This window comes from Pseudoalteromonas sp. MMG033 (assembly GCF_057197785.1).
Genome location: NZ_CM170070.1, coordinates 238,186 through 1,105,000, shown reverse-complemented (window position 1 = coordinate 1,105,000; position 866,815 = coordinate 238,186). Strand labels below are relative to the sequence as shown.

Sequence of the window (866,815 nt, the reverse complement as noted above, 5' to 3'; positions counted from 1 at the left end):
CGTAGCGAAAGCGAGTCTTAACTGGGCGCTTAAGTTGCAGGGTATAGACCCGAAACCCGGTGATCTAGCCATGGGCAGGTTGAAGGTCAGGTAACACTGACTGGAGGACCGAACCCACTAACGTTGAAAAGTTAGGGGATGACCTGTGGCTAGGAGTGAAAGGCTAATCAAACCGGGAGATAGCTGGTTCTCCCCGAAATCTATTTAGGTAGAGCCTCGGACGAATACTTACGGGGGTAGAGCACTGTTAAGGCTAGGGGGTCATCCCGACTTACCAACCCTTTGCAAACTCCGAATACCGTAAAGTAATATCCGGGAGACACACGGTGGGTGCTAACGTCCATCGTGGAGAGGGAAACAACCCAGACCGTCAGCTAAGGTCCCAAAGTGTATGTTAAGTGGGAAACGATGTGGGAAGGCTAAAACAGCTAGGAGGTTGGCTTAGAAGCAGCCATCCTTTAAAGAAAGCGTAATAGCTCACTAGTCGAGTCGGCCTGCGCGGAAGATGTAACGGGGCTAAACATACCACCGAAGCTACGGCTGCATACATTAGTATGCGGGGTAGGGGAGCGTTCTGTAAGTGGCTGAAGGTGTGCCGGGAGGCATGCTGGACATATCAGAAGTGCGAATGCTGACATGAGTAACGATAATGCGGGTGAAAAACCCGCACGCCGGAAGACCAAGGGTTCCTATCCCATGTTAATCAGGGTAGGGTGAGTCGACCCCTAAGGCGAGGCTGAAGAGCGTAGTCGATGGGAAACGGGTTAATATTCCCGTACTTGGTATAAATGCGATGGGGGGACGGAGCAGGCTAGGCAAGCATGGCGTTGGTTGTCCATGTGAAAGGCTGTAGGCTGGTGACTTAGGAAAATCCGGGTCGCTAAGGCTGAGAGTCGAGACGAGCCACTACGGTGGTGAAGTTGTTGATGCCCTACTTCCAGGAAAAGCCTCTAAGCTTCAGTTTATATCGAATCGTACCCTAAACCGACACAGGTGGTCAGGTAGAGAATACTAAGGCGCTTGAGAGAACTCGGGTGAAGGAACTAGGCAAAATTGTACCGTAACTTCGGGAGAAGGTACGCTCTTGTTTGTGAAGGACTTGCTCCATAAGCAGACGAGAGCCGCAGTGACCAGGTGGCTGGGACTGTTTATTAAAAACACAGCACTGTGCAAAATCGTAAGATGACGTATACGGTGTGACACCTGCCCGGTGCCGGAAGGTTAATTGATGGGGTTAGACTTAGGTCGAAGCTCTTGATCGAAGCCCCGGTAAACGGCGGCCGTAACTATAACGGTCCTAAGGTAGCGAAATTCCTTGTCGGGTAAGTTCCGACCTGCACGAATGGTGTAACCATGGCCACGCTGTCTCCACCCGAGACTCAGTGAAATTGAAATCGCAGTGAAGATGCTGTGTACCCGCGGCTAGACGGAAAGACCCCGTGAACCTTTACTACAGCTTGGCACTGAACATTGACCCTACATGTGTAGGATAGGTGGGAGGCTTTGAAGCACAGTCGCTAGATTGTGTGGAGCCGACCTTGAAATACCACCCTTGTAGTGTTGATGTTCTAACTTAGGCCCCTAATCGGGGTTGAGGACAGTGCCTGGTGGGTAGTTTGACTGGGGCGGTCTCCTCCCAAAGAGTAACGGAGGAGCACGAAGGTTGGCTAAGTACGGTCGGACATCGTACGGTTAGTGTAATGGTAGAAGCCAGCTTAACTGCGAGACAGACACGTCGAGCAGGTACGAAAGTAGGTCATAGTGATCCGGTGGTTCTGAATGGAAGGGCCATCGCTCAACGGATAAAAGGTACTCCGGGGATAACAGGCTGATACCGCCCAAGAGTTCATATCGACGGCGGTGTTTGGCACCTCGATGTCGGCTCATCACATCCTGGGGCTGAAGTCGGTCCCAAGGGTATGGCTGTTCGCCATTTAAAGTGGTACGCGAGCTGGGTTTAGAACGTCGTGAGACAGTTCGGTCCCTATCTGCCGTGGGCGTTTGAGAATTGAGAGGGGCTGCTCCTAGTACGAGAGGACCGGAGTGGACGAACCGCTGGTGTTCGGGTTGTTATGCCAATAGCATTGCCCGGTAGCTACGTTCGGAATCGATAACCGCTGAAAGCATCTAAGCGGGAAGCGAGCCTCGAGATGAGTTCTCACTTTAACTTTAAGTTAACTGAAGGGCCGTTGAAGACTACAACGTTGATAGGCGAGATGTGGAAGTGCTGTGAGGCATTGAGCTAACTCGTACTAATTACCCGTGAGGCTTAACCATACAACGCCAAAGTGGTTTGACTTGTTAGAAGTTAAGAATAGAAGTAGACGATAAGAATTTAATTACGCTCTCCGAATTTAAGCATTGTGAATAGATTAGCTCTTATGAGAAATCAATTCACCTTGCGCAAATGAAATGACAAAAAGACGTCATTAACCATTTGCACGAAAAGAATTTGCTTGGTAACCATAGCATTTTGGAACCACCTGACTCCATGCCGAACTCAGTAGTGAAACGAAATAGCGCCGATGATAGTGTGGGGTTTCCCATGTGAAAGTAGGACATTGCCAAGCGCCAAATAAAAGAAAGCCCGATTCGAAAGAGTCGGGCTTTTTTGCGTTTAAGTCCCTCTACAACAGCTAAAACGGCTCATTTCACCTTGCGCAAAAAGAGCGCTCTCACTTCGTTCGCTGTCGCTAACCTTTTGCACGATAGCGCCGATGATAGTGTGTGGGGCGGACGGCGAGTCTTTCCCATGTGAAAGTAGGACATTGCCAAGCGCCAAATAATACCATTCCGCATAAAGATTAAATCAGCTTTATCCATTCACGACTGCACATTTTCTTAACTCGTTCAGGTATTGAAATAAATTGATTCCAAGCTTTTGAAACTTCGTCAACTATTTCTACATAGCCCGAAAATATTCTATTGGATAAGCAATGTTGCCTTATCCAGCTCCATACTTGTTCTATTGGATTTAACTCAGGTGAGTAAGGAGGAAGCTTTATTAGCGTTAAGTTGCTGAATTCTGACGCAGTATCATGTGTATGCCAGCCTGCGCCATCTATTATCACTACTGCATGCCTACCAATTGGTGTAGCTTGTGATATTTGACGCATGTGCTGCGTCATCGCTTCTTTATTTACGAATGGACTTACTAGCGCTTCTGTTTGGCCCGTGGCAGGACATACTGCACCAAATAAATACCCGTATTCAAACTGTTGTTGTTTCACAATCCTTGGCCGAGTACCCGTCTTAGCCCAAATGCGTGTAGTCGGATTTTGCTGGCCAAATCGAGCTTCATCCTGAAACCATACGTCGATACGATCAAGAGGTAAGTGTCCTGGTGTGTGAAGGATCGTTTCCAGTTGGAAGTTTTTTAAAAGCTTCTTGGCTTTGTAATGACTGCTTAGGGTGTTTTGAACGACTTGTGATCCAACTAAAGCCAAGCTGCTTTAGGATTTTATAGACATGATTTAAGTGGTAATGAACACCAAATTCACTGCTAATGTAATGCACAATGTCCTCACCGGTTAGACGGCCACCTTGAAGCTCCGTGTTTGTGCGTTTAATAAATTCAGACAGTTGATCAAGCTGAGACTGTTGCAGTCTGGATGGACGTCCTTGAATAGGCTTATTGTCTAAGCCATCGAGCCCATGCTCTAGGTAACTAGAGACCCATTTATTAACACTACTCCGTGCTATATTAAGGCGTTTTGCAATGTCGGTTCTGCTATGACCTTCATAAAATAATGACACAGCAAGTAATCGCATACGTTTACGTGCGTTGGGTTCTTTTCGAGAAAGCGCTAAAAGCTGTTCAGATATACTTGGGTTCAACGTTATTTAGTCTGTAATTTTATATGCTCTATATTAGATCAGATATTTAAGCGGATTGGTATAAAAGAAAGCCCGATTCGAAAGAGTCGGGCTTTTTTGCGTTTATAGCTTAAAATTTTGGAACCACCTGACTGGAAGGCCAGCCCCGCCCATGCCGAACTCAGTAGTGAAACGAAATAGCCGAAGGGTCGGCCCCGACCGATGATAGTGTGTGGGGCGGACGGCGAGTCTTTCCCATGTGAAAGTAGGACATTGCCAAGCACCAAATAAAAGAAACCCGTTGCAGAAATGCGACGGGTTTTTTGCGTTAAGTCCCTTAGCAGCGGTTAAACTGGTTTATTTCACGGTTATATGTTTCATTGCATTACGTTATTTCTTTGTAGATAGTTCTGCGTTGTCTATTTATCCCTGAAGCTGGGTTCCATCGCGCCAATACTTCAATCGGCGCTGTTTAAAATAGCTTATTTCACCTTGCGCAAAGAGAATGTACTCACTTCGTTCGCTGTCATTAGCCCTTTACACGATAACTGCGAAGCTTCGCTTCGGTCTCATTTCGCCCATGTGAAAGTAGGACATTCTACTGCGTAGCGCACCAAAAGCGCCAAATAAAAGAAAGCCCGATTCGAAAGTGTCGGGCTTTTTTCGTGCTAAATCGTCTCGAATATTGCAGAAGTCATGCACATTGATAAGAGACGAATTAGCGCAAGGAGAAGGGAACACCTTCACAGTTTTTACCTTTTACTCCTTTTAAATGCATACCGTCCCTCATCAGCGGTCAAAACGGCTCATTTCACCTTGCGCAAAAGAAATGTACTCACTGCGTTCGTTGTCATTAACCTTTTGAACCATGTCGTCCTGAACTCGTATATGGACTCCACTTGTTTGACAACATGTTTTTTAAAATTAAAGATGCTGCGTATATTCGGTTTCTTTTGAGAGCGCGACTCTCTAACCTTTGATTTATTCGCACCTTCTGTCCTAAACGCTTCGTTAGTGTATTACCACTTCCAGTTCAGACAGGTTTTCAGAAGGTTGGTCTTACCGTTTTAATTACATTGTTGTCGAACTCTTTTTAAGATGTTTGTTAAATCATAACTGGCTGGTAGTTCGTACCTTGTTTTAGCATTGCCCAAGCCGTCCTGATATTTTTATTCACCAGCGCAATACAAGCTCGCTTCACACCTGAACGAGCAACTAGCCTTAAGAGCCATTGCTGCTTCAATGTCTTGTGTTTCTCCGGCAGATTAGAAATGTATGACAATGCCCCCAAAAATAAACAGGATTTTAGCTGTTTATCTCCAGCGCCTTTATCAATTCCCAGCATCACGGTTTTACCTCCACTGCTAAATTGTTTTGGGGTAACGCCTAAATATACAGAAGCACATCGCCCATTTTTAAAGTGCTCTGTTTGACTCAGGCTGGCAATTAGCCCCGCTGCGCCTAAAACACCCACACCTTTAAGCGCAATAACACGTTGGCATTGTTCATTTTGAGAAACAAGCTGCTCTAGGTTTTCAGTCACTTTATTCAGAGATTGCTCTATTTGCTGGTATTGAGCTTTTAAGACATTAACTAATGGCAATAATACCTCTGGTAAACCATTACGCTCAGTTAAAACCTCTTTCAATGCTTTCTTGGAGCGAGGAATAGTGATGCCATATTCATAAAATAAGGCCCTAATATGATTACCGAGTTGTGTAAGCTGTTTATCTAAATACTTACGACTCACAGTGAACGTTTGGAGAATTTGCTGTTCGATATTTTTTACTGGAGAAAAGGGGGTATTCGGTTGTATAGCAGCAATCGCAATCCCGATAGCATCATTGGCATCTGTTTTTTGTTTGCTTATATAAGGCTTAACATGTTTCGGAGACATCCCCCTCACTTCATGACCATAGGATTGAGCAATCCGCCCCCAATAATGAAAACTGCCACATCCCTCCATTGCCACAATGCTAGGGGGAGAGTTAGCGAGTATCTGGCGAACTTTAGATGGAGACTGTGCTTTATTAAAAACAATTTCGCCATGTTTAGAGACTTTTACGACTTGGATAATATTTTTTGCAAGATCGAGCGCAATCTCGTTACGATTATTCATATATGGACTCCTTGGTTTTGGTCGACACCACATTACACTGTATGTGAGATGTGGTGGAGTCCATATATCGTTTCAGGAGCCAGGCTTTGTTAGTTTTGACTCGGTTGCTACGTTTATCGCGGTATATTGATTGCTTCTCGTTAAATCGGCTTGTTTCATCTTGCGTAAAAAAAGTGGATTCACTGCGCTCGCTATCGTTGCATTTTGCACTTTTATCCACAAGTTTTTGTGTATAACTTGTGTGTCTAGACTGTGCTTTTTGAGGTTAACTAATTAAATAAATTTATTAAGAAAAAAGCGAAAAAAACGCTTGTGCTAATCTCAAATCTCCCTATAATGCGCACCCACTGACACGGAGCAACGCGCTGAAAAGCAAGCAGCGAAGTGAAGGTTAAAGCCAAACTGAAAGCTTAATTGAAAATAAATTAAATTTTCTAGTTGACTTTAAAAGTGAAGCGGTTAATATGGCGCTCCACTTCGCAGCAACGCTGCGGTAACTAACCAAGCGTTAGTTACACTGTTCTTTAAAAATATGAAGCAATCATCTGTGTGGGCACTCGTACAGATTGAGTTCTAACAGCTCTTGATTCAGGAGCAAAAGAATTAGAATCTCAATTTTACTGAGTGACTATAACAGTCAATTCGATTTATTTCTTTTATAAGAAATTATCAATCAGTATTCATTGAGTCAGGTACTCGGTACCAAAAAACTTTTAATTGAAGAGTTTGATCATGGCTCAGATTGAACGCTGGCGGCAGGCCTAACACATGCAAGTCGAGCGGTAACATTTCTAGCTTGCTAGAAGATGACGAGCGGCGGACGGGTGAGTAATGCTTGGGAACGTGCCGTAAGGTGGGGGACAACCATTGGAAACGATGGCTAATACCGCATAATGTCTACGGACCAAAGGGGGCTTCGGCTCTCGCCTTATGATCGGCCCAAGTGGGATTAGCTAGTTGGTAAGGTAATGGCTTACCAAGGCGACGATCCCTAGCTGGTTTGAGAGGATGATCAGCCACACTGGAACTGAGACACGGTCCAGACTCCTACGGGAGGCAGCAGTGGGGAATATTGCACAATGGGCGCAAGCCTGATGCAGCCATGCCGCGTGTGTGAAGAAGGCCTTAGGGTTGTAAAGCACTTTCAGTAAGGAGGAAAGGTTAGTAGTTAATACCTGCTAGCTGTGACGTTACTTACAGAAGAAGCACCGGCTAACTCCGTGCCAGCAGCCGCGGTAATACGGAGGGTGCGAGCGTTAATCGGAATTACTGGGCGTAAAGCGTACGCAGGCGGTTTGTTAAGCGAGATGTGAAAGCCCCGGGCTCAACCTGGGAACTGCATTTCGAACTGGCAAACTAGAGTGTGATAGAGGGTGGTAGAATTTCAGGTGTAGCGGTGAAATGCGTAGAGATCTGAAGGAATACCGATGGCGAAGGCAGCCACCTGGGTCAACACTGACGCTCATGTACGAAAGCGTGGGGAGCAAACAGGATTAGATACCCTGGTAGTCCACGCCGTAAACGATGTCTACTAGGAGCTGGGGTCTTCGGACAACTTTTCCAAAGCTAACGCATTAAGTAGACCGCCTGGGGAGTACGGCCGCAAGGTTAAAACTCAAATGAATTGACGGGGGCCCGCACAAGCGGTGGAGCATGTGGTTTAATTCGATGCAACGCGAAGAACCTTACCTACACTTGACATACAGAGAACTTACTAGAGATAGTTTGGTGCCTTCGGGAACTCTGATACAGGTGCTGCATGGCTGTCGTCAGCTCGTGTTGTGAGATGTTGGGTTAAGTCCCGCAACGAGCGCAACCCCTATCCTTAGTTGCCAGCGATTCGGTCGGGAACTCTAAGGAGACTGCCGGTGATAAACCGGAGGAAGGTGGGGACGACGTCAAGTCATCATGGCCCTTACGTGTAGGGCTACACACGTGCTACAATGGCAGATACAGAGTGCTGCGAACTTGCGAGAGTAAGCGAATCACTTAAAGTCTGTCGTAGTCCGGATTGGAGTCTGCAACTCGACTCCATGAAGTCGGAATCGCTAGTAATCGCGGATCAGAATGCCGCGGTGAATACGTTCCCGGGCCTTGTACACACCGCCCGTCACACCATGGGAGTGGGTTGCTCCAGAAGTAGGTAGCTTAACCTTAGGGAGAGCGCTTACCACGGAGTGATTCATGACTGGGGTGAAGTCGTAACAAGGTAGCCCTAGGGGAACCTGGGGCTGGATCACCTCCTTAACGATTTAGAACAGATTTGTTCGAAGTGTCCACACAGATGATTGTTAGTTAGCTTTAATAGCTAATTAATATTGCTCTTTAAAAATTTGGAAAGCTGATAATTAAATTCTCGAATAACAAGCAATTGTTATTCAGAGTTTTCGAAAGAAAATGCCGATTAATCATTTAGTTGATTAATTAGCGTCTACTTTAGTATTACTTAACTTCTGGCGAAGTTAAAACTGTCTTTGATTAGACAACCTAACTTATTTTTCAATGATTTTGATTGTTAGGCAAGGCGCTTGAGTTTTTTATCGACGGAAGCATAACGTGTTATGTGACCAAGTAAAAAACGAAAGGAACGCAGCATAACAAACAAAAGCGAAGAAAAACCATTTTGGGTTGTATGGTTAAGTGACTAAGCGTACACGGTGGATGCCTTGGCAGTTGGAGGCGATGAAGGACGTACTAACTTGCGATAAGCTAAGTCAAGCCAGTAAGAGGCACTTGAGACTTAGATTTCCGAATGGGGAAACCCACCGCTTAGCGGTATCTTGCAGTGAATACATAGCTGTAAGAGGCAAACCGGGAGAACTGAAACATCTAAGTACCCCGAGGAAAAGAAATCAACCGAGATTCCGAAAGTAGCGGCGAGCGAAATCGGATTAGCCCTTAAGCTTCAGTGTAATTAGTGGAACCTTCTGGAAAGTTGGACGACACAGGGTGACAGTCCCGTACACGAAAATTTATCTGAAGTGAAATCGAGTAGGTCGGAGCACGTGAAACTTTGACTGAATATGGGGGGACCATCCTCCAAGGCTAAATACTCCCAACTGACCGATAGTGAACCAGTACCGTGAGGGAAAGGCGAAAAGAACCCCTGTGAGGGGAGTGAAATAGAACCTGAAACCGTGTACGTACAAGCAGTAGGAGCCCCTCGAGGGTGACTGCGTACCTTTTGTATAATGGGTCAGCGACTTATATTCTGTAGCAAGGTTAACCATTTAGGGGAGCCGTAGCGAAAGCGAGTCTTAACTGGGCGCTTAAGTTGCAGGGTATAGACCCGAAACCCGGTGATCTAGCCATGGGCAGGTTGAAGGTCAGGTAACACTGACTGGAGGACCGAACCCACTAACGTTGAAAAGTTAGGGGATGACCTGTGGCTAGGAGTGAAAGGCTAATCAAACCGGGAGATAGCTGGTTCTCCCCGAAATCTATTTAGGTAGAGCCTCGGACGAATACTTACGGGGGTAGAGCACTGTTAAGGCTAGGGGGTCATCCCGACTTACCAACCCTTTGCAAACTCCGAATACCGTAAAGTAATATCCGGGAGACACACGGTGGGTGCTAACGTCCATCGTGGAGAGGGAAACAACCCAGACCGTCAGCTAAGGTCCCAAAGTGTATGTTAAGTGGGAAACGATGTGGGAAGGCTAAAACAGCTAGGAGGTTGGCTTAGAAGCAGCCATCCTTTAAAGAAAGCGTAATAGCTCACTAGTCGAGTCGGCCTGCGCGGAAGATGTAACGGGGCTAAACATACCACCGAAGCTACGGCTGCATACTTAGTATGCGGGGTAGGGGAGCGTTCTGTAAGTGGCTGAAGGTGTGCCGGGAGGCATGCTGGACATATCAGAAGTGCGAATGCTGACATGAGTAACGATAATGCGGGTGAAAAACCCGCACGCCGGAAGACCAAGGGTTCCTATCCCATGTTAATCAGGGTAGGGTGAGTCGACCCCTAAGGCGAGGCTGAAGAGCGTAGTCGATGGGAAACGGGTTAATATTCCCGTACTTGGTATAAATGCGATGGGGGGACGGAGCAGGCTAGGCAAGCATGGCGTTGGTTGTCCATGTGAAAGGCTGTAGGCTGGTGACTTAGGAAAATCCGGGTCGCTAAGGCTGAGAGTCGAGACGAGCCACTACGGTGGTGAAGTTGTTGATGCCCTACTTCCAGGAAAAGCCTCTAAGCTTCAGTTTATATCGAATCGTACCCTAAACCGACACAGGTGGTCAGGTAGAGAATACTAAGGCGCTTGAGAGAACTCGGGTGAAGGAACTAGGCAAAATTGTACCGTAACTTCGGGAGAAGGTACGCTCTTGTTTGTGAAGGACTTGCTCCATAAGCAGACGAGAGCCGCAGTGACCAGGTGGCTGGGACTGTTTATTAAAAACACAGCACTGTGCAAAATCGTAAGATGACGTATACGGTGTGACACCTGCCCGGTGCCGGAAGGTTAATTGATGGGGTTAGACTTAGGTCGAAGCTCTTGATCGAAGCCCCGGTAAACGGCGGCCGTAACTATAACGGTCCTAAGGTAGCGAAATTCCTTGTCGGGTAAGTTCCGACCTGCACGAATGGTGTAACCATGGCCACGCTGTCTCCACCCGAGACTCAGTGAAATTGAAATCGCAGTGAAGATGCTGTGTACCCGCGGCTAGACGGAAAGACCCCGTGAACCTTTACTACAGCTTGGCACTGAACATTGACCCTACATGTGTAGGATAGGTGGGAGGCTTTGAAGCACAGTCGCTAGATTGTGTGGAGCCGTCCTTGAAATACCACCCTTGTAGTGTTGATGTTCTAACTTAGGTCCCTAATCGGGATTGAGGACAGTGCCTGGTGGGTAGTTTGACTGGGGCGGTCTCCTCCCAAAGAGTAACGGAGGAGCACGAAGGTTGGCTAAGTACGGTCGGACATCGTACGGTTAGTGTAATGGTAGAAGCCAGCTTAACTGCGAGACAGACACGTCGAGCAGGTACGAAAGTAGGTCATAGTGATCCGGTGGTTCTGAATGGAAGGGCCATCGCTCAACGGATAAAAGGTACTCCGGGGATAACAGGCTGATACCGCCCAAGAGTTCATATCGACGGCGGTGTTTGGCACCTCGATGTCGGCTCATCACATCCTGGGGCTGAAGTCGGTCCCAAGGGTATGGCTGTTCGCCATTTAAAGTGGTACGCGAGCTGGGTTTAGAACGTCGTGAGACAGTTCGGTCCCTATCTGCCGTGGGCGTTTGAGAATTGAGAGGGGCTGCTCCTAGTACGAGAGGACCGGAGTGGACGAACCGCTGGTGTTCGGGTTGTTATGCCAATAGCATTGCCCGGTAGCTACGTTCGGAATCGATAACCGCTGAAAGCATCTAAGCGGGAAGCGAGCCTCGAGATGAGTTCTCACTTTAACTTTAAGTTAACTGAAGGGCCGTTGAAGACTACAACGTTGATAGGCGAGATGTGGAAGTGCTGTGAGGCATTGAGCTAACTCGTACTAATTACCCGTGAGGCTTAACCATACAACGCCAAAGTGGTTTGACTTGTTAGAAGTTAAGAATAGAAAGTAGACGATAAGAATTTAATTTAGTTTTCCAGATTTTACAGAATTTGCTTGGTAACCATAGCATTTTGGAACCACCTGACTCCATGCCGAACTCAGTAGTGAAACGAAATAGCGCCGATGATAGTGTGGGGTTTCCCATGTGAAAGTAGGACATTGCCAAGCGCCAAATAAAAGAAAGCCCGATTCGAAAGAGTCGGGCTTTTTTCGTTTATAGCTTAACATTTTGGAACCACCTGACTGGAAGGCCAGCCCCGCCCATGCCGAACTCAGTAGTGAAACGAAATAGCCGAAGGGTCGGCCCCGACCGATGATAGTGTGTGGGGCGGACGGCGAGTCTTTCCCATGTGAAAGTAGGACATTGCCAAGCACCAAATAAAAGAAACCCGTTGCAGAAATGCAGCGGGTTTTTTGCGTTTAAGTCCCTTGGTAGTGGTAAAACTAGCTCATCTCACGGTTATATGTTTTAGTGCATTACGTTATTTCTTTGTAGATAGTTCTGCGTTGTCTATTTATCCCTGAAGCTGGGTTCCATCGCGCCAATACTTCAATCGGCGCTGTTTAAAATAGCTTATTTCACCTTGCGCAAAGAGAATGAACTCACTTCGTTCTCTGTCATTAGCCCTTTACACGATAACTGCGAAGCTTCGCTTCGCTCTCATTTCGCCCATGTGAAAGTAGGACATTCTACTGCGTAGCGCACCAAGGGGCCAATTAAATAACCCCGCTGCTGTTAAAATGACTCAATTCACCTTGCGCAAAGTAAATGTACTCGCTTCGCTCTTTGTCACTGTACTTTGCACTTAATTCATCCATTCGACATTAGTACATCTATGTACGTCAAACCCGTTGCAGAAATGCAGCGGGTTTTTTCGTGCTAAATCGTCTCGAAAGTTGTAGAGGTCATGCACATTGATAAAGAGACGAATTAGCGCAAGGTGAAGGGAATATCCTTCACCGCCGACAAGGCAAGCTCAAGATTTCCTCAGCAACAGCTAAAACGGCTCATTTCACCTTGCGCGAAAAGAATGCCAGCGCTTCGCGCTGTGTCATTAACCTTTCGTACGATATTCACCTTGCGCAAATTGAACGTACTCGCTTCGCTCGCTGTCGTTACATTTTGCACGTTAATCACCTTGCGTGAAAAGAATGCCAATGTTTCGCGTTGTATCATAAACTTTCATTTTGCTCAAAGGTTGGTGAATCGCAGCGCAATTGTTTGCAAAGAATGGCTATTACTTTCGACGAAATATAACTTCTTGTTGAACATATAGATTTATTATTTCGCTCATCCAACTTACAAGATGCAAAACATTAATGACAGTAAGCGTTGGTGATAAGTCTATTGTGTCTTTTAGCAAATGGTGAGACATCTTAGATTAGTGCTCGTTAAGCTCGTGTGGTGCAAGTGCATGGCACAAAGTAGTCTTCGCTTAGGTCGTTACACAGTATCTACCTTATGTAATGTAGTCACAACCTGAGCCTTTTTAAACTTTAGAAATCTGCTTCAGAGAGACTAAAAACATTTAATAAATTTATACTCTTTATATATTTTTTAAAGGTTGGTTACCTTTTTAAGAACACGATATTTTTATGTTTTTCGTTTTTTAATTTCGTTTGGTTATATTGATTTTATAGAAGTTATTATGCGCTATAATAATTTATTTATTTTTGTTGAAATGAGAAATAAATACTGTTAGGTTTATTTGTGTCAACAAGGAGATATAAAAATGTTATTAAAACTCAAAAAGAAAAACATCAAACTTATTAGTCATGATAAAGCTAGCGTACCAGCTGAGATGACTCCACAGGTTGCAGGCGGCTTCTTCAAGACTTGGGAGTGCACTGGTACTAGAACTTGCCCAGGTACTTATACGACTTCAGCTTGCTAAAGTCTGTATTTAATGAGCTACATAATTGTAGCTCTATTACGTAATTTATTATTCTTTTAAACACTCATCTTATTACTACTTTTTATTATATTAATGCTGTTCTAAATTTCATTATTATCTTTTCATATAAATAAAGTGCGATTTAAATTCTTAATCCCTACTTATTTTATATTTTGCAACAAAGTTGGTTTTCAACTTTAGATATTAATCACTTTTCTGTTTTTATTAGAGTCTGGTTTTTATTCTTTACTCAGTCAAAATTATAGAGGTTTTGTATACTTAATAGATAAGTTTGAGGGCCTCAGTACTAGATGGGATCATCAATTATCATTAAATGCTTAGAGATTTTTGTTGTCCTACGTGGCTTCAGATTTAGGTTTTTATCTTAGCCTTATTATTAATGAATCGAAAAAATTGTGAGTAACATGATTTGCTGTGATCAAGTGATGCCCTCTTAATGTTGCTGCCTTGTTCCAAATAGTTCTAGTGAATCAGTCAAGTATTAGAGGTTTAGCATTGCGATTTAATTTTAACTGTATATACTCACAGTAAATGCACTGTATGGAAAACCAGTTATATGCGACCTTTAACAAAACGACAAGAACAAGTATTCGAGCTGATCAAAGTTTTTATCAAAGACACAGGTATGCCACCGACTCGTGCGGAAATTGCAGATTCTCTTGGTTTTCGCAGTGCCAATGCTGCTGAAGAACATTTGAAAGCGCTTGCTAAAAAAGGAGTCATTGAAATGGTGCCTGGCGCAAGCCGCGGTATCCGATTGGTGGAAGCGGATGAACCAGAGCAGCTGGGGTTACCTCTTGTAGGTCGCGTAGCAGCTGGTGAGCCTATTTTGGCGCAAGAGCACATAGAGAATCACTGCCAAGTAGATCCAGGGATGTTCCAACCACCTGCTGATTACTTACTTCGGGTTAATGGTATGAGTATGAAAAATATCGGCATAATGGATGGTGACTTGCTTGCTGTTCATAGAACTCAAGTTGCCAATAATGGGCAAGTTGTTGTTGCTCGTGTTGAGGAAGACGTCACCGTTAAGCGTTTTGAAAAAGTCGGTAAAAAAGTATTCTTACATGCTGAGAATGAAGATTTCTCACCGATTGAAGTTGACCTAGAGCAAGAGGTTTTCAATATTGAAGGTCTCGCTGTTGGTGTGATCCGCGGCAACTTGTAACGTTTTGCTGATTGCCTGATAAGCTGAGATATTATATTTCAGCTTATCTCACCAAAACCATTTTTATAAATTAAAAGACCCCTTTTAAACTATACTTCCATATCATATACTTACGTTACATAAATATAACATCAGCTTTGGAATACGTGCTTGTTAAGCAAAAATAAAAATTATTTTGCACTAAATCCATGATTCGCAGTCTGAGCTATTCGTCTTAATTTAAGAACTTAAATTTATTTGTATTCACAGGTTACATTTGATTTCAAAAGAGATCAGAGGCTTGCTTGTGATTGTGTTAAAACCACTGGAAATGAATTGAATATGGAGCAGCTTATGACTTGGTTTAAAGTAGTATTGATTGTGGCTTTGGTATGTATGTTATCCGCCTGTGCTTCGAGCTCAAACAATACACGGTCAGGCTTTTTACCCAATTATGATGTATTACTCCCCTCTGATGACTATGAAGACACCAACTTATTCGTTGATAACACATTCAATAGAGAAGTGTTAAGTAAAATCGAAGTGCTCTATATTCCTCAGTTTGAAGTGTGGATTAACGCTTCTGAATCTGAGTTTTTAAACATTAATCCTCAGCATGTTGCTAAGCTAAGTCATTACATGCAGTCGCAAATGCAAATCAAATTGAGCCCTTACTATAAAGTTGTAACAGCAAAACCCGAAGGTGTAGATGACACTGTATTGACAATTGAAGGCGCTTTTACAGATGTGCAATTTAAACCCATTTCATTACAGGTGAGAGACTTTGTGCCTATCAGGTTAGTGTATAACGCGGGCAAAACAGCTTACTTGGCTGCGACAGAGCAAACCGAGGCTTTAACACATGTGTCACTTGAGTCAGCGTTTTATTTAGGGAGTCGAAAGGCCCCAGTGGTGATGATGACTGCACATAAAGAATTGGATTCGGTACTGAAGACTGATGGTACTGAGAATGTTGAAACGGTTAAGGCCGTACTCGATGTTTGGATAGGTAATTTTGTTACTGCGATGACTCAACATCGTAATGTTCAGTAAAACTAAAGGAGCTTTTATGAAGATAATAAAAGGCAAGCAGCTAGGTGTTATGGCAATATTTTGTTTGGCATTAATTGGTTGTTCAGAGCAAAAATCAGAGCAAGAGCAATCAGAGCAGCTTCGTCCAGTGAGGACATTATTGCTTTCTTCACAAGTCGATGGCCCTTTGGTGGAATTCCCTGCGGTAGTCGATGCAGCTTCTTCTGCGGATCTATCATTTAAAGTACCGGGTGAAGTTACAGAGTTGCTGGTAAAGCAGGGGCAAGAAATTCAGCTTGGTGATGTTATTGCTAAGTTAGACGCAACAGAATACAAACTTTCTTTAGATGAAGCGCAGGCTAATTATAATAAAGCACAGGCGGATTTTAGGCGTGCTAAACAACTTATTAAATCCGGTACGATTTCGCAATCTGACTATGACCAACTACAGTCCCACTTTACTAGTGCAAAAAGTAAATTGGCGAATGCAAAAAACAACTTGTCTTACACAAGCTTAAAAGCATCATTTTCGGGTGTTGTGGCACGCACTTACATAGAGCGTTTTGAAGAGGTACAAGCCAAGCAAGTTGTCGCAACACTGCAAGATATCAAGCATGTAACGCTTAAGGTCAATGTGCCTGAGAGCTTAATGATTAAAGTCTCAAAAGATGCGCCTAAACACATTATTGCAGAGTTTTCAGGGATCCCTGATAAAACCTTTCCATTAGACTTTGTTGAAGTGAGCACACAAGCTGATGAGGTAACAAAAGCCTATGAGGTTACTCTTAGCATGACGCGCCCTGAGGGTTACAACATCTTACCGGGCATGACAGCAAAGGTGCTTGCCAAAGGCGCTGATGTGAACAAAAGTGGTCTTTATTTACCAATAAAAGCTGTGCTCAAAGATGCATCTGGTAATTTTGTATGGACAGTGGAGTCTGCTGGAGCAGGTAAGGGTAAAATTAAGAAAAACCCGGTTGTGATTGGTGAGGTTTCTACTCTAGGTTTTCCGGTCGTCAGTGGAGTCTCTGAAGGCGCTTATATTGTGACTGCTGGCATGAGTAAAGTGAGTGAAGGGCAACTTGTAAAATTTAACAAGGAGGTCCAGTGAATATAACCAGACTTGCATTAGAAAATAACCGGACAACTTGGGTACTGATAGCAGCGTTATTGTTTTTTGGGATCATCTCGTTTAATAAAATGCCAAAAGATTACGATCCTGGTTTTATTATCAGAACAGCGCAAGTAGTTACTTACTTCCCCGGAGCGAGCCCACAGCGAGTAGAAGAGCTTGTCACTGACCAAATAGAGAAGGTTGTACAGCAGATCCCTGAATTAGATTTTGTCAGTAGCACCTCCAAAACAGGCGTATCCATCGTTAGCGTCAATATCAAGGAAAGCTATAAGAATATGCGCCCTATCTGGGATAACCTACGGCGTAAAATCCAGAGTATAGAGAAAGATTTACCCAGCGATGCACAAACTCCCATTGTTAACGATGAATTTGGGGATGTGTTCGGTATTGTCATAGGGCTTACCGCTGAAGGGTATACCTATCGCGAATTGGAAGATGTCGCGGAACAGGTGAGGGACACCTTGTTGCGCTTACCTGAGGCTGCAAAGGTGGAAATTTATGGCAACCAAGAACAGCGTGTATTTATTGAATTTGAAAACGCGCGGCTTGGTGCCCTTGGCATTTCACCTAACCAGCTCAAAGAGCAACTTGCATCACGTAATATTGTCAATCCTGGTGGTTCTATTTATATCAATGATGAAACCCTCGCACTTGAGCCGAGCGGCAATTTTGAGTCAGTAGAAGATATTGCCAATACCATCATTAATGTACCGGGTAGCGAACAGGTATTGCTACTGTCTGATATTGCCGTTGTTTATCGTGATTATGTAGACCCCGCAAAGTCTAAGGTACGAGTGGGCTTAGATGAAGGTTTAACGATCGCTATTTCTATGCGACAAGGCGGTAATAATATTGCTTTGGGCGAGCAGGTACTAGAAACCCTGAACTACTTAGAAAGTGTTTACCCTATTGGCGTTGAATTTAAGTTGCTCTCTTTCTTACCTAAAGAAGTCGAACAAAAGGTCAGTGACTTCGTCTCCAATCTTTTGCAAGCGGTATTGGTTGTTACCTTAGTGATGTTATTCACTTTGGGGTTAAGAACAGGCCTTATAGTTGCCAGCCTGATCCCAATGAGTATGGTGTTTGGCATTTTGGTGATGTCATTTTTCCATATTAGCATTGACCAAATTTCATTAGCGGCACTCATTATCGCATTAGGTATGTTAGTTGATAATGGTATTGTGATGTCTGAAAACATCATGGTACAAATGGAGCGAGGCAAGGCGGCGATAGATGCAGCAGTTGATTCGGCGGATGAATTAAAAGTGCCTTTGTTAGTGTCATCGTTGACCACTGGGGCTGCGTTTTTACCTATCTTTTTAGCTGAATCATCGACAGGTGAGTACACGGCTTCATTGTTCAAGGTTGTGACCATTACTTTGCTATGTTCATGGTTGCTGGCTATGACTATGATCCCTATGCTGTGTGTGTACTTTACACGTGTGAAATCACAAGCGGCTGATTACAACACTGGCGTTTATTTAACTTATAAAAACCTGTTAACTACCATGATCCGCCACCGCTGGATCACGTTGATGGCATGTGTGGCAGCATTTTTTATTGCGCTGCAGGGCATGCAGTTAATTCCGAAATTATTTTTCCCACCTTCAGATCGTGACTATTTTAAAGTTGAGTTAGAGCTGCCAATCGGTACTCGGTTAGAAACAACCGAAGCTTTGGTAAAAGACATGGAAGCTTATATTCAAAATGAGTTACTGGTATCAAGCGAGCGCCCCGAGGGGGTTACGCAGTGGGTCAGTTATGTTGGTAATGGTGGTCCAAGATTTTTATTAACTCATACGCCAGAGCCAACAAGTTCAAACTATGCGTTGATGATTGTCAGTACCACTTCGTATCATTTGATTGATGCTTTGATGCTGGACATTGAGCAGTATGCCTTAAATCGACACCCTGACTTATTGATTAAGCAGCGAAAGATTGAAAATGGTGCGCCGATAGCCAACCCAGTTGAGATCCGGCTTTCTGGGGACGACCAAGTTACCTTGATGGCGATTGTGGATCAGCTAAAGGCGCAAATGGCGGCGACTCCGGGGCTCAAAGCAATCAGTGATGATTGGGGTTTGCCAAGTAAAAAGGTACAGATCAAAATTAATCAAACACGCGCACGTCGTGTAGGTGTATCAAGTAAAGATATCGCAAGTTCATTACAGACAGGTTTTAGTGGTTTGGAGCTCACACAATACCGCGAAGGAAATGAGTTAATACCTGTTACCTTACGCTCTGTGGCCGCTGACAGAGATGATATTGGCAAATTGGAAGCTATGATGGTTTATTCACAAGCTACAGGCGCATCGGTTCCTTTAAAACAGGTAGCAGATATTGAAGTGGTTTGGGAAAGCGCTCAGATCTTACGACGTGATCGTTTAAAAACCGTTGCAGTGGGTGCGCAGCTTGATGGCATTACGGCGAACGAAGGATTTGCGGCATTAGTACCTTGGTTGGAAGAGCAAAAGAAAAACTGGCCATTTGGGTATTCATATGAATTGGGTGGTGAGGCTGAGTCCTCAGGCAAAGCCAACCAGTCTATTGCAGATAAAATGCCTATCGCAGTATTTATTATTGTTATCTTGCTGATAGGTCAATTTAACTCGATCCGTAAGTCAATAATTGTACTGACTACCATTCCATTGGGATTTATTGGCGTGATCTTGGGTCTACTAGTAGGGCAGTCATTTTTTGGCTTTATGACTTTACTTGGCATTATTTCTTTGGCGGGTATTGTAATAAACAATGCAATTGTCTTGTTGGAGCGAATCAAAATTGAGCTTGAGAATACACCAAATAACCCTGTTGAGGGGATTATCTCAGCCGCACAGCAACGTATGCGACCGATTTTATTAACGACTGCGACGACCGTGTTTGGTCTTATTCCACTGTATTTGGGTGGGGGAGAAATGTGGGAGCCGATGGCACTTGGGATCATGGGCGGCTTGCTGTTTTCTACCTTACTAACACTTGGCATTGTGCCTGTACTCTATGCGTTATTTTATAGAATAAAGGTGCAAAACTAGTGGTGATATGGCGTTCACTCTGTTTAAAAGGTGAACGCCGGTAAAAGCCTGTTAATGAATGTAACCCTTAAGTTTTCGTTCAGCGTAGTGAGCAGAATATGAACACACAGGCTAACCAGAGGAGCAAATAATGAAACTTTTCAAATATGCAATTGTGGCACTTTTTATGCCGATGATGGCCAGTGCTGGAGAGGCAAAAGTAACATGGCTAGACTTTAAAGAGTATAGAGATGTGTTTCCTGCAAAAGAGACTCGCGGCGGATATCACAAGCGTATTGCAAAGCAATTTGATGCGCATTTGAAGAAGCTAGCCTCAGACATGCCAGCAGGCTATACGCTAGCGGTGACTTTTGAGGACATTGATTTAGCAGGTGATGTTAGATTTAACATGAATGATATTCGTATCATTAAACCTATTTATTTTCCACGTTTAAAAATTACTTATAGCGTGACCGATAAAGCGGGTAATGTAATGGGGGAAGCAAAATCTAAAGTTTTAAAAGATATGAGCTTTATGGACAGAATAAAGTTTGGTAGAGACTCTGAGTTTTATTATGACAAGCGGTTATTAAGCGATTGGTTTGAAGATGAGGTGACACCGCTGTTTGGCACCGCGAATCAATAAAAAGAGCGCTAAGGCGCTCTTTTTATTTGAATGTCGCTAATAGTTGCAGCAACTGCTGTAACTTAAATACGGCTTTTTTCAGTTGTTCTTCATCTAATTGTTCTGATTTACTTAATGCATCTACATCTGCTGCAACATCAAGTACATAGGGCTTAAAGCGCTTTGCTTCAAAGCCAAACCCTGCGTCTTTCGTGAACAGTGATGCGAATTTACCATGCCCTTGCTGCTGTAGTTCATCTAATTTTTTATCTGCATCAAGTGCTTGACGATAAACAACTTTTAAATTTTCGTTGAGTTTTTCGATGATTGCTTGCATGTTTTTCCTAAAGTCTTAAGTAAATCGGCCGATATTTTACTCGGATCCATCAAACTTGTCAGGTGAATACCTATGAATATTTCCGGAAGTAACCTTCCTGCTATGTCTGGCGCTGGTCCAGGTGGCGAAGTATACAGTGCTTCTCTGGCGAAAAAGCAACAGCAAGCAGATGGACGAGCAGCCCTAGCGTTAATTGAGTCAGCAGGGAGTTCTGCGGCAGCGCAAACTCCAGCTAAGTCAGTGACGGCAACCTTGGGCAACAACATCAACGTATATGCTTAATATACGTTGACGTTCGCATTTTAATTTAAATGCAAATCAATCGGCGTCTTACTTTGTTTGCCGCCGATTTCTCTCACCAGCTTGGGGACCAAAAAGCCCGGTAATATTTTTAGCATCTGAGCAACCAATTCAATCGCTTCAGACTCGCTCATATCAAAATGACTGGCACCTTCAACCTTATCAAGCAGATGAAGATAATAAGGCAGAATATCACTGTCAAACAACGCTTCGCTTAGCGCAGAGAGTGTTTGAACACAATCATTGATACCTTTGAGCAATACCGCTTGGTTTAATAGCGTAACACCGGTCTGTTTAAGCTTACTCATCGCTGCCTTGAAATCATCATCTATTTCATTTGGATGATTGATGTGATTAACCAAAATGGCTTTGAGACGGCTGTTTGCCAATCGATTACACAGTGCATCGGTCACTCTTGCAGGAATAACCACGGGTAAACGACTGTGGATCCTAATACGTTTTATCTGAGGCAACGCTTCTAATTCATCTAATAGCCAACTGATCATGTCATCTTTGGCCATCAGTGGATCGCCACCGCTTAAAATCACCTCATTAATTTCAGGGTGTTCGACCAAGTACTTAAATATCGGTGCAAGCGCACGTTTGTTGACTTGGTTATCCTGATAGGGGAAGTGACGTCTAAAGCAGTATCGGCAGTTTACTGCGCACCCTGTTTTAAGCATTAACAGCACCCGAGATTGGTATTTATGTAGCAAGCCTGGCACAGGTGCATCTTGTTCTTCGAGCGGATCTTTGTTAAATCCAGAGGCGGCAATAAACTCTTGATGCAGTGGCATCACTTGTAATAACAGCGGGTCATTGGGATCACCGTAGCGCATTTTGGCAATAAAGGGTCTTGGCACACGAACAGGGAAAAGCCGCTTGGCAGCGAGGTCTTTTGCAATGAAATGAGACTCCAAGCCCAACATTTTGAGTAGTGTATCTGGGCAAGTAACGACATTCGCCAATTCTTTTTGCCAGTTAGTATGCAAATTTACTTCATTTATTTGTATCATTAGCAGGTTTATTACTCGAAATACGATGATTAGAGGATACGATGGCGAATTATAGCACCAACGAGTTCAAGGGCGGCCTAAAAATTATGATGGATGGCGAGCCTTGTACGATCCTAGAAAACGAAATGGTTAAACCAGGTAAAGGCCAAGCTTTCAACCGCGTTAAGATCCGTAAGTTGATCTCAGGAAAAGTATTAGAAAAAACGTTTAAATCAGGCGATTCTGTGGAAGGCGCAGACGTGATGGAAACAGATCTAGCTTATCTTTATACAGATGGCGAATTCTGGCACTTCATGAACAATGACACATTTGAGCAGATCGCAGCTGACGAAAAAGCATTGGGTGACAATGTTAAGTGGTTAGTTGAAAACGACGTTTGTACAATCACACTGTGGAACGGTAACCCGATTGCAGTAACACCACCAAACTTTGTTGAGCTAGAGATCACAGATACAGATCCTGGCCTAAAAGGTGACACAGCGGGTACTGGTGGTAAGCCAGCGACACTAACAACCGGTGCGGTTGTACGTGTACCACTGTTTGTACAAATTGGTGAAGTGATCAAAGTTGATACGCGTACTGGCGAATATGTGAGCCGCGTTAAGTAATTATTTACTTAATCACTTTGACGTAAGAAAATCTCGGCTTCGGTCGAGATTTTTTTTGTCGTTATCAATATTATCTGAGGTAACCCATGAATGAGGTGAAGTGGGCGCCAAGTGCGCAAATTGAAACCCTTAAACAGCGTGCAGCAGTACTGGCAAGTATCCGTGCATTTTTTACTGAGCGTGATGTCTATGAAGTGGAAACGCCGAGTTTAAGTCAGGCGTCAGTGACGGATGTCCATTTGGCGACATTCTCAACGCAGTTTGTTGGGCCGAGTTATGCTCAAGGTTTGCCTCTGTATTTACAGACCTCCCCCGAGTTTGCGATGAAACGTTTACTTGCAGCGGGTAGCGGTGCGATTTATCAAATTAGCAAAGCGTTTCGAAACGAAGAGTCAGGCCGTCATCATAACCCAGAATTTACCATGCTCGAGTGGTACCGCCCGGGGTTTGATGAGCATTTATTGATGGATGAAATAGATGCGCTTATGCAACGTATTTTGTCTTGTGATAAAGCCCAAAGAATAAGTTACCAAGCGGCATTCCAGCGGTATTTGTCCATCGATCCTTTAACGATAGAATTGGAGTCATTGAAAGCTGTCTGTGCAGAGTATGGCTATAAAGACATTGCTGACCAAGAAACGACGATTGATCCTTTGTTGCAGCTGCTATTTTGCATGGAAATTGAACCTCAGATTGGTCAAGATGTGCCTTGTTTTGTGTACCACTTTCCTGCATCACAAGCTGCACTGGCTAAATTAAATGAACAAGATAAGCGAGTAGCGGGGCGTTTTGAGCTGTACTACAAAGGAATGGAACTGGCTAACGGCTTCAATGAATTGACAGATGCCGATGAGCAAAGTAAGCGCTTTGATGAAGATAACGTGCAGCGTCAGCAAATGAATTTGCCTACTGTAGATAAAGATATGCGTTTTTTAGCCGCATTAGATCAAGGCTTGCCTAATTGTGCAGGGGTTGCTTTGGGCATTGACCGCTTGGTGATGCTGGTCACAGGCAAGCGCGAGATAAAGGAAGTGATTGCCTTTGATATTGAACGTGCCTAAAGTACGGTAGATACAAAAAAGCTCAGCATTTACTGAGCTTTTTACTATACAAATCGCTGCAACTCTTTTTGTGTGGCAGCGGTAAGCTGATGGGCATGTTGACAGTCACTGAGTGCTGTATCTAATTGCTCTTTTGCTGATTGGCCTAATTCGACAATTTGCTGCACAGCTTGGTGAGTGTGGTTTTGTGTTTCTTCCAACTGATGCACTGCACTGACAATTTCTTCCAGCTGCGATTGATTACGCTCAAAATCAGCGCTCATATCTGAAAAGCCTTGAGAAGTTTCACTGATGGCTTTTTCTGCACCGCTTGAATGGGAGATCAATTGTTCTGACTCCTGATGTGTTTCACTGACAAGGTGGTCCATTTGGTTGATAAAGTCGCTGATCTGCCTTGTGGCATCATTCACTTTAACCGATAAGTTTCTCACCTCATCTGCGACGACCGCAAATCCGCGCCCGGCTTCACCGGCACGGGCTGCCTCAATTGCAGCATTCAACGCAAGTAAGTTTGTCTGATCAGAAAACTCTTCAACCATTTTGAGAATATTACGGATATTATCGCTATTCTCTTTAAGTCCAGCGACCGTGGTTGAGAAGTTCCCGAGTAAGGTCGTGATTTGCTGAACTTCACTAACCAGCGTCAATAAAGACTGAGATGAGCCTCTGACAAAGTGCAAGCTCTCTGTGTTGGCTTGATAAACTTGGTCGGTATTACTGACAATACTTTGTAGACTGTGTGTTACCTGATCGCTGGCTGCGATAATGGTGTCGCCTTGATTAATTTGCTGTGCACCCACGGATACCGTGTTGGTCATAGAGTAGGTTACTTGCTGATTGCTCGCCGTGGCGGCTTCAGCGCTTTTATAGGTATTCCCTAGTAGATCGCCTAGGTGGGCGGTAAAGGTATTGTACTGCGCACTGAGATCTCTAAACTCATCATAAGTAAATTGAGGAAGCTGCGCTGATAAATTTCCATCTTGGCGGTTTATTTGCTCTAACCTGTCTCGCATGGCTTGCACTGGACGTACGATCAAAAAGCGCATGTAAAAGAAGGTGAATATGAAAGCGGCGATAGATGCGAATGCGAGTAGCCAAAAACCACCAAATTTGCTACCAGAGTCACTCAGATATGAATAGAGCCAGCCTAAAGTGAGTAGTTGAAATACAAATAAAAACCCAAGGTTACCGAAAATTTTTCGGGTTAATGTATAAAACAAAGACTCTTCAATTAAATTATATATCCGCATGTACAAACTCGTCATAGGCTATCACTCGCCAATTGGGTAAATACTGACTCAACCTATAGTTTGGGCCAGAAATTTACGATCAGTCTTATTAAAGTATACCATTTAGTGGAATTATTTAAGCTTGTAAGCGTTGGTTTCCCAACTAAACGCTATTTTTTGTAAAATAGCGTGCTTTATTCAATAATGGCTGGAAAAGTTACTTGTTTTGCCATTTATTGATGACCATTTTTGCATGGCACGGGTAATTACTAAATATCCCATCCACACCCATCTCAAGCACTTGCTCTATGTCTTGCTGCTTATCTACCGTATAAGTATAGATTTTCAGGCCTCTTTGCTTAGCATCTTGAACAAACTCATGATTAATAAAATTTTTATCGATATGAATGCTGTATGCATGCAGGCGCTGTGCAAATTCGGCATAGTGCAACGGGATAGATGCAGTTAAAGCGCCAATCTTAACCCAAGGGAGTTTTTGCTTGAGCCAAGCAAGTTGGTGGTGATCAAAAGAAGACAGGATCAGCTGTGAGCGCTCTATAATGCCTTCTTGCACGTTTTTTTCTATATAGTTGACGAATTTATCTAGGCTGTAAGTATGTTTTAGCTCGAGGTTAATATCTGCCTGTTTCCCGATAAGGTTAAAGACATCTTGTAAAGTTGGGATCCCCTCACCATTGCCAGCATCCAGTTTGTTTAACTCTGCTCTGGACGCATTTTTTACCATGCCTTTACCGTTTGTTGTTCTATCTAACCATGTGTCATGAATGATGGCATAATCATCATGACAGCTTTGTACATCAAGTTCTATTCCATGTACACCCACCTCTAAAGCTGCGCTAATTGCACTTAGCGAGTTTTCGGGATACATGCCGCTAGCACCGCGGTGTGCAAATACTTGGATCATCATTTGTTCCTTGTTATTGACCAAGTTTCATAAAAAGCGGCACTGACTACTAATATACCGCCAATAAGTGTTGTCATACTGGTTGTCTCAGATAACAGCATATAAGCCAATACAATGCCATACAAGGGCTGCAAGCATGAAATTAGTCCAGTTGTGGTTGCACTCAAGTAGCGCAAGCTGCTGGCAAATAATGAGTGAGGAATCGCTGTGAATACTACGCCAGCTAGGAGCAGATAGTAGATGTCTTGTAATGGTAAGCCCGTAGGTGGAGTGTCAACAAACATGGACAAAACAACCGCGGCGGTTAAAGTTTGATACAGCATAGTATGTGGGCCACCATATTGTGAAAAGTATTTTTTTTGTAACAGGTTACGCATGGCAAAAAATGCACCAGACAGCACGCCGGTTAAAATACCGAAGGTCACTTGGTCGCCTAAATCCGTATTAGGCATCATTAGATAAATTCCGAAAATCACCATGGTAGCAATCAACAAGTCGGTAAGCTTCAGACGTGTTTTGCTAAACAGCGGCTCTAGTAAAACAGTGATCACGGGGTAGGTAAAAAAGGCAATGATGCCTGTAGCAATGCCCGCCATTTGCATCGCGGCAAAATAGGTCACCCAGTGAATACCAATAATGACGCCTAACCCGATAACAATAAAATAGTCTTTATTCTGATTAAGCTTAAGGTGCTTGTTTTGCATTTTGAGAATGATCGTTAACGCAATAAATGCGATGGCTGTGCGATAAACGGTTATATCAAGCGCAGGGAGCGCGATGAGCTTAGAGAAAAGGGCTGTGCCGCCAAACAGAAAAACAGCGAGGTGTAAGTTTATAAGTGCCGATTGATGTTGCTGCATAGTTTTTATCTTTTATTGTTTGCTAAATTTATTTGAATTAAGTGACAACTGTCACTGAGTGATTCAGCACGAGCATGTTAAATTAAAAATAACATTCTATATACCTTAGAAAAGTAACAGGCATGAATCTCGGCGTCGGACATTTTACACATTCAATGCATATCGCGAGACCAAGTAGGCATTTTTTGGGCGACTATGGTCATTTATTTTTTTCAGTATTTTATTTTTTCCCACTGTATCGAAGCTGGAATATACATACCCGTGCTGAAATCGCATATGAGGTAATCGCTTATGTTGTATTTGCACTTATTTACTGCAAAGCACTAAAATCTCCATCGAGTAAAGTACTTCCCTTCATTATCATCATGGTATTGACCTGCATATTGGCAACACAGTTCACACCAGGAACGAGTACGTTATTTGGCTATATTGCATATTTTATCGGATTTTGTTTTCTGGGTTTTGCTCGTTGGCTTATGCTTGCGTTGCTTGTGCTCTCCATTACTGTGGTGACTGTGTTGTTTATCTCGGTTGATAACTGGGCGTATTTCCTTGGACCAGCATTGGTGGTTTCCTTAGGGTTATTCAGTTTTGGGTACGTAGAATATAAAGATAGGATCCACAGCAACGAGACACGGCAAAGCAAAGAACAGATCCAGCAATTAGCAAAGATTGCTGAGCGTGAACGGATTGCGAGGGACATACATGATCTACTCGGACATTCGCTCAGTTCTATTTCGTTAAAATCAGAGTTAGCGGGTAAATTTATTGCAGCAGGCTTGTTGGATAAAGCGGAAACCGAAGCACAAGAGGTGGCAGAGTTGGCTCGGATTGCTTTATCAGAAGTACGAGAAGCGGTATCCGGTATGCAGCAACTAGGGTTAACAGCACAACTGGATGTAATGGCATCTCGTTTACGAGATAAAGGCGTTGAGGTTCAAAAGACGATTGACTGTGGTCCACTCTCCGCTGAGAAAGAGAGCTGTTTTTGCTTTGTCGCTAAAGAAGCTGTGACCAATGTAATTAAACACAGTGACGCTAGACAGATGAAGATTTCCCTTCATGAGCAAAATAATTTTCACCAACTGTCTTTTGAGGATGATGGTCAAAAAGGCGAAGTGATCTGGGGAAATGGATTGCATGGTATTAAATCTAGGATCGAAGAACTTGGCGGTAATTTAAGTGTAACCACATCAGGTGGTTACAAGCTGGTGGCAAAGCTTCCCCAATAAGGAGTAGAGATGAATATTTTGGTGGTTGAGGACCAGGCGCTGGTAAGAAATGCGATATCAGCGTTACTGAGCCTGGAGGTTGGACTTGAAGTTGTTGCTCAGGTTGAGGACGGGCTGCAAGCGATTGAGTTTCTTGCTAGCAATTCCCCAGACATTGTGCTGACAGATATTGAAATGCCGAATATGACTGGACTAGAACTCGCTCAAGAAGTACAGGAAAAGCACCCAAAAGTAAAAGTGGTGATCATGACCACATTTTCTCGTAGCGGCTATATTCGACGTGCAATGGCGTCTGATGTAAAAGGTTTTATTCTCAAAGAAGCACCCAGTGATTATCTGGTTAATGCGCTAAAAAAGGTATCTTTAGGGCAAAAAGTTATCGATCCGGAGCTGGCGATGAATGCGCTTGATGATAACGATCCACTTTCTGATAAAGAAAGAAAAGCGTTAAGACTTGCTGGCGAAGGCCTTAAAACCAAGCAAATTGCTGAATCACTCTACTTGAGTGAGGGGACAGTCAGAAACTATCTATCAGACGCAATTGCTAAACTAAACGCGACAAACCGCATTGACGCAGCCAGAATTGCAAGACAAAAGGGTTGGCTTTAAATAAATTTTGCACCTATAAATGGTCTCCCCCTCTTTATTAGTGGTTTTTATTAGTAATATAATACTAGTAATAAATTAAAATATTGTAACTTTTAATTCATGGGCGATCCGAAACTACTATTACAAATTTTGGCGTTAACAACCTGCGTATGTGCCGTGTTTATGATGGTGAACTGGTTGATCCATAAAAAGACGCCAGGTACGCGACTTTGGTTTGGTTTTGTATCCTGTGCCGCGATTGCTTGTATGTTCCAAGCGTCATTATCGCTGTCGCCGACATGGTCCATAATGGTACCCAACACTTTAATATTGCTTGGGTTATTTATGCTGACTCGAGGTGTGGAACGGTTCTTTAATGTCGTTTCTTACCTACTTCCTTGGGGTATACTCGCCTGCGTTTTCTTTCCTAGTTTTGTGTACTTTACTTTTTTTGAACCGAGCTTTTTAGTCAGAGTGGTCGTCAATTATTTGGTGTGGTTGCTCGCTATGGTGCTTTGCTTGCGCGCATTATTTTTAGGCCAAAATAAAAGTACGGCCTCTTTTTCACCGGCGCATTGGACTTTTGCGACAGCCTGTATCTGTCTGCTCAGTGTATTTACACTTCGGCTTAGCATGCTTGGTAACTTCGAGCACACAGATACCATGGGCACGAATAATTGGGTGAATCAATTTTTTTCGTTGTCTGTTATCGTAATGCCACTTATCTTGTGTTTTTCACTTTGCTTGCTGTGTAGTTGCCGTAAAGAGCAGCTGTTGGCAGAACTTACTTTAAAAGCTAAGCAAGACTCGCAAAAAAAAGAGCGTTTCTTAACTTTGCTGAGCCATGAATTAAGAACGCCTTTGAACGCGATAGTGGGGCATGCTGAACTGATCAAACAAGCACCTAGAGAGCCATTAAAATATAGTCAGTATTGCGATGTGATCATTTCTACGGCAATGTCACTGGCCGATCTGGCCAATCAAGTATTGCTTAACGCCAGAGGAAAGTCGTCCAAGCAAGTGCCATTAAACCTCGCACAATTTGCTGAACTGTTGATTGTGCAATTTCAGCCCTTAGTTCAAGACAGAGAGATCTCTCTGTGTACTCACTTAACTGGCTTTTCGAGCGACAAACTGTTTTTAGTTGATCAAGATAGCATTGGGCTGGTGGTGAAGAACTTATTGTCTAATGCAATTAAGTACACAGAAAGCGGTGACATTACGCTGTCTATAAAACAGCAAAGTACAAGCGACAAAGGCAGTGTCATACGCTTTGAAGTGACAGACACAGGTGAGGGGATGACACAAGGACAGGTTGAGCAGTTATTCCAGCCTTTTTCTTCTTTTGACTCCGCTCGTTCTATCGCACAGAGTGCAGGAGTCGGCTTGATGTTATGTCAGCAGATCTTGGAAGCTTTGGATACCCAATTGCATGTTTCCAGCACTGTGGGACAAGGTAGTGCCTTTTATTTTGATATTGAGCTGAGCCTATCAAATGCCGAGCAGAATTCTGGACAAGGGAGTTTGTCTGAGGAGCATGTTGAAGCTCAACTATACGGTGATATTCTGATCGTTGAGGATAATCAATTAAACCAAGAAATATTAAAGCATTTTTTGAGCTCACTGGGGCTAAGCTACGAAATTGCCGGGACCTTGTCTGCTGCAGAGTCGGCTTTGAGGAATAGGCAATTTGATGTTGTGTTTCTCGATATGCATTTAAGCGATGGTCATGGGCTTGATTGGTACCAAGGTGTTTTTAAACAATTTCAGTTTCAACAAGCGCCAGTCGTTGTTGCCATAACAGGCGATGTAGACGAGCAGTCTCAGCGAGCTTATAGAGAAGCGGGGATTGAGTATTTCATGGCAAAACCCATTCAGCAAGCCCGCTTAGAGCGATTACTTAGTCAACTTCTCATGCCTGCTAAGCACTTTTTGGATGAACAAAATATACTAGATTATTCTGTGATTGAAGGGCTGACTGAGACTATGAGTCCACAAGTGCTCAATGCAAAGTTGATGTACTTAAACGACCGCTTAGATTATGAGTTTGCTCAACTTCGCGGGTTGGCTGATATTCAGGCATATGAAGCCCTAGAAGAAAAGCTAATTCAATTGGAGGAAGAAGCCAGTGCACTTGGTATGATGATGTTACATGTTGCGCTTCAAGATGTACGTCTATCCATGTTTGACTTGATAGGTGTGGATTGGCAATCATTGCATAGTTTGGCTAAGCGAAGTGCACATAAATTATCTGAATACCACTCCAAGGTATTGCAATAAATTATTCATCAAATCTTAAAGTTGTAGTTTTACCCTTTAGGGGTCCTTTTCTTGTTTACAAATGTTGTTATAAAAGGGAAATTACACTGGATTACAGTAACCATTTTCAATAAAATTCTCATCCGTTTTCATTAGTGACACAGTGAAAGCGGACTGAGTGTTGGCATATTGTTCGGGTTATTGAAATTGAAGAAGTTTTTATTTTCGTTTTTCTCATGGTTTTTTCTGTTTTTTGCGAGCTTCGCATTTGCAGTTGATCTACAAATCTCTACGTTCGAAGATCTAGATACGACAGTACCTAGAGGTGGAGAAGTACGTTATAACCTTGAGTTTACTAACTCTGAAGAAGATACTGCGAATAATGTATCTGTCGAATTCTTTTTGCCGCCAACAACGAGCTTCGTATCTAGCTCTAAGTCCTGTACTCAATCTAACTATCAAGATGGCGGTATAACTAAAAGTAAATTAACGTGTCCAATTGGCCAACTATCTGGGCGAGTGAGTGATTCACTGCAAGTAACCATTAAAACATCCGCTCAGACAGGCGATACTATAGAGCCGAGTGTGCGCATTAGCGCAGACAATGAATCAAGTAATAAGTTACTCAACAACACTGAAACCCAAAATACTTCGATTGTAGCGGGTGTTGATTTAGCAATTACTTCGCTGTTAGCAAACCCTGTGTCAGTTAACTTAGACACGGTCTTTACTTATCAAATCGGTGTGAAAAATAATGGACCTGATGCTGCTGCTAATGCGGTCGTAAAGCTCAACTTACCAAGCTTTACATCGTGGGAGAATGCCAGCACTGTAGATTTTGACGGCTGGCGCTGCTCGGGCAGTCAAACACTCACGTGTACAATCGCAGCATTTGCCTCAGGAGCATCATCCACTTTAAATATTCAAGCTCGTGTTAGTCAGGTCAGCAGTGGCACTGTCACAGCCAGCATCAGCATTAGTAGTGATACTGCAGAAATAGATGCCTCAAATGATCAAGCATCAGTGAATACGCCCATTAACCCAAATGCTGATTTAGGTGTTGCGATAAAGCAATACAAAGCGGATGGTACACCTTCTTGGTATGGGCCTTTAAATTTACAAGTCAATGAACGTCACTACTACGATGTGACTGTTACCCACTTAGGCCCAAGCTCGGTAACAACGGCTTACTTGAGCACGACTTTGGCAAGTGGTATGAGTAATATCACAGCCCAAGCACCTTCCGGTTGGTCATGTAATGTCACTTCGCTTGTGGTTAATTGCCAATCTACAAGTGCTATGGTGAAAAATGACAGCGCTGTAGTCAGAATTTATGCCAATGCCCCCGCATCTGAGGCTACCTTTTCAACCGCAGCGCAAGTAAGCGCTGATTTGTTAGATTTAAATACGGCAAACGATAAAGCCAGTGCGAGTGTTAAAACAAGTGTTGCACAGACTTCATTTGTTTCAGTGAATAAAACGCTGCTAAATGGCACTACTTATTACGTTGACGATGAGATAGATTTCCAAATTACAGTGACCAACACATCAGAGGCGACGACCATTGAGTCTCTGATTGATACATTACCAGATTCGCTCAGCTACGTGAGTTATAGTTCAAGTCATTTTACTTGTGCTTTGAACTCAGGTGATGCACAAAGACTTGATTGTACACCTATCTCAAATAGCTTCGCTAAATCGCAAATATGGCAAGTTACGATTAAAACAAAAGCAAGAACAGTGAATCAAAGTGCTGTTAATTGGGCAACTGTTGCCCATGGTGGACGCGAGTCCACCAGTAATAGCGCCGGTTTTTCTATTTTGGATAGAGCGCCGGATCTTAGTATCACTAAGTCTTCTGATTTGAACTGGGGCTCCAATATTAACTATATGAATAAAGAGTTTTATTACTCTATCAAGATAGTCAACTCAGGCGGTGGAGCTGCAAGCGGGATTAAAGTTGAAGATGACTTTGCCAATACCTCGGGTTACATCCCTCTTTCTACAGCAACACGCAAATATAGCAATGGAACTTGGCAAACGGTTGCGGACTGGTGTGTTATCTCTAATTTAAAGGTCACTTGTACTGGCTCTGAAATTGGTGCGAATGAAACTGTTGAGATATTGATAAAAGCGCGTTCGCCGATATATACAGGCACAGAGAGCCAATACAGACCTAAAAACACAGCGATTATGACAGTGGGTGGTGTCGACTACACTGCGAATTTTGAAGGCTGGGGACTGCATCCGCGTAATCCTGTGCAGCTTGGTATTACAAAAGCAAAATCAGCATCAACGACTGCTAGCACCAGTTTAGTTGAGCAAGCTGGTGAGATCATTAATCGCATTGTGGTTTCAAATACAGGTAATGGAGCAACACTTGGTAAGGTGACAGTGGTAGATGCACTACCAAGTGGAGAAACATTTATTGCCAATAGCAGCTATGGCACAAACTGGTCTTGTAGTGCCTCAGAGCAGTTGGCAGATGGTAGTGGTGGTAAGGTGACTTGTCTGTATCAAAATGCAGATACAAGTCGTATTGCTTTGACCGGGACAGCGTCGACTTTGACTATCACTACTCGAGCAACTTCAGTGGGTGATTTACAAAACACTGCGACGGTCACCGACGCCGGTGGTGCGCCAGGGGAAGCATCCGCATCCGCGATAATTAAAAGTGCATTGAGTGCAGATTTAAGTATTCAAAAAGTGGCGAATACGAGCAGTATTACGACCTCTCAAAATGAGATAAGTTATCAGATCACGGCTAGAAACTTGTCTGGTTCTAATATTGTTGGAGTAGACGCGGGTTCACTCACTATTGTTGATACTTTTAATGCGACTTTTAAATCACGCGAAGGCAATAAAGAGACAGGGATCACCTTCCCAACATCTGTAAATAGTTCGCTTGGTGCACGTTTTTCGTGTGTTAGAGCTGATACTGGCGAATACGAAAACACACAAACGACCATCACATGCCGTTTGGAGGCTGGTCAAACATTTGCCCTTAATGACAGTGTGACGATTCCATTGACGGTTGCCAGGCCTTTTGTCACGACCAATGGCCAAGTTGTTAACTCCGCAGAAGTGTCATCCAATACACATATCGATCCGAATACAGCAAATAACTCGGCTAGTGCGACGACAACAGCACAGTCATTATTTGATTTGGCAGTGACGAATGTTGTGTATGCGAAGCCAACGGTGTTAAGCGGTGATATTGCCTTGCAGACGATCCATATCGCCAATATTGGTGCAGTTGCAGCAACTAATGTGGTGCTAGAGCATACTTTTAACGTGCCAACGGGCAAAGAGTATCAATATGTAAGCAATAGCTTTTCTCGGGCAGGACAAAGTAATATCTGTGCATACACAGAAGCGACGAAGACTTTGCGTTGTAGTATTGGGTCGCTAGAAAGCAATGAAGTACAAAGTGTTACCGTCCAAATACGCCCTAAAAGTGCCTCTGATCGTCAAGATTGGGTATTAGACAGTACAAGCCAAATATCCGCCTCAAATATGTCATTGGATAGTGACACCACAAATAATAGCTTCAATAAGGCTTTAACTGTACAAATTCGTGAAGCTAACCTGAAAATTGAAAACAATGACATTAGTGACCCGCTAGCTTGGTATCCGACACCGGGCTCATTTCCAGCGACGCTCGATAATGTGGTGGTTTATAAAGTCGATTTAGAATATCTGACGGATAATAACGGTGAGACTTCTGTGGCAAGTGGTGTTGGGTACAACTTCACTATTTCACCAGCCAATAGCTCTAAACAACTGCAATTTTTATGTGATAGCAGCTCTAACGCAACCTGTAGTGCAGTGACTGCGCGTTGTGATAATCAAAATCTGACTTTTAATACTCAAACCACCTTTAACTGTTTAGGGCCCGAAAATAGCAGTTCTTCTTTGGCAGAAAATGAATTGCTTGAGAATACTGGCGGTCAGTCAGCAATTTATACCCGTTATATGTTCTTTAAGATTTTGTCGCGCCCATCAACGACTGGCGAAGTTGCAACGACCAGTGCGTCTATTTTTTCAAATGAAAAAGATCTTATTACGGCAAACAACGATGAGAGTGAAAAAACATCTATTCGCATCGCGGTAGACTTAGCGCTGACCAAAACAGCTTCTTTGAATAAAGTGGCATTGGGTAGCCAGTTTAATTATCAATTTACGCTCAGCAATGCTGGCCCGGGTGACAGCGCTGACAACGTACTTTACGATTATCTCCCAAGCTATCTGAGTATCGCAGGCAATGCGGTGACATCATCAGGTAGCTGTACTAATTCTCGAGCAAATTCGCCTAGTACAGGGGTATTGACTGATTTTATTCGTTGTAATATTCCGCTTATTGAAATGAATGAAACAGTTCAGATCAGTATCCCGGTTATGCTTAACGCGCTACCGAGCAATAACCTTGTGGTGAATGAAGCTTGGGTAGAAACACAAGGCTTTGATACAAATAAGTTAAACAATAAAGCCACTTCTTCGACGGAAGTGATCCAAGGCTTAATATCTGGCTATGTATTTGTAGATAAAGTAAATAATGGTCTTTTTGACAGTGGTATCGATTCTGGTTTGTCTGGTATTGAGGTGCTACTGGATGGTGTAACTGCTGGTGGACAAGCGATAACTCAACAACGCGCTTCGACAGATGCTAATGGTCAATTTGTATTTTATGACCTAGTACCTGGCACTTATAAATTGACCCAGCCGGCTCAATCGGCCTTGAATAGTTACCGAGATGGTAAAGAGGCGAGATCTGGGAGTGTACTGGCCAATAGCCAAAGCACCGATGAAATTACCAATATCGTACTTACATCTGGGTCGGCATCACAAGGACACTCATTTGCAGAACTTCTGATAGGTGATAAATCAGTTTCAGGTAATGTGTTCTTGGATATCAACCAAGATGGTGTTGTTGATGCCAATGATCAGCTTTTGAAAGATATTACGGTCACGATCACGGGTACTGATAAATATGGCCAAACGGTAAATCAAAGTGTCGTGACGAATGCGAGCGGTGCGTTCAGTTTCACAGGCTTGATCGAATCGAATGCCGATGGTTACACCATTACGCAAACAGTCAATGGCATGTATCAAACGGGTAATCGTTACATTGGTTCAGGCGCTGGCGTGGTGAGCAATATCGCAAAAGTGGTAGTCGGCACAGATGCAACACCAGAGCTTAAATTTACAGAAAAACCGAAAGCCGGTGATAAGTCGGTTTCAGGTAAGGTGTTCTTGGATGTAAACCAAGATGGCACCGTTGATCAAAATGATGTGCGATTAAAAGACATCACAGTCACTATCACGGGCACGGACAAGTTTGGTCAAGCAGTGAATACCACAACGACGACCGATACTAATGGTGCGTTTAGCTTCACTGGTCTGATTGAATCCAATGCGGATGGCTACACCATCACGCAAACACCGAGCGCAACGTATCAAACAGGTAACCGTTATGTCGGCTCTGATGCTGGTGTGGTGAGCAATGTTGCTAAAGTGGTAGTCGGCACAGACGCAACACCAGAGCTTAAATTTACAGAAAAACCGAAAGCCGGTGATAAGTCGGTTTCAGGTAAGGTGTTCTTGGATGTAAACCAAGATGGCACCGTTGATCAAAATGATGTGCGATTAAAAGACATCACAGTCACTATCACGGGCACGGACAAGTTTGGTCAAGCAGTGAATACCACAACGACGACCGATACTAATGGTGCGTTTAGCTTCACTGGTCTGATTGAATCCAATGCGGATGGCTACACCATCACGCAAACACCGAGCGCAACGTATCAAACAGGTAACCGTTATATCGGCTCAGGCGTTGGCGTGGTGAGCAATATCGCAAAAGTGGTTGTCGGCACAGACGCAACACCAGAGCTTAAATTTACAGAAAAACCAAAAGCCGGTGATAAGTCAGTTGCTGGTACCGTGTTCTTGGATATCAACCAAGATGGCACCGTTGATCAAAACGACGTTCGATTAAAAGACATCACGGTGACTATCACGGGCACGGATAAGTTTGGTCAAGCAGTGAATACCACAACGACGACTGATGTGAGTGGTGCGTTCAGTTTCACAGGCTTGATTGAATCGAATGCGGATGGTTACACGATTACGCAGACAGTCAGTGGCACTTACCAAACGGGTAACCGTTACATCGGCTCTGATGCTGGTGTGATCAGTAATGTCGCAAAAGTCGTGGTCGGCGCAGATACAACACCTGAAATCAAATTTACAGAAAAACCAAAAGCCGGTGATAAGTCGGTAGCTGGTACCGTGTTCTTGGATATCAACCAAGATGGTGCGGTTGATCAAAACGACGTTCGATTAAAAGACATCACAGTGACTATCACGGGCACAGATAAGTTTGGTCAAGCGGTAAATCAAAGTGTCGTGACGAATGCTAATGGTGAATTCAGTTTCACGGGCTTGATTGAATCAAATGCGGATGGTTACACCATTACACAAACAGTCAGTGGCACATACCAAACAGGTAACCGTTATATCGGCTCAGGCGTTGGCGTGGTGAGCAATATCGCAAAAGTGGTTGTCGGCACAGACGCTACACCAGAAATCAAATTTACAGAAAAACCAAAAGCCGGTGATAAGTCAGTTGCTGGTACCGTGTTCTTGGATATCAACCAAGATGGCGCGGTTGATCAAAACGACGTTCGATTAAAAGACATCACGGTCACTATCACGGGCACAGATAAATATGGTCAAGCAGTCAACGAGAGTGTGAAAACTGACGCTAATGGTGCGTTTAGCTTCACAGGCTTGATCGAATCGAATGCCGATGGTTACACCATTACGCAAACAGTCAGTGGCATGTATCAAACGGGTAATCGTTACATTGGCTCAGGTGCTGGTGTAGTGAGCAATGTTGCTAAAGTCGTTGTCGGCACAGATGCAACACCAGAAATCACCTTCACAGAAAAACCAAAAGCGGGTGATAAGTCGGTATCAGGTAAGGTGTTCTTGGATATCAACCAAGATGGCGCTGTTGATCAAAACGATCTTCGATTAAAAGACATCACGGTCACCATCACAGGCACGGATAAGTTTGGTCAGGCAGTGGACACCACAACGACTACTGATTCAAATGGTGCGTTTAGCTTCACAGGTCTGATTGAATCAAACGCAGATGGTTACACCATTACGCAAACAGTAAGTGGCACGTATCAAACGGGTAATCGCTACATCGGTTCAGGTGCTGGTGAAGTCAGTAATGTCGCAAAAGTCATTGTCGGCACAGATACAACGCCAGAAATTAAATTTACAGAAAAACCAAAAGCCGGTGATAAGTCAGTATTAGGTACCGTGTTCATGGATGTGAACCAAGATGGCACGGTTGATCAAAACGACGTTCGATTAAAAGACATTACGGTCACCATCACAGGCACGGATAAGTTTGGTCAAGCAGTCAATCAGAGTGTGAAAACTGATGCCAGTGGTGCGTTTAGCTTTACTGGTCTGATCGAATCGAATGCCGATGGCTATACCATCACGCAGACAGTGAGTGGCACTTATCAAACGGGTAACCGTTATATCGGCTCAGGCGTTGGCGTGGTGAGCAATATCGCAAAAGTCATTGTCGGCACAGATGCAACGCCAGAGATCAAATTTACAGAAAAGCCAAAAGCCGGTGATAAGTCGGTTTCAGGTAAGGTGTTCTTGGATATCAACCAAGATGGTGTTGTTGATGCCAATGATCAGCTTTTGAAAGATATTACGGTCACGATCACGGGTACTGATAAATATGGCCAAACGGTAAATCAAAGTGTAGTGACGAATGCGAGCGGTGAATTCAGTTTCACGGGCTTGATTGAATCGAATGCGGATGGTTACACGATTACGCAGACAGTCAGTGGCACTTACCAAACAGGTAACCGTTATATCGGCTCGGGTGCTGGCGTGGTGAGCAATATCGCAAAAGTGGTAGTCGGCACAGATGCAACACCAGAGCTTAAATTTACAGAAAAACCGAAAGCCGGTGATAAGTCGGTTTCAGGTAAGGTGTTCTTGGATGTAAACCAAGATGGCACCGTTGATCAAAATGATGTGCGATTAAAAGACATCACAGTCACTATCACGGGCACGGACAAGTTTGGTCAAGCAGTCAATACCACAACGACGACCGATACTAATGGTGCGTTTAGCTTCACTGGTCTGATTGAATCCAATGCGGATGGCTACACCATCACGCAAACACCGAGCGCAACGTATCAAACAGGTAACCGTTATGTCGGCTCTGATGCTGGTGTGGTGAGCAATGTTGCTAAAGTGGTAGTCGGCACAGACGCAACACCAGAGCTTAAATTTACAGAAAAACCGAAAGCCGGTGATAAGTCGGTTTCAGGTAAGGTGTTCTTGGATGTAAACCAAGATGGCACCGTTGATCAAAATGATGTGCGATTAAAAGACATCACAGTCACTATCACGGGCACGGACAAGTTTGGTCAAGCAGTGAATACCACAACGACGACCGATACTAATGGTGCGTTTAGCTTCACTGGTCTGATTGAATCCAATGCGGATGGCTACACCATCACGCAAACACCGAGCGCAACGTATCAAACAGGTAACCGTTATATCGGCTCGGGTGCTGGCGTGGTGAGCAATATCGCAAAAGTGGTAGTCGGCACAGATGCAACACCAGAGCTTAAATTTACAGAAAAACCAAAAGCAGGTGATAAGTCGGTTGCGGGTAAAGTGTTCTTGGATGTAAACCAAGATGGCGCCGTTGATCAAAATGATGTGCGACTAAAAGACATCACAGTCACTATCACGGGCACGGATAAGTTTGGTCAAGCAGTGAATACCACAACGACGACTGATGTGAGTGGTGCGTTTAGCTTCACAGGTCTGATTGAATCAAATGCGGATGGTTACACGATTACGCAGACAGTCAGTGGCACTTACCAAACGGGTAACCGTTATATCGGTTCAGGTGCTGGCGTGGTGAGCAATGTTGCTAAAGTCGTTGTCGGCACAGATGCAACACCAGAGCTTAAATTTACAGAAAAACCAAAAGCGGGTGATAAGTCGGTAGCTGGTACCGTATTTTTGGATGTAAACCAAGACGGCGCGGTTGATCAAAACGACGTTCGATTAAAAGACATCACGGTGACTATCACGGGCACGGACAAGTTTGGTCAAGCAGTGAATACCACAACGACGACCGATACTAATGGTGCGTTTAGCTTTACTGGTCTGATCGAATCGAATGCCGATGGCTATACCATCACGCAGACAGTGAGTGGCACTTATCAAACGGGTAACCGTTATATCGGCTCAGGCGTTGGCGTGGTGAGCAATATCGCAAAAGTCATTGTCGGCACAGATGCAACGCCAGAGATCAAATTTACAGAAAAACCAAAAGCCGGTGATAAGTCGGTTTCAGGTAAGGTGTTCTTGGATATCAACCAAGATGGTGTTGTTGATGCCAATGATCAGCTTTTGAAAGATATTACGGTCACGATCACGGGTACTGATAAATATGGCCAAACGGTAAATCAAAGTGTAGTGACGAATGCGAGCGGTGAATTCAGTTTCACGGGCTTGATTGAATCGAATGCGGATGGTTACACGATTACGCAGACAGTCAGTGGCACTTACCAAACAGGTAACCGTTATATCGGCTCGGGTGCTGGCGTGGTGAGCAATATCGCAAAAGTGGTAGTCGGCACAGATGTAACACCAGAGCTTAAATTTACAGAAAAACCGAAAGCCGGTGATAAGTCGGTTTCAGGTAAGGTGTTCTTGGATGTAAACCAAGATGGCACCGTTGATCAAAATGATGTGCGATTAAAAGACATCACAGTCACTATCACGGGCACGGACAAGTTTGGTCAAGCAGTGAATACCACAACGACGACCGATACTAATGGTGCGTTTAGCTTCACTGGTCTGATTGAATCCAATGCGGATGGCTACACCATCACGCAAACACCGAGCGCAACGTATCAAACAGGTAACCGTTATGTCGGCTCTGATGCTGGCGTGGTGAGCAATGTTGCTAAAGTCGTTGTCGGCACAGATGCAACACCAGAGCTTAAATTTACAGAAAAACCAAAAGCGGGTGATAAGTCGGTAGCTGGTACCGTATTTTTGGATGTAAACCAAGACGGCGCGGTTGATCAAAACGACGTTCGATTAAAAGACATCACGGTGACTATCACGGGCACGGACAAGTTTGGTCAAGCAGTGAATACCACAACGACGACCGATACTAATGGTGCGTTTAGCTTTACTGGTCTGATCGAATCGAATGCCGATGGCTATACCATCACGCAGACAGTGAGTGGCACTTATCAAACGGGTAACCGTTATATCGGCTCAGGCGTTGGCGTGGTGAGCAATATCGCAAAAGTCATTGTCGGCACAGATGCAACGCCAGAGATCAAATTTACAGAAAAACCAAAAGCCGGTGATAAGTCGGTTTCAGGTAAGGTGTTCTTGGATATCAACCAAGATGGTGTTGTTGATGCCAATGATCAGCTTTTGAAAGATATTACGGTCACGATCACGGGTACTGATAAATATGGCCAAACGGTAAATCAAAGTGTAGTGACGAATACGAGCGGTGAATTCAGTTTCACGGGCTTGATTGAATCGAATGCGGATGGTTACACGATTACGCAGACAGTCAGTGGCACTTACCAAACAGGTAACCGTTATATCGGCTCGGGTGCTGGCGTGGTGAGCAATATCGCAAAAGTGGTAGTCGGCACAGATGTAACACCAGAGCTTAAATTTACAGAAAAACCGAAAGCCGGTGATAAGTCGGTTTCAGGTAAGGTGTTCTTGGATGTAAACCAAGATGGCACCGTTGATCAAAATGATGTGCGATTAAAAGACATCACAGTCACTATCACGGGCACGGACAAGTTTGGTCAAGCAGTGAATACCACAACGACGACCGATACTAATGGTGCGTTTAGCTTCACTGGTCTGATTGAATCCAATGCGGATGGCTACACCATCACGCAAACACCGAGCGCAACGTATCAAACAGGTAACCGTTATATCGGCTCAGGCGTTGGCGTGGTGAGCAATATCGCAAAAGTCATTGTCGGCACAGATGCAACGCCAGAGATCAAATTTACAGAAAAACCAAAAGCCGGTGATAAGTCGGTTTCAGGTAAGGTGTTCTTGGATGTAAACCAAGATGGCACCGTTGATCAAAATGATGTGCGATTAAAAGACATCACAGTCACTATCACGGGCACGGACAAGTTTGGTCAAGCAGTGAATGCCACAACGACGACCGATACTAATGGTGCGTTTAGCTTCACTGGTCTGATTGAATCCAATGCGGATGGCTACACCATCACGCAAACACCGAGCGCAACGTATCAAACAGGTAACCGTTATATCGGCTCGGGTGCTGGCGAAGTCAGCAATCTTGCAAAAGTCGTGGTCGGCACAGATGCAACACCTGAAATCAAATTTACAGAAAAACCAAAAGCAGGTGATAAGTCGGTTGCGGGTAAAGTGTTCTTGGATGTAAACCAAGATGGCGCCGTTGATCAAAATGATGTGCGACTAAAAGACATCACAGTCACTATCACGGGCACGGATAAGTTTGGTCAAGCAGTGAATACCACAACGACGACTGATGTGAGTGGTGCGTTTAGCTTCACAGGTCTGATTGAATCAAATGCGGATGGTTACACGATTACGCAGACAGTCAGTGGCACTTACCAAACAGGTAACCGTTATATCGGTTCAGGTGCTGGCGTGGTGAGCAATATCGCAAAAGTGGTTGTCGGCACAGACGCTACACCAGAAATCAAATTTACAGAAAAACCAAAAGCCGGTGATAAGTCAGTTGCTGGTACCGTGTTCTTGGATATCAACCAAGATGGCACCGTTGATCAAAACGACGTTCGATTAAAAGACATCACGGTGACTATCACGGGCACGGATAAGTTTGGTCAAGCAGTGAATACCACAACGACGACTGATGTGAGTGGTGCGTTTAGCTTCACAGGCTTGATTGAATCGAATGCGGATGGTTACACGATTACGCAGACAGTCAGTGGCACTTACCAAACGGGTAACCGTTACATTGGTTCAGGTGCTGGCGTGGTGAGCAATGTCGCAAAAGTCGTGGTCGGCGCAGATACAACACCTGAAATCAAATTTACAGAAAAACCAAAAGCCGGTGATAAGTCAGTTGCTGGTATCGTGTTCTTGGATATCAACCAAGATGGCGCGGTTGATCAAAACGACGTTCGATTAAAAGACATCACGGTGACTATCACGGGCACGGATAAGTTTGGTCAAGCAGTCAATACCACAACGACGACCGATGCTAATGGTGCGTTTAGCTTCACAAACCTGATTGAATCAAATGCGGATGGCTACACGATTACACAGACAGTCAGTGGCACTTACCAAACGGGTAACCGTTACATCGGCTCTGATGCTGGTGTGATCAGTAATGTCGCAAAAGTCGTGGTCGGCGCAGATACAACACCAGAGCTTAAATTTACAGAAAAACCAAAAGCCGGTGATAAGTCGGTAGCTGGTACCGTGTTCTTGGATATCAACCAAGATGGTGCGGTTGATCAAAACGACGTTCGATTAAAAGACATCACAGTGACTATCACGGGCACAGATAAGTTTGGTCAAGCGGTAAATCAAAGTGTCGTGACGAATGCTAATGGTGAATTCAGTTTCACGGGCTTGATTGAATCAAATGCGGATGGTTACACCATTACGCAAACAGTCAGTGGCACTTACCAAACAGGTAACCGTTATATCGGCTCAGGCGTTGGCGTGGTGAGCAATATCGCAAAAGTCATTGTCGGCACAGATGCAACGCCAGAGATCAAATTTACAGAAAAACCAAAAGCCGGTGATAAGTCGGTTTCAGGTAAGGTGTTCTTGGATGTAAACCAAGATGGCACCGTTGATCAAAATGATGTGCGATTAAAAGACATCACAGTCACTATCACGGGCACGGACAAGTTTGGTCAAGCAGTGAATGCCACAACGACGACCGATACTAATGGTGCGTTTAGCTTCACTGGTCTGATTGAATCCAATGCGGATGGCTACACCATCACGCAAACACCGAGCGCAACGTATCAAACAGGTAACCGTTATATCGGCTCGGGTGCTGGCGAAGTCAGCAATCTTGCAAAAGTCGTGGTCGGCACAGATGCAACACCTGAAATCAAATTTACAGAAAAACCAAAAGCAGGTGATAAGTCGGTTGCGGGTAAAGTGTTCTTGGATGTAAACCAAGATGGCGCCGTTGATCAAAATGATGTGCGACTAAAAGACATCACAGTCACTATCACGGGCACGGATAAGTTTGGTCAAGCAGTGAATACCACAACGACGACTGATGTGAGTGGTGCGTTTAGCTTCACAGGTCTGATTGAATCAAATGCGGATGGTTACACGATTACGCAGACAGTCAGTGGCACTTACCAAACAGGTAACCGTTATATCGGTTCAGGTGCTGGCGTGGTGAGCAATATCGCAAAAGTGGTTGTCGGCACAGACGCTACACCAGAAATCAAATTTACAGAAAAACCAAAAGCCGGTGATAAGTCAGTTGCTGGTACCGTGTTCTTGGATATCAACCAAGATGGCACCGTTGATCAAAACGACGTTCGATTAAAAGACATCACGGTGACTATCACGGGCACGGATAAGTTTGGTCAAGCAGTGAATACCACAACGACGACTGATGTGAGTGGTGCGTTCAGTTTCACAGGCTTGATTGAATCGAATGCGGATGGTTACACGATTACGCAGACAGTCAGTGGCACTTACCAAACGGGTAACCGTTACATTGGTTCAGGTGCTGGCGTGGTGAGCAATGTCGCAAAAGTCGTGGTCGGCGCAGATACAACACCTGAAATCAAATTTACAGAAAAACCAAAAGCCGGTGATAAGTCAGTTGCTGGTATCGTGTTCTTGGATATCAACCAAGATGGCGCGGTTGATCAAAACGACGTTCGATTAAAAGACATCACGGTGACTATCACGGGCACGGATAAGTTTGGTCAAGCAGTCAATCAGAGTGTGAAAACGGATGCTAGTGGTGAATTCAGTTTCACTGGTCTGATCGAATCGAATACTGATGGTTACACCATCACGCAGACAGCAACTGGTACATATCAAACGGGTAATCGTTACATTGGCTCAGGCGCTGGCATGATCAGCAATATCGCAAAAGTGGTAGTCGGCACAGATTCGACGCCAGAAATCACCTTTACGGAAAAGCCAAAAGCAGGTGATAAATCTATCTTAGGTCGTGTGTTTGTGGACATCAACCAAGATGGTACAAGTAACGGCAATGACTTTGTGCTTGCTGGCATTCAGATCACGCTAACGGGTCAGGATCTTTACGGTGAAGCGGTGAGCTTAAGCACTGCGACGGATGCAAACGGTGCATTTAACTTTGCTGGTCTGCGCAAGTCTGATCCGGTGGGTTACACCATCACGCAAGGCACAACGGATTACCTTGAAGGGCAAGATTACCAAGGTGCAAACCCAGATCAATTTGGCTCAAAAAGTGAGATCAAACTGGTATTAGCTGACGGTGCAGCTCCAGATCTTATCTTCACAGAGCAATTAAATACTGGTGATAAATCTATCTTAGGTCGTGTGTTTGTGGACATCAACCAAGATGGCACAAATAACGGCAATGACTTTGTACTTGCAGGCATTCAGATCACGCTAACGGGTCTGGATCTTTATGGCGAAGCGGTGAGCTTAAGCACGACGACGGACGCAAGCGGTGCATTTAACTTTGCAGGTCTGCGCAAGTCTGATGCGGCGGGTTATACCATCACGCAAGGCACAACAGACTACCTTGAAGGTCAAGATTACCAAGGTGCAAACCCAGATCAATTTGGCTCAAACAGTGAAATCAAATTGGTATTAGTTGACGGTGCAGCTCCAGATCTTATCTTCACAGAGCAATTAAATATTGGTGACAAATCTATATCAGGTCGTGTGTTTGTCGACATTAACCAAGATGGCACAAATAATGGCAATGACTTTGTACTTGCAGGTAATCAGATCACGCTAACCGGTCAGGATCTTTACGGTGAAGCGGTGAGCTTAAGCACGACGACGGACGCAAGCGGTGCATTTAACTTTGCAGGTCTGCGCAAGTCTGATGCGGCGGGTTATACCATCACGCAAGGCACAACAGACTACCTTGAAGGTCAAGATTACCAAGGTGCAAACCCAGATCAATTTGGCTCAAACAGTGAAATCAAATTGGTATTAGTTGACGGTGCAGCTCCAGATCTTATCTTCACAGAGCAATTAAATATTGGTGACAAATCTATATCAGGTCGTGTGTTTGTCGACATTAACCAAGATGGCACAAATAATGGCAATGACTTTGTACTTGCAGGTAATCAGATCACGCTAACCGGTCAGGATCTTTACGGTGAAGCGGTGAGCTTAAGCACGACGACGGACGCAAGCGGTGCATTTAACTTTGCAGGTCTGCGCAAGTCTGATGCGGCGGGTTATACCATCACGCAAGGCACAACAGACTACCTTGAAGGTCAAGATTACCAAGGTGCAAACCCAGATCAATTTGGCTCAAACAGTGAAATCAAATTGGTATTAGTTGACGGTGCAGCTCCAGATCTTATCTTCACAGAGCAATTAAATACTGGTGACAAATCTATCTCAGGTCGCGTGTTTGTAGACATTAACCAAGATGGCACAAATAATGGCAATGACTTTGTACTTGCAGGTATTCAGATCACGCTAACCGGTCAGGATCTTTACGGTGAAGCGGTGAGCTTAAGCACGACGACGGACGCAAACGGTGCATTTAACTTTGCAGGTCTGCGCCAATCTAATGCGGCGGGTTATACCATCACGCAAGGCGCAACGGATTACCTTGAAGGTCAAGATTATCAAGGCGTAAACTCAGATCAATTTGGCTCAAAAAGTGAGATCAAACTGGTATTAGCTGACGGTGCAGCTCCAGATCTTATCTTCACAGAGCAATTAAATACTGGTGATAAATCTATCTTAGGTCGTGTGTTTGTGGACATCAACCAAGATGGTATAAGTAACGGCAATGACTTTGTGCTTGCTGGCATTCAGATCACGCTAACGGGCCAGGATCTTTACGGTGAAGCGGTGAGCTTAAGCACTGCGACGGATGCAAACGGTGCATTTAACTTTGCTGGTCTGCGCAAGTCTGATGCGGCGGGTTACACCATCACGCAAGGCACAACGGATTACCTTGAAGGGCAAGATTACCAAGGTGCAAACCCAGATCAATTTGGCTCAAAAAGTGAGATCAAACTGGTATTAGCTGACGGTGCAGCTCCAGATCTTATCTTCACAGAGCAATTAAATACTGGTGATAAATCTATCTCAGGTCGTGTGTTTGTGGACATTAACCAAGATGGCACAAATAATGGCAATGACTTTGTACTTGCAGGTATTCAGATCACGCTAACCGGTCAGGATCTTTACGGTGAAGCAGTGAGCTTAAGCACGACGACGGACGCAAGTGGCGCATTCAACTTTGCTGGTCTTCGTAAGTCTGATGCGGCGGGTTACACCATCACGCAAGGCACAACGGATTACCTTGAAGGTCAAGATTACCAAGGTGCAAACTCAGATCAATTTGGCTCAAACAGTGAGATCAAACTGGTATTAGCTGACGGTGCAGCTCCAGATCTTATCTTCACAGAGCAATTAAATATTGGTGACAAATCTATATCAGGTCGTGTGTTTGTCGACATTAACCAAGATGGCACAAATAATGGCAATGACTTTGTACTTGCAGGTATTCAGATCACGCTAACCGGTCAGGATCTTTACGGTGAAGCGGTGAGCTTAAGCACGACGACGGACGCAAACGGTGCATTTAACTTTGCAGGTCTTCGTAAGTCTGATGCGGCGGGTTACACCATCACGCAAGGCACAACGGATTACCTTGAAGGTCAAGATTACCAAGGTGCAAACTCAGATCAATTTGGCTCAAACAGTGAGATCAAACTGGTATTAGCTGACGGTGCAGCTCCAGATCTTATCTTCACAGAGCAATTAAATATTGGTGACAAATCTATATCAGGTCGTGTGTTTGTCGACATTAACCAAGATGGCACAAATAATGGCAATGACTTTGTACTTGCAGGTATTCAGATCACGCTAACCGGTCAGGATCTTTACGGTGAAGCGGTGAGCTTAAGCACGACGACGGACGCAAACGGTGCATTTAACTTTGCAGGTCTTCGTAAGTCTGATGCGGCGGGTTACACCATCACGCAAGGCACAACGGATTACCTTGAAGGTCAAGATTACCAAGGTGCAAACTCAGATCAATTTGGTTCAAACAGTGAGATCAAGCTGGTATTAGCTGAGCAAGCAGCCCCTGAAGTCATCTTCACAGAGCAGCTTAATTCAGGTGATAAATCTATCTCAGGTCGTGTGTTTGTGGACATCAACCAAGATGGCACAAATAACGGCAATGACTTTGTACTTGCAGGCATTCAGATCACGCTAACGGGTCTGGATCTTTATGGCGAAGCGGTGAGCTTAAGCACGACGACGGACGCAAGCGGTGCATTTAACTTTGCAGGTCTGCGCAAGTCTGATGCGGCGGGTTATACCATCACGCAAGGCACAACAGACTACCTTGAAGGTCAAGATTACCAAGGTGCAAACCCAGATCAATTTGGCTCAAACAGTGAAATCAAATTGGTATTAGTTGACGGTGCAGCTCCAGATCTTATCTTCACAGAGCAATTAAATATTGGTGACAAATCTATCTCAGGTCGTGTGTTTGTCGACATTAACCAAGATGGCACAAATAATGGCAATGACTTTGTACTTGCAGGTAATCAGATCACGCTAACTGGTCAGGATCTTTACGGTGAAGCGGTGAGCTTAAGCACGACGACGGACGCAAGCGGTGCATTTAACTTTGCAGGTCTGCGCAAGTCTGATGCGGCGGGTTATACCATCACGCAAGGCACAACAGACTACCTTGAAGGTCAAGATTACCAAGGTGCAAACCCAGATCAATTTGGCTCAAACAGTGAAATCAAATTGGTATTAGTTGACGGTGCAGCTCCAGATCTTATCTTCACAGAGCAGCTTAATTCAGGTAACAAATCTATATCAGGTCGTGTGTTTGTGGACATCAACCAAGATGGCACAAATAACGGCAATGACTTTGTACTTGCTGGCATTCAGATCACGCTAACGGGTCAGGATCTTTACGGTGAAGCGGTGAGCTTAAGCACGACGACGGACGCAAATGGTACGTTTAACTTTGCAGGTCTGCGCAAGTCTGACGCGGCGGGTTATACCATCACGCAAGGCACAACGGATTACCTTGAAGGTCAAGATTACCAAGGTGCAAACTCAGATCAATTTGGTTCAAACAGTGAGATCAAGCTGGTATTAGCTGAGCAAGCAGCCCCTGAAGTCATCTTCACAGAGCAGCTTAATTCAGGTGATAAATCTATCTCAGGTCGTGTGTTTGTGGACATCAACCAAGATGGCACAAATAACGGCAATGACTTTGTACTTGCAGGCATTCAGATCACGCTAACGGGTCAGGATCTTTATGGTGAAGCGGTGAGCTTAAGCACGACGACGGACGCAAGCGGTGCATTTAACTTTGCAGGTCTGCGCAAGTCTGATGCGGCGGGTTATACCATCACGCAAGGCACAACAGACTACCTTGAAGGTCAAGATTACCAAGGTGCAAACCCAGATCAATTTGGCTCAAACAGTGAAATCAAATTGGTATTAGTTGACGGTGCAGCTCCAGATCTTATCTTCACAGAGCAATTAAATACTGGTGACAAATCTATCTCAGGTCGCGTGTTTGTAGACATTAACCAAGATGGCACAAATAATGGCAATGACTTTGCACTTGCAGGCATTCAGATCACGCTAACGGGTCAGGATCTTTACGGTGAAGCGGTGAGCTTAAGCACGACGACGGACGCAAACGGTGCATTTAACTTTGCAGGTCTGCGCCAATCTAATGCGGCGGGTTATACCATCACGCAAGGCGCAACGGATTACCTTGAAGGTCAAGATTACCAAGGTGCAAACCCAGATCAATTTGGCTCAAACAGTGAAATCAAATTGGTATTAGTTGACGGTGCAGCTCCAGATCTTATCTTCACAGAGCAATTAAATACTGGTGACAAATCTATCTCAGGTCGCGTGTTTGTAGACATTAACCAAGATGGCACAAATAATGGCAATGACTTTGTACTTGCAGGTATTCAGATCACGCTAACTGGTCAGGATCTTTACGGTGAAGCGGTGAGCTTAAGCACGACGACGGACGCAAACGGTGCATTTAACTTTGCAGGTCTGCGCCAATCTAATGCGGCGGGTTATACCATCACGCAAGGCGCAACGGATTACCTTGAAGGTCAAGATTATCAAGGCGTAAACTCAGATCAATTTGGTTCAAACAGTGAGATCAAACTGGTATTAGCTGACGGTGCAGCCCCTGAAATCATCTTCACAGAGCAATTAAATACTGGTGATAAATCTATCTCAGGCCGCGTGTTTGTGGACATTAATCAAGATGGCACAAGTAACGGCAATGACTTTGTACTTGCTGGTATTCAGATCACGTTAACTGGTCAGGATCTTTACGGTGAAGCGGTGAGCTTAAGCACCACAACCGACGCAAACGGTGCATTTAACTTTGCTGGTCTGCGCAAGTCTGACGCGACGGGTTACACCATTACGCAAGGCGCAACGGATTACCTTGAAGGCCAAGATTACCAAGGTGCAAACCCAGATCAATTTGGCTCAAATAGTGAGATCAAATTAGTATTGGCTGACAATGTTGCACCAGATCTTATCTTCACAGAGCAGCTTAATGACGGTGATAAATCTATCTCAGGTCGTGTGTTTGTGGACATTAACCAAGATGGCACAAATAACGGCAATGACTTTGTACTTGCAGGTATTGAGATCACGCTAACTGGTCAGGATCTTTATGGCGAAGCGGTGAGCTTAAGCACGACGACGGACGCAAGCGGTGCATTTAACTTTGCAGGTCTGCGCAAGTCTGATGCGGCGGGTTATACCATCACGCAAGGCACAACAGACTACCTTGAAGGTCAAGATTACCAAGGTGCAAACCCAGATCAATTTGGCTCAAACAGTGAAATCAAATTGGTATTAGTTGACGGTGCAGCTCCAGATCTTATCTTCACAGAGCAATTAAATATTGGTGACAAATCTATCTCAGGTCGTGTGTTTGTCGACATTAACCAAGATGGCACAAATAATGGCAATGACTTTGTACTTGCAGGTAATCAGATCACGCTAACTGGTCAGGATCTTTACGGTGAAGCGGTGAGCTTAAGCACGACGACGGACGCAAGCGGTGCATTTAACTTTGCAGGTCTGCGCAAGTCTGATGCGGCGGGTTATACCATCACGCAAGGCACAACAGACTACCTTGAAGGTCAAGATTACCAAGGTGCAAACCCAGATCAATTTGGCTCAAACAGTGAAATCAAATTGGTATTAGTTGACGGTGCAGCTCCAGATCTTATCTTCACAGAGCAGCTTAATTCAGGTAACAAATCTATATCAGGTCGTGTGTTTGTGGACATCAACCAAGATGGCACAAATAACGGCAATGACTTTGTACTTGCTGGCATTCAGATCACGCTAACGGGTCAGGATCTTTACGGTGAAGCGGTGAGCTTAAGCACGACGACGGACGCAAATGGTACGTTTAACTTTGCAGGTCTGCGCAAGTCTGACGCGGCGGGTTATACCATCACGCAAGGCACAACGGATTACCTTGAAGGTCAAGATTACCAAGGTGCAAACTCAGATCAATTTGGTTCAAACAGTGAGATCAAGCTGGTATTAGCTGAGCAAGCAGCCCCTGAAGTCATCTTCACAGAGCAGCTTAATTCAGGTGATAAATCTATCTCAGGTCGTGTGTTTGTGGACATCAACCAAGATGGCACAAATAACGGCAATGACTTTGTACTTGCAGGCATTCAGATCACGCTAACGGGTCAGGATCTTTATGGTGAAGCGGTGAGCTTAAGCACGACGACGGACGCAAGCGGTGCATTTAACTTTGCAGGTCTGCGCAAGTCTGATGCGGCGGGTTATACCATCACGCAAGGCACAACAGACTACCTTGAAGGTCAAGATTACCAAGGTGCAAACCCAGATCAATTTGGCTCAAACAGTGAAATCAAATTGGTATTAGTTGACGGTGCAGCTCCAGATCTTATCTTCACAGAGCAATTAAATACTGGTGACAAATCTATCTCAGGTCGCGTGTTTGTAGACATTAACCAAGATGGCACAAATAATGGCAATGACTTTGCACTTGCAGGCATTCAGATCACGCTAACGGGTCAGGATCTTTACGGTGAAGCGGTGAGCTTAAGCACGACGACGGACGCAAACGGTGCATTTAACTTTGCAGGTCTGCGCCAATCTAATGCGGCGGGTTATACCATCACGCAAGGCGCAACGGATTACCTTGAAGGTCAAGATTATCAAGGCGTAAACTCAGATCAATTTGGTTCAAACAGTGAGATCAAACTGGTATTAGCTGAGCAAGCTGCTCCTGAAGTCATCTTCACAGAGCAGCTGAATGCCGGTGATAAATCTATCTCAGGTCGTGTGTTTGTGGACATCAATCAAGATGGTACAAGCAACGGCAATGACTTTGCACTTGCTGGCATTCAGATCACGCTAACGGGTCAGGATCTTTACGGTGAAGCGGTGAGCTTAAGCACTGCGACAGATGCAAACGGTGCATTTAACTTTGCAGGTCTGCGCAAGTCTGATGCGGCGGGTTATACCATCACGCAAGGCACAACGGATTACCTTGAAGGTCAAGATTACCAAGGTGCAAACTCAGACCAATTTGGTTCAAACAGCGAGATCAAACTGGTATTAGCTGAGCAAGCAGCCCCTGAAGTCATCTTCACAGAGCAGCTTTATTCTGACGCAAAAATATCAGGTAAAGTATTCATTGATTCAAATAACAGTGGCTTGCTTGATACACAGGAAGCTGGGTTAGCAGGTGTCACAGTGACACTGAATGGTACTTCGGCATTTGGTGAGTCTATATCTATCGAAACTCAAACAGATCAAGCAGGCTTGTTCTCGTTTAATAATCTTATCGAAAGTGATGAACAAGGATATACGGTAGCGCAAGTTCAGCCAGTTGAGTTTAGTGATGGCCTTGAGTCGCGCGATGGAGTTATCGCTTCAACAGATACAAATGATGCGTTTATGGTTTTGTTGTCGACTAGCGAGCAGGTTGAAAATCTGCACTTTGCTGAGTTATATATGGGCCGTATTGCTGGTGCTGTGTTTGTTGATAGAAATACCGATGGTCTGTTGGATAACAGTGATGATGCTATTGCGAATGCAGTCATTGAGCTAACAGGCACAACTCATTTAGGTAATGACATTGCGCATCAAACCATCAGTGCTGAAGATGGCCGATTTGAGTTCACACAATTACCGCAAAGTAATGAACAGGGCTACCAGCTTACTCAAATACAACCTGAGCATTATGCCGATAGTTTTGATTATCAAAATGGGATCCGAGTTGCCGATTCGGATCAGCGAGATGTCATAGACAAGTTGGTACTTGTGCAAGGTGAGGAGCTAGTAAAACTAAACTTCACTGAAGGTTTCGGTATTGCAATCAGTGGTCGTGTCTTTATCGATAAAACGGACTCTGGCTTGCTGCCTCAAGGTACTGTACAAGAAATGTCAGAGTTGATGATCGCAGAGAGTGAAATTCAACTTACAGGTGTCGATTATCAAGGACATGATGTTGAGCTGACTGCGCTGACCAATGAGCAGGGTGTTTACTCTTTTACTGAGTTGCCGCCAAGTAATGAGCAAGGTTATACCCTGACGCAGGTTGTGCAACCAGATGCCTATTTGGATGGTCAAGAGTCTGCCAATGGCATCGTGATTGACAATACCAAAGGCACGGATAGTATTTTTGTTGGTACCGTTTTAGAAATTAAACAGTATGCAAATTACGATTTTGCTGAGTTACCAACGGCTTCTATTTCTGGTGAGGTTTGGGTTGATGCAGATGAAAATGGCTTATTAGATGAAGGTGAAGCACTGCGTATTGGTGGCGTTCAAGTTAATTTAATCGGTACTACACAAGACGGCATTGAAGTAGAGCGCACGGTGGTTTCTGACGAACAAGGCGCATATACCTTTGATTACTTATATCCAGGTATGTATCAAATCAACCAACAACAACCAGATGCTTGGTTAGATGGTAAAGAGCAGCTAGGTAATGCTGGCGGAGACGTTGGTGAAGATCAATTCTCGGGCATTTCAATTGCCATAGATCAGCATGCAACAGGATATAATTTTGCAGAGCGCGGCAGCGACCTTGCTGGTCGAGTGTATGTTGACTTGAACGATGATGGTGTACAAGACACATATGAGTTGGGTTTACGTGATGTTAGATTGACCATTACCGGTGCAGATCTTGATGGGCAGCCTGTTAGTCGTGATATTTTAACTGATGCTTATGGACGATATGAGTTTGAAGATCTGCCACTCAGTGGTGTGGATGGGTTTACTGTAACTGAGTACCAGCCTGAAAATACACAAGATGGTATTGATAGTGTAGGTAGTATTGGCGGCGTGCTTGGCGATGATTTGATCTCTGCGATCCACATCGAGCGACACGTCACAAAGGCACATTCATACAACTTCGGTGAGCAGTTAATGGATCCGGCCAGTATTTCCGGCTTGGTATGGTTAGATAAAAACCACAACCGTGAAAAAGATGATAGTAATGGACAAAGCGGTTGGATCGTTGAGCTGTTACCGGATCCCATGACTGGGGAAGGCAATCCGCTAGATGCAGAACCATTGGCAACCATCGAATCAGATGCTAATGGCCAATATACTTTCCATGGTTTACCTGTAGGGACGTATGAAGTGCGATTTAGACACCCTCAAGGTGGTGTAATTTACGGTCTTCCAGTCTCTGACGATCCTGAGGCGAGTACTGAAAAAGGGACTATCTTAAATCTGCGAGTGAGTGCGGGTGAACAGGTCGAGAATCAGTCATTACCTGTCGATCCTTCTGGCGTGATTTATGACTCAGAACTGAGGAAGCCAATTGAGGGTGCAAAAATTAAGATCACAGGCCCTGATGGTTTTGAGCCTGATCTGCACCTAGTAGGTGGTTTGGCGAATAGAGCAGACCACCAGCGATGATGGTTACTATCAGTTTTTACTGTTTGCACAAGCACCTGCTGGGGTTTATGAGTTACATGTAACGGAACCAAACGGGTATCAAAGTGGTGGGTCGAAGCGTCTACCTGTATGTGCAAATACACTCAGAGTGGGTGCTCGAGAATTACCAATTACCATTTTTGCTGAAGAAACTGTGCCAACGCTTGATGCACCTGAGCATGTCGCAACCCAGTGTGCTAGCCACTCGGATCAAGCACTGCAAGATATGCACACAACACAGTACTATCAGAGCTTTTATATTGAGCCTAAATTACCATCAGGCAACGTCGTAAATAACCATATTCCGTTAGATGCCTTTGGCGATGATCTTGTTCATGTGAGTAAGCAAGCGCTTAAGCAGGACGTTGTGATTGGTGAGCTGGTGCCTTATCGCATTAAGGTGACCAACCAGTCAGATATGGTGCTTTCACCTCTGGATCTTATTGATCAACTGCCAGCTGGTCTGAAATATGTTGCTGGTAGCGCTAAAATCGATGGTCAAGCGATTGAACCAGAGCAGCGAGGCAGACAATTACGTTGGCATGTGAACGCCTTACAACCAGAGCAGTCGATGATGATCGAATTGATCGTTGTTGTCGGTGCCGGTGTCAGTGAGGGTAAATACATTAACCAAGCTTGGGTAGAATTTGTTGGGGGCTTGTACCAAAACGGTGTGGGTAACCGTATCTCAAATATCGGCGAAGCTGCGGTGAGAGTTGTGCCAGATCCTATTTTCGATTGTAGCGATCTGTTGGGTAAAGTCTTTGATGATCACAACCGCAACGGCATGCAAGATCAGGGAGAGCCTGGGCTACCAGCCATTCGTCTTGCTACGGCGCAAGGTCTTTGGATCACCACGGATCAGCATGGTCGCTATCATCTTGCATGTGCAGACATTCCACATGCAATTCGCGGTGGTAACTTTATTGTTAAACTAGACGAGCGCAGCTTACCTTCAGGTTATCGTGTGGTGAGTGAAAATCCACGAGTGGTGCGTTTAACACGTGGTAAATCACAACAACTTGACTTTGCAGCCAGTATCCATAAAGTAGCGCGCATTGAGATCACCGCTGAGTTATTTGACGGTGAGTCAGTTATGCCTGAGTACTTGTCTCGTCTAACGCAGCTAATGGATGCACTAGATAAAACACCGACAGTGATCCGCATCGCGTATCAACAATCTGAATTAGAGCAAACCACAGAAGCGGAGCGTAAATCTCAATTGTTACTTGAATGGCTCCAAACACAAGTAGCAGAGCGCGAGCTTCCAATCACTATTGAAACGGAAATGATCCCATTTTTTATTCCAGCTTTACCAGCCCACCAGCAGTTAGGAGGAAGCGATGACTAATCGATTCTTGCTAAGTAAAATTTCGTTATTGTGTGCAGCAGCGTATGCTTCTGCACCTTCAATGAGCTATGCCTTTATCGACGCTGTTAATGATAGCAAAGTGGCGCCTGCGGCAGGTAATACTGAACGGGTGATAGTGCAAAAGCATTTTGTTTTTAGTGGATTGGATGAGCCTAAGGCAAAAACCGTCGAAATAGAGCGCACGGTTAAAGATGATAAGTCCGCTCAATTCGTGAAAGACTCTGCGATCCGTTTTGTTTCTGGTAAGCATTATTTAACGGGCACCACTAAGCTTGAAATGGACCGCATCATTGGCTTTTTGCAAGGCAAGCAAGATATTAAATTGCACTTTATCGGCCACGCAGATTCACAAGGTTTAAGCGCTAATGCGCGTAAGATTTATAAAACCAATCAGGGCTTGTCTGAGCATAGAGCGAATATTGTGGCGGATTACTTCCGTCAGCAGCTTAATCTTGCCCCCTCAGCGACAACAACCGAAGGTCGATCTAATCGCGAGCCGGTAGCAAGTAATGCATCATTGGCTGGTATGGCGAGAAACCGCCGAGTCGAAGTCATTGCTGTTTACACAGAAACGCGCACGGTCAAAGATACACAGGTGATAGCTCCGCCGCAGCGTCATAAGCTATGCGGTGACAGCGCATCTCATCAAGGGCCGCTCAATATCACTATAGATGGTCAAGCCTTTATGGATGAAGATGCAACCAATAATGCCGATAGTCAACGCTGTGCTGATATCAATTTAGAGCGCTTTGAGCTGCAATTAAAATATGACCCTTTGAATGTATTGCCTAAACTGAACGTGCAGCATGCACTGACTAAATCTGGTAATACTTTGATGCTCCATCTAAAAGGTTATAGTAATTATCAGAGCTTTTTTGATTACGCAGAAGTGCAGATCCTCGCGCCACACAGTGACAAAGTACTGACGAAGGTGGCGTTAGATGCAGGATTAACCGGCCGCTGGCGATTACCGGGCAATATGCTGGGCATGAGCTTGAAATACCGCTTAAGAGTTTACAATAAGCAAGGCCGCTTTGATGAAACAAGTCTTGCTCAGGCTGATTTCAAACCGCGCTATGCGGTAGATGCCAACAAGCTTGATGGATATCTAATGGCAGGTTACGGCAAGTCGACGCTTGCTAAGCAAAATATCAAAATCTCAGGCGGTGCACTGACTTTATATGGTGAGCAAGTACCGAGCAATCATCGCGTGTACTTCTTAGGCCGTGTGGTGGCTGTAAATCGTGAGCGTAAATTTGTACATCAAGAAATTGTTCATAGTGGTTTTCATCGCGCGGAAGTTGCTGTTTTAAATGAGCAAGGGGAAGGACGCTTAATCCATCGGGATTTAGCATTGCCAAAGAGCGATTGGTTTTATGTGGCAATGGCTGATTTAACCCTAGGTCAAAACAGCCATAATGGTCCAGTTGAATTACTCAGCGCTGATCACAACAAAGACGGTAATGTGTTTGCCGAAGGCCGATTAAGTGCTTATATCACGGGTAAATGGCAAGACGAATACAAGGTGACCGCGCGGATTGACACGCAGGAGCAAGGGCTGAATAAGCTACTCTCTGGTTTACATGAAAAAGATCCAAAAAGCTTATTTCGACGTCTTGATGAAGAGCAGCATCCGACGGAATATGGCGATGATTCTACCGTGATTGATGATGCACCAACCAATGGTAAGGTGTATCTAAAAGTCGAGAAGTCCCAGTCTCACGTATTATGGGGTAACTTTAATACGTCGTTCAATGATACTGAGTTGGCACGTGTTGAACGCGGCCTATATGGTTTGCAATTGCAATACATCACAGATGATCTGACTGCTGCCGGTGATAACCAATCTCAAGCTCATCTATATGCAGCAGAGGCAGAAACCTTAGGCGCTTATGAATCTCATCGCTCCACAGGCGGTTCTCTTTATTATCTTCAACATCAAGATATTGTTCAGGGTTCTGAGCAAATAGCTGTTGAGGTGCGTGATAAAATTACAGGTTTAGTGCTAGTCAGACGTGGCATGGTTGCTGGTCAAGACTATGACATTGATGCACTGCAAGGGCGAATATTACTCAATAGACCGCTGTCTTCGTTCCAGCAAGATGACTTATTGGTGCGTACCGCAAGTTTAGATAGCAACCCTGTTTATTTAGTGGCGCAATATGAGTATACACCGGGGATAAACGGGTTAGACAATTTGACGTATGGTGCACGTTTGAGTCATTGGCTGAGCGATACTATTCAAGTGGGTACTACGCTAAATCATCAAGAACAAGACCTGTTTAATGATCAATTGATTGCGTTAGATGCCACATACCGTAAAAGTGATACTGCATACATTAAGGTTGAGGCCGCGCAAACAGAAGGTATTGGCAATACATTAAACTCGTTTACAGGTGGTATTGAGTTTGATCAGCAACAGTCGAGTGAAATGGGTCAAGCAGCCGATGGGCACAGAATTGAAGCTGCATTTGAGTTTTCTGATCTTGGTCTGGATGAACAGGGACATGGCCAATTTTATTGGCAACAACTTGAATCTGGGTTTAACTCTACAGGCCAAATAAGCCAAGTTGATAGCCATGCAGTTGGCACATTTTGGCAATGGCAAATTGAAGACGATCATGCCATTCAGCTCAAAGTGGATGAACAAAAAGCAGAGCAGCAACAACGCAGGCAGGCTGCGGAATTAGGGTATGTTTATCAACTAAATGACGATTGGAAAATTAGCAGCGCTGTACGCCAAGACAATAAAGAAAATCTTGCAGAGCAAACAGAGCAAACAGAGCAAACAGAGCAGACTCAAACGCCCCAACTTGATGATGGTGAGCGCGTTGATGCAATCGTACAGCTTGACTACGACGGCAGTGAAAAGTGGCAGCCTTATGTGTATATTCAAGGCACGCTTGCAAGAGAGCAAAGCCGACTAGCAAATAACCGTGTTGGTGTCGGTACTGAAGTGCAGGTGACAGACACGCTGGCTGTCAATTCTGAAGTATCTCATGGCAACCTCGGGGAAGCGGGTAAACTCGGGGTTGATTGGCAATACAAAGCGGGCAGCAATGCTTATGTTGAATATCGTGTCGACCCTGATGGGGGAGAGCTATTTTCAACCGGCAAGCAAAAAAACTGGGTAACAGGCTCAAGACATAGATTTAACTCTTCAACCAGCGTCTACGCAGAGCAAATTTGGCAACAAGATAGTCGACAAACGGGTTTAACCCATGCCTATGGCATTGAACATGACTTTTTAGTTGGCTGGCAAGCGGGCCTTGGTTTTGAACAAGGTGAGCTTGAAAGTGATAATGACTTGATAGATCGTGATGTCACCACCTTATCGCTTGGCTATCAAACCGATAAATGGCAGTGGCGCAGTGCCTTAGAATACCGAGAAGATAGCAATAGCACGGAGACTAGAACGTCTTGGCTGGCAAGACAAAACATTCATGCAAAATTAACGGATGATTGGCGAGCACAGCTGCGCATCGACTGGGCGCAAAGTGACAGCTCCTTATCTGACAGTGCGCCTGCGGGCGCGCTCAACAGTGATTTCACTGAAGCACAATTTGGTGTGGCATATCGACCGATTGAAGCGAGCCCTTGGTCCGGTATGGCAAGCTTTACATATCTTGAAGATCTAGCGCCTGCATCACAATTGAGTGGCATTGGTCTCGATAACACGCCACAGCAGCGCAGCCGCGTCTGGGCATTAGACGTAAATTATCAGCTGACACCGCGCTGGCGTATCGGTACTAAACTGGCGCAGAGACAAGGTGAGCTGAGAATGGGGCGTGACACAGGTCAATGGTTTGATTCTGAGGCAACACTTGGCGTATTGCGTGCTGACTACCATTTGATGCATCAATGGGATGCAACCCTTGAGTGGCGCGCTTTGACTGTCGACTTAGCACAAGACCGTCGCTCGGGCGCTTTATTTGCGCTGCATCGTCATGTTGGTGAGCATATGAAAATCGGCGTTGGTTATAACTTTACCGACTTCTCTGATGACTTAACGGACCTAGACTACGACTCAAAAGGGTGGTTTATCAACCTTGTTGGTAAGTTTTAGGCAGTGCACTTAACTCTCCCAGAGTTCCAACTTGACATTAAGATGGCTAGTTGGAACTCATCTCTGATTATGAAATTATGGTTGCCTTAAATTGTTTGGTTAGGCCATTAGTATGTTTTGCGTTAGAATATAGCTATAACTCCTTTACACAGTTTATGCATGTCAAAGCAGGACCCTTATCTCTCTCGAGAACAAGAAAAATACGATAATCCAGTTCCAAGCCGTGAATTTATACTGGAAAAGATTAAAGCCAGTAGTAAAAAGACCAGCTTTAGCCAATTGTGCCAAGCACTTAATGTGTTTGAAGAAGAGCGCCAAGTTGCCTTTAAGCGCCGTCTTCGTGCTATGGAGCGCGATGGACAGCTGCATTTCAATAAATTCAAATGCTACGTTATCCCTTGTGATGATGGCCTGGTGAAAGGCAAGGTCATTGGTCATCGTGATGGGTTTGGCTTTTTGGAAGTCGACGGTGAGAAAAAGGATTGGTTCATTACCAAGCATCAAATGGATCGCGTATTACACGGAGATTGGGTATTAGCCAAGGCGGCAAGCCGCGGCTCTGGCGGTAAAGTTGAAGCGCGTATCGTCCGTGTACTGGAGTCTGAACGTGCCCCTATCATAGGGCGTTATTTTGTTGAGCACGGTATGGCGGTGGTTGTGCCTGAAGATCCGCGTTTAACTCAAGATATTGTCATTTTGCCAGGCGGTGAAAAAGGGGCTCGCCATAACCAAATGGTGCAGGTCGAAATTACGCAGCGCCCAAGCAAGCAAATGAATGCCGTTGGTAAAGTTACGGATGTCATTGGCGATCATATGGCGCCGGGCATGGAAATAGAAGTGGCATTACGCAACCATGATATTCCGCATGTGTGGCCTCAAGCCGTTGAAGAACAAGTCAGCAAACACGGTGAGTTTGTTGCCGAAAAAGACAAGCTAGGACGTATTGATTTGCGCAATCTACCATTATTGACCATTGATGGTGAAGATGCGCGAGATTTTGATGATGCCGTGCATTGTGAGCGCAAGCGTTCAGGTGGTTGGCGACTTTGGGTAGCCATTGCTGATGTCTCTCACTACGTTGAAAAAAATAGTCCGTTAGATAAAGAAGCGATTGAGCGCGGTAACTCAGTGTATTTCCCTGAGCAAGTAGTACCCATGCTACCTAAGGTATTATCTAACGGCTTATGTTCACTGAATCCAAAAGTAGACAGACTATGTATGGTCGCTGAGATGACAGTTTCAGAGGCTGGAAAATTGTCTGGATACCGTTTTTACGAAGCCGTGATGAATTCCCATGCGCGTCTTACGTATACAAAGGTACATGCGATTTTACAAGGTGATGAAAAACTGCGTGAAGAGTATGCAGATGTCACTGAGCATCTAACTGAACTACATAATATGTATATGGCGCTGAAGTCGGCGCGTCAAACTCGTGGTGCGATTGAGTTTGAAACGCTGGAAACGCGTTTTGTATTTAATGCATATCGTAAGATCGAATCAATTGTGCCTGTGGTTCGAAACGATGCACATAAACTGATCGAAGAGTGCATGATCTTGGCCAATGTCTCTGCGGCGAGGCTACTTGAAAAACACGACGCGAGTAGTTTGTTCCGTGTTCACGATGAGCCAGATCCTGAAAAATTGAGTCACTTTAGACAGTTTTTAAATGATTTGGGCATAGAGAGCCCGATAGGTCATGAGCCGACCCCACTTGAGCTGACCGAAGCACTTGCATCATTGGGTCAGCGTCCTGAAACTGAGCTGATCCAAACCATGTTACTTCGTTCCATGAAGCAAGCGGTGTATCAACCAGACAACATCGGCCACTACGGATTGGCATTGAAAGCGTATGCGCATTTTACTTCACCGATCAGACGTTATCCTGACTTGGTGGTGCACCGTGCAATCAAAGGAATCATAGCGGCGCAGGGACAAACCGTATCTGGTGCTTATGTATACGATGCTGATGAGGCTGATCAGTTAGGTGAGCAGTGCTCCATGACTGAACGTCGCGCTGATGATGCAACACGTGAAGTAGCAGATTGGCTCAAATGTGAGTTTATGCAAGACCATGTTGGCAGTGAGTTCTCAGGGGTGATTTCGTCAGTCACGAACTTTGGTTTATTTGTTCGCCTTGATGAATTGCAAATTGACGGCATGATCCATGTGAGCAATTTAGGCCATGAGTATTTCCATTTTGACGGTGCAAAGCACTGTTTAGTGGGAGAGCATAGCAAAACGGTTTATCGTTTAGGTGACAAGCTAAGCGTGGTTGTGGCATCAGTGAGCTTGGATGAGCGACGCATCAATTTGGTGCTGGCAGATGAAGCTGAACCAGATCGCTACGCGCGACGTCGTAAAAAGTCAAAGCCGAGTTCAGATGCTGCTAAAAGTAGCGTTCGTGCCCAGCTGAAGGCAGGCAAGATCCCAAATGGTAAGTCAGATAAGCAAGATGACTCGTCAGAAAAAAGCGCTAAAAAAGCCAAAAAGCGCAAAAAAACAACCCCGAAAGGGGTGTTGAAAAAAGGCAAAAAAGCGGGCGCATCAGGAAATAAAAAAACCGCTAAAAAGAGTACAGGAAAAAAAGCCACCAAGGCAAAAAGGCCGGGTAAAAATGCCCGCAAGAGACAAAAAAATAGTGCTGGAGCATAGTTTTGAGTAATGAATTAATTTTTGGCTTTCACTCTATTGAAGCCATTTTAGCCAAAGAGCCAGAGCGCTTTTTGGAGATTTACGCACTAAAAGGGCGCGATGATAAGCGCTTGAGTGCCGTGGTTAATGAAGCACGTAAATTTGGTATCTCGGTGCAGTTTATGCAGCGAAAAGCGCTAGATAACAAGGCGAAAGGCGAGCAACACCAAGGCATTATTGCCAATGTTAAAGCGCCGCGTACATTGAATGAAAATGACCTGCAAGGGATCATCGATGCTAACGCCGCGCCATTTTTCTTGGTACTAGATGGTGTGACTGATCCGCACAACTTAGGTGCTTGCTTACGCAGTGCTGATGCGGCAGGTGTACACGCGGTGATTGTACCAAAAGATAAGTCTGCGAAACTCAATGGTACGGCGCGTAAAGTAGCGTGTGGTGCCGCGGAGACTGTACCGCTTATTCAGGTGACTAACCTAGCCAGAACACTTCGTGACATTAAAGAAGCGGGTGTTTGGGTAGTAGGTACAGCTGGTGAAACTGACAGTGAGGTTTTCACTTCAGATTTAAAAGGCCCAATCGCGATTGTGATGGGCGCTGAGGGCGATGGTATGCGTCGCCTAACCAGAGAGCACTGTGATTTATTGGTAAAAATCCCGATGGTTGGCACAGTGTCTAGCTTGAATGTGTCGGTTGCGACCGGTGTTTGCTTGTTTGAAGTACTGCGCCAACGCAGTTTGTAAGCATTACTTGGAGGGGCTACTTCACCAGTAGCGCCTCTAATTCTGATAAATGACTGACTTGATAAGTTGGCGTTATATCCTCTGGGCAGGTTTGTCCATCATGCTGTAACCAGCAACTATCAATACCGAATCGATTAGCACCTAAAATGTCACTCTTGGGTGTATCTCCCACCATCAAAACCCGCTCTTTGCTTGGTTTACCTAACAGCGCTAATGTGTGCTCAAAGACTTGAGGATCCGGTTTAGCGACGCCCACTTGCTCAGAAATCACCACATGATCAAAAAAGTGTTTAAACCCTGTTTTATGTAAGCGCTTTTCTTGTAGCGCAGTAAATCCATTGGTGATGATATTCAATGAAACAGCAGGGTTGAGCGCTGACAGCAGTGACTGTGCGCCCGGCAAAGGGGTGCATATATCTGCCATGGCGTTTAAAAAGCCTAGGTTCAAAGACTCTGGCGAAACAGATAACTTGGAAGCCCATGCATTGAAGCGCGTCACTTGCAGTGTTTGTGCATCAATTTTTCCATCTTGATACTGCACCCAAAGCGGCGCATTGAGGGTTTGATATTCATCGTAGTCTTGTCGATCGAACGTGACACCATGTTGTTTGAATAAGGTTTGCAGACCAAGAAAAGCATCAAAATGAAATAGCGTTTCATCGGCATCAAAAATGATATGTGAGTACTTCATGAACGATATAACTCTGAATGAATAAACGGTGCCATGGCTAACGTGAGTGCTTGTGTATATGAACTTTCTCTTGTGGCAAGGTTATTCGTAAGCAGGCCTATCGCGCCACCTTTTTGTTTTATATTGGTGGTGTTGAATACGCGATCCATAACATGTCCAAGCTCTTCACCTTGCTCTAAAGCTGAATATATTTTGTCGGGAAGGGGGAGGTTGCAGCTTCTGCTGATACTGGTTTGTTGCTTATCTGCAATGACGACAAATGCAAATGTGGCTGCGCCATAGTCAAATCTAGCAGCACCGCCTTCCATCGCGCAGTAATAATCCGCATCATACTGCTCTTTAAGATAATCAACTCGATTTTGAGCGCCTAAACGCGTATCTAACTCGCCAAGCGGTTGGTCTGGCACACCACTAGGTGCATGGTGCCCTTCGCAAATAATTTCTGCTTCTGGAAAGTATTGCTGAAAAATTGTTTTTGCGGCGTTAATTTTGACTGGATTTTTAGAACCTACGAGTATTTTGAGCATCATTTATTTCATATCCCTCAATTTTGAGTGGTTAGTTTACTGAGGGAAAGTGAAATAAGGCAAATTTAAATATTGAGCTCTGTGGGGGCTAAATTTTCATAGGCACGTTTTTTGATGAGCAAATCTTTAATAAGTGGTGTTAACACCAATTCCATCGCCAAACCCATCTTACCACCAGGGACAACCAAGGTATTGACCCGTGACATGAAGCTGCCTTCAATCATTTGCAAGTAATAAGGGAAGTTCACATCTTCAATACCGCGAAAGCGGATCACCACAAAGCTTTCATCTAGCGAAGGAATGTCTTTCGCGCTGAAGGGATTAGATGTATCGACTGTTGGTACGCGCTGGAAATTAATGTGTGTGCGAGAAAATTGCGGGGTTATATGATTGATATAATCATCCATACTTCGCACGATAGAAGTCATTACTGCTTCTCGTGAGTGGCCACGCTCATGTGTGTCTCTAATAAGCTTTTGGATCCATTCAAGGTTAATGATAGGCACCATGCCAATAAGCAAATCAACATGTTTAGCAACGTTATGTTCTTCAGTGACTACACCACCATGCAAGCCCTCATAAAACAGCATATCGGTATTGTTTTCTAAATCTTGATAGGGTGTAAATGTACCAGGTAACTGGTTATAAGGAACTGCATCATCGAATGTATGTAAGTACTTACGTATTCTTCCGTTTCCTGTCTTTCCATAACTGGCAAATAATTCTTCAAGGGCTGCAAAATCATTGGCTTGTTGGCCAAAGTAACTTAGATGCTTGCCTTCTTGTAAGGCTTCACGTTTGAGTTTATCCATTTCAGGGCGCGTGTAGCGATGAAAGCTATCTCCTTCAACGAGTGCCGCTTTGGCGTCGAGACTGCGGAAAATATGTTTAATTGCATTGGTTGTGGTGGTAGTTCCAGCGCCTGAGCTGCCTGTGATAGCAATGATTGGATGTTGTTGTGACATGATAACCTCAATAAAAACGGAATCTAATCGCGGCCTAACTTATGAACAGCGTGCTAGCCGAGTTATGTTGCGCACCAATCGCGCTTCTGCATTAAGTCATGTGAAGCACAACAAAACCGCTGTTATCATCACTGGAACTTTAATTTGATGTTACTGAAAGACGAAAATTTCGCAAGCGCTTTGCGAGCATAGGTAATTTTTTATATAACGTGGATGTATTTAAATATGAGATTTTATTGGTTTTTGAAGTGTGTACTGGGTAAGATCAAAAATAAAAAGGAATCACAATGTATAAAGCCCTAATCAATTCTCTGGTGGTATGTAGCTTTATCATCATTACACATGCACAGGCTGCAATGCCCAAAAGCCAAATATGGTTGGCACAAGATAGCGAGAGAGGGTTTTCTGTGCAGCCTCTGACAGATAAAGATGCCTATCATAATCAGCCACTGATAACAGAAGTTGGGGTTTACTATACAAAAGAAGTCAAAGCACAGGAGCAATCTCAAACAGATTTGTTCTTATACCGCTTCGATAATAAATCGCATACCAATTTGACTAATACGCCTGAATCTGAGTATTCCCCGACAATTTTTCCACATAAAAAAGGCATCTCAACCATAGTGGTAGAGCAGTCTGGGGAGCAGAGATTGTGGTTTTACCCAGAGGATAAATCACAATTGCCATCACGTATTTTTGAGCATATTAAACCTGTTGGTTACCATGCTTGGGGTAAAAATGAAGATGTTATTCTGTTCATTTTAGGCGAGCCACATTCGCTACAATTTACAAATTTATCAGGACATTTGCCTAAGGTTGTAGCAAACGATATTGGACGTAGTCTAGCTTATAACTCTGCGAGAGGTATCTATAGTTTCACATATTTGGTAGATGGCGAGCAGTGGTTTGCAACTTACTCAAGTTCTACTGGCAGTGTAAAAAAGCAGTTCAGATTACCTAAAAGTGTCCGTGACTATACGTGGTTTGATGAGAGTACTTTAGCGTATGCAATTGATAATAAAGTTTTTATGAGAAATATAGATGCGCCTAAGTCAGTTAAGTTATGGCGTAATTTACAAGATTATTGTGATACTGAGATCACCAGATTAAGCTATTATGAAGGGGCTTTGGCTTTTGTTTGTGAGCGATAATCGCTATATACTTCTAGTTTGGTGGTATAGCCTGTGTATATGATTTATTTTTAGGTAGGAAAAACATGGTAGTTTTAGTTACAGGTGGTGCGGGATATATTGGCTCGCATACTGTTGTTGAGTTGCTTAATCAAGGCGATGAAGTTGTTGTAGTAGATAATCTAGCGAATTCATCTGCACTGGCACTAAGTCGAGTTAAGGAAATTACTGGCAAAGAGGTCACCTTTTATAGGGGAAGTGTCTTAGACCGTGACTTTTTAGATTCTGTATTTTCAAAACATAGTATTGACCAAGTCATCCATTTCGCGGGTTTAAAAGCTGTGGGCGAGTCAGTCCAAAAGCCGATTGAGTATTATCAAACTAATGTACAAGGCACTTTAACTTTGCTGGATGCTATGAGGCATGCAAATGTGTTTAAACTGGTGTTTAGCTCATCTGCTACTGTGTATGGTGATCCTCAAAGCCTCCCTATTCGAGAAGATTTCCCTGTTGGTGGTACCACCAATCCATATGGTACTTCAAAGCTTATGGCAGAAATGGTTTTGCAAGATGTTGCTAAATCGGATGAGCGGTGGGCGTTTGCTATATTGCGCTATTTTAACCCTGTTGGCGCACATGATTCGGGCTTAATTGGTGAAGACCCAAATGGTATTCCTAATAATTTATTGCCTTATATTGCACAAGTTGCTGTAGGGAAATTAGAGAAATTAGGAGTTTTTGGTAATGACTATGAAACCCATGATGGAACTGGAGTGCGAGACTACATTCACGTTGTTGACCTTGCGGTAGGCCATTTAAAGTCTCTGCAAAAATTAGATAAGAATCATGGTGTACATATTTATAATTTAGGTACAGGTAACGGTTATTCTGTACTGGATATGGTTAAGGCATTTGAATCTGCTTCTAGTGTTCCAATACCTTACGATATTAAGCCGCGCCGTGCTGGAGATATCTCAGCTTGTTATGCTGCGCCGGAAAAAGCGCAACAAGAGCTTGGATGGGTAGCTCAAAAAGGCCTAAGTGATATGATGAGCGACTCTTGGAACTGGCAAAAAAATAACCCTGAGGGATATGTTGATTAATTTGAAGTAATTGCTGGTCAACCCCTTTTGCAATGTCATTGGTCAAATAAGAACTTACTTTCAATAATACTAGGCCCTCAAAACTCGAAAATACTTACGAGGGCTAATATTTGACTTAAAAAAAATTGGTTGTTACATTGTTTTTAATTAAATTATTCATTTAAAGGAGTCAAGAAGTGAAGCTTAGTAAAAAAGAGCTAAAACAGTTATCAGTTGATGATATAAAAGTTATTGCAGGTGGAACTTCAGTTAGTAAGGCGCCGCCTCAGCAAATGGCGAGAATGGTACCTTTACAGCAAGGGTAATCTTCACAGCAAGGGTAATCTTCACAGCAAGGGTAATGCTTTACAGCAAGGATGATAACATTTTGGAGAAAGGTATAGGCGAATATGAATGAAATTCTTGCTTATGTTGACTGGATATTTAGAGCATTGTTTTCATTGGTAGTTCTTTTCTTAATGGTAATTTTCTGGGAAAGAAAGTTCAGCCTATTTTTCGGTGGTAAAAGTAGTTTAAAAACTAAAGCCGATCATACACTCCACTCTTGCTTCCTTACTGCACTTTGCACTGTGGTATTTTTTATCATAGGCAACATACTTTCCGATCACATAATAACTTTACCTATGGAAAAGATTGCACTGCGTCGATTTTTTTACTTTTTAGGTATGGTTAATTTAACTTTTTTCTTTGTCTCTTTATTTTTACTTCATGCCATCAGACAGTGTGGGTTTTCGAGTATCGCAAGGTCTGTATCCTATCTAATGTTCATTGAACTAACTTTGTACTTGATTCAACTGGTAGTTCGTGGGTACTTAGATATTAGCTACAGCTTACTGAATTCATTTGTTGCTGCATCTTTTTTCATATGTAATATCAGTGCTTTTATTATATTAATAAGTTATCCAACTAAATTACTTCTAGATAAAAAGCATTTTGGCCTAGGTAATAGGTAAATATTTTAATGTCTTGGTGTACATGTATTTGTGATTCACCTTAGTTAGTAAAGTCCTTATTAAAGCAGCATTACTACAATGCTATATTTTCTCAGTTTTCAAGCTATGGGGATATTATATGAAAATTTATGGTGGTTTTATTTTTCTACAGAAATGGAAGATGATTTCTCTTCTTATGTTCATTTTAGTAAGAGTTTTTCATATGTAGACACTACAATGAAGAGCCTCATGTGTTAACTGCTAAGCGAAGTTTAATCGGAGAAAGTTGTATTGCCCTTTGTAGTGAACCTCCAAAAGCATTAGATTTATCATTACTTCCGCTTTTACTTTACCGCCAATATTTGTATCCGTTGAAAATACTGTGCTCCAGCGGCTTATGTCGTCACTATAAAGCATGTGCTTTCCTTTCTTCTTATTAATGCTTTTTACTGAAGTTTTTGGATTCACGGTGTATAATTTTGCCCTTGTTTTTTACAAAGACGACAGCGCGATGCGATATGTCTCCGTTTGCTTTCAGTCGTTTTTCTATTGAATATGACGCCATGTTTATTCCCTAAGTTATTGATTCGTCCAACTCATATATGGGGGACTATTGGGGAACTGTGTATCGAATTTGGGGTAATTCAAGGCGATTCGGCATTTCGCCGCTTCTCCGTTGCACCTATGCTGAATTAGAACGCTTGTTTTTAGTTGATTAGAGTCTATCTTTGCTAATTCGCAATCAATCAACACTAGAATTACTTAGCGCTTTGTCCTACCTGTTTTCCCCCACAGTTCATTGCTTTTTGTATACATGTCTAAAAGAACACCTAGGGGAACAGTTTTGCTCTTTCCCTTCAAAAGCTCTTCTTCTAACTCTTCAACACGTTGCCGACCCCATTTATCGGCTATGCTCATTTTGCTGAATGTTTTACTTTCATTGTGTATAATCTTGCCATTAAACTTTGCTCTAACTCGACAATTGTATCGAGTTTCACCGCTTGTAGTCTTGCGTTTTTCTATTGCGTAAAATGCCATTCGAAGCTTTCCTTAAAGGGTACCCGTCCTACTTTTTGGGGGTACCTATGGGGCACCTTACATCGAAAAATAGGCTAAAACAAGCGCAAATCAGGTAAAATAGTTATTATGAAAAACACTGATAAATCAGGCGTTAGCCCACTAAATACAAGCGATTCGGCGTTTCGCCGCTTCTCCGTTGCACCTATGCTGGATTGGACTGATCGTCACTGCCGAACATTTCATCGCAAGCTGAGTAAACATGCTGTGCTATATACTGAAATGATCACCACTGGCGCAATTATCTATGGTAAAGGTGACTATTTAGCGTTTGGCGACCATGAAATGCCAGTTGCACTGCAACTAGGAGGCTCTGATCCAAAAGCTTTGGCTGAGTGTGCTAAACGCGCTCAAGAATATGGCTATAATGAAGTGAATTTAAATGTTGGCTGTCCTTCGGATAGAGTTCAAAACGGCCGATTTGGTGCTTGCTTGATGGCTGAGCCAAACCTTGTAGCGGAATGTGTTGCGGCAATGAAAGCTGAAGTATCTATCCCAGTAACAGTGAAAACACGCATTGGTATCGATGAGCAAGATTCTTATGAGTTTTTAACAGCCTTGATTGAGGCATCCCATCAAGTTGGATGCGATGATTTTATCATTCATGCAAGAAAAGCTTGGTTGCAGGGGTTAAGCCCAAAAGAGAATAGAGAAATTCCACCGCTTGATTACCCTAGGGTTTACAAGTTAAAGCAAGACTATGCGAACCTACATATTAGTATTAATGGTGGAGTTAAGACGCTAGAAGAGTGTCAGCATCATTTGGAACATTTGGATGGTGTAATGGTCGGTCGAGAAGCCTATAGCAATCCTTTCTTACTTTCACAAGTTGATGAAAAGCTGTATGGAGATGCACCATTTACACAGACTCGTCATGAAGTTGTGCGCAGTATGTATGATTATTTTGAGCAAGAGATGACGCGTGGCGCAAACTTCTGGCACATTGCACGTCATATGTTGGGGATATTCCAAAACCAACCAGGTGCACGAGGCTATAGACGTCATTTGTCCGAAAATGGTCACAAGAAAGACGCAGATATTAGCGTCATGGAAAAAGCACTTACGTTTGTGCCTGAGGTTTAATAACTATATATGACCAAAAAAACAATTTTTTGGTCATATTTACCACATTTTAATCATTCACTTTAGTTGTAAGTGCTACACCTTTCATTAAGCTTCTGTTTTTACTAAGTTTAAATATTTGGCATAGAGTTTGGAACATTAGAGTCATCATATGTTATTAAGGAACATGTTATGGCTTTAATCAACCGCATCGAAGATCTAATTAAATCGGAATTTAACACGTTACTCGGTGATGCCTGCTCTAGTGAGCGCTGTTCGCCGAATATCAATAACGCATCTGCGCGTATCCAGGCGCTCATTATCCAATTAAAAAGGGAAGCTTCGTCAGCCCGCAAACAAGTTGTTAACTATGAGGTGGCTATTGCAGACTGGTATGAAAAAGCACAGTATGCTTTAGAAAAGGGGAGAGAGGATTTGGCGAAGGCAGCTTTAGATGAAAAGTATAACTGCCAAAATAAATTATCTTCATTAAAAACGTATCTTGAAAACGTGTCTCAAGCGTTAAATAAATTGGAGCAGGAGCATATTGCTTTGCAGTCAGTCCAGCAGAGCGATACTCAATATGAAAGCCACAGTCACAACATTAAAGAAGAGTGTTTACGTGCACGCCTTAAACTAAAAAAAGCTTTGCATGGATCCGCCTTGCAAGATTTAGCGTCACATATCTCAGAATGGGAAAGAAAGCTCACGTCAACAGAATCTCCACATGGTCACTCATTTAAGAGTCAAGCACATAAAACATTAGATGAATTGAATCGATTGATTCAACATGAAAGCGTCACGTCCATGATGCAGTCTTTAAAGCGAAAAGTTGCTTCAGTATCGTCAAGTAAGCCGTTGTCTCAATAGGAGAAAGCTATGTATTCACGAAAATATGAGAGTACTTTGAGCCCTCGAGGTAGAAAGAAAATTGCGGGTGTTTGCAGTGAAGTTGCAAAACGCATTGACTTACCTGTTTGGTTAGTTCGCTTATTGTTGGTATTGATGGCATTTAAATTTACTTGGCCTTGCATTATTGGCTACTTCATCGGGTGGCTGTGTTTGCCGGATAAAAAGTAGGGGGCGTGATGAAAACAGTGACTTTATTGTTGTGTGCGTTACTCATTGCACTGGTTTTTTCATGGTTATCTGTTCCCTACACTGCGCTGAGCTTATCAGGCTTATTTCATGAGTTAGGTTGGGTCGGTTTGGAGTTGTTTGGCTTTTTGTTGGTGATAGTTTGTGGAATTGCGATTGTGGCATTACTCAGTGTCGGATTACTGGGGGTCGGGTTAGTCATGCTCATTGGGCTAGTATTGGCATTTTTATTTAACTCCGTCATGATCGCAATTCCTTTACTTATGATACTCGCACTGACTTGGTTGGTATTAGAAAAAGCACCTCAGCAGTGATGCGACTTAAAGCTGATGGCTATAATTTACTGTGAATTCAGTGCTCAAGAGCGGTATAATCATCGTATCTAATACTGTTTAATTCAGAATTAAAGGAATCCAGCCATGCGTAAAGCGTTTGCATTTGTATCTCTGTTGTCGTTATCTTTTTTTGGTGTCGCTCATAATCATCAACATGATGGGCATGACCATCATCAACATCACACAGCGCAAGATTCAGCAAGTCTTCAGGTAAATAAAGCGAAAATTCGTGCTTTTTTGCCTGCTGCGAAATCTACAGCCGGTTATATGACGCTTCACAACAGCACTGCTAAGCCAATTACGATTGTAAGCGCTGAAATAGAAGGGCTGGGCCGTGTTGAAATTCATGAGCATATTCACAGCAACGGCATGATGAAAATGCAGCCTGTAAAAGCGCTGACTGTGCCAGATAAAGGACATGTTGAATTTAAACCAGGTGGTTATCACCTAATGGGTTTTGATCCAAAAGTTAAGCTAAAAGTAGGCGAAACCCGTAAACTCACACTATATTTTTCTGGTGGTGAAAAAGTTGAAAGCACTATTAAAGTTGTTTCTTTAAAAGATGAATTTTCCAATGAGTCACACCATCATCATCATTAGGAGCTAGGATGAAAGAATATAAGGGCAAAGTATTTGCCGCACTGGCTGGTATTGTCGCTTTGGGTTATATACTGGCCGTGTATTGGAGCTTTGAGCCTGAACAGTTTGATGTTGTCGAGCGAGCAAAACTGCGCGCGGATGAGCAACAAACAACGTTGGTGACAGGGTATGTTACAACAAATACGTTAATTGAAGTTATGCAAACTTTATTAGACAAGCCGGGTGGTTATTTGTCTAACGATGTACTGCCTCCTAGCGTTTTAATGGATAACATGCCTGCTTGGGAGTTTGGTGTACTGGAATTGTCGAGAGACTTAGCTTTGTCTATGCGCAAAGACTTTAGTCGCTCACAGTCTCAATCTACCGAGCATCCAAGCTTAAAAAAAGCACAACCTAAATTTAATATAAGCTCTACAGCATGGATCTTACCCAGTGCGGAAAGCGAATACCAAGCAGGTATTCGTTTTTTACAAGAGTACCAAGCGCAAATAGCGAATCAAACGCAAGTTGATAGCCAGTTTTATGCACGTGCAGACAACTTGAGAGGCTGGTTAAAAGAGGCTGAAAAGCGCATGGGTAGCCTGAGTCAAAGGCTCAGTGCCAGTGTTGGGCAAGAACGAATAAATACTGACTTAGCAGGAGACGCGAGTGCTGCTCAGGCGACTGCGGGTAAGCAGCAGTCAGTTGTAAAGACATCGTGGTGGAAAATTGATGATGTTTTTTATGAGTCTCGCGGTGCAACATGGGCATTACTGCACTTTTTGAAGGCTGTAGAACATGATTTTTCCGATGTGTTGGAAAAGAAAAATGCCAAAGTGAGCTTGCAGCAAATTATTCGGGAATTAGAAGCCACTCAGGAAACTGTCTGGAGCCCGGTGATTTTGAATGGTAGTGGCTTTGGTTTTGTAGCTAATCACTCATTAGTGATGGCGAATTATATATCTAGAGCAAATGCAGCTCTAATAGAACTCAGTGAACTTTTAGCGCAAGGATAAAAAAATGAAAAAGTATTGTTTAGCGGCAGCGTTGTCTCTGGCTTGCCTTACACCTGCAGCACATGCTGATACTTTATTAGGTTTATACATAGGAGCCGAAGGGTGGCAAAATGATCCTGAAGGTAGCTTTGCAGAAAAAGGTAATCTTCAGTCATTTGATTTTGAAGATGAGACATTTTCAAGCTTTTACGCTGCACTTGAACACCCGGTTCCACTAGTACCTAATGTTAAACTGAAATACACTGAGCTTGAGCTGGTGGGTAGTACAACTTTAACGGATACGTTTGAGTTTGGTGATAGCAATTTCACAGTCGGTACACAAGCGAATACTGTTGCTGATTTAAATCACATTGATTACATTTTTTACTACGAGTTATTTGATAACGATCTCGTTTCTTTTGATTTTGGTATTAATGCCAAGCAATTTGATGCAGATGTAGTTGTTACTGGTGATGTTAACGGCTCTCAAGTAACTGAAACTGTTGATTTCTCAGGTTTCGTACCATTGGGTTATCTACGAGCAGAAGTAGGACTACCGTTAACCGGACTGAGCGTGTTTGCTGAAGGCAGCTTGCTGGCGATTGATGACAGCAAAATCCAAGATTATCAAATTGGTGTTGCTTGGGAATTTATTGATAACTTAGCCGTAGATGTTGCAGTTAGAGCTGGGTATCGTTCTCTAGTGCTAGAGCTAGATGATATCGATGACTTCGACTCTGATATCGACGCGTCAGGTCCATTTGCGGGCTTACAAGTGCATTTCTAATCCACTTAGCAGCGTACACTGTTTTTTGAATAGCCCTGTAGCGATAATGCGCTGCAGGGCTATTTTGTTTTATGCGCTACTCAAAGGTGAGCGTAAACTCGTCCTCTAAAGTTTTGTTGAGTAGTTGACGGTATGTTTTATTGACAGGTGTATTGATAAGTTTTTTAAGCTCATCCCCCGTTTGTGTGAGTTTATAGTAACTCAAGACCAATTCATTGCTTTTAGCTTCAAAGTTCACTTTTTGGTTTTGATAAACGAGAGTGAGTGACTGACCTTTTTGCAAACTGGATGACTCGATTTCTTGGCGATACATCAGATTGATATCCATCAATGTAAGGATATGCGGGAAGCTTAAACCTGCTTGTGCTAAATTAATTGTTTCGGTACTGCCTTTTCTCAACAAATCTAGTAACGAAGGTTTTTTATAGTACCCAAGAATAATTAGGTAGCTGTCTTCTTTTTCCAAATACCCACACAGTGAGGCACACTTTTGCAGGGCTTCTGCTTCTCGCTGTGTCATTAACTTGAGCGTTTGCAGGCTTTTAATTGAAAATGTTCCCGGTGCAATGGACTCGCCAACAAGTATTTTTGCCCATAGTTTTTGCATTGTTTGATTGGCAATATCTTCAGCTAACGAAATAAAATGTTCTAGCCAATCTGGATCCGGTCTTCCGCGGCTCGTCACATCAGGACAAAGAGATAAAGACATACCCATTACGGCTTCAATATTTTGTTGACGCTGTATTTTTTGAAGTTGCTGCCTTTTTAGGGCTCTTTTGAGGGTGCCGTGCTCACTTTTGACAAAAAAGTTATTTTGCTGATTGAGGCCAGAAGCAAAACGTCCATTTGTGACAGTAGGCTTTGCATGCTTTATCATGGCATAGCCCAGCTTTTCTTCTATGAGCAAAGCTAAACTTGAGCGGGCTTGGGCACTTTTAATCGTCATTATTATCTTGACCCATTGTTTGTAATTGAAGTTGAGAGTTCATTTCATTGATGGCTGTTTGAACTATTTTTTCTAAATAATGCTTGGTAAGTAATGCATTCAAGCCACCAATAATGGGAGAAAGTACTTCCCCGTGGATCACTATCGAGATGAACTGTGTATTCGGTTGAAAATATATACGCATCTTCGCTTGATGTTCTTCATGAAACCGTAAGTGGTATTGCATTTCCAGATCTTTCTTTTCTACCAATGTTGCGTCAACTCTGCCGCCAGAGTGATTAAAAGCAACAAACCCACCTACTTTTTCTTCATTTTGCATCGAGAGTAATTGTATCTTACTTGACTCTAATACATTGATTGCCTGCACCCAATTTTTTGTGGATAGCATGAATTTTATAGCTTGGGGGTGATCTTGAGCAATCCGCTCAGTGACTGTAATTCGGTAGGTTGTGGGTAGTATGTTGACGACGATGAGGCTGATCAGCACACTAAAAGTGATGGCTTTTAAGATTGTTTGAATTACCTGCACTTGATCTCCCTCGACGTTTTATTTGCGTCTTAACTGAGCGCAAGTATTTGAACATCGTCTATAATATTACTTGGGTGTTAATGAATGTAGAACACGATAGTAAAAACCTATCATATTTTATAAGATGAAATATAGAAAAAGCTGCTCTTGCAGAATTGATGTGGTTAAGCATAAGGTGGATGATGGCGTCTGAGCAAGAAGATTTTTTGTTTGCAGATCAAGAGGTTTCCAGTGATACCCAAGAAGATGAAAAGGGCTTTTGGGACGTTTTGGTTGTGGACGATGATCCTGAAATACATTCTGTGACAAAGCTCGCTTTGTCTGGGGTTGAATTTTGGGGAAAAACGTTACGTTTTCATCATGCCTATTCAGGAAAAGAAGCCGTTGCCTCGTTAAAGAACCTGTCTGAAGTATGTGTTTTATTACTTGATGTTGTCATGGAGAGTGATGATGCAGGCTTGAACGTGGTTAAACAAGTTCGTGAAGAGATAGGTAATCATGCGGTGCGGATCATATTACGTACTGGCCAACCTGGGTATGCACCAGAAGAGAAGGTGATCAGAGAGTACGACATTAATGATTATAAAATGAAGACTGAGCTTACCCGAGGTAAGCTGGTGACATCATTGATGACCGCAATTCGTTCTTATCAGCAAATTTGCGAACTAGAACAGCAAAGCGTGGCTTTGGCAAACATATTAGATGCCTCACAGGCTATCCTTGGCCACACAGATATGGTTTCTTTTGGCAAGGCAGTGGTTCAGCAGTTAGCGAAGATCATCGGCGCCCATGAAAGCGGGCTGGTGGCAGGGATCACCAATGGATCTCGCGTCATTATTTTTGGTGGTACAGAACACTACGAAGAATTTATCGGGCAAGGGCTTGAGCAGCTCGATAACGGCAGAGTAATTATGCAAGTGCAAAACTGCTTTGACCGTGAAGTGCACCAACATACAGGCCACGATATTACGTTTTTATTAGAAGGAAAAAGCAGAAAAGCAGCAATTTTTGTTGAGATTGAACAGTCACCGTCGGCTTCTCAGCTGCAATTTGCTGAGATATTTTTGACCAATGTAGGTGTGGGCGTTGACAACATAAAGTTGATCAATGAGTTGCGAGATGTCGCATATAAAGATGCACTTACACGTTTACCCAACAGGGCTCATTTTGTTGATCTCATTGCACAGTTTTATCAACCAGGCAGTGATGATTTAGTGTTTGTGCTGCTGGATATTGCACAGTTTTCTGATATCAACAATGGCTTGGGTCAGGAAGTGGGTAACTTGCTATTGCTTGCGGTGAAAGAACGACTTTGCCTTGAGTTTCCACAAAGTCAGTTATTATCACGTATTGGTGCCGATGTATTTGGCTTATTATTACCAAGTCAGTTGTTTGATGAGCAGGGCTTTGTAGATACCATCACTGTGCCTTATCAAGTGGGTGAGCATGTATTAACCATGCATTTTCATATTGGTGTTTGCCATCAAGCAGACTTTCATCATCTAGGCCTAGAAACACTTAAGTTAGCCTATATAGCGCTGAATCAAGCAAAACAAGCGAATAAGATTTTAGACTGGTACACGCCAGACTTAGAAGAAAAAATGGCATGGCGACTTGGTTTGATCCGCCAACTTAGGCAAGACTTTGAAATGAACAAGCTAGAAGTCTGGTATCAGCCACAGTTTAGTTTAGAGACCAATACAGTGATTGGCTGCGAGGCTTTGTTACGTTGGCCTTCAGGTAACGGCGACTATATTTCTCCAGGCATTTTTGTTCCACTTGCAGAGGACTCTGGACTTATTGTCGATATAGGCCAGTGGGTACTAGAGCAAGCATGTAAGTTACAGCATCAGCTGAGTGCCCAGAACATTGATATTAGCGTGGCGGTGAACGTGTCAGTGCCACAATTCAAAGTGAATAACTACGCTGAGCAAGTAAAAGAGACGATCACCCACTACCAAGTCTCCCCTGAAAAAATAGAATTAGAAGTGACAGAAAGCGTAGTCATGGATGAAGTTAAAACGGTGATTGAGACGTTAGGAGAATTAAAGTCTTTTGGTGTTGAAGTGGCTATTGATGATTTTGGTACGGGGTTTTCATCACTAAGTTATTTACAACAGCTGCCGCTTGCACGCTTAAAAATTGATCGTGCATTTGTTAAAGATATTCCTGATTCAGATAGCGGAGCAATTGCGGACCTGGTAATTTCATTAGGCCGTCATTTGGGTTTGAAAACGATTGCTGAAGGGGTGGAAACGCAGCAACAAGCTGACGTGCTTAAAAAGTTGGGTTGTGATGAAGTACAGGGTTTTTTATTGGCAAAGCCCATGCCTAAAGATGAGTTATTAGTGTTTTTAAATGCCACTGACAGCGATAAATGAATAGCATAAAGTAAATCTTGTTTATGCCTCTAATACACAGATAGCTGTCTCGCATTCCCACCGAAAAAGATGATAACTTTGCCAAAATCGTAATTTTATTCCTTTTTTTAATTTATATTAGATTAATAATTACAGTGATTTAGGTTTTTTAGCTCATACTTTCACCATCTATAGTACGGTATAGCGTGCCGCTGAGGTATAATAGTAACCTTGCAAATTATTTGAGCCGTCACTCTATGAATACATCAAAGGTCTCCGGGTTAAAAGCGGAACGTTCGCTTTTCTCATATCCTAAATACTGGGCTGAATGCTTTGGCCCAGCCCCATTTTTACCAACTTGCCGTGCTGAAATGGATGCTTTAGGGTGGGACAGTTGTGACATCATCATTGTTACAGGTGACGCATATGTCGATCATCCAAGCTTTGGTATGGCGGTAATTGGTCGAGTACTAGAAGCACAGGGATTCAGAGTAGGTATTATTGCACAGCCGGATTGGTCCGATAAAACAGCCTTCGAGTCACTGGGTAAGCCAAACCTATTTTTTGGTGTGACGGCTGGCAATATGGACTCTATGATCAATCGTTATACTGCAGAGAAGCGGATCCGCCATGATGATGCTTATACACCTGGCAATATCGGTGGTAAGCGTCCTGATAGAGCCGTGGTTGTGTATAGCCAACGCTGCCGTGAGGCATATAAAGATGTACCAGTTGTGATTGGTGGTATTGAGGCCAGCTTACGCCGTATTGCACATTATGATTACTGGCAAGAAAAAGTGCGCCGCAGTGTTATCTTTGATGCCAAAGCGGATATCTTGATTTACGGTAATGCTGAGCGCCCACTGGTCGAAGTGGCACATCGTATTGCCAATGGCGAGACCATTGACACAATTCAAGATGTGCGAGGCACCGCGGTTATTCGTAAGACGCCAATTGAAGGTTGGCGAGGCAGTGATTCAACTGCCATCGATAAAGTAGGTAAGATTGACCCTATTCCAAATCCATATGGTGCTGATGATATGGGGTGTAGCAAGTCCGAATTTGCCAAAGCGGGTATCGATTTAAAAAGTGAGGCGGCAAAGCCTATTACGATTCAGCCGCCAAGGTTGAAGCCGTGGGAAAAGGTATATGTAAAGCTGCCGGCTTTTGAGCAAGTGAGTGTGAATAAGCCATTATATGCCCATGCTTCGCGTATCTTGCACCAAGAAACAAACCCAGGGTGTGCCAGAGCGCTATTCCAACGTCATGGCGATCGCTCAGTCTGGGTAAACCCACCTGCATTTCCGCTAGAGACGGAAGAGATGGATCATGTATTTGGACTGCCTTATCAACGTATTCCACACCCTGCTTATGGCGATGACAAGATCCCAGCCTATGACATGATCAAAACCTCAGTCAACATTATGCGGGGCTGCTTTGGGGGCTGTAGTTTCTGCTCTATCACTGAGCATGAAGGTCGAATTATTCAAAGCCGCTCAGAAGAGTCTATCATCGAAGAGATAGAACAGATCAGAGATAAAGTACCGGGCTTTACTGGGGTAATTTCTGACTTAGGCGGCCCGACAGCAAACATGTATAAATTGCGTTGTAAGAGTAAAAAAGCGGAAAGTACCTGTCGTCGTCTATCGTGTGTGTACCCTGATATTTGTAAGCACATGGACACAGATCACACCCCGACAATAGAACTGTATCGCAAAGCACGAGATGTTGAAGGGGTTAAAAAGATCTTGATAGCTTCAGGCGTTCGCTACGACTTGGCGATTGAAGATCCGCGTTATGTCAAAGAGTTGGTATCTCACCATGTTGGTGGCTACTTAAAAATTGCACCTGAGCATACTGAAAGTGGCCCGTTGTCGAAGATGATGAAGCCTGGTATGGGCACCTATGATAAGTTCAAAGAGTTATTTGATAAGTACTCAAAAGAGGCAGGCAAAAAGCAATATTTGATACCTTACTTTATTTCAGCGCATCCAGGCACAACGGATGAAGATATGGTGAATATGGCGCTGTGGTTGAAAGCACATGACTTTAAGTTAGATCAGGTACAAAATTTTTATCCATCGCCTATGGCCAATGCAACCACGATTTACCACACTGAAATGAACTCGTTGCGCAACATCAAAAACAATCATGAGGAAGTGCCGGTACCAAAAGGCGCGCGTCAGCGTCGTCTGCACAAAGCCATTTTACGTTATCATGACCCTGCGGGCTGGCCACAGATCCGTGAAGCGCTGAAAAACATGGGTAAAGCACACTTAATCGGTCGAGGACCTGAGTGCTTGGTGCCTGATGAAAACACGCGAGGTAGACAAGCGGGCTCAGGGCAAAAGCGCGGCAATAAAGCACTGACAAAGCACACTGGGTTTAGCCAGTTCAATCAAGCGAATACGAAACCTAGAGTCGGTAAAAATAAACGCAAGCCGAACAAGAGTAAGCCAACACATCATTAAAATAAAAAAGCCGCTCAGTGCGGCTTTTTTTTATGACGTTGTGCCGTCCTAATTAGCATTGATATCACAACTAGACGGTATCAATCTTCAGGGCGATAGGCTTTGCCTGATGTGATCCACTCAGGTGCAGGCATACCACGTAAGTAGTGGTCAAAGTACTCCATCATGCGCACGGAGAAATCCACTTGATTTGGGAACTGTTTCAAGTGATGTGGTTCACCTTCATATTGTAAGAAGATGGCGTCTTTATTATGGCGTCGCAGTGCTAAGTAGTATTGGATACCTTCTTGCCATGGTACCGCGCCATCTTTGTCTCCAAACATCAGTAGAATCGGCGTATTTACCTTATCTGCAAAAAATACCGGCGAGTTCTCAATGTATAGCTCAGGCGCTTCCGTCAACGTTTTACCAATTCGACTTTGTCCTGTTTCATACTGGAATTGACGAGCAAGGCCTGACTTTAAACGTATGCCGCTATATGCAGAAGTCATGTTGGATACAGGTGCACCAGACACGACGGCTTTGAACATATCTGTTTGTGTCACAGCATAAGCGCTTTGATAGCCGGCCCAAGAGTGACCTTGTAAACCAATTTTATCTTTGTCAGCAACGCCCATATCAATCAGCTTTTGCGTTGCATTGATCAAGGTTTGTGTTGATGATGGTCCCGGCTTGCCAATTTCAAAGCGAATATCTGGTAAAAATACTGCGTAACCGTTGGACGTGAACATTGGGAAATTAGGTCTGTGGTTGAGTTCCATTTTAGGGAAGTCATACATGCGTTGACTCATGTATCGATAGAAATAAATAACCACAGGGAGTTTTTGACCAGGTTTATAATCAGCAGGCTTGATAAGCACACCTTGCAGGTTTTCGCCATTGTAGCCTTTGTATTGGACTAGCTCAGGTTTTTGACCCCAAGCAAATTTACTCACTTGTGGGTTAAGATTTGTAATTTGTTGAGCTTGTGTGAATTGACTATCTGTTTGCCAATAATCAGGGAACTGGTGATAGCTTTGCTGAGTGAAAATCAGCTTATCAGCATGCTTTGCTTTTTTCACCAGATCAAAGCGGGTTTTCCCTTCTAGTACGGTTTCTAGTTTACCGGTTTTAAGACTTAGTTTAGCAACATGTGTTTGCTTATTTTGTAAGTTATGGGCAGATAAGAAGAGCGTATCGTCTTTTGCAAAGCCGACCTGTTTTTTATCTAGTTTGATCACACGATAGCGAGTGTTGGTTTCTTTTCCTGACGTTAAGCGCTTAGCTTTGCCTGTCGCGCTATCAAAAGCCCAGATATCGTATTTACTGTATGCATATAAGGTGCTGCCATCTTGTTGCCATCCAGCAAAGCCATAACCCGGATTTGGTTCTGGGTAATCATGCTGGTCATCCGCGAAAATCGCTTGACGAACAGCTTGGCTGACCGCGTTTTCCTTTTGTTGATGTAAGTCTTTTAGCCAAATTTGGTCGTTAAGAAAATAAGCAGCATGTCGTCCTGTTGGAGACAGTGAAGGCAAGTTTGGCGAGTCTTTAACGATATAGCCTTTTGCACCCGTACTGACTTTGACCGCATAGTAATCGGCATAAAAGCCCTTATACATGATTTTTTCTAGGTAAGGCTGGTCATTTTTACCTAGCAAGAAATCGGCTTCTGTATTGAGGGTGACATCGCGCACCGTTTCATCAGCCAGCTGAACAACCTTTTGCGACTCTATATGATATACCGCTTGGTACTGGCGCTCTCGGTTGGTTTTTTTCCACGTATTTTGCTCGCGGGTCTTAATTTCAGGGTCATTGTTGTGCCAAATTTGCAGCCCAGATTGTTGGCGAATGGTATTAAAGTCTCTCAAAGAAGCGCTATCATCATATTTGAGTTCTCCCAACTTATCGCTCAGCAGTGGGCGATTTTCAAAATAGAGTCGTTCACCTTGCTCTGACCATTCGAGGTTTGCCGTTTTTGAACTATACCAGCCAGCTGGATTTTCTATGGTATTTAGTTTGTCTGTGTTGGCGTCCCAAAGCGTCACTTCGTAGCTGCGACGTCGTTTATCTTCGTTAACATAGTTACCAAGATTGAATGCTACAATGCTTGAATACGGATGCCATGCTATGGCACTGACGGTAACGCCTGGCTCACTAAATAAAGGACTGGTTGTGTTATTGGTTAAGTCTAGATACTGAACTTGATTATTGGCACCAGTTTCATCATGTTGACTGAATAGCACACCATATTCGGCAGGGCTTAGGCCATAGTTAACGACATTATCAAAGCGTTGCATTTGGCTTGTTGATAAATCGACAACTACCAATGTCAGTGGCTTATCTTTTTTATCTGCGGTGATTTTAGGGGCACCAGCGCTTTGCGCTGTGCTATTTGACTCTGCTTTTTTATCTTCGCGATAGGCTAACCAGCGGCCATCATCACTGAGTTGATAGTCTTTGACTTGTTCGAAGTATTGTTGTTTTCCTGTTTGCGTGTTTACAAGTACCAGATTGCTTTTTAATGCTTTTTTTTCTTTTTTACTGGCAGTTTCCAACGCAAGCAAAGTCGGAGTTTGAATAAACGCAGCCCAAGTAGCCGATTTATTCAAATGTGCTTTTGTACCACGTTCAACAGTCGCGAGCAGCTTATTCGTAGCTAGGTTATATACTTGTCCCTGTGCATTTCCTCGATAAGGCTTTGCACTGAATACGAGCACTTTGCCATCTTCAGCTAATTGTGTGCCTTGGGCATATTTGAAGTCAAAAACATCGGAGAATTCGAGTTGGGCTTTGTTGGCCATTACTTGACCAGAAAACAAAGCCGCTGCGATAAGCGAATAAGTATACTTCATGATTCTGTCTATTTTATTTATTGAGTGTGTCTTTGTAACACTTTTAATGCTTAAACAAAATCATGGTGCGTTATGTGGAAGTGAAAAAGCGTTAGAAGCGGTTGGGTACCGCTTCTAGTTACAACCAAATACGTTGTAGTTCTTGCCAATGATTGGTGAAAGTTGCAGTGGGTTTGGCTTTAAAATCACTGCGAACGAATTGATTCATTTTGCCTTCAACATGCGCTAAAAATAAATTGGCGAGTGCCGCTTCATCACTGTTAAATGCTTTGCCTTCTCTGAGCTTTCTTTCTCTTAATACTTGCTTGAATTGTGTTTCAAGTTTTTCGAATAGGCTTTGCACACGCTCTCTTAAACGTTCCTGCTCACCTTGCAGTGCATCACCGGTTAAAATACGTGTGATACCGGGGTTTTTCTCAGAGAAGGTCAGCAGTAAGTGAAGAATGTTATAAATGCGACTTTGCGTATCTTTTTCATTTTCTAAGATGATATTGATCCGCGAAAGTAGCGTGTCTTCTATAAATTCAATTAACCCTTCAAACATTCTCGCTTTGCTTGGAAAATGACGGTATAAAGCGGCTTCAGAAACGCCTACTTCCGCTGCGAGCTTGGCAGTTGTGATCCTTTGACCTGGGCTAGTTTCAAGCATTTGCGCAAGAGATTGAAGAATTTGCTCTTTGCGATTACTGCGTTTAGTCGCTGGCATGAACTTTCCTTTAATAATTATCGTTATTATGGTCTGTATGGTGTATTTTTATTAGGTCCATACTCGATAAAGACCTATGTTAATGTTTTATTCAGCTTCTTTCCAGCCTTTTAACACTAGGTCAACTAAGTTTACTTGCAATTGCTTTAATGACAGTAAGTGCTAACTCTGTTTTGCTAGATGTTGGTAAGGTACGTTGCTCATTTGCCCAAAATAAGGTTAAAGCATTGTTATCTGAGTTAAAACCAAGACCTTCTTGTGAAACATCATTGGCACAAATCATATCTAGGTTTTTATTTTTCAATTTTCCCTGCGCGTATTGTTGGATATCTTGTGTTTCAGCCGCAAAACCAACAGTATAAGGGCGTTTATCCTGTAAAGCCGCCACCGACGCGATAATATCAGGGTTCTTGACTAGGGTAAGTGTCATTTCATCGCCTTGCTTTTTGATTTTTTGCTCAGCAATGTCTGCAGCGCGGTAATCTGCAACGGCGGCACACCCAATGAAGATATCTGACAGCGGTGCTAGTTTGAGCGCAGCGTCATGCATTTCAGTGGCACTGCTAACAGCAGTGAGATTAATATCTTGTAGTGCTGTGATATTAACGGGCCCTGAAATTAAATTGACCGTGGCGCCCAGTGCATGTGCAGCCTGTGCTAAGGCATAGCCCATCTTACCTGAACTATGATTAGTGATATAACGCACGGGATCGAGTGCTTCACGCGTGGGCCCTGCCGTAATGGTTACGGTGCGGCCCTCGAGTAGTTTTGGTACTGGATTGAGTGCTGTAATGCAGTGTGCTAGCAGCTCCATAGGTTCCAGCATTCGTCCTTTACCAACATCACCACATGCTTGCTCTCCACTGCCTGGGCCCCATATAGCCACGCCATAAGTTGATAAGGTTGTTAAGTTTTTTTGTGTCGCTGGGTGTGCATACATTTGCTGGTTCATTGCTGGCGCAATCGCGACTTTAGCAGGCGTAGCAAGCACTAAAGTTGTCAGCAGATCATCAGCAATGCCATTGGCCATCTTAGCGATTGTATTACATGTCGCAGGTGCGATTAATATCAAATCAGCCCATTTGGCAAACTCAATATGCCCCATTGCGGCTTCAGCTTGTGGGTCGAGTAAGGAGTCTGATACGGGCTCACCGGAAACAGCTTGCATGGTTAACGGAGTAATAAAGTGCTTTGCAGAGTCTGTCATCACCACTTTAACTTCGCAATGCTGCTCTTTTAAACGTCTTACAAGTTCTGCGCATTTATATGCAGCGATGCCACCGCTTATTCCCAATACTATTTTTTTGCCAGCTAAGTTCATTTTTACATTTCCACAGCTTAAACTGGGCTAAAGATATCACAGCCGTTAGGTTGTTTTGAATCATACAGTGCATTACTGCGCAAATAAGCTAACTTTGGGCGTTTTTTTTATCAGCTGGCGTGTTAAATAGAGAGCGAAGACTAAGGAATGAGCATCGTTATAAGGAGAGAACATGCAGCTTACCCAATTACCCAAACATATCAGACCAAGGGAGAAATTGCTGAATGAGGGGCCTAATGCGCTCAGTGATGCCGAGCTTTTGGCTATTTTTCTGCGCACCGGTGTAAGTGGCATGAATGCGATTGAACTCGCAGATTCTTTATTGCAACAATGTGAGTCACTGCAGCGTTTATTTAATGCTTCGCAGGCTGAATTTGTCGCGCTAAAAGGAGTGGGGGAGGCTAAATATGTACAATTTCAGGCAGTTTTGGAGCTTTGCAAGCGATATTTAAAAGAAGGATGCAAGCGCGAATATAAGTTTGAAAGCCCGACCATGGTCCACAATTATTTGAGTATTCAATTAAAGGGCTTAGAGCATGAGGTCTTTATGGTGTTATATCTGGATAGCCAGCATCAACTCATTAATGATGAAATACTGTTTCGAGGTACGATTAATTCTGCTTCAGTGTATCCAAGAGAGGTGGTTAAAGCTGCGTTAAGACACAATGCCGCAGCAATTATTTTTGCCCATAATCACCCATCAGGTGTGAGTGAACCAAGCCGTGCAGATAAAATTTTGACAGAGAAACTACAAAAAGCTTTAGCATTAATGGATATCAAAGTCTTAGATCACATCATTGTAGCGGGAAATCGCTGTGTTTCATTTGCCGATATGGGCCTACTATGAGCTTTTATTGAGCATTTTTGTGTCGCAAACCGTTATTTCGCTTAAATTTTATAAAATAGTTTAATTTAAATGCAGTTTTTACTTTCCACAGGGGCCTATGATCATTATAATTGGCCGCTATCAAATTTTACCCATGAGCTGACTAGGATACCATCAGGTCCTTGATCTCTGCCTGCAGATGCTGTATAAAGAGCGCCCTTTGTTTTTACCCGGGGCACACCAGTGTAAGGCCTAAGGGGAAATTAAGCTCGAGCGAAGTTATTGGAGATACATAGACATGTCTAAAGTCTGTCAAGTTACAGGTAAGCGCCCGGTTGTTGGTAACAACCGTTCACACGCGCGCAACGCAACTAAGCGTCGTTTCCTACCTAACCTACAAACACACCGTTTCTGGGTTGAAAGTGAAAAGCGTTTCGTTACTCTACGTACTACTACTAAAGGTATGCGTATTATTGATAAAAAAGGCATCGACGCGGTATTAGTAGATATCCGTGCTCGCGGCGAAAAAGTATAAGGAGCTAAATCATGCGTGATAAGATCCGTTTAGTTTCAACTGCTGGTACTGGTTATTTCTACACTACCGACAAGAACAAGCGTAACATGCCTGAAAAAATGGAGATCAAAAAGTACGATCCTAAAGTACGTAAGCACGTGATCTTCAAAGAAGCAAAAATCAAGTAATTTTTGCTTTAAGATTTGAAAAACCCAGTCTTGTACTGGGTTTTTTGTTGCCTGAATTTTAATCTTTCTGAAGATGAGTCAAAGTGTGAGGGCGTGTATATCACCTTGCATAGGCTTTATCTCAATATATGTAATAGCATCATCATTGATAGTGTATTGATGAATAAAACCATCAGGCTGTGCGAATACACGTTGTTGCTGTTTTGTTTCGATGTTGTAGCGCCAAATACCATCATCCGGTTTATAGTAATAAATATTGCCAGCTAATATTCGCCAATTGAGCCAGTTGATGTTGCTCACATGAGGGATCAATAGCAGTTCTTTACCTTTGTCTATTGTCCAAATCCCACTGACGTGTCGTTTTGTGTAGTAAAGTTGGTTTTGATAATAATATCCGCTATATCCTCCGTTATTTGTAAGTTGTGTATGACTCTGTTTTTTTCGGTCGAATAACCACAGTTGCCACTCTCCTTGCTTATTACTGCCATAAATGATTTGCTCACCGTTATCATGATAGTTCGCCACATATGCCTTGTGTTTAGGGTCAATGACTTGCTTTAAGTCGTGTGTGTTTAAATTAAGTTCAAGCAAGGCACCTTGTTTTTCAAATAGAATCGTCTCTGTTACTGGGTGTGGTTGGTAACGTTTAAAGCCAAACTCAAAAGGCAGAGCAAGTTTTGTTGCTTGGTTATTTCTTATTATCCATAGGTCATGTTGTTGCTCTGTATTAGACACATAAATTAAGTGCCCTTCGTTAGTGCGCTGTGGTAATCGGTTGAGCGCGGCATTGTCAAATAATGACTGGCTTTGCTTGCGTTTGATATGAAACGCTTTCACTTCGGAGCTGACATGGTACTGGCTGTGTATCAGTAGATCCTTTTCTTTAACTTGTGTGATGGCCAAAGATTCAATTGGATAGCTGGTATTTTTGATTCTTTCTATCTGACTGGTATCAATATCAAGTTGATATAGAGAGTGTTGTTCGCTGAAGTAGAGTGCGTCTTCACCAAAGCCCATTGCCGTGATTGCTCCTGCAAACTTTGTCATTTGTATTGTTTTTAACGACTCGCTATTTACAAGGTGAATTTCTGTGAGATCGGGCGCTAGGTAGCGAGCGTACGCAAAGAGCTCTTTTTTTGGGTGTGCAGCTAACAAATAGTCACCTTTCATATCATGATGTTCCGCTGGCAATGAGGCTTGAATGAGCTTTTGACTATTTAGTAAAAACTTAAATATGGTAAATGGACTGGCATTATTTTCCCGGGCTCGTATAAATATTGCTTTGTTATCATGCTGCCAAGCAAGCTTTGGGTTAGCCATATTGCTACAGTCAAAAATATCGACATCAGTTAAGGCATTTACTGTGTGTAATTTAACACTGCATTGCCCCTCTTGCTGAATAACAAAAGCGATGTACTGGCCATCAGCACTCATACTGTGCGATTGGAGTTGTCCTGTTGTAGTGGGTAATAAATGAGTCTGTTGTGTATTTAAATCTTTTAAATATAGGAGCTGGGTACTGTCCGTATGGTTGGTGTTTAGATAAGTGATCTTGCCATTAAAAGAGGCGCTGACTCTTGTCTCTATACCAGCATGGGCAGTGAGCCGCTCTAATTGCAAAGGTGATAGGGTTAGATCATGTCCGCTTAATGGCCATCGAATGGCGTAAAATACGATGGCGATAAAAACGAGTAGACAAATTGAGAACAAAACGACTTGATTGAGTATCTGTTTTTTTTGTGAGACTGATGTTGTTACATCTGCACTAAACACATAGCCGATTTTAGGTTTGGTTTGAATAATGCTGGAATTGGGCTGGAGAGTTTCTAAGTGCTGGCGAAGTTTTGATATGGCTTTGTTAATCGCACTATCTGATACAATACGACCGTCCCAAGCTAAATCTATGAGTGTATCTCGCGTTAGGATTACGTGGTTATTGGCAATGAAGACAGACAGCAATTGAAATGATTTAGCTTCTAAATATACTTGTTCATTGGCTACTGACAAAGTCCTTTGCTGCGTATCAAAGGTAATTCCATTGATGATGTATTTCATTTTTATTATTGATTTTTTTAGATATTTTTTTGGTAAGAAAAAGCTCTTAACTTAGTTTTACTCAGGTTATGACTTCAATGTATCAGCTTCATTATATTCAAGGCAACGAAAATTGGAGCTGTGATTATGAGAGTACAACTAGGTCTTTTTTTAATTATTTTCTTGCTACAAGCGTGTAGTGGCGGTCAGAGTGAGGGGACTAAAACAAGCCCCATAAAGAATACTGAGACCTCAGCCACTGACAAATCATCCATGCGACTGTCTTTGTCTGGTCAACATTATATTGTCGCTTTTCCTCAAGGGGGTATCGACCCCGCTCGAGCATATAAGTTACTACTTGTCTTTCATGGCTCGGGCCAAAGTGAGCAGGGCATGCAGGCAATGACTCAATTAGAAACATTGAGTGATGAATATATAGTTGTGTATCCGAAATCGCAGGAAGTTGAATGGGACGAAGGGTGTGGCTGTAATATCGCGTCACGATTGGGGGCAAAGGATGTCAACTTTGTTGTTCAGTTAGTTGAAAAAATGCATCGTGATTATAATTTACTCGAAGGGGAAAATTACGCAGTAGGATACTCACAAGGCGGATTATTTAGCCAAAATATGCTGTGCAAGCACAGTGAGATTTTTAAGGCTATTGTCAGTGTGGGTGCCCCCATGTCAGCGCAATTAGGACGTACTTGCCAGATCTCAGAACCCACCCATTACATGTTGGTTCAAGGCACTGCCGATAAGGTATTACCTTATACTGGCTATGTAGATAACAACTTTCCTTTGCTGTCTGCACCTGAGGCTATCGAAGTCATTGCTGAGCAAAATGGACTCGATCTAGATTACACTGAGGATCAATACAATACGTCGGTCACTGAACGCGTTTATCAGTCTGAGCAAGGTGTGACGAATAAATTGATCTCTATTCAAGGTGGGGGGCATCAATGGTCATTTTCACACTATGATACCGCAAAGGAAATCTTAGGCTTTTTTACAGAGCATAGCCAATATCCAATAATGGAAGGATCGGCTTTATATACTGTTGACTCAAAAAGGTATCATGTTAGAAGTTTAGGTGATGACACAGCGGCTGGAGATATCGTGATCTTACCTGGCGCTAATCGATTTTTTCACAGTGATTCTGCATGGGCTGCTTTAATTCAGCCTTTGTTGGCAAAGCACAGTCGAGTACATGTAATTGATAGGCTTGGGAGTGCTTGGAGTAGCTCAGGTGATACACCTTCACAGGCTAATTTTGCCGCTGATTTACCAGATTTATTGGCACTACTTGAGATAGAAAAAGTTACACTGCTATCATTTGCGAATGCAAATTTAACGACTTTAATGTATTTAGCCAAGCCCAACCCAGATATTGATATTAACGGGGTTGTCTGGGTCGACCCTGATGTCATTATGGCGCATTCAATCCAACTATATCAGAGTGGTCCTGTTGCAGAGCTTAGAGCATACCCTGAGATATTCTTAGAGTATGTAGCAGCAGGTAATTGGAGCGACAAGAGCAAGGAGAGAATAGCCATAGAGCGAGCTGAGATCGAGTCACTTATCCCTAATATTTATCAAGAAGATATGGATTGGTCCTATTATGATTTGGTGGCAAATCAGCGTACCGATATTGATAAACAAGTGACTCGTATAAAGGAAATGATGAGCTATCATGATGATTTAGAAACGGTCAGTCATTTGAACCTAACATTGAGTGTGCCTGTGAGTATCGTAGATGGTGATTTTGAGCGTCATGATATAGCACTTGCTTCAGAGGACGACAGACCAGCTTTGATAAAATGGCAAGAAGAGGGGAGTTTTTGGAGCCAGTCTTTGGCTAATGACACTGGCGGCCATTATTACCCTTTACAGAATTCCAGCCATCAACTTTTCTTTGAACACCCTGATACGGTGATTGATGCGGTTTTAGTTTTTCATCAAGCCCAGTAGTTATAAATGCGTGGGCATGATGGATATAAAAAACCGAAGCATAAGCTTCGGTTTTTATTACCAATCTGCAATTAAGCAAATGCATCCTGAAGTGGTGGTACTACTTGCTTTTTACGGCTTAGTACACCATCAAGCCAAACGCGGCTTTGCTCAGGCGCTTGACCATAGGCTTTTTCGATAATGCCTTCATCGTTTGATGCAATCAGCATTTGCGAGCCTTCTTTCATGATATCAGTAAGAAGCAATAGTACTGAATGACGACCGCCTTCTTCTTTTAATTTTGCGATATCTGCTTCTAGGTCTGCTTTGATTTCGTCAAATACAGACAGGTCGATGACTTCTAGCTGACCGATACCAACTAGGTTACCGTTCATGTTAAAGTCTTTAAAGTCACGCATTACAAGATCGCGAGCCGGCGTGCCTTCAACCGCTGATTTTACTTTGAACATTTCCATGCCAAACGCTTTGAAATCTTCAATACCAGCAATCTCTGCTAATACTTCAACACATTTGATATCTGCTGTTGTACATGTCGGTGATTTGAAAATAACCGTATCAGATAAAATTGCGCCTAACATCAGGCCTGCGATGTTCTTAGGAATTTCAACACCGTAAAAGTCATACATCATCTTGATGATGGTGTTACTACAACCAACTGGACGGATCCAACACTCAAGTGGCGTTGAAGTGGTTAAATCACCTAGTTTATGGTGATCAACAACACCTACAACGGTTGCTTCGTCAATGTCATCAGGTGCTTGCGTTTTTTCAGTGTGATCAACGATATACACTTCTTCACCTGCATAGCTTAATTTAAGCTCTGGGGCTTCGAAGCCAAAGCGATCTAAAATAAACTGTGTTTCTGGTGATACATCACCTAAACGAGTAGGAATTGCTTCTTCACCAATTTGGTTTTTAAGGTAAGACAGTGCAATTGCACCACAAATTGAATCAGAATCAGGGATTTTATGACCCACTACATACATTGCCATTGACGGACTCCTAAAAAATTTTGTCGCTTATTTTAGCAAAAATTAATCACATTAATACAGTGTCAGACTGGTTTTGGACCTAGAAAATAGTCTAAGCTGCGATTGTGAAATTAAAATAGGCCAGTGAATTAAAGTACAGCTCGGTTTCTTGGCAATGTATGTATTATGATCTAATTAATCTTCTTGTAAGTATCTATGGGGCCAGTATGGGGTTAAGTCGCAAAGCTTGGAATAATGTGGTGATTTTTTCCATGTTGATTATGATCTTTTTTCTCAATGGACTGCATCATAAACTCAACCCACAACAAGCTGAATTTGAACGGGTTATGGTCTTACCCGAACAAAGCTTTGTATTGGCAATGGCTTACCCCGGGGTTAAAATTGAGCGTATTGGCACAACGTGGCGTATTGATAATAAACTGATTGAGCCCGCGCAAGACGAGTACAGCGAGCACGATTTGGTGCACATAGTTCAGCAGTGGCAAAGCCTTGAATTACAAACGGTCGCACCACAGCAGTTTGATCCAGACTCTGCTATTTCGGTGGTGACTTTTTGGTTAGCGGGGGAGGAATTGCCGCTGAGTTATCAATTATATCGAACGCAAGAAGTCTATTTTCTGTTTGCTAAACGCCAGCAGCAATGGCTAGAGCTCAGCGCGGATACCGCCAAACAATTATTTAAACCAATAGAAATTTAGTTATGCCAGAATTACCAGAAGTTGAAGTTAGCCGTTTAGGTATTGAGCCTCATATCAAGGGGCGAATGGTTGAAGAGGTTCGTATTCACAACGGTCGCTTGCGTTGGCCCGTGCCTGAAGAAGTTGCCCAGTTGGCGCACACTGCCATTTTGGCTGTTAAGCGCAGAGCCAAGTATTTACTATTAGAAAGTGAGGCTGGGACTGGCATTTTGCATTTGGGCATGTCAGGCAATTTACGGGTTGTTGAAAAAAGCGAGCCTTTAAAAAAACATGATCATGTTGAGATATTTTTTGATAATGGGCTCGTGTTGCGACTCAATGATCCGCGTCGGTTTGGTGCATTTTTATGGCAGGAGCCGGATCAGCAGCACAGTTGCTTTGCTAAATTAGGCCCAGAGCCTTTAACCGACCTTTTTGATGCGAATCATTTATACCAAGCCAGTCGTGGTAAAAAAGTCGCTGTGAAGCAGTTTATTATGGATAACCATGTGGTGGTTGGGGTCGGCAATATTTACGCCAATGAGTCTTTGTTCAAAGCGGGGATCCACCCAAAACGTGAAGCTGGTAAAATTTCTTTGGCACGGTATCAAAAGCTGACACCAATTATTAAAGAAACGCTGGCCGCTGCAATTGAGCAAGGCGGCACAACGTTAAAAGATTTTGCCCAGAGCGACGGTAAACCGGGCTATTTTGCACAAGAATTGCTGGTCTATGGTCGTAAAGGCGAGCCGTGCGTGCAATGCGAGAGCATTTTACAAGAGATCAGGTTAGGTCAGCGCAGCACAGTCTACTGTACTAAGTGCCAGCGCTGACATTAGGTTACGCTTGATGTGCGGCGGGTACCGCGATGCTTGCTCTGTAGCATAGCTCAGATAATATGGCGGTTACCTGCTCGATGCGTAGCTCAAAACTGGATTTGAGCGCGCGTTCGTTACGCGTATGGTCGCCATCTCCGTAGGGGCCAAAGCCATCTAATGTTGGCGTGCCTGTGGCTGAGGCCGTATTAGCATCAGAGACGCCGCCACGATGCTCGATAGGTTGAGTTTCTCCTAAAATGTCGTTAATTTCCTCCAGTAGCGTTTGTTGCGCCTGTGTCGGTGCCATCACGCCGCGTTGCAAGCCGCCTTGTATCTCCACTTCTACGCCCGTGATCTCTATGGCCATACAAATGTTTTCAATGCCTTCTAGCAGTCTTTGTTGTTCGGCATGATTGGTAAAGCGTGCTTCAACTTGCATTGTCGCTTTGCCCGATATGGTGTTGGCGCCTATGCCGCCTTTTACCTTGCCTACGTTCACTGTGCTACCCGCTTTAAGGTCAGTGAGTGAGCTCATCTCTAATAACATATTGGCCATGGCAAAGTTGGCGTCAATACCGTCTCTATAGTGATTACCTGCATGGGCTGGTTTGCCTGTCACGGTGATATGGTAGGTCGCGATGCCTTTTCGTGCGACAACGAGTTCATGCTCTTTCCCCGCAGCTTCAAAGACGAAGCACGCATCATATTGCTTGGCAATTTTTGTGGTCAATGATTGGCTATCATCGCTGCCAATCTCTTCATCGCTCACCAGTAGCCAATCGATATTCGCGAGTTGCCCATATTGCTGTTTAAGGCGCCTTAGTGCGTTCAGTGCAACCCAATTTCCTCCTTTCATGTCACAGACACCTGGGCCATAGACGTAATATTCGTCCTCTGAAAACTCGGTGAAGGTGTCCTTGGGGAAAACCGTATCGAGATGGCCTAGTAATAATATGCGTTTACCTGAGCTCCGAGGTGAGCGAAACAGTAAGTGATCGCCAATGTGTTCTCGTTGGTAGCGAGTGAGTGAAAAGCCTAGAGGCTCTATCAGCGCAATCATTTGCTCACCGTGGTTATCCACACCAAGTTTATTTTTACTGTGCGAGTTACAGCGTATTAAGTCTGCTAATTCTGCATAGTCCAGATTCATCCTAATCTTCTCCCTGTGAAGGTTTGGCTCATCGTGGCGTTTTTCGGTTGCAGTTCGGTGAAGCTTTTATGAACAGTTTTCAGTTCAGTAAAAGGATCAAAAATTTGTCATACAGATGGTCTTAACTAGTAAGACAAGGCTCTGTTTATGCACCTATTTTTAAACCAAGGAGATACTTTATGACAGCCGTATCGCGGGCGCCGCATGTCGGAATTTGGATGTACGAAAATGGCGGGGGAAAAGAAATCGAACAACAGTTGGTTCACGCATTAGCCGAGCGTGGGATCTTAGCTAGTACAGGTCTAAATCTGCGTGATGCCAGAGCGCGAGATGGTGGTATTGAATGTAACGGTGTGGCAATGGAGCAGTTAGATGCCTTTTTAAGTTACAACGCGGGCCAGCAAACACAATATCAGCTTTATTTATACGAAACGCTCAACGAAACCATTCCAACGTTGAATAACTATCGTGCTTTTGCACTGGCTGAAGATAAGTTTCGCACCTCACACTTGCTCAATAGTCATGGGATATGCACGCCTGATTACCGCTTATGCCACAAAAATGACATGGATGGCTTACGTGCAGCGCTACAAGATTTTGGCGGTAAGCTCGTATATAAGCCCACTGATGGCTGGGGCGGTGTCGGCATTGTAAAAATTGAAGGTGAGCAAGCACTGGATATGATCATGCCATTTTTGAGTCGTACAGATTTACGCTATTTCTATGTGGAGCGCTTCATTAATTACGACAATACAGATTATCGCGTCGATATTGTTGATGGTCAGTTTGTCGGTTGTTATGGCAGAAAAGCCCCAAAAGATGATTGGAAAACCAATGTCACCAGTGGCGGTAGTGTATTTGTGCGTGAAGCCAATGATGAGGTAGTGGAACTCGCAATAAAAGCAACCAAAGCGTTGGGGCTTGAGATAGCGGGGGTTGATCTCATTTATGACCGAGAAAAAGAACAGTACGTAGTGTTAGAGGTCAATACAATTCCTGCTTTTGCCACCCCAGAGCAAGAGCAGCTAGGGCTGACATTTAATCAAGCTAAAATCCAAGCTATGGTGGGTTTGATTGAAAAAACTGTGGTCAATAAAACTTCATTTCAATCTGCCAAGGTGGCTTAATCTCATGCAAAACAAAACACAATTACCCAAAATTGGCTTGCTCTATTTGGACTATGTACTGCGCTTTTTTGATAAGTCTAATTTTAAAGGTTGGCCCGATAAAATTGAAACTGTGGTTTATCACTGGGGTAATGATAAAGCACGCTTTATTGCTGAAGTGAAGCGTAAAAAAATTGAGGTATTGATCGGTAATATTCCCGCAACGGCCTATGAAACATTTAGAGAGATCGCGCGCGCTTTACCTGAGGTTAGATTTTTGCCCTCACTAGACAGTCAGTTCTCCAATAAGTCTAAAGAAAACGTTACCCATTTTTGCCGTAAATATAAGCTGCCTGCGCCGCATACAGAAATATTCTACATTCCTGAAAGGGCACAGCAGTATTTGGCAAATGCACAGTATCCTAAAATTATTAAGCGCTCATATGGGCCTTCTAATTATGGTGGGTATTTTGTCCATAAAGTAGATAGTGCTGAGGAGGCACAGGCTCTGCTGAGTGAGAAAAAGTACTATCCTCTCTACATTCAAGATTTTGTGCCAATGGAGGCTGATATTCGCGTGATGCTGATTGGCCATAAACCGGTATGTGCGTTTTGGCGCAGGCCTCCCGAAGGTGAATGGTTAACGAACACGAGCCAAGGCGGGAGTATGGACTATCAAGCTGTGCCGAAATCAGTATTGAAGCTGGCAACGGCCGCATCTAAAGCGGCCAATGCGGAATATTGGGCATGTGATATTGCATTGGGTAAAGATGGCAAATTGCGCATTTTAGAATGTGCAACGGCCTTTGCAGCATTTCCTTATATCCGAGATTGGATCGGTCAATACTTGATGTGGCTGCTCTCTAGTGGTTATTTCAGAAAGCCGAACATCCCGCTATACAATTGGGAAGAGCTTGGCAAAATAGACGCGCGTTTATTGCGTACCATGCGCCATATCGGTTTTTCTCAGTACACGCCAAGCCAAGACTGTGGTGAGGTGTTCCAGCAATTTGATGAGCAATCTTTTCCTATTTTAGATACGGATTTCAAGCTTGGAGAAGAGTGGCCAAGTGAAATTTGGAATCTGCAAGATAACTTTGTGCTTGGCGCGCAGGCTGTTGCCTCCAAAGCCATGCAGCCAATTCCAGCCAGTGATGAGTTAGCCGAAGATCTCAATAACTATGACGCGCCCCAGTTTGATGAAGCTCAAGTGAGGGCACTGTTGAGTCAGGTGCGTGGTGTGGGTGAAAAGATGGTTGATGATATTATGACAACTTTTGGTGCACATGGTGTCGTTGAAGCGCTCAATACCGACCCTCAAAAGCTATGCGTGGTGAAAAACCTCAAAGATAAAAAATTAGAGAAGATAGTCGAGCATTGGCAAAACCATGCAGGCCAAATCTAATTGAACCAAAGAGATCCTTCTAGTGACGGGGGCTTCGCCGCCGTCTTTTTCTGCCCTAAGAGTAAATCTGTGCTATGAAAATTCAATATGCTTCCTATCAAGATACCATCGACGCCTTGCAAAATGCAATGAGCGAACACCCACACTTAATTCGCCTTCAAAGCATTGGCAAAACATGGGAGGGACGACCGATCATGTTGGTAACGGTGTCTTTAGATGTGACCTATGCGGATGATAAGCCTGCGTTGTTGTATACCGGCTCTATTCATGCCAGAGAGTGGATAGGAAATGAATTGGCACTTAAATTTATTCATTATATTACTGAAAACTATCGTTTTAACCCAAAACTGCAAACAGCGCTAACCCGCAATACCTTGTATATGGTGCCTTGCCTAAATCCAGATGGCTTTGAATATTCGCGAAATCACTTTTCATTTTGGCGAAAGAACCGTCGTAATAATGGCGATGGCACTTATGGCGTCGACTTGAATCGTAATTTTGATGCCAAATTTATGCGTAATCAAAACACCGGCTCCAACACCTACGGCGGCCCGCATGCTTTTTCAGAACCTGAAACCTGTGCGATCCGAGATTTTGTAGAGCAACATGACAATATCCGCATCGCACTAGATTATCACTCACAGGGGAATGTATTCTTCCCTGCGCATAAGTTTAACCATGAAGTAGAAATCGAAGGAGCTGATCTTAATATTTTGTGCGCCAACATGAATCACGAGATCAAAAAAGTCACGGGCAGACAATATGGGATCCATCGCGGTAAGCCGCCAGCTCAGTTAATTCATGGCAGTGGTCGCGAATATTATTACCGCAAGGGGATCATTGCCACTGTGGTTGAGGTGGGGACGAGGAATATTCCCGATTATATGAAAAATATGTCAGAAAGCGTTGCGGAAAATATTCCGGCGATTGTGCACGCGTTGAGTGAAGCGATAAATTACTCGCCCCTTGCCCCCGAACGTGTTGCTGATTTTACGATTAAGGCGGTTGATCACGAGGGCGTTGAGCTTGAGTGGCAATATGAAAATAGAGACGATATATACTTTGAGTTATATCGCAGCGAAAGCAATAAAAGTCCCTGCGGTGAAGAAAGTTTAATCGCCATTACCAAGTCTTTATCGTTTAGAGACTCACAGCTGCGCAGTGGGCAAAGCTATTTTTATAATATTCGCGCAGTGGATAAAGTCACCAAAATTAAATCACCATTTAGCCCAGAGCTTAGGTTAAAAACGCATTTAGCGCGACATCAAAGTGCACGAACACTATTTCCTGCCAAAGAGTATGTCGGGTATTTGAGCGAGCATTATTTGTCAAAAAACAAAGAGCACTTTGGCTATAACTCAATGTTTATTGGGGTTGATAAGAAACGGGGAGTAAGCTTAGGCGTAGTACAGTTTGATTTAAGCAGTCTCCCCGTTGGCACTAATATTGAACGCGCTGAGTTTTCGCTTTACCCGATGAACCGAGTTGCCGCGAAAATTGAGCAATATGGCGAGTGGTCAGTGGCCATTATTGACCCAAATGAGATTGCCGATATCTATGATTATCAAGCTGTCAGTGAAGCCAAGCCGCTGCACACGTTAGGCCAAACCTTTGAGTCAGATAAGATGACGCAAGGGATCTGGATGAAGTGGCAGCTCAATGGAGTAGAGCGCACTTTATTAAACTCGTTGATTGCACAGAAGAGTTTATTGCTGCGCTTGCAAGGCCCTAAAACATTGCCGATCGGCAATGATTCTCAAGTGATGCAATTTGACATTGGTTACGGCCCTTTTGGTAGCGGCTTACATTATCGTCCCAACTTGGAGCTGGTTTATCAGGTTCCTGAGCAGCAGCTCACTTTGGCACCAACCCGCTGTAATACCATTTATAGAGATGCAGTTGTCGCCGATAGGCTTGCCTCTGGTTTTGATGAACAAGGAGAAATTGTTTATGGGCAAATGGCATTTGCTTTAAACGCCGATTTGCCTGTCGAAAAAACCGTGTTTACGCAAGCATGTTTGACACTGCGCAGTTGTAACAGTATTGCCAGTGCCAAGGATGTTCGCTTTACGATAGAACTTGTAGAGCTACAAGATGTCGATTTTCAGGCGGTTAAGCAGCGGCAAAAAATAGAGTACATTGGCTATGAAGTGAGTAATGAGCAGTTGCGTGAACGTGCAGAGCATCACTTTATATTTGATAGCTATAGTTTACAGGCGCTAGAGCGCCTGCATCAAGCACATACACCGTTTTACTTTATCATTCGTGCAACCTCAGAATCACAAGCGACCAATGCTTTGGTTAATTGGACCGCATGTCAGGATCAGCATCCTGCACAGCTTAAAATTAACTATATCTCGCGGCGCAAACAAGCGGTGTCTGCACCACGAAACCTCTCTGCTCAAATAGAAGGGGGAGTGGTGAAGTTAATGTGGGAGAATCCTGAGGATGACGATTTTGTCGGTTGCTTTGTGGTGCGCAATCGCTTTCATCCGCCGCGCTCACCATTTGACGGCGTCAAATTATACGGCGGCAAAGATGCATATACATTAGATAACTTTGGTAATGCAAAGCTCAGTAAATATTATGCGGTGTTCAGCTATGATGATGTTCCAAACTATTCAGAGCCCGTTACTTTGTATTTTTGCGCAGAGGAATAACAACCAAATTGATGCCGGAGAAATATGCTCTCCGGCTGTTGCAATGCGATAGCTTAACAAGCTGAATTAAATGCAAAATTAATTATTTTATTTATCTAATCTATACATCCATGTTTTTCATAAGGTATTAATTTTATTATTTTTTTGAATTATTTAACTGTTTTCTTGGCAAGAAAAATTCCCAAAGCCCCTGCTAATTTTGTCGCCAGTAAGCGAGGTGAGGTCAACACCAAGCGTGTGACTTTTAATGTAACTGCGTGAGCTGAAACGCAGCACTCGCTTGCTGAGAGTATCACTCTTCCCTATTTTTTATTGATTGTACAGGTTTTAGGGTGAATGGTATGGGAACGGGAGGGTGGCCAAACTGTCCGTAATTGGGTGACCCATTTTATGTTCGATCAAGGCAATGGATTGCTAAGATAAGAGTGATACGCATGGAGGCTTTACTGAGTGAAGCGGTTTTTATACTTGGCGCGTATTGATGATGTCAGTTACCATTTAGGTTTTACTGTTATTGATGATAAGCGCGTATGACTGAACTATATCACTGGTTTGACTTACTGGGTGTTATGGTCTTTGCCATTTCAGGTACTTTGTTGGCACATCGTAAGCATATGGATGGTTTTGGTGTGGTGGTGCTGGCAACAGTAACCGGCATTGGGGGTGGCACAATGCGGGATGTGATTTTAGATACTCCGGTGTTTTGGCTCCATGATAGTAGCTATTTTATTGCTATTTTTAGTGCGGTAATTTTATGTATTTGGTGGCTGAATCGACAAAAAATAGTACCAAAGCAGCGTCTGTTGGTGGCGGATGCATTCGGACTGGCATTCTTTGCTGTGATGGGCATGCAAAAAGCAATGAGCTTGGCAATGCCAGATACTACGGTGATTATTATGGGTGTGTTAACAGGGTGCTTTGGTGGCGTGATCCGAGATGTGCTCGCTGATGAGATGCCTATGCTGTTAAAAGGTGAGCTATATGCCATTACCTGCATTATCGGCGGGATTATATATACTCAGCTAACGCACTTTGGTGTGTCCCTAGAAGTGACTATGGTGGTGTCTATGCTGACTATCTTGTTGTTGCGTCTTGCGGCAATTCGATGGAATTTGGTGCTACATGTTTTTAAATATAAATCTTAGGCTTACTTTTAGTGTCACTGTAAAGGCAGTGGGGTAAATCGACTTTCAATTAGGTTGCCCATCGATCAAGTGTGAGACAATGGATGTCATTAGCAAAAATCTATACACGTGCACAAGTGGGGGTGGATGCGCCGCTTGTCACGGTTGAAGTCCACCTAAGTAATGGCTTACCTGCCTTTAATATTGTGGGCTTACCGGAAGCATCCGTTAAAGAATCTAAGGAGCGAGTGCGCTGTGCATTAGCCCATTGTCACTTTTTATTTCCTGAGCAACGTATTACCGTTAATTTGGCCCCAGCAGATTTACCAAAGCAAGGGGGAAGATATGACTTGGCCATTGCGATTGGCATTATTGTGGCGTCTGGGCAGCTTAATCACACTCAAACAGAGGGTTATGAATTTTACGGTGAGCTTGCTCTGACAGGCGAGATCCGTGAGGTGACGGCAATTATTCCCGCTTTAATTGCGGCGGCGAGGGTACCGCGTTGTTGTTATATTCCTAAAGCGAATCAAATGATGGCCAGTTTGGTATCAAGGGGGGCACGCAAGTCTGTCGTGAGCTTGAAAGATGTATGGTTGGACTTAGGTGGCCAACAAGCGCTGCCTTTTGATGAACATATTGCGTGTACTGATGAAGATCAATTTAGCGCCCATATTGATATGAATGAAGTCAAAGGCCAAGCGGTTGCAAAGCGCGTGTTAGAAATTGCTGCAGCAGGTGGACACAATGTTTTATTCTTGGGTCCGCCAGGCACTGGAAAATCTATGTTAGCTCAGCGTATGCCTACAATTATGCCGCCTATGCAAATTGATCAGGCGTTGGAAACCGCGTCGGTTTATTCTCTCATAGGTAAAAATATTGACCCATCTCAATGGCGCCAACGGCCCTTTCGCTCTCCACACCACACCTGCTCCGCAGTCGCTTTAGTCGGCGGATCATCTACGCCTAAGCCTGGGGAAATTTCTCTGGCACACAATGGTATTTTATTTTTGGATGAACTGCCCGAGTATGAACGTAAAGTTTTAGACTCTTTAAGAGAGCCTATGGAAACGGGCATGGTAAATATCTCCAGAGCAGCCCAGCAAGTGGACTTTCCTGCACGATTTCAACTTATCGCGGCGCTTAATCCAAGTCCTACAGGGTGCCACAACGATAAGCGCTCAACGCCAGAGCAAGTGCTGCGCTATTTAAGTAAGGTGTCAGGTCCCTTTATCGATCGTATTGATTTGCAAATTGAATTACCAAGATTAAGTACGGCTGAACTGCAATCAAAAGCAGAAGCTGAGAGCAGTGCCTGTATTCGTGGGCGGGTTGAGCAAGCGCGGTTGGTTGCACTTAAACGTCAAGGTAAAGATAATGCGCAGCTTTCAAGCAAAGAGTTAGACAGGTATTGTGAGTTATTGGATGGGGTTGCAGAGTATTTAGCAAAAGCGACTGAAAAACTGCATTTATCACCGCGTTCTTATCATAGAGTGGTTAAAGTAGCGCGAACCATTGCCGATCTGAACAGACATCAAGATATCACGCTCACTGACTTAAAAGAGGCGCTCAGCTATCGTGCATTTGAGCGCCTGCTTTCACAACTGACACGCTAAGTGGATAGCATATATCCTTTACCACGCACAGTGACGATGCGTTTTTGATCTTTTTCGTCACCCAGCTTTTTACGAAGTCTACCAATTAATACATCCACAGTACGATCGCTTGGGCTCCAATCTGGCTGACCAATATCCTCAGAGATCTTTGCGCGAGAGGTGGCTTTACCCGCATTGGCAATGAGACAGATAAGTACCTTATGTTCTGCTTCAGTGAGTCGCGCTTCATCGCCATTTGGGTTAATCAAAGTACGGTTGTCAGGGTGCAATTTGAAGTCTGCATATTCGATGAACTCTTCGGATTCATCTTCATTGCGTGCACCTGCCAAACGCTTGTAAAGGGCGCGCATACGCAATTCAAGTTCTAATAAATCGACCGGTTTACAGACATAGTCGTCAGCACCTTGGGCTAAACCTGCGATGCGATCTGCTTGCGAATCACGGCTAGACAACATAATGACACCGAGATCGGTTAATGTATTAAGTTCCTTAGCGAGTTGCAGGCCGTCGGTGGCTGGCAATACTATATCAATGATAGCCATCATAAATGGCGTGCCTTTTTGGGCATGCTCCTGCACGTGCTCTAGGGTTCGAGCACCGGTATTATCAACAGTGATATGAAACTCCGTTTGTGCAAAGTGACTTTCGACTCTTTTAGTCAGTAACTCATCGTCCTCGACTAACAATACGTTTATGCTCATGGTCTCGAAACTTATTCAATAATTAATCTTTATCTTAGCACCGAGAATTCTCGGCTGAGAACCCTAAGTTATCTATTTTTATATAAAAACTCTAATGAAATACGATAGTAATTTGTATGCTATTTAGTCACTTTTTAAAAATAATGAAATAGTTCTAGCTTTTTATTACTTGCACATAAAAAAATAGCAGCACTAAAGTGCTGCTACAAGATTTTATTTACCATACATGTGTTGCCACCACTGTGGCTCATCTTTTAGGTGCTTATCAAAGTAAGCGAGCATGGTGTCCCACCATTGGAAACGACGGTCTCTGGCGAAGATCTGATGATCAGCACCTTTATATTCAATCAGCTCGACGTCTTGATTTAACATTTTTAGCGCTGTGTACATGATATGACTTTCGCCAACTGGGACGTTGACGTCAGCATCACCATGGATCAAGAGTAATGGCGTTTTTACTTTGTCAGCATTGAATACAGGGCTTTGTTGGCTGTAAAGCTTGCTGTTATTCCAAGGGTAGCTGTGCTTTGATGCCTCAGCAGAGTACAGGTAACCCCACCAACCGTGACCCCAATATGAAGTCAGATTAGAAATACCAGCATGTGAAATTGATGCGCTGAACATGTCAGTTTTGGTCGCCAAAGTCATTGTCATAAAGCCACCATAAGAGGCGCCTAGATTACCCAAACGATTTTTATCAACAAACTGATAAGCGTCTAAGAATGCGTTGGTGCCCTCAATGATGTCATCAGCTGCTCTGTTGCCCCAGTCATTGACATGTTTTGCTGAGAAGTCTTGACCAAAACCTGTTGCACCTGACGGTTGTAATACATAAACAACATAGCCGTTGGTCGCCCAGAAGTTAAATGGATAGCGGCCCGTAAATCCACGAGAAACCGGTGATGTGCCACCATAGTAGTAAATAAGCGCTGGGTGCTGCTTATTTTTATCTAAGCCGTGTGGGATATAGACACGACCTTTAATTTCAGTGCCAGCTGAATTAGTGAAGTTAAACTCTTCAAGTGTTGCAATTTCAGCTTGTTTATAAGCGATTGGCTGAGAGTCCCAAAGTGTGCTTACACGATTGTTTTTTACGTTTAATTGCACAAGTTTTTGTGGTGTTGATGCCGTAGTACCCGCTGCAATGACGACAGGGCTGCGTTTATCAGCGACGCTGTACTTGTCAACAACGTCTATTTTGGTTTTTAGCGATTTGAATTTATTTTTACTTTCATCAAATAAATACAGTTTTTTACGATCTTCATCTACCGCTTTTAGTACAAGATCACCATTGTTAAGGACTTTGAATGACTCAATAGAAGGGTCAAACTGTTTGCTTAGTGGTTTGATATCAGTGCCCTGGGTGTTCATCCAAAAGAGCTGAGTATCATAGTTGTTTGCCAATACGCCTTCATCAAGCGTGCGGCCTGCACCATTGCCAAACTCGGCACCTGCAGTGACATAAATGCCATCGTTACCATAACGAGCATCGTTAAAAGTACCGTACTGACCAAGTACTTTGCTGCTATTTGTATTGAGATCAAATTCAACCAGCTCTGTCATGTAGTGTGCTGGTGCAGCATAATACTTTGGTGAGCGTGTGGTCAGAATACGGTTATTTTTAGCGTCAAAATCTTCCAGAGAGTGGCTGAGTTCATGTTCAGTCACAGCCTGAATAAGCCCCGTGCTGATATCCATTAAATACACTTGGGTAATGTTACGCGCATATGACCAGCGGTCTTCTAACCCTTTGTAATGTTTTACAATCTTATCGCCTTTTGGCGCTGTTTTGGTCCATGAAAAGATTAAGGTATTGTCATTAAAGTATTTAAACCCGCTGGCTCCGTCTAAATCTTCCGCGATGACGGTCTCTTTCAGGGTCTTAACGTCGAGCGTTTTTAATTGCTTGTTTTGTACAAAGACGGCAACTTTAGAGTCCGTTCTCCAGTTTACGGCGTTAGCTCTCACTCCGTTTAGGCGATAAATAATGTCACCATCTTCATTGTAAAGTACGGTATCACGTAGTGCGCTATTGCCTTTGTTATCCTGATAATGCTGTTGAGTGGCAACATAGTAATTTGCATCAGGTGAGACTGAGATAGCACTGATTGTCGGTGCATCGAAAAGTTGCTTGGCAGAGAGTGCCTTAGTACTTTTGTTGGTAAAGTTAAGTTGGTCGTGCTCGGCAGTGCCAGCAAAATCAACCGCTACTTTTTTCCAGTCACTGACTTGCTCTGCGACGATAAGTAGTTGGTGGTCACCAGTCACAGCATTGAGCTGATAGGTGCTTTTTCCATCAATCTGTTGACCATTTAAAAATACATGGGCTTTTTCGATACCCGCTAGAGTCAGTTTACCTTGTACAAATCGTGTTGTAGAAAACTCAAGTTTGAGTGCCTGGAGTCCACCCATTGTTAACGCATTGACATCAGCAAGCGGTTGCCACTTAACGCGCTCACCAAAGACCTCTAAAGAGGTATTATCTGCACTGAGTTTATTGATTAGCGTATTGACTATGGCTGATTGGTGCCCGGTATGATGCGGTTTAGTTTGAATATTTTGACCAATCGGACCAATAAATTGTATGTGCTGAGGATCGATTGGCGCTGCGCTGAGTTGCGTAGCTATTGCGGAAAATAGTAAAGTGACCGCGGACTTAAATTTCATAGTATGCGCCTATTGTAGGTAAATAATATGCGGTAATATAACATATTCATAAAGAATGCTATGCGCTGTGCGATTAAATGCTGTACAGCTATGATATAAGTGAATGGTTTTCACGTGAGGAGTAGACCTTGTTTTTGTTAATTAGCTACATGTTATTAGCTATCGCGATTTCTTTTTTGTGTTCGGTAATGGAGGCGGTACTACTGAGTATTACGCCAAGTCATGTTGGGATGATGAAGCAACAAAACCCGACTTTGGCATCACGAGTACAGAAGTTAAAAGAAAATATTGATAAACCTTTAGCGGCTATTTTGACGCTTAACACTGTTGCACACACTGCAGGTGCTGCGGGGGTTGGTGCGCAAGCTGCCGTTGTCTTTGGTGATGCGGCTGTAGGTATTGCATCGGCAGTGATGACCTTATTGGTATTGGTATTATCTGAAATTATCCCAAAAACACTTGGTGCAACATACTGGCGTGCACTGACACCGAGTGTCAGCTTTGCACTGGTATGGATGGTACGCTTGTTAAAACCGTTCGTATGGATGTCTGATCAATTGACTAAGCTAATTGGTAAGAAGGGCGACGAGTCCATTTATATTCGTCAAGAAATAGAAGCTATGGCAGAAATGGGCTCTCAAGCTGGTGCACTGCAGGCTGAAGAATCTGCAACAATTCGTAGCTTGCTGCAATTTAGACATGCCAAATTAGAAAACCTGATGACACCCAGAACGGTACTATTCAAAGTACATAAAGATATGACAGTACATGACTATCTTGCTGATCATGGTTCAGTATCATTTTCTCGTGTGCTGGTATTTGATCAGAACAGTGACGACATTGTGGGCTTTGTACATAAAAATGACATTATGCTGGCTTACCACAGGTTGGGTGAAGAGTATAAGATCAGCAAATTAATGAAGCCGCTGTATACGGTACCAGAAACCTTAGCAGCCCCTAGCTTGTTCCAAACCTTGTTGGAAAAGCGCATTCATATTGCGCTAGTTGTCGATGAATATGGCGATATTCAAGGTATTGTAACGCTTGAAGATTTACTTGAATCGTTGATGGGAATGGACATTGTTGATGAGCGTGAGCAAACCAGCGACATGCAAGCCGCTGCAAAACAAAAATGGCAGCAACGTGTTGATAATCACAGCCATCTCATTGTCACTGAAAACGAATCAGATGAGCAAGATAAGAAGTAATATCTGACTCGTTGCGCATTAATCATTAGGGGTTCGAGTTAATCATTCTCTGCCAAGAGTGTATCCAGCGCACAAACTCTGACAGGGCTTTTGGTCTACTGATCAAATAGCCCTGCATCAACAAACTAAACTTATATCGCTCTAAGTACTGTAACTCTTCTATTCGTTCAATGCCTTCTGCGACAATATCGAGTTGCTCGTTTTGAGCAATGTCTATCAAGCTATCGACCAGCACCTGAGAAAAGCGATCTGATTCAATGTAGGTAATTAAAGAGCGGTCAATTTTTATTTCAGTGAATGGCAATGTCTTTAATTGGTGAATATTGGTAAACCCGGTACCAAAGTCATCTAGGGCGAGGTCAAAACCCCGTAAACGTAGGCGATTGATGGTCTCTAATTGCAAGCTGGTGACAATCGGCTGGTTTTCGGTGATTTCAACAATGACTTCTTGTGGTTTTAAGCGGTTTAGTTCTAAGATTAAAGCTAATTTATCTGGACAGCTGGTGTCATTGAGCTGGATGGGCGAGAGGTTAAATGCCAGCTTGAAAGGATAATTTAATTCATTTCTGATCAACTGAAATTCTGTAGCCGCTTTTTCGAAAAGTTGAAAAGTCAGTAAGTTAACCAGATCGAGATCTTCTGCCACACCAATAAAGCGCTTGGGTAGCATGACTTGCCCTTGATCTTTGGAGACGATACGGGCCAGTACTTCAATGCTTTTAATCTGCTTGGTACCACGGTGAACCTTGGGTTGATAAAACGGGGTGATCTCATGCTGGCTAATGGCTTCGAGTAATTTATCTTCCGTGATCGGCTGCTCGTATGCTTCTTCTGTGCCGACAAAGCTATCTAATTTTTTTAAATTTCTTTCGACATCGAGGAGTTGGACTGGTTTAGCGATATTGCCGATTAAGTGTGTGCAATGTTGTCTAGCTAAATTAGCCGCAAGATCTATGATGCGATTTTCCATTTCTGAGATGATGATAATGCCACCTGGATAATGTATCTCACCGAGATGACGAATAAACTCCATACCATCCATTTCGGGCATATTAAGGTCGGTAAAAATGGCATCAAAAGGGTAGGGGGATTGTTTTATTTTTTCGAGCGCTTTTGTTGCACTGTCGACCGCCGTAATGTGTTCGACATCAAGCTCAGAGAGGATAGCTTGCATCACGATTAAAATTGCTTGAGAGTCATCTACAACAAGTATGCGTCGGCTACGGTTGTTCATAATTTCCTGTCCCTAGGGCTGAATTTCACAGTTGCTCGCTAAGATTAGAAAGCTATTATCTTACTTGATTTACAAGTATGACCAAATTATTGCAAACAGATCAGAGAGTGTGTCTGTTTTACACCATAAGCGTAGTACAACTTAGCAATAATTCACTCAATCTCTCTTCAATAGACACTGCGAATTAGTGATAATAGGAAAAATTTCACAATGTCGTGAGCGTGATGACAAGAATTGAACTTCCTATCGGAAGCATGATGGTATCGGTGATGATACATCAGCACAAAGTAATACAAGTGTATAAAGAGCAGCAGTCAGTGCCCATAGAAGAGCATGGAGCGCACCAGCTGAGAGTTGAATTAGATGGGCATCAATTACAACTGGATACATCGGAGTTAAATGCCAATGCGCTGGCTGTGTCGGTTGACAATGCGCCTTGGCAATGGATAGAGGTGCCACTTGCAACAGCGCAGCAGCGCGGCAATTGGCTCGGTTTAGCTGCACTGGGATTTAAATTATTTAAAAGTGCCAAAGTGATAAAAGCGGCACTGCTCGGCGCGTCAGTCGCGGGCTATGCATGGTTGTTCTCTTGGCAGTTTGCGTTAATGCTGGTGGCCTGTTTAGTGGTGCATGAATATGGCCATGTCAGAGCAATGAAATACTTTGGACTTAAAACCAAAGGTTTCTATTTGATCCCGTTTGTCGGGGGCTTAGCAATGAGTGAAGACAAGATGACTACGCGCTGGCAAGATGTGATCATTTCTTTGATGGGGCCTGCTTTTGGCCTCTTTACCTCTGTGCTGGGTGTGGTTTTATACTATGTAACTGGTGCAGAGATCTTTGCTGGGGTCGCGGTGTTAAGTGCGCTACTTAACCTATTTAATTTACTTCCTATTTTGCCACTCGACGGGGGGCATGTATTAAAAAGCATTAGCTTTTCGATGCGTTCTTGGATGGGGCTATTAGCCTGCTTAGGCGGATTGGCATTGGGGTTATGGATAAGTTATGAGTTTGGCTTAATGCTGCTGGCGTTTTTTATTTTTATCGGTAGTGTGGAGATCTTATTGGAATGGCGCAGCAGGCATCACACGCATTTATTGCCCCTCGATAGATATGGTCAAATTGTATCCGCAGCACTTTATGTCTTGGTCGCTGTTGGTCATATTGCTGTGATGTGGCACTTTGCAGACTCAGATAATGTGATCCTGAGCCTGCCAGTTAAAGTGTTATCCAGCTAAACGAAAGTCAAAATCGCGGCGATAATAACGCCTGTTACAACCAGTTGTAACAGGCAAAACCCCATAATATCTCGCGCCTTTAATCCCGCTATGGCAAGCACAGGTAATGCCCAAAATGGCTGGATCAGGTTAGTCCACGCATCTCCCCACGCCACTGCCATGGCAACACGAGCAATATCTGCTTCTAGCGCTTGCGCTGCAGGAATGACAATGGGCGCTTGAACAGCCCATTGGCCGCCGCCAGAAGGAACAAAGATATTGACTAACCCTGCACTTAAAAAGCTCCAAAATGGCAGACTTTGTGCGCTACTGATAGAGACGAACCCCGCTGAAATCTGCTCTGCAAGACCGGTTTTAACCATAATGGCCATAATGCCAGCATAAAATGGGAATTGGATCACAATACCTGCACCGCCTTTGATGGCTTCTTGTAACGCATTGAGGGTGTTTGCAGCTGAGCCATGTAAGAGGATCGCCAGAAATAAAAACAGTGCGATGATGATATTAAGGTTTAGTCCGCCATTTTCCACCATAAAATAATAGCCTAAATAGCCACAACCAATGAGCCCTATGATCCCGCCAAGTAAAGGACTATGCTCTAGGCGCTCAGCTGGGGTTAAATTAGTTTTAACCGATGATTGAAGTGCTGAGTGTAACTTTTCCCTATCGATAAAAATTTGTTCTTTTTTAGGCGGTAACATGGCGCGGTTCAACAAGGGTAATATGATCAACATGACTGCGAGCAAGATGAGGTTAAAGTACGAAAAAATCGTTTGTTCGGTCGTTAAAATGCCAATTTGAGACTGGGCAAAATGTCCCTCTGAAGCAACTGTTAAGGGCACGGAGCCTGCAAGTCCGCCATGCCAAACGATAAACCCTGAATAGGCGCTGGCGACGAGGACACGATAATCGACCTCAATCTGGCGAGCCAGTGCTTTGGCAAATAACGCGCCGACGACGAGTCCAAACCCCCAATTGAGCCAGCTTGCGAACATGGATACAACAGTGACAAGCAAGATGGCTTGGCCTGGTGACTTTGCACATTGTGCTAATCTGGAGAGGAGTTTGCCGCATAGCGGTGTATTGGCAAGCATAAAGCCTGCGATTAATACTAAGAGCATTTGCATGGCGAAGGTGAGCAAATTCCAAAGTCCAGCCCCCCAGATTTCAATAACCTCATTGGGCGCAGTTGGGGTGAAAAGAGTTGCCATTAGCATCACAAATAGGGTGAGGATGATGACAAAAACAAAGGGATCTGGCAGATAGCGTTCAACAACATTGCTCAGTGGTCGGGTGATCTTATTTAGCATGTGAAAAATCCTGTTTTTATTATTCGACCTACAAAGTGCTTTGCTGCATAGTGGGCGTGCTAAGCTGATATGGTCATATTTGATAATATAACTAACGCAATCACTAATAGTTAGTGTTTTAGACTAAATAAAATCAGCTAATTTTATTTTTTAATATTTAAGTTGTTGATATAATTGAATTAATAAATGTGGCACGTATTGTGGTTAATATTGTTTATAGTGAATGAAGCATGGAGCTTCTGTAAACTCTGTCACAATGTAATGTTATTGGAATAAACATACAACAAAGAGAGGTATTTATGGCAGGACAAGGTTCTGGCGGTAATGTTATTGCAGCAATATGTAATATATTTTTTCCTGGTTTAGGTCAGTTAGTTCAAGGCCGTATTTTGGCTGCGCTTATTTTTGCGATTATTACGTTTGGTGGCTACGCGTTATGGTTTTTAGTGGTGCCAGCAATTATTGCAGCGGTTGTTCATTTATGGGCGATCATCGACGCTGCTAAGTACTCTTCTAGAGAGTAACTTACACCACTCGATTTTACTTTTCTAAGTCAGCTCAGTTGCGTGGATATCGCCATGCACCTGAGCCTAATCAATTATTTAAACATCCCTATCTCCCCGTCGAATTGTATCAACCAGACAGACCTTAAAGGACTAGCCAATAAAGCCAAAGGCTCATAGTCAATGGGCTTAGTAGCGTGGACATGACAACGCTGCTGGCAAGTGTCGCTTGCGCACAAGCTTGTTGCCTAGCCACAAGGTAAGCATTGACCCCCAGCGGGGATGCGGCCATTAAAGTAAGCACAGAGATCTGCATTGTCGGTAATGCGAGCCAAGAAGCAAACCCCCAGACCATGGCAGGTAAAAGCAGCAGCTTCACGAGGCTTAAAATGAGTGCACTTTGCCATGCTTGTTGCAGTGAATATTGCACCAAACTTACCCCCAGAACAAACAGCGCCCCCGCAATAGCAGGTTTGGCCAGCCAATCCAATCCAGAGAGCATTAATTTAGGAATAGAAAGCTCAAGTGCATTTAGCAACAGCCCAAGACTAATACTCAATACAATGGGATTGATGAATAAGGGTTTGAAGGTAACAATGAGGGACTGCTTCACCGTACTTGAGAATAGGAAGCTGAGCGCGAATAACAAAGCGCTGTGGAAGGTGATGATCATAAATACCATAGCACCTGCATCAGTGCCAAGCGCTGCAATAATTAAGGGTAAACCAACCAGTACGGTATTTGAGTAGGTGCCGCTTAATCCCCACATGGCGGCTTCATTGAGTGCATTTTTATGTGTCATCCATTTTGCAAAGAGCACTAAGAAGTAACAGGTCGCGACAGGGAGATAAAAAGCCAGTAATAGTTTTGCAGATGCCACCTTTGATAGATCAGCTTGGTACATATTAAGAAATAAAAAAACGGGGATCGCCAAGTAAAATATAAAGCGTCTGAGCCCTTCAAGTTGGTTGGTGGCTATAAAACCGGTTTTACCACATACAAACCCTGCAAGGACTAAAAATATTAGGGGGAATAGAATTTCAACTGGGGTCATAGCAAAACGGTGCGAGTGAATTAGAGGTGCATTATACGAGCATGAAGGATTTTTTCATGACTTTATTACGGACTTTTTAGTGTGTCATTCCTTGCCCATTTGAGGTTATTCCGCGATATAATAAAACACTGTCCAGTGTGAGTATGAGTAGTATGGAATATCAGTTTATTAGAGATCCAATCACAGGTTATCGTGTGCGAATGTCACAGGAGCATGCGTTAGTTGGGCGCTGGCTCAATGAAGAGCTGGCGATTGCCGATGTAAAGTCCTTTGTTGAGCAAATGCAAAGTATCGTCAGTAGTCAGGATGAGATCCGTATAGAAGGACGTGAAGTCCGTTTGATCTTATCTAAAGATGAAGCCCTGTTTGAAGCGCATTCTTTGTATCAAAATGATGTTGATTTATCTCGGTATGAGGATGATTTTTTAGAGCTAGACGAAGATGGGCTTGTTGCAGGATGCGGTTTTGAAGACTTTCAAGCCCTGATGCTAGATTGGCAAGCATTTACACAGGGCCGAAGATAAGTCTTTATTAAGCGGTGGCGTTTTGCGGTGGTGCACCGTATAGACGCTCAGCTCTTTGAAATAACACCCAAGAGGTTAAGATATATTTGTCATTGGACAATGGCATGTTGCCTCTGTGTGTATGAGTAAAGTAACTCGGTGCAATCACCATACTGCCTTGCTTAGGGGCAAGCTTTTTATTTTGATAGAAAAACTCGGTTTCTCCGCCATCTTCCACATCATTAAGATAAAACATAAATAACAATACGCGGTGTAGTGCTTCATTATGATGGAGCTGTGGGTAAACCTCGCTGTGCCAGTATGGGTAGCCGCCTTTGTTAACCGGATATTTTTGTGCCTGAATGGGTCCTAATCTAAATAGCTGTTGCGTCAAAATAGGCAGCTGCGGTTTACCGATCTCTTCAAAGTTATCCATAGTTAGGTTGACTGGTTGGCCTGTTTGCGGATGATAGACATTCAAGCCAAATGCACCAAGCATCATAAAAAAGTGCTCTTCTATATATTCAAATAAATATTTTGAGGTGGCTTGTTCAATTTCGCGCAGTTGACTCTGATATTCAGGGTGATTATTGAGATATAAATCTTGGCTGACTTTTTTGCTGAGATCGACGCCGCCAGACGTTTGTCCTTGAGCTAAATGTGGACTTTCATCAAAGGTTTGCATAAATTTGTTGCAAAACTCTGCACTGAGTGCATTGTCATAAACGCGAATAAAATCAGTCATCTCAATCCTCAAAGGTTATTAGAATTATTATGCTTACAGAAAAAATCATGCCACGCTTTAGTGAAACCGATGTGCTTGGCCATATAAACAATACCGTACTCCCTGTGTGGTTTGAAGCTGCTAGAGCACCTATTTTCAAAATATTTACACCTGATTTAAATCCACATAACTGGAAACTGATTGTCGCCAAGGTAGAAGTTGTCTTCAAAGGAGAGCTTTTTTATGGCCAAGAAGTGGAAGTCAAAACCATGATTGAAAAGCTAGGAAATAGCTCTTTTGTGATTTTGCAGCAAGCTTGGCAGCACGGTGAATGCTGCGCAGAAGGGCGTACAGTTATGGTGCGATATGATTTTGCAAGCAAGTCTTCTGAGCTTTTAAGTGATGCTGAGCGCGAGGCATTGTCAGCGTATCTTTTGTAAAGTGGTCATGTGGCGCTGTATAAACAGCGCCATCTAAGGGTTACTTGGTGGTAATGTGTGTTTTAAATTGATGCCCCAGCGCTGCAGAAATACAGGGAAGCACATCGTATTGGTAGCTCGATAAGGTATTGGCATCATCCAATTTGGTGATTTGCAATATCTCATAATCATTTAACTCTATGATGCGTGTGCCGGGTGCATGCTCACAGCGCGAATGCGAGTCTGCTTCATATTCATAAATAAAGTGCGCCAATATTCGTTTTAAATGAGTTTCGTATTTAACCGTGTTTTCACTGACGGTTGAAATTCTCACTTTAAACGCTTCAAAGTCCGGATCTTCCTCAACGCTCTCTGCGGACTCAACTTTTAAGAGGTTAACTTCATTGGTTTGCGGAGTTTCATTATTTGACACTGCGACAGTAACTGGTTGGTTACTTATGATTTCAAACCACCCTCTGAGAAATTGGTTTACACCGCCAGACAAGCCTGTATGTGATAATAGGTTAGCGACTTGTACAAGAATAAATAAGCTAAAAATAAAGCGTAATAGCCCAGTGGTGACAGGGAATTTGTAATCGATAGGTTGCCAAATACGGTGTAAGCCAAATGGTCTCAATAATATCAGCGCGAACAAATATAACGGCTGAATAATTTGCAAGAGCAACAGCAATACGATGGTGGTGAGAAAAAACCAGGTTGGCAATGAGAGCAATACACTGAGGTTGTGACTGTAGGGCAGGGGATCTGAACTGACACCCGTAATGTCATTGATCATGCCTGCGGCTTGCACTAATGCATAGTTAGCAATAAAGGCATAAAAGAGCAAAATAATCGCTTTGCCTGGCAAGCTTTCCCAAAACACTAAAAATTTTGGCCAAAACTCGTAGATCATGGCACACAGTACCAGCACTGCTACCAAGTTAAACCAGCCAGCATTGTCTTGATTAGCAAAAATAATGGCGTAGATACTGATAAATAGGGACGAGAAGTAAAGTCTTTGCGGTGTATTCAGTGAGTGCCAAAAACGCTCAAACGGGGCACTGATCTTGTTAGCTGTTTGCTTAACTGTGGTCCATGCGGGGTGATTCATTGTTATTTTAATTCCCTACTGTTTAAAACTAAGTTGCAGTGGTAAATGTATTACCACTGCAACTGGATAGTTATAACATAGGGCTAAGATAACGACCAGTGTGTGATTGCGGGTGTTGCGCGACGTCTTCAGGTGTGCCTGACACTAAAATTTGCCCTCCACCTGAACCACCCTCTGGGCCAAGATCGACAATCCAGTCCGCAGTTTTGATCACATCTAAGTTATGCTCGATGACGACCACGGTATTGCCATGGTCGCGTAAGCGATGCAGGACGACCAATAATTGTTGGATATCATGGAAATGCAAACCTGTAGTTGGCTCATCAAGAATATATAGGGTTTTACCTGTATCACGCTTTGAGAGCTCTCTTGCCAACTTAACTCGCTGAGCTTCACCACCTGAGAGTGTTGTTGCAGCTTGACCAAGTCGGATATAAGACAAGCCAACATCCATCAATGTTTGCAGCTTGCGTTTAATCGCTGGGATCTTATCAAAGAACTCTCGTGCATCTTCCACCGTCATCTCGAGCACTTCATGAATGTTTTTACCTTTATAAAGTACCTCAAGTGTTTCACGATTGTAGCGTTTGCCTGTACATACATCACAAGGGACATACACATCCGGTAAAAAGTGCATTTCAACTTTTAATACGCCGTCGCCCTGACAGGCTTCACAGCGTCCGCCTTTTACATTGAAGCTAAAGCGTCCGACTTTGTAGCCGCGAGAGCGTGCCTCTTGCGTACCAGCAAACAACTCTCGGATCGCGGTGAAGATCCCAGTATATGTTGCTGGGTTAGAACGTGGTGTGCGGCCAATTGGGCTTTGATCAATGTCGATGACTTTATCGAAATGATCCAAACCTTGAATGTCTTTATGCGGTGCAGGCTCGGACACGGTGGCACCGTTTAATGCGCGATGTGCAAGCTTATAAAGCGTGTCGTTGATCAGTGTTGATTTACCAGAACCAGATACACCTGTGACACACGTCATCAAACCGAATGGGATCTTCAAATCGACATTTTTTAAGTTATTCCCTGTGGCTCCAAAGAGCTCTAACCATTTTTCGTTTGGTTGGTGGCGCTCCTGTGGCACAACAATTTGCTTGGTACCCGCCAAGTATTGACCTGTTAACGAGTCTTTGTTTGCAATGATGTCATCACGAGAACCTTCGGCAACCACATGGCCGCCGTGCACACCTGCGCCTGGGCCAATATCGATAATGTGATCAGCTGCGCGAATGGCATCTTCGTCATGTTCAACTACGATAACCGTATTACCCAAATCACGAAGATGTGTAAGTGTACTAAGGAGTCTGTCGTTATCTCTTTGATGTAAGCCTATGGAAGGCTCATCGAGGACGTACATGACACCAACTAGACCTGCACCAATTTGGCTTGCCAGCCTGATCCTTTGCGCCTCACCCCCTGATAGGGTATCGGCACTGCGTTCGAGTGAGAGATAGTTCAGACCCACATTAATTAAGAAAGACAGTCTGTCGCGGATCTCTTTGAGTATCTTTTCTGCGATTTGTGCTTTTTGACCTGACAAAGTGAGATCTTCAAAGAACTGACATGCTTCGCCAATGCTCATGGTAGTCACGACCGGTAGATTGGTATCACCAATAAATACATGTCTTGCTTCTTCTCTCAATCGCGAGCCATTACAGCTAGGACAGGCTTGGCTGGTTTGGTATTTAGCGAGCTCTTCACGCACTGAGGTAGACTCAGTTTCGTGATAACGGCGATTCATATTATTTAAAACGCCTTCAAACTCATGATTGCGGGTGATTAAGTCTCCGCGATCATTGCGGTAACTAAATGCGATCTTCGTTTTACCAGAGCCTTCTAATACGACTTTTTGTGCGGATGCAGGGAGCTCACCAAACGGAATGTCTAAATCGAATCCGTAATGTTGTGCAACCGACGTCAGCATCTGAAAATAGTAGAAGCTGCGTTTGTCCCAGCCCTTGATCGCGCCACCTGCAAGACTAAGCTCTGGGTTTTGCACGACACGATTGGGATCAAAATATTGTCTTACACCTAAACCATCACAGCTTTGGCACGCACCTGCCGGGTTATTAAATGAAAACAGGCGAGGTTCTAACTCGGTCATGGCATAGCCACAGGTTGGGCAGGCAAAGTTGGCAGAAAAAATTAAATCTTCGGCATCCGGGTCATCCATACTGGCGATTTGCGCAATACCATCAGCCAATTCAAGTGCTGTTTCAAAGGACTCGGCGAGTCGCTGCTGTAGACCGTCTTTTACTTTAAAGCGATCAACGACGACTTCAATAGTATGCTTTTTGTGGAGTTCCAATGTGGGTGGATCAGAGAGATCGCATACCTCTCCATCAATACGTGCTCGGATAAAGCCTTGGCTGGCAAGCTGCTCCAACAGTTTTACGTGTTCACCTTTGCGGTTTTTTACCACGGGTGCGAGCAACATAAGTTTGCTGCCCTCTGGCTGAGCAAGTGCTGTATCTACCATCTGGCTGACTGTTTGCGCTTTAAGTGGCAGATCATGTGTTGGGCAGCGCGGCTCACCGACTCGGGCGAATAACAGTCTTAGATAGTCGTAGATCTCAGTAATAGTACCCACTGTTGAGCGTGGGTTGTGCGACGTAGACTTTTGTTCGATGGAGATAGCCGGAGAAAGTCCTTCGATGTGATCAACATCGGGTTTTTCCATCAAGGATAAAAACTGTCTTGCATAAGCGGAAAGAGACTCGACATAGCGTCTTTGGCCTTCGGCGTATAACGTATCGAAAGCAAGAGAAGATTTTCCTGAACCAGACAGTCCAGTAATAACAATTAACTTGTCTCTTGGGATAGTTAAAGAGATGTCTTTGAGGTTGTGCGTACGCGCACCTCTTACTTCTATTTTATCCATAGTGGCCTTATGTGAATCTCATGTGCTTGCAACCATTATTTGGTACGTATATCACGATTTATGGTGTTTGCTATTTCACCGTTGTGAAATGAGTGTTCTTTGATACGTACTTAATTAACCTAGGTGATCACGCTTAGGGTTTGCAAACTAAATTATGGGTAGCTGTATACACATACAGTATACTAAAAGCTGCGGTTATTCCACCCTTGATACGTGCTAAGCCATGTACTGGCTCACTCGTTGAGGTTGATTGCAAGAATAGACGGAATAAGCGCGCATGTTAGCGCATCCGACATACAAAATTAAGCTTTTGCAAAAATAAACAACTAAACTTATTTTTGAATATCACCTACTGAGTGGTGCAAGTGCGTTTTTTGCTTTTGAGTCTTTTTTTTCTACCGCCTTTGTGGGCATGCGAAATGACGGTGCGATTCGAAAATTACGCCGCGCAATCTCGTTTGGATGAAGAAAAGGGCTGGCACGGAATGGATGTTGATTTTGCCAAAGCCTTATTGGATGAGGCTGGGTGCAGTTATAAGTTCGTCAGTATTCCATGGGGACGTTCATTGAAAATGCTCGAAGCGGGCAATATTGACTTGGTACTCAGCGTTACCCGCACGCAAGAACGCACGGAATTTGCCTATTTTGTGGGTCCTCAGCGCATGGAAACCATAGTGTTCGCAATGAATGCAGAGCGCTTGTTTGACGTTGATAGCATGGATGATTTGTTTTCTTTACCCGTTCCTGTCGCGATACAGCAAGGCGCTTTTTACGGGCGCACTTTTACCGAACGGTATCGCAAACGGTTAGGCGATGAAACCCAATTTATCTTTGTTCCTGATAATCAAACTAAACTCAGTTTACTCAAACATGGGCGTATTGCTGGCTTTTTAGAAGAAAAGTTTAATATTATTTTTCAGTCAACCAATCACCCTGATTTTATGACCATAAAAATCGCACCGCTGGTGGTGAATCAATCACCGGTCTATTTTGCATTTAGTAAAAAAAGTGTGTCTGACAAGCAACTAGAACACTTAGTAAGCGCGTATAACAGGTTGAATAAAACTGGGCGGTTTAGTGAAATATTAAAAAAATATCAGTTGGACTGAGTTTTTGCTAAACTAGCTCGCGATTTTTTACTGTTTGACTTTACATTACTTTATGTCCAATCAATCTTTGAACCAAATTGAAAAACGCGCCGCTTTTTCACTGGCGGGAGTCTTTGCTTTTCGCATGCTCGGCTTGTTTATGCTGATGCCAGTATTGGCTATTTATAGTGATTCATTCGAAGATGTTTCGCCTCTTTGGATTGGACTGGCTATTGGTGCGTATGGTTTGACACAGGCACTTTTACAGATCCCAATGGGATGGCTGTCAGATAAGTTTGGCCGCAAACCAATCATCATTGGCGGTCTCGTGGTATTTGCAATTGGCTCTGTTATTGCTGCAACCGCGGAATCTATTTACTGGGTGACGGCGGGCCGAGCGCTACAGGGGATGGGTGCTATTGCCAGCGCTTTGCTTGCGCTTGCATCTGATTTAAGTCGTGATGAGCAGCGACCTAAAGTGATGGCGGTGATCGGCATGTGTATAGGTTTGAGTTTCGCTGTGGCCATGTTAGTCGGCCCAATGGTTGCTGCTGCTTTTGGTATTGCTGGGGTCTTCTGGCTGACTGCGATATTGGCTGTGGTCGGCATCTTAATTGTCTTGTTTGTGGTGCCTAATGCGGTGCACAAAGCACCTAAAGGCGACACGGTTGCGTCACTGGTCGATATTAAAAATCTGGTTAAGCACCCGCAATTATTACGCTTAGATCTTGGCGTATTAATGTTGCATCTAACCCTAACTACATTATTTGTTGTCTTGCCTGCGAAATTGATTGATGACGGGCTAGATGCACAGTCTCATTGGCAAATATATATTCCGGTATTGATACTTGCGTTTGTTTTGATGGCGCCAATGATGATGATCGCAATCAAGAAACAAAAAGAAAAACAGGTGTTCTTAGGCGCTGTTGCCATGTTGAGTATCAGTACTTTATTACTGGTATGGTTGTCTGATTCGCTGTGGGGCATCGCACTGTCAATGACCTTGTATTTTATCGCTTTTAATTTCCTAGAAGCGACCATGCCAGCACTGGTCTCTCGGATCTCACCTGCAAACCAAAAGGGCTCTGCAATGGGGGTGTTTTCCTCTGGACAATTTTTAGGTGCCTTTTTAGGTGGCGTATTGGGAGGCTACCTAGCGCAGCACTATGAGACGCAAACTGTATTTGCTGCGGCAGCAGGAATTGGGTTAATATGGCTGGCTATTGCATGGCGCATGCAAGTCCCTCCACGTAGTAAAGCCATGAGCTTTGTAACAGAACTCGATAAACCTCAGCATGCACAAACACTTGCTGAAAAACTGGTCACATTACCGGGCGTGTTAGAGGCGACTGTAGTCAGTGAAGAAAATCGCGCTTATTTAAAAGTGGATGAAAGTAAATTTGATTTAAACCAAGCGAAGCAAATTTTATATTCTTCATAACGAGCAACGAGGTGCGATGAGAAGTCGAATTCGAAGCGCAATCGGTATACAATCGTTCATAGAGAGTAAAATTAAGCAATGCTTGTAATTGTGTGAGGAGAGGGTGCCATGGCACGCGGTGTGAATAAAGTAATCTTGGTAGGTAACCTAGGCCAAGATCCTGAAGTTCGATATATGCCTAACGGCAACGGTGTAGCGAACATTAGTATTGCAACCACAGATAGTTGGAAAGACAAAAACACAGGTCAGCTGCAAGAGCGTACTGAGTGGCACCGAGTTGTGTTATTCGGTAAATTAGCTGAAGTGGCTGGTGAATACTTACGTAAGGGCTCACAAGTATATATTGAAGGTCGTTTGCAAACGCGTAAGTGGACCGATCAAAGTGGTCAAGACAAGTATACAACTGAGATCGTCGTAGACATGGGCGGTCAAATGCAAATGCTTGGTGGCCGTAATGAGCAAGGTGGTCAATATCAATCTGGCGGTAACCAAGGTGGTTACGGACAGCAGCAAGGTGGTGGTTTTGCGCCTCAGCAAAATAATCAGCAGCAATATGGTCAACAGCCTGCAGCACAGCAGGGCGGTTTTGCACCACAGCAGCAAGCGCCTCAGCAAAGTGCGCCTCAGCCGCAAAATAATAACTTTGGCGGTGGACAATCTCAAAGTGCACCTGCGCAGAGTGGACAGCCTCAAGGCGGTTTTGCACCTCAGCAGCAAGGCAGTGCTTCTAATCCAATGGAGCCACCAATTGACTTTGATGACGATATCCCGTTCTAATCAAAGACAAATATAAAGTTATTTGACACTGAAAAGCCGCTAAATAGCGGCTTTTTTAATGTGGTTAGAACGGTAATGGTGAAGCGACTAGTTAATAAAACAGCGAAAAGCTTTCAATGTAAGATTGAAGGTTTAATTCCCAAATATAAGCTGGAGTAATCAAAGTAACGGTTTGCTCAATAGGTTTCTTCGATGGTAGTGTAACTACAAAATAGGTCGTGTTGATTTTAAAAGTCAATCACGCCTTACTGTAAAGTGTCCATAGCCTGTTTAGCGCGCCCACCTCGTGGAACAGTGACTTCTCCCTGCTGAGAGTCCACTATATGCTTCATCTTCAAGATGAAATGATGTAAGCATGATCATTTGTTCGAATTTACCTAAGAATTTATTTTTGTCAGGCATTGTATGTCGCTCTTAAATATAGTTTTGTATTTTTACTACATTGTGATGCCCACGCCATAATGAGATTTGTGTTAAGCACATAGAGATGACATACATAGGGTATGCGAGCATTTGTACACAGTGAGAAAACTTTGAAACTCAGGCTAAAATTGTGGTTTAGCTTGGATTTGATATGTCAAAAGTTATGGCGCTCAGAAGTAGAAAGCATTTTTTAATGTCTTTGTGCTTCCAGTTTCTTTTATTATCCTAAAAAATAATACATTCAAGATCAGCAGCTTTTGGGAATCTTAATTAGGTTGCCTTGAGTTTTGGAATAGATTGAACAAAACTTTAAGCAGATCCCTTGATGGCAGCCTGTATTATGTTTCACTTCGCGCTAACTAAACACATCGCTAAACGTGAGTACGTGTTTTTAGTTGCTTGGAGTATCCTGCTCTTAGTGAGCAATTTAGTTGTAATACAATCAATCAGTACTTGGATTGATGAAGAATCACAGCGTTTAGATACGCAGTTATCTTATTATATTGCTCCTATTCCTCCTCAAGAACTTGGCAAGTTGGCTAATCAACATGGTTTTAGCGTTTTCCCTAGCAATGACACTTTCATTTCGTGGTTTTCATCCCCGCATCATTTTAAGGTCGGTGAGCATTCTATGAGCATGTATCCCACACAATTAATCAATAAGGGACTGATGTGGTTTATTTGGGTCAATACGGTCATTTTTGGAGTCGGGGCATTATTTGGCACTGTCTATTTGAGAAAACGGAAGCGTCATGTAGAACGTCGTAAGGTAAGTAAGCAGCTCACGCACAGAACACGTAATGGTAATGGGGAAAGTTTGGTGAATATACCTGTTACAACGGAGCAGCAGGTGACGATGTTTGCAATGTTTAAATGGCGTTGTGAACTGCCCAAGCACATTGAGCCGCAGAGCCACTTTAGTGTCACTTTAGCGAAGTGTTTTAATAAGTACCAGTATTGTTCAGCCAAGTATTTATCGTCAGGCACTTTGACCGTTACACTCGGTACATTAGGCAAAAATGAAGTTGAGCAAGCGATTAAACGCTTACATGAAGTTGTATATCAGGCATTGCTTGCCTTTCGCGGAGATTTGTCACGCAGTGCGGTTAAGTGCGGGGCGTGTTTTTATGGCGAAGGAGCAGACCAAACGCAAGTGTATCAAATTGCCAGATCTTCTCTTAGTATTGCGCAAAACCATGTATGGCAGCATATACATATGTTGCCACTGAATCACACGTTAGCTGAGAGTTTACTGGATGCTGAAGTGCATATTATGGAAGATATTCGCGCTGGGCGATTTGTACTTTTTTGTCAGCCTTTATTTGATTTCAAATCACAAGATGTGATCCAAAGTGAAGCGCTATTGCGTGTTCGGCACAAAACGCTAGGATTAATCACCGCAGGGCAATTTATTCATAAAATACACCATAATGAACACTTAGTTGAACTTGATAAGGCGATTGTTAAACAAGCACTAAAAGTACTATCTAAAGAGCCAAGAGGGTTTTCGGTGAGTGTTAATTTACATGTGGTGAACTGGTCTAATAGCGTATTTTTAAATTGGTTGATAGGCGCTTTGAAGGATTCTGGCCGTGCAAGTGATGTGACTTTGGAGTTGATGATAAGCGACTATTATCAGCATAAAGATTATTTTGAGCAGTTTTTCTCTTCATTGGTGCTGCTTGGGACCAATGTGGTGCTGGACCACGTCAATAAACCTCTAGATGTGATCCAATTACAAAGACTACATAATGTAACGGGGATCAAGTTGGCTTTTGAACTGATCCACGGTATTAATGGATGTGCCAAGCGGCGCGCGGTAGTGAAGCAGATAGTGGGTCAAGCCAAGAAGTTGCAAATACCGGTATATGCTGTGGGGGTAGAAACACAAGATGAGTTTAACTGTATTAAACGCCTTGGTGTTGATGGTGCGCAAGGGTATTTTTTCAGTGCACCCCTGTTAGAACTGGAAAATAGCTTAAATTAATTGTCGATAACGCAGGCCATCTAGGCCCTGCAGACCTCCCGTGTGTATGGCAATAATCTGACTATGCTTTGGGAAATGATCTTGCTCAATCAACTGCCAAAGTCCATACATCATTTTACCTGTATAGATGGGCTCTAGAGGCAAATGATGGTCACGTCGCATTGTCTGGCAAAATTGCCACAGTGCGTGTGAAAACTTACCATAACCACCTTCATGGAATTGCGTTAGTATTTGCCAATTTTTTTGAGCCTTTGCTTTTGGGTTCAGATGCACGACTTTCTCATTTAAATACTCCGCCCCTTTCAGTACTGCAAATCCCATAAGCTTTACGGAGGGATCAAGTCCATCAAGCATACCGGCTAGCGTTCCACCGCTACCAACAGCACAGCAAACATAGTCACTTTTAGGTAAAGAACGTGCTAATTCTTCGCAGCCTTGCAAAGCAAATTGGTTGCTACCACCTTCAGGTATGATAAAAGCATTGGGAAATCGCTTTTTGAGCAGAGCAAGATAATCAGGATCATGACGTTGTCGATATTCTATTCGAGTGACGGGATGTAGGTTGACGTTACATGCTTTGGCAAAGCGGATAGTTGGATTTGCTGCATCAAGGTGTGGGCCTCTGACAATAATATCCGCAGGGATATTGTACAGCTTACTAGCCATGGCGGTTGCATATACGTGATTTGAGAAAGCCCCCCCAAAGGTAACAAGAGAGCGGCATTGCTGGCGTTTAAGCTCTACAAGATTATATTTAAGCTTTCGCCACTTGTTTCCCTGTACAGTGGGATGAAGCAGATCATCTCTTTTTACCAGCAATTCAATTTTTTTGGCTGCTAATAAAGGATGCCTAATTGTCTGCAGAGGTGATTCTAAGTGGCTTGAAGTCTTCATTTGATTTTCGATTTATCTGTAAATAAACGCTTTGAGGTTATTATTTCATGAAAATGTGCTCAGAACACTGGTAAGTACGTGACTAATAGTTGTAAACTCAGATATTAATTGTGCAAGGCTTGTGTTTTACTTCGTAAGTACATAGCATTGAGCATTAAAACATCAAAAATAACAAAGACCAAAACAACTGCCGCTGTTGGGAATGGAATATATGCGAATTGCTCCTTTATCTCTTTTTGTCTCTGCCGCCTTATTGTCTGTAAGTGTTTGGGCACAAGATACTGCGACTGTGACAGCTATCGAGTCAGAGCGCTCCGAAAAACAGGCTGAGTTAGATAGATATACTCAGATTTTAGACAAGCACGTGGCTGAAGAAGCCCGTTTACAATCACAACTTGAATTGTTGAGGACAAACTCAACAGAGTTGGATAAAGAAAAGAATCAGGCGCTCGACGCCATGAATGATTTATATCGTCGATTGATTGACGATCCTTCTATTGATATTTCATCTGCGCAGATGAGATACCAGCAGTCTGTTGCTGATCATAAATCGAATAAAGAAGATATAGCGATGCAGTTAGCGGCCATAGCATCGCACCGCAAAGACATAGAGCAAATTCGCGTTAGTAAACATACCTTAGTTAATACGCTTGCGAGCTTAAAAGATCAATTAAGTACAGCGCGAGTGGAGCGGCTTCGCAACGAGTTTACTCGTGAAGGTACATTAGAAGTTGAACACACCATCAATTGTAAGCGTACAGAAACGCTTGCGGCGTGTGAGCAAAGAGGTCAGCAATTAGGTCTACAAAAAGCAACCAAGCGCTTTATCGATCAGATATTTGCAAACCTAACAGAGCAGCGCATTGTAGAGCCGAAGAGACACTTAGCTGGTGCGCAAGTGCAGGTTGTGAGCAGTCATGTGATTGGCAGTGCATTCAGCGGTCAGGGTAATTACAGCGTCAATTTAAGTGTGACGATGCGCGGTGACGTTAATAATAGCCGACTTTGTGGTTTGTTAGCGCTGGATAACCGCTTTTGTAGCGAGTATGGCACGCCGCTATCTGTAGGTTACCAAGCAAGTTACCCAACAACGTTTAGTGACAGTCAGCTTACTTTTAAAGATGAGCTGGATAAGCCTGAGCCGAGTGTACCAAGTGTAACCGCACTGCAACCACAGACAGAAATTAAATCACAAATCATTCAGCAAACACCTCAAGACAGACAAGTTGATCTAACTTTAAGATCTAATGTTTATGATGATGAAGTGTTTATTGATGGTGTAAGTTATGGCTCGACTAAACTGGTTGTCAGTGTACCGACAGGGTCTTATGACATTGAGATCCGTAAACTAGGTTATGAGTCATACAAAGCCAGAGTTGATGTAAGGCGTGCTCGAACGATAAACGCTAAGCTGATAAAAAAGCCTGAGTCGATTGCTGCACCGACACCGAAAAGAGAGCAAGTTGAGCGTCCTCGCACTGTACAAAAATCAGTAACGCCTAACTTGGTTGAAAACAAAGTGGTGATTATTCCAGCAGGATCATTCCAAATGGGTGATTTAACTGGTAATGGACTGGCTAATGAGCGCCCAGTGGTAGAGAAAGTACTCAGTCACTCTTATGCGATGCAAAGCAATGAAGTGACGGTAGCAGAATACAGACAATTTATTGTTAGCACTGGCTATCAAACAGAGGCTGAAAAAGGCACAGGTTGCGCTCATTACAAAAATGGCGAGCCGATTTGGGAAAGCGAATATAATTGGAGTAATCCAGGCTTTGAGCAAGCTGAAAACTTCCCCGTTGTTTGTGTAACCTATGAAGATGCTAAAGCATATGCCAACTGGTTATCTGCGGAGCAAGGCATTCAATATCGTCTGCCAAATGAAGTAGAGTGGGAATATGCGGCCAGAGCCGGCACCAGTTCAGAATATCCTTGGGGCAATGAGATTGGTAGAGGGTTGGCAAACTGTGGATGGTGTGGCAGTGAGTGGTCAAATAAAAGTCCATCACCAGTTGGAGAGTTTTCACCAAATAACTATGGTTTATATGATACCGTCGGTAATGTTTGGGAATGGACGCAAAAGCGCGCTTCTCAAGAAGATGTGACGGTTAGAGGCGGTGCATGGAACTTTGCGCCTAGCTTGGCTAGGGTATCAACACGCCTAGCGTTAGCACCTGATTTTAGAGCTAATTATATCGGTTTTAGATTAGTTCGCGAAAGATAAATAATGCGCCGAGTAGGGCGCGTTCAGCTAAAGTGCAGTTAGCACTTTGTAGACTTAAATATTTTAGCCGCAGTGACAATGACTGCGGCTTAGTTAAAAGAATTCTTTAAGGTTACCCAGCCTCATGTTTAAAAAGCTACGTGGATTATTTTCAAATGACCTGTCTATTGACTTAGGCACGGCGAATACACTGATTTATGTGAAAGAAGAAGGCATTGTATTGAACGAGCCCTCTGTTGTGGCAATTCGTCAAGAGCGAGCAGGTGGACCCAAAAGCGTTGCCTCTGTCGGCACAGCCGCAAAGCAGATGCTTGGTAGAACGCCCGGCAATATCAAAGCGATAAGACCAATGAAAGATGGTGTTATTGCGGATTTCTATGTCACAGAAAAAATGCTTCAACATTTTATCAAGCAAGTTCACAACAATAACTTTATGCGTCCAAGTCCGCGCGTATTAATTTGTGTACCGTGTGGTGCAACACAAGTTGAGAAGCGTGCGATCCGTGAGTCAGCCATGGGTGCTGGTGCGCGCGAAGTGTACTTGATTGAAGAGCCGATGGCCGCAGCAATCGGTGCTGGCTTGCCAGTGTCTGAAGCGACAGGTTCTATGGTTGTCGATATTGGCGGTGGTACAACTGAAGTTGCGATAATCTCGCTTAATGGTGTGGTTTATTCATCTTCTGTGCGTATTGGTGGTGACAAATTTGATGAAGCCATTATTAACTATGTAAGACGTAACTTTGGTAGTTTAATTGGCGAAGCAACTGCGGAGCACATCAAACATGAAATCGGTTCTGCTTTTAAGAGTGAAACGCCAATTGAAATTGAAGTGCGCGGACGCAATTTAGCAGAAGGTGTACCGCGCTCGTTTACGCTCAATTCACACGAGATTTTAGAAGCATTGCAAGAGCCTCTGATGGGCATTGTTAGTGCCGTCATGGTTGCGTTAGAGCAATCACCACCTGAGTTGGCATCGGATATTTCAGCACACGGCATGGTATTAACAGGCGGTGGCGCATTGCTAAAAGATTTAGACCGACTGCTGATGGAAGAAACGGGGATCCCAGTAGTGGTTGCTGACGATCCACTGACGTGTGTTGCGCGCGGTGGTGGTAAAGCGCTTGAGATGATTGATATGCATGGTGGCGATGTATTTAGTTACGACTGATGAATTTACTGTTTGGCCGAAGCATCTCTTTACAACTGCGACTTACTGTCGCAGTTGTGCTTAGTATTATCCTCATCATAGGTGATCGATATACCTCTGGCGGTACTTTTGTCAGAACGACACTCAATACTTTAGTTAGTCCTGTTTTATATGCTGCAAACGTGCCATACGAATTATTTAATGTTGGTGCGCAAAGCTTGCATACACGAGATAGGCTGTTAGATGAAAATGAAACCTTGCGTGCCAAGCAGCTTTTGCAAAGTGAGCAGCTTCAGCAATTCCAATTTTTATTAAAAGAAAATAATGAGCTGCGAGCACTACTGGGCGCTTCGTCACGGCAATCCCATAGCCGTCAAATCGCGCAAGTACTGTCGGTGCGTTCTAATCGATATAATCATCAGGTTGTTATTAATAAGGGCACGATTGATGGTGTATCAGAGGGACAGGCTGTTATTGATGAACTCGGATTAGTAGGTCAATTGACGCATGTCGGCACTACAACCTCCCGTGTATTGTTGATGACAGACACAACCCATGCGACTCCTGTTCGGATCTTACGTAATGATGTCAGTATGGTAGTCGAGGGGATAGGTAAGATTAATTTGGTGCAATTAGCCCATGTGTCACATAGTTTGGATATTCGTATCGGCGATATCTTAGTGACTTCAGGCCTTGGCAGTCGCTTTCCAGAAGGTTACCCAGTTGCCGTTGTCACTGAGATTGACAGAGATGAAGGACTGCCTTTTGCAAAAGTTTATGCTGAGCCTATCGCGCAGTTAGACAGGGTGCGACTACTGGTTATTTTAGGGGAAAACGATACGGAGGTAAGTAATGAGCCGTAGCTTTTCTTTTATCACTTTTAGCGTGTTTCTTGCGCTTATTATGGCGTTGATGCCATTACCCTTTTCTTTAGAACCTTTTAGACCGGATTGGGTCCTATTAGTATTGATGTATTGGTCAATTGCGTTGCCGCACAGGGTTAATATTGGCTGGGCATGGTGCACGGGTTTGATCATGGATTTGGCTGTAGGCTCTCCTTTGGGTGTTAACTCGTTGACTTACTCAGTGTGCATCTATATTACAGTCAGTAACTTCCAGAAGTTAAGAAACTTCTCTTTGTGGCAGCAAGCCATGTTGATAGGTTTGTTTTTAGCGCTGTATCACTTATTGCAGTTTTGGCTAAATCATTTCTTATTAGATATTTATTTTAATCCTGCATATTTATGGCCGGCTTTGGTTGGTATGTTGTGTTGGCCTTGGATCTTCCTATTGCTAAGGAAGTACCGTAGACATTTTAGGATCCGTTAATGACCGTAAAATTATATTTGGCTTCGGCATCCCCACGCCGCAAAGAGTTATTGAGCCAGCTTGGTTACGATTTTGAACAATTTTCTGTCGATGCGGATGAGCGAGCTTTGCCAAATGAAGCACCTGAAGCTTTAGTTGAGCGCTTGGCCAGGTTAAAGGCACAAAGTGGCGTTGGCATAGGCAGTGAGAAGCGTCCTGTTTTAGGCAGTGATACAATTGTTGTCGCTGATGGAGAAGCGCTTGGTAAGCCTGTAAACAAAGACGACTTTATCTCTATGATGACAAAGTTATCAGGCAACACGCATCAAGTGATGACAGCGATTGCGCTGGCAGACAATCAGACAGTGATGAGTAAAACAATCATCACAGAGGTGACTTTCAAAGTACTTTCAGCTGCGGAAATAGAACAATATTGGTCTAGCCAAGAGCCACAAGATAAAGCCGGTGGATATGGTATACAAGGTTTAGGTGGGCGATTTGTAACACAGCTTAAAGGTAGTTATTTTTCTGTTGTCGGACTACCTTTATATGAAACAGACGAATTAATTCAAGCATTTATGGCGGGTCGAGATGAGTAGCGAATTATTGATCAATGTAACACCAAGTGAAAGTCGAGTCGCACTCATTGAAAATGGTGTGCTGCAAGAAGTACAAGTCGAACGTGTCGGTAATTTAGGCATTGTTGGTAACATCTATTTAGGCAAGGTGAGCCGAGTTCTACCGGGTATGCAAGCCGCATTTGTCGATATTGGCCTAGAAAAAGCCGCCTTTTTACATGCTTCAGACATTGTCAGTAGTGCTTCTATTGAAGAAGCGGTTGATCATCAGCCAATTAAAAAAGTGCAGGATATTAGAGAGCTAGTTAAGCAAGGCCAGTTCATTATGGTACAGGTGGTGAAAGACCCGATCGGTACCAAAGGGGCGCGTTTAACCACGGACATTACCATCCCTTCTCGCTACTTAGTCTTTATGCCAGATGCAACGCATGTGGGTGTTAGTCAAAGAATTGAAACAGAAGAAGAGCGCGATCGTCTTAAACATATTGTTGCCCAATATAATGATGAAAATGGTGGCTTTATTGTTCGCACTGCGGCTGAAGGCGCTGCGGAAGCTGAATTAAAGCATGATGCAGAGTTTCTAAAAAAACTTTGGCAAAAAATTGTTAGCAAGCGAAGAAAGACCAGCAAAGCAAGTATTTTGCATGAGGACTTGACGCTGGCGTTTCGTACTCTACGCGATTACGTTGGTGAAGACATGGAGCGTATTCGTGTTGATTCCAAATTAACGTATCAGCAATTGAAGACGTTTACAGAAGAGTTTGTTCCTCAGCTATCTGAGACGTTGGAGTATTATCCTGGCGAGCGTCCGATCTTTGATCTTTTTGATGTTGAAACAGAGATACAAAAAGCACTACACCGAAAGGTTGAACTGAAATCAGGTGGCTATTTAATCATAGATCAAACAGAAGCCATGACGACCGTAGATGTGAATACTGGGGCATTTGTTGGCCATAGAAATTTAGAAGAAACCATTTTCAATACGAATGTCGAGGCAACTTCTGCTATTGCGCGTCAGCTTAGGTTAAGGAATCTAGGCGGTATTATCATAATTGACTTTATTGATATGGTTTCAGATGAACATAAACGCCGAGTATTACATTCACTCGAAGCGGCATTGGCAAAAGACCGCGCCAAAGCAAATATTAACGGGCTGTCAGCGCTTGGCTTAGTTGAAATGACGAGAAAGCGTACAAGAGAAAGTCTAGAGCACATTTTATGTGATGTATGCCCTTCTTGCTCTGGCCGAGGATCTCTGAAAACTGTAGAAACGGTTTGTTATGAGATATTGCGTGAAATTGTCCGAGTAAATCGTGCATATGATGCGGATAAATTCATGGTGTATGCCTCTGCGGCTGTGAGTGAGGCGTTAGTGAATGATGAATATCATAATTTGGCTGAGCTGGAACTGTTTATCGGAAAGCAAGTGAGTATCCAAACTGAAAACTTGTACAGCCAAGAGCAGTTTGATGTGGTAATGATGTAGGCCGATATGCACCCCAAAACAATTTGCTTTTTTTGTATTCGAAAGGTTTGGCAAGCTTTTGCTGTAACCTTGGTTATGCTTGCGGTATTGGTTTCTCTGTTGAAGCTGAGCTTGCCGTACGCTAACGATTACAAAAATAGCATTGAATCTCTGATTTACCGCCAGCTTAACGTTGAGTTGAGCATTGGCTCAATCAGCGCAAGTTGGCAGGGTACTGGGCCCGCCCTTGTGCTTGAAAATGTGAGTTTTGAAGATAATCAAAACGCACCTATCTCTCTTCATATTGACAATACCAGCTTGCAAGTCAATGTTGTTCAGTCTTTGCGGCAGTGGCAGTTAGTTTCCAATTATTTTGTGCTTGATGGTTTTAAAGCAAATATTCACTTAAATAGGCTCAACTTAGATGATAGTGCTAATGCAGGCGAGTTTGAGCAGCAGGCACTTATCGAAGGGTTGTTTTTAGGGGAAACTGGGCACTTCTCAGTTCAAAATAGTGAAGTTAATTTATTGGGTGCACATGATTTGCACCATACAATACTGATCCAAGATATGGTTTGGCAAAATAGCGCCAATGCACATCATGGTGAAGGGCGACTTATTTTCCCTAGCTTATCTCAAGGTAGTTTGAATACTCGAGTTAAGCTTTCAGGACAAACTTTACAAGAAATTGAAGGCGATATTTATCTACAAGCCAATGATCTTAATGTATTAGACTTAATCGATGATCATTTAGATGACAGTTATCGAAATTTGAGTGCTAGCATCAATGGTCAACTCTGGACCCAATTGCAGCATGGAAAATTAACTGACATTTTAGTGCAAGTTGAACCCAGCTACGTTACCTGGAGTGATAAAAACCACTTAAATAAATTAGGTCTAGAAAGTGGCCAGGTATTAATTGAACCGTCTGAGAGCGGTTGGTCACTGAACAGCTCTGAGTTTATATTTATCAGCAACGAACATGATTATCAGCCAACGCAATTTCAAGGCCAGTGGTCGAGTACACAGCGTACACTTTGGCTACAGCAGTTTGACTTAGCGCCAATAGCAGATGCGCTCGAACTGACTCGATACGAGTGGGCAAAAGGCATAGAAAAAAGCCAGTTTCAAGGCGAACTTAATAAAGCCAGGATAACTTGGCAGGCAGATACGGGTATCAATGTATGGGGCCTTGCAAAAAGTGTGGCATGGCTTGAAAGTGACGCAGCACCTGGTTTAACAGGGCTAGATCTTGAAATTAACTGGCAGGGACAGCGTGGTGTGGTTAGCGTGAGCGCACATCAACAACAACTCATGACTGGCGCGCGCTTTATCAAACCCATTGATATTGATGAGCTCAACGGCGACATACATTTTTGGCAAGATACGAACGGGCATTGGCAAGTGAATTCAGATAACTTGTGGGTGAGTAATGATCACCTTGCTGTGGCGCTAGAATTCCATACTCGTTTATTCTCTCAACCTGAATTAGATTTGTATGCTGAAGTATATGGTCAAGATGCATCGATTGCGGGACATTACTTTCCATTGGACTTAATGCATGGCAATTTGGTTGAGTATTTAGACAGAGGGATTATTGCTGGTGAAGACGTACGTGCTCAAGTACTGCTGTCAGGGCCATTAAGTGCTTTCCCATATCGCGATAGACAAGGGCAGTTTGAAGTATTGGCGCATATTGATGGCGCTGAGTTTTTATTTGCACCTGATTGGCAAAGTGTAAAAAATGCCGGCGTTGAACTGCATTTTCACAATGAACGCATGGATATCACAGCGGGCTCAGGCCAGCTGTCTAATCAGGATATTCTCGGGAAGGTTGTGGTGAGCTTGGATGACCTTGAGCGAGCCGATAATCTCATTGTTAAAATCAACCAGCAAACAGAAGCATCTAGCTTAAGCGCTTTTTTTGCAGATACACCGATAGCCGATCCATTAGTTAATGTGCTTGATATTGTCCAAGGCAAGGGCACAGCCAATGGGGAGATAGAGCTCGACATTGACTTACATAGCCTAGATGTTGTTGCGAAAGGGACAGTGGAATTAGATGGCAATCATATCTACCTTAGTAAACCGGGTATGCAACTTAATGATGTGCATGGCGAATTAACATTTCATGATGATGAGATTAAACTCCAGAATGCCAAAGCGACGTGGTTAACTATGCCGATTGATTTTTCAGTCATGGGTAATGGTGATAAACAAGGTTATGAAGTAAACATAGAAGCAGCTTTACAGGCCAGTAGTGAAGCCTTATTGCCACATGGTGATGGGCTAATGGATGGTTTTATTGCCGGTAATGCGCTGTTAGGTACTAATATCGCATTAAACTTTACTGAGCAAGGGTTCAATTATTTAGCGAGTTTCAGTTCAGATTTAGCTGGCGCGTCAGTGATGTTACCTCCTCCTTATCATAAAGTTGCTGCCTCAACTGGAAAATTGATTGGTGAAGTGAGAGGTGATGACATTTCTAACCTGATCACAGCCAATGTGAATGATCTACTCTATTTCAACGGTATTTTAGACAATAACAAAGGGCGTTTTGATAAAGCGCACTTGGTAGTCGGGTCACAAAATCGAGGGCTTGATCCGTCAGGCCTTACAGTGACGATCGATCAACCAGACATTCAGCTAGATGCATGGTTCGCTTTTATTGATAGGATTATCGAGAAGAGCACATCATCGTCGCAAAATAATACCAGTTTATTACCAGAACTGAATGAAATAAGAGCGAATTTTGGTGAGCTTCTTGTCGGTAATATCCTGTTTAATGACATTGAAATGCAGATGAAGCCAGACAGTGATGGCTGGAAAATGCGCTTGAATGGAAAGGAGCTCAGAGCACAGGTTCTGCTGCCTACAGAGGAAACTGCTGCAATTGATATACAGGCAGACTATCTGCGTTTGAATTCACAGCAGGCAGAGCAGCCTGAAGTAGAAGAAGCGACAGATTTGAGCTGGCTGACGCGTATTCCAGCCATAGAGTTTGGTTGCGATGATTGCCGTATTAATCAGTATCAACTGGATAGAGTCACTCTTTCAATTGTGGGCAATGGTGAACAGCTTACGATTGGCAATCTCAATGTAGATAAAGGCGCCCATGCGCTATCGGCGAAGGGGAGCTGGCGAGACGGTTTGTCCCGCATAAATGGTAATTTAAGTAGCGCCGACTTTGGTGACTTAATGGAAGAGTTTGATATCACGTCAACCGTGAAAGACTCTCAAGCTAATATCGATTTTAATTTGAGCTGGCAAGCTGCGCCTTATGACTTCCAATGGGAGACATTGGCGGGAGATATTCAGTGGCAACTGGGCGAAGGCCATTTGACAGATATTAGCGATCAAGGTGCGCGTGTTTTTTCTTTGCTGAGTTTGGACTCTTTGGTACGCAAATTGAAGCTTGATTTTAGGGATGTTTTTGCTAAAGGGTTTTTCTACAATCAAATGGAAGGCAGCTTGCAGATCGATAATGGTGTTGCGTTTACTCAAGATACTAAAATGGATGGTGTGCCAGCTGATCTGAGTATTTCTGGGTATGCGAACTTAAAGACGCACGAGATTAACTATGATTTAGCGATTGCGCCACAGGTCACGTCAAGTTTACCTGTGATAGTGGGTTGGATGGTTAATCCGGTGACTGGACTGGCAGCGCTTGCAATTGACAAGGTTATTCATTCGGCACGTGTGATATCAGAAATTAATTTTAAGGTGACAGGTACTATGCAAGAGCCTGTTGTGACCGAAGTAGAGCGTAAGAGTCGCGAGGTTACGTTACCTGGCGTGAAGCCGCCAGAGTCACCACCACCTGACACCCCAAATGACGCACCCAAGCCTAAAGATGTCGAAGGAAATGAGTCAGAGTCAGGTCAGCCGACAGTGTTAAGCACGGAACGTGTGCAATCGAGCACCGAACAAACGGTGGCACCAAAGCAGAACAAATCAGTGCCGATAAAGCCAAAGCAAATAGAAATGGGTCAAACTCAGCCGTCAGAGCAGGAAAAGCCGATAAATGACGAGTCTCAAGGTAATGGACGCTAGACCTTGAAAAAGTGCTGTGTGTTTAACAAAGTGGTATAAAGCATGATGAAATCTGACTACGCCAATATTGTCGTGATCCCAATGTGCTCGGCTATGGCACCTGAAGAGAATTTTAAATATCTCACTCAACGATTAGAGGCTTTGACATTGACGTCGCCCAGTTTGGTGTGTTTGCCAGAAGCCTGGCTGGCATTTTGCGCAAATGGCTTAGACTCGCTTTCAATTGCAAAGCGCAGCGACGAGTGGATAGAAAAAATTGCACAACTTTGCAAAGCTAAAGGCATATGGTTGAGCGCAGGTACCATGCCAATTTCGGCGCCAGGCGATAAATATTTCGCTGCAAGTTGCTTGTTTGACGATAGCGGCAAGCTTGTAGCTCAGTATAACAAGATCCATCTATTTGATGCAGATGTCAGCGACAAAGCAAAGCGCTACCGAGAATCCGAGTTTACAGCAGCGGGTGATCAAGTTGTTGTTGTAGATAGTCCCTTTGGTAAGCTAGGCTTAAGTGTGTGTTATGACATGCGCTTTGCAGGGTTGTATCAGGTTCAACGTGATCAAGGGGCCAATATACTCCTAATTCCAAGTGCATTTACTACGGTAACAGGTCAGGCTCATTGGCTGCCATTACTACAAGCAAGAGCCATAGAAACACAAAGTTTTGTGGTTGCTGCAGCGCAAGTTGGACAACATCAAAACGGGCGAGAAACATACGGGCATAGCGTTATTATTTCCCCATGGGGAGAAGTGCTAGATAACAGTGCGTTATCTTTAGAGCCGATACAAAGACGGTTAGATTTAACCGAGCTACACAGTACAAGGCAAGCAATGCCTGTATTGCAGCACAACCGATTTAAGAGCAATATGATATGAATCAAGTTGAAAAAAGCTTGTTAGCTGACAGCCAGTTAACCAGAGAGCAACTGGAAAAAACACTTAATTATATTCATCAGTACAATGTTGATTATTCCGATCTTTATTTTCAGTCTAGTTACAATGAAACATGGGTCCTCGAAGATGGCAAGGTAAAGGAGGGGAGCTACAACATCGAACGCGGTGTCGGTGTGAGGGCCGTCAGTGGTGAGCAGACTGGTTTTAGTTACTCTGATGCAATTAACTTAGAAGCGATTAATCAGGCTGCACAAGCGGCGCGCTCCATTGCGCAGCAAGGTGAGTCTAAGCGTGTACAAGTGTTTACTGATGTAAAAGCACCTGTTCAGTTCCAGCCTGTACAGCCATTGCTGAGCATGACGGATGAAGAAAAGATCACGTTACTTAAAGAAGTCGATGCCGCAATCAGAGATTTAGCGCCAGATGCTCAGCAAGTTGTATGCTCGATTGCTGCAGTGTATGAAGAAGTACTCATTGCTGCAAGCGATGGCACGTTTGCGACCGATATCCGCCCACTAGTTCGTTTAAATTGCTCTGTATTATTAGAGAGTAATGGGCGAAGAGAGCGTGGGAGTGCGGGTGGTGGTGCGCGCTTGGACTACGGGTATTTTAAAGAATTAGAAAATGGTCAACCACGCTGGATGACCTATGCAAAAGAAGCGGTGAGACAAGCACGTGTAAACTTAACTGCTATTGATGCTCCTGCAGGCACAATGCCGGTTGTGTTGGGTTCTGGCTGGCCAGGCGTTCTTCTGCACGAGGCGGTTGGGCATGGCTTAGAGGGCGACTTTAACCGTAAAGGGGCGTCTGCTTTTAGTGGTCGTGTAGGTGAACAAGTGGCTTCATCACTGTGTACTGTGGTTGATGATGGTACGATGGCCAATCGTCGTGGTTCTTTAAATATCGATGACGAGGGGACACCTGCCGGATATAACGTTCTAATTGAAAATGGCATCTTAAAAGGCTACATGCAAGACAAGACCAATGCTCGCTTAATGGACACTCAGCCGACAGGTAATGCACGTAGAGAGTCATTTGCACATCTGCCCATGCCTAGAATGACAAATACTTATATGTTGGCTGGACAAAGCACCCAGCAAGAGATCATCAGCTCAGTGAAAAAAGGTATATTTGCCAGCAACTTTGGCGGTGGTCAAGTGGATATTACTTCCGGTAAGTTTGTGTTTTCTGCATCAGAAGCCTATTTAATTGAAGACGGTAAAGTAACGCAGCCAATTAAAGGTGCAACGCTGATTGGTAATGGTCCAGAAGCGATGCAGCAGATCTCTATGGTTGGCAATGATTTATCGCTAGATAGAGGGGTTGGTGTGTGCGGTAAAGATGGCCAAAGTGTGCCGGTTGGTGTCGGTCAACCTAGCCTTAAGATTGATCAATTGACGGTGGGTGGTACCGCTTAATTTACCAATCATGAATGGGGGGAGCGCGCTCCCCTCAAAAAAATTAAGGTAAGATCGCTTCTTTTAAGTATTGAAACAACTCTTTATATCCTTTGGCTGGCTTTTCTGCTTTAAGTTCTTTGTTTGCTTGGCGAACTAACTGACGCAGCTTCTGGCGTTCCATTGTTGGGTGTGCATCAAGTAACTCGTTAATTTTGCTATCCCCAAGCTTAAGTACTTCATCACGCACTCTTTCTACTTGGCCAAGTAGCACTTCTGCTTGATTATTTTTATTGAGTAACATGTCTAAAGCTGTTTGTAATTGTTCAACATTTTCTGTTGTACGAAGTACTTTAGCAATGTAATTCATGTGGCGACGATACGCGTCATGTTTGCCACGGATCTTATCTGCAAGTGCCATCGCCTCGATAAGTTCATTTGTCAAAGGCAGCTTGTCCCGTTGCTTTTTGCCAAGTTCAGCGATATCAATACCAAGCTGCTGATATTGCTGAGCATCTCGTTTAAGCTCGCTTTTGGAGACATAGATGATTTCTTCATCATCGACATTGTGATCTGATTTTTTTGCCATAATAGAGGCCACTTAATATTACAATTATATTGATTATACCAAGAAGCGCAGAAAAATATCGTAATAGTGAGGTCATTTACGATTATCACGGCGAAATGCTCACTCCTGTGTTAGGATTGTAGAGTTTACAAGTATTTGGAAAAGCAACATGAATGATAACCAAGCGGGTTCTATATACCAACAAATCGACGAAGTAAAAGAGGCTGTATCTGAGGTTTTGACGATGGCGTCAAAGTTGGGGGCTACATCTGCTGAAGCGGCGATGAGTCGCACCTCTGGACTGTCAGTGAGCACGCGCATGGGCGAAGTCGATACCATCGAATTTAATCAAGATGGTAGTTTGGGGATCAGTGTTTATGTTGGTAATCACAAAGGCTCAGCTTCAACGGCTGACTTGAGCGAGCAAGCGTTACGTTCAGTTGTGCAAAAAGCCATTGAAATTGCCAAATATACGGCGGACGATGAGTGCAATGGCTTGGCTGACAAGGCCTTAATGGCACAAGATATTCCTGAACTTGATTTATATCACCCGTGGGAACTATCTCCACAAGAGGCGATTGAATCTTGTATCGAAGCAGAAAAATCTGCGCTTGAATTCGATAGTAGAATTGTAAATTCGGATGGTGCAAGTATTGCGTCGCACCAAGGTCTTAGGGTGTATGGTAACAGCCATGGCTTTTTAGCCGGCTTCCCTCGAACACGTCACACTTTGAGCACCATGGTGATCGGCCAAGAAGGCGATATGATGCAAAGGGACTCCGCATTTAGTATCTCGAGAAAGCATGATTTATTAAAAGCGCCGCAAGCGGTTGGCATAGAGGCTGCTGAGTCGACACTGGCTAAGCTGAATAGTCAGAAGCTTGCGACGATGAAGGTGCCGGTGGTATTTAGAGCTGACATTGCAAATAGCTTGTTTGGACACCTTGTTTCAGCAATCGGTGGCGGTGCTTTATATCGTAAATCTAGTTTTTTATTAGATACCCTTGGTAAGCAGGTTTTTAATTCTTGCGTCAATATCCATGAAAGGCCGCATTTGTTGCAAGGTTTGGCATCAAGCCCGTTCGATAGTGAAGGGGTATATACACAAGATAGAGATATTATCGTAGGTGGTGAGCTGCAAACCTATTTAATGGCAAGCTATGCTGCAAGAAAAATGGGCATGCAGGCAACAGGCCATGCGGGCGGGATCCACAATTGGTTAGTTCAAAAGACTCATGAAGATCTGGCCGCCATTTTAAAAGAAATGGGGACGGGATTATTGGTGACTGAATTGATGGGGCAAGGTGTGAACACTGTCACTGGTGATTACTCTCGTGGCGCAGCTGGTTTCTGGGTCGAAAATGGAGAAATACAATATCCTGTGAGTGAGATAACCATTGCCGGTAACCTAAAAGAGATGTTCCACAATATTCAGGCAGTCGGCGGAGATGTTGAATTACGTGGTGCAGTGCAAACTGGCTCTGTATTAATAGATAGCATGCAAGTGGCTGGTCAATAGAGCTGATTAATTTGTTTACTCTGAGCTAGGCTCAGAGTAAAAACCAAGTGGCAGTACCTAAAAACGCGAAAATACCAACAATATCTGTTACGGTTGTGAGGACTACGCTACCAGCAAGTGCTGGATCTATTTTCATACGCTTTAGGATCAAAGGTATGCTTGCCCCTGCTATGCCTGCTGCAACCAAGTTCATGAACATGGCAAATGCGATAACTGCGCCAAGTTTAAAGTCCCACTGCCAAACTGCTACAACACCAGCTATTAATAGAGACCAAAGAACGCCATTGAGTGCGCCAATCGCAAGTTCTTTACCGAGTAAGAATTTTTGGTTGGTTTGATTGACATGCCCAAGGGCAATACCCCTGATAACCAAGGTTAATGTCTGGCTGCCTGCGACGCCTCCCATGCTAGGCACAATGCCATTGAGGACCGCTAAAATGGGGAGGATATCTAGTGTGCTTTCGAAAAAGCTTGCGACAAAGGCGGCGAGTAGGGCGGTGAGTAGGTTGATCCCAAGCCAAATTGAACGTCTTCGGCTACTTTTCATGACAGGTGCGAAGGTATCTTCTTCATCCTCAAGACCTGCCATACTCATTAGACTATGCTCAGCGTCTTCTCTGATCACATCAACAATATCATCAATGGTTATACGCCCCAGTAGTTGCGTTTGATCGTCAACTACAGGGGCTGATATCCAGTTATGTCGCTCAAAAAGCTGGGCTACTTCGCTTTCCGGCATGCCGACTGGAATCGTTTCCCTGTCTTCATTCATCAGCTCTTGAACAAGTTTATCAGGGGGGTTAGTTAATAAGATCCCAATAGGCAAAGATCCTAAAAAGCGGTTTTCTTTATCTACGACATAGAGGTCGTCTGTACCTTGCGGAAGCTCTTCTTTAAGACGTAAATATCTTAACACCACATCGAGACTGACATCGGGACGAATGGTGATGGTGTCGCCATTCATTAATGCCCCTGCAGAGTCTTCATTATAAGATAAAGCAAGCGTGGCCCGTGCTCTATCTTGGCTGTCCATGGCACTGATAACATCTTGGTAGACAGGCACAGGTAAACTTCTGAGTACCTCACCTAAGTCGTCATCGTCCATATCCTCAGTCGCAGCGGCGATTAACTCGGGCTCCATTTTGGCAATGATGCTTAAGCGAACATCTTCAGAGAGTTCTTCAAGCACATCACCTTGGATATCTGGATCGACCAATTGCCAAAGTGTAGTTCTTATTTTATGAGGGGAAGACTCAAGTAACAGTGCGGTATCGCACGGAGGTATCTCAGCTAATGTCTGTCTTACTTGAACAAACTGCCCACTGTTTATTGCTTTGGTTACTTGTTGTAATTGTTCCAGTGTATAGTCTTGCTCAAAAACGTCAGGCATAGGCTTCCAAATTTTAGATTAAGAAAAGGCAATTATATGTTTTGAATAGTCATTTTAATAATTTAATCGCATTTTTTTGTAGCACGAAAATTGCTCTTTAAGCTGTTATTTACAGAATAAAGCTCATAAATTCGAGCTAAGATATATGCACTAAACACATTATCAATGTGACTTATCATATTGTAATAGATAAAATAATATTTGATTATAGCTGCTTAAAATAAAAATACGCTATTGCAGTATTATGACAAGTACAGAAGTAGTAAGTTATCTTACGAAAGAGATTAAATAAAAACTAAGTTACTCCGTTTCATGAAACTTGTCTTCAATAAGGTCACCAATAGCGATTAAGGCATTCTTTGCATCAGGGCCTGTACAACTCACTTTGACTTCTTTGCCTTGGCTGCTCTCTAACAGCAGCAATGCTAACACGCTGTCTCCCGGAGCGCTTTTATCACCTTGATAAAGCGTTATTTCTGCATCAAATTGGGTTGAGAGTTGCGCCAATATAGTGGCTGCTCGAGCATGCAAACCCAACTTGTTCTTTATTAGAAAAACCCCTTGGTATTGCTGTTGCATTACTCTTGTTCTCGGTGGCGAATTTTGACGTTAGAGTGTGTTCTTTGAAAGCGTTCACCAAGTGTTTGCGCTAAATATACTGAGCGGTGCTGGCCACCGGTACAACCAATGGCGATAGTCAAATAGCTGCGATTATTACGCTCCAAGTGTGGCAGCCAAGTTTGCATAAAGGTTTGTATCTGCCACACAAACTTTTGTACTATGCTGTGACTCGATAAGTAATCGATAACCGGTTGGTCTAAGCCTGTTAGAGGTTTTAATTCAGGTTCCCAGTGCGGGTTTGGTAAAAACCGCGCGTCAAATACGTAATCTGCTTCTTTAGGAATACCATGTTTAAAGCCAAATGATTCAAATGTGATGATGAGTTGTTTATCTTTTTGGCCTAAGATTTTCTCTCGAACGCTTTCAGCCAATTGGTGGACACTCAAGTCGGTTGTATCTATGGTGATATCAGCACGACGTATCAAGACATCTAATAAAGTTCTTTCTTGTTTTATTGCCAAGTCTAGCGGTAAGTCATTGAGTGACAGCGGATGCAATCGCCGTGTTTCTGAAAAACGTTTGATTAGTGTTTGGTCATCGCAATCAAGGTAAAATACTTTTGGTTTAGCAAAGCCTGGCAAGTACTCTAAAATATCATGAAACTCCTGCTGTTCTTTTGGTAAGTTTCTCACATCAATGCTGACAGCAATTTTATTATAGCTGTCTGAAACACTGCGTACTAAAGCAGGTAGTAAGTTTACAGGGATATTATCAGCGCAGTAATAGCCTAAGTCTTCCAATACTCTTAATGCGACGGATTTACCTGAGCCAGAGCGGCCACTGATAATTATGAGCTCCACGATTTGTTCCTATTATTTATCAAACTCAACAAGGACTTGGTAAAGCTCATGATCGTTACTTGCTTGTCTAAGTCTCTTGCAAAAATGCTTATCATTTAGTTTACCAGCGATACTAGCTAAGGTCTCTAAATGTTGCTTATTTTCACCTTCTGGTACGATGAGCGCAACAAAAATATCTACATTGCGGTCGTCAACAGCATCAAATGGAATAGGCTGTTGATTTACAAGCAAGATGGCAATGATATTATCTAATCCCGCCAATCGCCCGTGTGGAATAGCGATACCTTTTCCAATACCTGTACTGCCTAGCTTTTCGCGATTTAACAGTGCCTCGAGAATATCATGCTGATTGGCATTTGGAATTTTTTCTTGTGCCAATTCACTGATGTATTGGAGTATTCTTTTTTTACTATTAAAAAGGACCGCAGCCTTGCTGCAGTCCTCAGGGATCAGTGTGCTAAGTTTCATGGTTAATGTCGAGTTAGCTTCTCTTTATGTTTAATGACTTGCCTATCTAGCTTATCGATTAAACCATCGATAGCTGCATACATGTCTTTGTGTTCTGTTGAAGCGAATAGCTCGCCGCCATTTACATGTAATGTGGCTTCGGCTTTTTGAATGAGTTTCTCGACATCTAGGATTACATGAACGTTGTTGATGTGATCAAAATGCCTTTCTAGCTTCGCAAACTTACTTGTTACGTAGTCTCTTAATGAATCGGTAATTTCTACATGGCGACCAGTTAAATTTAGTTGCATAAGCATTTTTCCTTCTTTTGTTACGCCTAAATCAAGCTTTTACGCTGATTAGACGGTGGAATAGCCAAAGACTCTCGGTATTTGGCAATAGTACGTCTTGCCACCTTAATACCTTGGTCAGCTAATACATCTGCAATTTTGCTATCACTTAAAGGCTTAGCTGAGTTTTCTGCAGCAATTAGCTTTTTGATGAGTGCTCTAATTGCTGTTGAAGAGCATTCCCCACCGTTCTCGGTACTAACATGGCTCGAGAAGAAGTATTTCAATTCATAAATGCCGCGAGGCGTGTGCATAAATTTTTGTGTTGTTACCCGAGATATTGTCGACTCGTGCATATCAACCATTTCAGCAACATCATTGAGAACCATAGGTCTCATTGCCTCAGGGCCATGTTCAAAGAATGCCTGTTGTTGTTGAACAATGCAATTGGTAACTTTCAATAAAGTTTCATTTCTGCTTTCTAAACTTTTAATAAACCATTTCGCCTCTTGCAAATGCGAGCGAATAAATTGGCTGTCACTGCTTGATTTAACTGAGCGTGACATTGCAGCATAATGATCATTAACTCTTATTTTGGGCATTGAGTCAGGATTGAGTTCAACAACCCAACGTCCTTTTATCTTTTTGACCGAGACATCGGGGATCACATAATCAGCTTCTTCTTGAACGATACTTGCAGCTGGCTTGGGGTTCAAGCTGTGGATTAGCGTCATCACTTCTTTGAGCTCGCCTTCTTTGAGCTTCGTTTTCTTCATGATAGTACGATAATCACGATTTGCTAATAGGTCTATGTGCTCTTCAATGACATGTTTTGTTTGTTCGAGCCAAGGTGTATCTATGGCAAATTGATTTAGTTGAACAATTAAGCATTCCTGCAGACTGCGTGCCGCAATACCAACAGGGTCAAATAATTGAATACGTTTTAAGACGGCTTCAACCTCATCTAATTCAACCGGCTCTTGGTCATTATCTTTATTTAAGCTATCGACAATATCCTCACAAGATACGGTTAGGATCCCTGAGTCATCGACGCCCTCAACAATTGACAGCGCAATAAGTCTATCTGTTGCGCTAAATGGAGTGAGCTCTAGTTGCCACATCAGATATTCTTGAAGACTTTCAGTGGTTTGACCTTGATAAACGCTTTCATCCTCAGGCATTGGGCCAGACGAGCTGACTGGTGCAGCACTGATATATTCATCCCACGTGACATCCATCGCCATCTCATCGCTGAGCGTTTCTTTATTGAGCGCCGTATCTGTGTCTTGCTCGTAGTCACTCAGCTGTGTTTCAGCAGTATCATCAACGCTAGACTCTGCTTTCTCTGTGGTCTGAGCTTGTTCATGGGTTTTATCTAGACTGTTATCAAAAGACTCTTGTTCGTTTTCTTCTACTTCCAATAAAGGATTGCTATCCAGCGCTTCTTGAATTTCTTGCTGGAGGTCTAATGTGCTCAGCTGCAGCAGGCGAATTGCTTGCTGCAGTTGTGGTGTCATTGTTAATTGCTGCCCCATGCGCAGCTGTAGCGATTGCCTCATGTATCTCTAACAATCCTTTTCGTTGTTACGCTTATTCTTAACTATAGCCTGAATTGCTCGCCTAAGTAGACATCTCGGACGGTTTGATCCGCTAAAACATGTTCAGGTGTGCCTGACGCAATTAATTCACCATGGGAAACAATATATGCCTTTTCACATACATCCAAAGTTTCGCGAACATTATGATCTGTGATCAATACGCCGATCCCACGGTTTTTTAAATGCTCAATAATTTTCTTTATATCTAACACTGAAATCGGATCAACGCCAGCAAAAGGCTCATCTAAAAGAATAAATTTAGGATTTGCGGCTAAAGCGCGAGCAATTTCGACGCGGCGACGCTCACCACCAGACAGTGCCATTCCTAAACTTGAGCGAATATGCTGAATATTAAATTCATCAAGTAAATCGTTTAATACTGCTTCTCGTTGGGCTTTATTGAGGTCTTTTCTGGTTTCAAGGATCGCCATTAAATTGTCATAAACGGTTAGCTTTCTAAATATCGAAGATTCTTGTGGTAAATATCCAATACCCAACCGAGCTCGGCTGTGCATCGGTAGCAAAGTAATGTCTTGTGAATCAATATGAATACTGCCCTTGTCACTTGGTACTAGGCCAACAATCATATAAAAAGTAGTGGTTTTACCTGCGCCATTTGGACCGAGCAAACCAACGATGCTGCCTGCTTCAACACTTAGTTCAACATTTTTTACAACCTGTCTGCCTTTATAACTCTTAGCCAGTGCTGTCGCTTTTAGTGTGCTCACTGTGGCTCCTTGTTACCATCTTGCTCTTTATCTACAGGGAGTAAAACAGTTCTCACTCGTTTACCTTCCTCGTTTGCCTTTTGCGCGCTAATAAGTTGTTTTTCCATATCATAGAGGATCTCTTGGGCAGAAATCTTTTGACCAGCTTGGCTTATTTCGGCATTGCCTTTAATTGTGAGCAAGCGATTTGCAACATCATAGCGTACCTCTTGTGCCGTGGCTTTTAATAGGCTGCCATCGGTCTGCTGCTCTTGGAAAATTGCAGGAGATCCCGTTGCAACCAGTAACTGCTTGTTTTCCCCTAAATCTTCTCTGCGGTGGACTTCGAGTCGATCTGCGAATATTTTGCGTTGGCCATGAATGATCTCAACGTTTTCTTCAAAAACCCCTATATTTGTTTGTAATTGCGCTTGCTGCTTACCTGAACTGATGATCACCTGCTCAGGCGTGTTGTTGGCAAGGGCACTTTGTGGCAAAAGTGCGATAGCACATGTAAATAGTAGGGTTGCACTTAATTTATTGCTTATCATAAATCGTTTCAGTGTGGTTAATGAGTTCAATGACCTCAATATTGAGATCGGCGATTAGCCCTTTACCGGTAATGGTTAAGCTCGGGCCAGTAATGATCACTGGTTGCTCTGAACGCATTATTCGATTACTGATTTCAAGTCGAAGATTATCTGCGTCTATCTCTGTGATCATGGCATTGTCGTTCAAGTTCGTCGCTTTTACGTTGCCTTCTAAAATCAGCGTGTCGTTTTCATACAAGGTGGCCTCGTTGGCAGTGAGCTGCCAGTTGTGTTGCCCGTTATGTAAAACAAAAATGGGTAATTCAAAGTGGCTAAACCCCAGCTCTTGATATAACTCCATTCTCTGTGCCGTAATTTGATAACTCAGTTGTCCATTTTCAGCAAATGAGGTCTGTTTTAAATCAATCGCAACGTAGTCGGGCTGAGCGATTGTTTCCTGCTCTTGCCGTGATGCCTGTTCTGTTTGCGTCAAAAAGGGGTACCAAAGCCACAGCATGGCAGCACCGAAAACTACGAGTAAAATAACCCGCAAATTGGTCATGTACTGCTCCCCTTAGAGAGTAATTCGTTACCTTGGCTTAGCATTAATAAGTCGGTTAGCTCCCTGACAGCGCCAAACCCACCTGGCAGCATGGTCGTATAATGGGCCAAGTTTTTTACCAGTGGGTGTGCGTCAGCAACTGCAACAGCAAAGCCAACTTTTTGCATTACAGGTATATCTGGACCATCATCGCCAATATACGCAATTTGGTTGTCGGATAAATTTAATCGGCTTTTCAATTCTTCGTAAGCCTTAATTTTATCTTCTTGACCTTGGTAAATGTGCGTTACGTTTAAGCTAGTCATACGTTGCTTAACAATTTCTGAATGTCGTCCAGTAATGACGGCAACTTCAACACCGGTTTCAATTAAGGCTTTAATCCCGAAACCATCTTTGGTGTTGAATGCTTTTAATTCTTCACCTTGGTTACCTAAATAAATACGACCATCTGAAAATACGCCATCAATATCGCAAATTAGCAGCTTGATAGATTTCGCTTTGTCACTTGTCTGTACAGAGATTGCTTGATAAAGCTCACTAAATTGCATGTTTATAGTACTCCTGCTCGCAGTAGATCTTGAGTATTGAGTGCCCCGATAGGGTATTTATTTTCATCAATGACGATTAGGCCATTAATGCGCTTTTTTTCCATGATATTAAGGGCTTCAGCAGCCAGCATATCAGGCGATGCCGTAGTACAACAAATAGTCATCACTGAATCAATAGTATCATTATGCAAATCGGCTTTTTGTTCGATAACACGGCGTAAATCGCCATCAGTAAATATACCGCATAGCTGCTTTTGCTCATTCACGATGGCAGTCATACCTAGGCCTTTAGCTGACATGTCGAATAATGCGTCTTTGATAGAGCTCCCCAGCGGAGTCATTGGTACATCACTGCCGCTATGCATGATGTCTTGAAGCGTTAATAATAGTCTTTTACCTAAGCTGCCACCTGGATGAGAGAGTGCAAAGTCATCCGCAGTAAAGCCCCTTGCTTCAAGTAAAGCAACCGCCAATGCATCCCCCATTACTAGTGTCGCTGTGGTGCTCGCAGTTGGGGCTAAACCGAGCGGGCAGGCCTCTTTTGAAACTTTAATACACAGGTGAATATCCGCTTGCTGCGCCATTGTGGAGTTTGCGTTGCCAGTCATGCTGATCACGCGTGCGCCAATTCTTTTTATGACAGGAATAATGCCGACAACTTCGCCAGTTTCACCTGAATTGGAAATCAACAAGACGACGTCTTCGGCGGTGATCATACCTAAATCCCCGTGGCTCGCTTCGCCCGGATGAACAAAGAAAGAGGGAGTGCCTGTACTGGCCAGTGTCGCCGCAACTTTATTACCAATGTGACCTGATTTTCCCATGCCGATGACAATTACACGGCCAGTGCAATTAAGCATTAGCTCACAAGCTGAGATAAAACTGTTGTCTATATACTGATTGAGCTCGCTAATCGCTTGTTGCTCAATATCGAGTACGCGTTTTGCGGACTCAATAAATACGTGCTTATCCATACTTACTCCTAGATAATTGCATACATGTAGCCAACAAACGCGGCAAGCAGTACGCCGCCTTCAATACGGTTAATTTGTCGTTTACCTCTGAGGTTAATACTCATGATAATGAGCGCAGCAGTCGCACCTAACATGACGTAGATATCGCGTTGGGAAATATTCATATCCAGTTGAGCAGGGTTTAATATGCCCGCGATTGATAATACTGCAAGGATATTGAAAATATTGGAGCCTATGATGTTACCCAGAGCAAGGTCGTCTTCATTTTTTAGTACACCTGCTACACAGGCCGCAAGCTCAGGTAAGCTGGTGCCGATTGCAATGATTGTCAAACCAATTAACAAGTCGCTCATACCAAAAAATTTTGCGATATCGACAGCAGAGTCAACTAGCAAATCTGCACTGACAGGCAGTACTATCATGCCCACAACGAGCCATAACAGGGCATTTTTGGTCGGGACATTATCTGGTACTTCATCACATGCCTCTGAAACGAGAGGATCATCTTCTTGGTCTTTACTGCTATTTTTGGTGATATAAATCAGACCAAGGATGAAACTTGCAAACCCAGCCAATAAAACAAAGCCTTCAGTAGCACTAAAGTAGTTATCGCTGATGATATACCAAGCGCCCAGTGACACGATGATAAGCAGTGGCATTTCTCGGCGTAAAATGCCAGAACCGACAGCAAGGGGACGAAGCAGGGCAGTGATACCTAAAACAAGTAAAATGTTGGCAATATTGGAGCCAACGGCATTACCGACGGCAGTGTCTGTTTTATCTGATAAAGCAGCTTGTGCTGCGACCATCATTTCTGGAGCTGAAGAGCCCATAGCAACAATCGTTAGGCCAACAATTAAAGTGGGAACGCCGAAATTTTTCGCCAAGGCGGCTGCGCCAAACACAAACCTATCCGCGCTCCAAACCAGTGCAATAAAACCTAAGATGAGAATGACAAAAGATAAAACCATGAAACCTATGCCGAGCAACTAAATTACAGTGCGGTAAATATTATCAAATGCGTTGTCAAATGTATAAATAATCTGACCTAGTTACTGGGTCTGTCCCCGATTGAATTACATTCTATTACTGAGAATGATGACAAATAACTTTTTTTAACGGTGCCTATTACAAAATTTTACCAATTTGCATTTTCCATCTTGGTTGAAAAAAACGTATTATTCACCCATTGGTGAAATCGATATATGGAGAGCGACTTGTCGCAGTCAATCGTTGAAGTCAAGGATGTAACCTTTTCTCGCGGTGAAAGAGTCATATATAAAAATATGAGCTTTTCAGTGCCGAGGGGTAAAATTACAGCCATCATGGGGCCGAGTGGGATTGGTAAAACCACCATGTTGCGCTTAATAGGTGGTCAACTTCGTCCAGACAGTGGTGATATTACATTTATGGGCTCAAGTGTGCCCGCCATGACTCGAACGGAGTTATATCAAGCACGAAAGCAAATGAGTATGTTGTTTCAAAGCGGTGCATTATTTACTGACATGTCAGTGTTTGACAATGTTGCTTTCCCGCTGCGCGAACATACGCAATTAAGCGAAGATCTCATTCGTTTGATTGTTTTAATGAAGTTACAAGCTGTAGGCCTTCGAGGCGCAAAAGATCTGATGCCTGCCGAGTTATCTGGTGGTATGGCAAGACGCGCTGCTTTAGCGCGAGCTATTGCTCTAGACCCAGAACTTATCATGTATGATGAGCCGTTTGCTGGCCAAGACCCTATTTCCATGGGGGTTCTGGTAAGGATGATAAAGTCACTTAATGAAGTGTTAGGTTTGTCATCCCTCATTGTTACGCACGATGTTACCGAAGTGCTCAGTATTGCTGACCACGTGGTCATTATCGCTGAGCAAGGTGTAATTGGCAGTGGTACTCCTGAGCAAATGTTAGCTCATAGCTCGCCACTCGTGCAGCAGTTTTTGCAGGGATTATCAGATGGTCCAGTACCATTTCATTTCAATGCAGCACCTTACGATGAGGAATTATTGGATGGAGGTGTGTAAGCGTGGACTTTTTACAAAAGCTAGGACATAAAACGCTCAATCGCTTTGCATCAATCGGGCGAGCTACGCGCATGTTATTAGGTGCATTGCTAAATATGCCTAATATCCGTCAAGGCACACCACTTCTGATAAAACAACTTTACATGGTTGGTCATCAATCTCTGTTGATTATCATGGTATCTGGGTTGTTTATCGGTATGGTTTTGGCACTGCAAGGCTACACTGTATTAGTTGGTTATGGTGCCGAAGACAGCTTGGGCCCGCTCGTTGCTTTGAGCTTATTGCGAGAGCTGGGGCCTGTGGTTACAGCGCTCTTATTTGCAGGTCGAGCGGGTAGTGCACTGACCGCCGAAATAGGCTTAATGAAAGCGACAGAGCAGTTATCCAGTTTGGAAATGATGGCGGTTGATCCATTAAAACGTGTTGTTGCGCCTCGTTTTTGGGCAGGTTTTATCAGTATGCCTTTGCTCGCACTTATATTCTCAGCAGTGGCAATATTAGGTGCACATTTAGTCGGTGTTGACTGGCTTGGTGTCGACTCTGGTAGTTTCTGGTCAATCATGCAGTCTCAGGTTTCTTTACAGCAAGATATCATGAATGGTCTGATCAAAAGTTTTGTATTTGCGTTAATTGTGACGTGGATAGCACTGTATAAAGGTTATGATTGTGTCCCGACCTCAGAAGGGATCAGCAAAGCAACAACGGAAACCGTTGTGCATTCTTCATTGGCTGTTTTAGGTTTTGACTTTGTACTAACAGCAGTGATGTTTTCGAGTTAAGGGTTAAGAAAAATGAATACACGGAAAATAGAAATTTTGGTTGGCTTATTTGTCGCTCTAGGCGTCGCTGCATTTGTGATGTTAGCCATGAAAGTAGCCAATGCGGGGATCAGCGGCAATGGTGAAACATATCAACTAGACGCTAAATTTGACAATATTGGCTCATTGAAAACACGCGCGCCGATTAAAGTAGGTGGTGTTGTAATTGGTCGCGTCGACGGCATTCGCATTCATCCGCAAGAGTTTGTGCCAGTGGTGAGCATGAGCATTGATAAGACGTATGAATGTCAGTTTTCGGATACAACGTCTGTGGCTATCTTAACTTCAGGTATTTTAGGTGAGCAATATTTAGGTATTTCACCTGTTATCGCGTCTGAGTCTGCCAAGCAAACATGTTTAGGCAATGAAGTTTCTACGCAAGATGAGGTAGATTTAGATGACTTATTTGGCGTTGAGAGTCTCGCGCTCAAAGATGGCGACACCATCACAGATACAAAATCTGCACTGGTACTAGAAGAGTTGATTGGCCAGTTCCTATTTAATCAAAGCAGCGAGTAAGTCACCATGCTAAAGAATTATTTCGTTATCGCTATCAGTGTGTTGACGCTGACATTATTTAGCGCAGTTGCTAATGCTGCACAGGTTGATTTGAAAGACCCTTATAAGATGGTTCAACAAGTTGCCGACAATACGTTTAAGCGCGTGGCAAAAGACCAGAACATCATTGCAAAAGATAAGGAGCATTTACGAGTTATCGTAGAGCAGGAGCTCTTGCCATATATTGATTATAAATATGCTGCTTATCGCGTGTTAGGCAGCTATATACAAAAAGTGCGTAATATCAAAGATAAACAAGAAAAGGCGCAAGCAGTCAAAAACATTCGCGCATTTATCGAGGTATTTAAATCATATTTGGTGGCGACATATGCTGGTGTATTTACCCAATATACAGACCAGAAAGTGGAGTTTGAAGCACCGCGTCCTTTTGCAGATGTTAATGTCGCGACTGTGAGAACCAAGATTGTTGAAGCAGGTAAACCAGACATTAAGATTGACTTTAAAGTACGTCAAAACAAGCAAGGCGAGTGGCGCGCTTTTGATATGATGGCTGAGGGGATCAGTTTGTTAGATGCTAAGCAAAGTGAATTACACGGTATTTTGCGCCAGCAAGGCATTGAGCATGTTATTTCTCTGTTAGAGAAGAAAAGCCAGCTGCCAGTGCAGTTCAGAGGGGATGATGGAAATGCCTAATCTGCACTTCAACAAAGTTGCTGATGACACGGTGGCGGTGAAAGGGGAATTGACCCGTGACACCTTAATAAATGAATCACTTCTTAACCAATTGTTAGAAAATGCGCAGTCAGTGCTGTATTTTGACCTTTGTGAGGTCTCAAGGGTTGACACCGCGGGCTTAGCTTGGTTAATTCACTCTTTAGGCAAATTAAAACGACAAGGCGTGCGCCTTGAGTTGCAGAATAGACCTGAGCAATTGCAAAATTTGATGGAATTGGGGCAGGTCACAACCTTATTTGAGTGAGTCCGATGGAAACAAATCAAGTCGAAACTGTTTTACAGCAATCTTTGACCTTAGAAGAAGTAAAAGTAAAAGCAAATGGCAGTCACTATGAAGTGATTGCTGTTGGCGAGTGTTTTGATGGACTAAGACGCGTAAAAAGAGAGCAAATGGTCTACGGTCCATTAATGGAAGTGATCAAAGATGGAACAATCCATGCTGTAAGCATTAAAGCATTCACACCTACCGAGTGGCAACGCGAGCAAAAGTTTATCTTGCCACAATAATTAGGAGCCACAATGGATCAGTTTGTTATCCAAGGTGGCACCACTTTAAACGGTGAAGTCACTATCTCTGGAGCCAAAAATGCGGCTCTACCTATCTTATTTGCAGCATTGCTTGCTGATGGCAAAAGTATTTTCAGCAATGTGCCTCAATTACGCGATATTGTTACCACTGAAGCTTTACTGCGCACACTCGGTGCTGAGGTGACATGGCGCGGCGACTTACTTGAAGTAGATGGTCGCAGTGTTGATAAAGTGCTGGCACCCTATGAGCTTGTAAAGCAAATGCGCGCCTCTGTACTCGCACTAGGGCCTCTGCTTGCACGCTTTGGTCAAGCACAAGTATCTTTGCCCGGTGGTTGTGCAATTGGCGCAAGACCGGTGGATTTACACATCTCGGGCCTTGAAAAAATGGGCGCTCAAATTACGGTTGAAAATGGTTATATCAATGCGCAGACACCTCAAGGTAAGCGTTTGCAAGGCGCAGAAATTTTCATGGAAACTGTGTCGGTTGGTGCAACAGAGAACCTACTCATGGCTGCAACGCTTGCAGAGGGGACTACGGTATTAGAAAATGCCGCGCGCGAACCTGAAATTATTAACCTTGCTGAGTGTTTAACGGCGATGGGGGCGAATATTCAGGGAGCGGGCTCTAGTCGTATTGAAGTACAAGGTGTTGAAAAGCTAAGCGGCTGTGAGCATAAAATTCTACCTGATCGCATTGAAACAGGCACTTTTTTGGTGGCTGCAGCAATGAGCAAAGGTGAAGTATTGTGTCGTAACACAGATCATGCGAGTTTGGAGCCTGTGCTTGAAAAGCTTCGTCAAGCAAATGTTGCTGTTGAAGTGAATGACGATAGCATATTCGTCAGCATGAAAAACCGAGATTTAAAGGCGGTTAATATCAAGACCATGCCTCACCCTGGTTTTCCAACCGATATGCAAGCACAGTTTACAGCGCTTAATGTTGTTGCAAATGGCAGCGCGACTATTACAGAGACCATATTTGAAAATCGCTTTATGCATGTGCCAGAGTTACAGCGAATGGGCGCAAACATTCGTTTGGAAGGCAATACAGCGATCTGTGATGAGACTCTGCGCCTATCTGGTGCTCAGGTAATGGCGACAGACCTTCGTGCTTCGGCAAGTTTGATCTTAACGGGGATTATTGCCGAAGGTGAAACTGTGGTGGACCGTATTTACCATGTTGATAGAGGGTATCAAAAAATAGAAGATAAGCTCAGTCGACTGGGTGCGAACATTCGCAGAAAACACAATTAAAAAAAGCGAGCTTAGCTCGCTTTTTTATTTAAAAGAGGCCTAGTAAATAGGGGTCTCTAATTCCATGACTTCGACCATAAATGATAAACGCTGTCCATTTCGGTTTACTTCAAACTCCAATACTGTACCAGGTTCTGTATTACCTATGGTGCGAAGCGTTTGCTGTGGGTTAGTTATGGCTTTACCTGCCACTTTAGTGACTATATCCCCGTCTTTCATGCCTACTTGCCAAGCAGGACCAAGTGGGTCTAAGTCTCTGATGCGAAGTCCCATTATGGGGGTGTACACGTCTGTGATTATTTGGCCTTTGTTATCAACCGCGGTGCCTTTAAAACCGAGGTAGCCTCGAATGACGCGGCCATCTTCTATGATTTTAGTCATTACATCTTTGGCTAATCGATAAGGAACAGCAAAAGAGATCCCCTCAATATCGATATTATAGCGGGTGGTAAATTGTGCTGACGTGATCCCCACTAAGGTACCATTTGAATTGACCAATGCACCGCCTGAATTACCCACATTCACAGCGGCATCAGTTTGCAATAAGCTGTTGTATTGGCTCTCAGTCAGCGCTTGCTTTCCGGTTGCACTGATGATCCCTTGGGTAATGGTTTGCCCCAAGTTAAGTGGGTTGCCAATAGCGAGTACAACATCACCGATACGCGGCAATAGGTTATCATCCATGGGGATGACGGGGAGGTGGTTGTCTTCCACTTTAATAACTGCAAGATCCGTAATGGTATCAAAGCCGATAAGTATGCCGTAATATTGTCTACCGTCAGGTAATAACACGATAATTTGGTCTGCGCTGTTAATGACATGGTAGTTCGTTAAAATATAGCCATCCGTACTCATAATCACGCCTGAGCCGAGCTCTTGGATGCGATTTTGCCTTTTAAAGCGGGGGACGGAGCTAAAGCTTTCGGAAAAAATAGTGACCACGGCAGGTGCTGCGCGACTAACGCCATTGGCAAAGCTCATTTGCTCTACCGTATAAGGTACATTGAGGTTGGCAGCTCTTTCTTTTAATTCTGGCTTTAACCAGAGAATTAAAAACGCGATACCAAGCCCAATCAAGACTGGGGCAAGGATAAATCTAATAAATTGCAACACGGTTTATTATTATACATAGTTTATTTTGCGATAAATCTATGATGACACAAAACAACGCAGCGGCAAGAGCCGCTGCGTAATTCTGAGGCTTTTTTTGTGTTATTTATTGAATTAAATAGAAAACAGAATCTCTGCCTCGTTTAATACCTAGCACTATATTACCTTGAATGTCGTCGATTAGTCGCTTCATGTCACGTACTGTGGTGACGCGTTGGCGATTCACCTGCATGATCACATCACCTTCTTGCAGTCCGACACGGGCTGCAGGTGAGCGCTCTTCTACGCTGACGACCACGATACCTTGATTACCGTTTCGCTCGTTACTTTCAAGTACGGCGCCTTGCAAGCTTGGGTGAATACGGTCAGCTTGTGCTTGTCGCTCGTTTTGACCTTGCAGCTTTACATCAAGGGTACGCTTTTTACCATCACGGTAAATGCCGACTTCAATTTCTCGTCCTTCACCGAGCGTCGCAATTTTCCCTCGTAATTCGTCAATGCTTTCCACATTGTCGCCATCAATACTGATGATAACATCGTTCGCCTTTACGCCTGCCTTTGCTGCCGCTGAGTCTTTAGTCACCTCTTGGATAAACACACCTTGCTTAACATCAAAGCCCTGTGCCTCAGCGAGTCCAGCGTTAAGTGTACGGCCAACGACGCCAAGAGAACCACGCCTTACTTGCCCGTACTCAATAATTTGATCAACGAGGTTCTTCATCATATTGGACGGGATAGCGAAGCCGATCCCAACATTACCGCCAGACGCTCCCAAAATGGCCGTATTGATGCCAATCAGTTCACCTTTTAAGTTGACCAGCGCGCCACCTGAATTACCTTGGTTGATGGCCGCATCTGTTTGAATAAAGTCTTCGTAGCCTTCGATATTTAAACCACTACGCCCCAGCGCGCTGACAATGCCAGAGGTGACGGTATGACTTAAGCCAAATGGGTTGCCTATGGCAACAGAGAAATCACCAACACGTAATTTATCAGAATTGGCGAGTTTCACTTCTGTGAGGTTGTCATTATCGATTTGTAATAATGCAATGTCAGACTCTTTATCAGCACCGATCAGCTTTGCTTTAAACTCTCTACCATCTTCTAGTGTGACAAGGATATTGTCAGCTTCATCTATTACATGGTTATTTGTGACCACATAGCCTTCATCGGCATCAATGATCACCCCTGAACCTAACCCACTGAAAGGGCGTTTTTGAGTACGTGGTGGGGGATTGCCAAAGAAAAAATCAAATGGGTCAACACGGCGGCGCACTTCTTTAGCGCCAGAAACTTGAATGCTCACGACCCCCGGGGTTACGCGTTCTAACATTGGAGCCAGTGTGGGGAGTTGTTGACCATCAACCGCAACAGGTAGCCTTGCTTCTGCACTTTGTGGTGCTAAAAGTAAGCTTGAAGAAAAAAGCGCTGCGGATAATAAAGTTAATTTTAATTTCATAGTCTGGAAATTCTCCTAAATAACAGCGTTAAACACATCATTTTGGTCAACTCAAAACAGTTGTTTTCGTTCAAAATGACATGAGTTAGTTTTGTGAGCGGGGAGTACCCGCTCAGTTATTTGGTAGTTATTTCTAAAGACTATGGGGTCAAAAAAAAGTTCATCAAGAAGTTTTTAATTGCTCGCTTTTTGCTCGCTCATCATTGAATAAACCGCTTTCTCCTTCTGCATAATCGGCAGGAGGTGCATTGTGTACAGATTCTGAATTCCGTCTTTTTTCAGGTCTTGCGCGCAAAGAAGCTTGAAGCTGCTCTGTGGTTTCTTTTGAGAAGAAAGGTTCATTTGATTGACTGCGCTTTTCTTCTAGTAACAGTTGATTTGTATCTTCAACATGCTGAAGCAGTTGGCTGTAATTGTCGTGCATTTTACCCACTAGCTTTTTAGTATTGGCTAAGTGGTCTGCCACATCCTGCCTGTATTGCTCTAAGTTTTGCTCTGCTTGTTGTGCTTGCTGTTCTAACTCTTCATGCTTGAACTGCTTTTTGGTAAAGAGTGAACCTAAGAAGAATGCACTGATCGCTACGATGATTAATAAGCCCAACCATGCAATTGTTGTCATATTTACTCCTGTGTAAGGTGAGTGACACCTGTTACTTTTACTAAAATACTCTCAATCGATAGGTTAAATATACGCTGAGAATGGATGCGTGTTAATATATTGGGCAAAGAAAACTGCTCAGTTTAATAAAAAATATGATGACGCCTTGGGAAAAGTATCAAGAAGACCTTAAAAGAGATGACTTTCAGTACGACAGTGCACAAGAAAACGCGGTCAAGCACTTACAGCGTTTATATGATGATTTAATCGCACAACCACCTGAGCCCAAAGGTTTCTTTGCAAAGCTGTTTGCAAAGAAGCAGGTAGAGTCGGTGAAGGGACTCTATTTTTGGGGTGGGGTCGGTCGTGGAAAAACGTATTTAGTAGATACTTTTTATGAGGCGTTGCCGAGCGACAGAAAAATGCGCGTACACTTTCACCGCTTTATGCATCGGGTGCATGATGAGCTCAAAAAGCTTAAAGAAGTGAAAAACCCTTTGAATGTGGTCGCTGATATTTTTAAAGCTGAAACGGATATCATCTGCTTCGATGAATTTTTTGTCCAAGATATTACGGATGCCATGCTGCTGGGCGGATTAATGGAAGCCTTGTTTGAGCGCGGGATTGTGTTAGTTGCAACATCTAACATTGTGCCTGATGAATTATATCGAAATGGTTTGCAGCGCGCACGCTTCTTGCCAGCGATTGCATTGGTGAAAGCGAACACTGAAATTGTAAATGTTGACTCGGGTATTGATTATCGTCTGCGCACATTAGAATCAGCAGAAATCTTCCATAGTCCACTCGATGCACAAGCGGATGCTAACTTATTTGAGTACTTCGATAAGCTGTCACCAGAGCCGGGTGTACTTGATGCTGAGATAGAAATCGAAGGAAGAATGATTAAAACGCGCAAGGTATCTGATTGCATTGCGATGTTTGATTTTACCCAATTATGTGAAACGGCCCGATCACAAGTGGACTATATGGAAATTAGCCGTTTATATAACACGGTTATCTTATCGAATGTGAAGCAAATGGGACAATCTAACGACGATGCGGCAAGACGATTTATCGCGTTAGTTGATGAGTTTTATGAGCGCAATGTCACCTTGATCATATCTTCTGAAGCGCCTATCGACGAAATCTATACAGAGGGGACATTAAACTTCGAATTTAGACGTTGTATCAGTCGCTTACAAGAGATGCAGTCATTAGAGTATCTATCCAGAGAACACTTAGCTTAGTAAAATCACATTTCTGGCGGAAAAATCGGCCATACGCTGGTTTTTCCCAACTACCCTTGCTATAATCCGCGGCCTGCCACGTTGCGTTCTATAGCCCTCGTCGGCTTAGCCACCGACTTGAGCGGCAAAAAAGTCTTAAACTCGAAGGGGTTGAAGCACCATTAGTAGAGCGGTAGTCCTCTGACTACCTGTGGTTTTAACTGAAAACTTTGGATTTTATAAATGAAAACGTTTGTTGCTAAACCAGAAACTGTAAAACGTGACTGGTACGTAGTTGACGCTGAAGGTAAAACTTTAGGTCGTATTGCTACTGAAATCGCTGCTCGCCTACGCGGTAAGCACAAGGCTGAGTACACTCCACATGTTGACACTGGTGATTACATCATCGTTATCAACGCTGAAAAAGTTACTGTAACTGGTAACAAAGCTCAGCAAAAAATGTACTACGCTCACTCTGGTTACCCAGGTGGTCTTAAGTCTGTTAACTTCGAAAAACTTCAAGCTAAAAAGCCTGAAATGATCATCGAAAAAGCAGTTAAAGGCATGTTACCTCGCGGTCCTCTAGGTCGTGAAATGTTCCGTAAACTTAAAGTTTACGCTGGTAACGAGCACAACCATGCGGCACAACAGCCTCAGGTTCTAGACATTTAAGGAGCACTATCATGGCAAATCAATACTACGGTACAGGTCGTCGTAAAAGTTCAAGTGCTCGCGTATTCTTACGCCCAGGCACTGGCAACATCGTAATTAATCAACGTTCTATCGAAGAATACTTCGGTCGCGAAACTTCTCGTATGGTTGTTCGTCAGCCACTAGAGCTAGTTGAGCTATCTGAGAAGTTTGACCTTTACATCACTGTTGAAGGTGGTGGTATGACTGGTCAAGCTGGCGCAATCCGCCACGGTATCACTCGTGCACTAATGGAGTTTGACGAGTCACTACGTCCTACTCTACGTAAAGCTGGCTTCGTTACTCGTGACGCTCGTCGCGTTGAACGTAAGAAAGTTGGTCTTAAGAAAGCACGTAAGAAGACACAGTTCTCAAAACGTTAATTTATTACGTTTCAGAATTTCAAAAACCCAGCCTTGTGCTGGGTTTTTTGTTTGTTGTGCCTGTTATGAATATCCCTATTAAAACACCTTGAAATACGCCAATCTCACATTCAGTAACTTTCAGTAAACTCTAAAAGTTGTTCACTTTGTACGCTTATTGACCATTTCTTTTGCTACACTTGCAGGGCAAGTAAATTATTCGCGATATCGTCTGATTAAATTTTCATTCATCTGGACAGAGGTTGATCTTGGTCAGGAAATCATTGCGAAAGACGTCATATCATAACCTGTCGTTTCTAGTATTGGCTGTTTATTGAAGCGCTTAGCACTTTATATGGTCATAATTAGAATAGTAATAACCGTGTTTTTTACATGGTTTTTGCTAATGATCGCGTCTATTTTGAAATATCTTAAAATTAACCTGCTGTAACTGATGTTCTCAATATAGCAAGTGTTGAGGATCATAGTGGAGATAAGTGGATGAGCAATGCGCCTGTTGACAACAGCCGACGCCGTTTTTTAACTATCGCTACCTCTGTCGTAGGTGGTGTTGGTGCGGCTGGAGCTGCTGTTCCTTTTATTGCGTCTTGGAATCCGAGTGAGCGTGCTAAATCTGCAGGGGCTCCTGTAGAAGTGGACATAAGCAAACTTGAGCCTGGACAATTAATTCGTGTTGAGTGGCGAGGTAAACCTGTATGGGTTATCTATCGTACACCAAAAATGTTAGAACAAATGAAGCAACACGAAGATCAACTTCGTGACCCCAATTCTGACGAAGCACAGCAGCTGGATTCAGCGAAAAATAGCTATCGCTCTCAGCGAGAAGAGATTTTTGTTGCTGTTGGGATCTGTACCCACCTTGGTTGTTCTCCAACATTCATGAATGGTGGATTCGGTGAAAAAGTGGAAGGGACCGCAGATGGATTCTTCTGCCCGTGCCATGGCTCCAAATTTGATATGGCGGGTCGCGTTTTTCAAAATGTACCCGCACCTTTGAATTTGGAAGTGCCGCCATACACTTTCCTAGATGAGACCACGATTTTAGTGGGTGAAGAAGAGGAGATGGCATAATGGCGACTAATTACGAACAATCTAATCAAACTGCAGACGAGACGAATAAGCGCTCTGGCGGTGCTATTAGCTCAGTCGTCGACTGGATCAATGATCGCATTCCGATGACGCGCGTTTGGAATATGCATATTGCGCAATATCCAGCGCCGAAAAACTTCAACTTCTGGTATCTATTTGGCTCTTTAGCTATTTTGGTATTGGTTAATCAAATTGTGACGGGTATTTGGTTAACGATGAATTTTGTTCCTTCTGCTGAGGGGGCATTTGCTTCTGTTGAATACATCATGCGTGATGTGGAGTATGGTTGGTTATTGAGGTACCTCCATTCGACAGGCGCGTCAGCATTCTTCGTGGTAGTTTATCTGCATATGTTTAGAGGCATGATCTATGGCTCATATCAAAAGCCCAGAGAATTACTGTGGCTATTTGGTATGTTGATATTCTTGGCCCTAATGGCTGAAGCATTTATGGGCTACTTGTTACCTTGGGGGCAAATGTCGTTCTGGGGTGCACAGGTAATCATTTCCTTATTTGGTGCCATTCCTGTTATCGGAGAAGACTTAACACTTTGGATCCGAGGTGACTATGTTATTTCAGGCGCTACGCTAAATCGTTTCTTTGCGCTGCATGTCATCGCATTGCCATTAGTGTTGGTGATCTTGGTGTTTTTACATATTGTTGCACTGCATGAAGTGGGCTCTAACAACCCTGATGGTATTGAAATTAAACGTAAAAAAGGCTCTGTGGCTGAAGAGGACAAGCCTAACTTTAAATTCCATGAATACTACACCAGTAAAAAAGACGTTGTGGATGCCATTCCTTTCCATCCTTATTACACAGTAAAAGACATTTTAGGTGTGGCAGGGTTCTTAATTTTATTCTGTTGGGTGGTGTTCTTTATGCCCGAGATGAATGGTTTCTTCTTAGAAGCCCCTAATTTTGAAGCTGCTAATCCGCTTAAAACACCTGAGCATATCTTCCCTGTTTGGTATTTTACGCCTTTCTATGCGATTTTACGCGCTATTCCTGATAAACTAGCGGGCGTAGTGGCTATGGGTGCCTCGATAGTCGTTCTGGCATTATTGCCATGGCTTGACCGAGGAAAAGTGCGCTCAATTCGTTATCGTAGCAAATGGCATAAGTTGAACATTGCACAATTTGTGGTTACCTTCTTGATCTTAGGTTGGGCTGGGGCGACTCCACAAACGGTATTTTCAACCATTTTGTCGCAGATTTGTACCGTGACGTATTTCATGTTCTTTGTGTTGTTGTATGTTTATTCAAAGAATGAAGTGACCAAGCCACTACCTACGAGGTTGACGAAATGATGAAAAAGCTATTAATCGGTTTATTCGCATTGTTGCCAACCTTAACAATGGCAGCAGGTCCATCAGTGCCACTAATGGACGCTAATATTGACTTGAGGGATAATGCATCGTTGCAGCGTGGCGCTAAACTGTTCATGAATTACTGTTTAGGTTGTCACCAGATGCAATACCAACGTTATGAACGTACTTTTCGTGACATTGGGATCCCTGTTGAAATAGGTAAAGAGACACTCATCTTTGATGACTCAAAAGTAGGCTCGCATATCTTAAACTCTATGTCGAAAGAGGATGCAGCTAAGTGGTTTGGTGCGGCACCGCCAGATTTAACCTTGATATCTAGAGTTAAATCACCAGATTATATATACACATACTTAAAGTCATTTTATAAAGATGAATCTCGTCCTTTTGGTGTGAACAATATCGTATTCCCATTGGTGGGGATGCCTCATGTTCTTCAAGAACTACAGGGCTTGCCAATGCCAATTACTGAAGAAGTAGTTGAAAATGGCGAGACGGTAACCAAAATTGTGGGTGTCGAAACTGACGGCTCCGGTGAGATGAGTGACGATGAATATGACCAAGCAGCAAGAGATCTCACTAACTTTTTAGCGTATGTGGGTGAACCTTCTCGATTAGAATCTGAGGCAATAGGTATCAAAGTGCTCGGATTCTTGGTAATCTTCTTCATCTTAGCTTTCTTGTTGAAGAAAGAGTACTGGAGAGACGTTCATTAATTTGAACACTCAATGGTGATTATAGGTAATAGGGGCGCATGCCCCTATTGCTGTTTAAAGTGATTTGATTACTTTGTGATTAATTTATGGAGGTAGGCATGGCCGTAGCTGCCAATAAGCGCCCAGTTATGACTCTTTTTTCTGGTGCAAACTGTATGTATAGCCATCAGGTTCGTATCGTTTTAGCAGAAAAAGGTGTAAGTGTTGATATTCATCTGGCTGAAAAGGACAACTTGCCAGAAGCGCTACACGAAATTAACCCATATGGTACAGTTCCGACGTTAATCGATCGTGAGCTTGGCTTATATCAAGCTAATATCATTATGGAATATTTGGATGAGCGTTTCCCGCATCCACCACTGATGCCAGTTTACCCAGTTATGCGTGGACGCAGCCGCTTGATGATGCACCGCATTGAAAGCGATTGGTATAGCCTTGCTGAGAAAATCATGTCAGGCAATGACGTTGATAATGCGCGTAAAGAGTTAACTGAAGCACTTCTTGCTGTGGCACCTATCTTTGGTGAAGCGCCTTATTTCATGAGTGAAGAGTTTAGCTTGGTTGATTGCTTTATGGCTCCGCTATTGTGGCGTTTGCCTCAATTAGGTATTGAGCTGTCAGGCAGCGGTGCAAGTGAGCTGAAAGATTACATGCTACGTTTATTCGAGCGTGAGTCTTTCCAAGCGTCTTTGACTGATATTGAGCGCGAGATCCGCAGCTAATGACATCTAATCGACCTTATTTACTAAGGGCGTTCTATGAGTGGATCGTGGACAATCAGTGCACGCCACACATAGTTGTCAATGCCAACTTCCCTCACGTACAAGTGCCAGTCCAGTTTGTACAAGACGGTCAGATTGTCTTGAATGTGAGCCCAAGTGCGGCAAATAACTTCACTATGGATAATGATGCATTGAGCTTCAGTGCGCGTTTTTCTGGCCAGCCAATGCAGGTTTACGTGCCTGTTGACGCAGTACTGGCGATTTATGCCAGAGAAAATGGTGAAGGGACAATTTTCTCTGAATCGACTATCGAAGAGGATTACGAAGAAGAGTCGTATGATGCTGATGATGAGTTGGCCCCAGAGGTTGAACAGCAGCCTGATAGCGCGGCAGAGCAAACACCTTCACAAGAAGGAAAGCCTAAAAAAGGCGCTCATTTACGCGTTATCAAGTAGAAAAAAACCTGCATCAGCAGGTTTTTTTATATTTGAGCTCACTATAGGTATTCAAAAGCCTTAATGACTTTTTCCACACCGTGAATGTTGCGTGCGATCTCTACTGCTTTTTCCGCTTCTGCAGGGGCGACCATCCCCATTAAAAAGACTTCTGCGTTTTCTGTGACAACCTTAATATTGGTGCCATTGACGTTATCATCTGCCAGCAGCTGTGTTTTCACTTTTGAAGTCAGCCATGTATCATGACCTTTGGTCGACAGACCTATATTGCTGCCAATACGGATTTGATTGAAGAGCTTTTTGACACCAATAACCGATTTCACCGCGTTATGCGCTTGTGTTTTCATCTCTATATTGGCCACTTGTCCTGTCAATAAAACGGTGCCATTGACGCTCACGACATTGATGTTGGCATGCTTTGCCAATCTTTGGATTTTTTTAAGCTCAATGGTCGCTTTAATTTCTATGCTATTGTCGTCTATTTGAGAGCCGATAGTGCGTCGGTCATTTGCTGCCGATACCGCGCCTGCAGTCCCGGCGACGACCGCTGCTGCACAGCCTTGAAGTAAAGACAAAACAGCAATTAACAAGATGGGTTTTAACAGCATATTAGGCATCCTGAGGAAATAAAATATTGTCTATAAGTTGGCTTAAACAATGCACTGTGAACATGTGAGACTCTAAAATTCGACTGGCGCGTTTACTAGGTACCCTGATCTCAACATCATTTGGGCCTAATAAACCGGTTAATTCTCCACCATCGTTACCTGTCAGCGCGATGACTTTAAGGTCTTTGGTCAATGCAGATTCAACAGCGCTAATGACTTCTTTTTCATTGCCGTTAAGTGCAATGGCAAAAAGTAAATCACCTTCTTGGGCAATTGCTCTTATCTGACGGGCAAATAACTCAGTTTGCGTACTTGTTGATTGGCCGCTGAGGTTAATACTGGCTTGACTCAATGTCAGTGCTGGCAAACATGGTCGCTCAGTTTCATAAAAATTGATAAGTAAACTGGCAAAGTGTTCAGCAAGCATATGGCTGCTTGGCTCACCACAGCAGATCAACTTATTACCATTGATCAATGTTTGAGAGATAACATAGGCAGCTGTCTCCAGTTGCTCAGGCAGTGCCTCTCCCGCTGCTATTTGCGCTTGAATACTTTCGGTAAAGATGGCTTTGATTGATTCTTGCATATTAAAAAACGTTCTTTATCCAATGTATCGCATGTGGGGAATTCCCCTGTATTGCAACAAAGTCTACGCGCAGCGCTACATTATGCAAGGTAAAATCTTGCATGTATTGATATATGCTACGCCTTAAACGTTGCTGTTTTTGTTGTGAAAGTGTATTGAGTGCGCCGCCAAATTTAAGACTTTTACGGTATTTCACTTCAACAAATACCCAAGTGTGGGCATCTTTCATGATTAAATCAATTTCTCCATGTCGACACAAGTAATTACGAGCTATTGGCGTCAACCCTTGTTTTTGCAGGTAGCGCTCAGCAACCTCTTCAAAATAAGACCCTTTTTCCCTGGTGTTGTTAAAAATCCCTTTTAGCATACTGTTATCCTTACAGGCTAAGTGTGTGATGTGATTACTTGTATTTATTCTACTTGTTGCATAAATAACGGCGTAGGCGGTCTCTCATCTAGACTTACTAGTCGAATACTGTTCTTATGGTATTGACCCCAGCTTAGCTTTCGATGTATCTGATTGGCTTCTTTAATGCTGAGTGCGCCGGTTAATCCATCAAACTCTTTACCCGGTATTCTACTTAATTGTTTGAGCTCTGGTATTAAGTTGAGCGCATCATGGGCCATGGCAAATAAGCGTTGTTCGATATCAGCTTGCTCGGGCCAGAGTCTCGAATATGTGTCTCGCAGGTTTCGTTGATTCACAACGTCGGGGAGCATCCAGGGCAGCTCAGTAAAATAGAGCCCTTCTAAATCTCCCTTGTCTGTTTTATCTATTTGCTTACTATAACTCCGTGAACTTGCGTACAGTGGGATCCGTTCTGCAAATGTACTGACGTTAACATCTAAATAGGGTTTGAGTAGTCGTGTCTCAATGGCGTCTCCAAGAATGTAGATCGCATCGATATCTCGTCTTGAGCGTGTTTCACTTTCTACTTCACTGCGGAATAGGCTTTTGACCTCTTTTATTCGGGCTTTAGAGCGATCCACTTCTAGTAGCTCAGTGATCACCTCGACCATATCTTCGCTATTACTATAAAACCCAGCTTCAGGTTGGGTTTTGCTGAAGTTTTGCCATTGAGTATTGAAATGTGCAATTAATCGCTGTCCTGAAGGGGTATTGGGCGCGAGCAACATGGGTTTTTGGAAGCCTTTTGCTAAAAAGTGCACCATGGCTTGCTCAACTTCATGCTCAGGGTTTAGAGCGAAGTAATAGTGTTCAGTATGGATCCGTTGTGCTTCATCTGGGTTTACCTCATTGAGAAAAATAGCTGCAGACTGAGCGATAAATGGACTTGATTTAACCTTAACAATGTTGCTTTTCAAGAGCGGGCCAATGACAAAATCTGCTTGGCTTTTTTGTAACTCTCGCTCGATAAGCTCCGCGCTGTCCATTTCGTCGATAAAGTAAATTTCTTCAATTTGACTTTTATCCATGGCGGCTAAAAAGCCATTTTTTAATGCCGAGCCTAGACGTTCACTATTTCCTGATTGAGGCAGTAAAATGGCTAATTTGGTTGCTTGGTAAGGCGCAAGGTTGATGGTAGATTTTACCTCATTGGGGATAATAAAACTGCCGGGATGATTTTTATAGCGTCTTTGCCAGTTGTTCATTGCTTGGTGTAATTGCACCGTGGAGCCTAAATATACTTGATGATACTTAGCGAGCTTTACCCAACCTTGTTGAATGACTGAACCACGATCAAAACGCTCTAGGGCGTAGGACGATAGTTGCTGTAATGCTGTCCATATATCTTGATTTAAGCCAGTGATGTTGAGTTTGTTTTGTTGCGCGGTATCCGCGCTTTTAAAGTAATGAACGAGGGCTTTTTTAGGTAACTTCTGAGAGGCAAAAATACTGCCTTTGAGGTATTGATGCCACCCTTTGTGCTCTGCAAGGGTAAGCTGATCACTGATATTCGTTAAAATAGTGTGTGCGCTTTCATACTTTCCTTGCTCTTTTTGTGCAAAGGCAATATAGAGCTTATTTTGTACATGATCGACGCTGGCTTTTGATTCTAACTCAAAGCAGATCTGCTCCAGCATAGGCCAATTTCGCTCGTTGATCGCAGCTTCTCGTGCACCGTAAAGCACTTGTATTCTATTTGCGCCTTGCTTTGAGAGTGCAAGTGCATACAGTGTACTTGCATCCATATTCTCAGTCGATTGCACGGTTGGTGCTTGAGTCTGCGGATTTGTTGCTGGTTGTACGTTTTTAGGGGTTGTGCCACAGGCCGATAAACCGGACAATACAGCCACTATTAGACTTATTTTTTTCAGTTGCACGCGTATACCTTCACTCATCACCTTGTATGTGAATATCTTACTGACTGATCTTGGAGAGCTCAATGACAAAAGCTGACACCTTAGACAAAATTGGCACCCTGCACATCGTTGCTACACCAATTGGCAATTTAGATGACATTAGTGAACGGGCGCTGAAAACCTTAGCTGACGTAGATCTTATTGCAGCAGAAGATACACGCCATACAGGCAAACTATTGAGTCACTTTAATATTAAAGCAAAAACCTTTGCTTTGCATGATCATAACGAAAAACAAAAAGCCCAACAAATATTAGATTGGTTGAATGAAGGTAAAGATATTGCGTTGGTCTCTGATGCAGGCACTCCTTTGATCAGCGACCCCGGTTATGCCGTGGTGAATTTATGTCGTGAAGCTGGCGCAAAGGTGACACCGGTCCCAGGCGCCTGTGCTGCAATTGCTGCGGTGAGCTGCTCAGGGTTACCCACAGATAAGTTTCAATTTGTTGGCTTTACGCCAGCAAAAAGCCAAGCGAGACAACAATTTTTCAAAGAGGCGTTTGAATCTGGGATCACCAGCATTATGTATGAAAGCACGCATCGCATTATGGCCAGTCTGGATGATCTTGTCAGCGCGCTTGGAGAACAGCAGCAAGTGGTGTTTGCCAAAGAACTTACTAAAACGTATGAAACGTTTTTTAGCGGTGAAGTGTCTGAGCTAATTGCGTTTCTAACGGATGAGCCAGAGCGCCAGCGTGGTGAATTGGTACTTATCTTACCAGGTAAAGGCAAAGAAACAGCGGCAATCACGCCTGAAGCACAAAAGTTAATTTCGCTTTTGGAAGCTGAAATGCCGCTTAAAAAAGCCTGCGGTGTGGCTGCTGAGTACTTTGGTCTTAAAAAGAACGCGTTATATAAAGCGATTATTGCACAAAGAGAAGAATAGCAAAAAAATCCGCTGTGCTTTAGGCTAGAAACAGGTATAATGCGCCGCGAGTTGGCCGGATAATCGCTGCTTGTGACGAAAATGATCAAGGGGAGGAAAGTCCGGGCTCCACAGGGCAGGGTGCCAGCTAACGGCTGGGGGGTGAAAGCCCACGACAAGTGCAGCAGAGAGAAGACCGCCAACCTCGGTTGGTAAGGGTGAAAGGGTGCGGTAAGAGCGCACCGGGCCGCTGGTAACAGTCGGTTGCAAGGTAAACTCCACCCGGAGCAAGACCAAATAGGGTTCCTTATGGTGTGGCCCACATCGGAACCGGGTAGGTTGCTTGAGCCTAAGAGCGATTTTAGGCCTAGACGAATGATTATCACCTCGCAAGAGGGACAGAACCCGGCTTATAGGCCGACTCACTAATTTTAGTAGCCGCTTGAATCTTCAAGCGGCTTTCTAATTTTAAAATCACTACTTTTCATCGCTGTGTACATAGCTGCACTCAAATTCCACTTTATAAATACTACGCTTGTACTCAATTCATTCCAAACTTGAGTTTTTGCTTTTACGCTCTTCTTGTTTCTTTTTCATATATTTAAATGTGCTACCTCATCTCGTCATTAGGATATTTAGCTGTTTTGCTTTTCATACTTCTATTGTTTTTATATTTTAAATAATGATGTTTTGCGCATATTTTAATCCATTCCATATTCTTGGCACAATTGCATGTCATAAACCCTAAATTGAACTGTCTCTGTCAATTAATAGGGGGTATTAATATTATGATGCGGACTAAACTGTGCCTAGCCTTGCTGACTTTGGGGGCGACTGTCCCCAATAGTGCGCAGGCTGCCATAGCACCATTAACAATTCATGTTGATGAAAATACCAAAACGAACACCACCATAGGTCGGGTGAGTTTTGTTGATGGCGTATCCGATAAAACGGTGCGTTTAGAAGTCGGTAAAACGGACATAAAAAATTGGGTAACCAATGGTGAAGCATTTGAGCCCATCTCATTTGCCTCAAGTTTTACGCAAGCGCCGATTGTTTTTGGTCAGATCCAATCCAACAGTGACTATACCGTAGAGTATGAAGTAAGCACCTACTCTTACTCTGGTCTAACGAGTAAAAACAACAATAGATTGTTGATGCGCCATCGCTTAGATAACGTCAGTGCGCAGGGCTTTGAGGCCGTACTTGAATCTGAACTAGATAAAAAAGGCACAAGTGTCATTCAAAGCTTTACCAATACCGGTGAGGGTGAAACACTTGGCTGGATAGCATTTGCTGAGCCCATCTCAGCGCTTTGGAATGACAAGCCATTTGAAGTTTCAAGTACAGGCACTGCGGTGACACATCAGGTTCATGGTCATGCGTTTAGTGCGCCCATGACAGAAACCCCAACGATTTTAACCTCCTTAGCGTCCTACAATGGCGCATCTCAAAGTGGTGTGGCGATTGATGAAGTCTCTGCAAACCGTGTAAAAGTGCATATTGATAACATTGATGATGACGCCCATGTGGCTGAAAACGTCAATGTGTTTGCATTGCAAGGCTCTGGCTTTTTATTTACAGAAAGCTTGGCGATTGTGGGTGAAACGGGCGTCATCAAAGTCGCTGATTCAGGCAGTGATGCGCCATTTTCAATCACTTTTTCGAAATCTTATAACAACCCAGTTGTATTCGTTCAAGCGGTCGGGATCGACAAAGACATTGTTGATGCGGCAGTACGCTTTAATTTCGTTGCGCCTATGATGCTGCAAGGATATTTGCATGGCGATAACGAAAGTGTGGTACCAAATCGTTTTGGTGAGTTTGAACTGCATTATCAAATCTTTGAGGCGGGTCGTTGGGATATACCACTGGAACATTATAGCTATGAAATCGTCTCTGGTAATGATGCGGGTGTGTTCTTAATTGATGCACTCAAAGGTGATATTAAAGTTGCTGACCAAACACAATTAGATTTTGAGCTGGGCAATAATCAGTACGTATTAACGGTTCGTGTTAAAGATGGCGCGGGCAATACGTATGATTCGACAGTCACGATTAATGTAAACGACATTAATGATTCTTTGAACAACAATGCGCAATCCATTGATGGTCTAGCAGCGGATGACTGGGCTGGTTGGTCAGTAGCCCCAGCAGGGGATGTAAACGGTGACGGTTTCGACGATATCATTGTCGGCTCTCCTCAAGCAGATGTTTATCGAAATGATGGCACCTTTATGTACGAAGATAATGGTGCCGCTTACGTTCTTTTCAGTGATGCAACGGGCACATTCCCATCACTAACGGAAGTGATCGGTGGTACTCGTGGTTTTGGGATCATGGGAGCTGAGTCTGGTGACAACGCAGGCTTTGCTGTTGCTGGAGGCGTTGATATTAACGGCGACGGATTATCAGATGTAGTAGTTGGTGCGCCTTATGCAGGTACTAACGGTAAGAATTCAGGTTCAACCTACGTTGTATTTGGTAAAACAGGTACTAACTTTGTTCCATTGTCTGATATGAATGTTGGCGGGAGCGATTACGGTTTTGCTATTCATGGTGCTTACACTGAAGACTATGCCGGTGGTACGTTAGTTGTCGGCGATGTGAATGGTGATGGTCTCGGTGACATTGTTATCGGAGAAACAGTCACGCGTTTTTTAGCGGGGACTGGTTCATTTGAATTAAGAGACTTGCTAGAAGATGGTACCGCAGATCCTAACTTAGCCTATGTTGTTTACGGTAAAAAAGACAATAACGTGGTTCAGTTAGCCAATGTTGCGACAGACTACAACACGCAAGGTTTTGCGATCACTCGTCCAAGCAGAAGATTATTCAGTGGATGGCACTACGGTGCACAAGTATTACCCACCGGTGATTTTAACAGTGACGGCTTAACAGACTTTATCGTTAGCCACGGTTTATATGTTGATACGTCCGGCACCAGTTATGTGGCGTACGGCCGTATTGGTGGTGAATCAATTAAGTACAACAGCATCAAATCGAGTGGAAATGGCATTAAAATCATCCCTGAAGTCAGCGGCAACTATGGCTTTGATTTTGGCCGCGCAAGCTTAAATACACTGCCTTCATTTACCACCTCTCACGTTGGTGACGTGAATGCCGATGGTGTTGACGACATCGCCTTGTTACTGACCGATACAGGGTGTTGCTCTGCCATTGACCACCCGCGTGCGTATATCTTATTTGGTGGCGTAAATGTTGCCGATGAAATTAATTTAGCGGATATTGCACAAGGCAACGGCGGCTTTGTTATTCATAACGATGCGTCCAACATTGATCACAGTGATTTGCAGGTTATTTTGGGCTCCATAGGTGGGGCAGGCGACTTAAATGGTGATGGCTTTGACGACATTATTATTGGCGACCCGTTTGCAGAAGATAACAAAGGTCGTGTGTATGCCGTGTATGGGCGTGCAGGTACAGATCCTGTTTACCTAAGCGAAATCATTGAGACAAAACAAGGTTTCTACTCTGAAGGTAACGGGGGCGAGCAGTTAGGTCAGTTCATCGCCAGCGCCGGCGACATCAATGGCGATGGTATCAAAGATATTCAATTTGGTACGCCTTCTGCTGATAAAAACAATTTAAGCAATACCGGTGCAGTGTATGTATTAAACGGCGATGGCAATTTAGTGACACTGTGGGGCACTGTGGGTGATGATACAATCGCAGGTGCAGCAACGGCAGATAATATTGCAACTGGAACCGGTGATGATGTTATTCGCACCAATGGAGGGGCAGATGCGGTGTATGCAGGTCCCGGTGAAGATACCATTTACATTTCTGATAATACGTTTACCCGTATCGACGGGGGCGGTAATACAGATACGTTAATCTTTGACGGGGCAGGTATTAATCTCAATCTCGCCGCGCAAGCATCTCGCGTTCGTAATGTTGAAGTGTTTGATATTCGAGGCTCAGGTGCAAACTCAATCACACTGAATAAAAGTGTCAGCAGTAACTCAAACTTGCGCATTTTAGGTGATGATGATGACTACATTGGTGCGGCGAACAACCAGTGGGTTGACTCAGGCACAACGCAAGTTATCGACAATATCACTTATAAAGTGTTTACAGCCGGTGCTGCAACCATGTTAGTGCAAGATGGTGTGAGTATTGCGGTTAACAATGCACCGACTATTGAAGCACAATCTTTCACTGTGAGTGAAGCCTCTGCAAGTGGTACTGAGATTGGCACTATTTTGGCCGACCCTAATGATGTTGGCGACTTTGTTACTTTCCAAATTCTAAGTGGCAACACAGATGGTGACTTAGTGCTAGATGCACAAACCGGTGTATTGAGCATCAGCCCTGACATTTCTCGTTTAGACTTTGAGAACACCGCTACGTACAACTTAGAAGTCATCGTTTATGATCAATATAACACCACAGATGTGGCAAACATTACCGTTGATGTATTAGACATGGAAGCCATGACCATTAGCTTTTCCGGTGACGCAAGTGGTGAGGGCAGTTATTGGGGTAACAATACCGTGCTTGAATTACTCGGTATGAGTTCACCTGATTGGGCGTCAACTGAAACTAAAATGACGTGGGATATTCCGGAGACTGAAACTCCATCTGAAGCAACTATCTTCAGAGTGTTAGCGCACGGTAAAATCCATTACGTCGGTGGTTTAGATTTATTTGGCGGTTGGGTTGAAGCTGATATTCCACTCACAATGGACTTGAAGTACCCTGATGAGATTCAAGTGGGTCAACCAGTTAATCTAACTACGCAATTTAAAGTAGATTCAAACGCTAACTTCATGGCGTCATCGCCTGGGGTGCAAGTTTCTGCGGAATTAATTATTGAAGATCTATTAGTACAATATCAATCAGATGTTTTTGAAAAGCTAAACGATAAAACTGAAATAGAGTACGGCTCATATGAAAAAACTGTTGGTTCAGAGTCATTTGGTATTTATGGTGACAACTGTGCCAATGCGTTAAATCGTGCTGATTGTTACAAGTTGGACGAGGGTGTGGAAGTTTACGATTTAACGCGTGAGCTAACGGATGATGAAATTGCTAAGCTCATTGCAGAACACCACTATGAGTTATCGCTAGCAACGACCATTGCGCATGCAAAACAAGTGAGTTCAAACTTAACGTACGACACCAGCATGGTTGACGGCGACTACCTTGTAGATGTGGTTTATGCTCACCTAGGTGCGACTGATGGGTTTGAAATCATCAGCACAGATCACTCAGATCCTTTAGCATCGATCACACCTTTCATTCGTGCTGAAACGACAGACGAAGAGATTGCGCTGTATATCAAAAACCTAACTCGCGATACGTTAGCTGCGGACATAAAGCCCACCGCTAGAAAAGCCGTTGAGAAAGCCATTAACTTAGAAGTAGATAAACTACGCTTCCTTGCTGGTCATGACTTAATAGATTGGGTATCTGAAGAAGTATACTGGGGGTCAAACTGGACCAAATGGCATGCTAAAGCGGGCATGGAAGCGGTCGAGGGGACCTCTGAACAATGTATTGACGATTTTTATGCTCCAGTGGGCGAAGATTTATATCGTAGTTATAAGTTCAGCACCTTAGATACTTTTGTGAGTATTACGTTGGATTTATTCCAAGACTTTGAGTTGAACGTTGAACCTTCAGCAATTTTAGTGTTAGAAGATGGCACAGAAATTTATTTTGACCCAGAAGAAGACATCGTATTCACGCCTGAGCTTACGCATGACGTGAATAACGATGGCATGATCGACGCGACATTAACGGTGGATGTTCAGTCTAAGTTTGTGAACAACAGTAAGATGAAAGCGTCATATAAAATGCCGTTTAAATTCTTAGAGTTTTCTTACAACGTGCAAGAAGCTGTATGTACTGATGCACAAACTTACTTCATGGGTAAGCAAGGCATACAGTACGAGAAAGGCTCTTATGGTCCAATGATGGACAGTGAGTGGGTGTTCGAGTTCTCTGATACGGATTTTGGTGGTCCAACAGAAGTTACCCTTGCAGACAACTCATATACAACACACCTGTCGTTTGACTTATGTAATACCAATGGCGTGTGCGGCGAGCCGGTATTGTCTTACAATAATAATGTGCCTGTTGCCTCGGATGTCACAGTAACGGGTGAGTTTATTGGTAAATCGACAGTATCTGCGACTTATGCTTACTCGGATCCAGATGGGGATATCGAAGAAGCGACACGTTTCCAATGGTATCGCTCTGCAACCGGCAATGAGACTGATGCACAAGTGATTGAGGGTGAGCTTTATCAATCGTATACCTTGTCATTAGACGATATTGATAACTATGTGGCATTTTGTGTGACACCTGATGATGGCACAGATCTTGGCAGCCCTGTATGTTCTGAGTGGACCTATGTAGAAAGCCCGTTCCACAAAGATCTATCAATTATGAACGGTTTCGGTCAATCTATTGTCTTTGACGGCACGGATCAGAGCATGGTTCAAACTCTGAACTCAGGTTTTAATCCGAATAGCTCTTATACAATTGAAGCCTGGGTGAAAGTGAATGCATTGAACCCCGATGACAATTCAAACTTAATAACCTTTACCGAAAGCGACAACAAGTCAAAAGCTGCAATCAGAATATTCTCTGATGGTCGCTTACGTATCAAAGCAACGAATACCACATTTAAATCGACAGAAACAGTGACTGTTGGTCAGTGGCAGCATTATGCAATCAGCTATGATCAGCCGACACAGCAGCTATCTGTGTACTTAGATGGTGAATTGTTCATCTCTGAAGTGGACGCTGCTGACTCAAGTAATGTGTACTTTGTATGGGGGTCAGGCAACGATGGTGTAAGTAAGAAGCTAAATGGTCAAATTGATGAGATCCGCATTTGGAATCAAGCGCTATCGCAACAGACGATTGCGGCTAATCGTGCACTAAGTGCGTCGTTAAATGATTCAAGGCTTGTGTCTTATTACAATTTCGATACGGTGATTGATGCTCAAGTAGCCGATCTGGTGGGTCAAAGTACCATGACGTTAGTTAACGAGCCAACGTTAGAAAAATACGACTCGTACTTAACACTTGATGGCAATGGAGATTATATCAATATTGCCGATGCCAGCGACGGTTCGATAGACTTTGCCGGTGACAACTTTACAGCCTCTGCTTGGATCTATTTAGAGCCAGGTTCAAATGGGTCAAACCGTAATATTTTTGCGAAAAAAATCTCTGCAGCCCCGGGGTACAAAGGTTGGAGCTTAAGTGTTAACAGCGCTAATAAATTGCAATATCACCATGATGCTGTCAATGACGGCAAGAAGACCTACGCGGCAGGCACGTTTAAAACGGGTCGCTGGTATCATGTTGCAGTGGTCGCCGATTGGGAAGGTGGCAAGGTGAGGTTGTATATTAACGGCAATGAAGTCGCCAGTTCTGGTAACGGCTTAGGTAATAAACGTAACTTGAGCAACCATAAACCACTTCGTATAGGAGCATATAGCCATACAAATACGACCTCAAACACCTTTAAAGGTCACATTGACGATGTCGCTATATGGACGCGCGCTTTGTCTGAAGATGAGCTCAATGTGTGTAAAGATGACATGGTGTTGGGCTGTGAACAAGATATGTTGATATATTATGACTTTGAACAGGAAGCCCATAAGAATAAAGCAGTCGATAGATACAACGGCACTATTTTTGGTGCGGCTGAAGTCAATCATGGTCTGGATGTAAAGTTTACCACGACTGAGTATGTTTCGTTTGTAGGCAAGCTTCCAGGTGGATCAGGTATCACGTTTGGACTCGCTGATGCGCCAGTTTATGGTGAGGTGGTCATCAATGAGTATTCAGGCGAATTTACCTATACGCCAAATGGTAGCGTAAATGGCGCGAGTGATTCATTTAGCTATGTCGTTTACGATAACAACAATGGATATAGTCTCAAGCAGATTGTGACTATTGAGTTTGAATAAGTTTATTAATTCTTAAAATTTACAAAGCCGCGATGCCAAAAGTGTCGCGGCTTTTTTAATGGTATAGCAGTTAACGTTTCTAATTTTTATCCCATTTTTCCCTATTATCGAATTTAACGCTATCAAGTGGGCGTACTTGGCAGCTATTTTTAATCATTATTTAAAATGCGTTTAACTGGTTTTTATTTTGCGCTAGGTAGTGTGTTTACAGCGCTTAGTAATTTTATTTCAATGCTTTATCAAAAATATATGTGTCATCAATGTGACGTATTTCTGAAATAAAAAAGTCATTTCTTAGTCTTACACTTGCCGCTGCTCACAATTCAAGATGTTTTAGGAACAAACAATGAAAATGAAGTTTATAGCGCTTGCGGTATCTGCTGCTTTGCTCAGTGGCTGTGATGGAGATGATACAAAAACAGTCGAAGTCATCAAAGAAGTTGAGGTAGTGAAAGAAGTTGAAGTGAATCCAGCCTCAATTACGTCGGTGAAAAATGTCATCTTAATGATTGGCGACGGCATGGGTCCGCAACAAGTTGGCTTATTAGAAGAGTATGCTCAACGTGCACCGAATTCTGTGTATAAAAGTAAAAACAATGAAACGGCATTATCAAAATTGGCTAATCAGGGCCACTTAGGTTTATCGTTAAACGCACCTCATGGACCATCAGGCAGTTTAGTGACAGATTCTGCATGCTCTGCCACGCAGCTGGCTACGGGTATAGCTGCGGGCTCGGAAATGATTGGGCTCGATACTGAAGGTAATAAAATCGCGACCATATTAGAAAAAGCCAAAGCGATGGGCAAGGCGACGGGCTTGGTATCTGATACGCGCATTACCCACGCAACACCTGCTGCGTTTGCTTCTCACCAGCCGCATCGCTCTTTAGAAAATGAGATTGCTGCTGAGCTTATTTCGTCGGGCAATGTTGATGTGATGCTCTCTGGTGGTGCTCGCGCATTTTTGCCTGAGGGCGTTAATGAGAATGAAGCGCTCAAAGCACAATTAGATGAATTGGGTATGCCTGCAAGCGTGTATAAAAGCTCTAAACGAGAGGGGAGTGACAACCTTGTTATTCAAGCCAAAGAGCAATTTGGCTATAGCTTAGCATTTGATAAGTCGCAATTGGCCGACACTGAGGGTGAAAAGCTATTAGGTTTATTTGCAAACTCAGGTATGGCAGATGCCATTGCATATAAACAATGCCAAGCTAACAACTCGTGTACGCAGCCTTCCCTTAAAGACATGACGGTCAAAGCGTTAGATATTCTGTCTCAAGATGAAGATGGGTTCTTTTTAATGATTGAAGGTGGGCAAATAGATTGGGCTGGGCATGCCAATGATGCTGGCTGGATGCTTAACGAACTCCTTAAATTTGATGAAGCAGTCGAAGCTGTGTATGAGTGGGCAAAAGACCGGAATGATACGCTGGTGGTGGTGACGGCGGATCATGAAACTGGCAGTTTTGGCTTTAGTTATACAACACATAACAAACCTAAAGAAGGCGTGCACTTACCCGGTGATGGCATGGATGAGCACACTTATAAGCCAAAGTTTAACTTTGGTCCGCTGGAGCAGTTAGATAAACTGTATGAGCAAAAAGGCACATTTTATGATGTGATGGCTGAAGTCAATGCGCAGACTAACTTTAGCAATAGCACTGATGAAGATTGGCAAAAAGCGATTCACAATCACACATCATATAAAGTGAGTACTGATGACACAGCGATTATGCTTGAGACTAATGGGGTCGATGATGAAAACAGACCTTACCCTGCTTTTTCTGATTTCTCAGACTTTTATGTGTATGGAAAAGAAGACTTTACCGGCAAGATTGGTCGAGTGCTTGCCAAGCATCAAAATGTAGTGTGGGGGACAGGCACGCACACCGCTGCACCTGTACCAGTTTACGCATTTGGACCTGCAGGAGTCACTCAGCAATTCTCAACACTTCAACATCATGTCGATATTGCCAATAAGATGATGACCGCGCTAGGTGTCAACGAGTAACATATTCAATCCAAACGACCAAAGCCATCCAAGTTGATGGCTTTTTTGTTTAATGTCATTGGGCTGTGAGATAGTCAATAAAGGCAGCTTTTGGCAGCGGTTTACTGTAAAAATAGCCTTGGCCAAAATCACAACCCGCTTGCTTTAATAGCTCATGCTGCGTGGCGGTTTCAATTCCCTCGGCGATGACTTTGAGCCCCAATTGATGAGCCATTAAAATCATTGTTTCGCACAGAACCAAGTCGTCTTGATTATGCTCTATGCCATCCACAAAGCGTTTATCGATCTTGATAAACTCCGTATCCATTTGCTTGAGATAAGCAAGCGAAGAATAGCCAGTTCCAAAGTCGTCTAGCGCAATCGAAAACCCTTGCTGAATAAGCTTGGTTAGGCGTTTTTGACTGCGCCCTTCCCCTTGCATCATTAAGCCTTCGGTGATTTCGAGCACTAACCTATCTGGCGTCAATTGGTGTTTTGCAAGTTGCTGTTGCCATGCCAGCAAAGTGGTGTGCTTGGCACTAAATTGAATGGGTGAGACGTTGATACTCAGCTGTATTGGTTGATTTAAATCTCGAGTTTGCTGAAGTACATGCACTGCTTGATCAAAAGCTAACTCACCTAGCTGGTGGATCAGCTGGGTTTCTTCTGCCAAAGGAATAAACTCAGCAGGGCTGATCATGCCTTTATCCGGATGCTGCCAACGGATCAGCGCTTCCGCTTTGGTGATTTGTTTTGTTTGCATCGAGACAATCGGTTGAAAATACATTTCAAATTGATTTTGCGTTAATGCATGGCGCATGTCCTTGAGTAACAATATACGTTGCTCAGCTTGCTCTCGAAGTTCGGTATTAAATAGCGTAAAGCCATTTCTACCCAATTGCTTGGCTTTATACATGGCTTGATCGGCCGCTTTAAGCAATTGCTCGGTGTTTTCACCATCTTCAGGTGCCAAGGCAATGCCAATACTGGCGGCAATATGACACACCTCACCTTCTAACGTAAAAGGGTCTTTAAGTGCATCAAGCACTTGCTGTGCAAAGTGCGTGGCAGCATGGCGATCTGCACAGCGATCGTAGATCAAGACAAACTCATCACCGCCAATACGGGTCAATCGCGCGTTTGCTTCTATTTGTTTTTTTAGACGCTTGGCAATTTGCTTTAGCAGTAAATCGCCATAATAGTGGCCTAATGTATCGTTGATGTCTTTAAAATGATCTATGTCTAGCAATAAAACGGCGAACGCGTGATTGGTTAAACCAAATAATGTATTTAGTTGTTTCTTCAAACTAGTACGATTAGGTAAGTCTGTCAGCTCATCGAAATGACTTTGTCGCCAAAGCTGTTCATCTTTTTGTTTTTTGTCTGTGATGTCTGCAAAGATCCCCACACGACGATACGGCTCTTCATGTTCGTCATAAACCGTATCTATGGTGAGCCACTCGGTATACAACTCGCCATTTTTACGTTTATTGATGATCTCACCCTGCCACTTACCCGTGGTGAGAATTGATTGCCACAGTTGATCGTAAAAACTGGCATCGTGTTTACCTGAACTGAGTACTGAGGTCGTTTTACCAATGACTTCATGTTGCTCAAATCCGGTCACTTTGGTGAATGCCGGGTTGGTATCTAGAATATAGCCTTGGGCATCGGTAATGACCATGCATTCACTGCTGTTGTTATAAGTCATGGCTGCAAGGTTTAGTGCTTCTTCTTGCTGTTTCTTTTGGCTAATGTCACGCATGATGAGTATGGCTTCACCATTATGCTCAATACGTTTGATGCGGATCTCATAGACTTTTTGTTGGTTATTGTCTTTGTGAATATACTCAAAGTAAGTACTTGGTTGAGCTGGCAACATGGCCAATGCTGCTTTGATGCGAATATTAATATGCGTTGGGAAAATGTCTTGCAGCTTGTCTTTGTCATTGACTCTATCACCATGCTTATCCAAAATCTGCGCACTTTTGTTGAGCCTAAGATAGTTGTCAGGCAGAGCTTGGATAAGGGTACTTAGTTCTGCGTGTTTATTGTGTGCGTTTGTTTCTGCGTGAAGTCTTACCGCTGCCATTTGGTCAAAGTGCGCAGCAAGCTCTGCAAGTTCTTTGGGCATGTCAGTGGCTTCTAATTTTTCAACCTTACCATTTGCGAGCGCACCAATGGCACGACTAAAATTTCTTAAAGGAACAAGCAAGGTGCGGTTTAATTGTGTTCGGGCAAGCCAGCTCAGCATGAATATTGTCAATAAGAAAAGCAGGGTGACCATGAAAAATTGGCTGTTTACTTCATGCAGCGCATCATCAAATGGAAAGTCAAAATAAATGTTGAGCTCTGATTGTGGAGATTGTAAAGGGAGCCTGAAATAGACATGGTGGAGGCCATTTTCATCTGTAAGGGTTTGCACTGTATGAAGCTGAAGATCATTTGGCCAGTCATCACTGACTGAACGCCCTAATGGCTTTTTTGAGTACGGGTATTCAGCAACGATTTGCGCATAATTGTCAGCGACCATCACACGAGTACCAATCGGCAAAGGTAGGTGAGACAGTGATTCACTCCAGTTTGTTAATCTACGTACGGCAAAAATCACCATGTCTAATTGATCATTTTTATAAACGGGTTGCGCAAAATTGAGTGTTTCAGTGTATACACTTCTATCTTGTTGATATTCACCAATGCTAAATGCGCCCGTCGTAATTGCTTGTAAAAAGTAAGCGCGATCAGCAATACTGATGGGTGCTTTCAGCGGGTGCAAGGAGCAAAAAACTTCTCCACTTGGTGTCGCTAAGCCAAAATTGGCGAACTCTTGATTTATTAATAGCGCATGTTTTAGTAACGTGGGACACCCTTGTTGTTGCGTATCTAACAGTGCTGAATTCTTAGCCAGGTTTTGGAGCAATTGCTGAGCAGCTGTAATATTTACGCGCTGTAAAGTCGCGATTTGGTTCGCAAAAAATAGCGCATCTTGCTCTTTGCTATGTAGAATATCTGAACGTTGAACGACCAACAGTGCGAGTACAGCGAGAAACCCTGGTATAGACAGCACAAGCATCAGTCTAAAAAAACGTTGTTTTATTGATGAATAAAGAATAATAACGTCTCAATTTGTAAATACATGCATATGATAACCGCGACTTTGTAAATCACCAAATAACAGTGTGACCTATCTATTTTAAGCTGTGATTAATATCTGTTTTACGTACTTTTCTTTGAGTTTTTGGCTTGATATTTTTCATTCTTAGTATGCTGATTTTGGACAAATTTAATATTAATTTTTACTCTATTCAACACTACTCCCACTTTTTACCACTGAATTTTAAAACTTCTTTGAAACCCTGATTTTTTCTGGATTTTAGCGTGCTTTCTGAAGGTGTCATAGCTTGACAAAACAGCTTGTCAAGCCCTAGACTTGTCAATTGTGGTAGAATGTGGGTGAAAGTGGATCAAATTGGATCAAAATGTACATTTCTTAGCTTGTGAGGGAGCAGCGATATGTTTCGCGGCGCGAACCTAATAAGCCTCGATGACAAAGGGCGCTTTTCGATACCCACTAAGTATCGAGAATGCTTGCTGTCTGAAGAAATGGGCACCGTTATTTGTACCATTGCGATAAATGAACCTTGTCTTTGGGTATACCCATTATCTGAATGGCAGGACATTGAGGCCCGATTACAAAAATTATCAAATACAAATCCTCGAGTGAGACGGTGGCAAAGAATGCTGTTAGGGCACGCTACCGAATATCAATTGGATAAAAACGGTCGCATTTTATTGGCACCTGCATTACGCAGTTATGCAAATTTAGGCAAGAAGCTGATGCTTGTTGGCCTACTAAATAAGTTTGAGATCTGGGATGAAGCACGTTGGAATGAGCAAATGCGTCTCGATACAGAGATTGAGCGCAGTGGCGACGTGGAAGAAAGCTCAGATCTTGATGGTTTTTCTTTATAGAGTACAGGTGTAGCTCACAATTATGAGTTCAGAATTAGAACATATTTCAGTGTTAATGGATGAAACGCTTGATGCACTGGATATCAAGTCCAATGGTATTTATATTGATGGCACTTTTGGCCGAGGTGGTCACTCGGGCCAAATTCTGAAGCGTTTGGGGGAGTCAGGGCGATTACAAGCCATTGACCAAGATCCGCAAGCGATCAAAGCTGCGCAAAAGTTTGCTCAAGATAATCGATTTTCAATTGCACATAATCGTTTTTCTAATATAGCGCAAGTCGCTCAAGAGGCCGATCTAACTGGCAAAGTGGATGGTATTTTACTTGATATTGGTGTCTCATCACCACAGTTGGATGATGCAGGTCGTGGCTTTAGCTTTATGAAAGATGGTCCGTTAGATATGCGGATGAACCCTGAAGCAGGACGCAGTGCTGCTCAGTGGTTAGCTGAGGCTGAACTAGAAGACATGGTTTTTGTGATTAAAAAGTATGGCGAAGAGAAATTCGCTAGACGCATAGCGCACAAAATAATTGAGACGCGTGCAGAAACTGACATCACAACCACGAAACAACTCGCAGATCTTATTGATGAAGCTGTTCCAGTTAAAGATAAACACAAGCACCCAGCTACTCGCACATTTCAAGCCATTCGCATTTATATCAATAGCGAGTTAGAAGAAATTCAAACTGCTTTGTCAGCTTCTTTAGATGTCCTTAAGCCGGGCGGTCGTCTCGTTGTCATTTCCTTCCACTCACTTGAAGATAGGATTGTTAAGCAATTTATTAAAAAGCAAAGTAAGGGAGAGGCTATTCCGAGAGGCTTGCCATTAACGGACGATCAAATAAATAAAGATTTAACCTTAAAAGCCATTGGCAAAGCGATTAAGCCCAGTGATGACGAAATTAAACGTAACCCTAGAGCACGAAGCTCTGTATTGCGTATAGCTGAGAAACTCTAAATGGCAAAGCCTGCGCAACGTCAACCTCAGCTTTTTTTGGAAATTTGCCAAGTACTCTTGGCAAATAAGTTGACGTTTTTATTGCTGGTGAGTGTATTTGTGTCGGCGCTGATCGTTGTCCAAATTACGCACTCAACAAGACAGCAATTAATTTTGCAGGACAAGTTATTACAACAAAGAGATGAGCTAGACCTAGAGTGGCGCTATCTATTGGTAGAAGAAGAGTTTTACTCACAACACGCAAGAATTGAAGAAATCGCGAAAACACAGTTAAAAATGTTGCGTCCTACTAGTAAAGAAGAGCAGGTTATTGAGTTGCCATGAAGAACAAAAATAAACCATCGCAAAATTTAATCGCGTGGCGCTTTGTCCTTGTATGCGTGATGTTGGTGTCTGTGTTTGTCGCGTTAATTGCCAGAGCCGCCTACCTACAGGTGATTGAGCCTGATAAAGCCCGAGAGGAAAATGCTAAGCGCACAGTTAGAAAAGAAACGCTGCATGTTCAGCGTGGCATGATCTACGATCGTAATGGCAAAGAGCTCGCCGTGAGTGTCCCTGTTGTGAGCGTTTATGCGGATCCTTATGCATTAGAAAAAGCATTGAAAAAGCGGGTTTTACGGCAAGCGAGAAAAAACCGCGAAGATCATGTTGCACTTGCAGATAATGAAACTGCGCTTAAAGCGCGCACTCAAGCGCTTTATCAAGCACAGGCGCGTTGGCGTGAACTGTCTGATGTATTGCAACTGCCTACTGAGCAAGTGAATAGAAAATTACGTGTCAATGCTAAACGTAGATTTGTTTATTTGAAGCGGCAGGTAACGCCTGCTGTTGCAAAATATATTCGCCAAATGCGCTTACCTGGGATCCATCTGCTTGATGAGTCGAAACGTTTTTACCCAAGTGGTGAGATTGCCGCCCATGTGTTGGGGGTTACAAATATCGATGGCATTGGTATTGAAGGTATTGAGAAACGCTTTGACTCTGCACTAACGGGAACAGAAGGGTTGCGAACAATACGCAAAGATGCGCAGGGGCGTGAGGTACAGGTTCTTTCAGAGGAAGAGCGTGTTGAGCCAGAAGATATTCACCTCAGTATTGATCACCGTATTCAAACCATCGCTTACGTCGCTTTAAAATCTGCAGTATTAACGTATCAAGCTACCTCCGGCTCAGCAATGGTGGTGGATGTGCATACGGGTGAAATACTCGCGATGGTGAATAGTCCAAGCTTTAACCCAAATGATATGAGTACAGCGGCGCCTTATAAGCGCAGAAATCGCGCGATCACTGATTTATTTGAGCCGGGCTCAACGCTCAAGCCGCTGGCAATTTTGGCAGGACTTGAATATGGCGCGATAACAGCTGATGAAACGATTGATACATTCCCTGGTTGGATGCGACTCGGCGGGAGCCTAGTCAAAGATACGCGCAATCATGGTGAAATGTCACTACGTGAAATCCTCAAAGTATCGAGCAATATGGGTGTGGCAAAGATCAGCCAAAAGCTACCAAAAGATTACTTTGTTGGCATGTACCAAAAAGCAGGATTTGGTGAAGACACCGGCACCATGATGATTGGTGAAAGCTCAGGCTTGTTTTATCCAAATAGACGCTGGTCAGACTTTGAGATAGCCACCTTGTCATACGGCTATGCGGTGTCAGCAAGTACCGCTCAGATTGCGAGGTTATATGCAACCATTGGCGCTGGTGGTATTTCTAGACCACTTACAATATTAAAACAAGATGAGCCCCAGCCAGGTGAGCGTATATTCAAAGAGGAAGATACAAAAGCAGTGATTGCCATGATGGAGTCTATTTTTGAAAAAGGCGGCACGGCATCGATGATTAAGGTGGATGGTTATCGTGCTGCGGGCAAAACGGGAACATCAGAAAAAGCCATTGCTGGTGGGTATGGCGATGAATATGTCGGTTACTTTGCCGGTGTTGCGCCTGTAAGTGATCCGCGTCTGGCAGTGGTTGTAATGGTGAATGAACCCGGTGGTGATGTCTATTATGGTGGACAAACTGCGGGTCCGGTATTCGCTGAAATCGTCTCTAATTCATTACGTATGTTAAATGTCGCACCTGATAAAGATCGTGTGGCGTATGTCTCAGGAAACAATGATGATGCGTGACTTAGCTGAAGTACTCAAAAATTTTGGGGTAGTGAGTCCACAAATATTTGTAAACGTATTGCGTTTAGATAGCCGAGAGGTGTCCGAAGGAGATTGCTTTATTGCAATTTCAGGGCATCACTTAGATGGCACGAAATTTATATCAATGGCCGTCGAGCAAGGCGCAGCCTGTGTGTTAGTTGATGAGCAAGCCGCTGTTGATGCGGTATCAGTACCTATCATACGCATTGCGCAGTTGAAGAAAAACCTAGCTCGTATTGCCGCTCAGTTTTACCAAATGCCAAGTGCGACTATGTCAGTTGTCGGGGTAACTGGCACGAATGGCAAGTCGACGACGACGGCAATGATCGCAAGTTTAGCAGCACATTGTGGCACACCCAGTGCTGTGATAGGCACCTTGGGTTATGGTGCGCCAGATGCATTAACGCCGTTGAATAATACAACCCCTTCAGCAGTGTTATTGCAACAAATATTCAGTGAGTTACAGACTGATTTTAATCAAGTTGCAATGGAAGTATCCTCTCATGGGATTGTCCAAGGCAGAACTGAACAAGTCGATTTTGACGTCGCAGTGTTTACTAACCTAAGCCGTGACCATTTAGATTATCACGGTGACATGGACAGTTATGCGAAGGCGAAAAAACGTCTTTTTACGGAGAGTTCTGCAAAATATAAAGTGCTCAATATCGATGATATGTACGCTCAGCAATGGTTGGAAGAGCTAGAGTTAGATGAGTGTGTGGCATATGGACATAAGCCTGAGTCACATACTTATCAGCACTATGTTTTTTTTCACCAAGTGGTGTGCGACCAAAATGGTATTTCTCTCAAGCTTGATACTTCTTGGGGCGATGCAGAGATCACTACAAACTTGTACGGGCTATTTAATGTTTACAATTTAGCTGCTGCAATTGCCGCGCTATTGGTACAAAACTACCAACTGGCGCAACTGCAAACAGCTGCGGCAAAGTTAGAACCCGTTGATGGTCGCATGCAAGCATTCAGAGCATCAGGGTTTCCAACTTGTATTGTAGACTATGCACATACCCCGGAAGCGTTAGAGCTGGCACTTAAAGCATTGCAACAACATGTACCCGGCAAAGTAAGTTGTGTATTTGGTTGTGGTGGCGACCGTGATAAAGGCAAACGGCCTTTGATGGCAAAAGCAGCAGAACAATTTGCTGACACCCTAGTTATAACCAGTGATAACCCTCGCAGTGAAGATCCAAACACAATAATAGATGACATTAAGGCTGGGCTCAGTGAACCTGAGTATGCTGTGTCACAACCTGATAGGGAGCAAGCCATTCGATATGCGATCAAGCACGCCGATCAAAACAGCGTAGTGCTGATCGCAGGTAAAGGGCATGAAGACTATCAAATTATAGGAAATCAAACATTGAGCTTTTGTGATAGAAGCTTGGTGAAATCAATTTTACAGGGGGAAAGTGCATGATCAAGATGAATTTTTCTTGGCTTGCAGAAGTACTTGAGGCCCCTTTTAGTGGGCAGAACTTGGCTGTTGCCAACATCAATACAGATACAAGAACAATAACCGATAATGAGGTTTTTTTAGCACTTAAAGGTGCTAATTTCGATGGCCATAAATTTGTTGCGCAAGCAAAGCAAAAAGGAGCCATTGCCGCAATTGTTTCAGAGCCTGTCGATGTGGATATCGTACAATTTGTTGTTGCGGATACACGCATTGCGCTAGGGCAGTTGGGGCAAGCGGTAATGCAGCATGTTGCCCCAAAAACAGTGGCGATCACCGGCAGTGTAGGCAAAACCACAGTAAAAGAGATGACCGCAGCTATTTTATCTAGACGCGGTAAAGTGCTAGCTACCAAAGGGAACTTCAATAATGACATTGGTGTGCCTTTGACATTACTGCGTTTATCAGAAGATGACGAATATGCGGTAATCGAATTAGGGGCAAACCACATTGGTGAAATTGCTTACACCAGCGGCTTAACGAAACCTGATGTCGCTGTTGTATGCAACGTAGCGCCGTCTCATTTAGAGGGGTTTGGCTCTATTGAAGGTATTGGCCAAGCAAAAGGCGAAATCTTTGGTGGGCTTAAAGACCGGGGTGTGGCGATTATAAACTGTGATAGCGAATTTGCGCCTATGTGGGAAGCGAGTTTGGGCCAGCAGTCTGTCAAACGCTTTTCAATGCAGGATAAGCTGGATGTGTGGGCAGAAGACATTCAGCTAGATGAATTCGGTTGCGCTGAGTTTACGCTTTGCACTGAGAAAGCAACTCAGCAAGTGAAATTGGCGTTACCGGGTAAGCACAACGTGATGAATGCTGTGATTGCTGCGTCACTGACTTTACCATTTGGCACTTCGTTGCAAGATATCGCTATTGCATTGAAGGATATGCCAGTCGTTAAAGGGCGTGTCAATGTGATTGATGTGTCCAGTGCATTGCGTGTGGTGGATGATACTTACAATGCCAATGTACGCTCAGTGAAAGCTGCAATTGAATTATTAAAAGACATGCCTGGTACTCGCGTATTAGCGCTAGGTGACATGGCTGAGTTGGGTGAAGAAGCAAGGGCTTACCATCAAGAAGTGGGAGAATTTGCCCAGCAGCAAGGTATTGATGCGGTGTTCACTTTAGGGGTATTGAGTCGCTATGCAAGTGAAGTATTTGAGCAGCCTAATCGTCACTTTTCAACACGTGAACATATGCTTGAGGTACTTTCCCAATTCATTGAAAACGAGACAAGTCAATGCACTTTGCTTGTAAAAGGATCGCGTAGTGCCCGTATGGAGCTATTGGTCGCTGATCTTATTTCAGCGCATACAAACTCAGAACGTGGGGACAGATAATGTTAGTTTGGTTAGCAGAGTATTTAACGCAATACTACAGTGGCTTTAATGTCTTCTCCTATTTGACCGTACGTGCCATTTTAGGGATTTTGACTGCCTTACTTATCTCGCTGTATTTTGGTCCAAAGCTTATTCGTGCTTTGCAACGCATGCAAATTGGTCAAACTGTGCGAGACGATGGCCCTGAATCACACCTATCTAAATCTGGTACGCCAACCATGGGCGGTCTGCTTATTTTGGCAGCGATCTTCGTCAGTTCCTTGATGTGGGGCGATCTAAGTAATAAGTACGTCTGGGTAACCTTATTTGTTATCGGCTCTTTGGGTATTGTCGGGTTCGTTGATGATTACAGGAAAGTGATACGTAAAGACAGTAAAGGATTAATTGCTCGATGGAAGTATTTTTGGCAATCGGTTATTGCCATATCGGTCGCGGCATTTTTATATTCAACCACCACATCACCTGAAGAAACCTCTTTGGTTGTGCCTTTTTTCAAAGATGTATTGCCACAGCTTGGGCTTTTTTACCTCGTTATGAGCTATTTTGTGATAGTGGGTACGTCTAACGCAGTGAATTTGACCGATGGCTTAGATGGATTGGCCATTGTACCGACTATTTTAGTTGCTGCAGCGCTGGCGATCATTGCCTATTTAACGGGTAATGTGAACTTCTCAAATTATCTCCACATTCCTCATTTACCATTGGCGAGCGAACTCGTTGTTGTGTGTACTGCCATTGTGGGCGCAGGACTTGGGTTTTTATGGTTTAACACTTATCCAGCTCAAGTTTTTATGGGTGACGTTGGTTCGTTAGCTCTAGGTGGTGCGCTTGGGATTATAGCAATTTTAGTTCGACAGGAGCTGGTGTTGGTGATTATGGGTGGTGTATTTGTAATGGAAGCGCTATCTGTGATTTTGCAAGTAGGGTCGTATAAGCTTCGAGGGCAACGTATTTTTAGAATGGCGCCAATACACCATCATTATGAACTTAAAGGTTGGCCAGAGCCACGTGTTATTGTGCGCTTTTGGATCATTTCTTTCATCTTAGTATTAGCTGGTTTGGCGACGTTAAAGATAAGATAAATGAGTTATTTAGATTCGTTGAAGCAAAAAACAGTGACCGTACTTGGGCTCGGTATATCGGGCTTAGGTACCGTACGCTTTTTACTACAGCATAACATTGTGCCAAAAGTCGTGGATACACGTGCAGTACCGCCGGGTGCGGATTGGCTAGCACATAATGCACCTGACTGTGAGGCGGTGTTTGGCCCGCTCGCAGAGGGGGCTTTAGTTGATACCGATGTGATCATTATTAGCCCTGGGATCCCGCTATATGATAGGTATGTCGCAGAAGCAATTGCACATGGCGCAGACGTCATCGGTGATGTGGAGCTGTTTGCTCGTTTAAACTCGACGCCGGTAGTTGCGGTAACAGGCTCAAATGGTAAATCAACGGTCGTCAGCCTTGCTCATGCAGTGTGCCAATCAGCAGGATTAAAAGTTGGCTTGGGTGGCAATATTGGTACTTCGGTATTAGAGCTACTTGAGCGTGATCTTGATGTGATCATATTAGAGCTTTCTAGTTTTCAACTCGAAACAACTGATAGCCTGAGGTGTACCAGTGCGATGATCCTGAATATCACAGAAGATCATATGGATAGATATCCTGATTTTGATGCTTATTGTGCGGCGAAAAAGCGTATCTATCAGCAAACAGAGTGCTTAGTTTACAACAAGGAAGATGAAAAAACGTTTCTGCCACATGCACATGTAGTGAGCGTTGGGTTGGGCAGTGCGGATTATTGTCTCATAGACACGCCACAGGGTTCTTTTTTTAGTGTATACGGTCAACCTACTTTAGCTGTTGAGCATTTGGCCCTTTCAGGAAAGCATAATCAATTTAATGCGCTGGCAGTCATGGCGCTATTGTCCCCATTTAAAATCAGCCTCCAAGCCTTTAAGGATGCGTTTTCAAGTTTCACAGGTTTGTCGCATCGCTGTCAGTTAGTGGCAGAGGTTGCTGGGGTTAAATATTTTAATGACTCCAAAGCGACCAATGTCGGTGCCACGGTAAGTGCACTTGAAAGCTTATATGCAGATGCCAACAAGATTATTTTGATTGTAGGCGGAGACGCTAAAGGCGCTGATGTGAGTCCACTTGGCCTGCCAATCCAAAAGTACTGTAGAGCAATTTATTGCTTTGGCAAAGACGGTGCTTTGTTTTCGTCTATGCACACGCACAGTCATCTTGTCACGTCTTTACATGAGGCTGTGAATGGCGCAAGTCAGTTGGCGCAAGTAGGCGATATTGTGCTCCTAGCACCAGCTTGTGCAAGCATTGATATGTATCCAAATTACATGGCCCGTGGTGATGAGTTTTGCCAGTTGGTTGAGGAACTATAAATGATTGCGACCATCAACCTGAAAGGCATTTTTGAGTTTAAAAAGTCAGATACTCTATTTGATTTACCTTTACTTTACGCCATGTTATGCCTCATCGGAGTTGGGTTTGTGATGGTCACAAGTGCCTCTATGCCAGTTGCAGAGCGATTATTTGATAACCCTTATCACATCATAGTGCGTCACGGCATGTTCCTGTTTATGGGGATGATTTTATTTTGGTTAAGCACCTCTGTTTCCATGATGTGGTGGAAACGTTTTAACCCTTATTTGTTATTGCTCGGTGTATTGATGTTGATCTTGGTATTGATCATTGGCCGTGAAGCAAACGGAGCAAGACGGTGGATCCCGGTTGGCCCTGTCGGTATACAAGCAGCAGAAGTCGCAAAATTGTTTTTTATCAGTTACATCGCAGGTTACTTAGTACGTAAGCGTGATGAAGTACAAGAAAATATCAAAGGTTTTGCAAAGCCTATCGTGGTATTTGCTGTGTATGCTTTTCTCATTTTAATGCAGCCTGATTTGGGCACTGTGGTTGTTATTTTTGTGACTACCGTTGGCTTGCTATTTCTTGCTGGTGCAAAGCTTTGGCAGTTTTTTGTGTTGATGCTAACCGGTGTTTTTTTAGTGATCATGCTGATTATCTTTGAGCCTTATCGTATGGCTAGGGTTGTTGGTTTTTTGGAACCTTGGAAAGATCCTTTTGGCAAAGGTTATCAACTTGTTCAATCTTTGATGGCCTATGGGCAAGGCGGTTGGTTTGGTCAAGGCTTAGGTAACAGTGTGCAAAAGCTGCAGTATCTGCCAGAAGCACATAATGATTTCATTTTTGCCGTGATAGCTGAAGAGCTTGGTTTTATGGGGGTTGTTTGTGTGCTGTTAATGTTAGGGACCTTGGTTTTTAGAGCCCTTATCATCGGTCAGCAAGCACTGAAATCACAAAAAGAATATGAAGGCTATTTGGCGCTAGGAATTGGTATTTGGTTTGCATTTCAAACCTTGGTTAATGTGGGAGCCAGTGCGGGTATGCTACCGACAAAAGGGCTGACATTACCTTTTGTTTCTTATGGCGGATCGAGTTTACTGGTGATGACTATCGCCGCTGGGCTATTACAGCGCATAGATTTTGAAACCAAAATGTCGACAAGGCAAGCAACATCGAGAGGCAGTAAACGATGAGCAAGCGATTATTAGTAGCGGCTGGCGGCACTGGTGGACATATTTTCCCAGGTATTGCTGTTGCACAAAAATTAAAACAACTGGGCTGGGAAGTTTCTTGGGTTGGCACTGAAGATAGAATGGAATCACAAGTGGTGCCAAAACACGGTATTGAAATTGATTATATAAAAGTTAAGGGACTAAGAGGCAATGGTATCAAACGCCTCTTGAAAGCACCTTTGATGATACTCAAAGCCATTTATGCTGCGAGACAAATTATTAAAACTCAAAAGCCTGATGCGGTGCTCGCAATGGGAGGATATGTTACTGGTCCGGTTGGCATTGCAGCAAAAATGTCGGGCGTGCCGCTTATCATTCACGAGCAAAATGCAGTGGCAGGCTTGAGCAATCGTTTGCTCGCAAAGCTTGCAAGTCGGGTTTTGTGCGCATTTAACAGCGCATTTGCTGGCAGGCAATATGATGTAGTGGGTAATCCAATTAGAGAGTCTGTCGCACAGATCCAAGTAAGGCCTGTTGCACAGCAAATTAATTGCTTAGTGGTAGGTGGCTCGCTTGGGGCTAAGGCGTTGAATGAAGCGCTGCCAAGTGTATTTTCATCCTTGAGTCAATCGACTGGCAGAGCATTGTCTGTTTGGCATCAAAGTGGTAAAGGCAATGGAGAGTCGGTGACCCAAAGTTATTCACAAGGTGAATTTACATATAAAGTCACTGAGTTTATCGAAAATATGGATCAGGCTTATGAATGGGCTGATATGATAATCTGCCGCGCTGGTGCTTTAACTGTCAGCGAAGTGGCTGCGGCAGGAAAAATGGCTGTGTTTGTGCCCTTGCCTCATGCTGTCGATGATCATCAGACATTAAATGCGCGGGCGCTAGTTGATGAACATGCGGCACTAATTATGCCGCAACAAGAATTAAATAAGACAAGTATGGTGACACTGTTAAAGCCATATTTTGACGAACCACACTTAATTGAAGAAAAAGCGAAGCGGGCTAAATCGTGCGCACAGCTCAATGCGACTAAGTCTGTGGTCGAAATCATTGAACAAGTTACAAGTTGAAGAGAAAGTTGTGAAAGAGAATAAATATCGCCGGGCTATGAGACGCATCAATACCATCCACTTCATTGGAATTGGTGGCGCGGGTATGGGCGGTATAGCAGAAGTATTAGCTTATGAAGGCTATCGGATCACAGGGTCTGACATCGCAAAAAATGCGATGACTGAGCGTTTATTAAAAGTCGGGGCTGAGATTTTCATTGGCCATGATGCTGCTAATGTCACCGATGCTGATGTGGTGGTGGTTTCAAGCGCAATTGATACGACAAACCCAGAGATTGTTGCTGCACAACAAGCACGTATACCTGTTGTAAGACGTGCGGAGATGTTAGCAGAGTTAATGCGCTTTAGACACGGTATTGCGGTTGCTGGTACACATGGTAAAACGACCACGACAAGCCTGATTGCAAGCATTTTTGCAGAAGCACAGCTTGACCCGACATTCATCATTGGCGGATTACTGAATAGTGCAGGTAGTAACGCCAAAGTCGGGAGCAGTGATGTCCTAATTGCTGAAGCGGATGAAAGTGATGCTTCGTTTCTTCACTTGCAGCCGATGGCATCTGTGATCACAAATATTGAAGCTGATCATATGGATACGTATGGCGGTGACTTTGAAAAGCTCAAAGATACCTATATCGACTTTATACATAATCTACCTTTTTATGGATTAGCGGTGGTATGCATTGATTCGCCCGTGGTGAGGGAGTTATTGCCTCGATTTGCAAGGCCAACCATTACCTATGGTGAAAGCGAAGATGCTGACTATCGCATGGTTGATTATGTACAGCATGTAGAAAGTTGCCGTTTTACTGTGATACATAAATCGGGCTCTAGTATAGACATTACATTGAATATGCCGGGCAAACACAATGCATTGAATGCAACCGCGGCTATCGCGATTGCAAAAGATCATGATATTGAAAATACGGCGATACAAGTTGCATTAAAAGAGTTTGCTGGAATAGGGCGTCGTTTTCAGCACTATGGCACGTTTAATAATGACTCAGGGGAAGTCATGCTGGTGGATGATTATGGACATCATCCATCAGAAGTTGCAGTTACCATTCAAGCTGCGCGTGCAGGGTGGCCAGATAAACGATTAGTTATGCTGTACCAGCCACATAGGTATACACGAACGAGAGATTTGTATGAAGAGTTCGTGAAAGTGCTTAGTGAAGTTGATCAATTGATTTTATTGGACGTCTACTCAGCTGGTGAGTCGCCGATTGTCGGTGCGGATAGTAAAGCTTTATGCCGAAGTTTAAGACAGCGCGGGATTGAGCCGATCCATGTCGCAGAACATACTGAATTGCAGAGCGTTTTAGGCGATGTGATTAAGGACAAAGATTTAGTAATAACTCAAGGTGCTGGTAATATTGGTCAGATTGTTAAGCAATTAGCTGCAACTGAGTTATCAAAGCAAAAGTTAAAAGCGGAGAATCAATGAGCAAATTTGGTAAAGTAGCCGTTTTACTTGGTGGCAATTCAGCTGAGCGTGAAGTCTCTTTAGCATCGGGAAAGGCGGTTGTAGATGCTCTGAAAAATCAAGGGGTTGATGTGATTGCATTTGATCCGGCTCAGCGCAGTATTTCTGAACTTACCTCACTGAATGTGAAACGTGTATTTATTGCTTTGCATGGTCGAGGGGGAGAAGATGGCACGGTGCAAGGCGCACTGGAGTTTATGGGGATCCCTTACACTGGCAGCGGTGTACTAGGCAGTGCCCTGGCTATGGATAAAATTCGCTGTAAGCATCTATTCGAGTCTGCCAAACTCAGTACAGCAAAATATGCTGTAGTAGATAAGCACAGTGGTTTTGATGCCAAAGCAATAATCAATGAGCTTGGTGAGGTTATGGTAAAACCAAGTCATGAAGGCTCAAGTGTCGGTATGGCAAAAGCACATGATGAAAGCTCTTTGATTGCAGCATTGAATGATGCCTTTAAGTTCGATAACCAAGTGTTGGTTGAGCAATGGATTGAAGGGCGTGAATTTACGGTCAGTATTTTTGACGGACAAGCATTGCCCGTGATCGAAATGCGCACACCACGCGGATTCTACGATTATCAGGCTAAGTATAAAGAAAATACAACAGAGTATATTTGCCCAGCTGAATTAACGCCTGCCTATACTGAACAGCTTCAAGTGATGTCTTTACATGCATTTGAACTGGTTGGTGCAAGCGGCTGGGGTCGAGTTGATGCCATGCAAGATGCAAATGGTCAATTCTATTTGTTGGAAGTAAATACGGTACCAGGGATGACAGAGACATCTTTGGTACCTAAAGCCGCTCAATCACAAGGTATTAACTTTGAGCAGTTAGTCGTTCGCATTTTGGAGCAAACGTTATAATATGCGCGCAAATATGAAAAAAGCGTTTACTGCGTTAAAAAGCCTGAATTGGCCACGCGCATTAGGAGTTAGCTTTTTTCTAGGCGTTGTATTGATGTTAGTGCAAAGTGTTTATTGGGTAAGTGATTGGCTGGTTGAGCACAGAGACGCACAAATTAAGACATTAACTGTGTTAGGAGATCCTCTTTACACCGAGGAGAGAGACATTGTTAATGCGATAAAAAAAACGGATTTAACCAGCTTTTTTCAATTGAATGTAAAAGCTGTTCAAGCTGCTGTGAGAGACTTACCTTGGGTTGCAAGTGTATCTGTACGTAAACAGTGGCCTGATACAATACAAGTTTATGTGGTAGAACATAAACCAGTTGCCTATTGGAATAGTGACTCCCTGTTAAATACAAATGGTACACTATTCCAAGCAGACAGTAATAAGTTGTCTGCGAGTTTACCTCAGCTCTATGGACCCGAGGGAAGCGAAGGTGAAGCTTGGGAAACGTTTTTACAATTAAAAGAGATGCTAGCGGTTAATTCATTTGAGTTAACCAGTTTGGCTTTATCTGAGCGCTTTGCTTGGCAGTTGTGGTTAAAAAATGGCATCAAGCTGAATTTAGGTAGAGAAGAAAAAGCCAAAAGAGTGCAAAGATTCATAGATGTGTATCCGTTGTTAAAAAGACCTGACGGAGCACTGCTTGATGTGATTGATTTGCGTTATGATACAGGGCTGGCGGTGAGCTGGAGATACCCTCAGGTACAAGAGAAAAAAGAAAAGAGTAAAGCATGACCAAGTCAGCAGAAAGAAACTTAGTGATAGGGCTTGATGTCGGCACTGCAAAAGTAGTGGCTACCGTCGGTGAGATCACATCTGATAATCAATTAAGTATTGTTGGCGTCGGCAACCAAGTTGCACACGGTATGGATAAAGGTGGTGTAAATGACCTTAACCTAGTATCTGACTCAATTAAGCGAGCGATTGATGAAGCTGAATTAATGGCCGATTGCAGGATCAGTTCAGTGTATTTGGGAATATCTGGTAAACATATTCAGTGTCAAAATGAGAGTGGTGTTGTTGCGATTAACAATGCAGAAGTGACAGATGATGATATTGCTAACGTGATCCATATTGCACGCTCTGTCCCAATCTCTGCAGAACGTAAAATGCTGCACTCTTTACCCCAAGAATACAGCATTGATATGCAAGAAGGAATTAAAAACCCACTCGGTATGAGCGGCGTGAGGATGGAAGCCAAAGCACATATCATTACTTGTTCAAATGATATGGCTAAAAATATCGAAAAATGTGTTGAACGATGCGGTTTAGAAGTTGATCAACTGACTTTTACAGCTTTAGCCTCCTGTTATTCAGTTTTAACTGAGGATGAAAAAGAGCTGGGTGCTGCCGTGGTTGATATCGGTGGTGGCACGATGGATATCGCGATTTATGTCAATGGTGCGTTACGTCACACCGCGGTGATCCCGGTTGCAGGCAATCAGGTTACTGGTGATATTGCAAAAATTTTTAGAACACCGCTCTCACATGCTGAGTCTTTGAAGGTACAATACGCATTTGCGAGCAGTCAAATGGCCAGTGTTGAGGAAACCATTGAAGTACCTAGTGTGGGGGGAAGACCTTCACGCATCATGTCGCGACATACATTGTCGGAAGTGGTTGAGCCAAGATTTAGAGAGCTATTTGAATTAGTTCAAGAAGAAATTCGCCGTTCAGGGTTTGAAGACCAAATTGCGGCTGGGGTTGTCATGACAGGTGGCAGCGCCAAAATGAAAGGGGCACTGGAAGTGGCAGAAGACATATTTCAGATGCCTGTAAGGATAGGAAAACCTGTTGGGATCACGGGATTAACAGATTATGTTGATGATCCGGCATATGCAACAGCGGTAGGTTTGTTACAATATGGCCGAACGCTGCAAGCCAAAAATGCACAAAAGGCGAAGGTAGATGCCGAAGATGGTTGGTGGAGCCGAGTAACTAAATGGTTCCAAGGTGAGTTTTAAAGCTCAAGTCGGAGAGTGAAGATGTTTGATATTATGGAGCAACACGGCGAAGAAGCCGTAATAAAAGTAATTGGTGTTGGCGGCGGCGGCGGTAACGCTGTTGAGCACATGGTAAAACAAGAAATTGAAGGTGTGCGCTTCATCGTCGCAAATACTGACGCACAAGCACTGAGAAAGTCATCAGCGGACGTAACAGTACAGTTAGGTACGCAAATTACACAAGGCTTAGGTGCAGGTGCAAACCCTGAAGTGGGCAAGAGTGCAGCTGAAGAAGATGTTGAAACAATCAAGGCAAGCCTTGAAGGTGCAGACATGGTCTTTATCGCAGCAGGTATGGGCGGCGGTACAGGTACAGGCGCTGCGCCTGTCGTTGCGCGTGTTGCGAAAGAATTAGGTATTTTGACTGTTGCTGTTGTGACGCGTCCATTTGACTTGGAAGGTAAAAAACGCATGGCAGCGGCCGATCATGGCATTGGTGAGTTGTCTGAAATTGTAGACTCGCTTATTACAATTCCTAACAACAAGTTACTGAAAGTACTTGGCAAAGGCACTACATTATTAGACGCATTTGCAAAAGCGAATGATGTTCTGTACGGCGCGGTACAAGGTATTGCAGAATTAATTACGCGTTCAGGTCTGATTAATGTCGACTTTGCTGATGTAAGAACAGTGATGTCGGCCATGGGCACTGCGATGATGGGGACGGCTGCGGCATCAGGCCCTGATAGAGCGCAAGAAGCAGCAGAGGCAGCAATCTCAAGTCCATTACTTGAAGATGTTGACCTGACCGGCGCTAAAGGGATCCTTGTAAATATCACAGCGGGTATGGACATCACTATCGAAGAATTTGAAGTGGTAGGTAATCACGTTAAAGCATTGGCATCTGAAAATGCGACAGTGGTGGTTGGTGCAGTGATTGACCCTGAAATGAGTGATGAGTTACGAGTGACTGTTGTTGCAACAGGCCTAGGTGGCGATCGCAAACCACAATTTGGCATAGTTGATAAAGGCATTCAAGGTCTTGCTGGTCAAGCGGCTACAGGCACGCATGGTCCAAGCCACACCAATGAAGACTTTGTTCCAAGTTTTGGTGGCGCAGGTAATAAACCTGTTGAAGCACAACCAACTAGTGATACCGCTGCTGGGTTTAATGTTGATACCAATACAGCTTCGGTAAAAGAAACGATTAAAACGGCTGAGCAACCAAAAGAGTCTGGTGAGAAAGAAAAAGGTGATTATTTCGATATTCCAGCGTTTTTGAGAAAACAGTCAGATTAGGATAAATATTGACCGATTGGCATGGGGTGTTAATTATGATACACTCCGCGGTCTATTAACTTAAAGTGGGCGAATATATGATTAAACAACGTACAATTGCTGAAGTTGTTAAAGCCACAGGTGTAGGTTTACACAAAGGTGAAAAGGTCACGATCACTCTCCGACCTGCGAGCGCAAATACGGGTATCGTGTTTCGTCGCGTAGATCTAGACCCTGTTGTCGATTTTGAGACAACCCCTGAAGCTGTGGGTGATACGCAATTATGTACTTGTTTAACAAACAAAGATGGTGTTCGTCTATCTACAACTGAGCATTTAATTGCGGCAGTTGCTGCTTTAGGTATCGATAATTTGATTGTTGAGCTCGATAGCGCCGAAGTACCAATTATGGACGGTAGTGCATTACCATTCATCTATTTGTTGCAAAAAGGCGGTATTGCCGAGCTAAATGTTGCCAAGCGTTTTATCCGTATTAAAGAGACGGTACGTGTTGAAGAGGGTGATAAGTGGGCTGAAATTGAACCATATGATGGTTTTCATATCGACTTTGAAATCGCTTTTGATCACCCAGCTATCAATGCCAGTCGCCAGCGTATTGGCTTAGACATTACAGCACAAAGCTTTACTGAAGAAATTAGCCGTGCACGTACTTTTGGTTTTATGAAAGACATTGAGTACATGCATGCGAACAATCTAGCACTTGGCGGTAGCATGGATAATGCGGTTGTGTTGGATGACTTCAAAGTGTTAAACCCTAACGGTTTACGTTATAAAGATGAGTTTGTTAAGCATAAGATTTTGGATTGTGTGGGCGACTTGTTTATGACGGGTCATAACATTTTGGGTAAAGTGACGTGTTATAAATCAGGTCATGGTTTGAATAATAAACTACTGCGTGAAGTAATGGCTAATGAGCACGCTTGGGAATGGGTGACCTTCGATGAACCTGTTACCATGCCAGCGCCAGGTTTGGAAGCTGCTCAACAGGTTACAGCAGGATAAGAAATGACGCGAAAGCGTCATTTCTTTTGTCTAATTGATAGTTTAAAGCCTCTATTTTTTTGCATGCTTTGCCAATTTTAACAGCCTTTCTTTTAGCCCATCTGGCGCAGATTCCGCGAGCATCGTTAATTGCTCAGCCGTTGATTCACTGAGTTTGTGTTGCTTCTCTGGTTTTGATTGTGGGCTCTTTTGACGTTGGGACAAACGTTGCTGGGCTTCTGGGTTTGTGGTGATTTTTACCTGACTGCAATCGTGAAACCCCGATTGTCTGAATTCGGAGAGGATTTCCATTTTCAAATAACCAAGGCGAGTTGCAAGCGTTGCAGAGGCTGCTTCAATACATAAAGTACCTTGGTGGTAATTTGATACTCGGCATTTCTTACTTAAAATGGGCCCGAGTGCTTTGTTCAACGGGGCTTGCAGCGCGGCAATATCTTGTGCTTTTTCCACGTAGTTAGATAGTTTGTTTGACCATTTCGGCGCAAGCTCAGAAAGTGATTTAGGATCAAATCTATTTTTCGCCATGTTGAGACTCCATAAAGACGACCAGAGTAACCACGTTTGATCACGTTATTACGTTCATAAATACTATTTTAGCACTGCGTACAGTCTACCTTATTTTTTGTATTTGGTATTGCTTCACTCGCTGTAAGCTCGCTTGAAACTGGCAAGAAAAGCACAGGTTATACATTCTACTTGAAGTTTCCCTGTGTTATCCCCATATCTGCATAATTACCAAACAATACCGTCATATCCGAAGGGTAATATTTAAGTGATCATATGCGTTATTACGTGTATTCTTGAAACGCCTTTGCGACAGACATGTTATTAAATAGGAACAGTTTTCGCTTAGGTGGTTTGCAGATGCGCATAGTCTGGTATGATAGGTAGAAAATTAACTCGGCACACAGCACAAATTCGACTTTGTCGCCAACAGGACTTAGTAAGCCTTTTGGGAATACGCGAATGCACGGGGCTTACAAACATAAGATTGAAATGGTTTAAACATGATAACTAAAATTTTTACCAAGATTTTTGGTAGCCGTAACGACCGGATGATCAAAAATTTACGCAAAACGGTCGCTTTAGTTAATGCTTTAGAAGAGCAGTATAGCAAGCTATCTGATGAAGAACTAAAAGCAAAAACAGCAGAGTTTAGACAAAGATTTGAGCAAGGATCCAGCTTAGACGAATTACTTCCTGAAGCATTCGCTACAGTTCGTGAGGCCTCAAAACGCGTCTTTGAAATGCGTCATTTTGACGTGCAGATGATAGGTGGTATGGTACTACATCAAGGCCGTATTTCTGAGATGCGTACAGGTGAAGGTAAAACGCTTACTGCGACCTTGCCTGCTTATCTGAATGGCTTGACGGGCAAAGGTGTCCATGTAATTACAGTAAACGATTATCTAGCGAAGCGTGACGCTGAAAATAATCGCCCACTATTTGAATTTTTAGGCTTAAGTGTTGGATGTAACATCCCAGGCATGATGCCAGCACAAAAGAAAGAAGCTTACGCAGCGGATATCACTTACGGCACAAATAATGAGTTTGGATTCGACTACTTACGTGACAATATGGCGTTTAGTATCGAAGAGCGTGTGCAACGTCCATTACACTATGCGGTTGTGGATGAAGTTGATTCAATCTTAATTGACGAAGCAAGAACACCGCTGATTATTTCAGGCCCCGCAGAAGATAGCTCTGAGCTATACACACAGATCAACAAAATCGTCCCTGAGCTTGTTCAGCAAGAGAAAGAAGACGAAGAGGGCGTAGAAGGCGACGGCGACTACACGATTGATGAGAAGTCAAAGCAAGCGCACTTAACAGAGCGTGGTCAAGTGAATGTTGAAGAGCTCCTCATTAAGCATGGTCTAATTGAAGAAGAAGATTCATTATACTCAGCAGGTAATATTACGCTGTTGAGCCATGTCTATGCGGCATTACGAGCGCATAAGCTATATCAAAAAGACGTTGATTACGTTGTAAAAGACAATGAAGTTATCATCGTAGATGAGCACACTGGTCGTACAATGGAAGGTCGTCGTTGGTCTGAAGGTTTGCACCAAGCTGTAGAAGCAAAAGAAGGTGTTCGCATTCAAAACGAAAACCAGACACTGGCTTCAATTACATTCCAGAACTACTTCCGTCTTTATGACAAACTATCAGGTATGACGGGTACTGCTGATACTGAAGCGTTTGAGTTCCAGTCAATCTACGGCCTTGATACTGTTGTTATTCCAACTAATAAGCCAATGATCCGTGACGATCGTGCTGATTTGGTTTATTTAACACAAGAAGAGAAGTTTGAAGCAATTCTGACAGACATCAGAGATTGTCAAAAGCGTGGTCAGCCTGTTTTGGTTGGTACTATCTCGATTGAAAGTTCTGAGTACTTATCTCACTTCTTACGTAAAGAAAAAATTGAGCACAACGTACTGAACGCTAAGTTCCATGCGCAAGAGGCAGACATTATCGCAGATGCAGGTCTGCCAGGTAATGTAACGATTGCAACCAATATGGCAGGTCGTGGTACAGATATCGTACTCGGCGGTAACTGGCAGAACGATATTGCAAAAATTGACAACCCAACAGACGCGCAGATCGAGCAAGCAAAAGCGAAATGGAAAGAGCTTCATGACAAAGTACTTGAGGCGGGTGGTCTGCATATCATTGGTACAGAGCGCCATGAATCTCGTCGTATAGATAACCAGTTACGTGGTCGTTCTGGTCGTCAGGGGGATGCAGGTTCGAGCCGTTTCTACTTGTCTATGGATGATGCGTTGATGCGTATTTTCGCTGGTGAGCGTATGACGACAATGATGCGCAAACTCGGTATGCAACGTGGTGAAGCCATTGAACACCCATGGGTAAACCGTGCGATTGAAAACGCGCAACGTAAAGTGGAAGCGCGCAACTTCGATATTCGTAAGCAGTTGCTTGAATATGATGATGTTGCTAACGATCAGCGTCGAGTCGTATACGAGCAGCGTAATGAGTTGCTTGAAGAAGGTGATATTTCAGAAACCGTGAATGCTATCCGTAGCGATGTGCTCAACGGCACTATTGATCGCTTTATTCCACCGCAAAGCTTGGCTGAGATGTGGGATATTCCTGGCCTTGAAGAGCGTTTGAAGTCTGATCTAATGTTAGACTTACCAATTGCTAAGTGGCTTGAAGACGATAGTAAACTATACGAAGAATCACTGCGCGAACGCATTGTCGAAGAAGCTGAAAAGGCATACAAGCAAAAAGAAGAGCAAGTCGGTGTTGAGGTCCTTCGCCACTTCGAAAAAGCCGTTATGCTACAAAGCTTAGATCAGCATTGGAAAGATCACTTAGCTGCGATGGATCACCTCCGTCAAGGTATTCACCTGCGCGGTTATGCACAAAAGAATCCTAAGCAAGAGTACAAGCGAGAGTCATTTGAACTGTTTTCTAATATGTTAGAGACGTTGAAAGTGGATGTGGTTGGTATCTTAAGCAAAGTTCAAGTGCGTGCTGAAGAAGACGTTGAAAAAGTTGAAGAACAACATCGTCGCAGTGAGCAAATGCCAAGGCAGTATCAGCATGAAGAAGCTGAAACTGTTGGTGGTGAAGCACCTCAAGGTGCTGCAATTGCCGCAAGAGCTGAGCCTAAGGTAGGCCGTAACGAACCATGTCCTTGTGGCTCTGGTAAAAAATATAAGCAGTGCTGTGGCAAATTAAGCTAATTAGTACGCGCGCTATTTATTTAAAAGCGACCTCAGGTCGCTTTTTTTATGGGGTAAAAAAGATGAGTAAAAAAGTAGTTAATGTAGCTGTTGGTGTCATATTGAAGCAAGGTCAGTACTTTGTTTGTAAGCGCAGTGACGAGCAGCACCAAGGTGGCCTGTGGGAGTTTCCTGGTGGAAAAGTGGAAGCTGCTGAGAGTGTAGAACAAGCATTAGCAAGAGAGTTGGCTGAAGAAATTGGTATTAATGTTAAAGGCTCTACACATTTGCTGACGATTGAGCACGATTATGGTGATAAGCAAGTACGCTTAGTTGTTCATACAGTTGAGGATTTTACAGGAGAGGCCAAAGGGCTTGAAGGCCAACCTAGCCAATGGGTAGATTTTGAAACACTTCGCACACTTGATTTTCCTGCTGCTAATGTGGCTATTATTGATGCGTTAGCTGTACAAAAATAACCCGTTACAATTGTTTTCTTGCTTTAGATTCTAATCTAATGTGCTGCGAGGTATGATTCATATATGTATTAAAAGGAGCCGACATATATGCGCAAGACATTCGCAGCAATTGGTGTAGCTTTGGCACTTGGCCTTGCTGGCTGCAGTGAGCAGCCAAAAACTGAGAACACGAGTAAAGTTGTACAGCAACAAGTATTAAGTTCAGGCATTGAGCTTGAAAATATCGACCAATCAATTCGTCCTCAAGATGACTTCTACCGTTATGTGAATGGGAAGTGGTTGGATAGGACAGAGATCCCCGCTGACAAATCAAATTACGGCTCTTTCACAGAACTCCACGAAAAATCGCAAGCTGCACTAAAGGTTATTTTAGAAAATGCTGCTAAAGATGTTTCGGCCGAATCGGGTAGTGATGAATACAAACTAGGTGCGTTTTATAAAAGTTACACGGATGAATTAGCAAGAGAGGAAATTGGTGTTGCTGCAATGGAGGACTATCTGGCGCCGATAAAAGCGTTAACCAATAAATCCCAGTTGCCTGCACTGATTGCTAAATTACAACTTCAAGGCGGAACGACTCCTTTTTCTTGGTATGTTTATAACGATGCTAAGAACTCGACAGTCAATGCATTATATTTATTCCAATCTGGTCTGGGATTACCTGATCGTGACTTTTATTTGAAAGATACCGAGAAATTCAAAAATAACCGAGCTGCGTACCAAACCTATATCACCAATATCTTGTTTGAATTTGGATATGATGAAAAAGGCGCTGAGCAAGCTGCAAAAGATATACTCGCACTTGAGACACAGATCGCTCAAGCGCAGTGGACTCGCGTAGACAGTCGGGATGCATCTAAAACTTACAATAAGCTCACTGTAAGTGATTTGAATAAGCAAATGGCTGGATTTGATATCTCAGAGTACTTTGCTGTTTTAGGTGTTAACGTCGAAGATATCATCGTATCTCAGCCGTCGTATTTTACGCAGCTTTCTAACATCGTGAATAACACGGATATCGATGCGTGGCGTGCCTACCTCACGTTTCACTTGGTAAGTAATTATGCCGAGTTGCTTGAGCGTAAAATCGTTGACCTTCATTTTGGCTTTTATGGTAAAACGTTACGTGGACTTGAAGCACAATCCCCTATGTGGAAAAAAGCAGCGGATGCGAGCAACGATGTGTTGGGCGAACTACTGGGCAAAATTTACGTTAAAGAGCATTTTCCACCAGAAGCAAAAGCACGTATGAGCAAAATGGTCGATAATTTGATCCTTGGTTTTGACAAGTCGATTGATGACCTAGAGTGGATGAGTGCACAGACAAAAGCGGCCGCTAAAGCTAAACTGAAAAAATTTACGCCTAAAATTGGTTACCCTGATCAGTGGCGTGACTACTCAGCCCTTGAAATCAATGCGGATGATTTAGTGGGTAACTATGTTCGTTACAACGAATGGTCACATCGTTTAATGATCGAGGATTTAGGCAAACCTGTCGATCGTTCAAGATGGTACATGACGCCGCAAACGGTAAATGCCTATTATAATCCAGTAAATAATGAGATTGTATTCCCAGCTGCAATTTTGCAGCCACCATTTTTTAATTTAGATGCCGATGATGCGGTTAACTATGGTGCAATAGGTGCTGTAATAGGGCATGAAATTGGCCATGGGTTTGATGATCAAGGGGCTAAATATGATGGTGATGGCAATCTACGTAATTGGTGGACCGATAATGATTTATCGCAGTTTGAAGCAAGAGGCAAGCAACTAATTAATCAGTTTAATGGCTTTAAACCGTTTGACGACGTACATGTCAATGGCGAGCTTACACTGGGCGAAAATATTGGTGATTTAGGTGGTTTAACGGTTGCTTATCAAGCTTATAAATTATCACTTCAAGGTAAAGAAGCGCCATTAATTGATGGCTATACAGGTTCGCAACGTTTCTTTATGGGATGGGGTCAAATTTGGCGTCGAGAGTACCGTGAGGAAGATCTGAGAAATCGATTATTGACCGACTCACATTCGCCAAGTGAGTATCGCGTGATTGGTATTTTATCCAACATGCCACAATTCCATAATGCCTTTGATGTAAAGGAAGGTGACGGCATGTATAAAAAGCCAGAGGAAAGGGTAAAGATTTGGTGATCCTCAATTGAATGTGATTAGACCCGCTCATAGTTAATCTTGAGCGGGTTTTTTTGTGGAATAAACGGGCTTTTTGAAAATTTGATAGCGCTGTCATTTTTTCTTCTATATGATGAAAAGCTAACAATAAGTTGGTTAATGCTATTAATTTGGGCCACATATCTCCTAACGCTGCGCAATATCATAAATCGTATAATTCAGAATGCGTACCGCTTGAGAAAAGCTTTTGCTAAAATGTGGTTTCAAGGAATAGCCTTTAGGAGCTAATATGAATCTACGAAAAAATATGCTTGCGCATATGTTTGCAACGACGCTGGTCACTGCCTCGTGGGGCGCCAGTGCACTGCTTTCTCAACCTCAGCTAGACGCCTTTGCTAAAGATACACACCTCACTTTTGCTGTAGAAAATAACTTCCATGGTGCTGCTGGTAGTTTCATTGGCTCTATGTCATTAAAAAATAACTCTAATGTTGCTTTACCTAAGGGTGAAAGTGATTGGCAGATCTACATACACTCAGTTCGAAAAATTAAAACATTAGCCTCTGCAGGTTTGCGCATAGAGCATGTTAACGGTGATTTACATCGTTTTGTCCCAACCCCTGAATTTGCTGGATTAGCAGCAAATGAATCGCTGAAAATTGAGTTTGAAGCTGCGGCGTGGATTGCAGCATATACAGATTTTATGCCGCGAGCATTTATCGTATCGGGTCAATCACTACCAGTGATTTTCGCAAATACAGATACTGAAGATATGTTGTCATTTGTGGCGCCCATTGAGCGTGAAAATCAGCTTAAAAGGCACAATGAGCCACTAGACTACTCCCCACTGGCGAACGCTGCTTGGCGATATGAGCACAATGCCCATACTGTAAAAGTTGACAAAGAAGCGGCGCTAAAACGCATTATTCCTAAACCGCAAAATGTCGACTTTAATCGTGGCGTCGCGCAGTTAGATAACAAATGGCAGATTCGCTTTGCTGGGCGTTTGAAATCTGAAGTCGCTGTTTTCCAAGAGGACTTAAGCGAATTTGGTCTAACATTGGATGCAAAAGCAGATCATATTGCAGCAGGTAAAGTCCCGACGATTTTCTTAAAAGTTGAAGAGGAAGAAGGACGCTATACACGCCAATCGGGTAGCTACCAACTAGAAATTGACGACGATAAAATAGAGATTATCGGTGTTGATAACGCGGGTGTTTTCTACGGGATACAGAGCTTGCTAGCACTGTTGACGAAAGTGCAAGATGGCAGTGTAGAAGCACCTAACGTTGAAATTGACGATACGCCGAGATATGGCTGGCGTGGTATGCATTATGACAATGCACGAAACTACCATGGTAAAGAAGCCTTGTTTAAGCTTGTCGAGCAAATGGCGCGCTACAAGTTAAATAAATTCCACTGGCACTTTTCAGATGATGAAGGCTGGCGTTTAGAAATCCCAGGCTTACCCGAACTATCGGAAATTGGTGGATATCGCTGCTTTGATTTAGAAGAACGTACGTGTTTGTTAACTCAGCTTGGGACTGGTCCATTTAAGTCTGGTTCAGGCAATGGCTACTTATCACGTGAAGACTTTGTTAAGTTACTTAAATTTGCTAAAGCCAGACACATAGATATCATTCCTGAAATTGAAGGTCCGGGTCATGCCCGCGCAGCCATCAAAGCGATGGAAGCCAGATATCACAGATTAATGGAGCAAGGCAAAGAAGCGGAAGCGCGCGCTTTCCTATTGAGTGATCCTGAAGATAAGTCAGAATATTTAACGGTACAAAACTATACGGACAATTCATTCAATGTTTGTATGGACTCGACGTATGCGTTTGTCGAAAAGGTGACTTATGAATTGCAAGGCATGTATCGAGAGGCTGGTACACGCTTAGAGAATCTGCACTTTGGTGGTGACGAAGTGGGGGCGGGTTCTTGGACGCAATCGCCTGCATGTGATGCGCTATTTAAAGAGGCGAACAATGGCATTGCAGGGCCTGCGGATCTGAAACCTTACTTCACACAGCGCATCGCGAAAATCTTTGCTAAACGTGGGATCGCGCCAGGTGCTTGGGAAGATGGCCTGATGTATGACCGCGTGAACCCGTTTAAGCGAGATGAGTTCCCTAATCAAGTATTCACCGCTAACGTATGGGATAACATTTGGGAGTGGGGAGTAGCAGACAGGGCTTACCGTTTGGCCAATGATGGTTATCAGGTCGTGCTATCTCACGGTACACATTTATACTTTGACCATCCATACGAAGCACATCCAGCTGAACGTGGCTATTATTGGGCTGCAAGATATACAGATACTAAAAAAGCATTTAGCTATATGCCGGATGATGTCTATGCAAACGCAGATTTTACCCGTAATGGCGAAGCAATAGACAATTTAGAAGCGCTTGTTGGTCGACCGTTACCAAAGCTCGAAAAACCTGAAAATATCTTGGGTATGCAAGGGCAGGTATGGACTGAAACGATCCGTACTGAAGATCAGGTGATGGCAATGATGTTCCCACGTGTCTTGACCGTCGCTGAGCGTGCTTGGCATAAAGCAAGTTGGGAAGGTGAGCTGCCAAATGAAAAAGCACGCGCTGCTGACTGGCAAGAGTTTTCAGCAACACTGGCTTTAAAAGAGCTTAGTAGGCTAGTTACAGATGGTGTGAATGTGAACTTGCCTGTGCCAGGCGCGGTAATTAAAGATGGTCAGCTATTAGCTAACAGTGCATTTTCATTTTTGACGATTGAAGTAAGTCTGGATGCGGGTAAATCATGGCAGACCTATTCAGGTCCGATGACAGTGACTAACTCATCAGATGTCCGTTTGAGAACCACATTAGATGGTAAAAAGTACAGCCGTATTACAGGTTTAGAATAAACTAGCTGATAATTAAAAAATAAAATAGGGGCGTATGCCCCTTTTTTAAATCCAGTTTAGTATAATTTCTAACTAGAAATACGTGTAAAATTAACGTAAAGTTAAATGTCAGCGCTGTCATTTTTGGCGGGCATGACGATTAGATGGTGATATGTAAATCGAAAGCACCGTCAAAAAACAATAAACTTTTAACAACGAGTAAAAATTTATGGAAGCCACTGTGTCGAATTCAACACCTCGAAGCAACGCCATACCTTTGGCCATAGTTGCTGCTATGTTTTTTATTTTGGGTTTTGTGACTTGGTTAAATGGGTCACTGATGCCTTACTTGCAGCAGTTATTTGATCTTAGTTCAGTTCAAGCTTCATTAGTTTTGTTTTCTTTTTATATTTCGGTGACGATTACAGCAATCCCGTCGGCAAAAGTTATCAAGAAAATTGGTTACAAAAATGGTATGGCATTATCTGTTGCCATGATGATGGGTAGTGCTTTGTTGTACATTCCAGCAGCGAAAGCGCAGCTTTTCATCTTGTTTATTATTGCACAATTCACCATGGGTATTGCTCAAACGTTACTACAGACGGCAGTAAACCCATATATTGTTAGATTAGGCCCTGAAGAGTCAGCTGCGGCACGAGTCAGTTTGATGGGGATCCTAAATAAAACGGCAGGTGTGATAGCGCCAATCGTATTTACTGCATTAGTATTAGGTGGCTTTACTGAAGTTTCTGACACTGCACTAACGCAAACAGAAAAAGATGCAATGGCTCAAAACCTAATATTACCATACCTTGGGTTAGCAGCCTTTATTGGTTTGTTTGCTTTAGCAATTAAATTTTCTCCACTGCCTGAAATTACGGAAGAAGAAGAGTCTGGAGCAAAAGGCACTGTTAGAGAAGCGCTTGCTCATCCAAACCTAGCTTTGGGTGTTGTTGCACTATTTTTATATGTAGCTGTAGAAGTAATCGCAGGGGATACAATAGGCTCATTTGCGCTTGCTTTTGGCATGGACAATTACACGGTCATGACCTCATATACAATGGGCTTTATGGTATTTGGTTATGTCTTAGGTATTTTACTGATCCCTCGCATTATATCTCAACAAACTGCTTTAGCATCATCGGCTATTTTGGGGATGGTACTGTCTTTTGCGATTGCATTTTCAAATCCAGAAAGTACAATCAATGTAATATTTGCAGGTGAAATGCCGTTAGCAGTACTATTTTTAGCAATATGTGGTTTGGCAAATGCCATTATGTGGCCTGCAATCTGGCCTCTTGCACTATCAGGGCTTGGTAAATTGACTAGTGTTGGCTCTGGCCTGCTTGTTATGGGTATTGCTGGAGGTGCATTTGGTCCTTTATTCCTTGGTTTAGCTAAGGGACCTGAAGCGACAGTTGCGTCAAGCCAAAGTGCGTATTTAATTTTATTTCCTTGTTACATCTTTATTCTTTTCTATGCGTTGAAAGGTCACAAGATGAAAAGCTGGAAATAACTAAACAGAATTTCTATTTATAAGTAGAAATAATCCCGTGTGTAATGCCACCTAGTTTAGGTGGCATTTTTTTTGCGTAAACCAATAAACTGTAAGGTGCTTAGGTGCCTAGAAAAAAAACCGTAATCTAAAAATTAGTCTTCAGAATTATCAATCGAAAACAATGGGAAAGTAGGTCAAAGAAAATATAAGTGTATAAAAATCAGAGGATTATAAAGTTATAGAGTTTAAAAAGAGAATGGTTTTGGATTATTTTTGATAGCTTAAGTAAAGACACGAAATAAGAGGGAGATGGGGCGACTGATGGGGCTCGAACCCACGACAACCGGAATCACAATCCAGGGCTCTACCAACTGAGCTACAGCCGCCACAATGTTTCGTGTAACACCTCTTGGGTGTGGCGCGCATAATACAGCGTTTTTCTGATAATGCAAAGCCTTTTTTTATTTTTTTGTCTATTTTAGTTTGTTTGGGGAAAATCTCCACAAAATGTCTAATATTTATACCTGATGTAATTAATTATATTGATAACTCTCTGAAACAGGACGCTTTATGGACATCATACTAGATTGGTTCAATAACAATTCAGATTTAATTGTGCACTATGCGCTTCAGGCATTACTCGCTTTATTTATCTTTTTGATTGGGCTAAAAGTAACGCGCTTTCTATCTAACCTAACAGAAAAGGCCATTTGTAATCGCAAAGTGGATAAAGCAGTGGGTGTGTTTCTCGCAAATATTGTATATGCGTTAGGCTTTGTTGCGACATTACTCATGGCATTATCCCAAGTGGGTGTTGAGACTACCTCATTTATTGCCATTTTAGGTGCTGCTGGTCTTGCAGTCGGATTAGCATTACAAGGGTCGTTGTCTAACTTTGCTTCGGGCGTGTTAATTATTATATTGCGTCCATTTAAATCTGGTGATTACATAGATGCAGGTGGGAAATCTGGCAGCGTACGCAAAATAGAGATATTTTCGACCGAACTGATTACGCCAGACAATAAAGTCATTATAATACCTAATTCCTCTATTATGTCTGGGGCTATAGTAAACTATTCCCGGGAAAAGACGAGACGGATCGATTTAGTGATTGGGGTCGGTTACGAGTCAGATTTGAAAAGAACAAAGACAGTATTGGAGAGCGTTTTGAATGATGAAGCTCGTATATTGAAAGACCCTGATTATACTGTGGCAGTATTAGAACTAGGAGATTCCAGTGTGAACTTTGCCGTTAGGCCATGGGTTAACACAGGTGACTATTGGCCAACTTACTTTGATTTGCTAGAAAACATTAAAATTGCATTGGATGATGCAAATATTAGTATTCCGTATCCGCAAATGGATGTGCACTTACAAAAAAATTGAAAAATAAGGTTGATTTTAGAATGAAATTAAAATTGTTCTCTTTGTGTGCATTGATGACTATGTCATCACAACTCGCTGCAGAAGAAATTGTTGATAGTAACATCCCCCCAGAAGAAAAAGAGTGGGATATTACCAGCGAGGTCGGTGCCATTATTACTAGCGGCAATACGGAAACAACGACCCTCAAGGGGGAAATAAAAGCTAAGCACCATTTAGATAATTGGCGTAATGAATATAAGGTCGACGGTATTTTCAAAGAAGATGAAATCGAAAATGATGACGGCGAAAAAGTGAAAGAACGTACTAATGAAAAGTACTCTTTGTCAGTACAAGGTAATTACAAGCTAATAGAAAATCATAGCCATCTATTTATTTTCGGTTCTTATGACTCTGACTATTTTGGTGCGTATAGAAGTGAAGCTGTACTGTCAGTTGGTTACGGGCATAGATTGCTTAGTCGTTCAAACATGTACCTAGATTTTGAGATAGGTCCAGGTGTTAAGCGCTTTGAATACCAAGATGACAGTACAGAAATGAAAGATGGACAGCTTCTTGCCGGAGAAACTGAGAGTGAAGCGATTGGTGTTGCCAAGCTAGATTATGAGTGGGCTGTCTCTGAAAATGCAAAGTTTACGCAAGTCGTTGCGATTGAATATGGTGATACAAATACTAAGACAGAGTCAGAGACTGCCTTGATGACGAAAGTAAACGGCTCACTACAAATGAAAGTAGCATATAAAATTACAAACAACTCTGAGGTTGATGAAGGAAAAGAAAAAACGGATACAGAAACTTCATTGACGCTTGTTTACAGTTTTTAACCAAGCTGCTCGCTTTTTCACAAAGTTATGACAAAAAAAAGGGCTTAGGCCCTTTTTCTATTTCATAGTTATCGTGTAGAATGTGCAATCTTTTTTTGGTTATTAACTAACGGGATGCTGACTTTGATGTATTTTAAACATGTTTTAGCAATAGTTTTATTGGGCTTCGGTGCTTTTGCAAGCGCATTCACGCCTACTGCGCAGCAAATAGAACAGTTTAAAAAGTTGCCTAAAGCTCAGCAAGAATCTTTAGCTAAACAGTACGGTATAGATTTATCTAGTATTGGGATTAATGCTGAAACTCAGCAGCAAAGCTCTAAAGTTGAAAAAAAGAGCGTTTTGCCAAGAGCAAGCTCCACTAAAGTTAAGGGCGAAGATCCGTTAATGCCTAAAGAGCAAGAGCTTAAACCATTTGGTTATGAGCTGTTTGCGGGCGAGCCAACCAGTTTCGCACCGACAGAGCAGTTGTCTGTGCCTAATGATTATATTATCTCGAATGGTGACAGCCTATCAGTTAGCCTATATGGCAAAGAGGCTTCGACACATCTCGTTACTGTTGATAGGGAAGGTCGATTAAATATCCCTAACTTTTCGCCTATTTATGTGTCTGGTTTGACGTATGGAGAACTCAAAGAACTAATAGATAAGAAAATCTCTAGTGAAGCCATAGGCCTAAAAGTTTTCGTATCAATATCAGAGCTAAGAAGCTTAAGAGTGCTAGTTGTCGGTGAAGCCCACAAACCCGGTAGTTATTCATTATCACCTCTCTCTACTGTCACACACGCCTTATTCGCAAGTGGTGGTTTATCAGAGATAGCCTCTTTGAGAAACATCACAGTGAAAAGAAAAGGCAAAGTCATTACTAAATTAGATTTATATGACTTACTCTTGAACGGTGACAGCTCAGGAGATGTAACACTCCAATCTGGAGATGTTGTATTTATTCCATCTGTAGGTCCTCAGGTTTCAGTGGAAGGTTTTGTAAAACGACCTGCTATTTTTGAATTGCAAGAGGGTGAGACTGCAAACTCTTTAATCAATATGTTTGGTGGATTTAAAGAGAATGCATTTCTTGAGCAAGTGGAAGTGAAGCGTGTCATTGAACATGTCAAAAAGTCAGTTATTTCGGTCGATTTTACTAACGACAATACTGCTTACATTCCACAAGGTGGAGATTATATAAAGGTTAAAAGTGTCAGTAGTGAGGTTCTGGATTCTGTGACCTTGATTGGTGCGGTTTCACGACCAGGTTATTATGAATGGAAAAATGGTATTACGTTTGACCAGTTAGTCGGCAACGTGAAAACTGATTTACTTCCTCAAGCTGATTTAGATTACGCGCTTATTGTTAGAGAAACTTCGCTGACAAACGAAATAGAGGTTTTACAATTTTCTATAGTGGATGCTTTAAGTGCTAAAAACGTATCTTTAGAAAAAAATGATGAAGTTTTTGTATTTAGTCGTTTCAATGATTTAGAAAAAGAAGAAGCGGCACTTAAAAATTTAGCGCTTACAGCAAAAGAGCAGGAGCTTCAGGAAAAAGTTAAATTGTGGCATTTGTACGAGCGAAGACAGTTTGATCAAAAAGTGCTATTCAATATGGCTTTAAATGATGCTTTTCAAAGTGACATCGATGAAGAAATTGAATTGAACGCTGAGGAAAAAGTAACACCTACTGCTTTTGGAAGAGGTAGTTTGCTTGCTCCAATCATTGCTCAACTGGAATATCAAGCAACGGTCGGGAATTCGAAGGCCACATTTGAAATCGATGGTCAAGTCCGGTTTCCTGGGGTATTTCCTTTGGCAAAAGGTTTGAATGTGAAAAAAGCGATTACTGCAGCAGGTGGTTTGCTTGAATCTGCGTTCGTTGACTTTGCAGAAGTTACTAGAGTATCTCCGTCAGGTGAAGTCGAGTATATCAAGGTCTCTAATATTGATGACACACGCTTAAATGCTCCTGTTTTTCTACAAGGTCGAGATACATTAAATATTTTGATGCAGCCAAACTGGCAAGAGAGTTACAAGGTGCACTTGAAAGGAGAGGTTACCTTTCCTGGTACTTACACCATTAAGCGTGGTGATACATTACAACAAGTGCTAGCCAGAGCGGGTGGTATAACGGAGTTTGCTGAGCCAAAGGCTGCAATTTTTACTCGCGAAGCGATTAAAGAGCAAGAGCAAAAACAGTTGAGAAAATTGTCTGAGGATCTGAGAAAAGATATTGCTTCCAAGAGCTTTCAGAAATCAATTGGTTCAAATACATCTTTGACCTATGAAGAAACGAATAAATTACTAAATGACCTTGCTAGTGTTGAGGCCTTAGGTCGATTGGTCATAGATTTACCAAATATCATCAATGAACGAACAGAGTTAACTTTACAGGACGGTGATACTTTACACGTTCCTGGTCGCCAAGATTCGATTTCAATCATTGGTGAAGTTAACTACAGTTCATCTCATTTATTTAGAGAAGGTACTTCTATCGAAGAATATATCAACCTAAGTGGTGGTATGAGAGATCGAGCTGATGAAGACAAAGTTTATGTAATTAAAGCAAATGGAGCTGTATTTATTCCTAATAGAAGCAGCTGGTTTGCGGTTAATAATACCATCGAGCTTGAAGCCGGAGATACTATAGTTGTTCCGATGGATGCGTCGCACATGGATAGTTTGACCCTTTGGAGTACAGCAACGCAGATTTTCTATCAACTAGGTGTTGGTGTAGCAGCCATAGCTAGAATTTAAGCTTGGTTGTAGTAGTAGGTTATCGTGGAGAGTATTGTGAGTTTTGAGCGACAAGAAGAAACAGGCATTAAAGATGCTCTGATGTTTTTATGGGAAAATAAAATAGTTATTTTTCTTATTACGGGGCTGTTCGCAATTTCGTCTGTATTCTATGCAAAGAGTTTGCCTGATCTCTATGAAGCTAAGGCTTTACTTAAGCCACAGCTTGAGCAAAACATGAGTGGTGGTATGGCTTCTCAATTAGGTGGGTTAGCTGGCTTAGCAGGAATAAACTTGGGCAATAACGATGATAAATCTAAAGTTGCACTAGCATTACTACAATCACGTAGCTTCTTATTTTCAATAATAGAGAAGTACGAAATGACGCCTGACTTAATTGCTGCAGCTGGTTGGCATAAAGCGAGTAATACAGTGTTGTACGATGAAGATATGTACAACAAAGAAAAGAAACTGTGGCTTGAACAAAACCCTGAAAAATTAGAGAAGCTGATTTCTATTCAAAATGCTTATCGACACTTAATAGAGATCATGAATGTAGCTTCTAGTAAAGGCTCTAACATGGTGACTATATCAATAGAGCACTATTCCCCCTATGTTGCTAAGCACTGGGTTGATGTTCTCATCTACGAAATTAATCAAAAATTGAAAGATGATGATATAAAAGAATCACAAAAGAGTATCGAATTTTTAAAAGAAACTCTTTTAGAGTCAGAGTTAGCTACACTTGACTCCAAACTGTATACTTTAATGGAGCGTGAATATGAGGTAATTATGTTTGCTAACTCAAATGAAGAGTACTTTTTTAAGACAATTGATCCTGCTATTGTTGAAGATAAAAAGTCAGCCCCATCAAGAGCTCTTTTAGTCATTATTATAACTTTTTTAGGCAGTGTGCTATCGGTTGTATTCCTTCTCATTAGAAGAGCGTTTAAATAAACACTTTCTAATGATTTAATACTAAGCTTACTTTCAGTCTAAACTATATTGGATTCCCCTATGAACATCGTTGTTACTGGCGGTGCTGGTTTTATTGGTTCAGCCCTTGTTCGTCATCTGATTCAAAATACCAAGCACAATGTTATCAATGTCGATAAGTTAACTTATGCAGGGAACTTATCTTCTTTGTGTGATGTATCTGATTCTACTCGATATACATTTGAAAAAATTGATATCTGTAATAAGTCTGACCTCGAAAATATATTTAAGAAATATCAACCTGATTTATTGATGCACTTGGCTGCTGAAAGCCATGTAGACCGTTCAATTGATGGCCCTAGAGATTTTATTGAAACAAATATAATTGGTACTTATAACTTGTTAGAGGTAGCAAGAAGCTACTACTCAAGCTTAGATTCCGGTAAAAAAGAGGCCTTTAAGTTTCATCATATTTCGACGGATGAAGTTTATGGTGACTTGCATGGCACTGATGACTTATTCACAGAAAGCACGTCTTATTCACCGAGCTCTCCTTACTCTGCCTCGAAAGCATCAAGCGATCATTTAGTTAGAGCGTGGCATCGTACATATGGTTTACCCGTTGTGATAACCAATTGCTCAAATAACTATGGCCCGTACCATTTTCCAGAGAAGTTAATTCCTTTAATGATCCTCAATGCACTTGCTGGCAAGCCTCTCCCTGTCTATGGTGATGGGCAGCAAGTCAGAGATTGGCTATACGTTGAGGACCATGCGAGAGCCTTATTTAAAGTTGCGACTGAGGGCCATGTTGGTGAGACATATAACATCGGTGGTCATAATGAGAAAACAAACTTAGACGTTGTTCGTGCTGTTTGTGACTTATTAGAAGAAATAAAACCTGAAAAGCCTCAGGGTATTAGTGCATACCGTGACCTAATTACCTTTGTTCAAGACAGGCCAGGTCATGACGTACGCTATGCAATCGACGCAAGTAAAATTCAGCAAGAGCTTGGTTGGGTACCGGAAGAAACATTTGAATCTGGACTCAGAAAAACAGTGCTGTGGTACCTTAAAAATGAACAGTGGTGGAAAGCTATTTTAGACGGCACTTATCAGTTAGAAAGGCTGGGAGCAAAAAAATAATGAAAGGTATTATACTCGCTGGCGGTTCGGGAACGCGCTTATACCCTGTAACAAAAGGTGTTTCTAAGCAACTTCTACCAGTATATGACAAACCAATGGTTTACTACCCGTTATCAGTGCTTATGCTGGCGGGTATTAGAGATATTTTGATCATAACGACACCTGAAGAGCAGTCATTATTTCAAAAATTACTTGGTGATGGTTCATCTTTCGGGGTAACCCTTTCTTATGAGGTGCAACCAAAGCCTGAAGGCTTAGCACAGGCATTTATCATTGGTGAAGAGTTTATTGGGAAAGAGTCGGTTGCTTTGGTTCTTGGTGACAACTTATTCTATGGTCAGAGCTTTTCTCCTAAACTGAAAAAAGCTGCGTCTCAGACTTCTGGTGCGACAGTTTTCGGATATCAAGTAAAAGATCCGGAGCGTTTTGGTGTTGTAGGCTTTGATGAGAATCAAAAAGCCACATCAATAGAAGAAAAACCATTAAAACCAAAATCCTCTTACGCTGTCACTGGTTTATATTTCTACGATAATGACGTTGTTGAAATTGCCAAGTCTATTAAGCCTTCAGCTAGGGGCGAGTTAGAGATAACGTGTGTAAATCAAGTATATTTAGAGCGCGGTAGTCTTAATGTCGAACTATTAGGAAGAGGGTTTGCATGGTTAGATACAGGAACGCATGAAAGCTTACTTGAGGCGAGTCACTTCGTTCATACTGTTGAGCAAAGGCAGGGCTTTAAAATAGCGTGTCTTGAAGAGATAGGGTTCAACAATGGCTGGTTGAGTAAAGAGCAGCTTCTCGACTCAGCAAACGCGCTTTCGAAAAATTCTTATGGGCAATATTTAATGAGTTTGGTGGTATGAAAATAGCCTTAAATAGTCCGCTAAAGCCGAATTTACAGAAATTAACTCGTTATCTACAAGACGTTGAAAGTTCTGCGTGGTATACCAATTTTGGTGCAAAACATAATGAGTTAACTCGCCAGCTAGAATCATACTTAGGTGTGAGCAACCTTTTACTTGTAAACAATGGAACATCTGCATTGCAAGTTGCAGCAAAAACGTTGGGTGTAAATTCAGTTGTCACCACGCCATTTAGCTTTATTGCGACAACCAGCGCGCTTGATTGGCAAGGCCATGAAGTATATTTTGCGGATATAGATGAGCATACATGGAACATAGATGCAGAAAAAGCCATTTCAGTGGTTGATTCCGTTGACAAGGTCAATGCTGTTGTCGCTACCCATGTATACGGAAACCCCTGTGATGTACAAAAACTTGAAAGTGTGTCTAGGAATGGTAATAAAGTAATTTACGATGCTGCACATGCATTCGGCATTAATATTGATGGACGCTCAATATTAACTTACGGTGATGCTTCCACTCTTAGCTTCCATGCGACTAAGCTTTTTCATACTGTAGAGGGTGGGGCCATTTGTTTCAAAGACCAAACTGACTTTGAAGTTGCAAAGAAGCTCATTAACTTTGGGCGTCATGAAAGTATGATTGGTATCAATGCTAAAATGAATGAGTATCAGGCTGCTGTAGGTCTTGTCAATTTAGAAATCATTGATGATGTAATAGATCGCCGCGCTGAGATATATTCAATATACGAAGATCAATTAAGTAATGACTTCAAGTTGCCAAATTGGCACGAAGGCGCAAGCTATAATGGTGCTTATTTTGCATTTTCTTGTAAAACAGAAAATGAAAGAACAATGATTGAACAAGCATTAAGCTCTCATGGTATTCAACATCGCAGATATTTTGAGCCATCTATCAATTTGATGCTTCCAAATGCACCAACTATGCCTTTATCTGAAGAACTGACTAGCAAGGTTTTGTGCTTACCATTGCATTACTACCTTACAAATCAAGAAGTGCATCAGATATGTGACATTATCAAGCAGGCAGTAAAATGAAAAAGATATTAGTAGTACCTTGTGGTACAGAAATAGGCTTAGAAGTAAATAGAGCCTTAAAAGGCGTTAAAGGGCTTAAAGTAATCGGTCTCAATTCTGTAAATGATTCTGCAGAATGTGAATATAGGCATTTTTATAGTAACGCACCATTTCTAAGCGATGCAGACTTCATTCCATTTTTAACTACATTTATCAAAGAGCATGATATAACTCATGTAATCCCTGCGCATGATGACGCGGCACTTATTTTATCTCAGCATAGTTCAATACTGGATTGCAAAGTAGTGACTTCTAGTCAAATAACAAATGAAATTTGCCGCTCAAAGAAAAAGACATATGATTTGTTAAATGGGGTGGTTTCAGTACCTCGAACTTTTAATCGTTTTAGCGATGTATCTGCAGCAGAACTACCTGTGTTTGTAAAACCAGATGTTGGGCAGGGCAGCAAAGGTGCTCATAAAGTCGAGAGCTTAACCGAACTGGAAAAAATTAATTTTACGACTAATGTGGTATCTGAATTTTTACCAGGACAAGAATATACAGTTGATTGTTATACATCGGCTTCTGGCAAGTTGAAATACGCAGGACCCAGAGTCAGAACAAGAATAAGTAATGGTATTGCTGTAGGAACACAAACTATTGAGCTCGAAACCGAAAAGTTTGTGGAGTTTGCTGAGAAAATTAACGCGACGCTTGATTTGAAAGGTGCATGGTTTTTCCAAGTGAAAGAAAAAGGTACTGGCGAGCTTGTACTTATGGAAGTGGCGACTCGGATCGCTGGTTCAATGTCAACAAACCGAGTCAAGGGCGTTAACTTTGCCGAACTTTCTTTATACGCTCATGATGGAGTCGACGTTGATGTGATACCGAATGACTTCTCTGTATACCAAGAAAGAAATCTTTCTAATAAGTTTAAATTAAATATTCAATATAAACATGTCTATGTCGATTTTGATGATTGCCTTATTTTTGGCGATAACGTTAATAATGAGTTAGTGAGCTTTTTATATCAAGCCATTAATGACGGTTGCAAAATTCATTTGGTAACAAGGCATGAGTCTTGTATTCACACATCATTAAGAAGATTTAGAATGACTGAGTTATTTGATTCGATACATCATATTACTGATGAGTCCAAAAAGTCTACTGTCATGATATACTCAGATTCTATTTTTATTGATGATTCATTTCGAGAAAGAAAAGATGCCCAAGATAAAGGAATTCCAAGCTTTTCAATAGACAGTGTTTCAGCATTACTTAGGAGTTACTAGATGAGGACAGTCATTACTTTTGGTACATTTGATGTATTTCATGTTGGACATATAAATATCTTGCAACGTGCAGCTGCCCTTGGTGATCAGCTTATTGTTGGTGTGTCGACTGATCATCTTAACTTTTCAAAGAAAGGTAGAAATCCAGTTTACTCCGAAGATGATAGGATGAAAATAGTAAACAGTTTGCGATATGTAAACTTGTGCTTTCCTGAAGAGTCATTGGAGAAAAAAGCTGAGTATATTCAACGTTTTGGTGCTGATGTGTTAGTTATGGGTGATGATTGGGCTGGAAAGTTTGATCATTTAAAACAATATTGTGAAGTCATTTATTTACCCAGAACACCTTCAGTATCGACGACAGAAATAATAGAGGTTATTTCAACAAGATGATGGAAAAAAAGAAGCTTGAAAGTCCTGAAATTAAGAATCGACTTCTATCAATGGCATCAGATATAATTGATGAATTAGATAAAAACAATATTCAGTATTCTATTTTCTATGGTTCGCTACTTGGCGCTATTCGCCATGAAGGCTTTATTCCTTGGGATGACGACTTTGATATTGTAATTCCTGCGAAAGAAATTAATAAGCTAATGGCAATATCAGAGGGAGAATTATCAAAAAAGTATGCTTTTTTCAACTCTTCATATTGCGATTCTTATGCTGATTGGGTTTCGAGGTTCTCAGATAAAGCAACAGAAGTAAGGGTCAATAATATTGCTTCGCAAGCTAACGAAGCCGATTTTTTGCGAAACAATATAGGTCTTGCAATAGACTTTTATCCTGTCTTCGAGGTTCCTGAGAATGAACTCCAGAAATCAATTTGTCTCTTCTTTCATAAAGTTTCTTCTTTTTTACGATATAAAGCGTCTGCCGCAAACAATAGGCTGCTCGTAAGATTAAGTGATCTTATAAATAGCCAGTTGGCAAAGGTTTCTGGCCCAGGTTCAGTTATACCAGCAGATTATAATCTAATATATAAAGAATCTATATTTGAGAGTCAAAAAACTTTAAATTTTGAGTCTAAGGCTTTTAAAGGGCCATCTAATTCAGAGTTATTTCTTGAGCAGCGTTACGGTGATTGGCAAAAGATCCCATCTGAAAAAGAACGTGAAGCTTGGATTCATTATGAAGATATATATTTAAAAGACTAATGCCGCACAGCATCAGAATCAATACATTATCTGTATATCTTAACCAAAGCTATTCAATTTTACTCGGTATTTTGGTCGTCCCTTTTCTTTACTCTATCATGGGGGCTGAGGCCTTCGGGGTGATTGGCTTTTTTAGTGTTATTCAGATATTTATTAATGTACTAGACTCAGGATTAAGTCCAACGCTCAACCGTTTGGTAGCAACAGGTAAGCAGAGTAAAGAATCAATATTCAAAACTGTCAAAAGTTTTGAGTCTTTTACTGTTTTCTTGAGCTTGCTGGTGCTAAGTTTAAGTTACATTTTTAATTCATTTTTATCTAAAAACTGGTTTAATGACAATTCAATCCTAAATGAATTGACAATAACAATGTTATTCTCTGCTGCTGCTTTCAGGCTTGTAACGGCAATTCACAAAGCGGCTTTGCAGGGTAAAGAAGATTTTGTTTGGAGCAATTTTTGTAATGTAATTTTCAATACTTTAAGGTTTCCTGTATGTGTAATTATTATGTACATTAAGCCAAGTATTACATTGTATTTTATTCTTCAGTTTCTAATTACATTAACAGAAATAATAGCTTATCGGCTGAGAGTAAGCCGAATTTTTGAATTTGAATTTTGGCTCCCTGGTCGTCTTTATTTAGACACAATAAAAGAAAATAAAGTATATATGATGAGCGTTGCATTTACTGCTTTATCTAGCGCGCTTGTTGGACATATAGATAAATTATTATTCTCAAATATTTTATCATTAAGCGAATATGGCTATTTTAGTGTTTGTGTAACTATTTCTGCAGCTATCTTAACTCTAGGCTTCCCCGTGGGCACTGTATTAATGCCCAGACTAACAAAGCTTTATGCAGATGGTGAAATAGATGCTTTTAAGTCGCTTTACTTTAAATTTACCTTGCTAGTTACTATTTTTGTTATTCCGGGCGGTGCTGTAGCTTCTGTATTTTCTAGCCACATTTTGTATGTCTTTACTTCTGATATCGCTGCGGCGCGTTGGGGTGAAAAGATTCTGCCATGGTATATTCTTGGTAATTGCTTTGTTATTCTCTCAGCGTTTCAATATTATTTGCAGGTAGCAATAGGGAACCTCCAGAAACATGTAGTTTACAATAAAGTAATGTTGCTTGTTTATGTTCCGGCTGTTGTTTATTTGGCATATTTTGAAGGGGTAATGTGGGTCGCAATTTTTTCTTTTTTAGTTAAAGCTGTATCGTTTTTGGTTTGGACCCCATATGTGCATAGTAGCTCAAAGGTCATATCTCACAAATATTGGCTTTTATCCTCACCTTTTGTGGCAGTAGTACTTTTATCATTTTTTGTGTTCTTTTATTCACCAACTTCCTTAGTGGATAATAGGCTTGCTTCGATATTTGAGATGGCAATTGTTTATTTGACATGCACTGTCGTTTTATTTTTTACATGCAAATATATTAAATCAAAGGCCTTACATCATGACTGATTATCTTTTTGATGTTTCAATAGTATGTATTACTTTTAATCAAGAAAAGTATATTGAAAATACAATTAAAAGCTTTTTAAATCAAAAAACGAGTTTTAACTTTGAAATTGTAATTTATGATGATTGCTCAACTGATAATACTCGAAAAATCATTGAATCATACCAGAGACAGTACCCGACACTAATTAGAACGGTATTTCCTGAAAAAAACCAGTACTCTCAGAAAAGAACGTTGCCGACAATAATTGCAACGTCAGCTGCCAAAGGTGAGTATATTACGCTCTGTGAGGGAGATGATTACTGGGAGTCAAATGATAAGCTGGAAATACAGTTGACAGAAATGAGGAAGCGCTCTGAAATACAGTTAAGCTTTCACCCTTCTAAAAACTTATATCCTAGCGGAATGCTGAAAACAGGTATAAATTATGGGAATTCAGCTAAAGTATTTAGCCTTGAAGAGGTAGTAAAAGGAGGCGGGGGCTTTATACCGACACCATCTTTGATGTTTCACTCTAATATTGTAGCTAAATTTCCTCATTACCTTGATGATGCACCGGTTGGAGACTTCTTCATGCAAGTACTGGGGAGTGTGCAAGGTGGCGCATTATATGTTCCAGCGATTTACTGTATTTATAGAAAAGACGCCGATAACTCATGGACATCGAGTAGGCAGTCTATAACTAAAGAGCAACTTCTTAAAGAAAGAGATTCATTTGTTCAGTCTGTTACTCGGCTAACAGGTGTGGGGGTGGAGCAGGTACTCATTGATCATTGTGTTGCAAAAGAGTTGTCGTACTTAGCTATAACGGCCCTAAAGGCTAGAGACTATGATATGTCTAAGTCATTAGTAAATGAATCTTTGCAAAGATGTACGGGGGTTGGCCCAACACAAAGACTATTATCTGTTCCTAAGTTTATTTATCCTGCACTTCGGGCTCTACTTGCATTACGTTCCTCACTTAATACTATAAAGAGTAAATAATGAAAGTAACTTTTGCAGCATTCGTTATACTTTTCTTTATATATAATGTTAAATTTAAGTTATTACAAGGCTTGGGTACTACGTACCTAATTTTTCTGTGTTTATTAATTTTACCGTTAATGTATCGAAAAATAGAGCTGCCAAAATGTTTTAATTCTTTATTTTTGATCTCTTTGTTAGTCTTTTGTGCAACGCTTATCCCACCTATATTTAATCCATACTCTTATGATTTGGGGTTGATCAAATATGGTTTTATCACTGTTTTATCTACGTTACTTTCTCCTTATTTGTATTGTTTTTTAAAAGCTAACTTCAAAATAGAAGTGATATATAAGATATTGGGTTACGCTGCATTGATTAATGCATTTGTAATTTTTGCAATGTTCCTGTCACCTACAATTAAATTTCTGTATTTAGATTTTGTGATTTTAGAAATTGCCAACCTTTTTGGTGATAGCGTAATGGATGGCTTCTATACTTTACGGATGATTGGTGTGACTGGTTTTGCTGGGTATGATACTGCGTTCACTCAAATGTTTTGTATAATATGCTATTATTATTATCTCAGTAACTACTGTGGCGATAAGAAACTGAGTTTAGCTAATTATGCTATGATTTTTTTAGTTATTGTTTCTTCTTTTATTTCCGCTCGAAGCACTATTGTAGGGATAGGGTTTCTGTTTCTTCTTATGCTTCTTGATAAAAATAACATCAAGAGAAACTTCATATTTGGCTTTATTTCTCTCGCGATAGTATCTTCTTTACTATTCACTTTAACTTTATTTTTACCAGAAGAACAAGCTGATTTCTTCATGGATTGGGTTTTGGAGTTCTTTAATTCAGGCCTTGAATCTGGGTCGGTTTCTGAAAATATTGAAATGTTTATATTTGGATATTCTGATTTTAGCCTTTGGGGAGATTCTAGATTAAATAGTGATAACGGAAACTATTATATGGGTACCGATGTTGGTTATTTTAGAGTGATGTTCTCTGTGGGGTATATCGGTATGGTTATTATTATATTTCATTATCTATTCATGCTTGCTCCCTCTAAAGGTCAAGCAATACAAACCCTATTTCCTGTAATAATATTTTTGTATATTTTTGTTTTTATGCTTAAAGGGGCTATCATGTTGAATGCCTTCTATTTGCCACTTGTTTTGTCTATTTTTAAATTTATACAAGAAGATAGTACAACTGTTCATAAAAAGGTTTAATTTATGTCAAATGTTAAAGTTGTGGCTTGTGTCGGTGAAAAGTTTATAGAGGATGGCGTAAGTTATTATTCTCCTCAGACTACAACGCGCTTTATTCAGGAGTGCTTTGGTTCAGAGAATGTTAAAGTTGTATCTACATCTGAATGCATATTAGATAAAGTTGATCAAGAAAATATGGGGAGTTGTGTAAATCAAGGCAGTTTCTATTCAGCACCACTTCCTCCTGGATGTTCTACTAAAACCTTTTATCAAAAGTCATTATTTGAAAAAGGATTTTATAAAAAGTATGTTGCATTCGTTGACCAGATTATAAAAGAAAATCCAGACGCAATATTTTGGGTTAGAACACCATCGCCAATGAGTATTATATTTGCATTTAGGGTAATAAAAGCAAAGAAAACGCTTTTAAATCATATTTGCGGTGATGCGAGGCTAACGTGGAAGGATAAAAAGTATAACGGTATTTCAAAGGTATTAGCTTTTTGTTTTTCTTTTGTTGTAGTGCAGCAGCTCAAAAGAATATGCAGTTATGAAAATGTGTTAAATCTCACCTCGGGTTCTGCACTTTATGATTTCGCTTTTAATTTTTCTCGAAAGTCTACCGAGCAGTTTGTCGATGTAATGTGTGATCCGCCAGCTCCTGTATGTGTTGAAAGCAATAAACGTAGTAAACAGCTATTGTTTGTAGGCAGGGTGGTCGATGACAAGGGTATATTTGAGCTTCTCAATGCACTACCTAATTTGGCGGAGTATTCACTTGTTGTTGCTGGTAACGGTAGTGAACTGGCTCAAGCAAAAAAGGCAGTAGAGGCTTTGGGCTTAACGGAACGTGTCACTTTCTTGGGCCACGTAAGTTTAACAAAAGTTAAACAGTTGATTGGTGAGTCTTATGCCACTTTAATGCTGTCCAAAACGAATGAGGGTTTCCCACGCGTGATCTTAGAAAGTTGGAATGCCTCTATCCCTTGTATCGTTACACAAGTCGGGGGGGTAAATGCTTTTGTAAAAGACCAAAAAAATGCGTTAGTAATAGATCCTGGAAATCAAGAACAACTGATCAATGCTTTAAATCAGCTCAGTAATGAAAGTGTATATGAGAGGCTTATTCATGGTATTAAGAAAGAAGCGAAATTTACACATAAGCATTACTGGTTTGATATATTGAGAGAGAGGCTGAAATATTTTCACTCTTAACCACAAGACTTTGACTCAAATATGTTAGCTATCTTCTTATATTAGTTATAAAAACTTCATAAGGCGTTTTCCTTTTAAGCAGTAATCTAGGCTGTGAGATAATAATAAAAGCGCCTCATTTTGAGCGATTTAGTTTGGCGTAAATATGTATTAAACCAAGGCCTCCATAAAGCTAATGAAATTTAGTTCAAAATTCATGTGTATAGCGCTAGTTTAACTATGCGCATTTTACAATTTATGTTGAAAACTATCGGCCACCTATAAGAACTATAGAGAATGTAACTCCCCCAGAAGCTGCTACAGTTCATAACTCGAACTCCATCTATATAAGAATGAAGTTTTACGATGCGAAAAGGTAAGATCACAGAAACACAGTGAGTGGTAGTGACCAGAGAAGCTGAATCTGGTGTGCTTGTAACAGATATATGCTGTAAACAGGGCCTAGTCGAAGAACACCTTATAAGTGGCACTCTAAAAATAGTGGAATAGAGCTACAGCTGTTAAATGCATGAGAGAGCGTGAAAATGAAAACCGTATGCTAAAATCTACGTTTGTTACTCCCAGTCTATAATTTCAAATGTTTGAGGAAATCATCTTAAAAAGATACAACGTAGAGCTGAGATCTGGCCTTTCATGTTGTACAGGAGCTGAGCGGACATTTTCTCCTGACTTAACTGGTTTAAGTCACAGTATTTATTGCGATAGATGCAGGCGACTGGATGATGATGTAATGGATTCTTAGTTGGTGCTTGTTGAGCTAGTTATCCAAACCTCTAGAGAAATCATTCTTATAGCGATAAAGTCTCCTAGCCCAAGTTATGACATGATTTAATTGGAGTACCTTAGTAAATTCCCAGTATTTAACTTTATGACTAGTACGCAATTGAACAAAAATCGAGTGTAACGTTAAATGAGCATTCACAACTTTACTTCCTTTTATACCTTTGAGCAGTACTAAATATGACTTTGCCAGTAAATAGCTTTTTTCTTTCGCTTAAATCTGAGCTCATGGCTGCTTTTGAAATAGGTATTGAATTGCGTTCCTAATTTGGAAAATTGAGACTTTATTCTGTATTTGTTGATGGTATTAGAATACAAACGTTGCTAAATCATTACTGTTGTGTACCTCTCTACTTCTTTATGGTTAGCTTTTGGTTGGTTTTTTTTTGTTTTTGTTTCATATTTGTGTTTTTTTTGTGTTGTTTTTTGCGCGCAAGGTTTAATTGCCTTGAGCAAAGCATTAACTTTTTATTTTTAGTTATTGCATGTATAATACCGCGTCTTAGTATGGTTTCACTTGAAATTACATTTCTTAACTGAAACCAATTTGTTTTGTATTTATTATTAATAGAAGTTTGCAGAGCTAATCTGAAGGTTTTATGTTAGCAATCACTTTTTCGTTCCTGTTGTGTTTTATTTCGATAATTCTAATGAAACCCGTCGCGAACTATGTGGGTTTGGTTGATGCACCAAATCACCGTAAAAATCATAAAGGTAACGTTCCCTTAGTTGGGGGCATTGCGGTATTTTCAGGAGTATGTCTAAGTTCTGCTTTTTTCTTGATGGGCTCAGTCACACACGCTGGTTTTTACTTTTGCGCCGCATTTACCCTTTTGGTTCTTGGTGCCTTAGATGACAAATTCGATTTGTCTGTTAAGGGAAGGCTTGCTGTTCAGGTTGTTTTGTCAGTTTTAGCTGTTCAAGTCACAGGTCTATCAATTTCTAATATCGGTAATATTTTTGGCTTTGGTGATATTCACTTAGGTCCATTTTCAACTCTGTTTACTTGCATTGCAGTAATTGCGGCTATCAATGCTTTCAATATGATTGATGGTATTGATGGGCTAGTTGGAATTCTCAGTATCATTTCATTTGGCTTCATAGGTGCATTTTTATTCCTAGGTAATAATGATTGGTACACGCTTAGCTTTGTTTTCATGGCTTCATTAATGGCTTTTTTAGTCTTCAATCTGCAATGGCCTTTTAGAGGGGTTAAAAAGGTTTTCATGGGTGATGCCGGAAGTACAGTGATCGGTTTCTCGATTGTTTGGTTACTTATGGTAGGTAGCCAAAAAGAGACAAGTGCTATCAACCCCGTTTTGTGCCTGTACTTGGTCGCTATCCCTTTAATGGATATGGCGGCAATAATGTATAGACGCGTAAAGAAAGGAACTTCCCCTTTCAAGCCAGATCGTGAACATTTACACCATATTTTTGAGCGCGCAGGTTACACTAGAAAGCAATCTCTTTTTTACATAGCTTTAGTGGCGATAACGATAGCTACACTAGGTGCTCTAATGCAATACTTTGGTACTTCTGAATGGCTTATGATGTTAATTTTCCTTCTGATATTTTCGGCTTACAACTACGCCTTGATTCATGTATGGAAAATCGTTGCATGGGTCAGAAGGCACCGAAAATAAAGGTGCTTCTTGCACCTTTGTTCTTATAGATTGATTAGGAACTGGTTTGATTTTGGAAAAAGAAAAAGTATCGCTAAATGCTGCCGCTGAAAAGATTATAAATTTGATTAATGACACGTGTGTGTCTGTCTCTGCCCAAGCATATAAAGGTTTGGAGATGTCAATCATTGACAACTGTTCTTCAGACGTCAACTGCGAATTACTTTGTGATCTCGAAAAAAGTGACGGTCAGACTAAACTTTCCGACTTTAAATGGATTACACAGAAATTTATTGTAGATAGTGTACCTTTAAAACCAATTTTTCAGGTCGGTGGAGGAAACTCTACTATCGAAAAGCTTGATGTCGTTTGGCAAAAAATCACAAAGGAAGTTGCCTAATGTTTTCAATCATCATGCCAGCATATAATGCAGAACGCTATCTTGAAACAGCTGTTTATTCTGTTATTGCTCAATCATATCCCCATTGGGAACTACTCGTTATCGATGACGGTTCGACTGATAAAACAAAAGAACTGATAGAGCAGTATGCTCAACAAGATGCTCGTATAAAGCTTTTACACAATGAGTTTAAAAAAGGGGCCGCTGGTGCGAGGAATACAGGCATCACTCACGCCAAGTTTAAATATATTACTTTTTTAGATAGTGATGACTTTTGGAAAGAAAGTAAGCTTGAGAATCAATTTGCTGCTTTTGAACAAAAAGGGCATAAGCTTATTTATTCTGACTATCATGTTGTATCTGAAGGCGCCTCTTTAGATAACTCTATGATAAAAAATACTTTTCATGCTCCTAATCAGGTGTCTTTTGAAGACTTATTGAAAACATGCTCGATAGGTTGCTTAACAGCAGCATACGATGCAGAGTATTTTGGAAAAGTACTATTTCCTGATTCACCAAAGGAAGATTATGCGCTGTGGTTATGTTTATTGAAAAAGTGCAATTTTGCTTCAAATACAGGTCATGTAGATGCATTTTATAGACAAACACCTGGCTCCCTGTCTTCAAATAAGATACAAGAGTTTTCCAGGCAAGCTTATGTTCTTAAGCATTATGGAAACATCAGTGGGATAAAACTGTTAATTAATTTGATATCTTATACATATCACGGGCTTACAAAGTATAGAAAGTAAGGGTGATCAAATTTTAATATAGCCCTCAATCGAATAGCTTTAGAGTATTTGCTTTGAGTTTTTATCTCATCTTGCAAGATGTCCGCGAATTTAAATCTTAAGTGCAGCATACGTTTATTAAGCTGCCATTATCACTTTTCTTAATTTCCTCAGCCAGTTGCTTATAGCTGATACTTTTTTATCGGTCTTAAACTAATCCTTGGTTCTATCTGATTATGCTTTACATCAGGCATGGCTTAATCTGTATTTTTTGATGCGTTAGTGCATTGAGTCGAAATTAGAGTCTACGATGGAGTTATCCCTGTTCCGTCTGTTCTTTCAAAGTGTTCGTCCGTTGTTCGCATTGAGAGTACGGATACTACCACTATGAACGGTAGTATTTTTATCATCTCTTAATGACCCCCTCATAAACTGAAACAGTTCGTAAGTAGAGTATTTTGATAATACAAAGAAGGAAATTTTACGATGCAAAAAAATAAGTTCAGAGGAATACATAGTGGGGGAATGAGCAAAAAATTTGAAGCTGATAATTCAGTCTCTGGAAAATGTCTCAGACAAGGCGATGAACAGAGCACATCTATAAAAAAGAAAATTACAGTTATTGGTACTGGCTATGTCGGTTTGTCAAATGCACTTTTATTATCCCAGCATAACTCTGTAATTGCTTTAGATATAGATGTTGAAAAAGTTCAATTGCTTCGTGATCGACAGTCCCCGATAGGGGATTTGTATGTAACAGAGTATTTGAAAAATAGTGCTTTAGATTTCTTTGTAACGACAGATAAATATCAAGCGTTGAAGGAGGCAGATTTCGTAATAATAGCAACACCTACTAATTATGATCCCGAAACCAATTATTTTAATACGTCTTCTGTTGAGAGTGTTATTGAAGATGTATTAAGTATCAACTCAGATGCCGTAATGGTTATTAAATCTACTGTACCAGTCGGCTACACTGAAACCGTAAAAGCTAAGTTCAATACTGACCGAATTATTTTTTCACCAGAGTTTTTGCGAGAAGGTAGTGCGTTATATGATAATTTGTACCCATCACGAATTATTGTTGGGGAAGAAAGTAAGCGAGCTGAAATTTTTGCAAATCTCCTTAGACAGGGAGCAAAAAAATGCTCGATAGATATTTTGCTTACTAACTCTACTGAGGCTGAAGCGATAAAGCTATTTTCAAATACTTATCTTGCTATGCGAGTTGCTTATTTTAATGAGCTTGATAGTTATGCAGAAGCACACAACTTAGATACAAAGCAAATCATCACAGGTGTTAGTTTAGATCCTCGTATAGGGGGGCATTACAATAACCCCTCATTTGGGTATGGCGGCTATTGTTTGCCAAAGGATACAAAACAGCTTCTGGCAAATTATAAAGATGTACCGAACAATATGATTAGAGCTATCGTTGATGCAAATTCTACGAGAAAAGACTTCATTGCGGATTCTATAGTAAAACGAAATCCAAAAGTAGTTGGTATATATAGACTTGTTATGAAAGCTGGTTCTGATAACTTCCGAGCGTCTGCAATTCAAGGGATAATGAAGCGGATTAAAGCTAAAGGTATTGAAGTTGTTGTTTACGAGCCAACGCTAAACGATGAATCTTTCTTTAATTCAAAAGTCGTTTCTAGTATTGAAGAGTTAAAGTCAATATCTGACGTTATCATAGCAAATAGAATGGACGATACCCTCATTGATGTAGCAGACAAAGTGTATACTAGAGATTTATTTGGTAACGACTGAAAATTGTAATTTAGAACGTGATTCTTCATAAAGACACAGTATTTATGAAGCGCTATTGTTGTTGTCTACTATATTGAAAATGAAAATTATCAATATAGTCAAAAATGAAAGTTTTATGTTTGTTAACTAAACTTTAAGGCTTTTACAAAGCTATTTTAAGTGATATGTCTAATCGGAGCTTACCTTATCGTCGCTTTTGGTGAGAGTTCAAGTGTGGTGCAGGTAGCTGCTATTTTATTTTTTCAGTTACGACGGTATTTCTGCCTAATTTTTTAAAAATCTAACAACGAATAAGGCTTAAAAGTTAAATTTGATTAATTTAAAAGGGGAGATAAATTGGCCTAAAATTTTTTATATAGTATAATACCACCATCATAGGGAGTGTGGTACTTCAAAGCACTGGAAGCTTATATAGCTCAAGTCTGTTCGATATTTCGAATTCGTTTCTTAAAGTTATGGTGAGCAAACTCACATCAGGCTTTTTTCGAAACTATCCAGTTATACAATGTGCAACTATCCTTTTTTTTACAATTATATATTTTCAATAACGAGGTATGGCTAATTTACGTTATTCGTTTCTTTATTGGGTAAACTTGTTACTTTTTAGCTCTTTACATAACGTTGTAAGATGCGAAGTTGAATAGAAAAACAACTAAAATGAAACGAAAAGTTATTGCAACAAATCTTTAGTAAAACTCATGTAACATTAACGCAATGTAAACTTGCGAATGAGAACATCGCATGGTTTAATTAGCCATCGTATGAGTAGGACCCATGTTGTTAAGTAACCTCAAGCTTAGTAACGTAGAATAAGTATTAAAAATATTTAGGAAGAACAAATGGCCCAACGCTGTAAAAATTTCATTGCCATGTCTATAGCTTCAGCAGGTTTATTGGTAATGAGTGGCTGCACCTTGATCCCAGGTGGGCATTTTGAAGGAATTACATCAGGCGATAAGACAGCAAATTTGGATCAAGAACTTTCAACAGTTAATATTCAAATAATTGACTCTGAAGTGATCAATAATCAGAAAAGTAAGAACAGAACCGAGCGTATAACTTCCGTTTCAGGCATTGATGTCTCTGATTATGAATACCGTTTGGGTGTTGGGGATGTAATTACTATCGGCGTGTGGGATCACCCTGAATTAACTATCCCAGCAGCAGTTCAACGTACCGCTGAGTTTGACGGCTTTAGAGTTCAAGCGGACGGCACTGTTACTTATGCTTATGCACCAAAGGTACTTGCTGCTGGCAAAACAGTAGTTGAGCTTAGAGAAGAGCTCGTTAATCGCTTAAGCCGCGTTATTGAAGACCCTCAGATAGACGTTAAAGTCGTAGGTTTTAAAAGTCAAAAGGTGTATGTCACAGGCGAAGTTAAGAGTCCGGGTGTTTACCCTGTAACAGAGACTCCACTTACTCTAATCGACGCTATCAATCAGGCCGGCGGATTAAATGAAAGAGCTGATTGGAAAACGGTCACGTTTAGTCGCGGCGATAAAGTAGAGCATATCCAATTGGATGACTTTTACTCTAAAGGTGATATTTCGCAAAACCGAATACTGAAACATGGAGATATCATCCATATTGCACGCAATGATAAACGTAATGTCTATGTGATGGGGGATGTTAATAAAGTAGGTACGGTTGAGGTTAAGCGTTATGGTCTCAGTTTGGCCGAAGCTTTATCTGAGGTAGGCGGGATCAATGAGCGTAGTGCCAATGCAAATGGCATATTCGTTCTTAGAAAAAGAAATTTTGACACTGATGGTGTGGTTGCTGATGTGTATCAATTACGAGCAAATAATGTTGCGGCGTTAATCTATGCGGAACAGTTTGAATTGGAACCACAAGATATTGTTTACGTTACTAGCGCACCGATTGCTAGATGGAATAAAGTTATTAGCCTACTTCTTCCTTCGCTTTCAACAGTAGATGCATTGCAAGATATAGATAATCAATAGGCAGGTATATAGATAATGTTTGATAGTATCTTGGTTGTCTGCGCAGGTAATATTTGTAGAAGCCCGACAGCCGAATATGTGCTGAAAAATAAGCTAAGTAATACGCGTATTAATGTGTCTTCTGCAGGCTTGACTGCGCTTGTGGGTAAATCAGCTGATGGTGTCGCTCAAGAACTTGCTAGTGAGCATGGTATTGATATGGCGCCTCACTCAGGCCGTCAGCTTAGCTCTTCACTAGTTGCCCAAAACTCTCTGATTTTGGTGATGGAACAAAGGCATGTACAAGATTTGTGCACTCGCTACCCTGAAGCGCGTGGTAAAACATTTTTGCTTGGTAAATGGCTTGGTGATAAAGAAGTGCCAGATCCGTACAGGCAAAGTCGCGAGGCTTTTGCACATGTTTATGACTTAATCGATAGCGCGTGTAGCGCTTGGCTGAAGTATTTATAAGGATGAAAGAGTCAATGAATGCTCAATCAAACCTATTAAGTGGATCGCAAAAACAGCAATCCACAGAACAAGCGCAAGAAATCGATTTAATGGCTTTACTAGGTACCTTGCTTGACCGTAAGTGGCTTATTGTAGCTGTTACAACATTATTTATGATTGTTGGTATCGCGATAGCTGTTTTTAGTACGCCGATATATCAAGCAACATCTATGATACAAGTTGAAGAAAAAGGTGGCTCTGTCCCCGGTTTTGATGAACTAGGAGGAATGTTTGAAAGCACCTCAGCAGCAGTGACAGAAATTGAGCTATTAAAATCTCGCAGTATTATCGGTGAGGCAGTTGATAGCCTGAAGCTTGATATTGTTGCAGAACCCAAGCTTTTCCCTGTTGTTGGTGGTAGAGCATTTCGTAATTTTACTCCCATGCAAGAAGGCGACTTAGCTGACCCAAGCTTTGGTGCATCTAGTTATGCTTGGGGGGGTGAAAAAATTGATATATTCAGGTTCACGGTACCAAGTAATGCAGTCGGCAATGTGTTCACTATAGTTGCATTAGCAAATGACCAATTTGAATTACTCAATAGCAACGGTGATCGTGTATTAAAAGGTACTGTGGGTGTAGAAGCCAGTAATGGAACATTCAGTTTAACGATTAAAACACTTATTGCTAGACCAAACACTGAATTCACAATTAAAAAACGAGATCGTTTAAACACTATTTTAGATTTGCAATCAGCGATTGGCGCAAGTGAAAAAGGTAAAGACTCTGGAATCATCAACTTGAGCTTGCAACACGCAGATTCAGAGTATGCAGAAATAGTACTTAATAAAGTGGCAGGTATTTATGTTCGCAGAAATGTTGAACGTAACAGTGCGGAAGCACAAAAGTCTCTAGATTTCTTGGAATATCAACTTCCTCAAGTAAAAAAGCAATTGGAAGCGGCTGAGCAACGTTTCAACAATTATCAAGTAAAGCAGCAGTCGGTTGATATTAGCCTTGAAACTGAAGGTGTGTTAAAGCAGCTTGTAAAACTTGAAACACAACTTCAATCATTGGAGCTTAAAAAGCTTGAATTGTCTCGTAAATTTAAGCAAAGCCACCCTAGCTATCAAGCGGTTGTAGAGCAAATAGAGGCGGTTGAAAATCAAAAGCGTCGTTTAGCAGCAGAAGTACAAGTGCTTCCAGAAACACAGCAAGAGCTTCTTCGCCTTACGCGCGACGTTGAAGTCAATAACGAAATTTACACACTATTACTTGCCAAAACTCAAGAGCTAGATATTGTTCGCGCTGGTACTGTGGGTAATGTTCGTGTTATTGACTTCGCGGAGGTAAATACTTCGAAACCAGTAAAACCTAGAAAATCATTAATTGTACTAATGGCGACAATGTTGGGCGGCATGCTTGCTGTAGCCATTGTGCTTATTCAAAAAGCGATTCATAAGGGTATTGAAGACCCGAGTGAAATTGAAGCGCTAGGCTTACCTGTTTATGCAAGTGTGCCTTACTCACAGTATCAGGTTAAGTTAACAGGCTTTGCTAAAGCGAGAAAAGGGAAAACTGCAAAAGCAAAATCAATACTTGCGATGGATAACCCGGCAGACCTCTCGATTGAAGCATTAAGAAGCCTACGTACTAGCCTGCACTTTGCGATGATGGAATCAAAAAATAACGTTATCGCTATCTCGGGCCCTAGTCCAGGTGTAGGTAAATCGTTTATCTCGGTAAACCTAGCAACTGTACTCGCGCAAAGTGATAAAAAAGTACTTATTATCGATGCTGATATGCGTAAAGGTTACTTGCAAACGCAATTTGGCATGCAGTGGGACAATGGTTTAAGTGACTATTTATCTGGTCGTATTAACTTAGAAGAAGCAACGAAACAAAGCCAAGTTGCAGGGTTGGATGTAATGACCCGAGGACAAATACCACCGAATCCATCAGAACTATTAATGCATGCAAACTTCTCAAAGTTAGTTGAAGAAGTGAGTGTGAAATATGACCTAGTAATCATTGATACACCGCCGATTTTAGCGGTAACTGACCCTGCTATAGTAAGTGCTCATGCTGGTAGTACTTTACTTGTAACTCGCTTTGGTCAGAACCATGTGAAAGAGTTGGAACTTACGCGAAACCGCTTTGAACAAAATGGTATTGACGTTAAAGGTGTTGTATTTAACGGTGTCGTTAAAAAAGCAAGTAATGCTTATGGTTACTACGGTTACTACAATTATGAATATAAATCAGATAAATAAATATCATTTAGGAAGAATGTAATGATGTCTCTAAATTCAGATACTCGAATATGTATTATCGGTTTGGGTTATGTTGGTTTGCCGTTGGCGGTTGAGTTGTCAAAGAAGTTTAATGTATTAGGTTTTGACATTAGCTCAGCTCGAGTTGAAGAGTTGCAATCTGGCCATGATTCAACATTGGAAGTATCTGATGAAGAGCTTCAGGCAGCCACATCGCTTCGCTTTGCAAGCAATAAAAGCGAGTTGGCAGACAGCACAGTGTATATTGTCACCGTGCCAACTCCAATCGATGACAACAATGCACCAGATTTATCACCATTACAAAAAGCCTCTGAAATGCTTGGCGAATTTGTTAAAAAAGGTGATGTTGTAATCTATGAATCAACGGTTTACCCTGGTGCAACCGAAGAAGTTTGCTTACCAATTATTGAGAAAGTATCAGGCTTAAAATTTAATAAAGACTTTTTTGCTGGATACTCACCAGAGCGCATTAACCCTGGTGATAAAGTAAATACATTAACAAAAATTATGAAAATTACTTCAGGCTCAACCCCTGAGGTTGCAGATTTTGTTGATGCGCTTTACGGCTCAATTGTTGAAGCTGGTACGCACAAAGCCAGTTCAATTAAAGTGGCAGAGGCTGCAAAGGTAATTGAAAATACACAGCGTGATTTAAATATCGCGATCATTAATGAATTTGCAAAAATCTTTAATCGCTTAAACATTGACACTGAAGAAGTATTAAACGCGGCAGGTACAAAATGGAACTTTTTAAAGTTCAAGCCGGGCTTGGTAGGTGGTCATTGTATTAGTGTTGATCCTTACTATCTTACACATAAAGCACAAGAAGTCGGTTATCGACCAGAAGTGATCCTTGCCGGCCGTCGAATTAACGATGGTATGGGTGAGTACGTAGCTACTCAACTTGTTAAGAAGTTAGCAAGTAATAAAATTCATATCGATGAAGCAAAGGTACTTATTCTAGGTTTCACCTTTAAAGGTGATTGCCCAGATGTTCGCAACACTAAAATCATCGATATTGTTAAAGAGTTGCAAGACTTCAATATGTCAGTAGATGTATATGATAACTGGGCAAGCCCTGAAGAAGTTAAGCATGAATACGGTATTGATTTAATCACTGAGCTTGAAGAAGGAAAGTACGATGGTGTTGTCTTGGCAGTAGACCATTCAGAGCTCAAAGAAATGGGCGAGAAAAAGTTACGCTCATTCGGTAAGCAAAATCATGTGCTGTACGATGTTAAACACGTATTAAAGCCATCAGAAGCTGATATTAGGCTGTAATCATCATGAAAATAGTTACAGTTATAGGGGCTAGACCTCAGTTCATTAAAGCTGCCGTAGTGAGCCGCGCAATTAAACAGCATAATGACGTTGAAGAAGTTATTGTTCATACAGGACAACATTTTGATGCCAATATGAGCGATGTTTTTTTTGAGCAGATGGATATTCCAAAGCCTGATTACCAATTGGAAATTGCATCTTTAAGCCACGGCGCTATGACGGGCAGAATGCTTGAGCAGATTGAGGAAGTTTTACTCAAAGAACAGCCTGATTGGGTATTGGTATATGGTGATACGAACTCCACGTTAGCTGGGGCTCTTGCCGCATCAAAATTACATATCAAGGTTGCACACGTTGAAGCTGGTTTACGTAGTTTCAACATGCGTATGCCTGAAGAACAAAATAGAATATTGACCGATAAGTTAAGCGAAATTTTATTTTGTCCAACTCAGTCAGCTAAGCAAAATTTACTTAAAGAAGGCTATATTGACGACGCTAATTACTTGCCCGTGGTAGGTGATGTAATGTTCGATGCAGCTAAGTTTTATGCGCAACGAAGTCAAAAGCCTTCAGAATTACCTTCGACTGTTCAGTCAGGAAGGTTTGTTTTAGGTACGATTCATCGTGCTGAAAATACCAATGATTTATCACGCTTAAAGTCGTTGGTCGAATCTTTAAATGAAATCTGTCAATCTGAGCCAGTAGTTGTACCTTTACATCCGCGTACTAAAGCTATTTTAGCTGCGAATGATATTAAGGTTGATTTTACTATTTTAGAGCCAGTTGGTTATTTAGAGATGGTGTATCTTCTTCAGCATTGTAGTCTTGTGATCAGCGATAGCGGTGGTGTACAAAAAGAAGCGTATTTCTTTGAAAAGCCATGTTTAGTGACACGTGATGAGACTGAGTGGGTCGAATTGGTTGAACATGGCAGTAATCATCTTGTAGGGGTTGAAAAAATCAAAATCTTAGCTGCTTATGATAAGGCTAAATCAACAGATGTAGATTATTCAGTTCCATTTTATGGAAATGGCCACTGTGCCGAGGATATTATTAATTACTTACTAAAAGGTGAGTGTAATTAGCATGAAAAACTTTGCATTAATTGGTGCAGCAGGTTATATCGCACCGCGCCACCTTCGAGCTATTAAAGATACTGGTAACAACTTAGTCGTGGCAATGGATATTAATGATTCAGTTGGTATCATGGATAGCCACTTCCCTGAAGCTGAATTCTTCACCGAGTTCGAGGATTTTACAGCATTTGTTGAAGATCAGGCTTTACAAGGGAAGAAATTAGATTACATTGCGATTTGTAGCCCTAACTATCTGCATGCCCCGCATATGAAATATGCGCTTAAAAACGGCATAGATGTAATCTGTGAAAAGCCATTGGTTTTACACTCAGAAGATATGGATGTATTGAAAGACTATGAGCAGAAATATGGTGCTAGAGTAAATTCAATTCTCCAACTACGTCTACATCCATCAATTATTGCTTTGAGAGAGAAAGTCGCATCAGCACCGATAGATAAAGTGTTTGATGTAGACCTAACTTATATGACATCTCGCGGTAAGTGGTACATGAAATCTTGGAAAGGTTTTGATCATAAATCAGGTGGTGTAGCAACGAATATCGGTGTTCACTTCTATGATATGTTGCACTTCATTTTCGGTGAACTAAAAAGCAATGAAGTACATTTTAGAGATGAGAAGACCGCAAGCGGTTACCTGGAGTATGAGCGTGCTCGCGTAAAGTGGTTTTTATCAATAGATTCAAATAATCTGCCTGAAAATGCAGTGAAAGGTGAGAAGCTCACTTATCGCAGTATCACGATAAATGATGGTGATAATACAGAAGAGCTAGAGTTTTCAGGCGGCTTTACAGACCTACACACTCTAAGTTATCAAAATGTACTAGCAGGCAATGGTTTTGGCATTGATGAAAATCGCATAGCGATAGAAACAGTTGAAAACATTCGTGTTCAAGACGTTGTTAAAGCAGGTGAAAAAGCACATCCACTTTTATCAAAGGTACTATAACTGATGAGCAAACATGTACATGAAAGCGCTATTGTCGATGAGGGCGCTCAAATTGGTGAAAGCACACGCGTATGGCACTTTGTACATGTCTGCGGTGGTGCACAGATAGGCGAAGGTTGCTCTCTAGGCCAAAATGTTTTTGTAGGTAATAAAGTTACTATTGGTAACAATGTCAAAATTCAAAACAACGTTTCGGTTTACGATAATGTTCATCTAGAAGATGACGTATTTTGCGGCCCTAGCATGGTATTTACTAATGTTTATAATCCTCGTTCATTCATCGAGCGCAAAGCAGAGTATCGTGACACGCTAGTGAAGCGTGGTGCAACTCTGGGTGCCAATAGTACCATAGTATGTGGCGTGACAATTGGAGAGTATTCCCTTGTGGGTGCGGGTGCGGTGATAAATAAAGATGTTAAGCCATTTGCATTGATGGTTGGTGTACCTGCAAAACAAATTGGCTGGATCAGTCGATATGGTGAACAACTCGACTTACCGCTGGAAGGAAACGGTATGGCAACCTGTGAACACACAGGTGAGCAATATCAATTAGAAAATGGCTTTGTTTCAATCAAATAATTCGTAGAAGTAATTATTCAATGCAATTTATAGATTTGGCTGCGCAATATCAGCACTTAAAAGACAAAATTGACGCTCGCATCCAAGCAGTTTTAGATCATGGTAGTTACATCATGGGGCCTGAAGTGCGAGAATTAGAGCAGGAGTTATCAGAATACGTAGGTGTTAAACACACAGTTAGCTGCGCTAATGGCACAGACGCATTAACCTTAGCTTTAATGGTTTTAGATGTAAAAGAAGGTGATGCTGTCTTTTGTCCAACATTCACATTTTTCGCGACAGCAGAAACTATTGCGTTTGAAGGTGCAACCCCAGTTTTTGTTGACTCAAACGCAGATACATTCAACATTTGCCCTATAGATTTAGAAAAGCGTATTGAGGCAGTGGTTAATGAGGGCAAGTTAAATCCAAAAGCTATTATTGCAGTGGACTTGTTTGGTTTGCCTGCGGATTATTCTGCATTAAGAAAAATCGCAGATAAATATGACCTTAAAATCATAGAAGATGCTGCCCAGGGTTTTGGTGGTGAAATCGATGGTAGGCGCGCAGGTTCATTTGGTGATATCGCGACAACTAGTTTCTTCCCAGCGAAACCATTAGGCTGTTATGGAGATGGTGGTGCATTATTCACAGACAATGATGAGTATGCTGAGTTATTAAGGTCGTTTCGTGTTCATGGTAAAGGTAAAGATAAGTACGATAATGTTCGTATAGGTATGAACTCGCGCTTAGATACGATTCAAGCGGCAATATTATTAGAAAAGCTTGCTGCATTTCCTCAAGAGCTTATCAATAGAAATCGGGCTGCCGAAAAGTATACTGAAGAATTAAAAGATAAATATAAAACGCCGGTTGTACCTGCGGGCTATGTGAGTTCATGGGCGCAATACACACTTGTAGCAGAAGACCGGGATGCTGAGATGGCTAAGTATAAGTCACAAGGTATTCCAACAGTGGTTTACTACGGCACTTGTATGCATCAACAAACGGCATTTAAAGCCTTGGGTTATCAACCTGGAGATTTTCCAGTAGCAGAGCGTTTAGCAAGTTCAGTGTTTAGCTTGCCTATGCATGGCTATTTACTCGTTACGGACAAACCGAGTTAATATCATGTTCAATAGTGTTCTTAAACTGCTTGGTGCGACATCAATAAGCCAATTTTTACCTATATTAGTTCTACCCTTTTTAACCTTATACCTTTCTCCTGAGGTATTTGGTTATCTCGGCAGTTTTATTTCATTAAGCCTTATTGTTTCTGTAATGATAACTCTGCGCTTTGAACCTTCTATAGTTCTTTGTGGCAGTGAATGTAAAACTCAAGCAGAAAATATTCGTACAATTACACTGTTTACCACCGCTTTAGCGGTTTTAGTTGTTTATATTATAGGTTTTTTTTATGAGATCCCGGCAAGTGTTTTTATTTGTTTCATATTAACTATATTTAGTGTTTCAGGGAATAAAGTTGTAGAGCAGTTTTTAACCGCGCAAGAGAAATATGGCGAAGTATCAAAAAACAAATTGATTCTAGCCTTATCTACTGTAGTGGCTCATATATTTGTAACCTTTACTATTGGTCAAGGGGATTTTCTTTTAGTTTACAGTTATACATTCTCTTTGGTAGTGTGTAGTTTATTTTTTTTGTATAAGTCCAATTTAAGTCTAATACCTTCTTTAAACATAGCTTCTAAAAACCTATTGCAAAAACATAAAAGGTTTGGTCAATATGAAATGCCATCTGATTTTGTTTTTCAGCTTTCTCAAAATTTACCTGTTGTAATTATTATGACTGTATTTGGAGCTGAAATAGCTGGTATATATTCGATTGCTGAAAAAATGATATTGCTGCCAGTTGCTATGATCGGTTCAACTTTGGGAATGGTCTATTACAAGGAAATGTCCAAAGAGAAGACGAATGCTGAGCAGTCTAAGTTAGCTCGACTAATACTAAATTGCTTATTTGGTATCGTTATTTTTGGCGTATGCATATACTATTTTTCAATTGATTTCTTAGTTGAACTGGTGTTTAAAGAGCAATACACAGACTTGTCAAATTACACTGATTATTTAATTTTATATGGCATTGTATTGTTTGTTTCTTCTCCATTATCGGGTGCTTTGTGGAAAGCTGGTAAGCAGAATGTAAACCTTGGCTTGTCGATAATTACGTTTCTCTTAAGGTGCGTTTGTTTTTATATAGTATCAATACATTTTGATTTTTATACATCGCTCTTGTTTTTAGTTATTGCTTCCATTTTGCCTCGAGTAATGCTGCTCTGTTTTTGTATGAAAGTACTTTCTTTGAAGTTCATGGAAATGTTTATTTATATAATATTGTTATTAGTTACTATATTCACATCCTATTTGGTGCTTTTATGAAGTTAATTTTAATTAAAGCGTTTGCTATTATTTCACGTTTTTTGATTCCACTTTTTTACAACAAAAAGTACTTGCAAGGGAGATGGTTTGAAGGAGGGAAAATAGATGGTTGGGTATGGTGTTGGCGTTCTATATGGTTTCAAAAAATTTTAGGCTTTAATCGTCAAGTGAAATTTCCCTGCAGTCACAACATTACTATTGGAAATTATAAAAATTTAGATTTTCATAATGACAACCTTGATAATATGTTTAGTCCAGGTTGTTATTTTCAGAATTATAGAGCGAAAATAATAATTGGGCATGGTACCTATATTGCGCCAAATGTTGGAATTATAACTGCAAATCATGACTTTAAGAATTTAGATGAGCATTCAGAGGCTAAAGAAGTAGTACTTGGAGAACGCTGTTGGATAGGTATGGGGGCTATCATAATGCCAGGGGTTACATTAGCTGATGGGACAATAGTTGGAGCTGGTTCAATAGTAACAAAGTCTGTTCTGAAATGTAACACAGTGATAGTTGGAAACCCAGCTAAAGTGGTTCGCCAGTATTAGAGGTGTAGAGAAATGAAAGATACCATTGGGGTAATTGATGTAGGTTTAGGTAATATTAACTCTGTTGTTAATATGGTCAATTATCTTGGCTTTGACGTTGAGCTATTACGTACTAAATCAGATTTAAATAAGGTCAAAAAGCTTATTTTGCCCGGAGTTGGAAGCTTTGATAAAGGTATAGAAAGTCTTCACAAAGCTGACATGTTTTTACCAATAAAAGAAGCTCATAATAACGGCATGCCGTTGATGGGAATTTGCTTGGGAATGCAATTATTGGGCTTATCATCTGAAGAAGGTACTTTACCTGGTTTAGGGCTTATCGACTCAGAGACAAAAAAGTTCCCAGAACAAGATGTAATTGTACCTCACATGGGCTGGAGCACAGTTACCATGAACTCTAAAAAAGCAGACGCTTTTTTCAATGATAGTATTGATAAGGAGCAAAGGTATTATTTTGTGCATAGCTATTACATGGAGTGTAAAAATAAAGATGATGTGTTCATGAGTAGTCAATATGGTAATACTGAATTTGTGAGTGCAGTTCAAAATGATAATTTATATGGCTTTCAGTTTCACCCTGAGAAGAGCCATAAATTTGGCATGAGCGTTTTTAAAGGTTTCTTAACGTTATGAGCACCCCATTTTTCAGAACTATTCCTGTCCTTCTTGTAGATGATGGCGAGCTAGTAAAGACCGTAAAGTTTAAAAAAGGTCAGTATATAGGTGATCCAATCAATGCAATGAAAATATTTAATGAAAAGGAAGTCGATGAGCTTGTTATTCTGGATATTGGTGCATCTAAAAATAAAACAGAACCCGATTTTGCATTGATTGAACAATTAGCTTCTGAAGCATTCATGCCTGTAGCATATGGTGGAGGCATTACTAACTTTGAGCATGCAAAGAAGTTATTTTCTCTGGGTATTGAGAAGGTAATCATTAATAGTGAGTTCTTAGCTAGGCCCGAGTTTATTAAAGAGATTGCCTCGGTCTTTGGTGTGCAAAGTGTTGTTGTTTCAATAGACTACAAATACTCTCTTTTTGGGAAAAGAAAAGTATATTCACATAAACAAAAGAAAACACTATCAAAATACACTGTTGAAGAGTTAATTGAACTTGCATCAAATATTGGCGTAGCAGAAATCGTTCTTAACTCTGTAAGTCATGACGGCATGATGCAAGGAATGGATATTGACTTTTTAAAACAGCTTAAAGGCTTTAAGGCGAATATTATTCCTATTGGTGGGGTTGGCTGTTTTAAAGATATATTAGCTGTGAAAGAAAATGCAAATGCCAAAGCTTGTGGTGTAGGTAGTAAATTCGTTTATCAAGATAAGAGTCGGTCAGTTATGATTAACTATCTTAAGCCAAACGAAAAAGATATTTTGGAATAAAAGATGACAGAAAAAATTGTGGTTTGTAAGAGCTGCGTAATGGATAGCACAGCGGCTGAATTTGTTGCTAATGAAGATGGAACATGTAACTTTTGTAGCGGTTATAAAGTCGATGAGACAAAAGCGACATACAGCTTTTCTGATTTAGAACCTGTTTTGGACGTAATCAAGAGAGATGGCAAAGGAAAGAAGTATGATTGCATTATCGGTGTCAGTGGTGGTGTTGACAGTACATATGTTGCCTATTTAGTAAAGCAGTATGGATTAAGACCTTTAGCAGTCCATTTAGATAACGGTTGGAACTCTGAATTAGCTGTTGATAATGTAAAGAAAACTTTAGATAAACTAGGCATACCTTTATACACTCATGTATTGAATTGGAAAGAATTCAAAGAGTTGCAAATTGCGTTTTTAAAGGCTTCTATACCTGGTATGGAAATTCCAACAGATCATGCTATCACAGCTTTACTCTATCGCTCCGCTCTTAAAAACAACGTTAAGTATATTATTAACGGTTCTAACTACAGAATGGAAAAAATAATGCCTCGGAGCTGGTCTGAGTTTCGCGGACAGATGGATTTTCATTTAATTAAATCGGTTTATAAGCAGTTTACTGGAAAGAAACTTAAGCATTTCCCAGGCTTTTCTCTTTTTGAAATGCTCAAGTGGAAGGGGCTAGATAAAGTCAAAGTTGTCAATATTCTTGATTATGTAGACTTCAATAAAGACGAGGCTATGGAGTGCATACAGAATGAGTTAGGCTGGGTTTATTATGGAGGTAAGCACTATGAATCTATTTACACGCGATTTACTCAAGCCTATATCCAACCTAAAAAGTTTAATTTAGATAAAAGAAAAGCACATTATTCGAACTTGATATGTGCGGGTATGATGGATAGAGAGGATGCTTTAAAACGTCTCGAAGAAAACCCTTATCCAGACCTAGAGATGGAAAAAAGAGACCTATTATACTTTAAAAAGAAGCTAAATTTCTCTGATGAGGAATTTGAAAAAATGATGAACGAAAATACAAAGACTTATATGGATTACCCTTGTATTGATAATAATGGCTTCTTTCAGGCGGTCGAAAAGACAGCTATTCGTGTAAACAATCTTCTAAAAGGCAGATAAGTGAAAGTAGTCATAATTAGTGATTTTTGGACAGGAATGCACCCAGTTGTTCTGAATAATTCGAGTAAGCCTGCTGGGATGCCTGCATTCTATAATACTTTAGTTGCGATGAATGCAGATCCTAGAATCAGTGAAATTGACTGCCATTTTGTAGGAGTTGGTGACAAGGACGGTATCGAACAATTTGCAAACTCGAACTTGAATAAAGTTAACTTTATTGTATATCGCTACAATTCTAAGTTAAGCCTCTTGCGAAAATTGACAAAACTTATTTTTGAACAGTCAAAAGTAATGAAAAAACTTGGTAGTGAGAAGGTGTCATTATACGGACATGGCGCAATTGGATCTATTTGTGGTTTTATTTCAAAGCTTACTGGGATTGCAAACACCCGTAGGGTATATGGCACTTTCTTGGTAGATCTTATGCATTTATCTAATTTTAAAATGTTTTTAAGATACCCATTAGCATTCTTGCTTTTTAAATTGCCTCACAAGAATCTAATTGTAACTAATGATGGGACACATGGTGATAGGGTTTATAAAAAGATCCATGGTCATGTGGATAACTTACATTTTTTAGTTAATGGCGTTAATAAAGTTGAGTTGGTTCATAATCCTGAACGCATAATCTCTTATGTAGCCCGTATCGACCGGTGGAAGCAGCAGCATTTAGCTATTGAAGCCTTCTCAAGAAGTAAGTTTGCTAAGGACAATTACAAACTTAAGATCGCGGGGCCTATTTATGATCAGGAGTATTACAATGAGCTTTTAGGGCTTATTACTAAGCTTGGTTTGGAGAATGAAGTTGAAGTTTTAGGTCCCTTAGCAAAAGAAGATGCTGCAAATCTACTGGCTAGTAGCTCTTTAACATTTAGCTTATATGACACTTCTAATTTTGGAAATGTATTTATAGAATCATTACAAATTGGTGTACCTATCTTATCTTACAATATTAATGGTTCTTTGAATTTTGTTGATGAAGACGCTTATATAGGTATCGATAATTACGATGTTACCCATATAGCTGAGCGCTTGGATGAGGCATTGGCTAATCCACAATTTTTAAATGATATCTCAACCCGTTCTCGTTCATTTTCGAAGACTAGCTTTGCTTCTTGGAATGAAAGAGCATCTTTGGAAGTTAATATACTGTTAGAAGGATAGGGCGGATAATGAAAATTGCTTATTATGTATGTCTTGAGCTGGGTGTTGAATCGGGCGTTTTAAAAAAGATAAATAGACAAGTAGAGTTTTGGAATAATCAAGGACATGAAACGGTTGTTTTCTATATAACTAGCCAAAAAAACGTCAATAAATTGCCTGGCAATGCCATTGTAATTGAGCCACCTTCTGTTTTTAGCAGATTTTCAGATATCTATTTATTTAAGTTTCTGTTTCGAATTTTTGGCACTTTACGTGCCTTAAAAGGCTTGCGCTCTTTCTCTCCTGATATTGTCTATGTTAGGCAGGTATTATGGTTTCCATCAATTGGGAAGGTATTAAAGTCGACTACCTCGGTTGTTGAGGTGAATAATAATGACCTAGTCGAATTGCAAAGTAAGCAAAAAGTATTCAGTGAGTTGTTGAGGTATTTACGTTCTCGCTTTTTTAAGAATGCTGATGGGGTGGTTAGTGTAACTAGTGAGTTAGAAGGTAGTTACGCGGATAATATTAAATTTAAAGCATTGACTAACTCTTATCCGGTTCCGGATTGTCTGCCTGAGAAAACACCAAGGTCAAATAAAGTTTTGTTTATGTCATCCCCTAACCAACCTTGGCAAGGGGTTGATAAAATTTTGCTTTTGGCAAAAGAATTATCTGATTATGAGTTTTCTATTGTGGGCTGGGAGAAAGGCAGCCTTACTGATATACCGGATAATGTCAAATTTAAAGGATATCTGACAGGAGAAAGATTGCGTTTAGAGCTTTCTGAAGCTGATTATGCAATAGGCCCGTTGGCATTACATAGAAAAAATATGCACTCAACGTCAGCTATAAAAATTGGCGAGTATTTATCTAATAACTTACCAGTGATATTAGCTTATAAAGAGACTTCTATTTCAGGTGATATGCTTTGTGTTATAGATAACACAGAGGATAATATTACTGACGAGAATGTAATGAAGATAAGATCTTTCTTCTCTTACTGGAAAGATAAGAACATCAATAAACAAGTGGTATTTGATCAAGTAGATCCTTCTACAGTCGAAAGTCAACGGCTTGAGTTTTTTAAGGCTATTTTATGCAGATAGTCTGGGCATTGTTTGGGGTGGCTTTAGCCATTTCTATTTCTACTCCATTTGTGAACCAATATTTGCAAGAATCAGTAGGCTTGAACTTAGGCTTTGTATATGTTCTGTCTTCTTTACTTGCTATCTTTATTTTTGCTCTCCAATGTAGAAGGCCAGTTAACCTTAAGTATCTTATATTCTTTTGTCTGCTTAATGTTACCTTCTTTATTAATATTGATTCAGATCTAACTAATGGATTTATAAGCGTTTTAATTGGCCTTGCTCTATGTCTGCCTTTTTTACAGAATAATATACCACCTATTTTTTCAAAATCTTTAGTGGTAACGTTATTTTTATTCGCATGTTTCTTTTTTTCTCTTATTACTACTGATAGCCGGCTTTTAGAGCTTATTCATTTGAATACTAGAATGGCTATGGGTAACTCTCCTATTAGTATAGCAATAATAGCGGCTATTTCTGTCTTGATTTGTACTTATCACTTTAGATCAGTTAGCGATTTGAAAAAAATCCCATTAGTTTGTTTTATTGTGTTTTTTATTGCTGCAATTTTATATAGTGGCTCAAGAGGACCTTTGCTCGCCCTGTTTGTTATATTTTTCTTGCAATTAGCCCGAAGTGGTAAGGTTGTAATGCTTTCTATCATCTCAGTTCTCGGTAGTCTTTCTGCTCTTTTTATTCTTAGCATTAGAGAGAATCATAGTGACAGTAGCTCTTCAAGAATCAATATGTATCAAGAAGCATTTAAAATAGTAAGTGAGTCCCCGCTTGGAGGGTTTCATATAGGTAAATATACATATCTCACTGGAAAGCCATTTCCTCATAACTTCTTTCTAGAGATTTGGGTTGATTTTAATGTGTTCTTTCTATTTATAATCTTGTCATTGACTCTATATGTGATGTATCAGAGGTATACGACTCTCCATAAGAAAGCAAATGTTAGAAGCAACCTCATGATTGATATATATATACTGATATTTATTTGTTGCCAGATGTCGTTGCCATCGACAGAGATGTTACGTGTATTATTACCACTTCTTTTTATTTCTCTGTGTTGCATTAATAACGAAAAATTAAATGTTGAAGGGCCAAAATGAAAATAGCTATAGTGGGTACAGTGGCAAGCTCAATTTTTGGGTTTCGTATGCCATATATAAATCTACTTATAAAGCAGGGGCATGAAGTATTTGCATTTGCAATTGACTTTAATGATGAACAGAAAGAACACCTTTTACAGTTAGGTGTTACACCCGTAGATTATAATATTAGCAGAAGCGGTAAGGGGCCACTTCTTTTATTGTCTGAAATTAAAGAGCTAAGGGATAAGTTATCAGAAGTAAATCCGGATATATTTTTCGGCTACTTTTTGAAACCTGTCTTATTTGGTGGTATTGCAGCGAAGATCGCAAAAGTGCCCAGACGAGTAGGCATGATAGAAGGGTTAGGTCAAACATTTACAATCCCGCCAAGTGGTTTAACACTTAAACAACGAGTTTTAATGAAGGTCTTATCTTTGGGGATTGGGGTTGTATCAAGGCTAATTGATTCTGTAATTGTGTTGAACAATGATGATCTTCTACAACTATCTAAGTACGCTCCAAATAATAAAATTAAGCTTTTAGGCGGTATTGGTGTGGATTTGGATGAGTTTTCTTATAAACCGACAATACAGACAGAAAGAGTTAGCTTTTTGTTTGTTGGCAGGTTGTTAAAGGAGAAGGGGGTTCGATATTTTCTTGAAGCTGCTAAACGGGTAAGTAAAAAGCATCCCAACGCTGAATTTGTACTCATTGGAGCTTTAGATAAATCGAGTTCCACAGGAATAACCCAAGAAGAGTTAAATGATTACATAAATCAAGGGTTTATCAAGCATTATGGACATGTTAGCAATGTGGTCGATTACATAGAGGAATCCTCTGTTTTTGTTTTGCCTTCATATTATAGAGAAGGTGTACCTCGAAGTACTCAGGAAGCCATGGCGGTTGGCCGTGCAGTTATTACAACAGATAACACGGGTTGTAGAGATACTGTACAAGAAGGTGTTAACGGCTTTTTGGTTAATAAATACGATAGCTCTGATCTAGCCTCTAAAATGGAAATGTATCTAAAAGAACCAAGCCTTATAGAGGAACACGGTCGCATGAGTAGAAAACTTGCTGAAGAAAGATTTGACGTTAACCGCGTAAATAAACGGTTGTTGGAATATATGTATGATTAAACGTTTTTTTGATTTACTGGTCTCGCTTATAGCAATTGTATTATTATTCCCAGTGATTGCAGTTGTGAGTTTGCTTATTTTAAAAAAACTCGGCTCTCCAATATTATTTACCCAAGAGCGGCCAGGTTTGAATGGTAAAGTTTTCAAGATGATGAAGTTTAGAACCATGCTCGATGGTAAAGATAAAGAAGGTAATTTATTGCCAGATGAGCAGAGGATGACTAAATTTGGTGCTTTTTTACGCTCGACCAGTCTCGATGAATTACCGGGCCTATTTAATGTTTTAAAGGGTGATATGAGCTTGGTCGGTCCAAGACCTTTACTCGTGCAGTATCTACCTCTATATAGCAAAGAGCAGGCTAGAAGGCACAATGTCCGTCCTGGTATAACAGGGTGGGCTCAGGTTAATGGCCGTAATGCAATTAGTTGGGAAGAAAAGTTCAAATTGGACGTTTGGTATGTCGATAATCAAAGCTTTCTTTTGGATATAAAAATATTATTTCTAACAGTAAAGAAAGTGTTTGTCCGAGAAGGTATTAGTGCTGACGGCCACGTAACTATTGAGCCTTTTAAAGGCAGCGGTAATGACTAAGTCTATCAAATCGCTTGCGATCTTAGGTGCTAGTGGTCATGGTAAAGTTGTTGCTGATTTGGCTGAAAAATTGGGTTATGCAGTTCGATTTTATGATGATGCTTACCCTGCAAAGTCAACGCTTGAGCACTGGTCAATAAGTGGAACTTTTGATGACTTATTAGAGAGTGACGTCTCCACTCTTGAAGTTATAGTTGCTATAGGCAACAACGATATACGTAAAGAAAAATCTTTGCAGCTTGAACAGCATCGATTTACTTTTGCAAAATTAATTCATCCATCTGCTGTTGTTAGTGAGTTTGCAAAAGTTAATTCGGGTTCTGTGGTATTTGCTGGAGCAGTCATTAATGCCTTTGCGGAAATAGGTAAAGGTTGCATAATTAATACGGCGTCAGTTGTCGAACACGATACTAAAGTGGGACAATACTCCCATATTTGTCCCAATACTGCACTTGCAGGTGCTGTACACATTGGTGAATGTTGTTGGGTGGGCATTGGTAGTCAAGTCATACAGTTAATAACTGTGGGTGATCACACCTTAATTGGTGCAGGTAGTGTTGTGGTAAAAAGCTTACCTGCGAATGTTACTGCTTTTGGCGCACCTGCAATGATAGTTAAAAGTGACAATTGAAGATAGTTAGTCACATAAAGATGGATTTAGTTAAGAAATGTTAAACACTCCTTTTTCTCCATGGCCTAGTTTTACTCAGCAAGAAGCTGATGCTGTAAGTCGTGTTGTATTATCAAATAAAGTAAATTATTGGACTGGTACAGAAGGTCGCGAGTTTGAAAAAGAATTTGCGACTTGGGCTGACAGCGAATATGCCGTCGCGTTAGCCAATGGTACACTTGCGCTGGATATTGCTTTGAAGGCGCTTGATGTAGGTAACGGTGATGAAGTTATCACTACGCCTCGTACATTTTTGGCCTCGGCAAGTAGCATTGTAACTGCGGGGGCTGCCCCGGTGTTTGCAGATGTTGACTTGAATAGCCAAGCTATAACAGCAGAATCAATTAAGGCTGTGTTAACACCAAAAACTAAAGCTGTGATTGTTGTCCACTTGGCTGGAATGCCTGCTGAAATGGACGATATTATGGCATTGAGTGAGGAACACGGCTTTTATGTGATTGAAGATTGTGCTCAAGCCCACGGTGCAAAATATAAAGGCCGCTCTGTTGGCTCTATCGGTCATGTTGGTGCTTGGAGCTTTTGCCAAGATAAAATCATGACAACTGGTGGTGAGGGCGGCATGGTGACTACTAACTCAAAAGAGTTATGGTCAAAGATGTGGAGCTACAAAGATCATGGCAAGAGTTTTGATGCAATTTATAATCGTGAGCATCCCCCTGGATTTCGCTGGTTGCATGAAAGCTTTGGTACAAATTGGCGTATGACCGAAATGCAAGCAGCTATTGGTCGCATTCAGTTAAACCGAATGAAAAGTTGGACTTCTAAAAGGCAAAAAAATGCTCAAGCCTTAGATAACACTGCAAAAGAGTTTGAGCTGATCCGTTTGGTAGAGGTGCCAGAATATATTGTACACGCAGAATATAAACACTATATGTTTATTAATCAGGATAAGCTTAAAGATGGTTGGACACGAGACCGTATTGTAAACGAAATTGTTGACAAAGGCGTGCCGTGTTTTCAAGGTTCTTGTTCAGAAGTCTATCTAGAAAAAGCGTTCGATGGCACTGAGTGGCGTCCTGAGAAACGCTTGGAAAACGCAGTTTTGTTAGGCGAGACGTCTGTCATGTTTTTAGTTCACCCAACCTTGACCCAGGACGAGGTGGATAAAATGTCATCCGTAATTTCTGAAGTCTTCTCCAAAGCACAAGCTTAATAAAAGCGCCGGCTTAGTTGATTGTTGGGCACATCGAAGTTAACTTTGTGCCTGATGTTGTACTAAAATGCCAGTGTTATTGATAGCTTTAAGGGGTTTTGATTGGATTTATTGATTCAAATATGACATCTGTTACAAGCTTGTGTATATTTACTCTACTTAAAAGTCATTCAATCGTGAAAGTGAACTTTAGCTCAAGGATTTACAGTGGATAGTTTTTTCCGTTCATTATTAAATGCATCTCGCTCTACGAAACGCATATATACTTTACTAATAGACTCAATTTTTATCTTTAGTGCGTTTTGGTTAGCACTTATAGTCAGGCTAGACAGCTTATCGCCATTTTTTGAAGTCAAAAACTGGTTTTTACTGGCGCTGATATTACCCGTGAGTTTGTTTGCATTCGTAAATTTAGGGTTGTATCGAGCAGTTTTAAGGTATGTTGGTGCGCATGCTGTAGGGGCAATCGTGGTTGGTACGATTGTGAGTACAATTGTGCTTGTAATGGCTTCCTTTTTTACCCATGTTACCATTCCTCGAACCATGCCTGTTATTTATGCATGGCTGTTGATACTTTCTGTAGGTGGCTCCCGAATAATGGTAAGAGCTATGGTAGGGCGCCTTGCGACAATTAATAAAGTGCCTGTTGCAATATATGGTGCCGGTTCTGCAGGGAGGCAATTAGCCCCAGCTATCGCCGCAGGTGATGAATATTATGTAAGCGCATTTATCGACGATGATACATCAAAGCAAGACGCTATTTTACAAGGTATTCCTGTTGTTGCTTTCAGTAACTTATTGAGTCTAATCGAACGGAAGAAAGTTCGGAAAATATTACTAGCAATGCCGAGTGAAAGCAGAGCTCGTCGAAAAGAGATCCTCTCTCAGTTAGAAAATTTACCTGTTGAAGTGATGACCATTCCCGGTATGGCTGATGTTGTAGAAGGTAGAGCAACTTTAGATGAAATAAAGGATGTGGAAATTGAAGATTTGCTTGGGCGTGATCCTGTAACCCCTAGACAAGAGCTTTTAGACGCAAATATCAAAGGTAAGTCGGTCATGGTCACGGGGGCTGGTGGCTCTATTGGCTCTGAACTATGTCGTCAAATTATCAAACAAGCGCCAAAAAAACTTGTCTTGTTTGAGCTAACTGAGTTTGCGCTTTATTCAATAGAAAAAGAGTTAAGCGAAGTCATCCAGTCTAAAGGTTTGGGCATTGAGTTGATCCCAATTATTGGTTCTGTTCAGCATATCAATAGACTTGAAACGTGCATGATAGCATTTGGTGTTCAAACAGTTTATCACGCTGCTGCCTACAAACATGTCCCCCTCGTTGAACATAACGTTGTTGAAGGTGTTCGTAACAATGTATTCGGTACTTACTATTCAGCCAAAGCTGCCATTAACGCAAAAGTAGAGACTTTTGTACTTGTCAGTACTGACAAGGCGGTAAGACCAACTAATGTGATGGGAACAACTAAGCGAATGGCTGAACTTTGCTTACAAGGCTTAGCGCAAGATAAAGATAACGGAAAGCATAAAACTCGCTTTTGTATGGTAAGGTTTGGCAACGTGCTTGGCTCATCTGGTTCTGTGGTGCCGTTGTTTCGCCGACAAATTAAAGAAGGTGGCCCTATTACTCTTACTCACCCCGAGATTACACGTTTCTTCATGACAATTCCCGAAGCCGCACAGCTAGTAATACAAGCGGGGGCTATGGGGAAAGGTGGTGATGTATTTGTGCTTGATATGGGGGAATCCATAAAGATTATGGATTTAGCAACCAAAATGATCCACTTATCAGGGTTAGAGATTAAAAGCGATTCAAACCCTCATGGAGATATACAAATTCAGTGTACGGGCCTTCGTCCCGGTGAGAAACTATATGAAGAGTTACTGATTGGTGATAATGTAGGTCAAACTAGTCACGCTCGTATAATGACTGCAAAAGAGACCATGTTGCCTCTACACGAACTCATTGTTTTCTTAGAATCATTGGACATTGCATGTCACAATTTTGAGCATGAGAAAATACGCCAGTTGCTTTTGGACGCACCTACCGGATTTAATCCAACAGATGGTATATGTGATTTGGTTTGGAATGCAAAAAAAGAAGTAACGACCTTTGATGATGATAAAATAGTCAGCTTTAAATAGACTCCCTTACTAGACAATGAAAGTTTTTCTTAATTGCTTTTGAAGGTTGTCATTTAGGCGGCATTTATTTCAAGTACTTTATGTTACACGTATTTAGTTTGTATTGTCCTATAAGAGTTTATAGGGCTTTGTATTCATTTATTTTCGTTGAATGATAAAAAATAATAACCTATCGGATCCTAGACAATGTCTAAATTTTTTCCTCCTTTAATGTTTGGTTTGACCATTGCATCCACATCTAGCTTTTCTAATGATGAAATCGGTACATATCGCTCTTTTACCGGCTTTACAGGGCTAGTAAATACAACAAATGCTGAGGTGCTTGAATCTGGTATGTGGGATATCGGGTATAATAATATGCTTGATCATTCTACTCAAAGCTATGTTGATGGTCATAACTTTATCTTTTCAGCAGGTATATTTGATGGGTTAGAGGTTAGTGGCCAAATTGCATCTAGCACCATGCATGATAATACCTTTCAGACAGCAAGGGAGGGAGAGCGTCAAACAAGAGATTTATCTTTCAATGTAAAGTATCAGTTGCCAATTATACCCAAAGATTGGTTTAGCTTGAGCGTTGGTTCGAAGGATATAGGCGGAGCTGCCAACAACTATGAAACACATTTTGTTGTTGCTTCGAAAGAATGGCGCAGCTTTCGGTTTTCACTGGGGGCCTCTCAGAGTAAACATGAAACAGGCATGATGAATGGCCCGTTTGGTGGTATCGAGTGGATGCCTTTGGATTGGCTTGCATTCCAAGTAGAGTATGACGCTGAGGCCATTAATAGTGCTGCGAGGGTTGTTATACCTAAAGAGTGGCTTTTTGACTTAGGTGAGCTTTCTTTGACGAGCAGGTTTTACTCTAATACAGATTTTGATGAAGATGATATTTACTGGGGAATAAATTTCAAAGCCCCATTCTCTAAGTTAGCTCGCACATCTAAATCGAATGTTGAGGCAGCGCCACAACCAAATTTGTCTTCACCTTTGGGTTCACAGAGCTCTGCGAAAATAGAACATAGACAATCGGAATATATAGAAAGTAAGACGCTCGATATTAAGAGTTCATCTATAGTGGATAATCATAATAATAACGAGCATGTTCTGGAGAAAAAAGAATTAAATAAGTTGGCTCGTAAGCTGAGAAATAAACTCATTGATGATGGATTTGAGTCTGTGAGAGTTGGCTTTACTTTAAATCCATTAATTATTGTAACACTTGAAAATGCAACTTTTAATCATAATGAAATTGATGCATTGGGTCTGGCTGTCGGACGTATTGCGGAAGTATTCTCGGGCACATCTGCAAAGTTTATGCTTGAGTTGCAAAACCACAGTATCCCTATGGTCGCACTATCAGGTGATGTGGCTGATTATGAGCGCTTTTTGAATGACAATGTTGAGCCTAATATCCACATTAAAATGGGAGCCATGCGTAATGTCGCAGGTATTTCATGGATTGGCCTAGAAAATGCGAATGAGCGATGGTTTAAGCCAAGAGTTACAATTAGCCCAGAAGTTAATTCAACGCATGCTACAGAGTTTGGGGTGTTGGACTATTCTTTAGCATTAAAGGCTGATGTAAATTTACCTCTTTGGAAAGGTGCTGGATTTAACCTTTCAGCACAAACGCTCGTATCTGAGAGTGATGATTTTAAAGAAAAGCGGATCTTTGATGATTTGTCTGAAGATAATGGTGTAAGAAGCGCTTTCTTCTACCAGACATATCAGCTTCCATGGGGATTTTATAATCAAACTAAAGTCGGCTTTTTTAGAGAGTTTCATAAATATAATGGCATTATCAATGAAACGGCGTGGGTAAGTGCAGATGGAAGCCATAAGTTTACAAACACTTATGGGTATTTTGAATATCAAGATCACGATGCTGATAGGGATTACCATACGGTAGATTATCAATATTATTGGGCTGATAAGGATGTGAGCTTTCATGTCACTGGAGGTAAGTTTTGGCGCAAAGACAGTGGAGTTAAGTTAGAAACGAGGTTTTGGTTCGGTGATAGTTATGTCGCATTGTTTGGCGAAAATACAAATGCAAAAGTAGCTGGTGTTGCAATTAACATTCCATTGTCTAAACGTAAGAGCATGAATGTAACCCGATATGGGCAGGTTAAAGGCACTAGCGCTTGGCGACATCAGATTGGAACTCGTATTGGAGAGTCCTCTAATCACTTAGTATATCAACAAGCATATCAGCCTAGAGTACCTGTTAGTTTAAACGAAACGTTCTTTAATAGAGGCCGAAGTTCCGTTCATTATATTAATAGTAACTTATCGAGGTTGCGAGAAGCGTATTTAACCTATAAATAATTGCCTTCCTTCATGCCTACTTCGATATATTCCAGTACCGAAGTAGGCTTTATAATTTAAGCTCGTATCATATCCATAAAAACCTTATATAAGAGCCCCCAGCTTTAGTACAGCCCATTAGTAGAATTATGCTGCCTCAAGATAGCTCATTGTGTAACTACCCCAGCTTTAGTACAGTTCATTAGTAGAATTATGCTGCCTTAAGATAGCTCATTGGAGTTTGATCTCCTAGCACGTCGTGAGGCCGTTCATAATTATAAATATCTAACCATTCATCTGTAATGTCACGAACTTGCTGAAGTGATTCAAACAGATATAAATCCAATACTTCTTCTCGATAGCTGCGATTAAATCGCTCAACAAAACCGTTCTGATATGGACTACCTGGTTTAATAAACTCAAGTTTTATGCATTTTTCATTAGCCCAATTTTCCAGAGCACTCGATGTAAATTCAGGACCATTAATCACTTGAATTTGTTTTGGTTTTCCGCGCCATGCAATGATCCGCTCCAACACTCGAATAACGCGTTCAGCTGCCAGGCTTGTATCGACCTCGATCGCTAATGCTTGGCGGTTGTAATCACCCCGCACATTCAGTGTTCTAAAACGATGTCCGTAATTAAGCGCATCGCTCATAAAACCCATAGATCACGAATCATTATGTTTGCTCGGTGCGTTTAACGGCTTTGGTGTGCGTATTGGTACATGGCGTTTCCCTTTTCGTCTAAGGTTAAGTTTAAGCATGTTATACACTCGCTCAACGCGTTTTTTATTCCATACTTTGCCTTGATGCCTAAGTCGTTTAAACAGCTTTGGCATGCCCCACCTAGGGTGCCACTCAACAAGCGCTAACAAAGCATCAATCACCTCATCATCCGATGGTCGCTTGCATTTATAGTAATAAACGCTTCGACCTAAACCCGCTACGTCACAAGCAAATGCTACGCTAACCTCAAACCGTGCTCGTAAGTGTTCGACCCAAGCTCTGCGTCTGCTTGTTTTCACAGCTTTTTTGAGATGATTTCCTCAAGCATTGAATGTTTTAAACTGAGAGTCGCAAACATATCTTTGAGCTTACGGTTTTCCTCTTCAAGCTCTTTCAAGCGTTTATGTTGTGGTTCAATAAACCCGGACACAACTTTAGGTGGTATGATTACCACTTAACTAGAGGTGTCAAATGGCCAGAAAACGTCGAACATTTAGTAAAGAGTTTAAACTTGAAGCAGCTTGCTTAGTTTTAGATAAAGGTTACTCATTTCCAGATGCATGTCGCTCCTTGGATGTGGGTGAAACGACTCTAAGACGGTGGGTTCAGCAACTTGAGGTTGAAAGGAACGGTGAAACACCGAAGTCGAAAGCTTTGACGCCCGAACAACAGAAGATCCAAGAACTTGAAGCCCGTATCAATCGCTTAGAACGAGAGAAATCGATACTAAAAAAGGCTACAGCTCTCTTAATGTCAGAAGAAACAAACAGTATTCTCTAATAGACCAGTTAAGTGAGCAAGATTCGGTTGAGTTGGTCTGTAATGTCTTTGATGTCGCTCGTTCAAGTTTCTATGACTACAAGCGCCGTCTTAATGTCATTGATACTAACGAGGTGTTCCTTCGAGCTAAGCTCCAAGAGTGCTTTAAATTAAGCCGTGGCTCCGCAGGAAGCCGAACACTCTCGGCAATGCTGGCCGAGTATGATATTGATGTTGGCCTTTTCAAAATCAGGCGGATCATGCGTGATATGCAACTTGTATCGAAACAGCCAGGGCCTCACGCATATAAAAGAGCAGTGAATGAGCGTCCAGACATACCCAACCGACTAAATCGTGAGTTCGGTGCTCACAAACCAAATCAAGCATGGTGCGGAGATATTACTTATATTTGGACAGGTCAGAAGTGGGCATATTTAGCTGTAGTGATTGATTTATATGCCAGAAGAGTGGTTAGCTGGGCAATGTCAGATAAACCAGATGCAGCGTTGGCTGTCAAAGCGTTAGATAGGGCCTATGAACAAAGAGGCCGACCTAGAGGGCTCATGTTTCACTCGGACCAAGGCTATCAGTATAGCTCAATCAAATATAGGCAGAGGTTATGGCGCTATCAAATAACACAAAGTATGAGTCGCAGAGGTAACTGTTGGGATAATTCTCCAATGGAACGTTTATTTAGAAGTCTGAAAACAGAGTGGATTCCGAGCACGGGCTATAAATCAATTAAAGAAGCAGAACAAGATATAAGCTTTTATTTGATGAGTTACTACAACTGGAAAAGACCGCACAGTCACAACGATATGACAGCACCAGCTGTAATGGAAGAACAACTTAAATCATTGTCCGGAATTAGTTGACCACAACATTAACATCAGAAGCTTCCATCCCACCATATTTAGAACGCCACTTGTAAAATGTACTTTGGCCAACCCCATGTTTACGGCATATTTCCGGTACAGGCACACCCGGTTCAGTTTTTTGTGTATATTCACGACCTGCGATCCAGAGAGTTTGAAACTACCTTCTTATATTGATAAAAGCGCTACTTACGACTGCCTCTGTTTATTGAGCAGTTACAACCGCGTGCGTGGTCGTTGTATAAGGCCGGCTGGTTCGCTTCTTATTGCCTGGAGAAAGTTTTAAATTAAAGATACCAGTGTGGCCTGTACAGACTAACTTATATTCCACACGTTCAGTGATTTGTGAGTTTTTCGTATACTGTTTCGAAAAACTAAGCTTGTACTATTTTTTGTATAGTGAATTAGGTAGGGCTGAAACCACAGAGCGTTTTAGCCATGAGAGGGGGGTAACAAGGGTTTTACTTAGTTAGGTGTTGTTTAAATTGATGGCGGAATTATAGACGTTGTAATTTTATTAAATTAATTAAAAAAGCCGCGATGTATCGCGGCTTTAGTTTTCAGTTTACTCAGTAAAATTAGTTACCGCCAGTTACACCTGTAACTGTTTGTGTATCACATTGGGTAAGCATATTAAGTGATAGCGCGTCAGTGCTACCTGTTTCTGCTTGTGTTTCCCATGTGTTAGTGAAGGTATTGAAGAATCTGAATGTATAATCTACACCTGACTCAAGCTCAATCTCGAACTCGCTACCATAGTAGCTGTCTTGCAAGTTATTTGCTAAAACAGCACCACGATATAGCTGAACTGTAGTCGGGCTCAGTACAGGATCTGCGCCTTGGTCTGCATCATCATTGTTGCTACATACAGCAAATGTAGATACCTGCTTAGTTACTACCTCAACATTTTCAGTTGGTGTAAGTTGTAATGTTTGACCGTTTAAGTCACAAAGCGCGCCAGAGTATACAGATGCCGTGTTATCAACAGCAGTGCCTGTGTTACCTTGAATACCATCAAGTACGTTTACATTGTTTTCAAGTACACGTACTTCTACATCGAAACTAGGTGGGTTACGGAACGTAGCACGGTTCAGTGCAGCACGGTTCCAAGGCTGTGCATCAAATCTGTAGCTGTTTGTTAGCAACTGAACTGAAGTGAAGCGCGAGCTAGGTTGGCCATCACTGTCAACAATGTTGAATGACGAAACGTTACAACCACGCTGTGCGAAGAAATCAAGGTTCCAGTATGATAAATGTTTTACTTCAACTTCTACGTTGAAAGTTGTGCTATTTGCATCGCCATCATCAGCAACTACACCGAAGCTTTCAAATGACCACTGGCCGTTTGACTCTTCATAGCTCCATACTGGGAAGATTTGACCCACTTGAATTAACGCAGGCTCGCTTACCAACGCTGACTCTTTACAAACACCAGCTTCAGTGAAACCTCTGTCCGCTGCAGCAGCAATACTTTCACCGTCTTGCTGGATTACAGGACATGGTGTACGTGTAGTTTTGTCAACCTTCATTGCGACTTTGATTGACTTGTCTTCACCGAAAGTCTTTACTTTTTCGCCTTGCTCATTAACCAGTTCGATAGCAACAAAACCACCAGTCGTGAAGTTACCTTCAACTGACTCACCGCCGTCTGCAACAGCAAGGTTTAATCCGCCAGGGAATGCATCTAGTGAAGATGTTTGGTCAGTTGCAGCGTTATCTGAACCACTTTCAACTGCGGTTGCTTCGTTTGCAAAGTATGCAACGGTTAGTGATGGTGCTGACTGAAGAGGTTGACCGTTTGCTTGAACAAACTCAGTACCATGAGGAAGAATTACTTCTGCGCCACCTACAGCTTTTTCTGCCTGCTCAGCACCTACATTTACAGGTAGGGTGATTTCAGTAGCACCACCAAGGTCAAGGCCACCAGTTGGGCTATACTCAACTGTTACATTCTCATCTAAGTCTGCAAGTGCTTTAGTCTCAGCTACAACTGGGATATCAGTACTCGTGAAGTTACGCGCAGTTAGTCGAACAACTTCTGTTAGTGTTTCACCTGAGCCGATGGTAACTTCAGCTGTATTTGATAGGAAGTCAGCTGATTGAACAGTAAATGCAAAAGTCTTTGTTGTGTCTGCTGCAATACCATCTACAGTGTATGAGAACGAGCCATTAGTATTCGTGTTGTATGGGTCATTGGCAGTGCTTGAAACAGCGATTGCAGTACCTGACGCTGTTTGTAAACCATCAACTGAAGAATTAAAGACAACTTCAACTGATGTGCCGTCTGGTAATGGAGCGCCAAGTGAGTCTGTTACAGTAATAACGAAACCACCGTCAGCTAATTCAACAGCAGTTGGAGGAACAACAACCGTTTGCTCTCCGCCTGGGTCTGGCGGAGTGATTGTAACATCGTTATCGTTATCGCTGAAACAACCCGTCAAACCAACTGTTAAACCCAATGCAAGGGCAAGTTTAGTTAGCTTCAAATTTTTATTTCCCATGATTTTTACCTTTTCCTTTAAATACAAGTAAACTGAGATTTTTGACCAATTAAGTGCAGATGTAAGAAAGCCTTGCCCTGCATGCAAATTAGTGAATTAGAGAATAAGCGTACATTAAATGTTCGTCAAGTGAACAGACCTAACTTTATCCAAAAATTCACGTTTAATAATAACACACTGATCTAGAATTGGGATCTGAACGTCACAATGTTAATGAAATTATAATATATCAAATTTAGAGCTGAGAAAAACTGTCTACAAAATCGTTAAGTGCGTTTAAGTCAACAGGCTTTAAACCGGCACTTGTTCTTTCAATTAGGCCCTTTTGTACTAGCTCGCTCACAACGCGTCGGTAAGCACGTTCGGTTGTGGCAAATCTTTCCGCTTCGGCACTGACAGTAGAATAGGCACGGAGTAATGTTGAGTGTTTATCTTCTGCTCTCAATAGGCAATCTTTGGCGATATTGTAGCTCAGAGGCAGTAACAATTTATCAAGATTTATTTTTTGGTTCTCGGTAAATTTAGCGGCAATAGTCTGAGCGGTATATAAACTTAGATCTGGTTGCTCTAATAGTAGTTGTCGCCAGTGCTTTAGCTCGATCAAGTTATATTGCACATCGCTTAAACAGGTTACAGTGTATATGCAAGGTTGATTATTGAGTGCTTCTATTTCGCCGATTAAAGTGTTGTTACAGTCTAACTGTCCAAGAAGTAAGCGTCTTCCATTACCGACATCGTAACTGAAAGAAACAGTACCACTTCTGACCAAGATCAATTTACTAAGCGGTTCATCTTGGTGGATTAAGATTTCTTTTTTTCGATGTTGAAAACTATTACCCGCAAAACTGAGTAGTTGCTCGACCAAAGTGGTTGAAAAGTGATATTGGAACATCTGGTTAGCTCTCGGACAATTGTCCTATTTATTAAATTAGTATAAAGATAGCATGAACTGAGTTATTCAAAGCTATACACATGACTTCTTTTAAGACTTTATTCTCGCTTATCCTTAACTAAGTGAATTAATTACTCTGCAGTATAGATGTGGACTAAACTATTAATAACTCTACTGATTTATCTAGTAAGTGTGTAGAAAACTAATTTGCACATATGCAGTTTAGGCTTAAAAGAAGCCTGTAATTATCCTTAAAATGACTTGAATATCGTTTTAACCGACAATGCTAACCTAACTGAGAGGAGAGAACAAATGACTTGGGAATATTTAGGCTACCTAGCTTCTGTCTTTTTAGTTGTGTCTCTTATGATGACTAACGTCACCAAACTACGCTGGTTTAATTTAGCTGGCTGTATTTGCTTTACCATTTACGGCGCCATGATCAGTGCATGGCCTGTTGTTTTGACCAACGGATTACTCGCATTGGTCAATATTTATCATCTGTTTAAGTTAGCTAAATCAAAAGACTAATTGCGTTTATACTTTAGCTCTCCCGCGATCCATGTCTGTTCAACCTGAATGTTGAATAACTGATTGTGGTTGATTTTAAAGTAATCACGATCAATTAAAATAAAGTCAGCCCACTTTCCATGCTCCAAGCTGCCTAGCTTAAATTCTTGAAAGGCAGCATAAGCTGCGTCTAGGGTGAATGCCTGCAATGCTTGTTGCTTGCTTAGACGCTCCTCTTTTCGCCAGCCTCCTTCGGGATGCTGCGATTTATCCATTCGCGTTACGGCGGCATATAGACCGTCAAATGGATTCGCAAGTTCGACGGGAAAATCAGAACCAGCCGCAACTTTAACCCCTTGCTTAAGGAAAGTTTGCCATGCATAAGCACCTTCAAGTTGAGATTTTCTTAGGCGCTTCTGTGCCATATGCATATCTGAGGTCGCATGTATAGGCTGCATTGAGGGAATGATTTTTAACTGTTTGAAACGAGCGATATCTGCAACATCAACGATTTGGGCGTGTTCGATACGATTTCTGAGTAATTTCCCGCCAGTATCTTTAAAGACTTTTTGATAGCTATCCAAGACAATGCGATTTGCACGATCTCCAATGGCATGCGTATGCGCACTAAAGCCATGTTTTACACTTAATCGTATTAGTGACTCCAGTGTTGGCTGTTGCTCAAGCATTAAACCTTTATGTCCAGGTCTGTCTTTATAATCTTTCAACAGGGCTGCGCCACGGCTACCTAGAGCGCCATCCGCATAGATTTTAACACTGCGTATGGTTAGATAATCAGTCTGCTCTTTAACTATGCCTGCTTTTAGCATCTCTTCTAGGTGGGGATCAGACGCGCTGAGCATGGCGTAAATTCTCAGAGGCATAGTGCGTTGCTGCGATCTGGTTTTATATAGTTGCCACGTTGCTTTATCAATACCTGCATCATGTACTGATGTGATCCCTAGACTCAGCAAGTGTGCGGATGCTTTGTCTAATGCTTTGTTGAGTTGAACGTTTGAGCGTTTGGGGATCTGTTGTAGGATAAGCTGTTCAGCCTTATCGATAAACACACCACTAGGCTGCGTATTGGCTAAACGAAGGATCTCGCCACCTTCAGGGGACTGCGTGTGTTGGCTGATATTTGCCAGTTGCATTGCTTTAGAGTTTACCCAAATCGCATGTCCGTCTACTCGGGTTAATACGATGGGGCGGTCGGCAACATATTTATCTAGGTCTGCAGCTGTTGGGAAAGTGCTTGGTGTCCATTTTGTTTGATCCCAACCTCTGCCAATTATCCATCCAGAAGGATTGTTTTTGGCATAACGTTTAAGTCGCTCTCCAACTTCAGAGACTGACTTTGCACTGCGAAGATTAAGACGAGATAGATTCTCACCTAGACCAATGACATGCCCATGTGCATCTATAAGCCCTGGTAACATGGTTAAGCCTTTACCATCTATGGTTGTCGATTGGGGGTATTGTTTGATGGTCTCTTTATCGCCTGTTTTGACGACTTTACCATCTTTGATGACGAGCGTATCAAATTGAGTAATTTCACCGGCGCGGTTGGGGGTGTAGCCATTCACATTGTGGATCACGGTAAAATGCGCGTGACTCAAGTGGCTTACTAGACATAAGCAAAGTAAGAGTAGTTTTTTCACAGCGATGCCTTTGTTGTTATATTTTATAAACCTTATAAATGAATTATTTTCTATTTTATATCAAGTATAAAAAATTAATTTGTTAAAGAGTAAGTTATACATGCTCTGGGAGGCGTGAGTTAAGTTACTCTTCTTTGTCGGCTTTAATTGCGATTTTGATGGCAATGATCACAATCGCAAACATTAAAAATGGCAATGCTGCGAGGCTATACTCAGCCCAATGGTTATTTTGGTAGCTCGGCTGCAAGATAAAATGTCCCCCAATACACAATGCGATACTGATCAACAGTAGGGGAAGCATTATTAATTCCTTTTTGTAATTTGGCTTTTTCATAGTCACCTCCTCAAATAGCAGTATACATCTGGTTTGCTTAAATAGAGATTGATACTGATCATAATCCACATGCGAGTTATTTGAAATGTGTCATGCAATGAGATTGAAGGCATTGAAATAAATTTCATTAGGTTGTTTGTTTAGTATCCAATTAGCCATGTGCATGTTATAAAAATACTCTGTTTTGAGAAGTTTGGATGTAAGTAGATGACTAATCGTAAAGTCATTGTTGTTAAGCTGGGCACTAGTGTGCTCACAGCTGGAGGAGCACTGTTAAATAAACCTCGGTTAGTTGATTTGGCAAGCCAGTGTGTGGCGTTAAGAAAGGCTGGCTGGCAGGTTATTCTTGTTTCCAGTGGAGCCGTTGCTGCAGGGCGTGCGGCGTTAGATAAAGATATTGGAAATTCAATTGCTGAAAAGCAAATGTTAGCTGCGATAGGGCAGGGGCAATTAATCCACTTATGGCAAAGCCTGTTTTCGATTTTTGATGTCTCTGTCGCACAGTTATTGTTGACCCGAGCTGATGTGGAAGATCGCGCGCGGTATTTAAACGCCAGAGATACATTAACGCAATTGCTACGTCATGACGTAGTGCCCATTATTAACGAAAATGACGCTGTGGCAACCAGCGAAATTAAAGTGGGAGATAACGATAATTTATCTGCGATGGTAGCAATATTGGCCAATGCAGATAGGCTTTTACTCCTCACAGATCAGTCTGGCTTATTTACTGCCGATCCGCGACAAAACCCGGATGCACGCCTTATTGAAACGGTGGGAGAAATTGATGAGCACATCATCGCACTTGCTGGTGGTGCTGGTACTTCGCTGGGCACTGGTGGTATGGCGACTAAATTACAAGCGGCTCAAATTGCGCAGCGTGCGGGAATTGAAACCCTGATAGCTAAAGGCAGTGAGTCTGATGTCATTGTTAATATTCATGCTGGCTTAGCAAAAAGTACCAAGTTTATTCGTTTTGATGCGCCGTTAGATGGACGAAAAAAATGGTTGTTATCAGGTCCTAGGTGCAGTGGATCGCTGATCTGTGATATTGGTGCTATTAATGCAGTTTGCTCGCAGGGGGCAAGTCTTTTGGCTAAGGGGATAACTGATGTGAGCGGACAATTTCAACGTGGTGATTTGATAGCGCTTAAGAGCATTCAGGGCAAAGTGATTGCTAAGGGGTTAGTGGCTTTTGACAGCCAGGAACTTCAGCAGATCAAAGGATTACATAGTGCACAGATAAACGAGGCATTGGGCTACCAAGGCGCAAATGTGGTTGTTCACAGAGATGACCTTGTCTTACTAGAGCACGTTGCAACCTAACTAAGAGGGGCTAAGCTATACTGTGTGAAGGTTTTTGGAGGCTTCAGTGTGGATATTTCGCCTTGCGGACATGAATTTGCGATTAGCTTGTTGCAGATACGCAGTGAAAATGACTTGTATAAGCGTATTCAGACAATCCTCACTGAGCTGCTTCCAGATATCCCTATGGCCATGTACCTCGCACCAAGTTTATCTGACAAAGAGCGCCTAAAGCTGCTCGCTTTATCATCTGCTAAAACACCGCCAGATTTAGAGTATTTATTAGCTCGGGCAGAGACACTTAAGCACCAGCACATTCTATTTGGTGATAATCATCTTTGTATTGTATTGAGAAGTAACAAAGCCATTATGGGTTTACTATGGATTGGTGAGAAGCTGCCGACGGCTCGAAGCTATTTGATTGGGCATTTGATCAATGTGTTTTATCACCAACTTAATACCTTGGCTCTGGGTCGCATAGATCCACTCACACAACTTTTAAATCGGCAAACATTTGATGACAAAGTGATTGAGATCACCACGGGTGAAGGGTTTGTCATTGAGCGGGAGCAGCAAGGGGTTCGGAAATGGTACTTAGCGCTGTTTGATATTGATCACTTTAAAATTGTAAATGATAATTTTGGTCATGTTATTGGCGATGAAGTGTTATTATTGGTTGCACAGCAGCTTAAAGATAACTTCCGCGCAGAAGACTTTGTTTTTCGCTATGGCGGTGAAGAGTTTGCTGTGTTATTTCAAGCTCATGACAGGAGTGAAGCAAGATCTCTATTGAATCGCGTGCGCAAAGTCATCGCAGCATTCAATTTCCCTCAAGTTAAAAAGCTCACCATCAGTATTGGTTACACAGTATTAGAAGAAATTGCTCAGGTGTCTGAGTTGGTGCATGAGGCTGATCTGGCGCTTTATTACGCTAAGAAGCATGGCCGGGATCAGGTTGTGGATTTTGAAGAATTAGGGATCGCCGGGCAAGCAAAAGCGGAAACAGACATTGAACTTTTTTAAGCCACTCTAAAGAGAAATACAGCCGTATTTGGTTTGATCTTCCGGTTACGAAATATACTTTTATAGGAACTTTTGCGCGTATGTTGCGCAGCTTTATGGTATTCTAGCGCCGATTTTGACTGGGAGAATATTCATGAAACTGATCCGTTGGTTGCTTGGCCGTCTTATCTTATTATTCGACTTTGTTTTTACACCAAGAAGTAAAAAACGCTCGGCGCAAGCACAGCAGCAACTCGACACCATTACGCAAAACCTAAAACTATATCAGTTTAAGGCCTGTCCTTTTTGCGTCAAAGTGAGACGTGCTGCAAAACGTGAAGGCTTAAAGCTTGAAACACGTGATGCAAAAAGCAATGCAGCATACCGCCAAGAGTTACTCGAACAGGGCGGAAAGGTCAAAGTGCCTTGTCTGAGAATTGAAGATCAAGGACGGGTAACTTGGCTTTATGAATCAGGTGACATTGTGAGCTATTTACAGGGTTTAGAGCGCTCAGCTTAACGCACAGTCAATGATGCTAGCTATTTTCCCTATGCTGAGGCTGTGCTAGCATCTCATTTAATATTTTAAGTAACAAATTTAAGAGACATATCATGACAATCCGTACACGTGTTGCGCCCTCTCCGACAGGTGATCCGCATTTAGGTACTGCTTATATCGCCCTTTTTAACTACTGCTTTGCAAAACAACAAGGTGGTGAGTTTGTATTGCGTATTGAAGATACCGATCAAGTAAGAAGCACACCTGAATCAGAGCAAGCTATTATGGATAGCTTACGTTGGTTAGGTCTTAACTGGGACCATGGTCCAGACGTTGGCGGTGAGTTTGGTCCATACCGCCAGTCAGAGCGCACAGAGTTATATCAAAAGTTTGCTCACCAGTTAGTGGAAGAAGGTAAAGCGTTCTACTGTTTTGCAACAGCAGAAGAGCTTGATCAAATGCGTGAAGAGCAAATGGCTGAAGGTCTTCGTCCTAAATATGATGGTCGTGGTTTACGTCTAAGCAAAGAAGAAATTCAAGCAAATTTAGACGCAGGAAAACCTTATGTTATCCGCATGACTATTCCTGAGGAAGGCACGTTTAAGTTTAACGATTACTTGCGTGGTGAGATTGAGATCCCTTGGGAAAACGTAGACATGCAAGTGCTGTTGAAAGCGGATGGTTTTCCAACTTACTTCATGGCGAACGTTGTGGATGATCATCACATGCAGATCAGCCACATTTTCCGTGGTGAAGAGTGGATCAACTCTGCGCCTAAGCTGTTAAAGCTGTATGAAGATCTAGGTTGGGAGGCACCTGTACTAGGTCACTTGCCTTTACTACGTAACCCAGATAAATCTAAGCTGTCAAAGCGTAAGAACCCGACTTCTATTAATTATTACAAAGAAATGGGCTTCTTACCTGAAGCTGTACTTAACTACCTAGGCCGCATGGGCTGGTCAATGCCAGATGAGCGTGAAAAGTTCACTTTAGCTGAGATGATCGAGCACTTTGATATGAAGCGTGTATCACTGGGCGGACCGGTATTTGATGTCGATAAGTTAAGCTGGTTAAACGGTTTGTGGATCCGTGAAAACTTATCAGATGAAGAGTTAATTCAGCGCTTTGTTGATTGGAAGTTCAATGCGCAGACACTGGCTCGAGTATTGCCTGAAGCAAAAGCACGTATTAATACGTTATCAGATCTGGTCGATCTTGCTGGCCACTTTGTTGGTGGTATACCCAGTTATGACCCAGCATTATTAACTGCAGGTAAAGCAGATGATGCCGTGATCACCCAAGCACTACAGTTCTTTATTTGGGAATTGGAAAAGCTTCGCAGCTGGAATAAGTCTGAGATTTTCGCAATTGCAAAAAATGTTGCGACGTTCCATGAATTAAAGATAAAAGAATTCTTGGAGCCGATTTTTGTTGCGGTCACCGGTAAGACTTCGTCAACATCTGTGGTGGATGCGATGGAAGTACTGGGCTCTGATCTCTCTCGTGCACGTCTACGTGTGGCGCTTAACCACATCGGCGTGTCAAAGAAACAGGCTAAAAAGCTAGAAAAGGCATACCGAGAGTATCCAACAATCGGCTAACCTGTGTCGCATGGTAAGTATCTTACTTACCATGCACTGCTGTGACCATTAGTTGGTCAAGCAGTTGTTTGAGCTCGATGAGTTTTTCTACTGGCATCTCAGTTTGCTTTAGCATTTGAGAGGGAATGCAAGCACATAAACTTTCTAAGTTTTTACCTTGCTCAGTCAGATGCACATAACATTGCCTTTCATCTTCACTGTCCCTTTGACGTGTCACTAATCCGTTTTGCTCTAACCTTTTTAACAAAGGGGTTAACGTATTGCTCTTGAGCTGCGCGCGCTCCCCAATGTCTTTGACTAACATGCTATCTTTTTGCCATAGGATCAGCAGTACAATGTACTGTGGGTAGGTTAAGTTATGCTGTTTCAGCATGGGCTGATATAAGCGTGTAATGTGTCTTGAAGCTGCATATAAGCTAAAGCAAAGCTGATTGTCTAAGTTCAATTCAGGGTGCTTGTCGCTCATGAAGTGTGTCCAAGCGCATTGATGATATCTGCTTTGATTTTTTCAGGCTTCGTGGTGGGCGCATAACGTTTAAGAGGTTGCCCATCTTTGCCAATTAAAAACTTGGTAAAGTTCCACTTGATGTTGTTGGTTAATATCCCAGGCAGTGCTGATTTGAGATATTGATAAAGCGGATGTGCCTGAGCGCCATTGACTTCAATTTTTTCCATCATGGTAAAGTCGACGCCGTAATTGATTAAGCAGCCTTGTTGGATCTCTGACGCACTGCCAGGTTCTTGTTTACCAAATTGATTACATGGGAAACCAATGATTTCAAGCCCTTCACCGTGAAGTTCTTTATGAAGTTGTTGAAGCCCTTCGTATTGCGGTGTCAAACCACATTGACTCGCTGTATTCACGACAAGTACAACTTTCCCTTTTAAATTTGAAAAGTCATAGGCTTGGCCCTGTAGGGTATTGGCAGTAAATTCGTAAAGCATTTATATCTCCAGTGATTTAATCGTGCACGATTTAAATGTTAGGCGATACACACGGTGATCGCAATAGAAAAGATCATTTTATGTGTGCAAGTAAAAAGTCGATCAGGAGTCGAACACGCAATGGCATTAAGTCTTTTCGGGGATAAACCAGCCAACTGGCATTATCGTTGACCTGATGCTCTTCAAGTAATGAAACAAGCTCGCCACTTGCTAGACTTTGCTCGGCAATGTCTTCCGCTAGGTGGGCGATCCCAAGACCTGAACGACAAGCATGCAGGATCGCTTGTGGGTTGTTACTTCGCCAATTACCAGAGACTTTGATCTCATCGATGCCTTCATCGCCAAGGAATCGCCAGCGATTGGAAATCGCAATCAGGCAATTATGCTGGGACAAGTCTTGTGGAGATCTTAAAGGAGGCGCTTTTGCCAAATAGTCAGGGCTTGCTAATAGTTTCATGTAGCGTGTACTGAGCTTACGGGCGATGAGTCTAGAGTCTTGCAGGCGCCCAAAGCGAATTGCTAAATCAAAGCCGTCCTCGACTAAATCGACATTGCGTGCATTGAAATCAAGGTGCACGTTGACCTCAGGATAAAGTTGGCAAAACTTAACAATGACAGGGGCAACTCGGTTTGCAACGAAATCGCCTGCACCAGTGATTCTGATCGGCCCTTTTGGGATGTGCTGGACGCCTTGCAACTCATTGTTGGCATCTATTAATGCGTGCTGAATGTCTTTCAATTTGGCAGCATAGGCAAGTCCTTCTTCAGTCAGTTTTATACTGCGAGTTGTACGCTGCAGTAATACCGTGCCCAATCTGGACTCTAACTGCTGTATTTGGCGACTCACATGGGAGGTGGAAACATCCAAAGCATTGGCTGCTTTGCTAAAACTACCATGCTCCACAACTGCTAAAAAAATATCTAACCCTTGCCACATATCATGTATCACCTGTGCAAATATGAGGGTGAATCATACTTCATTATTGCATGTGTGCAAAAGTGAATTGTCTTTTGAATAATGATCTTCGTTATGCATACCATTAAACTGTCTCGCAATTAAATAACATACCGTCATTGCAGGAGCAGTTATGCTTAACTTTAATTTTTACAACCCGACTGAGATCTTTTTTGGTGAAGGACAGGTAGCTGAAATAACCAAGGCTATCCCGAGTGAAGCAAAAGTATTGGTGGTTTATGGTGGGGGCAGTATCCATAAAAATGGTATTTATGAGCAAGTCAGTGCCGCTTTAAGCGAATTTAACTGGGGTGAGTTTGCTGGTATCGAGCCTAACCCGACTTATCAAACTTGCATGCAAGCTGTTGAAAAAATTAAGGCTGAAGAGTTTAACTATATTCTTGCTGTAGGTGGCGGTTCAGTGATTGATGGCAGTAAATTCATTGCTGCGGCTGCCAATTTTGAAGGCGAGCCATGGGATATCCTGAGCAAAGGCGCGGAAGTCAAATCTGCATTGCCAATTGGTGTGGTATTAACGCTACCTGCAACGGGATCAGAATCAAACAGCTTTAGCGTAGTGTCAAATAGCGAAACACATGACAAACTGCCGTTTGCTTCAATCCTTGTCCAACCTAAATTTGCAGTACTTGATCCAAAAGTGATGGAAACGCTCCCAACGAGACAATTAACCAATGGCGTTGTGGATGCATTTGTTCACACCATGGAGCAATACCTGACATATCCTGTTGATGCGAAGGTACAAGATCGATTCGCTGAGGGCCTATTGATGACATTGATGGAAGAGGGGCCAAAGCTGCTGTCAGATGACGTGGATTATAAAGTACGCGCCAATGTGATGTGGTCGGCAACCATGGCGCTTAATGGTCTCATTGGTGCGGGCGTACCACAGGATTGGGCAACGCACATGATTGGCCATGAGATCACGGCGGTTTACGGTTTAGATCATGCCCAGACGCTCGCAGTTATTTTACCAAGAATGATGTCAGAGCAAACAGAGCACAAACGAGAGAAACTACTGCAATATGCAGAGCGTGTTTTAGGACTGGATACCTCAGATGAAGCGCAAGCAATCGCATCGGCAATTGAATTGACAGAGCAGTTTTTCCACCGCGTTGATATGAAAACACGGTTAAGTGATTATGGCATAGGCGAAGAGGCGGTAGATAAGATCACGGCTCAATTGGAGCGTCATGGTATGACAGCACTGGGTGAACAACAGGCTGTTACACTGGATAAAAGCCGTCAGATCATTGCTGCGAGCTTATAAGCTATTAGCTGAGTTGGGCGTCAGATCGGCGCCCTTATTCATAATGATAATTTTTATTCTCTTACCTTTTGTCCTGCCGCAAAATTTCTACGTTTTATAACGCAAAACCATCGTTTTTGTTTATACCCTCAGGTACTCTTTACAATCACACAAAAATAATAGGGGCAATTATGATCAAAGTGTGGGACGGATTTATTCGAGGGTTTCACTGGCTACTCGCTATTGGCATTGCTGTTTTATATGTATCGGGAGACGAAGGCTGGCTTGATCTGCACTTTGTGACTGGATATGTGTTATTAGCATTGATGATCACGCGAGTTGCATGGGGTGTATTTGGTAGCGATACCGCCAAACTAAAAGCATTATTTCATCATCCAAAAGCGGTGGTTAAAGCACTTAAAAGTAAACGCGCGCACATTGGGCATAACCCTGCGGGCAGCATGATGGTGCTGTTTTTCTTTGTGGTTATTTTTGTCCAACTGATATCCGGATTAATGACCACGGATGACATTTTGATGGATGGGCCGCTAGTGAGCTATGTAAGTTACGATTGGGTAGAGCTTGCGGGTAGCATTCACAAGACCAATATTGATATTTTATTGGTTGGCATCGGTATGCATATCATTGCCATTTTACTGTACCGCATTAAAGGTATTAATCTGCTGAGAACTTTGCTGACAGGAAAAATGGCGTCATCAGATAAGGCCCCTGCCATTAAAAATGGTTTATGGGCATATGTTTTATTTATTTTAGCCGTGAGTGGTATTTTGTTTTTATGGGGAGGAGAGCCTCTCAGTGCGCTGTTGTAGTTTTAGCATTGTTCTTCGTCTTGCAGTGACATGCTTTTGTTATGTTCGTTTTGTTAATGTATTCAGATGCACACATAAAAAATGCAGGCGACATCAAAAGTTACAACATTTAGCATAGAGATATGACCTCTCTATGCTTATTTTCTGCTAATATAGCGCGATTTTCATGCAAGAAAGAAGTTAACTATGCTTACACCCTATTACCAACAAGAAACCAATAAACTCGTGATCAACCGTGAACAAGGCAGTCAATTTGCAAAGCAGGTGGCTGATGACTTCAACCCTTTGCACGATATTGATGCAAAGAAATTCTGTGTTCCTGGTGACTTACTGTTTTCATTGGTCCTTGATAAGTATGGTGTGAGTGAAAATATGCACTTTACCTTTGCAGGTATGGTTGACGAAACATCAGTGTTAGAGTTTCCTGAAGGCCGTGACGAGTTTGATATTGTTTCAAATGAAAAAACTATGTTGTCTGTGAAGCGCTCAGGCCAAAACAAGCAGTGTACTCAACTTGTAGAGAGCCTAATTAAAAACTATGTCGCCTTCTCTGGCAAAGCCTTCCCACATGTGATCATTCCACTAATGGGTCAGCAAGAGGTGATGATCAATCCGGCGCGCCCTATGGTGATCTATGAGTCAATGTCTATTCATTTGGATACATTAGACATTGAAGAGGTAACACTGGAAGCTGCAACGCCAGAGTTTAGTTATGAAGGTAAACGCGGCAAGATCATTCTGCGCTTTGAACTATTAAGTCATGGTGAAAAAGTTGGCTTTGGTGAAAAGCACATGCTGGTATCTGGCATTAAAGAATACTGCCAGCAGGCAATCGATGATTTGATTGCCTATTACAATGAGCGAAAAGTCACATTAAAGTAAGTAAAAAGCCAGCTATTAGCTGGCTTTTTCGTTATTAAAGCAACACTTTTTAATTAAATCTAAAATCACATTCTGGCTTGGTGTGATTTTATCCATATCTAAGTGCTCGTCCGGCTGGTGGGCTTGATTTATTGAGCCTGGACCCATGACAATGGTTTCACAACCTAACTGCTGTAAAAAGGGCGCTTCTGTGCAGTAATTCACGGCAATGGCTTTTTGTTTTGAGAGTTTTTCAGCTAACTTCACGAGCCCTGAGTCTGTTCGGCCACTAAATGCAGGTATTGGGTCGTGAAGCGCAATGACATCGACACAGCCGGGAAATTGCTCGTTGATCGGCTGAATGGCATTTAAGAGCATCTGTTCAAGTTCAGTGATACTCAAACCTGGCAGTGGCCGAATATCAATATGCAGCTCGCAGCATCCGCAAATGCGATTGGCATTGTCGCCACCATGAATATGACCTAGGTTCAAAGTTGGGTGCGGTACAGCGAAGTGCTCAATTGAATATTTATTCTTTAATTCTTCTTTTAAATGTAACAACCTTGAGATCACTTGTTGCATCACTTCGATGGCATTGAGGCCTCTGTCTGGATCAGAACTATGTCCTGAGCGTCCTGTGACACGGATAGCGCTACTCATATGACCTTTGTGTGTAAACACGGGCACCATGTCTGTAGGTTCACCAATGACACAGTATTTCGGTTTGAGGGAAGTGTGCTGGGCGACTTGTTGCGCGCCTGCCATGGTGGTTTCCTCATCCGCTGTGGCGAGGATCATTAAAGGTGCATTCTGGTATTTGCGATCAAGCTGCGATATTGCGGTGATCACAAATGCAAAAAAGCCCTTCATATCAATGCTACCAAGTCCAAATAACTTATTGTCTTTTTCAGTTAATTCAAAGGGGTTTGAATTCCAACGAGCGTCGTCAAAAGGCACAGTATCTGTGTGGCCTGCGAGCATTAACCCTCCATGACTTTCACTACTATTAAGCGGCTCTCTTCGGGCTAATAAATTATATTTACCGGGCGCATGTGTGAGCTCGGTGATCTCCACCTCAAACTCGAGATCGCGACACCAGTTAGCGAGCACATCGATAACGGCTTTGTTGCTCAGATCTAACGACTCATCAATAGCGCTGATTGATGGCTTCGCAATGAGCGTTTTATACATGTCGAGAAAATCTGGTACTGACATAATACTCCAAAATATTTATTCAAAGATGTTGCATAAAAATTTATATGTGTTTAGTATGAATATCAATTCATTTTTAAAGAATAATTATTTTAGGGGTGGCGATGCGAAGAACATGACATCTATAGCAAGTGTGACTCCCCAATCAACGAACTAAAGAAGAGTTATCGATGTTAAATGTTTCTATTATCGGCGCCAGTGGATATAGTGGTGCAGAATTAGCCAAATTACTAGCAAATCATCCTGAATTTAATTTGATCAGCTGCTTTGTGTCTGAGCAAAGCTTAGACAAAGGTAAGTTGCTGAGCGCGTTATATCCAGAACATAGCGGTTTACTGGATATCGAATTATCTCCACTTACAGAGCAAGCATTCGCACAAATTGCTGCGCAGTCGGATTACGTTTGCCTCTGCACTGACCATAAAGTAAGTGTATCTCTAGCGCCTAAATTTCTTGAGTTAGGGTTAAAAGTTTTTGACTTGTCGGGAGGCTTTCGCCTAGCTGATGCCTCTCAATACCAAACATTTTATGGATTTGAACATCCACATCAAGCTCTGCTAGATGAAGCTCAATATGGCTTGGCCGAGTGGTACTCTGCTGCAATTAAAGATGCACAGTTGGTTGCTGTTGCAGGGTGTTATCCAACCGCAGCGTTAAATGCATTAAAACCACTTAAAAATGCCGGGTTACTCACTGACTCGCCCATTATTATTAATGCGGTTTCCGGTGTTACAGGCGCGGGTAGAAAAGCATCTTTGGCTACACAGTTTTGTGAAGTGTCTTTATCTCCTTATGGTTTATTTAACCATCGTCATGGTCCTGAAATTACTCAGTATTTGGATCACCCAGTTCTATTTACACCACATTTAGGCAATTTTGCACGTGGGATCTTGGAAACTATCTATGTGCAGTTAAAAGAAGGCGTGGCACCTCATGAGGTTGAAGCTGCCTATCAATGCCTTGCGGATGAACCGCTTATTCGTCTCAAAGGCGAAAACATGCCATCGATTAAAGGAGCGGCAAATACCCCGTTTGTAGATATAGGCTGGCAACAACAAGATCAGCAGTTAATCGTGGTTGTCGCAATTGATAATTTACTGAAAGGCGCAGCGGGTCAAGCACTTCAATGTATGAATATTGTCAGTGAGTTTTCACCTACTTTGGGGTTAAAAGGATGAATCAAGTAGCAAAAAAAACTTGGGTGATCAAAGTAGGTGGGGCTGTATTGAATACCGAGCAAGCTGCACTTTCGCTATTTCAGGTTTTACACGATCTGAGTAAAGATCAAGACAAGCAGTTTGTACTCGTACACGGAGGTGGCGCACTGGTTGATCGCTGGCTAGAAGATGCAGGCTTCGCAACAGCTAAACATCAAGGCTTGCGGATAAGCCCTAAAGAGCAATTACCCTATATAGTCGGCGCTTTGGCGGGGTGCGCTAATAAACAGCTTATGTCACAAGCTATTGTTGCGGGACTAAAGCCTGTTGGCACTTGCTTGTATGAAGCGGGGTTTCTAGCTAAGCAAAAACTCAAGGCGCTCGGACAGGTAGGTACTTGTGTCGCAGAGGAAGAACTTGGGCTTTTAGATAACTTATTAGCGCTTGGACGTATTCCTTTAGTGAGTTCTGTTGGAATAGATCAAGATGGCGGTTTGTATAACATCAATGCTGATGAGGCAGCAGCCGCAATAGCACAAAACATTGGCGCTGAATTGGTGTTTATGACCGATGTGGAAGCGGTGTTAGATGCTCAAAAACAGCCTCTGCATTCGTTAGATGCAGCGCAAATCGATAAGTTAATACAACAGAAGGTGATTGTGGGCGGGATGGAGGTCAAAGTTAAGACCAGTCTTCACGCTGCCCAACATTTACGACGTGGTGTGTATATCTCAAGTTGGCAAAAGCCAGAAAATTTAATTGCCTTATTAAAAGGCGACCATGTCGGAACAAAAATTTTACCTTAGGATATAACATGACGCAGTCATTCATTACGGGCCTAGAGCTCGACCAAGCAGCACTATTAAAGCTATTCAATCTTGCGCACCAGATCAAAGCGCAGCCACAGGATTTTGCTCAGGCTTTGGCTGGGCAATCTATAGTTACTTTATTTGAAAAACCAAGCTTACGGACTCGTTTATCATTTGATATTGGGATCAATAAACTCGGTGGCCATGCTGTCTATTTAGATCAGCAAAATGGTGCAATGGGTAGTCGTGAGTCGGTAAAGGACTTTGCACTGAATATTTCTACTTGGGCTGATGCCATTGTCGCCCGCGTTAACCAACATAGCACGCTATCAACACTTGCAGAATTTGCCAATGTCCCCGTAGTGAATAGCTTATGTGATCTGTATCACCCGTGTCAGGCTCTGGCTGATTTTATGACATTACAAGAAGTGTATGGTGATGTGAGCGGCTTGAAGCTGGCATATTTGGGTGAGGGGAATAACGTGACTCATTCACTCATGTTGTTGGCTGCGAGTTTAGGCACTGATTTTGTTGCAGTATGCCCTAAAGGTCATTCACCCGATGCGCAAATCGTTAAGCAAGCAGAGCAGATGGCTGCCGTAAATGGTGCCAGTATTTTGATCAGTGACCGTGTAGAAGCGGCAGCTGGGGCAAATGTGCTGTATACAGACACTTGGGTGTCAATGGGTTCGAATGTTTCATTAGAGCAAGCAAAAGATACATTCATGCCATATCAAATTAATACTCAGCTGTTAGAACAGACTGGGGCACAAACTGTATTGCATTGCCAGCCTGCGCATAGAGAGTATGAAATTACGTCTGCCGTAATGGATGGCGACAATTCAAAAATTATTCAACAAGCTGAGAACCGGATGCATGCCCAGAATGCGCTACTGGTCACTTTGTTAAGCAAGCAATTTTAAAAGGGTTAATAAAAGATGAGTGAAGTAAAGAAGGTAGTTTTGGCGTATTCTGGCGGATTAGACACGTCTGCCATCGTACCGTGGTTAAAAGAAAACTACGGGTGTGAAGTAGTCGCCTTCGTTGCAGATGTTGGTCAAGGTGAAGAAGAGCTCGCTGGTGTAGAAGAAAAAGCCATTGCTTCAGGTGCCAGCGAATGCCATGTCGTTGACTTAAAAGAAGAGTTGGTAAGTGACTATATTTACCCAACTTTGCAAACCGGTGCTATTTATGAAGGTACTTATTTACTTGGGACATCGATGGCGCGTCCTATCATTGCCAAAGCTCAGGTGGAAGTAGCCCGTAAAGTAGGGGCCGATGCGTTATCTCATGGGTGCACGGGAAAAGGTAATGATCAGGTTCGTTTTGAGTCTTGTTTTGCTGCGTTAGCACCTGATCTCAAAGTGATTGCACCTTGGCGAGAGTGGACGTTATCTAGTCGAGAGTCGTTGTTGGATTACCTAGCACAAAGAGATATTCCGTGTGCCGCTTCAGCAACAAAAATATATAGCCGCGATGCCAATATTTGGCATATTTCTCACGAGGGGGGAGAGCTTGAAAATCCCTGGAATCAGCCAAGCAGTCAAGTGTGGACTTGGACCTCATCACCTGAGCAAGCGCCCGATAAACCTGAATTTGTTTCTGTTTTAGTGGAGCAAGGTCAAGTCGTTGCTGTCAATGGTGAACGATATAGTCCATACCAATGCTTAGTGACGCTCAATGATATTGCAGCCAAACATGGTGTTGGCCGTGTTGATATCGTGGAAAACCGTCTTGTCGGGATGAAGTCTCGTGGCTGTTATGAAACACCAGGTGGTACTGTGATCATGGCTGCGCTGCAAGCGATTGATGAGTTGGTACTAGATAAATCAAGCCGCAAATGGAAAGAAACGTATGCCAGCGAGTTTTCACATTTGGTTTATGATGGCCGTTGGTTTACACCACTCAAAGACTCTATTTTGGCAGCGGCACAGGCATTAGCAGACTGCGCAACGGGTGAAGTGGTGCTAAAGCTATATAAAGGACAAGTCGTTGCCGTTCAAAAGCAATCCGTGAATAGCCTATATAGTGAAGACTTTGCCACATTTGGTGAAGATGATGTGTATGACCAATCGCACGCAGAAGGGTTTATTCGTTTGTTCTCGCTTTCAAGTCGAATTGCGGCGTTGAATAAGCAAAAACAGTCCTAGTTGGTAAAGGAGTTATACGTTATGGCACTATGGGGCGGGCGATTTTCTTCAGGCCCAGATCAAGCTTTTAAGCAATTTAATGATTCATTACCTTTTGACTATCAGTTGGTTGAGCAAGATATTGTCGGTTCAATTGCATGGGCTGGTGCACTTGAGCAAGTCGGAGTTTTGACAAAAGAAGAGCGTGGGCAGCTTGTCGCTGCTCTAAACTCACTGTTAGAGGAGTCAGTGCAAGATAGGGCGTCGATTGCAAGCAGTGGTTATGAAGATATTCACTCCTATGTTGAGGCGAAGCTGATAGAAAAAGTTGGGGACTTAGGCAAAAAGCTACATACGGGCCGCAGTCGCAATGATCAGGTTGCTACGGACTTTCGCTTGTGGTCACGTCAAACCGCTGAGCAAATTGTCACGGCAATTAAGTCATTACAATGTGCGCTTGTGCAATTGGCTGAGCGAGAGTTAGAGACTATTTTACCTGGTTATACCCATTTGCAGCGTGCACAACCTGTGCTGTTTAGCCATTGGTGCATGGCGTATGTAGAGATGTTAACCAGAGATGTTTCACGTTTGAGTGATGCCATTGAACGTCTCAATGAATGTCCGTTGGGATCAGGCGCATTGGCGGGTACGGCTTACGCCATTGATAGAGAACACTTAGCGACACAGTTAGGGTTTAAAAATGCGACGCGTAATAGTTTAGATGCCGTCTCAGATAGAGACTTTGTGGTAGAGCTACTAAGCTGTGCGTCTATTTCAATGATGCACCTCTCGCGTCTTGCTGAAGATATGATCTTTTATAATAGTGGTGAGTCAGGCTTTATTGAATTGGCAGATAACGTGACGTCTGGATCATCCTTAATGCCGCAGAAGAAAAATCCAGATGCGCTGGAGTTAATTCGAGGTAAAACAGGACGTGTTTTTGGCGCATTTAGTGCCATGATGATGACACTCAAAGCACTACCTTTGGCCTATAACAAAGATATGCAAGAAGATAAAGAAGGCCTTTTTGATGCCCTACCAACGTGGATCGCATGTATTCATATGGCGGAATCTTGTATTAAAGGGGTAAAAGTGAATGCTGAAGCGACCCTAAAGGCTGCGCAAGGCGGGCACGCTAATGCAACTGAACTTGCAGATTATCTTGTCGCTAAAGGTGTTCCTTTTAGAGAAGGGCATCACATAGTTGGGCAATTGGTGCAAATCGCCATTGAGCAGGGCAAGAATTTAGAAGCTCTCGCTTTGGATGAATTTAAACTTGTATGTCCAAAAATTGACAGTGATGTCTATCCGCGGTTAGAAATTGCCGCTTGTATTGCCGCAAGGCAAGCATTGGGTGGCACTTCTTTGCCGCAAGTGACGGCTGCAATTAATCACTTTAAAGGCGCCATCGAAGATTAAGTATCTTTATCCTCAATTAAGAGAGGTATTTTTTATACCTCTCTTAAAAAAATTGTGTTTACATGATTTTTTCACTGTTGCGTACGTTAACCTTTTTTGTCCCTTTTATGTGCTTTATTTCCCGTACTACTAAGCTGCATGTTCATTTCTTTCATATCTCTTTAATCTTAAGTAATTACACAAGGTTATGATTTAATTGATATTTATATTCTATTTTTTGAGCGTACGTATGTGAGTTCTTTAGAGGATGTTTTGTTAATAAAATAGAGTGTTGCAAATTTCATTGTTATTCATGGGGTTATAATTTCATTAAAGGGGATAATTTAATTGTTCATATAAAAAACAATAGTTTATTTATTGTGCATTTTGGTTTGTCGTAAATTTTTTGTTTTATTTTTGTTTTTAATTGGCCTGCTTGTTGCTTATATATGGGTTCTAGAGTTTTAGCTTTTCATTTTGTTGTGATAGCTGAAATGAATAAATTCATATAGAGGGAAAGCAATGTTTAACTTAACTATCGAAAATTTCGACTCACCTGAAAATGCTGGAAAAACAAAGATAAAGTCTGGTAATGTGATTACATCTCTCGAAAGCTTGAAGGTGATATCTGGCGGGCGTGGTAGTGGTAATTATCCTAAAAAGCGCTTTTCATATACTCAACGTAGATAATGGCATTTGATTATTTCGGATTAAGTATCGGAGCCCTTGTGATTTGGGGCTTTTTTATGGCCAGTTTACTCCATGTGTCTTTTTACATATTGGCCGTAAATAAAAATGTGCAGGCTTTAGCCTGCGCAACTATTTTGGCAGTGTCATATAGTTTTAGTGATCTCACAATGCCTGTTAACTTTGAGGCTATTGATTTCGGAGTCTTGCTCGCCTATGACTTATTGACATTGATTGCTCTAGTTTGGGCTAGGCGCTTTCTATTTAAGAAGGCTTCTGCAGCGCCATGTTATGTATACTGCTGTATAGGCCTTACGATTAATGCATTATTATTTTTAGCAATGTTTACCGATTCATACTTGCTAGGTAACTTAGAGCCTTGGGCATTATGGTATTTCTACTCATCTGCAGTGAACATTGTCGATTTAATTATGGTGAGTGTTGTGATCCTTAATCGAGACTTTTTAGGTTTGCATTTAATGACTCGCAAGCTCTTAAAAGACCCAGTCTCAGCTAAGGTTTAGGCTGTTATTAGTGTGGGACTAATAACAGCACGAGTTACGTTAGTATTGGTATTCCCAGCTTAAGCCTAATGATTGATGAGTATCATCTTGCAGGTCCGTTTCATCTTTCCAGATTGTGAAATTGGTTTTTAATAAACCAGCCCAAAGTGCTTGCTGATAACCTACTTCAATTAACGTGCGATCCATTTGCATTGACTCAAACTCAGTAAGTTTTAGCTTTGCATAACCCCCAGTTCCCTCAATTTGGAAATAATCTGCAGCTACAGTAATGCTCTTAGCTTGTGGGCCTATACCCGCGCCAAGCCATAAGTCATATTCCTTGTAGTCAGAGCCTTTTCCTGCTTGCTGGAAGTTACATTGAAAGCTAGCGGACTCTGCCAAGCAGTCTGTTGTTGTATCACTATATTCAATAAAGCCTTTAACTCTGTAGTCTTCATTGGACCAATAGGTTTCTATACCTGCTGTAAATAGCGCTTCATCAGGCATAATACCTGTATCATTATCACCACTATATTCAGCATAAATTGCAACAGGCAGTTGGTTAAAAATAGAGGAGTATTTAAAGTCGATACTGGTTATGCGACGTTTATCTATTTCGGTGGTGGTGTCGAGTTGGGTGAAGATGAAATCGCTTCCCGTTGTCGCGAAACCAAGCTCTAACCCTTGGATTGGGGTTGCTGAAAAACGCGCTCCCCAAAAGTCACCTTCTTTGTTACGAGGTTTTTGTTTTGCGGCAATAGCAGTGATTTGCCATGGCCCAATAAAAGATAAAAACTGTGGACCATTGTAGTTTGTATTTGCGCGACTCAATCGCACAGCTTTCATCGGTGTGGCGTTATTTGAAAGAAGTAAGGCAGTCTCATTACCTGGCCCCCACCAATAATCTAGCCTCTCAGCACTGAGTGACCAATCTCCCAACAGTATTGCGAGGTGACTACCATGATGATTAACATATTTTCCATCTGCAGCGTCGTCAGCATAGTTAACTTGAACGCGAGCACTGACATTAGCGCCTGTGATCTGTCCAAAAGTTGTTACTCCAGACTTTTCTCTTGGGTTTTCTCCCATCCCCGAGCTCGTTTCTGGATGTTCTCTAAAGTGAGTTTTGATACCAGAAGTCCTTGTACGTTTTGCATACTGCAAAGCATGGCGCAGGTGACTGACTGCAAAAGCGGTTTCATTATTTAACTGAGAAGACTTTATTTGCTTTAGGTCAGATGTAATGCCTTGCCATAATAATGGATATTGGTTTACGGGACGATTGATTAACCCGTGGCTGACTAATAGGTCAATAGAGTGCTTCAGTGTGTTATCTTCTGCGGATATCCAAGGTGATGCATCGCTGTGAAAAGACATGGCGCAAAGACTGATTGCACACAGTTGTTTTAACTTCATTTATGTAACTTCTCCAATAGAGCCTTTGCAACAATCGGATCGACAAATTCACTGACATCACCATGATGAAGTGCGACTTCTTTCACTAAGGTTGAAGAAATGAAAGAGTTCTTTTCTGAAGGCGTTAGGAACACACTTTCTAACTCTGGGTAAAGTCTACGGTTCATATTGGCAAGTTGAAATTCATAGTCGAAGTCAGAAACCGCCCTAATGCCTCTAATTAAAACATTGGCCCCTTGTGCTTTGGCTAAATCAACCAATAGCCCTGAAAAACCAATGACTTTGACATTAGGAATGTCGGTGAGAATTTGCTCAGCCAATTCGACACGCTCCTCTAGCGTAAAACATGGTTTTTTAGTTGGATTATGAGCAATAGCAAGCACAACCGTATCGAACATTTTGGCAGCGCGTTTAATGAGGTCTGAATGGCCGTTAGTCAAAGGGTCAAATGTACCTGGATATAGGGCGATAACTTTCATGGGATTGTTGCAACACAAAAAATTTTTGCTATGTTAGCAAGCTTCTGATGCAAATTCACTGGTCTGCTTTCAAATTTGCTCATTTAACCTTGTATATGTTTAGTGCTATTTTCAATTAACCAAGTGGCCGTAAGCCATTACTTCAATTAAGCGTGTAAAGAGAGTTGGATATGAATACCAAGGAAAAAATAATTCGTACGAGTATTGCCTTGTTTAATCTTCATGGCGAGCGAGCGATCACTACGAATCACATAGCATCAAATATGGGGATAAGCCCAGGAAATTTGTATTATCATTTCAAAAATAAAGAAGACATCATTAGGCATATTTTTTCTCTCTACAGTGAACATTTGAGCACGCATTTCAAGCCCTTGAGTATTGAGCATGAGCCACTTGAGCAGCTAACTCAGTATTTGGACTCACTGTTTGAATTGATGTGGCGATATCATTTCTTTTACGACAACCTTACTGATATTTTGGCGCGTGATAAAAGCTTAAAAAAGGACTACATTGAATTTCAGTCTCAATTATTCGAACAGGTAAAAGCTGTGGTTATTGGTCTGCGCAGTGCTGGCGTGATTGATATTGAAGATTATGATGTCGATGAGCTTGCGCATATGCTTAAAATGGTTGTGAGTTTCTGGACGCCTTATGTTAAAGCTAGAAGATTAACAGGGGTGTTAGAGCAAAAAGATATTTACAATGGTATCGTCAAGGTATTGATGTTATTTAAGCCTTATGCGACTCAAATGAGCAGTGAAAAAATCGCACAGTTGCGTGATTATTATCAAGAACAAGCAGATACTAGCCTACCGAGTATTGCCTAACCTTCTATCTATCAAGCTGCCAGTTATGGCTGGCGGCTGGTCTTATTATTTATTCAAGTTGCCAATCACCCTGATTATTTCCTAGTCTTTAATAAGTTTGCTATAATCCCGCGCCTTAAAATGATTCAACGTCTTATGCGTTTATAGTTTCACACCAGCGAGTAACTTCATATGCTTAAATTTATCGTCAAGCTGCATCCTGAGATCGTCATCAAAAGTAAATCAGTGCGCAAGCGTTTTACTAAAATCTTAGAAAAAAACATCAAGCTTTTGCTAGGTCGAGTTGATGAAAAGATTTTTGTGAAAAACAATTGGGATAACATTACGGTTGTCAGTCAGCTTAGCGATGATAAAACACGATTAGCGCTAATTGATGGCCTTAAACGTGTGCCTGGTGTGACGTTATTTTTAGAAGTACAAGAAGTTAGTTTTGAAACTCTGGATGACATATATCAACATACCTTGCCGTTGGTGCGTGAACAAATTGAAAATAAGACGTTTTGTGTGCGAGTGAAACGCCAAGGCAAGCATGATTTTACTTCAAGTGATGTAGAGCGTTATGTCGGCGGCGGTTTGAATCAAAACGTTGAAACGGCAAGTGTAAAGTTAACTCGTCCAGAAGAAACTGTAAAAATTGAAATTAAAGATCAGTTTGCCTATATCGTACGTACACAATACCGTGGATTAGGAGGCTTCCCTTTACCCACGCAAGAAGACGTACTGTCTCTAATGTCAGGTGGGTTCGATTCAGGTGTTGCCAGTTATCAAATGATCAGAAAAGGGGCGCGCACTCACTTTTTATTCTTTAACCTAGGCGGTGCAGCGCACGAAATCGGCGTAAAGCAAGTGAGTCATTACCTGTGGAAGCAATATAGTTCAACGCATAAGGTGAAGTTCATCACTGTCGACTTTGAACCGGTTGTTGCTGAAATACTAGAAAATGTAGAAAACAGCCAAATGGGTGTGATCTTAAAGCGTATGATGATGCGTGCCGGTAGTGCAGTTGCTCAAAAGTTAAGAATTCAAGCGTTAGTAACGGGTGAAAGTATCGGTCAAGTATCGAGTCAAACTCTGGCCAATTTAAGTGTTATCGACCGTGTGACTGAAACTTTGATTTTAAGGCCGCTTATCCAAAACGACAAAGAAGAGATCATCCGCATTGCACGTGAAATTGGTACTTGTGAAATGGCAGAAGCAATGCCTGAGTACTGTGGTGTTATTTCTAAAAAGCCGACAGTTAAAGCGGTACTTGAGAAAATTGAAGCTGAAGAAGCGAATTTCGATTTTGATGTACTGAATACAGTGGTTGATAATGCGGTGATTAAAGATATTCGTGACATTGAGGTGGAAGCGAAAGAGGAAGTCAAAGAAGCTGAAAATGTGAAAGAACTTCCAGAAAATGCCGTCGTTGTTGATATTCGCTCTCCAGAAGAAGAAGATGCAGATCCGCTTGAAATTGAGGGTATTGAAGTTATTCACCTGCCATTTTTCCGTCTAGCGACTAAGTTTGGTGATTTACCTCAAGATAAGGATTATTACCTGTATTGTAGTAAAGGGGTCATGAGCCAGTTACAAGCGCTCATTTTGCATGAAAATGGCTTTACTAAAGTTAAAGTTTATCGCCCATAAATAAGAGCAGGTTTAAGCCTGCTCTTTTTGTTTTATTTGCTGCCAAAGGCGCTCATTTTGAGGGGCCTGGCGGCCATGCTTTTTCGCCACGGTGGAAACAAATCCACAGATTGCATCTATTTCAGAGTGTCTATTCAGTTTGATATCTTGTGCCATGGATGAGGTGTTGTTTGCGGTCAATGTCATAACATGATAGGCACGTGTTAGCTCTTCACTCAGTTGTAATTCAACCCCTTCTAACCTTGCGATTTCACATGTCTCATTAAGTAAGTTCAACACTTTGCGTGCATATTTTGGGGCTCTTAAGGCGCCGTTTTGACATTGGTGTAATGCTGTTAACGGGTTAATGGCAATGTTGACGCATAACTTTTGCCACCGGATCAAATTAATGTCATCAACCACTTCAATCGGGTCAAAATGCTTTGCAAACCATGTTTGATACAGTGTATTCAGTTGTTGTTTCGCGATCTGGTTACACGCCCCAAGCTGCGAGAGGCCAGATCCTTTAAATATGACTGAATTTGGGGTTGGTTTCATGCCACCCATGGAAGTGCTGAAGAAAAAGAGGGCGTGTTTTGGTTCGAGCTGTGTTTGAATACTCTGAATATCATGCATACCATTGTGGCTGAGAATGAGATTTGCATTATCACTTAAGTGGGGTGTTATGTCAGAGACGGCTTGTTCAACTTGGTATGCCTTGACGGGAATAATACAGGTATGAATTTGTTCACTGAGCTGATCTAAAGTAGTCACTTTTATATTAAGGCGAGTTTGCTCTGTACCTTGAACAAACAAAAACGCTTGGTAGGGTAAATTGCGCGTGATAAGCGTGACAGAATGCTCTTTTGCAAGTTTTTCTGCCAGCAATAGTCCAACAGCGCCGCAACCAAGTATGTAGACCTGACTCATGATGTTGCTCGTCTCTGCTTATATTTATCAAACAGCCAGATAGCGATAAAATAGCTCATCGCGCCGCTGATATCTGCAATAAAGTCGCCAAGGGAAGCCTGCCTATATGGCAGCGTAGATTGCATCCATTCTACAGCAGCACCATAGCTAGTGAGTAAAATCATATGAAACCAGATCTTAAATTTAAACGCACGATGCGAAAAAAAAGCCAACGCGAAAAATACCCCAAAATGCACCACCTTATCTAGGTGCTCAACCCTAATAGCATGATTGTTAACTTCTTTTGCAAATAGGTATGTTACGATGATCAAAAATAATAGTAGCAATGCTCGGTATAATTTTCTTGTCACATGCACTCCAACTTCAATGTGATGAAAAATCAGTATAACACCGAATTATTAAAAGTGGCTTAATAGTAAATACTCGAATACTCATGGGTATAGAAGAACATATTCAATGCTCTGGTGAAGTCATGTGTACATGCAAAAAAGTATATCGTATTGCTGTTGAGCATTGTTATAATTGCCCATAAATTTGTTTTGAGGAGAGAGCAATGCCTTCTTTTGATATTGTATCTGAAATAGAAATGACGGAAGCGAAAAACACCGTTGATAATGCTAACCGTGAATTGGAAACGCGTTATGACTTTAGAGGTGTTGAAGCTTCTATTGAGTTGAAAGATGAAGTTATCCAGTTAAAGTCTGAATCTGAACAGCAAGTCATGCAGTTATTTGACATGGTTGTTGGTAAAGCGGCAAAGCGCGGACTGGATGTAGGGTGTTTTGAATTGAAAGACGTTGAGCGCAGTGGCAAAACATTTGCGCGCAAAGTAGCTTTGAAACAAGGCATTGATAAGGATATGGCAAAAAAAGTTGTCAAGCTTATTAAAGACTCTAAATTAAAGGTACAAGCTGCAATCCAAGGTGAAGAAGTACGTGTAACAGGCAAGAAGCGCGATGATTTGCAAGAAGTCATGCAGTTAATTCGTACATCAGATCTGGGCCAACCATTCCAGTTCAAAAATTTCAGAGACTAAGCGGTCTTGAGTACTGGGGTTCCAGATCAATAAATGGCACTGGAACTCTAGACGTCCATTGACAATCCCCCCTTAAATCTCAGACAATACGCGCGGAATTTCGAGGTGCCAAACAACGCTGGTGAACAGCGGGTGTATGGGATAATCGGGAAGTTGGTGCGCAAAATTTGGACTTGGCAATCCCAACGCTGCCCCCGCAACGGTAAAACTATAGTAATGTGGTTGAGCCCGGAGACCGGCCTTGAATTTGACTCATTTGATGAACTTTGTACGGTGGGTACAAAGTAGGGGATCTTCATGTTAAAAATATCTGCGCTAAGTGCTGCTGTATTAGCAGCGGTTTCATTTCACACATCTGCGACTCAAGAAATAGAGCATATTACAGTCACTGCAAATAAATTTGAGCAGCCGATAAAAAATACGCTAGCAAGTGTTTCAATGCTTGAACGGGATCAAATCGATCAATTAAATGTAAGAGATATTCCCTCTTTATTGAATACGTTACCCGGTGTTGACGTGGTGAGAAGTGGTGGATTAGGACAGATTGCGAGTGTTTTTGTTCGTGGCGCATCCATTCAACATACGCTTGTGCTCATTGACGGTGTGCGTGTTAGTGATGCTAATTCTGGCAATGTTTCGTTTACTAACATACCAGTAAACAGCATTGAAAGAATTGAGGTGGTGAGAGGCGCTCGTGCGGCTATTTATGGCTCTGATGCAGTATCTGGTGTGATTAATATTATTACGCGTGAAGCACAGACACATGAAGTCACTCTGACATCAGGCAGTCACAATTATGTTGAAGTGCAAGCTGCTGGTAGACTCAAAGTAGAAAAGTTGAGCTTGGGCTACAACTTCGGCATTGAACAAACTGATGGGTACGATGTCATCGAAAAAGATCCAAGTGCACCTATTGGTAAAGACCATGATCAAGACGGATACGAGAACAAAAACTTTGGATTCAACCTCGCTTATGACTTTGAACAATATGGTGAGTTATCTGCGATTACCCAATTTAGTGAAGGTACTGGTGAGTATGATAATCCGTGGGGTAATGATGAATATGACTTCGAGAATTATACTGCTAAACTCGCTTGGGTTAAGCGCACTGACGCGTTAACGCAAAATGCCGCCTTGAATGTATCGCAAGAAGAAAATGTGCATACAGGTTCCGAAAAAGAAGATATTTATAGCACTGAACGCCGTGAGTTGGAGTACCAAGCACGTTTTAAAGTGTTAGAGACACTTCAGGCTACTGCGGGTATTTCACACCTAAACGAAGATGTTTCAAAATCCACCGCAAAGTTTACAGAGTCACAAAGAGATAACACGGCTATCTTTGCTGGTGCGTTTTACGATGATGAGAAGTTTCTAGCAAATTTATCTGTGCGTTCAGATGACTATGATTTTCATGGTCGTGCCAATACCTATACAACAGGGTTTGGTGTAAAAGCGCATAAGAATGCAACATTTAGAATAAATCATGGCACGTCATTCCGTGCACCAACATTAAGCAACGCGTTTGTAGCTGATAGCCCTTGGTACGCGCCTAATGGCGAGATAAAGCCAGAAGAAGCAGAAAACAATGAAATAGGTTTAACATTAACGTCATCATGGGGTCGTTATGACGTGGCGGTGTTTGAAAACCGAATTACAAACTTGATTTCAAACATTCAAGACCCAGAAACTAAACTGTTTGTGGCGCAAAATATTAACAAAGCGACGATGAAAGGTGTCGAGCTTAGTGCTCAGTTTGAAGCGCTTGGCTTTGAACACTCTGCAAACCTAACTTTACTTGATGCAAAAGATAACTCAACGGGCACGTCGACGGATCTTCCGCGTAGACCTTCTAAAGCATTCAATTACACCTTGACTAAACAATGGGAAAAGTTGAATGTGAATTTGACTATGCTGTATCGCTCAGACAGACCGACTATTGCATTTTATAACTCAAAGTTAAGTGCTTACACTGTGTTTAATTTATCAGCGAACTACGAACTGTTAGATGGCATTGAGCTAAATGCGCGAATGGAAAATCTAACTGATAAAGAGTACTTTACGTCAGGTGCTGGTTTTACAGCTGACGGTAGCAGGCTGCTAGGCTATAAGCCATTAGGGCGTCAGCTGTATGTCGGTGCTAAGATTGAATTTTAATTCGAATGATGAAAGAGCTAGTATTTACTAGCTCTTTTTTTTAATTTAATTCTTTAGAAAATAGCTGTTCAAACTTCGCCACTTTAGGCGCAATCATAATACTGCAATACCCTTGATTGGGATTCTCATCGAAGTAGTTTTGATGATACTGTTCTGCATCATAAAACGTTTCGATTTCACTCAGCTCTGTGACAATAGCATCTTGTAGTTGAGGTTGAAGCTTTGTTATATAAGCTTGAGCCAGCTGCAATTGCTCATCAGAATGATAAAAAATCACGCTGCGATACTGGGTACCAATGTCATTACCCTGACGATTGAGCTGCGTGGGATCGTGCAGTGTAAAAAACATCTCAAGTAGTTTTTCAAATGACACCACATTTGGGTCAAATGCCAACTGTACCACTTCAGCATGGCCGCTAGCACCTGAACAAATTTCTTTATATGTCGGATTGAGCGTACTGCCACCGCTGTAGCCAGATGTTACTTGCGTGACACCTTTTACTCTGCGAAATGCAGCATCGATACACCAAAAGCACCCACCACCAAACGTGGCCAGTTGTGATTGACTCATTATTCAATTCCTTCGTTTTGCTCACGATGAGGATACGTTTGTTGCTGCTTGTTGAGCTCAACAGCAGTATGCTCAGGTGAGCGGGTTCGCTTAGCAAGTATGCCATAGGCTGTTGGAATAACAAACAAGGTAAGAATAGTTGCTAGACTGACACCTGCAAATACTACAACGCCAATCACCATTCTGCTTTCCGCACCTGGACCTGTTGCCAATACTAGGGGAATGGCACTCATTACCGTAGTCAATGAAGTCATGATGATTGGGCGTAAACGCTGCGTTGCGGCGCTAATAATCGCTTGCTCAAACGCCACGCCTTTATCCCGTAATTGGTTGGCAAATTCCACGATCAAAATACCATTTTTAGCACTGAGGCCTATCAACATGACGATGCCAATTTGGCTGTAAATGTTGATTGAACTGTCACTAAAGTATAAGCCCAGCATCGCTCCAATTAAACCAAGCGGCACGGTTAGCATGATCACAAATGGGTGCACAAAGCTTTCAAATTGCGCAGCCAAGACTAAGAAGGTGACGGTTAAAGCAAGAATAAAGACATATGTCATTGCTGATGCGCCCTCATAAAAGAGCTGTGACTCGCCTTTATAATCTATTGCGCCATCGGTGTGATTTTCCTCGCTGGCCACGGTATTCAGAAAATCCAGTGCTTGCTCTAGCGTATAGCCCTCAGCCAAATTAGCCGAAATAGTGATTGCTCGCATGCGGTTGTAGCGATTTAATCGGGCGGCTGTCGCTTCTTCTTTGATCGTAATAAGGCTGTCTAACGGAATAAGTTGCCCCGTACGAGAGGTGACATACACATTATTGATATCTGTGGGAGCAGCGAAATCAGCCTTGGTGCCTTTGAGGATAACATCATACTCTTCGCCTCTGTCGATAAAAGTGGTGACTCGACGCTGGCCCAACATGGTTTCTAATGTACGGCCGATGTCGCTGGTCGACACACCTAAATCAGCAGCTTTAAGTTTGTCTATGCTGATTAAAAACTGAGGGAACGTTTCTTTATAATCATGATCGAGTCTGATTAATCCTGGATTACTGCGAGCACGTTCAAAAATACGGTCGCGCCAAGCTGCGAGCTCTTGATAATCATTACCTTGTAATACAAATTCAATGGGTCGAGATGAACCTCCACCACCAATGCCTCTGCGCATGATGGCAAATGCTCTTACGTCAGTCACCTGTTGCATTTTACCGCTGATCTCAGACATGACTTGCCAAGTAGAGCGCTTTCGTTCATCCCAGTCTGGCATGCCAACAATGGCAACACCACCCATACTCCCCCAACCAGGAACACGGATCAGTACGCGGCTGAGTTCATTATTTTCAACATATGGCATTAGATGCTGCTCAATTTGTGCCATATTTGCCGCGTTATTCTCATAACTAGCACCCTCAGGGCCACTCATCATAAGGAAGAAGGTACCACGATCTTCTTTGGGCGTGAGCTCCGATGGGATCTGTTTAAACAGGCCATAACTGGCAGCCAGCGACAGGATGAGCACGAGGATTAAACCATAGCGGCTGTTTACGTTGCGTCTTAATACGTTTTGATAGCGCAGCTCTAACTGACCAAATTGATGATTCATCCACTTCGAAAAACGCCCCTCTTGCTCTTGTTTGAGCACTTTAGAGCACAGAGCTGGTGACAAGGTCAGTGCGGTGATACTTGAGAAAATAACGGCAGCACTAACCGCAAGGGCAAACTCCGTAAATAGCGCACCGATGCGTCCATCCATAAAGATCAATGGCACAAACACAGACACTAGGACGAGCGTTGTAGCGATGATGGCAAAGCCGACTTCTCTGGCTCCTCGATATGCTGCAAGTAGCCTTGGTTCTCCTTGCTCAATGCGTCGGTGAATGTTTTCTAACATCACGATGGCATCATCTACAACTAGGCCGATGGCTAATACTAATGCAAGTAGGGTGAGCAGGTTAATGGAATACCCCATGGCCAATAAAAACATAAAAGTTGCTATGAGTGCCACAGGTACAGTGACTGCGGGGATAAGCGTTGCACGAATGTTACCTAAAAAGATAAAGATGATGAGAACCACTAAGCCCATCGCGATAGCGAGTGTGCGATAAACTTCAGAAATCGATTCACGAATGAAAATGGATGAGTCGTAGCTGTCCTCTATTTTTGTTCCTTCGGGTAAGTTTCGCTTTATCGAAATAAGTTCTTTACGAACATTATCAACCACGTCTAACGTATTCGCTTTGGCCTGTTTAACGATACCAAGGCCTATCATGTTTTTACCATTGCCACGGAAGGTGCTTTCTTCATCTTGTGCTTCTAACGACACTTTGGCGACTTCACCAAGGCGAACTAGATAACCGTTATCACCGCGCTTGACAACCAGTTCTGAAAAGTCGCGTTGCGAGGTATAACTCCGGGCAATGCGGACGGCAAAATCACGGTCTAAAGATTCAATTTCCCCAGCAGGTAATTCAACATTTTCGCGACGTAAGACATTTTCAATATCACTGCTGGTTACGCCTCTGGCAGCCATAGCTTGGCGATCAAGCCAGATCTTCATAGCATAGCGACGCTCGCCGCCGATTTGTACCCGTGATACGCCATCAACCACAGCCAAACGATCAACCACGTAGCGCTGAGCATAATCAGATAGCTGTAACGTATCCATTGAGGTACTGTTTAAAACAAACCATGCAATGGCATTTTCATCATCACTCGATTTAGAAACCTCCGGCGGTCGAACTTGCTCGGGTAATCGGTCTAATGCCCGTGAAACACGTTCTCTGACATCATTGGCGGCAGCATCAATATCCCTGTCGACGTTAAATTCGATGGTAATGTTTGAGCGGCCATTGCGGCTTGAAGAATTAATACTTTTAATGCCCTCAATACCTGAAATGCGATTTTCTAGTACTTGAGTGATTTTGGCCTCAACCACCGCGGCTGATGCGCCAGTGTAATCTGTGCTGACATTGACAATCGGTGTTTCGATATCCGGATACTCACGCAGCGGTAACATAGTAAATGCAACAATCCCGAAGGTAAGTAATAGTAAATTGATTACAATTGCAAAAATTGGCCTTTTAACGGCTATATCGGTGATCTTCACTGCTTACCCCTTTACAGATACTTGGCTGCCACTGCGTATTTTGGTCGTACCTTCAGTGACGACCAGTTCGCCAGAATTTAGCCCTGTAACAGCAACCCAACCTGGAAAACGATTGAGTAAGGTAATTTGTTGTTGATGCACTTTATTATCTTTGACCACATAGACAAAATGCTTGTCTTGTCTGGGGATCAGGCTCTTTTCCGGCACCATTAAAGCATCGAGCTGTTGTAATTGTACCGCGACATTTAAGAGCATACCGGGGCGCAATAAGTGTTCACTGTTGTCAAAGCTGGCAGTGACTTGAATACTACGAGTCGACTCATCAATACGTGGATCAATATGAGAGATCTGCCCCATAAACTGTTGTGTTTTGTAGGCATCGCTGGTCACACTGGCTTTCATTCCCAGTGCGATTTTTGCTAAGTATTTTTCTGGTAATTGGAAGTCAACTTTAATTGTACCAATATCATCAAGTGTCGTAAGGGGGGTGTTGTCTTTTACATAACTCCCTATCGACACTAAGCGTTTACCAAGCACACCATCAAAAGGCGCATGTATGCTCATTTCAGATAATTTCAGTTTGGTGGTCTGCAGTTGCGTTTTTAGCGCATCAACTGAAGAACGCTGGGCATCTAATTGGGAGCGTGCCGCTGATTGTGTTTTTGCCAGCTCGGTAAGTCGCGAGAGTTGTCTTTGTTGTTCTGCTAGATTGATCGTCAACTCTTTGACTGCCAGTAACTCTTCTTTATTGTTAAGTTGAGCCAGTTTTTGACCCTGTGATACGGTTTGACCATCAATAAATAAAATGTCGCTGATGTAATCGCTATGCGAACTCGTAATATCTATTGCTTGGTTTGCACGAGCTGAGCCGATGGCTTGTGCTGTAATGGCACGGTTTTCGGTGATAACTTCATGAACTGATATTTCCACAGCTCGGTTTGGACGGTTTGATTGCTCTCCTTGTGACGCGGGAAAATAGAGATAGCCGCACAATGCGATTAGCATTAAAATAAGAGTAGGAAAAAGGGCTTTGCCCGACTGATTTGCACGCATAATTTCATCTCACTATTTGTAGATGGTTAGTGTACAAAAATTCTTATAAGAGAAAATCACGGATATCTTGTATATTTGTGTATTAAACGAAAATATAACAGAACTGATTACTGTGTACCTAAAAGGTTACTGAAATGGGTAAAATAAAACCCTGTAAAAGGTGCTTACAATTAAGAAAGTTATTCTTATGGCTGATTGCCATGCTGATATTTTATTGGTGGTTTTATTATGCATAAAGTGTCGTTGCGCGCATCCGCTAACCGCCACAGCATAGAGTTTATGCTCGCTGGTGGAATTTGCTTAGGGGTGATTATTTTATTTGTGACATTGCGTGCTACGCCACCTACAATTTTAGAGTTAGCCTTGGCTGCAGCAGCTATCTGCTCGATATTACTTGGTTTTTTAAAGAGTCAGCAACCATACTACAGTATCGAATTGAGTGCTTTAGCACTGAACTATGTGCATAAATTTGGGGTTTTGCATGTCACACACCAAAATTTTCATTCAAGTGGTGTCCCTTTTGTGACTCAAGGAGTTGAAAACCTTGAGTTAAATGCTGTAGGTATTAAACTAAACAATATTGATGAGTTTTTAGTAGAACTTACCCCCCGTTTGGCTGGGAAGTTATTGATAGAACAACGGCATATTTTTTTACAAGCTGTTAAAATACATTGCGCAAATGGCAATTGTCCATCAGAATGGCTGATTGAAGAAACCTGTTATGAATCGCCGCAGGGGCGCTCATATACAGGCCTAATGGCTATGTTTGCAAACCGGATGCAAAATTTGAAGACGGTAACAGGGTACGACTTGATATTACCTGCGAATGTTTTAGATAGGGATATATGGCAATTTGCTACTATTTTAAACCACTGGAAATTAAATCCAGAAAAGGTGGTCAAAGATTTGCATGAGCAAATAGCCACCGCTAGATGAAGTAACAGGATATATACATGAGCTTCGATAAAGCCTTTATTAAAAGTGGTCGTAATACCATCATCCATAAAGATAAAAAGCTCGATTTAGTGATCGTAAATGGGGAAGCCCATCCGAGGATTAAAGTAACTGCTACTGGTTTGATACCGTTTAAAGAAGAGTTACCGAGAAATCGCCGGGAAGCTAAAGAGCGTTATTTAGAGGTGGTGCAAATATCCAGTCCGGATGTGTTCAGTGAAGTGAAGCGACTGCTGTTCATTCAGTCATTAGATGGTCGTGAATACAAGGTGGATTACAGTAAAATCGGTACTAAGTTATTTGTTCGTATACATCAAGATAGCTACCTCTAACATGACTCGGAGGTAGTCAGTTAGGAGTTGTAATGCTAAAAAAATCGCTTACCATTGCGGCCGTCTCAGCAATATTGAGTGGGTGTGGTGGTTCAGGTGGCTCAGATGAAGAAGTTATCAGAGCCAGTATCAATGCAGGACAAGATGTCACTGTTATAGAAAAAAACGAATTTACACTCAAAGCGATGGCCTCCCCAACTGGAGGAACATTTAACTGGCAGGTGACCTCCGGGCCATCAATTGACGGTTTCCCACAAACCGGCGAAGAACTGACAGTTACCGCGCCGGATGTGAAAGGCGACAGCACCGCTGTGCTAAAGGTCGATTACCTTTCACCCTCTGGAGAACTGGTTTCTGACACGCTCAATGTTAATATTACCTCTAATAACCAACTGCCAGTTGCTAAAGTAACGCAAACAGGCCCAGCAACATTACCTTCTAAATACTTAGACACAGTTGTTTTGTCTGCTGAGGAGTCGAGTGATCCGGATGATAATGGCCAAGTTGTAGGGTATAAATGGGAACTGATATCAGGCCCGAGCAATATTGTCGTAGAAGACAGTGGCAGTATGACATTGAGCTTTGTGCACCCGCTACTGGCCGATACTCAAACAGCAGTTTGGCGTTTAACGGTCACTGATGATGAAGGCGGAAGTACAACAACGGATTTTAGCGTCGCATTAGCCAAAAATGATAAGGTGGTGCTTGCAAATGCAGGAGAAGATCAGGAAGTCTTAGAATTTGATACCGTCACCTTAGATGCATCTAAAAGCGTGACGGTGGATGGTCAATATACTTGCACATGGCAGCAGTCGAGCACTGGCGACGCAATTACTTTAGCGGATAGCAGTGCATGTAAAACCACTTTCCAAGCTCCTGATAAAGACGATAAAACCTTTGCGACATTTAAAGTGACAGTGACTGACTCAGCTAACCGAAGCGGAGATGATGAGGTACGTATTGATATCCTGCCAAAACCGTTGAGTAAGCTGAATGACAGTGGTTCGAGTGCTTGTTATAACAACTCTGCCAAAATCGATTGCGCCAATACTGAGTTTCCACGACAAGATGCAGAGCTCGGTAGGGACAGTGTTGCCGCACTTATCTCCAAAGAGGGATCCGGTGATCTTGCGTTTGACTTCACTAAACTTGATGCAGATGGGAAAGAGCTTAGTAATGATGCGTCGAGCTTTAGCTGTGTGCGAGACAATATTACAGGTCTAGTTTGGGAAGTAAAAGAAGCGACGGCGGGTACGTTACCCAATACCTCAACTCGCAATGCACAAAATCATTATACTTGGGCTCTAAACCCCGACGGAACAGAATTAATTGGCAGTGAATACCCTGTAATAGATCCTGCACCTTGTCCCCACATTAGCGATACATATCGGTGTGGTGTGCAAGCTTTTATCAATCGTGTAAATAGTGAATCGGGAGGCTACTGTGGTGGTAATACCTGGAGGCTGCCAAGTTATACCGAGTTAATGAGTATTGCTGATTTTGGTCGTGTGGGAGTGCATATCCTCGACCCTGCTTTTTTCCCAAATATGCCAGCCTCATCATTACAAGGTCATTTGTACTACTGGACCAGCCAAACAGCGGTTGGTGGGACTAATGGCTTAGACGCTAACCTTACCAGAGCGTACGTGGTTGATATGGAAACAGGTAATGATATCCCAAGGGCCAAAGCACAAACTGCATATGTGAGATTAGTACGAGGTGATAGCAATGAAAATTAAACTAATGGTGTTAGCCTCGATTTTTAGCCCTATGGCAATTGCACAGCAATGTGCTGATACGGGATCTGTTCCGCTTTCAACTCCTGAGGAGCGTTTTGTCATCAACTCTGATGGGACCGTTTGTGACACCAAAACTGACATTATGTGGCAACGTTGCACATTTGGGTTTGTATATAACGCAGAAACTGAAAGTTGCGATAACAAAGAACAACAGCTCAGCTGGCAGCAAGCGCTTACTGCTGCGAATAACAGCCGACTAGGTGGACATGATGACTGGCAGTTACCTAATGTCAAAGAGCTGGCAACAATAGTTGAGCGCAGTTGCGAAGATCCAGCGATTAATGAAACGGTTTTTCTTGGTAACCACAGTGGTAATTACTGGACTAGCACCACAAATGTTAAAGACATATCTCGTGCTTGGACTTACCAGTTTGCAGATGGTTTGAACGATAGTACCAGTGGTAAAACATCTGACGCTTTTGTGCGATTAATGCGATATACATTTTGCCCAGCGGCAGAATAGCACTTAAATCCTCAGAGCTTTACTTGTACTTGACCCTCAAATTAAAAAATAAGTTTGGTTAAAAAATAAAATTTGCTACCCTCATGCTATTAAGTATGGGGGTAGTATGAAGTCATCTGTAGCTAGCGCTAAATCTATTTTTTTCTCATTATTGTTGGGGACATCTCTGGTTACTCAGGCCGATGACAAATGTGATGTTGAGTTAGGGCACGGTTTAATTATCACAGACTCTGTGATCCGAATACTAGATAACGGTCAAACTCGCGTACAAATTAATAATGATAATCAGCTACTTGTGCGCGGTATGTGGGTTGAACTCAACGAGCAAGAAACCCAAGTGCTTCAAGAGTACGCTAAAGGGATCCGTGACACAGTACCTGAGTTAGTTAACCTGGCAACTGACGGTGTGAATTTAGGCCTAAGCGCAATCGAGCAAGTTGTAGAAGGCATGTCTGATAGCAACCCTGAAGTGCTTAAAACACAGCTGCAATATGTAGAACGTGCGCTCATGGATAAGTTTAAACGCGGCGAAGATTTTTATTATATAGCACCCCAATCTCTCTCAAAGATTGATGATTTTTTCACCAAAGAGATCAGTGGTAAAATTCACTCAGCAGTGCACGGCTCTCTCGGTGCAATTCTCGTTTCAGTTGGCGACGCATTCAAATCTAGAGAAGGGAATATTGAAAGCCGTTTTTCTGATATGGGTCAGCGGATGGAGATCATCTCTAAAGAGATAGATAAGTCTTTACAACAAAAAGCAGCGCAACTTGAAGTGAAAGCCAATGAGTACTGTGAATGCCTCAACACACTTGATGAGACGGAAAAGCGCCTACAAGTGATTGTCCCAAGCTTGGCCGCGTTCGATCTGGTACAGATCCGCTCTTAAACCGTCAGTTGATAGACTCGCTTAGCGTTTTCGAAGCTAAGTTGCTGCCACACACTGCCATCAAGGCGCTGAACAAGCTCATAATAGTGTTGCCACTGGGCTTGATAGTCACGTTTTATTAGGCAAACTGGGTGATTAGATGCCAGCATGACACGCTCTGGTCCAAAATAAGTTAATAGCTCACTGAGCTGATCCTGCGCGCTCATCGGTGTCTCTAACAACTCATGTCCTGAAAACTTAATAAAGCAGTTTTTTATTTGAGACAGCAACTCAATACTTTCTTGCCACTCACAGCCCTCCGCCATGAAACCAGCATGGTTGATCACTAAAGTAACTGCTGGTCGCTCTTTATAGATTTCATATATATGGCGGCTTATCGTGGTGTTATGTACTTCAAACTGTGCTTCAAAATGTATGTTTAGATCCGCTAAATAGTGGAGATTTTGCTTTGTATTTTTGCATAGTAGTCGCTTGGCATCATCGCCTTCAGTGATGTCTCTAATGGCAATTAAGCTTGGATGTTGAAGTTGTTCTAAAGCAGCACGAAATTGTGTAGGCGAGCTATCAATTTTGGCATAAGCGACGGCTTTGTAGGGGAGCGGTGGCACAATATCGGCCAGCCAGTGTAGCTCATTGATTGGATGATTATTATCGAACCCAGCTTCCACATGCACGCAAGCGGCAACCTTGAATGGTGTAACATCCTGTATCGCCGCTGGCAAATGGTTTTGTTGGATCGAGTCTAAGTTTGGCCAAGCTGGTGGGTTGTTTTTCAACCAGTGATAACCTCCCTTTTCAAGATCAAAAAAGTGCAAATGTGGGTCGATAATCTTCATTAGCGTGCCGTGTAACCACCATCAATTGTTTGCAAGCTGCCTGTAATAAATGCGGCATCGTTACTGAGTAAAAAGGCCACGAGTGCAGCGACTTCATTGGGCTGCCCCAGTCTGCCTAAAGGCTGTAGGGCCGCTTCTTCAGCGACAATCTCAGTTTTATTTGCCCCACTTTTTGCACAATATTTATCAATGGCATTGTGAAACAGAGGTGTTTCTATGGTGCCTGGACATACCGCATTGGCGCGTATGTTGTACTGTGCGTAGTCTAAAGCAGTGGTTTTCGCCATAGAAGCGAGAGCGTGTTTTGTAAGATTGTAAGCAAAAGAGTTGGGTTTCCCTATATGTGCCTGATCTGATGATATCAGCACAATTTTACCGTCATTTTGCTTTTTCATGACAGGCAACACTGCCTGTATCGCGGCATAAGCCCCTTTAACATTGAGCGCGAACAAAGCATCCAAAGTTGCTTCATCGGTGTGCTCGATAGTCGCACTGAGGTGCTTGCCTGCATTTGAAACCAGCGCGTCTACACGTCCTGTTTCTGCTACGATAGTCGTTATCGTCTCTTTGACTTGGTCAACTTGACTGACATCACAGTGACGGTGCTCACCAAGGTCACTGTGGGCAATGTCGAGGTTAAAAACACGATAGTTTTGGTTTAGCAGCTTTTCAACAATGGCTTTACCAATGCCAAAGCTGCCACCAGTGATGATGGCAACAGGTTGCATAATTGTTCCTTAGTGGTCGTGACCGCAGCCGCCAGCGCCATGCACATGACCATGAGACAGCTCTTCTGCTGTAGCCGCTCTTACGTTGATCACTTCGACGTCAAAAGTCAGTGTTTTACCTGCGAATGGGTGGTTTAAATCACAATCTGCATTAAAGCGGCCTACTTTTACGATGGTCACTTGATGACGACCTTGGTTAGAGTCAACAATCGCACTCATACCCGGTTTCCAAACTTTATTATTTCCTAAGCCTTGCAAATGTTTGATTGGAATACGTTGCACTAGACCTTCTTGGTATTCACCATAGCTGTCTTTAGGCTCTAATGTCACTGAAAATTTTTCCCCAGCAGTTTTACCATCTAAGGCAGCTTCTAAGCCCGGAAGCATGCCTTCTTGACCATGCAAGTAGCTCAGCGGTTCGCCATTCGTACTGGTTTCAATTTGCTCCGAACCTTCAGTTAGCGTGTAATGGAACTCAACCGCTGTGTCTTTTGTAATTTGCATATGTATTCTTCTATCTCTTGAATGTGGCCTTCTATTCTACGTCAGGGCCTAGTCTAGGGGCAAGTTTGGTTCGGTAGTACTTGGTGCCTCTTTAAGTTGAGTCGCGCCCTCTAACAAATCTAGGTAACTAGGGGCGTGCTGCTGTTCATTAGGTTGTGTTTGTTTTGTTGTTGGGAGATGTAAAATCAAGACTTTACCGGGAGATAAAATACTGGCTGATTGTAGATTATTCCAATCCAGTAAGTCTTTTAAAGGCACTTGATAGTGCTGGCTTAAATCCCATAAGGAATCACCAGAGACGATTGTGTGATGGTGTTCAATTGTGGCTTGCTTGGGCGTGGCCTGCTGCTCCAAATAAGGACTGATCTGATAGTCTACAGTTAATGTTCTATTGATATTAGCTTGATTGATCAAAAGCTTTTCACCAACGCGGATCAGGTTATTCTGCTTATTATTAAGCTGCTTGATTTTCTTTACTGAGGTGCCAAATTGACGCGCGATACCATAGAGGGTGTCATTAAGCTTAACATGATAGCGACGGCTAAACTGCTCGCGATAAAATGGGCTTTGCATCAATGCTTGTTCAGTGAGTGGTACTAATAATTTATACGGGCCTTGCTCTGGACTTTGATGCCTTAAATAACCAGTGTTGAGATCGTGCAGCTGTTGCTTATCGATATCAAGCATCTGTGCTAAGACGCCAAAGTTAAAAGCTTGTCCTACATCTAATATGGTTGTTGTGGCTTGGTTGGCAAGTGCTGGTCGTTTAAATCCTGTTTCAGGATGCTTGAGTAGATAACTTAATGCCAGTAATTTAGGGATATAATCGGCGGTTTCTTTTGGTAGTTTAAGGTGCCAATAGTGTGTGCTTTTACCTGCTTTTTTATTGCGCTTTATCGCTGCTTTTACACGTCCTTCGCCCGTGTTGTAGGCTGCTATAGCATGAAGCCAGTCACCATTAAAGGTCTTATGCAAATATGAGAGGTAGGAGAGTGCGGCATCAGTGGATGCCAATACATCGCGCCTGCCATCGTACCAGTCGTTGCTTTGTAAGCCAAAATGATAAGCGGTTGCATCTACTAGCTGCCATACACCCACAGCACTTTGCTTTGACACGGCATGAGGGCGAAAATCGCTTTCTACAAAAGGCAACAGAGCTAAGTCTAGGGGCAAGCCGCGCTGCTCTATTTTTTTGACGATATGGTACAAATAAGCAGAGGAGCGTTGATTGACTGTGAGTAAGTATTTGGGTTGTGATAAGTACCAATCCACTCGTGCTTTTACACGTGAATGCGGCGTTTGCTCAAAGCGTAAATTATGGGCAATATGTTCCCATATATCAGATGTTTTATAGGGCTTTGGCTCGGGCTCAGGTTGTCTCCGGATTGTCACGGCTTGGGGAACTGGCGTGGGTTCTTTTTGTGTTAGTAAATCCTTAAGTACATCTTGAAGATCTGCACTTTGAGTGGGGGTTTGCTTACATCCTAAGATGCTTAAAAAGGCAATACAACAACAAAGGATGGCATAAGATTTTTTACGATTCATAGGCGCTTAGTACTGGGCAACACTAGTGGCTATCGACAGGCGAATTAGCGTAGTTCATGTTAGCTACTATACCTTCTGATGGTTATTTGTTCAAAAACTAGTGTGTTTTTTTTGTTTTTCAGCTTGCTCAAAGTACGCATCAAACTGCTCGGCTGAGATGCCATTTTGCAGATAGTCTTGACGCAATCTTGCAATCTGCAATTGCTTATCAGGGGCATTCAATAATGATAAAAAGCGCAAAGGCAAATGAAGTTGCGCTCGCTTATAGGGTTTGCCAAAGCCTGGTAGTATCCATTTAATTTGCGAATCTTTTTCAAGAGTATATAAAGTTTGCTGCCACATTGAGCTGTTGGTTTGTGCAACATAAGGTAAGAGGTTCACTGTGTGCCCGCCAAATAGTGCTTGGGTACTTTGGTTGTACACTTGAAGTGCAGGACCTTTAAAACCTTGGACCGGGCTTAATAAGAGCGGGTACTTACCTAGGTCGATTGACGTTACTTTGGTTATTTGCTCAATGTTTGGAATAGGCATTGATTGCCAACGAGATAGGCGTTGTTTGGCTTGTTGTAGTCTGGCGCTCCACATGAGCTGCTCTGATTCAGGTGCTTTTGCAATTCGCTGCTCGCTGAGTAAAACGCTTTGCTGAAATCCAGTTAATTTTTGTTTTACTTCGTCTTTAATAATGCCACTTAATGAGGGCACACTCGATGAGGTATCTTTAGCGGCATAAATCGTCGATTCTGGAAATGCACTTTTTAATAGCACGATGCCAGACAATTGTTTGGGGTCTAAGTTTGTGACCACAATATAGCAAAGAGGGACGGTTAGCTTAGAACGGATTTGTGCAATTAATAATTCCAGAGCAACAAAGTCACCATGGCTATCAATCAGTGCTGCACATTTTTGCCCTTGGATAAGTGCTTGGTTAGGCAGAAGGTAACGGGCTTCTTTTACCGGTTCAATAATTGTCGTGTGTTGATCTACGGTATGCCAATTCGCTGCGTGAGTGAGCGGGGTAAGTAGAGTTAACAGAAAAAGGCCAACAGCGAGCCGAATGGACATGCTATTTAGCCTCAAGGTGTTCGCTAAGGCGTGCAATGAGCTGATCCCCTTTAGTCGTCGCAACTTGGTGTTTCTGCTCTAATGCTTGGAAATCATGACATAAATGTAAAGCGGCCATGAGTAAAGCATTTTGGTCAGTGCGAACCGTATCTCTGCGCTTCATTTCATCAACACGAGAATTGAGCAACTCAACTGCATTTATGAGGGCCTGTTCTTGTCCTTCAGCACATGAAAACTGGTGGCTTTTACCGAGTAAGGTAACCGCCACCTGGCTTACTTTATCTGTCATTAGCTCGCCTGATGAGCGCTCTGCAGTTTATCAAGCAAGCTGCTTAGTGTTGTACTTGTTTCTTTTTGCTTCTCTTCACGTTCTAGAAGTTCAAGCTGTAAAGTTTCATTTTCGTCAACTAATTTACCATTTTGCTCTTTAAGTTGAACAATTTGCTGCTCTAGCTGCTCATTTTTACCAATTAGCTGATCGATCAGTTGTTCGAGTTGTGGAAGAATATCGTTCATTTTAAATGCGCTCTTATCACTGTGTTTTGTCATGCAAATGTAAAGCAAAGTGGGCTTTATTACCAGTATTTGCGCAGCTTTATACTGATTTTTGCGCCGTTTTAAGAGATAATTCTGATAACTTCTTATTTTGTTCATTTGTTATTCATTAAAGCGGTCGGATTTTAGCCGTTTTGAATTGAGACGAATTCGCAAAAAGTCACTATAGTCAGCGAATAAGGGCCAATATGCTCAGTTATAGACATTCTTTCCATGCTGGTAATCCAGCAGACGTTATCAAGCACTTAGTTTTAGCAGAGGTGCTGTCCTACATGACGCGTAAAGATAAGCCGTTCGACTATATAGATACGCATTCGGGAGCTGGGCTGTTTGAGCTGGCGTCGAGTGATGCACAAAAGACGCAAGAATTTGAAGACGGTATCGGTCGCCTTATGCAATATGCTGGTGACAACGACGCGATCATGCGTTACATCGAGATGGTGAAAGGGTTTAATGATAAAAAATTGGCTTTCTATCCAGGCTCGCCAAAGGTAGCTGAACAATATTTGCGTAAGCAAGATAAAGGTTGGTTCTTTGAATTGCACCCGCAAGATTTATCGTTGCTGCAAAAAAACACGGCACATAAGCGCTCTTTAAGAGTAAAAGGTGAAGATGGCTTCAAGGGATTACTTGGATTAGTGCCGCCTTTATCTCGTCGAGCAGTGGTGCTGATGGATCCGCCTTATGAAATCAAAACTGATTATCAAAAAGCGGTAAAAACAATTTTAAAAGCACATAAAAGCTTTACTTCCGGTACCTATATGATTTGGTATCCTGTGGTTGATAGAGCACGCATTGACCAGATGGAAGCTGAATTAATCGCGTCTGGTGTGCGCAATATTCAATTATTCGAATTAGCGACCTCAGCGGATACAGAGGAGCGTGGTATGACAGCATCTGGCATGATAGTGATCAACCCACCGTATGTGCTGAAAAACATCATGGATGCTGTTTTACCAGAGCTGGTCAAAGAGCTCGCCGCTGAAGATGGCTTTTTCCGCAGTATTGAGCTCGTTGCTGAATAATCAAATCTAGACATCAACCTGATCTTCGTTAAGTTCAGGTTGGATTTTATTTGCTCCGCTGGCGAAGTTCTCATATGCTGAAGCTATGGATGCCAGTAATGCGTGCAAGAGTGAAGGATGTTAATGAGTAGTGAAACTGCCAAGGTCAAAAAAAGCGCCGTTCAGTATATCGCCCGCCAAGCTATCTTTAATAGCGAACTGCAAGTACATGCCTATGAGCTGCTATATCGTGACTCGCATAATAATGTGTTCCCAAGTGGGGTAAGTGATGGTTTGGCAACCGGACGTTTGTTCTTTAATTCACTGCTTTTTATTGGTCTAGACAGATTGGCCGCGGGTGCACTGGCATTTGTAAACTTTTCAGATGAAACACTTATTCAAGAACTTCCCAAACTATTAAGCCCGCAGGGGTTAGTGGTTGAAATTGTTGAGCGTTCACAAGACATTGAAAGTCTGACCGCAACAGTTAATAAGCTGCAAAAGGTTGGATATCGATTTGCATTGGATGATTATGATGGGGATCCCCGATGGCAGCCACTGTTAGAGCTGGTTGACTTCGTCAAACTAGAAGTAGAGCTACCCATAATCAAAACGACGATGATGGTGAAAAAGCTTAAACGCCAATTTCCGCACTTACAAATCGTTGTCGAACGGATAGAAACTCAAGAAGAGTATAATTTCATTCGTGCTGCGGGGGCGGACTATTTTCAGGGCTTTTTCTTTGCAAGACCTGAGATGCTCAATCATGGCAATGTAGAGCCCTCGAAGCTTGCTGTCTTCGATTTACTGCGTTGTACGGCAAAGAAGTCGCTTTGCTTCAAAGAAGTACAAGCACGCGTATCAAAGGATTTAAGTTTGACAGCGCGGGTTCTCAGGATAGCCAATGCCAAAGCGGGTGAAGATCGCATAGAGATCCGCTCTATTTCACAAGCTGTGGTGTATTTGGGTGAAGACGCGATTCGTCAATTTGTTAAAGTGCTGGCACTGAGTGAACTTGGGGCTGATAAGCCGACAGAGTTAACTAAACTAGGGCTCAATCGAGCCAAGTTTTTAGAGCTGTTTTTAGCCCCTGGTGGCGAGGAAATGGCAGAGCAGGGTTACTTAATCGGGTTGATGTCGGTCCTAGATGCCATCTTGGATGTTGAGCTTTCTGTGGTGGTTGATGAGTTCTCACTTGATCCCGATTTAAGTAGTGCATTGTTAAGTTACAAAGGCTTAATCGGCGGCGCCTTGCGTCTGGCGATAGAGGTAGAACGTAACAACTTAACTGAGGCCGAACTGATTTTGAATGCCATTCGCCCAGCTTCCGAAATACAGGTACTATTTGATTTGATCATCCAAAGCCGTGCCTATGGAGATGAAATGTTTGCGGTGGCACGGGATGACTCCGACGACTAGCACAGCCTTTCATTGTTGTGACATATGGCTTTGATTGATTATATACACTCAATATGTTGCGATATTGAGAGATAGTACTAAGTTTTTCCAGTAGATTTTCTCTTGTTCTAGATCCGCAGCAAACAATGAATGCTGCTCAAACCAAGTTTGCTCAAACATCAGTTCAACGGTTTGATTGATCACCACCATGGTATATTCGGGCACGAGGCTTTTTTGTCGCTTTTGGTGAAACAAAATTGCTAAGCGCAATAGTGTGAGTAATTTGGCAAATTGTGGCTGTGATTCAATTTCTATTAGGGCATTGAGGTCGACAGTTTTGATCTTTTTGCGATGAAAACGGATCAGCGCGCCAAGTAGTATTTGTTGTTCTTGGGTAAAGCCAGGTAACTGACTATTGCTGACAACATAAGCACTGTGTTTGTGTATGCCGGAGGAATTAATCGCGATACCCACTTCATGCAATTGCACGGCCCAGCGCAGTATTTCTAAATCTAAGCTTTCTAGTTGCCAAGGTGCTTTGGCCGCGTCAAATAGCCGCTTAACGGTTTGGCATATATTGGCGGCATGTTCGGTATCGACAGCATAGTGATCTGCAAATGACGCTATGGTGCGGGCGCGAATATCAAACTCATCGTTTTGCGCCAGTTCATGTAACAAGCCTTCTCGTAACGAGTGGTCACAATATGCCATTTCGGTCATATTAAGCTGATTAAACGCACCGATCAGTACAGCTAGTCCACCAGCAATGCTGGATTTTCTCTCCGGTGGCAGTGATTTTAGGTCTATGAGTTCTAATTGTTGTGCGGCAATAAAATGGGCTTGGATCTGTAATAAAGAGGACAGAGTGAGTGTTTTACTGGCAAATAATTCTTCATTGATTGCGACTAAGGTTTTAATGGTTCCCGATGTGCCAAGACAAGTTTGCCAGCCCATTTTTTGATAGCTTGCGGTGATGGCTTCAATATTTTGCTCAGCTTCAATCGTCGCTTTTTGAAACCGTTTTTCTGTCAATTTACCATCATCAAAATAGCGTTTGCTCATGGTCACACAACCAATATCTCGGCTGGTAAGCAGTTTATGATGCTGGTGTTTGCCGATGATCATTTCTGTGCTGCCGCCGCCGATATCAATCACCAGTCGATTGCCGTCATCATGTATATAATTCGCAACGCCTTGGTATATTAATCGGGCTTCCTCTTGACCAGAAATCACATTGATTTTATAAGGAAAAACCTGTTTAGCTTGCTTTAAGAAGTGACGCAAGTTTTGACATTTTCTGAGAGTGTATGTTGCAGCGACTTCGACGTGCTTTTTTTCATAGCCTTTGAGTGTCGCCGCAAATTGGGCAAGTACATGCAGCGCCCGTTCAATGGCGTCATCATCAAGGTGGTTATCTTGATCGAGCCCCGCCGCCAAATAAACTCGTTGCTTTTCTTTGTGCAGTATTTGTAATCGACCATCTACCTCCCTTGCAACCACTAAATGAAAACTGTTTGAGCCTAAATCAACGGCTGCAAAAGAAGGGTATGTTGTCATATTAAGTCCTACTGCTTTCCCATTTTTTAATGTGATCATAGATGGCGATTTGTGAGCGGATCTTCTTTTTATTACCGCGATTCACATAGTTATTTTTTTGCTCACTATCAATTAATCGCGCTTTTACACGGTCTCGAAATTGTAGCTCTAATGTGTCAATGATCAACTGTTTCAACGATTCATCATAGATGGGCACGCCCACTTCAACGCGATGATCTAGATTGCGGGTCATCCAATCTGCGGATGAAATATACACCTGTGGATCACCGTCATTTTCAAATACCATGACTCGCGGGTGTTCTAAGAATCTATCGACAATGCTGATCACACGAATGTTATCGCTGAATCCTGCAAGGCCGGGAATTAGGGCACACATGCCGCGAATGATCATGCGGATTTTAACGCCTTCCATCGCCGCACTGTAAAGCTTTTCAATAAGCTCTTTATCGACCAGATTATTTACCTTAACGGTGATACGTGCGACCTTGCCTTCACGTACATTTTTGACTTCTTGATCTATGAGCGAATATATTTTCTCCCGCGCATTGAGCGGCGAGATCATGAGATGTTTGAAGGAAAATGGGCGATAGCTCGTTTCGATGAATTTAAAAACATCATCGCATTCATTGCAGATATCGGGGTGCTTTGTAAACAAGCTGAAATCAGTATAGATCCGCGCTGTTTTTTCGTGGAAATTGCCTGTGCCTATGTGCGCATATTTGACAATTTGCCCCTTCTCTTTGCGGTGGATCACACACAGCTTACTATGCACTTTAAGAGCCGGTAGCCCGACCATTACTTTGATGCCATACTCGCTGAGCATTTTCGCCCACTCAATGTTGTTTTGCTCGTCAAAGCGCGCTTTGAGCTCAACCATCACAGTGACCTTTTTGCCATTTTTCGCAGCGTTGATAAGTGATGCGATTAGTTGAGAGCGACTGGCTACTCGGTAAATATTGATCTTAATCTGAGTGACTTTGGGATCAAATGCGGCTTGGCGAACATATTCCAGCATATGATTGAAAGTGTGATACGGATAATAAAGCAATATATCTTGCTCAGAAATTGCCTTGAAAGCGCTGTCATGTTTATCAAATGCGCTGCTTTTTAAGGGCGGTAAAGGCTTGTTTTCTAAATATCCTCTGCCGACATTGGGGAAGGCGATAAAGTCTCTAAAATTACGATAGCTGCCTCCGGGAATAAGTGCGTCTTGATGTGTTACGCCCAAGCGTTTTTTCATTACCTTCATGATGGAGTGTGGCATGGCTTCGTCATAGGTAAGACGAACAGGCTCTGCATATAAGCGCTGCTTTAGGCCTTTAGACATTTTGTCCAGCAGGCCTTCTTCTAATTCATCATCTAAGTTGTACTCGGCGTCACGAGTGAGCTTTATTTCGTACCCTTCTATGTGATCAAAAGACAAAAAGTTACTAAACACCTCACGCAAGTGATATCTGACGACATCATCAAGCAACATCAGGGTTTTTTGTCTGCGGGTTTTTTCAGGAGGTAGGATCACAAAGCGATCTAACCTGTCAGTGGGTAACTCTAAGAGTGCATGATGATGTTTGTCATTGTCGTTACGCATCTCTACAAATAAGTAGGTCATGGTATCGTTAATTAAGTCTGAGTAGTCTTTATTTTCAGTCAGTAAAATTGGCGAAAGGTGTTGTAAAACCTGATCATTAAAATAATCTCGAAGCCACTGCTTGTGGAATTCTGAGAGCGCTTCAGGCTGTTTGACATGAATGTTATGGGCATTCAAATCATTGAATATTTGCTTATGGATATGATTAAACTTTTTCCCTAAAGAGAGTACTTTTTTTTGTATTTGATTGAGCAGGGCTTCGTTTTCTTCGAAGTGGGCATCAGGTAGGTTACTCAGCAGAATACGGCGTTTTACATCGGCAACACGCACACGAAAAAACTCATCAAGGTTATTTGAAAAGATCCCTAAAAAACGGATGCGTTCAATGATGGGGTTGTTTTTATCTTTGGCCTCTTGCAAGACTCGCTCATTAAATGACAGCCAGCTGAGCTCTTTTGCAAAAAAGCTGATTGCTTTGGGGTCGCTAGATAGTGCGTGCATTTTACATTCCATAGTAACGATAGCTTATTCTAGAGTATGTCCAGAATGTGACACTTATATGACAGCGGGTACAACCAAGCAAAGAAGAGAAGATATGGCAGTGGTCAAACCTGTCTGCCATATGAGTGTAGAATATATTTGATTTGTTGGTATGTTTAAAATCAAAAATTAGTCGGGTTCAACATCCACAATGAGGTCACTGGTGATGGCTTCTAAAGCGTCCACAACATGCTCTTTATCCATACCTGGAGGTAGGCTGACAGTGGCAAATGCACTGAAAATTGGTAGCCCCCAGTTAGGTGCGCTTTGCTGTCTAGAATTCAGGTGCGTAATGTTTGCGCCTTTGTGACGAATGACGGTAGAAAGCTCTTGGATAATGCCTGGACGGTCATTGCCCGTGATAACCAAGTTGAGTTTTTCTATTTGAGTTTCAGGCTTGCTGTGCACGCCGTGTTCAATGCGGACCTCAAGCTCTGGTAATGTATGAAGTGCATCTTGTAATGCTTGTAAATGCTCTTCTGCAACTTCTACGAGTACGATACCTGCAAATTGACCAGCTAAATGGCTTAAGTTACTGGTTGCCCAGTTACCATGGTGCTGTAAAATTGTGGCAGATATTTCTTCTACGAGACCAGGTCGGTCCTTACCTATAAGTGTTAATACTAACTGCTTCATATCACATGTCTCTTATTATTAAATGCCTTTATGGCGGTGGTGGAAAAGCGATTAATCGCCCTTTAAGGCTAGTAAAAGTCAGAGATATTTCCAATCAGATACGGCTTGCTTTGTAAACAAATGCAAATGAAAACGCAATGCATTCAAAAGAGGATTTGCGTGGGCGTAATAAAAGTTAAAAAAAGGAACAAATTCATCATGGCTGATGTAACATAACTGTCATCTTGATGAAATATAATGCGCCGCAACTTGATAATAAAAAGGTGTTTTGATGACTTCCAATCCGCAAAAACCGTCCTTCAAAACGGATAGAAGCCGTCTCTTTAAAGACCGCTTTGCCCAATTTGGCATTACCTCGGGTGGGGTGATGGTATTGGTTGCTTTGCTTCTGATCTTCTTTTACTTACTTTATGTCGTACAGCCGATATTTGAATCGGCAAGTGTGACTAAACGCACGGAATTAGCTCTTCAAAGTAATAAAACGTATTACGGATTAGGCATGGAAGAGCAAACTGAAATTGCTTACCTACTTGATAGTGCAGGGCAAGTTGATTTTTATCAAATCAAAGGCGATAAGTCTGGTGAACAGCTGAGCTCTCTAACTGTTGAGTTAGACGGGCAAGTTAACAGCTTTGCACAGAGCGCACCTTTTTTAGGTATATATGCCTATGGCTTAGATAATGGTCAAGTCCAGTTAGTTAAACCGAGTTTTCTGATCTCATTCCCTGGTAATGAGCGTGTGATGAAGCCGCGCTTGAGTTATCCGCTAGATGGCGTTCAGCTGGTCGTTGATGAGCAAGGGCAAGCTATCAAGCAATTTGCTTTCAGTCATTATGAAGATAAAACCGCAGTGATCGCGCAAACTGAAGATAAGCGCGTTATCTTTGCCTCGTTTAGTGCAGAGGAGAATATGTTCTCTGGTGAAATCGAATGGGTGGTTGAGCGCAGCTTATTGCCGATTGAAGGGCGTATTGATGAAATGTTGATATCGCCAGACACCACCCGTGTATTTATTCGTTCGGCAAACCAGATTTACGTATTTGATACGCGTTTTGCCGATGAGGTAGAGCAGATTCAGTTGCTTGCAGCGAATGAAGAAAACGCCAATCTGGTTAATATGAGTTTATTGGCTGGTGCCAACTCATTGATGATCAGTAACGATAATGGTGAAGTATCTCAGTGGTTTGAAGTCAATACGGATGACGGGCGTCAGTTTGCCAAGATCCGTGCATTTGAAAGTATCGCAGGTGCACAAGTTGATATCTTCAGTGAGTTTTATCGCCGTACTTTCTTTACCACGACCAATACTGGTGAGTTAGGGCTCTATTATACAACAAGTGAAGCGCACCTTTGGCAAGGCAAAGTCACTGATGGGGCGATTGAGCAATTCGCAGTATCACCTCGTGCCAATGCAGCGTTGTTGCTGTCTGAAAAAACTTTGAGCGTAGTTGAGCTTCACAATGAGCACCCAGAAGTAACCTGGTCTGCACTGTGGCAAGAAGTGTGGTACGAAGGTTACCCTGAGCCTGCATATACTTGGCAGTCAACCTCAGCAAGTGATGACTTCGAGTCTAAATTCTCCTTGGTGCCAATCTCATTTGGTACGATCAAAGCGGCTATGTATGCGATGTTATTTGCAGTACCAATTGCGCTGTCAGCAGCCATTTATACCGCTTATTTCATGTCGCCGGAGCTACGTCGAGTGGTCAAGCCTACAGTAGAGATCATGGAAGCTTTACCAACCGTGATCTTGGGTTTCTTAGCTGGCCTTTGGTTAGCGCCACTGATAGAAGCGCATTTACCGGCCATCGTTGCCTTGTTGATATTGTTGCCGATTTCTATCCTTGCGACGGCATTTGGCTGGACTAAATTGCCGAAGCAAATCCGTCACTTACTGCCAGATGGCTGGCATTCAATATTGCTTATCCCTGTTGTGCTTTTCATCGGTTGGTTGTCTTTTGCAATTAGTGACAGCATTGAAGTGTGGATGTTTGGCGGTAATGTTCGTCAGTATCTAACCAATGAATTAGGCCTCACGTTCGACCAACGTAACTCTTTGGTTGTGGGTATTGCGATGGGCTTTGCGGTGATTCCAACTATTTTCTCTATTGCTGAAGACGCAGTATTCAGTGTGCCAAAGCATTTATCAAACGGCTCCTTAGCATTGGGCGCAACACAGTGGCAGACATTGGTTCGCGTGGTTCTATTGACAGCGAGCCCAGGTATTTTCTCAGCGGTCATGATGGGCTTAGGTCGTGCCGTGGGCGAGACCATGATTGTATTAATGGCAACGGGTAATACGCCAATTATGGATTGGAGTATCTTCCAAGGTATGCGTACGCTTGCCGCGAACATTGCTGTGGAAATGCCGGAGTCAGAAGTGGGGAGTTCTCACTACCGAATTCTATTCTTAGCCGCTTTTGTACTGTTTATTTTTACATTTATCTTTAACACGGTTGCTGAATTTGTTCGACAGCAGTTACGTGATAAATACAGCTCGATGTAATGGAGTGATGACATGGTAAGACAATGGTTTAAGTCAGGATCTCCGTGGATCTGGATGACAGGTGGTGCAGTTAGCATCAGTTTAATCTCGGTGATTGGCCTCTTGGCAATGATCGCGTGGAAAGGGTTGAGCTTCTTTTGGCCAACAGAAGTTGTGCAGTTTGAGCTTGAAGGTTCTGTTGCAAAGCAAACCGTTATTGGTGAAATCTACGACCGTGAAATGGTGCCTAAAGAGCGATTAGTCGCTGCTGGGTATGATTTATTCGACTATCAAGACGAGTATGTAGAGCGTCTTCTAGTTAAAACCGGTAACCGTGAGTTTGTTGAGCTCGATTTCCGTTGGATTTTAACAACGGATATTCAAAGCCAATCAGTGCCAGAAAAGATGGCGGTTTTTGAACGCAGTAAAAACGGTAACTTTTATGGTTATGTTGTTCGCGTCATTGAAGATGGTCAGGTGGTTTCGCAAAACTCAGTTACGCGTTTAGAAGAGTTAGTCGAACGCGCCGTAGATTTAAATGAAGAAGCATTAGATCTTCAAAATGGCGATATTGGCCATATTAACTATGAGCTTGAAAGATTGCGCTTAAAGGAGCGTGGTTATCAGCTTGATAATGAATTAACAGCAGAAATTAAAGCGGACCTAGAAGCGCAGCGTGCACAGCTTCGTGAAGACTACAAAGTGTTTGAAAAGCGTTTGTTTGAGCTGCGCGGTGATGCAAAGCGTGACTATGTCGTCGTACGTGATATGCGTGGCGAAGAAGTCACTTTACCACTTTATCAAGTTCTGGATGTGTGGTTCCCAAATAATATGGGCTTCTTTGCAAAAGTTGGCCATTACTTCTCACAAACGGGTAAATTTATCAGTGATGACCCACGTGAAGCGAATACCGAGGGCGGTGTCTTCCCTGCGATCTTCGGTACTGTTTTCATGGTAATGTTGATGGCAGTGATTGTTACGCCATTTGGTGTGGTAGCTGCAATTTACTTACATGAGTATGCAGCGAAAAACGCCGTGACTAAAATGATCCGTATTGCTGTGATTAACTTGGCAGGTGTACCTTCTATTGTTTACGGTGTATTTGGCTTAGGTTTCTTTGTGTATATGCTTGGTGGCTCTATTGACCAATTGTTTTATCCAGAAGCTGCGCCAAGTCCAGTATTTGGTACGCCAGGGGTAATTTGGTCAGCACTGACACTGGCTATTTTGACATTACCTGTTGTAATTGTGTCAACAGAAGAAGGTTTGTCACGTATTCCAAGTTCAGTTCGTCATGGTTCATTAGCACTGGGTGCAACAAAAGCGGAGACGCTATGGCGTATTATCGTGCCAATGGCCAGTCCTGCTATCATGACCGGTTTAATTTTAGCAGTTGCGCGTGCAGCGGGTGAGGTTGCACCTCTGATGCTAGTGGGCGTGGTAAAAATGGCACCAACCTTACCACTTGACGGTAACTTCCCTTATATTCATTTAGATCGTAAGTTTATGCACTTAGGTTTCCATATCTATGATGTTGGTTTCCAAAGTCCAAATGTTGAGGCGGCACGCCCATTGGTGTATGCAACAGCCTTCTTACTTGTTACGGTGATCATTGCGCTAAATATTACAGCGATTGGCATTCGTAACCACTTACGCGAAAAATTCAGAGCTCTAGAGCACTAATAGTACAGATTTGAAATAGGTATCCTTTTATGATTACAGTAGCGCCACAAGTAAATAACGCAGATGCTAATATTAAGTTAGATCTTGCCAACTTGAGCCCAGAGCAAACCGCTTTAGAGATCAAAGACCTTGACCTTTACTATGGTGATAAGCAAGCTCTGAGTAAAATCAACATGTTGATCCCAAAGGGTCAAGTAACCGCGTTCATCGGCCCATCAGGTTGTGGTAAATCAACGCTCTTGCGTTGTATCAACCGCATGAATGACTTAGTCGATACATGCCGCATTGAAGGTGAAATTAACCTTCAAGGGCAAAATATCTATGATAAAAGCGTTGATGTTGCAGCACTGCGACGCAACGTGGGGATGGTATTCCAAAGACCAAACCCTTTCCCTAAGTCTATTTATGAAAATGTCGTTTACGGCCTTCGCCTGCAAGGTATTAAAGATAAGCGTAAACTTGATGAAGTTGTAGAGCGTTCACTACGCGGTGCGGCACTTTGGGATGAAGTGAAAGACCGTCTACATGATAGTGCATTTGGTCTTTCTGGTGGTCAGCAGCAGCGTCTTGTCATTGCGCGCTCCATCGCCATTGAGCCTGAAGTATTACTGCTGGACGAGCCAACCTCGGCACTAGACCCGATTTCAACACTGGTTATCGAAGAACTCATCAATGATTTAAAAGATAAGTATACTGTTGTTATTGTTACGCATAACATGCAACAAGCTGCGCGTGTATCTGATCAAACTGCTTTCATGTATATGGGCGAGCTCATTGAGTATTCAGATACCAATACACTATTTACAACACCAACGAAGAAGAAGACCGAAGACTACATCACAGGTCGTTACGGTTAATTTATGACAGTGTGGTTGCCCACATACTGGGCAACTTGTTGGAGTTGTTATCAAAGGTAGGGTTTTAGATGGAACACAATATTAATAAGCATATCTCTGGCCGCTTTAATGAAGAGCTAGAAAACGTAAGAAATCATGTATTAAGTATGGGTGGGCTGGTTGAGCAGCAACTTAACCTTGCACTGGATGCCGTTAGCACTAGTGATGCGGACAAAGCGCGTAAAGTCAGTGAAAATGATTACAAAGTCAATGCGATGGAAGTAAACATTGATGAAGAGTGTACGCGTATTATTGCTAAAAGACAGCCAGCAGCCAGTGACTTGAGATTGGTTGTCGCCATTGCTAAAACGATTGCAGACTTGGAGCGTATTGGTGACGAAGCGGAACGTATCGCCAAAGTCGCACTTGATTCATTTACTAAAGATCAGCAGCACCTGTTGGTAAATGTAGAAAACATGGGTCGCCTAGTCTCTAAAATGTTACATGATGTGCTGGACTCTTTTGCACGAATGGATGCACAACGTGCATTTGAAGTGCATAAAGAAGATGCCAAAGTTGACAGAGAATATGAAGCACTTACCCGCCAAATTATGACTTATATGATGGAAGACCCGCGCTCTATCCCAAAAATTATGGACCTAGTTTGGTCGGTTCGTTCACTTGAGCGTATTGGCGATCGCTGTCAAAACATCGCTGAATATGTCATTTATTTTGTCAACGGTAAAGATATTCGCCATACCTCTCAAGAAGATATCGAAAAGAGTTTATAGGTTTACAAGGGATTAGTCGGAATAAATTGGACGATTAATCCCAAGTTCACGATAAAAATCGTTCACAATTTCGGTTAATGCTGTAAACTTGGCCTTTGCACATGCATATAATTATGATTTAAGGGTCAGTTATGCCTAGTAATGCGTTTTTAGGAGTCTTTGCAAAATCTCCTATAAAGCCGATTGAAGAGCACATTAAGATAGTGCATCAAGCCAGTGAAAGCTTGATCCCGTTCTTTGAACATGTCTTCAAAGGGGAGTGGACTGAAGCGGATGCACTTCGCGTTAATATTCGTAACCTAGAACGTGAAGCAGATTCGCTTAAGCGAGAAGTACGTCTTCAGCTGCCTCGCGGTCTATTTATGCCAGTTGAACGGACTGATTTACTGGAACTTATTACCCATCAAGATAAAATCGCCAATAAAGCCAAAGACATCGCTGGTCGAGTCGTTGGCCGTGAAATGGTGATCCCCGAATCGATTCAAAAAGAGTTTGTTGCATACCTATCTCGTTGTGTAGATGCAACGAAACAAGCCTCGAAAGCGATTAACGAGCTGGATGAACTGTTAGAAACAGGCTTCAGAGGTCGTGAGGTTGTATTAGTCGAGAAAATGTTGAGTGAGCTTGATGCCATTGAACAAGATACCGATGACATGCAAATTAGAATTCGCCAAGAACTTCGTCAAGTTGAAGCTGATCTTAACCCGGTTGATGTGATGTTTTTATACAAGATCATCGAATGGGTAGGGGAATTGGCTGATATCGCGGAGCGTGTTGGTGCTCGCCTCGAGGTAATGTTAGCACGCTGATTTATCAGCGATAGTTTATAAAGAAGTACACCGTTGTTACTCTCAAAGCCTAGACTAGAGAGCGGCGGTGTTGTGTTTGTTTAATAACTATTTATATGTGTTCTCATAATCAAGAGTGTGACGAGATAAGCGTATAAATACATAATCAGTGTTTAAAAAACACTAAAGGTTTTTCAATGGATATCATTGCTTCTCATGGCTCGATGTTAGTACTCATCGCAGCGGCAGTTGGTTTCTTTATGGCTTATGGTATTGGTGCAAACGATGTTGCAAACGCCATGGGTACTTCAGTGGGGTCAAAAGCCCTTACAATCAAGCAGGCAATCATCATTGCGATGATTTTTGAATTTGCTGGCGCCTACCTAGCAGGTGGTGAAGTAACGTCGACGATCCGTAAAGGGATCATTGATGCAGCCCCGTTTGCTGACATCCCTGAATTAATGGTGTTAGGTATGATCTCGGCACTATTCGCTGCAGGTACTTGGCTGTTATTAGCGTCAGCACTGGGCTGGCCGGTATCAACGACGCATTCAATCATTGGTGCAATCATTGGTTTTGCTTTAGTTGCCGTAGGTAGCGAAGCGATTCAGTGGGGCAAAGTTGCTGGTATCGTAGGTAGCTGGGTCGTAACGCCTGCCATCTCAGGCTTCATTGCTTACCTTATCTTTATGAGTGCGCAAAAGCTGATCTTTGATACAGATAAGCCGCTTACTAATGCAAAGCGCTTTGTGCCTTTCTACATGGGTCTAGCTGGCTTCGTAATGTCTTTGGTTACTATTAAAAAGGGCTTGAAGCACATCGGTATTAACTTAGGTACTGTTGAAGGCTATGCGCTTGCAATTGGTATTGCAGTATTGATTGGTCTAATTGGTAAAGTGTTTATTGCACGTATGAAGATGGATCCAAATGCTGATAAGCAAATGCAGTTCAATAATGTTGAAAAAGTATTTGCCGTATTAATGGTGCTAACAGCGTGTTGTATGGCCTTTGCACACGGTTCAAACGATGTTGCAAACGCGATTGGTCCACTAGCTGCGGTTGTAAATATTGTAGAAAACAACGGTGAAATGGCGAAAAAAGCTGAGCTGGCTTGGTGGATCTTACCACTAGGTGGTTTAGGCATCGTAGTTGGTCTTGCTGTATTAGGTAAAAAAGTAATTAAAACCATTGGTGAAGGTATTACTCACCTGACACCAAGTCGTGGCTTTGCTGCTGAACTTGCAGCGGCGTCGACGGTTGTTATCGCTTCAGGTACTGGTTTGCCTATTTCGACGACACAAACATTAGTAGGTGCCGTTTTAGGTGTTGGTATGGCACGCGGAATAGCAGCACTTAATATGGGTGTCATCAGAAACATTGTGGTTTCTTGGGTTATCACATTGCCAGTCGGTGCAGCCCTTGCTATTGTTATATTCTATATTTTGAGAAGCGCGTTCGGCGTTTAACAAAAAAACAGACTTTTAGCTTGAAAAGATCTCAGCGCCATTGGTGTTGGGGTCTTTTTATTTATGGGTATATCAGTGAATAACTTACCAAGTATAAAACAATTACAATATCTGATCGCTGTACATCAGCAGCAGCACTTCGGTCGTGCTGCTGAGGCATGTTTTGTGGGTCAATCTACACTCAGTAGTGCGATTCAAAATTTGGAAGAAACGCTTGGCTGTCAGCTAATTGAGCGTGAAAATCGCAGCTTGATGTTTACGGACGTGGGTGAAGAAGTTGTCGCGCGAGCGAAGAAAATCATTGATGATTCAATTAGCGTTGTTGAGTTAACGAAAAGTTTTAAAAACCCATTGTCTGGCAAGCTTGTATTGGGGTTAATCCCGACGATTGCGAGCTTTATTGCTGCGCCCTTGTACCAGTACTGCCAAGAGGTTTTCCCAAATCTTCAACTTGTATTGGTTGAGGATACCAGTGATAGGCTACTCGACAAGTTGGAGCATGGCCAAATTGATATGGGAATATTGGCTCTGCCATACAGGACCGATAAATTCCATACGCAGATTTTGACTAAGGATCATTTTTCTTTGGTTCATCACCAAGACTATGCGATCCCTGAAGTCTTAGAAGATTTTAATTTGCTGCCTAAAGACAGTGTGTTCTTACTAGAGCGTGAGCACTGTATGACAGGACATGCCTTGAGTGCATGTAACTTGACACGCAGTGAGTGTATTAACCCGTTTGAGGCTGCGAATCTGCATACGTTATTGAGTATGGTTGAATACCAAAATGGCGTGACTTTTTTACCTCAAATGGCGCTCAATGCGGGTATTTTAGAGGGAAAGCCAATGGTAACGCTAGCGCCTCAAGCAGATGCGTATCGTGAAATAGGCCTTTTGTGGCGCAAGACTACAGGCAGAATTCGCGACTTTAGGTTATTCAGTAATGAGGTGGGTGAATTTATTAAAAAGCAGTGCCAATAGCACTGCTTTTGAATAGCATGAAATCATTGCTTAAGTCGAACTGAGCTTGCTCTGTGACATAATATTGGGTAAAAATAATAAGTATACCCATACAACTAGGTTAAAGTACGGCACAAACCCTAATACCGTGAATAGCTTAGTTGGATACCCTTTTTGTTTGGCGCAGCGGTAACATTGTAGTGTGATCAAACAATGCACCAGTGATAGAAACAGAATAAACTGAAACATACTTATCTCCCCGAATTCCATTACGAGATGTGCTCAAATCCATTGCATGTCTTCAACTTATATGTATATAAGTTAAATAAGAAGACATTCATTGCGAGCTTTTATTATAGTTGAGTTTTTAATCGACTGCAGCGACTTTTTTCCCCGTTTTGATTAGCATGCTGTTTTTAGGGATAAAATAGTTTCTAATTGATGCTTAAGTTGTTCGATAGGGAGCGGCTTTGAAATGAAGTAACCTTGACCATAGTCGACCCCAATTTTGTTTAACTCATCAAAAATTTCTCTAGTTTCAACATATTCTGCAACTGAGCACTTATCTAGCGAATGACTAATATCATTGACTGCCTTGACCAGAGCGAGGTCAATTGGATCGTTTAACATGTCACGCACGAATGAGCCATCTATTTTTACATGCTGTGCTGGCAGCTGCTTTAAGTAACTGAAGGTACTGAAACCGGTACCAAAATCGTCAATTGAAAAGTGACACCCAAGTTGGTTAAGTTGCTTGATCATTAACTGAGTTGCACTGAGGTTATTGATACTTGCAGACTCTGTGATTTCAAAAATAATGCAGTGTGCGGGCACTTGAAAATCTCGCAGACAAGCCTGTATATGTGGCATGAGCCGTTCATCGAGAAATGATTGCGCAGAGAGGTTGACAGACAGTTGGTGTAGTTCAGGGTAATTGGCTACCGCGCGAATACTCTCTCTAATTACAGACTGATCCATTAAAAATGTATCATTGAGTAGTTCAAGTGCGGGAATAAATTGATTTGGGTAAACCAAATTACCTTCAATCTCAAGGCGTAGCAGTGCCTCGAAATACGCGATCTGATTGTTTTTAAAATCCCAGATAGGCTGATAGTGAAGTTCAAACTGATTGTTTTTAAGTGCTTCTCGAACACTATGCCCCCACTCTAGCCCCGTTTGTAAGGTGCTATTTTTAGCATCTTCTTTGGTATAGCAGTGAACCAGATTGCGGCCAAGATTTTTCGCGATATAAAGAGCGATGTCAGATTGCTTTAGGCATTCACTTGGATCGCAATTGCTTGGTGAAATTAAAGTTAAGCCAATTGAGCAACTGATTGTGTAGCTGGCTTCTTCAGAGTGAAATTGGTGATTTTCAATGGCGCTACAAATACCCTCTGCGATCATATGGGCATCAAGTAAGCGGGTATTTTTAAGTAAAATCGCAAACTCATCGCCGCCTATACGGAAAATAAGATGCTCTTGGGCAATATGAGCGCGAAATAGTTGAGCCACCTCTTGGAGTACAATATCACCTTGCTGGTGGCCTTTACTGTCATTAATGATCTTAAAATGGTCTAAATCAATGTAGATTAATGCATGCTCTGTATCGAAGTTTTGCGTGGCCTCTTTGCAGAAATGGTTCAGTTGTTGGTCAAAGTAATAACGGTTATGCAGGCCTGTGAGCGTATCGTGCAATGCTAAGTGGCGGAGCTGTAATTCAGCTTCTTTTCGTTCATGTATATTGTCAATGGTTGCCGTGATCGAGGCGCTATTTGTTTGATTTTTAATGAGTTGAAAACGGCACTCTACCCAAATTGCAGCGCCTGATTGGTGTGTTAATTGTAATTCGACGTTGGATGCGTGTGGACCGTTGAGTACATCTGTTATGGCTGTATTTAAAGCTGTAAGATGATCTGGGTGCACATACTCTCTTAGCTTTGTGGCCAAAGTTGATTTAAGTTTGCGTCCAGTGAGATGCTCCCAAGCCGGATTAATAAAGCGTATGCACCCTGTGGCGTCTAATTCAAGTACAACGGTGTTCAGATGTAAAAGAATGCGTTGGTGCGCAGAGAAGAGCTCTTTATAGCTTTGCTCTCTGCGACTGAGTTGCTCTACTTTATTGGCAAACTCAGCATAGCTCACCATAAAGTCTTCACGTCTTGCTGCATGATCACAGACCTTGCTTAGCAAAGACAAATTATAGGGGGCTCTAATAAAATCAGTTACGCCCAAAAGCAGCAGTTGCTCAGCATAATCGGCATTTCGACTATCAATGATAGTTACGATCGCTTGACTAGGCTTATGTTGGAGAATATTCGCCACCAGCTCTTTAGTGCTTTCTGCTCGGGTAGATGTTGCATCGAGTAATACAATGGAGTAATCGTTTTGTAAAAACTCGGAAAGCGCAGCATTTTCGGTTGAAACCGTATTACAGCTAAAACTTAAAGCAAGGTGATCGCTGATACTCGCAGCTTTTTTGCTGTTGGGCTCTAACAGAAGTAAGTTCAGTCGACTGCTTTTTTCGAGGTGAGTCGACAGAACATTGGCCAAAACTTGCGGCAGTACGTCATGCCTTTCTAACGGCAGTACAGCATCGATGCTGTAACTTCTAGCCGTGGTCTCAGCTATGCGTTCACAATAGGTAGGTGGGATCAGAACAATAGGGGTGTTTTTTGGGGTTTTAAGTAGCCCTGAACGGATCATACGCGAGAACCGCCAGCCATCAATTTTACCTACGTTCAGTCCGCTGATGACCAGATCAACAGCTTGCTTTTTTAGCAGCTGTAAAGCAGCTTGTGTGTCGCTTTGCTCTATTATATGAAATACATTGAGCTTTTGTAACGTTCTTATTACGGTTTGACGCTCACCATGATCGGCATTGACAAGTAGTAGAGTAAGCTGTTTAGCCATGGCGTTACGACCCCAAACCCATGTTTTAAGTTTTTAAATGTTGCCCATTGATACTTATTTGCATGTTTTATATTGCTTTTTTGGCAATATAAAAAGCGGGCACCGGATATCTTGAAAAGAACTAATACATGCAAAACTGTCAGTAGAGTAAAGCTATTTATTGCAACTGACAAGAGGTGAAAAAGTATGAATAGATCATGCTTGTTGCTTGATTTCGTCATCTCGCAGCACTAGACTTGCCGCCTAATTGCACGATATGAGGTTTTATATGCGCGTTGCTGACTTTAACTTTGAACTTCCTGATGAATTAATTGCCCGTCACCCTAAGGCCGAGCGTACCAGTAGTCGCCTGCTAACACTTAATGGAAATAACGGCGAATTAGAGCATAAGATCTTTAAAGATATTATTGATCTGATTGAGCCCGAAGACTTAATTATTTTCAATAATACCAAGGTGATCCCTGCTCGTATGTTTGGGCAAAAGTCCACAGGTGGCAAGGTAGAAGTTTTGGTGGAGCGCATTGTAGATGAACATCGAGTACTTGCGCATGTTCGTTCAAGTAAATCGCCCAAGCCAGGCGCAGAGTTGATTTTAGAAGACAAAGCGCATGCAACTATGGTTGCACGCCATGGCGAGCTCTTTGAATTAGAGTTTAAAGGCGAGCACTCAGTTCTGACAATTCTAGATGAAATTGGCCACATGCCATTACCGCCTTATATCGACCGTCCAGATGAAGAAGGTGACAAAGAGCGCTATCAGACCGTGTATGGAGAAAAACCAGGCGCGGTTGCTGCTCCAACAGCGGGTTTGCACTTTGACGATAACTTAATGGTGCAGCTTAAAGACAAGGGTGTTGAAATGGCCTTTGTGACCTTGCATGTTGGCGCCGGTACTTTCCAGCCTGTCCGTGTTGATGACGTCAATGATCACCACATGCACTCTGAATATATTGAAGTACCTGATGAAGTTGTGGATGCTGTGGCTAAATGTAAAAGTCGTGGTGGCCGTGTTATCGCGGTTGGTACAACGTCGGTCCGTTCTTTAGAGTCGGCAGCAAAGGTACACGATGGAGAGTTAAAGACTTTCTATGGCGACACGGACATTTTTATTTATCCTGGCTATCAGTTCAATGTGGTCGATGTGATGATCACTAACTTTCACCTGCCAGAGTCAACCTTGATTATGCTGGTCAGTGCCTTTTCAGGACAAGAGCACATCATGAATGCGTATCACGAGGCGATTGCACAAAAATATCGCTTCTTTAGTTATGGTGATGCTATGTTTTTGACTAAAAAACAGTAATATAGAATTTATAAACCGGCCAAGTGCCGGTTTTTTTATATTTACAACCAACGCTTTTTAATTTGTGACTTTATTTATCCCTTTTTAGCCCCAATATTAGAATTGCTCGGGCTTTATTGGTAGAATCTGACAGTTTACATGGCCTGTTTATTAGTATGGGCCATTGGTTGAGTTTTGTTGGACTGTTTTTCCGACGCGAGGTAGTTATGAAATTTGAATTAGATTGTACGCATGGCAAGGCACGTCGCGGACGCTTAGTATTTGATCGTGGTGTAGTTGAAACACCCGCATTTATGCCTGTAGGCACTTACGGCACAGTAAAAGGTATGACGCCAGATGAGCTAAAAGACACTGGTGCGCATATTTGTTTAGGAAACACTTTTCATTTGATGCTGCGTCCAGGCACTGAAATCATAAAGCAACACGGTGATTTGCATGATTTCATGAACTGGGATAAGCCAATTTTGACTGATTCAGGCGGTTTCCAGGTGTTCAGCCTAGGTGCAATGCGTAAGATTTCTGAAGAAGGCGTGCTGTTTAAGTCTCCTGTCAACGGTGAGAAGATCATGTTGTCTCCAGAAAAAGCTATGGAAGTACAGCGTGACTTGGGCTCAGATATCGTCATGATTTTTGACGAGTGTACACCATACCCTGCAACGGAAAAAGAAGCGAAAGATTCAATGGAGTTATCACTTCGTTGGGCAAAACGTTCTAAAGAAGCACATGGTGATAACCCATCTGCTTTGTTTGGTATTATTCAAGGTGGCATGTACCCAGAATTGCGCGCTGAATCGCAAAAAGGGCTAGAAGACATCGGTTTTGATGGCTATGCCTTAGGTGGTTTATCAGTGGGTGAACCAAAAGAAGAGATGGTTAAGATCCTTGACCATTGTGCGTATAAAATGCCAGAACAGAAGCCTCGTTACTTAATGGGCGTGGGCAAACCAGAAGACTTGGTTGAAGCTGTTCGTCGTGGTATTGATATGTTTGACTGTGTTATGCCAACGCGTAACGCGCGAAATGGACACTTGTTTGTTACCGATGGTGTGATTAAAATCCGTAACGCTGTTCATAAAACAGATACAAGCCCGCTTGATGCGGAGTGTGATTGTCACACATGTAAAAATTACTCACGTGCGTACCTGCACCACCTAGATAAGTGTAATGAAATTTTAGGTGCGCGTTTAAATACTATCCACAACTTACGTTACTATCAGCGTTTGATGGAAGGTATGAGAAATGCCCTGACTGAAGGGACATTTGATGAGTTTGTCGCTGACTTTTATGAGCGTAGAGGGCTGCCAGTGCCGCCACTTGCTGATGTAGAAGCAGAATAAAGTTTTATATAAAAATTAAATGAGGAAGAGCAATGAGCTTATTTATTTCTAGCGCCCACGCAAGCACAGCGGCAGCCGCGCCAGCTGGTGGCGGTATGGAAATGCTTATCATGTTGGCTATTTTCGGTTTGGTATTTTATTTCTTAATTTACCGTCCGCAGGCCAAACGTGTTAAAGAGCACAAAGATCTAATGGGTGCACTTGGTAAAGGCGATGAAGTCTTAACGTCAGGTGGTCTAGTTGGTAAAGTTTCGAAGGTTGCAGAAGACAAAGATTTCGTGGTAATTGCCCTGAATGATCAAGTTGAAGTAACTGTACAGAAGTCAGCAGTGGCAGCCGTTTTACCTAAGGGTACAATGAAGTCGCTATAACAATAACAAAGGGATAATCCAGTGCTAAACAAGTATCCAATGTGGAAATACTTGCTTGTGCTCGCTGTTTTGGCCGTTGGCATTCTTTATGCCACCCCTAATATGTATGGTCGTGATCCGGCCATACAGATTTCAGGTAAGAAAGGGGCCAGCGCCGATTTAAGCGTACTTGATCAAGCAAATAAAACACTTCAAGACAATAATCTACCTATCAAATCTGCTGTCCTAGAAGAAGGGCAAGTTCTCATTCGCTTCAAGAATGTAGAAGATCAGCTTAAAGCACAGGATATCCTGCGTGGCGCACTGAGCGAAGACTACATTTCAGCTATTAACATGTCTCCAGCACAACCAGATTGGCTTAAGAGCATTGGAGCAAATCCAATGAAATTGGGTCTGGATCTCAGTGGTGGTGTTCACTTCACAATGGAAGTAGACATGGCAACGGCATTAGGCAAAGCGCTTGAGCAGATGGAGCAAGATTATAAGAGCGATTTGCGCGGCGAAAAACTTCGTTATCGTACTATCCGTGAAGTTGCAAATAGCGACCGCGTTCAGGTTGTTATGCGCTCTGTTGAAGACAAAAAAGCCGCTGAACGCTTTTTGAAAAAGCGCTACCCGGGCAATGTTTTTGTTAACGACAGCAGTAACGAACTGGCGTTTTTCTCGAGTTTAAGTGATTTGAAAGTTCGTGAATTACGCGACTATGCTATCAAGCAAAATGAAACCATTATTCGTAACCGTATTAACCAGTTAGGTGTTGCTGAGCCAAACGTACAAAGACAGGGTTCTGAGCGTATCATCGTGCAACTGCCTGGTGTACAAGATACGGCGCGAGCTAAAGAGATCCTAGGTGCAACCGCGACACTAGAGTTCCGTGAAGTCGATGACAGAGCTGATACGCGTACTGCTGCACAGGGTCGAGTGCCGGCTGGCAGTGAAGTGCTATATCACAAAGACGGTTACCCTGTTGTACTGAAAAAGCGTGTGATCCTTGAAGGTGTTCACATTACCGGTGCGCAGTCAGGTATGGATGAATATCAACGTCCTCAGGTAAGTATTAACCTTGATAGCAAAGGTGGCGCGAAGATGAGTGCCTTTACCAAACGTGCGGTTGGTAAGAGCATGGCCACGGTATTTATCGAGTATAAGCCTTCTGGCAAAAAAGATGAGAATGGTAAAGCACTACCGCCTATTAAGGTGGAAGAAGTCATCAACGTCGCGACGATCCAATCTCGTTTAAACAATTCATTTCGTATTACTGGCATTGATAATCCAGCTGAAGCCCACAATTTGAGCTTACTACTCAGAGCGGGTGCATTGGTTGCGCCAATTCAAATCGTTGAAGAGCGTACTGTTGGACCAAGCTTAGGCCAAGAAAACATTGAAGCGGGTATGACAGCTGTGGTGTTAGGTTTTGCATTTGTGCTTGGTTTCATGCTGATGTACTACAAGGGTTTCGGTATCGTTGCGAACTTAGCACTTGCGGCTAACTTGGTGATGATCGTCGGTGTGATGTCGATGATCAGTGGTGCAACCCTGACCTTACCTGGTATTGCGGGTATCGTATTAACCGTCGGTATGGCTGTAGACGCAAACGTACTTATCTTTGAACGTATCCGTGAAGAGTTAGCGGATGGCAGAAGCCCTCAACAAGCGGTTCATTATGGTTATGACAGTGCATTCAGTACAATTTTTGATGCTAACATTACAACACTCATTGCAGCGGTTATTTTGTTCTCGGTCGGTACAGGCCCGATTGCTGGTTTCGCAGTGACCCTTGCGATTGGTATTTTAACCTCAATGTTTACAGCGATCATTGGTACACGTGCCGTGATCAATGCGTTCATTGGCGGTAAACGCATCAATAAACTGTCGATATAGGAGCGAGCATGCAATTATTAAAATTATCGAGCACTATTCGCTTCATGTCGGCAAGAAAGTTGTCGATGGCATTTTCAGCGGTCTTGATTTTGGCTTCTATCGCGTCATTTATGGTGAAAGGTCTAAACTTTGGTTTGGACTTTACTGGCGGTACCGCGGTTGAAGTGGGCTTCTCACAACCAGCAGATTTACCTAAAATTCGTAAAGTGTTAGCTGAAAATGGCTTTGCAGATGCGGCTGTGACCTTATTTGGCTCTAGCCAAGAGGTATTGGTTCGCATTGCACCACGTGAAGATGTCAAAGCAGAAACCATTGGTAACCAACTTATCGATGCTCTCAAGTTGGCAGATAGCAGTGTTGAAATGCGTCGAATTGAGTTTGTTGGCCCAAGTGTTGGTGAAGACTTAAAAGAGCAGGGTGGCCTTGCGATGCTGACGGCACTTTTATGTATCTTGGTGTATGTGGCATTTCGATTTGAATGGCGCTTTGCTGTTGGCGCGGTTGCGGCACTTTTCCACGATGTGATCTTAACAATGGGCTTGTTCTCGCTACTTGGACTTGAGTTTGACTTAACGATTTTAGCGGCGATCTTAGCGGTAATAGGTTACTCACTGAATGACACCATTGTTGTATCTGATAGGATCCGTGAAAACTTCCGTAAAGTGCGTATTGATGACACCTTAGAAATCATCAATATTTCACTCACGCAAACGATGAATCGTACACTTGTTACCTCAATTACAACCATACTTGTATTGATCGCTCTGTTTGTATGGGGTGGCCAAACAATTCACGGCTTCGCGACGGCGTTGTTATTTGGTGTATTCATTGGTACCTATTCATCAGTGTATGTTGCGAGCTCTGTTGCGGTGGCAATGGGTGTGAGCAAAGAAGATCTGATCCCAGTTGAAGTTGAAAAAGAAGGTGCTGATTTAGACGCAATGCCTTAAAAAATGCCTATGCAGTTACGCTTGTTAGCTGACTGTTAGGGTAAAATTCAATTTTCGATCTGAATCAAGAAGGCCACATTTATTGTGGCCTTTTCTGTTTCAAAATGATGACAAGACTGTATAATGAGAATTGTTATCAATAATAATGAATTTGAGGATTATATGTATAAACAGCTAGGAATTGCATGCGCAGCTTTAGCGCTATTTGCATGTTCAGAACAACCAAGCACACAAGCGGCCAAGACTGAAGCACAAGCACCTGCAAGCGACAATGCACTAGGCCAATATAAAACTCAGGCAACTTCACTGCTAGCAAACATCAGAGAGCACAAATCAGCGACAGATCTTGAACAGGAATCTGCAAATTTAGTTGCTACCTCGCGCGATTTATTAGCTGATTTCGTGACTAAGTATCCTCAGTGTAAAGATTACCTAGATGCACTTGATAAAGCTGCTGATATTATTCCTACGCTGCCTCTAGAAGAGATTGAATCTGGTTACCATGAAGATGGTAAATTACCTGAGTACAGCGATCCTGTGTGTTATCATGCGAAGGACTTATTAGTGCACCCTGCAACAGTACAGGCGATTGCTAAACTTGGTTTTACCGAGAAAACGCATTATGAAGATGCAGAACTTGAAATTGTTGAAGTTATTGCGCACTTTGGTCAAGTTGAGATGGCTTTAAAATAATCTCATAAGAGATGAAAACGCTGTTTTCATCTCACTCTTCTTATTGTCGGTCTACTTACTCTCTTCATATTTATCCCCAATATTGGTAAATTCCATTGGATTGCAATCTAACTGTCATAAATCTTTGATATTTTGCTCGATTATTAAACACTTGAATTGAGTTTGGTTGTTTCAGTGGACCCTTTAAACGTCATATTGGATGACATTTTGCGAAATGAAGCTGTATATCCAATGTTTCAACCCATTTTTGATATTGCAAAAGAGCAGATACTAGGCTTTGAAGCATTGAGCCGTGGCAGTTTAAACAATGAGTTAGCGCAACCTGATAAGATGTTTGCGGCGGCTAGTAAATATGACCGACTATCTGAACTTGAGCTGCTTTGTCGTAAAAAAGCCATCGCGCAGTTTGCTGCATTAAACTTGCCGGGCAAACTATTTTTAAATGTGAGCCCCAAAGCTTTATTAGATCCTCATCACCCTAAAGGGGAGACTTTGCATCTAATTGAAGAGGCTGGTTTAAACTGCAGTCGTGTGGTGATCGAGGTGACAGAGCAAGATAAAGTAGATGACGGATTTTTGTTGCTTAAAACCATATCGCATTATCGCCAGTTGGGCTTTCAAATTGCGATTGATGATTTAGGCGCTGGCTACTCTGGGCTAAAGCAATGGTCGGAACTTTGCCCTGATTTTGTCAAAGTAGATCGTTACTTTATCGATTATTGCGACCAAAGCATCGTGAAAAGAGAGTTTCTCAAATCCATCATTGAGCTTGCTAAAGCAACCAATACAGCCGTCATTGCTGAAGGCATAGAGCGTGATGAAGAATTAAAATTGCTCAAAAAAATGGGAATAGTGAATGCACAAGGGTTTTTATTAGCAAGACCTAGTGCGGAGTCTAACGATTTAGCGATTGACCCCCGTGATGTTCTCAATGCGCAGATTCAATCAGAGCCTGCAGCGAGTCAATTCGAGCAATCCATGGCTATTGGTTGGCTTGCTCACGATGTGCCTGCCATTCATATGAGTACGCAGTGTATAGATGCCCATCGTCGCTTTGAACAGAATAAAGGCCTGACAAGTCTCGCTGTACTCAATGATGCGCGGCAGCCTGTAGGGCTATTGCACAGAGATCAGCTTACAGAGGTCTTTGCTGCACCTTATGGTCACGCATTATTTGATAAAAAGCCAGTTGTTAAATTGATGGATAAACAGCCTCTGATCGTTGATGAGCAACAGCAGTTAGACTTTGTCAGTCAGCTCATTACTGAAAATGAATTTGATATTAGGCGACATATTGTTATCACTAAAGAAGGCGAGTACATAGGCTTGGCGCCTCTTCGGGATATTTTAAAGCATATTACTGAAGATAAAATCCGCCATGCGCAGCATGCAAACCCGCTCACTATGCTACCGGGTAATGTCGCCATAAATGAAGCCATTGAACAGCGCCTTCGTGCTAAGCATAGTTTTTCATTGGCTTATATTGATTTAAACCATTTTAAGCAGTTTAACGACTTGTATGGCTATGCCAGTGGGGACAGTGTCATTAAATTGTTAGCTGATGTCACTCTGCAGGTGTGCCAACATAGCCAGTGCTTTGTCGGGCACATTGGAGGGGATGATTTTATGGTGGTGTTTGATCAAGCCGATGCGGAATCGCTTTGCCATCAGATCATTGAACAATTTGAAGCGCGTTCTAAATCCCTATTCACACCTGAACATGTTGCAGCTGGTGGTTACTGGGCTACTAATCGAGAAGGACAAAAGCAATTTGTTCCGTTACTCACTTTATCCATTGGGCTCGTTAGCCCAGATGTCGAATCATGTAAAAATAGTCATCAGGTAGCGGCTTTAGCAACAGATGCTAAAAAAGAAGCGAAGCGCTATCGCAATAGTTATTTGTTTGTCTGTAATCGACGAAAACCAAGTGCGCCAATGGTGAGGCTTGAAACGGCGTCCAATCACCTTTAATGCTGCTAATTTTGAGATTCTAAGCAAAGAGTGGAATAATCTGTGCAAATGGTACGCTGAACTTGGTTTTTGTGAACAAACTTATTGCTTCAAGACGATATATTATGAAATATATATACTTAAGGCGAAGGGAAATTCTCGCTCAGTTTATATATAGTAATTTATACCGTCGTAGTTACCGAGTAGCTTAATAGGTTTGGGGAACATGATGATCAGACAGTTTATTGGCTTTTGCTTACTATCTTTGGCGTTTACGGGGGCGGCACAGGATATAAAGGAAACAATTTACGTCGCCAAAGAGCAGCGTCCACTTTACGACCGAGACTTATTTCTGTATGAGTTGTTACAGCAGGCTTTAAAGGCGGCTGAATACGATGTCAATATAGAGCATGTTAAAGTACACCCTCATCAACAGCGTACTCTGATGGCATTGAGTAAAGGGCAAGTGGACTTGCACTGGAGCATGACCAGCCCGGCAAGAGAAAAACTGGCCATAGCAGTCAAATTTCCTTTATTTGATGGCCTGATCGGCAAGCGTGTTCTCATTATTCATAAAGCGCAATACGAGCGCTTTAAACGCATTACTGAGTTAGCACAACTGAGCAAATTCACTGCGGTACAAGGGCATGATTGGCCAGATACAAAAATCCTTTCAAGCAATGGCTTGAGTGTTAAACCCATTGTAAATTATCAAGCCATGTTTGATATGGTATTACACAAAAAAGCGGATTATTTCCCTCGTTCTATCGTTGAGGCACAATCTGAGTTACTGAATCAAAATAACCCCGCGCTTATGATAGTGCCAGACTACTACCTGTCTTATCCTGCTCGTTTTTACTTTTTCGTGAATAAGGACAAAGTGGAACTTGCACAAAAGCTTGAAATAGGTTTGAAAAAGCTGAAGCACAGTGGTGCTTACAATGCATTACTGCAGCGTTACTTTGATCTAAACATGCTGTCTAACAGCCATATGCTGCCTTTAACAAACCCTTTCCACTAATATTATCAACGCCTGATAGAAGGCACCTTAAAGTCATAGGCCTCTTTGTAGGTCAAAAATGTGAGTACAACAAGTACACCGCAAAATATTGAATAATTTAGGTAACCTGTCACATCAAACGCATAGTAAAAGAAAGTCATATCGTAGCCTTTACCATTGCGTATATAATTTTCAATTAATGCGAAAAAGCTAATTGCAGCGCTGATCAAGCATAACCAAGGTAAAATGCTATCAGCAAAGGTATAGCGTATTTTGTGCTTTGGAAATAATCGCTTCGAAATCTCAACTCGGTATGTTAAGGGGACTAAAATAATGAGCTCCTTAAACAAATGCACACCATAGATAAGGCTATTTTGTATTAGTCTATCACCAGGTGTAGATACTAAGCTAATTAACCCAGTTGTAAAAATAATGTTCTCGAATAACACTGGGATCATTGCGATGAATGAAATTGAACATATGTTAACATCTCTTAGTCTATGCCCTATCAAAAACACCAAAGAAATAATCGATATATAGGCCAAGAAGAAGAAGTAGGTCGCGTCTTGAATAATAAAGATCACTACTACCATAACCACATAAGGCAGTAGTAGATCTTTGAATGCAAACTGTTTTGCCATAAATAATGCTTAACTTAAAACTAATTAAGAGTTTTTGACGGGCGATGCTGCCCTATGGTTTGAATGTACAACAAGCTTCTCTTGTCGAGTCTTTCGCCCTTCTGAAAAAGGGTCCGCTGGACCTAATAAACCTGAACCGCCCGCAATTAAACGGCATTGTTTGTTAGCAATCATCTTCATAGTGATTATCCTTATTTCATTATCGTCTAGTCAGCTAAATGAATGTTAAACATTCTTTAGTTTCCAATGGCAACAGGCACAACGCAAGCCTTACTGCTTTACCAGAAGAAGCATCACCGGAACTAGTAAAAAAGAATTGTTTTATGGCCATTCCTTCGTACTTAATGTTCGAATAAATATGGGTGACTCATTGAATTTAACACCAAATAATTTGGAGTTAAACATTTTTTTACAAAAAAATAAGATGCTAAATTCAGGCCAGTTTGTGTAAAAAATTACCCAAAATAGAGAAGGTAGAATGTACCTATTCTATTTTGCAAAATTGATTAATGATAATCTTGTGATATTACAGCTTAAATTTTGCCATTTCGCTTTCTAACTGCGTAGCTTGTGCCTTAATGCTGTCTGTTGCGGTATGTGCTTGTTGCGAGACACTGGCTGTTTGAGACGCAGTATCAGAGATGATCACGACTCTTTTGGCTGTATCTTCACCTGCGGTTAGCTGCTCTTTTGCTGCCAATGCTATTTGATCACTCATTTGAGAAATAGCGCTTAAAGAAGATGCGACGCTGCGTAATGCTTCGCTTGCTTCCGATGACATCGTCACGGTCTTTTCACTGGTGGTGATACTCAGTGCTACGGATGATTTAGCTTCTTGAGTCGCTGATTGTAAATTACCAATCATGGTATGAATTTCTTCGGTGCTCGACTGAGTTCTTTGCGCCAGTTGGCGTACTTCATCAGCTACAACGGCAAAACCTCGTCCTTGTTCTCCAGCTCGAGCTGCCTCAATAGCAGCGTTTAGAGCAAGAAGATTGGTTTGCTCTGCAATACTTTGTATCACACTTAGTACGTTCGCAATGTTGTTAACTTCTTCATCGAGCGCTTGAATATTGTTTCCTGCACTGTCTATCTGTTGCTCTAAAAGGGCGATTGCTTCAGTCGCATTGGAGGTCAATCTATCAGCATTTTGTCCTTGGCTTTCAGCTTCTTGGACTGAGAATGCGGCTTGTTCTGCATGTTCCACGACAGTTTGGGCTGACGCAGTGAGCTCGGTGATAGCCGAAGCGACCATCTGTGTTTCTTCACTGAGACTTAAAGTTAAGCTTTCTAAGTCATTGGATCGTGCCTCTCCATCAAAGCTCTGTTCTTTCAGTTTGTCACTGACAACCATTAACCCGCTAACAACCCCTTTTAAGCCATCTTGCATATAGTGCATGGCTGCCATGATGCTGTAATCTTTGGCATTTGAGGTGTCAATTCGCGAAGTTAAATTGCCATGAGACACCTGTCTTACAATATCGAGCACATCATTGAGTTCTGCGCCAAGCTTGTTGGACAGGGATAGACCATAGCGAGCGACGGTGAAGGTGAGCGCAACAGCAATTATCAATGAGAGGGTTAGTAACCAGCTTGCTGTTTCCCAATATCTTTCATCTACTTCTTTGTAACTGATCCCGGTGCCAACGTACCAACCAAATAAAGACGTTTTTTGTACAACGGAGGTGAGATCCACAACTTCGCCATTTCGTTCAGAATTCCAGTGGTATGTAATGATTCTGTTGGTATTATTTCCTACTTTGCGCTCTACCAGTCTGCCAATGCTATTACCGCTGGCGTCTTTAAAATCATTGAAGCTTGTGCCATGTAATTGAGGGTCATGAGGTGCTGCAACAAAGTTAAGCTGCTCATCAACAACATAGACATATTCAGAGTTGTGATACTTGTTTTCTCTTAATATTTGGGCTGCAAGTTTTTTTGCTTCTTGCTCGGTTAAATCGCCCGACCTGACAAAATTTTCAAATTGCTCAACGATGTTGACTGTACTTTTCATCAATTGATTAATGCGTGCAATGTTATCTGTTTCGCTTGCATGGCGAAGTGATTGAAGCCCAAGCACAGCAATAGAAATTAAGGCGATAAAAATTGCTGCTGCGAAAAAGATTATTTTTAGTCGTAAAGTCAGGGTCGAAAACACAATATGCACCTTAGCAGAGTCAGTTAAAAGTTGATGGCACTCTTACCTTTATGATTTATCATGTTTGAGCGCGCTATGTAAGTAGGGTTTAACCGTATATAAGTAAAAATTAGATGATTTTTACTCATATGACGACTTTATTGCGGTCTATTTTGCATTGATTATGTCAACTTCTTGCTGAGTCAATGGACGATATTCACCCTGTGCCAGGTTGGCATCTAGTGTGATGTCACTTATTTTTTCTCTATGTAATTCAACTACATGGTTTTCAACGGCTGCGAGCATACGCTTAACTTGGTGGTATTTTCCTTCACAGATAGACAGCCTCAACGCGTATTTATCAATCGCTTCTGCCTGTGCTGGGCGGGTCAGTTGCTTTTCATTATGTAAAGCGACACCTTGGCGTAAATTCTCTAAAGACTCTTCAGTAATTATTTCTTTTGTTTCAACAAGGTATGTCTTAAATTTTTGTTTTTTTGGGGAAGTGATTTGATGTGACCAGTCGCCATCATTGGTGATTAATACTAGCCCCGTTGTATCTATGTCTAGCCTACCCGCGACATGAAAATCTTTTAAGTTCGGCTCATCAAGCAAGTCAAAAACAGTGGGGTGCAATTCATCGTGATTAGCACACACATAACCTTGAGGTTTATTGAGCATGAAATATCTTTTACCTAGATACTTCAGTTGCTTACCACTTACTTCGATTAGGTCATCAGCACTTATTTGCACGTCACTTTTTTTTGTCAAAATGCCATTTATTGTCACTTCTCCTTTTTTAATGAGTATTTTTACTTTGCTGCGAGGAAGTTCATTTATGTGACTGACAAATTTATCTATACGGCATGGAAATTTCATTTATTTACTCTTACTAGACGGGATCAGATACTTACGTATTATGAATGATTTAATTTTTGCGATAAATAGCAGGATCTAAATCATACGGATGAACGCTTAAACTGACCGATTCAGGTAATAAACTTTCTAGTGTGCTAAGTAACTTTTCACTGAGTATTTGTTTTTGCGCTTGTGTTCTACCGACCAATAAGTGGACTTGAATGTGAACAAAGTCCAGCTTGCCACTGCCAAGAATACATTCAGCAAATGCAATTCGACGTGTCTTTATGGTTTGCTCATCAAACAAGTTAGTTTCTATGGTGCTTTGATGTATAGATTGGGTTAAATGTGTAAGGTCACACTGCAGCGAAGCTGAGTGTTCGATAATGATATGTGGCATAGTCTGTTTTAATCGCTTATGGAGGGTGACTATAATAAGTGGCTTCTACAGCTTATCCAAGTCAGAAATGAAATCTAAACAAAGCTTATGGTTAAAGTCAGACAAGGTTTAATGCTATTTAATCATCTGCTTACCTTGCCTTAACTTAATGTGACTTGGTATGGTGTTGGGTAATCATTATCTGGTCGTGTCGATTGAATATATGTTATCAATTTTTAAATCTAAACCATTATTAGAGTCTGAAGAGTCACAATCTTTGGTCGAGCTGTTTCTATGGGCGGCTGAGCATTTTGATAGTGAGTATTTTTTAAAAAATACTCAGATTGTGCAGCCAACAGAGCAGTATTTTCCCGATCGTGTCACAAGTGTAGAAGAAATGGCCCAGTCCGTTTTTCAGCGAGTCAGAAGCTACGCAGGTTTAACGCAGTGGCCGATAGCGTTAACGTCACCGCAAATGATGTCAATGCAGCAGACATTTCCTCATTTTTCGTTGTCCGATGGGTTGCGAGGAGAAGATGTGGTATTAACCAATAAACCAAGTTTACCGGTGCATGTCTCATATAATCCAAACCAAATCAATCAACCACAAGACCTCGTGGCAAGCATGGCGGGGAGTATGGCATTAATGCTCATTCATCATGTTGGTAAATTACCACCGGGCGGTCAGCAAAATTTACCGGTAGCAGCGGATGTACTGGCGATATTTATGGGATTTGGCACCATGATATGTAATACCGCCTATCATTTTAGAGGCGGTTGTGGGTCGTGTTATAACCCGTACGCCAACCGTCAGGCGGCGCTTAATGAACAAGAAAGTATATTTTTGCATGCGTTAGTATGTCACTTTAAAGGCGACGAGCAGGGTGGAAAACACCTGAAGCCTCATTTAAAAAGCATGTTCAAAAAAGCGCAAAAGCAACTAAAAAAAATATTACAGAACTCTGCGGATCCTATGCTGTTAGCCCTTGAGGATCGCAGCCGTGCTTGAGTATCTAGATGAGTTTTTAATTATTGCCGTCGCACACTTTTTTGCAGTGGCAAGCCCAGGGCCTGATTTTGCGATAGTGTTAAAGCAGAGTGTACAGCAAGGGCGAAGAAATGCGCTCTATACCAGTGCGGGCGTCGGTTTAGGGATTTTTGTGCATGTTTCATACTGCTTGTTGGGCGTGGCACTTGTGCTGTCAAAATCTCCAGACTTATTTAATTTATTCAAGTATGCTGCGGGTGCCTATTTAGCGTACATGGGAGTGCAAGCCCTTAGAGCACAAAAAAATGTTGAGCCAATGGAGTCTATCCAAGGTGCGAAAGATAGTGAGTCTGATTTTAAAGCTCTAAGACGAGGCTTTTTAGTGAACGCGCTTAACCCAAAAGCAACACTATTCTTCCTTTCATTATTTACACTCATGATTGATCCAGAAACACCGCAGGCTGTACAAATTTTTTACGGTTCATATATGGCTTTGGCAACTTGGGTTTGGTTTTCGTTATTGTCCGTGTTTTTATCCAAATCTCGAGTAAGAAGTTTTTTCCATCGTGCTGGACACTGGTTTGATCGTGGGATTGGTGTTGTTTTAATCCTGCTGGCTATGCGTGTTGTTTTATAGGGGGAGTAATAATGGGTAGTGACGAGTATTTATATTTTGCATACGGCTCAAATTTGTCGTCTTTAAGACTCAAGCAAAGGCTACCTCACGTTAAGCTAAAAGGAATTGCCACACTACAAGGATATCAGCTTACTTTTGATATGCTCAGTACTGATGGTTCCGCGAAGTGTAATATCATCAAAAGCACTGAGCAGAGTGTGGTTTATGGTGCTGTATATGTCTTGAGCCATGCGCAAATAGCTCACTTAGATGATATTGAAGGGGCGCGTTATGACCGTGTTCAATTCAATGTATTGATGGGAGAGGGTCGCCATGCCCGCGTGCATTGTTACGTTGCAAATACATTCATAAATAAAGAACTTCCTTTCGATTGGTATACGCATCACGTCATTGTCGGAGCGCATGAACATGGGTTTCCAGCCGACTATATTGAAATGATAAAGACGCAAAAAAGCATCGCTGATGTGGATAAAAAGAAACAAGCATTAGAATTAAATATATATAAATAAGGCAATACGGATATGAGAAAAGCTCTTTGGCGCACATTATGCTGTGCAACGACCTTGATAATGAGTAGCAACGTCGTTGCTTTGACGGCGCCTCAGTTGTCTGAGATTGAGAAATCAGTTCAACAGGCTATGGATAGTTTTGAAATTCCTGGGCTGGCAATTGGGATAGTGCACAACGGCAAAGTGGTATTAGCAAAGGGATATGGGATCAGACAGTACGGTAAAAGTGACAGCGTTGATGAACATACCCTCTTTGGCATTGCATCCAACAGTAAAGCGTTCACGGCCACAGCACTTGGGATGCTGGTCGAGGAAGGTAAATTGAATTGGGACGATCCAGTAATAAAACATTTGCCAGAGTTTCAGCTTTACAGTCAAGAGTTGACAGAGCAAATGACGATCCGTGATTTATTGAGTCATCGCAGTGGCCTAGCATTAGGCGCTGGGGATCTAATGATCTGGCCTGATACCGACAAATCAACAAAAGAAATTCTAGCAGGGCTAAAACATATCAAACCTGTCGCGCCTTTGCGCACTGAGTATCATTATAACAATTTGATGTTTGTGGTCGCTGGAGAGGTTGTTGCTAAAGTTAGTGGTGTCAGCTGGCAAGCATTTATTGAAACACGGATTTTCCCACAAGTGGGCATTAAAAACTCTTATGCGTCTTTCTCTCGCATTGATAAAGGCAATACAAACTTTGCAACTGGAACAATTAAGTATGAAGGACAGTTAGAAGAGTTTGTCGGTGATTATTTGGAAGATTTTCGCGGGGCAGGTGCCATCGCCTCTAATGTCACTGATATGACAAAATGGTTGCAAACACAGGTGAATGCGGGAAAAACCCCAATGGGTAAGCAATTAATAACCCCTGAAACCCATCAATACTTGTGGCATCCGCAAATTATGCGTATTCCCAGTGATGAAGACCGCATCGCATTCAAGCAAGATTTTAAAGGATATGCCCTAGGTTGGGCGGTTGAAAGTTATTTTGGTTATAAGCGCGTGGGTCATATGGGTGGAATTTTAGGTATGGGTTCACAAGTTGCTATGATCCCAGAAAAAGGCTTAGGTGTGGTTATACTATCAAATCAGCATGCTTACCCTGCAATTAGAGCAATCACCAATGAAGTCTTTGAGCAGGCACTTGATTTGGAACCCAGAGATTGGGTTTTAGATAGCTATCAGGAGTATAAGCAAAAGCGGGCATCATTATATGCTGAAAAGGGCCCGAAAAAGGTGGTGTCGAAATCAGCGAGTCTGCCACTTAGCGATTATACGGGTACCCTTCGTAGTCCGTGGTATGGTGATGTCATTATGGAGGAAATCGCAGGCCAGCTTCATATCGATTTTACCCATACAAAGCTTTTAAAAGGGACATTGCATCACCATGATGGCAATACATTTGTGGTTAAGTGGCATGAAAAGCTGCTTGAGGCAGATGCCTATATCCATTTTAAGTTGAATGACAAGCAACAGGTACAAAGTGCTGATATGGAGTGGGTGAACCCAAAAATTACTGACTTTAGCTTTGATTTTCATAATTTAGACTTAAGTGCGGTTGCGCAACCGTATTAAGATAAATTAGAGGTGTTAACTATCACACCAAAGTATCAAGGCACACTAATGCGTGCTTTGATACACTGTCGATTCAGATTTTTAAGGACAGCGATATGCGTACAGCAATTATATCTCACCCACTTTGCCGCAGACATAAAATGACGGAAGAGCATCCTGAGTGCGCAGCGCGTTTAGATGCCATTGCTGATCGCATTTTAGCGTCTGGGTTGGATATTGCTGTCACGCATTTGATGGCCCCTAAAGCAGAGCTGTCTCATTATGCTTTAGCACATAATGAAGAACATGTTGAGCGAGTTTTAAATTCTATCCCTGAGCAAGGGCTGGTGGACTTAGATGGTGATACCTGGTTGTGTAAGGACTCGTTAAAAGCCATAGAGCGAGCTGTAGGGGCGGGAATAATGGCTGTTGATGAAGTACTTGGTGGTCGTCATGATGCCGCTTTTTGCTCAGTGAGACCGCCTGGTCATCATGCATATGAGGATAAATCTGCGGGCTTTTGTGTTTTTAATAATGTCGCGATAGCCACTAAATATGCACAAAGCAAAGGTGTTAAACGCATCGCTATTTTGGATATTGATGTGCATCATGGAGACGGTACTCAGGCAATCATTAAATCAGATCCCAATGTGCTTTTTTGTTCGTTATTTCAATATCCGTTTTACCCTAATACTGAAATAGAAAATACTGATACAGTGGTCAACTCTCCTTTACCAGTTGCCAGCGATGGTACCGATCTGCGTGCGTTATACACTCAGCAGTGGCTGCCTAAACTGCGTGATTTTCAACCAGAGCTCATTATCATAAGCGCAGGCTTTGATGCGCATTTAGAAGATGATATGGGCGGGCTTAAATTTGTTGAAAACGATTATGCTTGGCTGACTTTGCAAATTGCGCAATTGAGCAAAGAGCTTGACTGCCTTGGTATCATCTCTTATTTGGAAGGGGGATATGAGCTGTCCTCACTCGGTCGCAGTGTAGAAACACATGTGAGAACACTTGCCGAATACTAGCTGCCTACACTGTTTCTTTCATTAAACTAAATATCTGTTCTAGTTCTGTAATTTGAATTTTTGCAGTGCAACACTGCCCTTCATCAACCAATTTTTGTTGCACTAACAGCGTTAAAAACTCATAACTAAGCGGGGCTTTTTCCTGCTCATTTAACCCTGTAAAACGGCCCTCGAAATCTATACATGTTGCTGTTTTAGTTTGGGTTTCAGACAGGTAAAAGAGACTTTCTTGTAAATCTTCTTCGCACTCAATGTACTCTATACTTTGGTCGAATATCAGCACTAATGGGTATGATTTAATCGTCATTATTTGTTCTCAGTCAAAGTTAGCGAAAGACAGCTTAGTATACTCAAGATGGTAGTTAGAATGCGAGGAAAGTGCTTATGATAGGTGACTCACGTCAGCTGAAAATTAAAGACGTGTTTTCGACTAGCTTATTATCATGTGATGAATCAACCAGTTTATATGATGCATTAGTAAAAATGCGTCAGCACAATGTCAGCTCGATCTTTGTTACGCATCGAGGTGACATTGTAGGCATATGGACTGAGTCTGACTGCGTGAAACTAGATCTAAAGCATATTCACCTTTCCCAACTGCCAATTAGGCAGGTTATGACTTCACCGGTTCATGACATTTTGCTTGATAAGACACTTAGCGAAGCGACCATCAAATTACATCAACTTGGGATCAGACATTTACTGGTTAAAGACTGCAATAATGAACCTTCGGGCGTTGTCTCTTTATCCGATATTGTTCGTAACCAAGGCTTGGATCATTATCTGCACTTTCGTCCCATAGAAGATCACTTTGACAGCGATGTAAGTGTGCTAGACAGTCATCAGTGTATTAGTGGAGCCATTGAAGTCATGCGTCAAAGTCGAGCAACAGCGGTATTGGTCTATCACGAACAGTTAAAAGAGTATGGCATTATTACCCAACGTGATATTGCGTACGCGATCCTAGAGCCACAATGGCAAAAGCCATGTTGGGAATTAGCAAGCTATCCTATGTTATCTATGACGCCGGACGAAAGTCTATTTGATGCATATCGAAAGATGACTGCCAAATCGATACGTCACCTTGTTGTACGTGATAAATCTACTACCCAAGTTGTAGGTTTATTGGCACTGAAAAATGTCCTTACTGAAATAGAAACAGCGTACTGTAGCGAGCTAGAGAATGTGTTGGCGCAGCGAGATATTGCCCTTCGTAAATCGGAGAAAAACCTCTACCTTGCCAATAGAATAATCGACGCTTCATTGGATGGCATTATGATCACCCGCAGTAGCGGCGAAATCATTCAAATCAACCCCGCATTTAGTGCATTGACTGGCTATCAGGATTACGAGGTGATTGGCAAGAAGCCAAGCATTCTGAGTTCAGGTATGCACGATGAGAACTACTACAACTCAATGTGGGCGGCGTTAAAAGAAAAAGGGGTTTGGCAAGGCGAGATCTGCAATAAGAAAAAAACGGGTGATATTTATGTTGAGTGGCTCACAATCATAGAAATTAACGACCTCTATAGTGATGAAATTCTCTATGCAGCAATATTCAGTGATATTACTGAGCGCAAAAATGCAGAAGAAAAAATTGCGCGATTAGCCTATTTTGATGAGCTAACTGGACTACCAAATCGGCGATTATTTTATGACAGGCTATCTATGGCGTTGGCCTCGGCACACCGCGATCAGCATAAGATCAGTGTTATGTTTATTGATTTAGACCGCTTCAAAGAAGTGAATGATACGCTGGGACACAGTGCTGGAGATAAATTGCTAATGCAAGTCAGTGAGCGGATCAAAAGTATTCTAAAAGAAGGGGATACCCTTGCTCGACTCGGTGGGGATGAGTTTGTCGTACTTCTGACTGAAGTGGCTGATATGGACTCTGTGGTGTCCTTTGCTGATAAGCTGTTACTGCAATTTAATAAGTCTTTTAACCTGGGGAATATTTCAGTTGCTGCGACGGCATCACTGGGTGCATCTATGTATCCAGACGATGGCTCTGACAGTGAAAGCTTACTGAAACACGCTGATGTAGCCATGTATCGTTCTAAAGAGTTGGGGCGGAATTCATTTCAAATGTATAAAGCGTCTATGAATGCACGTTCACTTGAGCGCTTATCCATGCAGAGCCGCTTTCAAAGTGCACTTGAAAATGGAGAGTTTGAGCTCTATTTTCAACCGTTAAAGTGTCTTGTTAGTGGCCGTGTAACGAGTTTGGAGTGCTTATTAAGATGGCATGATCCTAACCTTGGCATGATTTCCCCCGCACAGTTCATCCCATTGGCAGAGGAGCTGGGTTTAATTGTTAAGTTAGATGAGTGGGTTATCGATAGAGCGTGTGCTCAGCTGGCATATTGGCGAAAGATGAATATTGATGTTAGGCATTTAGCGATCAATGTCTCTGCGCAGCATTTAACACAGGGCGATCTTGTTACTACATTGCACAATGCCTTGAGTAAATATGAGTTAGAGGGTAATCAAATTGAGCTGGAGCTCACTGAAGGCTGCTTTATTAGTAATTTCCAATGTGCCAAGGACGTGCTTAGCAGTGTAAAAAAAATGGGAGTGAGTATTGCTCTGGATGATTTTGGCACGGGTTATTCGGCGTTAAGTTATCTTACTAAGTTACCGATAGATATCTTGAAAATAGATCCCAGCTTTATCGCAAAAATACCTGACGAGTATGGTAATAGTGAAATTGTCAGTGCGATTGTAGCAATGGCCAAAGCATTGAAGTTACATGTGGTGGCAGAAGGGGTCGAGAAGCAAGAGCAAATGCGCTTTTTACAAAAGTTAGGCTGCCATGCTATGCAGGGGTACTTGTATTGCAAGCCGCTTTCGCAAGCGGCTTGGTGTGAGTTCTATCAAGCAGAGAAATTGATTTCGTAAGAAGTAAACTTACGAATATTAATAACGCCTTTTTCAAAAATGAGATATTGCCCTTTAATGCCTTTTAATACACCACTTACGGTCGGCTCTTTATCAAAGTTGAAGGAACTAATTTTTGTCGGGTAGTCTTCAACAGGGAAGGTTAGGTCTACAACCTCTTCATCTAGACGTTCAATGGCCGTTGCGCCAAATAGCTCAGCCAGCTCGTCGAGCTTTTCTTGGATCTGAGGAATTAATTCTTGTGCACTTTGCTTTAGGTCTAATTCAGGGTTAATGCCTTTTAGCATGTTTCGCCAATTAGTTTTATCTGCAATGAAGTTGGCCAGTGCAACCTCTACCAGTCCAGATTGGAGGCGTGTTTGTACTTTAAAAATGGGTAATGCTTGGGTCGCGCCTTGATCGATCCAGCGAGTTGGGATCTGTGTATGGCGTGTGATACCGACTTTGAGACCTGATGTATTGGCTAAATAAACATAGTGCGGGATCATACAATTGGCTTCTCCCCACTCTGGCTCTCGGCATGTGCCTTGATCATAGTGACACGTTTCTGGCTTCATGATGCACATATCGCAGCTAGCAAGCTTTTTCATACACACAAAGCAGTGGCCCTGAGAGTAGCTTTTTTTGGTTTTTTTACCGCAACTGCAGCAATAAATATTACCTGTAAAAGTTAAGGTAATTTCTTTGTCAAAATAGTCATTGAGATTAATCAGCTCGTCGCCAATTGGCAGCTGATATTGAATTGGATTGGTAAGGCTGGCTTTTAGTTTACTTAACGTGCCCTGCATCTTTACGCCCCTAAAGATGATACAAAAGGAGATCCTAGCAAGTCAGTTGGAAAATACCAATGGTAAATTAGAAAAAATTAGATATTTCAATGGTTTGAAATTGATATTGTTTTTTGTTTTTATTTGCGTTTTGGTCTCGTAAATAAAAAACGGCTCATAGAGAGCCGTTTTAGCATATTCATCTAATTAAAGATCACTGCTCACGAGCAATAGCACGATAAGCGATGTCTGTGCGGTATTCTACACCGTCCCAGTTGATGTCTTTAACCAGTGCATAAGCACGTTTTTGTGCTTCTGTTACAGTATGGCCTAGCGCTGTAGCACATAAAACACGTCCACCCGCTGTCACGACATCATCCCCTTGCTGCTTAGTGCCTGCATGGAATACTTTTTCACCTTCAGAGTAATTAACCTGAAGACCTGAAATTGCATCGCCTTTTGGATAGCTTGCAGGGTAGCCTTTTGCTGCTAATACAACACCAACAGCGGCTCTAGGATCAAATTGAATTTCAGTTTGATCTAGCTCTTGACGGTTTGCCGCCTCAATCAGTGACACAAGGTCTGATTGTAGACGCAGCATGATTGGCTGTGTTTCAGGATCACCAAAACGGCAGTTATATTCAATAACCTTAGGAGTGCCGTCTGCTGTTATCATCAAGCCCGCATACAAGAAGCCAGTGTAAGGGTGGCCTTCAGCTTCCATACCTTCTACTGTTGGATAAATCACTTCATTCATAATACGGTCGTGAATGTCTTTTGTCACAACTGGAGCAGGAGAGTATGCACCCATACCGCCTGTATTTGGACCTTGATCGCCATTATATGCACGTTTGTGGTCTTGGCTGGTGGCAAAAGGTAGCACGTTTTTACCGTCAACCATGACGATAAATGACGCTTCTTCACCTTCTAAGAACTCTTCAATCACCACTCGGCTGCCTGCATCGCCAAATGCGTTACCTGCAAGCATGTCACGGATTGCTTCTTCCGCTTCAGCTTCGGTCATTGCGACGATAACGCCTTTACCCGCTGCTAGCCCATCCGCTTTAACAACAATCGGTGCGCCTTGCTCTTTGACATAAGCAATCGCAGGCTCAATCTCAGTAAACGTTTGGTAAGCCGCTGTTGGGATCTGATGCCTTGCTAAAAAGTCTTTGGTAAATGACTTTGAACCTTCTAGCTGTGCTGCTGCTTGAGTCGGGCCAAAAATAGCCAAACCTTCAGAGCGGAAGCGATCCACAACGCCTATCACTAGTGGTGCTTCAGGACCAACGATAGTGAGCTCAACTTTGTTTTCTTTTGCAAATGCAACCAATGCATCTAAGTCTTCAACGCCAATTGCAACGTTCTCTAACTTTGGTTCTAAAGCCGTGCCAGCGTTACCTGGCGCTACAAAAACAGTTTTTACTGATGGGTTTTGAGCGGCTTTGAACGCAAGTGCGTGTTCACGGCCGCCGCTGCCAATGACAAGTACATTCATGGCAAAGTATCCTATTAAATCTTTTTAAACTTTAAAGTCATACGGTCGCTTTCCCCAATCGCCTTGTACTGCGCTGACTTTTCGTCACCTAGCGCAAGTCTTGGCGGCAGTGTCCACACACCACGCGGGTGGTTTGCACTGTCTAATGGGTTAGCGTTGATTTCACTACTTGCTACCAATTCAAAGCCAGCTTTTTTTGCCATTTCGATGACATAGCTTTGCTTCATATAACCTGAACGTTTTTGATCTTCAGTATCGCGGTGCTCTGGCAAGCGGTGCTCTACTACACCTAAAATGCCACCTGGCTTAAGTGCGGTATGGAATGCTTTGAAAGATTTAAGCACGCCTTCATCACCTGGGCGCATGTACCAGTTATGAACATTACGGAACGTTAATACCATATCAGCAGAGCCTGCTGGTGCGATATCATGATGCGTTAATGCTGAAAACTCAGTCATTTTAATTTCGCTATAACGTGCGTCATTTGAAATTTTCTCTTTAAACGCAGCTAAAGATCTTTTGTAATATTCAACCTCAGAATCTGCTGGAAAGTGTGCTGCATACAAAGTACCTTGGCCTTTTACTGCTGGCGCTAGGATTTCAGTATACCAACCGCCACCAGGTGCGATTTCAACAACGGTCATATTTGGTTTTAGACCAAAAAACTTCAATGTCTGGACTGGATTACGGTATTTATCACGGGCACGATTACTCTCTGCGCGCTCGCTGCTTTGCGCGGCTTTGGCAATGCTTGCATTTGAGCTGCTAGCGCCTGTTGTACTGCTACACCCAGCGATTGCAGTGACGATACCTGCTGTGATTAATGCTTTAATACCTAGTTTCATTATTCAGTTCCTTCAAGGTTATTGTGATTGTCTTTTGGTCAGAATACTTGAATTTGGTGCAAACAAAAAGCGCGAAACGTTAAACGTTTCGCGCTAATCGATTAGTGACGGAAATGGCGCATTCCGGTAAAGACCATTGCCATGCCTGCTTCATCAGCAGCGGCAATGACTTCTTCATCGCGCATTGAGCCACCTGGCTGAATAACCGCTGTGATACCTGCTTCAGCGGCTGCATCGATGCCGTCACGGAACGGGAAGAATGCATCAGAGGCCATGACAGAGCCTTTAACTTCAAGGTTTTCGTCTGCAGCTTTGATACCAGCGATTTTCGCTGAGTACACGCGGCTCATTTGGCCTGCGCCTACACCAATAGTCATGCCATCACGAGCATACACAATCGCATTTGATTTAACGAACTTAGCAACTTTCCAGCAGAACAATAGATCTTTTAGCTCTTGTTCAGTAGGCTGGCGCTTAGAGACAACCGTTAAGTCGCCAAGTGTGACCATACCTTGGTCGCGGTCTTGGATAAGCACGCCACCATTTACGCGCTTGATATCCACGCCAGTAGATTTCGCTTCCCACTGACCACACTCTAGAAGACGTACGTTTTTCTTTTCGGAGACAATGTCAGCAGCTTCTGCTGAAATGCTTGGTGCAATGATGACTTCCACAAATTGACGTTCAATGATGGCTTTTGCCGTTTCAACATCTAGTTCGCGGTTGAAAGCAATGATGCCACCAAACGCAGAAGTTGGGTCCGTTTTAAATGCTCTGTCGTAAGCACTTAAAATATCTTTGTCTTCTGCCACACCACACGGGTTTGCATGTTTCACGATAACACAAGCAGGTGCTTCAAAGCTTTTTACACATTCAAGGGCTGCATCTGTATCAGCGATATTGTTGTATGAAAGTGCTTTACCCTGTAATTGCTTCGCAGTTGCAACAGAGGCTTCTTCAATGTCGTTTTCTACATAAAAAGCGGCGTCTTGGTGTGAATTTTCACCATAGCGCATATCTTGCTTTTTCGTAAACTGCATATTAATTGTGCGTGGGAACTTAGTTTCTTCTGCCGCTTCTTCGGTGTAATCAGCGACAAGCTTACCGAAGTAGTTTGCGATCATGCCATCATATTGTGCTGTGTGCTCATAGGCTGCTATCGCAAGATCAAAACGTGTTTTATACGTTGTTGAACCATCGTTGTCTTTAATTTCTGAAAGTACGCGGTCATAGTCACTGGCATTTACTACAATGGTGACGTCTTTGTGGTTTTTAGCTGCTGCGCGAACCATAGTTGGGCCACCGATGTCGATATTTTCAATCGCATCTTCTAGGCTGCAGTCAGCTTTTGCAACAGTTTGTGCAAAGGGGTATAAGTTAACTACAACCATATCAATAGCAGAGATGTTGTTGTCTGCCATAACGTTTTCATCTTGGCCACGACGCCCCAAGATCCCACCGTGTACTTTCGGGTGGAGAGTTTTCACGCGACCATCCATGATCTCTGGGTGGCCTGTGTAGTCAGATACTTCCGTTACCTGAATGCCGTTATCGGCTAGGAGTTTACAAGTACCGCCTGTAGAAAGAAGTTCAACGCCTGACTCAGCAAGAGTACGGGCAAACTCAACGATACCAGTTTTATCTGACACGCTTAAAAGTGCGCGACGAATAGGACGATGTATATCCATGATGGTTTTGATTTCCTCAATGATTAGTTAAGGGCTAGCTTAGAAAGGCTGTATTTTAGCTCAACTAGGATGAGAAAACGATGGAAATGATGTTAACGAGATTGAGAAATACTGAACTTTATGCGCCAATTTGGCTTTTAGAGGACATTATGCCTTAATTTGTGTGATTAGATGGGGTAGGTGTGTGGTTACTAAAAAAGTGAAGGTGGATGAAAACGCCCTAAAAAGGACGCTTTCAAAATCAGTACAGATTAGTTCATGCCGTACTTTTTAAGCTTCTTACGAAGAGTACCACGGTTGATACCAAGTAAGATCGCAGCGCGAGTCTGGTTGCCGCGTGTGTACGTCATTACTTCTTCTAGTAAAGGTGCTTCAAGCTCTGATAATACTAGCTCATATACATCTTGCACGTCTTGACCATTTAACTGCTTTAAGTAGTGGTGGACAGCTTTTTTAACTGCATCGCGTAGTGGTTGCGGTTTCTCTTGTGACTGAACATGAGCGTTAGTGATAAAAGGAGAAGTCACATTTTGTTCAAACATCTTTATGTCTCTTTCTTAGTTAGCTGCTAGTGTTTCAAAATAGTTTTCTAATGCCTCGATTTGCGCCTCTGGCTCCTCAAGTGCATTGAATACTCGCCTAAATTGACCTTCTTGGTCGTGGGACTGCAAATACCAAGATACATGTTTGCGTGCGATGCGCGCACCCATTGGTTCACCGTAAAACTGATGGAGGTTCACAAGGTGTTCCATCAAAATACCACGCACTTCAGAAATCTCAGGTGCCGGTAAGTGTTTTCCAGTTCGCAAATAATAGTCTATCTCTCGGAAAATCCAAGGACGACCTTGGGCGGCTCGACCAATCATGATGGCATCTGCGCCCGTATAATCCAAAACCTGCTTTGCTTTCTCTGGTGATGTAATGTCACCATTCGCTACAACAGGAATAGAAACCGATTGCTTTATCGCTTTGATAGTGTCGTATTCTGCTTCACCTTTATACATGCATGCACGTGTTCTCCCGTGCACAGCCAGTGATGCAATACGATTGCGCTCGGCTATTTTCGCAATTTCAACACCATTACGGTTATCAGGATCCCATCCTGTCCGGATTTTTAAGGTAACAGGTACATCTACCGCGCCAACCACAGCTTGTACTATTTCCTCAACTAAATCCGGATACTGCAAAAGTGCAGAACCTGCGAGTTTCTTGTTCACTTTTTTGGCTGGGCAACCCATATTAATATCTATGATTTGCGCGCCATTTTTGACATTGAATTGTGCAGCTTGTGCCATAAGTTCAGGATCAGCTCCTGCAATTTGCACCGAACGTATTCCTGATTCACCAGAGTGATCCATGCGGTTCATTGATTTATCAGTTTTCCAAACCTTAGGATTTGATGACAACATTTCCGAAACCGCGAGCCCTGCACCAAGGCGTCGACATAACTGTCTAAATGGTCGGTCGGTTATACCAGCCATTGGAGCTACGATTACATTGTTATCAAGTTGGTAAGGACCAATACGCACTACTATTCATCTGCCTCATTTCAAGGGGCGCTAAGTTTACGGTTTTTTTCGCAAAAATCAAAGGCTATAAATTGAACATAAGTGTTTTTTTTTTGAACTTTTTGGGTTGACTTTTGGTAACAATATGAAGGGCTGTATAAATTGCTGTAATTTTGGTCAAAAAAATTTTGTAAGGTAGGTTTGGGCTTGATTATCGAGCTGTAAAAAAAGCGTAAAGCCTGTTAAGTACAGGCTTTACGCGTAATAGAATACTAACTCAGAAGATGGTTGTTACACTTGTTATGGTTTTGTAATGCCGCTCACTCGTGTCCATTCACCTTCTTGCTTTATTGCATCTAACTCAATATATGGTGCATACACATCGGCAACAGATTGAGCTTGTTCTTCTAAGATCCCTGACATGGCAATTGCACCCTGCGGTTTTAAGAATCCAAGGATAATTTCATGCAATTCTCTAAGTGGTTGAGCGAGGATATTTGCAACAACGATATCGGCTTTAAATTCAGGCTGATTCTCTGGTAAATACACTTCTAGCTGATCAGCGACGCCATTACGCTCTGCATTATCTCGGCTTGCAACAAGGGCTTGAGGGTCGATATCGATACCGATTACACGCTCAGCACCTAGCTTTATGGCTGCAATGCCCAAAATGCCCGACCCACAACCAAAGTCGACCACGGTTTTACCGCTTAAGTCCTGTGCTTCTAACCATTGCAAGCACAGTGACGTAGTTGCGTGAGTACCTGTGCCAAATGCAAGGCCTGGATCTAATAGTACGTTCACAGCATCCGGATCTGGGATATCGCGCCAACTTGGACAGATCCACAAACGCTCACCAAACTTAATCGGGTGGAAGTTATCCATCCATTCTCTTTCCCAGTCTTTGTCTTCCAACTGCTCGACTTTGTATTTAGGCGCCTCAGGCATCTGCTCGGTGAGGTAATCAACAACTGATTGCATATCATGGGTTGCTTCAAATAGGCCTATCACGGTTGTCTCTGGCCACAAAATGACTTCGCCTGGCTTAGGTTCATATACAGGCGTGTTTTGGCCATCAATAAATGTCACCGAAGGGCAGCCAATATCCATTAATAAATCACTGATCAGATCGGCTGTTTCTTTGTTAGCATCAATGCGGATTTGGATCCAAGCCATAATGTTGTTCCTATTAAATATCTTTTTGTCTTTATTGCGCGATAAATGACATATCAGCTCACAGTGGCTTCAACTGTTACTGACAGTGAGCACTTACTTGATTATATATACAATCCGCACATATTTAATTGCAAATAAAAAGGCCGCATGAAGCGGCCTTTTTTAGTATTTTTACTCTTAGCCTTTGACGTCTAAGAAACTCTTCAGTAGATCAGAGCGAGAAGGGTGACGTAGTTTACGCAGTGCCTTCGCTTCAATCTGACGAATACGCTCACGTGTTACGTCAAACTGCTTACCAACCTCTTCAAGCGTATGGTCCGTATTCATATCGATACCAAAACGCATACGCAGTACTTTAGCTTCTCTGGCTGTTAGGCCAGCAAGTACTTCGTTGGTTGCACCGCGCAAGCTTTCCATGGTTGCTGAGTCAATCGGAGATTCAATCGTTGTATCTTCGATGAAATCACCAAGATGTGAATCTTCATCATCACCGATTGGCGTCTCCATAGAGATTGGCTCTTTAGCTATTTTAAGCACCTTGCGGATCTTGTCTTCAGGCATCATCATGCGCTCGGCCAACTCTTCAGGGCTAGGTTCACGACCCATCTCCTGTAGCATCTGACGAGAAATACGATTAAGTTTATTAATCGTTTCGATCATATGTACTGGAATACGGATTGTTCTAGCTTGGTCAGCAATTGAACGTGTGATTGCTTGTCGGATCCACCAAGTTGCATAAGTTGAGAACTTATAACCACGGCGATATTCGAATTTATCAACCGCTTTCATTAGACCAATGTTACCTTCTTGGATCAGATCCAAGAACTGCAGACCACGGTTGGTATATTTTTTAGCGATTGAAATTACAAGACGTAAGTTTGCTTCAACCATTTCTTTCTTCGCTCTGCGTGCTTTTGCTTCACCGATGCTCATACGACGGTTGATGTCTTTAATACGCTCTACACTTAGACCTGTGCTTTCTTCAATTGCTTTGAGTTTGTTAATACAACGCTCTATTTCAGGCTTAACTTCACGAAGTTTGTCTGAATGTTTGTCGCCAGAAGCGATTTCAGCGTCGATCCAAGCAACGTCTGTTTCATTGTTAGCAAAATGCTTAACGAATGTTTTCTTTGGTAATTTTGCAATCTGAACAGCTTGCTTCATGATGATACGTTCTTGAACACGTACTTTATCCATCATTTCACGCATGTTATTTACCATGCGGTCAAACTGCTTAGGAACTAGTTTAAACTTGCGGAACAACTCACCAATTTCTTTGATAGCAGCTTGTGCATCTGGATGACTACGACCTTTGTCTTCAAAACATTTGCGCGCATTGGTATACAGCGTACGAAGTTCTTCGAAGTGTTCTCGAGCAACTTCAGGATCTGGACCTGACTCGCCTTCTTCAGAATCGTCGTCATCATCGCCATCATCGTCTTCATCATCTAAGTCTTCTTCACTTAGTTCTGAACCAATGTGCGTTGCAGAGATAGTCGCTTCATCGTCTTCTAATGAGTCGAAGAAACCAGTGACGATGTCACTTAAACGCATCTCTTCGGCTTCGTATTTGTCCCACTGTTCTAGCAAATACGTGATTGCTTCAGGGTATTCAGCAACAGAAATCTGTACCTGATTGATACCTTCTTCAATACGTTTTGCAATAAGAATCTCGCCTTCCCGAGTCAGTAGCTCAACGGTGCCCATTTCACGCATATACATGCGCACAGGATCTGTTGTTCTGCCAATTTCTTTTTCTACCGTTGCTAGCGCAGCTGCTGCTGCTTCTGCCGCATCCTCGTCGGTGGTTGTTTCTTGCATCATCAGTTCATCGGCATCTGGGGCTGCTTCAGAAACCTGAATACCCATATCATTGATCATGCTAATGATATCTTCGACTTGATCCGAATCTATGATGTCTTGTGGAAGGTGATCGTTAACTTCTGCAAAAGTTAAGTAACCTTGCTCTTTACCTTTCTGAATCAGAAGTTTGAGTTGTGACTGAGGAGATTGATCCATAGAGATTATTGCTTCCACTCTGATAAAGTTTATACAACGGGCGCCAGCTAAAAACAGCGTTATTTTGGTTGACGCAGTGAATAGAACATTATAACACCAAAAATTAATTTTGACCAGTTCTACGAGAGCCTAAAGCTTGTGTTAATAACGCACATTCCAGTCGTTCGTCGCTATTTAAGCCCTCTGTTTTGTCCTTAATAAGTAAGGTCTCTAAGCGCAGATTTAAACACTGGTCTTCAATAAACTTGAAAGTATGTTTAAATTCTTCTTCTAAAGCCTCTTCATGGATATTGTGTTGCCAAGTTGCGAGCTTTTTTAAAGGTTCATAATCTTGTGTGTCTCTAAACGACTCTAAGATATGTGCGGTGGTGTATTGTGCGTTTTCTAAGCATGTATACTGCAACCTTAAAAATAGCGCCATGCCTGGTAATTGCATGTGAGCGAGATCTGGCAGATAGTCAACACTGTGAGCTAACTGTGGGTGCTGTAACAATAAGCCTATTGCGCGGCGCATTGGGGTGACTTTAAACTTTCTTTCTATATTATGTTGTTTTTTCGGCGTTGATAGCTTTGCCGTCAACTGCTCTCGAGTTCTGCCGATGAGTCTTGCCAATGTCGTCAGTAGAGATTCTTGATAAAATTCGCTGGGGATTTTACTGATCAGTGGCACCGCTTCCGCCAGTAATTTTGCTTTTCCTGCATCGGTGGTGAGATCACACTGTTCAGAAAGTCGGCTGAATAGTACTTTGCTATAGTCATCTGCCGTAGCAAGCCTTTCTTCAAAGCGCTCTTTTCCTTCTTTTTGTACCAAAGAATCAGGATCTTCACCGTCCGGTAAAAATACAAATCCGAGTGATTTACCATCTTTTAGATTTGGTAATGCATGTTCCAGGGCACGCCAAGCAGCATCGCGACCGGCTCGGTCTCCATCATAGCAACAAATTACCTTATCGGTATTTCGAAACAGAGTTTGCATATGCTCTAGTGTGGTTGCAGTACCCAGTGCTGCGACGGCATAATCAATACCATACTCAGATAAGGCAACGACATCCATATAGCCTTCAACAATCAGCACTTGCTCTAATTTTTTATGTGCCTGCTTTGCTTCGTAAAAACCATAGAGTTCAAAGCTTTTGTGGAAAATGCGTGTTTCCGGGGAATTTAAATACTTTGGACCTTGATCTTGGCCCATCACGCGGCCACCAAAGGCGATAACCCGTCCGCGTTTGTCGCGAATAGGGAACATTAATCGGTCACGGAAAAAGTCAAACTGCCTACCAGGTGTTTTTTCACTAGCGAGCTTTAATTCTACTAATTGTTGCTTTTGCGACGGGTTTCGAGCGAGTTTGCCAAGTAATGCATCCCATTCAGGAGGAGCATACCCAATCTGAAATTTACTGACTGTTTGCTCAGACAGTCCACGCCCTTTTACATAAGCCTGTACTTGCGCAGCATTATTATGCGTATTTAATTGCTGTTGGTAAAAACGTGCAGTGTGCATCATTAAGTCATAATCTGACTTTTTTTCTTCAAAACTTCTTTGCGGACCACCTAAGCCTTGTTCTCTTGGGATCTCAAGGTTAAACATACCGGCAAGTTCTTCAATAGCGTCAACAAACTCAAGTTTGTCATATTCCATTAAAAAGGAGATGGCATTACCGTTGGCACCACAACCGAAGCAATGATAGAACTGTTTATCTCTAGAAACTGTAAAAGAAGGAGACTTTTCATTGTGAAAAGGGCAGCAGGCTTGATAATCTTTTCCTGCTTTTTTTAGACCAACACGGCCATCAATAAGCTCGACGATGTCAGTTCTTGCTAATAAATCATCGATAAACTGTCTTGGAATTTTGCCAGCCATAGTTTTCCTAACGCTTATACGAAGAAACCGAGCGCAAGGCTCGGTTTACTAATTTCATACATTTGTATGTGGGTAGTTATGCGCTTAATCTTTGCTTAATTAAACCAGAGATTTTGCCCATGTCAGCGCGACCTTCAGCTTGTGCTTTAATCACACCCATTACTTTACCCATGTCTTGCATACCAGCTGCGCCTGTGTCAGCGATAGCAGCATCGATCATCTCAAGAACTTCTTCCTCAGATAAAGGCTGAGGTAAGAAAGACTCAAGTACTGATATTTCACCAGCCTCGATCTGTGCTAAGTCTTCTCTTCCTGCATCAGTATACTGAGTGAAAGAGTCTTTACGCTGTTTAACCAGTTTAACCAACACTGAGGTGATACCAGCATCGTCTAGCGTTGTCTGGTTATCAATTTCACGTTGCTTGACTTCAGCTAGAGCTGCTCTGATTGCCGTAAGACGTGGTTTGTCTTTGGCTTTCATTGCTTCCTTTTGGGCGTCTTTTAGCGTCGCTAATAAGCTCATATGTACAAGACCAAATGTTAATTAGTATAGTTTAACGCGACGTGCGTTTTCACGAGAAAGCTTTTTCATGTGACGCTTTACAGCTGCTGCTTTCTTACGCTTACGCTCTGCAGTTGGCTTTTCATAGTGCTCGCGACGACGAACTTCAGAAAGGATACCTGCTTTTTCACATGAACGCTTGAAACGACGAAGTGCTACGTCAAACGGTTCGTTTTCTCTTACTTTAATTACTGGCATTAAAAATTCACCTACCTAAATAATGAGCTTGGCTCAAATTGACCGTTAAATGGTCAATTGGTTCAAAAATGGTGCGGTATTGTAAGCCGAAGCGAGACCGCGTGTAAAGATCAAATTATAGCGGATCTGAATAATTGTGTCATGCGTTAATCTCGGTGTGCTTTTTATACGCTTTCTACTGGGCCTCGATTAAAAAGCATGCAAATCACTTGGCCTGCTTTTTTCTCTTTTAACAACTGCCAGTTAGCAGGGAAATTAGGCTGTGCTTCTTTTTCAAATTCAACATAAATTAATGAATCATCATGAAGCCATCCTGCGCTTTCAAGTAGTTCACAGCAAGGAAAAAGTAAGTCTTTTCTAAATGGGGGATCTAGATAAACAATGTCAAAAGTGTGTTGTTCATCATTATTACGCAAGTAATCTAGTGCACTTGTATGGATCACTCGTGCATTATCGAGCGCGAGTGTTTGTATATTTTGTGTAATTTGCGTCGCAGCTGTTTTATCTAATTCTATGAATGTTGCATGCTTAGCAAAACGAGATAATGACTCTAGTCCCAAGCTACCGGAGCCGGCAAAGCAATCTAGTACATTGGCGTCTCGTGTATCAGCCATCAGCCAATTAAATACTGTTTCTTTTACACGATCAGTTGTCGGTCTAAGGCCTTCAACATCTTTTACTGGTAGCTTACGACCTTTAAATTTACCACTGATAATTCGAATATGACCGTCAGTTCGGGCTTGAAGCTTTCTTTTTTTCATATATTTTCGCTATCGAGTATATTGCACTCGATTATAAATTTTTCATCTACTTGGAACATGATACACTAAGCGCATATTATGGCGTTAACTTAGTGATTATAACAATTATCACAAAGTCTTTTGTGTGATTATTAAGGTCTTTGTACTAACCCCAAAGTTTTGGCATGCACAGCTCAATGACGATGCGCGCGATCGCAACGTGGGAAGCTTTGCGCTTAATGGTGGTGATCATAGATACGGTTATGGCTACTAAATCACAATACAAACTTTAATGGTATTAGTTGGTTATGGGAAAGAAAAACAAATTTTTATCTTGGTTGGGGTTTGGTAAATCCGACAAAGAACAGGCAGAACGTGAAGAAGCAGAGCGTCTAGCCAAAGAACAGGCAGAGCGTGAAGAAGCAGAGCGTCTAGCCAAAGAACAGGCAGAGCGTGAAGAAGCAGAGCGTCTAGCCAAAGAACAGGCAGAGCGTGAAGAAGCAGAGCGTCTAGCTAAAGAACAGGCAGAACGTGAAGAAGCAGAGCGTCTAGCCAAAGAACAGGCAGAACGTGAAGAAGCAGAGCGTCTAGGCAAAGAACAGGCAGAACGTGAAGAAGCTGAGCGTTTAGCCAAAGAACAGGCCGAGCGTGAAGAAGCAGAGCGTTTAGCCAAAGAACAGGCAGAGCGCGAAGAAGCAGAGCGTCTAGTCAATGAACAGTCCGATCGTGAAGAAGCTGAACGCCTAGCTAAAGAACAGACAGAGCGTGAAGAAGCAGAGCGTCTAGCCAAAGAACAGGCAGAGCGCGAAGAAGCAGAGCGTCTAGACAAAGAACAAGCAGCACGTGAAGAAGCAGAGCGTCTAGCCAAAGAACAGGCTGAGCGCGAAGAAGCAGAGCGTCTAGCCAAAGAACAGGCAGAGCGCGAAGAAGTAGAGCGTCTAGCCAAAGAACAGGCAGAGCGTGAAGAAGCGGAGCGTCTAGCCAAAGAACAAGCAGAGCGCGAAGAAGCAGAGCGTCTAGCCAAAGAACAGGCAGCGCGCGAAGAAGCAGAGCGTCTAGCCAAAGAACAGGCTGAGCGTGAAGAAGCAGAGCGTCTAGCTAAAGAACAGGCAGAGCGTGAAGAAGCGGAGCGTCTAGCCAAAGAGCAGGCAGCACGTGAAGAAGCAGAGCGTCTAGCCAAAGAGCAGGCAGCACGTGAAGAAGCTGAGCGTCTAGCCAAAGAGCAGGCAGCACGTGAAGAAGCAGAGCGTCTAGCTAAAGAGCAGGCAGAACGAGAAGAAGCAGAGCGTCTAGCTAAAGAACAGGCTGAGCGTGAAGAAGCTGAGCGTTTAGCCAAAGAGCAAGCTGAAGCCGAAAAACCAAAGAAAAAGGGCTTTTTTGCACGCTTAAAGCAAGGGCTTCTTAAAACAAAAGAAAACATCGGCTCAGGCTTCGCGTCTATTTTCCGTGGAAAGAAAATTGATGACGACTTATTTGAAGAGCTTGAGACCCAGTTATTGACCGCTGATCTAGGTGTTGAAACCACCATGAAGCTGATTGATAACCTAACAGATGCCGCTGACCGTAAGCAGCTAAAAGACGGTGACGCACTGTATGAATTGATGAAAAGCGAAATGGCTGAGATCTTAAAAGATGCCGAGCAGCCGCTTGAGATCAATACAGGTAAAAAGCCATATGTGATCCTTATGGTTGGTGTTAATGGTGTAGGTAAAACGACCACAATCGGTAAAATGGCTAAGCAGTTCCAGTCACAAGGTAAGTCTGTGATGCTTGCAGCGGGCGATACTTTCCGAGCTGCTGCTGTGGAACAGTTGCAAGTATGGGGTGAACGTAATGACATCCCTGTTGTTGCGCAGCACACTGGTGCTGATAGTGCGTCAGTTGTATTTGATGCGTTTCAGGCTGCGCAAGCTCGTAATGTAGACGTATTGGTTGCTGATACGGCGGGTCGCTTGCAAAACAAAGATAACTTAATGCAAGAGCTTGAAAAAATTGCACGAGTAATGAAAAAGCTTGACCCAGATGCTCCACATGAAGTGATGCTGACGATTGATGCGGGTACGGGTCAAAATGCCATTAGTCAGGTTAAACTATTTGACCAAGCAGTTGGTTTAACTGGTATCACGTTAACTAAATTAGATGGTACTGCAAAAGGTGGCGTCATTTTCGCCGTTGCTGATCAATTTAAAATTCCAATTCGCTATATCGGTGTTGGTGAAGGCATCGATGACTTGAGAACGTTTAAGAGCGATGATTTTATCGAGGCGCTATTTAGCCAAGATGATGAACAGAAAAGTTAACAGCAAAAAAGCGCCCGATTAGTCGAGGCGCTTTTTCTCTATAAGGACAGCGCATACGCATTTTGTAGGTCGTATATGATTAAATTCGAACAAGTAAGCAAAACTTACCCAGGTGGTCACAGAGCGCTCGAAAAAGTGAGCTTTGAGCTTGGTAAAGGTGAGCTCGCATTTTTAACTGGTCACAGTGGCGCAGGTAAAAGCACCTTGTTAAAGCTGATCAGTTTAATGGAGCGTCCGTCAGCAGGTAGGGTATCTATCAACGATGTTGACCTAAATAGTATCTCGAATCGACAAGTGCCTTTTGTTCGTCGAGACATTGGCATTATTTTCCAGAACCACCGGTTACTTGAGCGTTATAACGTATTTGACAATGTTGCTTTACCCCTCGTTATTGAAGGTACACACCGTAAACACATCACAAAGCGCGTGCATGCTGCGCTAGATAAAGTCGGTTTACTGGACAAAATAAAGTGTCAGCCGAGTACATTATCTGGCGGTGAGCAGCAACGCGTCGGCATTGCCAGAGCAATTGTTAATTCTCCGCCTTTATTATTGGCAGATGAACCAACCGGTAACTTAGACCCTGAATTATCAATGGAAATTTTAACCTTGTTTGAGGATTTTAATCGTCATGGTACATCGGTTTTGATTGCGACCCATGATTTAGGGCTGATAGCGCGTATGAAATATCGTAGCTTAACCTTGGATCATGGCCGGATGCTGCAAGATCCGTTGGCTGTAGATCCTTTAAAAGGTGATTTTTTAGGAGATCCGCTATGAGTTTACTATTTAAAGGTCGAGGCAATCAGGTTAATAGTCAGGATAAGTCGCTCTTTTTAAAACTGTACTTCTTTGTTTTGACGATTTTTCGTCATGGCGTTCATAGCTTAGGTGAAATGTGGCGTACACCAATGGCCTCTATCATGACAATATTGGTACTCGGTTTGAGCTTGACGTTACCAACTACATTATATGTGGTTGTTAAGAACGTCCAAAAAGTCAGTAGTGGCTTTCAAGAAGCGGCGGAGATCTCTTTATTTGTTAAAGAAAGTACTAGTGAACAAGAAACGCAAACGTTAGTAAAACGCTTGGCACTCTATCCTGAAGTTGACTCAGTGAGCTTTATTTCTCAATCCCAAGCGTTAGAAGAGTTCAAGCAAATTTCGGGATTTGGCCAAGCGCTAGATTACTTAGAAGAAAACCCGCTTCCAAGTGTGGTCTTGGTAACACCTACTAAACGCCATCGCGGTGCTGAAAGCGCACAAGTATTACTTGAGAAGTTAGAGAGTGAGCGTGAAGTGGAGTTTGGTAAGCTTGATATTGAGTGGTTAGAGCGGCTAAATGCTTTACTAGGGCTACTGAAAGAGAGTGTTTTTACCGTTGGCCTGTTACTCCTTAGCGCAGTGGTATTGATTATTGGTAACACCATTCGTTTGTCCATTATGGATAAAAAAGAAGAGATCCAAGTTTTGAAACTCGTTGGCGCGACGAATACATTTATTCATACTCCGTTCTTATGGACTGGGATTTGGTATGGTATTGTTGGCGGGTTCGTGGCCTTTATCTGTGTTGTTTTGATGTTGTGGTGGCTAGAGTCCGCTGTGTCACTGGTGGTGGGCGTGTATCAGAGCAGTTTTGTATTAGAGGGGCTAAACATATCAGAACTATTTTCCTTACTCTTATTGGCCATTTCCCTTGGCTTTGTTGGTTCTTATCTTTCGGTGCAAAAGTACATTCGTGAAATTGAACCTGAAAAGGTTTAAATCCATTTTTAGCAGACTGTATTACTTGCAGTCTGCTACTCAATTCTTTTAATGACAAACTCTGTTACATTTTACAGTTTAAAAAGGTCTTTAAAATCAATATCTTGGTTGTTCATTTATTGTTAATAATAAAAAGCTTGATTTTTAGTCTTAAAAAGTAGTAGATTGCAGTTAGCACTCTAAGGGTTAGAGTGCTAAAATACACAAAAGAATTTATCACTGAGGTGAAAAATGAGTAAAGACACATATGCAATGGCGTTAACAGTTGGACAGCAAAGTGCGAGTATCGAAGGATATTTGCAGGCTGTGAGCACGATCCCTATGCTTGACGCTGAAAAGGAACACAAGCTTGCTACACGTCTTCATGAAAATGGCGACCTAGATGCCGCAAAACAGCTCATTATGTCTCACCTCAGATTTGTAGCACATATTGCTAAAAGCTACTCAGGATACGGTTTACCGCAGGCGGATCTTATCCAAGAAGGCAACATTGGCCTAATGAAGGCAGTGAAGCGCTTTAACCCAACTGTCGGTGTGAGATTGGTGTCATTCGCAGTGCATTGGATTAAAGCTGAAATTCATGAGTACGTACTTAAAAACTGGCGCATCGTCAAAGTTGCGACAACAAAAGCACAACGCAAACTGTTTTTTAACCTGCGTAAGAATAAAAAGCGTCTTGGTTGGTTTAATCAAGAAGAGGTGAGCACTGTAGCTTCTGAGCTAGGTGTCAGTGAAAAAGAAGTCCGTGAGATGGAGTCGCGTATGAGCGGCCAAGATATGGGCTTCGATTTAGGGTCTGATGAAGATGAAGGGACGCAAAGCAGCAACTTTTCACCAGTTCAGTATCTCGCTGATTCAAACAGTGACATTGCTGAAGTAATTGAAGAAGAGCAGTATCAGCAGCAGGCACAGAATCGTTTGTTGGCGGCAATGAAGACACTAGATGAGCGTTCTCAGGATATTGTTGCAGCGAGATGGTTAGCTGAAGACAAGGCTACACTGCAAGACTTAGCTGATAAATACAGCGTATCCGCAGAGCGAGTGCGCCAACTTGAGAAGTCTGCCATGAAGAAGCTGCAAGCAGCGATGAGCTAATCGTTAACGCATTCAAGTTTTTTAAATACCGCTCCAGTTATGGGGCGGTATTTTTTTGTGTCATAAAAAATTGAGCTTACAAGTGTACGCTTATTTGATTATAATGCATCGATCAAGTTTTAGGAGCGCTGAGTTTGTTAGCTTTATTACGAATTTTGGCCATGGCCATATTTATTATCTTTAGTTGTATTTTGGGATTGGCACTGTGTATTGTAAGACCATTCCATCGCAACAATGTGCACGTTATCGCCTCTTGGTTTGGCTCTATGGCCAAGGTAATAGGTGTTGAGTTAGTGATAGAAAGAGCACCAGAAGTGGCTGACGTTGGCCCTGCACTGTACGTTGCTAACCACCAGAATAACTATGACTTATTTACCTTGCCAGCTGTAGTACCGCAAAACACAGTGAGTATGGGTAAAAAAAGTCTTAAATGGATCCCATTTTTTGGCCAACTTTATTGGCTATCAGGTAATATCTTAATTGACAGAGCAAATCGCTCTAAAGCGGTGGGTACGTTGGATAAAGCCGTGGAGAAGATCAAGCAAAAAGGCTTATCACTGTGGATGTTTCCTGAAGGGACACGCAGCTATGGACGTGGCCTTTTGCCATTTAAAACAGGTGCTTTCCACGCAGCAAAAAATGCTCAAGTGCCAATTATCCCAGTCTGCATGAGTTCAACGAAAGATAAAATTAAACTAAATCGCTGGAATAACGGCAAAGTCTATATTTCGATGTTGGCACCGATTAAGTTATCAGATGATAGCTCGGCAAGAGAGCATGCGGTGCGCATTCATGCTAAGATGGCCGATAAAATCGCACAATTAGATAAAGGTGAGAAAAGCTGATGGAAAATTGGCAAGAGATCAGTGAAGACATTGTTGAGTCGCTTCTTGAAGATGGCTCTAATCCTGAAAAGCTTTACGAAGTTGAGCATCATTTTGTATGTGAGAACTTTGATAAGCTAGAAGAAGCCGCGCTAGCTGCATTTAAACTCGGTTATGATGTAGAAGAGCCTGCAGAGTTAGAGCTGGAAGATGGCGGAAAAATTTGGGGCTTTGATATTGTCGTTGAGGCTGAATTAAATGCGGAAGTCATTATGGAAGATGTCACAAAGTTAGTGGCAATTGCACAGCAAACTGGCGTTGAGTACGATGGTTGGGGTACTTACTTCCAAGACTAATTCACTCAGTTTGTGAGCCCGCAGAAAGAAATGGACTTCTCTCTAACCTTATTTTCTAATCCTTTATTCTTGTATTTTGATCTTATAGTAGACAATTTTGTCGTAACTATGCATATTATTGCGTTTGATTAAAAAAGCTTCTCCTAGGAACCATGCACGCAACAATTCCCATTAGTGAACTTGTACCAGGTATGTTTGTGGACAGTGTTCATAAATTAAAATCTGATGCAGATATTAAATTAAAGTCACGAGGGATGGTGCGTAATTCGGCGATTATTACTCAGCTAGAGGCTGACGGTGTACTTGAGCTCAATATAGACATCAAGCAAAGCCAGGTGCCTGTGCCTGAGCGTTATATCAAGGCCGACGCTGCTAATACGCCTTTAAAGCCATCACAGGCAAGGGATGAGATAAAAGCTGATGCTGTATCAGATATCGAAGCAGATGCAGAGCCTCAAGCGCTTCTCACCAACTCCGATGGCAATGCTCTGCCCACCGCAGAACTGTTTTCAGCAGCGTTAAATCAATTTGAAATGCAAAATAAGCGGTTGCAGCTGATCTATGGCAATATTTTGGGCGGAGAAGCGCTGCAAATGCATTTGGTGAATGACGTCAGCAAAGAGATTGTCTCCTCTGTAACGCAAAATAGTAACGTCATGGCTATTCTCACCCGCCTTAAAGACAAGCGCGGATTTAGTTGGCGGCATATGATCAACTGCACTATTTTGATGACCATCTTTGCCAAGTACCTTGGCTTGAAACCTCATGTGGTAGAGCAAATGGCCATGGCTGCCATGCTGCACGATATTGGTCGGAGCAAGGTCCCACAGAGTATTCAAGAAAAAGCTACGCCTCTGAGTGACAATGAAACACGTCACATGCAAAGACATGTTGCATACTCGGTTGCTATGGTTAAAGAAGAAAAAGGAATAACGCCTTTGATGATAGACATGATTGTTAATCATCATGAGCGCCTTGATGGCAGTGGCTTTCCTCGAGGTCTTACAGAAGACAAGCTCAGTAAAGCTGCGCGTGTTATGGCCATTGTTGATACCTATGCAACGCTAACATCGGATCAGCCTGGCATGAAAGCCATAGAGCCTGTGCATGCGCTGCGCTTTTTATTATCTAATAAAGACCAGTTTGATGCGGTATTGGTGCAAAAGTTTATCAAGTGTATTGGGATACATCCCGTTGGTACATTAGTAAAGCTGACCAATGATCGCTTGGGACTCGTGATGGCGGGTAACGAGGGCTCGCCGACCTCTCCAATTGTACGTGTTTTTTATAATGTGAAACACATGCATCAAATCACACTGAAAGATGTGGATCTGAGCGCGACAAACGACATTAAAATTGTGTCGAATGTTAGGCCGATTGATTATCAGATTAATTTATCCCGTCTGTTGCAAGAGAACTTGCTTGTTTAGCCTGCTTGCAACGCTTTAGTTTTTGTACTTTGGCTGAGAGTAGCGCGCCTGCAAGGCAGCTCGACATCAATACAATCCAAAGTAAGGTACCTCTTTCGCTATGCAATGCAAAGCAGCAGCAAGCGAGAGCAAACAAGGCTGCAATAATTGCACCTAGCCAATAGTGATTGACTGGATTGTCACATTGTCCTGCACGTTGGCAGGCACAGTAATTTGCTTTACAAAGGCAGTACACGCTGACGCCTGAAAACAGCAGCGCTGCCATAATCAATAACACCATCATGATTATTCTCCTCACTTGAATGGCAAAGAGTATATGTGAAACTCTCACTTGGTTCAATGATATTGAGAATTAGTCTCATTTATAGTTGTGGGTCAGGTGTTTGATTTCTGGTCTGACTTGTCATTAAAAGTAATTAAAAGATGTTATTTTACGAAATTAGTGAGTTAAAAGTGTCAAAGTTGAAGATTTTTAATTCAGATTTCTGTAGTGTGTCGAACCATTAATTTTATTGCAGTTAGAAATTAAGAGGCAAGAATGAACAGAATTATGGTTGCACTGATAGGTGCCGGTGCAATGATCACATCAACGCATAGTTTAGCCGCTGCATTTCAGTTAGCTGAGCAAAATGTATCAGGTTTAGGCAGAGCATACGCGGGTGAGGCCAGTGTCGCAGACGACGCATCAGTGGTTTCTCGCAATCCAGCATTGATGAATAAATTAGATGGCACGCAAATAAGTATTTCCGCGATGTATGTTAAACCGGATGTGAGTTTACAGGGCACAAGCACGAATAATGGTGTGCCAGCATCTGCATTGGATAACAGCAGCATTGCGCCAAGTGCGGTTGTACCAAGTGCGTTTATGACGACTAATATCAATGACAAGTGGTCTATTGGCGGTGGCATGTACTCTCAATTTGGCTTGGCAACAGAGTTTGAAGATGACTATGTTGCTGGCCAAATTGCGGGTGAAACTGAAATTGTGACTATCAATACCGGTATTGCAGCGTCCTATCAAGTCAATGCGCAGTGGAGCATTGCAATGGGACTAAACCATGTCTACGCTGACGCGAAAATCCTTAGAAACCTTGGTGTAAACACATTTGGCGTACCCAATGAAACCGAGGTTGTGAATTTGGAAGGTGACGATACTGGCTTTGGCTGGAACGTTGGCGCTGTGTTTAATATTGACGAAGACAATCGCTTTGGTTTTCACTACCGCAGTGAAACAGACATCACATTTAAAGGCACTTTCAGTAACCAGCTACCAGCAGTCGCGCCTTTCAATGGTACTGGTGGCCAGGCTTTATCTGGTAGCGTTGCAATCACATTACCTGCAATTGCTGAAGTATCTGGTTCTCACAAGTTAGACAAACAAACTGCGCTACATTACAGCATTTTATGGACTGGTTGGAATAGCTTTCAAACGTTAGCGGCCAATGTTGAAAATGTTGGCACTGTGTTCACAAAGGATGAAAACTTCAGTAACTCGTTACGTTACTCAATGGGCGCTGAGCACCAGTGGAACGAAGCGCTTAAGTTGCGTGTAGGTTTTGCATATGATGAGTCACCAGCGGATGAAAATCATATGTCTATCTCTATCCCTGATACAGACCGTATTTGGTACTCATTTGGTGCAGAATATCAGTTAACGGCGAATTCAAGCTTAGATGTTGGTGTGAGTATCATTCGAGGTAAAACGCAGCGCTTTATTGAAAAAGATAATTTTGGTAGCGAATGGGGCTTTAAGTCAAAAGGCCATGCGTCAGTATTTGGTTTGCAATATAACCATACACTTTAACGTTCTACCTAATGTAAGAAAAAGGGCTGCAATGGTGCAGCCCTTTTTTATAGCTTGTCTTTTAGCTGATATAGCAAAGCATGCGCTTGCTTTGGTGTCAGTTCATCTGGGTCAATAGACTCTAATAGCTGCTCTACTTCAGAAGGTTCAGTATTGAGTACTAAACTCTGTTGTTGAGGCACTGTCGTTGGCTGAACACCATCCACGACACTTTGGTGTTGCTCAAGCAGTGTGAGTTTTTGTTTGGCTAACTTGATAACGGCTTTTGGCACACCAGCAAGGCCTGCTACTTGTAAACCAAAGCTTTTACTTGCCGCGCCGTCGAGTACGGTATGTTTGAATGCTATGGTGTCATTGTGCTCAACCGCATCTAGATGCACATTAACAAGACCTGATTGCTGCTCAGCTAGCTCAGTAAGCTCAAAGTAATGCGTTGCAAATAATGTCTTGGCAGAGATTTTATTTGCAAGGTAGTCAGCTGTGGCATATGCCAATGATAGGCCATCGTATGTACTGGTGCCTCGCCCAATCTCATCCATTAATACCAAAGACTGCTCTGTTGCGTTGTTGAGTATAGTAGCGGTTTCAGTCATTTCAACCATGAAGGTTGAACGCCCTGAGGCAAGATCGTCACTTGCACCGATACGAGTAAAGATCCTATCAATTTGACCAATGTGCGCATGGCTTGCAGGTACAAAGCTACCAATATGAGCCATTAATACAATCAGTGCGGTTTGGCGCATATAGGTTGATTTACCACCCATATTTGGCCCTGTGATCAGCAACATCTTTCTGTCATTGCTTAAGTGCACAGGGTTTGCAATAAAGGGCTCACTGCTGACTTGTTCAACCACAGGGTGGCGACCAGCTTGGATATTGATTTCATCGCTAGAGGTGAGTTCTGGTTTACAGTAATCCAGTGTTTGTGCGCGCTCCGCTAATGTATTCAACACATCCAAGTCAGCCAGTGCCGCAGCCATTGTTTGCAGTTGCTCTAGGTAAGGAGCAATTAATTCAAATAATTGCTCATATAGCTGTTTCTCAAGTGCCAGTGCCTTGGATTGACTGCCTAAGACTTTGTCCTCGTGCTCTTTTAGCTCAGGTATAATGTAGCGTTCATTATTTTTAAGGGTTTGGCGCCTGATATACTCAGGTGGTGCAAGGTGCGCGTTGCCTTTACTGATCTCAATATAAAAACCATGTACCTTGTTGTAACCGATTTTTAAGGTACTGATACCAGTACGCTCGCGCTCACGTTCTTCCAATTGATCTAGGACGTCTGTTGCCCCTTCACTGAGTGCACGCCACTCATCTAGCTCTGCATTATAGCCTGTGGCAATGACGCCACCGTCTCTTATCAATACTGGCGGGTTATCAATGATTGCGCGCTCGAGTAAATCTTGTAAATGAGGTAGCTCTGGAGATTGCGCTTTGATCTGTTGGATGCGCGCATCATCACTCTCGTTTAACAATTGGTGCAGTGGTGGTAGCGCTTGTAATGCACTGCGAAGACGCGTTAAATCTCGCGGTCTTGCGTTGCACAGCGCAAGTCTTGCAACGACACGTTCAATATCACCAATTTGACGCAGGGCATCATACAGCTCAATACCTAAATGCATATCGAGTATGCTTGAGATGGCGTTTAGACGTGCATTCAGTTCAGCTCGGTCACGGACCGGTGTATGGATCCGACGCTTAAGTAAACGTGACCCCATAGGCGTCGCTGTTTTATCGAGTACCTGTGCTAGGGTGTTATCGATAGAGCCTGATAAATTGACTGTGAGTTCAAGGTTTTTGCGTGTTGCTGCATCTAAAATCACAGCGTGTTCATTTTTTTCTAAGGTAATGGCTCTGATATGCGGCAGTGCTGTGCGTTGGGTATCTTTGACATATTGCATGACACAGCCTGCTGCAATTAATCCCGCAGAGGCCGCTTCGACACCAAACCCAATCAAGTCTTTGGTACCAAATTGTTGGCACAGTAAGTGTTTGGCGGTGTCTAAGTCAAACTCCCAATCTGGACGACGGCGACAGCCTTTGACTTGCTCAAGTACGATTAAATTTTGAAATGACTCAGGGTAGAGTAATTCAGCTGGCTGCAAGCGTTGTAACGTTGACATCAGCGCTTCGTCAGTAGCCAGCTCTACAACATTAAAGCGCCCAGAGTTGATATCTAAATAGGCAACGCCATATTTGTTTTTATCTTGCCACACTGCAGCAAGCAAGTTGTCTTGACGCTCTTGTAGTAGGGCTTCATCAGTGACGGTACCCGGTGTGACAATACGCACAACCTTACGCTCAACAGGGCCTTTACTGGTTGCTGGGTCGCCAACTTGCTCGCAGATCGCAACTGACTCACCCATTTGCACCAACCTTGCCAAGTAGTTCTCTACGGCATGATAGGGTACACCCGCCATTGGAATGGGGTTACCACCTGCTTTGCCGCGATGTGTTTGCGAAATATCGAGTAGTTGTGCAGCACGAATGGCATCATCGAAAAATAATTCGTAAAAATCACCCATACGGTAGAATAGCAGGATCTCTTGATGTTGGGCTTTGATCCTAAGATACTGCTGCATCATAGGTGTTTGTTGCTTTATAGTATGTTCAGAATAAAGATCTAATGACATGCTTCTACCTAAGGTTTTTTGTATGGAAATACACACTAAAATCGCCGCACTAGCGGCACAATTGGGCGCTATTCTAACGAATAAAAGCTTCGTGATCACTACCGCTGAGTCTTGTACTGGTGGTGGAATTAGTTATGCGCTCACAGATACGCCGGGAAGCTCTGCCTATATCGATCGTTGCTTTGTCACATATAGCAATGAGGCGAAGCATGAATTACTGGGCGTATCAGAGCAAACGCTTGCTCAATATGGCGCAGTCAGTGAGCAGACAGTCATTGAGATGGCCGCAGGAGCAAGAACTGCGGGTAAAGCAGATATTGCGATATCGGTATCTGGCATTGCAGGGCCAAGTGGCGGCAGTAAAGAAAAACCTGTGGGTACTGTATGGTTTGCAATAGATATACAGGGGAATACACAGACGTTTATGCAAGTGTTTCCCGGAGGGAGAGCAGAAGTTAGATTGCAAGCTATTGAATTTATTTTGGAAAAAATAATTTCTTTAATAAAACAGTAAAAGCTCTTGATACTGTAATTCTATACAGTATACTTGTTCGCATTACGCTAGATTGGAGAAACAGATGAACGATAACAAACAAAAAGCATTAGATGCTGCATTGTCGCAAATTGAGCGTCAATTTGGTAAAGGATCAATCATGAAGCTGGGTGATAGCCAAGCTTTAGACATAGAGTCAGTATCAACTGGTTCATTGGGACTGGATATTGCTTTGGGTATCGGTGGTCTGCCAACTGGTCGTATTGTTGAAATTTATGGACCTGAATCATCAGGTAAAACAACATTGACGTTACAAACGATTGCGCAAGCACAAAAAATGGGTAAAACCTGTGCATTCGTAGATGCAGAGCACGCACTTGACCCTGTATATGCTGAAAAGCTAGGTGTTAATGTTGATGACTTACTGGTTTCTCAACCTGACACAGGTGAGCAGGCGCTAGAGATCTGTGACATGTTAGTACGTTCAGGTGCTGTAGACGTTGTTGTTGTTGACTCGGTAGCCGCTTTGACACCTAAAGCAGAAATCGAAGGTGACATGGGAGATTCTCACGTTGGTCTTCAGGCGCGTTTGATGTCACAAGCACTACGTAAGTTAACTGGTAACATCAAGCGTTCAAACACGCTATGTATCTTCATTAACCAAATTCGTATGAAGATTGGTGTGATGTTCGGTAACCCTGAAACAACCACGGGTGGTAACGCACTTAAGTTCTATTCATCAGTCCGTTTAGATATCCGTCGTATCGGTTCTGTGAAAGAGGGTGACGAGGTTGTTGGTAACGAAACACGCGTTAAAGTTGTTAAAAACAAGGTTGCGCCTCCATTTAAGCAAGCGGAATTCATCATCATGTATGGTGAAGGCTCGTCTAAGCAGGGTGAACTGATCGACTTAGGTGTTAAGCACAAGCTAGTAGACAAAGCGGGTGCTTGGTTCAGCTACAATGGCAATAAGATTGGCCAAGGTAAAGCTAACTCAATCAAGTTCTTGAAAGAAAACGTGGCAATTGCTAATGAGATTGAAGGCAAGTTACGTGAAATGTTATTACTTCAAGCAACCATTAAAGATGAGGAAGGCGAAGATAAAGGCCTTGCAGAGGTAGAAGACAAGCTATAACTCTTCATCATATCTAGCGAATATTCTAGAGTAAAAAGCCGCTTAATAGCGGCTTTTTTGAGTTTACAATTTACGGTTGGCATAAATTTAATTTAGGCTTTTATACCGCGCCATCAAAATCAAACTGACGCCAAGACTCATATACGAATACGGATACCGCGTTAGATAAGTTCATGCTGCGGCTATCTGGTTTCATTGGAATTCTGAGCCTTTGCTCTTCAGGTAGAGAAAAAATAATTTCTTCGGGCAGGCCACGGGTTTCTGGTCCAAACAACAATGTATCACCGGCTTGGTATTTTGGTGCATGGTGGTAAGCTTTGCCTTTGGTTGTGCATGCAAATACACGTTTAGGCTTGCGCTGTTCTAAATACGCTTCGTAAGACGGGTAACGCTTAACTTCACTGAATTCATGGTAATCCAGTCCTGCACGCCTTACACGTTTGTCATCCCAGTCAAATCCCAGCGGCTCAATCAAGTGTAATGAATAGCCAGTGTTGGCACATAAACGAATAATGTTGCCCGTATTTGGTGGGATCTCAGGTTGATATAAAACGATGTCTAACATGATTAACCTCTAACTCAATTTGAGCGCAGTATAGCTTATTGGACGTTGTGCAACTAGACAATATGAATAGGTTCTCGGGCCGTGATAAGTTTTTTAATTAATTCTTGTCTTGTAGAACAGTCTATTTAAATATTGATTATGTCAGTGAGGTAGGTAAATTGCTGATACAGAAATAGGGTAGCTACCTGTTTTTTGACATAAAGTTTCTACCAATTGGCTGAACTGTCGTATGATGAGAAGGTGGTCACCTGCGTTATTAAGGGGGAAGTGTGGCGCGAGATTATGACGCATTAGTACGTTTTTCAAGTATTTTCACCATCATAATGGCTGGTGTGATGATCGCCGCAAAGGCTTGGGCATGGCTCTCATCGGGCAGTGCCGCAATGTTGGGCTCATTAACTGACTCCATGTTGGATGTGACCGCGTCACTGATGAGCTTTTTTGTCTTGAGTTATGCACTTCGCCCCGCAGATGATGATCATAGGTTTGGTCATGGAAAAGCGGAAGCGCTCGCAGGTCTTGGTCAAGCTGCATTTATCTCTGGTTCAGCCTGTTTACTCGCTTTTCATGGTATTGAGCGTTTGTTTAACCCCGTTGAAATCAATCAGAGTTTACTGGGCGTCTGGGTAAGCATATTTGCCATTATTTGCACTTTGCTCGTAGTTGCAGTGCAACACCAAGTTGTAAAGCGTACCCAATCTTTAGCAATAAAAGCAGACTCGATGCATTACAAAGGCGATATCTTGCTTAATATTGCTGTACTTATCGCGATGATGTTGAGTCATTATAGTATTGGTTGGGCTGATCCGGTGTTTGCCATCGGGGTTGCTTTATATTTACTGTACAATTGCTGGGGTATTGCCCGAGAAAGTGCTGATCACTTAATGGATAAGGAGCTTCCAGAGGAGGAAAAAGCTGAAATCGTGGCGATTGCGACCTCTCACGCAGCCGTGTATGGCGTGCACAACTTAAGAACACGCCAAGGGGGGAAAGTGAAGTTTGTGCAACTTCATCTAGAGCTTGATGACGATATGCCCTTGATGGAGGCACATCAAATTGCGGATGAAGTGGTGGCACGGATCCAAGAAAATAGTGAAGGGGAAATAGATGTCCTTGTGCATCAAGATCCTGTTTCTTTGAGTGTTACTGAGTCTGCAAATTCATAGCATTGCGTCAGTACAGCACGCCTAATTGTGTCTTCTTCACAGAGCAGTTCATGCTTGCCAGGATAGCTTTCTACCTTACAAAGCGTTTGCTGCGATGCATATGCAAAGTGCGCTTGGCTATTGACGATACTGTCATGCTCGGCGCTAGCGATACCCATTGGCAGTGAAATAGGTTGCCTTTTTTTATTGGTTTCAAAAAGTGCTGCATTTAACCAGCCAAAACTCACGCCGCCAAGTTGTAACTCACGATGTTGTTCATAGAGTGCTCTGAATGCTTGATATCGTTCATCACACCCGGTGAGTTCATTATCTTCAAATGATTTTGGCTGATAAGATTGCTGGCCTATGGCAAAGTCTTTTGCTTTACCAAGTATGCAAGCGGTTTTTGCTACCGATTTAGCAAACCAGGCTGGGTAAGGGGCTGTATTTATCTCAAACATCGGTGCGCTGAAAAACGCCCCTTTTGCGTCTGTATTGGGTGTGTTTTCGAGATAATGACGCACGATAGCGCCGCCCATTGAGTGGGCTAAAAAAAGCCAACTATCAGTGTGAGGCGTCACTTGCTCTGCGATAATGAGGCGAAGTACGTCGCTATATTGTTTAAAATTTTGAATATGGCCAACTTGTCTATTGGCTAATAGGCGTTCAGAATAGCCTTGTCCGGGATGATCAAAGGTGACAACACCAATATTATTCTGGGCCAATTCCCAAAGTAGTTCCCTATATTTATAAGCGCTTTCTATTCGACCGTTTACCAATACAAGCGTGTACTTTGCTTGTGCAGGAATGTGACGAAAATAAAAAACTTTACCAACTTGAGTGTGGATATACCCTTTAATACCAACTTGCCAGTGCTGTTCGATGGCACATTGATTATCTGAAAGCGAAGAACTTTGACTATAAAACATTAAAGCTGCTGCAATGGGATCGTTAGGGTCACACAAAGACCTTGCCGATTATTAAATTCTATGTGGCCATGATGCACTTTTATCGCATGTTGCGCAATTGCCAAACCCAGACCAAAGCCGCCAGCTTTGTTGTTATCTGGGGTTCTTGATTGAGATGCGCGATAAAATGGAATGCAAAGCTTATCGAGCATCTCATCACTGACACCTGGACCATCATCGGAGACAGTGAGTACCAGACCTTGCTCTGCTATGTGGCTTGTGAGCGTGACTTGATTTTTAGCGTATTTGAGTGCATTGCGGATTATGTTTTCAATTGCTCTGCTGAGCAGGATCTCATCCCCTTCAATAATCGCATCTGGTAATTCATTAGTACTGATTGTCTTCTCTAGCTGTTGGCTTTCAAAATCCGCGTCATTAATAACTGGCGTAAGTAAGTCGATTACTGATATGGGGTGTGGTTCAAAATGATTGATCCCAGATTCCAGCTTAGAGAGCTGTAAAATATCACTGAGCATATGTTCGAGCAGTTGGGACTCTTTTTCGATCCTTTGCAAATAGCTATCCAAGTCGCCACTGGCTTTACTGGCAGCAATGCCCGTTGCCATTTGTAGTCGTGTTAGTGGAGAGCGCAATTCATGAGAAATATCAGCAAGCAGTCGTTTTTGACTCAGTACTTGAGACTCAAGCTGAGACGCCATCGCATCAAAGTCCTTGCCTAGCTGGCCTAATTCGTCTTGACGTTTATTATCGACATTTGCACGTGTACTAAGGGCACCATTGGCAAGTTTGGCTGCGGCTGTTTGTAGCTGCTTTATTGGTTTAAGAAGCCCTCGAGCAAACCAGTAGCTCAGTAACATACTGGCAAATAATATAATTGAGAGCTTGAGCCATTGTGGCAACAGTCGGACCTTTAGAAATAAGTCATCTTCACGGTTATCAATAATCATAAATAGTTGGAATTCATCGCCGCGAATATGCATTTTTAAAGGGCCATAGGCTCGAAACTTTTCAGTATTAATGGCTTTGGGTTCACCGTTAATGGCAAAGTTGAGTAGGGCTAAGTCGTAGGCATAGAGCTCTTCTGCACTGACTAAGCTTTTCTCAGATTCAATATGTTTGAGATAAACCTTTGCACGTTTGTTATGTCGTCGATTTGAGATGATCTGCGCAATCGATTTCTCTGGCATGCGTTCAACATGACGCTCCAATGATCGTTGTAAATGAAATAAGTTTTTCAACATTGGCGGTGAAATGTCTTTACTGGCCAACATATCAGGTTGTAATAAGCTAATGCTTATCAGTAAAGATAAGGTGCAAAGTATGGTTAGCCAAAACCAAAAAAAGACTTTTACTGCTAAAAATTTTCTCATATTAAGCTGTAAGGAATATGTATCCTGAGCCTCTTAATGTTTTAATAAAAGTATGCTCACTGCATTGAGCCAGTTTTTTTCGCACATTACTGACATGCATGTCGACGGAGCGGTCATAGGCAGCCAAAGGGCGGCCTAAGACGCTTTGGCAAAGAGTTTGTTTACTCACAATTTCACCGGCTGACTTCATCAGTTGATAGAGCACTTCATACTCGGTGCCCGTTAATGGGATGACTTGATTGTTTAGGCTGGCACTTCTCGACGCTATATCCAGTGCAAGGCCATGATACTCAAGTTGCAAAGGAGAGCTGTGCTGAGTTAAATGGGCAACTCTACGAGTAATGGCCTTGATCCTTGCAAGTAATTCACGGTGATTGAATGGTTTTGGAATATAGTCATCTGCGCCCAGCTCTAGACCAAATATTCTATCAAAATCATCGCCCTTGGCTGTGAGCATGATCACAGGGGTCATTTTTTTAAGTCGGAGAGATTTTAACACGTCAAAGCCATCCTTTTTAGGCATCATCACATCAAGCAAGATAACCCCGAATTCGTGATTTAAAGCTGAGTCTAAACCTTGTTCACCATCGTGTTTACATTCGACTTTAAACTGCTCAGCTTCTAGGTATTCTGTCAGCAACTCGCACAGTGACTGGTCATCGTCGATGATAAGAATTGACGTGCTCATAACGGCTTCTTTTTCAATTATCTAATGAAATCATTTTACTTAACTATAAGAGGCTTCGAATTGAATTTACACTTCTTTACGCTAAAAGATACGGATCAGGCAACCGATTCAAATCTTAGATTGATTTCATCATTTCAATAATATTTGCACATTGTTAGGGAAAATAGGAGCTCTGAGATGCCTTGTTATCGCTTTTGACATAACTTTACGTTAGCTTGACGTTGCTTTGCTTTAGGCTTGCTAAAGTTCACCATGACATGAATACGAGGCGCGCTCAGTTAAAAGGAGTAAGAGCGAACGTTCGCATTAACATAATCAACCGGAGATAGCTTGATGAATAAATTAGCCAGCCTACTACTAGCAAGTTGCATCAGTGTTGGAGTGATCCCACACACCACGTTAGCCAGTGAACCAACAAGTCATGAGCAAAAAACAAAGCGTCATCAAATGAAACCGTTTGCGCATTTAGAAAAACGGTTACTATCGGACAAGGCGATCCGTCATCTTGAACTGACCCAAACTCAGCAGGATAAGCTGAAAGCTGTATTTGCAACTTACAAAGCACAGCTTGAAGATTTAAAAGAGGCTTATCCGAGCAAGCCTCGCCAAGCGTTTAAATCAATCATAGAAGCCGATACCTTTGATAAAACGCAGGCGCAGTTGTTATTAGAGGAGCATTCACCGAAGAAGCAAGCATTTATGCTGACTATGCTTGAAGCACGGCATGCAATTCACCACATTCTGACGGATGAACAGCGTAGTAAAATCGCCAAAAGAAAGCGTAAGTACATGGCAAGCATGCAACATAAGCGCGATAATTAAGCATGATGGGCTGAGCACTGTTGCTCAGCCCATTTCAATTACTTTAGAAACAGCAGAAGCTGATTGCCTGCTGCAATAGTATTGTTCTCACCTTCGAAGATATTTTCGGCACTTTTAGTAATGACCGCACCGTCTAACCACTCATAAACTTCCTTATTGAAGGTCACAAGCACGTCAATGGGAAATTCGTGACTCTCTTCTAAGACCATAAGTATATTGGCAACTTCATCGATGATGAGGGCCCCATCATTGAACTCGACACAGAAATACAGGTTGTTGGCAACCTCTTTAAAGCCATTGGCAATATTTTCAAGACGTTCTTTACTCTGTCCCTGAGACTGTAATAGACCTAACTCTACATCTACCTCTTGTATCGATTCAATCAGTGCAGATACATCTTCATCATCAATGGGGTTTTCCCGCCAGAACTCTTCTGCGCTGAGCTCACCTTTATCGACTTTATTTCCTAAAGCCCCCATTTCATCGGGTGAAAAATCAAAAAAAGCATCTTCAAATAAATCGGCGTTTTCATCGTTTCTCAGACCTCCCGCATAGATTTTTTGGTTGTCTTTTAATGCGTCTAATACCTCTTTATTAGCGTGTGCTTTATCTTTTTTGGTGGTTGAGAGGTAAAAGTCTTTAAAGTTCTCATTACTTTTTTTAACTTGCTTGGCAAGTCTGTGAAAGTTACTGAGATCTTTTTGCATCGACATGTAATGAGTCACTTCACCTTGCTCATTTTTGATTTCAGATATATTCCACTCGACAGGGTACATGCTGCCATCTTTACGGTAGTTAATTGATGCACCATAAAAAAAGCCATGCTCTTTTAAAGCGGGGGTAAGCTTTTCTATGATGCGTTTATTACTCTTTGGCCCTTGTAGTATGCGAGGAGACATACCAACCAGCTCTGCCAATTCATATCCAGTGTGGCGACAAAAAACGGGGTTTGCATAGATGATCCGATAGCCTGCGCTGGCATCAGCATCCGTAATAACAATCGCATGGTGTGAGTGCATAAGTACTTGCTTCAACAACTCGAGTGGCGAGCATTCATTCAGCATTTGACTGAAAAATAGCATCTCTTCCATGTCTTTTGCTTGGTTGGGCATGAGTGGGCCTATTATGTGGCGTCTGTTTAGAGCTTAAGTATTGTCTTTTATGGAGGAAATGCCAAAAAATATAAAGGCAGTGTTTGGCTTACCCTTTTCATTAGAAGGGTAAGCGCAACTTTTCTATTTGTATTTAAATTTCACAGGAGCGTAACTCTCAAGTAGCTCGACAAGCTCCGCTTTTGTTGATGCCTCTTTTAGATAGACATCGATAAATTGCAGACTGATTGAGTTGACGATCTCGGTCACAAGGTAAGGATCTATACTACCCAAAAAAGGTAGATTGCGATCAAATGGAAACACATAAGGGTAATCTGAAAAATCCCAATGTAATGCTCCGTTAATTTGCAGCATATAAGTATCGGCAACTTGTTGATTGAACACCACGCTATAATCTCCGTTGAGAGGTAGCTCTGAGTGCATCATCAAATAAGGCTTGAGCGATGGCATATTAGGAGACAAATTAAAATGTAAGCCATCAAAGTTGATTGCGCCTTTGCATTGATAAACTTGCTGGCAAAATGCGGCAACAGTGGGTCCGCCAAAGGAAAGGCCAATCGCAGCCAAGCGAGTCAGATCTAACTGACCTTTAAAGGTTTTTAGGTGCTCATCCACATAGTGCATTCCCCAGTATTGGCCATATTGAAGTCGCGTGAGTTGATCAAACGCAAAATGCATGTCTGCCACCCACATATCGAGCGCTTTGCGATCGCCTTCAGTCCAGCTCATTAATTGGTAAACTCGGGCGACCTGTTCATCATTGAGTTCAATGCCTGCAAGGGCATCTAATTCAGCAACCAATTCATCAAAGCTCACATCTGCTAATTCACTGATATAAAAATCATTGGCTCGCGCGTCACTGTCATAGGTCGCATGTTGGTTATGACTTTGAGTAACAAACTGAGCGTGGTGAGGGTGGCCGACACTGACAGCGATATAACCTTTTTTGGCAAGCTCTATCATTAGGATCTCTTTATCTTCAACCGTTGACTGATAGCCATGTGAGTACATCACTATGGGAAAGGGGGCTGAGCTTTCAGCCAGAGGCGCATTTTTAGTGAGTTCAAAAGGGAGCGTTTTTAAGTATTGATGTAATTGTGTGTGGTGTTCTGACGGTGTGGCTGTCGAATAAGGGTATTGCTCGGTGTGAAAGTGCAAGTAGCTGGGTAAATCCGTATTGGGGCTAGTAGTTGGATACCAAATTTTTATCAAAATATCTCGGTAGTCCGAGTGATCTAAGGTGAGCTTTTCGGTTCGACTATAATCGGTAGCGGTGAAATAGGTGACCCCCACGGAGTATTCATATGCGTTGATATGTGTACTTAGGAATGTGAAAAACAATAGGTTGACCACATTGGCTAATTGCTTTTTAAACATCATTATTGTCCTTATCATGTTGTATTGAAATTTATCTTGATAAGAATTCAAAGTGAAATGCAAGCGACAAAACAGGGTCATGTTGTGTATTTTATATAAGGTGATGTTTTTACATGGACTTGGTAAACATGAAAGTTTATCAACAGTAAGTTATTTAGAGGGGGAGCAGAAGAGATGTGTAATGATAGGTTAAAGTTACTTGCGGGCTAAGATAATCAAAGCAGGCGAAAGAAATATAATGCTGCGTGAATAGCATTACCTCTTTCACCGATGTCAGTATGCTTACTGTAAAGAAGGGTTGTGTTAAGAGCTTTGGTGCCCTCTGATCTTGGTAATTAATTCGCTTAAGTCGATAGAGCAAAATGCACATATCGCGAAAAACTGATTTAATTTAGGTTGGCCTACATCACGTTCCCAGTTTTCGTAAGTTTTTCGGCATACACCTAAATGCTTGGCCATGATTTCGGTTGTGACCCCTTTTTTCTTTCGCAATGCTCTTAGGTCATCACCAGTGATATATCTTGCAAAAAAATCTACCATTTCCTCTTCCTTTTAACATCTATTCCGTTATGTGTTTTCAATACTTAAAGACGCTTTGTTACAGCTTTGCCAAGCAACACTGAAAAACAAGTTATTTGGCAAGTCTTATGAATGCCACTCATTGCCCAACATGAATAAATACAATCAAGCAAAAATAAAAAGTTGCTTAGATAGTGTGCTACTTATCTATGATTTAGATTGTAATTTTTTACAAATTTTTATCACAATACCCCATTGTTGTCTATTGTTCATTCAGTAATATGAAATGTTTCATAAGAGGTATCTATGTACTAAAAACCGTATTTATATTGACTGAATTTTACCCATACTTATTTTTTATTGTGTAATAAAAGAACGCATTAACTTATTTGAACACGTCATTTATATTGCTGATTATTTTGTATGGTTATGATTGTAATTGCATTTTCAATGATTATTTTAATTTTTAGTAAGTTTTTTCCAAAACTTTTGTATTTTAAATGGAAGGGCGTTCTGAATGGAGCATATCTACTGAAGTGACACTTTTAAGTTGATTAAGAGTAATTTATTGTTGCCAATATTGAATTAATTTGATTTGTTTTAGGTGTAAAGAGTTGTGAGAATGGTGAATATGTTCGTGGAAAATGTAGTGACTACTTATGCAGCCACTACATTAATATATTTACTGTTCAATCCATGCTTTTGCAGCAGTAAGGATCCCATCGCTGTCTAGGCCCATTTCACTGTGCATTTGCGCTTGCGTACCATGTTTGATGAATTCATCCGGTATGCCTAAGTGCTTAACAGGGCGTGCGATATTTTGTTGTGCAAAATATTCGCTAACTGCACTGCCTGCACCGCCAGCAATGGCATTGTCTTCCAATGTAATAAAGTGAGTGTGTGTTTTGGCAAGAGAAGCAAGCAAAGAATCATCTAGCGGCTTCACAAAACGCATATCGACAAGTGTTGCATCTAACTGCTCTGCAACGCTGCGAGCATTATCTAGCAATGTACCAAAGTTTAGTATCGCGAGTTTTTGTCCTTCACGAATGGTGTTGGCTTTGCCGATAGGTAACTGCGTCATCTCAGGTGTTGGTTCAACACTACCTGCCGAGCCTCGAGGGTATCTAACTGCCGCAGGTTGATTGAGCGTGTGTCCAGTGTAAAGCATTTGCCTACACTCGTTGAGGTCGCTCGGTGCCATAATCACTAAATTAGGAATACATCGCATGAAGCTTAGATCGTATGCCCCTTGGTGTGTTTCTCCATCAGCTCCGACAATACCTGCTCTATCTATCGCAAATAGTACGGGGAGGTTTTGGATTGCCACATCGTGAATTAACTGGTCATATGCACGTTGTAAAAAGCTAGAATAGATAGCTACAACAGGGTTTAAGCCTTCACAGGCAAAACCAGCGCCTAAAGTCACAGCGTGTTGCTCTGCGATAGCAACATCAAAATATTGACTTGGGTGCTCTTTAGAAAAACGCACCATACCAGAGCCTTCTCGCATGGCTGGTGTAATAGCCATTAGCTTAGGGTCTTGCTCCGCCATGTCACATAACCAATCACCAAATACTTTGGAGAACGTAGGCGCGCTTGGTTTGCTTTTTGGCAGTTGGTGAATGCTAGGGTCAAACTTTGGTACACCATGATAGCCAATTGGATCGGCTTCAGCAGGTTGATACCCTTTTCCTTTTTGCGTTTTCACATGCAGCAATTGTGGGCCTTTTAAGTTGCGCATATTGCGCAGCGTATCGACCAACATACCAACATCATGACCGTCAATAGGGCCAATATAGTTAAAGCCTAGCTCTTCGAAAAACGTGCCTGGTATCACCATACCTTTTAAATGTTCTTCAACTTTACTGGCGAGCTCTTTCACTGGTGGTACGCCTGAAAGCAGTTTTTTACCACCTTCGCGGATATTGGTATAAAAGCTACCTGAAAGAATACGAGCAAAATGATTATTGAGTGCGCCAACATTTTCCGAAATAGACATTTCGTTGTCGTTTAAAATTACCAACATGTCTGATTTAACATCACCGGCATGGTTCATTGCTTCGAAAGCCATACCTGCTGTCATTGCACCATCGCCAATCACCGCAACTGTTTTGCGGTTTTTGCCTTCCTTCTCTGCGGCAATTGCCATTGCCAATGCGGCTGAGATAGATGTACTCGAGTGACCGACACTAAACGTATCATATTCACTTTCTTCTCTAAACGGGAAAGGGTGCAAACCATCTTTTTGACGAATAGTATGCATCTGCTCTTTTCGACCAGTTAATATTTTATGTGGGTAAGCTTGATGACCAACATCCCAAACCAGTCTATCTACTGGGGTATTGTAAACATAATGAAGGGCGACGGTTAGTTCAACGGTACCTAATCCAGACGCCAAGTGACCACTGCTTTGAGAGACAGAGTCTAATAAATAATTTCTTAGCTCAGCACTAAATTCGTTCAGCTTGTGCTGAGGCAGCTGCCTTAGCTGTTGTGGCTGATCGACCAATGCCAATAACGGATACTTGCTACTATCAAGAGTCATATTATTCGTAATATCCTTAGCAAACCTTGCCCAATTATATACAAAGCTTGCCGATAGTTTTATAAATTTAAAGGGAACTTGTCATTAAATAGTCATGTGTTCGTTGCGATAATCAATGATCCCGAGCGATAATATATTTGGCAAGCTCAGCTAGTAAGCGAGTGTCTGCATCTATGTTATCTAGTGCTTCTAGCGCTTGGTTGATAAGCGTTTGTGCTTTATCTTTAGCACCTGTCATACCAAGTAGAGCCGGATAAGTTGATTTATTATGTTGTAAATCAGAGCCCTGCGGTTTACCGAGTGTGCTTGTATCGCTCTCAATATCTAGAATATCGTCTTGAACTTGAAATGCTAGTCCAATAGCTAAGCCAAAATCCTTTAATTGACTACGTGTTAAATCTGAAATGTTAGTCGCACAGAGTGCGCCTAGTTCTATGGCGCAATTAAGTAAAGCACCTGTTTTTAATCTGTGTATGTCTTCAAGGGCTGCAATACTGATTTGCTTGTCTGTTGCAGCAATATCAAGTGCTTGTCCACCTACCATACCTTGCAGACCAGAAGCGCGGGAAAGCGCTTTAATCATCGCAATTTGTTGTGGAGCAGGGACCTGAAACTGATGTGATGAAAGAAATTCAAAGGCTAATGTCTGCAAAGAGTCGCCAGCCAAAATGGCTTGCGCTTCGTCAAATGCAATATGGCAGGTAGGCTTACCACGTCTAAGATCGTCATCATCCATAGCCGGTAAGTCGTCATGTACGAGGGAATAACTGTGAATACATTCAACAGCAGCTGCTGCAATATGAAGATCTTCTATATTCGCACCTAGCATTTCGCCCGTCGCGTAGACTAAAAATGGGCGCAGACGTTTACCACCATTGCTTATAGAATACAGCGCAGCGGCTTTTGCAGTAGGATCAGTGTCCAAATCTTGTGCAAAGTATGCATTTATTGTTTTTTCAACATCTTTTTTTGCGATGTTTAATCTTTCATGTAGTTCCACGCAACTAGTCTACCTGCTCTGAAAACTCGCTTGGCGCACTGGCCTCATCGTTAGCGAGTAAAATATTAACCTTTTGTTCTGCTTGTTGAAGCTTTTGATTTGAAGCCTGAGCAAGTTTTATCCCTCTTTCAAACTGCTTTAAAGATTGCTCCAATGTAAGCTCACCGTGTTCCATTTCTTGAACAATCGATTCAAGCTCATTGACAGCTTCTTCAAAGTTCATATTTTCAGGTTTTTTAACTGCCATCTCTTTTTTACTCTCAAGCAAAGCATTAGGAAGGTAATTTTATTGCTTATGAAGATTGAGGTCAAAGCATCTGATAGACTTTTTGCGGCGTTAAGCAGTTAATATGATCTGATAGTTTTGGTTAATCCTCGCAATTTAAAGGCTTTTTAATATAATTGAATTAAGTTATTGCGAAACTTGCCGATAACACAACGTATAAGAATAACTGCGTGATATCTCACGAATAAATGCCTTTGGAGGGTGTGTGGATTTAGCAACCGTTATAGGTATCCTTGGTGCAATAGGCCTTATTGTTATGTCTATGGTACTCAGTAGTGATGGGCAACTTGCCATGTTTTACAATACGCCATCGGTTGTTATTGTATTTGGTGGTTCAATTTTTATTGTTTTGTCTAACTTTACACTTGCACAGTTTTTAGGCATAGGTAAGGTCGCCGGTAAGGCGTTTATGTTCAAAATTGAAACGCCTGAAGAGTTAATCGAAAAAGCAGTTGAGCTTGCGGATTCTGCGCGTAAAGGTGGATTTCTTGCTTTAGAAGAGGCAGAAATTCCCAACCCGTTTATGCGAAAAGGTGTGGATATGTTAGTTGATGGTCATGATGCGGATGTTGTTAGGGCGACATTGCAAAAAGACATCGCCCTCACAGCTAATCGGCATGAAATGGGCGCGGGCTTGTTTAAGTCTCTTGCAGATATAGCCCCGGCAATGGGTATGATTGGTACACTTATTGGTCTTGTTGCCATGTTATCAAACATGGATGACCCAAAGGCCATCGGTCCTGCGATGGCGGTAGCACTTCTAACCACGCTATACGGTGCTTTTTTGGCAAACGTTGTGGCTATTCCAATTCAGGTAAAGCTCGAGCTTAGGAAAGACGAAGAAGAAAGAAACCAACGCCTAATTTTAGATGCGATTTTGGGTATTCAAGATGGCCAGAATCCGAAAGTAATTGAGGGCATTTTGAAAAACTACCTACCAGAGTCTAAACGCGGTGATGGCGGTGAGGAGTAAATAATGTCAGATGAGAACGAATGTAAATGCCCGCCCCCAGGGCTGCCTGCATGGATGGGGACGTTTGCAGATCTGATGTCACTGCTGATGTGCTTTTTCGTTCTATTATTGGCGTTTTCAGAAATGGATGTTCTGAAATTTAAGCAAATTGCCGGGTCAATGAAGTTTGCGTTTGGTGTACAGAATAAAATCGAAGTAAAAGATATTCCGAAAGGGACGAGTGTCATCGCCATGGAGTTTACCCCTGGTAAACCAGAACCAACTCCGATTGAAACGATTCAACAACAAACGGTTGAAATGACCCAGCAAATGTTGGAATTTCAGGCGGGCGAAGAAAGTTCTGCTGGTGGCCGCCAAGAGCAGCGGGGTAACAAACGTGGTGGTGAATCTGCAAGTACAGCACAAGAACAATCAATGACACAAGCGGTCTCTGCGGCAGATCAGGAACAGGTCAACGAGCTGGTTAAAAAGATCTCCCAGCAGTTAGAAAAGCAAATAATGGATGGGGCAATTGAATTAGAATCACTTGGGCAGCAAATTATCATCAGGATCCAAGAGAATGGCTCTTTTCCATCTGGGAGCGCTTTTTTACAGCCAAAATTCAAACCGGTGATCCATGATATTGCTGAGCTACTCAAGGATGTACCTGGGGAAATCACTGTGTCTGGACACACCGATGACTTTCAGGTTTCCAATGAACTGTATTTCAATAACTGGGATTTATCAGCGACTCGTGCAGTTGCTGTAGCGAGTGAAATGCAAACAGTCAGTGGTTTCGATAAAAACAGAATGGTAGTAGTTGGTCATGCTGATACTCGACCTTTAGTACCAAATGCGAACGATACTGATAGAAAGCGCAATAGGCGTGTTGAGATATCAATTTTACAAGGTAAAGCAAAAGAGTCCGATCCTATTGAAGTTAGAAGGGAAACTAACTAGAAAAGTTGCGTCCAAGCCTATTTTCAGCTACCGTATATCTGCTTGAAATCTCAATTTTTAAAGGAGTTTACCATGATTGCATTCAATAAGTTCAATAGGTTCCCAGGTGGTAATGGCGACGGTAATGATACCGGAGACGAGCAAGAAAAGTAGCATCAAAGCATAAGGTATAGCTGTGTCTTTAGTCGAATATTTAAACAGTGCTGATTTCTCGATTAAGTACATTAAAGCAATTGCTGAAGTGTCTTACTTATTAGCATTTGTGTCTGTGTTCATTTTTATCTTGAATAAAGATAAGATGGCGCTCAGATATTCTTGTTTGTGTTCGGCTTTTTATATTATAGGCTTTTTCACTTTTAGGCCTTTAATAGACTACGACACAGATCGTGTATATAGGTATATTGTTTGGGCGCTGAATGACATTGTATTTATTGCGATTGTCGCCTATTGGGCGTTGCGTGATAAAATGTACATGTGGCAAAGTATTTTAGTTCAGCTCGTTGTCTTGCCCGCACCTTTATTACAGCTGTTTAGGCTTGTTGATATTCATCTAATGGACGCAAGTTATTCTGCTTATTTCTACCGAACTGTTTTGCCAATAGTTAACTTTATGACTGTAATGCTCTGTTTTGCACCTTTGCTTACGTATATTGGTAAAAAAGCTAAGCAAATGACGTTTATGCAGAGAAAAGAAAAAGAGGGGTAGAGCTTAACTATCCCTTTATACACACCGAATATTTCTGTACAGATCCACTTATAATTTAATACCTTTGATTTCCAGACTTGCAGTGTCTGTAGCGAATTCTAATACACCAGCTATCTTGACTGTCGATTTATTCGCATTTTGATCCGGCAATATCACATTTGTCAGCTCGAAGCTGCATGACTCCAGCCCTGTTTCTTCGTTTATCACCACAGATAAACAATGCAATTCAGTGTCTAACCCTATCTGAACTTCTTCACAATAAGCCATATCAAGTTGATCTTGCATACTCCATGCAACAGGCTGTATGACTGCTTTCAAATCAAGTACGGATTTATTGCATTGCAAAGCCATACTAGTCGTATTGGTATTATCTGCACCAAATGTAATTAAGACACCGCTCTTGTCTCGGTAGTGAACTGTAAAACTGACAGAATCAATGGTTTGACTAAAACCCTCAGGGCGACCCTTATTGCGCCAGTCTTTTAAAGAGCTGATCTCAGGTAGCTCTGTTTTAAAGATAAACTCTGGTGAATAATACACTAGCTCGCCTTGCTTGAAAAAAGCGTTACTACTCTCTTGCCAAGTTTGTGCACCAGTAGAACCAAAAATATTAGCAGCTAATATACACTGAGGAACATCGGATGAAACGGTGTGTGTCGCGCCAAAAGAGTTTTTATCGGCATAAACTCTCAATTCAGGTTTCGACTGTAAAACTTCGCTACTTGATTGCCAAAATGCGCTTTTAAATTCGAGCTTATTGATGGAGCGTTCAGCACGAAAATCTGAACCACAATCTTGTTCTGGTTTTTGTGCTGTGGTGCTATTAGATTGTGCAGTGTTTGTTTTTTCTAGGGGCTTTTCGTTTTCGCTTCCACATGCCGTTAATAGCAATAATGGCACTATTGCTAATGTAACCTTGCTCATAATCAACTCCTTGGTAAGTTAATCAATTATATTCATAGCTAGGCTTTAAAAGCGATATTTGAATTGTAAAAAGTAGTAGATAATGAATTACATATTGCCCTAGATTAAGCAAAGAGCTTAAGCTAGGGCTGTTGAACAAGTGTTATCCTAAAGCTGGGATCAAGCCAAACATTTGGAGCCCCTGTGCTGAGATGATAAGCACACCACATAAGCCCGCGCAAATGAGACCAAGATTACCGCCTTGTACTTGATAGCCTGCATTTTGATTTTTTCGTTGCTGCCACACCATGGCAACTGGCAAGAAGACCGCTAAAACAACCAAAGCAATGGCTGCATAGCCTAGCGCCATGATAAACCCTTGTGGGTAAAATAACGCAAAGCCCAGTGGCGGTGTAAACGTGATTAAAGCGGTGACCACTCTATCTCGCCCTGAACCTTGCTGCTTAAACGCATCGGCGAAAAAGTCAAATAAACCAAGGCTCACGCCTAAAAACGAAGTTGCAAGTGCAAGATCAGCAAAAACGGTAACGAAGGTATGTACTTGGCTACTGTGCGCAATATTGGAAATTGCGGTGACAAAACCCGGTAAACCTTCACTTTGTGCTAAGGCCTCTTGCTCCATGACACCTTGGCTTAATAGCTGCCAAAAGATGTATATAACTAATGGTAAAGAGGCACCAGCAATCATCACGCGGCGCAATGTCTTAATGTCTAAGCCTACGTATTTGACTATCGAAGGAATTGAGCCATGAAAGCCAAATGAAGTAAAAATAACAGGGATAGCAGATAGAATAAGACCTTGCTCCATTGGCATATTGAGCAAATGCTGTCCATGGACATAAGGAGTAAGTACGAAGAATAAGCTGGCCAGTACAATAATTTTGATTGTGAATAGTACGCGGTTGAGTTTGTCGACAGTACTTGTGCCGAGCGCGACGATTGTCGCCACTATGAGTGCTAGCACTACTGAACCGACTTGTGGCGCGATATTCATACCTGTTGCAGCAGAGAGCTTTTCTTGTAGTTGGGCACCGCCACCGGCAATATAAGCCGCGCATAATGCATAAAACAGAAATACCATCGAAAAATTTGCGATGTATTGGCCTTTTTTACCAAGGATCTGTTTTGCTAGTGTATTGAGTGTGGCTTCTTTATTTGCGAATTGATGAACTTCGAGCATAAGAAGGGCGGTGTAGGTCATTAGCAACCAAGTTGCGATGATCAAAATAAGTGACGTTGAAAATCCAAGTCCTGCTGATGCGATAGGCAATGCAAGCATGCCTGCGCCAATCGTTGTACCAGCAACGATGAGCATGCTGCCTAGCGTTTTATTATTAAGCACAAATTGCCCCTATATTTGTGAGAGAAACAGGCACAATATACCGCTCTGCTAAAAATTGAAATAGTTTTGCTGCAAATCAAAGTGAAAGTTTGTAATTTATGTCTTACAAAGGTTAATTTTGTTTACGGATAATGCAATGAGCTTGTTTCAAAAAGTGTCAATTATCATCAAGTTGACCTTGATAAGTCGCAGAGCATAAAAAAGCCAGCATACGCTGGCTTTTCAATATATCGTTTTAGATGCGTCAGTTACGCATCGTCTTCAACGAGAGTCATCAGTGATGTATTACCACCAGATGCGGTCGTATCGATACTGATTGTTTTCTCAGTGACTAGGCGACCTAGTAGGGTATCGTAGTACTCAGCGCTGATCACCGGCAAGATAGCGCCACTGCGTGCAGCAAGCTGTGTGCTGACATAGCCTTTACGTTCACAATCGCTACTAACCACAGCACCTGCTAGGTGTTCATGGGCTAAGATTGCAGGCAGCTGGTTTAGCTTAGCAACCTGTAGTACGCCTTCAGAAATGCCGCAGCTCAATAACTTATCTCTAAACGCGATAGCTTCTTCATGGAACAAGTCAGAGACAACCGTGATAACAGTGTTACCTGCTGCCAGAGCAGTGATCACAGAGAGCACCCAGAAGTTGAAAGACGTTTCTTTGTCTGCGTAACACACTACACAGCCGCGTGATTCATAGCGCAGTGTATTTGACTCGCCTGTTGGTCCTGGCAACTCAATTACTGTATCTAAACGCTTTTCAACACGGATAAGTTGCTCACGAGCATCGGCTAATGTTTTATTCAAATCATCAGCAAATGTATCTAGGAGCTCTACTTTAGCCAGTTTAGCCAATAGCTGACGTACCGCAGAAACACGGTTGTTCAGTGGCATTGCACGCCAAGCTTTCTCATCACGCTTAGATAGCGACATCATGCGTGATGCCTGCTCTTGCGCACCTTGGTAAGCTGTGATCTCTTCGTTATCTACTTTAACGTTAGTCGCTTGGGTATTCTGCTCTGCTTGGTTTTCTTTTACCAAACGGGCAATATAGTTTGGACCACCTGCTTTTGGCCCTGTACCAGATAGGCCACGACCACCGAACGGCTGCACACCTACTACGGCACCGATCATGTTACGGTTGACATAGATGTTACCGGCACGAGATAGCTTAGCAAGATATTCTGCTCGCTCTTCGATACGTGTGTGGATACCCATGGTTAGACCAAAGCCTGTGCTGTTGACTTGGTCAATCACATTGTCGATATCACTGCCTTTAAAGCGGATCACGTGTACACATGGACCGAATACTTCTTTTTTCAGCACTGACAGGTCGCTGATCTCATATAAGCGCGGTGCAAAGAAGAAGTGACCGTTATCACCCATATCTGGTAGTGAACACTCATAATGTAGTGTTGCATTACCTTTTAGGTATTCAACGTGCTCATTGAGTGCATTCAAAGCTTTCTGGTCAATGACTGGACCCACATCTGTAGAAAGGTGTGCAGGGTTGCCAATGTGAAGCTCTTGCATTGCACCTTTGATCATGTTGATCACTTTGTCTGCGATTTCTTCTTGTACAAATAGTACACGCAGTGCAGAACAGCGCTGACCAGCACTTTGGAAACCTGAAGAGATAACGTCATCAACAACTTGCTCAGGCAGTGCTGTTGAGTCAACGATCATACAGTTTTGACCACCCGTTTCCGCGATCAGTGGAACTTGATCGCCACCGCGCTCAGCTAGTGTTTGCGAAATACGTGTGCCTGTTTCAGTCGAACCTGTGAACATCACTGTTTGGATACGTGTATCTGGAACGATGTGCTTACCAACTTCACTACCACGAGCGATAACAGGCTGTACGATACCTTTTGGTAAACCGACTTCTTCCATAAGCTCAATAGTGCGAAGCGCAACTAATGATGTTTGCTCAGCAGGTTTTGCGATAACTGTGTTACCAGTTACGATAGCAGCAGCAACCTGACCTAGGAAGATTGCCAGTGGGAAGTTCCAAGGGCTGATACATAAGATCACACCGCGTGGGCTAAAGCGCTCATCCAGTGCAAGTTCTTCTGCTTTTGCTGCGTAGTAACGACAGAAATCAACCGCTTCACGTACTTCATCGATGCCATCTTGGGTGATTTTACCCGCTTCTTTGATACACATCGCAATCAGCTCGTCACGATGAAGTTCTAATATATCACCAGTACGACGCAGAATTTCTGCACGTTCGTTCACTGACGTTTGTGACCAAGTGGCAAAAGCAGCTTCTGCGCTAGCGACAAGTTGTTGCATCTCTTGTGCATCTTGGTGGCGGATAGAACCCACAACTTCGCTGTGATTTGCTGGGTTCAATACAGCTTCGTGTCCTTCAGGTACATCCTCAGCAGTGATTAGGTTGTCATCAACCCACTTTTGTAAGTTCTCACGCATTGGCGTGATGTGGTTGATGTTGGTTAAATCTAGCCCTTTAGAGTTGTTGCGCTCTTCACCGTATAGATCGATAGGCATGGTGATCTGCATGTTACGCTTATGCTTAACACGTTGGATCTTTTCAACCGGATCTTCAAGTAGCGACTCAACAGGCATCGACTCATCAACAATCGCGTTTACGAATGACGAGTTTGCGCCGTTTTCAAGTAGGCGACGAACAAGGTAAGCAAGTAAGTCTTCGTGGTGACCAACAGGTGCGTATACGCGACACTGTACTTTATCCTCTGTTACTACTTGGTTGTACAGTGAGTCACCCATACCGTGTAGACACTGGAACTCAAAGTTATTGAATTCGCCATTGGCAAGTTCTAGGATAGTCGCCGCAGAATAGGCGTTGTGTGTTGCAAACTGAGGGAAGATCACATCACGTGCGTTCATCAGTTTGATAGCACATGCTTTATATGAAACATCAGTCGTTGCTTTACGTGTAAATACAGGGAAGTCTTCAAGACCATCAGTTTGCGTCAGCTTAACTTCAGTATCCCAGTAAGCCCCTTTTACAAGACGAACCATCATCTTGCGACCAACGCGACGACATAGGGCTTCAAGCCAGTCAATCACCCAAATAGCACGTTTTTGGTATGCTTGTACCGCAAGACCAAAGCCATTCCAGTTGCCCAGCGCATCATCAGAGAATACCGCTTCAATGATATCGAGTGAGATATCTAAACGGTCAGCTTCTTCCGCATCTACTGTGAAGTTAATGTCATATTGCTTTGCCGCAAGTGCCAGTTCTTTAAGCTTAGGCACAATTTCAGCCATGACACGGTCACGGTGCGAAAACTCATAACGAGGGTGAATAGCGGATAGTTTGACAGAAATACCTGGGCTTTTAATTGGGCCACGACCGTTAGCTGCTTTACCAATCACGTGAATAGCTGTCATGTAGCTGTTGAAGTAACGCTCGGCGTCAGCCATAGTACGTGCGCCTTCACCTAGCATATCGTATGAGTATGCGTAGCCCGTAGCTTCTTTCTTTTTGGCGCGCTCAAGTGCCGCTTCAATCGTGGTACCCATGACAAATTGCTGGCCCATGATCTTCATTGCATATTGCACTGACTTACGAATTGCAGGTTCACCAATGCGGCCCATAGTACGCTTTAGCAAACCAAATTGCGTTTCTTTATTCTTATCTGCATAGTTAACCATTTTACCGGTTAGTAGTAGGCCCCAGCTCGACGCATTTACGAATAGTGAGTCACTATTGCCTAAGTGCGAGCTCCAGTCACCTTTGCTAAGTTTATCGCGAATTAACATGTCTTGCGTTTGAGCATCAGGCACACGTAATAGTGCTTCAGCCAAACACATGAGTACAACACCTTCTTCAGAAGACAGTGAGTACTCCTCTAGTAATGCGTCTACACCATCTTGACCTTGTTGGTCATTACGGATGTTTAATACCATCTGACGAGCACGCTCCCATGCGCGAGTACGGGCAGCAACACCGACCTCAGCCAATGGTAAAATGTGATCGATAACAGTTTCTTCATCAATGCGGTAGAAGTCACGGATCTTTTGACGGATCGGACACTGGGTTGTTAAGTCGCCTTGAAATAGCATAGGTTAAACCCTCTATTGAAAACCTAAATACTACAGAAAGCATAGCCTAAGGCTGTGATTGCTTTCTTGCCTCATTATAAAAATGAACGCTGCGTAATTTTGCGGTGGTTAAATTTTAGCCCCTTTGCTCGTAGAAACAAATTTCATAAAGAAGGGACATCCATAATAATTTCCGAGCATTGTATAGATAGAGCAGCAGAATGTGCTGTCTTATTTTTTTGAATTACGGTAAATTTGAGGGAGATTAGACCTTCTTGCAGAATTTTATACTGTATGACCACTTCGATAAAAACGCGTATCTTAGATAGGATCGACCATGCAATTTTAGATGAATTGCAAAAAAATGGCCGAATTTCAAATGTTAACTTAGCAAAAGCTGTCAATTTAAGTCCCAGTCCCTGCTTAGATAGGGTTAAGAAGCTAGAGTCAGAGGGTTATATAGAAGGCTACACTGCAAGATTAAATGCTGAGAAGCTTGGACAGCAGTTGGTCGCGCATGTTGAGATCACACTCAAAAGTTCAACAGAGTCAGTATTCGAAACCTTTAAACAGCATGTTGTAGAGATCCCCCACGTGGTTGCATGTGACATGGTCGCTGGTGGGTTCGACTATTTATTAAAAATTCGGGTTTCTGATATGCATCAGTATCGTGAGGTGCTTGGTCAAATTGTCGAAATACCGGGTGTTGGCACAAACCATACATATATGGTGATTGAGCATGTTAAGCAAGATGTGGGTGTGACCATTTTACCTAAAAGCTAACATCTTTTTAGTGCTGACCATGTATGGGAAACATACTGTTTTATGCCTTTTTTAGAACTAATATAATGAAATAACATTAGTTTTTTTGTTTTATTTGAATCATGTTTTTGCAAAGAAATACATTACAAGGCATTACAAATAACGTGTTTTTCATAATTCCTTAACCTAGATCAATAAAAGGTTAATTTATGTAAATTTGTGGTTTTTATTGGCAGTTTTTTACCCTAGGCTGACATGAAATTTAGTAGCGAAAGGTAAAACAATGACAACAGCGACGCGTACAAAGGATATTACGCCTTTAGACTCAATTACATTTCAAATTCTCATAGATGACCAACCTATTACCGCTTGTGAAGGCGAAACAGTCCTCTCAGTATTGCAGGCGGCAGACGTTAAGCAAGTATGTGAAAACGACAGAAAAGTCGTCACGGGCGGGTATTGTGCAATGGGCGTATGCCATTGCTGTCATGTAAAGGTGAATAAACGATACAAGCAAAGAGCCTGTCAGACCCTAGTTGAACCCAATATGCAGGTCGAAACTTTAAGTAATCGGTTTAAAGATGTGGGGATTGATCATGAAAAAGTCTAATCCTGTTGTGATTGTGGGTGGGGGGCCTTCTGGTACGGCCGCAGCAGCCATGCTTGGAAAGTACCAAATCCCATCTATTATCATTGATGAGACCTCTAAAATCGGCGGGGTTATCTACCGTGGACCACTTAGAAATACAGCCACACTGCCGCATTTGGACGATAATTTACAGCGCGCTATGAGTGCTTTGCGCACTCGTTATGAAAAGCATAAATCGTTCATTGAACTCAAGTTACAAACTCGTGTACTGGGGCCTGAAGGTGATCAGCATTTATTATTGAGTGAAGGCGGAGGGCTGACCACGTTAGAGCACAATGAACTGATCTTAGCTACGGGTTGTCATGAGCGCAGTGTCCCTTTTCCTGGCTGGCAGTTGCCTGGGGTCATGTTACTAGGTGGTGTGCAATTACAAATCAAAAGTGGTTTGGTAAAGCCAGGTAGCAAAATGGCTTTATTGGGCACGGGTCCATTATTACCCTTAGTGGCGTGTCAGCTGCACAAAGCGGGCGTTGATGTCGTGGGGGTTTACGAAGCGAGTGCCTTCAACAAGCTAGCCAAAGAAGCGGTGGCCTTATTACATAAACCAAAATTGACGCTCAATGGCTTAAGCATGATGAGCTATTTGAAAAAGCATCAAATTCCTTTTCACTATGGTCACGGTATTGTCAGTGCACAGGGGGATAAATTCCTAGAGCAAGTGTCTGTCGCGCCCTATGATGATCAGTGGCGTCCTGATATTAGTCAGGCTAAGCCATTAGACGTGGATGCGATTGGTGTCGGTTATGGTTTTGTTGCACGTACTCAGTTGGCTATGTTACTGGGTATTGAACATGATTATTCTAAAGTAAGTGGTTACATACCTACACTTGATGATAATTATCAAAGTAGCCAAAAAAATACGTATGTAGTTGGTGACAGCAGTGGTTTGCTAGGAGCGGATGCTGCGATTTGTGAGGGGCAGATAGCGGCGCTCAACATTGTGCATCAACGTGGCTTGCTAGAGAGTGCGACTATGGCAAAAGAAAAACGCAAAATAGAGCGCAAGCATGCACGTATCAAGCGTTTTCGATTTGGCTTTGACCGCTTTAGTGCGCGTCAAACGGGGTTATTGGATTTGCCTCAAGACGATACGGTTGTGTGTCGTTGTGAGCAAGCAACTAAAAAGCAGCTTACTGATGCCATCGCTGAGGGTGTGAAAGACTTAACAACACTGAAAATGCGTACTCGGATTGGTATGGGTGACTGTCAGGGGAAAACGTGCAGTAGCTATGCCCTTGATCTACTCCATCAGGCCGGACATGACAAAAATACCGGGGTAATAAAGCCTCGATTCCCGCTTGATCCTATCCCTTTTACTTTTATGGAAGAAACGCTAAATGAACAAGTATGATGTTGTAATTGCTGGTGGCGGTGCTGTAGGCGCTGCGTGTGCTTATTTTTTAAGTCGTGATACAGACTTAAAGATTGCGTTGGTTGATTTAAAAAAGCCCGGTAATGCATCCAGAGCATCTGCAGGTGGATTATGGGCCATCGGTGAGTCGGTAGGACTTGGCTGCGGTGTTATATTCTTTAAAACCTTGTCTAAACTGCACAGTGAGGCAAAAGGTGAAGAAGTACCAACCATGCGTCCACACCAATTACCAGACTGCTTTTTTGAATTTGCACTTAAATCCAATGATATGTACCCAGATTTATATGAAGAGCTGCGCAACAAGCATGGTGTAGATTTTAAATTTGAACGTACTGGGCTCAAATTTATTATGTATAACCGGGAAGATGAATTGTACGCCGATCAAATTGTCAGTGGTATTCCTCATTTAAGTGATCAGATCCGTTGGTTAGATGCAGAGCAGTTAAAATCTGAGGAGCCTTATGTTACGCCAGATGCCATTGGCGCCATAGACTTTATTTGCGATCACCAAGTGAATCCATATCGTTTGGTTGAAGCATATACTGAAGCTGCAAGGCAAAATGGCGTTGAGCTGTTCTTAAATACTGAAATACAGTCAGTATTGAAAGAGGGAAATCGAGTGGTGGGGCTGAAAACCGCCTCGGGAGATTTACATTGTGACACGCTCGTTAATGCAACGGGGGCATGGGCTAATGAGCTGTATAAGCAGGCGACAGGTAAAGATATGCCTGTTTATCCAGTTAAAGGGCAAATTGTCTTATCAGAGCGCATGCCAAAAATTATGAATGGCTGTATCAGCACCAGTGATTGTTATATCGCGCAAAAAGACAATGGGGAGATTTTGATAGGCTCGTCCACGGAAGAAAAAGGCTTCGATACCACCAATAGCCTAGATAAGATCCAAGAATTGTCCCGTGGGGCGATGAAGTGCTTACCGATTCTCAATGAGTCTAACATCAAGCGTTGTTGGGCTGGCCTTAGACCGGGCACACCAGATGAGTTGCCTATTTTGGGTAAAGTGTCTGGTGTGGAAGGGTATCTTAATGCTTGTGGCCATTTCAGGACGGGGATTTTGACGTCGGCCATTACAGGTAAATTGATAACCGAACTCGTCACCGAACAGCCAACTTCGATTGATTTGACCCCGTTTAATGTCAGTCGTTTTGATAACGATCCCACATAACTAAACTTACCTTTTTGATGACTCATACCGCTGTGTGAGTCATTTATTCATCTATTTACATTTTGTGACGATTTTTCAGTTTAATTTGGTGGGTATTTTTGTGCTTTTTATCGCATCAACCTGACTTTATGAGTGAAATTGTTATCATGTAACAGTCAAATTTATATACGAGATAATAATGAAAATTAAGCACTTGTTTGCAGCGATGGCTGCTGTGCTTGGGCCGCTAGCAAGCCCTTTAGCGAGCGCCTACAGCACTGAAGATACCCGTTTATTACGATTCCCTGATATCCATAAAGAGCATGTTACTTTTGTGTACTCTGGCGATATCTATGTTGCGAATACAAATACAGGCAAAAGCACGCGTTTAACGGATCATGTTGGTTTCGAAACCTTCCCTAAGTTTTCACCTGACGGTGAAAAAATTGCCTTTGCCGCTGAATATAACGGTAGCCGCCAAATCTATGTGATTAATCGTGATGGCTCAGGTCTAAAGCAACTGACTTATTATAATGATGTCGGCCCTATGCCGCCTCGTGGTGGTTTTGATTACCGCGTTTTAGACTGGACACCAGATGGCAAGCATATTGTTTTCCGTGCCAACCGTACACCTTGGGGAAAACGCATGGGCCGCCCTTATATGGTGCCGGTAGAAGGCGGTTTAGAGCAGCCACTTGCAATTCCTGAAGGTGGCGGCGGTATGCTGTCGGGTGATGGTAGTAAGTTTGTCTACACGCCAATTGATCGTGAGTTCCGTACTTGGAAGCGCTCACGCGGTGGTCGTGCACAAGATGTGTGGGTCTATGATTTAGACAAGAATACGTCTAAGCAATTAACGACACACCGTGCAACTGATCAGCAGCCAACTTGGGTGAATGACAGCATTTACTTCGTCTCTGATAGAGATTACACACTGAACCTTTACAAATATCGTGAAGGCAAAAAGCCAGTCAAGATGACGGACCATAAAGAGTTTGATGTATTGTGGCCATCAGCAGGTCCTGACTCAATCGTTTATGAAAACGGTGGTTATTTATATCGCTTCAATGAAGCAAATAAAATGACCGAAAAACTGACTATCAATGTCGATGGTGTGCGTAAGTCGGCACTGCCTTACACTAAAAATGTGAGCAAGTTCATTGATTCAATGGATATCTCACACGATGGCAAACGTGCGGTATTTACAGCTCGTGGTGAGATTTTCTCAGTACCGGTGAAAAATGGCCCAACACGTAATTTGTCACATACACCAGCTGGCCGTGAAATCGCAGCAACTTGGTCGCCAAGTGCGCGTTATGTTGCTTACTTAAGTGATGCAACGGGCGAGTATGAGATCTATATAAAAGATCGCGCCAATAACAATGCCGTGAAGCAGTTAACTAACAATGGCACAATTTGGCGTTTTGACCCTATCTGGTCACCAGACAATACCAAGCTATTATTTGCAGATAAAGACCATATTATTTGGTGGTTGGATGTTGAAAGCGGTGAGCTACACAAGATTGACCGTGGTCTGCACGATGAGCGCAGCATTACACAATATACCTGGTCACCAAACAGCAAAGATTTAGTCTTTGTTAAGAATAACGAAAATCGTTATTCATCACTATGGCACTATAACGTTGAGTCTAAGAAATTAAGCCGCTTAACAGATGATATGACGTCTGAGTCAAATCCAACATTCTCAGAAGATGGCCAGTACATTTACTTCACTTCTGAACGAGACTTTAATTTAGCATTTAGTTCGTATGAGTTTGATTATCTATTTAATAAAGCGACACGAATTTACTCGGTAGCGGTGAATGACAGCATTCAACCTATCAACACCTTACAAAGTGATGAAACACAAATAGTTGGTGACGATAAAGCGTCAGAAGAGAAGGCAGAACTGGACACCAGCATTCAAGTTGATGGCTTTATGGAACGCGTCGTGTCATTACCTGCACCTGCGGGCAATTACTCATCACTGACCGGCGTTAAAGGCGGTGTGTTGACGCTGAGCGGCGGCGCTCTGAAGCTGGTTGAAAACAAGGTCGATGGCAAAGTAAAGACTGTCGCAAAAGGTGTCAGCGAGTATAAAGTCTCTGCAAACGGCGAGCATGTGATTGCACGTGCAGGCAGCAAGTACAGTGTGATCAAACCAAAAGCGAAGCAAGATCTGAAAGCGAATCAACTTGATCTTAGCAACATGAACCTGAAAATTGACCCACGTGTTGAGTGGTCACAAATGTACACCGAAGGTTGGCGTACGTTGCGTGATTGGTTCTATGACGCAAATCACCACGGTCAAGACTGGGATGCAATCTTGAAGCGATATCAACCTATGGCCGACGCAGCTGCGCACCGCACAGATATTGATTATGTGTTGAGTGAAATTGCTGGTGAAATCAATGCGGGCCACATTTATGTGCAATCAGGTGATGAGCCAAAAGGCGAGCGTAAAAAGCATGGCTTGCTAGGTGCTGAAGTGGCAAGCCACCCTTCAGGTTTTGTCACGCTTAAGCATATCTTTAAAGGCGAAAACTGGCATGAAGACTTCCGCTCTCCACTGGGTGGGACAGGTGTGCGTGCAAGTGAAGGTGATTTCATCTTGGCGGTTAATGGTCGCAATGTGAATGAAGTCAGTAACTTTTATGAGTTACTTGAAAATACACAAGGCGAGCAAGTTGAGCTTATCCTGAGCAAATCAACAAGCTTTGACGATAGCTGGAAAGTAACCGTTAAGCCAGTGAAGAGCGAAATCGGTCTACGTTACTTACAGTGGGTTGAAACGCGTAAAGCTTATGTCGATGAGTTATCTGGCGGACGTATTGGCTATGTTCATTTGCCAAACACGGCATACGAAGGTAACCGCTCGATGTTCAAGAACTTTATGCCGCAAACAACCAAAGATGCGTTGATCATTGATGACCGCTACAACGGCGGTGGTTTTATCCCTGAGCACGTGATCACTTGGTTAGCACGCAAGCCGCTTAACTATTGGAAGCGTCGTGGTGTAACACCAACAAAAACACCTCAGTTTGCTCATGATGGACCAAAAGCCATGCTGATCAATGGCTACTCAAGTTCAGGTGGCGATGCTATTCCTTACTACTTCCGTCAAGCGGGCTTAGGTAAGTTGATCGGAACTCGTACTTGGGGTGGCTTAATTGGTATCTCTGGTAATCCATACTTAGTTGATGGTGGTCAGGTAATTGCGGCGACATTCCGTATTCTTGATAATGACGGCAACTGGATCATCGAAAATGAAGGGGTTGTCCCAGATATCGAAGTGATTGATCGACCAGAGCTTATTCAAGCAGGTCAAGATCCGTCAGTTGAGCGTGCGGTGAAAGAGCTACTAAAAGAGCTTGATGAGAACCCTAAAAAGAAACTTGTTGTGCCACCGGCACCGACTAAGTTTATTGACTAAATAGATGCAATGTTAAAAAGGAGCTGAAAGGCTCCTTTTTTATTTTTTTGTAACATGACGAAAAGCTTACTCACAAGTATTCTGTTCCATTGTGTGGTAATTTTAAGATTGATACTTAATAAAGCTCTAGGAAAAATCCGATAAGGAATATTTATGAAGGTTGTATTGATCACGGGTGGCAGCCGAGGTATTGGTGCGGCAACAGCAAAGAAGCTTGCGCAGCAAGGGTATGCTGTTGCCATTAATTATAAATCAAATCACCAAGCTGCCGAGCAGGTACAAAATGATATCTTATCTGTTGGTGGTAAAGCTGCGCTTTTTCAGGCGGATGTGAGTGATGAGCAACAAGTGGTCGAGCTGTTTCAAACTGTGCACACGCACTTTGGTCCAGTCACTCATTTGGTCAATAATGCCGGTGTCTTGACCCAGCAAATGCGGGTCGAAGAAATGACCGCTGAGCGCATTAATTGGATGCTAACGCAAAATGTTACGCCATATTTTATTTGCGCGCGTGAGGCGATTAAGCATATGCGCCAGAGTGATACACGCCAACAATGTGCCATTGTAAATGTGTCATCGGCAGCATCTTATTTGGGCGGTGCGAATGAGTATGTGGACTATGCAGCGTCAAAAGGCGCCATCGATAGCTTTACAAAAGGTTTATCTTTGGAACTGGCAGCAGAAGGAATACGCGTCAATGGTGTACGTCCCGGTTGTATTTATACTGATATCCATGCGGACGGTGGCGAACCAAATCGCGTTGATAGAGTCGCTGATATATTACCACTTAAGCGCGGTGGTACATCAGAGGAAGTCGCTAACGCAATCATCTGGCTGTTGAGCAACGAAGCATCTTATGCGACAGGGACATTTATTGATTTAGCTGGTGGCAAATAGCCGCCGCTCGCTTGCCGCTGATTTATGTTTTTTGCGAGTAATAACTTCCCGGCTGGTAGTCGGTAATAAAAGAAATGATATCTTTATTGTCTTTTTTAAATGCTAAGTTTTCTTTTACCAAATCTTCTTTATTAATTGTGCTGCCCATCTGTCCGGGTTTTAGTCCAAGTTGTTTGCCTAGTTGTTCCATCTCTTTTTGCATTTTTGGCAAAATGTCATTTTTTAACTGCGAAGCTGCTTGGGCGTATCTTGCTCTTTGCTCTGGCGTGTCAGATGTTTTAGCCAGCTGTTGGAACTCCTGTATGCTTCTTTTTGTGCCTTGTACGTCACCGACTCGTCCATTGTAGCCAAAATAAATATCCATCAAACCCATACTGATCATTTGCATCACTTTTTCCTTGTTAGCCTTAAAGCTTATTTTTTTAAGTTTAAATTTTTCTTTTTATATAACAGGTTTTTGTTTACGTTTTTCTAGAGTAATAGTTGCCGGGTTGGTAGTCGGTAACAAAAGTAATCATGTCTCTATTGTCTTTTTTAAATGCTAAGTTTTCTGTTTTTAAGTCTTCTTTATTAATTGTATTACCCATTTGCCCGGGCTTTAATCCGAGCTGCTTGCCTAATTGCTCCATTTCCTTTTGCATCTTAGGTAAAATTTCAGTTTGTACCTGAATGGCTGCTTGCGCATAGCGCTCTCTTTGCTCTAGCGTATCGGCTGTTTTTGCAAGCTGTTTAAACTCTTGAATATCGCTTTTTGCACCTTGTACGTCGCCAACTCTGCCGTTGTAGCCAAAATAGATATCCATTAAACCGCTAGTTATTAGCTGCATTAAGTAGTCCTTTTTAAGATATAAAAATACTTGATATAAATTGCAGCAATAAATTTGCCAGTTTTATTATGGTTTTTTTAAATTAACTAGTTTTTTAAATTGGTTGGTTGTTTTTTTTGTTATTAATTTTTGACTTTATTAAATATGATTTTTTTAATTAAATTAAATTAATGCTTTTCTGTTTTTGTTTTGTTTTTTGGGATTGTCACACCTTAAGTTGTTGTATTTTATATTTCATATCATTTTTTAATGATTTTTATTTAATTAACTCTGTTTTTTTAAGTCGCAATAAGAATAAAAATATTTATAAACTGTGTGTTAACTATTGGCAATAAAGTGTGTTTTATATACATTTTGATGTGAGAAAAGTGTTTCTCGGGTGTGAATGGTGCTTTAAAAAAGGAAATTATAAAATGAAAAAGAGATATTTAATGGCAATTGCAGCCAGTGTTCTATCGTTCAACAGCTTTGCAAGCTCAGTCTCTTGTTATGTAGATACAATGGCTTATGACCAGCCTCGTCAAGGCACGTGTTGGGGCGGAGAGCACTACCCTGGCTTTTCACCTGCGGTAGTATTTAAAGTGAACGCGTCAAAGCCAGTATCAAGAGTTGACTGGGTATTCAGAGGTCAATATAACGGTGTAAGAGGTGGCACATGTACATCAACCAGCTGTATCCTTGATGTACGCTCTGGTGAGGGCGAAGTCACAGGGTGTGTAGATAGAATTTATTATAAAGACTACACATGGAAAGATGTGAATTGGTGTGCAGACGCAATATATTACTACAGTGATGGTGGTTTTCACTATTAACTTTCAAGGCCCTAGCGCATAGTCGCTAGGGCCTATCTATAAAAAGTAAAAATAAAATAAAAATAAAAGGATATTTTCAACATGAAAAAAAGGTACTTAGCAGCGTTTGCTGCCAGTGTTTTGTCATTCAATAGCTTTGCAGGTTCCGTATCGTGTTTTGTAGATACAATGGCTATAGATAGGTTCTCACAAGGGACTTGTTATGGCGGGGAGCACTCGCCTTGGTTTGAGCCAAAGTTGGCGTTTAGAGTCAATGCACCAAAACCTGTCGCCAAAGTTCAATGGGTGTTTAGTGGTAATTATAACCGCAGCAAAACAGGCACATGCACCAATCGAGACTGTACTGTATTTGTCGGTTTTGGTGAAAGTGATGTGAGAGCGTGTGTAGACAGAATTTATTACCAAGACTATACATGGAGCGATGTGAATTGGTGCGCGACTGCTTATGCTTATTACACAGATGGCGACGTTATTCTGGAATAAGCTCGTTTTGCTAAGAGTCCCCGAGAGCACAACTGGGGGACTCAAAAAAACACTGTTTAATTGTTTTATTTTTTCGCAATCGCGATCAGAGCATTATCAGAACTTCCATCCCAACAGCGCGTATCTCCGCCATCTATATTTTCTAATACCAGCGCATATTCAGTGCCAAACTTTTCACCTTCTTCAATGGCTTTTAATACTGGCCCTAGTAAATAGGTATGGGTATCATAAATCCAGACAGGCTCCATTTGGTTACCTGTACGAGTGCTTTTATATTGGACTTCAAAGTTGCCGTATTTAGACACAACCTTTGTCACAATGCCTGAGCAGATAAAGACTTTTGCTTGTGCCGCAAAAGTACTGCCGAGGATGCACAGACTGACTAAAGCGCTTAAAGTACGAGTTTTCATTTATTCTTCCTTAAGTTTAATAGAAGCCAAAATTGGCGATAAAAAGATTAAACCTTTGCGATGAATAATTTGTGTATTGTGTATTTCATTTGCATTTAATTTACATTTAAGCAGGCGTGCCATGTGCAAGGTATTTATAGTAGTAACTGGTACTATGCAACTGGTCTTGGTTATCAGATACATAAAAGGGGATCTGGCCAACCTTAGTGTAACCAAGGGCTTGATAAAATAACTCTGCCTCATCCCCACTTTGGGTATCTAAAACCAATAATGTTCGCTTATTTTCCAATGCGCTTTGCTCAATGTGGCGCATTAATATGGTGGCGTAACCTCTGCGCTGTGTATTTGGGTGAACCAATAGCTTTTCGACTTCAGCTCGATGTTGGCCATTTTCTTTCATACACAACGAGAGCTGTACCGTCGCAACTAAGGCGTCTCCTCGGCAGAGTATATAAAGCTGACGCTCTTTAGCAGCGATGGCTTTTGCTACTGAGTGCCAATATTGCTGCAGTATGTCGGGATTGGCAGGCTTATAAAAGCCTAGAGAGGCGCCACCTTCAATACAGGTAAAGAGTAGCTCGCATAGCTGAGTATGGGTATTTAACCCTATGGTATCGAGTTGTTTGATTTTTAGCATTTTAGCATTTTAGCATCCCTTTTTGAGCTGTTCGATATCAGCCTCAAGGCAGGCAAGTTGCTGTAACAACTTTTCTCTTTGTTTGTGGAGCTTATTAAGTTGCTGCGTATGGGAAGTATTGTGTGCACGCACTGCACGATACAATGCTTGCTTTGATATTTGGTAAGACTCGGCTATGTCGCTAATGCTTAATCCATGCTGACTCACCATATAAACGGCTTGCACCAGCCTTGGTGTGTTATTTAACAAGTTGGGTTCCATCATTGACTCTATTGTTATATTGAACTGGAGAATAAGAAAGAAGGGTGCCAATTAATTAAATTAATTAATTTCAACAGGTTAGGTTTGGAGCGCACGTATCAAATGCGCTAAGATAGGGCCGTATTTATGAAGTTGCACCATTTTAAGGCACATATGAATAATGGGGCGAAGTCAAAGGCATTAAAAAAATGCCTTTTCCATTTTTGATGATAAGTAACTTTTACTATTGGTAACCAACACCAGTAGCAACAAGATACCGACTAAGATCCAAACGGGTGTATGACCATGTCTACTAAAAAAACTATGGCCGGATATCAGTTTTAAATCTGTACTGAGAATGCCACTGGTGAATTGCGTAATGGTTACCTGCTGGTTTGAGATAGGGTCATATACACCACTGATGCCGTTATTTGTGACTCTCACCATCGGTCTTTGCAGCTCCAATGCACGCATTCTAGCGATTTGCATATGCTGGTGTGGGCCATGTGAGTCGCCAAACCACGCATCATTACTCACGGTAAATAAAATGTCAGATGAGGCCGTATAGTTTCCTCTGACCAGCTCGCTGAAAGCGATTTCGTAGCAAATTGCTGGCAATACATGAATGCCATTAGCAAGTAGGTTATTTTGCACCGCATCCCCGCGAGAAAATGATGACATGGGTAAATCAAATAGGGGCGCGAGGGGTCTGAGCAGGTCTTCAAAGGGCACAAACTCACCGATAGGTAACAACTGGTGCTTCTGATAGCGGTTTCTGTGCAAGTACTGATATTGCCCTTCAGTGTCATCTTGATGCTTTTTACCAAGTACTATCAGGGTATTGTATACATTACGTGTGTCGAATTGATAATCAGGGATCCCCGTGATCAAGGCGGTATTATTAAAAGCGGCGGCTTTGTCTAAATTGACGAGGTAATCGAACGCATAATCTTCAATCTCAGGGATTGCTGCTTCTGGCCAAACAACCAAATCGACATCAGCCCAGTTTGGTCTGGTCATGTCTTGATATTTGGACATGGTAGGCCAAAACTGTTCGGGCTCCCAACGCAGGCTTTGCTCTATATTCCCTTGCACAAGTAAGGTTTTTAATTGCTTACCACTGTAATTGGTATCTGTGTTTTGCATCGACAACAAATAAGCGATACAAACAGACACCATAGTGACGATGGCTGCTTTATATTGCTTGAAATTGATCAGCCAGTAGAGCGCATAGGCGATGATGATACACAATACGGTTAAGCCAAATTCACCTACCCAAGGTGCCAGTGTATTAAGCGGTGAGTCAGTAAGGGTATAACCAAAACTGAGCCATGGAAAGCCGGTTAAGAGTGTGCCTCTTAAATATTCAGTGATAGCAAATCCACTTATTAAGAGGGCAAAGCGCTGCCAAGGGTGTTTACTGTAGCGGGTCGCAAACGCAAATGCCAAAGCTGGATAAAGCGCTAAGTAGGCACATAACATGGCCATGGCCATGAGCGACAGCACAATGGGTAGTCCGCCGAACTGTGCAATAGAGACATGCACCCAGCTAATACCCAGGGCAAACCAACCAAAGCCAAATAAAAAGCCGTATTTAGCAGCTTGCTTGGGGGTGGGCTGATCTGTGACATAAAAGGCAATGGCAAGGCAGACAAATGTCAGTGGCCAAAAGCCAAAGGGGGCGTATGCAAAAGTCAGCGCACAGCCTGCAATCAGTGCAAGCCATGCGTTTTTATCTTTTGCAAAAGAAGTGAGTTTATTCTGTGGTATCTTCAACATGCTCTGTTTTTGGAACAGTGACCTGAAGCTGTAATATACGGCGATTATCTGAGTTAGTTATTTTAAATTGCAGCGGTCCAACATCAATGGTTTCCCCTTTGCTTGGCATATGACCAAATGCATGTAGGATGATACCGCCAATGGTGTCAGCTTCTTGTGTATCAAAGTCTGTCTTAAAGAACTCATTAAACTCTTCAAGCGGTGTTAATGCTTGTACATTAAACACATGCTTTGACAGCTGGCGAATATCTTGTTGCTCGTCTTCATCATCATGTTCATCCTCAATTTCACCTACAATGGTTTCAAGGATATCTTCAATTGTGACAAGACCCGATACGCCGCCATATTCATCAATAACAATCGCCATATGGTAGCGTTTTTGTCTAAACTCGTTGAGTAAAGTGTCTACACGTTTACTTTCTGGTACTACAATAGCCGGACGCAAATACTCTTTAATTGCGGGTAGTGCACCATTTTGTTGCACTATTAGGGGCAAAAGATCTTTTGCAAGCAAAATACCTTCTACGTGGTCTTTGTCTTCGCAAACGACAGGAAAGCGAGAGTGACTAGACTCCACCATAGCAGGGAGTTGAGATTCCAAGTCTTGCTCAACATCTAGCGTTATCATCTGAGAGCGAGGGATCATGATATCGCGAACTTTAAGTTCAGAGACGCTCAGTACGCCTTCCATCATGTCTTTTGTCTCAGGGTCGATAAGTGCTCGTTCTTGAGCGTCAGCAATGACTTCTACCAACTCTTCTTTATTTTGGGGTTCCCCTTGCAGCATCTGTGTGATGCGTCCAAGCCAGTTTCTGCTAGAAGAACCCTGGCTACTTTGCGAGTTATCGTCGCTCATTGTAGTTCTTTACTCCACTTAGTTAATATCATCACGATATGGGTCTGCAATGCCCAGATCGGCTAAAAATTCTTTTTCTAGACTTTCCATTTCCATGGCGTCTTGTTCATTTATATGGTCAAAGCCCAACAAATGCAAGCACCCATGTATGACCATATGTGCAAAATGATCGTGGAAAGTTTTTTCTTGTTCCTGAGCCTCACGAAAAACCACCTGAGGACAGATAATTAAGTCACCGACTAAAGGCAATTCAATGCCAGGCGGTGCTTCAAATGGGAAAGACAACACATTAGTTGGCTTATCTTTTCCACGATATTGGCTATTAAGCTCTTGGCTCTCCGCCTCATCAGCGATGCGAATTGTCACTTCGGCGTATTCTCTATACGGCAAAAGTGCTTTTTCGGCCCAACTTTGAAATTGCTGTTCATTGGGTAAATTGTCAAACTCACAGGCGAGCTGCAAATCTACATCGACACTCATGACTCTGGACCTTGTTGTTCAGCAGCTTGCTGTTTCGCTTTTTGCTTAGCGACTTTTTCTTGACGCTCTTGCTCTTCTTTAGCTTCATAAGCTTCCACAATTCGTGCCACAACTGGGTGACGAACGACATCGTGGGATTTAAAGAAGTTAAATGAAATCTCATCGACATTGCTGAGTACTTCAATGGCATGACGAAGGCCAGAACGCGCGCCTCTAGGTAAGTCTACCTGTGTAATATCACCGGTGATCACGGCTTTTGAATTAAAACCAATACGCGTTAGGAACATTTTCATCTGTTCTGTGGTGGTGTTTTGGCTTTCATCCAAAATGATAAAGGCATCGTTCAAAGTTCTACCACGCATGTATGCTAGCGGTGCTACTTCTATGACATTTTTTTCAATTAAGCGTTCAACTTTTTCAAAGCCAAGCATCTCAAATAGCGCGTCATACAAAGGACGTAAGTATGGATCGATTTTTTGTGTTAAATCACCTGGTAAAAATCCCAGCTTTTCGCCGGCTTCAACCGCTGGACGCGTTAGTAGAATACGTCTGATCTCTTGCCTCTCTAGCGCATCAACCGCAGCAGCAACGGCAAGGTAAGTTTTACCTGTGCCTGCAGGACCAATACCAAAACTGATGTCATGCGTTAAGATATTTGCCACATATTGGCTTTGATTTGGGTTACGCGGTTTGACAACACCACGGCGAGTTTTAATAAAAACTTCTTTTTCCCATACATTCGGTGCGTCTTGTTCTAGGCAATTTGCTTCGGTGATGGCGAGGTGGACATTGTCTGGCTCTATGTCTTTGGCTTTGCCTTTCACTGGCTGAGTATCAACATACAGAGACTTTATAATATCAACAGCTGCTTTTGCTGTAACTTGATTACCCGTGACTTTAAACCAGTTATCTCTGTGTGCGACTTCGACACCTAGACGGCGTTCTATTTGCTTTAGATTATCGTCAAAAGGACCACAAAGAGAAGAGAGACGGTTGTTGTCGGCAGGTTCTAGATAAAACTCAATATTTTTTACTTGATTGCTCAAAATGACTTCCTAAGATTGATTGCGCCAGCAAAGTGCTGGCGCAAAACAAGTGTTTTATGGTGTAAAAGTTGCAACACCAATCTCATTGGCTTCTGGTTCTGACGGTACGCGACTAAGGATATCTGATGGTGCAACATCACGTCGCAAGTCCATTTCAGCCTCAGTTCGGATCAATTCACCACGCAATGAGTTTGGTAGCGCCTCTGTAATACGCACGTCAACGAACTGACCGATCACTGAGTGTGGACCTTCAAAGTTCACTACACGGTTATTCTCGGTACGTCCACGCAGTTCCATAGGGTTCTTTTTCGAAGGACCTTCAACAAGGATACGCTGTTCAGTATTAAACATTTTACGGCTGATATCTTGTGCCATTTGGTTGATACGATTTTGTAATAGGTACAGACGCTCTTTCTTTTCTTGTTCTGGTACATCATCTGGTAAGTCTGCCGCTGGAGTACCTGGGCGCGCTGAGTAGATGAAGCTGAAGCTCATATCAAAGCCAATCGCGTTGATAAGGTTCATCGTTTCTTCAAAGTCTGCCTTGCTTTCGCCAGGGAAACCAATGATGAAGTCTGAGCTCATGCTTAGGTTTGGACGGATCTTGCGTAGCTTACGGATAGTAGACTTGTATTCAAGTGCAGTATGGCCGCGCTTCATTAAGTTAAGTACACGGTCAGAACCACTTTGTACTGGCAAGTGCAGGTGATCAACAAGCTCAGGTACGTCTGCGTAAGCTTCGATGATGTCAGGTGTAAACTCAACAGGGTGTGACGTGGTATAACGAATACGGTCAATACCATCAATCGCAGCCACATAACGCAGTAGATCAGAGAAGTAGCACACTTCACCATCGTGCATTTCACCGCGATAAGCGTTTACGTTTTGACCCAGTAAGTTCACTTCACGCACGCCTTGCTCTGCAAGCTGCGCCACTTCTAAAATAACATCGTCTAGCGGACGGCTTACTTCCTCACCACGCGTATAAGGTACAACGCAGAAAGTACAATATTTAGAACAGCCTTCCATGATGGATACGAACGCCGTAGGGCCTTCTGCTTTTGGCTCTGGGAGACGGTCAAACTTTTCAATCTCAGGGAAAGAGATATCGACCACTGAGCCTTCTTTGCTTTGCACTTGCTTGATCATTTCAGGTAGACGGTGCAGTGTTTGCGGACCGAATACGATGTCAACAAATGGTGCACGTTGACGGATAGTGTCACCTTCTTGTGAGGCTACACAGCCACCTACGCCGATAACCAAATCAGGGTTATCTTCTTTTAATAATTTCCAGCGACCCAATTGATGGAATACTTTCTCTTGTGCCTTCTCTCGAATTGAACACGTGTTGAGTAGGATCACATCCGCCTGTTCAGCTTCTTCTGTCAGCTGATAGCCGTTAGTGGCATCAAGCAGATCCGCCATTTTCTGGGAGTCATATTCGTTCATTTGACAGCCCCAGGTTTTGATATGCAATTTTTTACCCATTGAAATAAAGCCTCGTTTTCAATTCGATGATCAGCACAACGCCTTGCCAGTTATTAAAAATACCCCAAGAACTGGCAAACACTTACTAAAATAGCTTAAAAAGAGGCGTATTTTATCTGACCTATAGTCACTAGCCAAGTATAGATTTCATCTTTCAAAATGGGGATCAAGGGCGGTTGTAATTATTCGACTACAATCATGCAAAGAGATCTTTTTTTCACTAATTAAGATACAATGTAATTACACCAGCTAATTTAGGCAAATTTATGAAAAATAACGTGTTGATCGTCGGTGGCGGCATGGTTGGCGCAGCGGCTGCGGTGGAGCTTGCTCGTCAAGGATGTCAGGTCACTGTGATAGAAAATAATCCCATAGATCCGAAAGCCATACTTGAAGGTGAGCAGGTTGACATTCGAGTCTCTGCCATCAACCGTTTTTCAGAAGCGTTATTAGATAAACTCGGTGCAATGCCATTAATAAGAGCAAGTCGCAATGCGCCTTATCACCAGTTAGAGGCGTATGAAGGTGGTAGTGAGCATTTAGTGTTTGATAGAGCCGATGTATCCACTTCTCATTTAGGCCACTTAGTCGAGAATAGCATTATTCAAGCGTCGCTTTGGTCACAGTTTGAAGACAATGATATTCAGGTGGAAACTGTCACTGAGGCCCCCATCGCGATTGAGCAGCACTTAAGCAGTATAGATCTGGTTTACCCTCAGCAGCGTTTTAGCGCGGACCTCGTTATTGCAGCCGACGGTGGTCGCTCTGCGCTGCGCAGTCTTGCTGGCATTGGCGTAACAGGGTGGCAATATCAGCAGCACTGTATGGGTATTCTCATTAAGCTTGACGGACCGCAACAGGTGAAAACGTGGCAAGAGTTTAAACCCACCGGTCCAATCGCCTTTTTGCCTATGCAAGCACCTTATGCCAACTTAATTTGGTATCACCATGGCTCTGAACTCAAACGCTTAAAAGGGTTATCTAATGAAGTGTTAAAACAAGAAATACTAGCGCACTTTTTTGACTTACCTGGAGATTTTACCGTTGAGCAAAGCGCCGTATTTCCGCTTGCGCGTCAACATGCCAATCAATATAGCAAAGGACGTTTGGTGTTAGTGGGTGACGCGGCCCATACGATTAATCCACTTGCGGGGCAGGGCGTTAATCTTGGTTTTAAAGATGTGGCTGCACTTGGCGGGTGCTTGCAAGGCTTTGATGATGTTGGTGAACTTGCTCGTCTTCATCAATATGAAAAAATGCGCCGCAAAGATAATTTGTTAATGATGAGCATGATGGATGCCTGCTATTTTGGCTTTTCAAATGAGATTAAGCCGCTCAAATCACTGCGAAGCCTTGCGTTAAAAGTGGCAAATAAAGCGGGCCCCATTAAACGAGAAGTGCTTAAGCATGCGATGGGTGGTAGTTTTTAATTAAATTATTAGGAGAAGAAATTTGATAAGCTATCCAAGGTTGTTTCACTCTTCTCCTACTTTCCTGCGTTATAAACTGCCAATTAATCGAGTTCTATTTATCACCTGGATGAGTGCTTGTTTATCAAACTGACCGTCAACTTGAAGCAACCAATCACTATTTTCAGATAACAAGAAAGCGGTGTTTTGACCGGATGAACTCAGGGCTGAAAATATATAACTCTCTTTACGTTTTTGAACATATAGTTCGGACCCATCAACTGTACCAAAAATAGCGCTGATCTCCTGAGCACGTTTATTCTGTTGTTGAACAGTGCCATCAAATAATTGCTCTAGAAAGGCGCGTGGGGTTAAGCTATATTTCTTTGGCAAATCAGCAAGTGCAATAGAAGCTGGCAACCAATTAAAAAATAGCTCTGAGCGTTTATCATTTATTATGAGAGAATAAGTAGCGTCGCTAAAAGCATGAAATGAGAGTTTACTAGTTTGCTCTGGGGAAGCACAGTACGTGAAGTGCTTTAGTGAGACTTCAATATTTGGAGATGCACAGTAGTTTATTGTGACTGTTTTAGCACTGACTAATACAGGTAACAATGTCAAAATGAGCAAGGCGAATTTTTTCACTGTTATATTCCTAAATCAGCGACTTGTAAGTGTCTACGTTAGCCCCAGATCACCGATTTCGCACAAGAAAGGGGTTGCTTTTGCTCTAATTGTGCTAATACGCTTTGTGTAAAGTTTTTCGCTATCCATGAAATAGAAGCTTTTCCACCTGTTGGTTCCGGTACCCAATTGAGAGCTTCTGTGCACCCTTTTGTTTTTTGTACCATTTCACCGAAGAACTCTGCTACTTTTGGATTTGCTTCGCCTTTAAAGGTCAAATCCAATCCTGCGCCTTTGTAAAATGAGTTAATTGCTGCTTTGACTTTATCTTGTTCGGCCATGAAAATAATCCTTTATTCTTAATTAAGAATGAAAGAACATAACATGTCTATTTTTGGTTATAAATTGAGATTTAATAAAGATGTGATATTTAGATGACTTAAACATGGTGCGGAAGGAGAGACTTGAACTCTCACATCCGAAGATACTGGAACCTAAATCCAGCGCGTCTACCAATTCCGCCACTTCCGCAATGTTTAATAATTATCTTTGAAGATAATTGGCTGGAGTACCAGGATTTGAACCTGGGAATGGCGGGATCAAAACCCGCTGCCTTACCGCTTGGCGATACTCCAACAAAGGTAGTCGATTATTTTAGTTCTTATCGAGAACATGGTGCGGAAGGAGAGACTTGAACTCTCACATCCGAAGATACTGGAACCTAAATCCAGCGCGTCTACCAATTCCGCCACTTCCGCATAGTGTTATCTCGTAAAGAGATGGCTGGAGTACCAGGATTTGAACCTGGGAATGGCGGGATCAAAACCCGCTGCCTTACCGCTTGGCGATACTCCAACAAAGGTAGTCGATTATTTTAGTTCTTATCGAGAACATGGTGCGGAAGGAGAGACTTGAACTCTCACATCCGAAGATACTGGAACCTAAATCCAGCGCGTCTACCAATTCCGCCACTTCCGCATAGTGTTATCTCATAAAGAGATGGCTGGAGTACCAGGATTTGAACCTGGGAATGGCGGGATCAAAACCCGCTGCCTTACCGCTTGGCGATACTCCAACAAAGGTAGTCGATTATTTTAGTTCTTATCGAGAACATGGTGCGGAAGGAGAGACTTGAACTCTCACATCCGAAGATACTGGAACCTAAATCCAGCGCGTCTACCAATTCCGCCACTTCCGCATGTATTTTCTTTTAAAGAAAATGGTGGCTATGCCCTGATTTGAACAGGGGACCCCATCATTATGAGTGATGTGCTCTAACCAGCTGAGCTACATAGCCATTGGCTGGAGTACCAGGATTTGAACCTGGGAATGGCGGGATCAAAACCCGCTGCCTTACCGCTTGGCGATACTCCAACAAAGGTAGTCAAAGTTGTTTTAGTTCAAACTTCAAGAACATGGTGCGGAAGGAGAGACTTGAACTCTCACATCCGAAGATACTGGAACCTAAATCCAGCGCGTCTACCAATTCCGCCACTCCCGCACATTAGGGTAGTTAGTTTTAAAGTTGCTAATCAACTTGAAAAAGCATGGTGGCTATGCCCTGATTTGAACAGGGGACCCCATCATTATGAGTGATGTGCTCTAACCAGCTGAGCTACATAGCCATCTCTTTTTCGTTCATCACCATCGCTGGTGCGGGGCGTATTATGCTATATGCCCCCATGCCGTCAACACCTTTTTTCGAAAAAATTTCGTATCACAGATTGTTTGCAGATAAATTAAGCGAAACGGCCTGTTTTTATACCAAAACAAACAGGAAAGTACAATTATCGACAACAACCAAGGTTAAAAAAATATAGGCATGCTTTGTACCTTTTAAGGTAAAAAGCGCAATAGGGGCGTTTTTGAATAGATAAAAGCGTCGAGCGGACACAAAAAAAGCCCTGAATGAGGGCTTTTTTAGTCATTGTATAAGAGAGGTCATTAAACGTTGAACAAGAAGTTCATCACGTCGCCATCTTTTACGATGTAATCTTTACCTTCTTGACGCATTTTACCTGCATCTTTTGCACCGCTTTCACCTTGGTATTCAATGTAGTCATCAAAACCAATTGTCTGTGCACGAATAAAGCCACGCTCAAAGTCAGTGTGAATTTTACCAGCAGCTTGTGGTGCCGTTGCGCCAACAGGAATGGTCCAAGCGCGCACTTCTTTTACACCCGCAGTAAAGTAGGTTTGTAATTTAAGAAGTTCGTAACCGCCGCGGATCACTAAGTTAAGACCTGGCTCTTCAAGGCCAAGATCAGCCATGAACTCAAGCTTGTCTTCTTCTTCAAGTTCAGACAGCTCTGATTCAATCGCAGCACATACTGGGATCACAACCGCGTCTTCAGCAGCTGCAATTTCACGGACTTTGTCTAAGAATGGGTTGTTTTCGAAACCATCTTCTGTGACGTTGGCAATATACATTGTCGGTTTGATCGTTAAGAAGTTAAGCGGCTTGATAGCAGCAAGTTCTTCTTTAGTTAGCTCTAAAGAACGCAGTGTTAGGCCTTCATCAAGGTGTGCTTTAACTTTTTCTAATACGTCGTTTTGGAATTTAGCTTCTTTATCGCCGCCTTTTGCTTTTTTAGCATTACGTTGTGCTGCGCGATCTGCTGCTTCCATATCTGATAAAACAAGCTCAGTATTGATAACGTCAATATCATCAGCAGGGTTAACTTGACCCGAAACGTGTACGATATTTTCATCTTCAAAACAGCGAACAACATGGCCAATGGCATCTGTTTCGCGAATGTTTGCTAAGAACTGGTTACCAAGACCTTCACCTTTTGAAGCGCCTTTTACCAGACCGGCAATATCAACAAATTCCATCGTTGTTGCGATGGTCTTTTGTGGATTAACAATCGCAGCCAGTTGGTCTAGACGAGGATCCGGAACGGCAACAACGCCTGTGTTTGGTTCGATTGTACAAAACGGAAAGTTTGCGGCTTCGATCCCCGCTTTAGTTAATGCATTAAATAGGGTTGATTTACCAACGTTTGGTAAACCCACAATGCCACATTTAAAACCCATAATTTTGAACCTTCAGTTAATCAAATTGTTGCCGTATAAAAATACTTTACGGCTTAAATGAATGTAGTCTGTTTTGTGCTTTTAACACACCGTCTTTCGCTAAAATTTCCATGCAACGAACCGCTTCATCAACGACCGCATCAATTTTTTCTTGGTCAGCTTTTGGGGCTTTACCCAATACCCAGCCCGTGACTTTGTCTCGGTGGCCCGGGTGACCAATGCCTATTCGCAAGCGCATAAATTCTTTATTATTGCCAAGCTTAGAAATAATGTCTTTCAAGCCATTATGTCCACCATGACCACCGCCTTTTTTTATTTTGGCGATGCCAGGGTCCATATCCATTTCGTCATGTGCAACGAGAATGTTTTCAGCTGGAATTTTAAAAAAGTTTGCAAGGCTTGATACCGCTTTGCCACTTAAATTCATATAAGTGGTGGGAATAAGCAATTTGAATTCTTGATTATTGATAAGTACTTTGCCTGTAAGGCCATGATACTTAGAGTCGGGTTTGAGAATGCAATTGTAGCGCTTTGCCAGTTCTTCTATGAACCACGCACCGGCATTGTGACGAGTGTTTGCATATTCGGGGCCTGGATTAGCCAGGCCCACAAGCGTTTGAATATTATTCAAGGTGTTAACACCTTAAAAATTACTCAGCAGCTTCTTCAGCTTCTTCAGAAGCAGCGCCTTTAGGAGCGTTTAAAGTAACAACAGCTTGGTCGTGGTCCGCACCTTTAGCTAGTTCTACTGAAACAACACCTGCAGGAAGTACAACGTCAGAAAGGTGTACAGTTGCACCTACTTCTAGCGCAGCAACATCAACTTCTACGAACTCAGGAAGTTGAGCTGGTAGACATGTGATTTCGATTTCTGTTACGTGGTGAGCAACAGTGTTACCGCCTTTAGTAGCAGCTTCTTCGTTGATGAAGTGTACTGGTACTTTAGTGTGGATCTTCTGAGAAGCATCAACACGTTGGAAGTCTAAGTGAGTGATCTTAGGCTTGTACGGGTGACGCTGGATGTCTTTAACGATAGCTTCAACAGACTCACCGCCAATGTTTAGCGTAAGGATGTGAGTGTAGAAACCTTCGTCTTCTTGCATGTGGATCACTTTGTTGTGATCTAGAGTAAGAGAAACAACTTCTTTGCCCGCACCGTAAAGGATTGCAGGAACTTTCTCAGCGCGACGTAGGCGGCGGCTCGCACCAGTACCTAATTCTACGCGTACTTCAGCGTCTAAAACGTATTGTGACATAACTGTCTCCAAAATATATAAAGTTAATAATGTCAGAAAACTCGCGACCAAATTTTCTGGCGTATACCTATCAAGCTGACAAATTTTGTCTGCCCAGTAGGTAAAAAAGGCGCGCTAATATAGCACTATCATGGCTAGATTAAAACCATTAGAGCAATAAAAAAGCACCAAACGGTGCTTTTTTATTTAATCTTGCAATGAATTAGTGTTCAAACATTGCCGAGATTGATTCTTCGTTGCTGATACGGCGAATAGTTTCTGCCATCATATCAGCTAAGGTTAACACTTTAACCTTATCAATTGCGCGAAGCTCGTCAGACAATGGAATAGAGTCTGTTACGATCACTTCGTCGATAACTGAGTTACGTAAGTTCTCAGCAGCATTACCAGATAAAACTGGGTGCGTTGCATAAGCGAATACACGCTTAGCACCATGCTCTTTCAGTGCAGCAGCAGCTTTACATAAAGTGCCACCTGTATCAATCATATCGTCAACGATAATACAGTCACGGCCTTCTACGTCACCGATAATGTGCATTACTTGTGATACGTTCGCTTGAGGGCGACGCTTGTCGATAATCGCAAGGTCTTTGTCGTCAAGTAGCTTTGCAATAGCACGCGCACGTACTACGCCACCAATGTCTGGTGAGACAACAACGACATCGTCGAAATCACGCTCTTTCATGTCTTCGATAAGTACAGGGCTACCAAATACATTATCTACTGGCACATCGAAGAAGCCTTGGATTTGTTCTGCATGTAGATCCACAGTTAATACGCGGTCAACACCTACACTTGATAGGAAGTCGGCTACTACTTTTGCAGTAATAGGCACACGTGCTGAACGAACGCGGCGGTCTTGACGTGCATAACCAAAATATGGGATTACTGCTGTGATACGACCAGCAGAAGCACGACGTAGTGCGTCAACCATAACGATAAGCTCCATCAGGTTATCGTTTGTTGGTGCACAAGTTGATTGAATAATAAAGACGTCTGAACCACGTACATTTTCATTGATTTGAACGCTGATCTCACCGTCACTAAAACGGCCTACAACGGCATCACCTAACTCAATAAATAAACGTTTTGCAACTTTTTGAGCTAGCTCGGGTGTTGCGTTACCAGCGAAGAGCTTCATGTCGGGCACGGTAGGGTTCCTCAGGCACTGAATTTTTGGACTAACATGCAAAGACTAAAATAGCACAGTCGATACAGGCTAACTTAAACTAATTTACTTCTCTTTGTTTAGCCACGTAGCTAATTGTTTGTGAGTGATTGACTCACTTGCACTTTTAGCTACAAAGCCTTGCCAAGATGACGGCATTTGCTGGAGTACACGCAGTGCTGTTTGCTCGTCATCAAAAACTGCAAAACAACAACTTCCAGTTCCTGTCATTCTTGACGGCGCATATTTTAGCAACCACGTCAGGGTCTTTTCAACCTCAGGGTAAAGCTTTTTAACTAACTCTTCGCAGTCATTGCGTGTATCTGCCATTTGCCAAGGCGTTTTTAGTTTGGCTGTACTGCGTGGTAAGTCCGGATCGGTGAACACTTTTACGGTACTGACATGGACGCCTGGCGCGACCACCAAATACCATTTTTCAGGATAATCAAACTGGGTTAAAACTTCCCCAACACCTTGGGCTAGCGCGGTTTTACCATGAATAAATACAGGGACATCTGCACCGAGTTGCAATCCTATTTTTGCCAGTGCTTGCAGTGTAAGGTTACATTCCCATAGCGTGTTTAAAGCAAGTAGGGTCGTCGCTGCATCAGAAGAACCACCGCCCACTCCTCCGCCCATAGGTAAGTGTTTCGTTAAATGTACGTTTACACCTTTTTTTACTGTTCGATGGGGTAAAAGTGCTTTGGCAGCTTTATAAATGAGGTTATCTTCATGATTGATCCCCGCGATATCCCCCTCTATTTGGATGTCATCTTCTTCAATTAGCTCAAAACTAAGTTCGTCACCAAAGTCGAGCATAGTGAATAGACTTTCCAATTCATGGTAGCCATCTGCTCTGCGGTTATTGATATGTAAAAAAAGATTGAGCTTAGCGGGCGCTGTTAAAGTGAGTTTGGTCATTATGAGTCGAACTGCCATGCATTAATTTGAATTTTGATTGTAATATCTTGATGTACCAGTGTCAGCCTTGCAGGCAGTGTTAGCCCGTTGAAATTACGATATCGTTGATATTGGATTGTCCAAACTTTTCCTTGTTCGTCTTGCCAGCTTGCTTGTTGAATATTACCTGCGGCATCTAGCTCAAAACCCGCTTCAAAGCGTGTTGCGGTAAACCAGTTAGGTGCTTGTGTGATAGGTAATTGCCAACCACTGACGCGATGAATAAGTGCAGCGCTTTCTGGTCCGGTATAAGACTTGCCATCTACGACCAGTTCACTATATTGATCAAGTTCCATCATTTTTAAAACTTGAGTACCGATAAAGCTGGTTAAGGTGAGTGTTTGCTTATTATCAGTATATTGCCAATTAAAGTTCACTGACTGTCTGTCGTCGGGGGCTATGAAGGCAATTTTGCCACGCGCTTGCCATTTATTGAACTCGGCAAGGGTATTTAGTGTTGCTTGTCCCTGAACTGGGTGCCGTGGTGATTGCGCACAGCCACCTAGAAATAAAAAAAACATGAGCAAAATCAAATGAAATTGTTTCAAATGAGGTTCCTTACTTTCCATATTCGATTGATTTTTGGTAAAATTGGCCGCTTTAAAGCAGGGCTTGGGCAACACTGGCATTTATGACCATCATCGCACTTGGTATTAATCACAAAACCGCTTCCGTCGAATTACGTGAAAAAGTCGCTTTTTCACCCGAGCAATTGTCTCGTGCTTTGGAGCAGCTCAATCAGTTAACAGAGTTTCATGAATCTGTGATTGTGTCTACCTGTAACCGTACCGAAATCTATTGTAGCCTCGACAATGCTAATTCCCAAGCGCTTCTCAGTTGGTTGGCAAATTTCCATGATATCTCCCAACAAGAGCTCGCGGACAATGTGTATATTCATCAAAATCAAGATGCTGTAAACCACTTAATGCGCGTCGCATGCGGTTTGGATTCATTGGTGCTAGGTGAACCGCAAATTCTTGGCCAGATAAAGCAAGCTTATAATAGCTCTAAGCATCATCATGTGATCCAGCCCATGTTTGAGCGCTTATTTCAAAAAACCTTTTCGGTTGCAAAGCAAGTGCGAACGGAAACAGAGATTGGTGCCAGTGCGGTATCTGTTGCTTATGCTGCGGTGAATTTAGCAAAGCATATCTATGGCAAGCTGGATAAAACAAAGGTGCTGTTGATCGGAGCGGGTGAAACCATAGAGTTAGTTGCTAAGCATTTGTCTCAACATCACCCACAGCACATTACCGTTGCAAACCGAACGATTGAACGTGCTAAAAATCTTGCCGAGGAAATTGGCGGGGATGTCATCTCTCTTGCTCAGCTACCAGATGAATTACAGCATGCGGATATCGTGATAAGCTCTACAGCAAGTACTTTACCGATAATTGGTAAAGGAGTAGTGGAACAAGCGTTAAAGCAAAGAAAGTATCGTCCTATGTTGTTTGTTGATATTGCAGTACCAAGGGACATTGAAAGCCAAGTTAATGAACTGGATGCTGCCTATTTATATACGGTTGATGACTTACAAGCCATTGTTAATGAAAACATCGCAAGTCGCGAGCAGGCGGCAACACAAGCACAGGCGATCATTGATGATAAAACCAGAGAGTTTGCAGATTGGCAGCGCTCTTTAAAATCGGTTGATGTTATTCGCCAGTACAGAACATCAGCACAAGAAATAAAATTAGAGCTCGTGGAAAAGGCTGTAAATCAGCTACAATCGGGTAAAGATTCAGAAAAAGTCTTGCTTGAATTAGCAAATAAGCTAACCAATCGGCTCACTCACGCCCCAACGCATGCTATTCAAAAAGCTGCAAAAGAAGGGGATACAGAGCGATTAATGGTGCTTAAGCAGGCATTAGGTATTGAACAGGAATAAAATTTAGATGAAAGAGTCTGTCTATCGTAAGTTAGAAACCCTAGTCGAGCGTCATGAAGAAGTAGAGGCGATGCTAGGCGATCCAGAAGTGATTGGCGATCAGAACCGCTTTCGCGCACTTTCTAAAGAGTACTCAGAGCTTGAAGATGTTGTAAAAACATTTACTGCTTATCAGCAAGCACAAGAAGATGTCGCTACAGCAGAAGAGATGCTAAAGGATTCAGATCCTGATATGCGTGAAATGGCGCAAGAAGAATACAAAGAAGCCAAAGCGGCGATTGTTGAGTTAGAAGATCAACTACAAGTATTGATGCTGCCAAAAGATCCAAAAGACGATAACAATGTTTATCTAGAAGTACGTGCAGGTACCGGAGGTGATGAGGCCGCAATTTTTGCAGGTGACTTATTCCGTATGTACAGCCGCTACGCGGAAACGCAAAAGTGGCAAGTAGAGGTCGTAAGCGCTAACGAGGGTGAACACGGCGGTTATAAAGAAGTCATTGCCAATATTAAAGGTGATGGGGTGTACGGCAAGTTGAAGTTTGAGTCAGGCGCGCACCGTGTACAGCGTGTTCCAGAGACAGAATCACAAGGTCGTGTTCATACATCAGCATGTACTGTTGCTGTGATGGCTGAAATCCCTGAGGCGGAAGCCATTGAGATTAACCCTTCAGATCTAAAGGTTGATACTTTTAGAGCGTCAGGTGCCGGTGGTCAGCACGTTAACAAAACAGACTCGGCAATTCGTATAACTCACATTCCAACAGGTGTTGTTGTTGAATGTCAGGATGAACGTTCTCAGCATAAAAACCGTGCTAAAGCGCTATCTGTACTCGGTGCGCGACTACAGCAGGCTGAAGACGAAAAACGTCAAGCGGCTGAGGCGAGCGAGCGTCGCAACTTAGTGGGTAGTGGAGACCGCTCTGAGCGCATTCGAACTTATAACTATCCTCAAGGTCGTATCACGGATCACCGTATCAATTTAACTTTATACCGTTTAAATGAAGTAGTTGGTGGTGAGCTAGGCGCGATTATTGACCCGCTTCTTCTTGAGCACCAAGCAGACCTATTGGCTGCGATGGGTGATGATTAAGGTGAGCCCTATCTCCAATGCCCAAGCAATCGCTTGGGCAACTCAGCAACTAATTGAACATTCTGATTCCCCAAAACTTGACGCCGAAGTCCTCTTACTACACATTCTCGATAAGCCCCGTAGTTACTTATTTACCTGGCCTGAAGCCGAGTTATCTGACGAACATCATCAAGTTTTTATAGCGCACATCGCAAGGCGATTAGAAGGAGAACCTGTTGCGCATATTACCGGTGAGCGTGAGTTTTGGAGTCTCCCCTTTTATGTCAACAACAGCACTTTAATTCCAAGGCCAGATACAGAAACCTTGGTGGAGTATGCCCTTGGCTTGGCATTGCCTCATACCGCAAAGGTTTTAGATCTAGGTACTGGTACTGGCGCCATTGCGCTGTCATTGGCCAGTGAAATGCCGTCTTGGCAAGTGTGGGCAGTGGACTATTCACAAGATGCTGTGGCGTTGGCAACTCGCAATCAACAAAGACATGCATTGAACAATGTCACTATTGCGCAAAGCGATTGGTTTTCAAATGTGCCAGAACAGCAATTTGATTTGATTGTCAGTAATCCGCCTTATATCGAAAACAACGATGTACATTTAACCCTAGGGGATGTGCGTTTTGAACCCTTGTCTGCTTTAGTTTCTGAAGAAAATGGCTACGCAGATATACGCCATATTGCTTCACAAGCAAGAGAATATCTAAGTTCAGATGGTTTTATTATGATAGAACATGGCTTTGAGCAGGGTGAGGGCGTAAGAGAGATTTTTGCACAAATGAACTATCGCAATATACTTACAATAAAAGATATGGCAGGCTGTGATAGAATAACTTTGGCACAGATGCCTGAGTGATGCGTTGAATGCATTAATATTTTTAATTTATAGCCCGCGTCAAATAAGCGTTAAGGACTCTCTATGGATGATTTTTTGTTTTCAGATGAGCCAACTGATGTCATAGAAACAGAACAAAGTGGCACTTGGAAAGTTATCATTGTGGATGATGAACCTGAAGTACATGCTGTCACTAAACTTGCGTTAAGTGACTTCGAATTTCAAAAGAAGAAACTTGAATTTCTCAGTGCATATTCTGGAGAGGAAGCAAAGCAGGTGGTGACTGATCACCCTGACGCAGCGATTGTATTGCTTGATGTGGTGATGGAAACCGATGATGCCGGTTTAAAGGTTGCTCAGTTTATTCGCGAAACTGCCAAGAATAATAACATTCGCATCATCCTAAGAACCGGACAACCAGGGCAAGCACCAGAGAGACAGGTCATTGTGAATTATGATATCAATGACTATAAATCGAAAACTGAACTGACAGCGCAGAAACTCTTTACTGTGGTGATGTCTAGCTTGCGCTCTTATCGCGATATCTTATCAATTGATCAATCTCGTCAAGGTCTAGAAAAAATTATCACAGCGTCTCGCGATATTTTCGCAACGCACTCGATTGAGCAGTTTATCGAAGGCGTAATGCAACAGCTTACCTCATTATTGGGTACTGTTGATGAAGCCATGTATGCAACGTCTTTGGTGGCCAGTAATGAACCAGACACTTGCAGTGAAGACTTAGTGGTGTTTACAGGCCGAGGTGAGTTTGCAAAGAGTGAAGGCAAACCCATTCAAGATGTTTTAAATGAGGAGCAAATTCAAGCGTGTAAAAAGGCGCTGAATGAAAAAAGCATTGTTTACAAAGACAATTACTTATTCTCGTACTGTTCAAGTGAGTATAATCACGCATCTATGCTGTTCGTCTCTGGGATCCCTGAGTTTTTAACTGATACGCAAAAGCATTTAATCGAAATATTCTCGCAAAATGTACAACTGGCTTACGAAAATGTGCAGTTACAAGCGGAAATTGAAGATACCCAGCAGGAGCTAGTTTATCGTCTAAGTGAAGCTTTAGAGATGCGCTCAACGGAGTCTGGCAATCATGTCAAACGTGTAGCTCATATTTGTCATGCACTTGCTGTTGGATATGGATTGGGTAATCGAGAAGCAGATTTAGTACGCATTGCCTCGCCACTTCATGATGTCGGCAAAGTGGGCATTCCAGATGCGATATTAAATAAGCCTGCCAAATTGGATGAGCAAGAATGGACGGTAATGCAAAGTCACGCTAAAAAGGGCTATCAGTTGTTGCGAGATTCCAAACGCGAAATTGTCAACGCAGGTGCACTTATTGCCAGAGACCATCATGAAAAGTGGGATGGCACAGGCTACCCCAAAGGCACTAAAGGGGAAGATATACACGTGTTCGGCCGCATTGTAGCGATGGCCGATGTATATGATGCGCTGCGTCATCGCCGTTGTTACAAAGAGGCATGGGACTTACCTGAAGTGGTCAAAGAGATTAATAATCAAAGTGGTAAACATTTTGACCCTAAATTAGTCACCGTGTTTAACGAAATTATTGACGATCTGGAAGTCATTTTAGCGCGCTACCCAGACAAACAGTGAGGCGAATGTGGATTACCTTTTTTTAAAGCATACTCATATGATGTTTGCAGTCCTAAGCATTGTACTTTTTTATACGCGTTCAGTGTCGCGTTTAACTACGGGCAAATTGGCCAATAATAAAGTTTTGTTTATTACCAGCCATGGCGTAGACACATTATTACTTGTTTCTGCTGTTTATTTGGCGGTGACCTTGGGCATGAAACCATCATCTCAACCTTGGCTGATGGAAAAAATAATACTGGTCGTTGGGTATATTGGCTTAGGTTTTGTGGTCGCTAAATCAAAACATAAGTCAAAACAAATTCCTGCGCTGATCGGTGCCACTGCTGCACTACTTGCCATCGGCTACCTCGCGAGCACAAAAAACGCCTTCATTCTTTAATCTAGGTTAATAAAGCCTAAGTCATGTGGCTAGCTAACCTGCTAGTTACGTGGCTGTGAGTAAAATTTCCCCTTGGGTATGGACTAAAAAGTGTTACACTAGCGGCTTATTATTTTCACATGGGTTTGCAGTACAGTCTATGACGGATACTTGGTTTGATGAACAACAAGAATTAGGTATGGATTATACCGTGCCACCATTGCTTCGTAGTATTTATGCAGAGCAGCGATGGGATGCGCAAGCCGACACCGAGCAAACGCTATGTCTCTTGGCTGAGTTAGAACTGGCGGTTGATGAGATGCGTGTGAAGGAAAAAGATGCGCACAAGCGTATTGATTTAATACTTGATACTTTTTACACCAAATGGCTATTTAGTGGCACAGGCCAAAAGGTTCCTGAGTATTTATTAAATAACGTGGGCTATGTGCTTAAAATGCGCAGCGGTACAAGCACTGCATTGGCGATTTTACTGGCACATCTACTAGAGCGCGCTGACTTTAATGCCACGGTTGCCCTCATGCAAAATGAAGTGGTAGTGCATATCGCGTTAAGTAGTGAAGAAGGCTACATCATAGATCCAAGTTCTGGACAGCAATCTTGGTATATCACCCCTGAAAATGACGGCGAAAAAGAGCAAGAACCATTAGAGTTAGTGATGGGGGATGAAGCGTTCAAGCTTTATCTAGCCCAGCAAAAGTGGTCGTTTATTGCTGCTGAGAAATTCAGCCATGCATTGAGTTGTGTTGAGCTTCTGATGGAGCTGCTGGGTGATGACCCATACGAAAGGCGAGATAGAGGGTATTTATTGAATCAACTTAATTGCCCTAAGATGGCCAAAGATGATCTACAGTATTTTGTAGATGAATGCCCTGATGACCCCACCATTGAGATCATACAGAATCAAATAGAAGAGCTTGCTGATCACAACAACATATTGCATTAACAATAAAGTGTGAATGAGAGCCTCATAAGTTGAATGTATTGGGGCTTACACAACAGCAAGTTTTATCTCACTATCGACTAACCGCGAGTAGTCAAATTACACATAAGACTATATGCTCTAAAGACTTTATCACTGCTTGTGGCTGAACTAAGTGCCTATATCAACGTATCATTATAAATTCGCTATCTAGCATGGCGATGTGTACAGCGATAAATAGCGTGTTGATCAATTAGGTACTATGCTGAACTATCATAATAAGTTGGCCTTAAAGCATATATCAATATGTGTGCTTGGTAATTAAGTTACGTGGTTGCTTTTTACCAGTTTAAATTGGATTGAAATATGAATACACAGATTATAAAAGTTGGAAACATTGAAGTTGCAAACGATAAACCGTTTGTTTTATTTGGCGGTATGAATGTACTTGAATCACGCGATTTAGCGATGCAAATTGCTGAGCATTATGTTGAAGTCACCTCAAAGCTCAATATCCCTTATGTTTTTAAAGCATCTTTTGATAAAGCTAACCGCTCATCCATCAATTCGTACCGTGGTCCGGGTATGGAAGAAGGATTAAAAATTTTTGAAGAAATAAAAAAGACGTTCAATGTGCCTGTGATCACGGATGTACATGAACCGTTTCAAGCTGCACCTGTAGCCGAAGTTGCAGATGTGATCCAATTACCAGCATTTCTTGCTCGTCAAACAGATTTAGTGGTTGCAATGGCAAAAACCGGCTCTGTCATTAACGTCAAAAAACCACAGTTTTTAGCCCCGCATGAAATGCGTCATATCATTAAAAAGCTGAATGAGGCGGGCAATGACCAAGTTATTTTATGCGAGCGAGGCAGTAGCTTTGGTTACAACAACCTAGTCGTTGATATGCTGGGTATGGATGATATGAAACACATGGCGCCAGTCATTTTTGATGCGACGCATGCGCTGCAGCGCCCAGGTGGTCGTGCTGATTCAGCAGATGGGCGTAGAGCACAAGCGGCAGAGCTGGCACGCAGTGGTATGGCGCTGGGCTTAGCTGGATTATTTATCGAAGCTCACCCAGATCCAAATGTCGCTAAATGTGATGGTCCGTGCGCGCTGCCTTTAAATAAATTGGAAGGCTACCTGAAGCAAATGAAAGCGGTTGACGAGTTAATCAAAAGCTTTGATGCGCTAGATACCAGCGCAAGCGTTTAATTTGCCTATTTAGTTAGGCCGGGCAGTGACCATAGGATGGTGGTTGCCCAACGATACAACAACATACAATATAACAACATGTAAAGGCGTCCTGCTATGGCAAGAAGGTTACCACCACTGAATGCTTTAAAAGCGTTTGAAGCAGCAGCCAGGCACTTAAGTTTTACTAAAGCCGCTGAAGAATTATTCGTGACACAAGCGGCTATCAGCCACCAAATAAAAACGCTTGAAGAACACTTGGGGTTAAAGCTGTTCCTCAGAAAAAATCGTTCTTTGCTTCTGACAGAAGAGGGGCAAGGGTACTTTTTAGATATAAAAGACATCTTTTCACAACTTATTGATGCAACTGAAAAACTGCTAGCGCGTGGCGCGAAAGGGTCACTCACTGTGAGCTTAACACCGAGCTTTGCAATACAATGGCTGGTGCCAAGGTTAAGTAAATTTAATGAGTTATTCCCAGATATCGATGTGCGGATCAAAGCCCAAGATCAAGATGAAAACTCGCTGACGGATGACGTTGATGTGGCAATCTATTATGGTCGTGGCAACTGGAGCGGCGTGCAAACTCACAAATTACACACAGAGTATTTAGTGCCTTTGTGTAGCCCTTTGTTGCTTAACGGACCAAAGCCGCTTGATCAACCTAGCGATTTGGCAAACCATAACCTGTTGCATGATACCTCTCGTCGCTCTTGGAAGTCCTGGCTCAAAACTGCTGGTGTGCGAAATGTACCTGCTAACACAGGGCCTATTTTTAGCCACTCATCGATGGTGCTACAAGCGGCTGTGCACGGCCAAGGTATTGCATTGGGTAATAGTGTGTTGGCAAAACCAGATCTGGATGCTGGGCGCTTGGTTATTCCGTTCAGCCATAGCTTAGAAAGTAAAAACGCATATTATCTTGTTTGCCGAGAGTCTCAGGCGGAACTGGGTAAAATCGTGTCGTTTAAAGATTGGATGCTCAGCATGGTTGAGCAAGAACAAATATAACAAGGTACTTTAACTATGAGTGATAAGGTCGTCATTGAATGGCACAAAGCCCAGAACCCTGTGGCACAGTTTGTATTTGCCCATGGTGCAGGCGCAGGGTGTGATTCAGACTTTATGCAAGATATGGCGGCTAAGCTCGCTGAGCAAGGCATTGATGTTGCGTTATTTGACTTTGAATATATGGCTACGGCTAAAGCACAAAACAAAAAGCGTCCGCCGGACAGAGCGCCCAAATTACTAGCGCGTTACGAACAGGTTTTATCACAGCTTGATAGTGCGTTACCGATATTTATCGGCGGTAAATCAATGGGTGGACGTATGGCGTCTATGCTGGCATGTGAGACAGCCGCTAAGGTCAAAGGCGTGATTGCTTTTGGTTATCCATTTCACCCACCGGGCAAACCTGAAAAGTTAAGAGTTGAACACTTTGGTGATATTCCATGCCCGTTTATAGTGCTGCAGGGCGAGCGAGACACATTTGGGAATAAAACCGAAGTGAGCGCACTGCAACTAGAAGCAACACCTGAGTATTTTTGGCTGCCTGATGGCGATCATTCATTGAAGCCACGTAAAGCGAGTGGCTTAACTGAGGCGCAAAATCGCGACGCCGCGGCACAAAAAACTGTGCAATTTATTCGAGATATTTGCCATGGCTAAACTATTTTTATTAGCAGGCAGTGTCTTTTGCATGTTGTCAGTGGCATTAGGGGCGTTTGCTGCCCATGGTCTGAAGCACCATGTGAGTGACTATGCTGTGGGGATCTTTAAGACGGCGGCACAATATCAAATGACACATGGTTTAGCCCTTATTGCTGTGGCGCTGTTGATAAAATGGGGCATGCAGCTTAAATGGGCAGGCTTTGCTTTTATAGTGGGTATTTTGCTATTTAGTGGCAGTTTATATCTATTGGCCCTGACTGGTGCAAAGTGGCTAGGGCCTATCACTCCTATCGGTGGAGTGTGTTTTATTATTGGTTGGCTCATACTGATTGTTAAAGCCGCTAAGCAACCTCTTTAATTTGGAAATATTGAAACAATGTCGAGTGTAGTTATTTACTGTCGTAGCGGTTTTGAAAGTGATGCGGCTGCTGAAATTAATCACCATGCAATGCAACAAGGCGTTGCTGGGTACGTCAAAGCCAAACCAAATACTGGGTTTGTGACCTTTGAGTGTTATGCCAAAGAAGAAGCAGAGCGCTTGGTTAAGCAAATCGATTTTAAAAGCTTGGTATTTGCAAGACAGTGGTTTGCCGGCACTTTGCTGACAAACATGCCACTTGAAGATCGTGTTGGCGAGATCAAGCAATGTGTCGCGGATTTCCCGCTGTGTGGAGATTTACGTGTAGAAACACCTGATACAAACGAAGGCAAAGAGTTGTCGAAGTTTTGTAAAAAGATCTCGACGCCATTGGCTAAATCCCTTGAGAAGCAAAATAAGCTAACGCGTAACGTGAAACCGCAAAAGCCTGTGCTGCATATTTTGTTTTTAGCAAATGATACGGCTTATGTGGGCTATTCGTTTAGCGACAATAACTCGCCATTTTTTATGGGGATCCCGAGGCTTAAAATGCCCGCAGATGGTCCAAGCCGCTCGACGTTAAAATTAGATGAAGCATTCAATGTCTTTTTAACCAAAGAGCAGGCTGAAGATCGTGTCCGCCCAGGCATGCGTGGTGTTGATTTAGGCGCTTGTCCAGGAGGGTGGACCTATCAACTAGTGAGACGCGGTATGTTTGTCGCGGCCATTGATAACGGCCCAATGAACGACAAATTGATGGAAAGTGGTCAAGTAAAGCACTTTCGAGAAGATGGCTTTAAATACCGCCCAGAAAAGCGCAACATCGACTGGTTAGTGTGTGACATGGTTGAAAAACCAAGTAAAGTAACGCAATTGATGATCGATTGGATAGTGAATGGCTTTGTTAAAGAGTTAATATTTAACCTCAAACTACCAATGAAAAAGCGCTTCGATAGTGTCTACGAATGTTTGCAGCTAGTTGATGATGAGCTGGCACATTACAATGTCGGTTACAAGCTACAAGCCAAACATTTATATCATGACCGCGAAGAAGTCACAGTACATATTCAGGTTCTAAAAGTCCCGCAAAATTTGTATAGCTAATCGTTATTTTTTAGCCACAAGGATGTGGCTTAAACCACCTCCCAAACGCCACATACGCAGAAGAAATATTTTGATACATTGTTGGTGTGATTACTTACTATCAATGTGTTGTCTTTTAATACTGATTTTATCTTTCCCTCAGTGTCTTTTCATTCTACGCCTTTAGTCTAATTTATATACAGAACTTGTTTTGTTTATTGCTACATTGGAAACGTCGCATGCTGGAGCGTGTCGGGTTTGGATAGTGGTAGGACGCTGTGTGACCAATAACAATAACATGTAAGGACAGTACGATGGATAATAAAGAACAAGAGTTAGTGTTACAGACAACAGAGCAAACATCTCGCCGAAGCTTTTTGAAAAAGTCATTGGCGGTAGGTGGTGTGGTTGGCGCTGCGCCTTTGGCAATGCAATCAACCTCAGCGGAAGCCCGTGGGGAATATGGTCAATATCATAAGGTGTTTGGTAATGATCCGCGTTATATCTCTATGTTACTGGGCTCTAATATGCGCTTTTTGAGCCAGCCGACGTATATCGGGGCTTGTAGCTCTGCCCATGAAGTCTATATGGCTGCCCGTGATGCGATCACACAGGGTAAACGCATCACGGTACGCGCAGGTGGGCATTGCTATGAAGGGTTTGTTGATAATGATAATGGGGTGGTTATCGACATTAGTAATATGGATCGTATTTATAAAGACGGTGATTATTATGTGGTGGAGGCGGGGGCTAATTTAGGCCATACCTATAAAACCTTATTCAAAGAGTTTGGCAAAATAATACCAGCAGGGTCTTGTTTTGGTGTCGGGATTGGTGGCCATGTGTGTGGCGGAGGGTTTGGTGTACACTCTCGTCAATACGGCTTGTCGAGTGATTATTTGGCAGGCGTCGAGCTGGTGGCATTTAATGAATGGGGCGGACAGGCAACGTATCCGCGTAAATACTTTAAAGGCCAATCCGCTCAGGCAGATGAAATTGTCTGGGCGCACCAAGGCGGTGGTGGCGGTAACTTTGGCATCGTAACCAAATACTTTTTCAAAGACTTACCTGACGTACCTGCCTTTATTCATACACAAGAGGTGTCACTTCCGTGGGCAAGCTTAGACTATCCGCAATTTGCAGCCTTGATTAAAAATTACGGCGAGTTTTGGACCAAAAATAATGGCCCAGAAAGTCGTTTTAATGCACTGCATACATCCATGTCTATGCCAAAATCGGTTGGTGGTGGGGGCAGCATTCGCTTGCAGTTATTCTGTGCAGGAAACCCCGGATTAATTGATGAGTTTTTGGATGCTATTTTCTCTGCGGCGCAATTGGCACAAGCCAAAGTCGGTTTGCGTACATCCGACCACATGGGGATCCAGAGCCAAGAAGATGCGCCGCCAAGGCCCACGCCGCCGGGCAGTTACTTTAGCTTGCCTTGGTGGTATGGCACACAGTATGCGGCTGGGCCATTAATAGGCGCGCGAGGTAAAAACAAGTCTGCTTATATGAATAAGCCCTTTCCAGAAACGCAAATTCGTACGTTGTGGGATGAGCTCAGACATGGTGACTATTTAAATCCAAGCGGTACGTTGCAGTTGTCATCGTATGGCGGACAAATTAATGCGCTATCATCCGAAGATACAGCGGTGTCACATCGTCGCTCTGTGATGAAGCTGCAATATCAAACCTATTGGTTTGACCCAAGCCAAGATCCGTATCACTTAGGGTGGATGAGCAGCTTTTATCATAAGATGTATGGTGAAAAAGGTCCGGTGCCTGATGGTGTTATGGATGGCTGTTATGTCAACTATGCAGATATGGATATTGTGAATTGGCAATATCTATATTACAAGGACAACTATCCTAGGCTACAGCAAGTCAAACGCTTACTCGATCCGACTAACCGCTTAAATCATGGTCAGTCAATAGAAGTGTAAGTTAACGGCGAAGGTAATCTGTAAGGCAAATAGATGACTATTTGCCTTACTTTTTGATTATTGAATTCTAATTGATTGGTTTTTAATAGGATATTTGTCAGTTAATAATTGCGCAATTATCTTATCGCTTGTGATTTTTTATTTTGACAGACTATTTTAAGTTGCCCGTGTTTTGCTGATTTGTACTATTTGTGGCGACTTTAATTAGGAGTAAAAAATGTTAAATCTTAAAAAGCGTAAACTAAAAGCCCTTTCACAAGATGCTGCTGTGATCCCATCAAAAATGACAAAGCAGGTTGGCGGTGCTGATGGCGCGTATGTGAATGTGGGTAGTGATCAATTCGCTACTGTCACGCCACATGGGACGATCATTCAAACGGGCCCAACGGATCCTGATGGTCCTTACACTGGCACCATTACAAACCCGAGTATCATCACGGGTCCTGGTACGATTGGTACAAGCAAATACTTCTAAACTTGCTTAAAAACGCGATGTGCAAGCACTGATGCACATCGCTTATTTGAGGTTAATAGATGTTCATACAGTTTGCATAAAATGTGGTGGTTGCCGGCCAATCGCTAAACACGCCTTTAACGCCAACTTGCTTAGCTAATACATCCAGTACTCTATAGACGTCACCTTCATTGCTAATGGCATCCTTAAGTCCTTGGTAATACCAACCGCCATCTTGAGAAATCAAGCCTGAACGCTCAAGTGTCCAAGTGATGAGTTCTAAATTTGCCGCCTTAGCTGCTTTTGCATATTGGGAAGGCACAATGTTGCCTTGTGCATCTAAAGTTAATAGCACCCAAAGTGGCGGGGCAATAATGTTGATCCCACTGGCTTTAATGTCACTCATCTTTGGTTGCCATGTGCTAGAGTCATTCGGGTCAAAACGAGCATCACTATATCGACCATCTAAGTAGATGCCTTGCTTACCAAAGCGGGTGTTGTGACGCCAATATTGCACATCCTCGATATTGAATGATTGCGGAAGCACCTTGCGCGACGACACACCTGCCGCGCGATATTCATTAATCATCTTTTGCGCATAATCTTGTTGAGTCATGCCCTTAAATGGCATATCTACCGCTGGTGCTTTGAGCTCGGGTGTCATTTTTACGCGTAACGATTGAAACAGCTCAATACTCTGTGCATGGGTCATTAACGTACCTGTAGCTGAATATAGATCTGTACGCCAGCCCGCAGTGCCTTTGACGTATTGCTCTGGAGATTGCGCTTGTGGATTGGCGCCGTCCATTTTGCCTTTGAGCTGCATAAACTCATCGAGTGTTAAGTCCGATGTGCAGCACTTTGCACTGGCAGGTGCGCCAGTCTCTGGATTCGCAGGAGTGAAAGGCTGACTGCATTTTGCGGCTAGCTCCGGGCGCAGCAAAATATCTGTACTGGTATGTAAGTCACACTGTGCATGGCGACAAACTAGCTCTTTATCCTTGGTAAAGGTGACATCGCACTCCAATACACCAGCGCCCATGCGCGCGGCCGCGAGATAAGATTCTTTGGTATGCTCAGGAAATTGTGTCGGTGCGCCACGGTGACCAATCGAAAAGTTACTCTTAAAGGCAGGCCTGTTAGCACATCGAGACAACTTGTTTTTTAAGGCACTCGGTGCCATTTGGTCGACTAAATAAAACGGGCGAGGGCCAAGTTGTGCACTGGCATATGAATAGGCACTGCTAAGCAGTGCCGTAGTAAGTACGATATTAGTTAAAAATTGCATAACGTCCCAGTAAAGTTGTTTTTTTGCCTATTATGGGGATGAATTATGACGATTGTATGAGCTGTTAGCGGTAGTTACCGCGATAATTTTCTACCCAAAGCTTGGTTGCACCACAGACTGCCGCAGGCATCACAATCAGATTAACAAACGGAATAGCCGTGAGCACAAACACCGCAAAGCCAAAGCCATAAGAGAGCCCTTGTTGGCTTTTAAGGTCTTGTTTCATTTGTTTAAAACTGATTTTGTGGTTATCAAACGGATAGTCATTATATTGCACGTTATACATCCAGCAGGTAAAGAGGATCCATAAAATTTGGCCTATCACAGGTAACATCCACAGCATTAAAAAGAAAATAACCGCACGAGGCAGGTAGTAACAAAGCTTGGTCCACTCTCGGCCAATCATACGAGGCACATCTTTTACGATATCCGCAAACCCCTCATCATTGATCGGTTGGCCTGTTAGGTGTAGTTCTACTTTTTCAGACAATAAGCCATTGAATGGCGCCGCGATAAAGTTGGTGATAACTGTAAACACCATACTGTAGCTGAACAGTATAATTAAAATCGCTAAGGGCCAAAGCAACCACTCGAGCCAACTAAGCCAGCTTGGCAGGGCACCACTTAAATATTCAAAACCTTGTGTTAACCAATCAAACAAGAAAAACAACGAGCCGCCGAATAACACAATGTTGATCAATAGCGGAATAAAGACGAATCGCTTTAACCCTTTTTGCCCCAGCATTGAAAAGCCAGCGATAAAGTATTCCATCCCTTTGGTAATTTGCATAAGTAAACTCTAAATTGGGAACAGTTAGAGTCTATTATAATCGTTATTATCATTTTAGTGCGTGATTTTTCTTACTGACTGATCCGGTGAAAGGCTTGAAATTCAACGAGTCGCGTACTTATGTCACACTCTCTTACAATTATCTTAGGTACAATTTCGTAGTTTACCCCTTGTAAACCCATGGGTGAGTCCATACACTAATTAGTAGATTATTGTGGAGAAGAAAACAGCATGCGCGTCTTTCACCTATTGTTTGCAGTCAGCTTAGCGACGTTACTTTGTGTAACGGCGACAGGCACGCATGCAGCAGAAGAAAGGCAGCAAATCATCGAGCTAATCGCTGACTTTGACGTTCAGTATTTAGACGTTGATATTGATGAAGCATTGCCGTTTAGTGTGTCAAAGAGCGCACAGTTTGACGCCGACAAAGCGACGTCTGCTTTCTCTTCAGAGTTTAGTTCGCAACCTCACAGTACCCGCATTCGAGCACCACCGGCTTTTTAATCCCCTTTTAAAACAACATTATTAGTTTCTATTAATCGTCGTGAGGTGGATCATGAGCTTTTATCATGCACTAAAAACTGCTGCTATAGATAGTGGCGCTGTAACGAATAACGCGTTCAATGTGGCAACGGGCCATACCAAAACGTTTGCACAATTACCTGCTGAGCAATTTCTTCGTCCTTTGCCAGCGATACATATCGACATTGACGCCAGTTTGGACGATGCCACGCTGGTACTTAATAAAACACATCAAGCCGCAGCCTTGGTTGTTAACGCTGACTCTGAGCCAGTAGGGCTTATCTCATTAGCGCAACTTGGCAGTCGTAACGTGCTTGAAACGGCGCAAAAGAGGGGCCTCAGTCGCGGCGAACTGACGGTATCTGACATGATGGTGTCAATCAATTCACTGCGTCAGATCTCAACTGCACAAGTGGTTAATGCGCAAGTTGGCGATATCAAAGAAACGATTGAAGCTGATGGAATAGCTTATTTATTTGTACAAAATAGTCAGAAAAAAGCAGTGGGCTATTTTGATATCATTGACCTAGTTAAAAATAGTAATGGCATGATCTCAACACTCAAACCATGCCATGATTTTAAAGATGTGGTGGCGCAGCTACTGCACAACAAAGAAATGTAACAGTTCCCCCAAAGTTAATGTAAATTAAAGCCAAGGCATCTAAATGATGCCTTTTTTAATGCCTATTTGATAACTTAAGGGAGTTTGACATTGTGACGTTTGGCATACCAATAAAAGAGCGGCAGCTCGATAATCGTAAAGCTTACTAAAGTAAACCACGCCCAGCTTACTTCAAAAAAGAATAAGGTAAATTCAACGCCCGAAGCAAAATAAACGGAACCTGCAATGCCCAAAGAGATAATGGATGCAATAAAGTCTTGCGTTGAAATCTTTTTAAAGTCGTTACCTGCATATCTGGGGGATATCGCAAAATACGCGATAAATAGAATGGTAATATTTAACAGGATAATGTGAAGCTCTGCAGACATAACTACGTCTCAACTCAGGTTTTGGGCATGTGATATCAAAAGTATCACTTTATAATGTGGCATTATTGTAATCATACTTTTATGTGAGTGCAAAGTAAGCTCAAAGAGGAGAATTTTGTTTATTTGTAGCGCATCCCATTGCGTCTTAGGCAATTACACTGCCTTTTATTCTATATTGTGTATATACTTCGCTTCTTAACCAAATGAGGTGTGTATGCTGTCTAAAAATCAACAAAAACTTGTTCGCGCTCTGGCACAAAAAAAATACCGTAAACAACATGGTTTGTATCTTGTTCAAGGTGAAAAAAATGTCTTGGAATTGCTACAAGCCAATGTTGAAGTGCAGCAAATATTTGCGACACCTCAATTTATCAGTGCACATCAAACTGACTTAAAGCAGTGTCCAGTCACAGAGTGTGATGAGCAGGGGCTGAGCAAAGTGAGCACCTTAGTCAGTAATAATGCAGCGATTGCCATCGTGCCTGTGCCTGAAGAAAAACAAATCGACAAAAGTGGCTTGGTGTTGGCACTGGATGGGGTATCCGATCCGGGCAATTTGGGTACGATTATTCGTTTAGCTGACTGGTATGGGCTTAATCAAGTTGTGGTCAGTGAAGATTGTGCAGATCACTTAAATCCAAAAGTGATCAGCGCAACTATGGGGTCGTTTGTCCGTGTGAATGTGATTAGGGCAGATCTTGCACAGTTTTTAAGTGCGTATAACGGGCCAATATACGGGGCGTATTTAGATGGACAGAGCGTGCATCAAACGGCATTTTTACCACAAGGTGTTTTGGTGATGGGCAGTGAATCTCATGGGATCCGTGAACAAGCAGGCCAGTATATTAATCAGCCGATTACCATTCCAGCCTATGGCCAAGCTGAATCGCTCAATGTGGCCATGGCGACGGGTATCATACTTGATAACTTCCGCCGTGCAATTTAATGTACAAGTGTTGTTCAAATCCTAAAAATACATCATTTTATCTATGCGCTTAAGTCACATTAAGCTCGCAGGCTTTAAGTCCTTTGTCGAGCCTACTAAAATTCCATTTCCTGATCAGATGACCTGTGTGGTTGGCCCCAATGGGTGTGGCAAATCAAATGTTATCGATGCAGTGCGCTGGGTTTTGGGTGAAAGTTCTGCCAAGAACTTACGTGGCGATGCGATGACAGACGTTATTTTTAATGGTTCGACAAACCGTAAAGCCATTTCACAAGCGTCTGTTGAGTTGATGTTTGACAACACGCGCGGCACATTACCGGGGTCGCTGGCAGATAGAAACCAAATATCGATTAAGCGATTAGTAACCCGAGATGGTCAATCACTATATTTTTTAAATGGCAGCAAATGTCGTCGTCGTGACATTACAGATATCTTTCTGGGTACAGGCTTAGGGCCGCGTAGCTATTCTATTATTGAGCAGGGCATGATCTCTCGTTTAATTGAGAGCAAACCGCATGAACTCAGGGTCTTTTTGGAAGAGGCCGCGGGGGTTTCTAAATATAAAGAGCGCAGAAGAGAAACACAAACGCGTATTAAGAGCACCCGAGAAAACCTAGAGCGTTTGCTGGACATGCGCAAAGAGCTGCAATCACAGCTTGATAGATTAGCTCAGCAAGCGGAAGCCGCCAGAAAGTACAAAGAGCTAAAATCCAAAGAGCGGACCTTAAAAGGTCAGCTAGCGGTTTTAAAATGGCAGGATTTCAATGATAAGTTGCAGCAAAAAGTGCAGCAGATCGCAAAACTAGATGAAAAACTGCAATTTTTAGAACAAGCCCACGGCGGACAAAATGATGTTGTTGCAAGCTTTGAGCAGCAAGTGACTCATCTTAGCGATGCCCTCAATGTATTACAGCAAGAGCTGCATAAAACCCATACTGAGCTGACCCGAGCTGAACAGCAAAAAATTCATCTGGCAGAAAAGCGGGTTGAATTGGGCGAGGCAAAAGTAAAATTACAATCGGAGCAAGGCAAGGCACAGGCTCTGTTGAGTGAGCAACAAGGCAGTTGTGCTGCGCAGCAGCAAAAGTGTGAAGATGCTACCGAGCGCTTAGCACTTGCAGAGGCTGAGCTTGAAGAGCGAATGGCGTTGTATGAGCACAATCAGCAGCTGAATAATGACGTTGAAGACACGCTAAAAATACTCATCGAGCAAGAAACAAAGATAAAAGAGCAACATGCGGACAGTAACGTCGCTTTGCAACAGGCAAAGCAAAAGCAACGTCATGTTGAAGAGCGCCACGCTAGCTTGGTACTCGATAGTGAGACACTATCAGCGCAAAATAGTAGCGAGCTATTAGCGCAAGAAAGCGCAAAGCAACAGTCATTGCTTAAAGAGATGGCGAGCTTGCAAAGCCAAGTACAAAAACTGGTTGAACAACACCAAAATAGCGATAAGCAAGTGCGCCAAAGTCAAAAGAGCGTTCAATCTGCGCAGCAGCAGTTATTGCAAAGTACCGCAGAGCGCGACACATTGATTTCATTGTTAGGTGAAGTTGAGGCCGCTCAACAGCCTTCTTTTTTGGCTCAATTAAAAGTGAAAGCAGGGTTTGCTGACATAGTTGAAAGCGCGCTACTGGGTCTAAATGGGTTGCCTTTAAGTGAGGCGCCCAAGAGTGCTGGAATTTGGGGTCATACACAGGCGCCTGAATCAAACAGTGTTGCTCAATTCATAGAGTCAGGTATTTACCCAAGTGTTTTAAATCATATCAAATGGTTGGCTTCATCTAGAGTGTTTACATCAGATACTCACTTTATCTTAGCCATTGATGATATGGGATGTGTGTATGGCGATAATTTTAAAATGCCTCGTGTTGAGGGAAGCGCGAGCCAGCTGGCAAATTATCAAAAGCTGGATAACTTAAATACAGACTTACCTAACCTGCAAGCGGCTTTTGATAACGCCGAAAAAGACAAAGCGCTCTGTATTGCCAAGCATGCTGAACTTGAAGCGGCGATTGAACATAATAAGCAAGCCGTTCACAGTGTGGCTCAGCAAGTGGCTGCTAATAAAAGCCGTTTAGAGGTTTTAGAACTACAGCAGCAAGGATGGCAAGCGCAATCGGATAAGCTTGCTGAAGAGTTGACAAACATCCGACAAGAAATGACATCAGCGCAAACGCTTGCCCAGCAGTGTGCGACAAGTCATAAACAAGTGACTGAACAGCTAGAGGGGTTACAAAAAAAATTAGCTGAAAAAAAACTGCACGTTGAGGCGAATAAACAGAAAATACAAGCGACACTTATCGGTAAAACCCAAGCACAAGAGCAAGTGCATTTGGCAAAGTTAGCGTTACAGCAAGCGCAAAGTGATCAACAGATAAGTGCGACAAAGACTCAGCATTTGAAAGAGAGTATGCAGCAGTGTGTGGCTGCGTTAGAAGCCAATGCTGAGCAGTTAGTGCAACTTGAGGCACCGCTATTAGAAACGCAAACACAGATAACGACATTATTGAGTACGCACCAGACGCAGCAACAAAAGCTGACGGATATGGAGCAAGAGGTTGTAAAGGCAAAAACTCAGCTATCTGAAAAACAAAGCAGTGTTCAGGATGCCCAAGCAAATAGTTTGAAGCTCAAAGAGCAAAAACAGCAGCTACAATTACAAGAACAAAGTTTAGTTGTAAAAGCCCAAGCAGCGCTTGAGCCGCTGTTAGAGCTCAAACAAACGTTAAAAGGTGTGTTAGCGACATTAGATGATAAGTTGAGTGCAGGGGTGTACCAAAGTCAGCTAAGCGCGACCGTACAAAAAATATCGATATTAGGCGCGGTCAATTTAGCTGCCATAGAAGAGTTTGACGAAGCTTTGGCAAGAAAAACGTATTTAGATGAACAGCTAAATGATTTAACAGCGGCACTTGAAACCCTTGAAAATGCAATTAGAAAGATAGATAGGGAGACCAAAACGCGATTTCGTGCCACCTTTGATCAGGTCAATAGGGATTTGGGGGAGCTGTTTCCTAAAGTGTTTGGTGGCGGAAATGCATACTTAGAGCTCACCAGTGATGATTTGTTAGAAAGTGGTGTTACTATAATGGCAAGGCCACCAGGAAAGAAAAACTCGACAATTCATCTGTTAAGTGGTGGAGAAAAAGCGTTGACCGCATTATCATTGGTATTTTCTATCTTCAGATTAAATCCAGCGCCATTTTGTATGTTGGATGAAGTAGATGCGCCGCTGGACGATGCCAATGTTGGGCGTTTTTGCCGCCTTGTGGAAGAGATGTCTCAAGCGGTACAATTTATTTATATTAGTCACAACAAAGTGGCGATGGAAATGGCCGCAAGGCTGACGGGGGTAACTATGTCAGAACCAGGTGTTTCTCGCGTAGTTGCTGTAGACATAGAACAAGCAGTGCAGATGGCACATACATAAAAAAAGTAAAGGTGAACAATGGCCACAGAATTGAGATGGGCATTAATTGTGATCAGTGCGTTGATCATAGGTGGACTACTGATACATGGGCTTTGGTCTGTTAGAAAAAAAGAAGACAAACACGATCGCACTCAAGATTTGCCAGCTGCGAAAGAGGACGCAAAGCCAAAAGAGCCTGAACTAAGTGATATGAGCTTTGCCGCTGTTGATGAAGAACCGCAGCAGCCTAATACTTCACATGTGCAGCCAGCACATGACGAATCGCAGCCAGCTGAGCAGCAGGATAATACGCACAGCGAACAGTCAGCGCCAGAGCCGCAAGACTTCATCATTCTCCATATTCAAATGCCTGAAGGTTTAACAATGGCCGGCTCTAAGCTCTTACCAAGCGTGTTAAGTCTTGGCTTTAAATACTCAGAAGAAGGCTTTTTTAATCGCCATTTAGAGTCATCGGGTAACGGACCTGTCTTATTCAGACTGGTTAATATGTATAACCCGGGTACGTTCGATATTGATAATATGGAGCAGTTTAGTACAGCCGGTGTGAGCTTGTTTATGACGTTACCCTGTGAAGGTGACAGTATGGCAGCATTTAATATGTTACACGGTGCGGCCAAGAAGCTTTCAGATGAATTTGGTGCACAAGTATTAGATAGCAATCGTGAGCCACTAACGGTGGATACGATCAGAACGTATGTAGAAAAAGTACGTGAATTTGCAGCCTAAATTTTAGGTGTGCTATTGCCCAAGTAGTTGGGCGGAAAAAGATAGAGTAAGCCACTGGCACAAACCGGTGGCTTTTGTTTTATTAAGAGGTTGAAATGTCGGAATCTATCAGTAATAGAATCAATGAATTAAGGGCGCAGTTGGAAGAGCATAATTACAAATATTATGTCCTGGATATGCCGACTGTGCCAGATGCCGAATATGATAGGTTAATGCGTGAACTCACCGAGGTAGAAACGGCGCATCCAGAGCTGTTAACAGCCGACTCCCCATCACAGAAAGTGGGTGGTGTTGCATTAAGCAAATTTGATCAAGTAACGCATAAAGTACCTATGTTATCTCTCGATAATGCGTTTGATGAAGATGAATTTAACGCCTTTAATCGTCGTATCAAAGAACGTTTACTCGAGTCTCGAGAGCTGGCATTTTGCTGTGAACCCAAATTGGATGGTTTAGCGGTATCGATTTTATATCGCGATGGGGTGTTGGTTCAGGCTGCGACCCGTGGCGATGGCCAAGTAGGCGAAAACATCACTGAAAACGTAAAAACGATTCGAAATATACCGCTGCGCTTAAGAGGTGACAATATACCTGCTGAGGTTGAAGTACGTGGTGAAGTATTTATGGATAAGGCCGGCTTTGAAAGGCTTAACGAAACGGCATTAGCAAAAGATGAAAAAACCTTCGCGAACCCAAGAAACGCAGCAGCGGGCAGCTTACGTCAGTTAGATTCTAAGATCACGGCAAAGCGACCTCTGATGTTTTATGCCTACTCAATGGGGACAGTGGAAGGGGCTGAATTAGCCGAGACACACTATGGGCAGCTAGAGCAATTGAAGTTGTGGGGACTACCTATGTGCCCTGAAACAAAGCGCGTAGAGGGTGTATCTCAGGCACTGGCATATTATCAAGATATCTTAACGCGTCGTGATGCGTTGAGCTATGAAATTGATGGTGTGGTTATCAAAGTGGATGATAAGCAGCAACAAACTCAGTTAGGCTTTGTTGCGCGTGCACCGCGTTGGGCGATTGCATTTAAATTCCCTGCACAAGAAGAAATCACCCAGTTATTGGATGTTGAATTCCAAGTAGGTCGTACAGGTGCTATCACACCTGTCGCTCGACTAGAGCCAATCTTCGTGGGGGGAGTGACGGTATCAAATGCAACGTTGCATAACCAAGATGAAATTGACCGCTTAGGAATTAAAGTAAAAGATCATGTGATCATTCGCCGTGCAGGGGATGTGATCCCGCAGATCACTCAAGTTGTATTAGATAAACGCCCTGATGATGCTTTTGATATAGAGTTTCCAAATACGTGTCCAGTCTGTGATTCACATGTTGAACGCGTTGAAGGGGAGGCTGTGGCACGCTGTACTGGTGGCTTGGTATGTCAGGCACAGCGAAAAGAAGCCATCAAGCATTTCTCATCACGAAAGGCATTAGATATAGATGGTTTAGGCGATAAAATCGTTGAACAGCTGGTGGACAGAGAGCTAATAAAAACACCTGCTGAGCTGTTTAAGCTGCGCCAAGGTCACTTTGAATCACTTGAGCGTATGGGGCCTAAGTCGGCTAAAAATTTGGTTAATGCATTAGAGGTTGGCAAGCAAACCACCTTGGCGAAGTTTTTATATGCGCTGGGTATTAGAGAAGTCGGAGAGGCAACAGCTCAAAATCTAGCGAATCACTATTTAACGCTTGAAAATGTCATGAATGCCTCCATTGAAAGTTTACAGGAAGTGAGTGATGTCGGTGTGATCGTTGCGCATAATATTCACGCATTTTTTGGTGAGCAGCACAATCAACAAGTGGTTGCTGAGCTTCAAGAAGTTGGCGTGCACTGGTCTGATATTGAGGCACCTTCAGAGCAATCACAGCCGTTAGAAGGCCTCACGTATGTTTTAACAGGGACTTTAAGCCAACTTAACCGCAATGATGCTAAAGCAAGGCTTCAAGCTTTAGGGGCAAAAGTGGCGGGCAGTGTATCGAAAAATACGCATGCATTGGTTGCAGGTGAAAAAGCAGGTTCCAAGCTAACAAAAGCGCAAGACCTTGGTGTAGATGTGATGGATGAGGAAGCGTTAATTGCTTTACTTGAACAGCATCAGGGGTAATTGATAATAATAAGGCTACCCACCTAGGGTAGCCAAATAAGCTGTACGCAGAGGTAGTTAAGTGAGTAAGTTGATTGGGCGATTTGGACCAGAATATTGGGATAAATACGGTGTATATCGCACACCTCTAGGTTTTAATTTAACTTTGCTTGTCTTATTGCGACCTTTTTTAGTCTGGTTGATGTCAGCGCTAACTTGGCGGCCAGATTTAGATATTATGAGCTTGTTCTTTCCTTCAAAAAGTAATTTTTTAATTGCCATCAGCATCGCGGTAATCGCGTTATTACCCGCTGTTGTCTATTCCATGCGCAGGCCCAGTAGCTCGCAAAAGTGGGGACGTATATGGCGCTATATGCGCTGGCCTATGTTGTTAACTGCTGTCTTAGATCTGGGTTGGTTATTGATGCAGGCCGCGACCAATCACTTTCAGTTTTCATTTTACCTAGCAGGTCAAATCGTCTTAGTGTCTTGGGCAATTTTATACCTAATTAACAGTCGTTATTTAACGTGTTTTTTTAGTGACTGGCCGGAACCAGATACAAAATAGCTTGACGAAAAAGCACGTAGACGCCTAAATGATATTGGGGCGTTTTATCTATCTGTTGTGACCTAATTAAACGATTAATTCGTATCAGGCAATAAGTTAATTTTTATGTTTTGTACGAATTCAACTTATTAGCGTTAAAGCATCGGTTGACCAAGTTGTGTCATGAACAAAGTATAAACTTTGGCTGTATTACGTTGTGGTAGATGAGATGATTATTATTGTCTTCTAATAATAAAAATTAAATTGCTTAGGAATATCAACATGTTACTTTGGAAAGATATACTCGAGAGGGCTGATAAAGGTAATCCTGCTCCACCAAGAAAGGTAGAAAAGAGTTTGATGCAGTGGCAGGCTTTGCTTGAACCATCTGTCTTTCATATTACTCGCAATAAAGGAACAGAGCGCCCATTTAGCTCGGAATCATGCAGCTTGTTTGAACCGGGTCAATACGAGTGTGCGTGTTGTGGCGAATTGTTATTTGATGCACAAGAGAAGTTTGAAAGCGGCTCGGGTTGGCCATCGTTCACTCAACCTGCAAGTAAGAATGCAATTGCATACCATGGGGATACAACACATGGCATGACACGGGTAGAGATTGTGTGTAACGTCTGTGATGCACACTTAGGTCATGTTTTCCCTGATGGACCTAAACCAAGTGGTTTAAGATATTGTGTTAATGCACTGGCAATGGTGAGGCAAGAGGCTGTAACGCAATAAGTGTTTTTTGCGTAGTGTAAATTTTATTCTTGTGAGTTATCATTGCGCTAGCCCCATTTCTTTCATTTGCGCCATAAGCTTATCAAAGCGGGACTCTTGATCCGAGTCGAGTTCTGCGTCTTTTAATACTTTCAGGCATTTTTTGGCAAGGTTTGTGTTGAAGGTTATCCCTTTTTTACCGGTTGCATCTGCCAAGCATTGCAATAAGTTAAGCGCGATACTGGCGTTTTTTGGCATCACTCTAAAGGCTTGAGAAAATGCTTCCAAAGCAACATCTAGTTGGCCTTTATTGAATTGTTTGACTGCGTGGTTGTTGAGCTCTTTGGGGCCCATCGTAATATCTTTGCGTTCATCATGTTGCTGTTGTAAATAATGCATCATGACGGGATCTTCATTATTTCTGTGTCGTTCACAGTGATCAATTATCTGACCAAATAGCGCCTGAGCTTTGTGTTGAAATCCTAATTCATGAAATGCTTTTGCTTTATCCAATGCGGCATCTACTGAGCGGATCTGAGGCTCATCATCGAGTTGCTCCATTAATTGGCGTGCTTTTTTGTGCTCATCTTTTAGGTAGTGCAGCCGAGCATGAAGCACATCCATTTGAGTTTGGTTGATCGCATGAGGAAATTGTTTTTTTAAATCATTTAAATATTGCTGTGTTTGTCGAGTAATTTTGTTGATTTGCTCATGTTGATCAGTGGCCAAAGCGAAATCTATGCCTGCTCTGGCTGCATTTAAGTAGACTTCAGGGCTGTCGTGAATTGAGTATCGAGCAAAGCTTGCTATTTCTTTTTGCGCATTGTAGCTGCATTCATAATCATGGTTGATCATGGCAACTGTGCTCAATGATTTCTGACGGGAAAGGTTACGCGGAGCCATTTGCGATGCTTCGTGCAATGCTTTTTGTGCATGCTCAAATTGGTTTAATTTGATTTCCAGTCGCCCGAGTAGATCGAGTGCGGCGAGGCGTGTTTCGCTTTTTTCTATTAAACTTTTTAGCAGTTTTTGCGCAGTGAGATCCTCATTGTTGGCAATGAGTGCCTCGACTAAGCCTAGCTTGGCCCATGTAAATTTTTGCAGTTCAAGTGCTGACTTATAAAACTGTTTTGCCTCATCAAAGCGTTTAAGCTTAAGGAGCATTTCGCCTTTCAATTTAAGTAGCATAACCGAGTAACTCGTTTGCTGGCTGTCTAACTCTGTATTGATAAATTTCAAAGCTTTAGAGTAATTTTCATCATCAATGAGTGTGTACAACTTTTTAAGGCTTTGCTTTCTTTTTAGGACGCGTTCAATTCTAGATTGCAGGTCTTTAATGGTAAATGGCTTAACTAAAAAGTCATCAGGCTGTAGCTCAACAACACTATGCACTAGTTCGGGGCTGGTCTCGGCTGAGGTAAAGACAAAGCTAGTACTGCGTTTAATTAAACGCTTTTTGAGAAGCTCTTCGTAAAGTTGGTAGCCATTTTGTCGTTTGCTTAAATCAAAAGAGCAGATGATTAGATCAAACTTGTTGGTTCCGCAGGTTTCTTTTGCGACTATTGCTGATTCTGCGACAAATATGTTGCGATAGGCTAAACGTTCTAGCGATTGTTTCAAATAGCTGAGCGCGAGCGGTTGTTCTTCCACAATTAAAATTTTTGAATTAACAAATGGTTGAACGGCCATATCAGTATAAGGATGTTACCAGCAATAAGTTTAGTCTAGTCGTTTCTTCAAACTTTTAAAATAGTATGAGATAGAACTTAAAATGCAATATAAGAAGATAATTGTGGTTCAATGAAAGATAAAAGAATGGTGGGTTGTACTGGACTTGAACCAGTGACCCTCGCCTTGTAAGGGCGATGCTCTCCCAACTGAGCTAACAACCCGGGATATGTGTAATTTGGTGGGTGATACTGGACTTGAACCAGTGACCCTCGCCTTGTAAGGGCGATGCTCTCCCAACTGAGCTAATCACCCAAATTACAGTCTATATTGGTGGGTTGTACTGGACTTGAACCAGTGACCCTCGCCTTGTAAGGGCGATGCTCTCCCAACTGAGCTAACAACCCAATATAGATTATATGGATAAAATCCAACCGCAATGCGGATTTAAGTGGTGGGTTGTACTGGACTTGAACCAGTGACCCTCGCCTTGTAAGGGCGATGCTCTCCCAACTGAGCTAACAACCCGGGATATGTGTAATTTGGTGGGTGATACTGGACTTGAACCAGTGACCCTCGCCTTGTAAGGGCGATGCTCTCCCAACTGAGCTAATCACCCAAATTACAGTCTATATTGGTGGGTTGTACTGGACTTGAACCAGTGACCCTCGCCTTGTAAGGGCGATGCTCTCCCAACTGAGCTAACAACCCAATATAGATAATTTAGATATGGTGGGTTGTACTGGACTTGAACCAGTGACCCTCGCCTTGTAAGGGCGATGCTCTCCCAACTGAGCTAACAACCCATATCTAATTTTACAACAAACATTGTGTATAACACCGTGTTGCTGTGGGGCGCTATTATAGGGAGCCGAGCAAAGGAGTCAATACTTAAAAATGAAAATTTCGTTTGCTTGCTGTATTTATAGGCAAATTAATAAAATTACAATTGCTCTTCATTATACGGAGTGTAAATAACATAGATAAAAACAACACAAGCTAACGCTGTGAGCACACAAAGTGACGAGTGTAATTGTGATTTAGCTTAAGTAAGGGTGAGCGGATTATTGTTTTTTATTCAATTTCACTCCTGTTATTTAAGTCTTTAAGTTAAAACAATGTATGTGAGTGAATTAGGGGAGGGGAGCACTTACAGTTTTTGTATAAAAATCAAACTAAAACAAAAGGTTTGATTGAATTAAGGTAGAGTTTTGTTTATATTGTGTCCTCTTGGGTGTTTTTTGAAGCAGTTAGAAAAAACTTAACTAAAAATTGTTGACTTTATTTTCCTGCCTGCATAGAATGCGCCCCGCACTCAGCGATGCACAGTGAGTAAATTACTGTATGCAATAAGGGGCTATAGCTCAGCTGGGAGAGCGCCTCGCTGGCAGCGAGGAGGTCGACGGTTCGATCCCGTCTAGCTCCACCAAGCACATCGTTGAATTTAAGTCCTAGTGACATCAATTAGTTTTAAACTTCGAATGTTTAAGATTAATATTGTGTCCCCTTCGTCTAGAGGCCTAGGACACCGCCCTTTCACGGCGGTAACAGGGGTTCGAATCCCCTAGGGGACGCCACTTACTTCAAGTAAGTAAAAAACTCATATGGTGAGAGTCTAAATAACCAGTCCTAGTGACACATACTGTGTCCCCTTCGTCTAGAGGCCTAGGACACCGCCCTTTCACGGCGGTAACAGGGGTTCGAATCCCCTAGGGGACGCCACTTACTTAAAGTAAGTACAAAAACTCGTATGGTGAGAGTGTAAATAGCCAGTCCTAGTGACACAAAATTGTTTTGTTATAATGAAGTTCGGTTTATTCGACCTTCACGCTAACAAAAAATTATTGAAGCGTTGCTTCAATGAGCAAATTTTTTGTCCCCTTCGTCTAGAGGCCTAGGACACCGCCCTTTCACGGCGGTAACAGGGGTTCGAATCCCCTAGGGGACGCCACTTACTTCAAGTAAGTAAAAAGCTCGTATGGTGAGAGTTTAAATAACCAGTCCTAGTGACACAGATTGTGTCCCCTTCGTCTAGAGGCCTAGGACACCGCCCTTTCACGGCGGTAACAGGGGTTCGAATCCCCTAGGGGACGCCACTTACTTCAAGTAAGTAAAAAAGCTCGTATGGTGAGAGTTTAAATAACCAGTCCTAGTGACACAGATTGTGTCCCCTTCGTCTAGAGGCCTAGGACACCGCCCTTTCACGGCGGTAACAGGGGTTCGAATCCCCTAGGGGACGCCACTTACTTCAAGTAAGTAGAAAAACTCGTATGGTAAGAGTCTAAATAACCAGTCCTAGTGACACAGATTGTGTCCCCTTCGTCTAGAGGCCTAGGACACCGCCCTTTCACGGCGGTAACAGGGGTTCGAATCCCCTAGGGGACGCCACTTACTTCAAGTAAGTAAAAAAGCTCGTATGGTGAGAGTTTAAATAACCAGTCCTAGTGACACAGATTGTGTCCCCTTCGTCTAGAGGCCTAGGACACCGCCCTTTCACGGCGGTAACAGGGGTTCGAATCCCCTAGGGGACGCCACTTACTTAAAGTAAGTATAAAAACTCGTATGGTGAGAGTATAAATAGCCAGTCCTAGTGACACAAATTGTGTCCCCTTCGTCTAGAGGCCTAGGACACCGCCCTTTCACGGCGGTAACAGGGGTTCGAATCCCCTAGGGGACGCCACTTTCTATGTTATCCTTCAGCTATTCTTGCTAATTTTATTCTCTTTGCTAACTTTAAATTTATTATTGCTGTGCGCAATTGACTCTCGTGCTTAATGATTTTGATTGGTATTGTGTATTTTCCTTTCGTTTCATGTTCAATTAAGATTTGGTTGATGAATAAATTTAAACTATCAATTATCTCCACAAGCTTGATTTAGAACGATTTTTAGTCATTTTTGTCATGCTCGCATTAGCGTAATCACTTACTATTGCTTTTTAATTTAGAGTGAGTTGCTATGACTAAAGGAAGATCAACGGTAACCAACCGCGAATACGACTATCCCAGTTCTTATAATCTGCTATCTACAACCAACACCAAAGGGCAAATTAAATATGCTAATCGCCAGTTTTGTGAAGTGGCTGGCTTTGAACTACATGAGTTAGAAGGCAAACCACACAATATTGTGCGTCATCCCAGTATGCCAAAACCCGCATTTCAAAATATGTGGAACTATATTGAGTCTGGCAAGCCTTGGATGGGGATGGTAAAAAACCGCTGTAAAAATGGTGATCACTACTGGGTTAATGCTTATGTGACACCGATTACCAATAATAGTGGCCAAACTGTTGAATACCAATCTGTCAGAACAAAACCAGAGCGTGCAGTGGTCAATCGGGCAGAAAAAATCTATCAAAAACTCAATGGTGGCGCAGCGGTAGAGAGCTTTACGAGGGCTTCTATGTCGTTGTCTGCGCAGATGATGTTGATTATTGGCGCATTTTATATACTAAGCATGATTTTTGCGTCGCTACCATCTCCCTGGTCCTATATTCTTGAAACTGTTCTGGTAGTCGTTGCTTTAATTTTGACTTACCAGCGCTTATCCCCAGTAAGGGAGTTAAGTCAAAAAGCGCGAAAGGTCTACGACAACCCTCTGATGCAAAAGATTTATATTAATAAGGTCAACGATATTGCAGCGATCGAGCTGGCGTTATTAGCCAGAGAATCAGAATTACGCGCAGTACTTGGTAGAGTGAAAGATGCCAGTGATACGGTGCGAGGTCATGCCAAAGAAACTGTTGATGAATGTGATAAAAGTGCGCAACTGCTTAATAATCAACAAGCTCAGACAGGGTCGCTTGCAACTGCGATCAATCAAATGACGGCGACGATCCAAGAAATTGCATCAAATACTAATAATGCCGCATCGCAGTCAGAAGCTGCGCTTAAATCTGTGAAGGAAGGGAGTTTGGCGGTTAATGAAAATATGGAAAATAACTACACTTTGTCGGAGGAGCTGACACAAACACAATCCGATATCGAAGATCTCAATGCGCAAACGGTCAATATTGGTGGTGTTGTGGATGTGATCCGTGGGATTTCTGAACAAACGAATTTGCTGGCGTTAAATGCGGCCATTGAAGCAGCGCGCGCAGGAGAGCAGGGCCGAGGCTTTGCTGTTGTTGCTGATGAAGTCAGGGCGCTGGCACAGCGTACTCAAGATTCGACCAAAGAAATCGATGATATTGTGGCCAATTTAAGACAGCGTGCTGAGCGAGCCGTGCAGGCGATACAAAATGGGGTTGAAAAGTCAGGTCAATGTGTTGAAAAAGCAGAGGGCACGAAAGCTTCTTTAGACAGCATTAACTCAATTGTAAACGATATCTCCAGCTTGAATTATCAAATCGCTACTTCAACGGAAGAAATGTCGGGAGTCAGTAACGAGCTCAATAATAATGCTGTGACGATTTCTCAGCTGGCGACTGACTCATTGCAAAGCTCTGATAGGTCGCTAGAAACCATGGCAAACACTCAAAAAGCCCTGACAGATCAAAAATCGTTAGTGGATCAGTTTATCGCTAAATTTCAAAGTTAATTGTGACGAATGTGGCGTGTCACTACATGCCACACTTTTTGTCAGGTTATCTAAATAAAAATAGCCAGTTTATTCAATTAATTTATCTCTATTTCTCTTAAGGTTTTCAGTAGCCGCAATTAGGCGGATAGTTTTGTTGAATTTACAGAGGTATATTATGAATAAAGCACTAAAACTGGCCTATGAAAGGGAAATGCTGACGGCGCACACTTTGTATCAGAAAGGCGATTATATTGCTTGTTTTAAGTCTCTTGAAAGAGCGCATATTCTAGGGCAGAAATCTGTGTTCAGGCACACCAAAAGCCATTGGTGGATGCTAAAAGTTGGACTTAAACTGGCGGATAAAAAAGAAGTATTGGGGCAAATATTAAGAGTGTTTGCTGCAATTATTTTCTCACGCCTTTGGGTGCCTACAGGCAATACGGGGGGGGCCAATGTCAGTGCATTTAAGTCTATGCCCATACCGAATGATCTTAAAGTATTTTTTAATGAATAAAGAGAAAATTTAATTAGGGTTAATGCTAAAAGCACATATACCAACGACAAAGAGAGTGAAAAAATTTTGCAGCAAAACGTCTGGATAAAGACTGGGTATATATTACTCCACGGCGCTAGCATAGATGCGAATGAACACCAGCATGTCGCCATGCAAGTTGTTTGGCCAGATAAAGACAGCACTTGCATTCTAGCTGGTAAGACACTTCATAATGCAGTGATCATTGATTCAAATACGCCACATTGCTTGAAGATGCAAAGCGGGTGGGTGTTATTAGTGGAGCCACATAGCGCATTAGGAGAGAGCTTAAAGGCGCAATTAAGTGGTCAGCCTCTGAAAGTGCTCAGCACCTCGGCAACCCTACAGCCCCTCCTATCTCAAAGTGACGTGAGCACTGTTTATTTCAAAGCACTCTCTGAGTTAATACAGGGAGCGCAGATGTTCGATAACCAGCTAAATACAATTACAGATCCTCGGATTAATCGTTTGTTGTCTGAGCTGAATTCGTGCTTTGGTGGGCAGTGTACTAAGCCTTTGCAATGGCGTGCAAAGGAGGTTGCACAAAAATATCATTTATCAGAAAGCCGGTTTTTACACCTTTTCTCTGAGCAAGTAGGCATTGCTTGGCGGCCTTATTTATTATGGAGAAGAATGTTATGTGCCTTGCTGACAATGCAAAAAGGCGCGAGTGCAACTGAAGCCGCATTTAGTGCAGGCTTTTCTGACAGCGCCCATTTAAGTCGCACTTTTAAAAATACATTTGGCATGACAATTAGACAGGCTATCAGTTTATTTAAGCAACAGAAGTAATAAGTTAAAGCACGTAATATATGTCTTAGCCCTTCAAGTACGCCGCTTAGGTGCAAATTTCCTTTTAATACCACAGTAAAATTATTCGAGAACTCAACTCGTTATTAACAGATTAAAAAGTATAGATATAATCAAAACCAGTAACAAGTGGTCATTTTTTGTAACATTTCAAGGGTATCTATAACGTTGCGCTTATGCCAATTTATCCAACACTATGAAGTATAAAATTTAACCGATCTGGCTGTGTATGATTATCTGTTTGAACGGTTATGAAAGCATGCACATGAATACAAAAGGAGGCGTAATGCTTACGGTGCATATTATAGCTGGTTCATTTTTACTGTTGTTTGGGATTGGCGCTTTGAGCTTTGCAAAAGGAAAGATTCGGCATAGATGGTCAGGTAACCTATTTTTCCTTGCTATGTTAATAATGACAGGGACCGCTGCTTTTTTTAATGGCGGTGCAACTATGTCCCTGATGACATTTTATTATGGTGCGACTGCTTGGGCGATTGTGCTCAGAAAAGAGCAAACAACCGGTATTTTTGAAATATTGGCTATGTGCTTAATACTCTATGTCAGCATATCATTATTTTATTTTGTATATACCGCAGTTGACTTGGATCCGACCTTCAAAGCTATTTTCACTATTCATGCCTCTGTGGCCTTATTGGCAGCAGGTATGGATCTTAGGATGATCCTAAAGGGTGGCCTTTCGGGTAAGCATCGTATCGCTAGGCACACGTGGCGGTCGTGTTTTGCTATGTTGGGGGCTGTGATGTCGTTTTCAGCAAATACATCAGATAGATGGCCTGATTTTATTAACAGTAATGCGTTAATTTATCTGATGATAGGCGTGCTATTTTACTGGGTAATTAGAGTGCTATTCACTGGTTGGTCAAAACGGTTAAACCGTATTATTGGTGACAGCTTACTCCTCAAGTGGTTGCCAGTATTTAAGCGAGATATTAAAGAGTAACCGCGGCTATTTTATATGAATTATGATGGGCGAGCGCGCGCCCATCACAGAGCCCCTAAAAATGACAATTGAAGAGCTTTTATATTATGACTATTTAAACCGCTCCAGACTACAAAGGTTTATGAGGTCAATTGTTGTTTACGGTATTGCCCAGGAGTGCAGCCTGTAAACTCTTTAAACGCACGACTAAATGGGGCCGCAGACGCAAAGCCACTTTCAATACCAACGACAAGCACTGGCCAATCGCGTTTATCAGGTGCGCTTAATATTGATTTGGCATACTCGATACGCATTTGGTTCACATAGTGATTAAAGTTCTTCGCATCGAAGCAATCGAGCATAATAGCGCGGATACGATACTCGGGAAGGTCTAGCTCACGAGCAATATCGGCAACACGTAAATTTGCGTCTAAAAAGCGTTGTTCTTCAACCAGCAGGTGTTGAATTTTCTGAGCCAGTAGGCGCTCACTTTGGAGAGTCTCTTCCTTTTTCTCGGTCTGTTGCATGAACTGTTGTTGACGAAATTGTATCAACCAATGTGTACTGATAAAGATTAAAATATATGCGAACACGACCAGCCATTCTCGCCCATCGCCCATTGCTAACTCTTTTGGCAGCGCGACAGCAATCAATATAACACTGATGATGCTCACCAAGAATGAAGACAGGTAGAGCATCGTGATTTTACGCTGAATCATAGTTGCGCTTTGTAATACTCGATAGCCCTCCCAAAACGCAAGAATGAGCATACCTGATGATAATATTGCAATTGCTTCGGATAACACGGTTATTGAAGTTACTAGCCAATCGCTTTGGAGCTGCCACATCTTTTCTATAAATCGGAATAGGTGCCTTAATATCAGGCATATTCCTAGTACACCTGCAAACAAGAGGTGATGATGATTAATGGGATTGGTTTTTCGAAAAAATGCACGTGAAAAAAGCCAGTATCCACTGCAGGTCGCAAACCCAAATATCCCTATCAGGTGATGATAAGGGGTAAAGAAAGTGCTTGTTAGTTGATAGGCAAGATACATTGACGAGGAAGCACAAAACCCGCAAAAGCTAAATGTAAAATGTGCTTGTGTCGAAGGCGATAATGATTGAAAGCTAATGCCAGACTTAGCAAGACGGCAAGTGACTGCGCGATTTTTAGTGGATCCAATTTTGATTCCCTCCCACTTTTATACCGATTCTACATTAATCTTGTTCTTTTTCGATAATCTTCTGATTTATCCGCTTTTATTAGTATCGATTTTGAAATTCGATGCGCTTTAGAGCTTTCATATTGGCAGTATTGACGTGAAATTTAGAAGACAAGGTACGGTTATGAAAAATAAATCTGTCATTGATAACGAGAGTGTTTGTGAGAAAAACAAGCCAGCTAACGAGTACGACTCAATACAAAATGGTGCGCCAACAGTCGCATTGTGGAAAACATGGGGGCTTAGACTCATATTTGCTGCAATGGTGATTGTTCTAGGCTCTAAGCAATTAAATTATATCTTAGAAGGCGTCTCTGAATGGGAGCGATGGAGAGGCCTTGGGCATTCAATGTTGTTCGCGCTGGCTTTATTTGCAATAGGCGGTGTTTTTCGTCCCTTAACTTTTCTGCCTATTATGCTCTATGAAATCGTTTGGAAACTGGTTTGGCTGACTGTCGTTGCATTGCCTCCATTTCTGACAGGTCAAGATGTGCCAAACATTGTAAACGCAAAAGCATCGATAATTGGCATTGCTGTATTAATGGTTCTGATCCCGTGGCGTTATGTTTGGTGGCAGTATTTCACTCAGCCGATTGAAACATGGAGACGCAAGAAAATCGTTTGAAATAAATAAGCTGTAATTTTGATGAAAGCTGCTAGCCATGAGTTGTTAGCAGCTTTACATTAGCAAAACGCTCGCCTTCAATATAAAAGTATTTAAAGCAGCAGTTTATCTTTTATTGAATAACCAGTTTAGCGCAAAGAGCAGCCTGTCCATGACAGGGTTGAACTTTAAATTGCCGATTTATACGTCCGTTTTTTCTTTAAATTCGCACAAATCTTCAATAATACAGCTGCCGCATTTGGGTTTTCGAGCAGTACATACATAGCGACCATGCAAAATAAGCCAATGGTGCACATCCACTTTAAACTCTTTTGGCACGACTTTTTCTAGCTTTTCTTCTACCGCGACGACATCTTTACCCATAGCAAACTTAGTGCGGTTAGAGACTCTAAAAATATGGGTATCGACTGCAATGGTCGGCCAACCAAATGCGCAATTTAATACAACGTTTGCGGTTTTACGACCAACCCCAGGTAAGGCTTCTAATGCTTTACGGTCTTGGGGTACTTCTGAGCCATGTTTTTCGATTAAAATTTGGCACAGTTTAAACACATTGTTGGCTTTTGAATTATATAAGCCAATGGTTTTTATGTACTCCTTTAAGCCTTCAACACCTAAATCTACAATTGCTTCTGGCGTATTGGCGACGGGAAACAACTTGCGAGTTGCCTTGTTAACGCCCACATCTGTCGCCTGTGCTGACAGGGTGACTGCAACCAATAATTCAAACGGGGTGGTGTACTCCAAGTCGGACTCAGGGTTTGGATTGTCTTCTCGCAGTCGAGTTAAAATCTCTAAACGTTTTGCTTTATTCATGACGGTTTTTAAGTAGTTAGCTAAGAGGGGCTAAGTGTGATTGCATCTTATTTGCCCCTGCAATCACACTTAGGGTTTACGCAGTCTAAGTGACGGCTTAGGCTGCGTTTAATTGCATTAAGTTAGGCTAGTAACCCTTGCTCTTTCTGCTTTTTCAGCTGGTGCTGCTGGCTGAGCTTGTGCTTTTTGACGTTCATCAAAGTAGTTTTTAGCAGCAATGATAAGGCCCAACCCCAAGAAAGCGCCAGGAGGTAAAATAGCCACTAGGAATTGGCTATCAAAGCTCAGTACTTCAATTCGCAATGCCGTGGCCCAGTCTCCAAGTAATAGCTCTGCGCCATCAAATAAGGTACCTTGGCCAATAAGTTCACGCATTGCGCCTAAGATAACCAACACGGCAGCAAAACCCAGACCCATCATCACGCCATCCCATGCAGACAGTATAGGGGTGTTTTTTGAAGCATAAGCTTCTGCGCGACCAATAATGGCGCAGTTGGTTACAATCAAGGGAATGAAAATCCCCAGAGATTGATAGAGTCCAAATGTATATGCATTCATCAACAACTGAATGATGGTGACAAACGCAGCAATGATCATCACAAATACTGGGATACGAATATCTTTGGGTACCCAATTTCTGACGATAGAAACGGTGACGTTAGAGCCAACCAATACAAGCAAGGTTGCGATCCCAAGGCCTAAGGCATTGGTAACAGTGCTGGTGACAGCAAGCAGGGGACATAAGCCAAGCAGCTGTACCAAGGCGGCATTGTTTTTCCAAAGTCCCTCATGGGCTAGTGTTTTGTACTCGCTCATAGCAGCTCCTCTTGGCAAACATTGCTTTGTGCAAATAGGTTATCAAAGTTTTGATGGGCAAACCAAGTAGCCGTATTCACAGAGTGGACAACCGCTCTAGGTGTGATGGTTGCCCCAGTAAATTGGTCGAATACACCGCCTTCTTTTTTAACATTAAAGGCTTGGTCTTCTGCTGATTGTACTGTTATACCTGCAAAAGAGTGCACCCAGTCTGACTTTTTAACTTCGACTTTATCACCCAAGCCAGGGGTTTCTTTATGCTGAGTAATACGCACGCCAGCAATTTCAGCGTTGGCGTATACGGCAGTTAACATATCGATATTACCACTATAACCTTCAGGAGTAATATGCTGCACCAATAAAGCGACAGGTTGACCATTTTGCTTAGCACGATAGATTCGATGTGGTCCATTAGGACCAAGCTCTGGTGCATCACTTTCGATGCAATCTAAATACAGTTCATTATTGTATTTGTCAGCGGGCAGTACCTGTGTCAAAGTACGCATCAGATGTTTCTTTTCTTGCGCTTCGATACGAGGTGCTGTGAGCTGCTGCACAAGCGCAACACTGCCTGTTGTGGCAAGGGCAAAGGCGGTGAGGATCGCGCCATTTTTTTTCATTGATGCGAGGATCATTTCTTTGCTCCATGTCCATAAGTACGTGGCTGGGTGTAATGGTCTATCAAAGGTACTGCCATATTCAGTAGCAGTACCGAAAATGCCACGGCATCTGGGTATCCGCCAAATTGTCTGATCAGATAGACTAGCAGGCCAATAAGGGCACCATAGATAAGTCTGCCTTTATTTGTGGTCGATGCTGAGACAGGATCCGTTGCAATGAAAAACGCCCCGATCATGGTTGCACCGCTCAATAAATGGAATGCAATGCCAGCTTGTCCACCTAAAAGATAACCAAATAAGCTGCAAACAGCTAAAGAGGCGATCATGGCGACTGGAATATGCCAGTTTATGACCTTTGCTTTAAGTAAATAAAGTCCACCTAGGAGGTAAGATAAATTTACCCATTGCCAGCCCTCACCAGCAAATCGAGTAAATGCGCTATTATCCATAGCTTCTTGCACCGTAAGGCTTTGTCCCATGGCTGTTTTGACGTGATCCAATGGCGTCGCGCCAGTCGCGCCATCAATGACTTGTCTTGCTTGCTCTAGTGATAAGCCTGAATAAGTTGCTTCTGTAAATATTAATGTGATTTGATCAAATTGTGTGATGGGCGTATTCAATAGTGATTGAACTGGTAACCATGCAGTCATTTGCACAGGAAATGAAATGAGTAGCAGGACGTATGCTGCCATAGCAGGATTGAACAGGTTAAAACCAAGCCCACCATAAAGCTGTTTTACAATCACAATCGCAAAACATGCACCAATCACGACCACCCACCAAGGTGCTAAAGGTGGTACACTGACGGCGATTAAAACGCCTGTGAGCCATGCGCTTCCATCACTGAGTGTTGGCCAAATTGGACGACCTCGCAGTTTCAGCATGGCAGCTTCTGCAAGACTCACAGTCGTGAGTGCCAGTGCCAGTTGAATAAATACGCCGATACCAAAAAAATAGCTTTGCACCAAGATCCCAGGTATACAAGCTAACATCACGCAAATCATGAGTTTGTTAACCGATTTAAGGCTGTGGTTATGGGGCGATGAAGCCATGGTTAATTTCATGACAGATCATTTCCTTCTTGTTCTTGGGCTTTCTTTTTAGCTTTGGCACGCTCAACGGCGGCACGTATGGCGGCTTTGCGCTTATCTTCTGGGCTGAGAGCTTTAGTCTGTGTGTCAGAACTTGATGATGTATCACTCTCAGATTCGTCATTAACGACTGGCTCTTCCACTTGCTCAGCTTCTTTGGCTGCTTTTTTCGCTTTAGCACGGGCTATGGCGGCAGCGACAGCAGCTTTACGCGGATCTTCAGGCTCGTCATCAACGACTGGCTCTTCCGCTTGCTCAGCTTCTTTAGCTGCTTTTTTCGCTTTAGCACGCGCTATGGCGGCAGCAACAGCAGCTTTACGCGGATCTTCTGGCTCGTCATCAACGACTGGCTCTTCCACTTGCTCAGCTTCTTTGGCTGCTTTTTTCGCTTTAGCACGGGCGATGGCGGCAGCAACAGCAGCTTTACGCGGATCTTCCGGTTCGTCATCAACGACTGGCTCTTCCACTTGCTCAGCTTCTTTGGCGGCTTTTTTCGCTTTAGCACGCGCTATGGCGGCAGCAACAGCAGCTTTGCGCGGATCTTCAGGCTCGTCATCAACGACTGGCTCTTCCACTTGCTCAGTTTCTTTGGCGGCTTTTTTCGCTTTAGCACGCGCTATGGCGGCAGCAACAGCAGCTTTGCGCGGATCTTCAGGCTCGTCATCAACGACTGGCTCTTCCACTTGCTCAGTTTCTTTGGCGGCTTTTTTCGCTTTAGCACGCGCTATGGCGGCAGCAACAGCAGCTTTACGCGGATCTGCGGAATCATCTTCAACGACAGCGTCTGGTGCTGGTTCATCACCCTTAGCCGCTTTTTTCGCTTTAGCACGGGCGATGGCGGCAGCGACAGCAGCTTTACGCGGATCTGCGGAATCATCTTCAACGACGGTGTCTGGTGCTGGTTCATCACCCTTAGCCGCTTTTTTCGCTTTAGCACGCGCAATGGCGGCAGCGACAGCAGCTTTACGAGGATCATCTTCTGATCCTTGTTTTGGCTCGTCACCCGATTTTTTCGCTTTGGCGCGTGCAATGGCAGCGGCCACGGCTGCTTTGCGTGGATCTTGCTCTTGCGATTCTACGCTGTCAGCTGCTTGGACTGCTTTTTTCGCCTTGGCACGTGCAATGGCCGCAGCAACTGCATCTTTTGGTGCGCTGCTTGTATTTGAGCCGGCTTTTTCTTCTTTGTACTTCCTAGCTTGCTCTTTTCTTTTTGCTCGCTCTAACGCTACTGCGCTGTTATCGGGCTCAAGCGCCGAGGTATCGCCCTCAGCTTTTTTCGCTTTAGCACGCTCAATGGCGGCCTGTACCGCTGATTGTTCAGGGCGTTTTTGCTTAACTCGTTCAAGTGCCTCAGACACTTTCGCTTTATCTTTGGCTGGCGCACTACGAGCGGGGCGCTTATGTCGGTTTTGTCTTTCTTCTTGTTCTCTTTCAAGGCGAGCTTTACGTGCTTCAAAGCGCTCTTTAGCACGTTCAGCTTTTACTTTTTCAAGCTTTTGTTCGCGGATCTCCGCTTTAGCAACACGATAATATTGCACTAACGGGATTTCACTTGGGCAAACATAAGAACAGGCGCCGCACTCAATACAGTCAAATAAATTGTACTCTTCGAGCTTGTCGTATTCTTGGCCTTTCGCAAACCATTGTAGCTGTTGCGGCAGTAAGGTTTGTGGACAGGCATCAGCGCAGGCACTGCAACGAATACAAGCTTGTTCTTGCCCAGCAACTGCCAGCTCTTGATTATCAGGCGCTAAAATGCAGTTTGTTGTTTTGACGACTGGGATCCTCACTGTGGGCAGCGTGAAGCCCATCATAGGACCGCCCATGATCACACGCTGATCTTCAACAGGAGTAAACCCTTGGCTATAAACGAGGTGCTTGACTTCAGTGCCGAGTAAAGCCCATACGTTTTGTGGCTTGTGTATTGTGTTACCGGTTACGGTGACAACTCGCTCTATCAGAGGCTTGCCTTCATAAACGGCTTCGCTGACAGCAAACAGTGTACCTACGTTTTGCACTAAGACACCAACATCCGCTGGGATCCCGCCGCTGGGTACTTCTTTTGAGGTCAGCACTTTGATCAGTTGTTTTTCACCACCTGAAGGATATTTAGTGGGGATTGAGCGAACTAATATCTTGCTATTGTGCTTCGCGGCTTGTTGCATCGCAGCCAACGCTTCTGGTTTGTTATCTTCTATGCCAACCAGCGCGTATTGCGGTGATAAAATAGACATCATCACTTCCATACCGCGGATAATGTCTTGGGCACGCTCTCTCATGAGCATGTCGTCAGCTGTGATATAAGGTTCACATTCAACACCATTGACGACTAAATACTCGATGGTTTTTGCACTATCCGCTTTGACATAGGTCGGGAATCCTGCACCACCCATACCTGCAATACCGGCATGATGAATAATGTCAATGAGTGCTTTGTTATCTAAGTCATCAAGGGATGAGCGAGTCTCTAATTCGCACCACGCATCATCGCCATCTGGTGTTAAGACGATGCTTAATTCTGGCATCGCAGATGGATGCGCTGAAGGCATTGGCTTGATATCGGTGATAGTGCCTGAAGTCGGCGCATGAATTGGCAGAGACCAGTTTGTACCAGGTTGCGTTAATACTTGTCCTTTTAAAACATGATCGCCTTTATTCACAAGGAGCTGACCATTTGCGCCAATGTGCTGTTTTAAAGGTAAGACTAAATATTCTGGTAGAGGAAGTGAGCCAATAGCAGCCTGATTTGACAAAGATTTTTGCTCTGGTGGGTGAATGCCACCAGGAAATTGCCACAGTTTGCCGCTTTCAATTTGTTCAAGTAATGTTTCCACTTAAACCTCTCAATCTAATTGTTTCACTGGAATAGCATCAATTTGCCACTTCCAAGATTGTTTTGTTTCAGCGACTGGGATCATATCTATACAGTCAACAGGGCAGGGTTCTACACACAGGTCACATCCAGTACATTCATCTGCAATGACTGTGTGCATTTGACGTGTCGCGCCGACAATGGCATCAACAGGGCAGGCCTGAATACATTTAGTGCAACCAATACATTCATCCTCTCGGATATAGGCCACTTTTTTGATGGGTTCAGCTTCTTCACCACCGGCAAGGGGCTTGGCTTCAACACCCATCAGATCTGCAAGCTTTTTAACCGTGGCTTCGCCGCCAGGGGGACACTTATTTACTTCATCGCCATTGGCGATGGCTTCAGCATAGGGACGACAACCTGGGTAGCCACATTGACCACATTGCGTTTGTGGAAGAATAGCATCCACTTGATCAACAATAGGATTACTTTCAACACGATATTTAATGGCTGCGTAGCCTAAGATCAAACCGAATACGAGTGCGAGGGCACCAATCGCTATCAGAGCATACAGTAATGTCATTTTACAACTTCACCAATCCAGAGAAACCCATAAATGCAAGCGACATTAGGCCTGCGGTGATCATGGCAATAGAAGCGCCTTTAAATGGGGTAGGGACGTCGGCTACCGCTAAGCGCTCTCGAAGCGCAGCAAATAATACTAACACCATAGAAAAGCCCACTGCTGCACCAAAACCATATACGGCTGAGCTGATGAAAGTGTGCTCTTTGGTGATATTTAATAATGCGACACCGAGTACAGCACAGTTAGTGGTGATCAATGGCAAGAAAATACCGAGTAGACGATATAAAGTCGGGCTGGTTTTTCTCACCACCATCTCGGTAAACTGCACAACAACAGCAATAACGAGGATAAAGCTCATTGTGCGCAGGAAAGTCAGCTCTAATGGCAGTAGAATATACTGATTAACCAAATAACTGGTGACAGAAGCGAGTGTTAAAACAAAGGTGGTGGCCAGTGACATTCCGATAGCAGTTTCAAGCTTGCTTGAAACTCCCATAAACGGACAAAGTCCGAGGAATTGCACCAACACAAAGTTGTTTACCAGCACTGTGCCGATAAGCAACAACATATACTCTGTCATTCATGCCCCTTAACTATCTATCTTCGTTTCGCAACGTGTCATAAGACTGGAAATTCTAACAATTTTCCACGCTGAGATCACAACATTTAGCAGACTTTATTTGCATTTAAATCAAAAATTGGTAGGGAATGTTGACAATTATAGGAGGGATATAAAACCCCTCCAAATTACAGGGATTTAGACTTCTTTTGGCTTTTCTATGTAGTAGCCTTGTACACCATCCAAACAAAGCGTTTCGACGATGTGCTTTTCTTCTTGGCTTTCAACACCTTCAGCAAATACACTGACACCGATACGGTGTGCTAAATCAACCATCAAGCGCATAAAGTACTGGTTGTTTTTATCTTCTTCTAAGCCTCGAGTGTAACTTGCATCCATTTTTATGAAGTCGGGTTTTAGGTCTCTAAAAAACTTAAATGAGGTTAAACCCACACCAAAGCGTTCCACGGTAATACGAGCGCCAACACGGTGCACCATATCAATAAATCGTTTACTGGCTTTAATATTTTGCTGCAAGCCGAACTCACTGACTTCGAATATTAGCTTAGAAGCAAGGTTGCCGTCTTTTAATAAGCGTCTTTCAAGCCAAATGACAAATTGGTCGCTATGCGCGCTGGATGCCGTGACATTTATACCAAAAAACTTCTCATTGAAGTTTCTGGTTTTAATTAGCTCCAGAGAACTGTCAATAATAAGCTGGTCAATTTCTATCGCCATCTCAAGCTTTTCGGCCATTGCCAAGAATGAAGCCGTTGGCAGCATTTGGTTATCTTCAGTTTTAAAGCGAGATTGGATCTCAGCATATGCTTTGACATTTTTACCAATGGGCATGATGTTTTGCATCATCAAGTTCACGCGGCGGCTGTCGATAACTTCTCGAATAACGCGGCGCCAGTTTTGGTTACCAAACCCAGCACCAACATTATTGACGATGTCACTTTCTCGCTGTAAATGCCAAGCATTGGCTTGCTTGCTTTGTGCCATACTCATTGCATTATCAACGACGGATAATAGCTCACCTAATGGCTTGCCTGACTCGTAAGAGACAATACCGGCATTCGCAACGGATGAGAGTTCTTGGTTTTGCTGATATTGGGTAAACCTGGCTTGTAGCGTTTCACCAAATTGCTCCGCTTCTTTTGAAGGGACATTGGGTAAAATGACAGCAAAGTCTGAACTGTTTAACCTAAATACTTGGCTTCCTGTGTAGGTACCACTGACATGTTTGACGATATCAGAGACGGCACGAATGTATTCATCGCCCTTCTGATAGCCACGCGTTTGGTTGATCATTTGCAATTCACTACATCTGATCATAGCAAGCGTGCCGAAACTTTTATTATTCGCTTGCTCAATTTGATGTTCGTAATATTCTACAAACATATTGCGATTTCCCAGCCCGGTTACCACATCTTTATATGCTTCTTGTTTTATTGAGTGAGCAGCTGATTTAATATCTTCCTGTTTGCTCTTTAAAAAGTGCGCCAAGCGGTTAAATGAAGGTGCAAGTTCAGCGCCTAATTCAGTGACTTTGCCTGTATTAAAGTCTTCTTCAATGCTTTCAGTTACTTGGTTTTGCGTGATGTATACGTCAACGGCATTAGCAACCGTCATGCTGACATTGCGGTTTAACTTCTTATATATGGTTTGCATATAAAAAATTGGAATAAATGCAACTAGACCGGAGATGATGAGCATCAATAGGAGTGACTGCTGTAATAAAGATGCTTGGCTTTGTGCATTAATTACAAATTCTATTTTTATGTCTTTGGTCTTATTAACTGCAAATTGTGGACGGATAGAGTTAAAACTACTCGCAATAATATCCGCTAAAAAGGGCAGTTGAGTGGGGGTACCTAATTGCAATATGGCTTGGCCAGAAAAATCTCTCACTATAAAAGTAGAAAATACGTTGCCGTTGCTGAGTGACAAGCGTATATGATCCGGGTTCATATCCTTGACGGTTTTTTCTTGAATGTAGTTACTGACCATTTGTTGTGCACTCACTTGTGCACGACTCACGGCGCTATCGAAGCTTGAAGCAACAAAAAAGATGCCAGCCGCTGAAAAAAGTAACCAAGATACGAATTGTAAAAAAATGAGTTTTTTAAAGCCTGCCATTATTTATCTTCTGCCTGAAAATGGAAGAAATACCTTTTAGCATTAGTACATGAATATAATGCTGCCAATCACAAATATGGAATACTAGGAATTACTAATACAGAAAATTGTTTGATTCATTTTCAAATATGATAAGTAGTCCTAATTATATAGCAAAAATTCACCATCGAAGGTGCTTGTAGAGTAGAGCATAGAAGGGAAAAAGTCTAATATATTCTGAGAATTGGCTCCCCCTCCCCGACTCGAACGGGGGACCTGCGGATTAACAGTCCGTCGCTCTAACCAACTGAGCTAAGGGGGAACAATAAATATATTCAAGAGTAGTTGGCTCCCCCTCCCCGACTCGAACGGGGGACCTGCGGATTAACAGTCCGTCGCTCTAACCAACTGAGCTAAGGGGGAACTACACTTTATAACGATTTGGCTCCCCCTCCCCGACTCGAACGGGGGACCTGCGGATTAACAGTCCGTCGCTCTAACCAACTGAGCTAAGGGGGAATCGTTATATGTTTAGAAACTTGGCTCCCCCTCCCCGACTCGAACGGGGGACCTGCGGATTAACAGTCCGTCGCTCTAACCAACTGAGCTAAGGGGGAAGCATGTCTCTCAACGGGGCGAAATATTAATGACGACGCGGCGAAGTGTCAACAATAAAAATCACAGTTATGCAAAAAAACTGTCTTTTCGCTGGATTAATCAACAATTAAGCTTTTTTTTAATCATTCAATTCGACAAAAAACCGAAATATACAAGTTACACACGCTTAGATTCGGCTTTTGAAAAGGATCTTTATCACATAAAGAAGACGTTTTTCGTTAACTGGTGGTGTGATTGTGTATTCTATAATGATAGGTATTCGGTGTTTTTTATCGCTTATGGCTCAAAAATGTTCGAAAGGTCTGTTTTTTGCACTTTTTCTGAGATCGCAATTTGTGGCTGTCGAGATCTTTTGGCGGATCTTAACACTAGGTTAGTTTGCAGTTCTTTTACAGTCGATTTGGTAAATATTTTACTCAAATATTAAGGTAGAACTGCATATGTTAGTTGTGTATGTTATTTTAGTAATTAATAAACAATGACTTATCTTTTTATTGGGTGGTTTTTTAAAAGTTGCATATTTATTAAATTAGGCTAAAAAGCAGATAAAAGACACATTTCAAGTGCCAGATCATCTAGTGCAATTGGAATGATCATATAGAGAAAATAAATGGCGCGAGAAGATCCCCGTCTAGGCCTTTATTTTTAAAGGCTCTACAAACTTATCCACGGAATCTGTGGATAACATTGTTTATTAATCTTTAAGAACTCTATGAAAGCTAAGTAAACCGTGGCATTAGCGCGAAGCAATAGTTTTTTAATCTTTTTTAAAGTTTATATATATCAACAGCATAGGTGTTTTGGTGAGTTTTGTATGCAGATGTGAGTATTTTGACAGATTTATTTCAACATTGTTTGGCATATGTGCAAAAAGTGAGCCGAAGAATCATAATATTTGAAATAAAATTGACATTTTTTGTGCAGAGCGGAAATTATCAAAGAATAAGGTAAAAAAAGCTACTTTTATAATAGAAAACCATAACGCACTTCTATCGTATTACTGACAATAATAGCGTGGCATCATCTAGAATGATGATTTAGAATGATGGGCTGTTAAAAGAGGTATCATATTTTATGTCCGCAGTACGTCAATCTAGTTCTAATAGTGATATTTTGAATGGATCAATTCCAGCGACTTTGAAGCGCATGACTGTGCCAATGATATTTGGCATGATAATGTTAATGAGCTTTAATTTAGTTGATACATTTTTTATCAGTTTATTGGGGACCGAGCCACTCGCTGCGGTCAGTTTCACTTTTCCCGTCACCTTCACCATCATTAGTTTAGCGATAGGCTTGGGCATTGGCACATCAGCGGTGATCGCAAAAGCGTTAGGCAGTAAAGAAATAGAAGAAGCCAAGTTCGATGCTTTTATATCCTTGATACTGGCCGCGGTTTTGGTCGCGCTACTTGCCGCATTGGGCTATGTATTCATGGAGCCCATATTTATGTTACTTGGCGCTGATGACACAACGCTTCCTTATATACATGATTATATGAATGTATGGTTTTTAGGGGCGGTATTCTTAATTACGCCAATGATAGGCAACTCGGTGTTGCGTGCTTCTGGAGATACAAAAACGCCGAGTATGATTATGGGATTAGGTGGCTTAATTAATGCTGTTCTAGATCCTATCCTGATTTTTGGCTGGGGGCCGGTGCCAGAGCTGGGTGTGCAAGGTGCCGCCATCGCTTCAGTGATTGCTTGGGCAGTTGGTGTTGTGGTTATTATATATTTATTGGCAATAAAGAAGCGCCTTTTAAGCTGTTCAAGCACTAAGCAGAGTAGTTGGGAAGCGGTGTCTAAAATTATGAAGATTGGCTTGCCTGCAGCAGGCGCGAATATGCTTACCCCTATTGCCATGGCAGTGATGACTGCGATTGTCGCAACCTATGGTGCGCAGGCTGTGGCTGCGTTCGGGGTTGGAAGTCGAATTGAGTCAATTGCATGTTTGGTTATTTTAGCGCTCTCAATGACGTTACCGCCTTTTGTCAGCCAAAATTATGGCGCAGGCAATTTCTCGCGGGTTAAAGAAGCCTATACTAAAACGTTGAAGTTTGTGCTTATGTGGCAGTTTGGTATTTATCTATTACTCATTCTAACAGCACAGTGGGTGAGTCAAGCATTTGGCAATGAGCCTGAGGTTATTGCGATCATCAAGCTGTTTATTTATACGCTACCGCTGAGTTATGGCTTACAAGGCATTATCATTTTAACCAATTCTTCGTTTAATGCGCTGCATAAACCAATGAATGCGTTGATCTTAAGTATCGTACGTTTATTTGTTTTTTATATTCCCTGTGCTTATATAGGGTCTCATATTGCAGGCCTTACCGGTTTATTTGTAGGGGCTGCGATAGGTAACCTATTTACCGCTATTTCAGCGTATATCTGGTTTAGTAAAACTCTTAATGGCATGCAACAAGAAGGTATTGAGGTGCACTCTTAATGAATGAGTCTTTTGATTTAGTATCTGAATTTTCTCCAAATGGTGACCAACCAACAGCCATTGCTCAGCTTTGTGATGGGCTGGAAGCGGGTCTTGCCCATCAAACTTTACTTGGCGCGACGGGCACAGGTAAAACCTTTACGATGGCGAATATTATTCATCAGCTGAATCGCCCGACTATTATTATGGCTCACAATAAGACACTTGCGGCGCAATTATATGGTGAAATGAAAGAGTTCTTTCCTCATAACGCTGTTGAGTATTTTGTTTCTTACTATGATTATTATCAGCCTGAAGCGTATGTCGTCGCCAGTGATACATTTATTGAAAAAGATGCTTCAATTAATGACCATATCGAACAAATGCGTCTATCTGCTACCAAAGCGCTATTAGAAAGAAGAGACACGATCATTGTTGCATCTGTGTCAGCGATATATGGTTTGGGCGATCCTGATTCGTATATGAAGATGATGCTGTTATTAAAGGTGGGTGAGACGATGGAGCAAAGAGCCATGCTCAGACGCCTTGCCGAGTTGCAGTACACTCGCAACGATATGGATTTTTCACGTGGTACTTATCGGGTGCGCGGTGAAGTCATTGATGTATTCCCCGCTGAATCTGAGACTCAAGCTGTTCGCGTGGAGCTGTTTGATGATGAAATTGAGCGGATTAGTTTGTTTGACCCTTTAACTGGTGCAGTTGACAAGCACTTGGTGAGAGCGACCATCTACCCTAAGACGCACTATGTTACGCCCAGAGAAAAAATATTGGATGCCATTGAGAAGATCAAAGTGGAGCTTAAAGAGCGCCGCGCATATTTGATGGACACAAATAAACTAGTTGAAGAGCAACGTGTTGCGCAGCGCACCCAATATGATATTGAAATGATGCAAGAACTTGGTTTTTGCTCAGGGATTGAGAATTATAGCCGATACCTGTCAGGCCGTGCACCTGGCGAGCCGCCTCCAACATTGCTAGATTATTTGCCTGATGACGCCTTGATGATCATTGATGAATCTCATGTGACGGTCTCTCAAATAGGCGCTATGTATAAAGGTGATAGAAGCCGAAAGGAAAATTTAGTTGAGTATGGCTTTAGATTGCCTTCAGCAATGGATAACCGTCCATTAAAGTTTGAAGAGTTTGAGTCTATCGCACCGCAAACTATTTATGTTTCAGCAACACCTGGTGACTACGAACTCGAACGTTCAAGTGGAGAAGTTGCAGAACAGGTGATCCGACCAACAGGCTTATTAGACCCTATTTTGGAAGTGCGCCCTGTAACCACACAGGTAGATGATTTACTCTCAGAAATCTACCAAAGAGTTGCTCTTAAAGAGCGTGTACTGGTTACAACATTGACTAAACGCATGGCGGAAGATCTCACCGATTATTTAAATGATCATGATGTGAAAGTGCGTTATTTACACTCAGATATCGATACGGTAGAGCGGATGGAGATCATTCGAGATCTGAGAAAAGGGGTTTTTGACGTGCTGGTCGGGATCAACTTATTAAGAGAAGGCCTCGATATGCCGGAGGTTTCTCTGGTAGCAATACTAGATGCGGATAAAGAAGGGTTCTTGCGCTCTACGCGTTCATTGATCCAGACTATTGGCCGTGCCGCACGTCATCTTAATGGTAAAGCCATACTGTATGGGGATAAAGTGACGCGCTCGATGCGTGCTGCCATTGATGAAACAGAGCGCCGACGTGAAAAGCAGCAAGCTTATAATGAGAAGCATGGCATTACTCCGCAAGCGCTAAACAAAAAAATCACCGATGTCATGGATTTAGGTGAAGAAGTCGCAGGCTCTGATGCGACAACGGATACAAGCCAAGATAGCAAAGCTGCAACTGTCTCTGTTACTGGTAAGACAACGGCGCAATTGACTGAGCAAATTGCCCAGCTTGAGAATCAGATGATGACACATGCTCGTGAACTAGAGTTTGAGAAGGCAGCAAAGGTGCGAGATCAAATTCAACTGTTACAGCAGCAATTATTAAATACTTAGCCGCTATAGGGCAGTTTATAAAGCAGCGTGAGGTTATCTTGTTGCTTTTTCCCCCTTTACTAATAAACATTAGATGCTAAGTTGGCGAAAAACAGTTAAATTATCTAGTGTAAAAGATGAGCTAAGCACAGTATCAATAACGTTTCGATGAGTGTTTAGCGATTTTATTCTTTGAAATGCTATTTGAGAGAGTCGCTCTATACCGTGTTGTTTGCTCGCAAAGTTAACTTACTGCTGATTATTTTATTGTGGATACCGCTTTGTCATGCAAATGAAAAGCTGGTACAAACATCCTTATCACAACTTTCTTTATCTCTAGAACAAAACCCAAAGCAGACCTTAGTAAAAGTTGAAGAGCTAAATCAGTTATTTTTGCACCCACAGCCCAGCTCTCGATTTTGGTTTGAACTTAAGGTAATAGAAGCAAAAGCGAAAACAAGACTCGGTCACTTTGATCAAGCCAAGCAGCATTTATATCAATTAGAGTCGTATTTGCCTGTTATGGGGGTATTTCAGGATGCACCAGCGCAAATAAAGTTATTACAAGCACAGTTAGCTTTGAAGCAAAATGACATTGGTGTGGGTTTACTGCTATTGGAGCAAGCTCGTGATCTGGTGCCAAAAGAGCATGTGGCACTGCGCAGTGATATTTTACACTCTTTAGCTTGGGCCTTGCGTTATCAAGCTAAATACAGTGAAGCTGAGCAAGTGATTAAAGATGCCATTTCTTTAGTCGCGCCAATAGAAGATAAAGCGCGTTTAGCAACATATTATAACCAGCTCGGTGTGATTTATGATTATATGGGAAGCTTACAGTTGGCGCTGCGCTTTCATGAAAGATCGCTCAATATTCAAAGGCAGTTACAAAATCAACAAGGGATTTCTAATTCGCTTTATAACATAGGTGAAATTTATCGAGATTTAGAAAAGTACCCGCAAGCTTTACAGCACTTCAAGCAAGCGTTAGAAGTCGATAAGGCGCTCGGTGATCCAATCCATATTGCCAATAGCCATGGAAAAATGAGTCAAGTACATTTGCAGTTAGGAGAAATCCCAGAAGCATTGTCACATAGTCAAGAAGGCATTGAGCTTGCGCGCGCAAGCGGGGCTAACAGTGATCTGGCATGGCAGTTGAGTATATTGGCTAATATTTATGTTGCTCAAGAGGCATTAACGCAAGCGTTAGTCACAGCCAAAGAAGCATTAACCTTGGCGATAGAAGCAAAGGCAAAGCGTACAGAGCACACTGTTAGAATCGTGATGATTGAGATTTGGCTGGCACAATCTCACTATGAATCGGCTTTGTCAGAGATTGAGTGGGTACTGGATTTACCTGACATTGGTACCTCTTATCGCGCAACTTTATATCGCTATCAGGCGCAAGCTTTAGAAGCTTTGGGTCAGTATAAATATGCGGTGCAAAGCCTTGAGTCTTTTATTGAATCTCGAACTCAGTTGTATCATGACTTGGATAAACAACAGGCATTAACCATGCAGCAAAATGTGGAGTTTATTCGTCAAGAGCAAGCGCTTAAACTCATTCAAAATGAGCAAGCACTTGCGCAGGCTACGTTGGAGAATTTAAAACTGCAACGTGGGATGGGGGCTTCTTTATTATTGTGTTTTATGGCGATAGGCATTTATATCTACAAGCGACAAAAGCAGAAGCAGCAGTTTGTTGAACTAGAAGCAGATATGATGGCACAATCTTTGACCCAGAAGAATCGCTTATTAGCAGATGTATCTCATGAATTGCGTACGCCTTTAGCGGCGCTTAAGCTGACAGTAGAGGCGATGCAGCATAATATTGAGCCTGATCCGGTCAAAGGTTTTGTCAAAATACAGAAGAAGATTAGTCACTTAGATAATTTAATAAAAGATATTTATCAATCTGCGCAGTTTGACAATGATGCCATGGTGTTAGATAAGCAGCCTGTTGATGTCAGTGTTTTATTACAAGAAATCGTCGAAGAATTTCAGCCCATGTATGCCACTAAGCAACAATCGTTGGTTTTTTCAGAAGAAGTGGACAGCACGCTTTTTGAACTGGATGCTGCTCGAATTCGGCAAGTAATATTTAACTTACTGCGAAATAGTCACTTTTATACCAGCGCTGATGGTCAAACTCGTGTGACGTTAACAATGAATAAAAAAGGGCTAACCATTTCTACTGAGGATTCATTTCCCGGTGTTGCTAGTGAAGATTTAGAAAAAATCTTTGAACGTTTATATCGCTGCGAGGGGTCTCGCAGCCGAGATCATGGTGGGTCTGGTTTGGGCTTGGCGATCTGTCAGCAGATCGTCCAAGCACATGGCGGTTCAATTAGTGCTGCGCATAGTGCTTTAGGCGGCGTCGCAATCACACTTCATATACCTCACCAGCCGTAAGATTAAAAGCGGTAGCTGATACCTAAGCCTAAACTTGAGACATCGAGGTCTCCCATATCTAGGTATTGATAGCTCACATTCATTGCCATGCCATTTTGCCAATCATATTGCCAGCCTAGCTCAGCAACAAAGCCAACACCATCCTCTTCTACCAGTGTTGCTTTGCCACGATTGATTTCATAATCGTAGAAATTCGCACCTAATTTACCATATAAAGAGTTTTGTTCTGTCAGCTGATATTGGCCTTTTGCGGCAACAATAAGGTTGCCATAATCAATGTCATTGGCACCGAGTCCAAATAAAGTTTTATTCAGTTGGGTACAGGTAAACTTTCTATTTTGAGTATCAGTACACTCCCAATCATCGGAGTCACTGCCACCATTTAAGCCGACTTCTAATGCCCATGTTGGGTCAAATTGATAGTTGTAGTAAACATATAGCTGACCAACGCCGTCACCGTCTTGGCTTGAGCTTTTATAAGATGCTGAACCACCTGAGAGCTGTGCACCAATTCTGTGTTGTTCATCCGTGATGTTTGCCATTGACGAAAATGACGCGGTTACAGCAAGGACTAGTGAGAGTAGAGATAAAGTTTTCATTACGCATATTCCATTTGGTTAACTTGTGACTCAGTTTAGAGGCAAGCCTTGTGAGAGTCTGTGCCGCCGTTGTCAAAAAGTGTAAGGCTTGGTGAGAATGTGCGTGAGATAACATTTAGTATTTAAATTGGTGCTGAAATTGTTGGCATACTTGTTTAAGTTGAACCTCAGAGATCACGGCATTCGTGCCAGTATGTTTGACTAATGCAATCTCTATATTTGGCAATAAAGGGAGTCTTGGATCATGTACCACAGCTAGATCGTTACGACTGAGGTTTGCCATAGCACTGATTGCGAGGTCGTGTTTGACTAACCCACGCAATGTGCTGGCACTGCCCGAACACGCGATGATATGAAAAGCTCTATTTTGTTTCATTAAGCCCTCTGTGGCAGCTTGGTGAAATCGGCATTCTTTTTGGAATACAGCAAGGGGCAAGCTGGGCTGTTCTAATAAATGAGTGTGCTCTGCACCGATCCAAACCCCTTTGTCCTGACAAAGCAAAAAGCCTTGTTCAGAATCCGCACTACGAGTAATGATGGCAATATCGATAAGCCCCTTATCTAATTGTGACTGCAGATTTGGGCTTGATGCACAGGTGACGTGTAATTCTAAATGTGCGATTTGCTGATGTAACAATTGAATCAAAACAGGTAAGACCGATTCAGCATAATCATCAGGGCAGCCGAGGTGCAGTAGCTTTTTTGGTGTCGCGGAACGCAAATTAGTCAGGGCACTTTGTTGTAACTGGATTATTTTTTTTGCGTATCCAGCGAGCGCGACGCCTTCAGCTGTTAAATGTAAATTACGTCCTTCTTTGATAAATAACGTTTGCCCTACATCTTGCTGGAGCCTTTTCATTTGCATGCTGATTGCCGATTGGGTTTTATGCATTTGTATGGCTGTTCTACTAAAGCTACCTGTTTCTACAAAGGCGAGAAAACTTTTTAATGCGTCTATATCCATCTATCAATAATTTTGATGTGTTGTATTTAAATTATCCGTTAGTTTTAGTGTGAATTACAACTTAGGATGAATGTAATTGCACACATAAATTGAGATTAAGGAGGTATGATGCAGTTATATATAGGTAATAAAAACTATTCTACATGGTCGTTGAGAGCTTGGTTATTACTGGAAAAATTTGGCTTAGATTATGAGGAAATAAAACTGAACTTAGCCACTGAGTCATTTTATCAGGTGTTAGAAGGCGTGAGTCCTACACACAAAGTCCCTGTGTTAGTTGATGACGATGTGGCTGTCTGGGAGTCCCTTGCTATTTTAGAATATATCAATGAATCTTATTTATCTGGCGCAGCACTACCTAAAAGTGCGCCTGACAGGGCGCGGGCACGTGCTTTATGTGCTGAGATGCACAGCAGCTTTAGGGCATTGAAAAATGCCATGCCGATGAATATTAGAGCCAAGCGACATGTCAAAACTAACCCGCAAGTACTTAAAGACATTCAGCGAATAGAGATAATTTTTACCGAGCAAATGCAACGCTATCGACAAAAGGATGACTGGCTATTTGGTGATTGGTCGATGGTGGATGCGATGTTTGCACCTGTATGTTTGCGATTCGATACTTATGGTATTGAATTAAACGCCTGTGCACAAAAGTATGTGGAACAGGTACTTACTTGCCCTGTACTCTCTCGTTGGCGAGACCAAGCGCTGTTAGAGGAAGATGTTGTTCGATGTAATGAAATTGGAGTGGATAGGTAGCCGATTCTAAGACTCCATATTTTTAACCCAGTTTTACGCTAGACTAAGGAAAATTTTAGCGATGGGGAGTGATAAATGGAAATCGTTGCCATTGAAGAGTGTAATCGATCAATTTATTTAAATTTAGTGCAGGCTTATGAGGCCGAGTTTTCTAGGTTAACTGAAAAAAAGCCCTTAGCTGATGGGATGTTTGAATTAGATACTGATATAACGGATAGCAAAGTATCTGCTTTTATATGCTATGAATCAGGCATACCTGCGGGGTTTGCTGCAATTTATAGTGAGTTTTCTGAAAGTTATGAAGTTGCTGAGTTTTACATTGTGCCTGTATTTAGAAAAGCGAAGTTAGGCACTCAGTTTGCCCATGCATTGTGGCAGCGTTTACCGGGTAATTGGACAATTAAACAAATTACAGGAGCGGGCTATGCCACCGAGTTCTGGCGCAGTGCAATCACCATGTTACCGGGTTTGGATTTAACTGAAGACAAGTATGAAGATGAATACTGGGGAGAAGTTACCAGACAACGCTTTAAATGCTAGCTAGCGCAAGTTTTCTGGGAGTAAAAATACGGTGCCAGCATAGTTATGTGGCACCATAGTTTTTTAGTGTTTAAACAACACCGCGAGGAAGACGACAATCGTGGTCTTTCTCAGCAAGCTCGACAATCCAAGCTTCTTCTGCTTTGTAGCCTTCTTCATTTGCAGTAACAACTGTAAAGGCCGTAGCTTTTGTCTTTGCAGCTGGCGCAGGGGCAGCTTTTTTCGCAGCAGGTTTTTTAACTGGCTTTTCTTCACTTGCACCAGCTGTGCCTGAAGTTAGCTCTTCGGTTAGTGCAGCGACATCAGCTAGGCGCATATTTTTGCCACCATCAATGCTGTACCAGCCTGGTTTGATCGTGATTTCTGGCTTTTTGCCATTCACAGCTTCATAAGCAGCTTCAAACGCGCTTAGAACTTCAGTCTTATCAAGTTTACTCATCGTAGATTCCAGTCGTGTTGTACGTGGATACGCAGGTTAAGAATAAACGCCATTTATACCTATTTTTGAGCAATTTTTCAATTTTTTGCGTTTTTAAGCGCTGATTCAAGTTTCATTAGGTCTAACTTTATGCAATTTTTGCTTTTTTATTACATATTAAGCTACAGCGCTTCACTGTCTAGCATGCGCCTTAAAGTGATCCACTGTTGTCCTATCCACTCATAAGTATAGGTTGTTATTGCCTGTAATACATAACTCGATGCAATAAACTGGCGGTAAAAAGGTGTTGTTCCAAACCCATATATTTCGACAGGTGAGGAATGTGTGTCTATGCCTTGTGCTGAGAATAGATCTTGTGCTCTTGGCATGTGGCTGGCTGAAGTGACTAGGACAACAGTGCTGTCTACAAGCATGGGGGCCAATAGTTTTGCTTCATCGGCGGTGTCATAGGCATTGGGGTTTTGGCGAATACGGTGCGAATTGATACCTAATGTTTGCGCTGTTTTTGCCATTAATTCACTGCTGGTGGTGTTGTTAAATCCAGCACCTGAAACAACTAATTTCGCTTGCGGGTATTGGTGTGCAAGCTTCACCCCTTCGACTAATCGCGCTAATGCGGTACTAGATAGCTGTTGATTTGCAGCGAGCTTAGTATTTGGATGAAGTCCACCCCCCAGTACAACAATGGCATCCACTTTTTTATGTTGCTGTGACGAAAACAGAGAGATTGACTGTTCTTTTGGCGTTATTATGAGATCAGCAACATATGGTGTACTTATCAACCACAGTGTGACGACCGTGCTTAAACACAGTACAAAGCTCTTTTTATTCGTTTTAGATATGATTAACAGTAAGAAGAAGATAAAGATCAGCGAAGCAGGTAGCGGCATGAGCAGGCTACCGATGATTTTTTTAAGTTCAAACATAATTAGCTCTAACTATCCCAGTTAGAGCTAGTTTAACCTGTCTACCAGTTATCGGCTAATAGATTGCTTGCACGTATTTAAAAAGTGTCGATAAACAGGGTTATCTTTCATACTCTTTTTCATTGCAAGATACATAGGACGACTTAAGCCTAGCGCACCCAATGGGATTGATTTAATCAGTCCTTGACTTTCATAAGGGGTTACGAGCCAATCTGGTAATGCTGCCACACCCATACCAGCACTAACAAGTTGAAAAATTAATAGGCCTTGATCAACTGACTTAAGCGTGCCATCAAAACGCGCATTTTGTATGAAGTGCTTGAAAATATCCTGACGTTCTTTAGGGATCGGATAAGAAATAATTGTTTCATCTTTAAGATCTAGTGCGGTGACATACGCTTTTTTTGCTAGTTCATGATCCGGTGCTACAATGAGTTTGAGTTTAAAGTCAAAAACGTGAGCATATTCAAGTTGATCAGGTTCTCTAATATCCGACGTCAGAACAATATCTAATTCATCATTGAGCAGCTCAGGTATCGCGTCATAGCTAAACCCTTGCTCGTAATCGACTCGAATGTCGGGCCAAAAGTTATTGAACTCTTTAATTGTTGGTAATAACCAGTGAAAGCAAGCGTGGCATTCAACACTGAGCTTTAATTGAGAGATAGGTTGGTTCAAACTCTCTTTCAATCGACACTTTGTCGCTTCTACTTTAGGTAATACCTCACTGGCAAGTTCAAGTAGCAGCATGCCTTGTGGTGTAAACCTGACTGGTTGGGTTTTTCTTTCAAATAACTGGCAATCTAACTTATTTTCTAGGTCTTTAATTTGATGAGACAAAGCAGACTGAGTTAAAAATAACTCACGTGCAGTGTTCACCAGTGATCCAGTATCTTTCAGGGTAGCAATGGTTTTTAAGTGCTTAATGTCTATCATCATTAATAAATCTCATTCTAAACGTGAGTAAAACTCAGATTACATCCATATTACGCTGTACTATCCGGGTATTCAACGTCTAGACGTCTACAATTCCATCAGCGATTGTTCAAAATTTCACTAAATCACTATAACACTATTTTTGACAGCGTTGTCATTATTTATTTAACTTTTTTTAAAAAAAATACAAATTAATTTTGCTCATGTTGTATTTGAGAATCTATCAGTTGAGAAAATTCGACTTTAGCTCTGTGAGTTTAGATTTCCAGATGTCTAATCAGGGGAGTTCGTCATGTTCATTATTCATAATTTAGGTTTTGCCCACATTGGTAAAAGCATGAATTGAAATTTGCCTCGAAATATCTCAGTGAGCTTTATTGGCTCAGGATACAAAGTTCGACGACAAAACTGGACCGTGCAATCTGAGCAAGGCGTCGAGCTCTTCCTTCTGAGCGGTGGTGGGTTAACTCTGATCGTGGATTAAAGATGCGCGGTTTGGCGCAAACATATGCAGCCCTTTAAAAAAATGGTTCAAGCGGCAAAAGAGTGATGATCAGAATTAAGATAATCACTGTGATGAGAACAAGCAACTGAAGCTGCTTGTTCTATTTTTTATCTTTATTTATCAATATTTTGGGGCTGTTGAGCTTGTAGAAAAGCCATGGCTTTATCACTAGGCATGGGTTTTGATACTAAATAGCCTTGTCCTAATTGACAGCCTTTTCGCTTTAGTCTTGCCCATTGCTTTGGTGTTTCGATGCCCTCAGCAACGACTTGCAATTGCAGTGATTTGGCCAGTGATAAAATAGCATCAATAAGTGGGCTATCTTTTGTGCAAAGCTGCTCCACGAAGCTCTTATCAATTTTTAGTACATGGATAGGTAACTGGTGCAGATAACCCAATGCAGAATATCCAGTGCCAAAGTCATCCAAATAAAGCTGGACTCCCAATGGGGTGATCCCGTTAATTATCTTTGTTGCCAGACTGAGGTTTTCAATTAAACCAGATTCAGTGATCTCTAAGCATAAGCTGCCTTTTTTTAAATCATACTGCGCATACAGTTGTTCAATCAGTGAAGTAAACTCTAAGCTTGCGAAGTGTCGAGAGGAGACATTGACGGTAATTTTTACCTCCGGCATGCCTTGCTCTCTCCACGATGATAGCTGCTTGGCTGCAAGGGTCAAAATATGTCGATCTAGCTCTATAATTTGGCCTGTACTTTCAGCGATAGGGATAAACTTATCCGGTGCCACTAATCCATTTTTTGGGTGGTGCCATCGAACAAGAGATTCAAAGCTGACGACACGAGGCTGATTGAGTGTAAAAATAGGCTGGAAAAAAAGCTCAAATTCATTGTTGGAGATCCCGTGTTGTAAATCATTTTCTATATCAGCTTGATGTTTTAATTTACTGCGCATGGCATTATTAAAGTAGCGGATCTGGCTGCGACCGGCAGATTTTGCTTCATACATGGCCGCATCAGCTTGCTGTAGCAATGTGATAGCGTTGTCTGAATCATGTTCGGTGAACGCGACGCCAACACTGCTTGATGCCTGCAAAACATGAGTATCGATTACAAATGGATTGGCTATCGCTTGTGTCAGGCGCTGTAAAGCTTTAGTCACCTGATCCTCATCCTGGATATTTTCCATGAAGATGGCAAATTCATCTCCCCCTAATCTCGCAAAGGTATCTGTCTTACGAATGCATGTTTGCAAAGCGTTGACAATGGCAATCAAAAAGCGGTCGCCAACATCATGACCGAGTGAGTCATTGATACTTTTAAATCTATCTAAGTCTAGATAAATAAGGCAGTGAATATTGGATTGAGATTGTCGTCCAAGTGACAATATGGCATGTTTCATCCTCTCTATTAACAAGTAACGGTTGGCAAGCCCTGTTAGTTCATCATGTAACGCTCTGTGCTCCAGGGCTTGTTTCGCTAACCGGCGATCAATCGCCATGCTGATCTGCCTGCTTATATAAGTCAAAATAGTGTAATGCTGGCGGTTAAAAGTCTCTTGCTGTTTATAGCTCTGCAATACGATCACACCTTGATATTGATCGTTAACCACAAAGGGCACCCCAAGCCAAGCCTCAGGGGAGCGGCCGATCATTTCAAAATGGCCTTGTTGAATATGGTCTTGAAACTGCTGGTGGTCGCAAAGCAATGCTGATTGTGTTCTTATCACATAGTAAGAAGCCGTGTGTTTAAGCTGAGATTTCGACACTTTTTGTTGGGCTAGGCATTTATTCCCATCTTCAATTAAGTATTCAATCTCAAGCATATCTTGTTTTGTATCATAAATGCCAATAAAGCAATTACTTGCAGGAAGAACCGTGTTTATGATTTTGTATAATTCATCATAAAATGTATCTAGCTCTTGAGAGTGGTACGTAATATTGGCAATTTTTAAAATACATTTCTCAATGAGTTGTGCTTCATTAAGTTGAGACACAGTTTCAGTTAAATGATCAACAGTTCGCACTTGATGTATTTTGGCGCTTAATAAATGGGCTACGGTAGATAAAATTTGTAAATGGCTGGAAGTAAAATAGTCTTGCTCAGGATGTTCACAGTCTATTACACCTATTAGGTGCTCTTTGTAAACTAATGGGACACATAACTCAGATAAAGCAGGGCGTGAATCCGCAATATACATAGGCTCAATAGAGAGATCACCAGATATGAAAGGCTTTTTAGTTCGGGCGACGTGACCCGTAATGCCAGCTTCAATTGGCATAGTTTTCTGTGCCACTTCATAGCGTTCACTGTGCTGGGCAATGCCCATACTGGCTACGGCCTCTAAATAGGTATTGTCTGTATCTGTGAGATAAATCACACAGTCGACGAAGCCTAGTCGTTTAACCACCTGTGACGTAACGTATTCAAAGAGTTCTTCTAAATGCGTAATTTGTAATAAAGAGGATGAAAACTGATTGATAATGCTCAACTGTTCTGTTTTTGATTCTAGTTTTTGTTCTGACAGCATAGGCAATACTCGTTTGGACATAAGTCGTACGTTATCTACATAACAATGTAATCTCAAATTATGTTGTAAAAAAGTAGATGTGGCACTGTAAAAAAAAAAGCACAATTTGTCTATCATTTGGGGACTATTACGTTTGCATTAAAAATATATACATCTAAATGGTTTGTTGCTATTCAGGCGGTTGTTGCTGGGAAGTGTTAACAGAGAGCGAGGTTTATTTCTGCACTAACAAAATGCGTGAATTGCTTTACTAAAGACATGACAGCGCCTATGATCGGGCAAATTCAGCAGTGGAAATTAGCAATGACAAGTAATCAGACCCTTACCATTACTCGCCCAGACGATTGGCACGTACATTTAAGAGACGGTGAAGTACTTAAAGATACCGTCCGCGATATTAGCCGATATATGAGGCGCGCGATTATCATGCCTAATCTTGTACCTCCTGCGACTTGTACAGACGCTGCGCTCGCATACAGAGACCGTATCATGGCTGCAGGTCCTAAAGCAGGTTTTGAGCCTCTAATGGTTTTGTATTTGACTGACAAAACAACGCCTGATGAGATTCGAAAAGCAAAAGCAAGCGGCCACATTTTTGCTGCAAAACTTTACCCTGCGGGCGCAACAACTAACTCTGATTCAGGTGTAACGGATATTGAAAATGTTTTTCCTGCACTCGAAGCAATGCAAGAAGTGGGCATGTTGCTTTTGATCCATGGGGAAGTTACAGACTCAGCAATTGATATTTTTGATAGGGAAAAAGTATTTATTGAAACCAAATTGGCAAAAATTGTTGATGCGTTTCCGAGTTTAAAAATTGTACTTGAACATATTACGACTAAAGATGCTGTTGAGTTTGTGCAATCTGCACCAGACAATGTAGCGGCGACGATTACGGCACATCACCTTTTATATAATCGTAATCACATGCTTGCTGGTGGAATTAGACCACATTATTACTGTCTACCAATTTTGAAGAGAAATATTCATCAACAGGCATTAATTGATGCAGCAACAAGTGGTAGCAAAAAGTTTTTCTTAGGTACTGACTCTGCACCTCATGCTAAAGATAAAAAAGAAGCTGCGTGTGGGTGTGCTGGCGCATATACTGCGCATGCTGCGATTGAATTATATGCTGAAGCATTTGAAGAAGCAGGTGCTTTGGATAAGTTAGAAGGTTTTGCTAGTTTATTTGGGCCTGACTTTTATGGGTTAGAACGCAATAAAGATACCATTACTTTGGAGAAAAGCCCTTGGCAAGTGCCAGAGTCATACCCACTTGGAGATACCAATGTTGTGCCAATTAAGGCCGGTGGAACGATAGATTGGCAAGTCGTGGAATAACGAATAGTTAATTACTTAAAAGACTTTTAGAGGCTGCAATTGCAGCCTTTTTTTATTGTTAAAGTTAAGTCGCTCTTCATATTAGTGTTCGAAAGCGCTGAGAGAAGTGATTTATGTGCGTAAATAAAATACATAGGTAGATTTATTGCCTTCGAATATTTCCCAACGCGTTATTCATTTCGGTCGATAAAAGGTGGATATTAGGTTGCGAGCTATTGCTCGCATTTGAACATTTAGTGCTGTTTTTATAAGCCGGCTGTCAACAGAGATAGCACCTAAAATGACGCTACGTCCAATCACATCCGTTCATTTTTTATATCAAATGGCTGCGTATCTGATTCTTTGACCTGAAAAAGTATTAAAAAGTGGTCTGATAACTTATGAAGTTTAAGACTTATCTGGTTAAGAAAGTTGAAATTTTTATTAGGGCAATACCAGTTTTTACCTTGGTTAATTTAAATTAATTCTTTTTAAACATGTACTTATTTCTTTGTAGTGTTCATCTAAATGAAAAAAATTAATGCTGATATTGCACGAAGTTAAAATGTACCTTTTTTAAATAAAACATAATCTTATTAAATAACTGCTATTAATTTGAAATTATATAAATATAATATACTCTCAGTATTAGAGCTTTTTAATACTTCAATGAAAATTGTAATCAACACTTTATGAGAGAAATCTAATGCGTGAAATAAAATCTTTTATTAAAAATGCTAGCTTCAGTGATCTAACTAAAGCACATGAACTTCTTCAAGAAGCAATTGCTCAACAACAAGAGCAGGCGCAAGCGAAAGAGGAAGTACTAGCTTTACTAAAAGAAAAGGGATTAACGCTAGATGACTTAGTTGGTTCTGGTGCTATGGACAAGCGCAGCAAAGTCAGTCCGAAATATCGAATCGAAATCGATGGTAAAGTACATGAGTGGACCGGACGCGGTAAAACACCTAAAGCGTTCGCAAACGTAAATTTAGATGATTATAAGATATAATTATAAAATATTTTAAATCAATTTCTAAATTGAAAAGGACTATTCCTATAAGTTGGTGAGGCAGTAAATAAGCCTCACCTGCTTTCAATCTCGAAACGCTACATTTGTTATCAATCTCGTCTTTTCCTTACTCGGTTAAAGTTTTTTTTATCTTTATTTTAAATTTTATTTTTATTTTTTACTTATAAGTAATTACCTATAATAATTACAAATATATTTAATGTACCTATTATGGGTCATTATAAAAGTTAACCTTTTAGTGAGTATATATCGTTGTTTTGTTATGTCATGGCTGCCTTAATGAAATTGGTGATATACTTTTAGCTATGATGACAGGTGACTAGAGGTGCGTTATTTACACGCTTAGGCCCTACCAAAAAGAAGCAGTAGAAAATACCATTATTCACTTTAGGAAAAGCAATAAACCTGCAGTGATAGTGTTGCCTACTGGAGCTGGTAAAAGTCTTGTTATTGCAGAGCTTGCCAGAGTCGCGAAACGCAAAATTTTAGTACTAACTCATGTGAAAGAGCTGGTTGAGCAGAACGCGCAAAAATATGAGAGTTATGGATTAAAGGCAAGTATATTTTCAGCAGGCCTAAATAAAAAAGAGCTTGATCAACAGGTCACCTTTGCATCAGTTCAGTCTTTAGCTCGAAATTTAGAGCAGCTAAATACATTTTATTCACTGGTAATCATTGATGAATGCCATCGTGTCAGTGGTGAAGAAGACAGCCAGTATATGCAGGTAATTAAACGTTTAAAAGCGTTTAATGAAAACCTTAAATTATTGGGTTTAACAGCGACCCCTTACCGGCTCGGTTTAGGTTGGATCTACCACGAACATTATCATGGCTTCGTGCGTGGAGATAAAGAGAGTCCCTTCAATAAGTGTATATATGAATTACCATTGCGTTATATGATCAGCAATGAATATCTGACCCCTCCTAAAAAAGTGGATCCAGCCGTAGAAAACTATGACTTCTCTGCTTTGAAACCAGATAGTTTTGGACGTTTTAGTGAAAGCGATATGAACAGTTTACTGAGCTCTCATACTCGCGCGACCAAAAGTATTATTGACCATGTAATAAGTGAATCCAACTCCCGTAAAGGCGTGATGATATTTGCTGCAACGGTATTACATGCAAAGGAAATTGTACGTTATTTGCCCTTTAATGAAACTGAGTTGGTCATAGGTGACACAGATAATAAACAGCGTGATGACATTATTGGAAAGTTTAAGAATAAAGAAATTAAGTTTTTGGTAAATGTGTCAGTGCTGACAACTGGGTTTGATGCCCCTCATGTCGATTTTATTGCCATATTAAGACCCACAGAGTCCGTGAGTTTATATCAACAAATTGTTGGTAGAGGCTTGCGTTTGGACACGGGGAAACAAGACTGCTTAGTGATCGATTATGCGGGTAATGACTTTGATCTTTTTCATCCTGAAGTTGGCACGGTGAAACCAAACCCTGATAGTGAGCCAGTTCAAGTGCTGTGTCCTGGTTGCGGTTTTGCCAATACGTTTTGGGGCAAACTGGATGAGCAAGGCAAAGTGGTAGAACACTTCGGTAGAAGGTGCCAAGGGATCTTAGAAAATGAAGCCGAAGGTGAGTCACTGCAGTGCGATTATCGATTTAGATTTAAGGAATGTGACCACTGTGGTGCCGAGAATGATATTGCAGCTAGGCAGTGCAATAGCTGTGGTGAAATCATGGCTGATCCGGATGATAAGTTACGTGATGCGTTGAATTTAAAGAATGCCTTAGTTTTGCGTTGCAGTGGCATGACGGCTGAAGTTATTAAATCGAATGTGCTAAAAGTATCCTACTTTGACGAGGATGGTGCTGAGGCTAGCGAAGTTTATGACTTTTCGAACAAAGGCAGTAAATTTTATTTCCACAAAAATTTTGCAAAGCGGCTTAAATCCGGTGAGCAAGTTAATAATTGGAAAAGTGCACATGACGTGGATATTACTTTACTGACTGCACCTGATTTTGTAATTGCTAAACAGCATAAGAAATACGGCTGGCAAATAGTTGAAAAAATCTTCGATTACAAAGGCGGGTTTAGGGTTGCAGATAAAAGCTAAGAGGGCATAAAGAAGTCGCAGCACAGTGTTACTGCGACTTACTGTAGCGTTTATTCTTCTCCAGCCATTAAGCCCCAGCCATCGCCATATCCTTCGTGACTGTTTGCAATAGACTCTAGATATTGTTCCGTTTGGCTTAATAACTCGTGTGCTGGCACCATAGTGACTGTGGTTAATACTTCCCAAACACCAGTGTCAGGACATTTCCCCAATTGTGTTTTTGGTGCGAGCTCATCTTTGCCTATCGTCTCAATAAAGCGTTCCGCATTCTGCTTTTGCTCAAATAAGATGTAAAAATCAATATTTTGCATTTGCGACAGATCGACGCCTGCAGCGGCTATTTCAGATAACAGCTCACCATTGTCATCGTTAGGAAATTGCATATCATCACTCAATTAGTAAAATTACGTGTATTGTCCGTTATCCTAGGTGAAATAAAAAGCGTCAATGGCAAATTTTTGTCGAGAATCTAGGGTGGCTTGTGGTAGTTTTAATCAACATGTGGTGCTGAGTGTGACCACAAAATATTGATTGATGAGTTAAAAGGGTTTGTGTGCCACGTCTTATTGTTTTTTTTATCGCTTTATTTGCCTATATCCCACCTCCTGTTGCGGCTGCACAAGTGCTTATCAAGACCATTGAGGTGCATTCTGAGCGTGATTTTGCAGATGAGAATGTTGCACTTTATTTAGATAAATATCACGACACCGCGTTTTCACACCGACAAGAAAAGGCCATTCGAGCAGATATCCAATTGGCACTTCAAGCGGTCGGATATTATGAATATAACAGTGCTATTTCTTTTTCTGAGCAAGCCCAAACGTTAAGCGTTGATATTGTGCTCTCTACGGCATTTCGTTGGCAAAATATTGATGTTCAGATACTCGGTGTAGGCAGTAAAGACCCTGTCTTGTCGAAATTACTAAACGCCTTGCCCATTAAACGGGGTGAAGATATTCGTCATGACGCGTACAGTGCGACAAAAAGTAAAATTGAGAGCGCCTTATTGGAGCGGGGGTACTTTGATTTTACATGGCAGCAGAATGCTTTGGAGATCAATCGCACACAAAGATATGGTGCGGTAAAGTTAATCATTGATTCAGGTCCGAGATATCAATTTGGTGAATTACAGCTCTCAGGGTTTTCAAAGGCGGCGTATTTTATTTCGGAACTGTCACCATTTGAGCAAGGTGATCACTATGATGCAAAACAATTGAGTGAGTTGAGTATTTCGTTAAATGAGACTCCTTATTTTGCGAATGTGACTGTTTATCCCTTATTAAAAGAGCGTAACGCAGGGCAAGTTCCAATTAGAGTCGATGTGACAGACAAGCCAGCGAATAGTTTTGAAGTAGGTGGTGGGTATAGTACGGAGCTTGGGGCGAAGTTTCGCTTTAAGTGGAAAAGGCCTTGGGTTAATCAAATGGGCCATTCGTTTGAAACGGACCTGAATGTATCAGAGCGAAAGCAAGATGTGACCAGCGCTTATACAATCCCTGCAGGTGACCCAAATGATGATTTGTGGCGCGTGCTCGGTGGCTATCAATTACAAGATGACTTAACAGAAGGTGTAAAGGTGACTGCGTGGAATGTGCAGCTCCAACGTCAATGGGTGTTAGATAGCGGCTGGGTGAGAACTGCATTTTTGAAACGAGAGCATGAGAAAAGTGAGCAAACAGGCCTTATCTTGGATACTGAAATGCTCCTTCCAGGGGTGAGTTATGCGAGAAAAATGAGTAAGGGAGGCATGACACCTTACTGGGGCAATGAGCAGTTAATCACTATTGAGGCTGCGCATGAAGATGTGATCTCATCTACGTCATTGACTAAAATCCATTGGAAGCAGGCTTGGCTGAGAACATACAAAGCGCGTCATTTGTTTCTTCTTAGAGCCGAGTTAGGTGCTGTGGTTGCAAAAGACTTTGATAAAACACCACTGAATCTGCGCTTTTTCGCGGGGGGCGATCAGAGCATACGTGGCTTTGCGTTTCAATCTATCTCGCCCAAGGGTGAACAAGGTGAGCTTTTGGGAGCCAAGTATCTAGTGACTGCAAGCACAGAATATAATTATGAATTTTTGCCAAATTGGCGAGCTGCCATTTTTATTGATGGCGGAACGGCAACCATTGATTTTGAGGAGAAGTGGTCTGTGGGAGCTGGGTTTGGTTTTCGTTATATCACACCATTTGGTCCGATCCGTGTTGACCATGCATGGGGACTGAGCAAGCCAAGTCGTAGTACTCGACTCAGTGTTGTTATAGGGCCAGAAATATAATGCCGTACGCTAAAATCTTTGCTCTGTTGAAACGTCGATGGGTTGTCGTTTTACTCAGTTTGTTTGTCATGATTATTTTGTTAGCAAAAACCCATGTCGGTAACCGAGTCGTGGTGTCATTTGCTAGCAGTTGGGTGTCTGAATTAAATGTGTCGCTTAAATCAGGCCGCTTACTCTCTGGTGGCATTGTTGATTTCACCTATAAAACCTCAGATGTCTCAGTGTCAGCAAGAGATTTTCGTTTATCGCTTGATTGGTTTGATTGTGCCACCTTGTGCCTCAAAATAGCCGGTTCTGATATTAAGGTGATAGCGGCTGACTCAACCTCTACAAGCAAAGTGCAAAACTCAAAAGACCCAATATCTGAGCCTAAAGCCATTAAAGAGTACATCGCCTTACCCGTCTCAATCGGTATACAGTCGTTTAATTTGGAGCATGTAGAGCTAAAGCTTGCGGGTATGTCTATGAGGGTGAATGGTCTTGAATTAGAGGCGCATGCTCAGGATGAGAGGTTAAACTTCCCTTATTTGACTGTCGAACAAGTTAGCATAATTAATACAGAGGCGGCGAAAGCTGAACCATTTAGTGTGCCTGCACACATAGCGCCGCTCGTCATACCCTCGATATTTGTGCCATTGCACATTGAGGTTGATAAGGCACAGCTGTCAAGGCTTACCATCCAATCAACGGAACAAGTACCTGTAGAAGTACAGGATATCGACTTTTCACTGACACTTTCCCATCAGCAGGCTCGCATTGAGCAGTTTCGCTTTACTCATGACCAATTTTTTTCCTATGCGGATTTAAGCTTTGATTTAATATCGCACGTTATCGATGGTGCGATTGGAGTTAGTACTAAAGAGGTCGCCGCAGTGCTTGCACTCAAAGGCAGCGTGAATGATTTGGTGCTACATGGCGAAGTGTCTGGGCTGTTCAATGCTGAATTAAATATACAGACGTCCCTAACAACTACGAATTGGCCTTTTCAATTAAATGCAGAGGTATCAGATGTAGCATTGCCAAAAATTGGTGAGCTCTCCAAGCTAAAAGTATTCAGTCGTGGAGACTTGAATAATTACCGTGCTGAAATAGCGGGTTCGCTTAATGGATATAGATTAGAGCAATTATCTGATGATGTGCGGTTTGATATAGCAATCTTGGGCAGTTTGTCACAGCTAAAAATCGATAAAAGTCGTATTTCTGTTGCTGATGCGTTCTCTGAGTTATCAAGTCAAATATCATGGCAAAACGGCATAGTGGCCAGCGCAAAAGGTAAGTTATTTGAGCTGCCTCTGCCTGGGCTCGGTATTGAGGAAGCTGCCAAGTTGAGTGGTCATTACGAGTTGCAATTCACATCTGTTGAAGATAGTTGGCAGGTTTATGTAGACTCACTTGATTTACAGGGAATAGTTGCTGATCTGCCGCTTACGCTCTCATTTAGCGGACAGCTTAATGAGCAATACTTAGGGCAATTAGAACGGGCTAAAGTGCAATATGGGGAAAGTATACTCAGGGCTTCTGGGAGCATAGGGGAGCAATTAGATTTAGCTGTTTTCGCAGATATTAAACATAACGCAAACCGATTATTACCACTCGATGCCGTTTTGAAAAGTGATATTACACTAACAGGGAAGCTCGAGGCGCCGGTGGTGGCACTCAATACAGCAATCACAGAAGTTGTTTCTGATGAATTCTCGTTACAAGAGGGCACAGTCAAGGTGCAGCTAGATGCAACAAACAATTATCAGGGCAGAGCTGAGTTAGATGTCGCTGATTTTAGTTTCTCTCACTTCGAGCATGCTCAAGTGCAGTTTTTAGTTGCTGGAAATCGCGCAGCGCATGAAGGCGTCATTACCGTTAATAGCCCACAACTTTCTCTGTCGGCAAATCTATCAGGAGGAGTTGATGACCAGACTTGGCGAGGAACAGTTGACCAGAGTACATTTGAGGTGGATAACTTGTATGGCAGGTTAACCAAGCCCATTATTTTGGCAGCGAGTCCGTCACAGATTAATGTCGCACATCACTGCTGGCTGTTACACGAAGGAAAAGCATGTGCTAAAGCGGATGTATCACAAACGCAGAGTGTTGCTAATTTTGAACTAGAAAATATCCCGCTAGCCACATTGGGGCCAAAGGTGAGTAACCAGGTAGCGCTTGGAGGGGAACTCAATGGCTATGGCAAAGTTGCAGTGCGACAAGGTGAGGTTGATAAAGTTGATAGCAAACTATGGATAAATGAAGGGCAAGTTACGTTAAATCCTGAAGGCCAATCAACTCAAGATGAGCCTCTACATAGTCACACCCTAGCAATTGAGGAATTAGAGGTAGTCGTTCAAGGAAGCAAGCAAGCGCTAGAAGCACAGTGGCATATTGAATTTAATAAGTTAGGGCTATTTAAAGGTGTGCTGTCTTTTTCGGACATATATAACAGCAAACAGGTCTCTGGGCAGGTTCAAATTGATGGCATACAGCTTGATGAGCTAACGGCGTATGCTCGCGCTTATGCATGGCCAGATATGACGTTAAATGGAGATGTTAATGGCACGGTGAACTTTTCTGGTGATTTAAAACAGCCCAACTTATTAGGCAAAATACAGGCCCAGCACGTGCGCATTGAGTCTAGCTATTTACCGATACAATTGACCAATTTAGATCTTGTAGCCGATTTTGATGAGCATCAAGTGAACTTAGCAGGTAAAGTGCAAACACCACAGTCAGGAAATGCGCATCTGAATGGGCAGGTAGATTGGCAGGATGATGTGCTGATTGAGGGGAGAATAAAAGGCGAGCAATTATTTTTACGCCCTATGTCGGGCGTACAACTTGCGATTTCTCCAGATTTGACAATGAGGTACGATGATAAGTTGCTAGACTTACAAGGTGTGGTAGAGGTTCCGTTTGCCCGAGTACAGCTGGACACATTACCTGAAGACGCAATTTTAGTGACTGATGATCAAGTATTTATTGATGACATTGCCGTGCAAGATCAAACGCCATATATAGACTATCAAGCAGATATAGATATAAAGCTACTTGATGATGTACGAGTTATTGCGCTTGGTTTAGATGCCTACGTTACTGGTGCTTTAGATATTGAGCGTCAGGTAGGTAATGCGCTCTTGATGGGCGGAGAAGTATCCTTGTTAGAGGGCAAATACACTGCATTTGGGCAAGACCTAGTGATTGAAACCGGTCAGCTTGGTTTTAATGGTCCACCTGACATGCCGTATTTAAATATTCGTGCCATTCGCAACCCTGACACAACCGCTGATAATGTCATTGCTGGTGTTGCTGCGACAGGCAGCGTAGCATCTCCTCAGCTAACTATTTTTGCAGAGCCTGCAATGGATCAGGCTAGAGCGCTAGAGTACTTGTTAAATGGTGCGCCATTTAGTGAGGGAGATAGCGGTAATAATACGCTCTTAGCACAGCTGTTACTTGCAAAAGGGATTGATAAAAGTAAAGGACTGTTTACAAAAGCTGGAAAAAAGTTAGGATTAAGAGATATAAATTTAGCAGCAAAAGGAAGTGGTGACGATACACAGGTGGAGCTTTCGGGTTACATTACACCGAGTGTGCAAGTGAGTTATCGAGTAGGCGTATTTGCCTCTTTAAGTGAAATTGCAGTACGTTATCGAGTATTTTCAAAGCTTTACCTAGAGGCGACGAGTGGCCTTTACGATAGCATTGACCTGTTGTACAAGTTTAATTGGGGTGATTAATGCGCTATTTGAGCTATTTGCTCGTTGCATTGTTTTGTTGCGCAACTTATGCAACAGACACGAAGTATGTAAGGGTTACAGCAGGTGCGCACCCTTACGTTTTAGAATTAATTGAACTTGCTTTATCTTATCAAAAAGAGCCTTACAAACTTGAGTATGTGAAAAACATTCCGACTCAAAGCCGAGCTATTAGGCTATTGGGGAAGGAAAATGGCATTGATATTTTCTGGTCTGTAACCAGTTTCGAGCGCGAAAATATGGCTCGGGCAATCCGCTTTCCAATTGTGAGGGGGTTACTTGGCTATCGTATTTTACTTATCAATGCGTCGCATCAAGCACGCTTTTCAAAATTGAATCACATTTCTCAAGTTCAGTCATTTCACTATGGACTTAGGCATGATTGGCCAGATCATGATATTTTTGTCGATAACAAGTTGTCGGTAAATGCCTTTCATACCTTGTCAGGTGCACTTAACATGCTGAGATCAAATCGTTTTGATGCTATTCCCATCAGTGTTTTGGAGTTACCAGATGTTTTAAAGAGCTATCAAGCCTATGCTGAACAAGATCTGTTATTTTACTATCCGTCAGCAGTGTATTTGTTTGTGGATAAGGAAAACAGTCAGCTTCACAGCATACTGCAAAGTGGTTTGAATCAGGCTTTGTTGGATGGCAATTTTGAAAAATTGTTTAGTCATCACTTTGCGCAGTTGATCACTGACCTTTCTCTTGAAAAACGCACGATCATTGAATTGAAAAATCGTCGTCTACCGCCCAGTGCACCCCTTGATAATTCTCAGTTATGGTATAAAAAATAAAATGATAAAAGCGACTTCTCTCCTTTTTATTTCTGTGGGTATGCTCTCAGGGTGTATGCAGCAGGCGGACGAGCCGACTCCTGTGGTCCGTGCGCCGTCCGAAATTATTAATACAGCGCCAAGTACTGCATGGCAAACGGTTAACAATGACAATGTTATCCGTATCGAACTGGAAACCGGTTATGTATACGTGGAGCTCAATACGCAGTTAGCACCGCATCATTCAAAAAATATCAAAGCGCTAGCACGAGAAGGGTTTTATGATGGTCTCAGTGTATATCGCTTTGTTGAGGGGTTTGTTGCACAGGGAGGAGACTCAACTGATAGTAAAATACCGACTAATGGTCAGAAGCGTCTAAACGCTGAGTTGTCGCATAAAACAGATCGTAAGTTGGAGATTATGGCGTTGGATGGCTCCGATGGATATGCGATCCGCACCGGCTTTTTGAACGGCTTTGCTGTGGGTCAAAATCACGGCGGTACAAAAACATGGATGACACACTGTACGGGCACATTTGCCATGGCAAGAGGAAATGACATTAATAGCGGTGGTACTGAGTTTTATATTACGCTTTCACCACAGCGTTATCTAGATAGAAATATTACCGTGTTTGGTCGTGTCTTAGAGGGCATGGAGCATGTGCAGCAGCTTCAGCGTACACCTGAAGAAGGCAAGCCTTATAATCCAATTATCGGAGTTCACGTCCTCAGTGATATTGCACAGCAAGACTCCAGCCTTTTTGAATATTTGAATACCGATTCTTCGTCTTTTGAGGAGCTGGTGGCAGCGAGAACGAACAGACCTGAATCGTGGTTTAAGTTTACGCCAAATTACGTTGATGTGTGTGCAATTGCGGTGCCAACGAGAAGAAAAAGTTAACGATGTAAAAAGTGCCGCAAAGCGGCACTTTTATTATTGTCTATTAACGCGTACGTTAAATCCTGTGGTATTTTGCTCACTGGAACGATACGGGTTGATATCCAAGCCACCGCGGCGCGTATAACGCGCATACACTTCCAGTTTGCTTGGTTTTAATGCGCGTTGTATGTCGCAATAGATACGTTCAACGCATTGCTCATGAAATTCATTGTGATCGCGGAACGAGATAAGGTATTTAAGCAAAGATGCTCTACAGATCTGCTGGCCTTCATAGCGGATCACAATACTTGCCCAATCTGGTTGAGAAGTGATTAAGCAATTTGACTTAAGCAAGTGACTGTAGAGTGTTTCAGACACTTGAGCATTGTCTGTGTGCGTTAATATGCCTTCTTCAGGACTGTATGTGTCAATGTCCACATCTAACTCATCAATGCACTCGCCTGGCAGTGGAGTAAACGGGATGCAGTCATATTCATCTGGGCCAAATAGAGTTACTTTTACATCGCAGTTTGCAGCTTGCGAAAGGTCATCTGTAAGATGTTTGTGCACGTCATCAATGGACTCGAATCGCGTTTGATTAAAGCTATTTAAATATAGTTTAAAAGACTTAGATTCGATGATATGAGAGCTTTGACATGGAAAGACAAAAGTTGCTACAGCGACTTGTGGTTTACCTTTATTGTTGAGCCAAGAAAGCTCGTATCCAGTCCAAGTATCCTCGCCTTTAAATGGCAATGCTTGCTCATCGACCGCAATTTGGTCACGGTTAAGTTTACGTGCAATCGGGTGCAATAATGATGCATCGTATGCAGATGCATACTCTGTGGTTTTACCAAGCACTGAGGCTTTCAGTTCAGGTGCGTTGTTGTAATCTGTCATGTTTCACTAATAGTGGTTACAATGGCCGGAATTATAGCGAATTAAAACGAGAATGGCAGTATGGCTTCATTGACAACTTTGATGGAAACACTTCATCAGCGATATGCAGCGGCAATTGAGCAGCGAGATGGACATTTACCCAAGATCCCCCATGATCCTGATTACCCAAGTAAATGCGAGGTAGGTGGGGCAGATGATGCAGGTAACATTCAATGGCAAGCGGTGACAAGGGATCAGCAGCAGGGGCTTGAAGATCTTGCAAAGGCGCTTGAGGTAACCTTTCCACCAGCATTACATGCCTTTTATGGTGCGGTCTTTGCGGGCAATATTCAGGCACAATTTGATGGTAACGATATTGAGTTGCTTCAGGTTTGGAATGAAGATGATTTTGTGAATTTACAACAGAACATCACCGGTCATGTATTGATGAAGCGACGCTTAAAGCAAGATGATACTGTCTTTATCGGTTTGACAGACAGAGATGATCTGCTGATCTCGGTGAAGCTGAATAGTGGTGAGGTGTGTTTAGAGTATGTAGGTAAGCCAACACATCATGTATTGGCTAAAGATATTGAGTCGTTTTTAGCTAATTTGAACTTTGATCACTGAAAATCCCAAGATATATTTGAGACCAATTGACAGCTGTCACATTTAAAATCAAATAACCCAAACCAAGGTTCATCTAATGCCCAATCGCCATCACAATTTGGGCATTTTCTTTGCTTTTCTGCTGCAAGACTCTCCCCACCGACACGATATAGGTAGTAGTACACAGGTTTTTGCGTGAGGTAACGAATACGCTTTGATAAGTCGAGCCCTCTGCGGGATAAATCGCTAGATAAGCTGGTAATTTCCTCTAATGCTGCAAACTCGCAGCGGGTTGCACCATTGATCTGGATCTGATCGCAAGCCTGCCAATCTTCTTGCCATTTTATGAGCGCTTTGTAATCGCCATTGGCTATGGCCGGAATGTTGTAAAGGGGCACTGGTTGAAAATCATCACCACAATAAAGCGGGCTGCATGTATGTACATAGGTAGTATAAAGGATATAGCACGAAGGCGCTTGGCATTGATCTGCACCATTTGCATGAATATCCTGCCCAATCACTTTCACTTTTGGCGCCAATAAACCTGCTTGTTGTAGTTGTTCAACTGCGTGTTTTACAAAAGGACTGTGATGAAGTGGGTGAAGCGAGTCTTCAAGTGGACACATGACACGTGTGATAAAAAAGCCGTCTTTGAGTACTGTCGGAAATTCATCTCCAATGATTTGACCATTGAAGCGCAGCGCATTGACGAGGCGATTGATAGCTTGCTCTGCTTTTTCTAGCGTGGTGTCTTGATAGCAATCAAAAGTTAAATCGACAACGAACATGTTATTGCTTCTCTTCTAACAGTGCTAAAAGCTTATCTAACTTAGCTTCAATTCTGTCTAATTGACTTTGTGGTTCAGCAGGAGCTGGTTGGCTTTTTTGTGCAACATGTGTAATTGCTTCGGGGTTGTTTTTGTAACTGGCCAACGCGGCGATAATAACAGGCATAGGGAGTGGCTCAGTCAGTTTGGCTTTAACTGTTGCCACGCTTGGAGTTTTACCTTCAGCAAGCAATGTGCTGATGGCTTGTTGAGCTGCTGGGTGCATATTAAACGACCGAAAAATAAAGTCTAGTTTATCACTTTTATACAATGAGCCCAACGACCTGTCGATTTAACGCAGCAGGGCATCGAGTGTATCTATCACTTCACTCCAGTCTGCATCAGCGTTTAACGACTCTTCGATAAAATGTTTTTGCCCTTGATTCCAAAATGGCGCATCAACAATTAAGACATTACTTGGTAGTTTATTATTATCTATAAATTGCGAAATATGCTCGTCACTATTATCCAGACCAAGCTGCGCGAATAACGCATTTAACGAATGATAGCTATTATCCATGTAACCCCCATTGAACAAGAAAATCTCTACAACTATAGTAAAGATGCTGATGTTTTTTTCAGCAAATAAAAACAATGCCCAGACGAATTTTGTTTTTACTTAACAGCATGTGTGAATAAACAAGGGAAGATTATGTCTAATACAGAAGAGCAAACACAGACCCCTCCAATTGCAGTCAAATTTATTGAACCTGAAGACATTCATGTCGCTGCAAGTTTATTATTTCAAGCTTATCGAGATGATCCATTACTTGTGCACATTCTTAATGAACCAAACCAAAGTAAATACGATGCAAAATTGAGGGCATTGGTTAGGCAGGAGCTGACACGCTTTGGAAAATCAGGGCAGCCTATTCTGGGGATATATATTGATGAAAACTTGGTTGCAGTGGCATGTGCTTTTGCTTCTCACTGTGAAATTGATAAAAGCTTTGGTTGGCACTGGCGGTTTACGTTAATGATGGGGGCAGGTGTATTACAGACTCAACAAATCATAGAAAAGGAGCGCGCCATCAAAGCCCAGTTACGGGATTTAGGGGAGTACTACTTTTTATCGTTTATCGCTGTGGATCCACATTATCAGGGGTTGGGATATGGACATTATTTATTGAGTGCGCTGGACTCATTAGTCAGTGAAAATGACTTTATGTCAGGGATGGCGGTATTTGTCACACAAGGGAATCAAGTCAACTTTTTTGAAGCGCATGACTATCAATTGGTCAAAGAAATTACGTTTAAATCCGTGTCCGGTGATTTGCTCTTTAAACCACGAACTGACGATTTGGAAAAAGCACTGTGAGACTTTTCCTACATGGTTGTGCGCATTCATAGTTACTATCACTGGTTTATAGCCCTGATTTTTATTTAAGCGCATGTTTTAAATGCATTTTTGTTTTTGTTGCAAAGATTTTTAAGATATTTAATTGAGAATATCTCCTATTTATTGGCGCTGATTCGCTTAAACTTATTCGTGTTGAAGGATAAAAGGATACGGCAGCAAAAATTGCTACTAGGAAGGTATCGGATTTTTACACGGGAAGTTCGGAGCGCTTAAGGAACTAAGTGAAGAGGAGCCAAGAGGCTAGGACGTAGCACAGGAAGTGCAGACATAGGATATGTCATAAAGGATAGGAGCGCCGAGGAATTAGGCGAAGAGGAGCCAAGGTGGCATAGGATAGCGCACAGGACGTGCAGACATAGGAAATGTCATAAAGGATAGGAGCGCCGAGGATTAGGCGAAGAGGAGCCAAGGTGGCATAGGATAGCGCACAGGACGTGCAGACATAGGAAATGTCATGAAGGATAGGAGCGCCGAGGATTAGGCGAAGGGGAGCCAAGGTGGCATAGGATAGCGCACAGGGCGTGCAGACATAGGAAATGTCATGAAGGATAGGAGCGCCGAGGATTAGGCGAAGGGGAGCCAAGGTGGCATAGGATAGCGCACAGGACGTGCAGACATAGGAAATGTCATAAAGGATAGGAGCGCCGAGGATTAGGCGAAGAGGAGCCAAGGTGGCATAGGATAGCGCATAGGACGTGCAGACATAGGATATGTCAAAAACGGATAGGACAGCCTAAGGAAAAGGTATTTGAGGACATTTCAGTACTAATACATAGGATGTACGGGCATAGGAAGTGCCAAGGGACTAGTTTGGAGCGCTTAAGGATAATGCGTAAGTGGAACGAGTGTAGGATACACGTTGGATGAAGGCATGGATGAAGATCGGGTGTGATTGGATGTATACCCGTTCAGGGGATGATGAAAGTTGGCGGCTTGCTTGTATGTTGTAGGCAGAGGTAGCGGATACCTCAAGGGATATCGTCGGATTGGGGCGTGACAAACAGGGTTGCGCCTTAGTTTCTTTTCTGTTTTCTATTCTTAATTAAATCACCTTCTTAAGTTATTTTTTCTTTAATCACTTAATCTATGATTCTATGTGGTGGCACATCAATTTTGACCAATGTTTGATTTTCTAAATAAAGAGTCGCTTTGTATGCGTTATCCCTGTCTGAGCTAAACTCAAACAGGAATTCACTTTTGATACCTAACTGGCCATTTTTCAACACACCTAAGCGGCGTTTTTGACAGGCAACACTGAGCAGTTGCACATTGAGCTTTTCACTCTGCTGCGTCGCGTGCTCACGTGCTGCTTCAGCGATTTTCCTGCTGAACCAAAAAAAGCTACATGATGAAAAAATCAGTATAAATATCCAAAGTGTGATCATTTATGAAAAAAGCCTTCCAATTGCCCGTGATAGGGTTTCGCTGCGATTTTGCGCTCTCAGTAAACCTAATACATGAGGACGAAGCATTGGAATTGCAACCAAGTCAGCAAAAATACTTTCAAATAGCCCTTCTATTTGACTATTTTGAGCTGCTTTATCCATGAATGTGTAAAGCCTATCTGGATCGGTCAAGGTTTCCCAGCCTCGCCCGGCAATGGTCAATAAAATATCGGCTTCTAGGCTTTGCTCTGATGCCAATAGCTGATCAACAGATTGTGCGATCAGTCCTAATCCATGACTGCCAGACATGGCTCTAAAGCTATTAATTGCGCCAGCTAAGTCATCCGTTGTTAGCTGTGTGTTTAATTGCGTTTGTAAAAACTCAGTAAGTTCTGTTGAGATACTGACATGTTCAAGCATGGCAGCAAGCGGGCTTTGTACTTGCGCTGGTAAAGTAGGCCACAATGCCATTAGGTTCGCTTGGTTTTGACCATGCGCTAAACGCAAGGCGTAGTCAGCGAGGCCTTGCAACGCGAGGCTTTGCCAATCAGTTTGTCCATGGGAAGTAAAATATTGCTCTACTATTTCATAGTACTTTGATGCTGGGCGTTTTAGTTCGCATTTCATTAACGCGTTGAATGCTGCTAACTTGTTGGCGTTAGGCGTATATACATACGGGTTATTGTCTAGCTTCCCTTGTGCGGCTTCGCCGGTCAGCTGCGTGCCAAGCGCTTCAATGATCATGGATGCAAAATGATCTCTGCTGGCAATGTTTAATTTACTTTGCTCATCAAGCGGAAATTTTAAGAACCAGACATAGGGATCTAATGTCGCTTGATTATCCCAAAACTGAATCGCCATTAGTGCATGACCGCCTAAAGGGTATGGATAAGGCACTTGCGTGTTTTCGATTTGATCAAATTGTTTTTTGTCTATTTTCGTGATGCGACGACCAATGTCATACACACGCCACTGCGTGCCAGCTGATGTTAAAAGTTCACCTAAAGTAGAAATATGTGTCGTCATTGTTTGCTCACGAAAAATTACAGTGGGTGCAAGTATAACGGTATTTGCAGTGGGGGGTAAGAGTCGCAAGCTACATAGGTCTCTAATAACTGCTTTGAAAATGTGCTTAATTGACACAAGTGGTATACTGCCACTTTGATAATAAATTAGAGGCGTGACAGTGAGCCAAGTGGTTTTACAGCATCTCGCTGTATTAGAAGTACAATTAAAACAATCTCAACTTTGGCAAGCTGAGCCAGTTGACGAGCAAGCTTTGGCGTCTGTGCAGCCATTTTGCTGTGATACGTTACGATTTGAGCAATGGCTGCAATTTGTATTTATCCCTAAAATAACGGTGATGATTGAAAGCGGTGTACCATTACCGACCAGCATTGCTATTGCGCCTATGTGTGATGTGGCATTTGCACAACATCCTGATCAGCAAGTTTTATTCAAGTGTTTAAGTGAGATAGATGCGCTCATTTCAAATGGGGCACAGTAATTTATGCTAGAAATAATTTATCAAGATGAACACTATGTGGCCATTAACAAACCATCTGGGCTGTTGGTTCATCGCTCCTTTTTAGACAAGCGAGAAACGCAATTTGCGATGCAAATGCTCAGAGATCAATTGGGTCAGCATGTATTCCCTGTGCATCGCCTAGACAGGCCAACCAGTGGGGTCTTGTTGTTTGCTTTGAGCTCAGAAGCGGCCAGAGATATGAACCAGGTGTTCATTGAAGGAGACATTCAAAAGCGCTACCTTGCTTTGGTTCGTGGCCACAGCAAAGACGAAATTTTTGTAGATAAACCGCTTAAAGAGCAATTGGATAAAATAGCGGATAAGTTCGCTGATCAAGACAAAGCACCTCAGGAGGCGCAGACGTTGGTGAGATGTCTGCATAAAGCAAGTCTCGATATTCCGTTTGGTAAATACCCAAGCATTCGTTATTCCTTGGTTGAGTGCTTTCCAAAAACCGGCAGAAAGCATCAGATCCGTAGGCATTTAAATCACTTATCAACACCAATAATAGGAGATGTAAATCATGGAGATAATAAACATAATCATTTTTTCCGTGATCATTTTGGCCTGCAAAGGCTGATGTTATTTGCAACTGAGCTAAAGTTTCTCCATCCTTATACTAAACAACCCATATTAATTCGCGCCAAGTTAGGTGAGGAAATGTTGGACATTTGCCGTCAGTTAGGTTGGCCGTCGACTCAGAAGGACTATCAGTAATGGCATCAATCACCTTGTTTGTAGGTAGTGTTTACGGTAATGCAGAGAATTTGGCTGAGCAGATACAGACTCATTTGAATGGACAAGGGCATGAAGCGCATATTGCAGCGCCAGCAACCATAGAGCATGTTAAATCGGCAGAGCATGCGCTGTTTGTTTCATCGACAACAGGACAAGGTGATATTCCAGATAATTTATACCCATTGTTTATTCAAATGCAGGCGCAAATGCCTATGCTGACCGACAAAAGTGTAGGTGTTGTCGCACTGGGTGATAGCAGCTATGGTGATACGTATTGTGGTGCTGGGCGTCAAATTGATGCGCTGATTCAACAATTGAATGCCAATATTATCCAGCCGCGATTAGATGTGGATGCAGGGGAGTACTTCGAGCCTTGGGAAGCGGTAGAGCCCTGGTTAGTAAAGTGGGTAGCTGCGTTATAAATATCAATAAAAAGGCCTCAATTGAGGCCTTTTTATTTAGGTGCGTTTAACATCGACTTTAAGTTTTAGTTTTTGTCCCGGCTGTAAGTACTTTTGCCCCGCGATGTTATTCCATTTTATGATGTCTTTGATGGTGACATTAAATTTGGATGCGATCCGTGCCAATGAATCTCCTTTACGTACTTTGTATGTGATGGAGCGCTCGGTTGTTTTAAGTCCCGCGGTTGTTGTCTTTGGCTGCGACTTATAAATAGTCAGTTTTTGACCAAGCTTCAGCACGGCACTGGTCTTGAGTTTATTCCAAGCCGCCAATTGTTTAATGGTGACATCGTGCTCTCGGCTAATATCCCATAATGTATCACCACTTTTCACCGTATGTGTGTGTTTACTTTGTTGGGTTTTATTCGCAACTTTTCTTACTGACGCAGGTAGATGCTCGCTTTTAAGCTCGCCTTCACTCAGAGGAACCAGTAGCTTTTGGCCTACACGAATAATGTGGCTATCCAGCTTATTGAGCGTTTGAATTGCCGATGGGCTGGTATCAAACTTACTCGCGATCACTGACAAACTATCTCCTCGGTTAACCGTGTAGTATTGCCAACGCAGTCGCTCTTGCATCGGGGTGCTTGCCAACTTAGTCTTAAACTGCTCAATTTTATCAGTGGGTAATAATAGACTGTGCGGACCTTTTGGATCGGTTGCCCAGCGATTGAAGCCCGGGTTTAATCGATATAACTCGGTTAATGAGATCCCCGCCATGTCCGCAGCCAATGCTAAGTCTATTTGTGTCCCGACTTCGACGGTGTCAACCACTTGTGCATTGATAATTTTATTCCATGTTACTTTAAACTCATCTTGGCGCATGAGCAGATCAGATAAAGCTAATAGCTTAGGTACATAGGCAGTGGTTTCTCTGGGTAAATCCAAAGACCAAAAATCCGTTGGAAGGTGCTTCTTGCGATTTTTTCTGATCGCACGCATGACTCGGCCTTCACCTGAGTTATATGCCGCAATGGCATTTAACCAGTCTCCGTCGAGTGTTTTGTGTAAATAGGTTAAATAATCTAGTGCTGCGCGAGTTGATTGAACAATGTCACGTCTGCCGTCATACCACCAGTTTTGTTTGAGATCGAAGCGTTCACCCGTTTGCGGCATAAATTGCCAAATGCCTGATGCACTGCGATGAGAGTAGCCAAATGGGTCAAATGCGCTTTCAACAATCGGTAATAGAGCGATTTCAATAGGCATTTGGCGTTTTTCTACCTCTTCAACAATAAAGTACAAATACGGTTCTGCGCGTTTAGAAATTCGATCTAAGTAAGATTGATGACGTTGATAATAGTTTCTTTCTGCTACGACAGGGCGATTTTGCGGCACCGGAATTGATAGCTGATAACGGATCCTTTCCCATACATCATCAAATACAGGGGGCGGCTCGTCAGCCTCAATGGGCTCTTGGATTGCGTGAGCAAGCACATCACTTATTTGTGCTGGACTGGCATGGTCACGCGTTTCGATTTGTTCGGATTGCGTTGTTTGAGTTGATGTTAATTCACAGCCTGTGATTAAACTTAACATCGCAATTATCAGCAGTGGCTTTTTCATAAATCTCTTTTTGTCGGGCAAAAACCCGACGATTCTACCCTTATCTCGACGAATTGGAAAGGCACGGTCGCACAGTACTGTACAGCGTTTAGAATTTATCAATGGTATAGACTCAACAGGTGCCGAAACGTGAATTTTTTTAAGACCAACACCTAAACGTACTCTCGTTGTCTGTCTACTTGGGAGCGATGGTACTAAAAGTTATCTTTCCATTGCCTTAACAGGGCAAACTTTTGCCAAAGGCTATTTGGTGTACTTTGTAAAGAAGCTGGCAGATGTGCCAATATATCTGCTTGATCTGAGCGCAAAAAAGGATTAACGGCCCGCTCATTGCCCATATTTGTCGGTAATGTGGGTAAGTCTTGTGCTCGTTGTAGCTGGCACCATGTGATGTAGTCAGACAGCTTTTTATTCTTTGGCTCTACGGCGTGCGCAAATGCGAGGTTTGCTAGTGTGTATTCATGTGTACAGTATATTTGGCAAGTATCAGGCAACTGTTTGAGAGACTCTAACGAGTACCACATTTGTTCAGCTGTTCCTTCAAAAAGGCGACCGCAACCACCACTAAATAAGGTATCCCCGGTGAATGCCAAGTCATCGTTGATATAACAGATGTGATCCAAGGTGTGTCCTGGTGTTTGCACAACTTTAAATGGAATGCCTGCTATAGTTACTGTGTCATCTTGCGTTAGTGGGTGTGTTATGCCGTCATATTTCGAATCTTTTGGGCCATAGACAGGTATATTAGGGAACTGTAATAGTAACTCAGCGACGCCGTCAGTATGGTCCCAGTGGTGATGAGTGATCAGGATCCCTGATAACGTACGATTGCTTTTGTTTAAAAAAGTTAATACAGGCTGACATTGGCCGGGGTCGACAACCCAAGTTGCATTGTCATGTTCATTGCATATTGCCCAGATATAGTTGTCGGTAAATGCCTTTATCGGTTCAACTTGCGCCATAACTCTTTGCTCTATAAAGTGAAGGTGTCAACAAGTATAACGAGCGAGCGGGATGAAACCAGCATTAAGTTTTCAGCAAGGGCCTAAACCACAGTCTTGGCAAGACTTTCCTCATGGGGAATACCTCAAAGCAGGGATTGAGCGGCGCATGGCACGCTGGCTGCCACGCATGTTTGGTTATCATATGCTAAAGCTAGGCTGTTTAAGCGGTCAGCTGGACACGTCTGAAAGCCCAATTGATCATCAAGTCTGCATTTCTTCTAGTGGCCCTCATGCTGGGGTAATAGCTGAAATAGATGAACTGCCTTTTTACGAGCACAGTGTTGATGCGTGCATTTTATCGCAATGTCTGGAGTACCACTCAGATCCCCACCATATTTTGCGTGAAGCACATCGTACCTTAATTCCCGGTGGCTATATTGTCATTACAGGATTTAATCCATTTAGTTTGTGTGGACTAGCACATATGTTACCGTTTAGCGGTGAAAAATTACCTTGGTCTGGGCGTTTCTTTACGCCTTCTAGGGTGAAAGATTGGTTAAACTTGCTCGGGTTCGAGATCATTGCCGATGAACGTTTTATTCACGCCTCACTTGCCAGAGGCTCTCGGTTATCCCGATTTGCCCCATGGCGTCGCTTTTGTCGACATTATTTAAAACCGATGGGCAGTGTATACATGTTGGTAGCGCGCAAACGGGTTGCGCCTTTGACGCCGATTAAACCAAAGTGGCATGCTCGCCCGAAATGGACGCCAGCTGTCAAAGGGGCGAGGTTAAAGCACAGTCGCAGCCGGCATGAAGTGAGTGGAAACGATTAAGGGTTATATCCCGTGTCGTCGAGTAAATCATCTTGCGAAGCTGCATCTCTTGCTAGGTTATCAACAAGCTCATTGTACTTATTGCCTGCGTGACCTTTAACCCAGCGCCATTGGATATCATGGCGTTGACATGCTTCATCTAGCCGTTGCCACAAATCAACATTTTTTACAGGTTGTTTAGCTGCCGTCTGCCAGTTACGCTTTTTCCAGTTGGCCAGCCAAGATTCAATGCCTTGTTTAACATATTGGCTATCTGTATAGAGCACAACTTGGCAAGGACGCTTTAGCGTCTCAAGTGCGACAATGGCTGCCAACATTTCCATTCGGTTGTTTGTGGTCAGTTGATAGCCTTGGCTCAGTTGCTTCTCATGGCCTTGATAGCTTAAATACACGCCATAACCACCAGGGCCTGGATTGCCAAGACATGAACCATCGGTATAAATTTCTACTGTTTTTTGCACGAATTCGCCTGTTTTATGTAGAATGGGCAGATAGACGCTAACCATAGCAAAGTTAGGCAGCCAACGGTATGCATAAAAGACAAGTAGTACTCGATACAGAAACCACCGGCATAGATCCAAAAGCCGGTCACAGGATCATTGAAATAGGGTGTGTGGAGCTCGTTAATAGACGCCTCACTGGAAACAATTTCCATGTGTATATAAATCCACAGCGGGATATTGAAGAAGAAGCCATTGATGTACACGGTATTACCAATGAGTTCTTGCGTGGTAAACCGTATTTTCACCAAGTCGCTCAAGAGTTTTTAGACTATATTGAAGGAGCCGAGCTGGTTATTCACAACGCGCCGTTCGATGTCGGCTTCATGGATCACGAATTCGCCAAGCTTAATCAGGGATTTCCTACTACCAATGATGTTTGTGAAGTACTGGATACATTAGTCATGGCCCGTGACTTGCATCCAGGACAGAAGAACAGTCTTGATGCTTTGTGTCGACGTTATGACATAGACAATTCTAAACGTACGCTGCACGGCGCACTACTGGATTCTGAGATCTTATCTGACGTTTACTTGGCAATGACCGGCGGTCAAAAAAAGCTGAATCTAGCTCAGCAATTAGAAGGTCAGCAACAAGGCGACTCAGGAGGAATAAGGCGTTTAGCCGCAGATAGGCCAAAGCTGCGAGTGATCCATGCCAGTGAAGATGAAGAAATAGCACATAATGAAAGAATGGAACTAGTCAACAAGGCATGTGGCCAAAGCCTATGGCAACAATAACGAGGTAAGAATCAATGCGCATCTGCTTAGCTGTGTTGTTTATGTTTGCAAGCTTGTTGGCTTATAGTGAAACGCCAGACATCACAATGTTAGAACGTGATGGGGTTTCTAATGAAATTCCGCTGCTAGACAATCGATTCCGCATTGATCACAACGTTGATAAAATCACTTTACTTTTTTTCCGAGCGCCCGGTGCACCCGCTGTGGTGCTAGTGAGGCCTGATGGCAGTAAGATTTACTCTATCCATTCTGTGAAAGATGAAAGTTTAGAATGGTTTGACGAGATCAGTTACGACCTCATTATTATCGATAAACCCATGCCGGGTCCTTGGCAAGTTTTGGGACAGATCTTAAGAGATAGTCGCATCATGGTGCTGGGTGAAATTGAACTCGCCGTGGACCCATTACCGCCTTTATTGTTTCGCGGTGAAATGCTTAAGGTAAATGGTCGAGTAACCAATGATGGTAAGCCTATTGATGTGGGCTATTTCAGAGATGTGGTTACTTTGTATGTGGAGTTTGTCAGTACCAATAATGAGCAATATGCGAATTTTGGTGCGGGCACACAAAGCGTGACCGAGTTTAAAGACGATGGTCGAGATTTTGACGAACGGCCATTAGATGGGATCTTTACCGGAGAATTTAAGCTTGTTTTTCCGGCTGGTGAGTGGCAGCCCGAGTTTTATATTGAAACACCGATTTTAAAACGGCGAGTTGTCAAAGATCCGATAGTAATAGCTGAGCCGCCATTTAGCTTTGAGTTGCAATTGGCAGACGATGAAGAATTTGAACATGAGTTAGTCATTAAGCTTAATCGTGAAATCGTCAAACCAGAAACCGTGATTTTACAAGGCAAGATTTTATACCCTAATGGCGAAGAGCAGCTATTTACACTCAATGAAGCGGAGCGCTTTTATCGCCAATTGCAAATTAAGAATTATGATTGGGGACGCTACAGTGTTCAGTTATCCGCATTTGGTGAAAACATTAATGGCCGTGAGTTTATGGCCACGATTCCTGATTATAACTTTGAAATAGAGCGTCCTATAGAAAAAGTTCCTGAACTGGTCAAGCCTATCTCACCTGAAGAGCTATTACAGGAGTCTGAGCCTGTTGAACCAGAAACAAGCCCTGTTTTATTAATTTCCATTGTTGTTGTGGGTAATCTGGTGATTTTATTTTTAGGTTGGTTGGTTTATCGGGTATTTGTCCAAAACAAGCCTATTAAATTTGCTATTCCTCTGCCCACCTCATTGCCATTTTTGAAGAAAAAATCGCAAACAGATGATGACGAGCTGGTGGTAGGCGATGAGAATGTAACTGATGAAAGCGATACTGATGCAGGAGATGTATTAAATTTATCCATGTCGGATGATAAGCGGTAAACTTTTAAATCAAATGTAGCCTTGTTGAAATCAGGCACTTTAGTCAAACGCCTGTTTTTTTGATTGAGTTCTATACAAGCTGCTGTAATTTTCGTCGTGTAACTGCATTAATCGCTAAAAATGCAGTTTTTTTCAAAAAAATAGTTGACTCTGAAAGGGGTCATTCGTATTATTCACGCCGCTGTCAGGGAGCACACCTTGTCAGTGAGATACAAAGTTATCGCGGAGTGGTAGTTCAGTTGGTTAGAATACCGGCCTGTCACGCCGGGGGTCGCGGGTTCGAGTCCCGTCCACTCCGCCACTTAATTTTGTATCGCGATGTAAGCTGGAGTGGTAGTTCAGTTGGTTAGAATACCGGCCTGTCACGCCGGGGGTCGCGGGTTCGAGTCCCGTCCACTCCGCCAACCGCTTACATATGTGCATTGCTTCTTTGGAGTGGTAGTTCAGTTGGTTAGAATACCGGCCTGTCACGCCGGGGGTCGCGGGTTCGAGTCCCGTCCACTCCGCCATTTAAATAAAGAAGTAAGCTAAATCACTTGGAGTGGTAGTTCAGTTGGTTAGAATACCGGCCTGTCACGCCGGGGGTCGCGGGTTCGAGTCCCGTCCACTCCGCCATTTGGCTTTTTAGTGTTTTAGCAAAAAAATATGACAATACGCTTACTGCGGAGTGGTAGTTCAGTTGGTTAGAATACCGGCCTGTCACGCCGGGGGTCGCGGGTTCGAGTCCCGTCCACTCCGCCATTTAGCGTAAAAAGATATCTCTGCGGAGTGGTAGTTCAGTTGGTTAGAATACCGGCCTGTCACGCCGGGGGTCGCGGGTTCGAGTCCCGTCCACTCCGCCATTTGATATCTTAAAGAACATATTCATGCCACTGCGGAGTGGTAGTTCAGTTGGTTAGAATACCGGCCTGTCACGCCGGGGGTCGCGGGTTCGAGTCCCGTCCACTCCGCCATTCATGTTTATCCTGCATGAATTATCTCCTCTATTATTTAAATCTCGTTTTAATCTGTTTTCCTTTATCTTTTCAATTTACAAGTCTCCCTATTCAAGCACTTATTAAAGCTAAAAACTAATGTCTGATTTTCATATCCTGTTGGAATTGTATACAGGGCATTGTATGAGATTCTAATGGGAGGTGGCTGAAAAGGGCATCCTTGCCTCTACTGATTAGTTATTTCCGTGGATAGCGTTCATCAGGGCTCTGAGCACTTGCTGATCGCGTTCTTGCTTGAGTAACGGCTTAAGCTTGTCTTTTATCTCTTGATTATGGGTCATTTGCTTTGCGGCTGCATTGATGGCGGCAACTCGCACTGCATTATTTTGCTGCTTTTGCGCAAAACCAATAACATTGTCTATTTGACGTTCAGAGAGTTGATTATTCCCCATGGCTGATAGCAATGCTTGCTGTGTGTCAGTATTCGATTCACTTTTGAGCGACTTTTCTAGATAGCCTAAACTTATTTCATTTGGCATGTTCCCCAAAGCCTGTGCGGCCTTTGCACGAAGCTTCGCATCATTATTTTGTAAGAACTTAGAAATACTCTCTTGGTGTGTCTCATCAGCACTGTTACCTAGTGCTGTCAGTAAAGTTGCCTGTTTTTTGGCATCGAGTGTGGTTACCAGTCTATCTGCCAGTGATTCCGTCAATGATTGAGCAAACTCACTACCTGCTTGATTACTTGCTATGACACCCAATACCATAAGCGCTGTACGTGCTAGTTTTTCATCGCTTGAGGTTAACACTTCACTGTCTATATGGCTGTAGATAGAGTCAATGAGCTCTGGAGATAAAGGGTGCTCGCTGTATTTTAATGCCATTAAACTGCGAAAGCGTTGATTGGCATCGAGCTCTGTATCTAAGTAGAGGTCAGTTAATAATTGATGGGCATAGGTAAAATCACTTTTACCAATCATAAGGAGTAAACGACTGAGCTGTTTATCTTCGAAGGAGCCCTGCTTGATCAAGCTGTGCAATGCATTTAGATGCATTTGGTTATCATAAAGAAGTTGTAGCAGTGCCTCTGTTGATAGAGCGCGTAAATCTTTGCTTAGCAGTAAGCCAGTAAAGCTTTTTGCACTGGCAAGCGGCACAGGCTTAGGCTTTGGGTATACGCTATTTAAAGGCAATTGTGGCCACTTTAATGGCGAGAGCGGCAATGACATTAACGCAATATTCGCTGCAATCGGTTGCTGTTTTTGAGTATATCGAATAGTTTGAGAGACATTGATATTGATATCGCCTTTGGCGCTTTCAACAAGGGTATTGTTGTATCCCTGTAATTCGCTTATCCAGCAATCCGTTAGGTTGAAAGTGAATAAATCTTGCTTTATGTGTGGTTTCTTAAAGGAAAATAGCTGAGTCCCTTGTGTCGTCAACGTGTAGTCTAACTTCTGCTTTTGAGTTGATTGATCTGCTCGTGCCTGATACTGAATTCGATAGCGACCAAGATTGTCATTTTCTTCCAAAATGACCGGTGCACTTAAATCGAGCTGTTTTACATGCTCGATATGAAACTGCTGATAAATGGCCATTAATTTTTGTTTATCTTCTGGCTTAAGCTTGGCTGCAAAGTGATAGTCTAAAATATCACCCGATGATGCGATTTTTACTGCAAATGGCACACTGTAATACAAGGCTTGAATTGGCGTATTGTCGAGCTGTAATTCAGCAGATGATAGCTGCAAACCTAGCCAGTAATGCGTGTCTGTTTTTAGTAAAGGTCGATACACCAAGTCGCCAGAGACGGTGAGTTTATTTTGACTTGGGGTGTTGAGCGTGGTCATTTTTGTACTTGCATGCGTTGTAAATTCGCCCCAGCGCGCACACTCTTGGCTGGCATTAACACTGCCAAAAGGCAGTGTTAATGTGCAAAGTAATAATGGGGTAACCCGTTTCATACTTTACTCGTTTAGAACTTAAAGCTATCGCTGTAATCCAGCATTTGCCATGTTTTATTATACAAAGCGCCTGTGTCATACAGGGTTTTTGTTGCTGTTTTAGTTGGGAATGAACAACAGAACTCATAACCTGGGTATTTCACCCAAAGGTATAACTCGCCTTCAATGGCCTTCATATGATTGCTTACATCAATACCATAGGTGATTTCAGAGTCGCTTATTGCTTTACTGATATCAGTATAAGCTGTTGCTGATAAGGTTTCAGAAATGATCAAAAAGTCGATGCCGATACCGCCACTGGCAACCAATAAATCAATGCCTGCTGTTGCATATGCATCGAGGCTTGCTGTTAAGATGTCACCACCGATACTAAAACGTTGATCTTCATATTTTAATTCTGCGCCTACGCCAACTTCACCTTTAATGCCCGCAGATACACTTACTGGCACAATAGCAATTGTGAAAGTCGTAGAGAATAACTTCTGCTCTTCACTCCAATCATGCGTGTAGCTTTCATCTAGTGCCGTAACAGAGTCTGATTCAGAAATGAGTGACTTGCCTAGCAGGGATACGCCCATAGAATAACTTACAGTACCATTCGCACCATCGGCAACACCACTGGCGCCTGCGGAGAATAAGTCGACGCTGTCATCAAACATATATAGATCAAAGCCGCCGCCACTTGATGCCCATGCATATCCGCCTTCTGTCGCTTTTAAAATGATCAGAGATAGGAAGCTTGGTACAACCGCGACTTTTGACTTATCACCATAGGTATTACTAAATAAGTCGAGTAAAATAAATTGCTCTGATGTTTGCTGACTAAGCGTAAAAGCCAAGTCATCGTTTGGCAAACTGCGCGCTGAACGGTTTGCTGAGTCAGTATGGGTCGGCAAATTATGCTTTGCCAATACGTCATCGTTTGGGGTGGTATCTTGATACAAGCTGTAAGGCACGTTTAAAGTGAAACTGTTATTGCTGGTATCTGCTTCGTCAAATTCTGACGTGTCATGTAAGGTGAAGCGAATATCAAAAGCGTTCTCGCTTGAGTTGACATCATAGGCTTGTCTAATTTTATGTAGCAGCGCGCCATTGACGGCAATGTCATATGGGAAATAGTGGCTTTGCTCAAACTGTGCAAAGGTGATGCGCATTTTCTCTGCATAGTGATCTTGGCCTTCTTGCCAGAAATGAGCCGTATACGCCTGATCTTCAATAATGATTTCTGCCGTGACATCCGCAGAGTTGACTGTGTTACCAAACTTACTTGCATCAATGTGACCAATGATATCCGAGCGCATTTGAGTAGGGTTACCTTCTGACTCCGCATCGCGAGTGCCAAACTCAGGGAACATGGCAAAGCCATCCCCGACGGTTGCTCTATCAAGCACAAAATCATGGTAATGGGATGAATCTATGGTGATTTGCGCATAGGTCACAAAATCATTGCTGTCATGTCCTCGCGAACGGTTGTCATCTAAGTTTGCCTCATCGGTAATGAGCTGGGCGCTGTCAACATAGGCAGCAATGACGTATTCACCACTGGGTATTTGCTCATTTGGAAACATCAGTGTTGCGGTGAAGCTTTGTGAGCCCGACTCTAGCTGTGTAATGTGGTGAACACCTAAGTTAAAGCCTTCTGGCTTGTCTTCGGTTTCAAGCTGCGCGACTTTATCTCTGGCAATTGCCATGAAAGTGACCCCAATGTTTTGGGTATCTAGCAATTCAGAGTTAATTGAATAATCGAGTGTAATTGGTTGGCCTGGTTGATAAATTGTTTGCTGCGGAGTTTTAATTTCAGTTAAAGCAACATTTGGTACTGGATCGGTTTGCGTGCTTATTTCAGGCGTGATGAGATTAGGTTTATTATCACTTTCACTGAAGCATGCAGTGAGCAAAAAAGGCATAGCTAATGCCAAATACTTAGAGCGCATCATGTTTATTTCACTATTTTTAATTACATCATGATGTTTTTATCATGAAAAAGTGGAATGATTGTGGAGAGGTATCGGGGAAATATGTCAATTATTGAAAATATATTCGTACATCTTTGAAAGCCAGTTTTTAATCTACTGGCTTTCGTTTTTGAACCGTTAACTGTCTTTAGGTTGTGGCGCGATACGTCTTATATCAGCTTCAACAGATTCCATTTTCGCCACCCTAAGCGCACCATCTGGCGTAATATCATAGTGCCAAATGAGCGGTTCTTGCCGTATTTTTGTCACCATGTGAGGAGATGAAAGAGGCATCTTCCAAATAATGTCTGTCTTTGACCAAGTGGACTGCCAGTAAAGCTCGCCGTTGACGAGGCGCGGATTTTTAATCATGTGAATCGCGTTTTTGGGAAGCGTGGTTAACGGCTGTTTTTGCGCGTCAAAATTTGCCAAAGATGAGGTTAAATATAGTGTATCGTCTTGTAGCACAATCCAGCTTTGTTGCTCGGTATCGAAAATTAAAAAATCGGATGTAAACTTGGTTTTAGTGAGCAAGCTGCCATCTAAATTAAAGGTATGGACAAATTGCGTATCACTGGACCAAATACTTTGCTGATCCAGCCAGCCAAATTGCCTTGGCATACTGCTGTGCTGACTATCAAAACTGATAATGACATCTTCTCTATCATACAGCACGAGCTCTTTATCTCGATTTGAGAGAATTTTACTGAGCTGTGGATCCCAGGCTAAAAAGCTAACCAGTTCATGGCCTTTATTAAACGACAGCTGCTTTAACTGGTTGTTAGAGTGCAGGTAGATCTCACATTGCCCAGTTCTACGTGACATAAAGACGGTTTCCCCTAAGTCATTGGTGACTGGCAGGAAGTCGTTACTTGAGCTAGAAAATATCGGTAGATCATCTTGGTCTCGAATGTTCACCTGCCAGGTTTCTGCTGCTGTATAAATATCGCCATTTTGGTCAATAGAGAGGTTACTAAACATCCCTTGAGAGGTTGCAAATACAGGGTAAGTTTGACCGTTTCTATGTTTACCGATTAAGTTGTAGTGGGCGCTATCATCATTACTCACTATCGTTTTTTTTTCTGGATCAAAATTAAAAAGCCAGATAGGGAAGCTCCAAGTCAAATGAACCTTGCCATCTAAACTGACTAAACGCGAGTTGTGCTCGGCATCGACAATGAGGTAATAAATTTGCTCTCCCCAAGCTCGAATCGCACCAACATACTTCTCATTTGCCTTTTTTGGTAATGGAATTTTAACTAATTGCTCTTGTTCTACTCGATATAAGTAAGCGCTATGTTCTGATTTTTCAATGATGGTTAACACCAACTCATTGTCAGATTGCCAAACTGGCGGGCGTATTACGTGGCATGGCATAGGCTCACTGCTGTGAATCATGTCACCATGCTCATCACTGATGTGCAGTATGCATTTGTCACCTTGATACTGCCAATAGGCAAGCTGCTTTCTCTCAGGATGCCAAGTAGGATGCGCAATGCGTGTGTCAAATGTGCGTGTTTGTTGGTACTGCCCCTTTTTATCTGTGATTTTTAGGGTGTTGAATTGTTCAATGTAGGCCAATAAGTCATATTGAACGTGCGCTGCAACATTAAACTCGACACCGAGTGCATAGGTAATGTCTTCACGTTCATATATTGGGGTTACAAGCTCATCCGGTGTTGATGAAAAAAATGCGATGGCACTAAAGCAAGCACCAGCAGAGAGAGTGAGTGCCCAGCAGCGCTTTTTAGTCAGTAGTGATTGAATTTGACCAGACAAGGATGACTTTGTATTGGCGAGTTGGTTTTGGGTCGTTATGTTGCCATCGTGCTTCACTGGCTCACTTTCTGACTGGCTGATGACAGACACTTCAGGTAAAAATAAATACCCTTTTTTTGGCACGGTTTTAATGTATAGCGGATTTTTAGCGCTATCTTGAAGCTCTTTACGCAGCTTAGTAAGTAGCTGATAGAGACTGTTTGCCTCAACAATGGTATTTGGCCAAAGTTGCTTATTGAGCATTTCTTTGGTGAGGACTTGGCCTTGTTGTATGATCAGTAAAGTGAGTAATCGAGCAACTTGTGGTTCCAGTTTACTCACAGTGTGAGTTTGTGTATTCCACAATTCATCCTTGTCATTAAAGAATTGCCAATGAGCAAATTGATAGCGTTTGTTTTCTTCATTGTCGATTTTTTTGGGGCTGTGTTCAACAGCAGTATTTTCACGATCCATCTTCCAACCTTGTTGTCATATTAGGCTCAATTCAAAGGTAACCTTGTTCAGGTTAAAGTCAATCTTGTTCAGCCATTTAAAACTATTCTTCAGAAAACCATAAGCTTTTAAACGCTCAATATTTGCTTATATAACAGCCCTCTAGATAAAAAGGGGAAATTGAATGAGGGCATGCAAGTGCAGTGTTTTAGCAATGGTTATAGGCTCAATTATACCTGTAAGTTATGCTAACTCACTCATTATTGACGGGAAACTTGATGATCAAGCTTGGCAGTCTGCACAAAAAATAGAAACGTTTTTTCAGGTTGTGCCAGCCACACATAAAGTGTTTAACGATAAGCTCAATGCACAGGTATTTTCGGATCAATCGGGCATTTATATTGGCATCATTAACTTTCAGCCTGAGCACAAACGTAAAAAGCAGTTTAATCTGCAAGATGGTTTTATGCAGGCTGATTTTAACCGCGTGTATATAGATTTTTCAGGTGATGGCAGCAGTGCTTACTTATTTGCAATCACACTCGGTGGTGGTACTCAAGATGCGGTGGTGACCTCACAGCGAACCACAGATCATGATTGGGATGGTGACTGGCAAAGCGCTTATCATGAGTATGGGACGCATTGGAGCAGTGAGATATTTATTCCTTGGCACAGTGTGTCATTCTCTCCAAAGCTCAACGAGCAGGGGTTAGCGACTATCGGGCTTGGGGTCCAGCTGTATGAGCTTGAGTCTAATCATATTTTTGCTAATCAGCAGCAAACATTATCTAACAGTGACTTCTTTTTAAATATGCCAAAGCTTGAAGTCAAAGTGCCTGTGCAATCTCAATTGAGTTTTGTTCCCTACATGACACACCAGCATCACTTTACTGAGCGTCAGGGGAAAAATAGAGAATCAGATGTGGGCTTTGATTTACTTTACAAACCAGCTCACAACCAAACTTTGTCTGTGGCAATGAACCCTGACTTTGCCCAAGTTGATAGTGACGACGTCGATGTAAATTACTCAGCGGTAGAGACCTTAAGGACTGATAAACGGCCCTTTTTTACTCAAGATATTAGTGTGTTTAATGTCGATGCGCTACAAGACACTAAGTTGATCCATACCCGCCGAATAGGGGCGAGCAGTGATGATGGTAGCGAGATGATCACGCCTATTGATGGAGCTGTACGTTTTGTTCATCAAGGCACACATAATCAATGGGGGGGATTTGCGGTACGCGAAAATAGCCTAGATAACACTGTGGGTAAACATTTCTATGCGGGCCGATATAGCTACCGAACGGCGAATTGGCGGACGGGGGTTTTAGCGACACATGTAGAGCGGCCTTGGCTTAACCGTCAAGCTCACAGTGCCGCTTGGGACAGCCAATATCAAAGTGAAACATGGTCAGTGCAAAGCGCTTTATTACTGAGCCAAATTGATGGTGAAGAGAAAAATACGGGTAATGGCGCGTCACTTGATATTGGCTATCAGTTCTCTCCAAATACCAGCGCGTCGGGCAAGTACTTACGGCTCAATCGACACTTTAATAACCGAGATATGGGTTACATGAAGCGTAACGATTGGCAGTTTATGAATTTAAACTTTAGCCATGCAGTGAACATTAACAATAATTGGTTAACGCGGGCCAAGCATGTATATGATGTCTCTTATGAAACGAATACAGATGGTTTAAAGCTACCCTCAAAGCAGGGGTATCGAGCGGAACTCATGATGAGTAATGGTGCACAATGGACGATGCAATTGGAGCATACCGGTAAGGGCTGGCAGGATAATATCGGCGCTGGCAGTATTGCGTTTGAACTCCCTGAAGCTTTTGAGGCGAGAGTATTATATGTCAGTCCTTATATAGGCAGTTTTAGCTGGGCCGCGAGTATAGAGTTTGATGAAGAAGGTTTATCTGGGCATGCTCAGCAATATGCGCTAGATATGACATGGATGCCACATGAAAACTGGAATATTAAGTTTAATAATTTTTATCGTAATGGCGATGGCTGGCTGGTCGCCAATAAGCGCAACCAAATCACAGAATATGATAGACGTTACTTTGTAAACACCATAGAAGTCTCTTCGTTGCTAGCTGATAACCTGGAGCTCTCAGCGAATGTGCAATGGTCTGTATTGGAGGCGGCAAGTAAAGAGATCTTTCAAGTAACTGAGCAAGGCTTGGTACGGCGAAATAATCTTGATACCAGCTTTGTTGATAAAGGTCTCATGTCCCAATTTAAATTACGATATCGACTGGGAGCATACTCTGACATTTATTTGGTGTATCGCCGTGGTGGCCGAGATATTGTCGCTTTGCAGCGGGACAACGTAGGCGAACAGGGATGGCTTGATGGCGTGGAGCAAAACTGGACTAGACCCGATGAGGACAGTGCGATTTTTAAGATGCGTTATCTATTCTAACTATGCAGAGTGAATAAATCTCAATTCACAACCTACGGCCCAGATTGCATACTAAATTTTTTTCCACGGAGCGAACTATGAAAGCAATTCTGGGCACTACTTTGTTAATAATTGGGTTGGGTGGTTGTCAAAGCCTGAACACGCCTAATGAACCTTTATATCAAACTCAGGATTGGGTCGCTGATGGGGAGTTTACAACCGGAGTAGAGGGACCCGCAGTCGATGCACGTGGTGTGTTATATGCGGTGAATTATAAAGAGCAGGGAACGATTGGCCAGATCACAGCGCAAAATAAGGCTTCTTTATACATCAAGCTTCCTAAAGGCAGCATAGGTAACGGGATCCGTTTTGATCAAAAAGGCAATATGTATATCGCAGATTATACGCAGCATAATATATTGCAAATAACGCCACAAAAGCAGATCCATGTTTTTGCCCATGAGCCTTCGATGAATCAACCTAACGATATTGCCATCGCAGACGATGGCACTTTGTATGCGAGTGACCCTAACTGGCAAGGTGGGAATGGTCAGGTATGGCGTATTAGCACAACAGGGCAAGTTGAGCGCTTAAAAAAAGACATGGGCACCACCAATGGCATAGAGATAAGCCCAGATAATACTGTGCTGTATGTAAATGAGAGTGTTCAGCAAAGGATCTGGGCGTTTGAGATAAACAAAAATGGACAGTTGGGTGAAGCAAGATTGTTTTACCAATTTGATGACCATGGTCTGGACGGGATGCGTACTGACGAACGTGGTAATTTGTATGTTGCTCGCTACGGCGCCGGTGAAGTTGCCATATTATCACCGAAAGGCGAGTTACTGAGAACGGTTAAATTGAAAGGTAAATATCCCACAAATGTGGCATTTGGCGGTAAGTCAGGCCGACAAGTCTTTGTGACTATGCAAAAGCGCGGTGCCATTGAAAGCTTTTATAGCGAATATGCGGGTAGAGCGATGACATCGCTTTGATGACTTGTTTAGATAAATTTTGCAACACTTTAACGATTCAAAAGTAAACGGGCTACTTGTTATTATGCACTAAAAATAATAAGTAGGCTGTTTATGATCAAAGTTGAAAATTTAACAAAAGTGTTTGTCCATAAACCCATTTTTGAAAAATATCATATCGAATTTAATGCGCCTAAAGTGTGCTTAGAAGCCCCGAATGGATTGGGTAAAAGTACCTTGTTTTCTATTATTTCGGGCATTGATCGCGCCTATAACGGCGCCATCTATTATGAGGGTGAGCAACTTAAAACACCGCAAGAAAAAGTCGCGTTGGCATCAGACAATATTGCGTTTCCCGTCTTTTTGACCGCGAAGCAACTGCTGAGCATGACTCAGCAAAGCTGGCATTGTCCTTCTCCTGACCAGCTGATTGAATTACTTGGCTTTTCTTCTTTTTTAGATACCACATTTAGCGCGCTGTCATCTGGTAACCAAAAGAAGTTGCAGCTGATCAATGCTTTGATGCGCCAAACACCTTATGTCATTTTAGATGAGCCCAGTGCGGCATTAGATCACCAAAGTACTCAACACCTTATTGATTATATACATAACTACCAAGGACAGATCCTGATCAGCTGCCATGAGCCTGCACCTTTTTTTGAGGTGGGCTTTGTGCCTCAACCGTTATTTGCAAGCTAGGAGGGCGCTTGGTTCATTATTATCGATATAGATTGAGTGCGTTTAAGGTAGAGCTGAAAGAGCTACGTCGTCAGTTGGCTGAGTTTTCTTTGCTTTTAGCGACGCTATTTTTTGTTTATTTACCAGGTTTGGCTTTAGGGATCTTTTTTGCGCTTGGCAAAATTGTGCAATATGAGTCAGAGTCTCAAGTGATTTACATGACATTTGGCTTTCTGCTTTTGCAAAGCCTGTTACTGCACACCTTAAAAAGTGCAGTGTTAGATACTGCGCATCGAAGTTATCACGGGACCTTATTAAAATCTAGAGTGCATCAATGGCTCGCGGATCAAGGTTTACTGCTGCTTTGCCATGTGTTGTTTTTATCGGCTTTACTGCTAGCGGTATCAATGGGGTGGGAAAACTTGCGCCAAGCACCACAGTTGATCATGTTTATGTTGAGTCAGCTTATGCTCGCAGCCATCTTACTTTATCGGCCAATCTCTGTTTTGGTGGTATTGGTAGCGGCATGCTTACTGACTTTTATATGCCAACACTTTATGACTTATTATGCGGCTTTGATGGTCTTGTTAGGTGTATCATTGTGGCTGCCACGTGATTACAAAGCGATAAAGCTGCGCAAAGTCACAGCGCATAGTTTTTGGGTGCAATGGACTCTTGAACAGCCATGGGTTGTGATCTGGCGTCTTGGAATGACGATTTTAACCTATTGGTGCATTTGGATAATTATTACAGAGCGTCCTGATCTAAAAAGTTACTACGTGGTGATGGCGCAATTGTTTGTAGTGCTTTGGTGGAGCAGCTTATTAATTGATACTAACAAGCAGGCTATTAAACATCGCAGTTTTTGGTACTCGTTATCTCAGTTCAAGCAGATGCAACGCAGCCAGTGTGTTTTTGTATTTAGCTTAACGACTCTGATGTTGCTTGGCGGCATTACCTTGTTGGGAAGTGGTACTTTTGAACTTGTAACCTTGTTTGCGACACCCTTGATGATGTGGGTTATTTTACACTCGGTGCGGTTTATGGCACTCACTTGGGCTATTGTCGTAGTGACGATTATGCTAGCCAAAGTTTTGGTAGAATAACCATGAAAAAGGCCGGATTATCCGGCCTTTTTATGATTAACTTTGTGGCTTAAGCAGCATCTACATTACTGTCTACCACCCTAGCTTTACCTGCAAGTAAATCGGCTGGGTCAAAATCATCAACATTAATCACTGCCAGTCTCTTGGCCTCAACAGCGGCAAGACTATCTGCTTCTTGCTGAGTCAAAATGCCACTTTCAAGGCCCATACTGGCGACTTTGTCTAGTTGCATAAACGGCAGCTTTTGACCTTTAGCGCGGCACACCTTGTCAAAGAGTGGCTCAATAGCCAAGATGTCTTTGAGTGTTTGCTCTTGCTTACCGATCAAGTTGCGCGGTTCGTCAGTGGTGTAGATGTAATTTGCCAGACGGTCACGTGTTTCATTAGGCGTTTGTAGCAACTTGGCAATATCGTGCTCCATTTGGTCTGTTGGCTTGCGCACAGGACGGCCAAATGGGAACAATATCAGCTTTAACGCTCCGCGAAGTGCCATTGATGGCATATTATTTATCAAGTCCGCTAGTGCACGTTGACACAAGTATAAATGCTCCTGACACGCCCATTTAACTAAAGGAAGATCTTCTTTTCTGCGGCCTTCATCGTTGTATCGCTTCAGCGTAGCTGACACTAAATACAAATAACTTAACAGATCACCTAATCGTGCTGAGATACGCTCTTTGCGTTTCAAGGAACCACCAAATACTGCCATGCAGATGTCAGACATCAGGGCCAATGAAGCGCTGTAACGCGCAGCATTACGGTAGTAGTCTGCTGTTTCATCATTAAATGGCACTTTAGTAAAACGACCGCCGGAGATGGCTAGCCACTTAGTGCGTACTAGATTAGAAATAGTAAAGCCAATATGACCCATTAATGCCGTATCAAAGCTATCAAGCGCTTCTTGCTTGTCTTTGATATTACATGCGTTTAATTCAGCCAAAACAAATGGGTGACAGCGAATAGCCCCTTGTCCGTAAATAATCATGTTACGGGTTAAGATGTTTGCACCTTCAACAGTAATGGCAATCGGCGCGCCTTGGTAGCCACGTCCCAAATAATTGTTTGGACCTAAGCAAATGCCTTTACCACCGTGAATATCCATAGCATGAATGGTCGCATCGCGCATTTGCTCAGTTAAGTGATATTTCAGGATAGCTGAGATCACAGATGGCTTTTCACCTGAGTCGACAGCCCCTGTAGACATGCTTAATGCAGCATCGCTACTGTATGCATAGCCGCCGAGTTTTGACAGCGCTTCTTCAATGCCTTCCATTTTGCCAATGGGTAGTTTGAACTGACGGCGAATACGGCTATACGCACCACTTGCCAGTGCTAACGTTTTTATGCCACCTGTTGAGTTCGAAGGCAGAGTAATTACACGGCCAACGGATAGGCACTCAACCAACATACGCCAGCCTTGCCCAGCCATTTTAGGGCCACCAATGATGAAATCTAATGGTACAAAAACGTCCTTACCGCGTGTTGGGCCATTTTGAAATGGTACATTTAATGGGAAGTGACGACGACCAATTTCAACACCCGGCATGGAGGTTGGAATAAGCGCACACGTGATACCAATATCTTCTTTATCACCTAGCAAGCCATCAGGATCTTGCATTTTAAATGCTAAGCCCAGCACGGTTGATACTGGTGCGAGCGTGATATAGCGTTTATTCCAAGTTAAACGGATCCCAAGCGTTTCTTTTCCTTCCCACTCGCCTTTACATACGACACCAAAATCTGGGATAGAGGAGGCATCTGAGCCCGCTTCAGGTGAAGTCAGTGCAAAACATGGGATTTCATCACCTACTGCGAGGCGAGGTAAATAATGGTCTTTTTGCTCTTGCGTACCATAATGCTGAAGTAATTCACCTGGGCCTAATGAGTTTGGCACCCCGACGATTGAAGATAATAGTGTTGATTTACTTGTTAATTTTTGTAGCACGCACGATTGTGCATATGCTGAAAACTCTAGACCACCGTATTGTTTTTTGATGATCATGGCAAAAAACTTTTTGTCTTTAAGGTATTGCCACACTTCTTGCGGTAAATCTGTTAACTCATGGGTCGCTTCCCAATCGTCCAACATGGCACAGACTTCTTCAACTGGGCCGTTTAAAAAAGCCTGCTCTTCGGCTGTTAATCTCGGTTTTGCAAACTGATGTAGTTTGTTCCAGTTTGGATTACCGCAGAATAAATCAGCTTCCCACCAAGTTGTCCCTGCGTCGATCGCGGACTTTTCAGTTTCAGACATGGTAGGGGTGACTTTTTTAAATGCTTTGAAAAGAGGAGCAACAATATATTGTTGACGGATATTAGTGACAGAAAATGGGATTGCAACGGCTAAGAAAATTAACCAAGACAATGGACCAAAGGCGTCGGCAAAGGTACCGACAACCAAAGTCGCGGCTGCAACACCCAAACAGGTATTCCAGCTGGCGCGATGATAGCAGGCTGCACTGACCAGTGCTATCAAAGCGATAGTAAATAAAAGTGTCATGTTGTTCTTCCTTATTAGAGGTCTGACCACATGATTAAGGCTAGCTTGTCTGACCAGTTATTTCAAGCAAAAAAGCCTCCCAAATATCATTTTAGAAGCCAATTTTTGACCACACCAGTGTATTGTCACACTTAAAAATTGTTCAATTGCCAATTTTGTAAACTTATCTATATTACAAAAAAGACCTAAGGAGGGGTTATTTATGCAATTGGGGAATATAAGTCTCATTGTGATGACATTCACTGCCATGTTGCTCAGTGTTGAAGCATTTGAGTATGCGATTCTTATCAATTTTATCAGTAGCATAGTGTGCGCATGTTATGCATACAGAGGTATGCACACGACGGCTTTATTGCTAGCTTGGTGCAATGTACACGCCTTTGTATTTAGTCCATTAGTCAACGTGAGTGAACAGCCAAGCGTTAAGCTCTTAGTGCTATTTTTATTGAGCCTCATGTTTGGTGCATTTGGTATTGGTGCAAGGCGGAGCTAGGGTCTGTGCAATAGCTGAGTTACAATAGAGTTCCGTGCGACGTTTAGGAATAAAATTACATGAAGATCTTGGCTGATCAGAACATGCCTTTGGTGGAAGAGTTTTTCTCAAGTTTTGGAGAGGTAACCCGTTTTGACGGGCGTGCAGTGAGTGCTGAGCAAGTGCAAGATGCAGATGTGTTATTAACGCGCTCGATCACGCAAGTTAACCAAGCACTGCTAGACAATGCAGACAATCTTAAGTTTGTTGGTACGGCCACAATTGGTGTGGATCATATTGATCAAACGTATTTAGCAACCCGTGATATTGCTTTTTCTAGTGCGCCTGGGTGCAATGCGGTTGCTGTGGCTGAATACGTGATCAGTGCTTTGTATGCGTACAGTCAGGATCGCGATGTTGAACTGCGCGGTAAAAAATTAGCCATTGTCGGTGTGGGCAATATTGGTGCGTGCTTGCAACAAAAGCTAGCGCACAGTGGTATTGAACTTATTTTGTGTGATCCAGTGTTGGCTGAGCAAGGCAAACTTAATGAGCATGTAGACATTGATACCGCGTTGGCGCAAGCTGACTTTGTCACCTTTCATGTGCCTCTAGTGAAAAGTGGCGTTCATCAAACCAAGCACTTATTAAATAAAGAAAGAATTAAGCAGTTAAAGCCTAACATGTTAGTTATCAATGCCAGTCGCGGTGATGTGATTGATAATCAAGCCCTCTTGGCTGCTAAGCAAGCTGGGCAGAAGTTAGAATTGATTTTAGATGTTTGGGAAAATGAGCCAAATATTTTGACTGAGTTGATGGCGCATTGCCTGTATACATCAGTGCATATTGCTGGACACACTTTGGAAGGCAAAGCGCGGGGAACGCAAATGCTGTATCAGGCTCTATGTAAAACGCTTGACGTTGAGCCAACTAAGCGATTGGACACTTTTTTACCCACACCTGCGATAAGTCAATGTCAGCTCAATAATACGTTCACTGAAAGAGATTATGGTCGTATTGTACATATGATCTATGATATTCGCCGTGATAATGGTTTAATGCGAGCCAATTTAGAAAGTCAGGGTTTTGATGTATTACGTAAGCAATACCCGCCGAGAAGAGAATTTTCAACGTTGAACATCGTGTCGCAGCCAAGCCACACGCAAAAGTTACAACAACTTGGCTTTCAAGTAGAAATGAATGAGGAATAAACATGTCGCAGAAATTTAACGTGGCGGTACTGGGCGCAACAGGCCTAGTCGGTAAGCAGATCATTGAAACATTAGCCGAAAGAAAATTTCCAGTTGATAAACTGTACCCGCTGGCGAGCAGCCGAAGTGCAGGCGAAGAAATTGATTTCATGGGTGAAAAAGTCACCGTGCTTGATGTTGAAGAGTTTGACTTTGCAGATGCGCATATAGGCTTATTTTCTGCCGGCGGCAGTGTATCAGAAAAATATGCACCGATCGCGGCTGAAGCGGGTTGTATCGTGATAGATAACACATCACATTTTAGATACGACTATGATGTGCCTTTAGTTGTTCCTGAAGTAAACGCGAGCAGCCTAGCTGATTTTAGAAATCGCAATATTATTGCCAACCCGAATTGTTCGACGATTCAAATGCTGGTGGCGCTGAAGCCAATTTATGATGCCTATGGTATTGATAGAATTAATGTATCCACTTATCAAGCGGTATCAGGCGCGGGTAAAGAAGCCGTTGATGAGCTAGCTAAGCAAACGGCTAATTTAATGAATGCAAGACCGATGGAAAATGATGTATTTCCAAAGCAAATTGCATTTAATGTCATTCCGCAAATAGATACTTTCCAAGAAAACGGCTACACCAAAGAAGAGATGAAAATGGTGTGGGAAACGCAAAAGATTCTTGGAGATAGCAGCGTAATGGTGAACCCAACAGCTGTGCGTGTCCCAGTGTTTTTTGGCCATGCCGAAGCGATTCATTTAGAAACACGCATGCCTTTTGATTTAGAGCATGTAAAGCAGTTGCTTGCTGATGCGCCTGGTGTGGAGCTCATTGAAAATGAAGAAGATTACCCAACTCCAGTCAGTGATGCCAGTGGCAATGATACCGTGTATGTAGGCCGACTTAGAGCTGATATTTCACACCCAATGGGACTAAACTTATGGGTTGTGTCTGATAATACGCGCAAAGGTGCCGCGACAAATAGTGTGCAAATTGCTGAAGAGCTAGTCGCAAATTACCTTTAATTTTACTGTGGGGCAAAATGCAATGGCAGCATTTTGCCCCACAGATTGCACAAATCCTTCTTTTTACCACCTCCCTGATTTATAAAACATTTTCATTCTAATCATAAAGTACTATGCCAGTGTTAATATTCACTACGCTGACAATGGATATTCCCTAATAACTGGTTTATAGTTTGCAATTGGAACAGAGCTTGCAAAAAGCAAAGATGAGCAAATTTTTTATTCACTTACTGGTTGGGTAAGTGGTCACCTTAAACAAAGGAACAGCATGCGCGGTTTAGCCTTATTTTGTATCCTAGCATTGGCTTTCATAACATCCCCGGCACACACTCAAGTTGGTACCGTGTTGAAGGGCCCTAAAGGCGTTGATTATGGCCTTGAAGGGCGTTCAGTTGGCCCTATTCGCTCTTCAGACACGTTGTGGCGCATAGCACAAAAAATCAGACCTGATGATTCAGTCACCATTTATCAGGTTATGAAAGCTTTGTATGACAAAAACCCCGGCGCATTTTTAGATCAAAACCTTAACCACATGCGTGATGGCGCGTATCTACGTATCCCAACATTGGCAGAAATCAGACGAGTCAATCCAGGCATCGCAAAACAAAAATCAGATCAAGACGATGTGCTGTGGGAGCGTAAGAAAAATGGCACTTTAAATCAATCTGATATAGATGATGCCAAAAAACGCGTGACACAGGCGCGTAAAGTTGACGTTGAGCAGGCGCAAAAAGCCTTGACTAATCAGCTTAGAAATTTACGCATGGAACAAGACTCTAAGCTGCTTGATTTGCAAAACCAGTTCAAGTCTTCAGTGCAAAATGTGGAAGATATCTTAGAAGAGAATAACCAGCTTAGAAAGCAGTTGAGTAGTATTTCTGATGAACTACAAAATGTTCGAGATCAGCTTGGTAAAGACAGTGAGATCCAACAGCAGTTAAAAGTTGTGATTGATATGCAGAGCGAGATGATTGCGCAACAAGAAGCTGATAAAAAAGCGGCTGAAGAATCAAGTTTGAGCAAAACGCTGTCTAACCCAGTTGTGATTGCCCTACTGGCGACGATACCTGCGCTGCTTATCATAGGTCTTGTGCTCTTTATGCGTAAACGCAAGCAAGCAGCTGAAAGTAGTGCAGAAGATGATGAGTTCTTACCTCAAGCGCCAGCAGCCGCCGCGGCTGCAGCAACAGCAGGCGCTGCAACTGCGGCAGCCGCAGCAGATCCGCTTGATCTCGATATGCCAGTCACAGATGACATCTCTCCATTGGATGAGAGTGTCCAGCTTGATGACGACATTCTGCCAGAAGATGATGACATTGTGTTTGATGCTTTGGACGATGAAGATGATGGCTTTGAGACAGGCAGTAGTACGCTTGATCAAGATGAGCTAGATAGTCTACTCAACGACGATATTGTTTTTGATGATGAATCGCCATCGGAGGATGCGTCGGACGATATCGATGATTTCTTACAGCAAAGCTTTGATTCGACTGATGATGCTTTAGGTGATGAAGTAACGTTAGATGTTGAAGAAAACACCTCTGGTGGGGACGATATTTTAAGTGCTGACGATATTGATGATTTATTCAATGAGGTTGGTGATGAGCAAGATGACACACTTGATGTAAGTGATGATGCATTAGCAGCTTTAAGCGAAGAACTGGCTGAAGAGCCTGATGTCGCTGGCGATGATACGTTAGATCTGGATGATATTGATAGTTTAATCGATGAGGCGGCAGCAGAACCCCCAAAGCCTGATGAGGCTGAAGGAGTAGCTGATACTGATAGCATCTTAAGTGCAGATGATATTGACGATTTGCTTGATGGTGCATTAGACGAAGATGACCTTGTTAATGAAGAGGATGGCTTAGAACTTGACGATGTTGATAGCTTAATCGATGACGCTCAGCAAGCCTCTGAAGAGCAGCAAGATATAGATGATTTGCTTTCTCAAGCGGAGCAAGAAAGTGAATTGGCAGGTGAAGATGACATTGACGCCTTGCTGGCGCAGGCGAATCCAGAGCCTGAGGTGACACAAGAACTGGGCGAAGAGAGCCTAGATGATGTTGACGATATTTTAGCAAGCGTAGCTGAAGAAGAAACGACCCCTGAGCTTGATCTTGAGGAAACAGACCTTGCTGTTGAGGATGATTTAGACGATATCGATGATTTACTTGCTGATGTTGGTGATGAAGGCACTGAAACTGAGCTTGAAGCAGGCATTGATGAGCTTGTTGCTGAAGAAGAGGTCGCGTCTGAGCTAGACGCTCATGAAACAGAGCTCGATGTTGAAGATGACTTAAGCGATATCGATGATTTACTTGCTGGTGTTGGTGATGAAGGCATTGAGACTGAGCTTGAAGCAGGCATTGATGAGCTTGTTGCTGAAGAAGAGGTCGCGCATGAACTAGGCGTCGAGAAAACAGAGCTCGATGTTGAAGATGATTTAGGCGATATCGATGATTTACTTGCTGATGTTGGTGATGAAGGCATTGAGACTGAGCTTGAAGCAGGAATTGATGAGCTTGTTGCTGAAGAAGAGGTCGCGCCTGAACTAGGCGTCGAGAAAACAGAGCTCGATGTTGAAGATGATTTACTTGCTGATGTTGGTGATGAAGGCATTGAGACTGAGCTTCAAGCAGGCATTGATGAGCTTGTTGCTGAAGAAGAGGTCGCGCCTGAACTAGACGTCGAGAAAACAGAGTTCGATGTTGAAGATGATTTAGGCGATATTGATGATTTACTTGCCGATGTTGGTGATGAAGGCATTGAGACTGAGCTTGAAGCAGGCATTGATGAGCTTGTTGCTGAAGAAGAGGTCACGCCTGAACTAGACGTCGAGAAAACAGAGTTCGATGTTGAAGATGACTTAGGCGATATCGATGATTTACTTGCCGATGATGGTGATGAAGGCACTGACACTGAGCTTGAAATTGGAGTTGATGAGCTAGTTGCTAAAGGTGCAGATAATGCGCATGAGCAGTCAATTTCTCCATTAGGTACTTCAAATGTAGAAGCTGGTCATTTGGATGGAATGATTGATGAAGACGTTGATCTACCTGAAATATCGGAACAGTACACTGAGCTAGAAACAGAGCCTGAGTTAGAAACAGAGCCTGAGTTAGAAACAGAGCCTGAGTTAGAAACAGAGCCTGAGTTAGAAACAGAGCCTGAGTTAGAAACAGAGCCTGAACTAGAAGCAGAACCTGAGCTAGAAACAGAGCCTGAGTTAGAAACAGAGCCTGAGTTAGAAACAGAGCCTGAACTAGAAGCAGAACCTGAGCTAGAAGCAGAGCCTGAGCTAGAAGCTGAACTTGGTCTAGAAGATGAGCTTGGTCTAGAAGATGAGCTTGGTCTAGAAGATGAGCTTGGTCTAGAAGATGAGCTTGGTCTAGAAGATGAGCTTGGTCTAGAAGATGAGCTTGGTCTAGAAGATGAGCTTGGTCTAGAAGATGAACTTGGTCTAGAAGATGAGCTTGGTTTAGAAGGTGAGCTTGGTCTAGAAGAAGAACCTGAGCTAGAAGCAGAGCCTGAGCTAGAAGTAGAGCCTGAGCTAGAAGTAGAGCCTGAGCTAGATGCAGAGCCTGAGCTAGAAGCAGAGCCTGAGCTAGAAGCAGAGCCTGAACTAGAAGCAGAGCCTGAACTAGAAGCAGAGCCTGAGCTAGAAGCAGAGCCTGAGCTAGAAGCAGAGCCTGAACTAGAAGCTGAACCTGAGTTAGAAGTAGAACCTGAGTTAGAAGTAGAACCTGAGTTAGAAGTAGAACCTGAGTTAGAAGCAGAACCTGAGTTAGAAGCAGAGCTTGAGTTAGAAGCAGAGCCTGAGTTAGAAGCTGAACTTGGTCTAGAAGATGAGCTTGGTCTAGAAGATGAACTTGGTCTAGAAGATGAACTTGGTCTAGAAGATGAACTTGGTCTAGAAGACGAGCCAGAGCTAGAAGATGAGCTTGGTCTAGAAGGTGAGCTTGGTCTAGAAGGTGAGCTTGGTCTAGAAGATGAGCTTGGTCTAGAAGATGAACTTGGTCTAGAAGACGAGCTTGGTCTAGAAGACGAGCCAGAGCTAGAAGCAGAACCTGAGTTAGAAGCAGAACCTGAGTTAGAAGCAGAACCTGAGTTAGAAGCAGAACCTGAGTTAGAAGCAGAGCCTGAGTTAGAAGCAGAGCCTGAGTTAGAAGCAGAGCCAGAGCTAGAAGCAGAGCCTGAACTAGAAGTAGAGCCAGAACTAGAAGCAGAGCCAGAACTAGAAGCAGAGCCAGAACTAGAAGCAGAGCCAGAACTAGAAGCAGAGCCAGAACTAGAAGCAGAGCCAGAATTAGAAGCAGAGCCTGAGTTAGAAGCAGAGCCAGAGCTAGAAGCAGAGCCTGAACTAGAAGCAGAGCCTGAACTAGAAGTAGAGCCAGAACTAGAAGCAGAGCCAGAACTAGAAGCAGAGCCAGAACTAGAAGCGGAGCCAGAACTAGAAGCAGAGCCAGAATTAGAAGCAGAGCAAGAACTAGAAGCAGAGCCAGAATTAGAAGCAGAGCCAGAACTAGAAGCAGAGCCAGAGTTAGAAGCAGAGCCAGAGTTAGAAGCAGAGCCAGAGTTAGAAGCAGAGCCTGAACTAGAAGCAGAGCCTGAACTAGAAGCAGAGCCTGAACTAGAAGCAGAGCCTGAACTAGAAGCAGAGCCTGAACTAGAAGCAGAGCCTGAACTAGAAGCAGAGCCTGAACTAGAAGCAGAGCCTGAACTAGAAGCAGAGCTTGAGTTAGAAGCAGAGCCTGAGTTAGAAGCAGAGCCTGAGTTAGAAGCAGAGCCTGAGTTAGAAGCTGAACTTAGTCTAGAAGATGAGCTTGGTCTAGAAGCAGAGCCAGAACTAGAAGCAGAGCCAGAACTAGAAGCAGAGCCAGAACTAGAAGCAGAGCCTGAGTTAGAAGCGGAGCCTGAGCTAGAAGCTGAGCTTGAACTAGAAGACGAGCCTGAATTAGAAGCAGAGCCAGAACTAGAAGCAGAGCCAGAACTAGAAGCAGAGCCAGAACTAGAAGCAGAGCCAGAACTAGAAGCAGAGCCTGAGTTAGAAGCTGAACCTGAATTAGAAGCAGAGCCTGAATTAGAAGCAGAGCCTGAATTAGAAGCAGAACCTGAGCTAGAAGCAGAACCTGAGCTAGAAGCAGAACCTGAGCTAGAAGCAGAACCTGAGCTAGAAGCAGAACCTGAGCTAGAAGCAGAGCCTGAACTAGAAGCAGAGCCTGAGTTAGAAGCAGAGCCTGAGTTAGAAGCAGAGCCTGAGTTAGAAGCAGAGCCTGAGTTAGAAGCAGAGCCTGAGTTAGAAGCAGAGCCTGAGTTAGAAGCAGAGCCTGAGTTAGAAGCAGAGCCTGAGTTAGAAGCTGAACTTAGTCTAGAAGATGAGCTTGGTCTAGAAGCAGAGCCTGAGTTAGAAGCAGAGCCTGAGTTAGAAGCAGAGCCTGAGTTAGAAGCTGAACTTAGTCTAGAAGATGAGCTTGGTCTAGAAGCAGAGCCAGAACTAGAAGCAGAGCCAGAACTAGAAGCAGAGCCAGAACTAGAAGCAGAGCCAGAACTAGAAGCAGAGCCAGAACTAGAAGCAGAGCCAGAACTAGAAGCAGAGCCAGAACTAGAAGCAGAGCCTGAACTAGAAGCAGAGCCTGAACTAGAAGCAGAGCCTGAGTTAGAAGCAGAGCCTGAGTTAGAAGCAGAGTCTGAGTTAGAAGCAGAGCCTGAGTTAGAAGCAGAGCCTGAGTTAGAAGCAGAGCCTGAACTAGAAGCAGAGCCAGAACTAGAAGCAGAGCCTGAGTTAGAAGCTGAACCTGAATTAGAAGCAGAGCCTGAATTAGAAGCAGAGCCTGAATTAGAAGCAGAGCCTGAATTAGAAGCAGAGCCTGAATTAGAAGCAGAGCCTGAATTAGAAGCAGAGCCTGAATTAGAAGCAGAGCCTGAGTTAGAAGCAGAGCCTGAGTTAGAAGCTGAACTTAGTCTAGAAGATGAGCTTGGTCTAGAAGCAGAACCTGAACTAGAAGCAGAACCTGAACTAGAAGCAGAACCTGAACTAGAAGCAGAATCTGAGCTGGATCTAGAAGCCGGATCAGATCTACAAAGCTTGATGTCTGATATAGATGGTATTGAGCCTCAGAATGTTGATGACATGCTAGAGGAGCTTGAAGCTGAAGCCGAATTAGCGTCTTTAGATGAAGCATTATTGGCAGAAGATGGAGAGATAGACTTAGGGGACGATCCGTTAGGTGATGAAGTTGATCTGCTTGCAGACGAGCCTTTACCTGAGCCGGATTTAGTGACACCCAGTGCTCAACTAGAAAGTTACCCAGAACTTGAGCTTGAAGAAATTGAAGCGCAAGAAATCTCTTTGGCTGAGGAGCCGTTCACGGAAGAAATGAGTGAAACGGAGCGCCAGCTTGCGCAGAGCCTTGAAAGCCAACGTGATTTAAATGCAGATATTGACGGCGATCTTGAAGCGTCCTTTGAGGATGACTTAGACGATTTATTTGGTGATTTAGATGATGAGGCTCAAGCAAGCGAGTCGTCTAATTTAGAGACGGACACCTTATCTGAATTATCCAATGCGCAAGACTTAACACTTGACGATGCACTAGAAGACGAACTGGACGACCTAGGTATTGATTTAGATACCCCATTTGATGAAGATGCCGCGCTGGCTGCGATGGATGAAGAGGTGCCTAGCGAACCTACCCAAAGTGCTCCTGAGCAAGTTCAAGCGCCACAAGATCTCGAAATTGATTTAGACACACCTTTTGACGAATCTGCTGCATTAGCATCATTGGAAGCTGAAGCGCCATTAACAGATGAACCTGAGGAGCTTAGCAGCGCTGAACTTGATCAAGATATGGGGATATCTGACTCTGAATTGGAGCTAGATGTAAGCGCAGATCCAGATGCATTTTTAGCGGAACTTGATGAAGTGGCCGAAGCGGGTAGCGAAGTTGAGCCGCCTGTTGATATTGATGAAAATGCCATTGAAGATGCCTTTATGGCCGATCTTGAAGGCACTGACTTTAATGCCTTACTGGATGAGTTTGCTGAACCTGAAGCGCTTGATAGGGAGCAAGAACCAGAACTTGAGGTCGACTTCGATGCATTACTAAGTGAGGACTTAGATGATAAGTTCGAAATTGAGGAGGATACGCAGCAAGTTGAACCTTCCTCAATGCCTGAAGATTTTCTAGAGATTGATGACTTACTCGCAGAAAGTGATGATGCCGTGACGAATGAAGAGCCGTATCAAGAGCCAAATATGGATGTGGGGTTAGATGATTTTGATGAGCTACTTGCAGGCGATAATCCAACGGATGTGGATTTAGAAGAAGGCGGGTTCTCGGCAAAATTAGACTTGGCGAGAGCATATCTTGAAATAGAAGATTTTGACTCGGCAGTGTCCGCGTTAGACGATGTGATGGAGAATGGTCCTGAGTCTGTTCAAGAAGAAGCTAGGTTACTTAAAGAGCAGATAAAATAACTATGATGACATGATAAAGGGGGGCGATATCGCCCCCCTTTGCTTTTATTCCCAGCGCCAATAGCATAAAATGCCCGGCTATAATTTAGTGAAGAGTTTGCAAGTGTATGCGTGTAGTACTAGGTATCGAGTATAACGGTGGCAATTATTCAGGCTGGCAACGTCAAAGTCATGTGAGTAGTGTCCAAGAAGAAATTGAAACAGCGCTTTCGCGGATCTGTAATCATCCTGTTGAAATCGTATGTGCAGGTCGCACAGATGCAGGAGTGCATGCGACAGGGCAGTTAGTTCATTTTGATACTGATGCTGATCGTGAAATGAGTGCGTTTACACTTGGTATGAACTCTCAATTACCTGACGATATCGCTGTGCGTTTTGCACAGCAAGTTGATGATGAATTCCATGCACGCTTTAGTGCAACAGCAAGGCGATATCGCTATGTGATTTATAACCACACATATCGTCCGGGCATATTAAGAAATGGCGTGACGCACTTCCATCACCCGTTAGATGAAAAAAGAATGCAGGCGGCCTGTCACCATATGCTAGGTGAGCAAGACTTTACTTCTTTCAGAGCGGTACATTGCCAATCGAATACGCCGTTTAGAAATATTCACCACCTACAGGTTGATAGATTTGGTGATTATGTTGTTATTGATGTGAAAGCCAATGCATTTTTACACCATATGGTGAGAAATATCACAGGGTGTTTACTAGACATAGGCATTGGTGAGCAATCGCCTGATTGGATGGCAGAGCTGTTGGCTTTAAAAGACAGAACACAGGCAAGTGCAACGGCTAAACCAAATGGCTTGTACTTAGTGGATGTTGATTACCCTGAAAAATGGGGAATTCCTAAAATGTCAGTGGGTCCACTGTTTTTGCCGGAAGTTGAGATCAAAAAATAATTATTACTTAGGCGTGGATGAAACTGCATAAGCTATTTAATTATAAGCGATAACATTCCTTATACTGTGCATTAAAATCTCAGTTCCTCACGCGTCTATTACTTGTTAAGACTACTAAGACCAGTTTTTTATACCGCTGTTGCCTTAAACATGTTTTAATTGGGAAAATCTGTCTGTGTGCACAGACTAATATACAGAATAAAGACAAGAGAGTTGCCAATGAGTTGGTTAGAAAAAATCTTGCCTAAAGCTGCTAAATCGGCAGGTAAGAAAGAGGTTCCGGAAGGAGTATGGGCAAAATGTACAGCCTGTGATTCCATCTTATACAAAGCTGAGTTAGAGAAGTCGCTTTATGTATGTCCTAAGTGTGACAATCATATGCGTATTTCAGCGCGTGAGCGCCTAGAGCGTTTCCTAGATGACGGTGAGCTTGTGGAATTAGGCACTGAGTTTGAGCCACAAGATGTATTGAAGTTTAAAGACTCCAAAAAGTACTCTGACCGTATTACTGCTGCACAAAAAGTCAGTGGTGAAAAAGATGCGCTGATCGCGATGAAAGGTCGCTTGAAAGGCATGCCAGTTGCGGCAGTTGCATTTGAATTCTCATTCATGGGCGGTTCAATGGCGTCTGTTGTAGGTGCGCGCTTTGTTGCTGCTGTGAATGAGTGTCTTGAGCACAATATGCCGCTAATTTGTTTCTCGGCATCAGGCGGTGCACGAATGCAAGAAGCGTTATTTTCACTGATGCAAATGGCTAAAACCAGTGCTGCACTTGCAAAAATGAGTGAGCAAGGTTTACCGTTTATCTCTGTATTAACGAACCCGACTATGGGTGGTGTATCAGCGTCATTAGCAATGCTTGGTGATATCAACGTGGGTGAGCCAAAAGCACTGATTGGTTTCGCAGGTCCTCGTGTAATCGAGCAAACAGTACGTGAAACCTTACCTGAAGGTTTCCAGCGCAGTGAGTTCTTATTAGAGCACGGTGCGATTGATGTGATTATTGACCGTCGTGAAATGCGTGACTCTCTAGCACGTATGATTTCTAAGTTTATGGACTTGCCTTCTACAGAACAAGAGCATAGAGTAGCGTAAATTTTTCGAAATTGAGCTAGCTATGTCACACATCAAACCTAGCCAATCATCGAGCTTAGATGATTGGCTTTGTTATTTAGAGCAACTGCACCCTGCAAATATCGAAATGGGGTTAGAGCGTGTTGCCCAAGTCGCAAACAATATCCATTTACTTGATACCCCCAGTAAAATCATATTGATCGGTGGCACTAACGGTAAAGGCACAACCGCTCGCTGTATGGAAGCGATGTTACTTGTACAAGGCTATTCAGTTGGTACCTACGCTTCCCCGCATCTTATCCGCTACAATGAGCGCGTGCGTATTAATGGTCAAGAATTGGCAGACCAAGATCATGTGGATGCGTTTTATCAATTGGAGCAAGGCCGCGGCGAAACGCAGTTGACCTATTTTGAATATGGGACGCTTGGTGCGCTTGCTCTATTCAAACGCTATGAAGTGGATTATGTGCTGCTTGAAGTGGGGTTAGGTGGTAGATACGATGCAACAAACATTGTCACACCTTATGCCAGCATTATTACTACAATCGATCTCGACCATAAAGAATATCTAGGTGATACACGTGAGCTTGTAGGATACGACAAAGCGGGCATTTTTAGAACGAACACCCCTGCGATCGTAGGCGATCTGAATATCCCTCATACTGTCACGGATTATGGTGATGAAATTAACGCAGATATGATTTTATCAAAGCGTGATTTTGTCTTCACACCACTTGATAATGGTTTGCGCTGGCAGTATCAAGAGTATGATATGACGCTCACACAGCCTAGTATTCCTGCACAGAATGTAGCAACTGCGTTGACGGCGTTAGCGCGATTAGACCTGCTACCTGAGCAGGAAAAAATACCTAAGCTATTAGATAATTTACAGGTAGAAGGGCGCTTTCAAAAGCTCAGTGACTCTCCTTTAGTGTACACAGATGTTGCCCATAACCCAGAATCAGCGCGTTATTTACGTACAAAGTTACTCGACTTAAAAAATCAGGGCTTTAAAATTAATGTCTTAGTCGCTATGCTTGCTGATAAAGACAAAGCTGCTGTCATTAATGAGTTGAGTGATGTTGTAGATCATTGGACATGTGCTTCCCTCAGTGGACCAAGAGCGGAAAGTGCCGACAATATGCGTGCAGTGTTAGGGCAGGTGCAGCAACATGATGTTGCAGCATATGAATCTGTGCACCTAGCACTTGATGCATTGTTACCTGCACAAGAAGCCAACTCAGCACTTATTATTTTTGGCTCATTCTTTACGGTTGCAGATGCCATACAGTATTGGAAAAAATAGAGAGTAAGACGTGAACTCAGGATTTGTAAATCGCCTCGTAGGTACCAGTATCATAGTGATTGCTGCCATTGTATTTATTCCAAATATTTTGGATGGCGAAAAAGTGCACTATAAAGAGGGGTTCCAACAAATTCCTGAGCGACCAGAGTTTTCATCTATTGATCTTCAAGAGACGGTAGAGGCGCGCGCAGAATTAGCTGTGCAGCCAAAACCTGAAGTGGTAGAGGATATTCAAGCAGATGATATCTCTGCAGATATAAACCTAGATGATACATCGGTAGTCTCAAATGATGCAGAGGCGAGCTCACCGGCAGAAACGCAGGCTGTGCCATCTGAACCAGAGACGCAGAAAGTCGCTGACGTACCAGTCGAGCAAGTTGAGTCTCAATTTAAGCAACCGATTGAAGAGCCAGTAGCAGAGCCAAAGAAAGCTGCGACTGTTGAGGTAAAAGCGCCTGAGCTTGAGCGCCCTGAGCATTCTAACTTTTCAAAAATGGCGTATGTAATTCAACTGGGTAGCTTTTCTCACAAAGCCAATGTTGATGCGTTAACAGCAAAACTTAAGCTCAATGGTTTTAAAACCTTTACTCGTCCCGTTAAAACACCCAACGGTACTTTAACGAAAGTATTTGTTGGACCAGATTTAAATAAGCAAAAACTTGAAGCTAAGTTACCAGAATTAAAGAAGTTAACTAAACTTAATGGCCGCCTTACGCAATTTAAGGTTGCAAAATGATCTGGCAATTCTAGGAAGTGTCTTATAAAATGTGCCCAAAATTAACGACTTGTTGGTTATTATGATTTGGGTTGATTACGCCATATTTACAGTTGTCGGTATTTCTACCTTTTTTGGCCTGATACGCGGCTTTGTAAAAGAAGCTATGTCCCTTGTAGTTTGGGTTGGCGCATTCTTTATATCCAGTCTATTTTATCAATACCTATCCACTTTCCTTACCTTTGTTTCAGAACCCCTATTAAGAAACGCAGCAGCAATAGCCATACTATTTGTCGCAACGCTGGTATTAGGTGGATTAGTTAATTTTATATTGGGTGAACTTGTACAGCGTACAGGATTATCTGGCACAGACCGTGTTGTTGGCATCTTATTTGGTGCTATGCGCGGTGTATTAGTCGTCAGCGCCCTGTTGTTCTTTCTCGATGCTTTCACCAAAGCCCCAGATACAGATTGGTGGAAGGCGTCGGTAGTAATCCCTGAATTTGGATTTGTGATTGAGTGGTTTTTCTCTTATTTGGAGAACAATTCGAGCTTTTTAAATTCAGCAAACCGTTAATCGGCGAGGAATTTTTTAATGTGTGGTATCGTTGGGATAGTCGGAACATCTCCTGTTAATCAGGCTTTGTATGACGGCTTAACTGTTTTGCAACACCGCGGTCAAGATGCAGCGGGCATCATTACCATTGACAACAATACGTTTAGCCTTCGCAAGGCAAACGGCTTGGTAAAAGACGTGTTTCACACACGTCACATGAAACGACTACAGGGCAACATTGGTATTGGCCATGTGCGTTACCCTACAGCAGGCTCTTCAAGTTCTGCGGAAGCGCAGCCTTTCTACGTAAACTCTCCATTTGGTATCTCATTAGCGCACAATGGTAATTTGACCAATGCTGCGGAGTTAAAAGAGCGTTTGTTTACCAAGGCTAGACGTCATGTAAATACAACATCAGACTCTGAGATCCTGCTAAACATCCTTGCTTATGAGCTAGGTTGCAGTGACAAAATGAAGCTGGATGCAGATGACATGTTTACCGCAATTGCCGCGGTGAATGCGCAGTGTTCAGGTGGTTATGCAAGTATCGCAATGATCATTGGTCACGGCATGTTAGCGTTCCGTGACCCGCATGGTATTCGCCCATTGGTATTTGGTAAACGTGACACAGACAATGGTACTGAATACATGTTTGCTTCTGAAAGCGTAGCATTGGCGACAGATGGCTTTGACTTCGTGCGTGATGTTGCCCCAGGTGAAGCGATTTACGTGACTGAAGATGGCCAGTTCTTCTCAAAAATGTGCGCAGATAAAACCATGTTAGCGCCATGTATTTTTGAGTTTGTTTATTTTGCTCGTCCAGACTCAACCATCGACAACATGTCGGTTTATGCTTCACGCGTAAATATGGGCACCAAGCTAGGTGAAAAAATACAACGTGAGTGGGCGGATAAAGACATTGATGTGGTTATTCCAATCCCTGAGACCTCATGTGATATCGCCCTTGAGATTGCTTCTGTACTCAACCTGCCATATCGTCAAGGCTTTGTGAAAAATCGCTATATTGGCCGTACTTTCATCATGCCAGGACAAGAACAGCGTAAGAAGTCAGTACGTCGCAAGCTTAATGCCATCGACAGAGAGTTTGTTGGCAAAAATGTGCTATTAGTGGATGATTCAATCGTACGTGGTACTACCTCGGCGCAAATCGTTGAAATGGCAAGAGAAGCAGGTGCTAAAAATGTTTACTTTGCATCAGCTGCCCCTGAAGTACGCTTCCCGAACGTATACGGTATCGATATGCCATCTGCAGCTGAGCTAATCGCGCATGGTCGTGAGCTTGAGGACATCAATGCGAGCATCGGCTCTGACGGTCTGATTTATCAGTCACTTGAAGATTTAATTGCAGCAGTTCGCATTGAAAACCCTGAGATCAGCCAGTTTGAAACATCGGTATTTGACGGTCAGTACATCACAGGTGACGTTGATCAGGATTACCTAAACCGTATCGATGCACTGAGAAATGACTCGGCAAAATCAACGCGTGAGCAAGCGATGTCAGCGAGCTTAGAGCTACATAATCAGGAAACTGGCGAAGGCGAATAAGCAACGCATGAACTTGAATATGTAAAAAAGGGCGATGGTGAATACCATCGCCCTTTTAGTTTGATTTCGTTTTTAGGATAAAAGCAAAGGTAGCGCGAATCACCACGCTACCCTAAGTAAATGTAGGGCTAATTATGCCATTCGTCCATAAAATAGCCGTTGCAGCAAGAATGATCACCAATAAAATAAGTCCACAGGTGACCATTGAGCTGGCGTAGATAAAGCCTCTCTCTTCGGGAATATGCATGAGAATAGGCACACCCGTGTAGAGTAAGTAGACGGAGTAGGCGACAGAGATTGTGCCAACACTGACCATAAACCAAAGCTCAGGATAAATGGCGGCAATGGCTGACATAAAGAGTGGCGTTGAAGTGTAAGCTGCCAGCTCAAGGGTTTGCGTAAAAGTTGGCGCGGCGCCAAAGGTGACCGCCATCCAATGCGCTAAATAGGCAAGTGCAAATACACCGATGATCAGTGCAAAGTACATAGCAATTGCAATGAGCAGCGCACTTTCATGAGTAAGGTATACCGCATCTCCTGTACCAATTTTCCAACCTAAATGAACAGAAGAAATATATCCCATAATACTTGGGATCAGGGCTATTACTATCATATGGGATAGGCTAAAGCTGGCATTTTCATGATGGTTGTCAATCGTCTGCCACTCCTCAATTGGGTGAGCATAGAGCCCCCACAAGTGGTTTAAAATCATACAAAGCCTCTCTTTTTTTGAGTGTTTTTTACACAGCTTCAATTAACATATGAAATATTGGTTAAATTTTGTCAAGCAACTCGGGTTAAACGACAGGTGTACTTGATCCTAAACAATCAAGCCATGTTATTTCCGCCATGCCAAGATAGAGTGGCATGGTGAGTGTGTGATAGAATTGCGCCATTAGTTCGAAATATTTTGATGATGATGCTAGATAAATACGCAGATTTGCTTGCACCGATATACGAGTTCTTGGGTACATGTACACCTGACAGTTGGATTGAAGAGGCTAAAAAGCCTGAAAATTTGCAACGACTTCTTGTTGACCATATGCATTGTGAATTAAAAGCGGCGCAAAGCGCAGCATTTTTAATTCGTAAATATGCTGTGGATAATGAGTCAGCTAAAACGCTATTGGGCTGGGTAAAGCCTTATGAGGATTTTGTATATCGTAAAATAGGTGATGGCACGTTTGCAGCGAGCAAAAACGAGTTAATTGGCAGCTTAACTGCAAAGCCAGAATATGCCTACAACCAAGATATATTAGACAAAATGGTGCGTCTTATTAAAGAAGAGCTGCATCACTTTGAACAAGTGCTTGAGATCATTCAGCAAAGAGGTCTACGTGTACAAAGCCTAAACGCATCTCGCTATGCTGCGGGTATGATCAAGCATGTGCGCACGTTTGAGCCTGCTGCGTTAATTGATAAGCTCATTATTGGTGCATTTATCGAAGCGAGATCGTGTGAGCGCTTTGCTAAACTTGCGCCGTTTTTAGATGATGAACTGGCGCGCTTTTATGTATCACTGCTGCGCTCTGAAGCACGTCACTACCAGGATTATATTGAGCTTGCTGAGCAAGTCGCACAGGCAACAGATCCTAAGCGCTTTGATGTGGCTGCGCGCATAGCCGAGTTTAAAGCCATTGAAAATGCGTTAATTGATACACCAGATGAAGACTTTAAATTCCACAGTGGTGTGCCTGTAGCGGCATAAAAACTTAATTAACGCCCCGCGCGTCTGCTTGGAAAGTGCTCTATTTGCCTGTGTTTTCTAGTTGATGCGCGATATGCCTTCTCGCCTTTGAATACGATGCCAAACCATAGCAATGCCGGCCAGTACAAAAACGACAAAATCTCCAAGTTTTCAAAAAAGCTATAACAGATAAATACCGTCATTAAACACAAGGCAGTTTGAGCTGTTTTAGAGTCTTGTGATTTCCATAAAAAGTAAATAAAGGTAAGTGCCATGGGCACGGCAAGGGCAATGGCACCCACTATACCTTTTACAAAAAGTAGTCCATACCAGCTATGGTGAGAGCCAATTGGCATACGCTCAACGAGTTTTGGCCCGCGCTCAACAATACCGTGACCCCAAATAGGCGCTTCTGCTTCCCAGCGCTGTACGGCTATATTGGCTAATGCTTGTCGTACTCGCGTTGAGCCTGGCCGTTGTTGTTTGACGGCTTCGTAAGAGTCCATCACCCATTGATACACAGGCTCACCGAGTAACAGTATTACGGGCACTAAAAAGCCGAGTAAAAATAAAAACCATGGCTCTTTGAATTTATCACTGAACATCACCATAGGAAAAAGCATAATAAAAATGGCAATGCCGGCACGAGATTGAGAGAGCAACAGCATGGCCCAGCACCCAGCGATGGCCCAGCGGCGAATGCGGGCGTTTTGCTCTTGCAGGCAAAATACCAGATAGATACAGGCCATAAACCCGGCAGCAGGGGCCCAAGGTGTAAAGAAGCGCCATCTACCAGCACCGGTTTCTGGGTTTATGCCGTAAAAACTCACCATGAAAAAGCTCTCACCTGGCCCGCCGATGACTTTTAACGGAGAGAGGAAAATATCACCTGGTAAGCGGCCTAAATAAAAAATAAAAGAAACAACGGCAAAGATCAGGGTTTGAATGCCGATGATGCATACAGCACGGATCACGACTTCTTTCCGAATTTGAATTAAATTCCCTATCAAAGGAAATAGCGCTAAAAGCGCCCACCCTTTCATCCAACCAATGGACGACTTTATGGTTTTCCCTATGCCTAACGACCAATTAAAATGGGCGATAATGAGCGCCAACAGCATCACCAACATGGCGATGATCCATAACCACACCATAGGGTTAACGCGGCTATGCTTTTTATCGACTTCAACGTAGAGGCGGGTGATCACCATGGCAAATAAGATCCAGCCAATCACTGAGCCGAGGACGTATAATGTGCCAGTTAAAAAGGAAGGGTAGGTCAGCACTAAGCCAGCCCAGACGACGAATTCTTCTGAGCTGACAAATTCTTTTTTCTCTCCTGGCAATGCTGACAGTAGTAGCATCCATTATCCTTTTGCTTTTGGCTTCTCAACAACAAGTGCAACGATCTCTCTGCGCTTATTAACCATTAATATAGCAAGTGATGTGAAGATCATCGCAAAAAGTGCTGCAGCAATGGCCAAGGCTTTTTTAGGACTGACTGCTTTGAAAGCCATTGAAGGTGGCGTCATAAGTTGTACAATCGGATAGGAAGCGAAGACATCGGCTTTACTTGCTTCTAAGCGCGCTGCTGCTGAGGTGAATACCGCTTCTGCTAGGTCAAACTCTCGTTGAAGGCGTTCCAGCTCTGCAGCCTCACGTGCATATATTTTAATTTTTTCGTTTAACAAAGTTTGGGCTTGATCTAGTTCAACTAATTTTGCTTCTTTGCCTTTTTTAACAGCATACGCGTTAATAAGATCTGCAAAAAGTTGCGCACGTTTTGGGTTATTCTTTAAATCTAGAGAAGTGAATATGTGCGCTGCATTTGGGCCCACCAAACCTTGCGAGCGGTTGCGAAGCGACTGTTTTGAATATTCAAAGCGAGCAAATTCTGCTTTGACTTTCGGGTGACCCTCTCCCCAACGTGAACGATATTCGCTTAACTGAGATGCACTAGAGGTAAGCTCTGATAGATAGCCACGAAACTCACTGTCAGACTGAAGTACAAATGCTTGACCTGCCATAGCAGGAGACACACCTAAATCTACGCTCAATTGGCTGACATAGTCTTCGCCTTGGCCAATTTCAGCTTGGATCATCACCATTTTTTCTCTAATTGAAGACAAAGTAGCTGTTTCTCTTTGCAACTGCTCAGCAGACACAATGAGTGAGCGCTGTTGAAAATCAATAATATTATTACGCGTTAGGTTTAGACGCTCACGGTATTGGTCTAAAACAGCTTTGATGCTTTCGTCACGACGTTTAACCTCATCTGCACGCAAATGGTCAAGTTGTGCTTGTAGTGCGTCGTAGATAGCCCATGCTTTGTTTTGTGCAATTTGTGGTGAGCCGCCGGTTGTTTCTACATTCAAAATAGAGGTTTGCTCGGTTAAGCGTACTTTTGGACTGCCAAACTCGCGACCTGTTAGATTCATTGTTTTAGCTGCGCTGTCGAGCAGGTTACGACTCATGATCATCTCTTTGTAGTTAACGCGCGGGTTATAGCCTTTACCGAATGGCGCACTGGTCGACGAGACAACTTGACCTACTTCGTCGATATTAACTTGGCTGTTAGCACCTGTACCTGGTAGCACAATGTCAAAATCACTTTTGAATGTGGGGGCTTTTTGCAAATAGGCAATCACCAATAAAGTAATGACAATATAGCTAATCGCACATGCAGCTAAGTATGGTCTGCGCAGCCAACGATAAATCGTTGCTCTAAAGCGGCTGTATGGCGTTGTGACTTGAAGTGCTGTACCCATGATACACCTCCTAAAACACCTTGAATGGTGCGACTAAGTCTAAAACTGTTTGCGCCACGTCTCTTAAATTTGTGATATCAGAGTCGTAACAGGCGATAGCGTCATTTGGCATTACGTATGGATTGATTTTATCTCTATAAGGCATACGTATAAGTTGCTCGATTGAACGCTCTATAACTTGTGTCTGTTTTGTAATTGGGTGAGTGCTGACTAACACCACGCGACGAGGTGCGTTGGTATAGGATTTGCCACCCACACAGTTTGCAGAGACTGCGGCTTGCAATAAACGCGTACCATAAGGCAGGCTACTTGAAAAACGACCGATGGCTGCGTTTGAATTACTCTCTGCAGAATCTATCAAGTTGGACATAAAGACTCGAAAGCCCTTTGGTGTGATCTGCGACGGTCTAACCAAGTGAGGTTGAAAACAGCCTGTGCTTGGCACGATGACTTGGTCACCGGCTATCAATGCGTAATCAGTTACCGGCTCGCCGGTTAAAATGCCCGTAAGGTCTACTTCTACCTGCCAACCTGAACGAATTAAAATCACTTGGTCGAGCTTCGCATCAGGGCGAATACCAGATGCGGTTCTGACCGCTTCAGACAATAAACGCTTTTTACTTTGGTCGCCAGAAGCTGCAAGACGCTCTTGCTGTACTTGCGATGGGATCGTTGCATTAATTGTCACACGACCTGGCTCAAACACCGCGCCAGATACCGGCACTTCTATGGATGCTAAGTTCAGCACTTTAATATTTACATCAAGTGTATGCGCTTTGAATATATTCGCTCTGATCAATGCCAGTTCAATGCGCTCACTTAAATGTTTGGTGGTCAAACCCGCTGCAAAAATAGGTTCAATCACAGGCATTTCCAGTAGGCCAGAGCTATCAAGTATATAGCGGCCATTAAAACCTTCACCAAACTCCATATTTATATCGATCAAGTCGCCCGGGCTCAGTGGTAAAGAATTTGCATCTCTTCCACCAAGTACAGGTACGGGCGCTTGGTTGTTTGGGTGCGTAACAATTGCTTTGTCAACGCGGTACTGTTTTGAAATGGCAAATTCGTTCGCGCCTGAGCAATCTAAACCAGCTGCGAATACTGTGCCGGGCTCTGCTGGGTTAATCACTGTGCCTTGTGCATCAGGGTGGCCATAAAAACGGTCGTCGTTATCTTCTAACTCTACTGTTCCGTCAATATGTGCACAGCCAGCAGTCAGCGCGATATTGCACACAAGTGCTAATATACTGAGCTTTGTTGTGATGCTGGTGACTGTCATAGTCTATTCCTTAATGAAAGATACTGTCTTAAATAAAGCATTAATTAGGCCAGTTGTCGAAATCATTAAAAAACATAGGGTTGCAATGTTATTTTGCGGTTTTTATATTGGCTTTTTGCAATTTGCATCGAGTGGCGTTTGCAAAATAGAAAAACCAGCCTTTGCTGGTTTTTTTATTTAAGGGTATTGAATGTGATAAGTAAACATTAATGCGACTTTTGAATGTATGAAACACCGCGCATCGCAGCGTTCTCTATGGTGTTATAAATACAGGCAGGTAATGTACTTAAATACGTACAAGCCCAAGTTGCTAGGGTGCGTTTTGGTTCTTCTTTCAAAATACGCCAGTTAGTTTTAAGTGCTTGGTGCATCAACTTAATTGCCTGAGTGCTGTTTCTTGACTGAATCGCACGGCGGCATAAATAACGTAGCTGATAAGCTTTTGCCAGTGAGGCATATTGATTGAAGAAGGCTTCATGGCCGATACGGTTTTGGTCAACAGCATACTGCCAGCTTGTAAATTGCTTATGCAAATTAGATGATAAGCCTGATGCGTTGACGCGATAATAAGTCAGTGGCTGCGCAATACCTTCAAATTCAAAATCAGTATCTAGCGCCATTCTTAACCACATCTCGATGTCTTCAGACTGACGCAGTTCTTCATCAAAGTATTGTGTCCATGCACGCATACCATCTTGAAAGGCCACTGCATCAAATACCGCTTTTTTGATAACAGGCGCTGAACCATTACCAACCGGGTTGCGGCAAAAAATTTGTTTTGTGGTGATGCCTGTTAAAGCGGGAAATTGGCCAATGCCAAGAGGCGCACCGTCTTCATCCACAAACAAAGATGGGCAGTAGCTCACACCTACTTTAGGGTTGCTATCTAAGTGTGCGACATGTAATTCTAGTTTTTTTGCTGACCAAAAATCGTCGGCGTCCAGTAGGGCAATGTATTTACCTTTCGCTGCTCGAATTCCTGTGTTTCTAGCACCCGACAGGCCACGATTAAGTTGCTGAATAACTTGAATACGTGAGTCATCAAACTGTGCGACTTTAGCCAGAGTATCGTCACTACAGCCATCATCAACACATAAAATTTCAAAGTCTTGATAAGTTTGCTTCAGTACCGAACCGATGCTTTGCTCAATATATTTACCTACATTGTACATAGGAATAACGACGCTAACTGTTGGGTTGATTAAAGTAGTCATAGCAAGCTCCTTAGGCGGCTTTGATGGCGCTGAATTTGACAAGAAGTACATTGATGGCAGGGAATACTAGCCACAATATGCTGCTCAAAAGTAAAACTAGGGCAAATGTGTCTGGCTGCTGGGGTGCGATAGCCAATACACCGATGATGGATACGATAAGGCAGAATGCACATTGTTGTGTTTCTAACTTAAATAGGCCTTTACTGCGTAGCATGGCACTGTAGGTGTCTGACCATACTGTTGTGATTGCAATCAGGCACAATAAACTGGTTGTTGTAAAACTTGCCTGCCAATCTGCTGAGAAAAGAAACGGTACATAGACTGGTACCAAAATAGATTGGCATACAAAAATGGCAGATACCGCAGCGGTAACCAACATGATTTTTTGATTTAGGTTGCCTGTTTGCGCATTTTTTTGTTGCTGGCAAACATATGGGTATAGTGCGGTGATATAAGCTTGGCTGATTGACATGGCAAGGCCAATGCCCGCACTTTTTGCAAAGCTATAAAGGCCAAACAGTTCAGGTGAGAGTAACCTTGCACCAATGAAGATGTCCATGTTCATACGCAGTGAGCGCAGACCTTCAGCAGCAGCGAGTTGCGTAGAAGAACCAAGTAAATAAAAAAAGGTATCGCGCTTGAAGCCTATTTTATGAGGTAGAGTGTCAACCAGTGAAAAAACACCAAGCCATAGCAGTGCAAATGCCCATTTTGCGTAAACAATCGATAACAAGCCCGCATCAAAATACAGCGCAACGGCAATGGTGATGTTCTCTAAGATGATGCAACAACTGCTGATCATGCTAAACAGTGCCATACGGTTGTCGCGTTGGACTAAAAACGCACGGGTGCTGACTATTGGAAATACCAAATAAGTAAATGCCATTAACGCCACTAAGGTGGTGATGTCATGTTCTGGAAAAAGCCATTGGGTTGCATACGCTGCAAACAGTTGCACGATAAAAAGCGCAATGCACAGTAACCACTGTATGCACAAACCATTTGATAGATAATCAGGTAATTCACTGTCTTTTGCGCGAATGATTTGCGCGCCGGTGCCAGAGCGTAACAGTAAACGAATGACCTCATGAATGCTCAAAGCTAACATGGCTGCGCCATATTCTACTGGAACTAAAAATGCTGCCATTGCCATGATGCTCAGTAAGCGTGTAGCTTTAGCTACGACTTCTGCACCCACCAGCCAAGAGGTGTTACGCAGTAGGAGCTTCAGTGAATGTTTGTTTGATTGCATCCGGTTTACTCGGTTTTAAGTGATACCTGTATCAATCAATAATTACGCCAACTCTGATTTTATTTTTAACTTTATGTTATATCTATTTATTTTGTAATTTTACGCTTTATCAAATGACGCTGTACTCGCAATTTGCAATGCAGATACTTTTTAATTTGCAAAGTGCCTATTGCTGCTAAGGCTCCCATTTTTGTATTTTGCGATACAAGGTCGATGGGCTAACTTCTAATAATCCCGCGGCTTTGACTACATTGTCTTCACAGACCAATAAAGCTTGCTCAATGGCGAAGCGCTCAACCTCTGACAGTGGCACAATATTGCTGGCATCGGGCGTTGCTGTGCTCATTGATGGTGTTGCACCATTGGTAGGCATGGCATTGGCGGGTGATTTGTCTTTAGGTTTGAAAAGCTCTTCACTGGGTTTTAAATGTAATTGTTGCATCAGTGTCTCTTCACTGACCATGGGCCCGTCGGACATCACCACGGCACTGTGAATGAGGTTTTCTAGCTGCCTGACGTTACCTGGCCAGGCATAATTCAAAATGAGCTGTTCTGCGCGCTTTGAAAAACCGACAAAAAGCTTATTTTCCATTTCGCTAAATTTGTTGAGATAGAAGAGTGCAATTTGCAAAGGGTCTTCATCACGATCAGACAAGGCGGGCATATCTATCGCGATGACATTCAGTCGATAAAACAGGTCTTCACGTAGCAGCTGTTGTTCAATGGCTTCCAGTGGATTGCGGTTGGTAGCGCACACAAACCGCACATCGACCTTTTCGACCTTGCCGCTACCGACGCGTTGAAAAGTGCCCGTTTGAATGAAGCGAAGAATTTTAGCTTGAAGTGCCATATCCATTTCGCCAATTTCATCCAAAAATAGCGTGCCGCCATCTGCTAAGGTTGCTGCGCCATCGCGGTTATTGGTCGCGCCAGAGAACGCGCCTTTAATATGGCCAAATATTTCGGACTCCATCAATTCAGATGGGATCGCGGCACAGTTAATACAGACAAGCTCATTGTTGTGACGAGGACTTAAATTGTGAATGGCCTCGGCGGCCAGTTCTTTACCCGTTCCACTGGGACCGGTGATAAACACATTAGCACGGCTCGGTGCAGCCTTATCGATACATTTATATACAACTTGCATTGCTAAGGAGCCGCCAATAAAGCGTTGGAACTGAGATCTATGTTCTCTTTTATAGCGTTTTAGGCTGGCGCGCAGCATGTTGCGCTCAGCAATGAGCATTTTAGTCTGGAGTGCCTGTTCAATAGTGATCCTGAGATTATCGTTATCCCAAGGCTTTTGCATATAGCCCCAAACTTTCCCTTGGTTTATTGCGTCAATGAGCGCAGCTTGCTCGGTAAAGGCTGTCAGCATAATGCGAATGGTATCTGGGTATTGTTCGGCGATGATGGCGAGTAGTTCATTGCCTGTCATCTCAGGCATATTTTTATCAGTAACGACCACATCTATGGATTCATTCGCCAAAATCTCAAGTGCGGCAGGTCCGCCTTCAGCGGTATGAATATGATATTGATCGGAGCGCAATGCTCGGCTGAGTGAGCGCAAAATATGTGGCTCGTCATCAACTAGCAAAATATTAAGTCCTGTTATTTTATCCATTCAAGCGCTCCTTTATTAATTTTTGTTCTCTATTAAGATATAGCAGTGTAACTCTCAGAGTTCCAAAGACTTTTGTCAGAAAGTAGCGGATATTTAATATTTATCACGATGCGACAAATATAACCGCAACAAGCATAGACAAAGATTCTGACTAACGTATAAAGATCTGATAATTTTGTTGTGACAGGGCGAGGGGGCGTGTGAAAGAGATGGAATAAAGTGCGCTCCACATAAGCAGAGCACACTTTGGCTTGGAGAGCTTACTTAAATGTATGGACTATTGTCTCGTCTGAATCGAGTGGAAACAGCACTTGGTTTGTCTCTAACATGCTATCCACGCGTACCAGCATCGTTTTTGCAGTCTGTGGTAACGTAAGGGTGTGCTGTAGTTGCCCTGATGGATTAAATCTTAGAGTGGCAACAAGCGCTTTACTGCCCATCAACTCGTCTTCAACAGATGGAACCTCGACATCAAATGAATAAATTTTAATGGTTCTTCCTGCTAATGATTCACCAAACACGTTTTCACCACTGAACTCCATTGTGACTTCATCGCTGGTTCTAAATTTAAAATCAGGCATAACATAGAGATCTGTCGAGTCTGTTGCAGCAGACTCTTTAAGCTCAGCCTGTGGCATGAAATCTTCCATGGTCACCGCCGGTTCTTGCTCCGGTGTTTGTGCCGGCTCTGTTTGCTGTGGTTCATTCGCAGCAGTGCTTGTATTTGCTGTTGCAGCAGGTTGCGTACTGGTTTGTGTCGCAGTGGGTGCTGGCGCGCTTGATTCAGAGCCGCCGCCTCCGCCTCCACAGCCTGTCATCAGAGTAGCCAATAGGGTGATGCTGAACATTGCGGTTAAGTTAGTTACTGTTTTCATGGTACGCTCCTAATTACTCTGATTCTGGCATGTAGTAGTGGGTGTCTCTATCACTGGTTTTGTACCAATCCTGTGCTTGTGCACCGCTTGATTCAACCCAGGTCTCGTAGTTAGGGTATGCCCATAGCACATCAATATATTCACGCGGGTAGTTAAACTCTTCGCTCACTGTCAGTGCCCATGGCAAGTTATCAGCCGTTCTGAAATAGCGGTTTAGGCTCGGATCTGATGAGTCATCCACCTTACCAAAGCGCGTTTGGTCGAATAAATCTGTTGGCGGATAGTCAGCCATGTGAACTTCAATGGTGCGATCTGCTGTTCTGAAGATAAAGAAGTCTAAGTCCGCGATGCTGAGTGAAGGTTGAGATGCTTCAAATGTCACATCGAGTGTAAACGGTATTGGCTCGAAGTAACTGCATTCTTTCACTGTGTTAAAGTGTGTACACTTGCCTGATTCACCGGTTTGAGTGAATAGCTGTGTATTGCTCCAAAGTTGTAACACGGCATTTGTTTGATACTCTTCAACATTCTTTTCAAACACCTGACCGTCAATTGTGACAGTGGCTTTTTCAATCAGCGCAGGTGCTGAGTCTAATATGCGAAGCGCATAGCCATTTTCATATGCGGCACCACGTGCAGTGATCCAACCATGTAAGATAAACCCGCTGACCTCGTTGTTTGCATCAAACGTTGTTTGTATGCGTTGCTTCACCACTAAATCATTTAAGTCATAGTCACCGCGCTGTGGCCAATTATCTTCATAAGCGAGTGTTGACACCCCTGTTTGTGAAGGAAAATACTGACTGTGTGAACGTCTGAAATCATTCGGAAATTCATCCTGTTCATCAGGTATGCCATCTGCGTCGCTGTCGTTGGCTTCAGGCATAACAACAAGATTGCTCGATTGAATAGCGGTGCCTGGACTACTTTGCACACTGAAAACGGCATCGTTAAAATCATTGTCACCCCAAGTACGCGGTAAGTCTTCGAAACCAATAACCACTTCTTGTTCTTGCTCATCATATAGAAGCACGCAATGCTGTCTTAAGTCTTCAGTCGGTTCAGGGTTAAGTGACGAGATTGAGTAATAGTAAGGGATCTGCCAGTTTTTCACCCCTGTGTAGTACCAAAAACCATTTGCTGCGACGAAAAAGCCGATACTGGTGCCCGCAGGGTGTGTGCCGATACTGACGCGGTGACCGTTGGTCAAATGCGGATAGCTTAAGTTAGGAAATACGATGGTTTCTTGTATTTGATCCGCTGAAGTAGGCGGGTTTTCTGGGTCGAAAGTGAAATATCCAAAAGAGTTTTTATATCCGGCGCCTTCATGAATAAAGGTAATAAAGACTTCGGCTTCTTCTACTAAGTGTATCGTAGAGCCGCTGTCACCAGTTATAAAGGCTTCGTTTACTTTTGCTTCGGGTAGTGCATTGCTGATACGTTGGAAAAAATCACTACTATACTCGTCGCGTGCGTAAATCAAGCTGTCTGGTTTACCTGTATTTTGATTATACCCACCTGGCCAAGCTTGCCCAGATTGGAACTGCCATACGTAGTTGCCATCGACCAGCTGTACAGCAACCGCGCTTGATGCCATGGTGCAAAGTGCAGCAGAAACGCACATCTTTGTGAAATAGCTCATAACGTGTAGACCTTGTTTTCGATTAAGTTGATAAGACAAGAGCAGCAACTGTGCCAGAAAATAAAGTTTATAAATTACAGTTACTTGTGTTTTTATGTGGTTTTTTAAGAGGGCGGTTTTTGCAAATTAATACGCATATTTTTTAGATTTCTTAAAATGAAAAAATATTTCTTGTGCAAACTTATGTTGAGTTTGCTTTATTTAAAAAAGGCACGAAGTCAGATTAAGGAGTGGTAAATGACAAAGAATAAAAGTGAGACTCTGGTATTTAGCGTGGCTTTAAATGGTTACCAATGGCGTTATAGCCACTGTATAAAAAGTCAAAAGCGATATGCAAAAAAAATGGGGTATGACTACGTGGTTATTACTCGGCCTCTATTTACCTCGTTAGGGGTAGAGTGCTGCTGGCTTAAGCTGTTACTTTTAAAAGCTGCGTTACAGGCGGGCTATATTAATGTGTTGTTTGTTGATGCGGATGCATTCATACAAGACGATTGCCCACAGGTTGAATCGCTGCTTGTTGCTGATAAGTTCATTTATATGGCCCACGGTTTTAGTGGCGAAATCAATTCAGGCGTGATGTTAGTGCACAATACTTCTGCTGCAGTCGCTTGGTTTGAACAAGTGCTTGGCGCGATTGAAACCCCGGTGGCCGAGTCGAAAGGAATTGGTTGGGGGGAGAATGGGCATGTCGCGCATTTTGCTAAAAGCACCGATGGATTTCAGTTGATTTCGGATAAATGGAATAACACACACTCTAAAGACATGGCGGATTATATTCGTCACTTTAATTATGGCCCTTTGAAAAATAGCTTTTTTGATAAAATGGTCCATAAAATCATTTTTAAAGTGAGTAAGTTGTTGCTTAAGTGCGACCTTAATGATGCCCAGCAACAAGGTAAAAAGCTCACCGTTGTTAACAGTAAACTGCCAGCGTTATTTAACAGAGTTCGTCGTATTTATCCGCAATTTAGTAAGTAGTAAGGAAGTATAACGAATAGTTGCTCTCATATTTTTTAAATTAAAAAACACTTTTCGTTGTGCTTTGCAAATTAAGAAATTCTATTCATAAGAAAATTGAAATTTTTAATTAAATTAATATAATTCAACACTTTAAAGTTTTTTATTTCATTTGGCACAGTCCTCGCAATTACCTCTACAACAAAGATTACGGAGGTGGTGACATGGCTGCTCAAACTAACAAACACCAGATTGCATCTACAGAAAAAACAAGTGCAACACGCAATGTAATTAGATTTACGTTTGCAATCGTTTTGATGGTCGCTTTGCTTCCTTTATATATCTTAAACATCCTACTTAGCACGCTAGTTTTAAAGGCTCCAATAAAAAGTGAAAACTGGATTGATGTCGGCGGTGACGTGGTTGAGCTATATAGCTGGCAAACAGGCCTATTCAAATCAAGTGCTAACATAATTAACGTTGCATTGGGTCAAGTTCACTTTGTGGGCACACCCATTATTCGCGGCACAACGTCAATCCCCAATGTAAAGCGGTTCAAATCACCGTGTGAAAAAGCGGGTTTGTATGATTGCTTACAGCTACATCGGGCTACAGGTTTAGTTGCAAGTGATGAGCTATCACTACTCGAAGCACAAGCGAAGCAAAACTGTATTCAAGACGCGATGATGGTGTTTAAGTTAGTTGTGTGTAAGGCGCTGTATAAAAAGGGTGGCAGAACACAAGATGACAGTCAGATGTTTGGCATACCGTTCGCGAATACCACAATGCACGATGCGATTAATTGGGTATGTCACAGTGAGCAAGTACAAACAAACTGCCGCGTCGGTTACTTCCTTAATGTGAATTCAATTAATTTAGCTGCGAGCAATAAAGCGTTACACAGCACGCTTTGCGGTAGCGATAAGAACTTTGTTGACGGCTCAGGCATGCGCATAGCGGCACAGCATTCAGGTATCGATTTAGCGGACAATGTTAACGGTACTGACATGTTACCACTGTTGTGTCAGCAGGCTGTACAAACAGAACAATCATTATTTTTGTTAGGAGCAAAAGAAGGTGTTGCTGAAAAAGCGGGCGAGGCACTACAAGAAAAATATGCAGGCTTAGACATTCGCGGCACGCATCACGGTTATTTTAACAGTGATGACGACATCATCGAGCAAGTTAATCAAAGCGGAGCGACCATTTTGCTGGTGGCTCTAGGATCACCTCGCCAGGAATTATGGCTTGCTAAAAACAAACATCGTTTAAATTGCCAGTGTGCATTGGCAGTAGGTGGTTTATTTGACTTCTTTTCTGGGGCAATTCCAAGAGCACCGCTCTGGATGCGCGAAATGGGCTTAGAGTGGGTATGGCGTTTAATGCAAGAGCCAAAAACCAAGTTCAATCGCTATGTTATTGGCAACCCAGTGTTCTTATTCCGAGTTTTCATTTTAAAACAATCTATCAGAGGGCTTTAATCATGGATATCACAACTAAAATTGCGACAAACGTGACAGCTGCATCAACTCAAACAGCAAAGAAAGTAACAAACCACCATATTGACGGTGTCCACCATGGCATTCCTGTGTGGTTCCAAAGAGCGGTTGCAGCGCTAGGATTATTAGCTATTAGCCCTCTATTATCACTATTGATGTTAGCGATTAAACTAGAGAGCAAAGGGCCTGTGGTATTTCGTCAAACCAGAGTAGGTAAATTTGGTCGTCGTTTCACTATGTACAAGTTCCGTTCAATGTATATGCAGGACGACCCGCGCTTCCAAGCGCCTGACCAGAAAGACAGTTCTAGAGAGGGCGTATGTCAGAAGTATATCCATGACCCTCGTATCACTTGTATTGGTCGTTTCATTCGTAAATATTCGATTGATGAGTTACCGCAGTTATTGAATGTTGTAAGAGGCGACATGATGTTAATCGGTCCAAGACCAGCGCTAGAGATGGAAGTTGCACAATACAAACCAGCACAACTATCACGTTTAAATTCAGAGCAGGGTTTAACAGGTCTTTGGCAAGTAACAGGCCGTGCTGATACGACATTTGAGCAGCAAGTGCAATTGGACGAGCAGTATATTGTTGAGCAGAGCATCATGAGCGATGTTAAGATTTTACTAAAAACCGTACCATGTGTAGTAGGTGCAAAAGGTGCATATTAAAATTCAATCTCTTCACTTTATCCAGCCAGTAACTTATTTACTGGCTTTTTTATTCTAAAAATTCCCGCATTTTGCATTTTCGTTCTGCAAATTCTCATAGTGAAAATACCCACCATTTATTTCGGTTTTATTTTAAGTTATTGATGATAGAGAGTTTAAAATTAAAATTTGTTTTGGCACAGCCCCTGCAATATCTAGGTATAGACACAGAGTTGAGGATTACACATGCAAAGCAAACACGACATATATGTTGTTGGTTACTACGGCATGCGCAACAGCGGAGACGATGCGCTGATGTTAGCAAGTATAGAAGGTGCAAAAAGCACATTCGGTAGTAACAACATCGCTGTTAATGCCAGCAATCAATATGGCTTAGTGAGACAGCTAGAGGTACAAGGTCAAGCGCCGATGTTGTTTAGAGGCCACCAAAGAGTAACGCATTACAAACGTGCGTTTAATGCAAAGAAAATTGTTTTTGGTGGTGGCTCGGTATTGCATTCAAGCAGAGATATTGCACAAAAGTGTCATATGGTCACTCTGTGTGGCAAACAGTCTAGCTATGCCGTTGGTGTTGGGATTGAGGATTTCAAAACAACAGCAGACGAAAAGCAGTGTGCGAAGCTTTTAAACAAATGCCACTTCACTGGTGTAAGAGATGCGAAAAGTTTCGAAATTGCGAAAGCGATTGCACCGAATGCCAATATAGCGCAGACATTTGATTTAGCACCTTCGCTGTTACATTACTTCGGCAATTCAATTCAAGCAATTGAGCGCAGAGGTGTCGCATTTAATTTCTGTCAGCAGGCAATTAACGCTTTTGGTGAAGCAGATCAGTTAAGCGAGCGTGCAAGAATCAGAAAAGCAGTGAAGTTGATGACCGCTATTTGGGAAATGACACGTGAAGACATTTACCTTGTAGATTTTAACGACCACAGCACATTAGGTGATAACAATGTGCATGAGCAAATTCTTCGCAAAATGCCAAGTTATGTACCAGTTAAACGTATTCGTTACACGGTGAATCCACTGCGCTTACTACAAACCATGGCAATGTTTAAAGCAGTGATAGGCATGAGATTACATGCAGCAGTTTATGCCTACATGATGAATACGCCGTTTATTAACTTGCAGTATCACAGCAAGTGTAAGCAATGGTCAAAGCAAATTGGTATGGCAGACATGTATCAATTTGATGCTAATGACTATGACCCACTAGAGGTCATCAATATCACAAATCAGGTTGTATCGGGTCACTGTGTAGCACCAACACTACCAGTAGAGCAAGCGGTCGCATTATCAATGAATAATTGGAGCAATGAATATGAACAGCATCAAATTCTCAGTTGTTATCCCTCTGTACAATAAGCGTGATTGCATTGAGCGTGCAATTAACAGTGTGGTTGCTCAGAGCTATGAAGCAGATGAAATCATTATCATTGATGATGGCTCTACAGATGACAGTGCAGATATTGTCACTGCTTTAAATATCAGTAACGTAAAATTAGTGAAGCAGGCAAACCAAGGTGTATCAGAAGCGCGTAATGCAGGTGCTAATATCGCCAAGAATGAGTTTATTGCTTTTTTAGATGCCGATGATACATGGTCGCCATTTTTCTTGAATCGCATTGCAGATTTAATTAATCAATATCCAAACATGGGCTTATATGCAACGCGTTACCAGAAAGTATACGGCGATAATGATTATAAAGACGCAAAAATTGCGTTGACTCAATGGGATGCTAACGGCTATGAAATGGATAACTATTTCGCGGTCGCAGCAAGTGGGGACTTACCATTTACCATGTCGAGTATCGTTGTAAGAAAGTCGACATTTGATGAGTTAGGTGGCTTCCCGCGCGGTGAGTGGATGGGAGAAGATCAGAGCTTTTATGTTAACTTTGCTTTGTACTCGCGTATTGCCTACTCTCCGTTAATTGAAAGTTTTTACTTTCAAGGCACTCAAAATAGTGCGTGTGACAAGGCACCGCCAAAAGAGTTATGTCCATTTGCAGAGCGTTTGCTGGATGATGTGAAAGCAGGGCGTATCTCACCCAAGTTAGAGCAGATGGTATTAAAGTATGTTGGCGCACATATTTGCGACTTGGCTAAACGCCATATTAAACATGGCTCTTATGATTATGCTGCACTGTTACTGTCAAACCCAGTATCTCGCACTAAACCCGTTCATTGGAGTTTTTACAAGCTGGTATCTACGCCAATGTCTATTTTCTCTAAAGCAGCATAGACTGTGACAAGGTGTTCAATATTGAGCGAGTAAAGTACTTAGGTACTTTATTCGCTAAAAGCGTGTTGTTCTAAAGATTGAGTCTGTTCTGTCACAAGTAAATATGAGCTTTGACTATACCAATCTCCGAGCACTGTTCTAGTGAACTTATCTTTATGTACTTTTGGCCTATGTGTATGGCCGTGGATCATGTGCTGTACATTGTATTTTTCAAACATCTCGGCGACTGCGTCGTCTGTCACATCTAATATGCTGGGCGCTTTGCCTTGTTGATTAAGCTTGCTTTTTGCTCTGGCATTTTTTGCTACTCTACGTCTGTACCAAAGCGGCATTGCGAGCATTAATTTTGGCCACCACCAGCCGCGACTCTTTTTTCGAAACTTTTGATACTCGACATCTTGAGTACACATTTCATCACCGTGCAAAATCAGTGTAGGTATGCCGTATAAGTCGATTACTGCTTGCTCAGGTAACAAAGTCATGCCACATAACTTGGCATACTGTTCGCCAATTAAAAAATCACGGTTGCCGTGAATAAAGTACACATTTGTACCTGTAAGGCTGATGGATTTGAGTCGTTTTGCTACTTCAATTGCAAGTGGGTCGCCTTCATCATCGCCAATCCAAACTTCAAAAAAGTCACCCAATATGTATAACGCATCTACGCTGTTGTCTATATAAGCATCTAAAAAGTTATAAAAGGCGTTGGTAATGTCTGGTCTGTGTTCGGTTAAATGAAGGTCAGAAATAAAGTAGGTCTTGCGCATGATGTCTCTTGTATAAATATGAGCGCCGCAGCGCTCATATTTTTAGTCAGTGTTATTCAGTGATGGTTGCACTTTCGATGATTACATCGTCTAGTGGCACATCCTGATGGAAGCCAGATGAACCTGTTGCAACACCTTTGATCTTGTTTACAACGTCCATGCCTTCAACAACTTCAGCAAATACGCAATAACCCCAACCTTGAGATGTTTCGCTTGAGAAGTTTAAGAAGTCATTGTCATTCACGTTAATGAAAAACTGAGCTGTTGCAGAGTGAGGATCTGGCGTACGTGCCATGGCAAGAGTACCAACCTTATTAGCAAGACCATTGTTTGCTTCATTTTGGATAGGCGCGTCAACTTCTTTCTGACTCATACCCGGCTCAAAACCACCACCTTGGATCATGAAGCCATCGATCACACGGTGAAAGATAGTGCCAGTGTAAAAGCCGCTTTCAACATATTTTTTGAAGTTTGCAACTGTAGTAGGTGCTTCTTTTTCAAATAGTGCGATTTTGATTTCGCCGAAGTTTGTTTGTAAAACAACCATAATGGGTCCTTGAATTACAATGATAAGATTAAAACGCTATTTTATAGTACATCTGCTGAACTACAAAGTGTTGAAATAACTTTGACAGTTTTGCTGTTTAAATTTTGATACCTAGATAGGGTGAAATTCGCCTTTTTACAGTGGTGACGAGCTTTTTCAAGTGATATGATGCAAAAGTTTCAAACTCGAATTTAGGAAAATCACTACATGTTGCAGATATACGACACACTGACACGTCAAAAGTCACAATTTAAACCGCTTGTTGAAGGCAAAGTCGGCATGTATGTGTGTGGTATTACAATCTATGATTTCTGTCATGTAGGACATGCGCGCACATATGTATCTTTCGATGTAATCAACCGCTATTTTCGCTATTTAGGTTACGATGTCACGTATGTTCGTAATATCACGGATATAGACGATAAAATTATCAAGCGTGCTACAGAGAATAAAGAAGAGATCAACGAACTGACAGTGCGTATGACCAAAGCTATGCACGATGATTTTGAAGCGCTAAATATCTTACCTGCTGACATTGAGCCAACAGTAACGGGTCATATGGATGAAATCATCGAAATGATTGAGCGTTTAATTGCTAAAAAGCATGCTTATGTTGGAAAAAGTGGCGACGTACTATTTGATGTTTCTACATTTAAAGATTATGGCCAGCTATCCCAGCAAGACCTAGATATGCTACAAGCCGGTGCGCGTGTTGAAGTGGCTGAAGGCAAAGATGATCCACTAGACTTTGTACTTTGGAAAAAGGCCAAGCCGGGCGAGCCATCTTGGACATCTCCTTGGGGCGAAGGTCGACCTGGTTGGCATATTGAATGTAGTGCAATGAGCTCTAAGCACTTAGGTGATTTATTTGATATTCATGGTGGCGGTTCAGATCTACAGTTCCCACACCATGAAAATGAAATTGCACAGTCTTGCTGCGCAAACAATGGCTGTTACGTAAATACTTGGATCCATACAGGTATGGTACAGGTAAACAAAGAAAAAATGTCTAAATCTTTAGGCAATTTCTTTACTGTACGTGAAGTATTAAAAGCCTATGACCGCGAGACGGTACGTTATTTCTTGATCAATGGTCACTATCGTAGCCAATTAAACTACTCACAAGAAAACTTAGACCAAGCTCGTTCATCTTTAGAGCGTATCTACACGGCTCTACGCGGTGTGGAGTTGGTGGAAGTTGAGCTAAAGGGTAATGATTACGCAGAACGTTTTGAAGCTGCAATGAATGATGACTTCAATACGCCAGAAGCTTTACCTGTTATTTTTGAGTTGGCCAAAGAAGTAAACTTATTGAAAGATACTGACGTGAGAGCCGCAGGTGAGCACGCATATATCTTGGTTAAATTGGCTGAAGTATTAGGTATCGCTCAACAGACGCCGGAGAGTTTTTTACAAGGTGATCAAGATGAAGATGAAGTAGCAAAGATTGAAGCCTTGATCGAGCAGCGCAACACTGCACGTGCCAATAAAGATTGGACTGCCGCTGATGAGGCGAGAGATGCTTTAACTGCGCTGGGTGTCGTACTTGAAGACAGTGCTGGAAAAACAACTTGGCGTAAAGCATAAGCACATCTTAATGAATTACTTCAAAAGGAGCACTGCTGAGTGCTCCTTTTTTGTTTGTAGCAATACGTATAGCCAAGGTGGTTGGCGTGGTATGTTTCGTGATGCTCTATCCTGTTTTAGTACGATAACTAGTTGTATTATTCCGGTGTTTGAGCATGAGCGCGCGCGATGTTCTAGTGACTTAAGTTCTTATCTTTATATTGATATTTATAACGTATTCCTTTGTTAAGCCCCTCTTCGTTCTTAAGCGATTCTAATTTTACTATCAGAGTGAGTTAATCGCTGTATTTGCTCAGAAATATTTGCTTGGTTTTTTTATGAACAGTGGTATTTTTGAGGTATTGTGTTTTAGACGGAAGAGTGTGATGAAGGAAAAAATAATTGCTTTAACTTTTTTGGCCGCAGCTGGCTACGGCATCGCTAAACCTAACAAGCAGGTTGAGCACTTAAACTCTTACGCTGTTTTACCTGCTGGCCATAATTTGCCATTTTCAGAGGCGGTACGGGTAAATGATATGGTCTACTTATCTGGCCAAATTGGTATTCAACCCGGGACAACGCAGCTGGTGAAAGGCGGTATTACCAGTGAAAGTAAGCAAACCATGGAAAATATTCAAGCAAGCTTGGAAGCACATGGATTATCGATGCAGAATATTGTGAAGTGTACGATTATGCTTGCTGATATAAGTGAGTGGCCTAAATTCAATACGGTATATACAAAGTACTTTTCAAAACCTTATCCAGCGCGAAGTGCTTTCGCAACCAGTGGGTTAGCATTAGGTGCTCGAGTAGAAGTGGAGTGTATGGCGGCAATACCAAGATAATAACGGTAAGTAATAAAATGTTCGGCTTGTTCCTCATTTAGTTTATCTGTTTAACGCTTTGTTAATCTTAGAGTGCATGTTATTTTGCGCTCTAAGCAATAAATAAGGAGTTGAAGATAATGAAATTTGCTTTTGGTATTGGTTTATTTGCACTGCTTTTAACCGGATGTAAGGTTAATGAAGGTGAGTCTTTTGATAAAGATGCAGCCCCAGAAGAACGTACAGAATACCAAGGTGTTGAAGGGGTTGTGCAGTCGCAAAAAGATAAAGTTTATCTCATGAATAAAGAGCTAACAGAAAAGTGTAAAAACGCCAAAGTCGATCATGCTGTTGCTATTACAAATAACGATATAAAGGCACAAGAAACACAATTAGCAATTATTAAGTCTACGTGTAGATAATTTAGGTTCCAGGCGCTAAATGTGACAGGCCAAGTTGTTTACTGCCGCCACTTGGCTCGTTGCTTGCTTTGAATTTGTGGTAGAGGAGTATATTTGCCATAGTTTAAGGAGAAGACAATGTTATTACATAAAAGCGCCTCAATTACCCCCATCGAATTAGCTCAAACAAAAGGGCCTAAATCAAAAGAGCGCGAGCCTCAGGTGTTTGCTAAAGAAATGACTAGCCACAGTACAGGCTCGGAATTATCTCAATCATTAAGGCAAAAAGATCTTTCAGTTTCTCGTTTAAATGACAGCTTCTTAGCAAAGGCTCGTCAATCAATGATGTTTAATCGTATTGGGGTGAATGAAGATAAGGTCAAAGAAATAGAGTCGAAAATGCAAGAGCTGATGGCAAGGCTTGAGTCCGGTGAAATTGATCAAAAAGAATTTGAAAAGCAAATGTCCGCTTTGCAAGAGATGTTAGCAAAAGAGTATAGACGTGGAGGGGGTGAAGAAGATGAAGAAGGGGTGAAAGTGGAGCACCCTTAAGTGTGAGTGCCCCAATACATTAGCTGTGATAGTTTTCGCACGCTTCCAATGTATTTTCAATCAGACTCGCCACAGTCATTGGGCCGACACCGCCTGGTACTGGTGTAATAAAGCTGGCTTTTTGTTCTGCAACATCATATTGCACGTCACCAACAAGTTTTCCTGATTCTAAACGGTTAATACCTACATCAATAACAATTGCACCTTCTTTTACCCACTCGCCAGGGATGAATTCAGGTTTACCTACCGCAACAACGAGTAAATCGGCGCGGCGAACATGTGACTCAAGATCTTGTGTGAACTTATGACAAACCGTTGTGGTGCAACCAGCAAGCAGTAGCTCTAAAGACATAGGTCTGCCAACAATATTTGAGGCGCCAACAACAACGGCATGCATGCCTTTGTAACGAACACCGGTTGAGTCCAATAAAGTAATAATGCCTTTTGGCGTACAAGGTCTCAGAGCAGGCATTCTTTGTGCAAGTCTTCCCACATTATATGGATGAAAGCCATCTACATCTTTATGTGGATGGATACGTTCAAGGATTTTCTCTGCATCAAGTCCTTCAGGTAAAGGAAGTTGCACTAAAATACCATCAACTTCTGGGTCTGCATTAAGATTATCTACTAAATCAAGTAACTGTGTTTCACTTGCGTCACTTGGCAAGTCGTATGATTTAGAAACAAAGCCGACTTCTTCACATGCCTTGCGCTTTGAGCCAACATATACTTGGCTAGCAGGGTCTTGTCCGACAAGTACTACTGCTAATCCTGGGGCTCTGAGTCCTTGTGATACGCGCTGTTCAACACGTGTTGCGACTGTGCTGCGAACCTGTTTCGCAATTGCTTTGCCATCAATGATGTTTGCCGTCATGGGTGACCTTTATATATAGGGGTTATTAACTTGAACGATTATAGAGCCTAAATGGGGTTACTCTAGTAATAATATGCACAGTGGCTGCTGTAGTTAGCAACGATAACGTCGCTTTTATTTGGCTGGCCTACTGTATTGTCTATATTTTCGCAAACTTGAGCTAATTAGCCAAGCAAGATTGCGTGAATATATACGTGCATTAATATAAGTCATGGTCAGTGTTGAGTGTTTTTTGTCTTTTTTAGCTGCTTTTTAGTCCTTTTGTGTCAAAAATAGGCAGTTGAACGAATTTATAAAAAAAATGTTTGACCTCAACAACTCAAAACCCTATTATGCACCCCGTTGCCAACGAGGGGTGTTAAACAAAACACTTTAAGTTAAGTAACAAAATCGGCGATTAGCGCAGCTTGGTAGCGCACTTGGTTTGGGTCCAAGGGGTCGCAGGTTCAAATCCTGCATCGCCGACCACTTTCTCTTTGAGAGAGTGGGTGGATAGCACACAAGTGTTGTTTGTGTTGCGCCCGTAGCTCAGCTGGATAGAGCAACGGCCTTCTAAGCCGTGGGTCGAAGGTTCGAATCCTTCCGGGTGCGCCATTTAAACAAAGTCCACAAGTATGTAGTGGCGGCTGTAGCTCAGTTGGTAGAGCCCTGGATTGTGATTCCGGTTGTCGTGGGTTCGAGCCCCATCAGTCGCCCCATCTACTACTCATAAAATACATCGGCGATTAGCGCAGCTTGGTAGCGCACTTGGTTTGGGTCCAAGGGGTCGCAGGTTCAAATCCTGCATCGCCGACCACTTTTCTGAAAAAAAATATATTATCGGCGATTAGCGCAGCTTGGTAGCGCACTTGGTTTGGGTCCAAGGGGTCGCAGGTTCAAATCCTGCATCGCCGACCATCTCCCCCTCTAATTTATCTTATTTTTTATCTAATTTATTCACTGTTCGTTTTCCTATTATTTATTTGTTCTGATTGCTCGACTCTCCCGTTTTATAGGTTATAATGCCGCGTCTAATGTTTAACATAGTGCCCTGATGGGGCAGGCAGCAAGATCGATATGTAATTGGTTGTCAGTAAATGCAGCATATGCATTACTTCCGATTGCACGTTAATATCGACTTGTTTGTGAAGGAAGGCGCGTTGCCGCCAAAAATGAAAATTGAGGTATATCATGCAAGTTTCTGTTGAGACGACTCAAGGCCTTGAGCGCCGTCTGACTATCACCGTTCCTGCAGAGAACGTTGAGACTGAAGTAAAAAAACGCTTACAACAACTGTCTAAAACACAGCGTATTGACGGTTTCCGTCCTGGTAAAGTACCAGTTTCTGTGATCAACAAGCGCTATGGTGCGGCAGTACGTCAAGAAGTTGCTGGCGACCTTATGCAGCGTAACTACATTGAAGCAATCGTTTCTGAAAAAATTAATCCAGCAGGTGCACCGAGCTTTGCTCCAAAATCACTTGAAGCTGGTAAAGATCTAGAGTTTGAAGCAACTTTTGAAGTTTACCCAGAAGTAGAGATTAAAGACCTAGATAAAGTAGCTGTTGAAAAGCCAGTTGTTGAAGTAACTGAAGATGATCTTGCTAACATGCTTGAGACACTTCGCAAGCAGCACGCAACTTGGACTGAAGTAGATGCAGCAGCAGGCGAAAACGATCGCGTAACTGTTGACTTCCTAGGTACTGTTGACGGTGAAGAGTTTGAAGGCGGTAAAGCTGAAGACTTCCCTCTAGAACTTGGTCAAGGTCGTATGATCCCAGGTTTTGAAGATGGCATCGTAGGTAAAAAAGCAGGCGAAGAAGTTGTAGCTGATGTTACTTTCCCTGAAGAATACCACGCTGAAAACCTAAAAGGTAAGCCAGCTCAATTCACTATCACTGTGAAGAAAGTTGAAGCTCAAGAGTTACCTGAGCTAAGCGATGAGTTCGCAACTAAGTTTGGTGTTGCTGAAGGTGGCGTTGACGCACTTAAAGAAGAAGTTAAGAAGAACATGACTCGTGAACTTGACCAAGCTGTTAAAGCGAAGGTTAAAGAGCAAGCGATCAAAGGTCTTCTAGACACAAACGAAGTTGAAGTGCCTAAAGCACTTATCGATCAAGAAATCGATGCACTTCGTCAGCAAGCTGCGCAGCGTTTTGGCGGCGACGCTAAAAACATGCCTGAGCTTCCAGCTGAGCTTTTCCACGAGCAAGCTGTAACACGCGTTAAGACTGGTCTCTTCTAGGTGAAGTGATCAAGGCAAATGACATCAAAGTTGATGATGCAAAAGTTGAGTCTCTAATTGAAACTGTTGCTTCTGCTTACGAAGATCCATCAGAAGTAGTTAACTACTACAAAGAAAATGATCAATTAATGCAGCAAATGCGTAATGTTGCAATGGAAGAGCAAGCTGTTGAAGCTGTACTTTCAAGTGCAACGGTTACTGATGTTGAAAAATCTTTTGACGATATCATGAACCCACAGCAAGCTGCAGAGTAAGTTTCTTACCTCGTCTTTGAGGAAAGCATTGACTTACAGCTAAGCTAACGCTTAAATGGCTCGTAATGCTCTGTTAAATGCAGCGCTGCGAGCCTTTTTCGTTATTAGCGATAATAATTTAAGGCCCGTTCAAGCAGTGATGCTTGAATATCGCGGCAAGCCTGCCTCGCATATAAAGGAACCAATAATATGAATGACGGTATGATAGATCCTCTAAACGCCTTAGTGCCTATGGTTGTTGAACAAACAGCGAAAGGTGAGCGCTCCTACGATATTTACTCGCGCCTGTTAAAAGAAAGAATTATTTTCTTAACTGGCCAAGTTGAAGACCATATGGCCAATTTAATTGTGGCGCAGATGCTGTTTTTAGAATCAGAAAGTCCTGATAAAGATATTTTCTTATACATTAACTCACCAGGTGGTTCTGTAACCGCGGGTATGTCAATTTACGATACTATGAATTTCATCAAACCAGATGTGAGTACTGTCTGTGTAGGACAAGCTGCCAGTATGGGCGCATTTTTGCTGTCTGGCGGTGCAAAAGGCAAACGATACTGCCTGCCAAACTCGCGTGTGATGATCCACCAACCGCTTGGTGGTTTCCAAGGTCAGGCATCTGACTTTGAAATTCATGCCAAAGAAATTCTAACAATTAAAGAAAAATTAAACAGGTTAATGGCTGAGCACACAGGGCAACCGTATGAGGTGCTTGCCAACGATACTGACCGTGATAACTTTATGAATGCGCAAGAAGCAGTCGATTACGGTTTGGTTGACGCGGTTCATACGAGCCGATAAAAATTAAAGCTAAAGAAAGGTGAATAATTACACCTTGAAATAATGAAACTTGGATCTATATCTTAAGGATGTCCAAGTGACTTACTTTAGGTGTAATTTCGCTGCTTTTGACCGAACAGCGACACTTTGCTTCAGCTTAGTTATGCCAACTGAAAGTTTATTTGGTATAGTTAAAGCATGTATTGTGTTATCAAATCAGAGATAACTCACCAAATTTAAGAGGTAGTTGAATGTCAGACACTCCTACAGACGGCGACAAGAATAGCAAACTCTTGTACTGCTCATTTTGTGGTAAGAGTCAGCACGAAGTACGTAAATTAATTGCTGGTCCATCAGTATATATTTGCGATGAATGCGTCGAACTGTGTAACGACATCATTAGAGAAGAGATCAAGGATATCGCGCCGCAGCATGATGCGTCTGATAAACTGCCGGTGCCTAAAGAGATCCGTAATCACTTAGATGACTATGTTATCGGTCAAGAACATGCAAAGAAAGTATTGTCTGTTGCGGTTTATAACCATTATAAACGTTTAAAGAATCAAGGTATCAAAGCGGATGTAGAGCTTGGTAAAAGTAATATCTTGTTAATCGGCCCAACTGGTAGTGGTAAAACATTACTTGCGGAAACACTCGCTAGATTGCTTGATGTGCCGTTTACTATGGCTGATGCAACGACGTTAACTGAAGCAGGTTATGTAGGCGAAGATGTTGAAAACATCATTCAGAAGCTCTTGCAAAAGTGTGATTACGACGTCGAAAAAGCACAGCGCGGTATCGTTTATATAGATGAAATTGATAAAATTTCACGTAAGTCTGATAATCCATCTATTACTAGAGATGTTTCAGGTGAAGGTGTTCAGCAAGCGTTACTTAAGCTGATTGAAGGTACTGTTGCATCAGTGCCACCACAAGGTGGTCGTAAGCACCCACAGCAAGAATTTTTGCAAGTAGATACATCTAAAATCTTATTTATCTGTGGTGGTGCATTTGCGGGTCTTGATAAAGTTATTGAGCAGCGCAGCCATACTAATACAGGTATTGGTTTTGGTGCAGAAGTGAAAAGCTCTGACAGTGAGCGTACGTTAAGCGAAACATTTAAAGACGTTGAACCTGAGGATTTAGTGAAATATGGCTTAATTCCAGAGTTTATAGGACGTCTACCTGTTGTTGCTACTTTAACTGAACTTGACGAAGACGCGTTGATACAGATTTTAAATGAACCGAAGAATGCGTTGACAAAACAATACGGTGCCTTATTTAAAATGGAAGGCGTTGAACTCGAATTCCGTGAAGATGCCTTAAAAGCCATTGCACATAAAGCAATGGAACGTAAAACAGGTGCTCGTGGACTACGCTCAATTGTAGAAGCTGTGCTTTTAGAAACCATGTACGAGCTACCGTCAGTTGAAGATGTTAGCAAGGTTGTTATTGACGAAACCGTTATTAAAGGGGAGTCAGATCCTATTTTAATTTACGAAAATAGTGGTCAAGATAAAGCTGCATCTGAATGATATGTCAGTAAGTTAGAAAAGGAGCCTAGTGCTCCTTTTTTTGTCCAAGAGTTGAACTTTATAGAGGGCATCCCCATATACCTCTGTAATCTTAAAAATAAATGAAGTGCAAAGAGAACATAATGACGCTTGAGAGAACGGATCGAGTCGAAATTCCAGTGTTAGCACTGCGTGATGTAGTGGTTTACCCTCATATGGTGATCCCGCTATTCGTTGGCAGAGAGAAATCTATTAGATGTCTTGAAGCTGCAATGGAAAATGACAAGCAAATTTTTTTAGTGGCTCAAAAAGAAGCCTCCATCGATGATCCAAGTACAGACGATATTTATGATGTTGGTACCGTTGCTACAGTTTTACAACTACTGAAGCTGCCAGATGGCACTGTAAAGGTGCTTGTTGAAGGCACGCAAAGAGCAAGAATCGATGAGTTTTTAGTGACTGATGAATATTTCTTAGCGAATGCGCAATTTATCGCATCTGAGAATATTGCTGAGCAAGAACAAGACATTTTTATTCGCAGTGCAGTGAGTCAGTTTGAAGGGTATGTAAAACTCAATAAAAAAATCCCGCCTGAAGTACTGACTTCTGTATCTGGTATAGATGAAACGGCACGTTTGGCTGACACTATGGCTGCGCACATGCCGATAAAAGTACCTGAAAAACAAAAAGTGCTTGAGCTATACAATGTCACAGAACGTCTTGAATACTTAATGGCATTGATGGAAGGTGAAATAGACTTACTTCAAGTTGAGAAGAAAATTCGCTCTCGTGTGAAAAAGCAAATGGAAAAGTCACAACGTGAGTACTACCTCAATGAGCAGATGAAAGCCATTCAAAAAGAGCTCGGTGAACTAGATGATGTGCCTGATGAGTTTGAGACACTCAAAAACCGTATCAGCGAAGCTCAGATGCCGAAAGAGGCAGAAGAAAAAGCCACTTCAGAGTTAAATAAACTCAAGATGATGTCGCCAATGTCGGCTGAAGCCACAGTGGTTCGCTCTTATATTGATACGCTCATCAATGTGCCTTGGAAAAAGCGCTCTAAAGTGAAAAAAGACTTAGCGAATGCACAGAAGATTTTAGATTCGGATCATTATGGTTTAGACAAAGTCAAAGAGCGCATCATTGAGTATTTGGCTGTGCAGCAACGTACCAATAAACTTAAAGGTCCTATTTTGTGTTTAGTTGGTCCTCCAGGTGTTGGTAAAACGAGTCTTGGTCAGTCTATTGCGCGCTCTACTGGTCGTAAGTATGTGCGTATGGCCTTGGGGGGGGTACGTGATGAAGCTGAAATTCGCGGTCACCGTCGTACTTACATTGGCTCTATGCCGGGTAAATTGATCCAGAGCATGAGTAAGGTGGGCGTTAAAAATCCATTATTCTTACTCGATGAAATCGATAAAATGTCTTCGGATATGCGCGGCGATCCAGCTTCTGCGTTATTAGAAGTATTAGACCCTGAACAAAACAGTAGTTTTGCCGATCATTACCTTGAAGTTGAATACGACTTATCTGACGTGATGTTCGTTGCAACATCCAATAGCTTTAACATCCCAGGTCCGTTATTAGACCGTATGGAAGTTATTCGTCTGTCTGGTTATACCGAAGATGAAAAGCTGAATATTTCTAAGCAGCACCTAATTCCCAAGCAAATTAAGCGCAATGGTTTAAAAGCGGGTGAAATTGAAATAGAAGACAGCGCTATTATTAATACCATTAGATACTACACACGAGAAGCCGGTGTACGTAATCTAGAGCGTGAAATGTCTAAGTTGTGCCGCAAAGCGGTGAAAACCATTTTGTTAGACAAAGACCAAAAACAGGTTGTGATCAACGCAGACAATTTGGAAAGTTTCCTTGGTGTGCAGCGTTTTGATTATGGTAAAGCAGAAGATGGCGATCGTGTTGGTCAAGTGACTGGCTTAGCATGGACAGAAGTGGGCGGTGATCTCCTGACAATTGAAAGTGCAGCCGTTCCTGGTAAAGGCAAGTTATCTTATACGGGGTCACTTGGTGATGTGATGCAAGAGTCTATCCAGGCAGCAATGACCGTAGTGAGAAACCGTGCTGATAAGCTACGTATTAACGATGATTTCTACGAAAAGCGTGATATCCATGTGCACGTGCCTGAGGGTGCGACACCTAAAGACGGCCCCAGTGCAGGTATTGCGATGGTCACAGGTTTAGTTTCAAGTCTTACTGGCAACCCAGTAAAAAGTGATGTAGCTATGACTGGTGAGATCACTTTACGCGGTGAAGTATTGCCAATTGGTGGTTTGAAAGAAAAACTATTGGCTGCGCATCGTGGTGGCATTAAGACCGTGGTCATTCCTAAAAAGAATGAACGCGACCTAAAAGAGATCCCTGATAATGTTTTAGAAGGGCTCGAAATCCACCCAGTTACTTGGATTGAAGACGTTTTATCAATTGCACTTGCTCAACCAGTGGACAGTTTTTCTGTTGAAACGCAAAAAACTGCTGTGAAAGCTTAAAAAAGTCGATAAAAAGGGTTTTCAAATCCCGTTGGTGTGCTAAGTTAAGCACTGGATTTAGGCCTAGGGCACGGGAAGCCCCGTAGTTTCTAGGCTGTAATACATTTAAGCAATAGAGAATCGAAAGATTTCTCGTAGTTAACAACAAAAGTGATGTTAGTTTTAAAACACCATCGCTCTTGATAATAACAATGTAAGAGGATGATATTGTGAATAAATCTCAATTAATCGATCAAATCGCAGCTGATGCTGATATTTCTAAGGCCGCTGCTGGTCGTGCACTGGATTCATTCATTGAGTCAGTAACCGCTGCGCTAAAAGAAGGCGACTCAGTTGCTCTTGTAGGCTTTGGTACTTTTTCTGTTCGTGAACGCGCTGCACGCACAGGCCGCAACCCTCAAACGGGTGCTGCAATTGATATTGCTGCTGCTAACATCCCTGCTTTTAAAGCTGGTAAAGCTCTAAAAGACGCGGTTAACTAAGATAGAGCTTATAATTTACACTTACACTATTGTTAAGTAGATGTAATTGGACGCATAAGCTTCAGAATAAAAAGCGTATCTGGTAAGATACGCTTTTTTTACATGAGCTAACTGATGCAAAGTACCTTGGTGCTTTGACTTAGATAAGAGATAGAACAAATGCTTGAAAAGATTAGAGAGGGCTCTCAGGGCCTTGCTGCCAAGATCGTTCTTGGTGCAGTTATCTTGTCTTTTGCGCTGGCAGGGATCGGTGGTTACCTAGGTCAAACCACAGAGCAACCAGTTGCAGAAGTCAATGGTGTTAAAATTTCGCAATTAGACTTTGCGAGAGCGTTCGAAAACGAGCGTGGTAGATTAGAGCAACAGTTTGGAGAATACTTCGAACAAATCGCTTCTGATCCAACTTATATGGCGCAGATCCGCCAAGGCGTGGTTGATCGCTTAGTACAGCAAGAATTACAAAATCAGCTTGCAATTGAACTTGGGCTTCGTGTTAGTGACGCACAAATCAAGCAAGCGATATTCGATATGCCTTATTTTCAGATCGGTGGTCAATTTAGTAACGACCGTTACTTACAGCTGATCAGACAGATGAATTTCCAACCTGATGACTTCCGTGAGTACCTTCGTGAAGAAATGACGCGTGATCAGCTCGTTTCAGCGATTGCTGGATCCGACTTTGCCCTTGAGAGCGAAGTAAAGCAAACCTTGGTTCTGCAGCAGCAGACAAGAGACATAGATTATATCGTTTTAGACAAAGAGAAACTTAAGTCACAAGTCACTGTATCAGAGTCAGAGATCAAAGATTACTACGACTTAAACCAAGACCAGTTCATGTCACCTGAACAGGTTGCACTGAGTTATATCGAGTTAAAAGCATCAGACATGGAGCTGGTTGACCCAGTGACAGATGAGCAAGTGAGAGCTTACTACGATGAAAACCAAGCTCAGTATCTAGAAGAAGAGAGACGTCGTGTTTCACATATTCTAGTTGAAGGCATCGAAGATGCAGAGGCTGCAAAAGCAAAAGCACAAGATTTATACTCGCAGTTACAGAGCGGTGCTGATTTCGCAGAACTTGCACAAGAACATTCAGATGACGTAGCTAGTGGCGAATTAGGTGGTGACCTAGATTGGATTGAACGCGATATGATGGACCCTGAGTTTGAAGCTGCTGCATTTGCACTGGCAAATGTGGGTGATTACTCAGAAGTGGTTGAGTCTGAATTCGGTTTCCATATTATCCAACTAACAGATCTTCAAGCACAGGAAGTAACAGCATTTGAAGAAATGGCTGCAGAGCTGCGTACTGAACTAGAGCAAAATGCAAAAATAGATGCATTCTATGGCAAGCAAGAAGAAGTACGTGAGTTGGCATTTGAAGTGGCAGATACGCTTGATGATGCAGCGGTTGCGGCAAATCTTGAAGTTAAAACGACTGAGTTAGTTGCACGAAACTTACTACCTGCGCCTCTGAATCAGCCAGCTGTTTCTCGTGTTATTTTTACACCAGAGCTGCTTGAAGACGGTGTAAATTCAGAAGTCATAGAAGTTGCACCTGAACACGTTGTTGTTGTTCGCGTGGTTGAACATAAGCCAGCTGCTGTTAAGTCACTTGAAGAAGTAACAGAGCAAATTACAGCGCGTTTAGAAAATGATAAAGCATCTGAGCTAGCAAAAGATAAAGCACATACGCTATTTGCACAGTTAGAAGAAGGTCAATCTCTTTCTGCTATTGCTGCGGCAGAGTCGCTTGAAGTGAAGTCTGAAGCTGCCCTTGCACGTCAAACTTATGCAGTTTCACCAGCGCTTGTGAGTAAAGCATTTAAAATGCCTCACCCTGCTGAAGGCGCTTCATCTAAAGCAATGGTTGAGCTGAATAACGGTGATGCTGCACTACTAGTTGTTAAGGCAGTTAATCTCGCAGAAGTCACTGATGAGCTTGAACCTCAGCAAAAGCAAAGCGTGACGCGTGCACAGGTGAATAAAAACTACTTTGCGTTACTGAGTGCATTAGAAGACACTGCTGAAATTGTAAAGCCAAGCTCTTTTGAAGTCACAGAAGAAAATTAAGGTTTTACTTTTTGATATAAAAAAACCACCTTTTGGTGGTTTTTTTATATCTATTGCGAAGTGTATTTTACTTATACCGCAAGCAGCTTTTTCATCACCTTAGATTGTGGTCGGTGAAAGATGGTATCGCAGCAGCCATACTCAACGGCCTCACCATTATTAAGCACCAGTAATTTATCACTCATATGTTTAACTAAGCTTAGGTGGTGTGTAATTAATACATAGGTTAGATCCGTTTCTTCTTGTAGCTTTAATAGTAGGTTTACGATTTGAGCTCTGACAGAAGGGTCTAGTGATGATAATGCTTCATCTAATACAACCACTTTTGGGTCTAAAATGAGGGCTCTGGCAAGCGCCACACGTTGCAGCTGACCACCGCTAAACATATGCGGGTAGTATTCATAGTGCTCTGAAAGTAGCCCTACACGCGATAAAGTTAGTTCAATCTTTTTGTCTCGTTGCGTCTGGGTGAGCTTGGTATTAAAACGCAAGCAATCATCCAGCATTTCACCAATAGTGAGACCGGGGTTGAGAGAACGAGTTGGGTCTTGGAAAATAAGTCGGATATGGTGACATTCTCGTTTTGATGCGCCATCGTCTACTATCATGTCCCCGTTTAATAGGATTTGCCCAGAGTCAGCTTCTTCAGCGCCCGCCAATACCTTAGCAAGGGTACTTTTACCTGAGCCTGTTTCACCAATGACAGCCAATGTTTGTCCAGGCAATACCGCAAATGAAATATTCTTTAAGACTTTTACTTTATCTCGTTTAAATATACCTGAACGCGTTTTAAACGTTTTGCTAAGTGCTTGTACTTTTAGCACGGGTTGCATTTTTTCTTCTCTCTATTGAGTGGAAAGTGACATGCATATGAATGCCCATGTGATTTCACCAATACGGGCGTTGCCACACACTCTCTTTGTGCTTGCGGACAACGAGGTCCTAACCTACAGCCTATAGGTAGATGTTGCAGAGGAGGAATTGTGCCTTTTAGCGCATAAAAGGGGGCTTTATGACCTAGCCCATGGGCATAGTCAGGGAGTGATTTTACCAGCGCCTGTGTATATGGATGATAGGGATCGGTAAATACCTTTTTTGTCGGCCCAGCTTCCACCATTTGCCCACAGTACAGAACATGAATAGCATGAGACCATTGAGTGATTTCTTCCAATTCGTGGGAGATCATTAATATAGACATGTTTTTAAGCTGGTTTAGACTTTTTAGCAGTCTAAATACTTGTGCGCGCGTGGTACTTTCAAGTGCAGTAGTTGGTTCATCTGCGATGAGCAATTGAGGGTTTCTAGCAATGGCCATGGCTATCATGACTTTTTGACAAACACCTTCTGATAATTCATGAGGGTAACTACTCGATATTCTCTCATCATCCCTAATACCAACTTTGTGTAATAAAGCTTTAACTTTAACTTTGCGCTCTTTTTTACGACCAAAAAAACCTGCTTTGAAACACTCGTCGGGTAGCGACTCGGCCACCTGTTCAAAGATTTTAGCTGTCGGATCTAGACTTCTTCTCGGCTCTTGATAAATCATTGCCATATCACGGCCAACAATTTTGCGTCGCTTTTCAGGGCTTAAGCGCATTAAATCAACGCCACGCCAGTGCATTCGATCAGCAGTGATCCGCCAACGTTCGTTGAGGACACCGACAATGGCTTTAGCAATTAAGCTTTTCCCTGAACCCGACTCTCCAACAAGTGCATGCACCTCACCCTCTTTGAGGCTCAGGTTCACCTTATCTACAGCACGAATGACCCCATCTTCAGTAGGCAGCTCTATAGTGAGGTTTTTAATATCAAGTAGTTGCATCAGGTTGCCTTTCTTGCTTGGAGTGCTTTTCTTAGCCCATCACCTACAAGATTAGTGGCTAATACTGATAAAAACAATAGCGCACCGGGCAGGCCAACAGTCCATGGCGCGAGGTAAATAAGCCCTAAATTTTCAGCCAGCATGGCGCCCCATTCAGTTGTTGGCGGTTGGGCACCGAGTTTCAAAAAGCCCAATGCTGCGATATCCAAAATTGCAGTTGATAATGCCAAAGTGAAAATCACCACGATATGTTCGTAAATATTTGGAAATACACCACGAAATAAAATTTGTCCTCGACTGGCACCATCGAGTCTATATGCGCCAATATAATCTTTGTTGAGCTCTTCAACGACGAGATTTCTAATGGAGTGAATATGCTGCGGCAGTAGTGCTAAAATAATCGCCCATACTGTATTGAGTAAGCCCGGTCCCAATATTGCGATGATGATGATCGCGAGTAGGAGTGACGGAATGGCAAGCGTAATATCAAGTAAGTGGTTTAATATGCTCGATTTAAACCCTTTATTGATCCCCGCTAAAGTACCTAGTATTACACCAAAAATTGTCGTGACTAACGCTGCGATAATGGATAAGCCAAATGTGTAAGTTGCACCATTCATCAATCTTGAAAGTACATCTCGGCCAAGATCATCCGTGCCTAAAATGAAGTGCACATCCCCGTCATCGTGCCATGAAGGTGGCAATAGCAGCGCCTCCCCATGTTGCTGATCGATACCGTAAGGTGCTAGCAAAGGGGCTGTCATAGCCAATAAAGTTAACCCTATAAACATCCATAGCCCAACGAGCGCAAGGTGATTTGCTTTGAAGTTTCGCCACAGCCGTGATAGTGGTGAGCGGTTTGACTCTTCACTGTATAAGCTAAACTTTGCCATGAGATTGGTTCCTAGATACAGGGTCGAGTAAGGAGTGAGTTAAATCAGCGAGCATATTGGCAAAAATAACGAACATCGAGACCGCGAGTAAACCGCCTTGAATTGCGGGGTAATCGCGCTGATAAATACTGTCTATCAACCAGCGTCCAATGCCGGGCCAAGAAAAAATGACTTCGGTCACCATGGCAAGCGTAATGAGCGTACTAAATTGCAAACCAATCTGCTTAATAACGGGTAAAAGCGCATTACGTAGAGCGTGATCTAAGATAATTTGTCTGCGGTTCAGTCCTTTTGCTCTGGCAGTTTTTATGTAATTTTGTTCCAGCACATTGAGCATTGAGTCTCTGGTAAACCGAGTAAGCACTGTTGTTGGATACATGGCCAGTACGATTGTGGGCAATGCAAGGTGATGAAGAGCGTCAATAAATGCTTGCCCACCGTAGGGAAAGCCAAGTATCCAAATATCTAATAGAATAAAGTTAGTGACGGCTGGTATTTCGTATAATAAACCAATGCGACCTGACATCGGGAACCAGCCAAAGCCAAGGCAAAATACCATAATGAGCAATAGCGCGAGCCAAAAAACAGGTATAGAAAAGCCAAGTAATGTGAGCGTACTAATGACTTTATCCGGCCATTTCTTATGATAAGCACTGGTAATGATCCCTGCTGGAATACCCAGTAAAATGGCGACAACCAAAGCATAAAAGCATAGTTCTAGTGTTGCAGGCAGTAGCAGTGCAACATGTGACGCTACTGTTTGTCCTGAAGAAAGTGATACTCCCCAGTCACCTTGAAACAAGCGACTAATAAAGGCGCCGTACTGTATGAGGACATTGTCATCAATGTGATATTTCTCCTCAAGCATTTGCGATTGACTAAAGCTGGTATTTACTTGGCCACTGAAATTAGTGAGTAAATCGCCCGGAAACAAATAGTTTAAGCTAAATGTAAATGCCGTAAGGGCAAATAACATAAAGACTAACAAGCTTAATCGTCTCAAAAGGTAATCTAGCATTATTGCGCTTCCTTTCTGACGTTAGCCAGTGAAACACCGCCAAAGGGCCTTAACTCAGCACCTGCAATTTCGGCACTGCGTGCCTGAAATCTTACACCATGCGCAATAGGCACTAACGGGAGTTCTTCAACTAACATCTGTTGGGCTTGCTGGTAGTAGAATTTACGCATTTTAAGGTCGTTGGTATCTAGCGCTTGAGTTAATAAAAGGTCGAATTCTGGGTTACACCAGTTCGCTGGATTCTTACCAGTAAATGTGGCTGTGCAACTCAACAGTGGGCTAAAAAAATTGTCTGGATCTGGCGTATCAGCAGCCCACCCCAATAAAACACTATCATGCTCATGCTGTCCAATTCGTTCAATAAAGGTATTCCATTCATACTCAACAATGCGTGTTCTGATCCCGATTTGACGAAGATCGCTTTGAATTAGCTCGGCCATTTTGCGTGCATTAGGGTTATATATACGTGATACAGGCATGGCCCAGAGCGTCATTTCGAACCCATCAGGGTAACCTGCCTGCGATAAATATTGTTTAGCTATATTTGGGTCATAATAAGGCATCGCTTGTTCGGTAAACGCCCATGAGGAAGGGGGGAGAATAGACTGTGCAGCAATGCCATTACCATAGAATACAGCCTGCATTATTTTGTCAAAGTCGATACTGTGTGCAAGTGCTTTTCTAACCAGCGCATTATCAAAAGGCGGCTTTTCAGTATTAAATGCCCAGTAACCCACATTTAGGTTAACGGCTTTGTCCACAACGATATCTTTCCTCTGCGAGAGTGCCTCTAGCTGAGTCGCGCTCGGGTGCGAGGTAATATCACATTCTTTGGTGAGCATTTTGGCTATGCGTGTTGTATTGTTTGTGGTGATGTCATAAACCAGCTGATCGACGGCATAATCGTGTTTCCAATAGCCGTTATGTTTATGGAAGCGTACCAAATTATCTCTCAGAAAGTGCTTGTATTTATAGGGGCCAGTTCCAATTGGTAAGGAATCAAATAAATGCTTTTTGTCTTGAGATGCCCGCAACATTGCATACTCTTCTGATAAGATCACGGCAAAATCAGTGGCAATATTTGATAACAAGCTACTTTCAGCACTAAATAATTCAAAGCGAACAGTATAATCGTCGACCTTAACAATTTTTCTGATCAGCTGGTCCATACCCACACTCTGAAAGTAAGGATAATTAGCATCTTGGACAAAATGATAAGGGTTGTAGACGTCAAAGAGGCGACTGAAAGAGAAGATCACATCATCCGCATTCATAGTGCGGGTGGGAGTAAAATACTCTGTGCTGTGAAACTGCACCCCTTTTCTAAGTTTAAAAGTAATTTTTTTGCCGTCATCGCTGATCAACCACTCTGTAGCCAATTCTGGCTTAAACTCTGCCGTGACAGGATCGATACTGATTAAAGAGTTATATAGTTGGTTGGCGATGATATCTATGGTTGAGCCAGTTGTTGTGACCTGTGGGTTAAAGGAGACTGGATTTGCTTCAGCGCAATAGACGATGCCTTGGGTTTTATTGGTCTGTTTCGCATCCGGCACTTCTCCACACGCAGATACAAACATGGTTGTAGCTGCGGCAAAAACGGCCTCTTTATATTTTTGACAGATGTGTAAAAGGTCAGTCATTTTGGCGACCACAGTTAAGCCTCTTGTTGTGAGTCTAACAAATTGTATTTTTTCAAATATCCCCTTAGCTGATGATACGTCAATCCAAGGTTTTGTGCAGTTTTCTTTTGGTTAAATTGACTAAACTCCAATGCTTTTTTTAGTAACTCAATTTCGTAGTCACTTGAGAGTGTTTTTAAGTCACATGGAAAGCTTTGTAACGCCATTGGTAAAGATTGAACCTCTGCAACTTCAATTATGTCATTTGTATTGTGCTGTGATGGAGTCGCTGGGATTATCGGCTCTGATTTTTGTGCTTTTATTCTTTGCTGAGGTCGATAAGGGCTTTCAAAAGGGTCAAAAGTAATGTGATGAACTGGAAGGTGCTCATTACCATGTCGATATAAGCTTCGCTCTATGACATTTTTCAATTCACGAATATTACCCGGCCAATCATATGTAAGCAGTGCTTCGGTTGCTTTGCGAGTAAAGCCGCTAAACAGTGACCACCCTAGATCTCTGGCCATATTTATGGCGAAGTGCTCTGCGAGTAGTAAAATATCTTCTTGTCGAGCGCGCAGTGGCGGGAGTGTAATCACGTCAAATGCGAGTCTATCGAGTAAGTCATGCCTAAACTCACCATTTTCGGCAAGACTGGGTAAATCTTCATTGGTTGCACACACTAATCGCGTATCTACTTTGACCGTTTGCTTGCCACCTACACGTTCAAATTCCCCATATTCAATCACGCGTAGTAACTTTTCTTGCACCATGGCTGAAGTGTTGGCGAGTTCATCTAAAAACAAAGTGCCGCCATTGGCACGTTCAAAGCGTCCTTCATGTCGCTTACTGGCGCCAGTAAATGCGCCTGATTCGTGACCGAATAATTCACTTTCAAGTAAGTTTTCATTTAGTGCTGCACAGTTGAGTTTTACGTAGTTTTGATCCCAGCGCTCGGATAAAAAGTGCAATCGCGCTGCAATGAGCTCTTTACCTGTACCGCGTTCCCCAATGATAAGCACGGGTTTTTCCAGTGGAGCAAGTTGAGAGACCTGATCTAATACAGCTAAAAAGCTATCAGACTGGCCGAGTAAGTTATCCTGTTGACGGAATTGACTCATATTTGACTAACTCTTAGTTTTTTTGACTAACATCTAGTTTATTTGAAAAAAAACGGGATGGATAGTTTTTTATTATAATTATAAGTTATTGAAATTTATTGTTTATTTTTCTTTTCAAAGTTGGCAAGCTTATTGATACATACTTATCAGCAATATAAATCACAACCAATGAGGTAAAAGATTATGGGAATTTTTTCACGTTTTGCTGACATCGTAAATTCTAATATTAATGCAATCTTGGATAAAGCGGAAGATCCAGAAAAAATGGTCAAGTTGATCATCCAAGAAATGGAAGACACACTTGTTGAGGTGCGTTCTACGTCTGCGAAAACACTGGCAGAGAAGAAAGAGTTAGAAAGACGTGTTGAGCAGTTAAATGGCCAAGCCAATGATTGGCAAGAAAAAGCGGAATTGGCTTTAACCAAAGAACGCGAAGATCTTGCAAGAGCGGCGCTACTTGAAAAGCAAAAAGCGTCTGATGCGGCACAAAGTGTTGAGCAAGAGCTAAGCCATGTAGAGTCTCATATCGAGAAGCTGCAACAAGAAGTGACTACATTACAAGAGAAACTAGCCGATGCGAAAGCACGACAACAAGCTATTGTGCTACGTCAACGCTCAGCAGAGTCTCGCTTAGATGTGAAAAAGGCATTAGACAGCACTAAAGTTGAAGATGCATTGAATCGTTTTGAGCGCTACGAAAATAAAATAGATGGTTTAGAAGCTCAAGTTGAATCATATGATTTGGGTAAAAAATCATTAGCAGATGAAATCGCAGATCTGCAAAAAAATGAGAAAGTAGATGATGAGCTTGAAGCTTTAAAAAAGAAGCTTGCAAATAAATGAACATAATGGCACCTACTGTTACAGTAGGTGCAATACACAAATACGCTGCCAAGACTAAATAAACAGGAGAAGATTATGTTTGACGCAGAGATACTAGTAGCCCCAATTATGGTTTTTATGATCGTGGTGGCTCCGCTGTGGCTCATTCTTCATTACAAAAGTAAAAAACAGGTGAGTCAGGGCTTAAGCGAACATGAACATCGTCAGCTAATTGAGCTGGCAAATAAAGCAGAAAAAATGGCTGAGCGCGTTGAAACATTGGAGGCGCTGTTAGATCAAGAATCACCGGACTGGAGGCGCAAAGTATGAGTCAAAAGCGCAGAGAGTTATACCGAGACCCAAAACGCGGTAAGTTAGCGGGAGTATGTGCAGGCTTAAGTGATTATTTTAACATGGAGCTTTGGCTGGTTCGCATTCTATTTATGACGGCTGTTTTACTATCGGGCGGCCCATTATTTGTGGTTATTTATATCGCCTGCTGGTTTATCTTAGACCGTAAAACAATTGAACACGATCAGTCATCCAGTAGCCATGATATAGATCCTGTCTCAGTGAAGTTTAAAGTATGGCAAAAAGGCGAGCCGCCACGCCAAGCTTTATTTGACTTAAAAGACCGTTTGGGCAAGTTAGATAACCGCATTCAGTCTATGGAACGCTATGTTACTTCTCCTGAATTCACAGTAAAAAGGGAAATTAACAAATTATAATGGTACGTGGCGAGCCTTCGCCACGCCACTTCTAATAGGGATTTACAATCAGCATGAGTGTGAAACGGGTTACTCACAACGCCCTTGAAAAACTACAAAGTAAAGCGCAAAAAACATTGCAGCGCACCTTAGATCAACATGTCAAATTAGCGGTGACAGGGTTTAGTGGTAGTGGTAAAACTGCATTCATAACGGCCCTCGTCAAGCATTTAACAACCCAAGCAAATAGTCAAAACCTGCCGTTTTTTGATGTTGTGAGAGAACAGCGCTTAATTGCTTGTAAGCAAGTGCCACAAAAAGCGCTCGATATTCCAACTTTCGACTACGCGTCTGCATCAGCCCACTTATTAGACAGCCCACCTCGTTGGCCGCCTTCTACCGAGCGCATAAATACACTTACCCTTGCTTTAAAGTTTCGCAGTCATAGCGGGCTACGTCAGCATGTGGCAAGCGATCATACTTTGTATTTGGAGTTAATTGATTATCCCGGTGAGTGGTTGATGGACTTACCGCTATTAAATATGACGTATGAACAGTGGTGCAAAACGCAGTTAGCTGTATTATCAACACCGGCATATAGTGAGCATTGTGCCGCTTTTCTATCTGAATTAAACCACTTTGATGCCACGGCGCCAGTCGACATGTCCACGCTAAATAAGCTTGCTGAGCTTTATCAAGAAACATTAATGAAGTTAAAAAAACATACTAAGTTGTCGCAGCTGCAGCCTGGCAGGATGTTGATCCCTGGTGATTTAGCGGGTGCACCGGTAATCCAGTTTTTTCCTTTATTAACGCATGGGCAGCAGCATCAAGACAGTCAATACGCACAATTAGAAAGCCGTTTTGAAGCCTATAAAAAGCAGGTTATCACACCTTTTTATAAAGATTATTTTTGTGCGTTTGATAGACAACTTGTGTTGGTTGATATTTTAGGTGCGTTAAATGATGGCCCCGATACGCTCGCACAAACCAAACTGGCCTTAAAAGAGACCGTGGACATGTTTGAGCACGGCAAAAGTGGTCTGTTACAGCGTTTATTTAAACCCAAAATAGACAAGGTATTGTTTGCTGCCAATAAGTGCGACGCAGTCGCTTTATCTGAGCAAGATAGCCTGACACGTCTATTACATGCACTTTTATGTGAACAAGAAAATGAATTGAAGTTTTCAGGCGTAACCGTCGATACTATGACGATTTCTTCGGTAAAGAGCTGTCAACCTAAGCAAGTTAATGAATCTGGAAATCTCTTGCACTGTGTTTATGGTCGCCCTTTGACTGAGTCTGAATATATTACTTACCTCCCTCCAGAGCCGCCGGATCATGTTCTTTCAGATGCTCAATGGCCAGAAAATGGGTTTAATTTCCTTTCTTTTTACCCATATCCAGCTTATCAGGGGCAGCTAGAGCATATCCGCTTAGATCATACTTTACAGTTTTTAATTGGAGATAAGCTCACGTGACAGATCCGCAAAAAAGATACGCAGGTAGGCGTATAGAAACGCCAGAGAAAAACGAAGACGCTATACTTTCTGAGCCCAGAGCGGGAGAGCGTATTGAGTGTGATTTGGTACCTGCCAGCACAGAGCAAACGTTTGAGCCTTTCTCTGATGATGAGTCTGTTGATCAGGGCTTACAGCCGAGCAAATCAAAGTTTGGTTGGCGCCATTGTTTATTCATTAGTCTGGCGGTATTGATCCCCGTTGAGTTGGTACTGACAATTTTCAGTGCTTTTCAACAAAGTGTTATTCTTGCAAGTGTGTACTTACTTTTGTTGGTTTCTATTGTTGGCTGGTGCGGAAAGTTTTTAATAAGCGAAGCAAGGGCGCTGCGAACACTTAAGCAATTAGAGCAGCGCCGAGAGCAAGCTCAAAGGCTATTAAATAGTAATCAAATTGGTGAGGCACAAGCTTGGTTGGCGCCAGTATTAGCAAAGCTGCCTGAGGAGGGAGTGGCAAAATTTCAGCAAAGCTTGCAAAGCCATTACACAGATCAAGAAGTACTGCAGCTATATGAAGTGACGGTGTTGCAAACGCAAGACGAGCAGGCCAGAAAAATGATCACGGATTATGCGACAACCTCAGCGTTAATGGTCGCACTCAGTCCGATGGCGATTACAGATATGCTTGCAGTGTTATGGCGCGGTGTGAGTTTGATTGAAAAGTTAAGTGCGCACTATGGGATCACATTAGGCTACCGTAGTCGTATTAAATTATATAAATTGCTCGCTCAGCAAATTGTTTTTGTGGGCGCATCTGAATTGATCAGCGATCTTGCCGCCACGAGCTTAGGTGCAGAGTTACTTGGTAAGCTATCTGCCCGTTCGGCTCAAGGGCTCAGTGCAGGTGTTTTTACTGCGAGACTTGGCTATAAAGCAATGGCACTGTGCAGGCCAATTCCACGATTGGAAAATACAACCAGCTTCTTATCTGACTTTGCAAAAAAACTGACAAGTCAGCTAATTAAACAAAACTAAACTCTATGGCACACATATGAAGTTGCATTTTAAGTGACAACATATGTGTACAGCCAAAGCTTATTAATGTTTCTCACTTAGACTTCTGAACTTCCAGCATGCTTGTACATTTATCCATCATGGAATATCTAATTACATAAGATATAAACATTTTGAATAATAACAACAGGCAAGCAATGAAAAAGTTACATGATAATACTAATTGTATACACGGCCCAAATCATGCAAATGATCCACATGGTGCCTTAACTGCACCTCTGTACCAAACCTCGACATTTAAATTTGAGAATGCAGCACAGGGCGCAGCAAGATTTGCAGGAGAGGAAGCGGGTTATATTTATACGCGCCTTGGTAATCCAACAACGCGAGAGCTTGAAGAAAAGGTCGCCCAGTTAGAAGAAATGGAAGATGCGGCGGCAACCGCTACGGGGATGGGGGCCGTGTCTGCATCGGTACTAAGCTTTTTACAGCAAGGTGACCACCTAATCGCCTCTAGTGCGTTATACGGTTGTAGCTTTGCTTTATTTGCTCACATGCTTCCTAAATTTGGCATTGAGGTCAGTTTTGTCGATATGACGGATGAAGCAGCACTGAAAAATGCCATTCAGCCAAATAGTAAAATGTTATTTGCAGAAACACCGATCAATCCAAATATGACAGTATTGGATTTATCTATGCTGGGCCAGTTTGCTAAAAGGCATAATTTAATAAGCGTAGTTGATAATACTTTTATGACGCCACTGCTGCAAAAGCCAAAGCGTTATGGCATTGATATTGTGATCCACAGCGCCACTAAATACTTAAACGGTCATGGTGATGTGGTGGCAGGAATAGTATGTGGCAGTAAAGAACATATTGAAACCATCAAGCTGACCGTATTGAAGGACATTGGTGCGACGATCAGCCCGCATGATGCTTGGCTGATTAATCGCGGTTTGAAAACGCTGCATGTTCGCATTGAGCGTCACTGTCAAAGTGCCCAAAAAGTCGCTGAATTCTTAGAGGGCCATGCAAAAGTAGAAAAGGTGTACTACCCGGGACTTGAATCTCATCCTGGACATAAATACCTGGGCGAGCAAATGCAAGGTGCAGGTGGTGTCATTGCTTTTGAAATCAAAGGCACTTTGGCGGATGGCGAGGCCTTTATCAATGCGACTTCGCTGTGCACCTTAGCGGTTAGTCTGGGTGACCCTGAAACTTTAATACAGCACCCAGCATCGATGACGCATTCACCTTATACACAAGAAGAGCGCTTATCCGCTGGGATCTCTGACGGGCTCATTCGTATTTCTGTCGGTCTCGAAGCGGTGGAAGATATCATATTGGACCTAAAAAGTGCATTTAAGTGTATCTAAATATTTACACTAAAATTCCCTGAAAGGCTATTTAAATATGGTGTGTATTATTTGGTGTTCAAAAGTGTAATTAAAGATTTACGTTTTTAGGGTTCTTCAGGTAGGCCATTTTAGGTCTACCTATTAATATTTTGCTCACTTTTACATAGTATCGAGATAACAGGTTTGAACGCTCCACCACCAGAAGTGGAGATCAAGATAAAGAAGGTTACTATGGCTAAATCTAGTAAATACACTTCCAAGCAGCCTAATGAGCAAGGCATCATTGAGTGGAGTGAAGAAGAAAATAAAATTTGGTCTGAGCTGGTTGCAAGACAGCTTAAATGTATCGAAGGCAAGGCATGTGATGAATACATGGAAGGTCTGAAGAAGATCAACCTACCTCACGATCGTATTCCTCAACTGCACGAAATTAACGCTGTACTTGAAAGAGAGACTGGATGGCAAGTTGCACCAGTACCTGCATTAATCGATTTTGATGAGTTTTTTAGATTACTTGCCAACAAGCAATTCCCAGTAGCCACGTTTATTCGATCTCGTGAAGAATTTGACTACCTTCAAGAGCCTGATATTTTTCATGAAATATTTGGCCACTGTGCCATGTTAACAAACCCAGCATTTGCTGAGTTTACACATAAATATGGTCAACTAGGTTACGCAGCAGAGAAAAAAGACCGTGTATATCTTGCGCGTTTATACTGGTTCACAGTTGAGTTTGGCCTAATGCAGACTGATAACGGTTTGCGTATTTACGGCGGCGGTATTTTATCTAGCCCAGGTGAAACTCAATACGTGTATTCAGATACACCAGAGATTAACAAACTTGAAGTTTTAGATGTACTGCGTACACCATATCGTATTGATATCATGCAGCCTTTGTACTACACCATTAATTCGATAGATGATCTGTTTGATATTTCTCAAATGGATATCATGGCATTAGTAGAAAAGGCAAAAGAATTAGGGCTGTTTGAGCCAAAATTTCCACCTAAAAACAAATTAGCAAGTTAAGGAACCACCCATGTCTGATTTAAGTGCACAAAAATGTGAAGCGTGTCGTGCGGATGCGCCAAAAGTGTCAGATGAAGAGTTAGCAGTATTAATTAAGCAGATCCCTGATTGGGTACCTGAAGTACGTGATGGTATCATGCAATTAGAAAGAGTTTATAAGTTCAAGAACTTCAAACAAGCACTTGAGTTTACAAATAAAGTGGGTGATATGGCTGAAGATGAAGGTCACCACCCAGGTTTGTTAACTGAGTGGGGTAAAGTGACTGTGACTTGGTGGAGCCATTCAATTAAAGGTCTTCACAAAAATGACTTTATTTGTGCATCAAAAACTGACGAAGTTTTCGCAGCACTATAAGAGTTTATTTCGGAATGTTAAGGGCGCCATGTGCGCCTTTTTTATTGCACAAAGAAAACAGAAGGCAATCTGTTTCCTTTGTTGTTTATAAGCTTGAAGAAGCGGTTATTTCAGCGTCACGGTTTAGATTTGTGAGTTCATCGATAAGATCAAGTACCTCTGGTTCGACATAGTCAAACCCTTTATCTTGTTTCAATGCGGTTTCAATGGTCTCAGCCAGTGTTTTTAGTTTAGGTACTCCTGTATAGCAACAGGCACCATGGAATTTGTGCACAATTTTTAATAGCTGTTCTGGGTCTTCTTGTTCACTGGCTTCGTTTAAATGGTCTATGGTCTCAGGTACGCTTTGCAGCAACATATTTAACATTTCAAGTGCTAAATGGGGTTTGTTACCAGAGCGCTGCAGTGCGAGATTCCAATCAAGCAAATGACTTTCAAAAGGGGCCACACTGCTGACCATTTGTTCTTCCTTTTGCTCTCGCTCTAGGGGGGAGGTTGCACTGTGGTCACAAATGATCTGTTTCAACATATCTTCATCGATGGGTTTTGTCATATAGCCGCTAAACCCATCTTTGACTAACTGCTCTTTTTCTCCTGCCAGTGCATGCGCAGTCACAGCAATGATAGGTGTATCATCATTCATAGATGACTCTTTGATGCTTTTACACGCGGTTATGCCATCCATAATTGGCATTTGGATATCCATAAATATCAAATCATATTTATGTGTTTTGCACAGCCCGACAGCCTGCGCACCATTGTGTGCCGTTTCAATGGTTTCAACTTGCTCTTCTAATAGGGTATATAGCAGCTTTAAGTTGGCATCATTATCATCTGCAATGAGTACTTTTAATGGTAAATGAGTAGCAGTGTTCGTTTCTATTGACAGATCCGGGTGGTCTAAACGATAAGGCGCTGCGAGCATTTCACATAACTTTCTGTGATGCAGAGGTTTACTGATGCAGGCGTCAGCGCCACTGCCAATCAAAGACTCACGCATGTTGTGCGAAATGGTATTGACCATCAGATATAAATAATCTGCTTTTTCTCGTGCTCGATTGATATAGTTTTTAACGGTTTGCATATCGTCGACGGTAGCCATATTACCAACGAGACAAATATCATAGCTAAACTCTTGCTCAAGCGCTGTAAAGAAAGCTTCATCGCTATCACACACTGTCACTTGCATATGCCAGCTTTCAATTTGCGCGATGACAGCATTTCGCGTGTGTTCTTGCGGTTCAAAATACAAAACACGTTTGTTTTCTAAAGGTCGACATGGCAAATCATCATTAAATAAACGGCTTGGCAGATTAAAAATAGCATTAAATGTGAAGCATGAGCCGTTACCTAACGCTGAGTTTAATGTGATCCTGCCTTGCATGACTTCAACGATATGCTTAGTAATGATTAGGCCAAGGCCCGTACCGCCAAACTTACGGGTGATACTGGTGTCTGCTTGTGCGAAAGGCGTAAATAGGGTGTCTTGCTTTTCTTGCGCGATACCGAGGCCAGTATCACTGACTGAAACGAGTAAAGAAGTTTGTGAGTCTCCTTTTAACCGGTGGCTGATATCAACTTTAACTGAGCCCTTTTCAGTAAACTTAATTGCATTACTGATTAAATTAATGAGTACCTGTTTAAAGCGAGTGGGATCACCGACTAGGTTGTCAGGTACTTGGCGGTTGACGGCAATTGATAATTCTAGTTGTTTCTCATAAGCGCTTGGTGCTAGCAATGTCATCACTTCATTAACTGCATCGCGCAGTTGGAATTGAATGTTTTCCAGCTCCATCGCGCCGGCTTCAAGCTTAGAGAAATCTAAAATATCACTGATGATAGTAAGTAAACTGTTTGCAGAGAGCTCGATGGTATCCAGATAATCTTTTTGATGTTTGTTAAGCGGTGTTTTATAAAGCTGCCTTGTAAAACCAATTACGCCGTTAAGCGGAGTTCTGAGTTCATGACTCATTTTTGCCAAGAAGTCTGACTTAACACGGTTAGCAACTTGTGCTTCTTTTTTAGCGATATTGAGCTGAATATTTTGCGTTTCATATTGCTCTAAGGTTTCTCGGTAGTCACTGGTGGCTTGATCAATATGCTTTTGCATTTCATCTCTTTGTCCGACCATTTTTTCACTGATGGTGACAAGGCCTTGTCGCATCATGTCAAACTCGCCTTGCATTTGCTCACTGACCCCGATATCCGTTTTACCTTCAATAAGCTTGTCAGTTGCGAGTTGCAATTGAGAGAGCGGTGTGGAGAACATGCGACTTAAGCGAGTGGACAAAAATACGCTTAAAAATAATGCCGCAAGAATGATTGTGCCACTGAGTAATAAAGCTTTTTGTTGCCCAATAATGGCTTGGTCTTGGCTGATTTCAACCATTAATACCGCGATTGTTTTTGCATGGGCATCTTGCCAAGTTTCACCGGTGCCATAGTACTTAACTGGCGCAAAAATCACATAGTTGTTACGTAATTTTTGGGCTTCCGTGGCATGCAGTGCTGCAACATTTCCTCGATAGTGCAAATCATTAAATTCACTATGATAGTTACTGGTCATGATGAGCTGATTATGCAAGTCAAATACCGCAATGCTGTTAACGAGCGACGCGTGTTGATTGTGTGCTTTGGTAATGATGCTATGGAGTTTGGCTTTATCTTTAGAGTCCAAGGGCTGTTCTACTGTCATCGCCAGTGAATTGGCAATACTGGTGCCTTGCTGTTTAAGGATTTGTTCAAGCTCTACGTAGCGATTTATAGTAAAATAGCCCCCAAGTATTAAACCGATTAACACCGTCGGGATCAGGGTAAGCAATAAAACGCTATCGCGTAAGCTTAATTTAGACATATTGAGCGATATAAAACTTTGATAATTATGAACTCTAGAGTAGCGAGTTCATAGGTGTTTAGCAATGTATAAGGGGCGGTACATGGCACAAATTTTCCGTGCTAAAAAAACATCTGGCAAAGGTGAGGTGATGGAAGTGGGTATTGACTCACTCGATCATCAAGGGCGAGGTGTAGCAAAATACAAAGGTAAAGTTGGTTTTATTGAAGGCGCTTTGCCTGGTGAGCGAGTTAAAATTAGGGTATCTCAACAAAAAGCGAAACTTTTTGAAGGGGTGGTTGAAAAAGTGCTAACAGCAAGTGAGCAGCGCGTTGATGCATTTTGCCCTCACTATCAGCAATGTGGCGGCTGTTCATTGCAGCATTTAGACAAATCAGCGCAGCTTGGACATAAGCAATTTGCAGTTGAAAAGTTGTTTTCCAAGTTTTCAGGTACTGATGCACTACCATGGGCTAACCCAATTGAAAGTGACGGCAGGCATTATCGTCGAGCTGCCCGCATCGCGACGTATTTTGATAAAAAAGAAAAAGTACTCAAGCTTGGCTTTCGAGCAGCAAAATCAAAGAAATTGGTCGATGTGCTTGACTGCGGCGTATTAACTCAGGTGTACCAGTCCGTTTTTGTTGACCTCAGAGAGATATTGAATAGCCATTCACAGTTACGAAGTGTCAGCCATATTCAATTATGTGAAGCTGATAACGCCCCGTATATTCTTTTACGTCATACCAAAGCGATTGACGATGAAGTTAAGCAAGGCGTACATACTCAGTTTGAGCAAAGAGGGTGGCGAGTCGTTTGGGATGATGGCAATGAAGATCCATATTATTCTGCCTTACCTGAGTATCAAGTTGGTGGCACGGAGTTTCAGTTTAGACTGAATAACTTTATTCAAGTGAATGCTGCTGTTAACTCAGCCATGCTAGATCAAGCGCTAAATTGGCTTGAGTTAACAGGACAGGAAAAGGTCCTTGATCTGTTTTGTGGTATTGGTAATTTTTCATTATTGTTCGCAAAACAAGCTAAGCAAGTAATTGGTGTCGAGGGAGTGGCTTCTTCGGTTGCAATGGCGACGCAAAATGCGCACACTAACAACATCGACAATGCACAGTTTTTCCAGTTTGATTTGACGCAAGAAATGGCTTCTGCACAGTGGTTTAGTCAAGAGCTAGACACTTTGGTATTAGATCCTTCTCGTACAGGCGCATACGATGTATTAAAGCAATTGCCATTGGGGCAATTTAATCAAGTGCTCTATGTGTCATGCGATCCCGTTACTTTGGCTCGAGATAGCGCGTTAATCTTGCAGGCTGGATTTACTGTAAGCAAGGTTGCACTGATGGATATGTTCCCACACACCGGACATATTGAAACAATGGCGTTGTTCCAAAGGAGGTAGTCAATAATGGTAGCGACTCGCCAATCTCACCATACCACTTTGCCAGCAGATTTTGACGCGCGATTAGCGTTGTTAAAGCTGTCAGAGGATAAAACCGATCGACTCAGTGAGGCATACGCTTTGTGCCCCGCAGAAACCAATGAAGATCTGTTAGAAAAAGCCATCGAGATGGTTGAGATCTTGGCTGAGCTAAATTTTGACTCAGAATCCCTCGCGGGGGCATTTTTAACCCCTTATTTTATTGCTCAGCAACTTGATATTGAAGCGGTTGAAAAAGCGCTTGGCGAAAACATCGCTCTGTTGCTTAAGGGCGTTGAGCAAATGGCGTCAATCAGCACCTTGGCTCATCAGAGCAAAGGCAATGTCCAAATTGATAAAATTCGTCGCATGCTATTGGCGATGGTAGAAGATGTGCGCGCGGTGGTGATCAAGCTTGCGGAGCAGATCTGCTATCTCCGAAGTGTGAAAGACGCGTCTGAAGAAGAGCGTGTAGTTGCAGCAAAAACAACCGCCAATATTTTTGCCCCGCTGGCGAATCGCCTGGGTATTGGCCAACTAAAGTGGGAGCTTGAAGATCTCTCGTTTCGTTATTTACATCCTGACAGCTATAAAACCATTGCTAAAAAGCTGGCTGATAAACGCCTTGCGCGAGAAGCGTATATGAGTGACATGGTCTCAGCTGTGCAGCAAAAGCTGGCTGATGCCAATGTAAAAGCTGAGGTGTATGGTCGTCCAAAGCACATCTTTAGCATTTATAAAAAGATGTCGCAAAAAAATTATGAGTTCGAACAGTTATTTGATATCCGCGCTATGCGTATCGTGGTTGACCAATTGCAGGACTGTTACGCCGCTCTTGGTATTGTGCATACAAACTGGCGTCATCTGAATAAAGAGTTCGATGATTATGTCGCTACGCCTAAGCCCAATGGCTATCAGTCTATTCACACTGTTGTATTTGGACCTGAAGGCAAGACAGTCGAAATCCAGATCCGTACTCATGATATGCATAAAGATGCTGAGATGGGGGTCGCGGCACACTGGATGTATAAAGAAGGTGCACTGCCTGGGCGCGGCTCGGGTTATGAGCAAAAAATTAGTTGGTTGAGAAAACTACTGCAATGGCAAGAAGAAGTGGTTGATGGTAGTGAGTTTGCCGAGGAACTTAAAAACCAAGTCGTGGAAGACCGCGTGTATGTATTTACACCGCGGGGAGATATTTTTGATTTGCCACTGGGCTCAACACCGCTGGACTTTGCTTATTATATTCACTCAAATGTCGGACATCGCTGCATTGGTGCTAAGGTGTTTGGCAAAATTGTCCCGTTTACGTATAAGCTGTCGACAGGCGATCAAATAGAGATCTTAACGCAAAAAAATCCATCACCCAGCCGTGATTGGCTTAATCCATCTTTGGGTTATATATACTCTTCTCGGGCACGCAGTAAAATCCACCACTGGTTTAAACAGCAAGACAGAGATAAAAATCTGCAAGCGGGGAAGGAGATCCTTGATAGTCACTTACAAAAGCTGGATATCAGTTATAAAGAATTAGAGCCAGCTATTGAGCGCTTTAACTTTAGAGAGCTAGATGATTTGATGGTGGCGATTGGTGCGGGCGATGTGCGTATCAATCAGTTCTTAAACTTTATACAAGATAAGCCTGAGGTTGAGCCTAAATTAAAGCTCAGCACACGTAAAAAACATAAAGGTGATAAAAACGGGATTGTTGTTGAAGGTGTGGGCAGCTTGCTGAGCCATGTTGCTAAATGTTGTCAGCCTGTACCGGGTGATGAGATAGTGGGCTACATTACGCAAGGCCGAGGTATCGCGGTACACCGTGCTGATTGTGACTCATTTGCACATATTACGCAGCAGCATCCGGAGCGAGAAATTGCCGTGAGTTGGTCTGAAGATGTGCAATCATTTTATGAGATAACCATTCGCATCGAAGCCAATGACAGGCAGGGCCTTATTCGTGATATCAGTGCCATTTTAGCGAATGAAAAAGTCAATGTGCTCAATATGAATGTGCAAACACAGCATGAAAAAGGGGTTGCCATTTTTACAATGAAAATTGAAGTGGGTGATTTATCTGCGACGAATCGCTTACTGACTAAATTGCTGCAAACCGAAGGTGTGTTTGAAGCCAAGCGACAACATTGAGAATAAATAATGAGTGACAATATACATCGATTGCTAGAGGTTATGGCCACGCTTCGCGACCCACAAAAAGGGTGTGATTGGGATAAGCAGCAAGACTTTAGCTCTATTGTGCCTCATACGCTTGAAGAGGCGCATGAAGTAGCGGATGCCATTGAGCAGCAAGATTATGTAGCGCTTAAAGATGAACTGGGAGACTTGCTATTTCAAGTGATCTTCTATGCTCAGCTAGGTAAAGAAGCAGGGTTATTTGATTTTGAGTCCATTGTCACTGGACTCAATGACAAACTGGTTAGGCGTCATCCCCATGTCTTCGATAAAAAAGCGTCATTGACTGAGCAGGAGCTGGATGCACAGTGGGAAGCGATTAAACAGGCAGAGCGTAAAGAAAAACTCGAATTTGGAGCAGATGTGCTGCAAGGTCTGCCGGCACTCACTCGTGCTAAAAAAATTCAAAAGCGTGCGGCGTCATTAGGGTTTGATTGGCCAGACTATCAAGGTGCGTTAGACAAGGTTGAAGAAGAGGTCGATGAAGTGAAAGAAGCCTTAGCGCATGATCCCTATTCTGAGCACAGCGCAGAAGAGCTAGGTGATCTATTGTTTGCAACAGTGAATGTCATTCGTCATACGAAACGCGACCCTGAACAACTGTTACGCCAAGCAACACGAAAATTTAGCAATCGCTTTGTACAAATTGAAGGGGTTTTGGCAAAGCAAAACTTAACCTTAGAAGAGGCAAGCCTTGCACAAATGGATGAGGCTTGGGAGCAGATAAAAAAGCGTGCAAAGTAAATCCGCTGCTTGAGTAGACAATTTGTGCTGGATTGCTAATCACGTTTTTGCTATACTATCGCCCCGTCTTGATTCTTATTTAAATTCCATTTTCCTTGATATTCTAGGGTTCGCATGAGTACAAAATTTATCTTCGTAACGGGCGGAGTTGTTTCCTCCTTGGGTAAAGGTATTGCAGCTGCATCATTAGCTGCGATTTTAGAGGCACGTGGCCTTAACGTGACTATTCTTAAGCTGGATCCTTATATCAATGTTGACCCGGGCACAATGAGCCCAATTCAGCATGGTGAAGTTTTCGTGACCGAAGACGGGGCGGAAACTGACCTAGACCTTGGTCACTATGAGCGTTTTATTCGCACCAAAATGACAAGCCGTAATAACTTTACGCAAGGTCGTGTATTTGAAGACGTGTTACGTCGTGAGCGTAAAGGTGAATACCTAGGCGCAACAATCCAAGTTATTCCTCATATCACCAATGACATTAAGCGTCGCGTTGTTGAAGGCGCTGAAGGCTACGATATTGCAATCGTAGAGATCGGTGGTACGGTTGGTGATATTGAATCACAGCCATTCCTTGAAGCTATTCGTCAGTTAGGCACAGAGCTTGGTCGTGAGCACGCTTTGTTTATGCACCTAACATTAGTACCTTTCCTTGGTGCTGCAGGTGAAGTGAAAACTAAACCGACTCAGCATTCAGTTAAAGAATTACGTTCAATCGGTATCCAGCCTGATATCCTTGTTTGTCGTTCAAACTGTAAGCTGCCTGCAAATGAAAGAGCAAAAATTGCACTTTTCACTAACGTAGAAGAAAAAGCGGTTATCTCTCTACAAGATGTAGATAGCATCTATAAGATCCCTGCATTATTAAAATCACAAGAGCTAGATAACCTAGTTTGTCGCCGTTTCTACCTAGAGTGCCCTGAAGCAGATTTATCTGAGTGGGAGCAGGTATTGTATCAAGAGTCTAACCCTACGGGTGAAGTGACGATTGGTATGGTTGGTAAGTACATTGAACTGCCTGATGCATACAAGTCAGTCAACGAAGCGTTAAAGCATGCAGGTTTGAAAAACCGTGTAACGGTAAATATCGAATACGTTGATTCTCAAGATATCGAAAGCAAAGGCACAGAGCTTCTTGATCACCTAGATGCGATCCTAGTCCCTGGTGGGTTTGGTAACCGTGGTGTTGAAGGCAAGATCCTAGCTGCTAAATATGCGCGTGAAAACAAAGTGCCATATTTAGGCATTTGTTTGGGTATGCAAGTTGCGCTTATTGAGTATGCACGTAATGTTGCAGGTCTTGAAAACGCAAACTCAACAGAGTTTGATGCGAATACACCTAATCCAGTTGTTGGTCTGATCACAGAGTGGCTTGATGCTGACGGTAATGTTGAAACACGTACCGAGCAGTCTGATTTAGGCGGCACAATGCGTCTAGGTGCGCAGCTTTGTCACTTAGCTGAAGGTTCAAAGGTTCGTGAAGTATACGGCAATGCAGAAATTACCGAGCGTCACCGTCACCGCTACGAAGTGAACAACAACTTTGTTGAGAAACTAGAGCAAGCTGGTTTGGCATTCACTGGCTTATCTGAAGATAAAAAGCTGGTGGAGATCATTGAGAACAAGGATCATCCTTGGTTTATTGCGGCTCAATTCCACCCTGAGTTTACCTCTACCCCGCGTGATGGACATCCATTATTTGAAGGGTTTGTTGGTGCAGCATTCAGCTACCAAAAAGAAAACTCATAAAAGAAAAGCCGTGCACGAGTGCACGGCTTTTTTGTTTTAATACCTATGGTATTGCTATGTGACTGAAACACACTAATACGGTTGCATAGCAATGCGAATTAAGCAGAAATAAAAACACTCACCACTTTGGGAAAAGAGGAATCAAGATGTCAAAAATCGTAAAAGTGATTGGCCGTGAAGTTATGGACTCACGTGGTAACCCAACCGTTGAAGCCGATGTTCATTTAGACTCGGGTGCTTGGGGCCGCGCATGTGCACCGTCAGGTGCGTCAACAGGAACTCGCGAAGCACTTGAATTACGTGATGGTGATAAGTCTCGTTACTTGGGTAAAGGTGTACTAACCGCAGTAAACTTCGTAAATAAAGAAATTGCACAAGCGCTAGAGGGCCAAAATGCACTAGAGCAACGTGCAGTTGACCAAATTATGCTTGACCTAGATGGTACAGAAAATAAAGAAAAGCTAGGTGCAAACGCAATTTTAGCAGTATCGCTTGCAACAGCTAAAGCGGCTGCGCAAGAGAAAGGCGTTGCTTTATATGAGCACATTGCAGACATTAACGGTACTGCAGGTCAATTCTCTATGCCAGTACCTATGATGAACATCATCAATGGTGGTGAGCATGCTGACAACAATGTTGATATTCAAGAGTTCATGGTTCAGCCAGTGGGCGCATCAAGCTTCCGTGAAGCGCTACGTATGGGTGCAGAGATTTTCCACAGCTTGAAAAAAGTACTGAGCGCACGTGGCTTAAACACTGCCGTAGGTGATGAAGGTGGTTTCGCACCGGATCTTAAGTCAAATGAAGAAGCACTAGAAGTTATCGTAGAAGCGGTTGCAGCAGCCGGCTACGAAATGAACAAAGATGTAACGCTTGCTCTAGATTGTGCGTCTTCAGAGTTCTATAAAGATGGCAAGTATGACCTAAGTGGTGAAGGTAAAGCATTCGATTCAGAAGGCTTTGCAGACTTCTTAGCAGATCTTGCTGCACGTTATCCTATCGTATCTATCGAAGATGGTTTAGATGAAAGCGATTGGGATGGTTGGAAAATCTTAACGGATAAGATTGGCGACAAAGTACAGCTAGTAGGCGACGATTTATTCGTAACTAACACGAAAATCTTAAAGCGTGGTATCGATGAGCAAATCGGTAACTCTATTTTGATCAAGTTCAACCAAATCGGTTCTCTTTCAGAGACGCTTGATGCGATTAAGATGGCACAAGATGCTGGTTTCACCGCTGTTATCTCTCACCGTTCAGGTGAAACTGAAGATGCAACAATCGCAGATCTAGCTGTAGGTACTGCTGCGGGTCAAATCAAAACAGGTTCACTATGTCGTTCAGATCGTGTAGCTAAGTACAACCAGCTACTACGTATTGAAGAAGCACTAGGTGATAAGGCTGTTTACAAAGGTCGTTCAGAGATTAAAGGTCAGTAATCGACTTTTATTTGAATTTAAAAAGCCATGCAATTGCATGGCTTTTTTTATGCTTGCTTAATTACGAAAATTAATGACTAAAATGCTGTGCCAGTATGTTTTGGGTAAATTGCGTTTTTAAATAAAACCCTCTGGGCAGTGTTTTGACTAATCCGCCTTGTGGGCCAATAGCATCAGTCAACGCTTTACTGTTGGCTGCTTTTGGTCGGATCTGCATGACTTCTCCAAGGTGGCCTGATATCTCATCTACCCGACCGAGTGCAATTAATTCAATTTGCTCTTCCCAGTCACGTTGCAGCTGCGCTTCTTGCGCTGCGTTTGGCTGCCATAAAAAGCCGCTGCCCACCGTTCTGTCTACGGGGGCGATATCACGTTCCGCTAATATTGGTAACCATAGCACGTGGTTTAGCTTTTTTTTCACACTTGAGTTCTGCCAAGTAAGCCCGGTTAGGTTCGTTAGCGGCACGACTGATACATAGGTGGTTTCTAATGGTTTTCCAGCATAACTGAGAGGGAGTGTTTTGAGCTCTACACCGATATGTTCAAAGTCTGGGACTGGCTTTGAGCCAGCACTGGCACCTAAAACATATTCAATCAGCTGACCTGGCCAGCCCTTTTCTCTGAGTAAATCATCAGGGCTTTTAAAGTGGTATTGAGCAGCAAGCTCTCCCAGTGTTAACCCTGCGATAGCCTCAACGCGGAGCAGTAATTCAGCAATGCTTGTTGGGGGAGAGGGTCGAAGCATATTTAGGATCTTTTAGTAGTTTTGATGTTGAGATTTTATCAGAATTTATCGGAGCTGTGGATTAACTTGGGTTGAGTGTTTTTTGTACTGTTGTATGTTGTTGCTATTTTATCCAGTAAAAAAAGCGCTGTGAATACTTTAATGCTTTGATATATATATGTTTTATGTGTTTTTATATGGTTTGGTGCATCACCTTTTTGGTAATAAATTGGATAAATACAGATATATAAACAATATTATCCACAGTTTCTGTGGAGAAGTTGGCTTTTTGGTACTGGATTTGTGGATTTGTTTGTAAAATCGACTTATTTACTCTGACTTATGCACAAGCTGTGAGTAACTTGAGTAAAAGCAGGAATAATATTTGCTGATGCCATCGAGATATGGAACAATCAAATAAAATAGACATAAGAATGAGGCGCTAAGGTGATTGATGCCGAAGGATTTCGTGCCAATGTGGGAATTGTCATATGTAACAACCAAGGGCAAGTTTTTTGGGCAAGGCGCTACGGTCAGCACTCATGGCAGTTTCCCCAAGGGGGCGTGGATGAAGGTGAAACCCCTGAACAAACCATGTATAGAGAGCTTCATGAAGAAGTAGGGCTTAGGCCTGAGGACGTTGAAATTGTCGCGAGCTCAAAGCATTGGTTGAGATATAAGCTACCTAAGAGGTTGATCCGCAAAGACTCAAGCCCAGTTTGCATTGGTCAAAAGCAAAAGTGGTTTCTTCTCAAGTTAAGATGCAAAGATGAAGAGGTAGATCTACTCAGAACGCATCATCCTGAGTTTGATGATTGGCGTTGGGTGAGTTATTGGTATCCAGTACGTCAAGTTGTTTCGTTTAAAAGAGATGTTTATCGTCGAGTGATGAAGGAGTTTGCACCTTTTGCTATGCCTTTTAACCGAAAAGAACATAATCATAAAGACCATTGGCGCAAACGGTAAATAGGGTGTCAAAATGCTAGCAACGTTAAGGTCAATAGCTCAATCAGTCTCTCAGCAAGACAATTTAAGTGACGCTCTAAACCTTTTCGTTGCAATGGTCAAAAAAGCAATGCAAACAGACTGCTGCTCTATTTATTTTGCAGATTACAGTCAGGATAATTTTGTTCTAATGGCCAGCGATGGTCTTAATCCTGATGCGGTGGGGCAATTTCGTATTGGTTTTACGGAAGGCTTAGTTGGCCTGGTTGCACAGCGCGAAGAAACGATTAACATTGCCCAAGCGCAAATTCATCCTCGCTTTAAGCATTCACCTGAAGTGAAAGAAGAAGGGTACAATGCCTTTTTGTCAGTGCCAGTGGTCCACCAGCGTAAGGTTTTAGGTGTCATTGTTGTCCAACAAAAAAGTACCCGAGAATTTAGTAACGACGAAGAGTCTTTTCTGATCACTTTGTCTGCGCAGCTCGCTTCACAACTCGCTCACGTTGAGCTGCAAACATTACTTAAACAAGATGCCAATAATCATAAAACATCGGTATTAAAAGGTGTCGCAAGTACGCCTGGCATTGCATTGGGTAAAGCTTATGTGGTGCTTCCTAAACTTGACTTCTCAAGTATTGAATCTTCTCAGAGTGATAATCTCTCGGAGCAAAAAAAGCTGTTTAAGCAGGCTGTTGAGGCAACGCGTCATGAATTCCATGTGTTAGCTAATCGACTCTCTTTAACGTTACCCAAAGAAGCGTTAGCGGTATTTGAAGTTTATCAACAGCTGTTAGATGCGCGTAGCCTAGGCCAACAAGTAACAAAGGAAATGGAACTTGGGTGGGATGCTAAATCGGCACTGAAACATGTGATAGAAGATTTAGTCACACAGTTTGAAGCAATGCAGGATCCTTATATCAAAGAGCGCGCCGTAGACGTAAAAGATTTAGGGCTACGGGTACTTCATCATCTTGTAAGTACTGAATCAGTCTCAAAGTCCTACCATGAGCAGACTATCTTAGTGGCTGAAACTCTGACACCCACGATGTTAGCGCAAGTGCCTAAGGAAAACTTAGTGGGTGTGGTCAGTGTGCACGGCTCAGCGAACTCCCATGCTTCGATTTTGACTCGCGCAATGGGGATCCCTGCAATTTGGGGTATCGAAAATCTACCGCTCTTACAATTTGAAGATAAACACATCATTCTGGATGCTTATGCGGGCAAGGTCTATATCTCCCCATCTAAAGTGTTGAAAAAAGAGTATGAGGCGCTGCGGCAAAAAGAGAGTCAGTTACATGATAAGTTTGATGCTGAGCATGACTTACCTCCCGTTACTCTGGACGGTGAACGGATCAGCTTATTGCTAAATGCAGGCCTTGATCTGTCTACAGAGCATGTCAGCGCTAAATTTAGTGATGGTGTAGGTCTATATCGTACAGAGTCTTGGTTTATGCAACGCGGACAGTTTCCATCTCAGGCTGAGCAGGAGCAATGTTATAGAGAGGTACTGTCATCATATCACCCTGAACCTGTTGTGATGAGAACACTGGATATTGGGGGGGATAAAGTTTTAGATTACTTTGATATTGAAGAAGAGAATCCATTTTTAGGTTGGCGTGGCGTTCGTATTACTTTAGACCATCCTGAACTTTTTCTTGATCAATTAAAAGCCATGATTAAGGCAAATGCTGGTTTAGGTAACTTACGGATCATGTTGCCGATGATCAGCCACACGGAAGAGGTTGATGAAGCGTTAGCGCTGTTGGAGCAAGCCTACTTTGAGCTGCAAGAAGAGTGGGCAGATCAGTTTTATCAAATAGACAAACCTGAAGTCGGGGTCATGATTGAGGTCCCATCCAGTATATTTTTGTTGCCTGAGTGGGCCAATAAAGTCGACTTTTGCTCTGTCGGAAGTAATGACCTCACCCAATACTTACTGGCGGTAGATAGAGCGAATTCGCGGGTGGCTAAATTATTTGAGCCTTATCATCCCAGCGTGTTGAGAGCGTTAAATAGTATTGCAAAAGAGTGCCAAGCATTAGAGTTACCATTTAGCTTGTGCGGCGAGCTGGGCTCTGAACCTGAAGGGGTTATTTTGCTCATCGCGATGGGGTATCGCAAGTTGAGTATGAATGTATCAGCATTAAACAAAGTTAAATGGGTTCTTAGACGATTGAAAGTAATGGATATGGAGGCATTGCTTGAGCAATGCTTGCAAGCATCCAGTGCAATCCAAGTACACCGCTATTTAAGAGATTTTATTGTTGAGCAAGGCCTAAGCGAAATTATTTATACCCAAAGCGGAACTGATAACCTCTAATTTGTTGTTATAGTTATCCACGTTCAGACTATAACTTATTGTGTTACATTCGTTTATTTATTGCTAATAGCTGCCTATCGGTAAGCTCAACTCAATACCCTCTCATAACACTCAAATATTTAATTGAAGTGACCACTTACATACCATTTTCCCGCACTGCTTTAAAAGTAAATATGGCACGTGCTATTACCAACCTTTGAGATAGTGATAATCTAAAAGATTTAATTTAAAGGTGGGGTGTGTGGCTTACTATTGTCAAAATGTTCCGTAGTGAAAAGTTAACTTTTAATAAGAGGCTTTTAAGGTATGTTTACTTAACTGATTTATTTGGTATGGTACTGACTTCTTGGCTTTGAACATGACGGAGTGTGAAAGCCACACATAATTGACCAGTAGCAACAATTAAAAAGGTGTTTGTGTTCATCTTGAGTATGTATACAAGCAAAACGTTATTTTATTGAGGGAAAGCGATGGCTTTGCAGTTTCCGGAAATCGATCCGATTATTTTTTCAGTCGGGCCTTTAAGTGTCCGTTGGTACGGCCTTATGTACTTAATAGGCTTTGCATTTGCAATGTGGTGGGCAAATAAAGAAGCGGAAAAACCCAATTCGGGATGGACCAAAGATCAAGTCAGTGATCTGCTTTTTTACGGTATGCTGGGGGTTATTTTAGGTGGCCGCGTTGGTTATGTGTTGTTTTATAATTTCTCTGCCTTTTTATCCGATCCGCTTATGCTGTTTAAAGTATGGGAAGGGGGGATGTCTTTCCATGGTGGAGCATTAGGTGTAATAACTGCAATTTTCATTTTTGCATGGCGCACCAATAAATCCCCTTTGGCTGTGGGAGATTTTGTTGTGCCTATGGTACCTGTCGGGCTGTTAGCCGGTCGAATTGGCAACTTTATAAATGGCGAGCTTTGGGGCCGTCAAACGGATGTGCCATGGGCGTTTATATTCCCGTCAGGTGGAAATGTACCAAGACACCCGTCTCAATTGTATGAAGCTTTATTTGAAGGACTGGTCTTATTTTTGATTTTAGTTTGGTATCGTAAGCAGCCTCGTCCGGCCGGCAGCATCGCAGGTCTGTTCTTGTTGGGTTATGGTACATTTAGGTTTGCGATTGAATACTTCCGTGAACCAGATGCGCATATTGGTTTGTATGCTGGTGTGATTTCTCAAGGTCAAATCTTATCACTGCCTATGATCATAGGTGGTCTTGGTTTGATGGTGTGGGCACACCGACGTGAAGCGACAAAAACAGCATAGCTTAATTGGGTGTTTAGCGAAGAGGCTACTTCGCTAAACACAAACAGCAATTTATTAATGGGCAATTTAGCGTTATAGTAATAGTAATTACGCTAAATGAAGTTGAAACACTTGAATTACTCATCAGCATCAAAGAAAACATACAGTGCCTTGCAGCTTTTGCTCGTTGCTATTGTATTTGTGATGTCTGTGTTTCAGCCGGTTGCGCAAGCAGAGATGATCTGTGATCACGATATGCCAGGGACAAAAGCTGAGATGTCTATGCATTTGTCTAGCCATGATGCCTCTGATAACCACCATCAGCACCGTGATATGAATCATTCGATGCCGTCTCACCATGAGATGGATTGCTGTGAAACCGAGTGTGCATGTCCAACAAGCTTATGTGCGCCATTTTCTCTTTTCATGAGTGAGTCTTCCGTATTTACCACGTTTAAACAGGTAACAGAAAAGCCTTTATCTGCCTATTCTGGTTCACCTAACCAGTTAATAAACACTGTCTATAAGCCCCCCATTCTGGCCTAACTCTAGGGTTATTGTGCCCAAAAAATAGTTTTTTAATATTCAGCCATCCCGCTGTATCGCGTTTTATGGTGCAAAAAGTATTTTCAATTACTTTTGAAACACCAGCGATGGCATTTTTCAAATAAAAATGAGTTCCAGAATGTTTAAATTTAAGTTTGTCACGTATGTGTTATTCATCGTTGCTATATGCAACTTTCATAATTTAGCTCAAGCACAACAAGTTGTTGAGCAGCCAAAGCTCAAGGTATACAAAACACCAACATGTGGGTGTTGTGTTAAATGGTTAAGTCATTTGTCTCAACAAGGTATCACTTATCAAGTATATGATTTGCCGGATTTGGGGAGTGTGAAAAATCAATTAAACGTTAAGCCGCGTTATCAGTCTTGCCATACTGGTGTGAGTGGTGGTGGTTATGTTTTTGAGGGCCATGTACCCGCGAAATTCATCAAGCAATTTTTAGCTACACCGGTGAAAGGGGCGATCGGTTTATCTGTGCCAGCTATGCCACTTGGCTCCCCAGGCATGGAAGTCGGTCAGCGTTTTCACCCATATCAAGTATTGGTGTTGATGGCTGACGGCAGTAGCCAAGTATTTGCTGAAATTAGTAAATATGAGGAGCAATTTTAATGTGGGTTTTAATTGTTCAATTGATGGCTGCTGGTGTATTCAATAATTTTCAGCCAGATGAAGTAATGCCTTTGATGGATTGGGGGAAAATATGATGAGTACGTCAGTTGTAAAAATAATAATAGCTCTGACTGTAGGTATTGTGATTGGCGCAGGTGTTGTTGCTTTGCGCGATAGTCAACATACGATGGTCGATGTCCATGAAAGCGCTGCTGATGAAAAAAAGCCGCTGTACTGGGTTGCGCCAATGGATGCGAATTATCGCCGCGACCAGCCAGGCAAATCGCCAATGGGTATGGACCTTGTTCCCGTTTATGAAGAGTCTCAGGGCGAGGACAAGTTTGGCCCTGGGGTGGTAAAAATCGCTCCCCATGTTGTCAATAACCTTGGGGTTAGAACGGCCAAAGTGACATTAGGCGCATTGCAGCAAGATATTCATACTGTGGGTTATGTGCAATATGATGAACATAGATTAGTTCACATTCACCCTCGTGTAGATGGTTGGGTAGACAACCTATATGTGAAGGCTGTAGGTGATGAGGTTGAACAAGGGCAGGCCCTTTATGATTTGTACTCACCTGAGTTAGTTAATGCACAAAAAGAGATGTTGGTCGCGTTGAATCAGGCTGATCAACAATTGATTGAGGCAGCTACGAAGCGGTTACGCGCGTTAAAAATGTCGACCGATTTTATTGAACAGTTGATAAAAACCAAGCAAGTCCGCCAAACAGTCACCTTTTATACACCACAATCTGGTGTCGTTAAAAACCTCAAAATCCGTGAAGGTTATTATGTTCAGCCTGGTACGACGATGATGAGCATAGGTCAGCTTGATCATGTTTGGGTGGAGGTTGAGGTATTTGAACGCGAAGCAAGTCTTATTAAAGCCGGGCTACCGGTTTTAATGACGTTAGATTATTTACCGAGTAGGTCGTGGCAAGGGCTGGTCGATTATGTTTACCCTAGTTTGGATGCCTCAAACCGCACCTTGCGTGTGCGGCTCAAATTTACGAATACTGATAAAGCCCTCAAGCCCAATATGTTTGCTCGAGTACAGATTAAGCCAGAACGTACTCAAAATACACTGTTGGTACCAAAAGGATCCGTTATTAGAACCGGCGCTCAAAATCGAGTGGTATTAGCATTGGGAGAGGGACAATTTAAGTCGGTTGCAGTCGAAATTGGTCGCATTGATGATACGCATATTGAAATTATATCAGGGCTAAATGAAGACGAGGCGGTGGTGACGTCTGCTCAGTTTTTGATTGACTCAGAGTCGAGTAAAAGCTCGGATTTTAAGCGTATGACGTTCGATGACAAACCAAAATCAGTGTGGATGCAAGGTGAAGTGCATAGCGTAACAGAGCAAAGCAGACAAATAAATGTGACACATGAACCTGTTGATGCATGGAATTGGCCAGAGATGACGATGGACTTTGAGGTTGGGCAAGAGGTTGATCTCGATGTATTAAAAGCGGGTCAAACACTGCACTTTGAGGTGACACTGCTTGAGTCTGGTAGCTATCAGGTGACAGGAATACACATTATGGCTGAGCCGCAAATTCCTACGGCAACGGTCAAAGGCGTAATTAATCATGTTTCTCACCGTGATCGCACGGTAAACATCAGTCGCGAGGCGATTGAGAAGTGGAATAGAGCTGCTGCAACTATGGACTTTGTGGTGGACGGATCAATACCACTAGCAGATTTTAAAGTTGCTCAGGAAATTACGTTTACTTTTGAGGTCAGAGACGATTTAGTCATCGTTGACATAAAAGATGTTAACAGCGGTGAGCATGACACTCATGCAGGCCATTGATAGGAGTTCGATGTGATTGAATCAATTATCAAGTGGTCGGTAAGCAATCGGTTTTTGGTACTGTTGCTGACAGTTATTTTAACTTTTGGCGGCTTGTATTCATTAAAGCAAACCCCAGTGGATGCCATTCCCGATTTATCTGATGTGCAGGTGATTATAAAAACAAGTTACCCGGGGCAAGCGCCTCAAGTGGTGCAAGATCAAGTCACTTTTCCCTTGAGTACCGCTATGCTGTCAGTGCCAGGCGCAAAAACGGTGCGCGGATTTTCGTTTTTTGGTGACTCTTACGTCTACATTATTTTTGAGGATGATACAGACATGTACTGGGCACGTAGTCGTGTGCTTGAGTATTTGAATCAGGCTGCCAGTGACCTACCAAGTTCTGCAAAGCCGCAGCTTGGACCGGACGCTACTGGCGTAGGCTGGATTTATATCTATGCATTGACAGATAAAACGGGTCGCCATGACCTGAGTCAGCTACGAAGCCTTCAAGATTGGTTTTTAAAGTATGAATTACAGACGGTATCCGGCGTGTCAGAAGTGGCTACTGTCGGGGGTATGGTTAAACAGTATCAAGTGGAAGTTGACCCTGACAAACTCAGAGCTTATGGCATTCCTTTAAGCTTGATTAAAATTGCTTTGCAGCAAGGTAATCAAGAAATGGGCGCCTCAGTAATTGAAATGGCTGAAGCTGAGTATATGGTAACGGCAACAGGTTACATAAATAAGCTGTCTGATATTGCCCAGATCCCGCTCGGGGTGAGTGAAAATGGTGTGCCTTTGACCATTGCAAACGTAGCTGATGTGCGTTTGGGACCGCAAATGCGTCGTGGTATCGCTGAACTTAATGGCGAAGGGGAAGTGGTCGGCGGTATTGTGGTGATGCGCTCCGGTGAAAATGCGCAGGCGACCATTGAAGGGGTAAAGGAAAAGCTTGCTTCTTTGAAGGGATCTTTACCTGAAGGCGTTGAGGTTGTGCCTGTATATGACCGCGCTCAGTTAATCGAAGCAGCAGTGGATAACTTATGGCAAAAGCTAGCAGAAGAACTGTTAGTGGTGGCTGTGATCTGTGTTGTGTTTTTATTTCACTTGAGGTCTTCGGTGGTCGCCGTTGTTTCATTACCACTTGGCATTTTAGCCTCATTCATCATCATGCACTTACAGGGCATAAACGCCAATATCATGTCGTTAGGCGGTATTGCAATAGCCATTGGCGCGATGACAGATGGGGCGATTGTGATGATTGAAAATATGCACAAGCATATGGAAAAAACGCCACTGACGGATGAAAATCGCTGGGAAATTGTGACTAAAGCCGCTTGTGAAGTCGGACCAGCGTTATTTTTTAGCCTTCTTATCATCACAGTATCATTTTTACCGGTATTTATTTTGGAAGCGCAAGAAGGCAGGATGTTTGAACCTCTTGCTTATACTAAAACTTATGCCATGGCGGCATCCGCTGGTTTAGCCATTACTTTGGTACCTGTACTGATGGGGTACTTTATTCGTGGCAAGGTGATATCCGAGAGGAAAAACCCGTTAAACCGAGTCTTAACGGCAGTGTATATGCCTGTATTAAAGCAAGTAATGCGTTTTCCTAAAAGCACGATTATATTGGCTGTACTCATTACAGTTGCTGGGTTTTATCCGGTCAATAAGATTGGTAGTGAATTTATGCCGCCACTGGATGAAGGCGACTTGATGTACATGCCTACTACGTATCCCGGTATTTCTATTGCCAAAGCCCGCGAGCTCTTACAGCAAACTGATAAGTTAATCCGCACTGTGCCTGAGGTTAACAATGTATTTGGCAAGGTGGGACGTGCAGAAACGGCAACCGATCCAGCGCCATTGACTATGATTGAGACCTTCATTCAATTAAAGCCAAAATCTCAATGGCGAGAGGGGGTTACAACAGAAAGTTTAAAGGCGGAGTTGGATAGTTTGGTTAAATTCCCCGGCTTAACGAATGCTTGGGTCATGCCGATAAAAACGCGCATAGATATGTTAGCAACGGGGATCAAAACGTCTGTGGGTATAAAGGTCGCAGGCCCTGACTTGGACGTCATTCAAGAGATCGGCCAGCAAATTGAGGCAATTTTACCTGCACTTGAGGGAACCGCTTCCGTTTACTCTGAGCGCGTTGCTGGAGGCCGTTATATTAAAGTCGACATTTCTCGCATACAGGCCAGTCGCTTTGGGCTCAATATAGCTGATATTCAGCAGGTCGTGGCTAGCGCCATAGGTGGAGCAACTGTCACCCAAACTATAGAAGGTCAAGAGCGATATCCAGTGAATATTCGCTACCCTCAGGACTATAGAGACTCCCCAGAGACATTAGCCAAGTTGCCTATGGTGACACCATCAGGCGCTCAAATCACCCTTGGTGATGTTGCTCGTATTTATATTGATACGGGACCGGCTAGCATCAAAAGTGAAAATGCGCGGCTCAATGGTTGGACTTATATTGATATCGAGGGTGTTGATATCGGTTCTTATGTGAACAATGCGCGCGCTTTCTTAGAGCAAGAGTTAGACTTACCAACCGGGTATTCCCTTTCTTGGGCTGGTCAATATGAATATATGCAAAGAGCGCAAGAGAAATTATCTTATGTGTTGCCTTTAACGTTGGCAATCATTGTCATATTGCTATATCTGAATTTCAGAGCCATGACTGAAGTTTTGATGATCATGGTGACACTGCCAATGGCTATGATTGGTGGGATCTGGTTGATGTACTTTGAAGGCTTTAACTTTTCTGTGGCTGTTGGCGTTGGGTTTATAGCGTTAGCAGGTGTCGCGGTGGAGATTGGGGTGATTATGCTGGTGTATTTAAACCAAGCTCTCCAGTCTCTTAAAGAGCGCGCTTCGCAGACAGGCGCTTCAATTTCGCTAGAAGAGTATCAAAATGCGCTGTTACATGGCGCTGGCCTTAGAGTGAGGCCCGTTATGATGACAGTGACGACCATTATTGTCGGGTTACTACCCATTTTATACGGTGCCGGTGCTGGCTCTGAAGTGATGAGCCGAATTGCAGCGCCTTTGGTTGGTGGCATGACGAGTGCTGTGGTGTTAACTTTAATCGTTTTGCCTGCTCTGTATTCCTTAATAAAGCGCAAAGAGGTGACGAGGTTAAATAAGGAGATTGAAATGGATGTGCCTAGCCGAGGCTAATCTAAACAAGAAGTAATGCTTAGCAAGCATTACTTCTTTTTAATAATTTACAAACTATAGGTTAAGTTTATAAATGGTGTTGTTTAGTATTGCTGGAAACACGCATTTAGACCATTTGTAGGGCACAGTTCAGGTTCACCACCAGCGACCAAGTGTGTCTGCTTTGGTTGTAGTACTTTGCTGTTAGATAATTTTTTGAGTGAGTTCTTTTTGATAGTGAGTTTCATGATTTTCCTTATTTATTATTTTTTCAACTAAATCATCACTAATCTAACAATACATGAAGGGGAAAGTAAATGGTCAATGATGGATACTCATGAAATTCATTGTGGTTGATATAATTGAGTCATCAGAACCTACTGTTTAAATACCAATTTATTATCACCACTGCAATGATGGTTTAGCTTCAATATGCAGTGTATGATAGGGGACAGTTGAAATTTGTAGAGTGATAGGGTTGGGTAATGAGCCAATATTTAGACTTATGTCAGCGCATTGTTGATGAGGGAAAATGGGTTGAGAACAAAAGAACAGGAAAAAGGTGCCTTACGATAATCAATGCTGATTTAACCTATCATGTCGATAAAAATGAATTTCCTCTTGATACAACAAGAAAAAGTTTCTGGAAAGCTGCAATTGCTGAACTGCTTGGGTATTTGCGAGGATATGACAGTGCGGCCCAATTTAGAGAAATTGGCTGTAATACTTGGAATGCAAACGCAAATGAAAACCAAGACTGGTTAAATAATCCAAATCGTAAAGGTGAAGACGATATGGGGTTTGTTTATGGTGCAGTAGCCAGAAATTTCCCAAAACCAGATGGTGGCAGTGTTGATTTAATTAAGCAGGTGATTAATGACTTATCGAAGGGCATTGATAACCGAGGCGAAATTATCACTTTTTATCACCCTGGATCGTTTCATTTGGGCTGCTTGCGCCCATGTATGTTCCAGCATCAATTTTCAATTCTTGATGGCGTATTGTATTTGAATAGCTACCAGCGAAGCCAAGATGTGCCTCTGGGCGGTAATTTTAACGCGATACAAGTCTTTACTTTATTAAAGCTAGTGGCACAGATCACAGGACTTGAAGCAGGCAAAGCGTTTCATAAAATTGTTAATGCACATATCTATGAAGATCAACTAGAATTGATGCGTGATGTGCAGTTAAAGCGTACGCCTTTTGAGTCACCTCAGCTTCATATCAACCCAGAGATTAAAACGTTTGAAGATTTAGAAACTTGGGTGACTTTGGATGATTTTGAAGTGACTAATTATCAACACCACGAGGCTATTCAATATCCATTCTCTGTCTAATACTATGAATTATATACGGTGAGATGATTTTGTCTCACCTTTTCCATCACTCTTTTGTTTATCATCTTTTAGTATTGTTCCTATTTCTCCCCATTTTTATCAATCTGGCTGTAAATCATTCAAAATAAATGCTTTTTGTCTTATTTTAGTGGACAAACCAGTCTTTTTTAGTCAGTCTAATGACCTAGCTTAAGGGAAATAGCGTTTATTTAGTTGGGTTAAGGTGGGATGTGTTGTATGCCTTGCAAGTTACAAATATCAACTTTTGCATTAGTTTTTATCATAATGTGCTTGGCGGGCTGTGCAAGTTCAGATCTAACATTGGATGAAAAAATTGCCCAACAAGAAAAAATTCATGCACATAAGGTCATGGTGGAATCTTACACGAAGAATAAGGCCAGCATTGAGCGGTTAGCAAAAATGGAAGGCGATTTGACTCAATTATTGAGCTTACTCGCAGTTCAATCTGATGTGCCAGATATTCATAGCTATATAGAACCTAAACAAACTCTAGTTCAACATAAGGCTGAAGTCACCCAACATGAGCCTGTTGACAAGCAGGAAATCAGTGATGGTGCAAATGTAAAAGTTTCACAAAAGAAGATGAACTTGTTAGTACCTGACTTTGTATTAGGTCTGCATTTGAGGCAACACACAGCACTTTCACAAATACAGGCTATTCAATCTCGAATTCATATGATAAGGCAAAATTATCCACTGGTTTTTAATTCCGTGGATACGCGAATTTTGGAGCCAGATCCAAATCGCACACTTTTTTACGTTATCGCTTATGGCTTTTCATCTTACCAAGAAGCTGGGGTTTTTTGTAAGGCGATGTCGAGTGTGGCGAAGCGTTGCGCTGAATTGCAAAATAATATATAAATGTATGTATATGGGTACAGATTTTTGTCCATCAAAGGAATTTTCGCATGTGTTTTAGAGTTTAGGCTCTTATTACATCGATCGCGAGAGCAGTAGTTTAAATCACTCTTAATTACTTACGGTGATTTATAAAGGATAATTTTATGAAAAATAAGTTTAAATATTTCGGCCTTGCGGCAACTATTACAGCATTACCGTTAACGACAATGGCGGGTGAGCAGGCAACATTTGAGGCTAAAGTCGAAGTAAAAAATGCATTCTCGTTGCAAAAACAGCAAGATTTAGACTTCGGTACTATTCGTGCTAAGGCGGATAACGTGGGTACAGATAAAGCGACTCTGGTTATTCCTGCAGATAAGACTATAGGTCCAACACCTGATTCAACGAATAAGGCAACAGCTGAAATTGCGATTTTAAATGCAGGTAGTCCTGCGCAATTTAAAATTTCAGGGGTTGTTCCTTTTGCCACACTCACAATCACAGACCCAGTCGAGACCAATATCTCTTTAACGACTAGTGGTTCGGCGGCAGGCTTTACTTTGGGCTCATACACATACTTTGTTGAAACGGGCGCTTCTAACTCAACGCCTGTGGTAGGTAATCAGATTCAGGTTGATGCTTTAGGTGAGGCGGTTTTTAATTTAGGAGCAACTTTGTCGACCACAAATAATAACGCTGCGAATTATTTGGATGGCAGCTATGTTGGTACTTTTACATTAGAAGTTAGTTACTAACTTCTTGGTAAGTAAATGTTGAAAGAATCCCAAGATTCAGCGGTTCAGAGCATAAAATCACGAACCGCCGTATTTGGGTTATGCTTGATAGTCAGTCTTCCTGTACTTGGTAGGGTAGATGTACTTACGCCTTTAGATTTTGGCACTATATTAATTTCAGATCACAGCCAGACGAGTCGTGTTAAAATCGGTGTAAATGGGCAAAATACGACAAGCGGAGCGGTTCATTTGGTCTCTGGCGGCAATGCTGCAGAGCTGGGTTTATCTTCGTTGCCTCCTTTGCATCAAATCTCTGTGTCAACCAGCATTGTCACACCTTTACTGTCGCACTCTAACTTATATGTCCCCGGTATAAAACTGGTGCAGTTAGAGCATATCAATAGTGTTGTCAGCGATTCGCAAGGAAATGCTGCCCTCAAAATTGGTGGCACAATCGAAGTGAGTGCACAACCATCCCAGTATCCAGATGGCACATATCGCGTCTGGGCAAATATTGAATTGAATTATTAAATACTTCTTATGAAAAAATATATTTTTTGTCTTGCTGTTATGGCGATGTCAGTTTTTAGTCAAGGAGTAAATGCCTCTTTGATGATTTCACCTACCCGTGTTGTGTTTGATGAACGGCAGCGCACAGCGAAAGTGTTCTTAATAAATAATGGCTCTGAAGCAAAAACGTACCGCTTGGGCTGGAAAGAGAAGCGTGCATTGGCAAAAGGGGGTTATCAAGACTTAACGGCTGAACAAGCGGGCCCGTGGAAGCTCAGCGAGTTAATGAGAATGACGCCAAGACAAGTTCATTTAGCGCCTGGTGAGCGACAAGTTGTGAAATTAGCATTAAGACGAAAACAAGGGATGCGTGATGGCGAATATCGCTCACACTTGCTGTTTCAAGCATTGCCAACAGAGAATCCAGGTCAATCAGAAGCGATAGGGATTAGCCTCAATATGATATTGAGCTACAGTATTCCGGTCATGTATCGAAAAGGGGTTGATGTACCGCAGGTAACCGTTAGCTCTGCGCAATATACTTCGAACATTCACGGGCAACCAGTTATCGCGGTTAAATTAAAAAGAAGTGGCGCAGCAAGCGCATTGGGAAAGTTGACAGCGCATTGGCAGCCGAACGGTAAAAAAGAGTGGACTAAAGTCGCTATAGCCAATAACTATGCAATTTATCCTGAGGTAGACGAAACCAGTGTTGAGTTGAATATTTTACAAGGTCAGGCTATTCGTGGTTCAGGTCAATTAAAGCTGATGTATACCGGTCAAGAGGAATATCGAGATACGGTTTTCTCACAGCGTATTTTCAATGTGATTGCTCAATAAAATCGTGCTACATAGGCTTTGTATTGTCGCACTACTGAGTATATGTGCGACAATGACGCTGGTTACTTTTGCCAAACAAGATGGTATTAATGCGCATAATGAGAGGGTGCTCAGTTATGGGAGCAACCGTATTCAAAGTGGTGAAGCACTTTTTTTATCACTGTATGTTGATAAATATTACCTGTCAGAAGTGTTTGCAATCAAGAGTGACAATGGCGTTTTATTAGAGCTACAAAGCCTTTTCTCTGCATTGGATTTTGCGATAGCATCTGACGATGACGGCAAGGGTTATTCCGGGTGGTATATTGAACAGGCACAAGTCTTCTCTTTAAATTTGACGACCCTTCGCGTCCGTACTGGACAGGCTGAGGAGCAATTAAACGCACAAGACATCATGGAAACCCAAGGCGAAGTGTATGTCGATGCAACCTTACTGGCCAAGTGGTTCAAATTACATTTCAACATCAATTACCAAGATCTCAAGCTGAAAGTTTTTAGCGAGCAAAAGCTTCCCATTGAAATGCGTTTAGCAAGACAGGATCGTCGCTTTGCAGCCAAGTCTGTGAGGCAATCTTCTGTATTGCCTTGGAAAGAGACGCCATATCAAGTGTGGAGCCCTCCACTGTTTGATATACAAGCGTCACTGAATACCACGAATGAAAGTGACACACGTCTTTCAGTCTCTATGTTAGGGAGTCAAGACCTGGCTTATTGGAATGCGAATTACTTTTTAAGTGGTCGCAATGGCAATTTGTTAGATGAAGGACGAGTGAATATAACCAGAGAAGAGAAAGAAGGCATTGCACTTGGCCCGCTGACAATAAATAAAGTAGAAGCTGGGGATATTATTGGTACGCGTATAGGGGGGGAGTTTGTATCAACACATGCACGTGGTTTAAGGATCACGGATAGACCGCTTTTTCAGGAGATTGATACACAAGCAGTGAGAATAAGTGGTGCAATACAAGTAGGATGGGATGTCGAGCTGTACCATAATGGCTTGATGATTGATCAAAGGTTAAGCGTCCAATCTGGTTTATATGACTTTGAACATATAGAACTCTATTTTGGTAGCAATGAGTTTGAGTTGATCATGTATGGGCCCCAAGGGCAAGTTCTGCAAGAGAGCCGCTCATACTATGTGGCTGGCAGTCGTATCTCAGCAGGTAAAGGTTATTTTGATACATCGATTGTCGATATGGGAAAAACTTTATTAGGGACAGGTATCAGCACTGACAGTTATACAGGCTGGAATCTCCTCAGTCGCTATGATTATGGAATTAGTGATGCTTTATCTTTTTATTCAGGTACTCGTATTGCGCTAGAGGGGCAAGAAAATGCGTATCAGTTGAATACTGGGTTAGTTTTTGATGTATGGAAAAAAGGCATCATTAACTTTGATTACAGCCATGATGAGCGCGGCGAGCGAATATACCAACTACAAGGGCGTACTCAGATAAATCAACATGCAATAAGCGCTGTGGTATCAGATAAAAAAAGCGCGACTGATAATGAAAATGCACAATACAACAGAATACAAGATTTGACGCTTCGCGCATCAGGTCGCTTGTATCAAAATAGCGACATTCGACTGAATTATCAAAATACGCTTAATTGGCGAAAAAACCTGTCTGGCAGTGATTTTATTGCCTCTAACTTGCTTTCGGTGGCAACGAGGTTTGGTACGCTCAGTCATCAATTAGATTATACTCAGCTTGACGGAGAGCAAGCTTCTGATATACGTGGCATTGCACGCTGGCAGGGGAGAGTGGGTAGTACGTATGGCCGTGTCGGAGTTGGCTATATGTCGCAGCCGATTAGTCAATTAACGGATTACCACATACAACTTAGTCGAGTCATAAATAGCCAGCTAGGCATAGATTTAGATTATACCAAGTCTTTGTTAGATGATAATTACGAAATTGAAGCTGGTCTAAATTGGCATAACGACAAATTTAGGCTGACAGGTCAATTTAGTTACTTTCAAAATCATGACTGGCAATTTGGGCTAACAGGTCAGTTTAGCCTTGGTTATGAGGGCTATAGTAATGAGTTTTTTATCAGTGATAGACGATTAGCAAGTTCAGGCTCAGTGTTGGTAAAAGTGTACTTAGATCAAAACAATAATGCGAAGTTCGATGGCAATGATGTCATGCTTGAAGGCGTTCGGATTAAGTCTTTACAAGGATTTGCGCAAGCGTTTACTGATAGTAAAGGCACCGCTTTGCTAGGAAATATGCCTTTAAATCGTCAAACAGACATCGTACTTGATGCGGATTCTCTGCCCGATCCTTTTTATATCTCGGCCCATGATGGCCGTTCAATTACACCGAGAAAAGGGTTTATAGCTTACTTAGAATATCCAGTTGTACATGCAGGAGAGTTTGAGGGGATTGCATATCAAAAGGATCTTGAGGGTAATGAGGTGCCATTGCCTTATGCTGAAATAGAGCTCGTTAATGAGTACCAGCAAGTGGTAGAAACAGTGAAGACGGCTTATGACGGGTATTATGTATTTAGCGGGATCAGACCAGGTAACTATGAGACCAGAGTAAAAAAGCATACATCGGATCAATTTAAGCAAACTGAAAAAGTTGAAGTTGTATTTTCAAGCCAAGGAGATGTATTGCTTGAAGTGGATATGATGGTTGAACACTTGCCTAATTTAACTGGTTATGTGGCTGTGCTTGGGCAGTTTGACTCCCTCACAATTTTGCAGGCTTACGCCACGATTATTTCCAAAAAAATACCGCAAGATTTATCCAATCAAACATTTTTTATGCACGATAAAAAGCGTAACAAATATCTACTTGGTTATGGTTATTCTGAACAAGAAGGTCAGGCGGCAAGCGCTTGCCTTAATTTACAGCGAACTCAAATCTCATGTAACGTTGAGCCTATATCGGTTGTTCAATAGCAAGCATCAAGTTAGTTAATAGAATAAACAACATATGAATAACTAATCTAATAAGGTGTTTGTTTTACTTATATAGCCATCAAGTGGTTCGATTTTTGCATGTTAAAGAAGACTAACTCAGAGGTATGATAATATGCGATTTCTAATCTTGGTGTTTATGTTCTTGTTAGCAGGCTGCAGTTCGAGCGCCTGGCTACAACCAGAATCAGAAAAGGTTGAAAAACAAGCCCCCCCAGCGCGCAGTGTCCACAGCTATGTGGGAGAGATGGCTACGCAGCTTAGTCAGTATAGTCGACCTCTAAAGCCTGGTGCTTCAGTCGCTGTCACAAGCTTTTTTAAAGATAATGAATTAGGCGCCGATACCTTAAGTAATCAAGGCGCGGGTCTAAGCAATCAGGTGCAAGAAAGTTTTATCACCTATCTGACACAAATGGGGTTGCAGGTGGTTGAATTTCGGATGCAAAAGTCGATTAATTTATCAGAAGAAGCGGACACTATTTTGAGTCGCGATATTGATAAACTTAAAGAGCGACATAAGTTTGACCTGATCCTCACAGGTAGCGTAAGTGAAAGCATTAATTCCTTTACGATACATGCAAGATTAATAGATATGGTCAGTAGCAAAACCGTATCTGCGGCTTCTATAAGCCTACCCAAAGAAACCCTTTGGGGAGAAGAGCAAGTGCAAATGCGTGATGGCTTGCTGCACCGCAGCCAATATTAACGGAGAAAGATATGAAAAAGTATGCGTTATCACTTTTATTGCCTATGTTATTTGGCTGTATGAATACGGACAGTGAGCAATATGCGGGCAATGCGGTTATGGTCGATAAAAACGCGTTTGGCAGCTCTGAGAGTCAGTTTCAAGTTCATCCTGGCGGTATGCATGGGATGACTGTTTCACAGCAAATGGCGAGTCGCAATGTGACCCATTATGTACAAAACTTAATGCAAGATATGATAGGGAATCTGCGTTATGTGAACGATAGAACGCCAATTGCGGTTGCGACCTTTGTTTTTCTTGATGAAGATTATAACTATGGGTCTTTACTCGGGAATCAGTTATCTGAGAGCTTTGTCCATGAATTACATAACTTTGGGGTCCCTGTTGTAGACTTTAAAACCACAGATTTTATGCGCGTGACTAAGCAGGGCGACTTCATTTTTAGTCGTGACTTTTTAGAGCTCTCCGATGAGCATACTTTCAATTATGTGCTTGCCGGCACGTTGGCAAATCATCAAGGTGGTGTGCTGGTTAATGCACGTATTGTGGGGGTAAAAAGCAAGGCTGTTGTTGGAACTGCACAAGGTTTTTTACCGCAATCCGTCGTCAATGCGCTTCGTGATGGAATTGGTCACGATGGTATTCGCTTGGAAAGAGCAAGTAGGTAGTGGTGATGAGAACGAGTATATTGATACTGGGCTGTATAGCGCTTATGGCGGGGTGCGAAAGTTCACGGCACGCACAAATTGTTCCACAAGGTCAGCAATCAGTAAAAGATCAGCAAGCGCAGCAGTTGGCAGCTTTGGCTAATGAGTTAGATTCACAGCCGGATGTTGTCTATTCAGACCCAGGGTTTGTTACCTACGAGCATAATAAACAGCTATCTAATTATGCGGGTCAAATCGCATTAGAGTTAACAGATTCTATGACAGGGGTTTCTCCCAGAGCCGTGGCAATAACGAGTTTTGTCAGCTTTGATAGAAGCCTCAGAAGGAGTAATCAGCTTGGAAATCAGTTGGCTGAGTCCATGATCCATCAATTTCAGAAAATGGGCTACCCAGCGCTAGATTTTAAGTCTCATCGCGGGATTGCTGTGACAGTCAATGGCGACTTCGTTTTATCTCGTGACGCAAAAAGGCTGCCAAAAAGTCCGTCACCGAGTCATGTGTTAACGGGAACAATGATCTATCGCGATCGAGGTGTCGAGGTGAATACCCGGCTGCTTGATTTTGACAATCGGTTAGTGGTTGCCAGTAGCAATGTCACTATTCCTTATTTTATTCTTCATCCAAGTGCGACAGTCACTTACAAATGACAAAGATGGCCGCAGTTGTGGCCATCAGTGAAGTTGTTTTCACCTTAGAGTGATCAGATTAAATATCTAGTTACTGTTACATCTATTTTCTCAAATGACTTGTCATTGATGCCATTACACTGTTATAAATATAATTCATAAACAAATGCTTATGGTGTTTTGACACAAGTGTGTGTCCCCGTAGTTTAATGGATAAAACGGGGCCCTCCTAAGGCTTTGATGTAGGTTCGATTCCTACCGGGGACGCCATAATGCTCCTTCAATACGATATAACCGGCCTGTTATAAAGCATAATCCTCAGCAGGTGTGATGATAAGCTCCACAATGTCATTAATCTGAATGTTATTCATTGGCCTATTTTGAATATTTGTCGCGATGGCATTTTGTGCATTAACTTGTGTGACTTTGACACGATTGATGGTTTGAATACTGCGAGTAAAGAATTGATTTCTTTCGCCTGCGACATCGCTACGATGTGCAATACTCAGCACTTGGCCTATCTTAAGGCCATGTGCGCGCCCTAAGTTGATGACCAACTGGTCTTGGTCTTTATGAAGTATGCGGCCTCGTGTAGGTAAACATGCAAATGCTTGATTTAGATCTTGAGCGAGGCTATTGAAAACGCCTTGAATACGCTTTCCATAATCTGTATGCCAAAAAGTATCACTGTATACGTCGACTATTTTGGTTTTCTCATAAGGCCAAATACCCGTAACACTATAATGTTGCTGCCATACTTTGTCTTTACTGATTGCATCAAAGGCAGCAAAGTCGATTTTAAAGCTTCTCACGTATTCATCATCTTGCCAAAAAGCATATTCGCTATTTAGCTGTTGTGTATTGGCCAAATCGGTGATTTGGCTGAGCAAAACATATTGACTATTGCTAGTAGCCGTCAAGCTTTCGATAAGCTTATCATCGTAATCGAAGTTTTGTGAGAAGAAAGCACGTACATTAATACTTTTATCAATAAAGGGGATCGGTTTGACCGTCATGTTACGCTGCATCAAGGTTTGATACATGCGTTCGCTGGCTGATTTGTGTATGTCAAAAATTTGACCAAGTCTTGCTTGATGTGGTTGCATAAGCTGACTTTGCGTAATAGTGATTTGTTTATTGAAGGACTCTTCTGGACATTGCTGCTGTTTAGGAAAAATGTCTAGGTGCAGAGTGACACTCATCACACCATCTTTGGTATTTTCAGATACGAGGTTGATTTCTTGTATTTCGCCATGGCTTTTTATTTTGATGTGATCTTGAGCAAGCACACCATCAGCCAGTGTTTGCACGCTAGAAACGGTAGCACCAGAGAAAATTAGCGCTTGTGTTATTGCATCTTGAACAGCTTCCTGTCTAGCTGCTGCGCGGTCAGCGGTATAAGCATTTGCGTACCCGGTTACTTCGAACCATTCAGCGTGGGCACCAAAGCTTAATAAACAGGCTGTGATGGCTGTAATACTCGCTCTTTTCATCGTTTAATACCGTATCAAAACTTAATCTATCTTATATCTATAGCAGCAAGTCCTATGCCAATCGTATTGGCTTAATTTGTGCATGTGATCAAGCACAGAAGCAAACTTATGTAATTAGGAGTCGGTAACGTATGCGTAGGTTACTTAAAGTTAGCAAAGTTTTAGCCATCAGTGTAGTTGTTGGTCTTGCAGGCTGTAGTTCAATTATCGACAAACATGTGGAATATAGTCACGTGCAACCTGATAATTATCCTGTATTAAAAGCGATTGGTTATGCACCTTTAGATGCGCAACCTGGGGCAACAGACAGTGAGAAAATGTTGATGGCAATTAAGGTTTCTAAGTTGGAAGCTTACCGTGAACTTGCTGAGCAAGTGTATGGTCATCAACTGAATGCGACAACGACAGTGCGTGGGGTTGTTGCTCAAAATGATGGTCTACGCAGTCAGGTCCAAGGTGTAATCAGAGGTGCACGTGTACTTAAATCGTACGCAGTCGGTGACATTTACACAACCGAGCTAGAGTTAGACATGAAAACGGTGTATGACTTGTATATCGGTCAAGTTAAGCCTAAAAAGATTCAAAGAGTTACTTACTATTAGCCTAACGCAAAAAGCACGGCTTTAGCCGTGCTTTTTTGTACAAACTCAAAGCCTAAGCCTTTAAGTTTTTTACGATCTCACCGACATTTTCTACAACACTGCCATCCTCTGTGTAGGTTGTAGACGTGGGTCTACCTATGAGTATCTCTTTTAACTCTCGCACGGTCATATGTGCCAAATGCGCTGCTTTTGCATTGACTTCGTTTTGATTTTTACATTTTATGAGCAGTGAATCTATTTGCTTGGTCAAAGGGATAACATCAGGGTTTTGAAACAACTCTTTTGGATAAGTAGACAGATCTTTATCTGTTTTTTGAATGTTATTCAAAAAGGTAATTTTTTGCCGTGCAATGTCTTTTAGACCGTCTCCATTTCTAGTGCTTAAGGCGGTCAGCTCTTCATCGAGAAGCAGGGTCAAGGCTTCCAATGAAGATATTTGTGTTGTTAACTGCTGTACACACAGCTCAAGTGTTCTATCCATATAAATCAAATTCAAATGCGGCTATATTTTTTGCGAGCTTTTCAGCATCGACCTGATACTTTCCTTCTGCAATCGCTTTTTTAAGCTCTTCGACTTTTTTATTGTCGAATGCTGGTGCTTGTTGCGCCTTATCTTGCAGCCCTTTCAATTGCTGCGCTTGTGGTGTCAAGCTGACAGAGTCAGCAGCTGCTTTTTGCTGAGCGGCAGGTTTAGCTGCTGCATTATTTGCATCATTTCTTTGCAATTCAGCACGTTGTTGCTTAATATTATTAGCAACATTGTTCGGCTGATTTTGACCGTTAATGTTATTAACCATGATAGTGACCCGTATAAATAGTTGTTTCAGCCTTTTTATCGACCATTCCACTACTAACTTTAGCAAAAATTTTAAATATTGACTGCAACGGAATCAACATCTTTTACCCTCGCACTGATAGTTTTTCCAGATTTCACGTTTTTAACCCTAATTTGCTCCCCCAAATTACCATCTTGTAAGGCGATACCTTGGGTTTTAATCGCAAAATTTTTGTTCCCTGCCAAAATAATGACAGAGTCTCCCTTACATACCATGCATATCTGACGAAGGTTAATTGCTTTATCAGCTTGTATTCGGCGCTTCGTTTTGCTCCCAACTAACATATCAATACTGTCTATGTTGGAAGCGCGAATAAAGTGCTTAGGGCGCATAGCGACCTTTAAATCTTCAGCCTGTAACACTGTGCCTTTATCAAGCTGTTGCGTTGTTACAATAACAGGATACAAGGTTTCGATTTTTACATGCACAAACTGTACCCATTTCCTTTTGCCAGTGCATCTAACTTGTACCGTGACTTGGCGATTAAAAGGTGGGCTTGCCTTACTGGATACTTCTAAAGGGGATTGGCATGGCCGACTCGGGATCCTCGTATCAAGCGGTAACGCGGATATAGTTAGTACCCCTTTGGGGTCTTCAGTGCTGTGTTCTTCGACATACTTTATTGCGAGTTCCTGTACTTTAGCTGGCTCATAGGTCTGAGCATATACAGGCTGCTTGGCTAAAAAGTAAGCCAGAATGAGAAAGAATTGAACTGCAATTGTATTTTTTAACAAACTCATGATGTTTCGACTATGCTTATGGGGTGAAACAAGGTATAAAGATTTTGCGTGAATTGCTTCACCGCTTCAAGGGCAACTTTGAATGCTATATAACAAGCAAACATTGTTCCGATAAGCTGTATTTTGAGTAGGAGAATGAAATGGCAGGTATTTTAGACTCAGTTAACCAACGAACTCAGTTGGTGGGTCAAAACCGACTTGAACTATTACTCTTTCGTTTGAAGGGGCGGCAACGCTTCGGTATCAATGTTTTTAAAGTAAGAGAAGTACTTCAGTGTCCACCTCTTACTGCAATGCCAAAATCAAATTCATATGTGCGCGGTGTCGCGCATATCCGCGGGCAAACTATTTCTGTTATCGATATGTCTCTAGCCGTGGGCGGTCCTCCAATTGAAGACATTAAGAACTGTTTTGTGATCATTGCGGAGTACAACCGTTCAGTACAAGGTTTCTTGGTGGGTGCTGTAGAAAGAATTGTCAATATGAATTGGGAGCGAATTATGCCACCGCCATCAGGCGCAGGCAGATACTCTTATGTGACGGCAGTGACAGAGATTGAAGAAGAGCTGGTTGAGATTCTGGATGTTGAAAAAATCTTGAACGAAATTTGCCCCATCAATACCGAGGTCAGTGAAGAGATTGTCGCTGACGGTGAAATGCAAAAAGATCTTGGTGAGCGAATCGTATTTATCGCTGATGACTCAGCGGTTGCGCGAAATCAGGTCAAACGTGCGCTTGAGCCGTTGGGCGTGCAAACAGAGTTGGCTAAAAACGGTAAAGAAGCGTTAATTCGATTGAAAGAGATTGCAGAAGTTGATTGCCAAAATGACATCACAGAGCGTGTTGGCTTGCTTATCTCAGATGTTGAAATGCCTGAAATGGATGGTTATACGTTAACCGCAGAGATCAAGGCAGATCCAAAACTTGCACCTTTGCATGTTATCTTACACACATCGCTTAGTGGCGTATTCAATCAGGCCATGATTGAAAAAGTAGGTGCAGATGACTTTATTGCTAAATTTAACCCTGATGAACTGGCTTCGGCAGTGAAAAAGTGGGTCCATTGTGATTAATAACTGGTGGTAAACATTGGAAAATAAACATTTAGAGCAAAGCGAGTACGATCAGTTTCGCACCTTTTTAGAGCAGCAGTGTGGCATAGTACTTGGTGACAATAAGCTTTATTTGGTGAAAAGCCGCCTTGCGCCTTTGATGTCTCGATTTAATGTCGATTCGTTATCATCGCTAGTGACAAAAACTCTGAGTCCGCATGAAAGGCAGTTGCGTGCTGCGGTTGTCGATGCAATGACGACAAACGAGACACTGTGGTTTAGAGATCAGTATCCGTTTGAATTACTAAAAAAGAAAATTTATCCAGAATTTAAAGATTTACGTAGACCCGTTAAAATCTGGTCAGCGGCAAGCTCGTCAGGACAGGAGCCGTATTCAATTGCCATGTCAACGAGTGAATATCAATCCCAGAACCCCGGGGCTATAAATGGGCGCGCAGGTTGTGGGGACAGATATCTCTAACACTATGCTGGATATGTGTAAAAATGCAGAGTACGACGCATTGGCATTGGCCCGAGGCTTATCGCCGGAAAGACGCAAAAAGTTCTTTATTGACAGTGGCAATGGCATGGCCAGAGTCGTTGACCCGATCCGAAAAATGGTAAATTTCCGCCATTTGAACTTGTTGGATTCCTATGCCTTACTGGGCAAGTTTGATGTGATCTTCTGCCGAAATGTGCTTATTTACTTCTCACCTGAAGTCAAAGCAAAAATTATTTCTCAGTTTGCACAAGCATTGAATCCAAATGGTTACTTATTTTTAGGCGCTTCGGAGTCTATGGCAGGGCTAAGTGATGATTTTGAAATGCTCAGGTGTAACCCTGGAATTATTTATCAGAAAAAATCTTAAATTGAAAAGCAGCCGATAGGCTGCTTTTTTAAGCCAAAATTATGTGTGGTACAAAGCGGCTGAGGTCTTGCGTGATCAGACTAGGATCTGCACGTAATCCCATACCGGCAGGACTATTACCGACCACCCAGCTTCCTAACACAACATGTTCATTGGCAAATTTAGGCAGTGCTTTAAATGCTTGGTAGATAAAGCCCTCTTCACCATATTCTCCACTCGATTTGGCGAGTAATTTACCTTCTTTGATGATTTCTATACTTGCCCCCTCACGAGAGAAAATAGGCTTTTTTACTATACCTGTGCTTGTATCGAGCAAGTGTTTTTGATCGTCAAAATATGCGGGCAACAAATTGGGATGATTTGGAAAGTATTGCCACAGTAGCGCTAATATAGCTTTGTTTGAGAGCAGAGACTTCCATGCTGGTTCTAACCATTGTGTAGACATGTTGTTGAGCGACTTGCCGTATTCGTCATCAAACATAAACTCCCACGGGTAGAGCTTAAAGCACCAGTCTATTTGCTTGTCATTCAAGTCAACAAATTGCTGCAAAGTATTGATGCCAATATCTTCGATAAAGGTAAATTGACAGGGAATGCCCGCTTCTAGCGCACAACTTCTTAGATAGTCGACGGTGCCTTTATCTTCTTCTGTCTCTTTACAACAGCTAAAGTGCAGTGTTTTAGTGCGGTTAAATTTGTGAATATGTAAAAATCGCGCAATTAACTGCTCTTGAATACTATTAAATTGGTCGCTGTGCGGTGGAAGTACGCCAGTATTTACCTGCTGCTCTAACCACATCCATTGCCAATATGCTGATTCAAATAGAGAAGTAGGCGTATCATAGTTTGCTTCTAAGAGCTTCGCGGGTGAAATGCCATCATAACAAAAGTCGAAACGTCCATATAAGTGGGGATCTTTGCGCAGCCATGAACGTCTTATCATCTGCCAGTAGGGCTCAGGAATAGCAAATCGCCGCATTAATTCGTCATCATCACATATCTTGTCTACAAGGTATAACAGCATGTCATGCAACTCTTGCGTTGGCTGTTCGATATCTCGTTCAATTTGTGACAGGGTAAATTGGTAATACGCGCTTTCGTCCCAATAAGGGGCACCGTGCATGGTATGAAATTTAAAACCCAGGGCATTGGCTTGGGCTTGCCAGTCAGCTCTTGGCTCAATAGGAACTCTAATCATGGTAATGTGTGATGTTTTAAAGGGGGCTTTAACTGCCCCAACTTTTTGAACTGGCACTGCGACCAAATCCACCCCGACTTTTTGTACGGGTGATTGTTTTGCTCGGTTTTGGCTTATAGTTAACTATTTTGCTTTTGACTGAGGTGGTACCTGCAGAGTTAACACTGGCGACGACACTGTTTTGCGCATTACGATAATTAAAAAAGTCATCTTTACTGCGATAGAGAGGTTTCGCACCTGAATAATATTTGCCACTTAAAAAAGCGGCTTTCCTTTTCTTGCGCTTTTTCATCGCGTCGAGGCCTTCATCAACCGCTTCAGCGAGCAGTGCAACCATAAAACCGGCCATGACTGGTCGCCATAAGCCGCCATTATTTTCACAGCGCTCATAACCAAAATCGCTCTCGCACAGCTGCTCAGTGGCATAACGAGGCGCTTCAGATAAGTGTTGATCTTGTGCTTGCTCGTAATGAAAAAGGCATGACTCTGTTTCTACTCCAAATGACGTACATTCATCTACATCTTTAAAAAGCAATGTTGACTCTTCTGAGTCTGAGCACCCGATCAAGCTTACAGACGTGCCCATCATCAAGGTGAGTTTGATCTGCTTACTGCGTTTCATACTCACTCCTTAGTAGGTCATGCAGGCGGCATTGAGAATACCTGTAGCCAGTGATGCTCCACCTAAAAACAGGCCTGCGCTAATATGATTATTTTCTATTTTTTCTGACAACTTTGGCATATAAAGTCGTACTAAAAAGAAAGTAAGCAACTGCATGACACCGGCAATAATGCCCCAAATAGCAAAATCTACCAGTGATACAGCATTGACTGCAGCGCTGGCAATAGGCAGTGTAAAGCCAATGAGAGTACCGCCGAAAGCTGCTGCAGCTGAGGGGTTATCCTCTTTAACCAGTTTCCATTCGCAATGAGGCGTAATTTTCGTATAGACGTATAAAAATGACAATATTAGCAAATAGCCAATTAGAAAATATAAAATAAATGGAATAAATCCCTGTAAAGATTCCAAAATCATTATTGTATTAACCTATTATTTTATTATTCGTGAAGTAATAAATGCTCTAGTTCTCTGTGGAGAATATCATCGTCTCCAATGTTTAATTCTATCAAACGTTTGAGATGGGTTACACTGTCGATATCTATCTGAGCACAATGCAGCCCTAAATGTGCTTCTTCAATATGGCGAATTTCGACTTCCATGTTTATCTCTATCTCACTACCGGGTAAGTTAAATTTCAAGCTCGCTGGTTGTCCCTTCAGTGGCGAAAGCCCTGTTGGCAATGTGATAAGAGCGCCATTTAAGGACAAATCTATAATCTCGCACTGATAATCGCCTGTTGTCGTCATTAAAAAGGCGGTATTAGAAAATAAGATTCTGGAAAACTTTCTGCGTTCTGTCATAAGTCGATCTCGTCGTATGGATAGTTCAAGTTTAGTCATTTTTTGGCTGACTAACCAGCTATAAAAAAGCCCTGAAATTTTTCAGGGCTTTTAATTTAATTGTGTATAGACTTAACCAATTTTTTTGTATTTGATGCGCTTAGGCTCAGCAGCCTCTGCACCAAATGTTTTCTTTAACCACTCTTCGTATTCTGTGTAGTTACCATCGAAAAAATTAATTTTCCCTTCGTCACGGTAATCTAGGATATGCGTCGCGATGCGGTCAAGGAACCAACGATCGTGCGAGATACACATGACACAGCCTGGGAACTCTAAAATTGCATTTTCTAGTGCACGAAGCGTTTCGACGTCAAGGTCATTGGTTGGCTCATCCAGTAGGATAACGTTACCACCCGCTTTAAGTAGCTTGGCTAGATGTAATCGGTTGCGCTCACCACCTGAAAGTTCTTTAACAAACTTCTGTTGATCGTTGCCTTTGAAGTTAAAGCGGCCGACATAGGCGCGGCTTGGGATTTCGAAATTGCCGATCTTTAAAATATCTTGGCCGTTAGAAATCTCTTGGAAAACGGTATTGCCATCATCCATATTGTCACGGAACTGCTCAACAGTAGCCAGCTCAACCGTGTCACCTAGCTTGATCTCACCGCTATCTGGTTGCTCTTCACCGCTTAACATTCTAAATAGTGTTGATTTACCCGCACCATTGGCGCCGATGATGCCGACAATCGCACCTTTTGGCATTGCGAAGCTTAAATCATCGATTAAAACACGATCGCCAAAGCCTTTTTTCAGATTATTGACTTCGATAACTTGATCGCCCAGACGTGGACCTGGTGGAATAAATAGCTCGTTGGTCTCATTACGTTTTTGGTAATCAGACTGCTGTAGCTCAGTAAACTGTGCCATACGCGCTTTTGATTTTGCCTGACGACCTTTAGGGTTTGAGCGCACCCACTCAAGCTCTTTCTCGATTGATTTTTGACGTGCCTTTTCAGATTTCTCTTCTTGTTTAAGACGTGCATCTTTTTGCTCAAGCCAAGACGTATAGTTACCTTCCCATGGAATACCATGGCCACGGTCTAGTTCCAAGATCCAGCCAGCAACGTTATCTAAGAAGTAACGGTCGTGGGTGATCGCAACGACTGTTCCTTCGTAATCGTGTAGGAAGCGCTCAAGCCAAGCTACAGATTCAGCATCAAGGTGGTTGGTCGGTTCGTCCAGTAGCAGCATATCTGGCTTTTCAAGCAATAGACGGCAAATTGCGACTCGGCGTCTTTCACCACCAGAGAGGTGCTCAATTTTGGCGTCCCATTCAGGTAAACGCAGCGCGTCAGCTGCACGCTCAAGCGCGTTGTCTAGGTTATGGCCATCATGTGCTTGGATAATGGCCTCTAATTCGCCTTGCTCTTTTGCAAGCGCGTCAAAATCAGCACCGTCCATCGCGTACTCGGCATAGACTTCGTCTAAACGAGTGAGTGCATTTTTTACTTCACTTACCGCTTCTTCAATGGTTTCACGTACGGTTTTGCTTTCATCTAACACAGGCTCCTGTGGTAGGTAGCCAATTTTTGTACCAGGTTGTGGGCGTGCCTCACCTTCAAATTCTGTATCAACGCCTGCCATAATGCGCAGTAATGTTGATTTACCCGCGCCGTTTAGACCAAGTACACCAATTTTTGCACCTGGGAAAAAACACAAAGAGATATCTTTAAGAATAGTACGCTTTGGTGGCACAACTTTGCTCACCCGCGACATTGTATAAATATATTGAGCCATGAATATAGTCCGACTTATTTTTTATTTCCGCTATTGTAGTTACAACTTACGGCGCATTCAACGTAAGTGATCAGATTCACAAAATAAGCTTTGATTTAGTTACGCCGAATAATTGATTGTTTTTTGCTCTCAACTCAGTTGCGGTATATAAAACCACCAGTTACTCGCTTTTTTTAGCAATAGATTTGCTTTGTAACTTCGTTTACATATGAAAATAAAATGAAACGCAGAGCATCGTCTTTTTCGGTATGAAAATACGCATTTTTTTTAAGTCTTTATTGTTAGGGCATTTTTGACCTGTTGGAGCGCCTAAAAAAAGGTATTATTTACCTATGCTCAGCAAAGCTATGAAGGAAAGCTGTTAACTTCCTTAATGCTATTCAGAGCAACAAAGAAACACTCATCGCCCGTATGAGTATGAATACCGCCTTTAAAAAGGGGGAGACTGAAAAAGGTAGTTTACCTACTCACCTTACAATTTAGTCATAGATAACTTCACAGCTTATGGCTCCGATCACTCACTGTAAGCTGAACATAACTCCATATCACCACGAAGCTTAGCTGCACAATCAGTAAGGATCGCAATGACACAGTCAAGTTACTCATCAAACAGAATTTTTAAAGATAAACGAACACCGCTTGGCGCGGAAATTCTCCGTTTTGCAAGGCGCATACGTGGTTTCACTCAAGCGGAATCAGCCGCCAACTATGGCATTGAAGAGCGAACGTTGAGGCGATGGGAAAATAGGGAATATAGCCCAAAGTGGAACGATGTGGTGGGCCTAGTGGAAGACGTTTATTCACTCGATATTATAGAAGTAATAGGAAAGCTCAATGATTGCGACACAAATAACCATTAAACAAATTCGCAGTGCCTTGAGGCGCTGGGGCAAATATTGGCGACAGCGAGAGCTGGGCAAGGGCTTCAGTCGCCAAGCAATAACAGAGCAAACTGGAGGAGGCCATAGTAATTACTTCTCCAGTGACATGATGAATGTACCGGAAGAGATTGAATTACTGGGGCAGTTAATCAGCAAACTGCGACCAGAATGCATCCGAGCAATACGCGCAAAGTATTTGTTGGATGTTGAACTAAGCCAAGCGGCAAAAATGCTTGGTTTTGATACAAAGCGCTCCGCAGAGTTTTGGTTAGTTAAGGCCGAAAAAACACTCATGTTGGAGCTGAGCTACTAACGAGTAGGAAAATAGATGTCGATCATGAATACGGTTGAGCAAATCAAGAAACATGAGGGCTATCGACGCTTTCCGTATTACTGTACGGGAGGCAAATTAACGATAGGTTATGGCAGAAATATAGACAGTAAAGGAGTGGATAAAGAAGAAGCGGAGTATTTACTCGCACAAGATATTAAAAATGCGTTAGCAGGGGTAAAGCGGCGCATTGATATATCTCATTGCAATGAAGCGCGCGTAGCCGTGCTGACAAATATGGCATTCAATATTGGCTTGCAAGGATTGATGGGGTTCAAAAGGATGCTTGAACACGTTCAACAAGGAGAGTTTGAAAATGCCGCAGTTGAAATGCTTGATAGTCGTTGGGCAAACCAAGTGCCAAGCCGAGCACAGGAATTGGCGCAGCAAATGTTAAGTGGGGAGTGGCAATCATGAACTGGCTTACGAATTTGTTCACTGGCAGTGTGAGAGAGCCACTGCAGGTAGTCGGTGAAATTATAGATGAGTTGTATACGAGTGAAGAAGAAGTACTCGAACAGCATGTTATAAAAGCAAGGCTACTGAATAAGCAAAGTGAAATACAAGCACATATAAATTCAGTACAGGCAAGTCACCGAAGTCGATTTGTTGCGGGTGCTCGACCATTTCTGATGTGGGTATGTGGGCTGGGGTTTTTGTTTGCTTTTGTGATCAACCCAATATTACAGTGGTTGTTTCCAGAGCAAGGGGTACCAGTTCTGCCACTTGAAGTGATGTTGGAATTAACTTTAGGTATGTTGGGGTTAGCAGGCCTTCGCACCATTGAAAAGTTGAAAGGAGTGGCAAAGTGAGACAACCTGAAAACTGGCAAATGAAAAAGGAATTGAGTTTAGCCCACATTCTTACAACGATTGCCTTGGTTGTATCAAGCATCTTGTATCTAAGCGATTTAGATAAACGCATTACTACTAACTCTCAAGAGTTAGCCCACTTAAAACAGATCCGCAAAGAAGATCAAAAGCGGATTGAAAAGCGCCTAGATTCAATTGATAAAAAATTGGACGCGCTATTAAGCGCAAAGCGCTCAAACCCATAAGGCCTTATCTGGCCACTGTTTAAAAATCCCTTTTTTGTAATTAATCACTTAAATCCATGTGCACAAGCTATGAGATTGCATGTGCGTTCGTGCGCAAACGTATTATCAGGAGACGAATTGTGAGTACAGCCATCGAATTAGCTAAATTGCCACCACCTCAGGTTATTGAAGCGCTTAGTTATGATGAGATTTATAAGCAAATGGAGCAGGCTCTGCTCGACAAGTTGCCGGATCATGCTTTATTGGCCTCTGATCCAGCGATTAAATTAATTGAAGTTGCATCGTATCGTGAACTTCTACTCAGACAAAGGATTAATGACGCAGCAAAATCTGTGATGCTGGCATTTTCGCAAGGCAGCGACTTAGATAATTTAGGTGCTTTGTTTGGTATTGGACGCGCTGAAAATGAAGGTGATGAACGCTATCGCCAAAGAATCCCTCTATCGTTAGAAAGCTATAGCATGGCTGGTACTAAGGGGGCATATGAATATCACACCTTCTCTGCCAACGATAAAATTAGAGATGTTTATGTAGACTCGGATAGTCCCGGCTATGTAAATATATATGCGTTGATAGATACCATGACACAATCGCAAGCCAACGACATTAAAGCAGATATTGATGACAGGCTTAATGACGAAGATATTAGACCTATTACAGACAAAGTTGTCACCCAGTGGGTAATGCCAACAGTTGAAACGCTTAGTGCACACATCTATTTAAATATTGGCGCTAATAAGCAACAAGTTGAACTGGCGATTATGCAGGCACTGGATGCCTTCGTTGCCCAGCATTGTAAGTTAGGCTCAGAGATCCCTCACTCGGGTATCATTGATGCATTGCATCAGCCAGGAGTGCGGAAAGTGAAGTTACTGACGCCAACGGAAGACTTACAGCCTGCGGTTAATCAAGCATATAGCTTGGATATTAATTTACAATTTCCCGATGAGGCATAATTATGAGCGAAAAGTCACTCTTGCCTCACAATACGACTCAATTAGAAAAAACGATTGAGCAGCATTTATCACATACTCGTGAGCAATTTAATACTACAACTGTGATCCCGGATTATATTGGCTCGCAGTGGGACCCGTTGACTTGTCCTGAAGCTTTATTGCCATGGTTGGCATGGGCGCTGTCGGTTGATGAATGGAAAGAAGATTGGCCTGTTGAAACCAAGCGGGCAATGATAGCTAACTCTGTATCCGTGCATAAGCACAAAGGGACGGTGGGCGCGGTTAAACGCGCGCTGGCATCGCTCGGTCTCGAAATAGAATTTTTTGAATGGTTTGAAGATATCGATGATGTCTATATAGCGCCTCATCATAGTGGCGATCCACATACGTTTACGTTTATTGCGTGGGCAAACGCAGTGCCTTATACCAGTCGCGCTGTGGTGCTTGACCAAAAGCTGTATGATGCGATACATCGTGTGACTAACCAAACCAAGCCTCAACGGGCACATTTTGATTTTTTAGTTGGCATGAAGATGTCGTCGCAAATTGCTGCGGCCACCAGTGGTCACGGTTTTGCCTCAAGTCGACTTTATGCCAAGGTTATGCCGCACACTAAAGAACGTGCGGGCAGCAATACACTTTCACTCGCTGGTGCTATTTCTGGGCATCGCACAGCCTCTTCTCGCTATTACGCAGCCTCTTCTTCTGAGCGCAAGATCACATCATCAGCTCAACCAGGCTGCGCCCTTGTTATTAGAAAAAAGGTGCCTTTGGTTAGTCGCCAGCGCATCAACACTGCCAGTGAGCGAAAGTTAAGAGCGGGTGCCAAACTCGGGTTTGGCGCGGCACTCTCTACTGGGTCAGGCCAAGTTGTCAGGACCTATATACGCAGTGATCAAACCATGCCTTCGCGTTTGATTGAATTTAGCAGCCGTCTTACGGGCGCTATGTCAAACAGCGCAAAGCAAACGACAGTCTGTCGTTTGTACTTCAATGCAGTGTCTGCATCGTAAATTTTGATAAACAAGGAGTGCAATAGTGAGCACGATTTTACAACCGGTGATCACGTCAGCGGGACTGGCTGCTGTGTTCAGAGCACAGCAAAATGGCTTTAAAGCCAAAATCACCAAAATCGGGATTGGCTCAGGTGTGCATCAAGTGGATGAAAACACCACCAATCTGAAAGCAGAGCGATATCGTCTGGATATTGACTGTGCAGAATATGATGAAGCAAATAAACAGCTTCACTTAACTGTACGCGACGACTCTAAAGTGGCGGATGACGGATTTTTTGTCAACGAGGTCGGTTTTTATACCGAAGAAGAAGTTAACGGACAAATACGTCATGTGTTATTTGCTGTGTATTCAGCAGCGGATCCGATTGCGTATAAATCAAATGATATTGATCTGTTATTGGCGTTTGACCTGACACTGACAGGTGTGCCGGGCGATGCGATTACCATTATTGATAAAGGGGTCGACTTCAATATCTTGATAGCCCCAGAGCTTGCCAAAATGGCGCGTTCACAGATCATGAATATGTATCGTCATTTAAAACAAAAGTTTGCATTAATTGACAAAGGTATTTTGTAAGGAAATTTCATGAAAAAAGTAGATAACCAGCGTGCACAAACGTTAGCAGAAGAGGCACTTAAGTTGATGCAAGAAGCAAAAGTATTGCAGCAACAAGTGCAATGTCAGGCAGCTCGCATTTTGGGCTACCAACAACAAAGTGATGGCTTGGCCTTTAAATATTTAGCGGCGAAAGCCGAGCATGGTGAACATAGCCAGCAAGCATCTGATGCTAAGCAAGCGTGGCTCCATTCGAGAAAGTCTGTGCAGGCGCGTTATCCAAAATTTCATGGAAAATAATTCAAAACAGATTTTAAAAAGCCCGCTTCAAGCGGGCTTTTTGCATAAATGGAGAACGTAAATGTCTTTAGAACAAGATATCACACGCGTTGTTGAGGCCACTGAAGGGTTGACTGCAACCGTTGATAATCAGATCAGTGAAATCACGAGCAAATTAAACACCGCGGTGGCTGAGACGAAAACCAAGGTGGATGCCCATCTAGCCAGCGCTGATGCCTTACTGAACTCTTATGAAGCGCGCCAGTCGCATTTTAGAGTGAGTAAAAACCAAGCTTTAATTGCTAATTCTGCCGGCACTTTCCCAGAGGCATGGGCAAGTGGCTTTGTCACTAGAGCCACTTTACTTGAAAAAGTAGAAACAGGTGTTGAAGTCAATCAAAGAACACCACTGGCTCGAGAGTTCTTACAGGCGATTACATCTGATACTAAATGGTTTGCACAAAATTTTAATATATGGGAACTGGAATATGCGCCGAACAGAGGCGGTGAAAACAGTCATGTAGACGCGTATATGATGTATCAATATTGTCGAAGACCAACGCAAATGACAGTAGCTGCAATTGTGAAGCACATTAGCGGGGTTGTCCCTACTGGTTTCTGGTGTACTGGATTGCAGGCTAACGAGGCCGCGAAGGTGTGCGGTACCCATTATGGAGCTGGTGGTCGAAATCATTATATGCACTGTCACCCCTATGTACCAGGAAAAAACCTACCAGCGGATCAAACGGGTGTTGTTCAAGTTGCATTACCTGCTGTTGTGTCGGGTCACGTACCACTAGATAAAGCTTGGAGTCAGTTTGCGTACATCGGTGACGGTGCATACGACGTGATTGCATAAGATAAGGAGATAAATTAAATGGCGAAATTAATCGTAAATGGGCAGGTGGTTGAGCAGTTTTTTGATGCCGGGATGCAGCAGTACGCGGTTGCCCAGTTGGTTGAAGAAAACTTTGGTAAAGACAGCACGTTCTCAATCGAATTATCTGTTGAAGAAGCGCAGCAAAAGAGCCGTGATGATGTACGTTTATCTATCGAGCAGCAAGTAGCTGATACCGAGTCTTTGCTGGGTACAACGTCAGATACAGTACATATGTTACTGAATGAGCTAAGTGGCTTTGTAAATAAATTAAGCGATGCATCCACTTTAGCTGAGATGCGTACTTCGACTACATCACTTAAAGCGGCAATTGGCGATATTGAAACAAAAGTTTCAGCAGGTGAGCTGAGCTTTCCTTATCAGACCAAAGGCCAAGATGCGGTGATGGCAGATATTATGACGCGTGCAAACGGCATTGATACTGTTATTAAAGCAAAGTAAGTCAGGCATTACACGGTTCTGAGCACATCGTGTTGATGCAGAGTTAAAAAACTCAAACGTGAAGCCCACCATTTGGTGGGCTTTTTTATTTTAAATTGGAGGTAAATTATGTCTTTAGAGCAAGACATTGCAAATGTAGTCAGTGCAGCAGAGCAGCTAACTGGCATCGTAGATACAAAAATTGAAGATATTAACACGACAGTAAATAACAAAGTTGCTGAGGTCAATACAACGATATCAAGAGAGATTGCAAGAGTTGATGAGTCATTGGCAAATACCAGAGTATTTGGTAGGAAAAGTATGTCAATTGCTGACTATTTCGTAACTGAAGTCGGCCCTACAAATATTCATATCAAGCTTCCCTATAAAGTTGATAGAGATCATGCAATGTACCACTTGACCGTGGAAGGTTATGCGTATGGTGCTGCACATGATAATGAAAATGAGCCTCGCATCATTGATGCTACTTTTGTTGGTTATTGTTATACAAGTTCACAAGCACATCTAAATGTACAGTGTTTAGGATCTCATGAACCAGCATCCTATATTGGCACTGATAACCATATTTATCTTAGGTTATCATTCAAGAATAAGTACTTCCTTACTTTAAATGTCAATGCGTTAAAGGTGGGAAATGGCACATTACTTAAACAAGGTGATGTAGAGATCATCGATAACCCAGAAGCTTTATTATAAGGAGTTAGGCTATGAATGCAGAAAAACTATCAACAGAAGTAGAAAACCAAATAAATCATGTAAATCAACGCCTTTCTACAAGACAAAAAATAAATAATCGCGTTGCTGATGATGGCAGTTTATTAGGCTCTACTTCAGATGTAACTCACATATTACTCCATGAGCTGAGCATTTTTGTTAATAAGTTAACGGCTGCTAACTCCCTTGAAGAAGTCAAAGTATCAGCAGAATCATTAAAAAATGTCATTGGTGCAGTTGAAGGAAAAGTGGCCAATGGTGAGATTGAGTTTCCTTATCAAGTTAAGGGGCAAGCAGTGGCATTAAATGAGGCACTAACCCGTGCACATGGTGTCAGTGGCCTTTTGAAATAATGAGCTAGATTAAGTTAGATTTGAACCAGTATTAAGAATTACAAACAAATTTAGCCCACCAATTTGGTGGGCTTTTTTATTTTTAAACGGAGGTAAACATATGTCTTTAGAGCAAGACATTACACGCGTCGTTGAAGCGGCGGAAAAGTTAAGTGATATCGTCGATACCAAAATTGGAGATATCGACAATCGCGTGGCACAAAAGGCCATCGAGATTGATCAAAAAAACGCGGCGGTTGAAAGCCGTTTAACAGCGAAAGAGCAAGCGGTTGATGCCAAAATTCGAGATTTTCAGAAATCTTTACCGCTGGCACCAAATACCCTCGTGGATTCTAAGTTTTTTAATTCTATTTGCGAGGCAAATGATACACCAACCGATGTTTTGGTTGCGCATAAAGCGCCTTGGACGGCATTTTGGCATGATGGTTCGGAAGGCACTGGTACAGTCACGCGTGTGAGTTTGAACAAATTAGACGAATTTGGTCTAACACCAAATGAAGATTTTCAGAACCGAGGTATTGGCTATAAAAATCATGGTGGAGAAGCTTTTTATGGCTCTAATTACCGTGTTTTACTCTTTGATATTGAAATTACTAAAGGGCGTACAAGCAACGCAAATGATGGCAATCTATTTGTTCTATCACAAGGCTGCGACACGCATTTTGGGTGGGGTCGGGGTGAATTTATTACTCAAGCTAGTTGCTGGGTCAACGTACTTGAATGCTCAGATACAATAAAGTTCCATCCATCGTCGAATCGCTCAGCGATCATTGAATGTAACAAGTCTGACGTAGGCAAAGGCTGGCAATATAAGCATGCTATCAGAGCTGGTTGGGGTGGGTGTCATCAGCCATTATTTAGAGGTTTAGGAAAAATAAAAGTGGCGATGTGTTTACCTTATGTTGGCACAGGTGATCACGGTGAAAATATGGTTTGGGCAGACAGTGTTGGTTTCCCATACACCCATACCGATGTAGCTAAAACAACAGGAGCATAAACATGGCAATATTAAAGCAAATTTCAACGGGGCGGATTGTTGCTGGAGGCCTGACAACACAAGAAAGCGCTCAGAATATAGCGAAAAGCGCAGGTGTTGCTGAAGGTGATTATCAGCTTATTTTTAGCGTTCAAGAAGTTGAAGACAATCGTCGACTAGGTTACGCGCAATCTTGCGATCACTTGTTTATCGATTATATGGCAAATTTAACTGAACTTGGTGAAAGTGCACAAGCCACGATAGACGCTAAACAAGCTTGGCTAAGTGCAAGAGCGGTAGTTAAATCTAACTTCCCCAAACTTTAATTTTTCTTAAAGTCTATGGTGCCTGAATTTCTCAGGCATTTCCTTATTATTCTTATATGAGCTTAGTTATGTCATTGACAAACTTTAGCGCCATAGATCTCAGTCGTTTGCCGGCGCCAAACCTCATTGAGTCACTAAGCTTTGAAAAGATTAGGGCTGAGATTTTAGATGATTTTAAAACACGTTTCCCCGAAGCAGAAGTTAACCTAATCAGTGATCCCGTGGTTAAGTTAGTGGAGTCATTTGCTTACAGAGAGCTTTTGTTGCGTCAGCGCATTAATGACAGCGCGCAGGGTGTGCTACTTGCACATGCTACAAGCAGCGAGCTTGATTATTTGGGCAATCGCTTTGAAGTTGAACGTGCAATATTGGAGCCTGCTGACAATACACAGATCCTCCAAAGCTAGCTGTTTATGAAAGTGATGAGCGGTATCGTGAACGTATTGCTCTTGCGCTGGAAGGGTTCAGTACTGCGGGCCCCGCAGGCGCATATGCATTTCATGCGTTGAAGGGCTCGCAATATGTCAAGGATGTGTTTTTAGATGCGCCCGAGTTTGCGTATGTCGATCTGCCGGAGCAAGTATCGAGTTTACTACCACCGAGTGCACGGCTACTGATGTGTACATATGACGCAGGTTTAACGCCTGAGGTATTGTCAGGTGCTGAACCGTCAGAGCCTGTACCAGGGGATGTGGTGGTGACGTTGCTTACAAGCCAAGGAAATGGTCACGCAACGACCGATGTAATCGAGCAAGTCAGAACGCAGTTAAACAAGGAAAATGTGAGACCACTGACTGATAGAGTGCATATTAAATCTGCAGATATCATCGAGTTTGAACTAGATGCAGTATTACATATTTACCCTGGCATGGATGGGCCTGCACTGGTTGAAGAAGCCAAAGCAAGTTTAGCGACGTGGTTGGCTGAGCATCATAAATTAGGCCATGATATTTCTCTGTCAGGCTTATATGCGGTATTACATCGAGAGGGGGTGCAGCGAGTTGAGCTGTTGACGCCGCAGTGGGATATTGCCGTGCAAGCGCATCAGGCTGCGTTTTGCTCTCGGGCGACCATCTCTGTGGGAGACGAGCATGTCTAACTTCACATTGCAGGGAAAGACTTCTGATTTGGAGTTGGCGCTTGAACACTGCAGTGACCGTATACTGAATATCCCAGTATCCCACAAGCAGTTATGGGACCCTTGGAGATGTCCTGCACGATTTTTACCCTGGCTTGCCGATGCATTGAGTGTGGATGTCTGGGATAGCGCATGGCCGGAGCATGTGCAGCGTAAAGTGATTGCGGACAGTGTGCCAAGGCACAGATATAAAGGGACCGTTAGTGCTGTAAATAATGCATTGAAAGTGCTCAATGCCAAGGTTGAGCTGCAAGAATGGTGGCAGTATGGTGGGGTGCCACACAGTGCAAAGCTGCTGGCCATTGCCAATGAGAATTTAGACAGTAATGGTAGTACATTCTTAAGTCCTAAACTGCAGGGGCAAATGTGGCAATCTGTGGTGGCGACTAAACCAATGCGCACCAATATTGATTTTAATATAGGGGTTAACCTAAATACGGGCACTCAAGTGTTCGGTTGTGGGCAAAGTGCGTCGATGCAAGTCGCTTTGCATCGAGATGAACCAATATTTAACTTTGCACCAGTTCATGTCTGTAATTATGCTGCCGCTAGTACTGTCAGTGTAAATTTGCCAAAGTTGGTGGATAAGCCGAGCTTTGACTTTAGCGTAAGTCAGGTGCAAGTGACATCAATGGGTATATCTCATCATATTGGTAGACAGCTTTTTGAGGATCAAGCTGCGGCCCATTTTAGTAGTGGCGCTTTTGTGGCATCTACTGGTGTCACTGCGTCGCTATCAAATGTTTTATTTAAAGACGCTCCCAATTCTCAACACACATCAAAAAGTTCAATCGCGAGCGGTGCCTATACCGTTTCAATGCAAAATATCACGCTTAATTTATAAATCTGAGGTACCTATATGAATGTATATACACCTGTTGTGACGCAGCAGGGAATAAACGCAGCGGTCAGTGCCCTTGAGCAAGGGGTTAAAATTCAAATTGGCCATATTGCTGTGGGCGACTCGGGCTATACGCCTGATAGACATCAAACGGCTTTAAAAAGCCCCAAAAATACAGCGCCTGTATCGGGTGCTGAAGTGGTTGGCAATGGTCAATTTCACGTAACAGCCGAGTTTACAGATGATAAACAATATGCGGTTAAAGAAGTCGGCTTTTACTTAAACGATCATGAACAAGAAAGTCAGCGGACCTTGTTTGCTGTTTGGTCTCATCCAGAGAATGTCTTATTTTTCCAAACCCCAATTGCAAAGATTGTACAAGGTTTCGACTTGCTTTTGACAGCAGTTCCGCCGGAAAGCTTAGACTTTAATGTGACAGGCGATTTGAGCCTATATTATGCCGATGAATTTGCGGCTTTGACCATTGCACAAACCAAGGCGATCACAGCACAAATTCAATCGAATTTGAGGCAGATACACTTTAATGATCGTCTTTTAAAGTTGGAGGGCTAAGTAATGTCTAGTCTATCTAAGAGCGTAGCGGAACTGGCCAATAACAATGCAAGTTTGGTTCAGCGGTGCAGTGAGTTGACGGATGACATCAATCAGTTGTTGCTTAACGTGGATACCAAGGTTGATACGGCGTTTTCCAAAGTGCGTGGCGAAATAGAAAATACATTGGAGCAGACCTTGTATGTGAATGCTGATCAATCGGTTGGTAGTGACAGTAACGATGGCCTAAGTGCACAAGCGCCACTAAATACGATAAAAGCCGCGGTGGCTAAACTTGTACCGGGTTGCTTTGCTCGTATCATGCTTGCTGCGAATAATGTAGAGCATGTCTCATCGGCCGTTGTGGTTCCGGACTGTTCAGTTATTTTTAATGCGTACACACAAAGTGGTTTTCAATCCACTGGTTTGAAAATGCACTTTTCAGGTGCCATTGCATTTAACACCAGTGGTGACAATGCATCCGTTTCACTTGAGCTGTTTGGTGAATTCCAAAAAACCATTTTGATGGCAGGCAATCGCTTATTTGAAAATCTAGGTAAAGCCACTTATTCATTGTGCAGTGACACTGAAACCTATCCTGTGGAAGTGTTTCACCGAAGCACAACAGGGCAATTTTTCCCTTACTTCGTTGCAGCAAATTATGCCAGATATAGCAAAATAGGCTTATTTTCTATGAGCAATGTTGTATTTGCTTCGAAAGTTGTCAATGTTGCGGGTGAGACTGTTTATGAGCCTATGTCACATATTCGTTTGGATACACCGCCAGTAGGTGGCGCTGTATTGGCAGTATTTAATAACGTTGATATGCATTGTGAACAATTGTCTAATCCAGGCGCTGCATTAACGCCAGGGTGTTACTTAATTTCAACAGCTTCCGGGCTCAATCATGTTGCTCCGCCAGTTACAGCAAGCGCCTAATCAAATAGTTCTTCCTTTCCAATTACTTATTTATATTTCTAATTTAAATTAAGGACAATATTTATGTCTACACAAGCTAAAACGCTTGAAGAGCAACTCACAGAGTTGCATTCGACCAATGGTGAGTTGGTATCTGCTAATGCAGAGCTGACTGCAACCGTGGTGGGTAAAATGCAAGATATTGACACAACAGTCGCTCAAGCGAAGAGCGCTTTGGATGCCAAATTTGTTGATTCTCAAAACGACTTTAATGCATTTATTAACACCGCTAATAGGAGGTATCAGGGAGTAGGGGATTTAATGGACGTCAAGGTGGATGCCGAAAGTGGTGCTGACCTTGCTCCAATAGTGCGTGAATTGTATGAGGCTGGTAATCAGAATATTCATATTCACATTCCAGAAGACACAATATGCTATTGGGGGTCGATTATTGACATCCCATTTGGTTGTGGCTTGACCATTAGCGGTAGAAATAAACAAACAAGCCAGATTAAGTTCAGAGCTTTTGTTCAGTCACCTAATGATGATACATGGTATTACCTTGGGCCTATCAGGCCAAAAGCTGGATCTAATGTCAGAGTGAGTACTGTGACTTTAGAGCAAGAAATATTGGAAGGCGCAAAATCTGGGCCTTATCACCACGGGATGTTTAATATTCCAAGCTATAATAGGTGGATGGGCGATATTGGCTTGTTTTTTTACGACGCTATATTTAAAACCTATGACTGTGTTGTACACCCCGACGGTATTGGTATGGGTTATATTTCAGTGACTTTTGTTGGGTGTGAACTTCATAGAGTTTCAAACCCAGGGTGGTTTACTACTAAGCAAAATTGTGCGTGGTTAGGTGCCGGATCTTGGTCACACCAAGGGCGTTATTTGTCTTGTACTAAACATGGCTGTAAGCAAATAGGAAGCACTGAAACGGATAAGGTCTGCGACATTATTCGAGTTTGGAGTGATGGCGTTGATATATCACAACAAATGTTTACTCGTACAAATAATACAACTCATTTCCATGGAGCATTATAAAATGGATATCTCTTTAACTTACAACAATATCGAATATATTAACTTCAGCACAGATGATTTGTTAGCCGAGGGGGTTCCAGACTCTGTGATACAAGCGACTTTGTCAAATCTAGCTTGGGATGATGTGAGAATGAAGCGTAATCAATTGCTTGCTCAGTGTGACTGGACGCAAATCACAGATGTAGATATGACACCAGAGCAAAAACAAGCATGGCTAGATTATCGTCAAGCTTTACGTGATATTCCTGCGCAAGCTGTTGAACCACAAGACATTGTGTGGCCAGTATCACCCTCAGCTTAAAACTTAGACGCTACAGATAAAACCCACCTAGAGATCCCCTATGAACTCCCAGTACTTTGATTTTTCTGCGCTCCCAGCGCCAGATATCATTGAGCCACTGGACTATGAACATATTTACCAAGCCCGCAAAGACAGGTTTAAATCCATTGCGCCGCAATATGCTGATGCATTAGAGCTTGAAAGTGACCCACTGACAGTCTGCCTGCAAGTGGAAAGCTATCGAGAGCTGCTATTGCGCCAGCGTATCAACGAAGCGGCGTATGCTAATTTGTTAGCGACAGCGCAAGGCGGCGATTTAGATCAGCTTGGTGTATTTTATGGTCTTGGGCGTGCCGAGGGTGAAGAAGACGGTAATTACCGTCTTCGCATTCGGCAGAAAACTCTGGCTTCCAGTACCGCTGGTAGTAAAGATCATTACCGTAATGCAGCGCTCACCGCTGCCCCCAATGCTATTCGTGATGTAGAAGTGGATAGCCCTGCCTCCGGACGTGTTCGCGTGTCGATATTATTTCAAGATACAGACTCTGCCGATGCGCTTTTACAGCAAGTACGAGAATACGTACTGAGCGATCAAGTTAAGGTTTTAACGGATCAGGTAGAAGTCAATCATGCAGAAGAAGTGCCTGTTGATGTGAAAGCGGATATTTATCTGCAACACAATGTACCTAATTGGGTATTTACACAGTTAGAAGAAAAGCTCCGCGCTGCTTGGCAAGACGCCATGGCCCTTGGCGTTGCGATGACCCCCAGTTGGTTGAGTGCTCAACTGCATGTCGAAGGGGTAAAACATGTTGAAATACATACACCAGATAGCTTGATCAATATCGAGTCCAATCAATATGCTCAGTTAGGGCAAATTCAATTATGTCTGATCACCTAGATACAAAAAGCGACGCATTGCTGCCTTACAACCACAGTGAACTGCAATCTGCTGTGGTTAAACATGGGCAGTTAGAGTGCGTGTTGGGCGAGGGCATATCGCTATTACGTGGCTTTAAATCTCACCCTAAACAGTCTCTATTACCTTGGCTTATTTGGGAATATGGCTTAGGTGCTTTGGTGCCTTACTTAGATGACCTTGACCAAGTGCTGCAACAAGGGCTTGCTTGGCAGCGGATCCGAGGGACGCGAAAAAGTCTTGAAATGGCGTATGGATGGCTTGGCTTTTCACTTAAAGATGTTGAAGAGTCGACATCCCATCGTCACTTTTACCGCTACCAATGTCACCTTGAGCAATTGCCCAACTTAAATGATGTTGAGCGTATGTCTCAACTGGCTGAGCTCAGTGCACCTGCAAGAAGTGAACTGACCCGTGTCACTTATCAACTTGATATCCGAGAATTAACTTTATCAGCAAAACCTTTTGGCTCATTGCTAAGTGATCACTCCGGATTTAGGCATCACCTCAAAAATGGCAAGCTACTGCGAATAAGTACCAAGCGTACTCACCCTGAACATCATAGTTGTAGTAGTGATACGCTCAGTGGTTTAACTCGCAAACATAATAGTACTTGGCAGAGTTATTCCTCTGAAATTTTGGGCGCTTTCCGTCTTAGTGAGCCACTTATCAACCAATTTGGCGTGACTTCAGTGCATAGTCGCCAGTCTAGTCGTGCTTATACTCTCGACCAAGCGCAGTGGTTTGGTCATTGGCAAGCGAGCAGTTGGTCTGCAGTTCAATCACCTCAGGTGGTTATTGCACACCAGCAAAATCGCTAACTTTTCAACTATTAATAAATCTTGAGCTTGGTTTTACGCAACTCTCCATGAGTGTTTGCAAGGATAGTTATGTCATGCCTAGGAAGGCGCGTTGAGACACTTGGTAAATGAGTTAATGCCGTATATGGACCGAGTGAGGGATGATAAGGAAATATTTTGGCTATTCTTACCCGTGCAGGGCGAACTATGCTCGCTCAAACAATTGCACAAACTCCCATCTATTTGGCTTGGGGACGCGGCGCGTCTCAGTGGCAAACGCCACCAGCTGAGCCTATTGCCGCGACAAGCCTTGCCGATCCTATTGGTTATCGCAAAGCAAAAAAAGTCGGATTTTGTTACCCCGATGATCAAGGTGACATTTTTGTTCAAGGTGGTCGCTTCAGCTTATCCTCAGAGCCAACACAGCATGTTTATTGCGAATTTACCTTTGATTTTACCGATGGCGCAGGTGAAACCGTGCGCGAACTGGGCTTAATGTCAGGCTTGCAAGCTAGTGCTCAGCTACCCGATGGCTTGGTATATTTGACGCCTGAACAGGTCGCCAACTCTGGCACTTTACTGCTTCTTGAACATCGTGCTCCGCTTATTCGTGAGCAAGGCGTGCGAGAAAGCTTTGAATTTGTTGTTAGCTTCTAGAGGTGCTTATGCTTGACGATTACTATGAAAAATTTCATGCCGAGTCGGGCTATGAACGTTTGTTGTTCAGAGCAGGTAAAGGCCTACAAAGTAGAGAGCTTAATGACTTACAGTCACAGGTTAATCACCAAATAAAGGGCGTTGCTGATGTGCTCTTAAAAGATGGCGATTTGGTCAAAGGCGGTGAAGTTGTTATCGATAAAACCCTTGCAACCGCACTCATAACCGAAGCTGAGGTGTATATTGCAGGTCAAGTACGCCCCATACCAAGCAGTGTGGTATCAATAGATTTAACAGCGAGCTTGGATATTGGTGTTTGGTTAACACACAATGTGGTAACAGAAGAACAAGATCCCAGTCTTAGAGATCCCGCTGTCGATGCAATAAACTTTGATGAACCGGGGGCTGCTCGTCTACAACAAGTTTGCCAATGGGGATTGCTCAGTGATGCGATTGGCCCTGATGATGCATTTTATCCGGTACATAAAATAGAGCAGGGCACCTTAATCATAAAACAACCGCCACCGCAGTTGGATGCGGTTACGCAAGCGCTTGCACGCTACGATAGGGAGTCAAACGGGGGCAGTTATGTCGTCGATGGCATGTCTTTGAGCTACCGAGGGGCAGATCAAACCGTTCAGAGCTTCAGTCTAGAAGAGGGCAAAGCCCATATCGAAGGCTATGAAGTGGCATTTGCAACCTCGAGAACGGCTGAATTTGATTATGATCCGGATGTAGGCGAGGTTAAAGAAGAGCCTAAAACTTTCCAATCCGATAGCCAAGGTATCATGCGCATTGATACTGACTTTTTCCCAGTTAAATCTGTGGATGAAGTCAATGTAACAGTAGAGAAAAGTGCTCAGCTAACCCGTGGGCAGCTAGCTGGTGGTGATGACTTACTGCCAGATGAATCGGTGCTTGAAGTCTTGTCTATTTCACAAGGTGAGACAACCTACATGCAAGGAACCGACTTTATCTTCTTGCGTAATCACATTAGTTGGCAGTTAAGTGGTGAAGAGCCTGCTGGCGGCAGTCAATACCAAGTGACTTATCGCTATAGAAAGCAGTTAAGTGTTGATTATGATGAGCGTGGATTCAGCCTGCCAAAGCAGCTGGCAGAAGGCGGTGAGCTGGTAGAAAACACATTAGTCACTATTGACTATCAATGGCATCGCCCGCGCATTGATTTGGTGGTACTGGATAAGTTTGGAGAGATCAAACGCATCAAAGGTCAAGCGGCGCATCAATTACCTGTTGCACCCAAGGCCCCAGCGCATCACCTTGCGTTGGCACAAATCACACAGTTTTGGTTTCAAAATCAAGCACCGGGCATAGAGAGTCTGGCTATCCGCGCCGTGTCTATGTCACAGCTTGAGCAGATGCAGAATCAAATCGGCGACTTATATCAATTGTTGGCAATAGAGCGTCTTCGCAATGATGCCAATAGTCAGGACCCAACCAGTAAGTATGGCGTATTTGTTGATCCATTTTTAGATGACGATATGCGAGATGCAGGTATTGAGCAAACCGCTGCAATTGTAGATGGTGAGCTGGTATTACCGTTAGAAGCAGATATACATCAGTTACAAGTGCCTAATGGGCGAGCACTGACCTTGCCGTATGAATTAGAAGATGTACTTGAGCAGCCCAAGCAAACTGGCAGTATGAAGATCAATCCATATATGGCATTTGAGCCTATCCCTGCTGACGTTCGCCTTACGCCTAGCGTTGACCATTGGACCCAAACACATACTAATGTAGCAAGCACAGTCACTAGACGGTTCTGGGGTGGCCGGGGCTCTAGGGTGAGTGGTCGAACAATCGTGAACACGCAAGTGCTGAGAAGTTCATCACGCAGTGCTGAGTTTTTAAGACGTCGCTGGGTAAACTTTTCCGTTTCAGGGTTTCGTGCAAATGAAGTGTTGGAGCAACTTACTTTTGATGGCATTACGATTATTCCGGAGAGACAATGACCATAACAGCTGATTCACAAGGTCGATTATCCGGCCGATTTTATATTCCAAGTAATGTGCCTGTTGGTAGCAAATCCGTACGCTTAACAGGTAAGCAAGGATCGAGAGGCGAGGCGACCTATACTGGCAGTGGCCGCATTGTTACTCAGACAGTGCGTCGTGTGCATAATGTACTGCAATGGCGTTTTGATCCCCTTGCCCAAACTTTTACCTTACCTGAGTTACGCTTTATTGCTGGGGTTGAACTGTGGTTTAAGAAGTTAGGCGACAAGCCTGTCCGAGTGCAGATCCGCGAAACAGATTTGGGGATCCCAAACGACACGGTGATCGCAGAAGCGGCTTTACCTGTGTCTGAGTTAACCTTAAGCGGGCCAACCCTGTTTGAGTTTACGCCAATTTCACTCAATGCCGGTCAAGAGTATGCCATTGTGGTGCTGAGTGATGATGCAGTGCATGAAGTGGCAATTGCAGAACTAGGCCAATTTGATCGCACAAGTGGTTGGGTGACAAGCCAGCCGTATCAAGTGGGTGTGTTATTGTCTTCGAGCAATGCCTCAACTTGGACACCGCATCAAAACCGTGATTTAACGTTTCGTTTAAAGGCAGCTCGCTTCACTCAGTCAGAGCACACTGTTGAACTGGGGCAAGTGGCTTTAGAAGCGCACAGCGATATTTTAGCAATGGCCGCGATTGAGCGACCAAGCAGCGAAACCCAGTTGCACTTTGAGTTTAATGGCGCGCAAAGCGGTGAGTTTAACCTGCAAGAATCTCAGCCATTGAGATTGGCCCAGCAGGTGAGCGAGCCTCTCACTGTGAAGGCCAAGTTAACAGGTACCGCAACTCAATCGCCGGTTTTGTATGACAGTGTGCAAACAGCACTAGGTAAAGTTGGTAATGAAGCGGATTATGTCACTCGGGCGATCCCTTGCCAATTAGGTGGCAATCTCAAAGTGAGTTTTGAGGCGCAATTGCCAGGTGGCGCCAAAGTGGATGTATACATCGAGCAGCAGGGGCAGTGGCAAGCGGTTGCGATTAACGAACTACAACCGCAAGGGGAAGGCTGGCTGTTGTGTAATTACGAAACAACCAATTTGGCCGATACGCAAGTGAGGGTTAAATTGGTGTTGTCAGGCACCCACATAGATAGGCCAAGAGTACGCTCTTTGCGTGCTTTCTCAATGTAAGGAGGGCGTATGATAGATGATAGAACCGCTTTTTACTCCTTACCTCTACCCCATCCAGATAATTTGTTGCAACAGGATGTAACCCGTATTTCATCCGCCATTACCCAGTTAGATAAGCAGCTTTACATGCAAGATGACTTTCATCTGCAGCAAGCGCAAGCACTTCATGAACGACTTCGTAAGGTCAAACTTAACCAAATTCTTGGCGAACAACTTTTCACAATATAAGAGGACATTATGGCCAGCATACAAAATGCCGTGCAAGTCATGGTAGATAAGCTCGTTGCCGATATGCAAGGCAATCAGCCGCTTTCTGCTGAAGAACAAGCGTTAGTCAGTAACGCGATTACAAAACTGACAGATAACAGTAAATTGGAGCAAGCTGTGGTGGCAGTTGCCGAGTCACACATTGACGATGCCACCACGGCACTGCAGCAGGTATCGCAATCGACGGGTGCGGCGCTGCAAGGCGCAAAAGACTCGCTAGTGCAAACAAGCGATGCGTTAGCAGCTAAGGCGACTCAGTTAGATAAATTAGATGTCATGGCACCTAGTTTGGAAAACGTAAAATCGTTACAAACCAGAAATAACGCAATGCAAGTGCGCACATTAATGGGCGTCAGGCCGATTGAAACACCGAATAATCACACCAACAATCGCAGAGCGCAGAGTATTTTTGCAGTGTACGATAGTAATGGTGAAACCTATGCGGTGAGACCTAGCTATACTAATAGTACGTCTAATTTAGAATGTACCCGAATAGAGTATTTAAAGCTCGATCCTGAAAGTGCGGTTAGAACGACGACGTTTAGTTGTTATGTCTCAGGAAATACTTTTTCGCAAAATCCAACAAGCACCATGTATGTATATGGTACCACGGCTTATGTGCCACTGGCATCAAAGGATAACCCTGCCAGCATAGAGTATGAGATTGTATACAGCTCTCAAGATGCTCAGAATCATTCCACTAACAACTATGGCGGAATATTCACCAAAACCGCAGGCTTTACAACGATCACAGAGCCCAAACAAAACTTAAATGCCCGTGATAAATTTGGTGTGCCCACCATCACAAACCACAGTCATAACGCAACAGCTATTTTGTATGATAATCAAAAACACTGCTTGGTGCTGGTGGATGCTGGGACATCTAGATTGATAGAAAAATACCGCGATGGCAATGTGATCACCAATACATCTATCGCCAACAATCAAGAGTTGCAGGCATATGCGGATGCGGGGGACTTTACCACAGTTAATTTTGTTTGGGTCAACTTATCACATACATCAGGGTATTTGCGCTGGAATACTGGATTACAAGCAATGAGTAATGCGGCGCGTAACTATTTTGGATATTTTGGGGTCGTGAATAATGCGGTTCAAATGGGTGGGTCGACATTCAGCGCTCATTATCGCTTTACCTCTGATAAAAAACTTGAGCCGGTGAACTTTTTCTTTGATTGCAATCAGCGGGGTTCATACTCACATGGTACTGCAGGTCATATCAATGGTGAAGGGGAAGTCAATGTTTGTATAGAGAGTATGTCCGGTGAATTATTAGGGGCGTATAGGTATCAAGCGACCTCGGATGCCACAGGCACCAGTACAGGCTTTATGGCCGGTGCGATAATGTGTATTAATCCCTACTCTAATGTGGGTATTTTGAATGAGCACCAAGTAGATAGTTACTACGGTGTTGGTCGTAGCTGCCGTGCAATTTAAGGAGAGAACATGAGCTGTGAATATTTTGCCGACAAAGGCATGCAAATAGATGGTAATTATTGGCTGGTGCATCCATACACAGGTGAAGCGTGGACGGAGCAAAGCATCAAAGACTATTACCAAACTTATGAGACTGAGCAAATATTATTGGCTGAAACGCAGTTTAATCAGCAGAAACAAGCCGAGCGACAGCAGATTAAACAGGCTGTGTATCATAAGCTAGAAGCCGAGCAATGGCGTGTGCAAAAAGCACAGGAGCACCTATTAATGGCTGAACTGGCAGGCGATCAAGCAGAGATAGATGTGAGTAAAGCACACTTGGCGCAACTACTCGCCGAGCGTGAGCAGTTACGTTTAGCAAGTGATAAGGCAGAGCAAACTCTTGCGGATATCTCAACATCCGAAGAATTGGAAGAATTTACCTTTGATGTAAATATTTCATTATAAACTTGATGCAATGACCCGTTTTATTCCCAATAAACGGGTTAGTATCATAGTTGCTTGCGAAAGCAACAGACTTGTTATTCCACAACCTAAACCCGCTTAGCCGTGCCGAGCGGGTTTCTTTTATTGAATTTTAAGTGCGTATTTAATTTATTGCTATTAGGGCAGGAATGACCTGTTTTAACCCCTTAAAATCAGTAAAATACACCTATGCTTGAGAAAAGCTTAAACAGCTTAAGATTCACATCTAGCTGAAAAAGATACACAGTTTCAACGCGGTCATAAATGACCTGTTTCAAAACCTAAAAATCAGTACAATACATCTAAGCTTGAGAAAAGCTTAAACAGCTTATGATTGCTGCTAAGCTTACAAAAGACCCAACAGTTTCAACGCTATGTCGCTTTTTTAATTTCGATAAATGAGCACGAGGCGTTTTTTGTATTAAAGCACAAATTTAGCGGTTTTAAGGCGGTCATAAATGACCTGTTTCAAAACCTAAAAATCAGTACAATACATCTAAGCTTGAGAAAAGCTTAAACAGCTTAAGATTCACATCTAGCTGAAAAAAGACCCAACAGTTTCAACGCCATGTCGCTTTTTTATTTCGATAAATGAGCACGAGGCGTTTTTTGTATTAAAGCACAAATTTAGCGGTTTTAAGGCGGTCATAAATGACCTGTTTCAAAACCTTAAAATCAGTACAATACACCTAAGCTTGAGAAAAGCTTAAACAGCTTATGATTGATATCTAGCTGAAAAAGACCCAATAGTTTCAACGCCATGTTGCTTTTTTATTTCGATAAATGAGTGCATGGCGTTTTTTGTATGAAGCACAAATTTAGCGGTTTTAAGGCGGTCATAAATGACCTGTTTCAACTCCTTAAAATCAGTAAAATGACCTTAAGCTTGAAAGAGCTTTACACAGTTATCCCATGAATCAAAACCCGTACTTAAATGAGTGCGGGTTTTTTATTTTAGATAGGAAGATTATGAGTGGCTTTACTAAATTAGACTTATCGAAAGTCCCTGTTCCAGACGTTATTGCAACGCTTGATTATGAACAAGAGTATGAGCAACTCAAAGCCCAGTTTTTATTGCAAAACCCACAGTATCAAGCGGCTTTATCCCTAGAAAGCGACCCAGTTGCACTTTTGTTGCAAACTTTAGCGTATCAACAAGTATTACAAAAACAAAAGCTCAATGATGCAGTGAAGGGCAATATGTTGGCCTCAGCACAAGGGCATGATTTAGATGCCATTGCAGCAAGGTATAATCTGTCACGCAAAACCGCTCCAGCGGAATCTGATACTGCTTTTAGACAGCGTATACAATTGGCATTTGATGGCCTTAATACGGCTGGCAGTCGTGAGTCTTACATTTATCACTCAATGTCGTGCGATCCGCAGATAAAAGATGTTGCAGTAGTTAGTCCAGCGCCTTGCGATATTGAACTAACCATTTTGAGTCACCTTGATACCGGCCAGCCGAATGACGGGCTAATTGACAAGGTGAAGGATTACTTTTCTGCAAAAGGCAATGAGCAAGTCGGTATCGACAAAGTGGCATCGAAAGTGCGCCCATTAGGAGATAGAGTGACGGTGCATAAGGCACAAATAAAGCCATTTTCGGTGAATGCGGAGCTCTCTATTTTGCATGGCCCATCCGGCAGTGCGCTTGTTGCCGCGGCTGAGCAAGCAGTACAAGCATATTGTGATTCACGACATTACCTTGGTAAAAAAGTCACGCGGGCGGGGATTTATGCAGCGCTGCATCAATCCGGTGTGGAGGACGTGACCTTACTGAGTCCAGTTGACGATATTGTTTGTCAGGCGACTGAAGCGCCTTATTGCGAATCTATCTCGGTTTTGATGGAAAATGTCTATGGATAAACTGATCCCAACCAATGCCAGTGAGCTGGTAAAGACAATCAGTCGGCAATTTCCAGACAATCAAGCTGTTCGCAATCTATTGATCTCTTTATTAGCGCTTTCAACCCGAAGTGATGTGCAATTGGTTTGGCTTGCAAAGCTGTGTGGCATGCAGCCCAATAAGGTATTGGCAAACCCCGATGTGTTATTGCAATGCAATACAAAGCAGTTGTTAGTGCTGGTGGAGCACCCAGAGTTTTGTGATACGCAGCAGCTCAATAAATTTGCAGAGCAGCTTAACATTGATAACTGGCAGTCAGATGAGGCTGATCCCATAAAGCGTGCTCAAGTTAAATCAGCATGCGTGCTAAACGATAGTCGCTTGTTGCTTGCCAGTGTGTGGGACCCTTTTTTGTGCCCGGCAGCGCTGCTGCCTTGGTTAGCTTGGTCCGTATCTGTGGATGAGTGGGACGAGGCGTGGAGCGAAGCCCTAAAGCGCCAAGTGATTAATGACGCATTCGCCGTACACCAAGTGAAAGGCACGCCTTACGCGCTGCAAAAAGCGCTCGATAGTTTAAATATCAAAACCGAAATTAAAGAGTGGTGGCAAGGAGACAATTTAGAAGCGTTGCCCCGAGGCACTGTGCAAGTGTGGGCACTTATCAATAGTAATTTGGATGAGCAGCAGCAAGGAATGCTGACCCCCCAAATGTTAAAGCGAGTGCGCCGGATTATTGAAGCGGTTAAACGGGGTTCTATTCATGTGGATGTGCAGTTGGGGTTGGCATACGAAGAGAGGTTGTTCACGTTTGGAGTGAACTCTGCCCCCATGGTCCGACGATATGATGCGCCCCAAGGGAGCGGTGTAAAGCCCCCCTCATTTGAGCAAAACGACGGTGTTATCGGTACTGCTAAGGCGTATCAAGCATCGTATTTCACCCCAGCAGGAAAAGGAGTCGTTCCTCCAGAGTTGTCACAAAATCAGGGGTATTCAGGCGTTAATAGTGTACATCAATCTTCTTACTTTGCGCCTTTAGGAGAAGGAATTAAGCCTCCTCCTGGCAGGGCTATAGCACGATGTGCTGGCGTGGGTATTTCAAATCATAATCATCATTTAACAATAACGGGGTTAGGTGTTCTGCCAAGTGATTGCACTGGGACTGAGTGTGTATTAAGTGCAACTAGGCAAACAGTTTTTCAACATTTTAATATACAAGGAGCTGCTTAATGTCTGCATTAACTTTGCAGTTTACTCAAGTGGGCTTGGATGCTTTATTGGCAGCTAAGGCTAATGGAAAAAAAGCGCAAATCAGCCATATGTCTTTTGGTGACGCAAGTTATACGCCATCGCAAACACAAACAAGTTTACGTAACTTGCAAGAACTACAGATTATTAGAGATGATAATTATAACGTTGGTGAAAATCATCAGGTCACAGTGGTTTCTGTCTTTGACAAGTATCCAGCTGCGCCAGAATATGCTATCCGTGAGGTTGGTGTTTACATCTACGTATCTGATGAAAAAAGTACGCCGGATGCAGACCAGTTGAAGGTCAATGACTTGATTTTATTAGGGGTATATTCTGAGCCCAACCGTACATTGGGCTACCGCACACCTGATGTGAAAATAGTGCAAAGTGTGACTTTGAGTCTCGCTCAACTTCCTTCGGATAGCGTTGAGATTATGCCGGGCTTAGACAACTTTAATATGCTACTAGACAATGAATTGGCTGACCTGACTTTGGTGCAGCTGGATACAATGCATCGACAGTTAAAACAAGAGTTACGCTTGGCAGCACTGGAAAAGCTTTAATAGATTAATTAGGAAAATATATGTCAAACGAACATACTACTATTACAGAAAGTTTAGCGAATGTCGCGACAAGAGCGAATGAACTTTGCAATACTGTTGATGAGCAGTTATCTGTGATCAATGCCACTTTGACCGCTGAAAAGCAAAAGATGGCAGCTAAAACGGCAGAGTTGACTGCACATACGAACGCCGCAGTAGCCGAGTCAAAAGTAAAAATTGAAACGCTTGTAGAAAATGGTTTTCGTTCAGAACTCTCCTTTTTTAGAGTAACAGATAATCAAGAATTAAAAATCAATGGCACGTTAAGCGCTGGAACTAAAGGCACTCCAAGTGGATTTGATCTTAGAGGTAATAAACACTATGACTGTGAAATTGTTGCACATTCTGATTCTGAATCCGAGTCAAGCGAGCAAGACCCTGAAATCCAAAAAATGTGGAGGGAAGTTCATGGCTCTATCCCGGATCAGAACCAGCCAGAGTTTGCAATTATCCGCTTGACCGCGAAAGATGTTGCGGATTATCCAACAGATATCTTCAAGGCATTTTCCATGTATCAAGGCCCTGTGCCACAAAGTGGCATATTTACATTTGGTGCTTGGATGAAAGTTGAACGGGGTGAAGTTCATATGGGATACCCTAAAAATGATGGTAGTACTAGGGTACCTAACGACAAAACATGGCATGAAAGAATGTATACAGATGCAGCTTTATTAGGTGGGGCACGATATAACTTTGGTCCGCATTTTTACCTAAGCAAAGGCGCAAGCTGCTTAATCGCACTACCTGGCATTGTTTTGGGTAAGGTGCCCAAGGGGCGCTGGGGTTATTTTGAAAAGCCAGTGTTTGAGAGAGAGCATAAACCTTTGATTGATAAGCTTGGTGAGATAGAGCGAAGGTTGGCAGTCTTAGAAAGCCCAACAGCTTAACGTATGCGATAAGCAGAGTATGTAGCACTCTACCTGATGTTTATGGGTCTTTTATGGCTGATTAAATAAATGGACATGCTTTTTTACAACTTATGGAGTGTTGCTGCGAATATCTGGAACAAAATAAAGGACTTTTTATGTCAATTGAAAATTTAACTATCACAGAGCGTCTTACCAATGTCTCTGCACGGGCTAATGCACTGTGTGACACAGTTCAAAATCAAATTGGTCAAATAAACAGCATAATGGCCAGTGCAAAAAATAAGTTTGATTACTACATCAACAATGCCCGTTCTGAATATGGTCATACTTTACTGAGCAAAAACCAGAGAATGCTGCTTGCAGAGGGAGACTCTGAGCGAATTCCCGGCTTCACTACTATTGGATGTGAATATTTCGAGGTGACTGAGGCGGCAAAGTTAAGAACAACTTCTTTGAATGATGAAGACTTTGGTGAGAATGTGGGAGTAGCACAAGATTTTAGGGATAATGTTTATGGTGGCTATATAAACGGTGATTTTAGAATATTAAGAGTCAAATGGCGAGTAAGTGATTCAAGCATAGCTCGATTAGATGATGTTTGGTCAAATAATTATCATCAAGGGGCATTGACAACTGCATGTTATGCCAAAGTGCTTTCGGGGAGTATTAGTGGCGCAATGCAGCCATATGTGAATTATGAAAACGGATGGCAGTTAATGGGCTATCGCCAGAAAACGGAGCATGCTGGACGTGCTTTTACGGCGCCTCATTCTCAATTGGTATTAGGTAATGCGCCTGGAGAGACTGGTGAAGCTTTAATTTGTTTATATGGGACAGTGAGTGGAGTTGCTAATTTAGAAGGTCGCGCATGGGGGATTTACCCAGAATTTGCACGCGTAGGAGGTGTTAATTCTGAAATTGAAAAGTTAAATAAATCACTGACGGATTTAAACGAAAAAGTCGATGCAATTCCCCCTTCAGCTTAAAATAAGGACATAAAAATCATGCTTATTAAACACAATGGAAAGCTTATCTCATCCATCGGTGAATTTATGAATCAAGACCAGCTGGAGCAGTTTCTAAATGATAATGAAATAGACATTCCTGTCTCAGAGCTGACCATTGAATACTCATCAGTAGAGATATACCAAATTAGAAAGTCCGCATATGCGCGTTACAGTGATCCACTTTACATGGAGTGGCAATATGACCAAACGGATGCTAGTAAGCAAGCTTGGCAGGATAAAGTGGCAGAGATTAAAGCTCGTTATCCATTCCCTGCATAACATATTTGGGCATTTCGTCCATCTCGACTCGCCTTTTCCTTCGAGTCATAACCATCATAAGTCTTAACTTCAAAGAGTAAATAACCTCATGCAAAGATGTACCTTAATCAATAAGGTGCTTGAATGCTTATCATCTGGACTTCAAGGGGTGGCACATGTGGGGCTCTTAAAAGCCGCACAACCTTACCCAGATCTGACGCAGCAAGCCCAACTGACAGTCAAGCTGCTCGGCGAACGTCAAGCCAGTGAACTGCAGGCGAAAGGCGCCGACAAAGGCGTCACATATGGACCGTCGTATAACAAAAACCTCAGTCCAAACTCACTCGATAGACGAGTGTTGCAGTTACAGCTAGACATTGAGTTGGAAGATGCCGATAACGCACAGTTGCTGCAACGACTTGACCAGTTGATAACCCAGTGTGAGGCGCTTGTGATGGTGGACGAAATGCCCATCCATTGGCAGCACTTTATCGCGCAAAAAAGCGATATATCGTTTAGTCATCAAGTCAGCTCAACACTGGCAAAAGCGCAGCTTTACTGGGATTTTTATTATCAAGTGGAATACCCAGACGACCCTCCAGGACCTGCCATTACCGAAGTGTATTTGGGGCCCAAAGGGGGAGAATATAAGCTGATCAATAAAGCACCTACCACAACTTAGGAGCGATTATGTTAGCAAATCAACAGCAGTCCGAACTGGCTGTCTCTGACATGCAGCATCGCTTTGCCAAATTGATTTCAATCGGCACGGTTGAAGAAGTTGACTTTGATTTGGCGAGGGTCAAAGTGCGGATCGGCGAGTGGTTGACCGCAAAATTACCCTGGCTGACCAATCAAGCTGCCCAAGACATGACATGGCAAGCCCCTGAAGTGGGTGAGCAAGTGTTAGTGCTTGCTCCCAGCGGAGATATGGCACAAGGCATTGTGCTGGGTAGTTTGTATGCCAATGGTCATGAGCAACCGCATTTTAAAATGAATCATGTGGTGGATGCGACCAGTGCGACTGGCGATGAGTTAGTACAAAGCCTAAGTGCTGTAGAACGGAGTCCCGAGAGCATGTCCAGCGTACTCACTATCAAGATGGTGCTATTGTTCAATATGACCGTGAAAAACATGCCTACGATATTTTTGTGCCAGAATCTCAAGGTGATAACCCTGCCCAAATAAATATCTTTTCCGGTGGCGAAGTGAATATTGAGTGTAAGCAAAATGCCAACGTGTTGGTGCATGGTGAAACCGACATTAATGGTAAGAAAAATATCTCAATTACCGCAACTGAAGCGCTAAATTTGACAGGGAAATCCGTCAATATCACGTCTAAAGAGGAAGGCACCAATGTGATTGCAGAGCAAGGCGATATGTCTATACAGACTAAGCAAGGCGCAATGACATTAGACTCAACAGCCGATACCACCATTAAAACCGCTGCTGCTATGACTGTAAAATCCGCTGCGGCGATGACAGTCAAAGCTGATGGGGTAATGAAGCTAGATGGTTTAGCAATCAAAGCTCAGGAGGGCTAGCGTATGCCTGCTATTTCAGTTGATGGTGCTATCACAGATATTCACGGTGGCTATGCCCCGGGCGTGATTTCGGCTTCAGGTCCCAAATTTACAGTAGGTGGTATTGATGTACTTCGTGAAGGAGACAGTGTCAGTGTGCATGTTTACATGCCAGACCCAAAAGTTAACCACTCAGGAAAGGTTGTGCAAGCGGGCGCCCCCAATTTTACCATAGGCGGCAAAGCGGTTGCGCGACTGGGAGACCCCACAGATTGTGGCGGTAAAATTGCGATTGGTGTGGGCAGCTTCACGGTAGGAGATAAATGATGATTGGAATGAACGCGCAAACGGGTAAGCCGTTAGGTGGCGTTGAACATTTAAAGCAAAGTATTCGCGACATTGTGACAACGCCGCTGGGTAGTCGAGTTATGCGTCGTGATTATGGCTGTGGGTTATTTGAACTCGTCGATAGACCGTTTTCTCACAACTTGGTTGGTGATATCACTATGTCGATTGCCAATGCATTAGATAGGTGGGAGCCACGCTTTCGACTTGAAGGCGTGGCGGTGCACCCAGCAGGTCAGGGAAAAGTCGATATTACCATTGAGGGCCTTTACCTTATTAACAATGAGCCGGTGACAATAGAAGGGATCCAGCTTTAATTCAAAATAGGTTGGCATATCGGTCAACTTTTCACACTTAACTTCATTCTGTACTGACTAGTACAGATAAAAAATTAATCAACTTAAGCCATGCGACTGACTTGAATTTTCAAGCTCGGTCACATGGCTTTTTTATTAGCTAATTGACATACCTTTAAAGGAGATATCTATGTCGGGATTTCTACACGGTGTAGAAGTAATTGAAGCGCAAACTGGCACGCGCCCAATTAAAACAGTAAAAAGTTCAGTAATCGGTCTGATTGGTACAGCCCCATTTGCTGACAAAGATGCATTTCCACTAAACAAGCCTGTTCTTGTTGCTGGTAAACGCGCTGATGCAGCTGGCCTAATTGACCCTAATTTAGCAGCGTTTCAACAGAAACTAACTGAACGTAAAGATGCTGCTGCGGCGGCTGTTGCGGGCAGTGAAGCATTACAACTAGCTGAAGGTAAAGCTGCGGCTGCGAAAGGTTCAGACTTGACTGCACAAGAAAAGGCGGAAATCTTAGCTAAGCTTGAGCAAGACGCAAAAGACTCAATCAAAGATATTTTAGATAAAGATAAAGGCTCTTTATTTGCTGCGATTGATGGTATTTTTGACCAAGCAGGTGCTGCCATTGTGGTGGTGCGTGTAGCAGATGATGCTAATGACGCGACTGTGATGTCTAACATGGTTGGTGGTGTTAATCCTCAGGGTGAATTTGAAGGTGTTCACGCTTTCCTAGGTGCAGAATCAGAACTGGGTTTCTCTCCTCGTATACTAGTTGCGACTGGTTACACTCATCAACGCCCATTAGACGGCGACAACAACTCGCTGAAAAACCCAGTTGTTGCGGAAATGCAAGGTATTGCTGAGCGTCTTCGCGCGGTGATCATTGCGGATGGCCCAAGCGGTACAAACTCTGAAGCCATTGCTTATCGTAGTGATTTTGGCTCACGTCGTGTTTTTGTTGTTGACCCGCATGTCAAAGTGTTCAAAAACGGCCAACCAGAAGAAGAGCCAGCAAGTGCACGTGTTGCGGGTATGATTGCAAAGTCTGATAACGACCGCGGTTTCTGGTGGAGCCCAAGTAACACGGCTATGAATGGCATTGTTGGCACACAGCAAGCAATCGATTTCCAACTTGGCGACAGAAATGCACGTGCAAACCTTTTAAATGAAAATGAAGTAGCAACAATCATCCGTCAAAATGGCTTTAAGCTTTGGGGTAACCGCACTTGTTCTGGCGACCCTAAATGGGCTTTCCTATCAGTTGTTCGTACAGCGGATATGATCAACGACTCGCTACTTCGTGCACATATGTGGGCTGTTGACCGCAACATCACGTCAACTTACATCAAAGATGTGACAGAAAGCGTTCAAGCTTACCTTGATAGCTTAAAAGCACAAGGCGCTATCCTAGGTGGTCAAATCTGGGCTGATGAAGACCTTAACACGCCTGAAAATATTCAAGCGGGTAAAGTGTACTTCAGCTTTGATTTCACTCCGCCAACACCTGCTGAGCACATCACGTTCAAGAGCATCTTAACTAACAACTACCTAGAGGAAATCGTATAATGGCAATGTCTCCTAAAATCCTAAAGAAATCAAAGCTGTTTGTAGATGGTAAGGGTTACCTTGGCATTGCGGACGAAATCTCGCTTCCTAAAGTCACAGTTAAAACACGTGAAGTGACTTCAGGTTTCCAAGCGCCAATCGAGCTAGATGTAGGTCAACTTGAAAAGCTTGAAGGTTCAATCACGTTACTAGAGTACAACGCAGATGTACTTAAGCTGCTTGGTGATTGGGGCGGTACTGGCAGAACAATCAATCTGACTGCACGTGGCGCTATTCAAAAGCAAGGTGCTGCACCAGAGCCTGTCGTTGTCACATTACATGGCTTCTTCAAAGAAGTAGACATGGGTAGCTGGAAAGACGGCGAAGAAGCGAAAATGACGCTGCAATACGCTGTTCAAAAGTACAAGTTAGAAGTGAACAACGAAGTTATCTATAACATTGACCTGTACAACGATATCCGCGAAATCGCGGGTGTTGATCACATGGCTAACCTACGCAAGACTATCGGAGCTTAATCTATGACTGAAATCATTAAACTGACTTTCCCTGTTACGGTCGATGGGCATGAGTATGCAGAACTAAAAATGAGACGACCTAAAGTGCGCGATCGGTTAATGGTTGATAAAGCGGATATTAGCGAATCTGAAAGTGAAATCCGTTACTTCTCACATTTGTGTGAAGTGTCTCCAGATATCATCGAAGAGCTAGATTGGAGCGACTTTGTTAAGTTACGCGAGGCGCTCCAGGCTTTTCTCGTATCCCGCCCAAGCGTCTAAAAGCAATGGTGATTGCCCTGGCTAAGTACACAGGGTGGGGCTTGCAAGAACTCAACGGGCTGACTGAGGACGAACTCATCGAGTGGTTTGAAGCAGCGGTTGATTATAAAGAAGCAACAGAGGCGGGGTAACCCGCCTTTTTTTTCACCAGCGCAAGTTTGATAGCTCAAGGACTTAAGCGCAGTTTTAGGGTCTTGAGCTATCAACCTTGGCACAGTGCCGTTCGTTGCGCTGTGCAATCCACACATTCCCGCTTATTTCTCTTCCTAGGTATGATTATGAAACATCAAGGATTGTCTGCAAAAGACCGTTCAAAGAACAAAGTAAAGTACCGCCTACCTAAGCAGGATCAGGTTGATCCAAATGTTCAATTAGGCAGTTTGCTTGCTAATTTGGTTAAAGCTAAAAAGCCATTAGATACCAGCGCATTAGAGGCTGTGATAGGGCAATTAGCCAATGTTAATGTCAATGAATTACTAGGCAATACCAGTCAGGTAATCTCAACCCATTTGACGCAATTTTCCAGCGCACAAGCAAAGTCAAATAATGCGGTTACGCACAGTGCGCAGATGCTGCAAGGGGCTCAAGATGAGCAACAAGCGGACACGCTGAAAGCGCAAGTGGATGCCAAAATTGGTGATGGCACAGGTTTGAGCGGTGCCATTAAATCACTGGCAGAGCAAGTATCGGCGTTAGATTTTCAACAATTACAAACAGCAGCAAGCAATGAGCTTGCACAGCTGCAGGCTGCACTGCCACGGCTTTATGATGGCTTACCTATAAACGCATTGAGTGAGTCTATAGCCACGGCAACCGCGCAGGTACAAAATACGGATGCGCAAAATAGCTTAGATTTGCAGCTTGATACATTGCGCCAAGCTGCACCTGTCATGGTTGACGCATTGGGTATTGCGCAAATGGGTAGCGATATCATCAGTGCCACGCAGGGCATTGCACAAGGTACCAGCAGTGCGACCTTCAATGAAGATTTAAATACGCTGATCCAAAGTGCTCCTCAGGTGCTTGAAACGTTTGGCTTTGATAAAGCCAGTGATGTGGTTAAGCAAACGTTGCCAGCCATCTCTTCGGTTAATTTCAAAGAGGTTTTTGAGGGTGATATAACAAGCTTAGCAAGTGCAGCGCCAGAGCTGTTGAATGCGTTTGACTTATCAGAAGCAGCTAAAACACTCGAAGGTGCATTGCCTGTTGTTGAAGCGCTTAATGTTAAAGAGCTACTCAATGGTGACTTATCTAGCTTAGTTGATGCAGCACCTGAAGTGCTCAATGCATTGGATATGTCTAGTGCCGCGCAAACTTTAGAGCAGGCATTGCCAGCGCTTGAGCAAGTCGATATCGCGGCGGTGATGCAAGGTGATTTAAGTACGCTACAAAGTGCGGCGCCTGAATTACTCAAAGCGGTAGATTTATCAGCGGTGACGCAATCTTTAGCACAGCATATTCCTGCCTTGTCTCAGTTAGACTTGGCAAGTGTTATCGATGGCGACTTAAGTCAAGTAGTGAGCATTGCGCCTGAGTTATTAAAGTCAGCGGGCTTTGAGCAGGTTTCAAACACGCTCAGTGCAGCCATGCCTGCATTACAGCAGCTTGACTTAAAAGGCATTGCCAGTGGTGATGTTTCAAGCTTGATGTCAGCGGCGCCTGATTTATTGGCCTCGGTTGGTTTGAATGAAGCATCAGAAACACTCGGAGCGGCTCTGCCAGCGTTACAGCAACTTGATTTAAAAGGCATTGCCAGTGGTGATGTTTCAAGCTTGATGTCAGCGGCGCCGGATTTGTTGGCCTCGGTTGGTTTGAATGAAGCATCCGAGACTTTAGGTGCAGCGCTGCCTGCGCTACAGCAGCTTGATTTAAAAGGCATTGCCAGTGGTGATGTTTCAAGCTTGATGTCAGCGGCGCCTGATTTATTGGCCTCGGTTGGTTTGAATGAAGCATCCGAGACTTTAGGTGCAGCGCTGCCTGCGCTACAGCAACTTGATTTAAAAGGCATTGCCAGTGGTGATGTTTCAAGTTTGATGTCGGCAGCGCCCGATTTGCTGGCCTCAGTTGGTTTGAATGAAGCATCCGAAACACTCGGAGCGGCTCTACCTGCGCTACAGCAGCTTGACTTAAAAGGCATTGCCAGCGGGGATGTGTCAAGCTTGATGTCAGCGGCACCGGGCTTGTTAAAAGCTGCTGGACTAGATGAAGCGTCTGAAACGTTAGGCGCGGCACTGCCTGCGCTACAACAGCTTGACTTGAAAGGCATTGCCAGTGGTGATGTTTCAAGTTTGATGTCAGCAGCGCCTGGTTTATTAAAGGCGGCAGGTTTAGATGAGATCGGCGCAACGTTAGATGCGGCGCTACCAGCTTTACAAAAGCTAGACACTAAGGCGATTTTGGAGGGTGATTTAAGCTCATTGATGCAGCAAGCACCGCAGCTGCTTAATGCATTTGGGCTGCAAGATGCAGCAAGTTTATTCACCAAGCACTCTGCGCTGATTGAGAAGCTCGATTTCAAAGGTATTTTAAATGGCGACCTATCTTCATTGACTGGCGCTGTTCCCGACTTATTAGCTGAGTTTGGGCTCGGCGAGCTAGGTCTTGAGTCACTATTTGAAGGTGATGGAGAGGAAGAGGAGCAGTCTAAAAAGTCGAAGAAGAAATCGAAGAAGAGCTCCAAAAAACAGCGTAAAAAGAAATCCAAGCGAGATAAAAAGAGTAAGCAAAGTAAGACCTCGGACGTTGATAACGATGCTGCTGATAACCGCAAAGAAACTAAGCTAAATCAGACGCCTGAGAAAAAGCAGGATAAGCGTAAAAAGCGCTCCAAGCCTGTATTGAAAATCTTGGACGGTGGCAAAGCAAAACCGGCAGATCAGCAACTCCAAGACAGTAAAACAGAGTCAGCTAAGCAGCAAGACAAAGATAAGCAATCTAAACAGCAATCGACTAACCAGTCAAAACCTGGAAAGTCATCTAAAGCGCCTAAGGCTGCGAATGACGCAATATTCTCGAAGTTGGGTAAGTTTTTCAGCCAAAAAGGCGGTGGCATAGCGAATTTTGCGAAAAATAACTTCAAAAGTGTTGGTCGGTTAAATGCAGCTGCAACAATTGCAATGAGTGGCTTTGATGCTTACTCCGCTTTGACCGATGACTCTTTAAGTAAACGTGAAAAAACCAGTGCTGTTGGCGGGGCGTTAGGTTCCGCAGGTGGTGCTTTGGCCGGCGCTGCTGCGGGGGCTGCGATTGGTTCCGTGGTACCTGTTGTTGGTACGGCAATCGGTGGCATTATTGGTGGTGCTATCGGTGCATTTGGCGGTGAGTCTCTTGGTTCTTCCCTAGGTGATACATTGGGCGGTTGGCTGTTCGAAGATGAACCTAAAGAAGAAGCAGCCAAAGCAGATGAGTCTGTCCCAGTATCAAATAGTTTGGCACAAAACCAAGCTGACACCGAGTTTAAAGAGCCAGTAGCAAAAACCTCTGACAATACGTCGCAGCCCGCGAACTCACCTCTGCAATTTGTCAAAGACAATGTCATCAATGAAGCGAACATGTTTACTGGCACTATGGCGGCGGTTGAGCAAGCTTCGGGTAAGCCAAATGGGAAGTGGAACAAGGCTTCTCAGCAAGGGCAAATGTTCGGACATGCATTAAATGGTCACACTATTTATCAGGCAGCGGTCAATGATGATTTATCAACAGAGGAAAAAGCACGCACAATCGGCGGTACTGCAACCGGCGCGGTGACTTCTGAGGTTGTATCTCACTTTGTTGGCATGGTGCCAAAATATGGCAAATTCCTAGGACCAGTTGCCGGGTATCTAACGAATGCAGTGATGTCTCAAGTCGGAGGAGATTTCTTCGCTAATCTGTTTAGTGATGAAAAACCGCAACAGACTGACGCTGCTAAGACCAAAACCTCCTTATCAACGCCTACACCTCAGGCCCTTGCTGAGTCGGGTGCATCAAACTCGCAAATCAGCAGTGATGTGCAAGCACAACATGTTGCTGGCAATATTACTGTGAATGCAAATATCACGGTAAATGCACAGTCTGAACAGCAAGCACATGAGATAGCACAGCAAGTGAAGCAAGTGCTAGATCAACAGCAGCAACAAGCGATGCGCGATTATCGTGCTCGATATTATAACGAAGTAGCTTAAGGGGAGTCCCCCTTAAGCTTTCATACGAGGACTTTCGATGGCAAAGATCAATCATGCCAATTACATGATGCAGCTGGGCGAATATAAGTTTTCAGTCAGTACAGCGGCATTTCAAAAATTACAGTTTAATACCGAATATCGCTGGAAAGACCTTGAGTCACAAACCGACAAAAACAGCCCGGTAAAGCAATTTATTGGGGTCGGTGAGCAAACTTTAGAACTTGACGGAACTATCTTTCCGCAACTGGTTGAAAACGGCTTAAAGCAGCTTGACTTTATGCGAGAAGAGGCAACCAAAGGTGTACCTCTTACGCTGACCTATGTAGAAGAAAGTGGTAAGTCTAGTCCGAGTGTGGGGCGAGTACTTGGCAAGTGGGTAATTAAATCAATCAATGAGACCCGCACGCTATTTTTGAATGATGGTATTCCAAGAGAGATCCAATTTAGCATGCGTCTGTCACGCTACGATGGTAATGAGGGAAATAAATAATGAGTGCAGTAAGTTACATTACACGAGATGGAGACTGTCTCGATTTGATTTGCTTTCGCCATTATGGTCGCAGCTCAGGGATGGTAGAACGTGTACTTGAAGCCAACTATGGCCTTGCCGACTTGGGACCGATTTACCCTGAAAATATTAAAATTGTCTTACCGGATGTACCTAAGCCAAAAGTACAACGTGAGATCAATATTTGGGAGTAATTGGCAATGGAGTTACAGCCACAATATTCAGTAAAAGCCAATGGTAACGAGGTTGCTGAAAAGCTACGCGATAGAATCGCAGAAGTCAGTGTGACGCTTCGCACTGGGCTGCTAAGTGACATGTGCGTGGTTAAATTCGACAACCTTGAAAAAGCGCCTATCACCTTACCTGAACCGACCGATAAGCTTGAAATCGCGATGGGCTACAAGCAAGGCACCGAAGACGGAAAAGCCCCTAGTGTTGTCCTTGGTGAGTTTGAAGTCGGTGAATATCAGATTGTGGGCCCAGTACGTGCGCTGGAGCTAGTGGGTAATAAAGTGTTTTGGGATCAGAACTTAAAAGCGGCTAAGCTAAAATCTTGGCCCAGCGATCCTGATAACCCATTGACGCTTGGTAGCCTTATCTCTGAGATTGCACAAGAATATGGACTCACCCCCCGTATCGCCCCAGCGCTTGATAGCATCACTTTGCCACACATTGAGCAAAGTGAGAGCGATATGCAGTTGATGAGCAAGCTAGCTGTTCAGCATGACGCGGTGATGAAAATCATCAATGACAACCTAGTGTTCATGAAAAAGGGCACTGGGCGATCATTGTCGGGACAGCCCTTACCGCAAGTAACCCTTGAGCCCAAATGGATTGTTGATTGGAAGTTCAATACATTGCATTACCGCTTAACCAAAGAAGTGGTGGCTAAATATCATGATTTGGATATCGCCCAGTTACAAACGGTCTCAGCGGGCGGTGGCTCACCTAGTTTGACTTTACCATATACCTACGCAGATGAAGCGAGTGCGCAACATGCAGCGGATAGTAAGCTGGCACAGCTTAATCGAGCACATGTGAGTGCGGATATGGTGGTGTATGGCAATCCAGATATTGTGGCGGGCGCCGTGGTTGAAGTACAAGGCACACAAAGTGCGCTTGATAAATCTTGGTTTGTGAAAGAAGTTAGGCATGTCATCAATGGGCATGGCTTTTTGTCCTATTTACAATGCGAAACTTTATCTGAATAACCTTTTTCAACCTCTTTTATATTAAATATTTCATATCGCACTGCTGATCATGCGGTGCTTTTCCTTCCAAACCTCCTACCTCCAAGGCCATCTTACCGGTTTGCTCACGTGCATTGCTCTATGCATAAACTGGCTGAGATGGCCTCTTTCCTAAATTTTTATCCCCTCAAAAGTAAAATAATACCGCTCAATGCGGTTATCCCACCAAATATCATCCCACGTGTAACATGCTCTTTTCGGATCAAACTCATGGTCATTACCATTAAAGGGGCTGCTGAAAAAATGGTTTGTGCAATCGCCGGATCTGTATTGTTGACTGAGATAAGTTGCAGCCATAGTCCGATAAAGGTGCCAAAAAACACCGCAGCAAATAACCAGGCTTTGCCATCAATGCCTTTAAGCGTAATGGAGCGAGTCAGTGATGCTTGTTTGAGTGTAGCAACTATCATGGCGACGACTAAGGTGCCTGAAGCAAGTCGTATCATTGCAGCCCAAAGGCTACTGATACTGTCATCATTGAGTGCCCCTTTTGAAAGTACCATGCCAGCCGCTTGGCAAGTGGCTGCTGCAAGTGCAAATAACACCCCTTTTCGGTAGATATCTTTATCTAGTTTTGGCAATTTTTGGCTTGGCTTTACCGCGATAATAACGCCGATCGTTGTTATGATAATACCGAGCCAAGCCATTGCAGAGAGATAAACACCTAACAAAATGATGTTTAGAAGCCCTGCGATGGCTGGTGCGAGTGATTCAATCACCAGTGTGCGGGCAGGGCCAATATTGCGCAGTGCTGCAAAATAAGCGCTGTCACCAATGGCAATGCCGACAATGCCACTGGCAATCAACCACCCCCAACTCGTATGGCTAGATGGTAATTGCGTATCCCACGTGAAAAGGAGTACGATCGCCATTAATGCCGAAGCGATAACGCCCTTAGCGACGTTTAGTTCTAATGGATTTAGATGATGACTAAATCGTTTATAGAGCAGAGTCGAAAATGCCCATACTGCAGCTGCACAAAATGCAGCGATCTCTCCAATACCCACAAATTTACTTAGTTACTTGTTTGCTAATGTGGCGGTACTGTAATTATTTTGTATATATATGCAATAAAATTGAGTTTAATCGTCTGTGATTATCTTGTTCTCTTCTTTATATCTCTCACTTAAAAAGAAACTTTCAGTTTTTATTGAAACTTTAGAACTTAATTTGCTACACTCATCGGTGTTGAAATAGTCGTGTGCTTAAATCGGCCTATGGCCTTGTGCTGGAGAGTGAAATGATCCTAGATGCAATTCAAATTAATTTAATTATTTTGGGCTTTTGTATGTTTATCTCATGCATCATTATGGCGATGACGGAGTCAAAGCAATTTGCAGGAGAGCAGCGTTTAAAAGTGGGTATTGAATATGGCATTTTTGCAGCGACAGGGTTGATAGCGAGTGTCGTCTTAGGTTATGGCTATTTCAGTTGATCATCTACTTGCATGACAGGGTGCTTATTGCTTGAGCACCCTATATTCTTTTCTTCTAATTCCTTCCTACCAACTAAGCTAAATGTAGCTTACCCCTTCTTTAAATTGGCTTTTTTTGAGCCATGTCTCTCTGTTTCTTTATTACTTTGATTTCGGTCTATTTCTGTCCTCCTGATTTTGCCCTTTAGGAGTGATTTTCATTTGGACGTCTGAACATCTAGAAGTTGATATTTTATGGCGTTCGTTCATAATGTCAGCCACTATAGTAGTGTCAGTTTTATCCAATTAGGGGAGGATCTCATGCCGATCACTGTTAAAGACGAGTTACCCGCGATTGCGAGGCTGCGTCACGAAAATGTTTTTGTGATGCCAAAAAGCCGCGCCATGTCTCAAGAGATCCGTCCGATGCGTTTAGCCATATTGAACCTAATGCCAAATAAGGTAGAAACAGAGGTTCAATTTATTCGCTTGTTGGCCAACTCCCCACTGCAAGTCAATGTTGATTTATTGCGTCTCGATACGCATCGTAGTTCGGAAAACTCCGAACAGCACTTAAATATGTTTTATCGTTACTTTTCTGAAGTAAAAGACGAAAACTACGATGCTTTGATTGTGACTGGTGCACCATTGGCACATTTGGAATATACGGATGTAATCTACTGGCAAGAACTACAAGCGTTTTTTGACTGGGCTGAAAACCACGTGACCTCAACTTTATTTTCCTGCTGGGCGGCTCATGCCGGTTTGTATCATCATCATGGTTTAAAGCGAGATCTTAAAGAGCAAAAGCTATGTGGTGTATTTAAACATCAAGTGTATTTTGATCACGGTGCTTTGACACGCGGGTTTGATGATGAGTTTTTAGTCCCGCATTCTCGTTACGGCCATATCGACATTGATAAGATTAATAATAATGATGACCTTGTTGTCCTTGCGGGTTCCGAGAAAGTGGGGGCATACCTGCTTAAAAATAAAACGGGCAGTCAGGTGTATATTACTGGGCACCCTGAATATGATGCTGATACACTGCAAAAAGAATATTTGCGTGACTTGCAAAATGGTCCGGATGCCCCTATGCCTGAAAATTATTTTCCAAATAATGATGCTGACGCCAAGCCATCGAAAACGTGGCAAAGTCACGCCTTTTTATTATTTTCAAATTGGTTAAACTATTATGTTTACCAAACAACTCCGTACGATATTAATCTCGTTAGCCAAGACGTAAGGACTAACAATTATGCCGAATAACAGTGTGCCATTTGAGCCTATCGATGGCCAAGCCGTATCTGAAGCGCTGAAAAAAACCATGCAAGAGCGTATTGTCATTTTAGATGGCGCCATGGGTACCATGATCCAAAAACACAAGTTTGAGGAAGAAGATTACCGTGGTGAGCGCTTTAAAGATTGGCATGTATTGATCAAAGGCAACAATGATTTATTGAGCCTCACGCAGCCTGATGTGATTAAGCAAATTCACCGTGAATACTTAGAAGCCGGTGCTGATATTATCGAAACTAATACGTTTAACTCGACCACCATTTCGATGGAAGACTATGACATGGCAAGTTTAAGCCGTGAAATTAATTTCGAGTCAGCAAAATTAGCCCGCCAAGTCTGTGATGAATTTACCGCTAAAAATCCAAGTAAACCGCGTTATGTTGGCGGGGTACTTGGTCCGACATCAAAACATGTTCTATTTCTCCTGATGTAAATGATCCGGGTTATCGTAATGTGACCTTTGATGCGCTGGTGGAAGCATATATTGAATCAACCCTTGCCTTAATCGAAGGCGGCGCACACCTTATCTTGATTGAAACGATTTTTGATACGCTCAATGCTAAAGCGGCTGCCTATGGTGTAGAAGAGGCATTTGATCAAGCAGGAGTCAGGTTGCCTGTAATGATTTCAGGCACTATTACTGATGCGTCTGGTCGTACTTTATCAGGGCAAACCACAGAAGCATTTTATAACTCTATTCGCCATATCAAGCCGATTTCGATTGGTTTAAATTGCGCGTTGGGGCCCGATCTACTGCGCCCTTATGTTGAAGAGCTATCACGCGTATGTGAAACCTTTACATCAGTGCACCCTAATGCGGGCTTACCGAATGAGTTCGGTGAGTATGATTTAGAAGCCGATGACATGAGTAAAGAGATTGTTGACTGGGGTAAAGAAGGCTTTATCAATATTGTTGGCGGGTGCTGTGGTACGACGCCTGAACACATTAAAGCCTTCGCGGATGGTTTGACTACTGTGTCACCGCGTAAGCTCCCTGAGCTTGAAGTACGCATGCGTTTATCAGGCCTTGAAGCCTGTAATCTGAATTAGGAAGTATCATTATGACGCAATCTACAGCTGTATTTACTAACGTTGGGGAAAGAACCAATGTCACAGGATCAGCGCGATTCAAACGCCTCATTTTAGAAGAAGATTACGAAACAGCGCTTGAAGTTGCCAGAGAGCAGGTTGAAGGTGGTGCACAGGTGATTGATATCAACATGGATGAAGCCATGTTGGACTCAAAAATGGCGATGGTGAAGTTTTTAAACTTGATTGCCTCTGAGCCTGAAATCTCAAAAGTACCTATTATGGTTGACTCCTCGAAGTGGGATGTCATAGTCGCTGGCCTGAAGTGTATTCAGGGTAAGGCCATTGTCAATTCTATCTCGTTGAAAGAGGGCAGAGAGCCTTTTGTACGACAGGCCAAGGTATTAAAGCGCTTTGGTGCAGCGGTTGTTGTGATGGCGTTTGACGAAGTCGGTCAGGCTGAAACGGCAGATCGTAAATTTGAAATTTGCCAGCGCTCGTACAAAATTCTTGTGGATGAGCTTGGCTTCCCGCCAGAAGATATTATCTTTGACCCGAATATCTTTGCCGTTGCCACCGGCATTGAAGAACATGATAACTATGCCGTTGAATTCATTGAGGGGACTCGCCGCATAAAGCAAAACCTACCGCACTGTAAGGTATCAGGCGGTGTGTCGAATGTGTCGTTCTCGTTTAGAGGCAACAACCCAGTTCGTGAAGCTATCCACTCAGTCTTTTTATACCATGCCATTAAAGCTGGTATGGATATGGGGATAGTCAACGCCAGTCAATTGGCGGTGTATGACGATATCCCACTTGAATTGAGAAATGCTGTTGAGGATGTGATCCTCAATACTGATCCAGGTGCGGGTGAGCGCTTAGTGGATATTGCCCCTAAATACTCAGGTATGGCGCAAGCTGAGAAAAAAGAGGATTTAGAGTGGCGAACATGGCCGGTTGCGAAAAGGCTAGAGCATGCCCTTGTAAAAGGGATCACTGAGTATATCGATGAAGATACAGAAGAGTGTCGTTTAAGCTTTGATAAACCTATCCAAGTGATTGAAGGACCACTGATGGATGGAATGAATGTGGTCGGTGACTTATTTGGTGCCGGTAAAATGTTCCTGCCTCAGGTGGTTAAATCGGCCCGTGTAATGAAGCGAGCTGTGGCCTACCTTGACCCGTTTATTGAAGCTGAAAAAGAAGAGGGCGCAAGTAACGGTAAAATCGTTATGGCCACCGTAAAAGGCGATGTTCACGATATTGGTAAGAATATTGTGGGGGTTGTACTGCAGTGTAATAACTATGAAGTGGTTGACTTAGGTGTCATGGTTCCTGCTGAAAAGATCTTGCAAACGGCCATTGATGAAAAAGCAGATGCCATTGGCTTATCTGGCCTTATTACTCCATCGCTGGATGAAATGGTACATGTGGCGAAAGAAATGACACGTCGCGGCTTTGATATTCCATTATTAATTGGTGGTGCAACCACATCTAAAGCCCATACTGCGGTGAAGATTGAGCCTCAGTATGACAAAGGCGTTATTTATGTGAACAATGCCAGCCGAGCTGTTGGGGTGGTGTCTAGCCTACTAAGTGATACTCAAAAGCCTGTATTCCTAGAGAAAACAGCTAATGAATATGTCAAAGTACGTGAGCAACAAGCGCGTAAAAAGCCGCGTTCAAAGCCGGTGACGCTCGCCCGTGCGCGTGATAATGCGACAAAATTGGATTGGGATAACTATACCCCACCAAAACCTAAAAAGCTGGGTATTACTGAGTTTAAAGATGTCAGCATTGCCACATTGCGTAAATACATAGATTGGACGCCTTATTTCATGACATGGTCTTTAGCGGGTAAATATCCGCGTATTTTAGAAGATGAGATTGTCGGTGAAGAGGCGAAAAAGTTATTTGCTGATGCCAACGCCATGCTCGATGACTTGGAGCAAACAGGCAAATTACAACCGCTTGGCGTCATTGGTTTATTCCCTGCAAACCGTGTGGATGATGATATTGAAATTTACACTGATGAGTCTCGTTCAGAAGTCATTCTGAAATCTTGTCAGCTACGTCAACAAACTGAAAAAACGGATTTTCCGAATTATTGTTTAGCAGACTATGTCGCGCCAAAAGGTATAGACGATTATTTTGGCGCATTCGCGGTGACAGGTGGGCTTGAAGAGGATGACCTAGCGGATGCGTTTGATGCGCAGCAAGATGACTACAACAAGATCATGGTTAAAGCGGTTGCAGATAGATTAGCAGAAGCCTTCGCTGAGTATTTGCACGAACAAGTGCGAAAAGAGCATTGGGGATTTGCGGCAGATGAGTCATTGACCAATGAAGAACTTATTCGCGAAAATTACCAAGGTATTCGTCCTGCACCAGGTTACCCTGCTTGTCCTGAGCACACAGAGAAGAAAAAAATCTGGGCGCTATTGGATGTAGAAAACCGGATCAATATGAAATTAACCAGCTCCTATGCCATGTGGCCGGGCGCTGCGGTTTCAGGTTGGTATTTCTCACATCCAGAGTCAAAGTACTTTGCCGTTGCCGCAATACAAAAAGATCAGGTTGAAGATTATGCTCGAAGAAGTGATATGTCTTTAGAAGAAGCTGAGCGATGGCTATCTCCCAATCTTGGTTATGAAAATTAGTAACGACTCTTTATGTGCGCTTTGTTTGTTACTTAGCGCACAGTCATGCTCTATTTCCTTGTTATCTAAAAGTGGTTTATCTCAGTAATTAAATCAATCTAGGTCGTAGCTTTGACGTTGTGAAAATTGAGGGCTTAAGCGATTTTACAAGTTTTAAACCATCTCAACTATCAGGTGAGCAACGTGAATAAGTGGCCATAGTGCGCACTCTAGCAACTCAATTCACAGCTATTCAAAACAGGCTAGGACGATTTGAATGGCTAAGCAAAAAACGCAGCATGCTTCATCTATTCAATATAAAATTTATCAGTTTTGCGCTTCTTGTACTATTTGGCAGAAAAGTTACTTTTAAACTGAAAGTTAACAATTGAAGGGTTGATGTGGTGACTTTTGGGTGATTATTATGTATCTTTCCTGTTTTCCAACCTTTTATTTAACAAATAAGTGATTTTTACTTTTTGGGAGAGGTCGGAGTAAAGTAGAGTAACCTACTCCTAAGGAATTAATGGATTAATTCACAAAGAATCAAGGAATTATCAGGAACAATAATAATGTTACACAAGCTAAGTCTCATGTCTGAAAACTCGTCCAATACCTCTCAAAGTCAAACTTTATTACCTACACACAACTCAGTTTTAGCTGGTGAGTACGCTTTACCGTCTTGTTATATAAAAAAAGTTAACAGGTATTAGGAGTGAGTATGTTGATCTATTATATAAAACTTGCAGTTTTTAGCTTAAAAAGAACGCCTCTTTTAAGCTTTTTGATGATTGCGACGATTTCAGTCGGCATAGCGGCAACTATGATTACTTATACCGTCAGTTATATGATGAATAAGGATCCGATTCCAAGTAAGAGCGACCGCTTGTTCACGGTGCATTTAAGCTCATGGAGTCAGGAACAAATGTTTCGGATGCGAGATGGTAAGGAAGACATTCCTGTGTTTGTCACATATCAGGATGCAATGAATTTATATAGACAAAAAGTTGGCGTTAATCAGACTATTATTAGTAGCCATAAAGCAATGGCACGTAGCTCTACACAACCTATATCTGAAGCTATATCTACTTATATCAGGCCTACAACGCGTGAGTTTTTTGACATGTTTGAAGCGCCGTTTTTATATGGTACCCCATGGACGTCCCTTGAGGATGAACAAGGAATACAAGTGGTGATTTTATCAAAACAGCGAAATGAAAGATTATTTGGCGGGCAAAATTCTATAGGTAAAGAAGTATTAATTAGTGGTCGTTTACATCGCGTGGTGGGGGTTTTGGATGATTGGCCATTAATACCCAGGTTCTATCTAGAGGGCCCAGAAATGTTTGCTGAAGCTCGTGATATGTTTATCCCATTTCGTGCTCAGATAAATAATGAATGGTTATCGACAAAAGATACCAGTATGTATTGCTGGGGCGGCTATGACTTAAGTGAGTTGAACTCGGTGCTTAACTCAGAGTGTGTTTGGCTGTATTTTTGGGTTGAATTAGAGTCGGCAGAACAGCGCGGCGATTACTTAAACTTTGTGAATAATTATGCGATGGAGCAACGCGAATTAGGGCGTTTTCCAAGAGAGCAAATGAACCGTGTGTTAAATGTGAATGAGTTTATTAAATACAGTAAAATCGTTGGCAGTGATAGTAAGATTGCAGTGTGGCTAGCAGGTGCATTCTTAATCGCTTGCCTATTGAATTGTATGAGTTTAATGATGACAAAGTTTCATGGTAAGGGATCTGAAGTTGGCTTGCGGCGCGCTATAGGGGCGAGTAAGCAGGATATTGCGTGGCAGTTTAGTTGTGAAGCGATGATCATCGGCTTTGTTGGTGGAGTTGTGGGGCTAGTCCTTGCCAATATTGGCTTATCAGTGACCGCGCAAGTATATAGTCATTTAAATGCTCAGTTGATGACAATGAATGTTGAGCTTGTGATGATAACGATATTAATGTCTATTACGACGAGTATCTTATTTGGTGGTTATCCAATATATAGAGCATGTCAAATCCAACCATCTAGTCAGTTAAAAAGTTTATAAAAAGGGACGAAAATGAAAGATCTTAAGCCCATTATCAAGTCTCTTTTACACTCAAAAATGACCCCGTTGCTGCTTATTTTACAAGTTGCAGTTACGTTTACAATTTTGGTCAACGCTATCTATTTGATGGTGGAAAAGCGTACAGAGCTTAATAACCCAAGTGGTTTAGCGGAAGATACGCTTTTCTCATTTCAAATGTCACTCAAGGGTGAAAATGCGCAAGAAAGGGTGGCCAGTCTGTATAGGGATTTAGAGTCAATCAGAGCACTTGATAGTGTTGCAGAGGTAACGACCGTGAGTTCAATTCCGCTTTCCCATCGAGGTGGTGGATTTGAAATTAGATTAGATCCAAATGAAGCAGGCTATATAACGAAAGCTGCTTTTTTTACCGGAGGCCATCAAATACTCGACACAATGGGGCTAAATTTGATTGCCGGAGAGGGATTTTCGCTGGTCGATGAAGAAGTTGTGAGTGTTTTTACTGCAGATAGTGCTGTAGACATTGTCATTACGAAAGCGCTTGCTCAAGAACTGTATCCCGAAGATTGGCACAAAGCGCTTGGGAAAACGGTATATCTAGATCAATCACCGCAAAATGTTCGCGGGATCGTAGAACACTTGGTTGGCCCTTGGAACTTTTGGCCGCAGAAAAATAATAATGTGATCTATCCAACCATTTTCGTGATGAGTGATATGAACGTGCTGGTCAGAGCGCATAAAGGACAGCTTGAGAACAGTATGAGGGAGGTAGTGGAGTTGTTGATGCAGGACCCATTGCGTTACATAGATGAGTTAAAATCGATGAATGAGTTGAAGGAAACCGCCTACCAAGCACAAAATGCCGCCTATGCGACGTTGCAAGCAGTCATAATAGGCTTGTCACTCATCACTATGTTGGCGGTTTTTGGTCAAGCACGATTCGCGGTTTTAAAGCGTCGAAAACAAATAGGTACCAGACGTGCGCTTGGTGCGAGCAGAGCTGAGATCATTCGCTATTATACAATTGAAAATATGGTGATAACTGCGTGTGGTATTGCGATTGGTATGGTGCTGACAATCTTGGCTAATAATTTAATTGTTGAACATTTGGAGTTATCTCCAGTTCCTATGCAGTATCTAATATATGGTGGGTTTATTATTTTTATTGCTGGCTTCGTTGCGGTAATTCAGCCTGCAGTAAAAGCAGCAAACGTCTCCCCTGCAGAAGCAACACGAACAGTGTAACTCTCACTGAGAAGCTTGCGATATGTGAGCTTCTCCCTCTTAACTTTTTCTCTTTGATGATGAAATATTAGTAGATATATTCTCTGCTTATCGTGGTGTGTCACTGAGTTTTATTGGTGAAATTAATATTAATTTTGTGTTTATTTTATCTATTTTGCTTTACAATAATTTCAGTTTGTTTTTTGGGTACTATCTGACCCAATTGAACAGAGAAGTTAAATAAAAACTATAAAAATCAGCTGGCTATATTGCCTTCTTGTGCTTCGGTATCAGGAGTAATAGCCCAGTAGTGCAAAATAATTAATACATAGAGTTAAAGGAAATGCCATGTTAAAAATGCGGGGAGTTGCTAAGTCTTTCATCACTGACACGATCAAAACTCAGGCGTTACAGCCATTTGATCTTGAAATTAAGCAAGGAGAGTTTGTTGCTGTCGTTGGGCCTTCAGGGTCCGGGAAAACGACATTTTTAAATATTGCGGGTTTGCTAGAGGAGCACTCTGAGGGGCAATACTTTTTAGATGAAAAAGAGACCACAGGATTATCGGATAAACAAAAATCATCGCTAAGAAATCAAAAAATAGGGTTTATCTTTCAGAGTTTTAATCTTATCCCAGAGCTTAATCTGTTTGATAATGTTGAAATGCCACTTAGGTATAGAGATTTTAACGCGAAAGAACGCTCAGAAAGAGTGTTAAATGCGTTAGAGCAAGTTGGTCTTGCCGGGCGCAAATCCCATTACCCTCAACAGTTGTCGGGCGGCCAACAGCAGCGTGTTGCGATTGCAAGAGCCTTGGCTGGCAGCCCTTCATTTCTACTTGCCGATGAACCGACCGGAAATCTTGATTCTAAAATGGCAGACGGCATTATGTCTCTGCTCAAAGATATTAATAAGCAAGGCACCAGTATTTTAATGGTGACCCATGATATGGAGCAGGCGCAGCAAGCGGGTCGAATTGTAGAGATACGAGATGGCCACCTGAGCGAGCAAAAAGTTGCAATGACAGCATAGGGATAGGCTAATGGGTAATTATTACTTTAAGTTAGCTTGGCTCAGTTTGAAAAAAACGCCTCTGTTGAGCTTATTGATGGTAGGTACAATTGCCATCGGGATAGCTGCCGCCATGATCACTATCACGGTAGGATATATGATGGGTAAAAATCCTTTACCCCACAAAAGTGAACGTGTCGCTATGGTACATTTAAATGCTTGGGATCCCGCAGAGCCAATCAGTCACAGAAGAAATGGTGATCCAGACATTCCTAGTATGCTGACTTACCGAGACACTATGGCGCTTATCGCTGCTGACAGAGCCGATAAACACGTTCCTTTTACAAACTTTGCAGCTACGATAAGAGTGGAAGATGCGGATGTAAGAACAGCACAGTTGCATGAAGTTCGTTCTACGAGTCGTCATTTCTTTAGTGTTTTTGGTGCGCCTTTCATTCATGGGGGGACTTGGAGTGAAGAGGCTGATACACAAGGTCAGTCTGTCATCGTATTATCAAAAAGAGAAAACGATCGCTTGTTTCAGGGGGCTGACTCTACAGGTGAACATGTTATTGTCGGATCACATTTGTATCGTGTAGTGGGTGTCATAGACGACTGGCAGCCGACCCCGAAGTTTTATGTCAACGAATTCGATATGTATAAACCGACCTCACCCTATTTTGTCCCTTTTGAATCACAAATGAGAAATAACCTCTTTTCGCCAACATCTATGCCTTGGAATTGTTGGGGAGATGGCCCAACTTCGACTTTACAAGAAGTCATGCTATCTGAATGTGTCTGGATAAAGTTTTGGCTAGAGTTTGAGACTGAGGAAAAAAAGCATGATTATTTCGAGTTTATGGAGGACTACACTGAAGAGCAAAGAAAAGTGGGACGCTTTAATCGGCCTGAGCCTAACCGACTCATGTCTGTGACAGAGTTTTTAGAAGAGGAAGGCGCTGTTAGTGAAGAAAATAAAATCGGAATAGGCTTTGCGCTGGCATTTTTATTTGCCTGCTTGTGTAATGTAATGAGCTTAATGATGACCAAGTTTCACGGTAAAGGAGGCGAAGTTGGCTTGCGCCGCGCTGTCGGTGCCACAAAGCAAAACATTGCAGTACAATTTGGCTTTGAATCAGCTTTGCTAGGCTTCTTCGGTGGTGTGATAGGCTTGATACTCGCGCAGCTAGGGCTTTCAGCCTTAACAGAAATGTACCCAGAGTATCATGTGAATGTGATGACGATGGATTTGACCTTGATGGTGAGTACTATTTTGCTTGCAGTTGGGACGTCTTTACTATTTGGACTTTGGCCGATTTATCGTGCAGTTCGAGTTCAATTATCCAGTCAACTTAAAAGTTTATAGGAGCGTAAGATGAAGGATCTCGCACCCATACTTAAAACGTTATGGAAGAATAAAACCGGCCCACTGCTATTGATCATGCAAATTGCTGTGGCTTTCACTATTTTGATAAATATCTCTTTTATGGCGGCATCTAAATTACATGAGCTGAAAGTGCCAAGCGGTCTTGACGAAGAAGTCTTGTTTTCCCTACGAACAAACTTTCCAGTTGCCCCTGATGAAAATGCAGCGCGGATACAACAAGATTTATTGGCAATTCAAAGTTTAGATAGTGTTGATAATGCGACTGCCGTGAATTCAATCCCACTGACTAGCTGGGGACTATTTGACTCGATAAATGCGACGATAGACCCAGACAGTTATATCGCTCAGGCGGGTACTTATACTGGTTCAAAAGAGTTTATCGATACGCTTGGTCTAGAGATCGTTGCTGGTCGAGGGTTTGAAGATAGCGAAGTACAAATTGCGCAGCTTGACTACCACGAACGTCCAAATTCAATCCTAGTGACACAAGGCTTGGCCAAGTGGATTTCACGAGAGGATTGGGCTGGGGCAGCAGGTATGACAGTGTATATTAATGCACAACCTTATCAGGTTGTCGGTGTAATCAAGGAGCTGGTTGCTGTATGGCCTGATTGGACTGGGAATGAGCGTAGCATCGTATTGCCAACTTATCATTATGCTAATGAAGGTAAGCTTATGATTAAAGCAAAACCAGGCGAGCTTGAACAAGCTATGGAGGATGTCAAAGATTTACTAATGCAACAGCCGGGTCGATTTGTCGCTGATCTAGAAAAGTTCAAAGACACACGTGAAAAAGGCTATAAAGGCATGGAGTCATCACTCATTATTCTTATGAGCGTGACGGTGGGGCTGATAATGTTAACCATGCTGGGTGTGTTTGGACAAGCACGTTTTACTTTGATGAAACGCCGTCGTCAAATAGGCACAAGAAGAGCATTAGGTGCAAGTAAATCTCATATTATGAGGTATTACATCATTGAAAGTACTTTGGTTGCTGGCACTGGTGTAATTGTAGGCAGTCTTATGGCTGTGTTATTAAATGTCAAACTGATGGAAATTTTCCGAGTGGACTCAGTACCATTTGAGTATTTTCTTTATGGAGGCTTAAGTGTCTTGGCAGCTAGCCTAGTCGCGGTGATCCCTACGGCGTATAGCGCAGCGAATATTTCCCCAGCGACTGCGACGCGTTCGGTCTAATTCTCCTCACACTCTATCAAAGTAATTCGTTTTCTTTGATAGAGTGGCTTATCAATAATCTATTTCAATATTTATTAAACGAGACGAATGAATGAGTTTGGTTTTTATGTGCTTGTTATTGAGTCTAATTTTATAAAGTAGTAAAAAAAGCTTATTTTTGTGTTTGCTTTAAGTTAACATTTAGCCGTTGGTTTTAGTATACTCTTAGAAGAGTTGGTAAGAAATTGCGGGGTAAACATGAAGTGGCTGATCTGGGGGATACTCAGTTTATATACGTGTCATCTCTATGCTCATAATCAATTGGTTGTTGATATCATGAGCAGTGAAAACTTCAGTCAGCGTTATAATGAGTTTCTTAATGGCCGCTCCCCCCTAGACGTCAAATCATTTTATCCCACGACAAAAGGTTCCCATATTGAAATTATTGAAATGGTCTTGCTCCAGCAAGCGCTGTTTTTGGGAGGAGAAACCCGTGAGGTCGTTTTTAATCCTAAACCGTCGGTAAATATCATTGAGTTTTCGGATATGATTTCGGGAGATAGCCTAATTTTGGCGCGCAGTGTTTGGCATGAAGATATTATTAATTATAGAGGGTCGCTCTATGTGAGTGACGCACTGGTTAAATTTGGCCAGTACGAGGCCGGTTTGTATGTGACCAGGCGCAATGTTGCTTTGCAAAACTTGCCACAAGAGCAGCTAGAACAATTGACAGTGGTTGCTAATCCAAGATGGCGGGTTGATTGGCGTGCTTTAAATAACACAGATATCAATATTGTTAGCTTTATAGGGCCTTGGGAGACTATGCTGAATATGGTTGAAACGGAGGTCGTCGATGCCATGCTTATAAACTTTAGTGTTAGCCAAGATCTGCTGCTCAACTTTGATGGCCGAGAGTATGTGCCTATTCAAAATATTAAAATGATGCTGCCTGATTCTCGTCATTTTATTGTAAGCAAGAATCATCCGCAGGGCGAAATGATTTTTGCTGCGCTCAATCGCGGCTTAAAAATATTACGTGCTCAAGGCGTCTTGGATAAAGCGCTGCAACAGTCTGGGTTTATTAATCACCTAGTTGAGGACTGGCAATATGTGAATCAGCAAATGCTGTACCCAAGTCAGGCTGCACGATGAAACAAAGTCTCTATTTTTTACTGGGGTACTGTGTGTTGAGCTTTGGGGCTTGGGCCAATATAAGTCTTGAGTCAAACTCCTCACAGCGTGAAGACTTGTCAAAAATGCTGATGCATTTAACAGATAGCCTCAAAGAGGATTATGATCTTAATTTATTACCGCAAGTGCGAGTGCTCAGAGAGCAGTCAAAGCAACTGGGGGCAAAAGACTTACAAGCGCGGTCTTTATTGTTAGAAGGGTTAATCCGCCAACACTTCGGAGATTATAAGCACAGTTTGGTCTTGCATAATGATGCTCTGAATATTGCTAAACCTCTAAACTTACCCACTTTAGAAGTACAAATTTACCTAGCGATGGCACAGCTTGAAATGGATTTGGAACGATTCCGCTATGCTCAGCAGCTGCTTGACCAAGCTTATTTTTTAATAACAAAACAGGTTGCAGCCGATAAAGCCCATGCGTTAATGGGTGAGTATGTGCTTTGGCAGGGGTCTTTATATTTACTCAAAGGCAGCTATCGCCAAGCGCTGATGACCCTGAATGATGCCACATTAAACGAATATACATTGCTAACTAGCAAACTCGCGTTAGCACGAGCTTGGGCACATTTGAGTATTGGAGAGTATCAAAAGGCCCGTCAACTTATCAATTCTGACTTAGTAAAGCAGCCGGTACTTAAACGTAACTTGCATTTACGGGTCCGTTATAAATTGATGGGGGCTACGGCAGCTTTGCAAGCAGGAGATTTTGCGCTGGCCATTGATACAGCGAAACAGGCATTGAATGACACCTTTGGTACTCGTTTTTTAACTGAGCAATCCTTGTTGCAAAATATTTTAGCTGGGGCGTATGCACAACTCGGTGATTTTGAGCAAGCACATTTGTATTTAAAGCGTTTTGCATTGTCTCAGCAAGCGCTTAATTTGCAAAAGCGTAACAATAAGCTTTTGCAGTTAGAGGCTCAGTATTCACTCGCAGCACAAAAGCAGCAGCTGAGCGTATTGGAAAAAGACAATGCCCTTCAAGCGCAACAACTTATTCAGCACCAGCAGCAGATTGATAATGCACATCTTGCGCAGCAGCGAGGCGTGCTTGGTCTGTTGTTAATTGCATTGGTGGTTGGTTTTGGATATTGGCGCTGGCAAAACAAGCGTTATCTCATCACACTGAAGCAACAGGTTGCAGAGCGCACAGAAGAGCTTGCAGAGCGAAATAAGCGTCTGCAAGCTTTGAGTTTTACTGATAGCTTAACAGGGTTAAATAACCGTCATTACTTTTTTAGTGTGATTGATGCTCAAATTAAGCCCGACGTGTCTATGAACAGCGACAAACAAGAAATGATATTTTGCTTGCTGGATATCGATCACTTTAAAAGAGTAAACGACACCTATGGCCACGCAGCAGGGGATATTGTGCTGCAAACGGTTGCCGATATTTTAAAGCAGTGCACCCGAGAAAGTGATTTGGTGATCCGCTGGGGCGGAGAAGAGTTTCTAATCGTGATGCCGAATATGACGCACAATGAGGCCATAGAGGCAGTAGAGCGAGTTCGCAGACAAGTGGAGTGTTTTCCATTTGTGGTTAATGAGCAGCCTATTCAAGTCACTTGCTCTATCGGGTTTGCGCCGTACCCACTGACGAATGGTGTGAATAATGCTTTGAGTTGGGAGCAAGTTATTGAACTTGCTGATAATGGCTTATATATGGCGAAAAAAGAACATCGTAATGCTTGGGTCGGGTTACAAAGCCTTAATCAGCCGTTAAACTCGTCTATTAAACAGTTAAATGAAGACTATCGAAGCTTGATTAATAGTGGCCAAGTGATCGCGTCAACCAGCTATTAAGCGTAAAAATTGGCATAACAATACCAGTAGCATGGTAAACTAGTTGCATCTATACACTGTTAAAACTTGAGTCCGCTGTGCTCCCAATTGAAGCTGTTTTTTCCGAGTTAGTCGACCACCTCAATGCCCATGAAACCGTGTTATTACAAGCTCCACCTGGTGCTGGTAAATCCACTTGGTTACCTCTTAATCTAATGAAGTCAGGTCAATATCAACGTATTGTGATGTTGGAACCTCGGCGTCTAGCTGCGCGCAATATTGCCCAATATTTAGCCAGCCAGCTGAATGAGACGTTAGGTCATCAAGTCGGTTTGAGAATACGCCAAGAAGTCAAAATATCTGAACAAACTCGGTTGGAAATTGTCACTGAGGGAATGCTGACGCGAATGATACAGCAAGACCCTGAGCTAACGGGCATTGATTTGCTGATTTTTGATGAGTTTCACGAACGCTCATTGGCGGCTGATACAGCTTTGGCATTTGCGCTAGAAACGCAAGCAGCGCTCAGAGATGATTTGAAGATTTTAGTCATGTCAGCAACGCTTGATAGTGAACGTTATCAAACATTTTTACAATGCCCGCTGATCTGCTCTGAAGGGCGCAGTTTCCCAATCGAGCAAAAATATATTCCAGTCAAAGACGAAAGCCAGTGGTTGATGCAAATCGCCCCGGTGATACGCCAAGCTTTGAAAGAAGAAAATGGCAGTATTTTGGTGTTTTTACCCGGTCAAAAAGAGATACGTCACGTGGCTAATGCATTGCAAGGCGTGTTAGATAGCGAGCCTAAAGTGCATATAGCGACCCTATTCGGTGAGCAAGATAAAAGCGCACAACAAGCAGCCATTGCGCCAGCACCTGACGGTGAGCGTAAAATCGTGCTGACAACGAATGTGGCTGAGACATCACTAACGATTGAAGGGATCCGAGTTGTCGTCGACTCTGGAAAGCGCCGCGCAGCCGTATTCAATTTAAAAACGGGCGTGACTGAACTAAAAACCGTCTCCATTTCGCGAGCATCCGCAGTGCAGCGAGCGGGTCGTGCAGGACGAATAGAGTCAGGCGTGGTGTATCGTTTAGGTAGCCAAGCACTGTTTGAGCGGCGCGATGCACATGATAAACCGGATATTTTGAGTTCAGATATTAGTGGACTGATTTTAGAGTCCAAAGTATGGGGAACTCAGATATCTGATTTACCATTATTGGATATGCCAACGGATGCTCAGCGCAAGCAAGCTGAGCAATTGCTGATAGATTTGGAGGCCATTGACAATCAAGGGAAGCTAATGACCCTTGGTAAGCGCATGCAGCAAATGGGCAGTGAGCCAAGGTTTGCGCATATGCTGCTCAAAGTACAAGCGCTTGAAACACAACTACCCGGCATCACTTTATTGGCCTGTTATTTTATGGCGCTACAAGATAGCCGAGTGAAATGTGTGCCGGAGCTCAGCCTTGCGCTCAATCAATTGCACCACAATGCGCCTCAAACATTTACTAAGCAGTTGAAATACTGGTGTAAGCGTGCCGATATATCGTATAAGACCAATGAGCTCGCACTTGAGCATTTGGCCATTGTTGTGGCGCTCGCTTACCCTGATAGGTTGGCAAAGCGACGTGGAAATGGGTTTGTTTTAGCAAATGGTGCGGGTGTAAACGCCCACAATGAGTTTTGGCAAGATTGTGACTATTTGGCCATTGCAGAGCTGGGCGGTCAACAAGGTCAAACCATTTTTAGTGCAACTGAGTTCCAACCGACTTTACTTGAAGCGGTTTTACCTTACTTATTTAAGCAAAAAACGGTTTGTGAGTTTGATCAAAAGCAGACCCAGTTTTTACATCAAGACAGAGTGTACTTAGGGCAATGGGTGCTCAGTGCTAAGCCGAGCTCATCACCGTTAAATGAAGCTGAAAGAACACAGGCATGGGTGTCAATTATTAAAGAAAAGGGCTTAAGCATCTTCTCTGCTTATGGCGACGTTGAGCAGTTGCTGATACGCATGCAATTGGCTGCACAGCATTGTCCAGATACATTTCCAACCAGCACTGAGTCAGACTTAATTGCAGATTTATCACAGTGGTTAGCGCCATTTTTGAGTGAGGTTAAACAGTATAATCAGCTTAAAAAACTCGATTTGAAAAATGCCTTGCTTACTCGCCTAGATTGGCAAAAGCAGCAACAATTAAATACGTTGTTACCAGAGAGAATTAAGGTGCCTAGTGGTTCTCAAATCCGAGTTGAATATCAATTAGAGGGGGCCGCGCGCTTGGCAGTTAAAATACAAGAAGTCTACGGGATGTTGCAAAGCCCAACACTTTGCGAGGGGAAAGTGAGCGTCTTGATGGCGCTGTTATCACCTGCACAAAGGCCGTTGCAATTGACGCAAGATCTCGCACACTTTTGGCAATCAAGCTACAAAGACGTACAAAAGGAAATGAAGGGCAGGTACCCCAAGCATTTTTGGCCCGATGACCCCGCGACAGCGACTGCCACGAATAAAGTTAAAAGCCGTATGTAAAAGCGCATTCCCCCGTTTGTTAATCTGCGGGGGAATTTTTTTAGAAAAAACGAAAAAACACCTTTACCTAAACTTAACTTGAGGTTTTAGTCTGGCCGTAAAAGATAAATAATAAACAACAGGATATTCAGATGGAACTCACTCAATTCTCTTCGCAAATAGGTCGATTCACGCCGCTCGTATGGGTTATGTTACTTGGCAATTTTTTTGTGAGAGCCAGCTACTATATGGTTTGGCCTTTTCTCGCGGTAATTCTTTACAGCAAATATGGTTTAAGTGCCACAGAGGTCGGTGTACTGCTCACAGGATCTGCGGTGTTTGCGGTATTACTTGGTTTTTATACGGGTAATCTAGCGGATAGGTTTGGTCGGTTTGCGTTGTTATACACGGCAGCCATCGTTGGTGTGCTCGCTTTTACAGCCTTAGCATTAGCAGAGCAACTATGGGCATTTTGCCTCGCTGTTTTTTTTGCATGTATGCCCAGAACATTGTGGGATGCGCCCAGTAAAGCACTGTTAAGTGATGAACTCAGCAATGGCCAAGATAGGGAGCTTGCCTTGCATTTACTGTACTTTTTAGTGAATGTGGGCGCAGCAATTGGCCCTCTGTTTGGTCTATGGGCTGGACTCAATGGGGAGCAGTTTAGCTTTATTTACACTGCATTTGCGTACTTAGGACTGTTACTGGCATTAATTTTAAAGCAATCAGGTGCGGTGAAAAACGAGGACAGTGCGCAGCAAGCTCATGTACCAAGCTTTAAATCTTGGCTTGCTATTTTGCGTCAAGACACGCGTTTTTTATGGGTTTTATTGGCGACATTCTTGGTGTATTTGGTTTATGGGCAGGGCGATTCAAGCTTAGTTCAGTATCTGACTCGCGCTGAGGTTCCTGAACTTGCAGTACTGGTTTCAAGTTTGATTATTACCAACTCACTGGTCATTGTTATTTTCCAATTCCCTTTATTACATGTGATGCGCAATTGGAGTATTCAGTCTCGCTTATATTGTGGCGGTGGTATTTTGGTTTTATCGCAAGTGATGATGGCGATAAATCCCGTTTATGGCTTTTGGGGCTGGATTGGTGCTATCGCAGTATTGAGTTTCAGTGAAGCCATTATGTTTTCAAATATCAATATTTATATTGACCGTATGGCACCGTCCCATTTAAAAGCGAGTTATTTTGGCGCGGCAGGTTTATGTTCATTGGGCTTTGCATTTGCGCCACTTGTTGGTGGTGTACTACTTGATTGGGGCAGTGGCGCTGTGTTGTTCATTGCGATGGCAATTGCCAGTGTAAAAGCACTTTACCTTTACAAGTTAGCAGAAAGTGCAAGTGAATAGGGGGCAGGTTAAAGTGCCAAGGATTCAAGCTCCCGTGATGGGAGCTTTTTTATGTATTAGAAGTTGATGATGGTCGATACGGCTTCTTCTTCAGTGGTCTGAATCGACAGTTTAATTTGTTTGTTTTGCCAGTCGATATCAACCATACCATAGTTGCTACCCGACTTATTAATCAGATGCCTGTCGCTGGTGGTTAAGTTACTGACGTTATCACTCACAATACCCACTTGACCTGTGGGAATAGTGGCACCTGAAGGCGCACAGTTTCCCCATTCTCCAGCAATACCTTTACCATTGTCATCCACTTGGGTGTAACACCAAGGCTGGTCATGATCTTTTGTGGTACAGCCTCGGTAGGTGGTTCCGCCATAAGTGAATGGGAATTGACACGCTTGGTCATATTGGCCACTGCCTTTGGTATCCGCGTAAACAGGGAGTCTTAATGGGTTTTCAATGTGATATGGCCAATTTTGACCAAACCCTGAGGCTGTCACTTCATAGACGGTTACGGCATCGCCGTGTTCTGCGCTTTTTGGAATTGTTTTTTGTAACAACTCACCCCAATGCTGATCGCCGGAGAGGAAAATAACCGCTTTGGTCTTGCCTGAATTTATCGATTTTTGTACTAAACGCAGTAGTTTGGCGCGCTCTGTTGGCACCTCTGCCCATGATTCGTAGCTGGTTCCCGATAGACCTGTTTCATTCAGCTCAGCAATGGCTTGTTCGAATTGTTGTCCATCACCATATGCACAATATTTGTCTCGACTGAGGCCTTGATAAAGCGGTGGTAAAAACTGAATACCACTGGCGATGAGCTTTATCTCAGATGGCGTATTGAGCTGTTGCTCAAGCCATTGCCATTGTTGCTCACCTAATATGGTTGTTTTATCTCCTTCACAGGCACCATAGTTAGTAAATGTCGGTGAGCGGAAATAACGGGCATCTAATGTGATCACATGGGTGCGCTCATTTGCAGGCCCAAGCATTTTTGCTTCGTAAACACCAGCTTGACCATTTAACCTTGGATCATTTGCTGGTGCATCAAAGTGGCGAAGATATTCTTTTTGGCTGGAGACACGCTGTGGATAATGTTTACCGTCGTTATTCGCACCGTAATCATGATCGTCCCATGTTGCCATAACAGGTATTTTTGCAGCCAAGAATTTCTGATAATCAATGTTACGTTTTTTATCATCATATTTTTGCCGCATGGAATCCATATCTGTGGTATCGGCATAAATGTTGTCACCTAACCAAAGAAATAAATCTGGCTGATGTGAAATTAATTTAGCCAGTGCTTGAGGCATATCGCCTTTGGTTTTAAAGCACGAGCCCAGTGCAACTCTGTCCAGGCGTTTACTTGCTTGAGGATGGGTATGCGATAAAAGCGGTTCATTTTCAACGGGGGCGCATGCTTCCCAACTTCCTTGCTCATCGGTATAACACCATGGTTCATCGTTGTTAATGGTCGCACAGCCATAAAAGCGCTCACCTTGAAATATGGAAGGTGTTAGGCATGACTTTCCAGATACTGTTTTGAATTCTGGGATGGTTTCAGTGCGAACATTGCCCCAAGTTTGCCCATCGATAGCTTGTTTTAAATAACACCACTGGCTATTACTATTATTCTTATCTGTAGTGCCTTGATAGCGAGCAAGTTGGTAGCTAAAGTTGGATTGGCATTGCTCATAAGGTACTTCAGGGGCGGCGACGGTATGTAAACTCACACTCCCTAAAAGTATGCTTGCGCATGCTAATTTAGATTGCTTCATTGTAATTCCTAAAAAATTATTGTTCGTCCTCCCTGTTGATTTGGCCCTTAGAGATATGTAGGTGGGGTGCTTCCTGCTTGACAAAAAGCAGTGTATTTCCCAAAAGTGAAACTGCGTTGTCAGAAACATGGCAAAATTATGTCTAAGGTCTTTTTTTAGACTTGTAAAAGGTGGAGGTATGTTTGTAAGGTTATGAAAGTTTGAGTTTTATTATTTTATTTATAAACAATTTTTATTTTTTTATTTGGTCTTTGTTTGCTTGTGTTTGTCGTCAATTTTGGGTATTTTTAGCTGGTAATTGTATTTTCCGCGTACTTTTACAAAGTTGCAAAGTAAAAGGATTTTGCAAATAAAGTTAAAACTAAAAATCACAAACTCGCTTAATTGAATAGCAAGAAAGTTGACTTGCCCATTGAGGACTCAGTTCAAATTGGCAAGAGGCATTTTTGCACAATTGTGTAAGTGGTTGCGGTACGATAAGTCAAAGTTAATTTGAATTTATCGTGTTAAGAAATGAAATTTGCTAAAAAAAGCGGCGCCTTACGGTGCCGCTTTTTGTTTTTAAATACCAAAATCTTTAGGTGTGTTGTCTGTTCAGTACCTAGATTTATTGAAAATGACGCCAGTACTTTAATGAGAAATTATCAATATTTACTTCAGCTGGTGAGCTACTAAATGATCTGACTCTAACGAGTAAACGATATAGTGCTTTACTCTGGTCAAGCTGATATAGCTCGTTTATTTGGAAGCTGCCATTACCCAATATACGCTCTTCACAAAAAGACGTTCGCTCCCCGCCATGGTAATAAACATCCGTACACACTTGGATTGGTTTCCCATACTCTGCTTGGTTGGCATTGAGGTCTAATTGCGTGTGGAGCTGACTTGCAAACACCGCTTGGCCCCAAGGGATTAAATGTGAGTAACTGGCTTGTCGCCATGGTGATAGAGAGAGTGCAAGGCTCTTGTCGCCATAAAGTGGTGAGTCTTGGTTAATGGCGATTGTGACGTCATCCGGATAGCGTGTTGTGAAATCAATGTGGCCAGATTCATAATCATTCAATACCTGATACATGGCCCCATCCACTTTTGTCGATGCACTGTACATATCTATGTCATCGATCACAATGAGATCGTTGGATTCAATGTCAAAATGTACAGATGAAATGGCTGAAGTGTCATAGTCATCACTAAAATCGAGCATCAAAGGCACGCGTTTTGTTTCGTTTGCAGCGAGTTCGAGTGTGTTGTAGTTTGCGATGGTATTCGCAGCCCCTGAAAACGCTTTGGTGTAGTCTGCTCGACCAGAAAAATTGACGGCAAGTGATTCATTGCCTGGGTTATGTACAGTGATATATGTGGCTAGAAATTCAGGTGTTGAATGGACAATAAATAGGTTATTTTTTTCAAATCTCAATTTAAAACGGCCATTGTCATCTGCATTTATTTGCACCGCATTTTGGCCTGATGTTGTTGGGTGATGAATGAGCGAAGGTGTGCCACTAAAATGGTGATTCAACTGTGCCTGTGTAGCAGACTCAAAGTCACCTTGAATTGGGAAGTGGGTGATCACCGTACTGGCTTCACCTTGGTTTTCACCCAATATGGCTGAAATATTATCAAAGATGACGGGCATTTCTTCGAGTAGATGCATGCTCCATTGCACGGACACTTGTTTGATTTTTTTGTCTTTTGGCAATGTGGTTTTCGCATCAAAAGAGTGAATACTTTGTGCTTGTGGCGGAATAACATGTGCGTCAGAGCCATAGACTTGCATTTCGCTGCCATCACTAAACTCAATGGTAAATGAGGTATAGAATAAAATGTCTTGAGCAAATTGCGCACTTGCAAGTGCTGGTAACTGTACGTCAAAGCTGACTTTGAATGGCGTAGATTGTATAAATGTTTGATTAAGCTCGAACGAGCGCTCGATTTCAAAATGACTGTGCGCGTTCACCTGTAGGCTGTATTCGCCAGAGATAGGGTTGGTATTTGTCCTAGCGATCGACGTCACATCGCCATAGTTTACTTTTATATTCTCCAGAGACTGTTCAAAGTTAAGGTGGGCGACTGATTGAGCATAAGATTGACAGCTATATATACTGACCAAAGCAAGCACTAAAGGCTTAATTTTCATTTTCCTTTCCTTATTTAGTTGTAATTTCAAAGCACTTGTCGGTAGGTTGAATAAAATATTTATGGTAAGTTTTAAATTTGAAATAAAAATACTATTTTAGTATTGCTTTTTTGGTGGAGGAGCCTGTTTTTTATTTAGTTAATAGGGGTTACCTATCAGGTTCGATAATAATTTCTTCGCTGACTGGGTTATACAAACTTGGTTTATCAATTTGCTGAGCAATCAGTTTTTGTGGCAGGTATGGCGTGAGTAGAGGAGAAAAAGCACTGACTTCATGATAGTGCTCATCTAACCATTTATTTAAGATCTCAGGTTGTTGAGGCAATATCAATGGGCTGGCTTTGTCGTGAAATGGTGTGAGTTTTGGGTGAGGTGGAAGAGTGATAATTGAACAAGAAAAAGTGTATTCACCTGTCACTGGGTGTAGCCACTTTTTATATAATCCTGCGAAGCACAATGCCGCATTATGCGCTTGAAAGTCATGATAATGGATTGGTTTTCCATGTCTATATTGGGTTTCACCAAACCCTTTTGCTACCACAATGCAGCGGCGGTACCTATATGAGTGGTATGCTGCACTGCCTTTCACATTGAGCTTATCGTATCGGCTGTTAAAAGACGTGTATTTTGAAGGTTTAAATCCTGTCGCCGTTTCTGATAGCAACAACCACCAAATGGCATCGCTGAGCAGATGCTGATTATTTTCTTGATATAGGATACTTATCTTATCTGTCGCCCGTTTGAATCGTGAAAACTGTATTTTTTCTGCTGGGTTTTCAATGCCTAAATCCAATAGAACTTGGATCACAAATGGGTCGTCAGTGATATTGAGTCGGCCACACATACTCACTCCTCATCTCCACTTTACACATCAGTGATACTCACTTGAGTTTAGCGGTGAATGATAAAAAATGATCATACTTGCACTTTTAGTTATGATCTATGATACTGTATATATATACAGTAAAGTGTGTGATATGGCCAATTTAATTGATTTTTTACAGCATCAGAATCTTGTTTGGCAAGGCACCGATAACGCGCCTTTGTCTCAATGCGTGAGTGAAAAGCACAGCACAGGCTATGAGGCCTTAGATAATCACCTTGATGGTGGATTTCCTTTCCCTGGAGTAGTGGATATGCAAAGCGAAACAGGCATTGGTGAGCTGCAATTACTCCTGCCTTTTATTCGTTCGCGAACACGTTTGTGTGTGATGATAAACCCGCCAGCTAAAGTGAATGCACATGCATTGATACATCAAAATATACCCACAGAATTAATATGGGGGGTGACCACTTCCGATCCTATTGAAGCACTTTGGGCGGCTGAGCAATGTTTAAAAAGTGGCGTGTGCAGCAGTGTGCTGTTATGGCACCAAGAAGTACAGATCCATCAAGCAAAACGTTTGTTATTGAGTGCGCAAACTGGGCAAAGCATGTGTTGTCTGTTACGTCATAGCATGGTGCAAGGTGGCGCACTGCCTGTCAGTTTATCTATGCAGCTGGTGCCGAGCTCTGCAGGGTTAAATATCAAAGTAAATAAGTTAAAAGGGGGATGGGCAAAACCGAATATCACGCTCGCATGGTCATTACTTTGGCCGCAACTTGTTAGCCATTCTGAATCTGTGCATGGGCAGGTATTGCCGTTTAAGCACAGTGGTAGCAGGTAATTGCGGTGCTTTGGCTTTATTTACACTTTCCTCAGTTACAGTTAGATGGTTTGTTAGCTCAAGATGATCAGCTCCCACCGACCATTATTGTGTCCGGTAGTAACAATACGGTTGTGCAATTAGATGTGTCAGCTCATGAACTTGGTGTGAAGCAAGGGATGGGGCTAGGTGCTGCTTCATCAATGAGTACGTCATTAAATGTGTATGAATTTAAAGCCTGTTATGAGCAAAAACGATTGCTAGAGCTGGCTCAGTGGTTGTATTTAGATACCGCTGAAATTCATATTTCGACGCCCTGTGGTTTATTGCTCAAAGTGTCTAACATGCTGCCTTTACATACTGATTTAGCACATTATTGGCAACTTATTAAAACCCGCCTTGAAACGCAAAATGTTCAGTATCACTACAGCTTCGGTTATTCACCACTGGCGGCTCAGTTACTCGCACAATCGGGTTTTAATCGGCTTTGTGACGACCGGGTACAACTGGCAACTGAGCTTGGTAAATTACCTATTTCGTCGCTTTCATTGAGTGAACGTCAAAAGCAACAACTTAATCGAGTTGGTATACACACAGTGCAAGCCCTCTTTGAACTCCCTTTGGTTGAACTGGGGCGGCGTTTTGATAATGAATTGGTGCAGTATATTGGCCGACTGCAAGGCAAGCTGCATCACCCGGTCGAGTTTTATCAGCCACCTGAGGTATTTGAACGAGAGGTCACCTTGTTGTATGAATTAGAAAACCTTGATCATCTGATAAAGCCTCTATTTAAATTATTAAAACAGCTAGAAGTATTTTTAAAATTGCGCGATAAGCTGACATCATCAATCGAATTAGTATTAATGCAAAGAGATATCGAACCGCTTTGTTTAACCATCGGCTGTGCGCATGGAGAGTATCGAGCAAAAAAATGGCAAGAGTTATGTCAGTTGGTATTGGCGCGCACGCAATTATCAGCGCCGTTACAAGCGGTGGCTCTAAAGGTGGATACATTCTGTGAGCCACAGGCGCACAGTGATGATTTATTTTCTGAGCGCATCGGCACTATGACACGTGCAGGTTTGCTCTCTATGTTACAAGCAAAATTAGGCGAAGAGTCTGTATTTGGTATTCAAACCACACCTGATGCTCGCCCTGAGTATGCCACAGTCCGAAGTGAACCCGTTTTAAATGCAGCGCCTGCAAAGCCATCTGAATACACTACACCACTGCTGAGACCCAACTTGTTGTTCAATGAAATTCAACCGCTCAATGATAAGGTGATTTTACTTCAAGGACCGGAGCGGATCTCTACTGGCTGGTGGGATGGTGATGACATTGAACGAGATTATTTTGTAGCACAAGACATGCAGTTTAGACTGCTATGGGTGTTCAGAGATAGGCAAAAGCGCTGGTTCATACATGGGATATTTAGCTGATGCAATACTCAGAGCTTTTTTGCCAGAGCAACTTTTCTTTTTTGGAGGGAGCCTCTCACCCTGAAGAGCTTGTCAAGCAAGCACATTTTCTAAGGTATTCAGCGTTGGCGATCACCGATGAATGCTCATTAGCGGGAGTCGTTCGAGCACATACCTTAATTAAAAACACTGAGCTTAATTTAAAGTTGATTGTGGGCAGTGTGCTGCGTTTTGAGTCGCTCAAGGTTGTATTACTTTGTCCAAATAAAGTCGCTTACAGCGAATTATGCCGAGTGATTAGCAATGCCAGACGCCGAGCGAGCAAAGGAGAATATCAACTTGAAAAGTGGGATTTATTGTCATTAAAACACTGCTTCATTTTGTGGTTGCCGACAGGTAATAAAGCAGATGAGGAGTGGGGAAAATTACTTACTCGCCATCACCAAAAACGCACTTGGATTGGTGTTCAAAGAGAGTTAAGCAATCTTGAAAAACGATATACCCAGCACTGCGAAATGCTCTCTGAGCAGTTTGATTTGCCTGTGTGTGCGGTGGGGGCTGTGCTCATGCATGTTGCAAAAAGAAAGCCACTACAAGATGTTTTAAGAGCTATCAAAGCAAATCAAAGTGTTGAAAAGAGCAAAGCGGAGTTATTGGTTAATTGTGAGCGCGCGATGCGTGCAAAAGACAAAATCGCGAAGTTATTTAAACCGCAATGGCTGGCTGAAACCAACAAAATAGCCCAGTTATGTGAGTTCAGTCTGGATGAGTTACGGTATCAGTATCCGAGCGAGTTGGTACCAAAAGGCCAATCGGCGATGGATTACCTGCGTGAGCTGGTTGAGCAGGGTATTAAACGCCGATTTGCAAAAGGAGTACCCAAAGACATTGCCCTGACCATAGAAAAAGAATTGGATTTAATAGAAGAGCTCGATTATCCGTACTTTTTTTTGACGATCTATGACATTGTGATGTTTGCTAAAGCACAGGGTATTTTATATCAAGGGCGAGGATCTGCAGCGAACTCAGTTGTGTGTTATTGCCTGGAGATCACTGCGGTAGACCCTCGCCAAGTGGCAGTTCTTTTTGAGCGCTTTATCAGTCGAGAGAGGAATGAGCCGCCGGACATTGATGTTGACTTTGAACATCAAAGGCGCGAAGAAGTGATTCAATATATTTATCAAAAATATGGTCGAAAACGGGCTGCATTGGCCGCGACAGTGATCACTTATCGCTTTAAAAGCGCTGTGCGCGATGTGGGTAAAGCGCTGGGGATAAGCGAATCGCAACTGACATATTTTATTAAAAATGTTAATCGCCGTGACCGTGGGCTGAGTTGGCAGGCGCAAATTGTTGAATTAGGTCTTGAGCCTGGCTCGTTAAAAGGTGCGCAGTTTATTGAACTGGTCAATGAAATAATGGGATTTCCAAGACATCTATCCCAGCATGTTGGTGGCTTTGTGATTTCTGCAGGCCCTTTGCATGATCTGGTTCCGATTGAAAATGCATCTATGCCTGAGCGTACTGTGATCCAATGGGATAAAGACGATTTAGAAAGCCTTGCCCTGCTCAAAGTGGACGTATTGGCACTGGGTATGCTCAGCGCGATTAGAAAAACATTTGAGTTAGTTAAAAAACACACCGAGCAATGTTTGAGTATTGCAAAACTGACTCGGTTACAAGATGACCCCAAAGTCTATGAGATGATACAAAAAGCAGACACTGTGGGGGTATTTCAAATAGAGTCTCGTGCGCAGATGAGCATGCTCCCGAGGTTAAAGCCTCGTTGTTACTATGATTTGGTCGTGCAAATTGCCATTGTGCGACCTGGGCCAATTCAAGGTGATATGGTGCACCCTTATTTAAAGCGTCGTCGTGGTGAAGAGAAAATCGCTTACCCATCAAGGGCGGTTAAGGCTGTGTTGGAACGGACTTTGGGAGTGCCTATTTTTCAAGAGCAAGTGATCAAGCTAGCTATGGTGGCAGCCGGATTTACAGGGGGGGAAGCTGACCAGTTAAGGCGGGCGATGGCGTCATGGAAAAAAACCGGTGAGCTGATGCAGTTTAAAGATAAGTTATTGACAGGTATGACTGAGCGAGGCTATGAGCATCAGTTTGCGGAGCGTATTTTTGAGCAGATCTGCGGATTTGGAGAATATGGTTTCCCTGAAAGTCATTCGGCCTCTTTTGCTGTGCTAGCGTATGCGTCTTCTTGGCTTAAATATTATTACCCGGCCATGTTTTATACCTCTTTACTCAACAGTTTGCCGATGGGATTTTATAGCGCGTCGCAACTGCTTCAGGATGCAAAGCGTCACCATGTCACAGTTCTTCCTGTTTGCGTGAATCAATCAAGTTATGACCATACGGTTTGCCAGTTTGAAGGGCGATGGGCGATTCAATTAGGGCTTAGAGTAGTGAAAGGGCTGAATCAAACAATGGCAACCTTGATAGTGGATGAACGGCCTAAACAGGGTTTTACCAGTGTCCGGAGCTTGTGTGAGCTAGGGGTAGATAAAGGCACTCTTGAGCGTCTTGCATCGGCCAATGCGTTAAAACAATTTAGTGATAATAGATATCAAGCTCGATGGCAGTTGATGAACCATGAAACGACACTGCCGCTTTTTAGTGACTTGCCATTGCTGCAAACCTCGCAGATTCAAACGCCAAGCGCATTTGAGGATTTATTGGAAGATCAGACATCAACTGGGGTTAGCTTAAATAAACACCCGATCACTTTACTGGATGAGCAAGGCAAACTGAATGCGTTTACGCGCATGAATGCGCTTTGTAAAAAACAGCATAAAAGCTTGGTCACTGTAATAGGCGTTGTCACCGGCAAGCAGTCTCCTGGAACCGCAGCGGGCGTGACTTTTTTTACTCTTGAAGATGATACGGGAAATATTAATGTTGTGGTATGGGCTGGCACTGCGCGGGCTCAAAAGCAGGCTTATTTGGGAGCAAAGTTATTAGAAGTTAAAGGAATTTTAGAAAAGGAAGGGGAAGTTATCCATGTTATTGCAGGCAGGTTGATTGACCAAAGCCAGTTATTGCAAGGCTTTGAAAGCAAGTCTAGGAACTTTCATTAAACTTTTTCAAAATTAATTTCAGTAGCGTGTTATTTTTTGTTTTTTATTGCGTTTTTTATTGCGTTTTTTAAATCAAACAAGGTCGTTTATTTAATGTAATGAGAGAGCTCTTATTAGTATTACGCGGTAGGAGTCGCATTTAGCGCAAAGCGACAGGATTCGTTTGTGACGTAAAGCGACAGGATTCGTTTGTGACGTAAAGCGACAGGACTCGTTTGTGACGTAAAGCGACAGGATTCGTTTGTGACGTAAAGCGACAGGATTCGTTTGTGACGTAAAGCGACAGGACTCGTGTATGGCGTAAAGCGACAGGACTCGTGTATGGCGTAAAGCGGCAGGACTCGTGTATGACGTAAAGCGGCAGGACTCGTGTATGACGTAAAGCGGCAGGACTCGTGTATGACGTAAAGCGACAGGATTCGTGTATGGCGTAAAGCGACAGGATTCGTGTATGGCGTAAAACGGCAGGATTCGTGTATGGCGTAAAACGGCAGGACTCGAATATTGATTAAAACGAAGGGATTCGTTTTATTGCGTCTTGTCAGCTCAAGCGCTAATTTTTTATATAAGGAATATAACTATGACTGATTTCATTCGTGAAGTGGTGGCAACGATGCTTTTTGTTGTTGCGATTGTGGCACTTTATATTCTTTTTTCGGCAGGTTTTAATCTTATTTTCTGTTTATTAGTCCCAATTAGCTTTGTGAGCGCATATTTTATCTGGCCAAAGCGTGAAAACCGTGAAAAAGGCAGTACTGCGTTAGATATTCTTGAAGCGATAGTTCTGTTTCCAGTTGAATGCTTTATTTGGATTTCACGTTTGTTATATCGCTTATTGGGTTTTCTTGTGATAGACAAGGGTGGCAGTGGCTTAGATTAACCTGCAATCATTCATATACCATCTCTGTCTGCTGATTTCTTTTCAACTTTCCATCCCTTATCTATACTCAATGACTGTGCGAGCTTTACCTTCGTTGAACTTTTCAAGCGGATATTGCAGTGAACGCCAGTGTGACCTTTCGGATTTTTGCTTATCTATTTATTGCACTTAGTGTGTACTTTTCATCTAATGTCATCGCACATAAACATAATAACTCACATCTAGAGGCCCCCTCATTTTTTGATCTGGGGGAGTTAATATTTCAACATGTCGGAGATAGTGAAACAATCCCGAAAGGGGTGATCACCGCCATGGTGCAAGATAGTCACGGATTTATTTGGATAGGCACGCAGTTTGGGCTTATCCGATATGATGGATATCGATTTAAACGCTTTGGGCACAGTCCTGAAGACTCCTTATCTTTACCTGGAAATTTTGTCAGAGCTTTGTGGGCTGGTCACAATGGTCAAGTATGGGTTGGTACCTTTTCTGACGGCGTTTCGGTGTTTGACCCTGAAACAGAGCAATTTCGCCACTTTAAACATGATCCTGCTAATAACAATAGCCTTTCAAATAACAATATTCGTGCAATAACAGGCGATAGCCAAGGCAATATTTTTGTCGCCAGCAATGACGGTTTAAATTTTATCAATAGTGAAACCAGCGAAGTAACAAGGCTTGATAACATTGTGGGTTGCGATATGCCTTTAAAGACTACCCGCATGCGTTCAGTGCTTTTGGAACAAACACATACTTTATGGCTTGGCACACAGTTGGGGCTTTGCAAGATCACTTTACCGGACAGGTTTTCCCATATATCTACAGCCAATCAGAGGGTATTAAGAGGGCAAACTTATGAGGAGTTTAACGGCAAAAATGTATTTCGGCTCTTTTTAGCTCAAGATCACGCTGTGTGGGTAGGGACAACAGATGATGGTGCTGCGAGACTGGGTGGCGAGAAGAACGTTATTCAGTGGGTAGTACATCAGCCCAATGATCCTGCATCACTCAGTCATCATTGGGTTAATGGAATTGTTCAGCCTGCAGCAGATGAGATCTGGTTGGGAACTTCTGGTGGCGGCATCACTGTGGTGGATGCGGTATCTACGTCAGTGAAAAGACACATTCGCCATGAGCCCTTAAATGAATACAGTATTCCACTTGATACCATGGGCGCCATGTTAGTCGATGATTCTGGCGTAGTGTGGGCGGGGACATGGGGAGGTGGACTAAGCCGTTATAACCCGCAAAATAAAGCGTTTAGAAAGTTTGTCCGTGGCCTTGATAGACAACATACACTGACACATGAAGATGTGAGAGGGTTTGTAGAGCTGAGTAATGGTCAAATTTGGGTTGGCACAGCGCAGTCGGGCATCGATATTATTTCACCAGAGTTTGGCGTGGTTGGCGGCTTTAGACCTGAGCCTGACAACCCTAAAGCACTGTCGGAAGGTTATGTCCGTGTGATGCGCCAAACACGTGACGGCAGCGTATGGGCTGGCACCACAAATAAGGGGTTGCATCGCTACGATTTTTCACAGCAGCGCTTTTATCGTTACACCACTGCTGAGGGTCTGCCAAGTATACAAATCGTGACCTTGCAGGAGACGCCGGGCGATAAGCTTTGGGTTGGGACCGGAGAAGGGGTGGTATTGATAAATACGCATACCAATCAAGTCGAGGATATTTCTCACTTTTCTGGCAGTGAATTATTTACCGGAAAGTCGATTTTGAGCTTTGTATATGATCACAATGACAGGCTTTGGGTTGGCACGCGCAATGGCCTGTTAGTGATATTTATTGGTGAGGAAAAGGTGCTCGAGGTAAGTTCTGAAGCGGGTACAACTCAAAGTTTATCCGATAACTATATCAATAGCTTACTTTTGGATAGTCAAAAAAGGTTGGTGGTCGCCACACCGCATGGTTTAGATCGCTTGGTTATTTTTAATGGTCGCTTTGCAAAATTTGAGTCGTTAAACACCCTGGTTGGTAGGCCTGTGGGTACTGCCGGTAATTTGCTTGAAGACGCGCAAGGACGGATCTGGAATGGCTATGGCTGGTTAGATCCTGATCAAGGCACATGGCAAAATTTAGCGCGAGCAGATGATTGGGATGTAGGTACCATGTGGACAGGTTCTTACATTAAGCTTAGCGATGGCACCATGCTTTTTGGTGGCACAAAAGGGATATTATTATTGCGTCCATCGCTTTGGCAAAGCTGGCAATATCAACCTAAGCTGGTGATCAGTGAATTAGAGGTCAATAACCAAGCCGTTCCTATCCCTGAGAAACTGGTTTTGCCTGCTGATACAAAGAGTTTTTCTGTTGAATTCGCCGCTTTGGATTTCACTGCACCTGAGCATAATCAGTACGCATATAAGCTGGAGGGGTTTGATGAAAAATGGATTTATACCGATGCATCTAAACGCCGTATTACTTATACCCGACTATCGCCGGGGAATTATCATTTGCACATAAAAGGCACTAATCGCAAAGGAAAATGGAGCGAGCATCAAATCGATTTACTTATTGTGCAGCAGCCTAAGTGGTTCGAAACGATTTGGATTAAACTGCTGTTATTTACTGTGCTTGCGTTCGGGCTGTATGGCTTTTATCGCTGGCGAGTGAAAGAGCTTAAACAGCAGCAAGCTGAGCTAGATTCCTTGGTGCAATCTCGTACAGAAAATATATCTATGCTCGGCACAATCGGCCAGGAGATCACTTCGACTTTACATTTAGGCTCTGTGCTTGAACGGGTCTATAAGCATGTTAACGAGTTAATGAATGCAGATGTCTTTGTGGTGGGGATTTTAGATGCGCCAGGTCAGCGAATTTTATGTCAATTGGCGATAGAGCAGGGAGAAAAGCTGCCGCCTTTTGAATATGCATTGACCGATTTACGTCGTCCAGCGGTTTGGTGTATCAATAACCAGAGTGAATTGGTCGTCAACCGCGTGGAAGAATTAAAGCTGTATGTGGAGTATGTGGCAGCCCCTGTGAGCGGGGCTAATACAGAGTCTTTAATTTACTTGCCACTGCTTATTGACAAACAAGTACTTGGCTGCATCACTGTACAGAGCTTTAAGCAGGCAGCATTTAATGACAATGATGTGCAAATGCTGCGCACCATTGCCAACTATACTGCAATTGCACTGGCTAATGCGGAATCAGTGGAAAAACTTGAGGCGACCTTCACCCAGCTCAAAGAGGCACATAACAATCTTCAACAAACACAAGAGCAATTGGTTCAACAGGAAAAAATGGCGGGGCTTGGGCGTTTAGTGTCTGGTGTTGCCCACGAGATCAATACACCATTAGGTATTAGTATTACAGCGAGCTCACATGCAATGAAAGAGCTGGGCGAATGCCAAGGGTTATTTGATAGCAGCAAGCTGACAAAAAACAAACTGCACTCATTTCTTGAGGTGATGAGCGAAAGTTTGTACTTACTTGAGTCGAATTTATCTCGAGCAGCGCAGCTGGTTAAAAACTTTAAGCAAGTTGCTGTTGATCAATCAATAGAGGAGCGTGGGGAGATCAATCTAGGTCAATATCTTGAAGATACCTTGATGAGCTTAAGGCCAAAATGGAAGCATACTGAGATAGTTGTGGAAACTGACTTTGATGATGGGATTGTGTTGTCGACTTACCCTGGCGCAATTGCGCAAGTGCTGACAAATTTGATTGAAAACTCAGTGCGCCATGGCTTTGAAGAGGGCAAGCATGCAGGAAAAATAGAAATTAGCTTGCAACATACAGGCTCACATATCGAGTGGTGCTTTGTTGACAATGGAGTGGGCATGAGTAAAGAAACGCTGGCAAAGGTATTTGACCCATTTTATACCACAAGGCGCAGTGCAGGTGGGACTGGGTTGGGTATGCATATCGTGTACAATATTGTGACGCAAAAGCTACATGGCGAGATAATTTGTCAAAGTGAGCATCATCAAGGGTGTCAGTTTGTTATTAAACTGCCTATTAGCAATTCAACAGTAGATTAAACAAACTGACCTCGCTTGTATCCATTAAAGCTGGCAATTTAACGGTAGTCTTCTTCATCAAAATACAGGTGCTTTAACGTACCGCAATTTACGAATTTGTACATTAGCTCTGAGCTTTTTGGCACGCGCTTTGACGTTTTGAATTTCTGCATACACGCATTGGTTAAATCAACAAAAATCAAGTGATTAAAACTCGGTGGCTGGGTTAACTTATGAATGTAGATCCGCTCAGAGCTATTGATCTCAATACTGTCATACTCTTGCCATTGAGATGCTGCGGGTAAATCTTTTAATTTGCGTGCATACAGTTTTTTGCTAAAAACAATGGTGCGATCACTGTACACTTTAAAGCCGTCGCGTTTGTAGTGGCCTTCATAGACATCGGCGACAATATTGACTTCTTCACCTCGCTCTAGACGCTGCAAGTTGAAAGGCTTTGGTTTAATGGTGATGAGATCTGAATCTCTGACAAGGTTTAAAAAGGCGACGTCTGGGTTATCAATCTGATACACAATTTGAATATCACTGGGTAATTTGTAAGACGCAAAGTTGGTGGCGTAGATTTTGGAACCGCGATTCATCAGTACCATACCATGCTCACCTTGATAAGCAGGGTTTAAAGGCGGGAGTTCTTTTTTTTCTTCTTTAGCGAGCGCAATAAAGCTAAAAGCAAAGATGAGCGTGAACAGAAAAATTTTTTTCATGGTATTTCCTTTGTGCTTCGGTCTTGGGCTGAGTATAGCAAGTGTTCGGTGAAGCGCTACATCAGCCATTTTGACTATCAGGGGAGTAAATATCAGGTTAGGCTGCCACGTCTTCGATACGGTTGTGATGTAAGTTGTACTGACAAACCCTGTCGCGTCCACGCTGCTTGGCTGCATACAAAGCTTTGTCGGCGCAGTTCATCCATTTTGTTTGTGTCAGGTCATCAGCACTTGCACATAAGCCCAAACTGACGGTGATCGTTTGATTATCCAGTAGAGCAAGAGATTTGATATTTGCCCTGAGTTTTTGTGCAACTTTTTGCGCTGTTTTGAGATCTGTATTTGGGAGTAATACGACGAACTCCTCTCCACCGACGCGAAACAGTAAATCCGTTTCCCTGATCTGTTTGCGAATATCAGACACCAAGTTGATAAGTACTTCGTCACCTTTTGCGTGACCATATACGTCGTTTATTTGCTTAAAATGGTCCACATCAATCATGATTAATGTCGAGTCATAGTGGTAGTGCACCTTATTTGCTAACGCATCTTTCAAAAAAAGGCTGAGCTGTCTTCTGTTCAGCGCCCCTGTGAGGGCGTCTTTGCTTGACTCCTCTTTTAATAGCGTGTGCAGGGCATCAATATGTTTAAGTAATAAGTGAACTGAGCAAGCCGTGAGTAAATAGGCAAAGAAAAACCTCAGCGCATCTGCCATGTCATAATTTAAAAACACATAGGTGGTTGCGGTGAGTAGTAATGTACAATTAAAGAGAATGGATGTGGCCAATGGAAATGCGAAGCTGATGATAATACTCACAGGAAATACCCAAAAGATGGTGCCAGCCCCCAAGGTAAACAGCGATAATGCGACACATGATATGGCCAAAGTAGCAATTATATGCTCATGAATGGGCAAGGCGCGGCCTTTAATTAATGCGTTCGCATCAGCAATGAAAGCGCATATAAAAATCAAAATGAGCGCACCGAGGGCATACTCACCGATAATCAGGTTTTTGATTGCTAAGGGGGTAAACACCGCCAAAATGATTAAAGATAAAAGCGGAAATACTCTGCCTTTACCATCAAAATAGGTGTTTAAACGCAGCGAATACTGACTGTTATTTTTTACTGGCACGCGACATACTCTCTACCATAAATTATGCACTGTCACCCTTATAAATATATATAATTTATTCTTACTTTAAAGGTTTTTTGTGTTAATTATTTGATAACTCTTTGTGTCGTTAATACAGGGGGATTATCAGGGCTAACCTAGTGTTTCAATGACCTAGGTTGTTGATGTATTTTTGACTTATCCGCTGTGGTTTGGTTGTTACCAATATACAGCGGATTGTTCAGTATACAAGTTCGAAGGGTCGAAGACTTGCTGTCAGAATACCTATTGTAAAAACTCAGTTTTGGCTTGGCGTTGAGAAGCTAGTTGTGCAATAGCTTGATCATTTGGCTTTTGAGCGATTAAGCCTTCATGGGCTAACAGCCATTGCTTACGTAGAACGCCTCCTGCATAACCTGTCATTTTACCATTGGCGCCTATTACTCTATGGCAAGGCACGATCAAGGTAATCGGGTTTCGTCCATTGGCACCGCCAACTGCGCGTACAGCTTTGGGGTTATTAAGCTGCTGTGCTAATTCTAAGTAAGATAAACTCTGGCCAAATGGGATGGTCGTTAAAGCTTGCCAGACTTGTTTTTGAAAAGGCGTGCCTTGCCAGTCAAGGTCGAGATCAAATTGCGTCAGTTTCTGGTCAAAATATGCAGATAATTGCTGTTTACACTCTTGCAATAATGCGCTGGGATGCACATCAGACGTTTGCTCCCCGCAAAATATCAGTTGGCGCACGCCGATATCAGATGCCTTTATTTCCATCAGCCCCAGTGGGCTTTGAAAATAGTCTGTGTACAAGCTCATAATTGACTCCATAGTTGAAAAGTGAGGTAGCTGCGCCAAGGTGAAATTTTTTTATCATCAAATGCTTGTTGTGATTTTAGGGCTTTGATCACACCAAGGTCGGAAGCCAGAAAAATATCCGGGTCGCTTTGTCCACGCATTTTGGCATAAGCGACTGTCCAAGGGCCAATTCCCTTAATCGGTAACCAGTCATCTGCATTGTCGGTCACATCGTTTTGTGAAAAATGCTCAGCAAAGCGGATCAGCGTTTGCCTACGTGCGGTGGGCATTTTTAAAAAAGCTAAATCACTGGTCGCCATTGCTTTTGGGGTTGGGAAAAAAGCCTGTTCTTCGTGTTTTTCTCCCAGCTCGTGTACCAGCTGAGTGACCAAGTTTTTCGCTGCTTGCACAGAGACTTGTTGTCCAAGTATGGCCCGTACGCCTGCTTCAAATAAGCTCCAGATCCCGGGTAATCGTAGCCCAGTGACCAATGTAAACTCATTGGGCAGCGCATTTTTCAAATCTCCTTCAATTTGGCCCAAGTCGGCGTCCAAATCTAAAATACGACGGATATTGTTTACCACAGGTTTAAGGTATTTGATTTCATCTATTTCAATGTCTACTTCAAAACAATGCTTTTGATCACAGTGCTTGGCGGTGAATTGCCCTTTACAACTTTGCCAAAAAAAGGTGCGGCCATAGCTATCGTCCGTTACCCATTCAAGTCCGTCGATTTGGCGCTTGGACAAAAATTGCTGCATTTTTTGCCAGTTGAAGGGGGGGCGATAATAAAGCGTCAATGCAATGTTTGAATTGCTTTGGTCTTGCTGTTTGCGCATTTGCGTGGGGGTCAGCTGTAACTGGCTTTTAAAGCAGTCATTGAAGCGACGTATACTATCGAAGCCGCTTGCTAAAGCAATTTCTGTGATAGGGAGCTGAGTTTGATGCAGTAATTTCTTGGCGAACAAGCACTGCTGATACAGCGCGTAAGCTTTTGGCGACACCCCTAGGTGCTGATTAAATAGCTTACGGATATATCGGTCACTGACGCCAAGCCGGCTGGCAAGTTGCGGCAAGGAGCCCTGTTGCAACGCACCTTGATCAATTAAGTGAAGTGCTCTGTCTAATGTTGTGCCAACCCCTTTCCATGGTGCAGAGCCAGGTGCACTGTCTGGCCTGCACCGCAAACATGGTCTAAACCCTGCCTGTGCAGCAGACATCGCAGTACTAAAATAAGTCACATTTTCTTCTTTTGGAGGATGCACAGGGCAAGTTGTACGGCAATAGATCCCCGTGGTTTTTACTGCAATAAAAAACTTACCGTCAAAGCGTGGGTCTCGTGAATGGCGCGCTTTTTTACAGATTTCTACATCTAACATCAAATCAGTCCTTCCGCGTTAATGGGATAAGTATATGCGAATTACTCTGTACTACTGGCCAGTTTCGGAACTCACTGTTGATGTTGAATAGAAAAAAGTCACACAATGACATACGCCATTATGTGACTAGACCCTGTATTAGCGAATGTTCGCTCTGATTTCATCAAAGCTGTGTTCAATTAATAACGTCCCATTTTTGAATACAGTTTTAAGTAAGTTCTCGCGGTTGCCCAAATCACTCTCGCGAATGGTTTTCACTCCTTTAACCTTATCGTGAACCACTGCGAGGCGACCTTTTTTACTGCGTTTTCCGTGATCTGTGATGGGATCTTTAAATACATCATGCCACAGGCCTTTTACTTTAACGGCACTTGCTTTCATGGCAAATTGCATGGTGTCTCTATCGAGTTTTTGCAGCAGTGCACCGCCCATGCCAAACGCGATATTCTCAGCGCTGTGTTGCTTGGTTTTCATGGTGTGCAAAATTTCACGAATGCTATTTTCTGCGATGCCATCCCCTTGGATCACACGAACGCAATCAGGTAATACACGATAGCCTTTGCTATTGATGCGATAGCCAAACTTTGCCATCAACTTTTCGATGGTTTTGGTAACGACTTCCACAGGTTCGCCACTGTCTGGGCGGATCACCAAAGTGCCACCTGTTTGCTCTACTTGCTCTTTCAGCTCATCGCCCCAGATGTTATCGATGGCATGCCAAAGGTCGTATGAATCACTGACTACTGCGACGAGCTTTCCTGGGCCTGAAAATTGTTTGAGCATATTCTCATACGCGGCTTTTTCGCCGTTTTTCCCCCATGCTGTAATGGTACTGTGCTCTGCCGCAGGAATTGAAAACCCTGGCATAGCTGCGCCATAAAATCGTCTTGCAGCGACGATGGCACTGAGCGTATCTGTACCCATAAAATTGAGTAAGTGTGCAGCGCCACCCACAGCAGCTGCTTCTTCAGTGGTTGCGCCGCGCGCACCAAAGTCATGTAGCTTAAATTCAAGCCCATCTAGTGAGTCAGCCGTTTCAGTCAAATATTGCTGAATAATTTGTTTGCAGTGGTAAGACACAGTTGCAACTGTGGTTGGGTACCAAATTGCGCGCAGTAGGGCGGTTTCAACATAGCTGGTCAGCCATGCGCATTTGGGGTCGGTATTGATAACTTGAACCAATGCATTACTGATAGGCACAACGCTCCCTTCAGGTAAAGCTTGGATTTTGATGGGCAGCAAGCCTTGGTGTTTGTCGACTATGTGTCGCCAACCAGCCTCATGAAAAGGCACGCCATGAGCCTCTAAAATGGTTTTAGCGTCATCTACATCTTGATGCGTGAGTGGGGTAGTTAGGTACTGTTTAATGAACATCTGTAAACCAAAAAACAGCGCTTTGTCATACTGCCCACCGCGAGGCTCAATGTAGCTAGATACTTGGCTAGTGCCTTCTGGGTACTGTTTAAAATGTGAGGCTTTGTAGCTATCTGCGTTAAGTATGATATTGGTCATGATGGAGTTCCTCCTATCTATTTGCCAACTGGGTCTATCCCAATCTGCATTGGCATTTACATGCCGGTTAATTCTTGAATAATAAAATAATGATCTTCAAATAATTTGCTTGGCTCTAACTCTGCAAGCGGCACCCACATGGCATGTTTGGCGTCATCCCCGCCTTTGACTTTGGGCAGTAATTTATTCGGCGCCAAATCAAAATAAAATGCATGAGTGATAGTGCGTCCTCGTGCAGATCTATTCGGGTCATCAAATACTTGTTGTTGCTTAATCGACCCCATTAATACCGGAGCTGGGACCTTTAACTTAGTTTCTTCTCTGAGCTCTCTCAAGCAAGCGTCAACAAGCTTTTCACTGCCATCGACAAAGCCGCCAGGCAGCGCCCAAAGCCCTTTTCCTGGGCGTGCTTTTCGTTCAATTAATAACACATGGCCACTTTGTACGACCACCGCATCGACAGTGACAAATGTCGGCGGGTAAGGGGCGTTTTGCCATGCTTGACGATATTTTTCGATGAAGTCATGCTCGTTTTGAATTGCTGAGTAATCATCGGTTCGCATAAACTTATCTAGCGTATCACGGACAAAGCGAGGTAACACTTGGGCATTTTGTGAAGTTAAAAAATCTTCACCTTGAGATGAAAAGAGCTGCTTTCGAATTGGCGTGGCAGAGATAGACTGATAGTTATCTACAGGAATAGCGCCCCATTGAGGGAATAAGTTTAAGTAGTAAGATGATTGGTCTTTACTATGGCCAATTAAACCTACTTGAGGCGTTTTGTGCGGCATTTTATGCTGTGCGGTAATGATCCCTTTGACGGTTGTTTGCACATTACGAACCCACGCGTCGTCGTTATAGACTGTATCCATTAGAGGCGCAATGTGGACTCGATTGTTTTGTTCAGTGGTGAGTGAACCGCGGATCATTAACTCTCTTTCAGAGCTTGTCCATGGATTTCTAACTGTTCTAGGCTGGTGGGCAGAGCCACACAATATGATGATATGTTCAGCACGTCTTAATCCTTCTTGGATCACAGCTAAGTGACCTTGATGAAAAGGCTGAAAACGGCCAATAAATACGAGAAAGTCGTACTTTTGATCGTGTTGTAATGTCATTGCAGCAAACCCCTTGCTGTTGTTGTAAAACGCGACGCAGGTCTATCCCGCTTACGTTGTGATTATCGAATGGTTCCCACTCGATAAGGTTACAATGACATAACCGCGCTCAAATTTCAAACATGAAGATTGACTAAGTTCCCATCTTCGGGCAAACCAAATTGAGACTTTAAGTCAGATAATAGCGCTTGTTTTTGCTCATCATTTAATTGATTGGTATCTTGCTCCGACAAGGCATCACTCAAATAATCGACGACTTGTTTTAAATCCACCTGCGCAGCAGACTTGTCTTTTGGAGGCTTTGCCGGCACGCCTGCGAGTTCGCCGATGGCTTTGGCATCAAAGCCGAGTTCAGACATTTGCTCAGCTAATGCTTTTGACGGTTTAATACCGGCCTCGCTGAAACTGTTTACGATGCTTTGTGCATCGGCTTCTGACAAGTTATCGGGGTCAAACTGTTCCAAGGTCTCTTTGATAGTACTTGTTTGCTGCTCAGATAATGTGGTCTGAGGGCGACTCGCTTGTGCAGAGTGTGAATATGATTGCGTAGTGTGTGTGATCATGGGCAATTAGCTCCAACAGGTTAGTCTTTTTAGTTTGACTACTAATTGCGCAAATAATGTGGAAGCGAGTTCTCCTTTATGCTCTTGGCAGAGATTTGAGTAAAGATTGTGCTTTGTGAAAGTCCTCAGGCGTACCAATATCTATAAAATCCGCATTGTACCGCTGTGAAAACAAGGGCGTTGATTTGACAAAGTTCATAAGGTATTGCTCAAAAGAAAATGCTGACATATCGGTTGTTGCGAGCAAATGCGCTTTATTGACTAAGTAAACACCAGCGTTGATATAGCCTGAACCCATTTGGCCTTTCTCTTTAAAGTCAATAACGGTGTTATTGTCACTAAATGTGAGCGCGCCATAGCGGCTGATATCATCAACATAAGCGCTAGCGATACTGATGATTTCACCTTTAGGAGTACTTTCAACAAATGCTCGATAGCAAATATCAAAATAGCAGTCACCGTTGAGTATTAAGACCGATTCACTTTTACAATATGTAAGTGCTTGGCGAATGGCCCCACCGGTCCCCAGTGGCGTTAGCTCTTGGCTCAATGAGATATTCACTTGGTGAGTATGTTGCTTAGCGTAATCGACAAAGCATTGATGCAGGTGACCAGTTGCAAATACTAAGTTAAGCTGCTGACCAAAAGCATGCTGTAATTTGTGTAAAATAATATCAAAAAAGGGCCGCCCAGCAACTGGGGCAAGGGGCTTAGGGACAGTATTTACAATAGAGTTTAAACGAGTTCCTCGGCCACCAACCAGCACTATTACATCCATATTAACTCCTTGTTGGCTGTTTCAATAAATGGCTGCTTATAGGCATCATTGTGATGTAATGTAAGTGCCTGAGCGCCGTGATTAACAAGTTTAATATGTCGCATACTCTGTGCTTGTGTCTCACCTAATTGTTCTTTTATAGCAGAGAGTTTATGCTCTGGAATAGCAAACATCATAAATCCTCCGCCTCCGGCACCACATACTTTTCCAGCTAAGGCACCAGCGCCTATAATATTAGCAAAAATATTATTTAGAGCATGAGGCAAAACTGCCTCCCCAAGGGTGTGTTTGTGTTTGCTAGCGCTATTAAATAACGACCAAAAAAGCGCAATATCATTGTGCTCTAGCGCATGAAACATAGGAGAAGCGAGCGCTTTTAGCTTATTTAGGTTTTGTAATTTGGCAGCGTTATTGGATGGCGAGTCTATCGACTGTGTTGTAATTGCTATTTCGGAAGTACGGGTAATATGGCTGTCAATTAATATGATTTGAGACTCCAACTGCATTTTTGCTTGAGTTGGAAGAGCAATGTTTTGGACTTGATGTGAGTGCTGATTGGCAAACTTAAAGAGATTCAGTCCACCGTAAGCAGCTGCGTACTGATCTTGTAATCCACCTTTTAATTTCAATATATTTCGTTCTATGAAATAAGCCGTCTCGGCAAGTTTAGCGGAAGAAAAAGACAGTTTAAAAAGCTGACAAAACCCTTTAATCAGTGCCACGGTTAAAGCCGAGGATGCCCCTAAACCGCTACCATAGCCGGTATCACACCATGTTTCTATCTGGCAGGGAGAAAAACGCCCATTATTATATTTCTCCATAAAATACAAGTACACCGCTTGTTGAATAACCAGTTTACCGGTCAATGGGTAGTGCGGTAACGCTGTTGTAACGAGCTCCTGCTGTGAAGTTCGACAGTGTATTTTCAGAGTATTGCCCCCTGGCTTTATTTTGCCATGGGCATACAAGCTGATAGTACAATTGAGTACCTCCCCACCAAATAAATCGACATAGGGGGGAATATCCGTGCCACCACCGGCAAGGCCTAATCTTAGAGGCGCGCGACAGAGTATCATGTCGTTTTGATTCATGTGTTAAACCTTTGGGATATTTCAGTGGCGTCTTACTTAACTTTGGAAGCGAGCTGGGCTTGCGATGTTCGACGAGTTTATTTATCGGGTCATTTTTCGGCGCTAGTTGACCATGCTTTTTTGCCTGCGTCAATGCTTGAGCGGGTGAAGCTGTTGTAAAAAGTGAGCCAAGTGTAATATATCCGCTTTACTTTGCAGTAAAGCTAGAGACATGCTTATGCGGATATACCTAAGCTCGTATTAAAGGTTAAGGGTGTATGCTGTTGCTCATAGATTGACCTTGTATGTCGGGTTCGATGTATTTCAACTCACCTAATTGGTACGGGACAGATAAATCGAGGTTGAATTTGTAGATTTTTTCTATCTGCTGCTGCACAAAGCTTTGCTTGATGGTGTCTAGATTGTTCTCTGCCCATACCTCAACTGAGTCTGAATGTAGAAATTTATCAGGGTTTGTTTCTACATCATGCAAAAGCTGTTGCCAAATATCCCCGTGCATCGCTGCTGGCGTATCGAAAGTGAACTCAATGACTTCATTCATCCAGTTAAGCCCTTTATTTTCATACGCTTCCAAGATGTCTTTATGCAAATACCTGCGCTCGCTTTCATCGGTATCTTTGTCGTGATGTACTACAAATTCCCGGTCTTCTGTCATAAAGTACTGAGTATGCGCCCATTTATCTGTTTGTTGTCCTAGCATGGCGAAAATATTCTGAGCGCTCGATTTATCCACTTCTCGTAACATGGCAAAAAAATTGTCTTGCTCAAAAGGTTTGATGGTTATGGCCATATCAATGATCCCAGCATTTGTTGCAAAATCACCTTGGCTAATATGTTGATTGAGCTCTAATAATTGGCCGCCTTGTATTTTATTGCTATCAAGTAATTTAACGTATTGCATCAGATGTGAAGAGTAATCGTTTAAGTCCCTCAGCCCCGAATCTCCAAGAGGAGCGTATTCAACTCTTAGCAATGGATTTTCAATACCATCCTCACCGAGTAGTCCCTCAGGTGTAAAGGGCGCAGCTCTATCGTACGCTTTATTTTGTTTAGCCAGATGAGCCATAACGTCCAGTGAGCTACTGAGTACATCATCTGATAATGTGCTTAATGTTGAGATGATGTCTTCACTGTTGTCGCTAATTAATTTAGTGTGTTCATTATAGCGCGGCGCAGATGTTAGGACTTCGGCCAGTTTTTCTAATTCATCGTCATTCAAACGTTGGCTCAGTTCGAGTAATTCTTTAGAGGGTTTTATGAATGAAAATCGAATTTGACCGTCTGAGGATAGTCTGTCCTTTTGTGCTAAGAATGCATCAATATCACTTTGTTCTGTGAGCTTCCCATATTGAAATTTATTTTCCTCATTATTATCAGCTCGAACCTTGTACACACTGAAGTAGCCAAAAGAAACTAAGTCAGGTATGGCTTTAAAGAAGTTGTCATCTTTGAAATCGTTGACAAAATCGTCGCTCTGAGAAGTTGAAAATGACACGTGATAATCATCGCCACTGGGCAGTGCATTAGACTCATATTTTGAGTCTGCATCTTTGACTGCTGAATTGAGAGGTGTGTTTTTACTGTTGTTCGAACAGTTGTGTGCACTGCCTGCAACCGAGTTGGCCAATTGGTTAATCATCACCTTATCCTTAGAATCTGATTTACTAGTCTATTAATCGGCCAACCTTGTTATTTCTTTAGGAACGATTTGCTTAAAATACGCGCGAGGTAGTCAATCATGATCTTTTATAAATTAGTGTGTGATTGTGGCGCTTTTGTGGTTGCGCATTGCTGTGAATATGCGCAGCGCCATCAATGTGGTAATGCCTGCAACCAACGCGCACAGAATATGGTGTAACACTAAATGGCTGACAATAAACGCGGGAATGTCTTCAACACCATCGATAAAAAACGCCTTTATGAACAACCCGATATAGGCGCTTAAGTGCCCAAACAGGGCCACTAGATATATTTTGTTGAATTGACCTTTTGTCTGCTGCTCTATTTTCAAGGGCGCATATTTTATGACTAACACCGCGAGCATTGCGAGCAAGATACTGATAGCTCCTAAACCTAGCAAGGAAGTCTTCACTAATACAATCACTAAAATATAGGCCAATAACATTTTTAAAATCACTCTGAAGTCACGACTGAGCGATGCTATGCCAGAGTACTTTTATTTGTCTATCTGAATTGCTTTGAGGGGTTATCAGATTTTATTTGCGAATCGTATTGACTCATTTCATGGAAGGGTACATAGTAACCATTCTACTTCACAGGATAATAAGAAATAACCATGAATTTGCTTGCCAATACACAACTCAATTGCAAGTGGCGCTCTGTCACATGGCTAGGTGTGTAGCGGTTTAGCGCTTTTCTAACCGCGACGATGAATGCGGTTAGCTTATCTTGAATAATTCACCCCATTTATCGTCCTTTTAATAAGGATAAATAGCAATGCCCGTGCAATTGTCTTATGCATTTGTCGTTTTAATTTGGTCTACTACACCGTTGACAATCGTCTGGAGTAGTTCGTCCATGGCGCCGACTACCAGTGTATTACTGAGGATGGTCATCGCTTTGATACTCGCAGCTGTCGTAGTGACACTCTGTAAAGTCAAAATGCACTGGACAAGCACTGCTTGGCGCTTATATGCCTACTCTGGTGGAGGGATTTTAGCTGGCATGATGCTTTCATACTTGGCATCTAAAACGGTTCCTTCTGGCGTCATTTCATTAGTCTTTGGGCTGGCTCCTATTATCTCTGGTGTATTGGCACAGAAGCTTTTGGGGGAAGATAAATTTACCACGGTAAAAAAATGTGCACTTGGCTTAGCACTCGTCGGCATGTTTCTGGTGTGTTTTACCCAACTTCAGGAATTAGACATCGAGCCTTTAGGCCTGATATATGTTTTGTGTGCCACAATTAATTTTAGTATCAGTGGCATTTTGGTAAAACGAGTACAGATAGTGATCCACCCGATGGCCACAACTTTAGGCTCCTTGATTGTTGCGGTGCCAGGTTTCTTGGTTATGTGGTTATTGGCAGGCGCCCCATTTGATGTTGACAATTGGAGTGAAAAGTCGATGTGGTCAACCTTATACCTCGGTATTTTTGGCTCGTTCTTTGGGTTTTTAGCTTATTTTCATATATTGCAAAAAATGAAAGCCAGTACAGTCGCATTGACGACTTTGATAACACCAGGACTTGCGATGACATTAGGCGCCCAGATCAATAATGAATCAATAACGCCATTATTATTGGTGGGAACGATCATCATAATTTCAAGTTTGGCTTTATATCAGTTTGGAGGGCAGGTAACCGGATTGTTTAGAGTCAATAAAAAGATGTCTTAGAGTAAATTAAATGAATGAGCTATATAAGTTTCCTTTGAAGTCTGTAATTATATTAGCTCAAATGGTATTTATTACAAACAGTATGAAATTCATACCTTAAAGAAATAACAGGTTTAATTTCGATAATGTTCTGTGGTAAAAATAGTAATATTGGTGAAAATTATAATTATAAGCTCAGGGACAATGAAATTAGCATTCGAAGACTTTCAATTTGATATTCAGGCGCTCACATTATTAAAAGATGGACGAAAAATTTCTCTAAAAGAGAAACCAGCGCAAATTCTCGCTTTATTAATCTCACAACCAGATAAAATTCACAGTAAAGTTGAGATATTAGAGGAAGTTTGGCCTGGGAGAACTGTTACAGAACAGGTCGTGTTTCAAAATATAGGTCACTTGAGAGCATTGTTTGGTGATGAGGCAATCAAAACCTTTTCCAAAAAAGGGTATCAGTGGCAGCTACCTTGCGATCCAGTGGACGGTAAAATGCAAGAGTCATCAGTTGCGCAAGATAATACGCCAAACTCTAGTTCAGAGTCAGAGGCTGCCAATACGGCTGCTCAGGTGCCTGTTGACAAATCAGCACAATTCCCGTGGAAGATCATTGTGCCTGCTCTTGTTGCTGCTGCTGCCGTAGGTGGCTTTTTGGCGTTTGCTTAAATCGCGCCTTGCTGGAGTCTCGAAGTAAAAAAGCAACTTTCAAGTTTAAGTGAATATAGAAGGTGAGCTCGTAGTAAAGTTGTGCATATTCTTAAGTAACTAAAGAACATCACTCAGCTGGTTAAAATAGTAATATGAACTTGCTTTGTTTAATTCAAAGCATAGAAGCATAGAACTTAGTTTAAGTTTTTTTGTCAAAGTTAAGAATAAAGGCGGTATATTAGGTCATAATTGACCTGTTTTTGTTGGTGCCTTTGAGCTAGCCTGCGTGCTAGGCTATTTTGACCAAAAAGGAGTGTTATTTGACTACGATAGCATACCATCACTCAACGCAAATCATTTGTGTTGATAGTTTAACTACCACATCACAAAGTATCGTGACTGATGAGGCACAAAAGTGCCAACGTGTTTATAATGGCTTTGTTTTTGCCACAGGTAACTGCACTGAAATATACCACTTACTCAGTAACTGGAAAAAAAATTGTTTTGAGGCGATAAGTTGCACTTTTTTCTTTATTAATAAACGTGATGAAATATTTTATGGCGAGATCCGATATGGAAAACGTTTTTTAGAGCCTTTACAGATGAACTGGGCGATTGGCTCTGGTGCGAATTGGGCTATTGCGGCAATGGATTTTGGTAAAAGTGCCATGGAAGCTGTCCAATATGCATGTAAAAGAGACAAGTCAACTGGCGGCACCATACATAGTTTTAGTTTAAAAAATACATCGAAATGGTTACCTTTTTGTTCAGCTCAGCAACATATAAAGTTAATGCCCAATGCTAATGTCGTTTGAGTGCTAACAGTACATCTATTTGGTTAGTGTTTTGGTGAGTACCGGACTCAATTGCCCGTTTAATTTTTTGTAGAGTAATTTGAAATGACGACACTATATATTACCGGTGCAGGTGTCAGCGCCGAAAGTGGTATTCCAACCTTTAGAGGCGAGGATGGATTTTGGACAATAGGCAGCCGTAACTATACACCGCAGCAAATGGCCACTCGTGCCATGTATGAGCAAAATCCAACTGAGTTTTTAAAGTGGTATTATCATCGCTTTGTAACATATCGGCATCATGGGCCAAATGAAGTGCATCATTGGTTAGCAGATAAATTACTGATAACGCAGAATATCGATGGGTTAGATGGCAAAGCAGGTAATGAGGATTATATTTCTATCCATGGTCGGATTGATAAAATGACCAAATACCATGTTCAAGGAGAAGACGCAAAGATAGAAACAGCACCTTGGGATTTAGTCGATGAAAATCACTTAACTACATCCTTGTTAGAGCTTTTTAAAATTTCTAGTAAAGGGCCGGAGCTTAATGTCTCTTTGAAGCCTTTTGTACTGCTATTTGATGAGTTTTATACTGATTTATACGGCATTGGTAGAGCTCAAAGACGTATGTGGGATGCCAGTAAAATCGTGTTTATGGGCACTTCTTTTAGTGTCAATATAACGCAAATGGCCTTAGATGTTGCTCGTCATAAAGACATTCCCATTGAGGTTGTCGATCCAGATCCAACCCATATCTTGCATAGTAAAGTTAAGTACTTTCCTATGACTGCAAAGGAATATATAGCGAATGGCAAAGATACCTGAGCATCATGGTGTTGCTGAGCTGGTGACTCAACGACTCGTACTGAGACAGTGGCAAGAAACGGATAAAGACTCTTTTGCACAAATGAGTGCTGATTCCGAGGTGATGCGTTACTTTCCTGCTAAATTAAACATCGATGAAAGCAATGCGTTGAGTGATAAAATTGCAGCACTGATAGCTGAGCGAGGTTATGGCTTTTGGGCTGTGGCGCTGCGTGGAGGTAAAGAAGTGACTGTCACTCGCCCAAGTACAGGCCCGTTTATTGGCTTTGTCGGTTTACATTGGCAAACAAGGGTTAATCCAAATCGACCATTTATGGAGATAGGCTGGCGCTTACATCGTGATTGTTGGGGCCAAGGGTATGCATATGAAGCAGCTCAAGCGGCACTAAAATTTGCGTTTGAGGTACTGTCTTTGGAGCAGGTGTACGCGTTCACGGCTTTGCAAAACAGGCCATCGCAACAATTGATGCGACGCTTGGGTATGACGAATTTAAATAAAAACTTTGCCCATCCTGACTTACCCAATGGGCATGCTTTGCAATCGCACTGCTTATATGCGGTGACGCGTGATGAGTTTGAGAATAAGCAATCAGTGTAACTGACACACTTGGTTGATATCGACTTGATAATAGCTTGCGATAATCAGTAGCGTTTGGTTTTGTGCATTGAGCGTGATGTTACGGCTTTTCATGGCGGCTTTCACTTGAACAAGGTTATTTTTTAGCACAGATGTATTGTCTGATTGCTCAGCCTCAATTAACGCAAACAGGGCGGTGAGTTCATGTTCAGGAAGCGGCTGTTCATCGAGACTATAAACAAAATAACACTCCAATGGCGTTAGCTTGTTTTGATTACGTACACGCAGTGTCTTAGCTAGTGATTCATTGCGTTCAAATAATAATAATGAACGAATGAAGTTAAATGGGGGAGGCGACTGCTCTGTATTAGCAAATAAGGCGTGTAAAAACGTATTGCCCTGATGATTTGTTTGTGAGAATGACTCCGACGCTTGCAGTGCGGGCATAAAAAAATTCACTCTATCATTGTTATTAAGTCCAGCAATAATCCCTGAAGGCAGACCATGCGCAGCAATGCATTGTGCAGCGATATTCTGATAATCAGCATAGCGAGTGGGCTGAGACTCACCGGTTTCATAGCAAAACTTAAGTTGTGCAGCTCGGCCTTTGTCATCTTGCGCTTGATAGGCTGTGAGTATTTTTGACAGCGTTTTGCTTCGAATAGCTAAGATTAACTCAGCAATGGCTTGGTCTTGATTGTTGGATGCCTGCGTCATGAATGTTTATCTCCTAACAGCGATGCGATAACTATCGTCATCTTACTCTTTTTTTTACGCCATAAAAACTCGCGAAACAGCGCTTAGCTTGAAAAAGATATACGATGGCCACATAGCAATATGACAGTTTAACAAAGGACTAATGAATATGGACTGGCAAACTCGCGTGCTACTCATGATTTGCATACTCGGTGCAGTTATACTTATGTGTCGCGCGGTGCGTTGGGCCAAAAAAATGCCCAAAGGCGCTTTTTTATTTATGGCTTTAATGCCTTTAATTGCGCTATTTCCAATTCCGCCGCCACAATTTAAGAATATAGCTAAAGCGAAGCAAGAGCAGCGGAAAAAGCAAAAATCTGAAGAAGATTAATGCATCATTTGATATTTAAAAATAACAATTATAGAGGGTCAAAGTATGTCGGGAGAAACCAATTTATCGGTGCTGCTAGCCAGTATGGAGCCGGTTTTATCAGAGCAGCTGTATGTCTATTGTGTTGTATCGGAGCGTCAATTGGCGCACCTTTCACTGAGCACAATACACGGTATGTTCCGAGAAAAAGAGGGTATCACGGTGATCACCAGCAAGGCGTATGCACAAGAGGCGAATATTAATTATCAAGGGGATTATCGCTGTATTACCTTAAATGTGCATTCCAGTTTAGAGGCGGTTGGCCTGACTGCCGCATTTGCAGCAGCATTGGGGGAAGAAGGCCTTAGTGCGAATGTCGTTGCAGGGTATTACCATGACCATATTTTTGTACAAAATGAATGTGCTGATAAGGCTTTGCAGTGTTTAATTAAGTTGTCTCAAAGCCATCAAGGGGCGTAGTTTTTATAAAAAAGGCTGCCATCGCAGCCTAGCAAGTTGGGATAAAGTAGGGGATTTAATCTAGTGTCAGTACAATGCGCCCTTGAATATCGTTTTCTAGCATCTGATCAAAGACTTGATTGATATTGGCAAGAGGTTGCGTTTGCACAATGGCGCGTACTTTTCCAGCCGCGGCAAACTCAAGGCACTCAATAAGATCTTGCCGCGTTCCGACGATACTGCCTATTACACTGATCCCTTTTAATACCGTATCAAAGATAGGGATAGGTAGTGCATCATTGGGTAGTCCAACTAACACACATTTACCGCCGCGTTTGACGCTTTGATATGCACTGTCAAAAGCGTTTTTTGAAGCCGCTGTACAGATAACTGCTTGCACGCCACCAAAGTTTGACTGAATATGAACAGCCGGATCGGTTTTTTGATAATCGATGTAATGATCGGCTCCGAGCTCTTTGGCCAGAGCAAGCTTATTGTCACCCGTATCCACTGCAATTACATTGAGGCCCATGGCTTTAGCGTACTGAATTGCTAAATGCCCAAGCCCACCAACGCCAACAATAGATACCCACTGTCCCGGCTTGGCCTCACTGACTTTAAGTGCTTTATAGGTTGTAACGCCAGCACAGAATAAGGGAGCAGCTTCGACAAATCCTAAATTGGCGGGCACTTTCACAACATAGTTGGCATCAGCTAAGCAATATTCCGCATAGCCACCATCAACTGAGTAGCCGCTATTTTGTTGCTGAGGACAGAGGTTTTCGTCTCCTTGTAAGCAATGTTCACAATGTCCACACGCGGAATGTAGCCAAGGGATCCCTACCTTATCACCAATGTTTAAATGGTGGACATCATCTGCTTTTTTCTCAATGACGCCAACACCTTCATGGCCGGGGATGAGCGGCATTTTGGGTTTTACAGGCCAGTCGCCATGACAGGCGTGTAAATCGGTGTGGCATACGCCACAAGCTGCGATTTTAACTAAAACTGTCCCGGGTTGGATTTGTGGCTGTGCAACAGTCTCTATGCACAGCGGCGCTTTAAACTTATGAGCAACGGCTGCTTTCATGGTGGATCCTTTCGTAAATAGAAGACAATTGATTGTGCTGACATTGAGTGTATCTAGTTTTGCCCTATTGGAGTTGATCCGGCGCAATATTTTGCACTTGATGGCATGGGGCGTGTTTTTAAATTCACGTTCAACGTGAAATAGTTTCTCTGTCTTGTTTTCTGGCTCTGCCTTACAGTGGGCATAACCTAATCGATATAGCCTGGCCAGAATATAAGAGGAATTAAAGTGAAGGATTTAACGCAAGGCGTGATACACAAGCATCTAATCTTCATGAGTGTGCCCATTATGATGGGTATGTTTGTGCATACTTTAAATTTTGTGGTTGAGCTTTACTTTGTGGGCAAATTTGGTCGTGCCGCTTTAGCCGGGGTAGGGAGCGTTGGCGTATTAGTCTTTTTTGTCTTGGCTGCAACGCAAGTACTTAACGTGGGTATGGGTACTTTGATATCTCATGCGGTAGGCAGGAAAGATAAATCGCATGCCAATATTTTGTTTAATCAAGGCGTGTTCATATCCATATTGTGCATGATTGGCGTAATCATCTTTGGGTTATGGTTAGCACCGATTTATTTCGATGCTTTAGCGCCAGATACCGCGACTTTAAAAGCCAGCCTTGATTATTTTTACTGGTTTTTACCTGCGTTAGCGCTTCAGTTTCCTGTCACTGCGATTGCTGCCGCATTGAGAGGAACTGGCGTTGTTAAGCTGCCCATGTTGATTAATATTGTCGCCGTAACTCTCAACATGTTGCTGTCTCCTTTACTTATTACAGGCAAAGTTTTTGGCATGGCGCTCGGGGTGGCTGGTGCGGCGCTTGCTAGCTCAATTGCTATGGCATTGGGCTTTGTGGCACTGTGCTTGTATTTGCAATACAAAGAAGGTTATTTACGTTTGACCTTTAAGCAATGCTTGCCAAATGGAGTGGAAATTAAACGTATTATCGGTTTGGGTCTGCCAGCAGGTGGTGAGCTACTATTCACATTTGTTTATATGTCCGTCATTTACTGGGTTTTGCGTGATTTTGATGCTTCTGCACAAGCCGGTTTTGGCGTGGGGGTTAGAGTGATGCAGGCACTATTTTTACCCGCTATGGCGGTGGCGTTAGCCGGCCCTGCAATTGCAGGGCAAAATTTTGCTTCTGGCAATACCTACCGTGTTTTAAACACCTATCATCAAATGGCGTGGATGACTTGTGGATTGATGCTGATTTTAAATGGGCTATGTGTGTTTTACGCTGATATTTTCATTACGCCTTTTTCAAATGAGCAAGAGGTTATTGTTGTCGCAACTGTTTTTCTGAGTTATGTGTGCTTCAACTTTGTACCTGCAGGATATGTACTTACCGTGTCAGCCATGTTTAAGGCATTGGGGAATGTTTGGCCTGCATTGTTAAGCACAGTGATCCGGTTGAGTTTATTTTCAGTGCCTGTGATCACGCTCTCCCTAACCTCAATCATTAGTTTAGAAATAATATGGTTAATATCTGCAAGCTCTGTTTACATACAAGCGGTTGTCAGTCATTTTTTACTTAAAAGAGAATTGCACAAAAAGGGTCTGCAGTTGGTGTCCATCAGTGAGTGCAAAGCAAAGTGGCCACCACTATATAGAGCTAAAGGTACACCAAATAAATCAGCCTCATAGTGACCCTTCAGCTCCTCTGACTTGAAACACAAATTCGCTGCCTTGACCAAGGCGGCTATTTACTTTTATCTCGGATTTAATCAGTTCGATGAGTCTTGCCGTGATGGCAAGGCCAAGGCCTGCATGAGACTTTTTACAGCCACGCGTATTGCTCGCTTGATAGCGCGCTTCAAAAATATACGGTAGCTCTTTGGGGCTTATTCCAACGCCTGTATCTTGCACGGCAATGCTGTAAGCTTTTTCAGTGGCACAAATTGAGATACAAATGTTGCCCTTTGCTGGGGTATGACGCAGCGCATTTTCAATTAAATTGCTGAGAATTCGCTCTAGCTTTGCAATATCAGAGTAGACGGTAAAGTCGCATTCAACTGGGTACACACTCAATGATATGTCTGCTTTTTGCGCTTTTAATGCGAACTTAGCGAGTACGTCATAGATAAGCTCGCCAAGATTAAACACTTCAAAGTTGACTTTAGATTGTCCAGATTCTAAATGAGCAAGTTCAAAAATCTGATCGATGAGGCTTTTTAACTGATTGCAGTTTTTAAGCGAAATCGCGAGGTATTCTTGCTCGTTGTTGCCTGTAGGAGGATTTTTTTCTATGAGCTCTAAGTAACCTTGCAGCGACGCAAGTGGCGTACGCAAATCATGGGATAGGTGTGCTAACAGCTTGCGACGTTGCTCATCTATGGCTGTTAGCTGCGTCATTTGCTGATTTATCGTTTCCAGCATGCTGTTGACACTTTGCCCAACAAGATGAATTTCGTTGTGTTTGGATGGCCAATCTAATGCGGTAATGGATTGCATATCAAAGTCATTTTTTTCAACTTTTTGAATAAATTGGCTGAGGCGCTTTAGTGGCCGAGTCATAGTACGAAATAGCAGCAACAAAATGGCAAACAGAAAAACGGCCATGGCGATTAACCAAGCGATGCTCTGTGCTAATTGTTCAGAGCTTTTTATATGCGCGCTGATAGAATCCGCAATCGACGAACCGATAATGACATATAAGTATCCTTGTAGCTTGTCTCCGTTATACACGGGGGAGACTGAAAATATTTTGTTTTGCTCAACTGAACGCGGGTCATCACCATATACGGGCAGCTTAGTCGGTTCATTTATAAGCTGAATAAGCGGCCTTAAATCAACAGATTGTCTTTTTACTTCACCGGGTTTTGCTGAAAAAGTAAGTAGCTTGCCACTGGGGTCAACAAAATAAAACTCAAAAGCTGGCCCAAGTACCATCAGTGTATGGAACAAGTTCTCAAGTGCTTTGTAATCATAGACGCCTTGCTTAAGTAGCGGGTTATCTTGCGCTAAATGTTCAGCAAGCCCTAAATGTAATTGTTGCTCTGCTTGGGCTCTGGAAATAGAAGAGAGGTTTTGCGTCCAGAACACAAACGCAGAGACTGTGAGCATGAATACACCAGTAATGACGAGTGCTAGGCGGTGATAGAGTGAAAAGGTCATAACCTGTCCTGTTGCAAAGGCTTAGAATTGAGTTTATAGCCAACGCCCCAAACGGTTTCGATGATCGCTTGGTCTGTGAGTTTTTCTATTTTGGTCCGTATGCGATTAATATGAGAATTGACAGTGTGTTCGTAACCCAAATGGTCGTAGCCCCACACAGACTCTAGCAATTGCGCCCGGGAAAATACCTGATTGGGATGTTTGACGAAAAATAGCATAAGCTCAAACTCGGTTGCGGTCAGCTCCAACAGCTTTTGATGTAAAGATACTTCGTGGCAGTGCGGGTCAACGTGCAGATCACCGAGTTTTATTGGAGCTGAAACGCCCTTGGGTATTTTAATAGACTGCTGTGCTTCCAACAGCTTAATGTGCCTTAACTGTGCCTTGATACGGGCTTGAAACTCACGATAGCTACAGGGTTTACATATGTAGTCATCGGCCCCCATTTCTAAGCCAATGACGCGATCCATCTCGCTACTTTTTGAAGTTAACATAACAACACTGATTTTGGGATGGAGTGTTTTTATTTCTCTACACAATGTTAAACCATCGACGACAGGTAGCATGACGTCCAACAATACGATGGCATAGTGTTGCTGCGCTAGTTGAGACATAACACCTTCTCCAGTCGCAAGGTGATCAACTTCAAGGTCAAGCTCGTTTAAATGTACTTGTAGTAAACGAGCGATGTCTAAATCGTCTTCGACAATGAGCACACGTTGATGCATAGACTGACCTCCTGCTCGTGCTTATTACACAAGCAAACACGCCCCAGCTACTCGGTTGCCGGGGCGAGTAGGAGGCTATTTGGTTCTCATAATGGTCACTGACATCAATGGGTTGTCAAATTTATGAGCACTGCTTAACACAGAGTTCGTCAGACCATCGTCTTGACCGACAACACCAGGATGCATGGCAACCTTGTTCAGTTCTTCTCTTTGCGCATTAAATCCTTCCCCATTGTCAGCGGGGCCAGGAATAGTGCCACTGGTTTCTGAATTCTCTTCAGTGCCTGCGTCATACGCATAGGTGACATAGTGCATCTCGTCACCTACAGCCATAGAAGACACATCTAAGGCATTAAGACCGGTAAAGCCGTCATTTGTATTCACCATCATAGTAAATAATGATAACTTTTGTTCATCCAGAGACGATTGCGTTAACATAAGCTCTGTTTTTGCCCCAGGTGGTAAAACCCCTTCTCCAGACACTTTACCCTGCACGACGTCCAAGGCAAGCAAATCACTGTTGTCTCCACTTTCGGCCATTTTTTCAAGTGCTTCACTGGCTGGCTGACCAATTTCCCATAGTTGCCCTTCTTTATGTAATACCACACCGACAGGTGAAAGGGGTTGTGCATAAGTCATGTTTGTCACAGTGACTTTTATCATGGCCTCGCTAGGTTCCGGATCTGGTGTCGGGTCCGGTGTCGGGTCCGGCGTTGGGTCAGGTGTCGGGTCCGGAGTCGGATCTGGGGTTGGATCAGGCGTGGGGGCCGGTGCCGGACTTTCAACGACTGTCATCGGTTCATCGTTATTATCACTACAGGCAACCAGGGTCAGGCAAGCAATCGGTATAATCAATTTAGAGAGTTTCATGATAGCCACCTTATTTTACTGTAATAGTCACTTTAGCAACTGGGTTCAACCAGCGGTGTACTGTGTTGTGTAAATTACTGTTACCGCCTGTTGGATTATCATCGCCTATGTTACCTCTATGAATGTGTATCATTTCATTGGCTTCATCAGTCGTTACACCAGCTCCCCCGGTACCTGGAGCTACACCAGGAGAAGCAGGAATACCTAATACACCCGGTACACCTGAGCCGTCTTCGACCAATTCATTATTGGCCTCTGTACCTGCATCATAGGCGTTCAAATAGACGTGATAGGTGCCCGCTTCAGTTGGGATCTGCCAACTATTAAGTCCGATAAAGCCGTCGTTGGTTGGCAGCATCATAGCAACGATAGACAGCTTATCGTTGCCATCCGTGGTTTCTAAATCTGTCATCGTGCTTGTTACAGGCGCGAGTAAACCTCCAGCAGGGTTTAGGGCAGTATTCGCGCTAATGCCTGTCAATATGGTGTTAAGACCATCCAAGCTGCCGCCTTCGGCCATGGCTTGTAGCTCATCAGATGCTTTGTCTCCAACATTGAATAACATGGCATCCTTGGTGTGCGCAGTAATGAGTAAAGGGGTGAAGTATATTCCTTGGGTTAGGTTAGTAACCTTCACTTCAAGCGAGGCTGCATGTGCAGCACCGGAGCTAAGAAGTGTGCCTGCGATGAGTGATAGAATACGTGTTTTCATAATTGGCTCTTGTTGTTTGTAATTGACAACACTAAGCATGCAGGGCAATTATTGCGAAAGCCTCCCTCAATTATCACAAATTTATCACAGTAAGATCATTTTTTAATTCAAGCCAAAAAATCAAAACCAGCCACTTGGGCTGGTATTGGCAGTTAAAATTTACCGGCAGGCGGCCATTGAGGGTTGCATATTTCATCTTCTCCCACGGCCGTTGGTGCTTCGGCTGTGATGCTTGATGGGGTATCTTCTTTTGGTATACACACCTCAACAACATAGTTGGTGTTGTCGTGCTGGCGAACTTCTTCTAGTGCATTGAGCAGTTGTTCTACAGAGGTAACTTTGATCCCTTTACCACCAAATGCGTCCGGTAACTTAGCGATGTTCCAAGAAGGTAGATCATTGTAGCTATAAACTGTGTTGAGTAATTTATCTTGATAATCTACCGGTGGGTCACGAAATGGATTTGGATTCACAAGGTATTGCTCGATACCATAGATACCGTTTGCCAAGACAAACACAACGGTATTTTGTCCATATGCATGTTGATCGGCCACCGCTTGACAGGTTTCATGAAAGGCGCCATCGCCGACCACTACAATGGAGCGTTTATCAGGGTAAGCACATTTTACGCCTGTGCCAGCTGGCACAGAGTAACCTATCGATAACCAGGCGGCTTGTGCAACAAAGCCATTTCGCGAGGGAATTTTAACTTTTTGGGCACCGATCAGTGGGAAGCCGGCATCCACAATTAAAACATCCTCTTCTGAGAGCCAACTGCTGATCGCAGAGAAAAAGCTATCATAGCCCAATTGTTGCTCTGGCGTAGGCATGCTGCTTAGCGGCATTGGCTTGCGAATGCCGCTCAGTTGGGCTGGTTGTTCTTTAGCTAGTTTTTCAAAGGCCTCTGTAAGGTATAACAAATAGTCTTTAAGTTGAACCGACGGATAAAAGTCAGCTCCCACATAGACACCTTTATGAGCCGATAATATGGTGTTGCTGCTACGAATATCTTGATTGCCGGTATCTTTACCCGTTGTCCATGCACCTATACCGACTAACACGCCATCTTCTCCAACCAGATCTTTTACTTCAGATGGGGAGAGTGTCACGCAGCCTTCAAACCAAGGGTGTGTTTCAGCAATGACGGACTTACTCAATGCAGAGGTCACAAAATGTATCTGTCCATCGGGCATGGCATGATGGCGGTTGATCACTTCCATTAAATTGAGAAACTCATCTTGCAATTCGAGTCTTTGCAGTTCAATGCCAGCCCAAAATATGCTTTTTGGTTTTGATAGCATGAGCTGCAAGGTTGCTTCGGCAGCTTGTTTGGCACAACTGACCGTGAGCGTATCATTTTGCCGCTCTCTGATCCGCCCCTGTGGCCTTTGACAAGGGCTGCGCCAAATATCCTCTGTGACCTCAAAGTAGATAGGGCGCTGCTCACTGAGTAATGCTGTTAATGCCGAGTCGATTTGATAGGGGGCTTGTAGTGCATTGGTAATGCGCTCTGCGGCCACGGTGACTGGACGAAACATGTGAATATCGACAAACTCATATCCTGTGGTGTGGGAGTAAAGCAAGCCTTGGCACTTTGATATTTGGTCTTCTTTATTGGTGGGGGCACCATTGATTAAAATAACCGGAACTTGCTCGACATAAGAGCCAGCGATGGTATTAAGCAGACTAAATGCACCCACGCTGTAAGTCACATAAGCGGCGCAGGGGCCTTTGAGTCTGGCATACGCATCAGCGGCAAACCCCGCGCAAATTTCATTGGCATTGCCCTTAATGGTGATGGGGGATTGGCTGTCGGCTAAAATAGTATCGAGTAAACCTGCGGTGTAATTGCCAGCGACGCCAAACATGTGATCAACGCCAATTTCTTCCAGCCGGTCTTTGAAATAGTCCGCTACCGTATATTCTTTGAAACATGAACTCATAACTAAACTCTCAGATTAGTTCGCAAAAAAGCGGCTCAGCGATTTGCTTAGCCGCCGCGTTGATACTGTCGATTACTTGGTATCGAAGTAGCAAAGATCAACACCGATAACACTATCAAAGTCTTGTGCTCGGTCTATTGGCGCTGCATTTGCTGAGAAGTTAGTCTCAATGTATTGGTTGATGAGCTTACTGGAGTTTTCTTCGTAAATTGCTTTGATTGCATCCGATGCATGAATGTTGGTATTTTCAAAGTACACTTGACTAAATGGTTTCAAACCAAAGCTTTTTTCTAATGCCAAATCAGTTGAGCGCAATGCGCCTTCAACCCAGCCCTGATAATCAGAGAATGCTTCACCACAGGTGTATAGGTTGGGTAATGGCTCACTGAGTGTTTCCATGACTTCTTTATCATTAGCACCCACTGCCCATTGGTGAACGCCATAACCAAATTGTCGACTTGCTGGGATATCAAACTTGGTACTACCTTCCCAAATGCGTGCACTGGTCAGGATCGGCTCTGGTACATAGTGGGTGTTAAATATTTCTTTGAAGAATTTTGTTGCCTGAGCCACAACCGCTGTCGACGCTGGATAGATATCATCTGGGACATCTTGCACATAGTGACTTTGATTCGGGTGATGGTAAGTCTCGCCAATGTTTTGCAAGTTGCTCCAGAAGTTGATATTTAAATAGTCGCAATAGATGGTTAATGCGGCAGGTCGCTCGTATTTATCATTGCCGATACGGTCCAGTTTGGCCTGTACATCTTTTGAAGGGTGCGTTGTGCGTTCTTGGTACATCAGTGCTGCGGCCAATTCATCATTGACGGCATAGAAAGGATATACTGAACCGGTGGGTAAGTCGGCAAAGTTAGGGCCGAACTCAACGGCAGGTCTGCCAGTGGTACCACGACCCCACCACGCTGAGTCATAATACAGGTTAATTTTTAACAGCGGTTGGTTGCTGGCTGATTGCAGGGTGTTCCAAAGTTGCTCAGATTTATCTTTGTCGAGCTGGTTAAACGCGTTGGAGCGAACAAATAGTTTCTCGAGTGCAAGTCTTGGTAAGCCTAATATCACTTTTTCTGCTTGCACGACCCCTTTGTGTGTTTTCCCATGTTCATCAGTGTGGCTATAGTGTAATGAATACAGCCCTGATTCTTCAGCAAAGTCGATTTCTTCAATACTGGTCTGTAAGTGAATATTATCAGTGCCGACTTCTTGTACGAGTTTATTTGGTAATGTGCTAAAGCCGTCTTTAAAGGTTTTAAATTGCACATTAGCAGGAAAGTCTTCTAGGAGCTGGTAAGCAACCCCGGCGTTCATCTGCGATAAGAAGGTGCCATTGAAGCCAAGTACACGATAGAGCATATTTATACACTCTTGTGAATAACCCATATTGGTGTACAGGTCCCACAAGGTCCATTCATTTAGCGTTTGTCCTTGCCACTGACATTCTAATCTAAAGGCTTGCCAAAATTCTGGGCCTCTGACTTCGGGACGTTGCTGAAACTGTGGGTTAGCTTCTAAAATGCGATTAAACACGACATTAACGATGTCTTTTGGGTTCACACCTTGCTCAGATTGGTCAAGGTTATATAAGTGTGACCAGATAGCATAATTATCTTGCTGTGCGTCTGTTACGCTAAAGCTTTCACCGCGAAAGAATAAACGGTTATTTCCGCCACTGCTCATCGGAAAAGGAACGATGTCGTTTTGTAAGTTGAGCTTTAAAAATAGCGCCATCAGGTCGTCCATCCCATCAAACAAGAAGCGCATGCCGCCTTGCTCTTCTTTAACCGTGATGGTTTTTGGCTGATCTGAACGTAGATTATTAAATTCGATCAGATCGGAATCTAAACGTCCGCCTGTTCTATTTGAGCGTTCAAATATAGCCAAATCTTGTACTTGTGCTTCTTGCTGTAATCGCCACGCACTATATAGACCTGACATACCCGCGCCAACAATGGCGACTTTTACTTTTGAAGGGAGGGGTTTATCCGTGATCTCTTTGCCAAATGTGTAATGTGTCATAGTTTTTCCTTAGCCTTGATGGTTAAGTCTACTTTGGCAGACGACTACTCCTATAAACGACTACTGCGACTGTGCTGCAAAAGCAGATAGTTAAATCTGCGATTTACATAATGTTTTACATTTATTATGTAAGTTGTTTAATGGCCCAATAAACTGCTACTGCACGGCGCATTTATATAATTCAAATTAAATGTAGCACAAGGGTTAACTTTGTGATGATGCTGTTGAACATGTTCCTCGATTTATAAGGTGAATAAACCTGCGATAAATTATGTTGACTGAAGATTATCTTATGACGCTTGAGTGCATTGAAACAATGAGGCAAACTATATGCAAAACATATGGTTATATTGAGTAATTGCGAAAGCCAACCTAATGGTGTGATGTCATGCGCTTTAAAATTGATAACAAGGAAGTCGACCTCGTTCGCGGAGTGGTTTATACCCTAGACGCACAGCAACGAGCGCGGCATGAGATCCGTGCAAAAACTTTACAAGTTTTGACTGTGTTAGTTGAAAATACGGATCGTGTTGTGACTAAGCAAGAGTTACTCGAAATGATATGGCGCGATTTAGTCGTACAAGATCAAGTGCTGGTGCAGTCGATAAAAGAAATACGAGATATGCTCGGCGCCAATACAATTAAAACCTTTCCTAAAAAAGGTTATCGATGGGTAGCAGAGATTGAACGCATTCAAAAGCCAGTTCAACTTAGAGCGCTTATTCCGATGCGGATCTTGGCTTTGGCTTTTTTAACATTGATATTAGTCATTAGCTTAGCCCATTATATTTTAGATAAATCCAGCTCACAGCAGTTGCCTCAGGTTGCGTTTCTACCTGTAGAAAATAATATGCCAGATAAATTGCATGATTGGGTACCTGTAAAGGGCATGGATCACCTCACCTATGGTCTTGCTCAACAAACGGAGTTACCTGTAAGTGATACTGACGATGTGCTATTGGCGATTGAACATGTACAGCAACGAGATCTGCAAAATACGATGCCCATCGCACAGCTGGTGTTTAAGCTTCAGCAAAAACTCGGAGCACAATTGATAGTGCAAACTCGATTGACAGGTTACCCTGAAGACTTGCAGCTACATTACACACTGCATTCTCAACATGGTCCACAGCAAGGGGTAATTTTGTCCCACAGCGTTGATGATGCATTAAATCAATTAGTCAGCGCATTGGCAGAAAAGTTTGGTCAACGAGAAATAACTGATGGCAGCCATTATCAAGGTGCGTTCAGTAATCAAGCTTTTGCCAAAGGGGTGAATGCATTTTTAAAGCGTGATTATGAAGCTGCCATTGTGTTGTTTCAAAGTGCGTTAGTTGAGCAACCCAATATGTTAGCTGCAAGGCGTTATTTGGCCGGCAGTTTGGCCAATACTTACAAGTTGCCCGAAGCGATTAACTTGCTTCAAGGCAGTTTATTGCTAGAAGATAACTCAGTCAGTCAAAAAGAGCATTTGCGTGCCAATTTATTAATAGGCTACCTATTGATCCATTGGCCTCAAGGTGACAATAGGCAGCAAGAATTAGATTTAGCAGAGCAGTACATAGCGAAAGCGAAAGGGTTAGCTCAATCCAGCCAAGACAAGTTATTTATCGCGTACTCGTATGAAGAACTGGGAAAAATTAAGCGTTTACAGGGCCAATATAGTGAAGCGACAAGATGGCTATTGGCTGCGCTTGAATATCATCAGAGTTTCCATGGCCGCTATGGGCAAACCGCCGCTTTGATTGAACTTGCTAAAATCGCCATAGCACAAGAAGAGATCAGCGAGGCCAAACTCTATTTTACTAAAGCGATGCAAGTTGCAAATGAAAGTAACGCCAGCCCAAATCAAATTTGGGTATTGTTAGCACAGGCAGACATGTATCGCGATTTGGGGCAAAAAGCCCGTGCGCACACAATGGCGCAACAGGCGCTGGATATCGCCCACCTAGCGGATAGCCCGCAACTCATTGCCAGAGTGCAGGCTTGGTTTGCCCATGTGCCTATTCATACAGTGAATTAAAGGCTACAGTAATCCGCCTGTTTTGGGCGCCAGTCGGGCACGGTATCACGTTGAGCAACGTTAGATTTTCTGAGTTGCTCTACGGCTTTTACAACGGCTGTTGGCTTAACCACCTGATCCTTTACAAAATAGACCCAGTCTACATCTTGGTAGTATTGGCGCATTTGTGTAGATTGCACTAATTTATTCGGGTCAAACCATTGATTAAAGTTAATCGACATCGGCACTTCTGGGTATACGTCGGCACCATGCTCAGCGAATAAGTGGCCATTTATATAATACTTGAGGGTATTATCAGCGACTTGCAAAACCAATGTGTTCCAGCCTTGTAGTGACTCGATATGATAGTCATATGCGTTGACCTTGGTCCAAGGCGTTAATTGAAAGGTTTCCCAAGAGGTGGCAAATAAGGCAAGACGTTCGGTTCCCCAGCCTCCATTGGGTAGATATTCAAAATCCATTTCGCTGTAGTTTTTATCCATCGGTGCTTTTAAAGGACTAATGGCGTAGAACGTTTGTATGACGGCGTCCCCATCTGGTCCATATTGCGGCGCGTCATTAAAATAGACTCGTGCAGCATAGGTTCCCTCTTTATATTTTCGATTGTGGCAGACTTGTGTGTGGCGTGTATTCTCTGCGGTGCCATCAGTTTTCGCGGTAATACGCATTACTGTATTGTTGTGATTGATGGGGTCTGGATGAAAAGTAACGCCTTCTTTCCACCACGTTGCGTTTTTAATGCCCGGGTGGCCGGTTTCATCACGAATTTGCCAACCATTTTTTTGCGCCTCAGAAAACTGACGATAACTAAAATCATCAAACATGATCTGAGGTGAGTTTGCATTTGCGACAGGGGATGTGGCACAAATGCCTATCGTACCCGCAACCAATAAGCCAAGTTGTGCTTTTATTAATATTTTGTGTGTCAGCATCGAGTTTACTCCATTTTCTTGTGTTTGGAGTAGCTTGTTGCACAGGCACAAAAAGGGCGAATTAAACTTACTGAAATTTGTCTATTTTAATTTATTAAAAAATATTAAATGCATGATTTTTAAGAATATAAAAATGAGCCTTACTCATCCATAAGCAGGCTCATTGGGCTAGTAATTTAGCTTTTAATTGCGGGCTTGAACGTCTACTTCTTGTCCATCTGCTAAACGCTCCGCACCGCGAACAGCGATACGATCACCAATGTTCAGTTGACGCGTCTTATCCATCGCTTGTATCTCAACCAGTTTGCCTTCACCTTTGCCGACACTCACAGGGATCTGTTGTACTGTGTTATCGCTATTGATTTTAACAATGTGGATCCCCTGCTGGCGGATAATTAAGGCATCGCGATTTATCAATAGCACAGATTGCTTCGATTGCAGCGGTACGGTGACATCAACGAGTTGACCAACTGCATAAGTATGCCCAAGCTCTACGTCTAATTGGGCTCTGACCTCTACCGTTTGCGAGCGGGGATCAGTTGCTGGGATCACGCTGCTTATGGTAGCTGTATCGCTTGTTGGGTTGCTCAAATCGCCACTTTGAAATGGCAAAGCAATGCCGGGCTTGAGGTAGTGTAAATACTTAACCGGGACATATAGTCTGGCTTCGAGGTTATGAATATCCACAAAGTTGAGCAAGTCGCTAGCACGGCTGACTTCTCTGCCTGCGCGTTTGAATCGCTCACTGACGACACCTGTAAAAGGTGCTCTAATTGTCGCCCTTGATAGCTTATCAGCAATAACGCGAAGCTCGATTTCAGCCAGCGCAATGTCAGAAAGCGCTAAGTCATGTTCGTTTTGGACGCTGTCAACTTGCGTTGCAGCTGTACTGTTTGTTTTAGCCAGCTTTTGTAAACGGCTGAGTTCTTGTTTATGGAACTTAAGATTTATTTTTGCGCGTTTGAGCATTTCTTGCTGGCGCGCCTTTTCAAGTTCCAGTGGCAAGGTGTCCATGCGAACTAAGACATCCCCCTGTTTTACTTGTTGCCCAGGCTCTGCAACAAACAACAGTCGTCCTGCAAGCCCTGAAGTAATGACCACATCTTGTTTACCAAACAAGGTAGCACTGACAGCAAGTGAGCTAGATATTGGCGCTTGGGTGACTGATTCGACAGACACAGGAAGCGCAGCATGGCTGGTGGCACCGTACATGAGTGTGCTGCATGTCAAAGCCAAGGAGAAGAATTTAATGGTTAAAGAGGTTTTACGCATTGTTGGTCCTTATTGGTTTGACACTAAATTTAAAGCGGGTTTTGACTCGCTATTTTGCTTTGGTTTTGGCTGTTTCCCTTTACCGAGTTGCAGCAAACTCGGCATTAATATCAAGGTAAATAGCGCGCTAATTGCCATGCCGCCAACAATCACTGTTGCTAAACCGCGATAGATTTCCGCACCAACACCGGGGACTAATGTGAGGGGCAACATACCAAAGAGGCTGGTTAACGTACTTAAATAAACAGGTCTTGCACGCAGTAATACGGCTTGTCTGACAGCATCTTGTCGCAACATACCGGCAGTTTCTGCGACCCGCGTTTGATCAACAAGGAGGATGGCGTTGTTGACAACCAGACCGAGCAAAATAATAAAGCCGATCATCGTTAGTAAATCAAGCGACTGAAAAGTAAATAAATTCAGTATATACAGTGCTATCACACCACCCGCAGCGGCCAATGGCATGACCATAAGCACGAGCAAACTGTCTTTGGCAGACTTAAACAACGCACTCATTAATAAGAATAAGATGAAGAGGGCTAGCACAAAGTTGATCGCCATTTCTTGAATAGCAGAATTCATTTTTTGGGCGTTACCGGAGAGAATGACACCGGCATTTTCAGGCAGCGAAGCCTTCACTTGAGGGATAACTTGTGTTGTTAAAATTTGTTGCGCTTGCTCTAGTGACATCGTTGCTGGGGGCGTGACGACAACACTCACCGTTCTGCGACCGTCCACGCGGCGTAATTGACTGGGACCAACTGTGCGTTCGACATGCGCAAGTTCACCTATGGTTTGAATACCAGAATCAGGTGTAACAATTGGCAGTGCTTTAAGTGCTTCTGGTGAATCCCAATTTTCGGCGCGTAAAATCACATTCATTCTGTCATTACCGTTAAAATATTCATTCACGAATAGGCCGCCGGTAAACGCTTGCACAGCTTGAGCAACATCTTGGCGTGTAATGCCTGCCTGTGTAATACGTCGGTCATTTGGATGCAGCCTAAGTTCAGGCTCTGCCATATCTAATCTTGGCTGTGGTTGGGCTGTGGCCTCTGGAATTGCTTCTTTCACGGCATTTAAAGCAACCTGTGCACCAGTAATGAGGTCATCCATGTTCGGGCCTGTGATCTCAATATCAATATTACGTCCATCGCCACCATTTGATACTTGGATCATTGAGCCTCTAAAGAGGAAGACTTGGGTATCAGGTAAATCAACGAGGATTTCTTCGCGCGTTACCTTCATTAATTCTTCGACTCTTTGCGGGTCTGCCGAATAAATAAATCCACCTGCGTTAGTACCGAATAGATAAAAGTTAAAGTCTTTAATACCCGGCTGCTTTTCTCCAGTGTAGTGGGGCATTAAGCGTGCTTTAACTCGCTTTAAAAGCTCTTCTTCCATATAGTTAACATTGCCACCGGGTGGGGTAACTAAAGAAAAGAAGAAGCCATCAGTGGGAGCTTGTGGCATAAAGTCTGTTTTTGGCAACATGGTGATCGTGATGAGCATCGAACAGCCTAATAAGCCAGCTATCCAGCTTATTTGCTTCACCCGAGAGTTGGTGAGCATCATGATAAAGTTGGTTAGCTTTTTCCAATATGCCTGGTAGGGGTCTTTTTTCGCCTTGCTATCAGGTAGGTAACGGTTGGCCATTGGAATAATGGTGAGTGCGCTAACGAGTGATGCAATCACTGCAATGGATAAGGTCAGCGCCAAATCTGAAAACAGTTGTCCTTCAATACCAGCCATAAACAAAATAGGTAAAAAGATGGCGACGCTGGTGGCGGTTGAAGCAAACAGGGCGCCAGCGACTTGTGTTGCGCCTTTGAGCGCCGCCTTGTGGTTATCAAAGCCGGTTGACTTTAGCCGTGCGATATTTTCTTGCACTATGATTGCCGCATCGAGTACTAGGCCAACGGCAAATGCAAGTCCGGCCAAAGAGATAACATTAATACTGCGATCAAAAATATTCAGTGCTAAAAACGCCATCATCAAAGATACAGGGATGGTTGCAGCAATGATGAGGGTGGTTTTTACACCACGAAAAAACAGCCATAAAATAATACAGGATAGGAGCACACCTAAGCCCAAGTTACTTTTAACTAGGAGCAGCGCATTTCGAATATGTACTGACGCATCGTAACTGAGCTCTATACTTAGGCCTGCTTCAGCCAGAGGACCAGAGTTGAGCTCTTTAATGGCTGAGTTAATATCATCTAAAAGTGCGACGGTATTGGCATCATTGATCCGTGCGATACGAATGTAATAAGCGGGTTGTCCATTGCGACCACTCATCCCTAAGCGATCGGAAAACGTTTCTTTAACGGTGGCGATATCGCCCAAGTATATTGGTCTTTCACCGGAATAACCAATGCGCATTTGCAGCATGTCCTGCAAGTCATATTGGCCAGTAAAACGAACTGTATACTGCCGGCGGCCAACGTTTGCTAACCCTGCTGAGGTATCTTGTGAGGTGCGCAGAGTTTGCCTGATCTGATTTATGCTAATGCCCAATGCTGCAGCTTTATGTGGGTCAAAAGTTACACGAAGTTCTCTAGAGCGTTCACTGGCGAGATCGACACGGGAGACCCCTTGAATTTGAGATAATCTAGGCTCAATGATTTCTTCTATTTGTTTTTGGTATTGAGCCATGTCAAGGCTAAGACCTTCATCGCCTGCTTCTAACGGTGTGACAAGTAAAGTCGCGGCTGCGGCGCCGCCTCCGCCTCCAAAACCGCCACCAGCAGATACCACAGGGTCAATGGCATCAAGGGGGAGTGGAGGCGCTTGATTAAGGTTGGTTAAGACGTCTAGCATGGCTTGCTGCATATCCGTGCCAATCGCAAAAGTGAGAGAGATAAAACCATTTCCGCGGTTAATTACGGTATTTACCTCTAGCGCACCTGGCGTATTTTTTACCGCATTTTCTAGTGGCTCGATGATCACAGATTCAATTTCTTCCGGCGCAGCTTGACGCCATCCAGAAAAAATAGTGATTTGTGGTTGCTCAATATCTGGTGTGAGCTGTATTGGTAGTTTGAATATGCTTAATAATCCAAACACCAAAACTAGCGCCAAAATGACAATGACACTAGCGGGATTTTTAAGAGAACTGCGCGTTAAATTCATTACAACATCCAAGTTTAACAGTACACATTGGAGTGTAACGATTGAACAGAAAAGTGCTAGCCCCAAAAAATAACAGCATTCCCATAGCGCGATAAACCGCTGTTTTAAAGCGGCTGATAGCACACTTGCAATAAACTGTAACAATTTTTCATTGTTTGAAATATATGTTTTATAAGCGGTTAATAGATTGAAGCATGAGAGTCACGGGCCATGAGGATGAGATCCATCCTCCTAAATTACGAACCTGAAAGTCGTAGAACTTAATTTAAAGTGTGTCCATATCAAAAAAATCAACGAATAAAGGCCTTTTTATCCACGAAAGCGCTGTCGTTTGATGTAGGTTAAACAAACTCACTTTCTGTCAAAGTTTATCTGTATATGTCATGTGCTGTGCATTAATATTTCGTTTTAAGTTTAGGGACTAACTCAAGAGCTGCAGGGTATCATGATGCGCTAAATTACTTGTGTGATGCCGAGCTTCAATATAGCTGATAAAGGATAAACAGCAACGCACTTTGATAATAGTTGTAAGGAGTATAACCATGTTTGTTGCTTTGAAATGGGACCATCAGATTGGCGCCCATTTTGTGTCTTGGTTAGTTGTGGAGTGCTCAGCGGTTAGAGATAAGTTTGGTCTGCCGCAGGCCATTCCTCCACGGCGTGACATCGCTTACTTTGTTAACCCGAAAACCGCAGAGCACGACGCCAAAGCATTTGCAGATCATAAAAATGGTGTTGCCAGTGTGGCGTGTGAGCAAGATTATTCACCGTATTTGTCGGATCATCACGGCTACGCGCACTATCAGTGGGATCACACTTACCTTGAAGAGTTGGTGAAGCATGCAGTTCTGTACTGGGAAGATGGAAAACATATTGAAAGTAAGCCTTTTAGAGATGATGTCGCTTATTTTGTATGTCCATATGAATCCGAAGCTGATAGTCGTTTTTTTGCCCAGTATAAGTTAATGATGCATAGTCAGTGTTTGCTACATAGCGCTTAACTTTTGCAGGTTTGAGGGCGAACTTTTGCCCTCAATATTGGTCTACAACTCTAAATCCTGAACTGAAAAGTTGGGGTAGATGCTTGGCTTAAATCGGTTTATGTTAATTAAAAAGCGACTATCTTTCACAGGCAAGGTGGCTGAACCATAGTCGTATGTATTGAGCTTATCACGTAGTATTTGGTTGCTTATCCCATCCCCAGTCATATGATACCAACTAATGATAGGCGGGGTGACAAAGTACCCGTAGTCGTTTTCTGCGATTTCATTTTGCTTAGCAAATCTTAATGCATGTGTAAGTAGGCCATCTTTATGGTAGACAATTTTTAAATGGCCACTTTCAAAGGGTAGTTCGTTAGCTGGTTTGGTGTAAAGATCCCCATGGGCGCTATAACTGCCGTGGGTAACGATGCCGTCAATTGTCCAAATCGCAGCGTACTCCCAGTCGTGACGATGACCCCCACCTAAGTATGGAAAAACCTGATCTTTTTTAAAATATAGTGCATAAAAGTGGGCGCAAAATTGTCCATCATTTGTCGCCTTACAGGCATGTCTGTGCACAGTATTAGAAGTGGATAAAAATTGACTATCACGACAGTGACCACCTAACGCGCCTGATGTTTTTAGTCCTGAATTTTGTTGTCCGGTGCGGCTTATTCCTGCACTAGGTAGACAGCCATCCGTATCAAAGTCAAATACCGGCTCGGTGTTGTTAATGATATAGGCGGGTGGTAATGCGGGCGTGAGTGCTTCAAAGTCGTTGGCATGCGAGAGTGAACTTAAGGCCGTGCAGCCAAGCATGACTGCACCATATATCACTTTATTGGTCATCATAATATTCCTTGTTATCGATAGTGACACTAGTCAATTGAGTATTTATTCTACAAGGGGTTTATGACGATATGTATATTTATTGTTTAATTTAGTTTTTTTGCTCTAGCTCTGAAGCCACCTTGTGCTGAAAATCTTGTTTGACGATTTCCAAGGCATCTAGGACCTGTTGTGGCGGGACTTCGTTTTGCTCAAGTAGCATAATGAGGTCAACGGCGAGTTTTATATGTGGGGGGGCTTGGTCAACTGATGGGGGCTTATTCATTCGAGAATTGTCTCTTTTTGGATACTTGTTCAATGGCGACATCTATGGCTATTTTAACACGTTCTTCCATTTGTTGTCGCTCAGATTGAGGCAGGTAAAACTCCATATCTACATCATAGCGAATATATCGAGCAGGTAATTGATTGAGAACGGTGCAGCAAAAATCAGCCATGACATTATCGTCATACTTATCGTTTAATTTGCGCGCTAAGATTTGTTCGATCATGATCTTTTCATAATAATTGTGCAAATCATCATGTAGTTTCATCGTGTTAACTCCTCAGTTTTCCCCCTCAACACTACTTAAAGTTTATATCATAAAAGTAGAGTGCGCGACTTAAGACAAAGGTAAAGTTTGTTACGAGCAGTCACGAAAACCGTCAAGAAAAAGGGGGGTAGGTAAGGAAGCGAGATGCTTGCAAGGCATTAAATAGTTGCTGATGTACGGTCACTAAACTGTCGGTGTCACGCTGGTACCCGCCACCTAGAGCGCACATTAACGGCAAGGTATGTTGATAGCAATAGTCTAAAATGATCTGTTCACGCTCTAAAACACCTTGTAGCGATATATCAAAGTGGCCTAGCTCATCTTTTTGAAAGATATCTGCCCCAGCATTGTATAAAACAATATCTGGTTGATGGACACGGACACAGAGGTCTAAAGCTTGTTTAAGTGTGCTTAAATACTCGCTATCTTGCGTATTTGCGGGCAGGGCAAAATCATAATCAGAGGCTTCTTTGAGCCTTGGAAAGTTTTGTTCGCAATGGATTGAGCAGGTAACTACATCACTGCGAGACTCTAAAATAGCCGCTGTGCCATCACCTTGGTGGACATCGCAATCTAATATCAACACGGTATCTGCCTGTTGCGTGTCTATTAATTCGCACGCAGCAATGGCTAGATCATTAAAGATACAAAAACCACTGGCTCGGTCGCTAAATGCATGGTGATATCCACCGGCTAAATTTGCTGAGAAACCATTTTTAAGGGCATAGTTGGCTGCTTTTATGCTAGCTGCAACAGAAGTTAAGGTACGCTCAACTAATTGCTCTGACCAAGGAAATCCCATGCGCTTGATGTCGACTTGACTCATGGTGCCTTTGCAAAAAGCATCGACATACGCTTGGGTGTGACAACGGGTGAGTTGCTGCTCAGTGGCTTTATCATTGACGGGTCTTAGATACTGACCGAGTTCTGTGTCTTCGATGCGCGCTTTGAGCTTTTCATATTTACAAATAGGAAAGCGATGTCTGGGTGGGAGGTCAAGGCTGCTGTAAATTTCATCGTAAAACAACACGTCAGCGATTACCTTGCTTTTCGAGCTGTTGTATTTTTTCTTCTGTGGCTGAAATCGCTTTACGACAACGCCCTAATCGGGTGTGAAGCGCTAGTATTTCTGCGTTGAGTTTAGCATTTTGCTCAGCGTTTGCGCCATCGAGTTGAGCACGTCGAAGATCGATCATTTCTTGTAAGCGACGCTCAAATTCATGGTTTTGAGACAGCTCCTGATACAACTCATGGGAAGATTGCATAATACGCTGGATGGCTTTTTTATATACTTTGGCCTTTTTCGGTTGGCTCAGTTTGTTTTCTTTTGCCCATACAGGTGTTGATTTAAGTACTTTAATTACAGCTTGCATTTGCTCACCCACTTGCTCCACTGCAAATTGGTATGCATGGCGGTTCTGCTCTGGTGGCAGGTTTTTTAGTGTGAGCTTAATCTCTTCGACATAATCACTAAGTAACAAACTTTTGGTGTGAAATAAATGACTATCAAATAAACTAGGCTGATTTTGAATATAGCGGTTTTTATCAAACCACTTGGCATTATCAAACTGATAGGCTTGAGTACCCAATTGTTCAAGTTTGCTGTTGAGCTTGTTCAGTGCTTGGCTCATGAAATATATGCCTCAAAAATGAGCTTGCCTGCTAAAAGTATCACGACAGTATTAAATATAGGCTTTATTAGCTTGCTGCCAAATTTAATGGCTGAATGCGCGCCAATCCAAGCACCGAGCATCAAAAAAGCCCCCATGGTGACACCGAGTAAGAAATTCACATGTCCCAGAGCAACAAATGTGATCAAAGAAATGAAGTTTGACACAAAGTTCATCGAGCGTGCCAAACCACAGTTAAGTAGCAAGCTCATTTTATATAATAAACTATTTGATGCGGTCCAAAACGTGCCCGTTCCAGGCCCTGCTAAGCCATCAAAAAAACCCAAAGATAAGCCTTGAAGCCATTGCTTAACTTTTAACATTGGGGTTTTCTTTGGCAAGGTATTTAATTCGGTTGAGCTGAGGCTACCGAACAAGCTATATAAAGCGACGATAATGATGATCACCGGCAGTAGCTTATTCAAAAACTCAATACTTAATTTATCTACCAATAAGGTTCCGAGGATTGCCCCAATGGCGGTAGCGATAGTCGAGGCCGCCCAAAAGCGTGGGTTGAATAATTGCTTTTTATAATAGGTAAAACTAGCGGTGAGTGAACCAAAGCTTGCAGCTAATTTATTGGTCCCCAAAGTAACATGCGGCGGTAAGCCCGCAGTTAAAAGTGCAGGTACAGTGAGCATGCCTCCGCCACCTGCGACTGCATCAATAAAGCCAGCTGCCAACGCAACTGCACATAAAAGTGCCCATGTGAGGGGATCAAAAGCGAGTTCTAGCATTCTTAATCTATTTGTCTTGCAAAGGGTGGTAGCGTGTCGAGCATGGCTTTTCCATAACGTTTGGTTACAAGGCGCCTATCAAGTATCGTGATGCGACCAGAATCAGTTTCCTTGCGCAGCAGTCTACCACAGCTTTGCACCAATTTCTTTGCAGCATCCGGTACAGTAATAGATAAAAATGGATTTCCGCCTTTTGACTGAATAAATTCAGCTTGTGCTTCTTCAACTGGCGAAGTGGGTACAGCGAAAGGTATCTTGGTAATAATCAAGTTCTCTAAATACTTACCGGGAAGATCGAGCCCTTCAGACAGACTTTGCGTGCCAAATAAAATGCTGCCAGCGCCTAAGTCAATGGCAGCTTTATGACGGCTAAGTAAAGCTTCTCGCGACATTTCTCCTTGCACTAGAATATTTAGTTTCTTTTTGCGCAGCGCAGTGACCACATGATCCATTTGCCAATAAGAGGCAAATAAAACGAGGTTTGCTTTGTTTTTATCTAAGTATTGCGGTAATGCCTCAGCCAAAAAATCGCTGAATGTTTTATCGGTTGGTTCAACGGTTGTTTTGGGTAAATGCAAAGTGGCTTGTTGCTGATATGCAAAAGGGGAGTCTGCTTTGATGAACTTCACGCCATCTTCACCAATTAATCCACTTTCTTTGGCAAAATGATCAAAACTACCAAGCGCAGTAAGGGTCGCTGAGCAAAGCACTGCGCCAGCGCATTCTCGCCAAAGCTTGTCTTTTAAGTAAAAGCCAACTTCTATTGGACAGTCACATAATAAATGGTCGTGATGGTTTTTATATTCCATACGTTTGATCCAGCGCGCGTGCGGGGTGCTTTCGCCTTTGGCAGCATAGCTAAACCATAATTTATTGAGCTGCTCTAAACGATTAATGTATTGGCCACTCTCTACCAGCAAAGGGTCTGCTAAAAATGCTTGTACGTCACCATCTGATACATCGGTTGTCAGTGCATCATGCATCTTATTCAGTGCTCTAAGCGCATCAAGCGTTGCATCTGCGATGTCTTTTGCTTGAGTTGTTAGAGACTCAGGGACATCGCCGTTGATGAATCGGTAAGTATCGTTGTCGTTATATTCGAAATCTGCTTTGTCTAGACTGTCTCGAACCGTTCTAAGGTACTTACTGGCGTCGTTGGCTGCATCATTCAATTTGAAATTTTGTCCTATCGCTTTTTGCGAGACAATGGTGTTGGCCATTTTGCCACTAAATTTTAATAGTTTTTCAAGCCACTCTATGGTGCCTTTGATGGTCGCGGCGGCGGATGAAAAGTCACGTGTAATATGAGGTAAATGATGGGCCTCATCAATGACATAAAAGGTATCTTCCGGTTCAGGTAATATTGTGCCACCGCCAAGCTCTAGATCTGCGAGCAATAACGCATGGTTAATAACCAAAACATCCATTTGCGCAATTTTTTGTCGTGCAAGATGAAATGGGCATAAATGATGGGATTTCATTTGGCGCTGACAGGCGTGTTTGTCACAGGCAATTAAATTCCATACTTTATCAGGAATAGTATCTTCCCAGCTGTCTCTGTCACCTGCCCACTGCTTGTTTTGGTAGGCATTGGCAAGTGTCTGTAAACATTTCTGCTCCATGTCAGTCAGTGGTGATGAGGTCGTTGGTACCAGAGACATTTGCATATCGTCTTGATTCACCGCAGCCATAAGCTTTTGTACGCAAATATAGCGCTGGCGTCCTTTCACCAAATCAAATTTAAAATCGATGCCACTATGCTCTTTAAAAAAAGGCAGTTCTTTTTCAATTAACTGTTCTTGTAGCGCGACCGTTGCTGTAGAAATGATGAGCTTTTTCTTTTTTGCAAGTGCTAATGGCAGTGCACCAAGGCAATAAGCCAAAGATTTACCTGTACCTGTACCCGCTTCGATAACACAGATCCGCTGTGATTTATGGTATTCACCAGCGAGCGTTTTTGCGATTTCCGCTACTAGGTAGTTTTGGCTGCTGCGAGGGCGATAATCCTCAAGTTGCTGAGCGATATTTTGATGGGCATGACGTACGGTTTTTTTTAAAGAGTCTGACAACATGTGGATCGCCTAAGCAAAAAAGTATGGATATAATTACAGGAGTGTATTTTAGGCGGGGTTCACAATTGGCACAAGCAGTATATCCGGGCTTTATTTTGTCACGGCAACAAACTTCACATAAAGGCAAATTACGCCTGTGCTATTGGCTGAAGACGCAGCAAGGGGTCGTTAAGGCTTTTGTTGAAGACGAGCAGTGTGTATTTTTTATCATGCAAAAGCATCGTGAGAAGGCAAAGCAGAAGTTAGAGCAAGCGGACTGCCAGTTCAGATTGGCAGATGTGGCATTAAAGCATTTTGATCAATCTAAAGTCAGCGCACTGTATTTTTCAAGTTTAAGTGACTTTTACAACGCCAAAGAAATCCTGAGCGGATATGTGCCAATGTATGAGGAAGATATCCGCCATGCTGATAGATATTTAATGGAGCGCTATATTAAAGGAGGGGTTTGGGTCACCGGCCAGCCCGTGCAATGCAGTGGTTATTTTGAGCTACGACGTGCAAAACTAAAAACTAACCCCGTGTTTGTACCTGATTTAACTATGCTGTCATTGGATATTGAGTGCAGTGGTGATGGCGTTTTGTTTTCAGTTGGCTTGGTATCAGGTGACAAAAAAGCGGTGATCATGATAGGGGAGCCACAGCCAAGTGATATAAATGTTGTTTGGGTTGAAGATGAAATCGCGCTACTTCACACCTTATGTAACTTGATAGTACAGTTAGACCCAGACGTATTGATTGGCTGGAATGTCATTGACTTTGACTGTGTGGTGCTTCATGAACGCGCTCAGGCTTTGGGCGTATCGCTTAATATTGGTCGTGATGGTGAAGCGATGCATGTATCCAGTGGGAGTTTTACTCGCGTTCTGATCCCTGGTCGTGTCGTAATTGATGGCATTGATACCATGAAAAATGCGACCTATCATTTTGAAACATTTAAGTTGAGCTTTGTTGCCAAAGAAGTGCTTGGTCGCGATAAATTGATTGCTCAGGATAATCAATTAGAAGAAATTATTAGGCAATTCCATGAGGACAAGCTAAGTCTTGCTAAATATAACTTGGAAGACTGTCAGTTGGTCTGGGATATTTTTGAGCAGCAGTCACTGCTTGACTTTGCCATTGCGAGAACGCGATTAACAGGGTTGGAACTGGAGCGTATGGGTGGCTCTGTGGCTGCGTTTACTAACCTTTATTTACCTTTACTCCATCGCAGTGGCTATATTGCGCCCAACCTTGGAGAGCATGGTTTAAACTTTGATAGCCCTGGTGGGTATGTGATGGACTCCAAACCTGGGCTATATAAAAATGTATTGGTACTGGATTTCAAGAGTCTTTATCCATCCATTATACGTACCTTTTGTATTGATCCTATGGGACTCATAGAGGGAGAGCAAGATGCACTCAATGCCATTCCCGGATTCAACAAGGGATTATTTTCAAGAGAGCAGCATCATTTACCTCATCTGGTTGCTCAGCTTTGGGACGCTCGCCATCAAGCGAAGCTCGAAGGGGAGCAAATGCTGCAGCAGGCGATAAAGATCATTATGAATAGCCTATATGGCGTATTAGGCTCTAAAGGGTGCCGCTTCTATGACCCTAGATTGTCGAGTTCAATTACGATGCGCGGTCATGAAATCATGCAAACCACGCGACGATGGATCGAAGAGATGGGCTATGAAGTGATATACGGTGATACAGACTCTACATTTGTAAAGGTTGCGGATGCTGCCGGCGCAAAAGACTGTCGGGAGATCGGCAAAACGCTAATGACAATGATCAATGAGCGCTGGGCTGATGAACTGAAAGCGCAGTATCAGTTATCAAGTTTTTTAGAGATAGAGTTTGAAACGCATTACAGCCCTTTTTTTATGCCCACCATTAGAGGCCAAGAAACAGGGTCTAAAAAGCGCTATGTCGGCCAAATTGAGAATAATGGGCAACCTGAGCTGGTATTTAAAGGTATGGAGACTGTGCGCAGTGATTGGACGAGTGTGGCCAAAGAGTACCAACAAGCGCTGATCCGCGCGTTATTCGATGGCGAGAGTGCTGTAGAAGTCACAGAGCATTACATCGGCCTTATTACTTCTGGTCAAGTGGATGATAAGCTCATCTATAAAAAGCGTCTGGGTAAGTCGTTGGATGCATACGTCAAGAATATTCCCCCCCATGTGCGTGCAGCTAAAGAAGCCACGCGCTTAGGTTTGGTTAATGGGCTGGGTAAGGGCAGTCAAATTGCATACTATATTAGTCAGTCTGGTCCTCAACTGTATATTAAAGCGCTTAAGCAACTTGATTATACCCATTATATAGAAAAGCAAATATTACCTATATATAGAATGCTGCCGAATGTTGATGAAAATGCGATCAATTTAGCAGGTCAACGTTCTTTCGATTTGTAAATCTCTAGATGCGAATTTTTATCGCTTTGTAATATTCGAGATTTTGCCGCACAACAGATAGCCAATCTATAAAATTGCTTTTACAGTGATGTAAACTCCCCCCCTTTTTTATGCAAATAATTTGTATTTAATTGAAAGCAAAGGTCAAATTTCGACCACTTAAACCAAAAGTAAAAATATTTTTATTAACGTGATTGTCGCTTGCTTTTTTTGAAAAAAGACTTCTGTGTGTTTTTATTGTTCGGTGTGTCTGTGAATTTAATTAATAATTTAATTCATATTGGAGTAAGTGTTTATTAACTTCAAAACATTATTAAAAATAGATGTTTAACTGTTTTGTTTTTGTTAGTAAGTGTTAACTTTGGATTGTTTGACGTTTAACATGAGTCCCGATTAGTATCCATGCCGAATTTTTAAAACCGGCCACTAGAGCCAGAAGAAAAGACTTATAAAACTCAAGCTTACTGCTAAGTAGTAAGCCCAGGGAGAATCACATGTTGAACACTAAAGTAACTAAAGCTGTGCGTATTGCACTAGCATTTGGTGCTGCTTCGTCAGCTGCATTTGCAACTAATGCTGTAGCTGCAGAAGGCGCAGAAAAAGTAGAACGTATTGAAGTAACTGGCTCACGTATCAAGCGTGTTGATATGGAAGGTGCAAGCCCTGTAGAAGTTATTACAACTGCTGAATTTGAAAGCCAAGGCCGTGTATCAGTAGCTGACGCACTACAAAGCGTTACTTCAAACAGCTTCGGTTCATTCTCTCCAGCTTCAGGTTCTGGCTGGCAGTCACAATCAACTGTAAGCTTATTAGGTGCAGGCCAAGACCGTACCCTAGTACTTGTTGATGGTAAGCGTATGGCAGGTTCACCGTCTCTTGGTGGCTCTGCGGCAAACCTAAGTGCGATTCCAATGGCTGCAGTTGAGCGTATTGAAATCCTTAAAGACGGTGCATCTGCTATCTACGGTTCTGATGCCATCGCTGGTGTTATTAATGTTATCTTGAAAAAAGACTATGAAGGCGCTTCATTTGACATTCAAGTAGGCCGCCCAGAAGCAGAAGGTGCCGACAGCAAGCAAATGTCTCTAGCTTTTGGTATTAGCTCTGACAAAGGTAACATCACATTTGTTTACGATCACCAGACACGTAACCCAATTTTTGAGCGTGACCGTGATTACACTAAAAAGTACGTAAACGATGACAATGGTGACGGCGTGATTGTTCACGGTGAGGAAACTATTGGTGTTAGCTTAATGGGCGCAACATTTTCAGATAAAAATGGTGTGATGACGGCTGCTGCGAATTGTGAACAGTTGAAGGCAGATGTCCCTGGTTTCGTTGGTACATTAGGTACAACTTCAGGTGGTACAGTATGTGGTTACTCATATGCTGATGTAGCGGCTAACTCTGCGTCTACACAACGTGACTCTGTTATGACGAGCATGACGTATAACCTGACTGACGATTTAGAGCTTTATACGCGTGCAATGTTAAGCCGTAATGACTCTTTTGGTCGATATGCGCCTCCTGCTGCAACAATTTGGGATATGCCAGCTGATCACCCGTTAAATGAATTAGGTGAAGACGGTGTAAATGGCCATTTCCGTTGGTACCAAGTTGGTAACCGTGACACGAATGTTACAGATTATCAGCAAGACTACATGATCGGCTTAAAAGGTTTCTTCGGAGAAACGGCTGAGTACGAGATTGCTTATCACAAAGCGAAATTAGATTACCGTCGTGCAGGTCGTAACTACCTAAGTTCAGGTGGTCTTGCATATAACTTTGACAGAGTAAATGATGCAACACCTATCGTTCAAGGCTCTGAAGAGTGGAACAACAACCTAGCAACTACGGTTTATGTAGAAGATCAAAACGAACTTAACCACATCTTTGGTGGTGTTTCATTTGCCGCTGGTGAGCTAGAAGGTGGTGAAATTCAACACTACATCGGTGCAGAGTACTTCGACCAAGAACTTCGCTCACAATATGATGCACAAAGTGAAGCAGGCCTAGTAGGTGGTTCTGCAGGTAGTTCTTCTGCAGGTGAACGTGATACTAAAGCAGTATTCTATGAAATCGCAATGCCAGTACTTGACAACTTAATCTTAAGTGCGGCTTATCGTTACGATAGATACAGTGACTTTGGTAGCAAGGGTACACCAAGCTTTAAAGTTGAATACCGTCCTATGGATGACCTACTTGTTCGTGGTTCATACTCAAAAGGTTTCCGTGCACCATCTCTAAATGAGCTACTAGCGGCACCATCTGAGAGCCACCCTCGCGTTATCGACTATGTTAAATGTGAGAAAAATGGTTTCGCTCCAGCAGATTGTAAGGCTGCAGCAGTTTCTAACCTACGTAATGGTAATACGAACTTAGGTCCTGAAGAGTCAACATATATCAATGCAGGTATTGTTTACTCAGGTTTTGAAGATGTTGGCATTAAGCTTGACTTCTTCTCACTAGAAATTGATAACGTTATCTCGTTAATCACAGTTCAAGATCTGATGAATGCAGATTACGCAGGTGTGCTTGGCAACATTGAGAGTGCATACTCTGGTGTTAACCTAGATCGCCATGCTAATGGTAATGTAGATGGCTTAGTAACGACGCGTTATGAAAATGGTTCATTCATGTCTCGTAAGGGCTTAGACTTAGACTTGTCTTACCGTCTAGATACAAGCTTTGGTGAGTTCAAATTTAAGAAAGTAACGACTTACATTCTTGAAGCGAAAGAAGATGTTTTCTTCGGTGGTCCTTCACAAGATACAGCGGGTGCACCAGAGACGCCTGAGTGGCGTTCGCAGCTATCTGTTAACTACTCAATCGATAACGTAGCAGTGAACTGGACTACAGATATCGTTGCTAGCACAGCTGAAGATGAAGTATTAACGGTTGAAAACAATGACTTCTTCTACAAGTACAGCAACCACAACCCTACGTATGTTGTACATAACCTTAATACTAAGTATTTCACAGAAGGTTACGGTACTTGGACACTAGGTGTGCGCAACCTGTTTGATAAAGGTGTGATTCTTGATGATGCTGGCCGTTGGGTAGATTCGTCAATTTACGGCGCAGGTCATATTGGTCGTGAAATCTTTGCAGGCTACAACGTTAGCTTCTAATCAGTATATTTAATTTATCAAGCCTCGCTTTTTGCGAGGCTTTTTTTTGTCTTTTTCTGATTCTCCTCAAAACGTATCTCCTAGCTCCCCATGTTTAGACCATATTTACCGCATTGGTTGTCTGCATTTTAGGGATATTATTGATTTATTTTATTCAATAAGTGCATTTTCTAGTTAAAAAACTGTCAATTAAGTCGGTTTTGTATCCAAGTGTGTTATTAAGTTTTAATTTTGTGCTCTTTTTGGTGTTTTCCATTCTTAGGTTTACTTTTTTGTATCATTTTTAGTGTGTTTACATAGATTTAAACTTTGAAATGTCGATGTGTTATGGTTTTAAGTTTCTGTTTTTATTTGGTTTTATGCTTTCCTGTTTCTTTTTTGTGAACATGCTTGGGGTTTTTGGGGGTTCTTATTGCGTATATTGATCCAATGCGGAATTTAGTGAATTTTGTTATTTTATTTGGGACTTGATTAATTTTTCGTTCAAAATAAATAAATCCTTTAAATTCAATGTTTTGATGTTTTTTTGTTGTTTTCTTTGTAACTTTTCGTGTTTAAGGATGTTGATTTTTAGGGTTAGAAGTGCAATAAAATTGTTGACGCTAAGGGCAGGTATTGTTTAGTATTCCTGCACTGAGTTGCCTTAAGTGCAACAATAAAAAATTGGCTCACGCCACTTATATAATTATAACCACTCAAAAGGGTGGTCCAGGGAGATTCAAATGTTAAACAATCAAGTAACCAAGGCAGTGCGCTTAGCATTGGCTTTAGGTGCTGTTTCAGCATCTGGTTTTGTAGCTGCTAATGAAGCAGGTGAACAAGAAGTAGAGCGTATCGAGATCACAGGTTCAGCTATCAAGCGTACCGATCTTGAAGGTGCTTTACCTGTTGACGTTATCGATGCAACAGACATTGCTAAATCTGGTGTAACAAGCGTTCCTGATTTAATTGCAAACATCCCTTCGATGCAGGGCTTCACTGCTGCAGGTGAATCTGTAGGTGGCGGTGGTGGTGGTATTCAAACTGCTTCACTTCGTGACTTAGGTGCTGAGTACACACTTGTGTTAGTAAATGGCCGTCGTATGGCGTCATCTGACTCAGGTTCAAGCATCGACATTAACTCAATCCCGCTATCAGCTATCAAGCGTGTTGAAATTCTAAAAGATGGTGCTTCTGCACTATACGGTTCTGACGCAATCGCGGGTGTTGTTAACTTCATTCTTAAAGATGACGTGCAAGAGACTACTATCAGTGCGCGTTACGATAAGCCAAAAGATACTTCTAGCTCTAACTTTGCAATCACGACTGGTTTTGGTGACCTAGGCAGTGATGGTTTCAACGTAATGGTGAGCTTTAGCCGTGATGAGCAAGACAACCTAAGATCTGTAGACCGTGACTTTGCAAAAACAGGTTTTGTTGAGTTTGAGCACGCTGGTCAAGACTTAGTTGCTATCGCAGGTTCTTCAAATGCGATTCCTGGTAACGCATATGTGCCATATAAGCAAAAAGACAAAGACGGTAACTATGTAACTAAAGAGGGTAAGCAAGTAATTAAGACTTACTCACTTAACCCTTACAAAGAAGCTAACGGTTCATGTCACACAACAAGTGCTCCTTCTGGCAATGCTTGTCAGTTCGACTACACAAGCACACTAGAAATTCAGCCTGAGAGCGAGCGTAACAACTTATTCTTACAAGGTACGTTCACAGTGAATGACGATACTGAAGCGTACGTAACTGCTTCTGCTTCTGAATTCAAAATGACGACGCGTATTGCACCTTACCCAACTGGTGGTTTCACGCTGAACAAAGAATTAGGCCAAGAGTCTGCTTTTGTTAACGATAACGTTATTAAATACTTACCAACAGCGTTTGTTGATGCTGATGGCGTTACACAAAATGTTCTTGCCGAGAGAACTGGTGAAGTGACAGCTCGCTGGCGTGTACTTCCTGGTGGTAACCGTACTGATGAATACAACACATCAACAACGCACTTCGTAGCTGGTCTTCGTGGCGATTTCGGTGAGTGGAACTACGACGTAGCTGTAACTGCTTCAGATGCAGAGCGTGAGCAAACTCGTATCACTGGTTACCCGCTAGAAGAAGAGTTCATGGCGCTAGTAACTTCTGGTGAAGTTGATATCTTCGCAGATCCAGACTCGCTAACTGAAGAGCAAAATGCTGCTGTTCGTAACACGATGTTCAATGGTTTGTGGGACACAACTGATACAAGCTTATTCGCTGTAGAAGGTAAAACGTCAGGCCCTATCGCTGAACTAGACGCTGGTACAGTGTATATGGCTGTTGGTTTTGACTACCGTCAGTCTAGCTACTCTCTAACAAACGGCGAAGGTCAAAATGCAGAAGTGGTACTATTTGAAAGTGCTGGTGAAGAATTTGACCTAGAGCGTGATAGCTACGGTGCATTTGCTGAAGTAGTTGTTCCAGTTCTTGAAAACTTAGAAGTAACTGGTTCACTTCGTTACGACGAAATTGGTGAAATCACTAACTCTAAGCTTGCAGGCAATCAAACAGTTAATGACAGTGCAGACGATACAACTTACAAAGTAAGTGTTTCTTACCGTCCAGACGACCAGTGGTTACTACGTGCTTCATATGGTACAGGTTTCAAATCTGCAACTATGCGTCAAATTGCTGCGCCACGTCTTGAGTTTGGTGTAACTGCATCACCTTATGACTGTCCAGCAGGCTTAAGACAGGAAATTGCACAGTTCTGTCACTCTGACAAGCTTCAGTACGATGTATTCCGTGAAGGTAACGCTTCGCTTCAGCCAGAGACTTCTAAGCAGTACACTTTTGGTTTCGTATGGTCTGGCGATCAAGGCACAAGCTTTGGTGCTGACTACTGGAACGTTGAGATGGAAAACCAGGTTCGACGTCTAACTCAAAACCAAATCTTTGGTGACCCAGTAACATACGCTGAGTGGTTCACAACTAAGATTGATAACGGTACAGGTAACACTGTTGTTGCAATCATCCAAGCTGCTGACAACGTTGGTCAGTCAAACACATCAGGTATTGACTGGCACTTTGACTTCACGACAGAGTTCTCTTTCGGCACACTTAAGTCTCAGTTAATGGGTACTTACATGCTTGAAGCTGAGAGCCTACGTGTAGGTAGCGACAACATTTGGGATACAAGCCTAGGTAAAGTTGGTACAAATGAAGCGGTTACTTTCCGTAACATCGTTAACTTCAACAATACCTTCACGCACGGTGACTTCACTCACAGCTTGAATATTAAAGCTCGTAGCGGTTACACAGATGCAGCAGCGAATGTTAGCTTCTATGTTGCTAAAGCTGATGACTGGGATGACGCGGTAGATGGTAGCGTGATTCAAAAGCATGTTCCTGTTTACATGACGTTCGATTACCGCCTTGCATATGCTTGGGGTGACAACGCAAACGTCGGTTTTGGTATTAAGAACCTATTTGATAAGCAGCCTCCATTCACGCTTAATGCAGCTGCTGGTCACCAGGTTGGTTACGACCCACGTTACGCTGATGCGTATGGCCGTAGCTTCTACCTACAAGCTGATTACACTTTCTAATATCAGTATGTGGCTCTAAGGGTTACTTGGAGCCACTTTACTTATTTTAAAGGAAACTATAACAATTTTAAGCATATATAACTTAATTCATAAACTTCACTTAGCATGTTTATGTAAATTAGATAAATGCTTTGTAGATTAAGTTTCTGATTGAAATATTTTTGTCTGAAAAGCCTGCATTTGCAGGTTTTTTTTGTTTTGTGTTGTTGTTGTTTTGGGGATTTGTTGTTTTTATATTGTTTAATATGTTTATTAATTGTATTTTTTATCAAGTGCCTCTTTTAATCTCCCCTCGTTTTTTAATGCATATATTTTACCCCCGACACCCATTCGTTATAAAAACCATTTGATTAAGTAGGATTTTCTTTAACTTACTGTATTTTATTGATAATTATGGAGTTATGAGATTTTTATTCAAAGAGGTTGTTGCTAGATTTTTTCTACTGTGAAGCTTGCGTTGGTTGTTTGTTGAACAGGTTTGACGGTTTTCTTGATGAATGATTTCATTGCTTTAATTTAAATAAATCATTGTATTAACTGGTTTTTACAAGCTTGCATGGGTATTTACTTTGTGGTTACTATACTTGCGGTGTTACATATAAGGTACACAAAAAAGTAACGTGTTTAACCTTGTATAGAGAGCATAATTAAAATAAAAGCTTTGATAGAAGCTCAGGGAGAAATTGAATGTTAAATAATAAGATCTCAAAAGCAGTTCGCTTAGCGATCGCTTTTGGTGCTGTTACAGCAACTGCGTTTAGCGCAACAGCTGCTGAAAATAATGAAATCGAAAAAATTGAAATTACAGGTTCAAGTATCAAAGGCACAGACCTTGCTGGTGCACTACCTGTAAATGTATTAAGTGAAGAAGACATCAAAGCAACAGGTGTAACATCTGTTCCTGATTTAGTTGCGCAAATTCCTTCAATGCAAGGTTTCGTTACACCGGTATCATCAGTAGGTGGCTCTGGTGGCGGTACAGCAACTGCGGCACTTCGTGGTCTTGATTCATCTTACACTCTAGTGTTATTAAATGGTCGTCGAATTGCACCATTTGGTTCAAGTAATACTGTGGATTTGAACACTATTCCACTTGCTGCGATTGAGCGTGTGGAAGTATTAAGCGACGGTGCATCTGCACTATATGGTTCTGATGCGATCGCGGGTGTAATCAACTTTATCCTAAAAGATGAAGTAGATCGCACAACTGTTAGTGCACGAATTGAAAGCCCTGAAGAAAGTGGTGGTGGTTCTAAAAACTTTAGTATTACGACTGGTTTTGGTGACTTTGACCAAGATGGCTTTAGTGTTGTTGCATCTTTATCACACGATTCTGTTGACATGTTACGCTCAACTGACCGCGAATTTGCAAAAACTGGTTTTCTTGAGTTTACCCACAACGAGAGACCATATTACCGTGTAAATGGCTCAAGTAATGCGATCCCAGGTAACGCGCAAGTTGTTTTGGGTACTCGTAATGCGGACGGCACATTACCTGATGATGCTGTTGTAAGAAATTACACACCTTATTATGAAAAGAACGGCGAATGTGCTCCTAATACAGCACTTCGTGTTGGTAACCCTCGTTGTGAGTTTGACTTCACTAGCACATTAGAGATTTACCCTGAATCAGAGAGAACTTCACTTGTAGTTCAAGCTGATGTTGCAGTGACAGATGATATTACTGGTTTCTCGACATTCACTTATACTGACTTTGCTCAAACTCCTCGTATTGCGCCAGAGCCTACTGGGTTCATGAGAATTGGCGGTGATTTATCAAATGAAGAACTTAGAAAGCACCCTCTTTTTGTTAAACATGCAGCACCTTACCTAACAGAAGAAGAGCTTTCTAGAGTAACAGAATTCCGTGGTCAATGGCGTGCGCTACCTGGTGGTAACCGTACGACAGAATGGACAGCTGAAGCTTATAATGTAATGGCAGGTTTGGAAGGTACAATTGCAGATAGCATCGATTTCAATACTGCATTCGTTTACTCAACTTCTGAGCGTGGCGAAAACATTCTTGGTGGTTACTATGATGGTGATAAGTTTGCTGAAGGCTTAGCGTCAGGTAGAATGGACATCTTCTTATCTGTAGATGAGTTTGCAGCTAACGAAGAAGCTGTACAAGCTATTGAAGATGCACAGTGGCGTGAAAAAGAAACTACTACGAAAACAGAGTTAATTTCTTTTGATTTCCGCGCATCTCAAGCTCTATTTGAACTACCTGCAGGTGAAGTGTATGTTGGTTATGGTGCTGATATCAGACAAAATATGTACGAAAACATTCGTTCAGCAGCAAACTTAACTGATAAGCGTCTTGGTGATAATGGTGGTGACTTTGATACGCATCTAGAGCGTCAATCTTACGGTGCTTTCACTGAGTTCCAAATCCCAGTATTAGATGATCTAAACGTCAATGTTGCACTTCGTTATGATAGCATTGGCTCAATTGATGACAGCATCAATAATGTCACGGCTGGTGAAACAGAAACCGATACAACTTACAAAGTAAGCTTCCGTTATAATGCGTCAGATGACCTAGTCGTTCGTGGTTCAATTGGTACTGGTTTCAAAGTGGCGGCTTTAACAAGTATTGCTAGACCTTTCACTCCTTGGGGTGTAACAGGCGGCAATTACACATGTCCACTGGTTGACAGTAACCCGCTAGCACGTTACTGTCCTCAAGGTAGTACGCAGTATCAATATAATATTTCTGGTAACCCAGACCTGAAGCCTGAGCAATCGACTCAGAGCACAATTGGTTTTGTTTATGCGCCTTCTACTGACTTCTCATTTGAACTTGACTACTGGAAAGTTGAAATTGAAGATATGGTACAGTCGCCAGAACAGCGTTATTTAATGGACCAAAATAATTCGCCTAAGTTCCCTGACTACTTCTTCTTGCAAGAAAACCGCTCTGATCCAACATTACAGCAAGTTGCATTAAGAAATAGCCCGCTTAATATCGGTAAAACTGAAATCTCAGGTATCGATTGGAAACTTGATCTTACCAATGAGCTATCGTTTGGTGATTTGAGAACATCGGTCCAAGGTACTTACCTGCTTGAGTCAACGTATACGCGTCCTGCTGTTATTCCATATGAGTGGACAACAAGCTTAGGCAAGTACGGTGAAGATGAGGAAGTGGTATTCCGTAATGTTATTAATGTTCAGAACACATTAACACACGGTGACTTCGCACATACAGTTCGCTTCTCATACAGATCAGGTTGGAGAGATAACGCTGTAAATGCTGTACGCGGTACAATTGCTGCTCCAGATCTTGACAGAGATGACAACTTACAAACTGATCAGATCCAGTACTATGTTCCGTCATACGTTAAGACAGATTACAAGCTTGACTATCGTGGTTTTGAAGATACAACAATTACATTTGGTATTAAAAACCTATTTGATAAAGAGCCTCCTCAATCACACGGTGATCCAGAAGGTCACTTAATTGGTTTTGAAGGTCGTTACTACGATGTATTCTTACGTACTTACTACCTTGATGTATCTTATTCATTCTAATTATTGAATAATTTATTAAGATATAATAACCCGCCTTTGTTGGCGGGTTTTTGTTTTGTTCAGAAAGTTATAATAAATAAGCTTTAATGATTTATTTATGCTTATTTGAAATAAAAAAGGCTGCACTAACTGCAGCCTTTTAATGTTTTATTTATAAAGTTACACTCTATTTATTTCCAGAGAGAACCGCTGTCTGCTGCGAAGACCTTAATGCTTCCTGTCCTCTTTCCCTTGCTTCTTGCCTTTGTTTTTTTGTAGAGCAATATACATTAGGGATGTTTGAACCCAGTGATGTTACTTGCTTGCATCTGTGTCCATCTTTAGACTTTGCTGTGTCGCCGTTAGAGCTTGTAGAGTTGCAACCTGATAATAAACCCAAAAGAATAATTGCACTGGCTATTTTTATCTTCATATATAATCCTTATTTCTTGGTTTTATATTTTCTTTATATTTGTTCCTTTAATAGTGTAGTTTATATTTTGTCTTAATGCTAATTTTTATGTTTTTATTTCTGATGGTTGGCTGTTTTTATTTTTTTATAATTGGTTTTTAAATCTGGTTTAAATGGAGTCATTAAAGCCAATGCTCATTTTAAATTTCAATACTAAGGAATGAAGGCGGGTTTGTATCTAATAAATTTACTATTTCGCCACCAGGTTTGTGTCTAAACTTCTGATTTTAATGTGTTTATATCTGTTGGGGTATTTCGCTATTAGGCTGTTTTAGTTTTCTATTTTTCATTCTGCTAATAAGATTGGCGGGGAGGGAAATAATTATTATAAAGTATATAGGGCAAACTTGCTTAAGTTACACCTTTATGTAGCTTGATTTTAATGGGTTTTATATATCTTGTTGTATCTTTGTTTTTATATATTGTATTATCATTACGCTCTACGAATGACGGTAATATATTTTCTTAATTAACTAATTGATTGTCGATAGTTGGTGGTCTTAGGCACAGCAAAGCTTACTTGAACTGACATAAAACCTGCTAAAAGTGAATGACTTAATGCATGGTGGTAAGGTGTGCTTAACTTCTGAGATAAGAGTATCCATTTATAGTTAAAGTCATGAGTAAATTACTAATTATCTAAGGGTGAATAACTTTAAAAGTAACAATGACAAGACTTCAAATAACAGCCTTGTCATTATTATAATAGAGAAGATTTACTAGTGGGTTATTTCACTGATTTTTTAAATTCTTCTTTCGACATTACCAGTAATTTGTGATAACTGCTGAGAACTTCTTAAAGACTCTTTACCTTTCTCCCTAGCCTCATCTCTTTGCTTTTTAGTAGAGCAGTAAACATTTGGTATGTTGGAGCCCAAAGATCTCACTTGCTTGCATCTATATCCATCCTTTGACTTTGCAGTATTGCTTGAGTTGGTTGAGTTGCAGCCAGTTAATAAAGTGGCAAAAACAAGTGCAACTCCTAATTGTAATTTCATATATAATCCTTATATTTATTTTTTAATTAAATGGGTGTTTTTAATATAGTCTTTTATTCTTTTGCATGTCAATTTTTTAAAAATATAATGAATTTAATTATTTTATGTCGATTACTTTGCTTGCTTTTTTATACTGTAATTTAAACCCTTGAAAACTAGGTAATTCCCATCTTTTCGGCGCATCTTTCCTATTACCTGATTGATATTGCAATAAAATACGTTTTGATAAAAAGTTATATGTTACAGACATACTTAGCTCAGGCAATACAACTCTGATAGGGTGCTTTTCAATAAAAGGGTCAAGGATCCAGCTTTCTACGGTTTGAAAGTATAAATCTTCTGCTTCAATTAGCTCTAGATCTTCACAGTGAGTGACGCCCAGCTCGGACAGCCTGTTTTCTAAGTGCTCCTCTGGTGTCGGTACTATTTCGCTCATTTTCTCGTACTGATAGTACAATGTATGGTATGCGAGCGAGTCTTCAAGTGTTTTACTAACACCGGGATACAGCTGCCCGCTTTGAATTAGCATACGACAGGCGGGGATCAGCATATCAGCCTTTGCATCACTCACTTTTGTAGCTAACGACACGCCAGCATAGACTAAGTTGTATTCTGTTTTGATCTGCTCATCTTCTATGAATGCGCGGATAATGTGTTGTTCCCCCATCCCTAGCTTAATGAGCGTTTTAATCGGCAGCGGTGCAGCAAGTGTTGCCATGGTCATAGCTTGCTTTGTGCCCTTGCCAGCCAGAGCAAAAGTATCGAGTACCAGCATTGCTTGTGCCCGCTCATCTACGCGTGAGGTATTTGACACCGAGACTTCCACGAGACCATTGCCAAAACCGCCCCTGCGGTTTTGGCGTTTTATAAACACCCATTCAGGGCGCGCTTCGGCGATTGCTTGGAGAAGCGCTTGGCGGTCGTAGCTAGCTGCTTTGGCAAGGATTGGCAGTGAAAATGCTTCCCTCAATTGTTCGCTAAACTGCTTAGCTTCAGCTAGGGCCTCAGGGTCTGCTTGCACAATACCGTCAAGTTTTCCTCTTACAAGCGCGATGGCAAGCTCTATATCGCATTGATTAGGCAATAGTAGGTTTAGTTGTTCTAACTGCTCAAGATGAGTTGGTAACTGGTAAACGCGCGCTGGCACAGAGATAACAGCGATTAAATCAATCATGGCTTGTTTAAGCGTACCCGAAGGCATTTTGTCAATTAAATAGCCAAGTTCAGCTTCGACTGGAAGTGGGTATAGTAATCGACCAAGATTGGTCGCAAGTTGGTCATCGTCAATCGCACCGATACTATGCAATGTTGCAATTGCACGTTGTTTCGACGTTTCAGGTAACGGGTCAATGAATGGTAAGGAGTCAACGCCTTGTGCTGCGCACCCAGCTGCAAGTACAAGCTCTGTGAGTGCTTCACGTTGTATTTCTGGTGGTGTGCGTTCAATTAAAGGGGCATATTGGCCGTATAGACGAATACAGATACCAGCTTGAGTTCTGCCTGCTCGGCCTAGGCGCTGTTTGGCCGAATCTTGGCCAATGGCATCTAATCCGAGTACCGTTTTGCCATTTCTCAGGTGTGTACGGCGCTCTAACCCTGAATCAATTACACAGGTAACATTTGGAATTGTCAGGGATGTTTCTGCGACATTAGTGGCTAGTATAATACGCTGTGTTGATTGCTGCGATAGCGCTAGCTGTTGATGTTGTTTGCTGCAGCCACTGTAAAGCGGAACGATGATGGCTTGGAGAGACTTTAAGGCTTTGCAACAGGCTAGGATCTCTCCTTTGCCTGGCAAAAACACTAAAATGTCGCCATGTGTATCTTCAAGCGCTTGTTGACAGGCAAATGCAACGCGTTCGACAAGGCGGTCTTTACTGGGCATAGCGCGCTGATCTTTTGCGATAAAATCTTGCTCTACGGGGTACATTTTGCCTTCACTATGCAGTATCGGCGCTTCAAGGTAGCGACTCAGGCTTTGTGTATTAAGCGTCGCAGAGGTTAGTACTAGGCGGTGTTTTGCATGTTGCTTAAGCAGTGCTAGTAGTAAATCCATGTCCCAGCGACGCTCGTGGAATTCATCGAGTACGATATGTGAATAATCGGCTAATTTATCCTCAAAATACCATCTTAGTGCGACACCGGGCGTAACAAACACAATATCCGTTTGCTCATCAAACACGGTTTCAAAGCGGATTGCATAGCCCACCTTGTCGCCCAGTTTTGAGTTGCATAAGCTAGCCACATATTCAGCAAGTGATGTACAAGCAATGCGCCTTGGCTCAACGACTAATACCTTTCCCATTGAGGCTGCCCAGATAGGCAGGTGCGTTGATTTTCCGGAGCCAGTGGCTGCGGTCACGATAACATCTTGCTTGGCAATGGTGGCTAAAAATTTTGATTTGATGGATTCAATGGGCAAGGTCATGGCTGTTATTTATTCGGTACTTTTTTATCGATTTTATCAAAAAACGATTGAAAAGGGACAAGGGTGAACACACTTAAATAAAAAAGCACAGTAAATGAGCAAATATGATAAATCTAATGTTGATCCTGTTCTTAGTGGTGTTTGTAGTTGTATATTGGTACCTCAACGATATTAAACGCTACTTTTGGCACAAAAAATACCAGCAGCAAAGCCTGTCACGGGCAGATAAAAAAATATTGCGTAATTACATGCCTATTTATCGCAACATGACAGATGCAGATCGTGTGCGTTTAGAGCAACACATCATTTGGTTTTTAGGTGAAAAGCGTGTGATTGGACGTGATGGCTTGCAAGTGACCAGGCCGATGTCGTTAATTATCGCAGCGGACGCCTGTTTATTGGTGTTAAATCAAGCTTGGCCTCTTTACCCTAATGTTAAAGAAGTATTGTTGTATCCTAGTCAGTATTATGCATCGCAAACCAATAAAGACAGTGCGGGGTTGGTAAGCTATCACACAGCTGTGAGGCAAGGCGAGTCTTGGCCAGGTGGCACCTTGGTGCTCAGTTGGCACGATGTCCTCGAGGGTAATCGCTTACCCGGGGATGGTCATAACTTGGTATTTCATGAGTTTGCGCATCAATTAGATCAGCAAGCTGGCAATACTAATGGCACGCCAGAGCTGCCAAAAGGGATCAGTTATCAGCACTGGGCTGATGTGTTAAGCCGCGCCTATCGCCAACTAAAAACACAGTTAGCGTATCAAATGCCTCACGTTATTCATGAATACGGTGCGACCAATGAAGCAGAGTATTTTGCAGTTTTAACGGAGACCTTCATTGAAAAACCAGTTGAGCTAAAGCAAGAAAACCCGGAACTGTTTAACCTGTTAGTGAGTTATTTTAGGTTTGACCCCAGAGATTGGTTGGGTAGGGCAGTTTAAAATTGGCAAACACGAAAAGGTTGAAGCTTGCGTATCAAATGCGCCATCTGCTTTATTCATGAATACGGTGCGACCAATGAAGCAGAATATTTTGCAGTTTTAACGGAGACCTTCATTGAAAAACCAGTTGAACTAAAGCAAGAAAACCCAGAGCTGTTTAACCTGTTAGTAAGCTATTTTAGGTTTGACCCAAGAGATTGGTTGGGTAGGGCAGTTTAAAATTGGCAAACACGAAAAGGTTGAAGCTTGCGTATCACATGCGTCATCTGCATTTTCCATGAATACGGTGCGACCAATGAAGCAGAATATTTTGCTGTATTAACGGAGACCTTCATTGAAAAGCCAATTGAGCTAAAGCAAGAAAACCCAGAGCTGTTTAACCTGTTAGTAAGCTATTTTAGGTTTGACCCTAGAGATTGGTTGGGTAGGGCGGTTTGAAAAAATGATAATGAAATAAAGGACGGGTCAACAAAAACAAAAAAGCCGCTGAGTCAGCGGCTTTTATCAATTAACGATTACAACTTATGAAAAGTTGATTTCGTTGCGCTCACCGCGCTCTTTACGTCTGTTGTCACGGTTGCCATCTCTGTTTCCGTCACGACGTTTGTCACTGCGAGGATCTCGGAAGCTACGTTTGCCACCGTCACGACCTTCAGAACGTCTGCCACCATCACGGCGCTCGCCACGCTCTTCAAAACGTCTACCACCTTCACGACGATTACCGTTGCCACGCGCCTGATCAGCAGGGTGTGTGCTCTTAGTCATCTTCATTGGGCGTTGACAAATGTGAACACCTTGGAAGTGTGTTAGCGTTTCAGCAGGCATATCCTGTGGAAGCTGAACGGTGCTGTGCTCATCAAATAAACGGATTTCACCGATAAATTTGCTTGAGATATCTGCTTCGTTAGCGATTGCGCCCACAATGTTCTTAACCTGAACACCGTGCTCACGACCCACTTCAATGCGGTAAGTATCCATAGGTGCCGAGCTATTGCGACGGCCCTTTCTCTCACCACGGTCGCCACGTTCACCGCGTCTGTCGTCACGGCGGTCACGGTTACCATCACGGTCGCGACGCTCGCGTTGTTGAACTTTAATTTCTTCAACTTTAAGCGGAGACTGTTGCTGTGCTAGGCAAAGTAGTGCAGCTGCAAGTTGTTCTTGGCTTAGCTCTAGTTTCTCACCTAGGCCTTGAGCAACTTCACTGAAGAACTCAATGTCTTTGTGATCAAGTGACATGCTAAGCTTGTTTTGAAGTGCTTCAATACGTTTTTGCTCAACGATTTTTGCACTTGGAAGCTCTACTTGCTCGATGTCTGAGCGAGTATGACGCATGATGTTACGTAGTAAGTAACGCTCGTTACCTTTTACGAACAAGATAGCTTTACCTTTACGACCCGCACGACCAGTACGACCAATACGGTGTACGTATGCTTCGCTGTCTTGTGGGATATCGTAGTTGATAACTAGGCTTAAGCGGTCAACATCTAGACCACGTGCTGCAACGTCTGTTGCGATAACGATATCTAGTAACCCACTTTTCAGTCTTTCAACTGTGCGCTCACGTGCCTGTTGGTTCATGTCACCATTGAGTGGTGCAGCAGAGAAACCTTCACGCTCAAGCAGCTCAGCAAGCTGAACAGTATCATTACGAGTACGTACAAACACGATAGAAGCATCATAATCTTCCGCTTCTAAGAAACGTACGATTGCTTTGTTTTTATGTGTCGTTGCACGCCAGTACACCTGCTCAATTGTGTCAACAGTTGAGTTACGTGGTGTGATTTTTACTTGCTCTGCGTTATCTAAGTACTTAGAACAAATAGATTGGATCTGCTTTGGCATAGTTGCAGAGAAAAGGCATGTTTGCTTTTCTTCTGGTGTTTTTTCCATGATGCTTTCAACATCATCGATAAAGCCCATGCGTAGCATTTCATCAGCTTCATCTAATACCAATGCATTTAGGTTTGATAGATCAATGGTCTTACGGTTGATATGGTCGATTAAACGCCCCGGAGTTGCCACGATGATCTGTGCGCCACGGCGAAGTGCACTTAATTGCACGCCATAGCTTTGTCCACCATATAGCGCAAGTACTTCTACGCCTCTGGTGTACTTAGCATACTGCTCGAATGCCTCAGCAACTTGCAATGCAAGTTCACGAGTCGGAGTCAGTACTAAAATTTGTGGTTGCTTAACGGATGCGTCAACATTGTTTAATAGCGGCAGTGCGAAAGCCGCCGTCTTGCCCGTACCCGTTTGCGCTAGTCCCAGCACGTCCTTTCTTTCTAGCAATAACGGTATACATTGAGCCTGGATCTCAGAAGGTGATTGATACCCTAGCTCTTCGACTGCTTTTAGGATTGCAGGAGAAAGGTCTAAAGATTCAAACGTTACTGGTTCTGACATTAATGCGCCTCAACAATTTAAAAGAGGCGGCATTGTACAGTAAAGAAAAGATAATTGCTTGTATAAATTGGCACTAAATTTGTAGGTGTTTGAAATTGGTTAAAAAATAAACTGTAATTTTTTTAGGGTTATTGATATAACCCTAAATTTGCCTTGGCATAGGCCTCAAAATCATCAAATCCACCAATGTGATCTTGGTCTACAAATATTTGTGGTACCGTGTTACATGGCTTGCCAGCAGACTTTTCTAGGTCAGCTTTACTGATCCCTTCTTTGTTTATATCGATATAGCGAAAATTGAAATCGTCACGCTCATCTTTTATACGTGTCGCCAATTCTTTCGCACGTACACAATAAGGACATCCTTCACGACCAAAAATAACAGTAAACATAGTAATAACTCTCTTAGTGATTTCAATGACACTCAGTATAGTTGAGCGTGCTGGAATTAAAATTGATTAAAAGCTATTACACCAATCTGTTTTTTCGATTTGAAAATAAGGGTAGGCTGAGCAGTGTTTTACGAACGGTACACCGTTTTAATTAAGTGAAAGCCAAATTTGGTTTTAACAGGGCCATGAACCTCGTAAAGCGGCTTTTTGAAAACTACGTCATCGAAGGCTTTAACCATATCCCCCTTGTTAAATTCACCAAGGTCACCGCCACGTTTTTTTGAAGGGCATGTTGAATGCTGTTTTGCTAGCTTATTAAAATCTCCCCCCTTTGCGAGTTTGGCTTTGATGGCTAAGCATTCTTTTTCAGTTTTCACTAAGATGTGATACGCGCAAGCTTTAGGCATGATAATACTCCGACATGTTTAAGGAGCGGATCATGCAAGGCGATGGCGAAAAACGCAAGAGGCAATTGCTTACTCGCCACGCCTTTATCAGGAAAGCTCAAGCCGTCATCTGGTTTTGTCAGTGTAGATGACGGCGTTATGTTAAAAGGTCACACTAAAACCAATTGAAGGGCGCATTTCAAAGTCGTCATTTTCTTCTTTTATATGTAGGTCATTCACCGACGAGATCTTGTCGTAATCTAAATCAATGTAGGCGACGTTGTCCTGACCATAGGCATTCATGAGTTCAAGTATTAATTTGCCCTCTAGACCAAATACAGTGGTTTTTCTTTCAAATCGCACATCCAGCCTGTGGTAAGTCTTAAAGCGCTCAGAGAACGGATCGCCATAAACAGGTAAAAAGCGCCCAGCGTGATCTGGGTTCTCTCTTACACCGACTATTGGGGTATAAGCTTGCCCACTGCGTGCAGTAAAGTTAAATCCACCTTGCCAGAGCTCATTAATGTCGTAGTTCAATACCGCGTTAAATACGAGTGGTGTATCTGCATAATAATCTCGCGTGACGTTACGGCTTAAGTCAGTTCGTTCGCTTTTGGCGTAGCTCAGTGCTACCCAGCCATACCAATTATCGGTTTTGTTCTTATTTACCAGAAGGTCAACGCCGTATGCACGCCCTTCGACTTGGTTGCTATATAAAAGGTGTGCATTGCTGCCAGCGTCGATCGCCAGTGGTAAATCTTCCATGGTTTTGTAATAGCCCTCTATCGACCAAGACCACTCGTTTTCAAGCATTTGTCTAAATCCAAGGGTACTGTGTGTCGCAACTTGTGATTTGAGCGCTGGGTTACCTATCTCAGGTAGAATATACTCAACATCTTGCATGCGGTTGTAGCGACCGACTTTCGCGCTTATCACGCTATTAGGTGTCACATAGTAATTTACTGCGACACGAGGCGAAGTGAATGTTTCGTCAGTGTAGCGGTTATGCTGGCTTTGTACACCGACTTCGGTTTGCCAGTCTTCATGGGGTTGCCAGATATGCGTGATACCAACAAAACCTGAGTCCAGATCTATGGTACGTTTACCTGAAATGCGATCTCCCTTTTTCAAGTCACAGTCTGGATCAATCTCGGTACACAAATATTGAAATGTGTCATATTCATAAGACGTTTCATTATCAAAGTAGGCTGCGTCAAATACAAACCGGTGCTGTGGGTTAACGGTGTAGTTTAGGCGTGCTTTATAGGTAAGTTGCTTTTCACCTTCTTGTTCAAAAAAGCCTGCCAGATTGTTTGGTTGTTTGCCAAATTCGAGTCGCCCTGAATGATCCAGTGCGCCAACACCGACCCTTAAGTGAAACTTTTTGTTGTAGTGATCCCACAGAATACTCTGGCTATTAAAGTCTCTAATAAATCGGGCATCCCCTTGAAAATCAGGCGTTTTTTGTGCAAGTTCTGCACGTTCACTAAACCCTGCTGCTGCGGAGTCTTCCGCACCAGTAAAATTGAAGGTGAGGGTATTGTTGTTATTAATGTCCCATAAAAATTTGCCTTGATAGTCATGGTCATCTGGGGCGTCGTTAATGGTTACTCCTGATGGTTCGCCATCGTCATCATCTAGCTCTTCTCCTTCACTGAAAAATAATGGGAGCGTACTTTTTCTGCCCGAGACATAAAACGCTGTATTTTCAGTTGCCTGACCTTCAACAAAAAAACCTGCATTAAACATCGAAAAGTCTAGTGTGGTCGTAATTGGCTGGTATTTGGGGTTTCTTAACGTAACATCAAAAACTGCACCTGTGGCATTGCTATAACCCGCGCCATAACCTGCTGAGTACAACTGAAAATCTTGAATAATATGACGATTGAAAATGGAACTACCAAAGTCATGGAAAATATATCCAGCCGGCATAAAGTCGACTTCAAACATATTGTCGCTGGGTGATGAGCCTCTAACCGCGGGTTCGCTCATTGAACCGCCAGCAGCGACGACACCGGGTAGTGCAAAGACAGCACGCAGTGGGTCGCCCAGTGCACCTGGCATTTCTATGAGCTTTTCGGTGTCTTCCGTAATTTCTGAGGTAATAGAGCTGCGTTTGTAAATGACTTCTATATGCTCAATGTCATCTTTTTTTGTTTGAGCATGTGCTGACATCGCCATACACAACATGATTGGAGATAAAATAAAACGCTTTTTCGCAGTAAGTGCAAACATCGTCGAGTCCCTTTGGCAGTGAGTAACTTCAAATTTGACGACAGTGTACGGACTAAAAGCGTTGATTTATTGCGGATTTGGGTAAGAAAATGTATCGCAGCTATACATTTTCTTACAGGCGAAATCGAATACCCAGCTCGCTTGAGTAACCAATAGAGCGCTCAATGACTTTGAGTTTTGGATCCATTACATAGTAAGTTGGGTAGGCTTTAACCTTGTAATCTTGTGCGGTTTTTCGATTGCCTAATAAAACAGGCATGGATAAGTTTAAGTCTTTGCTAAAAGCTTTAACTTCTTCGGCACTTTGAAAGTCTAGCGCGATGGCAACTGCGTTTACTTTTCCTTGGCGGTGAAGCTTGTCTATATTTGGCATGCTGTAACGACAAATGTTACACCAAGGTGCGAAGAAATAAATGACAGAACGATCCCCCTGAAGCTGGCTAATGTCATATCTTTGCGACGTATTCTCTAATAAAGGCAATGAGAAATAGGGGGCTGATTGCTTGCCGTCATCTTCTAGCATGCCGAGTTCTTGATACGCTAGCACGGCAGCAAAGATGACAACAAAAACGATGATATTAAAGAGAGATTTAATCATTACTGGCGCTTAATCTGCGTTGTTATATATGAAGACCGAGCGCCAGTATAAAAAATTGCAACAGGGTTGCAAGGAGTTTGTCGCAAGCTTTCTTTTTATAAAAGCAGAAAGCTTCATTACGACTGATAAATATTTTCACCAAGATAACGTTTCGCTTTATTGGCTTTTAACTTGGTCAGGTCGACGAGCACCAGTCCATCGATACAATTATTGAAATCAGGGTCAATGCTAAAGCTTAAAAAGTTAACGCCGTCTTGTTCACAAAGCTCAGTATACTGCTTAAAAAGCGTTGGTACCTGTGCGCCCATGTTCGCCAAAATGTGTTTAAGTTCAGCAAAGTCTTCTTTTATATCATTGCCACAAAACAAATCAGTACAGGTCTCTAACTGAGATTGTGAGAGCTTAAATTCGTTGTTTGGGTGTGCTAAGTTGCCAAGCGCTGAGAAGTAGTGTTGATAGTGATATACCAACAGGGCTTTTGCTTTATCTGGCAATGCGTTTGATAAACTGACGGGACCGAATAAATAGCGGTGTTCGGGGTAGCGCTGAATAAATGCCCCTATGCCATACCAAAGGTAATCTAGGCTCTTACGACCCCAATATTTAGGCTGCACGAAACTTCGACCCAATTCCAAACCTTGATTAAAATAGGGGGCCATATCATCCGTGTATGAAAACAAGCTACTGGTATATAAACCATTGGTACCATGTTGCTGAATGACCTGCTGAGCACTGGCTAAGCGGTAAGCGCCCACCAGTTCAAGTTGCTTGGCATCCCATAGCACTAACTGCTGATAGTACATATCATATTTGTCAGTGTCTCGTCTTTTACCGCTGCCTTCACCGACGGCTCTGAAGGCAATTTCACGTAAGCGACCGAGCTCTCGAAAGATGGGGGAGCTGCCAGCATATTGATACAAGTATATTTGCATGCCATCTGCGGTTTCGCCAAGGCGCTCACATTGCTCAATGGCTTTTTTGAGCTCTTTTTTGCATTCAGGAACGGCAATGGGAGTTTGCGTTTTTAACGGGAGCGCTTTCTTACTGTTTAATCGATACAGTTGCTTGCGGATAAGTGCAACGATCTCTTTATCTTTGAGGTTGTCTAAGCGGTATGACTCCGGAGGGATACTGGCCCCAATTTCAAATTCCAACGATTTTTGTCTTTGCTTAAACATTTCCTTAACCAAAAGCAAACTCGCCAGAGGTTTGTAAATCATAGACGTGCCATAGAACAGAGGGCTGTTCTTTGCTTTGATATAGATGGGTAAGATGGGGCAGTTTGCTTTTTTTGCCATACGTAAAAAGCCCGTATTCCACTTACAGTCTTTGATCCCTGTAGGGCCCAGACGTGAGACTTCTCCAGCAGGGAAAATAAGTAAGGCACCCTCAGCTTTAAGGTGTTTTTGGATATTAGCAAGTTCTTGTTTTCGGCTTGCGTTTGACAGGTTATCAACGGGTAGCAAGAGTGAATGCATTGGTGTAATTGACATCAACATGCGATTGGCGACGACTTTTAAGTCTGGCCTCGCTTTGGCCAATACTTTGATAAGTGCGAGGGCATCCAAAGAACCAATAGGGTGATTGGCAACAATCACAACACTACCTTCACTAGGTATGTGCTCAATTTGCTTAGGCTTAAACCGTGCGTCAAAATCCAATTCTTCAAGTACTTGCTCTACAAACTCAAGACCTTCCAAGTGTGGGTATGTATCTGCAAATGCAACAAACTCTTGTTCATGTAATAAGTAGCCTAATCCTTTTTTTACTAAACCTTTCACTTTTGGTGAGTTTTCTAGCTGTGGTAGGTTGGCTTCGATCACTTTATCAACGCTGATCATCATAATTCTCTACGGCTGTGTTTATAGCAGATTAAAAACTGAATGTGACAATTGCGTTGCATGGGTATGTCAATTTTATGGTGATCTCGCACTATTATCCGCATGTCACTAAACGATATACTGTGCAAAGTGAGCTTTGTATTTTAAATCGGGGAGTGATATGTCTGTATTGGTTTGTATAACCGGAAGAAACAATGAAAAATTAATGGCAAAATTACAAGTTGCATTACCTGATGTTAACTTGCAGCTATGGCCTGAATGCGACGACTTATCAGGCATAGAGTTTGTATTAACATGGAAAGCGCCCGAATCACTTTGGCAGCAATTACCGAACCTGAAAGTGGTGCAGTCTTTCGGCGCAGGTGTAGATGGCATCCCCATGAATAGTCTCCCGTCAGATGTAACTGTTGCAAGGATTGTTGATCCGCAGCTTAGTGATGATATGGCACAGTATGTATTGTCTCATGTACTGGCTTATAAATTGAGGCACCAATCATACATTGCTAATCAAGACACTCAATATTGGAAGCCGCGCCGCGCGAGAACGGGTGAAAGTGTAGGCATACTCGGTTTGGGTGAACTGGGTAAAGTTGTTGCAAAGCGTTTATTAGATAATGGTTTTACGGTCAGAGGGTGGTCTAGAAGCCATAAAGAGATTGATAACATTGACTGCTTTCATGGAGAGGATCAACTTGAAGCATTTGCCTCTGAACTCGACTATTTAGTGTGTTTGTTACCATTAACTGTGGAAACACATGGCATATTGAACAAGTCTATTTTTCATCATGTGTCTAGTGAGTGTTTATTGATTAATGTCGCAAGAGGCCAGCATTTAAATGAACAAGACTTGATTGAAGCGCTAGATAAAGAAGAGCTTGGTGGTGCAGTCTTAGATGTTTTTGCCACAGAGCCATTGCCCAAAACTCACCCTTTTTGGAAGCATCCTAAAGTGATGGTCACCCCGCATATTGGAGCTGTGACAAATCTAGATACGGTTGTTGCACAAATTGCAGAAAATATCCGAGCTTGCATCGCGGGACTACCGATTAAAAATGCAGTGGATGTGAACAAAGGCTACTAATATTTTTAGATACTAAAAAAGAATTAATTTTGACTGAAATTCTCTCAAGTTGATTTTATTAATGAATGATTTAATAGAGAAAAAAATTAACTCTCTGATTTGTAAGTAAATGTAAGTAATAGTTATTCTAATTTACATAATTACTGTATATAAAAACATATTGTGACATCTTTTTATATTCAGTATGTTAGGAAAAAAACAATAATAAGACAGGAAAAAAAATGAAAAACGGTCAAGGTGGTGTGAAACTTTATTTTGTCGTTATTTCTGTACTTGCACTGGGTGTTTCAGCTTGGTTTAACCAAGCGCAGGCCGCTGAGTGCCAAACCTGTACGTACTTTGTTCAAAATCAATAGAGTATGTTGAAATGAATATGGGGCTTTACGCCCCATCTTGTGCCTTATCTCTTCGCGTGTATTTCTCTATTTTCTAGTTTTTTCTCATCGCTTTTCTTGAGTAGCGTGTATGTTGAACCGCTCCCACCATGGCACGTCAAGGCAGAGTGAAAAGCTAATACGTTAGGCATTTCTTGAAGCCACTTGTTACAGTAGCTTTTCAGAATAGCAGGAAACGGCTTACTTTTAAGGCCGATACCATGGCGTATAAGTAAAACACGGATATTTCTTTTTTGGCAGTCTGTGACGAATTCGAACATGGCCTGTCGGGCTTCGATAAATGATTTGCCGTGTAGATCAAGTGTTGCATCAATCTGGTATTTGCCCAATCTTAAGTTTTTGTAAACACCTTCTTGGACACCATCTTTTTTATAGCCTAATTGATCATGAGGGTCTAACAGGTCAACATATTCAGTGGATAAAAAGTTGGGATCGAAGTCTAATTCTTTTTGAGCTGCTTTGCGCCTTGCTAGTTGTGCATCCGTTGGTTGGTTTTGCTGTTTTTTAAGTTGTGCGCGATTATCTTGTGCCAGCGGTACAACATCGCCCATTGAAGCTAAAAATAACTCTTCATCTGTCATTGCCATGACGAACCTCCAATAAGGGACAATTTTCACGATTTTAGCCTATCCCTGAAACCTTGGATAGCCTTAAACAGGTGAATATTTTTTTGATCTAAATTGGGGTGAAAAACGTAGCGCGTCTGACAATTAATCTATTTGTGTGAATAGATATGTATTTTTATTTAATAGATATTATTAATGATAGTGAGCTGAGATTTCGTGTACCTCAGCTGGCTGATTTTTTAGTTGCTATCGTAGTGCTCTAGTGTAAACACTTTAAACAAATAAAAGGAGTTAATCAAAATTAACCCAAGATTAGAAATCACAGAAGTATCCATAAGATCTAGACTAAACAAAACGAACAATAAGCTACAAGCCATAATAGCTGCGGCTCGAAGCAATGTTTTATGATTAATAAAAAGAGCTCCAAATCCCAGTACCAGTAATAAACTATTCAGTAACCAGTCAAACTCATTAGCCATGATCTTAAATAAACTCCATAGATGATTAAAAAGGGGCGCCATTATGCGCCGCTTTTTTAGTCATCTCAAACGAGTAATTTTATGATTTTCGGATGAGTTTTTCTAATGGGTTGCTAAGTGTTTTATTGCAGCGATGAAACCTTGGGTTTCAATAATTGCATATTTTTGGCATGTATTAGGTTTTGACACATCTTGACACAAATAAAGCGTGCTGCGCTCCGATGCTTTAATTGGCTGTAAGATGGAATCAAATAAAACAGGTTCGATACCAGGCAAACCTGGCCAATAAACGCTCTGGGTTACCATGTTGAGCTTTTTGTATGTAATAAGTTTAGGCTTTGGAATCAATATAGCGATAAGTGTGATAACCCCAATGGCGATAAGCGTTTTCAGGCTTTTTTTCGGTGGTTCGGTTTCTACTCCTTGATGGCCGTGTTGCTGTGCGAGCTCTTGCTGTCGTTTAATTTGCTGTTCAGAGAGGCGACGCTTTTTCTTTTTGTTTGCTTGTTGCTTTTGAAAGTCACTTTTATTCAATAGTGTTTGTTTTTTTGGATTATTTGCCATGCTTAGGTGTAGCCTTTTGGTTGCAGGACTCTATAATAGTTCTATGCTATAGATGATAGCGCATTTCTAATTACTAGCCCACGGGAAAGGATATGGAACAACAAATCTCTATTCTCATTGTTGATGATGTAGGAACCGTTCGCAGCTTTTTGCATCAAACATTGATGCATTTGGGAATTGACAATGTAAAAGAAGCATCAACTGCAAAACAGTGTATTGAAGCCTGTAAAGAGCGACACTTTGACATTGTTTTTTTGGATATAGAATTACCAGATGGAGATGGAAAAGAATTAATTGCTGAACTGGCTCAAATAAATCCTGAGATCAATGTAGTAATGGTATCTGCCCACTCAACGGTTGACAACGTAAAAGACGCTATTGAACGTGGGGCGAAAGGGTTTGTTGTAAAACCTTTTTCTCCTAAGAAAATTGCAGCAATGTTGAAAAAGTTTTATCCGAAATTGGAAATAGCGTAATGTTTTGAAAGCATTGCGTTTTACCTCTGTATGATAGGCATAAAAAAACCGACTTACGTCGGTTTTTTTATATCCATTTCCACAGATTATAGCGCTTTGATTTTAGCAGCTAGGCGGCTCTTGTGACGAGCAGCTTTATTCTTGTGGATTAGACCTTTAGTTGCGTAGCGGTCTAGGATTGGAGTTGCAACAGCAAATGCTTGCTGTGCAGCTTCTTTATCACCAGCTTCAATAGCAGCGATAACTTTTTTGAAGTATGTACGCATCATTGAACGACGGCTTGCGTTGTGCTGACGACGCTTTTCGCTAGTGATAGCGCGTTTTTTTGCAGACTTGATGTTAGCCAAGGTATGCTCCTAACAATCTTTTAAAAATAAGCTTAGTTTTAAGGCCGAGGACTATGCCTGTTTTATGATCCAATGTCAATAAAAATTAACCTGTCCGACCTATGTGTTTCAGTACGGCTTTGCTACATCTTTTATGCTAGTTAGCGTAAGATGCGCCGCCTTTAGTAAGTCTGTAAAACCATCTCCTAAACCTGTGGTCCTCGGCAACGGCGTTAACAGACTACGAATCATAAGCCTAAAGGCTAATGATTAATGCGCGTATTGTAGCAAAACACAGAACCCAAGCCTAGCTTTAATAATGAAGTACGTCGCTTTCTTATTTGTGCCCGATGTTTAGTGGTTATGGTTCTTGCTTGTCTGTGGCATACTTGGCGCTTATTTTTATTTCTTAAGGTAAGTTTAGTGGCAAAAGGGCTATTCAAGTCAGGCATGATTGTGAGTGCAATGACTATGCTGTCTCGCATTTTGGGGTTAGTGCGTGATGCGGTCGTTGCAAATTTACTTGGTGCTGGGCTCGCGGCAGATGTATTTTTATTCGCAAATCGCATTCCAAACTTTTTTCGACGTTTGTTTGCTGAAGGGGCTTTTGCGCAAGCGTTTGTCCCTGTTTTATCTGAGATTAAAGAAAAACATGGCGATGACGAAGTACGTGTCTTTGTTGCGCAAGCTGCGGGAACACTTGGGACTATCTTACTGTGTGTTACCATATTTGGGGTTGTTGGCTCTCCTATCATAGCCGCACTATTTGGTACAACTTGGTTTATTGATTGGTGGCAAGGCGGAGAAAATGCAGATAAATTCCTTCTGGCCAGTGCATTACTTAAATTTACCATACCTTATCTATTCTTTATTTCATTGGTTGCATTATGTGGCGCGGTAATGAATGTTTACAACCGTTTTTCCGTTGCGGCGTTTACACCTGTACTATTAAATGTTTGCTTAATTAGTTGCGCTTTACTACTACACGACCGTTTTGAGCAAGGTGCTTACGCCTTGGCTATTGGTGTGTTCATTGGCGGTGCTGCTCAATTGGCATTTCAGATTCCTTTTTTAGGTAAACTAGGCATGTTATCTCGTCCAAAATTTGCTTGGCATGCGCCACATGTGACAAAAGTTCGCAAGTTGATGCTGCCTGCTATTTTTGGTGTCTCGGTTAGCCAGATTAATTTACTACTTGATACAATCATTGCCGCTGCATTAATGACTGGGTCAATTGCGTGGCTCTATTACTCGGATCGCCTTATTGAGTTTCCGCTTGGATTATTTGGTATTGCCATTGCCACAGTTATTTTACCAACGCTATCAAAGTTGCATGCGAATGATAAGGGTGAGAATTTCCAGCAAACAATGGACTGGGGGGTACGATTTGTACTTTTACTCGGGTTCCCAGCAATGGGAGGGCTGATTGTAATAAGTCCTTTAATTATTTCTGTGCTATTTGGGCATGGTGAGTTTAAAAATGGCGATGTTGACAATATAGCAGCTGTCAGCGCAGGTGTGACGGCATATAGTGTAGGTTTGGTCAGCTTTATGCTGATTAAAGTGTTAGCGCCTGGCTTTTATGCAAGGCAGGATACTAAAACACCAGTAAAAATCGGTATTAAGGCACTGACTCTCAATATGATTTTCAATTTGGCACTAGCGCCTTTCTTCGGTTACTTGGGCCTCGCTCTAGCCACTTCACTGTCAGCGACATGTAATGCTTTCTTGCTTTATCGTGGACTTAAGAGAGAACAGGTTTATACCGTTTCAACCTTTTCATTGTGGTTTGCCGCAAAAGCCATTTTTGCAACTTTGGTTATGGCTAGCAGTGTTTATTGGCTATCACATCAGCTTACGTGGCGAGGGGAAGGAATTGCGACACAGTTATGGGTTTTGGGTAGTTTATTAGCGAGCGCAATCTTTTTGTACTTCTGCGTTTTGTATGTTTGTGGCGTTAGGGTGTCGACGATAAAAGAAATTCGGCAGATAGAAGAATAAATAGACTCGATTGAAGGTCTTCATAGCTCGCATTTCTAACTAACTTGGGTATAATCGGGCTTTTTGAAGACTCGAGCAAAAGGCACGCGTTGTATGCAATTAATCAGGGGCATCCATAATATTCGACCACACCACTACGGCTGTGTTTTGACTATAGGAAACTTTGATGGTGTTCATTTAGGCCATACTGAAGTATTAAAAGGGCTCAAAGCAGACTCTGAAAAATACAACTTACCCAGTACCGTCATGCTCTTTGAGCCGCAGCCGCAAGAGTTTTTTATTAAGAACAAAGCGCCAGCTCGATTAACACGACTGCGTGATAAGCTTGCGTTGCTCGCTGAGAACGGCATAGAGCGTGTTATTTGTGTTAGCTTTAATAACAAGTTTTCAAATCTGGAAGCTGAATTTTTTGTCCGTGAAATACTTTATCAACGTTTGGGGGTTAAAGCCCTGACGGTGGGTGATGATTTTCGTTTTGGCAAAGCTCGTAAAGGCGACTTTGCGATGTTATCAAATATCGGACATGAGCTGGGTGTACATGTTAAAGATACATTGAGCTTTAGACAGCAAAACAGTCGAGTCAGTAGTACGCTTATTCGCAATGCGTTAGCACAAGGTGATCTTCACAAAGCACACGAGATGTTAGGTCATACTTATGCTATCTCTGGGCGGGTTATTCATGGCTGGAAAAAGGGTCGAGAGCTAGGCTTTCGCACCGCAAATGTAGCATTGAAGCGACAAGTGAGTCCTGTACAAGGAGTCTTTGCTGTCAATGTTTACATCCAAAATAAGATTTACAACGGTGTAGCTAATGTTGGTACAAAGCCGACGCTAAACGGCAAGCGTGCATTATTAGAAGTACACCTATTTGATTTTGACCAAGATATTTATGGTCAATTTATTAAGGTGGAGCTTATTCATAAGCTTCGCAATGAACAAAAATTTGAGTCACTGACGCATCTGACAAAGCAGATATCGGCAGACGTCGATGCAGCAAGAGCAGTATTTTCTAAAATTAGGTAGCCGAACGGAAAGTAAGTTAAATGAGCGATTACAAACATACTTTAAATTTACCGGAAACATCGTTTCCGATGCGTGGCAATTTGGCGCAACGCGAACCCAAAATGCTTAAAAAATGGTATGAACAAGACTTATATGGTCAAATTCGTAACGCGAAGAAAGGTAAAAAGCCATTTATACTGCACGATGGCCCTCCTTATGCGAATGGCAATATTCACCTAGGTCATTCAGTAAACAAGATTTTAAAAGATATCATTATTAAATCGAAGACGTTGTCTGATTTTGACGCGCCTTACGTGCCTGGTTGGGACTGTCATGGTCTACCAATCGAGTTGATGGTAGAGAAAAAAGTCGGTAAGCCGGGCAAGAAAGTATCGGTTGCTGAATTTAGAGAAAAATGTCGCGAGTATGCTCGTAAGCAGGTTGATGGCCAAAAAACAGACTTTAAACGCCTAGGTGTGTTTGGTGATTGGGATAAGCCATATCTGACAATGAACTTCGACTTCGAAGCGAATGCGATTCGAGTACTTGGTCGTATCATTAAGAATGGTCATTTACACAAAGGTGCTAAACCTGTGCACTGGTGTACTGACTGTGGTTCTGCGCTTGCTGAAGCAGAAGTGGAATATCAAGATAAGCAATCACCTGCAATTGATGTACGCTTTGTATTTACCGAAGCGGCTGCAGTAGAGAAAGCTTTTTCACTGTCTGAAGGTCATGAAGGCAAAGGCGATATCAGCACAGTTATCTGGACGACAACACCTTGGACACTGCCTGCAAACCGAGCTGTTGCTGTACACGGCGGCCTTGAGTATGCTTTAGTTCAAATTGAAGACGAAGGCAAAGAGCAGCGCCTAGTATTAGGCTCTGAGTTAGTAAAAGACGCAGTTGACCGCTTTGGCTTCAAGCAATATCACGTATTAGGCTACTGTAAAGGTGATACGTTAGAAAACCTAGAAGTTGCGCACCCATTCTACGATTTTAATGTTCCGGTTATCCTTGGTGAGCATGTTACGACTGATTCAGGTACTGGTATCGTTCATACAGCGCCTGGTCACGGTCAAGAAGATTTCGTGGCAGGACAAGCATATAACTTAGAGGTTGCAAACCCTGTAGGTGCGAACGGTGTATATTTACCGGACACACCAATTTTCGCTGGCCAGCATGTGTTCAAAGCGAACGCAAATGTGATTGAGCTACTGACTGAAAAAGGCATGTTAATGCATCATCATGCATTAACGCACAGCTATCCACATTGTTGGAGACATAAAACGCCAATTATTTTCCGTGCAACACCGCAATGGTTTGTAAGCATGGATCAAGCTGATTTACGTAAAGACTCGATGAAAGAAATCGAGAAAACACAGTGGATCCCAGCTTGGGGTGAAAACCGCATTGCTAACATGGTAGAAGGTCGCCCAGATTGGTGTATTTCACGTCAACGTACTTGGGGCGTGCCAATTGCACTATTTGTTGATAAAGACACGGGTGCACTTCACCCAGATACTGAAACTCTAATTGAAAAAGTAGCTGATTTAGTGGATCAAGCTGGCATTCAAGCTTGGTATGACTTAGAACCAAGCACTTTACTAAATGAAGCAGACGCTCAGCAGTACGTTAAAGTGCAAGATACGCTGGATGTATGGTTTGACTCTGGTGTCACACACGCATGTGTTGTTGATGCAAGAGAAGAGCTGACTGGCCCTGCAGATTTATACCTAGAAGGCTCAGATCAGCACCGCGGTTGGTTTATGTCATCTATGATGACGTCTGTGGCTATTAACGGTCACGCGCCGTACAAGCAAGTGTTAACGCATGGTTTCACAGTGGATGAAAACGGCCGTAAGATGTCAAAGTCTTTAGGTAACGTGATTTCACCACAAGACATCATGAATAAACTAGGTGCTGACATCCTACGTTTATGGGTTGCTTCAACCGATTACACAGCTGAGATGACAGTTTCTGATGAAATCTTCAAGCGTTCAGCTGACCGTTATCGCCGTATTCGTAACACTAGCCGTTACTTATTGTCTAACTTAAGTGGTTTTAATCCAGCAACGGATTCAGTTGCCATTGAAGATATGGTTGAGCTGGATCGTTGGATTGTGTCTCGTGCAGCAGAACTGCAAAGTGAAATAGTTGAAGCTTATGACAACTATCAAATGTTGGTGGTCACGCAGAAACTAATGAACTTCTGTACAGGTGAATTAGGCTCATTCTATCTTGATGTTATTAAAGACAGACAGTACACCGCGAAGAGTGACAGCCATGCTCGTCGTTCATGTCAGACTGCGCTATATCATATCGCAGAGGCAATGACGCGCTGGATGGCGCCTATCTTGAGCTTCACGGCGCAAGAGCTTTGGGAAGCATTGCCAGGTGAACGTGGTGAGTTTGTTTTCACTGATGTTTGGTACGATGGAATTACAGGTGCAACGTGTGGTCAACTTGATAATACGTTCTGGCAAGAGTTGTTAACAGTTCGTGATGAAGTGAACCGAGTACTAGAGAACGCACGTAAAGAAGAAGTCATTGGTGCAACGCTACAGGCTGAGGTAACGCTGTACACAGGTGGTGAATTAGCTGAAAAACTTCAAGGCTTAGAAGATGAACTACGCTTCGTATTACTTACTTCAAAAGCACATGTTGAAGTAGTATCAAGCCAACCAGATGGCTCAGTGGCATCTGAGATCGACGGTTTATTCATTAAAGTTGCTGCAACAGATGCGGCGAAATGTGATCGTTGTTGGCATCACAGTGAAGATGTTGGTACAAGTGAAGCGCACCCTGAGCTGTGTGGTCGCTGTATTACCAATGTCGACGGTGAAGGCGAGCAGCGTAAATTTGCATAGGAGTTGCAAGTGACCAAATTGACCGAACGAAGTGGTCTAGTGTGGTTATGGCTGAGTCTACTGCTTTTTGCAGTAGACTACGTCACAAAAGCATTAGTTGTTGCAAATATGAAGCTGTATGAATCAATAGAGCTGTTGCCGTTTTTCAATTTTACATACATGCATAATTATGGTGCTGCATTTAGTTTCTTAAGTGAAGCCGGTGGGTGGCAAAGATGGTTCCTCAGCGGTATAGCCTTAGTTATCAGCGTATTGTTAGTCGTTTGGCTAAAAAACTTAAGAGCCAATAACTGGGTTCTATGTGGCGCTTATTCATTGGTGCTTGCAGGCGCAATAGGTAATTTATATGACCGCGTAACTTTAGGCTACGTTGTCGACTTTTTACATTTTTACTATCAAGACTGGCATTACCCTGCTTTTAATGTTGCTGACATGGCGATTGTCGGAGGTGCAGGTTTGCTTTTATTTGATGCATTTTTTGGTGATAAAACCAATACTCGGGAGAAAGAGGCGTGAGTGAACAAGTCATAGGCCCTAAATCAGAAGTTCTGTTCCACTATTCAATAAAGCTGGAAGATGGATCTGCTGCTGACTCAACAAAGGTGAACAATAAGCCTGCTAAGTTGTTTATGGGAGATGGAAGCCTCACTGAAAATTTTGAAAGCTGTTTATTGGGGTTAAAAGAAGGTGACAACAAAACCTTTGAGCTCCAGCCAGAAGATGCTTTTGGGATGCCAAATCCAGATAATATTTATTATTTAGATCGCACCAAGTTTGGTGCCGATACGCCTGCAGAAGTAGGCAGTATCATTGCCTTCACTCAGCCTGATGGCACTGAATTGCCAGGGCTTATTCGTGAAGTGGCAGGGGACTCTGTTACAGTTGACTTTAACCACCCGCTTGCAGGTCAGGTGGTGACGTTTGAAGTAGATATCTTAGAGGTTCATAGTTAATGGAAATCTTGTTAGCTAATCCACGAGGGTTCTGCGCAGGTGTAGATAGAGCGATTAGTATTGTTGAGCGCGCGCTCGATATTTTCGAAAAGCCTATTTATGTACGTCATGAGGTTGTGCACAACAAATATGTTGTGAATGGTCTCAGAGATAGAGGCGCAGTATTTGTTGAGGAGCTTCATCAAGTGCCAGATGACAGCATTGTCATTTTTAGTGCGCACGGTGTCTCACAACAAGTGAGACAAGAAGCGAAACGACGTGAATTGAAAGTGTTTGATGCAACTTGTCCATTGGTGACCAAGGTCCATATGGAAGTGACTCGAGCGAGCAGAAAAGGCACTGAGTGCATTCTAATTGGTCATCACGGTCATCCAGAAGTTGAAGGTACTATGGGGCAGTACGATAATCCTGAAGGTGGGATTTATCTTGTTGAGACACCTGAAGATGTTGCCTCGTTAGAAGTCAAAGACGCGAGTAATTTATTTTATTGTAGCCAAACGACATTGTCTGTAGATGATACGGCAGATGTTATTGATGCATTGCGTGAGAAGTTTCCTGAAATCCATGGACCACGCAAAGATGATATTTGCTATGCAACGCAGAACCGTCAAGATGCAGTACGTGACTTAGCTGATAAAGTTGATTTGTTACTCGTGGTGGGTGCAAAAAATAGCTCCAATTCAAATCGCTTACGAGAGTTAGCAGATAAAATGGGCACCGCTGCACACCTTATCGATGATGAGAAAAGTATTGAGGCTGATTGGTTTAATAATGTAGAACGTGTAGGCGTCACTGCCGGTGCGTCTGCTCCTGAAGTTTTGGTTCAACAGGTAATTTCTCGCTTGAAGGAATTGGGTGGACATACGGTTGTAGAAAATCCAGGGCAGGAAGAGAATGTTGTGTTTGCAGTGCCTGTAGAGCTGAGATAACACATGACACCATGGGTTCATTCGACGTCGATTGACCGTGGTTTATTTAAGGCGATGCTCACTGAGCGAGGCATACTTGCAATGATTATTGCCTCGCAAGCCGTCGCCTTTATTTATACACTGGCTAGTGGTAAGGACTTTTGGTTAAGCCTGGGTTTAGTCAGCCTTTTCACACACGCAAATGCATTTATCACACTTGCATTGATAGCCCTTGTGTTGCGATTTTCAAAACCACTTTCGTTCAAGAGCGAGCTTGGTTTGGTGCTGGTTTTCTTCCAGTCCGTATGTATTGTGACAAGTTTACTCGTTCAATATTCCCCGTTTACTCCCGTTGAGCCAGTCGATTGGCCGTTTGTTATTAATAACAATGCAATCTGCGGTTTTGTGGTGATTTTGTTACTGCATTTCATGGCAATTTATATCGATAACCTCAACACCATTGCACATGCAGCGAATGCTGAGTTAGAGGCGCTACAAGCGAGAATTCGACCTCACTTCTTACACAATGCGTTGAATACATTGGCAGAGCTTTGTCATGAAAGCCCAAATGATGCTGAGGAAGCGGCTTTAACCATGGCGAAACTGATGCAAGTCGCTTTTGCACGCAATAAGACACATAGCTTAGGGCAGGAGATATCTCTGACAAAAGGGTATTTAACAATAGAGAAATACCGCTTTGAACACCGCCTTAAGGTTGTGTGGTTCGTTAATAATGTTGATTTAAATGTCAAGGTACCCGCGCTTATTTTGCAGCCGCTGGTAGAAAATGCCGTAGTTCACGGTATCGAGCCTGCTAGGGAGGGCGGGGTGATCAACATTGAAGTGAATTTTGTGAATTCAATGTTAGCTCTTAAAGTAGATAATCCATTTAACCCTGGCTCAAAATCACGCTCGGGCCAAGGGATCGCCCTTGAAAACATAACTCGCCGTCTATTAATTTACTATGGTGAAAAAGCAACTTTGAAGACATCGCAAAAAAGTGGTAGATTCTTGTTAACAGTTATGTTGCCGCTTGGAGCTTTGAATGAAATATCTGGTAGTAGATGATGAACCGATTGCACGACGACGCATACAGCGATTACTCGGTGAATTTGAGATACTAGAGTGTGTTGGAGAAGCACCGGATGGCGAAAAAGCGGTTGAGCTTGTTGAGAGTTTAAAGCCTGATCTGGTATTTCTAGACATTTCGATGCCAGGGATGGATGGCATCCAACTTGGAAAGTATTTGCGAGAAAATAACGCCAATTTGAAATTGGTATATGTGACTGCTTACCCAGAACATGCATTGAAAGCTTATCAAATTTTCGCTTCAGGTTATCTTGTTAAGCCTGTAGATCGGAGCCAAATATCTGAGTTATTAAATCACCTTTTCCCTGATTCATTGGCTAAGCTGCAATATCAAGTAGGGCATGATATTCGTTGGGTAAATGTACCTGATATTTTGATTGCGCAAACAGACGATAGATATACGCATATCTATTTTGAAGGTGGTGATGCACTGATTGACATGCCTTTGAAGAAACTACTGTCTGATTATCCCCACCATTTTGTCCAAGTGCATCGAAATACCATTGTTAAAAAGGCGAGCATTGTAAAATTAGAAAGTTGCGAAGGGGGACATCGAGTTGTTCTCAATGGTCTAGCAGAGCCTGTACAGGTAAGTAGACGTGCTTATGCGAGCTTAAAAACAGTGTTTTAACCACTGACCCTCATTGATTGACCGTTTAGTCATCTGGCGGTTTGGTTATCAAAAAAAAGCGATAATATGTAATATAGAGTATATATTGAGTTTTTTTCATGGGTAATTTGTTTCCAAAAAAAGTCCAGGCAGGGTTTACCTTATTAGAAGTAGTAGTTGCTTTTATGGTGCTTAGCTTTGGGTTGTTAGGTGCGGTTGCACTGCAAGCGAAGGCGAAGCAAGCAAGCTTTGACTCGATGCAGCGTGCTGCCGCAGTTGCCTTGGCAGGAGATATTATTCAGCGGATCAGGTCAAACGACACGGCTTCATTAATTGACCTATATGGTGGCTCGTTCACGAGTGAGACCGAACTCAATACGGATACAACGTGCTTTTCTAACTTTTGCAACAATCAGGCGATAGCTAATTTAGACAAAGAACAATGGAAGCAAGCTATTCGGGCAAAAGAAAATACGGGTTCTTTAGACGATACAACAGTCTGCATCACCCCTGTTAGAGATGGGGATGGCTTTGAAGTTACTGTGACCGTCGCTTGGGTTGGTCGTCAAGCGATTAAAGCAAACAGCACGACATCGGGTATTAACTGCGGTACTAACGATGACTACAGAAGGCTCGTTTCTTTATCTAGCTTTGTGCTTGTAAGGAGTTAGCAATGCGCCAGCGTGGGTTTACTTTGATCGAAATCTTAATCTCGCTTTTTATCGGGGCGATACTCTTAGGTGGCGTTGTCGCGACGTATGTCAGTATGCGAGTGACGACAAAAGACACGATGGCCATCGGAGAGCTGCAAGAAATAGGTCGATTATCTTTAACATTGCTCCGTAGAGATTTGGAGCAGATAGGGTTTTGGGGCACCTTTTACGATAAAAGCTTTAGTACTGTTAACTCCGTAAGTCCACCTAATCCCGCTGGTGATTGTTTTGGGGGGTTGAATAACGGTAGCTTCCCTGCCGCTGTGCCTACTAACTTTCGCCCCATTTATGCCAGCTATACGACTACGGGTACTACGCTAGAGTGTATCACTGGCGCAAAAAAGAATACTGAAGCCCTGCAACTTAAATTCCTAGAAGGTGATCAAATCATCAATGACGCAGTAAATAGTAATAAATATTATTTTATTGCGCAGCAAGAGCAGGGGGAGTTTATTGCGGGGAGAGACTTTGTCGCTTTACCCAATGTAAATGCGACGCTCTGGCCATACAGTCATCATGTTTATTACATAAGCGAGCAGCAGATAACCATTAATAATGCGCCATTGACAATTCCGGTACTGATGAGGAAGAGGTTAACTGTGACCGGTCAGATGACCACTGAAACCGTCATTGAAGGCGTTGAGGATATGCGTTTTTTATTTGGTATTGATATTGATGGTGATAGCCGAGTGGATAGCTATCGCAGCGTTAAGCAAATGACAGCTGCTGATTGGGAAAGGTCAGAAGGTGTATTGACAGTTCAGGTTATTGTACTTGTTAGGTCTTTGGAGCCTGATCCTGGAATAAATTTGAAGAACCAAAAATATACATTAGGGAACGATACCGACAAAGTCATTCATACATTTTCAGACAGTTATAGGAGAACCGTTTTTTCAACGACTGTTCAGCTATATAACATGGGGTCTTCAGCATGGTAAATCATTCGAAACAAAAAGGGATGGTATTAATCGTCTCTATGGTATTGATCGTTGCGGTGACGAGTATCGCTGTGACACTGATGAGTAGCAGTACGATTGATATAAAAATTACCAATGCAGCTCAAGAACGTGAAACAGCTGAGGCCTATTTAATGGGTGAAGTACAGCGATTGGTAAAAGATCAAAAACAAATGTTTGGTGCCAGTAAGTTTCATTTAACAAATGGCCAAATAGACGCTAATGATGGTGGCGTTCACAAGTTTGATAATGAAAACCAAGAAAGCCTCGTCGATTATGAATTGAGAAACTTGAATAAAGGACAGTTAGAAGTTCCGTGCCCTAGGATATATGGTTATACCGAGGGGGTTGTCTGCAATATGACTGAGTTAACGAGCTCTGTAGAGTATGGTGACCAAGGCCGCCATAAGGTGACAGTCGTTATTGGTATTGGTCAAGAGATTCAAGATGTTAAGGCAAATCAATGATGTACTTTAAAAGACTTTTCTTAGTCTGCTTGCTGGTAAGCAGCAGTGTATATGCTGAAGACATAGAGTTGTATGTAAAACATGATGTGGGTGGCTCTGAAAAGTCACGTGTCATTGTGATTTTTGATACCTCCGGCAGTATGGCGTGGGATGTAACCGACGGTCGGCGTTGCTATGAGTATAAAAATTGGCGGCTGAGATCTGTAGAGTGCTTTGATACCTCAAAGACATCCAAGACTTGTTATAAGTACAAAAATGGCCGTTATCGCTCTTCAAGGTGTTATGACAGTAGACTGAGGGTTGCGAAAGACGCCATGACTACCTTGGTGAACGACAACCCTGACTTTGACTTTGGCTTAATGCGCTTGTATTCCAGTTCAGGGGGGTATGTTTTAAATGGCATTGGTGCCGACCCCAGTGTGGTTGTGAGTAAAATAAATGCGCTTAGAGCCAGCGGCAGTACTCCCTTAGCGGAAACCTTGTGGGAGGCATATTTGTATCTTAAAGGGGAGTCCGTTGATTATGGTTTTAATGGCGGTAATGACAGGGATAAGTCCATTGAATATAACAACACATACATATCGCCTTTTGCGCCTGTAGCGGGTGAACCTGAGCGCTGCGATACCTCAACGAACATTATCTTGATGACTGACGGTGACCCAACAAGTGATACAGGAAAAGATACTGACATATCTGACGAACATTTAGCAACGTTTGGCTCAAAACCGGATAAGCTATCTAATAGCTATTTAAACACCTTGGCAAAATTGATGCGGGGTACCTCAGAAACGCCTATTGACTTATACCCAACTACACCTGATAAACAAGACTTTGCGCGAGTCTACACAATTGGGTTTGGTACCGGGATGTCTGATGCAGGTAAAGCGTTACTGAGACGAACGGGGGAGATTGATGGTGGGGGCGATTACCTTCACGCAAATACGGCATCACAGTTATCTGAAGCACTAAAACTAACTATTTCAAAAATTCGAGAGCAAAGCGATAGTTTTTCATCTCCTTCCGTGTCTACAAGTAGTTCTGATTTGAGTCGCAGTGGTGATTCTGTTTACTTCACCATGTTTTATCCGGAAACTCATACTCGATGGGCTGGGAATCTTAAAAAGCTGAAAGTGACTGGTGGTATCGTACATGGCTCATCCAGCACAACTAATGCGATTAATGATCAAGGCCAAATTGATAAGTCAGTAACAACATTTTGGTCTGCGCCAAGCAGTAAAGATGGCAATGTAGTATTGGAAGGCGGGATTAATTACCAGCTGACCGAGCGGCAAACAGTTCGTCGTTTGTATTCAGATTATGGCAAAGGGGCGCTGTATGATTTTGATTATGCGTCAGCTTTAAATGCCCATCAAGGCTCATTGGTCAACTTGGCCGCAAAGCTTGATAGTTCAACGTCTGAAGTTCAAAACACGATGTTATGGGCAAGAGGGCTTGATGTAGATGACCAAAATGGTAACCGTATCACTAATGAAAGGCGAAAAGATATTTTTGGAGACCCACTTCATTCAAGGCCTGTGACCATAGATTATGGCAATGATGATTTGAGGGTGATTGTTGGGACCAATGCTGGCTTTTTGCATATGTTTAAAGACAAAGGCGAAACAGTTGAAGAAAGTTGGGCATTCATTCCAGACTCACTCCTAGATATCTTAAAACCGCTTAGAGATCGCAGGCAAGATACTAAACTATATGGTATGGATGGACCTATCACAGTGTATTTTTGGGATAAAAATGACAGTGGAGTGGTGGATTCTGGCGAAAAAGTTTGGTTGATTGCGGGTATGCGACGTGGTGGCAATGAATATTACGGTTTTGATATTACGGTACCTGATCAGCCCAGAATGCTGTGGGGCGGGCCAATTAAGGGCGGGGTCGGTGATTTTACTGAGCTAGGCCAGTCTTGGTCTAAGCCTATTGTTTCTTTTATTACCGCCCAACCTGACAAGCCTGTGTTAATTTTTGGTGCGGGGTATGACACGAATAAAGACAATGCCATTTTTTCAGAAGACAGTAAAGGCAGAGGAATATATATAGTTGATTTAGAAAGTGGTAAGCCCGTATGGTCTTTGACGCCTGATAATGGCTTTAAAGGCGAGCATAGTATTGCTGCGGATGTGAGTGTGCTTGATTCTGACTATGATGGTTATGTTGATAGGATATATGCAGCTGATACGGGGGGGGGGCTGTGGAGAGTAGATCTACCTAGTAGCAAACCGGACGATGAAGATGCGCCGTGGACACATTATATGCTGGCTAACTTAAGTGGTGGGAATGACAATGCGAAAAGAAGGTTTTTCTATCGTCCCATGATAGCAAGAACTTACTTTAGTAAGGTCACCGAAGAAATTGTAGATGGCAAGGCGACTAAAATTAGAAGGGATGTGCCGTATGAAGGTATCTTGATTGGTAGTGGTAATCGAGCGAAGCCAACGTCGACACATATTAAAAACTTTTTATTTATGGTCAGAGATGAGAACACAAAAACTCAGTCATTTACATCAGATAATACGCCAAGTGTGATCCGTGCAAGTAATTTGTTTAATGTCACCAATGATCCATTCAAATCTAGCCTAGATAGTTATGAGAATTTTTTAGATCAAGAAGTCGAACTGGGTAAAGCGAAAGGTTGGAAGATTAGATTAGAGACCGGAGAAAAATCTCTCTCTGCAGCGACAGCGATAGGTGGTTTGGCTTACTTTACATCATTTTCGCCAACGACGGTGTCAGAAAATCAATGCTCGATTGGCGAAGGTACAGGGTACTTGTACATAGTGCACCTGCATTATGGTATGCAAGTATTCCAACTTCGTCGTTACAGAACGACAGCCACATTACCAGATACACCACGGACGCATTACGATGTATACGAAGATCCAATCACGAAGAAAAAGACGGTCAAAGCCAAGATCATCAGTCCAACAGTGATAAAAGATGACGCGTTAGATGATATGTTTGGTGGTAATCCAGCTGACGGTATTGATCCTTATAAGCTTGAGCCACCTAATGTTTATAAAAATGCTGATGGCTCTGCGAATGTACCAGGTGTTTCGCCGTTAACTATCACTTACGAAACAAGACAGCTCTATATTTACAAGAAAGAAGATAATGATGAAAAGTAAAATGCGTATTGACTCAGGTTTTACGTTGGTTGAGCTCGTAATTGTTGTAGCGATTGTAGGGATACTCGCCACCCTGGCGTATCCCAATTACTCTAGTTATATTAAACGCGGCGCGAGAACTGATGCCATGACCATCTTATTGGATGCGGCAAATAAGCAGGAGCAGTATTTCGTGGATAATCGGGAATATGCCAGTAAATTGGAAGATATCGGTATACCAACAACAAGCGAAAACGGGTATTTTACTATCTCAGTCAGTGTCAGCAATGGGGGCTATACCTTAACGGCAACCGCCACAGGTGGGCCTGTTCAAGGAGATCTTGAGTGCAGTAGCTTATCTGTTAATAATTTAGGTATAAAAACAGTGACAGGCACAGCCAGTGTTGATACTTGCTGGGAACGCTAAAGTTTGCATTTAGAAGTATCTTGCAGCCTTGTGCGGCCAGCAGTGCTTAAAGAAAGTGCTTTACCAAATTTGCTGCCATCGTGTTTGGTGACGCAATAGACAAAAGTCCCATTTGCAAGGCCCCAAGTACAGCCTGTATGTTTGAATGTTATTCCAGCTCTTTGATAACTAATATCATCAGCAGGATTGATGCCTGTACTGACAGTAAGAATCGTATCTTGATCGTTTAAGCATTTTAGCTGGCCTCTATCAATGAACAGAGTGAGTTCAGTATGCCAATAGTTTTTTGCGCAGCAGTTTGAAACCAACGGGCACAGTGTGACACGTTCACCAGAATAAACCGCTTGGAGCCTGGCGTAACTTATTAACCTGTCTAGGTACATGAGTGCGTGCCTGGGCCTATTAATAGAAAAAACTTCACTCATAGAGGGAATTGCAAGTGAAGTGACAATGGCACATATTGATAGCACGATAAGCAGCTCAAACAGTGAAAACCCAGTATTTTTAATTTTATTCATCAATTCCACTCCAGTCCTTGAGTATGGGTACGCATTTGGGTGACTTTGGGTGTGGATTTGAGGGATGAAAATTTATATATCGTTGGCCATGTACACTTTATTATTATTTTTTAGTGCATCTGTACAATAGCGAGTGTGAAAATGAAAAAGTTAATCTTTTTTGATTTCAAAACTCTTTTGTAGCATGTTGAAGTTTAGGTGCAAGTTTGTGTTGTATCACCAGTAAATAGTGCCGTACCTGCTTGGGTTATATTGAGGCTTTGGTTTTGTGTTGTAGCACCGTTTGGGCAGTAGATAAATGTACCATTTTGTCCGTCACCAAGTCGGCCGCTTGAGTCAAATTTTAATGAGGCAACAGGGTAGTTTAAGTCATCATTATCCAATACTCTTTCCATTACTCTCAATAAATCATCAGTGTCAGTCGTGTATGTGCCGTTATTGTCGCGATCTACAAAAATAACGATTCGATTGCTTTTCCAGTCTGTGTTGCAAGTAAAGTCTTGATTTTCTAATAGTAAAGTTTCTAGAACAGGGCATACGATGACAATTTCATCGCTGGCTGTCGCTTTTGCTCTAGCAAAAGTAACAGTGCGTTTTAGCTCTAATAAAAAACTTTGTGCGCGATTTTCTTGATAAGTGGAACTTGTGAAGAAGAAGGTTAGGGAAGCCAATACACCTAAAATAGCAATGGTGATTAACAATTCCAATAAGCTCATGCCGCGTTGGTATCGCATATTATGCTCCAAATATAGGCTGGTTATGATACTTTATTTTGCGCTTTTTCAATATATTATTCAACAGCTATGTTTGCCATGCTTGCCCCTATTGTCTAAAATCGACGCATTACCAGAGGAAGCATGATAATCATGAAGAAGATTGAAGCAATAATTAAACCATTTAAGTTAGATGATGTAAGGGAAGCCCTGTCTGATATAGGTATTACTGGCATGACTGTGTGTGAAGTCAAAGGTTTTGGACGCCAAAAAGGCCATACTGAGCTTTATCGTGGCGCAGAGTATATGGTTGACTTCCTACCAAAAGTAAAGCTAGACATTGTACTTGCAGAAGAAGATGTCGATCGTGCAATTGATGTTATTTTGAAAACGGCTCAAACCGGTAAAATTGGTGATGGCAAGATATTTGTCACAGAGGTTGAGCGTGTGGTTCGGATCCGTACTGGGGAAGAGGACGAAGAGGCGATTTAACTTCGAAACCAGTGGGGAGTTCAGGCATCACAGATGCCTGAACCAAAATATTAACGTTGGTTAAGCGCTTTTGTCTTTCTGACATTATCACTGAGATCGGTTAAACCAAGTTTGTCGTAGCTCTTTTCCATCATATCCAGCGCTTCAAGCAAATAGCTGCTTTGTGAATAGTGCTCAACAACATATTTACCACGGTTAGCTGCTGCTAAATACGCTTCACGCTCAAAGTAGTAATTGGCAATTTTCAGTTCATAACGAGCCATTTTGTTGAGCAGCCACGCAAGGCGTTTTTTCGCTTCTGGCGTGTAGCTGCTATCTGGATAGTTTTTAACTAACGTAGATAAATCTTGGAATGCAACACGTGTTTTGCTTACATCTCTATCCGCACGGTCAACGCCGAAGTATTCCTGAAATGCATTTTCATCGGCTTTAATATTAATTAAACCACGCATGTAATACATATAATCTAGGTTTTTGTGATTCGGGTTCAATCGAATAAAGCGGTCTACTGTTGCAAGTGCTTGATCGATATTGCCTGTTTGATAATGCGCATAAACCAAATCCATTTGTACTTGTCTAGAGTAAGGACCAAATGGGTAACGAGCATTAATTGCGCCAAGTAGTTGAATAGCTCTTGCGTAAAGGCCCGAGTCTAGTGTGCGTTTGGCATCTTCATATAATGCTTGTACAGATTTGTTTGGTACACGTTCAATTTCTTCTTGTTCTGGTGCTGAAGAACATGCGGCTAATCCTAGTATAGATGCGCTAATAAATACTGCAGCAGCGCGTTTTCCCAACTTCATTATCATTTTATTTTACTACCTTCGTTGTCTTCGGCTAGGCCAAGTCGGTAAAACCGAGTAAACTATGCATTTATGCGATTCTAACCCAGTCGAGCGAGGCTTGCACTGGTAATTTAGGTAAAGTTACACATGTCAGAGCAAATTTCTCTACAAGCCGAAGTGCCAATCGAGTTAGGCGGTAAACGTCTAGACCAAATATTAGCGCAATTGTTCCCTGATTTTTCACGTTCAAGAATAAAAACTTGGATTTTAGATGAGAAGGTAACTGTTAATGGTCAAACATTGAGCACACCGAAAGAAAAGCTATTTGGTGGTGAAGTCGTAGAGATCGAAACACAAATAGAAGCAGAGCGCGAATATGAAGCGCAAGATATTGCACTAGATATCGTTTATGAAGATGATGATATTCTGGTAATTAACAAACCTATAGGTTTAGTTGTACACCCAGGTGCAGGTAACCCTAACGGTACGGTACTTAATGCACTCCTGTATCATCACCCTGATATTATCAATGTACCGCGTGCTGGTATCGTGCATCGTTTGGATAAAGACACCACTGGCTTGATGGTGGTTGCAAAAACCATTCAGGCGCAAACTCATTTGGTTAAAAACCTGCAAGCGCGCACCAATTTCACACGTGAATACGAAGCTATCTGTAACGGTACAATGACAGCTGGTGGTGTAATTGAAAAGCCGATTGGTCGTCATGCCACTAAGCGGACGCATATGGCGGTACATGAAATGGGCAAACCTGCGATTACGCATTATCGTGTTGCTGAAAAGTTCAGAGCACATACGCGACTCAGGTTACGTCTGGAAACAGGTAGAACACACCAGATCCGTGTACACATGGCATACTTAAAGCATCCATTGATTGGAGATCAGCTTTACAATGGCCGTCCTTGCCCACCGAAAAATGCCTCTGCAGAATTTTTAGAGACATTGCGTGGCTTCAAACGCCAGGCACTACACGCTGTTAAGCTCAGTATCGCACACCCAATTACCGGTGAGAAAATGACTTGGGAAGCACCCATTCCGGATGATATGCAAGCGCTGACTGAGATGCTAAGAGCGGATACGAAAGCTAACCCTCAAATTGAATACTAGTCATATGATATTGCCTCAATGGCCAGTGCAAGAAAAAGTCGGTGCTTTAACAAGCACCCGCTTGGGCGGTTATTCTAAGGCGCCTTTTGATACGTTTAATCTGGCGAGTCATGTCGGAGATTGCGTTGAAGACGTTAACAGTAATCGTAGGCTGTTAGGGGAATCTCTTCCTGGCGACCCTATTTGGATAAACCAGGTTCATGGTTCGCATGTACACCTTGTTGATGCGGATACAGAGTTTGACAAGACATGTAGTGCAGATGCTTTGTATACGCGATTAAGAAAACAGCCTTTAGCAATCATGACCGCAGATTGTTTGCCCATTCTATTAGCAAGTCGACAAGGTGATGAAGTTGCGGCAATCCATGCTGGCTGGCGGCCACTTGCTAGTGGTATTATCGAGAACACGCTAAAGTGCTTTCGTGCACCTGCAAATGAGATAGTGGCTTGGTTTGGGCCAGCAATTGGACCTACTGCGTTTGAAGTGGGGGCTGAAGTTAAAGATGCCTTCATAGACAAATTACCAGCGCAAGCTCAGGCATTTACGCCCAAGGGTGAGAACAAGTTTCTCGCGGATATCTTTTTATTGGCTCGCATTCAGTTAAATTTGTTGAATATAAACTATATTTATAGCGATGAACTTTGTACTTACAGTGATAGTGAGCAATTTTTTTCATACCGCCGAGAGGGGCAATGTGGACGCATGGCAACCGTGATCTGGCGCAAATAAATTCTATTCCCTACTTGAACATATTCACCAAAGGACCCACTTAAAGAAGTAGTTTAGAATACTTAGGTGTGGAGTCTCATGCGTTTAGATAGATTTACTAGCAAATTCCAAAGTGCGTTGTCAGACGCTCAATCCCTAGCATTGGGTCGAGATCATCAATTTATAGAACCAGTCCATTTAATGTACGCGCTGTTGCAGCAAACGGGTTCGAGTGTCAGGGCGCTATTTGCGCAAGCAGGTGTGAGTGCAGACGAGCTCAACACTAAGTTATCTCAATCTATAGAGCGATTGTTCAAAGTTGAAGGTGTTGGCGGTGATGTTCAACTGTCTAATAACCTTATTTCACTTATCAATCTATGTGATAAATATGCCCAAAAGCGCAAAGATAAATATATTTCTAGCGAAGTGTTTGTATTCTCAGCATGTGAGGATAAAGGCGAGTTAGGAGATATCTTTCGTGCCCTCAATATTACCCAAGACAAGGTTGAAAAGGCCATCAAAGCCATTCGAGGCGGGCAAAAAGTAGATGATCCTAACGCAGAAGAAACACGTCAGGCCCTTGAAAAGTATACAATAGATTTAACTGAGCGCGCTGAGCAGGGCAAATTAGACCCAGTGATAGGTCGCGATGATGAAATTAGGCGCACGATTCAAGTCCTGCAGCGTCGAACTAAAAATAACCCTGTGCTGATCGGTGAACCTGGGGTCGGAAAGACAGCGATTGTCGAGGGATTAGCACAGCGTATTATCAACGGTGAAGTACCTGAAGGGCTCAAGCACAAACGTGTTTTGTCTCTAGATTTAGGGGCACTTGTTGCAGGTGCTAAGTATCGAGGCGAATTCGAAGAGCGCTTAAAATCAGTGTTAAATGAGCTAGCTAAAGAAGAAGGCAGTGTGATCTTATTCATTGATGAGATCCATACCATGGTTGGTGCAGGCAAAACAGATGGTGCAATGGATGCGGGGAATATGCTTAAGCCTGCTCTCGCACGTGGCGAGCTGCATTGCGTTGGTGCAACGACACTGGATGAGTATCGTCAATATATTGAGAAAGACGCTGCACTTGAAAGGCGTTTTCAAAAAGTCTTTGTCTCAGAGCCAACAGTTGAAGATACCATTGCGATTTTACGTGGCTTAAAAGAACGCTACGAATTGCATCACTCTGTAGATATTACCGATCCAGCGATTGTTGCTGCGGCAAATTTATCACATCGTTATATTAGCGACCGTCAACTACCCGATAAAGCCATTGACCTAATAGATGAAGCAGGCTCATCTATTCGTTTGCAAATCGACTCTAAGCCAGAGCAACTAGACAAGCTCGAAAGACGCATTATTCAGCTGAAGTTAGAAGACAATGCTTTGGCGAAAGAAAAAGACGAAGCCAGTCAAAAACGCCGCACTGAAATGCAGTCACTGATCGCCCAGCTAGAGACTGAATATACAGAATTAGATGAAGTTTGGAATGCTGAAAAAGCCTCTTTGCAGGGCACGCAAGTAATTAAAGCTGAGCTTGAGCAAGCGCGCCTTGACCTTGAAGTGGCGCGCAGAGCGAGTGATTTGCAGCGCATGTCTGAATTGCAATATGGCCGTATTCCTGCGCTTGAGCGCAAACTAGACTTAGCATCTCAAGCTGAAATGCAAGAAATGAGCTTGCTTAAAAACCAAGTGTCTGAAGATGAAATCGCGGAGATCCTTTCTCGTTGGACAGGTATTCCTGTGGCGAAGATGCTGCAAGGGGAGCGTGAAAAGCTCTTACATATGGAAGATGAATTACATCAGAAAGTCATCGGGCAGGACGAAGCGGTTAATGCGATTGCTAACGCTATCCGTCGCTCGCGTGCAGGGCTTGCGGATCCTAATCGTCCAATCGGTTCCTTCTTATTTTTAGGACCTACTGGGGTGGGTAAAACGGAGCTGACAAAAGCGTTGGCTAATTTTATGTTTGATACTGAAGATGCCATGGTGCGGATCGACATGTCTGAATTCATGGAAAAGCACTCAGTCGCTCGTTTAGTCGGTGCTCCCCCTGGTTATGTCGGCTATGAAGAAGGTGGCTATTTAACGGAAGCGGTACGTCGCAGACCTTATTCTGTTGTGTTGTTGGATGAAGTAGAAAAAGCGCATCCAGATGTCTTTAATATTCTTCTACAGGTATTAGATGATGGCCGTTTAACCGATGGCCAAGGTCGAACGGTTGATTTTAAGAATACTGTTATCATCATGACATCAAACTTGGGGTCAGACGTTATTCAAGAGCAGGCAAGCAGTAATGATTATACTGGCCTGAAAAATAAACTGATGGACGTACTGACGACTCAGTTTAGACCTGAGTTTATAAACCGTATCGATGAGACTGTGGTATTCCATCCACTGGTCACTGAACACATCAAGCAAATTGCAAGGATCCAACTTGATAAGCTCTCAGGTCGTCTTAAAGATAATGGTTATGGGTTCGAAGTGAGCGAAGGCGCACTTGAAAAAATAGCACAGAGCGGTTTTGACCCAGTGTTTGGAGCGCGGCCACTCAAGCGTGCTATACAGCAGTATATTGAAAACCCATTGGCGCAAAGTTTGTTGCAAGGTGATTTTAATGGGTACGCACGCATTAAGGTAGATGTTGATGAAGGCAATATATTGTTTAGTGGCGAGTAATCTCGTACTACAGCTCAAATATAATTAAAAATATTTGTTATGAACCCCCTAAAGATCACGATGAAGTTATTTGGGGGGTTTTGCTTTTATATGGTAAATTTAACGACTATTTAGTCTAGCTTGATGACATAACATGAATAAAAATTACAAACAGGCAGGAGTCGTAAATTTTGGCACCGCAGATAGACTTCAAATACGAAACCTTCCACTGCCAGTACTTGAACGAGGTCAAGTTTTTATTCGTATTACCTCATCTTCGATAAATCCCATTGATGTTAAAACACGCGCAGGTTTAGGTTATGTTGCACAGTCCAAGCAGGATGGTGCATTTTTACCTTTAGGCTACGATGTATTAGGCATCGTTGAAGAGGTAAGTGGAGGCGTTAATAACGTCGCAGTCGGTGACACTGTATTAGGCATGGTGGGTTTTCCCTCGACGCCTGGTTGCTATGCGTCTCATGTCATTGTTGAAAGTGAAGAAATTATTGTTGTTGACTCGAAAGTTTCTGATGAATTGGCGGGTCTGAGTTTAGCAGGACTCACTGCGCTACAGTCGTTAGATAAATTAAATGTGAACGCAGGGACCTTGTTTATTAACGCGCCGACAGGTGGTGTAGGCCATTTAGCTATACAGCTAGCGGTGCTTAACGGATTTGATGTGGTTGCCGTTACAACACGTAAGGCATTAATTGAGTCATTGAACTTTGATGTGGCGACTATGTCTTACGAGGAGTTTTTTGACCAACCCCAGTCGGGTCAGCTTTTGGATTTGGTCGGTGGCGAGCTTGCTTGTAAAATGCTGTCAAACATGGGAGCGGGTACTTCGTTTGTGACTGTGCCTTCAATTACCAAAGACGCGGTCATTGAACACGGTGCCTCTTTTGGCGCTCAAGGAGATGGAATTTTAGTCCAAGCTAATCCAAAACAGCTAAATGAACTGTATAAAGCTGTCGCGACACAGCGAGTAAAGCTTGTTGCAAGTAAAAAATTTAAGCTAGATGAGGTTGCTTTGGCTCACAAATATGTTGAGCAGGGCGAGCACTTTGGCAAAGTTATTATTGTGGCTTGAGTATTTTAAATTAGCCCCCATTGAAGGGGCATAACTTAAGCTTGATCCGGGCCTCGAGGTATTTTTTTGAAACACACGAATTTAGATAGCAAGTTAGAAACACTTGCCAACACTGCGCTTGTCTCTTCATTAGCGGGTATTCAGCGCGGTATTGAACGAGAAGCTTTACGGATCCAGCCATCCGGCAAAATTGCTAAAACACCCCATCCAGCAGGTGTTGGACACCCATTGACACATAACTCAATTACAACCGACTTTTCAGAGTCACTGCTTGAGTTTATTACACCTGTTAGCACCTCTGCAGAACAAACGTTATCTCAGCTTAGAGATCTACAAAAATATACTTTGGCGAATATGGGCGATGAAATGCTCTGGCCTATGAGTATGCCGTGCTTTATCGAAGATCAAGACGATATTGTTCTGGCACAATTTGGTGAGTCAAATATTGGGAAAATGAAAACCCTGTATCGCGAAGGGTTAAAAAATCGCTATGGCAGCATGATGCAGGCTATTGCTGGTGTGCATTTTAATATGTCATTCCCAAGTGACTTCTGGAGCGCATTAAAGGCGAGCGAGCAAAATACAGGGTCGGTACAAGATTTTATTTCTGATAAATACCTTGGCCTTATTCGCAATTTTAAACGTGAACTATGGCTGATAAGCTATTTATTTGGCGCTTCCCCTGCGTTATGTCGCTCATTTTTACAAGGTAAGCAAAGCGATTTACCATTTCAAGAGTCAGGTAAAGGGACTTTATATTTAGATAAAGGTACAGCGTTACGTTTGGGCGATTTAGGATATACCAACAGTGCTCAGTCTTCACTTAAAGTGATGTACAACAGCTTGCCTGAATATGTGAAAGGCTTGCAAACAGCAATCCGCTGTCGTTCTGATTTATACGAAAATATTGATGATTATCGCGCGGATGTGCCTAAGCAGTTGAACAAGAATATTCTTCAGATAGAAAACGAGTTCTACTCACCAATCCGACCTAAGCGCAATGCCAATTCACAAGAGACACCAACACAGGCATTGGCACGCGGTGGCATCGAGTATATTGAGATCCGTGCCTTAGATGTTAACCCATTCTCAGATACAGGCATTAGCTTAGAGCAAATCAGATTTTTAGACGTGTTCTTAACTTACTGTTTGTTAAAAGACTCACCAGAGATGGACTGGGATGAACAGCAGGTTTCAGACAGAAACTTACAAAGTGTAATTTGCACAGGGCGCGATACCGAGACGCATTTACAGCAAGGCGATACGCAAGTTTCTATTGCGGCGTGGGCTGAATCTATTTTCCATGACTTGACGAAAGTTGCCAAGCTGTTTGATGACGCGCATGGTGATCAGACTTACTCAGACACGATTGCAAGCTTAGCTACTTGGGTCGATAATCCGGATGAGACGTTTTCAGGTCAATTAGTGAGTGCTTTAAAAGAACAGAGTACCGATTCTGCTGAGCAAGCTCTTAAACTGGCCAGTCAATATAAGCAATCTCATTTGCAAAGTGACTATCAGTTTTATAATGAGTCAGAGTTGGATGCTAAAACAGCGCAGTCATTTGTGGATGAAAAATCGGTGTGTGATGCAGATGAGTTAACACTGACTGCATTTTTACAAGATTATTTCGAAAAGGCATAAAAAAACGCAGCCCATGGGGCTGCGTCAAAATATATCAGGGATGAAACAATGCTAAACTGCTGCATTCAAGTAGTATGACCCTAGCAAAATAGAAAAGTTCAGGTGAGTTCAAAAAAAATGAGAAAAAAAATAATATTTTTACCTCTACTTCTAGCTCTGACTGGTTGTGCAACAGCCCCTCCGAAGCAACCTAATGATATTTGTAAGATTTTTGAGGAGAAAGAAGATTGGTATTACGACGCGCGTGATGCACAGGAAAAGTGGGGTTCGCCAAAACATGTGCTGATGAGCATGATGTACCAAGAGAGTTCATTTAGGCACGATGCCGCGCCGCCGATGGAATACTTCTTAGGCTTTATTCCAATTGGCCGTGCAAGTTCAGCATATGGTTACTCCCAAGCAAAAACAATGACTTGGAGTGATTATATTCGCGAGACTGGCAATTCAGGGGCCGATAGAGATGACTTTGAAGATGCGATAGACTTTATGGGCTGGTTTGTTTATAAAACGCATAAGGTAAATGGTGTTTCAAAGTGGGATGCCTATGCGCAGTACCTAAATTATCATGAAGGTTGGGGTGGATACCGCCGTGGCACCTATAAACAGAAAAAGTGGCTGATGAAAGTTGCTAATAAGGTTAAGCACAGAGCATCTCGTTACGGTGCACAGCTGAAACGATGTGAGGATGATCTGGATAAAAACTGGTTTGAGAGGCTGTTTTCGTAACAATCAGTGTCGAGTAAACGAGTTTAGACTGAATGAAAAGAAAAAAGGGTTAGCATGTGCTAACCCTTTTTTTAAGCTTGTTTTTGTGCTTGTTGCAGTGGAAAAATCTTCACTATTTTAATCATGTTTTCTTTGACTTCCATGACTTCCATTGGATAGTTAGCGATTTTTAAGCTTAGTTGACTCTCTGGAATATCTTCAAGGTACTCAACAATTAAGCCGCTGAGTGTTTTAGGCCCTTCAGTGGGTAACTCCCAGCCCATTTCTTTATTTAGATCTCGGATATTGGCGCTGCCATCCACTAAAACGGAGCCGTCACTTTGCACCGTCACTTCATCGCTTGGTGTTGGTGTCTGAGTCGTTGTAAAGTCACCAACCACTTCTTCTAAAATATCTTCTAGCGTCACCAAGCCCTGAATGTCACCGTATTCATCAACGACTAGGCCAATGCGCTCTTTATTTTGTTGAAACTTGAGCAGTTGAGTATTCAGCGATGTGCCTTCAGGAATAAAGTATATTTCTCTTACGGCACGCAGTAGTGAAGGCTTATCAAACTGCTCTTTAGTTAACAAGCGCAGTGCATCCCTTGAGTGAATAAAGCCAACAGCGTCATCTATTTGATCACGGTATAGCAGCACTCGAGTGTGTTGAGCATTTGTTAGCCGACGAGAAATATCTTTCCAGTCATCGTTAATATCAATCGCATTGATCTCATTTCGGGGGATCATGATATCTTCAACGGTGACCTGCTCTAGGTCTAAAATAGAGGTCAGCATATTGCCATGATTAGTGGGTAGCATGGCACTGGATTCATTTACGACCGTCTTAAGTTCTTCTTTACTTAAGCTATGTTCTTCTATTTGTTCTGGTGATACACCAAAAAGTTTGAGCATGCCATTGGTGATCCAGTTGACGGTAACCACGACAGGGAATAATACTTTTAAAAGTATTTTAAGTATCACAGAGCTTGGGAAAGCCACTTTTTCAGGATACAGTGCAGCAAGTGTTTTAGGCGTGACTTCAGCAAAAATCAAAATAACCAAGGTCAGTGCAAATGTTGCAACAACAATACCTGCATCACCTAATAATCTCATACCAATCACGGTGGCAACCGCTGAGGCGGCGATATTAACGAGGTTGTTACCGATAAGAATAAGTCCAATAAGGCGATCTGGCCTTTTGAGTAGTTTATCAACGCGTTTGGCAGATTTGTTATTCTCTTTAACTAAATGTCTGAGTCTATAGCGATTAATGGACATGATGCCAGTCTCAGAGCTTGAGAAATAACCTGATATAAGTATCAGCACGCCAAGTATGATAAACAAGGCGCTGGTAGATATGTCGTCCAACAGAGGATCCCTTTTTTACTTTCGAAAGGTTATTAAGCGTCAGCACACGGATAGAGTCAAGCGTGACGCTCATTTTTTTGTATTAAAATTTGTCTAAGATAACTTCTTGAATAAATCGGCTGCCAAAATAAGCCAAGGTAACGATGCCGGATGCGCCGATAATGGCAAAAACGACAGGCTTTCCACGCCAACCAAATTGGTGGTGACCGAGTGTGACTGAGGCAAAAATTGTCCAAGCAATTAATGATAATACCGTTTTGTGGATAGACGCTTTATCAAACATACCATCTAAGAATACAAACCCAGCAATGAGTGCTAATGTGAGCAGTCCGGTGCCGACAGTGAGGAGTTGATATAATTGAGACTCCACTTGCATCAGTGGAGGCAAATGACTATTCATGATTGCAAGATCTTTGCTCTTTAAACGCTTATCAATAAAGTAAAACTGTACAGCGTACAAAGTAGCGATAATTAGAATACAGTAAGCCAGCAGTGATAACGAGATATGTGTGACTAAGCCAATATCTACATTGATGTCATCCATGATAATGTGGTGGGGGATAAATAAACTGGCAATAAGCAAAATTGCCGCAAATCCATAAACCACGGGCAGCAATAAAGTTGCAGGGAATTTTAATGAGACCGTTGTCACAGAGACGACAATAACCCAGCAAGTCAACAGGGCAATATTAATGGTACTCAAGTCTTGACCGTATTGAGTAAACACTGAGTTCACCAATACCAGCATATGGCTCAATATCGCCACCGTACTTAAAATAACGGTCAACTTTTGACTTGGGCCTTCTCTATGGAATAAACGTGAAAGCACGTGTCCAGTTGCTAGTATGTAAAACAGGCTCGCCAATAATGACAAAATGATGATCATGAACTTTGTGTCTACTTTCGTGGTCCTTTTATAGGCTATTGTATTTTAAGCCTCGCCGCTTGCATAGACTTTGTAAAAAGAATCTTTGTATAACTTGAATACTGTATTAGTTGCGCGCATATCAGTATAATGTTGCGTAATTACGAGATAGTGGAAGCGATACATGTTTGAGAACCTCCAAGAACGCTTAGGAAAAACGCTTAAAAACATCAGCGGCAGGGGCCGACTGACCGAAGATAATATTAAAGAAACACTGCGCGAAGTGCGCATGGCCTTGCTTGAAGCAGACGTTGCACTGCCTGTAGTGCGTGAGTTTGTAAAAAAAGTGAAAGAGCGTGCTGTTGGTGTTGAAGTCACCAAGAGTCTAAGTCCTGGTCAGGTTTTCATTAAAATTGTTCGTGAAGAACTTGAAAAGGCGATGGGTGAGGCGAATGAAGAGCTAAACCTTAACGCTCAGCCCCCAGCTGTTGTGATGATGGCGGGTTTGCAAGGTGCTGGTAAAACGACCAGTGTGGGTAAACTTGCAAAATTCTTAAAAGAGAAAAAGAAAAAATCTGTTTTGGTTGTGAGTGCCGACGTATATCGTCCGGCGGCAATCAAGCAGCTTGAAACGTTAGCACAGGAAGTAGATGTTGAATTCTTCCCAAGTGACATTTCTCAAAAACCAGTTGATATTGCCAATAACGCGGTTAGTCATGCGAAAAAGAGATTCATTGACGTAGTGCTGGTGGATACCGCGGGTCGTCTTCATGTTGACAGTGACATGATGGACGAGATCAAAGAGTTAAATGCAGCGATCAATCCAATTGAAACGCTATTTGTTGTTGACTCAATGACAGGTCAGGATGCCGCCAATACGGCAAAAGCATTCGATGAAGCGCTACCTTTAACTGGTGTGATTTTAACGAAAACAGATGGTGATGCACGTGGTGGTGCAGCGTTATCTATCCGCCATATCACAGGTAAGCCGATTAAATTTATGGGTGTGGGTGAGCGAACAGATGCGCTTGAACCATTCCACCCAGATCGTATCGCTTCGCGTATTCTTGGCATGGGTGATGTGTTATCACTTATTGAAGAAGTAGAAGCAAAAGTTGACAAAGATAAAGCTGCAAAAGTGGCGGAAAAAGTCTTTAAAGGAGACGGTTTCACACTGGAAGATTTTGCTGAGCAATTAAAGCAAATGAAAAACATGGGCGGTATGATGTCTATGTTAGAAAAGCTGCCAGGCATGAATAACCTACCTGATGCAGTGAAGGGTCAAGTCAATGACAAAACCTTTAATCAGATGGAAGCGATTATCAGCTCAATGACGCCAAAAGAGCGTGCGCGCCCGGAAATCATCAAAGGTTCTCGCAAAAAGCGTATTGCTGCAGGTTCTGGTACTCAAGTACAAGATATCAATAAGCTGCTTAAGCAATTTACTCAAATGCAGAAGATGATGAAGAAGATGAAAGGCAAAGGCGGCATGATGAAAATGATGCGCGGCATGAAAGGTATGATGCCTCCAGGTATGTTTGGCGGCGGCGGTCCTAAGTTTTAATTAACTGAATCAAAAAAGGGAAGTGATGTCACTTCCCTTTTTACTTTATCAAGCCCTAATCTTGTTCGGCCTCAGAGCTAAGCGCTTTTCGTGCTGCCTTGGTCAGCCTAACAAGTTCCATTCTCACTGCTTTACTATCCATGCACACGTTTTCAAACTGAACATAATAGTTTTTGTCATTGGCGCGAAGATAACATCCATCAGGGACAATGGTCGTCATGATGACATCGTCAGCTTGTACTTGGTGGATCAGATTCAACATAAGTTGGTTGGCATCAGCATGGTCATCATTCATATGCTCAACCATGCGCTTTTCATCTTCTAGCGTCCATTCTGGCGCTTGTGCATGCCATTCGTTTTCTTCTATCCAAAAAATATGACCAAATCCACCGATATAACGAACGCGTTTTACTTCCATGCGCCATAACTGAAAGTCATGGGCTTGGCGGTAAGATATAGCTTCAGGGTATTGACGCTCATAGCGCTCAAGTAATGCTTCTGACTCTTCAGCTGGCACCGGCGCTGCATCACCAACGACAGTTACTCGTGCGTGTGCATTTTGGTCACCTTGCTCTGCAGCATCGAATACGGTCGCACACATGCGGCTATCTTCAGTAAGGTTTCTTGAATGTTGTGCTATCCCTGCAATATAAAAAATTAGCCTGCCTTGATTGTCCGTCATAAAAGGAGACACAGATCCAAAAGGGTAGCCCTGTAGGTTTTTAGAAATAGTTGAGATCACACAGACAGATGACTGTCTTACTAAGGTGCGTGCTTCAAAAGCGGCTTGTTCACGCATTGGAGGCTCCTGTTAGCGGTTCTGAAAAAATCATAGGGATTTCAAAGCTGGGGTGCAAGTTAATTTGCATGCCAGCACGGTATATTGGTTGCAGCACCTCAGGGCGTAAGACATCCTGTGGCTTGCCGTCCTGATAGATGACGCCATGGTGCAGCAGTAAAATTCTGTCAGCATATAATGATGCTAAGTTTAAGTCGTGTAATACAGCAATGACGGTATTACCTTGCTCTGCAAACGATTTCGCTTTGCTTAAGGTCATATGTTGATGATGCAGATCCAATGCCGAGGTTGGTTCGTCCAGTAACATCAACTTGCCTGACGTTCCAGGCTTATGTGCATCAAGCTGCGCAATGCAACGTGCAAATTGCACACGTTGAAACTCACCGCCTGATAGTACGGTAACATCTCTGTCAGCTAACGTTTCTAGAGACATTTGTAGGATGACCTCATTGACCACTTCTGCCTGTGCTGACCTAGTCTCGTGATAGGGGTAGCGCCCCATTGCAATCAATTCTGCAGCATTAAAAGCAAAATTGACGCGGTTGTTTTGCAGCAGCATGGCGCGTTTGGTAGCCAGTTGCTGTGGGTCAAGTTGATGGATCCGCTGTTTGTGAAATAACACATCCCCTGAGTAGGTCAGATCATCACATATTGCGCTCAATAAGGTCGATTTACCTGCGCCATTCTCTCCAAGTAAGACAATAAATTGACCTTGCTGCGCAGTAAAAGACACGTCGTGAATAATGCGCTTGTTGCCGCGCGTAATCGAGATATTGTTACACTCAAGCATGAGCACCTCGCTTTTGCTTCACTAATTGATAGATAAAAAATGGCGCGCCAAATAGCGCTGTGACAATACCTATCGGTAACTCAGAGGGGGCGACAATCAGGCGTGCTATCCAATCAGCAAGTAACATTAATAAGCACCCTAAAAGCATGCTCAGAGGGAGCATTTTTCGTAGATCTGGACCCACTAATAAGCGCGCGATATGGGGAACAACCAACCCAACAAAGCCAATCATACCCGCCATAGCAACGGCACCACCGACACCAAGCGCAACGAGAAAGACCACTTCGGTCTTTAGGCGTTTCACATTCACACCTAGATGTCTTGCATCCCTTTCGCCAAGCATCAGTGCGTTTATTTGGCGTTTCTTCAAAATCAACATGATGGTACTGATGATGATAAGAGGAGCACCGTAAATCATTGCTGACCAACTCGCGCCGCCTAAAGACCCCATTTGCCAGTAAGTCATCAAACGCAATGAACTGTCATCAGCAAAAAAGCTGAATAAGCCGATAATGGCCATGGCAATGGCATTAATGGCGACGCCTGCCAATAATAATGTCGTGATTTGAACCTGACCTTGATGGTTGGCTAGACGATAAATGACAGAAGTGATGGTTAATGCACCTACGAATGCGGCAGGTGCAACCATGGCTTCATTAATAAAGCTGACTTTGGGAGCGAGTGCGATAACGGCAATGGCAGCGACCGCTGCGCCACCGGTGACACCCATTAAACTAGGATCGGCTAGCGGGTTGCGACATAGCGCCTGCGTTGCAGCGCCGCTGCAAGCGAGCACGGAGCCAACTAAAATGGCGAGTAGCAATCGAGGTAATCTAATTTGTGATACGACACTCATTTGCAGCTCATTAATGTCCATTGTCATGGTATCGGGTAATAACCAAGCGATGGGCATTTTCCAATCCCACCCAACAGGACCGCTACTGAGAGAGAGCCAAGCAAGGCCAAGCAGCAATAAGCCGCTCAACCAGTACCACTTTAAATGTTGATTTGAATTTAAAAGGGGAAGTGCGGTGTTGCTCATAATGCCTGCTTACGATGAAATGCGTCTAGTTTGGCAATGGCTTCAGGTAATCGAGTAGTCATACCGAGTGCCATTAGAGAATCCATAACTAATAGACGACATTCCTTCGCAGCTGGGATTAAAGCAAGGGATGCTTGCTGACAAAACTTTTCTGGGCCGCCTGCACCATAGACAACATGACTGGGGGCGACGATAAAGTCAGGGTTACTGACTAATAGAGCTTCGCGGTTAAAGGGCTTAAAGCCATTATGTACCGCGATATTTTCAATGCCTGTATAGTCAAATAAGACATCTGGTACAGTCTCTTTTCCTGCGACCATCACACCTCTTTCACCAGCAGAGAGAATAAATAATGCCTTCGTATCTGAGCGTTTAGGTTTACTTGGCAATTGCTTTTTTAAAGAGTTGATTAGCTGTTCTGCTTGAGGCTTTTTGTTGAGATCGGTTGCAACTTCGGTGATAAGAGAAAAAAGCCCTTGAACATGCTTTGGCTTTTCATACAACTTGAGTGGCACTCCAGTGCTTTTAATTTGCGTGAGTACTTCAGGGCGGCCGGCGCCTTCTAGGGTCAAAATCATAGTTGGCTTTTGCGATAAAATACCTTCTGCGGCCAAATCACGATAATAGCCAACTTTTGGCAGGGTTGTTGCCTTTGGTGGCCATGTACTTGAGGTGTCTACTGCAACGACAGACTCACCTGCATTGAGCGCATAGACGATATCTGTAATGGTGCCACCTGCGACGACCAAGCGTTCTGCGTTCGCAGCGAAGCTACTCAGCATCAGTAAAATACCAATATAAAGGGTATGTTTCATTGTTCTCTCACGTGTTAATTACTTGAGTTTTTGACTCGTTACTGCTCGTTTGAAGGGCAGTTTGAGCGACTGATAAATCCCTTATGAGTCTGTGTATCCAATGACGGTAATAATACATTCTCAAGAAACTAAAATCTACATGATTATAGAAATGCAAATAATTATCGTTTGCGATAGTTTAAAAATACCTTTATAGTGCACAGCGAAATTTATTCGTTCTTCCTGTTTGAGGTTAAAAGATAATGTTTAAACAAACTACTATTTCGCTAAGTATTGCAGCTGCGGTCTTTACTGCGCCAAGTTCAGTTGCGGAGCAATTTGAGAAAGACAGCGAGGTTATCGTAGTATCAGGGTCGCGTATTGAGCAAAAGCTTGAGGATGTTGCGGGCTCTGTGAATGTTGTCACCGAACAAGAAATTGAACGTGAGTTAGCAGTGGACTTAAATAGTGCATTTAAGTATCAAACAGGGATCACAACTACGGGCTCAACTGGTGAAGCCCAAGCGCTCAATATTCGTGGTATTGGTGGAAATCGTGTTGTTTACGTCAAAGACGGACGCCGCTTGAATGATGCTTATTCTGGTGGTGGCGGCTTAATCATTGGTCGCGGTTACTTTGATGTTGATAACGTAAAGCAAATTGAAGTGGCAAAAGGTGCTGCATCATCTCTTTATGGCTCTGATGCTTTGGGTGGCATTATTGTTATATCGACAAAAAATCCGTCTGATTACCTAGCGAATGAAGATAGTTATGCTCAAGTTGGCATTGGCTATTACGGCGTTAACTCGGAAAAGAGCGCCACAGCAACATTTGCTAAGCAACTTAGTGATCTAAACGCCACATCTATTCAAGTGACGCGTCGGGATGGCGAAGAAACGCAGAATTATCAAGAAAATCTTCCAGGATTTGACTACACATCAAATGCGTTATTGCTAAAGTCGGAGTTTAAATTGACTGACAGCGAGCGTGTTTTGGCGACGCTTGATTACTTTGACCAAGACAGCGAGCAAGTAATCACGGCAAATGAGTATGAAACAAAAGATGATAACGAAAGCCTTTCTTTGTCATTAGAGTTTGATACTTCAACAGCGACAAGCTTTTACGATAACTTAAGTACACAAGTTTATTATACTGACTTTGAACAAATCAGTAATCAGACTCGTGCAAATGATGGAAGTCGCAGCCGTATTGGGCCTTACACGGATTACAACGACTATCGTTTCGAGCAGTCTATTCTTGGTGCACGCTTGGTATTAGATAAGCAGCTAGAGTTTGGTTCTGTGTCACATCAACTTGTATATGGCTTTGATTATGATGGCTATGAAACATCAAGACCTCGTCTAAAAACCCGAATCGATGCACAAGGTAATAAAGTGCTTGATAATGAGGGACAAAAAACATTCCCTGGTGCAGACACCACCATGTTAGGTCTTTTTGTACAAGATAATATTGCTTTGTCTGATGCTGTTACATTGAACGCGGGTTTGCGTCTTGATAAGTATGATATGGATGCAAAACAAAGTGAGCTTTATGAAGGCACAGAGTTTGGAGATATCAGTGAAACTGCGCTATCGCCAAAGCTTGGCTTAGTATATGCAGTTTCAGATAATTTGAATGTGGTGGCGCAATACTCTCGAGGCTTTAAAATTCCACCTCATGATCTGGCCTATCAAAGCCATGGTGTTGAACCTATTTACCAGATTTTACCGAACCCTGAGTTAGACCCAGAGACCAGTGACAGTATAGAGTTTGGTGTGAAAGGTGGTTTTGACTCAAAGCAGTTTTCTGTAACACTATTTAATACTAAGTTCGATGACTTTATAGGTAATAAGGTCGTTCGTGTTGAGCCTAGTCAAATACCTAACATGCCGCCTAAGACGTATTATCAGTACCACAATATTGGTGAGGTAGAAATTAAAGGATTAGAAGCGAACTTTACCGTTTGGGTAAATGATAACGTTTCTGTAGATACTGGTCTTACATATGTACAAGGCAAAGATAAAGAAACGAATGAATACCTAAGTTCAATTAGTCCTCTAAACGGCTTTGTAAAGACACGCTATGAGATGGATAGCTGGTCAGTTACGGCTGCGTTTAAAGCGGCTAAGCGCATGACTAAGGTTCCAACAGATGACAGAATTAAAACTGGTGGTTGGGGAACAGTCGATCTCTATGCTGAGTATGATTTCGGCAACCTGCGACTCAATGCTGGTGTCTTTAATCTGTTAGATAAAGAATATATCCCTTATGAAAGTGTTGCAGGGCAAGCGGCTGATGCGAACCTAGAGCAATACACACAGCCTGGACGTAATTTTGCAATTAATGCTAAATATACCTTCTAGGCGGTAATGTCTCCCTGCGAGCAAGGCGAAATTCGCTTTGCTTGAGCATTTAAACGGGTGTTTTCAACAGCATCCGTTTCTTTATTTTGGCGGGTACGAAGCCAAATGATGATTGCATTTTAGGTCTAAACCGACCTAGGTATGTCAAGATTGAGAATTAAATCTAAAACATACTTGCATTGTTGAGAAAAACTCGTACAATTCCCCAGCTTCCCGTAGTGGGAAGTTATATCTTATTAATGAAAACAGTCAATCTATGTAGAGGACGGTATGGTAACTATTCGTTTGCAACGTGGCGGCGCTAAAAAGCGTCCATTCTATCAAATCGTGGTTGCGGATAGCCGTTTCTCGCGTGACGGTCGTTTCATCGAGAAAGTAGGTTTCTTTAACCCAATCGCTTCTGGTCAGGAAGAAAAAATTCGTCTAGATCTTGCTCGTGTTGATCACTGGGTAGGTCAGGGCGCATCTCTTTCAGATCGCGTAGCTAAGTTAGTTAAAGACGCTCGTAAAGCGGCTTAATAGGCGTAAGTGTAACCATGAGTCAAGATAACACCTCGACACTCGTTGTCGGCAAATTAGGTGCCCCTTATGGTATTAAGGGTTGGCTTAAGGTGCATTCATTTACTGATGATCCCCAAGGGATCTTCGATTTCAGCCCATGGTTGATAGGGCAACAAGGTAAATGGCAAGCACTTGAAGTGAGCGACTGGCGTCGCCACAACAAGGGTTTCATCGCTAAATTTGCGAACATTAACGACCGAGATGAAGCAATGGCTTATACCAATGCTGAAATTGCCGTTAATAGTGAGCAGCTTCCTGAATTACCTGAAGGGGAGTTTTATTGGCGAGACTTAATTGGTATGACGGTTGTAACCAATAAAGGTTATAACTTAGGTCATGTCGATGACCTTATGGAGACTGGCTCAAATGACGTTTTGGTTGTGAAAGCAAACAAAAAAGATGCATTTGGTCAGACTGAACGCTTAATTCCATTTTTGACAGATTCTGTCATTGTTGAAGTTAAGCATGAAGAACGTGAAATTACGGTTGATTGGGATCCAGCATTTTAATGAGTGAGCAGCAAAAACTTTGGGTCGGCGTTGTATCGTTGTTCCCTGAAATGTTTGATGCAGTTACTCAGCAAGGTGTAACTGGTCGAGCTGTGAAAAACGGTTTGATTGAGTTCAATTGTTGGAATCCAAGAGAGTATGCGACCGATAAACATCGTACTGTAGATGATCGCCCTTATGGCGGTGGTCCTGGTATGTTGATGATGGTAGAGCCGCTTGAAAAAGCCATTTTAGATGCAAAAGCTGCAGCTGGTGATGGTGCAAAAGTAATTTACATGTCTCCACAAGGGCGCAAACTAGACCAACAAGGCGCTGCTGAATTGGCAACGTCTGAGAAGTTGATTTTAGTTGCGGGTCGATATGAAGGTATAGATGAACGGATCATCGAGTCTCATGTAGATGAAGAGTGGTCCATTGGTGATTTTATTCTCAGTGGTGGCGAATTGCCCGCCATGACACTTATTGACGCAGTTGCGCGATTAGTGCCAGGTGTGCTTGGTCACAATCAGTCTGCTGAGCAGGATTCATTTTCGGATGGCCTGTTAGATTGCCCTCACTATACTCGGCCTGAAACATTGGATGGAAAGCAGGTCCCTGCTGTATTACTCAGTGGGAACCACAAAGAAATTGCAAAATGGCGCTTAAAGCAGTCATTGGGCAGGACTTGGCTACGCCGTCCGGACTTGTTGCGTAACCTAGCTCTGACTGAGGAGCAAGCAAGGCTTCTCGCTGAATTTCAGCAAGAACATGAAGCTTGTGGCTAGAAGACAGTTACTCCTAGGAATGTGAGAAATAAAATGGCAAAAGTAAACCAAAATATTATTAAAGCGCTTGAAGAAGAGCAGCTTAAAAAAGACGTACCAGTGTTCGGCGCTGGTGATACAGTAGTTGTACAGGTACGTGTAAAAGAAGGTAACAAAGAGCGTCTACAGGCCTTTGAAGGTGTTGTAATCGCTAAGCGCAACCGTGGCCTTCATTCATCTTTCACTGTTCGTAAGATCTCAAGCGGTGAAGGTGTTGAGCGTGTTTTCCAAACACACAGCCCAGTGGTTGATAGCGTTACAGTTAAGCGTCGTGGTGCGGTTCGTCGTGCTAAGCTTTACTACTTACGCGAGCGTTCTGGTAAATCTGCACGTATTAAAGAGAAACTTAACTAATACGCGCATACTACCTATGCTTAACAAACAGACCGCATTATGCGGTCTGTTTGGTTTCAGGCTCTCACTTTTTCAATATTAGTCACCAAACTCACTTCAAAACACTTTCTTATTTTCTACTTAGTATAAAACTCCTGCGTTTGTACCCTACAATAGTATGAAGAAACAAATTGACGCTTTCTTAATAAAATTCGTCCTGTTAGACTGGGTGTAATTTATTATTTACTGATGTAAATTAAGGTTTACGGTATGGGAATGAGAGAGAACTTAAGCCTAGATGAGCTGCGCATGCAGATAGATCGTTGTGATAGTGAACTGGTGAGCTTACTTGCTGAGCGAAGAAGACTGACCGAGCAGGTAGGGCAGATCAAACAACAAAAGGGCGCAGCATTACATGCTCCAGATCGAGAGGCGGCGTTGATCGCTGCTCGCCGTCAACAGGCCGAAGAAAAGGGCGTTAACCCTGAGTTGGTAGAAGATATTTTACGTCGCATGATGCGTGAGGCTTATGAAAACCAACAGAGTAAATTGGCATGTGCAGCGCCACAACTCTCACCTATTGTTATTGTCGGTGGTCAAGGTGCGATGGGCCAGCTGTTTGCAAAACAGTTTAAACGTTCAGGGTATGAGGTAAAAATACTCGACAAATCTCAGCAAACGGATGCCAGTTCAGTGTTAGCAGGCGCTAAACTCGTGCTGGTGAGTGTGCCGATAAACAGTTTAGATCAAGTAATAGCAGATTTGCCGCCATTAGACCCTGAATGCATTTTGGCAGATATTACCTCTGTTAAGCAAAGCCCTTTAAAAAGTTTACTCAAAAAACACGCAGGCCCAGTGGTTGGCTTACACCCGATGTTTGGACCTGATATTTCACACTGGGTTAAGCAAACTGTAGTTGCTTGTCATGGCCGTGATGAAAATGCATGCAGTGGATTATTAAAACAGCTGCAAATATGGGGATGCCATATTGTGCCAATGGAAGCGAAAAAGCACGATCAAGCAATGCAGATTATTCAGGTTATGCGCCACTTAACAACGTTTGTCTATGGTCAGTTCTTAGCAAAACAGTGTCACACTCTGGAAGAGCTGCGCAGCTGCTCATCACCTATTTATCAATTAGAACTAATGATGGTTGGCCGTTTGTTTGCGCAGTCTCCGGAATTGTATGCTGATATCATGCTAGCCCAGTTTGAAGATGTCGAAGGGCTACTTGCCAGCTATCAAGATACTTTTGAACAAACACTTCAGAGTTTAAAGCAAGGTGATAAGCAGGCCTTGATTGATGGCTTTGACAAAGCACAAACTTATTTCTCTGACAGTGCGCATACCTTCTTAGCGCAAAGCCGTGGGATTTTAAATAAAGCCAATGATGCTAAAGTGTTAGATGAGCTTGCTTCTTAAATTAAAAAAAGCGCTAGGTACATAGCGCTTTTTCCACTGTTTTGTTCTATTACCCGTTCACGAAAACCTACAGTTGATGATTAAATAGGGTCTACCGCTTTGAGCGACTCACTTTGATAACAGCCGAGTATTCTTACGGTTTGCGTGTGCGCTTTAAGGGCTTCAAGTGCTTTTTGAACAACTGGATCGGCAATGTTTGCTTGAAGGTCAACATAAAATACCTCTTCCCAAGGGTTGCCTGGTACTGGGCGAGATTCAAGTTTTGTCATGTTGATACTGTTTTCTTTAAACACCATCAATGCATCTGCCAGCGAGCCCACATGCTGTTTGGTTGCCATAATAAGGCTTGTTTTAGTGGGGATTTGAGTAGAGACTTGTAGTGGTTTTCTCGCCACAACAATAAAGCGGCTGTGATTCTCAGCTTGGTTTGCCAGTTCACTTTTAATGACTTCTAAACCTTGGGCGCGACCAGACTGCGCAGAACCAATAGCGGCACTTTGCTCACATTCTGCGGCAAATTTTATGGCACTGGAGGTCGAATCACAGGTTTCATGAATGACATCCGCTAAGCTTTGTAAGAATCGACTACACTGGGCAAATGGCTGAGGGTGAGCAAATATTTTTTTCACATCTTTAAGCTCAGTGCCAGGCTGTGCGAGCAGGCAATGCTCTACACTGTGTGTCACCTCTCCAACGATAGATACTTGCGCGTGCTGCATTAGATCAAAGACTTCGTTGATACTGCCTGAGCTGGTATTTTCAATTGGTAATATACCGAAGTCAGCTTTACCATGCTCAACAGAGGTGGTGATTTCTTCAAAAGATTGGCAACCAAGCTCGACGACTTTACCTGGGCGGCGACTAAAATACTTGTGGCATGCCAGCTGGCTATAAGAGCCCTGTCCACCGAGATAAGCTACGCGATGGGTGTCGTTAACTGCATCTGGATTTAAACTCTTTTGCAATAGTGCCTGCTGATTAAGAACCGAGTCTTCTAAGATAACTTGGAAAACGTTGTTGATGTAAAAAGGGTCAAGGCCTAGAGACTTTCCGTAACTGATGAGCTTTTCAAGTAGTGCTAGCTCTCGTTCTTCATCTCGAATTGGCTTGTTGTTGTTTATTTTATACTCCAGTACTCCATGGCTTATCCTTCTGCGTTTAGCCAGCAGCACTAATAGCTCAGAGTCTATCTCGTTAATCTCTGTTCTCAATGCATTTAAAGTATCTTGCGTCATGGTCCTCACTCCCATTTTGCCAAAAAAAAAAGCCTCCCAGATGTTGGGAGGCTTAGCTATTCGTTTTCACGCGCAAACAGTTAAGCCTCTTCACCTAAAGAAGCTAAAAAAGAAAAAATAGCGGCGCGTAAAATAGTTCATAATCTGTTCGTTTTCATATTTACAGTGTTATCATTATTATTAACACAGATATTAAGGCAATTACAACAAGGTATTTTAAATTATACCAGAAATGCATTGGCTACGATTTGTGTGATCTGATATATTCAAGACAATATATGAAAAAAAACATAACTAGGTAAAGAGTTTATCGTGGGCAATCGTCGTCCTCCTTCGCGTTTTGGTGCTAATTCTCTAAGTGTGAAATTATCAATTTTGATTTCCGCCGTATGCGTTATTGCGGGGGTATTTGCTGCTGCTTTGATGTTAAAGTCCGAAGAGAAGCACCTGATAGAGGCTGAGTTTGTTCAACTGCACGATTTAAGCGAGCAAATGTTGCAACAGTTTGTGCAATACTTAGAGCTTAAAAAAAACTTGGCGCAGCAAACAAACGTTGTTGTGACAAAAAAGTTGCTCCCAGTTAGCAGCTCTCCCCTTGATATTGAAGTGCCAGTCAACGCTCTTGATGGTAAGGTGCACAGTGTTGCTGCAAATGGCATGTCTGCTGCGTACATATTAAAAGAAACACTATCCGATACTGACAAAGTATTGTTCCAAAAATCCGAAACGCTTTGGAATACGTTGTCTCCGATATTGTTGCAGGACTTTTTCAACTTTTATATTTATACCACTGAGGATTTCGTTCGCATCGCACCACCCAACTCTGTGCTATTGGACAGTGCACAGAATCGGCAAGCAAATATTCACGCGCAGCCACTTTTACGTGAAGAGTTAAATCCTACGAGAGAGGCAGTCTGGTCTGACGTACATCATGATCCTGTTTGGAACAAATGGGTTGTGAGTATTTTGGTGCCACTGTATGAAGGCGATGAGTATAGAGGGTTTACAGGCAGCGATTTAGAGCTTGAAACACTCCTCTCTCACCTGCCAAAGCCGACTTCAGATCAAAGCTATATTATTTTTGATAAACAGGGTCGAATTATCTCGGCGCCTAATTTAATTGATGCCACAGACACATCTGAATTACAAACAAAAGAAGCGTTACCAAAAGCAATCCAACGAGTCATTGATACTGCGCTTAAAGTGAGGTTACCCAGCTATCAAGATGAATTCATTCATGATAAAGCTGGTCACATCGCCAATGTGATGCACCTTGGTGAGTTAGATTGGTACGTTGGCATGTATAAACGCAGAGATACTGCTTTATATGCGCTTGAAGAGCTAAAGGTTAAGTTCTTTGGTTTGTTTGTTTTATATGCCGCCTTTGTTGCTATGTTGCTACATCAAGTAATTTACCACCTGATTTTGAAGCGAATAAACCAGCTCGTTAAGGTGTTAATTAGCTTTGGTCGCGGTCAGTGGGACCACCCTAAACTCACTGATAGTGATGATGAGATTGGGCTCCTTAATGCGTCATTCAACGATATGAGTGATGACATTAAAAAGTTAGTAAATGGGTTAAACCAACGCATTAGTGAGAAGGAAATTGCTGAAAAAGCGGCAAATCGTCTTTCTAAAGCGGTGGCTTTTTCTGGAACAGGTGTGGTAATAACCAATGAGCGTTTTAAAATCGAATATGTGAATCCAAAAATGGTAGAGATGACAGGGTTCCCAGAGTCTCACTTTTTGGACTCGCCATTGCTTGGTATCATTTCTAATGAAATGGCGATTTTAATCGATGACATCGACTTTGATCTGAAAAGTCGAAATTACTGGCGTGGTGATACGCTGTTGCAAAGCAGTGATAATGAGCAAATTTGGGTGAGTTTGAGTATTTCTCCAATCAGAGAGAATGGGGGGCGTATTTCAAGCTATGTGGCGTCTGCGCAAGACATCTCTTTTGTCAAAGAAAGCCAAAGAAAAATGGAGGAATTGGCTTATTTTGATACTTTGACTGGACTCGCTAATCGTACTTTTTTCCGAATGCAATTGCGAAAGTCTATGGCGTTGGCGTCTCGGGGGCATTATGCATTTGCGTTGTTTTATTTCGACTTGGATGAATTTAAACGCATTAACGATACACTGGGTCATGATGCTGGAGATAGACTATTAGTAGAAGTTGCAGACAGATTGAAGCAACGACTCAGAGCGGAAGATACCATTGCCCGTTTGGGCGGTGATGAGTTTGCTGTTTTACTCAGTGGAATAAGCACGCGGGATAATGCCATGGACGTTGCTCACACTATTCAAAAGACGTTAGGGCAGCCGATATTACTGGGTAATAATGAAGTGATAGTCAGTGCGAGTATCGGTATTACGCTTGCCCCATTTGATAGCCAAGAAGAAGAACAGCTGTTGAAACATGCAGATTTGGCCATGTATGAAGCAAAAGCCAAAGGACGAAATACATTCCATTTCTACTCACAGGAATTGAATGCGGCAGCAAATGAGCGTCTACATATAGAAAATGAGCTGCGCCAAGCCATAAAGAGTCAGCAATTCTCGCTGCAATACCAGCCTCAAATTGACAGCCGAACAGGGAAAATAGTGGGCTATGAAGCGCTGATAAGATGGAATCACCCAACTGAAGGGAATATTCCACCAACGAAGTTTATCCCCATTGCTGAAGCAACTGGTTTGATTGTTGAAATTGGTACATGGGTGTTAAAAGAGGCGTGTCGCTTTTCTGCGGTGCTCAAGTCCAAAGGCTATACAGCAGATATTTCAATCAACCTGTCAGCCAGACAATTTAAGGATTCAAACTTAATAGAGACGATTTCTCAAACTTTAAGCGAAGTGGGCCTTCCACCGTCAATGCTGCACCTAGAGCTAACAGAAAGTATGCTTATGGGTGATGTAGAAGCGGCAATTGAGCAATTGAAAGAAATGAAAAAGCTAGGTGTCTCCTTGTCTATTGACGATTTTGGGACTGGTTATTCCTCGCTGAGTTATTTAAAACGCTTTCCAGTAGATGTACTTAAAGTAGACAGGTCATTTGTGAAAGATATACCGCAAGATACGAACGATATGGAAATCACTGCGGCTATCATTGCGATGGCGCAGAAGCTCAGTATGAAAGTCGTAGCTGAAGGTGTGGAAACTGCCGAGCAGGTCGCTTTTTTACAGCGTAATAATTGCCACATTGTGCAAGGCTACTACTATAGCGCGCCACTGACAGAGCAGGGGGTGTTTGCGCAAAACCCAGATATAATGAAGGTAGCAGGGAATTAACCCCCTGCTATTTTTACTTTAAAACCTTGTGCAACCAGTAAGCCTTTAAGCTTTTCTCTGTCGTCACCCTGAATTTCAATAATGCCTTCTTTGACGGCACCACCTTGTCCCATCTTACTTTTTAGTGATTTAGCCAGCTTTTTTAAATCATGTTCGCTTGGGTCTATGCCGACGACTAACATAACACCTTTCCCCTTTCGCCCTTTGGTTTGACGCTCGATACGAATATGACCATCTTTAAACAGCTTAACGTCTTGTTGTGGCTGCTCGTCTTCTGGTTTAATTCGACCCAGCTCGGTAGAATATACTAAACGACCATCTGACATTGCTTACTCCAAACTAGTTATCTTATTTTGGATACTAACAAAAAGTGTTTTGTGTCGTTATATTTTTTTGGCGAAATTACGTAATACGATTATATTTAAAACATAAAGATGGATAACAAAACCAAATTTAGAGTAGGAGCTTGCAATGAGCCTGAGCAAAAATGCTTCAGCTGACGGAAAGACCTTAACAATTCAGATTAAAGGGAAGTTTGACTTTAATTTAGTGCAATCATTTCGCCAAGCATATGCGGAAGTGAACGATGAAACTGAGAAAGTCGTTGTTGATTTGCGAGACACAGACTACATGGACAGTTCAGCATTGGGTATGTTGTTAAATATGAAAAAAACGCTCGGTGATTCAGTTGGTAGTATTCAAATCAGCAATTGCCGACCCCAATTAAAAAAGATATTGCAAATATCAAGATTCGATAAAAAGTTTGAAATAGATTAGCAGAGCTTAATTTAGCATGCTTATTTTAGTGGTTGATGATCAACCCCTTAACTGTAGACTGCTCACAGCTATGCTTGAGCAGCAGCATTATGACGTTTTGGTAGCGAATAACGGTCAAGAGGCTTTGACCTTGTTACATCAACATGAAGTTGATATTGTGCTATTGGATGTCATGATGCCTGTGATGAATGGCTTCGAGACCGCACCAAAAATTAAAGAATACGCAGGAGATGTGTATTTACCTATCATTTTTATTACCGCCCTCGAAGATCATGCTAGCTTCGAGAAATGCCTAAGAGTCGGCGGAGACGACTTCATTCATAAGCCTTTTGATAGGATCATTCTTTCCGCCAAAATTCGAGCGCATGCGCGCACCAGAAAACTCAGTAAAGAAGCGCATGAGCAGAAAAAGTTACTAGAGTATCACTACAATCAGACCGAACGTGAACATGAAATCGTAGAGCACATTTTTCGCAATGCACTATCAGGCCAAGAGAAGTTTGATAGTCTGTGTGATTTTCACCTTTCTCCCGCATCTATGTTTAACGGAGATATGTTCCTTATGGCGAAAAGCCCAATTGGCGGGTTTTACTGTTTATTAGGGGACTTTACTGGTCATGGGTTAGCTGCTGCTGTTGGTGCTTTGCCAGCCTCACGTATTTTTTACACTATGGTGCAAAAAGGGATGGCAGTGGGTGACATTGCCACAGAGTTAAACAGCTCATTATATACCTTATTACCCGGCCATATGTTTTGTGCAGCTGCAATTATTGAGCTCAGTAGTTCAGGTAAAAATATCTCAGCTTGGCTTGGCGGGTTACCCGATGTTTACCTAGTCAATGAACAAGGTCGTGTTTTAAAAACGATTGAATCTCAGCATATGGCGTTAGGGATACTCGACGATGATGAATTCGAGAGGACCATACTACACTTTGAAGTGGAGAAGGGCACTCGACTCGTTATGGCAACTGACGGCATTATTGAGAGTGAAGGGCCTGATGGAGAGATGTTTGGAGAAGGGCGTTTTATAGATACGTTGCAAAGTACGCCCGAAATCACCACACAAGAGGTCATTGATAAAGTGCGTAACTATGCGCAGCATGCGGAGCAACAAGATGATTTGAGCATTGCGATTATCAATTGTTTGCCGGCGGAGTTAGAGCATTCAGGTGAAACGCATTACTCATCACTGCCTTTTGAGATTGCTGTCTCCTTAGACGCTGAGCAAATGAAAGTGACTGATCCTGTTTTGGAAGTGGTTAATGTGCTTAGTAATGTTGAAGGGGTGGATGCACACCGTTCGAACATCTTTTTGCTACTGTCAGAGGCATATAATAACTCACTGGATCACGGGGTTTTGGGGATCAGTTCAGAGTTAAAAAATCAAGAAGATGGATTTTTAGAGTACTACACACAGCGTGCTGATGCGCTGTCTAAGCTCACCGAAGCGTTTATTGAAATTGCGGCCTCTTATAGCCCCGAAAAACGGTCAATCACTTTTGATATCAAAGATTCAGGTAGAGGTTTTTCTCAGCCTGACTTGCCAAGCGATAGTACATTATCTAATGAGCATGGAAGGGGGGTTCAGCTACTCTCAGAAATTGCTGATAGTGTCAGTTACAATCGAATTGGAAATGAAGTTAAATTGGTCTATTCGTTGGATTAAGCAGCTCCACCTATCTATCTATTTATTAGAATTGAAATTTTTTTACGATAGCCCCTTTCTTTTAACTCCCAATGATAAAAAACATGCTTGTGCCTATAGGCAAAGGCGCATTTGCGTGTTAAATTGCGTTTAGATATATAGATGTTTGGATGGCTAAATGATTTCTACATACTTAGATAAAACACAAACTTCCCTTGATCATACACTTGTTCAATCACAGCTTGATGCACTGGATGCTTATTTAGCGGCACATCAAGCTCAAACGATCTGGTCTTATCAAATACCAGAACTTGGTGAGGGGGGAAGTTGTAGTTTATTTGGTCACTTACAAGAAGCGCCATTTGAGTTGGAAACGATCATAGCGCGCACGCAAGAAAATGACGTTTTATTGTCTAAGCTTCAAACAATCGTCGAGTTTGTGACTAACAAAACTGGTGTCGAGTGGTTCGGTATTTATCAGTCAAGACAAGTTGACGGTGATCAACAATTGCTTAAACTCGCGTACAATGGTGCACCTAGCCGCCCATTATTTCCTATCAATGAGCAGTTTGCAGCAACATCAAATAATATTCAGACAGTACTTTCTGAAAAGTCTCGCATTATCAATAATATTCCTGAATATATTGCGCAGGGTGGCGAGTATTATACCTGTGACCCAAAAGTACAAGCGGAGGTTTGCATACCGCTGTTAAATGACAAGCTCGATTGTATCGGGATCATTGATGCAGAGGCTTTTAGTAAAGACTTTTTTACTGCTGACAATTTATCTGTACTTGTCGCGGCTTGCATGAAAATAACGCATTACCTTCCCAAGTAACAAGTCTCGTGTTCTTGTTAAATTGTGGTAGTATTATGGCAACTATAACCCCCACAATTGTTACGTAATATCGAGTTAAATACTTAGATAAATAGAGGCGAGCTTGCAAAAGTGTGAGCGATTTTTCGTCTCTTTTGATTTTTGTGCGTATCAGTTTTAATAGGAATAAAATACACATGTTTTCAGAACTAAAACCATTACCAACAGATCCTATTTTGGGCCTAATGGCAGCTTATAAGCAAGACGATAACCCTAACAAGATCGATTTAGGTGTTGGTGTATATAAAGATGAGCAGGGTGCTACACCAGTTTTAAAAGCGGTTAAAAAAGCAGAAGCATTTCGTTTAGAAAACGAAACAACAAAATCGTATATTGGATTAGCAGGTAATTTAGATTTCTGTACAAAAATGGAACAATTGCTGTTAAGCGATAGCCATACAACATTACTTGCCAATCGCGTTCGTACGGCTCAAACGCCAGGTGGTACAGGTTCATTGCGTGTTGCTGCTGAGTTCATCAAGCGTTGCAACAAAGATGCGACAGTATGGGTGACTACACCAACATGGGCAAACCACATTAGCTTGTTTGAAGCGGCTGGCTTAACGGTAAAAGAGTATCCGTACTACGATTATGAAAACAAAGGCCTGCTTTTTGACGAGATGATTGACACGCTTAAGCAAGTACCAAAAGGTGATGTTGTTTTAGTGCACGCCTGCTGTCATAACCCAAGTGGTATGGATTTAAATGCAGAGCAATGGCAAATTTTTGCAGATCTTGCTAAAGAAGTAGGCTTCACGCCACTAGTCGATATTGCATATCAGGGCTTCGGCACTAGCTTAGATGAAGATGCAAACGGTCTTCGTTTATTAGCTCAGACAGTAGAAGAAATGATTATCTGTTCTTCTTGCTCTAAAAACTTTGGCCTGTATCGCGAGCGAATTGGTGCATGTTCGATCATTTCAAAAGATGCGGCGAATGCGGATGTTGCAAACTCAGTATTGTTAAGCGTTGTTCGTAGCATTTATTCAATGCCGCCAGCACACGGTGCTGATATTGTAAATACGATTTTATCGAGCGATGAATTAACACAGCAATGGCATCAAGAGCTGGCTGAAATGCGTGACAGAATTAATGGCCTTCGCAGTTTGGTTAAAGACAGCCTTGAGCAAAGAAATACAGGACATGACTTCTCATTCATTGAGCGTCAGCACGGTATGTTCTCTTTCTTAGGGATTAATAAAGCGCAAATCGATCGTCTTCGTGAAGAGTATTCAATTTACATTGTGGGTTCTAGCCGTGTAAATGTTGCTGGTATTAGCCACAGTAATATTGATTACTTTGCAGATGCTGTAGCGTCAGTATTGAAGTAATCTAACAAGATATTTCAAGTATATTAAAACGCCGAGCTATATTGATAGGTCGGCGTTTTTGCGTTTTTGGAACGAATAAGCAAGTATAGATAAAGGCAGTATCATGCTTGTTTAATAGCAGTCACCTTATCATCTTCAACGTCGGCTTTTTTGGTCGTTTTTTTCGGCTCTTTTTCTGCTGTTGGCTTACTGCCTTTTAGTACAGAGATAAAGTCATCTTTGTATTTTGCCATTTCTAGCGCAAGAGACTCTACTTGCTGCTCGCTCAGTGGCACATCTACCTTATCTAGCATCCCTTCAAGCGCCTCTGCCACATCCAGCATTTTATCGTAGGCATCTGCCTCTTTTTTGCTAGTAAATGTCATTCGCTCTACTCCATTTCTTTCAACCACATACTTTACTATAACAGCCATGATCACCCTCCATAAAACACTGTTTTTTTATACAGTAAACTGTATTTGATTTTTTTGCAACTCAATCGCTGCCAATTAGACGATCCATATGAAAAAAATACAATGAAAATATTCTTAGGTATTTTACAAAAGTCAGTGATAAATCCTATGGTTACATTGCTTAATCACTTTTTTAAGCATGGTGAAACTCACAAACAGTTTAAGGAGAAATTAAATGCTCAAGCAAATATGGAATATTGGCTTTCTAGTGCTTTTGTTAACTTTTAACAATGCTGCTCAGGCACAAGCGGTAAAGAATATAGAAACGTCGACCCTACAGGTCAATGTGAATACAGCAGCAGTTGATGAGCTAATGAAATTACCAGGAATAGGCAAATCAAAGGCGCAAGCAATTGTGGACTCAAGGGAGCGAGAAGGATTATTTTTCAATATACAAGAGCTGGCAAGAGTGAAAGGTATAGGGACAGGGCTAATAGATAAAATAGAAGCCCATGTCGTATTGGAATAAATAGAGAATGCAGAGCCTAATTTTGGCTCTGCTTAAATTCAGACAAAGCTTTATCTAAGTTTTTTAAAGCAAACTGTACTTCAATAGGGGCTGTTAAGAGCGGGTATGCAATACCAGTGATAAGCAACACAGGTAAAAGTGACCAGCCTTCAAAGTAGGCAAGTGCCATAAATAAGGGGGTTAACAGAGCGAGTTTGCATACAGCCAATATGACCTTACTTTTTGCCGATAGCATGGAAATCGCTATTGCTTTAACTTGCTGCTTTTCACGTAAAGATAGCGACGCAAGTGCAGGAATTTGGCTTAGTCTAAAAATCATATATTTCTCTAATTTACTTCTTAAAAATAACCATAGGCGCAAAAATCAAAAAGCTAATGGCATAAATTGCAAAAATAACTTCCATCCAGCCTGGCATAGATAGTCCTGCAAATGACCAGTCTATGTTTGAGCAGCTACCTGTTACGGCAAAAAAGGATGGGATCCATTCATGCAAAGGAACAGGGAAGTTAGGTTCAAAAGAACAGGTAAAAGCAAAAGGATCTGTAGTGGTTTGCATATCAAGGTGCTGACGCGCAAGTAGCCACCCCCATATAGCTGATACACCCCATCCAGCAGTCGCTATTAATCGAACAAGGTAATTATTCTTACTGCAAAGCCCAATAAAGGCTGCGATTAAAACCCCTAACATTGCTGTACGTTGATAGATACACATCACACAGGGCTCTAGACCCATGGCGTACTGAAAGTATAGTGCAACGATTTCGAAAGTAAGCGCACTTAAAAACAATAAGCCCCAAGCTGTGGTGGTACGAGAAAAACTCGCGAGTCTATCAAACATGTATGTCTCCTTTTTTGCCCGCTATTATGGCTATCTAGTGTCAATGCATCAAGCTATTTGCACCTTAATGTAGGTCACATTAAAGGGAGTAAATTACTTTTATCATGCTTTGTAAGTTATCAATTCGTTTAGTAAACAGATTGTTAGTCTATTCGTTTTTCATTTAGTTCCCACTTTGTACTCTATTGTTCGGTTGTTTCTATCTGCTGGTAACTATTTATGCCCAAGTGAAATTATGTGCAGATTGCAATTTATATATTTCTTAAACGTGGATTACTTTATCTGGTGATTGCCATTTAACTTAAGCACTTCAGATAGACCAGAGTAATCACTCTCAATGAATTCAGCCGCCCCTATGTAGAAATAGTATATAAATGGCTGCTCACACCACTGACTCGCTTGGCATTGGCAATAGTGGTTGCCCTGCAGTTAATATCCGAATTATTCAATATTTCTTTGGCTTAAATAGCCAATATAACCGCGTTTTTATCAAGTTTGATGGGGTGGCAGATAAAACCTCTAGCGGCTTTATTTCCACAGTGTAAACCCTGCGTTTTAATGTTAGTGGTAATGATCCGCTGTGGTATGAAGAGCTAATGGCACTATTAACTCTAAGCAGCCGCTTATTGGCCGATCAAGTGAGCCCCGATCTCAGCAGCAGCTTTCCTGTCAGGCCATTTCTACCTCGCTCGATTCGTTAGACATAGTGCTAGATCGCAAGAATGATGGCGTAAATTATAAATATTAAAACTTGGCTCACCCATCGCGAAACCTTAATGCATGAATTTGGGCTGGGCTAAAAAATTAAATCCGGCTATCGGGCGTTGCTTTTGGGTGGCCCGGACACAGGAAAAACTCTCACCATGGCGTTATTGGCTAAGTCGACTGGGCGTGAAGTCTATCGGTTAGATTTATTTATGATTGTCTTTAAATATATTAGTGAGACTGAAAAAAACTCTCCAAAGTGTTTGATGTCGCCTGTTGTAAAGGGTGGATTTTGATTTTCTTGACTATAGCCTACGGCAGCAAGCAGTAAAGGAGGGTTGGTATCGCCTAGCGAACCTGAGTTAATCATCAATGCAAACTATTCCTGCTTTATGAGCAAGGCGCTAGTAAAACTAGCATGGGGAGTATGTAAAACGATGGTTGAGGAGGGTAAAAAATGGTGTTGATGTCGATATCAATGCAGTGATAACACGAGGTTTGGCAAGTGAGTTAGGGCAAGGGGTAGTGCGTCAATATCGGGTTGATGAGTTGTATTCACAAAAGTTAGCAGCGTTCGTCAATACTTCAGTATCAACGGCAGTAACGACTTAGCATTTATTAGAAAGGGTAGCATCAAAGCTGCGGAAGCTTATTCGAGTGCTAAAACAACTGTGATTTATACAAATGTGACAACCAAAGGGTTGAATAATATTTCATCACCTTTGGATGAAGTTGATGATTTGTAGAAATAAAAAAGGGGGGGGCTTATTAACGGCTAAATTGGTTGTTAAAAGTACACTAAATAATGAAGAGATAGTTGTGATAAACGCCACCGAGCCACTACGTGGCCTAGTGTTGTTATAGGCAATGATGAAAGCCTACAACATGTCACAAAGTTCAATTTAAATAGGTTTGAGATATGTATAAAAAAGAAGAAAACCAAAACGGCAATGAAAGTAAAGTTGTAACTCCCCCATAAACTGAAACAGTCCATAAGTAGAATTTCTATCAATATAAGAAGGAAATTTGACGATGCGAAAAAGTAAGTTCACCTAAACACAGATAGTCGGCATGACCAAATAAGTTGGATCGGGTGTACCTGTACCGGAAATATGCCGTAAACATGGTGTTGGCCAAAGTACATTTTATAAGTGGCGTTCTAAATATGGTGGGATGGAGGCATCTGACGTTAAACGTTTAAAAGAGCTTGAAGATGAAAATCGCAAGTTAAAAGACATGTTTGCGACTTCAGTTTAAAACATTCAATGCTTGAGGAAATCATCTCAAAAAAGCGGTGAAAACAAGTAGGCGCAGAGCTTGGGTCGAACACTTGCGAGCACGGTTTGAGGTTAGCGTAGCATTTGCTTGTGACGTAGCGGGTTTAGGTCGAAGCGTTTATTACTATAAATGCAAGCGACCATTGGATGGTGATGTCATTGATGCTTTGTTAGCGCTTGTCGAGCTGTATCCTAGGTAGGGCATGTCAAAGCTGTTCAAACGAATTGGGCATCAAGGCAAAGTATGGAATAAAAAGTGCGTTGATCGAGTGTATAACCTGCTCAAACTTAACCTTATACGAAAAGGAAAGCGCAGTGTACCAACACGCATACCGGAGCCGTTAAGTTTACCGAGCAAACATCATGATTCGTGGTCGATGGATTTTATGAGCGATGCGCTTAATTACGGACATCGCTTTAGTTTCGTTCCTTTAGAAGTCTGCCGTAAGCGCTTATCCATTAATGTATGGCCCTACAGCAGAATCATAAATTAAATGGCAATTACCATGTCTTCATATCACTGTTGCGCTTGTTACTTTATATCCATCTGGTACAATCAGTAGATTAACGAGTTGCAGTATCATGCTGCGCCTGCTACCCAGTGTTGCTTGCGCTGAATGTATCTTGCCTTTGGTTGTAATTTAAGTGGTGCAAAATGAGAATTTTTAAAGCCAAGAGCCCAGCGGGATTTGCTGAGGAATATATAGTAGAATCGATTTGGAATGGAGAGTTTCCGCCGGGGTCGATATTGCCAGCTGAGCGTGAACTGTCAGAACTTATCGGTGTGACTCGTACAACCTTAAGGGAAGTATTACAGAGATTAGCGCGTGATGGTTGGTTAACTATTCAGCATGGCAAGCCGACACGAGTGAACAATTTCTGGGAGACATCGGGTCTAAATATTTTAGAAGCACTTGCGCGTCTTGATGAAGATAAAGTCCCTGAGCTAACAGATCAATTATTGTCTGCAAGAACAAATATTAGTGCAATTTATACTCGTGCTGCGATTAAGTTAAACGCTGAAAAAGTGATTGAGATTCTGGCGCAATACCAGGAGCTACCTGATACGGCTGAAGCATTTGCAGATTATGATTATCAAGTACATCATCAGCTTGCCATTGCAGGTGGTAACAAAATTTACGTATTGATTTTAAATGGCTTTAGAGGCCTTTATTCGAAAATCGGCTGCCATTACTTCTCTGAGCCGAAAATTCGTAAATTGACCAGAGAATTTTATCGAGACTTAACGGCATTGGCTGAGCAAGGTGACTTCGATAGAGCGATTGCGCTTATCCGTAAATATGGTCATCAGTCAAGTGAGCTATGGCAGGGTATTCGTGCCGACATGCCAAATGACATTATGGATTAATGATTTAAAAATGCCCCGCAAGGGGCTTTTTTGTGTCTGAATATTGACCCCATCGAATTTTTAGATTGTACCTATCGGTTAATTCGATTGTTATTTTTCCTCAGAGCTGAATAAACTTAGGCAAATTTTTTCAAGGGGTTGTTTTTCGTAAACAGCGCCTCAATAATTAGAATCAAATTACAAAACGATTTGTATATTGGAACTAAACCTAACTATTTGGAGAAAACAATGGGTGTATTAGTTGGCCGTCAGGCTCCTGACTTTACAGCAGCAGCAGTACTAGGTAATGGTGAAATCGTAGATAGCTATAATCTACATGAGCGTATCAAAGGTAAAAAAGCGGTTGTATTCTTTTACCCACTAGACTTCACTTTTGTTTGTCCTTCAGAGCTTATCGCTTTTGACAAGCGTTTCGAAGAATTCCAAAAGCGTGGCGTTGAAGTGATCGGTGTTTCTATCGATTCTCAATTCTCACACAATGCATGGCGTAACACGCCAGTTAACGAAGGCGGTATCGGTCCAGTTAAATATGACCTAGTTGCTGACGTTAAACACGAAATCTGTCAAGCATACGACGTTGAGCACCCAGAAGCTGGCGTTGCTTTCCGTGGTTCTTTCCTAATCGATTCTGAAGGTAACGTACGTCACCAAGTAGTTAACGATCTACCTCTAGGTCGTAACATCGACGAAATGCTTCGCATGGTTGACGCACTAGCGTTCCACGAAGAGCACGGTGAAGTATGTCCAGCTGGTTGGACTGAAGGTAAATCAGGTATGGACGCAAGCCCAGAAGGTGTTGCTAAGTTCCTATCTGAAAACGAAGGCGAGCTATAATTAGCAACCTCGTACAGTTTTAAAAACCCGCCTTGTGCGGGTTTTTTATTGTCATAAATCGCCACATCATGAGGTACTCTCTTCAAACCACTTTTGACTGATCATCTTGATGGTTTCTATCGAAAAATAAGCCAGCAATAAGCTCACTACTGGCATCGCTAATAAGCTAATCAATGTTACTTCACTAAACATATTAGTTATCCTTTTTAGCCTGTGTTGTTTCAGGCTGGTCGATTTCGATGTCCTTATTGGTACGGATCAAACTATCTACTAGTGCCTTTTTAGTGTTTATTTTTAATTCCACTAAACTCGACTGAATGTTTTCACTCACTCGACTTTGCACATCACTTAACAAATCACTGCTAATCGAACTCGCGTTAGCTGAAGCTGACAGACCAATAAAAAGGCTAGTTGTAAGTACTTTAGTAAATAAGTTCATGCTGTTGTTCCCTTTGAATGTTTAGACGTAATAACTATTACAAAGGTTGTGCCAGATTAGATTTTATTTTTATTTTGTTGATATTTATGAGGTTTTATTTTTTTGGGAAGTTGGCCAAAACAGAGACGTGGTCGATTTGGCCAAGGTGAGTCGTTTAATTAACTAATTTGTGGTTAATTTTGCTCTAACATTTGATAGATGAGCTGTTTTACGATATTGGGTTCAAACGGTTTATCACACATTGCATTGACACCTGATTGCGCAACATTTGCTAAATGTGTTTCATTGGCCTCAGACGTTACCATTAATACTGGCACATGGGCATGTTCATCTGAGCGACGAATTGCCTCTGTTAGCTCTTGTCCGTTGACTTCTGGCATGTTGAAATCAGTGACGATTAAATCGAACATGCTCTCATTTAATACGCTTAAAGCCTGAGCACCATTTTCAGCTTCACTGATCCGCGTTGCGCCAAGGTTTTGCAGAACACGTTGAATGTGGTTACGGGCCAGCATGGAATCATCAACGACCAAAATTCGCAAGTCCTGAATGTCGTATAACTCAAGCTCAAGCTCTTGTGGCGACAGTAAATCCAAGGTGGCGTTAATGGCTTTGCCTAAGTGCTCCTTGGTAAATGGCTTTGGCAAAATTGCAACAACCCCTGATTGCTTATAAGCTTCAAGCTGTTGCCGGCGAGTTTCACTGGAGACTAGCATAAAGGGTAATTGATGTTCACTGAAGTGCTCGTGAACATGGTCTAATAGAGCAAGTGCGTCTCCATCTGCCAAGTAAAGTGTACAGATTATGAGATCCGGTAAATTCTGATTGAGTGCATCTATGGCGCTGCTGACTGAATCGGCAAAGTCAATATTTTGCACGCCTTCATCTTTGAGCTCATTGGCGATAATCTTTCGTTGGGTCACTGAGGGTTCGACGAGTAAAATCGTCAGATCTGTACTGAGTAAATCGTTCATTTTAAACCTGAGGATAGAAACAGAAGCTAAGTGTCTTCAGCCAGTACAATTTATTTACCTAAAGTAGGTTTTTTTCATCAACTGGCTGCACATGATTCAGGCTAATATAGCGTATTTGTAAACGACAGGCTAGTTTGGATAATGGTTGCGTTAATGCTTGTTAACGTTTATCTGCGAAACTCAGGGTTTTGTGGTAAATCAACCAATATCAAAATAGCGCCTTTACCACCATATTCAAGAGGCGCTTGGTGCATAGCAAGAATATCAGGGTGTTGTACCAAGTAATGGGGTACCTTATGCTTCAAAATACGCTCACCAATACCATGAACGATGCATGCGCAACTTATATGCTGTTTTTTACAGGCGTGAATAAGCGCAGCAAGCTCATCTTTGGCCGTTTCTTTATTCATACCATGCATATCTAAAATCAGCTCTGGTGCATAGTCACCGCGCCTTAACTGCTTTGCAAGGTACTTATCGGCACCCGGTCTGACAAAGTTGATGGTACCATGAGTATCAATATCTGGTACGTATTCATCTGAAAAATAAAACTCAGCTTGATGTTGTTTCTTTTGTTCAGCAATTACTTCGCCTTTGAAGCGGGTGGCTTTACGTTCGTGCACCACAGTGTCTTGCTTAAGGGGCTGTGTTCCGGAAATTGCATCACGGAATAAATCAAAGTCATCAGAGGCCATAGCTACTTCAGGGTATTCTCTAGTCATTCGCGCATTTTAAATAAAAAAAGCATAAAAACCTAGTCTAAAAACCGCTACAATGCGGCTATCTACAAAGTGTGAGAATAATCATGAGTGAATTAGCAATAACCAATGAAATCGCCCAAGAGGCTTATGAAGATCTGGTAACCATGCAAGATTGGTTGCGTTGGACGACAAGTCAGTTTGTTGCAAATGGGCTTTTTTATGGCCATGGTACCGACAATCCTTGGGATGAGGCGGTAAATTTACTCTTGCCAACGCTAAACCTACCGATAGATGCGCCAAAAGACTTAATGCAAGCTAGGCTGACTAGGACAGAAAAAAAGCGTTTAATTGAAGTGATCAAACTGCGTATTGAGCAGCGTATGCCTGTGCCTTACCTTACTAACCAAGCGTGGTTTGCAGGTATGCCTTTTTATGTTGATGAACGTGTATTGGTGCCACGCTCTCCATTTGCAGAGTTGATCACCCAACAGTTTCAGCCTTGGATTCAAGCACCAGAAGAAGTGACTCGTATTTTAGACATGTGCACGGGCTCTGCATGTATTGCGATTGCACTGGCTAAGCATTTTGAAAATGCGCAGGTGGATGCCGTGGATATTTCATTTGATGCGCTGGCCGTGGCCGAAATGAATATTCATGACCATATGATGGACGAACGTGTATTTGCGATTCAGTCAGACGTCTTTAGTGGTGTGCCGGGTCAAAAGTACGACTTAATCGTCGCGAACCCACCTTATGTTGATGCCGAAGATATGGCCGATCTGCCAGATGAGTTTCATCACGAGCCTGAATTAGGTCTCGCGTCTGGTGACGATGGCTTAGATGTGACTCGAGTACTGCTCCAAGATGCGGCCGAGCATCTCACAGAGAACGGTATTCTATTTGTCGAGGTGGGTAATTCTATGGTACATATGGATGCATTATATCCAGGTGCGCCATTTACTTGGCTTGAGTTTGATCACGGCGGTTTAGGTGTGTTCATGATCAGTAAAAAAGAATTGGTAGCATACTTTAACGATTAAGCTTTGCTGTACATTGCCTGCAAATGAAACCTATTCGTTTGCAGCTTGATACGGCAAGGTATGACAGTGGTGAACATTGTCAAAACTTGGGGCATAGCCCCATTGAGGCTTTAGGCCAAAACCGTAACGAGGAATGAGGAAAGTTAATGGCAGGCAATAGCATAGGCCAGCTATTTCGAGTGACAACCTTCGGTGAAAGCCATGGTACAGCACTGGGTGGTGTTGTAGATGGTGTTCCGGCAGGGCTTGAAATCAGCGAGGCTGACTTACAGGTAGACCTAGACAGAAGAAAGCCAGGGCAAAGCCGCTACACGACACAGCGTCGTGAAGGGGATGAAATTAAGATTTTGTCAGGTGTATTTGAAGGCAAAACGACTGGTACAAGTATTGGGTTGTTGATTGAAAATACCGATCAACGCTCTAAAGATTACAGTAAAATCATGGACGTTTTTCGTCCAGGGCACGGTGATTATACCTATTGGCATAAATATGGTCATCGTGACTATCGTGGTGGCGGACGTTCATCTGCACGCGAAACCGCCATTCGTGTGGCAGCCGGTGGTATCGCTAAAAAATATCTCAAGCAAGTCCATGGCATTGAAGTTCGCGCTTGTCTGTCGCAGCTTGGGCCAATTAAAGCTGAGGTGTTCAACTGGGATACAGTGGAGCAAAATGCATTTTTCTTCCCAGATGAAAGTAAATTAGACGCTTTAGATGAATATATGAGAGACCTTAAAAAGCAAGGTGACTCAATTGGTGCCAAAGTGAAAGTCGTCGCTAAAAACGTGCCAGTGGGTTTAGGTGAGCCAGTATTCGATAGACTCGATGCTGAGCTTGCGCACTCTCTGATGAGCATCAATGCAGTGAAAGGCGTTGAGATTGGAGATGGTTTTGATGTGGTTGAGCAGAAGGGCTCAGAACATAGAGACGAGTTGACACCCGATGGATTTGTTAGCAATCATGCTGGTGGCGTACTTGCCGGGATCTCTACAGGCCAAGATATTATCGCATCGATCGCATTGAAACCAACTTCAAGCATTACAGTACCTGGACAGAGTATTAATACGGCTAATGAGTCGGTAGAGATGGTGACTAAAGGACGTCACGACCCATGCGTGGGCATTCGTGCAATCCCAATTGCGGAAGCAATGATGGCCATTACAATTATGGATCACCTACTTAGACAGCGTGGACAAAACCCGCATGTCGAAGTGCCTCAAGGTCCTATCCCTGGGCAGGTTAAATAATGAAAGGCACCGTAAGGTGCCTTTTTCATTTCAATATATCTATATGATAAATAATGAACTTTAGATTAAGCGATTAATTTAGCAAAAGCGCGATCAGCTGCTGCGATGGTATTGTTGATGTCCTCATCGCTGTGCATGGTGCTGACAAACCCGGCTTCAAATGCAGATGGTGCAAGGTACACACCTTCTTCTAACATCAAATGGAAGAAGCGCTTAAACCTTTCTAAGTCACATTCAGTCGTCTGTTGGTAGGTGTCAACGCGCTCGGCTGAAGTGAAAAAGAAGCCAAACATGCCACCGGCGAAGTTAGTCGTCAGTGGAATACCGTGCTTATCCGCGGCAGCCTGAAAACCAGCACATAGCGCTTGGCTCTTTGCTTCTAGGTCGTCATGTAAATTAGGCTCAGAAAGTAACTCAAGTGCTTTAAGGCCTGCTGCCATCGCAATCGGGTTACCAGAGAGCGTACCAGCTTGATAAACAGGTCCTACTGGTGCGATGTAATCCATGATTTCACGCTTACCACCAAAGGCACCAACTGGCATACCGCCACCGATCACTTTGCCCAAGCAAGTCAGATCTGGCTGGATATTGTAATAGGCTTGTGCACCACCAAGGGCGACACGGAAGCCTGTCATTACTTCATCGAAGATAAGTACTGACTTGTGCTCATCACATACCGCACGAAGACCCTCTAAAAAGCCTTTAACAGGCGGGATGCAGTTCATATTGCCTGCAACGGGTTCAACGATAACACAGGCGATTTCGTCTTTATATTCTTCAAAAATCGCTTTGACTTCATCCAAATTATTAAATGACACTGTAAGTGTATGTTTTGCAAAATCAGCAGGAATACCTGGAGAATTTGGTACGCCCATTGTTAGTGCGCCAGAGCCCGCTTTTACCAGCAGAGAGTCGGCATGACCATGGTAGCAGCCTTCGAATTTTAAAATCTTATCTCTGCCAGTGAAGCCACGGGCGAGGCGGATCGCACTCATTGTCGCTTCAGTACCAGAGCTCACCATACGAACTTTTTCAATCGACGGCACAAGTGCTTTAACTTTTTCTGCCATTAAAATTTCAGTTTCAGTAGGCGCGCCATAGCTCAGACCGTTCTCAACAGCGTCTAAAACCGCTTGTTTGATTTCTGGGTGGTTGTGGCCAAGGATCATCGGTCCCCAAGAGCCAACATAGTCGATGTAACGATTATTGTCAGCGTCAAAGGTAAATGGACCTTCTGCTTTTGTGATGAATAATGGTGTGCCACCCACACCATTAAATGCCCTTACTGGCGAGTTAACGCCTCCCGGGATAGAGGTTTGTGCACGCTCAAATAAGTCTTGGCTAATTGTCATAATGTATCCTTTTTGATTAACTTTGGCGCTTTCTGCTGAACCAAGGTACGTTGGTTTCATATTGCTGTACTTTGTTTTCTACACCGAGTGTCAGTGCGAAAAGGGCCATACGGATCAATACACCGTTTTGTACTTGTCTGAAGATTGCCAAGTTATCATTACTATTTAAATCATTGTCTAGTTCATTCGCATCACTGCGGCTATCTCTAGGGAGTGGGTGCATTAATACTGATTCAGGCTTACAGTGTGCGTCGTAGATTGCTTGGCTTATTCTGAAGCCGCCACGGTACTTGTTTGCTTCTTCTTGAGACGGAAAACGCTCTTCTTGAATACGCGTTTGGTAAACGATATCAGCAGCTAGATTACCTTCCATTTGAGATACGAGCTCGATTTGGTGTCCAGCATTGGAGACCGCATCTAAGACATAATCTGGCATTTGCAAGCCATCTGGCGCAACCATCGAAAATTTAATATTTTTATAGTGACAAAGAAGCTTTGATAGCGAATGCACGGTTCTGCCGTACTTTAGATCGCCCACTAACGCGATATGCATGCCATCAACTGTACGGTCAAAGCGGCTAAGCTCTCGGTCAATCGTTAATAAATCTAACAGTGCTTGCGTTGGGTGCTCGTTGGGCCCATCACCACCATTCAAAACAGGTACATCTGATCCTGTGGCAAATTCAGCCACACTGCCAGCATCAGGGTGGCGCATAGCAACAGCATCCGCATAGGCAGAAATAACACGCGCTGTATCGTATAAAGACTCGCCCTTAGCCAATGCAGAGCTTTGCATACCTGTGGTTTCTCTTACTAAACCACCTAATAAGTTAAATGCAGTACCAAAACTGACACGGGTACGAGTGCTTGGCTCAAAGAATAAATTTGCCAGTACAGCACCTTCAAGCACTTGAGTACGCTTATGCTTTTTAGCATAAGGTTCCATGCGCTTAGCAACGTCAAAAATTAATTCAATGGCTTCTCTATCGAGTTGATTGACAGAAAGGATGTTTTCACCTTGGAAACTTAGCATGCGGCGATTCCTAATCACAGATTGACAACAGGAGGCGGGGTGCGCTCCTAACCGAGATAACCTTGGCAACGCAGGTTACTGGAACGATATGATAGCATAATTGCGCGCCAACAGGAGAGCATGACGGCAGGATACCGTCATATTTGTATTAAAAAAGTGGCTTTAAGACTGCAAGTAAGATGATTGGCAGTAATAAGAACACTGGGAACTCGTTGAAGAAGCGATAAAATCGAGTGCTGCGAATATTTCTATCATGTTTGAAGTCGGCGAGGAGCTTGAAGCAATATGCATGATAGATGTAAAGAATAATCACAAACACGAGTTTATAGTGCAGCCACATGTTGTACTTGAACCACTCTCTGCCGTATTCCATGATAGTCAATACCCCAAATACAGTGGTTAAAACCGCAAATGGCGTGACAAAGTAGAGCAGTCTGCGCTCCATAATTTTCAGCATGGCAGTGCAGGCTTTTTCTTCTGTCATGGTGTGATAGATGAATAACCTTGGCAAATAAAAAATACCAGCGAACCATGCGACCATAAAAAATATGTGCAAAGCCTTATAAATCAGCAAAGCGCTCATAATGCCCCTTATTGTTATTGATTAAAGTAAACTGTTTCTCATTGTGAGTATGTGGCGTAATTTGTCCCAGCGCACCACGCCCATTATTTGTAAGCTGTCTTTTTGGTTGTAAACATAGACTGCGCCAGAGCGCTTATCTTTTAATATTTCAAATGCTTCAGCAAGCGTTGCCTGAGTACTGAGGCCCTGTAGCGGCACATACTTAATTGTGGCACTGTCATCAGAGACTAAGGTTAAATCATACTCTGCTAGACGGTAGCCATTTTCTTCATCATAAGTGATAAGGGGGGTTTGGCTATCCACAGCACTGAGTGTTGCTTTGATTTGCTCTGGGTCATTTGAGTACAGTAATTTGAAATCCTCTTCCATTTCTTCGACGATCCCGACTTTTTGCAGTGCTTCTTTGGCGGGCGAAACTTGATATGGCAAGCCTTGAAAATCGAGTTGCTGAATAAAAATAGAGCGATTACCAAAAACTTGTAGTGCGGTCACATAGGCGGTAGAGATCACCAACATGGCAGGCACGACGATTTGTGGATTTGAGGTCAGCTCCATAACCGCCGTCAACGCAGCCAATGGGGCATGTAAAGTCGCCGCTAGAAGCCCCGCCATACCAAGTACCCCATAGGTACCGGCCACATTAACTTCTGGTGAAATAAATTGTGCGAAAAATGCCATGAGGGTGCCCATGATTACGCCAAGCCCTATCACTGGGCCTATTAAACCACCAGGGATACCGAGTCCGATAGCAAACAAGGTTGCAAGGAGCTTTGCGATAAAAATAGTCGTGAGCAATTGCAAATTGTCTGGTGTCTCAACGGCAAGTTTAATGGCGCTCATGCCCGACCCCATTGCCTCAGGCACCATATAACCAATCAGGCCCGCAATTAAACCTGCAAGTAGCAAACGTGGGAACATGCTAATTGGCTTAAACGTTTTGATAATTAACATCAGGTTTTGATTGAATGCAAAGGCGACTGCACCCAGTGCAAATCCGCAAATGATGAGGTAGGGGTAGTGCCAGAAGCTAAGCATTTCTATTTGGATCAATGAAAGTTCGGAGACATTACCAAATACAAACTGCGTTGCTAAAGCGCCAGTAACGGCTGCTAGCATGATGGGCACAAAGATATGGATCTTGTACTCCCTAAGCACCACTTCCATTACGAAAATAACAGCGGCTAAAGGCGTGTTGAACGAAGCCGCTATCCCTGCTGCAACACCGCACCCGGCAAGTGTTCTAGCAGCATTGTGCGGTAAATGGAGCCTTTCAGTGAGGACGCTAGCGCCTGTCGCGCCCATATGCACAGATGGCCCTTCACGACCTACTGAGAAACCACAGATAAGCGCGATACCACCACCAAAAAACTGATTGACTGAATTCCAGATGGGCATATGCCCGTAATGATGCTTGATCCGGTTAATTACAAATGGAATGCCGAGTCGATAATGCTTAAAGCCAGTTAAGTTGGCAAATAAGGCGATAATCAATGCTGCCCCGACAGGCAGTAATAACCTTTGGTGTTCTGCTAAAGACGTGAAGTCGTCATGGCTCTCAAGAAAAGTTGATTGAACAAGTTCGATCATTAATCGAAAAAGAATGATTAAAATGGCTGCAATCAATCCAGCGCACACGCCCAATAGGCAAAGCTGTGCTGAAGTTCTTGGTTGTGCAAGGCGTCGTCTAACTTGATCAAGCGTCATAGTTTAAAGTTTGAGATTGGAAGTACTTTTTTATTTTATCAAAAGAATAATATTAAGTCCCTGACATAAATCTAGCTTTGTGCGTGTTTTTGATGGCATTTTTGATTAAAGGTATGGACTTGCCGTCAGATGAAACGGGTACATACCGATACTTGATTAAAATAGTCGGGTATTAGATAATTCCGTTAATTAATGTACAAGGGTCGAATGCACATGTCAGAAGAGTTACCGATTAAGTTTAGCGATGCAGCTGCTGCGCGCGTAAAAGAATTGATTTCCGAAGAGGAAAATCCTGAACTAAAGCTTCGTGTATACGTAACTGGTGGAGGATGCTCTGGGTTTCAATATGGATTTACGTTTGATGAAAAGGTAAACCCAGGCGACTTGGAGATCGAGAAAAATGGTGTGGTTATGGTGGTTGACCCAATGAGTATCCAGTACTTGGTGGACGGTGTTGTTGATTATACTGAAGGGCTTGAAGGCGCACGTTTTTTCGTTAGTAACCCAAATGCGACGACAACATGTGGTTGTGGTGCAAGTTTCAGTGTGTAATTGAAGCGGATTCTAATCACTGTAAAAAAGCCATGCAATCGCATGGCTTTTTTATGCTGGGTTAGTCACATGCATCATTAGAACAAAAAAGCCTAAAACCAATGCGGAAAACAGAAGAATATAGATGAAACCGCGCTTTCCTTGTTTGATAGGTACATTGTTTACGCGTAAAAAATAATACCATCCAAAGCACAAAATCAGTGGTAATAAAAATAAAATCCGGAACATTTTTGAGCCCTTTTTTTAAGTTAATTTTAAGATTAGCTGTAAATGCTTATTTTTAAAAGAAAAATAAATTATTTCAAATACTGGTACAAGATATAAAATTTTTGTTAAAGTGTAGTATGTACCCTACATGAAAAAAACGAATATAGTTTTTCAAAAATTTATTAGGTTTTAGCGGTAAGATAGTCTATACCTAATTGGGTACATAGGAACACACCTGTTGTTGATACAGGAAATGTGCAAGGCCTATAGGGCCTACAGAGGTATTATTTTTTAAAATACAATAGCCAGCTGAGTGAGACGGGCAAATTTCACGAGGCCAGTTGAGATTAATCATCAAGTAGGAGATGTTTATTTATGATGGGTAAAACGGTTTCTTCGGAAGAAAACGGAAAGTTAACAAAATGGTTGAAATCAAAGCGTCATGAGAAAGGCCATACAATGCGTAGCCTTGCTCAAGTTTTAGGGACGCCGCATTCTTTCATCGGAAAGATTGAAAACCAAGAGCGCCGTTTAGATGTGATCGAGTTTTTGCGCTATTGTGAAGCGCTAGAAGTTGACCCGTATGAAGGCCTATCTTTAATTAATAAAGAAGAGCTATAACCCTTTACGGGATTTAAGAATACAAGGTGCAGGGAAGTGCACCTTAGTCTTGTTTCTTGTAGTCTGCCTCTATTGCATAGAGCTTATGACGAATGAAATAGAGAAATAGCAAAGAAGGGAGCACCATCAACGCAGTGATGACAAAAAATACTGCCCAGTTGCCACCTAACCAGTCGTCAATAACCACGCCACTGTAACTAGATAACACAGTTCTACCTAAACTGCCCAACGATGCCAATAGTGCATAATGTGTTGCGCTAAAGGTTCTATCGCAGAGCATAGAAATGAAAGCGACCATAGCAACCAGTGACCATGCTTGAGTAAAGCCATCAACGACAATGGCCAGGGCATAAAGTGACTCTTTTGGACCCGTAACCGCTATCCAAGAAAAAATCAAATTAGAGGCTGCCATTGCGACACCACTGATAAACAGGCCTTTGACTATGCCATATTTGTGGTTGAAAATGCTGCCAAGGAAAGCAAATACAATGGTAATGAGTCCTGTGCCTAGCTTTGAATACTGTGCTATTTGCGTATTTGTAAAGCCAATTTCTTTATAAAATACGATGGACATGCGCGCTAAAAATGCTTCGCCAATCTTAAATAAAAAGATAAAGGTCAAAAGCGCTAGTGCTGTTTTGATGCCATTTTTATTAAAAAAGCTGACAAAGGGCGCGACCAGCGTAACACCCAACCAAGCGAGTAACTTATTGGCTTTGGAATGGCCAAGTTGAGATAGTTTTTCTTCGTATGCTTTTTGTATTTGCGCTTGTGCTGTATCACGATGAGATTCTGGCTCTTTTGCTATTAAGGTAACCACACAAAGTAATGCCATTATGACAGCGAGTAGCAAATAAACATCAGACCAAGATATATTCGGCAGATCGGCTGCGAAAAAAGGAATTGCGCCAAGCAGGGCATAGCCGCTCCACCAACCAGATGTTGCCATAGCTGCAGCTGCTGTAGACTTTTCACTTTCTGATTGCGGCAGCACATCAATACGATAACCATCGATGGCAATATCGTGTGTCGCAGCAAACAAAGCAATTAAAAAACAGAGCAGTGCGGCGTAGAACAAACTCGTTTTTAAATCAATAAACGCCAGACATACGGCGCTTGCCGTAATAACGACTTGCCCGAGTAAAATCCAACTCCTGCGCTGACCCAGCATACTACCAAGCACGGGGAGCTTTAGTCTATCGACCAATGGAGACCACAGGAAATTGATGGTATAGGCGCTAAAAACAATACCAAACAATCCAATTAGACTGCGGCTAAGGCCTTCATCTTTTAACCACGCAGACATGACTGAACCAATCAGTACCCAGGGGAAGCCCTGGCTCATACCAAATGCAAATACAGTCAGTAGTCGTTTGTCTTTGTAATAACTCAGGTATTGGGAAATACTGGCTGATGTCATCATTGTTTAGTTAAAACTCTTCAGCTGGCAAGATATCGACGCTATGAATGATAACCGCTGTCTTAGGGATAAATGAGTAACCTAGCTTTTGATTGTAGCCAGTTTCCACTTGCATTATCTTGTCCAAGGTTTCATAACCATCAGTGACGTTACCAAATACCGCAAATCCCCAACCTCTACCTGGGTTTAAGTGGTCATTGTCATCCATATTAAAGAAGAACTGACGGGTACCCGAATGCGGCTTACTGTCTTGGTAGGCCATCGCGACAGAATACATTTCATTTTTTAGTCCGTTACCACTTTCATTGAAAATGGGTTTGCGTTCGAACATACCATCGTAGTCTTTGTCGTAGCCGCCACCTTGGATCACAAAGTCTTTTTCGTTGGCTTCATCACGTTCGACTCGATGAAAAACAGAACCTTTATAATCACCATTGACAACATAGGTTAAAAAGTTATTGACCGTCAATGGCGCGCGTGAGCGGTCTAGTTCTACAATGATTTTACCTAGCGATGTATTGATCTGAACTTTAGGGAATAGATTGTCTTTTTGGACGAAGCGTCCTTCTTTATTAGCTGCTTGTGCAAAGCTTGCTGTTACAATTAGGAAAGCAAAAACCAATATGCGGATCATGTTGACTGCCTCTTATTATTGTTGTGCGATGAAATCAATTAACTCTTTGTCTTTAATTATATGAGTAACAAGTTGCTGTGCGAGCATATTAAGCTGACCTTCCACCTTGGCTTGGTCGTGCTTTAAAGAGCCCGATAGCGTGCGAGTCCCCGTATATGACTTACTAAAAGTACCACTTGGTTTATTGACCGTCACTTTAAATTCAGCTTCGGCATTACTTTCATGCTTGCTGTATGTTTCAGTCACTTGCGCTAAGAACTTATCTATCTCCAGTGTAATCGTTGTTTTTGCTTCTGAAGTAATGTTTGCGTTATTCGCCACTAAGGCCTGTTTAAATACATTAGAAATAGTGACCGGCAAGTTTGCATCAGGCAAGTAAACTGCGGGCTCTGTATTCAACACTTTGACAGTAAACTTGGATGTTCTTAAATCCATCACTTTGACATTGATAGGCATGTTAAGCTGGACAACTTGACCTTCGGAATATTGTGGATTCATGATCACCGACTTTGGCGCGGCTGTGCAGCCAGACAATATAGCCAACATGCCTGCAGTTGCGAGAGAGTAGATAATTTTGGCCATGATTAGCTCCTTTTTATTACGCTTAATACGGTAAATTTTTTATTATTGCCCAGCACCTTACAATTACCAAAAAGGCGCTGCAACTTATCTTGATAATCCAAATGACGATTTCCAATGATCCTGAGCTCGCCGCCATTGCGCAGTGTATATTTAGCCTGTAAAAACATTTGCCAAGCAATGTGGTCTGTGATGGCTTGTGCTTGGTGGAATGGCGGATTACACAGCACTAAATCTGCGCAGTTCGGAGTAAAATCGGTTAAACAGTCGTTGTGTACAAACTGGCAATCGCTCAGTCTGGTAGGTAGATTGTCTGCTACGTTCTGGCGAGCACTTGCTACAGCCATCGCAGACTCATCCACAAAGGTGACTTTTGCATTGGGCATCCGGTTTAATGTTTGCAGTCCAATCACGCCATTACCACATCCCAAATCAATGATGTTGAGTGCCTTTTTACCTGCAGGCAGGTAGTTAAAGAAAAACCGTGCGCCAATATCCAAGGAGTCACGTGAAAAGACATTGGCGTGATTGGTGATGGTCATCTCTGTGTTTTCTAATGACCAAGATACTGGAAACTTGCAAGCAACGGGCTTGTTGGTTGTTTTAGAGAAAATTAATCGAGACTTTTTAACGGCCAAACTGGTTTTTGGTTCGTAGATAAAATGGTTAAACGACTTTAGTGTCGAGGTATGGATCTCTTTTGCTTTACCTGCGGCAATAACAGGGATGTCTGCGGGTAAGTGACTCAATTTTGCTAACTGGTGCTGTAAATAACCGGCATTTTTAGGTATTTTTAGTATCACTAAATCGATGTCATGGGGCAGCGCATCCAAGCTATCTAAAAATGAGATATGGGTATCTGGTAGCTGGTTTTCGCTCAGATTGTATTTACACGCTGCAGTGCTCACAAAAGAGTCGTTGACAAAATGAATGGCAGGGAGCTGATCATCATGTTGGTAAATAACGGATAGTGCGCAACTGAGTGCGCCAAAGCTGTCATTTAACACTAATATTTTTCGCACATCAGAGTAGTCTTCGCTGATGTGTTCAAGTAGATACTCGTCTGCGGCATCCCAAGCCTGTAAACTGCGATTTTTTTGTTCTAGAGGAAATCGATGTAAAGTAAATGGGCGATTAGCCAATACCGCGTCGGTTGTCATAGGTCTATATTTTTCACTAACAATGTGAGTGCATAATATCATGTCACAGCTGAACAAAGAATGTTTGCCTGAAGGCTTTACGTATTTTCCGCAGGTTATCTCTTTTGATAAAAGCTTGGCCTTATACGAGCACTTAACCACGAGTTTGCCTTGGCAACAGCCAAAAATTCAGGTCTATGGTAAATATCACCTTATCCCAAGGTTACAGTGTTTCGTTGCCGACCCGAGTGTACATTATGGTTACTCAGGTAAGTCATTGGATAATGTTGCATGGCTGCCCGCATTGGATGCCATGCGCCAGCGCTTAAAAAATCAATATGATAAATCTTTTAATGCATTGCTGGTTAATTGGTATCGTGATGGCATGGATACCATGGGTTGGCATAGTGACGATGAAAAAGAGTTGGGCAATAAGCCATTAATAGCCTCGGTATCTTTGGGTGCACCAAGATTGTTCAAAATACGTCATCGACAAACACGGGAAGTCACTTCTTTTGTGCTTGAAACGGGCAGCTTGTTGATTATGTCAGGAGACAGTCAGCACGATTATGAGCACAGTCTACCTAAACAAACAAAAGTCAAGCAGGGACGAATTAATCTGACATTTAGAACGGTTGGTTAATCTTAGTTTAGGGCGTATAGTATGCGGTGTTTAACAATATGATAGTAAAGAGTATGCCCATGTCTATGCAGCAACAAATACACACCAAGCTCAGTGACGCAATTGATTGCACGCACCTTGAGGTGATCAATGAAAGCCATATGCACAGTCGCGGGAGTGATTCGCACTTTAAAGTGATTGTTGTCAGTGAAGAGTTTTCTGGTTTACGTTTATTACCTCGCCACAGACGCATAAATGACGTACTGAAGTCTGAATTAGCCAATGATATTCATGCTCTGGCTATTCATGCCCATACACCTGAAGAATTTAGTGAGCAGTCTGAGCAAGTGCCAGCGTCACCAAACTGTTTAGGTGGGTCAAAGTTCGACTAACATCTGATCAGACCTGTATTTAGGTCATCAGAGATTACACTATACGCAATTTTTCTGGCACCATCTTTCTAACCCCTCAGTTGTTTGTGGTAAATGATGGGCCTAAATACTTGAGACAAATTCAAAATTTAGTAGGAAATATAATGGTAATTAAGCCGAAGATCCGTGGTTTTATCTGTACAAATGCTCATCCAGCAGGTTGTGCTGCACATGTTGAAGAGCAAATCGCTTATGTTAAGCAACAGGGCGAGTTAAAAGATGGTCCAAAAAATGTACTTGTGATCGGTGCTTCTACTGGCTATGGCCTAGCGTCTCGTATTACTGCGGCATTTGGTTCTGGTGCTAAAACACTGGGTATCTTTTTTGAGAAAGAAGGTACAGAGAAAAAAACAGCATCTGCTGGTTGGTACAACACCGTAGCTTTCCAAAACGCAGCTGACAACGCAGGCCTTTGGTCTAAAAACATTAATGGCGATGCGTTTTCAACGGAACTAAAAGAAAAAGCCATTGAAGCGATTAAAGCGGATATGGGTAAAGTCGATTTAATTATTTACAGCCTAGCTTCGCCGCGTCGTACTGATCCTAAAACAGGTGAAACACACAGTTCAGTGCTTAAGCCAATTGGCGAGGCAATTACAACTAAAAACTTAAACACGTCTAAGCGCGTTATTGACGAAGTGAGTGTTGAAGCGGCCAACGAAGATGAAATCGCTAACACAGTTAAAGTGATGGGCGGCGAAGACTGGGAACTTTGGTTAGATGCACTTAAGCAAGCAGATGTGCTTGCAGATAACTTTAAGACGACAGCTTATACTTATATTGGTAAAGAGCTAACATGGCCAATTTATGGTCATGCAACAATCGGTAAAGCGAAAGAAGATTTAGATAGAGCTGCTGCGGCAATTAAAGCGTCTACAGCTGCGCTCAATGGTGAAGCTTATGTGTCTTCTCTTAATGCAGTTGTGACACAAGCGAGTTCTGCAATTCCAATCATGCCACTTTATATCTCAGCTTTATTTAAAGTAACCAAAGAAGACGGCACATATGAAGGGACTATTGAGCAGATCCATGGTCTATTTAATGAAAGTCTGTACAGCGATAGCCCACGTTTTGATGACGGTGGTCACCTGTTCCAAAACTACAAAGAGCTAGAAGAGGGTGTACAAGCACGTATTCAGCATATTTGGGACACAGTAGATACTGATACGATTGATGCATTAACTGACTACGAAGGTTATCACAACGAGTTCTTAAAATTATTTGGCTTTGGTGTTGATGGTGTCGATTACGATGCTGATGTGAATACTATTGCTGAAATCAATAATTTAGTTTAATTATTGAACGGGTGGTGAAGCGTATTTGCTGCACCACCTTATATTTATCCCGCTAAACACACCTATCTTTTTCTCATTCAATACCACTTTGGTCTATATTGAATTAATCGCAATTAGCTGAACTGAGCTAAAACCATTGTTAAGTCGTATTAATTTGATAATTCTACTCGCATAGTCAGGGCGATTAATGTTAAAATTGCGGAAATATGTGAGGACTATATATCACGACGCTTGTTTTTGGTTGATTTGACTTTTGTCAAGTCTCTTTTGACTAGGCGAGTTCTTTGATACTGAAAACACAATGAGATAGCGGCCGTGATAACTAAAGATTTTTCAATTTCTTTCCGTTAATGTAATGCAAGTGCGTATGATCAACATAAAAAAAGGTCTGGACTTACCCATAGAGGGCGCACCACAGCAAGCTATTCATGATGGCGCTGCCATCAAACGCGTAGCTGTGCTTGGTGAAGAGTTTATTGGTATGCGTCCAACCATGCATGTTCGTGTGGATGACCAAGTCAAAAAAGGCCAAATTCTTTTTGAAGACAAAAAGAATCCTGGCGTCAAGTTTACTGCGCCAGCCTCTGGTGTAGTTAAAGAAATCAACCGTGGTGCTAAGCGTGTTCTTCAGTCTGTTGTGATTGAAGTACAAGGCAATGAGCAAATCACTTTCGACAAGGTCGCAGCTGCTGATTTAAGCAACTTAGATCGTGAGAAAGTTAAAGAAGTGCTTATTGAATCTGGTCAATGGCCAGCGCTACGTGCACGTCCATTTAGCCGTGTTGCTGTGCCAAGCGCAACGCCGAGCTCAATCTTCGTGACAGCCATAGATACTAACCCATTAGCCGCAGATCCTGCAGTGATCATTGCTGAAAACGTTGAAGCGTTTGAAGCGGGTCTAGCAGTGGTTTCACGTCTAACTGATGGCAAAGTATTTGTGTGTAAGCAGTCTGGTAGTAAAGTACCAAGCTCTTCGCTATCACAAGTAGAAGTACATGAGTTCGCGGGTGTTCACCCAGCAGGCTTAGTGGGTACTCATATCCATCATCTAGATGCAGTTAGTGCAGACAAGCAAGTTTGGCACTTAGGTTACCAGGACGTTATCGCGTTTGGTAAGCTGTTCCTAACTGGCGAGATCTACACTGATCGAGTTATTTCTTTAGCAGGTCCTCGCGTAAAGAATCCTCGTTTAGTTAAAACTCAAGTTGGTGCGTCGTTAACAGATTTAGTATCTGGTGAACTTGAAGACGGTGATAACCGAGTCATTTCTGGCTCTGTGTTAGCTGGTAAAACAGCAGCCGGCCCTCATGGTTTCCTAGGTCGTTACCACGTACAGGTTTCAGTTCTTCTTGAAGGTCGTGAGAAAGAACTATTTGGTTGGATTGCGCCAGGTAGTAAAAAATTCTCTGTGACACGTACATTCATTTCACACTTAGCACCTAGCCGTTTGTTCAAGTTTACAACGTCTACTGGTGGTTCTAAGCGTGCAATGGTGCCAATCGGCAACTATGAGCGTGTTATGCCTCTGGATATCCTACCAACGCTATTACTTCGTGATCTGATCGCAGGCGATCTAGATAGCGCTATCTCTTTAGGTGCGCTTGAGCTTGACGAAGAAGATTTAGCATTGTGTACCTTCGTATGTCCAGGCAAGTATGACTTTGGCTTAATCCTACGTGATTGCCTGACTACTATCGAGAAGGAAGGTTAAAAATGGCCTTAAAGAAATTTTTAGAAGACATTGAACCTCACTTTGAACCAGGTGGAAAACACGAGAAGTGGTATGCGCTTTATGAAGCTATCGCGACGGTTTTCTATACTCCTGGTTATGTAAACAAAGGCGGCACGCACGTGCGTGATAACATCGACCTGAAACGTATCATGATTTTGGTATGGATGGCGACGTTCCCGGCTATGTTCTTTGGTATGTTCAACATCGGTCACCAAGCGGCATTAGCGATTGGTAGTGGTTTTGACATCGCATCTACTTGGCAAGCTGGTATTTTCCAGGCGCTAGGTGGTGAGCTGACAGCAGATTCTGGCTGGGCAGCGAAAATGTTTTATGGTGCGTGCTTCTTCTTACCTATTTACGGTACAGTGTTTATCGTAGGTGGTTTCTGGGAAGTATTATTCGCATCAGTGCGTAAGCACGAAGTAAACGAAGGTTTCTTCGTAACTTCAGTATTATTTGCATTGATCCTGCCTGCAACCATTCCTTTATGGCAAGTTGCACTAGGTATCACGTTTGGTGTTGTGGTAGCTAAAGAAGTATTCGGTGGTACAGGCCGTAACTTCCTTAACCCTGCACTTGCTGGTCGTGCGTTCCTTTTCTTCGCATACCCAGGTGATATCTCAGGTGACACAGTATGGACAGCAGTAGATTCATTCTCTGGTGCTACATACCTAGGTCAAGCAGCGATCGGTTCATTAGATTACAACAACATGCAGTTGTGGTGGGATGCATTCTACGGCTTTATCCAAGGTTCAATGGGTGAAACGTCGACGCTAGCACTGGCAATTGGTGGTTTGTTCTTGATGTATGTGCGTATCGCGTCATGGCGCATCGTACTAGGTACATTCCTAGGTATGGTTGTGATGTCTACGCTACTGAACATGATCGGTTCTGACACGAACGCGACATTTGCTATGCCTTGGCATTGGCACTTAGTACTTGGTGGTTTTGCATTTGGTATGTTCTTTATGGCGACTGACCCAGTTTCTGCGTCTTTCACTGATAAAGGTAAATGGGCATACGGTGCATTAATTGGTGTTATGGTAGTGCTTATCCGTGTTGTTAACCCAGCATACCCAGAAGGTATGATGTTAGCAATCCTATTCGCTAACCTATTCGCACCGCTATTCGACCACCTTGTAGTGCAGTCAAATGTGAAGAGGAGATTGGCACGTGTCTAGTAACAATGAAACTATCGGCAAAACGTTAGGCGTTGTTGTTGGTTTATGTTTAGTGTGTGCAATCGTCGTATCTTTTGCGGCAGTTCAATTGCGCCCTCTACAACAGGCAAACAAAATTGAAGACGTTCAGCGTAACATTCTAGCAGCAGCTGGTTTTAAAGACGTTGAGAACGTTTCACAAAAGTACAGCCAAGTTATCGATGCACGCGTTGTTGACTTAAAATCTGGTGAGTTTGTTGACACAGATCCTAACTCGTTCGATTTCACAATGACTAAGTTCGATGCAGAGCGCAGCTTCGCAGTACCAAAAGAAGATGACCTTGCTGGTGTTCTTCGTATGACGCACGAATCGCCTGTATACCTTGCTAAAGATAGCAACGGTCAGGTTGAGTCTGTGATCCTGCCAGTGCAAGGTTACGGTCTTTGGGGCATCATGTATGGTTTCATCGCACTTGAGCTTGATACGAAAACGATTAAAGCAATCAACTTCTATCAGCACGGTGAAACAGCGGGTCTTGGTGGTGAAATCCAGAACCCTAAGTGGACAGCTACTTGGGAAGGCAAGCAACTACCTGTTGATATCGTAAAAGGCACAGCTGGCAACGATATTCACAAAGTTGATGGTCTATCTGGCGCAACACTAACTTCGAACGGTGTTGATAACACATTCAAGTTCTGGACAGGCGATAAAGCGTTTGGTCCATTCCTAGCGAAAGTACGTGAAGGGGCATTGAACTAATGGCTAATGCAAAAGAAATGAAGGAAGTCTTGTTAGGACCAGTCTTCGCAAACAACCCAATTGCTCTGCAAGTACTGGGTATTTGTTCTGCGCTAGCGGTTACTTCAAGCCTTAAAAATGCACTTATCATGTCACTTGCTTTGACTGTGGTAACTGCGTTCTCAAGCTTATTTATCTCGTTGATCCGTAACCACATTCCGTCAAGTGTACGTATCATCGTTCAAATGACGATTATCGCATCATTGGTAATCGTTGTTGACCAAACACTTCAAGCATTTGTTTATGCTACGGCTAAAGAACTAACGGTATTCGTTGGTCTGATCATTACTAACTGTATCGTAATGGGTCGTGCAGAAGCATATGCAATGAAGTCGCCACCGCTTATGTCTTTCTTAGACGGTATCGGTAACGGTCTTGGTTACTCAGTAGTTCTAATTACAATTGGTTTTGTACGTGAGCTATTCGGTGCAGGTGCACTATTTGGTGTTGAAATTCTTCCACTTGTTGCTGACGGTGGTTGGTACCAGCCAATGGGTCTATTAATTATGCCATTCAGTTCATTCTTCTTAGTTGGTTTCTTCATTTGGGTACTTCGTACTTATAAGAAAGACCAAGTAGAAGCGAAGGCATAAGGGGAGAAAGATGGAACATTATCTTAGCTTATTTGTAAAAGCTGTTTTCATTGAAAACTTAGCGCTATCTTTCTTCTTAGGTATGTGTACATTCCTTGCGGTATCTAAGAAAGTAACTACCTCGTTTGGTCTTGGTGTTGCTGTTATCTTCGTACTAGGTGTAGCTGTACCGGTAAACAACATCGTTTATCACGCAGTATTAGCACCAGGTGCACTTGAGTGGCTTGGTTTCCCAGAAGCTGACTTAAGCTTCTTGAAATTCTTGACTTTCATCGGTGTAATTGCAGCACTGGTACAGATCCTTGAAATGACTTTGGACAAGTTCTTCCCAGCGCTATACAACGCACTTGGTATTTTCTTGCCACTGATCACAGTAAACTGTGCGATTTTCGGTGCGGTAGCATTCATGGTTGAGCGTAACTACAACCTAACAGAATCAGTCGTATTCGGCGTAGGTTCTGGTGTGGGTTGGGCGCTTGCAATTGTATTGCTAGCAGGTCTTCGTGAGAAGATGAAGTATGCTGATATCCCTGACGGTCTTCGTGGTTTAGGTATTACCTTCATCACTGTAGGTCTTATGGGCTTTGGCTTCTTGTCATTCTCTGGTATTTCACTTTAATTAGCGAGGAAACTATACGATGGAAACTATTGTATTAGGTGTAAGTATGTTCATCGCTATCGTTGTGATCTTGGTGCTAGTCATCATCGCAGCGAAATCGAAGCTTGTACCAAGCGGTGACATCACAATCGGCATCAATGGCGATGCAGATAAAGCAATTACTTCAGCACCAGGTGGTAAGCTATTAGGCTCACTAGCTGATGCAGGTATCTTCATTTCATCAGCATGTGGTGGTGGTGGTTCTTGTGGCCAGTGTCGTGTACATGTTCATTCTGGTGGTGGTGATATCCTTCCAACGGAGCTTGACCACATTACTAAAGGTGAAGCACGTGAAGGCTGTCGTCTAGCGTGTCAGGTTGCAGTTAAAACTGACATGGAAATCGAAGTAGAAGAGTCTATCTTCGGTGTTAAAAAGTGGGAATGTACAGTTATCTCTAACGATAACAAAGCGACATTCATCAAAGAGCTTAAGCTTGGTATCCCTGAAGGTGAGGTTGTACCTTTCCGTGCCGGTGGTTATATCCAGATTGAAGCGCCAGCTCACCACGTTAAATACGCTGACTTCGATATTCCTGACGAGTATCGTGGCGACTGGGAGCGTTTCGGCTTCTTTAACCTTGAGTCTAAGGTTGATGACGAAACAATCCGTGCATACTCAATGGCAAACTACCCAGAAGAGTTTGGCATCATCATGCTTAACGTACGTATTGCGACTCCGCCGCCAAATAACCTAAGCCTACCTTGTGGTAAGATGTCATCGTACATCTGGTCACTAAAAGAAGGTGATAAAGTCACTATCTCTGGTCCATTCGGTGAATTCTTCGCGAAAGAAACTGATGCAGAAATGGTATTCGTTGGTGGTGGTGCAGGTATGGCACCAATGCGTTCACACATCTTCGACCAGCTTAAGCGTCTTAACTCAGACCGTAAGATGTCTTTCTGGTACGGTGCACGTTCTAAGCGTGAGATGTTCTACGTAGAAGACTTTGACGGCCTAGCAGCTGACAACGAAAACTTTGAATGGCACGTAGCACTTTCAGATCCTCAACCAGAGGATAACTGGGAAGGTTACACAGGCTTCATCCACAACGTATTACTAGAAAACTATCTGAAGGACCACGAAGCGCCTGAAGATTGTGAGTTCTACATGTGTGGTCCACCGATGATGAACGCGGCTGTTATCAACATGCTGAAAGATCTAGGTGTTGAAGACGAAAACATCCTACTTGATGACTTCGGTGGTTAATTAGGAACTTAGATATGATGATAAATCGTATTTAATAAGATTAAACCCCTAGGGCATTCCCTAGGGGTTTTTTTATATGCTTTAAGGATTAAAAAGTAGATGCAAAAACTCAGCTATTTATTCTCTGTTATTTTTTTGATGTTTTTTTTGTCCGCTTGTGGACAGCAGCAAACTCAACAAAAGCCGGTTGAAATTAACGGCAAAACCATGGGAACTACCTATAACATTAAAGTATTCCCCGGTCCGGTGAGTCTAGAGGTGCAGCGTTTTAAGCAAGAAGTGGATGAAGCGCTTGTGGCAGTTAACCAATCTATGTCTACCTATATTCCCGACTCAGAAATCAATCGCTTTAATCGCCTTGAGGCTAATACAGTAATGCCGATTAGTGGCGATTTTCGTGCCGTGATCGCAGAGTCTATTCGCTTAGGTGAGTCGACTAAAACCTTAGATGTGACTATGGGACCGCTGATTGATTTATGGGGCTTTGGTCCAGATAAAAGACCGACCAAGAGACCTTCGCAATCTGACATTGAAGCCATGCAAGCAAATATCGGTGTAAATAAGTTAGCGCTGACAGATGAAGGGCTGGCGAAATCTCTGCCACATCTTGAATTATCTTTTTCAGCGACCGCGAAAGGTTATGGAATCGATAAAGTTGCAGAGTTGATAGAGAAAAAAGGCTTATCTAATTATATGGTAGAAATTGGCGGAGAACTTCGTATCTCTGGCAACAAGCCAGATGGTTCACCTTGGCGAATAGCGATTGAAAAACCAGATGCACCAGCAGGACAGCGTCAAATTCACCGAGTTGTAGAGCCGGGCAATAATGCCATTGCCACGTCAGGGGACTATCGCATTTTTTACGAAATGGATGGCGAGGTATTTACGCACCTAATTGACCCAGGTACAGGTAGACCTGTGCGCCATGACTTGGTGTCTGTGACTGTGTTACATCCTTCAGCAATGACAGCTGATGGCTTGGCAACAGCGCTTACCGTGATGGGTACGCAACGAGCAAGAGCTTATGCTGAAGAGCATAATCTACCAGTGTACTTGATCAGTAAAACAGACGCTGGCCTAGAGACATTCTCAAGCACTGCGTTTAAGCCGTATTTAGATGTAAAAAAGTAATCAGTGGATTCGGTTAAATATCATTGCTTTTAGTGTGGTAAATTCATTCAACTTTGATGGATTTAGATATATAATATTGTCAATACACCGTCAGTTGCTTGGAACTTGACCAAGCTAGTTTATTGAGGGGCCTTTGCCTATGTCACTATTTATTCTTACCTTTGGGTTACTTATCTTGATCGCTGCAGCTATGGCTGTAGGTGTAATCGTTCAGAAAAAATCAATGGCAAGTAGCTGTGGTGGTTTAGGCTCAATGGGTATCGATAAAATCTGTGATTGTGATGACCCATGTGATAAGCGTAAAAAGCGTTTAGCCAAAGAGCAATCTTGGCGCGAAAACCAAATTCTATAATTAGATAAAAACGCAGGCTAGCCTGCGTTTTTATTATCTCCAAGTATATGCTGCAAACTCTTTACTTTGTTCGTCATACTGAAACGACATTATCCGGTAAGTTATTAGGGCAAACAGATCCTCCTTTAACTGAACAAAGTCAAAACCAATTACTCAAAACACTCCATAGTTTACCCAAGCCAAAACGTGTGCTCAGCTCGCCAAGACTGCGATGTCAGGTTGTAGCAAAAGCATTTTCAGAAAAGCTGGATGCAGAGTTCGCGGTCGTTAATGCACTGCAAGAAATGAACTTTGGTGATTGGGATGGTAAAAGCTATGAGTGGCTTTGGCAGCATACTCGCTCCCCGAGTGTTGGCGACTTTTGGCAAAACCCTTGGTTAGTAACACCGCCGCAAGGTGAGAGTATGGTCTGTTTTAATTCGAGAATTAAAGCTTGGTGGCGTACTTTCACATCTCAAAGCAGTGATGACACAATCGTCATTGTAACTCATGGTGGGGTTATGAAGCAGCTACTGGCACACTGGCTTGCATTGCCTGAGGGCGCTGTAAATCATTTAAACTGCTTTGAAGTTGGATATGGCAAGGTCATTCAGGTGTCAGTGTTCTATGATGAACAGGGGATTGCATGGCCTAAAGTTGTGTTTTAGCCATCTAGACTTCATAATACACAAAATTATTTCGACATCACTTGGGAATGAGGTGTAAACCCTCAGCTGTCCCCGCAACTGTAAAAATGATTGCATGACTACTCATTTAAAGCCAGATACCAAGGTTGGAATAAAGACTTAAGCGGGCGCACTTGGGTCATGTCATTTTACCAAGTCATATTTATGATACAGTGGTGTTTTGATGTGTGCCCCATGTAGAGGAATTATGGCGGCAACACCAATATCAGTCGATAGCTTACATCTAGTTATCAATAATAAATCAATTTTATCCAATATCAGCTTTTCAGTTGCAGAGGGTCAGTGTGTTGGTCTCATCGGACCTAACGGGGCTGGAAAATCCTCTTTACTACGATGTTTATACCGTTTTCAAAGTCCAACATCCGGTACTATCAGTATTAATGGTAAAGATGTAAGCGAGTATGACCGCCAAAGTTATGCTCGCAAAGTCGCTGCAGTGCTTCAAGAGATCCCAAGTCAATTTAATCTCGCTGTTTTTGATGTTGTTGCCATGGGCCTCACACCCCATAAAAGCTTATTTTCCAGCGTATCACTGCGTGACAAACAGGCAATCCAAGAAGCGCTATTAAAGGTCGGATTAACACATAAACAAAAGCAATCCTATGAGTCTCTATCAGGGGGGGAAAAACAACGGGTGATGATAGCCAGGGCTATTGTCCAGCGCCCGAGTTTACTCTTAATGGATGAGCCTACCAGCCATTTGGACGTGAAGTACCAAATCGAAATTATGGCGCTAGCTAAATCATTAGGGATCACTGTGGTCGCCTCTTTTCATGACTTAAATTTAGCCTCAGCCCTCTGTGACGCTATGTTAGTTTTAAATCATGGAGAGCTTGTTATTCATGGCACGCCTAAAGAGGTGGTGAGCGAGTCTATGTTAGCACAAGTTTTTGGTGTCAAAGCCGACGTGACCCTCCAAACATGTTCAGCAAGTGAACAAGAGATCCCACATATTCGTTATCAGTATCACTTATCGGGTGATGGCGAACTATCATCGAGGGGCCGAACATGAGGTTAGCTGCAAGCAGTGCATTGTTACTCGCATGTTTATTCAGCTTTGTGTGCGCCCTAAGTATCGGGGCAGTGCAAGTTGATTTTTACGATGTTTGGCTGGCTTTATGGTCATACGACAACACCCAGTTAGCACAAAAAATTGTTATCGAGCTGAGGTTACCGCGTACCGTTCTTGCATTTTTGGCTGGAGCTGGGCTTGCGACAGCGGGGCTGATTTTACAGACAGTCACACGCAACCCCCTTGCTGACCCCTATCTATTTGGTATCTCTTCAGGAGCCTCTTTTGGCGTGGTGTTGCTATTAACATTATTTGGCATGCAAGGTGCGCTTGCCATGTCTGGCGCTGCTTTAATCGGTAGTGTCTGCGCTATGTGTTTGTTGCTATTGATTGCATATCATAAGGGCACTGCGCAAATCGAAAATATGTTGCTAGCGGGCGTTGCACTGTCTTTCTTATTTAATGCATTTACGAGTTTGCTCTTGTATTGGAGCGATCCGCAAGCGGTTACCGCCATTATCTTTTGGAGCTTAGGTAGCTTCAGTCGTGCTGATTGGATGTGGATGTGGTTGCCTGCTGTTGTGGTGCTAAGCGGAATTATGACCGTTGTTTGCTTTAGGCGGCATTTAAATGCGTTGCTATTAGGTGATGAAAGTGCGGTAACTTTAGGCGTTAATGTACACAGGTTGCGCTTGGGCATGTTATTGGTGAGCTCTTTGATAACGGCTGTGTTAGTCGCAGCATGTGGCGGAGTCGGCTTTGTTGGCTTAATGATCCCACACATAGTGCGGTTTTTTATCTCTCAAGCGCGTGTATTAGGCATGCTAGTCACGGCTTTAAGCGGTGGATTATTGATGCTGTGGGTGGACGTGTTAGCCCGAATAATCATAGAAAACCAAGAATTGCCTATTGGTGTGATTACTGCGGCCATAGGTAGCGTCTTTTTCTTATCTTTACTTATGTTTCGCAAGCGAGCGGCAAGTATTTAACAGAGGCCCATATGATCCCTGCTTTAGATTTAACACACAGTGATTTTGTACAGCAAAAACTTGACTTAAAAACAAAGCCTCAAGGCTCATTGGGTAAGTTAGAGGCACTGGCAAAGCAGCTGGTGTTGATTTACGCACAAGGCATGTCAAAAGAGACAATGGCCGCGCAACATTTTAGTATTGAAAATCCATCAGTCAGTATTTTTGCCGGCGACCATGGCATTGCCAGTGAAGGCGTCTCTATTGCACCGAGTGAAGTCACCGGTCAAATGGTGGCTAACTTTGCCGGTGGCGGTGCTGCGATTTGCGTGTTAGCCCGTCAGTTGGGCTGGCGTCTAAATATAGTGGATTGCGGTATTCTTAAGTCTGTTCAAAACAGTCACGTGATTGACAGCAGGCTTGGGGCAACGACTGCATCTTTTCATTTGCAAGCGGCGATGAATGAGTCTCAGTTGGCGCAAGGTCTTGATAATGCCAAGCAGCTTGTGGCAGCAGAGTTGGACGTGGGCTGTAATTTATTTGCGTTTGGTGAAATGGGGATAGGTAACACCACGTCTGCTGCGGCCATTTTTTCTGCGCTTTGTAATTTGCCGCCGAAAGCAACTGTCGGACAGGGCACTGGCGTAAGCCAAGATATTGTCGCGAAAAAACAGCTGCTGATTGAGCAGGCGCTTGCCCTTCATCAGTTGGACTGCAATGACCCGAAACAGATTTTACAAAGCGTTGGCGGATTTGAAATTGCCCACATGGTTGGTGCTATGCTCGCTGTCGCTGAGGCGCAAAAACCAATTTTAGTGGATGGTTTTATTGCGACAGCTGCGGCTATGTTGGCCATTTCGATGGCGCCCAACGCGAAGCAATATATGGTGTTTGCGCATTGTTCCAACGAACAAGGGCATAAGAAGATGCTAGAGTGGCTGCAAGTAGAGCCATTACTGCAGTTAGATATGCGCTTAGGAGAAGGAAGCGGTGCGGCGTTAGCACTGCCTATCATTCAAAGTGCATTGGCGATTTATAACGATATGGCAAGTTTTTCTCAAGCGCAAGTAACCCAGGTTGTTGGCTGATATGACACAGTGGTCTTTGTTTAAGTTGGCCGTGATATTTTTAACTCGGATCCCGATTAAATTGACGGCGTCTGTTACGGATGCCGATATAAATCAGTCTAGCCGTTACTTTGCCAGTGTGGGCGTTTGCATCGGCTTGATGATGGCACTTCTGATGTGGGTTTTGTCGCTTGTATTGCCTATGAGCGTAGCAATTTTATTCACGCTCGGTGCAAGCGTTTTGCTCACAGGCGCATTTCATGAAGATGGGTTTGCAGATGTATGGGATGGCTTTGGCGGTGGTTGGAGTCAGCAGCAGAAGCTGGACATCATGAAGGACAGTCGCCTGGGCACCTATGGCAGTGTGGCGCTGCTTATCTTAATGCTGAGTAAATTTCACTTGATGCTAACCCTTAGCGGTAACCTATTTGCACTGTTATGGGGGATTGTGTTGGCGCAGTCTTTGAGCCGCCTAAACGCGACCAGTTTGATTGGCAAGCTGCCCTATGTACAGCTAGATGCACAGAGCAAAGTTAAGCCTGTAGCAAAGAGTCTTCAGCTATCCTGCCGTGCAATTTTATACTTAACAGGCATTGTCGTACTCGCTGCTGCTTTTGTCTGCTCAGTGCTTACGTTATGGCAAGTGATTGCTTTAATCGTCACTTTATGGCTCACCCGTCTTTTGTGTCAGTATTGGTTTAAAAAGCAGTTGGGCGGTTACACTGGGGATTGCTTGGGCGCAGCGCAGCAAATCTCAGAATTAATGATTTATATCTTTTTGGTTGTAAGCCTTATATGACTAAGCATGTTGAACTCATTTTGGGTGGTGCACGTTCTGGGAAGAGCGCGCTTGCCGAGCAAAGAGCACAAAGCTGGTTGGAGAGTGGCTTAGTCAAAGAGCTTATCTATGTGGCAACTGCGCAAAGTAAAGATGAGGAGATGGCTGAGCGTATTGCACACCATCGAGCCTCAAGGCTTTCTTGCTGGAAGGTGATTGAGTGTCCATGGGATATCGCCCCGATCATTAACGCGTTATCACCGTCCCAATGCGCTCTGGTTGATTGCTTAACATTATGGCTGACTTATGGTTTGTGTGAGGTTGAGTTCTCTGAGTACGAAAAACAAAAATCTCAATTGCTCACCGCACTTCAAAATACAAAAGGCAAGGTCATACTGGTGAGTAACGAAGTGGGCCATGGTATCGTGCCTATGGGGGCGCTGAGCCGTCAATTTGTAGATGAATCAGGTCGTCTGCATCAACACATTGCAGCTGTGGCAGATCATGTTGATTTTGTCATGGCAGGTTTGGCATTGAATTTAAAAAGTGAACAAAAATGAAGACATTGATGGTGCAAGGCACCACTTCTGATGCGGGTAAGAGCACGCTGGTTGCAGGCCTTTGCCGTGTAGCGGCTCGAAAAGGACTTAAAGTTGCCCCGTTTAAGCCACAAAATATGGCACTCAATAGTGCCGTGACGTCCTGTGGCGGAGAGATTGGTCGCGCACAAGCGCTGCAAGCGATGGCAGCAAAGGTGCCACTCAGTGTTGATTTTAATCCGATCTTGCTCAAACCCAATTCTGATACGGGCGCGCAAGTGATTGTGCATGGCCAAGCACTGACCAATATGGAAGCGGGTAAGTATCATGATTATAAAGCGGTAGCGATGCAGGCTGTGATTGAGTCCCATGAGCGATTAGGGAAAACATATCAATATTGCATGGTGGAGGGCGCGGGGAGTCCTGCTGAAATCAACCTTAGAGAAAACGACATTGCCAATATGGGGTTTGCCTGTAAGGTCGAATGCCCAGTGATTATAATTGCTGATATTGATAAAGGCGGTGTATTTGCCCACCTTGTCGGTACGCTTGCTTTGTTGAGTGAACAGGAGCAGGCCTTAGTGCAAGGGTTTGTGATCAACCGATTTCGGGGCGATATTAGTTTACTGCAATCCGGTTTAGATTGGCTTGAGGACTATACTGGTAAACCCGTATTAGGTGTTTTACCTTACTTACATGATTTGGCACTGGATGCGGAAGACGCAATTACGATTGAGAATCGAACCGACGATGCACTGTTACGGGTTGCTGTTTTACTGCTACCTCACATTTCCAACCATACCGACTTCGACAGTTTGAGATTAAATGCAAAAGTGGATTTAAGATATGTGCGTCATGGTGAGAAAATTGGCAGTGTTGATCTGATCATTATTCCGGGCAGTAAAAATGTCATCAATGATTTAGCCTTTTTACGAAGCGAAGGCTGGGATAAAGAAATCAATCGACACATCAGGTATCAAGGCAAGGTGTTGGGTATTTGTGGGGGGTTGCAAATGCTCGGGCAAGAAATTACAGATCCGTTGAATATAGAATCAACTCAAGCTCGTACCAATGCACTCGGTTTGGTGGCATTGACTACGGAGCTTGGTGAAAAAAAGCAGCTAACCAATGTGTCTGGGCAGTGCTTATTAAATGGCAAAGCCATTGCCATTTCTGGGTATGAAATTCACTGTGGTCAAAGTCGCGGAGAGGCGCTAGCGCAGCCGTTTCTCACTTTTGATGAACATCCATTCGGTATGCAAAAAGATGGCTTTATTTCTGATGATAATTTGGTGGCGGGCACTTACTTACATGGCCTGTTTGATAATCCCGCTGCGAGTCGTGCTATTTTACAATGGGCATGTGATGAGCAGTTTGATTTTGATGGTTTTGATCTGGCGCAGCACCGTGAAGCTCAGCTTGATAGATTAGCGGATATGTGTGAGCAGCATTTAGATATAGATAAGATTTTTGAACTCAAGGTATAGGAGTCCAGTATGACGGATAAGAATCAAGATAAGCACAAAGCGCGACAGCAAAAAGTAAAAGAGCAAGTAGACCAAAAGGTCGCTGAAGCGAACATTGAGCAGGGTATCTTGCAGGTGATCACCGGCAATGGTAAAGGTAAATCAACATCTGGTTTTGGCACTGTTGCCCGGTGTGTTGGCCATGGTATGAATGCAGCAGTGGTGCAATTTATTAAAGGCACATGGGAATGCGGTGAGCGCAATTTATTAGAGAATGCGGGTGTCCCATTTGCCGTGATGAAAACGGGCTTTACGTGGGAAACACAAGATAGAGAAAGCGACACGCAAGCTGCACAAGCAACGTGGCAGCATGCAAAAGCATGGTTACAAGATGAAAATATTGACTTGGTTTTATTAGATGAGCTGACTTACATGGTGAGTTACGATTATCTGGACCTTGATGAGGTGATTGAAGCGCTCAGTAATCGACCGAAAATGCAATCAGTGATCATCACAGGTCGCGGTGCGCACCGCAGGTTGACTGAGCTTGCAGACACCGTCAGTGAAGTGAGAAATATAAAACACGCTTTTGAAGCTGGCATTCAGGCACAAAAAGGGTTTGATTACTAATGAGGGATTACTAATGGACAGGCATGTTTGGTGGCTGCTTCTGAGTTTGTTACTGTCTGCTAGTTGTTTCGCGCAGGATAGTAAGCAGCCCAGTCGGATCATTGCATTGGCACCGCATATCGTTGAAAATCTATATGCAATTGGGGCTGGTGATAAAATTGTAGGTACTGTGGAATATGCGGATTATCCAGAGGCAGCTAATCGCATCCCTCGAATTGGCGGATACCATGGGATCCAACTAGAAAAAGTACTTGCGCTGGCGCCTGATCTGGTCATTGTTTGGAAAAATGGTAATAAAGAAGCGGATATCGAAAAGTTAAAATCACTGGGTATTCCGATTGCATACAGTGTGTCTAAAGACATCCGTCGAGTACCGACAGAATTAATCAAACTGGGTGAACTTACCGGGCATAAGGCGCAGGCAGAGCAGCTTGCTGATAAGTTTAATCAACGCTATCAGCAAATAATTAAGCAGTTTCAAGGTAAAGATTCTCTGGACGTATTTTATCAACTTTGGCCTTCCCCACTGATGACGACCAATGGTAAAACTTGGATACATCAGACGCTCAATATGTGCGGTGTACGCAATGTCTTTGCAGAGGCGGCCACTGAATATCCGCAGATAAGCCTTGAGAATGTGATTGCTAAGCACCCTCAAGTGATCATTATTCCAAATGAGAAAGCCGCAAAGCAACCACAGCAAGTACAATGGCAAAAGTGGACGGAGATACCAGCTGTAAAGCATGGGCAATATATCGAAGTTGACGCTGACTTATTGCATCGCTTTAGCACGCGTATGCTTGAGGGAGTACAAGATATGTGTGATAAACTCCATGCTTCAAGAAAATATTATGGAAAGCGACTATGATATCGTGGCAATCGCTTATTGAAGCGCAAAAGCAACAGCCTTATTTGCAGGAAACTTTGGTACATGTTGCGCAAAGACGTAGTGAAGGCGTGACCGTGTTTCCGCCGGATGAACAGGTGTTTGCAGCGCTAGATGAAACTGCTCTTGAGGATATAAAGGTCGTGATATTAGGTCAAGATCCGTATCATGGTCCTAATCAAGCCCATGGTTTGTGTTTTTCTGTGTTGCCTGGCGTAAAGGTGCCTCCCTCTTTGGTAAATATGTATAAAGAGCTGGCTAACGACATTGAGGGATTTGAAGTTCCCGATCATGGTTATTTATTGCCGTGGGCTCAGCAAGGTGTTTTGCTGTTAAACACAGTGTTGACTGTTGAGCAAGGTCAGGCGCACTCTCACAAACAGCTAGGGTGGGAGCGTTTCACCGATGTGGTGATAAATACCATAAATGAGCACTGCGAGGGTGTGATATTTTTACTTTGGGGCGCACACGCGCAAAAGAAAGGTAAATCAATTGACACATCACGACATCATGTTTTGCATGCGCCACATCCTTCACCGCTGTCTGCGCACAGAGGCTTTTTTGGCTGTCAACATTTCTCCAAGACCAACGCATTACTACAATCTATGGATAAATCTCCCATCGATTGGCAAATATGATACCAGATAACTGACGTGCCAAGCACGTCAGTGGATTTGATACAGACAAACAAAAAGGCTCTATAGTAGAGCCTTTTTGCTATATAAAATCGAGTTCGTCTAAGTCGACACTGTCTGCGAATATGTCTAGTTCTTCCAATTCCTTACGAAGGCGCTGTCGGTCTTTTAGCGCTTCAATTTCACGCCATTTTCTTTTTTTCCCCTTCGAAGAGGCTCTTTTTTTCGGTTCTGGACTTTCTACAACTTCAATCATATCGTCTAGGCTATCCATGAATATCTCCTATTGATGTACTAACCTCAAAACATGTGCTTAAGCATTACCCCATTTGCATGAAAAACACACTTGAGTAATGCTGGTATACCACAGACAGTAGAAAAATAAAACACAAATATGTCTTTAAAGTGAAAACAAAGTGACACTTTGATGACAAACAAAGAATCTGTATGTTTGAGAAAAAACATGTCGATCTTAATAGGGATTGCACATCGAGTAGCTAAATGAGTTGGATTTTTGAACTATATTATCTTGAAATACAACAGTTTCTATTCGAGGAAATCACAGTGTTCAGGTATGTTAGCTGCTGGCGAAGGTTATCTAGTTTGGGTGGGGAAGCGTTGTTTAAATCGTCGCTTAAAACAAATGTAAATAAATATAAACCGAGCGGGGATTTTATTGAGGATATGAAAAGCTGAGCGAACTTTACTCAGCTTTTCGAACAATTAATCTTAAAGTGATTTAACTTCAGACTCTAGGATTTCTTGTGCGTGAGCGAATGCTCTGATGCCCTCAGCAAGTTTTTCTGTTGCCATAGCATCTTGGTTATGCAACCAGCGGAATTCGCTCTCAGTGAGCGGTGCTGGTTTGTCTGCTGATGCTGGTGCGTTTTCTAGTAGATAATCTTCAGTTGCCGCTAATTCACCTAGCTCTTCTAGTAGCGCTGGGCTAATCGTCAGCTTATCACACCCTGTTAGGGCGACGATTTCTCCCGTGTTACGGAAACTTGCGCCCATAACCACAGTTTTGTAGCCATGACGCTTGTAGAAATCATAAATAGTGCGAACAGACTGAACACCTGGGTCGTCAAGCGGATCAGTTGGCTTATCAACACCATTGGCGACATGCCAGTCAAGGATACGGCCAACAAAAGGCGAGATTAAAAATACGTTTGCATCTGCACATGCGCGCGCTTGCGCTTGGCTGAATAGCAGCGTGAGATTACATTTTACGCCTTGCTTTTCAAGTGCTTCAGCTGCTTTGATACCTTCCCAAGTTGATGCGATTTTGATTAAGATCTTATTTTTGCTTACACCTTGCTCAACATAAAGCGCAAGTAGCTGCTCTGCTTTTGCAATCGTCGCCTGAGTATCAAATGATAAACGTGCATCTACCTCTGTAGAGATATAGCCAGGTACGATGTTAGCAATTTCTTTACCGATTAAAACCGCGAAATAATCACAAGCGAGTTCGATTTGCTTTTGCTCATCTTGCTCTTGTGATTTTGCGTAATCTAAAGCTTGTTTTAGAAACGGCTGATAGGCAGGCGTCTGCGCCGCTTTTAATAAAAGAGAAGGGTTTGTTGTTGCGTCTTCCGGTTGATGTTTACGGATCGCTTCGATGTCACCTGTATCGGCAACGATCGATGAATGCTGTTTTAGCCTATCTAATGCTGAAGTCATGCTGTCCTCATTCCTAATTTTTGCAGCTTAAATAAATTACACACCTTATGTTGCAATACCGTGATCAGCTTTTATAGGTCAAATGTCCTTATGATTGATTATCATATGGCTTGCCTTAGCCTGTTTGGTTATTGTTATGATTAGGTGAGTGATGTATACCCACAGTAAAGGTGCGGTCTTACCTTGCGGTTATTTGTTTGAACAACTAAGAGCGAAAGATTTTACGCTTGCGATCAACTGTGGATAGTGTTGAAATTGACATTAATCAATATTTAAGTCAATAGGCTATCAATGATCACGGTTATTTCACCCGCAAAAAATCTCGATTACGACTCTAGTGCACCAACAACGCGCCACACCTTACCTGAGTTATTGACGCATTCTGAAGCGTTAATTTCAGTCTGTCGTGACTTAAGTCCTCAAGAAATCGGTAGTTTGATGAAAATCAGCGATAAACTGGCTGGTTTAAATGCGGCGAGATTTGCTGATTGGTCGCAGCCGTTCACTTTGGATAATGCAAAACAGGCGATTTTTGCTTTTAACGGTGATGTGTATACAGGTCTTGATGCGACCACATTACCAGAAGAGGTCGTTGATTATACACAGCAGCATTTGCGGATTTTGTCTGGCCTTTATGGCGTATTAAAGCCACTTGATTTGATGCAAGCTTATCGCTTGGAAATGGGCACAAAATTGGCGAACACGCGTGGTAAAAACTTATATGAGTTTTGGGGGACGGTGATTGCTGAGAAGCTTAATGAAGCGTTATCAGCGTCTGGCTCTAGCCAACTTATCAATTTGGCCTCTAATGAGTATTTTAAGGCGGTAGATAAAAAAGCGCTAAATGGTGAAATTATAACGCCAATATTTAAAGACTGTAAAAATGGTCAATACAAGGTGATCAGCTTTTATGCGAAAAAAGCGCGTGGCATGATGGCTAGATATATTATGGAGAATAATGTTGATAATATCGAAGCACTTAAGGCATTCGATGTTGCGGGTTATTACTTTAGCGAAGAGGCAACCAAAAAAGCGAACGAGCCAGTATTTTTGCGTGAAGAACAAGCCTAGATAGTGCTTAGCTTTATGAGGTACTGAAAAATAACGCAGTTCGTGAATAAATAATATCTCATCGCGCAATCAAGTTGTGATGAGGTATTATTTATTGTAAGCCTCAGACTTATTTGTTAATTTTCTTGCTTTCATTTCGATTTTACTGTCCAGTATGAGCTGAACCCTGCCATTATTTTATTTAAAGTAAGGACACTGAGCATTGAATAAAAATGTCTTTTTATTGGCATGCTGCCAAGGACTGATGACCACGGGCAATATTTTATTGGTCACCATTAGCGCTTTGGTTGGCCAAAAGTTAAGTGGTTCTGACACCTTGATCACTCTGCCTATTGCGACCCAAATGCTTGGATTGTTGCTTGCAACTGTACCTGCATCATTGGTGATGGCTAAAACAGGCCGCAAGTTAGGCTTTAGTATAGGCAATATTATTGGTACTTCAGGTGCAATATTGGGCTATTTGGCACTGATAAATAGTCAGTTTTACTTGTTTTGTTTAGCTACATTTCTAATTGGTATAGGAATTGGTTTCGCCACCTTGTATCGTTTTGCGGCGATCGAAGTCAGTGACAAACCCGCGCGTGCGATTTCGATGATCATGGCCAGTGGCGTTATCGCGGCAGTACTTGGGCCCAATTTGGCAGTATGGGTGAATCATTACTTGCCTGAAATTAATTTTGCAAATTCATTTTTGGCATTGACCTGTGTGTATTTGCTCGCTCTGACTTTATTACAACTGGTCACGTTCAATGAAGTCTCAGGTCAACAAAGCCAGCATCAACAAAGACCAATTAAACGGATAATTGCTCAGCCGCAATTTATGATTGCCGCATTTATTGGCATGATCAGTTATTCAGTCATGAACTTATTGATGACGGCGACTCCACTGGCAATGCATCGTCACGGTTTTGATTTGGCACAGTCTGCTTTAGTCATTGAATGGCATGTGCTTGGCATGTTTTTACCTTCTTTTTTTACTGGTAAGTTGATAGAAAAATTTAGCTCTATGGTAATGATCATTGTCGGTTGCATTTTGATGTTGGCTTGTTCGGTCATTAATCTACTGGGGGTGAGCCATTGGCATTTCTTAATTGCACTGTTTACGTTGGGCGTGGGTTGGAACTTTATGTTTATCAGTGCGACTTCATTAGTCAGCGAGACATATCAGCCTCACGAGCGGGCAAAGACACAAGCGGCAAATGAATTTTTTGTATTTAGTATGGTGGTGCTTTCATCGCTATTTGCAGGTTGGCTTGAAAGTGAAATTGGCTGGCAAGCACTTAACATATGGTCAATACCAATCGTCGTGCTGGCGTTGCTGGCCTCTGCTTGGTTTAAGCTATGCTCACCCCTTTCGCCAGTTGTAAGTAAGCTTTAACGACCGCATCACGGAATAATAAATCTGAATATTTATGTTGCGCTCGGTATGACTGGCAAAATGTTTTGGGGTCTACTTCAGTACGCTGTAATAAATGGTCAGTGAGATGGTCATATTGATTGTACCAAGCGGTTTTAATGTGCTTTGGGGTATTTGGTAGAGTCGAGAGAATACGCTCGCTCAATCTGAATTCTGACTTTCTAGCCAATGAGATCATGTCATCATTGGCAGCACCTAGCCAACAAGCGCCTTGTTGATTTACGCATACAAGCGGCAAAAATGGCGCAAGTGTCGGAAACAGATCGTTTTGATACAAGGTGACCTGCCAGTACTTTTGTGCAATCGCACAAAACTGCTCAAAGCTTGATATAGCGCTAAAACCACTTTTGACGAGTTCTACTACTTCAACGCGGGGTTTGTTAGGGTTCACGGTATCGTTTGCGGCATCAATATACCAGTCATCAATTACAATCGCATTTTGAAAATATTCATCTCTTAAAGAGCCCCAAACAGGTTTTAACGTATGCCCTAAGCTTATTTTTCTTTCTAGTAGTTGCAACGGTTTAGGTATTGTCGGCATAGCGAGACGCTCTAGTAGTAACTCTAATATTGCATTGCGGATTTCTTTACAGCGACCAAGTGGGTAGGGCTTGTCTGCAAAGTAGGGATACTTTGCTACGAGTTGAGGATCTACAAGTAGGCGTAGCTCCGCCAAATATCTTTCCAAAATTACTTTCTGGTATTCTTCCACATGATTACCTGTTTTAATAAAGTTATAATATTTAATTTTTTATAATTATAGGATTTTTTTGATTTATATTTTGATTATCTGATACATTAGCGGCTCATAACTAACAAGGGTACAAATAAAGTGTATAAGCGATTATTTTTTGCACTAGCTGCATTATTCTCAAGTGTTTCATATGCAAACCAAATTGATACAGAAATTAACAGTGTTGGATGTAACACAAATAATAGTATTTGCTTTATCTATATTTCAAATCTACAGAATGGTAACTCTAAAATTCCTAGTTCAAACACTTGCCTTCATAAGAATTTAAACTCAATTCGTTGGGACTCAGCAAACATACAAAATGCAGATTCTATTCTTTCTGTATTCCTAACTGCTGCGGCTTCGCAAAAAACAGTAACAATGTGGATTCCTGATAACGCGTGCGTGACAGGCTACCCAACGATATCTTTTGCTCATGTGAAAAGATATTAGACATCACATTGATTGCTAAATCATTGTTGTATAGGAAAAGCCCCGTTTATACGGGGCTTAGTTTTTATTTTTTCTTTTTGCTTTTAGTTTTAGCCGCTTTTTTCTTGGCTTTAATTTTTGCTGCGTCTTTTTTCTTTTTCGGCGCCTTAGCTTCTTTGTGTTTCGGCTCTAGCCCTTCGATGGCGCGTCGTTTCAATTTTTGATCTGTATAACGCTCGACCTTACCTAAAACTTCAACATCATGTGCTTCAACCAGTGAGATAGCCGTGCCTTTTTTACCTGCACGACCTGTACGGCCAATACGGTGAACATAAATGTCTGCAGTGCGTGGCATATCGAAGTTGATTACGTGCGTTATGTCGGGAACATCGATGCCTCGCGCAGCCACATCTGTTGCAACTAAGATATTGGTTCTGCCACTGTGGAAGCTCGCCATGGCTGACATGCGCTTATCTTGCGGCATCTCACCTCGTAGCCAAGTCGTCTTGATTTCATTGGCATACAGCTCACCAATTAACTGCTCTAGACGCTCTCGAGTTTTAACAAAAACAATGGCTTTTTCGACTTCTTCGCTTTTTAGTAAGTGCGTTAGCAACGCTAATTTATGTGTGTAGTCGTCAGCAAGATGAGCCCACTGGTGGATTTTGCCTTTTTCTTTTCTCGATGGCTCTGCTTCTAGTAGTGCAGGATCATTGAGCATGCGTTCAGCGAATAACTCAACGCTATCACCTTCAAGTGTTGCGGAGAATAAGAAGCCCTGACGGCGGTTTTTAGCTTCTTCACAGATACGTAGCATTTCTTTTTTGAAGCCCATATCTAGCATGCGGTCGGCCTCATCGAGAACCAGTAGCTCGACGTTGTCAGCGTGGAAGTTTTCAGTTTCCAAGTATTCCATTAAGCGACCCGGGGTTGCTATCAGAATATCATTGTTTTTTTCGAAGATTTCCTTGTGGCTGCCATAGTTGATACCACCTGTGACAACACCAATACGCAAATGTGTGTTTTCTGCAAGTGCCTGACACTGTTCGTGTACTTGATAAGCAAGCTCCCTGGTGGGGGTCATAATTAAGACACGTGCAAACCCAGGGTCTTTTCTTGGAAAATCCAGCAAGTATTGAATCGCAGGAATAAGAAAAGCGGCTGTTTTTCCTGTGCCAGTGGGCGCTGATGCAAGAATGTCACGCCCAAGTAGCGCTTCAGGAATAGCCAGCTGTTGAATGCTGGTAGCGGTTGTATAACCAATTTTTTTTATGGCAGAGAGTACCTTGCCATCAAGGTCAAATTCAGAAAATTGCATAATGCATCACAAATAAAGGACAATAGCGGAATTATACTTGTGCTTGGCGTTTTCTAAAAGGTGCAATATGGCAAGCTTTGCATTTAAACAATTTAAAATTGACCAAAACCATGCCGCAATGAAGGTTTCAACGGATGGGATCATGTTTGGCGCGTGGTTATCGCTCGATAACGTAAAAAATGTACTTGATGTGGGTACAGGTACCGGGTTGTTGAGTTTAATGGTAAAACAGCGGTTACCTGAATTAACATTATCTGCGATTGAAATAGATGAGCTGGCAAGTAAAGATGCAAGCCAGAATATTGCGTGCTCACCGTGGCCAGATATTCGATTACATCGCATAGCCGTGCAAGAATTTGAGTCGCCGGATAAGTTTGATTTGATATTCAGCAACCCACCTTATTTTCAAGCAAGCTTGAAAGGAGAGAATGCACAGCGGAATTTAGCAAGGCATACAGATAGTCTGAGCTTTGCAGATTTAATTTCATCGTTTTTGCGCCTGTCCACTGAATGTGGCAGGCTGGCTATTATACTACCTACAGATGGTGCACATGCGTTTATTGAGCAAGCGCATTCGCAAGGGTTATTTTTGACTCGTCAATGCGAGGTGAAAACGACGCCCTCTAAACCTGTGTCACGGGTCATGTTTGAATTATCAAAAGTAGAGCAGGCATTGGTGGCAGAGTCTTTGTGTATTTATGATGGCAATAATCAGTACAGTGCAGAATATACGCATTTGTGTCGTGCTTTTTATTTAAAAATGTAAAAGCTGTGCACGAGCGTATGCACAATGAGTGGAGAGTGTGATGGATCGCGCACAACAGATAAAACAAGTATTGGGCTTTTTAGACGACATTGCTTTGCCATATAGGGTGGTGAGCTTTGCACAAGAGACTTTTTTACCCGGGCTTAGGCATAATCATGGGATGTTAGAAATCGACATGGATAAACTGATATACCCTGGTGATATATTGCATGAAGCTGGGCACTACGCCGTATGCGAGCCAAAAGAGCGGCACCTTTTAGATGGTGATATTTATAAAACAGGGTTAAAGCATCAACGCCCAAAACAGCAAATGATGGGGGAGGAAATGGCGGCAACAGCTTGGTCAGTCGCGGCTGCAAAACATCTCGGATTTTCTCTTGATGTTGTATTTCATGACGCGGGATACAGAGGTAATAGTGAGAGCTTAATTAGTGCATTTGAACAAGGAGGAGGTATCGGTCATCCGTTATTAGGTGCTTATCAGATGAGTTGCAAAGAACAAGGGTTTCCAAAAATGCAGACGTGGATAAGACAGGTTTCTTGGGCTTGAAGATTGTGTGAGCGGGTGTGCCCGCTCAAATGCATTTATAGTGTCGCTGCGTATTCAGTCATAACTTGTTCAATCCAAGTCGCGATACGCTCATCACTTTTCTCATATTGGCTGTCTTCATCTAAAGCCAAACCGACAAAGTGTTTTCCATCTTCTGTCAGTGCTTTTGATGCTTCAAATTCATAGTCATCTGAATTTGGCCAAAAGCCGATGAAATTAACGCCTTGAGGGGCAATTTTATCGTGCAGCATACCCAGTGCATCTTGGAACCACTGGCCATAACCTTGTTGGTCGCCCATGCCAAATAAGGCAATGGTCTTTCCACTGAGTTCAACACCATCGATGTCGTCCCAATGTGATTCCCAGTCTTCTTGTAATTCACCAAAGTCCCACGTTGAAATACCAAAGATTACAAAGTCGAATTGCTCTGCATTTTTCAGTGGTTCATCTTTGATGTTGTGTAAAGAAATGACATCTTTACCAATGATTTCTTGTATTTTTTCAGCGGCCATTTCTGTATAACAGGTTGTTGAACCGTAAAATAACCCGATTTGCATTGTATTCTTCACTCAAATGGCTGTTATTATGTGGAGGCAGTCTACCTTAAGGTTTAATCAATTGATACAGGCAGCCCGTGAACGAACAAGAAACCATATCAGAAATAGAAGAGGATGATTTCGACCCGATAGAATCATTCTTAGACGCCTTATTTTTAGAGCAGGGGTTGAGTGACAATACCATTTCCGCGTATCGCACAGACTTGGAGAAATTTTCAAGCTTTATACAGACGCAGCTTGAAGGCCAAGATATATTGGCCGTCAGTGTGGCAGATGTAGAGGCTTATTTAGCATATCGCGTTGATCTGGGCCTTAAACCAAGAAGTACAGCCAGATCAATTAGTGCCTTGAAGCGATTTTATCTTTACTGGGTAAATCACAAAAAAATCAGCCAAAGTCCACTTGTGAATATTGCACAACCTAAAACAGTGCAATCTTTACCAAAAACGCTGTCAGAGCAGGAAGTTGAAGCATTGTTAAATGCGCCGAATATTGAAGATGCAATGGGGCTTAGAGATAAAGCCATGTTGGAACTACTGTATGCAACGGGCCTTCGAGTAACTGAACTGGTTGGTTTGAGGATTGAGCAAATCAACTTGCGTCAAGCGGTTGTGTTAGTTAAGGGTAAAGGCGGCAAAGAGCGCATGGTGCCAATGGGTGAAGAATCATTGCGTTGGGTGGAGCAATTTTTGAGTGTTGGTAGACCTCAAATGGTGAAACATGCCAACGATTTTGTCTTTCCCTCGAAGCGCGGCATCGGCATGACGCGGCAAACTTTTTGGCATAGAATCAAACACTATGCTATGTTGGCTGATGTTAAGTCTCCATTATCTCCACATACGTTACGTCATGCATTTGCAACACACTTGCTGAATCATGGAGCAGACTTACGCGTTGTGCAAATGATGTTGGGTCATAGTGACTTGTCAACGACACAAATTTATACCCATGTTGCTAGTGAGCGTTTAAAATCTCTGCACGAGCAACATCATCCTAGGGCTTAATGGAATTTTATTGTAGTTTTACGGTCTTATTGGTGAATGAAAAACGAATTTACGAGAACAAAGATGAAAAAGTTATTTTTAGCAGCCGCGCTTGCGGTCAGTGCTTCTGCTTATGCAGAAGAAACAGCGCAAAAAGAAGGTGTTTTTGCAATTAATCCTATTCAGCAGTCTCTTGCTGGCCTTGGTTTATCAGTGAATGAAATTACAGATAGTCCAATTCCTGGGTTGAAAACCGTGATCACCGACCGCGGTGTGTTTTATTCTAGCACTGATGGCCGTTATTTAATGCAGGGTGCTTTAATCGATATTCCAAATAGAAAAAACTTAACAGAAGATGCGCTAAGTGGCGTTCGCAAAGAAGGCTTAAAGCAGTACGAAGACTCAATGATCGTCTACAAAGCTGAAAATGAAAAGCATCAGGTGACAATTTTTACCGATATTACTTGCGGTTACTGTCGTAAACTTCACCGTGAACTAGAGGATTACCTAGCAGCTGGGATCACGGTCAAATATCTTGCATTCCCGCGCGGCGGTATTCAAAGCCAAGGCTATGAAGATTTAATGAATGTTTGGTGTGCAAAAGATGCGGCAACGGCAATGACTGAAGCGAAAGCGGGTAATCCTGTAGCTGATGTTAAAGATTGCTCAGCACCAGTTGCTGAACACTATCAGTTGGGCCAAAAGTTTGGTGTTTCTGGAACGCCTGCGATTATTCTTGATGATGGTACGATCATTCCAGGCTACCAGCCGGCAGCTGAACTAGCTGCTTCATTAGAAAGAAATGCAAAGTCTTAAGCTTTACGTATAATAGACCCATTATGATAAAAAGGCCGTCAGGCCTTTTTTTGTGCCTGCAAATGTCATCCGTCCACTTATTTGTAGCCGCAAACTGGAATAACTAAAGTCAGATAAAGAGTAATCAGAGTTCTATGCAAACTAAGATCCAGCCTCGACAGCATGTTGATGATAGCTACTTGCCGGATAACCTTCATCCCGTTATTAAACAGCTCTATGCCTCGCGTGGTGTACAATCTGCGGCTGAGTTAAATAACAGTGCAGCGACACTGCTAGATTTTAAGCTATTTAAAGATATCACAGTGGCTTGTGAGATTTTGGCCGCCACACTCAATGCGCAGCAACGCATTCTGATTGTAGGTGACTTTGATGCTGATGGGGCAACTAGCACTGCGGTATTGATGCAAGGGTTGCCTGAGTTTGGTTTTAATCATGTTGATTATTTGGTGCCAGATAGGTTTAGTCTAGGTTACGGGCTCAGCCCAGCATTAGCCGAGCAAATAGTGCAACTAGGTCCAGATCTTGTGATAACGGTTGATAATGGCATTTCCTGTATTGCGGGTATCGACATTGTAAAGGCTGCTGGTATCAATGTTATCGTGACCGATCACCATTTACAGGGTGAGCAGTTGCCTAATGCCGATGCAATCATTAATCCAAACCGCCATGATTGTCAGTTTCCATCAAAGTCGATAGCAGGTGTTGGGGTAGCATTTTATCTATTAATTGCATTGCGGCATCATCTGCGCTCGGTGTCTTATTTCGAAAATAGCCAACGTCCAGAACCCAATTTAGCCTCGTTACTCGATATTGTGGCATTGGGCACAGTGGCCGATGTGGTTGCGTTAGATGCAAACAACCGTACTTTGGTTTTTCAAGGGTTGGCTCGTATAAAAAATGGTCAGACACGACCTGGCATAAAAGCCCTGATTGAAGTGTCTAATCGTAATATGAACCGGTTAACGGCCAGTGATTTTGGTTTTTCGTTAGCACCAAGGCTCAATGCGGCGGGTCGTTTGGATGACATGAGCTTGGGTATAGCTTGTCTGTTAGCGAAAGATGAATATCAAGCGCGCCGGATTGCGAATGAGCTTGATAGCTTAAATCATGAAAGACGCGAAATAGAGCAGGGGATGCAGCAAGAAGCAAACGCCGTTTTAGAGCGATTAAGCAATAAAACCCAAAGCGTACCAACGGCGGTGTGTTTGTATCAGGATGACTGGCATCAAGGTGTTATTGGTATCTTGGCTGGTCGACTGAAGGAAAAATATCACAGACCCGCGGTGATTTTTGCGCAAGGGGATGATGGTCAGATCAAAGGCTCGTGTAGATCGATTGAAGGCGTTCATATGCGTGATCTATTGGAGCACATTAACACACAAAACCCAGGCCTCATTTTGAAGTTCGGTGGTCATGCTATGGCGGCCGGGCTCAGTATTAATGAGTCACAATTTGCTGAATTCAAAACTGCGTTTGAAGCGCAAGTCGAAAAGCAATTGACTGAAGAATTGAAGCAAAGCGTGTTGCTGACCGATGGTGCGTTACCGAGCGAGTGTTTTAATATGGACTTTGCAAATATGCTCCAAGCGGCAGGGCCATGGGGGCAGCAATTCCCTGAGCCCATTTTTAGTGAACGCTTTGAGTTGGTACAGCAGCGTTTGGTTGCCGAAAAACATCTTAAATTAGTGCTAAAA

Annotated in this window: 739 protein-coding genes, 45 tRNA genes, 5 rRNA genes, 1 other RNA gene, 9 pseudogenes and 2 riboswitches (2 of these 801 running past the window's edge); of the genes and pseudogenes, 505 read left to right on the top strand and 294 right to left on the bottom strand. The window is 42.7% G+C overall.

Annotation, left to right across the window (positions count from 1 at the left end):
* Both AC2CZC_RS05035 and rrf (AC2CZC_RS05030) read left to right on the top strand, forming a co-directional pair.
* Positions 1 to 2,277, top strand: a 23S ribosomal RNA gene (locus AC2CZC_RS05035) (it extends 606 nt beyond the left edge of the window).
* A gap of 178 nt (positions 2,278 to 2,455) precedes the next feature.
* Positions 2,456 to 2,570 (top strand): 5S ribosomal RNA (rrf, locus tag AC2CZC_RS05030).
* Positions 2,571 to 2,804: 234 nt separating this feature from the next.
* Here rrf (AC2CZC_RS05030) and AC2CZC_RS05025 read toward each other — a convergent pair.
* Both AC2CZC_RS05025 and AC2CZC_RS05020 read right to left on the bottom strand, forming a co-directional pair.
* A protein-coding gene (locus tag AC2CZC_RS05025; RefSeq protein ID WP_484584823.1) for an IS630 family transposase occupies positions 2,805 to 3,771 on the bottom strand; the annotation gives its coding sequence in 2 pieces (ribosomal slippage) (positions 2,805 to 3,371 and positions 3,373 to 3,771; 966 coding nt in all).
* 1,150 nt (positions 3,772 to 4,921) lie between these two features.
* Entirely contained in the window at positions 4,922 to 5,935 is a 1,014-nt protein-coding gene (locus AC2CZC_RS05020) for an IS110 family RNA-guided transposase (RefSeq protein WP_484584040.1), read from the bottom strand.
* Between the two features lie 714 nt (positions 5,936 to 6,649).
* Here AC2CZC_RS05020 and AC2CZC_RS05015 point away from each other — a divergent pair.
* From AC2CZC_RS05015 to rrf (AC2CZC_RS05005), 3 genes are all read left to right on the top strand, one after another.
* A 16S ribosomal RNA gene (locus AC2CZC_RS05015) occupies positions 6,650 to 8,182 on the top strand.
* Positions 8,183 to 8,569: 387 nt separating this feature from the next.
* Positions 8,570 to 11,451 (top strand): 23S ribosomal RNA (locus AC2CZC_RS05010).
* 91 nt (positions 11,452 to 11,542) lie between these two features.
* Positions 11,543 to 11,657, top strand: a 5S ribosomal RNA gene (gene rrf, locus AC2CZC_RS05005).
* Together the 16S, 23S and 5S rRNA genes form the textbook arrangement of a ribosomal RNA operon.
* An 820-nt stretch (positions 11,658 to 12,477) precedes the next feature.
* Here the strand turns inward: rrf (AC2CZC_RS05005) and AC2CZC_RS05000 are convergent.
* Positions 12,478 to 12,666, bottom strand: a complete 189-nt coding sequence (locus AC2CZC_RS05000) for a hypothetical protein (protein ID WP_484584039.1) — start codon at positions 12,664 to 12,666, stop codon at positions 12,478 to 12,480.
* A gap of 556 nt (positions 12,667 to 13,222) precedes the next feature.
* Between AC2CZC_RS05000 and AC2CZC_RS04995 the strand changes: the two genes are divergently transcribed.
* The 6 genes from AC2CZC_RS04995 (at position 13,223) to AC2CZC_RS04970 (ending at position 20,376) form a co-directional block, all read left to right on the top strand.
* The gene (locus tag AC2CZC_RS04995; protein ID WP_484584038.1) at positions 13,223 to 13,384 is read left to right on the top strand and encodes a hypothetical protein; all 162 of its coding nucleotides are present in this window, start codon (positions 13,223 to 13,225) and stop codon (positions 13,382 to 13,384) included.
* A 577-nt stretch (positions 13,385 to 13,961) separates the two neighbouring features.
* Positions 13,962 to 14,573: a transcriptional repressor LexA gene (gene lexA / locus AC2CZC_RS04990; RefSeq protein WP_484584037.1), complete on the top strand. Its 612-nt coding sequence runs from the start codon at positions 13,962 to 13,964 to the stop codon at positions 14,571 to 14,573.
* Positions 14,574 to 14,906: 333 nt separating this feature from the next.
* Complete coding sequence (locus AC2CZC_RS04985) at positions 14,907 to 15,605, top strand: DUF3313 family protein (protein ID WP_484584036.1); 699 nt, start codon at positions 14,907 to 14,909, stop codon at positions 15,603 to 15,605.
* 16 nt (positions 15,606 to 15,621) lie between these two features.
* On the top strand, positions 15,622 to 16,695 hold the full coding sequence (locus AC2CZC_RS04980) for an efflux RND transporter periplasmic adaptor subunit (RefSeq protein ID WP_484584035.1): 1,074 nt from the start codon (positions 15,622 to 15,624) through the stop codon (positions 16,693 to 16,695).
* Positions 16,692 to 19,751 carry an efflux RND transporter permease subunit gene (locus AC2CZC_RS04975; protein ID WP_484584034.1) on the top strand — a complete coding sequence of 1,020 codons (3,060 nt, stop codon included), beginning with the start codon at positions 16,692 to 16,694 and terminating at the stop codon, positions 19,749 to 19,751. Before AC2CZC_RS04980 ends, AC2CZC_RS04975 begins: the two co-directional genes overlap by 4 nt.
* Before the next feature lie 130 nt (positions 19,752 to 19,881).
* Positions 19,882 to 20,376 carry a DUF3016 domain-containing protein gene (locus AC2CZC_RS04970; protein ID WP_484584033.1) on the top strand — a complete coding sequence of 165 codons (495 nt, stop codon included), beginning with the start codon at positions 19,882 to 19,884 and terminating at the stop codon, positions 20,374 to 20,376.
* Between the two features lie 22 nt (positions 20,377 to 20,398).
* Here AC2CZC_RS04970 and AC2CZC_RS04965 read toward each other — a convergent pair whose 3' ends face one another.
* Complete coding sequence (locus AC2CZC_RS04965) at positions 20,399 to 20,692, bottom strand: prephenate dehydrogenase (protein ID WP_484584032.1); 294 nt, start codon at positions 20,690 to 20,692, stop codon at positions 20,399 to 20,401.
* 72 nt (positions 20,693 to 20,764) lie between these two features.
* Between AC2CZC_RS04965 and AC2CZC_RS04960 the strand changes: the two genes are divergently transcribed.
* Entirely contained in the window at positions 20,765 to 20,974 is a 210-nt protein-coding gene (locus AC2CZC_RS04960; protein ID WP_046356942.1) for a hypothetical protein, read from the top strand.
* Between the two features lie 20 nt (positions 20,975 to 20,994).
* Here the strand turns inward: AC2CZC_RS04960 and epmB are convergent, their stop codons facing one another.
* A complete protein-coding gene (gene epmB, locus AC2CZC_RS04955) occupies positions 20,995 to 22,008 on the bottom strand; it encodes an EF-P beta-lysylation protein EpmB (RefSeq protein WP_484584031.1) in 1,014 nt (337 codons plus the stop codon).
* Positions 22,009 to 22,049: 41 nt separating this feature from the next.
* On the opposite strand from epmB, the gene efp reads away from it, so the two are divergent.
* Positions 22,050 to 22,616, top strand: a complete 567-nt coding sequence (efp, locus tag AC2CZC_RS04950; RefSeq protein ID WP_063363379.1) for an elongation factor P — start codon at positions 22,050 to 22,052, stop codon at positions 22,614 to 22,616.
* A gap of 86 nt (positions 22,617 to 22,702) precedes the next feature.
* Positions 22,703 to 23,677 carry an elongation factor P--(R)-beta-lysine ligase gene (gene epmA / locus AC2CZC_RS04945; RefSeq protein ID WP_484584030.1) on the top strand — a complete coding sequence of 325 codons (975 nt, stop codon included), beginning with the start codon at positions 22,703 to 22,705 and terminating at the stop codon, positions 23,675 to 23,677.
* Between the two features lie 44 nt (positions 23,678 to 23,721).
* Here epmA and AC2CZC_RS04940 read toward each other — a convergent pair whose 3' ends face one another.
* The 3 genes from AC2CZC_RS04940 to AC2CZC_RS04930 form a co-directional block, all read right to left on the bottom strand.
* Complete coding sequence (locus AC2CZC_RS04940) at positions 23,722 to 24,927, bottom strand: methyl-accepting chemotaxis protein (protein WP_484584029.1); 1,206 nt, start codon at positions 24,925 to 24,927, stop codon at positions 23,722 to 23,724.
* Between the two features lie 196 nt (positions 24,928 to 25,123).
* Positions 25,124 to 25,831: a glycerophosphodiester phosphodiesterase gene (locus AC2CZC_RS04935; protein WP_484584848.1), complete on the bottom strand. Its 708-nt coding sequence runs from the start codon at positions 25,829 to 25,831 to the stop codon at positions 25,124 to 25,126.
* Positions 25,831 to 26,691, bottom strand: a complete 861-nt coding sequence (locus AC2CZC_RS04930) for a DMT family transporter (protein WP_484584028.1) — start codon at positions 26,689 to 26,691, stop codon at positions 25,831 to 25,833. Before AC2CZC_RS04930 ends, AC2CZC_RS04935 begins: the two co-directional genes overlap by 1 nt.
* A 122-nt stretch (positions 26,692 to 26,813) precedes the next feature.
* On the opposite strand from AC2CZC_RS04930, the gene AC2CZC_RS04925 reads away from it, so the two are divergent.
* The 8 genes from AC2CZC_RS04925 (at position 26,814) to rlmB (ending at position 63,876) form a co-directional block, all read left to right on the top strand.
* Positions 26,814 to 27,923: a sensor histidine kinase gene (locus tag AC2CZC_RS04925; RefSeq protein WP_484584027.1), complete on the top strand. Its 1,110-nt coding sequence runs from the start codon at positions 26,814 to 26,816 to the stop codon at positions 27,921 to 27,923.
* Positions 27,924 to 27,932: 9 nt separating this feature from the next.
* Entirely contained in the window at positions 27,933 to 28,532 is a 600-nt protein-coding gene (locus AC2CZC_RS04920; RefSeq protein WP_484584026.1) for a response regulator transcription factor, read from the top strand.
* 177 nt (positions 28,533 to 28,709) lie between these two features.
* Positions 28,710 to 30,791 (top strand): ATP-binding protein, encoded by a 2,082-nt coding sequence (locus tag AC2CZC_RS04915; RefSeq protein WP_484584025.1) that lies wholly within the window; start codon positions 28,710 to 28,712, stop codon positions 30,789 to 30,791.
* Positions 30,792 to 30,977: 186 nt separating this feature from the next.
* Positions 30,978 to 55,028 (top strand): SdrD B-like domain-containing protein, encoded by a 24,051-nt coding sequence (locus tag AC2CZC_RS04910; protein ID WP_484584024.1) that lies wholly within the window; start codon positions 30,978 to 30,980, stop codon positions 55,026 to 55,028.
* On the top strand, positions 54,994 to 56,397 hold the full coding sequence (locus AC2CZC_RS04905) for a hypothetical protein (RefSeq protein ID WP_484584023.1): 1,404 nt from the start codon (positions 54,994 to 54,996) through the stop codon (positions 56,395 to 56,397). Before AC2CZC_RS04910 ends, AC2CZC_RS04905 begins: the two co-directional genes overlap by 35 nt.
* Positions 56,390 to 60,484: an OmpA family protein gene (locus tag AC2CZC_RS04900; RefSeq protein ID WP_484584022.1), complete on the top strand. Its 4,095-nt coding sequence runs from the start codon at positions 56,390 to 56,392 to the stop codon at positions 60,482 to 60,484. The genes AC2CZC_RS04905 and AC2CZC_RS04900 overlap by 8 nt, the downstream gene beginning before the upstream one ends.
* A gap of 159 nt (positions 60,485 to 60,643) precedes the next feature.
* The gene (gene rnr / locus AC2CZC_RS04895; protein ID WP_484584021.1) at positions 60,644 to 63,136 is read left to right on the top strand and encodes a ribonuclease R; all 2,493 of its coding nucleotides are present in this window, start codon (positions 60,644 to 60,646) and stop codon (positions 63,134 to 63,136) included.
* 2 nt (positions 63,137 to 63,138) lie between these two features.
* Positions 63,139 to 63,876, top strand: coding sequence for a 23S rRNA (guanosine(2251)-2'-O)-methyltransferase RlmB (gene rlmB, locus AC2CZC_RS04890; protein WP_063370014.1), 738 nt, complete (start codon positions 63,139 to 63,141; stop codon positions 63,874 to 63,876).
* Between the two features lie 16 nt (positions 63,877 to 63,892).
* Here the strand turns inward: rlmB and yjjG are convergent, their stop codons facing one another.
* The 3 genes from yjjG to AC2CZC_RS04875 form a co-directional block, all read right to left on the bottom strand.
* On the bottom strand, positions 63,893 to 64,567 hold the full coding sequence (yjjG, locus tag AC2CZC_RS04885; RefSeq protein ID WP_484584020.1) for a pyrimidine 5'-nucleotidase: 675 nt from the start codon (positions 64,565 to 64,567) through the stop codon (positions 63,893 to 63,895).
* Positions 64,564 to 65,097, bottom strand: a complete 534-nt coding sequence (yjjX, locus tag AC2CZC_RS04880; protein ID WP_063361317.1) for an inosine/xanthosine triphosphatase — start codon at positions 65,095 to 65,097, stop codon at positions 64,564 to 64,566. The genes yjjG and yjjX overlap by 4 nt, the downstream gene beginning before the upstream one ends.
* Before the next feature lie 62 nt (positions 65,098 to 65,159).
* Positions 65,160 to 66,059 (bottom strand): phosphoribulokinase, encoded by a 900-nt coding sequence (locus AC2CZC_RS04875; RefSeq protein WP_063361318.1) that lies wholly within the window; start codon positions 66,057 to 66,059, stop codon positions 65,160 to 65,162.
* A gap of 287 nt (positions 66,060 to 66,346) precedes the next feature.
* Here AC2CZC_RS04875 and AC2CZC_RS04870 point away from each other — a divergent pair, with 287 nt between their 5' ends.
* From AC2CZC_RS04870 to AC2CZC_RS04855, 4 genes are all read left to right on the top strand, one after another.
* The gene (locus AC2CZC_RS04870; protein ID WP_484584019.1) at positions 66,347 to 67,210 is read left to right on the top strand and encodes a hypothetical protein; all 864 of its coding nucleotides are present in this window, start codon (positions 66,347 to 66,349) and stop codon (positions 67,208 to 67,210) included.
* 65 nt (positions 67,211 to 67,275) lie between these two features.
* Positions 67,276 to 68,292 carry a UDP-glucose 4-epimerase GalE gene (gene galE, locus AC2CZC_RS04865; protein WP_484584018.1) on the top strand — a complete coding sequence of 339 codons (1,017 nt, stop codon included), beginning with the start codon at positions 67,276 to 67,278 and terminating at the stop codon, positions 68,290 to 68,292.
* 176 nt (positions 68,293 to 68,468) lie between these two features.
* Complete coding sequence (locus tag AC2CZC_RS04860; RefSeq protein ID WP_484584017.1) at positions 68,469 to 68,597, top strand: hypothetical protein; 129 nt, start codon at positions 68,469 to 68,471, stop codon at positions 68,595 to 68,597.
* A gap of 84 nt (positions 68,598 to 68,681) precedes the next feature.
* Positions 68,682 to 69,245 (top strand): hypothetical protein, encoded by a 564-nt coding sequence (locus tag AC2CZC_RS04855; protein WP_484584016.1) that lies wholly within the window; start codon positions 68,682 to 68,684, stop codon positions 69,243 to 69,245.
* 741 nt (positions 69,246 to 69,986) lie between these two features.
* Here AC2CZC_RS04855 and AC2CZC_RS04850 read toward each other — a convergent pair.
* On the bottom strand, positions 69,987 to 70,262 hold the full coding sequence (locus AC2CZC_RS04850; protein ID WP_484584015.1) for a hypothetical protein: 276 nt from the start codon (positions 70,260 to 70,262) through the stop codon (positions 69,987 to 69,989).
* 108 nt (positions 70,263 to 70,370) lie between these two features.
* On the opposite strand from AC2CZC_RS04850, the gene dusA reads away from it, so the two are divergent.
* The 7 genes from dusA (at position 70,371) to AC2CZC_RS04815 (ending at position 75,157) form a co-directional block, all read left to right on the top strand.
* Positions 70,371 to 71,384 carry a tRNA dihydrouridine(20/20a) synthase DusA gene (dusA, locus tag AC2CZC_RS04845; RefSeq protein WP_484584014.1) on the top strand — a complete coding sequence of 338 codons (1,014 nt, stop codon included), beginning with the start codon at positions 70,371 to 70,373 and terminating at the stop codon, positions 71,382 to 71,384.
* Between the two features lie 171 nt (positions 71,385 to 71,555).
* A complete protein-coding gene (locus AC2CZC_RS04840; RefSeq protein ID WP_484584013.1) occupies positions 71,556 to 72,233 on the top strand; it encodes a PspA/IM30 family protein in 678 nt (225 codons plus the stop codon).
* A gap of 9 nt (positions 72,234 to 72,242) precedes the next feature.
* Positions 72,243 to 72,443, top strand: a complete 201-nt coding sequence (locus AC2CZC_RS04835; RefSeq protein ID WP_063361323.1) for a PspC domain-containing protein — start codon at positions 72,243 to 72,245, stop codon at positions 72,441 to 72,443.
* Between the two features lie 8 nt (positions 72,444 to 72,451).
* Positions 72,452 to 72,775, top strand: a complete 324-nt coding sequence (locus AC2CZC_RS04830; RefSeq protein ID WP_484584012.1) for a hypothetical protein — start codon at positions 72,452 to 72,454, stop codon at positions 72,773 to 72,775.
* 105 nt (positions 72,776 to 72,880) lie between these two features.
* On the top strand, positions 72,881 to 73,396 hold the full coding sequence (locus AC2CZC_RS04825; protein WP_484584011.1) for a copper chaperone PCu(A)C: 516 nt from the start codon (positions 72,881 to 72,883) through the stop codon (positions 73,394 to 73,396).
* An 8-nt stretch (positions 73,397 to 73,404) separates the two neighbouring features.
* Positions 73,405 to 74,391, top strand: a complete 987-nt coding sequence (locus AC2CZC_RS04820; RefSeq protein ID WP_484584010.1) for a DUF2333 family protein — start codon at positions 73,405 to 73,407, stop codon at positions 74,389 to 74,391.
* Between the two features lie 4 nt (positions 74,392 to 74,395).
* Complete coding sequence (locus tag AC2CZC_RS04815) at positions 74,396 to 75,157, top strand: TIGR04219 family outer membrane beta-barrel protein (RefSeq protein WP_484584009.1); 762 nt, start codon at positions 74,396 to 74,398, stop codon at positions 75,155 to 75,157.
* A 76-nt stretch (positions 75,158 to 75,233) separates the two neighbouring features.
* Here the strand turns inward: AC2CZC_RS04815 and AC2CZC_RS04810 are convergent, their stop codons facing one another.
* Together AC2CZC_RS04810 and AC2CZC_RS04805 are read right to left on the bottom strand one after the other, a co-directional pair.
* Complete coding sequence (locus tag AC2CZC_RS04810; RefSeq protein ID WP_484584008.1) at positions 75,234 to 76,103, bottom strand: TIGR03899 family protein; 870 nt, start codon at positions 76,101 to 76,103, stop codon at positions 75,234 to 75,236.
* A complete protein-coding gene (locus AC2CZC_RS04805; RefSeq protein ID WP_484584007.1) occupies positions 76,093 to 76,632 on the bottom strand; it encodes a hypothetical protein in 540 nt (179 codons plus the stop codon). The genes AC2CZC_RS04810 and AC2CZC_RS04805 overlap by 11 nt, the downstream gene beginning before the upstream one ends.
* Positions 76,633 to 76,814: 182 nt before the next feature.
* Here AC2CZC_RS04805 and AC2CZC_RS04800 point away from each other — a divergent pair, with 182 nt between their 5' ends.
* Positions 76,815 to 79,013: a two-component system response regulator gene (locus tag AC2CZC_RS04800; protein ID WP_484584847.1), complete on the top strand. Its 2,199-nt coding sequence runs from the start codon at positions 76,815 to 76,817 to the stop codon at positions 79,011 to 79,013.
* Between the two features lie 236 nt (positions 79,014 to 79,249).
* Positions 79,250 to 81,463 carry a YgiQ family radical SAM protein gene (locus AC2CZC_RS04795; protein WP_484584006.1) on the top strand — a complete coding sequence of 738 codons (2,214 nt, stop codon included), beginning with the start codon at positions 79,250 to 79,252 and terminating at the stop codon, positions 81,461 to 81,463.
* Positions 81,464 to 81,543: 80 nt separating this feature from the next.
* Here AC2CZC_RS04795 and AC2CZC_RS04790 read toward each other — a convergent pair whose 3' ends face one another.
* The 3 genes from AC2CZC_RS04790 to coaBC form a co-directional block, all read right to left on the bottom strand.
* A complete protein-coding gene (locus AC2CZC_RS04790; protein ID WP_484584005.1) occupies positions 81,544 to 84,297 on the bottom strand; it encodes a S9 family peptidase in 2,754 nt (917 codons plus the stop codon).
* Between the two features lie 118 nt (positions 84,298 to 84,415).
* Positions 84,416 to 85,003, bottom strand: coding sequence for a nucleoid occlusion factor SlmA (slmA, locus tag AC2CZC_RS04785; protein ID WP_063361333.1), 588 nt, complete (start codon positions 85,001 to 85,003; stop codon positions 84,416 to 84,418).
* A 121-nt stretch (positions 85,004 to 85,124) separates the two neighbouring features.
* Entirely contained in the window at positions 85,125 to 86,324 is a 1,200-nt protein-coding gene (gene coaBC, locus AC2CZC_RS04780) for a bifunctional phosphopantothenoylcysteine decarboxylase/phosphopantothenate--cysteine ligase CoaBC (protein ID WP_484584004.1), read from the bottom strand.
* A gap of 172 nt (positions 86,325 to 86,496) precedes the next feature.
* Between coaBC and radC the strand changes: the two genes are divergently transcribed.
* From radC to rpmG, 3 genes are all read left to right on the top strand, one after another.
* Positions 86,497 to 87,171: a RadC family protein gene (gene radC / locus AC2CZC_RS04775; protein WP_484584003.1), complete on the top strand. Its 675-nt coding sequence runs from the start codon at positions 86,497 to 86,499 to the stop codon at positions 87,169 to 87,171.
* A gap of 277 nt (positions 87,172 to 87,448) precedes the next feature.
* Positions 87,449 to 87,685 (top strand): 50S ribosomal protein L28, encoded by a 237-nt coding sequence (rpmB, locus tag AC2CZC_RS04770; protein ID WP_023397288.1) that lies wholly within the window; start codon positions 87,449 to 87,451, stop codon positions 87,683 to 87,685.
* 11 nt (positions 87,686 to 87,696) lie between these two features.
* Positions 87,697 to 87,852 (top strand): 50S ribosomal protein L33, encoded by a 156-nt coding sequence (rpmG, locus tag AC2CZC_RS04765; protein ID WP_005493124.1) that lies wholly within the window; start codon positions 87,697 to 87,699, stop codon positions 87,850 to 87,852.
* A gap of 78 nt (positions 87,853 to 87,930) precedes the next feature.
* Here the strand turns inward: rpmG and AC2CZC_RS04760 are convergent, their stop codons facing one another.
* Positions 87,931 to 89,907, bottom strand: coding sequence for a winged helix-turn-helix domain-containing protein (locus AC2CZC_RS04760; RefSeq protein ID WP_484584002.1), 1,977 nt, complete (start codon positions 89,905 to 89,907; stop codon positions 87,931 to 87,933).
* A gap of 126 nt (positions 89,908 to 90,033) precedes the next feature.
* On the opposite strand from AC2CZC_RS04760, the gene AC2CZC_RS04755 reads away from it, so the two are divergent.
* Positions 90,034 to 91,854: an alpha/beta fold hydrolase gene (locus tag AC2CZC_RS04755; RefSeq protein WP_484584001.1), complete on the top strand. Its 1,821-nt coding sequence runs from the start codon at positions 90,034 to 90,036 to the stop codon at positions 91,852 to 91,854.
* A gap of 71 nt (positions 91,855 to 91,925) precedes the next feature.
* Here AC2CZC_RS04755 and AC2CZC_RS04750 read toward each other — a convergent pair whose 3' ends face one another.
* The gene (locus AC2CZC_RS04750) at positions 91,926 to 92,846 is read right to left on the bottom strand and encodes a manganese-dependent inorganic pyrophosphatase (protein ID WP_484584000.1); all 921 of its coding nucleotides are present in this window, start codon (positions 92,844 to 92,846) and stop codon (positions 91,926 to 91,928) included.
* Between the two features lie 206 nt (positions 92,847 to 93,052).
* On the opposite strand from AC2CZC_RS04750, the gene AC2CZC_RS04745 reads away from it, so the two are divergent.
* Complete coding sequence (locus AC2CZC_RS04745) at positions 93,053 to 93,544, top strand: hypothetical protein (RefSeq protein ID WP_484583999.1); 492 nt, start codon at positions 93,053 to 93,055, stop codon at positions 93,542 to 93,544.
* Positions 93,545 to 93,546: 2 nt separating this feature from the next.
* Entirely contained in the window at positions 93,547 to 94,356 is an 810-nt protein-coding gene (gene mutM / locus AC2CZC_RS04740; protein ID WP_484583998.1) for a bifunctional DNA-formamidopyrimidine glycosylase/DNA-(apurinic or apyrimidinic site) lyase, read from the top strand.
* A 7-nt stretch (positions 94,357 to 94,363) separates the two neighbouring features.
* On the opposite strand, the gene AC2CZC_RS04735 is transcribed toward mutM, so the two are convergent.
* A complete protein-coding gene (locus tag AC2CZC_RS04735; RefSeq protein ID WP_484583997.1) occupies positions 94,364 to 95,491 on the bottom strand; it encodes a M20 family metallopeptidase in 1,128 nt (375 codons plus the stop codon).
* A 179-nt stretch (positions 95,492 to 95,670) separates the two neighbouring features.
* Here AC2CZC_RS04735 and AC2CZC_RS04730 point away from each other — a divergent pair, with 179 nt between their 5' ends.
* From AC2CZC_RS04730 to AC2CZC_RS04710, 5 genes are all read left to right on the top strand, one after another.
* On the top strand, positions 95,671 to 96,618 hold the full coding sequence (locus AC2CZC_RS04730) for an ATP-grasp domain-containing protein (protein WP_237138090.1): 948 nt from the start codon (positions 95,671 to 95,673) through the stop codon (positions 96,616 to 96,618).
* A 4-nt stretch (positions 96,619 to 96,622) separates the two neighbouring features.
* Positions 96,623 to 98,002: an ATP-grasp domain-containing protein gene (locus tag AC2CZC_RS04725; RefSeq protein ID WP_484583996.1), complete on the top strand. Its 1,380-nt coding sequence runs from the start codon at positions 96,623 to 96,625 to the stop codon at positions 98,000 to 98,002.
* Between the two features lie 74 nt (positions 98,003 to 98,076).
* Positions 98,077 to 100,662: a M14 family zinc carboxypeptidase gene (locus tag AC2CZC_RS04720; protein WP_484583995.1), complete on the top strand. Its 2,586-nt coding sequence runs from the start codon at positions 98,077 to 98,079 to the stop codon at positions 100,660 to 100,662.
* A gap of 530 nt (positions 100,663 to 101,192) precedes the next feature.
* Positions 101,193 to 101,807 carry a trimeric intracellular cation channel family protein gene (locus AC2CZC_RS04715; protein WP_484583994.1) on the top strand — a complete coding sequence of 205 codons (615 nt, stop codon included), beginning with the start codon at positions 101,193 to 101,195 and terminating at the stop codon, positions 101,805 to 101,807.
* 83 nt (positions 101,808 to 101,890) lie between these two features.
* Positions 101,891 to 103,402, top strand: a complete 1,512-nt coding sequence (locus AC2CZC_RS04710; protein ID WP_484583993.1) for a YifB family Mg chelatase-like AAA ATPase — start codon at positions 101,891 to 101,893, stop codon at positions 103,400 to 103,402.
* Here AC2CZC_RS04710 and AC2CZC_RS04705 read toward each other — a convergent pair.
* On the bottom strand, positions 103,399 to 104,103 hold the full coding sequence (locus AC2CZC_RS04705; RefSeq protein WP_063361345.1) for a response regulator transcription factor: 705 nt from the start codon (positions 104,101 to 104,103) through the stop codon (positions 103,399 to 103,401). The two genes, AC2CZC_RS04710 and AC2CZC_RS04705, sit on opposite strands and share 4 nt — an antisense overlap.
* Positions 104,104 to 104,316: 213 nt before the next feature.
* Entirely contained in the window at positions 104,317 to 106,770 is a 2,454-nt protein-coding gene (locus tag AC2CZC_RS04700) for an alpha/beta hydrolase family protein (RefSeq protein ID WP_484583992.1), read from the bottom strand.
* Between the two features lie 128 nt (positions 106,771 to 106,898).
* Here AC2CZC_RS04700 and AC2CZC_RS04695 point away from each other — a divergent pair, with 128 nt between their 5' ends.
* On the top strand, positions 106,899 to 107,978 hold the full coding sequence (locus AC2CZC_RS04695) for a hemolysin family protein (RefSeq protein ID WP_063361347.1): 1,080 nt from the start codon (positions 106,899 to 106,901) through the stop codon (positions 107,976 to 107,978).
* A 25-nt stretch (positions 107,979 to 108,003) separates the two neighbouring features.
* On the opposite strand, the gene AC2CZC_RS04690 is transcribed toward AC2CZC_RS04695, so the two are convergent.
* Positions 108,004 to 109,212: an EAL domain-containing response regulator gene (locus AC2CZC_RS04690; RefSeq protein WP_484583991.1), complete on the bottom strand. Its 1,209-nt coding sequence runs from the start codon at positions 109,210 to 109,212 to the stop codon at positions 108,004 to 108,006.
* A gap of 224 nt (positions 109,213 to 109,436) precedes the next feature.
* Here AC2CZC_RS04690 and AC2CZC_RS04685 point away from each other — a divergent pair, with 224 nt between their 5' ends.
* Positions 109,437 to 110,450, top strand: coding sequence for a site-2 protease family protein (locus AC2CZC_RS04685; RefSeq protein ID WP_484583990.1), 1,014 nt, complete (start codon positions 109,437 to 109,439; stop codon positions 110,448 to 110,450).
* Here the strand turns inward: AC2CZC_RS04685 and AC2CZC_RS04680 are convergent.
* Positions 110,447 to 111,760, bottom strand: coding sequence for a short-chain fatty acid transporter (locus tag AC2CZC_RS04680; protein WP_484583989.1), 1,314 nt, complete (start codon positions 111,758 to 111,760; stop codon positions 110,447 to 110,449). The two genes, AC2CZC_RS04685 and AC2CZC_RS04680, sit on opposite strands and share 4 nt — an antisense overlap.
* Before the next feature lie 299 nt (positions 111,761 to 112,059).
* Between AC2CZC_RS04680 and AC2CZC_RS04675 the strand changes: the two genes are divergently transcribed.
* Positions 112,060 to 112,284: a hypothetical protein gene (locus AC2CZC_RS04675; protein ID WP_063361351.1), complete on the top strand. Its 225-nt coding sequence runs from the start codon at positions 112,060 to 112,062 to the stop codon at positions 112,282 to 112,284.
* Positions 112,285 to 112,408: 124 nt separating this feature from the next.
* On the opposite strand, the gene AC2CZC_RS04670 is transcribed toward AC2CZC_RS04675, so the two are convergent.
* Complete coding sequence (locus AC2CZC_RS04670) at positions 112,409 to 113,317, bottom strand: AEC family transporter (RefSeq protein WP_484583988.1); 909 nt, start codon at positions 113,315 to 113,317, stop codon at positions 112,409 to 112,411.
* A gap of 152 nt (positions 113,318 to 113,469) precedes the next feature.
* Between AC2CZC_RS04670 and AC2CZC_RS04665 the strand changes: the two genes are divergently transcribed.
* Positions 113,470 to 113,841, top strand: coding sequence for a YacL family protein (locus AC2CZC_RS04665; RefSeq protein WP_484583987.1), 372 nt, complete (start codon positions 113,470 to 113,472; stop codon positions 113,839 to 113,841).
* 7 nt (positions 113,842 to 113,848) lie between these two features.
* Here AC2CZC_RS04665 and AC2CZC_RS04660 read toward each other — a convergent pair whose 3' ends face one another.
* Positions 113,849 to 114,565, bottom strand: a complete 717-nt coding sequence (locus tag AC2CZC_RS04660) for a 2OG-Fe(II) oxygenase (protein ID WP_237138057.1) — start codon at positions 114,563 to 114,565, stop codon at positions 113,849 to 113,851.
* A gap of 29 nt (positions 114,566 to 114,594) precedes the next feature.
* Between AC2CZC_RS04660 and AC2CZC_RS04655 the strand changes: the two genes are divergently transcribed.
* Positions 114,595 to 114,984 (top strand): acyl-CoA thioesterase, encoded by a 390-nt coding sequence (locus AC2CZC_RS04655; RefSeq protein WP_063361355.1) that lies wholly within the window; start codon positions 114,595 to 114,597, stop codon positions 114,982 to 114,984.
* Between the two features lie 40 nt (positions 114,985 to 115,024).
* Here AC2CZC_RS04655 and AC2CZC_RS04650 read toward each other — a convergent pair whose 3' ends face one another.
* Both AC2CZC_RS04650 and uvrA read right to left on the bottom strand, forming a co-directional pair.
* The gene (locus AC2CZC_RS04650) at positions 115,025 to 116,074 is read right to left on the bottom strand and encodes a hypothetical protein (protein WP_484583986.1); all 1,050 of its coding nucleotides are present in this window, start codon (positions 116,072 to 116,074) and stop codon (positions 115,025 to 115,027) included.
* Between the two features lie 70 nt (positions 116,075 to 116,144).
* Positions 116,145 to 118,964: an excinuclease ABC subunit UvrA gene (uvrA, locus tag AC2CZC_RS04645; protein ID WP_484583985.1), complete on the bottom strand. Its 2,820-nt coding sequence runs from the start codon at positions 118,962 to 118,964 to the stop codon at positions 116,145 to 116,147.
* Between the two features lie 419 nt (positions 118,965 to 119,383).
* On the opposite strand from uvrA, the gene AC2CZC_RS04640 reads away from it, so the two are divergent.
* The 4 genes from AC2CZC_RS04640 (at position 119,384) to AC2CZC_RS04625 (ending at position 124,680) form a co-directional block, all read left to right on the top strand.
* The gene (locus AC2CZC_RS04640; protein WP_484583984.1) at positions 119,384 to 120,073 is read left to right on the top strand and encodes a substrate-binding periplasmic protein; all 690 of its coding nucleotides are present in this window, start codon (positions 119,384 to 119,386) and stop codon (positions 120,071 to 120,073) included.
* Positions 120,074 to 120,125: 52 nt separating this feature from the next.
* The gene (locus tag AC2CZC_RS04635) at positions 120,126 to 121,493 is read left to right on the top strand and encodes an MFS transporter (RefSeq protein ID WP_063361359.1); all 1,368 of its coding nucleotides are present in this window, start codon (positions 120,126 to 120,128) and stop codon (positions 121,491 to 121,493) included.
* Positions 121,494 to 121,601: 108 nt separating this feature from the next.
* Positions 121,602 to 122,270, top strand: coding sequence for a single-stranded DNA-binding protein (ssb, locus tag AC2CZC_RS04630; RefSeq protein WP_063361360.1), 669 nt, complete (start codon positions 121,602 to 121,604; stop codon positions 122,268 to 122,270).
* 748 nt (positions 122,271 to 123,018) lie between these two features.
* Positions 123,019 to 124,680 carry an EAL domain-containing protein gene (locus AC2CZC_RS04625; protein WP_484583983.1) on the top strand — a complete coding sequence of 554 codons (1,662 nt, stop codon included), beginning with the start codon at positions 123,019 to 123,021 and terminating at the stop codon, positions 124,678 to 124,680.
* Here the strand turns inward: AC2CZC_RS04625 and AC2CZC_RS04620 are convergent.
* Entirely contained in the window at positions 124,672 to 125,574 is a 903-nt protein-coding gene (locus AC2CZC_RS04620; RefSeq protein ID WP_484583982.1) for a 1-aminocyclopropane-1-carboxylate deaminase/D-cysteine desulfhydrase, read from the bottom strand. The two genes, AC2CZC_RS04625 and AC2CZC_RS04620, sit on opposite strands and share 9 nt — an antisense overlap.
* A gap of 211 nt (positions 125,575 to 125,785) precedes the next feature.
* Here AC2CZC_RS04620 and AC2CZC_RS04615 point away from each other — a divergent pair, with 211 nt between their 5' ends.
* The 9 genes from AC2CZC_RS04615 to tldD all read left to right on the top strand — a co-directional run bounded on the left by AC2CZC_RS04615 (position 125,786) and on the right by tldD (position 138,658).
* Positions 125,786 to 127,798, top strand: a complete 2,013-nt coding sequence (locus AC2CZC_RS04615) for an SUMF1/EgtB/PvdO family nonheme iron enzyme (protein ID WP_484583981.1) — start codon at positions 125,786 to 125,788, stop codon at positions 127,796 to 127,798.
* Positions 127,799 to 127,922: 124 nt separating this feature from the next.
* Entirely contained in the window at positions 127,923 to 128,966 is a 1,044-nt protein-coding gene (locus AC2CZC_RS04610) for a rod shape-determining protein (protein WP_010376642.1), read from the top strand.
* Positions 128,966 to 129,808, top strand: coding sequence for a rod shape-determining protein MreC (mreC, locus tag AC2CZC_RS04605; protein WP_237138035.1), 843 nt, complete (start codon positions 128,966 to 128,968; stop codon positions 129,806 to 129,808). The genes AC2CZC_RS04610 and mreC overlap by 1 nt, the downstream gene beginning before the upstream one ends.
* Positions 129,798 to 130,274 (top strand): rod shape-determining protein MreD, encoded by a 477-nt coding sequence (gene mreD, locus AC2CZC_RS04600; protein WP_063361365.1) that lies wholly within the window; start codon positions 129,798 to 129,800, stop codon positions 130,272 to 130,274. Before mreC ends, mreD begins: the two co-directional genes overlap by 11 nt.
* Positions 130,274 to 130,852: a Maf family protein gene (locus AC2CZC_RS04595; protein WP_484583980.1), complete on the top strand. Its 579-nt coding sequence runs from the start codon at positions 130,274 to 130,276 to the stop codon at positions 130,850 to 130,852. Before mreD ends, AC2CZC_RS04595 begins: the two co-directional genes overlap by 1 nt.
* Positions 130,845 to 132,317 carry a ribonuclease G gene (gene rng / locus AC2CZC_RS04590; protein ID WP_237138030.1) on the top strand — a complete coding sequence of 491 codons (1,473 nt, stop codon included), beginning with the start codon at positions 130,845 to 130,847 and terminating at the stop codon, positions 132,315 to 132,317. Before AC2CZC_RS04595 ends, rng begins: the two co-directional genes overlap by 8 nt.
* Before the next feature lie 6 nt (positions 132,318 to 132,323).
* Positions 132,324 to 136,349, top strand: coding sequence for a YhdP family protein (locus tag AC2CZC_RS04585; protein ID WP_484583979.1), 4,026 nt, complete (start codon positions 132,324 to 132,326; stop codon positions 136,347 to 136,349).
* A 45-nt stretch (positions 136,350 to 136,394) separates the two neighbouring features.
* Positions 136,395 to 137,222: a carbon-nitrogen hydrolase family protein gene (locus tag AC2CZC_RS04580; RefSeq protein WP_484584846.1), complete on the top strand. Its 828-nt coding sequence runs from the start codon at positions 136,395 to 136,397 to the stop codon at positions 137,220 to 137,222.
* A complete protein-coding gene (tldD, locus tag AC2CZC_RS04575; protein ID WP_063361370.1) occupies positions 137,219 to 138,658 on the top strand; it encodes a metalloprotease TldD in 1,440 nt (479 codons plus the stop codon). The genes AC2CZC_RS04580 and tldD overlap by 4 nt, the downstream gene beginning before the upstream one ends.
* 43 nt (positions 138,659 to 138,701) lie before the next feature.
* Here the strand turns inward: tldD and yjgA are convergent, their stop codons facing one another.
* On the bottom strand, positions 138,702 to 139,226 hold the full coding sequence (yjgA, locus tag AC2CZC_RS04570) for a ribosome biogenesis factor YjgA (RefSeq protein WP_484583978.1): 525 nt from the start codon (positions 139,224 to 139,226) through the stop codon (positions 138,702 to 138,704).
* A gap of 148 nt (positions 139,227 to 139,374) precedes the next feature.
* On the opposite strand from yjgA, the gene pmbA reads away from it, so the two are divergent.
* Entirely contained in the window at positions 139,375 to 140,724 is a 1,350-nt protein-coding gene (pmbA, locus tag AC2CZC_RS04565) for a metalloprotease PmbA (protein ID WP_484583977.1), read from the top strand.
* Positions 140,725 to 140,755: 31 nt separating this feature from the next.
* On the opposite strand, the gene mgtE is transcribed toward pmbA, so the two are convergent.
* The 12 genes from mgtE to AC2CZC_RS04505 form a co-directional block, all read right to left on the bottom strand.
* Positions 140,756 to 142,114, bottom strand: coding sequence for a magnesium transporter (gene mgtE / locus AC2CZC_RS04560; RefSeq protein WP_484583976.1), 1,359 nt, complete (start codon positions 142,112 to 142,114; stop codon positions 140,756 to 140,758).
* Positions 142,115 to 142,414: 300 nt separating this feature from the next.
* Complete coding sequence (locus tag AC2CZC_RS04555; protein ID WP_063361374.1) at positions 142,415 to 142,693, bottom strand: HPr family phosphocarrier protein; 279 nt, start codon at positions 142,691 to 142,693, stop codon at positions 142,415 to 142,417.
* The gene (gene rapZ / locus AC2CZC_RS04550) at positions 142,693 to 143,535 is read right to left on the bottom strand and encodes an RNase adapter RapZ (protein WP_063361375.1); all 843 of its coding nucleotides are present in this window, start codon (positions 143,533 to 143,535) and stop codon (positions 142,693 to 142,695) included. The genes AC2CZC_RS04555 and rapZ overlap by 1 nt, the downstream gene beginning before the upstream one ends.
* A 12-nt stretch (positions 143,536 to 143,547) precedes the next feature.
* Positions 143,548 to 144,003 carry a PTS IIA-like nitrogen regulatory protein PtsN gene (ptsN, locus tag AC2CZC_RS04545; protein ID WP_484583975.1) on the bottom strand — a complete coding sequence of 152 codons (456 nt, stop codon included), beginning with the start codon at positions 144,001 to 144,003 and terminating at the stop codon, positions 143,548 to 143,550.
* A gap of 2 nt (positions 144,004 to 144,005) precedes the next feature.
* On the bottom strand, positions 144,006 to 144,293 hold the full coding sequence (hpf, locus tag AC2CZC_RS04540) for a ribosome hibernation promoting factor (protein WP_023397244.1): 288 nt from the start codon (positions 144,291 to 144,293) through the stop codon (positions 144,006 to 144,008).
* Between the two features lie 26 nt (positions 144,294 to 144,319).
* Positions 144,320 to 145,831 (bottom strand): RNA polymerase factor sigma-54, encoded by a 1,512-nt coding sequence (locus AC2CZC_RS04535; protein WP_484583974.1) that lies wholly within the window; start codon positions 145,829 to 145,831, stop codon positions 144,320 to 144,322.
* Positions 145,832 to 145,872: 41 nt separating this feature from the next.
* Positions 145,873 to 146,598: an LPS export ABC transporter ATP-binding protein gene (lptB, locus tag AC2CZC_RS04530; RefSeq protein ID WP_484583973.1), complete on the bottom strand. Its 726-nt coding sequence runs from the start codon at positions 146,596 to 146,598 to the stop codon at positions 145,873 to 145,875.
* Positions 146,595 to 147,125, bottom strand: coding sequence for a lipopolysaccharide transport periplasmic protein LptA (gene lptA, locus AC2CZC_RS04525; RefSeq protein WP_484584845.1), 531 nt, complete (start codon positions 147,123 to 147,125; stop codon positions 146,595 to 146,597). Before lptA ends, lptB begins: the two co-directional genes overlap by 4 nt.
* Complete coding sequence (gene lptC / locus AC2CZC_RS04520; protein ID WP_484583972.1) at positions 147,115 to 147,669, bottom strand: LPS export ABC transporter periplasmic protein LptC; 555 nt, start codon at positions 147,667 to 147,669, stop codon at positions 147,115 to 147,117. Before lptC ends, lptA begins: the two co-directional genes overlap by 11 nt.
* Positions 147,666 to 148,217 carry a 3-deoxy-manno-octulosonate-8-phosphatase KdsC gene (kdsC, locus tag AC2CZC_RS04515; RefSeq protein ID WP_484583971.1) on the bottom strand — a complete coding sequence of 184 codons (552 nt, stop codon included), beginning with the start codon at positions 148,215 to 148,217 and terminating at the stop codon, positions 147,666 to 147,668. The genes lptC and kdsC overlap by 4 nt, the downstream gene beginning before the upstream one ends.
* Before the next feature lie 2 nt (positions 148,218 to 148,219).
* The gene (locus tag AC2CZC_RS04510; RefSeq protein ID WP_484584844.1) at positions 148,220 to 149,077 is read right to left on the bottom strand and encodes a KpsF/GutQ family sugar-phosphate isomerase; all 858 of its coding nucleotides are present in this window, start codon (positions 149,075 to 149,077) and stop codon (positions 148,220 to 148,222) included.
* 122 nt (positions 149,078 to 149,199) lie between these two features.
* A complete protein-coding gene (locus AC2CZC_RS04505; protein ID WP_484583970.1) occupies positions 149,200 to 150,162 on the bottom strand; it encodes a calcium/sodium antiporter in 963 nt (320 codons plus the stop codon).
* A gap of 234 nt (positions 150,163 to 150,396) precedes the next feature.
* Here AC2CZC_RS04505 and AC2CZC_RS04500 point away from each other — a divergent pair, with 234 nt between their 5' ends.
* The 7 genes from AC2CZC_RS04500 to murA are packed head-to-tail and all read left to right on the top strand — an operon-like array spanning position 150,397 to position 155,069.
* Complete coding sequence (locus AC2CZC_RS04500) at positions 150,397 to 151,212, top strand: ATP-binding cassette domain-containing protein (RefSeq protein ID WP_063361383.1); 816 nt, start codon at positions 150,397 to 150,399, stop codon at positions 151,210 to 151,212.
* A 2-nt stretch (positions 151,213 to 151,214) separates the two neighbouring features.
* Positions 151,215 to 151,991: a lipid asymmetry maintenance ABC transporter permease subunit MlaE gene (gene mlaE / locus AC2CZC_RS04495; RefSeq protein ID WP_063361384.1), complete on the top strand. Its 777-nt coding sequence runs from the start codon at positions 151,215 to 151,217 to the stop codon at positions 151,989 to 151,991.
* A 12-nt stretch (positions 151,992 to 152,003) separates the two neighbouring features.
* Positions 152,004 to 152,549, top strand: a complete 546-nt coding sequence (mlaD, locus tag AC2CZC_RS04490; RefSeq protein WP_063361385.1) for an outer membrane lipid asymmetry maintenance protein MlaD — start codon at positions 152,004 to 152,006, stop codon at positions 152,547 to 152,549.
* A gap of 6 nt (positions 152,550 to 152,555) precedes the next feature.
* Positions 152,556 to 153,242, top strand: coding sequence for an MlaC/ttg2D family ABC transporter substrate-binding protein (locus tag AC2CZC_RS04485; RefSeq protein ID WP_484583969.1), 687 nt, complete (start codon positions 152,556 to 152,558; stop codon positions 153,240 to 153,242).
* A complete protein-coding gene (locus AC2CZC_RS04480; protein ID WP_063361387.1) occupies positions 153,235 to 153,528 on the top strand; it encodes an STAS domain-containing protein in 294 nt (97 codons plus the stop codon). Before AC2CZC_RS04485 ends, AC2CZC_RS04480 begins: the two co-directional genes overlap by 8 nt.
* Positions 153,529 to 153,533: 5 nt before the next feature.
* Positions 153,534 to 153,791: a BolA family protein gene (locus tag AC2CZC_RS04475; RefSeq protein ID WP_284022202.1), complete on the top strand. Its 258-nt coding sequence runs from the start codon at positions 153,534 to 153,536 to the stop codon at positions 153,789 to 153,791.
* Positions 153,792 to 153,803: 12 nt separating this feature from the next.
* A complete protein-coding gene (gene murA, locus AC2CZC_RS04470) occupies positions 153,804 to 155,069 on the top strand; it encodes a UDP-N-acetylglucosamine 1-carboxyvinyltransferase (protein ID WP_484583968.1) in 1,266 nt (421 codons plus the stop codon).
* A gap of 39 nt (positions 155,070 to 155,108) precedes the next feature.
* Here the strand turns inward: murA and AC2CZC_RS04465 are convergent, their stop codons facing one another.
* From AC2CZC_RS04465 to AC2CZC_RS04455, 3 genes are all read right to left on the bottom strand, one after another.
* Positions 155,109 to 156,182 carry a trypsin-like peptidase domain-containing protein gene (locus AC2CZC_RS04465; RefSeq protein WP_063361389.1) on the bottom strand — a complete coding sequence of 358 codons (1,074 nt, stop codon included), beginning with the start codon at positions 156,180 to 156,182 and terminating at the stop codon, positions 155,109 to 155,111.
* A 103-nt stretch (positions 156,183 to 156,285) separates the two neighbouring features.
* A complete protein-coding gene (locus AC2CZC_RS04460; RefSeq protein ID WP_063361390.1) occupies positions 156,286 to 157,638 on the bottom strand; it encodes a DegQ family serine endoprotease in 1,353 nt (450 codons plus the stop codon).
* A 163-nt stretch (positions 157,639 to 157,801) separates the two neighbouring features.
* Positions 157,802 to 158,257, bottom strand: a complete 456-nt coding sequence (locus tag AC2CZC_RS04455) for a Z-ring associated ZapG family protein (protein WP_063361391.1) — start codon at positions 158,255 to 158,257, stop codon at positions 157,802 to 157,804.
* Positions 158,258 to 158,394: 137 nt separating this feature from the next.
* Here AC2CZC_RS04455 and zapE point away from each other — a divergent pair, with 137 nt between their 5' ends.
* The 8 genes from zapE to AC2CZC_RS04415 all read left to right on the top strand — a co-directional run bounded on the left by zapE (position 158,395) and on the right by AC2CZC_RS04415 (position 164,845).
* On the top strand, positions 158,395 to 159,483 hold the full coding sequence (zapE, locus tag AC2CZC_RS04450; RefSeq protein WP_484584843.1) for a cell division protein ZapE: 1,089 nt from the start codon (positions 158,395 to 158,397) through the stop codon (positions 159,481 to 159,483).
* 222 nt (positions 159,484 to 159,705) lie between these two features.
* The gene (gene rplM, locus AC2CZC_RS04445; RefSeq protein ID WP_023397225.1) at positions 159,706 to 160,134 is read left to right on the top strand and encodes a 50S ribosomal protein L13; all 429 of its coding nucleotides are present in this window, start codon (positions 159,706 to 159,708) and stop codon (positions 160,132 to 160,134) included.
* 8 nt (positions 160,135 to 160,142) lie between these two features.
* Positions 160,143 to 160,535 (top strand): 30S ribosomal protein S9, encoded by a 393-nt coding sequence (gene rpsI / locus AC2CZC_RS04440; RefSeq protein ID WP_155732008.1) that lies wholly within the window; start codon positions 160,143 to 160,145, stop codon positions 160,533 to 160,535.
* Positions 160,536 to 161,015: 480 nt separating this feature from the next.
* Positions 161,016 to 161,606: a ubiquinol-cytochrome c reductase iron-sulfur subunit gene (gene petA / locus AC2CZC_RS04435; protein WP_284022197.1), complete on the top strand. Its 591-nt coding sequence runs from the start codon at positions 161,016 to 161,018 to the stop codon at positions 161,604 to 161,606.
* Between the two features lie 104 nt (positions 161,607 to 161,710).
* The gene (locus tag AC2CZC_RS04430; protein ID WP_063361535.1) at positions 161,711 to 162,934 is read left to right on the top strand and encodes a cytochrome b; all 1,224 of its coding nucleotides are present in this window, start codon (positions 161,711 to 161,713) and stop codon (positions 162,932 to 162,934) included.
* Positions 162,931 to 163,668 (top strand): cytochrome c1, encoded by a 738-nt coding sequence (locus tag AC2CZC_RS04425; protein ID WP_237136112.1) that lies wholly within the window; start codon positions 162,931 to 162,933, stop codon positions 163,666 to 163,668. Before AC2CZC_RS04430 ends, AC2CZC_RS04425 begins: the two co-directional genes overlap by 4 nt.
* Before the next feature lie 98 nt (positions 163,669 to 163,766).
* Positions 163,767 to 164,390 (top strand): stringent starvation protein SspA, encoded by a 624-nt coding sequence (sspA, locus tag AC2CZC_RS04420; protein ID WP_211036133.1) that lies wholly within the window; start codon positions 163,767 to 163,769, stop codon positions 164,388 to 164,390.
* Complete coding sequence (locus AC2CZC_RS04415) at positions 164,390 to 164,845, top strand: ClpXP protease specificity-enhancing factor (RefSeq protein ID WP_063361396.1); 456 nt, start codon at positions 164,390 to 164,392, stop codon at positions 164,843 to 164,845. The genes sspA and AC2CZC_RS04415 overlap by 1 nt, the downstream gene beginning before the upstream one ends.
* A gap of 41 nt (positions 164,846 to 164,886) precedes the next feature.
* Here the strand turns inward: AC2CZC_RS04415 and dolP are convergent, their stop codons facing one another.
* Genes dolP through AC2CZC_RS04395 form a run of 4 tightly spaced genes read right to left on the bottom strand, consistent with a single transcriptional unit; the run spans position 164,887 to position 168,325 of the window.
* Positions 164,887 to 165,453 (bottom strand): division/outer membrane stress-associated lipid-binding lipoprotein, encoded by a 567-nt coding sequence (dolP, locus tag AC2CZC_RS04410; protein WP_063361397.1) that lies wholly within the window; start codon positions 165,451 to 165,453, stop codon positions 164,887 to 164,889.
* 1 nt (position 165,454) lies between these two features.
* Entirely contained in the window at positions 165,455 to 166,039 is a 585-nt protein-coding gene (locus AC2CZC_RS04405; protein WP_063361398.1) for an SIS domain-containing protein, read from the bottom strand.
* Between the two features lies 1 nt (position 166,040).
* On the bottom strand, positions 166,041 to 166,406 hold the full coding sequence (locus tag AC2CZC_RS04400; protein ID WP_063361399.1) for a YraN family protein: 366 nt from the start codon (positions 166,404 to 166,406) through the stop codon (positions 166,041 to 166,043).
* A gap of 44 nt (positions 166,407 to 166,450) precedes the next feature.
* Positions 166,451 to 168,325 carry a penicillin-binding protein activator gene (locus tag AC2CZC_RS04395; RefSeq protein WP_484583967.1) on the bottom strand — a complete coding sequence of 625 codons (1,875 nt, stop codon included), beginning with the start codon at positions 168,323 to 168,325 and terminating at the stop codon, positions 166,451 to 166,453.
* A gap of 62 nt (positions 168,326 to 168,387) precedes the next feature.
* Between AC2CZC_RS04395 and rsmI the strand changes: the two genes are divergently transcribed.
* The 4 genes from rsmI (at position 168,388) to AC2CZC_RS04375 (ending at position 179,193) form a co-directional block, all read left to right on the top strand.
* Entirely contained in the window at positions 168,388 to 169,248 is an 861-nt protein-coding gene (gene rsmI / locus AC2CZC_RS04390) for a 16S rRNA (cytidine(1402)-2'-O)-methyltransferase (protein WP_484583966.1), read from the top strand.
* A 47-nt stretch (positions 169,249 to 169,295) separates the two neighbouring features.
* Positions 169,296 to 169,656: RNase P RNA component class A (gene rnpB / locus AC2CZC_RS04385), an RNA gene on the top strand.
* Between the two features lie 359 nt (positions 169,657 to 170,015).
* Positions 170,016 to 177,182: a LamG-like jellyroll fold domain-containing protein gene (locus tag AC2CZC_RS04380; protein WP_484583965.1), complete on the top strand. Its 7,167-nt coding sequence runs from the start codon at positions 170,016 to 170,018 to the stop codon at positions 177,180 to 177,182.
* A 346-nt stretch (positions 177,183 to 177,528) separates the two neighbouring features.
* The gene (locus AC2CZC_RS04375; protein WP_484583964.1) at positions 177,529 to 179,193 is read left to right on the top strand and encodes an alkaline phosphatase; all 1,665 of its coding nucleotides are present in this window, start codon (positions 177,529 to 177,531) and stop codon (positions 179,191 to 179,193) included.
* Positions 179,194 to 179,248: 55 nt separating this feature from the next.
* On the opposite strand, the gene AC2CZC_RS04370 is transcribed toward AC2CZC_RS04375, so the two are convergent.
* Positions 179,249 to 182,245: a bifunctional diguanylate cyclase/phosphodiesterase gene (locus AC2CZC_RS04370; protein ID WP_484583963.1), complete on the bottom strand. Its 2,997-nt coding sequence runs from the start codon at positions 182,243 to 182,245 to the stop codon at positions 179,249 to 179,251.
* Between the two features lie 440 nt (positions 182,246 to 182,685).
* Here AC2CZC_RS04370 and mraZ point away from each other — a divergent pair, with 440 nt between their 5' ends.
* The 16 genes from mraZ (at position 182,686) to lpxC (ending at position 200,352) form a co-directional block, all read left to right on the top strand.
* Positions 182,686 to 183,144 (top strand): division/cell wall cluster transcriptional repressor MraZ, encoded by a 459-nt coding sequence (gene mraZ / locus AC2CZC_RS04365; RefSeq protein ID WP_063361403.1) that lies wholly within the window; start codon positions 182,686 to 182,688, stop codon positions 183,142 to 183,144.
* Positions 183,145 to 183,166: 22 nt separating this feature from the next.
* Entirely contained in the window at positions 183,167 to 184,102 is a 936-nt protein-coding gene (gene rsmH / locus AC2CZC_RS04360; RefSeq protein WP_484583962.1) for a 16S rRNA (cytosine(1402)-N(4))-methyltransferase RsmH, read from the top strand.
* On the top strand, positions 184,103 to 184,426 hold the full coding sequence (gene ftsL, locus AC2CZC_RS04355) for a cell division protein FtsL (RefSeq protein ID WP_063361405.1): 324 nt from the start codon (positions 184,103 to 184,105) through the stop codon (positions 184,424 to 184,426).
* Entirely contained in the window at positions 184,423 to 186,237 is a 1,815-nt protein-coding gene (locus tag AC2CZC_RS04350; protein WP_484583961.1) for a peptidoglycan D,D-transpeptidase FtsI family protein, read from the top strand. The genes ftsL and AC2CZC_RS04350 overlap by 4 nt, the downstream gene beginning before the upstream one ends.
* Positions 186,230 to 187,693, top strand: coding sequence for a UDP-N-acetylmuramoyl-L-alanyl-D-glutamate--2,6-diaminopimelate ligase (gene murE / locus AC2CZC_RS04345; protein WP_484584842.1), 1,464 nt, complete (start codon positions 186,230 to 186,232; stop codon positions 187,691 to 187,693). The genes AC2CZC_RS04350 and murE overlap by 8 nt, the downstream gene beginning before the upstream one ends.
* Entirely contained in the window at positions 187,690 to 189,072 is a 1,383-nt protein-coding gene (locus AC2CZC_RS04340) for a UDP-N-acetylmuramoyl-tripeptide--D-alanyl-D-alanine ligase (RefSeq protein WP_484583960.1), read from the top strand. Before murE ends, AC2CZC_RS04340 begins: the two co-directional genes overlap by 4 nt.
* Positions 189,072 to 190,154, top strand: coding sequence for a phospho-N-acetylmuramoyl-pentapeptide-transferase (gene mraY / locus AC2CZC_RS04335; RefSeq protein ID WP_063361408.1), 1,083 nt, complete (start codon positions 189,072 to 189,074; stop codon positions 190,152 to 190,154). Before AC2CZC_RS04340 ends, mraY begins: the two co-directional genes overlap by 1 nt.
* Complete coding sequence (gene murD / locus AC2CZC_RS04330) at positions 190,155 to 191,474, top strand: UDP-N-acetylmuramoyl-L-alanine--D-glutamate ligase (RefSeq protein WP_484583959.1); 1,320 nt, start codon at positions 190,155 to 190,157, stop codon at positions 191,472 to 191,474.
* Positions 191,475 to 192,650: a cell division protein FtsW gene (gene ftsW, locus AC2CZC_RS04325; protein ID WP_284022182.1), complete on the top strand. Its 1,176-nt coding sequence runs from the start codon at positions 191,475 to 191,477 to the stop codon at positions 192,648 to 192,650.
* On the top strand, positions 192,647 to 193,711 hold the full coding sequence (gene murG, locus AC2CZC_RS04320) for an undecaprenyldiphospho-muramoylpentapeptide beta-N-acetylglucosaminyltransferase (protein ID WP_484583958.1): 1,065 nt from the start codon (positions 192,647 to 192,649) through the stop codon (positions 193,709 to 193,711). Before ftsW ends, murG begins: the two co-directional genes overlap by 4 nt.
* A gap of 37 nt (positions 193,712 to 193,748) precedes the next feature.
* Complete coding sequence (gene murC / locus AC2CZC_RS04315) at positions 193,749 to 195,158, top strand: UDP-N-acetylmuramate--L-alanine ligase (RefSeq protein ID WP_484584841.1); 1,410 nt, start codon at positions 193,749 to 193,751, stop codon at positions 195,156 to 195,158.
* Positions 195,155 to 196,063: a D-alanine--D-alanine ligase gene (locus AC2CZC_RS04310; RefSeq protein ID WP_063361412.1), complete on the top strand. Its 909-nt coding sequence runs from the start codon at positions 195,155 to 195,157 to the stop codon at positions 196,061 to 196,063. Before murC ends, AC2CZC_RS04310 begins: the two co-directional genes overlap by 4 nt.
* Before the next feature lies 1 nt (position 196,064).
* Complete coding sequence (locus AC2CZC_RS04305; RefSeq protein ID WP_063361413.1) at positions 196,065 to 196,844, top strand: cell division protein FtsQ/DivIB; 780 nt, start codon at positions 196,065 to 196,067, stop codon at positions 196,842 to 196,844.
* Positions 196,841 to 198,073: a cell division protein FtsA gene (ftsA, locus tag AC2CZC_RS04300; protein ID WP_039608215.1), complete on the top strand. Its 1,233-nt coding sequence runs from the start codon at positions 196,841 to 196,843 to the stop codon at positions 198,071 to 198,073. The genes AC2CZC_RS04305 and ftsA overlap by 4 nt, the downstream gene beginning before the upstream one ends.
* Before the next feature lie 21 nt (positions 198,074 to 198,094).
* On the top strand, positions 198,095 to 199,351 hold the full coding sequence (gene ftsZ / locus AC2CZC_RS04295; RefSeq protein WP_063361414.1) for a cell division protein FtsZ: 1,257 nt from the start codon (positions 198,095 to 198,097) through the stop codon (positions 199,349 to 199,351).
* Positions 199,352 to 199,428: 77 nt separating this feature from the next.
* Positions 199,429 to 200,352: a UDP-3-O-acyl-N-acetylglucosamine deacetylase gene (gene lpxC / locus AC2CZC_RS04290; RefSeq protein WP_063361415.1), complete on the top strand. Its 924-nt coding sequence runs from the start codon at positions 199,429 to 199,431 to the stop codon at positions 200,350 to 200,352.
* A 51-nt stretch (positions 200,353 to 200,403) separates the two neighbouring features.
* Here the strand turns inward: lpxC and AC2CZC_RS04285 are convergent, their stop codons facing one another.
* Complete coding sequence (locus AC2CZC_RS04285) at positions 200,404 to 200,877, bottom strand: DUF721 domain-containing protein (protein ID WP_484583957.1); 474 nt, start codon at positions 200,875 to 200,877, stop codon at positions 200,404 to 200,406.
* A 482-nt stretch (positions 200,878 to 201,359) separates the two neighbouring features.
* On the opposite strand from AC2CZC_RS04285, the gene secA reads away from it, so the two are divergent.
* From secA to nagP, 5 genes are all read left to right on the top strand, one after another.
* Positions 201,360 to 204,068, top strand: coding sequence for a preprotein translocase subunit SecA (secA, locus tag AC2CZC_RS04280; protein WP_484583956.1), 2,709 nt, complete (start codon positions 201,360 to 201,362; stop codon positions 204,066 to 204,068).
* A 62-nt stretch (positions 204,069 to 204,130) separates the two neighbouring features.
* On the top strand, positions 204,131 to 204,526 hold the full coding sequence (gene mutT / locus AC2CZC_RS04275; protein WP_484583955.1) for an 8-oxo-dGTP diphosphatase MutT: 396 nt from the start codon (positions 204,131 to 204,133) through the stop codon (positions 204,524 to 204,526).
* 87 nt (positions 204,527 to 204,613) lie between these two features.
* On the top strand, positions 204,614 to 206,677 hold the full coding sequence (locus tag AC2CZC_RS04270) for a M13 family metallopeptidase (protein ID WP_484583954.1): 2,064 nt from the start codon (positions 204,614 to 204,616) through the stop codon (positions 206,675 to 206,677).
* Positions 206,678 to 206,945: 268 nt separating this feature from the next.
* Positions 206,946 to 209,543 (top strand): family 20 glycosylhydrolase, encoded by a 2,598-nt coding sequence (locus AC2CZC_RS04265; protein WP_484583953.1) that lies wholly within the window; start codon positions 206,946 to 206,948, stop codon positions 209,541 to 209,543.
* A 208-nt stretch (positions 209,544 to 209,751) separates the two neighbouring features.
* Complete coding sequence (gene nagP, locus AC2CZC_RS04260) at positions 209,752 to 211,038, top strand: N-acetylglucosamine MFS transporter NagP (RefSeq protein WP_484583952.1); 1,287 nt, start codon at positions 209,752 to 209,754, stop codon at positions 211,036 to 211,038.
* A 292-nt stretch (positions 211,039 to 211,330) separates the two neighbouring features.
* Here nagP and AC2CZC_RS04255 read toward each other — a convergent pair.
* Positions 211,331 to 211,406 (bottom strand) — tRNA-His (locus tag AC2CZC_RS04255).
* A 184-nt stretch (positions 211,407 to 211,590) separates the two neighbouring features.
* On the opposite strand from AC2CZC_RS04255, the gene AC2CZC_RS04250 reads away from it, so the two are divergent.
* The 40 genes from AC2CZC_RS04250 (at position 211,591) to AC2CZC_RS04055 (ending at position 257,983) form a co-directional block, all read left to right on the top strand.
* Positions 211,591 to 212,406, top strand: coding sequence for a mechanosensitive ion channel domain-containing protein (locus AC2CZC_RS04250; protein WP_484583951.1), 816 nt, complete (start codon positions 211,591 to 211,593; stop codon positions 212,404 to 212,406).
* A gap of 20 nt (positions 212,407 to 212,426) precedes the next feature.
* Complete coding sequence (locus AC2CZC_RS04245) at positions 212,427 to 213,227, top strand: DUF481 domain-containing protein (RefSeq protein WP_484583950.1); 801 nt, start codon at positions 212,427 to 212,429, stop codon at positions 213,225 to 213,227.
* Positions 213,228 to 213,350: 123 nt separating this feature from the next.
* Positions 213,351 to 215,972, top strand: coding sequence for a polysaccharide biosynthesis/export family protein (locus AC2CZC_RS04240; RefSeq protein WP_484583949.1), 2,622 nt, complete (start codon positions 213,351 to 213,353; stop codon positions 215,970 to 215,972).
* Positions 215,973 to 216,008: 36 nt separating this feature from the next.
* A complete protein-coding gene (locus AC2CZC_RS04235; protein WP_484583948.1) occupies positions 216,009 to 216,908 on the top strand; it encodes a Wzz/FepE/Etk N-terminal domain-containing protein in 900 nt (299 codons plus the stop codon).
* Between the two features lie 60 nt (positions 216,909 to 216,968).
* The gene (gene rfbB / locus AC2CZC_RS04230) at positions 216,969 to 218,033 is read left to right on the top strand and encodes a dTDP-glucose 4,6-dehydratase (RefSeq protein WP_484583947.1); all 1,065 of its coding nucleotides are present in this window, start codon (positions 216,969 to 216,971) and stop codon (positions 218,031 to 218,033) included.
* Positions 218,033 to 218,896 (top strand): glucose-1-phosphate thymidylyltransferase RfbA, encoded by an 864-nt coding sequence (rfbA, locus tag AC2CZC_RS04225; protein ID WP_484583946.1) that lies wholly within the window; start codon positions 218,033 to 218,035, stop codon positions 218,894 to 218,896. Before rfbB ends, rfbA begins: the two co-directional genes overlap by 1 nt.
* Positions 218,893 to 219,954 carry a DegT/DnrJ/EryC1/StrS family aminotransferase gene (locus tag AC2CZC_RS04220; RefSeq protein WP_484583945.1) on the top strand — a complete coding sequence of 354 codons (1,062 nt, stop codon included), beginning with the start codon at positions 218,893 to 218,895 and terminating at the stop codon, positions 219,952 to 219,954. The genes rfbA and AC2CZC_RS04220 overlap by 4 nt, the downstream gene beginning before the upstream one ends.
* Positions 219,951 to 221,225 (top strand): ATP-grasp domain-containing protein, encoded by a 1,275-nt coding sequence (locus AC2CZC_RS04215; RefSeq protein WP_484583944.1) that lies wholly within the window; start codon positions 219,951 to 219,953, stop codon positions 221,223 to 221,225. Before AC2CZC_RS04220 ends, AC2CZC_RS04215 begins: the two co-directional genes overlap by 4 nt.
* Positions 221,226 to 221,618: an FAD synthase family protein gene (locus AC2CZC_RS04210; protein WP_484583943.1), complete on the top strand. Its 393-nt coding sequence runs from the start codon at positions 221,226 to 221,228 to the stop codon at positions 221,616 to 221,618. It abuts the gene before it with no gap.
* Complete coding sequence (locus AC2CZC_RS04205) at positions 221,615 to 222,382, top strand: LicD family protein (RefSeq protein WP_484583942.1); 768 nt, start codon at positions 221,615 to 221,617, stop codon at positions 222,380 to 222,382. The genes AC2CZC_RS04210 and AC2CZC_RS04205 overlap by 4 nt, the downstream gene beginning before the upstream one ends.
* Entirely contained in the window at positions 222,382 to 223,851 is a 1,470-nt protein-coding gene (locus AC2CZC_RS04200) for a lipopolysaccharide biosynthesis protein (protein WP_484583941.1), read from the top strand. The genes AC2CZC_RS04205 and AC2CZC_RS04200 overlap by 1 nt, the downstream gene beginning before the upstream one ends.
* Positions 223,844 to 224,833, top strand: coding sequence for a glycosyltransferase family 2 protein (locus tag AC2CZC_RS04195; RefSeq protein ID WP_484583940.1), 990 nt, complete (start codon positions 223,844 to 223,846; stop codon positions 224,831 to 224,833). Before AC2CZC_RS04200 ends, AC2CZC_RS04195 begins: the two co-directional genes overlap by 8 nt.
* Positions 224,833 to 226,050, top strand: a complete 1,218-nt coding sequence (locus AC2CZC_RS04190; protein ID WP_484583939.1) for a hypothetical protein — start codon at positions 224,833 to 224,835, stop codon at positions 226,048 to 226,050. Before AC2CZC_RS04195 ends, AC2CZC_RS04190 begins: the two co-directional genes overlap by 1 nt.
* 3 nt (positions 226,051 to 226,053) lie before the next feature.
* Complete coding sequence (locus AC2CZC_RS04185) at positions 226,054 to 227,244, top strand: glycosyltransferase (RefSeq protein ID WP_484583938.1); 1,191 nt, start codon at positions 226,054 to 226,056, stop codon at positions 227,242 to 227,244.
* Between the two features lie 1,379 nt (positions 227,245 to 228,623).
* A complete protein-coding gene (gene wecA / locus AC2CZC_RS04180) occupies positions 228,624 to 229,667 on the top strand; it encodes a UDP-N-acetylglucosamine--undecaprenyl-phosphate N-acetylglucosaminephosphotransferase (RefSeq protein ID WP_484583937.1) in 1,044 nt (347 codons plus the stop codon).
* Positions 229,668 to 229,719: 52 nt separating this feature from the next.
* A complete protein-coding gene (locus AC2CZC_RS04175; protein WP_484583936.1) occupies positions 229,720 to 230,046 on the top strand; it encodes a hypothetical protein in 327 nt (108 codons plus the stop codon).
* Positions 230,046 to 230,798 carry a glycosyltransferase family 2 protein gene (locus AC2CZC_RS04170; protein ID WP_484583935.1) on the top strand — a complete coding sequence of 251 codons (753 nt, stop codon included), beginning with the start codon at positions 230,046 to 230,048 and terminating at the stop codon, positions 230,796 to 230,798. Before AC2CZC_RS04175 ends, AC2CZC_RS04170 begins: the two co-directional genes overlap by 1 nt.
* Positions 230,799 to 231,263: 465 nt before the next feature.
* Positions 231,264 to 232,550 (top strand): nucleotide sugar dehydrogenase, encoded by a 1,287-nt coding sequence (locus tag AC2CZC_RS04165; protein ID WP_484583934.1) that lies wholly within the window; start codon positions 231,264 to 231,266, stop codon positions 232,548 to 232,550.
* Positions 232,551 to 233,389: 839 nt separating this feature from the next.
* Positions 233,390 to 234,514: a polysaccharide export protein gene (locus AC2CZC_RS04160; RefSeq protein ID WP_484583933.1), complete on the top strand. Its 1,125-nt coding sequence runs from the start codon at positions 233,390 to 233,392 to the stop codon at positions 234,512 to 234,514.
* A gap of 15 nt (positions 234,515 to 234,529) precedes the next feature.
* Positions 234,530 to 234,964: a low molecular weight protein-tyrosine-phosphatase gene (locus AC2CZC_RS04155; RefSeq protein WP_484583932.1), complete on the top strand. Its 435-nt coding sequence runs from the start codon at positions 234,530 to 234,532 to the stop codon at positions 234,962 to 234,964.
* 14 nt (positions 234,965 to 234,978) lie between these two features.
* Positions 234,979 to 237,216 carry a polysaccharide biosynthesis tyrosine autokinase gene (locus AC2CZC_RS04150; protein WP_484583931.1) on the top strand — a complete coding sequence of 746 codons (2,238 nt, stop codon included), beginning with the start codon at positions 234,979 to 234,981 and terminating at the stop codon, positions 237,214 to 237,216.
* Between the two features lie 24 nt (positions 237,217 to 237,240).
* Positions 237,241 to 238,518 carry a Vi polysaccharide biosynthesis UDP-N-acetylglucosamine C-6 dehydrogenase TviB gene (gene tviB / locus AC2CZC_RS04145; protein WP_484584840.1) on the top strand — a complete coding sequence of 426 codons (1,278 nt, stop codon included), beginning with the start codon at positions 237,241 to 237,243 and terminating at the stop codon, positions 238,516 to 238,518.
* 5 nt (positions 238,519 to 238,523) lie between these two features.
* Complete coding sequence (wecB, locus tag AC2CZC_RS04140) at positions 238,524 to 239,603, top strand: non-hydrolyzing UDP-N-acetylglucosamine 2-epimerase (RefSeq protein WP_484583930.1); 1,080 nt, start codon at positions 238,524 to 238,526, stop codon at positions 239,601 to 239,603.
* A 1-nt stretch (position 239,604) separates the two neighbouring features.
* Positions 239,605 to 240,561 carry a Gfo/Idh/MocA family oxidoreductase gene (locus AC2CZC_RS04135; RefSeq protein WP_484583929.1) on the top strand — a complete coding sequence of 319 codons (957 nt, stop codon included), beginning with the start codon at positions 239,605 to 239,607 and terminating at the stop codon, positions 240,559 to 240,561.
* A gap of 3 nt (positions 240,562 to 240,564) precedes the next feature.
* A complete protein-coding gene (locus AC2CZC_RS04130) occupies positions 240,565 to 241,140 on the top strand; it encodes an acyltransferase (RefSeq protein WP_484583928.1) in 576 nt (191 codons plus the stop codon).
* 20 nt (positions 241,141 to 241,160) lie between these two features.
* Complete coding sequence (locus AC2CZC_RS04125; RefSeq protein ID WP_484583927.1) at positions 241,161 to 242,246, top strand: DegT/DnrJ/EryC1/StrS family aminotransferase; 1,086 nt, start codon at positions 241,161 to 241,163, stop codon at positions 242,244 to 242,246.
* A gap of 4 nt (positions 242,247 to 242,250) precedes the next feature.
* A complete protein-coding gene (locus tag AC2CZC_RS04120) occupies positions 242,251 to 243,516 on the top strand; it encodes a lipopolysaccharide biosynthesis protein (RefSeq protein WP_484583926.1) in 1,266 nt (421 codons plus the stop codon).
* The gene (locus AC2CZC_RS04115; protein WP_484583925.1) at positions 243,513 to 244,070 is read left to right on the top strand and encodes a DapH/DapD/GlmU-related protein; all 558 of its coding nucleotides are present in this window, start codon (positions 243,513 to 243,515) and stop codon (positions 244,068 to 244,070) included. The genes AC2CZC_RS04120 and AC2CZC_RS04115 overlap by 4 nt, the downstream gene beginning before the upstream one ends.
* Positions 244,071 to 244,082: 12 nt before the next feature.
* Positions 244,083 to 244,703 carry an imidazole glycerol phosphate synthase subunit HisH gene (gene hisH / locus AC2CZC_RS04110; protein WP_484583924.1) on the top strand — a complete coding sequence of 207 codons (621 nt, stop codon included), beginning with the start codon at positions 244,083 to 244,085 and terminating at the stop codon, positions 244,701 to 244,703.
* Positions 244,700 to 245,464 carry a HisA/HisF-related TIM barrel protein gene (locus tag AC2CZC_RS04105; RefSeq protein ID WP_484583923.1) on the top strand — a complete coding sequence of 255 codons (765 nt, stop codon included), beginning with the start codon at positions 244,700 to 244,702 and terminating at the stop codon, positions 245,462 to 245,464. The genes hisH and AC2CZC_RS04105 overlap by 4 nt, the downstream gene beginning before the upstream one ends.
* Before the next feature lie 3 nt (positions 245,465 to 245,467).
* Positions 245,468 to 246,595, top strand: a complete 1,128-nt coding sequence (locus tag AC2CZC_RS04100) for an N-acetyl sugar amidotransferase (protein ID WP_484583922.1) — start codon at positions 245,468 to 245,470, stop codon at positions 246,593 to 246,595.
* Positions 246,596 to 247,759 carry a glycosyltransferase gene (locus AC2CZC_RS04095; RefSeq protein ID WP_484583921.1) on the top strand — a complete coding sequence of 388 codons (1,164 nt, stop codon included), beginning with the start codon at positions 246,596 to 246,598 and terminating at the stop codon, positions 247,757 to 247,759.
* Positions 247,760 to 247,767: 8 nt separating this feature from the next.
* Positions 247,768 to 248,847, top strand: coding sequence for a glycosyltransferase family protein (locus tag AC2CZC_RS04090; protein ID WP_484583920.1), 1,080 nt, complete (start codon positions 247,768 to 247,770; stop codon positions 248,845 to 248,847).
* The gene (locus AC2CZC_RS04085) at positions 248,838 to 249,941 is read left to right on the top strand and encodes an O-antigen ligase family protein (protein WP_484583919.1); all 1,104 of its coding nucleotides are present in this window, start codon (positions 248,838 to 248,840) and stop codon (positions 249,939 to 249,941) included. Before AC2CZC_RS04090 ends, AC2CZC_RS04085 begins: the two co-directional genes overlap by 10 nt.
* A complete protein-coding gene (locus AC2CZC_RS04080) occupies positions 249,938 to 251,062 on the top strand; it encodes a glycosyltransferase family 4 protein (protein WP_484583918.1) in 1,125 nt (374 codons plus the stop codon). Before AC2CZC_RS04085 ends, AC2CZC_RS04080 begins: the two co-directional genes overlap by 4 nt.
* Positions 251,055 to 251,654 carry a sugar transferase gene (locus tag AC2CZC_RS04075; RefSeq protein WP_484583917.1) on the top strand — a complete coding sequence of 200 codons (600 nt, stop codon included), beginning with the start codon at positions 251,055 to 251,057 and terminating at the stop codon, positions 251,652 to 251,654. The genes AC2CZC_RS04080 and AC2CZC_RS04075 overlap by 8 nt, the downstream gene beginning before the upstream one ends.
* On the top strand, positions 251,647 to 252,285 hold the full coding sequence (locus AC2CZC_RS04070; RefSeq protein WP_484583916.1) for an acetyltransferase: 639 nt from the start codon (positions 251,647 to 251,649) through the stop codon (positions 252,283 to 252,285). The genes AC2CZC_RS04075 and AC2CZC_RS04070 overlap by 8 nt, the downstream gene beginning before the upstream one ends.
* A 37-nt stretch (positions 252,286 to 252,322) precedes the next feature.
* Positions 252,323 to 253,498 (top strand): DegT/DnrJ/EryC1/StrS family aminotransferase, encoded by a 1,176-nt coding sequence (locus tag AC2CZC_RS04065; protein WP_484583915.1) that lies wholly within the window; start codon positions 252,323 to 252,325, stop codon positions 253,496 to 253,498.
* A gap of 207 nt (positions 253,499 to 253,705) precedes the next feature.
* Positions 253,706 to 255,655 carry a polysaccharide biosynthesis protein gene (locus tag AC2CZC_RS04060; protein ID WP_484583914.1) on the top strand — a complete coding sequence of 650 codons (1,950 nt, stop codon included), beginning with the start codon at positions 253,706 to 253,708 and terminating at the stop codon, positions 255,653 to 255,655.
* Between the two features lie 186 nt (positions 255,656 to 255,841).
* Positions 255,842 to 257,983, top strand: a complete 2,142-nt coding sequence (locus AC2CZC_RS04055) for a YjbH domain-containing protein (protein ID WP_484583913.1) — start codon at positions 255,842 to 255,844, stop codon at positions 257,981 to 257,983.
* A gap of 190 nt (positions 257,984 to 258,173) precedes the next feature.
* Here AC2CZC_RS04055 and AC2CZC_RS04050 read toward each other — a convergent pair.
* A pseudogene (locus tag AC2CZC_RS04050) lies at positions 258,174 to 258,851 on the bottom strand (IS3 family transposase).
* 310 nt (positions 258,852 to 259,161) lie between these two features.
* Here AC2CZC_RS04050 and AC2CZC_RS04045 point away from each other — a divergent pair.
* Positions 259,162 to 260,324, top strand: a protein-coding gene (locus tag AC2CZC_RS04045; protein ID WP_484583912.1) for an IS3 family transposase whose coding sequence is annotated in 2 segments (ribosomal slippage) — positions 259,162 to 259,417 and positions 259,417 to 260,324 — 1,164 coding nt in all. Because the reading frame shifts where the segments join, the coding sequence is not laid out codon by codon here.
* 16 nt (positions 260,325 to 260,340) lie between these two features.
* Here the strand turns inward: AC2CZC_RS04045 and AC2CZC_RS04040 are convergent.
* From AC2CZC_RS04040 to AC2CZC_RS04030, 3 genes and pseudogenes are all read right to left on the bottom strand, one after another.
* Positions 260,341 to 260,469: pseudogene (locus AC2CZC_RS04040) on the bottom strand (transposase); the annotation flags it as partial.
* 433 nt (positions 260,470 to 260,902) lie between these two features.
* On the bottom strand, positions 260,903 to 262,825 hold the full coding sequence (locus tag AC2CZC_RS04035; RefSeq protein WP_484583911.1) for a hypothetical protein: 1,923 nt from the start codon (positions 262,823 to 262,825) through the stop codon (positions 260,903 to 260,905).
* 235 nt (positions 262,826 to 263,060) lie between these two features.
* On the bottom strand, positions 263,061 to 263,717 hold the full coding sequence (locus AC2CZC_RS04030; RefSeq protein WP_484583910.1) for a Crp/Fnr family transcriptional regulator: 657 nt from the start codon (positions 263,715 to 263,717) through the stop codon (positions 263,061 to 263,063).
* Between the two features lie 312 nt (positions 263,718 to 264,029).
* Between AC2CZC_RS04030 and AC2CZC_RS04025 the strand changes: the two genes are divergently transcribed.
* Positions 264,030 to 264,248: a uroporphyrinogen decarboxylase gene (locus tag AC2CZC_RS04025; RefSeq protein ID WP_484583909.1), complete on the top strand. Its 219-nt coding sequence runs from the start codon at positions 264,030 to 264,032 to the stop codon at positions 264,246 to 264,248.
* Here the strand turns inward: AC2CZC_RS04025 and AC2CZC_RS04020 are convergent.
* Together AC2CZC_RS04020 and AC2CZC_RS04015 are read right to left on the bottom strand one after the other, a co-directional pair.
* Positions 264,245 to 265,888 carry an amidohydrolase gene (locus AC2CZC_RS04020; RefSeq protein WP_484583908.1) on the bottom strand — a complete coding sequence of 548 codons (1,644 nt, stop codon included), beginning with the start codon at positions 265,886 to 265,888 and terminating at the stop codon, positions 264,245 to 264,247. The genes AC2CZC_RS04025 and AC2CZC_RS04020 overlap by 4 nt on opposite strands.
* 124 nt (positions 265,889 to 266,012) lie before the next feature.
* Complete coding sequence (locus AC2CZC_RS04015; protein ID WP_063361461.1) at positions 266,013 to 266,222, bottom strand: hypothetical protein; 210 nt, start codon at positions 266,220 to 266,222, stop codon at positions 266,013 to 266,015.
* 207 nt (positions 266,223 to 266,429) lie between these two features.
* Between AC2CZC_RS04015 and proB the strand changes: the two genes are divergently transcribed.
* From proB to gltX, 4 genes are all read left to right on the top strand, one after another.
* Positions 266,430 to 267,548: a glutamate 5-kinase gene (proB, locus tag AC2CZC_RS04010; protein WP_484583907.1), complete on the top strand. Its 1,119-nt coding sequence runs from the start codon at positions 266,430 to 266,432 to the stop codon at positions 267,546 to 267,548.
* Between the two features lie 48 nt (positions 267,549 to 267,596).
* Positions 267,597 to 268,550 (top strand): GGDEF domain-containing protein, encoded by a 954-nt coding sequence (locus tag AC2CZC_RS04005; protein WP_484583906.1) that lies wholly within the window; start codon positions 267,597 to 267,599, stop codon positions 268,548 to 268,550.
* Between the two features lie 133 nt (positions 268,551 to 268,683).
* On the top strand, positions 268,684 to 269,049 hold the full coding sequence (locus AC2CZC_RS04000) for a glutaredoxin family protein (RefSeq protein WP_484583905.1): 366 nt from the start codon (positions 268,684 to 268,686) through the stop codon (positions 269,047 to 269,049).
* A 92-nt stretch (positions 269,050 to 269,141) separates the two neighbouring features.
* Positions 269,142 to 270,629 (top strand): glutamate--tRNA ligase, encoded by a 1,488-nt coding sequence (gene gltX, locus AC2CZC_RS03995; RefSeq protein ID WP_484583904.1) that lies wholly within the window; start codon positions 269,142 to 269,144, stop codon positions 270,627 to 270,629.
* 22 nt (positions 270,630 to 270,651) lie between these two features.
* Here the strand turns inward: gltX and AC2CZC_RS03990 are convergent, their stop codons facing one another.
* The 3 genes from AC2CZC_RS03990 to AC2CZC_RS03980 form a co-directional block, all read right to left on the bottom strand.
* Positions 270,652 to 271,095: a MarR family winged helix-turn-helix transcriptional regulator gene (locus AC2CZC_RS03990; RefSeq protein ID WP_484583903.1), complete on the bottom strand. Its 444-nt coding sequence runs from the start codon at positions 271,093 to 271,095 to the stop codon at positions 270,652 to 270,654.
* Positions 271,092 to 271,574: a glutathione peroxidase gene (locus tag AC2CZC_RS03985; RefSeq protein ID WP_484583902.1), complete on the bottom strand. Its 483-nt coding sequence runs from the start codon at positions 271,572 to 271,574 to the stop codon at positions 271,092 to 271,094. Before AC2CZC_RS03985 ends, AC2CZC_RS03990 begins: the two co-directional genes overlap by 4 nt.
* A gap of 73 nt (positions 271,575 to 271,647) precedes the next feature.
* Positions 271,648 to 272,511 (bottom strand): LysR family transcriptional regulator, encoded by an 864-nt coding sequence (locus tag AC2CZC_RS03980; protein ID WP_484583901.1) that lies wholly within the window; start codon positions 272,509 to 272,511, stop codon positions 271,648 to 271,650.
* 151 nt (positions 272,512 to 272,662) lie between these two features.
* Here AC2CZC_RS03980 and AC2CZC_RS03975 point away from each other — a divergent pair, with 151 nt between their 5' ends.
* The 3 genes from AC2CZC_RS03975 to AC2CZC_RS03965 all read left to right on the top strand — a co-directional run bounded on the left by AC2CZC_RS03975 (position 272,663) and on the right by AC2CZC_RS03965 (position 275,508).
* On the top strand, positions 272,663 to 273,817 hold the full coding sequence (locus AC2CZC_RS03975) for an iron-containing alcohol dehydrogenase (RefSeq protein ID WP_484583900.1): 1,155 nt from the start codon (positions 272,663 to 272,665) through the stop codon (positions 273,815 to 273,817).
* A gap of 170 nt (positions 273,818 to 273,987) precedes the next feature.
* On the top strand, positions 273,988 to 274,626 hold the full coding sequence (locus AC2CZC_RS03970) for a cytochrome b/b6 domain-containing protein (protein WP_484583899.1): 639 nt from the start codon (positions 273,988 to 273,990) through the stop codon (positions 274,624 to 274,626).
* A gap of 186 nt (positions 274,627 to 274,812) precedes the next feature.
* On the top strand, positions 274,813 to 275,508 hold the full coding sequence (locus AC2CZC_RS03965; RefSeq protein ID WP_484583898.1) for a DUF3581 family protein: 696 nt from the start codon (positions 274,813 to 274,815) through the stop codon (positions 275,506 to 275,508).
* A 15-nt stretch (positions 275,509 to 275,523) separates the two neighbouring features.
* On the opposite strand, the gene argE is transcribed toward AC2CZC_RS03965, so the two are convergent.
* Positions 275,524 to 276,702, bottom strand: coding sequence for an acetylornithine deacetylase (argE, locus tag AC2CZC_RS03960; RefSeq protein WP_484583897.1), 1,179 nt, complete (start codon positions 276,700 to 276,702; stop codon positions 275,524 to 275,526).
* Between the two features lie 167 nt (positions 276,703 to 276,869).
* Here argE and argC point away from each other — a divergent pair, with 167 nt between their 5' ends.
* The 6 genes and pseudogenes from argC to AC2CZC_RS03930 all read left to right on the top strand — a co-directional run bounded on the left by argC (position 276,870) and on the right by AC2CZC_RS03930 (position 283,403).
* On the top strand, positions 276,870 to 277,877 hold the full coding sequence (argC, locus tag AC2CZC_RS03955; RefSeq protein ID WP_484583896.1) for an N-acetyl-gamma-glutamyl-phosphate reductase: 1,008 nt from the start codon (positions 276,870 to 276,872) through the stop codon (positions 277,875 to 277,877).
* Positions 277,874 to 278,662 carry an acetylglutamate kinase gene (argB, locus tag AC2CZC_RS03950; protein WP_484583895.1) on the top strand — a complete coding sequence of 263 codons (789 nt, stop codon included), beginning with the start codon at positions 277,874 to 277,876 and terminating at the stop codon, positions 278,660 to 278,662. Before argC ends, argB begins: the two co-directional genes overlap by 4 nt.
* Positions 278,663 to 278,670: 8 nt before the next feature.
* Entirely contained in the window at positions 278,671 to 279,588 is a 918-nt protein-coding gene (locus AC2CZC_RS03945; protein ID WP_484583894.1) for an ornithine carbamoyltransferase, read from the top strand.
* A 15-nt stretch (positions 279,589 to 279,603) separates the two neighbouring features.
* Positions 279,604 to 280,815, top strand: coding sequence for an argininosuccinate synthase (locus AC2CZC_RS03940; RefSeq protein WP_484583893.1), 1,212 nt, complete (start codon positions 279,604 to 279,606; stop codon positions 280,813 to 280,815).
* 21 nt (positions 280,816 to 280,836) lie between these two features.
* Positions 280,837 to 282,195: pseudogene (gene argH / locus AC2CZC_RS03935) on the top strand (argininosuccinate lyase); the annotation flags it as partial.
* A gap of 743 nt (positions 282,196 to 282,938) precedes the next feature.
* Complete coding sequence (locus AC2CZC_RS03930; protein WP_484583892.1) at positions 282,939 to 283,403, top strand: hypothetical protein; 465 nt, start codon at positions 282,939 to 282,941, stop codon at positions 283,401 to 283,403.
* 39 nt (positions 283,404 to 283,442) lie between these two features.
* On the opposite strand, the gene AC2CZC_RS03925 is transcribed toward AC2CZC_RS03930, so the two are convergent.
* On the bottom strand, positions 283,443 to 284,798 hold the full coding sequence (locus tag AC2CZC_RS03925; protein ID WP_484583891.1) for a capsule assembly Wzi family protein: 1,356 nt from the start codon (positions 284,796 to 284,798) through the stop codon (positions 283,443 to 283,445).
* Positions 284,795 to 285,277: a pantetheine-phosphate adenylyltransferase gene (coaD, locus tag AC2CZC_RS03920; RefSeq protein WP_484583890.1), complete on the bottom strand. Its 483-nt coding sequence runs from the start codon at positions 285,275 to 285,277 to the stop codon at positions 284,795 to 284,797. The genes AC2CZC_RS03925 and coaD overlap by 4 nt, the downstream gene beginning before the upstream one ends.
* 170 nt (positions 285,278 to 285,447) lie before the next feature.
* On the opposite strand from coaD, the gene AC2CZC_RS03915 reads away from it, so the two are divergent.
* Positions 285,448 to 286,104, top strand: coding sequence for a TetR/AcrR family transcriptional regulator (locus tag AC2CZC_RS03915; protein ID WP_484583889.1), 657 nt, complete (start codon positions 285,448 to 285,450; stop codon positions 286,102 to 286,104).
* Positions 286,105 to 286,275: 171 nt separating this feature from the next.
* On the top strand, positions 286,276 to 287,733 hold the full coding sequence (gene thiI / locus AC2CZC_RS03910; protein ID WP_484583888.1) for a tRNA uracil 4-sulfurtransferase ThiI: 1,458 nt from the start codon (positions 286,276 to 286,278) through the stop codon (positions 287,731 to 287,733).
* 12 nt (positions 287,734 to 287,745) lie between these two features.
* Here thiI and AC2CZC_RS03905 read toward each other — a convergent pair whose 3' ends face one another.
* Both AC2CZC_RS03905 and AC2CZC_RS03900 read right to left on the bottom strand, forming a co-directional pair.
* The gene (locus tag AC2CZC_RS03905) at positions 287,746 to 288,642 is read right to left on the bottom strand and encodes a ketopantoate reductase family protein (RefSeq protein WP_484583887.1); all 897 of its coding nucleotides are present in this window, start codon (positions 288,640 to 288,642) and stop codon (positions 287,746 to 287,748) included.
* Positions 288,639 to 288,992: a VanZ family protein gene (locus AC2CZC_RS03900; RefSeq protein ID WP_484583886.1), complete on the bottom strand. Its 354-nt coding sequence runs from the start codon at positions 288,990 to 288,992 to the stop codon at positions 288,639 to 288,641. Before AC2CZC_RS03900 ends, AC2CZC_RS03905 begins: the two co-directional genes overlap by 4 nt.
* A 203-nt stretch (positions 288,993 to 289,195) precedes the next feature.
* Between AC2CZC_RS03900 and AC2CZC_RS03895 the strand changes: the two genes are divergently transcribed.
* Positions 289,196 to 289,678, top strand: a complete 483-nt coding sequence (locus AC2CZC_RS03895) for a YajQ family cyclic di-GMP-binding protein (protein ID WP_237136023.1) — start codon at positions 289,196 to 289,198, stop codon at positions 289,676 to 289,678.
* A gap of 86 nt (positions 289,679 to 289,764) precedes the next feature.
* A riboswitch (cobalamin riboswitch) is annotated at positions 289,765 to 289,936 on the top strand.
* A gap of 39 nt (positions 289,937 to 289,975) precedes the next feature.
* Positions 289,976 to 291,832, top strand: a complete 1,857-nt coding sequence (locus AC2CZC_RS03890; protein ID WP_484583885.1) for a TonB-dependent receptor domain-containing protein — start codon at positions 289,976 to 289,978, stop codon at positions 291,830 to 291,832.
* Between the two features lie 40 nt (positions 291,833 to 291,872).
* Here the strand turns inward: AC2CZC_RS03890 and msrA are convergent, their stop codons facing one another.
* The 3 genes from msrA to AC2CZC_RS03875 are packed head-to-tail and all read right to left on the bottom strand — an operon-like array spanning position 291,873 to position 296,566.
* Positions 291,873 to 292,406 carry a peptide-methionine (S)-S-oxide reductase MsrA gene (msrA, locus tag AC2CZC_RS03885; protein WP_484584839.1) on the bottom strand — a complete coding sequence of 178 codons (534 nt, stop codon included), beginning with the start codon at positions 292,404 to 292,406 and terminating at the stop codon, positions 291,873 to 291,875.
* Positions 292,403 to 295,513, bottom strand: a complete 3,111-nt coding sequence (locus AC2CZC_RS03880; RefSeq protein ID WP_484583884.1) for an efflux RND transporter permease subunit — start codon at positions 295,511 to 295,513, stop codon at positions 292,403 to 292,405. Before AC2CZC_RS03880 ends, msrA begins: the two co-directional genes overlap by 4 nt.
* Before the next feature lie 3 nt (positions 295,514 to 295,516).
* The gene (locus AC2CZC_RS03875; protein WP_484583883.1) at positions 295,517 to 296,566 is read right to left on the bottom strand and encodes an efflux RND transporter periplasmic adaptor subunit; all 1,050 of its coding nucleotides are present in this window, start codon (positions 296,564 to 296,566) and stop codon (positions 295,517 to 295,519) included.
* Between the two features lie 228 nt (positions 296,567 to 296,794).
* Here AC2CZC_RS03875 and AC2CZC_RS03870 point away from each other — a divergent pair, with 228 nt between their 5' ends.
* From AC2CZC_RS03870 to AC2CZC_RS03850, 5 genes are all read left to right on the top strand, one after another.
* Entirely contained in the window at positions 296,795 to 297,502 is a 708-nt protein-coding gene (locus AC2CZC_RS03870) for a DUF2982 domain-containing protein (RefSeq protein WP_284022105.1), read from the top strand.
* Between the two features lie 17 nt (positions 297,503 to 297,519).
* A complete protein-coding gene (locus AC2CZC_RS03865; RefSeq protein WP_039608288.1) occupies positions 297,520 to 297,852 on the top strand; it encodes a hypothetical protein in 333 nt (110 codons plus the stop codon).
* A 32-nt stretch (positions 297,853 to 297,884) separates the two neighbouring features.
* Positions 297,885 to 299,591: an Lcl C-terminal domain-containing protein gene (locus tag AC2CZC_RS03860; protein WP_484583882.1), complete on the top strand. Its 1,707-nt coding sequence runs from the start codon at positions 297,885 to 297,887 to the stop codon at positions 299,589 to 299,591.
* A complete protein-coding gene (locus AC2CZC_RS03855) occupies positions 299,581 to 300,114 on the top strand; it encodes an Lcl C-terminal domain-containing protein (RefSeq protein ID WP_484583881.1) in 534 nt (177 codons plus the stop codon). The genes AC2CZC_RS03860 and AC2CZC_RS03855 overlap by 11 nt, the downstream gene beginning before the upstream one ends.
* 106 nt (positions 300,115 to 300,220) lie before the next feature.
* Positions 300,221 to 301,003 (top strand): YggN family protein, encoded by a 783-nt coding sequence (locus tag AC2CZC_RS03850; RefSeq protein ID WP_484583880.1) that lies wholly within the window; start codon positions 300,221 to 300,223, stop codon positions 301,001 to 301,003.
* Here AC2CZC_RS03850 and AC2CZC_RS03845 read toward each other — a convergent pair.
* The 7 genes from AC2CZC_RS03845 to AC2CZC_RS03815 all read right to left on the bottom strand — a co-directional run bounded on the left by AC2CZC_RS03845 (position 301,000) and on the right by AC2CZC_RS03815 (position 306,194).
* A complete protein-coding gene (locus AC2CZC_RS03845) occupies positions 301,000 to 301,839 on the bottom strand; it encodes an amidohydrolase family protein (protein WP_484583879.1) in 840 nt (279 codons plus the stop codon). The genes AC2CZC_RS03850 and AC2CZC_RS03845 overlap by 4 nt on opposite strands.
* Positions 301,839 to 302,567, bottom strand: a complete 729-nt coding sequence (locus AC2CZC_RS03840; RefSeq protein WP_484583878.1) for an SDR family NAD(P)-dependent oxidoreductase — start codon at positions 302,565 to 302,567, stop codon at positions 301,839 to 301,841. Before AC2CZC_RS03840 ends, AC2CZC_RS03845 begins: the two co-directional genes overlap by 1 nt.
* 9 nt (positions 302,568 to 302,576) lie before the next feature.
* Positions 302,577 to 303,071 carry an FKBP-type peptidyl-prolyl cis-trans isomerase gene (locus AC2CZC_RS03835; RefSeq protein ID WP_484583877.1) on the bottom strand — a complete coding sequence of 165 codons (495 nt, stop codon included), beginning with the start codon at positions 303,069 to 303,071 and terminating at the stop codon, positions 302,577 to 302,579.
* Between the two features lie 48 nt (positions 303,072 to 303,119).
* Positions 303,120 to 304,616: a transglycosylase SLT domain-containing protein gene (locus AC2CZC_RS03830; protein WP_484583876.1), complete on the bottom strand. Its 1,497-nt coding sequence runs from the start codon at positions 304,614 to 304,616 to the stop codon at positions 303,120 to 303,122.
* A 90-nt stretch (positions 304,617 to 304,706) separates the two neighbouring features.
* Entirely contained in the window at positions 304,707 to 305,678 is a 972-nt protein-coding gene (locus AC2CZC_RS03825) for an MBL fold metallo-hydrolase (protein ID WP_484583875.1), read from the bottom strand.
* A 1-nt stretch (position 305,679) separates the two neighbouring features.
* Positions 305,680 to 305,967 carry a cell division protein ZapA gene (locus AC2CZC_RS03820; protein ID WP_484583874.1) on the bottom strand — a complete coding sequence of 96 codons (288 nt, stop codon included), beginning with the start codon at positions 305,965 to 305,967 and terminating at the stop codon, positions 305,680 to 305,682.
* A complete protein-coding gene (locus AC2CZC_RS03815) occupies positions 305,967 to 306,194 on the bottom strand; it encodes a hypothetical protein (RefSeq protein ID WP_063361545.1) in 228 nt (75 codons plus the stop codon). Before AC2CZC_RS03815 ends, AC2CZC_RS03820 begins: the two co-directional genes overlap by 1 nt.
* Before the next feature lie 227 nt (positions 306,195 to 306,421).
* On the opposite strand from AC2CZC_RS03815, the gene AC2CZC_RS03810 reads away from it, so the two are divergent.
* Both AC2CZC_RS03810 and AC2CZC_RS03805 read left to right on the top strand, forming a co-directional pair.
* Positions 306,422 to 307,258 carry a 23S rRNA (adenine(2030)-N(6))-methyltransferase RlmJ gene (locus AC2CZC_RS03810; protein ID WP_484583873.1) on the top strand — a complete coding sequence of 279 codons (837 nt, stop codon included), beginning with the start codon at positions 306,422 to 306,424 and terminating at the stop codon, positions 307,256 to 307,258.
* Positions 307,259 to 307,375: 117 nt separating this feature from the next.
* Positions 307,376 to 308,656 (top strand): EAL and HDOD domain-containing protein, encoded by a 1,281-nt coding sequence (locus AC2CZC_RS03805; protein WP_484583872.1) that lies wholly within the window; start codon positions 307,376 to 307,378, stop codon positions 308,654 to 308,656.
* A gap of 48 nt (positions 308,657 to 308,704) precedes the next feature.
* Here the strand turns inward: AC2CZC_RS03805 and AC2CZC_RS03800 are convergent, their stop codons facing one another.
* The 3 genes from AC2CZC_RS03800 to AC2CZC_RS03790 form a co-directional block, all read right to left on the bottom strand.
* Positions 308,705 to 310,192 (bottom strand): Ppx/GppA phosphatase family protein, encoded by a 1,488-nt coding sequence (locus tag AC2CZC_RS03800; RefSeq protein ID WP_484583871.1) that lies wholly within the window; start codon positions 310,190 to 310,192, stop codon positions 308,705 to 308,707.
* A gap of 1 nt (position 310,193) precedes the next feature.
* Complete coding sequence (gene ppk1 / locus AC2CZC_RS03795; RefSeq protein ID WP_484583870.1) at positions 310,194 to 312,281, bottom strand: polyphosphate kinase 1; 2,088 nt, start codon at positions 312,279 to 312,281, stop codon at positions 310,194 to 310,196.
* Positions 312,282 to 312,449: 168 nt separating this feature from the next.
* Positions 312,450 to 312,956 (bottom strand): glycine cleavage system transcriptional repressor, encoded by a 507-nt coding sequence (locus tag AC2CZC_RS03790; RefSeq protein WP_063361501.1) that lies wholly within the window; start codon positions 312,954 to 312,956, stop codon positions 312,450 to 312,452.
* Positions 312,957 to 313,227: 271 nt separating this feature from the next.
* Between AC2CZC_RS03790 and AC2CZC_RS03785 the strand changes: the two genes are divergently transcribed.
* From AC2CZC_RS03785 to AC2CZC_RS03755, 7 genes are all read left to right on the top strand, one after another.
* Positions 313,228 to 315,462, top strand: coding sequence for an ABC transporter permease subunit (locus AC2CZC_RS03785; protein ID WP_484583869.1), 2,235 nt, complete (start codon positions 313,228 to 313,230; stop codon positions 315,460 to 315,462).
* A gap of 12 nt (positions 315,463 to 315,474) precedes the next feature.
* Positions 315,475 to 317,124 carry a phosphate ABC transporter permease PstA gene (gene pstA / locus AC2CZC_RS03780; protein ID WP_484583868.1) on the top strand — a complete coding sequence of 550 codons (1,650 nt, stop codon included), beginning with the start codon at positions 315,475 to 315,477 and terminating at the stop codon, positions 317,122 to 317,124.
* Between the two features lie 29 nt (positions 317,125 to 317,153).
* Positions 317,154 to 317,981 carry a phosphate ABC transporter ATP-binding protein PstB gene (pstB, locus tag AC2CZC_RS03775; protein ID WP_484583867.1) on the top strand — a complete coding sequence of 276 codons (828 nt, stop codon included), beginning with the start codon at positions 317,154 to 317,156 and terminating at the stop codon, positions 317,979 to 317,981.
* A gap of 68 nt (positions 317,982 to 318,049) precedes the next feature.
* The gene (phoU, locus tag AC2CZC_RS03770; RefSeq protein ID WP_063374480.1) at positions 318,050 to 318,751 is read left to right on the top strand and encodes a phosphate signaling complex protein PhoU; all 702 of its coding nucleotides are present in this window, start codon (positions 318,050 to 318,052) and stop codon (positions 318,749 to 318,751) included.
* A 131-nt stretch (positions 318,752 to 318,882) separates the two neighbouring features.
* A complete protein-coding gene (locus tag AC2CZC_RS03765) occupies positions 318,883 to 319,560 on the top strand; it encodes a TIGR00153 family protein (protein ID WP_063361505.1) in 678 nt (225 codons plus the stop codon).
* 176 nt (positions 319,561 to 319,736) lie between these two features.
* Complete coding sequence (locus tag AC2CZC_RS03760) at positions 319,737 to 321,005, top strand: inorganic phosphate transporter (protein WP_063361506.1); 1,269 nt, start codon at positions 319,737 to 319,739, stop codon at positions 321,003 to 321,005.
* Positions 321,006 to 321,080: 75 nt separating this feature from the next.
* Positions 321,081 to 321,986 carry a hydrogen peroxide-inducible genes activator gene (locus AC2CZC_RS03755; RefSeq protein ID WP_484583866.1) on the top strand — a complete coding sequence of 302 codons (906 nt, stop codon included), beginning with the start codon at positions 321,081 to 321,083 and terminating at the stop codon, positions 321,984 to 321,986.
* A gap of 30 nt (positions 321,987 to 322,016) precedes the next feature.
* On the opposite strand, the gene AC2CZC_RS03750 is transcribed toward AC2CZC_RS03755, so the two are convergent.
* Both AC2CZC_RS03750 and AC2CZC_RS03745 read right to left on the bottom strand, forming a co-directional pair.
* Positions 322,017 to 322,214: a hypothetical protein gene (locus tag AC2CZC_RS03750; RefSeq protein WP_080928335.1), complete on the bottom strand. Its 198-nt coding sequence runs from the start codon at positions 322,212 to 322,214 to the stop codon at positions 322,017 to 322,019.
* Positions 322,215 to 322,367: 153 nt separating this feature from the next.
* Positions 322,368 to 324,875, bottom strand: coding sequence for a GGDEF/EAL domain-containing response regulator (locus AC2CZC_RS03745; RefSeq protein ID WP_484583865.1), 2,508 nt, complete (start codon positions 324,873 to 324,875; stop codon positions 322,368 to 322,370).
* Positions 324,876 to 325,143: 268 nt separating this feature from the next.
* Here AC2CZC_RS03745 and queA point away from each other — a divergent pair, with 268 nt between their 5' ends.
* The 8 genes from queA to AC2CZC_RS03705 all read left to right on the top strand — a co-directional run bounded on the left by queA (position 325,144) and on the right by AC2CZC_RS03705 (position 334,381).
* A complete protein-coding gene (gene queA, locus AC2CZC_RS03740; RefSeq protein ID WP_484583864.1) occupies positions 325,144 to 326,178 on the top strand; it encodes a tRNA preQ1(34) S-adenosylmethionine ribosyltransferase-isomerase QueA in 1,035 nt (344 codons plus the stop codon).
* A gap of 206 nt (positions 326,179 to 326,384) precedes the next feature.
* Positions 326,385 to 327,515, top strand: a complete 1,131-nt coding sequence (tgt, locus tag AC2CZC_RS03735; RefSeq protein WP_063361509.1) for a tRNA guanosine(34) transglycosylase Tgt — start codon at positions 326,385 to 326,387, stop codon at positions 327,513 to 327,515.
* 32 nt (positions 327,516 to 327,547) lie between these two features.
* Positions 327,548 to 327,886 carry a preprotein translocase subunit YajC gene (yajC, locus tag AC2CZC_RS03730; RefSeq protein WP_023397444.1) on the top strand — a complete coding sequence of 113 codons (339 nt, stop codon included), beginning with the start codon at positions 327,548 to 327,550 and terminating at the stop codon, positions 327,884 to 327,886.
* Between the two features lie 21 nt (positions 327,887 to 327,907).
* The gene (secD, locus tag AC2CZC_RS03725; RefSeq protein WP_484583863.1) at positions 327,908 to 329,767 is read left to right on the top strand and encodes a protein translocase subunit SecD; all 1,860 of its coding nucleotides are present in this window, start codon (positions 327,908 to 327,910) and stop codon (positions 329,765 to 329,767) included.
* An 8-nt stretch (positions 329,768 to 329,775) separates the two neighbouring features.
* On the top strand, positions 329,776 to 330,717 hold the full coding sequence (gene secF / locus AC2CZC_RS03720) for a protein translocase subunit SecF (RefSeq protein ID WP_237135999.1): 942 nt from the start codon (positions 329,776 to 329,778) through the stop codon (positions 330,715 to 330,717).
* A 162-nt stretch (positions 330,718 to 330,879) separates the two neighbouring features.
* A complete protein-coding gene (locus AC2CZC_RS03715; RefSeq protein WP_484583862.1) occupies positions 330,880 to 331,410 on the top strand; it encodes a hypothetical protein in 531 nt (176 codons plus the stop codon).
* Positions 331,411 to 331,641: 231 nt separating this feature from the next.
* On the top strand, positions 331,642 to 333,381 hold the full coding sequence (locus AC2CZC_RS03710) for a bifunctional diguanylate cyclase/phosphodiesterase (protein WP_484583861.1): 1,740 nt from the start codon (positions 331,642 to 331,644) through the stop codon (positions 333,379 to 333,381).
* A 205-nt stretch (positions 333,382 to 333,586) separates the two neighbouring features.
* Positions 333,587 to 334,381: a substrate-binding periplasmic protein gene (locus AC2CZC_RS03705; RefSeq protein ID WP_484583860.1), complete on the top strand. Its 795-nt coding sequence runs from the start codon at positions 333,587 to 333,589 to the stop codon at positions 334,379 to 334,381.
* A 5-nt stretch (positions 334,382 to 334,386) separates the two neighbouring features.
* Here the strand turns inward: AC2CZC_RS03705 and AC2CZC_RS03700 are convergent, their stop codons facing one another.
* From AC2CZC_RS03700 to AC2CZC_RS03680, 5 genes are all read right to left on the bottom strand, one after another.
* Complete coding sequence (locus AC2CZC_RS03700; RefSeq protein ID WP_196760683.1) at positions 334,387 to 335,001, bottom strand: hypothetical protein; 615 nt, start codon at positions 334,999 to 335,001, stop codon at positions 334,387 to 334,389.
* 24 nt (positions 335,002 to 335,025) lie between these two features.
* On the bottom strand, positions 335,026 to 335,181 hold the full coding sequence (locus AC2CZC_RS03695; protein WP_484583859.1) for a hypothetical protein: 156 nt from the start codon (positions 335,179 to 335,181) through the stop codon (positions 335,026 to 335,028).
* Between the two features lie 346 nt (positions 335,182 to 335,527).
* Positions 335,528 to 337,159 (bottom strand): methyl-accepting chemotaxis protein, encoded by a 1,632-nt coding sequence (locus AC2CZC_RS03690; protein WP_484583858.1) that lies wholly within the window; start codon positions 337,157 to 337,159, stop codon positions 335,528 to 335,530.
* Positions 337,160 to 337,306: 147 nt separating this feature from the next.
* Positions 337,307 to 338,017 (bottom strand): 16S rRNA pseudouridine(516) synthase RsuA, encoded by a 711-nt coding sequence (gene rsuA / locus AC2CZC_RS03685; protein ID WP_484583857.1) that lies wholly within the window; start codon positions 338,015 to 338,017, stop codon positions 337,307 to 337,309.
* A 49-nt stretch (positions 338,018 to 338,066) separates the two neighbouring features.
* A complete protein-coding gene (locus tag AC2CZC_RS03680) occupies positions 338,067 to 338,396 on the bottom strand; it encodes a 5-carboxymethyl-2-hydroxymuconate Delta-isomerase (RefSeq protein ID WP_063361516.1) in 330 nt (109 codons plus the stop codon).
* Positions 338,397 to 338,598: 202 nt separating this feature from the next.
* Between AC2CZC_RS03680 and AC2CZC_RS03675 the strand changes: the two genes are divergently transcribed.
* The 5 genes from AC2CZC_RS03675 to AC2CZC_RS03655 all read left to right on the top strand — a co-directional run bounded on the left by AC2CZC_RS03675 (position 338,599) and on the right by AC2CZC_RS03655 (position 343,100).
* Positions 338,599 to 339,384, top strand: a complete 786-nt coding sequence (locus tag AC2CZC_RS03675; protein ID WP_484584838.1) for a hypothetical protein — start codon at positions 338,599 to 338,601, stop codon at positions 339,382 to 339,384.
* Positions 339,377 to 340,000: a LysE family translocator gene (locus AC2CZC_RS03670; RefSeq protein WP_484583856.1), complete on the top strand. Its 624-nt coding sequence runs from the start codon at positions 339,377 to 339,379 to the stop codon at positions 339,998 to 340,000. Before AC2CZC_RS03675 ends, AC2CZC_RS03670 begins: the two co-directional genes overlap by 8 nt.
* An 11-nt stretch (positions 340,001 to 340,011) precedes the next feature.
* A complete protein-coding gene (locus tag AC2CZC_RS03665) occupies positions 340,012 to 340,509 on the top strand; it encodes a gamma-glutamylcyclotransferase family protein (protein WP_484583855.1) in 498 nt (165 codons plus the stop codon).
* Positions 340,510 to 340,521: 12 nt separating this feature from the next.
* The gene (locus AC2CZC_RS03660; RefSeq protein WP_484583854.1) at positions 340,522 to 342,087 is read left to right on the top strand and encodes a serine hydrolase; all 1,566 of its coding nucleotides are present in this window, start codon (positions 340,522 to 340,524) and stop codon (positions 342,085 to 342,087) included.
* 95 nt (positions 342,088 to 342,182) lie between these two features.
* Positions 342,183 to 343,100, top strand: coding sequence for a histone deacetylase family protein (locus tag AC2CZC_RS03655; protein ID WP_484583853.1), 918 nt, complete (start codon positions 342,183 to 342,185; stop codon positions 343,098 to 343,100).
* A 4-nt stretch (positions 343,101 to 343,104) separates the two neighbouring features.
* Here the strand turns inward: AC2CZC_RS03655 and AC2CZC_RS03650 are convergent, their stop codons facing one another.
* On the bottom strand, positions 343,105 to 343,407 hold the full coding sequence (locus AC2CZC_RS03650) for a hypothetical protein (protein WP_484583852.1): 303 nt from the start codon (positions 343,405 to 343,407) through the stop codon (positions 343,105 to 343,107).
* A gap of 77 nt (positions 343,408 to 343,484) precedes the next feature.
* On the opposite strand from AC2CZC_RS03650, the gene AC2CZC_RS03645 reads away from it, so the two are divergent.
* Positions 343,485 to 346,001, top strand: a complete 2,517-nt coding sequence (locus AC2CZC_RS03645; RefSeq protein ID WP_484583851.1) for an EAL domain-containing protein — start codon at positions 343,485 to 343,487, stop codon at positions 345,999 to 346,001.
* Here the strand turns inward: AC2CZC_RS03645 and AC2CZC_RS03640 are convergent.
* From AC2CZC_RS03640 to rsmD, 12 genes are all read right to left on the bottom strand, one after another.
* Positions 345,977 to 346,789 (bottom strand): DUF2797 domain-containing protein, encoded by an 813-nt coding sequence (locus AC2CZC_RS03640; protein WP_484583850.1) that lies wholly within the window; start codon positions 346,787 to 346,789, stop codon positions 345,977 to 345,979. The genes AC2CZC_RS03645 and AC2CZC_RS03640 overlap by 25 nt on opposite strands.
* Positions 346,790 to 346,982: 193 nt before the next feature.
* Positions 346,983 to 348,266: a phosphoribosylamine--glycine ligase gene (gene purD, locus AC2CZC_RS03635; RefSeq protein ID WP_484583849.1), complete on the bottom strand. Its 1,284-nt coding sequence runs from the start codon at positions 348,264 to 348,266 to the stop codon at positions 346,983 to 346,985.
* Between the two features lie 14 nt (positions 348,267 to 348,280).
* Positions 348,281 to 349,111 carry a class I SAM-dependent methyltransferase gene (locus AC2CZC_RS03630; RefSeq protein ID WP_484583848.1) on the bottom strand — a complete coding sequence of 277 codons (831 nt, stop codon included), beginning with the start codon at positions 349,109 to 349,111 and terminating at the stop codon, positions 348,281 to 348,283.
* A gap of 101 nt (positions 349,112 to 349,212) precedes the next feature.
* Positions 349,213 to 350,799, bottom strand: coding sequence for a bifunctional phosphoribosylaminoimidazolecarboxamide formyltransferase/IMP cyclohydrolase (gene purH / locus AC2CZC_RS03625; protein ID WP_484583847.1), 1,587 nt, complete (start codon positions 350,797 to 350,799; stop codon positions 349,213 to 349,215).
* 251 nt (positions 350,800 to 351,050) lie between these two features.
* A complete protein-coding gene (gene fis, locus AC2CZC_RS03620) occupies positions 351,051 to 351,341 on the bottom strand; it encodes a DNA-binding transcriptional regulator Fis (RefSeq protein ID WP_010374122.1) in 291 nt (96 codons plus the stop codon).
* A 15-nt stretch (positions 351,342 to 351,356) separates the two neighbouring features.
* Complete coding sequence (gene dusB, locus AC2CZC_RS03615) at positions 351,357 to 352,328, bottom strand: tRNA dihydrouridine synthase DusB (protein WP_484583846.1); 972 nt, start codon at positions 352,326 to 352,328, stop codon at positions 351,357 to 351,359.
* A 279-nt stretch (positions 352,329 to 352,607) separates the two neighbouring features.
* Positions 352,608 to 353,483, bottom strand: a complete 876-nt coding sequence (gene prmA / locus AC2CZC_RS03610) for a 50S ribosomal protein L11 methyltransferase (RefSeq protein WP_237135982.1) — start codon at positions 353,481 to 353,483, stop codon at positions 352,608 to 352,610.
* A gap of 177 nt (positions 353,484 to 353,660) precedes the next feature.
* The gene (rpoD, locus tag AC2CZC_RS03605; RefSeq protein WP_063361528.1) at positions 353,661 to 355,502 is read right to left on the bottom strand and encodes an RNA polymerase sigma factor RpoD; all 1,842 of its coding nucleotides are present in this window, start codon (positions 355,500 to 355,502) and stop codon (positions 353,661 to 353,663) included.
* A 103-nt stretch (positions 355,503 to 355,605) separates the two neighbouring features.
* Positions 355,606 to 357,363 carry a DNA primase gene (gene dnaG, locus AC2CZC_RS03600; RefSeq protein WP_484583845.1) on the bottom strand — a complete coding sequence of 586 codons (1,758 nt, stop codon included), beginning with the start codon at positions 357,361 to 357,363 and terminating at the stop codon, positions 355,606 to 355,608.
* A gap of 76 nt (positions 357,364 to 357,439) precedes the next feature.
* The gene (locus tag AC2CZC_RS03595) at positions 357,440 to 357,886 is read right to left on the bottom strand and encodes a GatB/YqeY domain-containing protein (RefSeq protein ID WP_063361530.1); all 447 of its coding nucleotides are present in this window, start codon (positions 357,884 to 357,886) and stop codon (positions 357,440 to 357,442) included.
* 21 nt (positions 357,887 to 357,907) lie between these two features.
* On the bottom strand, positions 357,908 to 358,123 hold the full coding sequence (gene rpsU / locus AC2CZC_RS03590; RefSeq protein ID WP_010362466.1) for a 30S ribosomal protein S21: 216 nt from the start codon (positions 358,121 to 358,123) through the stop codon (positions 357,908 to 357,910).
* A gap of 164 nt (positions 358,124 to 358,287) precedes the next feature.
* Positions 358,288 to 358,884 carry a 16S rRNA (guanine(966)-N(2))-methyltransferase RsmD gene (gene rsmD / locus AC2CZC_RS03585; protein ID WP_484583844.1) on the bottom strand — a complete coding sequence of 199 codons (597 nt, stop codon included), beginning with the start codon at positions 358,882 to 358,884 and terminating at the stop codon, positions 358,288 to 358,290.
* Between the two features lie 124 nt (positions 358,885 to 359,008).
* Here rsmD and AC2CZC_RS03580 point away from each other — a divergent pair, with 124 nt between their 5' ends.
* The 8 genes from AC2CZC_RS03580 to AC2CZC_RS03545 all read left to right on the top strand — a co-directional run bounded on the left by AC2CZC_RS03580 (position 359,009) and on the right by AC2CZC_RS03545 (position 366,631).
* Positions 359,009 to 359,137 (top strand): hypothetical protein, encoded by a 129-nt coding sequence (locus AC2CZC_RS03580; RefSeq protein ID WP_269200115.1) that lies wholly within the window; start codon positions 359,009 to 359,011, stop codon positions 359,135 to 359,137.
* A gap of 34 nt (positions 359,138 to 359,171) precedes the next feature.
* Entirely contained in the window at positions 359,172 to 361,163 is a 1,992-nt protein-coding gene (ftsY, locus tag AC2CZC_RS03575; RefSeq protein ID WP_484583843.1) for a signal recognition particle-docking protein FtsY, read from the top strand.
* A 75-nt stretch (positions 361,164 to 361,238) separates the two neighbouring features.
* Positions 361,239 to 361,943: a cell division ATP-binding protein FtsE gene (ftsE, locus tag AC2CZC_RS03570; RefSeq protein ID WP_237135977.1), complete on the top strand. Its 705-nt coding sequence runs from the start codon at positions 361,239 to 361,241 to the stop codon at positions 361,941 to 361,943.
* Positions 361,940 to 362,926: a permease-like cell division protein FtsX gene (gene ftsX / locus AC2CZC_RS03565; protein ID WP_484583842.1), complete on the top strand. Its 987-nt coding sequence runs from the start codon at positions 361,940 to 361,942 to the stop codon at positions 362,924 to 362,926. The genes ftsE and ftsX overlap by 4 nt, the downstream gene beginning before the upstream one ends.
* Before the next feature lie 231 nt (positions 362,927 to 363,157).
* Complete coding sequence (gene rpoH / locus AC2CZC_RS03560; protein WP_039608340.1) at positions 363,158 to 364,021, top strand: RNA polymerase sigma factor RpoH; 864 nt, start codon at positions 363,158 to 363,160, stop codon at positions 364,019 to 364,021.
* Between the two features lie 134 nt (positions 364,022 to 364,155).
* The gene (locus AC2CZC_RS03555; RefSeq protein WP_484583841.1) at positions 364,156 to 364,866 is read left to right on the top strand and encodes a 1-acylglycerol-3-phosphate O-acyltransferase; all 711 of its coding nucleotides are present in this window, start codon (positions 364,156 to 364,158) and stop codon (positions 364,864 to 364,866) included.
* A complete protein-coding gene (rraB, locus tag AC2CZC_RS03550; protein ID WP_063363162.1) occupies positions 364,866 to 365,201 on the top strand; it encodes a ribonuclease E inhibitor RraB in 336 nt (111 codons plus the stop codon). The genes AC2CZC_RS03555 and rraB overlap by 1 nt, the downstream gene beginning before the upstream one ends.
* Positions 365,202 to 365,353: 152 nt before the next feature.
* Complete coding sequence (locus AC2CZC_RS03545) at positions 365,354 to 366,631, top strand: cyclic di-GMP phosphodiesterase (RefSeq protein ID WP_484583840.1); 1,278 nt, start codon at positions 365,354 to 365,356, stop codon at positions 366,629 to 366,631.
* Here the strand turns inward: AC2CZC_RS03545 and AC2CZC_RS03540 are convergent.
* Entirely contained in the window at positions 366,591 to 366,914 is a 324-nt protein-coding gene (locus tag AC2CZC_RS03540; RefSeq protein WP_063363164.1) for a hypothetical protein, read from the bottom strand. The two genes, AC2CZC_RS03545 and AC2CZC_RS03540, sit on opposite strands and share 41 nt — an antisense overlap.
* Before the next feature lie 255 nt (positions 366,915 to 367,169).
* Here AC2CZC_RS03540 and AC2CZC_RS03535 point away from each other — a divergent pair, with 255 nt between their 5' ends.
* Complete coding sequence (locus tag AC2CZC_RS03535; protein ID WP_484583839.1) at positions 367,170 to 368,435, top strand: outer membrane protein transport protein; 1,266 nt, start codon at positions 367,170 to 367,172, stop codon at positions 368,433 to 368,435.
* 47 nt (positions 368,436 to 368,482) lie between these two features.
* On the opposite strand, the gene mutS is transcribed toward AC2CZC_RS03535, so the two are convergent.
* Positions 368,483 to 371,065, bottom strand: coding sequence for a DNA mismatch repair protein MutS (gene mutS / locus AC2CZC_RS03530; protein ID WP_484583838.1), 2,583 nt, complete (start codon positions 371,063 to 371,065; stop codon positions 368,483 to 368,485).
* Positions 371,066 to 371,087: 22 nt separating this feature from the next.
* On the opposite strand from mutS, the gene AC2CZC_RS03525 reads away from it, so the two are divergent.
* Both AC2CZC_RS03525 and recA read left to right on the top strand, forming a co-directional pair.
* Entirely contained in the window at positions 371,088 to 371,579 is a 492-nt protein-coding gene (locus tag AC2CZC_RS03525; protein WP_063363167.1) for a CinA family protein, read from the top strand.
* A gap of 64 nt (positions 371,580 to 371,643) precedes the next feature.
* Complete coding sequence (gene recA, locus AC2CZC_RS03520) at positions 371,644 to 372,693, top strand: recombinase RecA (protein WP_063363168.1); 1,050 nt, start codon at positions 371,644 to 371,646, stop codon at positions 372,691 to 372,693.
* 100 nt (positions 372,694 to 372,793) lie between these two features.
* Here the strand turns inward: recA and trmL are convergent, their stop codons facing one another.
* On the bottom strand, positions 372,794 to 373,258 hold the full coding sequence (gene trmL / locus AC2CZC_RS03515) for a tRNA (uridine(34)/cytosine(34)/5-carboxymethylaminomethyluridine(34)-2'-O)-methyltransferase TrmL (protein WP_023398897.1): 465 nt from the start codon (positions 373,256 to 373,258) through the stop codon (positions 372,794 to 372,796).
* Between the two features lie 269 nt (positions 373,259 to 373,527).
* Here trmL and AC2CZC_RS03510 point away from each other — a divergent pair, with 269 nt between their 5' ends.
* Positions 373,528 to 374,424, top strand: coding sequence for a cation diffusion facilitator family transporter (locus AC2CZC_RS03510; RefSeq protein ID WP_484583837.1), 897 nt, complete (start codon positions 373,528 to 373,530; stop codon positions 374,422 to 374,424).
* Here AC2CZC_RS03510 and AC2CZC_RS03505 read toward each other — a convergent pair.
* From AC2CZC_RS03505 to AC2CZC_RS03495, 3 genes are read right to left on the bottom strand one after another with little or no spacing between them, the layout of a single operon-like run.
* The gene (locus AC2CZC_RS03505; RefSeq protein WP_484583836.1) at positions 374,379 to 375,332 is read right to left on the bottom strand and encodes an alpha/beta fold hydrolase; all 954 of its coding nucleotides are present in this window, start codon (positions 375,330 to 375,332) and stop codon (positions 374,379 to 374,381) included. The two genes, AC2CZC_RS03510 and AC2CZC_RS03505, sit on opposite strands and share 46 nt — an antisense overlap.
* A complete protein-coding gene (locus tag AC2CZC_RS03500; RefSeq protein WP_484583835.1) occupies positions 375,332 to 376,702 on the bottom strand; it encodes an ATP-binding protein in 1,371 nt (456 codons plus the stop codon). Before AC2CZC_RS03500 ends, AC2CZC_RS03505 begins: the two co-directional genes overlap by 1 nt.
* 1 nt (position 376,703) lies before the next feature.
* On the bottom strand, positions 376,704 to 377,390 hold the full coding sequence (locus AC2CZC_RS03495; RefSeq protein WP_484583834.1) for a response regulator: 687 nt from the start codon (positions 377,388 to 377,390) through the stop codon (positions 376,704 to 376,706).
* Positions 377,391 to 377,723: 333 nt separating this feature from the next.
* Between AC2CZC_RS03495 and AC2CZC_RS03490 the strand changes: the two genes are divergently transcribed.
* The gene (locus tag AC2CZC_RS03490; RefSeq protein WP_484583833.1) at positions 377,724 to 378,212 is read left to right on the top strand and encodes a Spy/CpxP family protein refolding chaperone; all 489 of its coding nucleotides are present in this window, start codon (positions 377,724 to 377,726) and stop codon (positions 378,210 to 378,212) included.
* A 38-nt stretch (positions 378,213 to 378,250) separates the two neighbouring features.
* Here the strand turns inward: AC2CZC_RS03490 and AC2CZC_RS03485 are convergent, their stop codons facing one another.
* From AC2CZC_RS03485 to xseB, 6 genes are all read right to left on the bottom strand, one after another.
* The gene (locus AC2CZC_RS03485; protein ID WP_484583832.1) at positions 378,251 to 379,324 is read right to left on the bottom strand and encodes a PAS domain-containing protein; all 1,074 of its coding nucleotides are present in this window, start codon (positions 379,322 to 379,324) and stop codon (positions 378,251 to 378,253) included.
* A gap of 123 nt (positions 379,325 to 379,447) precedes the next feature.
* A complete protein-coding gene (locus AC2CZC_RS03480; protein ID WP_484583831.1) occupies positions 379,448 to 380,704 on the bottom strand; it encodes an alpha/beta hydrolase in 1,257 nt (418 codons plus the stop codon).
* 300 nt (positions 380,705 to 381,004) lie between these two features.
* Positions 381,005 to 381,241 carry a helix-turn-helix domain-containing protein gene (locus AC2CZC_RS03475; RefSeq protein WP_484583830.1) on the bottom strand — a complete coding sequence of 79 codons (237 nt, stop codon included), beginning with the start codon at positions 381,239 to 381,241 and terminating at the stop codon, positions 381,005 to 381,007.
* Between the two features lie 661 nt (positions 381,242 to 381,902).
* Complete coding sequence (dxs, locus tag AC2CZC_RS03470) at positions 381,903 to 383,768, bottom strand: 1-deoxy-D-xylulose-5-phosphate synthase (protein ID WP_484583829.1); 1,866 nt, start codon at positions 383,766 to 383,768, stop codon at positions 381,903 to 381,905.
* Between the two features lie 112 nt (positions 383,769 to 383,880).
* Positions 383,881 to 384,768, bottom strand: coding sequence for a (2E,6E)-farnesyl diphosphate synthase (gene ispA / locus AC2CZC_RS03465; RefSeq protein ID WP_484583828.1), 888 nt, complete (start codon positions 384,766 to 384,768; stop codon positions 383,881 to 383,883).
* 4 nt (positions 384,769 to 384,772) lie between these two features.
* A complete protein-coding gene (xseB, locus tag AC2CZC_RS03460) occupies positions 384,773 to 385,015 on the bottom strand; it encodes an exodeoxyribonuclease VII small subunit (RefSeq protein ID WP_063363177.1) in 243 nt (80 codons plus the stop codon).
* Between the two features lie 244 nt (positions 385,016 to 385,259).
* Here xseB and pomA point away from each other — a divergent pair, with 244 nt between their 5' ends.
* The 3 genes from pomA (at position 385,260) to AC2CZC_RS03445 (ending at position 387,672) form a co-directional block, all read left to right on the top strand.
* Positions 385,260 to 386,027 carry a flagellar motor protein PomA gene (gene pomA / locus AC2CZC_RS03455; protein WP_063363178.1) on the top strand — a complete coding sequence of 256 codons (768 nt, stop codon included), beginning with the start codon at positions 385,260 to 385,262 and terminating at the stop codon, positions 386,025 to 386,027.
* 3 nt (positions 386,028 to 386,030) lie between these two features.
* Complete coding sequence (locus AC2CZC_RS03450; protein ID WP_063363179.1) at positions 386,031 to 386,966, top strand: flagellar motor protein MotB; 936 nt, start codon at positions 386,031 to 386,033, stop codon at positions 386,964 to 386,966.
* Between the two features lie 175 nt (positions 386,967 to 387,141).
* Complete coding sequence (locus tag AC2CZC_RS03445) at positions 387,142 to 387,672, top strand: hypothetical protein (RefSeq protein ID WP_484583827.1); 531 nt, start codon at positions 387,142 to 387,144, stop codon at positions 387,670 to 387,672.
* Positions 387,673 to 387,720: 48 nt separating this feature from the next.
* On the opposite strand, the gene AC2CZC_RS03440 is transcribed toward AC2CZC_RS03445, so the two are convergent.
* From AC2CZC_RS03440 to putA, 3 genes are all read right to left on the bottom strand, one after another.
* Entirely contained in the window at positions 387,721 to 388,596 is an 876-nt protein-coding gene (locus tag AC2CZC_RS03440; protein ID WP_484583826.1) for a hypothetical protein, read from the bottom strand.
* Between the two features lie 142 nt (positions 388,597 to 388,738).
* Entirely contained in the window at positions 388,739 to 389,938 is a 1,200-nt protein-coding gene (locus AC2CZC_RS03435; RefSeq protein ID WP_484583825.1) for an aromatic amino acid transport family protein, read from the bottom strand.
* Positions 389,939 to 390,186: 248 nt separating this feature from the next.
* The gene (putA, locus tag AC2CZC_RS03430) at positions 390,187 to 393,990 is read right to left on the bottom strand and encodes a bifunctional proline dehydrogenase/L-glutamate gamma-semialdehyde dehydrogenase PutA (RefSeq protein ID WP_484583824.1); all 3,804 of its coding nucleotides are present in this window, start codon (positions 393,988 to 393,990) and stop codon (positions 390,187 to 390,189) included.
* Positions 393,991 to 394,263: 273 nt separating this feature from the next.
* Between putA and AC2CZC_RS03425 the strand changes: the two genes are divergently transcribed.
* The 6 genes from AC2CZC_RS03425 (at position 394,264) to AC2CZC_RS03400 (ending at position 402,244) form a co-directional block, all read left to right on the top strand.
* Complete coding sequence (locus AC2CZC_RS03425; RefSeq protein WP_484583823.1) at positions 394,264 to 394,752, top strand: winged helix-turn-helix transcriptional regulator; 489 nt, start codon at positions 394,264 to 394,266, stop codon at positions 394,750 to 394,752.
* A 262-nt stretch (positions 394,753 to 395,014) separates the two neighbouring features.
* Positions 395,015 to 395,341: a 2Fe-2S iron-sulfur cluster-binding protein gene (locus AC2CZC_RS03420; protein WP_484583822.1), complete on the top strand. Its 327-nt coding sequence runs from the start codon at positions 395,015 to 395,017 to the stop codon at positions 395,339 to 395,341.
* Positions 395,328 to 396,731 (top strand): FAD/NAD(P)-dependent oxidoreductase, encoded by a 1,404-nt coding sequence (locus tag AC2CZC_RS03415; protein WP_484583821.1) that lies wholly within the window; start codon positions 395,328 to 395,330, stop codon positions 396,729 to 396,731. The genes AC2CZC_RS03420 and AC2CZC_RS03415 overlap by 14 nt, the downstream gene beginning before the upstream one ends.
* Positions 396,718 to 397,935: an NAD(P)/FAD-dependent oxidoreductase gene (locus tag AC2CZC_RS03410; protein WP_484583820.1), complete on the top strand. Its 1,218-nt coding sequence runs from the start codon at positions 396,718 to 396,720 to the stop codon at positions 397,933 to 397,935. Before AC2CZC_RS03415 ends, AC2CZC_RS03410 begins: the two co-directional genes overlap by 14 nt.
* Positions 397,936 to 398,113: 178 nt before the next feature.
* Positions 398,114 to 401,347: a S41 family peptidase gene (locus tag AC2CZC_RS03405; protein WP_484583819.1), complete on the top strand. Its 3,234-nt coding sequence runs from the start codon at positions 398,114 to 398,116 to the stop codon at positions 401,345 to 401,347.
* A 153-nt stretch (positions 401,348 to 401,500) separates the two neighbouring features.
* Complete coding sequence (locus tag AC2CZC_RS03400) at positions 401,501 to 402,244, top strand: SDR family oxidoreductase (RefSeq protein ID WP_484583818.1); 744 nt, start codon at positions 401,501 to 401,503, stop codon at positions 402,242 to 402,244.
* Between the two features lie 22 nt (positions 402,245 to 402,266).
* Here the strand turns inward: AC2CZC_RS03400 and AC2CZC_RS03395 are convergent, their stop codons facing one another.
* Entirely contained in the window at positions 402,267 to 402,632 is a 366-nt protein-coding gene (locus tag AC2CZC_RS03395) for a hypothetical protein (protein ID WP_484583817.1), read from the bottom strand.
* Positions 402,633 to 402,705: 73 nt separating this feature from the next.
* On the bottom strand, positions 402,706 to 403,071 hold the full coding sequence (locus AC2CZC_RS03390) for a hypothetical protein (RefSeq protein ID WP_484583816.1): 366 nt from the start codon (positions 403,069 to 403,071) through the stop codon (positions 402,706 to 402,708).
* A gap of 413 nt (positions 403,072 to 403,484) precedes the next feature.
* On the opposite strand from AC2CZC_RS03390, the gene AC2CZC_RS03385 reads away from it, so the two are divergent.
* Positions 403,485 to 403,883 (top strand): hypothetical protein, encoded by a 399-nt coding sequence (locus AC2CZC_RS03385; RefSeq protein ID WP_484583815.1) that lies wholly within the window; start codon positions 403,485 to 403,487, stop codon positions 403,881 to 403,883.
* Between the two features lie 81 nt (positions 403,884 to 403,964).
* Positions 403,965 to 404,366, top strand: a complete 402-nt coding sequence (locus tag AC2CZC_RS03380; protein ID WP_484583814.1) for a hypothetical protein — start codon at positions 403,965 to 403,967, stop codon at positions 404,364 to 404,366.
* A 65-nt stretch (positions 404,367 to 404,431) separates the two neighbouring features.
* On the opposite strand, the gene AC2CZC_RS03375 is transcribed toward AC2CZC_RS03380, so the two are convergent.
* From AC2CZC_RS03375 to miaB, 8 genes are all read right to left on the bottom strand, one after another.
* Positions 404,432 to 404,776, bottom strand: coding sequence for a hypothetical protein (locus tag AC2CZC_RS03375; protein WP_484583813.1), 345 nt, complete (start codon positions 404,774 to 404,776; stop codon positions 404,432 to 404,434).
* Positions 404,777 to 404,882: 106 nt separating this feature from the next.
* The gene (locus tag AC2CZC_RS03370) at positions 404,883 to 405,413 is read right to left on the bottom strand and encodes a GNAT family N-acetyltransferase (protein ID WP_484583812.1); all 531 of its coding nucleotides are present in this window, start codon (positions 405,411 to 405,413) and stop codon (positions 404,883 to 404,885) included.
* Positions 405,414 to 405,422: 9 nt separating this feature from the next.
* Complete coding sequence (locus tag AC2CZC_RS03365; protein ID WP_484583811.1) at positions 405,423 to 405,662, bottom strand: helix-turn-helix domain-containing protein; 240 nt, start codon at positions 405,660 to 405,662, stop codon at positions 405,423 to 405,425.
* 192 nt (positions 405,663 to 405,854) lie between these two features.
* Positions 405,855 to 407,432: an apolipoprotein N-acyltransferase gene (gene lnt, locus AC2CZC_RS03360; RefSeq protein WP_484583810.1), complete on the bottom strand. Its 1,578-nt coding sequence runs from the start codon at positions 407,430 to 407,432 to the stop codon at positions 405,855 to 405,857.
* Positions 407,410 to 408,288: a CNNM family magnesium/cobalt transport protein CorC gene (gene corC, locus AC2CZC_RS03355; protein WP_063363196.1), complete on the bottom strand. Its 879-nt coding sequence runs from the start codon at positions 408,286 to 408,288 to the stop codon at positions 407,410 to 407,412. The genes lnt and corC overlap by 23 nt, the downstream gene beginning before the upstream one ends.
* 18 nt (positions 408,289 to 408,306) lie before the next feature.
* On the bottom strand, positions 408,307 to 408,768 hold the full coding sequence (gene ybeY / locus AC2CZC_RS03350; protein WP_063363197.1) for an rRNA maturation RNase YbeY: 462 nt from the start codon (positions 408,766 to 408,768) through the stop codon (positions 408,307 to 408,309).
* Complete coding sequence (locus AC2CZC_RS03345; RefSeq protein ID WP_039608383.1) at positions 408,765 to 409,814, bottom strand: PhoH family protein; 1,050 nt, start codon at positions 409,812 to 409,814, stop codon at positions 408,765 to 408,767. Before AC2CZC_RS03345 ends, ybeY begins: the two co-directional genes overlap by 4 nt.
* Before the next feature lie 54 nt (positions 409,815 to 409,868).
* Entirely contained in the window at positions 409,869 to 411,302 is a 1,434-nt protein-coding gene (gene miaB / locus AC2CZC_RS03340; RefSeq protein ID WP_484583809.1) for a tRNA (N6-isopentenyl adenosine(37)-C2)-methylthiotransferase MiaB, read from the bottom strand.
* Between the two features lie 266 nt (positions 411,303 to 411,568).
* Between miaB and AC2CZC_RS03335 the strand changes: the two genes are divergently transcribed.
* The gene (locus tag AC2CZC_RS03335) at positions 411,569 to 412,732 is read left to right on the top strand and encodes an FAD-dependent oxidoreductase (protein ID WP_237135946.1); all 1,164 of its coding nucleotides are present in this window, start codon (positions 411,569 to 411,571) and stop codon (positions 412,730 to 412,732) included.
* 69 nt (positions 412,733 to 412,801) lie between these two features.
* On the opposite strand, the gene AC2CZC_RS03330 is transcribed toward AC2CZC_RS03335, so the two are convergent.
* The 19 genes from AC2CZC_RS03330 to lolB all read right to left on the bottom strand — a co-directional run bounded on the left by AC2CZC_RS03330 (position 412,802) and on the right by lolB (position 420,303).
* Positions 412,802 to 413,356, bottom strand: coding sequence for a hypothetical protein (locus AC2CZC_RS03330; protein ID WP_484583808.1), 555 nt, complete (start codon positions 413,354 to 413,356; stop codon positions 412,802 to 412,804).
* A gap of 38 nt (positions 413,357 to 413,394) precedes the next feature.
* Positions 413,395 to 413,676: a hypothetical protein gene (locus AC2CZC_RS03325; RefSeq protein ID WP_484583807.1), complete on the bottom strand. Its 282-nt coding sequence runs from the start codon at positions 413,674 to 413,676 to the stop codon at positions 413,395 to 413,397.
* A gap of 105 nt (positions 413,677 to 413,781) precedes the next feature.
* Positions 413,782 to 413,866, bottom strand: a tRNA-Leu gene (locus tag AC2CZC_RS03320).
* Between the two features lie 29 nt (positions 413,867 to 413,895).
* Positions 413,896 to 413,970: transfer RNA gene (locus AC2CZC_RS03315), tRNA-Gln, on the bottom strand.
* A 38-nt stretch (positions 413,971 to 414,008) separates the two neighbouring features.
* A tRNA-Leu gene (locus tag AC2CZC_RS03310) sits at positions 414,009 to 414,093 on the bottom strand.
* 22 nt (positions 414,094 to 414,115) lie between these two features.
* Positions 414,116 to 414,190 (bottom strand) — tRNA-Gln (locus tag AC2CZC_RS03305).
* Positions 414,191 to 414,228: 38 nt separating this feature from the next.
* A tRNA-Leu gene (locus tag AC2CZC_RS03300) sits at positions 414,229 to 414,313 on the bottom strand.
* A 22-nt stretch (positions 414,314 to 414,335) separates the two neighbouring features.
* Positions 414,336 to 414,410: transfer RNA gene (locus AC2CZC_RS03295), tRNA-Gln, on the bottom strand.
* A 38-nt stretch (positions 414,411 to 414,448) separates the two neighbouring features.
* Positions 414,449 to 414,533: transfer RNA gene (locus AC2CZC_RS03290), tRNA-Leu, on the bottom strand.
* A gap of 22 nt (positions 414,534 to 414,555) precedes the next feature.
* Positions 414,556 to 414,632 (bottom strand) — tRNA-Met (locus tag AC2CZC_RS03285).
* Between the two features lie 2 nt (positions 414,633 to 414,634).
* Positions 414,635 to 414,709 (bottom strand) — tRNA-Gln (locus tag AC2CZC_RS03280).
* 42 nt (positions 414,710 to 414,751) lie between these two features.
* Positions 414,752 to 414,836, bottom strand: a tRNA-Leu gene (locus AC2CZC_RS03275).
* Between the two features lie 47 nt (positions 414,837 to 414,883).
* Positions 414,884 to 414,960 (bottom strand) — tRNA-Met (locus tag AC2CZC_RS03270).
* Positions 414,961 to 415,279: 319 nt separating this feature from the next.
* Positions 415,280 to 416,371 (bottom strand): redox-regulated ATPase YchF, encoded by a 1,092-nt coding sequence (gene ychF / locus AC2CZC_RS03265; RefSeq protein WP_039608386.1) that lies wholly within the window; start codon positions 416,369 to 416,371, stop codon positions 415,280 to 415,282.
* Between the two features lie 46 nt (positions 416,372 to 416,417).
* The gene (gene pth / locus AC2CZC_RS03260) at positions 416,418 to 417,002 is read right to left on the bottom strand and encodes an aminoacyl-tRNA hydrolase (RefSeq protein ID WP_484583806.1); all 585 of its coding nucleotides are present in this window, start codon (positions 417,000 to 417,002) and stop codon (positions 416,418 to 416,420) included.
* Positions 417,003 to 417,021: 19 nt separating this feature from the next.
* Entirely contained in the window at positions 417,022 to 417,627 is a 606-nt protein-coding gene (locus AC2CZC_RS03255; protein ID WP_237135943.1) for a 50S ribosomal protein L25/general stress protein Ctc, read from the bottom strand.
* 202 nt (positions 417,628 to 417,829) lie between these two features.
* On the bottom strand, positions 417,830 to 418,777 hold the full coding sequence (locus AC2CZC_RS03250; RefSeq protein ID WP_023397324.1) for a ribose-phosphate pyrophosphokinase: 948 nt from the start codon (positions 418,775 to 418,777) through the stop codon (positions 417,830 to 417,832).
* An 84-nt stretch (positions 418,778 to 418,861) separates the two neighbouring features.
* A complete protein-coding gene (gene ispE, locus AC2CZC_RS03245) occupies positions 418,862 to 419,716 on the bottom strand; it encodes a 4-(cytidine 5'-diphospho)-2-C-methyl-D-erythritol kinase (protein WP_484583805.1) in 855 nt (284 codons plus the stop codon).
* On the bottom strand, positions 419,716 to 420,303 hold the full coding sequence (lolB, locus tag AC2CZC_RS03240) for a lipoprotein insertase outer membrane protein LolB (protein ID WP_484583804.1): 588 nt from the start codon (positions 420,301 to 420,303) through the stop codon (positions 419,716 to 419,718). Before lolB ends, ispE begins: the two co-directional genes overlap by 1 nt.
* 83 nt (positions 420,304 to 420,386) lie before the next feature.
* On the opposite strand from lolB, the gene hemA reads away from it, so the two are divergent.
* The 13 genes from hemA to AC2CZC_RS03175 all read left to right on the top strand — a co-directional run bounded on the left by hemA (position 420,387) and on the right by AC2CZC_RS03175 (position 433,222).
* Entirely contained in the window at positions 420,387 to 421,643 is a 1,257-nt protein-coding gene (hemA, locus tag AC2CZC_RS03235) for a glutamyl-tRNA reductase (protein ID WP_484583803.1), read from the top strand.
* Between the two features lie 7 nt (positions 421,644 to 421,650).
* Positions 421,651 to 422,736: a peptide chain release factor 1 gene (gene prfA, locus AC2CZC_RS03230; protein ID WP_063360590.1), complete on the top strand. Its 1,086-nt coding sequence runs from the start codon at positions 421,651 to 421,653 to the stop codon at positions 422,734 to 422,736.
* Positions 422,729 to 423,583, top strand: a complete 855-nt coding sequence (prmC, locus tag AC2CZC_RS03225) for a peptide chain release factor N(5)-glutamine methyltransferase (protein WP_484583802.1) — start codon at positions 422,729 to 422,731, stop codon at positions 423,581 to 423,583. Before prfA ends, prmC begins: the two co-directional genes overlap by 8 nt.
* A 63-nt stretch (positions 423,584 to 423,646) precedes the next feature.
* Positions 423,647 to 425,194 carry a DUF3369 domain-containing protein gene (locus AC2CZC_RS03220; RefSeq protein WP_484583801.1) on the top strand — a complete coding sequence of 516 codons (1,548 nt, stop codon included), beginning with the start codon at positions 423,647 to 423,649 and terminating at the stop codon, positions 425,192 to 425,194.
* Positions 425,195 to 425,201: 7 nt separating this feature from the next.
* Positions 425,202 to 425,576, top strand: coding sequence for a SirB2 family protein (locus AC2CZC_RS03215; RefSeq protein WP_237135938.1), 375 nt, complete (start codon positions 425,202 to 425,204; stop codon positions 425,574 to 425,576).
* A 139-nt stretch (positions 425,577 to 425,715) separates the two neighbouring features.
* Entirely contained in the window at positions 425,716 to 426,519 is an 804-nt protein-coding gene (locus AC2CZC_RS03210) for a tetratricopeptide repeat protein (protein WP_484583800.1), read from the top strand.
* Between the two features lie 342 nt (positions 426,520 to 426,861).
* Entirely contained in the window at positions 426,862 to 427,713 is an 852-nt protein-coding gene (gene kdsA, locus AC2CZC_RS03205) for a 3-deoxy-8-phosphooctulonate synthase (RefSeq protein WP_484583799.1), read from the top strand.
* Between the two features lie 96 nt (positions 427,714 to 427,809).
* Positions 427,810 to 428,703 carry a transcriptional regulator GcvA gene (locus AC2CZC_RS03200; RefSeq protein ID WP_063360586.1) on the top strand — a complete coding sequence of 298 codons (894 nt, stop codon included), beginning with the start codon at positions 427,810 to 427,812 and terminating at the stop codon, positions 428,701 to 428,703.
* A gap of 15 nt (positions 428,704 to 428,718) precedes the next feature.
* Positions 428,719 to 429,360, top strand: a complete 642-nt coding sequence (locus AC2CZC_RS03195; RefSeq protein WP_484583798.1) for an alpha/beta fold hydrolase — start codon at positions 428,719 to 428,721, stop codon at positions 429,358 to 429,360.
* Positions 429,353 to 429,721 (top strand): DUF423 domain-containing protein, encoded by a 369-nt coding sequence (locus AC2CZC_RS03190; RefSeq protein WP_063360584.1) that lies wholly within the window; start codon positions 429,353 to 429,355, stop codon positions 429,719 to 429,721. The genes AC2CZC_RS03195 and AC2CZC_RS03190 overlap by 8 nt, the downstream gene beginning before the upstream one ends.
* 18 nt (positions 429,722 to 429,739) lie before the next feature.
* Complete coding sequence (gene rlmM / locus AC2CZC_RS03185) at positions 429,740 to 430,825, top strand: 23S rRNA (cytidine(2498)-2'-O)-methyltransferase RlmM (protein WP_484583797.1); 1,086 nt, start codon at positions 429,740 to 429,742, stop codon at positions 430,823 to 430,825.
* Positions 430,826 to 431,118: 293 nt separating this feature from the next.
* Positions 431,119 to 432,747, top strand: coding sequence for an FAD-binding oxidoreductase (locus tag AC2CZC_RS03180; protein ID WP_484583796.1), 1,629 nt, complete (start codon positions 431,119 to 431,121; stop codon positions 432,745 to 432,747).
* A gap of 217 nt (positions 432,748 to 432,964) precedes the next feature.
* Positions 432,965 to 433,222 carry a hypothetical protein gene (locus tag AC2CZC_RS03175; protein WP_484583795.1) on the top strand — a complete coding sequence of 86 codons (258 nt, stop codon included), beginning with the start codon at positions 432,965 to 432,967 and terminating at the stop codon, positions 433,220 to 433,222.
* A gap of 52 nt (positions 433,223 to 433,274) precedes the next feature.
* Here the strand turns inward: AC2CZC_RS03175 and AC2CZC_RS03170 are convergent, their stop codons facing one another.
* Together AC2CZC_RS03170 and cysZ are read right to left on the bottom strand one after the other, a co-directional pair.
* A complete protein-coding gene (locus AC2CZC_RS03170; protein WP_484583794.1) occupies positions 433,275 to 434,489 on the bottom strand; it encodes a glycerophosphodiester phosphodiesterase family protein in 1,215 nt (404 codons plus the stop codon).
* A gap of 64 nt (positions 434,490 to 434,553) precedes the next feature.
* Positions 434,554 to 435,279: a sulfate transporter CysZ gene (cysZ, locus tag AC2CZC_RS03165; RefSeq protein WP_484583793.1), complete on the bottom strand. Its 726-nt coding sequence runs from the start codon at positions 435,277 to 435,279 to the stop codon at positions 434,554 to 434,556.
* A 231-nt stretch (positions 435,280 to 435,510) separates the two neighbouring features.
* Here cysZ and AC2CZC_RS03160 point away from each other — a divergent pair, with 231 nt between their 5' ends.
* Positions 435,511 to 435,783, top strand: coding sequence for a hypothetical protein (locus AC2CZC_RS03160; RefSeq protein WP_063360578.1), 273 nt, complete (start codon positions 435,511 to 435,513; stop codon positions 435,781 to 435,783).
* A 52-nt stretch (positions 435,784 to 435,835) separates the two neighbouring features.
* A complete protein-coding gene (locus AC2CZC_RS03155; protein ID WP_484583792.1) occupies positions 435,836 to 436,423 on the top strand; it encodes a CBS domain-containing protein in 588 nt (195 codons plus the stop codon).
* Between the two features lie 74 nt (positions 436,424 to 436,497).
* On the opposite strand, the gene AC2CZC_RS03150 is transcribed toward AC2CZC_RS03155, so the two are convergent.
* Positions 436,498 to 436,791: a hypothetical protein gene (locus AC2CZC_RS03150; protein ID WP_484583791.1), complete on the bottom strand. Its 294-nt coding sequence runs from the start codon at positions 436,789 to 436,791 to the stop codon at positions 436,498 to 436,500.
* A gap of 214 nt (positions 436,792 to 437,005) precedes the next feature.
* On the opposite strand from AC2CZC_RS03150, the gene AC2CZC_RS03145 reads away from it, so the two are divergent.
* From AC2CZC_RS03145 to msrB, 6 genes are all read left to right on the top strand, one after another.
* Positions 437,006 to 437,737 carry a TrmH family RNA methyltransferase gene (locus tag AC2CZC_RS03145; RefSeq protein WP_484583790.1) on the top strand — a complete coding sequence of 244 codons (732 nt, stop codon included), beginning with the start codon at positions 437,006 to 437,008 and terminating at the stop codon, positions 437,735 to 437,737.
* A gap of 43 nt (positions 437,738 to 437,780) precedes the next feature.
* Complete coding sequence (locus AC2CZC_RS03140) at positions 437,781 to 441,170, top strand: chromosome segregation SMC family protein (protein WP_484583789.1); 3,390 nt, start codon at positions 437,781 to 437,783, stop codon at positions 441,168 to 441,170.
* A gap of 18 nt (positions 441,171 to 441,188) precedes the next feature.
* A complete protein-coding gene (gene zipA / locus AC2CZC_RS03135) occupies positions 441,189 to 441,896 on the top strand; it encodes a cell division protein ZipA (protein ID WP_484583788.1) in 708 nt (235 codons plus the stop codon).
* Between the two features lie 95 nt (positions 441,897 to 441,991).
* A complete protein-coding gene (gene ligA / locus AC2CZC_RS03130) occupies positions 441,992 to 444,013 on the top strand; it encodes an NAD-dependent DNA ligase LigA (RefSeq protein WP_484583787.1) in 2,022 nt (673 codons plus the stop codon).
* A 73-nt stretch (positions 444,014 to 444,086) separates the two neighbouring features.
* The gene (locus AC2CZC_RS03125; protein WP_484584837.1) at positions 444,087 to 444,560 is read left to right on the top strand and encodes a DUF2919 domain-containing protein; all 474 of its coding nucleotides are present in this window, start codon (positions 444,087 to 444,089) and stop codon (positions 444,558 to 444,560) included.
* A gap of 261 nt (positions 444,561 to 444,821) precedes the next feature.
* Positions 444,822 to 445,277, top strand: a complete 456-nt coding sequence (gene msrB / locus AC2CZC_RS03120; protein WP_484583786.1) for a peptide-methionine (R)-S-oxide reductase MsrB — start codon at positions 444,822 to 444,824, stop codon at positions 445,275 to 445,277.
* A 39-nt stretch (positions 445,278 to 445,316) separates the two neighbouring features.
* Here msrB and AC2CZC_RS03115 read toward each other — a convergent pair whose 3' ends face one another.
* The 8 genes from AC2CZC_RS03115 to AC2CZC_RS03080 all read right to left on the bottom strand — a co-directional run bounded on the left by AC2CZC_RS03115 (position 445,317) and on the right by AC2CZC_RS03080 (position 447,730).
* Positions 445,317 to 446,945, bottom strand: coding sequence for a response regulator (locus AC2CZC_RS03115; RefSeq protein ID WP_484583785.1), 1,629 nt, complete (start codon positions 446,943 to 446,945; stop codon positions 445,317 to 445,319).
* 127 nt (positions 446,946 to 447,072) lie between these two features.
* Positions 447,073 to 447,148 (bottom strand) — tRNA-Val (locus AC2CZC_RS03110).
* A gap of 15 nt (positions 447,149 to 447,163) precedes the next feature.
* Positions 447,164 to 447,239 (bottom strand) — tRNA-Val (locus AC2CZC_RS03105).
* A gap of 16 nt (positions 447,240 to 447,255) precedes the next feature.
* Positions 447,256 to 447,331, bottom strand: a tRNA-Val gene (locus AC2CZC_RS03100).
* Between the two features lie 45 nt (positions 447,332 to 447,376).
* A tRNA-Val gene (locus tag AC2CZC_RS03095) sits at positions 447,377 to 447,452 on the bottom strand.
* Between the two features lie 15 nt (positions 447,453 to 447,467).
* Positions 447,468 to 447,543: transfer RNA gene (locus AC2CZC_RS03090), tRNA-Val, on the bottom strand.
* Positions 447,544 to 447,559: 16 nt separating this feature from the next.
* Positions 447,560 to 447,635: transfer RNA gene (locus AC2CZC_RS03085), tRNA-Val, on the bottom strand.
* 19 nt (positions 447,636 to 447,654) lie between these two features.
* Positions 447,655 to 447,730, bottom strand: a tRNA-Val gene (locus tag AC2CZC_RS03080).
* A 547-nt stretch (positions 447,731 to 448,277) separates the two neighbouring features.
* Here AC2CZC_RS03080 and AC2CZC_RS03075 point away from each other — a divergent pair.
* The 13 genes from AC2CZC_RS03075 (at position 448,278) to AC2CZC_RS03015 (ending at position 453,747) form a co-directional block, all read left to right on the top strand.
* Positions 448,278 to 448,353: transfer RNA gene (locus AC2CZC_RS03075), tRNA-Ala, on the top strand.
* Between the two features lie 72 nt (positions 448,354 to 448,425).
* Positions 448,426 to 448,501: transfer RNA gene (locus AC2CZC_RS03070), tRNA-Glu, on the top strand.
* A 69-nt stretch (positions 448,502 to 448,570) separates the two neighbouring features.
* Positions 448,571 to 448,646, top strand: a tRNA-Glu gene (locus AC2CZC_RS03065).
* Between the two features lie 153 nt (positions 448,647 to 448,799).
* Positions 448,800 to 448,875 (top strand) — tRNA-Glu (locus AC2CZC_RS03060).
* Between the two features lie 69 nt (positions 448,876 to 448,944).
* Positions 448,945 to 449,020, top strand: a tRNA-Glu gene (locus AC2CZC_RS03055).
* Positions 449,021 to 449,090: 70 nt separating this feature from the next.
* A tRNA-Glu gene (locus AC2CZC_RS03050) sits at positions 449,091 to 449,166 on the top strand.
* Between the two features lie 70 nt (positions 449,167 to 449,236).
* A tRNA-Glu gene (locus AC2CZC_RS03045) sits at positions 449,237 to 449,312 on the top strand.
* A 70-nt stretch (positions 449,313 to 449,382) separates the two neighbouring features.
* Positions 449,383 to 449,458 (top strand) — tRNA-Glu (locus AC2CZC_RS03040).
* Positions 449,459 to 449,528: 70 nt separating this feature from the next.
* A tRNA-Glu gene (locus tag AC2CZC_RS03035) sits at positions 449,529 to 449,604 on the top strand.
* 277 nt (positions 449,605 to 449,881) lie between these two features.
* Positions 449,882 to 451,462, top strand: coding sequence for a methyl-accepting chemotaxis protein (locus AC2CZC_RS03030; RefSeq protein WP_484583784.1), 1,581 nt, complete (start codon positions 449,882 to 449,884; stop codon positions 451,460 to 451,462).
* A 157-nt stretch (positions 451,463 to 451,619) separates the two neighbouring features.
* Positions 451,620 to 451,958, top strand: coding sequence for a DUF3703 domain-containing protein (locus AC2CZC_RS03025; protein ID WP_484583783.1), 339 nt, complete (start codon positions 451,620 to 451,622; stop codon positions 451,956 to 451,958).
* Positions 451,959 to 452,024: 66 nt separating this feature from the next.
* Positions 452,025 to 452,768, top strand: a complete 744-nt coding sequence (locus tag AC2CZC_RS03020) for a helix-turn-helix domain-containing protein (protein ID WP_484583782.1) — start codon at positions 452,025 to 452,027, stop codon at positions 452,766 to 452,768.
* 304 nt (positions 452,769 to 453,072) lie between these two features.
* Positions 453,073 to 453,747 carry a hypothetical protein gene (locus AC2CZC_RS03015; RefSeq protein ID WP_484583781.1) on the top strand — a complete coding sequence of 225 codons (675 nt, stop codon included), beginning with the start codon at positions 453,073 to 453,075 and terminating at the stop codon, positions 453,745 to 453,747.
* Between the two features lie 119 nt (positions 453,748 to 453,866).
* Here AC2CZC_RS03015 and AC2CZC_RS03010 read toward each other — a convergent pair whose 3' ends face one another.
* On the bottom strand, positions 453,867 to 454,574 hold the full coding sequence (locus AC2CZC_RS03010) for a helix-turn-helix domain-containing protein (protein ID WP_484583780.1): 708 nt from the start codon (positions 454,572 to 454,574) through the stop codon (positions 453,867 to 453,869).
* A 502-nt stretch (positions 454,575 to 455,076) separates the two neighbouring features.
* On the opposite strand from AC2CZC_RS03010, the gene AC2CZC_RS03005 reads away from it, so the two are divergent.
* Positions 455,077 to 455,577 (top strand): hypothetical protein, encoded by a 501-nt coding sequence (locus AC2CZC_RS03005; protein ID WP_484583779.1) that lies wholly within the window; start codon positions 455,077 to 455,079, stop codon positions 455,575 to 455,577.
* Between the two features lie 180 nt (positions 455,578 to 455,757).
* On the opposite strand, the gene nth is transcribed toward AC2CZC_RS03005, so the two are convergent.
* The 12 genes from nth to AC2CZC_RS02945 form a co-directional block, all read right to left on the bottom strand.
* The gene (gene nth / locus AC2CZC_RS03000) at positions 455,758 to 456,393 is read right to left on the bottom strand and encodes an endonuclease III (RefSeq protein ID WP_237138835.1); all 636 of its coding nucleotides are present in this window, start codon (positions 456,391 to 456,393) and stop codon (positions 455,758 to 455,760) included.
* A gap of 117 nt (positions 456,394 to 456,510) precedes the next feature.
* Positions 456,511 to 457,209 carry an electron transport complex subunit E gene (locus AC2CZC_RS02995; RefSeq protein WP_063362248.1) on the bottom strand — a complete coding sequence of 233 codons (699 nt, stop codon included), beginning with the start codon at positions 457,207 to 457,209 and terminating at the stop codon, positions 456,511 to 456,513.
* The gene (gene rsxG / locus AC2CZC_RS02990) at positions 457,206 to 457,844 is read right to left on the bottom strand and encodes an electron transport complex subunit RsxG (protein WP_484583778.1); all 639 of its coding nucleotides are present in this window, start codon (positions 457,842 to 457,844) and stop codon (positions 457,206 to 457,208) included. The genes AC2CZC_RS02995 and rsxG overlap by 4 nt, the downstream gene beginning before the upstream one ends.
* Positions 457,841 to 458,893 (bottom strand): electron transport complex subunit RsxD, encoded by a 1,053-nt coding sequence (rsxD, locus tag AC2CZC_RS02985; protein WP_484583777.1) that lies wholly within the window; start codon positions 458,891 to 458,893, stop codon positions 457,841 to 457,843. The genes rsxG and rsxD overlap by 4 nt, the downstream gene beginning before the upstream one ends.
* A complete protein-coding gene (gene rsxC / locus AC2CZC_RS02980; RefSeq protein WP_484583776.1) occupies positions 458,890 to 461,754 on the bottom strand; it encodes an electron transport complex subunit RsxC in 2,865 nt (954 codons plus the stop codon). Before rsxC ends, rsxD begins: the two co-directional genes overlap by 4 nt.
* Before the next feature lie 9 nt (positions 461,755 to 461,763).
* Positions 461,764 to 462,318 (bottom strand): electron transport complex subunit RsxB, encoded by a 555-nt coding sequence (gene rsxB / locus AC2CZC_RS02975; protein ID WP_039608429.1) that lies wholly within the window; start codon positions 462,316 to 462,318, stop codon positions 461,764 to 461,766.
* A gap of 1 nt (position 462,319) precedes the next feature.
* A complete protein-coding gene (rsxA, locus tag AC2CZC_RS02970; RefSeq protein ID WP_039608430.1) occupies positions 462,320 to 462,901 on the bottom strand; it encodes an electron transport complex subunit RsxA in 582 nt (193 codons plus the stop codon).
* Between the two features lie 177 nt (positions 462,902 to 463,078).
* A complete protein-coding gene (locus AC2CZC_RS02965; protein ID WP_484583775.1) occupies positions 463,079 to 465,022 on the bottom strand; it encodes an EAL domain-containing protein in 1,944 nt (647 codons plus the stop codon).
* 224 nt (positions 465,023 to 465,246) lie between these two features.
* Positions 465,247 to 465,323: transfer RNA gene (locus AC2CZC_RS02960), tRNA-Asn, on the bottom strand.
* 24 nt (positions 465,324 to 465,347) lie between these two features.
* Positions 465,348 to 465,424, bottom strand: a tRNA-Asn gene (locus AC2CZC_RS02955).
* Between the two features lie 19 nt (positions 465,425 to 465,443).
* Positions 465,444 to 465,520: transfer RNA gene (locus AC2CZC_RS02950), tRNA-Asn, on the bottom strand.
* Between the two features lie 21 nt (positions 465,521 to 465,541).
* Positions 465,542 to 465,618 (bottom strand) — tRNA-Asn (locus tag AC2CZC_RS02945).
* A 1,075-nt stretch (positions 465,619 to 466,693) separates the two neighbouring features.
* On the opposite strand from AC2CZC_RS02945, the gene AC2CZC_RS02940 reads away from it, so the two are divergent.
* The 3 genes from AC2CZC_RS02940 (at position 466,694) to AC2CZC_RS02930 (ending at position 472,473) form a co-directional block, all read left to right on the top strand.
* The gene (locus AC2CZC_RS02940; protein ID WP_484583774.1) at positions 466,694 to 468,070 is read left to right on the top strand and encodes an MATE family efflux transporter; all 1,377 of its coding nucleotides are present in this window, start codon (positions 466,694 to 466,696) and stop codon (positions 468,068 to 468,070) included.
* Positions 468,070 to 470,085, top strand: a complete 2,016-nt coding sequence (gene uvrB / locus AC2CZC_RS02935) for an excinuclease ABC subunit UvrB (RefSeq protein WP_484583773.1) — start codon at positions 468,070 to 468,072, stop codon at positions 470,083 to 470,085. The genes AC2CZC_RS02940 and uvrB overlap by 1 nt, the downstream gene beginning before the upstream one ends.
* Positions 470,086 to 470,268: 183 nt before the next feature.
* Complete coding sequence (locus tag AC2CZC_RS02930) at positions 470,269 to 472,473, top strand: ATP-binding protein (protein WP_484583772.1); 2,205 nt, start codon at positions 470,269 to 470,271, stop codon at positions 472,471 to 472,473.
* Between the two features lie 2 nt (positions 472,474 to 472,475).
* Here AC2CZC_RS02930 and AC2CZC_RS02925 read toward each other — a convergent pair whose 3' ends face one another.
* Together AC2CZC_RS02925 and AC2CZC_RS02920 are read right to left on the bottom strand one after the other, a co-directional pair.
* Complete coding sequence (locus AC2CZC_RS02925) at positions 472,476 to 473,072, bottom strand: porin family protein (RefSeq protein WP_063362256.1); 597 nt, start codon at positions 473,070 to 473,072, stop codon at positions 472,476 to 472,478.
* A gap of 115 nt (positions 473,073 to 473,187) precedes the next feature.
* Positions 473,188 to 474,036, bottom strand: coding sequence for a LysR family transcriptional regulator (locus tag AC2CZC_RS02920; protein WP_484583771.1), 849 nt, complete (start codon positions 474,034 to 474,036; stop codon positions 473,188 to 473,190).
* A 105-nt stretch (positions 474,037 to 474,141) separates the two neighbouring features.
* Here AC2CZC_RS02920 and AC2CZC_RS02915 point away from each other — a divergent pair, with 105 nt between their 5' ends.
* Both AC2CZC_RS02915 and AC2CZC_RS02910 read left to right on the top strand, forming a co-directional pair.
* Entirely contained in the window at positions 474,142 to 474,798 is a 657-nt protein-coding gene (locus AC2CZC_RS02915; RefSeq protein ID WP_484583770.1) for a glutathione S-transferase family protein, read from the top strand.
* 75 nt (positions 474,799 to 474,873) lie between these two features.
* Positions 474,874 to 475,338, top strand: a complete 465-nt coding sequence (locus AC2CZC_RS02910; protein ID WP_484583769.1) for a GNAT family N-acetyltransferase — start codon at positions 474,874 to 474,876, stop codon at positions 475,336 to 475,338.
* 70 nt (positions 475,339 to 475,408) lie between these two features.
* Here the strand turns inward: AC2CZC_RS02910 and AC2CZC_RS02905 are convergent, their stop codons facing one another.
* The 4 genes from AC2CZC_RS02905 to AC2CZC_RS02890 all read right to left on the bottom strand — a co-directional run bounded on the left by AC2CZC_RS02905 (position 475,409) and on the right by AC2CZC_RS02890 (position 480,633).
* Entirely contained in the window at positions 475,409 to 475,777 is a 369-nt protein-coding gene (locus AC2CZC_RS02905; RefSeq protein WP_484583768.1) for a hypothetical protein, read from the bottom strand.
* Between the two features lie 161 nt (positions 475,778 to 475,938).
* Entirely contained in the window at positions 475,939 to 476,703 is a 765-nt protein-coding gene (locus AC2CZC_RS02900) for a YdcF family protein (protein WP_484583767.1), read from the bottom strand.
* Positions 476,704 to 476,751: 48 nt separating this feature from the next.
* Positions 476,752 to 477,639: a LysR substrate-binding domain-containing protein gene (locus AC2CZC_RS02895; RefSeq protein ID WP_039608832.1), complete on the bottom strand. Its 888-nt coding sequence runs from the start codon at positions 477,637 to 477,639 to the stop codon at positions 476,752 to 476,754.
* Between the two features lie 618 nt (positions 477,640 to 478,257).
* Entirely contained in the window at positions 478,258 to 480,633 is a 2,376-nt protein-coding gene (locus AC2CZC_RS02890; protein ID WP_484584836.1) for a bifunctional diguanylate cyclase/phosphodiesterase, read from the bottom strand.
* Positions 480,634 to 480,936: 303 nt separating this feature from the next.
* Between AC2CZC_RS02890 and pyrC the strand changes: the two genes are divergently transcribed.
* The 3 genes from pyrC (at position 480,937) to radD (ending at position 485,061) form a co-directional block, all read left to right on the top strand.
* Complete coding sequence (pyrC, locus tag AC2CZC_RS02885) at positions 480,937 to 481,977, top strand: dihydroorotase (protein WP_484583766.1); 1,041 nt, start codon at positions 480,937 to 480,939, stop codon at positions 481,975 to 481,977.
* 685 nt (positions 481,978 to 482,662) lie between these two features.
* On the top strand, positions 482,663 to 482,968 hold the full coding sequence (locus tag AC2CZC_RS02880) for an H-NS histone family protein (RefSeq protein WP_237138848.1): 306 nt from the start codon (positions 482,663 to 482,665) through the stop codon (positions 482,966 to 482,968).
* Between the two features lie 353 nt (positions 482,969 to 483,321).
* Positions 483,322 to 485,061 carry a DNA repair helicase RadD gene (gene radD, locus AC2CZC_RS02875; RefSeq protein ID WP_484584835.1) on the top strand — a complete coding sequence of 580 codons (1,740 nt, stop codon included), beginning with the start codon at positions 483,322 to 483,324 and terminating at the stop codon, positions 485,059 to 485,061.
* Positions 485,062 to 485,111: 50 nt separating this feature from the next.
* Here the strand turns inward: radD and AC2CZC_RS02870 are convergent, their stop codons facing one another.
* Positions 485,112 to 485,444 carry a ribonuclease E inhibitor RraB gene (locus AC2CZC_RS02870; RefSeq protein ID WP_063362265.1) on the bottom strand — a complete coding sequence of 111 codons (333 nt, stop codon included), beginning with the start codon at positions 485,442 to 485,444 and terminating at the stop codon, positions 485,112 to 485,114.
* Between the two features lie 170 nt (positions 485,445 to 485,614).
* Between AC2CZC_RS02870 and AC2CZC_RS02865 the strand changes: the two genes are divergently transcribed.
* From AC2CZC_RS02865 to AC2CZC_RS02850, 4 genes are read left to right on the top strand one after another with little or no spacing between them, the layout of a single operon-like run.
* Entirely contained in the window at positions 485,615 to 487,336 is a 1,722-nt protein-coding gene (locus AC2CZC_RS02865; RefSeq protein WP_484583765.1) for an autotransporter assembly complex protein TamA, read from the top strand.
* Positions 487,336 to 491,061: a translocation/assembly module TamB domain-containing protein gene (locus AC2CZC_RS02860; protein ID WP_484583764.1), complete on the top strand. Its 3,726-nt coding sequence runs from the start codon at positions 487,336 to 487,338 to the stop codon at positions 491,059 to 491,061. Before AC2CZC_RS02865 ends, AC2CZC_RS02860 begins: the two co-directional genes overlap by 1 nt.
* A complete protein-coding gene (locus AC2CZC_RS02855) occupies positions 491,061 to 491,879 on the top strand; it encodes a type 2 periplasmic-binding domain-containing protein (RefSeq protein WP_484583763.1) in 819 nt (272 codons plus the stop codon). Before AC2CZC_RS02860 ends, AC2CZC_RS02855 begins: the two co-directional genes overlap by 1 nt.
* A 4-nt stretch (positions 491,880 to 491,883) precedes the next feature.
* Positions 491,884 to 492,759: a peptidylprolyl isomerase gene (locus AC2CZC_RS02850; protein WP_484584834.1), complete on the top strand. Its 876-nt coding sequence runs from the start codon at positions 491,884 to 491,886 to the stop codon at positions 492,757 to 492,759.
* A 33-nt stretch (positions 492,760 to 492,792) separates the two neighbouring features.
* Here the strand turns inward: AC2CZC_RS02850 and queF are convergent, their stop codons facing one another.
* A complete protein-coding gene (queF, locus tag AC2CZC_RS02845) occupies positions 492,793 to 493,638 on the bottom strand; it encodes an NADPH-dependent 7-cyano-7-deazaguanine reductase QueF (RefSeq protein WP_484583762.1) in 846 nt (281 codons plus the stop codon).
* Between the two features lie 60 nt (positions 493,639 to 493,698).
* Here queF and syd point away from each other — a divergent pair, with 60 nt between their 5' ends.
* Positions 493,699 to 494,247 (top strand): SecY-interacting protein, encoded by a 549-nt coding sequence (gene syd / locus AC2CZC_RS02840; RefSeq protein ID WP_484583761.1) that lies wholly within the window; start codon positions 493,699 to 493,701, stop codon positions 494,245 to 494,247.
* Here the strand turns inward: syd and AC2CZC_RS02835 are convergent.
* The 3 genes from AC2CZC_RS02835 to AC2CZC_RS02825 form a co-directional block, all read right to left on the bottom strand.
* Positions 494,241 to 495,014 (bottom strand): Zn-ribbon-containing protein, encoded by a 774-nt coding sequence (locus AC2CZC_RS02835; RefSeq protein WP_237138855.1) that lies wholly within the window; start codon positions 495,012 to 495,014, stop codon positions 494,241 to 494,243. The genes syd and AC2CZC_RS02835 overlap by 7 nt on opposite strands.
* A gap of 1 nt (position 495,015) precedes the next feature.
* Positions 495,016 to 495,279, bottom strand: coding sequence for a hypothetical protein (locus tag AC2CZC_RS02830; protein ID WP_484583760.1), 264 nt, complete (start codon positions 495,277 to 495,279; stop codon positions 495,016 to 495,018).
* Between the two features lie 66 nt (positions 495,280 to 495,345).
* Positions 495,346 to 495,573: a DUF2789 domain-containing protein gene (locus AC2CZC_RS02825; RefSeq protein WP_063362274.1), complete on the bottom strand. Its 228-nt coding sequence runs from the start codon at positions 495,571 to 495,573 to the stop codon at positions 495,346 to 495,348.
* Positions 495,574 to 495,705: 132 nt separating this feature from the next.
* On the opposite strand from AC2CZC_RS02825, the gene AC2CZC_RS02820 reads away from it, so the two are divergent.
* Positions 495,706 to 496,371 (top strand): GNAT family N-acetyltransferase, encoded by a 666-nt coding sequence (locus AC2CZC_RS02820; RefSeq protein ID WP_484583759.1) that lies wholly within the window; start codon positions 495,706 to 495,708, stop codon positions 496,369 to 496,371.
* Positions 496,372 to 497,492: 1,121 nt separating this feature from the next.
* Here AC2CZC_RS02820 and AC2CZC_RS02815 read toward each other — a convergent pair.
* Both AC2CZC_RS02815 and AC2CZC_RS02810 read right to left on the bottom strand, forming a co-directional pair.
* Positions 497,493 to 497,798 (bottom strand): DUF3301 domain-containing protein, encoded by a 306-nt coding sequence (locus tag AC2CZC_RS02815; protein WP_284020331.1) that lies wholly within the window; start codon positions 497,796 to 497,798, stop codon positions 497,493 to 497,495.
* Positions 497,799 to 498,824, bottom strand: a complete 1,026-nt coding sequence (locus tag AC2CZC_RS02810; protein WP_484583758.1) for a DUF3549 family protein — start codon at positions 498,822 to 498,824, stop codon at positions 497,799 to 497,801.
* A gap of 160 nt (positions 498,825 to 498,984) precedes the next feature.
* Between AC2CZC_RS02810 and AC2CZC_RS02805 the strand changes: the two genes are divergently transcribed.
* The 3 genes from AC2CZC_RS02805 to AC2CZC_RS02795 are packed head-to-tail and all read left to right on the top strand — an operon-like array spanning position 498,985 to position 500,486.
* Positions 498,985 to 499,305: a YqcC family protein gene (locus tag AC2CZC_RS02805; protein ID WP_484583757.1), complete on the top strand. Its 321-nt coding sequence runs from the start codon at positions 498,985 to 498,987 to the stop codon at positions 499,303 to 499,305.
* A 3-nt stretch (positions 499,306 to 499,308) separates the two neighbouring features.
* Positions 499,309 to 500,043 carry a tRNA pseudouridine(65) synthase TruC gene (truC, locus tag AC2CZC_RS02800; protein ID WP_484583756.1) on the top strand — a complete coding sequence of 245 codons (735 nt, stop codon included), beginning with the start codon at positions 499,309 to 499,311 and terminating at the stop codon, positions 500,041 to 500,043.
* Entirely contained in the window at positions 500,043 to 500,486 is a 444-nt protein-coding gene (locus tag AC2CZC_RS02795) for a flavodoxin domain-containing protein (protein ID WP_484583755.1), read from the top strand. The genes truC and AC2CZC_RS02795 overlap by 1 nt, the downstream gene beginning before the upstream one ends.
* Positions 500,487 to 500,522: 36 nt before the next feature.
* On the opposite strand, the gene AC2CZC_RS02790 is transcribed toward AC2CZC_RS02795, so the two are convergent.
* On the bottom strand, positions 500,523 to 502,091 hold the full coding sequence (locus tag AC2CZC_RS02790; protein ID WP_484583754.1) for a lytic transglycosylase: 1,569 nt from the start codon (positions 502,089 to 502,091) through the stop codon (positions 500,523 to 500,525).
* A 194-nt stretch (positions 502,092 to 502,285) separates the two neighbouring features.
* The gene (gene gloB, locus AC2CZC_RS02785; protein WP_484583753.1) at positions 502,286 to 503,053 is read right to left on the bottom strand and encodes a hydroxyacylglutathione hydrolase; all 768 of its coding nucleotides are present in this window, start codon (positions 503,051 to 503,053) and stop codon (positions 502,286 to 502,288) included.
* A 52-nt stretch (positions 503,054 to 503,105) separates the two neighbouring features.
* Between gloB and AC2CZC_RS02780 the strand changes: the two genes are divergently transcribed.
* Positions 503,106 to 503,870 carry a class I SAM-dependent methyltransferase gene (locus tag AC2CZC_RS02780; RefSeq protein WP_284020324.1) on the top strand — a complete coding sequence of 255 codons (765 nt, stop codon included), beginning with the start codon at positions 503,106 to 503,108 and terminating at the stop codon, positions 503,868 to 503,870.
* Here the strand turns inward: AC2CZC_RS02780 and rnhA are convergent.
* Entirely contained in the window at positions 503,867 to 504,331 is a 465-nt protein-coding gene (gene rnhA, locus AC2CZC_RS02775; RefSeq protein WP_484583752.1) for a ribonuclease HI, read from the bottom strand. The two genes, AC2CZC_RS02780 and rnhA, sit on opposite strands and share 4 nt — an antisense overlap.
* 68 nt (positions 504,332 to 504,399) lie before the next feature.
* Here rnhA and dnaQ point away from each other — a divergent pair, with 68 nt between their 5' ends.
* From dnaQ to AC2CZC_RS02730, 9 genes are all read left to right on the top strand, one after another.
* Positions 504,400 to 505,110 carry a DNA polymerase III subunit epsilon gene (gene dnaQ / locus AC2CZC_RS02770; RefSeq protein ID WP_484583751.1) on the top strand — a complete coding sequence of 237 codons (711 nt, stop codon included), beginning with the start codon at positions 504,400 to 504,402 and terminating at the stop codon, positions 505,108 to 505,110.
* Between the two features lie 14 nt (positions 505,111 to 505,124).
* Positions 505,125 to 506,495, top strand: a complete 1,371-nt coding sequence (locus AC2CZC_RS02765; protein WP_484583750.1) for a TIGR03503 family protein — start codon at positions 505,125 to 505,127, stop codon at positions 506,493 to 506,495.
* Positions 506,496 to 506,719: 224 nt separating this feature from the next.
* Positions 506,720 to 506,796: transfer RNA gene (locus AC2CZC_RS02760), tRNA-Asp, on the top strand.
* Between the two features lie 26 nt (positions 506,797 to 506,822).
* Positions 506,823 to 506,899 (top strand) — tRNA-Asp (locus tag AC2CZC_RS02755).
* Positions 506,900 to 506,927: 28 nt separating this feature from the next.
* Positions 506,928 to 507,004: transfer RNA gene (locus AC2CZC_RS02750), tRNA-Asp, on the top strand.
* 29 nt (positions 507,005 to 507,033) lie between these two features.
* Positions 507,034 to 507,110, top strand: a tRNA-Asp gene (locus tag AC2CZC_RS02745).
* 49 nt (positions 507,111 to 507,159) lie between these two features.
* Positions 507,160 to 507,236 (top strand) — tRNA-Asp (locus tag AC2CZC_RS02740).
* A gap of 24 nt (positions 507,237 to 507,260) precedes the next feature.
* Positions 507,261 to 507,337: transfer RNA gene (locus AC2CZC_RS02735), tRNA-Asp, on the top strand.
* Between the two features lie 34 nt (positions 507,338 to 507,371).
* Positions 507,372 to 507,448: transfer RNA gene (locus AC2CZC_RS02730), tRNA-Asp, on the top strand.
* 215 nt (positions 507,449 to 507,663) lie between these two features.
* Here the strand turns inward: AC2CZC_RS02730 and AC2CZC_RS02725 are convergent.
* From AC2CZC_RS02725 to AC2CZC_RS02715, 3 genes are all read right to left on the bottom strand, one after another.
* Positions 507,664 to 509,394 (bottom strand): HEAT repeat domain-containing protein, encoded by a 1,731-nt coding sequence (locus AC2CZC_RS02725; protein ID WP_484583749.1) that lies wholly within the window; start codon positions 509,392 to 509,394, stop codon positions 507,664 to 507,666.
* A gap of 11 nt (positions 509,395 to 509,405) precedes the next feature.
* On the bottom strand, positions 509,406 to 511,331 hold the full coding sequence (locus AC2CZC_RS02720) for a hypothetical protein (protein ID WP_484583748.1): 1,926 nt from the start codon (positions 511,329 to 511,331) through the stop codon (positions 509,406 to 509,408).
* A 156-nt stretch (positions 511,332 to 511,487) separates the two neighbouring features.
* Positions 511,488 to 513,581: a winged helix-turn-helix domain-containing protein gene (locus AC2CZC_RS02715; protein ID WP_484583747.1), complete on the bottom strand. Its 2,094-nt coding sequence runs from the start codon at positions 513,579 to 513,581 to the stop codon at positions 511,488 to 511,490.
* Positions 513,582 to 513,744: 163 nt separating this feature from the next.
* Here AC2CZC_RS02715 and AC2CZC_RS02710 point away from each other — a divergent pair, with 163 nt between their 5' ends.
* The 4 genes from AC2CZC_RS02710 (at position 513,745) to AC2CZC_RS02695 (ending at position 518,731) form a co-directional block, all read left to right on the top strand.
* Positions 513,745 to 515,994, top strand: a complete 2,250-nt coding sequence (locus AC2CZC_RS02710; RefSeq protein WP_484583746.1) for a DUF5916 domain-containing protein — start codon at positions 513,745 to 513,747, stop codon at positions 515,992 to 515,994.
* Positions 515,995 to 516,071: 77 nt separating this feature from the next.
* Entirely contained in the window at positions 516,072 to 516,968 is an 897-nt protein-coding gene (locus AC2CZC_RS02705; RefSeq protein WP_484583745.1) for an SMP-30/gluconolactonase/LRE family protein, read from the top strand.
* 93 nt (positions 516,969 to 517,061) lie between these two features.
* Positions 517,062 to 517,646, top strand: coding sequence for an ATP-binding cassette domain-containing protein (locus AC2CZC_RS02700; protein ID WP_484583744.1), 585 nt, complete (start codon positions 517,062 to 517,064; stop codon positions 517,644 to 517,646).
* A gap of 8 nt (positions 517,647 to 517,654) precedes the next feature.
* The gene (locus tag AC2CZC_RS02695; RefSeq protein ID WP_484583743.1) at positions 517,655 to 518,731 is read left to right on the top strand and encodes a DUF6136 family protein; all 1,077 of its coding nucleotides are present in this window, start codon (positions 517,655 to 517,657) and stop codon (positions 518,729 to 518,731) included.
* Positions 518,732 to 518,780: 49 nt separating this feature from the next.
* Here AC2CZC_RS02695 and fadE read toward each other — a convergent pair whose 3' ends face one another.
* The gene (gene fadE, locus AC2CZC_RS02690) at positions 518,781 to 521,231 is read right to left on the bottom strand and encodes an acyl-CoA dehydrogenase FadE (RefSeq protein ID WP_484583742.1); all 2,451 of its coding nucleotides are present in this window, start codon (positions 521,229 to 521,231) and stop codon (positions 518,781 to 518,783) included.
* 202 nt (positions 521,232 to 521,433) lie between these two features.
* Between fadE and AC2CZC_RS02685 the strand changes: the two genes are divergently transcribed.
* The 10 genes from AC2CZC_RS02685 to purF all read left to right on the top strand — a co-directional run bounded on the left by AC2CZC_RS02685 (position 521,434) and on the right by purF (position 537,538).
* The gene (locus AC2CZC_RS02685) at positions 521,434 to 521,724 is read left to right on the top strand and encodes a DUF6419 family natural product biosynthesis protein (protein WP_484583741.1); all 291 of its coding nucleotides are present in this window, start codon (positions 521,434 to 521,436) and stop codon (positions 521,722 to 521,724) included.
* A gap of 59 nt (positions 521,725 to 521,783) precedes the next feature.
* The gene (locus tag AC2CZC_RS02680; protein WP_484583740.1) at positions 521,784 to 522,914 is read left to right on the top strand and encodes a 4-phosphoerythronate dehydrogenase; all 1,131 of its coding nucleotides are present in this window, start codon (positions 521,784 to 521,786) and stop codon (positions 522,912 to 522,914) included.
* A 2-nt stretch (positions 522,915 to 522,916) separates the two neighbouring features.
* Positions 522,917 to 523,933: an aspartate-semialdehyde dehydrogenase gene (locus tag AC2CZC_RS02675; RefSeq protein ID WP_063363554.1), complete on the top strand. Its 1,017-nt coding sequence runs from the start codon at positions 522,917 to 522,919 to the stop codon at positions 523,931 to 523,933.
* Between the two features lie 268 nt (positions 523,934 to 524,201).
* A complete protein-coding gene (locus AC2CZC_RS02670) occupies positions 524,202 to 531,413 on the top strand; it encodes a FimV/HubP family polar landmark protein (RefSeq protein ID WP_484583739.1) in 7,212 nt (2,403 codons plus the stop codon).
* Between the two features lie 107 nt (positions 531,414 to 531,520).
* The gene (gene truA / locus AC2CZC_RS02665) at positions 531,521 to 532,321 is read left to right on the top strand and encodes a tRNA pseudouridine(38-40) synthase TruA (protein ID WP_284020309.1); all 801 of its coding nucleotides are present in this window, start codon (positions 531,521 to 531,523) and stop codon (positions 532,319 to 532,321) included.
* Between the two features lie 219 nt (positions 532,322 to 532,540).
* Positions 532,541 to 533,416, top strand: coding sequence for an acetyl-CoA carboxylase, carboxyltransferase subunit beta (gene accD, locus AC2CZC_RS02660; protein ID WP_046357907.1), 876 nt, complete (start codon positions 532,541 to 532,543; stop codon positions 533,414 to 533,416).
* Between the two features lie 22 nt (positions 533,417 to 533,438).
* Entirely contained in the window at positions 533,439 to 534,701 is a 1,263-nt protein-coding gene (gene folC / locus AC2CZC_RS02655; RefSeq protein ID WP_484583738.1) for a bifunctional tetrahydrofolate synthase/dihydrofolate synthase, read from the top strand.
* A 10-nt stretch (positions 534,702 to 534,711) separates the two neighbouring features.
* On the top strand, positions 534,712 to 535,437 hold the full coding sequence (locus AC2CZC_RS02650; protein WP_484583737.1) for an SPOR domain-containing protein: 726 nt from the start codon (positions 534,712 to 534,714) through the stop codon (positions 535,435 to 535,437).
* Positions 535,438 to 535,498: 61 nt separating this feature from the next.
* Positions 535,499 to 535,993 carry a CvpA family protein gene (locus AC2CZC_RS02645; protein WP_039608475.1) on the top strand — a complete coding sequence of 165 codons (495 nt, stop codon included), beginning with the start codon at positions 535,499 to 535,501 and terminating at the stop codon, positions 535,991 to 535,993.
* Between the two features lie 18 nt (positions 535,994 to 536,011).
* Positions 536,012 to 537,538 carry an amidophosphoribosyltransferase gene (gene purF / locus AC2CZC_RS02640; protein ID WP_039608476.1) on the top strand — a complete coding sequence of 509 codons (1,527 nt, stop codon included), beginning with the start codon at positions 536,012 to 536,014 and terminating at the stop codon, positions 537,536 to 537,538.
* Positions 537,539 to 537,650: 112 nt separating this feature from the next.
* Here purF and AC2CZC_RS02635 read toward each other — a convergent pair whose 3' ends face one another.
* The gene (locus tag AC2CZC_RS02635; RefSeq protein ID WP_484583736.1) at positions 537,651 to 538,250 is read right to left on the bottom strand and encodes a Yip1 family protein; all 600 of its coding nucleotides are present in this window, start codon (positions 538,248 to 538,250) and stop codon (positions 537,651 to 537,653) included.
* A 207-nt stretch (positions 538,251 to 538,457) separates the two neighbouring features.
* Here AC2CZC_RS02635 and miaE point away from each other — a divergent pair, with 207 nt between their 5' ends.
* Entirely contained in the window at positions 538,458 to 539,246 is a 789-nt protein-coding gene (gene miaE / locus AC2CZC_RS02630) for a tRNA isopentenyl-2-thiomethyl-A-37 hydroxylase MiaE (protein ID WP_484584833.1), read from the top strand.
* A gap of 8 nt (positions 539,247 to 539,254) precedes the next feature.
* Here miaE and AC2CZC_RS02625 read toward each other — a convergent pair whose 3' ends face one another.
* The 8 genes from AC2CZC_RS02625 to AC2CZC_RS02590 all read right to left on the bottom strand — a co-directional run bounded on the left by AC2CZC_RS02625 (position 539,255) and on the right by AC2CZC_RS02590 (position 549,882).
* Positions 539,255 to 540,589: an O-antigen ligase family protein gene (locus tag AC2CZC_RS02625; protein ID WP_484583735.1), complete on the bottom strand. Its 1,335-nt coding sequence runs from the start codon at positions 540,587 to 540,589 to the stop codon at positions 539,255 to 539,257.
* A gap of 3 nt (positions 540,590 to 540,592) precedes the next feature.
* Entirely contained in the window at positions 540,593 to 541,993 is a 1,401-nt protein-coding gene (locus tag AC2CZC_RS02620) for a GumC family protein (protein ID WP_484583734.1), read from the bottom strand.
* 10 nt (positions 541,994 to 542,003) lie between these two features.
* Complete coding sequence (locus tag AC2CZC_RS02615) at positions 542,004 to 543,275, bottom strand: polysaccharide biosynthesis/export family protein (protein WP_484583733.1); 1,272 nt, start codon at positions 543,273 to 543,275, stop codon at positions 542,004 to 542,006.
* 206 nt (positions 543,276 to 543,481) lie between these two features.
* On the bottom strand, positions 543,482 to 544,489 hold the full coding sequence (locus AC2CZC_RS02610; RefSeq protein ID WP_484583732.1) for a glycosyltransferase family 2 protein: 1,008 nt from the start codon (positions 544,487 to 544,489) through the stop codon (positions 543,482 to 543,484).
* A gap of 10 nt (positions 544,490 to 544,499) precedes the next feature.
* Positions 544,500 to 545,741 carry an oligosaccharide flippase family protein gene (locus tag AC2CZC_RS02605; protein ID WP_484583731.1) on the bottom strand — a complete coding sequence of 414 codons (1,242 nt, stop codon included), beginning with the start codon at positions 545,739 to 545,741 and terminating at the stop codon, positions 544,500 to 544,502.
* A 175-nt stretch (positions 545,742 to 545,916) separates the two neighbouring features.
* On the bottom strand, positions 545,917 to 547,365 hold the full coding sequence (locus tag AC2CZC_RS02600; protein WP_211036904.1) for a sigma-54-dependent transcriptional regulator: 1,449 nt from the start codon (positions 547,363 to 547,365) through the stop codon (positions 545,917 to 545,919).
* Between the two features lie 260 nt (positions 547,366 to 547,625).
* Entirely contained in the window at positions 547,626 to 548,240 is a 615-nt protein-coding gene (locus AC2CZC_RS02595) for a hypothetical protein (RefSeq protein WP_211036905.1), read from the bottom strand.
* Between the two features lie 13 nt (positions 548,241 to 548,253).
* Positions 548,254 to 549,882, bottom strand: a complete 1,629-nt coding sequence (locus AC2CZC_RS02590) for an LruC domain-containing protein (protein ID WP_484583730.1) — start codon at positions 549,880 to 549,882, stop codon at positions 548,254 to 548,256.
* Positions 549,883 to 550,119: 237 nt separating this feature from the next.
* On the opposite strand from AC2CZC_RS02590, the gene AC2CZC_RS02585 reads away from it, so the two are divergent.
* The 5 genes from AC2CZC_RS02585 (at position 550,120) to AC2CZC_RS02565 (ending at position 555,260) form a co-directional block, all read left to right on the top strand.
* Entirely contained in the window at positions 550,120 to 550,863 is a 744-nt protein-coding gene (locus AC2CZC_RS02585) for a hypothetical protein (protein WP_484583729.1), read from the top strand.
* A gap of 203 nt (positions 550,864 to 551,066) precedes the next feature.
* Positions 551,067 to 552,323 carry a WecB/TagA/CpsF family glycosyltransferase gene (locus AC2CZC_RS02580; RefSeq protein ID WP_484583728.1) on the top strand — a complete coding sequence of 419 codons (1,257 nt, stop codon included), beginning with the start codon at positions 551,067 to 551,069 and terminating at the stop codon, positions 552,321 to 552,323.
* Between the two features lie 2 nt (positions 552,324 to 552,325).
* The gene (locus AC2CZC_RS02575; protein ID WP_484583727.1) at positions 552,326 to 553,015 is read left to right on the top strand and encodes a sugar transferase; all 690 of its coding nucleotides are present in this window, start codon (positions 552,326 to 552,328) and stop codon (positions 553,013 to 553,015) included.
* A 225-nt stretch (positions 553,016 to 553,240) separates the two neighbouring features.
* Complete coding sequence (locus AC2CZC_RS02570) at positions 553,241 to 554,380, top strand: polysaccharide pyruvyl transferase family protein (protein ID WP_484583726.1); 1,140 nt, start codon at positions 553,241 to 553,243, stop codon at positions 554,378 to 554,380.
* Positions 554,337 to 555,260: a glycosyltransferase family 2 protein gene (locus AC2CZC_RS02565; protein WP_484583725.1), complete on the top strand. Its 924-nt coding sequence runs from the start codon at positions 554,337 to 554,339 to the stop codon at positions 555,258 to 555,260. Before AC2CZC_RS02570 ends, AC2CZC_RS02565 begins: the two co-directional genes overlap by 44 nt.
* A 47-nt stretch (positions 555,261 to 555,307) precedes the next feature.
* On the opposite strand, the gene AC2CZC_RS02560 is transcribed toward AC2CZC_RS02565, so the two are convergent.
* A complete protein-coding gene (locus tag AC2CZC_RS02560) occupies positions 555,308 to 556,027 on the bottom strand; it encodes a UDP-2,3-diacylglucosamine diphosphatase (RefSeq protein ID WP_484583724.1) in 720 nt (239 codons plus the stop codon).
* 52 nt (positions 556,028 to 556,079) lie between these two features.
* Positions 556,080 to 556,574 (bottom strand): peptidylprolyl isomerase, encoded by a 495-nt coding sequence (locus AC2CZC_RS02555; RefSeq protein WP_284020292.1) that lies wholly within the window; start codon positions 556,572 to 556,574, stop codon positions 556,080 to 556,082.
* A 207-nt stretch (positions 556,575 to 556,781) separates the two neighbouring features.
* Between AC2CZC_RS02555 and cysS the strand changes: the two genes are divergently transcribed.
* From cysS to AC2CZC_RS02535, 4 genes are all read left to right on the top strand, one after another.
* Positions 556,782 to 558,161, top strand: coding sequence for a cysteine--tRNA ligase (cysS, locus tag AC2CZC_RS02550; protein WP_484583723.1), 1,380 nt, complete (start codon positions 556,782 to 556,784; stop codon positions 558,159 to 558,161).
* A 365-nt stretch (positions 558,162 to 558,526) separates the two neighbouring features.
* Positions 558,527 to 558,985 carry a RidA family protein gene (locus AC2CZC_RS02545; protein ID WP_484583722.1) on the top strand — a complete coding sequence of 153 codons (459 nt, stop codon included), beginning with the start codon at positions 558,527 to 558,529 and terminating at the stop codon, positions 558,983 to 558,985.
* Positions 558,986 to 559,104: 119 nt separating this feature from the next.
* Positions 559,105 to 559,386: a hypothetical protein gene (locus AC2CZC_RS02540; RefSeq protein WP_484583721.1), complete on the top strand. Its 282-nt coding sequence runs from the start codon at positions 559,105 to 559,107 to the stop codon at positions 559,384 to 559,386.
* A gap of 117 nt (positions 559,387 to 559,503) precedes the next feature.
* Complete coding sequence (locus AC2CZC_RS02535) at positions 559,504 to 559,917, top strand: hypothetical protein (RefSeq protein WP_484583720.1); 414 nt, start codon at positions 559,504 to 559,506, stop codon at positions 559,915 to 559,917.
* Positions 559,918 to 559,936: 19 nt separating this feature from the next.
* Here AC2CZC_RS02535 and folD read toward each other — a convergent pair whose 3' ends face one another.
* On the bottom strand, positions 559,937 to 560,791 hold the full coding sequence (gene folD / locus AC2CZC_RS02530; protein WP_063360401.1) for a bifunctional methylenetetrahydrofolate dehydrogenase/methenyltetrahydrofolate cyclohydrolase FolD: 855 nt from the start codon (positions 560,789 to 560,791) through the stop codon (positions 559,937 to 559,939).
* Between the two features lie 391 nt (positions 560,792 to 561,182).
* Between folD and AC2CZC_RS02525 the strand changes: the two genes are divergently transcribed.
* The 11 genes and pseudogenes from AC2CZC_RS02525 to AC2CZC_RS02475 all read left to right on the top strand — a co-directional run bounded on the left by AC2CZC_RS02525 (position 561,183) and on the right by AC2CZC_RS02475 (position 570,627).
* Positions 561,183 to 561,259 (top strand) — tRNA-Pro (locus AC2CZC_RS02525).
* Positions 561,260 to 561,308: 49 nt separating this feature from the next.
* Positions 561,309 to 561,385: transfer RNA gene (locus AC2CZC_RS02520), tRNA-Arg, on the top strand.
* Positions 561,386 to 561,413: 28 nt separating this feature from the next.
* Positions 561,414 to 561,489 (top strand) — tRNA-His (locus tag AC2CZC_RS02515).
* Positions 561,490 to 561,510: 21 nt separating this feature from the next.
* Positions 561,511 to 561,587 (top strand) — tRNA-Pro (locus AC2CZC_RS02510).
* Positions 561,588 to 561,611: 24 nt separating this feature from the next.
* A tRNA-Pro gene (locus AC2CZC_RS02505) sits at positions 561,612 to 561,688 on the top strand.
* A 273-nt stretch (positions 561,689 to 561,961) separates the two neighbouring features.
* Positions 561,962 to 563,268, top strand: a pseudogene (gene tig, locus AC2CZC_RS02500) (trigger factor).
* 189 nt (positions 563,269 to 563,457) lie between these two features.
* Positions 563,458 to 564,066, top strand: coding sequence for an ATP-dependent Clp endopeptidase proteolytic subunit ClpP (gene clpP, locus AC2CZC_RS02495; protein ID WP_063360399.1), 609 nt, complete (start codon positions 563,458 to 563,460; stop codon positions 564,064 to 564,066).
* Between the two features lie 230 nt (positions 564,067 to 564,296).
* Positions 564,297 to 565,580, top strand: coding sequence for an ATP-dependent protease ATP-binding subunit ClpX (gene clpX / locus AC2CZC_RS02490; protein WP_237135275.1), 1,284 nt, complete (start codon positions 564,297 to 564,299; stop codon positions 565,578 to 565,580).
* Positions 565,581 to 565,702: 122 nt separating this feature from the next.
* Positions 565,703 to 568,072, top strand: coding sequence for an endopeptidase La (gene lon / locus AC2CZC_RS02485; RefSeq protein WP_484583719.1), 2,370 nt, complete (start codon positions 565,703 to 565,705; stop codon positions 568,070 to 568,072).
* A 209-nt stretch (positions 568,073 to 568,281) separates the two neighbouring features.
* Positions 568,282 to 568,554 carry a nucleoid-associated protein HU-beta gene (hupB, locus tag AC2CZC_RS02480; protein ID WP_039608493.1) on the top strand — a complete coding sequence of 91 codons (273 nt, stop codon included), beginning with the start codon at positions 568,282 to 568,284 and terminating at the stop codon, positions 568,552 to 568,554.
* 159 nt (positions 568,555 to 568,713) lie between these two features.
* Entirely contained in the window at positions 568,714 to 570,627 is a 1,914-nt protein-coding gene (locus tag AC2CZC_RS02475) for a SurA N-terminal domain-containing protein (RefSeq protein ID WP_484583718.1), read from the top strand.
* Positions 570,628 to 570,698: 71 nt separating this feature from the next.
* Here AC2CZC_RS02475 and AC2CZC_RS02470 read toward each other — a convergent pair whose 3' ends face one another.
* From AC2CZC_RS02470 to pspF, 6 genes are all read right to left on the bottom strand, one after another.
* Positions 570,699 to 571,460, bottom strand: coding sequence for an ATP-binding cassette domain-containing protein (locus AC2CZC_RS02470; RefSeq protein ID WP_484583717.1), 762 nt, complete (start codon positions 571,458 to 571,460; stop codon positions 570,699 to 570,701).
* Complete coding sequence (locus AC2CZC_RS02465) at positions 571,445 to 572,452, bottom strand: peptide ABC transporter ATP-binding protein (protein WP_484583716.1); 1,008 nt, start codon at positions 572,450 to 572,452, stop codon at positions 571,445 to 571,447. Before AC2CZC_RS02465 ends, AC2CZC_RS02470 begins: the two co-directional genes overlap by 16 nt.
* Positions 572,452 to 573,345: an ABC transporter permease subunit gene (locus tag AC2CZC_RS02460; RefSeq protein WP_484583715.1), complete on the bottom strand. Its 894-nt coding sequence runs from the start codon at positions 573,343 to 573,345 to the stop codon at positions 572,452 to 572,454. Before AC2CZC_RS02460 ends, AC2CZC_RS02465 begins: the two co-directional genes overlap by 1 nt.
* Positions 573,332 to 574,366 (bottom strand): ABC transporter permease, encoded by a 1,035-nt coding sequence (locus AC2CZC_RS02455; protein WP_484584832.1) that lies wholly within the window; start codon positions 574,364 to 574,366, stop codon positions 573,332 to 573,334. The genes AC2CZC_RS02460 and AC2CZC_RS02455 overlap by 14 nt, the downstream gene beginning before the upstream one ends.
* Entirely contained in the window at positions 574,363 to 575,943 is a 1,581-nt protein-coding gene (locus tag AC2CZC_RS02450) for an ABC transporter substrate-binding protein (RefSeq protein WP_484584831.1), read from the bottom strand. Before AC2CZC_RS02450 ends, AC2CZC_RS02455 begins: the two co-directional genes overlap by 4 nt.
* Before the next feature lie 77 nt (positions 575,944 to 576,020).
* The gene (gene pspF, locus AC2CZC_RS02445) at positions 576,021 to 577,106 is read right to left on the bottom strand and encodes a phage shock protein operon transcriptional activator (RefSeq protein ID WP_484583714.1); all 1,086 of its coding nucleotides are present in this window, start codon (positions 577,104 to 577,106) and stop codon (positions 576,021 to 576,023) included.
* Positions 577,107 to 577,289: 183 nt separating this feature from the next.
* Here pspF and pspA point away from each other — a divergent pair, with 183 nt between their 5' ends.
* The 8 genes from pspA (at position 577,290) to AC2CZC_RS02405 (ending at position 583,850) form a co-directional block, all read left to right on the top strand.
* Entirely contained in the window at positions 577,290 to 577,949 is a 660-nt protein-coding gene (gene pspA / locus AC2CZC_RS02440; RefSeq protein WP_284020276.1) for a phage shock protein PspA, read from the top strand.
* 75 nt (positions 577,950 to 578,024) lie between these two features.
* Positions 578,025 to 578,258: an envelope stress response membrane protein PspB gene (gene pspB / locus AC2CZC_RS02435; protein WP_063360389.1), complete on the top strand. Its 234-nt coding sequence runs from the start codon at positions 578,025 to 578,027 to the stop codon at positions 578,256 to 578,258.
* Positions 578,255 to 578,656: an envelope stress response membrane protein PspC gene (pspC, locus tag AC2CZC_RS02430; RefSeq protein ID WP_484583713.1), complete on the top strand. Its 402-nt coding sequence runs from the start codon at positions 578,255 to 578,257 to the stop codon at positions 578,654 to 578,656. Before pspB ends, pspC begins: the two co-directional genes overlap by 4 nt.
* Before the next feature lie 53 nt (positions 578,657 to 578,709).
* Positions 578,710 to 580,116 carry a YcjX family GTP-binding protein gene (locus tag AC2CZC_RS02425; RefSeq protein ID WP_484583712.1) on the top strand — a complete coding sequence of 469 codons (1,407 nt, stop codon included), beginning with the start codon at positions 578,710 to 578,712 and terminating at the stop codon, positions 580,114 to 580,116.
* Positions 580,113 to 581,129, top strand: coding sequence for a TIGR01620 family protein (locus AC2CZC_RS02420; RefSeq protein ID WP_484583711.1), 1,017 nt, complete (start codon positions 580,113 to 580,115; stop codon positions 581,127 to 581,129). The genes AC2CZC_RS02425 and AC2CZC_RS02420 overlap by 4 nt, the downstream gene beginning before the upstream one ends.
* A gap of 176 nt (positions 581,130 to 581,305) precedes the next feature.
* Positions 581,306 to 582,484, top strand: coding sequence for a trans-sulfuration enzyme family protein (locus AC2CZC_RS02415; protein WP_484583710.1), 1,179 nt, complete (start codon positions 581,306 to 581,308; stop codon positions 582,482 to 582,484).
* Positions 582,485 to 582,697: 213 nt separating this feature from the next.
* Positions 582,698 to 583,495, top strand: coding sequence for a phenylalanine 4-monooxygenase (gene phhA / locus AC2CZC_RS02410; RefSeq protein ID WP_237135288.1), 798 nt, complete (start codon positions 582,698 to 582,700; stop codon positions 583,493 to 583,495).
* Positions 583,496 to 583,505: 10 nt separating this feature from the next.
* Complete coding sequence (locus AC2CZC_RS02405; RefSeq protein WP_063360383.1) at positions 583,506 to 583,850, top strand: 4a-hydroxytetrahydrobiopterin dehydratase; 345 nt, start codon at positions 583,506 to 583,508, stop codon at positions 583,848 to 583,850.
* An 85-nt stretch (positions 583,851 to 583,935) separates the two neighbouring features.
* On the opposite strand, the gene barA is transcribed toward AC2CZC_RS02405, so the two are convergent.
* Positions 583,936 to 586,704, bottom strand: coding sequence for a two-component sensor histidine kinase BarA (gene barA / locus AC2CZC_RS02400; RefSeq protein ID WP_484583709.1), 2,769 nt, complete (start codon positions 586,702 to 586,704; stop codon positions 583,936 to 583,938).
* Positions 586,705 to 586,786: 82 nt separating this feature from the next.
* On the opposite strand from barA, the gene rlmD reads away from it, so the two are divergent.
* From rlmD to eno, 5 genes are all read left to right on the top strand, one after another.
* Entirely contained in the window at positions 586,787 to 588,100 is a 1,314-nt protein-coding gene (rlmD, locus tag AC2CZC_RS02395; RefSeq protein ID WP_484583708.1) for a 23S rRNA (uracil(1939)-C(5))-methyltransferase RlmD, read from the top strand.
* Positions 588,101 to 588,106: 6 nt separating this feature from the next.
* Positions 588,107 to 590,263, top strand: a complete 2,157-nt coding sequence (gene relA / locus AC2CZC_RS02390; protein WP_237135291.1) for a GTP diphosphokinase — start codon at positions 588,107 to 588,109, stop codon at positions 590,261 to 590,263.
* A gap of 9 nt (positions 590,264 to 590,272) precedes the next feature.
* Positions 590,273 to 591,052: a nucleoside triphosphate pyrophosphohydrolase gene (gene mazG, locus AC2CZC_RS02385; RefSeq protein WP_484583707.1), complete on the top strand. Its 780-nt coding sequence runs from the start codon at positions 590,273 to 590,275 to the stop codon at positions 591,050 to 591,052.
* Positions 591,053 to 591,166: 114 nt separating this feature from the next.
* Positions 591,167 to 592,801: a CTP synthase gene (pyrG, locus tag AC2CZC_RS02380; protein WP_039608511.1), complete on the top strand. Its 1,635-nt coding sequence runs from the start codon at positions 591,167 to 591,169 to the stop codon at positions 592,799 to 592,801.
* Between the two features lie 146 nt (positions 592,802 to 592,947).
* Positions 592,948 to 594,240: a phosphopyruvate hydratase gene (gene eno, locus AC2CZC_RS02375; RefSeq protein WP_039608512.1), complete on the top strand. Its 1,293-nt coding sequence runs from the start codon at positions 592,948 to 592,950 to the stop codon at positions 594,238 to 594,240.
* Between the two features lie 70 nt (positions 594,241 to 594,310).
* On the opposite strand, the gene mutH is transcribed toward eno, so the two are convergent.
* Positions 594,311 to 594,985 carry a DNA mismatch repair endonuclease MutH gene (gene mutH, locus AC2CZC_RS02370; protein ID WP_484583706.1) on the bottom strand — a complete coding sequence of 225 codons (675 nt, stop codon included), beginning with the start codon at positions 594,983 to 594,985 and terminating at the stop codon, positions 594,311 to 594,313.
* Between the two features lie 426 nt (positions 594,986 to 595,411).
* On the opposite strand from mutH, the gene rppH reads away from it, so the two are divergent.
* The 7 genes from rppH (at position 595,412) to AC2CZC_RS02335 (ending at position 605,640) form a co-directional block, all read left to right on the top strand.
* Entirely contained in the window at positions 595,412 to 595,930 is a 519-nt protein-coding gene (gene rppH / locus AC2CZC_RS02365) for an RNA pyrophosphohydrolase (RefSeq protein WP_484583705.1), read from the top strand.
* A gap of 13 nt (positions 595,931 to 595,943) precedes the next feature.
* Complete coding sequence (gene ptsP / locus AC2CZC_RS02360; protein WP_484583704.1) at positions 595,944 to 598,229, top strand: phosphoenolpyruvate--protein phosphotransferase; 2,286 nt, start codon at positions 595,944 to 595,946, stop codon at positions 598,227 to 598,229.
* 470 nt (positions 598,230 to 598,699) lie between these two features.
* A complete protein-coding gene (gene lgt, locus AC2CZC_RS02355; RefSeq protein ID WP_484583703.1) occupies positions 598,700 to 599,494 on the top strand; it encodes a prolipoprotein diacylglyceryl transferase in 795 nt (264 codons plus the stop codon).
* Between the two features lie 96 nt (positions 599,495 to 599,590).
* Positions 599,591 to 600,019 (top strand): hypothetical protein, encoded by a 429-nt coding sequence (locus AC2CZC_RS02350; protein ID WP_484583702.1) that lies wholly within the window; start codon positions 599,591 to 599,593, stop codon positions 600,017 to 600,019.
* A gap of 139 nt (positions 600,020 to 600,158) precedes the next feature.
* Positions 600,159 to 600,647, top strand: a complete 489-nt coding sequence (locus tag AC2CZC_RS02345; RefSeq protein ID WP_484583701.1) for a DUF411 domain-containing protein — start codon at positions 600,159 to 600,161, stop codon at positions 600,645 to 600,647.
* Between the two features lie 94 nt (positions 600,648 to 600,741).
* The gene (locus AC2CZC_RS02340; protein ID WP_484584830.1) at positions 600,742 to 602,466 is read left to right on the top strand and encodes an efflux RND transporter periplasmic adaptor subunit; all 1,725 of its coding nucleotides are present in this window, start codon (positions 600,742 to 600,744) and stop codon (positions 602,464 to 602,466) included.
* 12 nt (positions 602,467 to 602,478) lie between these two features.
* Positions 602,479 to 605,640, top strand: coding sequence for an efflux RND transporter permease subunit (locus tag AC2CZC_RS02335; protein ID WP_484583700.1), 3,162 nt, complete (start codon positions 602,479 to 602,481; stop codon positions 605,638 to 605,640).
* Between the two features lie 83 nt (positions 605,641 to 605,723).
* Here the strand turns inward: AC2CZC_RS02335 and AC2CZC_RS02330 are convergent, their stop codons facing one another.
* Complete coding sequence (locus tag AC2CZC_RS02330; RefSeq protein WP_155731859.1) at positions 605,724 to 605,867, bottom strand: hypothetical protein; 144 nt, start codon at positions 605,865 to 605,867, stop codon at positions 605,724 to 605,726.
* Between the two features lie 237 nt (positions 605,868 to 606,104).
* Between AC2CZC_RS02330 and AC2CZC_RS02325 the strand changes: the two genes are divergently transcribed.
* The 10 genes from AC2CZC_RS02325 to AC2CZC_RS02280 all read left to right on the top strand — a co-directional run bounded on the left by AC2CZC_RS02325 (position 606,105) and on the right by AC2CZC_RS02280 (position 615,106).
* Complete coding sequence (locus tag AC2CZC_RS02325) at positions 606,105 to 606,956, top strand: thymidylate synthase (RefSeq protein WP_484583699.1); 852 nt, start codon at positions 606,105 to 606,107, stop codon at positions 606,954 to 606,956.
* 237 nt (positions 606,957 to 607,193) lie between these two features.
* Positions 607,194 to 607,838, top strand: coding sequence for a hypothetical protein (locus AC2CZC_RS02320; protein ID WP_484583698.1), 645 nt, complete (start codon positions 607,194 to 607,196; stop codon positions 607,836 to 607,838).
* A gap of 143 nt (positions 607,839 to 607,981) precedes the next feature.
* The gene (locus AC2CZC_RS02315; protein WP_484583697.1) at positions 607,982 to 608,572 is read left to right on the top strand and encodes a DUF4402 domain-containing protein; all 591 of its coding nucleotides are present in this window, start codon (positions 607,982 to 607,984) and stop codon (positions 608,570 to 608,572) included.
* A 15-nt stretch (positions 608,573 to 608,587) separates the two neighbouring features.
* Complete coding sequence (locus AC2CZC_RS02310; protein ID WP_484583696.1) at positions 608,588 to 609,082, top strand: DUF4402 domain-containing protein; 495 nt, start codon at positions 608,588 to 608,590, stop codon at positions 609,080 to 609,082.
* 9 nt (positions 609,083 to 609,091) lie between these two features.
* Positions 609,092 to 609,901, top strand: coding sequence for a fimbrial biogenesis chaperone (locus AC2CZC_RS02305; protein WP_484583695.1), 810 nt, complete (start codon positions 609,092 to 609,094; stop codon positions 609,899 to 609,901).
* Positions 609,902 to 609,953: 52 nt separating this feature from the next.
* The gene (locus AC2CZC_RS02300; RefSeq protein ID WP_484583694.1) at positions 609,954 to 612,818 is read left to right on the top strand and encodes a carboxypeptidase regulatory-like domain-containing protein; all 2,865 of its coding nucleotides are present in this window, start codon (positions 609,954 to 609,956) and stop codon (positions 612,816 to 612,818) included.
* A 133-nt stretch (positions 612,819 to 612,951) separates the two neighbouring features.
* Positions 612,952 to 613,542 carry a FlgO family outer membrane protein gene (locus AC2CZC_RS02295; protein ID WP_484583693.1) on the top strand — a complete coding sequence of 197 codons (591 nt, stop codon included), beginning with the start codon at positions 612,952 to 612,954 and terminating at the stop codon, positions 613,540 to 613,542.
* Positions 613,543 to 613,553: 11 nt separating this feature from the next.
* Complete coding sequence (locus AC2CZC_RS02290; RefSeq protein ID WP_484583692.1) at positions 613,554 to 614,210, top strand: FlgO family outer membrane protein; 657 nt, start codon at positions 613,554 to 613,556, stop codon at positions 614,208 to 614,210.
* A 5-nt stretch (positions 614,211 to 614,215) separates the two neighbouring features.
* On the top strand, positions 614,216 to 614,857 hold the full coding sequence (locus AC2CZC_RS02285; RefSeq protein ID WP_484583691.1) for a FlgO family outer membrane protein: 642 nt from the start codon (positions 614,216 to 614,218) through the stop codon (positions 614,855 to 614,857).
* A gap of 174 nt (positions 614,858 to 615,031) precedes the next feature.
* Positions 615,032 to 615,106 (top strand) — tRNA-Arg (locus AC2CZC_RS02280).
* 32 nt (positions 615,107 to 615,138) lie between these two features.
* Here the strand turns inward: AC2CZC_RS02280 and AC2CZC_RS02275 are convergent.
* Positions 615,139 to 616,329, bottom strand: a complete 1,191-nt coding sequence (locus AC2CZC_RS02275) for a flagellar assembly protein T N-terminal domain-containing protein (protein ID WP_484583690.1) — start codon at positions 616,327 to 616,329, stop codon at positions 615,139 to 615,141.
* 131 nt (positions 616,330 to 616,460) lie between these two features.
* Here AC2CZC_RS02275 and AC2CZC_RS02270 point away from each other — a divergent pair, with 131 nt between their 5' ends.
* Positions 616,461 to 616,931: an LPP20 family lipoprotein gene (locus tag AC2CZC_RS02270; RefSeq protein ID WP_484583689.1), complete on the top strand. Its 471-nt coding sequence runs from the start codon at positions 616,461 to 616,463 to the stop codon at positions 616,929 to 616,931.
* Positions 616,932 to 616,983: 52 nt separating this feature from the next.
* Here the strand turns inward: AC2CZC_RS02270 and flgN are convergent, their stop codons facing one another.
* The 3 genes from flgN to flgA all read right to left on the bottom strand — a co-directional run bounded on the left by flgN (position 616,984) and on the right by flgA (position 618,507).
* Positions 616,984 to 617,412 (bottom strand): flagellar export chaperone FlgN, encoded by a 429-nt coding sequence (gene flgN, locus AC2CZC_RS02265; RefSeq protein ID WP_484583688.1) that lies wholly within the window; start codon positions 617,410 to 617,412, stop codon positions 616,984 to 616,986.
* Positions 617,405 to 617,728, bottom strand: coding sequence for a flagellar biosynthesis anti-sigma factor FlgM (gene flgM, locus AC2CZC_RS02260; protein ID WP_484583687.1), 324 nt, complete (start codon positions 617,726 to 617,728; stop codon positions 617,405 to 617,407). Before flgM ends, flgN begins: the two co-directional genes overlap by 8 nt.
* A gap of 71 nt (positions 617,729 to 617,799) precedes the next feature.
* Positions 617,800 to 618,507 (bottom strand): flagellar basal body P-ring formation chaperone FlgA, encoded by a 708-nt coding sequence (gene flgA, locus AC2CZC_RS02255; protein ID WP_484583686.1) that lies wholly within the window; start codon positions 618,505 to 618,507, stop codon positions 617,800 to 617,802.
* 140 nt (positions 618,508 to 618,647) lie between these two features.
* Between flgA and AC2CZC_RS02250 the strand changes: the two genes are divergently transcribed.
* Positions 618,648 to 619,580: a chemotaxis protein CheV gene (locus AC2CZC_RS02250; RefSeq protein ID WP_039608536.1), complete on the top strand. Its 933-nt coding sequence runs from the start codon at positions 618,648 to 618,650 to the stop codon at positions 619,578 to 619,580.
* A 16-nt stretch (positions 619,581 to 619,596) separates the two neighbouring features.
* Positions 619,597 to 620,428 (top strand): annotated as a pseudogene (locus AC2CZC_RS02245) (CheR family methyltransferase).
* 28 nt (positions 620,429 to 620,456) lie between these two features.
* On the opposite strand, the gene AC2CZC_RS02240 reads toward AC2CZC_RS02245, so the two are convergent.
* The 5 genes from AC2CZC_RS02240 to ettA form a co-directional block, all read right to left on the bottom strand.
* Positions 620,457 to 621,626 (bottom strand): glutathionylspermidine synthase family protein, encoded by a 1,170-nt coding sequence (locus AC2CZC_RS02240; protein ID WP_484584829.1) that lies wholly within the window; start codon positions 621,624 to 621,626, stop codon positions 620,457 to 620,459.
* A gap of 28 nt (positions 621,627 to 621,654) precedes the next feature.
* Positions 621,655 to 622,248 carry a DUF1190 domain-containing protein gene (locus tag AC2CZC_RS02235; protein ID WP_484583685.1) on the bottom strand — a complete coding sequence of 198 codons (594 nt, stop codon included), beginning with the start codon at positions 622,246 to 622,248 and terminating at the stop codon, positions 621,655 to 621,657.
* A gap of 9 nt (positions 622,249 to 622,257) precedes the next feature.
* On the bottom strand, positions 622,258 to 622,662 hold the full coding sequence (locus AC2CZC_RS02230; RefSeq protein WP_063360354.1) for a DUF350 domain-containing protein: 405 nt from the start codon (positions 622,660 to 622,662) through the stop codon (positions 622,258 to 622,260).
* A 23-nt stretch (positions 622,663 to 622,685) separates the two neighbouring features.
* Positions 622,686 to 623,048 (bottom strand): PilZ domain-containing protein, encoded by a 363-nt coding sequence (locus AC2CZC_RS02225; protein ID WP_063360353.1) that lies wholly within the window; start codon positions 623,046 to 623,048, stop codon positions 622,686 to 622,688.
* A 111-nt stretch (positions 623,049 to 623,159) separates the two neighbouring features.
* Complete coding sequence (gene ettA, locus AC2CZC_RS02220; RefSeq protein WP_237135319.1) at positions 623,160 to 624,824, bottom strand: energy-dependent translational throttle protein EttA; 1,665 nt, start codon at positions 624,822 to 624,824, stop codon at positions 623,160 to 623,162.
* A 584-nt stretch (positions 624,825 to 625,408) separates the two neighbouring features.
* Between ettA and AC2CZC_RS02215 the strand changes: the two genes are divergently transcribed.
* The 49 genes from AC2CZC_RS02215 (at position 625,409) to AC2CZC_RS01975 (ending at position 662,344) form a co-directional block, all read left to right on the top strand.
* Positions 625,409 to 625,684, top strand: a complete 276-nt coding sequence (locus AC2CZC_RS02215; RefSeq protein ID WP_484583684.1) for a helix-turn-helix domain-containing protein — start codon at positions 625,409 to 625,411, stop codon at positions 625,682 to 625,684.
* Complete coding sequence (locus AC2CZC_RS02210) at positions 625,659 to 626,018, top strand: hypothetical protein (protein ID WP_484583683.1); 360 nt, start codon at positions 625,659 to 625,661, stop codon at positions 626,016 to 626,018. The genes AC2CZC_RS02215 and AC2CZC_RS02210 overlap by 26 nt, the downstream gene beginning before the upstream one ends.
* Positions 626,019 to 626,033: 15 nt before the next feature.
* Positions 626,034 to 626,453: a glycoside hydrolase family protein gene (locus tag AC2CZC_RS02205; RefSeq protein WP_484583682.1), complete on the top strand. Its 420-nt coding sequence runs from the start codon at positions 626,034 to 626,036 to the stop codon at positions 626,451 to 626,453.
* Entirely contained in the window at positions 626,450 to 626,848 is a 399-nt protein-coding gene (locus AC2CZC_RS02200; protein WP_063360348.1) for a 3TM-type holin, read from the top strand. The genes AC2CZC_RS02205 and AC2CZC_RS02200 overlap by 4 nt, the downstream gene beginning before the upstream one ends.
* A complete protein-coding gene (locus AC2CZC_RS02195; protein ID WP_155731861.1) occupies positions 626,845 to 627,093 on the top strand; it encodes a hypothetical protein in 249 nt (82 codons plus the stop codon). The genes AC2CZC_RS02200 and AC2CZC_RS02195 overlap by 4 nt, the downstream gene beginning before the upstream one ends.
* Positions 627,094 to 627,212: 119 nt before the next feature.
* On the top strand, positions 627,213 to 628,049 hold the full coding sequence (locus AC2CZC_RS02190; protein WP_484583681.1) for a baseplate assembly protein: 837 nt from the start codon (positions 627,213 to 627,215) through the stop codon (positions 628,047 to 628,049).
* Positions 628,050 to 628,051: 2 nt separating this feature from the next.
* Positions 628,052 to 629,062, top strand: a complete 1,011-nt coding sequence (locus tag AC2CZC_RS02185; protein ID WP_484583680.1) for a phage tail protein I — start codon at positions 628,052 to 628,054, stop codon at positions 629,060 to 629,062.
* Positions 629,063 to 629,087: 25 nt separating this feature from the next.
* A complete protein-coding gene (locus AC2CZC_RS02180) occupies positions 629,088 to 629,642 on the top strand; it encodes a phage tail-collar fiber domain-containing protein (protein WP_484583679.1) in 555 nt (184 codons plus the stop codon).
* A 9-nt stretch (positions 629,643 to 629,651) separates the two neighbouring features.
* The gene (locus AC2CZC_RS02175; protein ID WP_484583678.1) at positions 629,652 to 629,921 is read left to right on the top strand and encodes a hypothetical protein; all 270 of its coding nucleotides are present in this window, start codon (positions 629,652 to 629,654) and stop codon (positions 629,919 to 629,921) included.
* A gap of 61 nt (positions 629,922 to 629,982) precedes the next feature.
* Positions 629,983 to 630,759 (top strand): hypothetical protein, encoded by a 777-nt coding sequence (locus tag AC2CZC_RS02170; protein WP_484583677.1) that lies wholly within the window; start codon positions 629,983 to 629,985, stop codon positions 630,757 to 630,759.
* Positions 630,760 to 630,777: 18 nt separating this feature from the next.
* Positions 630,778 to 631,239, top strand: coding sequence for a hypothetical protein (locus AC2CZC_RS02165; RefSeq protein ID WP_484583676.1), 462 nt, complete (start codon positions 630,778 to 630,780; stop codon positions 631,237 to 631,239).
* 108 nt (positions 631,240 to 631,347) lie between these two features.
* Positions 631,348 to 631,935, top strand: coding sequence for a hypothetical protein (locus tag AC2CZC_RS02160; protein ID WP_484583675.1), 588 nt, complete (start codon positions 631,348 to 631,350; stop codon positions 631,933 to 631,935).
* A gap of 11 nt (positions 631,936 to 631,946) precedes the next feature.
* Positions 631,947 to 632,306 carry a hypothetical protein gene (locus tag AC2CZC_RS02155; protein WP_484583674.1) on the top strand — a complete coding sequence of 120 codons (360 nt, stop codon included), beginning with the start codon at positions 631,947 to 631,949 and terminating at the stop codon, positions 632,304 to 632,306.
* A 100-nt stretch (positions 632,307 to 632,406) separates the two neighbouring features.
* The gene (locus tag AC2CZC_RS02150; RefSeq protein ID WP_484583673.1) at positions 632,407 to 633,303 is read left to right on the top strand and encodes a hypothetical protein; all 897 of its coding nucleotides are present in this window, start codon (positions 632,407 to 632,409) and stop codon (positions 633,301 to 633,303) included.
* Positions 633,304 to 633,305: 2 nt separating this feature from the next.
* Complete coding sequence (locus AC2CZC_RS02145) at positions 633,306 to 633,608, top strand: hypothetical protein (protein WP_484583672.1); 303 nt, start codon at positions 633,306 to 633,308, stop codon at positions 633,606 to 633,608.
* 68 nt (positions 633,609 to 633,676) lie between these two features.
* The gene (locus AC2CZC_RS02140; protein ID WP_484583671.1) at positions 633,677 to 634,015 is read left to right on the top strand and encodes a hypothetical protein; all 339 of its coding nucleotides are present in this window, start codon (positions 633,677 to 633,679) and stop codon (positions 634,013 to 634,015) included.
* Positions 634,016 to 634,113: 98 nt separating this feature from the next.
* Positions 634,114 to 634,707 (top strand): hypothetical protein, encoded by a 594-nt coding sequence (locus AC2CZC_RS02135; RefSeq protein ID WP_484583670.1) that lies wholly within the window; start codon positions 634,114 to 634,116, stop codon positions 634,705 to 634,707.
* Positions 634,700 to 635,590 carry a phage tail protein I gene (locus tag AC2CZC_RS02130; protein ID WP_484583669.1) on the top strand — a complete coding sequence of 297 codons (891 nt, stop codon included), beginning with the start codon at positions 634,700 to 634,702 and terminating at the stop codon, positions 635,588 to 635,590. The genes AC2CZC_RS02135 and AC2CZC_RS02130 overlap by 8 nt, the downstream gene beginning before the upstream one ends.
* Positions 635,591 to 635,605: 15 nt before the next feature.
* On the top strand, positions 635,606 to 636,160 hold the full coding sequence (locus AC2CZC_RS02125; protein WP_484583668.1) for a phage tail protein: 555 nt from the start codon (positions 635,606 to 635,608) through the stop codon (positions 636,158 to 636,160).
* A 3-nt stretch (positions 636,161 to 636,163) separates the two neighbouring features.
* The gene (locus tag AC2CZC_RS02120) at positions 636,164 to 637,078 is read left to right on the top strand and encodes a hypothetical protein (RefSeq protein ID WP_484583667.1); all 915 of its coding nucleotides are present in this window, start codon (positions 636,164 to 636,166) and stop codon (positions 637,076 to 637,078) included.
* Between the two features lie 63 nt (positions 637,079 to 637,141).
* Complete coding sequence (locus AC2CZC_RS02115) at positions 637,142 to 638,110, top strand: hypothetical protein (RefSeq protein ID WP_484583666.1); 969 nt, start codon at positions 637,142 to 637,144, stop codon at positions 638,108 to 638,110.
* Between the two features lies 1 nt (position 638,111).
* Positions 638,112 to 638,411: a tail fiber assembly protein gene (locus AC2CZC_RS02110; protein ID WP_484583665.1), complete on the top strand. Its 300-nt coding sequence runs from the start codon at positions 638,112 to 638,114 to the stop codon at positions 638,409 to 638,411.
* 40 nt (positions 638,412 to 638,451) lie between these two features.
* Positions 638,452 to 639,291, top strand: a complete 840-nt coding sequence (locus AC2CZC_RS02105) for a baseplate assembly protein (protein WP_484583664.1) — start codon at positions 638,452 to 638,454, stop codon at positions 639,289 to 639,291.
* Positions 639,276 to 640,130 carry a phage tail protein gene (locus tag AC2CZC_RS02100; RefSeq protein WP_484583663.1) on the top strand — a complete coding sequence of 285 codons (855 nt, stop codon included), beginning with the start codon at positions 639,276 to 639,278 and terminating at the stop codon, positions 640,128 to 640,130. The genes AC2CZC_RS02105 and AC2CZC_RS02100 overlap by 16 nt, the downstream gene beginning before the upstream one ends.
* Before the next feature lie 156 nt (positions 640,131 to 640,286).
* On the top strand, positions 640,287 to 640,766 hold the full coding sequence (locus AC2CZC_RS02095) for a hypothetical protein (RefSeq protein WP_484583662.1): 480 nt from the start codon (positions 640,287 to 640,289) through the stop codon (positions 640,764 to 640,766).
* Between the two features lie 8 nt (positions 640,767 to 640,774).
* Complete coding sequence (locus AC2CZC_RS02090) at positions 640,775 to 642,739, top strand: DUF4815 domain-containing protein (RefSeq protein WP_484583661.1); 1,965 nt, start codon at positions 640,775 to 640,777, stop codon at positions 642,737 to 642,739.
* On the top strand, positions 642,736 to 643,923 hold the full coding sequence (locus AC2CZC_RS02085) for a hypothetical protein (protein WP_484583660.1): 1,188 nt from the start codon (positions 642,736 to 642,738) through the stop codon (positions 643,921 to 643,923). Before AC2CZC_RS02090 ends, AC2CZC_RS02085 begins: the two co-directional genes overlap by 4 nt.
* Before the next feature lie 9 nt (positions 643,924 to 643,932).
* A complete protein-coding gene (locus tag AC2CZC_RS02080) occupies positions 643,933 to 644,151 on the top strand; it encodes a hypothetical protein (protein ID WP_484583659.1) in 219 nt (72 codons plus the stop codon).
* Between the two features lie 9 nt (positions 644,152 to 644,160).
* Entirely contained in the window at positions 644,161 to 645,645 is a 1,485-nt protein-coding gene (locus tag AC2CZC_RS02075) for a hypothetical protein (RefSeq protein ID WP_484583658.1), read from the top strand.
* A 9-nt stretch (positions 645,646 to 645,654) separates the two neighbouring features.
* Entirely contained in the window at positions 645,655 to 646,092 is a 438-nt protein-coding gene (locus AC2CZC_RS02070) for a hypothetical protein (protein ID WP_484583657.1), read from the top strand.
* 987 nt (positions 646,093 to 647,079) lie between these two features.
* Positions 647,080 to 647,979 (top strand): baseplate assembly protein, encoded by a 900-nt coding sequence (locus tag AC2CZC_RS02065; RefSeq protein ID WP_484583656.1) that lies wholly within the window; start codon positions 647,080 to 647,082, stop codon positions 647,977 to 647,979.
* On the top strand, positions 647,972 to 649,186 hold the full coding sequence (locus tag AC2CZC_RS02060) for a phage tail protein I (RefSeq protein WP_484583655.1): 1,215 nt from the start codon (positions 647,972 to 647,974) through the stop codon (positions 649,184 to 649,186). Before AC2CZC_RS02065 ends, AC2CZC_RS02060 begins: the two co-directional genes overlap by 8 nt.
* Entirely contained in the window at positions 649,186 to 649,770 is a 585-nt protein-coding gene (locus AC2CZC_RS02055; RefSeq protein WP_484583654.1) for a phage tail-collar fiber domain-containing protein, read from the top strand. The genes AC2CZC_RS02060 and AC2CZC_RS02055 overlap by 1 nt, the downstream gene beginning before the upstream one ends.
* A gap of 20 nt (positions 649,771 to 649,790) precedes the next feature.
* Entirely contained in the window at positions 649,791 to 650,696 is a 906-nt protein-coding gene (locus AC2CZC_RS02050; RefSeq protein ID WP_484583653.1) for a hypothetical protein, read from the top strand.
* A gap of 137 nt (positions 650,697 to 650,833) precedes the next feature.
* Complete coding sequence (locus tag AC2CZC_RS02045; RefSeq protein WP_484583652.1) at positions 650,834 to 651,664, top strand: hypothetical protein; 831 nt, start codon at positions 650,834 to 650,836, stop codon at positions 651,662 to 651,664.
* Between the two features lie 18 nt (positions 651,665 to 651,682).
* Complete coding sequence (locus AC2CZC_RS02040) at positions 651,683 to 651,964, top strand: hypothetical protein (protein ID WP_484583651.1); 282 nt, start codon at positions 651,683 to 651,685, stop codon at positions 651,962 to 651,964.
* Between the two features lie 88 nt (positions 651,965 to 652,052).
* Positions 652,053 to 652,625: a hypothetical protein gene (locus AC2CZC_RS02035; RefSeq protein WP_039608574.1), complete on the top strand. Its 573-nt coding sequence runs from the start codon at positions 652,053 to 652,055 to the stop codon at positions 652,623 to 652,625.
* A gap of 8 nt (positions 652,626 to 652,633) precedes the next feature.
* Positions 652,634 to 653,131 (top strand): phage baseplate assembly protein V, encoded by a 498-nt coding sequence (locus tag AC2CZC_RS02030; protein ID WP_484583650.1) that lies wholly within the window; start codon positions 652,634 to 652,636, stop codon positions 653,129 to 653,131.
* On the top strand, positions 653,095 to 653,487 hold the full coding sequence (locus AC2CZC_RS02025; RefSeq protein ID WP_484583649.1) for a DUF2345 domain-containing protein: 393 nt from the start codon (positions 653,095 to 653,097) through the stop codon (positions 653,485 to 653,487). Before AC2CZC_RS02030 ends, AC2CZC_RS02025 begins: the two co-directional genes overlap by 37 nt.
* A 3-nt stretch (positions 653,488 to 653,490) precedes the next feature.
* Positions 653,491 to 653,793: a PAAR domain-containing protein gene (locus tag AC2CZC_RS02020; protein ID WP_484583648.1), complete on the top strand. Its 303-nt coding sequence runs from the start codon at positions 653,491 to 653,493 to the stop codon at positions 653,791 to 653,793.
* Complete coding sequence (locus AC2CZC_RS02015; RefSeq protein ID WP_484583647.1) at positions 653,790 to 654,128, top strand: GPW/gp25 family protein; 339 nt, start codon at positions 653,790 to 653,792, stop codon at positions 654,126 to 654,128. Before AC2CZC_RS02020 ends, AC2CZC_RS02015 begins: the two co-directional genes overlap by 4 nt.
* Before the next feature lie 169 nt (positions 654,129 to 654,297).
* Positions 654,298 to 655,686 (top strand): phage tail sheath C-terminal domain-containing protein, encoded by a 1,389-nt coding sequence (locus AC2CZC_RS02010; protein ID WP_484583646.1) that lies wholly within the window; start codon positions 654,298 to 654,300, stop codon positions 655,684 to 655,686.
* Positions 655,686 to 656,201 carry a phage major tail tube protein gene (locus AC2CZC_RS02005; RefSeq protein ID WP_023397066.1) on the top strand — a complete coding sequence of 172 codons (516 nt, stop codon included), beginning with the start codon at positions 655,686 to 655,688 and terminating at the stop codon, positions 656,199 to 656,201. Before AC2CZC_RS02010 ends, AC2CZC_RS02005 begins: the two co-directional genes overlap by 1 nt.
* Positions 656,202 to 656,204: 3 nt before the next feature.
* Positions 656,205 to 656,462, top strand: coding sequence for a phage tail assembly protein (locus tag AC2CZC_RS02000; protein WP_039608579.1), 258 nt, complete (start codon positions 656,205 to 656,207; stop codon positions 656,460 to 656,462).
* A gap of 5 nt (positions 656,463 to 656,467) precedes the next feature.
* Entirely contained in the window at positions 656,468 to 656,593 is a 126-nt protein-coding gene (locus AC2CZC_RS01995) for a hypothetical protein (protein WP_256370531.1), read from the top strand.
* 147 nt (positions 656,594 to 656,740) lie between these two features.
* The gene (locus AC2CZC_RS01990) at positions 656,741 to 660,625 is read left to right on the top strand and encodes an ATP-binding protein (protein ID WP_484583645.1); all 3,885 of its coding nucleotides are present in this window, start codon (positions 656,741 to 656,743) and stop codon (positions 660,623 to 660,625) included.
* A gap of 37 nt (positions 660,626 to 660,662) precedes the next feature.
* Positions 660,663 to 661,115, top strand: a complete 453-nt coding sequence (locus tag AC2CZC_RS01985; RefSeq protein ID WP_063362055.1) for a phage tail protein — start codon at positions 660,663 to 660,665, stop codon at positions 661,113 to 661,115.
* A complete protein-coding gene (locus AC2CZC_RS01980; RefSeq protein ID WP_039608581.1) occupies positions 661,115 to 661,327 on the top strand; it encodes a tail protein X in 213 nt (70 codons plus the stop codon). The genes AC2CZC_RS01985 and AC2CZC_RS01980 overlap by 1 nt, the downstream gene beginning before the upstream one ends.
* Positions 661,328 to 661,333: 6 nt before the next feature.
* Positions 661,334 to 662,344 carry a phage late control D family protein gene (locus AC2CZC_RS01975; protein ID WP_484583644.1) on the top strand — a complete coding sequence of 337 codons (1,011 nt, stop codon included), beginning with the start codon at positions 661,334 to 661,336 and terminating at the stop codon, positions 662,342 to 662,344.
* A 158-nt stretch (positions 662,345 to 662,502) separates the two neighbouring features.
* Here AC2CZC_RS01975 and AC2CZC_RS01970 read toward each other — a convergent pair whose 3' ends face one another.
* Positions 662,503 to 663,390 (bottom strand): DMT family transporter, encoded by an 888-nt coding sequence (locus AC2CZC_RS01970; protein ID WP_484583643.1) that lies wholly within the window; start codon positions 663,388 to 663,390, stop codon positions 662,503 to 662,505.
* Between the two features lie 233 nt (positions 663,391 to 663,623).
* Here AC2CZC_RS01970 and AC2CZC_RS01965 point away from each other — a divergent pair, with 233 nt between their 5' ends.
* The 13 genes and pseudogenes from AC2CZC_RS01965 to AC2CZC_RS01905 all read left to right on the top strand — a co-directional run bounded on the left by AC2CZC_RS01965 (position 663,624) and on the right by AC2CZC_RS01905 (position 682,443).
* A complete protein-coding gene (locus AC2CZC_RS01965) occupies positions 663,624 to 663,818 on the top strand; it encodes a hypothetical protein (protein ID WP_063362053.1) in 195 nt (64 codons plus the stop codon).
* Positions 663,819 to 664,118: 300 nt separating this feature from the next.
* Positions 664,119 to 665,066, top strand: coding sequence for a homoserine O-succinyltransferase (locus tag AC2CZC_RS01960; RefSeq protein WP_484583642.1), 948 nt, complete (start codon positions 664,119 to 664,121; stop codon positions 665,064 to 665,066).
* A gap of 58 nt (positions 665,067 to 665,124) precedes the next feature.
* Positions 665,125 to 666,146: pseudogene (locus AC2CZC_RS01955) on the top strand (homocysteine S-methyltransferase family protein).
* 11 nt (positions 666,147 to 666,157) lie between these two features.
* Positions 666,158 to 668,785 carry a methionine synthase gene (metH, locus tag AC2CZC_RS01950; RefSeq protein WP_484583641.1) on the top strand — a complete coding sequence of 876 codons (2,628 nt, stop codon included), beginning with the start codon at positions 666,158 to 666,160 and terminating at the stop codon, positions 668,783 to 668,785.
* A 700-nt stretch (positions 668,786 to 669,485) separates the two neighbouring features.
* Positions 669,486 to 670,817, top strand: coding sequence for an ABC transporter permease (locus AC2CZC_RS01945; RefSeq protein WP_484583640.1), 1,332 nt, complete (start codon positions 669,486 to 669,488; stop codon positions 670,815 to 670,817).
* Between the two features lie 12 nt (positions 670,818 to 670,829).
* Complete coding sequence (locus tag AC2CZC_RS01940) at positions 670,830 to 672,041, top strand: ABC transporter permease (protein WP_484583639.1); 1,212 nt, start codon at positions 670,830 to 670,832, stop codon at positions 672,039 to 672,041.
* 327 nt (positions 672,042 to 672,368) lie between these two features.
* Entirely contained in the window at positions 672,369 to 673,052 is a 684-nt protein-coding gene (locus AC2CZC_RS01935; RefSeq protein ID WP_063362047.1) for an ABC transporter ATP-binding protein, read from the top strand.
* A 10-nt stretch (positions 673,053 to 673,062) separates the two neighbouring features.
* Positions 673,063 to 674,397, top strand: coding sequence for an ABC transporter permease (locus AC2CZC_RS01930; RefSeq protein ID WP_484583638.1), 1,335 nt, complete (start codon positions 673,063 to 673,065; stop codon positions 674,395 to 674,397).
* A gap of 9 nt (positions 674,398 to 674,406) precedes the next feature.
* Entirely contained in the window at positions 674,407 to 675,615 is a 1,209-nt protein-coding gene (locus AC2CZC_RS01925; protein ID WP_484583637.1) for an ABC transporter permease, read from the top strand.
* Between the two features lie 237 nt (positions 675,616 to 675,852).
* Positions 675,853 to 676,746 carry a hypothetical protein gene (locus AC2CZC_RS01920; protein WP_484583636.1) on the top strand — a complete coding sequence of 298 codons (894 nt, stop codon included), beginning with the start codon at positions 675,853 to 675,855 and terminating at the stop codon, positions 676,744 to 676,746.
* Positions 676,743 to 678,590 carry a GGDEF domain-containing protein gene (locus AC2CZC_RS01915; protein WP_484583635.1) on the top strand — a complete coding sequence of 616 codons (1,848 nt, stop codon included), beginning with the start codon at positions 676,743 to 676,745 and terminating at the stop codon, positions 678,588 to 678,590. The genes AC2CZC_RS01920 and AC2CZC_RS01915 overlap by 4 nt, the downstream gene beginning before the upstream one ends.
* A 77-nt stretch (positions 678,591 to 678,667) precedes the next feature.
* Positions 678,668 to 681,103, top strand: a complete 2,436-nt coding sequence (gene hrpB, locus AC2CZC_RS01910; protein WP_484583634.1) for an ATP-dependent helicase HrpB — start codon at positions 678,668 to 678,670, stop codon at positions 681,101 to 681,103.
* 131 nt (positions 681,104 to 681,234) lie between these two features.
* Positions 681,235 to 682,443, top strand: coding sequence for an MFS transporter (locus tag AC2CZC_RS01905; RefSeq protein ID WP_484583633.1), 1,209 nt, complete (start codon positions 681,235 to 681,237; stop codon positions 682,441 to 682,443).
* Between the two features lie 56 nt (positions 682,444 to 682,499).
* Here the strand turns inward: AC2CZC_RS01905 and AC2CZC_RS01900 are convergent, their stop codons facing one another.
* The 3 genes from AC2CZC_RS01900 to AC2CZC_RS01890 form a co-directional block, all read right to left on the bottom strand.
* Positions 682,500 to 684,215 carry an alkaline phosphatase D family protein gene (locus tag AC2CZC_RS01900; protein WP_484583632.1) on the bottom strand — a complete coding sequence of 572 codons (1,716 nt, stop codon included), beginning with the start codon at positions 684,213 to 684,215 and terminating at the stop codon, positions 682,500 to 682,502.
* Positions 684,216 to 684,822: 607 nt separating this feature from the next.
* Positions 684,823 to 686,352, bottom strand: coding sequence for a hypothetical protein (locus tag AC2CZC_RS01895; RefSeq protein WP_484583631.1), 1,530 nt, complete (start codon positions 686,350 to 686,352; stop codon positions 684,823 to 684,825).
* A gap of 148 nt (positions 686,353 to 686,500) precedes the next feature.
* Positions 686,501 to 687,196: an SOS response-associated peptidase family protein gene (locus AC2CZC_RS01890; protein ID WP_484584828.1), complete on the bottom strand. Its 696-nt coding sequence runs from the start codon at positions 687,194 to 687,196 to the stop codon at positions 686,501 to 686,503.
* A gap of 133 nt (positions 687,197 to 687,329) precedes the next feature.
* On the opposite strand from AC2CZC_RS01890, the gene imuA reads away from it, so the two are divergent.
* The 5 genes from imuA (at position 687,330) to AC2CZC_RS01865 (ending at position 697,386) form a co-directional block, all read left to right on the top strand.
* Complete coding sequence (gene imuA, locus AC2CZC_RS01885; RefSeq protein WP_484583630.1) at positions 687,330 to 688,019, top strand: translesion DNA synthesis-associated protein ImuA; 690 nt, start codon at positions 687,330 to 687,332, stop codon at positions 688,017 to 688,019.
* 5 nt (positions 688,020 to 688,024) lie between these two features.
* Positions 688,025 to 689,437, top strand: a complete 1,413-nt coding sequence (locus tag AC2CZC_RS01880; RefSeq protein ID WP_484583629.1) for a Y-family DNA polymerase — start codon at positions 688,025 to 688,027, stop codon at positions 689,435 to 689,437.
* The gene (locus AC2CZC_RS01875; RefSeq protein ID WP_484583628.1) at positions 689,437 to 692,505 is read left to right on the top strand and encodes an error-prone DNA polymerase; all 3,069 of its coding nucleotides are present in this window, start codon (positions 689,437 to 689,439) and stop codon (positions 692,503 to 692,505) included. The genes AC2CZC_RS01880 and AC2CZC_RS01875 overlap by 1 nt, the downstream gene beginning before the upstream one ends.
* 580 nt (positions 692,506 to 693,085) lie before the next feature.
* Entirely contained in the window at positions 693,086 to 693,385 is a 300-nt protein-coding gene (locus tag AC2CZC_RS01870) for a hypothetical protein (RefSeq protein WP_484583627.1), read from the top strand.
* Between the two features lie 131 nt (positions 693,386 to 693,516).
* The gene (locus AC2CZC_RS01865; RefSeq protein WP_484583626.1) at positions 693,517 to 697,386 is read left to right on the top strand and encodes a two-component regulator propeller domain-containing protein; all 3,870 of its coding nucleotides are present in this window, start codon (positions 693,517 to 693,519) and stop codon (positions 697,384 to 697,386) included.
* A 38-nt stretch (positions 697,387 to 697,424) separates the two neighbouring features.
* Here the strand turns inward: AC2CZC_RS01865 and AC2CZC_RS01860 are convergent, their stop codons facing one another.
* The 11 genes from AC2CZC_RS01860 to AC2CZC_RS01810 form a co-directional block, all read right to left on the bottom strand.
* Positions 697,425 to 698,090, bottom strand: a complete 666-nt coding sequence (locus AC2CZC_RS01860) for a hypothetical protein (protein WP_484583625.1) — start codon at positions 698,088 to 698,090, stop codon at positions 697,425 to 697,427.
* 97 nt (positions 698,091 to 698,187) lie between these two features.
* Positions 698,188 to 699,225 (bottom strand): GGDEF domain-containing protein, encoded by a 1,038-nt coding sequence (locus tag AC2CZC_RS01855; RefSeq protein ID WP_484583624.1) that lies wholly within the window; start codon positions 699,223 to 699,225, stop codon positions 698,188 to 698,190.
* Between the two features lie 264 nt (positions 699,226 to 699,489).
* Entirely contained in the window at positions 699,490 to 700,020 is a 531-nt protein-coding gene (locus AC2CZC_RS01850) for a methylated-DNA--[protein]-cysteine S-methyltransferase (protein ID WP_484583623.1), read from the bottom strand.
* Entirely contained in the window at positions 700,017 to 701,378 is a 1,362-nt protein-coding gene (locus tag AC2CZC_RS01845) for a DNA-3-methyladenine glycosylase 2 family protein (protein WP_484583622.1), read from the bottom strand. Before AC2CZC_RS01845 ends, AC2CZC_RS01850 begins: the two co-directional genes overlap by 4 nt.
* 138 nt (positions 701,379 to 701,516) lie before the next feature.
* On the bottom strand, positions 701,517 to 702,890 hold the full coding sequence (locus AC2CZC_RS01840; protein WP_484583621.1) for a nicotinate phosphoribosyltransferase: 1,374 nt from the start codon (positions 702,888 to 702,890) through the stop codon (positions 701,517 to 701,519).
* A gap of 56 nt (positions 702,891 to 702,946) precedes the next feature.
* Entirely contained in the window at positions 702,947 to 704,008 is a 1,062-nt protein-coding gene (locus AC2CZC_RS01835) for a bifunctional nicotinamide-nucleotide adenylyltransferase/Nudix hydroxylase (RefSeq protein WP_484583620.1), read from the bottom strand.
* A gap of 116 nt (positions 704,009 to 704,124) precedes the next feature.
* Positions 704,125 to 704,571 (bottom strand): hypothetical protein, encoded by a 447-nt coding sequence (locus tag AC2CZC_RS01830; protein ID WP_484583619.1) that lies wholly within the window; start codon positions 704,569 to 704,571, stop codon positions 704,125 to 704,127.
* A gap of 76 nt (positions 704,572 to 704,647) precedes the next feature.
* Positions 704,648 to 705,349 carry a sugar phosphate nucleotidyltransferase gene (locus AC2CZC_RS01825; RefSeq protein ID WP_484583618.1) on the bottom strand — a complete coding sequence of 234 codons (702 nt, stop codon included), beginning with the start codon at positions 705,347 to 705,349 and terminating at the stop codon, positions 704,648 to 704,650.
* A complete protein-coding gene (locus tag AC2CZC_RS01820; RefSeq protein WP_484583617.1) occupies positions 705,340 to 706,440 on the bottom strand; it encodes a GHMP family kinase ATP-binding protein in 1,101 nt (366 codons plus the stop codon). The genes AC2CZC_RS01825 and AC2CZC_RS01820 overlap by 10 nt, the downstream gene beginning before the upstream one ends.
* A gap of 247 nt (positions 706,441 to 706,687) precedes the next feature.
* Positions 706,688 to 708,079, bottom strand: a complete 1,392-nt coding sequence (locus tag AC2CZC_RS01815) for a hypothetical protein (RefSeq protein WP_484583616.1) — start codon at positions 708,077 to 708,079, stop codon at positions 706,688 to 706,690.
* Positions 708,080 to 708,193: 114 nt separating this feature from the next.
* Positions 708,194 to 708,520 (bottom strand): hypothetical protein, encoded by a 327-nt coding sequence (locus tag AC2CZC_RS01810; RefSeq protein WP_484583615.1) that lies wholly within the window; start codon positions 708,518 to 708,520, stop codon positions 708,194 to 708,196.
* A 377-nt stretch (positions 708,521 to 708,897) separates the two neighbouring features.
* Between AC2CZC_RS01810 and AC2CZC_RS01805 the strand changes: the two genes are divergently transcribed.
* The 5 genes from AC2CZC_RS01805 (at position 708,898) to AC2CZC_RS01785 (ending at position 712,662) form a co-directional block, all read left to right on the top strand.
* Positions 708,898 to 709,797, top strand: coding sequence for a DMT family transporter (locus AC2CZC_RS01805; protein ID WP_484583614.1), 900 nt, complete (start codon positions 708,898 to 708,900; stop codon positions 709,795 to 709,797).
* 183 nt (positions 709,798 to 709,980) lie between these two features.
* Entirely contained in the window at positions 709,981 to 710,457 is a 477-nt protein-coding gene (locus AC2CZC_RS01800) for a winged helix-turn-helix domain-containing protein (RefSeq protein ID WP_484583613.1), read from the top strand.
* A gap of 302 nt (positions 710,458 to 710,759) precedes the next feature.
* Positions 710,760 to 711,254, top strand: a complete 495-nt coding sequence (locus AC2CZC_RS01795; RefSeq protein WP_484583612.1) for a proteasome subunit alpha — start codon at positions 710,760 to 710,762, stop codon at positions 711,252 to 711,254.
* 84 nt (positions 711,255 to 711,338) lie between these two features.
* Positions 711,339 to 712,064 (top strand): SIR2 family NAD-dependent protein deacylase, encoded by a 726-nt coding sequence (locus AC2CZC_RS01790; protein ID WP_484583611.1) that lies wholly within the window; start codon positions 711,339 to 711,341, stop codon positions 712,062 to 712,064.
* Positions 712,048 to 712,662 carry a GNAT family N-acetyltransferase gene (locus tag AC2CZC_RS01785; RefSeq protein ID WP_484583610.1) on the top strand — a complete coding sequence of 205 codons (615 nt, stop codon included), beginning with the start codon at positions 712,048 to 712,050 and terminating at the stop codon, positions 712,660 to 712,662. Before AC2CZC_RS01790 ends, AC2CZC_RS01785 begins: the two co-directional genes overlap by 17 nt.
* On the opposite strand, the gene AC2CZC_RS01780 is transcribed toward AC2CZC_RS01785, so the two are convergent.
* Positions 712,654 to 713,358, bottom strand: a complete 705-nt coding sequence (locus AC2CZC_RS01780; protein WP_484583609.1) for a hypothetical protein — start codon at positions 713,356 to 713,358, stop codon at positions 712,654 to 712,656. The genes AC2CZC_RS01785 and AC2CZC_RS01780 overlap by 9 nt on opposite strands.
* 148 nt (positions 713,359 to 713,506) lie before the next feature.
* Between AC2CZC_RS01780 and AC2CZC_RS01775 the strand changes: the two genes are divergently transcribed.
* Positions 713,507 to 713,728: a hypothetical protein gene (locus AC2CZC_RS01775; RefSeq protein ID WP_484583608.1), complete on the top strand. Its 222-nt coding sequence runs from the start codon at positions 713,507 to 713,509 to the stop codon at positions 713,726 to 713,728.
* Positions 713,729 to 713,773: 45 nt separating this feature from the next.
* Positions 713,774 to 714,187, top strand: a complete 414-nt coding sequence (locus tag AC2CZC_RS01770; RefSeq protein WP_484583607.1) for an ACT domain-containing protein — start codon at positions 713,774 to 713,776, stop codon at positions 714,185 to 714,187.
* 55 nt (positions 714,188 to 714,242) lie between these two features.
* On the opposite strand, the gene adhP is transcribed toward AC2CZC_RS01770, so the two are convergent.
* Entirely contained in the window at positions 714,243 to 715,256 is a 1,014-nt protein-coding gene (gene adhP / locus AC2CZC_RS01765) for an alcohol dehydrogenase AdhP (RefSeq protein WP_484583606.1), read from the bottom strand.
* Positions 715,257 to 715,484: 228 nt separating this feature from the next.
* On the opposite strand from adhP, the gene AC2CZC_RS01760 reads away from it, so the two are divergent.
* On the top strand, positions 715,485 to 716,900 hold the full coding sequence (locus AC2CZC_RS01760; protein WP_484583605.1) for an MATE family efflux transporter: 1,416 nt from the start codon (positions 715,485 to 715,487) through the stop codon (positions 716,898 to 716,900).
* Here the strand turns inward: AC2CZC_RS01760 and AC2CZC_RS01755 are convergent.
* From AC2CZC_RS01755 to AC2CZC_RS01730, 6 genes are all read right to left on the bottom strand, one after another.
* Entirely contained in the window at positions 716,895 to 718,370 is a 1,476-nt protein-coding gene (locus tag AC2CZC_RS01755; RefSeq protein ID WP_484583604.1) for an ATP-binding protein, read from the bottom strand. The two genes, AC2CZC_RS01760 and AC2CZC_RS01755, sit on opposite strands and share 6 nt — an antisense overlap.
* A complete protein-coding gene (locus AC2CZC_RS01750; RefSeq protein ID WP_484583603.1) occupies positions 718,367 to 719,098 on the bottom strand; it encodes a response regulator transcription factor in 732 nt (243 codons plus the stop codon). Before AC2CZC_RS01750 ends, AC2CZC_RS01755 begins: the two co-directional genes overlap by 4 nt.
* Before the next feature lie 75 nt (positions 719,099 to 719,173).
* Entirely contained in the window at positions 719,174 to 719,968 is a 795-nt protein-coding gene (locus AC2CZC_RS01745) for a spondin domain-containing protein (protein WP_484583602.1), read from the bottom strand.
* 10 nt (positions 719,969 to 719,978) lie between these two features.
* Positions 719,979 to 720,680 (bottom strand): spondin domain-containing protein, encoded by a 702-nt coding sequence (locus AC2CZC_RS01740; RefSeq protein ID WP_063360319.1) that lies wholly within the window; start codon positions 720,678 to 720,680, stop codon positions 719,979 to 719,981.
* A gap of 152 nt (positions 720,681 to 720,832) precedes the next feature.
* Complete coding sequence (locus tag AC2CZC_RS01735; protein WP_484583601.1) at positions 720,833 to 722,623, bottom strand: alpha-keto acid decarboxylase family protein; 1,791 nt, start codon at positions 722,621 to 722,623, stop codon at positions 720,833 to 720,835.
* Positions 722,624 to 722,695: 72 nt separating this feature from the next.
* Positions 722,696 to 724,657 (bottom strand): FAD-dependent L-amino acid oxidase, encoded by a 1,962-nt coding sequence (locus tag AC2CZC_RS01730; RefSeq protein ID WP_484583600.1) that lies wholly within the window; start codon positions 724,655 to 724,657, stop codon positions 722,696 to 722,698.
* 388 nt (positions 724,658 to 725,045) lie between these two features.
* Here AC2CZC_RS01730 and AC2CZC_RS01725 point away from each other — a divergent pair, with 388 nt between their 5' ends.
* Positions 725,046 to 726,680 carry a winged helix-turn-helix domain-containing protein gene (locus tag AC2CZC_RS01725; protein ID WP_484583599.1) on the top strand — a complete coding sequence of 545 codons (1,635 nt, stop codon included), beginning with the start codon at positions 725,046 to 725,048 and terminating at the stop codon, positions 726,678 to 726,680.
* On the opposite strand, the gene AC2CZC_RS01720 is transcribed toward AC2CZC_RS01725, so the two are convergent.
* The 3 genes from AC2CZC_RS01720 to AC2CZC_RS01710 all read right to left on the bottom strand — a co-directional run bounded on the left by AC2CZC_RS01720 (position 726,677) and on the right by AC2CZC_RS01710 (position 732,016).
* Complete coding sequence (locus AC2CZC_RS01720; protein ID WP_484583598.1) at positions 726,677 to 727,612, bottom strand: glycoside hydrolase family 16 protein; 936 nt, start codon at positions 727,610 to 727,612, stop codon at positions 726,677 to 726,679. The genes AC2CZC_RS01725 and AC2CZC_RS01720 overlap by 4 nt on opposite strands.
* A gap of 183 nt (positions 727,613 to 727,795) precedes the next feature.
* A complete protein-coding gene (locus AC2CZC_RS01715; RefSeq protein ID WP_484583597.1) occupies positions 727,796 to 728,884 on the bottom strand; it encodes an efflux RND transporter periplasmic adaptor subunit in 1,089 nt (362 codons plus the stop codon).
* 9 nt (positions 728,885 to 728,893) lie between these two features.
* On the bottom strand, positions 728,894 to 732,016 hold the full coding sequence (locus AC2CZC_RS01710; RefSeq protein WP_484583596.1) for an efflux RND transporter permease subunit: 3,123 nt from the start codon (positions 732,014 to 732,016) through the stop codon (positions 728,894 to 728,896).
* Between the two features lie 542 nt (positions 732,017 to 732,558).
* Here AC2CZC_RS01710 and AC2CZC_RS01705 point away from each other — a divergent pair.
* Positions 732,559 to 733,017 carry a hypothetical protein gene (locus AC2CZC_RS01705; protein WP_484583595.1) on the top strand — a complete coding sequence of 153 codons (459 nt, stop codon included), beginning with the start codon at positions 732,559 to 732,561 and terminating at the stop codon, positions 733,015 to 733,017.
* Positions 733,018 to 733,059: 42 nt separating this feature from the next.
* Here AC2CZC_RS01705 and AC2CZC_RS01700 read toward each other — a convergent pair whose 3' ends face one another.
* The 7 genes from AC2CZC_RS01700 to dinG form a co-directional block, all read right to left on the bottom strand.
* Complete coding sequence (locus tag AC2CZC_RS01700) at positions 733,060 to 733,851, bottom strand: NPP1 family protein (protein WP_484583594.1); 792 nt, start codon at positions 733,849 to 733,851, stop codon at positions 733,060 to 733,062.
* Positions 733,852 to 733,939: 88 nt separating this feature from the next.
* Positions 733,940 to 734,113, bottom strand: coding sequence for a pleiotropic regulatory protein RsmS (rsmS, locus tag AC2CZC_RS01695; RefSeq protein WP_484583593.1), 174 nt, complete (start codon positions 734,111 to 734,113; stop codon positions 733,940 to 733,942).
* Positions 734,106 to 734,381, bottom strand: a complete 276-nt coding sequence (locus AC2CZC_RS01690; protein WP_484583592.1) for a late competence development ComFB family protein — start codon at positions 734,379 to 734,381, stop codon at positions 734,106 to 734,108. The genes rsmS and AC2CZC_RS01690 overlap by 8 nt, the downstream gene beginning before the upstream one ends.
* Positions 734,382 to 734,493: 112 nt before the next feature.
* Positions 734,494 to 735,411 carry a histone deacetylase family protein gene (locus tag AC2CZC_RS01685; RefSeq protein WP_484583591.1) on the bottom strand — a complete coding sequence of 306 codons (918 nt, stop codon included), beginning with the start codon at positions 735,409 to 735,411 and terminating at the stop codon, positions 734,494 to 734,496.
* A gap of 1 nt (position 735,412) precedes the next feature.
* Entirely contained in the window at positions 735,413 to 736,012 is a 600-nt protein-coding gene (locus tag AC2CZC_RS01680; protein WP_063360277.1) for a primosomal replication protein, read from the bottom strand.
* On the bottom strand, positions 736,009 to 736,788 hold the full coding sequence (locus tag AC2CZC_RS01675; RefSeq protein ID WP_063360276.1) for a sulfite exporter TauE/SafE family protein: 780 nt from the start codon (positions 736,786 to 736,788) through the stop codon (positions 736,009 to 736,011). Before AC2CZC_RS01675 ends, AC2CZC_RS01680 begins: the two co-directional genes overlap by 4 nt.
* 2 nt (positions 736,789 to 736,790) lie before the next feature.
* Positions 736,791 to 738,860 carry an ATP-dependent DNA helicase DinG gene (gene dinG, locus AC2CZC_RS01670; RefSeq protein WP_484583590.1) on the bottom strand — a complete coding sequence of 690 codons (2,070 nt, stop codon included), beginning with the start codon at positions 738,858 to 738,860 and terminating at the stop codon, positions 736,791 to 736,793.
* 23 nt (positions 738,861 to 738,883) lie between these two features.
* On the opposite strand from dinG, the gene AC2CZC_RS01665 reads away from it, so the two are divergent.
* The 4 genes from AC2CZC_RS01665 to AC2CZC_RS01650 all read left to right on the top strand — a co-directional run bounded on the left by AC2CZC_RS01665 (position 738,884) and on the right by AC2CZC_RS01650 (position 751,493).
* Positions 738,884 to 741,256: a DNA polymerase II gene (locus AC2CZC_RS01665; RefSeq protein ID WP_484583589.1), complete on the top strand. Its 2,373-nt coding sequence runs from the start codon at positions 738,884 to 738,886 to the stop codon at positions 741,254 to 741,256.
* 494 nt (positions 741,257 to 741,750) lie between these two features.
* The gene (locus tag AC2CZC_RS01660; protein ID WP_484583588.1) at positions 741,751 to 744,387 is read left to right on the top strand and encodes a TonB-dependent receptor plug domain-containing protein; all 2,637 of its coding nucleotides are present in this window, start codon (positions 741,751 to 741,753) and stop codon (positions 744,385 to 744,387) included.
* Between the two features lie 722 nt (positions 744,388 to 745,109).
* Complete coding sequence (locus AC2CZC_RS01655) at positions 745,110 to 747,959, top strand: TonB-dependent receptor (RefSeq protein WP_484583587.1); 2,850 nt, start codon at positions 745,110 to 745,112, stop codon at positions 747,957 to 747,959.
* Between the two features lie 687 nt (positions 747,960 to 748,646).
* Complete coding sequence (locus AC2CZC_RS01650; protein ID WP_484583586.1) at positions 748,647 to 751,493, top strand: TonB-dependent receptor domain-containing protein; 2,847 nt, start codon at positions 748,647 to 748,649, stop codon at positions 751,491 to 751,493.
* 166 nt (positions 751,494 to 751,659) lie between these two features.
* On the opposite strand, the gene AC2CZC_RS01645 is transcribed toward AC2CZC_RS01650, so the two are convergent.
* From AC2CZC_RS01645 to AC2CZC_RS01635, 3 genes are all read right to left on the bottom strand, one after another.
* Positions 751,660 to 751,905: a hypothetical protein gene (locus AC2CZC_RS01645; RefSeq protein ID WP_484583585.1), complete on the bottom strand. Its 246-nt coding sequence runs from the start codon at positions 751,903 to 751,905 to the stop codon at positions 751,660 to 751,662.
* A 782-nt stretch (positions 751,906 to 752,687) separates the two neighbouring features.
* The gene (locus AC2CZC_RS01640; RefSeq protein WP_484583584.1) at positions 752,688 to 752,942 is read right to left on the bottom strand and encodes a hypothetical protein; all 255 of its coding nucleotides are present in this window, start codon (positions 752,940 to 752,942) and stop codon (positions 752,688 to 752,690) included.
* A gap of 97 nt (positions 752,943 to 753,039) precedes the next feature.
* On the bottom strand, positions 753,040 to 755,370 hold the full coding sequence (locus AC2CZC_RS01635; RefSeq protein ID WP_484583583.1) for a DEAD/DEAH box helicase: 2,331 nt from the start codon (positions 755,368 to 755,370) through the stop codon (positions 753,040 to 753,042).
* 104 nt (positions 755,371 to 755,474) lie between these two features.
* Here AC2CZC_RS01635 and AC2CZC_RS01630 point away from each other — a divergent pair, with 104 nt between their 5' ends.
* The 3 genes and pseudogenes from AC2CZC_RS01630 to AC2CZC_RS01620 all read left to right on the top strand — a co-directional run.
* Positions 755,475 to 756,311 carry a M90 family metallopeptidase gene (locus AC2CZC_RS01630; RefSeq protein ID WP_484583582.1) on the top strand — a complete coding sequence of 279 codons (837 nt, stop codon included), beginning with the start codon at positions 755,475 to 755,477 and terminating at the stop codon, positions 756,309 to 756,311.
* Positions 756,312 to 756,365: 54 nt separating this feature from the next.
* Positions 756,366 to 756,530, top strand: a pseudogene (locus tag AC2CZC_RS01625) (zinc-dependent peptidase); the annotation flags it as partial.
* Positions 756,531 to 756,581: 51 nt separating this feature from the next.
* Positions 756,582 to 756,749, top strand: a pseudogene (locus AC2CZC_RS01620) (zinc-dependent peptidase); the annotation flags it as partial.
* Between the two features lie 84 nt (positions 756,750 to 756,833).
* On the opposite strand, the gene AC2CZC_RS01615 reads toward AC2CZC_RS01620, so the two are convergent.
* From AC2CZC_RS01615 to olsF, 6 genes are all read right to left on the bottom strand, one after another.
* Complete coding sequence (locus tag AC2CZC_RS01615; RefSeq protein WP_484583581.1) at positions 756,834 to 758,720, bottom strand: DEAD/DEAH box helicase; 1,887 nt, start codon at positions 758,718 to 758,720, stop codon at positions 756,834 to 756,836.
* A 128-nt stretch (positions 758,721 to 758,848) separates the two neighbouring features.
* On the bottom strand, positions 758,849 to 759,112 hold the full coding sequence (locus AC2CZC_RS01610; protein ID WP_484583580.1) for a GrxA family glutaredoxin: 264 nt from the start codon (positions 759,110 to 759,112) through the stop codon (positions 758,849 to 758,851).
* A 128-nt stretch (positions 759,113 to 759,240) separates the two neighbouring features.
* Complete coding sequence (locus AC2CZC_RS01605; protein WP_039608643.1) at positions 759,241 to 759,519, bottom strand: peptidylprolyl isomerase; 279 nt, start codon at positions 759,517 to 759,519, stop codon at positions 759,241 to 759,243.
* A gap of 141 nt (positions 759,520 to 759,660) precedes the next feature.
* Complete coding sequence (locus AC2CZC_RS01600) at positions 759,661 to 761,733, bottom strand: TonB-dependent receptor plug domain-containing protein (protein WP_484583579.1); 2,073 nt, start codon at positions 761,731 to 761,733, stop codon at positions 759,661 to 759,663.
* A gap of 112 nt (positions 761,734 to 761,845) precedes the next feature.
* Positions 761,846 to 762,331: a TlpA family protein disulfide reductase gene (locus AC2CZC_RS01595; protein ID WP_484583578.1), complete on the bottom strand. Its 486-nt coding sequence runs from the start codon at positions 762,329 to 762,331 to the stop codon at positions 761,846 to 761,848.
* Positions 762,332 to 762,447: 116 nt separating this feature from the next.
* Positions 762,448 to 764,172, bottom strand: a complete 1,725-nt coding sequence (gene olsF / locus AC2CZC_RS01590) for a bifunctional ornithine lipid synthase OlsF (protein WP_484584827.1) — start codon at positions 764,170 to 764,172, stop codon at positions 762,448 to 762,450.
* A 160-nt stretch (positions 764,173 to 764,332) separates the two neighbouring features.
* On the opposite strand from olsF, the gene AC2CZC_RS01585 reads away from it, so the two are divergent.
* On the top strand, positions 764,333 to 765,253 hold the full coding sequence (locus tag AC2CZC_RS01585; protein ID WP_484583577.1) for a 2-hydroxyacid dehydrogenase: 921 nt from the start codon (positions 764,333 to 764,335) through the stop codon (positions 765,251 to 765,253).
* A gap of 221 nt (positions 765,254 to 765,474) precedes the next feature.
* A complete protein-coding gene (locus AC2CZC_RS01580; RefSeq protein ID WP_275424192.1) occupies positions 765,475 to 765,609 on the top strand; it encodes a hypothetical protein in 135 nt (44 codons plus the stop codon).
* Positions 765,610 to 765,653: 44 nt separating this feature from the next.
* Here the strand turns inward: AC2CZC_RS01580 and smrA are convergent, their stop codons facing one another.
* The 3 genes from smrA to AC2CZC_RS01565 form a co-directional block, all read right to left on the bottom strand.
* Positions 765,654 to 766,235: a DNA endonuclease SmrA gene (gene smrA, locus AC2CZC_RS01575; RefSeq protein ID WP_237135424.1), complete on the bottom strand. Its 582-nt coding sequence runs from the start codon at positions 766,233 to 766,235 to the stop codon at positions 765,654 to 765,656.
* A 218-nt stretch (positions 766,236 to 766,453) separates the two neighbouring features.
* Positions 766,454 to 766,693 carry a hypothetical protein gene (locus AC2CZC_RS01570; RefSeq protein WP_063360317.1) on the bottom strand — a complete coding sequence of 80 codons (240 nt, stop codon included), beginning with the start codon at positions 766,691 to 766,693 and terminating at the stop codon, positions 766,454 to 766,456.
* Positions 766,694 to 766,795: 102 nt separating this feature from the next.
* Positions 766,796 to 767,257, bottom strand: coding sequence for a hypothetical protein (locus AC2CZC_RS01565; protein ID WP_484583576.1), 462 nt, complete (start codon positions 767,255 to 767,257; stop codon positions 766,796 to 766,798).
* A gap of 92 nt (positions 767,258 to 767,349) precedes the next feature.
* Between AC2CZC_RS01565 and AC2CZC_RS01560 the strand changes: the two genes are divergently transcribed.
* Positions 767,350 to 767,733: a response regulator gene (locus AC2CZC_RS01560; protein ID WP_063360256.1), complete on the top strand. Its 384-nt coding sequence runs from the start codon at positions 767,350 to 767,352 to the stop codon at positions 767,731 to 767,733.
* Between the two features lie 86 nt (positions 767,734 to 767,819).
* On the opposite strand, the gene rpsT is transcribed toward AC2CZC_RS01560, so the two are convergent.
* Complete coding sequence (gene rpsT, locus AC2CZC_RS01555; RefSeq protein WP_010382487.1) at positions 767,820 to 768,080, bottom strand: 30S ribosomal protein S20; 261 nt, start codon at positions 768,078 to 768,080, stop codon at positions 767,820 to 767,822.
* A gap of 402 nt (positions 768,081 to 768,482) precedes the next feature.
* Here rpsT and murJ point away from each other — a divergent pair, with 402 nt between their 5' ends.
* The 13 genes from murJ to AC2CZC_RS01490 all read left to right on the top strand — a co-directional run bounded on the left by murJ (position 768,483) and on the right by AC2CZC_RS01490 (position 783,174).
* Positions 768,483 to 770,060, top strand: a complete 1,578-nt coding sequence (gene murJ, locus AC2CZC_RS01550) for a murein biosynthesis integral membrane protein MurJ (RefSeq protein WP_484583575.1) — start codon at positions 768,483 to 768,485, stop codon at positions 770,058 to 770,060.
* A gap of 93 nt (positions 770,061 to 770,153) precedes the next feature.
* Positions 770,154 to 771,083: a bifunctional riboflavin kinase/FAD synthetase gene (ribF, locus tag AC2CZC_RS01545; protein WP_484583574.1), complete on the top strand. Its 930-nt coding sequence runs from the start codon at positions 770,154 to 770,156 to the stop codon at positions 771,081 to 771,083.
* Between the two features lie 20 nt (positions 771,084 to 771,103).
* On the top strand, positions 771,104 to 773,932 hold the full coding sequence (gene ileS / locus AC2CZC_RS01540; protein ID WP_484583573.1) for an isoleucine--tRNA ligase: 2,829 nt from the start codon (positions 771,104 to 771,106) through the stop codon (positions 773,930 to 773,932).
* Between the two features lie 9 nt (positions 773,933 to 773,941).
* Entirely contained in the window at positions 773,942 to 774,448 is a 507-nt protein-coding gene (gene lspA, locus AC2CZC_RS01535; RefSeq protein ID WP_484583572.1) for a signal peptidase II, read from the top strand.
* Positions 774,445 to 774,885, top strand: a complete 441-nt coding sequence (gene fkpB, locus AC2CZC_RS01530) for an FKBP-type peptidyl-prolyl cis-trans isomerase (RefSeq protein ID WP_063360251.1) — start codon at positions 774,445 to 774,447, stop codon at positions 774,883 to 774,885. The genes lspA and fkpB overlap by 4 nt, the downstream gene beginning before the upstream one ends.
* Positions 774,885 to 775,814: a 4-hydroxy-3-methylbut-2-enyl diphosphate reductase gene (gene ispH, locus AC2CZC_RS01525; protein WP_484583571.1), complete on the top strand. Its 930-nt coding sequence runs from the start codon at positions 774,885 to 774,887 to the stop codon at positions 775,812 to 775,814. The genes fkpB and ispH overlap by 1 nt, the downstream gene beginning before the upstream one ends.
* 3 nt (positions 775,815 to 775,817) lie before the next feature.
* Positions 775,818 to 776,861, top strand: coding sequence for a sensor histidine kinase (locus AC2CZC_RS01520; RefSeq protein ID WP_484583570.1), 1,044 nt, complete (start codon positions 775,818 to 775,820; stop codon positions 776,859 to 776,861).
* Positions 776,839 to 777,513, top strand: a complete 675-nt coding sequence (locus tag AC2CZC_RS01515) for a LytR/AlgR family response regulator transcription factor (RefSeq protein WP_484583569.1) — start codon at positions 776,839 to 776,841, stop codon at positions 777,511 to 777,513. The genes AC2CZC_RS01520 and AC2CZC_RS01515 overlap by 23 nt, the downstream gene beginning before the upstream one ends.
* Before the next feature lie 98 nt (positions 777,514 to 777,611).
* On the top strand, positions 777,612 to 778,163 hold the full coding sequence (gene pilV / locus AC2CZC_RS01510; protein WP_063360248.1) for a type IV pilus modification protein PilV: 552 nt from the start codon (positions 777,612 to 777,614) through the stop codon (positions 778,161 to 778,163).
* 2 nt (positions 778,164 to 778,165) lie between these two features.
* Positions 778,166 to 779,143 carry a PilW family protein gene (locus AC2CZC_RS01505; protein WP_484583568.1) on the top strand — a complete coding sequence of 326 codons (978 nt, stop codon included), beginning with the start codon at positions 778,166 to 778,168 and terminating at the stop codon, positions 779,141 to 779,143.
* Positions 779,137 to 779,628, top strand: a complete 492-nt coding sequence (locus AC2CZC_RS01500) for a pilus assembly PilX family protein (protein WP_063360246.1) — start codon at positions 779,137 to 779,139, stop codon at positions 779,626 to 779,628. The genes AC2CZC_RS01505 and AC2CZC_RS01500 overlap by 7 nt, the downstream gene beginning before the upstream one ends.
* The gene (locus AC2CZC_RS01495) at positions 779,625 to 782,768 is read left to right on the top strand and encodes a pilus assembly protein (RefSeq protein WP_484583567.1); all 3,144 of its coding nucleotides are present in this window, start codon (positions 779,625 to 779,627) and stop codon (positions 782,766 to 782,768) included. The genes AC2CZC_RS01500 and AC2CZC_RS01495 overlap by 4 nt, the downstream gene beginning before the upstream one ends.
* On the top strand, positions 782,758 to 783,174 hold the full coding sequence (locus tag AC2CZC_RS01490; RefSeq protein WP_484584826.1) for a type IV pilin protein: 417 nt from the start codon (positions 782,758 to 782,760) through the stop codon (positions 783,172 to 783,174). The genes AC2CZC_RS01495 and AC2CZC_RS01490 overlap by 11 nt, the downstream gene beginning before the upstream one ends.
* On the opposite strand, the gene AC2CZC_RS01485 is transcribed toward AC2CZC_RS01490, so the two are convergent.
* Both AC2CZC_RS01485 and AC2CZC_RS01480 read right to left on the bottom strand, forming a co-directional pair.
* Positions 783,171 to 783,692, bottom strand: a complete 522-nt coding sequence (locus AC2CZC_RS01485) for a GspH/FimT family pseudopilin (RefSeq protein WP_484583566.1) — start codon at positions 783,690 to 783,692, stop codon at positions 783,171 to 783,173. The two genes, AC2CZC_RS01490 and AC2CZC_RS01485, sit on opposite strands and share 4 nt — an antisense overlap.
* Before the next feature lie 194 nt (positions 783,693 to 783,886).
* The gene (locus AC2CZC_RS01480) at positions 783,887 to 784,426 is read right to left on the bottom strand and encodes a pilus assembly FimT family protein (RefSeq protein ID WP_484583565.1); all 540 of its coding nucleotides are present in this window, start codon (positions 784,424 to 784,426) and stop codon (positions 783,887 to 783,889) included.
* A gap of 132 nt (positions 784,427 to 784,558) precedes the next feature.
* Here AC2CZC_RS01480 and glnB point away from each other — a divergent pair, with 132 nt between their 5' ends.
* Positions 784,559 to 784,897, top strand: coding sequence for a nitrogen regulatory protein P-II (gene glnB / locus AC2CZC_RS01475; protein WP_010382451.1), 339 nt, complete (start codon positions 784,559 to 784,561; stop codon positions 784,895 to 784,897).
* A 50-nt stretch (positions 784,898 to 784,947) separates the two neighbouring features.
* Here the strand turns inward: glnB and AC2CZC_RS01470 are convergent, their stop codons facing one another.
* The gene (locus AC2CZC_RS01470; protein WP_484583564.1) at positions 784,948 to 785,706 is read right to left on the bottom strand and encodes an outer membrane protein assembly factor BamD; all 759 of its coding nucleotides are present in this window, start codon (positions 785,704 to 785,706) and stop codon (positions 784,948 to 784,950) included.
* Positions 785,707 to 785,829: 123 nt separating this feature from the next.
* Between AC2CZC_RS01470 and rluD the strand changes: the two genes are divergently transcribed.
* The 6 genes from rluD to AC2CZC_RS01440 all read left to right on the top strand — a co-directional run bounded on the left by rluD (position 785,830) and on the right by AC2CZC_RS01440 (position 793,631).
* Positions 785,830 to 786,807: a 23S rRNA pseudouridine(1911/1915/1917) synthase RluD gene (rluD, locus tag AC2CZC_RS01465; protein ID WP_484583563.1), complete on the top strand. Its 978-nt coding sequence runs from the start codon at positions 785,830 to 785,832 to the stop codon at positions 786,805 to 786,807.
* 4 nt (positions 786,808 to 786,811) lie between these two features.
* Positions 786,812 to 787,537 carry a peptidoglycan editing factor PgeF gene (gene pgeF / locus AC2CZC_RS01460; RefSeq protein WP_484583562.1) on the top strand — a complete coding sequence of 242 codons (726 nt, stop codon included), beginning with the start codon at positions 786,812 to 786,814 and terminating at the stop codon, positions 787,535 to 787,537.
* Positions 787,538 to 787,615: 78 nt separating this feature from the next.
* The gene (gene clpB, locus AC2CZC_RS01455) at positions 787,616 to 790,192 is read left to right on the top strand and encodes an ATP-dependent chaperone ClpB (protein WP_484583561.1); all 2,577 of its coding nucleotides are present in this window, start codon (positions 787,616 to 787,618) and stop codon (positions 790,190 to 790,192) included.
* 133 nt (positions 790,193 to 790,325) lie between these two features.
* On the top strand, positions 790,326 to 791,261 hold the full coding sequence (locus tag AC2CZC_RS01450) for an NADP-dependent oxidoreductase (protein WP_484583560.1): 936 nt from the start codon (positions 790,326 to 790,328) through the stop codon (positions 791,259 to 791,261).
* A gap of 66 nt (positions 791,262 to 791,327) precedes the next feature.
* The gene (gshA, locus tag AC2CZC_RS01445) at positions 791,328 to 792,905 is read left to right on the top strand and encodes a glutamate--cysteine ligase (RefSeq protein WP_484583559.1); all 1,578 of its coding nucleotides are present in this window, start codon (positions 791,328 to 791,330) and stop codon (positions 792,903 to 792,905) included.
* Positions 792,906 to 793,022: 117 nt separating this feature from the next.
* The gene (locus tag AC2CZC_RS01440; RefSeq protein WP_484583558.1) at positions 793,023 to 793,631 is read left to right on the top strand and encodes a transglycosylase SLT domain-containing protein; all 609 of its coding nucleotides are present in this window, start codon (positions 793,023 to 793,025) and stop codon (positions 793,629 to 793,631) included.
* A gap of 71 nt (positions 793,632 to 793,702) precedes the next feature.
* On the opposite strand, the gene AC2CZC_RS01435 is transcribed toward AC2CZC_RS01440, so the two are convergent.
* Together AC2CZC_RS01435 and AC2CZC_RS01430 are read right to left on the bottom strand one after the other, a co-directional pair.
* Positions 793,703 to 794,980, bottom strand: coding sequence for an HlyC/CorC family transporter (locus AC2CZC_RS01435; RefSeq protein ID WP_237135444.1), 1,278 nt, complete (start codon positions 794,978 to 794,980; stop codon positions 793,703 to 793,705).
* Positions 794,981 to 795,062: 82 nt separating this feature from the next.
* Positions 795,063 to 795,866 carry a cytochrome C assembly family protein gene (locus AC2CZC_RS01430; RefSeq protein WP_484583557.1) on the bottom strand — a complete coding sequence of 268 codons (804 nt, stop codon included), beginning with the start codon at positions 795,864 to 795,866 and terminating at the stop codon, positions 795,063 to 795,065.
* 163 nt (positions 795,867 to 796,029) lie between these two features.
* Here AC2CZC_RS01430 and ffh point away from each other — a divergent pair, with 163 nt between their 5' ends.
* Positions 796,030 to 797,409, top strand: a complete 1,380-nt coding sequence (gene ffh, locus AC2CZC_RS01425; RefSeq protein WP_484583556.1) for a signal recognition particle protein — start codon at positions 796,030 to 796,032, stop codon at positions 797,407 to 797,409.
* A gap of 55 nt (positions 797,410 to 797,464) precedes the next feature.
* Here ffh and AC2CZC_RS01420 read toward each other — a convergent pair whose 3' ends face one another.
* From AC2CZC_RS01420 to AC2CZC_RS01405, 4 genes are read right to left on the bottom strand one after another with little or no spacing between them, the layout of a single operon-like run.
* Complete coding sequence (locus AC2CZC_RS01420) at positions 797,465 to 798,208, bottom strand: HugZ family pyridoxamine 5'-phosphate oxidase (protein ID WP_484583555.1); 744 nt, start codon at positions 798,206 to 798,208, stop codon at positions 797,465 to 797,467.
* Positions 798,201 to 798,998, bottom strand: coding sequence for a heme ABC transporter ATP-binding protein (locus tag AC2CZC_RS01415; RefSeq protein ID WP_484583554.1), 798 nt, complete (start codon positions 798,996 to 798,998; stop codon positions 798,201 to 798,203). Before AC2CZC_RS01415 ends, AC2CZC_RS01420 begins: the two co-directional genes overlap by 8 nt.
* Positions 798,991 to 800,040, bottom strand: coding sequence for a FecCD family ABC transporter permease (locus AC2CZC_RS01410; protein ID WP_484583553.1), 1,050 nt, complete (start codon positions 800,038 to 800,040; stop codon positions 798,991 to 798,993). The genes AC2CZC_RS01415 and AC2CZC_RS01410 overlap by 8 nt, the downstream gene beginning before the upstream one ends.
* A complete protein-coding gene (locus tag AC2CZC_RS01405; RefSeq protein ID WP_484583552.1) occupies positions 800,037 to 800,855 on the bottom strand; it encodes a heme/hemin ABC transporter substrate-binding protein in 819 nt (272 codons plus the stop codon). Before AC2CZC_RS01405 ends, AC2CZC_RS01410 begins: the two co-directional genes overlap by 4 nt.
* Positions 800,856 to 801,097: 242 nt before the next feature.
* Between AC2CZC_RS01405 and AC2CZC_RS01400 the strand changes: the two genes are divergently transcribed.
* The 6 genes from AC2CZC_RS01400 (at position 801,098) to tyrA (ending at position 806,825) form a co-directional block, all read left to right on the top strand.
* Positions 801,098 to 803,197, top strand: coding sequence for a TonB-dependent hemoglobin/transferrin/lactoferrin family receptor (locus AC2CZC_RS01400; RefSeq protein ID WP_484583551.1), 2,100 nt, complete (start codon positions 801,098 to 801,100; stop codon positions 803,195 to 803,197).
* Positions 803,198 to 803,467: 270 nt separating this feature from the next.
* Positions 803,468 to 803,716: a 30S ribosomal protein S16 gene (gene rpsP / locus AC2CZC_RS01395; protein ID WP_023398624.1), complete on the top strand. Its 249-nt coding sequence runs from the start codon at positions 803,468 to 803,470 to the stop codon at positions 803,714 to 803,716.
* A 17-nt stretch (positions 803,717 to 803,733) separates the two neighbouring features.
* The gene (gene rimM, locus AC2CZC_RS01390; RefSeq protein WP_235405332.1) at positions 803,734 to 804,267 is read left to right on the top strand and encodes a ribosome maturation factor RimM; all 534 of its coding nucleotides are present in this window, start codon (positions 803,734 to 803,736) and stop codon (positions 804,265 to 804,267) included.
* A complete protein-coding gene (gene trmD, locus AC2CZC_RS01385; RefSeq protein WP_065791929.1) occupies positions 804,267 to 805,031 on the top strand; it encodes a tRNA (guanosine(37)-N1)-methyltransferase TrmD in 765 nt (254 codons plus the stop codon). Before rimM ends, trmD begins: the two co-directional genes overlap by 1 nt.
* Before the next feature lie 33 nt (positions 805,032 to 805,064).
* Positions 805,065 to 805,424: a 50S ribosomal protein L19 gene (gene rplS, locus AC2CZC_RS01380; RefSeq protein ID WP_039608679.1), complete on the top strand. Its 360-nt coding sequence runs from the start codon at positions 805,065 to 805,067 to the stop codon at positions 805,422 to 805,424.
* A gap of 255 nt (positions 805,425 to 805,679) precedes the next feature.
* A complete protein-coding gene (gene tyrA, locus AC2CZC_RS01375) occupies positions 805,680 to 806,825 on the top strand; it encodes a bifunctional chorismate mutase/prephenate dehydrogenase (RefSeq protein WP_484583550.1) in 1,146 nt (381 codons plus the stop codon).
* Between the two features lie 80 nt (positions 806,826 to 806,905).
* Here the strand turns inward: tyrA and AC2CZC_RS01370 are convergent, their stop codons facing one another.
* Positions 806,906 to 808,060, bottom strand: a complete 1,155-nt coding sequence (locus AC2CZC_RS01370) for a chorismate mutase (RefSeq protein ID WP_484583549.1) — start codon at positions 808,058 to 808,060, stop codon at positions 806,906 to 806,908.
* Between the two features lie 312 nt (positions 808,061 to 808,372).
* On the opposite strand from AC2CZC_RS01370, the gene AC2CZC_RS01365 reads away from it, so the two are divergent.
* Positions 808,373 to 811,351, top strand: coding sequence for a bifunctional diguanylate cyclase/phosphodiesterase (locus AC2CZC_RS01365; protein ID WP_484583548.1), 2,979 nt, complete (start codon positions 808,373 to 808,375; stop codon positions 811,349 to 811,351).
* Here AC2CZC_RS01365 and yciH read toward each other — a convergent pair.
* Positions 811,348 to 811,677: a stress response translation initiation inhibitor YciH gene (yciH, locus tag AC2CZC_RS01360; protein WP_237135457.1), complete on the bottom strand. Its 330-nt coding sequence runs from the start codon at positions 811,675 to 811,677 to the stop codon at positions 811,348 to 811,350. The genes AC2CZC_RS01365 and yciH overlap by 4 nt on opposite strands.
* A 145-nt stretch (positions 811,678 to 811,822) precedes the next feature.
* Between yciH and AC2CZC_RS01355 the strand changes: the two genes are divergently transcribed.
* The 4 genes from AC2CZC_RS01355 to AC2CZC_RS01340 all read left to right on the top strand — a co-directional run bounded on the left by AC2CZC_RS01355 (position 811,823) and on the right by AC2CZC_RS01340 (position 815,981).
* Positions 811,823 to 812,128 carry an STAS domain-containing protein gene (locus tag AC2CZC_RS01355; RefSeq protein WP_039608683.1) on the top strand — a complete coding sequence of 102 codons (306 nt, stop codon included), beginning with the start codon at positions 811,823 to 811,825 and terminating at the stop codon, positions 812,126 to 812,128.
* Positions 812,129 to 812,144: 16 nt separating this feature from the next.
* On the top strand, positions 812,145 to 813,794 hold the full coding sequence (locus AC2CZC_RS01350; RefSeq protein ID WP_484583547.1) for a SpoIIE family protein phosphatase: 1,650 nt from the start codon (positions 812,145 to 812,147) through the stop codon (positions 813,792 to 813,794).
* Between the two features lie 157 nt (positions 813,795 to 813,951).
* Positions 813,952 to 814,611, top strand: a complete 660-nt coding sequence (locus AC2CZC_RS01345; protein WP_484583546.1) for a GAF domain-containing protein — start codon at positions 813,952 to 813,954, stop codon at positions 814,609 to 814,611.
* Between the two features lie 176 nt (positions 814,612 to 814,787).
* Positions 814,788 to 815,981, top strand: coding sequence for an amino acid aminotransferase (locus AC2CZC_RS01340; RefSeq protein WP_063360221.1), 1,194 nt, complete (start codon positions 814,788 to 814,790; stop codon positions 815,979 to 815,981).
* A 101-nt stretch (positions 815,982 to 816,082) separates the two neighbouring features.
* Here the strand turns inward: AC2CZC_RS01340 and AC2CZC_RS01335 are convergent, their stop codons facing one another.
* Positions 816,083 to 816,394: a YebG family protein gene (locus AC2CZC_RS01335; protein WP_063360220.1), complete on the bottom strand. Its 312-nt coding sequence runs from the start codon at positions 816,392 to 816,394 to the stop codon at positions 816,083 to 816,085.
* Between the two features lie 214 nt (positions 816,395 to 816,608).
* Between AC2CZC_RS01335 and AC2CZC_RS01330 the strand changes: the two genes are divergently transcribed.
* Positions 816,609 to 816,902 carry a ComEA family DNA-binding protein gene (locus AC2CZC_RS01330; protein WP_063360219.1) on the top strand — a complete coding sequence of 98 codons (294 nt, stop codon included), beginning with the start codon at positions 816,609 to 816,611 and terminating at the stop codon, positions 816,900 to 816,902.
* A gap of 16 nt (positions 816,903 to 816,918) precedes the next feature.
* Here AC2CZC_RS01330 and AC2CZC_RS01325 read toward each other — a convergent pair whose 3' ends face one another.
* Positions 816,919 to 817,221, bottom strand: a complete 303-nt coding sequence (locus AC2CZC_RS01325; RefSeq protein ID WP_063360218.1) for a hypothetical protein — start codon at positions 817,219 to 817,221, stop codon at positions 816,919 to 816,921.
* Positions 817,222 to 817,234: 13 nt separating this feature from the next.
* Positions 817,235 to 817,741: a disulfide bond formation protein DsbB gene (dsbB, locus tag AC2CZC_RS01320; RefSeq protein WP_484583545.1), complete on the bottom strand. Its 507-nt coding sequence runs from the start codon at positions 817,739 to 817,741 to the stop codon at positions 817,235 to 817,237.
* A gap of 374 nt (positions 817,742 to 818,115) precedes the next feature.
* Here dsbB and AC2CZC_RS01315 point away from each other — a divergent pair, with 374 nt between their 5' ends.
* From AC2CZC_RS01315 to AC2CZC_RS01290, 6 genes and pseudogenes are all read left to right on the top strand, one after another.
* Entirely contained in the window at positions 818,116 to 818,286 is a 171-nt protein-coding gene (locus AC2CZC_RS01315; RefSeq protein WP_484583544.1) for a hypothetical protein, read from the top strand.
* A 279-nt stretch (positions 818,287 to 818,565) separates the two neighbouring features.
* Positions 818,566 to 818,742, top strand: coding sequence for an AAA family ATPase (locus AC2CZC_RS01310; protein ID WP_484583543.1), 177 nt, complete (start codon positions 818,566 to 818,568; stop codon positions 818,740 to 818,742).
* A 145-nt stretch (positions 818,743 to 818,887) separates the two neighbouring features.
* A complete protein-coding gene (locus AC2CZC_RS01305) occupies positions 818,888 to 819,058 on the top strand; it encodes a hypothetical protein (protein WP_484583542.1) in 171 nt (56 codons plus the stop codon).
* A gap of 489 nt (positions 819,059 to 819,547) precedes the next feature.
* Positions 819,548 to 819,703, top strand: a pseudogene (locus tag AC2CZC_RS01300) (transposase); the annotation flags it as partial.
* Between the two features lie 675 nt (positions 819,704 to 820,378).
* On the top strand, positions 820,379 to 821,092 hold the full coding sequence (gene fadR / locus AC2CZC_RS01295; RefSeq protein WP_063360216.1) for a fatty acid metabolism transcriptional regulator FadR: 714 nt from the start codon (positions 820,379 to 820,381) through the stop codon (positions 821,090 to 821,092).
* Between the two features lie 228 nt (positions 821,093 to 821,320).
* Positions 821,321 to 821,926, top strand: a complete 606-nt coding sequence (locus tag AC2CZC_RS01290; protein WP_023398641.1) for a peroxiredoxin C — start codon at positions 821,321 to 821,323, stop codon at positions 821,924 to 821,926.
* Between the two features lie 66 nt (positions 821,927 to 821,992).
* Here AC2CZC_RS01290 and AC2CZC_RS01285 read toward each other — a convergent pair whose 3' ends face one another.
* From AC2CZC_RS01285 to smrB, 4 genes are all read right to left on the bottom strand, one after another.
* The gene (locus AC2CZC_RS01285) at positions 821,993 to 822,118 is read right to left on the bottom strand and encodes a hypothetical protein (protein WP_269199990.1); all 126 of its coding nucleotides are present in this window, start codon (positions 822,116 to 822,118) and stop codon (positions 821,993 to 821,995) included.
* Position 822,119: 1 nt separating this feature from the next.
* Positions 822,120 to 822,365, bottom strand: coding sequence for a hypothetical protein (locus AC2CZC_RS01280; protein ID WP_063360215.1), 246 nt, complete (start codon positions 822,363 to 822,365; stop codon positions 822,120 to 822,122).
* A 173-nt stretch (positions 822,366 to 822,538) separates the two neighbouring features.
* Positions 822,539 to 823,339: a response regulator gene (locus AC2CZC_RS01275; RefSeq protein ID WP_484583541.1), complete on the bottom strand. Its 801-nt coding sequence runs from the start codon at positions 823,337 to 823,339 to the stop codon at positions 822,539 to 822,541.
* Between the two features lie 167 nt (positions 823,340 to 823,506).
* Positions 823,507 to 824,061 carry an endonuclease SmrB gene (gene smrB / locus AC2CZC_RS01270; protein ID WP_237135464.1) on the bottom strand — a complete coding sequence of 185 codons (555 nt, stop codon included), beginning with the start codon at positions 824,059 to 824,061 and terminating at the stop codon, positions 823,507 to 823,509.
* An 83-nt stretch (positions 824,062 to 824,144) separates the two neighbouring features.
* Between smrB and prmB the strand changes: the two genes are divergently transcribed.
* On the top strand, positions 824,145 to 825,080 hold the full coding sequence (gene prmB, locus AC2CZC_RS01265) for a 50S ribosomal protein L3 N(5)-glutamine methyltransferase (protein WP_484583540.1): 936 nt from the start codon (positions 824,145 to 824,147) through the stop codon (positions 825,078 to 825,080).
* A 146-nt stretch (positions 825,081 to 825,226) separates the two neighbouring features.
* Entirely contained in the window at positions 825,227 to 826,327 is a 1,101-nt protein-coding gene (aroC, locus tag AC2CZC_RS01260) for a chorismate synthase (RefSeq protein WP_484583539.1), read from the top strand.
* A gap of 65 nt (positions 826,328 to 826,392) precedes the next feature.
* Here aroC and hemL read toward each other — a convergent pair whose 3' ends face one another.
* The 4 genes from hemL to AC2CZC_RS01240 form a co-directional block, all read right to left on the bottom strand.
* Entirely contained in the window at positions 826,393 to 827,679 is a 1,287-nt protein-coding gene (hemL, locus tag AC2CZC_RS01255) for a glutamate-1-semialdehyde 2,1-aminomutase (RefSeq protein WP_484583538.1), read from the bottom strand.
* Between the two features lie 16 nt (positions 827,680 to 827,695).
* A complete protein-coding gene (locus AC2CZC_RS01250) occupies positions 827,696 to 828,712 on the bottom strand; it encodes an aspartate carbamoyltransferase (RefSeq protein WP_039611702.1) in 1,017 nt (338 codons plus the stop codon).
* 148 nt (positions 828,713 to 828,860) lie between these two features.
* Positions 828,861 to 829,295, bottom strand: a complete 435-nt coding sequence (locus AC2CZC_RS01245; RefSeq protein WP_063360209.1) for a CopD family protein — start codon at positions 829,293 to 829,295, stop codon at positions 828,861 to 828,863.
* Between the two features lie 21 nt (positions 829,296 to 829,316).
* A complete protein-coding gene (locus tag AC2CZC_RS01240; protein WP_484583537.1) occupies positions 829,317 to 830,999 on the bottom strand; it encodes a chloride channel protein in 1,683 nt (560 codons plus the stop codon).
* A gap of 213 nt (positions 831,000 to 831,212) precedes the next feature.
* Between AC2CZC_RS01240 and erpA the strand changes: the two genes are divergently transcribed.
* On the top strand, positions 831,213 to 831,551 hold the full coding sequence (erpA, locus tag AC2CZC_RS01235; RefSeq protein ID WP_063360207.1) for an iron-sulfur cluster insertion protein ErpA: 339 nt from the start codon (positions 831,213 to 831,215) through the stop codon (positions 831,549 to 831,551).
* Between the two features lie 582 nt (positions 831,552 to 832,133).
* Positions 832,134 to 832,379 (top strand): helix-turn-helix domain-containing protein, encoded by a 246-nt coding sequence (locus AC2CZC_RS01230; RefSeq protein WP_023399554.1) that lies wholly within the window; start codon positions 832,134 to 832,136, stop codon positions 832,377 to 832,379.
* 43 nt (positions 832,380 to 832,422) lie between these two features.
* On the opposite strand, the gene AC2CZC_RS01225 is transcribed toward AC2CZC_RS01230, so the two are convergent.
* The 4 genes from AC2CZC_RS01225 to AC2CZC_RS01210 are packed head-to-tail and all read right to left on the bottom strand — an operon-like array spanning position 832,423 to position 836,172.
* Positions 832,423 to 833,802, bottom strand: coding sequence for an AmpG family muropeptide MFS transporter (locus AC2CZC_RS01225; protein WP_484583536.1), 1,380 nt, complete (start codon positions 833,800 to 833,802; stop codon positions 832,423 to 832,425).
* Between the two features lie 7 nt (positions 833,803 to 833,809).
* Positions 833,810 to 834,433 (bottom strand): peptidylprolyl isomerase, encoded by a 624-nt coding sequence (locus AC2CZC_RS01220; protein WP_063360205.1) that lies wholly within the window; start codon positions 834,431 to 834,433, stop codon positions 833,810 to 833,812.
* 15 nt (positions 834,434 to 834,448) lie between these two features.
* Positions 834,449 to 835,015 (bottom strand): YajG family lipoprotein, encoded by a 567-nt coding sequence (locus AC2CZC_RS01215; RefSeq protein WP_484583535.1) that lies wholly within the window; start codon positions 835,013 to 835,015, stop codon positions 834,449 to 834,451.
* A gap of 2 nt (positions 835,016 to 835,017) precedes the next feature.
* Positions 835,018 to 836,172: a methyltransferase gene (locus AC2CZC_RS01210; protein ID WP_484583534.1), complete on the bottom strand. Its 1,155-nt coding sequence runs from the start codon at positions 836,170 to 836,172 to the stop codon at positions 835,018 to 835,020.
* Positions 836,173 to 836,212: 40 nt separating this feature from the next.
* Between AC2CZC_RS01210 and AC2CZC_RS01205 the strand changes: the two genes are divergently transcribed.
* The 21 genes from AC2CZC_RS01205 to ung all read left to right on the top strand — a co-directional run bounded on the left by AC2CZC_RS01205 (position 836,213) and on the right by ung (position 854,801).
* Positions 836,213 to 836,794, top strand: a complete 582-nt coding sequence (locus AC2CZC_RS01205) for an alpha-ketoglutarate-dependent dioxygenase AlkB family protein (RefSeq protein WP_484583533.1) — start codon at positions 836,213 to 836,215, stop codon at positions 836,792 to 836,794.
* 59 nt (positions 836,795 to 836,853) lie between these two features.
* Positions 836,854 to 837,165, top strand: a complete 312-nt coding sequence (locus AC2CZC_RS01200; RefSeq protein ID WP_063360203.1) for a BolA family protein — start codon at positions 836,854 to 836,856, stop codon at positions 837,163 to 837,165.
* Between the two features lie 143 nt (positions 837,166 to 837,308).
* Positions 837,309 to 838,499 (top strand): enoyl-ACP reductase FabV, encoded by a 1,191-nt coding sequence (gene fabV / locus AC2CZC_RS01195; RefSeq protein ID WP_484583532.1) that lies wholly within the window; start codon positions 837,309 to 837,311, stop codon positions 838,497 to 838,499.
* Between the two features lie 367 nt (positions 838,500 to 838,866).
* The gene (locus tag AC2CZC_RS01190) at positions 838,867 to 840,210 is read left to right on the top strand and encodes a Na(+)-translocating NADH-quinone reductase subunit A (protein ID WP_484583531.1); all 1,344 of its coding nucleotides are present in this window, start codon (positions 838,867 to 838,869) and stop codon (positions 840,208 to 840,210) included.
* Between the two features lie 2 nt (positions 840,211 to 840,212).
* Positions 840,213 to 841,412: an NADH:ubiquinone reductase (Na(+)-transporting) subunit B gene (locus tag AC2CZC_RS01185; RefSeq protein WP_039611692.1), complete on the top strand. Its 1,200-nt coding sequence runs from the start codon at positions 840,213 to 840,215 to the stop codon at positions 841,410 to 841,412.
* Positions 841,405 to 842,151 (top strand): Na(+)-translocating NADH-quinone reductase subunit C, encoded by a 747-nt coding sequence (locus AC2CZC_RS01180; RefSeq protein WP_484583530.1) that lies wholly within the window; start codon positions 841,405 to 841,407, stop codon positions 842,149 to 842,151. The genes AC2CZC_RS01185 and AC2CZC_RS01180 overlap by 8 nt, the downstream gene beginning before the upstream one ends.
* A complete protein-coding gene (locus AC2CZC_RS01175; protein ID WP_039611690.1) occupies positions 842,151 to 842,783 on the top strand; it encodes an NADH:ubiquinone reductase (Na(+)-transporting) subunit D in 633 nt (210 codons plus the stop codon). The genes AC2CZC_RS01180 and AC2CZC_RS01175 overlap by 1 nt, the downstream gene beginning before the upstream one ends.
* 10 nt (positions 842,784 to 842,793) lie before the next feature.
* The gene (gene nqrE, locus AC2CZC_RS01170) at positions 842,794 to 843,402 is read left to right on the top strand and encodes an NADH:ubiquinone reductase (Na(+)-transporting) subunit E (protein ID WP_039611689.1); all 609 of its coding nucleotides are present in this window, start codon (positions 842,794 to 842,796) and stop codon (positions 843,400 to 843,402) included.
* Positions 843,403 to 843,421: 19 nt separating this feature from the next.
* Positions 843,422 to 844,648: an NADH:ubiquinone reductase (Na(+)-transporting) subunit F gene (gene nqrF / locus AC2CZC_RS01165; protein ID WP_039611688.1), complete on the top strand. Its 1,227-nt coding sequence runs from the start codon at positions 843,422 to 843,424 to the stop codon at positions 844,646 to 844,648.
* 99 nt (positions 844,649 to 844,747) lie between these two features.
* Entirely contained in the window at positions 844,748 to 845,779 is a 1,032-nt protein-coding gene (locus AC2CZC_RS01160; RefSeq protein ID WP_484583529.1) for an FAD:protein FMN transferase, read from the top strand.
* Between the two features lie 139 nt (positions 845,780 to 845,918).
* Entirely contained in the window at positions 845,919 to 846,131 is a 213-nt protein-coding gene (nqrM, locus tag AC2CZC_RS01155) for a (Na+)-NQR maturation NqrM (RefSeq protein WP_039611686.1), read from the top strand.
* Positions 846,132 to 846,178: 47 nt separating this feature from the next.
* Entirely contained in the window at positions 846,179 to 846,778 is a 600-nt protein-coding gene (locus tag AC2CZC_RS01150) for a histidine phosphatase family protein (protein ID WP_484583528.1), read from the top strand.
* 17 nt (positions 846,779 to 846,795) lie between these two features.
* A riboswitch (cobalamin riboswitch) is annotated at positions 846,796 to 846,920 on the top strand.
* An 84-nt stretch (positions 846,921 to 847,004) separates the two neighbouring features.
* Positions 847,005 to 847,829, top strand: a complete 825-nt coding sequence (locus AC2CZC_RS01145) for an ABC transporter ATP-binding protein (protein WP_484583527.1) — start codon at positions 847,005 to 847,007, stop codon at positions 847,827 to 847,829.
* The gene (locus AC2CZC_RS01140) at positions 847,826 to 848,818 is read left to right on the top strand and encodes a FecCD family ABC transporter permease (RefSeq protein ID WP_484583526.1); all 993 of its coding nucleotides are present in this window, start codon (positions 847,826 to 847,828) and stop codon (positions 848,816 to 848,818) included. The genes AC2CZC_RS01145 and AC2CZC_RS01140 overlap by 4 nt, the downstream gene beginning before the upstream one ends.
* Positions 848,819 to 848,829: 11 nt before the next feature.
* On the top strand, positions 848,830 to 849,885 hold the full coding sequence (gene cobT, locus AC2CZC_RS01135) for a nicotinate-nucleotide--dimethylbenzimidazole phosphoribosyltransferase (protein WP_484583525.1): 1,056 nt from the start codon (positions 848,830 to 848,832) through the stop codon (positions 849,883 to 849,885).
* A 1-nt stretch (position 849,886) separates the two neighbouring features.
* A complete protein-coding gene (gene cobS, locus AC2CZC_RS01130; RefSeq protein WP_484583524.1) occupies positions 849,887 to 850,663 on the top strand; it encodes an adenosylcobinamide-GDP ribazoletransferase in 777 nt (258 codons plus the stop codon).
* The gene (gene cobU / locus AC2CZC_RS01125; protein WP_484583523.1) at positions 850,660 to 851,202 is read left to right on the top strand and encodes a bifunctional adenosylcobinamide kinase/adenosylcobinamide-phosphate guanylyltransferase; all 543 of its coding nucleotides are present in this window, start codon (positions 850,660 to 850,662) and stop codon (positions 851,200 to 851,202) included. Before cobS ends, cobU begins: the two co-directional genes overlap by 4 nt.
* Positions 851,199 to 852,668, top strand: coding sequence for a cobyric acid synthase (locus AC2CZC_RS01120; protein ID WP_484583522.1), 1,470 nt, complete (start codon positions 851,199 to 851,201; stop codon positions 852,666 to 852,668). Before cobU ends, AC2CZC_RS01120 begins: the two co-directional genes overlap by 4 nt.
* 9 nt (positions 852,669 to 852,677) lie before the next feature.
* On the top strand, positions 852,678 to 853,277 hold the full coding sequence (gene cobO / locus AC2CZC_RS01115) for a cob(I)yrinic acid a,c-diamide adenosyltransferase (protein ID WP_484583521.1): 600 nt from the start codon (positions 852,678 to 852,680) through the stop codon (positions 853,275 to 853,277).
* Between the two features lie 13 nt (positions 853,278 to 853,290).
* Complete coding sequence (locus AC2CZC_RS01110; RefSeq protein ID WP_484583520.1) at positions 853,291 to 854,145, top strand: cobalamin-binding protein; 855 nt, start codon at positions 853,291 to 853,293, stop codon at positions 854,143 to 854,145.
* Positions 854,142 to 854,801 carry a uracil-DNA glycosylase gene (gene ung / locus AC2CZC_RS01105; RefSeq protein ID WP_484583519.1) on the top strand — a complete coding sequence of 220 codons (660 nt, stop codon included), beginning with the start codon at positions 854,142 to 854,144 and terminating at the stop codon, positions 854,799 to 854,801. The genes AC2CZC_RS01110 and ung overlap by 4 nt, the downstream gene beginning before the upstream one ends.
* A gap of 79 nt (positions 854,802 to 854,880) precedes the next feature.
* Here the strand turns inward: ung and AC2CZC_RS01100 are convergent, their stop codons facing one another.
* Together AC2CZC_RS01100 and tal are read right to left on the bottom strand one after the other, a co-directional pair.
* A complete protein-coding gene (locus tag AC2CZC_RS01100; RefSeq protein ID WP_039611677.1) occupies positions 854,881 to 855,072 on the bottom strand; it encodes a DUF3545 family protein in 192 nt (63 codons plus the stop codon).
* A gap of 455 nt (positions 855,073 to 855,527) precedes the next feature.
* The gene (tal, locus tag AC2CZC_RS01095) at positions 855,528 to 856,478 is read right to left on the bottom strand and encodes a transaldolase (RefSeq protein ID WP_484583518.1); all 951 of its coding nucleotides are present in this window, start codon (positions 856,476 to 856,478) and stop codon (positions 855,528 to 855,530) included.
* 291 nt (positions 856,479 to 856,769) lie between these two features.
* Between tal and yaaA the strand changes: the two genes are divergently transcribed.
* On the top strand, positions 856,770 to 857,549 hold the full coding sequence (gene yaaA, locus AC2CZC_RS01090) for a peroxide stress protein YaaA (protein ID WP_484583517.1): 780 nt from the start codon (positions 856,770 to 856,772) through the stop codon (positions 857,547 to 857,549).
* 202 nt (positions 857,550 to 857,751) lie between these two features.
* Entirely contained in the window at positions 857,752 to 858,927 is a 1,176-nt protein-coding gene (locus tag AC2CZC_RS01085; protein ID WP_484583516.1) for an MFS transporter, read from the top strand.
* Here AC2CZC_RS01085 and AC2CZC_RS01080 read toward each other — a convergent pair.
* Complete coding sequence (locus AC2CZC_RS01080) at positions 858,884 to 859,642, bottom strand: hypothetical protein (protein WP_484583515.1); 759 nt, start codon at positions 859,640 to 859,642, stop codon at positions 858,884 to 858,886. The genes AC2CZC_RS01085 and AC2CZC_RS01080 overlap by 44 nt on opposite strands.
* Before the next feature lie 574 nt (positions 859,643 to 860,216).
* On the bottom strand, positions 860,217 to 861,449 hold the full coding sequence (gene srmB / locus AC2CZC_RS01075; protein WP_484583514.1) for an ATP-dependent RNA helicase SrmB: 1,233 nt from the start codon (positions 861,447 to 861,449) through the stop codon (positions 860,217 to 860,219).
* Between the two features lie 67 nt (positions 861,450 to 861,516).
* Between srmB and AC2CZC_RS01070 the strand changes: the two genes are divergently transcribed.
* Complete coding sequence (locus tag AC2CZC_RS01070; protein WP_484583513.1) at positions 861,517 to 862,215, top strand: tRNA1(Val) (adenine(37)-N6)-methyltransferase; 699 nt, start codon at positions 861,517 to 861,519, stop codon at positions 862,213 to 862,215.
* Positions 862,216 to 862,255: 40 nt separating this feature from the next.
* Positions 862,256 to 862,765: a hypothetical protein gene (locus AC2CZC_RS01065; protein WP_484583512.1), complete on the top strand. Its 510-nt coding sequence runs from the start codon at positions 862,256 to 862,258 to the stop codon at positions 862,763 to 862,765.
* A gap of 35 nt (positions 862,766 to 862,800) precedes the next feature.
* Here the strand turns inward: AC2CZC_RS01065 and fldB are convergent, their stop codons facing one another.
* Positions 862,801 to 863,322 carry a flavodoxin FldB gene (fldB, locus tag AC2CZC_RS01060; protein ID WP_484583511.1) on the bottom strand — a complete coding sequence of 174 codons (522 nt, stop codon included), beginning with the start codon at positions 863,320 to 863,322 and terminating at the stop codon, positions 862,801 to 862,803.
* 77 nt (positions 863,323 to 863,399) lie between these two features.
* On the opposite strand from fldB, the gene xerD reads away from it, so the two are divergent.
* The 3 genes from xerD to recJ form a co-directional block, all read left to right on the top strand.
* Entirely contained in the window at positions 863,400 to 864,326 is a 927-nt protein-coding gene (xerD, locus tag AC2CZC_RS01055; protein ID WP_484583510.1) for a site-specific tyrosine recombinase XerD, read from the top strand.
* 63 nt (positions 864,327 to 864,389) lie between these two features.
* On the top strand, positions 864,390 to 865,121 hold the full coding sequence (gene dsbC, locus AC2CZC_RS01050; protein ID WP_484583509.1) for a bifunctional protein-disulfide isomerase/oxidoreductase DsbC: 732 nt from the start codon (positions 864,390 to 864,392) through the stop codon (positions 865,119 to 865,121).
* Between the two features lie 134 nt (positions 865,122 to 865,255).
* On the top strand, positions 865,256 to 866,815 hold the 5' portion of the coding sequence (gene recJ / locus AC2CZC_RS01045; protein ID WP_484583508.1) for a single-stranded-DNA-specific exonuclease RecJ. The gene runs 171 nt beyond the window's last position; the window shows 1,560 of its 1,731 coding nt (coding positions 1–1,560); the start codon lies at positions 865,256 to 865,258; the stop codon falls past the right edge of the window.

Bases quoted from the DNA above. Each gene is read 5' to 3' on its own strand.
- AC2CZC_RS05020 (WP_484584040.1), bottom strand. From the start codon at position 5,935: ATGAATAATCGTAACGAGATTGCGCTCGATCTTGCAAAAAATATTATC.
- AC2CZC_RS05000 (WP_484584039.1), bottom strand. From the start codon at position 12,666: ATGATACAACGCGAAACATTGGCATTCTTTTCACGCAAGGTGATTAAC.
- AC2CZC_RS04995 (WP_484584038.1), top strand. From the start codon at position 13,223: ATGTTATTAAAACTCAAAAAGAAAAACATCAAACTTATTAGTCATGAT.
- lexA (WP_484584037.1), top strand. From the start codon at position 13,962: ATGCGACCTTTAACAAAACGACAAGAACAAGTATTCGAGCTGATCAAA.
- AC2CZC_RS04985 (WP_484584036.1), top strand. From the start codon at position 14,907: ATGACTTGGTTTAAAGTAGTATTGATTGTGGCTTTGGTATGTATGTTA.
- AC2CZC_RS04980 (WP_484584035.1), top strand. From the start codon at position 15,622: ATGAAGATAATAAAAGGCAAGCAGCTAGGTGTTATGGCAATATTTTGT.
- AC2CZC_RS04970 (WP_484584033.1), top strand. From the start codon at position 19,882: ATGAAACTTTTCAAATATGCAATTGTGGCACTTTTTATGCCGATGATG.
- AC2CZC_RS04965 (WP_484584032.1), bottom strand. From the start codon at position 20,692: ATGCAAGCAATCATCGAAAAACTCAACGAAAATTTAAAAGTTGTTTAT.
- AC2CZC_RS04960 (WP_046356942.1), top strand. From the start codon at position 20,765: ATGAATATTTCCGGAAGTAACCTTCCTGCTATGTCTGGCGCTGGTCCA.
- epmB (WP_484584031.1), bottom strand. From the start codon at position 22,008: ATGATACAAATAAATGAAGTAAATTTGCATACTAACTGGCAAAAAGAA.
- efp (WP_063363379.1), top strand. From the start codon at position 22,050: ATGGCGAATTATAGCACCAACGAGTTCAAGGGCGGCCTAAAAATTATG.
- epmA (WP_484584030.1), top strand. From the start codon at position 22,703: ATGAATGAGGTGAAGTGGGCGCCAAGTGCGCAAATTGAAACCCTTAAA.
- AC2CZC_RS04940 (WP_484584029.1), bottom strand. From the start codon at position 24,927: ATGCGGATATATAATTTAATTGAAGAGTCTTTGTTTTATACATTAACC.
- AC2CZC_RS04935 (WP_484584848.1), bottom strand. From the start codon at position 25,831: ATGATCCAAGTATTTGCACACCGCGGTGCTAGCGGCATGTATCCCGAA.
- AC2CZC_RS04930 (WP_484584028.1), bottom strand. From the start codon at position 26,691: ATGCAGCAACATCAATCGGCACTTATAAACTTACACCTCGCTGTTTTT.
- AC2CZC_RS04925 (WP_484584027.1), top strand. From the start codon at position 26,814: ATGAATCTCGGCGTCGGACATTTTACACATTCAATGCATATCGCGAGA.
- AC2CZC_RS04920 (WP_484584026.1), top strand. From the start codon at position 27,933: ATGAATATTTTGGTGGTTGAGGACCAGGCGCTGGTAAGAAATGCGATA.
- AC2CZC_RS04900 (WP_484584022.1), top strand. From the start codon at position 56,390: ATGACTAATCGATTCTTGCTAAGTAAAATTTCGTTATTGTGTGCAGCA.
- rnr (WP_484584021.1), top strand. From the start codon at position 60,644: ATGTCAAAGCAGGACCCTTATCTCTCTCGAGAACAAGAAAAATACGAT.
- yjjG (WP_484584020.1), bottom strand. From the start codon at position 64,567: ATGAAGTACTCACATATCATTTTTGATGCCGATGAAACGCTATTTCAT.
- yjjX (WP_063361317.1), bottom strand. From the start codon at position 65,097: ATGATGCTCAAAATACTCGTAGGTTCTAAAAATCCAGTCAAAATTAAC.
- AC2CZC_RS04875 (WP_063361318.1), bottom strand. From the start codon at position 66,059: ATGTCACAACAACATCCAATCATTGCTATCACAGGCAGCTCAGGCGCT.
- AC2CZC_RS04870 (WP_484584019.1), top strand. From the start codon at position 66,347: ATGTATAAAGCCCTAATCAATTCTCTGGTGGTATGTAGCTTTATCATC.
- galE (WP_484584018.1), top strand. From the start codon at position 67,276: ATGGTAGTTTTAGTTACAGGTGGTGCGGGATATATTGGCTCGCATACT.
- AC2CZC_RS04855 (WP_484584016.1), top strand. From the start codon at position 68,682: ATGAATGAAATTCTTGCTTATGTTGACTGGATATTTAGAGCATTGTTT.
- AC2CZC_RS04850 (WP_484584015.1), bottom strand. From the start codon at position 70,262: ATGGCATTTTACGCAATAGAAAAACGCAAGACTACAAGCGGTGAAACT.
- dusA (WP_484584014.1), top strand. From the start codon at position 70,371: ATGAAAAACACTGATAAATCAGGCGTTAGCCCACTAAATACAAGCGAT.
- AC2CZC_RS04840 (WP_484584013.1), top strand. From the start codon at position 71,556: ATGGCTTTAATCAACCGCATCGAAGATCTAATTAAATCGGAATTTAAC.
- AC2CZC_RS04835 (WP_063361323.1), top strand. From the start codon at position 72,243: ATGTATTCACGAAAATATGAGAGTACTTTGAGCCCTCGAGGTAGAAAG.
- AC2CZC_RS04830 (WP_484584012.1), top strand. From the start codon at position 72,452: ATGAAAACAGTGACTTTATTGTTGTGTGCGTTACTCATTGCACTGGTT.
- AC2CZC_RS04825 (WP_484584011.1), top strand. From the start codon at position 72,881: ATGCGTAAAGCGTTTGCATTTGTATCTCTGTTGTCGTTATCTTTTTTT.
- AC2CZC_RS04820 (WP_484584010.1), top strand. From the start codon at position 73,405: ATGAAAGAATATAAGGGCAAAGTATTTGCCGCACTGGCTGGTATTGTC.
- AC2CZC_RS04815 (WP_484584009.1), top strand. From the start codon at position 74,396: ATGAAAAAGTATTGTTTAGCGGCAGCGTTGTCTCTGGCTTGCCTTACA.
- AC2CZC_RS04810 (WP_484584008.1), bottom strand. From the start codon at position 76,103: ATGACGATTAAAAGTGCCCAAGCCCGCTCAAGTTTAGCTTTGCTCATA.
- AC2CZC_RS04800 (WP_484584847.1), top strand. From the start codon at position 76,815: ATGGCGTCTGAGCAAGAAGATTTTTTGTTTGCAGATCAAGAGGTTTCC.
- AC2CZC_RS04795 (WP_484584006.1), top strand. From the start codon at position 79,250: ATGAATACATCAAAGGTCTCCGGGTTAAAAGCGGAACGTTCGCTTTTC.
- AC2CZC_RS04790 (WP_484584005.1), bottom strand. From the start codon at position 84,297: ATGAAGTATACTTATTCGCTTATCGCAGCGGCTTTGTTTTCTGGTCAA.
- slmA (WP_063361333.1), bottom strand. From the start codon at position 85,003: ATGCCAGCGACTAAACGCAGTAATCGCAAAGAGCAAATTCTTCAATCT.
- coaBC (WP_484584004.1), bottom strand. From the start codon at position 86,324: ATGAACTTAGCTGGCAAAAAAATAGTATTGGGAATAAGCGGTGGCATC.
- radC (WP_484584003.1), top strand. From the start codon at position 86,497: ATGCAGCTTACCCAATTACCCAAACATATCAGACCAAGGGAGAAATTG.
- rpmB (WP_023397288.1), top strand. From the start codon at position 87,449: ATGTCTAAAGTCTGTCAAGTTACAGGTAAGCGCCCGGTTGTTGGTAAC.
- rpmG (WP_005493124.1), top strand. From the start codon at position 87,697: ATGCGTGATAAGATCCGTTTAGTTTCAACTGCTGGTACTGGTTATTTC.
- AC2CZC_RS04760 (WP_484584002.1), bottom strand. From the start codon at position 89,907: ATGAAATACATCATCAATGGAATTACCTTTGATACGCAGCAAAGGACT.
- AC2CZC_RS04755 (WP_484584001.1), top strand. From the start codon at position 90,034: ATGAGAGTACAACTAGGTCTTTTTTTAATTATTTTCTTGCTACAAGCG.
- AC2CZC_RS04750 (WP_484584000.1), bottom strand. From the start codon at position 92,846: ATGGCAATGTATGTAGTGGGTCATAAAATCCCTGATTCTGATTCAATT.
- AC2CZC_RS04745 (WP_484583999.1), top strand. From the start codon at position 93,053: ATGGGGTTAAGTCGCAAAGCTTGGAATAATGTGGTGATTTTTTCCATG.
- mutM (WP_484583998.1), top strand. From the start codon at position 93,547: ATGCCAGAATTACCAGAAGTTGAAGTTAGCCGTTTAGGTATTGAGCCT.
- AC2CZC_RS04735 (WP_484583997.1), bottom strand. From the start codon at position 95,491: ATGAATCTGGACTATGCAGAATTAGCAGACTTAATACGCTGTAACTCG.
- AC2CZC_RS04730 (WP_237138090.1), top strand. From the start codon at position 95,671: ATGACAGCCGTATCGCGGGCGCCGCATGTCGGAATTTGGATGTACGAA.
- AC2CZC_RS04725 (WP_484583996.1), top strand. From the start codon at position 96,623: ATGCAAAACAAAACACAATTACCCAAAATTGGCTTGCTCTATTTGGAC.
- AC2CZC_RS04720 (WP_484583995.1), top strand. From the start codon at position 98,077: ATGAAAATTCAATATGCTTCCTATCAAGATACCATCGACGCCTTGCAA.
- AC2CZC_RS04715 (WP_484583994.1), top strand. From the start codon at position 101,193: ATGACTGAACTATATCACTGGTTTGACTTACTGGGTGTTATGGTCTTT.
- AC2CZC_RS04710 (WP_484583993.1), top strand. From the start codon at position 101,891: ATGTCATTAGCAAAAATCTATACACGTGCACAAGTGGGGGTGGATGCG.
- AC2CZC_RS04705 (WP_063361345.1), bottom strand. From the start codon at position 104,103: ATGAGCATAAACGTATTGTTAGTCGAGGACGATGAGTTACTGACTAAA.
- AC2CZC_RS04700 (WP_484583992.1), bottom strand. From the start codon at position 106,770: ATGAAATTTAAGTCCGCGGTCACTTTACTATTTTCCGCAATAGCTACG.
- AC2CZC_RS04690 (WP_484583991.1), bottom strand. From the start codon at position 109,212: ATGAACAACCGTAGCCGACGCATACTTGTTGTAGATGACTCTCAAGCA.
- AC2CZC_RS04685 (WP_484583990.1), top strand. From the start codon at position 109,437: ATGACAAGAATTGAACTTCCTATCGGAAGCATGATGGTATCGGTGATG.
- AC2CZC_RS04680 (WP_484583989.1), bottom strand. From the start codon at position 111,760: ATGCTAAATAAGATCACCCGACCACTGAGCAATGTTGTTGAACGCTAT.
- AC2CZC_RS04675 (WP_063361351.1), top strand. From the start codon at position 112,060: ATGGCAGGACAAGGTTCTGGCGGTAATGTTATTGCAGCAATATGTAAT.
- AC2CZC_RS04670 (WP_484583988.1), bottom strand. From the start codon at position 113,317: ATGACCCCAGTTGAAATTCTATTCCCCCTAATATTTTTAGTCCTTGCA.
- AC2CZC_RS04665 (WP_484583987.1), top strand. From the start codon at position 113,470: ATGGAATATCAGTTTATTAGAGATCCAATCACAGGTTATCGTGTGCGA.
- AC2CZC_RS04660 (WP_237138057.1), bottom strand. From the start codon at position 114,565: ATGACTGATTTTATTCGCGTTTATGACAATGCACTCAGTGCAGAGTTT.
- AC2CZC_RS04655 (WP_063361355.1), top strand. From the start codon at position 114,595: ATGCTTACAGAAAAAATCATGCCACGCTTTAGTGAAACCGATGTGCTT.
- AC2CZC_RS04650 (WP_484583986.1), bottom strand. From the start codon at position 116,074: ATGAATCACCCCGCATGGACCACAGTTAAGCAAACAGCTAACAAGATC.
- uvrA (WP_484583985.1), bottom strand. From the start codon at position 118,964: ATGGATAAAATAGAAGTAAGAGGTGCGCGTACGCACAACCTCAAAGAC.
- AC2CZC_RS04640 (WP_484583984.1), top strand. From the start codon at position 119,384: ATGACGGTGCGATTCGAAAATTACGCCGCGCAATCTCGTTTGGATGAA.
- AC2CZC_RS04635 (WP_063361359.1), top strand. From the start codon at position 120,126: ATGTCCAATCAATCTTTGAACCAAATTGAAAAACGCGCCGCTTTTTCA.
- ssb (WP_063361360.1), top strand. From the start codon at position 121,602: ATGGCACGCGGTGTGAATAAAGTAATCTTGGTAGGTAACCTAGGCCAA.
- AC2CZC_RS04625 (WP_484583983.1), top strand. From the start codon at position 123,019: ATGGCAGCCTGTATTATGTTTCACTTCGCGCTAACTAAACACATCGCT.
- AC2CZC_RS04620 (WP_484583982.1), bottom strand. From the start codon at position 125,574: ATGAAGACTTCAAGCCACTTAGAATCACCTCTGCAGACAATTAGGCAT.
- AC2CZC_RS04615 (WP_484583981.1), top strand. From the start codon at position 125,786: ATGCGAATTGCTCCTTTATCTCTTTTTGTCTCTGCCGCCTTATTGTCT.
- AC2CZC_RS04610 (WP_010376642.1), top strand. From the start codon at position 127,923: ATGTTTAAAAAGCTACGTGGATTATTTTCAAATGACCTGTCTATTGAC.
- mreC (WP_237138035.1), top strand. From the start codon at position 128,966: ATGAATTTACTGTTTGGCCGAAGCATCTCTTTACAACTGCGACTTACT.
- mreD (WP_063361365.1), top strand. From the start codon at position 129,798: ATGAGCCGTAGCTTTTCTTTTATCACTTTTAGCGTGTTTCTTGCGCTT.
- AC2CZC_RS04595 (WP_484583980.1), top strand. From the start codon at position 130,274: ATGACCGTAAAATTATATTTGGCTTCGGCATCCCCACGCCGCAAAGAG.
- rng (WP_237138030.1), top strand. From the start codon at position 130,845: ATGAGTAGCGAATTATTGATCAATGTAACACCAAGTGAAAGTCGAGTC.
- AC2CZC_RS04585 (WP_484583979.1), top strand. From the start codon at position 132,324: ATGCACCCCAAAACAATTTGCTTTTTTTGTATTCGAAAGGTTTGGCAA.
- AC2CZC_RS04580 (WP_484584846.1), top strand. From the start codon at position 136,395: ATGAAATCTGACTACGCCAATATTGTCGTGATCCCAATGTGCTCGGCT.
- tldD (WP_063361370.1), top strand. From the start codon at position 137,219: ATGAATCAAGTTGAAAAAAGCTTGTTAGCTGACAGCCAGTTAACCAGA.
- yjgA (WP_484583978.1), bottom strand. From the start codon at position 139,226: ATGGCAAAAAAATCAGATCACAATGTCGATGATGAAGAAATCATCTAT.
- pmbA (WP_484583977.1), top strand. From the start codon at position 139,375: ATGAATGATAACCAAGCGGGTTCTATATACCAACAAATCGACGAAGTA.
- mgtE (WP_484583976.1), bottom strand. From the start codon at position 142,114: ATGCCTGACGTTTTTGAGCAAGACTATACACTGGAACAATTACAACAA.
- AC2CZC_RS04555 (WP_063361374.1), bottom strand. From the start codon at position 142,693: ATGCAACAGCAATACCAAGGGGTTTTTCTAATAAAGAACAAGTTGGGT.
- ptsN (WP_484583975.1), bottom strand. From the start codon at position 144,003: ATGAAACTTAGCACACTGATCCCTGAGGACTGCAGCAAGGCTGCGGTC.
- hpf (WP_023397244.1), bottom strand. From the start codon at position 144,293: ATGCAACTAAATTTAACTGGTCGCCATGTAGAAATTACCGATTCATTA.
- AC2CZC_RS04535 (WP_484583974.1), bottom strand. From the start codon at position 145,831: ATGAGGCAATCGCTACAGCTGCGCATGGGGCAGCAATTAACAATGACA.
- lptC (WP_484583972.1), bottom strand. From the start codon at position 147,669: ATGACCAATTTGCGGGTTATTTTACTCGTAGTTTTCGGTGCTGCCATG.
- kdsC (WP_484583971.1), bottom strand. From the start codon at position 148,217: ATGCAATTTAGTGAGCTTTATCAAGCAATCTCTGTACAGACAAGTGAC.
- AC2CZC_RS04510 (WP_484584844.1), bottom strand. From the start codon at position 149,077: ATGCTTAATTGCACTGGCCGTGTAATTGTCATCGGCATGGGAAAATCA.
- AC2CZC_RS04505 (WP_484583970.1), bottom strand. From the start codon at position 150,162: ATGGTTTTATCTTTTGTCATTCTCATCTTAGGTTTTATTGCACTGGTT.
- AC2CZC_RS04500 (WP_063361383.1), top strand. From the start codon at position 150,397: ATGGAGAGCGACTTGTCGCAGTCAATCGTTGAAGTCAAGGATGTAACC.
- mlaD (WP_063361385.1), top strand. From the start codon at position 152,004: ATGAATACACGGAAAATAGAAATTTTGGTTGGCTTATTTGTCGCTCTA.
- AC2CZC_RS04485 (WP_484583969.1), top strand. From the start codon at position 152,556: ATGCTAAAGAATTATTTCGTTATCGCTATCAGTGTGTTGACGCTGACA.
- AC2CZC_RS04480 (WP_063361387.1), top strand. From the start codon at position 153,235: ATGCCTAATCTGCACTTCAACAAAGTTGCTGATGACACGGTGGCGGTG.
- AC2CZC_RS04475 (WP_284022202.1), top strand. From the start codon at position 153,534: ATGGAAACAAATCAAGTCGAAACTGTTTTACAGCAATCTTTGACCTTA.
- murA (WP_484583968.1), top strand. From the start codon at position 153,804: ATGGATCAGTTTGTTATCCAAGGTGGCACCACTTTAAACGGTGAAGTC.
- AC2CZC_RS04460 (WP_063361390.1), bottom strand. From the start codon at position 157,638: ATGAAATTAAAATTAACTTTATTATCCGCAGCGCTTTTTTCTTCAAGC.
- AC2CZC_RS04455 (WP_063361391.1), bottom strand. From the start codon at position 158,257: ATGACAACAATTGCATGGTTGGGCTTATTAATCATCGTAGCGATCAGT.
- zapE (WP_484584843.1), top strand. From the start codon at position 158,395: ATGACGCCTTGGGAAAAGTATCAAGAAGACCTTAAAAGAGATGACTTT.
- rplM (WP_023397225.1), top strand. From the start codon at position 159,706: ATGAAAACGTTTGTTGCTAAACCAGAAACTGTAAAACGTGACTGGTAC.
- petA (WP_284022197.1), top strand. From the start codon at position 161,016: ATGAGCAATGCGCCTGTTGACAACAGCCGACGCCGTTTTTTAACTATC.
- AC2CZC_RS04430 (WP_063361535.1), top strand. From the start codon at position 161,711: ATGACGCGCGTTTGGAATATGCATATTGCGCAATATCCAGCGCCGAAA.
- AC2CZC_RS04425 (WP_237136112.1), top strand. From the start codon at position 162,931: ATGATGAAAAAGCTATTAATCGGTTTATTCGCATTGTTGCCAACCTTA.
- sspA (WP_211036133.1), top strand. From the start codon at position 163,767: ATGGCCGTAGCTGCCAATAAGCGCCCAGTTATGACTCTTTTTTCTGGT.
- AC2CZC_RS04415 (WP_063361396.1), top strand. From the start codon at position 164,390: ATGACATCTAATCGACCTTATTTACTAAGGGCGTTCTATGAGTGGATC.
- dolP (WP_063361397.1), bottom strand. From the start codon at position 165,453: ATGCTGTTAAAACCCATCTTGTTAATTGCTGTTTTGTCTTTACTTCAA.
- AC2CZC_RS04405 (WP_063361398.1), bottom strand. From the start codon at position 166,039: ATGCAAGAATCAATCAAAGCCATCTTTACCGAAAGTATTCAAGCGCAA.
- AC2CZC_RS04400 (WP_063361399.1), bottom strand. From the start codon at position 166,406: ATGCTAAAAGGGATTTTTAACAACACCAGGGAAAAAGGGTCTTATTTT.
- rsmI (WP_484583966.1), top strand. From the start codon at position 168,388: ATGACAAAAGCTGACACCTTAGACAAAATTGGCACCCTGCACATCGTT.
- AC2CZC_RS04380 (WP_484583965.1), top strand. From the start codon at position 170,016: ATGATGCGGACTAAACTGTGCCTAGCCTTGCTGACTTTGGGGGCGACT.
- AC2CZC_RS04375 (WP_484583964.1), top strand. From the start codon at position 177,529: ATGAAAATGAAGTTTATAGCGCTTGCGGTATCTGCTGCTTTGCTCAGT.
- AC2CZC_RS04370 (WP_484583963.1), bottom strand. From the start codon at position 182,245: ATGCTTGTGCTGTCTATACCAGGGTTTCTCGCTGTACTCGCACTGTTG.
- mraZ (WP_063361403.1), top strand. From the start codon at position 182,686: ATGTTTCGCGGCGCGAACCTAATAAGCCTCGATGACAAAGGGCGCTTT.
- rsmH (WP_484583962.1), top strand. From the start codon at position 183,167: ATGAGTTCAGAATTAGAACATATTTCAGTGTTAATGGATGAAACGCTT.
- ftsL (WP_063361405.1), top strand. From the start codon at position 184,103: ATGGCAAAGCCTGCGCAACGTCAACCTCAGCTTTTTTTGGAAATTTGC.
- AC2CZC_RS04350 (WP_484583961.1), top strand. From the start codon at position 184,423: ATGAAGAACAAAAATAAACCATCGCAAAATTTAATCGCGTGGCGCTTT.
- murE (WP_484584842.1), top strand. From the start codon at position 186,230: ATGCGTGACTTAGCTGAAGTACTCAAAAATTTTGGGGTAGTGAGTCCA.
- AC2CZC_RS04340 (WP_484583960.1), top strand. From the start codon at position 187,690: ATGATCAAGATGAATTTTTCTTGGCTTGCAGAAGTACTTGAGGCCCCT.
- mraY (WP_063361408.1), top strand. From the start codon at position 189,072: ATGTTAGTTTGGTTAGCAGAGTATTTAACGCAATACTACAGTGGCTTT.
- murD (WP_484583959.1), top strand. From the start codon at position 190,155: ATGAGTTATTTAGATTCGTTGAAGCAAAAAACAGTGACCGTACTTGGG.
- ftsW (WP_284022182.1), top strand. From the start codon at position 191,475: ATGATTGCGACCATCAACCTGAAAGGCATTTTTGAGTTTAAAAAGTCA.
- murG (WP_484583958.1), top strand. From the start codon at position 192,647: ATGAGCAAGCGATTATTAGTAGCGGCTGGCGGCACTGGTGGACATATT.
- murC (WP_484584841.1), top strand. From the start codon at position 193,749: ATGAGACGCATCAATACCATCCACTTCATTGGAATTGGTGGCGCGGGT.
- AC2CZC_RS04310 (WP_063361412.1), top strand. From the start codon at position 195,155: ATGAGCAAATTTGGTAAAGTAGCCGTTTTACTTGGTGGCAATTCAGCT.
- AC2CZC_RS04305 (WP_063361413.1), top strand. From the start codon at position 196,065: ATGCGCGCAAATATGAAAAAAGCGTTTACTGCGTTAAAAAGCCTGAAT.
- ftsA (WP_039608215.1), top strand. From the start codon at position 196,841: ATGACCAAGTCAGCAGAAAGAAACTTAGTGATAGGGCTTGATGTCGGC.
- ftsZ (WP_063361414.1), top strand. From the start codon at position 198,095: ATGTTTGATATTATGGAGCAACACGGCGAAGAAGCCGTAATAAAAGTA.
- lpxC (WP_063361415.1), top strand. From the start codon at position 199,429: ATGATTAAACAACGTACAATTGCTGAAGTTGTTAAAGCCACAGGTGTA.
- AC2CZC_RS04285 (WP_484583957.1), bottom strand. From the start codon at position 200,877: ATGGCGAAAAATAGATTTGATCCTAAATCACTTTCTGAGCTTGCGCCG.
- secA (WP_484583956.1), top strand. From the start codon at position 201,360: ATGATAACTAAAATTTTTACCAAGATTTTTGGTAGCCGTAACGACCGG.
- mutT (WP_484583955.1), top strand. From the start codon at position 204,131: ATGAGTAAAAAAGTAGTTAATGTAGCTGTTGGTGTCATATTGAAGCAA.
- AC2CZC_RS04270 (WP_484583954.1), top strand. From the start codon at position 204,614: ATGCGCAAGACATTCGCAGCAATTGGTGTAGCTTTGGCACTTGGCCTT.
- AC2CZC_RS04265 (WP_484583953.1), top strand. From the start codon at position 206,946: ATGAATCTACGAAAAAATATGCTTGCGCATATGTTTGCAACGACGCTG.
- nagP (WP_484583952.1), top strand. From the start codon at position 209,752: ATGGAAGCCACTGTGTCGAATTCAACACCTCGAAGCAACGCCATACCT.
- AC2CZC_RS04250 (WP_484583951.1), top strand. From the start codon at position 211,591: ATGGACATCATACTAGATTGGTTCAATAACAATTCAGATTTAATTGTG.
- AC2CZC_RS04245 (WP_484583950.1), top strand. From the start codon at position 212,427: ATGAAATTAAAATTGTTCTCTTTGTGTGCATTGATGACTATGTCATCA.
- rfbB (WP_484583947.1), top strand. From the start codon at position 216,969: ATGAACATCGTTGTTACTGGCGGTGCTGGTTTTATTGGTTCAGCCCTT.
- rfbA (WP_484583946.1), top strand. From the start codon at position 218,033: ATGAAAGGTATTATACTCGCTGGCGGTTCGGGAACGCGCTTATACCCT.
- AC2CZC_RS04220 (WP_484583945.1), top strand. From the start codon at position 218,893: ATGAAAATAGCCTTAAATAGTCCGCTAAAGCCGAATTTACAGAAATTA.
- AC2CZC_RS04215 (WP_484583944.1), top strand. From the start codon at position 219,951: ATGAAAAAGATATTAGTAGTACCTTGTGGTACAGAAATAGGCTTAGAA.
- AC2CZC_RS04210 (WP_484583943.1), top strand. From the start codon at position 221,226: ATGAGGACAGTCATTACTTTTGGTACATTTGATGTATTTCATGTTGGA.
- AC2CZC_RS04205 (WP_484583942.1), top strand. From the start codon at position 221,615: ATGATGGAAAAAAAGAAGCTTGAAAGTCCTGAAATTAAGAATCGACTT.
- AC2CZC_RS04200 (WP_484583941.1), top strand. From the start codon at position 222,382: ATGCCGCACAGCATCAGAATCAATACATTATCTGTATATCTTAACCAA.
- AC2CZC_RS04195 (WP_484583940.1), top strand. From the start codon at position 223,844: ATGACTGATTATCTTTTTGATGTTTCAATAGTATGTATTACTTTTAAT.
- AC2CZC_RS04190 (WP_484583939.1), top strand. From the start codon at position 224,833: ATGAAAGTAACTTTTGCAGCATTCGTTATACTTTTCTTTATATATAAT.
- AC2CZC_RS04185 (WP_484583938.1), top strand. From the start codon at position 226,054: ATGTCAAATGTTAAAGTTGTGGCTTGTGTCGGTGAAAAGTTTATAGAG.
- wecA (WP_484583937.1), top strand. From the start codon at position 228,624: ATGTTAGCAATCACTTTTTCGTTCCTGTTGTGTTTTATTTCGATAATT.
- AC2CZC_RS04170 (WP_484583935.1), top strand. From the start codon at position 230,046: ATGTTTTCAATCATCATGCCAGCATATAATGCAGAACGCTATCTTGAA.
- AC2CZC_RS04165 (WP_484583934.1), top strand. From the start codon at position 231,264: ATGCAAAAAAATAAGTTCAGAGGAATACATAGTGGGGGAATGAGCAAA.
- AC2CZC_RS04160 (WP_484583933.1), top strand. From the start codon at position 233,390: ATGGCCCAACGCTGTAAAAATTTCATTGCCATGTCTATAGCTTCAGCA.
- AC2CZC_RS04155 (WP_484583932.1), top strand. From the start codon at position 234,530: ATGTTTGATAGTATCTTGGTTGTCTGCGCAGGTAATATTTGTAGAAGC.
- AC2CZC_RS04150 (WP_484583931.1), top strand. From the start codon at position 234,979: ATGAATGCTCAATCAAACCTATTAAGTGGATCGCAAAAACAGCAATCC.
- tviB (WP_484584840.1), top strand. From the start codon at position 237,241: ATGTCTCTAAATTCAGATACTCGAATATGTATTATCGGTTTGGGTTAT.
- wecB (WP_484583930.1), top strand. From the start codon at position 238,524: ATGAAAATAGTTACAGTTATAGGGGCTAGACCTCAGTTCATTAAAGCT.
- AC2CZC_RS04135 (WP_484583929.1), top strand. From the start codon at position 239,605: ATGAAAAACTTTGCATTAATTGGTGCAGCAGGTTATATCGCACCGCGC.
- AC2CZC_RS04130 (WP_484583928.1), top strand. From the start codon at position 240,565: ATGAGCAAACATGTACATGAAAGCGCTATTGTCGATGAGGGCGCTCAA.
- AC2CZC_RS04125 (WP_484583927.1), top strand. From the start codon at position 241,161: ATGCAATTTATAGATTTGGCTGCGCAATATCAGCACTTAAAAGACAAA.
- AC2CZC_RS04120 (WP_484583926.1), top strand. From the start codon at position 242,251: ATGTTCAATAGTGTTCTTAAACTGCTTGGTGCGACATCAATAAGCCAA.
- AC2CZC_RS04115 (WP_484583925.1), top strand. From the start codon at position 243,513: ATGAAGTTAATTTTAATTAAAGCGTTTGCTATTATTTCACGTTTTTTG.
- hisH (WP_484583924.1), top strand. From the start codon at position 244,083: ATGAAAGATACCATTGGGGTAATTGATGTAGGTTTAGGTAATATTAAC.
- AC2CZC_RS04105 (WP_484583923.1), top strand. From the start codon at position 244,700: ATGAGCACCCCATTTTTCAGAACTATTCCTGTCCTTCTTGTAGATGAT.
- AC2CZC_RS04100 (WP_484583922.1), top strand. From the start codon at position 245,468: ATGACAGAAAAAATTGTGGTTTGTAAGAGCTGCGTAATGGATAGCACA.
- AC2CZC_RS04090 (WP_484583920.1), top strand. From the start codon at position 247,768: ATGAAAATTGCTTATTATGTATGTCTTGAGCTGGGTGTTGAATCGGGC.
- AC2CZC_RS04085 (WP_484583919.1), top strand. From the start codon at position 248,838: ATGCAGATAGTCTGGGCATTGTTTGGGGTGGCTTTAGCCATTTCTATT.
- AC2CZC_RS04080 (WP_484583918.1), top strand. From the start codon at position 249,938: ATGAAAATAGCTATAGTGGGTACAGTGGCAAGCTCAATTTTTGGGTTT.
- AC2CZC_RS04075 (WP_484583917.1), top strand. From the start codon at position 251,055: ATGATTAAACGTTTTTTTGATTTACTGGTCTCGCTTATAGCAATTGTA.
- AC2CZC_RS04070 (WP_484583916.1), top strand. From the start codon at position 251,647: ATGACTAAGTCTATCAAATCGCTTGCGATCTTAGGTGCTAGTGGTCAT.
- AC2CZC_RS04065 (WP_484583915.1), top strand. From the start codon at position 252,323: ATGTTAAACACTCCTTTTTCTCCATGGCCTAGTTTTACTCAGCAAGAA.
- AC2CZC_RS04055 (WP_484583913.1), top strand. From the start codon at position 255,842: ATGTCTAAATTTTTTCCTCCTTTAATGTTTGGTTTGACCATTGCATCC.
- AC2CZC_RS04035 (WP_484583911.1), bottom strand. From the start codon at position 262,825: ATGGGAAATAAAAATTTGAAGCTAACTAAACTTGCCCTTGCATTGGGT.
- AC2CZC_RS04030 (WP_484583910.1), bottom strand. From the start codon at position 263,717: ATGTTCCAATATCACTTTTCAACCACTTTGGTCGAGCAACTACTCAGT.
- AC2CZC_RS04025 (WP_484583909.1), top strand. From the start codon at position 264,030: ATGACTTGGGAATATTTAGGCTACCTAGCTTCTGTCTTTTTAGTTGTG.
- AC2CZC_RS04015 (WP_063361461.1), bottom strand. From the start codon at position 266,222: ATGAAAAAGCCAAATTACAAAAAGGAATTAATAATGCTTCCCCTACTG.
- proB (WP_484583907.1), top strand. From the start codon at position 266,430: ATGACTAATCGTAAAGTCATTGTTGTTAAGCTGGGCACTAGTGTGCTC.
- AC2CZC_RS04000 (WP_484583905.1), top strand. From the start codon at position 268,684: ATGAAACTGATCCGTTGGTTGCTTGGCCGTCTTATCTTATTATTCGAC.
- gltX (WP_484583904.1), top strand. From the start codon at position 269,142: ATGACAATCCGTACACGTGTTGCGCCCTCTCCGACAGGTGATCCGCAT.
- AC2CZC_RS03990 (WP_484583903.1), bottom strand. From the start codon at position 271,095: ATGAGCGACAAGCACCCTGAATTGAACTTAGACAATCAGCTTTGCTTT.
- AC2CZC_RS03985 (WP_484583902.1), bottom strand. From the start codon at position 271,574: ATGCTTTACGAATTTACTGCCAATACCCTACAGGGCCAAGCCTATGAC.
- AC2CZC_RS03980 (WP_484583901.1), bottom strand. From the start codon at position 272,511: ATGTGGCAAGGGTTAGATATTTTTTTAGCAGTTGTGGAGCATGGTAGT.
- AC2CZC_RS03975 (WP_484583900.1), top strand. From the start codon at position 272,663: ATGCTTAACTTTAATTTTTACAACCCGACTGAGATCTTTTTTGGTGAA.
- AC2CZC_RS03970 (WP_484583899.1), top strand. From the start codon at position 273,988: ATGATCAAAGTGTGGGACGGATTTATTCGAGGGTTTCACTGGCTACTC.
- AC2CZC_RS03965 (WP_484583898.1), top strand. From the start codon at position 274,813: ATGCTTACACCCTATTACCAACAAGAAACCAATAAACTCGTGATCAAC.
- argE (WP_484583897.1), bottom strand. From the start codon at position 276,702: ATGTCAGTACCAGATTTTCTCGACATGTATAAAACGCTCATTGCGAAG.
- argC (WP_484583896.1), top strand. From the start codon at position 276,870: ATGTTAAATGTTTCTATTATCGGCGCCAGTGGATATAGTGGTGCAGAA.
- argB (WP_484583895.1), top strand. From the start codon at position 277,874: ATGAATCAAGTAGCAAAAAAAACTTGGGTGATCAAAGTAGGTGGGGCT.
- AC2CZC_RS03945 (WP_484583894.1), top strand. From the start codon at position 278,671: ATGACGCAGTCATTCATTACGGGCCTAGAGCTCGACCAAGCAGCACTA.
- AC2CZC_RS03940 (WP_484583893.1), top strand. From the start codon at position 279,604: ATGAGTGAAGTAAAGAAGGTAGTTTTGGCGTATTCTGGCGGATTAGAC.
- AC2CZC_RS03930 (WP_484583892.1), top strand. From the start codon at position 282,939: ATGGCCAGTTTACTCCATGTGTCTTTTTACATATTGGCCGTAAATAAA.
- AC2CZC_RS03925 (WP_484583891.1), bottom strand. From the start codon at position 284,798: ATGAAGTTAAAACAACTGTGTGCAATCAGTCTTTGCGCCATGTCTTTT.
- coaD (WP_484583890.1), bottom strand. From the start codon at position 285,277: ATGAAAGTTATCGCCCTATATCCAGGTACATTTGACCCTTTGACTAAC.
- AC2CZC_RS03915 (WP_484583889.1), top strand. From the start codon at position 285,448: ATGAATACCAAGGAAAAAATAATTCGTACGAGTATTGCCTTGTTTAAT.
- thiI (WP_484583888.1), top strand. From the start codon at position 286,276: ATGCTTAAATTTATCGTCAAGCTGCATCCTGAGATCGTCATCAAAAGT.
- AC2CZC_RS03905 (WP_484583887.1), bottom strand. From the start codon at position 288,642: ATGAGTCAGGTCTACATACTTGGTTGCGGCGCTGTTGGACTATTGCTG.
- AC2CZC_RS03895 (WP_237136023.1), top strand. From the start codon at position 289,196: ATGCCTTCTTTTGATATTGTATCTGAAATAGAAATGACGGAAGCGAAA.
- AC2CZC_RS03890 (WP_484583885.1), top strand. From the start codon at position 289,976: ATGTTAAAAATATCTGCGCTAAGTGCTGCTGTATTAGCAGCGGTTTCA.
- AC2CZC_RS03875 (WP_484583883.1), bottom strand. From the start codon at position 296,566: ATGCGTGCAAATCAGTCGGGCAAAGCCCTTTTTCCTACTCTTATTTTA.
- AC2CZC_RS03870 (WP_284022105.1), top strand. From the start codon at position 296,795: ATGCATAAAGTGTCGTTGCGCGCATCCGCTAACCGCCACAGCATAGAG.
- AC2CZC_RS03865 (WP_039608288.1), top strand. From the start codon at position 297,520: ATGAGCTTCGATAAAGCCTTTATTAAAAGTGGTCGTAATACCATCATC.
- AC2CZC_RS03860 (WP_484583882.1), top strand. From the start codon at position 297,885: ATGCTAAAAAAATCGCTTACCATTGCGGCCGTCTCAGCAATATTGAGT.
- AC2CZC_RS03855 (WP_484583881.1), top strand. From the start codon at position 299,581: ATGAAAATTAAACTAATGGTGTTAGCCTCGATTTTTAGCCCTATGGCA.
- AC2CZC_RS03850 (WP_484583880.1), top strand. From the start codon at position 300,221: ATGAAGTCATCTGTAGCTAGCGCTAAATCTATTTTTTTCTCATTATTG.
- AC2CZC_RS03845 (WP_484583879.1), bottom strand. From the start codon at position 301,839: ATGAAGATTATCGACCCACATTTGCACTTTTTTGATCTTGAAAAGGGA.
- AC2CZC_RS03840 (WP_484583878.1), bottom strand. From the start codon at position 302,567: ATGCAACCTGTTGCCATCATCACTGGTGGCAGCTTTGGCATTGGTAAA.
- AC2CZC_RS03835 (WP_484583877.1), bottom strand. From the start codon at position 303,071: ATGCAAATTACAAAAGACACAGCGGTTGAGTTCCATTACACGCTAACT.
- AC2CZC_RS03830 (WP_484583876.1), bottom strand. From the start codon at position 304,616: ATGAATCGTAAAAAATCTTATGCCATCCTTTGTTGTTGTATTGCCTTT.
- AC2CZC_RS03825 (WP_484583875.1), bottom strand. From the start codon at position 305,678: ATGTCCATTCGGCTCGCTGTTGGCCTTTTTCTGTTAACTCTACTTACC.
- AC2CZC_RS03820 (WP_484583874.1), bottom strand. From the start codon at position 305,967: ATGACAGATAAAGTAAGCCAGGTGGCGGTTACCTTACTCGGTAAAAGC.
- AC2CZC_RS03815 (WP_063361545.1), bottom strand. From the start codon at position 306,194: ATGAACGATATTCTTCCACAACTCGAACAACTGATCGATCAGCTAATT.
- AC2CZC_RS03810 (WP_484583873.1), top strand. From the start codon at position 306,422: ATGCTCAGTTATAGACATTCTTTCCATGCTGGTAATCCAGCAGACGTT.
- AC2CZC_RS03805 (WP_484583872.1), top strand. From the start codon at position 307,376: ATGTTAATGAGTAGTGAAACTGCCAAGGTCAAAAAAAGCGCCGTTCAG.
- AC2CZC_RS03800 (WP_484583871.1), bottom strand. From the start codon at position 310,192: ATGACAACATACCCTTCTTTTGCAGCCGTTGATTTAGGCTCAAACAGT.
- ppk1 (WP_484583870.1), bottom strand. From the start codon at position 312,281: ATGCACGCACTATCTAGCGACCCCAAAGCAATCAGCTTTTTTGCAAAA.
- AC2CZC_RS03790 (WP_063361501.1), bottom strand. From the start codon at position 312,956: ATGAAGCAGTTAGTATTAACACTTATAGGTAAGGACCGACCTGGTCTC.
- AC2CZC_RS03785 (WP_484583869.1), top strand. From the start codon at position 313,228: ATGACTTCCAATCCGCAAAAACCGTCCTTCAAAACGGATAGAAGCCGT.
- pstA (WP_484583868.1), top strand. From the start codon at position 315,475: ATGGTAAGACAATGGTTTAAGTCAGGATCTCCGTGGATCTGGATGACA.
- pstB (WP_484583867.1), top strand. From the start codon at position 317,154: ATGATTACAGTAGCGCCACAAGTAAATAACGCAGATGCTAATATTAAG.
- phoU (WP_063374480.1), top strand. From the start codon at position 318,050: ATGGAACACAATATTAATAAGCATATCTCTGGCCGCTTTAATGAAGAG.
- AC2CZC_RS03765 (WP_063361505.1), top strand. From the start codon at position 318,883: ATGCCTAGTAATGCGTTTTTAGGAGTCTTTGCAAAATCTCCTATAAAG.
- AC2CZC_RS03760 (WP_063361506.1), top strand. From the start codon at position 319,737: ATGGATATCATTGCTTCTCATGGCTCGATGTTAGTACTCATCGCAGCG.
- AC2CZC_RS03750 (WP_080928335.1), bottom strand. From the start codon at position 322,214: ATGTTTCAGTTTATTCTGTTTCTATCACTGGTGCATTGTTTGATCACA.
- AC2CZC_RS03745 (WP_484583865.1), bottom strand. From the start codon at position 324,875: ATGGCTAAACAGCTTACTCTACTACTTGTCAATGCCGATCATGGTGAG.
- queA (WP_484583864.1), top strand. From the start codon at position 325,144: ATGCGCGTTGCTGACTTTAACTTTGAACTTCCTGATGAATTAATTGCC.
- tgt (WP_063361509.1), top strand. From the start codon at position 326,385: ATGAAATTTGAATTAGATTGTACGCATGGCAAGGCACGTCGCGGACGC.
- yajC (WP_023397444.1), top strand. From the start codon at position 327,548: ATGAGCTTATTTATTTCTAGCGCCCACGCAAGCACAGCGGCAGCCGCG.
- secF (WP_237135999.1), top strand. From the start codon at position 329,776: ATGCAATTATTAAAATTATCGAGCACTATTCGCTTCATGTCGGCAAGA.
- AC2CZC_RS03715 (WP_484583862.1), top strand. From the start codon at position 330,880: ATGTATAAACAGCTAGGAATTGCATGCGCAGCTTTAGCGCTATTTGCA.
- AC2CZC_RS03710 (WP_484583861.1), top strand. From the start codon at position 331,642: ATGTTTCAACCCATTTTTGATATTGCAAAAGAGCAGATACTAGGCTTT.
- AC2CZC_RS03705 (WP_484583860.1), top strand. From the start codon at position 333,587: ATGATGATCAGACAGTTTATTGGCTTTTGCTTACTATCTTTGGCGTTT.
- AC2CZC_RS03700 (WP_196760683.1), bottom strand. From the start codon at position 335,001: ATGGCAAAACAGTTTGCATTCAAAGATCTACTACTGCCTTATGTGGTT.
- AC2CZC_RS03695 (WP_484583859.1), bottom strand. From the start codon at position 335,181: ATGAAGATGATTGCTAACAAACAATGCCGTTTAATTGCGGGCGGTTCA.
- rsuA (WP_484583857.1), bottom strand. From the start codon at position 338,017: ATGAAATTTCCATGCCGTATAGATAAATTTGTCAGTCACATAAATGAA.
- AC2CZC_RS03680 (WP_063361516.1), bottom strand. From the start codon at position 338,396: ATGCCACATATCATTATCGAACACTCAGCTTCGCTGCAGTGTGACCTT.
- AC2CZC_RS03675 (WP_484584838.1), top strand. From the start codon at position 338,599: ATGTTATCAATTTTTAAATCTAAACCATTATTAGAGTCTGAAGAGTCA.
- AC2CZC_RS03665 (WP_484583855.1), top strand. From the start codon at position 340,012: ATGGGTAGTGACGAGTATTTATATTTTGCATACGGCTCAAATTTGTCG.
- AC2CZC_RS03660 (WP_484583854.1), top strand. From the start codon at position 340,522: ATGAGAAAAGCTCTTTGGCGCACATTATGCTGTGCAACGACCTTGATA.
- AC2CZC_RS03655 (WP_484583853.1), top strand. From the start codon at position 342,183: ATGCGTACAGCAATTATATCTCACCCACTTTGCCGCAGACATAAAATG.
- AC2CZC_RS03650 (WP_484583852.1), bottom strand. From the start codon at position 343,407: ATGACGATTAAATCATACCCATTAGTGCTGATATTCGACCAAAGTATA.
- AC2CZC_RS03645 (WP_484583851.1), top strand. From the start codon at position 343,485: ATGATAGGTGACTCACGTCAGCTGAAAATTAAAGACGTGTTTTCGACT.
- AC2CZC_RS03640 (WP_484583850.1), bottom strand. From the start codon at position 346,789: ATGCAGGGCACGTTAAGTAAACTAAAAGCCAGCCTTACCAATCCAATT.
- purD (WP_484583849.1), bottom strand. From the start codon at position 348,266: ATGAATGTACTTGTCATTGGCAGCGGCGGCCGTGAACACGCACTTGCG.
- AC2CZC_RS03630 (WP_484583848.1), bottom strand. From the start codon at position 349,111: ATGAAACTAGGTATTAAAGCATTAATCACAGCAGGTATCGTCACTGCA.
- purH (WP_484583847.1), bottom strand. From the start codon at position 350,799: ATGGATATACATCGTCCTATTCGTCGCGCACTTTTAAGCGTGTCAGAT.
- fis (WP_010374122.1), bottom strand. From the start codon at position 351,341: ATGTTTGAACAAAATGTGACTTCTCCTTTTATCACTAACGCTCATGTT.
- prmA (WP_237135982.1), bottom strand. From the start codon at position 353,483: ATGGCTTGGATCCAAATCCGCATTGATGCTAACAAAGAAACAGCCGAT.
- rpoD (WP_063361528.1), bottom strand. From the start codon at position 355,502: ATGGATCAATCTCCTCAGTCACAACTCAAACTTCTGATTCAGAAAGGT.
- dnaG (WP_484583845.1), bottom strand. From the start codon at position 357,363: ATGGCTGGCAAAATTCCAAGACAGTTTATCGATGATTTATTAGCAAGA.
- AC2CZC_RS03595 (WP_063361530.1), bottom strand. From the start codon at position 357,886: ATGAGCTTATTAGCGACGCTAAAAGACGCCCAAAAGGAAGCAATGAAA.
- rpsU (WP_010362466.1), bottom strand. From the start codon at position 358,123: ATGCCAGTAATTAAAGTAAGAGAAAACGAACCGTTTGACGTAGCACTT.
- rsmD (WP_484583844.1), bottom strand. From the start codon at position 358,884: ATGAAAAAAAGAAAGCTTCAAGCCCGAACTGACGGTCATATTCGAATT.
- ftsY (WP_484583843.1), top strand. From the start codon at position 359,172: ATGGGAAAGAAAAACAAATTTTTATCTTGGTTGGGGTTTGGTAAATCC.
- ftsE (WP_237135977.1), top strand. From the start codon at position 361,239: ATGATTAAATTCGAACAAGTAAGCAAAACTTACCCAGGTGGTCACAGA.
- ftsX (WP_484583842.1), top strand. From the start codon at position 361,940: ATGAGTTTACTATTTAAAGGTCGAGGCAATCAGGTTAATAGTCAGGAT.
- rpoH (WP_039608340.1), top strand. From the start codon at position 363,158: ATGAGTAAAGACACATATGCAATGGCGTTAACAGTTGGACAGCAAAGT.
- rraB (WP_063363162.1), top strand. From the start codon at position 364,866: ATGGAAAATTGGCAAGAGATCAGTGAAGACATTGTTGAGTCGCTTCTT.
- AC2CZC_RS03545 (WP_484583840.1), top strand. From the start codon at position 365,354: ATGCACGCAACAATTCCCATTAGTGAACTTGTACCAGGTATGTTTGTG.
- AC2CZC_RS03540 (WP_063363164.1), bottom strand. From the start codon at position 366,914: ATGATGGTGTTATTGATTATGGCAGCGCTGCTGTTTTCAGGCGTCAGC.
- AC2CZC_RS03535 (WP_484583839.1), top strand. From the start codon at position 367,170: ATGAACAGAATTATGGTTGCACTGATAGGTGCCGGTGCAATGATCACA.
- mutS (WP_484583838.1), bottom strand. From the start codon at position 371,065: ATGTCATTAGATCTTTATTCTGAACATACTATAAAGCAACAAACACCT.
- AC2CZC_RS03525 (WP_063363167.1), top strand. From the start codon at position 371,088: ATGGAAATACACACTAAAATCGCCGCACTAGCGGCACAATTGGGCGCT.
- recA (WP_063363168.1), top strand. From the start codon at position 371,644: ATGAACGATAACAAACAAAAAGCATTAGATGCTGCATTGTCGCAAATT.
- trmL (WP_023398897.1), bottom strand. From the start codon at position 373,258: ATGTTAGACATCGTTTTATATCAACCTGAGATCCCACCAAATACGGGC.
- AC2CZC_RS03505 (WP_484583836.1), bottom strand. From the start codon at position 375,332: ATGTTTTATAGTCAAAGTTCTTCGCTTTCAGATAATCAATGTGCCATC.
- AC2CZC_RS03500 (WP_484583835.1), bottom strand. From the start codon at position 376,702: ATGAGAAAATTTTTAGCAGTAAAAGTCTTTTTTTGGTTTTGGCTAACC.
- AC2CZC_RS03495 (WP_484583834.1), bottom strand. From the start codon at position 377,390: ATGAGCACGTCAATTCTTATCATCGACGATGACCAGTCACTGTGCGAG.
- AC2CZC_RS03490 (WP_484583833.1), top strand. From the start codon at position 377,724: ATGAATAAATTAGCCAGCCTACTACTAGCAAGTTGCATCAGTGTTGGA.
- AC2CZC_RS03485 (WP_484583832.1), bottom strand. From the start codon at position 379,324: ATGCCCAACCAAGCAAAAGACATGGAAGAGATGCTATTTTTCAGTCAA.
- AC2CZC_RS03480 (WP_484583831.1), bottom strand. From the start codon at position 380,704: ATGATGTTTAAAAAGCAATTAGCCAATGTGGTCAACCTATTGTTTTTC.
- AC2CZC_RS03475 (WP_484583830.1), bottom strand. From the start codon at position 381,241: ATGGTAGATTTTTTTGCAAGATATATCACTGGTGATGACCTAAGAGCA.
- dxs (WP_484583829.1), bottom strand. From the start codon at position 383,768: ATGACTCTTGATAGTAGCAAGTATCCGTTATTGGCATTGGTCGATCAG.
- xseB (WP_063363177.1), bottom strand. From the start codon at position 385,015: ATGGCAGTTAAAAAACCTGAAAATATGAACTTTGAAGAAGCTGTCAAT.
- AC2CZC_RS03450 (WP_063363179.1), top strand. From the start codon at position 386,031: ATGTCAGATGAGAACGAATGTAAATGCCCGCCCCCAGGGCTGCCTGCA.
- AC2CZC_RS03440 (WP_484583826.1), bottom strand. From the start codon at position 388,596: ATGAGCAAGGTTACATTAGCAATAGTGCCATTATTGCTATTAACGGCA.
- putA (WP_484583824.1), bottom strand. From the start codon at position 393,990: ATGCTATTTCAAGGCGACTTAACAACCCAGTGTCCGATCCGTCAAAAG.
- AC2CZC_RS03425 (WP_484583823.1), top strand. From the start codon at position 394,264: ATGACCACTTCGATAAAAACGCGTATCTTAGATAGGATCGACCATGCA.
- AC2CZC_RS03420 (WP_484583822.1), top strand. From the start codon at position 395,015: ATGACAACAGCGACGCGTACAAAGGATATTACGCCTTTAGACTCAATT.
- AC2CZC_RS03415 (WP_484583821.1), top strand. From the start codon at position 395,328: ATGAAAAAGTCTAATCCTGTTGTGATTGTGGGTGGGGGGCCTTCTGGT.
- AC2CZC_RS03410 (WP_484583820.1), top strand. From the start codon at position 396,718: ATGAACAAGTATGATGTTGTAATTGCTGGTGGCGGTGCTGTAGGCGCT.
- AC2CZC_RS03405 (WP_484583819.1), top strand. From the start codon at position 398,114: ATGAAAATTAAGCACTTGTTTGCAGCGATGGCTGCTGTGCTTGGGCCG.
- AC2CZC_RS03400 (WP_484583818.1), top strand. From the start codon at position 401,501: ATGAAGGTTGTATTGATCACGGGTGGCAGCCGAGGTATTGGTGCGGCA.
- AC2CZC_RS03395 (WP_484583817.1), bottom strand. From the start codon at position 402,632: ATGCAAATGATCAGTATGGGTTTGATGGATATTTATTTTGGCTACAAT.
- AC2CZC_RS03390 (WP_484583816.1), bottom strand. From the start codon at position 403,071: ATGCAGCTAATAACTAGCGGTTTAATGGATATCTATTTTGGCTACAAC.
- AC2CZC_RS03385 (WP_484583815.1), top strand. From the start codon at position 403,485: ATGAAAAAGAGATATTTAATGGCAATTGCAGCCAGTGTTCTATCGTTC.
- AC2CZC_RS03380 (WP_484583814.1), top strand. From the start codon at position 403,965: ATGAAAAAAAGGTACTTAGCAGCGTTTGCTGCCAGTGTTTTGTCATTC.
- AC2CZC_RS03375 (WP_484583813.1), bottom strand. From the start codon at position 404,776: ATGAAAACTCGTACTTTAAGCGCTTTAGTCAGTCTGTGCATCCTCGGC.
- AC2CZC_RS03370 (WP_484583812.1), bottom strand. From the start codon at position 405,413: ATGCTAAAAATCAAACAACTCGATACCATAGGGTTAAATACCCATACT.
- lnt (WP_484583810.1), bottom strand. From the start codon at position 407,432: ATGTTGAAGATACCACAGAATAAACTCACTTCTTTTGCAAAAGATAAA.
- corC (WP_063363196.1), bottom strand. From the start codon at position 408,288: ATGAGCGACGATAACTCGCAAAGTAGCCAGGGTTCTTCTAGCAGAAAC.
- ybeY (WP_063363197.1), bottom strand. From the start codon at position 408,768: ATGAGTGTCGATGTAGATTTGCAGCTCGCCTGTGAGTTTGACAATTTA.
- miaB (WP_484583809.1), bottom strand. From the start codon at position 411,302: ATGGGTAAAAAATTGCATATCAAAACCTGGGGCTGTCAAATGAACGAA.
- AC2CZC_RS03335 (WP_237135946.1), top strand. From the start codon at position 411,569: ATGAAAAATAACGTGTTGATCGTCGGTGGCGGCATGGTTGGCGCAGCG.
- AC2CZC_RS03325 (WP_484583807.1), bottom strand. From the start codon at position 413,676: ATGGCCGAACAAGATAAAGTCAAAGCAGCAATTAACTCATTTTACAAA.
- ychF (WP_039608386.1), bottom strand. From the start codon at position 416,371: ATGGGTTTTAAATGTGGCATTGTGGGTTTACCAAACGTTGGTAAATCA.
- AC2CZC_RS03255 (WP_237135943.1), bottom strand. From the start codon at position 417,627: ATGTCACAATACGTTTTAGACGCTGAAGTACGCGTAGAATTAGGTACT.
- ispE (WP_484583805.1), bottom strand. From the start codon at position 419,716: ATGACCAAACTCACTTTAACAGCGCCCGCTAAGCTCAATCTTTTTTTA.
- hemA (WP_484583803.1), top strand. From the start codon at position 420,387: ATGACCATCATCGCACTTGGTATTAATCACAAAACCGCTTCCGTCGAA.
- prfA (WP_063360590.1), top strand. From the start codon at position 421,651: ATGAAAGAGTCTGTCTATCGTAAGTTAGAAACCCTAGTCGAGCGTCAT.
- prmC (WP_484583802.1), top strand. From the start codon at position 422,729: ATGATTAAGGTGAGCCCTATCTCCAATGCCCAAGCAATCGCTTGGGCA.
- AC2CZC_RS03220 (WP_484583801.1), top strand. From the start codon at position 423,647: ATGGATGATTTTTTGTTTTCAGATGAGCCAACTGATGTCATAGAAACA.
- AC2CZC_RS03210 (WP_484583800.1), top strand. From the start codon at position 425,716: ATGACGGATACTTGGTTTGATGAACAACAAGAATTAGGTATGGATTAT.
- kdsA (WP_484583799.1), top strand. From the start codon at position 426,862: ATGAATACACAGATTATAAAAGTTGGAAACATTGAAGTTGCAAACGAT.
- AC2CZC_RS03200 (WP_063360586.1), top strand. From the start codon at position 427,810: ATGGCAAGAAGGTTACCACCACTGAATGCTTTAAAAGCGTTTGAAGCA.
- AC2CZC_RS03195 (WP_484583798.1), top strand. From the start codon at position 428,719: ATGAGTGATAAGGTCGTCATTGAATGGCACAAAGCCCAGAACCCTGTG.
- AC2CZC_RS03190 (WP_063360584.1), top strand. From the start codon at position 429,353: ATGGCTAAACTATTTTTATTAGCAGGCAGTGTCTTTTGCATGTTGTCA.
- rlmM (WP_484583797.1), top strand. From the start codon at position 429,740: ATGTCGAGTGTAGTTATTTACTGTCGTAGCGGTTTTGAAAGTGATGCG.
- AC2CZC_RS03180 (WP_484583796.1), top strand. From the start codon at position 431,119: ATGGATAATAAAGAACAAGAGTTAGTGTTACAGACAACAGAGCAAACA.
- AC2CZC_RS03175 (WP_484583795.1), top strand. From the start codon at position 432,965: ATGTTAAATCTTAAAAAGCGTAAACTAAAAGCCCTTTCACAAGATGCT.
- AC2CZC_RS03170 (WP_484583794.1), bottom strand. From the start codon at position 434,489: ATGCAATTTTTAACTAATATCGTACTTACTACGGCACTGCTTAGCAGT.
- cysZ (WP_484583793.1), bottom strand. From the start codon at position 435,279: ATGCAAATTACCAAAGGGATGGAATACTTTATCGCTGGCTTTTCAATG.
- AC2CZC_RS03160 (WP_063360578.1), top strand. From the start codon at position 435,511: ATGCGCGTCTTTCACCTATTGTTTGCAGTCAGCTTAGCGACGTTACTT.
- AC2CZC_RS03155 (WP_484583792.1), top strand. From the start codon at position 435,836: ATGAGCTTTTATCATGCACTAAAAACTGCTGCTATAGATAGTGGCGCT.
- AC2CZC_RS03150 (WP_484583791.1), bottom strand. From the start codon at position 436,791: ATGTCTGCAGAGCTTCACATTATCCTGTTAAATATTACCATTCTATTT.
- AC2CZC_RS03145 (WP_484583790.1), top strand. From the start codon at position 437,006: ATGCTGTCTAAAAATCAACAAAAACTTGTTCGCGCTCTGGCACAAAAA.
- AC2CZC_RS03140 (WP_484583789.1), top strand. From the start codon at position 437,781: ATGCGCTTAAGTCACATTAAGCTCGCAGGCTTTAAGTCCTTTGTCGAG.
- zipA (WP_484583788.1), top strand. From the start codon at position 441,189: ATGGCCACAGAATTGAGATGGGCATTAATTGTGATCAGTGCGTTGATC.
- ligA (WP_484583787.1), top strand. From the start codon at position 441,992: ATGTCGGAATCTATCAGTAATAGAATCAATGAATTAAGGGCGCAGTTG.
- msrB (WP_484583786.1), top strand. From the start codon at position 444,822: ATGTTACTTTGGAAAGATATACTCGAGAGGGCTGATAAAGGTAATCCT.
- AC2CZC_RS03115 (WP_484583785.1), bottom strand. From the start codon at position 446,945: ATGGCCGTTCAACCATTTGTTAATTCAAAAATTTTAATTGTGGAAGAA.
- AC2CZC_RS03030 (WP_484583784.1), top strand. From the start codon at position 449,882: ATGACTAAAGGAAGATCAACGGTAACCAACCGCGAATACGACTATCCC.
- AC2CZC_RS03025 (WP_484583783.1), top strand. From the start codon at position 451,620: ATGAATAAAGCACTAAAACTGGCCTATGAAAGGGAAATGCTGACGGCG.
- AC2CZC_RS03015 (WP_484583781.1), top strand. From the start codon at position 453,073: ATGCTTACGGTGCATATTATAGCTGGTTCATTTTTACTGTTGTTTGGG.
- AC2CZC_RS03010 (WP_484583780.1), bottom strand. From the start codon at position 454,574: ATGTGGCAGCTCCAAAGCGATTGGCTAGTAACTTCAATAACCGTGTTA.
- AC2CZC_RS03005 (WP_484583779.1), top strand. From the start codon at position 455,077: ATGAAAAATAAATCTGTCATTGATAACGAGAGTGTTTGTGAGAAAAAC.
- nth (WP_237138835.1), bottom strand. From the start codon at position 456,393: ATGAATAAAGCAAAACGTTTAGAGATTTTAACTCGACTGCGAGAAGAC.
- AC2CZC_RS02995 (WP_063362248.1), bottom strand. From the start codon at position 457,209: ATGAGCGAGTACAAAACACTAGCCCATGAGGGACTTTGGAAAAACAAT.
- rsxG (WP_484583778.1), bottom strand. From the start codon at position 457,844: ATGATCCTCGCATCAATGAAAAAAAATGGCGCGATCCTCACCGCCTTT.
- rsxD (WP_484583777.1), bottom strand. From the start codon at position 458,893: ATGAAATTAACCATGGCTTCATCGCCCCATAACCACAGCCTTAAATCG.
- rsxB (WP_039608429.1), bottom strand. From the start codon at position 462,318: ATGACATTACTGTATGCTCTGATAGCGATTGGTGCCCTCGCACTCGTA.
- rsxA (WP_039608430.1), bottom strand. From the start codon at position 462,901: ATGACAGAGTATATGTTGTTGCTTATCGGCACAGTGCTGGTAAACAAC.
- AC2CZC_RS02965 (WP_484583775.1), bottom strand. From the start codon at position 465,022: ATGGCAGGCTTTAAAAAACTCATTTTTTTACAATTCGTATCTTGGTTA.
- AC2CZC_RS02940 (WP_484583774.1), top strand. From the start codon at position 466,694: ATGTCCGCAGTACGTCAATCTAGTTCTAATAGTGATATTTTGAATGGA.
- uvrB (WP_484583773.1), top strand. From the start codon at position 468,070: ATGAATGAGTCTTTTGATTTAGTATCTGAATTTTCTCCAAATGGTGAC.
- AC2CZC_RS02925 (WP_063362256.1), bottom strand. From the start codon at position 473,072: ATGAAAACTTTATCTCTACTCTCACTAGTCCTTGCTGTAACCGCGTCA.
- AC2CZC_RS02920 (WP_484583771.1), bottom strand. From the start codon at position 474,036: ATGGATATAGACGCATTAAAAAGTTTTCTCGCCTTTGTAGAAACAGGT.
- AC2CZC_RS02915 (WP_484583770.1), top strand. From the start codon at position 474,142: ATGATGCAGTTATATATAGGTAATAAAAACTATTCTACATGGTCGTTG.
- AC2CZC_RS02910 (WP_484583769.1), top strand. From the start codon at position 474,874: ATGGAAATCGTTGCCATTGAAGAGTGTAATCGATCAATTTATTTAAAT.
- AC2CZC_RS02905 (WP_484583768.1), bottom strand. From the start codon at position 475,777: ATGAGTAAACTTGATAAGACTGAAGTTCTAAGCGCGTTTGAAGCTGCT.
- AC2CZC_RS02900 (WP_484583767.1), bottom strand. From the start codon at position 476,703: ATGTTTGAACTTAAAAAAATCATCGGTAGCCTGCTCATGCCGCTACCT.
- AC2CZC_RS02895 (WP_039608832.1), bottom strand. From the start codon at position 477,639: ATGATAGACATTAAGCACTTAAAAACCATTGCTACCCTGAAAGATACT.
- AC2CZC_RS02890 (WP_484584836.1), bottom strand. From the start codon at position 480,633: ATGCTGTCAGAACAAAAACTAGAATCAAAAACAGAACAGTTGAGCATT.
- pyrC (WP_484583766.1), top strand. From the start codon at position 480,937: ATGACAAGTAATCAGACCCTTACCATTACTCGCCCAGACGATTGGCAC.
- AC2CZC_RS02880 (WP_237138848.1), top strand. From the start codon at position 482,663: ATGCGTGAAATAAAATCTTTTATTAAAAATGCTAGCTTCAGTGATCTA.
- AC2CZC_RS02870 (WP_063362265.1), bottom strand. From the start codon at position 485,444: ATGCAATTTCCTAACGATGACAATGGTGAGCTGTTATCTGAAATAGCC.
- AC2CZC_RS02860 (WP_484583764.1), top strand. From the start codon at position 487,336: ATGCCGTACGCTAAAATCTTTGCTCTGTTGAAACGTCGATGGGTTGTC.
- AC2CZC_RS02855 (WP_484583763.1), top strand. From the start codon at position 491,061: ATGCGCTATTTGAGCTATTTGCTCGTTGCATTGTTTTGTTGCGCAACT.
- queF (WP_484583762.1), bottom strand. From the start codon at position 493,638: ATGACAGATTACAACAACGCACCTGAACTGAAAGCCTCAGTGCTTGGT.
- syd (WP_484583761.1), top strand. From the start codon at position 493,699: ATGGCTTCATTGACAACTTTGATGGAAACACTTCATCAGCGATATGCA.
- AC2CZC_RS02835 (WP_237138855.1), bottom strand. From the start codon at position 495,014: ATGTTCGTTGTCGATTTAACTTTTGATTGCTATCAAGACACCACGCTA.
- AC2CZC_RS02830 (WP_484583760.1), bottom strand. From the start codon at position 495,279: ATGCACCCAGCAGCTCAACAAGCCATCAGCACATTGCTTGCTGAAGGT.
- AC2CZC_RS02825 (WP_063362274.1), bottom strand. From the start codon at position 495,573: ATGGATAATAGCTATCATTCGTTAAATGCGTTATTCGCGCAGCTTGGT.
- AC2CZC_RS02820 (WP_484583759.1), top strand. From the start codon at position 495,706: ATGTCTAATACAGAAGAGCAAACACAGACCCCTCCAATTGCAGTCAAA.
- AC2CZC_RS02815 (WP_284020331.1), bottom strand. From the start codon at position 497,798: ATGATCACACTTTGGATATTTATACTGATTTTTTCATCATGTAGCTTT.
- AC2CZC_RS02810 (WP_484583758.1), bottom strand. From the start codon at position 498,824: ATGACGACACATATTTCTACTTTAGGTGAACTTTTAACATCAGCTGGC.
- truC (WP_484583756.1), top strand. From the start codon at position 499,309: ATGCTAGAAATAATTTATCAAGATGAACACTATGTGGCCATTAACAAA.
- AC2CZC_RS02795 (WP_484583755.1), top strand. From the start codon at position 500,043: ATGGCATCAATCACCTTGTTTGTAGGTAGTGTTTACGGTAATGCAGAG.
- AC2CZC_RS02790 (WP_484583754.1), bottom strand. From the start codon at position 502,091: ATGAAAAAGCCACTGCTGATAATTGCGATGTTAAGTTTAATCACAGGC.
- gloB (WP_484583753.1), bottom strand. From the start codon at position 503,053: ATGGCGCAAGTTGAACCGATAAAGGCATTTACCGACAACTATATCTGG.
- AC2CZC_RS02780 (WP_284020324.1), top strand. From the start codon at position 503,106: ATGAAACCAGCATTAAGTTTTCAGCAAGGGCCTAAACCACAGTCTTGG.
- dnaQ (WP_484583751.1), top strand. From the start codon at position 504,400: ATGCATAAAAGACAAGTAGTACTCGATACAGAAACCACCGGCATAGAT.
- AC2CZC_RS02765 (WP_484583750.1), top strand. From the start codon at position 505,125: ATGCGCATCTGCTTAGCTGTGTTGTTTATGTTTGCAAGCTTGTTGGCT.
- AC2CZC_RS02725 (WP_484583749.1), bottom strand. From the start codon at position 509,394: ATGAAACGGGTTACCCCATTATTACTTTGCACATTAACACTGCCTTTT.
- AC2CZC_RS02720 (WP_484583748.1), bottom strand. From the start codon at position 511,331: ATGATGCGCTCTAAGTATTTGGCATTAGCTATGCCTTTTTTGCTCACT.
- AC2CZC_RS02715 (WP_484583747.1), bottom strand. From the start codon at position 513,581: ATGGATCGTGAAAATACTGCTGTTGAACACAGCCCCAAAAAAATCGAC.
- AC2CZC_RS02710 (WP_484583746.1), top strand. From the start codon at position 513,745: ATGAGGGCATGCAAGTGCAGTGTTTTAGCAATGGTTATAGGCTCAATT.
- AC2CZC_RS02705 (WP_484583745.1), top strand. From the start codon at position 516,072: ATGAAAGCAATTCTGGGCACTACTTTGTTAATAATTGGGTTGGGTGGT.
- AC2CZC_RS02700 (WP_484583744.1), top strand. From the start codon at position 517,062: ATGATCAAAGTTGAAAATTTAACAAAAGTGTTTGTCCATAAACCCATT.
- fadE (WP_484583742.1), bottom strand. From the start codon at position 521,231: ATGACACTTTTATTTACTATCGCTTTGATAGCACTGGTCAGTGCAGCC.
- AC2CZC_RS02685 (WP_484583741.1), top strand. From the start codon at position 521,434: ATGCAATTGGGGAATATAAGTCTCATTGTGATGACATTCACTGCCATG.
- AC2CZC_RS02680 (WP_484583740.1), top strand. From the start codon at position 521,784: ATGAAGATCTTGGCTGATCAGAACATGCCTTTGGTGGAAGAGTTTTTC.
- AC2CZC_RS02675 (WP_063363554.1), top strand. From the start codon at position 522,917: ATGTCGCAGAAATTTAACGTGGCGGTACTGGGCGCAACAGGCCTAGTC.
- AC2CZC_RS02670 (WP_484583739.1), top strand. From the start codon at position 524,202: ATGCGCGGTTTAGCCTTATTTTGTATCCTAGCATTGGCTTTCATAACA.
- truA (WP_284020309.1), top strand. From the start codon at position 531,521: ATGCGTGTAGTACTAGGTATCGAGTATAACGGTGGCAATTATTCAGGC.
- accD (WP_046357907.1), top strand. From the start codon at position 532,541: ATGAGTTGGTTAGAAAAAATCTTGCCTAAAGCTGCTAAATCGGCAGGT.
- folC (WP_484583738.1), top strand. From the start codon at position 533,439: ATGTCACACATCAAACCTAGCCAATCATCGAGCTTAGATGATTGGCTT.
- AC2CZC_RS02645 (WP_039608475.1), top strand. From the start codon at position 535,499: ATGATTTGGGTTGATTACGCCATATTTACAGTTGTCGGTATTTCTACC.
- purF (WP_039608476.1), top strand. From the start codon at position 536,012: ATGTGTGGTATCGTTGGGATAGTCGGAACATCTCCTGTTAATCAGGCT.
- AC2CZC_RS02635 (WP_484583736.1), bottom strand. From the start codon at position 538,250: ATGATTTTAAACCACTTGTGGGGGCTCTATGCTCACCCAATTGAGGAG.
- miaE (WP_484584833.1), top strand. From the start codon at position 538,458: ATGCTAGATAAATACGCAGATTTGCTTGCACCGATATACGAGTTCTTG.
- AC2CZC_RS02625 (WP_484583735.1), bottom strand. From the start codon at position 540,589: ATGCTACTACTGTCAGCATTGCCAGGAGAGAAAAAAGAATTTGTCAGC.
- AC2CZC_RS02620 (WP_484583734.1), bottom strand. From the start codon at position 541,993: ATGGGTACAGCACTTCAAGTCACAACGCCATACAGCCGCTTTAGAGCA.
- AC2CZC_RS02615 (WP_484583733.1), bottom strand. From the start codon at position 543,275: ATGACAGTCACCAGCATCACAACAAAGCTCAGTATATTAGCACTTGTG.
- AC2CZC_RS02610 (WP_484583732.1), bottom strand. From the start codon at position 544,489: ATGACTACTTTAATCAACCCAACAGTTAGCGTCGTTATTCCTATGTAC.
- AC2CZC_RS02605 (WP_484583731.1), bottom strand. From the start codon at position 545,741: ATGCAATCAAACAAACATTCACTGAAGCTCCTACTGCGTAACACCTCT.
- AC2CZC_RS02600 (WP_211036904.1), bottom strand. From the start codon at position 547,365: ATGGATAAAATAACAGGACTTAATATTTTGCTAGTTGATGACGAGCCA.
- AC2CZC_RS02595 (WP_211036905.1), bottom strand. From the start codon at position 548,240: ATGAAAACAGTAACTAACTTAACCGCAATGTTCAGCATCACCCTATTG.
- AC2CZC_RS02590 (WP_484583730.1), bottom strand. From the start codon at position 549,882: ATGAGCTATTTCACAAAGATGTGCGTTTCTGCTGCACTTTGCACCATG.
- AC2CZC_RS02585 (WP_484583729.1), top strand. From the start codon at position 550,120: ATGACAAAGAATAAAAGTGAGACTCTGGTATTTAGCGTGGCTTTAAAT.
- AC2CZC_RS02580 (WP_484583728.1), top strand. From the start codon at position 551,067: ATGGCTGCTCAAACTAACAAACACCAGATTGCATCTACAGAAAAAACA.
- AC2CZC_RS02575 (WP_484583727.1), top strand. From the start codon at position 552,326: ATGGATATCACAACTAAAATTGCGACAAACGTGACAGCTGCATCAACT.
- AC2CZC_RS02570 (WP_484583726.1), top strand. From the start codon at position 553,241: ATGCAAAGCAAACACGACATATATGTTGTTGGTTACTACGGCATGCGC.
- AC2CZC_RS02565 (WP_484583725.1), top strand. From the start codon at position 554,337: ATGAACAGCATCAAATTCTCAGTTGTTATCCCTCTGTACAATAAGCGT.
- AC2CZC_RS02560 (WP_484583724.1), bottom strand. From the start codon at position 556,027: ATGCGCAAGACCTACTTTATTTCTGACCTTCATTTAACCGAACACAGA.
- AC2CZC_RS02555 (WP_284020292.1), bottom strand. From the start codon at position 556,574: ATGGTTGTTTTACAAACAAACTTCGGCGAAATCAAAATCGCACTATTT.
- cysS (WP_484583723.1), top strand. From the start codon at position 556,782: ATGTTGCAGATATACGACACACTGACACGTCAAAAGTCACAATTTAAA.
- AC2CZC_RS02545 (WP_484583722.1), top strand. From the start codon at position 558,527: ATGAAGGAAAAAATAATTGCTTTAACTTTTTTGGCCGCAGCTGGCTAC.
- AC2CZC_RS02540 (WP_484583721.1), top strand. From the start codon at position 559,105: ATGAAATTTGCTTTTGGTATTGGTTTATTTGCACTGCTTTTAACCGGA.
- AC2CZC_RS02535 (WP_484583720.1), top strand. From the start codon at position 559,504: ATGTTATTACATAAAAGCGCCTCAATTACCCCCATCGAATTAGCTCAA.
- folD (WP_063360401.1), bottom strand. From the start codon at position 560,791: ATGACGGCAAACATCATTGATGGCAAAGCAATTGCGAAACAGGTTCGC.
- clpP (WP_063360399.1), top strand. From the start codon at position 563,458: ATGAATGACGGTATGATAGATCCTCTAAACGCCTTAGTGCCTATGGTT.
- clpX (WP_237135275.1), top strand. From the start codon at position 564,297: ATGTCAGACACTCCTACAGACGGCGACAAGAATAGCAAACTCTTGTAC.
- lon (WP_484583719.1), top strand. From the start codon at position 565,703: ATGACGCTTGAGAGAACGGATCGAGTCGAAATTCCAGTGTTAGCACTG.
- AC2CZC_RS02475 (WP_484583718.1), top strand. From the start codon at position 568,714: ATGCTTGAAAAGATTAGAGAGGGCTCTCAGGGCCTTGCTGCCAAGATC.
- AC2CZC_RS02470 (WP_484583717.1), bottom strand. From the start codon at position 571,460: ATGCAACCCGTGCTAAAAGTACAAGCACTTAGCAAAACGTTTAAAACG.
- AC2CZC_RS02465 (WP_484583716.1), bottom strand. From the start codon at position 572,452: ATGCAACTACTTGATATTAAAAACCTCACTATAGAGCTGCCTACTGAA.
- AC2CZC_RS02460 (WP_484583715.1), bottom strand. From the start codon at position 573,345: ATGGCAAAGTTTAGCTTATACAGTGAAGAGTCAAACCGCTCACCACTA.
- AC2CZC_RS02450 (WP_484584831.1), bottom strand. From the start codon at position 575,943: ATGTTTGTATCTGCGTGTGGAGAAGTGCCGGATGCGAAACAGACCAAT.
- pspF (WP_484583714.1), bottom strand. From the start codon at position 577,106: ATGAGTCAATTCCGTCAACAGGATAACTTACTCGGCCAGTCTGATAGC.
- pspA (WP_284020276.1), top strand. From the start codon at position 577,290: ATGGGAATTTTTTCACGTTTTGCTGACATCGTAAATTCTAATATTAAT.
- pspB (WP_063360389.1), top strand. From the start codon at position 578,025: ATGTTTGACGCAGAGATACTAGTAGCCCCAATTATGGTTTTTATGATC.
- pspC (WP_484583713.1), top strand. From the start codon at position 578,255: ATGAGTCAAAAGCGCAGAGAGTTATACCGAGACCCAAAACGCGGTAAG.
- AC2CZC_RS02425 (WP_484583712.1), top strand. From the start codon at position 578,710: ATGAGTGTGAAACGGGTTACTCACAACGCCCTTGAAAAACTACAAAGT.
- AC2CZC_RS02415 (WP_484583710.1), top strand. From the start codon at position 581,306: ATGAAAAAGTTACATGATAATACTAATTGTATACACGGCCCAAATCAT.
- phhA (WP_237135288.1), top strand. From the start codon at position 582,698: ATGGCTAAATCTAGTAAATACACTTCCAAGCAGCCTAATGAGCAAGGC.
- AC2CZC_RS02405 (WP_063360383.1), top strand. From the start codon at position 583,506: ATGTCTGATTTAAGTGCACAAAAATGTGAAGCGTGTCGTGCGGATGCG.
- barA (WP_484583709.1), bottom strand. From the start codon at position 586,704: ATGTCTAAATTAAGCTTACGCGATAGCGTTTTATTGCTTACCCTGATC.
- rlmD (WP_484583708.1), top strand. From the start codon at position 586,787: ATGGCACAAATTTTCCGTGCTAAAAAAACATCTGGCAAAGGTGAGGTG.
- relA (WP_237135291.1), top strand. From the start codon at position 588,107: ATGGTAGCGACTCGCCAATCTCACCATACCACTTTGCCAGCAGATTTT.
- mazG (WP_484583707.1), top strand. From the start codon at position 590,273: ATGAGTGACAATATACATCGATTGCTAGAGGTTATGGCCACGCTTCGC.
- pyrG (WP_039608511.1), top strand. From the start codon at position 591,167: ATGAGTACAAAATTTATCTTCGTAACGGGCGGAGTTGTTTCCTCCTTG.
- eno (WP_039608512.1), top strand. From the start codon at position 592,948: ATGTCAAAAATCGTAAAAGTGATTGGCCGTGAAGTTATGGACTCACGT.
- mutH (WP_484583706.1), bottom strand. From the start codon at position 594,985: ATGCTTCGACCCTCTCCCCCAACAAGCATTGCTGAATTACTGCTCCGC.
- ptsP (WP_484583704.1), top strand. From the start codon at position 595,944: ATGCTAGCAACGTTAAGGTCAATAGCTCAATCAGTCTCTCAGCAAGAC.
- lgt (WP_484583703.1), top strand. From the start codon at position 598,700: ATGGCTTTGCAGTTTCCGGAAATCGATCCGATTATTTTTTCAGTCGGG.
- AC2CZC_RS02350 (WP_484583702.1), top strand. From the start codon at position 599,591: ATGAAGTTGAAACACTTGAATTACTCATCAGCATCAAAGAAAACATAC.
- AC2CZC_RS02345 (WP_484583701.1), top strand. From the start codon at position 600,159: ATGTTTAAATTTAAGTTTGTCACGTATGTGTTATTCATCGTTGCTATA.
- AC2CZC_RS02340 (WP_484584830.1), top strand. From the start codon at position 600,742: ATGAGTACGTCAGTTGTAAAAATAATAATAGCTCTGACTGTAGGTATT.
- AC2CZC_RS02330 (WP_155731859.1), bottom strand. From the start codon at position 605,867: ATGAAACTCACTATCAAAAAGAACTCACTCAAAAAATTATCTAACAGC.
- AC2CZC_RS02325 (WP_484583699.1), top strand. From the start codon at position 606,105: ATGAGCCAATATTTAGACTTATGTCAGCGCATTGTTGATGAGGGAAAA.
- AC2CZC_RS02320 (WP_484583698.1), top strand. From the start codon at position 607,194: ATGCCTTGCAAGTTACAAATATCAACTTTTGCATTAGTTTTTATCATA.
- AC2CZC_RS02315 (WP_484583697.1), top strand. From the start codon at position 607,982: ATGAAAAATAAGTTTAAATATTTCGGCCTTGCGGCAACTATTACAGCA.
- AC2CZC_RS02310 (WP_484583696.1), top strand. From the start codon at position 608,588: ATGTTGAAAGAATCCCAAGATTCAGCGGTTCAGAGCATAAAATCACGA.
- AC2CZC_RS02305 (WP_484583695.1), top strand. From the start codon at position 609,092: ATGAAAAAATATATTTTTTGTCTTGCTGTTATGGCGATGTCAGTTTTT.
- AC2CZC_RS02300 (WP_484583694.1), top strand. From the start codon at position 609,954: ATGACGCTGGTTACTTTTGCCAAACAAGATGGTATTAATGCGCATAAT.
- AC2CZC_RS02295 (WP_484583693.1), top strand. From the start codon at position 612,952: ATGCGATTTCTAATCTTGGTGTTTATGTTCTTGTTAGCAGGCTGCAGT.
- AC2CZC_RS02290 (WP_484583692.1), top strand. From the start codon at position 613,554: ATGAAAAAGTATGCGTTATCACTTTTATTGCCTATGTTATTTGGCTGT.
- AC2CZC_RS02285 (WP_484583691.1), top strand. From the start codon at position 614,216: ATGAGAACGAGTATATTGATACTGGGCTGTATAGCGCTTATGGCGGGG.
- AC2CZC_RS02275 (WP_484583690.1), bottom strand. From the start codon at position 616,329: ATGAAAAGAGCGAGTATTACAGCCATCACAGCCTGTTTATTAAGCTTT.
- AC2CZC_RS02270 (WP_484583689.1), top strand. From the start codon at position 616,461: ATGCGTAGGTTACTTAAAGTTAGCAAAGTTTTAGCCATCAGTGTAGTT.
- flgN (WP_484583688.1), bottom strand. From the start codon at position 617,412: ATGGATAGAACACTTGAGCTGTGTGTACAGCAGTTAACAACACAAATA.
- flgM (WP_484583687.1), bottom strand. From the start codon at position 617,728: ATGGTTAATAACATTAACGGTCAAAATCAGCCGAACAATGTTGCTAAT.
- flgA (WP_484583686.1), bottom strand. From the start codon at position 618,507: ATGAGTTTGTTAAAAAATACAATTGCAGTTCAATTCTTTCTCATTCTG.
- AC2CZC_RS02250 (WP_039608536.1), top strand. From the start codon at position 618,648: ATGGCAGGTATTTTAGACTCAGTTAACCAACGAACTCAGTTGGTGGGT.
- AC2CZC_RS02240 (WP_484584829.1), bottom strand. From the start codon at position 621,626: ATGATTAGAGTTCCTATTGAGCCAAGAGCTGACTGGCAAGCCCAAGCC.
- AC2CZC_RS02235 (WP_484583685.1), bottom strand. From the start codon at position 622,248: ATGAAACGCAGTAAGCAGATCAAACTCACCTTGATGATGGGCACGTCT.
- AC2CZC_RS02230 (WP_063360354.1), bottom strand. From the start codon at position 622,662: ATGATTTTGGAATCTTTACAGGGATTTATTCCATTTATTTTATATTTT.
- AC2CZC_RS02225 (WP_063360353.1), bottom strand. From the start codon at position 623,048: ATGACAGAACGCAGAAAGTTTTCCAGAATCTTATTTTCTAATACCGCC.
- ettA (WP_237135319.1), bottom strand. From the start codon at position 624,824: ATGGCTCAATATATTTATACAATGTCGCGGGTGAGCAAAGTTGTGCCA.
- AC2CZC_RS02215 (WP_484583684.1), top strand. From the start codon at position 625,409: ATGACACAGTCAAGTTACTCATCAAACAGAATTTTTAAAGATAAACGA.
- AC2CZC_RS02210 (WP_484583683.1), top strand. From the start codon at position 625,659: ATGATTGCGACACAAATAACCATTAAACAAATTCGCAGTGCCTTGAGG.
- AC2CZC_RS02205 (WP_484583682.1), top strand. From the start codon at position 626,034: ATGTCGATCATGAATACGGTTGAGCAAATCAAGAAACATGAGGGCTAT.
- AC2CZC_RS02200 (WP_063360348.1), top strand. From the start codon at position 626,450: ATGAACTGGCTTACGAATTTGTTCACTGGCAGTGTGAGAGAGCCACTG.
- AC2CZC_RS02185 (WP_484583680.1), top strand. From the start codon at position 628,052: ATGAGCGAAAAGTCACTCTTGCCTCACAATACGACTCAATTAGAAAAA.
- AC2CZC_RS02175 (WP_484583678.1), top strand. From the start codon at position 629,652: ATGAAAAAAGTAGATAACCAGCGTGCACAAACGTTAGCAGAAGAGGCA.
- AC2CZC_RS02170 (WP_484583677.1), top strand. From the start codon at position 629,983: ATGTCTTTAGAACAAGATATCACACGCGTTGTTGAGGCCACTGAAGGG.
- AC2CZC_RS02165 (WP_484583676.1), top strand. From the start codon at position 630,778: ATGGCGAAATTAATCGTAAATGGGCAGGTGGTTGAGCAGTTTTTTGAT.
- AC2CZC_RS02160 (WP_484583675.1), top strand. From the start codon at position 631,348: ATGTCTTTAGAGCAAGACATTGCAAATGTAGTCAGTGCAGCAGAGCAG.
- AC2CZC_RS02155 (WP_484583674.1), top strand. From the start codon at position 631,947: ATGAATGCAGAAAAACTATCAACAGAAGTAGAAAACCAAATAAATCAT.
- AC2CZC_RS02150 (WP_484583673.1), top strand. From the start codon at position 632,407: ATGTCTTTAGAGCAAGACATTACACGCGTCGTTGAAGCGGCGGAAAAG.
- AC2CZC_RS02145 (WP_484583672.1), top strand. From the start codon at position 633,306: ATGGCAATATTAAAGCAAATTTCAACGGGGCGGATTGTTGCTGGAGGC.
- AC2CZC_RS02140 (WP_484583671.1), top strand. From the start codon at position 633,677: ATGTCATTGACAAACTTTAGCGCCATAGATCTCAGTCGTTTGCCGGCG.
- AC2CZC_RS02130 (WP_484583669.1), top strand. From the start codon at position 634,700: ATGTCTAACTTCACATTGCAGGGAAAGACTTCTGATTTGGAGTTGGCG.
- AC2CZC_RS02125 (WP_484583668.1), top strand. From the start codon at position 635,606: ATGAATGTATATACACCTGTTGTGACGCAGCAGGGAATAAACGCAGCG.
- AC2CZC_RS02120 (WP_484583667.1), top strand. From the start codon at position 636,164: ATGTCTAGTCTATCTAAGAGCGTAGCGGAACTGGCCAATAACAATGCA.
- AC2CZC_RS02115 (WP_484583666.1), top strand. From the start codon at position 637,142: ATGTCTACACAAGCTAAAACGCTTGAAGAGCAACTCACAGAGTTGCAT.
- AC2CZC_RS02110 (WP_484583665.1), top strand. From the start codon at position 638,112: ATGGATATCTCTTTAACTTACAACAATATCGAATATATTAACTTCAGC.
- AC2CZC_RS02105 (WP_484583664.1), top strand. From the start codon at position 638,452: ATGAACTCCCAGTACTTTGATTTTTCTGCGCTCCCAGCGCCAGATATC.
- AC2CZC_RS02100 (WP_484583663.1), top strand. From the start codon at position 639,276: ATGTCTGATCACCTAGATACAAAAAGCGACGCATTGCTGCCTTACAAC.
- AC2CZC_RS02090 (WP_484583661.1), top strand. From the start codon at position 640,775: ATGCTTGACGATTACTATGAAAAATTTCATGCCGAGTCGGGCTATGAA.
- AC2CZC_RS02085 (WP_484583660.1), top strand. From the start codon at position 642,736: ATGACCATAACAGCTGATTCACAAGGTCGATTATCCGGCCGATTTTAT.
- AC2CZC_RS02080 (WP_484583659.1), top strand. From the start codon at position 643,933: ATGATAGATGATAGAACCGCTTTTTACTCCTTACCTCTACCCCATCCA.
- AC2CZC_RS02075 (WP_484583658.1), top strand. From the start codon at position 644,161: ATGGCCAGCATACAAAATGCCGTGCAAGTCATGGTAGATAAGCTCGTT.
- AC2CZC_RS02070 (WP_484583657.1), top strand. From the start codon at position 645,655: ATGAGCTGTGAATATTTTGCCGACAAAGGCATGCAAATAGATGGTAAT.
- AC2CZC_RS02065 (WP_484583656.1), top strand. From the start codon at position 647,080: ATGAGTGGCTTTACTAAATTAGACTTATCGAAAGTCCCTGTTCCAGAC.
- AC2CZC_RS02060 (WP_484583655.1), top strand. From the start codon at position 647,972: ATGGATAAACTGATCCCAACCAATGCCAGTGAGCTGGTAAAGACAATC.
- AC2CZC_RS02055 (WP_484583654.1), top strand. From the start codon at position 649,186: ATGTCTGCATTAACTTTGCAGTTTACTCAAGTGGGCTTGGATGCTTTA.
- AC2CZC_RS02050 (WP_484583653.1), top strand. From the start codon at position 649,791: ATGTCAAACGAACATACTACTATTACAGAAAGTTTAGCGAATGTCGCG.
- AC2CZC_RS02045 (WP_484583652.1), top strand. From the start codon at position 650,834: ATGTCAATTGAAAATTTAACTATCACAGAGCGTCTTACCAATGTCTCT.
- AC2CZC_RS02040 (WP_484583651.1), top strand. From the start codon at position 651,683: ATGCTTATTAAACACAATGGAAAGCTTATCTCATCCATCGGTGAATTT.
- AC2CZC_RS02035 (WP_039608574.1), top strand. From the start codon at position 652,053: ATGCAAAGATGTACCTTAATCAATAAGGTGCTTGAATGCTTATCATCT.
- AC2CZC_RS02030 (WP_484583650.1), top strand. From the start codon at position 652,634: ATGTTAGCAAATCAACAGCAGTCCGAACTGGCTGTCTCTGACATGCAG.
- AC2CZC_RS02020 (WP_484583648.1), top strand. From the start codon at position 653,491: ATGCCTGCTATTTCAGTTGATGGTGCTATCACAGATATTCACGGTGGC.
- AC2CZC_RS02015 (WP_484583647.1), top strand. From the start codon at position 653,790: ATGATGATTGGAATGAACGCGCAAACGGGTAAGCCGTTAGGTGGCGTT.
- AC2CZC_RS02010 (WP_484583646.1), top strand. From the start codon at position 654,298: ATGTCGGGATTTCTACACGGTGTAGAAGTAATTGAAGCGCAAACTGGC.
- AC2CZC_RS02005 (WP_023397066.1), top strand. From the start codon at position 655,686: ATGGCAATGTCTCCTAAAATCCTAAAGAAATCAAAGCTGTTTGTAGAT.
- AC2CZC_RS02000 (WP_039608579.1), top strand. From the start codon at position 656,205: ATGACTGAAATCATTAAACTGACTTTCCCTGTTACGGTCGATGGGCAT.
- AC2CZC_RS01995 (WP_256370531.1), top strand. From the start codon at position 656,468: ATGGTGATTGCCCTGGCTAAGTACACAGGGTGGGGCTTGCAAGAACTC.
- AC2CZC_RS01990 (WP_484583645.1), top strand. From the start codon at position 656,741: ATGAAACATCAAGGATTGTCTGCAAAAGACCGTTCAAAGAACAAAGTA.
- AC2CZC_RS01985 (WP_063362055.1), top strand. From the start codon at position 660,663: ATGGCAAAGATCAATCATGCCAATTACATGATGCAGCTGGGCGAATAT.
- AC2CZC_RS01980 (WP_039608581.1), top strand. From the start codon at position 661,115: ATGAGTGCAGTAAGTTACATTACACGAGATGGAGACTGTCTCGATTTG.
- AC2CZC_RS01975 (WP_484583644.1), top strand. From the start codon at position 661,334: ATGGAGTTACAGCCACAATATTCAGTAAAAGCCAATGGTAACGAGGTT.
- AC2CZC_RS01965 (WP_063362053.1), top strand. From the start codon at position 663,624: ATGATCCTAGATGCAATTCAAATTAATTTAATTATTTTGGGCTTTTGT.
- AC2CZC_RS01960 (WP_484583642.1), top strand. From the start codon at position 664,119: ATGCCGATCACTGTTAAAGACGAGTTACCCGCGATTGCGAGGCTGCGT.
- metH (WP_484583641.1), top strand. From the start codon at position 666,158: ATGACGCAATCTACAGCTGTATTTACTAACGTTGGGGAAAGAACCAAT.
- AC2CZC_RS01945 (WP_484583640.1), top strand. From the start codon at position 669,486: ATGTTGATCTATTATATAAAACTTGCAGTTTTTAGCTTAAAAAGAACG.
- AC2CZC_RS01940 (WP_484583639.1), top strand. From the start codon at position 670,830: ATGAAAGATCTTAAGCCCATTATCAAGTCTCTTTTACACTCAAAAATG.
- AC2CZC_RS01935 (WP_063362047.1), top strand. From the start codon at position 672,369: ATGTTAAAAATGCGGGGAGTTGCTAAGTCTTTCATCACTGACACGATC.
- AC2CZC_RS01930 (WP_484583638.1), top strand. From the start codon at position 673,063: ATGGGTAATTATTACTTTAAGTTAGCTTGGCTCAGTTTGAAAAAAACG.
- AC2CZC_RS01925 (WP_484583637.1), top strand. From the start codon at position 674,407: ATGAAGGATCTCGCACCCATACTTAAAACGTTATGGAAGAATAAAACC.
- AC2CZC_RS01920 (WP_484583636.1), top strand. From the start codon at position 675,853: ATGAAGTGGCTGATCTGGGGGATACTCAGTTTATATACGTGTCATCTC.
- AC2CZC_RS01915 (WP_484583635.1), top strand. From the start codon at position 676,743: ATGAAACAAAGTCTCTATTTTTTACTGGGGTACTGTGTGTTGAGCTTT.
- AC2CZC_RS01905 (WP_484583633.1), top strand. From the start codon at position 681,235: ATGGAACTCACTCAATTCTCTTCGCAAATAGGTCGATTCACGCCGCTC.
- AC2CZC_RS01900 (WP_484583632.1), bottom strand. From the start codon at position 684,215: ATGAAGCAATCTAAATTAGCATGCGCAAGCATACTTTTAGGGAGTGTG.
- AC2CZC_RS01895 (WP_484583631.1), bottom strand. From the start codon at position 686,352: ATGAAAATTAAGCCTTTAGTGCTTGCTTTGGTCAGTATATATAGCTGT.
- AC2CZC_RS01890 (WP_484584828.1), bottom strand. From the start codon at position 687,196: ATGTGTGGCCGACTCAATATCACTGACGACCCATTTGTGATCCAAGTT.
- imuA (WP_484583630.1), top strand. From the start codon at position 687,330: ATGGCCAATTTAATTGATTTTTTACAGCATCAGAATCTTGTTTGGCAA.
- AC2CZC_RS01875 (WP_484583628.1), top strand. From the start codon at position 689,437: ATGCAATACTCAGAGCTTTTTTGCCAGAGCAACTTTTCTTTTTTGGAG.
- AC2CZC_RS01870 (WP_484583627.1), top strand. From the start codon at position 693,086: ATGACTGATTTCATTCGTGAAGTGGTGGCAACGATGCTTTTTGTTGTT.
- AC2CZC_RS01860 (WP_484583625.1), bottom strand. From the start codon at position 698,090: ATGAAAAAAATTTTTCTGTTCACGCTCATCTTTGCTTTTAGCTTTATT.
- AC2CZC_RS01850 (WP_484583623.1), bottom strand. From the start codon at position 700,020: ATGAGCTTGTACACAGACTATTTTCAAAGCCCACTGGGGCTGATGGAA.
- AC2CZC_RS01845 (WP_484583622.1), bottom strand. From the start codon at position 701,378: ATGTTAGATGTAGAAATCTGTAAAAAAGCGCGCCATTCACGAGACCCA.
- AC2CZC_RS01840 (WP_484583621.1), bottom strand. From the start codon at position 702,890: ATGACCAATATCATACTTAACGCAGATAGCTACAAAGCCTCACATTTT.
- AC2CZC_RS01835 (WP_484583620.1), bottom strand. From the start codon at position 704,008: ATGACATTACAACACGATCAAAAGTACGACTTTCTCGTATTTATTGGC.
- AC2CZC_RS01830 (WP_484583619.1), bottom strand. From the start codon at position 704,571: ATGATCACACACACTACGCAATCATATTCACACTCTGCACAAGCGAGT.
- AC2CZC_RS01825 (WP_484583618.1), bottom strand. From the start codon at position 705,349: ATGGATGTAATAGTGCTGGTTGGTGGCCGAGGAACTCGTTTAAACTCT.
- AC2CZC_RS01820 (WP_484583617.1), bottom strand. From the start codon at position 706,440: ATGAATCAAAACGACATGATACTCTGTCGCGCGCCTCTAAGATTAGGC.
- AC2CZC_RS01815 (WP_484583616.1), bottom strand. From the start codon at position 708,079: ATGATTAACCAATTGGCCAACTCGGTTGCAGGCAGTGCACACAACTGT.
- AC2CZC_RS01805 (WP_484583614.1), top strand. From the start codon at position 708,898: ATGCCCGTGCAATTGTCTTATGCATTTGTCGTTTTAATTTGGTCTACT.
- AC2CZC_RS01800 (WP_484583613.1), top strand. From the start codon at position 709,981: ATGAAATTAGCATTCGAAGACTTTCAATTTGATATTCAGGCGCTCACA.
- AC2CZC_RS01790 (WP_484583611.1), top strand. From the start codon at position 711,339: ATGACGACACTATATATTACCGGTGCAGGTGTCAGCGCCGAAAGTGGT.
- AC2CZC_RS01785 (WP_484583610.1), top strand. From the start codon at position 712,048: ATGGCAAAGATACCTGAGCATCATGGTGTTGCTGAGCTGGTGACTCAA.
- AC2CZC_RS01780 (WP_484583609.1), bottom strand. From the start codon at position 713,358: ATGACGCAGGCATCCAACAATCAAGACCAAGCCATTGCTGAGTTAATC.
- AC2CZC_RS01775 (WP_484583608.1), top strand. From the start codon at position 713,507: ATGGACTGGCAAACTCGCGTGCTACTCATGATTTGCATACTCGGTGCA.
- AC2CZC_RS01770 (WP_484583607.1), top strand. From the start codon at position 713,774: ATGTCGGGAGAAACCAATTTATCGGTGCTGCTAGCCAGTATGGAGCCG.
- adhP (WP_484583606.1), bottom strand. From the start codon at position 715,256: ATGAAAGCAGCCGTTGCTCATAAGTTTAAAGCGCCGCTGTGCATAGAG.
- AC2CZC_RS01755 (WP_484583604.1), bottom strand. From the start codon at position 718,370: ATGACCTTTTCACTCTATCACCGCCTAGCACTCGTCATTACTGGTGTA.
- AC2CZC_RS01750 (WP_484583603.1), bottom strand. From the start codon at position 719,098: ATGCATCAACGTGTGCTCATTGTCGAAGACGATTTAGACATCGCTCGT.
- AC2CZC_RS01745 (WP_484583602.1), bottom strand. From the start codon at position 719,968: ATGAAACTCTCTAAATTGATTATACCGATTGCTTGCCTGACCCTGGTT.
- AC2CZC_RS01740 (WP_063360319.1), bottom strand. From the start codon at position 720,680: ATGAAAACACGTATTCTATCACTCATCGCAGGCACACTTCTTAGCTCC.
- AC2CZC_RS01735 (WP_484583601.1), bottom strand. From the start codon at position 722,623: ATGAGTTCATGTTTCAAAGAATATACGGTAGCGGACTATTTCAAAGAC.
- AC2CZC_RS01730 (WP_484583600.1), bottom strand. From the start codon at position 724,657: ATGACACATTACACATTTGGCAAAGAGATCACGGATAAACCCCTCCCT.
- AC2CZC_RS01725 (WP_484583599.1), top strand. From the start codon at position 725,046: ATGCGCTTTAAAATTGATAACAAGGAAGTCGACCTCGTTCGCGGAGTG.
- AC2CZC_RS01720 (WP_484583598.1), bottom strand. From the start codon at position 727,612: ATGCTGACACACAAAATATTAATAAAAGCACAACTTGGCTTATTGGTT.
- AC2CZC_RS01715 (WP_484583597.1), bottom strand. From the start codon at position 728,884: ATGCGTAAAACCTCTTTAACCATTAAATTCTTCTCCTTGGCTTTGACA.
- AC2CZC_RS01710 (WP_484583596.1), bottom strand. From the start codon at position 732,016: ATGAATTTAACGCGCAGTTCTCTTAAAAATCCCGCTAGTGTCATTGTC.
- AC2CZC_RS01705 (WP_484583595.1), top strand. From the start codon at position 732,559: ATGTTTGTTGCTTTGAAATGGGACCATCAGATTGGCGCCCATTTTGTG.
- AC2CZC_RS01700 (WP_484583594.1), bottom strand. From the start codon at position 733,851: ATGATGACCAATAAAGTGATATATGGTGCAGTCATGCTTGGCTGCACG.
- rsmS (WP_484583593.1), bottom strand. From the start codon at position 734,113: ATGAATAAGCCCCCATCAGTTGACCAAGCCCCCCCACATATAAAACTC.
- AC2CZC_RS01690 (WP_484583592.1), bottom strand. From the start codon at position 734,381: ATGAAACTACATGATGATTTGCACAATTATTATGAAAAGATCATGATC.
- AC2CZC_RS01680 (WP_063360277.1), bottom strand. From the start codon at position 736,012: ATGAGCCAAGCACTGAACAAGCTCAACAGCAAACTTGAACAATTGGGT.
- AC2CZC_RS01675 (WP_063360276.1), bottom strand. From the start codon at position 736,788: ATGCTAGAACTCGCTTTTGATCCCCTCACATGGGCACTTTTATGTGCA.
- dinG (WP_484583590.1), bottom strand. From the start codon at position 738,860: ATGTTGTCAGACTCTTTAAAAAAAACCGTACGTCATGCCCATCAAAAT.
- AC2CZC_RS01665 (WP_484583589.1), top strand. From the start codon at position 738,884: ATGGATATAATTACAGGAGTGTATTTTAGGCGGGGTTCACAATTGGCA.
- AC2CZC_RS01660 (WP_484583588.1), top strand. From the start codon at position 741,751: ATGTTGAACACTAAAGTAACTAAAGCTGTGCGTATTGCACTAGCATTT.
- AC2CZC_RS01655 (WP_484583587.1), top strand. From the start codon at position 745,110: ATGTTAAACAATCAAGTAACCAAGGCAGTGCGCTTAGCATTGGCTTTA.
- AC2CZC_RS01650 (WP_484583586.1), top strand. From the start codon at position 748,647: ATGTTAAATAATAAGATCTCAAAAGCAGTTCGCTTAGCGATCGCTTTT.
- AC2CZC_RS01645 (WP_484583585.1), bottom strand. From the start codon at position 751,905: ATGAAGATAAAAATAGCCAGTGCAATTATTCTTTTGGGTTTATTATCA.
- AC2CZC_RS01640 (WP_484583584.1), bottom strand. From the start codon at position 752,942: ATGAAATTACAATTAGGAGTTGCACTTGTTTTTGCCACTTTATTAACT.
- AC2CZC_RS01635 (WP_484583583.1), bottom strand. From the start codon at position 755,370: ATGACCTTGCCCATTGAATCCATCAAATCAAAATTTTTAGCCACCATT.
- AC2CZC_RS01630 (WP_484583582.1), top strand. From the start codon at position 755,475: ATGATAAATCTAATGTTGATCCTGTTCTTAGTGGTGTTTGTAGTTGTA.
- AC2CZC_RS01615 (WP_484583581.1), bottom strand. From the start codon at position 758,720: ATGTCAGAACCAGTAACGTTTGAATCTTTAGACCTTTCTCCTGCAATC.
- AC2CZC_RS01610 (WP_484583580.1), bottom strand. From the start codon at position 759,112: ATGTTTACTGTTATTTTTGGTCGTGAAGGATGTCCTTATTGTGTACGT.
- AC2CZC_RS01605 (WP_039608643.1), bottom strand. From the start codon at position 759,519: ATGCCTAAAGCTTGCGCGTATCACATCTTAGTGAAAACTGAAAAAGAA.
- AC2CZC_RS01600 (WP_484583579.1), bottom strand. From the start codon at position 761,733: ATGTTTGCACTTACTGCGAAAAAGCGTTTTATTTTATCTCCAATCATG.
- AC2CZC_RS01595 (WP_484583578.1), bottom strand. From the start codon at position 762,331: ATGATTAAATCTCTCTTTAATATCATCGTTTTTGTTGTCATCTTTGCT.
- olsF (WP_484584827.1), bottom strand. From the start codon at position 764,172: ATGATCAGCGTTGATAAAGTGATCGAAGCCAACCTACCACAGCTAGAA.
- AC2CZC_RS01585 (WP_484583577.1), top strand. From the start codon at position 764,333: ATGTCTGTATTGGTTTGTATAACCGGAAGAAACAATGAAAAATTAATG.
- AC2CZC_RS01580 (WP_275424192.1), top strand. From the start codon at position 765,475: ATGAAAAACGGTCAAGGTGGTGTGAAACTTTATTTTGTCGTTATTTCT.
- smrA (WP_237135424.1), bottom strand. From the start codon at position 766,235: ATGGCAATGACAGATGAAGAGTTATTTTTAGCTTCAATGGGCGATGTT.
- AC2CZC_RS01570 (WP_063360317.1), bottom strand. From the start codon at position 766,693: ATGGCTAATGAGTTTGACTGGTTACTGAATAGTTTATTACTGGTACTG.
- AC2CZC_RS01565 (WP_484583576.1), bottom strand. From the start codon at position 767,257: ATGGCAAATAATCCAAAAAAACAAACACTATTGAATAAAAGTGACTTT.
- AC2CZC_RS01560 (WP_063360256.1), top strand. From the start codon at position 767,350: ATGGAACAACAAATCTCTATTCTCATTGTTGATGATGTAGGAACCGTT.
- ribF (WP_484583574.1), top strand. From the start codon at position 770,154: ATGCAATTAATCAGGGGCATCCATAATATTCGACCACACCACTACGGC.
- ileS (WP_484583573.1), top strand. From the start codon at position 771,104: ATGAGCGATTACAAACATACTTTAAATTTACCGGAAACATCGTTTCCG.
- ispH (WP_484583571.1), top strand. From the start codon at position 774,885: ATGGAAATCTTGTTAGCTAATCCACGAGGGTTCTGCGCAGGTGTAGAT.
- AC2CZC_RS01520 (WP_484583570.1), top strand. From the start codon at position 775,818: ATGACACCATGGGTTCATTCGACGTCGATTGACCGTGGTTTATTTAAG.
- AC2CZC_RS01515 (WP_484583569.1), top strand. From the start codon at position 776,839: ATGAAATATCTGGTAGTAGATGATGAACCGATTGCACGACGACGCATA.
- pilV (WP_063360248.1), top strand. From the start codon at position 777,612: ATGGGTAATTTGTTTCCAAAAAAAGTCCAGGCAGGGTTTACCTTATTA.
- AC2CZC_RS01505 (WP_484583568.1), top strand. From the start codon at position 778,166: ATGCGCCAGCGTGGGTTTACTTTGATCGAAATCTTAATCTCGCTTTTT.
- AC2CZC_RS01500 (WP_063360246.1), top strand. From the start codon at position 779,137: ATGGTAAATCATTCGAAACAAAAAGGGATGGTATTAATCGTCTCTATG.
- AC2CZC_RS01495 (WP_484583567.1), top strand. From the start codon at position 779,625: ATGATGTACTTTAAAAGACTTTTCTTAGTCTGCTTGCTGGTAAGCAGC.
- AC2CZC_RS01490 (WP_484584826.1), top strand. From the start codon at position 782,758: ATGAAAAGTAAAATGCGTATTGACTCAGGTTTTACGTTGGTTGAGCTC.
- AC2CZC_RS01485 (WP_484583566.1), bottom strand. From the start codon at position 783,692: ATGAATAAAATTAAAAATACTGGGTTTTCACTGTTTGAGCTGCTTATC.
- AC2CZC_RS01480 (WP_484583565.1), bottom strand. From the start codon at position 784,426: ATGCGATACCAACGCGGCATGAGCTTATTGGAATTGTTAATCACCATT.
- glnB (WP_010382451.1), top strand. From the start codon at position 784,559: ATGAAGAAGATTGAAGCAATAATTAAACCATTTAAGTTAGATGATGTA.
- AC2CZC_RS01470 (WP_484583564.1), bottom strand. From the start codon at position 785,706: ATGATAATGAAGTTGGGAAAACGCGCTGCTGCAGTATTTATTAGCGCA.
- rluD (WP_484583563.1), top strand. From the start codon at position 785,830: ATGTCAGAGCAAATTTCTCTACAAGCCGAAGTGCCAATCGAGTTAGGC.
- pgeF (WP_484583562.1), top strand. From the start codon at position 786,812: ATGATATTGCCTCAATGGCCAGTGCAAGAAAAAGTCGGTGCTTTAACA.
- clpB (WP_484583561.1), top strand. From the start codon at position 787,616: ATGCGTTTAGATAGATTTACTAGCAAATTCCAAAGTGCGTTGTCAGAC.
- AC2CZC_RS01450 (WP_484583560.1), top strand. From the start codon at position 790,326: ATGAATAAAAATTACAAACAGGCAGGAGTCGTAAATTTTGGCACCGCA.
- AC2CZC_RS01440 (WP_484583558.1), top strand. From the start codon at position 793,023: ATGAGAAAAAAAATAATATTTTTACCTCTACTTCTAGCTCTGACTGGT.
- AC2CZC_RS01430 (WP_484583557.1), bottom strand. From the start codon at position 795,866: ATGATCATCATTTTGTCATTATTGGCGAGCCTGTTTTACATACTAGCA.
- ffh (WP_484583556.1), top strand. From the start codon at position 796,030: ATGTTTGAGAACCTCCAAGAACGCTTAGGAAAAACGCTTAAAAACATC.
- AC2CZC_RS01420 (WP_484583555.1), bottom strand. From the start codon at position 798,208: ATGCGTGAACAAGCCGCTTTTGAAGCACGCACCTTAGTAAGACAGTCA.
- AC2CZC_RS01415 (WP_484583554.1), bottom strand. From the start codon at position 798,998: ATGCTTGAGTGTAACAATATCTCGATTACGCGCGGCAACAAGCGCATT.
- AC2CZC_RS01410 (WP_484583553.1), bottom strand. From the start codon at position 800,040: ATGAGCAACACCGCACTTCCCCTTTTAAATTCAAATCAACATTTAAAG.
- AC2CZC_RS01405 (WP_484583552.1), bottom strand. From the start codon at position 800,855: ATGAAACATACCCTTTATATTGGTATTTTACTGATGCTGAGTAGCTTC.
- AC2CZC_RS01400 (WP_484583551.1), top strand. From the start codon at position 801,098: ATGTTTAAACAAACTACTATTTCGCTAAGTATTGCAGCTGCGGTCTTT.
- rpsP (WP_023398624.1), top strand. From the start codon at position 803,468: ATGGTAACTATTCGTTTGCAACGTGGCGGCGCTAAAAAGCGTCCATTC.
- rimM (WP_235405332.1), top strand. From the start codon at position 803,734: ATGAGTCAAGATAACACCTCGACACTCGTTGTCGGCAAATTAGGTGCC.
- trmD (WP_065791929.1), top strand. From the start codon at position 804,267: ATGAGTGAGCAGCAAAAACTTTGGGTCGGCGTTGTATCGTTGTTCCCT.
- rplS (WP_039608679.1), top strand. From the start codon at position 805,065: ATGGCAAAAGTAAACCAAAATATTATTAAAGCGCTTGAAGAAGAGCAG.
- tyrA (WP_484583550.1), top strand. From the start codon at position 805,680: ATGAGAGAGAACTTAAGCCTAGATGAGCTGCGCATGCAGATAGATCGT.
- AC2CZC_RS01370 (WP_484583549.1), bottom strand. From the start codon at position 808,060: ATGACGCAAGATACTTTAAATGCATTGAGAACAGAGATTAACGAGATA.
- yciH (WP_237135457.1), bottom strand. From the start codon at position 811,677: ATGTCAGATGGTCGTTTAGTATATTCTACCGAGCTGGGTCGAATTAAA.
- AC2CZC_RS01355 (WP_039608683.1), top strand. From the start codon at position 811,823: ATGAGCCTGAGCAAAAATGCTTCAGCTGACGGAAAGACCTTAACAATT.
- AC2CZC_RS01350 (WP_484583547.1), top strand. From the start codon at position 812,145: ATGCTTATTTTAGTGGTTGATGATCAACCCCTTAACTGTAGACTGCTC.
- AC2CZC_RS01345 (WP_484583546.1), top strand. From the start codon at position 813,952: ATGATTTCTACATACTTAGATAAAACACAAACTTCCCTTGATCATACA.
- AC2CZC_RS01340 (WP_063360221.1), top strand. From the start codon at position 814,788: ATGTTTTCAGAACTAAAACCATTACCAACAGATCCTATTTTGGGCCTA.
- AC2CZC_RS01335 (WP_063360220.1), bottom strand. From the start codon at position 816,394: ATGGCTGTTATAGTAAAGTATGTGGTTGAAAGAAATGGAGTAGAGCGA.
- AC2CZC_RS01330 (WP_063360219.1), top strand. From the start codon at position 816,609: ATGCTCAAGCAAATATGGAATATTGGCTTTCTAGTGCTTTTGTTAACT.
- AC2CZC_RS01325 (WP_063360218.1), bottom strand. From the start codon at position 817,221: ATGATTTTTAGACTAAGCCAAATTCCTGCACTTGCGTCGCTATCTTTA.
- dsbB (WP_484583545.1), bottom strand. From the start codon at position 817,741: ATGTTTGATAGACTCGCGAGTTTTTCTCGTACCACCACAGCTTGGGGC.
- AC2CZC_RS01315 (WP_484583544.1), top strand. From the start codon at position 818,116: ATGGCTGCTCACACCACTGACTCGCTTGGCATTGGCAATAGTGGTTGC.
- fadR (WP_063360216.1), top strand. From the start codon at position 820,379: ATGAGAATTTTTAAAGCCAAGAGCCCAGCGGGATTTGCTGAGGAATAT.
- AC2CZC_RS01290 (WP_023398641.1), top strand. From the start codon at position 821,321: ATGGGTGTATTAGTTGGCCGTCAGGCTCCTGACTTTACAGCAGCAGCA.
- AC2CZC_RS01285 (WP_269199990.1), bottom strand. From the start codon at position 822,118: ATGTTTAGTGAAGTAACATTGATTAGCTTATTAGCGATGCCAGTAGTG.
- AC2CZC_RS01280 (WP_063360215.1), bottom strand. From the start codon at position 822,365: ATGAACTTATTTACTAAAGTACTTACAACTAGCCTTTTTATTGGTCTG.
- AC2CZC_RS01275 (WP_484583541.1), bottom strand. From the start codon at position 823,339: ATGAACGATTTACTCAGTACAGATCTGACGATTTTACTCGTCGAACCC.
- smrB (WP_237135464.1), bottom strand. From the start codon at position 824,061: ATGACTAGAGAATACCCTGAAGTAGCTATGGCCTCTGATGACTTTGAT.
- prmB (WP_484583540.1), top strand. From the start codon at position 824,145: ATGAGTGAATTAGCAATAACCAATGAAATCGCCCAAGAGGCTTATGAA.
- aroC (WP_484583539.1), top strand. From the start codon at position 825,227: ATGGCAGGCAATAGCATAGGCCAGCTATTTCGAGTGACAACCTTCGGT.
- hemL (WP_484583538.1), bottom strand. From the start codon at position 827,679: ATGACAATTAGCCAAGACTTATTTGAGCGTGCACAAACCTCTATCCCG.
- AC2CZC_RS01250 (WP_039611702.1), bottom strand. From the start codon at position 828,712: ATGCTAAGTTTCCAAGGTGAAAACATCCTTTCTGTCAATCAACTCGAT.
- AC2CZC_RS01245 (WP_063360209.1), bottom strand. From the start codon at position 829,295: ATGAGCGCTTTGCTGATTTATAAGGCTTTGCACATATTTTTTATGGTC.
- AC2CZC_RS01240 (WP_484583537.1), bottom strand. From the start codon at position 830,999: ATGACGCTTGATCAAGTTAGACGACGCCTTGCACAACCAAGAACTTCA.
- erpA (WP_063360207.1), top strand. From the start codon at position 831,213: ATGTCAGAAGAGTTACCGATTAAGTTTAGCGATGCAGCTGCTGCGCGC.
- AC2CZC_RS01230 (WP_023399554.1), top strand. From the start codon at position 832,134: ATGATGGGTAAAACGGTTTCTTCGGAAGAAAACGGAAAGTTAACAAAA.
- AC2CZC_RS01225 (WP_484583536.1), bottom strand. From the start codon at position 833,802: ATGATGACATCAGCCAGTATTTCCCAATACCTGAGTTATTACAAAGAC.
- AC2CZC_RS01220 (WP_063360205.1), bottom strand. From the start codon at position 834,433: ATGATCCGCATATTGGTTTTTGCTTTCCTAATTGTAACAGCAAGCTTT.
- AC2CZC_RS01215 (WP_484583535.1), bottom strand. From the start codon at position 835,015: ATGGCCAAAATTATCTACTCTCTCGCAACTGCAGGCATGTTGGCTATA.
- AC2CZC_RS01210 (WP_484583534.1), bottom strand. From the start codon at position 836,172: ATGACAACCGACGCGGTATTGGCTAATCGCCCATTTACTTTACATCGA.
- AC2CZC_RS01205 (WP_484583533.1), top strand. From the start codon at position 836,213: ATGTCACAGCTGAACAAAGAATGTTTGCCTGAAGGCTTTACGTATTTT.
- AC2CZC_RS01200 (WP_063360203.1), top strand. From the start codon at position 836,854: ATGTCTATGCAGCAACAAATACACACCAAGCTCAGTGACGCAATTGAT.
- fabV (WP_484583532.1), top strand. From the start codon at position 837,309: ATGGTAATTAAGCCGAAGATCCGTGGTTTTATCTGTACAAATGCTCAT.
- AC2CZC_RS01190 (WP_484583531.1), top strand. From the start codon at position 838,867: ATGATCAACATAAAAAAAGGTCTGGACTTACCCATAGAGGGCGCACCA.
- AC2CZC_RS01185 (WP_039611692.1), top strand. From the start codon at position 840,213: ATGGCCTTAAAGAAATTTTTAGAAGACATTGAACCTCACTTTGAACCA.
- AC2CZC_RS01175 (WP_039611690.1), top strand. From the start codon at position 842,151: ATGGCTAATGCAAAAGAAATGAAGGAAGTCTTGTTAGGACCAGTCTTC.
- nqrE (WP_039611689.1), top strand. From the start codon at position 842,794: ATGGAACATTATCTTAGCTTATTTGTAAAAGCTGTTTTCATTGAAAAC.
- nqrF (WP_039611688.1), top strand. From the start codon at position 843,422: ATGGAAACTATTGTATTAGGTGTAAGTATGTTCATCGCTATCGTTGTG.
- AC2CZC_RS01160 (WP_484583529.1), top strand. From the start codon at position 844,748: ATGCAAAAACTCAGCTATTTATTCTCTGTTATTTTTTTGATGTTTTTT.
- nqrM (WP_039611686.1), top strand. From the start codon at position 845,919: ATGTCACTATTTATTCTTACCTTTGGGTTACTTATCTTGATCGCTGCA.
- AC2CZC_RS01150 (WP_484583528.1), top strand. From the start codon at position 846,179: ATGCTGCAAACTCTTTACTTTGTTCGTCATACTGAAACGACATTATCC.
- AC2CZC_RS01145 (WP_484583527.1), top strand. From the start codon at position 847,005: ATGGCGGCAACACCAATATCAGTCGATAGCTTACATCTAGTTATCAAT.
- AC2CZC_RS01140 (WP_484583526.1), top strand. From the start codon at position 847,826: ATGAGGTTAGCTGCAAGCAGTGCATTGTTACTCGCATGTTTATTCAGC.
- cobT (WP_484583525.1), top strand. From the start codon at position 848,830: ATGATCCCTGCTTTAGATTTAACACACAGTGATTTTGTACAGCAAAAA.
- cobS (WP_484583524.1), top strand. From the start codon at position 849,887: ATGACACAGTGGTCTTTGTTTAAGTTGGCCGTGATATTTTTAACTCGG.
- cobU (WP_484583523.1), top strand. From the start codon at position 850,660: ATGACTAAGCATGTTGAACTCATTTTGGGTGGTGCACGTTCTGGGAAG.
- AC2CZC_RS01120 (WP_484583522.1), top strand. From the start codon at position 851,199: ATGAAGACATTGATGGTGCAAGGCACCACTTCTGATGCGGGTAAGAGC.
- cobO (WP_484583521.1), top strand. From the start codon at position 852,678: ATGACGGATAAGAATCAAGATAAGCACAAAGCGCGACAGCAAAAAGTA.
- AC2CZC_RS01110 (WP_484583520.1), top strand. From the start codon at position 853,291: ATGGACAGGCATGTTTGGTGGCTGCTTCTGAGTTTGTTACTGTCTGCT.
- ung (WP_484583519.1), top strand. From the start codon at position 854,142: ATGATATCGTGGCAATCGCTTATTGAAGCGCAAAAGCAACAGCCTTAT.
- AC2CZC_RS01100 (WP_039611677.1), bottom strand. From the start codon at position 855,072: ATGGATAGCCTAGACGATATGATTGAAGTTGTAGAAAGTCCAGAACCG.
- tal (WP_484583518.1), bottom strand. From the start codon at position 856,478: ATGACTTCAGCATTAGATAGGCTAAAACAGCATTCATCGATCGTTGCC.
- yaaA (WP_484583517.1), top strand. From the start codon at position 856,770: ATGATCACGGTTATTTCACCCGCAAAAAATCTCGATTACGACTCTAGT.
- srmB (WP_484583514.1), bottom strand. From the start codon at position 861,449: ATGCAATTTTCTGAATTTGACCTTGATGGCAAGGTACTCTCTGCCATA.
- AC2CZC_RS01070 (WP_484583513.1), top strand. From the start codon at position 861,517: ATGGCAAGCTTTGCATTTAAACAATTTAAAATTGACCAAAACCATGCC.
- AC2CZC_RS01065 (WP_484583512.1), top strand. From the start codon at position 862,256: ATGGATCGCGCACAACAGATAAAACAAGTATTGGGCTTTTTAGACGAC.
- fldB (WP_484583511.1), bottom strand. From the start codon at position 863,322: ATGCAAATCGGGTTATTTTACGGTTCAACAACCTGTTATACAGAAATG.
- dsbC (WP_484583509.1), top strand. From the start codon at position 864,390: ATGAAAAAGTTATTTTTAGCAGCCGCGCTTGCGGTCAGTGCTTCTGCT.